This window comes from Pontiella desulfatans, assembly GCF_900890425.1.
Lineage (GTDB): Bacteria > Verrucomicrobiota > Kiritimatiellia > Kiritimatiellales > Pontiellaceae > Pontiella > Pontiella desulfatans.
This window is the reverse complement of sequence record NZ_CAAHFG010000002.1, coordinates 115,344-1,038,089: the sequence shown is the minus strand read 5'-3', so window position 1 is coordinate 1,038,089 and position 922,746 is coordinate 115,344. Positions and strand designations below refer to the sequence as shown.

Below are 922,746 nucleotides of genomic sequence, written 5' to 3'. Positions count from 1 at the left end.
TCGCCGTAGCCCTGGTCGTCGGTAATAACGATCACGACGTTGGGTTTTCCCCCCACCTTGGAAAATGCAGGCCCAACCATGGTTCCAGCCACCAGGGCCATCAGCATCATGTTTTTTCTTTTCATACGCATCCCTTTCTACAATTGGACTTTGACCACCGTGTCGTATTCATCCAGCGGTTTGGCGGGCAGTTTGATTTTAAGGACATCGCCCTCTTGCTCAAAGGCCGCCGGTTCGCCGTTGGAGAGATAGGTTGCGGCCGTTGCGGTGAGCCCCTTCACGGAGACCGTTCCAGACCCCGGCCATTCGAGGATATGCAGGTATACGGTCTTGCCGTCCTTGCTGGCGGAGAGGTCGCCCCACTCCGGCCGTTCATCCAACGGATTGCGGACGGTTCCATAGATGGATTCGCCGTTGACCTTGAGCCACTGGCCCATGGCGCCGTAGATGCGGACCGCTTCGGGATCGAGCCTTCCGTTGCCCATCGGACCGTTGTTGATCAGCGCATTGCCGCCGGCGCAAACCGTATGGACGAAGCGTTCAACCATCTCCTTTTCCGTATGGTAGTAGCAGTTCCCTTTGGTTTTGTAGCCGAAGGAGGAGCTGACGCTGTCCGGCGACTCGACGTAGAGCGGCAGCTTCTTGGTGGGCACCTCCTTATCGCCGATCGAAACATAGTCGTAGAGCGGCAGGTATTGCGGCTCGATCTTCCCTTTGCCGCGGTGGATCAGGCGGGAATTGATCAGGCAGTCCGGACGGTGTTTCCGCACCATGTCGCTGAACAGCTTGGCGCGTTCCATGTTCATCCCCACCGGTGTATCGAACCAGATCAGATCCAACTCATAGTTTTTCACCAGCTCCTCCACCTGCGGCAGGCTCTTCTTCATGATGTAGCGGTCCATGTCGGGTTCGAAATCCGCCGGAAGGTCCGGATGCAGAACACTGCGCTTGCAACGCTTGTTCAGGTACGGGGCATCGGGTTCGTCCCAGTCCTGCGCGTGCGAATAGTAGACGCCGAACTTCATGCCCTGGCGATGGCACGCCTCGCTGAGCTCCTTGATGATGTCGCGCTTGAACGGGGTGTAGTCGACAATGTTGTAGTCGCTGACCATCGATTTGAAGAGCGCAAAGCCATCGTGGTGCTTGGAGGTGATGACCACGTAGCGGATGCCGCACGCCTTGAAGGTCTGGGCCCACTCGTCGGCATTGAACTCCACCGGATTAAAGGCGGCGGCCACCTGGTGGTATTCGGCGGAAGACATCTGGGCGGAAATCTGGATCCACTCGGAATAGCGGAAGCCATTGCCGCGCCCTTTGTATTCCCCCTCGAGGGCCGAATAGGCGCCGAAGTGGATGAACGCGCCGAACTTGGCATCGCGGAACCACAGCTCCTGGCGGGCCAGCGAGTCGGGCGTCTGTTGCAGGCCATCGGCGAAGCGGTATTCGAACGTCACATTGCCCTTCGGTTGGTTCGGGGATTTTTCCGCCGCCTGCAAAGGCAGGGTGCCCACCGCGAGCACGAACAGGGGTAGCAGGATGTTTTTCATTTTTCTCTCCGGGTTTTCCACAGGTTATACCAAATTAAACTGATTTTAATTTTTTACCACAGAGTTCACAGAGACGCAGAGGGAGGCAGATCTATTGGTTGCTCTGTGCCTCCGTGCGCTCTGTGGTGAGACTCTTCAAGTTAATTGCCTATTAGAATGCTTCGGGCGCCCAATCGGGAATGCCCTTTTCCTTCAGTTGCTGGTTGTAGCGGATGGCCAGCGGCTGGTCTTCGGGGGCCACCTTCGGCAGGTCTTCGTTGACCATCTTGGGCAGCACCGACTCCCACCATTGGTCGAAGGATTCGCGCAACTTGGAAACCACTTCGGGGTGCGCGTCGGCCACATCGGTCGTTTCGCAGGGGTCCTTGGAAATATCATAAAGGTTCCGGTTGTTCACAAAGCGCCAGCGCGCGGTGCGCACGGCGCACTTCTGGAACTTGGCCTCATCGCGCTTGCCGGGGTTCCAGCGCCCGCAGTGCACAAACAGTTCGCGATCGGGCCACTGCGCCGCGGGATCCTTGAGCAAAGGCAGGAGCGACCGGCCATCCAGCTCCTGCATCTTGGCCGGAAGCTTGGCTCCCGCCAACTCGCAGAAGGTTTTGTAAAGGTCGATGTGCGCCGTCAGGGCTTGAACATCCACCCCCTCGCCCAGAACCCCCTTCCACTGCCAGAAGGCGGGGACATGCGTTCCGCCTTCATTCGGCGAATTCTTTGCGCCCTTCAGGTTGGCGTTGAAGTGCTTAATCTTCTCGCCGTTCAGCTTCCCGCTCAAATGGGTGGCGCCGTTATCCGTCATGAAGATCACCAGCGTGTTTTCCTGCGCCTTCCATTCGGCCAGCTTTTCCAGCAACCGGCCAAAATTATCGTCGATGTTTTCCACCATGCCGTAGCGCCCGGCGGTTCCGGCATCGTAGCCGAGTTCGACAAACCGCTTCGTATATTTTTCGGGAGCGACCAGCGGCGCGTGCGGGGCATTCAGGGAGATGTAGGCAAAGAAGGGTTTCCCGGCTTCGTGCTGCTTCTTGATCCAGGCCAGGCCGGATTGAAAAAACAGGTCGGTGCAAAAGCCCTTGGTTTTAACGATGGTGTCGTTATGCAGCAGGACGTTGTCGAAATAGAGGTTTTCCTCGTTCGCGGGGAAGTCGCCAAACCGCGTCTGCCCGATCCCGCCGGCCCCGTGGATCAGCACCTCGTCGAATCCGCGACTGCCGGGCAGGTAGGCCTCCTCGTCGCCGAGGTGCCACTTTCCGAAGATGCCGGTCGTGTAGCCTGCGCCCTGCAGCGCCTGCGGCATCGTGAAGGCATCGAGCGCCATCCGCTCGCGCTGGAAGATCGTGTGCGTCACCCCGTTTTTAAATGGTGCGCGCCCGCTCATGATCGCGGAGCGCGTCGGTGCGCAGGTTGGGCTGACCTGGAAGTCGCGGAAGCGCACGGCCTGGTCGTGGAAGCGGTCGATGTGCGGGGTCTTGACCACCTCGTTGCCCATGCAGGACAGGTCGCCCATCCCCTGGTCGTCGGTCATCACCAGAATAATGTTGGGGCGGCTCCCCGCCAACGGCTTGGCTTCCACGAGGCTTGCGGCGGCGCACGCGGCAAGCAATAGAGCGGTCAACATCGGTTTTTGATTCATCTATTCCCCATTCCAGTTATTGATTCTCACAAAATATCCGGCAGACGGTTTTTCATCGTGGCAGGCCAGGAAGAGGCATTCCGGCTTGCCGTCCTTCCACAGGATGCTCGGTCGTTCGCTGCGCGCAAGTTTATGTCCGAAATACATCTCGTTGGTCAGGTAGCCGACCTTCGGCTCCCCCCAATCAATCCCGTCCTTGGACTGGTAGATCAGGCCCGGGCGATATCCGCCCTTCTTGAGCTGTCCGGCCGGAATTGGGTTGCCTTCCAGCATATTCTTCACCCCCTGGCGATCTTCAACGATCATGTAGTACATTCCGTTGTAGTAGAAGGCATAGGGATCTTCGATGTCGAGTTGCTTATCCGCATAACTGATGACCGGGTTGTGCGCATAGTTCACATAGGGGCCTTCGATGGTGTCGCTTTCGGCAAACGCAATTTCACGGAAACCCTTCTTTATGGGTAATGCATCCGTCATCGTTTTGTAATAAATCCGGAACGTTCCTTCCGGGGTCACGACAAAGGTTGGATTCGAGGCATGGACGATCTGGTAGCCATTCAACACCCCGGCCGCGGGAATGATCGGGTTCAATGGACTTTCCGTCCACGGCCCATCCGGCGACTTGGCCGTGGCAATCCCGACCTCCTGTTTCGAGCCGTTTTCGTCGCGGTGCCGGTTCAGCAGAAAGACCAGGACATAGGTGTCGCCCACTTTGGAGATTTGCGGGTTATGATAGCTGGCGTCGTCGCTTGCAAACACGTTGCCCAGAAAGGTGTACGGGCCTTCCGGCCGGTCGGCGACCCAATGCGCAATCCGACTGTTTTTGATCCAGCTGCCGCTCCTGGGAATGATGGAATTGAATATGTGCAGCTTTCCTGCTTCATCGTAGATCGGCGCCATGCCCCAAGTCCAGGTGCCTTCTTCGGCCTCCAGCACATATTCCCCGGGCACCTGGGCCTGGCAAAAGGAAGACACTTCGATGCCTCCAACCCGTTCGCACCACATGCCCGACAGCAAACCACCCAGCAAAACCAACTTCAACGCCTTCATTCCCTGCATCCTTGTCTCCAAAAATAAATCCATCGCAAAAGCATGCCGTTCTCAACCGCATCACCTTTTCTTCATGCCCCAACAGCGTAGGCCATTCTCCAGCCCCCGTGCATCCCTATAATTAGGGATGGCCTGGCCCCTATTTCTTCTTCGAGCGGGCCTTGGACAACGCGCTTGCACCCGGTTCGGTGGGCAGCTCCTTTTTCCAGGCCTCGAGCTTCACGGACAGGTTCCGAACCACTTCCGGAAAGTCGGCGGCAACATCGTTTTGCTCCGCCCAGTCGCTCTCCAGATCATACAACTCCATCTGGCGCGTTGCCGCATTGACCAGCAGTTTCCACTTCCCATCCCGGATCCCGAGGGAGGGCCAGGTATGGTCCCCGTTGTCCCCGCCCCGCCATTCCCAGAAGATCGGCTTGGTTCGCGTAAACACCTCTCCTTTGAAGGCGGCCAAGGCGCTTTCGCCATCCGGCCTGTAGCCTGGCGGCAGCGCAACACCGGCGGCCTCAAGAAACGTCGGCAGCAGATCAACAGCGGTGATGACCGAGGTTGCATCGGTCTTTCCCTTCGGCACCACCGCAGGCCAGCGGACGACGAAGGGCACGCGGATTCCCCCCGCAAAAAGCGAGCGTTTTTCCCCTTTCAGCCCGCCGGTCTCCCCGACGGAATAGAATTTACCGAGGCCCTGCCCCTTGTGGTCTTTTTCATTGTCCGAGTGCTCCGGGCCATTGTCGGTGGAGAAGACCACCAAGGTGTTTTCGTCAATGCCCAGTTCCTTCAGCAATTTCATGATGCGCCCGATGGCCTCGTCGCCTTCGGCGATGATCGACGCATAAACCTGCTCGGCCTCGCCAAGCTGCTTGAACTGTTCCATGAACCGATCCTGCGGCAGGTGCGGCGTATGCGCCTCATGCAGCCACAGGTTGATGAAAAACGGTTGGTCTTTAAACTCGCGGATGAAGGTCTCCGCATGATCCACCGACTCCGAACCGCCCTTGGCAATTTCATTTTTTCCCGAGCCGTTGAACGTGGCGAACCGGTCGTAGCCATAGGCCTCTTCCGTCGGCGAATCGCCCACGCTGCCGAGATGCCACTTCCCGAAATGGCCGGTCGCATAACCGGCCTCCTTGAGCATGCGCGGCAGCATCGGCGCCTGCGGGTCGAGCCAATCGGCCATGCCCCGTTTAATATGGGCCTTGATGCCCTGGAAATGCTGGTGGATCGAATGCCGCGCCGGGAACTGGCCGGTCATGACCGCCACCCGGCTCGGGGAGCAGACCGGGCTGTTGACGGTGAAGTTCGCGAAATCGATTCCCTCCTCCGCCATGCGGTCGAGGTTCGGGGTTTGGCAGAAGGTGCTGCCGTGCTTCCCCATGTCGCCATAGCCCCAGTCATCCGCGAAGATGAAAATGATATTGGGTGGCTTCGCTCCGAATGCCGCCCATGCAAAAGCGGACATCGCACCCGCCAGCACAATTCGTTTTACCGTTTGTTTCATTGCTTCCTTCAATCCTAATTAAAAGCCTGCCCAGTTGGAGAACAACCGGGCAGGCCTGTCCGTACTTAACCCTCTGATTAGTCTAGTTTGAAGAACAGCACGGGTTCGCTGCCGACGGCGTTGGTTACCGGTGACGATGCACCCGGAACGGCAACGCCCCAGTTCGGGAACATGAGGTTGGCATTGGTCAGTACGTCGTAGGTGCCGCCGCCTTCCCAGGCGAACACCAGATCGCCACCGGACACATCGATGGAGACCGCCGGAATGGCCGCCGAAACCACCGTGACCTGGATGCCGAAGTCGAGCTCCCTGACGCCCCAGTTAAACGGTCGCGTCGCGGTGGCATTGGTCGTGGCGCCCGAAGAGACATAGAGCGGCCCCGCACCAACATCGATGCCCGAAACAGGGAATTGGTCGGGGGTACTCCACATCCAACCCAGCAATCCCGTGCCTTCGCCGAAGATCGTCTGGTGGGAGTTGCCATTATTGATTTCCGACAACAGAACGGCGTTGAAGCCGGTTGAAACGGCACTGCCGGTCTTGGTTGCGTCCGTCAGGGATACGGCAACGTTTTCAATCGTGAATTCCAGGGTTGAGCCGTCGGGCATGGTATTGCCAAGCGTCGTGAAGTTTCCATTCGCCAGGTTGACGGCAATATTGGACGTACCAACCGTTGCGCTGGCCACGTTGGTGGAGAGGTTTGATGATCCGTCGTCGAAGCCCAGATCCGTCACGCCATTGGTCCAGGCCTTGACGCGCACATCGAAGGTCACTTCATCGTTGGCCGCATCCCCGTCGAGGTCGGCTCCGGCAAAGGAAACCGAATAGAGATAATCAAGATTCGTGGAAACACCAACGACGTCCGCCGCGATGCCGCCGACATTCAGTGTGTTGCCCGAGAGTGCCGTACCGAGCTCCTCGAAGGAAAGATTGAACCCATCCGCTGAAACCGAGATGGATACCGTGGCGACGGCTCCGGTGGTTTCTCCATCATATGCGGAGTAGGTAAAGCTGTCCGTTCCGATGAAACCGTTGGTCGGGGTATAGGTCAGGTTCGGTTCCGTGCCGGTCAGCGCTCCGTTGGCCGGCAGGGTATCCACGTTGAACACCAGACCGCTTCCTTCCGGATCGCTTCCGGAAAGCAGGATCGCGACAGCGGTATCCGGCAGGGTAAACAGAATCTTCGAATCTGCAACCGGAGGATTGTTGAGCACATTGATCGTAACGGTTGCCTCGGCACTGGCATTCAATCCGTCGAAGACCGTGAACGTAAAGGCGTCGACTCCGGCAAAGCCATTCGTCGGGGTGTAGGTCAGGTTCGGTTCCGTACCGCTCAGCGCGCCCGAGGTTGGGCCCGAAACCACGTTATAGGTCAGATTGCTGGGACCGTCCGTATCGGTGCCGGCCAATGCTATGGCGAGCGGGGTGTTACGCAATGCCTCCACAACTTGCGGCGTGGCGACCGGCCGCTCATTCGTCACCGTGATGGAAACCGTGGCCGGGTCGCTATCCAACGATCCGTCGTTGACGGTGAATGTAAAGCTGTCCAAGCCTTCAAAGCCGGGGCTTGGCAGGTAGGTCCATTTATTCGTTGCGCCGGTGAGCGATCCAACGAGCAGCGAGTCGTTCACGGCATAGGTCAGGTTGCTACCCTCGAAATCGCTTCCGCTCAGCGTGATCTCCACGGCGGTGTCGGGCAGCGTCTGCAGGCTTTGCGCGTCCGCTTCAGGAGCCTCGTTTGCCCCCGTACTCACGACAAAGCTCACCCCGACGCCGTCGACGTTCCATCGATTGGAACCGCTCGCACTATTCGGCTTCACGAACAGGTTGGTCGCCAAAGACGGCGCAACGGGATAATTAGGTCGAGCGGTCAGGTCGACCGTATAGTTCAACCCCAAGCCGGTGAGGCTCATGGAGGAAGTATTGTTCGTAAAGCCGGTGAACGACATCGTAACGCCATCCGGGTTGTGGCCGGACGCCCCGACAGAGAAGCTGACAAAGGCGAGATCGGTGATGTCTTCGAGCACGAGTCCGCTCGCACCCGCGCTGAAGTTGGAGATCGAGAGGCTGGTGAACGACATGCCTTCGCCATCGTCGCCCTCCAGGGTGGAATAGTGGTTGGCGATATCGGTATCCGACCCAACCCCCATCACGGCAGCCGTGGCATAGACAAACGAATTCGAGCCGTTTGCAATCGAGCCGAGCGTGTAGTTAATATCGAATGTGGCGCCATTGTATTCCTGCGCGGTCGTGATAACGGTTTCGCCCGGATAGCTTCCGGCCGCCGCAATGTTAAGATTGGTCGCAACCACTGCCGCCTGCGCCGCCATCATGCAGGCGCACCCTGCGCCGATGAGGGTGGTGATTGATTTGAGTCCGGTCTTCATCTTTTTTTCCTCCAATTACAACTTGAACCATCCTGCCGGCAAAGCGCACGCCTTACCCCGATTGTTGAAGCAATTTAACAAACCACGGAAAGCTGCATATCCCAATATTCTGGGATTCCATCCATCCCGTTTCCTGCGGGATCGGCGGCTTAGTCCTGCCGAATCCTGAACTCGATGAACTTCGCCGGTTCGCCGGTCGAATAGCGGTTCGTCACCGGCTCGTAGCCATCGACCGCCGGGCCGACCTGGATGTGATCCGCGGCATTGGTTCCGGAACGGGGCCCGACCAAATTCGTGGAATCGATCAGCAGATAGGACAACCCTTGCGCAACGTGATCCGAACGGCGGCGATAGACCCACTCGACATAGCCCGTCCCCCCGGTGGTCACCAGGCCGGCGGAATCGCGGGTTCCGGCATCCGCCAGATTCGGGTCCATGCCCAACGCAAATTCGGCGAGGTTGGCGTAGCCGTCGAGGTCGCCCGAATCGGAACCGGGTGCGCCGTGGCCCCCCACCAGCCCATGGTCGTAGGCCCAGGTGGAATAGGTTTCGGGCCCCAGAACCGAATAGTTCACCTCGATGCTATTGACCGACCATTTATTCAGCGCGTTGGTCGTGCTCGTTCCGAGCGCAAACGCAGTTACCGGGGCAGATCCCCCCGATAGTGCTTCCAGATTGACCACATGGATATTGCTCCCCAGGTCACCCAGGTTATTGCTGACCGACCCCACCGTCACATAAAGCGAATCCTTGCCGCCGGACTGGGCATCGGCAATGGTGATGGACTCGAAGGACACGTTCCGGATATCCCCGGCGGACAGGCGGCCCCCGCCGTCAGCGAAGTTGACCAGCCGCAGATTCCCAATGCTCTCCACGAATTCCGCTTCATCCCCATTGAAAATAAACCGGGCATTGTCCGTCTCGCCGGAGGAAAAAATGCCCCAGCTTTGGCTCGTTGTGGCCCCGCCTCCATTTCCGCTGCGGATGGCGGTTCCAGCCCCAGGAACCACATCGACGGCAAACTGGAAGGTGGCCAGCCCGTCGTAGGCCGTTTGAACATCCGAGAGCATGGTGGCGACGGCATCGGTTCCATAATTCTGGTTTGCCGCGGCCAGGATCGACGCCTTGTCCACGGCCGGCTCAACGGTGAAGACGAGGGTGCAGTCCGTTGCGTTGGTTCCATCGCTAACCCGCAGCTCCACCGTTTCGAGGCCGGCATCCGCAGGGGAAGGAACCCCCGACAACCGCCACCAGCCCGGCGCCGCTTCGGCAAGGGAAAGCCAACCGGCTCCGCCGATTTTTGAAACGTCCAGGTTGGTCTCTTCAAAATCCTGGAAATCCAGCCCCTGGATCAACACCTGGGCATAGGCTTCATGAACCACGGCATCCGGGAGCTCCAGCGGATCGGCCGCCCACACGGGATACCCCTCCGGTCCATCCAAAAACGCGGGGGGCGCGTTGACGCCCAGCCGAACCTTCCGCTCGGTTCCGCCGGATGCATCTTCAATCCGGAGCCTGAATTCATATTCCGTTGCGGCGGCCTCGGTCGGGATCCCCGTCAGTTGCCAGCTTCCCGGGTTCCCCGGCATTTCCGCAATCGTCATCCACGACGAAGGTCCGCCCGCAGCGGAGGCAAACGACACATTCGTGACGGCATCGCCTTCCGGATCCCAGAAATGCACGCCTTCGGTAAGGACATGGAAATAGGCCTGCCCGATGGTTGCGTCCGGCAACGGGGTATGCTGCCGCGCCCATTGCGGGGCCCCGGGCACTTCGTTGGTGCAAAGATGGGCATCCATCAGGGCCAGCTGGTCCATGCCCCAATCCCGAATGAGCAGGCTGACGCCATTGCCGGGCGGCCAATTCAGCGGGGCGCCCCAGGAGATGGCACCGCCGGCCTGCATCGCCTCCAGGTTCCACAGCAGGAATTCGGCATCCGTCAGCGCCGGGGTTTGCCCCGCATTCCACGCCGTGGTGCTCATGGGCGGATAGAAATGGCCGACCACCCGGTCGTCCCAAAGCCAGTCGTGCGTCAGCTCGCCCTCGTGCACATTGCCGCCGGTCTCGGTCATCTTCTGGATGTGCGCATAGTTCCGGTCGTAGAGCGGCGGATCCCCGATGGTGTGGCTTCCGATGTTGTTCCCGCCGTTGTAGGGATGGCCGAACATGTAGTCTTCGAAATGAACCGCCTCCGAAAAGGGATTGAGCACTTCGGTATCCCGTTCGGGGCTGTTGTTGTAGGAAACCGTTGCGTTGGGATTGCCCGCGCGCGCCGCATCGGAAAACGCCTTGTAAAGCAGTTGTTCGGAGGCGACACCACCGGTGGCATTGTCGCCATTGCTACCCAGCATGTAGCCCGAATCAAAGATGTATGAATCGATCAGCTCCCCGTAGCGAAGGGAATATTCCTTCAGCACAAACTCCGCATAGCAGAACATGTAGGGGCGGTTCGTGTTCGTGCCGTCGGTATGATACGGCTGGCTCGCAATGAACGCCTGCGCCGCCGCATTGGTATCGCACCAGGTGGTCCAGCGTTCCGTAATATCGGGAATGACGGCCGGGTTGGGAATATCCCCCCGCCGCAGCATCTGGGAACTGTTCACATAGACCTGAACCTTCAGTCCGGCCGCCTTCGTGGCCGCCGCCCACTCCCCGAGCGGATCCACGCCGGACGAGGCCCGCGGAACAACCAGGTTGATGGGATTCCCCTCGGCATCGGTGTCGCCCCGCCAAAAACTTTCCAGCAGCGCATGCGGCCCCAGGTGGACCGGGGAATAGATATAGGACATGCCCAGGTTCAGCTGGACATAGTCGATCGTCTTCAACCCGCCGATCTGTTCGAGAAAGGTTTCATAATCATCCACCAACGTTTCACTGCGGCCGTTGTACATCCCCTCCGGCGCCCAGCTCAGGCCCCACGCGCCGCGCATCCAGTCGGCGCGCCACGCAATGCCAACCGACACCCCGACCTGGTTGACCGACCATTTGTCGGTCGTGTTGGTTGTGCCATTGGCCAACGAGAATTCCGTTACCGGAACGCCCGCCAAGGCCTCCAGGTCGATCGACTCGGGATTGGCAACCAGATCGCCGAGGTCGTTGGTCATGGAACCGTTCAAGACCACCAGCACATCATCCTTGTTGGCCGATTGCGCATTGGCCAGCTCAACCGACGTGAACGACAACCCGAAAAAGTGGCCCGCGTCCAGTTCGCCTCCGTTGGCATTGAAATTGGTGATCTGCAGATTCCCGATGCGCTCCACCCGGTCATCATTGTCCCCGTTGAACAGCGTGTTTTCAGGGCCCACGCCCCAGCTTTGTGCGGTTGAGGAACCCGCGGTCCCCGTAACCCCGCTACGGATGCTGCGCCCCGCCGGCGGGGTGACCTCGAAGGCAACCTGATAGGTGGCCCGCCCGTCGGGCGCGGTCAACACCTCCGAAAGCAACGTTGCAACGGCATTGGTGCCATAGTCCGTATTGGCCGTGGCCTTGATCTGTACGTTCACCACGTCCGCCGCAGCCGTCCGTACGACCGCGGCAAGCGCCATGATGGCCAGTTGGTTTTTCACCGTCATCGGCATTTCCTCTTTTAGCAAAAACGCCGCTTCGGTCGGAAACGGCGCAACTCATGAAACCCGTTCGCGATCAGATCAGGAAGCGGCGGCGGATGACCAGCATTCCGGCGGCGGAAGCCACGACCATCCCCAGCGTGGCCGGTTCGGGGATGACGGACACGGAGATGCCGGAAACGGACCATCTGTTGTTGGACTGCGGGCCGTCAGGCTCCAGGAACAATGCCGTGGAGCTCGAACCAAAATTTGCGAGGGATGTTAGATCCAACGTTGTGGGATGGGTTACGTCCACCGTAGCATCCCCGAAACCCGTGAAGGAAATCGTTATGCCGTCGTTGGCGGCAGTTCCGTTGGCAATCGACAGGGATTGGAATGCAATACTCAGATCGCCTTGCACAAGGCCGGAACCATTCGCGCTGAAATTAACGATTGAAAGGCCGGCAATGGACAGCTGTTCGCCGTCGTCGCCATCGATGGATTCCTGGTTTCCCGTGTTGGGATCAAGGGCGGATCCCACCCCGAAATAGGTTCCGCCACTGGAGCGAATAAACGGAGCCGGGCTGTTGCTTGTTGCAAAGGCATTCAGCGTATACTCAATATCGAACGTAGCGCCATTGAAGGATGCCGCGGTCGAGAAACCCGACCCAGAGGCATGGTTCCCGGCCGCCGGCAAGGCGAGATCGACCAGCACCGCCTGCGCGACACCCGCCGCCAGCAAACCAATACTCAATGCACATTGTATTTTTTTCATGGTTATCCTCGTTTCCCTTTCCAAACGCGCCGATAAGCGGCAGGCATTGCCCTATTCCGACTAGTCCAAAAAGTGTATGCCCTCGATAAAATCCGTCTATCCCAATATTTTGGGATACCCGCAACCGGAGCGGTTTGACACCCTTTACCTAGCTCAAGGCGCGGCGCCCCGTTTCGCGCACTGCGAAACCCCAACGAAAATTGAAACAGGACCGTCGTCCGGAATATGCTATAAACCGACATGCCTTTTGATCGCACCCTATCGACATTGCTTCTGCTGGGCGGATGGCTCCCGGCCATGGCCGCCCCGGTGGACACGGCATTCAACGCGCTCTCCCTGCCGGAGCTCGAACAACGGCGCGACGCCATTGGCGCCGAGCTGGAGCAGCTCGCAAACTACAGCCTGCGCAGCGGCGTGGGGGCCATTGGATACCGCTCAAACATCCACGACGACGAATTCCATTCCGAATGGGTGGAAATCAACCTCCAAGCCGAATATCCCCTGGATCAAGTCATCCTGGTTCCGGTGATCCGCCGGGATGCCAAGCAAGGCTTCCAGGCGGACGGCTTTCCGAAACACCTTCGCCTGATCGCCGGTACCGAGCAGGACCGGGTGGGAACCGTGGTGGCCGAATACACCGACGACCGGCACTTCCTCCCTCGAATAGCCCCTCTTTCAATTCCGTGCAACGGCATCACCGCATCATGGATCCGAATTGAAACCGACCGCCTTTCCCTTCGGGCATTCGATGAAAAACATGCCTTCGAACTCTCTGAAATCATGGCGTTCAGTGGAGATGTGAATGTGGCGCTGCGTCGGCCGATCGCTGCGAAATCGAACCGGTTCGAAGGCCGTGCCTGGAGCGTGAACTTTGCCGTCGACGGACTGGTGCCATACCTCATGGACGCGGTCGGGGGCGAAAAAAGCATTGCCTTCATCAGCCTGCACCCCGTCACCAGCCCGCCTGCACTCACCATTGACCTCGGCGAGTCCCAAGCCGTCTCCCTCCTGCACCTCCATGCCATCGACCCGAGCGATGTCCTGCCCCAGGCCTTGGCCAGCGACTTCGGCATTCCCAAAAAGATGCACCTCGAGGGCGCGAACCAGCCCGATTTTTCAGACGCCGAAACCTTGATCGACCTCCGGTTGGAAACGATTTTCCACATGGGACCGATCATGATGTGGAACTTTCCCCCGGCCACCAACCGCTTCTACCGGCTGCACATCGACGCCCCCCCCGAAATCCCCAGCTATAACGCGGAGGATACGCGCTTTGGCTTTGCAGAAATCGAACTGTTGTCCGGCGGCATAAACCACGCGCTCGGGAAACCGATTACGGGCAGCGACGTTCATGCCAAACCGAACCGGCCGCTATCCGTGCTCACGGATGGACGCAACATGTATGGAACCATCCTGCCGGTGCGGGAATGGATGAACCAGCTGGTTCGCCGCCATGATCTTGAAAAAGCGCGCCCACGGGTGGAGGCGGAACTGAACCGCCGCTACGCGCACCAAAAAACAAAACTCCGCCGCATGGGCTGGCTGGCCGCCCTGCTCACCGCCGCCATCGGGTTCACCATGCTGATCGACTGGAACCTCCGCCTGAGGCAGCTCGCCAAGCTCCGGGAACGCTTCGCCGCCGACCTGCACGACGAACTCGGCGCCAACATCCATGCCATCGGGTTGCTGAGCGATGCCGCCAAAAGCGCACACGACGCCTCCGACGAATGGAACATGCTCCACCAACGCATCCGTCAATTGACCGAACGAACGGGAACCGCCATCCGGCACTTTTCCAACATCATCAACGCCGACGGCCTCTATCAAGGCCTCGTCGAGGATATGCAACGCGCCGCCCAGCGCATCACCGCAAATCTGGAACATACGATTTCGATCGAAGGCGAACACTACCTCGAGCAGCTGAAGGCCCGTACCCGCATCGACCTGTTCCTTTTCTACAAAGAGAGCCTCATCAACATTTGCCGCCACTCCAATGCCACCCGCTTCAGCACCACGCTGACCGCCACGCCCCGGGAGATCGTCCTCACGGTCAGCGACAACGGCAAAGGGATGTCCGGCGAAAACATCCCCTCCTCGCTAAAGCGCCGCGCCCGCTTGCTCAAGGCCAAACTCTCCGTCGAGCCCGTCCCCACCGGTGGAACCTGCCTCAAACTCCGCCTTCGCCACCGCAGCAAAAAAAGAAAGATGAACCATGAACGCGTCCATTAAAATCATGCTGGTGGAAGACCACCCCGAATATCGCGAAATCCTCGAATTTGTCTTCGCAAAGAAAAAGGGCCTCGAACTCGTCAGCCAGTTCGGCAATGCCGAGTTGGCACTGCGCACCCTTCAGGATGGCGGCCGGGCCGCAGAACCGGACATCATCCTGCTCGACCTCAACTTGCCCGGCATGTCCGGGCTGGATGCCATGCCGTGGATCTCGAAGTATGCGCCGGACACCCGGGTCATCATCCTAAGCCAGTCCGACCACGAGGCCGATGTGCTGCGGGCCATCCAGCAAGGAGCCGCGGGATATCTCCTTAAATCCGCCACCATGGATGAAATCACGACCGGCATCCGCACCGTCATGGATGGCGGCGCCACCCTCGAACCCAGCCTGGCCCGCTTCATCTTGAAAACACTGCAACCCCGGCTCCCCAAGGTGGCAACCGAATGCGGGATCTCGGAACGGGAGCGGGAGGTGCTCTCGTTAATCGCCAAAGGTCTCTCCCAAAAGGAGATCAGCAGCCAGCTCAAAATAAGCACCTACACCGTGACCGACCACCTCAAGCACATCTATGAAAAACTGAACGTCCCCAACGCCCCTTCGGCCATCGACAAAGCGCACCGCCTAGGCCTTTTCACGTCGAACGGTTCGTGAAACCCCTAGTTCCCCGCGGTGTCGATCGCATATAAATAGCGTTTGATTTTCTGCGTGGTGGTTTTCTCGAACTCCTCGAAGCGCACCTCGATCTTGCGCGGGCGCTTGTAGTCCGAAAGCGCGGCGAGTTGTTGCCGGATGTCGGAACGCACCAGCTCTTCGATCTGCCCATCGGTCAACCGCTCGCCCCCCTCCTCCTCCATGGCATCGAACACCTCGAGGTTGGGCACGACGATCAGGCCGACGCGCTCGCCCGTATCCTCGCCCGGCTCGCGGTAGCCCATGGCCAGGCATTCGAGGACATAGGTGCTCTTGAGCACCTGCCGCTCGACCTCTTCCGGATAGATGTTCTTTCCTTCGCGGTTGACGATCAGGCTCTTCTTCCGACCGCTGATCACGAGATAGCCCTTCTCATCGAAATAGCCAAGGTCGCCGGTGTGGTACCAGCCATCGACCAGCACCTTGGCGGTTTCCGCGGGATTGTTCCAATAGCCCTGCATCACGTTCTCGCCGCGCGCAACAATCTCGCCCACCCCCTCGGGGTTGGGATTCCGGATCTCGATCGACACCCCCGGAAGCGGCCGGCCAACGGTTCCAACCCGCGGCTTCCCGGGCGGGTTGACCGCCAGCACGGGCGCGGTCTCGGTGATGCCATAGCCCTCGACAATGCAAAAGCCCAGCTTGCCCCAGCCGAGCAAGGTGGCCGGGCTGATCGGCGCCCCGCCGGAAACCACGAGGCGCAAGGCCCCGCCCAGGCCGTCCTTCACTTTTTTCCCGACCACCTTTGCCAAACCATAGTCATACATCAGCTTCGCGATCTTCTTCGAGTTGATGCCGTCCAGCACGCGTGCGAGCATTTTTTCGAGGAGCAGCGGAACGGCCAGCATCACCGTTGGTGCGGTCTCGGCCATGTTGGCCTTGATGGTCTTGAGGTTTTCAACGAGGGTCACCTGGCAGTGCTTGTATACCGGCAACAACACCGTCGTGGTGAAGGCAAAGGAATGGTGAAGCGGAAGGATGAGCACGAGATTGTCCTCCTTCGTGAAATGGACCGCCCGATCAATGCTATCCACATTCGACATGAAATTGTGGTGCGTCAGCACGGCGCCCTTCTGGCGGCCCGTCGTTCCCGAGGTATAGATGAAGGAAGCCGGCGAAGAGGCCGTCGGCGACATGCGACCAAACGCACGCCCTTCGGCCATGGCCCGCTCCGCAACCTCCTGCCATAGTCCCTTGTAGGTATGGTGGTCGACCTTGTCGCACAGGTGCTGGTTCCGCTCATCAATATCGAGCATCACGATCGCGCGCAAATCGCGCAAGCGCTCCTTCATTCCCGCGAGGATTTCCGCAAAGCGGCAGGAGGCAAAAACCACCGATACCCCGCAATCGTGGAAAATATGCGCAACCTCCTGCTCCCGCAGCTTCGCATCCACGGGAACCGCGATGGCCCCGATGCCCACGATGCCGTGGTAGATCTCGAACCATTCCGGCGAATTCTCCCGGTAGATCGCGACCCGGTCGCCTTCGACCACCCCCAGCCGGGCAAGCATTTCCGAAACATGCCACACCCGCTCGCGTAGCTGCCCATAGTTGATCGTAGTCCATTGGCCATCCTGCTTGAACCTTAGCGCAATGTCATCCGGGCTTTCGTTCGCCGCCCGGTTGAGGCAATCCTTGATCGTCATCCTAAACCCTCCGTTAAAACGGGGAGGATGTTGTCACAACCCCCGCCCTACAGTAAAAGCAAAAAAGCGCCCGGCAGGCTGGCCCTCGTATCCGGCCCAACAAGGACGCTACCGCGCATATGCTTATTAATGAGTCCATTCTAATCAGCCGACAAAAAAAGCTCCCGGAGTTCAGGCAGATTTCAGAGACCCGCCTTCCACTTCAGCAGCGCCCGTTTCAATTCCTGGGAGACCACCTGTTGTTGTACCACTAGATTGGTTGCTTCACCGGGGTCACTTTCGAGATTGTAGAGGAATTCACCGTTGGGTGTCGGGGTGATTTGCAGTTTTTCGTTGGGTGTTGTTTTAGTGACAAGGAGCTTCCACTTTCCTTTGCGTACGGCCTGCTCGGCCTGCGTGTCCCAGAAAAGGAAGTCGCGATTCAGGGAATGTTCCGCACCGGAAAGAACCGGGGCGAGGTCTTTGCCGTCGAGCCGGGAGGGTAGCGACGCTCCGGTCAGTCCGCATATGGTCGGAAAGATGTCCAAGGTGCTGGCAACCGATCCGCTCACTTCTCCGGTTTTGAATGCAGGCGGATAGCTGACGATCATGGGAACACGCGTGCCGCCTTCGAAGAGGGTGTATTTCCCGCCCTTGAGTTTTCCGTTGTTCGCGTACGTGACGAGTGAGCCTCCGTTGTCACTGACAAATATGATCGCGGTGCTCTCGGCCAGGCCCTGCTCTTCGAGCTCGTCCATAAACAGACCGATCTCATGGTCGAGAAAATGGAGCTGACCGAGGTAGTAGTCGCGCCCTTCAACGTTCGCGGGATAGCCGAGCTTTTTACGCCACGCCCAGTAGTTTTCCCCGGGCTTGAGGTCGGCAAATCCCTTGAGCCCTTTCTCCTTCAGATAATCGGCAGGCAGCTGGTGGGTGAAGTTGTGAACGGCATTGAAGGAGAGGTGCAGGTAAAATTTCCGATCCTTGTTTTTGCGGATGAACTCGCGAGCCAGTTCGCCGAAGAGTTCCGTGATGAACCCTTCCACATCCTTCTGCTCGCGCTGCACCCACATCGGCCCTTCATGGAGCATGGGTTGCCCGCCATTCTTGCTGTGGTGCAGGTAATGCTTGGTACCGCCAGAGAAACCGAAGAACGTATCAAACCCATGGTTCAGGGGAAATCCACGACCACTCGGCTTGTCACTGTTTCCATGATGAAACTTGCCGACATAGCCGGTGGCATACCCCTTTTTTTCAGTGCCTCTGCAATCGTCGTGAATTGAGGGTCATGCAGACCAGGACCGCCATACCAGTACTGCCCTTGCCGCTGTTGGTAGGCTCCAGTCATTATTGAAATGCGCGAGGCATTACAGATCGGCGCGGTGGCATAAGCGCTGTCGAAGCGCACCCCGCGCGCCGCCAGCCTGTCGATGTTCGGGGTATGCACATCATTCGCCAACCCCGTACAGGACAGGTCGGCATAGCCAAGGTCATCGACGACAATCAGGACAATGTTTGGCACCGCCCCCTGAGTAAACGCAGGAAGCAGCAAACCCAAGATGGCGCAAAGCTGTTTGAGAGCACTATTCATAGGTGAACCAAGCCGTCGCGGTTGTGTCGAGGTCGCTTGTTGCACGGATCCAGTAGGCGCTGAACCCCTCCGGAAACTCGTGTGACACGGTTTCGCCGGGAGCGACCTCGAATGTTTTGTATGGAACCCACAAGTCGGTGCCGTCAATATCCACTTCCAGCGATATGCGCACGGAGGAAGAAGCATCGAGAGCGACGCGCTTCCTGTCGTAGGCGGTCATGAGATACCGGTCGGACGGAACGCCGGCTTTGACGGCAGCGATTTTCCACGGGCCACCCTGCCCACGCGGCTTGCCGAGTCGCCAAAGATCGTCAACCACACCCGCCCAAACGGCGGCTTTGCCATCGGCACTGCGGAAGATGTGTTCACCCTGCGCGCCAGCGCCGAGGCCGGTGAAGAAGAGTAGTCCGTTGTGGGAGCAGAAGTCATGAATGGCCAGATTATGCGTGGCGACGGGGCGGATCCTGGCCAGCCCCAGCGCATTCCGGGCAGGCAGCTCATAGAAGGTGCCATGCAGGTTGAGCAGATCACGTTCGGTGGCCACTTCACGGCAGACGCGCGAACCGGTGGCGGAGTACGCATCGTTTTTAGGAAAGCGGTAGCGTTTTCCGTCCTCTTCCATAATGGCCGATGCCCCATCAACGCTGAAAGAGTTGGCGGGCTGGGCAACCGCAGATAGCAACCCGGCGCTTTGGGCTGCGGAGCTCACTTTGGCGATCTTCATTTTGGGATTCAGCTCATAGTAGCTTCCGTCCGCAAGGGCAATGCCGAGGGTGTGATATGCGAGGCTGCGCATGACCCCCGCGGTTGCGGGCGCTTTTTCAGTCGTTGCAACCCCGTTGAACAGCGGATCATTCTTAACGCTGCGCGTGTCGCGGTTGCGGTACTGGAAATGGGCGGTGACACCCGTGGCGTTTTTATCCGCAACCAGACGAATCCATGCCCCGCCCTCATCTTCGCTGAAAAAAAGGATTTCCGTTCCCTTGGGTGCCAGCGTGATGCTGCGCAGTGTGCTCCATTCGCCCGACCCGTGTTTATCCACTTCGAGGGTGAAGGTGACGGGTGATTTCGTCGAATGCGTCAGGCTGAACTGGCGATGGTCGTAGCCAGAGAACAGATAGGGATCACTGGGGCTGTTCGCTTCGACGTCTTCACGCAGCCAGACCGAACCACGCCCAATCAGCGGGCCGAAGCCGTCGAGCTGTTGCGGATCGATAAACCACAGATTGGAGTTCGACTGCCGGGGGGCACCGTCCGCGGGCTTAAACGTGCGGGTGTTTAAAAATTCCGATTTGGCGGAATCATCGCAACCCAGAACCACTTTGCCATTCCATTTACAAAAATCGCCAATGACTTTCAGATAGTTCGAGCGCGGGGCGATACCCGACGAATTTTCGTTGGAAAAAGTGGGCGGGAATCTCCAGAAGGTTCCGTGCATGGTGGCGAGGTAATCTTTTTCTCCGATCTCGCGGATGCGCGGCCATTCGGTATTCCAGCCGTGTGCGCCGTCATAGGAATGGCTTCCCTTCGGCAGGCGAAAATAGCTCCACTCCCCATTTTCGAGCAGGGCGAGCAGGAGCGAGCGCGCATCCCAGCCCATACCCCAGATCGGATCGGTTTCCGGATGCCCGCCACCGTAAATTCCACCGGGCCCCGTGAGTTCCGTAAACTGGTTGCGGCGGACGAGCTTCCAGTCACCTTGCCCGAACCATTGCGCCAGCGCACCGGAAGGGGTCGTGGGATTCGCTTTTGCAGCCTTGCTCCGTTCACCGTTATTGGCATACACAACACGCCCCTGCCCCGAATACAAGCCTTTTCCATGATAGCCGGGCAGGCTGGATTTTATGCCGTTTTGCACGGGCTTCTTGCTGTTTCCATCTGCAATGAGCTCCTCAACCTCCAGCGTATCGACATCGACGGAATAGAGTCCCTCCTCCATCGTTGCGTAATAGATCCTGCCGGCCGGATCGGTCAGGTGCCGCGCATTACCGGTATGCCGGCCTGGCATTGCTTGCCAGGGAATAACTCGCACGTCCCCTTCCCCACTGATGGCGTACGGGCCAATAAAGAGCCGATTGGATTCTTTATGAATCATCCGGTTGGCGGGCGTCCCGCCGATACTTTCGGGGCGGATGGTCTGCGTTAGGTCGGGAGCAATTTCATAAAGCTTGTCGGAGGAGCCTTTAGGCGAATGCGGAGCGTAGGTGACCGCCCAGAGCTTCCCCGCCCACGGCACGACCGCGCCTGTACCGCATTCACCCTCGTTGTTGTACATCGTCAGGTGCGGATAGACGCCCGAGATATTTGCAGGACTGCTTTCCGAAAACGAACTGTCGGTCAGGCCTAATATAGCGGCGGCTCCGATACTGGCTATTGCTATTGCATTAGGCATGGGATCTATCCTGTTCAAGAGCATCGAAAACCAAGCCCTTGCCGGCCAGTTCTTTAAAATTCACTACGGCTTCGTGATTAGTCGTCGTAAAATTCCATACTCCGGTCACTAGTTATGATAAGCGACAGCTCGCGCTCAAGGTTTTTTTCTGATATCTGCGGGTTTGTAAGCGTGCGCCAGAATCCAGCCCAGGATGCCGACGACTCCACCGATACCCAGAAAAGCAAAAATAGACATGGGGGTGACCAGGTTCCCTTTGACCAGGTTGATGACGAGCACGACGAGCCCGACCAGCAGGACGAAGCCGCCGTAGACCCCGGCGAGGGAGCCGAGCATCTTGCCCTGGGCGTGGTCGAGGCATTCTTCGTGTTCATCGGCCGTGACGGGGCGTTCCTGGTTATCAATGAACTCCTGCAGCTCCTTGGCGCGCTCATCGCGGTGATCCCGATAAAAGAATTTGGTGCAATAGAAGAATATGGGCTGGAAGATGACGCAGAGGACGACGGGCAGCATCTGGCCGAAGTCGCCCAGCTCACGCGTCGTCATATCCAGACCAAAGGTGGTGTTCGCCCATTCGGGGGTGATGGTGAATTTGCAGAGCGAGGTGAAGATCAAGCCGAACAGCGCCGTTGCCCATGCCGCCCAGTCGGGAGTGCGCTTGATGAAGAACATCATGAGCAGCGGGATGATGGTCGGCGTGGAAACCAGCGCCGTGAAGTCCATCATCAGCTTGAAGAGCCCGGCCTTGGATTTGTTGAAATACATGGCCATGGCCACAATGATGAAGCCGAGGATGAACGTGGTGATGCGCGAAGCGAGCATTTGCTCCTTGCCCGATGCATGCTTGCGCAGAACGGGCTGGTAGAAGTTTTTCACGAAGATGCCGGCGTTGCGGTTGAGGCCGGTGTCCATGGAGGAGATGGTGGCGGCGAACATGCCGGCAATCAGCAAGCCCATCAAGCCGACCGGCAGGGTTTCGAAGGCCATGACCACATAGGCGGTCTGTTCGGGATTGCCCATTCCAGGAAATACCGCGGCGAGATCCGGATATTTGATGGCGGCGACCAGCGGCGGGATAAACCAGACCAACGGGCCGACGATGAAAAGTGCGGAGGCCATGAAGGCGGCCTTGCTGGCATTCTTGCTGTCCTTGGCCGTAAGATAGCGTGTGGCCTCCTGCGGGTTGTTGACGATCATCACGAACTTGAGCAGGTTGGAGAACATCCAGATGGCGAGCAGCCAGCCATAGTTGAAGTCGCTGCCGAACGCCAGGTTTTCAACCGGGGTCTGCCGCACAATTTCAGCGGGGCCGCCAATGACGGCAAGCGAGCCGATGGCCATGACCACGGCGATGCCCATCAGAATGACCATCTGCATGAAGTCGGAGGCCACCACCGCCCAGGAACCGCCCATGGTCGAGTTGAACAGGACGATGATTGCGGTGAGGATCATGATATGCTCCACCGTGACCCAAGCCGGGAACATGGAGCCGAACACCGAATAGATGAAAATGGAGAGGCCGTTCAGCCAGAGGCCGGCAACGAATACACCGGTGGGAATCGAGAGCCAGGTATAAACCTGCTCCGTGGCCTTGCCGAAACGTTGGCGCACTCCCTCGATGGCGGTGATCACGCGCATCTGCCGGAAGCGCTTGGCGAAGAAAAAGCCTGCCACGGCGAAACCAAGGGCGTTGCCCCAGAAAACGGAGAGGATACGCAGGCCGTTCGAATAGACATCGCTCGCGGCTCCGGTAAACGTCCAGGCACTGAATTGCATCATGAAGGCCGAAGCGCCGGCCATCCACCAGAGCATCTGGCCGCTTCCGCGGAAATAGTCGCTGGTGTTTTTGATGAACTTTTTCGAGAGCCAACCGATGGAAAAGAGGAATCCGAAATAGAAAACCAACACGGCGATATCGATTACACTAATGCTATCTTGCATGTCACAACCCTTGTTTTACCCCGCCACTTAGCTAAGGATGAAACATAAAATAAAACGCTTTATTCTCATTGTCAAGTCCCCAGAATGAAATACCCGTGGAAAATCAGCGGGTTGATTCGCCGATGACCAACTCGGGGCGGAACTTGATGGAGGGGCACTCCTTCCGCCCGGAATCCTCGATGATCTTGAGCGCCAGCTCCAATGCGGCATAGCCCATTTCATAGGAGGGAATGCGCATGGTGGTGAGCGGACGCCAGGCGCACAGCGAGGCATATGCGCCGTTGTACCCTGCAATGGCGATATCCTCGGGAATACGGATATTTTTGCGGTACATGATTTTGGCGATGCTGTTCGCCAAATCGTCGTCGTAGGCGAAAATGGCATCCGGCAGCTCTTTTCCCCCGCCGAACAACCAATCGTCGGGAATGCGCTGGTTAAACTCGAGCGTTTCCCCCATCACGACCGTTCGGATGTCCGCTTCCAACCCGGCGGCCTGCATGGCTGCCTTATAGCCATCGATTCGCATCTCGGCACTGTAATGCATATCTTCGATTTTCTGGTTGTCCGAATGCAGGCGCATTGCAAAAACGACGCTGCTCGCACCGCGTTCGATGAGATAATCCGTCATCATGCGGGCCCCGTTGTAGTCGTCCACCCATGCGGAGTTGGATTCGTGCTTATCGTTCACATAGACCACGGGGAGATTCATATTTTCCAGCTCGTCGTGGATGACGGCTGAAAGATGGTGGTGGGACGCCACCACGAGCGCATCGAGATTTTTTTCGCGCAGCAGGGAGGGCACCACATTTTGATACTGCCCCTGGCCGTTTTCCATCCCCACGAGCACGATACGGTAGCCGCGCTTCTGGGCGGCATCGCTGACCCCCATCAGGTAGCCTTCCGGCGGACGGTCGAGCACCCCCTTCTTTGCCACAAAAAATCCGACGTTATGAAACTTGTTGGAACGGACGGATTTCGCGCCGGCGTGCGGGCGGAAGCCGAGCTTGTCGGCCGCTTTCCTGACCTTCATCACGGTGGCGTCGCCCACCTTGATGGTAGAATTCGGGTTCGGACTCAAGGCTTGCGAAACGGCACCCAGGCTAACACCGGCCTGCTTGGCCACATCTTTGATTGTTACTCTTCCCATATTATTTCCACCTTCGGCGGCCCACAGCGAAACAGGCCGCAATAAAATTATTTATACCGAACTGCAATTTATACGCCTCTACCCCTGAAAAAAAGTTAAAACACTAAATATAAAACACCAACCGGCCACCATAAATATTTTATCCGTCAGGGACGTTTCGCGCCTACGGAACCACGATTTTTATATCATCGAACCGGGCATAGGAGTGGTTGATTGGCGCCCACTCGGGGGTCTGCCCCCCATGGAACGTTGAAAAATAGAACGAGTCGATATAGCCCTGCTCGCCGATGCGCAACCGCAGCCCCTTCAAATCGACGACCTTTTTGCCGTCCAACCAGGCCTGGATGGTGCCGTTGGCTCCTTCGGGCGAATTCAAGCGGATGCGCTGGCGTATTTCGTGCCACTTGCCGGGAACCAGCACCGCATCGCCGAACGAAAACTGGTCGCCCCACTCCCGCTTGTTGTCCACGTAATAGAGGTAGAGCTCGGCCTTACCGCCTTCGCGCCACATGAAGCGGGCGCTCCAGCCCTCCCCGTCCTTCGGGTGTACGCCGCCGGTAAAAACTTCACCGCCGCTCGTCAGGCCGGGCAGCTTGCCGCCGAGCCGGAAATCGAACCCCTCCTCGAACTTAACCCTGTATGAAAGCTCATACTCGTCGGCGGGCGGAAGGTTCAACACAAACTGGCTGCCGGTCAGCTCCGATCCCACAAACCCCTCCGGATAGAAGATGCGCAGCACCTTGCCCTGCGCATCGTCCTCCACCACGGAAAGCTTGCCGTAGAGGTGCGCCCAACCGATGTTGCCCCAATATTCGGCAAACGGGACGTCCGGATAGATGCCGGGCTTGAACCTCTCGAAACCCTCCTGCACCACGGCCTTATCCGCCAGGCAACCACACGCTGCCATCGCCACGACCAACATCAGCTTTTTCATAGATCCTCCTGGGTAAACAAAAAATAGAGAAAGCCGCCCGGAGATACAACCCGGACGGCTTCGAATAACATAGATCCACTTACCGCCTATTCACTGAGCTCGACTGTCAGCCCCATGAACTGGACGTATTCGGTCGCGGTCGAAACGCGGTTGGTCACCGGTTCGAACCCGCCGCTGGCCGCACCCACCACCTCTTCGGTGGCGTTGGTCAGCGCGTCGTATACCAGATCCGTTGCCGAACCCACTTCATAGGTCAGGCCACGGGCCGCGGCATCCGTACGGCGCAGGTAGGCATAGTTCAGGTAACCACCCGCCACGTTTTCGGAAGGCAGGATGGCTGCGGCATCGTCCACCAGCGGATCGCCGCCGAGCGCGTATTCGAGCAGGTTGTTCACGCCATCGCCGCCGCCGGCTTCAGCATCGTCGTCCCACGCATCGTTTACGCCTGCGGTCAGGCCGCTATTCTCCGCCCAGTAGGCATAGCTGTCGGGATCCGGCCCGTCACCCGGCTGGGAGACCTCAACAACCAGGTTGCTGATGATGACATGGTTGTCCTGATCGGAATTCATGCGGAAGCCGATGGCATCGAACGAATCGAAGTTGAAGTCCGTATAACTCTCCGTCAGCGTGATGTCGCCCTGCGTAAGCGAGAGCGTGACGGTGCTCGCGGTATCGCGGGTGAGCTTGAGTACAAAGTCGGCCGAATCGCCTTGGTTCACCAACGCATTGGAGGGCGCAACATTGGTGGTTACACTCCCGCCCACGCTGCCAACGTAGCCTGCGGATTGAACATTGCCCTTGCCCAGTTCCATGGTTTCGCCGCCAACAGCGCCGTAGTCAACACGGAAAGAGAGTCCATTGTTCGAGGTGTCGCCCTCGTCCCAGAAGGAGCCGCGGAAAATACGATCGTCGCCATTCAGCGGAAGGTCGCTGCCAATGATGGCGGTGAAGGATACCTTGATGGTTTCCGTAACCTGCACCGGAACGCTGGCGAAGTCCCCGCTGGATACGCGCTGGAATAAACGGCGGTTGGAGTCGCCCACCAGATTGGTGACGGTGACGGAGACGCCGCTGGCCGACTGACCGGAAAGGCCGATATCCGCACTGCTGTCCCATACGGAACCCAGGTCAACCACGCCATGCGAAGGGGCCAGGCCGGCCGTTGTCAGATATTGGATAGCAAAGGCGCCGACACCGGAGCTTGTATCGACGTTGGCCGCCGACCAAACCAACTGCCATGTCCCGGTATTGGAGGTGCTTAGATCTTCCAGCCCGGTATTGCCGTATGTGCCCTGCACAAAGGTTTCATTTGCGAACGACCCAATAAGGTTTGTCGTGCCGAAGGCATCCACCACTGCAGTGATTTCGGAGGAACCGGTGTTCCAAGTGGTACCGATGCCGCTCATGCTCAAATCCAGGAGCGAACCGTTCGGGTCTTCGTAGGAAACCGTGATCGTCAACGTTTCATCATCGGTCAGGCGCCCGGTGCTGGAATCAGCCTGGCGCGCGGAGCTGTCCACACCAATAAGGGTTGTTCCATAGTTCAGCACATCGGCCGGGTTGCCGGCGGTTGCCGTGATGGAAATAACGAGGTTGGTATCGTCCGGATCGACAATGTCATATGTAATCGAATTCACGGTGCCATCCGGAATCCCTTGGTTCCAGCCGCCGTTTCGGTGGAGGGCATCCCCGCCCACCTGATGGACGGTCGAAGCCGGTATTTGGTCAGCCACGTCGTAGGAATACTGCAGGTAGGGTCTGTTTTCGACCGTACCGTGCGACGCGCCGCGAAAAGTCCCGATGCTCGATGCCGATGAGCTGGCAAACACCAGAGTCAGCGTGTTGGAGCCATCTGCTACCGCATCGTTGATATAGGTCGTGAGATCCTTGTTCTTGAACGAAGAATAGGATTCCCAGTTGTATTGGCTTGCTCCGTCATCGCCCAGAAACGCCTTAACGCCGATCAGGTTCAGGCTGGCATCGCCGGCATCCCACAATCCGGCCGCTGGCGTAAACAGGCCGCTGGTCAGCACCGAATCCAAGGTTGCCGTAGCTTCCGTCCAATTCTGCCCGGATGCATCATGGCTCACCGTCCAGACATAGAAATCGTAGGGATCCGGCTCTTTCTGAAACAAGTTGATGGAAGCGGCATAGACGGTTCCCGTGATGCCGGAAAGGTCAAGCTTGAGCATGCCGATTCGCAACCCGCCGTTATCAATCATTCCGTCATCACCGGCATCCTTCACACCAAGGCTATCGGCTCCCTGCACCACATTCGTTGCACTACCGCCCCTCAACTGCGCGCCATCGGTCGCATTCGTCGTTATGAACGCCGCATGCGCAAGACCGGCCGTGGCCAGCACTGCGCCGAATAGTATTCGTTTTTTCATTTGATTTCCTCCATGAGGTTTCATTCAGGTGGATGCTGCCGCACCCGCGGCTTTTATGTCCCCTCCTCTACCGCCACCAGTTCAGCATGAGGCCTTTTTCTATGCTGCCGTTATATAAAACAGTTTATCCCAGCGCAACCCTTTTTTTGATTTTTTTCATATGGGCCTTTTTATGGTTATTTATTCGTTTTTTTGAATTTAAATCCAGACCCCCAAACCAAATGGAACACAAGATCTACACACCTTTAATTGTTACGTTTTATATCCACAGGCCAAACAAATTGCCCCCAAAGCAACCGGCGATGGATCACGAACCAAAAAAAAATGCCTGCAAGGCAAACAACCCCGCAGGCTCCGGCATCCCACCCAGAGAGGGAAGGGCGGGATGACAAAATGCTAAACCATGAACAAGCGGCGCACGCCAACGAGCCCGACACCCATCGCAACAATCAGCCCCAGCGTGGCCGGCTCCGGAATAATCTGCATGCTCATGTTGCTGACCGTAAAGCCCGATGCCTGCGCATCCGCCATGCGGAAACCGACAAGATCAACATTGTTGAACGCATTCACACCGGTAAAGGTGTTGGAATAAGTCTGATCATCGATCTTGATGATCACATCATTAATCGAGGTAGTGTTGTTCTTTTTAATGGACACCTCAAAATGAACCGGCGCAGAGGTTTGGCCAAGGTCGAGTGTGGGTGCATCCGTTGAGGTTACATCAACATCGTACGCGCCAATATACCCTGTGCCGGGCTGGGCATTTGCCCAACCGTACTGGAGGAAGGTGCCGCCCGCGCTACCCCAATCGACACGAACGCTCAACCCGTCATTATCCTGATCCCAAAGCGAGAAGCGGAAATCGCGATCCGCAGCGGCAACAATTGTATCCGCCTTGACATCGAACGACCACACCAGCGTTTCATCCTTGGCCAGCGTCTTCCCGTTCGAGCCGGTCAAATCCGCATCCGACTGAAAAACGCGGTTGTTGCCATCAATGACCGTTCCGGGCTGGGTGCGATCCATCGTAAAACCGGTCGACGACTGGTTGATAACAGCCGGAGCCGTATCCCCGTCCGAGCTCCAGCTATCGCCTAGGGTTATGGTCGTCACATCGGCTTGAGCCAGGGTTGCCCCCGCAAGCACTGCCGCAATAATCAACTTTTTCATCATTACTCTCCTTTTGCTGTCATTAACCCCTCCCCGGTATGACCGGGAACTATCACCTGTTTACGCCACCGGACGCCTCCTGTCAAAAATAAACTGCTTTATCTTAAAATTCCATCCCGAGCCCAGCGACCTCCCCGGATCGCCATGTTCGCCAGGCGCAATAGGGCCGCCCGGGGAGCGCGTTAAAACCCAATAGCACTCCAGTAAAGGGTTTTAGAATAAAGAGACGATTGAACATTTAGAGCGATGGCGTGTCGAATTTCACCAAAGCAAAGGTTGCACATTTCCTCACAGTTATATAAAACCATTTATTCCATAGAGCTATCGGCTGAAAAAAAGGAGCCCTGCCATGAGAAGCCCAACCATAACCACCGCCCTGCTGTCCGCCCTGGCAACCGCTTCGGTTGTCCTTGCCGAAACCCTGCCGCTGACCGACACCGCCATGATCCGGGGAGGAACCTACGCCTCCACCGTCCAAAACGTTGGATCTGCGGCATCCCTCAAAAATGCGGCGGGCGACAACCTGCGCATCGCGATGATGAAGATCGACCTCACATCGGTTACGGGCTCGGTGGACACGGCCGCCTTCAACGTCTACGCCAAGGCCGACTCCAGTTCCGACTACGATCTCTATGCCTGGGCCGTTAAGGATACCGCACCGGGCCAGGGCTGGGACGGCAGCACCGCAACCTTCTCGAATGTGACCTCCAGCGGCATGTTCACCCCCCAGGAAGACCTCCATCTGGCCAACGATCCCAACCTGACGCTGCTCGGTTCCTCCACCGTAACCAACGGCGGCGGCAGCACACCCAACCGGCTCGTCAGCCTATCCAACGCAACCATCGCCGATGCCGTGAACAGCCGCACGGACGACGGCCACCTGACCATTGTGTTCGCCATCGACGCCAACATCAATGTGGCCGTCCGGCCCCACGACCATGCGGACGCCCCCAGCCTCGACTTCTCCTACAGCACCCCTCCGGCGCCGGAATTCCCCTACCCGCTCTACGCTGCCGCGGAACAGCTCTACGCCAATACCAACACCTACGACCTCACTCAGGAAAACTACACCTTCACCGAAGTGTGGCGCACGCAGGTCGAGCCAAACATCAGCTTCCTGCCGCAATCCTACTACAGCCCGATCGTGACGCGCGGCGACGACACCTTCGTGGCCTACGTTGATACCGACTACCGGATCACCGTGGCCAGGATTAGCAGCAACGGGGTGGAGACCGCGCACATCGACAACACCCTCTACCAACCCGAAGAGTTCTACGCCAACTATGACGGCGACCCGTCGAACGATGTCGCCAGCGCCTCCTACCACACCGTCAGGGTACTCGAAGGCGTAGAGGCCGACAGCCACCATTCGCTCTCCCTGGGCATCGACGAAAACGGCTACCTGCACATCGTTGGCGACATGCACAACTATCCGCGCTACGAAAGCCCGCAAGCCCACCTACCCCTGCGCTATGCCTACAAGAACATCATGTACTGGCGTTCCGACAATCCGCTGGACATTTCCAGCTTCAGCTTCAAGGGCGACCAGGACGGCGAATGCCCACCCGGATTCGGCTTCACCTACCAGTTTTTCTTCAACGACATGAACGGCAGGCTGCACTTCACCGCCCGCGCCCATCAGGCCACCGACAACTCCACCCGCTGCGCTCCGTTCAGCCAATACGATGCCGGCTCCGGAACCTGGACTGCCCTCGGCGGCCCCGACCCGGATGATCCCGGCAGCGAAGCCCGCGTGTTCTACGACGACGGCTACGAATACACCGTTTCCGGCGGAACAACCAACAGCGCCGGCTACTACAGCAAGACACATCCCCACGGCGTGTTCGACCGCAACAACACCATGCACCTGGTCGCGCCGCTGCTCGCCGATCCGACGCTCTACCCCGACGCCGAAAATTTCTACCACTTCGTGGACAGGATCACCTACGCACAGTCCACCAATGGAGCGGACTTCACCAAGGCCGACGGAACATCCATGATCTTGCCTGCCACCATCAACCTCACTTCCAACCGGGCGGACATTGCCTACAGCTCGGACGGAAATACCAACGCGTTCCTTGCCATGCTGGGCAACATCGCCGTCGATTACCAAAACAACCCCTACACCGTCGCGAAACACAAATATATCGATGGCACTGCCAACGACAGTATCATTGTCGGATGGAACGGAACCTCATGGATCAATTATGGCGTGCTGGACTCCGACAACACCGATTTCCGACTGGTGCACGACCCGGCCGGCGTCATGAGCTACATCGGCGACAGCAGCGGTAAAATGATGCGCTTCTGGAAACCCGATGGTTCCATCCGAACCATCAACCTCCCCTGGTCTTTAAAGGTCATCGACTATGAATACCAAAAGCAGACCGGCAACATTTTGGGCCTCACCAAAGATGGCGATGATCTGGTGGTGGTCAAGGTCGGGATCGACAACCGCCCCGGCATGGTGCTGGTGGATCCCCCAACAAACGCCCCGACCAACAACCCGCCGAAAATCACCGCGCCCGCGTCGGCCGCCGGCTACGACCTCTTCGTGGCGGCCACCGATGCCGACGGCGATCCGCTCACCTATACCTGGAGCAAGTCCTACGGCCCGGGCGAAGTCTACTTCACGGCCAACGGCACCACAGCCAGCTCCAACACCACGGCCTCCTTCTCCGAAATTGGAACCTATGAACTCAAGGTGGCCGTTTCCGACGGCACCGACGAGCGCTACTCCACCTGCTTCCTCGTCTCCACCTCCTCGGTCGGTGTAGTAACCAACGTGCAGATCGGTGGCCTAGCGGGCGAACGCGACATCCGCTGGGACGCTTTCGCAGACGGCGGCTCCACCGCCACCTACACCTATGCGGATTCCACCGACCCCAACCTGCAGTTCACCTTCCAGGTGGCGGCGGCCAACGGCGACGCACTCAACCTGAACAGCGGCTTCATCGGGATCGACAGCTCAGGGCGGCAGACCGACGACGCCACCGGACGGATCTCCCTCGACGAAGCGGTCACGATCACGGTCACCTACGTGGATCCGGGCAATTTGCTGGCCGCGCTGGAAATCGACAGCCTTGGCCCCTACTGGGGCAACGGTGCCACGGAAACCACGGTCTTCAGCGACACGAGTGCCAACAGCACCAACATCGTGACGTTCGACCACAACATAGCCGCCAACCTGATCGATTACAGTACGACCGGCCTCGATCCGCTCACCAAGCATAACACCGCGACCTGGTCGCTGACCGTCTCGGCCGACCACGCCCTCGGCGCCACCGCCACCGGCATGGGCGGACTGAAACTTAAATATGTTGTTGATCTCGGTGGCAACAACACCCCGCCCTATAATCAGTGGGCGGCCGACAGCGGCCTCACACCAGGCGTCAACGACGGCCACAGCGACGACGCCGAATACGGCGGCCTTGGCGACGGCATGAACAACCTGCTCGAATACGCCCTTGGCGGCGACCCGCTGGCAGACGATGCCGCGGCCATCCTGCCGCAGGGACTGCTCGAAGACGGGTTCCTGAACTATGTCTACCAGCGCCGGCTCGATGCCGCCGCCCGTGGCCTGACCTACGACGTGCTCGTGACCACGAACCTGGTTTCCAATGTCTGGACAAACGGCTCCGAAGAAGCCGGCTCTGTCGCGATCGACGCCGAGTTTGAATCGGTCACCAACCGCGTGCCCACCGCCGCCGAACTGCAGCAGTTCATGAAACTTGAGGTCGGCATTAGTGAATAAACACATCCGGTATCCCGCACTTGCTCTATTGCTGCTTTCGGGTGCCGCCCTGGGCGGAACCCTGCCCTTGGTTGATTCCGCCTTCCTCCGCGGCGGAAGCCATGCCGACACGCCGCAGGCCTGGAGCAGTGCACTCACCCTGAAAAACGCCAGCGGGGACTTCTGCCGAATCGCCATGATGAAGGCGGACATCTCCTCCGCCACGCAGGTGGTCGATTCCGCCACATTCACCGTGTACGCCAAGAATGCGGTTCCACATACCATCCAGGTCTACGGCGTTCGGGACTCCGCCGGGTTCCAGGACTGGACGGGCGGCGACAGCGGCACGGCCACCTGGAACTCCGTGGCCACCAACGGGCTTTTCCAACCCTTGGAAGACCTCTACCTGACCGGCCATTCCAACCTGGTGCTGCTGGGCAGCCAGGCCATGTCCGGCACCAACACCGGCGATGTGCAGGTGGCGTTTTCAGGCAGCGAACTCGTCAACCTGCTCAACACCGACACCGACGGCCTGCTGACCTTTGTTTTCACCACCGCCGCCAACCTGAACGGTATCGCCATCCGCCCGCACAGCAACACGCCACAGCCCACTTTCAAAGCAACGTACTCCACCGCCGTCATCGCCGAAACCACCGGCCCGACCGGAATCAAACACCCCGGCTGCCTGCAGAGCGCCGCCGAAATCAATGCCCTGGCCACAGCGCTGGCGGAAAACGACCCGTACCGAAACCAACTGTGGATCGATATGATGAACAACACCCGCGGCCGGATCGATTCAGACAACTGGATCCCGCCGACCGACCTGTTCGGAATCAATTTCGCAAGCTCAGCCAAATATGCCGGCGCGGGGCTGATCCGTTACATCAACGACTGGATCATCAACGGCAGCACCACCTCCGAGGCGCATGCCATCACAATCCTCAACACCTGGGCCGGCGTCCAGAGCTTCACGCCGGATCCCGACGACGGCCTCGGCCACCACCGGCTGGTTTCCATGTGGCTGGGCTATCTCGCCCATGCCGCCGACCTGCTCATCAGCAGCAACACCTCCTGGCCGGTTGCCGAACAGCAAGCCTTCAAGGACACCGTGCGCAACATCCTGTTGCCGATCGCCAACGACAACCGCGCCGCCGGGTTCAACGGCAACTGGGATGCCGGCGCCACCTTTGCCGTAATGGCCATGGCCGTCCTGCTCGACGACAAGGCCCTGTTCGATGAGCAGATCGCCTGGCTGAAGGAGGGCCACACCAACGCACGAATTGCCAACTACCTGCTTGCCAACGGCCAATGCCAGGAAAGTTCGCGCGATCAAGGCCACGCCAACATGGGCCTCACCTTCCTCTCCCTTTGCGTACAGACTGCCTGGACGCAGGGTATCGACCTCTACGAATACGACAACCGCTCGATCGGAAAATGCTTCGAATACAATGCAGCCTACAACATGGGCGAAGACCACCTGCCCTACCAGGTTTACCCCTCAGCCGTGGGCACCAGCACCCACGGCTTCAACCTGACCATCTCCGCCGATGGCCGGCCGACTTATTTCGATGTATATGAGATGGTCTACCACCACTATAAGAATTATCGCGGCGTCGAGCTGCCATACAGCAAGGCCATGCTTGAAAACCATACCCGCCCTGAGGAGCCGGGGGGAAACTGGAGCAACCACAACACGCTCTACTGGAACCTCGTGGTCGGCAATGCCACCAACCTCGGCGCGGACGTTTCGTTGGCCGTCAACCCCGACTATGCCGGCCGCGTCTTCCTGCGCGCCGACTGCGGCAGCGACCGTCACTACATGGCGTCCGACGGCCGGTGCTTCGTCAGGGAACACACCAGGATAAAATGGCACGACGGGGGGAGCAGCGGTTCCCACACGAACCCCATCACCGGCTCAGCCGATGACGGCCTCTACCAGACCTTCCGCGTGGGTGACTGCTCCTACTCCTTCGCCCTGTCCAACGGCAGCTACCGCGTAAAATTGCACTTTGCAGAACCCACAGAGACGCAGGCCGGGCAGCGAACCTTCAACGTTTACATCGACGGCCTCCAGGTTCTCGGCGCATACGACATCTTTTCCGAAGCGGGCGGCAAGTATACCGCACATGTCCATGAGATCAGCATCGACGTGACCGACGGGCAACTCGATGTGGAACTCGAAGGCGTCCAGGGTGACCCGATCATCAGCGCCATCGAGCTTGAACCCGATCAGGGAAACTACGACTCCGACGGCGACGGCCTGACCGATGCGCAGGAGATCGCGCTCGGTACGAACCCGAACGACCCGGATTCCGCCTTCAACATCACCGGCACCACCCCGCTTCCGATGGCTGGAAAAATGCAGTTCACCTGGCCGAGCGCCACGGGCGTGCTCTACCGCGTCTGGGAAAGCCCCGATCTGACCAACTGGACGGTGGTGCGCGACTGGACGAACGCCGCGGCGTTCCCGGAAGAACTGCTGGAAATCAGCACAGACTACTCAAACCGCTTTTTCAAGGTCGAAGCCGACGTTCAGTAGCATCACAAAAAGAAAACAATTGGCAGTTTATTTACGAACAGCGGACTGCACGGCGTGTCTTGGCTACCGGGGCATGGATATGAAACAAAGGATTGCAGATGCTTAAAACAACGATACTTTCACCGATGATAGGCGTGTTTCTATTGCCGATACTGTCCGAAGCGGCGGAAACGACGGCGGCTTATGTGCCCTTTTCGAGTGCGGCTTCCGCGCAGGCGGTGGCGAACACCCTCCCGGCCATGGGAAGCAGCGATGCCGACCGGCTCGACCGCATGGTCTTTTTTCTGAATGGCGCGGATACCAACAACCTGCGCACGATCCACACCTATGCGGGCGCCAACCGCTCGAAGGCCTTCCAGCTTTCGCACCCGCTGATGGTGCACAGCCACGCCGCCTCCGACGTCACCTGGGCGGACAACCATGTGGTCAACCCATACACCCCGGCGCAGGTCGCCGCCTGTGTGCCCACGCACACCCCGGGCATCAAGACCCCGCATCCGGTCGACCACAATGTGGCCTGGTCGTGGAGCCCGTCGAACCCCGACGTGATCACCGATGCATACGGCGTCGATTTCCCCAACGCGAGCTATCCCGAAAACCAAACCGGCTACGGCATTTCCGCCCAGGGCGAGGTGGTTTCCGTCCCCTTCTGGGAAGACCCGGCCTATGCCTCCAGCCCTTACACGGTCTACTGCTCCGCTGACACTAGCAAACCCGACCAGAATATTTTCAACGGTCGATACTACTTCACCGGCATGCGCGACTACCTGCGCGGCGAATGGCTGAAGACCGCCATGGAATACCTCTCGAAGGCCTACCTGCAAACCGGCGACGAAACCTATGCTGAATACGTCCGCGAAATCCTCGTGGGCTATGCCGCAAACTACAGCTCCATGCTAGGTGTACGGGAGCACATCACCTCCAAGAACCGCATGGGCAGCTATGTGTTCGACCCGATGCTCGACCACATCGGCTCCAACATGACGTTGCTGCAGCGCTTCCACCGCGACACCGGCTACCACGTCGGTATCGACCGGCTCAACGAACTCATGGAAATCTACGACCGCGTCTACAGCGCCGACACCTTCAACGCAACCGTTCCCGGCGATGGCCGCAGCGCGCGCGACTTCATCGAGCAGGAATTCATCGAGCCGATCTTCGACCTTTCCTGGGACACCCGCCCCGGCAAGGACGAGGTGGTCGGCAACATTGCCGACTATGCCAAGGATTCCATCGTGGCCGCCCTGGTGCTGGGCAAGCCGGACTGGGCGCGCATGTGCAACGACTATGTGGACATCAACCTGACCCAAAGCATCGCCAGCTGGGATATGATTACGCTCGAATCGCCCGGCTACCACTACAACTGGGCCGGCAACGTGCGGTATGCGGCCTCCCTGCTGGCCTTCTACGAGGATCCGCCCGGCTACACCGACGCCAACGGCCTGCACCTTCAGGGCGAAGACCGCCGCCTGACGGAAAACTTCAAGCGCATCTATTTCAGCCCCGATGCCTTCTACTATCCCGACGGGCGCGCCATCGCCATTCACGACGCCGCCAACCGGGAAGCCAGCGGAATCAAGGGCGTAGGTTATCCCTACTACTCGGCTGGCACGCTCAACATCAGCAAAAACCGCGTTGCGCCCGGCTTCGGCCACACCATGCTCGGCGACGGCGAAGACGACCGGCAGATCCAGTCGCACCTGCACTGGTCGGGCGGCGGCAGCCACACCCAGAGCGACAACCTGACCATTGGACTGCACGCCTTCGGGCGCGAGCTCTACGGCGATCCCGGCTACAGCTGGGCCGGCTATGCGCGCGCCATCTACGGCCACAACTCCGTGCTGATCGACGGCGCCGACTCCCAACGGGACGAAGGCCGGATCGGCAACAACCTGTTCCACGCCCCCACCCTGCCCGGCCTCTCCGTTGCCCGCGTCGGACACACCGAAGACTACCGCCTCGCCAACCCGTCGGTTGAACGCTACCGCCGCACCGTGGCGCTCAACACCACCGACCTCGACCACCCCTACGTGGTCGATGTATTCGAGGCGTTCGGCGGCGACCTGCACGAATTCTTCCTGCAAGGTTCCATGCGCGACCGTATGGAGGCCACGAGCAGCCTGTCGATGCAGACCTTCAACACCGGCGGCGCACCGAGCTACTACAGCCAGCTCAGCAACCTCGAAACCGCCGACGTCGATACCGGTGCCAGCGTCACCATGAATTACACCGACGACGCCAACCAGGGCGTCAAGATCCACCTCGCCCACAGCGCGGCGGAGAACTTGGAACTCATCCTCGGCGACGGGCCGGTCTACTACGACACCTCCACCCCGAACAGCGGCGAACCCGGGCTCACCACCCCGAAGATGATCCTCCGGCGCAGCGGCACGGATCTCAACACCGTTTTCGCCCTCGTCCACGAACCGTTCACCGGCGGTGCCACGGCCATCGCCTCCGTAGATAAATCCATCGTCGAAAGCAACGGTGTACCCGTCGAACTGGCCTTGACCGTCAACTTCACCGACGGGCGAACCGACCACCACCTCATCTCGCTCGGCGGAACCAACGCCACCGATTCCGCCGATCAGCGCAGCATGTCCAACGGCCCGCTCAGCGCCAACGCCTCCTATGCCGCGGCCATCACCGATGGAACCGACTGCGACCTCTACCTGGTCGGCGGCACCAGCGCCAGCTGCGGCGGCAAATCCCTCGCGCTCCCGGAGGCCGTCATTACCGGCAGCCTGCTCGGCACGCAGCGCGCCATCCTCGGCGAAGGCGAGGACGGATATATTAGCGACATCAACCTGCCGGTCGGCGAACGCCTCGACCGCGAAATGATTTTCATCGACTTCCTCAAGGCCGACGGCTCGGTCGATTTTGTCGACTCATTCGAAATCAAGCGCGTGGACGCACACGCCAACGGCGTGTTCATTGCCATCCACCAGGATGCCGTCGTGCGCTACGACCCAGCCAGCGACCTCTATAAACAACACGCGGTGAACGACAGCAACCGTGAAGCCGCCCAGGTTCGCGTCCGCTACATTCCGTCGGCCACCACCGTTCCGCTCGCCTACATCAATCCCAACCAAGGGCGCTGGGAACGCGAAATGCCCTCCGAAACCCTGCCGCTGCATACCGGGGATATTACAATCGACACGCGCTATTCCAACGGAACCGTCCGGGTCGGGATCGATGCCCCGCCCTCCGGAACGGCAACCAACGCGCACACGGTTTCCGCCGCGCAAATCGCCGCCGGAACCGGGACAGTCGTCTATGCCCAGGCCGAGAACACCGGCGGCGTCATCACCTCGCCCATCGTGGCCCAGGGTTTCCGCAACCTCCTCTCCGCGCAGTCCGCGGGCAGTACACAGCCCGGCCTTTTCTGCTCCTATTCGCAGGGCGGCGCCGTCCTGCCGGACGTCCGCGTGCCGGAGATCGGCCTCTCCTCCGCCAACACCTACACCTATTCGGGCTTCATCGACGTCCCCGCCACCGGCGACTACCGGTTCCGCTACGCCGGCGAGGACGTGGTGCTCAAGATCGACGGCGTCGAGATCGGCAACTCGCTGACGGACGCCTCCTGGCTGCCCTGGGAAGTGGGCGCCGCCCTGCAGGCCGGCACGCACGCATTCGAAATGTCGCTGGTCTGGGACGAAAAAGGGGATCTGAGCCTGCGCAACGCCGGGGGCTTCTTCCTGGACTGGATGCCGCCGGCATCGAACACCTATTCACGCATACCCGTCGATGCCTTCAGCCACACCCCGCAGGGCGCACTGCCCTCCGTCGCGCTGCAGGCCACCCAGAATTCCAGCAACCTGCTGGCCTACACCTTCTCGGCCGTCTCCACCGACGACGGCTATGGATCGCCGATCCCCGCCTCCAACATCGGCTGGGATCTCGACGGCGATGGCCGGATCGATTTCACCGGCATCGACACGCTCGAACACACCTACCCCGTTGCCGGTTCCTACACGGTTGAAGTGATTGCCCTCAACGGCGACGGCGAACGCGCAACCGACACCACCACCGTTTTAGCAGGTCTAGCGCCTCCCAACGAACCGCCGGCGGCCTCGAACCTGACGGTGTCCGTTGTGGAAAACAGCAGCACCGACATCATTCTGTCCGGCTCCGACCCCGAAGGCAGCAACTTGGCCTACCAGGTGGTGACTCAACCAGCCAACGGTTCGCTCAGCGGAACCGCCCCGAACCTGACCTACACGCCGGACTCCCACTACAGCGGCTCCGACAGCTTCACCTATACGGTGAACGACGGGGAAACCAACAGTCCGGTAGCCACCGTGTCCATTACTGTTGAAGCCCTGCCCGACATGCCAACGGTCATCAGCATCGGCAGCACGTCCCCGGCCGGCGGCAGCAACATCCTGACCGGTGCCGAAGGTGCCCAAACCCGCTCCCGCGAAGTGATCCGTACCGATACGCAACAGTTTGCAGTCGGCCAATCCTTCCAGCTTGCCGACCTGCAACCGGGCGAAAGCTATGCGCTGACCGAAATCTACCTGAAGTCGAAGACGAGCGAGAATTTCGATGCCTATTCCGACCAGCTTCAGATCAAGGTCTTCACCAACAGCGCAGGCAGCGCCCAGTTGCTGAACACCTATTCCTACGACCTCGGCGCGCTGGGCGACGGTACTGCCGCCAGCGATGTGGCGGGCGGCGACTGGGTGAAATTCAGCCTCGGCGACGGACTGACGCTGAATGGCGGCGGAAGCTACAGCTTCCTCGTGTTCTTCGACGGAACGGATGCGGCGAATAAGTGGGGCTTCTTCCGCGACGATTCCGGAATCTACGCCGATGGCAACCAGTGGGAATGCACCACCTACGATGTGGCCGACTGGGCTTCCAATCCTTGGAACGGCGTGGTCGCCGACAGCAACGACGACTTCATGTTCTACGTTGCCGGTGACGTGGTGGCGGGCGACCCCGACAGCGACGGCGACGGGCTGACCGACGCGCAGGAAATCGCGCTCGGCACCGACCCGGACGATCCGGATTCCGTTTTCGAGATCACCGGCACCACCTCGCTTCCAATGGTTGGAAAAATCGAGGTCACCTGGCCGAGCACCAACGGCGTGCTCTACCGCGTCTGGGAAAGCCCCGACCTGACCAACTGGTTGGTGGCACGTGACTGGGCCACAGCGTCGACCGTTCCCGAAGATGCCTATGAACTCGACCTCACCCCATCCAACGGGTTCTTCAAGGTCGAAGCCCAGATTGAATAACCCCACGTAGCCATTTACATTGAAAAAAACTGCCGGAAATCATCAGCCACACCTTCCACGCCTTTTCCGCCACGCCGTGGATCGGCCTTTCCGCCCCCTCCTCATTCGACTTCATGTTCCGCATCGCCGGAACCGCCATCCCGGCGGACAGCGACGGCGACGGGCTGACCGACGCGCTGGAGATTGCGCTCGGCACCAACCCGGACGACCCGGATTCCATGTTTGCCATCTCCGATGCCTCACCGGTTCCAACATCTGGAACGTTCCGACTTGCCTGGCCGAGCGCCACGGGAGTGTTGTACCGCGTTTGGGAAAGCCCCGGCCTGGCCCACTGGTCGGTCACCCAGGATTGGTTGGGAGCCACGGCGATACCGACCGATTTTGTTTAGGCAGCCTGAACCCGTCGAGCAGCTTTTTTAAAGTCGAAGCCAGCATTCAATAGCACTTAACCGTTCGTCACTCTCACCTGAATGATCAAAAGGTTTCCCAAAAACAGGCTGGCCAAAACAGCTAAACCACGTTAAATATAATGTTTTATTTTACGGGCGGTTTTTGGTCAAATGATGCTTTGCGATTCATTTGCGGCATCGTTCTCACCACATTGCCCGAAGCATTTACAGAAAACGCCACGGCCCAAGCCGGTGCCGTTGGGCAATCCAAAAGGAGTTTATATTATGACGACGACCACCAGCCTTAGCATGGCCTTGTTGCTTGGTGCCGCCGCTGCCTTTGCGGCGGAAGGAATTGATATCGAGCAGTTCTTTTCCAACAAACGCGAATACAACAAAAAGGTCGGCCGCGAGTTCGACCCGGGAAAATACACCAAACGGTTTGCCGAACTCGACAAGAACGGCGACAACCTGCTGTCGGCCGACGAATGGAATCCCCGCACCGGAGCCCCTGCCCCGAAAGTTTCCGCCCAACCCCTCTATCCCGAACCCGAAAAAGACCCGAAATGGTTTGTCGAATCGATGAAAAAGCGCGACCAGCGGCTGGAATGGTATAAGGAAGCCAAGTTCGGCATGTTTGTCCACTGGGGCGTTTATTCTGTCCTAGCGGGCGAATGGGACGGAGAGGTTTCCACTGGCTATTCCGAGCATATCCTGCGCTCGCATAAAATCCCGCTCGATAACTACGCGACCGATGTCGCAGCCCAATTCAACCCGGTTAAATTCAATGCCGACGAATGGATCCGGCTCTGCAAGGCCGCCGGCATGAAATATTTCGTGATCACCGCCAAGCACCACGACGGCCTCGCCATGTGGCCCTCAGATGTCAACGAGTGGGATATTGACGACGCGACCCCGTTCAAGCGCGACCCGCTGGCCGAGCTGCGCGACGCGTGCAAGAAACACGGCGTCCACTTCGGCTTCTACTATTCCCAGGCGCAGGACTGGTCGCACCCCGGTGGGCAGCGCAACACCTGGGACTTCCCGCACCACCCCACGGAACGGAGCAATTGGTACAACCTACAAAAGCATGCCGACCACATCGCCCGCTCCGAACAGTACATCAAGGAAAAGTCGATTCCCCAAATGCTCGAAATCATCAACCGCTACCAGCCGGAGATCATCTGGTTCGACACCCCCGGCTGGGTTCCGCTCTACCAAAACCAGATGGTGCTCAAGGCGCTGCGGAAGGCCGATCCGAACATCGTGGTCAGCGGCCGCATCGGCTACGGTCTAGGCGACTATGCCTCCACCTGCGACCAGCCCGACGACATCCAGCCCTACCACAAGGAGCACGACGTCTGGGAAGGCATCCCCACCACCAACCTCTCCTACGGCTACCACGCCAAAGACAAGAGCCACAAGCCGGCCTCCTTCTTCATCCGCCTGCTGGCGCGCACCGCCGAGTGCGGCGGCAACATGCTCATGAACGTCGGCCCCATGGGCAACGGGCTGATTGCGCCCGAGGATGTCGAAATCCTCAAAGGCATCGGCAAGTGGATGGACGTGAACGGCGAATCCATCTATGGCACCACACACACGCCGCTTCCGCCGCAAACCTTCGGCCATGTTTCGCGCAAGGGCAACAAGCTCTACCTGCACGTCTTCCGCTGGCCGACCGATGGGCAAATCACCTTGGCCGGGCTTACAACGCCGATCAGCAAGGCCTCGCTCTTGGCCAACGGCGCAGCACTGAAGTTTGCCCGCAGCGGTTCCAACGACTGGAAGATCGATGCCCCCGAAAAACCGCTCGACCCCGTCAACACGGTCATCGTGGTTGAAACCGACGGCGAACCGGCCGGCATCGAAGACGACGAAACCATCCTGCTGGTTTCCAACATGCCCTCCCAACGCCTGCACGTTTTTGAATCCAAGTTTGAAGGCGGCCTGAAGTGGGGACACGGAAGCCCGCGCGACAACGGCGTGGTCGGCTGGAACAAGAAGGCGATGAACGACGGAAAGGTCACCTGGAACCTCCGGGTCGAAGAGCCGATCAATCTGGTGCTCGACCTCGTTTATGTGGCCGTTGAAGGCCGGCATGGCGGCAGCTATGCCGTATCGGTGGACGGACAAAAATTTACCGGCATCGTTAAAACCCAGCCGAAACCGGATCACGACAAAAAGGTGAAATATGTTCCGCACGAACTTGGAACCGTCCACCTCGATCCCGGCAACCACACCATCACGATCACCGGAGAAAACATCACCGACAAGGAACTCTTCATGCCAAGCAGCATCGAGCTGCGTAGACCGTAAAAACCAACACATCTTGTGAAACATACAATGCGGCATATCGCAAGGGAGGGCTGAGCCTCACGGTATCGGCACCACCAAGATCCGGGCATGGCCCCCGCCCGGATGCGGGAACTAGCAGGAATTAACTGATGGCTCAAAACGCCTCGCCGACACCGACATAGAAGCCGCTCTCGTCGTTCGAACCCCAGGCGTAGTCGAAGCGGAACGTCATTTTGTTCTCTTCGTGCAGCATGTAGCGGAAACCCAGGCCGGCACTGGGGTAGAACGTGTCGCCATTGATGTTTTCGATGGAGCCGTTGTAGAGTTCCGACACCCCGGCAAATCCCACCACGCCGAAGCGGCGGGTCAGGAACCAGCGGTATTCCGCCTGCAAGGCCATCAGGTTTTCCGCGATATTTTCGCCGGACGTATAGCCGCGCAAATCACTCTGCCGCCCCAGGCTTGAAAGCCCTGAATAGGGAGTGCCCGAGGGCGTGAAGCGTCCGTAGGCGCGCAGCGCCAGCACCTGGCGCTCGAACGTGGAAACGTATTGGTTGGCGAACATTTCGAGGGCGTGGTAGCCCTCCACCGAGCCGAGCCATTCGGGAACAAAGGTCAGGGTGGCCTCGGAATAGTTGCCGGTCTCCGGGTATCGGATGTCGTCGCGCGAATCGTGGAAACCGATGAAGGCGAACTGGCCGGAGAGGTTGTCCTCCACATTGAAGAGGTCGAAATAGATCTTGCTCGCGTCGTTCCCTTCCCGGTAGTTGATATCCACAATACCGGCGTTGCCGCCGAGGAACCAGTTGCCGGAAATGCGGCGGTCGATCCGCACAAAGACCGCGTTCACCAGGGTGGAAAACTCAACCGTTTCGTTGAATCCACCGATCTCGAACTCGTTGTTGATTTTTCCATTAACGGCACCGCCCGCCACGCGCCAAAGGTCCTCCCTCAGGAATGCCTTGGCAAAAAGTCCGGCGAAATAACTGTCCGTGCCCGAATACAGCCCAACGAGGCCGACCGTCGAGGCCGGCGAAACCGTATCGGCCGGGTCCGGGCGGAAGAAATAGAGGCCGACTGCACCGCCGCCGTTCCCGAATGCAGGATTCATTACCACCAGCGGGGCGGCGACCCAGGAGCGCTCCTCTTCATCAGGCTCAACCCCGTCCACGCGGTTGGTCTCCGCGGCATGGGCGGCAACGGAACCTGCAAGCAGCAGGAGGGCAATAGGCTGTAATAATTTCATCTTATCCCCTTGTTGCAAAAATAAGGAAGCATTCCGATTTGAACCGGCATCCGATCTCCGCCAGCGCATGGGCAGCCAAACTATTTGGACTTTTTTTTCTTCAGCTGATACTGGATGCCCCGCGATGCAGCGACAATGGCAACCGCACCGAGCAGGGAAAACAACAGCTCCTCATAACCGATGGTTATCGTTCCCCACGCAAAATCTATCTCAGCAACACGCACCACCATGCCCCCGATAAACGCACCGCCCAGCCCAAGAACCAAACGCCCTGCGATGCCCAATCCGGTACATCCGACCTTGGAGAACATACCCGCAACGGAAGCGACCAGCACGCCCATCATAACAAACGCCACATTCTCGTCGCGCGTCCGGTTTACCAGGCGGTTATCCGAAATCCGGGTCTGCAATGTTGCAACACCATCGGACACATTTTGCGCGGATCGACTTACCGCCTCCTTGGACTTTTGAGCAGGCGAAGCGTCGTCCGCAGCAAGGCAGGGTGAAGCAAGGGCCAAAATAACAAAATACCCAAAAACGAACTGCAACGCTTTATTCCACAACACTGTTTTTTTTCCGCCAGTTTTCATTATGTATTCTCCTATGATTCAGGTTTTGCATAGTAATCTGATCGTTAGATTTCTTACATTCAAAATCGCCCTTTACTGAAATTTGACCTTAGACCGTTGTTTTTTCATGAATTTGAATCCTTCGTTGCTGGTTACTTCGACTCTCTAATTAATGCGGGCGGCTGCCATGATCCGTTCAACGCCTCTTCTTGGGGCCAGTAGAGGCGTAAATTTAAAGAAAACGGTCCAGCTGGGGCCGGAAGCCAGTTGGGTTCCTTCTCTTTTCCGGGCGACTCGTGCTGGATGTAGAGGGTAATGCCTCCATCCGAATCGCGTACAAAATCGTCCATCATGGGCGAGTTCAGCAGGTAGCGGTTGAGCGGGTTCTCGACGAGCAGGCTTTCGGGCAGTTGATACATCGTCAGCGACCAGAAGGCGTTAACAGGCGGAAGTTGGTCCGCTCCAAAGCGCAAGGTATAGAAATGGGCCCCATTGAGCTTCTGTCCATCCGCATCGACATAGTAGCTCGGATACATGGCTTCTTCTTCGCTGTTTCCCCAGATGCCCAGTACTGCAGCGGCCATGCGATAGAGATAGTTGTTCTTCAAGTGTTCACGAGTGCCAAAAACTTCCCCTGAACCAATCTCCCCTGCATCTGCGGCCTCTTTCAACGCGGCAAAATCCTTTTCCCATGCATCGGCAATGCCTTGGCCGATAGCCGCCTGAATTTCCGGAGAAAACGCCTCCCAGTCGAAGGTTTTTCCCGCGCCGATATTCAGTTTGGCAAAGCGTTTCATCAGCTTCTTTTCCGATGGATGTGTCGGGCAAAACTGCAGCACAAAGTTCATTTGCTCAAAAACCTTGGGCGATTTTTTGATCTCATCGCGCGTTAGTGGCTCAATAAAGTCGATCTCCGGAGCCGCTCCCGGCGCAGCGGTTCCAAGGAATGTGGAGAGCGAGTCCACCTTATACTGCGCCTGTATTTTCTTCACCTGTTCAAGATCCGTTGGATTAAACAATTGGGTGCGGTAGAGGGCCAGTACAAACTCGGTTTCGGCTGGAATCACTTTCGTCACACCATCCGGTTTCTCGCCCGTCCAGCTAGGACCGGCAATCAGGTAGTTGCCTCCCTCGTTCCCCGTAGTTCGGCTTCCGATGTAGTCAAAGTTATGCGTGTAGAGATCAATCAGCTGGATGCTGAAATAGCGATCTTTCTCCATCGGGGGCACCGTCAGCACATACGGTTCTGCACGCAGATCCAACAATAACCAGCTATACGGCGTGTCCGAATTAGGGGTTTGGACGGCTTTGTCTTTATGCGTATAAACCCGCGAAATATTTTTCAGCTCATTGATCGGCGCTTTGTACTCAGGGTCTTTCGCATTCACAAACGAGCCGTATAACACCCGATAGCTATCCGCCAGCGGATTCCCATAAACATACGCCTCTTTGGCGATTTCCCGAGCCTCTTCAGGGGGCAGCGGTTTCTCTACCGCACTCTGCGTCATGCAACCGACTACAGCGAAGGCAGCCAGCAGGCAACTCCATTGGAACAATATGGATCTTATTTTCATGGGTCGTTCTCCGATTGGCTTATAAAGCTATTTCAAGGGCTCAATCTTTGGGAAGATCCAGCTTCCGTCCAGGATTTTCTTACGAGGTTGATAAAAGCGCACTGTGTAGTTCCAACCCTCAGTAATCGGCAGATGATTCAGGTTCTCAGGGTCACCTCCAAAATGAATTGTAAATGAACCGTCTTCATTGGGTGTGCCTGTCAGGTTATTTACGCTGTAGGATTCTTCTTTATTGGGTTCGAAATAGCCGTCTTTATTATACATGCTAACAGACCAAAATGCATCCACGGGTACATCCTTGACGGTGAGCTGATAGGCGCCGACCGGTAGGTTTGGTTCTACGTTGAGGTAATAGGCCTCTTCGTCAGGCAATCCACCCCAGCCCCAGGCTGTCCCAAGCAAGTGGCGAATGGAGTCGACATTTTTTTTCTTCCCGAAGGTGGCACTCGCGTCGGGCATCCCTTTCCCCAGTACGAGCAGGGCGTCATAGGTTTCTTTGAAGCTTCTCTCGTCATAGACAGGGTGGGTGTATGGCTTCGCAGACTTCGCTTCGATCTTCAGTTGATTCTGCAAGGCGTTTGCCTTTGCGATATCGTCAGGATCTGACGCGTTGACCAAGGTGCGCACGGACAGGTTCACAAACGGTGTTCCATATTCCTTGACCGTCAGTCGGTGTCTGCCCGGCTTATGGATCACCTTGTTGATATAGTGGTCTTCGTTGACGACCATGATGGACATATATCGCTCGCCCGCATCGGGCACAATGAGGGTCGCCCCTTTGCTGATATCGACAATGGCTGCGCTGTAAAGCGTATCGCGGTTCATCCGGATGACGTTCTGTTTGTCAAGTGGGGTAGGACCACGTAGGTGAACGAATTTGTTGATGCCCTCTGTCATGTCCAAAACTCGATCAAACTGCGCGGAAGTCTCCGCTCTGACAAAGTTTTCAACATTGACGGGAACTGGCTTGTTGCTGCCTTCGGCGTGAACACTCCAAATGCCAAAAGGCATGGTCATAAGAGCCACCGCAACACTTAGGGGCGTGTTATACGCATTATTCCTCTTTCTCGATATTCTTGGTTTCATCGTTGCTTTCATGTCAGCCTCCTTGGTCGTTCCCGCTTATTCAGCGGGATTCAATGGTCGTTGATGCCTTGTTTTCTGTTGTTTGGAATGCTCGAACCCCGGAACCCCCATTAAAAATGGATGCCGGCCATTAGGCCGAACCCATCCCAGTCGCCGAACACATATTTGAGTTCGATGAACAGGTCGTTGTGTTCGGTAAGTTTGATGTTTAGGCCGCCGCCAAGGTTGGCGCCCCAGCGGTTGGACTTCTTGTTGATGGAGAACTCGGCACCGGCCAGCGGATAGAGCTTGAAGGAGGATTCCGGGTTCAGGATATGGTGGTAGTTCGCGTCGAAACGGAAGGTGGTCTTGTCGTGGAAAAAAACCGAACCCTGAAGTGAGATCTGCGACACCTCGGCTTCCCCCATCGTGAAATCCTTTCGGCCTTGCACCCCGACGTCTTCATCGAAAACCCCGACTCCGAGTCCCCAGCCTTCGATCCCCGCCCAAACGCTCGAGGTCAACAGGCAAGCCGCCAACATGAGCATGCATCTACATCTGTTCTTCATGGTTTCTCCTCCTTCTTATGGTTTTTTTTACAGGGGATAGGTTTCCGTCAATGGAAACGGTATCCCAGCGAAACAAGCAGCAGTTGGGCATCGTCGAAGTTGAAGCCGTAGTCGGCCACGATGTTCACCTTCTTCGTGATTTCATAGTTGAAGCCAACGCTCATATTGCCCGGGTTGACGGGCTTCTGCACCACCTGGAAATTGATCTTCTCGACCAAGACCCCACCTGTGTCTATCGACCCGGTCATTTCGCGTTCCGTATCCCAATAGGTGGCGCCAAGCCAAATGCGGGTGTTGTGACCCTCGATCTTGCCCTTCCATCCGGCGCGGGCGGTATAGATCTGCCCGCTGAAACGGGTGTCGAAGGCATCGCCCAGCTCGGAATAGATCTGATTGGCGTCGATGGTCATGAAGAAGTCGGCATAACCGGCGGCCAGCGCAGCGCCGAACCCGGTGGTCAGGCCGCTGAAGCTACCATCCGCCCGGATGTTGTAGTTGGTTCCCCCAATGGATACATCGGCGCGGATATCCGACGTATTATCGATCCCGCCGAACAGACCGTAGACATTGAGAAAGGGAAACAACCAGGCATCCAATCGCATGGTTGCCGACTGCACTTCGGTGCTTACATCAAACGAAACATATTCATCCACGGACTGCAGCGGGTTGTCGTTGAGGCTGGCGGAGACGCTGGCCACATCGATGTCGCGCCTGACGCCGTAGTAGTTCACGGAAATGCCAAGCGGCAAGGGAATCTCCTCGCCGGCATCGATCGCCTTCTGCCCCAGAAACGGCAGGAAATAAGGATATTCCTCTGTCTCATTTTCCAACGGCGGGGATTTTGCCCCAGTCGATTCGTTCGTGGCGGAAAAGCCGTTTTCCACGCAGGCTAATACTAAAACAACCCCGTAAACAAATGCCTTGTAATTCATAACAGTCCCCCAAATAATATGTTTAATTCTGAATTCTCGGATCGATGGTTACAAGAATGAATTGTGAGAGTTTGGCATAAGGCATGTATGAGTAGACCCATAATTTTAGCGCTTTTGATGGCAACCCTCTCCGGGTGCACGACGATTTCCATTGAAAAGCAGTCGGCTATCAACCGCATGGAAGAACAGACCTTGGCCCGCTTCGAAGGGAAGCATGCAGGCCTGCGCGAAAAACTGGATTCCCTGCCCGGTTATCTGCTGGTCGATATGAATGTCCTGAAAGTCCCCGTTTTCGGCGGGGGCGGCGGACGGGGGGTCGTGGTGGAGAGTGCCACCGGAAAGCGCACCTATGTGAAGGTCTCGCGGATGGAATTCGGCGGCGGCTGGGGCGGGCGGCGCTATAAAGCGCTGCTGGCCTTCTCCAGTCCCGAACTACTCAAAAAGGCGCAGTCGGGCAAGTGGATCTACCAGATGGGTGCCGAGGCCAGCGCCGGCAAAGCGGCGATCGAAGGTTCCAGCGGACAGCTCCGGCAGGACACCGGCTACGAGATGTTCGTCCTCTCGGAAGGTGGAGCATCCGCCACATGGACACTCCGCACCATCCGACTCAAACCCTACCGCGAGTAGAGCCGGTCGTTTTTTCACTTGGACGGACCGTCGTGGTTGGCGGGCCGCAAGTGATGTTCACAACCGGATAGATGGGTGTCGCCTCGGACTATACCAACCATCCTCTGCATCGCCACGACACCACTCCGCACAGTGTCCGCGATAAGCTATTCCTGCTCCCCGGATTCGGGCCATTCGAGAATATGCAAGTCGTCCGGGGGTACAGTCTCGGGAGAAAAGATAACAATGAGCCGCTGGCCGTCAGTGAAATAGGGATCACCCGTCAGGTTTCTTCTCGGTGCATCGCGATCCGCTCTTTCCACGCCGTCAACCGTTCCAATGGCTTGAAGATGTTGTGTAAGCAGGAGATCCTGGGCCAGATAAAGCCGGGCGGAATCAACATCCGGATCAATTTTGTGTGTGACAAGAGTTTTGGTGGTGAAGCGGACGCCGATGTCCCGGCTGATCTGCCCGATCCACACATCTTTTCCCTGATACACAATGGGGGTGAGCCAAAGTCGAAGATGGTTTCTCTCGTGGATCGTGCTTCTGATTTTCTGCAGGGCAAGATCCTGCTTCCGGCCAAATACGTAAAGCGAACTCACCGGCGAAAACTGATAGCGCGAACCGATGAAGAACGCCTGTACGGTTTTGAAAATGGTGCCCCAGCGAATCTCTTCGGTAATGTCCCAGTTCCGTTGGGAAAATGCCGGCCCGGCGGCTTCGGCCATGCCGATGACCACCAGGTTGAGCGGATCCCCTTCGTGCTTTCCTTTCTTATCGACGGTGCAGCGGGGGAGCTTGATGAGTTCTTCCCGCAGCCGGCTGGGATCATCGATGCGGATAAATTCGTCTTCGGTGTAGAGGTTGTCAAAGTCGATCTGCTCGTAGTCGGCTTGAATACCGGGAACCTGCAGTGCAAACGGTAGCTCAATCGGGTCGTGCTCATCCCGAACAAGCATGGCCTTGGCATAACGCACACCGGCTTCCCGGCGTCCATAGACGTATCCCGAAGCAACCGAATCCGGTGGGATTTCATAGGGAATCTGCATGTCGATGAAGAAGTCATCCTTGATGCGGGTTTTGGACTTGGACCAGCGGTTGCGAAATTTATACGAAACCTCAAGAGGTGCATAATAGTCATGGTCGATCAGGATGGGCATGAGGATCAGCTCGGTGTCGGTCCGGTTGTCGACTTCAACCCAGATCGGCTGAATCCGTTTTTTGACGAGATCAACACCAAAGACCTTCTCGCTTTCCTTTGCGGAGGGGATAACCATCGAAACGGTAACATCGTCGGTGCTTTTAACTTTCTTCCGCTCCAAAGAGCTGTCGATCGCTTCGGGGTTCGGCTTGAATGTGGAGCAGGAGCATAACAATAACGAAATGACGACTACTGCGCTGAAACTGGGTGTATTTGACTTCATTCCTAACTCCCACTACACCTCAAAGATCCCAGCCGAGGCTCAGCCTCAATTGCACCCGCTCCAGACTGTCCGTTTTTTCAAACATCGTGTTGGCGGAGAACGCAAAGGTTTTTCCGCGCAAGCTCAAGCCCGTGCCATACGTTTGGTAATTATTCTCACCGAAATCCTCGATGAACCGTGTATCGATTGCAAACAGGTGCCCGTAGAGGGGCTTCCAGAAAAGAGGAACTTCGAGCATGAGACCGTTTTTGACAATCTGCTGATCAATTTCCGTATTCAACTCATAGTCATCAATTTCAATTTTAATGTTGTGATAATCGGCGTATTGAGTTGTGAACGACAGGGATGACCTTTCGTAGAGGCGCCACTCGAACCGGTTGTTGACGCCGACATGGTACAATACCGCCGCCGTGATGGCATCCGAAGAAAGTACACTCTTGGCGCCGATGAACGGTGTGATCTGCCATCCAAACCGCTCCTCGCTTTTCCGCACCACAGGGCGGACGGCCAGCCCGGTCTGCAGCCCAAGGTCGTAGAACCTGGTTCCCTCAAGATCCAGCTGGCTAACATCCATCTGGCCGACATAGGAGAGCCTGCTGTTAAAGTGCAGCCACAACGGGATGGCAACCGACAGCCGGTCTCCGTGCAACGTTCCAACCGGACTCTTGAAGGTCGTCGAGTCGGAATTGACGCGCAGTTCAATATGCGCTCCCGACTCAGCTCCCCTCATTGCGGGTTGCAGCGACGAACCGTGGTAAAACCCGAAAAGGTAAAAGGCGCTGTCCGCCATTCTTGCAGTCGATGCTTCGGGGCTTCCGTCGGATATGACCGCCGTCGATTTTTTGAAAATCTCCTCCAGCAACTCCAAGGCTTCGTCATCGCCCTCAACCCACAGCCAATCGATTATTTTTTGCTGCATGTCTTCGCTATCAACCGCCTCGAAGGTTTTATCCAGCCCCGTCAGCTTGGAAACAACCCGAACCTCGTAAAGCCCGTTGGCGTTGTTTTTATTGATGTTGAACTCAAACGCATCCGGGAGCGCAAAAAACCGGATCTTAGCGGAATAATCGGAGTACGATTGCAACACCTCAAACTGCTGGTAGTTGTTGATCAAATCCTTAACCAGATCCGGGAACGAACTGTTTTCCACTTCCAGCAGACTTCGCGCCGCAGGATCCCCATAAGAAGCCGTCACGGCGAAAAGCTTGGCCGCAGGGCTGTTAACGGGGAGCCAAAGGAGACCGGCCAACAACAGGGTTGGAGCCAGGCAAAGCGCGTTGAACCATTTCCGCAACATACCAAATTTTTCCGCAACCATAATCAACTCTCCGGAAAACACCTTGGCACGAAACCCATATGGAATGCAACCAAGGGCAAACGGCCGCATTTCACAGCGTCAATCTCCATCGGTTTTACAAGGCTTTCCCGAGGCATCATCCAACTCCCCGAAGCAGAGGGTGTTCCAGTAGTCGCAATAGTAGCCGGGATTTTCGATGCGCGTCTGCTCCAGCACCTGCCGGGTGAAGGGCATCTCCTGCCCTTTGCGGTCGTGGTAGTGGTAGTGGTGGTACACCAGCTCGTAGAGCGGACGGAAGCGCCCTCGGTATTTATCGGAAGGCGCCGTGGCCGCGTCGTGCGCATTCCCCTCCCCAACCGGCGACGGATAAACCTCGAACGGCACATCGTCGTGGCCGAGGTTGTATTTCGAAAGGTATTCAACGGAACGCCCAATGGACACATCCTCGAAATCATAGAGGTCGATGCCCTGGTTCCACGCGATCTCGCAGGCGCGGGCAAGGAAATCGAGACCCATCTGGGCATGATCCTGGTCGCGCCCGGTTTCCTGGCACTGGCCGCTGGGCAGCAGGTAGTGGGTCAGCCGCGCATTGGTGTCGCCGGACTTCAGCCGCTCGATATTTTCGACGAACAACGCCCGGTCGTCGAGGAAGACCGCGATGGCCATCGTGCTCCAGGTACAGGCGGCATCCCAGTTGCCGTTAAAGGTATTCGGGCGCGGCTCCATCGCGGGCAGGATCACTTCACGCAACCAGTTTTCAAACTGCTTCTGCTCCGCCTCCGGCCACGGCGCACCGGAATGGCGCAGAAGCTCGCCGGCCTGCGCCCAGTAGCCGCTGTGCACACCCATGATCAGCCGCGTATGCAGATGCTCGTCGTCCGGCTCCGGGCGGATCGACTTCAGCGTGGTCGACCAGTGGTTGATGACCTTGATTGCCTTTTGCGCTTTCGAAACATCGCCCGTCACGATCCATTGCAGCGCATGGCTGTTGGCAATGGCGGCGGCGGTTTTGAAATGCAGGTTATCGGCACCAAGGATTTCCTCCGGGGCTTTCCATGGATCGCCAAACCACCCCAGCTTACCGCGCGGATGTTTGCGCATGTCGTTCCAGGCCGCCGTGCGCAGCTCATGCCCCTGTTCGATATCCCGCTTCATGACATCGAGCATTGCCTTGGACTGCAGGATGCCGGGATGCACCAGTCCCGACGTTTCGGATTTTGTTTCGACCACCTCAACCGGACAGTTAGTTGAACAGGAAACCAACAGACCGCACACGGCCACCAACAACATTGAATGCAACAGTTTCATACGCACAACCTATCCAACCCAAAGCAGAAGAACACTCATTAAAAAGCAGAAACCATCTACTGCGGAATCACCATCCGAACAAACAGTTTTCCGCCAGCAGCGATGCTGGCCGGAAGCGTGAGAGTCGTCGGGCTTCCGGCACTGTCGCCCGGTAAGTTCGTGTAAACCTGCCAATCGACCAGGTTGGTTGAAACCTGAACCTGGTACGAGACCCCGTCGCGCAGGTTGCGCACGGTGTAGTCCATTTCCTGGAAAGCGTTGATGACATAGGAGGTGGCCATTGACGCATCCATCACATTCGGATCAAGATCCAACGCCAGCTCGTGGTAATAGCTCAGCCCATCGCCGTCGGCATCCGCATTAAGGATCGCGTATTCGTTCAGCAGCGTCTGCACACTGGTTACCGCAGCAATACCGCCGAGTGTCACGTGGGCGTCGGGGGCGTAGTCGCCGGTGGACTCCATCCACTCGGCCAGGAGCTGGCGGTATTCGGCCACCTTGTCTGCATGGGCGGGATCGGCCGCCAGGTTGTTGACCTCGAACGGATCGGCCTGCAGGTCGTAGAACTCCTCCGCATCCTTGTGGTCTTCAAGGAAGCGGCGCTGTTCGGTCGTCAGCAGGTTGAGGTCGTCCTGCATGCCGCGCCCGTCGAGCTTGCTGGTGGCATAGCTACCGTTGATGTAGGGCAGCTCCGGGTAGAAGTTGCGGATGTATTTGTAGCGGTGCCCCACCACCGTGCGCGAGCGGTCGAAGGTGCCGTCGACCCCGTCGCGCGAGGCGAATACGTGGACGCGTGATGCAAGGTCGTCGCCCATCAGGTCGAGCCCTTCCATTTTCGGCGGGCGGATTGCGCCGGCCGCGCCGACGCAGGTGGCGGCAATGTCGATGATGCTCGTGAGGTTGGTTTCAACGGAACCGGGGGCGACCTCGCCCGGCCAGCGGATAATCATCGGCACGTGAATACCGGTTTCATAAAGCCACTGCTTATGGCGCATGGTGGCACGCCCATGATCGGAGGCGAGGATCACCAGTGTGTTTTCAGCTTCTCCGGCAAGTTCCAATCCCTGGAGAAATTGCCCGACCACATAGTCCGTGCATGAAATGGAGTTCAGCGATTTGGCAACATAATCCTTCCAGTCGGCGATCGGCGCATCGACGAGGTACGGGGGCAGCATGATATCGTCCGGATCGACCGCAACGCCGTTGGCCTGCGCCCAGGTGGTGCCGGTGCCGAAGCCATGCGCCTTGCCGGTTTCGATGTTCGCCCAGGCAAAGAAGGGCTGCCCCGCAAGGCGGTTTGTCCAGTTGCCGCCCATGAAGATGGTGGTGGGATCGCAAGATGGTGCGGTGGCCGGCCCCGTGAAATCGAACCCGTGGATGGCGTCGAACTGCCAGGGGTCGTCGCCTTCGACCGGGTTCATGATCGGTGGACGCTCATAGTTGGTGTCGATCTTGCCGGACGCGCCCCAGCGTATGTCGCCGTTGCTGAGGTTGACGGTATAGTAGCCCGCATCCCGCAGCAGCTCCGGCAGCGAGCCGTGGCCTTCGGGCAGCTCGTCAATGTAGTGGCTCTTGTGGTGCGGGCAACCGAGGGTGGTGACGTGGTTGCCGGTGAAGAGCGAGGTGTGCGACGGAGAACAGACGGGGTTGACGACGTAGGCGCGGTCGTAGCGAACACCGGCGGCGGCCAGCGTGTCGATATTCGGGGTGTGGGTGAGCGCGGCGTCGTGGCTGATGCCGAAGGCACCGTCGTAGCAGCCGTAGGAGGGATCCTGGTCGTCGATGTAAATCACAAAAATATTCGGGCGGGCGATGGAGCCGTTCGGCGTAGCGGACACCTCGACGGAGTTGGGCGATTCCACGTCTTCGGTGTTCACGGCGGACACCACATAATAATAGGTGGTTCCGTTAACCACGTTCGTGTCGATGAAATGGTCGGTGACGGGAACGGCTCCGGGCAGCGCGGTGTAGGAGCCTCCGGAAATGGTCGAGCGCTTGACCACAAAATGGCCGAAGCCGGCCTGGGTGTTGGCATCCCAGCTCAGGCTGACCAGCCCATTGCCCGCCAGCGCCGCAACACCGGCCGGCGTATCGGGACTGTCGACCCCTCCGCCGCTTCCATCCGATCCGGTCAGAAAAAAGGCGTGGTCGTCGCTATCGGCACGATGCGCGACGTTTATCCAGGGGTTGGATGAATTCCAGACGCTGGTGTAATCGTTGGCGGAGACGTACAGCCCGTGATCACCGGTGGTGCCGTATTCATTGTTCTTGGACTTCCAGAATCCCCAGTCATGATCAGCATCCGCCGTTGGAGTGTAGACTAGGAAGGAATACTGCCCACCCGAAGGCAACGCATATCCACCGAGGTCGAGCTTGATCCAGTCGCCCTTGGCAACCGAGCCGGTTCCGAACTCGTAGGCAAACGTCTGCAGAGGCGCTCCGCCGGTTCCCGAAAAAATCTTGAGTTCCAGTGTTCCCGAATAGTTGGACAAATCCTCACTAGTATAAGATTTCAAGTACAGAGCCGACAGCTCGAAAGCCCCCGTGCCCAGCGTGAAAACCTGCCCCATCGCAGTCTGGTTGACTCCGGGCTTGTTCTTGACCACCTGCTGGAAGGCTTCGGTCGTATCAAAGCCCGTTAGCACATTCAGCGACGGGACGGCACTGCCGGCATTCTCAAGCGGCACGGCATACGACCCCATGGCCAGAGTACACATCAATCCCAACAGCATCGCTTTCTTCATAAAGAAATCCTCGTAAAATTCAGTCGTCCATAACTAAACACGCTGCCGGAACGCTACATTTTACTGCTGTCAGGTTTTTCTCACCTCGGCTTCCCGTTGAAGAAATTTTCTGCACGGGGCACCAGAGGGACAGAGGGGTCAGCAGAGGGGTCAGTCCTCGGATTTAAGCAGAGGGGCGAGGGGTCAGTCCTCGGATTTAAGTATTTCCTTGAGTTCAGCCAACTGCCCGCCATCCGCCAATTCAACCCGCCGGACGTAGCCCGGAATATTTGCGGGGTGTCCGCAGGAGAGGCGTTCACTTATCCATTCATTCCTCACCACGGTCTTTTTTTTCACCAACCAGGCCAAAGCCATCTTGGCCGGCGCGCCCTTACGCATGCCTTCCAGCTGTCCAGGCAGCACCCCGAGTTTTCCTAATCCTTGCACGATCAGCTTATCCGCTTCCGCCTCGTTGTGCTCCCGTATGGCCTCCCCGCTGAACGACGATGCCCGTTTCCCCTTCAAGCCATCATCAATTCGCACCATCAACTCCCGCCGGAAGTCGTCCGACCCGAAAAACCATCCCCGCCGGATCTTATCCCATGCCGGATCGGATTCGCGGGGGGTATCGTTCCCCGCAATTTCCAGCACCCGCTTCTGCATGTGCTTCCGGTACCACTCGCGACCCGCACGGTCGTCCCCGGCTCCCAGCGCCCCGAGCACCCGGTCCACCACCAACCATTCCGGCCTTTTGGACGGGCGCAGATAGAGCGGATAGCTACTCCATCGATAATCCACCAGCTTTTCCTGCCCCAGGTCAAAAACCTTGGTGCGCACCGGGTTCAGGTGGATGTAGTTCGCCACCGTCGGGAAATACCCCCCGCCTGCGTCCCGGTCAACCGGTATCGCCTTGTAACGCCCCTGCAGCAAATGCCCCCAAAGCTTATGTCGTGCATTGAAACGCTGGGTATACGTCCCCTGCAGCCACTTCATCCCCGCCACCAGGTTCGCCTCCGGCGTCTCCAGCAACAGGTGGTAATGGTTCCCCATCAAAACAAAGGCGTGTATCCGCCACCCCGTGCGGCCACACGCCTCGTCCAGCGTATCCAAAAACGTTTCGCAGTCCCTGCCGTCCCGGTAGATTGGATCGCCCCGGTTCCCCCGGCTCATCACGTGGTAGATCGCACCCGCATACTCGACTCTTGGTTTCCTTGGCATCCCCAGACCATGCCATCAATCGGAGCGCCCCTCAACACTTAAATCCGAGGACTGACCCCTTTCCCGTGTATCCGCCACCCCGTGCGGCCACACGCCTCGTTCAGCGTATCCAAAAACGTTTCGCAGTCCCTGCCGTCCCGGTAGATTGGATCGCCCCGGTTCCCCCGGCTCATCACGTGGTAGATCGCACCCGCATACTCGACTCTTGGTTTCCTTGGCATCCCCAGACCATGCCATTAATCGGAGCGCCCCTCAACACTTAAATCCGAGGACTGACCCCTTTCACTTAAATCCGAGGACTGACCCCTTTCCCTGATATAAACCACATTTTTATCTCTGCCCAACGACAGGGCTGAGTTGCCCGGGAAATAAACTTTGCATAAACGACCCGGCGTTTCCCGGGTAAACTCAGGCCCATGGTTGGGCTTTTTAATGGAGACGGTTAGATGAAAAATGAAGTGTTGATTGAACTCGCAGAACGATGGGAAAGAGAAGCTGTCACCCCGAAATGTCAAGACGGAGCACCAGAGGCCGAAATGGGGAATGCTGTGCGCAAAGGACAGCGCGAAACGAAAAGAGAATGCGCTGATACGTTGCGAACTCTCGTTTCAATTCTCGGATAGCCCAACGTTCGAAGTGAGCCGCTCGGGAATTAAACTTCGCCGTCACCTGCCGGCGTTGTCCGAGTAGGCTCCACTTCTTTGTTGGGAAAATTTTTATTGAGAGAAATCTCGGTGTCGCCACATCTCACCGAGATGAGATCAAATTTCAGATCTTTGCTGAACCATTTCTTTTCGGGCGCAAGAAAACCTAGAATTACATCTGTATCATTCAGTTTGATTGAAATGTCACATCGATTGCTTTCAGATAGCTTCAGCGCAGACTTTATCTCCTTTGCATTTGGAAAATGGAGCTGACACAAACTGCTTTTATAATCGATGCTAAGGTCATACGAATCTACCTGTACAGACGATCCTACATTTAGTTTGGCTGGGATTGCAGGGTTAATGAGTTTTGATGAAATTTTCAAAACACCTTCAGATATACCCAGTGATAAAGAAGCACTTCCGAAAGATTGCAGCTCATCGTCAGATAGTGAGTCAACATTTGATGCCCAGTGTACAAACTTTTGAGCTCCGACTAGCTCTAGAAAATTATGCAGATGTTCCGAATCACTTTTCAGACTATCCCGCATGGCTGTGATTTTACTCACCTCATTTTCAAGGGATTCAATACGCTTCATTAAATCACGACGGTGTCGTTCGTTGCTTGCGGCAAGATTGATGTATTCTTCTTTCTCTTTGGCATCTAACTTAACTTTTGCCAGTTGTGTTTCTAGGTCACGGTTGTGAACCTTAAAACTATTTAGTTCAGCCAGTGCTCTCTGCGCTTTTTCTTTTTCTACTCCTATTGCATAGTTTTTTGCACCAAGCTCACTCTCGACTTGGCTTTTTTCTGATCGGCAAAAACGTAGTTCACGCCGAAGTCGCTCTTCAACACTTTCTCCGCACCCTGTCAGGATGAGAAGTAGAAATGCGATTAGTAAGTGAGGTGCAATTAGAAGTGATATTCTCCCCATTTTATTCACCCATGATTGAGCTGAATTCATCTTCTAGCGTGGTCTGCTTCATTTCTTGCCTGATTAGCTCATCTGTGGTGGGAATTGTGCTTTGGTTTGAAACGACGTCTACAGTTGCAAGCATCCCAGAAATCTCGGCATGAAACTCATCAATATTAGCAATTGTTTCATTCATTTTTATGGTTTCAAGTTTTTGGCGAAGATTAGAGCGATTAGCAATAATCTCATCTTTCTTGAGGGATAAATCATCTAAATGACGAGTAACCTCTGTTTGAAAGACCTCTAATTGATCCCTTTGTGTCGTCGCAGCAGTTAGTTTTCTACCGAGCAATACAATCTGATTTTTCAATTGTTGCTCGGAATACATTTTTTTGCTTACCTCTGTTGGCCACGATGAGCGAGGCGCTGCTTTTTTATATGCTTCTTTATAATCGGAGAGCAGTTTGGATGTCGTTTTTTCTTCGCTGGATTTCTTCAGGAGCAACTCATTGCTTTTAGAATATTGCTGCTTCAACGCGATGGTTCGAACCTCAATATCTTGAACAGCGCGATCAGCTTCTGATATTGCCCACGTGACATAGCCAGCGGGATCTTTTTGAATATTTCTAGGCGTCCACTTGGTGGCTTCATTAATTGTATCGTCTACCTTTGTTTTAAAAGGTGCGCTTGCAAAATAGAATCCGACTCCGGCGATGATCGCAATGATTGCTATTGTTCCTTTTTTCATATTTCTCCTTGTATTGATTTGTAAATCCCCAACGTTCAACATGAGCCGTCACGGGGAATAAACGTTGCCTTAAAAAATCCGGGCGTTGTACCGTGTCGGCTCAATGTTCTTGTTCGATCTTTATTTTTCGGCGGTTAACCTATAATCATTAAATTCGAATGGATAGGCCATGTTTACTCCAGTACCACCACCATCAGGTGTAGTCCAGAAAGTGATAAGTTTCAGGCGTTGGTTGGATTTCATTTCTTCTGCAATTGCTTGGCCGTAAAGGTGTCTCTCAGAATCATCATCAAAGTAGTATGTTTCTGCTAGACCGTATGATTGTGGAGCGCCAAGTGATGGTAACGTTGCATCGGCATCATGAAGTACTCGAGAAAGTAAACTTTGATAGGTTGCGCCTGAAGAGGGAACGTAGTAGGAAAAGTCAATACGTGCAGGAATAGGAAGGCTGTTGTCGGACATATGTCTTAATGTTCTGTAAACCCAGTACATTGAGCGGTGGTTGTTGAGAATTGGGTGTTCGGCATCCACATAATCGTTCTGTAAAACATTCTCTTGAGAATCGGCTACAATGAAATAAACCGATGGTGTAAACCCTGCATTGCTGACTACAGAGACAAAGCGAGGGTACAGGTTGTTCATAAACCATTCTTCATTAGCCTTTGCCCCTATCATAACTTCACCGTTAAGGTAAACCGTTTCTACCACAGGAACACCATCTGGACGGTCAATGCCAGATACTGCTGCTATTACCTTATCGGTTGTAAGGTTTACACGATTGGTGAAAACGTCTTCAGATAATGCTCTCCAGCCTAGGCCGTCAGCAGGGTTTCCTCTGGTATAGTCAGCAGTTCCCAACCAAAGCATTCCTAGGTCAAGCCTTAGTCTGTTTCCTCCAATCCCTTTTACATCAGCTACATCTTGGGCATAGGTGCGGATATTAGCTTGTTCTTGATCTGACAAAGGAAATGTTGATCGCCATGTATCACCGAATGTTGAAGAACCTGGTTCCGTTACAAGCCAGATTTTTGTCGAGATACGTGTGGCACCACTGTCAGCCATACCTTGAAGTTGAGCTTGGACAATTTGTCGCACAGAGGGCTGGTGATACATATTAATAAATGACGAAAGTTTAAAGTCGGAGCTGTAGGAATGGTAATCGACACCAACATTAGGTATTGATCCTACTACACGATAAAACTGTTCTGGTAGATCTGGATTGAGGGGGATTTCAACAACGTGGTTATAGCTTGTTCCGGGAATATTGACTAATTCTGGAGATATTGCTGTCCATTCGCCCAACAAGTTGGTTGAGCATTCAATGCTGAATTCTGATGCTCCATATGAGTTAGTCCATGTCAACTGCCCATTGCTTGAAAATGAGGTGATTTCAAAAACATGTTGAGAAAAAACAGCAGCATTTATGCTTCCTATTAGTGTAGCCATCCAAATCAAGTTTTTATTCATATCATACTCCCTATTTAAGGAATCGAACAGTTGATTAGGCAGAAACGGCATCTGCCTATTTATTTCCTTAACAGGCCTTTTTTTATGTGATAGGTAGAATGCATGGCTAAAGAGCATGTGAAAAGAAAAATGTCGGGCAAAGAGCAGGTGTTCTGGGGCAAGTATGCCGAGAAGCTCGCCAAATACGGGGTCTCCGGCCGAAATGCTGAGTGGCATGTGCGGCGTGCGCAGGAGTTCGTTTATGGGCTGGACGGGCTTAAACTGAACGCTGTGTCTTCTGCCTATCTCGATTCCTATCTCGATGTGTTAGGCAGAACGCCCGGTTTTAAGGTCTGGCAGTTGCGCCAAGTCATTTACGCACTCAGAATCCTGTTTCTGGAAATGACGGAACTGGACTGGCCGGCGGCCTACGACTGGGAAGGGCGGCTCTCGGCTTGCGAGGATCTGGAGCCAACGCACCCGACCCTTGCGCGGGAAGACCCCCCGGCAAAACCCGCGCCTGAACCCCAGCCTAGCAACGGGCTGGATTCCAAGGCGATGGAGCAGGTGGAGCGGATTAAGCAGGTCGTACGGGTGCGGGGCATGTCGATTCGCACGGAGCAGGCCTATGTGGAGTGGGCGAAGCGTTTTGCGCGGTTTTGCGGCGGATGCTTCCCGGCGGATGGAGCGAGGGTTCCCGAATATCTTGAATATCTGGCACTCGTGCGGCTGGTGGCGCCTTCGACCCAGGCGCAGGCTCTGAATGCGCTGGTTTTCCTTTATGGCCAGGTGCTGGAAATCGAGCTGGGCGATTTCGGATCCTATCGGCGACCGGTTCGGAAGCGGCGATTGCCCGTGGTCTTGTCGAGAGACGAAACCGGTGCGGTTTTGGGGGCGCTGCAGGGGCGCACTGCGCTAATGGCATCACTGCTGTACGGGGCGGGATTGCGGTTGATGGAGTGTGTTCGGCTTCGGGTTAAGGATATTGATTTTGGAAACGGCTATATCATGGTGGTGGACGGGAAAGGCGGGAAGGATCGCCGCGTCCCGCTCCCGGCTAAGCTGGTAGCGGATTTGAAAGAGCATCTGGTATTGATGAAAAGGCAGCATGAGGCCGATTTGAAGGCCGGGTTTGGGTCTGTGTATCTGCCTGAACCGGTGGCGCGCAAGTATCCGAATGCCGAGCGCGAGTGGATGTGGCAATATGTCTTTCCGGCAACGCGCATCAGCGAGGATCCCCGGACGAAAATGAAAAGACGGCACCACATCAATGAAAACGGACTGCAGAAAGCGATCAAGACAGCGGCGGCAAAGGCGGGAATTGCCAAGCGGGTGACTTGCCACACCTTGCGGCACTCGTTTGCGACACATCTACTGCAAAGCGGCTCCGACATCCGCACGGTGCAGGAACTGCTGGGCCATGCGGATGTTTCGACCACGATGATCTACACCCACGTACTCAACCGGCCGGGTTTGTCCAGCGGCAGCCCGCTGGATCTGCTGTAGGGGGTGGCGGATGCCGAGCCGGGGCTCGGCGTTCCCGGGGAAGGCGCACTCGCGGGTGCGCCCCTGCATGCGCGCGGGGCCGGCGGAACTTCGGGGTGTGCGCTTTCGTGAAAAAATGCCCGGTTGGGTTTATACGGAATTAACCTGGCTGATCTTGAATCGATTTTAGGGGGGATAGGAATGTCCCCCCTCCGGAGCGGGGGCTTTCCAGCCCCCGATTAGCTGAATCAAGATCAGGCAGGTTAATTGCGTATTAGTCCCAATGCGGTTTTTCGGGCAAGGCGGCGTCGAATTCCTCGATGAGCATCTGCTGGTATTCACCGCCGAAGGTGCCTGCGAAAAACTTGTCGAGCCCTTCGTCCAGGAGCCGCTTCCAGGAGGCCTGCTCGTTGCCGGGGACGATGGGATAGAAAAAGGCGTTGTTGTCCATGGCGGCCTTGTAGTCGCCGGGGGCGTCGCCCACCTTGAGGATCTTGTCGGCGTCGTAGCCTTTGCCTTCGGTGGCATAGTGGATGTGCTCGGACTTGGTGCCGTGCTCCTGCCCGGCAATGAGGTTGACGTAGGGCGTCATGCCGTTTTCCTCCCACTCGCGTTCGAGCGCTTCGAGCGGGGTTTGGGAAACAACGATCATGTCGGCCATTTCGTTGCCCTTTTTTAAAACATCCATCACGCAGGGGAACGGGGAAACGCCGGAGACCATGTCGGCGACGCGGGCGTTGACTTCGAGGCTCCAGTCGAGCATGCGCTGGAGTTCTTCGTTGCCGGTCTTTTCAACCTCGGACTGAAGTGCCGGATTGCCGAGCTTGGTTTCGCGCCCGATCCATGCGTCGAGTTCCTTGAGTTCCAGGGGTTGGAAACCGCGCGCCTTCACATCGGCGCGCTCCTTGAGCAGGTCGCGGAAATATTGAATGGCGAGGAAGCGGTTGCAGCCGCGGGTCTTGCTGTAGAGGTTCACAAAGTCCCACACTTCGCGCGCGGCCTTGCTGACGGGCTGGCACTGCATGTGTTTGATCACCGCCGGGCAGAAGCACTCCTTGTGCTTGAGCTCCATGGTGTCGAACACGCAGCCGTCGCTGTCGAATCCGATAAAATAGTCGTGCTGCTTCGGCAGCGCCTTTAATTGGGCAACGTAGTCCATGTTCTGATTCCTTTTTCGAAGTTGTTTATTTCTGAAGATGCGGCCAGCCGGCCTTCAGCTCGCGGGAGAGCCTTTTGACCACATCCGCGTATTCGGGATGGCCGGCCACGTTGTTGTTTTCGTCGGGATCGACCTTGTGGTCGTACAGCATGCCCGCCACGATTTCGCCCTGCTTGTTTCGCCACTCGGTGTAGAGGTAGCGCGCCGTGCGGATCGAGTCCCCTTTTCCATAGCGCCCGAAGACCGCTTTCTTCCAACCCCGGGAAGGCTTATCGAGCAGGGGCACAAAACTTTTTCCTTCGAGGTGTTCCGGTTTGTTGATTCCTGTTAAGTCGCAGATCGTTGGATATAGATCGACAAATTCGACCAGCGCCGCCGAGTTTTCCTTCGACTTGCCGGGAGCACGGACAATCAACGGCACCTGCAGCGCCGTGTTGAAGTTGGCATGCTTGCACCAGAGCGTATGCTCGCCAAGCTGCCAGCCGTGGTCGCCCCACAGGATGACAATGGTATCGTCCCACATTTCCAGTTCATCCAGGGTCTGGAAAATGCGGCCGAGCATGGCATCGGTGAAGGTGGTGCAGGCGCGGTAGCCACGAATCAACTTGAGCGCCATTTCCTCCGGCAGCGCGCCGTTTTCCGGCACGCCGTAGTAACTGCGCAACTCGTTGAAGTTATGGATGGCCTCGACGGGCGCATTGGTCGGCGCGAAATAGTTGTCGGGCATGGCGATGGTGTTGGCCGGATACATATCCCAATATTTCTGCGGGCAGTTGAACGGCAGGTGGGGCTTGGTGAAGCCGGCCGTGACGAAAGCAGGTTGCCCGCTCTCCTTCGCGCGCCGCAGCTCCTCGATGGCCTTGGCCGCCACCTTGCCGCCCTGGTAGGCTTCGTCCGGCCGATCCGTCGCCTCATACGGCCAACCCTTGGGGCTGGAACCGTCCGCCTTCCGGTCGCCGATAATCTTCAGGTTTTCCTCGTTGAAGTATTGGGCGAAATCCTTCGGGCGGTAGATTTCGTCCCACGACGCTTCGTTGTCGTCGTGGTGGTGATAGATCTTACCGTTGTTGATGGTTCGGTAGCCGGCAGCCTTAAGCGTTCCGGCAATATCCGGAATCCCGGCAGCATCCTCGTCCGCCCGCGAATAATAGATGTTGAAACGATCCGGCGTCGGGCGCAGCCCGGTCATCAGGCTGGCGCGCGATGCGCCGCAGACCGGATAGTTGCAGTAGGCGCGCTCGAAAAGCACGCCCTCTTCCGCGAGGCGGTCGATGTTGGGCGTAATCATATACTCCTGCCCGTAGCACCCCAGTTCGGGACGCAGGTCATCGACCGAAATAAACAGGATATTCGGCCTACCATCCGCAACCGCAGACAGAGACACTAAAATGGTAAACGCGGCCGCAACCGTCTTTTTTCCAAACATTGGAAACTCCTTGTTTAGTATGAAATGTTGCCTTCGATATGGCCGTAATCGACGGTGAGGGTTCGGCCGTCGGCCAATTCGACCTTCGCGCCCTTCGGCTGGCCGCCCTCCATCCATGGCACCACTTCGAGATTTTTAACCACCGAGAGTTCCTCGTCGGTGAAAGGCGTGTCGTCGGTTTTATACAGCATGAGCGTGGCGAGCAGCGGCATGCCCTGGTAATGCTTGCCGCGCTTTCGGTAGGCGAACACCACGGTGCTCTCATCGGCCTCGGCATTGTGCCCCTCGTGGAAACGGCAATCTACGCCGTCCCAACCCTCGATGGCCACCAAGGCCACCTGGCGCCCCGGGATGGAAGCAATGATGCAGTCCTTGCCACCCACAGTGGAGCGGGCCACCTTACCCGCTTCCCCGCCGATATGCGGCAGGCCGTAGTGGGCAAGCGAAACTTCGTGGCGGGTCGAAAGGCGCTGGCGGTCGACCCGCAGGATGCCGCCGGGCACGATGATGTCGGCGAGGTCGAACCGGCCGGGCACGTCGTGGTGCGCCTTGACTTCGAGGTGGCGGTAGACCACGCCGTCGCGCTTTCCGCAGAAACCGACGCTGTAGGGCAGCAGGCGGTCTTCGGGATAGTCGAGTTCGGTGGCGCAATACTGCATCGGCACGGCGCCCTCTTCGTTGTCGTCCTCCCACGGGAAGTCGGAGTTGAAGGCGAGGCGGCTGTAGTATGGCGGCAATGCGTTGTAGCCCTCGGACGACTTCACCTTGCCCATCTGCACGGTGCTGGTTCCGGTCTTGCCGTCAGCGGTGATGGTGAGGCCGGGGCCACCGAGGGTAACGGATTTGACGCCGTCGCCGATTTCGTCCCACTCGCCGCGGTTCTCGGTGGCCGTCCAGAACGGACTGTCTTCGGGCAGCATAAGGGCGGCGGTGAACGCCTTGGCCAGCCAGAAGGGACTGGCGGCGCAGCTGTAGAACTGCACCATCGGATCCCACGGCCCGTAGTAGCCGAGGCAGGGAACGCCTTCGTCGGTGTAGAAGTCGTCGCGGCCGACAAACTGCATGAGGTTGGCCGAGGCGATGCGGCGCATCCAGCCGGGATCGGCCGGGGTGTTGTCTACCATGAAGGCGGTGGCGAGCGCGGCGCTGGCGCCGCAGCGGTAGATGATGGAGCGGCCGTACATGATCTGGTGCCCTTCCCGGCTGAACATCAGCGGGTAGGTTTTCATGAATTCGGCGTGGCGCTGCTCGATGACCTTGGCCAGCTCGGGCTCGTGCTCGTTGCCATACCACCGGCACCAGATGGGGGCATAGAAGTGGAAGCCCCACGGGGTGTAGTAGTCGAAGCCAAGGTCGCGGTACCAGCCGTCGCCGGTGTAGAGCGCCATGATGTGCTGGAGATGATCCTGCAGCAGGGTTTCGTCGCATGCATAGCCGTTGACCTTGAGGAAGGTGAGCATGAGGACGGTGAAGTAGCGCCAGTTGTGGGAAAGGGTTTTGCTGTGGGCGTAGTCGCTGATGAAGGCGGCGATCTGGTCTTTCTGCTCCTGGGTGTATTTGTCCCAGATCTGTTCGCGGCAGTTCATGAGGCCGATAGCGAGTGCGGCGCCTTCGACGGTGTGCTGGTACCAGCCGGGGCCGTATTCCTCGAGCAGCTCGCTGATCGTCCACAGGTAGCGCTCCGAATTCTTGTCGGTGGCCAGCAACAGTTGGTGGGCGTAGTAGTCGGCCAGCCTGGTGCCGCTGCATTCGATGTCCGGCACGGCGTTGATGAGCGGTGCGGCCAGCAGGAAGGTGCGCGAGAGCCCCTCGAACTCCTCGGACTTGAAGCGCCAGGCGGGGTCGTCGGCCTTGGGATAGATGACATCGCTCTGCTTGGGCAGCTTGATCGGCGCATCCCTATTCGGGATGTGCTGGAAGACGCCGTCGAGCAGATGCTTGCCTGCGTCAATCCAATGCTGGCGCGTCATACCGGTTTCGGGACTCAGGGCATAGTCGGGGTTCTGAATCTGATAGGCCATCGGTCACCTTCCTAACGTTAAAAAAAATACAAGGGAACCCGGGACGGGTTCCCTTGCCAGGGGGGTCACAGTTTACGCGGGAACCAGCTCTTCAGCCACTTCAGCCTTCGAGTCGCCCACGTATTCCTGGAAATTGCCCACCGGCAATTTGCCGCCGGCCTTCTTCTTGCCAAAGAGGACTTCGGCCACTTCCTGCAGGGATTCACCCATCAGGCTCCAGCAGTTGAGCACGGTGCCGGCGGTGGCCGGAGCGCCTTCCGCATAGGGGTCGTTGGTCACAACCACCACTTCGTTGCCTTCAGCGATCAACCGTTCCACCAGCTCGGTGTTGGCCTTGTTGCCGGCATGGCGCCAGAAGAAGTTCGTGGCCACCACCACGTCGGCCTCTTGCGCCAAATCGCAAAGGAAGTTGATCTCATCGACGGTCGGGATAAAGGTGCAGTCGGCATTGATGACGTTGTCGGTGTGCTTGAGGATTTCCCGGTTAAGGCGCCAGTGACCCTGGTAGATATCGTTCGGCGTAAACTCGGCCATCTTGAGCTGCTCGATGATGAGCACCTTCCTGTCCTGGCTCAGCGGCAGCAGGTTTTCTTCGTCGCGCATGAGCGTCAGCGACTTCTCGGCAGCCTGCTGGGCAACCTCGAGGATTTCGGGGTTGCGCACGAATGCGGTTGCGGCGGCGGCATCGACCTGGGCGTTTTCGAAGAGGCCTTGGTCGTACTTGGCTTCCAGCACCTTGCGCACGGATGTTTCGAGCTGATCCATGGTGACTTCGTCCTTACGGACGGCGTCGAGCATGCGGTAGTAGACCTGCTCGCGGGTTTCGTCGTCCGACTTGCAGAGCATCAGGTTGACGCCCGCCTGGAGCGCCATCACACAGGCGTTCGGCAGGCCGTAGCGGTTGACGATCGCGCCCATGCCCATGGCATCGGAGGTGATGACCCCGTCGAAGCCGAGTTCGTTGCGCAGAATGTCGGTAACGAGCACCTTGGAGAGCGTGGCCGGAAGGTCTTCGCCCACCACCAGCGGGTAGGCGCTGTGGCAGGTCATGACGCCCTTGAGGCAGCCCTTTTCGATCATGCGCTTGTAGGGACGCAGTTCGACGTCGTGCAGGCGGTCTTTATCCACATTGATCTGCTCGAGTTCGTAATGCGCGTCGGTGGAGGAATCGCCGCGGCCGGGATAATGCTTGGCCATCGGGATAATGCCGCCGTCGATGAGGCCTTCGGAAAAGGCGCAGACGAACTCGGCAACCGTTTCCGGATCGTCGGAGAAACCGCGGAAGCGGATTTCCGGGTTGGCGGCGTTGACGTTGATGTCGCAGACCGGGGAGTGCAGCATGGTGATGCCGACCGCGCGGAGCTGCTGGGCGATGGCCTTACCGACCTTCCTGGTCAGCTCCAGGTCGCCGGTGGCGGCCAGCCCCATCAGGGCGGGATAGCCGGGCATGCCGCCGAACTGGTAGTCGTTGGTGCAAGCGCCTTCGTTGTCGGTGCAGATGTTCAGCGGAATTCCGCCGGAGCTGTTGAGGGCAATCCACTGCAGCTCGTTGATGCGCGTGGCATATTCGGAGGGCATGATGTAGTTGCCGGGAGTCTTGGCCGTGAAGTAGGTCTTCGGCATGTCGGTGTAGCCTTCCGGCTTTTCATAGTTGGTGTCGGCCAGGCTCTTGCCGTAGTAGGTGGAACGTGCCGATTCAGCCGTGTAAGGCTCGATGCGCAGACCGCCCACATGCAGCTTTTCGATCAGCGCCTTGACGGCCGGGGTGACAATCGACCCGCGCCAGGAAAACGTGAAGCACTGCCCCACTTTTTCTTCCAGCGTCATTTTTCCCAACAGATTGTCGATGAATTCATTGCGTATATCCATATCACTCATGGTTTTACTCCTTGGCGCATTCGGCACCTGATTGATTTCTTACTCTAATTCGGTTTCCCTTTACCCGCCCCGCAGCGGCTTCCCCGCCGGGAAGCACATAGGCGAATAAAGCGATTTATCATGTGTTTATCCCATGAGGCTCCGCTTGGCAAGCGAGAAATAAAATGTTTTTCCCCATGGCAAAAAATTAAGGATGTCACTTCAACCTCATAAATATACGCCTATTCATACCGGTTTACAAAAAACCGACATTTAGCTTGAAGCTTTCATCCGATTTTATATATATCGTTTTATTCCACCAGGAAAGCACAACTGCCCTTAACCCGCCCCAACGGAAGGAACCAGCAATGTCCGAAGAAACGATCGATACCGAAGGCCTCAGCGACGCGGAAATCGTGACCGCCCGCGATATGGCCCGCGCGGCCTCCATGAAGCCCAAGAACTCCCCACTCGTCACCCACAGGTACACCGCCGACCCGTCGGCGCATGTGTTCGACGGAAAAATCTACATCTACCCTTCGCACGACATTGAAACCGACATGCCGATGAACGACGACGGCGACCACTTCGCCATGCGCGACTACCACGTCTTTTCGCTCGACCGCCCCTTCGGCAAGGTGAACGACCACGGCTGCGCGCTGGACATCGACGATGTCCCGTGGGCCGGCAAGCAGATGTGGGCGCCGGACGCCGCCGACAAGGACGGCAAATACTACCTCTACTTCCCCGCCCGCAAGCCGAACGGCATCTTCGCCATCGGCGTGGCCGTCGGCGATGCTCCGGGCGGCCCGTTCAAAGCCGAAGAAGCCGAGATCGAAGGTGCCTACTCCATCGACCCGGCGGTTTTCCAGGACGACGACGGCGAGCACTATCTGTATTTCGGTGGCCTCTGGGGCGGACAGCTCCAGCAGTGGAACAACAACGAGCACTCCGACGATGTCTACCCGGCGGACGACGAGCCGGCCATTCCCCCGCGCGTCGCCAAGCTGAAGGGCAACATGACCGAGCTGGCCGAGGACGTCCGCGAAATCCTCATCCTCGATGAAAACGGCGAGCCGATGAAGGCCGGCGACCTCGAAAAACGCTACTTCGAGGGGCCGTGGATGCACAAGTATAACGGAAAGTATTACTTTTCCTATTCGACCGGGGAAACGCACAACATTTGCTATGCCATCGGCGACAACCCCTACGGGCCGTTCACCTATGCCGGCAAGATCCTCACCCCCGTGCTCGGCTGGACTTCGCACCACTCCATCGCCGAGTACCAGGGCAAGTGGTATCTGTTCTACCACGACTGCCAGCTCTCCATGGGCCAGACCCACCTGCGCAACATCAAAATGGCCGAGCTCAAATACAGCGACGACGGCACCATCCAGACCATCGACCCGTATTACAACTGACCGGTTGCATTAAGGCGTCCACCCTCCGCTTCGATACGGACGGAGGATTAGGGGAGTTGCCGAAAAGCAACACGGCCTTTTCTTCGAAAAGAACCGCGTCCTACAACATCAACCGTAACAGTGGCATCCAGCAGGGAAACCAATATTGCAGGACGTGCCCCTCCGCGCCGCGCAGCGAGTCTGAGATTGTGAAAGACAACCGGAGGGCGAGGCTCTGTCCGAGCTGGAACCGAACCTCGGCAGCGGCTCGGACAGAGCCTCGCCCTCCAATTTTGAGCAATCGCATGAGTCAAACCTGCGATATTCTATACATAACCCCTCTGAACAGCATCTTAATACAGACAATGGCCGGAAGTCCCGAAGGCTCCCATGCATTTCCAGACCTTGGAAATCGCGGCCCGCCTGGCTATTCAGCGACGTGGGGCCATTCGTCGGGGGTAAGAAGGCCGTCGCCATTGGCATCGAGTTCGGCAATGTTCTTTCGGTACATGGACTCGTTGTACGCTTTGCCTTTTTTGGCGCAGTAGGCTTTTTTGTTGGCGAAGAACTCCTCAAGGGTCATGTGCGCATCAGCGGAGATTTTGACCGACTCCGGGGCCGGTGCGGAAACGGCGCCGTCGGGATTGACTTTGCAGGCGGCGATTTCGGCGATCTTTTCCTGCATCGCCTTTTCGTAGGCGGCAACGCGCCCGGCCTGCTTCGGATCGACGGCGAGGTTGCGCGTTTCGAGCGGATCGGTTTCGTAGTCGTACAGTTCGGTGTAGGCCGGCTTGCTTTCCATGCCGAATCCGGGTTTCTTGGCCTTGTAGCGCTTTTCGTCCTGAACCTTGTACCAGGCCGTATAGCGGTAGCGTTCGTCGCGTAGGCTGTAGCCCATGTAGACCTTTCCCGAAGGCGTGCGTGGGTATTGGCTGAAGGCGAAGTCCTTCACTTTTACCGCCTCGCCGTCCATCAGCGGAACCATGCTTTTGCCGGGCAGGTGGGACGGGATCTCAAGTCCCGCCAGCTCGCACAGGGTCGGAAAGATGTCGACAAATTCGGTCGGGGATTCGGTGCTCTCCCCTTTCGTTTTCGTCCACGGCGCGGCAACGATGAGCGGCGAACGGGTGCCCTGCTCAAAGTTGGTGTGCTTGCACCAAATATTGTGATCGCCCAGGTGCCAACCGTGGTCGCCCCAGAGGCAGATGATGGTGTTGTCGGCGATGCCCAGCTCGTCGAGCTGGTCGAGCAGGCGGCCGACCTGCGCATCGATGTAGCTCACGCAGGCCATGTAACCATGAATAAGCGTGCGCTGGTACGCTTCGGGGAAGACGTCGCCGGCCGGCACATCGGAATACATCCCGCGGATTTCCCAGCCGGGCTGGTAGCCGATCGACGGTGCCCCCTCGGGCATTTCCGCGCATTCGGCGAGGTTGATCTTTTCGGGGTCATACAGATCCCAATATTTTTTCGGGGCGACAAAAGGCAGGTGAGGCTTCTGGTAGCCGACGGAAAGGAAGAAGGGCTTGTCGGCTGCAGCCAGCTTTTCGAGCAGCTTTATGGCACCGGCCGTGCGGGCGCCGTCGTAATAGGCGTCGTCGGGCACATCATAACATTCGTAGGTAGGCCGCGCGCCGGGCGAGGACTGGATGATTTCCTTTTCGCTCCGTCCCCCCTCCTTCTTCTCCTGTTCGCAACGGTTTTCGAGCTCTTTGTTCAGGCGACGTGTTTCCGGGTGCTGGTAGGCGTACTGGGGAGCATCGAACCCATCGGCGAGGATCAGGTTTTCCCCGCGGGTGGAGTACGGAATCGACCAGGACGGCCCATCGAGCTCTTTGTCGACGCACCGGCTGTCGTAGGTCTTGCCGAGACCGGTCGTCTCGTAGCCCCTCTGCTTAAAGTATTCCGGGAGGGTCAGGATGTCGGGATTCTGGTCGCGCATTTTGGTGGCAAGGTCGAAAACGCGGGTGTTATCCGGATAGAGGCCGGTCATCAGGCTGGCACGCGACGGCCCGCACACCGCCTGCTGGCAGTGGTTGTTCAGGAACACCATGCCGCGTTTGGCCAAACGGTCGATGTTCGGCGTCTTGATCGTTTCATCGCCATAGCAACCCAGCATCGGCTTGAGGTCGTCGATGGGAATAAACAAGATATTCGGCGGCTGCGGGGTTTTCCCTGCCCCGTATACGTTAGCTGTTGCGGCGGCAAACACCGCGCACAACACCAGCCCCCAAACCCACTGCCTTCTGATCCAATTCAACTTCATATTAGTGTCCCGTTTGCTTTTAATAGGTTTGATGCGTCCGTGATAATATGTTTTATTCCCCGCGCCGAATCAATTGGAAAACGTGTTTTTTGCTAATTTAGGCCAGTTGCTTTCAAGATCTGCTTGTGGAAGGCGTTTACATAAAAAACAAACGCAACAATAGGACAACCATGAACCTCAGAACCAGCCTCGCAGTAGCCACTTCCCTTTGCCTCGTTTCAGCCCATGCAGCCGTAATCGACCTCCAATCCCGGGAAAACGGGGTGCAAATCCTTGAAAACCATTCGGCCACCCCCGATTCCAAAGGGGTGATGGAGACCTTTACGCTCAAGGTTCCCTCGTTCAGCCGCGGCGTCTACTACAAAAGCCAATGGTGGCCCTATGCCGGGAACCGCGTCGGCAGCCGCCACATCACCTCCCCCGAAGGCGAAGAAGGGGGCATCTTCCTGCTGCTCGATCTCAAAAACGGCAAAACCCTCGCCGTGCTGCCGCTCTCCGGCGACCAGGCCTATGCCTGGTTCGCGCCGGACGGCACCGATTTCATCCTGAAATTCGGCACCCACGGCAAGGCGGCCATCAAGGGCGATTTTCCGGTCGTGGCCTGGGCCACCGGCACCAACCCCTACGAGGCCTGTTCCAAGGTCTGGAAAGCCGCCGCCGAAACGCCACAGATCCAAGGGCACATGAAACTGCGCGAGGAAAAGGACTATCCCGAAATGTTCCGCTACCTCGGCTGGTGCTCCTGGGAGGAATACAAAAAGAACATCAGTTCCGACCAACTCGCAGAGGAACTCAAGGGGCTGGCCGCCTCCCCCGCGCCGGTGCGCTATTTCCTCGTCGACGACGGCCACTTCAACAACCAGACCCTGACGCCGAAAACCGACACGTTCCCCAACGGGTATAAACCGCTGACCGACCTGCGCACCGACGACGGTATTCGCTGGGTTGGAATGTGGCACGCGCTCATGGGCGAATGCAATGCCGTCCGCGCCCCCGGCCAGCTGGGCGGGATCAACACGCACATGATGAAAACGTACAACAAAAAAATGGTGGCCAAGCCCAATGCAAAAGATGCCGAGGCGTTTCTTCGCTACCTGTTCAGCTTTTCCAAGCGCGACGATATCGACTTTGTGAAAGTCGATTTCTACGGAGGCCTCCTCCCCTACTACGCCGGAACGTCGCAAGGTTCCATCACCGCCGGATTCCCGGAAGACAACACCCACGCCATCGACAACCCCGCCGAGGCCACCGTCACCTACGCCCGCACCTACCAGCGCGTGGTCGCCGACCTGTTCGACGGCCTGATCAACTGCAACTGGCACCAGCCGCAGTTCCTCTTCAACTCCTCCGACTCGTCGGTCGGACGCTGTTCGGCCGACTACAGCAAGGGCAACCTGAACAAGGCCAAGACCCACCTCTACGACTCCTACGCCGCCATCCCGTGGCTCGGGCAGATGGCCTGGGGCGACCACGACATGTTTCACTCCAACGATAAGTTTGCCGGGCGCATGATGGCCATTTCCAAGGCGCTCTCCGGCGCGCCGGTCTATCTCTCCGACCCCTCCGACCACCTCGACATCGGAAACATCACACCGCTCTGCTACGAGGACGGCCTCTTGCTGCGCCCGACCGCCCCGGCCGCGCCGCTGCCCGACGATATTTTCCAACCTATGGAAGCCCGGCGCCTCTACCGCGTGGTCGCTCCGCTGGCCAACCGCTCCGCCGCAATGGCCGTCTACAACTTCAACGGCGACGCTAAAAACGACAACCCCGAATATTCCACCACCATCACCCCGGCGGACTACGTGGCCGCCGGCGGCATGGCCCAGCCCTACACGGGCGACTGGAAGCTCCCGCCCGAAGGGTTGGTCGTTTTCGATTACTACCAGCAAACAGCGCAGAAGCTGGGCGACGGCACCGAGGTGTCCATCAAGGGCTTCGGCGACCGCCTGCTGCAGCTCAGCCCGATCCAAAACGGCTATGCGGTGATCGGCCGCACCGACAAATACTTGCCCGCCGCCGCGGTCGAACGAATCGAATCCAACACAGATACCCTCCAGCTCAGGTTGCACGAAGCGGGGCCGTTCGGTCTCTGGCTCGCCAATGGGAAGCCGGTCGCCGAAGGCGTTTCGTTCATCGACAAGGGCAATGGCTTCTTCGTCGCAGAACTGCCCGTCAAAGCGGAACCGCTCGAACTGACGATCAAGAAGGTTGATTAGTTGATGAAACCGGACATAAAAAAACACCTTGATCGGCTGGATCGGCCAAGGACGTATGCAGAAAGCAACAGCACCATGGCCCTCTGCCACGCTCTCACCACCACCGGTTCCGCCTCAAAAAGTAACAATTTTTCTGCCATCCATTTTTACGCAGAAACCCTGAATCCCGTTGGAGAATATTTTAAAGCGGTTAAACAAAACTATAGCCACCTCGAATGGAGGGGCGCACGCTGTGCGCCCAGGCAGACAGCGCCTGCCCCTCCAAAGGTTCTGGCCCATACGGATACTGCGTTTTTATTAAATGCCGGAAAGGAACAATAGAAATGAAGCGAAGAGGATTTATCCAGACATTGGGAATCGCTGCCGCAGCCGGCAACGGCTACGCGGCAAAAAAGAAGAAGCCCAACGTGGTTTTCATTTTGATCGACGACATGGGCTGGAAAGACCTTGGCTGCTTCGGCGCCAAGCTCTACGAAACGCCGAACATCGACCGCCTCTGCGCGGAGGGCATTCGCTTCCCGCAGGCCTACACCTCCACCGCCATCTGTTCCCCGGCGCGCGCCACCGCCCTGACCGGCCTGCACCCGATGAAAATGCAGATGTGGAACCACATGCACTACCTCCCGCAAGGGCAGAAGATCCTGCCGCAATACCTGAAGGAGGCCGGCTACCAGAACTGGCACGTCGGCAAGTGGCACATCGGAAACGAAAAACTCAAATCCCTCCCGACGAATCTAGGGTTCGACGCCAACATCGGCGGATGGTCGGCGTGGGGCCCCGGTTCCTATTTCTGGCCATACCTGTGGAACGGGAAAGCGCACAACCGCAACAGCGTACCGATGCTCAACGAGGGTGGAAAGGAAGGCGAGCAGCTGACCGACCGCCTCACCGACGAAGCGCTCAAGCTGATCGACGGCCGCAATCCCGGACAGCCGTTCTACCTTAACTACTGGCTCTATTCCGTCCACAACAAGAAGGAAGCCAAGAAGGAGCTGATCCAAAAGTATGAACGGAAGATCAAGGCGATGGGTCTCGAACGAACCGTGCGCCACGATCCGAAGACCGGCAAGGATTTGGTCACCAGCGAAACCAACGCCAAATATGCCGCCATGCTCGAAACCGTCGATACCAACGTCGGGCGCATCCTCGAAAAGCTCAAGGCCATCGGCGAATACGACAACACCCTGTTCATCTTCTTTTCCGACAACGGCTCCACCACCGACGACGTGCCCTGCGCCCCGCTCAACGGCGGAAAGAACTCCACCTACGAAGCGGGCGTGCGCGTCCCGGCGTTCATGGCCTGGAACGGGCGCATCCAGCCCGGCGGCGAATACAACCGTTCGATCTACATCGGCGATGTCTTCAACACCGTTATGGAAGCCACCGGGCAGACGCCCCCCGAAACCGACAGCCGCTCCCTGCTGCCTGTCTTTGCCGGCAAGCAACTGCCGCCGCGCGAATATGTCTGGTATTTCCCCGACACCCGCGAAAAGTGGGGGCAACGCGCCAACGCCGCCATCTACGACGAAAAAAGCGGCATGAAATATCTCATGTTCTTCAACGGTGACGAGGATGAGCTTTACAACCTCAACCAGGATATCGGCGAAACCACCAACCTGATCGAACAGCAGCCCGAAACCGCACAGGCGCTGCAAAACCGACTGGTACAATTTCTCAAGCAGAACATGGCGGGCACACCCCCGCCCCCGGAAAAATACAAGGCCTCCGTTGAACAGCGCCTCGGCCTGAGTCTGCATAAAACAGATTAGGAAAGAGAAACATGAAAACCAAACGACAGATCCTTGCCTTGTTCGGTGCGCTCGCGTTGGCGCATTCGCCCCTTTCCGCACATAAGGCAGTAGATGAAAGCCTTGAACATTCCAAGCTCCCGATGGTGTCTGCACGGGTGGTCGGCAAGGAATTGCAGGTCATCTACAACATCCCCGAAGGGCACCACGCCACCGCCAGCGATTCCTTCAACTTCATGACGATCAAAGTTTCGGATATCCAAGGGTTGGAATTCGGCGAAACCGTCTATCCCGAAGGCAGGAAGGATGCCGACGGCAGCACCGAATATCACGGCATCGTTGTCCTGAAAAAGGGCATCACCGTACTGCCGGAATTCGACTACACCCCCCGCATGGTTTCCATCACGGCCGGCTACCAGCTCTGCACCGATGCCGGGGTCTGCATGCCGCCGAAAAAGAAAACCGTCGAGCTGACCATTGAACTGCCGAAACCCTAATCGCAAAGCAGGCTGAGGATGGTTTGTTTTCAAACGCAAGATGGCAAGAAGCGGGAATGGAAGGGCCTAGGTTTTTTCCAGGGCTGCGCCCGGAACAAAAGGCCTTCGGCAGCCGATGCCAAGCCGTAGCTCGCATATCCGATGCGAGTTCCCGCTGCCCAGGAAACGCGGATCGGATATCCGCGCTACGCCGGACAACATGTTCGCTAAGGAACAACATGTTGTTCCTGCCCTTCGGGGAAGGGCCTAGTCGGCGCCGACCACCGTGCGGAAGCCATACTGTTCGCTGGACGTCAGCCAGCCCGCGGTCACCGATGCATCGCCGCAACGAACCTTGTCCGGATTCGAGAAGTAGGATCCGCCCCGAATGATGGCGGTCGAAGTTTTGGTGAACGCCCCATCCGTATTGGTGAACTCCGCCACGTTTCCGGCCATGTTGTACAGGCCCCAGGCATTGGCCGGAAGATCCCCAACAGGCGCAGTGAAGGGCGAGACATCGCCGTTAAACCAATACGAACGGTGGTGTCCTGCATCGCCCGTCACAGTCAGGTCGTAGGGGTATAACGGATTGTTGTGCCATGCATAATAGTTGGCCTTGGCATGGGAGATGGTGTTGCCCCACGGGAAGCGCTTGCCGGACAATCCTGCGCGGGCGGCATATTCCCATTCGTCGTTCGTGGGCAGACGGTAGCCGTTGGCTCCGGAATCACATGCAACCGTGAAGGGGTCGATGTAGTTATACGTCCGGAAAACAGCCCCGCCGCCATCCGTATAGCAAGGCGTTAGTCCTTCCATCTCGCTACGGGCATTGCAGTAGAGAATGCTTTCGACATAGGTGATCTGCACCACCGGGTGCCCATTGGTCTTGGACGTGCCATCGGCCGTGGAAATCTTATATCCATGATCAGCCCCCCACTGCGCAACGACGTCCCACTTTTCCTTGGTGATCTCGGTTGAATCGATCCAGAACCGATCCACCGAAAGGGCATAGGCACCGAAGTCGGGATCCGTTCCGCTATTGGTTCCCGAAACAACCATCATCATACCGTCCGATGGCGCGGAAAGCAGATAATCGTCGACCCGGAAGAAATATTGCAAACCGGGAAGGTTGGTCTGGAACTGCCCGGCATCCACGATTTGGGCGGTCAGGTCGAGCCAGTCCCCCAACGCAAGGCTTGGCCGACCCTTCAGCGTGTAGCCCATGGTAGGCGATTCGTTCCAGGCCAAGGAAACCGAAACATGATCCCCGTCCTTTTCACAATCGATCGTGCACTCCACCGCCCAGGCGGCAAACGCCACGCCCAACAAACCAAACCATACACACCACTTCTTCATAGATTTCCCTTAGACATAACAAGGGACGCGGCAACGGACGCCGCATCCCGACTTTCCCTAAAAAAAACAGGCAACCCCTACATGCATAGCCGACGGCGGATGAACAGAACCGCACCACCGAACGCCGCAACCAAACCGAGCGTGGCCGGCTCCGGAATCACGGTGGCATCGACCGCAAACAGGAAGTCGTCGTTAGCAATTGAGCTCACATTGTTCCACTCGGTTCCACCGCCGGTATCCCAGTCGGCAATGTTATAGGAAGCATTGTTGCGCCCCTCGAACTGGTTACCGCCGGCGTAAACGCCCGTACTGTCGCGCCGGAAACCCCATTTGTGGTCGTTGTTGGCGCCCGAAGAGGAGTCAAACGTCATCAGGAAGCTGTATGAGGCGTCATCCGCCACCACGAGCCCGCTATCCAGCGTGAACTTGACCCACTCGTTGGCCGTAACATCGTTGGCGGCCGTTCCATCGCCCTGGGCAGATACGTCGAACGAGAAGGAGCCGAGGGCGGCACCACTGGTTCCGGAAAAAATCCGGATCTGCAGGTTGCCTGAATAGATATCCCAATCCTCAGCGCTTCCCGACTTCATATAGAGGTCGGTCAGTTTGTAATCATCGCCGGCTCCGAGCGCACCCAGCGAAAAGGACTGGCCAATCACAAACTGCTGGGTATCCGTGCGGATCACTTCACGCGAACGGGTTGTGCTGGTATCCCCGGAACCCACCGTGTAGCCGGTCGGTGCCGTTGATCCGACATTTGTCATAATCCCGGCCTGCGCTGCGAATGCGGCGACGGAAGCCAAGGCGATAAGCGTTCTCTTCTTCATTTGTTTCTCCTTTGTTTTCGATTTACCGGTGCCCCGGATTGCGGGGCACCGAATCAAATGATTTCACCAATCCCTAGTTGCTCAGTTCGACCTCGAGGTTGAGGAACTGCGCGGCCTGCGCGGCGGTTGAGACACGGTTGGTGACCGACTCGAATCCGTTCGCGGGCGCCGATACTCCGACAAAGGTTGTGGCGTTGGTGATGGGCTCGAATACGAGGTCGGCCGAGGACAGGACGCTGTAGGTCAGGCCGCGATCCAGATAGTCCTCACGACGGCTGTAGATATAGAGGAACGAACCGCTGTCCGCTGCGATTACTGGCAGGATGGCGGCCGCATCGTTGGTGGTCGGGTTTCCGCCGAGGGCGTATTCGAGCAGGTCGTCCATGCCATCGAGGTCGGTGTCCACCGTCATGTCGGTGTCGCCGCCGTTCAAGCCTGCCCAGCCCTGGTAAAGTTCCTCGGGCGAAAGAGCCGGTGGCTCACCGAGGAAAACGTAGAAGCACAGGTCGTCGTCGTTGTCTGCAACAATCCCGCTCCACGGGTCGGAGTCCCACTGGGGATAGGCATCGCCCGACTGCAGTACGACTTCATACTGGTTGCCGCCGCCATAGATGCCGGTATCGCTACGCCGGATCCCCCATTTGTTGCCCTCGCCTTTTTCAGACCAATGGACGAGGAAACTGTTTTCACCGGATGGCAGGGTTACACCGCCATCCTGAAGCGTGAACTTGACCCAGTCATTATTGGAAACTTCGTCTCCGGCGCCCTGGTCGTTGGCCGCCCCATTGAAAACGGAGGTGTGCTCCCACACAGCGGAAGCGCCAACCCCGGAAAAAACCTTGATTTCCACACTGCCCGCAAAAGCGCCGAAGTCCTCGCCGCTAGCCGACTTCAGGTAGATTTCGGTCACGTTTGTGGTTCCGGGAAGCGTGAAGGACTGTCCGACGACAAAGGTCTGGGAGTCGGAACGGATAAATTCCCGCGAGCGGGTGGTTGCGTCGTCCCCACCAATGAGTCCCGCCGGAACGTTGGTTTCAACATTGGACATGATGCCGGAACCGGCCAGTACCATGATGGTTACCGTGGCCAGCTCGCTGGTGGTTGTTCCATCGTGGGCATAGTAGGTAAACGAGTCCACACCGGCAAAGCCGTTCGTTGCCGTGTAGGTGAGATCGGGGGATGTGCCGCTCAGTGTGCCGTCGGTCGGTGAATCCTGAACGGTGAAGGTCAGCAGGTCGCCGTTGACGTCGGAACCCGTCAGCGTGATGGCCACCGCGTCGGTCTGGATCGTCGTCTTGCCGATGTCGTCCGCGACCGGGGGTATGTTTTCGGAGATCAGCTCGTTGACGGAAAACCAGAGGTCTCCACCGGGCGCAGTAATGCTGGATCCGATCGGAGCATAGTCATCCCACGGATCCGTGTCCCAGTTGTCGTTGTCATACGCATTGGCGCCCCGCAGCTCCTCGCCATCGGCATAGCCGGCCGAGTTTTTATTGCGCCTAAAGAAATACGTATGGTTTGAGTTTTCGCCCGTGAAGCATAACAGGAAGCTGTAGACGCTGTTGGAGGTCATGGCAATCCCGGAGCCGAGGCCAAACTCGATCCATGTGCTTCCCACGCCATCGCCCAGGATGGTCGGATCATATGTAAATGTTCCAATTGCATTGGTGCTCCGGGTGGCATGATCCCCTTCGAACACCTGGAGGGCGATCGAGTCGGCATCATAACCGGTAAAATTTTCGGAGGAGGTTAAGAACAGCGAAATACTGCCCGCCGTCGCGGTTTTTGCGGCGGTAAAACTCTCCCCGCTGGTTGAATGAACCGTACTGCTTTTCCACTCGACCCCGCGAGTGCCGAGGCTTCCCAACTCCGAAGTGTTCTGCGCAATGGCAAATGCCGCCGGAGGCGTGGAAGCGCCGCCATCTGAAAGGTCCGCGCCATGGGCGGATGCCAGCGTCAGCGCGCCGATTGCCGCGTATGCGGTGTATTTCCCTGTTTTCATCTCGACTCCTTTGTTTTTGTTGTTGCTCGCAGATTGACCACCTAAATATACCATTTTATCTCCAAGGCATGGCAACCCCATCGCCTTATAACTATAAACGCCGCTTTCAGTGGTATTTTAAAAAAAATTCATTATTCCGGGCTCAGGGAATCCACCGCCCCATTTAAATAAATATATTTAATCGTTTTATTTCGTTGTTAAACGGCTTTTTTGCTATGGAATGGGCTGAACATGAAAGACAGCCCGGACAACGGAAAAAAGCGCCCCGAGCGGAGAAAAAAACTCTTGAGGCAATTCTATGGAGCCGACCCGGACAAGCCGTCCGCCGAGGAACTGGAATGGACGACCCCCATCCTGCATTCGCTGAAAAGCACCGATGCGCGCTACCGGAAACTCGACCCGATCGCCTCGGGCGGCGAAAAAAGCATCGTGCGGACCTTCGACGAGCGGTTGAAGCGCTGTGTCGCCATGGCCCACCCCATCAAGACCGAAACACCGGACGACCTGGAGCAGTTCCTGCGCGAAGCGCAATTGACCGCCAACCTGACGCACCCCAACATCGTGCCGATATACAACATGGGCATCGATGAGGCGGGTACGCCCTTCTTCACCATGGAGCTGGTGCCGGGCGACAGCCTGAAGGACATCATTGACAAACTGGCGGAAGGCGACAAAACCTATGAAAAGCGCTACCCGCTGGGCACCCTTTTGGGCATCTACAACAAGGTTTGCGATGCCGTGGCCTATGCCCATTCCTGCAACGTGCTGCACCTGGACATCAAGCCCGACAACATCCGCGTCGGGCAATTCGGCGAGGTGTTCCTCTGCGACTGGGGGCTGGCGCATGTGGGGCTGGACAGGCCCCCAACGGCGGCACCACAGGAACTGAACGGCCTGGACGGGGAAATCCTGAACGACATGACCCTTTCGGGCATCATGAAAGGAACGCCCGGCTTCATGGCGCCCGAACAGGTTTCCGGCGGGGAGAAAACAACGCAAACCGACATCTACGCCCTTGGCGCCATCCTCTACACCCTCCTAACGCACAAACTCCCGGTGGAGGGCGCCCATACCAACGAGGTGCTGGAAAACACCCGCGCGGGCCGGATCGTCCCCCCGGCGAAACGGCACCCCGCCCGGCCTCCGAACCGGAGCCTCTGCGCCGTGGCCACGAAAGCCCTGGCCACCGAGCCCGCCGGCCGCTACGCCACCGTCCAGGAGCTGCAGGCCGACATCAACCGCTTCCTGGCCGGGTTCCCCACCCGGGTGGAGCGCGCCGGCCTCCACACCCGCCTGATGCTGCTCACCCAGCGCCACAAGGAACTTTCGCTTTGGCTCATCGCCCTGCTATCGGTTTTTGCGTTGGCCATGGGCATCAACCTCTCCGTCATCCGCCACGAAAAAGAGATCGGCGAACAGAACTTCGCCTTATACAAGGAGGAGCAGGAAAAGTCGCTGAAGGTCGGGGAGGAACTCGCAACCCTCTCCTACCACGCACAAGGGGTCCGCAGCTATGTCACCGCAAGAAACATGATTCCCGTGGCGGAGCGACTCCTGGAAAACAAGAACCTCGACCCGGCCAACCGGACAGCCATCCTGCTCGAAAAAGCCCGCATGCACTTCATGCTTCAGCAATTCAATGCCGCAAGGGATGCCTTGGAGCAAGCACCCAAGCTGGACACCAGGAATGCCGCCATGCTGGAGCTTTGCAGGCAATATGCGGAATTCAAAACCAACGATCATGACCTGCTGCCGGATGGGGATCTGGCCGAGCTCATGACCCACACCGAAGCGATCAACCGCGACTTTTGCCTGTTCCTCTACTACCACTACACCCGGCGCATCCCGGAGATCAACCCCAGCGAACATACCAAGCTGGTTGCCGTAATGCTTTTCTGGCTGAACGAACTCTCGTTGGAGAACATCCCGGAACTCAAGCTCACCAAACGCCCCGAAGGCTGGCACCTCGACCTTTCCCACAGCCCCTACAGCGCCTACCTCGTCACCATTCCCCTGATTTACCGGCAGAACGTCCTAGCCCCCCTCAACCTCCACGCCCTCGACATCAGCCACACCCCCCTCTCCCTCGCGCGTGAACTCAGGAAGATTGATATTCGGGAATTGCGTATGGTCGGCGTCGCGCTCGAACCGCAGGATAAGCTACCCTGGACCCTAGGCAACCTCGGCCTCGAACGGCTCATCGTCGGGCGCGGGGAATACCCCCAAGCCCTGCTGAACAGAATCCGCTCCAAGGGGATTGAAGTCATCGAGGAAGAGGGCGAAGAATGAAGAATATCGAACAAGGAATGTCGTTCATTCCAGCTCGTCGCGCAGGTGGGCAATCTCCTGCACCAAGCGCCGCTTGAACCGGTTTTTCTGGTAATACACCGCGTTCAACGAAAGCCTGGTTTTTTCAGCGATGTCCTTCACACTCATCCCTTCGAGGCTTAGCATGAACACCTCGATGGTTTGCGGGATGAAGAGGGGTTCGATGTTTTCCAGGGCCAGGTTCGTCAAATGGATTTCCCATTCCCGCTGGGCGATCCGCCCAATCTCCGGCTCATCGACCGATCTCAGGTAATTGAGCGATTCCTCATCGGCCGCTTTTTCAACGCGCGCGGCATCGCGGGCGGATTTGCGGAAATAGTCCCGCGTGCAGTTGATCGTCACCGAACTGAGCCAGCTGCGGAAGCGGTGGGTGGCCGTCAGCTCCATGCCGGCAATGTTCTTCCACACCTTGAGGCATACCTGCTGGACGAGGTCGTCGACATCGTCCGCGGAGACGTTCATGTTGCGGATAATGGCATAGATGTACGGGCGGTAGATGCGCACGAATTCGTCCCACGACCGCTCATCGTGGTTTGCCTGTATCCGCTGGATCAGCGTCTGCCGGGTATTGTATTCATTATGCATCGCTATCGGGCACCTCGTTTTTTTTTGCACGCTGCACTCTTAGCACGAACAGCGTTTCATTCCATGAAACGCAGCGTGCCTTTCCTCCTGCTTGCAGACTATCCGCCCAAGGCGACCCAACACAAGACCGCATGGCGGGTTCCAAGGGATTAGGAAATCAATGTCCCTTTATTCCGATGTTCCGGAAAAAGATCGTTGCCGGTGGCATCCACTAAAACGTATGTACGTAGGAAAGGTTGCCGTAGACCCAGTCCCTGTCCTTGTACAATTCACTGAAGCGGATGGGATCCGACGCCGGTTCCAGATAGTGGCTGTAATAAGGCCCCACGGAGACCTTCAATGCATTATGGGCACCCTGCCAGCGCAAGGCCACCGCCCCCTGATAGGTGCGCACGGCGGGCGGCGCGGCGCTTTCGGGCACTGTGTCGAGAATCTCGCCGGTATCCTCGTAATAGCGCGCCCCCACGCTCACAAACCAGGTATCGTTCCAATCCTTCTCCAAAACGGCACCCGCCGACCACGCGTCAAAACCGGGGTCTTCGTGCACATACGAGAATTCCGTCCGGCATACCAAATGATCGAGCAAGGCATAGTTGAACGAGCCCTTGAAAAGGGTGCGTACTTCGCGGTCGGTCGTCTTCTGCACCTGGACATCCAGCAGCGAGCGCAGCCGCCGGGTGAGGATGTTTTCCAGCGAAAGCCCCACTCCGCGGGTGTAGTAGTTCTTCTCCTCCACCTCAAGCCCATCCAATAGATCGCCCTCCAGATAGGACGGGATGCCGCCGCTGGCTGAATAGTTGGCCAGCACGGTCAGGAACCCGCAGGTGGGCAGGTATTCCCAGCGCAGATCCGCCGAGACGTTGGCGTTCCACGGTTCCGGTTCCAGGTAGTTGACCGTCCGGTTTGTGAACGGAAGAAACTCATCGACAAAGTCAACTTGCGACTGGTCGAGCTGATGGTAAAACTCATCAACCCAAAGCGCCCGATAGTCCGTGAAGCCGGATGAGCCGCCTCCGCCGATGGTCAATGCCAACGGTTCGGCAACGTTGAAGCGCGCCGTCCCCTGCACTCCCAGCCGTTGATCGCGGCGCTCACTGGCCTCGACAGCCAGCGGGGAAACTTCCTGGGCAGGGAATCCCGGGAACTCCACGTCGGTGTATCCGCCCAGGACATTAAGCTTAAACCACCCGCCACCCTGTTGCAGCTTGTATTCGAGCAACGCATCGACCAGGGAAACATCATCGGAAACCAAGGCCGAGCCCGCTACGGATAGCGTGTGCCCAACCTTCTCACTGTGCACATCCTCCACCGGGGCAAGCGGACTTCCGCCCACGGCATCGATGGCCGCATGCATGGGCTCCAGCCCTTTGAACCCCGTGCTTTGGTAGACGATGCCGGGTTCCGCCGAAGCCAAGTCCAACACGACCAGCAACGGCAGCCCAACACCTTCGTATTGCTCGAACACCTTCCCGCCGGAATCGTTCAGCACCCATTCAAGCCCCGTCTCCTCCACAAAACGGGCGGTCGCCTCCGGGGCGGAATCATCGGCATTAATGGCCAAGACCCGCACCGGTATCCCGCTGGGGTTTCCGCCCTGCCCGGCATAGTAGGCGGCGATGCCCTCCTCGATCTGCGGCGAGGCCTTGCGGCACGGCTCGCACCAATGCGCAAAAAAATCGAGCACCACGATTTCCCCGGCGAAGTCGCCCAGTGCAACGGGATCGCCACCCTCAAACGGGGTAAGGCTGAAATCCAGGCCGTCCATTTTCCCACCCAAGCTGGCCGGCTTTTCCGCTTGGGACGAAGCTCCTTGCGCAGGAGCGGATTCCATGGCCTGAAGAACATCGTCCAAATCCACGGAGCCACCGCTGTCGGCGAAGGCGGAAATCCACAGCACCGAAACGAGGAAAACGGTCGGCAAACGGAAACAGCGGATCATTCCTACTTGCACGATGTACACCCACTTGATGTTGATGCCCCTAGCGTGGCCGATCCCGGTTCGATCTGGCTCTGCAGTGAATTGCCGTAGTTGAAAACCTGCGAGTCGGAAAACGTCATGTTCGGTTTTGCCGCCAACCGTTGCTGATGAACCGGCACCTTTGCGCAACCGCCCAACAACAGGCACCCGACAACCGGCCAGTGCCGTCTCCACGCGTGTGTTTTTAGTTTCATGGTTATCCCATCCTGAATTCAATTATGTGCACGACTACTCCGCTTTCAGGCGGATAAAGCCCTGGCCGTCCGAAGGCAGCGAAGCGCTCCATTTTTCACGCCCGCCTTCGTCTGCCAGTTGCTGCACCGAAAGGCCGCCCGTCGACCAAGTCCCGTTGGTAAGCGACGATGTCCAGACCGGATCGAGCTGCACGCCGACCGTATCCTTGGACTTGTAATACTGGATCGCGAACACCCCGTTGGAAACGGTGCAAGGCATAAGGTCGGCCGTCGCGCAATAGTGGGTCGGGACAAGGCCGCACGCATATTTCAACAGGTTCGGAATGCTGTCCCCCGCAGGGCAATTCGTCTCCCCCTGCTCACCGGCAGGTAGACCGAAATCACCGATCCACTCCGAAAAATCCGGTGTGGTTGGAATCCAGGGGGTGATTAAGTTCTCAAAAATCCCCCCCGGATATAGCGTTCCGCCCGCAACATCCAAGGCAATCAGGTTGTCGGTATCGCTCGCATCAATCACCCATGAATGCGGCAGTGCCGAACTTGCCGGCGGTCTCATCTGCGAATAGAAAGGAGCAGTCCAGGTATTTGGATAGCTCCACTCGTCGTGGTACCATAGCACGTAGTGCTCTTCGAGAATCGGCTTCACGGTGGCGGTCTCGGCATAATAGACCCTCGTATTGTAGCAATTGTAGCAGCTGGCATTCCCGATGATCAGGAAGAGGCGCTTTTTCCCCGAAGACTGGAGTTCCGCCAAGGCGGCGGCCTTGGTCGTGTTCCAATGGAGGGTGCTTGCAAACGATGCCATGGGCGCGATGCCCAGCATGGCAATCGACAAGATGATGCATTTTACACTTTGTTTCAACATGGTGGTTCTCCTGCTTGGGGTCAGCCGGGTTGCATCCCAGCCCTTTAAATATACTGTTTTATTTATGCGCTCGAATTTTCCATTTTGTCAACCCCATTTTCTCTCATTTTTATAGCCGTTACAGAGAACTATCTACTAAAATATTATGTTTTATTTTATTTCCTTGAAAATTCACCCCCAATCCCCTTTGAATAGCGAAGCAATTGCCGGTGGATCACGCCCTGCCGCAGCCAAAGGTGGGCGACGCCGAACAGAAGGAAAAACCATGAAAAAATTATTAATCCTATTTCATTGTCATCCCATAGATATTGAAAAAAAAGGCTGGCATGTGCCGTTGAAATCCTCCACTCGGAGGGTATGAAAAAACAACATAAACACAAGCCAGCCGGACATAGGTATACAACCTTGAAACAATTGTGCAATCTGATTCCCGGACACATGGTGTCGAGCCTTGCGCAGAAGCATGGCGTGGACATTCAAAGCCGGACGTACACGCCGTGGAGCCATGTGGTTTCTTTGCTGTACGCCCACTTCTCCCATGCACTCGGACTCAACGATGTGTGCGACGCGCTCCAGATGAACGCGGCGGCGCTCTCTACCATCCGCGGCGCGGTTCCTCCGTCGCGTAACAACCTGAGCCACGCGAACAAGATCCGCAACGCGGACATGGCCGAAGAGCTCTACTGGTGCATGATGAAGCATCTGATGGATACAGTCCCGGGCTTCGCGAAGGGCAAGGTTCGGCGCGGATACCTCCGGCGCTTCAGCAAGACGATCCATGCGCTGGACTCGACCACGATCCAGCTCGTCGCCAACTGCATGGACTGGGCGAAGCATCGCCGCCGCAAGGCTGCGGCCAAGTGCCACCTGCGCCTCGACCTGCAAAGCTTCCTGCCCCGGTGCGCCATCATCGACACGGCGAAGCACCATGACAGCACGATGACCCAAAGCCTGTGCGCCGAGCTCAAACCCGGTGAAATCGCCGTGTTCGACAAGGCCTACAACAAGTTCAAGCATCTTTTCGAGCTGACGGTGCGCGGTGTCTGGTGGGTTGGCCGGGCGAAGGACAACATGCAGTACAAGGTGGTGCGCACCCTCGAAACCACCGGGCACAAGCGCATCCTGCGCGACGAGGTCATCGAGATGGTGGTCGAAGCATCGAAGAAAGCCTATCCGTGCGAGTTGCGCCGGGTCGTGGCGCTGGTCGAGATTAACGGCAAGGATGTCGAAATCGCCTTCATCACCAATCACCTGGAGTGGAGCGCGTGGACGGTCGCCGAACTCTACCGTTGCCGCTGGGACATCGAGGTGTTCTTCAAGGAGATCAAGCAGACGCTCCAACTCTCCGACTTCCTGGGCTACAGCGCCAACGCCGTGCGCTGGCAGATCTGGATGGGGCTGCTGGTCCACCTGCTGATGCGCTGCCTCGCGTTCATGCACGGATGGGAGCACAGCTTCAAGCGGCAGTTCACTGTTGTGCGCGCGGTGCTTTGGCGCCGGTGGAACCTGCCCGCCTTGCTGGATTCCTATGGGACAGCCAAACCGCCCGGCCGCATACGGGGTGCGCCGGAACAGGCGTATCTGCCGGGGTTTGTCTAAGAGCTGTGGGACAGCCATATGCACAAAGCGCGGAACCATGGTTAACCTTCAACAAAAAATCGGAATTGACTAAATGAATCGGACATCAGAAACCTTAACAAAAACGGGGTTTTACTCTCCGTCAGCACCACCTATGGGATGAATGTGATCCTATTTTGCACCTGCCTCAGCATTGCAGCCATTGCCGCGGCGCAGCCCCCCAATGTTGTCTTGATTCTGGCCGACGACTTGGGCTGGAATTCGCTCGGATGCTTCGGTAGCGACTATTATGAAAGCCCGAACATCGACAAACTGGCGAGCCAGGGCATGCGGTTCGACAACGGCTACGCAGCCGACCCGATCTGCGCGCCGACCCGTGCCAGTCTGATGTCCGGCTGGGACGTACCGCGCCATAAGGTGTTGCGGGTTTCCGACGGCCAGCGGAAGGACATCGAAAAGGGTAAGCCGCCTAAAACCCGCCTGCTTCAACCGCCCCACCAAGGCTACCTCGACCAGGAGGTCGTCACGCTGGCCGAATCGTTCCAGTCGCAAGGCTACCGCACCGGCGTATTCGGAAAATGGCACCTCGGATGGTGGAAAGATCCCAACCACCTCCCCCCCGCCCTCGGTTTCGACGAATTCAAGCTCAAGCGCGAATACAAGCATTTCAACACCCAACTGATCCCCGGTGGTGTGAATACCGATGAAAAGATTCCTGCGGGGGTCTACCTGACCGACTACATGTGCGATCTCGCGCTCGAATTCCTGGAACGCAGCGTGGACAAAAAGGAACCCTTCTTCCTCTACTTCCCCGACCTGCTCGTCCACTCGCCGTTCGAGACCGTGGCGGCGCTGGAAGATAAATATGCCACCAAACCGCGCGGCAACATGCACCACGACGAAAAACTGGCCGCCATGGTGGAAAGCCTCGACACCACCGTCGGACGCATCCTGGAAAAACTCGACGAGCTGGGCATTGCCGACAACACCTTGGTGGTGTTCACCTCCGACAACGGCGGCGTACCGTTGACGGCTGATGGCGACTGGTGGCGCAAGAACGAGCCCAACACCAGCAATGGCATCCTCAAGGGCGGCAAGGGCGCCCTGGTGGAAGGAGGAATCCGCGTGCCCTATATCTTCCGCTTCCCCGGCCGCATCCCGGCCGCCACGCTCAGCCACGAGCCGATCATTACCCAGGATCTCTACCCCACCCTGCTCAGGCAAGTCGGCCTCAAGCTACCGGAAAACCATCCGCTCGACGGCATCGATATTTCCGCCGCCCTTTCCGACCCGGAAGCCAAACTGCCGGAGCGTACCCTCTACTGGTTCCACTCCAACTACAGCTTTGCCGGCCGCGCCGGCATGGCCATGCGCGAGGGCGACTGGAAATTCTGCACCTTTTTCGAAAACGAGGAGGAGGAACTCTTCAACCTGAAAGAGGACATCGGCGAAGAACACAACCTCGCCTCGAAATATCCAGAACGCGCCGCGCAAATGCACAGGAAGCTCGAGGCCTGGACCAAATCGGTCAACGCCCCGCCGCACCTTCCCAACCCGGACTACAAACCCGGCAAATAGAACCCACCCTGAATATTGCGGATGAAGCGGTTGCAACCCCCTTTCCAGAAAGGCTATAAAAATGCATAAGTGAAATGGAGTCCTGAACGGATATGGAAATCACCTTCGAAGAGCACGATGGCATGGTACGCGCGGTCGGCACGGGAGAGCTTGAGCTGGACAGCGCCAACGCCTGCGCAGACAAATTGATCGACCACGCAATACAAAACCGCGCAAGCCATTTTCTGGTCGACTGCCGCCGCCTTGAGGGAGGATTCACGACCCTCGAACGATTCACGCACACGGACTATGTTTGCGAAAAAATCCTGAGGGCTCAAGCCAACGGATTGCTTGACGAAATCTACCTGTCCGTGGCGGCCTCCCCGCCGATCCTAGACCCGGATCGCTTTGGCGAAACCATTGCGCGCAGCCGGGGCATTGACGTCTTTGTCTCGGAGCATTATTCCGAGGCCAAGGCCTGGCTGGAAACCGAACCGGCCCCACACAGCCCCCGTCCATCAGGCTGAGCGACTGGAACCAGCACCCCGTCTCGTTCTATTCTGGGTAAACAAACGGTTTGCCCATGTAGGGATAGCGATCGAAAAGATCACCCTGCCCCAGCATACGCGGATCCTGCTGCGCTTTGAGGCCGGTTTCCATTTTTTCGCGGAGTCTCTTCATGGGTTCGGCATATTCGGGATTGCCCGCCAGGCTTTCCACGCAGGTGGGATCCTTTCCGACGGCATAGAGCATCTCTTCCGGACGCTTGCCAAAGTTGAGTTCATAGAAGCGGTAGTTCTCCGAATCGGGCTGAAGCTTATTGATCACCGACTTGGTCGGGCTGCCATCGCAGTTTCGCAGCCCGAACTCCGGATTGCCGACCGGCCAGCGGTCGGGCTTGAAGTTGCGGACATAGAGGTAGTCCGTGGTACGGATACCCCGCACGGGATAACCGAGGTCGGAGCCCTCTTCGCTCGCGCGGCCGGTGTCGTGCCGTTCCTTGCCGACGAGGGCATAGGTGCGCGACGGATCGACCAGCCCGGACTTCGGGGATCGCAACACATCGAGGAAGCTCTTGCCGGTCATCTGCGGATGCGGCGCTTCGCCGGCCACCTCCAAAAAGGTCGGCGCCACATCGGGGAAGTTGATGAAATCCTCGACCACGCGACCGGGCTGGATGACGCCCTTCCACCAGACAATGAAGGGAACATGAATGCCGTGCTCAAAGATCTGCCCCTTCACGCGCGGAAAGGCCATGCCGTGGTCGCTGGTGAATACGATCAGGGTATTTTCGAGCAGCCCTTTCTTTTCCAGCACATCGAGCGCATGCCCCACCTGCTCGTCGATCCACTCCACCTCGTTGGCGTAGTCGAGCAGGTCGCCGCGTACGGAGGGCGTGTCCGGCCAGTACGGCGGAACCACCGCGTCTTCCAGCTTGCGGCCGGCCTTTTTCCACGAATCCTTTTCAAAGCCGCGATGCGCCTCCTTGGTGCCGAGCCAAAAGCAAAAGGGGTGCCCGCCATCCAGCTCGCCGAGGAACACCTTGAGGTTGGCGGCATAGTCGATATTGGCGATTCCCTTATAGGGCGGCTTCAGCCGCTTGCTTTTATATTCGGGGCCGGCGGGGTTGTCGGCCGTGGCATAGGTTCCGGGACTCCAACCTTTCCCGGTGTAGCCGACGTGGTAGCCGGCTTCGCGCAGCAGGTGCGGATAGAATTTAAACTTTTCCGGAAAGTGCGGCCAATGGTTGCAGGCTTCCTCCAACTGCCAACTGTAGCGCCCCGTCACCAGCATGGCCCGCGAAGGCGCGCACTTGGGGTTGTTCGCATACGCGTTTTCAAAGCGCGCCCCCTCCTTGGCCAGCCGGTCGAGGTTGGGCGTTTTGATGTAGGAACAGCCATAGGCACTGATACTCTCCTGCGATACATCATCCGCGATGATGAACAGAATATTCGGGCGTTCCGTCGCCGCCTGAACGGCCATTCCGATCAGCATAACTATTGAAAGTAGTTTCCCGTTCATGGCGGTTATTCCTTTTAGAGTGCGATGCTGTAGGTTTCGCCTTTGGTCGAACCGAATGCAATGCGGCCCTTCCGATCACTGGAGGTTTTGACGGCCTTGCCTTTGCTGTCCTTGACCGAAGCGGATTCGATGCCGGGATAGGCCAGTCGGCATTCGCCGCCGCTGCGGGCGGTGATGCCGATCGATTCGGCGTTGCCCTCTTTCCAATGGCAGGAAACAACAAAATTACCCCGTGCCACCAGGCCTTCGAAGGAGCCGGAGTTCCAAGCCTTCGGCAGGGCGGGCAGGATGTCGATGTAACCCTCGTGGCTCTGCAGGAGCATTTCAGCGACGCCGGCCATGGTACCGAGGTTGCCGTCGATCTGGAACGGCGGGTGCATGGTCCAGAGATTGGGGGCGGTGCGTTCCTGGATGAAGCGCTGATAGACCTCGAGGGCTTTCTCGCCCTCCTTGAGGCGGGCGCGGCAGTTCATGCGGTGCGCCATGGCCCAGCCGGTGGTTTTGCTACCGCGCAGATCGAGGGTCTTGCTGGCGGCCTGCATCCATTCCGGGGTGCCCGAATGGATCAGCGTGCCGGGATAGAGGGGGCACAGATGCGAAATGTGGCGGTGCTTGGGATCGCCGATGTCGCTGTAGGCCTCCTCCTCGCGGTATTCCTTGATTTGACCGGAGGTGCCGATGAGAATCGGATCAAGCTTGGTGATTTCCTCGCGAATGGTGTCGAGGAAGGCGTCCTTTTTCCCCAGCGCGTCCGCCAGCATGAGGGTGTCGGTGTGGTTTTCCCAGACAAAGCCTTGGTCAAAGGTGCAGCCGGTGGTGGTGTAATACCCCTTCTTATCTATGCTACCCGGCATCCCGACAAGTTGCTCCTTGTCGCGGACTTTCTGTTCCGGCGAGGCGGACGGTTCGACCAGCAGCAGGTCGCCGTGGGGAACCAGCGCCTTGGAAAGGAACTTGCTCATGCCGAGCATGGCCGGGTAGCCGACCTCTTCGAGGAATTCCCTGTCTTGCGTAAACAGGTAGTATTCCGTGAACAGCTTGGAGGTAAAGCCGCCGGTGCCGGGCCCCGAGTGGCCGCCGCCCGCGCCCGAAATATTATAGGAGTTGGCGCTCGTTCCGATAATCCACCCGTTTTCCCCCTGGCCTTCGGCCAGCCGGGAGGGGTTGAATTTCTCAACATAGGCGGTGGCGTGTTCCTGCGCCTTGGGCCAATAGGCCTTGAAATATTCGATGTAGGGTTCGAAGCATTCGGCCAGATTGGCGCTGCCTGCACCCCAGTAGTTCATCTGCACATTGATGTTGTGCCAGTAGCCGCCCGTCCAGGGCGAATAGTGGTACTGGCTCCAGATCCCCTGCAGGTTGGACGGAAGCGTTTTTTCCCGCGAGCTGGCGATCAGCAGGTAGCGCCCGAACTGGAACATGAGCTCCTCGAGATAGTTGTCCATCTCCCCCGACTTGTAGTTGTCCTGGAGCCGGTGGGTCGGCTCGGCGGACACCTGCGAATTCAGGTTGACGGAAACGCGCCCGAACAGGTTTTGGTAGTCTGCCAGATGGGTCTGCTTCAGGGCGTTGTAGCCCTTGGCTTCTGCCTTGGCCATCAGGCTCGACACCTCGTCGTGCGGGAAAAGTTTTGGATCCAGCTTTTCGTGGTTGGCACTCGAGAAGATGTGCGTTCCCGGGCGGTAGTTCGTGCCCGTGGCAATCAGGAGCGTAACCGAGTCGGCCTTGCTTACCGCAACCGAGCCCTCGCCCGCCTTCACCGCACCGCCTTCGTTGAGCACCTTGACCTGGCCTTCGTAGTTGATGTTGAAGAACGGCAGTGTGCCGGCCAGCGTGATCAGGTTGTCACGGACGTTGACGGTACCCGTGCGCTTGTCCTCCATGTTCAAATAAGGAATCTCGGCGCGGACAGCAAACGAGAGCGCCCCTTTTTGGTCGGCGGTAAGCCGGACGGCCATGATGTTGTCCGGATAGGACATGAAATATTCTCGCTTGAATTTCACGCCGTCCTTTTCGTAGGAGACATAGGCGATTGCCTCATTGAGGTTCAACGATCGGCGATAGTTGCCGACCTCCCCATGGCCGAAATCCAGATAGACTTCCGCAAAGGAAGTGAGGCCGCCGCCATTGTAGATACCCTTGTTATGCATGGTCTTGTCGGTGATCTGAATGCGATCCGTGTCGGTTCGCCCAAACAGGTTGGCACCCATGTAGCCGTTGCCGATCGGATAGGACCACTCCTCCCAATCCTTGTCGAAGGGCTTGCCGCCCGCCTTGACCAAATCCCAGTCGGCACCCCCGTTTGGGGCGGGTTCATTTTCCCAGACTTCATAGACACGCGGTGCCGCAGCGGAACCCGTTGCATAAATAAAGGCCCATGCTAGAAGCATGCCCTTGAGCGTATTGACTGTATTCTCCATTTTCATAAAACCCTTATACCTCTCCGTTTCAATTGCGTTTCGTAAAGATCCGAGGGAACAACAGCACCACCCAGCGGTTCGACATGCCAGTCGTCCTGGTTGCTGTTCACGGCGCCCTTGATGCCGACCATGTTGAGTTGCGGGAAATGGCTCTTTTGCGGGGAGGCCGGAACCTCTCCGCTGTGGCGGATGTTCCAGGCCGTGGAACGCGCGGCGGAGTGCGGGCCGCGATGACCGGAGCCGCTGGACGACCAAATGCGGTCGGGGTTGCCAACGTCGATATCGGTCAGCAGGTTCTCGAACGGGGCGTTGCGGTGGTGGTCGAAATTCAGGCGGACACCCTTTCCCCGACGGACGACGTTGCCGTGCGCCAGCCCCTCGAACGAGATGTCGTGGACATATTCGGTTTCGATGTGGATGTCGGACACCAGGCAACCCTGCGCAACGCCGGAAAGCCAAACGGCATGGTGGCCGGAGGGGCCATCGGCAAGGGAACGTTTTTCATGGCGGATCAGGATGCGCTCGGCCTGGCAAAAGCGCGAGCGGTTGTCGAACTTGATCCCCAGGTCGGCGTCGATGATTTCGACGCGCCGCACCCAGCAGTTGACGGCTGCATTCATTTGGATGGCATTGAACCCCTCTTCGAGCAGGTGGGCCTTTTTCGGCTTGCCGGCCATTTGGATAGTAAAGTTTTCAAGGCCGACCTCCTCGATGCCGGGTTCGAAGGGGGCAACCGTTGGATTCCATTCCGACCGCACATCAAACCGCAACGGTCGGTCGACCTTGACGCTTTTTTTATCGACCGACTTCACCTGCGCCACGGTGGAGAGCATAAAGCCCGCCGTCCCCTCACCCATATCGAACAAGTCGGCGTGCAGGTGGCGACCCAGCTCCTCGTTCATCTTCATGCTGAGCTGGATCCATGAACTGGGTTCAATTCCTTTGTTGCTTTCCAGCTGCAAGAGGGTTTCTCCGCGCTTCGATGTTTCGACCACGGCAACACCGTGCTCCCTCGGACGCCTGCCTTCCACCGAGAGGAATGCCCCGCCAAAGGAATAGGCCAGCTTGGTTCCACCGTCCGCATTGCTTTCGAGCGGGGTGAGTTCCTGCAGGGAGCGCGGCACATAAAAAATGGTTTTACGCGGCCCCGCCCCGCGCAGCACCACATTGGATTTTTTGATCGTGATCGGTTTGTCGAGGATGAAGCGTCCCGCCGGAACGATTACCGCCCCGCCCTCCGTTGCATCGATGGCCGCCTGGATGGCATCGGAATCGCCGAGGTCGTCATCCGGCACCGCGCCGAAGTTCCGCACATCCGTTTTGGCGGGCACGTCAGGAATCGGATCATTGCCGCACTGGTAGCCCGCAAACCCGAAGTATGGGAGACGGCTGTCCGGACGCCACAGCTCGCCCCGCCGCCCCCAGAGCTTCGACGGCGAACCGGCGGAACAGGTCAAGACACTCATCATAACCAACAATGCAAACCTCATACGCTCCTATCCGATTATTGCTCCGGCAACTAAATATTGTGACTGAACAGGTTTGTTTTTTTAACCGCAAAAGAACGCATAGAACGCAGAAAAACAGGGTAATAGGCATCTTTGTGTTCCCTGCGTTCTTTCGCGGTCAATCCCAATATTTAGTCGCCGGATCTATAGTATTTATTGACGGGGAAGACCAGGATGCGGGAGCCGCCCTGGTTTTTCGGCGGCAGGCAGGCGGCCAGTACGGCGATGACCTCGCCCTTTTCGTTGAGCACCACATTGGGGCGCTCGATGCGCGCAAACTTGAATTCGCTGCCGTCGGCGAAGCGGATCGGATGCATCATCGAAAAGAGCGGATCCTTCGAGACCAGTTCATACTTCAGGCCGCCTTCCGAGGTGTAGTAGGTGAAACCGCGGCGCAGGCCGGTGGCATAGCCGTGCAGGTCGGTTACGAGCACATGGTAGCGTTCGCCGTCGAACCAAATGCACGGGTCTTCGTTTTCAAAGTTTTCCGGCAGCGCATTTTCCTTTTTGCCGTGCAGGTGGGTATAGGGGCCGAAGATGGAGTTGCCCTTGACGGCCTGCAGGTAGTGGAACTGATGGTTGAATTCCTTGCTCCCGTCATATTTCGGGTTCGGGATTTTCACCTTGCCAACGCCATAGACCGAGCCGTCGTCGTGTATCCACATGGCCGGGTTGTTGAGCGGAATGCAGGACTCGTCGCGCCGCTCCCACGGCCCTTCGATGGAATCGGCCACCGCCACACCGCTTTGCCAGCGCGGGATGCCGAGGTGGTAAAGGTAGTATTTCCCTTCATGGAAAATGACCTTCGGGTTGTGCACACCCTGGCTGTCGAAAAAATTTCCAGGCCTTGGAAGCAGCACATCCTCCACATAGGTGTAGGGGCCGAGCAGGTTTTTTGAGGTGGCGCGCACCGCATAGCTCTGCTTCCATTTCTGGAAATCATCGTCCGGCCAGCAGGAGGCGAATAGGTGGTAGATGTCGCCCACCTTCACAATCGAAGGATCCCAAAGGTGGAAGCCCTCGCGTACAAATCCACCCTCCTTTAGAGGAAGCCCCATCTTCGCCTTGAGCGGATTGTCGGTCGGTTCCGTGGAATAGGATTCGAAAGCGGTAATCGACTGCAACCCCATTCCCAAGACCGTTATTGCAACTAAACGCACCATCATATCTTCTCCCAGACCCTAACGTGTTTCTTCCTGCTCATGCCTTTGTTCGCACCGGTTGGATCTCTCGAAAAATCCACGTCCATTATGAGACAAAACCGTAGTCGTAGGGCTTTCTCATATCCCGCGTGAGGTAGGTGTTGGCCTCGGCCGCATGGGCGCCCGCAAACCTCTCCTGCTTATAATCCCAGAGGAGCGATTTGCCCGTTCGCAGCGAAATCGTGCCCAAATGGCAGACGGAGGCCGATTGGTGCCCCACTTCCACGGGACAAATCGGATCCTTCCGGGAGGCGGCGCACTCGAAAAAGTTCTGCATGTGGTTGTTGCTGAAATATAGGCGTTCTGCATCCTCTGGCAAGGGGGTTGTCAGGAGTTCGCGTTCCGACGCATTGATTTGGGTACGGTTGACCCAGATCCAACCGTCCGTTCCTTCGAAACGAATCCCGTTGCGCTGGCCCTCGGGATTGACGACACCGCCATACGGATTGTCGTCCGCGGTGGTGCGCACATTGAAAACCACGCCGTTGGCATAGGTGAACTTCACCTCGTATTCACTGAACGCGGTGTAGCCGCCGGGCACCAGCGTTACGAGCGGCTTGCTTTCCACCTTGGCCGGCGCGGGCAGGCCAATGGCCCAGTAGCCGATGTCCATGTGGTGGGCACCCCAGTCGGTCATGGTGCCCCCCGAATAAGCATACCAGTTGCGGAACGTTCCATGGCAGCGCTGCGGTACATATTCATGGTGCGGAGCCTGACCTTGCCAAAAATCCCAATTGAGATGGGGCGGCACCGGCTGGACTTGGAAAGGCCCCCCGCTTTTCCCCGCCGGAAGCCAAACGTTCACCTCTTTCAGCTTTCCGATCCGTCCGTTGCGCACCAACTCGCAGGCCATGCGGAAGCGCACGCTGCTGCGCTGCTGCGTGCCGGTCTGCAGAACGACCCCGTTTTCCCGAACAGCTTTAACAACATGCCGACCCTCATCGATTGAGAGCGTAAGCGGCTTCTCGGAATAAATATCCTTCTTCGCCTTGGCCGCACCGATATTGATCAGGCTGTGCCAATGGTCGGGGGTTCCGTTGATGACAATATCGATATCGTCGCGCTCCAGCAGCTTGCGGAAATCGCTGAACGTCGAAGGTTTTTTGCCGTCCTTCGACAATTTTCCCACGGCCTTGGCCAAGCGTTTTTCATCCACATCGCAAACCGCCACGATGTCGCCGTAATTCTGGGCATTCATCGCGTCGCCTGTGCCCATGCCACCGGCACCAACCAAGGCGACGGCCGGGCGGTCGTTAGGCGATTTCGTGGGTTGGGTTCCCTCGGCCGCAACTGCGGCCTGCTGTTCCATGTACCAAACCGGCAATGCAGCCGCAGCGGCAACCCCCGGGACACGGCGAATGAACGAACGTCGGTTTTTCATTTCCTTAGCTCCAATCTCTGATTTTAGCATTACATGACAGAAAGCGCTCCGAACCGCGGGGACGCCTTGCGCCTTGAAGTTGGGTTAGTGGGATTTCTTTTTGTTCGCCCCGCAGGCCTCGCGGTAGGCGTTCCATGATTTTTTCGGATCCTCGAAATCGAGCGGATCGTTGTACTGCTCCCGCAAGTTCGCGAGGGACTTCTCGAGCTCGGTGAGCTTGGCGGTGTATTCCGGATTGCCGGCCAGGTCGTTCTTCTCGAAGGGATCGTTCTTGAGGTTGAACAGGCGGGTTTTACTGATGGATGGATAATAGATTAGTTTCCAACCATCCTGCATGACCATACGTTGCTGGTTCTGATAGGAACTGTAGATGGCATCGTAGTGCTTGATCTCTCCCTTGAACAACGGGTTCAGGCTTTTAAACTCCACATAGTCGGGAATCTCTTTTCCGGCCAGCTCCAGCGTGGTCGGCACCACGTCCTGTAGGTAGATCGGCGTGCCGACCTTGGTACCGGCCTCGATCCCCGGCCCCACCATGATGAACGGGGCGCGCACGCTGTCCTCATACATGTTCTGCTTGCCGATCAGGCCGTGGTGGCCGCAGGCCAGCCCATGGTCGGCCGTGAAGATGATGTAGGTGTTGTCGGCCTCGCCGCTTTCCTCGAGCGCGTCGAGGATGCGCCCGATCTGGTGATCCATGTGGGAGACGATCGCGAAGTATTCCTGGCGGTGCACCTTCACGGCATATTCCGTGCGCGGGAAGGGCGCGAGCGCTTCGTCGCGGAGACCTTTCCCGCAACCGATGTCGTCCTTGAAGGGGTATTCCGGCAGGAAGCTTTCGGGCAGTTTGATGCGCTCCAGCGGATACCTATCGATATATTCCTTCGGGGCCTGCCGCGGATCGTGCGGCGCATTGAAGGCCAGGTGCATGAAGAAGGGCTTCGCCTCCTTGGCGGCATGCCGGATGAATTCGATTCCGTTATCGGCGACCACCTCGCTGGAGTGCTTGCCGTCCTCGCCCCAATGTCCCTTCTGGGTCTTGTCCCACGGCTTCCAGCCGGCTTCATAGTCGGCCTCGTCCTTGGGGCGGTTGTAGGCCGCACCATCCTTGGGCGTGGAATGCAGCATGCCGCCTCGGCGATCCTTGACCACATCGAAGTAGTCCTCCGGCTTGGCCTGCACATGCCATTTTCCGGTGAAGTAGGTCTTGTAGCCGGCGGCCTTCATCTGCTGGGCCCACATACGCCCCTGCTCGACCTCCTGCTTCATGCTTTGTTCCAGCATTCCGGCGTTCCAGACGGTGCGTCCGGTCGTGAGCATCGTGCGGCTGGCAATGCATACCGCCCCGTTCCAGGCCCCCATGTTATAGGCGTGCGTAAAGCTCGCGCCCCGCTCAACCAGCTTGTCGAGGTTCGGCGTATCGATATCTAGGTAGCCGTGGCCCCGGATGGCTTCATAGGTATGGTCGTCGGCGAAGATAAACAGGATGTTCGGCTTGTCCTGCTCCTGCGCAACAGCACAACAGCAAGAGACCACCAGCCCCGCGAATACTCCTTTCATATAATCCTTCATCATATCCAACTCCCGTCATTTAACCTGTCTTAACATCAGTGCCTGAGGATGAACCCGGTCTTTGCCGTCATCATCCATCATACGCCAAATGAGCTTGCCTTTGCCGGCGGGAATCTTGAGCGACCCCAAAACCTGCCTTACATCCGAACCGGCTTCCGTTTTTCCGGAAACCGTGCCCGCTCCAAACTGCACCTCGAGTTGGGCACCATTTTCCAGCCCATGGTAACAGGCAGTAACCTCATATTCACCTGTTTCGCGCACATAAAGTTCCCAACCGACGCTATCCTTTCCATCCACCCAGTTGATCAGGCAGTCCTTGTGATTGTCCGCCTTCCAGCCGCGCGCGCCGCTACCATATTTCAGTTTACGGCCTTCAACCTTCCCATCGAAAACATTCAGTTCGTTAGCAAAGGCCGGGTCGAGCAGACGGGCTTTTTCCAAGGTTTGGAAACCGTCCTTAAACGAAAGCGTCACCACCGTGGACACTTCGGAAACCGGCTTGTCCGGCACGCGAAGCTCCAACGTATTTTCATCCAGCCGCTTCATAGACACTTCGTAATCCGCGCCGAGAATATGAACCGAGTCCGGATCGTTCAACAGCCCGCCGACGCGCAGCCTGCCGTTTTCCGGCCATTGGAACACCTGAAGATGGATGGTGCCGTCTTTGGCGGTCGATTCGCCCCAGGCCTGCACAGGCAGCCCCGACTTCCCTGCACCGTTGATCGATTCGGCAGCAACCGCCATCCAGTCGGCAAAGCCGTTGAGGATATCCACATCGGGGTCGTCGATTTTTCCGTCGCCGCGCGGCCCCAGGTTCATCAGGATATTGCCGCCGCGCGCCACCGCCTTGATCAGCAGTCGGATCAGATCGGATGCTGGTTTGTGGCTTTTATCCTCGGAATGATAGCCATAGGACTCATTCGTGGTCGGAATGGCCTCCCAGTATTTTTCCGACGTCGGCTTGATCTGCGCGGGCTTGTCGCACGTGGTCACATAATCGCCACCTCCATACACAAAACGACCATTGACCACCACATTGGGTGCCACCTCGCGGAGCGCCTTGTAGATGCGCCAGTTTTCAGAGTTTGGAAGCTTGTGCGGGGTGTCGAACCACATGATGTCGGGATCATATTTTTTCAATAGTTCAATAACCTGCGGGATCGATTTTTTGTTCACATAGTTTTCCCGGATGCGCGGCAGCTCCTTGCCCATCACGGGATCATCCCACCAGTTGCGGCCGCCCAGGTTTTTGTCGCCGCCGGGATTGTTGAATTCCCAGTCGTTGCCGGGCCCGTGCTCCTCGCCCCAGTCGAAGGCGTGCGAATAGTAGAAGCCGAATTTGATGCCGTGCTTCACACAGGCGGCTTTGAGCTCCGCCATCGGGTCGCGCCCGAACGGTGTGGCATCCATGATGTTCCAGTCCGAGACCTCGGAGGCGTACATGGCAAACCCGTCGTGGTGCTTGGCCGTGATCACGAGATACCGCATGCCCGCCGCCTTGATCAACTTTACCCACTCCTCGGCATCGAAACCGGTCGGATTGAACTTTGCGGCAACCTCGGAGGCATAGGTGGCCTGGTCAATCATGCATTTACGTTGGATGTGCTCGGAATAGCCGTGCACCTTTTCGCCCTGCCACACACCGCCGAGTTGGGCGTAAACGCCCCAGTGGATGAAGCAGCCGAAACGGCCATCGACCCACCACTGGATCCGCTCGTCACGCGTCTTCATCGCCTCTTCGGCAATCTTCGGAACGCTGGCTCCCGGTGCAAACTCCGGTTCCTCATAGGCATCGTCCTTCAAATAGCCGGGCTGTTTCTCGGCTGCGTTTCCAAGCATTGGAAGCAACAGCAGGACTGCAAATATTTTGTTCATGAATGTCATTCCTTTCGGGCCCGACACGGCAGCCGGTTGGTCAGTGCTTTTTCCCGCCTGCAGTCCATTCGTTCGTGCCGAGCACGCCGTTTCCATCCACATCGAGCCGCTGGAAGGCCTGGCGGTATTTTTCCTCGCTGAATGCCTTGCCCTGCTTCGCGCAGTAGTCCCGCTTGTTCTGCAGGAAAGCTTCCAGGCTTGTTCCTTCTGAAACGGAACCCTTTGCTCCGCCCGCCCCTTTTCGGCTCACGTTGCCCGGAACGATCGGCTCAGCCACGACCGGCGGCTGGGCGTTGGGGCCGGTGATTACGTGCGGATCATTTTTGAGTCCCCTGAGGCTGTCGACCAACGCTGCGGGGATCTTGTAGTTGAATTTCGGATCCAGTTCGTCCAGCTCATGCTGGTGACCTTTCAGAAATACAACCGGCCCCGCTTCGCCCAGGTAGTCGCCCTGTTTGTCCAGCCACTGGAAGAGCGCCCCGCGCAGGCGGGCCTTGACGGCAGCCACCTCTTCCTTTCCTGCGACGTTGCTGAGTTCATCGGGATCGGCCTCGGTATCATACAGCTCCTCGGTCGGTTGGGAGGCATGCTTTTGGGCACCGGCTTCGAAAAAGTAGTCGATGGGTTTCCCCGCCGCACGGTCGCCCTCAATTTGCTCCAGGCTGTTAAAGTTGACGATGTAATGCCATCGGCCGTCGTGGATGGAACGTTGCGGAAAAACATGGCGCTGCTGGATGCCCTGGTTGTGCGCCACGCCATAAACATATTCGTGCTGAACATCGGTCTTGCCGGCGAGGACGGGCAACAGGCTCTTGCCATCGATGTCCGCCGGAACGGTTCCTCCGGCCAACTCGATTGCGGTGGGGACGAAGTCGGTGAAACTGGACAGGGCATCCGTGCGCCCCGGCTTGATCTTGCCCGGCCAGCGCACCATGAAGGCCACGTTCAACCCGGAATCATAAACCGTGAACTTGCCGCGCTTATGCCCGTGGTCGTCGGCATAGAACACGACCGTGTTTTCGCGGAGCCCATGCTTGTCGATCATGTCCAGCACCGCGCGGAACTCCTTCTCCTTCTCGACAATGCTTTGATAATACGTGGCGTACGACGTGCGCGCATCCGGTGTATCTTCAATAAAGGACTGAACTTTCACATCGTCCACGCCGAACGACGTATCCTTGATATGCGGACTATGCGGAAATTCGCTGGCAACAATCATGCAGAACGGCTTGTCGCCGGGTTCCTGCATAAAGGCGTCCATCTCCTCGACCGGGATCCACGGGCGCGGCAGTCCCGGAATCTTTACGGGCTGGAAGCGCTTCGTCCACTGGAACTGCCCATCCGGGCCAACGTGCGATTTTCCGGCCAAAATGACCTCATAGCCCAATTGGCCGAGGTGTTTCGTGATCGTTTCCACGCCGGGGCGGATGTTGATGTGGTTGACGAAACACCCGTTCCGGATCGGATTCAACCCGGTATACAGCATCGAGCGGCTCGGTGCGCAGATCGCCTGCCCCGTGTACATGCGCTCGAAAACCAACCCCTCTTCAGCAAACTTACCCGTAACCGGGGTTGGTGCCTTTTCATTGCCATAAGCCGAATGATCAAACTTGCTCTGGTCGTCCGCCAGGAAAAAAACAATGTTGGGTCGCGCGTCGGCGACCAAACCCTGGGCGATGCCCAATATCAGGGTGAGTAATCTGATGAAATACTTGCTAGTATACCTCATGGCCGGAGCCTCCTTCATAATCGGGGTTGCTGCAATACATTCAGAATGAATCACATTTTTTTGTTATGTTACTTTTATCACACCACATACCGAACACCCCACCCTATGCTTACTGGATTTCCGCCTCGACCTTGAAGAAACCGTTGGACGGGGAAAGATCGATTTCGAGCGCGTCTTCGGGCGGGGTCTGTGCGACGGCCCAGTCGCGCGCAACCGCCCAGTGGGTCAGATCCGGGCTTTCCCAAACCTTGTAGAGCACGTTGCTGGCGCTCGGCCAGCGTATCTCGAATTTTCCAGGCATTGGAAGCGGGGTTTGCCCGGAGACGGCGAAAAATGACGCGGCATCGGTCGGGTCGGTTCCGAGCGCTTCCTCCTGGGCATCGGTCAGGCTATCGCCGTCGAAATCGACGCTGCCTTCGGCAAAGGGCTCCATCAGCGGGGCCAGCTCTGTGGCAAAGGCGGCGGCTCCCTCGACCGAAAAGTGAACCGGGTCGCCATCGCGCAGGTTGGCGGCGGAAGAGATCTCCTCGCCACGAACCAGATGGATTTTATAATCGTTTGCGGCGCGGCGTGCGGCCACTTCGTCGTAGACCACCTGGCGGAAGTCCTGGATGGTTACACCGGTAGTCGTATTGCTTGGGTTATCCGTGTAGGTGGGGCTGATGCAGACTATGCGGGCATCCGGCTGGCTGACCCGCAGGGCGTCGAGCATGGCGGAAAAATCGGCCGCATATTCCACGATGCTTTTTCCGGCATGCAGGTCGTTGTAGCCGATCAAGACGGTAACGACATCTACCGGGGGGAAGTCGGCCAGCATCTCGGCGGTCGGTACGGAAATCTTGGCACCGCCGACGGCGACGTTGTACAGATCGAGATCCAGCGCTTCGGCCACCCGCCAAGGGTAGGTCTCGCTGGAGACGGCCTGTCCGCGACCGTGGGTGATGGAGTCGCCGATGGACACATAGGTTTTCTGCGCCGCCGGAGCAAGAGGCTGCAAGGAGCTGCCCAGCTCAAGTTCCAATCCCTGGAAAACCGGGTTGGCCCAGGTGGGCATGGTGATGCGGTAAACCGAAGCGGTTCCCGGTGATGCCGAGTTGATCGTGAAGCTCATGTCTTCCCCGCCGAAAAAGTCCGTGCTGCCCATCAGAACGCCGTCTTCATAATAGCTAAAGCGACCGCCTTTGTATTCGGCGCTCAGATCCTGCGAAAACCTGGCAAGAATGGCGTCGCTATCGGTTTTAAACTCGATGGAAATGCCCGTTCCCGTCAGCGCCTTCGCAGGCGTGAAGGCATTGTCCAGATCGTTCAGCGTGGCATCGGAGTGGCGTTTGAACGAGGTTGCGCTGGCGGTCGAAGTGATGTACTGCGAGCCCCGGAAGATAATATTGGTGTCGTTTGCATCAATCACAACGGCATCGTTGGTTGAGGGCGGTGTAGCGCCCGTTAGCGTGTAGGTCAGGAACGGCTCCGAACCGGCGGTTCCGCTGCGCATGGCAGTATTCACGTTTTCGCCGATGGAGACCACGATGGTGGCATCGCCGTCCGTATCGGTGTTGAGCCAATCGACCAGCGACTGCGATGCGAGGGTGTAGGTGTCATACCCCGCCCCGGCACCGGCGCCCGCAACGGACTGCGAGCCGAGCAGCACCAGGTTGGTGTCGTCCGCGCTTTCCAGGTTTTCGATCGGCGTATACATGCCGCTGGTGAGCACATTGGACATCGTCGTGGTGGTGTCGTTCCAGTTCTGCCCCGGCGCGTTATCCACGACGCCCCAGGCATAGAGCGTGTAGGTATCCTCCTTTTTGGCGGTGAGGGTGAAGGACGCATTCGTCACATCGTTGGTGCCGACGCCCGAAAGGTCGAAGCGCAGCAGGCCTTGCCGCAGCCCGGTGCCGGTTTCGGTGGCATCCTTCAGGCCGATGGAGGTGCTGCCGTCCTGCCATGGTGACATGCTGCGGAGGTAGGCGGCTTCCGTGTAGAGGTTGGTGGTTGCCGAAGAAGGCGGGGTGAGAACCTCCAGCGTGAGGTTGCTCAGGTTGCCCGTAACGGAGCCGGACGTCGCACGGTTGCCGAACGATACGGAAGCGATGTTCGACAACTCGACGCCAAGGTCATAGGTCTTGCTGATTGAATCCAGTACGGTTCCGCCGGTGTCTTTCCAACGGGCCACATAGTTGTATTCATTGCTAGAAACCTTGGTGACCTGCAGTTCGAATTGGGCGCTTTCACCGTCATCCTTCAGGTCATAGGCCGTACCGTCCGCATTCGTGGCGCTTTCACGGTCGGCCGTTCCCAACAGCGCCGTGTTGTTGTCTGCCGTGGGTGCGTTGTCGTCCGTCGAGGCATTCCACAAAGCGGCCCCATTCAGGCGAATCGACAGGGCGGCCCCGTGCCCGGCACCATCGAGAAAGCCGACCGACCAGTTGGCCGACGCGCTGTAGGCCGGGGTTCCGGTAATGCCCAGATCCCAGGTCATTTTAACGGTTTCACCCACATTGAAGGCGTGTGTGCCATCCGTAAGTGTAATATCAGCGCCCTGCGTTCCCCCATTGGAGACAATCGATGCAGCATTGGTATCCAACGCCACAATCCCGGCCTGAGCCAGTCCCGCAGCCATGGCCAAGGCGGTCAAAAAAATGGTTTTCTTCATCTGCTTACCTACGTTGATTTGTTCCGAAAAAAAACGCCCGGATAGCTCCCCCGGGCGTTGCAATAAAATTTGTCCCTGCGCCTAAATCACGAAAAAGCGGCGAACCACCAGCAATCCCGTGCCAAGAGCCGTGATCAGGCCGAGGGTGGCCGGCTCCGGAATCACCTCGAGCTGGATGTTCGTCAAGGCGCCGGTAACGGTGGTTGTCGTGGCACGGTTCCCGAAGGTTACATCGGTGATGCTTGCAATCTCTTTACCCAGGTCATAGGTCTTGCTCAAGGATTCCAGCGTGTTGCCGCTACCGTCTTTCCAGTAGGCCACATAGCCGTATTGCGTGGCAGATACCTTGGTGACCCGCATCTCAAGCAGACTAACGTCTCCATCGGTCTTCATATCGGCCGTTGTTCCGTCCACATTCGTGGTGCTTTCGCGCTCCGTTGTTCCGAGATCCGCGGTGTTGCCGCCGGCACTGGCCGCAGAACTGTCGGTCGAAGCATTCCACAGCGGAACCGAGTTTAGGCGGATGGACAGCGCGGAACCGACCTCATTTACGTTGTCGCGAAACCCAAGCGTCCAGTTGGCCGATGCGTTGTAGGCCGGGGTTCCGGTCATGGTCAATTGAGCCGTAACGATGGCTGTTTCGCCAATGGCAAAGACGCGGGATCCGGCCGTCACCCCGATGCTGTTGCCCGTCGTCGTTCCATCCGTAACAATCTGCGACGAAGTGGAGTCCAGTGCAATAATCTCCGCCTGCGCCAACCCTGCACACATTGCGAAAACGGCTAGTAATACGGTTTTTTCCATTGGGTTTATCCTTATTAATATTTCGATTTATTCGCCGTTTTTATGCCCAATACCCCTGCATGTCAACAATATCATTTATAAAATACCAACCTAACTCACTTTTTAATGAAATATTTTATCTCCATGGACGAATTACCGCGGCGGAATCATTTTTTCAACCGGAGGAGCACCCGGCCGCCTTTTTCGAGGCCGATCCTCCAGCGCTTTATACCCCGCGGGCCTTCTTCGGGTTCGATGGCGACATCGCGGTCGGCCTTGAACGTTTGAATGTCGGTCTGAAGCACGCACGGCTCCCCTGCCAGGCTTTCGATGAGGATCCATTGGGTTTTGCCTTCGCTCCATTCGGCGGAGACGAGGAAGCCCCCCTCGGTGCGCAGCTGGTGGAAGATGGTTTCCTGCTCCCAGCGGGCGGGCATGGCGGGAAAAACGCGGATGGCGCCGCCCCAGCTCTGGAGCATCATATAGCCCATGCTCTCGACCACGGAGAGCGGTGTTTCGATCACCGGCCCGCCGTCCTCGGCATACATGGTGTTGGGCTTCACCGCGCGCACATCGGACGCCGTACCCAGCTTCCTGGAGGAAATCATTCCGTCGAGTTGCTCGAGTGCGCGCTCGCCGTCGCCGAGCGTGGCGAACATGGCGGCCGACCCGGTGAACGAATAGGCCGCGAGTTGACTAGGCAGGCTCAGCCAGCGCTCGATCGATATTCGCATCAGCGCCTCGGCCTCCGCCCCCTGCTCCGGGTTGACCGTGTGCAGCGGATAGAGCGCCATCAGGTGCGAGTAGTGGCGGTGGGAAACATCGAACCCCTGCCCTGCGCCGACCATCAGGCCGTGTTCGTTGACCGGGAACGGGCGCAACCGCTTTTTGGCATCCGCCCATGTTCCAACCATTGGATCGTTCATCCCAAAGCGCTCGTTGAGTTCGAACAGCGTTCCAAGCCCCCAGTCGAAAAGCTGGAGTGAATAGTTGGTGTCGGCCAGCAGGCCGGGACGTTCCATGGCCCAGCCCCGCTCCTCCGGCTCGTCCTTGAAGTTGTATTCCGGCGACACCATCGGCGGCAGGTGGATGGTTCCGTCGGTATCCTCGCTCATCACGTCGAAATAGTAATTGATGTTTTTCCTGAGCAGCGCGAAGAGGTTGCGGCCAACGGTTTCGTCCATCGAATACTTCCAGTAGCGCCAATAGTTGTGCAACGCCCAGGTCAGGTTGCCCAGCTCGTAGGTATCGCCCCCCTCGCGCCGGATGAGGTTGTAGGTCGAGGTGCGCGTCCAGGTGATCGCGTCCGGGTTGACCGCGCTGTTGAAGCGGCCGAGTTGGTCGAAATGGTCGATGGCGGTGATCATCGAGCGCCCCACATCGAGGCGGTTGCCGCTGAAGGCCGGGAAATAGGAGAGCTGGATGTTGAGGTTCCACCAGGTGCCCGGCCAGCCGCATTGCGTGAACCACGGCCCCATGTTGTCGGTCAGGATCGGCAGGTCGGCGCGCGATGCGCCGCCGAACTTGTAGATCTGGAGCCAATAGAACTGCTCCCAAAAATCGTCGCCATCGACTTCCACGAAGGCCTGTTGCATATAGCGGTGCCACCATTCGCGGTGGCGTTTGGAAAGCGCCTCCACCCCATCGGCACGGGCGCCCTGAATCGCAGAGACCGCCTCGGCCACCGCCATTTCAATATTGTCCGCTTGCGGCTTTTCGGGCGCGTAGGCCTTGCCGACGGACAGCAGGAAGGTGTTGCGTCCCTTCTTTCCGGGGATGTTCACAAACGCGGTCGCATGCGCGCCGTGTTCCGTCAGCGACTGGACGACAACCGTCAGGTCGCCGCGCTGCTCGCGGTATGGCCTTGGCGGGAGCTGTTCCAGCGGCAGGGTCGCAGGATCGGTGCCGGTCGTCATGATACGCGGGCTGATCGACCACTTTTCGGCCAAGCCCAGCGGCAACCCCTTTTCGCCGCCGGTGCCGCGCATTTCCACCACCACCACGTTGGACTCGCGCTCGATGAACGAGCGCCAATAAATGCGGCCTTCGTCCGAATCGATGCGGCCGCGCGCCTCCGCGTTCCAGATGTCCAGCCGCATGGATGCCTTTTTCACGGTGCCAATAGGATCGAGCAGGATACTGCCGATCGGCACGCGCGGGATCGACCAATCGATGTTCGGAATATGGAACTCCGCCGCCACGTCGGTGCGTCCCAGCTCCCATTGCAGCACCCAGTCGTCGCCGGGCTTGCGGTAGATCGACGCCCCGGTCAGGCCGTTGGCGATAAAGGCGGAATCGCCCCACGTGTCGCCAACGCCGTCCTCCCAAACCAAATCCTGCTCGGCCATGAACAGCGGCCACTTGATGTCGGGGCTGCGCGGATCCTTGAAGTCCGCCAACATCACCGGATCGAAAATACCACAGGCCAGCGCCTGCCCCCCGAGCACCGCCACCGCGGCACCGCAAACCAATGATCTCAACTTGATTCCCATCAACGGGCCACCGAGGAACTTCAAGCCCAACAGGATCGGCACCACCGAAATGGCGGGTGAGCTGGTCATGAACGAAAGCGTGGTTCCCTTCGCCGCGCCGCTGCGCACCAACCCGATGCCAAGCGGGATGGTACCGCGGGAACAGATGGGCAGCAACGCCCCAAAATAGTCCTGGATATGCTCCATTTTCCAACGTCCTCCGGCCAGTCAAGCCGTCTTTCCTGAACAAGAAACGCGGCTGACCAAAATTTTTACCAAAGCAAATCGATTGCTTTGAAACTCATCAGCACCGCTTGCAGTCAGGAGGCAATCAAGTCCCGCGAAGCCGAGGAGGCTTCGGCTGCCGATACCTGGACAGGAAGCTTGATCACTGCTCCTGCTTGCTTGTCAAAAGAACCGTTTCGCCTTTCTTCAAATCAATCGTCCAGCGTTGCTGTCCGCGCGGCCCCTTGATGGACTGGATGGCAATATCCCGATCCGCCGCAAGCTGGCCGATATCGGTTTGCACAACGAGTGGTTCGCCGGCGAGGCTCTGGATACGGATCCACTGCGTTTTTCCATCCACGCGCTTGGCCGAAACCAGATGAGCGCCCTCGCAGCGTAGATCGCGAAACTCGATATTCTTCCACTTCGACGGCACGGCGGGGAAGACGCGCACCACCCCGCCCCACGACTGCAGCAACAGATAGTTGACCGACTCCACCACGGAAAGCGGCGTCTCGATCACCGGCCCGCCGCCCTCGCGGTACATCGTGTTCGGCTTCAGCCGGCCGGGCAGCTGGTCGAGCAGCTCCAGCGCGCGGTCACCGTCGCCGAGCAACGCGTACATCGCGCATCCGCCGGTGAAGGTATAGCCGGCCGCCCCCCGGCCGCCGAAGCTATGCCAGTTGTCGACGCTCTTCTGGATCAGCGCCCGCGCCTCGGGGCCTTGATCGACGTTGACGGTGTGGTAGGGATAGATGGACAGCAGATGCGAATAGTGCCGGTGCCCGTGCTCAAAAGCGGTGTTGGCGCTGACCATGAATCCGGTTTTTTCGTCCACCGGCAACGGCGTCAAATCAGCCAACGTCTGTTTCCAACCCTTGGAATCCGGGTCGTCCATGCCCAGCTCTTCGTTCATTTCGATGGCGGTGCGCAGCGCCCAGTCGAGCGACATCAGCGCATAATTGGTATCCTCACGCAGAGGCTCACCTTTACCGGTCACATCCTCATATTCCGGCGAGCGCGACTTCGCCATGTGCAGTTTTCCATCCTCCTTTTTCTCCAGAAAATGCGTCAGGAAAACAAGGTTGTCCTTGAGCATCGGAAAGAGGTCGCGGCCGATCTGCTCCTCGCCGCTATACTTCCAGTATTTCCAATAGTTGTTCAGCACCCAGGTCAGGTTGCCGAACTCGCGGCTCCAGCCCTGATCCTTGAGGCCGCGGTAGTCGGAGCTGCGCCCGACGGTGATGCCCGGCCATTCGTTGTGGGCGGCGTTGGCATGCAGCGTGCCCGCTTTGTACATGCGGTTGATGCCATTGATCATCGACCGCCCCGCATCGAGGCGGTTGGCTGAGCACATCGGGAAATAGGAGAGCTGCACATTGAGGTTCCACCAGGTGCCCGCCCAGCCGCAATACCACGGCCACAGCCCCTGGTTGTCGATCAGATACGGTGAATGCTCCGAGCTGGCGCTGCCGAATTTGTAGAGCTGGATCTGGTAGATCTTTTCCCAGCGCGGATCCTCGTCGATTTTCAGAAACGATTTTTCGCTGTAGTCCTTCCACCATTCATCCGTCGAAGCCGCCAGCTTGTCCACGCCGTCGGACGCCGCCACCTGAACCCGCGCCAACGATGCCTCCGCCGCACGGCGGATGGCCGCAGCCTGGTCTTCGCCCGGATCGGCGGAAAGCGCAACGAGCATCCAGTTCCAACCCCTGGAACTTTCCAATGATTGGAAAGCGACGCCGAAACCTCCCCGGTTATTCATCGGCTGTTCCAGCACCTGCACGCCGCCGACCTCGCGCATCGGCTTGGCCTCCGGCGCAAATGGGATTTGATTCCAGCCCTTGCTCTCATAATGCCTGTGCTGCTTGAAATAATGGCGCGTATCCACCGGCCGCTCCACACGATAGTTCGGTTTGGCACCGACCTCGCCACCCTGTCCGCGCACTCCCACAACGAGCACGCCGTGTTCGCGCTCCGCAAACGCCTTCCACTCCATGGAACCTTCGTCTGTCGTGATGGTGCCGGAAAGAACGCCGGTGTAGAGATCCTGCTCCATCGTACGGTCGGCCACCTTCCCTTTCGGGCTGATAACCACGTTGCCGGCAAAGACGCGCGGCCAGTAGCCCGTCTCGGGATACTCCACAATGTCGTAGCGGCTCAGTAGGAATCGCAGGTCGTTCGAGTTAACATTATCGACCAGCACACTCGCGCCCTGCTGCCCGTCGCCGATAAAACCGACATTCTGCCAGTCGGCCGAAAAATCGTTATTTTCCCATAGCAGATTACGCGGCGCGAGTGTTGCTTCGTACTCAACCTGCGCCACGGACGGCAACACACCCAGCGCAACGGCGACGATCACGGTCTTCTGAAACATCTTCATCATTGCCCCTTCTTGAACAGGTCGATTTCCGCATCGTTCTTTTGCGGAGCACCGGGGGTGCTGCGGCCATCGGCCACCTGCTTCTTGAGCAGGGCGAGCAGTTGCTCAACCTTTTCGGGATACTGGTCGGCCAGGTTACTGGTTTCGCCCAAATCCTGTTCCATGTCGTAGAGCTGGTATTCGGGCAGTTCCTGCTTGCGGGCATCCCGATCCTGCGGGGCGCTCCATCCGCCGGAACCGGAGTGCACGCACAGTTTCCACCTGCCCTGCCGGATAGAAAACATGCCGCGGATTGTATGATGAATGAACGCGTCATATACGGGCTGGTCGTTGGTTCCGAGGAGTGCCGGCAAAATGCTGAGCGAATCCTCGCCCTCGTTGTCGGCCAGCGTCTGCCCGGTCAATTCGGCGCAGGTGGCGAGCAGCGCGGTATGGCAGATCGTTTCCGGATTGGTGGAACCGGCCTTCACCTTGCCCGGCCAGCGGACAATGAACGGCACACGGTGGCCGCCCTCCCAGCCGTCGGACTTGTAACCGCGCAGGTGGGCGCTCGGATAGTGCCCGTATTTTTCGATCAGGTCGGCGGCATTGGCGGGCTTGGCCGAGCAGCCGTTATCGGAGGTGAAGACAACCAAGGTGTTGTCGGCTACGCCGCTCTCTTCCAAGGCCTGGAGCACCTGCCCGACGGTGTGGTCGGTTTCCATCAGAAAGTCGCAATAGTCGCCCATGCCGCTTTTACCGATCCAACCTTTGGAAGGGGCAATCGGCGTGTGCGGCGAATTGAGCGCCAGGTAGAGGAAGAACGGATTTTCCGACTTCGCCTTTTCCCCGATATATTTCGCGGCGCGGTCGCCCAGCTTGCCAAGCACCTGATCCATCGGCGTGTCATCGACCACGCGGTCGTTTTCAATGGTGGTTTCAATGATCGCCGAATGGTGGAAGCCAAAGTAGGAGTCGAACCCGCGCGTGGTCGGGCCATCCTGCACCCGTGAGCCGGCGGGAATTCCACCGTTCCACTTATTGCCCTGGCCCTTCACCTTCTCCCCGTTTTCATCCACAAAGCTGAAAACAAGGTGCCATTTCCCCAAGGCGGCGGTGTCGTATCCCGCCCGCTTGAGCAACGCGGGAACGGTCAACCGGTCGGAGGCAATCAGCGGCTCCCCGTTGTGATGACGAACCCCGTTTTGCAGACTCGTGCGCCAGGCATAGCGGCCGGTGAGCACGCCGTAGCGCGTCGGGGTGCAGACCGACGAACCGGAATGCGCATCGGTGAAGACCATCCCCTGCGAAGCCAGCTTATCGACGTGCGGCGTCGGCACCTTGCTGCGATCGGGATTCAGTGCCTGGATTTCGCCATAGCCCAGGTCGTCGCAAATGATGTAGACAATATTCGGCAGCTTGCCGGCGGCGGCCTGCATCAATAATCCGACGGACAGCATCGCCAGCAAAGTGGATTGAATTATTCTCATATCGTTATTGTCCCTGCTTCTTCTTTTTCGTTTCCGCCTTTGCATCTTTCAGCAATTTGGTGCAGCGCTTGGCGGCGTCCAGCTCGGTCTGCGCGCCTTGGTCGCCCTGCTGCTTCATCCAGGCATCCAGCTTCCCGGAAAGCGCCTTCTTTGTTTCGGCATGCTCCGGGTTTCCTGACAGATTGTTGCGGCAATAGGGATCGGCAATAATGTCGTAGAGTTCTTCAGCCGGGCGATGGATAATTCCATCCACGAGCGCCTGGGCATTTCCGTCGCCGGCTTCCGCCCGCCCGACCCACTCGCCAAGATAGTTTTTCTGCATGCGGCCCTCGATCAGCGGATTGGTCATACTGATGCTGAATGCATTTCCCGGCGTCAGGTTCCGGATATAGCGATAGCGTTGCGACACAACGGAACGCACGCCGTAGGGCGCCTTGTTTCCATTAACGCCAACGCTGGTGTGGATCGAATAGGCATAGTCCTTATGCTTCGTCGCCTTGCCGGTCAGCACGGGAAGGAACGAGCGCCCTTCGACGGCATCCGGAACCGGAGCTCCGGCAGCCGCCAGCAGCGTCGGCACCACATCGCAATATTCCACCATCGCATCGCTCTTGCCGCCCGCGGCGATCTTACCCGGCCAGCTGACAACCAGGCCGCTGGCCACACCGTTTTCATAGGTCGTCCATTTGCCGTAAGGGAACGAACTGCCCTGCTCCGTTGCGACCATCACCAGCGCATTGCCGTCAACCCCATGCTTCTTGAGCATGGAAACGCATTCGCCGACCTGCCCGTCGAAAAAGGTGATCTCCGCCAGGTAGCGCGCATATTCCTCACGCGTTTTCGGTGTATCGACCAGATTGCCCGGAAGGTCATAATCCTTGTTCCTGTAGACCGACGCATCGCCGTTGGTGTAGGGGCCGTGGGGTTCGTTCGATGCCGCAAAAATGCAGAACGGCGTATTGGACTCCACGCACTCCCGAATGAAGCGATCGAGCGCCGGATAGCGCGGCGATGGATACGGCTGTTTCTCCAACCGCCCCTGCTTGTCCTTGCCGTAAAACCCGAAATCATCGATGTACTCAAAAGGAAAATTTTCCTTGGGGCCGATGTGGGTCTTGCCGATCAAGGCCACGCGGTATCCTTGTTCCTTCAGGTAGTGCGGAATGCTCTTTACCTCCGGATAGACAAAGGTGTGGTTCGGATAGGCCCCGCTCTTCACCGGATAAATCCCCGTATAAAGATTGTGACGCGTCGGCGAACACATCGGTGCAGCCTGATAGCAGCGGCTGAAAGTCATTCCCTCGGCGGCCAGCTTGTTGATATGCGGCGTCCTGGCGGGGCCGCCATACAGCTCCAGGTCGCGGAACGTGCAGTCGTCTGCCAGAATAAACATCATATTCGGGCGTTCGTTCGCATACCCCGAAAAAGTGCCGGACACGAACATCAAAAGAGCAAACCATTTTATCTTCATTCCCATACCTCCATCATTCCTTATGGCCGGATGACCACGACATCGCCGACAAGCTTTCCTTCGGTAACCCACGGCCAGTCATCGGTGCGGAACGGAGCCGCAGGCAGACCGGCACTGTTGTACAAATTACACCCGGCCGGATTGTCCGCCCAGGCATAACGAACCGCCACGGGCTGTTTCACCGCTTCGCAGATAAGCACCACGCTTTCGCCCTCAATGACCGCCCCGGCCGGATGAAAAACCTTGTCGGCTCCGGCAACGGAAAAGTTGGAGGGAGGCGCATCCAACGGCTGAATTTCAATGCTGGCCGGCGCGGTGCGCTTCCCGACCATCAGGCCATCCGCATGGTCAAACAACAGATGCATTATATTGCCCTTGATTTTCATTTCACGGAAGAGCGGGCCACGGCATTCAATGCCCTTCTCATAATCCTTCGCCAGTGCAATCCGGGCGAGCCGATCGCCAGGAAGTTGCTTGTTTTTTGGATGGATATTTCCCTTTTGGTCTGAATCGATAATGACGGCCATTTCCATGAGCGGATCATTCTTCACGGTCAACCACTGCGCCTCACGCAGCTCGGCATAGATACTGTCGCCACCGGAGGGCTTCGGTTTTCCAATGTCTGGAAGCTGCACCACATAGAATTTAAAGTCGTCCTGTTCAAAATGCCCACGCCACTCGTCAATCATGGCCGGGAATAGCTGGCGGTACTGGTGCGCACGGTCGCGGTTGGCCTCGCCCTGATACCAGACGACGCCTTTGATGGCGAATGGAAAGAGCGGATGCAGCATGGCGTTGTAGCAGCCGGCCGGATACGTCCGCGCTTCCGAAGGCTGGATGGCCTCCGGATCCTTGACCGACTTGTGGATATGTTTTGCGCGGACTTCCGGATCGTCCCAGTTGGCTTCCACTTCACTCCAGGCTTTCACGGCAGGGGCAAACAGCTTGTTTTCGAGAGTTTCGCCCGACACCCAGCACTCGACGCTGGTGCTGCCGACGGCGCATTCAATCAGGCCGATCGGGATACCCGCCTCAACATGCACGCGCTGCCCGAAAAGGAAACCGACCGCAGAAAAGGTCGGCACGGTTTCGGGGGTCGATGCTTTCCATACAGAGCTGAATGCTTCCTGCGGTTCCAGGGCCACCTTCTGCGGCACTTCCAACAGCCGGAGCTGCGGATGGTTGGCGCCCGCAATGACCGGTTCCTTCTCCATCAGGCCTTTCATGGTGAAGGCCATATTCGACTGACCGCCGCAGAGCCAAACGTCGCCAACCAGAATATCTTTCAGCTCGATCCGTTTGAGGCCGGACACCAAAAGTTTCCGAGGGTTGGATGAAACCTTCATCGGGTCGAGTACGGCCTTCCAATGCCCTGCCGCATCGGCGACGGTCGTTTTTTTCTGCCTGGCAAATTCGATCGTTACTTTTTCGCCCGGCTCGGCGGTGCCCCAAACGGGAACCGGCTTGCCGCGCTGCAGCACCATGTGGTCGGAGAACACCGATGCCAACTGAACCTTGGCAGATGCGGCCATGCAACCGACCATCAGGAATAGGAAGATCAGCTTTTTCATCATTCTATTCACCCCGCCCTTCGGCAATTTTCTTTTCCTGTACCAGCCGATATCCTTCCAACCTAGATCGTCCATATAAATCAAAACAACGTTGGGACTTTGCGCAGCCGCCGCCCATCCGGCAACGGCAACGATGGTTGTAATCAGTTTGGGTTTCATTTCTTCCCTTTGTGCAGGTGTTTTTTATAGGCGTCGATTTCGACATCGTTGGGCTGTGGTTTGCCCGGCCGCGTCCTCCCCGCGTTGATCTCCCGCAGGAGCCGTTCGGTCATATGTTGAACCCGCTCCGGCTGTTGACCGGCCAGGTTTTCGGTTTCGGCCAGGTCGGCTTCCAGGTTGTAAAGCTGAACCATCGGATCGCCGCGATTGATCGCCTCGGCATTGGACGGCTCGCCACCGAACCCCTGTCCGTTGCCCGGTGCGAGGATCAGTTTGTACTGGTTTTGGCGGAAAGAGAACTCGCCGTAGTAGTTGTGCAGGATCAGCGACTCGCGCGGCGAAGCCGCTTCCGGATCTTTCAAAAGCGGCAGGAAACTGGAGCTATCAACCCCGGCGTCATCGGGCATTTCGATGCCCAGCACATCGACAGCCGTGGCCATGTAGTCGATCTGGCAGACCGTGCGGTTGCAGGTTGACCCCGCCGGAACGACGCCCGGCCACCGCACAATGAACGGAACGCGGGTGCCACCCTCGTAGTTCGAGCCTTTGTGCCCCCGAAGATTGGCGCTGGTGTAGTGGCCATATTCCTTGGCCAGTTGCCTCGATTTCGAGGGGCCGCTCGAACAGCCGTTGTCGCTCGAAAAGAAGACCAGTGTGTTTTTGTCGAGCCCGGTTTTTTCCAATGCCTGGAGAATGCAGCCGACGGTGTGGTCGGTTTCGAGCACAAAGTCGCAATAGGTGCCCATGCCGCTTTTCCCTTTCCAGTTCTTGGAAGGCACGATCGGCGTGTGAGGCGAGGTCAGCCCGAAATAGAGGAAGAACGGCTTATGGTCGGCGGCGCGGGCTTCGAGGTATTCCGCCGCCTTGTCGGCCATGGTCGAAAGCATCGCTTCCGGATCCCAGCCCGGAACAAGGGGGCCACCGCGACCACCGCGCGGATCGGGTTCGCTGTCCACCGTCGGCTGGGCGGTCAGCCGGTCGTTCTCGATCCAGGCGAAGGGCGGAAAATCCGGGACGTCGGGGCCGAAGTAATAGTCGTAGCCGTGATCGACGGGGCCGCCGCGCACCGGCTCGTCGAAAACCCACTTGCCGCCGCGCTTCTGCCAATCCCAGCCGAGGTGCCATTTTCCGATGGCGGCGGTAAGATAGCCCTTGGTCTTGATCAGTTCGGGCATGGTGATTCGTTCGGGCTTGACCAGGTTTTCGCCCCATGGATTCAGCACCCCTTTTTGCAGCTTGCTGCGCCAGGAATAACGCCCTGTGAGCATGCTGTAGCGCGAAGGCGTACAGACGGCCGACGAACTGTGGCCGTCCGTAAAGACCATCCCATCCCGCACCAGTGAATCGATGGCGGGGGTGTCCAGCTTGCACCGTTCCGGGTTCAGCGCCTTCACCTCGCCGTAGCCCAGGTCGTCGGCATAGATGATGAGGATATTGGGCGGCGACGTTGCCGTGCTGCCCAGAACGAGCGCACCCCACAAAACCAATATCCAAACACATGTTCCACTCTTCATTCTATATCCACCTCATTAGCACAAATGATGACCCAATCCGAAGTTTTAACGAAATATCCTCCAAATCCGGCCTTTTGCGGCGTTCCTATATAAAACGGTATATTTTAAATATTTCGGACAAGCAAGCCCATCATTGAAAATAGTGGAATGATGTGGTTTAAATTTGCGATTAAAATCGCTACTATACCATCATCAGAACCGGAATATACTGTTTTATTATATCCATGTTTTAAAAGGAGACCGTAAAATGAAGGCTTTAACGATACTATTGCTGCTGTCCGCCGCTTCGGCCGCGCATGCATCTGCGACCCTGCAAAATGAATTCATGTCCGCATCCCGTAAAGGGGAAATCATCACCCTCACCACCCTTGCAGGCACGCAAAGATTGACCATCGACCTGCCGGGACTCATCCAGAATGCCCAGGCCTCCTCCTTCAAGGACGCACGCTGGGGTGCGGGAAACCGACTTACCGTAAGACATGGCGACAGCACCACCACGCTAACGCTTTACGACGGCAACCCCTTTGCCCACTTCGAAACCCGTGTCGGCAGCGGCGGGGAGGATGCCCGCGACATCAACAAGCTGATCATCGCGAAAATGGAGCTCGACCTCGGGATCGATCCGCACAAACTGGTCACCCTCGGAACCGGTGGCCGCTACGAAGCGAACAGCCCGACCGATGGCTATGCCTACTCCGTGCTCGCCGATCCCGAAACACGCAACGGCGTGGTCTGCGGATGGCTGACTCAATACCGCGGCGTCGGCCTCATGCTCCCCACCTTCAATAACGGCAAACACGGTCTGGAAACCCAACTCGATTTCGGACTGATGCGCGTCCAGCCCGGACAGACCCGTGAAACCGACATCCTTGTCGTCGGATTCTTCGACGATGCCCGCCTAGGCCTGGAAAACTATGCCGAAAACATCGCCAAGGCTTACGACATCAAGCTTCCGCCCAAGCCCAACGTCTACTGCACGTGGTACCACCGCCAGCAGACCGGTTCGGGCGCCTCGACCGAAAAAATGATCGCCGAAAACGCCGCCTTCGCCAAAGAACACCTGAAGCCTTTCGGTCTGGATGTCCTGCAGATCGACGACAACTGGCAGGCCCTCGAAAACGACCCTGGCAAAAAGAACAAAGGGCCCAACAAGACCTTCATCTCCACCACCCCGCATTTCCCGAGCGGGATGGCAAAAACCGCCGACACCATCGAACAAGCGGGATTCACCCCCGGCATCTGGTTCATGCCCTTTGCCGGCGATACCAACAACCCCACCTTCGACCCCGCCATCTTCGCCACCGACAAAACCACCGGCAAGCCGTTTGAGGAAAAACGCTGGTCAGGCGCCACCATCGACGCCTCCAGCCCGCAGGGCGAAGCCTTCCTGCGCGAACGCTTCAAACGGATCCACGACTGGGACTTCCGCTACATCAAGGTCGATGGCCTGCACGTCGGAGCCCCCAGCCCCAACATCTACGTCAACCGCACCTACAAAGGGAAGGTCTTTGCCGATGCGGAAATCCACGACAATAACATGACCTTCATCGAAGCCTACCGCAAAGGGCTCGGCATCCTGCGCGAGGAATTCCCGGACACCTTCATCCTCGGTTGCGCCGCCACCCAGAACTACCTCTCGCTCGCGCCCGTCTTCGGCAAGGTCGATGCCATGCGCGTCGGCCCCGACAACGGAGGCGCGGTCAAAGGCAACTGGAAGCAGACCATCGACGGTGCCGACTTTGCCGGCAACTTCTGGTTCCTCAACAACCGAGTCTGGTACAACGATCCCGACCCCATCTATGTGCGTGAAAGCGTTCCGCTTTGCAATGCGCGCTGGATGGCCTCATGGCTGGCCGTCAGCGGCGCCATGCACACCACCAGTGTTCAATACGGACTTCTTGCGCCGGAACGGCTCGACATTATCAAACGCACCCTGCCCGCCCACAACCTTAACACCCTCCCAGTCGATATCCTCGAAAACAAGCACCCGCAAATCTGGAAGGTTGCCAATGACCGCCTGTGCTTGCTCGGCCTGTTCAACTGGAACGAAAAGGAAGAAGCCGAAATCAGTTACCCGCTGGAACGCATCGGCCTCGATTCCTCCAAGAGCTACGACGCCTTCGACTTCTGGGAAAACAAATACCTCGGCACCGTGAAAGGCTCTCTCAGCACCACCCTCGCGGGCGCACACTGCCAGGTGCTCGCCCTGCGCGAAACCGCCGACCATCCGCAACTGCTCAGCACCTCGCGGCATATCACACAGGGATTGACCGATGTCGTATCGGAAACCTGGAACGCCAAGGCCAAAACCCTATCCGGCACCAGCCAGGTTGTTGCCGGCGATCCCTACGAACTACGCATCACCTGCCCCGACGGATGCAAGGCAAAGAAAATCGAGGTCAGCGACAACGCTGCCACCACTTCGAACATCGAACAATCCGGAAACCTCGTCCGCGTCATCATCACACCGTCAAACACCAGGCGCCTGGACTGGAAAATTGTGTTCTAATCCGATAGAGGCCGGCCCGAGAGAGTAAAATGAAAACTGGCATTTACCCCGCGAATATGAACACCGCTAACGGGCGCTGGACCGAGACCCTCCTGATCCGGGTTATACCGTTTTGAGTTAGAATTCGGAATATTCCCCGCTTAGAAAGCGTTTGCTGAACGTAGTAGGTAATTGTCAGCACCCAGCAACCTCAAGACAGGAAGCGGACTTTCCCAGAACGGACGCAGCGCGGTGCTGATATCCTCTTCGATTTCATCGAGCGTTTCGAACACCCGGTTTGCATAGGCCACAGCGACCTAGTCCCACAACTGCTCGATCGGATTAAGTTCCTGGCTGTAGGGCGGCAGGGCGACCAGGTGGATATTGTCCGGCAAACCCGCGAGTTGCTTTTTCTGGTGGAACCCGACCTCATCCCAGACCACAACGCGGTCTGCATCGGGATCGCTTCGCGAGATCTGCCGGAGGAACTCCAGGCTCAAGTGCAGGCTCACCGTTGGGGAATAGAGGAATTCGCTCCGCCCCGTCATCACCTCAAGACCCCCGGAGACATATCCCCTCTGGCATTTCGTCTGGTACGGGACCGGAGGACGGATCCCCCGCAGCATCCAGCACCTGCGCAGGGTGCTGATCAGGCCGTAGCGGTGTTCGTCGACCACCCATAGCCGGAAGGGTTTTACGGTATCGACACCCAGTCCCGCGAGTTTCCGGGCCAGCCCTTCCTTGAAGCGGACTGACTGGCCCTCATCATTTTTTGCGTGGCTTTTCCTCGGCACCTTGAGGCTTACTCCGAGTTTTTCCAGCCAGCAGTGGACACCCCGGGACGAGAGTCCCACACTATGTTCATCAGCCAGCCACTTGCGGATTTCCTTGATCCGTTTCCAGCGCCCCTGCTCAAGGCCCTCGAGGAGTTCGGAGATCGCCGTCCCATTCAGGGAGGGCTCCCGCCCCGGTTTGTGGTGGGTTGCGAGCAATGCGTCGATGCCGCCGTTGCGATAGGCCTTGATGCAGGCGCTTGCCGTGGACTTGGCGCACCCAGCGATTTCGGCAATCTCCAAGGTGGTATGCTCACCCATGAACCCAAGGCGTATCACCTGTAGTTTGCGTCTGCGTTTTGGATCAGCTCCCTTCCTTAAAGCATCCCGCACCTGCTGGTGCGTTCCCGGCCCCGTGATTTTAAGTTTTGGCCTCATACTCTGAGCACAGCAGACCGAAATCACGATTTATATCGAATTCAATATGAAGATGATATTACTACCTAGGAGACTATTTTTTCTGCCAGGACCTGACGCAAGCGCGGAACAACCGTTCCGAATAGAGCAATGGAAATTCATGAATTCAGACAAACAACGACCATTTGTTTGTTTCGTATTGCCCGCCAGGTTCGAAGGTAGATAACCAATTCGGATGCTACTGGGGTTTACCATTGTGGAGAACGGAGAATATAGGATAAATCAGGTTCCAAAATCGTAATTTCGGGATTGAGGGAATCGGATAGGAGCGGACATTCGGCGAACAATATATCCAATCGATCACGCAACCGACTCAAGAAGTGAGGGCTATGAGTGGATGATGTGAGGGTAAAAAAAGACCCCGTAACAATACGGGGTCTTTCGACGATCTGTCCGGGTCGGTTAGACGAGGAGCAGCTCGGCATAGCTCGGAAGCGGCCAGAGATCGGCTGGAACGAGGGATTCGAGCGCATCGATGGACACGCGTAGCTCGTTCATGGCTGCAATCTGTTTTGCCGGCTTTTCAGCGGCTTCGAGCTTGGCAATGCCGGCAACCGCTTTTTCGAGCAGGCTGGACATTTCGGCGCAAATACCAGCAACTGCCGGAACCGCGGAGTATTCCGCAATGGCCGTTACCGCCGCCGGAACCAGCATGGTCTTGGCAATTTCAGCCGCAGTGGCCGCTTCGATTCCAATGATGGTTTCATAGGTTTCTTCGTAGATGTTGAACCGGGACTCGAGCTCGGCGTTGGATAGTACGCCATACTTGGCGAACAAGTCCTTGGCCTTCTGCGTCTGGAGCATCGGAAGGGCATCTTCGGTGGTGACGAGGTTGGGAAGGCCGCGGACCTTGGTTGCTTCCTCAATCCACTCGTCGGTGTAGCCATCACCGTTGAAGAGGATGCGCTTGTGTTCTTTGATGACGGCAGCCAGAACATCCTGCAGGGCAGCGTTGAATTCTTTTCCACCGGCAACCGCAGTTTCCACTTCGGTGCAGATGTAGTCGAAGGCTTCAGCGACGATCGTGTTGAGCACGATATTGGCACCGGCCGGGCTCTGGTTGGAACCAACCGCACGGAACTCGAAGCGGTTGCCCACGAACGCAAACGGGGAAGTCCGGTTGCGGTCGGTGTTGCCACGCGGCAGTTGCGGCAGCAAGTCAACGCCGAGATGGATGTGCCCACCGTCTTTGGACTCGTTGGCGCCACCGGCTTCGATCTGCTCGACAATGTCGGTAAGCTGGTCGCCCAGGAAGACCGACACAACCGCCGGCGGAGCTTCGTTGGCTCCCAGGCGATGGTCGTTCCCCGCCGTTGCAACCGATGCACGGAGCAGGTCGGCGTGTGTGTCAACCGCCTTAAGAAGGGCAACCACGATGGTCATGAACTTGGCGTTTTCGTGCGGGTTGTCGCCCGGCTTCAGCCAGTTCTTTCCGTCGGGACCCATGATGGCCCAGTTGTTGTGCTTGCCGGAGCCGTTGACGCCAGCAAAAGGCTTTTCGTGCAGGAGACAGGCGAAGCCGTGCTTCTCGGCCGTCACCTTGAGCACCTCCATGGTGATCATGTTGTGGTCAACGCCGATGTTGAGTGTTTCGAAAACCGGGGCGATCTCGAACTGTGCCGGGCACACTTCGTTATGGCGGGTCTTCGCCGGAACACCATACTGCCAAAGCACGGCATCGAGCTCAGCCATGAAGGCGGCAACGCGCGGTTTGATGGCACCGAAGTAGTGGTCGTCGAGCTGCTGATGCTTGGAAGCCGGCTTACCGAACAGGGTACGGCCGGTGCGAAGCAGGTCGGGGCGTTCAGCAACCAGGTCGAGGTCGATCAGGAAGTATTCCTGTTCGCCGCCGAGCGTTGCCTGGGCCATGGCGTCGCCGCAGTCGATTCCGAAGAGCTTGCCGAGACGGATGGTCTGGTCGGAAAGCACCTTCATGGAGCGCAGCAACGGGGTCTTCTTGTCGAGGGCTTCGCCGTTGTAACCGCAGAATACGGTCGGGATGCAAAGCGTGGCCGCATTGACGGAATCATATTTGATGAAGGCCGGGCTGCTCGGATCCCAACCGGTGTAGCCGCGGGCTTCGAAGGTGGCGCGCAGGCCGCCGGACGGGAAGGAGGAAGCATCGGGTTCGCCCTGGATCAGCTCATCGCCGGAGAAGGAGGTAACCACGCCACCTTTGAAGTCGGGGAAAATGAACGAGTCATGTTTTTCGGCAGTTGAGCCGGTGAGTGGCTGGAACCAGTGCGTGTAGTGGGTCGCACCCTTTTCCATGGCCCATTCCTTCATGGCTTCCGCAACTTCATCAGCAATGCCCGGATCCAGCGTAGAGCCGGAATCGATGGTTTTTTTCAACGAGGCGAAAGTCGGAGCCGATAAACGGGCTTCCATGACCGGAAGGCCAAATACAAGTTCGCCAAATCCTTCGATGGTATTCTTCATGTTATCTCCTTAATAATTAATTGCCCCCGGAGTCCGGAAGCAATGCACCCTACTCTCAAACAAATCCAGCCGTCCATTCAAGGAACCACCGGGTCTGACATTTAAACTTTTCTGATTTAGAATGGTTGGCCTATGAGCATGTAGCATACCAAACAACACCCCGGAACCTATCTCCATATAAACCAGAACCTTACAAATATTTCCAAAACCACCGACCACGAGCGGATAGAACAATTTTGTACATCTGCAAAAATTATTCCTACATTTTTGGAAACAACCGGATTCGGCAGCTCGAAACCCTACGATTGCTTCAGGGCTTCAATCTCGGCCTCAAGCTGCTTCACCTTATCCTTGAGCTTGGGCAACGTGATCAGACTGGCAATCATCTTCTTCGTCTGCAGATGGCTCATGGCGGGCGAACCAATCACAAAATCCTTCGAAGGAACATCCTTCATGACCCCCGCCTGGGCACCGACGATGGCTCCATCGCCCACCTCCAGATGGCCAGCCAACCCAGCCTGGCCAGCTAGAATGACGCGTGATCCGATGGTTGTACTACCGGAGATTCCTGCCTGGCCGCACATGACGGAGTGCTCGCCGACCACCACGTTATGCGCAATCTGCACGAGGTTGTCGATTTTGGTTCCTTTTCCGATCTTGGTCTTTCCGAACCGGGCCCGGTCAATCGCCACGTTCGCCCCGATTTCGACATCATCCCCGATCACCACAATACCGATCTGCGGAATTTTGGTGCGCGTGCCATCCTCCTTTACCGCGTAGCCGAAGCCATCGGAACCAATAACAGCCCCGTTATGGATAATGACGCGATCACCGATCTCGGTGAATTCCCGGATGGAAACGAGCGGATAGAGCAGGCAACCGTCCCCGATCACAGCCTTATAGCCCACGGCACAGTTGGACTGGACAATGGTGTTGGCGCCGATTTCAACGCCGGCCTCGATGGTGCAGTTTGCTCCAATGGAAACCCCCTCGCCCAGCCGTACGCTTTCGTGCACCACCGCCGTTGGATGCACGCCGGGTTGCGGAGCGGGAACGGCCTCATAGAACAGTTCGGCGGCCAGGGCAAAGGCCCGGTCGGAATTTTCCGAGCGTACAATCGCGCACTTGGTGGGTCGATCCCAGTCCGAGGGAACGATCACGGCGGAAGCCTCGGTTTCCGCCACATGTGCTGCATATTTCGGGTTGGCCAAGAAACTGATGTCCCCTATCCGGGCTTCCCTCAATCCCGCAACGGCAACAATCTCGACGTCGCCGTCCCCCTCAAGGACGCCCCCCAAACGTTCGGCAATCTCCGCAAGCTTCATGGCCTACTCCTCAGCCTTTTTTTCAACCTTGAACTCAGGTTCCGCGGCCTTGGTGCTTTCGCGACCTTCGTTCAGAACCGCCAGAACATCGGCCGTGATATCGAGCCGCGGAATGGAATACAGCACGGTATCCGTGCCGATCCGGCTTTGCGCCGAGCGGTCGATGACGGCTTGATAGCCATGCTCCTTGCCGTAGTTGATGATCGCCTCGTGGATTTCATCGAAGAGCTTTTTGGTCATACGCGTGTTCTGCTGCTCCATCTGCTGCATGCGGAGCTTTTCGAAATCGGTCATGTCCTTCTCCTTTTTCTGGAGATCAACCAGCTTTTCCTCCAGCTGGTCGCGCTTGTTTTGGCGAACTTCGTTGCTCAATGTTTCGTCGCGCGAATCGGTACGAAGAACTTCAATTTCCTCCTTCAGCACCTTGACCTCTTCCTCGATTTCATCGCGCTCCATCTTGATGTCATCGGCCTGCTGGCGTATCTGGTCTTGCGCCAATTCGGTTTTATAGAAACGCTTGAACACTTCCTGCAGATCCACATACGCAACTTCTTCAGCGGCACCGGCACCAGCCGCCACCAGGAAAACAGCCATTACCAGGCTCGGGAAAATCCTCTTCATACTCTTCGTCCTTTCTATGAAAACAGATGGAAACTGTACTCAACCCGCAACACCCTGACAAACAAATCGTGCGCATTTCCAATGCATTCCCCATGCCTGGAACCACGCACCGCTCCGACGACTTGACGGTAAACCAAACTTTACGTCGCAACGAGCCCGAGAACCTCCTCCAAGCATCGGCAAAACTCTTGCTGGAACTCGAAATTTGCTAATTCGTGGCCACAAAACACACCGGATCCGAATTAAAAAATCAATAAAATGACCTCCATCCCGACCCCGATAAACCATTGACCATGAAGGTTAAACGTTAATCCTCCACAGGGGGTCCAAAAAAACGTAGAAGATTTCTCTCGCCAGACTGAATAAAAAGTGATGAATTACGACCGTTCTCAGGAACAAAGGGCCTTATTGCCCGAATTGATCTTTAACAATCTAAAATGGGTATCATTGTTGGGTTCCCGTTTTCCGGCGCAAGGTTTCCCTCCTCTTTTCCTTGCGCCGTTTTTTTTTGCCAGAACGCCTGTGTGATTTTTTCACCCCTTTTTTTGAACATTAATTCCGGGTGGGGTCTAAGGCTGTATCTTATCCCTGAAAAACATGGTTCCCGGTTTGGGGGGCGTGTTTTAACGGTGCACGGTTTTTCCTCCTCTTTTCCGTGCACCGTTTTTTTGTGCCCCGACCGGACGCCAAGGCATCCTCCCTTTTAATCCACGCTTTTGTTGGACCATGATTTTTTTGTCGGGTTTTTTGAACCCTTTTCCACAGGGTGGTCTAAACATACGCAACAACTCCCTGATTGGCATGTCCCCACATGCCGGGCGGCGCATGGTTTTCTTCCCCTTTTCCATGCGCCGTTTTTTTCTCCACTCCCCCCTTCCGGACGGAAAAAGTGACGGCCGTCACTTTTTCCGTCCGCCCCCCCGGGCTCAAGTTGACTTCATCTCCCGGCCATGTATTCTGTTTCCATGAATGGATCCATCACTGAGTTGGTCTTTGGTCTACTGGGCGGGCTCGCCCTTTTCATCTTCGGCATGCGCACAATGAGTGCCGGGCTTTCGTCGGCGGTGGGCGATGGCATGCGTACGTTGCTCGGGAAGGCCACACGCAACCGACTGGCCGGACTCGGCCTGGGAACGGTGATCGGCGGACTCATCCAAAGCAGTGCCTCGGTCGTGCTGTTCATCGGATTCATCAACGCCGGACTGATGACCCTGACCCAATCCATCGGCCCGATTCTAGGCGCCAACATTGGCACCACGCTGTCGGTTCAGCTGATTTCCTTCAAACTGAGCGACTACTGCCTGCCGGCCATTTTCGTTGGATTGATGCTGAACATGGTTTCAAGAAACCGAAAGCTGAAGTATGGCGGGCAAGCGGTGCTGGGCTTCGGGCTTCTTTTTCTGGGCATGGTGTTCATGGGCGATTCCATTAAACCGCATCGCGAGATGTTCGAACCCTTGCTGATGCACATCAACGGGAAGACCCCGGGCGGCCTGATCACCGGAACCTTGGTGGCCGCCCTCATCACCGGCGTGGTGCAAAGCAGTGGAGCGGTCATCGGCATGGGGTTTGCGATGATTTCCGCCGGCGCCATTACTGAGTTCGAAGGCATCTACCCCATCATAATCGGCGCAAACGTCGGCACTTGCGTGACCGGCCTTTTGGGAAGCATTGGCACCACGGTCGACGCCCAACGTGCCGCCATTGTACACCTGGTCTTTAACCTGATCAGCACCACGCTGGCCATTGCCGCCTCGCCCTTGTTCTATAAATACGCCCCGCTCACCTCCGGCGACCTGATCCGCCAGGCCGCCAATGCCGACACCATCAAAATGGCCATCACCGCCTTGATGATGCTGCCGCTGGCTCCACTACTCATGAACATCGCCGTAAAACTGGTGCCCGCCAAAACCGAACAGCCCGAATCCAGCTTCCTCGACGACCAACTGCTCAACCGCCCCGAACAGGCCATCTTCGCCTGTCTGCGCGAGTTGCAGCGCACCACCCGCATCTGCGCCCGCAGCCTGCGTCTCGCCGCCGAGGAATTCATCCAGCACGACCCCAAGCGCGCAAAGCTGATTAAAGTGAACGAGCAAAGCGTGAATGCGATCAAGGCCACCATGCGCGACTTCCTGGCCAGCCTCACCCACCAATACCTCTCCAAGCGGCAATCCATTCTCATCGGGCACATCGACCGGTGCATGTCCGACCTCGAGCGGGTCGGCGACCACATCGAAAACCTTTCCAACATCGCCAAGCGGCAACGCTCCATTGCAACGGCACGCTTCAGCCCCGAAGTCATCGAAGACTGGCTGTCGATCCACCGCGCTGTCGATCATCTGCTGGAAAAGGTTATTGCATCCCTGGACCCCGAAACCGCCAACTTCCAGGAGGTTGCCAAGGAAATCATCGACCTGCGCGAACAATACACCCAAACCGCCATCACCGTCCGCAATGCCCACTACCAGCGCCTGGAAGAAAAGGAGATCACCCCCATCGCCGGGCTCTTGTTCAACGACTACCTCTCCAACTTCTGGAGGATCACCAAACACATCAAGAACATCGCGCTCGCCGAGCAGCATCCGCAGTTCTGGCTCAAGCGCGAAAAGCTATCGAAGGTCATGTCGGCCGAGGCACCGGGCTACACCCTGCCCGACACCATCAACCCCAACGACTACCTCGACAAGCTGCAATCGGATAATTACCGGCTGTAGCCCGTCCCCAAACAGTACGATATAAGCTGGCATCCGGCGTGTTCTTCTTTTTTACTGCACGATCCATTTTAACCAGGAATGTCCATGAGTACCCGACGAGAACTAACCACCAGCCTATTGAGCCTCTCCTTTGCCGCAACGGCCCAAACGGAAAAGCCCGAAACAATACCGGAGGATAGCGAGCTTTCCGCGCGCATCATCAGCTACACGCTGTTTGGCGAGGCGCGCGGCGAAACACTCAAAGGCAAGATGGCCATTGCAGCCGTCATCCACACGCGCGCCAACCTAAAGAACAAGTCCTATGCCGAAATATGCCTGCAGGAAGCGCAATTTTCCTGCTGGAACAAGCTGGACGGCGTCCCCGCGAACTACAGCACGGGGATAGACATGCTACCCATCGACGTCAAGGCTCGCAACGAATGCTATTGCGTGGCGTGGCTGCTCATCTCGGGACAATATAAATGGGAATCGCTGACGCATTTCTACAATCCGGACAAGGTAACGCCGGCGTGGGCGGTTTCGCTCCGACGCACCCAAAAGATCGGCAAACACATCTTTGGCTATTCCCACATCATTCCATGATGGATGGCAACCGCGACGACCTTGGCAAACTCCACATGGTCGAAGCGGAAGCCCATGGATCGCTGACGCTCATTCCCCCAACACGGGAGCGGCCCCCCGGAACAGCCTGATGCCGACCTCTTCGAGGTTGATGGGCTGAAAGCCCAGATCGAATGCGGGAGATTCCGGGCGCAACCGATAGTCACGTTTTTCGGCACTCACAAAGAGCGGATCGGCGATCAGGGAATGCACATCCTTGCCGCGCGCGCGCCATTCCCCGAGGCTCCATTTGGAAAAGGAAATTTCATCGGCCGCCGTTTCCGGATTGAAGTAAAGGTTGTAGTCCATCTCGAAGGTACTGGAAGCCTCCCGCCCTCCCGCGGGATCCTTCGCGCTAAAATGGAACGCATAGGGCTTGTCCGCCCAGTTGCCCTTCAGCAGCTCCCCTTCATCCCAGAAACAGATGTTGTTTTCGAAATAGAAACTGGTGTGCGGCTCCATGCGACCGCGGCTCAGCAGGTTCATGCGCGAGTGCGCGAAGATGTTGTTCCGCACCGTGATCTCCTTGGCGTAATGGACGTTGTAGGCCGAAAACTTGGTGTCGAACACCACGTTGTTTTCAACCAGGATGTGCGACGACCCTTCGTCGTTGTAGATCCCCCATCCGCCGTAGTGGTTGGCGTCGATGTTGTGGATCAGGTTGTTGCGGATGACGGTTCCAGGCGAGACCCCGAGGGTGTAGACCGCACCCATGTCCGAAAGCAGCCCCTGCCCGATGTCGTGGATATGGTTGAACTCAACGAGGTTGTCGCGCGCCACGCTGCGTTGGTAGCCCCATTCCCAGCCGATGGAGATCCCGGTGTAGAAGCCATGATGGATATGGTTGTGCGCAATCCGGTTGCCGCTTGAATGCGTAACAAGCAAACCAACCGCGGAAGGATAGGTTTCGCCGTAGTGGTGCAGATGGTTATCCGAAACGATATTGTTGCCGGTACGTTCGAGCGGGTGGCTTCTTTCGTCGCCCCCCCCGATGCGCACACCGCCGCCGCCCAGCCAAGCGAGCGTATTGTGGGTTAAGGCAATGCCCGAACAGCCGTTTCCAATTTCAAAAGCCCAGGTGCCCGTTTTTTCCACCGAGCAAGCGGTGAAAGCGCAATGCCGCGCGCCCTTGAACCGGATGGCGGCGGGCACGGAAGAAGAGCCCTGCCGGTCGTTCGAATTGCCCTTCGGTAGCCGCCAGCGCGTGTGCCGGAAGCCGATTCCCTCGAAGCGCACGTGCTCGACATAGTCCCTTTGCATCGGCCGCCCGCGAAACTCCGCCCAATTGGGAACCACCGGAACAACCACTTCGGCGGTTTTCATGTCCTCATCCGGAAACGGGATGTAGTGCAGCACCCCGCTCTCGCGGTCGAGATACCATTCGCCCGGCGCATCCAACCCCTCGTACACATTCTCAACCAGGTAGCGCGCGCCTTCGTCGAGAAAATCGTCGGTAAAAACCTTTCCGGCCTTGTGCTTGAACGTAACGATCCTGCTTTCGGCATCGACCTCGCGAATGGGCAGGTGCGAATCCGTCCAGTAGTGATAGACAATCACCTCGACGTCGGACAGGTTGCGCCAAGCCGGATCGATGTCGCCCGGCGCATATTCAAAGCGCTGGCAGTCGGTGTGATAGTGCACCTCCCGCCCGCCATCCGGGAACCCCGCAACGCGCAGGAAACCCTCATTGGGAATACGGGCACGCCGCCGCAGGTTGCCGTTCACATAGAGCTGAACGAAGTCGCGCGGCACCGTTTTTGGATCCGGCAGCTGCGCCGTCCACACCCCATTGCCCGCCGGCTTCCAGCCGCCGATTCCACGACCGCCGTCAACCACGGGCCGCGCGCCCGGAAGCGCCTTGTAGACCACCGGCGCGTCCAGGGTTCCAGAATCCGCCGGGGTAAAGACCAGCGGTTGCTCCAGACGGTGCGTTCCGTCGTGGAGAAAGATCGTCACCGGTTGCCTACCGGCACAATCCCGCACGGCCTGCTGCGCCCGTTTCAGGGAGAGAAAAGGTTCACGGCGGTGGCCATCCGCCTCGTCCGACCCCGTTGGAGACACATGGAATTCCAGCTGAGCGGTTGCGGCGCAAGCCAGCATCAACAGCCCTGCGACTGCCAACCCCAACCCACTACCGCATCGATTGCCCATTCTGGCTCCAGTATGGCTGTAACGGCGGCGTCCTATGGCTGAACAGTGTATTCGCCGGGTTCGTCGAACTCGAAGATGGCCGCGCCGCGGTTTTCGAACCGGTAGCCGCGAATCTTGAGATATTCCGGAACATCCGCGTCGGCACCGAGCTCGACCAGCTCGAATCCCTCGTTTTCGAACTTGCCCTTAACGGTTACCTTTGCGCCTTCGCAGGCCTTGACCACAAGGCCGGTCGTGCCGGAAAGCTCGACGTTCTCGAGTTTGATGTCCGCACCTTCGAGGATCAGCGTGGCCTCTCCGGAGATCGAACCACCGGCAACCTTTTCGCGTCCTTCGGCCAGCGTCATCGCGAATGAGGGGCGCAGAATCACCTTCGGGCCCAGCGTGAACGGTACGCCCAGGATCATTTTTTCCCCGGCCTCCTCCACCTTCATGCCCGCCACTTCCAGCCGGGCGCGCCCGGCGCCGTAGAAATCGTTCTCCGCCGTGGCACTGGCATCGGCCGGGCCGCCGGAGGCAATCTTCGCGGCCGCATCGGCAACGTTGTTCTTGTTGGGGGAGAAACTCCACATGCGATCGAAGATGGTGACGCCCACTTTTTCAGCTTCGCCAAAGAGCTTCGGCAAATCCTGCATCATGGTTTCGAGGCGGGTCGGCTTCTTGAAAGCGGTCTTGGTTTCATCCGAATATTTCGGATTCACGAACTCGGCAATGATGCCCTGCGAGGCTTCGAGGATCCTGACATAGGAATCGACCTTGATGACCAGCGTGTTGCAGTTGCCCGGGAAGGGCGAGAACCCGGTCTCGTCGGCCACATCGCCCTCGGGATTGATGGTGGCGCGCAGCAGCGGGTCGAGCTGGTTGTATTCGACGTTGAGCGTGAACTCCCGGCCTTCGCCAACCAGGCGGGCCAGACCGCCGACGGCTTCGCCCGGCTTGCGCCGGATCGCCAGCGAGTTGAAGTCGTAGCCGTGTTCAACCGAGACCCCGATGGCGGCCGGCAGCGTGTTGAAGCTGGGGCCGTTGGTGTCCTGGATGAACATGAAATATTCGATGCCCTCGGCCGCCAGCTTGGCCGCAACACCGCTGGTGTGCAGCAGCATATGGATGTCGCCATGGCCGTGCGGCTTGAGGATCAGCTGATACGCCGATTCCAGCGCCAACGCGCCGTCGTTGTCGGCGATGGCCGGCACAAGCTCCTGCTGGAGGATGTGCACCTGCTCCTTCCGGAGACCGAAATAGTGGTTGGCCTCCAGCGACTCGATGGTTTTCGGGCCGGTATCCTGCGAAACCATGATGATGAACGGAACCGGCCGTTTGGATGCCGAGCGCGCCTGCATGGCCAGCAGGTTGTCGGCATAGTGCTTGAGGTAGGACGTTTGCTCCAGCACCTCGACGGCGATATCGAGCTTGATGCCGTTGTAGCCCAGGCGCTCGCCGAGGCCGCCAGCCACGAGGACGACGCCAACCTTGTCGAACTTGCCGGCACCGATGGCCTCGTATTGCTCGAACGCTTCGGAAAACGACGTGAGATCCACTTTTTCCGGCTGTTCCGGCGTCAGCCCCTCGAAGGGATTGGCGCCGGCCTTCGATTCGGCCAGCAGCTTGCGGGCATTGGCAATGTAGCCCGACAGGCCGCCCGGATAGTTGCCGTTGATCTTCACCAGCGAATCGAGAAACGCGGCCTTGGCCTCGTCGTTGGTGCCGGGTTCGTCCCATCCGGCGAAGAGGTGCGCCTGACCGGCGGCAACCAGCGCCGCCACCAGCTCCTGCCGCGATTCGGAAATGGTTCCCCAGTTGGCCTTCAGGCCGGCGAGTTCGGTGTTGTCCATAAAAGTTGGCTCCATCGTTTCCTCCAATAATGTGAAAATTCAAAATCGAGCCTGCATCATGCGAAGACGCGGCGGCGTTTGCCATAGAAAAATCGTCCGTTTTCATGGAGATTCCGTGCGGAAATCCGATTGCCCCTCAAAGGTTCCGCAAAAAAGGCCCCGGAGCATTTCCGGGGCCTTTGCACTTGCGATGCAAGAGAGGGCTAATGCTTGAAGTGGCGCATGTTGGCCTTGGCCGCAGCCTACAGCCCGCAAGCGCAACGGATTGGTTCCTCGCCGGGGAAGTGCTCGCGCAACTCGCCGAGGAGGGCTTCATAGTTGACGGGCTTGGAGATGTAGCCATCAAAACCCTGGGCAAGGAAACTTTCGCGCTCGCCCTTCATGGCATTGGCGGTGACGACCACAAGGGGAATTTCGGCACCGCCGGGTAGGGAGCGAATGGCTTTCGAGGCCGCGAGACCGTCCATGACCGGCATTTGAATATCCATAAAGATCAGATCGAACTCGTCGGAACGGAACGCCCTCACGGCTTGCGCGCCGTCGGAGACTGCGACGACCTCGACGCCCGCCTTGGCCAGCATACGGCTGATCACCTTTTGGTTCACCACGTTGTCCTCCGCAAGCAAAACCCGCTTGCCCAGCGCACCCGGCACCCGATCCTCCCGCCCGACCGTTGCCACGGAAACGGAGGAGAGAAAGTCTTTGCTTTCCGAACTCAACGCGGCGCTTAGGTCGCAGGGAAACAAGGGCCGCCTTAGAATGACGCTAAACTCGGAATCGAGCATGAAGCCGGGCGGTTGCTGGCTCAATCCGCACATGGCCACGAGCTTCGGCTCCCGGCCTGCGGCGTGCGCCCGCACCCATTGGTTTAGCCGCGCCAGCTCCCTTTGCGTTACATGGGAGTCCAGCACAATGTAATCAAACCACGCATTGCGCTTTCGCAACGTATCGAGCAATTCATCGAAACAGGTCGTGACCACCGCATCCATATCCAGCGAACGGGCGGAGCGATAGAGGGTCATGCGACTCAGCGAATTCGCGCAACACCCCGCGATACGGGTTCCGCGAAACGGCATGGACTCCGCGGCGCGCTCCGCCGAATCCAGCGCGCCGACACGCGCCGTGAAATAGAACCGGGTGCCGCACCCGGGCGAACTCTCGGCACGGATATCTCCGTCCATCACCTGGGCGATGCGGCGGGAAATCGTCAATCCCAACCCGGTCCCCCCAAACTTGCGGGTCGTGGAGACGTCGGCCTGAACAAAAGGGTTGAACACACGGCCGAGCGTCTCCTGATCCATGCCGATGCCGGAGTCCTCGACCGTAAACACGATTTCGCCCCCCTCTTTTCCGTGGGACTCGTAGTCCACCTCAAGCAAGACATGCCCCTCGCAGGTAAACTTGATCGCATTGGACAGCAGGTTCACCAAGACCTGCCGGATCCGCGTGGGATCGCTCAAGACCAGGGGAGGTACGCGGTCGCCGACCACACAGCCCAACTCGAGCCCCCGCTCGAAGGTGTTGACCGCCAGCAGGCGGCAGAGCGACCGCGCCATCTCGCGGATGTTTACGGTAATATGCTCCAGTTCAAAACTCGACGACTCCACTTTCGATAGGTCGAGGATATCGTTGATGATTTCGAGCAGGGCCTCCGAAGAGGAACAGATGTCGCGCACATACTCCTGCTGGACTTCGTCGAGGCTAGTCCCTTTCAACAGCTGGCTCATGCCCATAATGCCGTTCATGGGGGTGCGGATCTCATGACTCATGTTCGCGAGAAAACTGCTCTTGGCCTCGCTGGCCTTTGTGGCCTCGCTACTGGCGACCCGCAGCCGTTTGTTCATATCCCGCACGTTCTCGGCCATCGCCTGGGTGTGCTTGAGTTGCTGATCGAGCAGGCGCTGCTGAAGCGCCACCAGCAACCGGGAGGAAATGCTCCCGAGGAATCCCTCGTGCTCGTCCAACAGGATCACATCCTGGTTGAGGTCGGGAACCTTCCCAGAAAAATGCGACTGCAAGGCATCGCGCAAGCGGGTTCCCTGCCGCAGCACGCGGATGTTGGTCTCCATATGCGCGGCGACCGGATCCTTGTCGTACAGCGCGTGGCCATACGGCCCCGCCCACAGCGTACTCAGATAGGCCCGGGAACAAACCCCGACCACCTCGCCAACGCTCATGGCCGCGACATAGCTCAAGTCCACCGACTTAAACAACACGCTGACCTCCTCGATCGTCGTCTCCACGGCCACCCACGTTCGATGATGCGTGAAGGGAACCAAGTCCCGCGTGTCAAAATCGATATCGTCGCCCAGAATCATTGTGGTTATTTCCCCCCCGTCATACGTCCGCCTTCCGCACGAGGCGTGCCATTAAGCCTTGATGCAGAAACCCTAACCCAATCCTAACCAGACGCAAAAAAACCCGCTCGAAAAGCGGGTTTCGAGCGGGTTTTCCGAGATCTAATCTCATGATCAGTGCTTGAAGTGGCGCATGTTCGTCATCGCCATGGCGATGCCATACTTGTTGCAGGCGTCGATCACTTCGTCGTCGCGGATGGACCCGCCGGGCTGGACGATGAACTTCGCGCCCATTTCGCTGGCGGCATCAATGCTGTCGGCGAACGGGAAGAAGGCTTCCGAAACGAAGACGCATTCGCCGATCACCTGCTGGATTTCCTCGTCGGAGATGTCCGGATTCTCGGTTTTCAGGTTTTCGACCGCCTTGGAAACGGAGAGCTTTTTGAGCGCATCGACACGGTTCGGCTGCCCGGCGCCCATGCCGAGCACACGGAACTGGCCGGGCTTGTATTCCTGCACCAGCACGATGGCGTTCGATTTGGTGTGCTTGGCCGCCGCAATGCCGAACAGCGCGAGTTCCTTCTTGGATTCGTCGAAGGGTGCCTTGGTCGGCACGCTCCAGCTTTCGAGGATCTCGGTATCGACATCCTGCACCAGTAGGCCGCCATTGACCTGCTTGACCATGCGCTGCGGCAGGGCCTTGCCCATCGGCTTCTTGAGCTTCAGGATCCGCAGGTTCTTTTTCTTCATCAGGTGATCGAGCGCGTCCTCGGCATAGCCGGGGGCGATGATGGCTTCGATGAAGCGGCCATCGAGGCACTGCGCCGTTGCAAGGTCGACCTGCTTCGTGACGGCGATCACGGAACCGAAGGCGGAGATCGGGTCGCCCGCCCAGGCGGCCTCGAACGCTTCGGCGAGGGTTTCGCCGGTGGCGTAGCCGCACGGATTCGTGTGCTTGATGACGGAAACGCCGGGCTTGCCGGAAAGGTCTTTCACCGCTTCAAGCGCCCCGTCACCATCGACATAGTTGTTGTAGCTCATCTCCTTGCCGTGCAGGACCTCGGTCTGGGCAATGGTCGATTCGCGGGATTCGGCATCCTTGTAGAGCCAGGCTTTCTGGTGGGCATTTTCGCCGTAGCGTAGCTCGGTGCCGTCGGAATAGGCCTTTACAAACGGCTTGGAAAGATTCTGGTCGGCAACCTGCCCGGCGAGGTAGGTGGCAATGGCCGCGTTGTATTCGGCGGCTCGGGCATAGACCTTCTGACCGAGCACGAAGCGGAAGGCCTCGGTGGTGGCACCATTGTTCGCCTTCATTTCGCCGATCACCCGGGCGTAGTCGGCCGGATCGGTGACGACGGTGACAAACTTCATGTTCTTGGCGGCGGAGCGGATCATGGTCGGGCCGCCGATATCGATCTGCTCGATGGCCTCCGCCAGGGTGACGCCCTCCATGGCAATGGTTTCCTCGAACGGATAGAGGTTGACGCAAACCAGATCGATCTGGCCAAGACCATGATCCATCATGGTTTTCACATGGTCTTCGTTATCGCGCATGTAGAGGATGCCGGCGTGCACCTGCGGGGTGAGGGTTTTCACGCGGCCATTGAGCATTTCCGGGAATCCGGTGAACTCCGAAACATCCTTGACCGGAATACCGGCCTCGCGAATGGCCTTCGCCGTTCCGCCGGTGGACAGCAGCTCCACGTCCATTTCATGCAAATGACGGGCAAAATCGAGGATTCCCGCCTTGTCGGATACGCTCAGCAGCGCGCGTTCAATCTTTACATCCATCGTCCATCTCCCTTGGGTTCAAATCGAAACCCCTGTTGTACCTAGCCGCCGGTGCGAATGCACGGATTTTTTCAATTGTCGGCATTTTTTCGCCCGGGGTATATCATCCAGCACCCCCGATCGTGGGTGCTGGATGATATACCCGGCCTTCAGAGCGCGATGCCGAAGAGGACGCTGAAAAAGTGGCAAAGGCTGCCGGCGAGGACAAAGAGGTGCCAGACGGCGTGCGACCATTTGAGCGATTTCCAGGCATAAAAGATGGCTCCGACGGAATAGCAGAGCCCGCCGGCGGCCAGGAAAACGAATCCGGCGGTGGTGAGCTCGCGGAACAGGGGCTTGACGGCAATCACGCAAAACCAGCCCATGAACAGGTAGCTGGCCAGCGAGACCACCTTGAAGCGCCCGGTGAAAAAGGCTTTGAAAAAGATGCCGACCAGCGCGGCGCCCCATATGGCCCCGAAGATGCTCCACCCCAGCGCACCGCGCAATGGGGCAAGGGCGAACGGCGTGTAGGTGCCGGCAATGAGGAGATAGATGGCGGAGTGGTCGACGATCTTGAGCACGGCCTTGGCGCGGGGATTCGTGATGGCGTGGTAAAGCGTTGAACTGAGGTAGAGCAGGATGAAGGTGGTGCCATACACCGCGCAGCTCACCACCTCCCACGGGCTTTTCCGCAGTGCGGAAAAAACCACCAGCACCGCGAGCACCGCAAGGCCCGCAAAGAAGCCGATGCCGTGCGTGATGGAGTGCGCCAGCTCCTCGCCAAAGCTATAGGGGCGTTTATCAGTCACAGGAATCCTTTTTGGGTAATGCGTAATGCGTAATGCGTAATGCGTAATGCGTAATGCGTAATGCGTAAAACGCTCGTTCCGAAGGCCACCCAGTCAATTACGAATTACCCGTTACGTCAAGGTTTTCCAGTGCTTCAGCAATGAACCGATTTTCCCGTAGACGGGGTCGAGTTTGGGCAGCGGGACGGCGGCGATGGCGCGATCGGCGGCGGGCCGTTCGCCGGGTTTGCCATATTTCATGTCGGGTGTCTGCCCGGCGGGATAGCAACCGACGGTGCGGAAGCGGGGCGAGCACTGGATGTTCCTATGGCACAGGCCCGCCGGAAGAATGACAACGTCGCCGGCCTCGGCCACGACCTTGAAACCCTTTTCACCGCCAAACTGGACGGTGACGGTTCCACGATAGATACAGAGGCATTCGTGGGCGGTGCTGTGGTAGTGGTGGTAGTCGTAGAGCCCCCAGCGCCAGCTGTTCCCCCATCCGTTCGACTGGATCAACTTTTCAATCTCGTCCGGCGCACCGTCCGGGGGCAGCTTGAGCGCCTGGTCGTAGATCACCAGCGGCAGCTTGGGATTATTGGGAAAGTTGCCGTTTAACGGGAACAGCTTCACGACCGTGCTTTTCGGTTGCTGGACAATTGCGTTCATAGGCAAATCCATACCAGACCCTCGCCTAGATTGCACCCCCTATCCACTCCCCCGAAAACTCTTTCCCGCGCGAAACAAATCCACATCAATCTTGCCAAACACGCTTGGAGACGTTATGAAAAAGGTGTCAGCAGGGAGGGAAAAAGATGGTAGGCGAATTCCATTTCAAGAATATGGTACCGCCAGAGGAGGTGCTGCCCAAAGGGAGCAGCGAATCCAAATGCCTGGTCGAAGATGTGGGGAACTGGTTCTCTAAATACACCGGCGAATCCATTGTTTTCGGCTTTCCCCGCCGCAGGGATAAGGATGGCCGGTGCATTCTCCAGCCCAAACCCCACCCAAAATGCATGGCCGACTCATGTCCTTCGGGCAAGGAATGCCAGGACTATTGGTCTAACCAGTTTGGCGCGACCAAAGGTTCGCATGCGATTGCCCAATGGCAATGCCCTGGAGGAAACACCGTTTTCCTTGGATGCATCTGCATCGGAACCCAACTGCTTGGTTTTGGCAAGGTGGTTCTCCGCACGCCGCACGAACCCATGCATACCTCCCTCATAAAAAGTGCCGTACACGGCACCCTCCGGGAAATGGAGCTGGCCATTGAAAACAGCATCCTGAAGCAGAAGCTGAAAACAAAAGGGAGTTCCCCTCCGGAAAACCATCAATCAGACGAGGGGATTCCGGCGAACGAGCATCCCTGCGTGAACCACGCCATTGAATACATTGCCGAACACTACCGCGACCACGACCTGTCGCTCACCACCGTCGCCGACGCCATCGGCATCAGTTCCTGCTACCTTTCGAGCCTGTTCCGCGAAGCCACCGGTGAAACCTTCCATGAACAGGTCAGGAACCTGCGCCTGGCCACTGCTCGGGAACTCATGGAAGACACAAACCTCAGTCTTTCCGAGATTGCACGGCGCAGCGGCTTTTCCACGCCCCGCAACCTCCGCCGCGCCATCCAGCAGACCGAAGAACACGAATAGCCCAATTCGAAAGAATTGGCTCCCTTTCGAATCCTTTGGATTTTGCGCCCTTCCGCCTGCCGATCCTATGCTCCCGATGTTCCTGACGATCAGGAATCAAAACAAGCCAAGGAGAGAGAAAAATGAAACGCATGGAAATACTACTCGTTGCAGCCATGGCAATCGGCATGGTTCCCGTTGCGCTGGCGGTTCCGGTACCTGCGCAAATATGGGACTCTGCCAGGCAGGATCCATTGGAGGACTTGCCCGGCTGGCACGAACTGGGAATTGGATTCCCAGCCGATGAAGCCATATTCGCAACAGACGTACCGGATCTGTACATCCCCTGCCCTGCAGACTACGAAGGTGGTCAGAACTACAGGATCACGATACAGAACCTGAGTCCCAACCATTGGACAGACCTCCACTACGTGGCCGACCCACAAACCACCTTCTCTAACGACGACGGGGAAGCCCAGGATCTGACGGTGCCCGGATGGACCCTGGCTTTCAGGATCGATTCGGTTGGATTAAACCAACCACTCGTGTTCGAAAGCATGACGCAGGACAACATTTTCGAACCCGGAGAGGTTTGGGAATTCGTGGTTCAGGACTACAACAACACACTCGGTCTTGCCCCATCCCTGTTGGATTCATGGGACGGCTTCGGGCAGGGTCGGATTTCGTATGCCTCCGATGGCGGCCCGCCCTCGTCCGCAAGCATCATCGCCATCCCGGAACCGAGCACGTTGGCCTTCATGGGCGTGGCCGGAGCAATCGCCCTATTCATCCGGCGCTTGAAGATTTGCTGATCCCAAAAAAAAGGAAATGCATGGAACGCCCCGCCTTGAGCGGGGCGTTTTTTGTGAACCGGTCACGGTCCTACTGCGGCATGTGGGGCGCCATGACGGAGAGCATGCCCCAGGCGATGAGCATGGCAATGAAGGCGGAGAGTGCGCCGATCTTGAGCCATTGGATGAAGCCGACGTGGGCGTGCGACTGTTTTTCGAGCATGCCGAGCGCAACAATGTTGGCCGTGCTGCCGATCAGCGTGATGTTTCCGCCGAAGCAGGCACCGAACAGGAGCGCCCACCAGAGCGGCATGGCGGGAACGCTTTCGCCCAGCGCCGTGATGACCGGCGAAAAGGCCGCCACGAAAATGACGTTGTCGACAAAGGCCGAGCCAATGGCGGTGGTGGCCATGATCGATGGAATGAGGATGCCGGGCTTGTCGCCGCAGGCATTGACGAAGCCATCCGCAATCACTTTCGTTACCTCGGTATGCTCCAGGGTTCCGGCAATGGCGAAGAGCAACATGAAAAAGAGCAGCGTCCACCAGTCGACCTCGTGCTCGACATAGTGGCGGGCGCGGTCGCGCTTGATGATCATCACCACACCGGCGCAAGCGAGCGGCGCAACCAGCAGGATGCTGTTTTTATCGAGGCCCAGCCCCTCCTCCAGCGCATGGTGCGAGGCAATGAATGCGAGGGTGAACAGCAGGAGCGCCAAGCCGCGCTTGTAGGGCACCTCGACCTTGGGCACGAGGCTCAACTGGCGTTCCATGCGGTCGCGCAGGCGCTCATCGAACAGGTCGAGCTCCTTGCGGAACCATACGAGGGTGATGGCCACGCAGGAACCCAGCGAAACCAGCATGATCGGGAATGCCCACTGGAAAAAGTCGCCGAACGTGAGGCCGGCCTTGGTGCCGATGAAGATGCCGACGGGATTGCCCATCATGGTTCCGGCGCTGCCGATGTTGGTGCAGAGCACGCAGATGATGATGTAGGGCGTCGGATTCAGCTTGAGCCGGTTGCAGACCTGGAAGATGAGCGTGGCAATGAAGATGATCGAGGTCACCTCGTCGACCGCGCAGGCCAGCAAGGCCGACGCGACGGAGGTGGCGGCAATGAACTTGCGGCCCGTCATCTTGGGAATCGAAATGAGCGCCTGGACCACCCAGGTGAAGAAGCCGAGGTCGCGCAAGGCCCCCACCACGATCATCATGCCCACCAAAAAGAGGATGACGGGCAGCTCGGCCGAGGTGACGAAGCTTTCGATGCTCAGCGAGTGGGTGAAGATGAGCACCGTCAGCCCGAGGAAGGCGATCGATAGGCGGAACGTCCAGAAAAAGAGGGTTCCGAGGATGATGGCCAGGAATACGCTCGACGCCACCACTTGCTTATCGGTAAAGCCCGCAAACATGGCCCCGGAAATTCCGATGCCGACGCTGATCGCCAGCAGCATGAGCATGCGCAGCATCAGTTGTTTTGTGGTGAGTACCGCCCCGTTGTCGTCGCTATGCATAACCTATCCCCTTCTACGCCCAGAAAATCTGCGAACTGAAACCGTCGAGGTTGACCGACCCCAGGAACCTGCGCCCGTCCACCACCTGGATTTGGCGGATCCGCTGCATCAGGAAAATCTTGGCCAGCTGGATGGCCGGCACGTCGGGCGCGATGGCGACATACTTGTCGTGCATGAAATCCGCCACCTTGGTTTCGGAATCCTTGCGGAGCAGTTCGGCAAATGGCTCGAAGTTTTCGATGGGGCTGAGATCCTCCATCCAAAGCAGATGCTGCGGCAAGCTCTGCCCGAGCAGGTCTTCGAGGGCGATCACGCCGCGCAGGTCGCCGTCGGAATCGACAATGGGAATATCCATGATCCGGTTCGAGCAGAACGCCTGGATGGCATGGGCAAGCGTATCGCCTTCGTCGAGGGTGACGGGGTTGGAATTCATGATACTGGAGGCGTTGAGCCTGATCTCCACCTTTTCCGGCCCCTCGGTCAGGATGCCGAAGGCCTCGCGGGTGTCGCCGGCCACGGAGAGGCGCTTGATCATGTGGGGCGCGGCGAGCGTTTTGGAGAGCGAGGCCATCAGGCGCAGATAGGCGCCGGGGTCGTCCTTCGGCGTGAGGATCAGCACGATGACATGCACCGGCTCCTCGCCCACCGCTTCGAAATCGATGCCCGAGTGCGAGGTGGCGAGCGCCAGGGAGGGCTTCGCCAGCCCGGCCAGGCGTGCATGCGGCAACGCCAGGCCTTCGGCCAGGACGGTCGGCGCCTGCCGTTCGCGTTCGAGCACTGCCGAAACTGCTTCGGCGCGATCGAACCCGCCGAGCTGGCGATGGAGCACCCCCACCAGCTGGTCTATGGCCTTATCGCGCGAGTCCGCATCGACATCGCAGAGGATGCACTCCTCCTGAAGATAGTCCGCCAGGCGGACTTCCTTGGTCGTCATCATGTTTCCACCCCTGTGTTATTGCACAAAAAATCCCGGCGGGCCGAAGAGCACACCGGGATATATGAAATAGGATCATGCGTGTTCCGAATCAGATGGCAAAACCGTTGAAAAGAAGAATGACGAGCGTCAGCAGGCAGACTCCGCAGAGCCCGAGCGAAAACCAGGGCAACGCGCCGCCGTTGACGCGGCGGCAACCCAGCTTGGAATAGGCCGATGCCCCCGCAAGCGCAAGGGTGGCCATCAGCACCAGCAGGAAGACGGCTTTGTTCTGCCCGGCGTGCGGCACCCGGCTACCGGCCGGCCCCACCAGCGGGAGAATCATGCTCAGGAAGAAAAACGAGAGCGCCGACAACACGGCCAGCACATTCCCTGTCGCCGGCCGGAAGATGAAACCTAATGCCTGATTGTTTTCGTTCGTGTCCATGCTGCCTTTAAATGGGTTGGAAAATACAGGGTTGGAATATAGGCGGCTTTGCGCCGGCTTGGAAGAAAAAACAGCCTTCAACCCGGCGGGATGGAACCCCTGCCCAAATCGCATCGAAATCTTTGACTTTGGGCTTACGATTCGACTACACTTGCGGGCTGTAGGTGGTCGTGCGCAAAGAACCGAGGGGTTATGGAAGTCCAGAAGAAGAAAAAGAGAATCGTTAATTCGAGTGCCGCGCTCATCAGTATCGGTATCCATGTCCTACTGATTGTTCTGGCCGGCGGAATGGTTGCGCTCAAGTTCTACAAGAAGCGGGGCGCCGGCTTCCAGGTCGAGGACGAAAAACCCAAGCTCGAGCGCCGCAAACTGCAAATGCCGGTCAAGACCGAACCCTTCATCGAACAGATGACCAAGCCCAAGCTGCAGACCACCTCGCGCATTACCGCCAATACCCCGCAGATGGTCAACATTCCCGAACAGGGCGAATATGTGAAAATGGCGCCCATGCCCACCTTCAAGGGCGGCTACACCAACTTTGTGCAGATGGACCGGACCCTCGAGTTCAACTCGAAATACCGCGACGTCTCCTTCGGCATCTCCTCCGTCGATTTCTTCGGAACGCGCGGCAAGGCCGAAAAGGTCTGCGTGGTGGTCGATGCCTCGAAATCAATGCTCTACGACGACCGCGGCGGAATCGAATCCTACCAGATGGTGCATGACGACCTGCGCGAGGTGATCGGCAACATGCGTTCGGCCACGCTCTTCAATGTCGTGTTGTTCGATGAAGACGACGTTGCGCTCTTCAACCAGAACATGGTTGCCGCCACGCCCACCGCAAAAACGAATGTGCTCGAATGGGTCGGCGGCATCAACACCAACCTGGCGCTGGTCGGGCTCTCCGAGGGACAAGCCAACTACACCGCCAAGCGGCAATACGAAATCCCCATGTCGACGACCGACGTCACCGGCTGGCTGAAGGGGTTCCAGGCCGCCATCGAGCAGAAGCCCGAAATCATCTTCGTGCTGAGCGCCGAATGGGGCAACATTACCGCGCCCGAGCTGGGCATGTCCTACTTCCTGCGCCGCGACAAGTTCGAGCAATACCAAAAGAAGCGCGTCCAGTATTTCCTTGAGGAGGAGGACTTCAAAGAGGAGTGGGACGGCTACGTTGCCGAATTCGACCAACTGCGGAAGATCAGCTTCAAGATGCTGCAACTGGAAAACCAGGCCCGCGAAGAGGCCGAAATGCAACCCAAGGTGGTGCGCGACTGGGACGAAATCCTCTACGACAACAACATCGAACTCCCCATCCCCCCCCTCGCCAAAGACCAGCAGAAAGTCGGCATCATGCCGATCGAAACACGCTACACCCTCGACGAAGTGCTCGAATCGTTCTTCGTGATCGTGATGGACAACTACCGCAACCTCGGCTTTCCCAATATCAATTTCGTAATGCTCCAAGGCGACGGCGCCACGGTCGATTCAACCGTCAAGGCCTCCATGATGACCTCCGAAGCCAAATTCCAGAACCTCACCAAGATGGTGGGAGGGCGCTTCCGTTTCCTGAAAGGCATGCCCAGGATCGATAATTATCTAACGCAAAGCATAGACGATGTCCTCGATGCCATTGCCGAAGACGATGCGGCCATGGGGGAACTGTGAAAATGAAAAAATATCTCCTCCAATCTGTTGTTGCCGCCCTGCTAACCTCTGCCGCCGTCGCCCAGTACGACGCCGGACAGCATACCTTCTCGAAGGACGGGAACACCATCACCGACAAGATCCTGAAGTACGACTCCGAGGAAGAGCAGGTCACGCTGGAAAACAACGGGCGCCATCCGCTCAAAACGTTCAGCCCCGCCGACCAGGAATACATCATCCATTGGAACCAGGTGGCCGGCTTCATGTCCACCATGCGCTTCAAGATGGACATCGCAAAAAGCAACTGGGCGCGCATGAAGCATGAACAAACCATCACGCCCTTCTACATGGATGCCATCCAGATCCCTGGGAAAAAGACGCCGAACCACCGCGTCATCATGGTGGATGACTACGAGGAATACAACGTCATCTACATGGAGGCCGAGGGCTATTCCATCACGCTGCGCAACCAGAACTTTTTCCCGATTGAAAACCTGACGGTCGAAAGCAAGGTCTACTACGAGCAGGAAAACTACACCACCCCCGACAGCCTGTTCGTCTCCTCCGAGAGCTCATACACCGACACCGTCGAGACCAACAAGGTGCGCTTTCTCTCCGAGTCCATTCCCATCATTGTCCCGCGAGAAGAAGTCACCATGCATTCCGAATGCGCCATCATCGTCGACCACCAGGTCGATCGCAACGCACTCGTCACCACCTCGGAAGACGAGGACGAAGAAGATGATGAAAGCGACGACAGCGAAGAGGACGAAGAAGATGCCGAGGAAACCATCGAAGGCTTCGGCGACTGGGATAACCATGGCCGCCGCCGCAAGGGCAAGGTCATCGGCGTTTGGTTCCGCATCGGCATCAAGGGCCTCGATGGCGAAATGATCTGGCGCGAAGCCATCGAACCCACCTCCTTGACGAAAAAGTACACCTGGGAAGGAGGCGTCATCGACAAAGACGCTGAATAGGGGTGGCGCCGCCTAGAGCAATTTAATTTAAACTGTAGCCGCATGAGGCAAACCAACCTTGAGCATCCGCCGCACTAACGCAACCTAAGGCAGCGCCGATCGCATCAAATAGAGATTCCTGGGAGCGCGCTTTTTCCCCGCGAAGCAATTGCTTTACTTTGCTCCACATCTTTTCGACGGGATTGAGATCAGGGCTGTAGGGCGGAAGGAACCAAACCTCTGCCCCAGCTTCTTCGATCAACTGTAACGAAGCCTTGTCCTTATGAGCCGAAAGGTTATCAAGCACAACGATATCGCCCACTCGAAGAGTCGGAGCCAGAACCTGTTCGACATAGGCACGGAATACATCGCCGCTTGTGGCGGAATCAATCGCCATGCAGGCTGTTTCTCCGTTGAAACGAATGGAGGAGATCATGGTGGTGGTACACCAATGGCCATGCGGAGCGTGATCGTACGCCCGCTCATTTTTCGGCGAGCGTCCGTACAGCCGAGTCATATTGGTCTTGGCTCCAGCCTCATCAATAAAGACCAACCGAGCAATGTCAAGTTGCCCTTGCATGGCCATCCACTCAGCCCGTGCGAGTTTCACGTCTTCGCGCCCTTGCTCGCTGGCGTGAAGCGTTTTTTTTAAAGCTCATCCCCATGTCCTTGAGTACATAGTGAATGGCAGGCAGCGTGCAATCGAGCTCCAGTTGCTCTCGGATCTCCCACAACGTGATATCAGGTTGCCGATCAATCAGCGTTTTCATCTGCTTCCGGTGCTCTTGGGTGAAGTAGGGTTTTCTTCCTGAATGGCTGTGAAGCGGGGCGATATCGCCGGTTCGCTTCCGTTGCGAGAGGAGCTTCTTTACCATACCAAGCGATACCTTGTATCGGTCAGCAATGTCCTGCCGGGTTCCTTCTCCGGCATCGTAGGTGGCCAGAATTCTCTGGCGTAGATCCAGTGATAGAGTGCTCATGCGAAGAACTCTACACAATGACTCATCTAATGGCTATAGAATTATTTAAAATGCTCTAATCCGACTCCGGCGGCGGCCCGTTTTTCGAGTTCCGCCAGCACAGCCCCCCACCCGCGGCCACAATGCCCAGCAACAGCAACAACCCGATGGGTTTGCCGGCCACGGCATACGACACCGAGCTGTAGAACATGAAGAGGGCCGCGCCGCAAAAAAGAAGGGGCACAACGGGATAGGCCACAACCTTGAAGGGGCGTTGCACCTGCGCATCCTTCCTCCGCAACCGGAAGAGCGCCAATCCCGTCGCCAGGAAGAAGAGCCAAACGGCGGGGGCGCTGTAGAGGATGGTTTCGATGAACGATCCGGCCAGCAGCACGATGGCCAGGGCAAGAACCCCCTGCAAGGCCAATGCGGCAACCGGTGTCCCGAGCGAAGGGTGCCAGGCGCCCAACCAGTTGAAAACACGATGGCCGGTTCCCATGGCATACGAAATCCGTGCCCCGGTAAAGACCAGCCCGTTCACCGCCCCCAGGGCGGAAATGCAGATGAGCACGGCAACCAAGCGTTCCGCCCCCCCGGGCATGAGCATTGCAACCGCATCCACCGCCACCGCGCCGGAAGCAGCCATGCCCTGGAAACCCAGCGCATGCAGGAAGGCGGCGTTGGCCAGCAGATAGGTTGCGGCCACCGCGACCGTGCCCAGCACCAGCGCACGGACAATGTTGCGCTGGGGATCCTTTATTTCGGCGGCCACATACGCCATTTCATTCCAACCGCCGTAGGTGAACAGCACGAGAATCATGGCCAACTTGAATCCATCGGACGAAAAGGCGGCTCCAACCGGAGCCGCATCGGCACCGGGGGCCAAAAAGCCCACCGCAACGATGAACAGCAGCCCGGCCAGTTTCACCACGGTCAGAATGTTCTGCGCAATCCGGCCTGCGCGTACGCCGACCATGTTGACGAGGGTCAGTGCAACAACGGCACCCGCGGCATAAGCCGTGCCCATCGCCGGGAATGGCGAATAGAGGGTGGCGGCATAGCGGGCAAAGACAAACGCCATCAGCGCAATGTCGCCCGGACGAATGATGGCCATCTGGCTCCAGCCAAACATGAATCCGGCCCACGAACCGTAGGCGCGGGATAGATAGACCACGTCGCCACCCTGCCTGGGATAGGCCGTGGCGAGCTCGGCGTAGCAAAGCGCACCGCACAACGCCAGCAATCCGCCCGCCAGCCAAACCGCCATCGTCCCGCCCCATCCCCCCATGCAGGCCGCCACCGTTGGCGTGGTTTCATAGATCCCCGCGCCAATGATGATCCCGACAATAATGCAGGTGGAATCGAACAACGACAGCGCTTTGGCAGGTGCCTTCACTACAGGTAAATCAACGCTTCTTCATGCTGATGGAAACCCCTGCCGCATCCATATGCACAAACAGGGTTTCAAGCTTGGGATCGGTTGTGATGGCCTCCACGAACGGGGGATGCGCCTGGCGCGTGTTCATGTTGTGGGCAACGACCAATCCCCCCGGACGGATTTTGGGCATGAGCTTTTTGAGATAATCGATGTAGCCATCCTTGTCCGCATCAAGGAACACGATATCGATCGGAGTATCGCCGAGTTCGAGCACCTTTTCATGTGCATCGCCGAAAACCAAGGTGACGTCCTTTTCCACCCCGGCGCGCTTGAAGTTGGCCAGCGCCTGATCGGCACGGCCACGGTCGATGTCATAGGTCGTCAGGTGCCCGCCGGTCTTTTGCAGCGCCATCAGGAACCAGAGGCCGGAATAGCCGTTGGATGTGCCGATCTCGACCACATGCTGCGCGTTCATCGATTCGGCCAGCAGGCGCAACAGGCGCCCGTCCTCGACCGGTACGTTCATGTTTCCGCGCCGATGGTTCCGATCCAGATCGTCGAGCACCTTCATGATCCGCTGCTCCACCTCGGTCTGCGGAAGGGTTGCGGACTGGAACAACGATGGGTCCGCCCCCCGCGGCGGGCGCTGCGCCTGGACGGCGATCAAGGAAACAACGAAGAACAGCAACAATGGGTTTTTCATGGCACACTCCTTCACGGTTTTACCGGAAGACGAGTGTAGCACCCGTTTTATTTTCCGCGAGCCTTAATAGAAGACCTTCCAGAGGAAGAGGCCGTGCGGCTGGGCAGTCTGCACGATGGCGGTGCGCTTGCCATGCGCAAATACATCGTGGATGATTTCCGGCTCGCGCCGCCCCATGCCGACATCGATCAGGATGCCGGCCAGACTGCGCACCATCTTATAAAGGAAGCCGCTACCCTGCACCTCCAACGTAATGTCGGCACCGTGCTTCCGGACCAAGAAGGAGTGGACGGTACGGACGGTGCCGTCCAGCTCGCGCCGCGGGTTGGCGGAAAACGGGGCGAAATCGTGCTCGCCCACCAGCAATTCGGCGGCGGTACGCATGCGGTCGACATCCAACGGGCGCCCTTCCTGCAGGCGGTAGAGCCGCTTCGTCGGCGGCACAATGAGGCCGTTGTAGATGAAATAGCGGTATTCCTTGCCGACGGCGCTAAAGCGCGCATGGAATTCGGGCGACACCCGCTCAAAGCTCGTCACCCGGATATCGCGGTCGAGCTGGGCGTTGAGCCCCCGCATGAAATAGTTGGGATCGATCGGCTTCGGCAAATCAAAATGCGCCACCTGCGCACGGGCGTGCACCCCGGCATCGGTGCGCCCGGAAGATTCAACGCGAACATGCTTCTGCGCCGTCATCTCGGCGAGCAACCGCTCCAACTCCCCTTGCACCGTTCGGTTGTGCGGCTGCACCTGCCAGCCGGAATAATTCGTGCCGTCGTACGAAACCTTGATCTTATAACGTGTGGACATCCCGGGAATGTCGAATATCGAATCCGGAATGTCGATTTCCGATGCAGATCATTTTCGCTCCGGACGGAAAAACTGACGGCCGTCAATTTTTCCGTCCGGGCCGTTTAGTCGGTCTGGCCCTCGATCCACCGAATAAAACCGGGATTGCCGTCGGCGATGGGTAGGCAGAGGATGCAGGGGACTTCGTAGGAATGGAGCTGTTTGACGCGGTCGATGAGTTGGGCCTTGCGGGGGTGGCTGGTTTTGAGGACGAGGGCGACCTCGCTGTCTTCGCAGAGCTTGCCTTCCCAGCGGTAGACCGACTGGATGCCCCCGAGAATGTTGGCGCAGGCGGCCAGCCGCTCTTCGACGACCGCTTTGGCAATCGCCCGCGCCTCGTCCCCATCCTTTGTGGTGACATACACAAAATAGGCTTCCACTATTTGTTTCTCCAGGCCCCCTCAACACCATGGAACAGCCAGTCGGCTTCGGGCATGCCCCAGGCGTTCGGCGGATAGGTGTAGGGTTTGAGCGCGTTTAGATTTTCGAGAATGGGTTGCACAACGCGCCACTCGGCTTCGACCTCGTCGGAGCGGGTGAAGAGCGTCGAGTCGCCGTGGAGCGTATCGAGCAGGAGCCGCTCGTAGGCCTCGGGCAGCGACTTGTTCCAGGTGCCGGAATAGGAAAAGTCCATCTTCACATCCTCGACCACGAAGCGCATGCCGGGCCGCTTGGTGCCGACCTTGAGGAAGATGCCCTCGTTGGGCTGGATCTGGAAAATGAGGGTGTTGGGCTTGATGCGGGTGATGTCGCAAACATCGTCCTCGCACTCGACCTGCTGGAAGAGCTGGAGCGGCGGCACCTTGAACTGCACAGCCACCTCGGTGGTCTTGCGGGCCATGCGCTTGCCGGTGCGCAACAGGATCGGCACCCCCGCCCAGCGCCAGTTGTTGATGGCCAGGCGCATGGCGACGAACGATTCCGTGTTGGATTCCGGATCAATGCGATCCTCTTCGAGGTAGCCTTTGATGCGGCCGCCCTCTCCATCGGTTCCGCCGCCATACTGGCCACGGAAGACGGCGTCGGAGATCTCCTTGCGGATGTCGAGCTTGGTGGCGTTGAGCACCTTCACCTTTTCGTTGCGGATCGATTCGGCGGAGAGGTCGCCGGGGGCTTCCATGGTGACGAGGCAGAGCAGTTGCAGCAGGTGGTTGGTGACCATGTCGCGGACGGCGCCGTATTCATCGTAGTAGCCGCCCCGTCCCTTTTCCATGCCGACGGTCTCGGAGGCGGTGATCTGGATATGGTCGATGTAGGAACGGTTGAAGACCGGCTCGAAGATGGCGTTGGCGAAGCGGAACGACAGGATGTTCTGCACGGTCTCTTTGCCGAGATAGTGGTCGATGCGGTAAACCTGCGATTCATCGAGATGCCGGAGCAGCTCGCTGTTCAAGGCCAGCGCGCTTTCCAGGTCGCGGCCGAACGGCTTTTCGATAACCACGCGCGTCCATGGGCCGCCGCCCGGCTTCACCACCAGCCCCGACTCCTTGAGCGATCGCACCGCCGTTTCGAACAACGATGGAATGATGGAGAGATAGAATAGGCGGTTTTCCGGGTAGGCTTCCTGATCCTCGAATTTCGTGCGCAGGTCGTCGTAGGCGTCCATGGAGGAAATGTCGCCTTTGTGGTAGCGGATATGGCTGACGAAACGCCCCACGGTTTCGTCGTCGGTCGGCAGGCGGGAAAACTCCTTGATGGAGTCGGCCATCATGGTGCGGAAGGTTTCGTCGTCGTAGTCGCGCCGGGCGAATCCGACGATGGTGAACTTTTCGGGCAGCAGGTCCTGCGCATACGCAATGTAGAGCGCGGGGATCAGCTTGCGATGGGTCAGGTCGCCGGAGGCGCCGAAGATGACGATGGTGACCGGATCGTTCACGCGGTTCTCGCCGATAATTCCAGAAGTTGCCATGGGATGATTGCTCCTTGTTGATTGCGGCGAATCCTACAGATGCCTCCGCCGCTTTTCAACGCTTGCCGTTGCCTCGATTTCCCGCTACGTTCTTCCCATCCATACCAATGAAAATACTCGTCCGATACCTGTTCATGAACCTGCTGATGCCGTTGCTCTACCTGCTGCTGGCATTCTCGTTGCTGTTCATTATCGGCGATCTGATGGATAACGCGGACGAGTTTTTCTCGAGCAAGGCCTCGCTGGCGATGATGGCGCACTACTACAGCCTCCAGCTCCCCTCGATGGTGATCTTCATTGTTCCGATCTGCCTGCTGCTGGCCACGCTCTACAGCCTTTCGATGCTGACGCGCCACAGCGAGATCGTCGCCATGCGCGCCAGCGGCGTCAGCATCTACCGCATTGTCCGCCCCTACATGCTGATGGGCTTCTTCTGCTTCCTGTTCACCGCCGTGGTGAACGAATACACGGGCCCCAAGTTCGCCTACCGCGCGCACCAGCTGCTCGAAAGCCAGAAATACGATTCGGAGGATGTCTATTTCGAGAAAATCCCCTACCGCAACCCCTCCTCCGGGCACACCTGGTATATCGAAAGCTTCGACACGCGCACCTACACCATGGAGGGCATCACGCTCCGCCAACGGCGCGCGGATGGCTCCGACATCGCCAAGATCACCGCCAAGAAAGGGCGCTGGCTCGACGGGCGCTGGTGGTTCGAGGATGGCACCATCCAGCGCTTCGACACCAGCAACAACCTGATCCAGCGCTACGACAACGAGGGGAACCCGCTCGGCCCCGCCGAAAAATTCCACACCCGCGAAATGCGCAACGTGCATGAAATCCCCGAGGACTTCATGGGCGAAGCCAAAAGCGCCGAGCATCAGTCTTCGCTCGAACTGCTGAAATATATCCGGACCCACGGCTTCCTCTCGCCGGAAACACTCACCAAATACGAAACCGATTTCCACCACAAGCTCACCATGCCGTTCTTCTGCATCATCGCCGTCATCATCGGCATTCCCGTCGGCGCGCACACGGGCCGAAAAGGGGCATTCGCCGGCATCATGATGGCCATCGCCATGTTCTTCGGCTTCTACGGATCCCAGTTTGTTCTCGAATACCTCGCGAAACAGATGGTTGTCCTGCCCTGGGTCGGTGCCTGGGCCCCGGTCATTGCCTTCTACATCATCGGCAGTTTCATGATCTACAGGATGCGCTAACGTGAACGGATTCGAACGGTACAGGGCCATGCTCAAGGGCGAACCGGTCGACTTTGTTCCACGGACACCGATCCTGATGCAGTTTGCCGCAGAGCATGTTGGCTCCAACTACGCCGCCTTCGCCGCCGACCACCGCGTGCTGGTTGAGGCAAACGCAACATGCGCAAAAGAATTCGGATTCGACCAGCTCAGTTGCATCTCCGATCCCTACCGCGAAACCCAGGGTTATGGCGCAACCGTGCGGTATGTTCCCGACGGCCCGCCCCGCAGCACGCACCCGCTTGAAGGCACGAAGGATCTTTCCGCCCTGGCCCGCCCCGACCCACGGGAATCGGAGCGCATGCTCGACCGGATCAAGGCGGTGGAAACCTACAAACGGAATTTCGGCGGCGAATATTCCATCCTCGGCTGGGTTGAAGGCCCGGCCGCCGAAGCCGCCGACCTGCGGAACATGACGCCGTTCATGATCGACCTGCTCGACGACGAAGCCTTCGCCTGCGACCTGATGGATCTTTGCCTCGAAACCGCCATTGCCTTTGCACGCGCGCAGATCGAGGCGGGGTGCGACACGATAGGCATCGGCGACGCCATCGCCAGCCAGGTCGACCCCGGCACCTATGGAAACCTGATCCAACCGCGCGAGAAGAAGCTCGTTAAAGCCATTCAGGATGCCGGCGCATTCGCCAAACTCCATATCTGCGGGAACATCACCCACCTGCTCCCCGGCATGGCCGACCTCGGCGTGGACATCCTCGATGTCGACCACATGGTCGACCTCGCAACCGTCCGCCAAACCCTGGGCGGCCAGGTGGCCCTTGCCGGCAACATGGATCCGGTTTCCGTGGTGCGCAACGGAACGCCGGAAGTCATTCGCGAAGCAACGCTCAAGGCCTACCGCCAGGCGGGCAATCCCTTCCTCGTTAACGCCGGTTGCGAGATTCCCGCCGGCACCCCCGCAGAAAACCTCAGGGCCTTGTGCGAACCCCTGGCCGCCCACCCCTAGAAAACGATGATCATCCGGGAAGCCACCACCGCCGATTTCGAGGCCATCTGGCCGATTGTCCAACAGGTCGCCGCCGCCGGCGAAACCTACCCCTATCCGCGCGACCTCTCGAAGGCGGAAGGCGAGCGGCTATGGATGCACGTGCCGCAAAAAACCTTCGTGGCGGAAGCGAACGGGCGAATCCTCGGCACCTACTACATCAAGCCCAACACCGGGGGAGGCGGCAGCCACGTCTGCAACTGCGGCTACATGGTTGCGCCCGAAGGCCGGGGCCGGGGGGTGGCCACGGCCCTGTGCGAACACTCGCAGCGGATGGCGCTCGAACTGGGCTATAAAGCCATGCAATTCAACCTGGTCATTTCAACCAACCAGGTCGCCGTGCGCCTTTGGAACAAGCTGGGCTTCGAGACGGTCGGCCGCCTGCCGAAGGCGTTCAACCATCCAGGGCACGGGTTCGTCGATGCGTTGGTTCTGTACAAGTGGCTGGCCGAGGCATGAACCTGGCCGACCTCTACCTAAAGCTGCTCCTGCTGGTTGTCCTGCCCCTGGTTTGCGGCATGGCGTTTTCGAAGGCCGCGTGGTCCGGCCGGGTTTCTTCGCGGCTGTTCGCCTTGGCGCTCTACCTCTTCCAAACGCTGGTGGCCTTCCTCGCCGTCTGGAACGCCCAGCTCATCAACAAAGCCTGGGTGCTGCCCTTCGTTGCCCTGGCCGCCTGGTTCCTGAGCCTGGGCATCGGCCTGCTTGCGCAGCCCATCATGAAGCACACCGCGAAGCAACGCGGAGCCTTTGTCTTCACGGTATGCCTCTCGAACCACGGCTACACCCTGCTTGGAATCGTGGCGCTCGTCGTGTTCGGCGAAGAGGGCCTGGCACAAGCCACCTACACCCAGCTGCTGATCGTCCCGTTCCTCATCCTCGTTTGCTTCCCCGTTGCGCGCCACTTCGGCGGCGAAGTGCAAGGCGGAAGCATCGGCCGGATGCTCAGGCAAAACCTGGTCGACAAACGCAACCTGCCGCTCCTCGCCATGCTGGCCGGCCTTGCGCTCAACCTAACCGGCGTCGAACGCCCCGCCCTCTTTTCCGAGGTCGTCCGCATCGCCGTCTATGTTGGAACCATCATCAGCGGCGTGGCCGTCGGCCTGCTCTTCAAGGCCTCGCACGTGCTGCACTACAAAAAGGAAAACCTGTTTTCCCTAATCTACCGCTCCACGCTCTATCCGCTCTTCTTCATCGGCGCGGCGCGGCTCTTCCACCTCAACCCGCTCGACACCTGCATCCTCACCCTTTTCGGCATCGTGCCCTCCGCCATCTATTCCAACCTCATCGCCGACTTCTTCAATCTCGAAAAAGACCTCGCCAACTCCGTCTACATCATCAGCACCACCCTCTTCCTGGTGGTCGTCCTTCCCATCTACGTGTTCGTGGTTGGATGAGGGTTGGGTGGTCGGCCTCCGTTCCCGGGATCAATCCTTATCGCCGGCAACGACGACGCCGCCGACCAACTGCCGGGCTTCCATCAGGAGGCCGGCGCGGGTGGCGTATTCGGCGGGGAACAGGATTTTCAGGGTGCGGTCGACCGAGCCATAGTTCCGCGCCCGGGCGATCAGCTCCTGGGCCAGCGCAGCGCTCTTTTGCTCCCCGTCCGTTCCGCCATCCGCCAGGCTGGCCGCCTTTTGCAGCACCAGATCCTGCTGCATGGTGAAGATATCCTTCATGGTCTGGACCGGATCGGTTGCGAGCGAAGCCTTGTCCACCCCACCGAGCAGGGTGTCGGCGGTCAGCAGGTTCTCGAAGCAATATTGATAGTTGAAGGGGTAGATGATGTGCGGCGATTTTTTGGTGGTCGGCGGCCATTGGCCGTCGGAGTTGTAGGAATTGGTCAGGTGGAACCAGAATTTTTCCACCACGGCTTCCGGCAGCGACGCTTTCTTGGCGTGGAAGGTTTCGCGCACCAGATCCTGCCACGGGCGCAGCAGCTGCGCCATCGGCGTATCCGCCCAGTTGGAGGCTTTTCCGCCGTGCCACGCGCAGTTGTCGTCGAAGGCAATCTTGTCTTCCAGCGCCGGGATTTCGCGGCACGCCTGGCCGAAGGAGACCATCCGCCCGAGCTTCTTCACTTCCCGCACCAGCCCGACGAGCTTCTCTTCGGCATCATCCATCTTTTCAAAGATGGCTTCCGGATCGTTGCAATATTTCAGGTTGTACCAGGCATTGGTGCCCACATATTCCGCATCGTCCGCAAACAGCAGCACGGCGCCTTCCGGCTCGCCCGGCTTCTGCGCGGAAAACTTCTTCAGTAGCTTCACATAGTTTTCGAGCGTGTTGCCCTCCCCGCCCATCATATACATGACGCCGAACATGGCGATGCGGTCGGTGCGCATCAGGATGCGCAGGTCGGAATCCTCGTAGCCCTCCAGGTTCTTGAACGGCAGATGGATCGCGGACTCGTCGCCCGGCAGGTCATACTGGAAATCGAACTTGTAGAACTTGGAATCCTCGATCTTTTCGAGGTCATAGATTTCCGGGCGCAGCGGGTTGCCGTCCTGGTCGAGCGAGCGGCTGTAGGCCTCGAACTCGCCCAGCAGGTTTTTGTAGCCGTTGTCCAGAATCTGCTGCGGCACATAGGAACGCCAGCCGCATTCCGGGTTCCAGAAACTGTCCGACACCATGCCGAGATGCTTTTCATAAATGTCGTTCGAAAACTTGATCGACCACCGCCCATCCTCTTCCGGAAAGTTCGGCAGCATCGGGTGGGCATAGGGCGAACCCATGAACTCGCACTGGCCGGATTCAATCGCCGCCTTCAGCTTTGCCAGCACATCCGGCGTCTTCAGCGCCATCTGCTCGATGGTGTAGCCCGAAGCCTCGAAGGTGTATTTATCCTCCGGGAAGTGTTCGCGCATCGTGTCGAAGATCAGCTCATAGCTGTTGCGTATCACGAATTCATAGCGCCGTTCCGGCAGGTAGGCATAGTTCAGGTTCGCGTGGAATATCATCACGTATTTCATTCATTCATCCTTCATTCAATACCGTTGCCAAGACGGCAACCATCAAACAAACGATCCCTGACCGACGAGAACGAACCTTGGGGCAGCGGACTCACCGCATCAACAGTCCCCCGAAAACCGCTATTTATAAAATCCGCCCTACGGATGCCAAGGCGTTTTTCCATCCTTTTCGCGCAGGAACTGGGCATCGACCGTTTTATACCAGGCATGCAGGCGCTTGCGCATCTGCTCCACCCGTTCGGGCTGCCGGGCGGCGAGATCGTCCTGCTCGCCGATATCCTTCTTTAGGTTGTAGAGGTGCACCTGGCCGTCTTCATAGCGTTCGACCAGCTTGTAGTCGCCCTCGCGGATGGCGCCGCCGGGAAAGTTGCCCTGGTTGCCATAGTGCGGATAGTGCCAATAGAGCGATTGGCGGTCCAGCGTCCCGCCCTTGAGCGCGGGAAGAAGGTCGATGCCATCGACCACGTGGTCGATGCGCACTCCGGCGGCGGCGGCGACGGTCGGGAACAGGTCGATCGAGCAGATGGGCTGCGCGCTTTCCGAGCCGGCCTTGGTCACGCCGGGGTAGCGCACGATCCACGGCTCGCGGATCCCGCCTTCGTAGACCCAGCCCTTGCCGCCGCGCAACGGTAGGTTGCTGGTGGGAAGCCCTTCCGACGTGGCGAGGCCGCCGTTGTCGGAGGTGAAGACCACGAGGGTGTTTTCGGCCACACCGGAGGTTTCCAGTTGCCGGAGCACCTGGCCAACGGCCTCGTCCATGGCTTCCACCATTGCCGCATAGACCGCGTGCTTCTGCAGCACCCGGACCTTGCGCTCCTTCTCGACCGGCCAGATTTGCTCCTCCACCCCGAACTCATCGCCGGCCATCCCGGCGGCTTTCTTTTTATATTTTTCCACCAGATCGGGACGCCCCTGCAACGGGGTGTGCACGGAATAGAACGACAGGTAGGCCAGGAAAGGCCGCGCTTTGTTGGCCTCGATAAACGTGGCGGTTTCCCGGGCCAGGCGCGCGGGCAGATGCTCCCCCTCCGGACTCTCCTCCTTGATCTCCGGATTCTTGAACGGCGCAAAATATTTATTCCCGCTATAGGGGCCGCCGCGGCTGTAGCCCCCGATGTTCACATCGAACCCCCGGTTCTGCGGATAGTATTCCTCGGATTCGCCCAAATGCCACTTGCCGGCGAAAAAGGTGGCATAGCCCTTGGTCTTCAAGGCCTGGGCCAGGGTGGTTTCGTCGAGTGGCATGTTGTCGTTCAACGGCGCCGGGTTGAACGTTTCAGCGCGCTTGCCGGAAAAATAATTGGTCGCCCGTGCGCGGGTGGGATACTTGCCGGTCATCAGGCTGTAGCGGGTCGGCGAGCAGACCGGGTTGGCGGCATAGCCATCGGTGAAGCGCATGCCGGACCGGGCCAGTGCATCGATGTTCGGCGTATCGTAGAAGCAATCCGGGTTGTTGGCCCCGACATCCATGTAGCCGAGGTCATCCACCAGGAAGACCACCACATTGGGGACCTTGGCTTTTCCGTGAACAAATCCGGTTGCAGCAAGCAACAGGCTGGCAATGATCCGTGTTTTCATTTTTTTCCTTCCCCGCTCAACCCCCACCGCCAATCGGCATAACGGGTTTTGGCGACCGGTTCGATGTTGAAATCCCCTTTATAGGCGGCATCGGAAAGGATGGCCGTTGCGCCCTTCGGAAGCGCCAGTTCAACCAAGCCATCGCCCAGTTGCACCACATCCTTCGCATCGATTCCATCCACCTTGATTTCGCCCTTGATCCCCGTCCGCACGCGACAGGGCGCACCGGCGAGGCTCTCAATGGATATAAACGCCGTCTTTCCGTTTTTAAGGACGGCACTCACGAGAAAAGCGCCTTCGGTGCGCAGGTCGGCGAAGGAAACATCCGCCCATGCTTCGGGGATGGCCGGGAACACCCGGATCGTGTCGCCCCAGCTTTGGATCAGCATATCCAGAATAGACCTTGCCCCGGCCGGCGGGGTTTCGATGACGGGCGATCCCTCCTTGTAGAAGGTGTTCGGCAACAGTTTATCATTGAAGAAATCCTGCATGCGCCGCTCCGCCATTTCGCCGTCGCCGAAGAGCGAGAACATGGAGGAGGAGCCCGTGTAGGAATAGCCGGCCAACGCTTCGGGATAGCTCTGCCAGTGCTTCAGCGATTTCATGGCCAGCGCGCGCTGCTCCGGATCATCGAGGTCCATCATGCAGAGCGGGTAGAGCATCAGCAGCTGCGAATAGTGGCGGTGCGATTTTGCATAGGGCACCCCCTTGCCGATCATGAAGCCGGTTTCATCCACCGGATACGGCGTGAGCCGCTCCAGGACATCCCTCCATTTCGGAAGGAGCGGATCCTCCACCTTGAGGATGCCGCAAATATCGATCAACGTTCCACAACCCCAGCGCAGCAGCGCCAGGTCATAGTTGCAGTCCTCGGCATCGCCATATTCGGGAGAGCTCGTCCGGGGCAGGTGGATTCGCCCGTCTTCGCCTTCGATCATGAAATGGAAATAGTAGTTGATGGCGCGCTTCAGCAACGGGAAGATTTTGTGGCGGAGCAGCGCTTCATCCATCGTGTAGCGGTATTGCATGTAGGCATTGTGCATCGCCCAGGTCAGGTTGCCGGTCGACAAACCCCGGCCGCCGGTTCGCGGATCGCCGATGGGACTGAGCAGATCCTGCCCCGACACCGTATTGATGGCCGCGGAATCGGCCCGCATTTCTTCCGGCACGTTTTTGGCGAGGTTATCGCGGTATCTGTGCAAGTGCTCCACCAGGCCAAGCGACAGCTCCGGATGGTTGGCCGGCAGCAGGTGCGAATAGGCCAGTTGCACATTGAGGTTCCACCACAGTCCCGGCCAACCGGTTACCGGTTGCATCCAAACCCCTTGGTTGTCGGCCAGCAGATTTCCGCCCTTGGTCGTGCACGCCATTTTATAGTGCTGCACCCACAGGAAACTCTCCATGCGCGCATCCGGCAGGGAGACAAAGCTCTCCGGCCAGAAGGCATGCCACCAGCGGCGATGGCCCTTGAGCAGCGCGTCCAGCGGGGTTTTCTTCCCGAACCCAACATTGGCGGTCGCCAGCTCCAGCGCGTTTGCTTCCGGGTAGGTGTGGCCAACACTCGCCAGCAATGTCTTTTCCCGTCCCTTGGTGGCAATGGCCCAGGCCGTCGCCGTCACCCCGCCGCCACGCAGCGTCTGCACGCAGGTGTTCAGCCCCTGGCCTTCCGTGACGACCGGGTCGGGGTTGCCGTCGTATTCAGGGCGATATTCCTTCCCCCCCTTGCGCTTTCCCTTCACGCGCGGACAAAACGCCTCTTCCGGATGCCATGAATAGGCAAAGCCGGCTTCCCCGGAATCGGCCTTGGTTTCAACCACCAGCAGGTTGCGCCCGGAATGGATGAACGCCAAAATTCCAAGTTCGCCGCGATCCGTCGAAACGGTACCCGTAATCTCCGCATCCCACAGGTTCAACCGCAGATCGCACCCTTTGATTTCCCCGACGGTATCGAGCGTGAAATAGCCCACCGGCAGGCGCGATGAATCGGGCAGCACATTACCGGCAACATGCTGGCCCGATGCCATGCGGTGCTCCTGCACATCGCCGCGACCGATCTGGATCACCAGGCGGCTTCCATCCTCCCGGAAGATCATGCTGCCCATCACGCCATTGCCAATGAACGGCGCCTCGTCCCAGATTTCGGGCACCGAGTTCCACTGCAAATCCTGGCCGGCCATCTGGTCCGGCCAGTCGACATCCAGCGTCCGTCCAGCAGCGCTTGCCGCAGCAACGCATAAGCCAAACAGGCCAAGTTTCAAAACATGTTTCATACGATTTTCCTGATTTCGTCGGCCAATGCCTTCCCCAGTTTTCCATGTTCGGATGCCTCGAAATGAATGCCGTCGATGGCACTGCTGCGGATCACGTCGGCGGCATGGAACAGCCGGAAGCCGCGCTGCCCGGAAACCCCGGTGAACGCAGCGGACAGCTGATGCGATTTTTCCTCCCCGCCAACAAACATATCCTTGAAAGGAGTGGGCTCCAACGGGGCGAACGGAGGCGGACAGACCACCAGCACCTCCGGCGCCTGCCCGGTCGGCGGGTAGGCGCAGGAACGCGCCGCCTTCACCAATTGCCAAGCGCTGTTCGCCACATCCAAGGCCGAGACCCCGAAGCGGTTTTTCAGATCGTTGGTGCCGAGCATGATGATCAGCAGGTCGAGCGGCTCGTGCGACTGGACCAGCGGCACCAGATGCTTGAAACCATTCTTGTGCCCCTCGACCGGATCGTCCCACACCGTGGTTCGGCCACACAGCCCCTCCTCCACCACATGGTATCCCTCTCCCAGCTCCTGCTGTAGAATGCACGGCCAGCGCGTGGCGCGGTCGAAGCGCGGCCCGCCGGCCGGATCGGCGCCCCACGTATTGGAGTCGCCGAAGCACAGGATTGTTTTTTCCTTCATCGTCATATTTCCTTCCATCAAGGGTTCCCCCCACTCCACGGAAAAATTCACGATCGTGAATTTTTCCGTGGGGTCCGGGTGGACCGAGAGACCGAGCCAGGGGGTGCGATTGATTTCAAATCAGACCCAATCCGGTCGATCGCCCGGCCCGGGGCGCGGCGGGCAAACGCGGTCGCCGTTCTTGTCGAAATGCTTGCCGACGGGCAGCTTTTTGAGCTTGTCCTTGAGTTCGTAAAGGAATTCATGCGAGGCCTTGTATTGGATGATCTTTCCGCGCTCGTCGGTTACCGTGATGATGAAGCCGCCATATTTGGTGCCGCGCATCGGGGCACTGTCGCGGATGGCCTGGATCTGGAGTTTGACCTGCTCGCCATAGAACTCGAAGTTGCCCTTGTTTTCCTTGCTGGGCGTGAAGGTCGCCGAATTGCGCTCCAGCAGCACCCAGTTGTCGCCATCCTCCTCTTCGCCAATGGCGAAATATTCGACCTTGAGCGGATGGTTGTAGGAACCGGCCCCGGTTTGCTTCATCTTGACCCCGAAGGTATAGCCGAACATCTGCAAGGGCCGCTCGTTGGCGATATACGGACTTTCCTCTGGGCGTTCGAGCTGGGTGCTTTTCTTGGAAAAATCCAGCGAGAAGTTGGGTGGCATGGCGAGCGACATGTAGGTGCGATCGTCCTGCGACATTTTAACGAGGTCGTATTTGATCTGCTTGCCTTTGGGGGTCCTGAGCACGGCCTTGTCGCCAATGATGGTGACGAACTCGGCTTCCATGGTCTTGCCATCGGTGCTCGTCCAGATGCGCATCGGGTCTTCCTCGGGGTCCGGTTCCGGTTCCGGCGGCGGGGCCTCGTTTTTGAGGCCGGTGCCGCCTTTGACGATGAAGTCGCGGAAGACGGGGCCGTTGGTGACGGATGCATCGCCGGGGTCGAGGTCGGCCCAGATGATTTCGGCGAGGTCGAGCGAAGGTTCCTCGGTTTTGAAGATCGGGAGCGTGGGGCCGTTGAGCTTTGGATTGCGGGGATACTCCTCCCCTTCCACCTCGACGCACAGCAGGGAGCAGAAGACCCCTCCGGTGATTTCGGAAACCAGCACCTCCATATCCAGCGGGACGCCGGCCTTGAGCGTGATCCAGTCGCCCACCACGGAAAGGTTGTTGCCGAGCACGAATTTGCGGGAATCGGCCGAGGAGGTTTGCCAGATGGAGGTGAAGGGTTCCTCGTGGCTGGGCCAGGGCGCCAGCAGGACTTCCTTCCCGTCAACCCGGACGGCCAGGAGGTCGTCGCCCATGCCCCAGAACCGGAAGGTGATGTCTTCGGGATAGACGAGCTGCCCCTTGTAGTGCGCAATCCAGGTGTAGCCGATGGTGTCGTGCTCGCCGAAGGCCTCGGGCGCGAGGGCCGACTGGACGGGCGGCACCGCAAAGGTGGTGGCATAGAGTTTCCGCGGGGAGCGGTAGAACCGCGCCCAGGCCGACGGCTTCCAACCCTTGATGATGAACTGCTTCACATCCTGCTTGAAGGTATCGCGGTCATGCGGGATGGGCTTCCCGCGGCGATCGCGTTTCATGTCGTAGAAGGTGCCGACAAAGTCGTTGCCAATCGACTGCCCCGAGCCAAACATGGTGACCTCGGACAAATCCGGCAAGATCTCGAACCCGCCGACACCGCCGACGAGGCCATCGGCCATGCCGCTCATCTCGGGCAGCTGGATGTCCGGCATGCTGGCGCGCTTGACCTTGGTTACGATGCGGGTGGTGGGTTTCGGCTTGGCGCTCTTCTTCACCTTCACCTTGGGCTTCTTGAGCTTCATCTTCGGTCGGTCGACCGGCTTGGGGGGAACAAACTTTGTGTCCTCCTTCTGGTGCACGGTGAACACCACCAGCATGCCGGCCAGCAGGAATGCGGCGGCATGCACCATCAGGCTGATGACGAATCCGCTGGGGGCGCCCTTGACGACGCCCTTTGTCTTTTTGGTTTTCTTCATCCTAACCTCTCCTTAACGCCCCTGTTTTCCCGTTTCCCTCAATGCCGTCCAACGATCCGAAAGTTGGCCTAGGGCAACCCCGAACACAAGGGAACCTTGCCGGCGGGTTTTCCTGCGGGCAGAACCTCGGGCTTGATCAGGAGCTGCGCCTGGGCGATATCGCCCGGATGCGACATCCGCCACAGCAGTTGTTCAACGGCCCGTTCCCCGACCAGGTCGAGCTTGATGTCCACCGTTGCCGGACGCGGATGCATTTGATCCATGTATTGCTTATCGTTGTTGCACCCGATCAGATCCACGTCTTTCCCGGGTTCGACCCCGTGTTGCTTCAGCTGGTTATAGACACGAACCATGAGGTCGTCGCTGCTCACGAAGATCCCGGTGGTGCGGGCGGCTCCGTCCCCGAGGCCGGCCACCGCCCTCTGGGCAATCTCCTCCAACCGGGAAGGCGTCAACGCATCGTCGTTCTTGGCGATACCCTCCACCACTTTGGCCGTGCCGCCTCCTGCGGCCACCAGGGCCACAAACTGATCGCGCCGCTCGGCAAACGCCTGGTGGTTGGGCCGCGAACCGACAAACATCAGGTTCCGGTGCTTGCGACCCAGCAGATAGTCCGCCGCCATCCGCCCCACGTGTGAATTATCGTACAACACATGGTCGAAGTCGGTGCTCGGCGCCACGGAATCGCGCAGGAAACACCAGACGGCCGGCACCCGGTTCAACGCCCGCTTAAGCTGCGTCGATAGCGTCTCGAAGCCAAACAGCAACACCCCGTCCGCCCGGCGGCGCGCCAATACGGGCGGAACCGCCTTGCCTTCCGGCAGGTGGGCGAGCACCAGCTCCATGCCATGCCGCTCGATGCCGCGCTGGATGCCGCCGAGCAGGGAGGGAAACGCGGGCATGCGATACATGTCCACCGGGGAAAAGGAGCCGACCGAAATGAAGGCAATCGTGCCGGTGGTGATCCCTTTGCGGTTTTTCGGCTTGGGGCCCGGACGGACCGCCTTGGGCACATACCCGAGTTCCTTGATGGCCACCTCGACCAGCTTGGTTGTTTCCGGCGTCACGTTCCGCTCGTCGTTCAGGATCCGCGAAACCGTTGCCACGGAAACGTTCGCCAGCTTTGCCACGTCTACTATCGATGCCATATTACCGCCCCGGACCTTTTCTGGCCGCAATGAATGCTCCATATATAGTTTTAGAACCAAAAACCAGCAACCCTTTTTACATTTATTTACCACCAATTTTCAGCAAAAACCCTTGCTGGCATTGATTATTCGAGGCTGTTTAACTCCGCGAGGGAAAGAAAAGCACCCTGTTTTTTCAATTCCTGCTGAAGCCGCTGCGGGTCGATCTCGCCGACGGAGGTGCCGCCCTCGGCGGCCAGGGCCGCGCCGATCCCCCCGGCCTGGCCGACCGCCCCCATCGTTGGCGTGGTGCGCACGGCGCCCTGCGCCTCGAAATCGACCGAGATGCAGCGCCCGACCGTGACCATGTTGGCGATCTGGCCGTTCACCAGGCAGCGGTAGGGAATATTGCAGAAGGTGCCCCATTTCGGTTTCACATGGGCCGTGCCCTCGCCGTCCGGGCTGTGGATGTCGACCGGGTAGCCCGTATGGGCAATCGTGTCGGGGAAGCTTTTGCGGGAATGGATGTCCTGGCCGGTCAGCGTGTATTGCCCCTTGATCTGCCGCGAGCTGCGCACGCCGATCTGCGGGCCGGTGTAGACGAGCACCGAGTCCTTGAAACCCGGAATATATTTTTTCAGGAAGCGGTCCACCTCCAGCGCCTGCCGGCGCCCTTCCATCTCGGCCAAGCTGAAGCTCCACGGATCGTTGGCGTCGTAGCCAAGGATCCGGGTGGTGTTGACGATCACCTCGCCCGGCGCATTGGCCTCGAAGAAGAGAATGTCTTCGCGCGGAAAGGTGAAGTCGCCCGCCGCGCGGCCTTTGGCCAGCGTCTTGACAAAACCGCCGATGGAAATGCGCGGCGCCTTGTCGATCTTGTTCACATCGCCTTCCAACCGGGGGAACTCGTCGGGATTGTTTTTGATGTAGTCGCGCACCTGCCGGATATCGACATTCATCATGCGCATCTTCATGGTCATCGGCTGGCAGGCGCCGTCCGACTCCCGCCCCTTGGTGCATTCGACGCCGGCATGGAACGCCAGGTCGGCATCGCCGGTGGCATCCACGAAAACCTTTGCATGCAGCTTGCCCAAACCGGCCTTGGTGCAGACGGTGATCGACTTGATCCTGCCGGCTTCGGCTTCGACCGAAGCGAGCATGGCGTGGTAGAGCAGCTCCCCGCCGGCCTCGGTCAGCATCAGCTCCAGCTCCATCTTCATGCCTTCGACATCGAACGGGGTGACGGTGTAGGTGAAGCCCGTGGTATCGAACAGATGCCCCGGCGACTTATCCTTGGCCTTCAGCCGGTCGATCAATTCGCCGGTCGTGCCCTGCACCACCTGCTGCTCCCCGGCGTGGAACGTCATCATCGGCCCGACGCCCGCCGCCGTCAGCATGCCGCCGAGAAAGCCATACTGTTCCACCACGAGGGTTTTCGCCCCGGCGCGCGCCGCACCGATCGCTGCCATGGCGCCGGAAATCCCGCCGCCCACCACGATCACATCATAGATTGCTTCTTTATTATTCATGATTATCCGCCTGTTTTTTCTGAAATTCTTCCCAACTGATCGGGATTTTTTGTTTTATGTTACCGGGGGTGAACTTGTCCTTCAAATAGAGTTTATTCTCGGTCTTCAAGCGGTTGTATTCCGCCTCGTCGCGATGGCGCAGCACCTTGGCCGGGTTGCCGCCGACGATCGCCAGCGGCGGGACATCCTTCGTAACGACCGCGCCCATGCCAACGATCGCCCCCTCGCCCACGGTGATGCCGGGGCAAAGCATGGCGCCCAGGCCAATCCAGGCATTGTCCCCGATGGAGACGGGCTTGAGAATGTCATGATAGTCGTAGGGCAGATATTCCGCCCCTGCGTAAAAGTTGTGGTTGAGCGTCCAGATTTTGGTGTGCGGCCCGAACATGACGTTGGTGCCGATTTTGATCCCGCCGGTCGCATCCCAGAACGAATGCGGACCGATGTAGACATAGTCCTCGATCTCGATGTTTTTCGAGAAGTTAAACTCGCACGGCTCCGACACCACGACATGCGAACCCGCTTTGCCGAACAACTCCTGAACAACCTCGGCACCCAGCGCGGGATGAGTGAACATTGTTTCTACAGCCATCGTTCTCCTCGCTTATTTTCCATGCCCTTCCTCTCGAATGAACGTTCCATTTTTGAATTCCCGAATCGTCACACTGATCTCTTTTCCTTTTTCTAGGTTCTGAATCGAGATTTTTTGAGTACGGCCATCTTTCAGCTTCACATCAACCTCATTTGCAGATGCGGCTTCAACCGACGCAATGACACCATCCTTTTCAAACGGCTCGATGACGGTCAGATACCGCGCCTGTTTTCCATCGGTGCGGAAACTAAGCGATTTGCGCCGCCACGTTTCGTCGCCCAGCGGATAGTCGCCGCCAACATGCGCCGTGAAACGGACGGCATTGAGCCCGGTGAGGTCGAGGGTCACGGTGCCCTCTTCGCCGGACTGGAGCGGGTTGGCCGGAACGCTTGCTTCGAACAGGCGACCGGCAATCTTGATGGGGCCGCCATAATAATCGGAACCACTTTCCGGTTGGTCGTCGATTTGGCTGAAAGCAAGTTTGAAGTCGCTGAGATTCAGTTCCTTCCCATCCGCCGTCACAATCACAGGATTTGCCCAGAAGAGGGTTTTCGGGGCATCCGGTTTAAACTCGGCCTTGGTGGTAAGCGTCAGCGTTTTGATCCCTTCAAGCGAAACATCGATTTCATCGCGCCCGAGAATCCAGGCGCCGAATTTTCCATCGGCCAGCGTTTTTCCATCGCCCTTCACGGCATACCAAAACTTACGGTTGACCCCATGCGCTTCGGGCAGCGTGCCGATCATCACTTCGCGTTCACGAGGCCAGGCGGAATAGACATCCATCTTCAGCACGCCATCGGCGCCATGGATGCGGGTGCCGGCGTTGTCGGCCCCTTTTCCATACTGCGTTTCGAAGCTGACCTTGGTGGTACCATCCGCACTGTACCAGTTGCAATCGGTGATGAGCTGCGCCGCCAGCACCGGATCGGGATTCATCTGCTCGGTGTGGCGAACCGGTCTCGCACCTTCGATCCCTTGGAAGCCCTTAATGTTGAAGAGGCAGTCGAAGGTGTGTTCCTCCGGAGCTTCAAGGTAGTCCGCGAGCACGACATAATCATCCGTCACGGCCATGAGTCGGCGCTGGGTTACGCGATCCGTGAACGACCCGAGCACACCCCACTTCGGCTCGTTTTCGGGAACGGGCATATGGCGCCCCTCGTCCCAGCATTTTTCCTGGAAGGTATCGCCGGTGAACCAGGGATAGTTAATGCCGCCGTAGGGGGGAGACGACCAGCGCGCCAGGGTCTCCACCGCCGTCACCTGCATCAACTCATTCGTGCTGAACAGCAGCTTGTGGCTCTCCACCGCCTCCTGCTGTTTCATATCGACCACCACCATATTGTGGGGAAGCGAGCTCTGCACGAAGTAGGCGTACATGAAGTTTGGATAGCTGTACCAGACATGTTCCGGGTTGTAGAAACTGCGCCCATAGCGCATTAGCGAGTTGAGAGCCGTGCGGTCGAAGTGGCCATGGTAGCCGCCGTGCGTGCCATACTTGAGCACCGCCTGGATCCGCTCCCGTGGTTCTTCCTGCGTGGAGCGCAGCATGGCCGCGCCCACATTATCCGAAAAGGCCGACCCGTTTCCAAACGCAGGCGTTTGCTCCGGCAGCTCCGCCACGCCATAAACCAGATCCCGATGGCCGGAGCCCTTAATGACGGAGGCATATTTCGGGTCGCCATAGGCAAAGTAGGCAATCTCGTAATAGTTGGCATCAAAACGGTTTTCGACCGCATCGTTGTTGGCAAACATGACGCCGTCGTAATCGATATACGGCAGCATGGCGTTCCACATATCCTGTATCTTCACATAGGGCTTATGGATGGGGCCCCACTTCTGGAACGGCTTGCCGTAGATATATTGGCGACGCGCGGCGGCATCGACCGGAAAGATGCTGTATTCCTTTGAGTAGGCCGCCGGGAATGAGGCATGCAGATAGTCGATGCCCCAGGGCTGGAGCGCCAACGCCAGCTGCGTGAACTCGCTGGTCACCCAACCATTGTAGCCGATCGCGCATTCATACCACCAGCCATCGGCCATGATGCCGTTGCTGACCTGGTCGTAGAACCCGCCGGGGCCTTCGATGAACCGTTCGACCGCCGCCAGATCCTGGATCGCCAGCGCGCAATAGACCGCGCCGCACAGCTGCGCCACCTCCCAGTTGCCGGTAATGCCCTGGCTGATGCTCTGGTCGATTACCTTGAAATAGAGCCGGAACGTCTGCTCGATGTTCGCATGGTCTTCACCGGTCAAAACCGCCGCATTATGGATCGTGTCGTAGGCCCACGCCGCATGCTGGAAGAACACCCCTTCCTGCACGAGGCTGCCGCTGCTCGCCTGCAAGGTTTTTGGATAGCCGGTTTCCGGATCGGAGAGACGACGAAGGAACAGCGCGACCTTTTCGGCATGCGCCTTATCGCCGGTCAGCTGCCAGGCGATCGCCGCATTCCAGGCCTCCTTCACCGCCCCCTTTTGAATGAGATAGATGCTGTTGCTCGCCTTCGATATTTTGGTCGAGTTGACTTCCGGCACGTTCCAACCATTGGAAGCCTTGATTATTTTCGCCGCTTCCTTTTTCGCCCACTCCACCGTCTTTGCTTTTTCGCGCACCGCGTCCCACCGCGCCTGCGTGTGAATCAGGTAAGGATGCGGCAGCCGCGCCGCCGTGAGATATTCAATCTTCCCTGCCGGATGACCGTTGGCCGAAGCGATGATGGTCTGCGTTTCGTGCCCACCCGACGCGACGCGCCCGGAAACCGTCACCGACACGGTGCAGGTTTTTCTTTCGCCGGGTTGCAAGACCCATTCAGATGGCTCGACGGTGGTGCCCATCACCTCCCGGCCTTTCGCCGACTGCGACAACACAACCGCCTGCGGTTCATCGGTGCAGTTGGAAACCAGCAATTCATAGACCACGGTTTCGCCGCCCTTGGCGGAGCGGGAACGGATGCCACTCTCCAAATTGATGCGATCCGCTTTCACCACCTGCAGGTTGCGCAGCTTGAGCTCCCCTTCGCTTCCATCCGCGAACCCGGCCTTGATTGAAAAGCTCTTAATGCTCTCCAATGCAAACGGCTTGGCCCGCGGAAGATTGAACGATTCCAGCGGCAGCGTGACCGTGTGCCAGCCTTTCCCGGCCAACCCAAACGAGGCCGACAAGGTATCCACCACATCCGTGCTGCCCTTGTTCAGCTTGTAGGGTGCGTTCTGCATCGTGGCCTGCGCCTTCAGCGCCTTATCCGCCGGCAGGAAAACCTCGAACCGGATGCCATGCATGTCCCGCCAGTTCGCCGATCCGTCATGCACAAAAGAGAGCCCAACGCGGTGCCAGCCCCGCTCTCCGTCGGGATAGGTGAACGACGCCTCGCCGGGCACCGCCAAGCGCGCGACGCCGCGCTTCACCGAAACACCGCTCCACTCCTCCAGGCAGGAAACCCCGCCGCGCGCGACCGAAAAAAACATCAGTGCGCAACCAACTGCAACGGCTTGTTTCAACGGCATCATCGGACCTTGACCACCTTGTTGTTTTTGCCTCCTTTTTTCTGAATCCGGCCATCGGTCACCACCGTGCAGTTTTCAGAGAGTTCGCTGAAAACAATCGGCATGCCGGTCTGGTTGGTGAGTGTGCAACTGTAGGCCCCGGAATAGTTGGAGGGATCGGAATCCGGCGCACGGAACAGATGGATATCGCCCCAATCCGACTCGCCAAAAACAAACGGAGTCTCCTTCCGTCGCCGTTTGCCTTCATGGTTCCGCACGGTGATCGTGTGGCCGGTTCCGTTGACTTCCAGCAAGCGCGTCACCGGGAAGGCATTGGTTTCCGGCATCAGTTCCAAATCAATCGTACAGTTTTTGGTGCGTGCTCCGAGAAAGGTCAGCAATGGGCCGTACATGGCGTCGCCTTTGCAATGTTCAATCACGCCGTTCGACCCAATGGAATAGCCGCGCTCCTGACAACCGATGACCGTGGTTCCCGTAACTGTTGACGGCCCGCGCTCAGCACCCAGCGCAACCCCGGAGCGCATATGCTTGATCACGCAGTTTTCCACGATCACACGCTCGGTGCTGCGGCCCACCAGAGAACCATAGGCATAGGTGCGGATGCCGTCTTCCGCCAGGCATTTGATCTGGCCCGGAACAATTGTCCCCGGCGGATAGTCGCTTTTAAATCCGACATCGAAAGCGAGCCCGCTGGTCTCCGCGAGCATTTCATCGGTGGTGCGCATTTCACCTTCAACGTAACAATCCTTGATCAGCGTATCGACGGCGCCCTGCATCACGATGCCGTGCCCGAAACCGTGCGTCACCACCTTGCAGCCGAGCACCTTCGTGTTTTTTCCTGCGATCAGAAACGAAGAATGTTTATGCAGCGGAACGAGCGCTCCACCGCCCTTGCCCAGCAAATGGCCGTAGCCGTAGGGCGATGAGCCGTGGATGAAAAGATCCGCCTTTGAGATCGTGTTGTCGTCGCCCATCACCGTCAACATGATGGCGCTATCCGATGGCACCTCCTCGCCGACATCCCGCACGGTCAGCCCTTCAATCGTATTCCGGTTCCCCGTTACGAATACTTCGAAGAGCTTCCGTTTCCAAAAGGCCTGATGCAGTTTGGTATCCAACCGGATCTCAGCTCCGGATAGATCGTAGGTGCTGTGGTTTCCGGAAAACAGCAGCAAGGCCGCAGCGGGATAGTCCCGCGTGGGGGTGTCGCCCTTGTAGAGCTTCAGGTCCAGCTCCCGGCCCAATGAAGCATCATTCAATTCATAGACGCCCGGCTTCAGCCGCACGGAGACGTTGTCCCGCCGCGCATAGTCCGCCAGCTCTTCCAGGGAATCGATTTCCACCGGCGCGGCCTGCACGCACACTCCCGCAAGCAACAGCCCGGCCGCCACCAAGATGGTTCTGACATTCATCTTCCGTCTTTCATTAGAATTCATACAGGCTATCGATCGTTTCGGCGGCCTGGCCGGTGACGTGGCGGCGGGCCTGGTCGGCGGTGTCCCAGATTTCGGTGTAGTAGGTCGGCACGCCGTCAACCGGCTTGGTGGCCAGCAGCTTCATGGTGGTGTCGCGGAACTCCCACGCGGCGCTTTGCTCCGCCGGCAGGCGATAGCCCGTGTTGGCCGGTTCGCTGATTTTGTCGAGCCATTCGCAATAGGCCCAGACCCCGATCTGGAGATGATGCGGGGAGGTGAATTTCATGTTGGCGACCGGTGCGGAAGCAAAGTGCGGCAGCATGATGTCGTAGAGCCGGTCGAGCGATGGATGGTATCCCGCCGCACAACCGATCACGCTCATCGTCGGATCCATCGGGTCACCGGTGGAGCGGCGCGCAATGCCGTTTTCGGCAAACACGCCCAGCGGAGCGGCGGCGTCCGCCACGAAAAAATATTGCATGGCATCGGCGAATTTAGTGGACAGGAATGTGGCGGCGGTTGGATCGTGCGGCGCCAGCACGCCGAGGTAGCGGAAGCAAACCTTCACGCCATAGTTTCCATCGTAGCCATAATCCGCGTGGCCATGCTCGCCCAGCATGCCCGTGCTGCTGAACCACTGTCCGTTCGGATTACTTGAAGCGGCCGAAGGATACCCATAAAAGATTTCGTTCGAAAGCGCATCGATCTCGGCCTGCGTCTTAAGCGACGTTCCTCCATCGAGCGCGGCATACGCACCGTTGATGGCATAAACCCCCATCAACGCGCACAGGTCCTGGTTCGGCGCATGCCCCCTGCCCGATCCGGAAAACTGATTTTCCATGGCGGCGGCCAGCATGGTTTTCCAGGCAACGCGGCGCTCGGTGTCGTTGCTACCGGTGCCGTTCGGATCCATCGGTTCGGAGAGCCGCGCGTTCATTTCAGGCAGGTTGCACATCCGCTCAACCGCGTTGCCGATGGCGTGCATCGTGAAGCCCAGCACCGAGCTTTTTCCATTGGTCCGGTCCGGTACGCCGCACCACCCGTGGTATTCATTGAAGCCGCCATTGATGCCCTGGGCGCGGCACATGTAGTCGACCGACCAGATGGCGCGGTTCAACACTTCGGGATTCTGGTAGTGGGCGCTGTCGGGTTGCATGTAGCACCACACCAGCACCGGCGTGCATTCCGACATCCGCATGTTGTCGCTATTGTGGAACTGCCCATGCCGGTTCGTGGCCGTGTTCAGGTTTTGGTCCACCAGATAATTGTTGGAGACCAAGCTGTCCAGCTTCGCCATCACACCGGCGCGGACGGTCGGCAAATAATCCGGGCGCTCCACCACCCGGAAGAACCCGGCCGCATCCCCCGTTGCTCCCGTGCCGAAAACATTCGTCGGCGGCGTGGCGGCCACGGTCGCGAGATTCGTCCAATCGTTGGAACCCAAATTGGAGGCTTCATGGACTTCGTAGAGGTTTGCCGCCTGGCTTGGCCAAACGAGCGCATTCGTTTCGTTCAGCGCCAGCGGAAAGCCGTCGCGAAAAGGCCGCACCACGATTTCGCCGGTTCCCGCAAAGTAAGCGGGATGGGTCGAAGCGCTGTAGACGCCATCCGGTTGCGCAACGCCATCCAGCGTCAGGCCACTGACAAACAGGTCGGCAAAGTCGGCTTCGGCGGGCAGCACACCGGCGAAACCGAGTTCCATGGTTGCACCGGTTTCGAGCATCAGCGTTGCGGAAGGAACGAGCACCTGGCTGTGGTCGACATAAACCGAGCCCAGCACCGTCAGGTCGCTTGCCCCGAAGTCTCCGGGATAGGTGGTCTTTACCGTTCCGGACGCATCGCGAATCGTTGTGGTTCCCGAATAGGTGTTGCGTTGCTTGAGGATGATGGAAGAGGCCAGCTCCAACCCGTTGGTGCCGGCCAGCACCACATCCACCGTAATATCCTTGTTGCGCGCCCAGATCAACGGGGCGCTGTTGGTGGCGGCCATGATCAGTTTGCTCCCGTTGGCTGATTCGATCACCATGCTTCGGTTGACCTCCCCATTGTCGCGGTAGCGGATCGTTCCGATCACGATATCGGTGGGCAGATCAACAACTTTACCGGTGGTATGGTTCAGTTCGAACAGCGCGGTCTTGCCGGAACCGTAGGCCACCGTGCCGTCGCTCCATTTCGAATGATCCGTCCAGCTTACCGCCGAGTTGGTGGCATCGATCCAGGTTCCATCGTTGCTGGCCACCGATTGAATGCGCAGCGTGTCGGCTTGGCCCGATGCGGTTGTATCGACAAAGGCAAAACTCCATTGGGAGGTATCAACGCCCGCCGCGAAGTCCAGGCCGCCATCCGTCAGGATTCCTTCCCACTGCATCGCATCCCAAACACCGAACGTATTCAATCCGCCAAGGAATCCGACATCGAGCAGCGCACCTTCGGCAAAGACGACGTCTCCGCCGGCCCCCGTTCCGTCCACCTGGTCGATGAAGATGGGCGTCAGCCCGTTGGCATCAACCCGAAGGTCGAGAACGCCCCCGGAGTCCTGTTTCCAATGGCCATCGCCGGAACCGTTGCTTCCGATGGCGATCGACGAAGCCGCCCCGCCTTCGATGCGGAAGGTGCCGTTGGCCCCGATGCCGACGCCAACGCGGGTTTCCAAGGAACCGCCGGAAACCTTAAGCAGACCAGCCCCTCCATCCACACCGATGTCGATCGAAGTGGACGAACCAGACACGCCGGAGCTGCCGCCACGCGTTACCCGCAGGTCGCCCCCCGAAAGCTCATAGGTTCCATCGCCCCCGCTACCGGAACCCACCCGGAGTTGGTGGGCAACAACATGGATACCGCCGGACTGGTTGACCGTGCCGGCACTGCCGGCACCGACGTTGTTCCTGGTTGCGCTTCCCGTCTGGGTATGGCTCAACGAGCCACCGGTGATCTTCAGCGTGGAACCTCCGTTCACCTGCGTTCGCTGAACGGACTCCGTTCCCGATGCGGCGGAATAAACGGCCGTGCCGCCATCGCCGATGACCACCGCATCGGCCGCGGCAGGAACCGTGTCCGGAAGGTCGCCGCCCCAGTTCGCGGCGGTTGCCCAGTCCTGATCCGCGCCGCCCCCGCTGTCCCATTCCTGGTTAGCCGCATGGACGGACGCAACGGCCAACAGCGCGGCAAGCATTGCGAAGAATGGATCCGGCCGGCTCATGGATTCCCCGGCTTTTTTGACCCTGTACTCAGCACGTATGGATCGTGCGGGTGGTTGGCCGGCCAGATGCCGCGCTTGCCACACGGGTCGTTGATGTGCGGCAGCGATCCGAGATAGCGCGACACCGTCAGCCAATCCAGCATGTCGGCCTTGGTCTGTAGGATTTCCTGCGCAAAGTCCGGGTCGGCGGCCAGGTTGTGCTCCTCCCACGGATCAGTGCTTAAATCAAAATATTCTTCATGCTCCTGCCCGGCATAATAGATCAGCTTACGGTCGTTGGAGCGCACCATCGTCAGATAGTTGTCTTCGCAATAGACGCGTTCCGGCGCTTCGCCGGCGTCGCCGTTGGCCAGGCGTTTCCAGTTGCTGCGTCCATCCAGCCGCTGCGGCACCTCCAGCCCCAATGCCGTGAGAATCGTCGGCCCTATATCCATTTGCGTGAACAAGTCGTCGTCCACCGCCCCGCCGCGCACGCCGCCCGGCAGGCGCGCGAGCATGGGAACATGCAGCGCCTGTTCGGTCATGAGCCACTTGTAGATCATTTCATGGTCGCCGAGGTTGTCGCCGTGGTCGGAGGTGAAGAGGATGAGCGTGTTGTCCATCAGCCCCTGTGCTTCGAGCGCATCGAGGATCTTTCCAACCTGATGGTCGATCCCGGTAATCTTGGCATAATAGTGCCGACGCATCCGTTTGAGATCTTCTTCATTTTTATCCTGCAGCTCGCAGGCCCATACGCCGTAGGGCGGCGCAACATCGAACTTGTTCGGATTGCGCGTGGCCTCCATGAAGCGCGCATACTGCGGCGGACGTGCATCGAGGCCGCCTTTGTCGAAATGTGGTAGCGGAACATCGCGCCCTTCGTACATATCCAGAAAACGCTTCGGCGGATCATACGGATCGTGCGGCCCCTGGAAGCCGATGTGCAGATAGAACGGTTTCTCGCCCTCATAGTCGTTGATCCAGCGCGTCGCCATGCGGCCGACATATTGATCGACATGGTGCTCCTCATCATACGGGAAAACATCGGACGTGCACTTTTCCAGCCACATGCCGTCCTGCGTGAGCACCTTGCATGGACTCTCCAAGCCGTGGGCTTTCAGGTAGTTGGCATAGTCGTCGTGGCTGCCCTTCATCTCCGGGAAGTTTTCCGCATAGACGCGCTCATCAAAGGCCATCTTTTCCTCGGCCGGCCAGTGGTGCACCTTGCCGATGGCCGCCGTGCGGTAGCCGGATTCCTGGATTTCATGCAGCCAGGTGCGGTTGTGCGCCCAGGGTTCGAAGGCATAGCAGCCGGTGTTGTGCGGAAATTGCCCGGTATAGAACGCGCCGCGCGAAGCCACGCAGGTGGCGCCGCAGCAAAAGGCGTTGCCGAAGGCAACCGACTCCCGCGCCAACCGGTCGAGATTGGGGGTGATCATCCATGGGTTTCCCAGCGCGGCAATCGTATCCGCCCGCTGTTGGTCGCTCTTGATCACCACCACGTTCATGCCTGTCCGCAGGCCATCTCTCCTGTTCATATCAAACAGTCCTTTTTGTTTTCAGGCTTGCCGCCCGCAGGATCACACCGACCAACACCACGAAACCACCGCAGGCCAGAATCAGCAGGCGGTCGCGCATTTCGTTGGGAACCGCCAACAGCAGCAACGTCAGCAGCCCATAGGCCAGGCAGAGATTGCCCAGCACGCTGTACTGCCGCTTGTCGCTCTCGTAATCCGGTTCATGGTCCTTGGACCGGTCGATCGGCGTGTTGAGTTCTTCAAAGAACGCTTCGACGCGCTCGCTGTATTCCGGCTTCACGTTTTTATGGAACAACATCGAGGCGAAATAGATAATGTTGCAAACGATGAAGATCGAGCCCGTGGTCAGCGCAAGGTTCAAGTCGGCCAGCTCATATTTTGAAAGCGCCGCCTCCTGCCCCCAAATGCCCTGCATCCACTCATGGGTGAAGCCGAACTTGGCGATGGCCGCCATGATGAAACCGCCCACCATGGTGCCCCAGCCCGCCCACTCCGGCGTCTTCTTGAAAAACATGCCGTAGGTCAGCGGCATGGCCGTCGGCAGGCCGATCATGGCGGTCGCTTTCAGAATCAGGTCGAAGAGTTTGATTTCCTTCATGTCCTTGAAGCACAACGCAACCAGCATCCAGATCAACCCATAGATGAGGATAAACACGCGGCCCACAAAAATCTGCTTCAGCTCCGAAGCCTCCTTGTTGATGACCCGGATATAGAAGTTGCGCACGAAGGTGCCGGAATAGACGTTCAGCAGGCTGTTCATGGACGTCAGGCTGGCCGCAAAAATCCCGCAAACAAGCAGGCCGAGCAGACCCTGCGGCAACAGCTCCATCGCAATGGCCACATAGGCCGCCTCATTCGCGTTGTTCAACTGCGAAAACTGCTCAAGCCCGGACAAGTCCGGGAAAATGACCGCCGATCCCATGGCCGGAATCATCCAGACCGGCGCCAGCAGCAGAAAGCCGGCAATCGAAATCAGCACGGCCTTGCGCGCATCCTTGCCATCCTTCACGAACAGATAGCGCGCCGCGCCCGTGAGCATGCTGTTCATCATCGTGACCTGGTTAATCATCAGCGTCACCGCGAACGCGACGATCACCCACGGACGGGCCAAGGCCGTCCATTCGAAATGATAATCCGGCACATTGCGCATCAATCCGCCAAAGCCGCCGATTTGCTCATGCTTCAAGGTCAAAAGCGCCATGCTGATCGTAATCGTCAGTACCACCAGCATCTGGACAAAGTCGCCGGCGGTGGCCGCCCACGATCCACCCAGCAGGGTCATGACGATCACAACAACCGCCATAACCACAATGATTCCCCCCATCGGCAGGCCAAACACGCCGGACATGAAAACGGAGATCGTGTAGAGCATGACGCCGCCCATGAAGGTTTGGAAAACCAGCGGCAGCCAGGTATAGACCTGCTCACTGACCGGCCCATAGCGCTTCCGGATGCCCTCCACCGCCGTCACCACCCGCATTTGCCGGAACTTGGCCGCCGTGAGGAAAAAGCAGAAAAGCAGGGCAACGATGTTGCAGACGAACAGGATCAGGAAATAGGTTCCGGTCTCGTAGGCCTTCGCCGCGCCGCCGGTGAACGACCATGCCGAAAACGTGGTCATGAACGCACTGCTGCCGACTACCCACCAGAGCATGCCGCCGCCCCCGCGGAAAAAGTCGGAGGCCGTCTTGCTGAAGCTCTTATAGATCGGCCCCAGCGAAAGCATGAAGACCAGATAAACCCCGATCACGATATAGTCATAAATAGTCATGTGTTCATCTTCTTTCCCCCTGTTCGGTGCCAACAGATTTAGCCTCAAACGCTCCTGCCCCGCATCAACCCTTTAGAATCCACCTCGGCGCGTTACGGGCACGTTTGCCGCGCATCCCTCCAACCCAACCAGAACCGGTGGCATACCCGCCCGGCACTCAAATTTAATTTACATCTTATTTACAACCCCAATTTAGGCCTTTTCCCGCAATAATCAACGGTTATTAAGACATTTTCATCCCACCCCAGGCCCCGTCCCATTACGCAAATCATTCATCCTAGATGCGGGAATGGAATCACCGCGAAACACACCAAACACACGAAAACATTAGCTCAACTCGCTATCCGAACTATTACTTGCAAGGTGAGTACGTGGTTTTTTTCATTCGGTTGCCATCTTCGCGGGATACGCAGATTGCGATTCGTGAATTGTGTGATTTTAGTGGTTCATTACCGTTTTAAGCTTCATATTTTTCCCCATGAAAACCAAAAGCGCGCCCATTCGGTGCACCCAGGCCAACGGTTAAAAACCCATAAACCTTTAAATTCAGTCGATCGCCGCCCATTTTCTTTCATTTATTTTTCAGCCAGGATGCGCCTACCCCCAATCTTAAACCACGGATCGGTGAACTTAAGGTGGAACCTGCGGTTCCCTGTTCCGTGTTCTGGCGGCCAACGAGCCGCCCTTCCATGATGCCGTCGCGGAGCGGAGCCCGTCCCCGAAGGGGCGGCCCGGAGGGCCGAGGGCGGAGCGCAGCGACGGCATCACTTGCGATCATGTTCTGACTGCTCCTTCCATGAATACCTCGGCGGGGGTGCGTTTGTCCAGAGCGCTGTGCTTCCTCTCGTGGTTGTAATATTTAAAATAGCTGTCAAGGCCCCGATGCAACGCATGCCCGTCGGCATAGCATGCGGGATAGATTTTCTCATACTTCACCGACCACCACAGTCGTTCGATGAATACGTTGTCCAACGCCCGGCCTCGCCCGTCCATGCTGATGGTGATGTTCTCGTTTAACAGGACACCGGTGAAGGCGTTCGAGGTGAACTGGCTTCCTTGGTCGGTGTTGAATATCTCCGGATTCCCCTGCGTCAGCGCACGCTCCAGCGCATCAACGCAGAACGTGCTCTCCATGGTGCTTGAGAGCTCCCAGGCGAGCACATAGCGGCTGTACCAGTCGATTACGGCGGTCAGGTACATGTATCCATGCCGCATCGGGATGTAGGTGATGTCCGTACTCCAAACCTGGTTCACCCGTTCGATGTCCACATTGCGCAGCAAATAAGGGTAGATCTTGTGCCTCGGGGCGGGCTTGCTCGTGTGCGGACCGGGCGTGATGGCCTGAATCCCCATCAGCTGCATGAGGCGGGCGACCCGCTTGTGATTGACATCATAGTCTTGATCACGCAACCAGTCCGTCATGCGTGGATAGCCGAACTCCGGATGCCGGAGATACTGCTCGTCGATCAAACGCATCAGAAGCAGGTTCTCCGGCGTTTCCGGGGCGGGGTCGTAGTAGAAGCCCGATCTGGGGACGCCTGCGAGCCTACACTGCCGCCGAACCGAATAATCGGTGCCGGGCTCCACCCAGCTGCGGCGCGTTGAAAGCGGCAGGCTCATAGCTTTTTTTCGAGCCACTTCACGTCCATCTTCAGACGCCCGATCTCTTCGTAAAGTGGAGCCGTAAGCTCTTCTTCCGTTTGAGCCTGCTTCTTTTTCCCCGATGCAAAAAGATCCGGCGCATTCGAAAGCAACTGCTTCTTCCAATCCGAAATCTGGTTCGGATGGACCTGATATTCCGATGCCAGCTCCGCCAATGTCTTCACGCCCTTGATGGCCTCAATCGCCACCTTGGCCTTGAACTTGTCCGTGAATGTTCTTCGTTTTCTTCCCATTTCCATGCGTCCTTTTGTACCATGTTGAGGACGCAGGTTCCACTTAAGCCGGTGGTCCGAAAATCGGGGTTAAGCGCAGGAAGCTGCAGAGGACAATGTCGATGCAGTCAATGAATCGGGATACGCACCACACATCACGAAAGGTTCGCGGACGACCAACAGGGTGGAACGCCAGAACCTCCCAGCAACGGTATTGCTGGCGCCCCCGCTTACTGTACCGCAGGCGGCCCGCCTCCCCGCCGAACGGGCAACCATCCATCGCCGCCCCGGTTCTGTCGACCGTCCGCCCGGCCGTTCCCCGAGCGACCCTATCCCCGGCACCGCATCTTTCTGCCTCAAAATGTGTCTGCCTGAATCACCGGATGGACAGGATCGATGGGCGGTTCCAACGGAGCGGGGCTTTCGTGTCTTGAACGAAGAGAAGCAGGGAAATGCTGAGCTTCGATTCAATATGACGAATTAGGCGGCCTGACCACTTGTCCTTTCAATAATCCTTGATTCTAAGATTCTTCGGCTGACCTTTTTTGACCCCTTTTTGGCAGGTCAAATCGGAGGGCTTGGAGCGGAAGTATCGTCGACTCCTGTAATCATACGCAAACGTGTTCACACCTGAACACTGATACCAGTTAATCGGTTGTCATCGTCGCAGGTGTAGGTCGAGGTGGAACTCGCCCCTCCAACAGTGCGGATCATGTTGGTGCGATTGACGCAGACATCGCACGAGTAGGTGCCGTTGCCCCGGCAAAATTGATGACCCGCATCCCTTTTTATTTCTTAAACTTGGAATTGGCATTGGCTCATGCAAAACTAAATATAAATTTAACAGGAGGAATGGGCATGATACTGGACACACTCGACAACGCCGCGAAATATACTGGATTGAAAAAAGGAATCTCCGAGGGCTTCGGCTTTCTCGACCAACCGGGCATTGCCGAGCTCGCCGACGGGACATATGAAATTTCGGATGAGCTGGTCTTTGCCATCGTCCAGCGTTGCGACGGGCGCGCCGTGGAGGAAGGCAAACTGGAAGGCCACCGCAAATACATCGATATCCAATATGTGATCAGCGGCGATGAATCGATGGGTTGGAGCCCGCGCTCCGACGTCGCCCCTTCCGAAAACTACGACGCGGAAAAAGACCTCGAGTTTTTTGAGGGTTCGCCGGAGAGCATCGTGCAGGTGCCGCCGGGCTCGTTCGCGGTTTTCCTGCCCACCGATGCGCACCTGCCCTGCATCGGCAAAGGCCCGATCCACAAGGTGGTGGTGAAGGTGGCGGTGGACTGAACGTTCCTTAGAACGTGTGGCCGATGAGGAAGTTGAAGCGTCCCTTGTCGTCGAGGTAGCGCTCGTCGAAGGTGATCGGCCAGGCATAGTCGAGCTGCAGCGGGAAGCCGGGAATCTGCAACCGCAGGCCGATGCCCCAGTCGTCGGCGTAGTTCGAGGGGTCGAAATCCCAGGAATCGACATTCACGAAGCCCCAGTCGTAGAAGACGGCGCCACGGATCTTGTTCCAGATGGGATAGGTTACCTCGGCAGTCCAGTAGCCCTTGCTGTTGCCGCCGACCGGATCCTCCGTGTCGGGGTCGGTGGGGCCGACGTCGCGGTATTCATAGCCGCGCAGGTTATAGGAACCGCCAAGGAAGAGACGGTCGAAAATCGGCACGCCGTCGCCATAGGTTCCGGCATTGGCCTTGCTGTCGCCATAGGCCTCGACCGATTCGATCTCCCCGCGGACATTGAGGATCATATCCCAGATGAGCGGCCAGTGATGGGTCGACTTGACGCGCAATCCGAAAATATCGGTTTCGGCGCCCAGCGGGCCGCCGGCCATGAAGGGGGTGACGATGGTTTTGTTGCCCCGGGTGGCATCGAAGAAGCGGTCGCGCGAGTCGAACGACCACGCATATTGAAGTCCGCTTTTCAGGCGGCGGCCCTCCTCGTCCTGGATGGCCTGCGAGGCGGTATCGGCCACATCGAACACATTGAACTGTTCGAGGCTGTAGGAAAGGTTTCCGCGGGTGAAGCGCGAGAGGGATTTGCCGAGCGAGAGGCGCATGCCGTCGTTCTTCTGGTCGTATGAATCGGAGAAGTAGTTCACTTCGCGGTGGAACAGGTCGATGCCGAACGAGAGCTGGCGGTCGAGGAACCACGGCTCGATGAAGGAGATGTCGATATCGTTGCGCTCCGTACCGAGCGTGGCGCGGATCTTGAACTTTTGGCCGGCCCCGATCGGCGGCCAGGTCTTCCAGTTAAAGTTGCCTTGCGACAATTCAACGTAGCCCATCAGCGATTCCACGCTCGAGAAGCCGACGCCGGCGGTGAACGAGCCGGTTGCCTTTTCCTTCACCTGCACATTGAGGTCGTATTTATTCCCCTCGCCCGCCTGTTCCGGGTTGATGGTGACGATTTCGAAATACTGCAGGTTGCGCAGGCGGTTTTCGGAGGTGAGCACGCGGCTGCGGTTATACTTTTCGCCGGGATAGATCACCAGTTCGCGGCGGATCACCTTGTCGATCGTTCGTTCGTTTCCGCCAATGTTGACGGCGTTGATGTAGCCGATCTCGCCCTCGGTGATTTCGTAGGTGATGTCGACAACGGCGGTTTGGGCGTTGGCGTCGTAGACCGGGCGAACGACGGTGCGCACATAGCCCCGGTTGCCATAGTAGGAGCGGATGCCTTCGCTGCCGGCCTCGATGTTTTCATAGGCGGCGATGTCGCCCTGCCGCAACCGGACCGTCCGGCGGAGCTCCCGCTCCCCATACTTTTCCATGCCGGAAAGCGAAATTTTCCCGATGCGGTAGCGTTGCCCTTCGTCGATCTTGAACACCAGCCGCGACTTTTTCGGTTTGGAGACGTCGAGCTCCGGCTCGGAAACGCTGATGTCGAGGAAGCCGTTGTTCATGTAGAACGACTTGAGGGCGAAGACATCGGCATCGACCACCTCCTCCTTGTATTTGCCCGAACCGGTGATCCACGACCAGGGCGCAAACCAGGACTTTTGCTTTTGCTGAATCACTTTCTTCAGCTTCTTGTCCTCGATGATGTCGTTACCCTCGAACTCGATCTTCTTGATGGCGAGCTTGTCGCCCTCTTCAATCTTGAAGGTGACGTCAACGGTTCCGAGTTCGTCGTTGGTTTTGGATTTCCAGGAGACCTCGACGTCCGGATACCAATAGTCGCGGTAGGCCTCCTTGATTTTCGCGGCGGCCAGCTCGAAGGTTGCGTCGTCGGCGAACTGCCCGATTTCGAGTTCGGATTTCTTGCGGATTCTTCCGCCGCTTTTCGGCCCGCCGACGATCTCCATGCGGCGCAGGCGGTGCTTCGACACCACGGTGTAGACCAAGACCACGCCATCGGCCTCCACATCCATGCGGGCATTCACGAAGGAATAGCGCCCGGACTTGCGCATCCGGTTCACATCGATTGCGATCTCGGAAAGAATGGTTTCGCGGTCGGGCACTTGCTCGCCCACCTGGAACGAGGTGAAGGCCGCGACCGAGCTCATGGTGTAGGATTCGCCGGACTGGTTGACGATGCGGATATCCTTGATGGTTTCCGCCTGCAACGATGCGGCAACCAGGAAGGCGGTGAACAGGACTAGGGCTTTTTTCATGAAAGGTTCCATACTATGGGAAATCATTCTTCGTCGTGGGAATAGTCGTCCTCAAACTCGGCGCGGTCTTCGAAACGGGTGTATTCGCGTATGAACGACAGCTTCACTTCGCCGGTGGCGCCATGGCGGAACTTCGCCACATCGAGCACCGCGAGGTTGTCGCTGTTGCGGTTGTCGCCTTTTTCATAGTAGCTGGGACGGTACAGTAGCCAAACCATGTCGGCGTCCTGCTCGATCGCCCCCGAGTCGCGAAGGTGGGAGAGCTTGGGAATGTTGTCGCCGGTGCTTTCCGCGGCACGGCTGAGCTGCGAAAGCACGATGACCGGAACATCGAGCTCCTTGGCCATGCCTTTGACAGCCCCCGAAATGGCCATCGTTTCGCGCTGGCGGCCATCCTTGGCGAACTTCGAATAGTTCATCAGCTGCAGGTAGTCGATCACGATCAGCTTGATCCCATAGCGGCTTTTCAGGCGGCGCGCCCGCGAGCGCATTTCGACCGCCTCGAGGCCGGGGGTGTCGTCGATATAGATCTGGGCCTTGGAGAGGCGGTCGACCGCCGAGGTCAGCTTGGCGTGCTCGTCCGGCGTGAGGCCACGCCCCTTGGCGCGGTGCATCGGCAGGCGGGCGTTGCAGAACAGCATACGTTTCACCAACTGCTCGCGCGACATTTCCAAGCTGAACACCGCCACCGGAACCGGATCGCCATGCAGGCCGAGCGCGGCGTTTTCGGCAATGTTCAACGCCAGCGAGGTCTTGCCCATGGCGGGACGGGCGGCGAGCACGATCATGTCGGTCTTGTTCAAACCACCGAGTCGTTCGTTCAGGCCGATGAAACCGGTGGTTACGCCGGTGACGAGCTGGTTGGGATCGGCATTCTCGACCTCCTTGAAGGCATGGAGCACCGAGTCTTTCCAATCGGGAATCTGTTCGGCGCCGTGCTCGCTGAGTTTGAAGAGGTTGGCTTCGGCTTCGCTGACCAGCGTGCTGGCATCCTCTTCGCCCTGGTAGGCGGAATCGATGATTTCGGACGATTTTTCAATCAGCATCCGATAAAGCCGCTTTTCCATCACGATGTCGCAATAGAACTCGACGTGGGCGGGAACAAGGGTGCTGTCCTGGAGCTGGACGAGATAATCGTAGCCCCCGACCTTGTCGAGGGCTTTCTTGTCCTTGAGCCACTCGCCGATGGTGATGGCATCCATCGCCATATTGGCCTGGCTCATGTCCACCAGATTCTCGAAAAGCGCCTGGTGCCGCCGATCGAAAAAACTATCGGGGCCTAGACGCTTTGCCAAGCACTTGTCAAGAGCACCTTGAGGATCGAGCAGAATGGAACCTAAAACCCCCCGCTCGGCTTCATCGCTGTGCGGGGGGATTCTCAGACCACCTGGATCCCCTGGGATCATTTATCTTCTACGATCCAAACCTTGAGGGTACCGGAGACTTCGGGGTGCAGCTTGATTTCGACATCGAAAACACCAAGCTCGTGAAGCGGTGTGGCGAGCACGATCTTATGGCGATCGATCTCGAGCCCGGCTTCGGTCAACTTTTCGAGGATCTGCGGAATGCCGATCGAACCGAACATCTTGCCCGTTTCGCCCACCTTGGCGGAAATGGTGCATTCGATGCCCGCGATCTTCTTGGCGAGCTCTTCGGCCGCGCCTTTTTCCTTCTCGAGTTGAACGAGGCGTTCGGCACGCTTCTTTTCAATCTGGCGCTTCTTGCCCTCGGTAACTTCGGTGGCAATGCCCCGCGGGAAAAGGAAGTTGCGGGCGTAGCCGTCGGCAACCTTCACAATATCCCCTTCAATACCCAGGCCTTCGACCTGATCCATCAACAAAACTTCTGTAGCCATTTTGCCAACTCCTTTTTTAGCGAACGAGGCCCATAACCCGCGCACGGCGGATGGCCTTCTTGATTTGGCGCTGCTGCTGGGCATTGGCACCGGTGATGCGGCCGGGAAGAATCTTGCCCCGGTCGGTCATGAACTTCTTGAGAAGCTCGGCATCTTTGTAATCGATCGAGGTAACCCCGCGGAGGAGCTCCGGATCGCGCTTGTAATCATCTCTATCTCTGCTACGACGCATCATAGTTATATCCCTTTCTTAAAACGGCACATCATCATCGTCATCTTCCGCCGGCGGGGCCGGCGGCGGGACGGAATCGACGGGTGCCGCCGAAAATTCGGTTCCTTTTCCCGGGGTTCCCAAAAACTGGACGCGGTCGGCGCGAACGCGCAACTTGCTGCGCTTCTCGCCCTGTTGGTTTTCCCACTGGTCCAGCTGAAGCCGGCCTTCCACAAACACCGAGGATCCCTTGTGGAGATATTCGGACGAGGTCTCGGCCTGTCGTCCCCACACCACCACATCCACAAAGCAGGTCTGTTCAACCATTTCCCCCGCCTTGTTTTTGAAGTTTTCGTTAATGGCCAATCCCAAATCGGCAACCGCAGTTCCCGACGGCGTATACCGGATTTCCGGATTACGCGTAAGATTCCCCATCAACAAGACCCGGTTGTAGCTGGCCATCGTCCTACGCCTCCTGGGCGACCTCTTCCACAATTTCGCTGGCCTGCACAAACTGGTGGCGGAACACGTTGGTCGCCAGCTTCAGGCGCGCTTTGAACGCGTCGAGTTTGGTGCCATCGATGTTGAACATCGCAACCACGTAGAGACCGGCCTTCTGCTTCTTGAGCGGACGGGCAAAGGTCTTCTTTCCCATGCGGGTTGTGCTCTCGATCGAGCCACCCAGCTTTTCCAGTTCTTCCTTCACCCGGGTGATAGCCTGGTCGAGACCTTCCTCGTCCAACACCTCCGGAAAGATGAACAATCCTTCGTACAACATAATGTTTTACTCCTTAACTTAACCTATCTGCAACTGGTTGAACTCGTTCATGGTTCGCTCAGTCCCGACGGAAAAGATGGTTTCTACCGCATCGGCGGCACGTTCGACAACCTTTTCCAACTTCAAAAGCTCTTCCTCGGCAAAGCCGCCGAGCACGAACCCGATCATGTCGGCCCCGTCCGGCTTGGGGCCAATGCCCACCCGCACCCGCGGGAACGCCTTGGTCTGCAGCCACTCCAGCACCGACTTCATGCCGTTGTGGCTTCCGCCCGAACCCTTTGCCCGGACGCGGATGCCGCCGAACTCCAGATCGACATCGTCGTATATCACCACGGTGTCGGCCGCTTCGGCGCGCCATTTTTTCATGGCGCCCCAAACGGCCTTGCCGCTGCGGTTCATGTAGGTGGTCGGCAGTACCAACCGCACCTCGTGCTCCCCGATCCGGCATTTCGCCTGCCGGGCGGGGAACCAAAACATTTTCCTGAACACCACGCCCTGCCTTCGGGCAAGTTCCTCCACAACCATGAATCCAATGTTGTGGCGCGTGCGCTCGTATTCTTTTCCGGGATTCCCCAGTCCAACGACCAGCTTCAACAGTAAAATCCCCAAATTAGATATCCGGATTCCGAATTTCCCGCATCAACGATGCGGGCTACTCTTCGTCCTTCTTCTCGGTGATCACTTCCGGCTCGGAAGCGGCAGACCCGTCTTCGTCTTCCTCTTCCTCGACGCGCGGCGCCGCAACCGCGGCAACAATGGCGTCTTCATCAACCAAGGCCTTGAACTTGGCGCCCAGTTGGAGGTCGGAAACGTGCAACGCATCGCCGATGCCCATTTCGGAAACATCGATCTCGATCTTCTCGACGAGATCCTTGGGCAGACATTCGACCTCAATGCTGTGCATGACATGGTCGAGTGTGCCGCCGGCCTTCACACCGGCCGCTTCGCCCACCAGCTCCAGCTGGATATCGACGGCCAGCACCTGGCCTGCGGTTACGCGGAACAGATCCACGTGCATCAGGTCGCTGGTCACCGGATGGTGCTGAACGTCCTTGATCAGGACGGACGTGACGCCTTCGCCTTCAACTTCGACATCGATAATGATGCTTTCGCTGGCGGAATGGTGCAGCACCTGCTCGAACTCGTGCATGTTGAGTTCAACGGAAACGGATTCCTTGTCATCGCCATAGATCACAGCCGGCAACGAGCCGGCGTTGCGCATGCGGCGTACGTTGCTCGAACCTTCGAGGTCTCTCTTCTTTGCAATCAGTTTTGTGTCTTCCATGATTCTCTCCTAATTATCAACCCTGAACAGCGAGCTGACGGATTGGTCGTTGTGGATGCGGCAGATGGCCTCCGCCAATATGTCAGCCACCGACAGTACGGTAACATTGAAATCCGACCACTCGCGCTGGGGAACCGTATCGGTGGTCACCAGCTCGTCGATCGGCGAATTAATCAGGCGGTCGATCCCCTTCTGCGTCAGCAGCGAATGGCTCACTGCGGCGCGGATCGATTTCGCTCCGGCCTTTTTCAAGAGTTTTGCGGCCGCGGTAAGCGTGCCGGCCGTCGAAGTCATATCATCGACGAGCAATGTGTTTCGGCCTTCGACCTCGCCGACCAGATGGTTGGCCTCGACGTCCTCGGCGCTCTTGCGCTGCTTGCCCACCAGCGCAATGCCGGCCCCGAGCAGCTTGGAATAGGCGTCCGCCATTTTCAGGCCGCCGGCATCCGGCGAAACCACGACCAGGTCGTCCAGCTCCAGCGAACGAAGGTATTTAACGATGACGGGCGAAGCATAGAGATGATCCACCGGAACTTCGAAAAAGCCCTGGATCTGCTGGGCGTGCAGGTCGCAGCAGAGTACGCGGTCGGCACCGGCCGCTTCAAGCAACGTGGCCACCAGCTTGGCCGTAATCGGTACGCGCGGCTGGTCTTTGCGGTCTTGGCGGGCATAGCCATAATAAGGAAGAACCGCCGTAATCCGGTCGGCCGATGCACGCTTGGCGGCATCGATCATGATCAGCAGCTCCATCAGGTAGTTGTTCGGCTCGATCGAGACCGACTGGACAATGAACAGGTCGTCGCCGCGGACATTGTCCACGATCTTCACGAAGATCTCCCCGTCGGGGAACCGCGTGATGTCGACTTCGCACAAGTCAACGCCCGCCGCGCTTGCAATGCGCTCGGCCAATGCCCGATGTCCTGTACCCGATATTATCTTCATTCCGCCGTCACTTTAAAAAAGATGGTTGCCCGACCAGGGTTCGAACCTGGACCCTGTGAGTCAAAGTCACATGTGCTTCCATTACACTATCAGGCAACAAATTATGGGAAAACGCCGTATTACACGGCATCTCTCTTCCTTTCCCAAGTTCAAAAGAGCGGGAGACCATAGAAAGCAGGCGTTTGGAAGTCAAGCAGGCAAATAGAGGAAAAGGGGAAGGAAAAATCACTGCCATCCCGCCGCAAGGCGACTCGGGAGAATTGAACACCTATTTGACGAGAGCATAAACGGTGAACGAACGTACCTTGTCCATCCCGGCTGGTTTTTCAGGATGGACGTGTAGAACACGAGGGGTCAGAGTAGAATGGCGCTTAGTTAAGCCGCCTTCGCCGACCCCTTCGCCGGGTAGGCTGACGCCGCTGGCTCGATCATCATTTTTTTTCTAGCTTTCTCAAATAGTTCTGCTCTTCGCGGATCAAAGCACCAAAACCAACGCAAAAGACCGAGTTCTTGTCTTCGCTCAGAAACGCTACAAGTTTTGCAGACCTGTCATGCATGATATAGTAAGCTCTGATTTTTTCCTCAGCATTGTTTCCCGGGTGCTTCAATGTCCACTCCCGGATTTTACCGGGCATAAATATTGGTTGGTTCGTGTATCCCGGAGCCCGCTCAAAAGACAAGCTTCGGGAATCGGCACCGCTTCCAATATATCCGTGTTTTACGGTATCCCATAAAGCCTCTTCGGTTACTGGAATGGAGACGGAAAACATTAGCGGAGGATCCATTAGACCGGAGTGTGGGCCGAATTGAAATGCGATAAATTTCCCATCTACATCAGTAGGTTTTACTTCGTAATGACCCAAATAGTTTCCATCATTGTCGAAAATCGCTGTGCGATACCTATTTTTAACTTCAGCAAGCCGGACTGAGAAAACATGAAGATAGGAATCCTCAATCTCAATCGAGCCTATCTGCTTCACATCCGTTTTTCTTGGAGAACCATCTCTGTTAGCGAAAACGTGCTCTGGCCCGGCTTTATTCATAGCAGCTTTGACTTCGCTGCTGGAGGGGGTGTTTCGCTTCCCTGCAAAGCAGATTCCAATTGCGAGGTAAGAGATGAATAAGATTAATAATGGCTTCATATTATCCTTTCCGTATCGAACGTTCAAAGTGAGCCGCTTGGGAAACCAACTTTGACTTAATCAACGGGCGTTGTCCAAGTAGGCTCTACTTTCTTGTTGGGCTTTTAGTCAAATTTTATTTCTTTGACTTGAGTGTTTTTTTGTTCTGCAAGTTGTTGGATAAACTCTGCCACTTTAGTGTAGTTGGGTTGCTTAAACTGATGATTAAGCATGGAAATGCAATCTTCGAACCTTCCCAGCTCTCGATAGAGTTCTGCTTTCGTTATACGTTGATCAGGATCTTCTGTGTTTAATACATCTAAAAGGCTAACCATATTGGCTTTTTGTTCTGATGAAAGCGTTATTGGCTCACCATTCCGGCGAACAGCGTCGTTTACCATCCACCAAGCATTTTGTCTTACATATAATTCCTTGTCTTTAGATAGACTCTTTGATTCAGCATACTTGAGGAATTCCTTTTCTGTCAGCTCAAGAGTCGATACGGAGTTTGACCATGAATTCTCTGCTTTACCTTCATTACGCCTGCGAGACTCTATTTGTCCTAATTTTTTTGCGTCATAAATCCAAACAAACGTGGAGCACTTCGGACATTTAACGATACGTGGGCGATCAGGCAGCATTGGTGCCTCCCTTTTTCCATCAGTCCAAAATTTAGCACCAAATGTATTTCCAGAAAGTGTTGTGTCTTGTTGTAGCTCCGCTTTGCACTGTGGGCATTCTTTTATAACAGTATTGCCGGGCTGAAATGCATGAACACTTGTTATCGCGAAAAATATAAAAGTCATTAATAAAGTGTGGGTATATTTCACATTCATCCCATAGGTGGTGCTGACGGAGAGTAAAACCCCGTTTTTGTTAAGGTTTCTGATGTCCGATTCATTTAGTCAATTCCGATTTTTTGTTGAAGGTTAACCATGGTTCCGCGCTTTGTGCATATGGCTGTCCCACAGCTCTTAGACAAACCCCGGCAGATACGCCTGTTCCGGCGCACCCCGTATGCGGCCGGGCGGTTTGGCTGTCCCATAGGAATCCAGCAAGGCGGGCAGGTTCCACCGGCGCCAAAGCACCGCGCGCACAACAGTGAACTGCCGCTTGAAGCTGTGCTCCCATCCGTGCATGAACGCGAGGCAGCGCATCAGCAGGTGGACCAGCAGCCCCATCCAGATCTGCCAGCGCACGGCGTTGGCGCTGTAGCCCAGGAAGTCGGAGAGTTGGAGCGTCTGCTTGATCTCCTTGAAGAACACCTCGATGTCCCAGCGGCAACGGTAGAGTTCGGCGACCGTCCACGCGCTCCACTCCAGGTGATTGGTGATGAAGGCGATTTCGACATCCTTGCCGTTAATCTCGACCAGCGCCACGACCCGGCGCAACTCGCACGGATAGGCTTTCTTCGATGCTTCGACCACCATCTCGATGACCTCGTCGCGCAGGATGCGCTTGTGCCCGGTGGTTTCGAGGGTGCGCACCACCTTGTACTGCATGTTGTCCTTCGCCCGGCCAACCCACCAGACACCGCGCACCGTCAGCTCGAAAAGATGCTTGAACTTGTTGTAGGCCTTGTCGAACACGGCGATTTCACCGGGTTTGAGCTCGGCGCACAGGCTTTGGGTCATCGTGCTGTCATGGTGCTTCGCCGTGTCGATGATGGCGCACCGGGGCAGGAAGCTTTGCAGGTCGAGGCGCAGGTGGCACTTGGCCGCAGCCTTGCGGCGGCGATGCTTCGCCCAGTCCATGCAGTTGGCGACGAGCTGGATCGTGGTCGAGTCCAGCGCATGGATCGTCTTGCTGAAGCGCCGGAGGTATCCGCGCCGAACCTTGCCCTTCGCGAAGCCCGGGACTGTATCCATCAGATGCTTCATCATGCACCAGTAGAGCTCTTCGGCCATGTCCGCGTTGCGGATCTTGTTCGCGTGGCTCAGGTTGTTACGCGACGGAGGAACCGCGCCGCGGATGGTAGAGAGCGCCGCCGCGTTCATCTGGAGCGCGTCGCACACATCGTTGAGTCCGAGTGCATGGGAGAAGTGGGCGTACAGCAAAGAAACCACATGGCTCCACGGCGTGTACGTCCGGCTTTGAATGTCCACGCCATGCTTCTGCGCAAGGCTCGACACCATGTGTCCGGGAATCAGATTGCACAATTGTTTCAAGGTTGTATACCTATGTCCGGCTGGCTTGTGTTTATGTTGTTTTTTCATACCCTCCGAGTGGAGGATTTCAACGGCACATGCCAGCCTTTTTTTTCAATATCTATGGGATGACAATGGGTATATTTCATATGTTTTCCTTTGTTTGCCCAACGATTAGGATTTATCCCTCCTGCTTCCCCAAACGTCCTCTCTGCTGAAGCAGGTTAAAAAGCAGGAGGATATGAGGGCACCCAAAAGGTGCCATCTTGATGTTGGACTGAGCCACCCCGGCACGTCCGGCCTATCTATGGGGATTGTATGGAGCGCGAGCCCCCGCCGCCATGTTATTATTCATGTTTCTTTCCAAGGGTTGGAACCAGTCCCTCCAAATGTGGAGCGGGCTTTCTTGCCTGCTCATGGCCGTGAAGAGCCCGCTGGATTTCCTGTAGGCCCGCACCGGCTCGGATGGAACCTCGCCCTCCACACAGAGGCTCACGATTCATGAAGAGCCCGGCGGTGGTCTTTGTGTTTTTTGCGCTTCTTCGTGGCCAACTAAAACCGTCCGCACCGTCTTTGTGTTTCCCTGCGTGCTTTTGCGGCGAATAACGATCCGGAACAAGGGTCAGGACGCCTAATTCGTCATTTCGGCTTTCGACTCCCATGGCAGACCGTCTTTTGACTCCTCAACCGCCCGAACATAACAGGAAAAATTCGATGTAGGCGCACGGCGAGCGCACGGGCGGACAGCGTCCGCCCCTCTACGAAATAACCTTACGGCGGCTCGGATGGAACCTCGCCCTCCACACAGAGGCTCAAGATTCAGGAACTTAGAAACGCAAATGAACCACAGATGAACGCAGATAAACACAGAACCCAAAACAGGAGATGCATAACCTATATCCAACCCACTGGGAGGGTGGGACAAATTTCGCACCTTCTTGAAGATCAGCGTCCAACTGTGGTCATCCGTGGTTCCATTCCCGAGTTAAGGATTATTCCCCGCCTCCGTTATTCAAAAAATCCTTCTAGTTTTTTGGAGAGCTCCAACACCACGGCCTTGTATTCCGGATGGTTGGCGAGGTTAACCGTTTCGAGCGGGTCGGTCTGGTAGTCATAGAGTTCGATCGCGTCGATTTGCGAGGGGTTGAACGTCCCGGTTTGGGCAACATCTTCCGGAACCCAGGTGACCATGCGGTAGCGTTCGGTGCGCATGGCATAGCCCATGTTTTTCTTGTGGCTGCGCGGATACTGGCTCATGGCAAAATCCTTCACCCTGGCTTTCGGGTTTTTGAGGATTGGAACCAGGCTGGTCCCTTCCAGCTGCTCCGGAACCGGAAGGCCGGCCAGCTCGCACAGCGTCGGGAAAATATCCACCGACTCGACCGGGGAAGCCGCCCGGCCCGTCTGCGACAGCCATGGAGCGGAAATGATCAGCGGCGAATGGGTGGCCTGCTCATAGTTCGAATGCTTGCACCAGATGCCGTGGTCGCCGAGGTGCCAGCCGTGATCGCCCCACAGCACAACGACGGTGTTCCCATCGAGGCCGGTCTCCTTCAGCTTCGCAAGCACCTTGCCGATCTGGGCATCCACATAGGCCACACAAGCATAGTAGCCATGGATCAGTTCACGCTGGCGCGCCTTGGAAAGGTTTTCATCCTTATCGACATCCGAATAGTTTTTCAGCTCGCCCCACGAATGGCCGGCATATTCCGGCGCGCCCTTCGGCAGCTTTTGGAACTCCGCCACATCGATCGCGGCGCGATCGAACAGATCCCAATATTTCTTCGGGGCAACAAACGGCAAATGCGGCTTGCGGTAGCCCAGCGTCAGGTAGAACGGCCCGTCGGCCCGGGCCAACCGGTCGAGCATGCCCAACGCCCACTCCGTCATCGCGCCATCGGGATAGGCATCGTCCGGCCGGTCGATGCACTCGGTGGCCGGCATGGCCCCCAGCCCGGCCATGAACTGGTTGCGCTGCTTGTAGCCCTTGATCTTCTTTTCCTCGAGCGCCTGGAACGCGGCATGGATCTGTTCGCCCTGATACTTGTCGAGCGCCGGCAGCCGTCCGTCCGCATAGGGCAATGCCTCCGAATGAACATACGGGATCGACCACGATGGCGGATCATCGTTCTTGAAGCCATGCATGATCTTGCCGGCCCCGGCGGTTGCATAACCGGCCTTCTTGAAATATTCCTGCATGGTGAACGCCTTCGGGCACTCCTCGCGGCAGGTATGCTGCAAGTCCCAAACCCGGGTGGTATCGGGCCTCAAGCCGCTGAACATGCTTGCGCGCGACGGCCCGCACACCGCCTGTTGGATATAGTGGCGTTCGAACAGCATTCCGTTTTTTGCCAACCGGTCAATGTTCGGGGTTTTAACGTGTTCCGAGCCATAGCAACCCAGCTCCGGCTTCAGGTCATCCATTGAAAAGAAAAGTATGTTGGGTCCCGCCGCCTGGGCCGACCACAAAACGATCGGATAAACCACCAAGGCACCAAGTACCCGAAGCCTGACCAACCAACCTACCGTTTGCACCGTTTTATATTTCATCCTTCGTGTCCTGTGGTTAAAAAAAGTCACCCATTGGGAATCAACGCGTTCAGCAGTTCCGTGCGCCATATCTTTTCATCGGGGTCATAGACTCCGAAGCCGGAGCAAAATTCCCAATAGTTCCACGACATGCCCCGCTTTTCCATCTCGCGCGTCAGGAAGGCCGTCCATCGGGCGCGCGATTCCATGCCCGCCTTTTCATAGGCGCCGAACTCCCCGACGTTGATCGGGATGCCATGCTCCTTCGACCAGCGTGCGGCCTCGTCCAGATCGGCCAGGAGTTCGGCCTTCTGCCCGTCCGTGCCCAACCATTCCTTCCCGACCGGGATATCGCGCTTCACCCAACCGGCGCCTTGATGCGTGAACCAAAACGGTTCGTAGAAATGAACCGAGGCGATCAGGTTCGGATCATCGAACGGCAGTTCCAGCGACTTTAGATGGCCGATCCGGTTCCAACCCAGCGGGGCAGCAAAGATGATCCGGTCGGGATTGCTTTTCCGGATCAGCTTGAGAGCCTTGTTCTGAACCCGGTTCCAGATTTCTGGAGTTACCTTGTCGGAGGGTTCGTTCAACACCTCGAAGCAAAGCGCGCGCGGTTGGTTGCGGTAGTGCCTGGAAAGCTGTTCCCAGATCCCAAGCAAGCGTTCCTCATGCGCCGCCGGATCCTCCATGAATCCGTTGTAGTGGTGGACATTGAGCACCACCAGCAGCCCCCGGGCAAGCGCCTGTTCGACAGCCAGGTCAACCCGCTTCAGGAACTTTGCATCAATGGTGTATGGAGCCTCGTCCAAAGCGTGCGCCGACCAGCGCACCGGAATGCGCACGGACGTGAACCCGGCCTCCTTGACGAGATCGAAATAGGGTTCCTTCAAACGGGCAAACCAGGCCCCCTCCCTCGGGGCCTCCAGCATATTGCCCATGTTTATGCCCCGCCCCAGCCGCGCGTTCACGCTCCACGCATCGTCCTGCCTACCCGTTGCAACCATCGACATAAGCACCCCCAACATTAAAATTCCAACCAACGGTTTAATCATCATTGCTCCTGCGCGATGCCGCGCTTCTTCAGGATGCGCTCGAAGTTGGCAACCACATCCTTGTATCCTGGATCGCCGGCCAGGTTGACCGTTTCGTTCGGATCCTTTTCATAGTCATAGAGTTCGTTCGCATCCATCGGCCCGGAGCGCTCGCCGCCGTAATAATCCATCTTGACCCATTTCACGTAGCGGTAGCGCTTATCCCGCAGACTGTAGCCCATGAACCTACTGTTGCGCGGATATTGCTCCAGCGCCGCCTCATGCACCATCGCCGCGGGATCGTCAAGAACCGGCACGAGCGATAGGCCTTCCACACTACCCGGAACAGGAAGTCCGGCCAGCTCGCACAGCGTCGGGAAAACATCGACGAATTCGGACGGCGACTCCGTCCTGGTTCCCTTTGCCTTCTGCTGCGGCGCAGCGAAGATCAGCGGCGAGCGGACGGCCTGCTCATAGTTGGTGTGCTTGCAAAACATGCCGTGGTCGCCGAGATGCCAGCCATGGTCGCCCCACAGCACCACGATGGTGTTGTTTTCCAGCCCCAGCGCCGCAAGCTGGTCGAGCACCTTGCCGATCTGCGCGTCGGTGTAACTCACGCACGCGCGGTAACCGTGGATCATCTCCCGCTGCTGCGCCTCGGGGATCGGCCCCGGCGCAACACCGGAATAGCTGCCGCGCAGTTCCCAGCAGTCCTGACCGGCATACTCCGGCGCGCCCTTCGGCATTTCCTGGAATGGAGCCAGTTTGATTTCCGAACGATCGTAAAGATCCCAATATTTCTTCGGCGCCACAAATGGCAGGTGCGGTTTCTTGAAGCCGACCGCCAGGAAAAACGGCTTGCCGCCACGAGCCAACCGCTCCATCTGTTGCACCGCGCAGTTGGCGAAGGCCCCGTCATCGTAGGCATCGTCCGGCACCTCCAGGCATTCCGTCAGCGGCTTCACCATCGGATACTTCAGCAGGGCATCGACGTAGGCATCCTCATCGCTCTTCTTGATCCCTTCCTTCTTCATGAAGGCCTTCAGTTCCTTGTTCTGTTTGGCAACCACCGGATTATGGAAACCGCCCTTCGGCTTTTCGTACCCCTTGGCAAAATATTCATCGGACCCGTTCTGTAGGAACGGCTGCGACCAGGACGCGGCATCGAACTGATCATCGACACTGCGCGGGTCGAAGATCTTTCCGGTGCCCGTGGTTTCGTAGCCCTGCTTCCGCAAATATTCCGGCAGCGTCAGCGTATCGGGATTCGCCTCGCGCATCAGCGTCTTCAGGTCGAAGACCTTCGTGGTATCCGTGTAGGTTCCGGTCATCAGGCTTGCCCGCGAAGGCCCGCAGACCGACTGCTGGCAGGCGTTGTTCAGGAACACCGTCCCCCGCGCCGCCAAACGGTCGATGTTCGGCGAAAGGATCTCCGCATCGCCATAGCACCCGAGCATCGGCTTCAGGTCGTCCACCGCAATGAACAGGATGTTGGGTTTCGTGGCAGGAGCCGAGGCCGTCAGTCCGGCAACAGCCATTAAGAGTACGAATCGTTTCATAAATATCTCCATATCGTAACGAGTAATCCGTAATTCGTAATTGATCACCTCGTTTAATCGTAAAAAATTCTTACGCATTACGCATTACGCATTACGCATTACGCATTACGCATTACTTATTTCCCCAGTCCTGCTCCCGCGTATGCGCGTCGATTTCCTTGCGCCAGTCGTGCAGCACGGCCAGCATCTCCGCCGTCTTTTCCGGCATCGTTTTCGAAAGGTCGTTCTGTTCGCCGATATCCTTCGAGAGATCATACAGCTCGACGTGGTTCGCGTTATACCATTCCAACAACTTGTAGTCACCCATGCGCACGGCACTCCCATCGGTATCGCCCGTGCTGTAGGGTCGGCTCGTCGGTGAATGCCAGAACAGCGGACTGCCGCGCTCGAACGTCTTTCCTTTCAACGACGGCACCATGCTGACCCCATCGTTGTGGTGCTGTGGCTCAAGCGGAAGCCCCGCCATTTCCAGGAACGTCGGAAACAGGTCGGAGCCAACAACCACATCGGTCTCGTTCACGAAGCCCGGCTGCGTGACGCCCGGCCACTTGACCATGAATGCCTCGCGGATGCCGCCTTCGTAGAGCCAGCCCTTGCCGGTCTTTAGCGGCAGGTTGGAAGTCGCCAGTGGACGCCCGCTGATCTTGCCGTTCTTTTCGCCGCGGTTCGAAAGCCCGCCGTTGTCGGCCGTGAAAACGATGATGGTGTTGTCGGCAATGCCGAGTTTTTCCAACGTCTGGAAAACACGGCCGAGGCTCTCGTCGACGCTCTCGATCATCGCGGCATACACCGCGTTGTTCTGGCGGGTCAGCCGATCGCCCCGCCCCGTGGTCCGGTCGACTTCCACATATTCCGGGCCGTCGAACTTCATCGTCTTCAGTTTGGCTTCATATTTTTTCACCAAGCGTTCCGGTGCCTCGAACGGTGTGTGGACGCCATAGTGCGAGAGGTAGAGGAAGAACGGGTTCGCGGCATGGGCTTCAATGAAATCCAGGCACTTGGCCGTCATGGTTTCGGTAATGTAGTCGCCCTCCCGGCCGTCCTCCATGCCGGCGATATAATCCTTGTCCAGCCCGATCTCCCAGCCCGGTTTCAGCTTCGAAGTGTCCTTCGTTCGGTAGGGATAGAAATAGGTCGAAGGCGCGCCGGCCGCACCGGCGGCAATGTTGACATCGAAGCCCATGTTCTGTGGCAGGTTCTTTTCGCCATACGGCCCGGTCAAGTGCCACTTGCCCGCAAAGCAGGTTTTGTATCCCCCATCGCGCAAGGCGTGCGCCATGGTACGGTCGGTCGGTTGCAGGTGCCCCTTGCCGCCCGGCACGCCGCCGCGCGCCGGGAAGCGGCCGGTGATTACGCCGTAGCGGGCAGGCAGGCAGCGCGGATGCGGTGTGTAGCCCTGCGTATAGCGCACACCCTCCTTTGCCAACCGGTCAATGTTCGGCGTCTCGTAGAACGTCGACCCCTGGCAACCCAGATCCATCCAGCCGAGATCATCGACATAGAACAGGATGATGTTGGGATTTGTGGGGCGGACATTCTTGTCTGCCCGCACAGGCAGGAAAGCCTGCGCCACGGTTGCCGCTGCACTCACCTGCATAAAACGTCTTCTTTTCATCGTTTACTTCTCCATAGTTCCTTCATGCCATTTTACTGCATTTCTATTTGCCTGTTTCACATGCCTAAGGGCATCCATCAACGGCTTGCCGAACGGGTCGAACAACCCGCACTGTTCGGCTCCGGTGTTGTCGTTTTCACCACCAGACCATTGTTCGAGGTAGCCGCAGTTCTGCCAGCCCAGCATGAATGGAAGCCCCATAATACCTTGTAGGTAGCGGGCATATTCCTCGCCCACCCGGCAGAGGTTCTCGACGGGGATGCCTTTGTTCTTCTTCATATTGGGACGCAGGCATCCATAGGCATGGTCACCGTTAATGATTGGCAGTCCGGTTTTCCGGTGGATGCCCTTGAGTTTCTCTTCGTGCTCCCGAGTGTAAAAGTCGTAGTCCTGTATGAGGACCACATCGACATATTTTTTGACGATGTCCCAGACCCAGTCCGGCTGTCCCAAGCCGTGGGCTGAAATCTTATCGCCGAGGATCAGGTGGTTCGGATCATATTTCCGGATCAGGTCATGATGGGTTTTCAGCCAGGCTTCGGTAATGCGCATGCACATTTCGCGCTGGTCTGCCGTTCCTTTATTTCGATCCTCCGGCGTTTTCCAATCACTGGAAGCGGCGAGTTCCTCCCAGCTCACAGCATCGACGCCATAGTTCGCACCGGCTTCCTCGGCTGATGCATGGTTTCGTTTTAACATATCGACCCAAAGCTTTTTGCCTTCGGTCGAACCGGGCTTTGAAATGATGTCCTTGATCCAGGGGTGGAGTTCATAGACCTCCCGTTTCATCTCCCACTCACGTATGCGCAGGTAGGCCTCGAGGGAATAGTCCGGCAGGTCGTTGAATGAATAGCCCAGCAGATGCTTGTTGTTTTTGTGTTTCGCGGCAAAGGCCTTCACCTTCACTTCCGCCTTGGTTTTCCATTCCGGACTGAACACATCCGGAAAACCGCCGTGCCAGTGCGTATGCTTGTGGTTGATCTCACCGAGCTTCAGCTTGCCGAAATAGTGGATACCCAGTTCTTCAAAATATTCAGTCGGCATCTCGCGGGGATGATGAAAAGCGATCGTATTGAACCCATAATCCCGATGGTCTTTTGCAACCTGTTCCATCCAGGTGTTGACCTCCGGCGCCTTCCAGTCCACCCCCTTCCCGCGGAGAATCCCTTCCCCAAACTCTTTGATCCAGTGTTCTTTATTATACGAAGCAAAACGGATTCTCGGGCTTACATGGTTCATGCCCGTGGCCACAAACCGCTCCCCTTCGGCGTTCACAAGCCACCAAACGCCATCCAACTTTTCCACATGAATATACCCCACGCTACCGATCACGGATCCGTCATCCGTCTCTGCATGAATACAGGGTGCCGACAAAAGCACCGCCACCAAAGCTGTTATTCTTTTCATCATGCTCGCCAATTCATTGCTTATTTCCCGAATTGAATACCGACCTTCTGCCCGGCCACCGTATTAAATTCCATAACATCATCACCAACGACCCGCGCCGAAATCTTATTGCCCGAAGCGTCCACGACCCGCGCATCCTTGGCCGAAGTAATCTTCAGGCGGCACAATCCACCGCTGCGTGCGGTGACCCCTGCGCCGATCAACTTGTTATCTGACCACTCTGCTGAAACTACAAAGTTGCCCCGGGCGACCAGACCGTCAAATGCGCCTTTGCTCCAGGCTGCCGGCAGTGCCGGCAGGAGCTCGATGGCAGCCTCATGGCTTTGCAGCAGCATTTCGCTGACGCCGGCCATGACGCCGAAGTTGCCATCGATCTGGAACGGAGGGTGGAGCGTCCACAAATTCGGAACCGTCTTTTCGGCAATAAACAAACTATAGACCTGGTGCGCTTTGTCGCCTTCCTTCAAACGGGCCCGGCAGTTCATACGATGCGCCATGGCCCAGCCGGTGGTCAGGTCGCCTCGCAGGTCGAGGGTGTTGCTTGCCGCATCCATCCACTCCGGGTTGGATGAATTGATCAAGATGCCGGGATACAGCGAACAAAGGTGTGAGATATGGCGATGGTGCCGCTCACCAATCGATCCATATGTGGTCTCCTGCCGCCACTCCTTGATCTGCCCGGACTCCCCGATGATGATCGGATCGAGACGCGGGAGTTCAGCGCGTACCTGGTTGAGATATGGGTCATTTTTTCCGAGTAGGTCGGCAACCTTTAACACATCGTTGTGGTTTTCCCAAACAAAGCCCTGATCGAACGTTGTGCCCACCGTTATCCAGTGGCGACCCTTTGCATCCAACCGGCCGGGATGTCCTTCAATCTGTTCCAGTGTAACCGGGTTCTCGGGAGAGGCGGAAGGCTGCACCAACAGGTGGTCCCCTTCCTCGATGAGCGTTTTCGAGAACAGGCGGCTCATGCCGAGCAGTGCGGGATAGGCCACTTCCTCGAGGTATTCCCGATTCAGGGTGTAGTCGTAATAATCCATGAGGAGCTTGGTCGTGAAGCCGCCGGTTCCGGGCCCGGAGTGACCGCCCGGTTTATTGATCTTGTAGGGGGTCGCGCCCGTGCCGATCGTCCAGCCATTGCCGCCCGGCTCTTCCGAAACCCGGTCAGGGTGGTGCTCTGTCAGGAATTCAGCGGCCTTCTTCTGCGCCTCGGGATGATAGGCCTTGAAATAGTTGATGTAGGCCTCAAACGTTTCCGCCAGATTGACGGCGCAAGCACCCCAATAGTTCATCTGCACATTGACGTTGTGCCAGTAACCGCCAGTCCATGGCGTGATTTCATAGTTGCTCCAGCTGCCCTGCAAACCCGCCGGCAAGGTGTTTTCGCGCGAGCTCGCGATCAGGAGATAGCGGCCATAATGGAACATCAGTTCCTCGAGATAAATATCCGTTTTCCCGTTCTTGTATTCCTCAAGAAGCTGGTGCGTCGGCAACGGCGAAACTTCTGAATCGAATTTGAGCGCAACGCGCCCGAATAGTTCGCCGTGGTCATCAAGATGACGTTGTTTCAGCGCATCCGGCCCCTTGGCAACCGCCGCGTCCAGAATTGCATTCAACCGGTCATGCGGAAACTTGGCAGGGTCCAGTTTTTCATTTGGCGGCAGGAGGAATACATCGGAGCTCAACTCATAGTTAGTTCCCGCAGCTATCACCACCGTTGCGCGGTCGACCTTCGAAACGGTGATCGTATCCGCTCCGGCCTTCAGCTGTCCACCTTCGTGCAGCACCCGGAATTGCGCCTCATAATTGTTGTTCTCGTTCGGCAGACTGCCGGACAGAATGATCCGGTTATCCTTGGCCACAACACTGCCGGTGCGCTTGTCCTGCTCGCGCAGACTTGAGAGATACGGGATCTCCGGTGCGAGCGTGAACGAAACCGACGCCGGTTGATCCGCACTGATCCGCATAACCAATACCTGATCCGGATAGCTGATGAAATATTCGCGCGTGTACGTGACCCCATCAACTTCATAGGTCACAACCGCAATACCCTCATTCAGGTTGAGCGAACGGCGGTAATTCTTCACGGCATCATGGCCGAAGCGCAGCTTGATCTCCGCAAAGCTGGTCAGGCCGCCCAAACCATAGAGCCCCGAGTTAAACAATGTTTTTTCGGTCAGCTGCACCCGCTCGACATCGGTGTAACCGAATACATTGGCGCCCATGTAGCCGTTACCGATCGGATACGACCAATACTCCCAGGCCTGGTCATATGGAAACGTTCCATTCTTGCGCGGCTCCGTTTCCACCGGACCCACCGGTGCGGGATTGGACTCCCAAAGTTCATAGACCCGCGGCTCTGCAAATGCGACGCAGGCAACCAGGCATAAAGGAGCAATCAATAGTCTTTTCATGGTTGTAAATCCTTAGGGTTGCACGGGGTGCCATGCTTCGATTTCAGCCTTCAACCGCATCACGAGCTCGGGGTACCGGGCAGAGAGTTCATTTTCTTCGTGGGGATCGTCTTTCAAATTGTACAGCCGTACCGGTGCCGTGTCCCAGATGTGGGTATTCTTATAGTTGGCGGTGTCCTTTCCATGATATCGCACCTGCGGATGACCACCCGTGCAACCGACCCAATCATTGAGGTCATCAACCGCAATCAGCAACACATTGGGGTGCGCCATCAAAAATGCATTACTTTTGAGCATAAAATTATTTCCAGTTCTTCTTTCCTGCTTGCTCGTCGACGACAGCATGTATCCATTCTGCCATCGTAGGATAACGTTCCCCGGTATCGATGCCCTCACTCATATTCTTAATCCATTTTCCGTTTAACCATACCTGTTTCACCTCATTGTCCTCTTTACCAATCCACAGCCCGGAGTTTCCGGCGGTTCCATTTTTTTCCAGCAGCGTCACGGCGGCCAGTGCGCTATGGCCTTTATCTTCGGGATACAAGTGACCCATAGATATTGCGATCGGAATCCCCACCTCCCTGAGATTCTCCACACTGAGATCAGCACCCTGGGATTTGTGATAGGACCCATGCCAAACGCCCATGATATTCGGCATCTTCAGATTATAGATGATGTAATTCATCATGATCCCGCCGGCGGAGTTCCCATTCAGAAAAACCTTCTCAGGATCGATTTTATACTTTGAGTGGTTGGCTACAATATACTCAATCGCATCAGCACCCTCTTGAATAGCGATCCTGGGCCCCTGCTTTAAGGTATAATTGATGCTGATAAAAACGACGTTCTCTTTGGCGATGTTCGGCATAGAACCAAGCGCCTTGATCTTGTCCCCTGATCCGAATCCACCACCATGTGCATAGATCATGACCGGAAAGGGTCCCTCCCCATCGGGGCACCAGACATCAAACAGGTGATTGTCTCCGGTAAGCTCAGGGTTCACATCGGTTCTCGGACCATAGGCTTCATTTGGGAAGGTCGGCTCTATATTTGGCCACCCCCAATCTATTTCATCCGCCGGAATGGCCTTTGGATTCACTACCGAGCGCACGAATTTAGGAAGGAATTGCATGACTTGATTATCCTTCGTGTCGTTCAGGCTGTGCACCAACTCAGCTCGATCCCCAATGCCCAGTTCTTTATATCGCTCCACAACCCTCAGGCCATGTGCCGGATCGTGGATATCCCCCTCGCATCCCGGTTCTTTGCGGTAGGCCAGAAAGATAGGAGGCGCGTTTTTTGTGATCGGCTCTAACAATCGCTCGTTAAACGATTCCCCCGGCAACGCCTGCCCCATATAAATCCCGACAATGCCTACATCCGGAGTGAGGGCGAGTTCCCAGCTCACAAAGCTTCCCCGTGATTGTCCTCCGATAAATATCTTATCGATATCAAAATTATAGGTCGCAGCATGTTCTTTCACCCATGCGAACATCAGCTTGGCATCCGCCGCGCAGAGTTGAAAATCGGCAAGCCCTTTAACCTTTGCAATGGATTCCCAACTCACGATCGCCGTTCCTTCCGCCACGGTAGGGTTCGCCCAGGATGTTTGAACATCATCCGCCGTCGAGCCGTTATGGTGGGCATAGATAAATACCGGGGCGGGTTTGCTGCCGGACGGCAAATAGAGGTTCAGCCATTGCCGCTCCTCCGGCCCATACGAGACATGCGCGTGAGTCGGCGTTTTTACCTCTGCGAAAAGAGCTCCGGGCAAAAGCGCAGCCGCGCAGACCCATGCGAACAATATTTTAGGTCGTGTATTCATCGTATTCGTCTCCTTATCTATTCCAATCCAGCTTCCAGGTGCCGCTCGGCAAACGGAAGCGCTGCAGCTCGGCCCCTTTGCTGTTCCTGACCGCTTCTATTTTCCGTGACAGCGGCCCACCGTCGAGTCGAATCGCCTTCGGGTCCGAACATGGCACATACACCATAGCCGAGCTGTTGGCCGGAATGGTAACCGTCCACTCCATGCGTTCGCCATCCCGTCGCCATGAACTGCCGATGGGACCGCGCAGAGAATCATAGGTTGTTTCGACAAAATCGAGTCCTTCCACAAAGGCGGGCTTTAGATCAAATTGCTCAAACCCCGGGTGTTCAGGATCCGGACGGATACCCGCAAGCCCCGTATAGAACCAGCTTGCCGGTCCAGCGAAACAGGAGTGGATCTGCGACCAGTATCCATCCCACTGCTCCCAGATGGTCGTCGCGCCCTGTTCAAGCATGTAGCCCCAGCCCGGGTAGGTTTTTTTGTTCATGATTGTATAGATCGTTTCGTGGCTGTCGCTCTCTTCGAGATAGTCGAGCAGGAAGGTTGTTGCCGGCAGTCCGGTGTCCAGATGTCCATTACACTTGTTCTCGATGAGATCGATCAGCCGCGCATGCATCTCGTCGCGCCTGTCTGCCGGTACTGCCCCGACCCAAAGCGGCATCGCCTGGTAGGCCTGCTCCGGGATGAGATAGTAGCCCGACTTCTCATTGAAAAAATTGCCATGATAGCTTTCCTGCAACAAGGCAATGACCGCCTCGGCCTTCGTCACCTCTACGTTCTCGCCAAGAACACGCCCCATGTTGGCATAGGTCTGCCAGAGATAGATGAGATAAGCGGTATTGAACAGCTCCTTCATCTCCCACGTCGGCCCGTTCCCACTACCCATACCGCGCCCGGCCGCAACCCAGTCCCCATGAAACTTAGGCGCCGCCAACTCCTTCAGCAACACGCCATCGCGCACCCAGGACTGCAAGCGCTGCAGGTTGGCCCCGACAGCCGGGAAGGCCAGTTCCAACGCGCGCCGGTCGCCATAGAAAAGATACTGCTGCCAGGCGAGCGGCCCCACAATGCCGCCCCAGGCGGGACTCTCGGCCTTATGCTGGATCGGAGCCGTATGCGGAATCCGCCCCGTTTCAGGCTCGAAGACATCGAGCCAGTCCATCAGCCACTTGTGCAGGTACGCCTCCGAATCAAACAGATACGGATAGGCCGGCATGGCGGTCTGGCCGTCCGCGCCATAACCGTTGCGCTCGCGTTGCGGACAATCGACGTGATACCCGCCCAGATTCAGGCAGCGTATCGTGTGCGCGTTGAGCTCATGAATCCGATTGAAGAGTTCATTGGAGCAATGAAACGAGCCGACCGGATCCAACGCCGTCTCCACAAGCATCGCTTCGAGATTCTCCAACTCGGGCGGTGCATCCAGTCCCTCAAACGTGACATAGCGGAACCCCGCATAGTTAAATTTGTTCTCGAAGACGTCCGTACCGTCACCCCGCGCAATGTAGGTGGACAGCTGATTGTAGCTTTGATCCTTCTTGCTCTCGTAGTCTGCAGGAAGATCAAAGAAACGCATCGTGATCTTCCGGTCGCGCGGAACATCCGGAAAGCGCAGGCGCACCATGCCCGCGAGACAGCGGCCAAAATCGACCTCGTAAACTCCCTCGCTCAATTCACGCACCTTCTCGGCTTTGTAGGTTGCACCAATGCGGTTGGGCGGGCAGGTCCGGGCCGACACCTCAATCGGCGGCGGCGACACAACCCGTACCGGGCACCACCCTTCCGTGGGGCATTCAAGTTCTTTCCATTGCGAAGACGCCAACCGCCCGTCAACGGCCTCGCCGCCAAAGTGGTTCCATCCCCATTTATCGATAATGCTCCGGTTCGCTTCGCGGACTTGCCACTCCGCATCGCTGCCGAAGAGGGTCTGTAGTTTTCCCCCATTGCGAGTAGTTGCCTGCAGTCGGATCAGTGGTGTGCTTTTTTCGTGAACCTTGAACTGATGCGGAAGGTACCAGCCGCTCGCACACGCTAGGGCGATGCAGTTCTCACCGGGGCGCAGGAGGTCGCCGATCTCGTGCGTCACACTGAGGCCGCGCTTGTCGAGTTTGGTCACGGACGGAGCCAACGGCTCATCCCCCACGCGCTTGCCGTTCACATAAAGTTCATAGTACCCGAGGCAGACAATCCCCAGCGCCACGCGATCGGGCACGGCATCCAGATTGACCGTTCGCCGCATCCACCAGGTCGGTTGCTCTCCTTTACCTTGGACAGCAGGCGGCGTCATCCAATCGGCGTTCCAATCGTCCTCACCGAGTCCCATTGAAAATGCAGAGGCCTCGCTCCAGTCGCTGGCTTCGCCGCGCCCATCCCATACCTTGACCTGCCAGAAATAGCGTGCGCCGCTGAGCAGCCGCACCGACTCCGGGATCGTTATCTCCGGTTGGCCGGATTTAACCTTCCCACTCTCCCATACATCCGCCGTCGGCAGACGATCAGGCCGCGATGCGATACGGACAGAATATGCTCCCTGCCGAACGTCACTGCCTTCCGCGTTGATCGACCATCTCAAGGTCGGCACCGGATCATCAATGCCGGCAGGTTCGGCCACGTGCGCGATATTAAGATCAACCGGCTCAATAGCCATAGCGGGGCTCAACAAAACTGCTAATAGCATCAGGCTCTCGGTGATTCCAATGATAAAGGGATTTTTGCGTTTCAGTTCCATAACGAGTGGAGTTCTACTTATCCAGCACATAGTCGGGATTCAATTTTTGTTCCGGCGCGCCAACTTCTTTTTCCCAACGGCGCAGTTCGCCGATCAGTTCCTGCATCTTTTCAGGGTGGCTTTCCGACAGATCATTTTCTTCCGCCGGATCTTCCTTCAGGTTGTAGAGTTCATAGGTCCCGTATTCCACCACCTCGCGCAGTTTCCAATCCCTGGAAAAAATCACATTGCGCCATGGTTTGCTCCAGCGTTTCGACGTTTCATTATACTGCGCATACTTCGGGTAGTAGCAGACGATTTCCCGTTCCGGTAGATTTTTAATATCCCCCGACAGCAACGGCTTCAAATTCACTCCATCCAATACGTGGTTTTCAGGTTCAGCTATTCCGGCAAATTCCAGGAAGGTCGGATACAGATCAATGTGTGTGATCCGTTCTGCGCACTCACTTCCGGCATCGAACCTGCCCGGCCACTTAAAAATATACGGAACCCGGAGGCCGCCGTCATACACATCGCCTTTCGTTCCACGGTAGTCGCCAACGAGATCCTGACAGTAGGACCCGTTATCGGAAGTAAAGACGACGAGTGTGTTCTCCTCCAGACCCGACTCCTTCAGTACCGCCAGCAATCGTCCGACGCAATCATCCAGATGCCTGGTCATCGCAGCAACGGTCGGAATACGCTCCGCATTCCGATCCACAAACTCCATGTCCTTCAGCTTATCTTCGAAATGATCGATATAGTCCTGGCGCGTCTCAAACGGGGCGTGGACTAGGTAGTATGGCATGTAGAGGAAGAACGGCTGCCCGTTCGCCTTAGCCTTTGTCATAAACTTGATGGCCTCGCCGGTATAGTATTCGGAAAAGTCCATCCCCTCCGGCAGCTTCACTGGAGGATCCGAACGCAAAGCATCGTAGTGGCTATTGCACTCGTAGGCTTCGTCGAAACCATGGAACCGTGGATGCAGCTCCTTGCGATAGTTTCCCGCATGCCACTTGCCAAACATCGCCGTCGCATAACCGGCGCTCTGAAAACATTCTGCCACGGTGGTTTTTTCCAGCGCCAACCCGGTGAGTTCCGGCACCTGATATTTAATCAGGTGCTCCTGGCCCTTATGATGATCCTTCACCCGGTAGCCGCCGGTGCGCGGCGCATACTGCCCACTCAGGATCGCGATGCGTGACGGTTGGCAGGTCGGATGCGATGCATAGCCGTTTTCAAACTTCATCCCCTCCTGCGCGAGCCGGTCAATGTTCGGCGTTTCCAGCCAGTCCGTTCCATAACAATGCAACCCGCCGATGCCCAAATCATCGGCAAGAATAAACACCACATTGGGCTTACCAGCTATCGCCTGTAAACTTAAGTAAAAGCAACAGAATGCCGTAGTCAATCGGAGCATGAACATTTCCTCTAGCTTTCAGGTTGTAGCACCAGTTCAACCTTGTAAAAGGCCTCATTATCAACCATTGGCAACGTTTGATTCGCGGTTGCCAATCCCGTGTTTTCTGTCGTCCAGATTGCATCCATCAGGTTGGTTTTACTGTAGAGGTTGTAGTTGAAGCCGAGGTAGTCGCCCCACGAAAGTTCGGGCGCATTCAGCGTCGTTGGCACCGTCGGGTCGTCGAGCCAAGCTTGCGGCGGCCTGGAAACGTCGTCCTCGTCCGGTCGGAAAACCACGCCGGAACCCTCGTGCGCACCGGCATGCCACGCCTGGATCTTGCCGAGCAGCTCGGCCGCCTTGGCCGGCATGCTTCCGGACAGATCGTTGTTTTCGCCGGGATCGATCACGACGTTGTAGAGTTCGAACGGCTGGCCGGGCGTGTCGAAGAACCAGATCAACTTGTAGTCGCCGTCGCGCACGGCCGACGAGTTGAAGTCGCCCGTCGAATAGGGCCGCGCCTGCGGGGAGTGCCAAAAGATCGGCTCGCCGCGATCGAAGGCCGAGCCCTCGAGCGCGGCGGCAAAGCTGACGCCGTCCTGGTGGTTGGTTGGCTGAAGCGGAATCCCCGCCAGCTCCAGGCAGGTTGGAAAGATGTCGGTCCCCGTGACGACGGCATTGGAGTTGACCATGGGCGCAACGCCTGCGCCTGACACAATGAACGCCTCGCGGATGCCGCCTTCATAGAGCCAGCCCTTGCCGGTGCGCAGCGGCCAGTTGGCCGTCGCCAGTTCGCGGGTGTTGTAGCCGCCGCGGTTCGAAAGTCCCCCGTTGTCGGACGTGAAGATGATCACCGTGTTGCCGGCAATGCCCATCGCCTCGATCCGGTCCATCAGGCGGCCAATGTTGGCGTCCACGCTTTCGATCATGGCGGCATACACCGGGTGGTCCTGCCGCATCTTTTGTTCCCCCACCCCGGCGTTGATGTATTCGGGCAGATCGCCGTAGTCCATCGTCGCGAGCTTGGCTTCGTATTTGGCAACCAGGTTGCTGGGCGCCTCGAACGGGGTATGCACGCCATAGTGCCACAGGCTCAGGAACATCGGTTTGTGCGCGTTCCACGTCATCCAATCGAGCGATTCGTCGGTCAGGCGATCGGTCACATATTCCCCCTCGGCGCCTTCCTGCTCGAAATAGAGCGCGGCCTTGTCGAGCTCGTCGGTCGGCGCGGGCGTTCCGGCCAAGCGGTAGGGGAAGAAATAGGTTGGAGGCGACCCGGCCGCCCCCCCGCTGAAGTTGACATCGAAGCCCTGGTTCTGCGGCAGGTTGTCGGCCCCGTGCGTACCGATGAGGTGCCACTTGCCGGCAAAGCAGGTGGCGTAGCCGCCATCGCGCAGCGCCTCGGCAACGGTGGTTTCCGACGGGCGCAGGTTGTTTTCCGGCCAGCCGCCCGGCACGCCGTTTGCGCCGGGGAAGCGGCCGGTCATCAGCCCGTAGCGCGAGGGCAGGCAGCGCGGATGCGCGGCATAGCCCTGGGTGAAACGCATGCCGTTTTGCGCGAGCTCGTCGATACGGGGCGTTTCGTAGAACAGCGAGCCCTGGATGGAAAGATCCATCCAGCCGAGGTCGTCGACGACCACCAGCACAAGGTTGGTCTGCGCGGTCTGGGGCGTCGGCGGGGGAAGCGCCAGCGTTTGGAGTTCCGGGCAGGCCCAATCGGTTTCGCTCATTTTAAGCGCGTCCAGCTCGGCGCGCATGGCCGTCGAAAGATCATAGACCAGGGAATAGTAGCCGGGCTGGTCGGCCTGGTTGATCGTCTCCAGTGGATCGGTTTCATAGTCATAGAGTTCGCGCGCAACGATGGAGTCGGTTGTCTTGTTGATCCACTCGATGTAGCGATAGCGGGCGGTGCGGTAGGAATAGCCGAAGGCCCCGTTGCGACTAAAGAGCGTCAGCCCGCCGGTCTGCACGGAGGCTTCGGGATTGTTCATGACCGGCACCAGGCTACGCCCCTTGATGGCCCTGCCGGCGGCGGTCGCATCGGGCGCCTCGTTCTCGGCCAGCGGTTGCTGCGGCACAGGCAGGCCGGCCAGCTCGCAGACGGTTGGATAGATATCGGTGAAGTTGGCGGGGGCCGTCGGCTTGGCGCCGGCCACCCCATCGAACGGGTTATGGATGATCAGCGGCACCCGGGCGGCCTGCTCGAGGTTGGTGTGCTTTGCCCATTCGGCGTGGTCGCCGAGGTGGAAGCCGTGGTCGCCCCACAGCACAACGATCGTGTTGGTGTGCAGGTTGAGCGTTTCGAGTTCGTCGAGCAGGCGGCCGACCTGCGCGTCGATGAACGAGACGCAGGCATAGTAGCCGTGGAGCAATTCCTGCTGCTTTGCCGCCGGAATGTCGGTGGCGGGAATGTAGCCGGAAATGGCCGGATTAAAATCGTCGTAGCTTGCCAACTCGGCGGCATAGTTCCAGGTGTAGGAAACCTCGTTGGCGGGATGATCCTGGAACGGGTGGATCTCAAAACCGTCGCGTTCGTACAGATCCCAATAGTGCTGCGGCGCGTAGAAGCCCAGGTGCGGTTTCTTGAAACCGACGCCGAGGAAGAATTGGTTGTTGCCCGCCGCGAGCGACTGCATCAGCGCAATGCCCTCGTCGCAAATGATGCCGTCGGCGAAGGCGGAGTCCGGCAGGTTGGTCGAGGCCGTGGCGGGCTTGCCGGACGGAGACCAGCCGGCGGCGGCCTGCACGAAGGCGGAGTTCGAAAAAAAGTCCGCAGGCAGGTTGCCGGGATCGACCGGAGCGCCCCACGACGGCGGGTCATCGACGGCAGATCCATCCTCGGCCACCTTTCCGGTGGCGGTGTCGAGCGAACCGACGCAACGCGGATCGTTGATTTTTCCGGTGGCGGCGGTGGTGTAGTTGTTGTATCGGAACCATTGCTGCAGGGTCACCACGTTCGGGCGGACGACGGCGTTGTCGCGCGATCCATCGGCGGAGAGGCCACGCATTTTCTTGAAGCCCTGCACGCCGGTTTCCTCGGGATAGAGGCCGGTCATCAGGCTGGCGCGCGAGGGGCCGCACACCGCCCACTGGCACTGCGCGTTCATGAAGGCAATGCCGGCATCGGCCAACGAATCGATGTTCGGAGAGATGGCGTTGGTGTCGCCATAGCAGCCGAGCAGCGGTTTCATGTCGTCGATCGCGATAAACAGCACGTTGGTACCGGCATAGGGCGACACGGCGGCCGGCGGCGGTTCGGGCGGTGCGCCCTCCCCTTCCATGAAAACCATTCCGAGCGCGCCGGAGGTCTGCTTCCCCACGTCGCCGCCGGCGAGCGTGTAGGCCGAACTCCAGACGGATCCCGCGATGCTTGGGTATGAGGCAACCACCCGTTTGTCGGAACCGTTGATGTCTTCGGTGTACGCAGCGGGTTCGCCAATGAGATCGGTGCGGGCGCTGACGGCCTCGATCAGCACGCCATCCGTGATATTTGACGAGAAGATGTAGTCCAGCGAATAGGCGGTGCCGTTGTCCGCGTTGTCGGTGTCGTCCCACGTGGCTGAATCAGCCAAGACAATCGATCCGCTGTCGGCACGTAGCACATAAACCGCGCCAACCCCCGTGATGCTCGCCGAGCGCAGCTCATAGTCGAAGGTTCCGCCACTCGCGACCGGCATATACCAGCCCCAGCTCGTCGGATAGGTTTCCATGTCGTTGGTTAGCAAGGTCTGCGAACCGGTTAACCCTGTTCCGCCGGCCTGCGTCAATGTTATGGGAGAAACCGCCCCCTTCTTGTTGGTGGCCGAAGCCACCACAATCATATCGCCCGCCTGCGCGGAAACGGAACTGAACACCCCCGTAACCGAGCCGGTGCCTTCGGAATAACCGTCCGTTGCGGAATCTACAATCGAGATGCCCGCTTCCACTCCAAGGCAGAGTGCTACTGTAACAATAACCAAAATCCACCGACCCATCACCTGCTCCTCAATTAGACCCATTAATGTTATCTATCGCATATAGATCACTTTTATATCTATGATGGAGCGCCTGTCAAGACCGGTTTCCAATCTTTCAGAAGGATTCGGCTACTTCGCGTTGAATTCGGCCATGAGTTCGGCCACCACGGCATCGACGCCGTCCTGCCCCAACCGGACGCGGCCGCCGCAGGATTCGCGGATGTAGAACGCCTGGGGTTCGTGGCCCTTGAGCTGCGCGGACTCGCCGCTGCTGAGCGCCAGCGCGTGGCCAATCATGCCCTTGGCCACATAGTCGTAGGGCAGCAGCATGGTGCTCAGCGGCGGATTCGAGCGGAGGCCGTTCGGATTATTGTTGTGCCCCAGGACGGCAAAGTCCTGCGGAATGGAAAACCCCTTGTCGAGGGCAACATCCATGAATTCGAGTGCAATCTCATCGTGATAGGCAATGACGGCCAGCTCGCCCTTGTAGGGCGCCCATCGCTTTACGATCCGCCTGTAGTCCTTGGGGGAACGATCAACCATTCCGATGAGGTTCGGCATATCCGCGCGGTCGCACCAGCGGCTATACTGGAGGAGCTTGCGCTGGAAATATTCCGTCCCCTCGGCATCCGGCCCCAACAGCGCAATGTTGCTGAAACCGAGTTTCCTGAAATAATTGCACTGCAGATAGGTGTCCGAATGCCGCGCCTCGGTTTCGGCGCGCGGATCCCAATAGCAGCTCTCCTCCAAACCATGCGCCGGATTGGCAATCACCACCGGAAGCTCGCTGGCACGGATGAAATCGTGCAGCCCGGCCGGGTTCTGGTCCTCCCCGATCCAGGGCAGAATGATGGCGCAGCACCCTTGGTCGATGAACTCGCGGGCCAGCGCCGCGGAATTAATGTCGATCTCCGTCACCGTGCGGATGTTGAGCTTGATCCCCATCTCCTCGGAGGAGTGGTGCAGCTGGTCGATCAGGCTGGTGACATAGTGCCCCCACTGCTTGAGCGGCAGCAGCACGCCGAGCTTGTCGGTGGTGCGCAGCAGCTTTTCGGTGGAAACCTTGCGCTTCTTGAAATCGGTCGCCCGTTCGGTCACGAAGGTGCCGCTGCCGCGCTTGAGCTCCACATAGCCCTGCTCGGCCAAGGTTTCGAAGGCATGGCGAACGGTGTGGTAGTTGCAACCATATTGCTCACCCAGCGCCCGCACCCCCGGCAACCGGGTCCCCGGCTCCAACTCGCCGCTTTCGATGCGCGCCAGGATGTTGTCGCAAATCTCCTGGTATTTATGGGGAGTCGTATCCAGTTCTTTCATTGTCCGGCCTCGGGCTGTTAGTGCTTTGATAATTACCTATCGATCAATCGACAATTGATATAGTAACAAAACACCAAACAACCGGAAGATATATAACAATTTAATTTCCAAGCAGGGCATCTTATTGATCCTTATCCGATGAAGCGCAAACCATCCGTTCGACATAGGGCCCTGGCAGGCCGGGCGCAGGCATATTAAATCCAAAGTGACGATCGTCACTTTGGATTTAATACGAAAGCACCGATTCCCCCTTCGGCGAATGAAGGCCACTGGGCCGGTGACCGGGTTCGGCGGCTTTGCCGGAAAAACAAAAAAGCGCCCCGCGAACGGGACGCTTTCTGGAATCGAAGTGAATCGAGGACTTAGCCAGCGATAACTTTGATCAGGTCGAGAACCTTGCAGGAGTAGCCCCACTCGTTGTCGTACCAGGAAACCACCTTGACGAAGGTTCCGTCGAGCTGGATGCCGGCTTTGGCGTCGAATACGGAAGTGCACTCTTCGTCGCGGAAGTCGGTGGAAACAACAGCCTCTTCGGTGTATCCGAGGATGCCCTTCATGGCGCCTTCGGAAGCTTCTTTCATGGCAGCGCAGATGTCTTCGTAGGAAGCTTCTTTTTCCAGGACAACCGTCAGGTCAACAACCGAGACGTCGGAAGTCGGAACGCGGAAGGCCATGCCGGTCAGCTTGCCGTTGAGCTCAGGAATAACAACGCCTACCGCCTTGGCAGCACCGGTGGAGGAAGGAATGATGTTTTCCAGGATGCCGCGTCCGCCGCGCCAGTCTTTCGCGGAAGGACCGTCAACCGTCTTCTGCGTTGCAGTTGCAGCGTGGACAGTGGTCATCAGACCCTTTTCAATGCCGAACTTGTCGTTGAGAACCTTGGCAACCGGTGCCAGGCAGTTGGTGGTGCAGGAAGCGTTGGAAACGATGTCCTGTCCAGCGTAGGAATCGGTGTTAACACCGCATACGAACATCGGGGTGGCATCCTTGGAAGGAGCGGAAAGAACCACTTTCTTCGCGCCGGCTTCGATGTGCTTGCGTGCGGTTTCGTCGGTCAGGAAGAAACCCGTGGATTCAACAACCACTTCAGCGCCGATGGCGTCCCAAGCGAGGTTGGCCGGGTCACGCTCGGCGGTGATGCGGATGGCCGAACCGTTTACGACGAGGGATCCGTCTTTTACTTCAACCGTGCCGTTGAATTTGCCATGCACTGAGTCATACTTGAGCATGTATGCGAGGTAGTCAACGTCCAGCAGGTCGTTGATGCCTACGATTTCGATGTCTTCGCGGGCTGCTGCTGCGCGGAAAACCATACGTCCGATACGGCCGAAACCGTTAATACCAACTTTAGTAGCCATGTTTAGCACCTTTCCTTTTTAGGTTTAGAAACTGCCGTTTCTGTTAAAAATGAGCGCGAACATTACCCAACGCGTTTTATGCCGTCAACCATGATGACCCGCTTTTTCGCTCTTAAAATACCGATAGCCTTACGCGGGTTTATTTAGATTTAATTCTATTTAGGCTTTGACATTTTTTTTGGCGCGCCTAAGTTAGCGGCCTTTTCGTTCCCATAACGAAAATCACCGTCCTGTCAGGATGATCCTGAAGGTTGTTTAAACTAAATTTTGCCGGAATGCGGGTTCTGTGGATGAACCGGATGCCGGATGCAGGAATTGGGTTTAGGCAACCTTACCAACGATTCAAACCACCGGGACGGGTCTCGCAGGGAATCAAGCATCTCCCTTTCCACGTTGGCCGTTCCCCTTCGTTTGACGAAGTTGCCCACCCTCCTTTGCATCCGGCATACGCCTCCCGGCGCTCAACAAAGGAGATAGAAATGAAACATCAGGCAGTCAAACACATCGGCGTTATCGCCACGGTCGCAATCCTTGCGGGTTCCGCCCTCGCCCAGAACGAAGAGCGTCTCAAGGCCCTCGAAGCCGAGATGGCGAACACCCAGGCCGAACTGGCCGCCCTGAAAGGGGAGCGAAACGATCTTGCCGCCGTTACCCAGGAAGAAAGCAAACTCCGCTTCGGCGGCTACGGCGAAATCCACGCCAACTGGGTCGAAGGCGGCAACGACCTGCTCGATATCCACCGACTCGTAATGTACATGGGCCTTGATTTTAACGATTGGATCAAACTCAGCTCGGAAATCGAACTCGAACACGCCTCCACCGATGAAGAATATCTCTTGATCGAACAGCTCTATGTCGATTTCCTTTTTGCCGATTCGGTCAACATCCGTGCCGGTCGTGTGCTCGCCCCGCTGGGCATTGTGAACCAGAACCATGAACCAACGTTGTTCAACGGCGTTGAACGTCCGAATGTTGAAAAATACATTATTCCATCGACCTGGATGCTCGATGGAGTCGGCCTGTTCGGCTCCCCGCTAAGCTGGCTAAACTACGAAATCTACGCCACTGCCGGCCTGAATGAATCCGGCTTCAACGGGAAGGAAGGCGTGCGCGGCGGACGCATGAAAGGACGCCCCGGCCTGAACGAAGGAGCCCTCTCCGGCCGGATCGACGTATTCCCGCTGATGTCCGAAAGCCAGGACTTGCGCCTCGGGTTTTCGGGGTATTACGGAGGGACCGACAACAAGAACAAAGGCGGCTCGAACTCCAACACCAACAATGTTTCCACGGACAACACCTTCACCATGGTCTCCGCTGATTTTGAGTATAACCTTTCACGCGTCCACCTCCGCGGTGTCGTTGCCCTCGGCGAAAACTCCGACTCCAGCAACTTGAACGCGGCCTATGAGCCAACGGATGGAGCAATCGGCGAACAAATCTTCGGCTGGTATCTTGAGGCCGGTGCAGATGTGCTCCCGGCCGCCTGGAAAACAGGCAAGCTCAAGGATTCCTCGCTCATTCCCTTTGTCCGCTATGAAGAATACGACACCCAGCACAGCATGGCGGACGGGGACGCGGCGGACGCAAAATACGACCGATCGGAAATCACGCTCGGCGCCAGTTGGCTCCTGACCCGGAACCTCGTGCTCAAGGGCGATGTGCAGTTTTGCGACACGGCGGCATCCGGCAGCACCACCAAATACAACCTCGGCATGGGCTGGGTAATCAACTAAACCACCAACACGCCCGTTTGCGCCGCTCCGGGCAACCGATGTCCGGAGCGTTTTTTTCACCCTTGCGCAGGCGCGTCTAAAAAACGTAACCTGCGCCGTTCATTGTGTGGAGTTCAATTATGCTATCCAGACTGCTATTCATAGGGTTTCTGTTCGCCTTTTCGGCCGCCGCCGAAGAGGTGCAAGGCGTGGTCAAGGCGGCGATGGCCGGCCTGGAGGTGGCGACCTCCGACGCCCCCTATTCGCGCACCATTAAACAGATGTACATCGGATGGGACAACGCGGGGAACCCCAAAACCGGCATTGCCTACCGCGAAATCGATTCGTTCAAGACCATCACGGGAATGGTGGTCGTCGACAAAACCGCAACGGGCTATGTCCTGCGCGAAGCGGTTTTCCCGGACATTTCCAAAATCAAGAACGCCAAGGACCGCCAGCAGGTCCTCTCCATACTGCAGCAATTCAAGGGCGTTCCATTCGATCCCCACGCCGAAAAATCGGCCGTCGATGCCCTCTCGAGCGCCACACGCTACGGCATCAAAATGTCGGGGTTCCTCAACTACCTGGCGCGCCACGTGGCGCTCCAAATGGAAAACCCGCCGGACTGGTCGAAGAAAAAATAGCCCATGCCGCGCCCCATCAAGATCGATTGGGCCAACCTGGCGGATCCCCACTCGCTGGAAAGGCCCTTTCCCGGACCGGAGCGGATTTTCCCCGGTATGGACGAAATCGATCCCGAAACCTTTCCGGAGTTCCTCGACGAGATCGGCCTGATTGGCATGGGTGGCGGCGGCTTTCAAACCTCGAAAAAAGTACGGGCGAGCATGGGTGCCCATACGCTGGTCATCAACGGAGTGGAATGCGAACCGGGCATCACGATCGACCAATCCATCCTCCTGCACGATTCCCTGTGGGTGTCCGCCGGAGCCAATGCCTGCGCCAAGGCCATTGGGGCCAAACGCATCGTCCTGGCCGTCAAACGGGACGATCCCTTGGTCGCCGAGATCAGGAAACGCAACGCCGAATACGACATCGTCCTTTTTTCCGGGCGCTATCCCGCTGGAGCCGAGCGACTGATTCTGGAAAAACTGACCGGAAACATGCCGCCGCCGGACGTACGGCCCTTCCAGTTGGGCTATCTCGTGCTGAACGTGGTTTCGCTCAGGGCCATCGGCCGCGCCCTCATCGACGGAATCCCCGTTGTCGAACGCCCGCTGACCCTCGCGATGCCCTCGACCGGCTTCTACAAGAACATCATTGTTCCCGTCGGCCAAACCGTCCAAGAGGTTCTTGCCGCCTACCACCTGCCCTACGACCCCTCCCTCCACCTGCTGGTTGATTCCGGCCTGATGATGGGACGCGAGGTGGAACCGAACGATCCGGTTGAGAAAACCACGCTCTCCCTACTGGTCATCCAGCGGGAAAAAGCCTGGAAGGAAGAGCGCCCCTGCATCCGTTGCGGAGCATGCAACACCGCCTGCCCACTCGGCCTGCACCCATTCTCGCTGACCGAACGGATTCGAACAAGAAAGACCACCTCCACAGCCTTCAAGGCCCAGATGGCCGAGTGCTTCCTTTGCGGCGTCTGCTCCGCCGCATGCCCGTCCGACATCCCGCTGGTGCATCTGCTGAAAGAGGGAAAGCAATGCCGATAGCCAGCCCCTTCCTGCGCGTAGGATCGCGTAGCGCCCCCATGGCCGCCTGGGCCCTGCTCGCGCTGATGGTGCCCTGCGCCATCTACAGCATTCTTTACGATCCAACCTTCATCTGGAAGCTGATCGGATACGCCTTCCTCGGTGCGTTTGCCGAGACCCTCTACACCCTGATCGTCAAACGCAAACGCCGGCTCGTCTGCACGGGAGCCGCCCTGAGTGCCGCCCTCCTCGCCGCCAGCGTTCCACCCAGCATGCCGTTTTTGCCCATGCTCCTTGCGATCCTCATTGCTGTCTGGATCGTGAAGCTGCCGATGGTCGGCCTACCGCTCCGCTTCAACGCTGCCATGGTTGGGCGCCTCTTCCTGATGCTGGCCTACCCGAACCACGTGGTCAACTGGGGCACGCCCACCGCCGATGTCATTTCCACCGCCACGCCGCAGGAGCTCTACCGGTCCGAAGGCTTCGCCCTCGACTGGCCCCAACTGCTGATCGGCAAAATCGAGGGCGTTTGGGAGGGGCTCTTTTTGCTCGTGCCCGGCAGCCCCGGCGAAACCTACCCGCTGATCCTTTTGCTGCTCGGCGGCCTGCTCTGCTGGAAAGGCATCACCGCCTGGCGCACACCGGCCGCCTTCCTGCTGTCGTTTACGGTATCCACCGCCCTGTGCGGACACTCGCCCCTGATCAACCTTTTTTCCGCCGCCACCCTATCCAGCGCCGTCTTCATTGTCTCCGACCCCGTCTCCACCCCCATGTCCAAGAGCGGGCAACTCGCCTGCGGCATCATCATCGGCGCCAGCAATGCGCTCATTCGCCATTTCACCTTCTACACCGAAGCCATCGTCTACGCCGTCCTGCTCGGCAACCTGTGCACCCCCCTCCTCGATCGCATCGCGTTCGAGGTGCAGGGGAGAAAACTGGCCAAACGATCCGTATGACCGCGTTCCATCCGTGTAGCCGCGATCCGGGATCGCGGAAGCGAGTTCGAGGATCTCGCCTACAATTGCGCATTGAACGATCCGGAATTCCCGGATCATGACCTCGGCCAAAAAATAATCCTGTCATTCCATGCTCCTGTCCTTATAAATATCCGTATGCCTCCAAATTCACAATCCCTGCCCTACCTGCTCGGCCGCAAGACGGCGCCGTTGTTCCTGAAGGCGAACTGGGTGATGAAATCGCTCGCGGGCACCGACTCGGAAAAGATCGAGACCGAGTTCCAGATGGGCTATCTGCTAGCGCAGATCTACGAGGAGAAGGTCGAGTGCATCGAAAACAACCGGCTTTCGGAAATTGCGGCAAAGCTGACCGGGCGCCTGCGCAACAAGGAGCGGAACCATCGCTTCAAACTCGACCGCTCGAACGAACTCAATGCTTGCGCCATTCCCGGCGGCTTCATCTATATTTCCGAAAAACTATTCGATTGCTGCGGCGAGGATGTGGATGCCATCGCGTTCGTACTCGCCCACGAGATTGCCCATGGAATCCATGGCGACGCCAACAAGCGCTTCCTGACGAAGACAGTGATCAACAGCCTGTTGCGCCTGCGCACCCGCGGCATCAATCCGGCGGTGCAGCAGCTACTCGGCCACCTCGTGCAGCAGGGCTATTCCCGCGAACAGGAATTCCGCGCAGACCGTTTCGCCGTTGCGCTGGTGAAAGCCGCGGGATTCGATCCGCAGGGAGGGTGCAGGCTGTTTACTCTGCTTGGGAAATGCGACGAGGGCGTCGCATCTACGATAGGGGCCTACTTTTCCTCGCACCCTGCGATGTCCGACCGGATCCGTCGCATCGATAAGCGGATCGAAGAGAGTTCGCCTACAACCTAGCGCCGCAATGCTTGCAGTGGCGCGCGTCGTTTTCGTTCCCACCCTGGCCGCAGGCCTGGCAGGTGCGTTCCTGCCTGGAGCGGGCTATGACGATGTCGGCGGTAATGATTCCCGTCGGAACGGCGATAATGCTGTAGCCGACCACCATGATCAGCGAAGAGAGAAACTGGCCCAGGTTGGTCTGCGGCGAAATGTCGCCATAGCCGACCGTGGTGAGCGTCACGATGGCCCAATAAACCGACTTGGGAATGCTCGTGAAGCCGTTGGCCTCGCCCTCGATAATGTACATCAGCGATCCGATGATCGTGACGATGGTGAGAACCGCCACGAAAAAGATGCCGATCTTGCGGCGGCTGGCCACGAGCGCGTTCAGCAGCAGGTCGGACTCGTTGACATACTGCGCCATCTTGAGGACGCGGAAAATACGCAGCACCCGCAGCACCCGGATCACATCGAGCACACGGGTGCCGGGAATAATCATCCCGACATAGAACGGGAGAATGGCGAGGAGGTCGACCACCCCGAAAAAGCTGTGCGCATAGCGAGTCCGCTTGGGGGCTGAATAGAGCCTGAGGGCATACTCGATGGTGAACAGGATGGAAAACAGCGAGTTGAGCGCAAACAACAGCGCACCATGCGCCGCATGGATGGATTTCACGCTGTCGAGCATCGTCAATCCGACACTCACCACAATGGCAATGAACAACAGGATGTCGAATGCGCGCCCACCCGGCGTGTTGTTCTCGAACAACACCCTTCGCAACCGCTTTTTCATCTCGCCGCTATCCATGGTAGAGGATCCCTGCCGATGTGATTTCCAGACGATGAACCGGATAGGCGAGACCGGCCAGGTCGGCATAGCCAACGCCGATCGCGCAGTCGCCCAGTCCGGAACCGGAAATCTTGGCCCCGAACACATCCGGCGCCGCCTGCAGTGCGGAAACTATTTCCTGCAACTCGGGTGTGTTCACCCCTATCTCGTCCATCAATTCCTGGTTGCGGTTGAGCACCTCGCCGAAGGCCGGGAAATCGTGGTTGCGCAGACCGTCGATCGCTTCCATAACGCTGGCATCGATGGTTGCATAGATGCGCTCATACTTCGCTGGGTCCTCGTTGCGCATCTGTTCAACCTTGAGGATGACCTCCGGCGTCGGGGTCTTATATCCGCAGTAGACAGCGGTCAGCGGAACGGAAAGTTCCAACGGGTGGAATTCAGGTGCTGTGGTGTAACCCACCATACCGCCAAACACGCTGGCCGCCACATCCGATCCCGATCCGCTCTTCTGTACTTCATGCACCGTTTTGAGCGACTGATTGAATAGGGTTTCCCGATGCGGTTCCTCGCCCATGATCCAAGCCATCAGCGCCGCGTGCGTTGCCACCGTCACGGCAGCCGACGAACCGAAACCGATGGTGGACGAAAAATCGGAATCGATCTTCAGATCAAAGCCCGTCGGGATATGCTCCGCCTGCTGGCGGATCGCCTGGATCACAAAACCGAATGAGGAATGGTCAACCAAATCGTTCAATGGCGCCTGGTATTCCCCGAGGATGGAAAAAATCCGCACGAAGTCCGTCTCGGTTTGGGTGAGCTGCACCGTGATGCGGCGATTGATCGCACCCACAAGGGCATGGTATCCATGGAGAACCGCATGCTCCCCTAGCAGCATCAGGCTACCGGGTGCCGATGTTGTGATGACAACAGTATCATCCATCATTAGGGGTCGGTCCTTTGATCTTTGTGTCGATTGGCCAGTTCTTCGATTATCACCGATTTACTTAGCTTTAGTTTTCCACCCAAACCCAACCTCCAACGGATAAACGTCAAACGATACGCGTTCCAAGGGGATCGCCGCGGACGGGCGAGACGGTATAGCCGTATTTCGCGCAGAGTTCGCTGGGCTGGCGCTCGGCGAAGACGAGGACGATGCCGCCCTTGCTGCCGCTCACGGAACCGGCGCCGCACACCTTGGCGGAACCGCCCCATTGCTCAACCTCGGCAATGAAGCGCTGGACGATTTCGGGAACGACGCCGATGGCCGAAAGTAGCCGGTTGTTTTCGCGCACCAGCCAATGGATTTTCTGCTCGTCGTTGGCGCGGATGGCCTCTTCGAACGCATTGGTGACGGCCTCGAACTCGCCCCAGATTTCGCTGTTGCGGAAATTGCGCTCCACTTCCATTACGCACTCGCCCGTGGTGGATTCGGGAATACCGGTTTGCACCATGAACATTTTCGTTCGCGGCAACGACATCGGGACGGCCTCTCCGTTCTGGAAGCGGGCGCAGCCTCCGTGGAGGGAGATATAGGAATCGACCCCGCTCGGCCTTCCATGCTGGAGCTTTTCGGTTTCGAGCGAATATTCGTAATACCAATCCGGCTTGAAATCGACGCGCAGGTAGTGCCCCATTGCGCGGATTTCGCTGAGTACCGTTGCGGCCGACGAGCCCATGCCGCAGCCCACCGGAATGCTGGAGCGCAGTTTCATCACCAACCCGGAGTCCAGCTTGCTATGGAGTCCATCGAGGGTGTGGATGAAGGCAAACTTGAAGAGGTCGGCCGGCGCGGAAAGCACATAGCCAATGCCAATCTGCCCATTGACGAATTCCTGGTACTTGCGGTCGAGCCGGCGCTTGAAGTCGCGCAGGGCGTTTACGGTGTGGGATTCGCCGAGCGCGATGCCCGGGAGGTCGAACGAAACCTGGTTGCCGGCCTGCGGGGTCACCTCGAAAACGGCATTGCGGTCGATCGCCATGGCGATGGCAGGCTTGCCATAGACCACGGCATGCTCACCGCTTAAAATCAACTTTCCCGGGGCGACTGCTTTCATAATCAATTAAGAATTAAGATTTCAGAATGAAGAATTATCGGTATCCGACAGCTGATAACAAAGGCCATCGCCGCCTGAGATCCACCATTCTTCACTCTACATTCCTCATTCTTCATTCCACTAGCGATTCATATTCACGCTTGTGCTGACTGATGCCCGAGAACCGGAAAGCCCCGGTCTTGTATTGCGGGAACACATAGTCCCCGCCATCGGTCGGCACGCCATAGTTGAAAATATTTTCGTACTGTTGATACGTCAGTTCGGTGCGGTTCTCCAGCAAATTCCGGTGCTGTTCGGCAAAGAGCGCCGCGCGGTATCCGGGCTGGATGACCCCGCTGAAAAACTCGCCGACGCAGCCGGACCCATAGCTATAGAGCCCGATGCGCTTGCCCGCCAGATCCTCTTCGGCGAGGTCGAGCAGCGAGGTGAGGCCAACATACATCGAGCCGGAATAGCAATTGCCCGTGATCCGGCTGTAGCGGAGCGATTCGTCGAGCAGCGCCTGCATGGCCTGGTTGTCCAGCTCAACCTTCGTTTTGCGGCAAAGCTTCTGGTGCGCCTTTTCGGCCATCTTGGTGAAGGGGATGTGGTAGCAAAAGCGGTCGAAGTCGGCCAGCGTACGGCCGGTCAGTTCGGCATACTGCTTCCACGATTCGACCAGCGCATGAATGTAGACCATGGTGGAATATTTGCCGTCCACCAGTGCTTCGGAGCGGTAGTTCGGCCGCCAGAAATCCATCACGTCCTCGGTGTAGTAGCCGCACTCCGGATCGATGGTCATGATGCGCGGGTCAGCGGAGATCAGGATGGCGACCGAGCCGCAGCCCTGCGTCGCCTCGCCCGGGGTGCCCAGTTCATAGCGGGCAATGTCGGAGGCAATCACGAGCGCCTTCTTGGTCGGATTGCGCGCCACGAACCCGATGGCGAGCTGGATGCCGGCCGTGGCGCTGTAGCAGGCCTGTTTCAGCTCGACGCATCGGCAGCGGGGCGCCATTTCCAGCAGGCCGTGGACATAGACGCCCGCCGCCTTCGACTGGTCGATCCCGCTTTCGGTGGCAAACAGCAACAGTTCGACATCCGCCAGGTCGCCCGCCTGCATCAGCGGATAGGCGGCGCTGGCCGCTAGGGTCACCACATCTTCGTCGGGCGATGGAATGGCCATCTTTTCCTGGCCGATGCCGACATAGTATTTATCGGCGTCGACCGAGCGCGCCTGGGCGAGCTCCTTGAGGTCGACATAGTAGTGCGACGTATAGAAGCTTAGCCGATCAATTCCAATGTTCATCCAGGATGAGCTCCTCTCTATCCTTGATTCCGTCAAGGTCGCCAGCCCCCAGCAGGAACATGGCCGTTGTAAATTCGCGTTTAATTCTTCTAAGCACAATCCGTACCGCATCGGCCGACTCCCGCGCCGGATCGAGGAACGGCCGCGCCATGCCGCACAGCGAAGCGCCGAGAACCATGCTCTTGGCCATGTCGATCCCGTTGCGGATCCCGCCCGAGGCAATCAGGTTCATCTCGTGCCGGTAGGGCTTCATCATCCGCAGGGCCAGCGGGGTTGGGATTCCCCAGTCGCCAAACAGCTCGCCCAGTGCCGGGTCGTCGCTCCGGCGGCTTTCCACCATGCTCCAGGAGGTGCCGCCGGTTCCGGCGACATCGATATGCTTGATGCCCGAGGCCAGCAGATGCTCCACATCCTCCGGCGAAATCCCCGCACCGACCTCCTTGATGATTACGGGCTTTTTCAACGTCTGCACAATCGCGGCGATCTTGTTGCGGAGTCCTCCGAAATCGGTATCGCCCTCCGGTTGCACGGCCTCCTGCAGCGGATTGAGGTGGAGGTAGAGACCGTCGGCCTCCAGCACCTGCACGGCGGCCTCGCAGTCGGCGAAGCCCAGTTCATAGTTGAGTTGCACCGCTCCCAGGTTGCCCAGCAAGACCGTGGTGGGGGCATGCTCGCGCAGCTCGAAGCTTTCGCGCGCCGCCTCGTCCGAAAGGAATACCCGCTGCGAACCGACCGCCAGCGCAACCCCCTCCGCCTCGGCGGCGATGGCCAGGTTGCGGTTGATCCTCACCAACTCTTCGTCGGCGCCGCCCGTCATCGAAGAAATCAGCAACGGGAACGCCAAATCCTTACCCAGGAATTTGGTGGATGGATCAACGTCCGCCAGGTTCAGCTCCGGTAGCGCGCGGTGCGTCAGGTGGATGCGATCGAAATAGGCCTTCCGACGATCGATGGCCCGGTCGTCGGAGACTATGTTGATATGGTCCCGTTTTCGCTGGTTTATTTCTTCCATAATGTGAAGGACTTTATAACGTTTCCCGGATCATGGAAACCCAAAAGCGGCTTTGCGTCAGAGCAGTTCAGCCCAGGAGCGGGAGGCCAAACGGAGGAACAGTCCGTTCGGTTACGCCTTGGCTTCCACCCCCGCCAGTTTCAGTAAATGGGCCACGTTCGGGCGCTGGGAACGGATGTGCCGGCGAAGGTTGCGGCGGGCCTTGGCGAAATCCCGATCCAGCAGCGCCTGCAGAATATCCCGATGCTGTTCCGACATTTCCGCAAGGAACGAGCCGGCCAGCGAGGCATAGTTCAGCAACGCGGCGTGGTATGCGCCATGCTGGTCGAAGAATCCCATGATGAAACGGTTGCCCGAGCGCTTGATCAAATAGGCGTGCAGGCTGTCGTCGATGCGGGGTTTCCCCTTGGCATCCGGCGAATTCCGCTTCAGCAACCGCTCCAGCACCTTGTCCTCCAGATGCTCCTGGGCAAGCTCCAACGCCTTCAGCTCAAGCGTCTCCCGGATTTCGAGATATTCCAGCATGCGCGATTCGCTGTAGCCGCCCACGCGCCAACCCCGGCGCGGCACATGCTCCACCAGGCCGCGCCCGTGCATGCGGGTAAGCTCGGCCCGCACGATCGTCCGGCCAACCCCCATCTGTTCGGCCGTCTCCTCCTCGCGCAAAAAGACATCCTCCCCCTTCAGGGAGCGTTGAATGATGATTTCTTCAAGCCGTGCGCCAATATCCGGCTTTGCCCGGGCCTTGGCCGAAGGCGACGCCCCCGCCAACGCCCCTTTTTTGTCCGGATTCATAATCAGGCGCCCTTGCGTATTGCGCAACAACCACTGCTCCTTGAGCAACTGGTCGACGGCAATCCTGACCGGTTGGATGCTGACTTCGTAGTGTTCAGCCAGGGCGAGCAGGGTCAGCCGGAACGGCGGTTGCCCTCCCCGGTTCACCGCGGCCCGCAGCTCCAACTCAATCTGTTGCGATAAATTCCGTTTCATAACCCGGCGCGAATACATACCGCTGTCGGGACACAATTTCAAGTTCCGTGAATGCCCGGCCCGAAATGGCTTGCCCCGCCGGGGAACATGTTCTAAAGCTCCTCCCGCATGTGTGTACAATATCATCCATTTCTTTTCGCTGTCCTTTCCATCGCCACCGCGGCCTTCGCCACGGTGGACGATGCGGCGGTACGCGCGTTGAAGAACAAGATGTCCGGAGCGGTCGAAAACGCCACCCTCTCGCCGGTCTGGAATCCGGATGATTCCGCGCTGTTCCACCAATCCGGCGGCACCGTTTGGGAAGTCTCCACGGCGACCGGCCAAAAAAAAGAAGCCATCGCGCCGGAATCGCTTGCGCGGTTTTTTGACGGCAAGCCCCCCGTCATCCCCCATTTCACCATCACGGAAACAGGCGGCTTCGTCTGCCTGGCCGTGGCCGGAAAACAGATCCGGACCATCAGCGCATCCGGCCAGGATCTATCCGTGGTTGAACCTGCGGACAATCCGTTCGCCCTCCAACCCAAACCCGTCGGCCCCAACACCCGCAGCGGCAAGGGAAACGGCGGCACCAAACTCCACTTCATCAACGACACCGAGGAGACGCACGCGATCGAATGGATCGCCCCCTCGGGGACCCGCAGGAAATACGCCACCCTCAAGCCGGGCGAAACCCATGTGCAAAACACCTATGCCGGCCATGTGTTTACCGCAGGCGGCCTCGCCTACACCGCGGCAAAACAACCCGCCATTGCATTCCTGAGCGCCAAACCCGTAAAACGAGACAACGGCAAGCGACCGGCAAAGACACCCAACACGCCCCCCGCAAAATGGTCGGCGGAAATCAGGGACCACAACCTTTTTGTCAAAAACAACGAGACCGGAAAGGAGCTCCAGCTCACCACCGATGGCTCCAAGGACTGGAACTACGTCGGCCCCATGCGCTGGTCGCCGAACGGCCGGCACCTCGTTGTTTCGAAGGAGAAGGCCGGAACCCGGCGCACCATCGATCTCGTCTGCGCGGCCCCGAGCGACCAGCTTCAACCGAAAACCCAAACCATTTCCTATGCGAAACCCGGCGACATCCTCGATATCAGGAAACCCCACCTTTTCGATTTGGAAGCGGGCCGGGAAATCCCGCTGGACGATTCGCTCCATGCCCATCCGTTCCACATCAAGGAATTCCACTGGACGCCCGAGGGCGACCGCCTCTTCTTCCTCTATAACGAGCGCGGCCACCAAACCCTTCGCCTCCTGGCGCTCCAGGCCGCCACCGGAAAAATCGCGACGGTCATCGAGGAAAAAAGCCCGACCTTCATCGACTACAGCCAGAAAACCCTCATCCACCATCTCGACGAAACCGACGAAACGATCTGGATGTCGGAACGCAGCGGATGGAACCACCTCTATCTCGTCAACCGCAGGAATGGATCGATCAAACCGATCACCTCCGGCCACTGGGTGGTTCGCGGCATCGAGCAGGTGGACGAAGAAAAACGGCAGGTCTGGTTCGAGCTCGCCGGCCACCTCCCGGGGCAGGACCCCTACTATTCCCACTTCGCCCGAATCAATTTCGATGGAACCGGACTCGTCCTGCTCACCGAGGGCAACGGTACCCATTCCGTCCATTTCTCCAAGGACCGGAGGTTTTACACCGACTCCTGGTCGCGGGCCGATCAACCGCCGGTGCATGAGCTCCGCCGTTCGTCCGATGGCCAGAAAATCGCAGACCTCGGTAAGGCCGATGCTTCAAGGCTCCTGGGCATCCACCCCCACCTACCGGAACCGTTCGTTGCCAAGGGACGCGATGGCAAAACGGATATCCATGGCGTAATCTACCGCCCAAGCCATTTCGACCCGAAGAAAAACTATCCGGTCATTGAATCCATCTATGCGGGGCCCCACGGCTTTTTCACCCAGAAGGCCTTCAAACCCTACAGCAAACAGCAGGGACTCGCGGAACTCGGGTTCATTGTGGTTCAGATCGATGGCATGGGCACCAACTGGCGCTCCAAGGAATTCCACGACGTCTGCTGGAAAAACATCAAGGATGCCGGCTTCCCCGACCGCATCGCATGGATCAAGGCCGCCGCCCAAAAACATCCCTGCATGGATATTGCACGGGTGGGCATCCATGGCGGTTCCGCCGGCGGACAAAACGCCATGCGCGCCGTGCTCGACCACGCCGACTTCTACCAGGTGGCCATCGCCGACTGCGGTTGCCACGACAACCGGATGGACAAGCTTTGGTGGAACGAAGCCTGGATGGGATGGCCCGTCGACGAAAGCTACGGCAAAAGCTCCAACCTGGTCGATGCCCACAAACTGAACGGCAAGCTGTTGCTCGCCGTCGGCATGCTCGACTCCAATGTCGATCCCTCCTCCACCATGCAGGTGGTTGATGCCCTCATTCAGGCCGGCAAGGATTTCGAACTCTATGCCGCCCCCAACGGGGGGCACTGCGTGCTGGACACCCCCTACGGCCAGCACCGGCGCCGGGCCTTTTTCGTGCGCCACCTGCTGAACAAGGAAAGCCTATAACCCCGGGACGATTGTATGCACAACACAACCCAGCTGAACCATCCAGAACGCCCGGCCGCGGCGGAAGGCAACTTCTACAACAACACGGATCCGGTCGCCATCGGCCCGGGCATGAACGAACGCGTCCAGCGCCTGCGCCGGCAGACGTTCGAAACGCAGCCGTCCCTCTCCATCGAGCGCGCCCTGATCGAAACGCGGTTCTACCAGGAAAACCTCGGCAAGCACTCCATCCCGGTCATGCGCGCCCTGACCTACCTGGAAATCTGCCGCAACCACACCATCTATCTCGGCGACGACGAACTGATCGTCGGCGAACGCGGCCCGGCCCCCAAGGCCGTACCCACCTTCCCGGAGCTGACCTGCCATTCCGTCGAGGATTTCCAAGTCCTCAACACACGCGAGCAACAGCGCTACACCATCTCCCAGGAGGATATCGACACCTACGAGCGCGAAGTCATCCCCTACTGGAAAGGCCGCACCGTTCGCGAACGCATCTTCAGCCACGTTCCGCCGGAGTGGCAGGCGGCCTACGAAGCGGGCCTCTTCACCGAATTCATGGAGCAGCGCGCCCCCGGCCACACCAGCCTCGACGGCAAAATCTATCGGATGGGCATGCTCGATTTCAAGAAACAGATCGAAGCGCATCTCGACCGCCTCGACTACCTGGCCGACCCCGATGCGACCGACAAGGCCGAGGAACTCAAGGCCATGGCCATCGCCTGCGATGCCGCAATCGTCTTCGCGAACCGCCATGCGGAGCTCGCCGAACAGAGGGCCCTCACCGAAAAGAACCCGCAGCGCGCCGCCGAGCTCAGGAAGATGGCGGAGGTGTGCCGCCGTGTTCCGGCCAACGCGCCGCGCACGTTCCACGAAGCGATCCAGATGTATTGGTTCGTCCATCTCGGCACCATCACCGAACTCAACGGATGGGATGCCATGAACCCGGGCCACTTCGACCAGCACCTCGCCCCGTTCTACAACGCGGAAACCGCCGCCGGCACGCTAACGCGCGACCAGGCCAAGGAACTGCTCTCCTGCTTCTGGATCAAGGTGAACAACCACACCGCCCCGCCCAAGGTCGGCATCACCGCCCGCGAAAGCGGCACCTACAACGACTTCACCAACCTCAACATAGGCGGCGTCGACCGCAACGGCGGCAACGCCGTGAGCGAAGTGTCGTACATCATGCTCGAAATCGTGGAAGAGCTCCACATCCTGCAGCCGGGCAACTCCGTTCACATCAGCACCAAAACGCCGGAACAGTTTCTCAAGGCGGCCGCGCGCGTCATCCGCCAGGGCCACGGCTATCCTTCCGTCTTCAATGCCGATACCTACATCATGGAACTGATGCGCCAGGGAAAATCGCTGCACGACGCCCGCGAAGGCGGCTGCTCCGGGTGCATCGAAGTCGGCGCATTCGGCAAGGAGGCCTATGTCCTAACCGGCTACCTTAACGTACCGAAAATCCTGGAAGTCACCCTGAACAACGGGATGGATCCGTGCACCGGAAAGCGCTGCGGAATCCAGACCGGCGACCCGCGCGACTTCAAGAACTACGAGGAACTCTACGAAGCCTTCCACAAGCAGCTCTCGTTCGTGATCGACCAGAAAATCCGCGTCTCCAACTATATTGACCGCATGTTTGCAAAGTATGCCCCGGCACCGTTCCTCTCCGTCGTCATCGAGGATTGCATCGCCAAGGGGCGCGACTACTACGATGCCGGGCCGCGCTACAACACCAACTATATCCAGTGCACCGGCCTCGGCACCGTGACCGATTCGCTCGCGGCCATCAAAAAGCACGTCTTCGAGGACAAGCGCTACGCAATGGACGCCCTGCTCGATGCCGTCGCGAAAAATTTCGAGGGCAACGAGGTGATGCGCCAGACGATCCTCAACCGCACCCCGTTCTTCGGCAACGACGACGACGAAGCCGACGGCATTGCCCTGAAGGTCTACAACGACCTGCTGGGCTTGATCGAAGGACAACCCAACACCAAAGGCGGGAAGTTCCACCTCAACATGCTCTCCACCACCTGCCACATCTATTTCGGCAAGGTGATGGGCGCAACACCGAACGGGCGACTGGCCGGAAAGTCCATCTCCGACGGCACCTCGCCATCGCACGGCGCCGACACGCACGGGCCGGCCGCCGTCATCCAATCGCTGGCCAAGCTCGACCACACCATGTCCGGCGGCACCCTGCTCAACCAGCGCTTCCTGCCCAGCCTGTTGAAGAAGGACGAAGACATCGCCAAGCTCTGCCACCTGATCCGCAGCTACTTCACCCTGGGCGGCCACCACATCCAGTTCAACATCGTCGACACCGCCACCCTGCGCGCCGCGCAGGAATGCCCGGAAGACTACAAGGACCTGCTCGTGCGCATGGCCGGATACAGCGATTATTTCAACGACATGAACGAAGACCTCCAGCAGGAGGTCATCGATCGAACCGAAAACGAATCCTTTTAAATAAGAATGCTTAACCCTTCATTTCATGACATGGGATCTGGCCTTATATTCGACATCAAGCACTATGCCATCCACGATGGCCCCGGCATCCGCACGACGATCTTTCTCAAGGGCTGTCCGCTTTCCTGCGCGTGGTGCCACAACCCGGAAAGCATTTCACCCAAACAGCAGAAAATGTTCAATGCCGCCAAGTGCATCGGTTGCGGCGAGTGCGTGAAGGCCTGCCCCGAAAACGCACTGGAACTGGCCAAGGGCACAATCGTGACCGACCCCGCCGCCTGTACGCTCTGCGGAACCTGCGCGGAGGTTTGCCCGGCCAAGGCGATCGAAACGACCGGCAGGGAGGAAACCGCGGAGGAGCTCGCCAGGATAATCGAAAAGGAAACCGTCTTCTTCGACCAGTCCGGCGGCGGTGTAACGATCTCCGGCGGCGAGCCGCTGATGCAACCCGCCTTTCTGCTCGACCTGCTGAAGGCCTGCGGAAAAAAAGGGATCCACCGCGTGGTCGACACCTCCGGCTTCGCCGACCCCGAAACCCTGCTCGAAATCGCCGGGCATACCGAACTCTTCCTCTTCGACCTGAAACACATGGATCCAGCCGCACATAAAAAATGGACGGGTGTCGACAACCGCATAATCCTCGAAAACCTCCAGCTCCTCGCCAAAAGCGGTGCCTCGATCATCATCCGTATCCCGCTCATCAAAGGCATCAATGCCGACGAGGAAAACATACGCGCCTCGGCCGCCTTCATCGCCTCGCTCGACGGGGCGCGCAAACCCATCGACCTGCTCCCATACCACAACATCGCGGCCTCCAAACTCAAGCGGCTAAACCAGCCCTGCAACCTCCACGCCATGCAGGAACCAACGCAGGACGATATCGACCGCGCCATTGCCATCTTCAAGGAACAGGGCCTCGACGTCGGCATCGGCGGCTGACCGGACAAACTTCCGCCCCGCCGACGCGCCGCTTGCCGTACCGCAGGCGTCCCGCCTGCCCCGCCGAATCCGGCCTCGTCCGCTGGCGCGAGTTCATCCCGTGCCCCAAAGCATCGGCTAGTCGTGTTCTGCCCGAATTACCTGATGGACAGGATCGATGGGCGGCTCCAACGGAGCGGGGGCTTTCTGGCCCCCGTCGGGGAAATACCACCGCACGCTTACGCGCCACTTGCTGTACCGCAGGCGTCCCGCCTGCCCCGCCGAACGGGCAACCACCGCGCCCCCAAAACCGCTCGTGATCTTTTGCATCTACCCAGGTACTCTGACCCATTTGCCGAATCCGGCCTCATGGATGCTTCCAACGGAGCGGGGGCTTTCGTGTCTTGAACGCAGTGCAGCAGGGTAATGCTGGGCTTCGATTCAATATGACGAATTAGGCGGCCTGACCATTTGTCCTTTCAATAATCCTTGATTCTAAGATTCATCGGCTGACCCCTTTTTCGGTAGGGTCAAGCTGGTTCGGCTAGTTTTTGTAGTATTGTTTGAATTCTTCAGATGGATCTCTTTCAGAAAAAATGTAAAGAGAGACTCCATTGGGATCGACAACTGAGAACCCACGATCATCAATGGCCTCTGCTACTTCGTTTAGTGTGGTAAATTTTTTCATAATGTATTTCCTATTTTATTATTTGCTAACGTGTGCGTTCACACTTTTCTCGCCGCGTTTGCGCGGTGAGAAATAGTTGTGGAACGCTTTGTTCGAGCTAGTTTCTTCTAGTAGAAGATATTGCGCCTACTGCATCAATGTCTGCTCCAACGCACGTCCCTGTGTTGCCGCCCTCATTGGGGTCATCAGTTAGTCGAACATAGCTAAATGTATTGCTTGATGAAAAACCATAACTATCAATATCAATTGACGAGGTTCCTCCGTAGACTTTCCCAACGGAGTGCCAAGTAGAGCCATTACTACTTATTTCGACAAATGTATCCTCAACATTACTTCCTACCTCGAAAATATATAGATCTGGGGCGCTGCTATCGCTACCTAGTAGATAATTATCTGTAAACTTTAAAACAATCCTTCCTCCTGATCCCAAAGCAACGCTACCCGGGCTAATTCCTCCCGGATGATCAGGGGAGCCAATTGCTGATTGTTCATTCATAGATGTAGGTTCAGTGGGTGTTGCTCCGCCAGAGTAACTTGGATTATACGAGATTACTCTGTCGGCGAAGCTCGCAAGTCCAAGAGGGAATGTAATTCCTTTAAATTCGGTTCCATAATTATTCTCTATCTCTTCAATTGCATCTCTTGCGTCTGTAGCCCCATTTAGGTACTCCCCTAGCAAAGAATTTCCAAAACCGATTGCTGATGCGGTCGCTGTTGCCCATCCGCCGGGATTGATAAAGGCAGTAGTTGCAGACCAAACAGTACTTGCTCGACCAATCCAGCGATTTTCTGTAATTAGTGCTGTAATATCAAGTACTGCACTTGTGCATGAAACTGCCGCAACAGGGACTGTAATCCCTGATGAGGTTCCCCATGAACCAATTGTTGCAGCGGTGCTTACTATGCAAATCCCCGTGCTTGCGGCAGTCCCTGCAATCGAAAGATTCTTTTGAAATTCATCAAGATTAGATGAGTTCTGCTGAGAGGCAAGGGTAAGCATTGTTTGGGGGATGTCAGCTGTCAGTTCTTGTGCTTGTTCAATGAGTGCTTCATCAACGGGAACATTATAACAAGTTTCCAAAACAATTCCGTTTGAGATGCAATACACATCAGCAGAGTCACTTCTCCAGTTCGTGAAGTAGAAAACATACTTATCTGTGGTTAATGTTTCAGGAAGTCCATTCTCGTTGTAAGCTATCAAGGCTCCTGATCCATCGGGGGTAGTGAATAATGCCTCACCAGATGAATTATCAGTCGATACTACGAAAAGTGAGTAGCCGTCCTTTCTAATTGCTCCTGTTGAAATATCAGCATTCCCTGTTGTAACGAATGCAATATCTTTCACAGACGCAACTGTTTTTTTGAAAAATGCTTGGTTTGAAAGAGGTTTGGTTATTGAGATTTCTGAAAGGCCGTTTGTTGGTGATTTGTGTTCGTTGAGAACACACCACTCGGTCAAGTTGCTGGATGAGCATATGAAATACTCAAAGTTGGTATTGGAGTTGCCCGCAAGGATAACTTCTCCTTCATTACAGCGAATGTTGAGGCTTAAGTCTGGTTCTGATAATTCTGAGGCAATTGTTGTGATTACGAGATATGGCAGTATTGCTAATAGCTTTATTGTTTTCATTTTATTTTCTCGAACGTTCAACATGAGCCGCCTTGGGAATTAAACGTTGACCGAATTTATCGGGCGTTGTCCAAGTAGGCTCAATGTTCTGGTTGGCAAAATTTCTGTTTGATTGAACTCAAAGTTTTTATACCGAAAGCGACTAAGGCTGTGAGCAATAGAATGTGAATTCCCATCAATAGTTCCTTCAAATAACTATGATAATGAAAACACATTGCTGTCTGACTAATCACAATGAATTTTATGATTCCTGCTGTAAAAATAATGGTGGCTGACAATAAGTTGAACTTAACTATTACTCCGAGAATCCACTGATAGAATTTCGATTTTGATCTGTTGGAGATTAATCCAATTGTGCTGACTATGATCAATAGGCTTGAGATAAGAATTACTATCGCACCAAATATTCCAGCTGAGGATATCAATCCCCATACTGTGAAAGGTTCAGATGTTAATGCTTCTTCCATGTATTTTTCTTATGTCATGCCAACGACCAGAATCACTGGCCAGTTAAACGCGCAAACGGCTTTGCCTCATCAATAAATTTCGCCGCGTTTAACTGGTACATGTGAATTCACTGGTTGGAAATCTTTTATTTTAATTGTTAATTTATCCACAATTTCTTTTTTGTCTTCACTCCACGGGAAGGGCTCCGTTCTTTCTGTCTTTGATACTGAAACAACTTGAATGAAATCTGAGACATCTCTAACAACCTTTTTTTGCTCAGGGTCATAAATGTAAGTTTCGGGTTTCTTTCCCATGACAATTCCTCTGGGAGATTGCCCCTCTACTTCAATAATAACTTCTGCTTTGTAATCTAACCCAATTCCTCCAAGCGGTGGAAGAATCCAAAATAAACCACCTCTTCTAAACCCATATACGTTAATCTCAAATTCTCCGTTTTCTGATATTTCGACGGGTTCTTTTGGTCTGTGATTTTCTTCTTCAGTATTTGATTCATCCAAAATCCGTTTCATATGACGATAGTCATAGGGCTGAGTCGCATAAATATTTGTCTGGTTTAACCTCCCGACAACTTGGAGTCCCGGAGAAACATAATCCATTGGGCCAGCACAGCCCGTTAAGATAACAATTGCTAAGAATGGGATTAGTTGTTTCATCTATCTGTTTCCAACGTTAATCCTGACCCGCTTGGGAAATAGACGTTGCCTTCAAAACGGGCGTTGTCCAAGTAGGGTCTAGGATCTGGTTCGAATTTTCTTTTCTATTAGTGGTTTTTCACTCATTTCATCCTGACATATTTGACCACAGGACGACCTTCCAGTTGCGTGTGAAGTTCTTCTTTTGAAAGATGGATGATTTTGTGTTCCACCCAGGTTGTAGAGCTTTTCTGTTTAGATCCCAGCAGCACTATATCACCTGATTTGATTCGCAGCGTATCTCCCACGACCTCCCAAACCCCGTCTATCTTCATGTCACCGCCCAACATTTCATGGACATGCTCCCCATTGGCTTTAAACCAGTGTATAACTTGAATATTTGGCTCAAATACTGCCTTCCACCTACCAACAAGCTTGAGTCCTGTCGCTTTATCTTTTTCATCAACCGGGGTCTTTTTTTCTGGAACAACCAGTACATCTATAGGTGCGATAAAATGGGGACTCTGACGCGTTTTTAGATTCTCCCATTTCCATCGATATAGTACGTCGTCCTTTTTACAGCGACCGGTTCCTCCAAAGGGAATAAGGACGCTATGATCAACATCGCAGCTAATCTCATCCTCTATCGAGCTGCATTCAAACTCCACTCGAACAACGACACCGGTTTCAGTAATACCCGATACGCAAAAAGATGAATGAGATTTCTCAAGTGTCTCATTGTCACCATTCGATTGTGGGTTGCCCGTTTCAATTGGGAATTGGGATAAAGTATGCGTGCTGTTCGATCCTGTGTCGGAATAGTTGTGTGGTTTAAAGAAAGACGTATAGGCGGTGGAGACTTTCACCTCATTTGTTTTAAACAGTATATTCAAGCTTAGGCTACATTCAGCATCGCCTTCACAGGCGTTTACATAGCTCCATGTCGCGGTGGGGGGCGCGATCATCTTGTTCCAGATTCGCTCTTTGTGCTTTTTGGTCGGTGACGATAGGTATCCCTGCCTCTCGAAGACTACGTCGATCTCTCTCAAGGCTTCTGGATATTGTCCAAGATAGTCATAGCAGTACGCCTTATACCCATGAGCTAAGCTTACTTCGAACTCCTCTTCAGGAAAAGTTTCGATAAAACGGTCAAGAACAGTCAGGATATAAGCGGGATCAGAGTATTTGTCATCATAAGCGATACCTAAAATAACAGTTCCGGTAGAATGGTATCCTTCATTTATTCCCATCTCAAAAAGCTGATCCATTGAGAGGTCACCCAGATAGTACAGGGCTTTTATTGCGGCCCACCTGACTTGATGGTCGCCTTGATCAACGGCATCCCTCAGAGCTTGGATCGCTCTTTCATCTCCCATTTTTCCTAAAAATTTAGCAATGTTTCCTCCATAGGAAACCCCTTTCGCAAACAGCCTGCGGGAGCCGTCTGCCTCTGTTTCAAAATGATTGTCGGCAAGTAACTCTATAAACGTGTAGAGAACCTTTTCATTTTTAGTCTTCGCCAAGGCATGACCAGCCGTCTGCCATGAGTAATCTCTGGTCTTTACGATTTCTAATAGAGGATCGATGGACTCTTCTGAATGTTCTATCAGATAATTTTTTGCCTTAATGCTGTCGTTCAAGCCGGAGCCTGGGCCTTGAAAAACAGCAAGCGCATGCGCGACGTCTGTGAAATCTTCAGTAGAAGACTTCTGCTCATTCTCTTCGGATGAAGGAAAATGCGTACAGCTTACGAGCAAGAGAATTAATGCCGCCCAAAAGATTAGTTTAGTATTATTTTTCATTATTCAATCGAACAGTTGATTAGGCAGAAACGGCATCTGCCTATTTATTTCCTTAACAGGCCTTTTTTTATGTGATAGGTAGAATGCATGGCTAAAGAGCATGTGAAAAGAAAAATGTCGGGCAAAGAGCAGGTGTTCTGGGGCAAGTATGCCGAGAAGCTCGCCAAATACGGGGTCTCCGGCCGAAATGCTGAGTGGCATGTGCGGCGTGCGCAGGAGTTCGTTTATGGGCTGGACGGGCTTAAACTGAACGCTGTGTCTTCTGCCTATCTCGATTCCTATCTCGATGTGTTAGGCAGAACGCCCGGTTTTAAGGTCTGGCAGTTGCGCCAAGTCATTTACGCACTCAGAATCCTGTTTCTGGAAATGACGGAACTGGACTGGCCGGCGGCCTACGACTGGGAAGGGCGGCTCTCGGCTTGCGAGAAAAAGGGTCAGGCCGCCTAATTCGTCATTTCGGCATTCAACTCCCATGGCAGGCCGTCTTTTAACTCCTCAACCGCCCGCACAACGGAAAGCGCCGACGCCGTCGGCGCACTTGTATGTTTTCCAACCAACTCAAAACAGGTAGGGAAAAAGGATTTTGAGAATGAATTTCTATAGCGTCGGAGAAATCCTTTTTCCCGTGAAAGGGGTTGTGCAATCCTCGTAGAGGAGTGCCTCCCCCGGCCGGCCAGCCGGGAGAGGTTCCCGTCCGGTGAGATCGTCGCGCACTGGTTCGCCTTGGGCGAACGTCCTGGAGCCCGGATCCGCCGGATGGTTGCCATATTGAACTCGAACTGTTGCATGAGCCGTACGAGCGAGCTCGCATTAGCAAGTAGGAGCAAATATGAACATGGAAAAAGTATACTGCGGCGTCGATGTTTCCAAGAAGCATCTGGACGCCTTCAATGGAAAAACAGCGCGGCGCTTCGACAACACCTGCGAGGGTGCCACGGCGCTTATGAACTGGGCGGGCAACGCCCACTATGTCTTCGAGTCCACGGGAGGCTACGAACGCATGGCCGCCTGGATGGTGATGGCCGCCGACGGCACCGCGAGCATCGTGAACCCGTCGCGTGTCCGGCACTTCGCGCTGGGCATGGGGCAGATCGCCAAGACCGACCCGATCGACGCGCGGATGATTTGCGACTTTGCGTCGCACACCGAGCCCAAGCCGTCCAAGAAGCCTTCCTCTGCGCAGCGTAGGCTCACCGCTCTCGTTGACCGAAGGGTGCACCTGAGCGACATGCATACGGCCGAGAAGAACCGCTTGGGAACCGCCGACGAGCCGGAGATGATCAGACTGATCAAACAGCACCTCAAATGGCTTGAAAAGCAGCTCGAGAAAATCGAAGCGAAAATCACTGACACCCTTGCCGAAGACGCAACCATGACGAAGAAGGCCAAGTGCATCCAGTCCATCAAAGGTCTGGGCATCGTCAATGCGGTGACACTGCTCGCCCATCTCCCCGAGATCGGCACGCTTTCGCGCAGGGAGATCGCGTCGCTGGCGGGACTCGCTCCCTTCAACCGGGACAGCGGGGGCAAGTCCGGCAGACGGCATGTCTGCGGAGGAAGGCGCAGGCTGCGCTCCTGTCTGTACATGGCTGCCATGAACGCCAGGACATACAACCCCGTTCTGCGCGAGTTCTACCAGCGTCTGGTAAATGAAAACCACCGCCCCAAAATGGTCGCGCTTACGGCGGTCATGAGAAAGTTGCTCATCGCCGCCAACTCCGCCGTTAAAAATGCTGAAATTTAGGTTGCTGTTAAGCACTGTTGCTCCAGGGCGGCTGCGCCGCAAAATTATTCTGCCACCAAATCATTCTGTCAAATAATCCGCCCGCACCGTCCTTGCGTTTCCCAGCGCGATACTTGACCGCCGGAGCCTTGGCGAAGGAAGTTTGCGGCGAATAACGATCCGGTGCGGCGGGCGGATCGGGTGGAATCGTTGCTGGAGGGGCGCACGCCGTGCGCCCGGGCGGACGGCGTCCGCCCCTCCACGGGCGGCTCGGATGGAACCTCGCCCTCCAATATGTGGAGCGGGCTTTCTTGCCTGCTCATGGCCGGGCTGGGCAGGATTTTTGCAAAATGATTCTCGGTGCGGACGGAGAGATTTTACAGGACGATTTATAACAGGACTATTTCCGGTGCGGACGCAGGGGAAATTCGTGTTCATTCGCGGTTAAGCAAATCGTGCAATTTTTTTGACAGAATAATTAGGACAAAATGATTCATGGTTACGGCATAAAGGAAATCATTCTGTCCCAATTGTTCTGTCATTTTTTCTACTGCGAAGCCGCTTTGGTGTGAATCATACCCAATTAAACAGATTTTTTTTACCACAGAGGTCACCGAGACACAGAGCAATTGAACATTCCCGCTCCTCTGTGCCTTCGTACTACTATCCGTCAATTTCTTGTTTTCCTGACAAGTTTTCACCACCCGCTGCGCTAGAGGACACTGAGGCTCAGAGGATTAGGGTGCTCTGTGCCTCTGAGTTCTCTGTGGTAAAAAAAAATCTGTGTCTTCGGTGTTCATCAGTGGTTCTAAACAATTTGGTTGCGGCTATGCCGCGCTAGGTCCTCAGTGGTGAGACCATTCAAGTAAAGTTCATATAGGGATGAAGAGCCTGGCGGTGGTCTTTGTGCTATGCGCGCAATTGCATCTCAATTGTGTGGCCAACCAAAACCGTCCGCACCGGTTTTTAAAGCGGCGTGGCCTTTCAGTTCCCGCCGCACTCCATAATTTCTTTCCGCCCCGTCCTTGCGTTTCCCTGCGCGATACTTGACCGCCGTAGCCTTGGCGAAGGAGGTTTGCGGCGAATCACGATCCGGTGCGGCGGGCGGCTCGGATGGAATCGTTGCTGGAGGGGCGCACGCCGTGCGCCCGGGCGGACAGCGTCCGCCCCTCCACGAGCGGCTCGGATGGAACCTCGCCCTCCAAATGTGGAGCGGGCTTTCTTGCCTGCTCATGGCCGGGCTGGGCAGGCTGGAAAGCCTACCCCACGGGGCAGGCGGGACGCCTGCGGTACGGCTCCAGGTGCGGGTGGCGAGCTTTCCGCTGGGGTGGTACCCGTAGGCGGTGCTTGTGTCCAACCCCGCCGCATCGCCCCTGTTGCAGGGATGGCCCGCCCTCCAAAAAAAGGCGCATCAGCCTCCGCCATTGAGCAAGATATAGTGGGCGGCGAGCAAGGCCAGGGATACGCCGATTTCAATCAATGCCAAACGCTGGATATTGAGCCCGGCCACCAGCTTCTGCCACTTTTCCTGGAAAAGCAGGCCACACGCCCCATCCACCATGAAAGCGATGCCGAACCAGAACAAAATGGAGATGAAGACGGTCATTTTTAAAAAGTAATACGTTGAGGAACTTGCAAAACCTCTGGTTTTGCCGTTCCAGTTATCAGGTACTGGTTATTGGTTATCAGGACACGTCGTACGCAACCATCGGTTTAGCCCAATAACCAATAACTTTTAACAAACCGCCTCGCAAACTCGAAGGGTTTTGCAAGAGGCTCCGTTGTGCATAAAAAAGCGCAATCCACCCCACCGGTCGAGCCAATTACGGACCACACCCTTCCCCCACCACGGCAACCCCGTTCCCGCACCCTATGTCCGCCCCGTCCCGCCCGCCCATTAAAGTCGGGATTGGAAGGCAATAAAAAGCGGGTATGTTTGTCTTTATTTAACTGCGGCGAACTGGGATTATTCGCATCTGCTTTATGAAAAAACCACCTGCATCCAAAAGAGGGCTGACGCTGATTGAAGTGCTGATTGCCCTGATTATCCTCAGCGTCGGCGTTTCGTCGATGATGGTGGCCATGGCTCGGTGCCTTTCGGTGGTGCGCACCGCGCGCAACCGCGATGTGGCGCGCGGATTGATCCAGCGGGTGGACATCGAGAATCCGATCGAAAGCGTCGATATGGATGAAATGACCGAGGATGGCGATTTCGATGATGTCGAGGGGTATACCTGGTTCCGGGAAATCCTGATGGTCGATGAAGAGGAGCGCCCCGGCCTTTTCGAGGTGACAACCCGCATCCAGTGGTCGGAAAAGGGCCGCGACGCCTTCGAGGCAATCACCGTTTTCAAATATGCCCCCGATGCGGAAAGCGTAACGAGCTCGGTCAAGGGAAACTAGATTGAAACGTGAAACCTGAAACGAACCAACTGAATAAGGCCAAGTGTGGATTCACCCTGCTGGAGCTGATGGTGGCGATGATTATTCTGACCATCGCGATGTCGATGGCGTTCCAGGCGTTCAGCGGAACCATCCGGGGATGGAAGCGCGGTTCAGAGGTGATCGACGGCATCAAGCATGGCGACTTTGCGATGGGGCAGCTCATGGCGGCCGTGAATTCCACCATCTATTTCTACAATCCGCGCAAGACCTACGCCTTCAAGTTCGACAAAGGCTCGTCCGGCGGCCTGCCGGCCGACATGATCAGCTTCGTGACCTCCAGCTCCGCCTTCATGCCGGCCGACTCGCCCTTTGCGGAAGGGCCGCACCGGGTTAAACTCTACATCGACGACGAGGGGGGCGAACAGGCCCTGTTTGCCGTGGCCATGCCGGCCATCGCCGACGACGAGGAGTTCGAGGATGAATACGACGTCGACCCCATCCTCGTCTCCCGCGTTATCCAAGGGCTGGAAATCATGTTCTGGGACGAGGAGTCCGAGGACTGGACGGAGGAATGGGAACCGGAAAACTCCATCCCCGAGCGGATCCTGCTGACGATCTTCGTGGCATCCTCCGATGAAAAGGAGGAACCCATCGAATTTTCCCGCACGGTCGAAATTCCGGTGGCCAAATCGGTCAAGGAAAAGCTTGCGGGCCCCTCCATCACATCTGGCAACTCAGGCACCACCTCCACCTCCGGAGGCGCCAAAAACACCACCATCATCAACTCGAACAAACGATGACGAACCCTCGCTCCAACCGAAAAAAGGAAGGCGCCGCGCTACTGGTGGCGCTTTGGGTGCTCATCATCCTTTCGCTGATCGTAGGTTCGTTTGCGTTCGAGGTGCAGCTGGAGGCCATGCTGGTTTCGCACAAGCGCAAGAAATACCGGGCCGAAATGATGGCCCGCTCCGGCCTTGAATATGGCCGAGCCCTGCTCGACGCGCACAAAGACGCCAAGGAGATGGAAATCGAGGACATGGACGAGGACAAGGACGGTTTCATGCAGGCCGCCCTCTACATCCAGCGCGGCCTCCCCGCCCCGTCCACCATTGAATTCGAAGATGGCGGCAAGTTTACCGTCACCGTCGAACCGGCGGAAAACGGCCGCAACGTCAACCTGCTGACGCGCGAACAATGGATGGATATGCTCGAGTTCGCCAATGTCCCCTCCTCCGACTGGGATGCCATGATCGACTGCCTCGAGGACTGGAAGGACGAAAACGACCTGCATGGCCTCAACGGCGCCGAGTCGGACGACGAGTTCTACGAGGAACGGGGCTATCCCGTGAAAAACGGCCCGCTCGACAGCGTCGAGGAGCTGCTGCTCATCAAGAACTGGGGGCCGGACATCCTCTATGGCCGCTCCGCCGACGAGGAGGGCGACGAAATCATCGGCATCGCCGACAAGCTGACGGTCTGGGGCGACGGCAAGGTGAACCTGAATTCGGCCACGGCCGATGTCTTGCTAAGCTACTCCGAATACGAGGATTGGGAGCTTGAAAGCGTGTTCGAGGCCCGCATGGGCGAGGATGGCGAGAAAGACACGCTCGACGATGGCATCAAGAGCCTCGGCGACGTGGGGGCCGATGGAAACAAATTTAAATTGCAAAGTACTTTCGTAAAGGTAACGTCTGTTGGAGATATATTCGGCAACCAATACCAGATCGAGTGCATTGTTGCGCTCAAAGACAAGGACTCGGTAGTGGTCTATTGGAACGAAGGACCGGTCAAGAACAATGCGAATACGCGATAAGATCATCACAGCAGCATGCCGCACCCCGGACGGCATCGAATGGACCACCCTGAAGATCAAGCAGGATGGCAACGAACTCGTTGAGCAACGCGCGCACGCCGTTGCCCTCCCCGAGGAAAACCTGGAAGAGTCGATTGCGGCCATCCAACTGCCCGAGCAGCTCATCGAGCATCTCGCTGGCGATGTTACCGCGGCGCTGCGCACCTCCGAGCTGCTCATGCGCACCATGGAGTTCCCCACCTCCGATCCTTCCGAAATCGCCAACATGGTCGGCTTCCAGATCGACAAGGTTTCCCCCTTCCCCATCGACCAGCTTGCGATTGCCCACGAAATCCTGCGAGACAACGGCGAAAGTGCCGACGTCCTGATGGCCGGCGCCAAACGCGCGTGCATCGATGCCATCGGAGACACCTTCGAGAAAAAAGGGGTGCGCATCCACAGCATCGACGCCCGGATCCTCGGCTGGCTCGAGCTCCTGCGGGGCAAGGAACAATTGCGGGATCGCGGATGCGAAATCCTGATCATCGACGATCAAATCGATTTTTCCCTCACCGTCATGAACGAGGGCATCCCCATCGCCTTCCGCTCGCTCCAGGAGGATACCGGCGACATGAACGTGGTCGAGGAACTCGTCTACGAGATCGGCTACACCCTCACCATGCTCGATACCGAACACGAACTGGAAACGCCATCGGTTATCCAGTTCTGGAGCTTTGGCGAGATTCCCGACGCACTCCTCACCAAGCTGTCGGAAAAGTCGGGCATCCGGGTGGAGCACCACGATCTCGGGATGCTCCCCCCGCTGTCCCAAGGCATCGTCGAGCGCGCCCTGCACGCCGAAAACCGCATCGAGCTGATCCCGCGCGAATGGATCGAGCACGAACAGCGCAAGCAACTGCGCAAGAAATTCACCATCATTTCGGCCGGCATCGCCGCCATTTGGGTGATGGTGCTGCTGGTGTTCTTCGGCATCTACAAGGTGCGCGACGTACAGCTCGCCGGCATCCAGGCCGATGCCGAGGCGATCCGCCCGGCGGCGGAACAAGCCTTGCAAAACCGGCAAAAGCTCCAGGCGCTCAAGGAATACACCGACCGCTCCGACTCCTCGCTTGAGACCCTGCGCGAAGTCACCCGCCTGCTCCCGATCGGCGACATTGAATTCGTGAGCTTCAACTACACCAAGGGCAAGGCCATCTCCCTTCGCGGCACCGCCCGCAGCGACGACCTGGCCAACGACTATTTCTCCGCGCTGAACAAGTCGGCCCTGTTCGACGGCACCAAGGATGTTTCGGTCAGCACCAAAACGACGAAGGGCGTCAGGCGCGCAGTGTACTCCGTGACCCTCCCCTTCCCGACGAAGGAGGCCGAATAATGAAGATTTCCCAACGCGAAATGATCCTGGGCGTTGCGACGCTCGCCGCAGGGCTGGCTTGGCTGACCTGGTACATCGTCAGCAACAAGATGGACGAATACAAGGCCAAGGCGACCGAGATTGAAAAACTGGAACGGCAGATCAGCTTCAACCAGAAGGCGATCAAGATGCAGGAAGACTGGCTCGGCGAATTGAACGAGCTGCAGAAAGGCCTGCGCGTGTTCGACACCAAGCAAAAGTCGGTTGCGCCCGAGCTGATGAAAACGATCAAGCAAATCTCCGACAAGCACGGCATGGACATCACCCGCAACCAGCCCCGCAGCGAGAAACCCATTGGCGACCTCTTCGAGCTGGCCATCAACTGCACGTGGCAGAGCGACCTGGAAGCCATGGTCGATTTCCTGGCGGAGCTCCAGCAGCAAGGCGTTCGCTACGATGTGCGCACCCTCAACGTGAAGCCCGTGGGCAACAACACCGGCAAGCTCGGCGGCAACATGCTGATTCACTGCGCCTATACCAAAAAGCCGAACGCGGGGAAAAAATAGATGCATATCGAGGCCATTCCCACCGGCGCCTTCCAGGAAATCTGCTACATCGTCCACAACGACGCGAAGCAGGCCATTGTGCTCGACCCCGGCGATGACGCGGAGGTGATTGAGCAGCGCCTGGGCAAGCTCGGGCTTACCGTTGCCGCCTATGTCTGCACCCACGCCCATGCCGACCACATCAACGCCTTGGCCGCGCTGCATGCCAACTTGCCGGCCCCGGTGGCCATGCATTCCAACGACTGGGCCTGGGCCTTCGATTCCGCGAACCAGATCGCCCCCTACTATCCCGTCCCGGCGCGCCCCCGAATCGACACCCCCATGCCGCTCGAAAGCGCGAAGGATTGGGAGTTTTCCGGCATCCGGTTCCAGTGCATCGAGACCCCCGGCCATACCCCCGGAGGCTGCTGCATCCTGTTTCCGGAGCCCGGAATCCTGATTGCCGGCGACACGCTTTTCAAGGGATCATGCGGCCGCACCGACCTGCCGGGCGGGAACCCGCGCCAGCTCAAGGAATCGCTCAACAAGCTCAAGCAGCTGCCCGACGACGTGCTCGTTTTCCCCGGACACGGCGAAGACACCACCATCGGCACCGAGCGCGCCACCAATTTCTTTATGCAATAGATGGAGGGCCCGGTTCCACCCGGGCCACCGCTCGACTGGTTTAGGGCGGGGTGGAACCCGCCCCTCCAACCCTACCTCGGCAACTTGATGTCGCGGCGGATATAGGCGGGGACGTCGAGATCCTGGTTGTTATGGATGGTTGGATCGACGTAGGTGAATTCGCCCTTCCCGGCGGTTTCGAGCGGAAGCTCGCCCTGTTGCAGACCCTGGCGCCGGTTGAAGCTGAAGCCCATCTGCCGGTTGGCATCGTCCACCAGCGGCTCCTTCCAGTGCTCGGCCACCAGTGCGATGGCGGAAATGCGCCCTTCGAAAGCAGGGTCGACCACAACGCCGAAATTCAGCCAGATCTCCTCCGGCAGCAACTCCTGCAAACGGTTCATCACCGCTTCGATTTCACTCAGCTTCAGGTCGTGCCCGCCGGTGAGGCTAACCACAACCCCTTCGGACGCCTCCAGCAGCTTGCCCTTGTTGAGCAACCGATGCTTGGCCAACCCTTCCGCAACCCGCGTCGCCCGGGTGTCGCCGGAGCCTTCCGCGCTGGCGAAATGGCAATAGCCATCGCAGTTGCGCAACATGGTGTGCAGGCAGGAAAAGTCCAGACCGCAGACGCCGTTTTTCGTCAACAAGCGCCAGATCCCGCAGATGCCGTCCATCATCACCTGATGGCTGCGGGCATAGGCTTGCTCGGCCGGAAGCTCGGCATCGGACCGGTCGACCAACCGTTCGTTGGAAATACGGATGATGGCGTCGGCATGGGTTCGGATTCGCTTCAGCGCCTCCTCCGCAACCCGGGCGACTTTACGGCCTTCGAAGGCGAAAGGCATGCCCGCCATCACCAACACGAGCGAACCGGCCTCGCGCGCGATCCGGGTTATGACCGGCACGGCGCCGGAACCGGTTCCCCCTCCAAGCCCGGTCACGATGACCAGCAGATCCACCAGCCGCAGCTGGTTCCGGATGCTGGAGGAATCCTTTTCAATCGACTGGCGACCGAGTTCAACGTCGCCACCGGAACTGAAGCCGCGGGTAACGGTTGCCCCGACGTGGATCACGCGATCCATCGAGGTGGCTTCCAGCACCTTCGTGTCGGTATCGATCACCACGGCATCCAGGCCCGGGTTGAGTTGGCGCATGGCGGCAACAGCCCGCACACCGCTGCTGCCGACCCCCATCACCAACATGCGGGGCGCGGCGATGCCGCGGCCATCAGCCTTGGCGGGCTCACTCATGGGCACCTCCCCAGAACAGCTGCAGCAACCGCTTGCCCAGCGGCGGTTTTTCTTCGACGGTCCGCAGGGAGGCGGCATAGCGGATGGCCCCGACATGGCAGGCATAGAGCGGCGCCTCCTTCGCGGAGGAGAGCCCGTGGACATCGGACGGTTTCCCGTACATGCAGGGAACGTTGAAAACCTTTTGCCCAAGATCGCGCGCCCCATTGAGGAAGGCGCCGCCGCCCACCAGCAGCACGCCGGCGCTGAGCGGAACATTCGGGCACTGAAGATCCACCTGCTCCTTCACGAGGGTGAAGATTTCCTCCATGCGGGCGTTGATGATCGTGTTGAGCGTCACCGCACGGACCATCTTCCCGCCAAATCCCTGCGTTGAGCTCGGAATGGAAATATTGTGGTCGCGCTCCATCAGGTTGGTCAGGGCGCTGCCGTCCTTCTTCTTGACGCTCTCGGCGGCGGCCAGGGGAATCTGCAAGCCCACGGCAATATCGTTGCTCACGTGGTCGCCCCCGACCGCGAAGGAACCGGCCGCCTGGAGGAAGCCGTCGTGATAGAGGGCAAAGTCGGTGGTGCCCCCGCCGATATCGATGACGAGCACCCCGGCTTTCTTCTGCTCGTCGTTCACCACGGCGATGGCGGAGCAAAGGCCGCTGAAGACGGCATCGGAACAGGTGATCGGCACATCGTCGACAATCTTCCGGAAGTTATCGACCGCGCTCCGCTTGCCATGGATCGTGAGCATGTCGACGCGCAGTTCCTCGCCGGCCATTCCGATGGGGTTGGTGACGTTCATGGAGTCGTCGATCTGGAAATATTGCTGCAAGGTATGCAGCTTCATGCGGTTTTCGGGAAGCGCCACCTTGCGGGCCAGCTCGACGACTTCGTCGACGTCCTCCTCAACAACCTCGGCCAGCTGGTTATCGGACGGATCGACCAACTTGTGCATGCCGGTGCTTTTCTTGGCGAGCGCCTGCCCGCCGGAGGTGACGAGCATGATCGACTGGATCCCCTTGCGGCGGTTTTCCTCGGCCGCCTTGATGGCCTTGCGGACACAGGCGATCGCGTCGTCGCGGTTGATGATTTCGCCCTTGCGGATGCCGCGCGACTCGGCTTCGCCAATCCCGACGACCGACACAAAACCGTCATCGCGCAGCTCCCCCACGATTACGCGGACGGTGCTGGTTCCGATTTCCAAAACTGCCGTAGCTTCGAGCGCCATGCTTCTCCAAGATCAATAGTAGGTTACAGGCACCTTGGCCGTATCGAGGGTGACATCGACGGTCTTCACCTTCAGCCCCCGGCCGGTTTCGATCTTGATGACCGAGGCGAGCTTATGGAGACGGGGCTCGAGCGAGAAGCGCGGGATTTTTGCGCGCACGCCGTTTTTCAGGTAGAGGTAGACATAGTCGGAATACTGCAGGTCGATGCTTTCCAGCGGAACAAAGGTGTGCAGATAGGTGCTGCTTTCGCACATCGCAACGATCTTCAACGCGGTTTCCACATCGCTATGGCTGGCCGGCTGCCCCAGCCCCAGGTCGATGTCGAGCCCCTTGATGACCGGTAGCGTCGCCAGCTTGCGCCGATGCGGCATCACATACCCGTAGCGATCCACCATGAACGGGTACCGGGTGGCCTGGCGACCGATGATCTGCGCCACCGGCACGCGCTCCTTGACCTTGACAATCATCGTGTTCGGCAACTTGCGCTCAAGGTAGACCGACTCGATCATCGAAACCTCCAGCAACTTGCCTTCGATCTCCTTGAAGCTGCATTCGAACAGGTTCATGCCCTCGCTCAGGCCGGACATCTCGCGGATGTATTCCTCCGTCAGCTTGCCATTGCAGGAAATCAGCAGGTTCTGGATTTCGAAACGCTGGTTTTCGGCATAGAGCTTGCGGTTGACCCAACGGAAGCCCATCACGACCCCAACAAGCAGGGCCAGCAGCAGGCAGCAGGCAATCGTCAGCACCACCGTGCGCTGGGCCATCAGCGCCGACCCGCCACCGCCGCGCTTTTTCGCCCGCACATACTGTGCTTTTTTTCGTGTTGTCGTCTTCTTCCGCGCGGCCATTCCTACACCCTTGAATCAATCGCAACACTATAGATGAGCCCATTCCATGATTCGACAACAAAGCTTGGAAAAACCGATTCCGGCGGCTTGCGCGGCCTTGGGCAGGAGGCTGGTGGCGGTGAAACCGGGGATGGCGTTGAGCTCGAGCACGTAGGGCTTGTTTTCGGGCGAGAGGCGGAAATCGACGCGGCCGAAGCCCTCGGCCCCGAGGCAGTCGAACGTTCGGAGGGCGATGGACTGCAGCTCGGCTGCCAGATCGGGATCGAGCTCGGCGGGACAGACGTAGGTGGTGTCGCCGGTAATGTATTTGGCCTTGAAGTCGTACCACGGGGTCTTGGGCTTGATTTCAACCACCGGCAGCACCTGGCCATCGACCACGCCGACGGTCAGCTCGCGTCCGGGAATATATTCCTCGACCAGCACGTCGGCGGAATATTGCGCGGCATCGGCAAAGGCGGCGCCCCACTGCTCCTCTTCGAAAACCAGATGGCACCCGACGCTCGAACCTTCGCGCGGCGGCTTGACCACGAGCGGTACGGGGAGGGTGCGGGCGGCCGACTTGGTGATGACTTCACCTTTTGCGACAGGAATACCGTTGGCGATTAGGCACTCGCGCGTCAGAACCTTATCGAACGAAACCCGGCTGGATTCGGCGCCGGAACCGGTGAAGGGCATGCCGAGATCAACCAACCGCTGCTGGATTTCGCCGTCTTCGCCAAACTGGCCATGCAGGGCAATAAAGACCGCCTCGATGCCGGCGGGAAGCGAGAAATCCTTGGTTTCAATGTCGATCTCGCTGACGTCGTAGCCGCCGTCGCGCAAGCCCTGCGCGATCGCCGCGCCGGACTTCAACGACACCTCGCGCTCCGAAGAGATCCCGCCCTTCAAGACTGCCACCTTGTTAAATCGTCTGTCCGCCATTTGTTATTCCTTTGCCAGATTCTGTTTCGTGGCATCAATATGCCCCTTTTATGAAAGCGGTGTCGAGGTTCAGCTTGCGAAAGCCTGCAGCCCGATCCATCCGGCAAGGAATCGGGAAAAAACCTCAACGAAAGCATAGACCCACCATTCCATTGCGGGTACTCTCGGACCATGCAAAACAAACAGGACATGATCGAACTACTGAGAGGATTATTGCCCGAACTTCGTGGAGAATTCGGCGTAAAATCGCTGGGCATCTTTGGTTCGTTTTCGTCCGGGACTTCTTCGGACGAAAGCGACCTGGATGTCCTTGTAGAGTTCGATAAACCTATTGGCCTGCGATTCGTGGAGTTTGCTGAAAAACTGGAGAATTCGGTAAACCGATCAATCGATATCCTCACGCCTGAAGGATTGCGCAGCATACGCCAACCGGAAATCATCAAAAGCATCGAAAATTCCGTCACCTATGTCTAAACGATCCCTGCGAACCTCTTTACTGGATATGGTTGAAGCCGCAGAACGGGCAATTCAATATTGCGATGGCATGCATTACGATGCCTTTCTTCGCGATCACAAAACGCAGGATGCCGTCACCCGCAACATCGAAATCCTTGGAGAAGCGGTAAAAAACATTGGAACCGACTTTCGCTCGGCCCATGGAAACATTCCGTGGAAGAATATTACCGGAATGCGGGATAAACTGATTCACGACTATTTCGGGGCAAACTTTGATGTCATCTGGAATGTCGTTAACGATGAACTTCCGAACCTTCTGGCAAAGCTGAAGGAACTCATCCCTGAACCGGAATAGCCATGCCCTGTTTCGAGGAAAAAGATGGATGCCTTATCCTGAATGTGCGCGCGGTACCGCGCGCCTCGAAGGATGGCATTGCCGGAGTGATGGGCGATGCGCTGAAGGTGCGCATCCAGGCCCCGCCGGTGGAGGGCAAGGCCAATGCCTACCTCATCAAGTTCCTTTCGAAACTCTGGAAGATTCCGCGAACCAGCATTGAAATCCTTTCGGGGGAAACCGGCCGCAACAAGCGGTTGTGCATTTCGAACCCGCCCGACGAATTACGGGCGGCATTGTTGACATTTGAAACGGGCTAGGCCATTTATACAGGACATGAAAGGTACTATTTTACTATTAACCGCCCTGCTGCTCTTCGGATGCGCGGAAGACCCGACCCCGGACACCACTGGAAAACCAATGGTTTTCGTGAGCATACCCCCCATGGCTGGGCTGCTGAAGGAGATTGCGGGAAACGATCTGGAAATCCGGACGCTGCTTGGCGAGGGCCAATCCCCCCATGCCTACGAACCGACCGCCCGCCAGCTGGCGGCCCTTGGAGAGGCCGGTATGCTTTTCACCATCGGCGTCCCGTTCGAAGAGGCCCTGCTCAAGAAGATTAAACCGATCTATCCGAAACTCCGTATTGTCGAAACCGACTCGGCCATTGAAAAACGCTCGATGCCGCATGAGCATGCCGGCCACCAATGCACGAACGACCATGGCGCAAAAGACCCGCATGTTTGGCTGAGTCCGCAAAACGCCGAACGGATTGCCACCTGCATGTTCAATGCGCTCGCAAAAAACAACGATGACCGCCACGCAAAACTGGTCCAAACCTTGAAGCAACTGGATGAAGACCTCGAAACCCGTCTCGCCCCGTTCAACGGAAGCCGCTTCTATGTGTTCCACCCCTCGTTCGGCTATTTTGCCGACCGATACGGCCTGACACAGGTTCCGATCGAGCTGGATGGCAAGTCGCCCGCGCCGCGCCAGCTCGCCGACCTGATCGAGCAGGCGCAGGTGGATGGAGTGAAGGTGGTCTTCGTACAGAAGCAGTTTCCGGCCGAAAGCGCCCAGGCGGTGGCGGATGCCATCGGCGGCAACGTGGTCCAGCTGGATCCGCTGGCCGAAGATGTTGTTGCCAACCTCCGGCAAATCGCGGAAGCTGTTGCCCAAACCTTGGAACAATGAATCCGCCACCCATCCATATTGAAAACCTGGATTTTTCCTATGGGCCGGTCTCCGTGCTGGAAAAGGCCAACCTGGAAATCGGCGACCGTGAGTTTGTCTCGGTTGTGGGCCCCAATGGCGGCGGCAAGACCACGTTGCTTAAAATACTGCTGGGGCTTCTTGAGCCGCGAGCGGGTTCGGCCTCCGTCTATGGGGAAACGCCCATCCTTGGCCGGAAATGGATCGGATATCTTCCACAGCATTCGCACCTCGATTCCAAGTTTCCGGTCACGGCGCTGGATGTGGTGCTGATGGGCCGGCTGGGCAAAACGCGGCGGCTCGGTTTCTATTCGAAGACCGACCGCGCCATCGCCAGCAACATGCTGGAACGGGTGGGACTCGAAAAACTAAGCCATCGCCCGTTGGCCGCGCTCTCCGGCGGACAGTGCCAGCGCGTCCTGATTGCCCGGGCCTTGGTGACCGAGCCCAAATTGCTCCTGCTCGACGAACCCACCTCCAGCCTGGACGACTATGTTGAACGGGAGCTTTACGATCTGTTGCTGGAACTCAACAAGGAGCTGACGATTGTGGTGGTTTCGCACGACGTCGGCTTTGTTTCGCGCTACGTGGAAAAGGTCATCTGCGTGAACCGCGTTGTGCACGTCCACCCCGTCAGCGAGATCAGCGAGGATATCATCCACGACATGTATGGCGAACACGTGCATATGGTGCGGCACGACCAGGAGCATGGTGATGGCTGATTTTTTCCAGGCCCTGTTCCAGCATGGCTTTCTGCAGCATGCCCTGCTGGCCGGATGGCTCGCCAGTATTTCCTGCGGGGTGGTCGGCACCTATGTCGTTACCCGGCGCATCACCTATCTCGCCGGGGGCATTGCCCACTGCGTGCTGGGCGGCATGGGTTTCGCCCGCTATATGCAGGTGGTGCACGGCTGGTCGTTCATGACGCCGATGCTCGGGGCCATGCTTGCCGCCTTGCTGGCCGCCTTTGTGATTGGATGGATCAACATCAAGGCCAAGGAGCGGATCGATACGGTCATTAGTGCCTTTTGGGGGCTTGGCATGGCCGCCGGCATCCTGTTCATTGCCAAAACGCCGGGCTATGGCGAAGACCTGATGGCCTACCTGTTCGGCAACATTCTGCTGGTTACGCAGCGCGACCTGCTGATTATCGGGATGCTCGACCTTTTCATCATTGCCACCTCCCTGCTGTTCCACAAGCAATTCGTGGCGGTCTGCTTCGATGAGGAATTCGCCCGCCTGCGGGGCATCAACACCCAATTCTTCTATTTCCTGATGCTGGCGCTCACGGCCCTGACCGTGGTGCTGATGGTATCGATCGTCGGGATTGTGATGGTGATCGTGATGCTGACCCTGCCCGCCGCCATTGCCGGGCGCTTCTGCCTGCGCATGGGTTCGATGATGGCGCTGGCGGCGGGCATTTGCGCCCTGCTCACCTTCGGCGGCCTTGCCTTGAGCTACCAACCCGATCTTCCGGCCGGGGCCACCATCATTGTCCTGGCGGGGTTCGCCTATCTGTTCTCGCTCCTGTTCAAGCACCGCTGATTCTCACCACCGAGAAGACCTGTTATTGAAACGGCGTTCCGCTAACATTGCAATTGCCGCACTTTCGCCACTATTTTGACCTCCGCGCACCACATGGCACATCGTGTGCTAATATGCATACATGAATAAGAAGCGCGCACTCAATCTCGTCGATATGGATGTTGGACTGTTCGTGAGCTACCAACTCACCGCCGAATCCTTGACCACCAAGCTGTTTCGCATCATTACCCTAAACTCCATTCCGCTCAACAAAGTGATGGATCTTCGGGAGGCCGACGCTGAGGACGTGACCAAACTCAACCACCTGAACTGGTTCAGCTTCCTCCCCTCGCGCCGCAAGCTTTGCCCGGTCTACACCTTGCAGGCGGCAGAAAACAGACCCAGAATCTTCATGCGGCTTGACCGGGGCTCGCATATCGACATGAAGAACAAACTGGGTGGCCGGCGTGACGCATAAAACGATCTCCACCTACCAGCTCGCGCCGATGAGCTTCGGCGCTCCCTGCACCTACGAACTGAGCGGCGACCATATTGTGGGGCGCCTTTTCGGCATCATCCCCTACCTCCGCATCCATTTGGGGGCCGTTCACTATCTGCGGCTGGCCACCCGCTCGGAGGTTTCCCCGGTCTACTTCATCTTCAATTGGCCGCAGTTCCTGCTGACCAACCGACGCTCGGTCAGCCCGGTCTACATCCTGCAAACGCGGAAAGGCCATCGCATCTGCCTGAAGCTTGCCGGAGGGGCCCACTTCAAACTACGCCAGGCCATTGCCCGGCACAGCGACCGCAAACGCCACAGAATGGCGGCCTGAGCCAGAGACCCGCGCCCTGCAAAGTGCCGAAACGCAGAAAGCCGGAGCAGTTCGCCCCGGCTTCCCCATATGCCTCGTATATCGTCGGACTACCCTTCTTTGTGCTCGTAGATATGCACGTCGCGTTGCGGGAACGGAATGGTGATGCCCTGTTCGTCGAACGTTTTCTTGATCGTTTCGGTGGTGTCGAAGTAGACCCCCCAATAGTCGGCGCCGCTGCACCACGGGCGGACGACAATGTTGACGGAGCTATCGGCCATTTCGACCACGGCAACCGTCGGGGCCGGCTCTTTTAGGATCCGCTTGTCGGCGGCCAGGATGCCTTCAATCACGCTCTTGGCCTTGTCGATGTCGTCGCCGTAGCCTATGCCCGCCACCAGGTCGACGCGGCGTGTGCCGTTGGCATTGAAGTTGGTGATCTTGCCGCCCATGATCTGCGCGTTGGGGACAATCATCAGTTTATTGTCCGGCGAATCGACCGTGGTGGTGAAGATGCCGATCTCCTTGACGCCGCCCATGGCACCGCCCGCTTCAATGAAGTCGCCAATGGCAAAGGGCTTGAAGATAATCATCAGCACGCCCGAGGCAAAGTTGGCCAACGAACCTTGAAGTGCCAGGCCTACGGCCAGGCCGGCGGCACCGAGAATGGCAATGAACGATGCCGTTTTGACGTTCAGCTTTTCCAACGCGGCCACAATCACAAAGGCCTGCAAGCCCACATAGAGCAAGGAGGTAAGAAACTTGGTCAGCGTGACATCAACCCCCTTCTTCTCCATAACACGGGTGAAACCCTTCTTGATTGCCTTTGCAATCCACATCCCGATCAACAGGACGAGCAGGAAGCTGACAATCTTCAACCCCCATTCGATGGCAATGCCCGTGACCTGTTCGGCAATAGGTGTTGCATCGGCCGATGTTTCCGCGATGATTACTGCATTGGTATTCATTTTTCCCTCCCAGGATTTACTGATTCAATTTCCATTCATTTAATAAAGAGGATTATAGAAAGGGAAACATGTCTGGCAAGTATATAAAGACTCGAACACGAAACCGGCAGCGACGGCGCAGCCCATATACTTCTTTCAAGCAACCTTGAATTCTGTACAGTTCCACAAACCCCAGAAGGAGTAGCAATGCAGACCAAACGTTCATTCATGGTTTCCTCGTTCCTGGCTCTCGCACTTTCCCTGGCGGGCGTCGCGCAGGCCAAAAGTTGCCTATGGAAGGCAACATCGAAAAATGGCACCCTTTACGTGCAAGGCTCGTCGCACGTGCTGAAGGCGGAAAACTATCCCCTGGCCCCGGCCATCGAAGCCGCCTACTCCAACTCAACCGCCCTGGTGCTGGAGGTGGACATGGCCGAGATGATGTCGCCCAAGACCCAGCAGCTCATCATGGGCAAGGCCATGCTTGCCCCGCCGGCCAACCTGCAAAGCGTCCTCAAGCCCGTCACCTACCAAAGCCTGGAAAGCGCCTGCACCGAAATCGGTTTGCCGATCGCCGCAATCCAACAATTCAAACCCTGGTTCGCCACCATGACCCTCACGCTCGTCAAAATGCAGCAAATGGGACTCGCCGCCGAACATGGCCTCGATAAGCATTTCTATGAAAAAGCCAAGGCCGACCACAAAAAGATTATCGGACTCGAAAGCATCGACTACCAAATCAGCCTGTTCGACAGCCTGTCCGATGCCAATCCGGACGATTTCGTCAACCGCGCCCTCGAAGACCTGAAAATGGTTGAGGAAGAGATTGAAAAACTGCTCGCCGCCTGGGAGACGGGCGACATGGCAACGCTGGACGAACTGCTGAACTCGGGCTTCAAGGATTACCCGGACATCTATAACCGGTTCATCACCGCACGAAACAAAATCTGGATTGATCGCCTCGCCAAACTCTCCATGGACGACGAAACCTACATGGTGGTCGTCGGAGCAGGCCATCTGCCGAGTCCCACCGGCCTCCTGGAGCTGCTCAGGAAAAAGGGTTTCTCGCTCGAGCAATTATAAAGCCATATTGATTCAAGGCATCCAACGGGCAACGATCCGGTAGAAGCTGTTCGCGTCGCGCCCAAAGGCGCCGCCATCAGTAAAGGTCATCACGGCACCGGTTCCGTTGGAGAACGCCGCATGGGCGGGAATCCAATCCACCAGGTTGGTGCTGCGCTCAATCCGGTACTGCACGTCGGCGGAGGAATTCCAGGACACCGTGAAGTCGGTCGCCACCGAGGCATAGGTGGCCCACGACGGCTCCGGCGGCAGAGGATTCAGGTTGCGGAAACCAACGTTTCTAGAACCTGAAACCCGCGTGAACCCTCCCAAGGCAACGGACTCGCCCGGCGCAAGGGTTACGGTTTCAAAGTTGTGGTAATCCTGTGGAATCGAAAGCGAACGGATGCCCTCGGTGGTGTTGCGCAGGAGCACGACCGCACCGGTGCCAGAGGGAATATCCATGATGGGGATCGCGAAACTCCCGACGGTCCCGGAAACATCATAGGAACCCGTTGCCGTTCCATTGACCTCGATGCCTACCTCGATGCCGGGAACCCCTTCCCCCTGGTCATACCTTCCATCATGATCGGCATCGTAGAACAGGGTGCCGGTGAAGGTGTAGAAGTACGACCTGGTTCTCCCCAGATCCATGGTGTAGTAGTGCCAATACTTTGAGGAAGAGGAATAATAATGGCCGCATCCGAAGTCGGTAAGCCGTTCAACATACATATCCTCGCGGTGGTAGGTACTGTTCCACCATCCGAGATAGATCTGCGCCGTGGTCAAATTCTGGGAGGCCGCAATATTTTCGCGGGGAGTTCCCCAGTCATAGCCTTCAACCTCCATCCGGTCCTGGAACCCAGGATAGAGCGCGGCATCGTAGTAAAAGCTGTTCGACAAGGTGTCGTGTTGGAACGTGTTGCGGCGGGCCATGTCCTCCGAATGGCGGCGGGCCGAGCGAATGAGCGCCTCGTGGGGGGCAAGCGGCCCAGCGGAAGGGGAGCCGTCGCCTGCAACCGCATAGGCGGTTCCCCGCGCCGCATTCTCGGCGGCGAAATCGTAGCGGCCTCGGTTCAGCAACCAGCGAATCTCTTCCTCCAACGCCGTTGGGGAACCATCCTGCACATACTCCGTCTGCGCGTAGAGGCGCATTGTGATCCATAGATTGCATATAAGAAACAGACACGCACGCTTCATGGAACCTCCCAGATTCACTCCACGGTTTTTTTCGCAAGCTGGGAATGAACCAAAACCTTCTTCATCAAGCGATGTTTAATAACGTTTATTTTGCCCGACGAATGATATTCTTTAAAACCCCGCCGCGCCGCTCTTTCCCATTCACGTGAATTCGCGGTTTCTTTTCCGCTCCCCGAACCGTATATTGCTTGCCCGAAAGGAATGGAAAAGATGAGCGGAATGAAAAGTGCATACGATCTGGCCATGGAACGCCTCGGCGGGGAATCGAACGAACTAACCGACGGGCAGAAGGCGGCCCTCTCGGAAATCGACACGAAAACGAAGGCCAAGGTGGCCGAAACCGAGATCATGTTCGATCAGCAGCTGGCCACCGAAGCCGATCCAGCCAAGGCGGCCATGATCCTGCAAACCCGGCAGCAGCAAATCGCCAGAATCAAGGCCGATGCCGAAGAGAAAAAGGAGAACGTCAGGCAAAAGGCATAAGGCACTCGTTCCTTCCTACAAGATGAACACCCAATCATACGACTTCCTCATCATTGGCTCTGGCCTGGCCGGACTCACCGCCGCGCTCGAGCTCGGCAAACACGGGCGCGTGCTGGTGGCCAGCAAGGTCGAGGCCTCCGAGTGCAACAGTTTCTATGCCCAAGGCGGCATCGCCTGCGTAATCGACCCGAAAGACACGGTCGAAGCACACATGGAAGATACGCTCGGAACCGGCTATGGACTGGGAGATCCGGACGTGGTCAGGCGCGTGGTCCAGGGTGCCCTTGAACGCATCGCCCAACTCGAAGAGCTCGGCATCGAGTTCGACCAGCGCAAACGCAAGGGCAAGGAAAACGAATACGACCTTGGCCAGGAAGGCGGCCACTCGCATCGGCGCGTGCTGCATGCCGGCGACATTACCGGGCAATCGATGATGCAGGTGCTCATTGCCCGCGCCCGCGAAAACACCAACATCACCATCCGCGAAAACCTCATGGCGGTCGACCTCGTCACCACGGGCTGGATCAAACATCCCGGAGGAAACCGCTGCATCGGCGCCTACTTCCTCAACAAGAAAACCGACGAGATATACGCGATCAACGCCAAGTGCACCGTCTTGGCCACCGGCGGCCTCGGCAAGGTCTATCCCTACACCTCCAACCCCGATGTCGCCACCGGCGACGGCGTTGCCATGGCCTGGCGCGCCGGCCTACCGGTCCGCAACATGGAATTCGTGCAGTTCCACCCCACCTGCCTCTACCACCCACAGGCCAAATCGTTCCTCATTTCCGAGGCCGTACGCGGCGAAGGCGCCGAGCTCAAGGACATCCGCGGACACGCTTTCATGGAGGATTTCGACGCCCGCGGCTCGCTCGCCACGCGCGATGTCACCGCGCGCGCCATCGACTTCGTGATGAAGAAGCACGGCGACCCGTATGTCTATCTCGACATCACCCATCGTTCCGAAGCCTTCCTGCGAAAGCGCTTCCCCAACCTCTATGCCGCCTGCCTGCGCTACGGCATCAACATGGCCACCGACCCGATCCCGGTCGTGCCCGCCGCGCACTATTCCTGCGGGGGCGTCGTGGCGGAAGTCAACGGAACCACCGCCCTGCCCGGCCTCTACGCCTGCGGCGAAGTGGCCAGCACCGGCCTGCACGGCGCCAACCGACTCGCCAGCAACTCGCTGCTCGAAGCGCTCGTTTGCGGGCACGAAGCCGCGCTCGAAATCGGGCGCGTCTGGCAAGAGTTCGATGAAGAGGTGGCGATCCCCGCATGGAAATGCGGCGAGGCCGTCTCCTCCGACGAAGCGGTCGTGGTGGAGCACAACTGGAACGAAGTGCGCACCGCCATGTGGGACTATGTCGGCATTGTCCGCACCGAGCGCCGCCTGTCGCGCGCCCGCCGACGCATCCGCAACCTGCGCGAGGAAATCAAGCAATACTACGGCGACTACCTCGTCACCTCCGACCTGCTGGAGCTACGCAACATTGCCGACGTGGCCGAGCTGATCGTCCGCTCCGCCAAGCAGCGCAAGGAGAGTCGCGGCCTCCACTACATGGCCGACCACCAGCAGCAGGACGATGCCCCGACCGACACCATCATCCACGACAAACCCGGCGGACCGCTGACCTAAAGCCGGCGGCACGAATAGCACTGCAGCCCTAGCAGGCGCAAGAACTGTGCCGCAGGCCTTGGGACGCCTCCGCGCAGTGAACCAGTACCACTCACCCCCCATATCAATTCCACCCACAACGTCGTTTCTGATTTGACGGCCGTCGATTTAGATACGACACTTCGGGCATGCAATGGGCGACATTCCATCATCCGGACATCAGCTTCCCCGTCGTTAGGCGGCGCATGGCGATGGAGCTACTCGAACTGCTGGATGTCGCCTCCGTGTTCCTCAGCAGGGGCGGCTGGGCCGTACTAAACCGCTCGTGCTATCCCAACCAAAAACTATATAGGGATGCGACTTACCGATTGCGCGACAAGGGGCTGCTTGTTCACCACCGCGAGGGAGGACGAACCCCCAAACTTACATTGACAGAAGCGGGTGAAGGCAGCCTCCCCGACTATTTCAACCCGGAAAAGGCGTGGAGCAGGAAATGGAACAGCATTTGGTACCTCTTCGTCTACGACGTTCCCGAAGCCGACCGCAAGTATCGCGACGTATTAAGGCAATTCCTCAAACGCCTGAACATGGGATGCCTTCAGCAGAGCGTGTGGATCACACCGATTGACATTCGCCCCGAATTCGACGACTTGGTCAAGGCGGCATCGGTGGATGCCTTCGCCTATTTGTTCGAATCAAGAACCGTGCTTGGATTGCCAAACCGGCGCGTGGTTGATGATGCATGGGATTTTGATCGGGTGAAGCAAATCCAGTCCCACTACTGCAACGTGATGGAAGAAAACATGGCCCGGTTGGCCAACGGGAAGGTCGGCGTGGAAGATCTTGCCCCGCTCATACGCCTGTCCCTTGAAGGCCTAGGTGCAGCGTTCTCCGAAGACCCCCTGCTACCAAAAATTCTTTGGCCTCCCGGCTATGAAGGGGAACGGGCCATCGGCCTCCACCGAACACTTTTTGAATCCATTGGGAAGACGCTCCAAAACGCCTGATCCAAATCGACGGCCGTCGTTTCGGATTGGGCGATATCCACCAGGCTCAAACCCCATAATCCTCCACGAAACGGGCATCTTCCGAATACTGCTCCTCTGCAATACCGAAGACATCCACCAATGCCCGGCGGCTAATGCAAAAAGCCCGTTGCGATGGGCACACGGCTTTATCCGCATGACTGACCTTCGACCAGACCAGTTCGATCACATCCCTTGGGTGCAGGCAAACCTCCGCCTCTTCATCCTCGATTCGAATACCAAAGACATTTTCGGTTTCCATGATCAACTCAACGCCATCGAGTCCCATGTCGATCTCCAAGGGAAGTTAAGTCCTGACGGCCTCATTGAGGTTGCCGCAGCGGGGGCAGCGGTCCATCGGGCGGCTGCGGGCGAAGGCGTAGACATGGCCGCAGCGGGAACATTCGTAGATGCTCTCGCGTTCGCGCATCGGGTGGTGCATGTTGCGGAAGTTGTAGACCAGCGCCAGTATGGCGGTAACCAACAACGGCACACTGACGAAAACCACCATGATGGTGCCCAACTCCAGGGAAATCATTTCCCCTCCTTTTCCTTGGCGGCGGTTTCGGGCTTGGCGGATGTTTCGGGCGAGTAGATCTCGATGCTACCCTCGATGGACTCCCCCGGCTTGAAATGCAAGCCGTAGAGCAGCAGCAATACCTGCCGGTTCAGCGACGCGGATTCGAGCGGGCGCTCAAGAAACACATGCTGAACGGAACCGGCTTCGGACACGCTGACGGACGCGCGCGCTTCCCAGGCCTTTTGCACCTCCAGGTTCAACGATGCCGGAAGCACGATGCCGCCTTCGAGACGCTCCTTCAGTTCGGGCGCGATCGTTACGCGCCGGGCGGCCGGTTGCGCTTCCGGCGCCACGAACACATCGACCGGCAAGGAGGGTTCGCCCCCATCGCCGGCCAGCATCAACCCCTGCGGCACCAACCGGTGATCCGGGACTTGCGAAACCGGATCAACCTCCAGGAAGCTTTCGGACTGCTCGGGCCGCGAAAGGGTGTTCAACGGCGTAACCACATCGTTCAGGAACAGTTCGCGGCTGAATCCCATGCCGGAAGGAAGGGAAAAGACCACGGGCGACTTCACCGTGCGAATTTGGGTTTCGGTAAGTGGAAAGCTTTTATCCAGTTGCATCATATAGCCCGTCTGGGGGGGCACCCGCACACCGCCGATTCCGTTGCGTCCCGCCGGCGACAGGACAACAAAAAGCAACAGATGTGCAGCAACACCAACCAATGCCGCCCATAGCAATCCCCTGTTGGAGGGGGGGTGGGTCATTGCACAGGCTCCTCGACGGCGGCGATTTTCGTGGCGATTGAGACTTCGGAGATGCCGGCATCCATTGCGGCGTTCCACGCCTTGATCACGGTTCCATGCGCCACGCGTTCATCGGCCTCGATGATCAGCGGCGAACCGCGGTGCTTGCCGGCCGCGGATTCCAGGGCCAGGGCAAGGCGGTCGAGGTCGAGGCGTTCATCGTCGAAATAGAACCACCCTCCGCGTGTGATGGAGAGCACCATCGACTCGAAACGCGCACCGCCGCTGAACGCGGATTCCGGCAGGCTGATATTGATTCCCGGTTGCATGACAAAGGGAGAAACGGCCAGGAAGAAGGCCAGCGCCAAGAGCGCCGCATCGCTGAAAGCCACGCTAATGGTGAACACCCCGGCGGGCTTGCGCGTTGGCTTGAAGCGGCGCAGCTGCTGGCTTTTGGCGTGCGGGTCAAAGGGTTTCATCGCCGGATTCCCCCGTTGGGCTGCTTCGGTCGTAGACGAGGAAGCGATAGACCTCCTCGGCGGCATATTCCATGTTCAGCGTGATGGTCTCCACCCGGCTGAGCAGGAAGTTGTAGCCGGCAAAGGATGGAATCGAAACGCCCAATCCAAAGGCGGTGGTGGTGAGTGCCTGCCAAATACCTCCGGAAAGATCGCCGATCTCGGCCAGGGGAGCATTCTGCTGCATGGCCATGAAAACACGGACCAGCCCGATGACCGTGCCCATCAATCCCAGCAGCGGCGAGACCTGTGCAATGGTCAGCAAGCCGCCCAGGTTTTTTTCCAGGCGCGGGATTTCCCCGAGTCCGGCCTTGGTGATGGTTTGCTTGAGTTCCTCCGGCGGCTCATCGGCATGCAGCAACCCGGTGCGGACGATGTGCGCGACGGGGCCGGGGGTTTGATCGCAAATCGATACGGCCTCGGTGGTATTGCCGCGGTTGACAATGGTGTAGATGCCGCTGAGGAAATCGTCCTGCTTGATCTGGGCGCGGTGCAGATGGAACACGCGTTCCAGGAACAGGATGGCCGCCGCCACGCTGCATACCAGGAGCGGCCACATGATCCATCCACCTTTAACCATCAGTTCCCACATTATTCCGTCTCCTCTGCTTGCTGAAACATCAGCCAATTGTCCGCCTTGATTTTTTCGATGCGCTTGGCCGCCTCGTCCTTGGCCGGCACATTGGCCTGGATGACGCGTTCGTAGACTTGCACCGCTTCCTTCCAGGCCTTTTCCTTTTCCTTGAGCGTCGCCGCCCCGAATGCGGAGCGGGTGAACCAGATCACGCTATAGGGAGAATGCTCCACATTGTCGTTGATGAAGGTGTAGACCACGTTCATGTAGCGGCTGAAGGCTTTGTCGGGCACATTGGTTTTTTCGAGGCAACGCCCAATCCAGTATTCGGCCTCGAGCTTGAGCGCCACCGGCGCGGAGGCGCGGTCGAGGATGGCCTGGTAGGAGTTCATGGCCTCGGCATAGCGCGCCGGGTTGTCGCTCGCCAGCGTAAACTGGCAACCGCCCTTGCGCCCCCAGGCCCCGTTCACCAGATAGCTCTCCGGATAGTTCTTGATGATTTCCTCGAAGGCCAGGATGGCGCGGGCAAACTCGCCGAGCTCGGTCAAGGCATCGCCCTGGGCAAAGCGGGTCTGCGGCAGGATCTCGCTTTCGGGATAGTTCTTGGCGATCTCCGAATAGCGCTCGATCGCCGTCACATAGCTCGACTGCGCCGAGGCGCAGCGCCCGGCCCAATAGAGCGCCCGCGGCGCCAGGCGGTTGCCCTTGAAGTCGGCGGCGATCCGCAGGAAGAGCGGTTCTGCATCCGTATAGTTGCCTTGGTTGAAGTGGTGTTCCGCCAACCAGAAAATCACCTCCGGTGTCCATTCGGAGTCGGGATAGGTTTCGATGAAGTCCTGGCAGGTCTTGACGCCCTCCTCGGTTTTCCCCTGCCAGGCGAGGCTGAAGCCGCGCAGGTAGGTGGCCTGGGGAACGTGCTCGCTCTGCGGATAGTTGGCCATCACGCTCTCGAAGGCCTTCTGCGCTTCCGGGAACTGCCGAAGCTTGTAGAGGGCGATTCCCCGCTGGTGCTCGCTGAGCGCCTGGGTGGCCGGGCTGTTGGTATAGGTCTGGCCGATCAGCGTGTATTTCGCCAGCACCTCCTCCCATTTCTGGCTCGCCCACAAAACGTCCGCGGCCCGCAGTGCCGCCTTTTCGGCGAACCCGCTGGAGGCATGGTTCTGCTCCAGCGTCTGGAACACCTGGAGGGCCTCGGGCCGCTTGCCGCCGCGCGCCAGCGCCAGCCCTTGCTGGTAGAGCGCGTTCGGCACGTTCTCCGAATCGGAATACTGGGTAATGAAATCCTTGTAGCGTTTTTCGGCATCCTCGTATTTCCCGGCCTTGTAGTAGGCATCGCCGGACTTGAACAGTGCAGCGGCCTTGTCGGCGGGCAGCTTCAGCTCGTTCACCGCCTTGTCGAGCACCACGGCGGCCTCGGCATAGCGCCCCGGTTCGATCGACCACAGGGCAACCCCTTTGCCGAAATAGGCCTTGGCCAATCCGTCCGGATCGACGGCGACATCCAGATAAACCTGATAGGCTTCGTCGGCTTCCGCATAGCGTTTGGCCTGCAGGAGCGCGCCGGCCTTTTCCAGTTGAAGTTCTGCGGCAATGGTTTCGTTCGGGGCTTCCGCACGGCACTCTTCGAGCACCTTGAGCGCCCCGCCCGTGTCGCCTTCCCGCAGCAGCATGCGTGCGAGCGACATCTTTAGCGGCACCCGCTGGCGGGCATCGGGTGAAAGCAGGATGGCCCGGCGCATGGCCGCCACCGACGGCTCCTGCCGGCCCGCCGTTTCTTCGAGCGCAGCGAGGTCGACATAGGCATCGATGCGGTAGGCCAGGCGCGTCTGCTGGTTCGTGGCCAGTCCGGCCAGCAGGTCGCGGGCGGGATCGAAATTTTCCTGCCCGCCTTGGGTGTAAAGCACGTGCGCCAGCTTGAGCCGGGCCCGTTGCGTGGCCTGTGCGCCGCTCTCTTTCGCCAGCGCCTCATAGATGGCAATCGCTTCGGGAATGCGCTTTTGCCGGGTGTAGACCGCCGCCAGATCAAATTGGTTTTCGATGCGGTCGCGATGCTGGGGAAACGCCTTGGAAAATTGCAGGTAGGACGCTTCGGCCTCATCGAGCTTTCCGTTTTTCAGCTCCATGCTTGCCCGGAGCCGCAGGGCCGAGGGGGCGTAGCGGCTTTGCGCCATGGCCTCGCCGCCCTTGGCCAGTTCCTTGAGCGCCACGCTGTATTTCCGCAATTCGAAGTTGGCGCGGGCCCGCCAGTAGACATAGCCCGGTTCTCCGTCGTATTCCTTCAACAACTCCAGCATTTCGGAATATCGCTTTTGCCCCCACAAGGCATGCGAGAGCAGCAGCACCGCCTCGCGGACATCATCCGGGTTCGGTTCCTCCGAGCGCAACACGCCCCGGGCCTGCTGCTCGGCCAGCACATAAAAACCGTCGTCCAGCGATGCCCGTATGTTCGGCAGGCGCGTACTCTCCGGTTTTGGAACCGCATTCTGCGCAACCGCCCCTAGGGCGAACAACAGCGAAAACACTATTAAAATGGATAAACGGGTATGCCGCATCAAGATTCCCAATGGTTGATCGACCATTATTTCGATTGGCCGGAAAATATAAAGCCAATTCTTCCCATCGACTTCCCGCACAGGCCACGGAACCATCCACGGCCGTGGATGGTTACGTGGCCTGCCCCGGGAATTGCGTTTTCCCCGGCGCAATACATGGTGATACGCGATCATGTTTTAAACATTGAATTGTCCGATATTTCCAGCGACCCTCGTCATCCCATTGGAAGGAGCATCCGTCATGAAGCAGCTATCCCCAGAGAAATGGAACAGCAAGCGCGCCGCGCACCTGCTGGCCCGATCCGGTTTTGGCGCAACCCCGGAGCAAATCGAGGCCGCCGAGAACCGGCCGATGGAAGAGGTGGTCGACCGGATTCTCACCCCGGCCACGGATATCGCCCCCCCTTCGTGGATTGGGCCGGGCGTGGATGAAAAGCCCAACTACAAGGAGTTGCAACAAGGCCTCAACGAAGAGGAAAAGCAAGCGGTTCGGAAAATCATCCAGCAGGAATACAACGAACAGCAGCGCGAACTGGTTGGTTGGTGGATCAACCGGATGGTCACCTCCCCCAGCCAGCTGCAGGAAAAAATGACGCTTTTCTGGCATGGCCATTTTGCGACCAGCTCCCGCAAGGTGCGCATCCCCTATATGATGTATCTGCAAAACCAAACCTTCCGGAAACATGGGCTGGGCAACTGGAAGGAGTTGGTTACCGCGGTTTCGCAGGATCCGGCGATGCTGATCTACCTCGACAACACCCGCTCCAAGGCGGGCGCGGCCAACGAAAACTATGCGCGCGAGCTGATGGAGCTGTTCACCCTTGGCGAAGGCCACTACTCCGAACAGGACATCAAGGAATCCGCCCGGGCCTTCACCGGATGGATGGTCGATTCGAAAAAGTATGCCTTCCGCGATGCCACCGCCCCCCTTCCACCGAAAAAAGGCAAGCCGCAGAAAAACCGCTATCACGACGAGGGCTCCAAGGTTTTCTTTGGCCAGGAGGGCCACTTCGACGGTCACGACATTATCCGGATCATCCTGGAGCAGGAGCAGGCCTCGAAGTTCATGGTGGCCAAGCTATGGCGCTTTTTTGCCTACGAAGACCCCGAGCCGGAGCTGGTTGACCAGCTGGCCGCCGAGTTCAGATTGAACAATTATGAAATCGCGCCTGTCTTAAGGGCCATGTTCATGAGCAAGGCATTCTACGGCAAGAAAGCGATCCGTACGCAGATCAAGAGCCCGGCGCAATGGCTGGCCGGTTCGTGCATCGTGCTGGGCATCGACGAGCCCGACCCCGGATTCGGCATGAATGCCATGCGAACGCTGTGCCAGGAGCTGTTCGCCCCGCCCAACGTCAAGGGCTGGGACGGCGGCTATGCCTGGATCACCACCTCGTCGCTGACGCAGCGCTACAACCTCGCGTCGTCGCTCCTCAACCACCGGCCGCGCGGCAAGGAGAAGAACGAGCGCCTGCCCTACACCGTGAAAACCGAAACCGTGCTGCCACAAGCCATGCGGGCAAGCACCGGGCAGGCGCGCGACTACCTGGTCGACCGCGTCTACCAGGCCCAGCTGCCCGGCGAAGACATGGAACGGCTCAATGCCTTCCTCGGGGCACAACCACCCGCAAACGAGTGGACGGATGCCCACGTGCGGAATATATTGCACGTAATGATGAGCACACCGCAGTACCAACTGACGTAGCAAGGAGACGGATCATGAAAATGAATCGACGTGAATTCACCTATCTCACCGCCTGGGGCGGCGCCATCGGCATGGCCTCGCGCACAACATTCGGCGCACCGGACACCAAGGCCCCCATCCTGGTCGTCATCCAACTGGCGGGCGGCAACGACGGGCTCAACACCGTCGTCCCGATCAACAACGACCACTACTACACCGCGCGCCCCAAGATCGCCATCAAGCCCTCGGATGCCATTGCCATCGACGGCGCCACCGGGCTGCACCCCAACCTGACCGGGTTGAAGGCGATCCATGACGAAGGGCAGCTCGCCATCGTCGAGGGCGTGGGCTATCCCAACCCCAACCGCTCGCATTTCCGTTCCACCGAAATCTGGCATACCGGCTCCGATTCCAAGACGTTCGAGAAACATGGATGGATCGGGCGCTACTTCGACACCTACTGCAAGGAGTCGCCGGCCAGCATCGGCCTCTGCATCGGGAAACAAAACCCGCAGGCCTTCACCGCCGCCATGCCCAAGGGCGTCACCTTCAACGACCCCCGCGAGCTCAGGGTCAAGAAGGCCAAGGGCTCCGATGCCATGATGATGCAGATGATGGGTATGGAGGAGGACGGGATGGAAGCCACCGCCGGCGAGTCCATCGGCGACCTCGGCGGCGCGGTCGGCAACACCTCCGGCCTCAACCCGCTGGAGTTCCTTGAAAACACGGCCACCGAAGCGAGCATCAGCGCCAAGCAGATCGAAACCATCCTCAAACGGGTGAAGCCGGAAACCACGTTTCCGGGCAGCCGCTTCGCCAAGGAGCTGCAGGTTACCGCTCAACTGATCCGCGGCGAAATGCCCACCGGCATCTACTACCTCTCGCGCGGCGGGTTCGACACCCACACCAACCAGAGCGGATCGCACATGGCGCTGATGAAGGAGATCGGCGACGGGCTACAGGCCTTCCACGCCGAGATGAAAGCCGCCGGCCTCTCCAACCGCGTCTGCGTGCTGGTCTATTCCGAATTCGGTCGCCGGGTGAAGGAAAACGCCAGCGGCGGAACCGACCACGGCGTGGCGCAGCCCGTCTTCGTGATGGGCGGGGCGGTCAGGGGCGGCCGCTACGGCAAGCGCCCGAGCCTGGCGCCCGACGACCTCGTCAAGGGCGACATCGCGCACACCACCGACTACCGCTCCGTCTACGCCACCCTGCTCGAAAAACACATGGGCGTCGACAGCAAGCCGGTGCTACTTGGCAAATACGATACGCTGAATTTCATTTAAAAGTGATTGGCCGCCAGAGAGCGCAGGGAACACAAAGGATTTCTTTCCTTGCGTTCTCTGCGTTCTTTTGTGGCTAATGTTCGACATGCAAAGCAACCACTCCCTTTTTCGTCCGCCCGCCGAGGCGCGTAGTTTGATTATCCGCATCCAGGACGGCTGTCCGTGGAACCAGTGTACCTTTTGCGGCATGTACAAAGGGGTCAACTGCCGCTTCCGCTCGATGGAGGAGATGGAACTGGGCATCGATGCCGCCCGCAAGGACTGGCCTTCCGCCCGCCGCATCTTTTTGGCGGATGGCGATGTGATGGCGATGCCGTTCGACAAACTCCACTCCGTGCTGGGCATGCTGAACGACCGCTTTCCCCGGCTCGCCCGGGTGAACGTCTATGCCAACGGGCATTCGATCCTCCGGAAAACGAACGAGGAACTTGCGGCATTGAAACGGCTCAAGCTCAACACCCTCTACATGGGACTCGAAAGCGGCCACGAGGAAACCCTGCGGGCGGCGAAAAAGCGCGAAACCGCCGAAGAGATGATCGAGGCCGGGCAACGCGCGCAGGCCGCCGACCTACGGATGTCGGTGATGGTGCTGACCGGACTCGGCGGACAAACCAACCGCCAGCTCCATGCCGCCGCCACCGCCGACGCGCTCAACCGGATGCAGCCGCGCCTACTCTCCGCCCTGCGCGTCATCCCCATTCCCGGAACCGAGCTCCATGGGCAGGAGCAGGCCGGAACCTTCCAGCAGGTTACCGAATACCAGGCGATGCAGGAGCTGCGCGACATGATCGAGGGGCTGGAGCTCGAAGGCACCGTCTTCCGCGCCGACCATTCGTCGAACATCCTGCCGCTCGAAGGCCGCTTCCCCAAGGACAAGCCGCGCCTGCTCGACGAGCTCAACACCCTCCTCGCCTCCGGCACCCTCGACACCGAAGCCCCCGGCGCCCCGCCGCTGTCGCTCTAAACGAAGTCTGGCCTTTAAACTCAAAAAGAAACAGGTAGACTGATTACGTTCTTTTATTTGAATGAGGTCAATATGAGGCGAATGGCGATAGTTTGCATGGTGGTTCTTTCCCTGGGCGCGCGGGCGCAGGTGGAGCAATCGGTGGTGAGGATCGTGAACCAGTACAACCGGTTCAGCTGGTTCACGCCGTGGGATTCGGGCTCGACCGGCAGCGGCTCGGGCAGCGGGTTCGTGATTTCGAAAAACCGCATCATGACCAACGCGCATGTGGTGAGCGATGCCGCGATGCTGCTGGTCTATTTCCACAACGACCCAACGCCCTATCCGGCGCACGTCGCCGCCATCGGGCACGACTGCGACCTCGCGATTCTGGAGCTGAACGCACCGGCGCGCACGGAGTCCGTTCCGGCGTTGGAGTTCGATGCCTTGCCCGCCCTTCGCTCGCAGGTGGTGACCTATGGCTACCCCACGGGCGGCCGGTTGCTCTCGAGCACCGCGGGGGTGGTTTCGCGCATCGAACTGCAGGATTATGTGCACACCGGGCTGGATTCGCACCTGACCGTGCAGACGGATGCCGCCATCAACCCGGGCAACAGCGGCGGGCCGGTCATCCAGAACGGCAAGGTGGTTGGCGTGGCGTTCCAGGGCAACCAACAGCTCGAAAACATGGGCTTCTTTATTCCGGTGAAGGTGGTGGAGCATTTCCTGACCGACCTGGCTGACGGGCGCTATGACGGCTATCCGGAATTCGGCGCCTACACCACCTCGCTCGACAGCCCGGCGGCACGCCGCCATGCGGGCATGGTGGAGGGCGAGACCGGAGTCCGCATTGAAAACCTGCTGCGCGGCTGCGGGGCCGAGGCCGTCTTGCGCCGGGGCGACATCATTACCTCGATCAACGGCTATGCGGTGGCCAACAACGGCACGGTGGACTGGAACGGGATGCGGCTCGACTTCAACGTGGTTCCGGATCAACTGCAGAAAGGCGACAAGCTACCGCTGCGGATCATCCGCGACGGGAAAAGAATGGAGGTCGAAGCCACATTGAGCCCCTACAACCCGCTTCCGGCCAAAGCCAACCTCTACGACCGCCAACCGAGCTATTTCGTCTATGCCGGGCTGGTGTTCGTCCCGCTCAACCGGGAGACGGTTAAAACCTACTCGAACGACTGGTTCACCGACGCCCCCCAGGAGCTGATCCATGAAATGTACTACCGCCATCTCGAAGAGCGCGACTTCCTCGACGCCCCCCAGGTGATGATCATCCGGCGCCTCGACCATGAGGTGAACGTTGAGGAGGCCCTCTACACCTACCGGCTGATCGACTCCATCAATGGAAAGAGAACCCGCACCCTTGCGGAAACCATCGAAGCCATCGAGGGCAACACCGCCGACCAGCACCTGATCGAGCTCCAGCACGGCAACCGGATCATGGCACTCGACCGGAAGCAAGCGGACGCCGCCCACCTTGAAATCCTCGAAAAATACGCCATACCGAAGGATCGCAACCTATGAAAACCCTCCTTGCCGCCTTAACCCTCCCCATGGTGCTGTCGAGCCTGGCCTTTGCCCGGCCGGACCATCCCATCGAACACCAGCTGGTCACCGTGCGCGTTTCCTACCAGGCCTGGAACGAATACCGCCCGTGGCAGAAAGCGAAGCCGCTCAGCCGAACCTTCCTGGGAACGGTCGTTGCCGAAAACCGCATTCTCGTGCCGGCCGCCTATCTGCTGGACGCCACCCTGATCCAACTCGAAAAGTTCGACCGCCCGCCGCGTACCCCCGCCCGCATCGTGCATTGCGACCAGCAGGTGGGCTTGGCGGTGCTCACCACCGACGAACCGGGATTCTTCGACGACCTCAACCCCGTCGCGACGGCCGATTATGCCGAAGGCGACAACTATTATTGCGCCGCCTGGAAGTCCAGCCAACTCAACCTCTCCTCCTGCCGCTGGTCGCAGGTGAAAACCTTCAAGTCGTCGGTTCCCTACTTCGGCTATGCCGGAATCACCTTCATCACCGACCTCAAGAGCGGCGGGCGCGGCGAACCCGTCTTCAGCGAAAACCGGATGATCGGCATGACCCGGTCGCAGAACAAGGATACCATAACGGTCGTTCCCATCGACCTCATCAAGGCCTACCTCAAGGCCATCGACCTGCCGGAATATCCCGGATTCGGACGGCTCGGCGTCGATTTCCAGTTCAACCAAGGCCAGGCGCAGGCCGCCTACTTCGGGCAGGTGGGCAAACCAACGGGCGTGCGCATCCGGGGCTGCTTCCCGGAGGGATCCGCCGCGGGCATCCTGGAAAAGGACGATATCCTGCTGGAGCTCGATGGCCATGCCATCGATTCCGAAGGCGACTACAAACACCCCCGCTACGGCAGGATGTCGCTGAACCTTATCGCAACGGAAGGCCACTATGCCGGCGACCTCCTGACCGCAAAGGTATTGCGCAACAAACAGGAGATCGAACTCGAAATCCCGCTCAAGAACATTCCGCCCTCGGCCGCACTGATCCCTTTCGCACGCCCGGACCAACCGCCCCCCTACCTGGTTGCCGGCGGTCTGGTGTTCCGGGAGCTGGACGTCCCCTACCTCAAGGCCTGGGGCAGCAACTGGGAAGACCAAATCCCCGCCACCCTGCGCATCCTCAACGACCTGAAAAGCGAAGCGCCCTCCCCGGAGCAAAAACGGCTGATCGTTCTGACCGATGTGTTCCCCGACGAATACAACCTCGGCTACCACGAAATGGCCCAGAACATCGTGAAAACCGTCAATGGCCAACCGATCGACTCCATCCGCAAGATGGAGGAAGCCTTCCAGCACCCGCAAAACGGGTTCCACGTCATCGAATTCATGCCCTCCTACGGAACCTGCACGGTGATTCTCGATGCGGCCACGTTCGGGCAAGCCACGGAAAGCATCATGGAAAAATACCAGATTCCCTCCAGAATCCGGCTAAATCCCTAGTGCCACGCCCACAAGGCACCGGCTCATTCGGAGGATTCGGACCACCAAATCCGCTTCCGCCACATCTTTGGGTTGACTCGATTCGGCAATCTGCACAAAATGCGTCGGCAAAAGGATGCAAAATATGAAGCAGAATATGTTTATCGATGAATTCATGAAAACCTTCCCGTTCGAGGGGTTGACGTTCGACGACGTCTCGCTGATTACCCAGTATGCGGACTTTCTGCCGGGCGACACGGACATCTCTTCGAAACTGACCCGGAACGTCGGGGTGAAGATTCCTTTTTTAAGTGCCGCCATGGACACCGTGACCGAAGGGCGCATGGCCATTTCGATGGCGATGATGGGCGGAATCGGGGTTATCCATAAAAATCTCGACCCCGAAGTGCAGGCGCTTCAGGTCAGCCGGGTGAAGCACCATCTCAACGGCCTGATTTCCGACCCCATCACGTTCAATGTCAACGATACGCTCGAAAGCATCGCCATCCGCCGCGAGGAAAAGGGATACAGCTTCAGCGGCTTCCCGATCCTCGACGACGACGGGAAACTGGTCGGCATCCTGACGTCCAAGGATATCCGCTTCTCCCGCTCCAAGCGCGCCCCGGTGACCGGCATCATGACTTCCGACGTCATCACGGCCCAGCCCGAAACCAACTTGCGGCAGGCCTACGACATCATGCAGCAGCACAAGATTGGCAAGTTGCCCCTTCTTGATTCGACGGGCAAATTGGTTGGCCTCTACTCCTATGCCGACGTCCGCCGGTTGATCGAAAACGAAGAGCCGCTCTTCAACCGCGATGAAAAACACCGCCTGCGCGTCGCGGCCGGCGTGGGGCCCGGCGACTACGAGCGCGCCGAGATCCTGAGCGAAAACGAAGTCGATGTGATGGTGGTCGATACGGCCCACGGCCATTCCAAGGGTGTGATCGAGATGGTCGCCTGGGTGAAAAACAAATTCCCCCACATCGATGTCATTGGCGGCAACATTGCCACCGGCGAAGCCGCCATCGCCCTGCGCGATGCCGGCGCCGACGCCGTGAAGGTCGGCATCGGCCCCGGCTCCATCTGCACCACCCGCGTGGTGGCCGGCGTGGGCATCCCGCAAATTTCCGCCATCTATGCCGCCGCCAGCGCGCTCAAGGGTGAAATCCCTGTGATTGCCGACGGCGGCATCCGCAACTCCGGCGACATTGCCAAGGCCCTCGTTGCCGGTGCCGACACCGTCATGATGGGTTCCGTGCTGGCCGGCACCGAGGAAAGCCCCGGCGAAAAAATCATTTACGAAGGCCGCCAATTTGTGATCTACCGCGGCATGGGCAGCCTCGATGCCATGAAATCGCGCGAAGGCAGCCGCCAGCGCTATGGACTCAGCAACGACGACGATCTCGTTCCACAGGGCATCGAAGGCATGGTTCCGTATTCCGGTACGGTGAGCAAGGTGATGAAGCAATACTGCGGCGGTCTCCAGGCCAGCCTCGGCTACTGCGGCACCCGCAACATACCCGACCTCAAGGCCAAGGGCAGGTTTGTGCGCGTCTCCAGCGCCGGCGCCGTGGAAGCCCACGCCCACGACATCAAGATCACCAAGGAAGCGCCGAACTATCGAAGGTAAGTGATGCGTGAATCGTGAGGCGTGATTTTGCCATGCTTCACGGCTCAATCGTCACGAATCACGCATGAAAACAGCTCTGATCCAGATGAACCCGACGGTCGGCGCGCTGCAAAGCAACGCCGACCTTGTCGTTTCCAAAGCCCATGAAGCCTTCAACGAAGGGGCACGGTTGATCGTCTTTCCCGAACTGGCGATCTCGGGCTATCCGCCGGAAGACCTGATTCTGAAAGACCATTTCTGCGGCGACTGCGAAGCGCAGCTCGAACGGCTGAAAACCGAACTGCCGCCGGAAGCAACGGTCGTGGTGGGCGCCCCCGTTTCGCGCAATGGCAAAAAATATAACGCCGCACTGGTGTTCAACGGTTCCGGGATTATTGGTGAATACCACAAGATGCTGTTGCCCAACTATGGCGTGTTCGACGAAAAGCGCCTGTTTGAAGCGGGAACCGGCCCGCTCGTCATCGACCTCGACGGGCAGAAGGCCGGCATCCACATCTGCGAGGATTCCTGGGAACCCGGAGGCGCGGCCGTTGCTTCGCTGGAAGACCAAGGCATCGACCTGCTGATCAACCTCTCCGCCTCGCCCTACCACCGCGGCAAGCTGCTCAACAACCGCATCAACGTGCTCGCGCAGACCGCGCAAAGGCTCAACACCCCCCTGCTCTACTGCAACATGGTCGGCGGGCAGGACGAGCTTGTCTTCGACGGCGCCAGCATGGTGTTCGCGCCCGACGGCTCCCGCATCGCCCGCGCAAAGCAGTTCCAGGAAGACATTCTCTATTTCTCCGAAGGGCAGACTGAAAAACCTGCTCGAAAAGAGCTTCCGTTGCCCGACCTGGAAGAGGTCTACGAAGCGCTCAAGCTCGGGCTTCGCGACTATGTGAACAAAATTGGCTTCAAACGCGTCGTCGTGGCCCTCTCCGGCGGCATCGACTCGGCTCTGGTGCTGGCCATCGCCGTTGACGCACTGGGCAAGGACCGCGTGGCTTCTGTCACGATGCCCTCGCAATATTCCTCGTCCGGCACACTCGGCGATGCCCATGAGATGGCGAAGATCCTGGATATTGAATTCCACGAAATTCCGATTAAGGGGCTCTACGACAATTTCGAAGCCGAGCTTTCCAAGGTTTGGGGCGCGGACAAGCAACCCGGCCTCGCCGAGGAAAACCTGCAAGCGCGCATCCGCGGCAACCTGATCATGGCGCTCTCCAACGAATATGGCTGGTTGGTGCTCACCACCGGCAACAAGAGCGAAATGGCCATGGGCTACTGCACCATCTATGGCGATATGGCCGGAGGCTTCGCCGTCATCAAGGATGTCCCGAAAACGCTCGTGTTCGAGCTCTGCCGCTGGCGCAACGAACAAGGCATCGTCATGCCGCCCAGCATTATCGAGCGGCCACCGTCCGCCGAGCTTCGCCCCGACCAGAAAGATTCCGATTCGCTCCCTCCCTACGAAGTGCTCGACCCGATTCTCGAAGACTATGTCGAAAACGACATGGGTATCGACGGGTTGGTTGCCAAGGGCTACGACGAAGCCCTGGTGCGCCGCGTGGTGCATGCGGTTGAACTGAGCGAATACAAGCGCCGCCAGTCCCCGCCGGGCGTGAAGATCACGCCCAAGTCGTTCGACCGCGACCGCCGCATCCCGATCGTCAACCGCTACCGAAATTAAGGCGTGGGCGTGGATTCCAATCCGCCCCATGTTCTGCAGGCCCGGGTGGAACCGGGCCCTCCAACCAAACTCACGCTACCGAAAGAATATTGCCTTCCATGCCGGCGCGGAAGGAATAGGTTTCGCCCTGCTGCTTTTTAATCAGCGCGGCACCGACCGGCGACTCGGGCGTGATGACGGTAATTTCGCGGCCATCGACGTTAACTTCCGTGCCCCCGCCGCATTCGAGCATGAAAAACAGATCCGTATAGCCATCCATTTCGGTTTCGACCAACGCGCCGACGCCGATCGGTTTGCCTGTAAAATCCGAAGGCCGGAACGAGCGAAGATCCTCAAACCCTTTCGCCAATTTCTCAAACTGCTTGGCCAAGCCACGGGCCAGATAGGATTGCTCCAGGCCACAGGTATCCCATTTGGTTTCCGCCTTGGCCTCGGCATGGGTCGCGCCCTCTGCGGCCGTCTCCTGCCCTTTCAACTGCCGCCGCAACTCCTCTTCGAGTTCCGCCAGCACCGCCTTTAAAATTTTTGTCTTATCCATAGCGCCCCAAGATACACACTCCATTACGGAACCGTAATGAAGAATTGCATGTTTTCGGCGAGCCGGAATTGCTAGCGTGCTCTCATGAAGGTGCTCGTGGTTGAAGACGAAGAAAAAATTTCCGGGTTCGTCCGCAAAGGGCTCGAAGCCCGGGGGTTCCAGGCCACGGTGGCCGACAACGGCGACGAAGGCCACGCGCTTGCGTCGACCGGGGACTACGACGTGGTGGTGCTCGACCTCATGCTGCCGGGGCGCGACGGACTGTCTGTTCTCCAGGAGCTGCGGGCACGCGGCAATACGGTTCCCGTCATTGTTCTGACCGCGCGCACGGAGGCCAACGAACGCGTACAAGGATTGGAGGCCGGTGCGGACGACTATGTGACCAAACCCTTTTTCATGGATGAGTTGATCGCGCGCATCAACGCCGTGGCGCGGCGCACCAACCTCCTGCACGCGGGCAAGCTGACCCTCAACACCTTGTCGCGCGAGGCGCACTATGGCCGCGAGGAAATCTTCTTTGCCCCGCGCGAGTTCAGCGTTCTGGAGCACCTGATGCGTGCGCCCGGAAACATCTTCACCCGCGATCAGCTGCTGGAGCAGGTTTGGGGCTATGGCTTTGATCCGCAGACCAACCTGGTCGATGTCTGCATCCGGCGCATCCGCGAAAAGATCGACCGCGAAGGCCACCGCTTCATCGAAACCATCCGCGGCGTCGGCTACCGCTTCAACAAAACTGAAACGTGATGCGTGAGACGTGAAAACCAAGGAACCACGGAATACACTAAACAATGATCCGATCGTTCAAACTTAAGATTGCCCTGTTCAGCGTGCTGCTGTCCGGTGCTTTGCTGACGGGCTTCGGGCTGTTCTTCATCCAGATGTCCTACCGGATCGGGATCGACCGCATCGATCGGGAGCTGCGCGCGCTGGTGGATGCGGACATGGGTAAATCGCAGCCGTCCAACCATTGGAACCGCTTCAACGATTCGCTCACCGGATTCTTTGGCGATGCCGCCGACAAGCAGTTTCTGCTGCGCGTCAGCGACAAAAAGAACCAGCCTCTTTTTGAATCGGCGCAATGGGAAAAAGAACTGGTTGGAGCCGTACTGCCATCCGCTCCCAAAGCCCCGCCGGCCGAAGTGCCGTCCGAAAAACAGCGCACAGGCCGGCAGCGTAAAAGCGATCGTCCCCCGCCCACCGTGCTCCCGCTCAGCGAGGCCCGGTTCATCACCATCAACAGCTGGCGCATCATGACCGTAGGCAACGCGGAAATCACTGCACAGCTTGGCATCAGCCTGGAGCCGCTGAACGCCGAGATCGCCCGCTTCCGCAACGCACTGCTGCTGGCCGTTCCGGTTGCGCTGCTGCTGATGATCGGCGGAGGCTGGTTGCTGGCCCAGCTCGCCCTGCGCCCGGTGAATGCCATCGCCCGCACCGCGCGAAAAGTGAGTGCCCTGCATCTCGACGAACGTATTCCGGCCACCCGTGCCGACCATGAATTCCGGCAACTGATCGACCTCATCAACGAAATGCTTGGACGGCTCGAAGCCAGCTTCCAGCAGGCGGTGCGCTTCAGCGCCGATGCCGCGCACGAGCTCAAGACACCGCTCACCATCCTGCAAGGCCAGCTCGAAGCCGCCCTGCAATCCGCGCCAGACGGCTCCGGCGACCAGCGCACCTACAAGGAAGCGCTGGATGAAGTGCAGCGGCTCAAGACGATCATCCGCAAACTGCTCCTGCTCGCCCAGGCCGACTCCGGCCGGCTGCCGCTAAACGCGGCCACCATCGACTTTAGCCAGATGATCGAAAACCTCGTCGAAGACATCGGCATCCTCAATCCGGAGCTCGAAGTGGCGGCGGACGTTCAACCCAACGTAAACATTGAAGCGGACGAGGAATTGATTGAACAGGTGATCCAGAACCTGGCCAGCAACGCCGTCAAGTTCAGCGAGGGCGAATCGCCGATCACGTTGTCGTTGACTGCCGGCGAGCAGGTTGAGTTCACCATTTCCAATCGCGGCCAAGGGATTCCCGAAGAAGACAACGATCGGATTTTTGAACGCTTCTACCGCACCGACAAGGCCCACAGCCGCAAGACCGACGGCACCGGCCTCGGCCTCAGCCTCGCCCGCGAAATCGCCCACGCCCACGGCGGAACGCTGGAGCTGTTGAACCCCGCCGGGAGGGAAACGACTTTTAGCCTTAAATTACCGAACCGTAATCAATAAGCCGTCGGCTTTTTGGTGCGCCAACGTTATCTTGTTGAACCAATTGATAAGGAGCAGCATGAAAACACTTATACCGACCCTACTGATTGCATCCGGTGCACTGGCCGCGCCCGAAACCAGGTTGATTCCCGGCGGCTCGTTCGACATGGGCGACCACCACGATCTTGGCGGGCGCGAACACCGCAACGACGAGCTGCCGATACGGACGGTCACGCTCAAGCCCTTTTTCATGGGCACGTATGAACTGACCAATGCGGAGTACGTCGAGTTTCTCAACAGCGCCCCGGTGCAGGTTAAGGACGGCTTCGTCTATGCGATCGGCACCCTGCTGTGCGACACGCGTGGAGGTTGCGAATACAGCCGCTTCGGTTACGACGGCAAAAGGTTCGGCGTGCTCTACGGGAAGGAAAAGCATCCCGCAACGGGCATCCGCTGGGAGGGCGCGGCGGCCTATTGCAACTGGCTGAGCCTCCAGGAAAAACTGGAGCCCTGCTATTCCAAGAACTGGAACCATGATTTCACGAAAAACGGTTACCGCCTACCGACCGAGGAGGAGTGGGAATTCGCCGGCCGAGGGGGATTGTACAGCCCCTATCGCATCTTTCCGTGGGGCGACGACGATAATCCCGCCCGCGCCAACTGGCCCAAGTCCGGCGATCCCTTTGAAAAGGGCGACCTTCCCCACACCACCCCGGTCGGCTACTACGATGGATCGAAGCACGACGGCTATCAAACCCTCGACGGTTCCAACGGCTACGGGCTCCACGACATGGCCGGCAACGTTTGGGAATGGTGCAACGACCTCTACTCGCAAAGCTCCGCCGATCCGGACACCGCGAAGCCCATGCCCGATGGCAAGGACTACCACGTCCTGCGCAGCGGCAACTGGTTCAACGGCGAATGGGGCCACTCGCGCGTCTCCAACCGCAACCCCGGCTATTTCCGCGGCCCGCAGGATCCGAACCACCCCTACTACCACATTGGCCTGCGGATCGCCCGCAACGCCGCCGACGTTCCGTTGATCGCGGGGGAGCTGAACATCCTGGGCGACGGTTTCCAGTTCACGGAAGGCCCCGCTTCCGATGGCAACGGCAACCTCTTCTTTACGGACATTCGCGCCAACCGGATCTACCGCATGGACGCGGCCGGCAAGATCGAGGTGTTCAGGGAAAACTCGGGCGGAGCCAACGGATTGTTCTTTGATGCCGACGGCAACCTGCTCGCCTGCGAAGGGGCAAACGGCAGTGTGACGCTGAATGGGGAAACGGTGCTGGCAGAAGGATTCAACAAACCCAACGACCTATGGATCGACCCCAAGGGCGGCGTCTATTTTTCCGACCCCATCTATGGCCGCACCCCAAAGAGAAAGGACGGCGAACACGTCTACTACATCCTGCCCGACCGCTCGAAGGTTATCCGCGTCGTTGCCGACTTCACCCGCCCCAACGGCATCATCGGCACCCCCGATGGCAAGACCCTCTATGTCGCCGACCATGGCGGTGGAAAGATTTGGAAATATGCCATCAACCCCGATGGCACGCTGGCCGGAAAAACCTTTTTCGCCGGCGCCGCCAGCGATGGCATGACGATCGATGCCGCCGGCAATATCTACGCCACACAGGAATCGGTTCTAATTTTCAATCCCAACGGCAAACCCATCGGCGAGATCAAAACCCCGGCCCGCCCCACCAACGTCACCTTCGGCGGCAAAGGCAACCGCACCCTGTTCATCACCGCCCGCACCCACCTTTGCGCCGTCGAAATGAATGCTTCGGGAGCAGGAGTCAGGAGTCTGGAGTCCGAAGGCAGGCGACAGAAAACAGAAGCGAAGCGCCCGCAGGAGCGCCCCGAAAAACCGTGGCTGCTCGAACACGCCGATGAGTTGGATGTGGATGGCGACGGTGCCGTGGCGCGCAAGGAAATGCTCGATGAAGCGGAAAAGGCCTTCAAGCTTTACGACAAAAACAAGGACGGGGAGCTGGCCGAGGCGGAACTAAAAAGAAAAGGCATGGCCAAGTCGGCCATGGGGGGATTCATCAAACTGCATGCCGAAGAGCTCGACAGCAATGGCGATGGCACCATCACCGAAATGGAAATGATGGGGGAAACCGCCAAGTTGTTCGACAAGTCCGACAAAAACAAAGATGGCAAAGTCGACTCACAGGACGAATCACGCCTCGCGCCTCAATCGTCACGCCCTCAACAAGGCGGAGGGAACCGCTTTGCCGAAATGGACGCCAACAAAGACGGCACCGTTTCATTCGATGAATTTGTCGAGCTGGAGAAAAAGAAAAAAGGCTCGGTGGACGCGTCCCGCGCAAAGCAAAAGTTTGGGCAAATCGACAAGGATGGAAGTGGAACGCTTTCGCAACAGGAAGTGGATGCGGCGCCCAAAGGCAAGGGAGGCCGAAAATAAAGGCCCTCCTGATTCTTGCGCTGTTGTGTCCCACTCGCATTTTCGCGGAGCAACCGAACGTGGTCTTCATCCTTTCCGACGACCAGGACTGGACGGAAACCTCGGTGCAGATGCATCCGGAACTGCCGAATTCGAAAAGCGCCTTCATCGAAACGCCCAACCTTGAAAAGCTGGCCGCCCAAGGCATGGTCTTTTCCGCGGCCTATGCGCCCGCGCCCGTCTGCTCGCCGACCCGCATCAGCCTGCAGACCGGCAAGAGTCCGGCGGCACTGCGCTGGACCAAGGCCTCAAGCCCCGTGACGGCGGCGGACAACTTTCCGCTGATCCCGCCCTCCATCATCAAGAACCTTCCGGCGGGCGAAACCACCATCGCCGAAATGCTCAAAACCGTGGGCTACGGCAAGAGTCGGGAAAAAGGAAAACGAAAGAAGCAGTAAAGCCTGCACGACGCGCTAGAGCATTGAACAATTGAGATGCCGTAATGGTCGAGGTGAGGCAGTGGCCTCGCTTCGCGTCACCTCGACAGAACCCGCTCGAACGGAAGACCGGGTGGAACCGGTCCGCCATCGGGTTGCGGCATTTCATTTGTGAAATGCTCTAATGGCACTAACTCAAGGATGTTTCCCATTGGAATGGCCAAACGACGGGGCAGGCCAGCGGCCTGCGGTACGTTTTCCGTATCGCCCGGTTCTCTGTCGCAAGCTCCTGGATGGCTTCACACCCAAAGCACTCGAAAAACCTGCTACGGTAGCCGCCCCAATCCGCCCCGTTTTTTCATTTACATTGATGTATGTTTTCATACATTAACGGATATGAGATTTGATGATCTACTTTTCATGGTTGGAGACCAAAGCTGCTTTGATTTTGCAATGGTGGCCCAGCTTTCGGGAGAAAGCAGGGAAACCCTACGCTCGCGGTTGTACCAATGGCGCAAGGCAGGGCGACTGATTCCCCTGAGACGTGGAATGTATGCCATTGCCGAACCCTACCGGCGGATTGCGATTGATCCCGCCGTGCTTTCCAATCGGCTCTATACGCCGTCCTACCTCAGCCTGCAATGGGCTCTCTCCTTCTACGGCTTGATTCCTGAAAAAACCGCCACCTACACCGCCATCGCCACGCGTGTTCCGCGCACGTTCAACAACGCCTTCGGCACCTTTGCCTATTTCAATATCAAACAACCCGCCTTCTTTGGCTATGAATCGGTCAAACTGGGCAACGAACAGATTCTGTTGGCATCCCCGGAAAAAGCGTTGCTGGATCTATGGCACCTGAACCGGGGCACATGGAGCATGGATCGCATGCGGGAGATGCGCTTTCAAAACTTTGAGGCCGTCGAACCGGAGCGGTTGGCCGAATATGCCAACCGCTTCAACTCCCCGCGCCTTTTGCGGACGGTTGAACTCTGGAATGAACTCGCCCGGACTGAACAGGAAGGAACAGTGGAACTATGAAGGAGCAAGCCATCGCGATCGCCGCATCGGCCACCAGTCCAGCCGAAAAGCTGAATGTGTTGCGGGAATATCTCCAGGCCTTCGCATTGCGTTCCCTGCATGAAAGCGAAGCCTTCCTGTCACTCTCCTTCGTTGGCGGAACCGCGTTGCGGTTCGCCTTCAACCTTCCCCGCTTTTCGGAAGACCTCGATTTTTCCCTCGAAAACCCCGAAGCCTATCTTCCGCTGAAATGGATGAAGAAGCTCAAGAACGACATGATGCTCGCGGGCTTCGATGTTTCCATCAACTGGAACGACCGCAAGACCGTCCACGCGGCATGGATCAAGGTTGGCGGCATCCTGAAGGAGACCGGACTGGTGGCCATGGCCGACCAGAAGCTGTCAATCAAGCTGAAGATCGACACCCGCCCCCCCGCCGGAGCCGAATGCACAAAAACCATCATCAACCGGCATCTGGTCTTTGCGCTCCAATACCACAGCCTGCCTTCGCTCATGGCCGGGAAAACCCATGCACTGCTCACACGCAAATACCAAAAAGGCCGCGACTGGTATGACCTGCTCTGGTATCTCGGAAAGCGCCCACCACTGGAACCCAACATGGTGCTGCTGCAAAACGCCCTCGACCAAACCCAGGGAGCGGGCACCTTCAATGCCCTAGACTGGCGCTCCCTGCTGGAGGCCAAAGTGAGGGAGCTTGATTATTTGAAAATCTCCGCCGATGTGCACCCCTTCCTCGAACGACCGAAGGAAGCCGAACTCATGACCGCCGAACATTATCTTTCGCTTCTCTCCCGCCCCTGACACAGCTTCCCCGGGGTGAACGCAACGACCTCTCAAAACAGTTGCCCGAAAAAACCGCCGAGTTGAAGGAGCGGCGTGAAAAGTATCTCGCGGAAATCGGTGCCCAGCTCCCCCGCCCCAATCCCGACCACGATCCCGCCAAATCTTCTACTGAACAGAGAGGAACTAAAGAGAGACTGCCTTGAGCGGATGAAGGCGACGGTACATGCTGATCAGCGTTTGATGACTAGCAGAGATGTTTTCCCAGTGCCCGGAAAAGGTCAGGCCGTGAAAGGTTTGTTTTCCCGCAACGATTTCTTTGGCATCAGCCAGGGTCTTCTTTTCAAAAAAGAGGCTGAGCGATGCGTCGTACCGGTCGGTTCCTTCTTCCGACAATCCAAAGTCGATCAACTCATGAATGGCGCGGTACAGTTTTTTCCGGGCAGGCGGACTAAACTCAAAGTGCTGAAGCCAGCCGCACCACTGCGCGGCTTCTTCGAGATTCCCGGTTGCGAGCGCGAGCATGCCTTTGAGTTCGCCGATACGCAACGTGTGCCACACCGTGCCTTCTTCGAAGAGGACGCCGATGGTGTCGGAGACGGGTTGCAGATCACTCAGTCCGAGTTCGCTTAGATGGTTCGCGAAGACGTTTAATTCGTCGACGGACATTTGATTCAGCTTGAGCAGCTGCGGTCGCAGGGAGGCCCCGGCATTTTTATTGCTCCAGATCAGATCGTCGGGCGTATAGATATCCGACATGCCGGGAATAATGATGCGGCAGGTGTAGATGCCGCAATGCAGATATTCCGCGCAATAGGCTTTATGCCCTGATTTGCTGACGATAGCTTTTAAATGGTCGTATTCCTCGGCGGTGCTGCCCTCAAAATTCCAGTCGTTGAATTCGAAGTCGGGTTGGTCGCCGAACATTTTCCAGGATAGAAGTCCATCGGAGTCGATGAAGTGACTTTCCAGGTTCAGCTCGTCGGCAACGATCTCGAGGTCGTGCGATGGCCGGTTGAAAATATCGAGCTGGTCGAGACTTCTTCCCTGCAGGAGTTCGGTGACGGTGCGTTCGAGCGCGACCTCAAAGCGGCAACTTGCTCCGAAAGAGGCATAGCATCCGCCGTTTTCAGGATTTATGAGCAAAACGCAGATGACCGGGAATTGACCGCCCATGGACGCGTCTTTAACCAGAACAGGGAAGCCGTGTGCCTTGAGCTCTTCGATGTCTTTTTGTATGCGGGGATAACGGTCGAGTATGTTTTGCGGCACGGTGGGCAGGCATAGTCCCATGGCGATCACATTGTTTTTCACGTACCGCTCCAGAATTTCGGCCAGCGCCTGTGCGCGGCATTCGGTGGGCGTGTTGCCGGCGGCCATGCCGTTGCTCACATAGAGATTGGTGAGAATGCTGACGGGGAAATAGACGGTTTCTTCGGTGCCGATGTGCTCAAAGGGCAAGGCGGCAATTCCGCGGGCAGGATCGTCGGTATTATTATCGAGCAGCTGGGCGGGAGTCAGTTCATCCGCAGAATTGTAGAACAAACGGAGGGTGGCGTTGAGCAGCTCGGTTCCATCGGGATGATGGGTCGGGATGGTTGACGGAGCTTCTATGGGAAACCATTTTTCGGTCGGGTAGAACACGAAGTCCTTTTCGGCGGCATCGTCCCCGAGGTAATAATCGAAGAAGAAAAGGTTCGTAGAAAGGCGTTCAAAAAATTCAAGGACTGCGCTGGCCTCGCTGGCTAATTCGGAGCTTCCTTTCCCATTGGTGTAGACCTGCGGGCACTCGGACGAACGCAGGTGCACCGACCAGCAGTTTTGTACTGGATGCTTGCTAGAAACCAGATCGACGGGAAAACCGTGTTGGTCCAGCAACGCCCTCGCTTTTTCAAGGGTATCTTCTAACGCGGCGTCTTTGCCGGGGATATGTGTTTTGGTGGGCATTATTTCTCCTGAAGGCTGGAAACGAGGCGGGGCTTTTTCGTGAGAGTAGGCGGGGACTGCAGGATGGGCGTACGGTTTACCCAAAGCTTGGAAACAAAAGGCGAGGTCATGGCCCGGAGCAGTGCACTGTAGTTTAACCGAAACGCAATCTCGGAGCCTACGGGATAAGCATAGCGGCCGGTTTTGACCACCAGATGGTCGCTGCTGGCTTCAAGAATTTCAACATCCTGCGGGGGTTCAAGCCCCAACGGATCGATATCCTGCCGGCCGATGGCAAGGATGGCCTGCTGGATGTGGCCATGTGTTTTGGGAGTTGAAGGCGCACCGAAGGCGTTTTGCGCGATGGTTCCCCAGGGTTGCGACGGCTTTACCTTTGATTCAATCACCTCAGCCACGAGGGTAATGGCATCGGTATGCAGGCCGCTGATCGGTTGCCGCTGGAGCGGATCGCATCCGAGAAGAATGGATTCTCCCAGACGCAGGTTATTAATACGTCCGGTGTTCGCTCCGCTGAGCGCCCAGGCCAGATTGGCTGAGTTGCCTCCCGAAATAATTTCCAATGGGAATCCGAAGGTGGATTCGATTGAGTCCGCGAGAGCGGAGAGTTCGCGCATATTCACCGCATCGGGCGATACGCCGCTGCGACAGGCCAGATTGGTTCCAATGCCCTTGAGCGCAATATTCGGCAAGCGAAGAATCTCACGCACCATGCCGTGGAGATCCTTCGGCAAAATGCCTTCGCGCAGATCGCCCAGTTCAACCATCAGCACAATTCCATGCATCCGCTTGGCTATTTGCGCTGCGGCCGAAAGCATGCGGATGACCTCGAGTTCCGTATTAAAACTCAGTTCGGCATATTTCACGACCCGCGCCGCCTGACTGATCATCGGGGAGCGAATCATGGCCATGGGACCAGGTACGCCGCGATGGCGCATCTTGACAATATTTTCAATGCGGGCGTCACCCAGGGTCTTCACACCAGCCTGACGCAACGCATTTGCAATCTCAGGGGCTCCGAGTGTGGCTTTCATCACGGCTGTAACCGAAATACCTTGAAGAGCCAATCGTTTGACTAAGGTGCGGGCGTTAACTTTAATTTTTTCGAGGTCGATCTCTAATCGCGGCGCAATCATATAGTGCAGGCACTCAGCTTTTCCACAAGAACAGGAAAAGCCTCTACAACCATATCGACTAGCCGGTCGGGTGAACGGGTCAGCGCATCGGTGGCGGGGATGCCGAGTTCTTTCTCATAGGCCTTGATTGCCGCGCTGACTTCATCGTCCGTCATATTCTCGTGGTTGATCGTCAGGCCGATGACTTTCGTACGGCCAAAGGTTTCAATCAGATTGATTTCGGAAGTCGCGGTGGGCATCGGCGTGTCGGGAAAGTCGCCGAGATGGGTCCGGGCCGGCGCGTGCTGCACCACTACTCCATTTGCCATGCTGCCGCGGAGAATGTAGGCCGAAGTCAGATAGGCCGGGTGGCTGAGCGCCCCCTGCCCTTCAATGATAACGACATCAGGCTGCTCACTTTCGAAAGCTTCAACGATGGTAGACTCCAGTTCGCCGGAGCAAAACTGGCAAGGGATGGCATCAACTGCCACGCCGTACCGAGCACCTTGAATCAGCCCCGTCTGGCCGGTTCCCACCAATACCGTCTTGATGCCGCGCTCATTCAGGGCACGGACGAGAATGGTTGCCGTTGTACGCTTCCCGATGGCACCGTCGGTGCCGAGAACGGCAATGCGCGGACAGGTGACCTTGGAAATCCTGCCGCTAAACATCCGCAGGTCTTTCTTTGCACGGGGCCGTCGAATGTCAATAATCTTAACGTTTCCCGCCTTAGCCGCCATCGCAAACTCAGGGTCGTCGTTTAAAAATTCATGCAGGCCGTTCACGATATTCATCCCCAGTCCCAGGGCTTCCAGCACGATGCTTCGTTCGACGGGCGACAGCATGCCGCTGGAGGGCGCCATACCGAAAATGAAATAGTCCGGCACGCCTTCGGCAAGCTCAAGGGATGCAGAAAGACTGCGGCAGATCGGAATGCCGTTTTCTTTTTCATCCAGCAATGTGCCCGAATCGTGTCCCGCTTTGGTGCTGTCAATGACCGAGAGTATTTTATATTTTTCGGAATAGCGAACCAGACCGTTGGCGGTTTTGCCGTCCATGCGGCCAAAGTTGGCTTCGCAATAGACCACCGCGGTTGGGTGCTGGGAAATAATAGATAGATCTGGAATAGACATGCGTCCTCTTGGGTGTGTTCAGAGGAGGCGACGGAATCGTGCCTGCCAGAAGCGGCAGAAGGTCAGCGAGAAGTCCCCACTAAATGTGGATGAAGGACGCAACCTACTATGGCCCTCCCGGAATAGATAGGAGAATCGCTTATTCATTAATAGGGGTATTCACTTCGATGGACTAGACCCACATGTTGTGGTACACACGTTTCATGGAAGCGTATCCAAAGGATCTGGAAGAATTGGAACTGAACTTTTCAAGTGAAGAAGCATGTCGCGACTATCTTGCATCATTGCGATGGCCGAACGGCTTCCTTTGCCCGGCCTGTGGCCATGGGGAGTCGTGGCGACTGTCAGACGGCCTTTTCAAGTGCAAGACGTGCAGTCGTTAAACATCTGTAACCTCGGGTACGATCTTTGAGGGCACCCGCAAACCGCTGGCGTCCTGGTTCAGGGCGATCTGGTGGGTGACAAGCCAGAAGAACGGAGCCAGCGCCTTGGGACTGATGCGCGTTCTCGGCCTCGGAAGCTACAAGACCGCATGGACGTGGCTGCACAAGCTCCGCCGGGCGATGGTACGTCCGGGACGGGAAAGACTGGCCGGAACCGTGCAGGTGGATGAAACCTTCATAGGCGGCACAAGGCCCGGGAAACGGGGGCGCGGAGCCGAAGGCAAGACCCTTGTGCTGATCGTGGCGCAGGAGAATGGTAAGGCCGTCGGTCGCATTCGCCTTGTAAAAATACCCGATGCCTCATCCAAAAGCCTTGAAGGGGCCATCCGAGAAACGGTTGATCCGGGTACGCAGGTGAAGACGGACGGGTGGAAGGGGTACAATGGTTTGGGAGCTTTGGGCTACGACCATAAAGTCGTTCGGAAATCCGAGGATGTTGGCGCGAACCTGCTCCCCCTTTGCCATCGAGTCGCCAGTTTGCTTAAGCGGTGGCTTGGCGGAACACATCAGGGCGCAGTAAGTCACGAGCATTTGGCATACTATCTCGACGAATACACGTTCCGCTTCAACCGGCGCACTTCCCGCTCGCGGGGAATGCTGCTTTACCGTCTGCTACAAAATGCAGTCGCTATGGAACCCGTTCGGTTCAAGGAAATATCCCTGTCGGTCAGGGGAAGAAACCACAAGATACAGACTTAGTCCAGCGAAGTGAATACCCCTATTCATTAATTATCAAAAAGATAGATAAAACGGAGAGCTCCTGGAAAAGCATCCATCCGACGTTGGCACCTAAACTGCCCACCCCAACCCCAACTACGATCCCGCGAAACCCTCTCCCGAAAAGAAAGGCAAAAAGGGCGAAGAGAAAAAGGGAGGTCAGCGCAAGAGGTAGGAATCGTTCGCCGAACCATCCACACAGCCGCAAAGAACGCAAGCCATGCAACCGACCGCTCCTCCGTTCGGTGCCCTCGGAGAGCACTCCCTACCTTTTTCAACCATCGCACGATGTAGCATCGCTTCACCTCGCGAAGCGGGGAAAACGTTCCGTCAGATCCCTATAGGTTTTTCTTGCCGATGAAACACCGGATCCCGCCGGTCTCACTGCCGACATAGAGACGTCCATCGACTATGACAGGTGTGCTCATTGTGTAGTCATTGTTCCCTGGATGGGCGCGATCGTTAATATACTCCTTCTGGATCAGCAAACCTTTTCGCCTGGCATCTAGCACAACGAGATATCCTCCATTGGTCACCGTATAGACGTAGTTGCCTGTGAATGCGGAACCAGCAAGAATGGCCTGCCCGGGCACGGGAGTCCTGTACCCGCCCCTGCCTACTGCCCCTTTTCCATTGGAGCAGCGGCAAGATGCTGGAGGGTGAAGCGAACCATATGGTCGTACGGGCCGGATGGGGAGTCGTAGTCGGCATCGGTTGTGCGGACGCAGTCGATGCCGGTTTTTTTCATGGCGGTTTCCAGATAGGTGCCAAAGTTCGGGTGGTGGATGTTGCCGTCGGTGCGGGTTCGTTCCGCATGGAAGATGAAGACCGGCGGGTCGTCCGCCGTGAGATGGTTGATGGGAGAGGCATCCTTGATGAGCGCATCGAGCTTGGCATCGATTTTTGCGGTTTCCCAGTTCCAGTCGTCGGGCAGGCCGTAGAACGGTTTCAACGCGCTGTCGTCGAACGCATTGCCGGGGATGATTTGCCGGATGACGCGCGGGTCGTAGGTGGACTGCATGCTGAGCGCCAGCGCGCAGCTGACCCGGGTGGACCGGTGCTCCACCGGATCGTCGCTTTCCGGGTTGGCCAGGTCGTCGTGGAAGGCCAGCCACTGGGAAATGCCGGAACCGGCGGAGCCGCCGCCGACCGCGATCCGCGCCGGATCAAGATTCCATTCCGCCGCCTTGGAGCGCAGGAATTGAATCGCTCGGGCGCTGTCGTGCATCTGCGCCGGATAGGGCGCGATGCCGGAGAGGCGGTAGTTGATGGAGGCGACGGAAACCCCCGCATTCAGGAGCGGCTCCAGCAGCCGGGCATTTGCGGGTGCCTTATCGCCGCCCCGGAATCCGCCCCCGTGGATCCAAACGAACAGCGCAACCGGCTCGGTGGACTCGGCTTTCCAAAAATCGAGTTTCATCGAGGGATGGTCGCCGTAGGACACATCGGCATGGGTTGGGGCCATCTTGCGGGTACGCGGTTGCCGGGCATTGCGCTCGCGTGCCTTCAGCGCCTCTTCCAGCGTCAGGATGCCATCGCGGTTGAGGTCGAGCTGGGGACGCTCCTTGAGCAGCTCGGCCAGCTTCGGCGTATTTTCAGAGCTACGTCCCGGATGCTGGGCAAAGACGGCGGTTGTTGCCAGCGCCAGTACGGCCAGCATGCAGGTTGTTTTCATGGATCGACTCCCGGGTTTTCCCAATAGACGTTCGCCAACTCCTTTTTCGTGCAACCGGATAGGCTTTTTCAACTATCGAATGATTTATGCTGATTCCCGGGAGTGCGGGGATATAATCGCGCGCCATGAGTCCCCCGCTTCCATCTCCGCTGCTCTGCCCGGTTTGCTCCGCTCCGCTGGTGGCGGCTGAAAAAACCTACGGCTGCGCCAACGGGCATCCCTTCAACATTGCGAAGGAGGGCTACATCAACCTGCTATTGAGCCATCAGCGCAAATCCAAGAATCCCGGGGACGACGCCGACATGGTGATGGCGCGCCGCCGCTTCTTCGATTCCGGCGCTTTTGCCCCGCTGTCGAATCTGCTTTGCGGTTTGGCCATTTTCAACCGCCCGGAGGCACTCTCGGTCTTGGACTGCGGTTGCGGCGAGGGGCATTTGCTTGGCGCTTTGAGCGAAGCACACGACGGGTTCTTTCTGGGTGCCGACATTTCCAAGAAGGCCGTCCAGGTTGCATCCAGGCGGCACAAGCAAGCCACCTGGATCGTGGCCAACGGCATGCGGGAACTGCCCATTGCCGATGCCTCCATGGATGTGGTTATCAGCATCTTGGCACCGCGAAACATGGCCGAATTCAACCGCATCCTAAAACCGGACGGCACCCTGTTGATCGGCGTGCCGGGCCCCAATCACCTGGCCGAACTTCGGCAACAGCTGCAGTTCAGCTCCGGCGACTTCAAGGAAAAGGCCGATGAAGCCGCCGCCAAGTGCGCCCCGTACTTCATCGAAACCCAGCGGGAGCAACTGGCCTACGGGACTGTGCTCAGCCGGGAGCAGATTGCCGACCTGATCCAAATGACCCCCATCTTCTGGCGGTCCGGCCCCGAAGCCAAAGCCGCAGTGATGCAGCTCGACGAGCTGGCCATCACCATCAGCGTCACACTGCTGGCCATGAACCGCCCTGGGTAGGGACGGCTGTCCCAGCCGTCCGCACATACGCACGGCACACCTGCCAAGCTTTGGAACGTCGCGCTCGGCGAGCACGCTCCAGCTCCATTTCATTACCAAACCGTAATGCAACACCCCTTGGGTTTTCGCATCGTCCATCGTTATGTTCACCACCTCAACAAGGAGCATGGAATGAACACTAGATGGATTGGACTTTCACTGTTGGCCGCGCTATCCACCATGGCCGCGGAACGTCAGCCGCACCGCTCGCCGGAGGAATCGTTTGGCGAAACGAAGCGGCAGCTTGGCTTGATCAAGCATACGGACAAGGCGTTTCCGGGCTATACCCTCTTTGCGCCGAAGCATTTCACGAAGACCTACCTGATGGACAACAACGGGATGATCGTGAACGAGTGGGAAAGCCAATATGAACCGGGGCAGTCGGTCTACCTCTTGGAAAACGGCAACATGCTCCGCTGCTGCCTGACGAAGAACAAGGCGTTCATCGGCGGAGGCGAAGGCGGCCGGCTGGAGGAGTACGACTGGGACGGAAACCTCGTTTGGGAATATTGGCTCTCGGACGATCAAAACCTGATGCACCACGATATTGCCCCAATGCCCAACGGCAACATCCTCGCGATGGTGGTGGAGCACAAGTCGATGGAGGAAGCGGTTCAGGCGGGGTTCGATAAGAACGCGCTGAAGGACAGCAAGCTCTTCCCCGACTATATCGTCGAGATTCAAAAGACGGGGCCGAAGTCGGGGAAAATTGTCTGGCAGTGGCATGTCTGGGATCATCTGATTCAGGACTTTGATAAAACCAAAGACAACTATGGCGACGTGGCCGCGAACCCCGGCAAGATCGACCCGAACGGCTCCGGCCGCCGCGCCAAGGCGTTCTGGAACCATTTCAACTCGATCGACTACAACGCCGAGCTCGACCGGATCGTGATCAGCTGCCGCGGCAACTCCGAAATCTGGATCATCGACCACGGCATCTCGACCGAGGAGGCCAGGGGGACGAAGGGCGACTTGCTATACCGCTGGGGCAATCCCTCCACCCATCGGCAAGATGGAAAGCAAACCCTCTTCCAGCAGCACGATTCCCAGTGGATTCCGGCAGGCTGCCCGGGCGCCGGGAACATCCTTGTTTTCAACAACGGGCTCGGGCGCGGACACACCAGCGTGGATGAACTGGCAATCTCTAAAAAAGGCGAAACGAAGATGGTGTGGAGCTATACCGATCCCGACCCGAAAACCTTCTTCTCGCAGGAAATCTCCGGCGCGCAGCGTTTGCCCAACGGGAACACGCTCATCTGCGCGGGGGTCCACGGCACGTTGTTCGAGGTGACACCCAAAGGGGAAACCGTATGGGAATACGTCAACCCCGTCACCAGCCGCGTACTGAAACAGGGCGAAACCGTCCCGCTCGACCACCGCTACCATGCGCAGAACGCCGTCTTTAAAATCCACCGCTACCCGGCCAACCACCCCGCCTTCAAAGGCCGCAACATGAAACCGAACTATACCCTCGTCGAGAACCTCGAGAATCCGGTCTCGCCCGAACGCCGCGCCGACCGCGAACACGCCGACATGAAGCCCGGCGAAGGCAAACGCGGCGGAGATCGAGGCGGAAAGAAAGGAGCCCGGAAATGAAACGGCAACTCATCGCACTGAGCTTGATTGCATCCACCACCTTCGCCTATGAATCGCTGCAGGGCCCGACGGAGCTGCTGTACTGGAACCCGGAAAAGGCCTTCAACGGCTACACCCTGTTCGCGGCGCATGGCAAGAGCTATCTGATCGACATGGAAGGCCGGCTGGTGAAGGAGTGGCGCATCGGCACCAACCCGCGCTTCCTCGAAAACGGGAACCTGCTCGACGCCATGCAGGACGATCCCAGTTCGTTCAAGGGGTTCCAGGAGCTGGACTGGGACGGCAATGTGGTTTGGACGTATGAGGAGACGCGGCCCAACCATGCGCCCCACCACGACTTCGTACGCATCTTCAACAAACGGCTGAACGCACCGACCACGCTCTATATCTCCGGAAAGACCATCACCCGCGAAATGGCGCTGGCCATCGGCGTCGATCCCGCAAAGGCGCCGTCGGAAGGTGGCGAAGGAAACCGCGGCGGGCGGCTGGCCAAAGGCGGCAAAACGATGGTCGATGCCATTGTGGAAGTCGACATGGCCGGCAACGTGGTTTGGGAATGGTGCTTCTTCGACCACCTCGTACAGGATATGGATCCCGACAAGCCGAACCATGTCGAAAACATCGCCGATGCTCCGCACCGGCTCAACATGAACCTGCCCGGCAAAGGCATGCGCGGCGACTGGCTGCACTGCAACTCGATGGACTACAACCCCGAGCTCGACCAGGTGGTGATCAACTCCGTGCAGGGCGAGTTCTATGTGATCGACCACAACACCACCACCGAAGAGGCCAAGGGCCCGAAGGGCGACTTCCTCTACCGCTTCGGCGATCCCGCGCGCTACGAACAGGGCGACCCGCCCAGCGTCAACGAAAACTGGACGAAGGGCTCCTCCGGCCACAAGCAGATCGGCGGCGCGCACGACGTGCAGTGGATCGACGCCGGGCTTCCGGGCGCCGGAAATTTTCTGGTCTTCAACAATGGGCAATACCTGTTCGAGCAGACTGCCCAGTCGTACATCTATGAAATCGATGGCATGAAAAACGGACGCTATGTCAACCCGCCGGATGCGGGCTATGTCCGCCAGTCCTACCATCCCGACATGCACAAGACGCCCCGCAACCTCTCCAGGCAAATTGTTTGGCTCTATGGCTCCAAATCGAACCAGGGCTTCTTCAGCCATATCGGTGCGGGCTGCCAGCGCCTGCCCAACGGCAACACCCTCATCTGCTCCGACACCGAAGGCCACTTTTTCGAAGTGACCCCGCAATGCGAGCTGGTGTGGGAATACATCAATCCCATCACCAAGGAGTTCGGTGTACTCAAAACCATCGGCGACATGGTCCCCATGGCCAACTCCGTTTTCCGTTGCTACCGCTATGCCGCCGACCACCCCGCGCTGAAAGGCAAGGACCTCACCCCGAAAGGCCTGATCTCCGATGTCGTACAGCGTCCCGCCCGGCGCAATCCGGCGGATGAAAAATTCCCGCAGCCCGGCAACGTAGACGGAGCTTCCAGCTCCGTTAGGCAGAACCAAGCAATTCAAAACCAGCCCGCACGCTCTGGCAACGCCGATCGCTTCGCCCAGATGGACGCCAATACCGACGGCTTGGTTTCGTTCGAAGAGTTCGCCGCCAGCGAAAAGGAACGGCGCGGGGGCGACTTCGACGAGACCAAAACAAAACGTAAGTTCGATGAAACCGATACGGACAAAAGCGGCTCGATCTCCAAGGAAGAAATGGACAAGGCCCCGAAGGGTAAAGGTGGCCGGAAATGAAGAGTCGTGTTCTATGGATCGTCATTGGAAGCATGGCCCTCTCAGCCGGAGCCCAACGCTCCGGCTCTGTGCCCAAAGGTGGTGTTCTCGGCAGCGGCCCCCTTCCCGATTTGAATGCATATACCGCCGAAGGAACCCCCGTGAAGTTGCGCGCGCTGTGCAAAGGGAAATACACGGTCCTGAAAGCCGGGTGCCTGACCTGCCCGGAATTCCACCGAAGCTATCCCGGGGTCGAGGCGGCCTATGCGGACTATGCCCCCAAAGGCGTTCAGTTTTTCTACTTCTACAAAAGCCTCCGCCATCCCGAACTCAACGGATACCTACAGGCGCAAAACCTGCAGGAACGTCTGCTTCAGCTCGAAGAAGCCCGCCATAAACTGGGCACCAAAGCTCCGTGGATCGCCGACACCATCGACGATTCCATTCGCATCGGCCTACGCTCGGGCTCCAACTCGATCTATTTGGTTTCCCCGGACGGAACCCTGATCTGGGCGGCCCCGAAAATGGATGCGGATGGGCTGCGCGCCGCGCTCGCCAAAGCGGTCGGCCCCGTTGCCAAACCCACCCAAACCACCGATCTGGAGCTGCCGCAGGTGGAGAAGCAATCCAAGGCCATCAACGAAGACTCCCAACTCGGCGTTGCGCGTCCCGACGGACTCTCCACTCTTTCGATCATCCCGGCCAAGCCGGAAGAAACCTACTATGTGAAGCTACGCGCAGAGGCCACGCCCGAGCTGCTCAAGACCGGCACCGGTCGTCTTTTCCTCGGATTCTATCCCGATCCGATCCACGGCGCCCACTGGAACAACCTGGCGCCGCCGATGAAATATGAACTGGGGTTGCCCAAAGGCGTCGAGGCCACTCCTGCCTCGGCAACCGCTAAAAAAGGCGAAGGCGATTCCGACACCCTGCCCCGCCAATTCTGGGTGGACATTAAAGCGGACAAAACGCCCGGCGACATCGGGCTGGAGCTACACTACTTCGGCTGCACCCCCGACCTGTGCATGGCCCTGACGCAGGAATACACCATCCGCTTCAAAGCCGAAGACCGGGGTTCGAACACCTATGGCTTCAACCGTGGACAGAAAGGAAGAAAATGAACCGCAGGGCATTCATCGCATTTACCGCCGCATCCACGCTAATCAACCGGCAATCGGCCTTCGGCATTCGGCCAGCGCCTAAACCCAACGTTGTCTTTATCCTGATCGACGACCTGGGCTGGGGCGACGTTGGATTCATGGGCAACGAATTCATTGAAACGCCGAACATCGACCGCATCGCAAAGGAGGGGGTGGTCTTCACCAACGCCTACTGCAACGCACCCAACTGCGCCCCCACCCGCGCATGCATCCTGACCGGGCAATACACGCCGCGCCACGGCGTCTACACCGTCGGCGAATCCAAGCGCGGCGACACCCGCAACAAGCTCATCCCGATCGAGAACACGCAACGCCTCCCGGCGGACTCGGTGACGATCGCCGAAGCACTGAAAACCGCGGGTTACACCAGCGCCTGCGTCGGCATGTGGAACCTCGGCCGCAGCCGCGAGCCGGAAAGCATGCCGTTGGCCAAGGGATTCGACTATGCCATCGAACCCAAGCAACTGGGCTTCCAGCATCAGATGGAGGGTTCCGACAGCCGCAATTCCGGCGGCCCGGCGCTGAACTATTTCGAAGGCGAAGAATATGTGACCGACCGGCTGACCGACAAGGGCATCGAGTTCATCGAAAAAAACAAGGGCCGTCCGTTCCTGCTCTACCAAGCCTACCACGCCGTGCACCGCCCCTATCAACCCAAGCCCGAACTGGTGGCGAAATATAAAAATAAAGGCAACAACCCGCGCGGCGACCTGGTGGAATATGCCGCCACCGTCGAGGCGGTCGACCAGAACGTCGGGCGCCTATTCGCTGCGCTGGAGAAAAACCGGTTGCTGGAAAACACCGTCGTTTTCTTCTTCTCCGACAACGGCGGCGACCTCGGGCAGAAACAAGGAACCAACGCCCCGCTCAAGGGCGGAAAAGGGCAACTCTCCGAAGGCGGAATCCGCGTTCCGCTCGCCGTTCGAATGCCCGGAAGCACACTTGCGCAGGTGTGCACCACCCCGGTGATGAGCTTCGACTTCTACCCCACCCTGCTCGAACTTGCGGGAGCGGCCCCTCCGAAGAAGCACATCGTCGATGGAGAAAGCCTGGTTCATTTGCTGCGGGGCACGGGCACCTTGAAGCGCGATGCCCTCTACTGGCACTTCCCCTGCTATCTCGGAAAGACCAGCCCGTGCGGGGCCATCCGCCTAGGCGACTATAAGTTGATCGAATATTTCGAGGACGGTCGAGTGGAGTTGTTCAACCTCAAGGACGATCCCGGAGAAACCAGCAACCTGGCCCGGGAGAAAATAAAGGTGGCCGACGAGCTGCATCAAAAGCTTCAAGCCTGGCGCAAGGCCATCCACGCCCCGGTGCCTACGGAACCGAATCCGGACTATGCCCCATCATCCAGCAACCGCAAAGGCCGAGGGAACGGCGGCAAGAAAACCCGTTGACCCCAACGCAGACAGCCGCCGGGGTTGGGCGCCCAGGTCAGTTCTTTTCCCTTAGCAACACGCTGTTCCTAAGCGCCTGGTTCGTCGATATCTTCGGCCTTTTCCCGCTGGCGGTTTGGAGCCCGCGAATCGATACCGTTTCAGTCAGCCGATATGGAAAAGGTCGTTCGGCACCGTGCTTTTTGCCGATTGCATCAGGGTTGGCAAACACATACATGCCGTCATAGCCATCCGGGGCATGACCATCCTCCACCATCAGGTTTTCAATGGTGATGTGGCGCGGCATGAAACAGGGGTAGCCGAAATCGTGCATACCATCATTTTGAACCCCGATCATATACGGGGTCATGGTTGCGCCTCCACCCGGAACCCAACGGCACTTCCTGATCAGCACATCGCCCTCCCACGTGCTGCCGTAGTCGCTTCGGAAATGAATCAGGTTATTGCCGTAGAGTGTTGAGTCCTCCACCGTCAGCAACCCTCGCCCAATGGCGTTGAGCCCCGCATATCCCAGCGTAGAGCCCCGAATCGTGTAGGTTCCCGAAACCCCTTGGTGGACATCCATGCGGGAGAGCTCGCAATCCTGCACGAGTATGTTCTTACAAAAGTTGGAACCAATGACCCCCCAGCGGCTCCGATCCAGGATGCCCTCCATGCGGCACCCGATCAGCCGCAGGTTCACCACATTGTTCATGCTATAATCATACGACCCCATGCTCACCGGCTTCCCGGCCGCACCAATGGTCTTGTAGGTTTTGTGCCCCGTGGCGAAACAATTCCGCAGCGTTATGTCGGCGCAATCCCGGACGTTGATGAAACCGGAATAAGGATGGCCGACCTCGGTCTCCCCTTTCACATAATGCTTCAGGTTTTCCACCACCGTGTTGGAGCGTGAAACCACGATATTGCGCGACCAGTAGTTATACCCCTGCTTTTGTTCCATGCGGTTTGCAATGGTTGCGAAAACGCCGCCCCGCAAGCTCAGCGTTGCTTTATCGATCGGCCGGGCAACCACTTTGGTGATGGTCTCATAGTCCCAGTCGATGGGAGAAGCAATCGATCCGTCCTTGCGCAGGATGAAGCAGTCGTGTTGGGGGCTTCCGCTATTCTGGTTCAGGCCCCTTCGAATATATCGCCGTCTGTTCCTGTTTTCCACCATCACAAAGCAGTCGCGGGAAGGATAGGCCCCGAGCTGCTTTTGATCGCGCGTCAACCGGTCGATCCGCAGCTTCTCCGGTTGCAGCCTGGAGCGGACTTCGAAGAGCGACTTTTGGTGGTTTTCAACATCCCGGTCATCGATCACGAAACGGGAGGTGCTCCAGTCGGTGTCGGTGGAAATCACGGCGGTCAACGCCCTGCGGCCCAGATGATAGGTTGCCTTCGGATTCGAACGGACCGGCAAGGCGTGTTCGTTGGCATACTCGTGCGCCTTGCAAATGGCCGGAAGATCGTCTGCCTCCCCATCCCCAATCGCCCCAAAGGCTTCGTAGCCCACAAACTCCGGTTTAGCAAACGCAGCCGTACCGCAGAGAACCAACGACATCAGAGCAGAATAGACGTTCTTCTTCATCCCCCCCCCCTTTTACCATTCGTTTTCTGGCTCTTCTTCCGTTGAAAAAGGTCGGCACTGCGCAGCGAGCTGGGGGGAGACACGAACGAGGAGGTCGGCTCGGTCGCCTTCGTATTCCTGCTCGAGAATGGAGGCGTTTTTCTGGAGGACCGAGAGTAGCTTTCCCTCGCTGAGCGGGACGGAAAGCTTCAGCTCCACCTTGCGGCCCTTGAGGCAGTCGGCCAGCTCGTCGAACAAGGCATCGATATTTTCCCCGGTCTGCGCGGAGACGCAGACCGACTTCTGGAATTGCCGCGCGAGCCGTTTGGCGGCATTGCGCCCTTTCTCGTCGTCGATCTTGTTGAAGACATAGAGCATCGGCTTTTCAAGGCCGCCGATTTCGTCGAGCACCTTGTGGACGGCCTCGATCTGCGTTTCGACTTGCGGGTGCGAGGCATCGATTACATGAACGAGCAGATCGGCTTCCACCACCTCTTCCAGCGTCGCCTTGAATGAATCGACGAGATGGTGCGGCAGTTTTTGGATGAAGCCCACCGTATCGGTCATCAGCATCGGTTCGTGGTTCGGGAGCTCCACTTGGCGGGTCGTCGGATCGAGGGTGGCGAAGAGCTGGTTTTCGGTATAGATGTCCGCGCCGGAAAGGCGGTTGAGCAAGGTGGACTTGCCGGCATTGGTGTAGCCGACAATGGAGACCAGCGCCCATCCATGGCGACGGCGGCCCCGCCGCTGTTCGGTACGGCGCGTTCGCACGAGTTCGAGGTCGCGCTTGAGGGTGCGCACCAGATCCTGCAGACGGCGGCGGTCCATTTCGAGCTGGGTTTCGCCGGGCCCGCGCAGGCCGATTCCGCCCTTCTGGCGCTCAAGGTGGGTCCACATGTTGCGCAGGCGCGGCAGCAGATACTGGTGCTGCGCGAGTTCAACCTGAAGGCAGCCCTCCTTGGTCTGGGCGCGTTGCGCGAAGATATCGAGAATGAGCTGCGTGCGGTCGAGCACGCGCGTTTCAAAAACATTCTGGAGGTTGCGGCCTTGCGCCGGTGTGAGATCGTCGTCGAACACCACCATCGAAACGCGGTTCTCCTTGATCCAGTCGGAGATCTCCTCCGCCTTGCCGGTGCCGATGTAATGCCCGGCCTTGATCTTTTGCTGGCGCACCAGGAAACGTCCGGCCACAACGGCACCGGCGCTCTCCGCAAGCTGCGCCAGCTCGTCCATCGTGTCCTTGACCTTCCACTCCTCCTCGCCGCGCAGGACGACGCCAATGAGTAAAACCGTTTCGGTTTCGTTATTTTGTGTTTCTAAAAGCTCAGGCATGTTTATTCCCAACCACGAAACACACTAAATACACGAAAGGCTCACGGATGGAACTGTTTTCGTGTGTTTAGTGTATTTCGTGGTTCATATCTCCACAGGCGTTGCACCGTGTTTTTTCCACGCATCCGAAACGGCTTCGGCGAGTTTTTCGGTTGTTGGATAATCCGCCGTACCGACCCATTCCACATGGAGCTGGTTGCGGAACCAGGTCATTTGGCGCTTGGCGAGCTGGCGGGTTCGGATGATGGTTCTTTCCTTGGCCTGCTCCAAGGTCATTGCCTGGTTGAGAACGCCAAAGGCTTCGGCATAACCAATGGCCTGCAGGGCGGTTTGGGAGAGGTCGAGCTTGATCAACTCGCGGGCTTCCTCGAGCAGGCCGGCGCCGTACATTTGTTCGACGCGCCGTTCGATGCGCCGCAGGAGAACTTCGCGCTCAACGTGGAGGCCAACGATGGTGGGCTTGGGCTTGGTGTTCCAGGATCTGTTCTGCGGGGCAGGCGAGACGCCTGCGGTACGTTCAATGATGCGGATGAGGCGGCGGGGGTTTTGCCGGTCGTCCTCGGTTAAATCTTGATACAAGGCCGGGGCCTCTTCCTTCGCCCGTTTTTCAAGGGCAGGGTAATCGAGAGCTTCGAGCTCGGCGCGCAGGGCGGGCACTTCCGGCGGAACATCGTCGAAGCCTTCGGTGAGGCACTTGACGTAGAGCCCGGTGCCGCCGGCCACAATGATTTCGCGCCCGGATTCGAAGGCGGGACGAACGGCGTCGAGATAGGCGGAAACATTGAACTTTTCGGTCGGTTCGGCCAGGTCGAAGCCGGCATAGTCGGCCTTGGCGCGCTCGGCCAACGAGGGCTTCGCGGTGCCGATATCCATGCCCCGGTAGAGGTTCATCGAGTCGGCGGAAACAATCAGATGGCCTGTGTGCTCTGCGATGTGTTGCGCCACCGCGCTCTTCCCGGAAGCGGTTGTTCCAACGAGGAAAAAAGCGCTAGCCATCCGCCCGCTCCCCGTCCGCTTCCGCCTTTTTCTTTCTTTTCTCTTCCAGGAAGTTCATGGCGATGTAGAGGACGACCGCGATGCAGATGGCCGAGTCGGCCACATTGAAGGACGGATAGTTGTAGGACCAGAAATGGAAATCGAGGAAGTCGGTCACCCAGCCGAAGCGGATGCGGTCGATCAGGTTTCCGGCAATGCCGCCGATCATCAGGCCGAGCAGGATCCGGTGCGAGAGCAGATGCTCCTGGAGAAAATGGCGGCGGTAGACCAACAGCAGCACCAAAACCGCGGCGGAGATCAGGATCAGGATGATTCCGTGGCCACTAAGAATATTCCACGCCGCACCGTCGTTGCGGACATAGACAATGTTGAAGAAACCCTCAATGACGGGAATTCTTTGGCCGTAGACGAGATTCGCACGTATCGCCTGCTTGGTCAGCTGGTCCAGAAACAGAATGGCCAACCCAATCAGTAAACCCAGCATTTCGCTTCCTCCCCCCTAGGGCATGGCCACAAAAAAGCACAAGAGGCACGAAGACCCTTGCCACAGGATTCTTTGTGCCTCTTGTGCCTCTTCGTGGCCATTAACAGTCCAAAGCCGCCTCGGCTACATGCCGTGCATGGTGGAACCGAACGGGCGGTAGGTGGTGTGCCCCTTTTCGATTTCCGACTGCGCCTTGATGGAATAGCGCACGTAGGGCAGCGCTTCGAGCCGCTCGATATTGATCGGCACTTCGGTCATTTCGCAGATGCCGTAGCTACCTCGTTCAAGACGGCGGATGGCTTCGTCGATTTCGAAGAGCACGTCCTGTTCGTTGGAAAGCTGGTTGAGGGCGAACTCGCGGTCGAAGGTGTCGGTCCCCTGGTCGGAGAGGGACGGGTCGCGGTCGTTCTGGCTGAGGGAGTCGCGGTTGATGGAAATAATTTCACCGGTGACCCGCTCGCGAAGCTCCAGCAGGCGGCGGAGCTGCTCTTTGAGCTGCTTGGCCGTAAAGTGCTTGTTTTTCGCGATCTTGCCGGAAAGCGGTCCGCCACTACTCATGGCAACCGGAGCGGTATCGGTTATTTTCTTGGCAGCGGCCTTTTTCTTGGCAGGCGCTTTCTTTGCAGTCTTTTTCGTAGGCATTTTCGAGATTTCTCCAGTCAAAATTCAGTTCCGAACCCGAATAAAGGGTTGGGTATTTATCATCTGACCCATGCAGTGTCAACCCGCATATGGATTGGATTTCCGGTTGGTTGGAACACAGGTTTTTCGCATACCTTGCGTATCCACGGCTGCATGGTTCCCATAATCCAACCTTCCTTCGTTTCAATTCCTTCAAGCGGTCGTTATGGACACATGGCAGGCGTGTCCGTTCAAATCCAGTTCCATGTTTTTTTCGCCTTCCACAACGGCGGATTCGCAGGAGAGCGCCAGCGTCTCGTTTCCGATATAGTCCCGGTGCGCGGAAACCGCGGCCACGACCTCTTCATCGGAGCTGAACCGGACCTTGATCCGCTGGGTGATCTCCAGATCCATTTCCTTACGCAAGTTTTGTACCTTGTTGACGAATTCGCGCGCCAACCCTTCCGAGACGAGATCGTCGTTGAGCTGCGTATCGAGCCCCACCACGAGGGACCCCTCGGCACTCACGGCCATGCCCTCCTTCGGATTGCGTACGATTTCGATGTCGTCGGCCGTCAGCTCGATCGTTTTCCCATCCAGTTCGACCGCAACGGTTTCTCCGGCGGAGAGGGATGCAATCTGCGCGTCCGTCAGGCTATTGATCAGCGGAACGGCCTTTTTCATCAGCGGCCCGAGCTTGGGGCCGAGCTGCTTGAAGTTGGGCTTGGCCTGGGTGGTGGCGAGCTTGGAGGAATCGGTGCCAAAATCGACGTTGCGCACATTCAGCTCGTCGGCAATCAGGCTTTCGAGCTCCTGGATGTTGGCGAGCAGGGCTGAATCTTCGCACACGACGTGCATTCTGGCGAGCGGCTGGCGATTCTTGAGCTTGTATTCGGCGCGCAGGGTACGGCCCTGCTCCACCGCGTTCATCACCAGGGCCATCTGGCCTTCGAGCACCTCGTCGCGCTTGGCGTCGGCCGCCGTGGGGAAGTCGCACAGATGCACCGATTCCGGCATGCTTTCCACCTTCAAATTCTGATAGATCGTTTCGGAGATGAAGGGCGTGAAGGGCGCGGCAATCTTGGAGAGGCCGAGCAGCACGTCGTAGAGTGTGGAATAGGCCTGAACCTTGTCGGTGTCGTCCTCCGTCTTCCAGAAACGGCGGCGCGAGCGGCGGATATACCAGTTGGTCAGGTCTTCGATAAACTGCACGAACGGGCGGACGGCGGCCTGCAGGTCGTAGGCATCCATGGCTTCGGTCACCTGCTGCTCCAGGCGCGCCAGCGAGCTCTGGATCCAGCGGTCCATCAGGTTGTCGCGCTCCGGCACGGACTGCTCCGGCGTCCAGCCATCGATGTTGGCATAGGTGATGAAGAAGCTGTAGGCGTTCCACCAGGGCAGGATCAGGTGGCGCAGCGCATTCTTGACGCCATCCTCCGAAAGCCGCAGCGACTCGGCGCGGACGACCGGCGAATAGATCATATAGAGGCGCAGCGCATCGGCCCCATATTGGTTGATCACGTGGATGGGGTCGGGATAGTTCTTGAGGCGCTTGCTCATCTTGAGCCCGTCCTCGGCCAGCACCATCCCGTTGACAACCACGTTCTTGAAGGCCGGCTTGTCGAACAGCGCGGTGGAAAGCACCATCAGCGTGTAGAACCATCCGCGGGTCTGGTCGAGCCCCTCGGCAATGAAATCGGCCGGGAAGTTGGCCTCGAAATGCGCCTTGTTTTCAAAGGGATAGTGGTTCTGGGCGTACGGCATCGACCCGGACTCGAACCAGCAGTCGAGCACTTCCGGCGTGCGCTTGTAGGTTTTTCCGTCCTTTTCGATGAGGATTTCATCCACATGGTGCTTATGCAGGTCGTCCACCTTCCGGCCCGACAATTCCTCCAACTGCGCGATGGACGAGATGCAGATCATGTCGTCCTTGTTCTCGACGTTGACCCACACCGGGATGCACGATCCCCAGAACCGGTTGCGGCTGATGTTCCAGTCCTTGGCATCGGCCAGCCAATTGGCAAAGCGTTTTTCGCCCACATAGTCCGGCGTCCAGTGCACGCCCTCGTTGTTCTTGAGCATGCGTTCGCGCAGATCCTCCACCCGCACATACCAGGCATCGATGGCGCGGTAGATCAGCGGCGTGTCGGTGCGTTCGCAGAAGGGATAGCTGTGCTGGATCGTGCTTTGGTGGATCAACTTGCCGCCATGCTTGAGCGCCTTGATGATCGCCTTGTCGGCCTCCTTGCAGAACTGCCCGGCATAGTCCGGCACCTGGGCGGTGAAGACGCAGTCGTCGTCGAGCGGGTCGACCAGCGGGATGCCGGCTTCGCGGCAGACGCGGTAGTCGTCCTCGCCGTAGGCCGGCGCCATGTGGACGATGCCGGTGCCGTCCCCGGTCGAAACAAAGTCGTCGTTGAGCACCCGGAAGGAGTTTTCGTTGTCGGCGAAAAAGTCGAAGATCGGCTCATATTCGAGCCCCTTGAGTTCCGACCCCTTATAGGATTTGAGGATTTCATACTCCTCCTCCTTCTTGTAGTAGGCCGAAAGGCGCGCCTGCGCCAGCACGAACACCTCGTGGGTTTCCTTGTCCTTGATGGCCACATAGTCGATGTCCGGCCCGGCGCAGATGGCCAGGTTGCCGGGCAGCGTCCAGGGGGTGGTCGTCCAGATCAGCGCGCTGGCGTGCTCGAACTCGAAATCCAGCAGGCGGACGCGGACCGTGATGGCCGGATCCTGCACGTCCTGGTAGTTGCGGCCCGCCTCGAAATTGGAAAGCGGCGTGTTGAGCTTCCAGCTATAGGGCATGATGCGGTGCGCCTTGTAGATGCGCCCCTGTTCCCACAATTGCGAGAAGACCCACCAAATCGTCTCCATGAACGGGGTGTCCATGGTCTTGTAGTCGTTCTCGAAATCGACCCAGCGCCCCATGCGCGTGACGGTTTTCTCCCACTCCTCCACATATTTGGTGACCATCGATCGGCACTGCTCGTTGAAAACGCCCACCCCGGCTTCCTTGATGGCGGGCGCGCCCGCAAGGCCGAGCGCCTCCTGCGCCAGCGCCTCGATCGGCAGGCCGTGGCAATCCCAGCCAAACCGGCGCGAAACATAGTGGCCGCGCATCGCCTGGTAGCGCGGGATGATGTCCTTGATCGTGCCGGCGAGCAAATGGCCATAGTGCGGCAGGCCGGTGGCGAACGGCGGGCCGTCGTAAAAAACGAATTCCTTGGCGTTTTCCCGGAGTTCCAACGATTTCTTGAAGGTATCCTGCTCCTTCCAGAGCTGGATCACATCCTCTTCCATCTGCGGGAAGCTTACTTTACTGGAAATTTCCTTGAACATGGTTCGCCCTTCTATTGCGTACTACGTATTGCGTATTTCACTTCCATGCCGCACCGACATCCCGTCTCAACAAGCAATACGCAATACGAAGTACGTTATACGTAATTTAGGAAGCGCAGAATGTAGCGACTGGCCCTTGGCTTGACAAGCAGGCAGGCGAGCCAATTTGCGCCACAGGCCCAGCGGCGAAACCGCCGATGCCCCCTGCTTCTCATCGCTATTTTGTAGCCGAAATGGATTGATCGATGGGTGGGTCGCGGGTACATTGTACCATCTTTTTGTAAGAAGAGTTTCGAGACAACTACCGAGGGGATAACAGATGAAACAACTTATATTGGGAATTTCCGCCGTTTTGTTGGTGCAGGGGGCCTTGGGCCAGGCAGAGTCCGAGTGGATGGCTGTTGACAGTGGCAATGCCTATAACGGAGGCGCCGGCAACTATCGCGCCAACCGCGGAACCAGTCAGCAGAATAGCGAGGCTTTCTCCTATGGCAAAGCGATTGGCGAAGCATGGGCCCGCACCATTCAATGGCCGGAAAACTTTACCTCCAGCTCCGGCGAGGCCTCCTTCATGAAAGGGGAAACCGGCGATGTCCTCGTCCAGCTCTACCACGATGTGGACGGTCGCTTTGCCGAAGTGAGCGGCAAAGATGGCTACGGCGGTGCCACCATCGTCATCGACAACACGCTCACACCCACCGTCAAGATGACCGGCAAGAAGATCGACCGCTCCAACTCCCGGCAGCGCACGGCCGACAACGCGGTGACCATTTGGCAGCTGGACAGTTATACAGATTGGCCCGACCGGCAAATCAGCACCCATTGGAACTTCCTGGAAGGCATCTACCAGGGCGGTCAAAACTTTTCCGGAATGCTCGTTACCAAGGGAGGCCTGATCAACATCCAGAGCGCCTCGTTCCTCGGCGGCATCGGCGATGCCGAATCCTCCGAGACCGACAGCTTTAAGGCGGCCCCTAGCGGCATAGCCATTGCGATGCTTCAGAGTGGCCTGATCGTCAACAATATTTCCGGCGATGCCAACGACCTGATTGCAGGCTCCCCGTTTTCCGGTTCCACCGTCAACTCCGGGGGGGGCAACTACAACGGCAGTGCTGACTTTTCCGGCGGCGACGGCCTCTATGCCCAGGATATCAAGGCCGGCGGCGCATACCTTGCCGGCGACTTCAAAGGTAGCGTGGTGGAGAGCGGCACGCGTTCCATCGAATTCACCAACTATGACACCGTCAGCGGCTACGGCAACGGGCGCGGCGGACGCGGCGCAGTCCTGTACGGCGTTTCCGGAGGCACCACCATTGAAAACGCCACCTTTCTTGGCGGCGGTGCCGCCCAAGTCACGGTCGGCGGTCCGGACGGCCTCGCCAACGCGGTTGGCGGCGAGGGGTTGATCCTCGTCAGCACGGGCACCACCACCCTGTCGAACGCCATTGCCCGGGCCGGAATCTCTTCCACGGCCAGCATCATCCCAGGCGGCTACTACGACCTCGAAATCAACGAATACCCGATCGAAATCCTCCCCACGGACGACAACGGAACCGCCATTGCCCACGGCGGAGCGGGTGTCCGCCTCGAGAGTGTTACCAGCATCACCATCGACGAACTCACGGCCACCGGCTCCGCTGGCGGCTCCGCGTCGGTGGCGGCCACCAACGGCTATGCCGGAGCGGTCGGCGGCCATGGCCTTTCCGCCCGAAGCTCCACGGTGGTCATCAACAGCGGCACGTTCAAAGGCGGCAACGGCGGGTTCGCAACCAGTGGCGGGACTGCCGAAGCCTTCGGCGGTGCCGGCGTCTATGTCAATGCAGGCAGCCTCACCATCAACGGTGGCGAATTCACCGGCGGCAAAGGCGGGCGCGCCAATGGCGAAACCCAAGCGGGCAACTATGGCCTGGTGGCCGAAGAAGCCAACGTAACCATCAACGAGGTCACCAACACGGCACCCACCATCATTAACGGCGACATCTATGTCTCCAACGACACCACTTCCAAAGCCCTGAACATCCTGGGGGGCTCCATTGGCGGCGACATCTACTCGGTCGGCAGCCAGACCACCACGATGAAGATTTCCACCAACGCCACCTACACCGGTTCGTTCGAGCAGACCGCCGGTACGGTGATCGTTGACCTCGACGCGGCCGAGGAAGCCAAGTTCTTCACCGACGTATCGATCGTGGAAGGCACCATGCAGTTCAATGACTTCCAGGTGATCACCGAGGCCGGATCCTCCTTTGTGCTGGGCAACACCAACAGCATCCTGAGGTTCGGCCAGGGCGCCTACCTGACCGACGGCACCGTGCTGGATGCCGGATACGGAACGGTCGAGTCCACTGCGGGCAACATCGAAATGGGCGACAACTCCCGGATCTACATGCGCATGGTTCCCGTCTTCGACACCAACGGCGTTTCCACCCTCCAAGGCGGATCGCTGACCGGCAACCTGGTGCTCTCCAACACGACCGCTAAGATCCAGGCCACCGGCATCGCCGCCGAATACATGGGCGACGTGCAAATCTCCACCGGAAACGTACTGGCTTCCACCAACGATCTCCAACAGTATGTCTCCACCGACTTTGGCTGGCTGACCCAAACCACGGCGGCAAAAACCAACAACGGCCTCGTGGTTGAATATGGCTACAAATCCGTTGGCAGCGAACTGGAAGAGCTCAGCGTCATTATCGGCAAAATCGACAATGCCATCACGAATTTGGCAAACACCGACTTCTATGCCCTGAATGCCCTGGGTGCCGATACCGGCTCCACGGCCATTCGCTACTCGATTGCCCAGATTCCGGATGCGACCGAAGCGGCGTTCCAGAACGCGCAGCAGATGAACCACCAAATTGCGGCGCGCAACACCGAATTCCGCTCCATGAACGGATTCGCCTCCACCACGCCCAAGTTCACCTCCCCGGCCCAGCCCACTGGCGTGGCCGGCCCGAAGACCGACGACCAGCGCACCTGGCAGGGTTGGATTCGCGCCTATGGATCCAAAGGCGACCGCGATGCCTCCGAGAACTTCTCCGCCTACGAAATGGCCACGTTCGGCACGGTGATCGGCATCGATAAAAACTTCGGCAACCTGTTGCTCGGTTTTGCCGGCGGCTATTCCCGCTCGGATATCGATGCGGAGTCCTACAACGCCGACGTCAAGAACTTCCACGGCTCGATCTACTCCACCGTCGGTGGCGAATCTTTCTACGTCGACATGGCCCTGACGCTGGGATCGTCCAAAACCGAGGAAAGCAGCAGCATCTCCGGCATCCTTACCGACGGGACCCCCACCTTCAACTCGGGACTGTTTAGCGCCTATGTTGGCGGCGGCATGACCTTCGACATTGCTGAAAAGATTTCCCTCACCCCGGAAGCCTCCCTGCTCACCTCAATGTATGGCCAGGAAGAGTTCAAGCGTTCGGGTGCGATCTACCAGTACGAAGACGCCGACGGCAACACCCAGGACGAGGCAACCTACGAAGCCTATGGTTCCTGGTCCGCCCTCTCCTCCCTCGGTGTAAACCTCTCCACCTTCCATCAGTTGGATTGGCTGAACCAGGGGCTGGCCTTCATTCCCGAAGTCCGCGCCCACTGGCTGCACGAGTTCAATGCCGACCAAGAGGATTTCGATGCCACCATCTATGGCACCCCGGTCACGCTCGGCGTTCGCTCGCGCGAAGAAGACCTGATGCGCCTCGGCCTCGGCTTCGACGTGTGGAACTGGAAATACCAGAACACCAAGTTCGAAATCGACTACGACGGCCTCTTCTCGAAAGACTATCAGGAAAACATCATCAGCGGAAAAGTTACCTACCGCTTCTAATCCCCCCCTACTGGATTGCAGAAAGCCCGCCCTCCCCGGAGTGCGGGCTTTTTTCATGAAAGGCAAGGAAGGGATCGACCAAGATCCGGCATCCCACGCATTTTGAACGAAACCCAGGCAGGCCGGTCTATACGGTCTTGATGGTGCAAAGCCAAAACTCCGCGCAAAAGTGCATTGCTTTACCCCGAATCATGGCTAGTATGACTGCCTTATTTGTTTGAAAAGAATCCAGGGGACACCCCGGTGGATGGAGAAAAAAATATGAAAACGGAATTTGAATGGAAAAATTTGGCCCGTCGGGGCGTTCTGGCCGCGGCAACCGCCTGCAGCGCCCTATTGCTTATTGGATGCGGCGACGACGATGGCGATAACGGTGGTGGAGAGGAGTCAACAGTCCCTACCTATGCATGGCGCCTCACTTTTACTACCGAATCGGGAACCGTCCAAGATCCCATCGAGCTTGAGCTCCCATGGCAAAACTCCTCCGAATTCGAGAATGGCGCCAACTACCGCAGCGGAAACTTCGAAATCTATCTCCTGTTCGCCGGCTCGTTCCTCGACATTACCCTCACAGCTAACGACGAAGAATACGCGATGATTGCCACGGTAAACGGCGCGAGCACCAGCATTGCCGGAACCTTTGACTATTCGACCCTATCGCAATTCCCTCCTGACGCCTATTCAGGAACGTTTGTTATCGAACGGATATAAACGGAAACGCCCCCAAAAAAAAATGCGCCTCCCCTCGGGGATGGCGCATTTTTTATTGCCGTTGCAAGGACCGGTTATTTATCGGTCAGGGCAACGATGCCGGGGAGCTGCTTGCCTTCCATGAATTCGAGGGAAGCGCCACCGCCGGTGGAAACGTGGCTCATCTGATCCGCAACGCCGGACAGGTTGACCGCGGCAACGCTGTCGCCACCACCGATGATGCTGATGCTGTCGGACTTCGCAACGGCTTCGCAAACGGAGAAGGTTCCCGCCGCGAACGGCGCCATTTCGAAGCAGCCCATCGGGCCGTTCCAAACCACGGTCTTGGCATTGGCAACGGCATCGCAGTAGAGCTCGATGGTTTTCGGGCCGATGTCCAGGGCCATCCAGCCGTCTTCGATCGAGTCGCCGACCACCTTGACGTTGGCCTCGGCGGAGAACGCGTCGGCCACCGTGTTATCGATCGGAAGGAGCAGTTCAACCCCCTTCTCTTCGGCCTGCTTGAGGATCTGCGCCGCGAGCTCGACCTTATCGTCTTCCACCAGCGATCCACCGATTTGCTTGCCCATCGCCTTGTAGAACGTGTAGGCCATGCCGCCGCCGATGAGAATCTTGTCGCACTTGTCCATCAGGTTGATGACCACATCGATCTTGCCGGAAATCTTGGCGCCGCCAATAATGGCCACGAACGGCTTTTCCGGGGCTTCGAGGGTTTTGCCGAGATATTCGATTTCCTTGGAGAGCAGGAACCCGGCGGCGCACTGGTCGATGTATTTGGTGACGACGGCCATGGAGGCATGCGCGCGGTGCGCCGTGCCGAAGGCGTCGGAAACATAAACGTCGCCGTAGGAAGCGAGCTCCTTGGCAAAAGCCTCCTGCTCTTCGGCCGTGCAACCCTTGCCCTCTTCCTCCTTGTAGAAGCGAACGTTTTCGAGCACGAGGATTTCGCCGGCCGGCAACGCTTCAACCAGGGCTTTGACTTCGTCGCCGATCACGTCGGGGGCAAGCGTAACCTTGGCGTCAACCAGCTCGGCCAGGCGGTCGGCCGCCGGCTTGAGGGTGAACTCCATGTTCTTTTCGCCTTTCGGACGTCCGCAGTGGCTCATCAGGATGAGCGAACCGCCGTTTTCCAGCACATAATTAATGGAAGGCAGAGCCGCGACGATACGGGTGTCGTCGCCAACCACGCCATCTTTCACCGGCACATTGAAATCAACGCGCATCAGCACACGCTTGCCCTGAACATCCAGGTCTTGGATCGTCATTTTATTCATGAATTAACTCCTTTAGAGGAGCTGCAGTGCAGCTCCGGTTTTTAGTTGTTAGCTGTCGGTTATCGGGGAATAGCCTGATAACCCATAACTCGGAACCGATAACCGCCGCGCAAAAGCGGCCCGTCCTTCAAAATAAGCCGTTGACTATAAGCATATCGAAATGCGAGTCAAGCGAACGCAACAAGGCGACCGAGGCTTGAAGCGGGACTCCGGCGGCACTCAGGAAGATCGACGATCGGATGCCGACGAACCCTACGACTTGCGGATTTCGGCGGAGATGCGCATGGAGCAATATTGCTCGCCGCACATGGAGCAGTAGTGCTGGTCGGTCTTGTCGCGCTCTTCGGGGGGCAGCGAGGCCAAACGGTATTCCTTGGCGCGGAGCGGATCGAAGGTGAGGTTGAATTGGTCGACCCACCGGAATTCGCCGCGCGCCTTGCGCATGGCTTCGTCGCGGTCCATCGCGCCGGGAATGCCCTTGGCGAGGTCGGCGGCGTGCGCGGCAATCTTGTGGACAATGACGCCCTCTTTCACATCGTCGCGGTTGGGCAGGCCGAGGTGCTCCTTCGGAGTGACGTAGCAAAGCATGGAGGTGCCGTACCAGCCGATCACCGCGCCGCCGATGGCGGAGGTGATGTGATCGTAGCCGGCCGCGCAGTCGGTGACCAACGGGCCGAGGGTGTAGAACGGGGCCTCGAAGCAATCCTCGAGCTGCTTGTCCATGTTGATCTTGATCTTGTCGAGCGGCACGTGGCCGGGGCCTTCGATCATGACCTGGCAGCCGTATTCCCAGGCAATCTTGGTCAGCTCGCCGAGCGTCTTGAGTTCGGAAAGCTGGGCCTCGTCGTTGGCGTCGGCGATGCAACCGGGGCGCATGCCGTCGCCGAGCGAGAAGGTGATGTCGTAGGCGCGCATGATTTCGCAGATTTCGCGGAAGTGGGTGTAGAGAAAGTTTTCCTGGCCGTTATCGACCATCCACTTGGCCATGATGGATCCGCCGCGGCTAACAATGCCGAGCTTGCGCTCCTTGGCGGCGGGGATGTCTTTTTTCAGGACACCGGCATGGATGGTGAAATAGTCGATGCCCTGTTCGGCCTGCTCGATGAGGGTGTCGCGGTAGAGTTCCCAGCAGAGGCCGTCGGCATTGTCGCCGATTTTCTTGAGCGCCTGGTAGAGCGGAACGGTGCCGATGGGCGTCGGCGAGTTGCGGACAATCCATTCGCGCGTGTCGTGGATGTCGGCGCCGGTGGAAAGATCCATCACGGTGTCGGCGCCCCACAGGGTGGCCCACTGCATTTTATCGACTTCTTCCTCGATCGAGGAACCGAGTGCGGAGTTGCCGATGTTGGCGTTGATCTTGGTGCGGAACTTCCGGCCGATGACCATCGGTTCGGCTTCGGGGTGGTTGATGTTGAGCGGGATGACGGCGCGCCCGGCGGCAACCTCAGCCCGGACAAACTCGGGTTCGACCCACTCGCGGATCGCCACGAATTCCATCTCGGGGGTAACAACCCCCTGCTGCGCATAGGTCATTTGCGTAACGGATTGGCCCGGCTTGGCGCGGAGCGGCCGGCGCCGGAGGCCTTGGAAGGCTTTGTCGGAATTGGAGAGGATATCGACGCCGGAGGCGTGCTCCTCAACATCGCCGCGTCCGGCAATCCAGTCCGCGCGGATGGCGGGAAGCCCCTGCTTGAGGTCGGGTTCGTAGGCGGGGTCGGTATAGGGGCCGCTGACATCGTAGACCCGCAGGTCTTCGTTTTCGCCATGCAGCTTGATCTTGCGGAACGGTACCCGGATATCCGGGCGCGACCCCTCCACATACATTTTTTCAGATCGGGGAAAATATTTGCCGTAACCGCTCATGTTTTCGTTATCCGTTAATGGTTAATCGTTAATTGTTCGCAAACGGAAACATGAAGGAGGGCAACCTCGCTTCCCTTCGCGGCATAACCCGCACAGGTTCCAAGGGTTGGAATCTCAGTCGGCACCGCCGACTCCCCTAGCGAACAAGGTTGCACGCTACCCGAACGGGGAACGGTTGCAAGCCTGAACGGGCAAAAACCTATTTCCGCGCCCGTTTGACGAGCGTGAAGTAGCCGAGGATGCCGCTGGAGATTCCGCGTGCGGCGGCCTCGCGATAGTTGCTCGAAGCCAGCAGGGCCTCCTCGTCGGGATTCGAAAGAAAACCGCATTCCACCAGCGCGGCCGGGCACGGCGCATTCTTGAGCACCGCCAACCGGGCGCGCCGCAGACCGCGGTCGGAACGCTTGGTATGCTTGACGAGATTGCCATGCACGGAGAAGCCGAGTACCGCATTGGCGGCATCGAACCGGTTGTTTTTCATCTCGAACTTGTCGCCGGGCTGGCCGTAATGGTTGCTCGAATCGGCCCCGGCAACGGTCATCACAAAGGTTTCGACCCCGCTGGCGGAGGAATCGCCGGCCGCGTTGCAATGGATACTCACGAAAAGGTCGGCGCCGACCTTGTAGGCATGGTCGGTCCGGGCCGGAAGCGAGGGATAGGTGTCGGACGAGCGCGTCATGCGAACCAGGATCTTCTTGGCTTCGAGATGCGCCTTGACCCGCATGGCAATCGAAAGCACAACTTGCTTTTCGTCGATCTTTTTCCGGCTTCCGGTTGCGCCGGGATCGCTGCCCCCGTGGCCGGGGTCGAGCACCACCATCTTCGGCGTGCGTTTGTCCAGATAGGCATAGGAACGCATGATGCAGTCGATCCCCTGCTTGAAATCGACCTCGCGGATGGCCCACTCCTTGCCGTATTGACGGCAGGGGTGGTGCAGCCAAACCATGATGCCGTTGATCCACGCGCGGCGGCTGTTGGTCTCGATTTCGACGGTGTTGTATTTGTTTTTCAACACCACGTTCTTGCCGGACATCGAAATGCGCATCGTATACAAACGTGCGACATAATGGAGCGAAACCGTGCCCGTGGGCGACTTGGCTTCTGCGTTTTTCGTACTACTGCATCCTGCAAGAAGGACAACGTGGTAGAGAAACAGCTTTCTGGTAAATGGATGCATAAAACCTCGCAGACAAGCTACTAAAAAGCATTTAGGTTTGGAAAGAGCCGATTCAATCCGTTTTACTGGCGCACATGAGGTTCCAAGTTATCAATGAGCAACTCGCTTCCGGTCTCCGCAAAGGGATCATTGGCATTGCCCTGGTCTTGTTCTTCGGCACCATGGGCTACCGGATGATCGAGGGATGGAATTGGCTCGACAGTTTCTACATGACGGTCATAACCGTCTCAACCGTTGGCATCATGGAAGTCCACCCCCTATCGGACGCCGGTCGGCTGTTCACCTCGCTATTGATCTTCGGCGGAGTCGGCGTGATGGCCTATTGCCTGACCCGCCTGGCCGAATTCATGTTCCAGCGCAGCATCACCAACGTTTTCGGGAGAAGAACCATGATGAAGAAAATCGCCCAAATGAAACAACATGCCATCATCTGCGGCTACGGCCGCACCGGCATGCGCGTCGTCGCCGAGCTGCAGGCGGCCAACAAGCCTTTCGTCGTCATCGAGGAAAACGAGGAGGTGGTCAAGCGCATGCTGGAACTGGGGATCCCGCACATTCCCGGCGACGCCACCGAGGAGGAGACGCTCGAGGCGGCCCAGATCTGCGAGGCCGATGCGCTCGTGGCCGCGCTCGACTCCGATGCCGAAAACCTTTTCCTGACCCTGACCGCCAGTGGACTGTGCCGCAACCTGCGCGTGATCGCCCGCGTGCACGACCCCGACAACTCCCGCAAATTCCGCAAGGCCGGGGCGCACCGCGTCGTTTCGCCCATCTCGACCGGCGCCAACCAGATTGCCCAGTTGCTCACCCGCCCCTCGGTGGTCGACCTGATCGAGCTGGTGACGACCGACAAGAGCATCGCCCTCCAGGTATTCGAGCACTCCATCGAAGAAGATAGCGACATGCTCGGCAAAACGTTGTCCGAAGCACGCGTCCGCCAGACGCTGGGTTCGATGGTGATTGCCGTTAAGCACCGCGATGGCACCACCGCGTTCGACCCCGGCCCCCAAACCAAACTGAACCTTGGGGACACGCTGGTGGCCATCCGCCAATCGGACGCAGGGGAACAAACGCTGTAGGAAACGCGAAACCTTAACATAGAAACCGCAAACAACCCATGGCCTTACTGGAAACCAACTTCGACTCGCAGGTGCTCGGGCTTTCGCTCGGCGCCAACCTGATCCTGCCGGAACATCCGGAAGCCTGGAAGGAGCCGCCCGCCGTGCTCTACCTGCTGCACGGTTTGTCCGACGACAACACCATCTGGTGCCGGCGCACCTCGATCGAGCGCTATGCCAACCGCTACAACCTCGCCATCGTCATGCCGGACGCCTACAAGAGTTTCTACTGCGACATGCACCATGGCTCCAACTATTGGGAATTCTTTTCGGAAGAGCTCCCCATGCTGGTCAAGCGCTGGTTCAAGGTGTCCGACGATCCGAAAAAAACCTTCGTGGCCGGCATTTCGATGGGCGGGTACGGGGCCTTCAAGCTCGCCCTCAACTGCCCTGGCCAATACGCGGCCGCCGCCTCGCTCTCCGGTGCGCTCGACCTCGCCTCGCATATCAACGACGAATGGGACGACTGCCGGCGGCGCACCTTCCAGGCCGTGTTCGGCGCCATGCAAAACATTCCCGGCTCAGGAAACGACCTGATCCACCAACTCAAAAACCTGGACGGGATTCCCGACACCAAATTCTATGCCTGCTGCGGCACCGAGGATTTCCTCTACCAGGACTCCCTCACCTTCCGCGATCTCGCGGCGGAAAAGGGCCTCCGCCTCACCTACGAGGAATCCGCCGCCGACCACAAATGGGACTACTGGGACGCCTCCATCCAACGCGTCCTCGAATGGTTGCCCATTGAAAACCTATCGCAACCATGACGCTTCGGTCTATTTCTTCGCGATGTAGCGGGCGATGTCCTCCAACTGGATAAAGCCGACGGGATGGTGCAGGGCATCGGTGATGACGGCGCTGTGGCGCGGGTTGCGGCGCAGGCGGTAGAAAGCGGACTTGAGGTTGTGGCTCTCCTGCAACTTGAGCACGCTCCCGGCATACGGCTTCAGCGGAGCCGCATCGTCGAGCTTGCGGTTCACCACGGTAAAGAGCGAAACGAACCCGACGACGGTATGCTTGTGCATGAGAATGGCATAGCCGGTCTCCCGCTGGGCAACGAGCTGCTTAAAATCGGAAACCGTCGCCGTGTCCGGCAGGGTGGGCACCTTCCGGAACGGGGTCATCAGCGTGCGGATGGGCACCTCGTGCATGGAGGAAACGTTGTCCATCATGCGGTTTTGGTCGGAGGAGATGACGCCCTCCTTTTCCCCGGTGGAGAAATATTCGCGCAGCGCATCCGGTGAAAGGCGGTGCAGCTCGCGCCCGGCAGAGCTGGAGCTTCCGTGGGTCAACATCTTGAACAACTGCTTGAGCAACCAGGTAATCGGCCACAAAAGCCAAACCAGCAACTGCATGAGCGGGGCGAACCGGTACATCAGCACGTCGGCCTTCTTGTGAAACAGGTTCTTGGGGCCCACCTCGGCCAGCAGGAACAGCGGCAGCATCAGGGTCAGCGTGGCGGCGGTCTCGGCATTCCAGGGGATGAAGCCCAGCAACATATGGCCTGCGTCCAGCCCCGTCGCCAGATAGAGGTCGGTCACGGATTTCGACACCATGTAGACCGCGACATTGTTTCCAATGAGCACGGTGTAGATGAAAATATAGGGATAGCGCAGCACCGAAGCCAGCATCCGCGCCGAGGGCCGTTGCTCGCGCTCATACTTGCGCAGGCGGATGCGGTTCAGCATATAGCTTCCGGTTTCAATGCCGGAAAACAGTGCCGAAAAAAGAAAACCCGCCACAATGATAATCAAGGCGTCAGTCATTGGGCCGTCCCCCCGTTCTCCTCCGGAACCAGCTCAAGGAGAACCGTCTCGATCCGGCGCGAGCGCACTTGCTCGACCGTGAAGCGCAGGTTGCCGAGCCGCGCCACATCGCCTGCCGCAGGCATCCGCTTGAGCAGGGAAACCACCAGTCCGCTCACCGTATCGAGAGCGAGGTCGCGCATGGCCTCGTCCGGCAAAAACCCAACAAACAGGCTGCGCCACTCGCGAATGCCGAGATTGCCCGGCAATCGGTAGGTTGCCACGCCCAGCTGCTCAATGGCGGGCACATCCAGCACATCGAATTCCCCGACGACCTCCTCCAGCAGGTCTTCCATGCAAACGGTTCCGGCCAGCCCGCCATATTCATTCACCACGCACACCATCCGGTGCCCCCCCGCCAGGAACTCGCGCAGCATTTCATCCGCACGTTTGGTCTCCGGAACAAAGGCAACCGGGTTGGAAAAATAGACCAGGGAACGGCTGGGATCGGTGTTCACAAAAAGATCTCGCACCTCGACCACACCCACAATGTTGTCCTCGTCCTCCTCATAGATCGGAATCAGATCAACTTCCTGCTCCGCCGCCTCCGCCAAGGCCTCGCCCGACGGCGCATCGGCGCGACGGAAAAGCTGCTCGACCCGGGGAACCATCAGCTCGCGCACGCGGATTTCGGGCAGGTTGACAATATCCTCCACAATCGCTTTTTCCTGCTTCCCGAAGGTGGGATCGTGGTGGGTGGCATCGATCAGCATCTTGAGTTCGTCGGCATTGAGCTTTTCATCGTGCTGGGTGGAAGGTTCCATTTTGCGGGTGATCGCCTCCAGCACGCGCCGCACCGGACCCATAAAATGGAACCAGCCCATCAACGGCACCGAGCTCAGCCGTACGGCCCGCTCCGGGAAGGAGATGCCAATGGCCTTGGGCAGGATCTCGCCCGCAAGGATCACCACCAGCAGCACCACGATCCCCACCACCGCCTGCCACCAGTCGCCATAGCGGGTTCCGATTTCAAGCGACAGCACCGCACTCATGCTGAAAAAGAGAATGTTCACCACCAGGTTACCGAACAGGATGGCGATCAACAACCCGGCGGGATTGTCCGACAGCAAGGCCAGCAGCCGCTCAACCTGGTGCCCATGGGCCCGCAGCTCCTTGACCTGCTCACGGCTCAGCGAAAACAACGCGGTCTCCGTACCGGAGAAAAACGCCGAACAACACAGCAACACGGCCATGATGGCCAACGAAAAAATTTGGTCTGCAAGTATATCCAACTCAATCAACCTTGTTATGAATCGTCGGATTTAACTCCCGAACCCACACAAATGAAAGCCTCCAAGTTTTAAAACGCCCATTCAACCCCTCTAGGTATATCATCCAACCACCACGATCGTGGTGGTTGGATGATATACTTTCGGGCCGGGATCTCTTTTTTTCGGTGGGCGGGAACTTTCCGCTTCAAAATATCGGGGGTTCGGATATGGTGTCAGCTCATGAAAAAATTCAGCGTACAGACGAGTTCCAGGACGGACTTTGTGAAGATCGACCAGCAGGTGGCGCAAGCTGTTTCCGGGGCGGGACTTATCGATGGCGTTGTTACGGTTTTCATTCCGCACACGACGGCGGGGATTACGATTAACGAGAATGCCGACCCCGATGTGACGGCCGATATGGATCTGGTGCTCGACCGGATGGCGCCCTGGAGCGGTGGCTATAGCCATTTCGAGGGCAACACGGCGGCGCATGTTAAGGCGAGCCTGATGGGTTCATCGGTGCAAGTGATTGTTAGCGGGGGAAAACTGCAGCTCGGCACCTGGCAGAGCCTCTATTTTTGCGAATTTGACGGACCGCGCACCCGAGAGGTGTGGGTTAAAGGAATTTCCGGGCAATGAAGAATAAAAAATCGGTTTTAGTGGCAGGCTGCCTGACGGTGGCGCTGTTGATGTTCATTGGTTGCGGCGAACGGGCGGGCGAAAAGGAATACAACAAGGCCCTGGCGGCCTGGGAATCCGGCGAGCTGGTGAAAGCCCAGGGGCTACTGGAAAAGGCCATTCGTAAAACGACCGGCAACGAGAAGAAATCCATTGCATGGAACCAGCTTGGCCTGATTCTGTGGGAGCTCGGCAAGACCGAGGAAGCGGCGCACGCGTTCAACGAATCGTGCATCCTGGCCGAATCGCTGACGGGCGCCAACCTGAACCTCGGCGTTGCCCTGTTCCATGCCGGCCGGTTCGACGAAGCCGAGGTTGCCTTGAACAATGTGCTCGGTGGGGATTCGAAAAACCAGGTTGCCTTGGCGATGCTGGGCCTGGTTTCCGCCCAGAAACAGGATTGGGCGGGAGCATCGCGGGCCATAACCGCGGCCGTTAAAGCCAACCCCCAGAGTCCGGCCGGACAGAATGCCCTTGCGCTTGCCGAACTCCAACACCACAGCGATACCGCCGTCCAACGACTCAAGCAGGTGGTTTCGGCCTACCCCGACTATGCCCCGGCGGCCTACAACCTCGGCGTCATTCATGAACAAAAGCTCAACAACCACAGTGAAGCCCTGAACTGGTACCGCCAGTATATTAGAAAAGCCGGTTCGATGGGAACTCACGCGGATGCCGCCAACCAGGCGATTGCCCGCTTGAGCGGACAAAGCACCCCAACAGCCCCCAAAACCGATGCCGCGGCCGCCAAGCGCCACATGGACGCAGGCTCGAAGTTGCTGACCGCCCAGAAATTCAACTCGGCCATCGGCGAGTTCGAGCTGGCGATCAAGGCCGATCCGAACCAGAAGTTTGCCCACTACAACCTGGGGTATGCGCTCTTCAGCCTGAAAAAGTACAGCGAGGCTTCCGTGGCCTACATCAATGCGCTGAAGGTGGATCCCAAATATGCCGATGCGCGCTACATGCTCTCCTATTCCTATTTCCAGCAGCGGCAGTGGAACGATGCCGAGCGCGAGGCGAAGGAACTCGCCAAGGTGGACCCGGCGCGCGGGGAGCAAATGCTCAACTATATCGCCGACAACCGAAAACGATAACGACGCGGCGCGCGGCCGAGCCCGCGCAAGACCACCACCGCTCTACTTCCCGGGCGGGAACTTTTTCAGGATGTCGGCAACCGCCGCATTCACGACCTTGGTGGTTTTTTCCGGATTGCCGCGGTCGTAGGTCGTACGGCGGCCAACCCCGCGCCAATAGTTCTTTTCGTCGGCGGGGTTGATGATGTCGATGGTCAGGGCGCCCTCCTCATAGTCGGAAACGTTGGTGCCATAGGACGCACCGCCGTAGCGGCCATAGCTTCCGCCGCCGATCCCGAAACTCACGGAACTGCCCCCGATGCGCTGCCGGTATTCGATGAAGTAGGCCAACAGGAAATCGGCCGCGGCCCGATCAACCAATCGAAAACCCTTGGCCGTCAGTTCGGCGTTCACGGCATCGCGCACCCGCTCGTCGATCAAGTCGTTGTCAGTCCGGGGATTCCCGGTGCGGGGTTGGTCGGCATGCTGCCAGGCAAAGGTTTGCAGGCTGGAAAAATCGAAGGATGCATCGTAGTCGCGCACCACCGAAACCGATGAACAGCCCGCCAGCCATGCGATCGAAGCCCAACCCAAAAAAAACGCGCGTCTCATTACATGTTCCTCCATTGAACCGAACACACTATAGGCAGGGCGGGCGGCTAACCAAAGCGCTTTTTCACATGGTCGATCATCATGCGGTCGATCCAGCGGGCGGGCACAAAACGCGCCGCCAGATCCCCCAGGTAGGCCGGAAGGGTCACCTTGTAGCGAATCTTCGGGCGCGGCGACTCCAAGGCATGGAGAATTTTTTTCGCGACCGCTTCGGGAGGAAGGCGGAAGCGGTCTTCGGACATGCCGCCGTTTCGGCGCTTTTCGAAATACTGCTTGTAGGCGGCGCCAAACTTGGAGGCCCCCGTATCGAGCCTCTCCTCTCCCTGCCCCGCGCAGTTGGTCGAAAACCTTGTACGGATGGGGCCCGGCTCGACCAAGGAGACCGAGATTGAATCCGGAGACAGCTCGACCCGCTGCGCATCGCTAATGGCTTCGAGCGCAAACTTGGAGGCGGAATAGATGCCCATGAACGGGAGCGCGAGCCGTCCGACCACGGAGCTAACATTCACGATCCGCCCGTAGCCCTGCTTCCGGAAGAGCGGTATCAGCCCGTTGGTCAGCTCCTGCAACCCGAAGACATTCACTTCGAACTGCTGGCGCATGGCATCGCGCGTCAGATCCTGGATCGCACCCGGCATGCCGAATCCGGCATTGTTGACCACCGCACCCAACCGGCCGCCGTTTGCGTCCATCACCTTATCGACGGCGTCGGCAATCGAGGCACTGGAGGAAACATCCAACTCAACCACCTCGAACCCGGCCTGCCGCAGCGATTCCAGGTCGGCCGACTTGCGGGCCGTCGGGAAAACCTTCCAGCCCTTGGAACGCAGCATTTCCGCCGCAGCCCGCCCGATGCCGGACGAGCACCCGGTGATGAGCACCGACTTGTCAGCGACCGGCGGAACCTTCATTCGTATAGCTCCGAAAGCTTATGGAAGGTATAGCCTTGGTTCTGGAGGGTTTCGAAACTGTCGCGGATCGCGGATGCCGTTTCGGCACACCAAATGTGCCCGATCACCACCACATAACCGTGTTCCTTGGCATGCCCAACGGCGCTGCCCCACATGCGGCGGACATAGTCGCGGTCTTTCTGGATATCGAGGAAGATATGGCGCGATTCAACGTGCATGCCATGCTTGGGGGCAAGGTATGGCACCTGGGAATTGTAGGCGGTCTTGCTGTCGAGAAAGAACAAGCCCTGCCGCTTGCAATACCCCAGCACCTCCGACATGACCTCCCGGTTTTCGGTCACGCGCGAACCCATGTGGTTGTTGACCCCCACCGCACCACGGACGGATTCTAGGTTCGAGTCCAGGATCTTCCGGACGTCGGCAGGCTTCGTCCCGTTGTAGATCGCCCCGACGCCGGGATTCTTCGACGCATTGTAGGCCTCCATCGGCTGGTGCAGGATAATCTCCTTTTTCCGGTCCTTGGAAATCGCCTTGCAGACCTCCTTGGTCTGCTTCTGGTGCGGCAGCACCGCAATCGTCATCGGCACCGGGATGTCGAGGAACTGCTGCGTTTCATGCAAGGCCAACCCCGCATCGTCGATCACGAGGAATATTTGCTTCTCGCGCTTAGCGGCGATTGCACCGGAAGACACCGCAAGGGCAAAGGCAATCAACAATGGTCTTCGTATTAACATCAGTCCCTCTCGGCGCCATAGTTTAGCGTTTCTTATGCAACCAGCGCCTCCGGTTCGGAACCCTGCCCAAGCAGCACTTCCACCGGGATGCCCAACCCTTCATGTATTTTCCGTATCATGGAAATGCTCAACGAACGCTTACCTGAAAGCACTTCCGAAACCTTGCTCTTGCTACCGACATACGGGATCAAGTCCTTTTGTTTCAACGCCTGTTGCTCCATGCGGAAGCGGATCGCCGCAATGGGATCCGGTGCAGGCATCGGGTATACCCTATCCTCAGACACCTCTACCAGGGTCGCAAATAGCTCAAGCTCAGCCACCACCTCTGGCGTCTTCTCCATCCCCATCAACACCTCAATGCGGGACTGGGCTTCGTCGTATTCTTCTTCGGTTTTAATGACCTTCGGTTTCATTAAATTGTTTCCGCATCATTCCAGACCACGGAATACACTGAATACACAGAACCTGCACCAACAAACTTCCGTGTATTCAGTGTATTCCGTGGTTGTCGCCTTAACCGTTCAAATTCAGGCGGTAGTCCTGGCCTCCGCCGAATTCGAGGATGCGCTGCACGTGCTTGCCGAGAATGTCGGCCTCGAGGTTGACCTTGGTGCCGACCGCGAAGTCGGACATGTCGGTCTCCTGCAACGTGTGCGGGATGATGTGGACGATGAAGCCGTTATCGGTCAGCTCGGCGACCGTCAGCGAGATACCGTCGATGGCGATGGAACCTTTGTAGACCATCAGCATCAGCATATCTTTGGAGCACTCGATCGTGAACTTCTTGTCGCGCCCGACCTCTTCAACGGCGGCAACGGTGCCCGTGTTGTCGACGTGCCCGGTCACAATGTGCCCGCCGAGCGTGTCGCCCAGCGCCAGCGCCAGCTCGAGGTTGACCTCGTCGCCCGGCGTTTTTTCGCCGAGGTTGGTTTTGGCGAACGTTTCGCCGAGCACATCGAACATCAGCTTGTTGCCGTCCATGGCGGCCACCGTCAGGCAGGTGCCGTTCACGGCGATGCTGTCGCCCAGCCCGACCGGGCGGTCGAACGGGCGGTTCGGCACCATCGTGATGCGCCCCGCCGTGCCTTCCATCTTGATATCAATGATATTTCCGAGTCGCTGAACAATGCCTGTAAACATAACTACTTCTCCATTTTCGCTTTAATAAGGATGTCTTCACCCACCTGTTCCACCGAATGGAACTTCAATTCTTTCACACCAGCGATCAGCCCGCCGGTTTGGGCAAAGTTCGGCAGGCCGTCGGCGCCCATCAGTTTCGGGGCGATGAAAAAGACAAACTCGTCCACCAGTCCGTCTTCGATCAACCGCGCGGCCAGCTTGCCGCCGCCCTCGCACAGCACATGCATTACGCTGTGTTCTTCCGCCAATTCCTTCAGAACGCCGACCAACGCGCCGTAGCGCACAAATGTCCGCCCTGCGGCCCCGTCGGTCAGCACCTTGCAATCGGCGGGAATAGTTGTGCCAATAACCACCCGGAACGGTTCCCGGCCCTCGGACGGGCGTGGCAGCAGCGAAGGGTTGTCGGCGCGCACCGTCCCGGCCCCGACCATGATGGCGTCGGCACGTCGGCGCATGGCCTGCACCCGCTCGCGGGCTTCGGCGCCGGTGATCCATTTGGAGTTGCCTTCGCTGTCCGCAATCTTTCCGTCAAGGGTGGATGCCAGCTTGAGCGTGACGTAGGGCATGCCGGAGGTGATGAATTTTTCGAACGGGGCGACCAGTTCGCGGCCTTCGGCTTCGCAAACACCGGAAACCACCTCAACACCGGCCTCTTCGAGAATTTTCAGTCCGCGACCGGCGTGCGCCGGATTCAGATCGACGACGGAAACCACCACACGACCAATCCCCTTTTCCAGAATGATGTCCGTGCAGGGAGGTGTGCGCCCGTGGGTGGAGCACGGCTCCAACGTGACGTAAAGGGTGGCGCTGCTCAGATTGACGGGCATCGGCGGAAGCTTACCGATGCAATCGCGTTCGGCATGGTCTTCACCGGCCTTGCGGTGCCAACCTTCGGCGACGATATGGCCTTCAAGTACGAGCACGGCACCCACCGGCGGATTCGGGCGGGTCAGCCCCTCGCCCATCTTCGCCAGCTCGATCGCCCGCATCATGAATGTTTCGTCAGAAGTCATATTTGATTCACCACGAAGATTGGAAGAACACGAAGTGCTCCTAGAGAACTAATCTTCTGATGCCATCACGCAATAAAATAGAATTAAAGTTAATCAGCAGCCCTGTTCCGATTTTTGAAAGTTTCATATAGGTCAGAAGTTGCGCTTCATGGATTCTCTGCAACTCTTCTACACTTTTCAACTCGATGATCAGAGCACCTTCAATTAATAGATCTATTCGATAACCGCAATCTATCTTGACATCCTGATATTGAACAGGCAGCTCTTTTTGGCGCTCAAACCCGATTCCGGCTTTTGACAATTCATAACAAAGACACTGCTCATACGCGGATTCCAGTAATCCCGGACCAAGTTCCTTATGAACTTTCAGAGCACAACCAATCACCTTGTTTGACAGGTCATCAAATTTCATTCCGATTATCCTCCTTCGTGCCCTTCCTATCTTCGTGGTTAAACTATTCGCTTTCGGGATCTCCGGTATCGCCAAACAGCGCGTCCACAAACGCTACCGCATCGAACGGAACGAGGTCGCCTTCGCCTTCGCCGAGGCCGGTGAAGAGGATCGGCACGTTGAGTTCGGTGCGCACGGAAAAGAGAAAGCCGGCCTTGGAGGAACCGTCGAGCTTGGTGACGACGATGCCGGTGAGCGGCACGACTTCGTTGAATTGCTTGGCCTGGATGATGGCGTTTTGGCCGAGGGAGGCGTCGAGCACCATCCAGACATCGTGCGGCGAACCTTCGAGCCGCTTGTTCATGGATCGGCACATCTTGGGTAGCTCGTCCATCAGCGGCGTCTTGGTGTGCATGCGCCCGGCGGTATCGACCAGCACCACGTCGCAGTTTTTTTCGAGGGCGGAATCGACCGCGTTGAAGGCAACCCCTGCGGCATCGTGCCCCATTTCGCCGCCGACGAAATCGCAACCGACCTTTTCGCTCCAGAGCTTGAGCTGGGAGGAACCGGCGGCGCGGAACGTGTCGGAACCGCAGAGCATCGGCTTGAGCCCCTGCCCCTGCGCCCGCTTGGCCAGCTTGGCGGCGGTGGTCGTTTTGCCGGATCCGTTGACCCCGAGCAGCATGATGACGTGCGGCTTGGGCTCGGCTTGCCACACGAAGGTTTTGGCTTCGCCCAGCTCCTTCAGCAGCATAGCGGTCAGGCGCTCACGGCGGGAGGCCTTGCGGGTGGGATATTCGAGCTCATCGACGATCTCCATCGTCAGGCGCGCCGGCACATCGGAACGGAGCAGGATTTCCTCGATCTCCTCGACCTCCATCTCTTCGATGTTGGTCTTGGCGGAGAATACCTTGCCGATGATGGAGCGGGTCTTTTTAAGCGCCCCGAGCCAACCCGCCATTATTCGCTCCCCCGCGGCTTGTAGGTGGTGCGGGCCGGACGGTCGATATCCTTCCGGATGCGGTCGAGCACGCCGTTCACAAAGCGGCCCGATTGGAAACTGCTGAAGTCCTTGGCAAAGTGGACGGCCTCGTTGATCGATACGATCGGCGGAACATCCTCGCGATGGAGCATTTCAAACAGGGCGACGCGCATTACGGTACGGTCGACCGCGCCCATGCGGTCGGAATTCCAGCGCTTGGCATATACGGAAAGGCGTTCGTCGAGCTCAGCCTTGCGTTGCACCACGCCCTTGATGATTTCCTCGGCATAGCTTTTTTCCTTTTCGCTCGGCTCCTTTTCCTCCCAGAAATCCTGCAGCGCGATATCGATCGGCTCCGGGTTGAAATCCAGCTGAAACAGGAACTGCATGATCCATTCGCGGGTCTGGCGGCGTCCGTTAAGTTTTTTCTTCATAAATCCTCATTTAATTGATGGTCTCCACCCCGTAGTGGCTGAAGACGGAATCGTACGTAACAATTGGGATATCGCGGCCCAGGGATTCCGCGATGATAATCCGGTCAAACGCATCAGCATGATGATCGGATAGCTGGGTTGACTCGAAAAAAGCTTTCCCCGAGACCGGCAGCTCGGTCAAACAGTATTCCTTGATCGCCGTTTCCCAAAGCACCATGGCGCTTTCAAACGGTTGAATCCCAATGTTACCTTTCTTGTGTTTGATTGCGATTTCGAACAGAGAGCATGACATTGCATAGACAGTCTCAGCCTCTTCCAACGATTGCCGGGCAACCTCGCTTAGTTCCCGTTCCGCCAAACCGACCAATGAGAGAAAACCACATGTATCAAGAATCAGCTCCATCCGGGCAAATCCTCATCGGAAAGTGGTTCGATTGCGATTGATTCCGGAATCAAGGGCTTCACCCCGCTCAATGGCGTTGTCTTTCTTTTCGTTTTGGCATGCGGAACCAAATCGAACCAAGGCTCGCCGTTCTTACAAACAACCACCACCTCGCCATCATGGGCCATATCACCAAACTTACTGAGCTTCGCTTTTGCCTCTCTAACTGCAACCTGCATGGGAACCTTCCTTGATTGATCTACAGGCGGAACAATGTAGTCACAGTAGTCACGTGTCAAGCTCCGTCACAACTGCTTATAGACACGTGCGGTTTCAATGGCCGCTTCGGCGGCGTACCAGCCGCGGGTGTTTTCGCCGCCCAGGCAACGGGCCTCGGCCTGCGCCCAAGTGCGGACGCCGACAATTTCGTTGATGACCGGAATCTGGTGCTTGCAGGCCATGTCGAGAATGCTCTGCCCGGTGGTATCGATGATCATCTGCGCATGCTGCGTTTCGCCTTCGACGACGACGCCCAAAACAATCAAGGCGTCGTAGCGCTTGCTTGCGGCCATCTTTTCGGCAACGACCGGAATCTCGTAGGCTCCCGGAACCCGAACCACATCGATGGTTTCGCGCTTGGCGCCGTTCTTTTCGAGGCACTGGTAGGCACTGCGCGCCAGCTCGTCGGTCAGCTGGTCGTTGAAGCGCGCCACCACGATGCCGAACCGCAGGCCAGAGGCATCGAGGTTGCCTAGCACCTGGCGGGCGCCAATGCCGCCAATTGGATCAATTGATTTTGAAATGCCTTTTCCCATGATCGTTTCCTTTAAAGCATGTGCCCGAGCTTGTCGCGCTTGGTTGCGAGGTAGAAATCGTTGTGCTTCCCTGGCATGAGCGCCAAAGGAACACGCTCCCCGACGGAAACACCGTATTTGTCGAGTCCGGCGATCTTTGCCGGATTGTTGGTGAGCAAGTTGATCGTCGTCATGCCCAGGTCGGAGAGGATTTGCGCGCCGACGCCATAGTCGCGCAGGTCGGCATCGAACCCGAGGTGTTCGTTGGCCTCGACGGTGTCCATGCCTTTTTCCTGCAGCTCGTAGGCGTGCAGCTTCTTGGCGAGGCCAATACCGCGGCCCTCCTGGCGCATGTAGACGATGGCGCCGTAGCCGTGCTCCTGGATGGCGTGCATGGCGGTATGCAGCTGCGCGCCGCAGTCGCACCGCATGGAATGGAACACGTCGCCGGTGAGGCATTCGCTGTGCACCCGCACCAGCGGGGTCTTGCCGGAGCCGGCATCGCCACAGACCAAGGCAAGGTGGTCCTTGTTGTCGACCTTGGAGCTATAGAGCTTCAGGCGGAAGTCGCCGGCATCGGTCGGCATATTGATTTCCCGCTCCATCTTGACCAGTTTTTCATGGGTGTAGCGGTATTTGGTCACCTCGGCGACCGAAGTCATCTTCAGCTGATGCTTTTTCGCGAATTCGACCAGCTCCGGCAATCGGGCCATGGTGCCGTCGTCGTTGGTGATTTCGCAAATCACGCCGGCGGGTTTCAACCCGGCAATCTTCATTAGATCGACCGTCACTTCCGTATGCCCAGCCCGGTCCAGCACACCGCCGGACATGGCGATGAGGGGGAAGATGTGCCCGGGGCAGAGCAGGTCTTCGGCCTGGGTTTGTTCATCCACGATGGCCCGGATGGTCATCGAGCGCTCGTGGGCGCTGATCCCCGTCGTGCAGCCGACGGCATCGACCGAAATGGTGAATGCGGTCTGGAACATATCGCCTTCGTGCGAAACATTCATGCGGGAAAGCCCCAAGTGGGCCGCGCGTTCGCGGGTGATGGGCATGCACACCAATCCGCGGGCATGGGTGATCATGAAATTAACCATCTCCGGCGTACAAAGCTCGGCCGCACAGATTAGATCGCCTTCGTTCTCCCGATCTTCATCATCCGTCACCAGGACGATTTCTCCACGGGCCAATGCCTTGGCCACGTCCTCGATGGGATCGAAAATCTCATTGCTCATAATTTGCTCCTGTAAATCAAAAAACCCTGAAGACCGCACGTCTTCAGGGCAAATCGCAGACCTATGGCAATGCACAATCTTCTCTCATCCAGACTATACTGTCGGTCGCAGAATTCCACTGCATCCTGTTGTTCCGAACATCGGACCAACTCGCGGACTGTCACCGCCGGTCGGGAATTTCACCCTGCCCTGAAGATCGGTGGAATATGTGCAAGGCCGACCCTCAATTCAAGCGAAATCGGCATGCATTCAGGCAGGACGGACCTATTCCTCCAGCACGGCGCGAAGGCGCATGAAGCCCGTCTGCCCCAACGGGACGGACGCTTCCCGCAACTCATTCGTCGAGGTTTCGTTGAGAATGATGGTCTGAATGCCTCCCGCTTGCCAACCGTTGGTGAGCGAGGCCGACCATTCCGGCACCAGGGAAGCGTTGGCGCGCCTGGATTGGGCGTAGACCATTTTGAAGCGCCCGGTGGAGGAATCGCCGGCAAACGTGAAGAGGTTGCTGGCCGCGACCGGAACGAAGGGCGAAAAACCGGCGGCATATTTGAGGAGGTTTCCCACGCCATCGCCCGCCGGCGCCTGCGCATAGCCGCTCGATGCGTGCCCCACGGCGTGCATGGCAATCCATGCCTGGTAGTTGATTGCATTCGTATCCTGCCGCCAACCGCCCTGTATCATGGCAACGAGGTTGGAGTCGGCCTGCACCGCCGCAGGGTCGGAAAAATCGATGCCGTTGGTTCCACAATAGGCTTCCATTTGTGCAACCAGGTTCGATAAGGCGGAAGGCTCAAGTGCTGTGCCATCCGCCATACGAATCGAGAAACCATACCCATTGTCATAACCGGACACCCGAACCCGATCATTACTGCCATAGGCCACCCATAGATCGCTGCCATCCAGTCCCAGAACCATGCCAGCCTTGTCGACGCTCGCATCGAATACCAGTTCGTCAAGATCGGCATCTGTATCGATGACCTCATCGATACCGCCGCCTTCCGAAAAGACAAAACTATCGGCACCGGAAAAACTATGGACAACATCGTTGCCTTCGCCGGGAAGGAACACATCGTTGCCTCCGGTCTCGTCGTGGAACACATCGTTTCCCTTGCCGCCCTCGGCATAATCATTGCCATCCGTTGTCCAGATCACGTTGTCGCCGCTGTTGCCAATGATTGCAGGACTGCCGCCGACGGAGCCTTCCACCCGGAAACTGTCGCGTTGGATCTTCAAGGGGAAGTCCACCACGACGATCTGGGCCCCCGGATAATTCCCGTCAGGCACATACTGTCCGTGCGCCTCGTGGTAGAGGCTGGTCGACATGAAGGACGCTCCGGATGGATTGGTTTCGTCGCCGCTGTCGCAATAATAGAATCCCTCGAGTTCACCGGTCATTTCGTTGTAGGCCACACCGGTGAGGGTGATCGCGTGGTCGTCATAGCCCCGGGGAGACGCATTTACATTCACAACGCCGTAATCCACCCCCAGGATGATGGCCTTCCCGCTTTCAAGGTATTCCGCCACTTCCGGCATCGGGCGATTCGTTAACAGCGAGACCTCGCAACCATATCCACTTTCAAGCGCAACGGCCACATTGGCAGGATCCGTATCCCCCCGGGCGCGGTTCCCCACCAAATCATTGGCGTACATGTATGCAATCACCTCTTCTTCCGTGATCACTTCACCGAGCATGGTCATCACATTGGCGATTGAGGCCATCGTGCAGGTGTTCACCAAATTGCTGGCATTATCGAACTGATTATCGTCCAGTCGGTCGCGCCAATCGATCGGATCGCCATACACATGCGCGAGCGTGTTGGATGCAAACTCAACCACGTCGAACGCATCCTGCCCCATGACCACCTTTTCCACATTCGTGGGTATGGAATAGATCTCCGAATTCAGCCAGCCGTTCATGTTCGTCCAGAAACAAAACTTCAACTCAACGGTATCGAAACCTTCGTCCGGATTTTCAACCACGGTATCCTGCTCGTGATCAACGTAGTAGTAATCATCCCCCCCAAGCCCGATCATCACATCGCCGCCTTCAAGGCCATCGATGCAGTCGTTTCCCGCCGTTCCATACAGCGTGTCGTTGCTGGATGTACCGGTGATAAAGACAGGAGCCGTCGTGGCTGAAGCCATGATTTCGCCTACGCAGCACAGGCTGGCAACGGCTATCGCAAAACAAGTTGCTCCAATATTTTCCATAAATAACAGCTCCAATGCATCGACGGATACTTAGAACCATTATAGAAAGCATTGTTTGTGGCAAGTCCCAATAAGGTTAAACAACCTGAAGCGAAACACTTGGAAACACACATCCGCTCCCCGATGGCCGCCAAGGGAACCCCGCCACCTTTTAACTTCCATAGGGTTTGTTATTGGAAGCGGGGTTTGGCATGGTTCCGGCTGTTTTGCATTTTCAACGGGGAACACATGGCGAAAAAAGACTATTCATCCGAACTTTGCAACGAACTGGGAAAAGCCGCAGGCGATCCGCAACTGCTCATCAAGCATCGCCCGGTGCGCTATGAAAAAGGCACCGTCCTGCCCATCGACATCACGGGGGTCTTCCCTGCCATTTCCGGCAAAGCCGAGCTGACGGTCGATAAATTCCTCGGCGGCGGTTTTGCCGGCCAGGTCTACCGCTGCAAACTTACGGGGCTTGAGCTTCCCGCAGGCACGTTCATTCCCGGGCTGGAAAAAGGCAACCTCTACGCCGTAAAGATCGTCATCCCCCCCAGCGGCTTTTCGCGCTGGTTCCGCAACACCACCTATTGGCTCGCCTTCCAAGGGCCGTTCAGCTCGCAGGTGAACCATGGCGCCTGCCGCGCCGGGTTGCTCTGGCAAAAGCTGGTTCGCCGCGCCGGACTCGTCAAATTTGGCCGCGAAACCGCCGTGAAGGATGCCTATGCCTCCTTCTGGGATTCCAACCTCAATGCCTATGGCGAGATCACCGAATGGGTCGAAGGCCGCATGTGGCACCTCGAGGCCGACGAAGACATCTCCCGCCGCTTCGACTGGAAAAATGTCCCGCTGGAAGCGACCGGTAGCCCTGAGTATGTCGACAAACGCCGCTTCATGCGCGACATGGTTGAACTGATGCACGCCATGGGGGCCCCCGAGTTTGCCCGGCAGTACGAATGGTCGACCATGAAAAGCCAGCCCAACTGCATGAAGCGAACCGACACCGCGGACGGCGGCCTCTGCGCCATCGACTTCCGCGCCGGCCTCGCCCTGCTCCCCTGGCTGCCCATGAGCCCCGGCGACTTCAAACTCATCCTCAACGGGCTGAAACGCGGAGCCCTCGTCCAGTTCGACCGTTGCGACCTCTCCAAGATGGAGGCCTATGTGGCCGACCATCCCGAGGTGTTTACCGATGTCCAACCCATGATCGACGAACTCAAGGTGCAGGATCGCGCCTATCGCCGGTCGCTTTGGGACATCACCCACCACGGCCTGCGCCCCACCTTCGACAAGGAGTTGCGGCAGGATGTGATCAACGGCCTCGTCGAAGGCTATCTGGCCGACGACCTCGTCGATGACGATTTTGCCGAAACGCTGCGCAAAGGAGGCCTAACGTTCTCGTTCTTCCACCTGCTGGGCGCGGTTCCGCTGCTCGGCAAGATGATCCGGCAGCGCTGGGGCAGCCGCAGCTTCCGCAAGCATATGCTTGGCATTTTCACCAAACCGGCCTATTTCAAGGCCGCTCTCAAGGCTCGCGCCGCGCACGACCTCATCGGCTGGCACCGCGCCGGACGCACCGACGAAACGCGCACCCGCAAGCTCGCAGATAACCCCGGACTCTTTTTCCTCGAGCGCTTCACGGTCGGCTTCCTGCCCATCGGCCTTCACCGCCTCTGCATCCGGCCGGTTATCGCATGGAACGGATTCGTGGCCTTCTTCAAATTCATCTATGACTTCGCCAAGGATGAAGCGTTCCGCGAAAAGTGGTTCCTCGACCAGGTTGCCGAGGGCGAGGCCGACGGCATGCTCACCAGGGAGGAGCACGACCATATCGTCTCCATCATCAAGGAACCTTACATCGTCAAATACCTCAAAAGCATGGCAGTCCACTTCTGCACCATTCCCGTCACCCAGATCTTCAGCGTCATCACCGGCGCTTTCGTCGCGGCCTATGTCTTCCACAAGACGGGCGACAAATCCGACGCATCGCTGGCCTTCGCCGGCATCGTTGCCCTCTTCCAAGTCACCCCCATCTCCCCCGGCTCCCTGTGCCGAGGCTTCTACGTGGTTTATCTAATGATCCGCGAGCGCAACTGGCGCGACTACCTCGTGGCCGCACCGCTCTCGTTCGTCAAATATATCGGCTATCTCGCCTTCCCGTTGCAAATGACCACCACCTACCCGCACCTCGCGCGCTTCCTCGTCAGCCGCCGCGCCACCTCCGTCGTACACATCATCCCGGTCTTCGGGGAGCACGGCGCCCTGCTCGAACACTGGGTGTTCGACCTCTTCTTCAACATCCCCCAGATCATGGGGCGCCACATGCGCGGCCTTCTAACCCTCTGGATGCTCCTCGGCATCGGCATCATTGCCCCGGCGCTGGCCCAGGCCGAAACCACCAAAGGCATCGTCGGCCTCTCCATCGCACTGGTCGCCGTCTTCATCTGCCCGCGCCTGGTCTTCCTCCCCATCCTCAGCCGCGGCAAAAAAGCCTAACCGCCACTCCATCCGGCCACCGGCCGAAACCATGAAGCCACATGCCGGACGGAAAAACTGACGGCCGTCACTTTTTCCGTCCGGGGAAAAAGAGTGGAGGGCGTGTCCACAACCGGTGGAGGCGTTCGTTTCGTGTGTGAAGCTTGCAACAGTTTCAAGGCAGTGCATGGGTTTCTCCTCCTCTTTTCCCGTGCGCTGTTTTTTTTCATCACGACCGTTGTTTTATTGCCCCCTCCTCCGAATCCATTATGGTAAACGGCAAATAACTTCCGAGGATTTACCATGAACCTAGCTGCCGCCACCGACCGTATCGACACCGCCCTGCTCAACCTGGAACGCGCCATTGGCGAACCGGTGTTCGATGAATGGGCCATTGTGGAAAAGAGCGTGAACGGCTGGAAGCTGATTGAATATGGCGGAAACCGGAAAGACGAGTTTCTCGCCGATTTCAGCACCGACATCGCCGCCTTGCGCGACACGCTCGACCCCAACCGCATTCCCGTTGGCGATTTTGCCTTTTCGCACGAGGGCTATGGCTCCGGCTTCGATGCCCACATGTGCGTTGGAACCGACCTGCTCGTGCTTTTCAACAACACGGGGAAGAGTACCGGGGAAATCACCAGCAACCCCCGGTGGACCTCCGCCCAGATCCACTTCAGCGAGCTGCTCGAAGCGTTCATCGCCGATCCGCTACAGGCGTGAGCAAGCCTCGCTACCTCAATCCCGCCCATAGGAAATAGCCGAAGGCGGCCAGGAAGAGGGCCGCGAAGATTCGGGGCAAGCGTCCGAGCAGCACCACGAAAACCAGGTGCACGGCACATAGCCCCATCAGGATCAGCAGGGATTGCTGCAGGAAGGCCGAGGAAGGAATGGCCCGGAACGCCGCAAAAATACCGATGCAAAGGGGGATGCAAATGTGCGCATCGCCGGATTGCGAAGTATAGACGACGTCCATGCGGTCCTTGGCTCCGTAGTAGAAGGCCAACAGCGCATTCGGCAACACCATGAGCACGCCGCTTGCCCAGCCTAGCACGTGGGCAGGAACCAGCTTGCTATCGAGCGTCTGGAACCATTGCACCAGCCAGTCGGTGCTGATGAAAACCCCGAACGCCCCCGCCAGCAGCAAAACCACGTCGAACACCAGCGTTGCCGGATAGCGCTTTTTCGTGAGCAGGTTGGTCTTTTTCACGTCGTAGACATGGAAGCACTGCCAAAAAACAAACAGGGCCAGCAGAACGAAACCATCCATTCTGGAAAGCGTTCCATCGATCGCAAGCAACCAAACAAAGAGCGAGAAAAACAGGGCCGCCACCAGGTTGAGCGCCAGCGATAGCCTACCGACCTTGTGCTCGCGCAATGCCGCCTGGCTCTTTTTGCGCGGAATGCTCGCCATGCTCCAGATCAGCACGGGCAAGCCGATCAACAGCGTCAGGTTGGTGATGTTGTTGAACAGGCAGTTGACGAGCACGTCGTCGCCACTTCCATGGTTCCGGGCCAGCACGATCGCAAACACCAGATTGCCCATGCCGGAGCAGAACGGCATGAAAATCGTTCCAAGCACGGTGCCCTCCACGCCCTGGCCCGACAAAACCTCAAGCCGCCATACGACCAGCAGGCTGGCCAGCAGGAATAGGGCGATGCAGGCAAAGGGAGCGAATGCGCCCAGGATTGAAATGGATTCGTGGATCATTTCCATGGAATCAATGTAGCAGGATCAGAACCAACTGCGGCACCAAAACAGGCTATTCGTTCAGCCGGATCTCCGTCCCGAAACCGTCCGCTTTGGATTTCCCATAGATTTCCTCCGCCACGACAAAATCCTGGATCGCGGTTCCCACGCTTTTGAAAATGGTGGTCTCGTCGGGATTGATCCGCCCCCCGATCCTTCCAAGAACACATGCGCCGATCTCGCCGGCGAGCCATTCGCTGGAATCCTCGGAGGAATGCCCGGCGTTACCGATGGCCTTCAAATAATCGCCGCTTTCGTTAAGACAGTCCTCCATGTCGTCGAAATAGGACCGGGACGAGTGGATGATGGCCGGATCCAGTTCCTGCATTTCGGGCCGGAAGGAGCCAATGGCATTGATGTGCGTTCCCTTCTTTAGGTGTTCCTTATAAAAAAGAGGGCGTTGCGCGTTGGTCGCGGTGCAGATGATGTCCACCTCTTTCAGCACCGACAGATCTTGGCCAATCTCAATGCTTGCCTTGGTTTTACGGCTCATATCCTCAACGAACCTTTCGGCGTGCTCCCGGGATGGGTCAAAAACCCAGATCTTTTCAATATCGCGCACGGCATCCACGGCTTCGAGCTGGGTTCTTCCCTGGCCTCCGCACCCAAAGACCGCCAAGGTACGGGAATCCTCCCGCGCCAGGTATTTCGTGGCGAGCCCGCTGGCCGCCCCCGTGCGGATGGCGGTGATGAAGTCCCCATCCATCATTGCGAGAATTTCGCCGGTCACGGCATCCATCAGCAGGACAACGCCCAGAATGGTTGGAATGCCCGGAACGGCATAGGTGTTTTTTTGGGTCAGGATCTTAACACAGAACTTGTCCTGATTAGTCACAAACACGGGTTTCGACAACAAGGTCATCGCGTCGTCCGACGTATTCACGATGTACCGGTGCGGGACTTCGCACTCGCCGGATGACAGGCTGGCGAACGCGCGCGACATTCCGTCTATCGCCTCCGCCATAGTGTAACAATTCGCCATTTCAGACCGCTTGATGATCTTCATGGGCTGTCTATGGGCAGCCGTATCGGTTGTTGTTTTGTTCATGCTCATTAAAAATTCCCTGTGTGCCGGTTTCACTCAAACGTAATGCAAGCCTCCCGTTTGCGTCCCTATCCGAGCGCCACGGATACAGGCACTTTAGCGCAGAGGCATTCGGGCATGAACAAAAAAGCACCCCGCAATACGGCAGGTCAATTTTGGAAGGTAATAGTTGTCTACTGCCGTTTTAAAAGATGGTATTTCTTCCTTCGCTTCACTGATCGATTTGGCGCCATGTAAAAACAAATTGGAGAGCAGATACAATGAAACAGATAGGTCGCGTATTACTCGGGTTGTTTATGGCCGGCGGGCTGCACGTTTTTGCCGGAGACACCGATGATTCCTCGGACACCGACGGAGAAAACAGACCGCCCGTGCGCGAAGAAACGGATGCTGCAAACAAAAAGCCACTCGCCACAAAACCCCAATCGAGCATTCGGGACAACCTCTTCTTTGGGGGGTATATCAACCTGTCCATCGGAAGCTATACGGTTATCGGAATAGAACCTATGCTCGGTTATCGGCTGACCCCCAAGCTCTCAACAGGAATCAAGGTCCGCTATGACTACATTAAGGATGACCGGTATGCCACGAGCCATACAACCAGCAATTACGGGGGCAGTATTTTTGCAAGGCATCAGATCAACCCGAAATTCTATGTGCAACTCGAACCCGCAACATACAACTATGAGCTGTTCTATACGGACGGCAGCTCGGAACGGGAATGGGTGCCGTTCCTGTTTGCCGGCGGGGGATACATTCAACCGCTCAGTGAACGCAGCTGGCTGAATGCACAGATCCTGTTCGATGTGCTCCAGAGCGACAAATCCCCCTACGACGACTGGGAACCCTTCTTCAGCATCGGAGTCGGTGCCGGGTTCTAGAGCAATTTAATTTAAACTGTAGCCGCATGAGGCAAACCAACCTTGAGCATCCGCCGCACTAACGCACCCTAAGGCAGCGCCGATCGCATCAAACAGAGATTCCAGGGAGCGCGCTTTTTCCCCGCGAAGCAATTGCTTTACTTTGCTCCACATCTTTTCGATGGGATTGAGATCAGGACTGTAGGGCGGAAGGAACCAAACCTCTGCCCCAGCTTCTTCGATCAACTGTAACGAAGCCTTGTCCTTATGAGCCGAGAGGTTATCAAGCACAACGATATCGCCCACTCGAAGAGTCGGAGCTAGAACCTGTTCGACATAGGCACGGAATACATCGCCGCTTGTGGCGGCATCAATCGCCATGCAGGCTGTTTCTCCGTTGAAACGAATGGAGGAGATCATGGTGGTGGTACACCAATGGCCATGCGGGGCGTGATCGTAAGCCCGCTCATTTTTCGGCGAGCGTCCGTACAGCCGAGTCATATTGGTCTTGGCTCCAGCCTCATCAATAAAGACCAACCGAGCAATGTCAAGTTGCCCTTGCATGGCCATCCACTCAGCCCGTGCGAGTTTCACGTCTTCGCGCCCTTGCTCGCTGGCGTGAAGCGTTTTTTTTAAAGCTCATCCCCATGTCCTTGAGTACATAGTGAATGGCAGGCAGCGTGCAATCGAGCTCCAGTTGCTCTCGGATCTCCCACAACGTGATATCAGGTTGCCGATCAATCAGCGTTTTCATCTGCTTCCGGTGCTCTTGGGTGAAGTAGGGTTTTCTTCCTGAATGGCTGTGAAGCGGGGCGATATCGCCGGTTCGCTTCCGTTGCGAGAGGAGCTTCTTTACCATACCAAGCGATACCTTGTATCGGTCAGCAATGTCCTGCCGGGTTCCTTCTCCGGCATCGTAGGTGGCCAGAATTCTCTGGCGTAGATCCAGTGATAGAGTGCTCATGCAAAGAACTCTACACAATGACTCATCTAATGGCTATAGAATTATTTAAAATGCTCTAGAGCAACCCGAACCAGGCGGCGACGGTTGGACCGAAGCCGGACATGTTGCAGGCGATGGGCAGGAGAAGGATGCCGAGGCCGTTGAGCCGTCGCGAGCCGAACAGCACGGGGATCAGGCCAATGCCGGTCCCGACCAGCATGATGAAGATTCCGGCCCAGCCCGTCACCAGGTAGACCATCAGAAGAATAATGAGCAGTGCGGCACCGGAGATGGTGCGATAATCGATCCTCCCCATCAGCCACAAGGTGAAACGGGACAACGGCGAAAGAAGCAGGAACGAGACCGCGCCGGAGATGGCGATGCACCCGAGCGCAAGGAAATAGTCGCCCCACCCCACGGGTTCGTAGAATCCTTTGATAATCCACGCCCCTCCGCCCCGGGTCAGGTTCAGGCCGGGAGCGAAGAAGAGCAGCAGCGCGCCCGTATAATAAACCATCTTCGAGACGCCCTGGCTCATCATGAAGACGCGTTCATCGCGCTGGGCGGTGGCATGCCCCGCCAACAAACCGCCAACCCCACCGGTGACGACCGGGAAAAACGCGGCAAAACCGCCCCCCAGCCCACCGGCGGCGGCACTCCGCAAAATGACGTCGCCATTGATTCCGAAGGATTTGGAAATTCGTTGCCCAGGCACCTGCACCCCGCTGATCATGTTGAGTAAACACCATGGAACGGCAAACAACCCCACGAAGGCCGGCATGATGTTCTGGAACGCGGCATCGGGCGAGACCGGGGATCGGTAGAGCAGTATAAAGCCCAGCCAGCCCGACAGGAAAAAGGTTAACAGCCCAGCCGCCAGCCCTTTCCAGGCATCGAAAAACTTGCGCCATCCCGCAACCCCGAGGTTGCCGCCCTTGGGCCACTCGGTCATGAGAATGAAGGTGATGATCACCCACAGGATCCAGTGCATGTGCGGCATCAGGACATACTGCGCAACCGGAAGGATCCGGGGCGCCAGCGGACCGACGACCAGCAAGAGCAATCCGATGCCGGCCAAGCCTCCCACGCCAATGATCATGACGCCCTCGTAGCCGCGGCCGCCCATCAGATATTTTTGCCCCGGGAGCACCGTGAAGATCGCGCTCTCGTCCGGCGCCCCCAACAGCACGGAGGGAATGGTGTTGAGCATCGACCACCCGCAAACGAGCCCGACCATGAAAGGAATCACCAACTCGCCGCCTATGGACATCCCGGCATCCTGCGCCCGATAAAGCAGCACCATCGCCAATCCCATGACATTGTAGACATGCAATCCCGGAAGGATCGCGACAATGCACGCGACCAGTGTGCCGGACAGCACGGAGAGGATGGCGGGCAATAGCATCATCGCCTATTCCAGCGACACGACATCGCCGGTCTCCCAAACCTTGAGTTGCACCTTGTCCTTGTAGACGCCCACCGTGCCCGACACCTTGACCCTGTCGCCCGCCACAATGATGGGCGGCTCTTCCAACCAATGGACAACCTCCAGCGTACCGCCCCCATCGGCAAGCACGATCTTGTGCGGGGCCTTCGATCCCCTGTCCGGCCGCCAAACTTTTGAAACGCGGCCGCAAACCGTAACGCGCTCGCCCTTGCGCGCTGCCGCGATGCTAGAAAGCGAGGCCTCCCCTTCCCCATTCACCGCGCCCGGGGCCACCACGTCCACCCGATGGGCCCGCATGCGGATTTCGTTTCCGGCCCCCACGCTCAGGTTGCCGGAGACCTCCACCCGGCTTCCGCCGGGAGGCAGGCTGCCGCCCTCCGAAGCCGAGTCGGCGAAAACCGCAATGGTTCCAGTTCCATCATCAACAACATAGAGCACCGAACCGCTTCGCAATTTGCGGGCACCGGATTCCAGGGTTCCCGCGATCCGCACGTTGGCGAAATTCATGACGGGTGAGATTTCGGCGATCCTGACCACGGGCAGCTCCCGGCTCCGGGCATAGAGGTGGAGCAGGCATAAACCGCCGAAGGCAACGACCACGGCGGAAAGCCGCAGCACCTTCAGCCCCATTCGCTTTTCGAGGCGCATGCCGCAGTTGGAGCAACGGGATGCCGGGCCAACGAAGTGTCCACAATGCGGGCATTGCACTTCGTTTTTCCCCGTGGCTTGCTCCGCCATACCCGCCCCCGTTTAGAATGCCCCGAAAATGACGCTGCCGAAGGATGTGATTGGCGATGCCTCGCGCAGGTCGTCCACCGCCGCCCGCACATCCTCGACCAGCAAAGCGGCTTCGTCGTAGAGCTTTGCATCGCGCACCAGCCTGCCGAGCGTACCTTCGCCGGAATCGATGCTTTGGGCGATGTTGCGAACGGAAACCATGGTGGCGCCCAGATCCTCATAGAGGGCGTCGTCTTCGCTCATCAGCTTGCCGAGCGTTCCCTCGCCTGCGGCCAGTCGGTCGCTGATGCCGCGCAGGTTGGCCATGAGCACGCTGGCATCGTTATAGAGACCGTCATCCGTCATCAGCTTGCCCACGGTGCCTTCGCCACTTTCCAGGCGGGCCACCATGGATTTAAGATCCTCGCTAACGACGGCCATGTTGTTGTATATCGTATCGTCGTGCAGCAGCTTGCCGAGCGTGCCTTTCCCTTCCCCGACCGCATCGATGATCTCCTGGAGTCCACTCACGGCCGCACCGAGCTCCTGGATCATGTCGACGGGTTTCGAACCGAGGATGGTTACATTATCGCCGAGCACCGGCGCATCCTCGGGGCCTTCATAGATTTTCAGGTATTTGCCGCCGAGCATGGAGGCATCGACCACATCGATCTTGTAGCCATGGCGCAGCGTGATCGGAACATCGAGGGTAACAAACACATGCACCCGGCTGTTTTCCAGCTGGGTCTGCTTCACCCGGCCAATATTCATGCCGCGCAGGTAGACATTGTCGCCCTCGCGCAGGCCGCTGACTTCGCTGAAGACGAATTCATATTTATGGGCATCCTTGAGCAGGTTTTCCCGGCTGAGCACGATCGTGAAAATGCCCAAGGCAATCAGCACGGTGAACATGAAAAGCCCAACCAGGATTTCGATGGTGATTTCGCGCCTGAATTTATTCATGGCCCATGCCTTCCCATTTACCTTTTTTCGTAATGTATTGCGACTCCAGGAAGCTCTGCACCGTGGGGTCTTTTGATCTAATGAAGCCCTCGGGCGTTGCATTCTCCACAATGCGGCCTTCGTGCAGCATCATGATGCGCGAACCGATGGCCAGCGCACTATGCAGGTCGTGGGTCACAACAACACTCGTTATACCGAGTTGCTCGCGCATGTTCACGATTAAATCGTCGATTCGTCGCGAGGTCACCGGGTCGAGCCCCGAGGTGGGTTCGTCGTAGAGCACGATCTGCGGATTCATGATGATCGCGCGAGCCAGCCCGGCGCGCTTCTGCATGCCGCCCGAGATATCGGAGGGAAATTTGTCGCCGGCATCGTCGAGGTTGAGCATCGCCAGTTTTTCATCGACGCGCCGAATGATCTCCTCGTCCGGCAACTTGGTGTGCTCGCGCAGCGGCAGGGCCACATTGTCGCGCACGCTCATCCATTGGAGCAAGGCCGCCCCCTGGAAGAGCACGCCGAACTTTGCCCGAACCCGCTGCAGTCCGGAGCGGCTCAAGTTGCCGAGCTCCTCGCCATCGATGAGAATGCGGCCCGAGTCCGGGCGCATCAGCTGGATCATGTGCTTGAGGGTAACGCTCTTCCCCGCCCCGGAAAGCCCGACAATCACAAAGGTTTCCCCTTCGCCGACCTGGAAGTCGATGCCGTCGAGCACGGTCTTTTTGCCGAGCACCTTGGTTACCTGTTCAAACCGGATCATATGTAGAACAACCTTGTCACCATGTAGCCCACCACCAGAATGACCAGAAACGAAATAATTACGGAACGCCGCGTGGCCTTGCCCACGCCCACCGCGCCCTCGGTCGTCATGAAGCCCTGGTGGCAAGAGACCGTGGTGATGATGATGCCGAACAGCAGCGCCTTGAACAGGCCCACATAGAGATCCTTGTTGGTGGCGAACTCGGTGGCGTTGCCAACATAGGCATCGAACGACACCCCCAGCTGGGTGGCCCCGACCACCGCTCCGCCGAGGATGCCCAGGATGTTGGTGTAGACGGTCAGGATCGGCATCATGACCGTCAGCGCGACCAGCCGCGGCATGACCAGGAAACGGTTGGGGTTGATGCTCATCACCTCCAGCGCGGAGATCTCTTCGGAAACGCTCATGGTGCCCAGCTGCGCGGCGATGGCCGAGCCGACGCTGGCGGCAATGATCAGGCCGGTCATGAACGGCCCCATCTCGCGGATCATCGACACCGCCACGGCCGACCCGATATAGACCTCCTGCCCGTAGCGCCGCAACTCCAGGCCGGTCTGCAGCGCCAGGATCATTCCGGTGAACAGCGCCACAACCGAGATGACGGCCAGACTCTTGATTCCGGTAATGTAGAGCTGTGTGGCGGTCTCGTAGCGGCTGCGCTTGCCGAAGGCGAACTGCATGAACCAGAAGGCCTCGAACAGCATGAACATGCCGTGCCCCGTGTCGTGCAGGAGCTGCAGCACCAGCGCGCCGAGCCGTTGCGCCGAACGCACCGGGTACTGCATGTAGTTTGTGACAAAACTGGCTATGGCTGCGTCTCCCCGTCGCCGAACCACATGAAGAGAAAGCGGTAGCGACTGTTGTTCCCGCTCTTTTTATATCCGGCAAAACCTTTCAGCAAGCTCCATTCGAACACGTCCTCCCCGTGCGTCTGCCGGTAGAGGCCCCAAAGCAGATGGTGCCCCACCTCGCCCTCGACATCCATGCGACGGTAGAGCGTCCACCACGGCGCCCAGTTGCGTTCGATGCCCGGTGTGTTGCGCATGGGCCAAAGATCGAGCGTGCGGAACCGCGATCGCTCAAGGTTGCGCTCCCAACTCATGAGCGGCCAGATCTTCCAATAGCGGGAGACGGCATCGCCCACCTCATACCCCTTGGTCGGCTTCGTGACGACATCGGCCTGGTAGTGCACAAAGGGAACCAGGCGTTTCCGATGCTGTTCGTGCCGGGCATAGTCGGTCTTGTTGTTCCAGACCAACGGCCACAGCCAATACTGCTTGGTCTGCGTTCCCAGGCTCTTCTTTCCGTAGAACGGCCAGAATATGCGCTTGTGCATTTCGCCATCGGCCAGCTGGATGAAGGGCCAGGGCGCATGCACGATCCACTGCGGCTCGCTCGACATGTAGCGGAAGAACGGCGGCACCAGCCAATGGTTGTCGGCCCTCTCCGTCTTGATGCGCCCATAGATGGGAACCAGGATGAATCCGCCGCCGGGATTGCGCTCGTTGGTGTATTCGACCGTGCTCAGGATCGGCCAGAGGTAGTATTTCTTAACAAACTCCCCCTCCAGCTCGTTGCTGGCATAGAACGGAATAAAGCTCCGCCGATCCACCCCTTCGCCCGTGGTTCTGGAAATCAGCGGCCAAATATAGGTCTTGGTTTGCAGATCGTTGATTTGGCTCTGGTAGTAGATGGGGAAGAGCACGAACGAAACCGAATCGCGCCCCAGGAATTCATGGATGGTTCCGCCAAAGGGGAAGACCGCCAGATAGTCATCGCCCTCCGCCGAGGTGCCACTGAACCAGATCGGAATAATCCAGTTGCGGTCGCGCCCGGTTTCCTCGTCGCCGAAATCGGTCGAGAACCCGAAGAAGAGCGTTCGGCTATAGGTTTCCTCCTTGAAGCCTTTCCGGGTGTAGATGGGCCAGACATAATCCTTGCGCCACCGCTCCGCATCCTCGACCGTGCTCGAATAGAACGGGCGCCACGCATAGAACGATGCCCCGTTCGTCTCCACCTTGTTCACATACAACGGATCGCCATCGATCTGCGCAAAGGCGCGTCCCGCGGCAACCAATACCACGAAAAGCAGCAACTGAACTGGGATGATGAAGCGACCGGCCATTTAAGCGCCATAATGGTTGCGGCATGGGGGCATGTCAACGAACAAGCACCGTCCGGGAACCGGGAAGTATATCATCCAACCACCACGATCGTGGTGGTTGGATGATATACCTGCCGCTGGCGCGGGGGTGCGCGGGGGCCTATTCGTAGCGGAGGGCATCGACCGGTTCCATCTTGGCGGCGCGCATGGCGGGCACGAGGCCGGCGAGGGTGCAGAACACCATGACCAGGCTGCAGACGATGAGCACATCGGAGCCCGTCGTGTGGGCGGGCAGCTTGCTGAGCTGGTAGAGCTCGGGCGGAAGGAGCTCGAGGTTGAACTCGCTCGACATGAACATCAGCAGCTCGTTGCGGTATTTCAAGACGAGCATGGCCAGGCCAACCCCCAGCGCGTTTCCGACCAAGCCCTGGATCAACCCCATCCAGAAAAAGATGCCCGTAATGCCGCCGTTGCCGAAGCCGAGCGACTTGAGCAGGCCGATCTCGCGCGTCTTTTGGACGGTGAGCGTAATGAGGGTGTTGGTGATGCTGAAGGCCGCGACGAGCGCCACGAAGGCCAGCAGGAAAAACATCATGTTTTTTTCCACGTGGAGGGCGGCGAAGATCTGGCTATGCATCTCCATCCAGGTTTTGGGATAGAACCCCATGCCCAGGGTTTCATGGATGTTCCTGGCGGCCACCGCCGCCATCATCGGATCGTCGAGCATCACCTGCACGGAATGGACGCCGCGATCGACGTCGTAGAGCGAGCGGGCTGTCTCGAGCGAGGTGAAGGCAAAGCCAACGTCGTATTCATACATCCCAACGTGGAAGACGCCGGCGACGGTGAGTTCCTCGGGCAATCGGATTTCATCTTCGGCAATGAAGCTTTTCGGGGAATAGACCGTAAGCTTGTCGCCCACCCAAATGTCCAGGCGGTTGGCGAGGTCGGAGCCAACCACGATCTGATCGTCCTCCACCGCGAATTCGCCGGCAACCATACTGCCGGGCACCCGGCTGACATTCTTTTCATATTCGGGGTCAACGCCCTTGAGAATCGGCGTATGCACCCGGTCGTCGATCTGGATCAGCACCAGCCCTTCCAGGCTCGGGGCAACCCCTTTGACCCCCTCAACCTGCGCCGCCTTTTCCAGCACCATTGCGGGATCGCGGACAATCCCGCCCTGCTGGACAACGCTGATATGGGCGTTGAAGCCCAGGATCTTGTCGCGCCAAACCTCGTCGAAGCCGGTCATCACCGACAGCACCACAATCAGCACCGCCACACCAATGGTCACACCGAGCATCGAGATCACCGTTACGGTCGAGATAAACGTCCGCTTGGGCTTGAGGTATTTGAATGCGAGGAATAGGGAGAAAGGTAATTTCATTTATGCTCCATACCGGTTACGGCTTTCACGCACGAAACCAACAATTTCATCAGTGGTTATCTCCAAGTCCACACCCTCGACATCAAGAGGGGAACTTGTTTCTTTTACAGCTTGGAGCTCAAATAGATGTCCATCTTTACGACGAATACGGATGCGTTCGCCACGATCCGCTTTGTCAAGTAAGGCAGCCATGTTCTGCCGGGCTTCTGAATAGGTATATACTTCCATATCAGACCTCCATTACCTCGATGCACATTTCCTGGGCCATGCCCACCATCTGTTTATCCAAAGAAAGCAGCGGGGATTTATAGCGCATGGCACATGCTAAAAGATAGGCGTCGTAAGCATAGATCCCATTCCGATTCGATATCACCAGAGCTTCCGTCAAATCGACATCCATGAAACGTATGGGAATTGAGCGAAAAGCACTCAACGCCTTCTCAACTTGCACAAATGTCACCCGCCCCCGCTTGAGCATCGCGGAAAAAGCATTGCCGATTTCCCAATAGACCGACTTGGGTGCGAGTAACGAGCACCCATCGACCAGTCCAATTAGTTTTGCCTTCTCAGGCTCATTGGCAATGACAGCAATGAGCGCCGAAGTATCGATGACCACGTTTTTCATGGCTCACACTTTACAATTGTACAACTGCCTGTCAAGCAATGCGCTCTGGTCGTTATATGTGCCCAACCAAATACTGCTTCACGGCGTCGATGTCGTTGGCGATGGGATCGCAGCGGGTTTCGGCGTCGGCGAGGGCGTCGAGCGTCGGATGGTGGACGGCTTCGCCGGTGGCATCGATGATGGCCTGGGTGAATTTGGCCGGATGGGCGGTGGCGAGGCAGATGGTTGGCGATTCCTCCATCTGGAACTTTTCGGCAACCAGCACGCCGACGGCGGTATGCGGATCGAGCACATAGCCGTATTCGTCCTTGTAGCGCTTGATGGTTTCGAGCGTGGCGGCGGTGTCGCCCTTCCCGGCCACAAAGAGGTCGTCGACCACGCCGTTTTCGTTCAGCTCGACCTTGAGCGAACCCTTTTCCTTGAAATCGTTCATCAGGCCAACAAGCTTTTCGGCATCCTGGCCGACCTTGAAGTAGAGATAGCGTTCGAAATTGCTGGCGACTTGGATATCCATGGAGGGGCTAATGGTGGAAACCACATCGGCCATGCCGTAGACGCCGGTGTTGAAGAAGCGCGAGAGGATGTCGTTTTCGTTGGTGGCGAGGATCAGCTTGCCGATGGGCAATCCCATCTGCTGAGCCAGGTAGCCGGCGAGGATGTCGCCGAAGTTTCCGGTCGGGACGGAGAATTGAACGCTCTTGGCTCCGGTCTGGAACGCGGAATAAAAATAGTAGACGGTTTGCGCCAGCACGCGCGCCCAGTTGACGGAGTTGACGGAGCCGAGCGAGTGCCCGGTTTTGAAGTCCACATCGCCAAAGGTGGTTTTCATGATGTTCTGGCAATCGTCGAAGGTGCCATCGACCGCGAGGTTGAAGACGTTGGCGTCGAGTACGCTGGTCATCTGCTTTTCCTGCAGCGGGCTGGTGCGCCCGGCCGGATGCATGATGAAAATATTGATGTTCGGCTTGCCGCGCACCCCGTGGATCGCCGCGCTGCCGGTGTCGCCGGAGGTGGCGCCGAGAATGTTCAGCTTGCCGCCGCGCTTTTCCAATATATAGGAAAAGAGGTTGCCGAGGAACTGGAGGGCAACATCCTTGAAGGCCAGCGTTGGCCCGTGGAAGAGTTCCAGGATTTCGAAATCGCCCACCTGGACGGAAGGCGCCACCTCGGGATGGTTGAAGGTGGCGTAGGAATCGTCGATCAGCTTTTTCAGGTCGGCCGCCGGAATGTCGGTGGCGAAGAGGCTGATCACCTCGAAGGCGAGCTCGGTGTAGGAAAGCTTCGACCACGCCTCCAGCCGGTCCGAGACGTCCGGAAGCGACTCCGGCAAAAGCAGGCCGCCATCGGGCGCCAGCCCGGTCATGACCGCATCCTGAAATCCAATGGGGGCCATCTGCCCGCGTGTGCTGATATACTTCATCATTAGAACCCTCGAAAATGTGAGGCGGGATATTTAATGATGCGCCCCCCCGATTAAAGAATAAAATTGCCTCCAGCGCAGGTCGCCGCTAGCTTGATCCGCGATTAAACCGAAGGAAGCTGGATGAACACCATCAAACAGATCGAAGAAACCGCCAACAACCTGGTGCCCCTCTATGCCCAGGAGGAGCACGACCTGCCAGACCGCCCCTTGTGGTCGCACCCGGAAATCGACCAGGTGATTGAAGCGCTGCGCCTGCTTTCGGACGTGCTTTTCCCGGGGCGGCACATCCCCGAACCGGTGGACTTCAGGAGCTTTTTCATCAAGCAGCTCAAAAACACCTCCGAAATCCTGGAGCAGGAAATCGAAAAAGCCCTGCCCTTCCGCTGGATGGGCGCCGCCGACCTGCACGAAAAGCGCCTGCCGATCGACAACCTGTTCCTGGCCTCGACCGAATTGGTCAACACCTTCCTGCAAAAGATCCCGGAAATCCGGACGATGCTGATCGAGGACGTGAAGGCCGCCTACAACGGCGACCCCGCCGCACTGAGCTATGCGGAGGTCAAGCTGGCCTACCCCGGCCTCGTGGCCATCACCTCGCACCGCATCGCCCACGAACTCTACAAACTCGACATCCCGCTGATCCCGCGCATCATGAGCGAATACACCCACTCGCTCACCGGCATCGACATCCATCCCGGCGCAACCATCGGCAAAGGCTTCTTCATCGACCACGGCACCGGCGTGGTCATCGGCGAAACCTGCCACATCGGCAACCAGGTCAAACTCTACCAGGGCGTGACCCTCGGCGCGAAAAGCTTCCCGCTCGACGAGCACGGCCGCCCCATCAAACACATCCAGCGCCACCCGACCGTGGAGGACAACGTGATCGTCTACGCCAACAGCACGATTCTCGGGGGCGACACCGTCATTGGCCAGGGTTCCACCGTGGCCGGCAACGTGTTCCTGATGAAAAGCACACCGCCGCGCAGCCTGGTGACCCGCTCGGAAGAAGGAATCATAATCCGCACCCGCGAGGTGCACGGGCACGGGATGGGGATATGAGGAATGGACGGTTCGAATGAGGATTGACCGGATTATCGGGAAGAACCTTCCCGCCGCAATCCGGCTTCCATTTGCCCCTTGATTCAACAATCCATTTTTCTCGGAAAAAAGGATGGACTAGCCAGGGGCCTTTCCCTATACATAACCCTCTTTTGCGCGATTCCCCGATCTCGCATAGGTCTGAATTTTTAAAAACGAAGGTGTTACCATGCCTAAAATGAAAACAAAAAAGTGTGCCGCCAAACGGTTTAGCAAAACCGGCACCGGCAAGCTGAAGCGCAACCACATGGGTGGAAGCCACATCCTATCGAACAAGAATCGTAAACAAAAACGGAAACTGCGTAGTCAGGACATCGTCGATAAGTCGGACATGAAGCGCATTACCCCGTTTATCTAATTGCTGGAGATTGAACCATGCCAAGAGCAACCAATGGACCGGCCTCGCGCCGGAGACGTAACAACCGCCTGAAACTCGCCAAGGGTTTCCGTGGCGCACGTAGCAAGCTTTTCCGCCAGGCTACCGAAGCCGTAGACCGCGCACAGGCCATGGCCTATGTGCACCGCAAGCACAAGAAACGCAACTTCCGCCGCCTGTGGATTGTTCGCGTGAACGCCGCTTGCCGCATGAACGGCATTTCCTACAGCCGCTTCATCGATGGCTGCAACAAGGCCGGCATCACCATCAACCGCAAGATGCTTTCGGAAATCGCCATTCACGATGCCGAAGGATTCGCCAAAGTGGTTGAAACAGCAAAAGCGAAGATTGCTTAAGCAAACCCAAGCTTTTCTGCAAAGAGCGTCCCAACCGGGCGCTCTTTTTTTGTGCCCTACTTTTCCGGAACGGGCTGAAATCGCTGATCAAAGCGATCTCCGCGCGAAAAGGCCGAAAGCTTTCCCGCATCCTTTTTAAAGGCAGCGGGATAGCCCGCCAAAGCAACCAGACTCCCGGTATCATCGGAAACCTCCACCAGATAACCGGCATACTTCGGGACGGCCCGCGCCCCTCTTGCTTTTCGAAGACGAAATTTAAAATCAAGCGTTAACGGTTCGGCAGTCGGAAGCCGGAAGGGATACGTTTTTCTATCTATGACCGTGTAATGGGAAGCCCCAGCCTCTTTTCCAACCAGCAGGATCTTCATATTCACCTTCTCGCGGTAGGTGCCTCCCGGAGGCTTCACGTTGGTCCGGAGTGTCACCTCCTGCCACTCGTCTGTCTTTTTGCCCACATCCACCGACACGTTTATATCCAGCATGGGACAGACCGGAGATTGAGCCCCCTGCCCGGCCTCCGCATTCTCTCCGGCTTTAATGTATTCCTGATCCGCGGATGACAGATCGCTGATAAATACAACCCGAGGCTCCGGCCAGTCCTCTACGGTGTAAAGGTGCACCTTGTCCCCATTAACTGCGTACTGTGTGGCCTGAACCGGCTTTCCCTTAACATGCCACGTGCGTTCTTTCTGCCGCCCCCACGCAAACACCTGAACCACTGACAACAGCACGACTGTAATACAAACCCATCTCATGAGATCCCCTTCGATTATTCATATCCGAAAGGCTCACATAATCCAGGTATTTATCCAAGCTCTGGAAAATCGTTTTCGAATACCCTAAAACGCAAACCCGTGGTTGACCGGATCCGCAAAGCCATAACCAATCTGAGGATCCCAATAGCCATACAGCCAAGGCCCCGCCGACGGTTCGGAATATGCCGGACCGCCATAAAACTCTTCAGCGCCGGCATCATCCGCCCTGTAATAGCGGATTTCAAAGTGCAGATGCGGTCCGCCCATCGTGCCGCTATACAGATTTCGGGAAACCAGTTCGCCCTTCTGCACGGCCTTGCCATCCATCCATAGACCGTCGGCTTCATCCAAATCCAGATCGATATGTCCATACAACGTGGAAATCTTTCCAACAACCACACCGTCGGCATCCATGATATCCATCGTAATGGCCAGATAGTGGCGATATTTATCGGCATCCCGATAAACCGCCACCACACCATCATGGGCGGCAAAGAGCTGTACGGCCACCTCCCTGGCTCCCACCTGCAGATCCGATGCCGGATGATACGACTGCGGTGTGCCCATAACCGGTTTGGTTGCTCCAAACTCGCCCCAACCAGGAACAGTATATGAGGGAACCTGACCGGTACCGTCCATCAACGGGTGATGAAAACCCTCCTTGCCGGCGTAGTATACAAAGCGATCCACCTCGGCCCGAAACGCATCGTTGCTCACGGCATTATAATAAACAGGCGTCAGCATGTTTTGAAATACCGCTTCCTCGGCCGAGGGATAGGTTTTGGCCAACCTGAAATATGCATGAGAAGCCTCCTCCTCACCGGTCTGGTTCGTCACCGTCGTCATTATCGAATTCCCGGCTCCAACCACCACGTCAACCGCGTTACTCCACTCGCCATCGTCCAAATCAGCCGCGTGCTGGACTTGATAGGCAACATTCGATTCTGCATGCCATGAAAGATAGAGAACCTCATTGCTGCCCACCACCGAAAACCCTTTACTTGCGAGAACCAACCCCGCAAAAACCACCGCCAGCATTCTCTGAATCAATACCGCTACAGCCATCATTCACCTCCGGTCATCTTAAGCAAACGATGCAGGACGGAATTATATTGCCCAAATAGTCCGTCCCATGGCCTATGTGCACCGCAAGATGCTTTCGGAAATCGCCATTCACGATGCCGAAGGTTTCGCCAAAGTGGTTGAAGTCGCAAAAGCCAAGATCGCTTAAACAAGCGCCTAGCTTATTTGCAAAGACCGCCCAACATGGCGGTCTTTTTTTTTGTGTCATTACTTCCCATCTCCCTTGTAGTCGAAACCGATCTTACGTTTGGGCGGATCGGGCGGTGGCTCCAGCAGGGGCTGGAGGTTTTGCCAGATCGTACGTAGCGCCTGGTCGTGTTCCAGCAGGGTCGTATCGATCTCGGCAAGCCGTTTTAGGATTTCCGCGTTGGCTGTCAACCGCTCCCGCATCTGCACAAAAGCCCGCACGACGAACACGCTCATCGCCACCGCCTCTGGGCTGTTGAGGATAGATGCGGCCATAATTGCACCATGTTCAGTGAAGACATACGGGAGTTGCGGGGAAAACTTGAGTTTTTGGAGGTGGTCGCAATTTGCGACCACCTCTGCTTTTTCGTCATCCCTTAGCCGAAACATGAAATCTTCCGGAAAACGGTCGGCATTACGCTTTACCTGTTCATTCAACCGTTTTTGTCTCCACCCCATAGATTCCCGCCAAGTCGGCATCGAGAATCACACGTTGTCCTCGTAGCGTAAGGATCAGCGGCTCAATCGGCTTCAGCTCATTCATTTGGCTTTCTCCAACTCACCTCAACAAGAAACATACATACTCTTACTTTCAATAACAGGAAAAGAACACTCATCAATTGCTTCGGGCAGGATTAATGACTGGAGCTTCCGGCTTCCATTCACATCTCCCGTTTACTATCGTTTTTCAATTATTGAAGACTCGGGAGCAAAGTATGATCAAAGAAGCCATTGCCAAACTCGTCAGCAAGGAAACCCTCAGCCGCGCGGAGGCCGCGGGAGCGATGACCGACATTATGTCGGGCAACGCCACCGAGGCGCAGATCGGCGCGTTCATTACCGGGCTTCGGTTGACGGGCGAGACGCCGGAAGCCATTGCGGGCTGTGCCGAGGTGATGCGGGCCAATGCCACCAAGATTAAATGCGACGATCCCAACGCGGTCGACATTGTCGGCACCGGCGGCGATGGCGCCCACACCTTCAACATTTCCACCACCTCCGCCTTCGTGATTGCCGGTGCGGGCGTAACGGTCGCCAAGCATGGCTCCTACGGCGTATCGAGCAAGTGCGGTGCGGCCAACGTCCTGCAAGAACTGGGCGTGAACATACAGTATACCCCGCAGCGCATGGAGGAGTGCCTGGCCGAGCTCGGCATCGCGTTCCTGTTTGCGCCGGGCCTGCACCCGGCCATGAAACACGTGGTTGGCCCGCGCCGCGAGCTGGGCGTCTGGAGCATCTTCAATATTCTCGGCCCGCTCTGCAATCCGGCGGGCGTCAAGAACGGCATCATGGGCGTCTTCAAACCGGAGCTGGTGCCGATCGTCTCCGACGCCTGCGCCCAGCTGGAAATGAACTACCAGTTCATCGTGCACGGCAACGACGGTCTCGACGAGTTCACCACAACCACGACAACCATGGTCACCGAAATCCGCCGCGGCAAGGTCGAGAGCTACGAAGTCCAACCCGCCGGACTCGGCCTGGAAACGGCTTCCGCATCCGACCTGACTGGCGGCGAGCCGGCCGAGAACGCCGAACTGACCTATGCCCTGCTCAAAGGCGAAAAGGGGCCGAAGCGCGATATTGTCCTGCTCAACTCCGCCTTTGCCATCATGGCCGGCGGCAAGGCCGACAATCCGAAGGACGGCCTCGCCCTCGCCGCCGAATCGATCGACTCCGGCGCTGCCTTGCAGAAACTTGAATCGCTGGCCAAAATGTCCCACGGATAAGATTATGACCAAACTACTGATGGCAGCAGTTATTCTACTCGGGGCATCTGCCCATGCCGACCTCGAAGCCCTTCCCCGCGGACTGGAGGAAGCGAACAAGAAAGGTGTTCAACTCGACCTCGAAGCGCTTAAGGAGCGCGGGTTCATCCGGGTGCTGACACGCAACAACCCGGCGTGCTATTTCATGCACCGCGGCCAACTGATGGGCTTTGAATACGAACTGGCCCAGCACTTCGCCAAAAAGCATGGGCTCGAAGTGCTCGTCATCGTTCCAGACAACTGGAGCGACATGGGCCAGTATTTGCGCGACGGACGGGCCGACATGATTGCCGCAACCGTCACCATCACCAAGGAACGCTTTGAGAGAAAAAGCGATCTTCAATTCTGCCACTACTACGGCGAATTCTACGAAGACATTGTCGGGCGCGCCGACGACCGTTCCATCAAGAGCGTCGAGGATCTAAAGGGGCGCTCGATCTATGTTCGCGCATCGAGCTCCTACTATGAATCGCTGGTCAACCTGCAGGACCAGAGCAAGGTAAGATTCAAGATAAAGCTCGTCCCCGAAAGCATGGAGACCTTCGAGATCCTCGACAAGGTCGCCAGCGGCGAATTCGACCTGACCTGTGCGGACCGCACTCTACTGAACCAGAGCGTCCGCCTGGGCGAACGGCTCAAACCCATTCTGAAGCTCAACCGTCCCCGTACCTATGGATGGGTAGTCCGCGACAACCAGCCCCAGCTGCGCGCCGCTGTCGATGCGTATTTCGAAAAAGAGCTGGGCGGGTCAACCTTCAACACCATCTACAACCGCTATTTCAACCTATCGCGCAATACCACGCTCGACGACAAGTTCAACACGATGGAGCCCGGACAAATCTCGCCCTACGACGACCTGGTGAAAAAGCATGCGGCGACCTACGAATTCCCGTGGACACTGATCTGCTCGCAAATGTTCCAGGAAAGCAGCTTCCGGGAGGACGCCGTTTCATGGTCGGGTGCACAGGGCCTGATGCAGCTGATGCCGGCCACCGCCAAGGAGGTCGGCGTGAAGAATCCGTTCGATCCAGACGACAACATCCGCGGCGGAACCTACTATCTGAAAAAGCAGTACCGGCGCGTTCCGGACGAGGTTGATACCGTCAACACCACCTGCTTTGCCCTCGCCTCGTACAACGGGGGCTACGGCCACCTGATCGATGCCCGCAAGCTCGCGAAGCAGCTTGGCAAGGATCCAAACGTCTGGACGGACAACGTCGACCATGCCTACGCGCTGCTCTCCGAGCCCTACTATTCCAAACGCGCAAAGTATGGCTACTGCCGCAGCGAGGAAATCATTGGCTACGTCCGCAAGATCATGAGCCGCTATATCGCCTACGACGCGGCCATCAACACCTCCATCGCACCATAGGAACAAGATCAGTTTTCCCTGTCTTTCACCCGACAGGATACAGCACTCCGCCTTGCACGCCGCTACGCACTTGCGGTCTTCGACTTCCTGCTTGAAAAAGACCTCCGATATTATTATCGTTTTTGTAACATATAGACGGGTTGCTGTTCGAAATCAGGATCACCCCGGAAATATGAACGGGAGGTCTCTTGTGAATAAAGATTGGCTGGCATTTCTTTCCCTTTGGTCAGGGTCGCGCTTAAACACTGCGACAATGGCGGCTTTCGTGAAAACCTTCACGAATACGCTCCCCTCCATCCAGGCAAGAGCCATACGGGTTATCACCTTGCTCTGCATCCCGGCTTCACTGCTATGCGCCGTGCTGGCGGTAGGCTGCTCCTCCACGACCTCATCGACGCCCGATCACGGGCAGGCTTCGGAGCCGATCCGAACCAGATTGTTGTTGTTAAAGATTCAGAAGGCACTCGAAACCAATGATGTGAAGCAAGCATGGCTTCTCCATGAACAGTGGGAGGCCGAAGAAGGCCCATCCGCAGACACTTGTCTTTTGAAGGCCCAATTGCTTTCGCGCATGAGGGCAGATGTTGCCGTACAGGAAGAAACGCGGAAGGCATTATTGCTGTTCCCCGAAAGCGACAAAAGGGCAGAGCTGCTCCTGCTGAAGGCGGAGGCCCATACGGTCGTTATGGAATACCCCGCCGCCTGGCACGCGTACTGGATCGCGATGAACCTCAAATCCGGCGGCAACCTTGATTCAAGTTCGCAGCAGGAGGCATGGCGCACCTTGGCCTTGACCCTTGCCCCCCATGCCGAATATCACGCTGCAGCCATAGCGGAACTCACTGCCAGCAATGAAATTGTTAAAAAGGGGGAAGGCCTCACGCCAGAGGAACTGACGGAACGAATCCGCATTGCGACAGAACACGGCGCGGACGCGGTTGCGCTACATGCCGCAGCCATGCTGCTCAGCATGACGGAAGGTGTGGACAACACCATCCGCGCACAGACCCAACAAGCGGCAACGGAATCGTTAAAGAGGGCTGACGAACTCGCCGGGAAGGCATCCCTCGCCTGGAGGGAAGGACGGTTTCCAGCAGCGGCGGATCTAACCCGCCAGGCGCTGTCGATTCAGCCGGAACTCCCGGCCGCGCTTGCGGTTCAGTGGAAAGCCGTATCTCGGCAGGGCGATCTTGCCTCATCGATCAAGGCGCTCAGGCAATTCTGGCGTACCGACGCGACGGACCTTTACATTCCCGAAGACCAAGCCTCGGACCAAGCCATCGCGGCGGGAGACTGGCCCCTGCTCTTTTCCCTCGCCGAACAAGCCCTGATCATCGCGCCCCTGCGCACGGATGCGCTTGACCAACGGTGCATGGCCGCCTGGGCGATGGGTCTCGATCATTATGTCAAGTGGCCGGAACCCCACCCCCAGATTGACTCTTCACTGGAAGGAATACTCAGTCGATCCATTGATTTATGGAACATGCGGTGGAACGTGCGATATTCCAACGCAATCAAATCGGACCATGCCAAAAATCGCTTCGAGTATTGGCACGAAAACGCGTGGCGCGAAAAAAAGAACACGGAAGGCGAGGTTGGATTTTCTTTTGTGCTTACCTACCAGACCCCCAAGGGGAACGAAAAAGAGATCTCGCTCTGCCTAAAACCCATCTTCGAAAAAATGCATGGATCCAAACGGGAACTCTACCAGCGCTACCGGGAATGGCTGTTTAATAATGACGAGGCCTCTCTCAAGCACCTGCTCGAAACGGAAGGAGAAGAAGGGTTAGCCGCCCTGCTTGCCGGGCAGGCGAACATTTTAAAAGATAAGGAACTGGAGCGGAAGCTTCTGCACCGGGGGCTGGAAGATTCCTCGACCTCCCTGCCGATGCGCCTGTTTGTCTACCGCTCCATATCCACCCAAGCCACCCCCCGGGGACTTCCTCCGGCGCGATCCACGACACCGATCCTGATCCAGGATCTTAAGGACTACGATGCAAGGGCGCTGCCTGGGCAACGGGTTGCCTTGGGAATGCCCGAAGATCAGAGAGAAACCCTGAAAAGCGGGAGGTATGCCCCCCAAACCCTCCCTTCATCCGCATGTGTACGTTTGGTCAATACCATTAAGGGACGAAAGGTTTCGCTGAATGCTGGCACCCAGCGGCCCCGGCTGCTGGAACTGACCGACTTCGAATTCACCGTTTTCCAACAGAAAAACAAAACCTCGGAATATTCGGAGCAGGTGTGGCTGGTAAACGATTGCAAGGTGAACGGGTATTCCCTTGATGTGGACACGCTATTCATCGCGAACCATTCCGAAGGACGCCTTCATGATAGAATCCAGGTAAGCGGTTCGGGAAAACTGGTCATGCGCGGAAAGGGTGTTTCCGCAGAAAACGGTCTCTTCATAAAAGATAACGGCCAGGCCTTTTTCGAGGACATCCATCTGAATCGCATTCAACTCGATGGACCGGATTGCCGCGTCAACGCGAGGCAGGTGGCTGTCTATGATATAGAAAGCACCTTATTTGCAATCAATGGGGCATCCATCTCAAGTAGCGGCTTCATCCCTCTCAGCATGCGATCCGGCATCAAGACCGCAACGCAGGGCGACGCCCCTCCCCCATCCTTCCATGCCAACTCGCCAAGGGAACCCGTTTCTTCAAAAACGGCAAGCCTGCCTCTCGAAAGGATCCCAACGCTCTATTACCAGGGGGAGGCGGGAACACGGTTCCTCCTTTCAGATGGCTCATTCGTAACGGCGACCGACCGGGTTAACCTGCGGCCGGGACAAATCATTGAAGGTCAAACCACGGGCACCAAACTGACCTCGCATACCGACTTCGGCGACTTCCCAAACCTTTTGCGCGTCAAAGGCCCTTCCGGGCAGGCCACTGTCGTCCGGAATTTGGAAATCGATGCTTCAGGGTCTCCGATCCCCTCCGGGAAACAGGCCGCGGCAATCGAAGTCGAAAACGCTGTGCTCATTTTGGACCACGTCCAGCAAGCGGACAACGAAAAGGTGCGGCAGGCGGGAAGCACCGGTGCGCTCGCATATCTGCACGTCAAGCATGGCGGCAAAGTCCTCATCAAGAACAGCACGATCCATGGCAAGATCGTTGCGGAGCCGGGTTGCGAAGTATTCCTTTCAAACGTGGCGGGAACGCAGATCGTATTCGAGGGCGGCGGGCGGCTGTTCGTTGATCCGGCGAACCCGGTGAACGATCCGGTCCAAGTGATCGGAACCTTCACAAACTATTTCGGCCCGTCGGGCAAAGTAGCCTTTGTCGAACCGAAACCCGATCCTGACGAGCTGGCGCGTTCACGGCGCACTAATTCCACGTTGGACGACATCACCGACATCGACTGGCCATACTTCAACACACACGCGCCCAAAGAACCCCGTACGACCAAAACCGTTGAGGTGCCCGTCAAGGAAGTAGCATATCGCTATGCGGCCGGCACACTCGTTCGGCTGTCAGCAGGTGAACACCACTCGATCTATCCCAGCAAAAACATCAAGGTGACCCCTGGCGTTGTCATCCAAGGGAACAAGGAAGCGACGGAGCCGAAAACGACGTTTGATATCATCGCCGATCCCAACAAGGGGTATTGGGGAGGTATCGGCGTTTTTGGCCCCTCCTATAAAGTGGCCATGATCAGCGATGTCGTCCTGAACCTGAAACAGGAAGATACCCATACGTGGGCGCGCGGGAAGGGGCGAGAGGTATCCGCGGCCATCGAGGTCAACGACGCCTATGCCATCCTGCGCAATATTCGGCAGATCAATGAAAACGGAAACAAGCAAGCCGCCCAGGAAGGGGATCTTGTTTTCCTGCACGTTAAGAATGGCGGGAAGGTGCTGCTCGAAAACAACTTGATCCATGGGAAGGTAATCGCGGATCCCGGTTGCGAGGTCTACCTCTCCAAGGATAACGGAGCTCATTTTACATTTGAAGGAGGAGGGCGGATCATAGTTGATCCTTTATTCCCCCCCCATCAGCGTGTGGTTGTGAGCGGGAAAGGTTCCCTGTATGCCGGGCCCGAGAAACTGGTTCGATACATTGGCGGCGCAGGTGATTCCGCTGAAAAGAAACGAGAAAGGAACGCGGCATGGGCGATTGCATCTTCAACGCTCGAGTCTTCGTGGAGCCGCGCGAAAACAACGGATGAGCGAATCGCAGCGGTGAAAACCTTTTCCGACGCCGTCTTCGCGGCCCACAAAAAATCAGATCTTTTGGATACCGATGTCGATCCCTATTTACTGAACGCGCTGCTTCCCAAGTTCCAATCCAATCGGGAAGAGGCCCCTTATCTTTACTATGCATCCGAAAACCGAATTACAAGTTCCTACCTCATGAGCCACCTGGAAGAGATGCCGCACGGATGGTTGATAAAAAATCGATTCCGTGCTTATCGGATAGCGGAAGTGTTATCGAATAACGATACGGACAAAATCGCTATATATAAGCGTCTGGCAATGTTACATCCAAAAAGCGCAGGCTTTGAGGCCTTTGCACAAGCCATTCGCAACGGGAAAAATCCTCAGATCGCCTTATCGATTGGAGAAGCCGCCGAGTTGGCGGAAAGAAAAGCGTCACAGGCGGCCGCAGCCGCTCGTGCCGAAGCTGAAGAACGACGCCGGGCGGATGAGGCGTGGAACGCCTCTCTGCAGTATCGCGAACCAACTAGGGCCGGCTGGCAAGGCGGCTGGTCGGGTTCAGCCTCCGCCGGGGGGTCGGGCAACTCCTCCTGGAACGATTATAAAAACAACGCGGAAGCCCAACGGAAAGCCGCGCAGGCGCAACAACGAGAACGCGACATGAAGAATAAAATTTTCAAAGACAAGAGTTTCTACCAATAGCGCTGTGTGCTGAATTAAACGCGATGAAACAAAACGTCAAGTATGCCGCCATCTGGTTCTTGATCGGCTTTGCGCTGATCAAATTCCTCGGCTGGGACCAGCTGGCCGACCAGCGCGAAACCGCCGGGTGGCGGAAGATCGAAGCGACTGTGCAATCCTGCAACGTCACACTGGCCGGCAACCGAAGCGACTATAATCTCGGCATTCAATTCCGGGCGGACATCGACGACAGCATTCATTCCTATACCTGCTTCCGCAGCTCGGGGCCGAAGGGCCAGATGGATAAGCTGGCCGAAACCACCTATGCGCCCGGAGCAACGATTGCCGTTTTCATCAACCCGGACGATCCCGCCGAATACCGTTTCCCCCAGCGCGCCCTCGGCCCCTGGCTAGTGGGCATTCTCCCCGGTGCGTTTTTTATCCTGATGGGTCTGAGCGTATTGCGCGCCCCTAAAAAAGAACCATCAACAACCGGAATCCCGGAATGAAGAAGCGGCTGTTCTATTGTTATCTGACCGCCTGCATCGGGATCGGCGGCTGGCTCGGCCATCTCGAATGGGACGGAATCGTCGGAGCCCTCGGCGGCGGATTCATCGGCCTGCTCATCGGACTCGCACTCTTTGCATGCTTTGCCATCATCCTGGCTCTCCTACCGCATAAGAACAACGCACCTCGCACATGACAGCATTGTAATCCAATTCGGGGCAATTTGCGTGGATGTCCGACCGTTTGCTCGCTATAACGAACGAGAAAGGATCATCCCATGAAACGTCTACTGTTGATAGCAAGCGCCTTCGCCTCCAGTGCTTTTGCACTCACCTACCCGATTGTCGATACCGGGCAAACCCAGGCCTACGGGGAAGATGCCGGGCAGGACGCCCACTACCTCGCCAACGCGCCGTCCTACAAAGACAACGGCGACGGCACCGTTACCGACCTTGTTACCGGCCTGATGTGGACAAAGGATCCCGGTGACAAGATGACCTATACCGACGCGCTGAAAAACGCTCCCAAATGCAAGGTCGGCGGCCATGGCGACTGGCGCCTGCCCACCATCAAGGAACTCTATTCGCTGATCAAACTCGATGGTCTCGACCCCGACCCGATGAGCCGCGACGAATCCGGCCTCAAACCCTTCATCGATGATTCCATCTTCAACTTCACCTACGGGAAAGAGGAGGACGGCGAGCGCATCATCGACTCCCAGTTTGCCTCCGGCACCAAGTATGTCAGCACCACCATGGGCAAAAATGAAACGATGTTCGGCGTCAACTTTGCCGACGGGCGGATCAAGGGCTATCCCATAAAGAGCCGCCGGGGCGACAAGCTGTTCTACGTCCTCTACGTCCGCGGCAACCCCGACTACGGCGTCAACCAATTCAAGGACAACGGCGACGGAACCATTACCGACGCGGCCACCGGCCTGACCTGGATGCAGGCCGACAGCGGCAAGGGCATGGACTGGCCATCAGCTCTCGAATATGCCGAGGGCATGGAATTCGCCGGGCATTCCGACTGGCGCCTGCCGAATGCGAAAGAGCTGCAGAGCATTGTCGACTACACCCGCTCGCCCGACACCACGGATTCCCCTGCCATTGATCCAATCTTTGAGTCAACGGCAATCAAGAACGAAGGCGGCAAGAAGGATTTCGCCCACTACTGGAGCAGCAGCACGCACGCCAGCACCCGTAGCTCCGACACCGCCACCTATTTCGCGTTCGGCCGCTCCCTCGGCTGGATGGGCCCCGACGGCAACAAGAAACTGATGGATGTCCACGGCGCAGGCTCGCAACGCTCCGACCCGAAAACCGGGGATGCCTCCCAATTCCCGGAAGGCCGCGGCCCGCAGGGCGATGTGATCCGGATCGACAACATGGTGCGCCTGGTTCGCGGCGGCGTGGAAAAGATCGATCCCCCCGTTGCCAAGGAACCCAAACGCGGGCGGCGCGGCGGACAACTGTCGCAGTCCCGGCAAACCGGCCAGAGAAGCGGAGGCTCTTTCATGGAACGCGAAGACCGCAATGGCGACGGCAAAGTCTCCGAGGATGAATTTCGGGGGCCGATGGAGCATTTTATCCTGCTCGATAAGAACAACGACGGATACCTTTCCGAAAACGAAGCCCCCACCGGCCCGCCACCCGAACGACGGAGATAAGCCATGAAAAAGCTACTGATTCTTGCATTGCTCGCAACCGGCTCAACCTTCGCGGGCGACTGGCCCCGGTTCCGCGGCCCCGGCGGTCTGGGCGTCAGCAACGAAACCGGACTACCGGCCCAATGGAGCGCAACGCAAAACCTCAAGTGGAAGCTCCGCCTGCCCGGCCAGGGTTCGTCCAGCCCGATTGTCGTGGGCGACCGGCTCTTCATCACCTCCTACAGCGGCTACGGCGCGGACAACGCGGCCGATGTGAACAACCTGAAGCGCCACCTGCTTTGCATCCATCCCGACACCGGCGAAATACGCTGGAGCAAAGAGATTCCCTCCACCGCCGCGGAAGATTCCTGGAGCGGTTGGCTCAGGGAGCACGGCTATGCCAGCCACACACCGGTCTGCGACGGCGAGCGGGTGTTCGTTTTCTGCGGAAAGACCGGCGTCATTGCCTTCGACATGGAGGGGCAGGAAGCCTGGCGCAAGAATGTCGGCACCTCGTCCGCCAACCGCCGCTGGGGATCGGCCGCCAGCCCCATCCTCCACGGCGACCTGCTGATCGTCAATGCCTCCGAAGAGAGCCGCACCATCTATGCGCTGGATAAAAAAACCGGCAAGGAGGTCTGGAAATACGAATCCGGCAAAACCGAACTCACCTACGGCACCCCCGCCCTCGCCGAGCTTGCCGGCGGAAAAAAAGAACTGGTCATGGCCGTACCGAACGAAGTGTGGGGGATCGATCCGGAAACCGGTAAACGCACCTGGTGGATCGATACGGAACTGAAGGGCAACATTTCCCCCAGCCTGCTCGCCATCAAGGACAAGGTCTACGTCTTCGGCGGCTACCCGCGCATCACCACCGTCGCCCTTCGCGCCGGTGGCGAGGGCGATGCCACCGGCACACACACGCTCTGGAGCAGCAGGGATTCCTCCTATGTCCCTTCCGCGGTCGAACACGAGGGGCACCTTTACTGGATCGGCAACAAGGGCGAGGCGTTTTGCATGAAGGCCGACACCGGCGAGCTGGTCTACAAGGAAAAGCTCGAGGCCGGCAGCGGCAATGCCTTCTATGCATCGGCCACCCTCGCCGACGGCAAGCTTTATGTCCCCAGCCGTAAAAGCGGAACCTTTGTGCTGGCGGCCAAGCCAAGCTTCGAACTCCTTGCGCAAAACCGCTTCGACTCGGACGAGAGCGATTTCAACGCCAGCGCCGCCATCAGCGGGGGCAAGATCTTCCTGCGCTCGAACGAAGCGCTCTACTGCATCGCCAATCAATAAGCCCGCGGTTACGGAACAGTAACCACAATCATTCCAATATCCATTCCGACCGACCGTTTTGCATGGAACAAATATTTGTTTCACCAAAACAGCGAGGTAGTCAGGATGGAGTGGAAAACAGGATGGAAGTCGGTTTTAGTGTTGGCGGTGCTCGGATGCGCCTCCGTGGTCCCGGCGCAGGATGAACAACAGAACTCGGGACGCCGGGGCGGCGGCAACACCGGCGGCATGCGGCCCGGCGGCTTGATGGGCATGCGGCCCGGCGGTGTGATGAACTCGCAGGAGGACGGCGCGAAGGCCACCGACCAGGCCACGCTCGATGCGGCCATCATGAGCGGGCGCACCGCAGGAACCGGAACGGGTTCGGATGTCGCCGTCAACTGGGAAAACATCACCCTCAAGGATTGCATCGAGGTGCTCTGCCGCGACCTGCAGATGGAATTCATCATTTCCCCCTCCGTCAACGTCTCGCAGGAGGTCAGCATCCGCGCCGGCGACGTCACGAAGTGGGAGCGCGAAGACAAGCTCGAAATGTTCGACGCCCTTCTTGAAACCGCAGGCGTGCAGCGCATCGAACGCGGCCGGGTGTGGGTCTTCTCCCCGTCCGACCTCCGGCCGATCGTCGAGGCGGACCGGGAGTCCGAATACCCCGACGGCAAGCCGGTCATCGGCGTGATCCGCTTGAAGAACATCGATGCCACCACCGCGCAAACCTTCCTCAACAACTTCAGCGGAAAGACCAAGAACATTTTCGGGATGGAGGATTCCGGCGTCCTGATCGTGATGGGCACCCGCGCCTACCTGGACCAGATGAACGACTTGCTCAAGATCGTCGATGTCCCGGCCTCGGTGATGGTGCAGCACGTCTTGGAAGTGGCCGATGCCTCGGATGTGGCCGAGGAGCTCTCCAGCGTCTTCTACCGCCGAACGGGCCACGACGGCTCCGCCGTCCAGTTTTTCGCGGTCGCCCGCCTCAACATGGTGGTCGCCCACAACGCCACCACGGCGATGGCCCCCGAGATCGAACGCTGGATCAAGATGCTCGACCGCTCCGACGGCCAGAACGAGCGCGTCACCAAAATATACCGACTGAAGGTGATCGAGGCCGAAACCATCGCCAAGACCCTCGACAACCTCTATTCCAGCCTCTACCAGCAAACCCTCGATCTGCAGAAGGAACTCGGCAAGAGTGCAACGAAGGAGTCCGCCGCGCAGACCACCGCCGCGAACAGCAAGAATAAAGCGGGCAACGCCGCCAAGACGCAAACCGCCACCGCAACGCCTGCGGCCCCCGCAACCGGCGATGCCGCCGGAACCACCGTCAACGAGGAGGTCATCGTCCTGTCCGACGAAGACACCAACACCCTCATCGTCAACGCCCCCGCCGACATGCAGCGGCAGATCGCCGAAACCATCGAAGAGCTCGACCGCTCGCGCCGCCAGGTGCTGATCGAAACCGTGCTCGTCGAGGTCACGCTCGATGAAAGCCTCGAGTTCGGCGTCGAGTGGGCCATCCTGGGCCAAGGCAACCCGAGCCATTCCGGCGCCCAAATGGCGAGCCTCGATCTCGACGAACTCACCACCGCCGAAGCCTCCATCAAATCGGCCGCCGACGGACTCTCCTACCTCTTCAACAAGAGCGACGATTCGCTTGCCCTCATCCACGCCGCGCAGGACGACGACCGGCTCCAGGTGCTCTCCTCCCCAACCGTGCTCACCCGCGACGGCATGGAAGCCGAAATCTCCTTCGGCGAAGAGGTGCCGATCCAGCAGAGCAGCGTGACCGACGCCGGCAAGGAAAACTTTTCCTACGACTACCGCGATGCCAAGATCACCCTGAAGGTCACGCCCAAGATCGACGACCACCGCATGGTCACCCTGGACCTGGAGCAAACCCTCCGCTCCATCAATCCGGAAACCATCGACGACGAAGCGCCCAAGTTCTACACCCGCGAGCTGCGCTCCAACCTCCAGGTCGAAGACGGCCAGACCCTCGTGCTCGGCGGCCTCATCCAACGCAACGACCAGAAGGTGCGCACCGGCGTCCCCTTCCTCAGCCAGATCCCCTACATCGGCTGGTTGTTCGGGCGCACCAAGACCGTCCGGGTCGGCTCCGAAATCCTGATGATCATGACGCCGCACGTCGTCGACTCGCGCGATGAAACCGACAAGCTCACCCGGACCTTCGAAAACAAGATCCTCGGCGCACTCCGCGAAAAGAACATCCGCTCCCTCTACAACCTCGGCGACGACGACGCAACGGATGCAACCGAGGCGGATGCGGAAACGGAAGAGGGGCAGGAATAATGGCCTACCGTCAACTCGGCGACATTCTCGTGGCGCAAGGCGCCGCCAACCGCGATGCCGTGCAGGCCGCACTGCGCAAGCAGGCGGGCAACGGCGACCGGCTCGGCGAAACCCTCGTCGGCGAGGGCGCCATCCAGCCCGCCGACCTGGCCGCCGCGCTGGCCGAACAGTTCGAGCTTGCGGTTTGCCCGGTCGAGGATCCGGCAAAGCATCTGTGGCTCGACGAAAACCTGCCCTATCCCTTCCTGGTCGAGCACCGCGTGCTCTTCCTCATCGACGGCGAAACCATCACCGCCATCACCGACGACCCAACCGACTGGGCCAGCCTCGAGGCCATCCGCATGCAACGCGGCGAAGAGCTGGAAATCCAGCTCGTGCCGACCCCGGCCATGGACGACGCACTCGCCCGCGCCGAGGATTACGCCGCCAACAACCTCGGCACCATGATGCAGGATGCCGAGGTCTTCGAGGCGGGCGACTGGGGCGACGAGGAGGAGCACCTGCGCGACCTCGCGCTCGAAGCGCCCGTGGTGCGCATGGTCAACCTCATCATCACGGCGGCCGTCGAAAAACGCGCCTCCGACATCCACATCGAGATCGGCGAATACAACCTGCGGGTCCGCTACCGCGTCGATGGCGTGCTGCACGAAACCGAATCGATCGACAAGAAGCACCATGCCGCCGTCACCTCGCGCATCAAGCTGCTGGCCAAGCTCGACATCGCCGAGCGCCGCATCCCCCAGGACGGCCGCATCAAGATGCAGATCCAGGGCTTCGACCTCGATATGCGCGTCGCCGTTACACCGACCATCTACGGCGAAAACATCGTCATCCGCCTGCTCAACCAGCAGCAGGTCGAGCTGGACTTTTCCAGCCTCGGCATGCCGGATCTCGAACGCGGTCAGTTCACCCGCATGGTCGAGCAGCCGCAAGGCTTCATCCTCGTCACGGGTCCGACGGGCAGCGGCAAAACCACCACGCTCCACACCGCGCTCACGCACCTCAACTCCGAAAAGGTCAAGATCATCACCATCGAGGACCCGGTCGAAATCCGCTTGCAGGGCATCAACCAGATCCAGATGAACCCCAAAATCGGCATGACCTTCGCCAACGGCCTGCGCTCCATCGTCCGCCAGGATCCGGACATCGTCATGGTCGGCGAGATCCGCGATGCCGAAACCGCCGACATCGCCATCCAGGCCTCGCTCACCGGGCACATGGTGCTCTCCACGCTGCACACCAACGATGCGGCCGGCAGCATCGCCCGTCTGGCCGACATGGGGGTCGAGTCGTACCTCATCGCCTCCGCGCTCACGGGCGCGCTGGCGCAGCGGCTCTGCCGCCGGGTTTGCCCGAAGTGCGCCGAAACCTACACGCTCACCCGTTCGCACCTGGCCGACTTCCCCGAAGCCGTCGAACCGGAATACACCTTCAGGCGCGGCCACGGCTGCGAGTATTGCGACGGTACCGGGTTCCATGGCCGCGTCGGCCTCTACGAACTGATGGGCACCAACGACGAGATGCGCGAGCTGATCCAGCATTCGCCCGAGGCCGGGCCGATCCGCGCGCTGGCCAAGCGCAACGGAACCAAGCTGCTGCGCGAGTGCGGCTGGCAGGCGATGGTCGAGGGAACCAGCACCGTCGAGGAAGTCCGCCGGGTAACCCAATGGTCATAGCGTCATGACAAAGTTTTCCTACAAAGCCGTGACCGCCGAGGGCGAAAGCCGCACGGGGTTCATCGAAGCGCCGACCGAGACGCGCGCCATCCAGCAGCTCCAGCGGCAGCGACTGGTGGTGCTCAAGGTGGTGCGCGCCGATGCCCTCGAAGGCAACGGCAACGCGGCGACCGCGTTCGGCAAGCGCATCACCGTGCAGCAGCTGATGGAGTTTTCGTCCGAAACCTCCGCCCTGCTCGATGCCCGGATTCCGCTGGAGCAGGCGCTCAAGACCCAGGCCGACCTCTGCCCGCATCCGCGCTTCAAGGAGGTGCTCACCGAGGTGTGGAAGGATGTAACGGGCGGCGCCTCGTTCGCCGACGCCCTCTCGCGCCACCCGAAGGTGTTCGAGCGGTTCTATTCCAACATGGTGCGCGGCGGCGAGGCCTCCGGCTCGCTCGACCTCATCATGCGGCGCATCGCGACGCTGCTGGAGCGGCGCCAGAAGGTGCGCTCCAAGGTCGTGACCGCCATGATCTACCCCTCGCTGCTGCTCATCATGGGCATCGCGGTGGTGGCCATCATGATGGTGTTCGTAATTCCGAAGCTGATCGAAATGTTCGAGGATTCCGGCGAAATGCTGCCCGCCTCGACGCGGGCGCTGATCGGCCTGAGCGGCTTCTGCCGCGAATACTGGTGGCTCGGCCCGTTGCTGGTCGTGCTGATTGCCGGGCTGTTCAAATTCTGGACGCGCAGCGAAGAGGGCCGCGTGGCCTGGGGCACGAAGGTGCTGCGGATCCCCATCCTCGGCGGGTTGTTGGCCGAGGCCGAAACCAGCCGCTTCTGCCGCATGCTCAGTGCGCTGCTCGAAGGGCAGGTGCCGATCCTCCAGGCCATCTCCATCACCGGTGGAACGCTCGGCAACGCCGCGCTGCAAAAGCTGATGCGCCGCGTCTACGAACAGGTGCAGGGCGGCAAGCCCATGGGCGCCATCCTGCAAAACGATCCCCTCTTCCCCGAGCTCGCGGCGCGGATGGTTTCCATGGGCGAGGATTCCGGCGAACTCGGAACCATGCTCAACAAGGTGGCCGACCGCTACGAGGAAAAGGTCTCCGCCAGCACCGACCGTTTCGTCAGCGTGCTCGAACCCGCATTCATCGTCGTGCTCGCGGTCATCGTCGGTTTCATCGTCGTTGCCATGATGCAGGGCATCATGGCCATGAGCACATCCGCAAGCTAGGGCATTCCATTGAACAGGAGAAAGACATGAACGAGAAGAAAAGAAAAAAGAGCAAGTCCGGTTTCACCCTGGTGGAGCTGTTGGTGGTGATCGTGATCCTGATGGTGATCGGCACCATCTCGATGCAGACCTTCCGCAAGGAGCCCGACAAGGCGCGGGTGCAGGCGGCGCGCACCTCGTTCAGCCAGCTCGAAACCGCCCTCGAGCGCTACAAGCTCGACGTGGGCACCTATCCCACCGAAGAGGCCGGGCTGAATGCGCTCGTCTCCGCACCGGAAGAGAACGACGGCGCATGGGGAGGCCCCTACATGCGCAAGGCCAAGGATATCCGCGACCCGTGGGGCAACGACTATCTCCTCAAGGTTCCGGCCTCCGACGGCACCGACTATGAAATCGTCTGCCTCGGCGCCGACGGCGCGGAAGGCGGAGAAGGTTTCATGGCGGATCTCTCGTCGATCGACGAATAAGGAATATCGAACAAGGACTCCGGAATGCCGAAGGACGGCCAAGCATCAAGCATCAGGAAGCGAGCTGCGAAACAAGCGTTTACGCTGGTTGAGCTGCTGGTCGTCGTCGTGATCATCGCGATCATCGCGGGCATCGGCATTCCGACGATTGAATCGATGACCTCCCCGAAATATACCCTTCGCAAGGAGGGGCGGCGCGTCATGCAACTGATGGCCGAGGCGCGTCTGGTCGCCCTGGCGCGAAAACAGCGCACGGAACTGCGCGTGAATCCGGAAACGAATGAAATCTCCATTCCCGGAAAAACGGTTGCGCTCGACGATACCATCGGGATCGAGATCCTCGCCGAGGAGGAAACGGAGGAAGGGAGCACCAACGTGCTGGCCGTTGTCTTCGCCCACTTCGGCGGCAGCGACGGCGGCGGCCTTGCGCTATCGAAGGAAAACGTCCGCTACGAATTCACCACCGATGTCCTGACGGGACGGGCCACCGCGGAACGCGCCCAAAAGGAGGATGACAATGACTAGGCGGGACGGCTTTTCGTTGCTTGAAGTCCTCGCGGCGCTGGTGGTTTTCACGATCGGCGTGACGGGGCTGCTGTCGGCGCTCGGCCATCATTTGCGCGACATCAACCAAACGAAGGACCACGCCTTGGCGGTGCGCATCGCCATGCGCGAAATGGATGGCCTGCGGCGATCCACCTACGCGCCCGACGCGGAGACCTCCGGCGAAGCGGGCCGCTACGAATGGCTGGCCGAAGCCTGGGCGATGGAACTCGACGATCTGCCGGGCATGGATTCCGACGATGAAAGCGCATCGGACGGAACCTTCCCGTACCAGCTGGAGGTTACGGTTTCGTGGAGCAACGACACCGGTGGCGAACGGAAGAACCATGTGAAGCTGCATGGGATCGGGCTTTTTGAAGATGCGTAGGAAAGATCCAATTTCGAACACGGAACAGGGGATGCCGAAGGAAGGCGCATTCCAAATCCCGCTCCACGGTACAAGGCAAGGCTTCACCCTGATGGAGCTTTTGGTGACGCTGGTGGTGGTGGGCATTCTGTGCGCGGCGGTCGGCGGGGTGCTGCGCAACGCGACCGGTTCGATCAACCAGGCCACGGATGCGCTCGACAACCTGACGCGCATGCGGTCGCTGGAGCTGGTGCTGGGCGAGGCGCTGCGCGATGCCCGCGCCCTGCAGCTCTCGCAGGATGAAAAGCGCTACCTGGAAGAGGACGGCTTCTACGATTCGGCGGAGGGCGACTACCGCTACCGCGGCGAAGAGGAGGCGCTGGGCTTTTGCCTGGACCGCCCGTTCCTTTCGGCGGAGCGCGACGGCTGCATGCACTGGGTGGTGCTGGAGGTGCGCACCGGCGAGGAGACCGATGCGCCGAGCCTGTGGCTGGTCGATGTCTCGTTCCTGAACGGCATCGACAATCCGGTCGGCGACGATTGGGGCGACAACGCGTTGTTTGCCGAGGAGGCGGAACTGCCGACCCGCGAAGTGTGCCTGCTCAAGGAGGCGGAATCGATCCGCTTCACCCATTGGCAGCTCGACGAGACCGACATGACCGGCGAGCCCGAACCGCTCGAACTCGAAGCCGAGGAGGTCGAAGGCGACTATGCGCTCGAACTGCCCGACTATATCGAAATGGAAATCAAGCTCCCGAAGATGGACGCGGAAACGCTGGTCTTTGATTACAGTGTACGAAGGAATGGAATTTAGCCACGGATGAACACGGATCAACACAGCTTAGTCCGCCCGGGCTCCAGGAGCGGCTCCGCCCTCATCCTGGTGCTGGCGGTGACGGTGGTGCTGGCGTTCCTGGTGGCGAACTTCTCCGCCGAGATCAAGAACGAGCTGAAGGCCGCGGGCGCGCACTATGAAGAGGCGATCAATACGCAGCTGGCGCGCAGTGCGTTCGAGCTGGCGCGGCTGGAGCTGGCGCGCGGCGGATCGCTCTACGCCAACGGCCATGGCGACGCCTTTCTGATTGCGGGCACGGAGGACTATGAAACGGAGATCGAGGAGCTGCTACTTTACCGCGAAGGCATCGCCCTCGGCCGGGGCTTGCTCTCCTACCGGCTCATCCATTCGCCATCGGCCCTCGATCCGAACGAGCTGGGGCAAAACGATTGGCACCGCCTGCTGGAAGTCGCCTGCGACATGGAAGAGGGCGACGAGCGAAGCGCGCTGGTCGACTGCATCATCGACTGGACCGACGAGGACGACATTGCCCGCGCCAGCGGCATGGAGGAGGACGACTATCAGGAACTCGACACGCCGCGCCACGTGAAGAACGGCGTGTTGGATTCCTTCGAGGAGCTGCTGATGGTGCATGGCATGACGCGCGAACTTTTTTTTGGAACCGGCAACCCGGCGCGGGTCGAGGACGGCATGCTTTGGGGCGGCGGCATCCTGCGGTATCTGATCGGCGACCACTCGCCGGAGGGACGCGCCTCCGCGCAGTATGTCTTGTCGGGGGCCGTTCCGGCGGACGACGATTACGACGAGGACGAGGAACTTGAATACAGCAAGGTCGAAACGCTTCCGGAGCAGCTGTACCTGCTCGCCAGCGGCCGCATTGAAGCCGAAGACGACACCGAAGAGGCAGACCGGGAGGTGGTTTCCGAACGCATCGTTTTGGTTCGCCTCCGGTTGGGTGAAGGGCAGGATGCCGCATATGAAATCGACGACATGATGGGCAACGCGCCGCGCGAAACCGTGGAGCGGGTGCTGGCCTACGGCGTGCCGGAGGACGATTGAGAACAATGAAGGGAACGGATGGGTAGCATGAACAAAAAAGCAAACATGTGCATCTTGTTCCACGACACCGCGGTCGATGTGGTGTTCGTGGACCGGACGATGCTGGGGGCGCAGATCAAGTTGATGGAGCGGTTGCCGCGCGACGAAGAGCTGTTCGGCGCAGTGGCCGGATTGATGGCCTCGACCGGGAAGACGCCGGGGCGGGTAACGCTGGTTGTGCCGCGCGAAATGGCCATGCAGCGCACCCTGCGCTATCCGGCGGTGGTGCTGGAGGAAATGGCGGGCATGGTGCGCAACGAAGCCACGCGCCATGTGCCGTTTTCCGAAGATGAACGGTTGCTGGGCTGGTCGGTGGCGGAATCGCCCGACGGCAAGCAGGCGGTGCTCGACCTGGTGGCCGCGCGTTCGCCGGAGGTGCGCGGGCTGGTGGAACGTTTCGAGGACGCCGGGGTTCCGATCGACGAAGCGGTTTCGTTTGCTTCGCTGGCCGCCCCGCAACTCGCCGGCATCTCCAGCCTGCTGGTGCTGGTTGATGAGCGGCATGTGCAGCTGTGCCTCTATGGCGAGGGCCTGCTGCAGGGGGCGCAGACCCTTCCGCGCAAGGACGACGGCACCGTGCGCCACCGCGTGCTGGGCGCCGTCCGCCAGATGGTGGCGCGCAACAAGGCGTGGCTGGGCGACGAAGGGATTTGCCGGATCCTGATGGGCGGCCCGGCGGAGGCGGCGGAACTGGGTGCGGACCTGGGCACGGCATTCGGTCTGCATGCGCGCCCGCTCGAACTGCCCGAGCCGATTGCGCCGCTGGAGGAGGAGGCCGCCATATCGTTCGCGGACGCCCTGATTGCGGCCATGGCCGAACCACCGCCAACGCTGAACCTGCTCGAAGAGCGCCAGCGGAAGGTTCCGGTCAACAAGCGCACGGTCGCGCTGTATGGCCTCTGCCTGCTCTTCGTGTTCGAGATGTTCGCAACCTATGCCTTCCGCACCGGGGCGCCGGCGCTGCAGCGCCGCAAGACCGCCCAAGAACTCCGGGAACTGCGGCACGAGACGGCCTCGATCCAAACGATGAAGGAAAAGAACAAAACCTACCACCGGCAATTGGCGCAGCTGGCCAAGGTGTGCAACGCCGATGCGGGTTCCATGGAAATCCTCAAAACACTATCCGATTCCCTCCCCGAAGACACCTACCTCAAGCAGATCGACTGTGGCCGGGAAGAGCTGGTCCTGAAGGGCAGCTCCAAGGAACCCGACAAGCTGCCGGAGCTGGTGATGAAACTGGCCTTCATCGATACGATCAGCGCGTCCGAAATTGGAACGGAGCGCGATGGCTACTATGAGTTTTCGCTAACGGCCCGGCTAAGGAGATAGAGGTATGAAAAAGTTGTTTCAACGATTGTCGCGGAAGGAGCGGCTCTACGTGATGGCCGGTGCGGCGGTGCTGTTTTTCGGCATGGTGGTTTATCCTGGGGCGAAGAAGGCCTCCGCTTACCGCGAGGAGCAGCGCGGGCTGCTCGAGGGCGAAATGCAGATGCTTGAAAGCCTCTATGGCCTGTACTACGACGAAGGGGCGATCACCACCGAGCACCAGCAGCTGCGCGGCGCGCTGCGCGAAGCCGACGACCTGCTGTTCCCGCCGATCGAAAACCCGATCCTGACGCAAACCGCCATGATCAAACTGTTCAACGAGCTGGGCCCCGACCTCAACCTGCAGACGACCTCCGGGAGATCGTCGGTGGGCGATGCCGCGAACCAGATGAACCTTTCCGTCAAGGGCCAGGGGCGCTATGCGGAAATCCTCAAATTCATGCACCGCATCGAGACCTACCGGCCGTTGATCCTGATCGAGGGCTTTTCCATTTCGGAACGGCGCTCGCGCAGTAGCCGGCGCAGCCGGTTCCCGATGCGCAGCACGGGTAGCCAATCCGAAGAGCCAACGCTCTCCCTGGAGTTGGCGATCCAGATCATCTGCCAGGAAGGAGGCGAAAAATGATTCCGAACATTTCCAAGTATGCGCTGCCGGGAATCGGCGCGCTCTGCGTGCTCGGCACCGTCGCGGTCGGGGTGGCCATCACCCGGCCCGTCAACGTGGACATCGACAGCAACACGACCGCCTACACGGCACGCGAACCGCAACGGCCCCGACTCAAAAGCGACGTGCCGACCATGGACGAAATTTTGGAGAAGCATCTCTTTTCGAAAACGCGCAAGGCCTCGGGGGCGAACAGCTTTTCCGACCTGCTCGTGAAGGGCGTCTATGTCGGCGAAAAAGGCAGCGTGGTGCTTTCGCTCAAATCGCGCCCGACCGTCAACCTGCGGATCTGGCAGGACAATGTCAGCCAGGTCATCAAGCAGATCAGCGATCCGCGCGACCCGCGGCAGACCATCGTCGATTTCCTCAACGAATGGGACATCCTGGAAATCACGATGAAAGGCATGACGGTTGAGCATTTTGTGACCGGGGAGCGAGAAACCTACGCGGTCGACTATACGCCCACCAAGCATGTGGCCGATAGCGCCGTTGGCGGCTATGGCCAAGGGATGCTGGCCGAGGCGACATCCGGCACCAAGACCGTTGCCCGGCAGTCCACCCCCCAGGCGCAATCCGCCCAAGGCCTCATGATCGACCAAATGCGCAACATGATGCGCTCGATGTCGCCCGAGCAGCGCGCGGCCTTTGCCCAGCGCATGGGCGGCCAGCAGGGGCAACAAGACGAGCCGCCGCAACAGGGGGATCGCCAGCAGGGCAACAACACCCGAACCAGCGGCGGCAGCTCGACAAGAACCAGCGGTTCGTCCGGCGGCGGTTCGTCCGGCGGCGGCTCGTCCGGCGGCGGCTCGTCCGGCGGCCGGAGCCGGTAATGCCAGCTTGAGTTTGAGTTTGGCCGAACCACTCCCCGCACGAATCAAAAGGCGTTAACCTTAACTCGGGAATGGAACCACGGATGAACACGGATGGACGCTGATATCCAGGAAGATCCGAAAGTTGTTGCACGCGAAAGGACGAACGACCCAAGCCCGAACGAATGCCGAAGTCCGAATGGCCGAAGGGTTTGGCGCGGAAGGGCGGCATTTCGGGTTTCGTTTTTGGTTTTTCTTTTGGTGCCTGGGTGCTTCGTCATTATTCATTCACACAACGCGTGTTCTCTTGCTGTACAAATCGGCCATGCCCCCTCCCTGCGGGTTGGTTATCGGTTATGTATATCCGGCTTGGGTATCTGTGATTATCCGCGTGCATCTGTGGTTCATTTCCGTTTCTAGGATACGCGCAAAAAAAACGGCGCCCGGGAAAGAATGGAGGGATCCCGGACGCCGCCGACCGCCTGGGCGGTCTTGGAATTCTAGTTGCCGCCGCGCCGGCTCTGCATATCCTTGCGCATCTCGGCGCGTTCTTCTTCGCTGAGCTGGCCGTCGCCGTCCTTGTCGTATTTCTTAAGCATTTCCTCACGGCTGGCGCCGCCCTGCGGGCCGCTGCGCTGCCCACCCTGGGTGTTGGGTCCGCCGCGCCGGCCCTGCTGGCTCTGCATGCGGCTCTGCTGTTCCTTCATCATGGCTTCGACTTCGGTGGCATCGAGCTTGCCGTCGGCATCCGCGTCGAATTTCGCAATGAGATCGGCGGCGCTCAGGCGTTCGCCGCCGCGCTGCTGCCCTTCGCCCTGCTTCCCGCCGCCCTGCTGCTGCATCTCTTCACGCATGGTGTTGCGCTCTTCTTCGTTGAGCTGGCCATCGCCGTCCTTATCGTATTTCTTGATCATTTCCTCGCGGCTGCCGCCCCGGCCGCCGGGGCCCTGGGCCTGGGCGATGGATGCCGCGCCCATGAGAGCCATTGCGAGTCCTGCCGTTTGCCATGTTTTCGATTTCATTGGGTTCTCCTGTGGTTGGATGTGTTCAGGAAACGCCGCATCCCCTGGAAGACCGCCTTCCTCTGGAGCCTGCATTGCTTCGCATGTCCTGATAACGAAGGGGGGCGCGGGAATATTGGATGGCGAAGGGTTACGATTCCGTAACGAGGGAAACACAATAAACCGCCAACGCCATCCGTTTGGTTCTCCATCACGTCTCTCAGGGGAGGAACCGATGCGGATTTTGGTTGTTGAAGATGAAGAAAAGATTGCGAACCACGTCCGCAACGGGCTGGAGGAGCTGGGGCATGTCGCGGAGGTCGCCGACAATGGCGACGACGGCTTTGCCATGGCCTCGAGCGGGAGCTACGACATTGTCCTGCTGGACATCTTGCTACCGGGGCGCGACGGGCTTTCGGTGCTCAGGGCGCTCCGCGAAGACGGGAACGCCATTCCAATCATCCTGCTGACGGCGCTGGCGGAAAACCAGGAGCGCGTCGAAGGGCTCGAACTCGGCGCGGACGACTATGTGACCAAACCCTTTTTCCAGAATGAGCTCGTGGCGCGCATCAATGCCGTGACGCGGCGCAACAGCGTCCTGCATGCCGGGCCGCTGATGCTCAACCTGGTGACCCGCGAGGCGCGCTATGGCGACGAGGAAATCTTTTTCGCCCCGCGCGAATTCAGCCTGCTGGAATATTTGATGCGGTCGCCGGGCAAGGTGTTCACCCGCAGCCAGCTATTGAAATATGTGTGGGGCTATGGCTTCGATCCCCAGACCAGCCTGATCAAGGTTTGCGTTCGGCGCATCCGCGAAAAAATCGACCGCGACGGCCATAGCTTCATCGAAACGGTTCGCAACGCGGGTTACCGCTTCAATGCGGAGGCCAGCCGGTGCCACGCTCCTTCAAGCTAAAGCAGGCGTTGTACAGCGTTGCGCTGTTCGGGATTTTGCTGACGGGCTATTGCGTCTATTTCCTGCGCATGTCCTACCGCGTTGGCGTCGAGCGCACCGACAACGAGCTGCAGGCCATCCTGGGCAAACACATGGAACGCTACCGGGCGAGCTCCTCCTGGAAACACCTCGAAGACCGCTTGCTGGAACTGGAGCGCGAAGACCCCGGCAAGGGCCTCGTCTTCCGCATGGAGGACTACGACGGAAACATTGATTTTTCGTCGGCCACATGGCCGCCGGGCTTCGACGGCCAACGCATTCTCCAGGCGGCCGGCTCGACGCTGGACCCAACCCTTCCCCGGAGCGAACCTGCCACCACGAACCGCCCCCCCTTTTTCAGACGGGGGCCGCCCTCGGGAATTCCCACGTCGCTCCCGGTTTTCGAAACCGTCGGCTCCTACCGGATGATGGCCATTTGCAACCCCTCGGCCCGCTTGCTCTTCGGCATCAGCCTGGAACCGCTGGAGGCCGAACTCGGCGAATTCCGCAACAACCTGCTGCTGTCGGTGCCGCTGGCGTTTTTGCTGCTGGTTGGCGGCGGCTGGGTGCTGGCGCAGCTGGCGATGCGCCCGGTAAACACCATTGTGCATACGGCGCGCAGAGTCACCGTCCTCAACCTGGACGAGCGCATCTCCGTGGCCAAGGCCGACATCGAGTTCCGGGAGCTCATCGACACCATCAACGACATGCTGCAGCGCCTGGAGCGCAGCTTCAAGCAGGCGGCGCGCTTCAGCGCCGATGCCGCGCACGAACTCAAGACCCCGCTCACCATCCTTCAGGCGGACATCGAAGCGGCCCTGGGCCATTCCGCCGATGGCTCGGACGACCAACGCACCTACATGGACCTGCTCGACGAGGTGCAACGTCTCGATGGCATTCTCCGCAAACTGCTGATCCTGTCGCAGGCCGACGCCGGACGGATTGCGCTCAACAGGGAAACGGTGGATCTTTCGGAACTGGTCGGCGAGCTTTGCGACGATGTGTGCAGCCTCGATCCCCGGCAGGAGACGCAGGCCCGGATCGAACCCGGCATCGAGGTCGAGGCCGACCGGGGGTTGCTGGAACTCCTGCTCCGCAACCTGGCCGGCAACGCGGTGAAGTATAGCCAGGGCGAACCGCCCATCATCCTGGAGCTCTCGCACACGGAAGGATGGGCGAGCCTGACGATCTCCAACCGGGGAATCCCCATCCCCGACAGCGAACGCCACCGCGTGTTTGAACGCTTCTACCGGGTCGACAAAGGCCGAAACCGCAAGATCGACGGCACCGGGCTGGGGCTCTGCCTCGCCCTAGAAATCGCCCACGCCCACGGCGGGACGCTCGAACTGATCGATGGCCAAACGGACGAAACCACCTTTCGCCTGCGCCTGCCAATCCGCAAAACAGCGCCGTAGGCAGCCGCCCTACCGCACCTCGGCAAACCGGATGGCGTCGCCCGGCCGGGCCTGGGCGAGGATCGGCAGATCTTCCTCCACCACGTTGCCGATGCGGGGATAGCCGCCGGTGGTCGGGTGGTCGGCCATCATGACGATGGGCTGGCCGGAAGGCGGAACCTGGATGGTGCCGAAGGCGATGCCCGCCGACACCATCTGCGCATCGGAACGGAACGAGAGCGGCGTTCCCTCCAACCGAATGCCGGTGCGGTCGGACTTGGCGGACACCGTGAAGGCTTCGGTCAGGAAGGTGTTCAATCCCCCGCAGTCGAACCAGTCCGCCTCGGGGCCGGGGATGACGCGTACTGTGCGACGGGGCAGGCGAGCCGCCTGCGGTACATGCTTTCGTATCGAAGGCGGCTCGCCTGCTCCGATGCCAAGAGGCAACACATCGCCCGTCTTCAACACTTCGCCCAACTTCCCCGGCACATAGGTCGAGCGACTCCCCATCACAACGGGCACATCGATCCCTCCCTCAATGGCAATGTAGGCGCGGTAGCCACTCTGCATGGGCTCGAACCCGATGCGCTCCCCCGCCTTAACATCCAAGGCCTGGAAATGATCGGCATAAGCAACGGCCAGCCGGGTTGATTGGCTGAATTCGAGAACCGGCATCGTGCCGGTGGCTTCGAGCACGGCGGCGTCCGGATCGTTGCCCAACAAAGCATTGGCCGCGCCGAACGCGTGGCGATCCATCGCGCCGCTGGGCGGAAGCCCGTAGCGGAGCCAGCCCGGCCGGCCGGCATCCTGCACCGTGGCATACATGCCGGGTTCGATGATTTCAACCGTGCGCATCGAACGCCTCCGCGGAAACCGGCACAAAGCGGACCTCGTCGCCGGGGTCGAAAAGGAAGGGCTTTTCCGCCGCAGGATTAAACAGCGTCAACGGGGTGCGCCCAATGATGTTCCAGCCGCCGGGGCTTGCGAGCGGGTAAATCCCGGTTTGGTTTCCGGCAATGCCAACGGAACCCGCCGGCACGGATAGCCGCGGCGACTCCAGCCGCGGTGTGGCCAACCGGGCATCGAGGCCGCCCAGGTAGGCGAAGCCCGGGGCAAAGCCGAGCATGTAAACCCAATAGACCGACTCGCCATGCAACCGCACCACATCCACAACCGACAGCCCGTTGTGTTGCGCCACCAACGATAGGTCGGGACCGTCGTAGCATACGGGAACCTCGACCAACCGGGGCTTCGGCAAACCGGCCGCGCCCTCTGGCAGCTCCTCGATTCGGTGGCGAAGTTCATCGAACGACACCCGCGACGGATCGAAATCAATCTTGAGTTCGGAATAGCACGGCACCAGCTCCCGGATCCCGGCAGTCCCCTCCAGCGCCAGCTGCAACCCCCGGATCCGGCGATGGGTTGATTTTGCGATGCGCGACGGGAGCCGCGCGAGCAGCGAACGTTCGCCGAGAGGGGAAAAGCTGAACCGGTGCTCGCCCGCCTGTTGCACCGCAATCCCCTGCTTCTCGAAAAACTTCCGGAGGCTGGCGACGAATGCGATGGCGGAGGGATTGTCGCCGTGGACGCAGACCGAGTCGGCCTGGATCGGGAGCAGCGTGCTTCCAACGGTGGGCACCTTTTGCCGGAGCACCATCATTTCAACCTGCGCAAGGCTGGCCGATTCGTCGTGGATCACCGCGCCGGGCTGCGAACGGGGAACCAGCCGGCCTTCGGAGGTGTAGGCGCGGTCGGCGAATACTTCATGGACGGCCACGAGCCCTGCATCTTCGGCGGCGCGCGCCGTGGCCGAGTTGGAAAACGCAATGAGACGCAGAGCGGGATCGAGCCGCTGAATGGAACGGCAGAGGGCCAGTGAACGCCCGTAGTCGCTGGCAAGGTCGTTGTAGAGCGCGCCGTGGAGCTTGACGTGGCGAACCGTTGCCCCCTCCCCGGCGGCGATGCTTTTGAGCAAAGCAACCTGCCCACAAACAACGGCGCATAGTTCATCGATGGAAAGAGCCATCGAGGTGCGGCCAAAGTTGCCGGGATCGGGATATCCGGGATGCGCACCGATGGCAACCCCGTGTTGCCTGGCGAGGCGCACGGTGCGCCGCATGGTTTCGGGGGTTCCCGCATGGGCACCGCAGGCGATGTTGGCAGAGGAGATGAACGGCATGACCGCGGCATCGAGCGAGCCGTCGTCCAGCTCCCCCAAATCCGCATTCAGGTCAATCGTCCTCATTCTCCGACTCCGCCGCTTCGAGTTCCGCGGTTTCCTGGAGCACTTTTCGGGTTTCGAAAAAATGCTTGTAGAGATATTCCTTCACCGGCTCGAGCCCTTCGCCGAGCTCGGCGGAGATTTCGAGAATAGGCTCGTCGGTGCGCTGCTTGAATTCCTTGAGCTTTTCTTCCGCTCCGGGACTATCCATTTTATTCGCCACGACCATATACGGCGTATAGGAAAGCTCTTCCATATGGAGGCGGAGTTCTTCCTTCAGGTGCATGAAATCGTCGGTGGGATTCCGCTCATCCGTGCCGGCCATATCGAGCACGAAAATGATGAAGCGGGAACGTTCGATGTGGCGCAGGAACTGGTGGCCGAGGCCAACCCCTTCATGCGCGCCTTCGATCAGGCCGGGAATGTCGGCAATCTTCAGCCGGCTGAAATTTTGATATTCCAGCGTTCCGACAATCGGATTGATGGTCGTGAAGGGATACGGCGCAATTTTCGGATGCGCATGCGTCAGCTGGCTCAGCAGGGTCGACTTGCCGGCGTTGGGATAACCCACGAGGCCGACATCGGCCATCAACTTGAGTTCGAGCCAGAAAACCTTCTCCTCGCCCTTGGTGCCATCCGTGGATTGGCGCGGGGCTTGGTTGGTGGAGCTTTTGAACCGTGTATTGCCAAGGCCGCCGTGCCCGCCCTTGCAGATGAGCAACTCCTCGCCGTCCTTCAGCAATTCGCCCACAAACTCATCGGTTTCGGCATCGATAACCACCGTGCCGGGCGCCACTTTGACGATGCAGTCGGCCGAGTTCTTGCCGTGGCAGTCCGACCCCAACCCATGCTGGGCATTCTTCGCCTTTTGGTGCGGCTGGTAATAGAGCGGCAACAGGGAATCTTCATTGACGTCGCAGCGCAGGATCACGGAACCCCCATGGCCGCCGTCGCCGCCGTCGGGACCGCCCCGGGGAATGTACTTTTCACGGCGGAACGAAACACACCCGTTGCCACCGTTGCCGGCGCGGGCATAGATTTTGACGCGATCTTTGAATACGACGTGTTTCATAGGGGGAGTGTAGGGTTTTAAGTGGTGAAGTGTTAAGCCCTAAGTTAGGAAGACAAGAGGCCCGGCCTTCAGCCATTTAAAACTTGAATCTTAAACCTGCGGAACACCGTTCCGCCCAAAAGAAAAGGTGGGCTTTAAAAACCCACCTTCGCAAGCTTGGCGTAGCTTGGAACTAAGCAACCGCTTCTTCGCGAATATGCACCTTGCGCTGACGCTTGTTGAATTCAACAACACCGTCCTTCAGCGCGAAAAGCGTGTAATCGCGTCCGCAGCCCACATTGTCGCCAGCGTGGAATTTCGTTCCAACCTGACGGACCAAAATGCTGCCCGCAGTTACTTTCTGGCCACCGAAGCGCTTTACACCACGACGTTGTGCATTACTGTCGCGACCGTTGCTGGATGAACCTTGTCCTTTTTTATGAGCCATGACGAACCTCCCGCAAATTTATGCGCTGATTTCTTCCACTTTAATTTTGGTCAGCTCCTGGCGATGACCAATTTTACGACGATATCCCTTACGGCGTTTCTTCTTGAAAGAATAAATCTTTTTGCCGCGCAGGTTTTCAACAACCGAAGCCTTAACCTTGGCCCCCTCAACAACCGGGGTGCCGATCGAGAGCTCGGAACCGTTGGAAACGGCCAGAGCGTCGAACTCGACACTTGCGCCTTCGTCGGTTGCAAGCAGTTCGATGTCAAGAACATCGCCCTGCTGAACGCGGTACTGTTTTCCGCCGGTTTCAATTACTGCATATGCTTCCATAAATAACCTCAATACCCCGAACGGGGCTTTCTTCCCAAAAAATCAAGGGGCGGAAACTACGGAATCGCCCCGCCACTGTCAACCCCAAACAAAGCCAAAAAACAGCGAAATAAGCCCGGATTCCCGCGGACCGGAGCAAAACACCGGTTCCGGCGGCAACCGCGCACGAAAAATGATCCCCGACTGGTACAAGCCCTGCTACTTGCATTCATCTAAACCAGCGAGGACAATCCTATATGAAACCCAGTTTTGCAATCTTTTGCACCACCGCGCTGCTTATGGGCGGCTGCGGCTCCTCCAACCGGATGGGGTCGCTCGAAAAAACGCTCGAAGGCGCGGTTATCGACCATAACGGCAACGCGGTCAACGCCAGCTATGCCCTCAACACCAACCACCTGCTGCTCTATTTTTCCGCCCATTGGTGCCCGCCCTGCCGCGCCTTCACCCCGGAACTCGTCAAATTCTACAACCAAAACAACGGCGGCCAGCTCTTCCAGGTCTTGCTCATCAGCAACGACCACACCGACCAAGAGATGCAAGCCTACGTCCGCGGCGCAAAAATGCCGTGGCCGGCCGTGGTCTACCACTCCGAAGCCCGCAAGATCCTCAATAACCACTATAGTGGACAAGGCATCCCCCGCCTGGTGCTCCTCGATAGCGCAGGGGAAATCGTTGCCGATAGTTTCAAGGGCAAAACCTACCTCGGCCCAAACCACGTGCTCGAGGAACTCGCCAAGCTTCTTGACGAACGGGAGCGCGACCCCGCCGGCCTATCCAAAGCCACCGGAGCCCCGCTGGCCACCCCCGAAAAATTCAAGCGGCTCTACAAGATCGACGGCTTTGGCTCTGGAGCCGCCGGGAACATGGCCTTCATCAACGGAAAGGTCACCCAGCAAGGGGCCGAGCTCGACACCGGCGTGGTCGTCGAGAACATCACCGGCACCTACGTCGAGATTTCATTCGAAGGCAACCGCTACCGCCTGAAACCGGAATAATCCACCTAAATAAAAAAAATTAAACAAAGCGGGTTGACTCGCCCCGCCACCCTGCGTATAAAGCTCGTCTTTTCCGGGGGATTAGCTCAGCTGGGAGAGCGGTTGCATGGCATGCAACAGGTCATCGGTTCGATCCCGTTATCCTCCACCACCCTCAAGGGGCTGATTTTCGAATCAGCCCCTTTTTTATTGCCTACACAACTATTTCCCAATGTTTACAGGGAGATCAGCATTCCCACTCATTGTGGTGCGTCGTGGCCCATCGTGTGCCATTGTGTCGCATTGTGCTTGTTTTTCGACCACCAAAGGGGCTATATCACCACCAGACGCCACCAAAGGAAGGAGAGCCCGCCAATGCCAAAACAAGCTGAATTGCGGAAAATCGAGCGCGACGACAGACGCGCATCGAAGTGGGGTATCTCAATCCCGCAAACTGGGAAACGGCCTAGGCGCGTGTTTTTTAAAACGGCGCGGGCACGGGATTTCGAGTTCAACAAACTCAAGCGGCTTACACGGGACGAGGGGCACGGTGTGCTTTCCGATGTGACGGCGGCGGATGTGGCCCTGCTGAAGGATATAAGGAGCATCCTGCCGGCGGACATCGACCCACGCGAGGCGTGCCGCTTCTATGTAGCGCATCGGTGCCCGGACTCAACGGTTTCGCTTAACGAGGCCATGCGGGGATTCCTGAAGAAGCAGCAACTGGCGCACATCTCACAGGAGCACTACAACCATATCGAACTGCACCTGAACCGACTAGTAGACGGCGCTGGACGCGAAACCCCGGTTTCGGGCGTTGGGCAGGATATGATTTCCGATCTACTGCTCGGGCTCCCGTTCCAGCCGACCACGGTGGATGGCCACCAAAAGAACTGGGGCACCTTTTTCAACTGGTGCGTGAAGCAACAATATTGCGCCATGTCACCGCTAGCCGGCATGGATCGTATCGATATTCCCGAGACGGAACCGGAGTTCATGCCGGTGCCTGACGTGAAGGCATTTTTCAAAGCGGCGCTGGAAATCCATCCGGACTATGCCCCTGTGTTGGCGCTCTCTTTCTTTGCGGGGATGCGCTCTTCGGCCATCCGGCGGCTAGAGCGCGCCGACATCGATTTCGAGCAACGCGGGATCCGGCACCGGGGAGCCCAGCACAAAACGAAACGGCGTTTTTTCGTCCAAGACTTCGAGGACAACCTGTGGGCATGGCTTGAACCTTGGCGCAAGCTGACCGAGCTACCGAATTGGCCGAGTTCCACCGCCATCAAATGGAGGGAGAACATCTACAAGAAGGCGAAGGTGGTCTTCCCGCATAATGCCGGGCGGCATTCGTTCTGCACCTACCATGTGGCGCTCTTCGGATCCGCCGATCGCACCGCCAACCTGCTGACCCACCGGGGAAGCGTTTCTACACTCTACGACCACTACCGGGGAAACGCCACCAAGGCGAAAGCGGAGCGCTATTTCAAGATCGTGCCCTGAAAGCCCCGACCTAGTGTGCTGTCCCATTAATATTGCCGCATAAGCGCCCGAGCTTGTTTAAAATTGAGTCCGCCGTTGCCGTCCACTCGAACGGCTGAGCGTTTTTGTTGTGGTTGCGTACGAAGGTGTCGATCTTCTGTTTAAGCTGCCGCGTACTTGTATCGGTCCACGACGGCATACCTGTTTCGGTGCCACAATAATTGTGGGACTGAAGATTAGTTATCACCGAGTTGTTGTAGTGGTTGGACGAAAGCGGACGGAGGTCCTCGTTATTCTGCATAAAGGTTGTGAGCCTTGTGACCACCTCATCTCGACCGATGCTCTTCCAGCCGTCCACCTTGCTGTACACCCTCCAGCATTCACGGTGATACCGTAATGTGGGCTGGCCACTTTCCGGATCCACAACCTCTTCGTTAAAGAAGCGTTCGGCGGCATCGGCATGCGCCGCGGCCTCAGGCCTGCCGCCTTTCTTGCCGTTTTCGGTACTCGACAGTTTCCGGTTGTCAAAAACCCAGCCGTTTTCCTTCGCCATGTAATATATGCTGCCGATGGTGACCGGGTCATCGGATGCGCCCGTATCAAAGTTATCCCAGTGCCAGCGGTTCTCCTTGGCGTTGTAGTTGCCTTCGCGCTGACTCCACCAGTCGAATAACTCCCACACCTCATTCCAGCAACCATGCTCTTCTGCGTAGCGACTGAGCGCCATCCCCACAAGCATCCAAACCCAATACGACTTGGGTGACACGCGCTCCAAAGCTGACTTCAACCGCTTCAGCTCCTTCGGCGGATCGTAGCTCTTTCCGGGCGCAGCGTGTTCAACGGCATCGCGCGGCGGCTTCATCAACGCAGCCAACGCGTCTACGGCGTCCTGGTTGAGCTGTAAACTGTCCCAGCCCTTAGCAGTCAACCCGGTCATCGTAATTAGGCGCTTTCCGGCATACATCTCGACTTCGCCTTCAACACCGTTCAGCGTAATTACCTTCTGACTTCCAAGGAAGGGCAACTTACCGTTACAGAAAATATGTAGTCCTCTGCGCGATAAACTTAGTTCAATGTAGGTTGGGTTGCACAACCTGATTACTTCGGCTGCAAACGGCGTCAACTGGCCATCAACTATACAGTCGTCAAGGTCAATGCAAACCAGACCATCCTGCGCCTCCATAGCATAAGCGAAACCATCTACTCGCCCTCGCTCTACCCACACGCGGACTTCGGGCAGAGTTTTGCGATATTCACCTTGAGACCACCTTGCAGGCATCCCATCTTCACAGATCGGCTTCTTATCAAATCCACATTTATCCACTTTGGGGTTAATTAACATGGACAGCCAAGAGTCATTATCCGCCAGCGCCCCCGGTATACTGTCGAACCGGAAGTACAGTTTATCCGAAGGCTCTTCAACCCCGAACACCTCATATACCGATGAATGCTGTATTTGATTTAGCAACGACTCTGCTGGCACTACGGCCGACACACCGCCCTGCAGCTCTGCACCATTGATCAGTCGGGCTGGTGATGCACTTTCAGTTTTATTTTCTACGCCCGGACCAAACAGGTCCATCTGACCGGGAATATCAACGACGGGCAACTCTGTCGCCCCCAACTTTTTCTTGTGATTTAGGTTCACAACGCACCATACCTTCCTACTCCAAATCAGGAGCATGAGGTTGAAGCGCCGGAAGAATGAAATTAAGCCGAGTTAGTAGCAAACCGACCGGACACGCGTCCACATGGACTGTAGAACTCCCACAACCGAGTGGAAGTTCGCCGTATTAGAGATTGAGTTACATGTCCCGGGCTCGCAGATCACGGCATCTAACGAACCACCTTTATTAGCCCCGGTTGTTAAGCGGGGTAGGAGCCACCGAAGCAGCTCTGAGATCACAGCATTGCGCTTGATCTTCCTAATGAATACAGACGACTAAGGGTGATGTGAAGACAATAATTAAAAAACTACAACATATGGTGCAACCAACTCAATCAATCAGTCATATGTGGGGGTTTGGGGTGGTTCTCCACAAGATCAGCACAATGCTGTTGAATTATTGTGTTTTCAGGCTTCCAACTGGTACACATTGGGTGGTACACATTAGTCAGAAACAGCTAAAAAACGGGCTGATACAACAACTATAACCCACTGCTGTTTGGCGTGTTACAAGGCCGAGGAAATCGCTTTCCCGTTATCCTCCACCAATTTAAAGCCCGATCATCCGATCGGGCTTTTTTCTTAGTAAAAACGAACTAATTGAGTGATTTTGGTGGTACACATCCAGTGGTACACCCCGTCCTCCCCCAATTATCCGCGATCCCCGGATTTGATGGAGAGCCTGATGGAGAGCCATCAAGCACTCCATGCATCGGGCTCCATAGAAGCCTTAAGGATTTTGTCGAGGAGAGCTGCGCGCATTTCGGCAAGTTTGGTTTCATGTCCGCCCAGGGCAGCATGGTTGCGCAGTTCAAGCGGGTCGTCTTTGAGGTTATAGAGCTCTTCCCGGTCACCGACGTAGTGGCAATATTTCCAGTCGTCTTTGATCAGCATGCTGGAGCGGCCTTTGACGGTGTAGTCGAGGAACCAGCTGTTTCCGTCTTTGGCCTTGCGCATTTTGGCATACGCATCGAGTTCCTTCAGCGGCATGACGGGTGGCGGCGCCTGGTTGAGTCCGATTTCCGCAAAGATTTCGTTGCGGTGCGTTCCATGCCCCTGCCTGAGAATCTCCAGAAAGGATTTTCCGTGTATGCCCTTTTGAGCGGGAGCGCCCAGATACTCCATTACCGTCGGCATGATGTCTACGTTTTCTATGTTTGCGGAAAATTCGCGCCCATTCTCGATGCCGGGGAACTGGACGATCAGCGGGATACGAACCAACGAGTCGTAGAAGGCCTTGGTCTTTCCGATCATGCCGTAATGCCCCCCGAAGTTTCCGTGGTCCGCCGTGAAGACCACAATCGTATTTTCATCCAGCCCCAATCGCTTCAATTCATCCATGAACAGGCCGACCGAGTCATCGATAAAGGTCATCTGCCCATACATGGTGGCGGCGATGCGCTGACGTTCGGCCATGGTATAATCGCCGAAGCCATTAGCCGTCGACTGAATATAATGCGCGGCGGGATGCGTTGCCCAATCGATATCCATTCCTTCGAATTCGATCTTTGAAGGGTCATACATCGAATAGTACGGCTCCGGCACCACATTGGGCCAATGGGGATCCGGGAATGAATAGTGCAGCATGAACGGCTTGTCGTCGTCCGCATGGTCCCGCAGGAAGCGAATACCGTCCTCGGCAATCCGATGCGTCATGCACTCTTCTTTCTTGAAAGGCAGGGGCCCCTCGATCAGGCCTTCAAACAATACGGAGCCTTGGTCCGGCGTATCCGATTTAAACTCCGGCCGCTTCTCATCATGGCGGTAGTCGTAAACCGCCTGGTCGGCTTTTGTCATGGTGCCGTGGTTCTTACCGAAGTGGGTGTATTCCTCCCGGAAGTCGAAATACTTATCCATAAACTCATCGTTGAAGATGTGGTTTTTTCCTGAGAGGCCGATGACATAGCCGCTCTTTTTGAGGGTGTCGATGTAGGACCATTGGTCCGGCGGCATGTGCTTGTCCATGGTCACGAAATTGCATCCGTGCTTCATGGTATATTGACCCGTCCAGAGGCTGCCCCGGCTGGGCGTGCAGATCGGGGATACACAGTAGGTGTTATCAAAACTGTTTCCGCTTTCGGCCAGCTTATCAATGTTTGGCGTCTTGATCATGCGCTCCCCGCGGTACCCGAACTGGTCGTACCGCCATTCGTCGACCATCATGACCACAATGTTCATGGGCTTGCCGTTCTTCATCAATGGCTTTGCCTTCTTACCACGCGCGGAGGACACCGCCAGCACCGAAGCCGTTGCACATGTTGTCGTAAGAAAACTTCTTCTCTTCATCGTTAATTGTTTATTCATAGATTTCCTCCAGGCTAATATTGCTTTCCTTTAATTGGATCGTCACGGGCACCATTTAATGTGCTGGGTGCAGAACCAGATTACGCACGCTGATTGGCTTCCAGCTTTTGTTAACAGGTTTAAATTCCAGTTGATAGATGCCCGGTTCATTAACCGTAACTTCACCTATCGTACGTGTTTCAAAATGGGAAGCACCTTCCGTTGGCTCGATAAAGACCTTATTCATGGACTCACCGGCCAGCCCCCATTGCAACCTGGAAGGCTGCGAGGAAGCAAGTTCTGCCTCTACCCGGAATGTTCCGGGTTGTTTGACCTCAAACATCCATCCCACCCAGGCCTGCGCATCTGTCCAGTTCCCTATGGTAGTCGATCCACCTGCGGTTTGAAGTTTGACATGCACTCCATAAGGCCGGTTATGGAGGTCGGCATCCACCGGCATCAACTTAACGGCACCATCCTGATCCTGTGAGGGAATCAGTGAGTCGACTTCCAGTTTACCTTCAACCTCAAGTTTGATAACCGATGAGTAGGGATCAGGAGCAGTTTTAGGAAGCGTAAGAACAACGCCGCTTTTTTCACCATCGGTTGCACTGTCCGCTTTGAGCGCTTCTCCGCTGTGAAGCAAAATGGCGTTTACGGGCAGGTTCTTCAGCCCCGGAACCAAAAGCCTCCCATCTTCAGGCCAATCGAATACATGCAAATAAAGCGTTGCACCATCACCATGCAGTTTTTTGGTACAGCGCCCCCAGTGTAGCCGGTAGAAAGGGCTGGCCGTAGTTCCATAGATTGATTCCCCGTTGACGTCCATCCACCGGCCCACCGCCTGCAGCCGCTCAATGCTGGGCAGTGGGATTTCACCTTTAGCGGTCGGGCCGACATTGAGCAGGAAGTTGCCGCCTTTGCTGACGATATCGCAGAGCTTCTGAATTAAATCCTTGGTCGACTTCCAGTTCTGGTCATAGCTCTTATAGCCCCAGGTGTCATTCATGGTCATGCAGACTTCCCAGTCGCGATCTTTAAAGCCGGTGGCAGGGATGTGTTGTTCCGGGGTTTCGGTATCGCCCTTGTAATCACCGCCGAGGCGGTTGTTGTGGATGATATCCGGAACGGTTTCAAGCAAAGGCAGAAGGCGTTCGGCACGTGTGTTGTCCATCCATGCAGGCGTGTCCCACCATAGAATGTCCGGCTGATAGCGGGAAAGTATTTCATCCACCTGCGGGACAGCGATCGCATCGAGGTAGGAGTCGAAGTCGCCTTTCTGGCCTTCGTCCCAATGCCCCTCTCCTTCCTTTTCCCTGTTCGGCCAAAAGGAACCGCCCGGATGGGTCCAGTCCTGCGCCTGAGAGTAGTACAGACCGAACTTAAGGCCCTCGGCGCGGGCGGCGTCCGCTAGTGGCCCAATCAGATCCTTGCCATAGGGCGAGGCATCAGCGATATCCCAGTCGGATACCGCCGAAGGAAACAGAGCAAAGCCATCGTGATGCTTGGAGGTGATCACAACGTAGCGCATCCCGGCGGCCTTGGCTAACTGCGCCCAGGCAACGGGATCATAGTTTACGGGATTGAACTCCTTGGCATAGGCTTTGTATTCAGCAACCGGAATCTTCCCGCGAAGCATGATCCACTCGCCGATGCCCTTAATCTGTTCCCCGTTATACGTCCCGGCTGGAACCGCATAGACCCCCCAATGAATGAACATGCCGAAGCGCGCCTCGCGCCACCACGCCATGCGCTCATCCCGTTGCTCTTTCGTTTCGCCCGCATAGGGATCGACGGAAGAGGATGCAAAACTTGAAACACATGATGTGATGGACAGAAAAACAGCCACAATCCATCGACCGATCTTTCGCTTTATTAATCTATTTTTCATAATTACCATTTTACTCGGCCACCTCTGCATCAATACTTCTGAGATAGCTTATCAAGGTATCCGTCATTTCTTTGGTTTTTTCCGGCATTTTTTGAGCGAGGTTTTTTGTTTCGCCAATATCTTCAGCCAAATTAAACAGTTCCTGCTTCCCCACTTCCCAGGGACCGGTCCAGCTCAGGACCAGTTTGTAGTCGCCCATACGGATCGCCGAGTGGGACTGCTTTTTGAAACGGGGACGGTGGAAGAAGAGCGCTTTGGATGCCCGTTTAACCTGCCCGCTTTCAGGATCGGCCAGCACAGGACCGAGGCTTGCACCATCGATTTCCGCAGACAGCACATCCTTACCACCGGCCAGCTCGTGGAAGGTGGGCAGCAGATCATAGAGGGCGACCGGTTCGCGGCAAACCACATTCTTTTGCAGACCGGGGCCGCGCACCATAAGCGGAACGCGGATGCCGCCTTCGTAGAGATAAGCCTTCGTACTGCGCAGCGGCGCATTTCGTCCGGGAAGGTTTTCGCTACCGGGCGGAAGGGAAGCATAGGCCTGCTCCCCGCCGTTGTCGGACGACAGGATCACATAGGTATTGTCGGCCAGCCCCAAATCATCAAGCGCCTGCAGCAATTGCCCGATGGCCGTATCGAGGTCTTCGAGCATGGGGCCGACTCCGGGAAGAAGCTGCCTATCGGGATCAGCCTTCTTTGCATACGTGTCCATGGTTTCCTGCCGGGCCTGATGCGCGGTATGAATGGCATAATAGTTGACCTGAAGGTAGAACGGGTTTTCTTCATCCGCCTGCCGCGCCATAAAATCGATGGCGCGGCGGGTAACGGAAAATGTCAGTTTCGGATTTTCATCCGCCTCGCACCGGAAGTTGCGGGCAAAGTGCTCTTTCCCTTTACTTTGATGATAATAGGTTCCGGTATGGTTCCCGGTCGTCGGCCCGTCACTTTCGTCATACCCCAAAGCCGTTGGATTAATCTTCGTGTTCTGTTGCGCCCACGAACCATCCATCACCTCGCCCCATTTTCCAAATAACGCACAGCGATAAGCCGAGTTAGCCTGCTTAATATATTGAGCGATAGACAAATGCCCCACTCCGTCAAACTCCCCGATAAATTCCGTTCCGCGCTGACGGGCAGGCGTCATGCCATACTGAATACTGCGGCGCGTCGGCGTGCAGTTGGGCGCCGGCGAATACGCATCGGTAAAACGTATGCCTTCGTGAGCAAACCGGTTCATATTGGGGGTTTCCAGATAAGCGCAGTGCGCCTCCGGATAGTTCGGATCCACCGTTTCCGAAAAATCAGCCCAGCCCTGATCATCCGTCAGGATGAACAGGATATTCGGCTGAGCCGCCATGGCTCCAGCCCCCATAAATTGGAGCAGTAGCCCCAGCAAGATAATCTTCATACCTCTATTCATCTTCATTTGACCTTATTTTCCTGGGCCACACCGCGGATTTTAAAGGATTTTTCGAACGCCTTAACAACCTCATGATATTCAGGATCATCGACGAGGTTTTTGGTTTCAAGGGGATCGGTTTTATAATCATAAAGTTCTTTGGCCACCAGCACTCCGGTTCGTTCGCCCTTCCTGTAGTCCATCTTCAACCACTTAACATATCGATGCCGTTCGTCCCGCAGGGTATATCCCATAGTGGATCCCCGGGTATATTGGGCCATGGCATCCGGGCGAACCAAGGCCGTGGGATCCTTCATGATAGGAACCAGGCTTTTGCCGGGAAGATGCTCCGGGATGTCAAGACCGGCCAGTTCGCACAGGGTTGGGAAAACATCGACAAACTCCGCGGGTGATTGGGAGGTGTTCCCCGACAATCCTTTCGGGCCTGCGATGATCAGCGGCGACCGGACGGCCTGCTCAAAGTTGGTATGTTTGGTCCACAGCTTATGGTCGCCGAGATGGAACCCGTGATCGCCCCAAAAGCAGATAACCGTGTTTTCAGCCAGACCGGCCTTTTCGAGATGATCCAGCACCTTGCCGAGCTGGGCATCCATATAGCTCACCGTCGCCATGTAGCCATGAATCAGCCGCTTTTGCAGTTCGACCGGAAGATCGTCTTCACGGGGAATATCACTGTATTGACCCAACTCACCGTTACCTCCAGTCCCCTTCATCGCAATCATTGGTGCGCCCTTGGGAGGATTCCGGAAGGCCGCCAGATCGATCTCATCCCGGTCGTAGAGATCCCAATACTTCTTCGGCGCGACAAAAGGCAGGTGCGGCTTGTGAAAACCAACCGATAGGAAAAAGGGCTTATCCCCGGCAGCCAACCGGTCGAGCATTTGCACGGCGGCATTCGCCAGCGCCCCATCCGGATAGGCGTCATCCGGAACATCCATGCACTCCGTTGCCGGCCGGGCCAGTGGCCCGCCGATCTCGGCCATGGCCCGATTCTTCAAATAGCCGGGATTGAACACCTTTCCCGCAAGCTGTGCTTCGGCTTTCTGACCAGCCTCAATCGTCATCGGATTCACATAGTCCTGATAGTGATCCATCGAACGCTCCGCCGAAACACTGCCGTACGGAATCGACCATGAAGGCGCATCGAGATCCGTGCGATTATCCACGCAGCGAGGGTCAAAGGTTTTTCCCAATCCGGTTGTCGCGTAGCCCTGTTGACGGAAATATTGCGGCAGGGTCAATACATCCGGGTCCACATCGCGCATTTTAGTTTCCAGATCCCAGACCCCCGTCTGATCAGGATAAAGCCCCGTCATGATGCTGGCCCTCGACGGACCGCAAAGCGCCTGCTGACAGGCGGTGTTTAGAAATACAGTTCCCCGCTCGGCCAAACGATCGATGTTCGGTGTTTGAATGATCTCGTCACCAAAGCAACCCAGCACGGGCTTCAGGTCATCAATCGGAATGAAAAGAATATTCGGAAGCGATGACTTGGCAACAGCGAAGCCTGCGGCCAAAGCAAAACCTAAAATACAGATGAGTTTTTTCATGCGTTAATTCCCTGATTGAAGTCCTATCTTGTCCAACGGAATGGAGGCGCATTCCGTCACACCTTTAAGTGGTGCTTTACGCAGCATCTCCAAACGGAAAGGCGTTAACGGAAGCTCCAGCTTTACGGCCCGGTTGCCCTCAAGCAGCAGGTCGCCATCCTGATCCAGCCCAACCTTCCCGCCGGAGGTTCCACACCCCTCTTCACAGTTTACGAAGATATTTCCGCTCACGGTATTGGTGCGCGACGCCACATCCAGGAACCCGTCCAACAGGGGGTAGCGCTCGGAATATGGCGGAGCGTTTATGTCGATATCCTCAAACAAACGCTTTTCCCAAAGCGCGCTTTTCCGGCGGGTTTCCCAGCGGGGAGTACTCAGTATAAATTTTACGGGGGCCGGGCAATCGATAAACACATTCTGCTGAATCGTGTTGCGATGGCCAAAGTGCACATACGCTGCACCGAAGCGTGGACTGCCGACTTTGTAGAAAATGTTTGAAGCTACCAGCGTGCCGCCGGTTCCGTCGTCGAGATAAACGCCGGTGATGCGCCGGTGCTCATCAGCGCAGATATCATGAAAATAGTTACCGACCACCCGGTTCCCCATATCGGACGGATTGCGGCCGATGTAGAACGCGCCCATATCCTCATACCCTTCCTGAAGTATATGGTCAATTTCGTTGAACTCAACGGCGTGGTCGTTACCGAAGAGCGTGACCGCGTTGTGGGGCTGATGGTGGATGCGGCAGTTGCGCACCGCGTTGCCGACGCCGTATATGCTGACCGCCGGACTATACGAGGCGCGCAGGTTGGAGTTGCGGTAGAGCTCGCAATTAACGATGCGGTTGTTACCCGCTGACAGATCGACCTTGGAGCCACCATCGATGATTACCCCGCCCTGGCCGGTGTTATAGATTCTGCAATTTTGGATGGTGCAGTTTTTTCCGGCCCTACGATCCCAGGTGGAGTTTTCATAGTGGTGCGCCTTGATGTTGCCAACATAGCGCGACACCGGGGTACCGGTAAATTCATGAACGGGTCCTTCGTGACCGCCCTCCACACCCTGCCCCATCATAATGCCGAGTATTCCGAATCCGCGAACGGTCAGGTTGTCCAGCACCACCTGCTCGGCATTCTCCATATAGATACCCATGCCGCGCCCGTTTTCGAGTGTGACCCCCTCGATCCGGATATGTGCTGTGTTTTCGATGGCGATGAAAGGCTTTTCGAAAACGGTGATCTCCACCCTATCGAGCGGCTTTTCTTCGCGGGGCATGAGATAGAGTTTGCCGGATTCCTTATCCACAAAACATTCGCCTGGGCGGTCCAGCTCTTCCAACAGATTGTAGACGACATAGTGACGGCTTTTGGTCATCGGGTTCGTATCCGCCCAGGCGCTGATGCCGTAGAGGTGGGGCTGAACGGTCGTGAGAGTACGCTTTTCAAAATCAATCTTCTCTACCTGCAGATTGTCGTGGGCGAACCCGCGTGAAAACACCCCTTTCAGCCAAATATCCGAGGCCAGCTTCCAGCGGTCGGCGCGGTCGTAATCAAACTCGAATGTTCCGCCGCGCGGGACATAGTCAGGATTCAACAGGGCAGGATCCTGAAACTTTCCGCCATGCAGTTCGTTCATCGGAATCGCGCCGGAATCCAGCACCTTGCCGATTTTCAATGAACCTTCGTTAGGCCATTTTGCCAGCTCAAAAAGCCGATCGTTCCCGTACACCTCCATGTGGGCCGGCAGAAACGGGGTCGAAAAACCCTGCTGCTTAATGTCCCCGTAATCACGGATACCCAATGCGGCAAGGTCCGCGACGAGCACTTTATTGCGCGCTTCCGAAATGAGTCGGGATAACGTTGCCGGATCGGAAACCTTTTCAAATTTCGAAAACGGGATAGAGGTTCCACCGGAAAGCACGACGTTTGCCCCCGGCCGGGCACGATAGACCACCGGGGCTCCAGGAAGCCCGGCATCCGAGGGGCCGAGTTCGAACGTATCGCGAACCGGATAGACCCCTTCGCCGATTTCGACCACTACACCTTCGGCGGGATATTTTCCATCAGCTTTCATTTTCCGTATGGCGTCGCGTGCCTGTTCCAATGTCTGGAAAGGTGCTGAACGGCCGACCTGCAACTGGAGCTGCGCCCCTGCGTTCTGACCGATGGCGAATAGCGCAAGGCAACCCGCCGTTAGTAAAATAGGGTGACGATAGAACATAATAATTTCTCTACTGTTCGCTTTCTTCTTTACTGTGATCCACATGGAACGGTGCAAACCAGGTGATAATAAACGACGGAATGGTGGCAATGCAGACGATGACAAAAAACCACTGGTACCCGACCGCTTCCTGCAGCTTGCCGCTGATCATGCCGGTCAGCATCATACACAGCATCATGAATCCCGTAGAGATCGCGTAGTGTGCAGTTTTGTATTTTCCAGGTGCGATCTGCTGCATCATGTAGAGCATCAGCGAAACCGAGCCGATGCCGTAGCCGAACATTTCAAGCGTAATGACCGTTGTGATCCACGGTACACTGGTGGGCAGCGCATAACCGAGATAAACAAAGGCCAGATCCGGCACATTCAGCATGACACATAGAAACATCAGCGAACGCTTCAGCCCGAATCTGGATGCAATGAGCCCGCCCAGCAGCGCGCCGAGCATAAAGGCCACCGAACCGAAGGATCCCATAATGTTCCCGACCGCCACATTGTCCAGCCCGAGACCACCCGCCTCCACGGTATCGATCAGGAAAAGCGGCCCCATCTTTTCGAGCAGTCCTTCCGCAAGGCGGTAGAACAGAACGAAGAGCAGCATGACCCAGATATTTTTCTTTTTGAAATAGCTGGAAAATACATCGCCGAATTCATGAACCACATGCTTCAGACCGCTTTTGGAATCCTCCAGCTGAACGGCCTCGCCACCGGTCGGCAGCATAAAGCGGTGCCAGATGCTGAGGATCAGCATCGTTGCACCCAGCACCCCCATCACAATCATCCAGGCATGCGCCCAACTGAGGCCCAGCCCTTTTTCCTCGGAATGCAGATAGCCGGTCACCGACACCAGCAGCCCCGTCGCCAGGATTTTTCCCCCATACCAGCAGATGCCCTGCGCCCCGATATATTTGGCCTGCATCTTTGCCGTCATGGAATTGATGTAGACCCCGTCCGCGGCAATATCCTGTGTTGCCGAAAGAAAGCCGATCACCCAGAACAGGGCGATGGTTGCCGGTAGCCAGCCTTCGAGCGGAAGAGCCAGCGCCATGCAGCCCAGGCCGACTGCCATGATGATTTCCGTAAGCAGTACGAAAAACTTCTTCGTTCTATACATGTCGATAAACGGAGACCACAGCGGTTTCAGCACCCACGGCAGATACATCGCCCCCGTGTAGAGCCCGATCTCCGTATTGGAAAGACCGAGGTTCTTATACATGATCGCCGCCACGACCACGACGATGTTCAGCGGAACGCCCATCGCAAAATAGAGCGTCGGCATCCAGAAAAGCGGGTGTCGTTTTTTCTCATTCATAAAATCAGCGGAATTCCTGTTTTTAATTTCTTCCCTTACGATCGCTCAGCCACATGCTGGCACAAAACGTTAACATTACTCGGCAACTACTGCCCAACCAAGGCACCACGGCTTTCCCGCAGCTCCAACGCCTTCCTCTGACAAATATTGGTAAACAATGTTACTACCCCCGTGCTTTGTCAATCTATTTCATGCGGATTCATCCATGTTCAGCAGGCCGCCTTGATGAAAACGCCCACGTTCAGCACCATTACCGGCCGGTCAGCACGAGTCCGGCATCATCGAAATAGACGTTGCCGGAACCCTGGCTTAGGCGCCTTACAAATACAACGACATCCCCGGCACCTTCCTGAGAGGAAAAGGAAAGGTTCACACGACGCCAGGCGGGTGCGCCAAACGTAACATCGGGAGAGGTAAACTCCTGCCCGTCCGGAAAACGAACCCCGAGAACAGCCCGCTCCCCTTTATCCACACGGAGGAAACCGCTGAATTGATAGGTGCAGTCCGGCTCAAGATCCGTCACGACCTGCCGGATTTCGCTCCGATTTCCAGCCAGCTCAACCGAATGGGCTCCCATCCGCCCGGTGCCGATATCTTCGTCGATCTGGAGCTTGGGCTTATGCTTGTTTTTCCGAACATCACCAACCGATGTCCATGGATCCAAATGGTCTTCGTGCTCAAATGCGGAATTGATAATAAGGTTCCGGTGCCTGGGCCGACTGCGGGTTGTGTCCATCTCGGGCGGATTCCTGAAATCATGCCCGACGCGGAAGACCCCGTTTTCCGATTCAATCGCGCCGATGCCCGGTCGTTTCTGCGGACCGCCCCGCGAGATCCCCTCAAGATAAAGCCCCCGCTCCATCAGATCCGGGTCGATCCTGAAGGGCTCCTTCGGATCGAAACCCTCATAATCGGTAATATTGTTGCTCCAGAAATAGTCGGGGGCCGCTGTTTCGGCGGTTTGGCTGAACACGTTGTTGACGATCCGAACCCCGTTAAGCTCCGGGGCATATTTGTTTCCCCAGATATTCCGGAACCCGAACTTCTCGGCAATGAACGTATTGTTATATATGAGATGAAAGGAAGCATAGTGGTTTAGATGGAACGCGGACAGTTCTACACCGTAAACGATATTGTGGTGCGAAATAATATTCTGGGTTCCATGGTCATAATACAGGCCGGTGCTGTGGTGATGAGCCACGTTGTGCCGAAGCACGTTGTATCGGATCTCGGAATTCCCGCCCTCAATCACATTGCCGTAGGTCAGTCCGAGATCGCCGGTCAACATTCCTGCATAACTCAACTCGCAGTTCTGGACGAGCGACTGATACATTGCGCCGTAATCAATGACGCTGCGACCACTGCGCGTAAGGGTAGAGTGGCTGATGACATTCCCCTTCCCGCCCAACTGAACACAACTGGCATAGGTTCCGATAAAGTCATGGTCATGGATGTAACAGTTGAGCACCTGGTTATTTTCACCATAGAGGGCCACTCCGGTTCCCGAACTGTAGGCCACCTCGCTGTTTTTCAGGATGCAGTTGCTTCCGAGCAGGCGAACCCCCTTGTCAGCCTGGGCACCGCTGCCTGCCGCCAAGGAGGAAAAATACGGATATTGTATCCTCATGCTATCAAAAATAAGGTGCGAGGACTTGGCGCTTGTTTCGATCGTCGCCCCCAGAATCTCGATGCCCTCAAGTTTTACATGAGATCTGGCTCGCAGATCAAAAGCCGTCATACGGGTTTTAATGTAATAATTCTGCTTCGGCAGCTTCCCGTTTTCTCTGTACACATAAAGTGTTTTTTTCTTTTCATCATAAAACCACTCCCCGTCCGAATCGAGTGCATCCAGAAAGCCAAAGATAAAATACGTTGCGCCCTCGACCGCAACATGCCGACTGGGCTCATGAAAGGGTGCGGAATCAACGATTTCCAGCCGCCCTTTCTCGGGGTTTCCGGTGATGGAAGTCGTCCAGTCGGACCAGTATTTCGGGGCATGGATCCAGGCCTTCGCACCGGCGAGGTCAAAACCGGGAAGACTGGAATCTACGATGAGGGTTTTCGTGGTTCCCTTTTTCATTGTAGCCAACACCGGCTCCAGCAGCACGTCGCCGGAATTGGGCCAACGGGCCTCAAGCAGCATCCTTCCGCCCAGGAACACTTGATTCTCGTGCCCAAGATTCATTTCACACCGCGCGGCATATAGGCCGGCGGGGCCTTTTTGCCAGCGATTCGCCGATACAGAATCCAGACCGGTAATCACCACCCGACCGTTTCCATTCATTTTTTTGAAGACGATGGGTGCATCCGGCCGCCCTGAGCGCGCAGGCTGGACCGTTTCAGCATAAAGACCGTCATCGATATGGCAGATGTCGCCCGGCTTCAAAACCGCGGCAGCCTTACCGATACTCCGGAATGGTCGGCCGGATGTCCCGTCGTTTGCATCACTTCCGCTGGTTGAAACATAATAGGAAGCCCCGAAACTATGGATAGCCGGATAGATAAATAGAATAATCAGCAAAAATCTTCTTTTCAATTTTCTCACTCCTTAATGAAGCTTTATCTGAACATCAGGGCACAAAGCTTTTTATGAACGGTCCGCCGTTCTTCTGATATGCCTTCCAAAGCTCGATAATCTCCGCATTTTCACGGAAGTCATCCAGCGGAAGATGCAGCGCTCTCAATGCCTGCAGTTTTTCCTTTGCGGCCATCACATCGGGATCGTTACTGCCACTAACGTTTTTCAGGGAAGCATCATCCCGCCCGGCCCTGCAATCGAATAACCTGTCCTGACCGTCCAGCAACCACTCTTTCGTACGCATTTGCCGGAACGGCCCGAAATAGGCTCCGATCCACTCACGGGCCGTACTGGTGTCGCCTTGAAGAATCGGAGCAAAGCTGACTCCGTCAACGCCCTCTTCCGGGTCGATCGTGTATCCGGCCCACTCCGCAAGCGTCGGCAGCACATCACTGAAATCAATCAGCTCCGGCGATGCGCCGATCGGTTTTACATGACCTGGGCCCCAGACCACAAACGGAACTCGTGTGCCACGCTCTTTCGTAAAAATCCCTTTGCCATATCCGGCGGTTCCATTATCGGAGGTGTAGATGATGATTGTGTTGTCCGCAATGTCGGAACGTTCGACCTGTTTTCGAATCTCCCCGACCAGATAATCCATATACTCCACATTGGCTTTCAGCGTCGGCTCCGATTTTTCATCGATCCGCCGACCTTTCCCATCGAGCGCAGGCGTCGGAAGATACCCCCCCTTATTGCGCTCGAAATCCCAACTCTTATGGGGCAGCAGCATCGGATAATAGATAAAGAACGGCTCTGATTTATTCGCCTCAATAAACCGGTTGATATGGCCCACCAGAACATCCGGCCCGTAGTCATTGGTCTTGGTTTTCAACCCGGCCCCGTTGATGGTTAAGGAGGGGTGCCAATAACGCGCCGAACGGTCATACCACCCGCCCTTGGGAAGCTTTCCTTTGTCCCAGCGCTCCACCGGCCCGTCAAAACCATCCCAGTCCGCCCACTCGAACGCCTCATCGAATCCGTAATCCGCGCGAAAATTCCCCTCCATCTGCACTTTGCCGGCAAAGGCGGTTTTGTAGCCGGCCTGCTTCATCATCTCGCCGATGGTCAGGTGATCCCGGGCGAGATTCCAGCTGAGCTTGATGTTATTATGATAGGCCTTGGTCTTGTTGGCATATTTACCCGTCATGATCATCGCCCGCGAAGGGCTGCAGATTGGGGTGGACCAGGCCGTCTGGAAATACACCCCCTCGGCCGCCATTTTCTCCAGGCTCGGCGTCTGGATCTCCTTGCTTCCATACAGACTGAAATCCTTTGCCGAAACATCATCCGCCATAATCAGGATTATATTCGGTGCCGTCCCCAAAGCCGTTCCAACCAGAAAGGCCCAAGCCATGTAGAGTACGCAATTTCTCATTCTATTCCTCATATCTTCTTACGCGGTTTTCTTCCAGCACGGGGGTCATCAATCCAGAACAACACCCTTAACATATCGCCTCACAGCTTTTAGTAACATATGTTACCAGCAACACCAAAGCAAGCGCTTTATGCGTTATAAGTTCAAGGAGATCGTCCTGTTTTGTTTACCGCACCGGCCCCGTGGATTCGCGTTCGATCAAATGCGTTGGAATCGTACGTTTTTTACGACGGTTCAGCGGTTGGTCGCTTTCAATACTTTCGAGGTATTCAGGAACATACTTATCCCGGATGACCGCCAGCTCCTGACGGAATGTGGTCAAAGCCGGGGTCAGGCGCTCCGCAAAAGATACATCGTCGAAGCCGACCACGGATAGATCGGCGGGAATATGCAGCCCAAGCGCGGTCGACACCCGCTGAACGGTCAACGCTGCCGGATCAGAATAGGCCACGATGGCGGTTGGACGCCGTTTAGCCTTCAACGCCGCCACCAACTCCTCTTGCGGATCATCCATGTCCCATGGAAGGGCAATGGAACTGCTGGCTGAAATACCGCCATCGGCACAGGCCGCATCAAATGCCTTCCGCCGGGCAATGTGTGAATATTCGTTTTTCGTTGGGCCGGCATAGGCGATACGCCGATGCCCCAGCCCCTTCAGGTAGTCGATCGCCTGGCGCATGGCCGCCTTGTCGTCGACCGAAACCAAAACGCCCTGCTTAACCTGGGTCGGGTCGCAGTTCACCAGCAGGGATGGGAACGAGGCGTCCCCGAACTGTTTCCAGAACTGCTTCAGAATATCGTTGCGCACCCCGAGGAAAATCCCGCCGCAGATCCGATATTCCTGAATGCGGGTAACCGCACGGGGAATCTGATCGCTTTCCCGCAGCGTCACCAGTTTCTGCGCATAGTCAAACCGGTCGGTCGCGACCATGATATGATCAAGCACACGGGCATAGTATTCCACGGTCACATTGCGGGCCAGCAGCGCAACAAACCGGCTCCGACCCCGCCGCGCAGCCGCAAAAAGTTCGTTCCGGTGATAGCCCAGTTCGGCGGCTACCTTCCTGACGCGCTCAATCGTTCCGTCGTTCATGCGCGCCAGATGCTTTTCATTATTATTCACCACAAAACTGACGAGCGTCGGAGACACGCCGGCCTGTTTAGCAATCTCAACTACAGTAGGTTTTTTCATATAGTAAATGTTTTACTATCCCGCACATTGAAATACAAGCGCAGGAATGGTTGCATAAAAAAAGTTCATCCTGCGCCCCCTGTGCCGTAGCATTAAACCATTGGACAAAGCGTTTCATCTCACTAAGCCCGCACGACAACGTTGTAGCGTTGGCTCTATAAGCCAAATGTCGCAGACAAAGCAGCGGCATCCCTATCTCACTCAGGCGCTGCCAGCTCCAATTGGATGAACCGTTGGGATTCGGATGTGCCGATGTCGTTGGTGTAGGCCTTCATCAATCCATCGTTCGCCGCCACATGGACGGTTTCGTTGGTTTCCCACGCCCCATCCAGCAGGTTCGTACTGGAGGCCACATGCGCGGTCACATTGCTGTCGCCGATCAGGGAGAAGATGTAGTTGCCGCCATGGAACGACGCCCTGGCCCCATCGTTCCAGCCATTGGTCGGGTTGCCGCCGAACACATATTCGCCGTAATCGAGAAGACCATCGTTATCGAAGTCCGCGGCGGGGTCGCCGGACAGCCCATGATCAAATACAAAGGAGTTGTACCTAGCCCCGCCCGGATAGATGTTCAACCCCAGATTTTCCGATGTAAAGACCTGTATATTGTCAATCCGGTATTCGCCGCCTACCGTAGATACACCGGTGTTGTAGTGGAAGCGCAGGGTGTCAAAATCGGCCAGATCGTTCTGGAATCCAAGGTTGTCATAGGTGGCATCGAGATCTGCACTTTCCAGACTTTGGATACGCAGGTCAAACCGGTCGTCCGCCGTATCGGCAGGCTGGACATTCAACGTGAAGCGGTACCAGGTATTCGGATTCAGCTCCGTGCCGGGCTTGATCCAACTTGATCCATCCTTGTAAGCAACCTTCCCGTCCCCCGAAGTCATGTGCACATTAATACCAGTGGCACCTCCCTGCCTGAGCTGCACCCCCGGATTGGTGACGGATCCCGTGTAGAGATAATCGAACTGAATCGTCAGGGGCAAGGCACCATCCACCAGAAGATCCCGCGTCATCTGGCTTGCGGTGTTGGCATCGTCATAGAAAAGGACTCCTTGCGTATCCGCTCCGGCGTTATCAACCGGAGACTGCGCGGAGCTGTCGATTGTCACGTCGTCGGTCACCATCCAATCGCCAAGCCCGCCCTCGAAGTCCTCGCTGACCAGAACATGGGTAAGCCCTCCCCCGTTATACCGGATGATATGCATCGAATAGGGCATGAGGGTGAGGGTGGCCGGCATCGGGGATAAAACCGTATTCTGAGTAAATGTGGCTTCCGACTCCACGGCCTGCACCAGTGGAAGCGAATCATCGGGCATTACGGAATTTATTTCCTGAATCACAACGCCATTGGCCAACTCGAACAGAGAGAGATCGACATCGTACGGGGTCGTCTGCTTGTTGAAAAGAACGAGATAACCCTCGCCGGCTTCCGCGTTGACGAAATTTCCGCCTTCCACTTCGGCATGGCTGCCGGAACCCAGACCTCCCACGCCGTTGTAGGTGCTGGCACCGGAAATCCGGACAGGTGTGAAATAATCCGAGTTCTGCACCGGCTCCTTAAACAGACCAAAAAAATCATAGTTAAGCGTCGTGCCAAAGGCATACGGATCGGGCAGCAGGTTGCTTCCCGGCGCCGAGTAGGTAAACCATTGCGCCATGGAGTGCCAGGAACTGAGTGTGATGTGATCCTGCCCAAACATCTTCATCATGAACTGGCCGGTGACAAACGCCCCCAGATAGGAATACCGGAGACGGAATTGCCGCACATCCCCGGAGAATCCGCCCACATGGTACTCGGTAACAAAAACCTCTTTGCCGGGGAAGTCTGTCTTGATGCGATCAAAGGCTTCGTTGAATTTGGCGTCGATGTGCGAGATGCTGTAATCATACGCGTCCTCATAGCTCAGGAAGTTATCGGCCGTCACACTGCCATCCATCCCAACGGAGGCATAGGTATGGATGACAACGGCATCGAAAAAGTTTTCATCCTGAAGCTCCGAATACCACAGCTCCTGCCGGTCACCGTCATTCACAGCCCCATCGGGCAGGAAGCTTTCATTCGTGAAAAGATGGCTTGGAATGATGACGCCGATTTTGGCGTTTGGAAATATATCCCGGATTACCACGGACGCCGACTGGGCCTTGCTGATATAATCGTGGACATCCGGAACAGCGGCGGCGTACTGGCCGTAATACAGTTCGTTGCCGATTTCAAAACAGTCGATTTCCGCCCCCGTGGCCGCGATATTTTCCAGCACAGTGCGGTTTTGCGCATCGGTCATGGTGGTGATGTTATAGACGTAGGTCGCGGCGGCATCAGTCTGCACAAGGAAGTTCGCAAAAGGCATGTAATCATGTCCCGAGGATTTACCGTTGTTGATTAAACCGTTGTTGAAGCTGTTGGCCCGGTCGGTATCTTTGGTGGTGGCCCCCGGCCACGTTTCATGCCAGCCTGTGGCCTGATCCAGATAGTTTGCAGCCGTCCCCCCGGGATAACGGATCGCCGGCTTGCCAAGGGCGTTGTACTTGTCGACAAACCCGCCGTTATCCTTGTAGTACGGTCGCGAAATGTTATAGGCATTCGCTCCGTACACATTCCTGTTCAAGCGGTGGTGATGGCCAAACAGAAGCTCCACATCCACCACAGGATTAGCAAGGACTGTAGCATTAACCATCGTCCATGTGATAATCGCTGAAGATATGATTTTGATTGCCTTCATGAATACCCCGGGATCAGGGCATCTCCAGTTCCAGCTTAATGAACCGTTGTGGTTCGGATGTGCCGTTGTGGTTCGTGTAGCTCTTCATCATTCCGTCGTTCGCCGTCACGCTGACGGTTTCGTTGGTTTCCCACGCCCCATCCAGCAGGTTCGTACTGGAGACGACATAGGCAACCACGTTGCTGTCGCCGATCAGGGAGAATATGTAGTCTCCGTCAGCGGCATCAAACTCCGGGTTCTGCGCATCCACCCAGCCGTTGGTCGGATTGCCGCCGAACACATACTCACCGTAGTCGAGCAGGCCGTCGCTGTCGAAGTCCGCGATGGGGTCGCCGGACAGACCATGATCCGATATGAACGTCTCAAAGGGTACCTCCTCCGGCAGCACATCGAAATTTAAATTCACCGGCGATCGGGTGACCAGCACGTTGTCGATGTGGTAGGTTCCACCAACGTTAGCGTCACCCGTGTTGTAGTGGAAACGCAGCGTGCCGAAATCCGTCAGATCATTCTGGAAGCCGAGGTTGGTGTGAGTGATATCAATCGATCCATAATCCAGGCCCTGGATCCTCATATCGAATCGGTCGTCCGCTGTTTCGGCGGGCAGGATGCTCAGCGTAAAGCGATACCACGTATCCGGATGGGGTGCCGTACCGAGCGTCATCCATGTTGCGCCGTCCTTATACTGAACCTTTCCGATTCCGGACGTCAGATGAACATTGATCCCCACGGTGCTCCCCTGTTTAAGCTGGAAGCCCGGATTGGCCACGGCCCCCGTGTAGCGATAGTCGAACTGGATATACAGGGGCGCGCTGTCCGCAACGGAAAAGTTCCGCTCAATACGGCTTAAAGTGTTGGTGTCGTCCATGAAGAGCGCTCCAACGGTGTCGGCCCCGCCGTTCGAGAACGGCGATTGTGCCGAGCTATTCGTGGCCACATCGTCGGTGACGGCCCAATCGCCCAGGCCGCCTGCAAAGTCCTCGTCCACAATGATCGTTTCCAATGTTTGAACGAATTGCACCCCGGCATCTTCGAAATAGACGCCGCCGGAGCCGGTCGAGTTTTTCCAGGCATACACTTCAGCACTGGTGTTCGTGGGGCCGGTGGTAAATGTGAGTGTTGTCTGTTCCCATTCGTAGGGCGTGGCATCGGCACGGATGGGAACGGCACCGGTAACGGTATCCGTGATGACAGTTCCGTTGGTTTCCGCATTGCCGTGATTGCGAACGCCCAGATAAGCCGACTCGCCGGGCTCCACCCGGAACTTACCCATGAATTCATATTCGGTATACGGCTCGAGGTTGGTGATTACCTGCGAAACGCCGCAGGCCCCCTCGCCCAGTTCCACGCTGTACGCCCCGCCCAGCGTATTGCCATCCGCGACCCACTGACTTTTGTTGTTTTCATTCAGCAGGGATGCCGCTCCGCCCATGGATTGCCACGGGGTGAGCGTCCCGGCCTCGAACGATCCGTTTATCAGCATGTTGCGGTGCTTCACCAGCGAGCGGGTCGTGTCGATCATCAGCGGCGGGGAGGCGAAATCATGCCCCGGCGTCCAATCCGTGCCGCCGATTTCATAGGCACCCGCATCGGGTCCCGCTCCTTCCCAGCTATCCGTGATGCCTTCCAGCGGAACAGCCGCATCAACGGGAGCGGTAGCCGGCGTCAGATATCGATTCGATATGATCTGGGAATAGTTTATGAAATTGTTCTCGAAGGTGTACCCGTTCCCGTCAAAATCCGTGCCTGCGTTAAAGACATTATTGATGTAGCGGCATCCATGCAGATCCCGCTGCTGACCGGCGTTCCATGCTGAACCGATCGCGGTGTCACCACTGGTTGATCCCGTGTTGTTAAAATACAGCAGGTAGTTCGCATACTGGTTATGCGCAATGGCCTTTTTGCTGACCCCCCACACCGCGTTGTGATGGGTCAGGATGTTCTTGCAGTTATGGTCGTAATAAATACCGTTTCCATGGCCCGTTGCCAGATTGTGATGGAACCAGTTGTAGCGGACTTCGGCATCTCCCCCGGCGATACTGTTGCCGTAAACCAGCCCCAGATCCCAGGTCAGGTAGCCCGCATAGGAAACATCGTTGTACTGAATCAGGCTGCCATACATTTCCCCGAGATTGATGCACTGACGCCCCGCCCGGCTGATGGTGTTGTGGCTGATGACAAAATCGGATCCCTTTAACACGAGAGGCGAGGCATAGCTCCCGATATAGTCGTGGTCATGGATGTAGTTGTTGACGATCCAATGTCCCGACCCGCCCAGATAGACGCCGGTTCCAGAGCTGTAGGCGATCTCGCTGTTTTCCAGCCGGTGGTTGGTGCCGTAAAGCAGCAGGCCGGTGGAACTCTGGGAATTCGCCCCTTTCTCCGCATTGTTCGAGTGGTAGATGTGCTTGAGGGTCAGGCGATCAAACTCCAGCGCGTCCGATTCCCCGGAGGTATTGATCCCCGTCGCAAAAAAATCCAAGCCCTCCAGACGAATGAAATCCCGGCCGGACAGATCGAATCCGTACAGGCGCTTTTTCACCTCAACACCGGTCGGCACCCCGCCGCCCGGTGCCCACAGGTGCAGGTATGTTCCGTCGTAGTACCACTCGTTGGCGCTGTCCAGCGCATCCCGGACACCGAAAAGATAAAACTTGCCGTCTTCCTTACAGATCATATTGCCTTTTGAATCGGCATTGTTGACCAGGGATATTTCGCCCGAACCAAAACCAGTGATCTCCCCGGACCAGGCGGACCAGCGCTTATAGCTCGACACCCAGGCCTGTCCGCCCGTCCAGTCATAGTCCGGAATGGAGCTGTCCACAATGCTGTTGCTGGTGGTGCCGGATTCCATGGTGGCCATCTGAAACTCCAGCAGCCCGTCCAGCGAATCCGTACCGACGTTGGGCCAGCGCGCCTCCCAGGCCATGTGGCTTCCATTCACAAAAATCTGGTTTTCATGTCCCAGGGCCATTTCAACTTCGGCCGCATAGACATTCACCTGGTCGACGGGCCCCTCCAGCTTAATCGCATCCAGCCGCATATTGAGGTCGTCGGCTCCCGGCCCACTGAACGTGAAGGTAAAGGTTACCGGGTTCGTCGCGCTCTTCAGTTCGCTCCAGCCGCTTAGATCCACCGTTTTGGTCTCGAAGCCTGAACCCAGGGCCTGCTCCCCCGTGACCCCGAGATCCGCGGCATAGTGCGTATTGTACACCGCATATAGAATATTGGTTCCGGTCGCACTCGATGTCAGTTCCATCTTCCGGTTTTTCGATCCGTCCGCCGCACCGGCATCCATCTGAATTTCGAAGGACAGGGCGCGGCAGCTCGCACGGAAATCCGCATCCGGGGTCAGCGTAAAGTCAAGCGTCGCAGCCGCACCGTATTTTTTCCACTGGGGCAGCCCGTCCGAGCTTAGCTTGTTGGTGTTGTCTGTCGTGACAAACGAACCGGTACTCTTGGTAACATCGCCTGCCGTCAGGTTGGGATCGGCGGCATCCGCCGCGCCGGTGCCTGAATCAAACCCGTAGTCCGCCAGGATCTGGGGCACGACAACGTCGGGGGTCCACACCCGCACATTGTCCACATAGAAATTTCCGCCGTTCTGGGGCGCAGCGACATTGTGGAGCCATCTCAGCTCGTCGTAGGAGCTGATATCGTTGCGGAACGGAAGATTCGTCGCCGTAACCACCGCCGTTCCATTGGTGTCTGTGATCGTTACATCCATGGTGTCGTTCACGCCGTTCGTTTCAGGAGAAACGACAAAGTGATAGTGATACCACTGGTTCAGGCTGACGCTCCCGATGGTCACTCGCCCTGATCCGTCATCGTATTTTACCGTTCCGCTCTTGACGGTAAACAGGATCCCCTGACCATCGGCCCCATAAAGCTGGAAGGTCTGCTCGGGCCCGCCCACCGTGGAATTCATATCAAACTCCATGTGCAGGGGCTGCGTCGAAGCCGTGCCGTTAACATTAATCGTCTTATAAACCTTGGGCATCTGTGTTGCCGTCAGGTCCAGTGCCAGGCTGCCGCCGCCCGGATGGGCGGTAAAGGCCGATTCCGGCCCGTTGTTGGCCACCACGACACCGGTGCCGGCGGCATAGTTCCAGCCGGCCGTCGGCAGGGCTCCATCAAAATTTTCATCAATGTCCAGCGGTTGATCCCCCGCTACGCCGAGCGTCCATGGCCCCAACACCGGTTCGCATCCATGAATGATGACGGTCTCGCCATTGTAAGCTGCGTATGTGATCGGGTTGCCTGCCGTTCCAGAGCTCGCCGGAATCACGGTTTCGCGGTACGTACCGCCACGGATCATGCAGGTGTCCCCGGCCACCATCCAATCCGCCGCATTCTGAATCGTGCGCCATGGCTCCGTTATCGTTCCGAAATTGTTGTCGTCGCCCGTCGGCGATACATAATACACGGCTCCGAAAACGGGTAGGCAGGCAACGGCCAGAATGAATGCTGCACTTATTCCTGAACGCCGGGCTTTCATCATAAAGCTTCCTAATGAGTTTGCAGGTTTTCAACAAATGGGACTGCCCCGAAAAACTCCGGGGCAGCCGCATCATTCATATTGTTAGTGTGTGAACCCAGCCACTCGTTCTATTCCACAAGCAGTTTGTAGAACAGCTGATTTCCTCCGATGCCTACCGCATTGGTGTAGGTGCCCAACTCTCCGTCATCCACGGAGATCACCGCGGCCGAATTGGTGGCCCATTCGCCGAACATCAGATTGGCGCGAGTGAGGATCTGAACCGTTAGATCAGTATCGTTACGCACCGTGTAAACATATGCGCCTCCAGCATCGAATTCCTGCCCAACACCTACATCCGCACCATTGGTCGGGCTTCCGCCGAACACATACTCACCCTTGTTGTTGAGCACGTCGCCATCAGGATTGTCGGTTTCATCATCGTTTCCGCTGGTCAACCCATTGTCTTCAGCCCACTGCTCATACGCCGTGAGCTGAGAAATCCCATTTCCGATTTTCAGGTTGTCGATGTAGAACGCCTTATCGTCAGACGACTCCTTCGTGCGATTGAAGAAGAATCCGAACGACGTGTAGTTGGTGATGTCCGAACGGAACGGCTGGTTTGTCGCGCTGCCGATCACCGCACCGGACGTATCCCATACCGTAATGTCAAAGGTCTTGGTGGCCGCACTCTCCGGCGAGGCAATGATTTCAACCGTATGCCATTGGCCCTCAACCGGCGTAATGCCCAACTGAACCCATGAATCAGTAGGCGTGGGCTTGTTTTGAAGCCCCACGGTCGCTCCCTGCATCATGCGCATACCATCCATGCCCTGTGTATCGAAGGAAGACGTGTCATCGAGCTGGTTATTATCCACCAGGCGGAAGCCGAAATTCTTGGTTCCCGCGGTTTCGGGACGGTAGTCGAACACGATGTGCAGCGGCCGATTGGGATCGTCCACCGTGAAGAAGACATCCACCTCGGGGTTGGAGTTGATTTCACTGTTCTTGAGTTCAGCACTCAGACCCCCACCAACGGTCGGGAAGAAAGCAGATTCCGGACCGGTCACCTCAGAACCATAGGAAAAAACCGCGCCACTGTCGGTCTCGGCATCGGGTACGGCACGGATATAGACATTGTCGATGTAGAACTGCCCGTCATCCGTCGGCGAACCCGTATTAAAATAGAAGCGCGCATGGTCATAGTCCGCAAGATCGTTGCGGAACGACAGCCCGTTGGTGCTGAATACCGTGACGTTGTTCGTATTCAGGATGGTCAGGTCGAAGGTGTCGCCCGACGCGTTTGATTCGGGGGAAGTCACGATCTTGAACTGGTACCAGGAGCCCTCGTCAAGGGTGACGCCTAAGGGGGTCATCGCGGTTCCGTTGTGGTAGCGAACCTGACCACTTGAGTTGGCCAGATCCATCTGGATGCCCGGAGTTCCGCCGCTGTTGCGCAGGGCAAATTCATGCGCCGCCGAAAAGTCCGCCGGATTGAAGCTGAATTCAATCTTCAGCGGCTGATCCGCGTCGTCGCCGGAAAGCTGGATATCAACGTTGGCGTCTGGCACGCCTGCGGCCGTCATATCCAGGTTCAGGCTGGCGCCCGGCGTACCGAACGGGTCGACCGCATTGGGTCCGGTATTGGTTGCGACCGCGCCGTTATCGTTAAACGTCCAGCTGTTCGTGGGAAGCGTGTCGAATTCCTCCAGGATGAGCAGGGTTCCCGGCGTGCCGTTGAAATCCTCATCCACGATGGAGGTAATGTTGGTAGAGTATGGAGCCAGAATGCCGGGGCCCGTGTACTCGAACGCCGATCCTTCCACATAAATATCGTCCATCCGCCACTGGCCGTTGGCCGCTGCATACTTCTCAAAGTAGTCCCAGGTAAACGTTACCGTTGAATTGGTCAGCAGCTCGGGCCACTGGGTCAGGTCAACCGTGATGTCTTTGAACTGGTTGTTGACGAGAGCCCATACATTCCCGCCACTGGTGATGCCATCTTCAGTCGCCCAGTCCTTGTTGTACACTTCGAATAGAACGTTGGTGCCGGTGGCGCTGGAGGTCAACTCGACTTTGTAAGGCCTGCCGCCCGCTGTGCCGTCCATCCTCAGCCCGAACAGCAGGGCGCTGCAACCCAGAGAATAGCCGTCGTCCGGCGTAAGCGTAATGCTGGCCGTTGTGGGATCGGCAGAAGTCTGCCAAAGCGGGAAGCCGCCGGTGGAAGCTCCGCCTCCCACCGTCGTATTGACATACCCCGAATCCGCAGTGAAAGCACTTGCCGAAACGTTGCTCGCGGTGGCATCCGCCACCGTGTTGGACGCACTGAAGGTGTATTTCACCAGATCGCCCGGATCGATATCGGGAGGAGGAGGCGCATCGAAAAACTGATTCGAGATCACCACATTGTCGATGATGTAGTCACCACCACTCGCGCTAACGGCTGTATTGAAGAACCATTTCGTGAAATCGTAGGTGCCGATCTCGTTCCGGAACGGCTGGTCGGTGACATCCAGGATGTTTCCGGCGGGTTGCCCCTGCTGCGTGACCTGCAGGTCGAAGGTTTTGCCTGACGTAGTTTCCGGCGGCAAGGTGAACTTAAAATTGTACCAGGTGGCAGCCTGCATCGTGAAGTTCGGTGTAAGGTTCACAAATGCACTCGACTCCCGGTTTTGGATTTGACTGCTACCGCCGGCAACGTGCAGGAGGATGCCCTGGGTGCTGCCATCACCGCTCAGCTCAAACGCATGGCTTTGACCGCCCTGGGCGTTCGAATAGTAATCGAAGGACACCACCACGTTGGACGCTGCATTCGGGTTGAAGGTGTCGGACACCATTTGCGCGTTCTCGGTTATCGAATTATCGTCGAGCCTTATCGTGTTATTGGTAAGGGTCGCATCGGTTCCGCTCAGCGTGAAGCCGGTCGTGTCCGTATCAAAGTCGTTCTCCAGTATCACAGCGGCACTCGCCGTCATGGCCAGTCCCGATATGAGCATCACACCTGTTGCTATGAATCGCCTCTTCTTCATTATGCATCTCCTATGCGTTGAATTAAGCCACCCCACTTAATGCAGAGTAACAGTATTTACTATAACCACGGTTACGTGTCAAACCATCTATTTCCCAATCCCGGCCCCACCCTCCGGCAAAACCCTGGTAACATCTTTTACTAGTAACTATTTTTACTACGCCTCTTGACCCGATCTGTCAACCGGGAATTTCACTATTTTAATGATCCTGCAATTCGGACACGGAAAACCCGCGATATTCCCTCAATATATTTGCTTCAGTTTTTCGGGAGCCGTCAGCACATGCGGATCCTGATACTCCGCAATGGCACCCTCCAATTCCTCTGGACAGTCATAGATATGCGCCATAGAAGATTTAATATCACCACTGTCCTGATCCAACGGGTGGCTGGATTTCAAATAGGGAATTGAGCCGCCTTCGGTCAAAAAATCGTTTTGCTCCTTCATCCAGGCGAAGAGTTCTTTTTTCAACTCGGCTTTAACCTGTTTGAATCCCGGCTCGTCGGCCAAATTTACCAATTCGAAGGGGTCTGCCTGAGTATCATACAACTCCTCTTCCGGCGTAGCTGGATGCTTTTGAGCCCCCAACAAACGGAACGGGTCAATCGTCAGCCCGGCTTGCTCATCAAGCCGTATGCGCTCCAGCGCATTAAAGTTGTGAATGTAGTGATAGCGCTTCCCGCGCGCCGACCGCCTCGGAAAAATGTGAGCATCCCAAACGCCTTGCTGCGTCATCAGTCCGAAAACGGTTTCATGGTGCTCCGAGGCATCGCCCATCAACACCGAACAAAAACTTTTTCCATCGGCATCCTCCGGCGGTTGTCCGCCGGCAAGTTCCACAAACGTGGGCAGGATGTCGACATAGCTGGTCAGCGCATCGGTCCGACCGGGCTTCACCTTGCCGGGCCACCGGACAATGAACGGCACGTTCAGCCCCCGGTCGTATACCGTGAACTTTGCATCGCTTCCGTTGCCGTGATCGGATGAATATACGAATACCGTGTCTTTTTCCAAGCCATGCTTTTCCAGCATTTCGAGCACGCGGGCGAGCTCGTTCTCCTTGATTTCGATATTGTCGTAATATCCAGGAAGCTGCTTGGTCTGGCTGGAGTTCATGTATGGATGAGCCACCGTCTTTTCTCCCGGAAATTTCGGGTTTTTCGGATAGGGTCCGTGCGGGAAACTGGAGGTAATGAAAAGGCAGAAAGGCTGCCCCTTCACCGTCGATAAATAGTCGTCGATTTTATCAAGAGCCAACGGTTCATGCCTGTTCGAGCCGATATACGTATCCCACCGGAATACCGATGACGGTTTCACGTGAACTTTCCCCGCCAGTGCCACACTGTAGCCCAGCGGCTTCAGGGCATCGTAGACGGTCTTGGTTTCGTCCCGCACTGCGGTATGGTTCATAAAGCACCCGTTGCGTATGGGATACTGACCCGTAAACAGAACCGAACGGCTCGGGGCGCAGATGGCCTGCGCCGTAAACATCTGATCGAACACCATCCCCTCTTTTGCCAGTGCGTCGGTTACGGGCGTGAGATCCAGCGGCAGGCCATAGCAACCATAGTCATAAATCAACTGGTCGTCGCCCAGGAAGAAAACGAAGTTCGGCTTTTCCGCAGCCCATTCGGCCAGGGCTGTTCCGGAAAGAATTCCGATGAGAAAAAAAAGTTTAACGACCGTTCGATTCATCATTTTTTCCGATGGAATCCGGGTCTTTTATTCGGGGAGCGAAGCTCGTCCGGACGCAGCGAGGCATAGCGATCGAGCACCTGCTGGAACTGATCCCGAACAGCTTTTTGCCCATCCGTCAGCGACGTGGACTCCAATGGCTCCAGCTCAAGAATATCGTTTTCGAGATCATAAAAATTGCCGTCCAGATATAGTTTATAGCGTTTATCGCGTACAAATTCCCAGATCTCATTCCGGTCTGTCCGGCGTTGGTACCAACCGTAGGTCCAGTCGCGCGGACTTCCCGCCAGCCCCTGCATTTGAGGCCAAAAGCTACGCCCATCAATCGAGGACGACAACGATGCCGGAACCGGCACCCCACCTATATCACAAAGCGTTGGAAGGATGTCGCTGAAATCAACCAGATCGGCAGATGCCTGCCCTTCCGGAATAAGGCCGGGGCAGTTTGCGATCAGCGGGACATGGGTTCCGGCATCCGTTGGCAACCCCTTCCCGCCACGAACCGCCTTGCCGTTCACTTTGGATGTAACGCCTTGGGTGGTTCCGTTGTCGCCGGTAAAGATCACAACTGTATTTTCCCGTACCCCCAGGTCTTCAAGCTTGGCAATCAGCTTGCCGATTTCCTTGTCCATGTATTCCATCATGTCCGGGAAATGAGTGATGTCGTTAAAATCCGAGCCTTTAATGTTATCCAATCCACGGGCCTCAGGGTTCCACTGATCGGATTGCGGCGTGGGTTCAAACGGGTTGTGTACCAGCAGCATCGAGTAGTATAGAAAAAAGGGTTCATCCCTGTTCTTTTCGATAAAGCCGGATGCATAGTCGAACAGGACATCCGGCCCGTATTCGCCGTTTTCGTGGCTGACAAACTTGCCGTCCATTGCAATCCCGGGGTTGGGATATCGGCTGATGTTCCCATTATTAATCAGTCGCCACATGCAATAGTTGTCGAAACCAAAATTCCCCGGCGCATCATATCCCCCGCCCAGTTGCCACTTCCCCACCATACAGGTTTTGTATCCGGCATCCCTGAACAGGTTCCCGAAGCTGGTTTCCTTCGGATCCAGATGCGCAAATTTCACATAGTTGCGCACATTGTACTTCCCGGTCATGATCTGTACTCGCGACGGCGTGCAGATCGGCTGGGCATGCGCATGGTCAAAACGAATGCCGGTTTCGGCCAGGCGGTCGATATGCGGGGTTTTATACGAGGTTCCCCCGTAGGCTCCGATGCATTCGTAGCCCAGATCGTCGGCCATCACCAAAATCACATTCGGCGGACGCTTCCCGTTTGACTCCCCCGAAACCGACCGTGCCCCGCAGAGACCTGCAAGCAGCAAACAGACTGCAACTGCTTTACCTAGTTCTTTCATAATCCTACTCCTTAATATAATCAATCGGTTGAAAGAGAGACTTCGCAGGAAACCCGGCGATCATCGGATGCCGCCCCGACTTCAAGCAGCCAGGTTGGGGCATCAAACACAAACCCTTCGGAGGACTCATCACGGCGGCGCAGGATGCGCGTATCGAGCGGCACGTTAACTTCGACCGTTTTTCCGGCGGGAATTACCTGCCGTGAAAATCCGATCAATTGGCGGAGCGGCCGCCCTGAATCGGCCTGCGGATTGCCGGCATATACCTGCACCACTTCGGCCCCATCGCGGGAACCGGCATTGGTTACAGGAACAACCAGGATAACCTCGTCCCCGGCGACCGGTTTATCCGTCAGAAGATGCGGCTCACCGTATTCAAAGTTCGTATAACTCAGCCCATGGCCGAACGCGAACAGTGGATCGCCCTGGAAATATTTATAGGTACGGCCATCCATGGAATAGTCCTCGAACGAAGGCAGATCATCATCCGAACGATAGAAGGTGACCGGCAGGCGACCGGAGGGATTGACCTTGCCCGTCAGGATTTCGGCCACCGCATCGCCGCCGCGCTGGCCATAATACCAGGCGCAGAGAATCGCATCGGGACTGTCCGTATCAAAGGCGACCGCACTGCCGGTCGTCAGCACCACGGTAAACGGTTTCCCAAGTTTGGAAACTTCATCGAGCAGTTCGCGCTGCGAAGCCGGCAGCTGAATGGTGGTACGGTCTCCCGCCGCAAAGCCCTCAAAATTAACCGGCATTTCCTCGCCTTCCACCTCGGGGGTCAGTCCAAGACAAAGTATAATGTGGTCGGCATCTTTCGCCGAATCCAGCGCCGCCGGCAGGGAGTCTTCCGGGTCGAGCGGCGTCTGCCACCACATGGAGACCAGCCCTTCCCCGCAGGTCTGGCGGTATTCAATCAAAACCGGAACCGTCTGGCCGGCGACCAGTTCCGTCGAAACAGTCCGTGCCCGCCGCTCGCCGGCATCATTGACATACAGTTCGTCCAGCAACACCTCATCGCCCACGGTCAGGCGGAAACCTCCGATACGTTCGATGGAAAAGGTGTATTCCCCGGAGGCGATGGGAGTGATGCAACCCTTCCAACGGATCGATGCATCATCAGCCGGAATCGGTGGTATCGGCTGGTAGATATTCCAGAAAAGTTCCAACCCGCATTGCGTTTGGGCGGGTTCCCCGTCAAAATCCGGATTGTCAAAAACTTCAGCAACCAATCCTGGTTGCACACCCTCCTCATCAGCAAAAACACACGAGGCGGACTCAAATGACTGCCCGCTTTTTTCCAGCCCCTTAACGAGCGGAACGGCTCGGTAATGGCACACCTCGACACCCGCAGGTTCAAACTTTTTCCTCAGTCCCTCCAGCAGATTCACCGGCTGATCCGGAACGCCAAAATAGTTGCCCAGCAAAGCGGCCCGACTGTCCGCCGTCGGCCCCAGCACCACCACCTTATTAAGCGTTGAGGGATCCAGCGGAAGCACCCCGTCGTTTTTCATCAGTACAGTCGACTGCCGCGCGGCTTCGAGCGCCAGTTGGTCATTTGCCGGCGTGGCCACCTCGGAGGCAGGAATCGAACTATAGGCAACCGTTTCCGGCGGATCAAACTGCCCGAGCCGGAAGCGCACCGACAGGTTACGAACCAGGGCCTCGTCCAGATCATTCTCGCTGATCAGTCCCTGCTCCACCGCTTCTCCAAGATGCTCAAACGCCCAGCCGCTGCACAGATCCTGCCCCGCGAGAATCGCCAGGGCACTGCCCTCGGCATGGTCGGCAGCCACCTTCATATGGTCGGCCAGGTTGGCCACATTGTCGACATCGCCGACAATGGCCCCGTCAAACCCCCACTCGTCGCGAAGCAGATCGGTCATCAGCCAGCGGTTTGCACAGCAGGCGGTGCCGTTAATCGCATTATACGCCGTCATCATTCCGGCAGGGTTACTATCCCGGACAACAAACTCAAACACGCTGAGTTCCTCTTCCCACATGTCGCGATCAGAGACCACGGAATCGAAGCTGAACCGGCCGCCCTCGGGACCGCTGTGCACGGCAAAATGCTTCGGCGTCGCCACAGCCTTAAGATACCGGTCGTCGTTGCCCTGAATGCCCCGGACAAAGGCAGTACCCAGCCGGGAGGTCAAACAGACATCCTCGCCGTAGCACTCCTGCCCCCTGCCCCAGCGCGGATCACGAAACAAGTTGACATTGGGCGACCAGAGAGTGAGCCCCTGATACCGCTCCGTTGCGCCGCCGTTTTCGCGCGCAGCCTGATGGTGCTTTGCTCGCGCTTCCGTGGAAATGGTGTCGGCAATCCGCTCGATCAAAATCGGATTCCAGGTAGCCGCCATCCCGATGGCCTGTGGAAAAACCGTTGCGATCCCATTGCGCGCCACCCCATGCAACGCCTCACCCCACCAATCGTAGGCCGGAATACCCAGCCGATCAATCGCCGGACTTTGCATCATCAGCATCCCGGGTTTTTCATCCAGCGACAGCCGTGAAACCAGATCCACCGCGCGCTGCTCAACGGATTGAGACGGATCTTTCCAAATTTGTATCTTCGTTAAATTCATTTTAGTCCATTCACTTCCAGACAGCACTCTGAAAAGCCTGCCCGCTCGTACTCCGGGATCGGCACCACATGCCCGATCCGCCCCCTGCGCACCCCACCTACCGCATGGCATCCGTTCTTAGTAACATTATTTACTTACACCGGTTTGTCAACCCGTATTTTCAGACAACCCAACAAACGGCCCTCGATTTGGCTCACGCCCCGTTAGACAAAGACCGACCAGCGCCGTCCACCATAGGGCGGCATCGTTCTTGTGTTGCGGTTTGACCCAGAATGAATTTAGTGTGAATTTAAGAGTGCTCAACCAGATGCCGTCAAATCATCTTTGGAACAGCATTCCAAAAACACGGATCTACAAACGATGACAAACTTCGGACTTCAAATTGGTACACCGAAGGTGGTACACCAAAGACATAAACAGCTCAGATCGGGGCTGTTCTTGCAATTATAACGTATTGCTAATGAGTGTGTTAATCGGGTCAAAAATCTGGTCCCCGTTATCCTCCACCAATTCAAGGCCCGATCTTCGGATCGGGCCTTTTTTTCGGCCTCGGGGACTGGCACCACAAAACACGAAATGCCCCTTGCGTTGTCCATTCCGATTCCTGTATTTCTACCGTCCGCTTTTGAACAAAAAGGGCTCGTAGCTCAGTCGGTCAGAGCAGGAGACTCATAATCTCTTGGTCGGGGGTTCAAGTCCCTCCGGGCCCACCATCCTAAAACCCCGTAATATTCAATGATATAGGGTTTTTTATTTAAAAATCGTGCTCCCATTTGCTTTTCCATGATCACACAAAGACCAACTGTTAGACCGCTCAAAATACATCTAAAATACATCTTTCGATTTTGCCCCTTATCGTCTGACTGAGACATTTCCAGATATTGGCCGGCAATCACAATTTGCCAGATTCGGCATCCGACAAATTACTGACCACCCAAATTACTGACCACCCAAAAACTTTTCAGAAATGCATCAAGACTGCGGGACTCGCTTTTTCAAACAAATCATTCTTGGAACACCCAAATACAGCGTTATGATGCAATAAACGTGCAGGAAGGTTTCTATGAACACTCAGACCAAGAAAAATGATATTATCCAGTCAGTCCACCGACTTATTGAGAATGCAAAGACTATGCAAAACTCAGACTCTCCAGAAACATATCACCCGTTTTTAATCAATCTGTACGAAACCATTAAGGCTGTACTTAAAAGTCGGTTCTGGCAACACTTCTCATCACTCCCTGTTGCAGAACAGAAACTGGCCTTCAACGATTACACAGCCATCCTATCAGTAGATGACACTGATTCACTGGAACAGTGGGGTGAAATTCTTCTTCACTGTAACGGAGGTGTCTCAAAAAAAGATATAGACACCCTTCAGGATCTAGATCGAGAATATCGCTTGGTCTCAGAAATGGAGGGGCGCATTAAGCCTAACCCTGAGCTTTGCGAAAAATCTATTGAGTTGACTAAACAACTTGTTTTACCCCGAGAGACTTCGCCTGAAGCGTCCAAACATCCTGAGTCTCGCAATGATTTTCGGGCCACATTTGTGCTGGTTAACCTCCAAAAATGGCGAAACAGAGAGACCAGCTTGCCTTTCTACGAAAGAAGTATCTCCTTCGCAGGAAAAGAGCAGACCTTTGACGTTTACGATGAAGCAATGGTTATCACACATCGTTCAATTGATGCTTACGACAAACCCAACTTTGTTCTCCAAATGAAGTCTTCAGGCATCCAGTGCCTGGATTCGCTCCTGCCTACAGATTATCAAGTGGATAACGATACATATCGGAGGGAAGGACAAATTGATGCAGAGATCCCGGTGCTTTCTAAAGATCTCAACTATGCCAAGAAGACATGGAACGGATTCCAAGGATCAGAACAGGATTTTGCAGTAACAACTCGCTTGGGGACAACAACGGATCTTCTTCTGGCGATCGACTTCTCTTCGATTTTAGGAACCGTTGACTTTAAACAACTTCCCAGCGCATGGCTTGAAGAAACCCGATTTTCGACAAACCCACCCGAAAATATTCCAATCACACGCTCAACAGATTCCTCTCTCTGGTTTGCAAAAGTTTCACCAGACAACTCGAATCCTAACAGAATCTTCAGATTGAAAATCAAATGGGAGCTTTGTGAGCCTACAGATGATGATGAAGTCTATATTTTTTCGTACGCATCTCTGCTTTCTGCGGATCAGATTTCCGGAACCTTAGGTCGAAAAGTCACCGATTCAGATTTAAAAACGGCGGTATTACATGATTACCGCAGGGAATGGACGGCTTTCAGCCGGCTAACCACCGGCTGTGCAGGTAATATCGACTTCTGCCCTGATTACATGGCATACGCCAATGTGCACCCGGCACAGGGAGGACGATGTAATGGCGTCCTATTTAAGGTCAAACGTAGTGAATTAAAATTTTTTGACGCACGGGAACGTAATTACTGCCGGGTCAATGTGACCGACTTAATCGATACAAAACCGGACATACCGGTTTATACATACTCATCTATCCCGCGAGGGCCTCTGGATACATTCTCAAAACGTGCATTTATCCGAAAAGACTACGTGGATCTGATTTCGCACTCTCTGCAGGGATTTGATCAGACATTTCGTGATGAATATTGGGAAACTTTTGCAAACCCAGCCGATATCCCAATCTGTGATGCCTGTCCCGCAACAGAAAAGGAGCGCTATAAATTCTGACCTGAGGGTGCCAAAACCAACCGAAACCCGGTCGTGTTGTTTTTGAAATCCTCCTTGCAGTTCATTTCAGAGGATAAATGGCATTCAGTGCTACGGGTTGACCAGGAACCACCACGAAGAACGGAATTCCCCGATCCTTCGCACCATTCCCACACATTCCCCAAAATATCGCAAAGACCCCATTCATTAGAGTTCTTTGATCCCACCGGAACCGTTCCGATAGACTCCGGCATCTCAACCCATGCGCTTCTACTCAAAGCCACGACGAGCCCATATAACGAATCACGCTGAAGCTCTATGGGAAGAACTCCTTTTGCCCCGGCTCGGGCCGCATATTCCCATTCGACATTGGATGGGAGCCGAAACTTCCAGTTGGTCGGCGGCGATAAACGATGCATAAAGTCACTGCACTCACAAAATGACACAGATTCTACCGGACAGCGATCCCGCTCATCACCTTCTTGAAAAAATGACGGGTTAATTTTCGTTACAGCCAAATACTGCGTTTGTGTAACCGGAAATTTTGAAATCCAAAAACCTTGCTTAATGCGGGTCTCCTGCTGCTCCGATGAGTTCACATTCAAAGCTCTACTTGCCGGCATTCCCATCATAAAAAAGTCATGATCGCCGTTGTTATTTTTCCAATCTTCAGAATCTGTAGATGGACACCAGCAAAAGGTCATTGAGACAGAAGGTGCAATTACAATTTCTTTTTCTACGCCTGGCTTGTCGCCAAAACCAAGGGGCTTGTCGGATCCTTTCACCTTTAGAGTGCCATCAGACACCTCGTAGGCAGGGTGCCCATCCAGAATCACAGCATACCCACCCGTAATATACGGATCCTGCTCAAACGGTTGCGAATGAGACCCAGCTTTTTCTTTAAGCAAACGCGCCATTTCTGCTCTTACAGGGCCTGTAATATGTGGCAAATCTATTCTGTCTCCGCGCTCCCGATACTGATAAAAAACCCGCTCAAGTGCATGAGTAAAAACCCCTCCTTCAAGAGCCTGAAGCTCATAAGAGCATTGTCCAGGATAACAACTACAAAGAATACTTAACGGTGAATGCTTGTTAGCCTGTTTCAGGACCCCGGCAATTGCTTTTTCACTAACACCATCAAACTCACCCGATGCTGTTTTCCCTTTTTCCAAGGGCTTCCGACAGGCATCGATGATTAATATTCGATGCACCCCAGGCTTGCAGCTCGCGGACGCAATTTCATCTAGAGTTAGCGCATTCCCCGCACCACCATTCTTAAGACTCCATGCGTCTGCATTATATGGTAATATGTATTGCATGTTTTCTTTTTGAACACCATGCCCTGAAAAATAAAAAAGAAACGTGTCTTCCGATTTTATTTTTTTACAAATCCGTTCCAAATGATCAGAAATGGTCTCATTGTCGGCTTTTTCTCCCGGAAGAAATTTAGTCCTATATCCCGCGGCAGATAAAAAATTATTAATACGCTCTGCATCATCCACCGCATAATCAAGCGACTGTATGAAATCTCGCTTTTTATATGTTTCAATGCCCACAACCAAGGCGTATTTTTTCATTTTAGGCCTCCAGCAGATCAGAGCCGACCCAACTCCTCTTCTGTTTAGAATCGCTCAACAATGCCCATCTTCAAATAAGTTTATCAGCGTTTCCGCCCAAGGCAGGTCGGGAGCTAAAGGATTTTCTTCTTGGCCTTTTTCGGAAGGCTCAACTTTTTCATCCCTGTCCATTTCTGTTGCTGACTCGTTACTTCTCATTTCTCTCTCCTTAAATAGAGCTGTCGCTACCCCGCAAAAAGAAAACCCGGAACATATGGATGCTCCGGGAAAAAGATAAAGAAATCAGGAAGCGGGCTCAAGAACCTTGACGCGTTTAGGCACCAGAATGTCGGAGTCCACGGCATCATAGTTCCGGCAGAAGTGAATGAATTCATCCACGATCTGATCGCACAGGCGGTCAAATTCCTGAACCAGCTGAACTCGATCCCTCAGGGCATCGATGTCCCACTCGCTGAAGTCTTCATCCTGATCAACCGGTTTGCCGGGCTGGCTGAATATCTGCGGCTTCGGTTTTTCCAATACTTGGAGTATCCCGTTGCAGTATTCAGACGTACACGGAGTCGCCTGCTTATGCCAGGTCAGCTTTCCGCAATGGTCGCACCGCGCGGTTTTGGCATTCTTCCAGTCGAGTCCGCCGCGATAGAGCACGAGGTATCCTCCGCTCCGTCCGTTGAATCCAGCCTGCCATTCCCAGTCATGAGCATCGGCCCAATCCCTGATCAGCCGGTTGAACACATCGTAGACCTCGGTGCATTCGAGCATGTCCCACGCTTTCTGCTGTATTTCTTCCGGCAATTCCAGCCGATGGATCTTCAGGCAGTTCGCATAGGATGTGCTGCGGTTCCAGCTGTTCATCGTGTTGTACCGAAAATGGCCGGCCAGAAAATCAGCCATAGCCTTCCGGCTTCTTAGTTCTACTTTTTTATAAAAACGCTTCATTGTATTTACCTCCGGGCCTCAGCCCCCGGGATGCAGGGCTGAGGCTGTTCTTTGTTATTAGGGATTCGTTATTCGTTCGGTTGCGGGTCAGGCAACTGCTATAGCGGGTTTGTAATCTGTGATGTAGTCATAGGCCTTCTGAGCCTGCTGTCCGGCAGTGATCAGCATGGATGAGTCCGCTTTCAGTCGCTCCAGCCAGCAGTTTAGATAGGCTGCTGAGTTGTCCTGAACTTCAGGGAGAATCCCGCAATGTCCGCACAGAAACGCCGCGCCCATTTCCGCGACGAGTTCTTCCTTAGAATACTCATGCGATCGGAACCGGTTGACTTCGGTGATCCCTTTTCGCGCAAGACGCGATTTATGGCCGGTTGAGTGCGCCTTATGCCGATATCGGCATAAGGCGCATTATGCCGACACTGGGATTATGCCGAATTGAGTTTCAATGGAATTGATTGCCGGGTGAATTCGAGAAACTGATTCGGCATAACATTGCAAGAATCGATCTTGCAAGATGTTGTGTTTTGTTTCCGATTTGCTCCTTAACAACGATAAGGAGCAACAAATGAATACGCATCAACAAACAACGAATGAAGCCCATGTAACCGCCCGCGAACTGTTCGGGGAGCACGTGTCCTCCTTCCGGCAATATCTTGTCGGCCACAACTATGTGACCAATACTGTCCAGCAATACATGCGGTGCGTGGGGGCTCTTGCGGCGACCATGAAAGCAGACGGAATCGCCGTCGGGGAGTTGAACGAGGCATTGGTTCTGGATCTTGTGGACAGGCAGGGATGGCCCGAAGGACGTCACTACTACGCCGTCACGATCGCAAAGCGCTTTGTTCGCTTCCTGCATGACCGGGGAGTGGGACAGCTTCCACCTCCCCCGACGGAGAAGGAAATCGCAAGAAAGGAACTGCGTAAGGAATACGAATCCTACCTGCGCCGACAACGCGGATTGAGTGAAAGTACGATCTTTGGTTGCTGGCACCAGGCAAACCGTTTTCTTGAATACCGCTTCGGTGAAGAGGCTGGAGACCTTTCAAAAATCACGGCGACCGACATCATTGACTTCCTCCAGCATGTAACCGGCAGAAAACCGCCGGTACGGAATAAGACGGTTTCCACTCACCTGAGGAGCTTCTTTCGCTTCCTGTTCCAGACCAAGCGAAACGGGGCCAACCTCGCCAAGGGCATTCCAAGCGTGGCCCAGTGCTACGGGAAACGGTTGCCCGTGCATCTGACTTCCGAACAAACCGAAGTCCTGGTCGATGCGGTTCGTGGCAATAAACCTACGAGTCGACGGAACCATGCGATGGTGCTGCTGCTCGCCCGGCTCGGGTTGCGTCCACAGGAGGTGATCCGTATTCAAGTCGATGATATCGACTGGAGGGCCGGTGAGATCGTCATCAGGGGCAAGGGCGGTCGGCATGACCGGCTTCCCCTTCCGACCGACGTGGGCGAAGCCATTGTGGAGTACATCCGGAACGACCGGGTCACGGAGTCGAGAACGCTCTTCGTGTCGAACCACGCGCCGCACAAGCCATTCAAAAACGCCGAGGTACTGAATACGGTTCTTGTGAAAGCGTTCGCGAAAAGCGGACTGACGCCGCCAATACCGTATACCTGTACGCACATACTGCGGCATAGCCTGGCGACCAACCTCGTGCGGCAGGGCGCATCACTCGACGAGGTCAGCAACCTGCTTCGCCACCGGAGCCAGACAACAACCATGCTCTATGCGCGGATGGATGTGGACGGCCTGCGATCAATCGCCTTGCCTTGGCCCGGAGAAGGAGGTGCCCAATGAAAACCTTGAATAGAGAGCTTGAGCGCTACCTGTCCATCCGGCGAGGCCTTGGGTATAAACTGAATACGGATGAACGAATCCTTCGCAGGTTCATCGAGTTCATGGAGCAGGAAGAAGCGGCGCACATCAGCACCGGCTGTTTCCTTCGCTGGAAGGAGGCATTCGGGCATGCAAACACGCAAACCTGGTCGAGACGACTGACAGTGGTCAGAATCTTCGCCCAGTGGATGCACGGCATCGACCCCCGCCACGAAGTGCCGCCGCAATCACTGATACCCGGCCATGTCCGCCGCTCCCGGCCTTACATCTACAGCGAAGAGGAAATCAAGATGATCGTTGAAGCCGCAGCGGAGCTTCCTTCCCGCAACGGCATCCGTCCGCTGACCTACTCGACGTTCTTCGGACTCATCGCCGTTACCGGCATGAGAATCAGCGAAGCCGTTTCGCTCAATGTTGCCGATGTCGATCTCGAGAATGGAGTCGTTGCCGTACGAAAAGGAAAGCTGGGCAAGGAACGCTTGCTGCCGGTCTCTACGGATACAGCGGAACGGCTGGTTGCCTATGCCGTCGAAAGGGATCGGCTAAACGAATCGACACCCTCGGCATTCTTTATCTCGGATCATGGGGAACGGCTGGACGCCTGCGCCGCCCGCTACAACTTCGCCATCGTATGTCAGCGTGTCGGGCTGCGACCGGTTCAGAAGTTTTTCCGGCACGGGCGCGGGCCGCGCATCCATGACCTGCGGCATACTTTCGCCGTCCGCACGATGCTCAACTGGTACCGGGATGGAAAGGATCCGGCCCAGGAAATGATCAAGCTCGTCACCTACCTCGGGCATGAAAAGCCCGCACACACCTACTGGTACATCGAGGCGGCTCCTGAACTGCTAGAACTGGCGTCCCGCCGTGCGGAAGAATCCGCAGCAAGGGAGGTGGAATCATGAACGCGCTGACACTACCCGCTCTGGTTCAACTGTTCTTCACCGACCGGCTCACCATCCAGATAAACGCAAGTCCCAATACGATCGCCAGCTACCGGGATACCTTCCGCCTGCTGTTGCGCTTTGCCGGGGAACAACACGGCAAGGTGCCGACGAAACTCCGGGTCGAAGATCTGGATACCGAACTGGTGGGCGACTTCCTCGCCTATGTTGAGAACAAGCGCCGCAACTGCGCCCGCAGCCGCAATGCCCGGTTGGCCGCCATCCGGTCCTTCTTCAAATTCGTGGCCATGACCGAACCGGCATACCTGCTCCAATGCCAGCGAATACTGTCCATGCCCAGCAAGCGCCATGAGCAACGTACAGTGGAGTTTTTGGACCGCCGGGAAATGGATGCGCTGCTGTCTGCGCCGGACCGGTCCACATGGATCGGGCAACGCGATCATGCCATCCTGACACTGGCACTGCAAACCGGACTTCGAGCATCGGAGCTAATCAACCTATGCCAATGCGATCTCATTGCCGGAACTGGTGCGCATGTCCAGTGTATGGGTAAAGGTCGAAAACAGCGCCTCACGCCTCTCAGGAAAGAAACCCTTTTGGTCATGAAGAACTGGCTTCGGCGGTATGGCGGAACTGAAGACGGGCCGCTCTTTCCAACCATCAGGGGAGGGAAACTCAGTCGAGACGCCCTGGAACATCTTGTGCGAAAGCATACGCTCACGGCTTCGAAAACCTGCCCCTCGCTGGCGACCAAGCGGGTGAGTCCGCATGTGCTTCGGCACAGCACCGCCATGGAGTTGCTGCACCACGGGGTGGATCAAACCGTTATCTCGCTATGGCTTGGCCATGAATCCGTTGAAACAACGAGAATCTACCTGCACGCCGATCTGCACCTTAAGGAAAAGGCGTTGGAAAAAGTGATGGCAACGGCCTCGAAACCAGGGCGGTATCTCCCCGCTGACAAGCTACTCGCCTTCCTCGAAGGCCTATAATTATGCCTAATGGCCGTACCGAACACCCTTTGACTGCAAGGGTGAAATCATTCGGTACGGCATAATCCCAGTGTCGGCATAATGGGTCAGCTCATGAAAAAGCGTCGAATAGAACGCTTCATCGGACAGGAACATTTCAGGCGACGGCATACGCACCTCATCACCCAGCGGGCTGTAGGCTGCATACGACCGTCCATACTTGATTTCCGGTCGGTTCGGCATATCCGCCACCAGTTGCTCGGCATCTGTAATCGGATTGATCTCCCGATCCGGTGTTTCCAACTCCGGCACCTTGCCTTCTGGAATTCCGTCACACTGCGCCACGTTGAATACATGGTAGTAGCGCAATATCGCATAGCTTTTGCTCTCCGGGTCTTTCTTGTCCGCATCCACGAACTTCCAGAAGATCACCGGCATTGACTTCTCGCCCTTGCGCACATGGCCGCCCAACCCGTTCACCTGCTTCATCGTCAGGAAAAACGGCTGTGCGTAGCCCATCATGTGCAGCAGGAACGTATTCACGCCCCGGTAGGGCTTGCGACTGATCAGGTTTTGCGGTCGCGCATCCTGCGACACCCATGGTTTATGCCAAGGCAGTTCCCCGGTCGTTTGAATCCGCTCAATCATCCGCTCTGTAATCATCTCATTAATTTTGTTTCGTCCATTTTTCATTGCATTTACCTCCAATAAAAAAGGCACCCCGTCACAGGATGCCCTCGTTTCATTCTTCAACTTGATTTGTTCAGTGTTTTTCAATCTCCAGGTGCCCTGGGCCGTTGCCTTCGGGATCGCACAGGATGAATGCCATCGTTCCGTCATCGAAACGCAGCCCCCAGACCGGCGCGAACTCATCTGATGGATCTTTCACCAGCCCGATTACCTTGCGGCCAACCAGCTGCCCCAAATGGGATCGCATGTACTGCTCTTCACTCATTTTTCACCTCCATCGCTTTTGCGTAATCCTCCTCGTCCATCGTGTAGCTTTCGTATGGAAGCTCATCCAGATAGACCGCTTTGACGGTGACAGGGCAGAACGCGCCGTTTGCCTTCCAAATCACTTTGGATATTCGGTCAGCAAACTCATCTTCCCCTTCGCCGCCGCACAGGTTCCCCTGGGCAGATGCCTCCATGCAGCGCATGCCATCGGCGTGACGTTCAAAGCAGAACCAATCGGACTGCTCAAAACTCCACTCCTCAAAGCACGCCTGCTGAATGGCCTCCTTTCGGGATTCATCGAACCCCGCGATTTCCAGTTTCATTTCATAGTATCGACTCATGTTGATTTCCTCCGGTGGCCCGAACAGGCTCCAGCCCTGAAGCCTGTTCAGACCGATTCGTTAATATTCTTCAGGAAGAAGAATGATGGTTGCGCTGCGATCCGCTTCGGTAATTACCCAAAGCTTCACGCCCTCCGTCGTCCGATACGAACTGAGCAGCCGGAGCCCGTGCTCCAGAGCCTCTTCATTAGTCTGCTGATCCTCTTCGCACACATCGCCCCAGTCGCCATAAACATGCCGCCCAACAAAATCCATTGGACTCTGCTGAGCTTCATTCATTGCTTCCAGTGCGCCGGGTGTCGACAGGAGCTGCCCCGGGCTGAATTTAGGTTTTGCTTTCATAATCATCGTCTTTTCCTTTCGTTAATAAAAAAGGCGCCCCTCCATGGGACGCCTCGTTCACACTTCACCAGCCGCACACGCGACTGTTTTCTACTGATTTGAAACCAGGCTGCGATCCTCGCAGCCCGCTTTCATTCTCTATTCATGCTGCTCATTATCGTGATCAATGATCACCACCCGGATGCCCGACGGCAGATCTTCGTCGTCCGGCGCATAAGCAACTCCGCCGCGCACATGGATCTCCACGGTCTCCGCATTGATTTGATCCTCGGCAAAGCGGTGTTCCTGCCCGTTGACCTCTATGCCGAAAAGCAAAGAGTCGCGGGATACTGCCGTCTGCTTCCATTCAGTTGAGCAGCGGGCGCAACACAGCACCTGCTTTTCCATTCCCTGCGGATCGCGGTCTTCGTCCATCACGCGCACATCTTTATTTCTGCACTGCGGACAGGTATACGGCGCGACATATTCCGGCCTTGCAATCTGTTGCTGCTTTCCCCGGTTCTCCGCAATGGCTTCGGCCCGCTCTTTCCGCCATGAATAGGCCGGTTCTTCGTACAACCCGTGCTCATCCCAGCTTCCGAAGTCCAAAATGTCATGCGAACTTCCAGGCTTCAGTTGTTCGGCAGGATAGGCTCGCTGCCATTCATCCACGTCCACCCGCACAACCGCTCCGAGGTATGCCTCTTCCGGTGAACGCCCGATGACGTTCCCGTCAGCCAGCCGCACCGTCAGTTCGCCATGCGTTCCGCAGACCGTGAAGGCACTTCCCTTTTCAGCCGCTTTAACTTGCTTCATCGTTTTGACTCCTTTCAGCAATAGATATTGATGTCATTGGGACTCTTTGCCGCCACGGCCTTGGCAATCTCTTCAGCCGCCCGGCGAAGTTCCGGCGGGTCATTGAACTGTCCTTCTTTGAGGCCGACCTCAAAACATTCCGCATCGATCATCACCTGCCGCTCGCCGGTCATCTGGCAATAAGGCGCACTGCGCTCAAAGCCATCCACCAGCGAAACACGCTCTACGTTCACATACAGCGTTTTGCCGACCGTCGTTTTCATCGTTCCACAGCCCGGCCCGATCTTCGGTTCGCCAACCGGTTCGGTACGCACAACCGCATCAGCCGTTGTTCCGTCAGACTGAGGAATCGACACAATCTCGTCGGCATCTGCTCCCTCTGTGTCGTAATCGATCACAACGGCATTACCGACTTGTTCGCGTAATTCGCGACTGCCGATGCAGACGCTCTGCACCAGTCCGCCTTCCAGCACCACAAGGATGTCTTCGGGTTTGAATGTGTTCATGTTGTCTCCTTTCAATCTTGGTTTTCAACGCCGTCTTTCCAGATCACATCCGGGTCGTAATCGCGGAACACGCCGCCATCGGACGGAACGCATTCGTTGATGTGAAACCCGCACGTCCAGCCGAGCCCGTCGCCATCCGGCAGACCGATCCCGCCCCGGACTCCTCCGAAGTGCGCCGCAATCAACTCCCCGAGATCCTCAAGGAAGTGTAGATATGCATCCGCGCACTCGATCACATCGTTCCGATGCGTCGCATCAAAGACGATCTGCCCCATTTCTTTATCTGTGAGTATTTTTGCCATCTCCAGTTCTCCTTTCATGCTTTGATAAAACAACCCGAGAGCTTGGCCTTGCCGTTCAGCAACGCTTCCGCCATATCCTCAGGTTGTACCGATTGATTTTCATGGTTCACATCCACCACCGTATTGCCCCGCAGGTGCCGCATCAGAAACATGCTCAGCAGCAGATCCTTCAGCGGATCATCCGTCAGCAGGGGAAACGGCTCGGCGAAATTTTGTTCCTTTGGAACCCGTACAAACGGGTTTTCGGCAAACCAGCCCGACAGCTCTTCTGTCACCGCGTCATACCGCTCCGCTGCAAGCTGCGCCGTGCGTTTGATCAGCTGGGACTTTGTTCCCGAAATCTTGGCTCCGTGTACACGCAGCGCATCGCGGAACTGCTCCAGCGTTTCCATCTTCCGCCAGGAAATTCCAAACCTTGGAATTTTCTCCTTACGCAAGCGCGCCGTCGTGCGCAAGCACTTCAGCCGTTGAAGGTAGCGGACGTTGGAAAACTTGACCGAAACTTCTTCGCGGTTCAGCAACTCCTGCAGCTCGCTCACCGGCATGGCAAAGCAGTAATCACCACCCGCTGTCCGGTATTTCTGAGCAAACTGTTTTGCAAACCGCCGCTGCGATGTTTCAAACCCCAGCTCCGGCGTGAAATGCACAAAGTTTCCGCGCACCTCGCAGGCATATTTCACCAGCCCGCTGTTGGGTAAACATCTTGGATTGACCAGCAGCTCGAACCACTCGATCCGGTTGGCAAACCGCAACCGGCCCTGATCATCCGTGATCTCACTGATCGCTGATGCCCGCCGAAAGTTCATGCAGGCCAGTGCCTCACTGATGAGGCTCTGTTCCTGGTCGAGGAAATCATTCACCGACAGCAGCTCGCTCAGGAACAGGGCGTTCATGTCGTCATAGCTGCGAAGGGCTAAATCCGGATGCTTCTTCTTCAGAAACGTACGCATTTCTGAAAAGCGCCCGCCATTTGCCCGCAGCAGATTCCATGCAACATCATTGCGCCAATGATCCCGAAGCCGTTCGACAGCTTTTTTCAGAATCAGGCTGTAATCCGCCTGTTCTGCGAAATAAACCGAGCCACACACCGAGTCGATGCCTCGCTGCAACCCGGTTCTCCGGTCGTGATGAAACCCGTCCTTCAACGGGACGATGTCAGCGTTCAACCGATGCACACTCAGCGGATCGAACCGGAAACGCTCCCGGTTCAGCGTCTGAGCCAGCAGTTCGCCTGCCTGGCACCAGTCGCCGCCCAGTCCGATCGCCGATTCCGGATGAATCCCTTTCAGGAGCACATCCGCAACCGGTACTTCGACCGCCTGAGCCCTTAAACGCAAAAAAACCGGAATCAGATGATCCGGCTCCAGCCACAGTTTTATTCCCTGTATCTTCATTTTATCCCTCACTTTCATGTCTGTTTTTATTTAACAACCCTTCGATTTTCTCTGCTGTTTGCGTGATTTTCTTCGCGGTCCGGTCAAGCCGCTCTTTCGTGAGTCCTGATTGTACAACCAGTCGGCGCACGGTTTCATAGGCGATCATCCGGCGCAGGTCGTCGGGCTGATCGAGCAAGGCCTCTACAGATTCAATCAGCTCGATGTTGGCTCCGGTCAGGCCGGGAATGGTGTCGGTCTGCAGGTTTTGCAGATCTATGCTTCCGCCGACCTTTTCTAGCAGCTCGGACGGAATCTTTCCGGGATGGAGCGACTCCACCTTGAGCGCGATGTATGCCAGCGGCGTGATGTTTTCCGGGGTATCGCACAGATCGTTCCACGCTTTCAGCTTCACCATCTCCGACAGATCCTCTCCGAGCAGGATTTCCGCCTTTTCGAACAGGTCGGTCGTGGTGAACAGCCGGTAGACCGTTTCCACCCGTTGGAAATTCCCGCCTTCGCTGAAATAGTCACTCAGCAGATCGAGGCAGATTTCCACCTTGTGCAGCATGTTCTCGCGGTTGATCCCTTCGTCATTGAGACCCATCGGGATGCTTGCCAGAATCACCTGTTTGGCGCTTTGCGCAAATTCAGGCAGGCTTTCGCCCAGCAGGGCTGTCCGTGATAATTCAACCGCCCGGTTGGCCAGCAGACTGCGATACATGAATCCCAGTCGTCGTCCATCCAGTTTCACGCTGCCGTCGGTCTCTTTCATCACCAGCACCGCCAGCCGGCTCAGGAACTCTCCCAGACTCTGGAAATCATTTTCCAAGGTTTGGAAAAGCGGCCCGGCCTTTTGCAACACCTTACGGATCTGACGCCCGGCTTCTTCGGTTTCTGCTTTGCTGACGGTTTTGGTTTCCGACTGCGGGCACCATTCGCCGATGCTCGGCGCATCGTCACCATTGATATGGCGCAGCACCTTGATGCGGTCTACTTCATCCATATCCAGTGCTTCCGGCGGATAGAGGAACGTTGCATAACGCCCGATCAATGCGGCGTCCATCTGCTGTGTTCCGTTGTAGCGGCCGCCCATTGGGTTCATGGCGCTCCAGACCCATTTGACTTCAGTCTCAAAGCCCATGATCTTCCGGGAGCGGATAATCTCCAGCCACTTGGCCTGCAGTTCGGGAACCGCACGGTTGATTTCATCAATCAGCACGAATTGCTTATCCCAAACCGTGACCGCACTCGGTACGTATTCCACTCGCCCCTGTTTGAGGCTTTCGACGTTCGGGAAACCCAGTACGTCTTCAAACAGCGCCTTACTGGCGTCATAGGCCATAAACTTCCAGCCCATGGCCTGCGCGATTTTACCAGCCGCATGTGTCTTTGCCGCACCGTGCGCACCCACCATTAAAAGCGGATCGCCCGTCAGCAATGACGCCATCGCCAGATTTTCATCTCCCATGCTCCATCCATAGATACCCAGTTGTTCCAGTAATTTCTTCATTTTCATTCTTCCTTATTTTGTAGGGCGGAAACGGTCGCAGACCTTCCCGCCGTTATTACGAAAAAGGCTGAAAGGTCGGATGACCATTTCAGCCCTACAATTTGGTTGTCGGCCCAATAACTGATAACCGATCTCTGATAACTGCCGTGCAAAGCACGGCTACACAAAAAAAGAGCCGACCCGGCATTGCTGCCCAATCGGCTCTCATCGATTTACATGTCTCATCTTCAGTCTCCGCTATTTTCCTCCTGCATTTCCTCCAGCATGTCGACCACAGCCGGCTCAACAAATGCCACCGGACCGGTCATCTCCACATTGAATATTTCTCTGGCCACCGCCTTGCGGACATGGGCGATCGCTCCGGTTCGATAGGCATCTCCCGGCTTGATTGCATTTCCGGTGAACGTGGACTTTTCAGGATCACACGCCACCAGGGCGATGTATCCCTTTTGCCACAGCTTCGCGTGTTTCGGACACAGATCCCAACCGGTGACGGTTTTACGCTCCAAACTATTGCGCAGCCGCTTATCCAGCAGGATTGTTCCTGTATCAAATGCCTGTCCACACACCGGACAAACCTTTTGTTCCATACCTACATGACTCTTCATTTTCTTCTCCTTATTTTTTAACCGCGAATGAACGCGAATTGACGCGAATCCATCCGCTTCACAAAAAAAGCCGATCAGACATTAGCGCCCAATCGACTCTCGATTTCTCTTCTGCGTTTTTTGTGCCTTTTGAACCGAGCCTATAGCTCTATTTCTTTCAGAAATTATCTGCGCTTCGCTTCGGGCGGCGACCAAAACCTTCTTCCAGTTTCAAGTTTCCAGTTTCATTCTTCTCCTTCCGTTATTTCATTCAGTGCCATAACATCCCCAAAGGGGCGCAGGACTTCCCCGTTGCAGCGAAATCCAAACAGCACCGTCAGCAGATGCACCCCGGCATCCCTCAGCCCGATAGCGTTGAGCTCCGACAGCGAGGCGTGGCCGTCGGTGATGATCACCGCCCGTTCCAGCTGTTCTCTTAGAATGGTCTGGGCAACACAGTTGAAGTCGGTTCCGTAGGTGGTTTCGACATAGCCGCGCAACAACGCATCCATCGTGATTTCAGACACCGCGTTACTGAACTGATAGACCGAGCGGATCTCCTTACGGTAACGGGCCAGCAGCCCGGCAATTTCCGGCAGGTGTTGATTCACCGATCCGGATACATCCAGGAAAACAGCAATGCCTTCGCGTCGATGTTTCAGTTCCGGCTGACGGTTCCGAAAGAATCCCGGCCAAATGTCCGCACTCAAAAGCACCATATCGCGTCGGCTCGGATTGAGCGGAAAGGGCGAGGTGGCTCGGCGCTGACTCTGCTCAGTGCAGAAAAACCCGTCCAGCCGCTTGCGGGTGGTGTAGTTGAGCAGCAGCTCCTGCCGCAGGCTTCGCTTGGTCTTCATGATCTCGATGATCATCTTCTTCAGGCCGCCGAACATACTTCCGGTACAGCCCTGATGATTGGCCACATGCTCCGCAATTTCTCCGGCAATGCCCTGAAGTTGTTCCGTTCCGAAACTCCCTGATCCTTCTGTTGCAGATCCATGTGATCCGACCAGCAGCGGTGCGGCTTCCTGCTGCGGCATCAGCATTTTTAATGTCCGGATCACCTCACCCGCACTCAGCTCATCATAAGCCGTCCACTTCGGGTAAAGGTGCTGATAAAGATACCGATACCGTCCATTGGTGCATTTGCTTTCCGGACGAAGGATCGACTCCAGCCCCTGAGACTCATACAGCCGTTCAAACAGCGATCCTTTTCCGGATGCTGCTGCGTAGAACTGACTGATCAGCGCATTAATAATCGCATCGCAGGCGATGTTACTCACCTCATCGCGGCCATAGATGAAATGGCCAAACGCCGGGTGTAGAATTTCGTGAAAGATCAGGCAGAATAGATCCTGCTCCGTCTTTACCTGCTCCGACACAAACGCCGGACTGTATTTCATTTCTCCCTTGGCATTGATACATGCCGTAGGAATCTTCGGGTCAGCCGTAACCGACTGAACCATGCCGGCAATAAATGAATCTGCGCCTAGCTCGCGCTTCATCATCTGCCGGACTGTATCCAATGTAATCTGATTCATCTGAATCTCCTTTCTGTTTGTTGGCTTGGTAATTTTCTGACCGGATAAACTCGATGGTCAGGATTTGAGATTGGATGTTTTTCACAACCTCGCAGAGCCCGAACCTTCGGGCCGCTTCGCTTCCTCCTTCGCCCGAAAGGCTACGGCGGACAGGTGAGTGACAGCCGAGCAAGGCAGAGGGGGTGCTGGTGCCATAAAAGGGAACCGACCAACGGAGTTGGTTGACCTCATCGAGGTCGTGCGGATCAAAAACTCTTGGGGCGCGAATCGAGATTCGGGGCACAAGTTATGATTGAACCGTGCCTTCGGCACTATTTCCTTGCGGAAATTATTTATCGCTGTGCTTTCAGGCGGCACAATGGATTTATCAAGACGCATCGGGTTCCTTCATCTGCGAGCATCTCAAAAATCTGCGGATTAAATCTTCTCTCTATTCCTCGGAGCCCCTCTAACGACCGGCGGGAGTGGTTGTAGAAAATCTTCATTCGCGACTGAAATTTTTCGTGTCTATTCGTGTGCTTCGTGGTTAAGAAATCTTTGGGGTTTCCGTTGAAATTCTTGTGTGTTGCCTCTCACTTCGTTCGTTGCCGTCGCTTTGCGCCAGCCTCTGCCTTCGGCGGTCTCGTGCCTTTTTATGGCTAAAAACGGTTGTTGAAATTCGCGTCAATTAGCGGTCAAAACTTTCCGTGTAGTCAGTGTTTTCCGTGGTGAAATGGTGTTTTGTAGAATTCGTAGCGGTCGCTACATAGATGGTTCCTCTCGACGGGGAACGCGTGTACAAGACAAGGTTTGGCGAAGCCGTAAACCTCAAAGCGAATCCACTGTGTTCAGCCAGAGTTTGGCATCAGTTCCTTCGCGGTGTTACCGTTCAAGCAAATGGCATCAAACGGATTTTTTGAATCGTTTTCATATGGGGAAATTGCACTCATTTTCTGGGGTGCAATTTCAGTTATCAGTTAATCGTTACCGGTTATCGGTATGGGATATTTTTCACCCCCCGCTATCGCTTCCTCCTTCGCCCGAGAGGCTACGGCGGACAGGTGAGGGACAGCCGAGTAAAACCGAGGGGGAAATGTTTGCCACAAAAAGGCACCTGAAAGCGCAGCGATAAATAATTTCCGAAAGGAAATAGTGCCGGAGGCACGGTTCAATGGACACTGATTTTCACTAATAGGAGATGGCTGTTCTGGAAATAAACGCAATTGGATTTTTGGAGCCGGGATCGGCAAACTGGTTTGTCGCGACCTGCGCCATTTAATCCAAACCCTGCGTGCAGGTGACGGGGAACCCGAGTCGTTTATTTCCTATCGGCGTTCATCTGCGGTTAAATATACTTCCGCTTTTTTGTGATTTCTTGTGCCTTTTCGTGGCCAACATCATTTCCGCTTAGTTTCCCGTTCTTAATTCGCGCCCATTCGCGTCATTCGCGGTCAAAATAATTCCCGCTCTGTTCCGTGTGTTCGGTGTATTCCGTGGTCGGAAATAAAAAAAGGAGCAAAGACATAATCGCCTCTACTCCTGTTGGTAGGTCTCGCGGTACTCCTGCCAAAAATCGCGCTGCCTGATAGCTTCGAGTTCATCGCGAACTGCCGTCAGAATCCAGGACACATCCGTCCGGATATCACGCAAATGGCATTCCATCGCCGCAAGTTTTTCTTCGAGTGCATAGGGGGCACTCTGCTGATCTGCTTCCATCACTACTCAAAAGTAGTCGCAGTTTATAAATTTTTCGCTAAGCAACGAGGTATGGACTCGGTTCGCCGCAACTGGTCATGTAGGCACTTTTTCGGGCACGAGTAAGGGAAACATACAAAAGAGCTCTCTCTTTTGCCTCTGCCTCCTTACCTGCAATGACATTATCCTGGCCAGAGACTGCTAGCCCAAGCTTCTTAGAAGCTCGTTTTAAAATGGGAAAAAGCGACTTTTTCACCCCATTTCGGTGCCGTTTTTGTTGTAAGTCACGTGTTTCCAACGTGGAGGTCGCGGCGTAGTGCCTGCAATTTGCCTGAGCCGGTTGACGCACAACTCGGTCTTGGTATGATTTTGGCATGTTCTTCAGGGAAAAGACGGTTCGCGCAACGTCGGTGCTTCAGCTGGTGGAGTCCTACCGAAATGAGGAGGGGTTGCCGCGTCAACGGGTTTTGGCATCGCTTGGCGATGCTGCGGTTCCGACCGATGAGCGGGGAATAATTGCAAAGGCTGTGGAGTTGCGCCTGCGTGGCGAGCAATCACTTTTTCCAGCAAGGCTTTCGAGGGTGGGTGCTGAATGGGTTGTACGGATCCATAAAATTGCGGAGCAGTCCAAGGCGGTTGCGCTGGCTCCTGGCACAACCCGGCTTGATGGCGTACTGGTTGAGAGGATTCGAACCGATTATGTGGTGGGGTTCGGGCCTCATTTGGTGGCGCTTAAGGCGTGGGAGGCGCTGGGGCTTTCGGCGATTTTAAGCAGTCTTGGAATGAAGCCGGAGCACATAGCCATTGCTCAGCTAATGGTGATTAACCGATTGGTCGAGCCGCTCAGCGAATGGGCGCTAATTGATTGGTCGAACCGGACAGCGCTGCCGGAGATCCTCGGAGTGGGCGTTACGAAAACCACAAAAGATCGACTCTACAAAACCAGTGACGAACTCCTTAAAATCCGGCGAAAAATCGAGAAGGAGCTTCGTTCCAGTGAGCAGGAACTCTTCAGCTTGCGCCGAAGCATCGTGCTTTACGACGTCACCAATACTCATTTTGAAGGTCTTTGCCAAAGCAACCCGAAGGCGAAGCACGGCAAGAATAAACAGAAGCGCAACGACTGCCGCCAAGTCGCGGTCGGCATGGCATTCGACGAACATGGGTTTGCTCTGGCGCACGAGGTGTTCGAGGGGAACATCGCCGATACAAAAACGCTACTGGCCATGCTCGACCGGCTGGAGCTCGGCGACCAAGAGCTCAAGCCCGTCGTAATCCTCGACGCCGGGTTCGTCTCGGAAGAAAACCTGAAGCTACTTGAACAACGCGGATGCTCCTACATCGTAAACATCACCCGAGGGAGCCGGAGTCGCTATGCCGAATACTTCGCAAATGAAACCTTTTGTGCGCTCCCTGGGCGCAAAGCGGACAAGCAGGTAGAGGTCAAGCGTATCGCCGATCCGGAAAATAAAAACTGCTGTCTCGTGCTCTGCCGGAGTGCCCAACGCGGGGAAAAAGAACGCGCCATGATTTCCAACGCCGAAAAATGGTTCCTTGCCGACGGCGAATCCTTGCGCAGGCGTATTGAAAAAGGAAGGCTCAAAAAGCCGGATGTAATCGAACGCAAGATCGGAGCCTTCCTGAAGAAACACCCTCGGGTTGCCCGCTTCTATAAAGCCGAGCACAAAGACCAAACCCTACTTCTTGCCCGCAACGATGAGAAGCTCGACGAAGCGCTCGCGCTATGCGGCGACTACGTCCTCAAAACCGACAAAAGCATGGAAGCCGAAACGCTCTGGGAGCTCTACATGACCCTGCTCGAAGCTGAAAAAGGGTTCCGCATGCTCAAGAGCACACTCGGGCTGCGTCCAAACTTCCACCAACTCGAAAAGCGCGTCGACGGGCACATCTTTATCAGCGTACTCGCCTATCACCTGCTGCGCTGGATCGGCTACCGGCTTGAAACCTCCGGTGACCTTCGGGAGTGGCGCACTCTGCGCCGCCTACTCGGCACCCATGTTGTGGCAACCACCCGGCTGCCACTTGAAAGCGGAAACGAAATATCCATCCGCAAGCCCAGTCAGCCGGATGCAGAACAAGAGCGAGTTTATGCCTTGCTGGGAATCGACTGGAAACGCGCGTATCCACCGCGCAAAACGGAACTGAAACGCTAACGACTTTGTAGTGCCACAAAAGGTCCGATCGTTGATTACGAGTAACTTACGCGAGCCGTTAAGAAACTTGGGTTAACATTCTTCTATGAATTACCTGATAGTAATCTGTCAGTTTTACACTTTCGGTCTTGTCCCAAGGAATAGCCGGCACACGTCGTCTGTATTCAGAGAAGGAGCACGCAGGCACGTAATTCGTGCGCGGCAAATAGTCCGCAGGCATTTGTGTCAGGTCAATTTTATCGTACGCGCGATGAGTTTCACATACCTCTTTAAGCATCCCGTGCCGGGTCGATTATCTTTTTTGCATCCTGAAGCGCATAACTACCTTCGACAGCTCCTCCCGCCTTAAACACATGCGCCAACTTCTTCCGGGCAAGCTTGTATTGCTTTGGAGATGGTAAAACCGGCGAGGGGAAGTCAGGAATATCTGCGTTTTTTTGGACATAATTAATGACAAAACGAGGCAGGCGGTTTGCCGTAGCCATGACTGGAGGTTTGTACGCTTCATCCAATTTCACTCCCAGCAACTGACTTGCGCCATCAATCCACTCAACAATTTGCTGAACCTCAAAGGAAGCATCTTTTGGGCTAGCAGTCTGTCGGACTTAGCCGACATTTCATCTATTAATACTTTAGTAAACGTGCCAGACTTCTCTTGTCTTAATGAAGAAGGCTTATGGCCACGCGACTCAAAAATCTCGACCGGGACACCCCGATGCTTTTGCCGCCGGATCTGCGCGACTGGATTCCAGAAAATCACATTGTTCATTTTCTGATCGATGCGGTCGATCGACTCCCTGCCGAATACTTTAGCACCAACTGCCGAGGAACGGGCGATGAGCAGTATCCGCCACGAATGATGCTCACGCTGCTGATCTACTGCTATGCGACCGGGCGGTTCTCATCACGCGTCATCGAGGATGCCACCCATTCGGATGTGGTGGTGCGCTACATCTGCGGAGGCAGCCTGCATCCCGACCATGACACCCTTTGCACCTTCCGGCGCAAGAACCGGGAACTCTTCGAGAAGGCCTTCGTGGAGGTCTTGCTTATGGCGCAGGAAACCCCGCCGGGCTCAAGAAGGTCGGCGCGGCACCAAGATCAAGGCCAACGCCAGCAAACATGCGGCCGTCAGCTATAAACGCGCCGGGGAGCAGATTGAAATGCTACGCAAGGAAGTCGCTCAACTCACGGCCAAGGCTGAACAGCAGACTCCATTGTGTTTTCAGGAACGAAAACAGGTCGTTCTTGTGTTCGCAGAGTTTGTCGAGACAGCGATACAGCGTGTCTTTGGCGGCAATGGAGTCATCTTCGCCCAGCAAGTCGGCCATTGCACAGGTTTTGAACCAGTCGCGGTGCAACCGCCATTCGCTGCCCGGATCGAGCAGACGATAACAGACCAGCGTTTTGAGAACGCTGAGCCAGCCGGTTCCTTTGCGGCTCTCCGGCAGCCGGGGCTCCCAGAAGCGATCCAGATCAAGCTGATTCCACAGCTCCGTCGCCAGCCAGCACCCGCCCCACTGGCGCGGATGATGAAACGTCATTTGGCTGAGCCGGATCTGAACGGGATTGGAGACCTCCGGAGGAGGAGTCCGGTCCTCCGGAAAGAGACTCATCTGCCGGACCGAAGCATTCGATTCGTCGAACACATCCAGCGCCGAGCACCACTGCGCCTTCTGGCTGTCATTGAGTTCGCCCAGATAAAGAAGCTGACGTTGGTGAACGCCGCGCTTGGTGCGAACGCTTTCCACCACGCTCCAATAGCGATGCTCCTTGCCGTCATTGATTCGCTTATACGCTCTCAGGTACATGCTCCGATTTTTCCACAGAAAAACGGATCGTCAACGGGCAAGGTCTTCACTACAGCCTGTTTTCGAACATACACCCCTGAAAACATTGGGTGGAACGAAGGTTTCCCCCCTCGAAAAAGGCGGGTTTGCCCGCGAATAGCGAAAGAAGGGTTAAAATTGGCTCTTCAAATCTATTGTAATCCGCTAGACTCAGTCATATTTCATCGTGCGTTTCGTTTTCGCACACACCAATTCCCCGGAGAAAATCGTTCCCAACTGCGGAAACTCGTCTTAAAACTTCTTTTATCCGTTAGAATGATTTATTTTTTATCGTACTCTTCATTTCCGCACCCCAGAGGGCTCAAGGAGCGGACTTGCGGCAGGCGGAGGGGGTCGTGTTCTGGTAGCGTCTGAACATGCGGTTGAAGCTGGAGAGCGATCCGAAGCCGCAGTCGTAGGCGATCTGGGTAACGAGCTGATCGGTGGCGGTCAACCGCTGGCAGGCGGTGGAGATTCGCAGGCGGTTGAGGTATTCAACAACGGTCTGTCCGGTTGATTTTTTGAAAATTCGCGCGAGCGTTTTTTCGCTCATGCCGTGGGCGGCGGCGAGCTCCGGCAGACTGACGGGTTCGGCAAAGCGGTGATGCAGATCTTCGAGCACGCGCTCAATGCGTTCGGTGTCGCGTTGCGAAACATTTTCGGTGAGCGCGAAGCCGCTCAGTGCGCCGCCGTGGCGGGTGGTCATTAAGTGTTCAACGACCTGCAGGGCGGCGATGGTCTGCGGCAGGCCTTCTTTCTGTTCGGCGAAGGCCAGCAAATCCAGCGCTTCGCGCGCCGCCTCTCCGCGATAACAAAGCCCGCCTTTGGCGGCTTTCTCCCAGCGCTGAAGCCGGGCTTCGCCGGCAAGGGGGCCCATTGCATCCAGATCGATCACAAAAATCAGGAAGTCGCCGGCTTTCTGCTCCTGTTCCGGGTTGGTGAGTGCAAAAAACGAATGCGGGACGCCCGGGGCAACCACGTAGACTTCGCCGGCCTGCACGTGCTGCTGACAGTCGCCAATGAGCACCTGCCCCTCCCCAGTCACCACACCGAAGATCTCCCAGTAGGTATGATGATGCCAACGGAAAACCAGCTCGGGCTGCCGGTTGATCCGAAAAACATTTTCATAAGGTTTTGTCTGCCAAAAAACCGATTTCATATGCGCATATTCTCATCTTATGGCACAGATTCAAACAACAACTGTCCGAATACGCATAGATTTTGATCGAATCCGGTTAGCCGGGAAAAGGGTGTCCTCATATAATATGGCTCTTAATCAGTCAGAGTATGCAGTGACGGGATAGCACCTGTAGGACACGCTTCCCGTATTCGGGAGCGTGTGATGGACACAGGCTCTCTGGATACAGAGAAGCCTGTCCTACAATGGACTTATCTGCGGAACGCTCTATTTAACTAAGGAGACAACATGAAGGTATTGTTTATCGGTGGAACCGGAAATATCAGCACGGAGACCAGCCGGCTGGCGGTTAAAAAAGGAATGGATCTGTATCTGCTGAATCGCGGAACCCGCAAAATCGATATTCCGGGTGCCAAGTCACTCGTGTGCGACATCAGCGATCCGGAACAGACCGCTACAGCGCTGGCAGGACAGGAATGGGACTGCGTGGTAAACTGGATCGGCTTCCTCCCGTCTGAAGTCGAGCGCGACATTGCCCTCTTCAAAGGCAAAACCAAACAGTACATTTACATCAGCTCGGCCTCGGCCTATCAGAAGCCGCCGAAAACACCGTTCATCACCGAAGAGACCCCGCTCGAAAACCCCTTCTGGGATTACTCGCGCAACAAAGCCGCCTGTGAAAAGCTGCTGACAGATGAAGCAGACTTCCCGGTCACCATCGTCCGTCCGTCGCTGACTTACGATACCGTCATTCCCGTCGCACTCGGCAGCTGGACCGACTACACCATCATTGACCGCATGAAACAGGGCAAACCGGTCATTGTGCACGGAGACGGCACCTCGCTGTGGACCATCACCCACTCCAAAGATTTCGCCAAAGGATTTGTCGGATTGATCGGCAACGAAGCCGCCATCGGCGAAGCGTTCCATATCACTTCCGACGAACTGCTGACCTGGGACCAGATCTATCAGGCGGTCGCTGCGGCTGCCGGGGTAGAAGCCAACATCGTGCATGTCGCGTCCGACTTCATCGCCACCGTCGCCGTATCGCAAGGCCATGACTGGCTCGTTGGAAACTTCCTCGGCGATAAGTCGGTCAGTGCGATTTTTGATAACTCCAAAATCAAAAAGTTTGTGCCGGAGTTCGAGGCGACCATCCCGTTCGCTGAAGGCATCAAAGAAACCGTCAAATGGTTTGAAGCCGAGCCGGAGCGCATGGTGATCTCCGATTTCAACAACGGACTGATTGACTCTATTCTGGCGGCCTATCAGGTCGGCCTCGACGCAATTAAGTAATTATTCAATTCAAGGAGAACAACATGAGCAAAACATACAAAATGGCAATTCTCGGTTGCGGCGATTTCCTGCGCTGGCAGTCCGGCGACATCAAGGACGCCGAAAACATTGAAGTAAAATATCTGTTCGACCCGCGCAAAGAACAGGCGGAAAAATATGCTGCCGAGCTGGGCGGTCAGGCTGTCGACAGCGACGCAATCTGTTTCGATGATCCGGAAATCGATATCGTCGCGCTCTTCGTTCCGCCGTGGATCCGTCGCGGCCTGGTCGAGCGCGCCTGCGCCGCCGGCAAACACATCTTCACCACCAAACCGCTCGGCGCGACGGCAGAAGAATGTGAAGCCATGGTGGCCGCCGTCGAAAAGGCTGGTGTATTGTGCGGCCTCGGCTACAACCGCACCGCCAATCCGCTGATCGAAACCTACAAAAATATTTTTGCCGATCCGGAAATTGGCCGGCTCGCGCTCTACAAACAGGACTGGCTCCACCACTACCCACAGTGGAATGACTGGGCACTCGATCCGGAAAAGAACGGCGGACCGTTCATGGATGCGATGATTCATAATCAGAACATTGCGCGCTACCTGATGGGCCGCCCGATGAAGGCCGCCACCTACTTCTCAGACAAACACGCGCATCCGGATCTGAAATGCGGTGACACCGAGTTCATGAAACTCGACTTCGAAGACAACGGTTCTGCGCATCTGTTTATCACCTGGGCGGCCGACCTGCAGGTGTTCAGCACGGAAGGAAACGACCGCGAGCACATCGACATCTGCTACTCGGTTTCTGAAAAAGGCTGGCGTCTGACGCACGCGTGGGCCGACGGAGGACAGGTGATCACGGCATCGCGCGAAGGAGAAAAGCGCGAGTGGAAAGTGGAGCCGCTGCCGCAGAATGCGTACCAGCAGTTCGCCGCAGCGCTCGACAGCGGCGCGGACAGCCTGCCGGCCGACATCCCCTCCATTCAGGAGGCTCTCGAAGATATTAAACTGGTGCGCCTGGTTGAAAAACAGCCGGGCTCGCGCGTTGCGATCGATTTCTAACGTATCCATTAATCTGAAGGAGAATTCCGTGAGCATTACCGTACATGATCTGGCCAAAATGATTGATCACTCCCTGCTGCATCCGACCATGACCGACACCATTCTCAAGAAAGAATGCGAGCTGGCGCTGAAATACGACTGCGCTACCGTCTGCATCAAACCCCATGCGGTTCCGATGGCCGCCGAAATCCTCAACGGTAGCGATGTGAAAGTCTGCGCTGTCGCCGGCTTCCCGCACGGCAACAGCCACACCGAAATCATCATCGCCGAAGCCGTGCGTGCCTGCAAAGAAGGCGCACTGGAAATCGATATCGTCAGCAACACCGGCAAGGTGCTGGGCGGCGACTGGGATTATGTCAGCGCCGAACTCAAAGCCGTTAACGATGCCGTCACCGCCGAGGGAGCGATCTTGAAGGTTATCTTCGAAAATGACTTCCTGACCTGTGACGACCAGATTATCCGCTTATGCGAAATCTGCAGTGAGCACAACATCGCCTTCGTCAAAACCTCCACCGGTTACGGATTCGTTAAGCAGGACAACGGGTTCTACAACTACAAAGGCGCAACCGAACCGCACCTGAAACTGATGCGCGAACACTCCAAGCCCTCCGTGCAGGTCAAAGCGGCCGGCGGGGTGCGCACCCTGCCCGACCTCGTCCGCGTTCGCCAAATGGGCGTCACCCGTATCGGCGCAACCGCCACGGCAGCCATCCTCGACGAAGCGGCTAAGCGCATCGCAGAAGGCGAAGATCTCGCCGATCTCGGTGGCAACCCGCTCGGTGGGGGCGGATACTAAACCCGCATGAAGCCAGGCCCCAAAGAAAAAGCCGGGGATCTGAACCGGATCCTCGAATTTCTCGCCCGCCGCGATATTCCGGAACTCTCGAAAGAAGCATTCCAGAATCATTGCGGCGAGGCGCGTGCCGATCTGCTTATTTTCGTTGCGGGGCTTTCCACCCCAGATCTCGCCGTTCCCGTGGCCGAAGCATGGTGGAGCGGGATCGCAAAAAAAATCATGGTGGTTGGCGGCAAAGGACACTCGACCGAAAATCTGCGCAGCGGCTTCCGCCACCACCCGATCTACCACGCCGTACCGACCGACGACCGCGCAGAAGCCGACATGGTAGCCGACCTGATGATTCACCATCTGAACGTGCCGGCGGATAAAATCCTGATCGAAAACCACTCCACCAACTGCGGCAAAAATGCCGCCCTTGCGCTGGAGGTCGCCCGCACCGACGGACCTTTCCCCCGCAGCGTCATTCTTATTCAGGAAGCCGCCATGCAACGTCGCACCTATGAATGCTTCCTGCACGAATGGAAAGAAACAGGAGCCCAGTTCACAAACTTTGCGCTATCGATCCCGCATTTCCGATCAGAAGGCGAAACCCTGACCTGTGACCATCCGCAAAAACTGGACCCGGCGCCATTTGAATACCAGTTGCAGCTCGTCCTCGGTGAAATCCCGCGCCTGCGCGACGACGAACACGGCTATGGCCCGAACGGCTCCGGCTTTATCGGACACGTAGATATTCCCGCCCATATCGAATCCGCATTCGCCAGACTGCAATGCACGCACGCCTCCAAAATCCGGAAAAAACTTTCATAACAAGGAGCCCCAATGGCTGGAATTTTTAAAGCATACGACATTCGCGGAATCTACGGAACCGATCTGACCGATGAAATCGCCTTTAAAATCGGACGGGCGGTTGCCACGTTCCTGAAACCGAAAAAATTTGTGATCGGCCACGACATGCGCCCGCATTCCACCCCGCTTTTCGAGGCCATGGCCAAAGGCCTCACGATGCAGGGTGTCGACGTGATCAATATTGGTCTGGTTTCCACGCCGATGTGCTACCACGCCAACGGCAAGCTCGGAGCCGACGGTTCGGCCATCATCACCGCCTCGCACAATCCCGGCGAGTGGAACGGCATGAAAATATGCCGAGAGCAGGCCATTCCGATTTCCGAAGCCACCGGCATCGCCGACATCGAGCGCATCGTCAACAAAGAGTCCTTCGATGCACTCTCCTCGGTGCCCGGCACCGTCATCACATACGATATCAAGCCGGACTATTTCGCTCACATCCGCGCCTTTGCAAACATCAAGAAGTCACTCAACGTCGTCATAGACTACGCCAACGGCATGGGCATCCTGGAAGGAAAAACCTTTACTGATGCCATGTTCAACATCACCCCGATGTACGACGAACTCAATGGAACCTTCCCGAACCACGAAGCCAACCCACTCGATCTTGAAACACTGGAAGACCTCTCTGCCAAACTCAAAAAAGGCCGTTACGATTTCGGGATTGCATTTGACGGCGATGCCGACCGCGCCGGATTCCTAGACGAAAACGGCAACAACGTCTCCATGGACATAATCACCGCGCTGATCGCACAGGCCCTGCTCGAAAAATTTCCCGGCAGCACCATCTTATACGACCTGCGCAGCACCTGGGCGGCAAGAGAAGTCATCGAAGAGGCTGGCGGCAACGCGATGATGAGCCGCGTCGGCCACGCCTTCATCAAAGCCCAGATGCGCGAAGCCGATGCCGTCTTTGCCGGCGAACTTTCGGGTCACTACTACTTCCGCGACAACTACTACACCGAAAGCTCGGCGCTGGCCGCCCTCTGCGTCGCCAACCTCATCAGCGAAACGGGCAAAACACTCTCCGAGCTGATTCGCCCCATCCGGCGCTACTTCGCCTCCGGCGAGATCAATTCCAAGGTGGCCGATGTGAGTGCTGTATTCGAGCGCCTCAACAAAAAATACGGCGATGCCGACAAACTCAAGCTCGACGGCACGACCTATTCGCATACCGACTGGTGGTTCAACGTCCGCACATCCAACACCGAACCGCTGGTGCGCCTCAACCTCGAGGCCAAAACAGCAAGTCAGATGGCCGCAAAGCGCGATGAAGTGCTCGCACTCATCCGCGCCTGAACAACACAAAAAGATCCTTGGAACAAAGCTACATCAGGGTGACGAGCACGTTGCAGATTTCGCCTTCAGCGGCGGCGGGAACGAGGGTGCCTGCAATGGGTTCTCCGTTGATCGTCATTGACGAAACCCCTTTACAGATTCCGCTCGGGCTTTTGACGGTGATGCGATAAATGGCACCACGGAATTTCCGGATAGCGGTAAACCCGTTCCATGACGAAGGAATGCAGGGGTCGATGCGCAATCCATTGTAGTCGGCCTGGATGCCGAGGATGGCGGTGGTCATGGCGACATAGTTCCAGACAGCGGAACCGGAGAGCCAGGATACACGGCCGGTGCCGTGACGCGGGCTCAACCGTCCATGTGTGCTCTGGCAGACGGCATAGGGCTCCACTTCGCGGATCTCAGCCTTATCGTTGAAACTGGCCGGCATGACATTACGCATGTATTCCCATGCGCGGTCGCCCATGCCAAGCCTCGCGGCGGCCATCACGCCCCACCCTTGGGTGTGGTTAAAGATACCTCCGTTTTCCTTCATGCAGGGGTTGAACAAACGACCGAGACAAACGTTTGGGTCGGTTTCGATATACGGTGGAGAACACAGCATGATGCCATAATCGGTGGCGAGGTATTTGTGCATCGAGTCCATCACCTGACTCGCGCGCGCGCCGGTTGCATGACCGGAAAGTACCGCCCAGCTCTGCGGGTTCATAAAGATTTTTCCTTCGTCACATTCCTTCGAGCCAAATTTCACACCGTCGAAACGGTAGGCACGCAGATACCACTCGCCGTCCCAGGCGTGCTTCTCAATATTCGCATCCAATGCGGACAGTTGTTCGGAGGCCCATTCAATTTCCGAGGTCTCGCCGAGCATTTGACAAATGGAAACATACTCGTTCAATGCAAAACGCAGCTGGAGGGCAACAAAAACGGTTTCGCCTTTGTCACCAAGGCGAATGCAGTCGTTCCAGTCGGCTGCTAATCCGCACGGAAGACCGTGCGTGCCAGAACGTTCGAGGTTGAATTCGATGGCACGGCGCAGGTGGCCGAGTACGGGTGCTTCCCCTTTGTCAGCAAACGGAAGGATCTTCTTGAAAAAGTCAATATCGCCGGTCTCTTTGACGAATTCGGGAACACAGTTGAAAAACCACATGCAGTCATCGGAACGGTATTGATCCGGAAATGCCTCCTGTCCTGGATGATGATTGAACGGCTGAACCACCGGCTTTGCTCCGCCATGTGAATACTGCCCGGTCAACATCAGCTCAAGCCGTTCGCGCGTCTCCTCAGGGACGAGACTCGATGAAGCCATATAATCCTGCAACGTATCGCGAAAACCAAGGCCGTCGCGCTCACCAGCGTAAACGAGGCTAGCCGTGCGCGACCAGTAGAAGGTCATGAGGCTGTTGAACGGTGCCCAGGTATTTAACATCGAGTTGAAGTTTGCATCCGGGGTCTCGGCACTCAACGTTTCGATGCGTGAATGCCAATAAGCTTTGATGGCATCCAGTGCGGCTTCAATCTTTTCGGGCGCATCCATTTCGGTGATCGCCTCCCGGCCGGCCTCGACAGCGCGGCCAACCCCGAAGACACAGGCGAATTCACGGCTTTCGCCGGGAGCGAGTTTGAGCTCGATCTCATAGGCGGCGCAAGGCATGTCCCCGCTGGCGGTTGATCCGGAGCATGCGTCGTTTAAAACCGCTCCCGGCCTTGCATAAGTTCCGTACGCGCCGAGAAATGACGTGAGATTGGCATCGAAATTTTCAGCCTCGATTCCAGCAAGGCCAAAGAAGGTGTGGCGTTTCTGGTCCTTGTTGGTGAAGTTGTCCGGATCCTCCGGCATGTTGACATTCGAGCCGATATCAATGATGCCGTCAATTCGCTCGGTTTTGGCGATGTACTGGCTGTACTGCAGATTGTTCATATCATCCTGCGCGTTCCAGTTGCACTGGGGCTCAACGAACGGAAACACCTTGATTTTCCGAGCCTTGGAACTTTCGTTGCAGATCTTGATACGCCAAACCTCGTAGAGTTTATCAACCGGCGCGAAATAGGTAACATCTGATGTAATCCCGGCATAGGTGGACTTGATTTGTGTATAGCCGGTTCCATGGCGGCACTCGCTCTTGAACGCATCAAGCGGCTTGCAGACCGGCGCCCAGGAGTTGGTCCAAAAATCAGCGGTGGCCTCATCGCGCAAATAGACAAAGCGCCCGTTGAGGTCGGCCGCCACCGCGTTGAACTTATAGCGTGTCAATCGCCCCTGCGCGGCCGATTTATAAAAGGTATATCCTGCGGCGTTATTGGTGATCACGCCGCCAAACTCGGCACTTCCAATATAGTTGCTCCACGGCTTCGGCGTATCCGGGCGCGTAATCACATACTCTCTGTTTTTGTCGTCAAAAAATCCGTATTGCATAAATCGTCCTCTTACAGTTCAGTTCGCTCCCGCAAACACCAAGCGGAAACCCCGCAACTAAACGCGATTAACCGCCCCCCCGCAATTCATCAAAAAATGAACCGTTTCAGTGGCATGCTTCCGCTAACCGGATCGTCGGCCATTTACGTGGAGGTGATTACAGCATCCTTACCGTACGTGGGTCGCGTATCGTCCTTGGATAGGCTGTATCGGTCGACAGCGCTACCAATAGTTTCATAATGTATAATGTATGAAGCCGCCTTCTAACAGGCGAACACAACCTGTTGGCCGGGTCGCCCTTTTCGAGAGCCATCCCGCCCCGGATCCCGAACACACCAACCGTATAAAGAACCGTCTGCGTTTCGCTGAATTCCTCAAACCGGCTTTGCGAGTTTCATATGGATGGTTTCTTTACCGAGCGGGCTGTAGTGGTGTCCGGGCTGGATAGGAAGCGGATTCCAGTTTGAATACTGTTCCTGCAGGTCGCGTCGCAGGTTGGGATCAAGCGGATCTTCGGTCAGCGCGTTCCATTCAAGCAGACGCAGTTTGAGCCGGTTTTTTTCATCAGCGTATGCAGGGTCGTCCGCAAGGTTGTTGAGCTCATGCGGATCCGTTCGGTGGTCATAAAGCTCCTCCTCCCCAGTACCGTACCACGTGTAGCGAAAATCCTTTTCCCGAATGGATTTATTGAAATCACCCGGCACATTGAAGGGCGCATAATCCCGGCCGCCATGGGCGGCGGCAAAGGCTTCATAGTCCGGATATTTATTGTAAAGATACGGCGGGCAGGCCTCCGCAAAGACAGCGTCCTTGTGCATGGCGGTTTCGCCGCGCAGCAGCGGCGCAAACGAAGTTCCCTGTACGCCGACGGGCGTTTCGATCTCCAGCAACTCCAGCAGAGTCGGCATGATGTCCACCTCTTCAACAAAGGTTTCGTTCAGCGTTTTCGGCTGAATACGGCCCGGCCATGAGACCATCAGCGGAACCCGGAGCAGGCTGTCGACGAGCACGAGATCTTTTTTTGCCAGTCCATGTTCAAAGTTGAAATCGCCGTGGTCGGAAGTGAAGACGATCAGGGTGTTCTGCTCGAGTCCCTGCTCGCGCAGGGTTTCAAGCAACTCGCCGATCTGTGTATCGACCCAGCCGATCATGGCGTAGTAGACGGCGATGTAATGGCGAATGTCTTTTGCTGTTGCTTCTTCGGCGTGGAAAGCGGCCCGCTTGATGGCCCAGCGCCGCGCCTTGAGGGCGCGTTCGTCGTCGGTTTCTGAAGGATAAAGTTTGATCTGCTTCTGATCGATGCAGTCGTAATATTCACGCAGTGCCATATGCGGCACATGAGGATCCTTGAACGATACGCAGAGTGCGAACGGATCCTGCCCGTCCTGCTGTTTCAAAAACTCCGCCCCGGCCTGTGCGGTCAGCCAGGCCCGCGAGGCATCTTTGGGTTCATCGTGCACCAATCCGGTTCGCCAGATCTTATGTTTTCCAAACGGCACACCGAGCGCTTCACTGTTCGCGATATATTTTTCATGCAGGGTTGTTTCCGCCGTCGCGCGCGGGCTGTCGTCCATGTAACCGGTATAATCGAAGTTTTCAAACTCCTGTGCATCGAGCAGATGGTTTTTGCCGCAGTAGCCTATTTTATACCCGGCCTGTTTCAACACACGGAACAGATGGATTTCACGTCCCGCCTCCAGAAAATTGTAGTTTTCCCGGATGCAGTGCGAATGCGGATAGCGACCGGTGAACAACGTGCAACGGCTCGGCACACAAACCGGGGCATTGGTAAAGTACCCCTGCACGTTGGCACCGGAGAGCGCCAGTGCATCGAGATTCGATGTCTGCACCACATCGTTCCCGTTAGCCCCCAGCGCATCAAAACGATGCTGATCGGTCATAATAAACAAAAGGTTGGGACGTTTTATTTCCATAATCATACTGTGCTTCAAACTGGCGTTATTTTTCAAATACGAATACGACGGGACTACCGGCGGCAATCTCGGTCCGGAACTGGCCGTTTTTAAGCTGATCAGCCGAAAGCTTCCGTGAGGTCAGCTCCACTTTAAGATCATCCATGTTGGTGTCGCGCGGATCCCCCTTCAGTGTGTGTTGCGTGATCGACAAGGTCTGCTTAAAGGGCAAATCGATCTCTACTGGCTGCGCCTGATCCAGACTCAGGTTGGAAATGGCGACGACAACCACACGGCCATCCCCAAAGCTGTGCGCCTGAATGGTATCAACCTGATGCGCGACCGGAGACGCGTTTTTATTCCACTTGGGCGGAGCCTCAATGAACTCCATAGTCGGCGAAGCAATGACCGTGGTAGTGAGCATGTCACGATTGGCAATGGTTTGGTTAATGAGCGTCTGGATCAGGAAGCCGGGTGACGGGCGGTGACCCTGGGCGATGGGGGTGTGGCTGTTCCACCATTGCCCCTGTCCGAAGTTGAGGTAACACTGGTGGGTCCATCCCTTGCTCCACGCATCAAGCCATGCATCGAGCATCGCGGTACCCATGGCATACGACTTGCCGTAGTATTCACCGGCAAATTCCTCTTCCGGCGTTTTAGCGCGCAAGCCAAAGCCGGACGGGCCACCTTCATAGGCGGTCATTTTGACATCGAATCCAAGTTTTTTGAGCTGCTCATGGGCGTCAGCCTGCAACTGCCACTCGTTGTGCTTCACAGGGCGGTATGCAAAAAGAGTTTTCTGAACCCCCGCATCGTCGATGGATGTCTGACTACTCTCGCCGGTTTCCCAGCGCGGACCAATGTAGGTCGCGTGGCTGTGATAGTCCGCCGTATCGCCCGCCGTCTGCACGGCTTCCTGTCCGTAGCCTTTCACGGATCCATCGGCATTGACTCCGGCGGTATAGTTGCCGCCGACGTTTATTTTGAACTTCGTTTCATCCCAATAGGGGCTCTGGCGCATTTCTTCGGCGAGGTAGCGGGTGAAGACGCCCATCTCGGGACCTCCCTGATGTACAGTTCCCCAGCGCCCCACCCCGATCCACTCTGGCATTTTACGGTTGTGCCAGTTTTCGTTGCCGAATTCGATGATGATTTCGCGGAAGTCATCCGTCCAGGGGCGCAGATGCCCGCGATGCAGGGTTCGGCGGTAGGCGTATGGTTTGCTCTCCGGGCTGTCCACAGCCGGGTCGTAAGATGCGGCGAGGTACTCCACCAGCTGGCAATACTCTTCAGGGCTGTGGGTGACCTGACCGATCAGCCATGGCACCATCCGCGTTTCCGGACTGTCGCCGGTCGCTTCCAGAATGGTGAGGGTCTTCGGAAAGACCGGTCGCTCGTTGACATCTGTCATTACAATGCCGCTCTGAAGTTTCAATTCAGACGGAGCCGACCAGCGCAACAAGTCGTCCATCGATGCCTGATTCAGGCCCGACCACGCACGGAGTGCACCCTTGCGTCCGGTGGCGGGCTGGTTATCCATCAAGGTTTTAAGCAGTCGCTGGTTAATCACAAACGGCTTTTCTGCATCGCCGCGGCTGTACACCGGCTGAAGCTTTACATTATCCACCAGCAGATCTCCTTCGCCGACGTACCGCAGAACAGCTCCTTCGATCCCTCCATTTTCGGGAGTTACGGGCGCGGTGAACTCAAAGCCGACCAGCGTCCAGTCATCTTGCGCCTCGAAATCCTGTCCGATGGCGGCACCGAAATAGCCGGTCTGCCATCCCCCGGGGGTGTTGCCGCCAAGTCCGAGACGAACACGTCCGCTTTTAGCACCGTCGACTTTTACCCATGCTTCATAGCGATAGATTACGCCTTCATCCAGCTGACCGTACCAGCGGGCATCCTTGCGTCCGGTGGCGGTGAATAATTTGTACCACAGTTGCGCCACACCGTTTTCGGGCGTAATCCGACAAACGCTCTTGCCGAAATCCACCTCTTCCGGCATCTCTTCGGGAACGGGGACTAAACGTGAAGTCCCAACAACATTGCTCCAGTCCAACGAAACCCCATTGCCTCTCACTCGCGGATGAAAATCGTGCGGATCCGGCCAAAGAACCTCTTGTTCAAAAATAACAACGTCGTCCATCTGCAACGGCACATCCGCATCATAATAGACTCTCCACCCTTTTTTGATTTCCGCCTGCTCCGATTTCGACTTGGCCTTCCAATCGTTGAAATCGGCCACACCCGAATCGGCCAGCCAGCCGCCGTCCGGGAATCCGGGGGTGTTTTTCGGCAGCACCTTTCCGTCAAAAAGCGGACGGACCTGCGCTACATTTTTTATGTCGAGAATTCTGCCGCCATCAACCTTCGCCTCTTTATACGGAAGGCTCGCGCCTCCGGCATCCAGAAAACGGTAGGCACGCATCCGTGCACCGCTGTAGGCACCCGTATTGTATTTGAGCCAGTTAGAGGTACTGGGGCCATCGAGCGTGATCCACTGATACCCCTTGTCTTTTCCGGATTCGATCACCCGGTAAAGATCCCGCATGTGAGCCAGTTCAAAGCCACCCTGCCGGATGATGTTGCCACTCGAAGCGGACATGCCGCCGATATCTCCAAAATTATTCAACCCCAGCGGCTCGAACTCTGTCGCGCTGCGAACAACTGCGGGGGTCACGGTTATACGGGTCTGTGCGCTGCCCAGCAAAGGGATTAATACGAACAGGCCAAAAATATATGTCAGTTTTTTCATTTAGTCTTCTCTCTATTTCTTTTCCAACCAGTGGAACTTTCCAATGTTTGGAAACATTACGGTGCAAGCCCCACATCAATTTTATAAAACCCCTCTGAACCGGCGCTATGCACCGAATCTGTGAAGATTCCGGTGTTGTTGGTTCCCAAAGTCTGGAAACCGCTCAATAAATTCGAGGTCCAATACACAGTATAGATGCGGCCGGAAACATTCTGCCACTGCAGAGTGGTTTCGGAAGTTAGAGAGCTGAAGTCAGAAATCCAAAACAGTGCAGCCGGGTTCGTTGGATTGATGCCGGCAATGTAGGTTTCGAGTACAGTATTGATTCCATTGGCGGCAGTTGCTGCCGGGTTGGCGTTGGTAGACCCGCCGAAGTAAAGGGTTTCCCAACTGTCGGGCAGTCCATCCGTGTCGCTGTCATCCGACCCGCCGGCAGCGGTATGCATCACTGTGATGCCGGAAATGGAGAGCGAGCTGCCGGCGTCGAGCTGCTGCGCCGCATAACCCTGACAACCGACCCCAAACGTGGTGAATGCATCGGAGGGCAAAAGGTCGTTATTACCGGCCACCGGCGTAAAAGAGAAGCCTGTCATGGCCTGAACGCCGCTGCCTTCGGTCACATCCATGGTTCCGGCCACATTGAAGGCCTCGGCCTCACGAGTGATGGTCAAGGTAAAATCGACGGTATCGCCGTTGTCGAAACGATCCCCGCCAATTCCTGAACTCCAGGAACCGATCTTGCTGCTGGTGTCGCCTAAAAGAGGCCGGTCTGCAATCGTGTTGCCAGCGGATCCGCCGTCATAGTTAAAAAAGTCGGCACTGATGTTATCGACTTTTTTATCGATTCCGTACGAAGCGTAAGAGCGCGCGAACATTGCGGCTGCCGCATCGGCGGTCGTCAGGTTTACGCCGCGAGCACCAGCCAGAACAAAGCGCATACCGGCATTATCCGGCATGTTGTTGACGGTGAAAGAAAGTGTAATCGATTCGCCCTCATTCGTCAGCACGGTTTCCGAAAAGTTTCCAAAGATATACGCATCCTGATCACCTGCGCTACTGTTGAGTAACGTGTGCGTGCCGCCGGCGCTGGCCAACGAAACGGTGTTGTTGTCACTTGTAGCTTTGAACACTGCATCCGACAGGCCGTCAAAAATGATGTTCGTCGAGATCACTTTCACCTCCGGCATGCCGGAAGCCTCGTTGGAGTAGCCGGAGTCTCCGGTATCGTTAAAGGCCTGTAAACGGTAAGTATAGGTTGTCCCCGCCATCAGTCCGGAATCGATGTAACCGGCGCTGTTCATCCCCGTCACAGCAATCTGTGAAAATACGTTTGTTCCGCTTTTACGCTCAATGTTAAATCCGTTTTCATTGAATGCGTTGTCGACCCATGACAGCGACAGTGTGGATGCATTGACTGAAGTCACACTCAGGCTGGACGGCGCGAAAGGAGGCAGCCCGACATCGGACACAAGACCGGATACTCGCAGGTCGGTTTCATCACCGGTTAAACTGCTTAGTTTGCCGAAATTGATCCGGGCATAAGCGCTATCAAGCCCCCATATGTAGAGGCGGAACTCTACCGGCTGGTCGCAATTCTGTAATTCGGAATATGCAGTCAACGGGACAGAAACCGGGATCCCGGCGGCGGTGTTTCCTCCGCCGACAAATGTGTTTGTCGGAAGCGCCACAACGGTGCCTGTCGTTGCGAACCCGTCCAGACTGTATTGAAGTTCCAGATGGAAGTCGTCGGTGGTACTGGTTCCGGTGATGCCGAAATATAAGCTGTAGAGATGCATTATTTGTTCACTCTGCGGCTGCACAGTCCAATGGATGTAAGCATTGGTGTCCATGGACGAGGAATTCGCCGAAAGAACGGTGTAGGCATCATCGTTGTACAGGCTGTTGTCGCGGTCTTCAAGGCCGGGTCCGATTCCGACCGAGCTGCTCATCATATTGCCGGCATTGTAGGTGCTGCCGGGCTCCTGAAACGCATTCGTACGGGCATTGAGCTCGTCTGCGTTCAGAAATTCCCACTCGAGCAGCGGAAGCCCGATTGTTGCCTCCAAAACAGTCAACCGAAAGAAGCTCCAGGCCGGGTCGCCGTCGCTGTCGGTCACCCGCAGGTAGAGGTGGAAATCACCGGTCTCGGTCGAGGTGCCGGTGATGCGGAAGTCGGAGTCGATGCTGAGACCGTCGGGCAGCAGCGCCGCAATGACTTTATTCGAGCGTGCGCCATCACCACCGGTTGTTTGGATCTGCAGGTTGCAGGGCAGTCCCTGCAGAATATAGGGTAGCTCCTCGGCGGTTGTAAAAGACGGCACATTGTTGAGCGGATCGTAGACGTGCCGGACTTCGTTTTTACATTCGTCGATAAAATCCAGAATATAGCTGTATTTCACCGCTTTATCCGGATCGTCATGAAGTGATTCCAGATGGCCCCACTGCCCGAACTTTCCCCATTCTTCATACAAAAGGAACGGCATATGGCTGTAGAGCCCATCCTCTTTGGCCATCTGCAGCTGCAGGTCGTAGATTTCCGCCATACGGGGATGAGCGTTCATAGCAATCATGAAGTCGGTCAGTGCAACACCATCCGGATTCGTCGATTTATCGATTGAATCGGTATAGATCGACGGCCCGCCTTCGTAACAGACCAGCGGAACGTTTTTGCTGTAGCAGAAATCGCGCAGATAATCCGGTATCCCTTGGGCGTCCAGCTTGTCGGGGCCGGTATCTCCGCCATACTTAATACCGGTCATAGCCAGCCGTTCCCACTGATCAAACGCCGTGTGCATGTCGTTGGTGAACTGTGCACTGGTCCAGTAGGAGTCTGGCGGCGCATTGGTTTCCAGAATCTGCTCCCAGACCCAGTTCTGGATGCCGCTGCCGAAATAGGTGGTTCCAGCAATCACTTCCGGCTTCAATAACGAGGAGTTGCCGTAAAGCTCATTCAGCAGGTCGGTGGTAAAGCCGTTGCCGTTGGCCGTCCAGACCGCCGCCGCACGCACAATGCGATTGGTTCCCAGAACCGACTCGAAAACCTCCCAGGTGTCTGAAAACTTCTGTGCCGCATATTGCCCATTGTTCAATACCCCCCGATCTGCCAGCAAATCATCCTGCCGGTAGTTCCACACCTCATTGGCAAATTCGAGGTAGATTTTCAGATTGCTGTCGAGCGGTGGATAGGCCGGATTGGTGACGGCGGATGTGTATGGATACTCCCCGTCCGAGCCATACATGAACAGGTTGGCCATGTTGGTCATATAAGCCGGGGAAGCATCGAACGGCACGCAGATCCATGGATCAATCTGCGTTTCGTTGCACATGCGAATGATGTGCTCATACGCCATGCCGACCGAACTCATTTTTTCCACGGTCCACGGCGTGGCCGGAATGATGGTGTTGATCGGACCGACCTGAAAGCAGTCCGTCGGCAGGCGGCGATCCTGCCACTCTTTTTCGCGGGTCATGATGGTGGACTGAAGATCCATATAGCGCACATAGCCCCAGTCGGCATCCTGTAAACGGGCTTCCATTGAAGGATGCAGCAGCTTGCCCTCCAGTGTGGAGTTGTTCCAGTCGGCCGGATCTGGCGCCCACAGGCAGATATTGTGCGGCGGGTTGTTGGTATCGATGCCGTAAATCTCTACATACATCGCCCCCTGAGTCTGCGAGGCAATCCATTCCCGGCGTCCGTTCGTTTCCAGCCCGGAAGTCGAGCCGGTCACCTGCGTTCCTGTGATCTTTAAGCGGATGTCTGCGCAACCCTCCCACGTCAGCGCCATCTTGCCGACGTATACATGATGCCCATCAAGCAGCGCATCGGATTGAATAGTCAGCAGAGCATTCATCACCTGTCCAGGAACCAGATATTGCGGGTTGCCGGAACGATCAATCTGACTGCCGGCAATTACCGTTCCACTGACATCCAGTGTGCGGCGAATGTCAGCGCCCGTCGCCTTGTCCTTCCAGTTGCCGACCGGATTCCAAAGCGAGCCACAGCTCCACAGCAAATTGGCAAAAGGGCCGGGCGTATAATAAGTCAGGCCAGGTGGATGACAGGCCGCATAAGGCAGACCGAGGTTGTCGCCGGGGCCGATCGGAGTAAATTCAGCCCGTGCGATTCCGACACAGAAGCTCATGGCCAGAACAGCGACTGCTGTCCTCCTGCAACTTGACTTTTTGTTTTTCATGATTGCATTCAGTAGTATAACAAAACCCGGCCCGTGCGGACCGGGTTTCCCCGGTAAAATCGGATAAAAAAAGATCAACCTCAGCGGGTAATCGTGCGACGAATCAACATCGTTGCCAGCGCGCCGACCCCGAGCATTCCAATAATCGTCGGCTCCGGAACCGCCGTCACGCTGATGTCGGAAATTGTCATGCTTTCCTCAAATGTAATTGAGCTGTTCAACTCGACAAACTGGGCGCGAAATCCAATGACATCATAACCAGCCCCGAAATCGATGGCAGAAGTCGTGTAGGTTCCTTCGGATGTAATGGTGCCGGTCGACACAACGGTTCCAATGGGTTCCCACCAGCTACCAACAGTGGTTGCATTAAGAGCAATCCCGTTGTTGGCGGTCTCCACAGTACCTTTAAAATAGAAAAACTGCATTTCCATCAGAGCCTCAAACCCGTTAGCATTGATATTATCGACAACAACCTGAAAGGTCTGAGAGCCGGTAGTCGCCTTATTATCAAGATTCACCTGCCCAAATGCATCTGACCAATTTCCCGCTGTACCGGAAAAACCTGCTGCCGCAAATGTCACAGCGTGGGAAACCGGGTCAACGGTTGTTTCCGTACCCTGCATGCCGGGGCCGCCCAGCCAGCCGTCACCGGTTGAATCGTAAGCGCCGTTGCGGAATATTGAATTGCTGTCGAGCGTCGGGGGGAACTCCGTTCCCGTTAGAGCGTTAAATCCCGTGTCGATAATCAGCGCGGCCTGAGCTCCGACAGTCAGCAGTGCGATTGCAACGATGAGTGACAACTGTTTTTTGTTCATTTTGTTTCTCCCGGTTCAGTTCATTTATTCCATACCTGATTCACATTGTTAATTGACTGGATCATTGTATTTTCCTGCCGGCAATAAACCAACATCTTCTCTATGCAAGCACATGCGCTATTTTTAAAAAATGCCATCAAGTGATGGTTGCCGCCATCTTCGTTCCCCGGCACATTCATACAACCTTCTCGATCCTGCCTGGTTGAGGGTAACGGCAGCAAAACGAAAAACTCTATTCCAAACCGGCACGCCAGTGTCGGTAGAGCTTCATGAGCTCGGCGGCTTTTTCCGGCTCCTCTTCAATCCGGTTCTGCTTTTCGCCCGGATCGTCTTGGAGATTGGTTAACTGGAATCCCAGTCCGGCCGGAGAACGGCTCCGTCCGGTGGTTTCAGAAAAGCGCAGTTTCCAGTCGCCGGCGCGGACGGCGAATTGCTGGCCGACATCCCAGAACAGCGTCTGGTGTCCTACAGACAGATCGGTTCCGGTGAGAAGCGGAGTCAGGTCAAGCCCGTCGCAAAGCTCCGGAGCCGCAACGCCGGCGGTGCTTGCAAAGGTGGGCAGCAGATCGAGTGAGGTGACAAGGTTAGAGCAGACCATTCCCTGCTGGACGGTTCCGGGCTGTGAAATGATAAACGGAACACGGATGCCGCCCTCGAACAGAGTAAACTTGCCGCCTGCCAGCGGAGTGTTGAACGAGCCGTTGGCCAGCGAACCGCCGTTGTCGGAAACATAGACCACCAGCGTGTTTCTGCGCAACCCACGTTCATCAAGGAAGTCGAGAATCCGTCCAATTTCGATGTCGAGGAAGTTGAGTTGTCCGAGCAGGTAGTCGCGGGCCTCCGCGCAGTCCGGCAGCAGAGCTTTATCATTAAAGGTGTTCGGATCCTGCATCGCAGGGTCCCAATCCGCAATCGGCTTAATCCCTCTCTCCTTCAGGTATTCCGGCGGCAGCTGATAGGTCTGGTCGTGAACGGCGTTGAATGAGAGCTGAACAAAAAACGGTTTTTCATCGGCCTGCGCCATAAACTTGCGCGCCTGCTCGCCGAACAGTTCCGTACTGAAGCCCTCCTGATCTTTCCGCGAATCATTCACCTGCATCGGTTGATTGAAAACGATGGGATATCCCTTTTTCTCCGGGTGATATTTGAGCAGTTTTTCCTGAAACGACTCATGGGCGGCGGCGTTATGCTGGAGGTAGTGCTTGGCCGCACCTTCAAAACCATAAAAATAATCGAACCCGTGATGAAGCGGGAAGTTGCGGGCGTGCTGCACCCCCGGCAGATGAACTTTACCGATCATGGCGGTGGCATAGCCTGCCTCGCGCAGGATCTCCGGCATGGAAACAAACTCATCGGTCGCCATCCCCCCGTCGCCGTACCAGAAGTTTCCCAGCCGCTGCTGGTAGCAACCGGTCAGCAGGCCAAGGCGCGAAGCCGAGCAGATCGGCGCAGAGACATAACCCTGCGTGAAATGAATACCGGATGCCGCCAGTCGGTCGAGATTGGGCATTGAGGCATCTTTAAGTGCATCGCCCCAGTCCCCGTAGCCGTGATCATCAGAAACAATCAGTAGAATATTCGGCCGTTGCTGGCGGGCATCCGCCTGTGCGTCAGACGAGCTCGTAATAAAGGAAAAACAGCCTGCGCTCAACAACGCATAGCCTGCAGTCAGCGGACGAATCCGTTTTGTATTCATTTTCTTCATGATGCCGCTCTTTCTTTCTTAAATATTTGCGCAATCCGCTTCATATCAAACTTTTCCGACCGATCGAAATAATAGATACCGTTCTGCTCCTGCTCAACATCCGTGAGCTGTGTGTAGCAGTAGCCGCAGATATGATCCCGGCTCAGGATAACGTCGGTCAAGCCTTCGAGACGAGTATAGAATGCGTCGAGCGTCCCGGAATCATCACCGTATCCCCAGGCGGCACTGTCAGGTTCTTCCGCCTCGCCGCCAACCCATTTCATACCGCCATACTCATCAATCAAATAAGGCTGACCTTCATACTCCGGCTCGTACTCCGGCATGTTCCGGAAAACGCCCCGATCCGGATCGGGCGTATGGTTTTTACGGAGTCTTTCAGGATCCTGCTCATAGTCGTGAACGGTCCACACATCGGTTATGTGATGCAGATAACCGCTGGCATCATTGACGGGTCGGGTCGGATCCAAATCCTTGCAAATCTTATAGGCATCCATATGCACCCGCTTGTGCTGCCCAGGATTATTATAGTAGCGGGTTTCATTCCACGGAGTCCAAATGATGATCGACGGATGGTTGCGGTCGCGCACAATAATTTCGCGCCATTCACTGATAAAGTTACGAGCCCCCTCGGGGGTGTTGCAGTCGCAGCCCCACGACGAAGACTCACCCCAGGTAATATATCCCAACCGATCAGCCCAATAGTGAAACCGCTCCTCAAAAACCTTCTGGTGCAGGCGCGCACCGTTGAAGCCGGCTTTTTTAGCAAGCAGAATGTCGTTTTTCAAGGCTTCGTCGCTCGGAGCGGTCCAGATTCCATCGGGATAGAATCCCTGGTCCAGAACCAGCCGTTGATAGACCGGCTTGTTGTTCAAATAGATGCGATTGCCCTCAATGTGAACTTTTCGCAGCCCCGCATAGCTGCTGACTTCATCCAGTACACGCCCGTCATCATCAACCACCTTTAACTCGAGATCGTAAAGAAAAGGGTTTTCGATGTCCCAGGGAATTGATGAAGCCATCTGCAAAACCGCAGGCACGCCGTCAACCGCCGGAATATCCGCCTCTGCAGCAACCGCGCCATTCGCTTTCGCCAGAACAACCAGCCGCAATCGCCGCCGAACCGAGAGATATCGGGGAATGATGACAAATGAGGAGCTGTCGAAGTCCGGAACAATGTGAATATCTTTAAGGCCGTACGGGGCGACCGCTTCCAACCAAACCGTCTGCCATATTCCCGTCGTACGCGTGTAATGGCAGCCTTTTGATTTATATGAAAAACATTGTTTTCCGGCGGGCTGGTTCCCCTCGCGGAGATCGTCCTTCACCCGGACAACAAGATGATGTGTCTTGCCAAGTTGTATCCATTTCGTAATATCGAACGTAAAAGAAACGGTTCCTCCAAAGTGCAGCCCTGCGGATACACCATCAATGAACACTTCACATTCATAGTCGACAGCACCAAAGTGAAGTAGAATTCTCTTCCCGCCCCACTCCGATGGAACCTCCATCGTTCGGTGATACCATATTGCCGGGATAAAATCCTTATGGCCTACCCCCGACAACTCGCTTTCCGGACAAAACGGAACGGTAATGTTTCTGCCAAACCCGGCGCTCCGAAACATCCCCCGGACAGGGTCCATACCGCTTTCACCGAAATCGAACTCATAGCTCCATTCACCATTCAGACAAAGCCAGGTATTCCGACAAAACTGCGGGCGGGGGTGTTCGGGACGGGGAATTTGATCTTTCAGCATTCGGTTAATATCCATCCTTACCCATCCGAATTCAAACCTTGCACAATGCAAGCGCATGCGTATAATGATTATCTTATGAATAACGTGGTTCGACTCAAAGATGTGGCAGCGGCGCTGGGAATTAATCCATCGACGGTTTCACGCGCACTGAACGATCTTCCCAGCATTCCGAAAGCCACCCGCGAGCGGGTAAAGGCCAAGGCGGCGGAGATGAATTACCGGCCCGATCCATCCTTGCGCCGGCTCGCGGAGCGGCGCTGGGCCATCCATCCCTCGGGGCGGTCCGTTTCCATGGCATTCGTGGCGTGGTCGAAAAAAGATTATCCGAATCATTATCTTCTGCTGAAGAACGGTATCCGTAAAATCGCGGAGGATCTAGGCTACGGATTTGAATCGCTGTATGTCGATGACTATCCGGATGCGACTTCTGCCGCCCGGGTGCTAAAATCGCGCGGCGTGGCCGGCATCATCGCCATGGCCTCCAAAGATCAAACCGCCTGGCAGAACTTCCCCTGGAATCAGTTTTCCTCCGTGCAGACCCTGACCGGCGAGGAAGCGGAAACCGGACTTTCAACCGTTCGTTACGACACTTTCTGGACTCTGCTGAATGCAGGGAAGAGAATCCTCAAAAGCTGTCCCGCCTCGGCCGCCATCTGCCTGATTGAGCAGCCCCACCGATCTAAAACCGATGAGCTCAACCATTCAGCCGCACTGCAGGTGATCGAACTATGGAAACAAGCCGGTATCGCCTGCCCCCCCCCCCAGTTTTTCAAAATCTCACCGGATGCACAGCAGGCCATGGTCTCATGGCTGGCCGAAGAAGGCGTTCACAATGCGATTGTTCCTAACAGCAGCATCGAATGGCCTCTGAAAAAGTCGGGCATCAAAACCCCAGAACAAATCCGGCTAATTGCACTGAAAATTGAAGAGGGCTCAGCCATCGCCGGATACCGATGGCAGATGGATCAGATCGCGCTGCGAGCCGTGCAGCAAGTGGACAGCATGATCCGCCACGATGAAACAGGCTCTCCCGCAAAGCCCGAAACCACCGTCATTCCCTGCCTATGGGTCTCGGGAAAAAGTTTTCCTGAGCCCACTGAATAGTTCCAAACATTGGAAAAATGAAGCCCCGATTCCCAATATGTGGAAATCGGGGCGTTTGCCTGAGCCAACCCCTATTACTTCGCTTCGATCTTGTAGAAAACCGGCGACGTACCAATCGTGTTGGTGAGACTCTGAACCGTATCGGCCAGGTTGGTTTCCAAGGGTTGGAAGCCGGCGAGCAGGTTGGTGGAGTACCAGACGCTGTAGACATAACCGGATCCCTGCGCGGTGGTCCAGTGGATGACATCCTGACCCCCGCCAAGAGAACTCAAACTCACCGTTGACGCCGGCGGCGGAATGATCGGGCCGCTGCCGCCTTCTTCTCGCGCCAGATGAGCAACGGTGACCTCTGAAACAGTCAGCGCGGTTCCGGAATCAAGTAGAGCGCTGTCCGTCAATCCCGCACAGCCAATGGCAAAGGTGGTGAAAGCATCCGTTAACGCCATGTCGTTATCAACCGGGATCACCTGAATGCTGTCCATCTGCTGCACACCGGTTCCGCCTGCCACATCCATGGTTCCCGAAAGACTGAAAGCAGTCGCTTCGCGAGTCAACGTCAGGGTGAAGTCCGCAGTGGAATCGTTATTAAAACGATCCGGGTTACCCGCCGAGTCCCAGTTGCCGAGAAGGCCCAGTGTTGTGAAGTTTAAAACATCCCGGTCTTCTGTGGTTACATTGGCCGGACCCCCATTGTACTTGTAAAAGAATGTCGAGATATTATCTGCGATTTTTTCAATTCCATATGCCGCATAAGCGCGGGCGAAATCCGTGTTGGGCACATTGGTGGTATGCAGAGCTCCGTCGCGTGCTCCGGCAAGGCCGAACCGAAGCACGGCGTTATCCGGCATATTGCTGACCCGAAAGGAGAGCACAACCGAATCACCGGTATTGGTCAGTGCGGTTCCGGCAAAGTTGCCGAATATGTATGCAATCTGATCGGACCCGCTGCTGTTGGTCAGGGTATGCGTACCAGCAGAACTGATCAGTACAACATTGCTCGTATCGCCGGCAGCCATCAGCACAGAGTCAGAGGTGCCGTTGAACACCACGTTGGTTGAAAAAACAATATTCTCCGGCACGGCGGACTCTTCATTGGAATACCCGGAATTACCGGCACCGTTATAGGCGAAAACGCGGTAGGTATAAAGTGTACCAGAGATCAATTCGGAATCTGTCAGGGTTGTGACATCGGCCGCAACATTGGTGATCTGCGCAAAGGAACCGGCTCCGCTTTTGCGTTCGATCTTGAAGCCGTCCTCGTCGGACGAAAGATCAGTCCATTCCAGGAACAGGCTGGTTGCGCTCAGGACCTCCACGACCAGATTTGTCGGAGCGTTCGGAGGCGTCGGCACCAGTGTAGTTGCAGAGGCCACCGGATTATTGCTTGAGGTGCCGATGGTATTGAAGGCACTCACGCGGTACCAGTACTCGGTGCTGTCTGTCAGCCCGGAGTCGGCATAAACCGTCGTGTTGGCGGCATTGGTGGCAATCACCGCGAAGCTGTTGGTATCGGCACCGCGCTCAATGTAGAAACCGTCCTCATTCGAAGAGGCATCCGCCCAGCTCAGGTTAATGGCGGAGGTGGAGGCGGCGGTGGCCGTGAGGTTGGTCGGCGCGTCCGGCGCAGAAGAAACAGAGACCGGGGCGGCACTGATGCCGTCGAGCGTAATGGTGTCTCCATACCCTGCGGACCCGTTATCCACGCAGAGAATCTTAAAGGCAAGCATGTTGTAGCCGTCGCCGAGATCTACACTGCCGGTCACGTGTGTTCCTGCAGCGGTAACAGCAGGAGTGCTGACCGTGCCGAGAGACGTCCAGTGAGCGTGGTTGTTTGATCCGTTCAAATCGATTCCTTTCCAGTCCTGACCCGCGGTGACCAGATCGGAACCGAACACCTGCACAGAGAATGAAATGGTTTCTCCTCCGCCCAGTGTGACCGCCGCCACATCGAACAGAAACTGCTGCAGTCCGGTGGTTACCTTATTATCCGTATTCATCTGACCAAAAGCTTTAAGGGAATCATAAATGGATGCCGCCGGTCCAATCGTAAGCTGATCAGCTGCCGGGTCAAAGGATGCTTCTGTGTCACTGATCGGACCGGAATACCAGCCGTTGTCCAGCTCATCGTTCGGATCAAGGTTGTTGGAATCACCGATAGGCAGGTCGGTTCCAGCCACATTGGTGAAGGTGTTATCGATGACCAATACGGCCTGAGCCCCGAAGGTAAGCAGTGCGATTACAACCATAAGTGAGATCATTTTTTTGTTCATTTTTTTCTCCGGTTCAATTCATTTACTCTTGTACCCAATTCACAATCTAAACTGATTTAAAAAATAATATGGCTTCGCCTGTTGAAAACCAACCCGCTCGCCGCGCAAGCACATGCGCTGCTTGCTGTTCATGATGGAATCAGGGCGCGATTTGCACATCGACTTTATAAAAGGCCTTTCCGGCGGCCCCGCCAACCTGACCGGTCCAGCTGTTTTGCGGCCAGACAATGCCGGTTTCCAAAGGTTGGAAACTATTCATCAGATTGGTGGTTCCATACACGGTGTAAACGCGCCCTGGAACCGCCGTCCAGCCCACCCCGTTCCAAACATTGGAAACCGCAAAGCGGTCGACCGGATCGAGCCCGGCAATATAGGTTTCAAACAGCGTATTCACGCCATTGGGGGCTGCTGCGGTTGAAACTGCGTTCGTGGCACCATTAAAATACTCCATTTCCCATGTATCCGGCAATCCGTCTCTATCGCTGTCGATCGGAGACCGCGAACCTCCGACCCTGAACGGGGAAGCGGATACAGCAGATGGGTTGCCGTCTGCCGCATCTGAAATGCGAATAAGGCATCCATTCAGCGAGTCCGATGGCGTGGTCCAGGGCTCGACTCCATCGTTGGTTGTCGCAGCTGTAAGGGTCGACCAGCCGATGCCGTCATAGAGTTCGATCTTTACATCTTCGGAGAAGTAAGCGCTGCTCCAGCGAATATCGACCGGCTGGGAAACACTATAGGTTTCTCCGCCGGCTGGAGCGCACAGATGAAGCATGGCCGGCGAGGATCCGGAAGCAACAGTCACGTTGATAAGACCGCTATTCACAACATCGGTTTCATCCGCCACCGTCAGCTTGAATGAATAACTGCCGGGAACGATCAGTCCGCTCACGTCTGTGACCGGCTCATCCTGGTCCGCAAAAACAGGCCAGGAGCCCGGCGGTGCAGAAACCGTTCTCCACCAGTGAGCAATGGGATCGCTGTTCGCATCGGCGGTCACGGCAGATAGCGTCACACTGTCTTCCGGCAGAGTCAGCACGTTTGTATCGGCAGTTGCCGACGAAATGATCGGCGCGGCATTTTCCGGATGAACCGTCACCATGAACTCTTCGGCATCTGTGCTGATGCCGTCGGAAGCCTCCAGCCTGAACACATACTCGCCGGCAACCGTCATGCCGGTTACGTCGCTGTTCATATTGGTCGAAGCCGCAAAAATGGCCGCAGCACCCGGGGGCTGCGAGACCACGGTCCATTGATACGTCAAGGCTGTGCCGCCCAGATCCCACGCATACCCGCGCATCTGCGTGCCGGCCTGCGGCAGCGTGACCACCACGGGAATCCGATTGTGAATGGTCATGATCTCCGGCGGCGGGTCGGACGCAAAAACCGTGGTGCGCGCCTCGCGCCGCACCGTGCCGGCCCCATCGCTGACCGACAGTGTAAAGGCATATTCACCGGGCACCGTCAGGCCGGACACCGGGCAGAAAGAAGCGTTCGGACTGGCCAGATTAACCGGTGCTCCGGCCGGAGCCCGGGCCACTGACCACTGATAACTGATGGCATCACCTTCGGGATCTGTGGCGGATGAGCTCAGGTTCACGCTGTCCGAAGGGGAGATCAGCCAGGAGGTGTCCGTATTCCAGTTTCTGATGACGGGCGGCATGTTGCTTCCCGGATAGGGATAGAGGGTCAGAACCGTTCCGCCGGGAACGTCCAGCGTGAGCTCCCCTGAAGCATCAACCGTCTGCAAGCCAAGCTCCTCGTAACGGTTGGAGGTCCTTGATCGGCACACTCCGTACGTTCCCTGAGTCAAACCCGACAGACGGATCGAACGTGCGGTGGAGTCAAGATCATTTAAAACGACCGCAACTGTTCTTCCGTCCTTAATAAAAGCCAGTGCGCGCACCTGAGCGTTGTTTGAAGCCGATTCCACGCGAACCGCGCCGGGGCGCACATAGTGGATCACCTGCCGCAGGCGCCAGTACCACGAACTTTTTTCGATACGATTGTAAATTTCAGGCGACCCGTATGTTTCGATCTGGCTGTGAACGCTATAAATGTCCCAATAGGAATTGTTGCCGATCGCGAGATCTTCATACAACCGATCGGTGGTCAGATAGCCGTACTCCGTCTGGGCCGTCGGCAGCCCCCGCTCTGCGGCAAACTGCCCTAGATCAGCAAGTTTGGTGAATCCACCGTAACGGTGATAGCTGATCAGCCCGATATAGGACCAGAACTCCTCATCGTTGATCACCGGTTCAATAAAGTCGCTCCAGCCAACATCCACATTGAGACTTTCCGGGAACTGGATCCGGGTTTTCAAGCCGGCCGCCTCCAGACGCGGGCCGACGGTTCTGACCATCTCGTGGATCATGCCGGGAGTCCATGAACTTTTATAATCCGGCTCGTTCAGGATCGTGCAATAATCCGCCTCAATTCCATGAACCTCACGCAGGCGCCGAAGCAGCGCAATCAGGAACTCGGCATGTTCACCGGGGCTGTTCATCTGCCAGGCCGGAGACGTTCCGGTTGAGCCGGTATCATAAAATGCCTGTGTCAGATACATACTGAACGGTTCGCCGTTGGCTTCAACCAGACGTTTCAACGGCAGCACAAGTTCCGTGATTTCCCGATCCGCATATTTAAAGTTAAACGCCGACCAATCCGGCATGTCTGCATCGTCATTGTCGTTGCGACGCTCCCATCGCTCTCCCATGTTTGAATTTCCACCTGGCGAATGCCAGCGCATACCGGTGATACCGAAATCGTTGACGATTTCATTCAGAATTTCATCCTGCGTTGTCGCGGTCGTGAACGGCTGAAAGGACTCATTCATCCACCAGCCTTTAATCGTCTGGAATGTTGTGTTGGTATCGATGGCGATGAGATTGCCCGGGCTCACCACAGTGATCTGCACGGCATCGGCTCCGGTGGCCCCCTCGTTGTCCGTCACAGTCAGCGTGATGCTGTGCGCACCCACGTTAAGATAGACCTGAGCTGTTTCACCGGTGGCAATCGGTGTTCCGGCGATATCCCACACGTAGTTGGTAATCGTGCCGTCGGCATCAGTGGATCCCGCCCCGTCAAGTATCACCGGCTCTGCGCCGCTGTAATCGTCATCGGTCACGGTTTGATCGGTTCCGGCATCGGCCTGCGGGAGCAGGTTGCCGTCGGGAACGGCGGAGGCCTCCCCGGTGTAAAAGGAATCCCCGATACTGTTGTAAGCACGGACGCGATAGGTGTAGAGCATGCCCTTTATCAGCCCGGTATCGGAATAAGTCGTAACATTCGCGGCAGTTGAGTCAATCTGCAAAAAGGAGTTGGTTCCGCTTTTTCGCTCAATCTTAAAGCCGTCCTCATTGGAAGAGCTGTCTGCCCAGCTCAACTGAAGTTCCGCGCCTGAAACGACGGTCACGGCAAGGTTGGTCGGGGCATCCGGCAGAGACGTGGAAACCGGCAAAGAAACTGAAATTTCTGAGACCGTCATGTTATCATTAAAATCGATTGAGCCGTTCAATTCGACAAACTGGGCACGAAACCCAACGACTTCATAACCATTTGTCCCGAAATCAATAGCCCCCGTTGAATAGGTACCATTGGAGGTAATGGTATCGGTCGACACAACGGTTCCAATGGGTTCCCACCAGCTTCCAACAGAGGTTGCATTAAGAGCAATCCCATTACCGAACACCTCCGTAGTGCCTTTAAAACAGAAGAACTGTATTTCCATCAACGCTTCAAAATCCCCTTCATTATCGGTGATATTCACCACAACAACCTGAAGGGCCTGCTGTCCGACGGTGGCCTTACTGTCGAGATTCACCTGCCCAAATGCATCGGACCAACTTCCCACTGTACCGGAAAAACCGGCAGCTTTGAACTGTATGGTGCCTGCATTCGCATCAACAACGGTTTCTGTTCCTGCCATGCCGGGGCCGCCCAGCCAGCCCTCACCGGTTGAGTCGTAAGCGCCGTTGCGGAATATTGAATTGCTGTTGAGCGTCGGGGGAAACTCCGTTCCCGTTAGAGCGGCAAATCCCGAATCAATAATTATCGCCGACTGTGCATTAATGGCGGTGATCAGCAACACGAACCATAAACATGACTTTTTCATCTGCGACCCTCTTTCCCTTGTTTACAAAAAGACCAATAGAAGCATCCTACAACTTGCCCGAAAAATGCCAATCCTCCCTTTGTGCAAGCGCATGCGTTTTCCAACCATTGGAAAAATGAGGCCGGATCTTCCATTGATTGGAAAAATCCGGCCTTAAAAGTTCCAGCGTCTGGAACGTTTGTTTATTCAGCGTTCCAGATAAAGGGGAACCGTGCCTCGTACCAGAAGGCTTCTCCCGCCTCGATGAGTTCATCGGCTTCAATCTGGCTGCGCCAGACTTTCTTATCACCAGCATTGTACCAGATGCCGTTGGTGTTGAGTCCGTAGATGAGATACGAGCCGTTCACCCAGACACTGACTTTGTCGCAGCCGGTATAATTGGCCGAACCGGTGCCGTTAAGCCCCATACTCTGAAGCATGGCATCTTGCGAAACCGGGCTGGCTACAATCTGCATTCCGGAAACCATTCTGATCGCTTTAGGTTGCCCGGCTGAACCGGTGAGCGTGATGTCCCGCGCGCTGGCGGTACTGAGCAGAAAACCTCCGCCTGCCGGAATGCTCTCGGCACTCAAGTCGCTTACGGTCAGGTACTCCTGCGCAGTCTCGTCATAGATTTGAAGGGTGTCTCCGGCGAGCAGCTGGCTTCCCAGCAGGTCGGCCAGGCTGTCAGATTCGACATTTACACCGATCAGATTAACACCCGGAACCAACGTAATGGTAACGTTTGTGACCGTAGAGAGAATCAGGGTCTGAGGTTCAGTACCGGCTTCCAGCATAAGCGATGCATCCAACAGATCCATCGACATGGATGAAGAACTGGATGAACTTTGGCTGGTTGAGACCGGAACCACGGAGCTCCAAGTTGTACCGATTCGAATTTCATCCGTCTGGTTGCTGTCGCCGGGAGCATTGTCCTGCCAGATTACCAGTTCATCGAGTTCCCCGCTGCCGGTCAGCGGCCATGCGTAGACCTTAGACTGGCCGTTGACGGCGTTCCAGGCTGCCGGTTCACTGGACGGCAGTCCGGCTGCGGTGTCGTAGACAGCCAGTGAAGTGGCTGCCTGATTTGCCGAAGCGTTGGTAATGTCGAATTTGGCAACCATGAAATAGGTCGCTCCATCAATCAGGTTTGTACTGCCAAGCGAATAAACTCCGCTGGAAGCGGTTTGCTTCACGGTATCGATGCCGATAAATGCGTGCAGTTCGTCCGCTGACCCACTGGTGTTCCCGGCGGTGATACCGAAGGTCAGCCCTCTGGTGCCGACAGCTCCATCCTGATTCAGTATGACAGCACTCATCGGCAGCTGACTCCAGCCAGCCCCACCGGTGTCGGCGGTGAACAGAGCACTCATATACACGGTTCCCAGCGACTCGAAGCTTTGGGTGTTGGTCATGCTGCAGCTGCCGCCGGACTGGGCATCGAGGTTGGCGCTCAGACCAACGGTTGTGAGTCCGGAAAAACTCATACCCGTGTCGGTTGTGACATCTGTTGTCGTGCTTCCGGAATTCACTTTTGTGTAGATGCCGGTGGACGCGGTCGGCAGATCCACTCCGGCAGCGGTTCCATAGGCGAACCCGTCGTAGTGAATCAGGTTGGCATCCTGCACCGCAGGTGTGCCGGAAGCCTCGTTGGAATAGCCGGAATCTTCGCTACTGTTGGTTGCGCATACCCGGTAGGTATAGGTTGTTCCTGATGTAAGACCGGAGTCGATGCAGGTCGTGGTGCCGGCCGTAACGCTGGTGATCTGCGCAAACGAGCTGGTTCCGCTTTTGCGTTCAATCCGGAACCCGTCTTCGTTGTCGGAATTATCATTCCAGGTCAACGAAAGACTGGTTGATCCAATGACACTGACGGCCAGGTTGGATGGCGCATCGAGTGCCGATCCGCCTGCGGCGGTGAGCCCGGAGATTCGCAGATCGATCAGATCGCCTTCCAGCGTATTGTATTGCTTGCCAAAGTGGACGCGGTAATAGGCACTGCCGAGTCCCCATAGATAGAGGCGGAATTCCACCTCCTGATCGCAGTTCTGCAGTGCGGGACAGTTGGTGAGAGAAACAAAGACCGGAACACCTGCGGCCGTATTTCCTCCGCCGACAAAGGTATTGGTCGAGAGCGTCATAACAGTTCCTGTCGTTGCAAACCCGTCCAGGCTGTATTGAAGCTCCACATGGAAGTCGTCGGAGGTATTATTTCCTGTAATACCGAACTCGAGGCTGCGAAGTTCCATTTCGTAACCGCTGGCCGGCTGTGCTGTCCAGTATATATACGCGTTGGTGTCCATTGACGCAGTGTTTAACTCACGCACAGCATAACAGTCATCATTATATAAGCTGTTATCCTGATGAATCAATCCAGAGCTGTTTCCGATTGTGCCACTCATCATGTTGCCGGCGTTGTAGGTGCTGTCGGGCACCTGAAACGCGTTTGTACGAGCATCGAGTTCGCCCGCGTTGAGAAACTCCCATTCAACCAGCGGAAGTCCGACTTCCGCCTCCAGAACGGTCAGCCGGAAAAAGCTCCAGGCCGGGTCGCCGTCGCCGTCGATCACCCGCACGTAGAGATGAAACTCTCCGGCTTCGGTCGGGGTGCCGGTAATACACAGAGAGGAATCAATGCTGAGTCCATCGGGCAACAGCGCCGCGATGACTTTATTCGAACGCGCACCGTCACCTCCGGTTGTTTCGATCTGCAGACTGCAGGGTTCTCCCTCCAAAATATACGGCAGTTCTTCAGCGGTCGTGAAAGAAGGCACATTGTTGAGCGGATCGTAGACATGCCGGACTTTATTTTTACATTCGTCAATAAAGTCCAGGATATAGCTGTATTTCACCGCTTCATCCGGATCGTCATGTAGGGCCCGCAGGTGCCCCCACTGCCCGAATTTTCCCCATTCTTCATACAAAAGGAACGGCATGTGGCTGTAGAGCCCGTCCTCTTTGGCCATCTGCATCTGCAGGTCGTAGATTTCCGCCATACGGGGGTGGGCATTCATGGCGATCATGAAGTCAGTCACGGCAAAACCGTTGGTATCGGAGGCCGTGTCAATATGATCGGTGTAAATCGAAGGTCCCCCTTCGTAGCAGATCAGCGGCACATCATTGCTGTAGCAGAAATCGCGCAGATAGTCCGGGATACCCTGAATCGCCACCCCATCCGGGCCGGTGTCGCCAGAGACTTTGACACCGGTTATAGCCAGGCGCAGCCACTGGTCAAATGCAGTGTTCATGTCATTGGTAAACTGAGGGCTGGTCCAGTAGGAGGCCGGCGGCGCATTGGTTTCCAGAATCTGCTCCCAGACCCAGTTCTGGATGCCGTTGCCGAAATAGGTGGTCCCGGCAATTACCTCGGGTTTCAGCAGGACGCTATTGGTATAGAGTTCGTCCAGCAGGTCGGTGGCAAAACCGTTGAAGTTGAGGGTCCAGACCGCCGCCGTGCGCACAATACGATTGGTTCCCAGAACCGATTCGAAAATATCCCAGGTGTCTGAGAACTTCCGAGCGGTATATTGTCCGTCGGTCAGGGTGCCCCGGTCTGCCTGCAAATCACGCTGTCGGTAATTCCACACTTCGTTGGCGAACTCGAGATAGATTTTCAAATTGCTGTCGAGCGGTGGATAGGCTGGATTGGTGACGGCTGATGTGTATGGATTCTCCCCGTCCGAGCCATGCAAGAACAGGTTGGCCATGTTGGTCATATAAGCCGGGGAAGCATCGAACGGCACGCAGACCCATGGATCAATCTGCGTTTCGTTGCACATCCGGATGATGTGCTCATACGCCATGCCGACACAGCTCGATTGTTCCGGAACCGTGTTGGTTCCACCGTCTTTATTCACGTACTGCCAGGAGGGAATTACCGTGTTGATCGGGCCGACCTGAAAGCAGTCCGCCGGCAGGCGGCGATCCTGCCACTCTTTTTCGCGGGTCATAATGGTTGACTGCAGATCCATATAGCGCACATAGCCCCAGTCGGCGTCCTGTAGACGGGCCTCCATCGACGGATGCAGCAGCTCGCCCTCCAGAGTCGAGTTGGTCCAGTCGGACGGATCAGGCGCCCACAGGCAGATATTGTGCGGAGGGTTGTTGGTGTCGATGCCATGGATTTCGACCCGTATCGCTCCGCTTGTCTGCGAAGCAGCCCATTCACGGCGGCCGTTTGTCACTACGCCGGAGGTTGTGCCGGTCACCTGCGTACCGGTGATGTTGAGCCGGATGTCGGCAGCCCCTTGCCAGGTCAGGGCCATTTTTCCAACATACACAGGATGTCCATCCAGCTGCGCGTCCGACGGAATGGTCAGCACCGCATTGATCACCTGCCCGGGATCGAGATATTGCGGGTTGCCGAACCGATCAATCTGGCTGCCGGCGGTTACTGTTCCATTGGTGTCCAAAGTGCGACGGATGAGAGTCCCTGTGGTTTTGTCCACCCAATTGCCGACCGGATTCCAAAGCGAACCGCAGCTCCACAGCAGATTGGCAAACGGGCCGGCCGTATAATAAGTCAGACCGGGCGGATGACAGGCCGCATAGGGCAACCCCCGGTTGTCACCGGTTCCGACGGCCGTATGGCTCACGGAGAGCCCGGAAATAGAGAGCGAGCTGCCGGCGTCGAGCTGCGCTGCCGCATAACCCTGACAACCGATCCCAAACGTGGTGAACGCATCGGTAAGCAGCAGGTCATTATTGCCCTCCACCGGCGAGAAGGAAAAGTTGGTCATCGTCTGGATGCCGCTACCGCCTGCCACCTCCATGGTTCCAGAGACATCAAAGGCCGCCGTTTCGCGGGTGATGGTGAACGTGAAATCTGCGGTTGAAGCGTTGTCGAAACGATCCGCGCCGGTTGCGGAATTCCATGAGCCTATTTTGTTGCCTGTATCCCCCAGTAAAGGCCTGTCGGCCGTCGTGTCGCCGGCAGAGCCTCCATCGTAATTGAAAAAGTCCGTACCAATATTGTCCACTTTCTTGTCAATTCCATACGAAGCATAGGAACGTGGAAATGCGGTTGAAGCGACATCATTTGTAATCAAGGCCGCGCCCCGTGCGCCGGCCAGCACAAACCGCATTCCGGCATTGTCGGGCATATTGTTCACCCGAAAAGAGAGCGTGAGGGAGTCTCCTGCTTTTGATAATATCGTATCGGGGAAAGTCCCGAAAATATAGGCATCCTGATCGGACGCGCTGCTGTTAGTCAGGGTGTGTATGCCCGCGAGGCTGGTTAGTGAGACATTGGAATTATCACTGGTGGCTTTGAATACCGTATCTGTTGATCCATCGAAGATCACACCGGCGGAAGCCGTTACAGCAAGCAGAGCTGCCAGTAATATGGGGTTTGTTTTTTTCATTGCGCTTCTCCTTTTTATGTTTCAGCGCAATGAATAAGCACACGGTTTACATCTGTTTTCTTTCCGCTTTGATCCGCCGCCTAAACGAACGATCAGGCCGAATGCTATTCCGCACTGTTAAAACAACTTTTACAAAACCTCCACCCTCAAAGCCAACTCCGCCGCCGTGCAAGCCCATGCTCTACATGCCATCCCATTGAGAAAACGGCGCATGTGCTTGCAGAATACAATCTTTGATTCCAGTCGGGGCGGCATGGTTTACTGCAAAGAAATAAAGAAGCCCCTGTGATAATAAGGAACCATCATGACGTTCATCAGCCGGCGTAATTTTTTGAGAGCGATATCGATAACCTCGGCATACACCTTAACGGGGGAACGCTTATTTGCCGCAACACGCGGGGGGTCCGGGAAAGGAACCGTTATCGAGCGCATAGAGTGCTTTTACATAAAAAAGACAGGTGGCAGTTCAAAAAAAATATCCGGCCTCCGAATTGTTGCCCGCGACGGGGCAGACGGGTTCTACATTGATCCCGCCGGCGGTCGGCTCGGGCAATGCTTTGAGTCTCAATATACCCAACCTTTAAGGGAGGTTCTGGCCGGGCAGGATTCCGCGGATATCACGGCCCTGTGGTTAAAAATGCATGAATCCGGAATCCATCACCGATTGCATGCCGCAGCGGATGTCGCGCTCTGGGATCTGCACGGCCGCCGGGAAGGAAAAAATGTAAGTTCCCTCATTGGTGAAAAAAAACGCGACAAAGTCAAACGCTATGAATCGACAGCCTGCAATCTGACAGTCGATGAATATGTTGAGCAAGCCGAGAAAGTTAAGGCACGCGGATTGCAGGGCTTTAAACTCCATCCGTATATCCCGAAACTGCAGAACATGTCCTCCAGTGGAAAAATAGCCAATCCCATAGAGAAACGCCCTTGGAAAACGGGCGATCCGATCGGGTTTCCGGAGCAGGATCTTGATGTCATCCACGAAGTACACAACGTTCTCGGTGCCGATGTCGTGCAAATGCTGGACAACTACCATACGTACACTCTTGAACAGTCGATTCGTGTCGGCAGAGTGCTGGACAGTCTAAACTACGGCTGGATGGAGTCGCCGATGCCGGAGGGTGATGACCGCATCAACGATTACAAAACGCTGCGAGACACGGTCAAAACGCAAATATGTGCTCCGGAAATCAACCATGGCGATCACTTCAGCCGGCTTCGCTGGTTAAAGGGAGGCGCTATCGATATAAACCGAACGGATGTGAATTTTGGCGGGTTCACCTCGTGCCTGCTGATTCTGCGCGCCTGCGAAGAGGCCGGCATCCCGCTGGATCTGCATGCCGTGACGAACAGGCACTATCAACACGCCCTCTATCCGGTCAGCGATGCGCGCACGATGCCGTGGATTGAGTTCATGTGCTGGATTCCGCCGGTCGCCGAAGATTTCTCCTGCGTCGTTGAAGGAGCCTGGGTGGAAAAAAGCACTCCCTGGTTCAAAAGCACAATCGGTTACCCGACGGACAGCGATGGATATGTCCACTTCAATTACAACCGGCCGGGACTGGGGAACGAAGTCAATGGAGAGTGGGTCTTGCAGAACCGGGAGCTGCTGGATATCTAAAGTTCCTTCCGCACGGCAAGGACGGATCCGTCCCGGAGAGTGACGATGATTGTGCCGTCCGCTGCGACAGCCAATCCATCATAAAGCGGTTCGGAAGGAAGCGATACCATCCACATCTCCTCCCCGCTTTCGCGTTCAAATGCTGTAAGACGCCAGTCACTATACTGAATCAGGGGTTTCTGCTGTGCCAGTTTTTCCGGAAGTTCGCTTGGAGATGCCATCTTTGCTGAGCCGGCATGGGTGACGATCAGCGCATCGCCGGCGAGAGCCAGTGCGTTCATATCCAGATCCGGTCTTGACCATAACGCTTTCGATTCATTCAGAGGGCGGTGCACACTTGTCCACTTTATGACTGCCATTCCCGGGTCTTCCTGCATCATCACGCGGTTTTCTTCGACAAAGTCTGCGACTTTCCAGACATTGAGCCCACTCGTGCTTCGGTCAGATTCTCTTTGCGGCTGATTATTTTTTGATACTGGAGGCGGCGCGGCATAGGCAATCAGATCCGGATCACACGCCGGACTCAGGCGGGAAATATTCAACATGCGTGCCGGAGCTTTTGTAAGGTCCAGCCATCCGTTTTCATCGGCATGGTATAACTTGAATTCGACTCTCTTCCATTTCCCCTCCCGTAGCTGATGATTCTCAAACAGGGGCCGGCCCCCTCCCAAAACACAGCGGTCGTTGACGGCAATAATATTCTGCCCCTGCATATGATAGATGCCACGGAAATTAAAATAGTTCCCGCCACTCCGGGATTGTTCGGTCTGCGACGGAAGGGGCACGACGGTTCCGTCCTTTTTGTTCAGACAGAGCGGAATCGATCCGTAACCTGCCACCCAGACCGCGTCGTTGATGACAGCGGTCACGCCTCCCAGCCCGACCGCATCCCCGTCCGGCGGCAGATGGGATCCTGCCAGTACCGGGTCGATTGCGCGGCGCCAGCGGATTTCTCCGGTTTCAGTATCCAGAGCCAGCGTCGTGCTTCCGCAGATAATCGACATCCCGGCGGTTGCATAAACCGTTCCCTCATCCACAGCAAGGGATAATACCGGCCAGGTACTCATCAGATTGTCAAAAACAGCGATCCGGCGTTCCAGCGGAGCGACCCGGCGTTTCCAGAGCAACTGCCCGGTGTCGGCATGAAGCGCATAGACCCATCCATCGGCCCCGGGGACAAACAGTCTTCCGGCTTCATAAGCTATCGATGTAAGAACCGATCCATTTATCTGCTGTTTCCATTTGATAGACCCGTCCGATAGGTTGAGCGCCGTGACAATCCCGTCGCTCCCCGCAGTGTAGACGAGATTTGTAACGACAACCGGAGGCACCGGACGTTCATCGTATTGATCCACAAGTGAATTATAAATTGTGGTATAAGAAAACGGATGTTCGGGCTTCGAAACCCAGAAGGTCTTAACAGACCGTCCGACCGTTGCCGCACTGGAACCCTGATGACGGCTGCCGCCGCGGTAAGCTGTCCAGCCCCCGTTTTCTATCTCCGAACCGGACGGCGGAGAACCTTGACCCTCCGGACCTTTCACCAGCGGATGTTCCGGTTTGTTTTTGATCTTCTCATAGATTTCACGGCCGGAGACGTAAGCGCCGGAACCCGGCATGTGGTTATCGCAGGTGCAAATGGAGGGAGAATAAAGCAAAACACCTCCCGCGACCCAGGCCCCGACCCCGCAAGGCGTCTTATAGCCGAGCGTGGAATGCCCGAGAACCCCTGTTCCCGGCGCATAGGTGGTGATTCCGCACCAGGCGGTCCCGGCCGATGAAGAAATCGTATTGTCGCGCTGAAGACTTCCCGATTTCAGATCGATGTAGGTGCCGGAGTTATAGCATTCTCCATTCAGAATTAATGATTGCTGACCGGCATACCCCAGACGCTTCATTACAGGCGTTGTGAAAGATGTAATATAACGGCCGTTTTCTTCATGGAAAAACAATCCACAGGAACCCTCCATCACAGCCAGATGAATTAAACCATCAGCGACTTTAAGCGTGCTCATCCCGCGAATATTGTTGTTCTTTATGTGAACGGGCCGGACAAGTTGAGCAATCCAGGTTTTGCCCTCATTGCTCCATAGTTCCTTGCCGGTTTTTGCATCGAGACAGGCCAGACGGCGGCCTTCAGCATAGAAATAGAGTTTTTGATCATTGATCGCTACGGTTCGAAAATCGATTTTCCAGGACTCGTTATGTGACCAGATCCTGCGCCGGTCTTTCAGGCTCCAGGCTTCAAGCTCCGTGCCAAACAGCGTCTGATCGCGCTCCTGCGTCTCATAAACTGTTCTCTGCACCAAAAACTTATAGGGCTCTCTGACGTCAGCGGGGTCACCGGTCAATGCGTACAGAACCCCGTTATCCACGGCAAGCCATCGGATCCGGCGGCTTTCGTCACCCAAAGTAATCGGCTCAAGTTCTTCACCGGTTGTCAAATCGCGTCGCAGAACATCCGCACCCTGCCCGGAAGCCATCAGCAGTGCGTCCTTTGTTGCAACGAAAACAGGCATGTTGGCTTCAATATTTTCCGGGATCATCCCGTCCCAAAGAATCTGCCCGTTGTAAACACTCTGCACAAAAATACGGCCGCACATACTGCCACGGAACAAATCGTGATACGTCCAGTCATTGATGAGGATCTGTTTGCCGTCCGACGTGAGCGCGCTACCGTTATAGCTGTTATACATCGGCATCGCCCGGAACTGCAAAAGCGGGGGAAATTCAAAATTTTCATCTTCTGACACCGGATTGTTATTCGGGCCGTGAAGTTTATGGGACCACCAGTCTGAACCGGGACGTTCCGGTTTGGTGATCGTCTTATCTTTAAGGATCGCACGCCCCCGAAGAGGAGCAAGTACTCTCATGATTTCGTTCGAAACGCTTTTCGTTAAATCCTGTGCCGTAACCGTGTCGAGAACAAGTAAATCCACATAATTGTCTGCAAAAGGAATAGAGTCGGGTGTTCCCTGCTCAACATAGAGCGTTCTGCCCAGTATTCCCGCTTCCATGGCTGTCTTTTTTGCCTTTTCAACATTTTCAGGGTTCGCATCCATTGCAAGGATCAGGTAGCCGCTGTCCGCTGCCAGTTCGATCGCCTGTTTTCCGTCGCCGCACTCAAGAAGACAGGCAATCCCTCGCGACAACTCTTCAGCACGCAGAAGAATCGGAACAAACACAAACAAAACCGTAAACAGCACTACACTGGTTCGAACCGGACAGACAACAGTCCGTGGAGCGCACAGATTAAAAAAGTGTCTCTTATTCATTATCCCGGAAGTAAACCACGCCCTTGTGGTAAATAGAAACGCCCCCTGCCTGCAAGCACATGCACCTGAGTTAAACCGTCTTTCACGGATGCGTTATTGAGATAGGTCAGCGCAATTTCAATAATAGAACCGCGAACGCGGGGACAGTGCGGCTTACAACTGGCCGCCGTTTTGCGATACAAGGCCGCCGTTGATCATTTGCAGTGTCCGGGCTGAGCCAATACCCTTCGCGCTATCGTGAGTCACCAACAACACCGACCCGCCCTCCGCAGCAAAGGCGTTGAGGGCCTTTAAAACAATCCCGCCGTTTTCGGAATCGAGATTGCCGGTCGGCTCATCAGCCAGCAAAAGTTTAGGGCGGCTGAACAACGCACGGGCCATCGCGGTGCGCTGGCGCTCTCCGACGCTGAGCTGGGCCGGAACATGGTGAGCGCGATGCTCCAATCCAAAACGAGCCAGTAGATCCTGAGCTCGCAGGGCGGCATCATCGGCAAATTGAACGACCGATGGAAGCATGACATTTTCAAGCACGCTCAGATAAGGTACGAGGTGAAATTGCTGAAAAACAAACCCGATGGTTGACGCGCGCAGCGCACTGCGAAGGGACGGGGTGGATGCGTACGGGTCTGTTCCGCCGATAGATACGGCGCCCTGCGTCGGACGTAAAAGCGTTCCGGCGGTTAGCAGCAGCGTGCTCTTGCCGCACCCGCTCGGCCCCCGAACAACAACCATCTCTCCGGACTCAACGGCGAACGACACATCATTCAGCGCAACCACCTCACCCTGCGGTCCATTGAACACCTTGGTGACATTCTCAAATTTCAGCATGGAGTCACTCCTCTCTTAAAACATCGGCAGGATCGGTCTGCGCGGCAATAAGCGCGGGAATCCAGCCGGCAACCATCATCAGCACAACCGCGCCGACCATTGAAATCAGTAAACTGGATAAACTCCAGACAGAGGCTGCATCATCCGTTGGAAAACCGGCCATACCGGTGGTCCTCGCGTCGCACAGTAGCGCCGCAGCAACATAACCAATCGCTCCGCCTGCGGTGCCGACCATCAGGCTCTTACCGAGAAACAAAAATAAAATTGAATGTGTGCGGAAACCGATAGTGCGAAGCATGCCGATTTCAATGCGCCGGTCGCGTACGTCGCTGAAGGTGAGCAGGCTGATCCAGCCGCCGCACAGCAGAAGCATAAGCGGACTAAGAAGTGCGGCGAAGCGCTGGCGCTGAAGCTGAAGCTGGCGCTGTTTCTCTGTTTCCGCATCAAGCTGCCGGGCAGTTTCTTCTCCGGCGCGAATACGTGCTTCAGCGCGGGCAATTACCTTGGCGCCCATCTCAACAACCTGCGTGCCGGGCAGAATACTGACGACTTCACTGCGAACCTGATCCAGCATATTCGCACCGATACAAAGACATTCAAGCGCCAGCAGGGAGGAGATTTTGCCCTGCATCCCAAGCAGTTCCTGCGCGTCTTTCAGGTGAATCCAGGCCGTGATGTCATCTTTGCTTCCGCGCTCTTTGTGCAGGCGGTAAGTCTTAAATTCACGCCCCATCAGTTTAACAGTCCGGTTACTGGAAATGCCGAGAGAATGGTGCAGTTCATAACCGAGGACAATGCTTCCCTCCGGCACCGGTTGAATCAGCGACGCACGCGGATTTTTGAAAAGGGCGGTTGCTTCACCACGCGTGCCGATCAGCACAATCGTGCGTCCGGTTTCGGGCCAGACAATCCTCTTCTGCAGCATCGGCAGAATGTGCCGAACGCTGACTATGCCGGATTTAACCAGCTTTTCGCCGTACGATTCTGGCAATGTGAAGCGGCTCTCCTGGTCAATGTGCCACTGCTTTAGATCAACCTGTTCCGGCAGAATGAGCAGATTAAAACCCAGCTTCAGTGTGGCCTTGCGCATTTCATCACGCAGAACGGCCCCGGTTTCGGCGGTCTGCTTCTCCCGTTCTGCCAGCAGATTACGGGCCGCGCGATCATGCAGACGCAACAGAGTGAACGCGGCAGTCAGCGCAGCGGCGGCAATGGCAACAGCCAACAGCGCGGCGAGCGTGCGGCGCGGACGGTAAAAAAGCTCACGGCGGATCAGTGTGAAAAGTTTCACGGGTCACCTCTCAGAATATCAGCAGGATCACGGTGGACGGCGCGCCAGACGGGTCGGAAGCTTCCGGCAAGTGCAATCAGGAGCGCACACGGAAGCAGCAAAGCAAAAAGTTTAACTGACATCCCGTGCGCCACAATGGTGCTGATCAACAAACCGGCCACCCCGCCCAGCAGTCCGAGCAGTGCCGCACGCATCAAAAAGACCGCAGCAACATTGCCGGACGAAAATCCGAGCGAACACAGCGTGCCGATTTCCGTCATCCGGAGCGCGGTGTTGTCGGACGTCAGCAGATAAATCCACGCGATGCAGGTCAGAAGAATGACTGGGACCAGAATACCGAGTGTGCGCTGAACCGAATGGCGCATCTGTTCCCGCATCATCTGTTCATTCGCGATTTGCGCAGCGCCCTTCTCTTCGACCAGCCGGATCGCAGCAACTTTCGCGAGCACTTCGGAGCCTTTTTCAACAACCTGCGTGCCGGGAAGAATCCCCCCGACCTCTTCGCGGATTCGTGTAATATCGCGCCATGCGGCCCGGCATTGCAGGGCTCGAATTTCACTAATCTGCCCCGGTTTACCAAGAATTTCCTGCGCGGCAGTCAGCGGCAATGTTAATGTTACATCGTCTGCAGCAGCTTCCTGAGGCATGACGTTGCGGATGGTAAACCTCTGGCTCATCAGCTGAAGTGTATCACCACTTTTCAATGAAAGTCCGCGGGAGATTTCGATGCCGATGTCAACCTGCCCGGCAGGAACAGCCTCACTTCCGCCGGCTCCGGCGAGAATGACGGTCCATAGTGTTTCGGGCCAGCGGATTTTCTGGCGCAAAATCGGGGTCAGTTTCTCGATAGTGACCAATCCGCTTTTTTCCAATGTCTGGACATAGGATTCGGGCATGGTGCGCGAGGCGTAATCATCACCGTACCAGTCGGCAAGATTCTGCCCGGCAGGCAGAATGATGATATTGAACCCGAGGTGCCCCATCGCGCTGACGGTATCAACCTGAAGCCGCTGAATCTTTGTTTCTAGTTCCGCCTGTCTGGCGGCGAGTATTTCGCCGGCACGCCGGTCGTACGCTCCGAGCAGAAGCAACGAACCGCTCAGCACGGCAGTGGCCAATAGCACGGAAAGCACGCCCAGCAGAAAGTTCCCCCGGCGGTGCAGCAGCTCACAGACAGTCAGTTTAAAAAGATTCATGATTACGGTTTTTACGCAGCAGCATCCATGTGGCGCCGACAAGGCCACCCAGCACGATTACAATAGATATACCGAGAACCGCTCCGAAGAGACGATGCCCCGCTTGTTCGGCTGTTCCAAAAGTGCGGTTGGCCGCTCCCGGCAGAGCACCCATCCCGGCGGACGGACTCGTGAGCGGCGGCAGTTCAGCATCAAAAACATACTCCTGAGTAATGCCGCCAATCCAATCAACCGGAATAAACAAGTCAAACCCGGGGTTGAGCTCTTTGACCTCGCAGGAACAAGCCCCGATTAGAAACTCTGCAACATCCCTGATATATTCCCCGGCAATCAGTTCATCCATCATCAAAACTGCACCGCGTCCCTGCCCAAAAACGGGAACAACAACCGGACCGGATTGCGCCGCCGCTTCCGGAAAAAGACGAGTGAGTATAGCCATCAAAACCGCCTCTTGCGGATCATCAGGATCCACTTCAAGCACAGAAAACATAAGTGCCGGGACTTCGACCCCTGCCTCTTTCGCCAGCTGAAGAAAATCCTCATTATAAACGATGCTTTTTCCCAGCGCACTCAATTCTTCATCCAGCAGATCGCGAACCGCCCTGTTTTCCTCCGGATACTTCCCGCGAAACAACAGCCAGACTGCGGCATCTCCGCCAAGCAGACGGGTGGCGGTTTCGAGGCGGGCGGGCGACATTATAATCCGGTTAAAGGCGTTTACTGAAAGTTTATCATTCCACACTGCCTCATTGTTACGCGTAACAGATGGATAAAGAAGGGCGACAGACGGGGCACCGCGACAGGTCGAAATCTCAGCCCAGACAAGTGCGGATAAATTAGTGACTTTTGAAACTTCAACTTGTTCAACAACAAGCGGAGGATTTCGGAACCCATAGCGTTCGTATTGCCTGAATGCCGTGACGGCCTGCTGTTGATCTGCAGTCAGCTCTTCGTCCGTAAAAATGATCAGACGATACGGATCGGCCTCCCATCGCTCAAGCGCGAAACGGAACATAGGCGTACTGCAAGCAACAGCAGCCGATGCCGCGCCGGACAGCAGGACTGCAAGTAGAATTTTCATTGGTAAAGGCATTGCTCTATTTGTCTTTCATTTGCCTGCCTACGAAGCAGTCTGGACGGTGCCAGACGAAAATGTGCCGAGCACATACCAGACCCACATTTCCACACCTCGCACTCCTCTAAAAAATTACAAATTGACCCTTTTTCCCTCTTTATATTCCTGTTTGCGTAAGTCTGCAGAAACACCAAAGCCATATTCTTCAAGAATTCTTTTAGCCCGGAAAGAACTGACAAATCGCATGAATTTGTCCACCGCTTCAAGTTGTTTGGAGCATTTCAGCGAGCAGATAGTCACCCGGACGGGCGTGAGCTTGTAGGATTTTCCGGTGGCACTGGTAACCGCATCGACATACGGAACCGGTAGATTTTCTGTGATCGGAATACTGTCGAGCTTGTCGCGGCGCAGAACGGCCACGGCCTCCCAAACCAGTGCGGCGTCGGCACTTTTCATAGCCACCAGATTGGCAACATAGGATCCACTGCGATGAATGACGATGTTTTTCTGTTGGGTCAATGCGTTCAAACTCATCCCGGCGGTCCTGAAGATAGTGGGCAACAGGCGGCCGAGGGTGGAAAGCTTGTAATCGGTCAAAGCCAGTTCCACATCGTCACGGGCAAGGTCGTTTAGTGTCTGAATATTTTTCGGGTTGCCCTTCTGAACGATAATGACGGGATAAATTTCGCCGAGGGTCCAGCCGTTTACGGCCAGCCCTTTGCTCATGATGATGTCGAGGAACGGATCGTGGCTGACATAGAGATCGCCTTCGGCTTGCATCTCGATATTGGCCAGCAGTTCACCGGAGCCCGCAGAGTTAATTTCCACTTTCTTCCCGGTTTCGGCTTCATAGGCCTTAGTCAGTTTTTCAAAAACCGGGCGCATGGTTCCACCGACATGGCAGAGCAGAGGCGATTCCGTTTTTTCTTTCGGTGAACAGCCCGCCAGAATAAGGGCTGCGAGCAACAGTATTCCCACTTTATATTTCATGGTTCAGCCTCTTTCCATTCGTTTTAAATAATCGTTGCACGGCTTCGTGGCCGCTTTCGCTGAGCAGTTTACTGAGAACGCCGGATTCAATCAGCTGCCCTTCGTGCATCACTCCGACACGGTCGGAAACCTGCTCGGCTTCGGCCCGACTGTGGCAGACATGCAGCGTGGCGACATTAAACTTCTTCTGCACACGGCAGAGTTCCGCGCAAATTTCGTAGCGGGCAGGTTCGTCCAGTGCGCAGACCGGCTCGTCAAGAATCAGCAACCGCGGACGGCAGGCCAGTGCGCGGGCAAGCGCCACTTTCTGCCGTTCGCCGCCGCTGAGTCCGCGGATTGCCCGGTCGAGCAGTGGTGTCAGCCCCAGTGTTTCAACCGCTTCGGCCATCTCCGCCGCCACCCGGTTGAGCGGCGTGCCGCGCACGGTCAGTGGAAAAGCAATATTGCAGCGTACGTTGAGATGCGGAAAAAGTCCGCCGTCTTGCGGAACATAACCGATCCCGCGAAATCGCGGTTCGAGCGCGGTGACATCATCTCCGCAAATGTATATACGTCCCGTTTCGATTCGCGCCAATCCGCAAACCGCTTTGAGCAGCAGGCTTTTTCCGGAGCCGGTGCGACCCATCAGGGTGAAATATTCTCCTTCGGCGATGGTCAACGAAAGTTCGCCGACGCGGAACATACCCGCATGCATCGAAAGTCCGTTGATTTCAAGCGCGTTCATGAGCGATCCCTTTCCAGAAAGTGGATTGCGCCAAGCCCGATGCCGATGAGCACAAGCATGATCAGCGCAATCGCCAGCGAGACCTCGATGTTACCGACGCTCAGTTCAAGCCACATCATCGTCGGCATCACCTGCACACGCGAGCCGGTGCCGACAAAAACCATTAGCGGGCCGAACACGCCGATCCCGCGCGCCCAAACCAGGATGCACCCCGCCATCACACCGGGGCGCGCCAGCGGCAGCGATACTTTCCAAAACGCCTGCCATTGCGAGCAACCGAGCGTGCAGGCCACCTGCTCTAATTCACGCAGGCCTGTGTCGAACGCGGCCTTCACGGAGCGAATGCCGTACGACATGGAAATGACATACTGGCAAAGCACAATACCAATCCACGAGACCAGCGAAATGCCGCCCCCGCTGAGCGCCTGTTTCAGCGCATTCCCAACACCAAAACCGAAAAAGGCCAACAGGGAAATGCCAATCACTATCGGCGGCAGAAAAATTGGAACATCGACCAGCGTGTTGCAAAGCGAGTGGCCGGGGAAGCGGTAACGGCTCAAGGCGTAGCCTGCGGGCAGGGCGGTCACAATCACCAGTGCCAGCGTCGTAAGCGATGTAATCAAGCTCAGCCGCAGCGCGCGCAGAATGGATTTGGCGGTAAACAGTGTCCAGATTTCGCCCACCGAAAACTTTTGTTCCGCCAGATATATCACGTCAGCGGCAACCAGCCCGGCCACAATCACCACGCAAAACAAAAGCATTCCCATACACAGCACGGATAGCAGATTGACGCGCGGACCGACCATTTTCAGCCGTTCCTCCCGCATTCGAACTGACGGTTTTTTCTTCACTTTGTTTTTTCAACTCCCGCAAATCCCGTCTGCACAAAAATCTGCTGACCTTCCGGTCCGGCCATAAACTGAATAAACGCCTGAGCCGCCGCCGCATTCGGGGCGGTTTTGATTAGCGCACAATTGACCATCGAAATTTCATCGGGCTTGGCCTCCAGTTCAATCACCTCTACGCTATCGGCCACAGTCGCCGCCGTAGAAGCCCAAACCACTGCCGCATCTGCGGCATTCATCTTCACCCAAATCGCCAGCTCATTGACGGTCAATGACTCCTCGTCCACCACATGCTCCCAATCCAGTCCGGCGCGATCCAGCATCAGTTTACTGAGTCGTCCAATCTGACAAGCCTTGGGATTACCCATTGCGGTTTTCACATCAGGGCGAGTCAGGTCAACCACGCTCGTGATGTCCTTCGGGTTGCCCTTGGCAACAATCAAAACAGGAATCAGCTGAGCAACCGGAACTGACTCTTCGACCAGCCCCGCCAACTCATTCAAGCGATCAACATACCAGACATCGGCGGGCAGGAATAGATCGGCTGAAGGATCTTTCTGAACACGGGCAAGAACCACGCCGCTTCCGGCATAATCCACCTCGATCTCCATGCCCGTCTGTCGAGAGAATCCGGCTCTCAACACTTCAACGGCATCGCGCAGACCCGCCGCCGCATACAGTGACACCGTCTTCGGCTTCGAGGAATCGCACCCCGCGCTCAGCATCACCAAAATCAAAATTCCTGCCTGCATTTTCATATGCGCCCTCCACCCAGGATTTCTTTGCTCACAATTAAACTTTTTTGATCCTTCGCTAAAAACCCAATTGGTTTCAAGATAACATGGCACTATGGCACCAGATCCCGATAAATATTAGTCTGCAAATAATTTGACCAGCGGGATTTCGACGATCGAAACCGAGCGCGGAGGCAGCGTGGTTTGCAACCGGTCATCTTCTGCGCTTACTTCCCGGTCTATCTCCTGAGCCACAATTTCCCAGATGCCGCCTGATTCGATCCGGCCCTGCATACAATGACTCACGGCATTCCCTCCGACTGTCATTCCCTGCAGGTCGATTGTGATCCGTCGGTCGTTTTCAAAATCGCGGTTGATCACATGCATATAAATTCGGTCGCCAGTTGCAGTTGCTACAATATCAAGCAGGGCGACCTGTTCTGCCGGCTGGATGTTTTCGAGACGAACCGGCTGGTTGAAATATTCAAGGCCGTCCATTTCCACCCGCAGGCGCCGACTGCCGTGGCAGCGTCCATAGAACGCCGTCATCTGTCCGGTGGGAGTCATAACCGCTTTGTGTTTGGCTTCGGGATCAACGCGAACTGCCATGATTCCCCACTCGCTGCCGACCAGCATGGACTGGAATCCCATCTTAAGTTCTCCGCCGCTGCGCAACATGGCGTTCAGCATACCTGCGGCACCCACGCCGCGCATATAGGCGGATCTAAACACCGGATTGCCGGTTTCATCGCCCCAACCGTTCCAGTTCCATTCGGTCATGGCAATCGGCCAACCGTGCCCTACCGACAGAGAAAAGGCACGATCGTTAAAGACCGATACGCCGTTGCTGTCAATATCGGGCACACTGATGCAGGCACGCCAGACATCTAAATCAGTCAGATCTTCCCATCCGCATTCCTCACCGTTCTTCGAGATGCTTTTCACACCCCACGGGCGGTAGTAGTGAACTGCAACGTACTGCACGACCTCCTTCAGGCTCTGATCCGCGAGCAGCATATCGACGAAAACAAAATCGTCATCATCCCAGACCTGACCGTCTATAATCAGTTCAATGGATGGATCGACCTGCCTCATAGCTATGGCGAAAGCTCTGATGCACTGCTTAGTCCACTCGACCTGCTCTGGCGTATTGATGATGCCGGTCTGTTTCGCGATGGATCCGGTCCATCCGGCCCATTCATTGCCGAGTTGAAAAATTCTGACTCCGAACGGTTCGGGGTGTCCGCTGGCGGCGCGCGCCGCCGGCCAGTCAGGCATGCCACAAGGAAGGTCGGCACCAACCGGCGCATTGGCGTAGGCCACCAGACCGGCGGCCAGCTGCGCAGCTTTTTCCAGAGAATATTCCTTCCAAACTGCTGCTCGAAAGTTCACCACCAGCATCGGCTCGGCCTTCAGGGTTTCACAGTCCGTCAGGAATTCATAGAACCCGTAGAATCTTCCAATGGGCCGTTCTTCATCCTGTCCGGGAACATTATCGATAAAATCAGGCCAGTGTCGTTCGCAGTGCTGAATGGCTGACCCGCCTGGAAAGCGAATGATTGGAATGTTCATCTCATCCAACAGGCGCAAGACTTCGGGCTGCAGGGAATGGGTGCCCGGAATCAACCCCGCTTCAGGGCCCGGTTCCCCTGACGCAGGACGCTCCATAAACTGGCCGAACAGGCGATGATCCACCTCGTTCAGTGTTTCGTTATAAATCCGAACCACCGTCACACCACCGATTACACCCCCTTCCTGAGAAGGGAATCCGGCGCAGGAATTCACAAGCAAACTCATCAGACAAACAAAAAAGGTCCTTTTCACTTCTGTATTTAATCACATCCCCCCGCTGAAAATCAAAAGCCCCTCCCTGCAAGCACATGCACCGGCAGCAGCCCTCAGTCAAGCCCTTCTTAAAGATCGGATGATTCCGGAACGGTGATCAGATACTCCAGCGTTCCCTGTATTTCCGGCCAGGCATCGAATTCGAACCCGAAGTGGTTTTTAATTTTGTCGAGTTTGTAAAGTTTGGGTTCGTCCTTCTCCGGATTCGGAAGAAGCACTAGATCGCACTTTGATCCGGCGATACGGATCGCCGCTTTGGCAATCTGTTCGTGTGTATACCAGATCTTTGACAGCACAAAGTAGATCTCCCGGTTCATTGAACCGTACAGGCAGGCGTTGACGACGCACGCCAGATCCTGAACCGCGAGATACTGCGTGCCCGTGTTCTCCACAATTTCGACCGGCTCATTGTCCCGAATACTGCGCGCAAGCTTCGTAAAAATATCGTTCCCGTGCATGCGCACTCCCTTCACCGCCGGCCTGCCGAAAAAGGCACCGGGGCGGACGATATTGCAGCGCATGTCACAGCGATACGTCTGGGCGAGAAGGAAAAGTTCTGTGGCTCGTTTTGACGCACAATAAAAGTCAAACGGCGGCTCCATCGGCTTCGAGATCATCCCCTCATCCATATCGCGGCGATACTCACCAAGCGCCGCGGTGGATGATACAAACACAAACGATTTGATGCCGACTTGTGCGGCAAGTTCCATCAGCATCACACACGGGCGCGTATCATTGTCGAGCATCGTCCGAGCGGAGTCTCCCCATGTGAGTACGATATTGATGCAGGCATCGTGGCCGGGAAGCGCCTTTTTAAGCGCTTCTTCGTCATAATAGCTGCCGTTCACCAGCTGGACACCGGACATGGTTCTGTACGCCGGGATCGCATCTGCATGGCGGCTGAACAGCGTCACCTCGTGACCCTTTTCAAGCAGCTGCGTTGTGATATGCGAGCCAAGCAATCCGGTTCCGCCAACAATAAAAACCTTCATGGAAACTCCTTTTTTGAACCCCTCCCGGCGAACAATCCCCGGGAGCCGACTGCGGAAAGAATAGAACACGTCATCGCGTTCACCCGATGCGGTCATATCGGTGATGATCGCTGTGTATCAACAGTATATCATTCATTCGGAGGAGTCGGAAATATTCCGGTCGGGAACGGGTCGCCGGTCTCCTGCATCCATGCATCCAATCTGGCGGACAGTTCCACTTTGATTTCGGCATAGTCCGGATCAGCTACGCGGTTGCAGGCTTCCCACGGGTCAAGATACAAATCGAACAGCTCCTCGTGCCCAAGCGGACGATCAAACCAGCCGATCTTTTCCATCACCCGAGAACTGGGTCCGTCTGCCCGCATAAGCGGGCCGACGGGCAGATGACGGCGAACATATTTATAGCGCTCAGTGCGGACCGCACGCAACGGTTCTAAATTCCCGTGATAGGTCTGCTCCATAAACACAGCCTCATGCAGCGCCTCGACCTGCCCGGCAATGAGCGGCAGCAGGCTGTCGCCTTCCAGTTTCTGCGGAACCTTCATCCCCAGCAGCTCACACAGGGTCGGATAGATATCCAGTTGCGTAACCATGGGCTCCACCACTTTCCCTCCGGTGAACGGTGTATCCGCACCCTTCGGCCCGCGAATCATCAACATCACCTGAGTCCCTTGCTCCGATAGCGTCTTTTTACCGCCGGCAAATTCAATTCCATGATCCGTTGTTATGATCACCAGCGTGTTTTCCTCCAGCCCGTTATGCTTAAGTGCGTAGAGAACCCGGCCCATGTATTCGTCCATGATCTGTACGCCTTCGCGGTAACTTTCCATGTCTTTGCGCAATTCCGGCAGGTCGGGGAGCCACGGCGGCGGTGCCGTATAGCGGTAATCCAGTTTGTCGGGATCGTAATAACGGGTTTTGGAAAAGCGGTCGCCGGCGCCGTGGAGGTTGAGTTCCGGGCGAGGAATGTTGTCGCGATGCGGCTCGTCGATACCGACGGAAAGGAAGAACGGGCGCTCATCCTTTCGAGTGGCTAGAAACGCTTCAACCTTATTGATAGTTTCTGGATAAAACTCCCCGTCCTGTTCGCGAACGGGTTCCTCACGTTCCAGTACGCGCTCATATTCGATCTCAGGGAAATGCTCCGCATGATTGCCCTCGTGCTGCGCACCGGCGAGCACGGTTTGGTAACCCTGTTTGTTCAGCTGATTGACCAGATGCTTGCCGTAGTCATCAAACACCCAGCCCTGATGATTGCCCGGAAGTCCATACATTCCGATCTGATGAGGATACTGGCCGGAAAGAAGCGCGGCTCGGCTCGGCCCGCAGGTTGGCGCAACGCAGAAGGCTTTGCGAAAAAGGACACTTTCGCGGGCGAACGCCATCAGATTCGGAGTCTCAAACGGAAACCCATAAGGCTGCACATAGCGGCCAGCATCGTGCGCGTGAAGGTAAAGAATATTCATCGGTTTCATAATACGGGTTCTCCTGTAATTTATCTAGATTATCACATTAACTTGATGGCTCCCGCCATCGGCAGTAAGAACGTTCCCATCCGTCTGTTTGCCATCCACGGTAATCTCGGTCGCGCCCTTGCAGCGACCGGCACTGTTATCGAGCGTGATGTGGAACACGGTGCCGCGGAAGGTGCGCTTGACCGATGCTGCTTTAATTTTAGCAGGCAGGCATGGGTCGACCAGCAGGCCATCGTAGTGACGGCGTGCGCCTAGGATCCACTCCACCATCAGCATGGTGAACCAGCCGGCAGTGCCGGTGCGCCACGGGTAGCCGGAACGCCCCTTAACGAACGGAACCTGGCTGTAGTAGTTGTTATAGGAAAACGGTTCGCACTCAGAATTGGAAACCGGATTGTACGGATTGTCGGGCGTGACCTTTTCAAAGGTGCGCCAGGCATCGTCGGCCCGCCCCATCATGCAATCAGCCACGCCTTTAAAGCCTGCCCCGTGATTATAGCAACCGCCGTTTTCAGCACAACCAGACATGCTGTTGGACATCTGCCCAATACGCGGATCGTACCGGCTGAATCCCGGCGCGCAGATCTGAAAACCCCGCTCCGTTTCAATCAGCTTGTCAACCGATTCCATACACTGCCGGGCGCGGTCTTCGGGGGCGATTCCGGAAAGCACAGCCCAGCTCTGGGTATTCATAAAAATACGCCCCTCTTCACTCTCGGAAGAGCCGATGACATAGCCGTCGGCGCAGAGGGTGCGCGCGTACCATTCCCCGTCCCAGGCAACCTTATTGAGTCGCGCGGCAAAGGTGTCGTAAACTGCCTGCGCAAAGGCGGCCGTCGCGTCGTCGCCTTTGCGCTCAGCCAGCTCGGCGAATTCCTTCATGCCGAAACAGAGCTGCATGGTGACCATTACCGACTCACGGTCGCCCGCCTCTTTGGTGGCCTCCAGCCCGTCGTTCCAGTCGGCGTGATGCTGGTCGCACAAGCCGTTGGCACCGAGATCAGTGGAAAGATAGCGCATGGCGCGCAGCATATGATCCCACACGGTTCCGGATTCATCGGACTCAAAATAGGGCACCACGGCGTCTAGCAGCTCCATGTTGCCGCTCTCCTTGATGAGCCAGGAAACCGCCAGAAAAATCCAGGCAGGCTTGTCGGAATAAACCAGCCGGTTAAGCGGGCGAAAACCATGCGGCACGCAGCCGTTAGCATATTGCGAGGCGAGCGAGCGCAGCAGATTGGCTTCGGCGGCTTCGTAATCACACAGCGCCAGCGCGCAGTCGCACTGCAGGTTGTCACGGAATCCGGACTTGTTAATCAGATACGAGTAGAGTTGCTTTTTAACAAAAATGTTCAGCAGGCCGTCCCAGTTTTCATTGCCGGTCTTCACCGTGAAGGCGTTCGTCCGTTTTTCCTCGGCAGCTTCCTGCTCTATGCACCAGCAATCGAGCGTTTCCTCGGAGGCCTCGGCAAGAATAGATCTCACTTCGTCGGTCGAGGCAGCCTGCCCGAGCAGAAAGTCGGCGCGCCCTTTGCCCCCCGCCAGGACGTTGATTTTCACCTGCACCAGACCGGCACAATCAGGACCGATGCCCGACCGGTTATCAGCATTCCATCCCCAGATAATTTTCGGGGTGCTCAAGGAAAAATCAGAGCGGGTGAAGTAGTCGCGGTAGCCGCTGGCTCCATGATAGTTGTTGAGTGTCAGGACAAATCCCTTGAACCGGTCCGTCGGCACGTCGGCATTGCGGTTGATCACCAGAACCCCGTTAATCTCGGGATGGATTTCAGAATAGTTGTCGCTCCAAACCTTGCGCCCCTCGGAATCGCAGCCATCAAGCTGGAACCGGGCGTACATGAAGATAGAAATCTCTTTGTCTTTATCGGTGGTGTTCTCGATCCAGACGGTGCGCGCCTCCATCGCATGTTTTCTCGGCACAAAGACGCGTTGCTCCACCTTGAGCCCCGCGCACTCGCCCGTCGTGACAGTTTTAGCAGGATAGTAGCGCGTAACAACGTTATCGACCGTTTGCGGGGCGGGTTCACCACCAGGACAGAAGACCGCGCCGGACTCCTCATCGCGAATGTAGAGATATTTGTCGTCATGCTTGACCAGCGTGCAGGTGTTGCCCTGCCCGTCACGGCACCATGTCAGTCCGTCACCGATGTTGGTGATTTCGGAATAGATCTCGTGCTCGCCGATTTCATTACAGTGCAGGTTCACCCACTTGCGAGGCGGCGTGGCGGTCAGCTCAAAACACGTATCCTCTTCGATAAATCGTCCATATTTCCCAATTGTACTCATTCATTAGCTCCTGCTCTTTCGGCCTGATGGCGGCGATGCAGCTCCGATTTGACTTCTTCCACTTTTCTGCGAGTGAGCGGATATTTCCACAATACGACCAGGCAGATGAGCAACATGCCGGCCGGGATGAACGAATCCATTAGGCGCAGGCGGAAGATCGTGTCGGGCAGTTGCCGATACTCAAGGGAAGGATCGATGCCGGCAATCGCCAGGGCCACACCAGCAAGAATTGGAACGAAGGTTCCTACAATTTTATTCATAAAGGACATGACCGCGCCGAACATGCCCTCACGTCGAAAGCCGTTCTCCAGTTCGTCCATATCCGTCACGTCAGCCATTAACGTCGGCAGGATGGTGTAAACCGAGATGATCCCCACGCTGTAAAAGAAGGGAAGCACAATCTGGTATTCCGGATGATCCGGATTCATGCACCACCACTTAAGCGCCGCGCCCGCCGCCATCCAGATAATGCCGAAACGCAATGCGCGGTGTTTTTCAAAACGACGGCAGGCCGTATTGATGAGCGGAATACAGGCCATGCCCAGAACGGAGGCGATCATGGAGATGGCTCCAACGATCTTTGCACCGGAAAGCGCGGAGCCCATCACCCAGTAGACATTGAGATAGAAGTTGATGAGCTGAAACATTCCGGTCGTCAGCATCACCAGTGCATAGAGCGCGAATATCCGGAGGAAATGAGGGTTTTTTGCCAGCTGCCACATGGTGACGAAAATGTTGATCTTTTCCTTTTTCACGGTGCTGATTTCGGTTCGCTCGCGAACTTTCCAGAAGAGCAGAACGGTCGTGCAGATTCCGACAGATCCAATCGCCGCCGCGACCCAGAACAGCCCGTCAATGGCATTCGCAAACCAGAGGGAAAAGCAAAGCGCGGGAATCCATGGCATCAGCAGGCGTGTAGCCTGATCGATAAAGCCGCGATAGGCGACCACCCGAGTGCGCCCGTCGTATGAGGGACAGAGTTCAATCCCCAGCGCATAGTAGGGAACCGAATTGACGGTGGTAAAGAGCGCGAACAGGACAAATACAATCAGGATAAAAACAACAAGCTTTTGCTGCGCCGCATTCTCCGGTGCCTTGAAGGCAGCAATTCCGTCCGTAATTTTTGCCCAGGAGCCTTTTTTCTTTGCGGATCGTTGCGGAGGCGGAGGCGGATCAATCTCGAACAGACTCAAGGGCTCCAGACCTGCCGTCGCGCACAGAATATCGGCCCGAGCCTGCGCCGCTGCGATATCGCCCCACTGCGGGGCTGTGGAGTCTGCGGCAAAGGCATCCAGCATATAGCGCGACAATTCAACGGTGGCAATCGCCTGGCGATGCGCCTTGTTCATTTTTTTCAGCAGCTGGTCGGCGGTGGTGAATTTACCCTCCGCAAAATCCACCCGTCCCTGAGCCGCAATCAATTTTTCTTCGAGTTCCGGAGACTCGGCAAACTCCGTACGGATCGTATCCAGTTCCGCCTGCTTGTCCTCGACCTCACCCTTGCGTCGGGCGACATCTTCCACCAGCGCATCCCGGTTCTGCTCCATCTTCTGAATGGCTTCTGCACAAGCCACTTCTCTTTCTGACAGAATCCCTAGCATTTTTAAACGTATTTCGGGTTCAGCCGTCTCGATTTGCTCCCGAATCTTTACGGCGGACTCTTGCGCCTTGCCGGCAGTCACGACCGCCTCATTCGCGAATTTCTGAGCCTCCATTACCGAATTGCTCGACAAATGCCCTCCTCGGGGGATAAAGACGCAAATCGCGATCAGAAGCAGCATGCGAAGCACCCCGCCGACCAGAATAAAGGGGCGGCGGCGGCCCCAGCGCGTGCGGGCATTGTCGGTGATATAGGCCATGATCGGATCGGTAACCGCATCGATCAGGGTGCGAACGCCCAGAATCAGTCCGAGCAACATCGGATGCACATGCATGGCGATGGTCAGGATCTGCTGGAAATAGATAAAGAACTGATTGGAAGCAGACTCTTCGATATTGCCGAATGCATAAATAGCCACCTCGCCCCGCTTGGCATCCTGCGGTCCTACACATCCTTCGGGAAGACCGGGCTCATCCTTCAGAGCGTTCCTCTCTCTGTGCACCTCGTTAGTCTGGGGGGTTTTTTTCGTCATAGGGTCACACTTTTTTCGTTTTTTAATTAGCCGATAGCGCCGTATAAACCGATTCTGCGATCAGCATCTGTCCGGCGGAATTGGGATGTACCGGTTCGTTCGGAAAAAACCGGGAGGGATGCTGAAGCTTGAAGTGCTCTTGGAAACCCGCATGCATACGAACATGCAGGGTGTTGTATTTTGCACTCATCGCGTTCACCGTTTCCAGATAGCGCGGCAGGGTCTTAAGTACCCGGCTCCGGTAAGAGTCCGGCAGATCCTGCCCTTCGTCCAGTCCGGCAAAAAACGGATCAATAAAAAGCAGCTTTGTGTCAGGCAGGCTTTTCACGGTCAGCGCCAGCAATTCGTCATAGTATTCAGCAAATTTTTCGGGGGATTGCAGTACACTCTCGTTACTGAGCCAGCGGTTACAATCGTTGATGCCGATTTTGATCGACAGCCAGTCCGGACGGTAGGAGAGCGCATCATCAATCCAGCACGAGCGCAGATCCTCCAGCGTGTTCCCGCCAATGCCTGTGTTGATGACGTGAACCTGCTTTTCCGGATCCCGAACCGCGAGCATGTCGGCAATCATCTGCACATAGCCGCATCCAAGCGGACGATGCTGTGGCTCGAGCCGCCCGCAGTCGGTGATGCTGTCGCCGATGAACAGAATGATTTGACCACTTTTCAACTGTGTTTTCACCAGTCCCCCTCCTCCGGTTAATCTTTATTGGTGGCAACCTTTGCAGACACGGTTCCGTGTGCTTTCCCGCCGGAAATGCTGCCGGGGCGGATGCCCTTCATTCCGCGCGAATCGAGTTCATCAAAGATTTGAACGAGCAGTTTTTTGCCGTGCTGAACCCGTTCAGCGTTATCACTATCGACCATTTTGTGAGCATAGTAAATGGCGTGCTGAATCTCATAGCTGTTAAGGTGTTTGATATCCTCCGGATCTTTATCGGTGAAGCGGAAGCCGTAGCGCCAATCGTTTTTGGCCGGCATGACCACCTCTTCCGACTCCGGTAATTTATAACCTTTGACGGCTTCGGCCAGCTCAACGAGCACGTTTCTGGCTTCTTCGATCTCATGGAGGCACCAGTCGCGGTTGAACTCACAGGTGACCTGCGGCGGGGGCGGCCAGCGTCCGTCGGAGTTGGCGGAATTAGTCATGTGGAACCAGAATTTTTCGACCAGCTCTTTGAACTTTTCCTTGTTCTCTTCGGCCTCAACGATGGGTTGATATTTTTCTTTATACTCATCGCGATTGGCCTGCAGGAGCGGTTCCCACGCCCGCGCTTCCGGGGTGTTGGCCCATGCGTCAGCGTAGGTGCGGTGCCACGCAAATCGATCTTCTACAAAAAAGGGTTCTTCGACCGGTTCGATTTCGGTGCAGGCTTCTTTAAAGCCAACCAGCGAACCGATTTTTTGAACGCCGCGAATCAGCGCATCCAGTTTTTCTGCTGCGGTCGGGTCGGTCAGAAAGGTCTGCGAGTAGTCGCCCTTGTATTTGATGAAATAGTACCCGGTGGTTCCGCAATATTCAGCGTCGTCGGCGATGATGATCGTGGCACCCTGCCCATCGCCGCTCCATTTTTTGACGTTTTCGACATACTCTTCTACAGTGGTATTGCCCCGGAAGTAAGAAAGGTACTTCCCGATCAGACGGTCGGAGCGGCAGAACCCGGCAAGACCGGGAACGATGTTTTTGAACGGACGATGCAGGAATTTACAGTTCGGGTCGAGGTCGTACCACGGCAGATGCCCGCCCCAGTTCATGTCGTGAGTTCGATTGCGCTCGGTCCAGCTGTAGTCCTTATCGGTGCAGGTCATGTAGGACTCAAAGTCGAGCGTAAGATATTTGATGCCCGCGCGGGCGAAGGCGTTCGGAACATACTGCATCCATGTGCATTCAGGATTCCAAAAACTTTCGGCGCGCATTCCAAGATGTTTTTCGTAAACACGCTGCGCAAACTCACAAGACCAGTAGCCGTCTTCCTCTGGAATGTTAGCCATGATTGGGTGCGAGTACGGTGCGCCCATGAAGTCGCACTGCCCGCGACTAATGGCGGCCTTCAGCTTTTCAAGCACATCCGGCGTGATTTCCGCCATCTGCTCAATCGTGTAGCCGGAGGCTTCAAACACATATTTTTCATCCGGGTACTTATCAAACCCGTCGATGATGACTTCGTAAGAAGAGCGAATCACCCGCTCGTAACTTTCCGGAATCAGGAAGGCGTAGTTCAGGTTCGCGTGAAAAATGGCCACATACTTGTTCATTAGAGTCTCCTTGGTTTCAACTTCTTCTAAATTCAATACGTCTTGTTATTTAACGTCACTTGGGTGTCAAAGTTCGCAAACGGCAATCCGGGTCCTGCATCAACCACCTCCACACCAGACGGCACAGAAATATCGAGCCGGAAGCTCCCGCCCTCGACTTTCCAGGAAATCCGGATGTCTCCTTTGGCATGCGGATAAACACCCGAACAGGCAGTCAGTTTCCCAGAGGCAGGGCGGATCGCAATCCGCTCCGGATGCCGCAGGTCGGGATGTTTCACCCCAAGCAGCTCTTCGGAAAAATAGACCAGCGGCGCGGCAGACCACCCGTGGCACCGGCTCTCAATGCCAATCAGCCCGGTGCAGTAGTTTTCCCACAGCGTCGGCTCGTCCCAGTCAATCATCAGGCCATACAGCACATCGATAACATCCTCGATCAGCGCATGGCGTCCCTCACGGGCCAGCAGGCGGAAGGTGTAGAAAAGGAAATAGGTTTCCACATGATTATCAAACAGCTCTGCAGCGCCCGGATCAACCAGTTGCGCGCGAAGATCCGCCTCGATCCGCTCAAGCAACGCCGATTTGTGATCGTTCGGAACCAGATTATAGAGCAGTGCGAGGATGTTGACATGACACGAATAGAGATTGCGCGCGTCACCGGCTTCAGTCACCGGGGCAACCGCGTTCAGAGAATGGTTCCAAAACGCCGCGGCATAGTCACGCTGCAACGCGGCGCGTTCGGCGGCCAACTGACTGGCACGTTCGGCTTTTCCCAGCATCAGGGCCATGCGGGCCGCCGCATCAAGTGCGCCGGCATAAAGGGCACTCAACGCGGCTGAAATTCCGCCGTTCCCTCGGGCCGGAATCAGAACGCCCCAGCATAAGAACATCTTCTCTCCGCCGAGCAGCGTCCCCTGACGAATGAACCCTTCGGCATCGAGCGTTTTTTCCACCTCCGGCCACAGCTCTTCAAGCCCGCTCATGTCTCCTGAACGGATTGCCCACTCTTCTAACAGCAGAATCCAAATCAGCACAAAATCGCACAATGCATTCTGGTAGGTGCCGGGACAAACCGCAGGCAGCAGGCCGTTTTTCAGCCGGCAATCCGCATACAAACGCAAGGAACGATGAATCACTTTTTCGTCGGCGCACAGGCCGCGCATCGCCAAATATTGAACATAGTGATCGCCCAGATACATCCCCTGCTCGCGCCAGGGAGAATCGGTGAAGCATTCGGCATAGCCAGCCAGCAGGGTGCGCTCACACAGTTTTACAATTTTTTTATAATTCTCCGGAGCGTCCTCCAGCGGAACAACCCGCTCAGGGGACTGAGTGGTCAGCCGAACCACAGCTTTTTCAAGGCGCACCGTTCCCGTTGACTCGGCGGTAATTTGAAGATAGCGCCCGCCCCGCTCCGGAAACACCTCGATGGCATGCCGTCCCGCCGTCACGAAATAGCGGTCGGTTGAGTTGACCGCATGGTGGCAGCGATAGCTGTCACTTAGCCCGCACAGGCGAAGCGTCTCAGAGTAACTGATGTCGAGGGTCGTGTCCTCGCCGCACTCTACCTCAATCACAGGGTGGCCGGTATACACCGTGTTATAATCCATCACCAAAGCGGCCTTGCCGGTGGATTCCAGCGGAAAGGTGTATCCATTCGATAAATCAACCGGCTCAAATTTTGTCAGCGGTTTCGCCCAACCGTTTTCGCGGGCCGGAAACTGCGAGTCCCATCCGTTTCTAAACGGCTTCAGGATCGAAAGTTCCCTTAACCCATCCTGCGTAAAAGGAACAAGGTTGTGCTTCGAGGGACAGTCAACCGCATCCATTTCATCGGAAACAAGCAGGCGCTCCTCGAGGCCCGGAAGGGCGCGCAATTCAATTCCGGCCTGTTTGGGAATGCCGATCTGATAACCCCATGATTCCAAACAACATTCAATCTCACTGTAGAGCACGTTGACGCCCGGCTTCAGCGTAACCTGAACCGATTCGCGATTGCCGAATCTCTGATCTGCCTCCATCTTCAGCGGCTTGCCGTTCAACCAGTTTCGCCCCCAAAACAAGGCGAGCTCAATGGTTTGCTCTGCCGACGAATTCAGTGTGCAGGCAACAGATATCCATGTTTTCACCCCGTTTTGCGGCGGATCAAACTGGCAGTGAAATCCGCAAACCAGCTCGTCATCGGCCAGCGCGCCGGCTTTGCCCTTAGAAAATGAAACCACATTAAAGGGAAGCATCGGAACGGATCGCGGGGTGGGTTCGGCCCAGACCGGATCGGCCATCACGGTCGGAGGCTCCCACTCATCACCAAAAAATTCCGCCTCCAGCTTCTTCAAATTCAGAATTTCCGTGCGCGGCAGGGCGAAACTGTAAAGCGGCGCAGTCGCCGAGCGCGCATCCGATTTTCGGCAAACCCATTCCCCCGGCGTCGACAAATCAATTCCGGCCCCTCCACCCCAGGCAATAAACCCGCCGGGATTGATATCGATCTGAAAATTTGTATCCCGGACATCGCAAACCTCAACCACAATCCGGTTCGATCCCGCCTGCAAATGTTCCACGAGGTCATAGCTATCAAACTCTGGACGGGATGCATGGAAACGAGCCGGACCATAGCCGATCACCTGATCGTTCATCCACAGGCGGTAACGCGAGTCGGCAAATAGATGCAGTTCAAATGTTGCCGCCCGCCCGGTCAGTTCAAACGAACGGTGGAACAGTGTATAATTGGTTTCAGCGTTTTGCTCAGCCCGCCATATAAATTTTGCAATGTTCGTCATACAGAGACAAACATATCAAGGGTCCCTGTTCTTTTCACTCCCTTTGCCCCTCCGGCTTTCTGAACCGTTTCAATTCAATCGAGGACAGCTTTCCCCTTGAAGCAGCGGCGGCAAGACAAGTGTCTGCTGCGGATGATCAGATAGCCCGCGAACACCATGTCGTATTTTCTCAAACAGAACCCGAACGGCGTAGGGCGGATAGACTTCCAGATTATCCTGATACCCCGCTAGCGGACCCCGCTCCGCTGCCAGTACATGCAGCGCAACATATGCCAGGCCTTCCGGAACCGGGAACCCGCCATCACGCAACGCCCACAGCTCCGCGCCCGAAAATCCGATCACCACATCCGGTTGATATTTCCTCACCCAGGGGATCAGCTCCTCCGCTATCTTGCAGTGCATCAGGGATATCCTCTTGGGAGGAATGCGCTCGGCATGCGCCATCTCGGCCGTTTGGAATGCCAACGTTGCACCCAGGCGTGTGGCGTCGTCCGGATGCAGCGGATCATGCTCCCGCAAACAGACCCCGACTCGTTTATACCCAACCTCCCTCACCCGCCAAAGCAGTTCATAGGTGCTTCGAAACAGACTGCTACGTACAACATCCACGCCTTCCTCAAAAAGACCCTCTTCAACGGAAACGATACAGAAACGGGACCAATCTTCCTGACCTGCAATCAGAGCCATGCCCCGCCCGAGAACCACCCCATCGCACCCGCGCGCATAGAGCGAACGGATGACAGCCTTCAAATCATTTGACCGACGGATATTGCAAAACTCCATCTGTACGCCAAGTTTTTCGGCTTCGCGAAAGGCCCCCTCAAGCCTGCCGCTGCTCGACAGCGTCCCTGCGGTTAACCATGCAATAAACACCGACTTCCGGCTGTTGCGGTTTTGACTCGAAGAAAGCACCGCCGCCGCCGAATTTTTCTGATAGCCCAGCTTGCGAGCGGCAGCCTCCACCCTGATTCGTGTGTCTGGTTTCACCGCCGAAGACCCGTTCAACGCCATAGAGGTAGTCGCAATTGAAACCCCGGCCTCCGCAGCCACCTCTTTCAGTCGAATCACACTCATGGTTGCCATGCTACCGCCAGACTCTTCCTGCAACAACCTATAATTGAAACGATTCAATCGTTCAGAATTAACGCGGAGCCTTCGTCCCCTGTTGATCAATCTGGATCACCTACACTCCACGAAACGCCGCTGACGGGCGTTGAACCAATCGCCGCTATTTGAAATATTCATCCAGCCGATCCCATGAACTGGGATCCATAACATTAAGATTGTTCACATGAATCGTCCCTGCGCCAAAGTCTCGAAGTGTTTTTAGCTTCACTTCATGGGTCGTGCTGAAGCTGATGATGTGGTCGAGGTTTAGAGGGATGAGCTTTTTGATGTTTTCCGCACCGCGGGTGCCGGTTTCGACTTCGACGGCGATGCGTTTGCCGTCTTTTTCTGCATAGAGGTCGATCGCCATATTATTGCCCATGGGTTTTTCGAGTTCGACGGCCCATCCGTCTTTTTCAAGCTGCTTGCGGATTTCGTTTTTCCAGTAGTTGTGGACAAGGCCGCCTTCTTTGCGCTTGGGTACGTCAATTCCGTTGCGTTTCATGGCTTCGCGCATGATTGGTGTAAGATCCAGCAGTACGACTTTTCCTGTTCGGGTTGGGATATCAACCGAGTGGATGATGCCTTTTTCGGTCAGGTTTTGTTTGGCGTGGTTTCCCCGCCGTCGGCTGATGCCCATTCTTGAGTACCGTTTTACCACTCCATCAAACGGATGTTTATGAATATCTTTGAGCAGGATCTCTTCGGTTTCAGAAAGGCCTGTTCCAGTAGAATGTTTCTCTATTCTATGGTTTTCAGGAACAACCTCTGTTTGATCGGAACCGGCAGTGTCATCCGGTTCCGGTGCGGAATCAGTGGAATGGGGCACATAGATTTGTGAGAGGGTTGTGTCGGTAACTGATCCTTTGTTGAGATCAACTTTTGGAATCTGAATTTCAAAGGGATGGATAAATCTCGACTGGAGTTTTACGACGGCATGGCCGATTGGTAAAAGCCCAAGCGTCTCGCGATTCTCTTTGGGGATTCGCATCATCTCAGCCAGCGAGTTGATATCTTTGCTGTGCTTCATATTCAGCGCGATGGTGCAGTAGGTGTTTCCCAGCGCCGGCACGGAGATCTGACTGGGATGCTGATCGACCAATACAATGGATTCCCCCAGCTCCCGGATTTCTCGCATTAGCAGATCAATGACGGTTTCTTTGGCTGCGTTGCTGAGAATGTTGTGCGCCTCTTCGATAATGATGCAGTGCTTAAAGGTTTCCCGGTCGGGTTCGAGCATCCGGCAGTGATGGATCCAGACCATGATGGTTTCGATCAGAAAGGTTTTTTCGTTTTGCGCCAGCGAGTTGAGTTCCAGGCAAATATTTTTATCCAACAGTTCCTGGATACCGGTTTGGGAATTGGTGTTGATCACATCGGAGATCTGTCCGAAACATAAACTCTGTACCGCCCGCATGGTGGAATCCAGCCACATGGCCTTCCGGCCTTTCACCGGCATCTTCTCCAAAAATTCAAGAACATCCTGCAGGGTCGGATAGCGTTCCGGCTCATTCGTATAGCACCCGAATTTTGAATAGACTGCGTCGATGGCTTCCAGAAGAATGAACATAACCCCTTCTCCCAGAAAGTAGGCATGTGAGATGATCTCAATCAGCTTTTTCAGCCACACTTTCATGTCGGTTCCCGGTGGCGGGATCAGCGGGTTGAAGTGGAGTGGATGAGCGGGTCTCCCGACGGTGTAAACTTCCAGTGGAACACCGTGCGCCAGCAGATCCCGGTAGTTCCGTTTCCAGTCGAAAATCAGGAACGGTTTTTTGTGCCGCACCAACTCTTTAATGAGCAATGCAACCGTGTTGGTTTTCCCGGCACCGCTCCGCCCGAAGATGGCCATGTGCTGGATGAACTCATCCTCCCGAATTCCAAAAGGATGCATGATCCGATCATAGGAAAGAACGTTGCCAAGCTCATATGGCCCGGCAGCATCCTGTTCAGGGGGAACCTGCAATCCGTTCTCATCACGAAGCGGATCTTCTCCATATTTCTGCTGGAGCTGCAGCTCGATCAGCGACTCCAGCTCACGCTTTCCAATGCCGTCCGATAGCTGATACTGCCGCCATAATTTCAGCGCCTTAATCTGGCCGATATGGACAGCAATCTTTTTGATCGACTCCTCAAAGGTCATCGTCCATCAGCCTCTTTTTCCGTCGTTCATCGGCGTAACCGGTCCATGAATCAAAGATACTACCCAGCAACCGGTTGGTGTCCCGCCAGCAGGCAACTTCTTCCGCTCTTCGCTCCTGGCCACATCGTGCTAATTGCTTCTCCAAATCGATTCCTGTTTTGGAACATCGTCCGGCCATCACCGGCAAGCCGTCCAGATCATGAAGCGCGGCTTGAATCCGGGTTTCCTGAAACTGAACATCATTCAAAATGCTGTATGAGATCGTATGGCGTGCTTGCAACTGTTTCATCAGGCAGTCGATGTGATCGCCATGCAACAGCATCCGGTCCGCACCAAAATCCAGTGGCTCAATCTGGCTGGCATTATGACTATTGAAAATCTTCTCGGCCAGCCCGTCCGGTTTCCCGAACGGCTGTTTCGGAGGCGGGATATCCCGGATGATTTCGAAGGCCGGTCGGCCGGGTTCAACGTGATACTGATACGCATCTTTTTGATTGGGTTTCTCCGGAGCATACCCCGGGAAATACCAGTTATAGTTTCCTGTCATTTTACTACTCACCAGTAGACAGAAATCATCCGGACTTTATAAACCTTTCGCTTTTCCCTCCTGAAAGACCGGCAACGGCCATTGGAACAGTTGCGCACATGCATAGTTTGTTCACGGGTTTGTTCACGACTTTATTTTAATTCACATTCCAACTTAACTTCCTCATTACCAACATGTTCACACCTGAACAAACCCCTCACCTGATTTTCATCACTTTCCTCTCTGGATTTCTTCTGGAATCCCCCATTTTCCTTCCTGCTCATGCTCTGCCATGCAACACTCTTTCCCCCGGGGCGAAGCCCCGGGACTCCGTCCCTTTCCATGCTTCAGCTTACACCCATCCATCATCCCGCCGGAGGCGGGAGTTCCCCTCTTATCCCACCTCCCCGATCTCATGAGCTTTGCTCATGTGATCGATAGATCCATATACCGCGTCAGCGGTGATTCATTTACGACCGAAGGGAGTTGGAGCCGTCCCGCAGGGGTGGCGACCCTTGCCCAACGGGCAACCCGCCTTATTTACTTTCTTCCCACATACTGATGCCCTCTCTGACTCGCATTACCCGACTTGTATTCTTCTAACTATTTTTCATCCTCATCCGGCACATTTGACTCAACCTCATAGTGCCTAAGTTTCCGCTCCAATGTTCCTAACTTCTGGAGCTACATCGGAATCAATCCTCACTTTTTACTCCGTCATTTTCATGCTATTCCCCAGCCTGCGGCAGTGGCCGCCCAATAGGCCAAAGGCCTTCGCCTAAACCTGGCTGGCCAGACTGCCCCGAAGTTCTTCGGGCAGCGTTTTCAACCATTCTTTTGCACTGACTGACTGCTCCATTCTTGTGCAGTATTTTCTTCGGTACAATCTCTGCGGCACCGGCTCAGCACACATGATTCGAGCCATTTCTGCGGTCTGCGCTGCTTCCGCCATTTTCATCAGCTCGGCCTGTATTATTTTCCGTTCTTCATCATCCAGTCTGGGGTGGAAGCCAAAGTATCCAAGTACGGACTCCTGATCTTCCACATCGAAAACATCAAACGGAAATTCATCCTGCACTTTGATGTAGCTGATGATTTGATTCACTTTCGTTTGGTTCATTATTTATACCTCTTCGACGCCCGTCTTTGCGGGTATCTTTTACCCCCGTAAAAGAGATACCCGCCGATGTCGTGAGGTCGGTTATGAACCATTCGAAAGTTACTTCTTCACCTGTCTGATTCATCGGTCATCTGCCTCTTTTTTCGAGCGGCATCTTCGGGCAGCCGACCCCTCGGGGGAATCGCTTAAAATGACGCTCGCGAAGAGCGAACGGCTTTTATGCGTTTAGGCGTGAAACCCGATATTTATTTGACCCGCCGCGCCCGGCCGGCCAATGCTTTTCATCGTTTTTTTAAGGGGCGCACAAAGCGCCTAAGCGGCGCCTCCGGCCAGCGCCTTGTAGTATTCCAGCTCCGCTTCATTCAGCGGCACGACGTCCCATGGATGTTTCGGATTTTGCAGCTCACTTGCCGCAACATCCAGCAGGTATTCCCGACCGTGGAGTTGGACATGAGGGAGTCCCCTCATTCTTCCGCCGCCTTGACATCGTCGTGTTTCGCGCATACCAGAAATTCGTATGCTTTCTGAGCCAGCAACCCAACCCGTGGAAGATCATTCACCCTCAGGTTGGTTGTGCTCTGCCATTCGCCGTCTTTGTTCTGATATCGACGTTCGATAGTCACCGCATTGATTTCGGTTCCATCCTTCAATTCATTCTTCCAGACAGACGCTGAGATTGCGCCTGCTCCAAATTTCTTAATCGGTTTGTTCTCACTCATTTTTCATTTACCTCGCAACCTGCATCTTTTGCGCAGATTGTCTACGGGCACCCAAGACAATCTCGCGATGATCGGCGAGAGTGAGTTTCCACTGGAGCATCAAGGATGCTTTTCTCATGGCCATTCATTCAAAACGACCCGCAACCATTAACCGCTAACTGATAACCACAGCGGCAGGGCGGCAGCCGACGCTGCTTTATAAGCGTCACCTCTCTACAGTACTTACTACTTACTTCTTTTAGATAGAGATAGGTATATATATAGGCCGCACCGGAAATTTACTCCCACTCTCGAAAAGAGCAGCCGGCAATCTGCTTCGCCGGTGACAATTCGCGGTAGACTTCTACAGCTTCATTGCCATCGACTTGCATCTCACCAGCATCTCTTCCCGATGTCATGTGGCGTTTCGGTTGAAGATGCGCTGGTAATCGCGCTCACAAAACACGCGTACATTCGCATCCTCTTCGATGCTGATTCGCACGGGGCAATATCTACCGTTCGCTTCCCAGATGGCCTGCGCAATCCGATCCGTAAACTCGATTTCGGTTTCCATTGCGCACGGTCCGCCGGTGGTCATCGCGACCATATTTGCGGTTCGTTTGGGTCGGGGCTCAAAGTGGATTTCATCCTCTTCAATATCCCATTCTGCGCACAACGCATCGCGCACATCTTCCAGGCGGGCTTCGTTCAGCCCCTCCGCCTCTATCTTCACTCCAAAGCATTCGCTCATTTTCTTCGCACCTCCGGCAGCCTGAACAGGCTCCAACGGAGCAAGCCTGTTCATTTTCCAGACATTGGAAAACTTGATTCCAACCCTTGGAAAAAACCGTGTCACCACCTCCCAGGGGTCGGAAAAGTTTAAATAGATCAGCTCACCTCCTTTCCTCTGGAAGGTGATTTTCAGATGCAAACCAAAATTCAATCCCACATCAGGGAACAACTGTATGAAGCGTTCAAAAACGCGATTGTTCAATCTCCACAATATCTCGATGACGAACAGCTCTCGCGGGAGGGACAGTTTGACGTCCTGACAGAAATATTTAATGCCAACGTCCGGAACCGAGAGATTGGTGAAATCACCCGCCACTTCGCCCCGGTCTTTCAGGGCGGGCATCCGGTTCATTTGTCGGTGCTGGGGAAAACCGGCACAGGCAAAACCATTACTCTGCTGTATCTGCTTCACGAAATTGCCCAGCTCTGCAAAGAGCAAAGCATTTCATTTCGGCAATATCACCTCGACTTGTGCTGCGCCGCTCCTTGCTTTCGTGCACTCAACAACCTCGGTTGTTTGATGGGCGCGAGCAAATACTACAAGAGAGGCATCAGCCTTGATGACCTGATGCGCTCCATCGAAACGAAGCTGAGAAAAGCAAAAGGATATATCGTCGTATTTATCGACGAGGCCGATAACGTCCGGACCGATCCGGATTCGTTCTACAAATTCTTGATCAAACGCCTTCCACAGAAAATTGAAGCGAAGCTGATCCTGCTGTTTTCGTCCAACCGTCTGAGCTGGACAGAAAACCTTGATCCGCGAATCAAAAGCTGCCTGAAAATGCGGGAACTGATCTTTGATCCCTATAACGCGAATGACCTTCAGCACATTCTCAACATCCGGGTCGAAAAGGCGTTGCGACCGGGCATGGTTGACGAAGGTGTCGTGCCAAAGATCGCGGCGTATGCATCGCGAACCCACGGCGACGCCCGGAAAGCCGTAGACCTTTTGACGCGCTCCGCGCAGCTCGCGGAAAAGAAGGGCGAGAAGATCACGCTAGACTGCGTGGACGAAGCCTACGGCGAGATTGAGAAGGACAAATACCTTGCCATGATCCGAACCTGTCCCAAGCAGTTGCAGGCGGCACTGTATGCCGCACTGACCGGCAAGGCGCGGGGCCGGGCACTGCACACCGGCGATGCCTACATCGTTTATGAAAACTTTTGCCACACAGCCGGCCTGCCGCCACTGACGCAGCGGGCGTTTACCGATCTGCTCAGCGAGCTCGATATGTATGGCTTCATCCGGGCGCGAACGGTTTCGCGCGGCCGGTATGGCCGAACCAAGGAGATCTATCTCTCCGCTCCTCCGGAAATCCTGCGGGCGATGAAGCGATCCATCCTCAACAGCTTTGACTTAGATGAGGTGATGCTTGCATGAGTGTTGACCCTTTTGCAGATGCGCTGGCTCCGTTTGCCAACTGGAACCTGGCTGCGACCTATGACAAATACTACGCTCTGTTTGACCTCATTATCTACTGCACTATATTTATTGCTTTGTGCCAGGCAATCTTTGGAACCCGGTTCCGGGGGCGACCGGGCAAGGCCCTGGCGACAGCACTGGGCATTTCTCTCGGAACAGCGTTAGCGATTTCCGAGGCTCAGTTTGGTTGGAACCTGCGAATGGCCGGAGGCCTCACAGCCATCATCATGTTGATCCTGTTCGGCCTGCTGCTCTTTCACCTCCTGCATCAGCTGGGTATGAAGTGGGATACCGCCGCGCTTTGCGCCTACCTCATCATTTACCTGCTCGCGGCAGGCATCCTGCCGCAGGTACTGCGGGATGCGCCGGCATTGGTGCTGATCGCGGCGATAGCGTTCCTAATCTGTGCCTGGAAGTTCTTCATGCGCCTTTGGCCGCATGCCAAGCCGGAGGATGGCAGCGACGCCGGGTTCGTCGCCCGACTCAACCAGAAACGTGAAAAGAGCGAACTCAAGCAGGTGAATAAGATTCAAGGCAGGGAAATCCCTGTTGCGCAGAAGCAAGACCGCAAGGTCACGAAGACGCTGCTGGGCATCAAAACAGAGTTGAATCACCCAATGCCGGATTATAAAGCTGTGTCACAAGCCACGGTGGAAATTTCACACCAGACCGACTATGTCATCCAAACGCTGGATCGAGTCCGGATCATGGATCGACGGCTCCGAAACTTTGACTGGTCAGAGCTTCAGCAACTGCGGGAATATTGCAAAGAGCTGGGTGATGAGGATCGGAAAAAACTCCAGCAACAGATCCTGCTCGAACGAAAGAAAATCCTCGAAGAACATGCGATTGAGCAGATGCTCAAAAGTGCCGAGACCCGGCATCAGGAACTGCGGCGGCAGATTGATGTGATTGCCACGCACGCGATGGCTAAACAAAAGGACCAATCGCTTGCTGCAACCGAAACTGCTCTGCGGATGGAGTCGCAACTGAAGCACGACCTCAAACAGATCAAAAAAGCCGAACAAAAGCTGAAAGCGTTGACGCAATATAAGTTGAAGGACGAAAAGAAAATCCAGCAGAAGGAGTTTAAGTTTCGTCGGTAATATCTTTGTGTCGACAAACGTTCCAACAAAAGAGAACCAAGCCCATAATAATGATGCCCGCTATAAGCAAAAAGATGCAGAGACCCAGATGGTCCTCGATACGATGTGCGACCCCGGCCCCGTCCTTTACAAGTTTATCAAGGAGGGGCGATGAAACCACTTCGTGCTGTTTATTACTCAACTTCACGTAAAAACCATTCAGCATCTGAATATCATCACCACGAACAACATAATCGTGGTAATTTTCCATCGGAACGACGGAATAATAATATCCATTTGGCAGGCGGTTCTTCAGCGTTTCCCGCTGAGTCAGCCAATCACACAGCTTACGTGCTTCATTTTTATAAACCATGGTGGCGGTGTCATTCGTCCCGCAGTCTTCACTTTCTTGGTAATACATGTATTCAAGCGAGTTCTGCTCATATTGCTCAACTTGCTCTATGGTAACTTTACACTCTGAAACCCAGGCAACTCGATCATACTGATTAGTATGTTTACGAAAGACCAATGAAACACCATCCCCCAAGTTAACTGTATATGTTTCACCAAAATCCACTTCGGGATAATAAATGTAAACCCGGGTTGTCGGGGGATTTTGAACCAAGTAAATGACCAGGCCCCAGCCAATCCCCAGCAGTACAGACATAATAACTTTTTTCATAACATACCTCCTTGCCTATACAGGATCGCGTCACAGTTTAAGTGTGACAGGGAATTTTCATATAGGAGGTTTTGTATGCGCGAATATATGGACAACTGGGATGAGGGATTAGAAGCCGAACTGGAAGAAGCCCGACTGGAGGCCGAAGAAAACGGCGAAGAATTCGATGAGGATGAGTGGCTCGAAGAGCATCGCTCATCTTTTGATGATGAATATGATTTCACCGAAAAGGATACCACTGATGCCGAAGACCCATGGGCAGAAGAAGATCATGAACAGCACACCCGGAAAGACAGCAGCGGAACCAACAGCAATCACGGCCTGCGGCAGGCCGAACAACACGCCGGCGATTTCTATGATTATGCTCATATGGAACCGGATGACGGTCACGGCATCAGCGTCCCGCAGTTAACCGCTTTTGAAACAGATGACGATGAAAAGGTGTTCAGAAAACCGGAATCTGCAGACGAACGTCACTTCCGGAAAATGGATCGCATTGCGCAGAAATATGAAAGGAACTCCGGCCCCGGCGGTGAGACTGAGTCTGATGACGACGAACGGACCTGTTTTGACGACTGGGTGGAATCCAGTCTGTTAAGCAGCCGGGAAGAAAAAGAAGACCGGGAGGAGCCGGAAGCGCATGAGCAGTTAACGGATTATGAAGATGACATCATTGCCAAGGCAGAAGACCGCATTCTGGAGTTTTTTGCCGACGGAAAAGAAGAAGAGCATTTCCGCAGACTGCGCGAAGACAGCCGCTATGTATCCAGCGCCGACCGCGAATACTACGACCTACACCGCGAATTGATAAATAAGCTGGAACTGTATGAAGATCGTACGGCGAACTCACCACATGATAATGACCTCTATCTTCCTCATGTTCTCGGAGCCATGGAAGCAATTGACGATGCCAACCATCTCTATGCACAGAACCGGGAACGAAAGGAGGAGTTGGAAGAAATGCACGAAGCAGGAGAACTTTCGGATATGCAATATCAGGATCAATCGATTGCTCTGGATTGCCGGCTCCAGCGCCGCCTGACCGGCAATGAATACAAAGCTATTAGCGGAGGGGTATCCATGTTTGATGATGTCGGCGGAATCATGGATCGCTGGAACAACCTGCTCGATGACGCACTCTCCGGCGACCCGGATACACTTCAGGACATGCGCGATTTTATCAGCCAGCTGCCACGCGAAGTCGCAGACCAACTGATTGATGAGGCCGTTGACGAAGGATTATTGGATCGTTCACAGGCCTGCCACATCATGACGATGGCCGCGCGACCAACAAACAGCTTGTCTGGCACTCCCAAACAAAAAAAACAGCGGATTTGTGAGCCGGGCTAAAAAGTTTTTCGGACTATAGAATTCAGCTCATATTGAGTCGTCGACGGATCTCGTCGATTTCCACCTGAACTTCACGGTGCATCCATGAGCCGGGTTTACACATCGCAAGCTCCTCTTTTTTGGAGTCGAGCAGGTTGCATAACCGTTCGCGCTCCAGAATCACCCGGTCATAAGAAAAAGATGGATTTTCAGCCAAAGCCGAACCCAACCCCATGTGAGACAATTCACAGTGATTCTCCTGAAGATTGAGTCCGGTGTACTGAAATTTTTTCCGCATCTTGAGATAAGGATATGGGCTGAACTATATAAATGTTTCGGTCAATTCCAGTGGCTTACCCGAAAACAAATCCGGGAAGCTGATGCCTTGGGCACAGCTGCATATAACCAACTGCGGATTTCGGCAATTTCTCCCAAAACATGGCGATGCATCCAGCTGCCGGGGAACCGCATCACCAACTCATCGTGTTTCTCATCCAGTAATTTACATAGCCTGTCCCGTTCAGAAACTTTTATGTTCATAGTACAGTCCTAAGTGCACAGGTATATAAAGATTGCGCTCAGGCGGCAGCCTGAGCTACGGCAAGATCTATTTCCTCGTCCGGCTCGGTCAGTTCATCCGGTCGCTCAAACGCACCATGACACACTTTGCAAACGGCCTCCAGCGCATACCCCCGCTCGGCCCAAACCTCCTGCCCGCAGATGCATTTCCACATCACTTTTCGAAGCGGCTTTCGGATCGGTTCTGCCTGCTGATCGGGAATCATTTTCTCAAACGCGGAAAATCCCAGCTGATCGAGTTTGGTTCGCAACCATCCGCTCACCTGTTTCGTCACCCCGGTACCGACCTGCGCTTCAAACCCCAGTGTTCCGGCAATATCCGCGAACTCCCGGTTGTGGTATCGATGTCGGTGACCCACGTTCCCGAACAGGTGCTGGTATACATGAATCATTTCATGCAGCAGCGTCACCCCCACATCGGACTCGCTCCGCCCAAAATGCCGCGAGTTCAGGTGAATCCTGTGCTTCGCGCCGATTCCGTCCCGGCCGACATGGTAGTATCCGTAACGCATGATCAGATCCGGCCCGATAGAAATCAGTGCCTTCGGCAATTTGCCCCTAAAAAAATCGTTGTTGAGTTGGTCGTACAAACGGTTCATCCGCGCCGCGATGCCAGAAAAACTCCAGCTTTTCGCACCCTGTTCATGCGCTCGGACCGCGTGAATCAGCGGCTCCGTCCTTGATCGCATATCTCTCTGTATTGCTTCTGTCATTTATTCACCTCGCAAACCCGTCTTCTCGCGGATTTGCACCATGCCCGCTCCGGGGCAAATCCAAACATCGGCCTTATGGGCTTTCTGCAGAACAACTGCTGAAAGTGTGACGCGCTCAGAGTCTATGCAATGCAAGGAGATCTGGAAATGAAAACAGCAAGAACAGACATAGAAATTCTGCGCCGGGAATGGACGCCGCGTTACGGAAGCGGAAAAACCCGCTTCAGCCGGGGAAAAGCAAGAGGCGAGTCATGGACGGCCCGCAGAGAGGCTGCCATCAAGGCAGGAAAATGGCCTTTGAGAAATTCAAAAGAGGCTCAGCACAAAGCTGTGACAGAAATTCATTAAAAAAAGAGGCCGAATGACACGTCCGCGCAACAGAAAACCGGAACCCAAAAAAGATTGTCCAGAACAGTTGATGCTGAATCTGACTCCCTTACCTCAAACAGAGCGCCCGACTCTCAGACATAAAACTGTGTCACGGCCAAACTCTATAGACACCAACCAAGATGAAAGGAAAGAGCCATGAGTTATTCGCAATACAACAACCCCTGTAATCCGTGTACGACAGGCATCGGGCTCCTTGACGATCAGCGTCGGCGCATTGAAGAAGATCTTCGCCTTGCTCAGGAGTTTGATCGCTATTATCGCGTTCGCGACGGCCACCGCCCGCACCTCAGATAAACATGTTCCACCTGAAGTATACATAAGGGCACACGGCGTGCCCATGAAACCCAAACCCGGAAAGGAGAGAACCAATGAAGACAAAAGCAACACGCAGCTGTATAGCTGCCGACCGGCTCCCCGCAGGCACTTTCTGCGGCGGGGATGAAATCCCCGCAGGGACATTTCATTAACCCTTAACCGCCCCTTCCATTTTGGAAGGGGCGAACTTAGGAGAACAACAATGGCTTATCGTTTGAAATACCGAACCAAAGACAGATCAACGGATTACTTTTTCAGTTTTGAACAAAAGGGCCGTGAGTGGCGTGCATATATTGAGTGGCAACCATCCTATAACAACCGAGCCACCGACGCCCATTCGACTCACCGCCGCTCAGACGGCAACCGAAAATATGTCTGCTGGAACCATCCGCTTAAGTCGCTTGAAGAAGCAAAAAAAGTCGCCGCACTGTGGGCTGACAACACCCAAAAATATATCCGAACTGGACAAAAATTTTAAGAAAGGAACCCCTATGAACGCTTATGAAAATAAAGATCCCCGTCTCATTCTGCGCATGACGCAGAAGGTACTCCAATCCATCTTTGCCAGCATCGGAATCCAAAAGGCAGAATCGGGCGGGATGCTCGGAGGAAAAGACGGCACAGTGACCCATTATCACTTCGACAAAAGCAGCAGCACATCAGCCGTGACCTATTCTCCGGATCACATGGCCTTGAATACCCTTCTTAAGGAGGAATGGAATCCTGCCGGAATCCGTCTGGTCGGTTTTGCACACAGTCATCCCGGAAAAGGATGTATGCCGTCTGCTGGAGACCGGTTCTATGCGGAAAAAATTCTGAACGCCATTGACGATCTGGACCATCTGTGGCTTCCGATCATCAACACCGTAGCCGATACTAGAGAATTTATTCTTACTCCATGGTTCGCCTGCAAAACCGAGGAAGGTGTTGTTATAAGACGCGGGCAGGTTGAAATTATTTCCTCGGAAAAGAAAACCGGACCGCTTGAAACGTTGCAGCCCGATGTGCCGCTCGATCGCATTACGCTCGGTAAAAAGGAGCCCGTTGAGACAAAAACCTTTGATCGGGTCAAAGATGCCTATGATCTGAGTCGAATGTACAACACCCGGATCATCGCGGCCGGCGCCGGCGGTGCTGCCGAGTGGCTCGAACAGCTTGCACGAGCCGGAATCAGCCAGTTTGTACTGATTGACCCTGACTTTGTTTCAGAAACCAATCTGGCAACCCAACAAGTGTATCGCAAAGATATCGGACGGCCCAAGGTGGACTGTATTGCTGAACGCATTCGCGATATCAACCCTCAAGCGTATGTCATCCCCCTCCAAAAAAAACTGGAAGATCTGGAAGCCGATCAAATTGAAAAACTGATTGCAGGAAACAGCCAAACGATACTCTGCGGCCTGACCGACAACTTTTTTGCACAGGCTCGCATCAATGAGATTGCGCTGAACTACGGCATTCCCAGCCTCTGCGCTCAGGTCTACAAGGAAGGACGCGGGGCGGAGATTACATTCACCTATCCCGGCGTCACCCCGGCCTGTCACCGCTGTATTCTGAGTTCCCGCTACCGGTATTTTCTCGAAGAACACAATGAGAACGATGTGACATCGCACGGAACACCGATCTTTGCCACCGCACAACTCAATGCCGTTAAAGGCTTCCTTGCGCTGGCGATGATTCATCATGGATCAGATCACCCCCGCTGGGGCAATACGCTGAAACAGATTGGTAACCGCAACCTGATCCAGTTGCGGCTGGATCCGGATTTTTCAGATACCATGGGGCTGAAGGTTTTTGACCGCGTTTTTGAAGGTGCCGACAAAACACGCCTGTTTTTCGGCGAGCCGGTGTGGCTTCCGCAGCAGCAGGAATGTCTCGAAACCGGGTATCCATCCTGTCCGGACTGCGGCGGTACCGGCGACCTCCGTAACGCCATCGGCACATTGAGTGATCGCAACAAAACAACCATCAACACCGAAGGAAAAAACAATGAGACGGTTTCTGAATCAGAATAATGCGGCTTTTTCGGATCTGGAGCAGAGAGCTCAAAATGCCTGTATTCGGTTTCAACATGTGGAATTGCCTTCGGGCTGCACCCCGGCACAGGCCGACCTCGGATTTGAAGTCGATTCCAACACAGGCAGTGCAAAGCTTCTGGTGTCGCGCGGAGTGCAATATCAAGGCGCAGACGCATCAATCGCCGGATGGTTCTCTGCGGGCATGATTGAGCTTCCTTCGTTTGCGGAGATGGTCTCCTGGCTGCAGGGTCCGATCGCTGCGGCATTCGATCAGACCGATGAAAGCCCTGCCCCTTCTGAACTAACGCCCCGGGAAGCTTCATCAGGAGCAATTACCGACATGGCTTCCGTCGAAGCAGGAATTCCCGATCCGAACAAACCGCTTTATCTTGATGAGAATGCGTTGGCCGCGAAGCTGAAAGCCAGTGTACTCGGTCAGGATGATGCCATTGATGCTCTTTCAGCCATTATGGTTCGGCATCTGGCACGCAAAGAACCGTCGCGTCCGGCTGTCGCATTTGCTGTGGGACCGACCGGGATCGGCAAAACACGCTCGGCAGAAGTGCTCGCCAAAAGACTGCGGGAGTTTGACGATCAGTGCACAGGATATCAGTACCTGCGCCTGGATATGTCGGAGTATCAGGAGGCGCACCGTGTCAGCCAGCTGCTCGGGGCTCCACAGGGATATCTTGGCCATGGCGATGGCAGTCAGCTGATCGATGCACTGCGAGCCAACCCACGCACGATTGTGCTGTTTGATGAGATCGAAAAAGCTCATCCCGCCATTCTCCGGACTCTGATGAACGCTATGGATGCAGGACGCATCTCGTCGGCATCCGGTGCCAAGGGTAGTCATGAGATTGATTGCCGATATGCCGTTTTTATGTTCACCAGCAATCTGGATGCAAAAGCGATTCTCGATGAGCTCGACAGCCGCAACGCGTTTGGAAACCGTTCTGTCGAGGACGAAGTGTGCCGACGCCGGCTCAACGCCGCAGGTCTGGCCCCGGAAATTATCGGCCGTATCAGCCGTTTCCTGGTTTACAGACCGCTTGAACCCAAAACCCGTGCAGAAATCATCACACTCGCCATTGCTGAAGTTGCGAAGGAATACGGCATTGATGTGGGCTACGTGAAACCGAATGTAATCATTGAGATTATGAAACAGGTTCGCTCAACCGGCTTTGGTATTCGTCCTGAAAAATATCTGATTGACGATCTGCTTGGCCCGGCACTGGCGGAAGCGGCAAAGAGCGGGATGAAAGAGCCGGCCTGTATCAGCGGGCCTCCGTATCAATGCCGGCAGCAGGCTGTGGAAGAGGATGATCAGAAGCCGTCAGGTGAGTCGTGACCGTTTAACCGCAAACGCAAAAAAGCCCCCGAAACCGGGGGCTGAAGAAGATGCGGCTAATACATCCGGGATCCATATCTCAACGGCGGAGCCATCTGAATCTGCTCCCGAATGGTCGGCTGCATAAACTGCCGCTGCTCAAAAACGGGCGGCAAATGCATCTGCTGGTGGTGATGGTTGATCTGCTGATGGATGGTCGGGTTCATGATGGCCTGCTGGTTCATTTTTGTTCTCCGTTATGGTTTTTCAACAACCGGGACACACATCCCGTGCATAGAACCTGACGCTGTCACACTTTTTACCGAAAAACATATAAAGACCCGGAGCTTTTCTGCCTATGGAGGTGATCTTTATGCCAAGAGGCAGACCGCACAAATGCCCGTATTGCGGGTCAACAAAAAGCATTTCAAAAGGAATCCGGAGAAACAGAGGCACCGATTCAAAAATCCGCCAGTGCAAAAGCTGTAGCCGGCGCTGGAGCAAACCGATGCCCGGTTAAACAGCAGAATGACCAGGCCTGAACCCATAATGTGTGACGCCTCCTGTTTGTTCAGGAGGTGTTTTTATGGAATGGGCAACGTTTTTTCGCTGGCTGGCAGACATCATTGATCGCAGAGAGGAATCGGACGAGCCGGAGCTTCCGTTTGAGTTGCCCGAGCTTCCGCCGGGGGCAACCGGCATCATTGACGAAATCAACCATGCCGAAGTGATCGGACAGCCGGCAACCCGGTTCAGTCGCGGCGTACAGGTGTATACCGACTCAACCGGTCGAAAGTTCAGGCGTACGTTTAAAAACAATGTGCATGTTTCCGGATGCGGCCATAACGTGAGTAAAACCGAAGATATTGCGTTTACCTCTTACATCTCAGGAAAGCCCGTCTGCAAGACCTGCGAACGGGAATACCGACGCATGCGCAATGACACCCGAAATGAAGACTGCGTGTGCCGACATCTCGTCGCACCGTTCGAATTAAAGCACGTCGATGGAAAAGGGTTTGTCTGCAAAAAGTGCAAAAAGAAAATGGATCGCCGCAAGCCACTGAAAGCTATCGGGTGTTTGCTGGGCCTTTTTCTAAAACCCCTGATCATTGAAGAACCTTCACAAAAAAGCGAGGAACCGCATGAAACGTTCATCTCCCTCCCCGAACGGGGATTACCGCCACCTGTTCCATACGATTCGCCGACATGGACTCGATACCGTACCCCGCATCAAACTCCTCATGAAATGGGTCGAGGAAGATCCCCGGGATCAAACCGTTATCCGTGACCTACGGGAAACTCTGCTTGAAGAAATCAAACTGCAGCGGCTTGATCCGGATCCGTTCCGCAAAACCGCACCCCGCGATGAGGTATATCTGGGCGGTGCAATCCGGCTGGGCGTAATGCCTCATCACGGATTCATGTATGGAATCGATATTATAAGTCTGATTCGGCATCTGCTGGTGATGGGACAGACCGGCGGCGGCAAGACAACGGTGATTAAAAATCTGCTGCTGCAGATCCTTCAGGTGGCCGATGCTCCCCGGATTATGATTCTGGAACGCAAGCAGGAGTTTACAGAGTTGCTCGCGAAGTATCCTGAATTCAACGTGCTGGATGTAAATCATCTCTCGTTTAATCCTCTGCTTCCTCCTGAAGGAATTAAAACCGAGGTCTGGATCGGAGTTTTTACTGAATGCATGATTAATTACCTGGATATCCTGGAAGCCAGTTCGGGCTTCTTGATGGATCACGCGCTGAGGTTGATTGATATCCGAAAGAAGGAGGGAACATACCCGAACCTCAACGACCTGCTCTCCTTTATTAAGGCTACCAAATACTCACCCATGTCAAAAAACGGCCAGCAGCAGCAAACCGTCATCAACCGCCTGACCAATCTGCTTCACAGTCTGCCTGGCATGTTTAACACCTCCCGGCACATTGGAATCAGTGAACTGCTCAACGATCACTGCCTGATTCTTCTCCACGATGTGCCTCATATCGGAATCCAGAACTTTTTAATCAGCCTGCTTATGGCCCAGATGTTTCTACACCGGAAAGTTACTGCCGGACTGCAAGGTGGACTCAAAAATCTGATTGTAATTGATGAGGCATCATCGTTGTTTCGAAGACAGGATGAGCTAAAAGGTCATCCTTCATTTATTTCTGATGTCGTACGCACAGCGCGCGGATACGGGATTGGCCTGATTGCCGCCAGTCAGCTGTCCACCGATTTAAGCCACAGCCTGTTAGCCAATACCAACACCCGCATGATGGTGGGCGGATTCGGCCGCTCACGCGATACGGATGAATTTCTCCGACTTCGCAGCTGCACCCCCGATCTGCGTGACTACGTAATCCGTCATCCAGTCATTGGAAAGGCATTTATTGCCGACAACCGATGGCCGCATATTGTGGAATGTAATATGGACAACCCGGCTCTATCGCCCAGGCTGACTCCGGATGAGTTAAATCAGAGAATTCAGGATTCTTTCTTCCGGATGGCAACATTCGCACCACCCGTACCTGCGGAAGGTCCCAAACAACCTGTTTCACCGAAGCCAACACCGGAACCCGAAACGGTTTCGCTTGAAATTCGCACGCTCAACAGCATGTATGAACACCATTTTGTTAAACTCTCAGAACGCGCTAAACAGCTAAAAGTCCCATCATCGACACTGAAAAAGAAAATTGATGAGCTTCAATCAAACGGTCTGATTCTGATTCATAAAGTTCATGGTCGGTCCGGAGCACCGCGCGACTTGTATGAGTTAACCGAGAGCGGCTGTCGCATGATCAGCCTGCCTCCCAAAAAGATGAAAGGCAAAGGGAGCTATCTGCACTGCTTTTATCAGAAATGCACAGCCAACTGGTTCAAAAGTAAAGGGTATCACGTCGATATTGAGGGCACTGCTTTGGGTAAAAATATCGATCTGATTGCCCGCAAACAGCCTTCCGGAGAATGCGTCGCAGTTGAGATCGAACTCAACAGCTCCGCCAACCCTTCGCATGTGGTTGAAAACCTCAAAAAAGCTGCCAACACCGACTTTATCGACCGGATTCTCTGCCTGGTTCCGAAAGAACCGGAGCGCCGGGTCGTGGAAAAACTTGTGACAAAAGCCGGGTTACGGAAGAGAAAGCCGATTGAGATCGAAAGACTCTGGAAATACATGGAGAGCTGACATGTACACACGATTGATTCAGATACTGCTGTTGGCCCTGACAGGGATCATGCTGCTTGACGGACTGCCCGGCCTTGGCGTTTCCGTTTTGAACGCTATACCCGGGTCTGGGCATGCCCCGCAATACAACCTCGCATTTCTGATTATGGTTTTAATCGGCATTTTTGCACTGCTTGGAAGCCGTAACCGGGAGAACAAACCATGAGAATCGACTGGAAAAATTTTATTGCACTCGCCGGCATCCTTCTGCTGCTCATCAATTTTGCAAGCGTTAAAGAATATGTCCGTGTCTCCAGCCCATTTGCCGATCTAAACAATCTGCCGATGGATCAGCGCAATCTTGTCGTGCTCGGCATCATTATCGTGACCGGGCTCCTCATCCACGAGATCCGCAAGGCGCTTTAACGATTGAGTTGGTATTCTGCAAGAGTTGATAGCTTTTGGCGCTCAGTCAGATCGTCTACCTGCATGTGCTGGATATTGATCGGTCGCGCACGAACTCCGCCGAATTCTTCGATAATATCTTCCACTGCAACATCAACATTCCGAGCCGTCACCACAACTAAGAGCTGTTGCTGAACCGGAGTCTCTACATCCGGCGCACCAATCTTCCAGCATTTGAGCTTACACAGATCGCTAATTGCATCTGGGAAATACAGGTCTTTACCTCGATCAATCCGTAAAAATAATTCACTCCCGTGTTCAGGAAAGAGCTTGTCAATACAGCCGTCCCCATCCCGATGAAAAATGTGGATATAGCCGCTGATCGATGAACGAATGCTGAATTCAAGCTCACTGTCAGCCGAGAGGCATGGCATCCCTTGTAATAAATCATCCGTATGGAAATCAACACTCACTTCTGTTTGTCGACGCGGCGGTCGACCGACCCGAGCAATCTGTACACGCTCAGAGTCAGAAACCATTTGGTATTTCGAACTGGCTCGGTCATAGACAATCGCCAAAGTGGTTGCGTACGGAGAGTCATCTGCATTCCATACGAGCTTGTTTAGCCAACGTATACGGCGGGAAAAACGATCCCGGAGAACTTCAGGAGCAGTATTAGTCTCCTGATTCAACTGATCACTCCAAAGCTTATTTTTTGAAATCAGCTTGATCAGTGTGTCAACATGGATTGCACTGAACTCACCTCCATCAAACAGTCGCTGAAGCACAAAGCGATAGAATCTGAGGTTGGGTTTCTGTGCCTCTTCCTCTATCCAAACCAACAAGGCTTCAATGTCATCCAGTGTTCTAATTTGTATCGCTTTGCTCACAAGGTCCTCCTTAAACAAGTCACTATGTCGGATTTTGTAAATCTCTTCCCGACATCACTATTAACCAATATTTGCGGCATTTTGTTTCGTTCATGTCGGATTCCCGGCATGCGGCGCATTCGACATCAACTGAGTTTTTCCTCCTCCGCTGGCATTAAGGCCTCATCACAACCAAACAGGAGGAAACAAATGACACCAAACGAAAATCTTATGCAGCACAACCTTACTCATAACAGCACTGAAGTCCAACAACGTTGCATCGGAGCGATCGATTTTTTCTCTCCGGCCCGTGCTATGGCTGACAAGGAAAGCTCTAAACATGAGATAGCAGAAACAATTCGGGAAGACGCCATTGACTGCGCACGCAAACTTAATTTTTTGATGATTGCCAAAAAGGCATCTTTACCGGGAGGTATTCATCGTGAAAATGCTTGTGCAAGCCAGAAAATCGCAGCGGCTGTCGGACACTACTCCAAAGGCGAAACATTTGAAGAAATAGGCCAGTATCTCAATATTGGACATCGACAAGGCCCCTCTCGCTATAGCAAACGCTTTGTTTCATGGTGCGCAGACAAGTGCCAGGAACTCCTTACGGCTTACACCCCCGAAGCCGTCATAGAAATCTGCACGGAACAAGCAACGGATTCTCTCCCTCTCGCTGATGTACTCGATGAGTTTCGCCAGCAATTGACAGATCTGTTTTTTAGTCTGCATACAGCCGCGGAGGAGTTTAGTCAGAAAAACGTCGAAGTTTACGCAACCCCATCACTTTTTCAAAAATCGGATGTCTGCCCCATCAATATCTCTGCTCTGCTGTAAAAAAGGAGACCGCCATGATCTTACTAAACACAGAAAACACCTACGCCGCACGTTTCAAAAACACCGCCATCGTCACTGCATGCGGTCACAAAGGGCGCGGAGCCAATACCCGTAGCCAGAACTACAGGGCATTCAATTATGAACTGGAGATATTTGATAACTCGCAAAATTTTCTAGGAATCCTGTGCGGTGGCTTCCCGATAACATCGACCACATCGCATAACAGCCCTTTAATCAAGTTTTTCAAAGCCATCGGAATCTTCCGTAACCCGGTCGATTTTGATCCTGGTGAACTAAAAGGAATTGAAGTGCGAATTTCAGTCAACAATGTTTGTGACAGTCAATCCGGTCTTCGCTCCGTAGTGGACCACTTCCATCCGGCAATAGTGTGACGCCGCATGCATTTTCAAGGAGTAGCATCATGAAAAGGACAACCATAGAGCTTATAAAAAATGTTCTTTCTACCGATGAAACTGTTTTGCCGGAAGATGCACAGAAAATCTTAAAGCAACTGGCCGCAGTGAATATCGAAAAGAAACCACGCCCCGGCACCATCAGGGAAGCAGCAAAAATTCTTGATGTCCATCCGGTTACTGTTCGGCGCTACGCCAACGCCGGCCTCTTAAACCCAATCCGCATTTCATCCCGCAAAGTGCGCTATAATCTGAATGAGGTTGAACACCTAGCTCAAGCCGGAACGAAAGACCTCCCGCAGAACTCAGCTTAACAATTGGTCGCGTATGGATTCCCAATTATCAGCAGTCATCTGTACAAGCTTATCCCGTATCCAACTTGGCACTTTTTTTATAATTTCATATTCAGCATCGATGATGCCCGAGTCTAAAGCCTTTGCAGCCTGCTGAGCGGCTTCGTTTGTGATGTGGGTGTAATGCTGGGTCATAGCGGGACTCCCGTGTCCGACAATGGCCTGGACGGTACTTTGCGGGGTTCCTCGCTCCGCCTGAAGAGATACGAAGGTATGACGCAATGAATGAAATCCGACTTCAACAACCGCCCGTTTCCCCGTGTGTTCTTTCTTAAATTTTCCCGGACGGTTCGGATCAGGCAGCAACTTGAAGCCCGTCCCTTCTCTGTGGGTTTGAATCCCGTGATCGATGAAATGTGCCTGTATTTGTTTGGTGATCTCTGGTTGCCGCGTTGGCCGTCCGCTTTCATTCCGGTACATGTAGAGGTCGGCGAACTCAGGAACGATATAACCCTTTCTTTTTCGAACGGGCGTCTCTCTCAGATTTTGATAAAGAGCGATCGGTATCCCGACAACCACAGGGCGGGCATTGTCGTTGTGGCTCAGCTTATTTGGAATACGCCGAATCTGCCGTCGATCCATATCCACTTCTGTCCATCTCAGGGTACAGCAATCACCAAGACGCAACCCGGTGAAGGTCCCTAGACAAAGCAGGGTTTTTAATTGTCCCTCGGCATTATCGAGGATGGTTTTCAACTCCTCGATTTTAAGCTCCCGTCGAACGTTGGTTTTCAGTTTCTTCTTTTTGACTTTCTCGAATGGATTTCCCTCTAGGCGTGCCGGCTCTTCCAATACACGAAAGAAGAGCTTCATGAAGCCAATGTGTTTGTTGAATGTATTCGGACTAATCTTCCGTCGATTCAATTCAGAAACGTAGCCATTGGCCATTTCGGGAGAAATGTCCCGCAGAAAGATAACGTCCGGGAATTTCCCCCCAATCCATTGAGAGAATTTATTCCAGTAGCCTGCATAATATTTCAGAGTATCCTCTCCCGTTTCCGGCGCATCATTGCTGGCAAGATAAGTTTCCCATGCTGTGGCAACCTTCAGCGGTGGGTTTTGATCCTCAAAAACCTGAGCCTCTTCCTGCTCAGCGAGCTCAAGCTCGGCTTTCAGTCGCTGCAGACGCTCTTTTTTCTCTCCGACCACATACTGGCTGACAATTCGCTCGCGAGCTTTTTCAGCATCCTCTTTGGTGGTGATCGGCGAGCCGTCGGCATGATTCAACCGAACTTTTTTACGCTTGGTGATCGGTTTGCCGGTATCCGGGTTGACCTCTCCCGTAGGGAGGTTGTATTCAAGATAGTAGTTTCCTTTAACGCCAGGGCCTGGCTTTTTCTCTTTGCCTTCTTTCGTGCGAATATAGAGTCGGCCATTCCCGCGCTTGGAATAATCTCGTTTTTTGGTAGTTTTCATCGGCGTACCCTTTTGCTTCCTAATGTTCGTAAACGCTAGCAGAAGGGTGCGGCAAATCAACTGAAATACATCCGAAACACAACAAATATTGCCAAATATCGAATAAAGCTAAGAAATAATCCAAAAACAAATAGCCTCATAATCTCTTGGTCGGGGGTTCAAGTCCCTCCGAGCCCACCACCTTAAAAAGGTCAGCCAACGGCTGGCTTTTTTTGCGTGGTGCGGTGAGTGGGAGACGCCGAACCCCCGAAGCGGGGTTCACTCGGAGCGCAGCGCAGAGAGACAGCACGTAGTGCTGCCCGAAGGGTGCGTAGCATCAACTCCCTCCGAGCCCACCACCTTAAAACCTCGCTATAACCAATGATAGCGGGGTTTTTGTTTTGTTCCGCTGCTCGGGTCTGTTTGTTTGGGTTCGTTCCGGAGGCATCTGTCTGACCCCCTGAAGTACCACAGAAATACCACAAGATTTCTGGAGGTATTCGTATCTGCTCATCAATCCCTTTCCGGATCTGGATTTTCGACTGTGATTTGGATGCGGAAATATGGCGATTGTCGGATCGGGGACGAAGACTGGCCCCTCCCCCGCCCCTCCCTTTTGGTTCCATACGATGGGGGATGGCCTAGTGGATCGTTGCGTCCAGGAGTCTCCTGTGCATGTTGGAAGAAATAAAAAAATAAAGAAAAAAGTTTAAATCCTTACTATATTGTACGACATTTCGGATGTGAAATGGGGGGAGGTTAACAACTGAACGGGGTTGGTGACATGGGCATTAAGGGCATAACTACCGGAGTAGCTATATTCATATCGGCAAACTGTGTTTTCGCCAGTACGGCGGCTTTTCAGGGGCTTGGTGATCTACCGGGCGGAATGTATCGAAGCGAAGCGTGGGACATAAGTGCCGATGGTAGAGTGGTGGTTGGCAATAGCTGGGCAAGCAACAGCGTGGAGACCAGCTACACAGCCACATATAGGTGGACACAAAATGGTGGAATGGAAGAGCTAACGAACACATTGGCGACATATATTTTTGAAAACCGAGGGAATGGTGTTAATGCTGATGGTTCAGTGATCGTTGGTTATGCCGACTTGCCTGTCGCGGGACAACAAGAAGCGTATCGGTGGTCCGTGGCTGATGGCATGGAGGGCTTGGGAACCCATTTAGGCGGAGAGCCGACCAGTACTGCTTATGATGTAAACTCAGGCGGTGATGTCATTGTAGGGTTGTATTATCCATCAGAAAGCATCAGTGAGGCCTTCAGATGGACTTTAGAAGGCGGAGCACAGGGATTAGGTTTCTTGACGGGGACTGCTGAAAGTGTCGCTACTGCCGTAAGTGCCAATGGTGATATTGTAGTGGGGTATGCATATCCGGATTATAAAAACGGCTTAAGCGAAAGAGAAGCATTTCGTTGGACAGAGGCGACCGGATGCGTTGGTCTCGGCCGATTATCGGGAGATGATAGGAGCGAGGCTAAAGGCATAAGTGCCGACGGATCAACAATCGTTGGTTATAGCCAAAATTCCAGCGGCAGGCATGAGGCTTTTCGGTGGACGGCTTCGGAAGGCTTGATCGGATTGGGGGATTTTGCAGGTGGAAGTGAAATTTCTATTGCCGAGGATGCGAGCGCCGATGGTTCCGTAATCGTCGGGTACTCCAACTCTGATGAAGGCCCGGAAGCTTTTATCTGGGATGAATCCAGTGGACTGATGAACCTCCAGGATGTTCTTGTTCATGAGCATGGGCTTGATCTGACGGGATGGTCTTTGACATATGGATTGGCCGTTTCAGATAACGGAAAGGTCATAGTTGGATTTGGAACAAATCCCGATGGAGATTGGGAGGGTTGGATTGCGTGGTTGGAAATCGACGATGACGAAGACGGCATTAAGGACGATTGGGAGATCGAGCACTTTGGCAGTATCACGAACTGTGTGCCGACCGACGATTCCGATGGGGACAGGTATACGAATTACGAAGAATACATCAACGACACCCAGCCGCATCAGTTCGACATAGGTTCTGCCATGCTGTGGACGGCGGTTGAGGTGGGGTGGAAGTCGGTGGCCGGAACCAATTACCAGATCCAATCCACGACCGATCTTTCCGACAGCAACGGCTGGGAGAATGTCGGCGACGCGATTATTGGAAATGGGTCGATCAATACGATGATCTTTTCGACGCGCACCAACGAAGCCCAGAAATATTTCAGGATCATTCTCGCCCCATAATCTTACAGGCTTGTTCTTGTTGTTGCTGGAGGACAGGCATATTCTATCCTGCTTCAATATGGGCTGTTTTGATTTTTGGAAGGACACGACATGATTACTGGGGAACTGCGGGGCAAGATTGACAGGATTTGGGATGCGTTTTGGTCGGGGGGCATTGCGAATCCGCTGGAGGTGATGGAGCAGATTACCTATCTGCTGTTCCTGCGCCGCCTGGACGATCTCCATACCTTGGAGGAAAACAAGGCCAACCGCCTGAAGCGTCCGATGGAGAAGCGCGTCTTTCCGGAAGGAAAGGACGACCGGGGCCGGAACTACGAGGACTTCCGCTGGTCGCGGTTCTGCCACTTTGCCCCGTCGGACATGTTTACGGTGGTGGCGGAGCACGTCTTTCCTTTTCTGCGGACGTTGGGCGGGGATGATTCAACCTATGCGCACCACATGAAGGATGCGCGGTTCACGATCCCCACGCCCGCCCTGCTGGCCAAGGTGGTTGATCTGATCAGCGGGGTGCCGATGGAGGATCGCGACACCAAGGGCGACATCTATGAATACATGCTCGGCAAGATTGCTTCCGCCGGGCAGAACGGCCAGTTCCGCACCCCGCGCCACATGATCCAGCTGATGGTCGAAATGACCGCCCCGCAAACCAAGGATGTCATCTGCGATCCGGCCAGCGGCACCTGTGGCTTCCTTGTGGCGGCCAACGAATATTTGCGGGAACACCATCCCGAAGTGCTGACCGATGCCAAGCTGAAACAACACTTTCATCACGGCATGTTCCACGGGTTTGATTTCGACAGCACCATGCTGCGCATCGGTTCCATGAACATGCTGCTGCACGGGGTGGAGAATCCCGATGTGCGCTACCGCGACTCGCTGGCGCAGGATCATGCAGGCGAGGCCGAAAAATATTCCCTCGTGCTGGCCAATCCGCCCTTCGCCGGAAGCCTCGACTACGAAAACACCGCCAAGGATCTGCTTCAGATCGTGAAGACCAAGAAAACCGAACTGCTGTTCCTCGCCCTTTTTCTGCGCCTGCTCAAGCCCGGCGGACGCGCGGCGGTGATTGTGCCCGACGGCGTGCTGTTCGGCTCGTCCAAGGCGCACAAGGAACTGCGACGGATGCTGGTGGAGGAGCAAAAGCTCGATGCCGTGGTTTCCCTGCCCGGCGGCGTGTTCAAGCCCTATGCCGGGGTCAGCACCGCCATCCTGTTCTTCACCAAAACCAACTCTGGCGGAACCGACCACGTCTGGTTCTACGACGTGCAGGCCGATGGCCAGAGCCTCGACGACAAGCGCACCCCGCTCCTGCCCGAAGAAAAGCTCGGTTGCGTGCCGAAGCAACCACTGACCGAGGCCGAACACGCCAAAAACAACCTGCCCGATGTGCTTCGCCGTTGGCGGAGCATTTCAGATTTCAAATCGGGCATTTCAAATCCCGAGCTTGCGAGGGAGCGCACCGCCCAGAGCTTCTGCGTTCCGAAGGCCGACATTGCCGCCGAGGGCTACGACCTCTCCCTCAACCGCTACAAGGAAGTCGTCCACGAACAAATCGACCACCGCCCGCCGCAGGACATCCTCGCCGAACTCAACCAGATCGAAGGCGAGATTCAAAGCGGGATGCAGGAACTGGAAGGGCTGTTAAAGTGAGCGGCACCGCCAAAGCATCCGTTGGAGAATGCACGGAAATCCTTTCAGGATTTGCATTTAACTCAAAGCAATTTGGCGACGGTGGAGACCTGCCAATTATCCGAATCAGGGATATTGTCAGGGGATATTCTGAAACTTTTTACAACGGTGATTTCGACCCAAAGTTCACCATTTATGATGGAGATATCTTAATCGGAATGGACGGTGAGTTTAACCGCGCAAAGTGGAAGGGAGGAGAGGCCCTCTTAAATCAGCGGGTATGCCGTATTTCATCCAACACCGATCAGTTAGATAGTTCTTATCTGTTTCACTTCCTGCCACCTGCTCTGAAAAAAATTGAGGATGAAACACCTTTCGTTACTGTAAAGCACCTTTCAGTAAAGAAGATTCGTGATATTGAAATCCCCCTCCCGTCCTTGGAAGAGCAGCGGCGGATTGCGGGGATACTGGACAAGGCGGAGGCGTTGCGGGCGAAGCGCCGCGCCGCCCTCAACCTCCTCGCCTCCCTCTCCCAATCCATCTTCCTCGAAATGTTCGGTGATCCGGTTGCGAACCCGATGGAGTGGCCAGTTAAAAATAGCGGAAGCCTTTTTGCCGTTCCTCCACGAATAGGTACTACTATTCCAGCTAGAGGAACTGGAGTTCTTGTTGTGAGAGTCGGTGAGGTTGGATCCTCCCAAATTGCATTTGGAAAATGTGGACGAGTGGAAATCCCTGACAAGGACTTTGAGAAATTTAAACTCGAAGAGGGTGACGTTATTATAGCCCGAGCTATCGGTTCCAAAAACCAACTGGGGAAGGCATCGCTTTTTTTAGGACATGGGGAGCCTGTGGTGATTGATTCACATGTAATGCGTATGCGCCCCGACAAAACGGAGTGTGATCCAGTATGGTTTTATTCTTTCCTGTCATCGGATCGAGGGAAATTGATTTTGCAAAAAGCGGGAGGAGCCACCGCTGTTCAATTCAACATCAATGCTAAACAAGCCGCGTCGCTGAAAATCCCAGTCCCCCCGCTAAAGCTCCAGCAACAATTCGCCGACCGCATCCTCTCCTTGGAAAAGCTGAAGGCGGCGCACCGTAAATCACTGGCGGAACTGGATGCGCTGTTTGCGTCGTTGCAGGATCGGGCGTTCAAGGGGGAGCTGGGGAATATCGAATCATGAACAAGGAATGATGAATGCCGAAGGCGGGCAGAAGGGTTGCGGCGCAGCCGCCTTCCGATGGGTGGAGGGTCGGCGGCCCGCCGACCGTTCGGTGGAACGGATTGAAAAAGCAACCCCGCCTCGCCTAATGTTATAACCGACGCGGGGCGTTGGCCTTCGGCTCGGTAGGGTCGGGATGGAAACTATATCGTATTGAGGTTTTGTCAATGAAAACGGAAGCGGAAATCAGGAAGCTCATTGCCGAGGGTGAAAGCCTGACGCTGGAGTTCAAGAGCGATAGGAACCGTCTGCCGGATCGCGAGCTGATTGCGGCTCTGGTTGGTCTGGCAAACACGGACGGTGGCGCGCTGCTTTTGGGCGTCGAGGATGATGGCGATGTGACGGGACTGCACCAAGCTCATCGTGAACTTTCCGGATTGTCTGCACTGGTTGCCAATAGAACTATTCCTGCTTTGGGTGTTACTGCCGAATCCGTATTGATTGATGGAACGCCAGTCGGTGTGATCGATGTCCCGAAATCCCGGCAACTGGTTGCGACATCGGAAGGGTTGTTACAACGGCGGCGTTTAATGGCGAACGGTACCCCGGAATCCATTCCCTTTCTTCCGCATGAATTTATACAGCGCCAGTCGAGCTTGGGATTGGTCGATCCGAGTGCCGCGCCGGTCGTGGAGCTGGATGTTAAACAGTTAAGTGCTTTGGAGCGCGAGCGCATTCGGGAGGCTATCCGGCTTTATGGTGGAGACCAGTCGCTTTTGGCCCTTGATGACCCTGAGCTTGATGGAGCGTTAGGATTAACCACCCGGCATGAAGGCGTGTACTGCCCGACGGTGGCGGGTTTGCTGCTCCTCGGAAAGGAGGCGGAATTGCGCCGTCATCTTCCTGCTCATGAGGTGGCGTTCCAGGTGTTGCATGGGACAGATGTCCGGGTGAACGAATTCTTCCGCAAGCCCCTGTTACAAACCTTCAAGGAAATCGAAAGCCTGTTTCTGGCGCGGGTGGAGGAACAGGAGGTCGATATCGGCTTGTTCCGGGTGCCGGTTCCAAACTATGACCGTCGGGGATTCCGCGAGGCGTTTGTAAACTCGCTGGTTCATCGCGATTATTCCCGCTTGGGTGCCGTACATGTTCGGCTGGATGATGACGGCATGACGATTTCCAGCCCCGGTGGTTTTGTTGAAGGGGTGACTTTGGAAAACCTGTTGACCACGGCACCTCGCTCTCGCAACCCCTTGCTGGCGGACATTGTTAAACGGATTGGTTTGGCAGAACGCACCGGGCGCGGTATTGACCGTATTTTTGAGGGAATGCTCCGCTATGGCCGAGCCCTTCCGGATTACAGTATGTCGAACGCGGTAACCGTTTCGGTTCAGCTGACAAATGCCGATGCCGACATTGAATTTCTCAAGATGATTTTGACTCATGAAGAGAAGGCGGGCGGGGCGCTACCGGTCGATAGTCTGATTATTCTCTCCAGCCTGCGCGAGGGGCGGCGCATGGCCTGTACGGAGCTGGCAGGTGCCGTTCAGAAACCGGAAGGTGCTGTGCGATCCGTTTTAGAGCGGTTGATGGAGTCCGGGGTGGTTGACGCGCACGGAACGGGCCGAGGGCGCACCTATACCCTCAGCGCGAAAGTATACCGTCATGCCGGACAGAAGGCGGCATACGTACGACAGAGCGGGTTTGACCGCATCCAGCAGGAGCAGATGGTGCTGAGCTATATTAACGCCCACGGCTCAATCCGGCGGGCAGAGGTGGCTGATCTGTGCCGAATCAGCCCTTTTCAATCCACTCGGCTGTTAAAGAAACTTTCAGATGAAGGAAGCATCGTTGCCAAAGGACAGGGCAAGGGTACGTATTATGAGCGGGGATAGGGTGTTTACGAGCGGATACGAGCGGGCGCACGTATTTACGAGCGGATACGAGCGGGGCTCAAATAGGCTCAAAGAGAAAAATATGAACAGCAACTTCACCTTTTTGCAACACGAGTGGCCGGAGTTCCATGAGGCGGCGGCCTCGCCGACTACTCGGTGGAGCGGAATTGAAGAAACTGCCTGAACGAGCGGGACGCGCGTTCTGTTTTTATGAACGGTTAAATGGGAAAATGCGGGAGAGTTGTGATGCGGTTTGAAGATTTTAAATCCGGAAGTTGGAAACAGCAGTTCCAGTATAAAAGTTTTTTTCCTGCCCCTGTGAATATACGGAGCCCCGGTGGTTTCCATTTCAATGGCGGAGAAAATATTAGGGATTAATAACAATCCAGCCCGGGAGTTGATTGCTGCGCTGGAGCAAATCAATGTTTTGGAGGAGATTACCGGTTTTAAGCGTAATCGGTTGTTCATTTTCAGGCGATATATGGACATTTTCAGGGATCATAAAGTGCAGATGCAGGATCAGGGTTCAGACAAATAAGATGAGATATAGAAATCCATATCTCACTTTTGATCGATAACATTTAGATATGGATGATTGTGACTCAGTTTCAGCGTTCTAAACAGAGTTATAGAAACGCATCGTAATCTGGGGAGTCCCCTCGTGGGAAATTGCACAAAAATGATAAAATTTGCACAAAAGAAATTTTCGTAAGTCCTTGGTATGTCGATTTGTTTATTTGTGCAGAGCGAGGGTTAAGGGCGCGGTTAACCAAAGTGAATCAATGGTTTTATCAAATGAACGTGGAGTGTTTTGCAGTGGTTTTAACAAAGGAATTGGTGGTTTTAACAAAGAAACAGGTCGGTAATTTGCGTAAGTCGTTGGTATTGCGTTTTGTTTAGTTTGATATTTTGCGGGTGAAATCAGGGGATTTAACAAATGAACAGTAATTTCACATTCCTGAGAGGAGAGTGGCCGGAGGTCACCGAAGCGGCGGCCAAGGCGGAAAACGCCGTCCATGCCGATCCGCGTGCTGCCTGCTTTTATGCGCGGCGGGCGGTGGAGCTGCTGGTGCAGTGGGCGTTCAAACACGATCCCTCCCTGAAACTGCCGTATCAGGATAACCTGAGCGCACTGATCCATGAACCGACATTCCGGGAAGTCACGGGACAGGCGGTGTTCAGCAAGCTGACGCTGATTGTGCGGCTGGGGAATCAGGCGGTGCACAGCCGCAAGCCGATCCGGCAGTACGATGCGCTGACGGCGGTGAGGGAACTTTTCCATGCGGGCTATTGGCTGGCCTTTACCTATGCGCGTGGAGATAAGCCAGCCCCAGGGCTGGCGTTCGATCAGGAATTGCTCCAACGAGAGGTTCCTGTTCCCTTCCAAACGGCGGAGCAGCTCAAGGATCTGGCGAAGGAACTCCATGAGCGGGATGAGAAGCTCTCGACCCTGCTGGCGGACAAGGAGGCGATGGACGCGGAGCTGAAGCGTCTGCGGGCGGAGGTGGCCGAGGCGAAGAAGGAGGCGGCGGGCCAGCAGGACGACCACGATTATTCCGAGGAGGAAACCCGCGACTATTTTATCGATCTGCTTTTGCGGGAAACAGGGTGGAGCATCGACCTGCCGGGGCGCGACACCGAATTTCCAGTGGTTGGAATGCCGAACAATTCCGGCGATGGCTTTGTGGATTATGTGCTGTGGGGCGACGACGGGAAACCGCTGGGCTTGGTGGAGGCAAAGCGCACCCGGCGCGATGCGCGGGTCGGCCAGCAGCAGGCGAAGCTCTATGCCGACTGCCTTGAGGCGATGTACGGTCAGCGCCCGATCATCTTTTATTCCAACGGCTATGAGCATTGGATGTGGGACGATGTGAACTATCCGCCCCGACCCGTGCAGGGTTTCTACAAAAAGGCCGAGCTGGAACTGATGATCCAGCGGCGGACGAGCATGAAGCCGCTGGGCCAGGCAACGATCAACGAGGATATTGCTGGCCGCTACTACCAGAAGCGGGCGATACGCCGCATTGCCGAGGCGTTCGAGCAGGACAAGGATCGCAAGAGCCTGCTGGTGATGGCGACAGGTGCGGGAAAAACTCGAACGGTTATTGCGTTTGCGGATTTGTTGATGCGCTGCAACCGGGCGAAGCGCGTCCTGTTTCTGGCCGACCGCGTGGCGCTGGTCAACCAGGCGGTGAACGCCTTCAAGCAGCATTTGCCGGATTCCTCGCCGGTGAACCTTGTTACGGAAAAGGGGCAGGAGGGCCGGGTCTTCGTTTCGACCTATCCGACGATGATGGGGCTGATCGATGAATCCAGCGACGGACAGCGCCGGTTCGGGGTCGGGCACTTCGATTTGGTGGTTATCGATGAGGCGCACCGTTCGGTGTTTGAGAAATACCGGGCGATCTTTGAATATTTCGATTCGCTGCTGGTGGGGCTGACGGCCACACCGAAGGATGAAGTGGATCGGAACACCTACAGCCTGTTTGATCTGGAGGATGGCGTCCCGACCGATGCCTATTCGCTTGAGGAGGCGGTGTCCGATGGATTCCTCGTTCCTCCAAAGGCGGTATCCGTTCCGTTAAAGTTTCAGCGGGAGGGCATCCGCTATGACGATCTTTCCGAGGACGAGCAGGAGCAGTGGGAGGAGCTCGACTGGGACGCGGAAGATGAAATCCCGGATCGGGTGGATGCGGCGTCCATCAACCAATGGCTCTTCAACAAGGATACCGTGGACAAGGTTCTCGCGTATCTGATGACCCGTGGCTTGAAGGTTGCGGGAGGCGACCGACTCGGCAAGACCATCGTTTTCGCGAAGAACCAGGCCCACGCCGATTTCATACAGGAGCGGTTCGATAAGAACTATCCGCACCTCAAGGGCAGCTTCGCCCGAACCATCACCTTCAAGACCGAGTATGCCCAAAGCTTGATCGATGATTTTTCGGGTAAGGAAAAAAATCCGCACATCGCCATCTCGGTGGACATGCTGGATACCGGCATCGACGTGCCGGAGGTGGTCAACCTGGTGTTCTTCAAGCTGGTGCGCTCGAAGACCAAGTTTTGGCAGATGCTGGGGCGCGGGACGCGGTTGTGCCCCGGTCTCTTTGCGCCTGGGGAGGACAAGCAGGAGTTTTACATTTTCGATTTTTGCCAGAACCTGGAATATTTCAGCCTGAATCCCGATGCGTCCGACGGCTCGACAGGCGCAACCCTTGGCGAAAGGTTGTTTCGCTCGCGGCTGGAACTGATTCAGGAACTGTCCTGTTTGGAGGACGTCTCTACATCCGGCGAAATCATCATGGAAGACCTCGCTGAATATGAAGGGGCGTTGGTGCCCGTTGACCTCCGTCGTGATTTGGCGGTTAAACTTTATGCCGAAGTGACGGCCATGAACGTGGATAATTTCGTTGTGCGCCTAAAACGCCGGTTGATCGAGAAATATTCCAAGCGGGAAAACTGGGGTGTGTTATCGGACGACGATTACGCCGAGCTGGCCAATGAGGTGGCTGGCTTGCCCAACGAGCTTCCGGCTGAAGGCGAGGAAGCCAAACGGTTTGATCTTTTGATCCTCTATCTCCAGTTGGCACTGCTACGAAGCGAGCCCGTTTTCCAGCGATTGCAGGAGCAGGTCATGGCCATTGCCGGATTGCTGGAGGAGAAAGATGCGATCCCCATGGTTCGTAGTCAGATGCCGTTGATTCAGGAAATCCAGACGGCGGAATGGTGGCAGAATGTTACGGTCGGGATGCTGGAGCGTGTACGCAAGCATTTGCGCGATCTCATCAAACTGATCGAAAAGAAACAGCGGAAACCCATCTATTCCGACTTCGAAGATGAAATGGGTGATGGTGAGGGCGTTGACTTACCCGGTGTTAATTCTTCGTCCAACGATTTTGAACGGTTCCGGGAAAAGGCGCGGGTTTTCCTCCGGGAGCATCAAGACCATCTCACCATCCACAAACTGCGGATGAATAAATCGCTGACCCCTAGCGATCTCGAAGAGCTAGAGCGCATGCTTGCGGAGAGCGGGGTCGGCACTACGGAAGACATCGAGCTGGCAAAGCAGGAGGCGAATGGCCTTGGCCTCTTCGTGCGCTCGCTGGTCGGACTCGACCGTGAGGCCGCGAAAGCCGTCTTCGGGGAATTTTTGGTGGGCACAACCTATGGTGCGAACCAGATCGAGTTCTGCAACCTCATCATCAACCACCTGACCGATCATGGGGTGATGGATGCGGCCTGCCTTTATGCATCGCCCTTCACCGACCTCGCACCACAAGGGCCGGAAGGGCTGTTCACTACGGCGCAGATCGATGACATCGTTGCTCTCCTTGACCAAATAAACGAGCAGGCGATTGCATAACGCTAAAAGCCTGAAGAGTATTCCCCATGACCCACTCCAAAACGTAACATTGATACCTCTCGTGTACCGGAACCGTGGAAAACCGACATTTTAAGAAAGCACAGCAGGTTGTTTTGCAATATGCGCAATGCGAGTAAGATGCATCATTTTAAGCGAAGTTTATGGCGTTTTTCCATGCTGGCCAATAATGCGGCTAAACCCGCAACGGCCACCCGGCCATTGAGTCGGCAACATAGGGGGCGGGGGTGTGTCAAGGGTGGGATCAATTCGACTGATTTTTTGGTGGCAATCAACCCCATCCGACGCTAAACCCTAAAGGTGTAACCATGAAAGGCGATTTGTGATTTTATCATTCAAGGACAAGCGGACGGAACAAATCAGGGAAGGGCGGGCAACGCGCATGGATGCCGCCCTGCAACGGAAGGCGCAGTTGAAGCTACGCTACATCGCGGTGGCGATCGATGTGAACGACTTGCGATCCCCGCCTGGCAATCGATTGGAGAAACTGACAGGCGACCGGAAGGGAACCTATTCCATCCGGGTCAACCAGCAATACCGCAGCTGTTTCCGCTGGACTCCGCAAGGAGCCAAGGAGGTTGAATTTACAGACTACCATTAATTATCAGATACCACACCAAGACACTTTTTAATTACTAGGAGAATGCCCATGAGCATCAATGTACACCCCGGCGAAGCGTTGCAGGAATTCTTGGAAGACTACAACCTAAGCCAGAGCAAACTGGCACAGGAAATCCGCGTTCCCGTGCGCCGGATCAATACCATCGTGCGCGGCGAACGAGGAATTACCGCTGATACAGCAGTACGTCTTGCCCGTTTTTTCAACAACCGCCCTAGCTTCTGGCTCGGTCTCCAGGAGCTTTACGACATCAACGAAACCGAACACAAGCTAGCGGCTGAACTCAGCAAGATTCACCCCATCGCGGTTTAGGAATCCCGCCGAAGGGCGACGCGCCGTCGGAGCCATAATGTAGACGCGTGCTTCCAGCCGCGTTGCGATTGAATGGAGGTTCAGCTATGCGCTGGCACAACATGGACATACCGGATCAGGCAATACTCACCTGTATTGAGAATTCCGAACGTTTCGAGCGGAAGGTACAGAAGCTCTTGACGCGAATGGCGGCGGACGAAACCGTGCACTCCAAAATCATTGTATACGCCTCTTCCTCCTCCCCGTAGTCAGCTCGGGGGAAGCCTGATAATTTGTCGGGCATGGATACGAATGAAAGCAATGGAATGGGGCGAGCCTCTTATACAGAGGAGGAACGCCGGGAGTTGATCGAAGAGTTCAATGGTGCCGGGCTAACTCAGGCGGCATTCTGCCGGGAATGGAATATTAATCCGAAAACGCTGGCTCGTTGGTTGCGCCTTGAACGACAGGAGCAGGAACCTGCTTTTTACGAGGTGGAGTTGCGGCCTGATGCCGCCGAGCCGGATGAGGTGCGGATCTGTCTGCCGAACCGGATTGAGGTGATGGTGCCGGTTGCATCGCCGAAAGAACTCGGTGCTGTTCTGCGGGAGGCGGCCGGATGTTTGGATTAAGCAACTCTATCCGGGTGTACCTGGCGGTGGAGCCGGTGGACCTGCGAAAAAGTTTTAACGGCCTTCATGGCGTTGTGCTGGATCGGTTGAATGAAGATCCGTGTTCAGGGGCGTTGTATGTGTTTACGAATCGTCGTCGGAACCGGATCAAGACGCTGTACTGGGACGGCACCGGTATGTGGGTGGCCATCAAGCGGCTGGAGAAAGGATGCTTTAGCTGGCCGAAGGGCGTTGCCGCGAACGAGAAGCTTGATCTCGCGCCCGAGGCGCTGGCGCTGCTGCTCGATGGAGTCGATCTGAAACAGGGATCGTTTAAGCCGGGGTATCAGCGCTGATTTTTTTTGCATTTTGCCTGCGCTTGATGCCGCCATTTTCCGGTCGGTTTTGGTATAATATACGGCATGGAATTCAACCGGGAAAATTTTGATAAGCTGCTTGCGCAAAACACCGATCAGCAGGTTGAAATACGCCTTCTGCATGAGAAGGTCCGTTATCTGATGAATAAGATATTCGGGCGCAGCAGTGAAAAACTGACCCCGGACCAGATGGAACTGGCGTTTGAAGAGCTTCGCGAGATGCAGGATGCTCTCGACGAAGCCGAAGAAAAACTCGAAGAGCTCGACGAAAAAAAGGAATCCCGGCGCGGTAAGCGCAAACCGCTTAAAGAGCGTATCCCTGAAGATCTCCCGACCGAGCGCGTCGTTATCGTTCCGGATGAAGTGCAGGCGGATCCGCAGAGCTATAAAAAGATTGGCGAGGAAACCGTTGAGGAACTCGACGTTACGCCGACTCAATACTTCCGCCGCATCATCGTCCGCGAAAAATATATCAAAGTAGATGACCGCAACGTCGCACCGCTCATTGCTCCTGCCCCGAAGCGGCTGATCCCGAACAGCTATGCTTCCGCCGGACTGATCCGGAGCATCATTCTGAACAAATACTGTGACCATCTTCCGCTTTACCGGCAGGAGATGACGCTGAAATACCGCCACGATATTGAAATCAGCCGCAAAACCATGGGCAACTGGATGTATCTGGTCGCCGATTGGCTGACTCTGATTTATGAAGCGCTCCGCAATGAAATCCGGCAAAGCGGATACATGCAGATCGATGAAACATTCATAAAATACCAGGACACGGAAAAGGACCATTGTCCCAATGGATACCTATGGGCCTATCACAGTCCCGGGGCCGGCGTGCTGTTTGAATGGTTCCCGAGCCGGGCCGCCGAATGCCTGGATCCGATGCTCACCGATTATGAAGGATATATTCAGACCGATGGGTATGCCGCCTATCCGGCGTGGCTGAACCGTCCGGAACATCAAAAAGAAAAAGAGACCATCATTCACGCCGCCTGCTGGGCGCATACCCGTCGGAACTTCGTGGAAGTGCCTGACAACTCGAACGCCCGGAAAGTCGTAAAGCTGATCGCCAAACTCTACCGCACTGAAACAGAACTTCGAAACAATCCTGAACTTGAACGCGCGGCCTACCGCCGGAAACATGCGGCTCCGGTTCTGGATAAAATTAAAACGATCCTCGATAAAGAACAGGCGCGCCAGTTGCCAAAGAGCAACTTTGGAAAAGCCATAACCTATGCGCTTGATCGCTGGGAAGCGCTTAATCTTTACCTCGAACACGGAACATTCGAAATCGACAACAACCTGGTCGAGAACGCCATTCGTCCGACCGCGCTGGGCAAAAAGAACTTCCTGTTCTTCGGCAGCCCGAACTCCGGGCAGACCAGTGCCGTCATCTACAGCCTGGTGGAAACCTGCCGTAAACTCGGCCTTAACCCCGCCGAGTATCTCAAAGACCTACTCGACGCCCTGCCGACCATGCAACAGTCCGAAGCTGCGAACTGGACACCTGCCCGCTGGTCCACCGCTCGCACTCAAACGGCATAGCCGTTGTCAATGAGGTGATCGAAAAGACGCATACACCCAATATTTACAGGGCTATTGTAAGAAAAACTGAGCGATACTACTCGATATCTCTTGGTCGGGGGTTCAAGTCCCTCCGAGCCCACCACCTTTTTCTCAAACCAGAAATGATGAGTGTGCTTTTTGGGTTCAGCATTCCGATCTAGGGACTGGCCAGCGAGAGGTTGTCGATGATGGCCGTTGCGAGGGTGCCGTTTTCATGGCTGGTTACGGCGAGACCGGCCGTGGCGCGCGGGGCCATGCCGATGGTTTGCCCGGCGCCAATCTGCCGCCATTTGCGGCCGTCCTGCGAATAGTGGGCCAGGAATGTATTGCCCATGCGCTTGAGGCCGACCCAGCATGGGGCTTCCACGCCACCGACAACCACCGAATGGGTGCGGTCTCCTTCGGCGGTGCGCCACTGGAAACAAAGGCCGTTGGCGGGGGTGGCCAACACGGCGGCGTTCGCCGCGGATGCATGGTGCCCATCGCGGATCATGATGCCGGCCTTGGCCCATGGGTGGGTATGGTCCAACCGGCCAATCCGCGCGATTAGGGCGGCATCGCCCTCCACCTGCGTGGACGCATAATGGAAGGCATCCTCGCCCCCCTCGATGTCCGCGCCGGAAGCGGTGACCGTATAGACGCCGTCCACCTGCATTGCGCTCCCCTGCGCGCCCGTTCTTCCAATATCTTGGTGCGCCCAGGGCTCCGGAAGTTCCGTTGCGACGGAATAGACCACATACCCGCGCGGGGGCACCTCCAGGATGGCGCACCCCATATCGTTGCAGCGGATCGCTTCCGGCTGCCGGTTGCGCCCCTCGGCATAGGAATACCATGCATGGCACGCCAGGGTCTTGTTCCAAAGAAAACGGTTGCGGGTGAACACTTTTGCATGGCGCACCTCGTGGGGATGGTTGTTGATGGCCACGAGATAGCCGGGCGCCAGAGGCCCTCCCGAACGCGTGCCATAGGCCAGCAGGTTATCGTCGTCGGCCTTCAGCAGCTGGATATCGGGCTGCCCGCCGCCCAGCGCACCACGCACCCACACGAGGGGTTTGATGCCGTTTCCGGGCTTTCCCCCGGCCTCCGCCAGACCATAGTTGAAGTAATCCTTCCAAAAGATGCAGGGGTAGCCCTGGTAGGTGAGGATGAACGCATAGGCGAGCAGGGTGTTGTCGACAATGGATTCAACATGCGCATCCTTGTCCGTATCGTGGTTGGCGACAAAGGTTACGGCTTGCGCCGGATGTTTCGCGGCTAAAACCTTGGAGGGATCCACCAGTTGCCGGATGTCTCCCTGGTGGTTGAACACCTGCGCCATGGTGTAGAAAGCGGGAAAGTCGAATGCCGCAGGACAGGCCGACTCGGCGAGATATTTTTCAATGAAAGGGATATCGCCCCAGCATTCGAGAACCGAGTAGGCAGCGCCCGCGCCTTGGATGAATTCCTTGAGATAGGGGGGATTCACCCCCTTAACGTAGTCCAACCGCCAACCGCCATCGAAGCCCGCGTTGGCAGGATCGGCCAGCCAGCGCCCCCACTGGATCAGGTCAGGACCGGCCGTGCCCGAATGGCAGACATCGGGGAACCCCTCGAACGGCCCCGCATCGGCCTGCTCACGACTCGAAGGGTGGAACTGATCGAAGCGCCAGGTGCACCTTCCACTCGCCACCCCGCTGAAATCGGTCCATGTGGTTGCTCCATCCAGGTTGGGGTTGGCTTCCTCCCCCCCTCCGGCCCGGTGATTGAGAACGATGTCGGCCATGCAGGCGATGCCCAGCGAACGGTAGCGGGCAATGGCGCTTTTCAATTCGTCCTGCGTACCAAACCGCGTGGCGGTGGAGCCCTTCTGGTGGTATTGGCCGAGGTCGTAGTAGTCGAACGGGTCATACCCCATGGAATGCCGTCCGGCATGGCTTTTCTGGGGAGCGGGAAACCAAATGCGGTCAATGCCGTATCCACCATGCATGTAGCGAAGCTCGGAGGCCTTGGCCGCCATGGTGCCGTACCAGTCCTCCGGGCAGTCCCAGTAGAACCCCTGCATCATGACACCCGCGCCACCCTGCGCGGCACCAATGAAGAAAGCCAGCAACAGCGCAACGGCTGCCACCGGCTTCCTTCGCTCCCTCACGGCCCCTTCCATTCCTACAGCGATTCAACCCGCAAGGTCGCAAATGCCGCGGGATCGGTCGTGGGAACATAGTTGGTTACCGTCACCAAGTCGCCCCACAAATGCACCGGGGGCAACTCGACAAACCCATTGGTTTCCCATGCGGCGGTAAGGTTATCGGCCAGCACCAGACTGTAGTCAAGGCCGTAGGCCGCGGCGACTTCATCGTTGTAGCGTGTATAGACATACACCAAACCTTGGGTGCTATTCCCGAGGAATTCAGGCGCGCGGTACCCGCCTTCATCGTAGGTTGGATTTCTGCCGACTGAAAACTCAAGCAGGTTTTTCATCGTGTCGCCGTCCGGGTCGGCATCCATGGCTGCATCGGCTCCGCTTAGGTTGTATTGATTCGTCCACGCGGCATAGTGGTCGAAGCCGGGGGTGTAGGAGACATCGAAATTATTGAAGTAGATATCGCTCCATTGATCACTGGATACACCGTCACTAAACAATTGGATGCTGCTCATCTTGCCGGCATAGGTTCCCGTATCGGAATCTGTGATGCCGCCCGTACGCGTAGCAGTCCAGGTGCCTCCGGCGGCACTCGTTTGCTCAAGAACAACATGATATTGCGTGTCGTCGCTGTGTGCACTGCCAATATTAGTTCTTCCACCATCGACATTGTCGACAAAGGTGCCGTCATCCCCCCCCACTTCGATCAGAAAAATAGGTGTGCTGTCGTCCTCACCACGCACCCGGAGACCTTTCCATCCATTACGCCAATTGACATCAAAGTCAAACGAGAAGTTTTGCCCCGCTTCCAGGTCGGTGTTCAGATACCGCAACACTTCGATGTATCCACTGGTTCCGTCGGCATTCATGATACGGAACGACCTTGCGCTTGTATCAATGTTGTTGGTGGCATACCACCCACCGTTATTGGTCGCGCTACCTATACCAATACGGTCAACGCCATTGGTTGCCCAATAGCCCATCACCCATGCACCGAATCCATACCCGCCGTTGTCGTAGTTTTGCCACCCGTCGGCATAGGCGGGGTCTGAAGCGTCGTCGTGCGCCGAGCCAGCCATCACGGAACCGGCCAGCACGATCGAGAATCCCAATGTCCACATTTTATTTTTCATCATCGCTCTCCTTATTCATCCTTGCTTCCAACTTGGTTCTTCCGAGCCGCATTTCTTCCCGTACTGATGGCTGTAGGTTGGCAGAGATGCAGAAAACTGTCTAGCTAGCCAGGGGGCTAGTTTTTGGAAACAACCCCCAGCCAAAGCGCCGACTCGGGCACCGCCCCGCCATCCGAACCATTCCATTCAACATCCCCACACCTCGCAAACGAGTTGGCCCGGTGTTTTGAATGCAGTCCAGCCAGCCACAGGGATGGCATCTCCCCCGCCCCGGGTGACATCCATTTGCACGATCGCGCAAATGGATGTCACCCCGATAGCCTTGTGCGAATTTCCTCCGCGAGCTTCCGATGCAGGGAATAGGCTTCGCGCCCCTTGTAGTCGCGGGGAAGCAAATCCCCCGGCAACAGGGGATCGAACAGGAAAGCACTACGGAAAGCCTCGAGCTCGACCGACACCAGCCCCAGCAGCTCCTCCTGCCCGAACGACACCCCACCACGCAGAACATCCAGGTTTTCGGTGCAAAACCCGCAATAGCGGCTTTGGATATCGTATAGCCGATCCATGTCCCACGATTCCCAAACCACCTTTGCCGAAGGCATCCCCAAAACGGTTTTCGCCTCGAACAGGCAGGCGAATGCATCAACTGCGGCGGCTTCCTCCAAATCGGCATACTCCGGCCGGATGTCGTGCGGCGTGATCCATACGCTCTTCTGGAAGCAACCGAGCCGCATCCTTTTAAGAAAGGCACGCAGCGTGTTGCGGTAGGCTCGGTCGATTTCCGGAACGTCGAAAACCAGGAGATACCAAATGCCGTTCCACTTCCGGTTCCACCATCGTTCCGGCCGTGCATAGTCCGGCAGCGATTCCTCCCCCACCTCCGAAATTGCCAACAACGGCGTATCCAGACCTTGCCGAACAACCGTCAACCCCTGCTTGGCAAGCCGGTTGATCGCACGGTTGCGCGCCTTGTTGTCCGGCGCGGTTTCGTTCCGCATGACCGCATGCATATGGTGTAGCGACATATCGCCAAGAAACTCCAGGGTTTCCAGCAGCTCCTGCCCGATGCGCCGACGCACCAGGGGCAACGAAATATCGGGATGGTGAAATGCGCACCACATGTCAAGAGGGTGACATCCATTTGCACGATCGTCAATTTGGATGTCACCCTGATCCATCTTCTAACCGTTCGGCTAGCTAGGAAAAATCCGGCCATCTGGTATACACACAGTCGGTTTACTGCAAACCTGTCGTTCGAGAATGCCCTAGGAAAGGAATGTGCCCTGTCATGATGAAAAGAATGCTCATTGGTCTTGCCTGTTGTGTTCCGACCCTGCTGCTGGGGGCCGGGGTGCTGGAGGTTCGGGCGCCCGGCTATAATTTCCAGAATGCGGAATACACCACCAGCCATGTCTTCATCGACGAGGTGGCCGGCAGCACGGCGGACCTTGAAATCCTTTTCGACCTGATGGCGTTCGGCAACATTGCCGATGTGGAAGTTTTCTCGAACCTGAACCGGCGCGATCTCGCCCGCACCGACAAGGATGGCGACGGCTATGCCGACGGCATCGTTCCCTACCCCGGCAACTCGATCACCGATTCCGCCGCCGACACCGATCCGGCGACCGGTCATTACTATATTCCGATCAACATGACCGACGGCGACTCGAACGGGATATACGAGCTCACCATCCCCGCATCGAAAACGGGTGCCTATCGCCTGACCGCCCGCTTCAAGTGCGGTGATGCCATCGAGGAAAACAGCTACGACCCGAACAACTGGATCTGGTACGGGCTGCGCGATCACGCCATTGTTGTCTCCCCGTCCGATGCCCGCAATATCCGGCTTTATGAACTCAACGTGTTCAATATCGATGCATCCGGCGACACGTTTGCGCAACGCTCCACCCTTGAGGACCTCCACGACGCCCCCGGGGCCGCGCAGGGCAGCTCCGAAAACTGGAACCTGCACTATCTGAAGAGCCTGGGCATGAACTGGCTCTGGTTCCAGCCCATCCACCCCAACGGAATCGACGGGCGCGAACCCAGCGACGGATGGGGAGGGTCGGGCGCGCCCTACGATCCCGGCAGCCCCTATGCCGTGAAAAACTTTTTCGCGGTTAACGAACTCATGACCGTTGATTATCATGGCACCAACACCCTTGCGCAGAATCGCGCCGCATCCATGGCGGCCTGGGTGAGCTTTGTTTCCTCGGCCGACACCGAACAAGTGGGCATCATGCTCGATGCCCCGTTCAACCACACCGCGTTCGATGTCGAGCTCGCGCAGCAGGGCGTGGATCTGTTCCAGCCCGATGGGGCAAGCTGGTCGCCGTATGACGAGATTCGCAATCGCGATGCACGCTTCTTTTCGTCCGACGGCAACTATGGCAACCGGGCTTCGTCCGCCGCCAACATTGCCGCGGGGCCCGACCGCTACGACTTCGGCAAATGGAACGACGTGAAGGATGTCTTCTTCGGACGGTACGACGCCCTCGTGGAATACGACGACGGCGCCGGCGGCGCCGAATACGAAAGCTACAAGAACGAGGGCGACTGGTTCGACTGGTCCGATGCGGACTGGACTTCGCTCGACTTCACCCAGGGCGGCCAGCAGCGGAACCTCACCCGGCGGGTCTGGGACTACTTTGCCGAATACGCCATCCATTGGTTGGAACAGACGCGCCCCTCCGGGCAAAACCGCAACTCGCTCCCGTCCGACGGCGATGCCTCCGCGCGCTATGCGTGGGACCAAAAGGGCATCGACGGCCTGCGCTGCGACTTTGGCCAGGGGCTTCCGCCGCGTTGCTGGGAATACATCATCAACGTCGCCCGCAGCCATAAATGGAACTTTGTGATGATGAGCGAATCGCTCGACGGCGGCGCGGTGACCTACCGTTCCAACCGGCACTTCGACATCCTCAACGAAAACATTGTCTTCCCGCTCAAGTCCGCTTCCAATGCCGGGGACTACCGCAACATCTTCGAGGATCGGCGCGCCGCCTACGGCCAGGGGCTGGTGCTGCTCAACAACACCTCGCACGACGAGGAGAGCTTCGCGGATCCGTGGGAAGGCGTGGTACGCTCCGCCGCCTGCGGCATGATCGATGGCTCCACCATGGTCTTCCCCGGCCAGGAGCTGGGCATTTCCACCAGCTATGGCTATGACCACTACGAGACCAACTTCGGCAAGAACGTCCCGCACTTCAAACGGTGGAATTCCATGATGCCGATCTGGACCGACACCAACTTTGGGAACGACCAGCTCTTCCCGGTCTACTCGGGCATCCAGCAGGCGCGCGCTTCCAGCCCGGCCCTGCGCAGCCCGAACCGCTGGTTCATCGATGGCGACGGTTCCAACGGAAACATTTTCGCCACCGCGAAATATGAGGAAGCCCATGCCTCGCCAACCACAAACGATGTGGTGCTCGCCTTCGCCAACCTCGACCGCAACAACGTCCAGAGCGACAACTTCAAGATCCCGGCAGGGCTCGCCCCCCTCCTTGGTCTGGAGGATGCCCGGCAATACAACGTCGTCAACCTCGCGGCCTATGACGAAAGCACCCGCAGCATCTTCCTATGGGGTTCGTCCATGAGCGGTGCCGCTCTGAAGGGCACTGGCTTCTTCGTTTCGCTGAACAAGGTTCCGACGGTCGATGGCGATTGGGCAACGGCCCCCTACGAAGCGCAATACCTGAAGCTGGTCGACGTGACCGATCCGCTTGAAGTGGAAATCGACAGCGTCGAGGCCATCGCCTCCAGCGTGGTCGTGTCCTGTGCGGCGACACCGGGTTGGTATTACCATCTCGAAACGCGCACCAACCTGCTGGGCGGCGCATGGACAACCGTGCAATCCAACGTGAAGGCCAAGGGAACCAGCTTGACCCTGACGCATGAAGGGGGCCTTGCCCCGGATGAAAGATTCTACCGTGTACAGGTATCCTATGTGGAGCAGTAGGCACAAACCCCTGGGGGCTGTTCTTCTCGCGGGAAGCGTGGTTGCCTGCGCATCGGCGGAAACCAGGCCAATCCATGAGGGCAAAGTGGTGGTCTACCAGGTTTTCACCCGGTTGTTCGGCAACCGGAACACCACCAACAAACCGTGGGGGACGATCGAGGAGAACGGGGTCGGCAAGTTCAACGACTTTACCGATGAGGCGCTGGCAGGAATCCGGGAATTCGGCACCACGCACATCTGGTACACCGGCGTGCCGCACCATGCCGTTGTGCGCGACTACACCGCCTTCGGCATTTCCAACGACGACCCGGACGTGGTGAAGGGCCGCGCGGGTTCACCCTATGCGGTGAAGGATTACTACAACGTCAACCCCGACCTTGCGGAAGATCCGGCCAAGCGGCTGGAGGAATTCAAGGCACTCGTGGACCGCACCCACCGGCAGGGGATGAAAGTGCTGATCGACATCGTCCCGAACCACGTCGCCCGGGCCTACCATTCCACCACCAGGCCCGGTGTTGACTTCGGCGCCGATGACGACACCAGCGAGACCTACCGGCGCGACAACAACTTCTACTACATTATCGGCGAGTCCTTCCGCGTCCCACAGGGCACGGTTCCGCTCAACGGCGAAAAGCACCTGCTGGCGGATGGCACCTTTGACGAGACGCCGGCCAAATGGACGGGCAATGGATCGCGGCTGGCCCAACCGAATCCGGACGACTGGTTTGAAACCGTCAAGATCAACTATGGCGTTCGCCCCGATGGCACGCACGATTTCCCCGCCCTGCCAGACCCGTTGCGCGGCGCGGCATTCGGGGAACACGCCCGGTTCTGGAAGGGAAAGGATGTTCCCGACTCGTGGATCAAGTTCCGCGACATCGCCCTCCACTGGCTCGGCTTCGGTGTGGACGGTTTCCGTTTCGACATGGCCGGCATGGTGCCGGTTGAATTCTGGAGCTACTTGAATTCTTCCATCAAAATGAAGAACCCCGATGCCTTTTGCCTGGCCGAAATCTACAACCGGGAACAATACCGCAACTTTATCGAACTCGGCCTGATGGATGCCCTCTACGACAAGGTTGATTTCTACGACACCATGAAAAAGATCATGCAGGGCCATGCGCCGGCATCCGACCTGCTGCCGATCATCGAGTCGCTTGGCGACATCGATCCGCACATGCTGCACTTCCTTGAAAACCACGACGAGCAACGGATTGCCAGCCCCGGTTTTGCGGGCACCGCCGCCATGGGCGGACCGGCCATGACCGTCTCGGCGCTGGTCGGGCGCGGCCCCACGTTGCTCTACTTCGCGCAGGCACTCGGCGAAACGGCCGACCAGGATGCCGGTTTCGGCAAGGCAACGCGCACCACCATCTTCGACTACTGGGGCCTCGCAACCCTTGGCCGATGGGCCAACCACGGGGCCTATGATGGAGGGTTGCTGACCGATGCGGAAAAAACGCTTCGGCAACACTACACCACCCTGCTCTCCTTCAGTGCCAACAGCGATGCCCTGAAGGGCGAGTATATGGATCTGCACCGGCACAACCTGGCCCATGCCGGAAACTACAGCGAAAAACTATTCTCCTTCGCGCGCTGGTCGGCCCAATCCAATGTTGTGGTACTGGCCAGTTTCGACCACACGCAAACCGCCGAGGTTGGGCTGCGCCTGCCGGAAGAGCTCATCCAAAAATGGAACCTTCCGGATGGCACCTATCGACTGGAAAACCTTTTCCGCAACACACCTGGCAGCCTCGTGGTGGAAAACGGGCGCGGAGCCATCCGGACCACGCTTGCCCCGTTGGAATCGCAAGTCTATGTTTTCAACCACGGCACCAGCCGTTAACCCAATGATCAATGAAGGAGTCCCTGCATGAGCCATGAAACCGAGAACAAGGAAAACAGATTGATTTTTTCAACCCGGATCGACATTCGCAAGGCGATACTCATTACCTTCATCGCCTTCCTGTTTGCCGGATTCCAGGCGGCCATATACGGGATGACCACCGTACCGGTGTCTGAATTCTTCGGCAAGGATTCCTCGATGATTGTCTTTTATGATTCGTTCGGGATGTGGGGACAGATTCTGGCCATGGCCACCGGAGGAATGGTTATCGCCAAAATCAAGGGAAAGAACACGCTGATGCTGGCCGGTCTCATGATGCTGGTCGCATCGTCGCTGATTGCCCTCTTCCCCGTTCTTCCGGTCTATATCTCGATGTCGTTCATCTGCAACATGGCGATCGGGTTCGTGCTGGTGTCGTGCTACTACATGACGATGGGGACGGTGCGCGAAGAGGGCGAAGGCGAAGGGAAGCTGGCCATTCTCAACGTCTTCTTCAGCGCCGGCTTCATGATCAGCCCGATCATCAACGGTTTCGTGATCGACGCCACGTCCTGGCGCACTGTTTTCGGGCTGATTGCCGGCCTCTTCATCATCTTCGTCATCATGCTGCTGGTCATGAACATCAGCGAGATTTCCGACAAGGAAGTGAACGCCAGAAACGAAGAAAAGCAGCGGGGGAAAAAGGAAAGCTTCATGTCGCTTCCGCTTGTCCTGACCGCCGTCGCATTTTTCCTGTTTGTCTATGTGGAGCAGATCATGAACAACCTGAACCAGCCGCGCATGCAGCAGGACCTGGGCTTCAACATCAAGCTCGTCGGCGCATTGGTCACGACCTATGCGTTGTCCCAAATGTTCGGTCGGCTTGTGTTCGGCAAGTTCCTTCTGCCGAAAGTCCAGACGCATAAATACATTATCACGTCGTCGTTGTTGTTCGGGGCATTCATCCTAACCTTCGTCAAGCTCACCCACCTGTATCCGGTCATCTTCTTCATGGTGCTGCTCGGCTTGGCCAACTCATGCATCTACCCGGCCATTCTGGGGTATGGCCTCGACCAGATTGGGCACGCGAGTCCGCAAGCGACCTCGTTCATCATCACGTGCGGGTCGATCGGCATTCCGGTCGGCACCGGCATGTCGGGGTTGCTTGGCGTACACTTTGGCCGGGCGAACGCCATGCTGGTCGGTCCGGTGCTTCTTGTTGTGGTTGCGCTTTTAATCGTTGTGGTAAGACGGATGGCCGCAAAACAACCGGCCGCGTAACGGGCCCTTAACCCCTGGAACAATCAGCCTATGAAAATCAACTTCCGCATCCATTACCACACGATTCCCGGGCAGCACATTTGCGTGGGCGGACCGGCCAAGGCCCTGGGGAGCGGGGACGCTTCCAAGGCCGTTAGGCTAACCCCGATCAACGACGGCAACTGGTCCGCTACGTTGGACATCCCGGCAAGCGCCACCCCATTGGAATACACGTATGGTGTTTTGGATGAACAAGGAAACTGTCGCTGGGAATGGGGCGGCGGGAGAAAACTCAAGGTTGCGGAACCCACCCCGCCGGTGGTTTTTGCGCACGACCAATGGCGCTCCCCCTCGGGCGAAGAGCGGATCATGTATGGCGCGGCCTTTCGAGAGGTTCTGCTGAAACCCAATGCAGGCCACCGGGCCACCGGTTCGGAATCGAAACAGGCCTTGCGGTTCAGCATATCGATGCCCCGTATCGGACCTCGCTACCAGGCGTGCGTGCTGGGCAACCAGGCGGCACTCGGCCTCTGGGACCAAACAAAACCGCTTTTGCTCGCGTGCGGAAATGATTTCCCCGAATGGGCCGGCTCCATCGACGCCGCCGGCCTTTCGCTTCCCATCATCTATAAATATGGAATCTACGATACGCAGAAGAAGATGGTCGCAACGATCGAAGACGGTTTCGACCGGCGAATCGATGCCCTGCCGGAAAAGGACCCTGAATATCTGTTCATTCAAGCCGACGAATCCTTCCGGTATCCACTGGGCAATTGGAAGGGAGCGGGAGTCGCCGTTCCGGTGTTTTCATTGAGAAGCGATGCGAGCGCCGGGATCGGCGACTTTGGCGACCTGATCGACTTCATTGACTGGGCCAAGCAGGTCGGCATGAAAATGGTGCAGCTCCTCCCGCTCAACGAAACCGTTGCATCGCACAACTGGCTCGATTCCTATCCCTACAAATCCATCTCGGTCATGGCGCTCCACCCCATTTACATGGACCTGCGCCAGGTCGGGGCACTGCACGACAAAAAATTGATGGGCGAAATTTCGGCTCGGTTGATGGAGCTCAATGCCGAACCACATGTGAGTTTCCCGGACGTTCACCGAATCAAATCCCGGTACTACAAACTGATTTATGATCAGGAAAAAGATGCGACCTTTGAGCGCAAAGACTACAAGGCCTTCTTCAGGAAAAACAGGGAGTGGCTGATTCCCTATGCGGCGTTTGCCTACCTCCGGGACAAGATGAAGAGTCCTGACTTCAGGCAATGGAAGGAATACGGCACATACGACAAGGCGGCCATCGAGCAGCTATGCAGCAAGGAATCCGAAGCCTGGGACGACATCGCCGTTCACTATTTCATCCAATACCATCTTGATAAACAATTACGCGCCGTCTCTGCGCATGCGCGCGCGAATGGAATTGTGCTGAAAGGCGACATTCCGATTGGCATAAGCCCCGACAGTGTTGAGGCCTGGACGGAACCCCACCTCTTCAACCTTGGCGCGCAAGCCGGGGCCCCGCCCGATGACTTCGCCATCAAGGGGCAAAACTGGGGCTTCCCGACCTACAACTGGGAAGCCATGGCCAAAGAGGACTTCTCATGGTGGAAGAAGCGCCTGCATCACATGGGGACCTATTTTGACGCCTACCGCATCGACCACATCCTGGGCTTCTTCAGAATCTGGGAAATACCGCTCGATGCCGTTGAGGGTGTGCTGGGATATTTCAAGCCCGCCCTGCCCATGGCCACCCGGGAAATTGAACGGTTCGGGATTGGCTTCGATCCCGAACGCATGGCCTCACCCTACATCCGCGAGCCCTTGCTGCATGACCTGTTTGGTGAATCCACCGGCGAGGTGATTAAGACGTTTCTAGAACAAACAGATGCCGGCGGATACCGGATGAAAAAGGAATATGACTCGCAACTGAAAGTAAACCGGCACTTCCTGAAGGGCATCGAAGAGGAAGATCTGACCGACGAAAACCGGAAGACCCGGGATGGATTGTTCGATCTCATTGCAAACGTGTTGTTCATTCAAACCGGATGTGACGAGTGGCACCCAAGGATCTCGCTTCATTCAACGTCATCCTACGCCGAGTTGGATGCGCATACGAAACAACAGCTCGACCAGCTCTATATCCACTTCTTCTACAAACGACATGATGAGTTCTGGCATCACAAAGCCATGGAAAAACTACCGGCGATCCTGTCTGCCAGCGACATGCTGGTTTGCGGCGAAGACCTGGGCATGGTTCCCGGTTGCGTTCCACCCGTCATGGAACAACTGGACATCCTAAGCCTCGAGATCCAGCGCATGCCGAAAGACCCGAAGGTGGAATATGCCCATCCATCCGATGCACCTTATCTCTCGGTCTGCACGACATCAACACACGACATGCCGACCATCCGGGGCTGGTGGGAGGCCGACCGGGAATCCATTCAATCGTTTTACAACAACGAGCTGGGCCTGCACGGGACCGCTCCATATTTTGCCGAGCCATGGGTTTGCACGAAGATCATTGCCCAGCACCTTCATTCGCCGGCGATGTGGACCACGTTCCCCGTTCAGGATTTACTGGCCATGGATGGCGACCTCCGATGGGACGAGACGCACGAGGAGCAGATTAACCAACCCAGCAACGTACGGCATCAGTGGAGGTTCAGGATGCACCAAAGTATCGAGGAATTGAAACAAGCAACCGGCTTTAACCAATCGCTCCGGGCTTTGATCGGCGATGCCGGCAGAGACTCCGATTATTAAAAGCACGCTCACCACAGTGGTAAAACACAAATCCGTTGAGGTTTCATGAACAGAATCAAATCCGTTGTTTGCCTCTGCCTTGCCATGAGCGTTGGTGTTTCGGCGCGCGACTGGATTGAGCGGCCCTGGAAGGACGACGTCATCTATTTTTTGATGACCGACCGCTTCCATGACGGCGATCCGGAAAACAACATGCCCCCCGGCTCCGACCCCGCGCTGTACGACCCCGCCCAGGAAAACATCAACCTCTACCACGGCGGCGATTTCCGCGGCGTGGAAAACGCGCTCGTCGATGGCTATTTCACCGACCTTGGAATCAGCGCCATCTGGATCACCCCGCCGGTGCGCAACGCCTGGATGTCGCTCCACGACCTGGGCGGCAGCAAGAGTGGCTACCATGGCTACTGGGCGCAGGACTTCCGCGACATCGACCCGCATCTGACCAGCGCAAACAGCCGGTCGGGCACGCCCTACGCAAAAGGGCGCGAAGGCCGGTTGCGGCATTACAAGGATCTGATCGACCTCGCCCACCAGAACAACATCAAGGTGGTTCAGGACATGGTCTGCAACCACATCGGGCCGCTGTTCTACTACGACCTCGACGGCAACGGCTCGCACGACGGCAAGGCCGAAGAGTGGATGCCTCCGTACAAACCGGATGGATCCTATCTCAAGAGCGCGCGCTGGACCGACGACCCGCATTGGAACGTCGGAAAACCCAGCGGTTTTTTCCAGGATATGGAACTCTATTGGGCCAAGGGATTCAGCCCCGACAGTCTGGGAAAAACCGATGGCGAAGAACAGCGTTGCGACTTCTTCTCGCTGAGGGCATTCAACACCGAACCGGATTCGCCGCACTTCGATAAACTCGTCGATGAGTTTGTCGACATTTACCATTTCTACATCGATGAACTTGGCGTGGACGGACTGCGCATCGATACGGTCAAGCATGTCGACAAGGCCTTCTGGGACGCCTTCTCTTCGCGCCTGCGCAAACGGCTGGGCCCCGATGCCGACAAGCTGCTCATGTTCGGAGAGGTGTACGGCAACTCGATCCAGGACATCAACCAATATGCCGGCAACCTCGGTTCCCTGCTCAACTTCCAGTTTACCTGGGCGGTGCGCGATGTGTTGCGGCAGGGCAACCTTGGCGATCCCGACAAGCTTAGGCAGTTCATTGAACGGATGAACTCCGAAGTCGAACCAAAGAACGTGCGTCTCAACACCGTCAACTTCATCGGCAACCACGACGGTCTCAACCGCTTCCTCGTGAACGGGGTCAGCGAACAAAACCACGCCCTCGCCCTTGCGGTGCTGCTGACCGCCGAAGGCATCCCCTGCCTCTACTACGGTTCCGAACTCGGCCTCCGCGACAACCAGGCCGACCGGCACCAGCAGAGCGAAACCGGCCGCATCTCGCTGTTCGACAACACCGGCAATCGCGGCTTCGGCGCGCGCAAGGCCAATCCCCATTTCAAGCGGGTGTCCGAGCTGGTTGCCCTGCGTAAAATGCTGCCCGACCTGGTTGATGCCGACATCGCCGTCATCCCATGCGGGAACGGCTTACTGGCCTACCGGCGTGGCGGTGCAGTGGTGGTGCTCAATGCCGGCGAACAACCGCAACAGCCGCCCCCTCTCCCCGCCTCCACCACCCTGCTCTATTCGAACGGGCTGATCACCAATCCGGAGCCAACCGGAAGCCGTTCCGTTCCCGCCAAAACGTTGCAAGTCTACCGCGTGCGGTAGTGGTTGCGCTGGCCCACGCCCGCGTCACACCATCTTGCAGGTAAAGTCGAGCTCGGGGAGGTTGATCTGGAGGAGCTGGACTTGGACTTCTTCATCCAACTCGACGTCAGCCATCCGGCGCATTTTCACGTCGATGGCGAGTTCCGGAATGAGCACGGTGCCGCGCTCGTCGCGCTTGTCGACGACGACCCCGCGATAGACGGTTTCCGGATGCTGCTGCATGTGCAGCAACGTCCAGTGCCGGTTGCTGAGGCGTTCGGCCATGGCGGTGTTGCCGCCGCCGGTTTCGGCTTCGGACATGCGAACCAGCATCTCGGCTTCGCCGATCAAGGATTCCCCGCCGACAAACGCGCGGACCTGCTGGTGGACGAGCAGGTCGGAATAGCGGCGCAGCGGGCTGGTGGCGCGGGTGTAGTGTTCGAGTCCGAGTCCGGCATGCAGATCGGGATCGAGGTGCAGCCCGGATCGTTTGAACTTTTTGCGGTAGGCGAACATTTCGGCCATGGTCTGCGGGGTGCCCGGTTCGTCCGGCGGCGGCTGGCAGGCGAAGGGCACCGGGATTTCCTTTTCAATGCAAAACGCGGCGATGGCTTCGCCGGCCATCAGCATGGCATCGGTGACCATGTCGCGGCTTTTCAAACGGGGCAGATCGCTGATTTGAACCGAGAAACCACACGGCTCCATGAAGGCGAGTTCGTGCCGGCCGGACAGGTTGTAAAGTTCCCCGTCGAGGGTGGTTTTAAGTTTTACTTCAGGCAGATTGATTTCCGCGGCGCCCGTGGCGATGCGTCGCTGCCGGAACCGTTCGGTGATGACGCTCATTTCCTGGAACGGCGCAGTTTCCATCAGCTGATCCGCGGCGGAATAGCTGAGGCGTTGGACGCGGATTAAGCTCGGGGTGATTTTCAAACAGGTGGGCGTGCCGTCATCCCCCACCCCGATTTTAAACGAGAGGGCCGGGGAGATTTCCTGCAGCCCCAGTCCCAGAATGGAGGTGACCGCTTCCGGCAGCATGTTGATGACGATTTCGGGCAGATAGAGATTTGCTCCGCGGGCGCGGGCCTCGCGGTCGAGCGGCGAGTCGGCCTTGACGAGCGCGGCGGCATCGGCGACGTGGATCCAGAGGCAGTTGCCGTCGAGGCTGATGGCATCGTCGGGGTCGGAGCAGTTGTCGTCGTCGATGGCAAACGTTTCGAGGGCGGTCAGATCCTCGCGTGGTTCCTCCGGAAGTTCAGGCACCTGCAGTTCGGGTTGCGAGGTGGCGCAATCAAACTGGGCCGGATAGGGATTCACCGTTTCATTCCACAGCCCCAGCTGCAGCAGCAAGCGGTGCGCCTTTTCCGGAGCGATTTCCATGCCGAGCGCTTTCAGCGTGCGGTTGGTGGACGCCTGGCGATAGGCCTGCCGCTCAACGTCGTACAAGTGGCCGCCATCCTCCTCCAGCTGAATCGCGTGGTCCTTGACGCGCTGCAGATAGCCCTGCCAACGTGCCGCCTCTTGTTCTTTTTCGCGTTGCTTGCCAAGGATGGCTTCAACCTCGGCTTCGGGTCGGGCCACGATTTCCTCAATGGATCCGGAGAAATGGGTTTCCGCATGCAGCACTTGCCAGGCATGCCAAACGGTCACGGGCGAGGCCTCGCCATAGATCAATTCGGCGAGCTCGGCCAGCTCAACCGTTTCGCCCTGCAGCAGCTCCCAGGTTTCTTCCACACTGCCGTCCGGCGTCGCATCGAGGTCGGAAAGATGCTGGAGCGGTCCCAGGTGGAGCAGCTGGATATCCTTCGGCCGGACGTTCACGTTTTTTCCGCCGGCCAGCCGAATGGCGATTTTGTCGCCGACCTGGTCGATGACCGCCGGAGCGTTTTTATAGAGAACCAAACTGTGGGATTTAAAATTTTGCGCCATGTCACGTCCTGTTTTCTGCGAAGGAAGAGAAGATAGCCGTTGAATCCCTCCCCGGCAACGCGCTTCTCACCGCAGGACTACGGTAGTTAACTGCTTTTTCTGGGAACAAACCTCTGTATAATCCGCCCCGATCGAGCAGGAACCTGCCGCTGTGCCTCTTCGTGGCCAACACGTTCAACAGGTGGGTTCCGCATGAGAGGAAAGCGATATGTCGAATAATGAATTACAGAACAGTCCGTTGCATGGCTTGTCGGCGGAGACGATGCTGACGGAGCTCGTGGAGTTTTATGGCTGGGCGGTGCTGGACGCGGCGATCGACCTGAAGTGTTTTCGGATCCAACCGACGATTCCCAGCGCCCTGGCGTTTCTGAAAAAGGCGGAGTGGGCCCGGAACCGGGTGGAGGATTTTTATCTCTACGGTTTCAAGGGGATGCCGAAGGCCAGCGAACAAGAGCTGGAACTGAAACCCCGCGAGCGCGGTTTTCCGGACGGGGTTGCACCGAAGAAGCCGAAGCCGCTCTCGATCAAGGAGGCCCGGGCGATGGCGCCGGTTGCCCCCGAACCCATCAAGGCCCCGAGGCAGAAGCCGAAGCCACGCTATGTTGAACCGGAGCCGGAACTGGAGGAGCCAACGGAAAGCACCTTCAAATCCCGCTTCTCCCAGTCCAGCTTTCGTAAAGAAAGATAACCCCGACCCAGGCGGACGAGCCGCCTAAAGGCGAAACCACGAATCATTTTCAGGCTTGAACCCCTCGCCTGGCTTTCGTATTTTGCGCGACTTATTTGCTTTAAAACCCACTAGGAGAGACACAAATGGCCGAAGAAACCATGCAATTCAAGACCGAGCTCGAGCAGCTGCTTCATCTCATCACCCATTCCCTCTATTCACACCGCGAGGTGTTCCTGCGCGAGCTCATTTCCAACGCCTGCGACGCAATCGACAAGGTGCGCTTCGAAGGCCTCAACAACGAAGAGATCCTCGAAGGCCACTCCGATTGGAAGATTTTCATCAAGGCCGACGAAGAAGCCAAAACCCTGACCATTTCCGACAACGGCATCGGCATGTCGCGCGACCAGGTGATTGAAAACCTCGGCACCATCGCCCATTCCGGCACCAAGGCGTTCCTGGCCAAGGCGAAGGAGGCCGACCTGGCCAACAACCCGGAACTCATCGGCCAGTTCGGCGTCGGCTTCTACGCCTCGTTCATGGTCGCCGACGACGTCACCGTCGTTACCAAGGCGCACGGCGAAGACGCCGTCAAATGGGAATCCAAGGGCACCGGCAGCTTCACCCTCTCCGATGCCGACAAAGCCGACCGCGGCACCGAGATTACCCTCCACCTGAAGGAAGACGCCGCCGAATACCTGAACGAGTGGACGATCAAATCCACCGTCAAAAAGTTTTCCGATTTCCTCGAACACCCCGTGGTCATGTGCACCACCAAGAAGGATGAAGAGACCGAGGTGGAGGAAGAGATCGAAGAACAGATCAACACCCAGAAGGCGATCTGGCTGCGCCCGAAGAGCGAGATTACCGACGAGGAATACGGCGAGTTCTACAAGCATATCTCGCACGACACCAACTCCCCGGCGGAGACCATCCACTACAACGCCGAAGGCGCGATCGAGTTCAAGGCCCTGCTCTTCATCCCCGAACACAAGCCGTTCGACATGATGATGAACAACGACCCGAAGGCGCACCTGAACCTCTACGTCCAGCGCGTGTTCATCTCCAACGAATTCGATAACCTGTTGCCGGGCTACCTCCGCTTCGTCAAGGGCGTGGTGGATTCCTCCGACCTGCCGCTGAACGTCTCGCGCGAAATCCTGCAGGAAAACCCGATGCTCGACAAGATCCGCAAAAACCTCACGTCGCGGATCCTGAAAACCTTGGCCAACATGAAGAAGACCGACTACGAGGAGTTCCAGATCTTCCACGAAAACTTCAGCGCCATCCTCAAGGAAGGCCTGCAGACCGATTGGGAAAACAAGGAAAAGATCGCCGAGCTGCTGCTGTTCGAATCCACCGCCAAGGACGCCGGCGAAAAAACCTGCTTCGACGACTATGTCGAGCGCATGGCCGAAGGCCAGGAGGAAATCCTCTACCTCGCCGGCGAAAACCGCGCCTCCATCGAAAACTCCCCCTACCTTGAAAAATTCAAGGCCGACGGCAAGGAAGTCCTCCTGATGATCGATCCGATCGACGACTTCGTGATTCCGCAGCTGTTCGAATTCAAAGGGAAAAAACTCAAGGCCGTCAACAAGGGCGACATCGAAGAGGACAAGGAAAAGCTCAAGGAAGAAGAGAAGCAGTTCGAAGGCTTCATCGGCTTCGCCAAGGAGCTGCTCGACGGCGTCAAGGAAGTCAAGCTGACCACCCGCCTGAAGGATTCCGCCGCCGTGCTCGTGGGCGACGAATATTCGATGAGCCCGCACATCGAAGAGATGATGCGCCGCATGGGCCAGGAGGTTCCGCCGCGCGAAAGCGTGCTGGAGCTCAACCCGGAGCACGCCGTCGTCAAAAAAGTCCAGGCGCTCTACGACACCGACCAGAAGGATCCGAAGGTCGCAACCCTCACCAAGCTGCTGCACGACCAGGCGGTCATCGCCTCCGGCGCCAAGCTCACCGACCCGGCCGGCTTCGCCGCCCGCCTCAACGAGGTGCTGGCGGATTAGGAACCACCGAATACACGGAAAGCCCCGCAGGAATTGCGGGGCTTTTTTTATTTCCGCTGCCAGGTGTAGGTCTTGCCCTGCTCTGTTTTTTCCTTGAGAACCTCGCGGCCAGCTGCCGTCTGGATCACCAGCGGATTGCCGAGCAGGGATTTGATTTGGGCCCCCTCCAGCTTGCCGTCCTTCCACTGGATGGAAACCTCGAACCCGCCGCGGGCGCGTAGGCCGCTGATGGACCCTTCCGACCAGGCCGAAGGCAGGGCGGGCAAGAGATCGATGATATGGTTCCCCGCCTCATCGCGCCGGTGCGACTGCAGCAATGCTTCCGACACCCCGGCGGTGAGGCCGAAGTTTCCATCGATCTGGAACGGCGGATGGGCATCGAACAGGTTGTTGTAGAAGCCGGCCTGCTTCTTGAGGCTGGAGTTCTGGAAAAACCCGGTAAGGATCGTGTTCATCCGGTCGCCATCGCGCAGCCGCGCCCAGAAATTCACCTTCCACCCGCGCGACCAGCCGGTTGCCCCGTCGCCGCGGAACTCGAGCGTCTGCTTGCAGGCCGCAAACAGCTCCGGCGTTTCCGGTGTAATTTCCGCGCCCGGATGCAGCCCCCAGAGATGCGAAACGTGGCGGTGCGTTGTTATGGGAGCTTCCGTGTAGAGCCACTCCTTGAGCTGCCCTTCCTTGCCCACCTGGTTGGGGGCGATCTTCGCGGACAGGGCCCGCAGCTGCCCGGCAAGGCCGGCATCGCACCCGAGCAGATCGGCGGCCTGCGCCGTGGCGGCAAACACCTGGCGGATGATCTGGTGATCCATCGTCGGCGCCATCACCAGCCCGCCGCGCTCCGGCGAATTGCTCGGCCCGCTCACGAGCCAGCCTTTCCCGAACACGGGTTCTTCGATGAGGTAGTCGACAAAGAATTCGGAACCCCCTTTGAGTGCCGGATAGGCGCGCTCCTTTAGAAACTGCTTGTCGCCCGAAAAGAGATAGTGCTCCCAAAGGTGCGTGCAGAGCCATGCGCCGCCCACCGGCCAAATGCCATGGTTCGATTTATTGATGGGCGCCGCACCGCGCCAGCCATCGGTGTTGTGGTGAACCACCCAGCCATCGGCCCCATAGAAATCCTTCGCCACTTCGCGGCCGGTAATGGCGAGCTCGTCCACCATGTCGAACAGCGGTTCGTGGCATTCGGAAAGGTTGGCCAGCTCCGCCGGCCAATAGTTCATTTCGGTGTTGATGTTGATGGTGTATTTCGAATCCCACGCCGGGCTCTTGCTCTCGTTCCAAAGTCCCTGCAGGTTGGCCGGCTGCGAGCCGGGGCGCGACGAGGCAATCAACAGGTAGCGGCCGTATTGATAGACGAGCGCCACAAAATCCAGGTCGGGTTTGGATTGGTAGGCATTGAGCCGTTCGTTGGTTGGAAGCTGGGCCGAATGCCCGCCCCCGAGATCAATGGCCACCCGACGGAACAGGGCGCGATGATCGGCCTGGTGATCGGCCAACACCTTTTGAACGGGCTTGCCTTCGATCCCCGCCAAGACCGCAGCGCACTTGGCCGCCGGATCGGCGTTCAGCGACCGGAAGGTTTCATAGCTTGTTTCGGCGGCCAGATAGAGAACAACGGAATCGGCGCCCGACACGTCGATGCCGCCCTCCGTGACCTCCACGGTTCCGCCCTGGTTCACCGCGCGCAACCGCGCCTCGAAACGCACCTGCCCCTCGAAGGTGGTGCCGCGCCGCTTGTTAAGATGGTCGTCCACCACACCGGTCATGCGCAAGGTGCGGCCGTCCAACCGCCCGATGTTTTTGGATTGGGCATGGGGCGTGGAAAGCCGGGCCGTGAAAGCGAGCTTGCCGGGCTGGTCCGCCTCAAGACGTACGGCGATCAGGCCATCCGGATGGCTGGCGAACACCGACCGCGTATAGGTGACGCCATCGACCGTGTAGGCCGTGGTTGCCACCGCCCCATCCAGATCCAGCTCGCGGCGATACCCGGTTGCGTCGCCATGGCCCGGGAAATCCAGCAGCAAGTCCCCGAACGGCTGGTAGGGCGCCTGGCCCAGCGGTTGCGACATGAATTGATCCATCGCCAGCTTTTCCGCCTCCTGCTGCTTGCCCTCGAAGAGCAACTGCCGAAGCTGCGGCAGCACATCCACCGCGCCCTTGCGGGAATAGGAATGCGGCCCGCCGGCCCACAGCGTATCGTGGTTGAACTGGATCCGCTCCGCTTCGATGCCGCCAAAAACCATGGCCCCCAACGAACCGTTGCCCACCGGCAAGGCATCCGTCCACTCCGCGGCCGGTGCGTCGTAGGCGAGGCGCAATTGGTTCCAGCTGGCTTCGGCACGCGCCCCAACACAACAAAGGCCCGTCATCATCAGAACAAACATTTTCAACATATTCACATCTCCTTGGATGGTTTCGCCTGCGGATACGGGCGAAGGCTGTTGGCTTCGGGGCGAGGGAAATCGATGGCCACCGTTGACTCGACGTCGTTTCCGGCAAGCCATTGGACAATGCGCGGAATGAGGGTCTGGTGGGCGGCGCAGCGCATGCCTTCGGGCTGGGACTGGTCGTGCCAAACATGGCCGAGCGTGGAGCTGTAGACGCGGCCCTTTCCATAACCAACCGTCCACTCAACCGGAAAGTTGGTTCCGGTTTTTTCGTCCTTCGCATAGGAAAGCACCGTCAGGTTTTCGGCGGGGCCACGTGCGTAGCGGTAGATTTCAATGTCGGCGGAAATCCACTGGCGCGGCAGTCCCGCATGAATGGGATGTTCCCCCAACCGCGTCACGAGTGCATCGACGCGCTTTCCATGGCTGGTCTTTTCGCCTGCGCCCGGCGGAACGCGAACCACCGTTGCGTCATCGTCCACCGTGATGGCCCAGCCAAAATCCTTGCCGCGCCAACCGAGCCCGATCATTCGGTTGTATTCCTCCCAACCAGGAAATGCGTTGTTGGCGGAATGGAAAACATAGAGTCCGCCGCCGTTCGAGACATACGCTTCCAACGCCTGCTCCACCCGGCGGGGCCACTGGGTTTTTGATTTGATGTCGTTGCAATTCTGAATGACCACATCATAGCCGGAAAACGTCGGGTTCCAATCGTCGGCGCCCGCTTCCGGAAACGTCGACACCTCGACCAGGAAACCACCCGAAGAGGCGAGCACCGTTTGGAGGGAGCGCGTTGTGTGCTCCCAATCATGATTGCTGAAGCCATCGACAATCAGCACGTTGACCGGATGGGAATCAGCCGCCATGGCCACCAGACCGCACGACAGCGCCACCGCAGAGGCAAAAAGCTTTTTCACATTCATGGGCGATAACGTAGACCACGAACGCACTAGCTCCAATCGAAAAACGCCGCAGCCTCCCGCAGGACCGCCCCGTGGTTCGCCGGAATGAACCGGTGCGCATTGATGCCGAGCGAACGGGCGGCCTCGACGTTTTCCGGCAGATCGTCGAGAAAGAAACAATCCGCACCGGACACGCCGAGCGCATCGAGCGCATGGCGGTAGATGTCGGGATTCGGTTTGCGCGCACCAACCTCGTACGACAAAAACAAGCCGGTCGCCCCGTTGAAGAATCCATTCCAGTTGGCCTCGATGGCATCCATGTGGTGCTGGGCGATGTTGCTTAACGTATAAACCTGCACGCCGGAACCGATGGCTTTCCTGAACAATCCGTAGCCGGTCTCGTTCACCGTGAACAGGTCGCGCCAAATCCCAACCAGATCGTCCAGCGACCAATCGAACCCTTTGGCGCGGTTCAAATAGGCCACCCACTCCTCGTCGGAAATCAGGCCCCGCTCCACGGCATCGCGCTGCGCCTCGTCTTCCTCCGAAAAGGAAAACCGCGACTCTCCGGATTGCTCGGACAGAATCGAAAACAGCTGGTCGAAATCAAAATCCACCAGCACGTGCCCAATATCGAATAGAAATGTTTTCATGCCCCCAACGCTTTCAAACCTTCGCATTACGGGCAACACCAATTAACCATCAAATAGGTTACCCGGATTGAGCATCCCGGCGGGATCGAACAACCGCTTCAACTCCCGCATGGCCCGGATGCCCTCTTGGCCCACCATGAGTTTCAGGAAATCGGTTTTGTTTTTTCCGATGCCATGCTCGGCGGAGACGGAGCCGCCCCATTCGACCACCTGTTTCGCCCAGTCGAGATAGAGCGCCCGGCCCCGTTCATACTCCTCCTTGCTGCGCGGCAGGATGTTGACGTGCACGTGGTTGTTGCCGATGTGGCCGAAGATCACATAGTCCAGCCCGGCTTCGGCCAGGCCTTCATGATACATCTGCATCACGTCCTCCATCCGCTCGTCCGGCACCGACATGTCGGTACCGAGCTTGGTCAGCCCCGGAAGGGTTTTCTTGCGCTCCGCAATGATCATATTGACCGACTCAGGGATTGCATGGCGGAAATTCTTAAGCGCTACAATCTCATGCTCCCCTTCCGAAAACCAGCACTCGAGCGCCGAGGCGGACGCCTCGGCCACCGCATCCGGCACCTCGCATTCGAATTCGAAATAGATCGCCGTGTGGAATTCGGGCGCCAATTCCGGCAGGCCGGCAAACGCCGGGTTTTCGGCTTTCATCCGCCGCAGAAGGCCCAAGGCGTGCGAATCGAAGAATTCAATGGCCGTTGGCGGGGCCACGCCCCCCTCCCGCAGGAATCGGACAAACCGAAGCGCCTCGCTTTCACTTGCATAAAATGCGGTCAACCCAATCAGTTGCTCCGGCTTCGGCAACAGCTGGATGGTGATGCCGGTCACAACGCCCAGCGTCCCCTCCGCCCCAATGAAAAGATCGACCAGATCCATGTCCGGTTCGACGTAATACCCTGCGGCACTCTTCACCCAAGCACACTTGCGCAAGTGTGCTTGGAGCCTGCCCCCCACGGCGCCGAGCCGGAAGCAACGTCCATTGGCTCGATGAACCCCGCGCTCAACCTGAACAATTTCACCGGAGGGCAGCACCACGTCCAGCGCATGGATCCAGTTGCGCACGGCGCCATATTTGAACGAGCGTGCGCCGGAGGCGTTGTTCGCCACCATGCCGCCGATGGAGGCGGTGGTTTCGGTGAGGTCGGAGGGAAAAAACCATCCCGAACCTTCGATGGATGAGCGGATATCGGCCAGCAAGGCTCCGGGTTGCAGGGTCATGCGATCGCCATCGAGGTGTCCGATGGCCTTCATGTGCGACACATTGAGGATCAGTCCGCCTTCGGGAACGCACCCTCCGGTGATGCCGGTGCGCCCGCCCTGTACCGTTACCGGCCAATGGTTTTCGGAAGCCACCTGAAGGACCTCGACCACCTCTTCCGTTGTTTCTGGAAAAGCGATCCTCTCGGCACGCCCCACCCTGCGCGACTCATCGTGCAGATAGTCCGCATGCTCTTCACCAACGTCTAGAATCCTGACTGCCATGCGGTAAATTAAACACCAAGCCACGAAAAACGCCAAGGCTGTCTTATCCTAGATGCAGGAATGGAATCACCACGAAATACACGAAAACATGGGCTCAACTCGCGATCTGAACGTTCACTTGAAAGGTGAGTGAGTTGTTTTGAATTCATAGGGTTGCAAGTTTCTCGGGATACGCAGGTTGCGATTCGTGTATTTTGTGTATTTCGTGGTTCATTCCCGTTTTAAAGGCTACAGACCCGCACGGCATCAAACCTGCAATTTTTTTCTGCCTTGAACCGGAAAATCTGCTTTCACAAAGAGAATGGCACAAGTTCAGCTAGACCAACACTTGCCATAGAGATAGTCTCTTTGAAACATGATGATCGCGATGGTCGTCTACAATGGAAAGGAAAACATGAAAGTAGAAAAAATGAAGTGGTGGAAGGTGGCACGGCGCACGGTTGTATTTGCAGCAGTGGCATGCCTTGCGGTGGCCGTGGTGGGATGCGACGACAGCGATGAGGATGGCGATACCCCGAGCATTGTCGGAACATGGCAATCGTCAGGTTATCCTACCGATGGGTTGAAAGTCACCATCAACGAAGGCAACACGTTTGATATGCATGCCGTTGAACCGGATGAAAATCCTTCCGAAACAACGAGTTCAGGAACCTATTCGTTCGACGGGACAACACTGACGCTCAAGTTCATTGAAACCGAAAATGATTCCCTCAGGGGAACCACGGAAACGCACACGATTGTGTTTGTGGATTCATCGACCATTACCGTCGATGGAGAAACCTTTACCAAGTAGTCGTCTGGATCAGGCAACTCTTGCGAAAGACGGTCTTCGGGCCGTCTTTTTTCGTTTAGCCTTAAAAATGCAGTTGCCAAGTTTGCCTCAGGTACAAGGTTTGAGACTCGACGGCGTAGACGCCTACTCAGAGAGGCTCAAACCGACGTAGATGAGGTAAAATCGGCAACCCGAAGGGTAGAAATGAAGAAAACAAAAATAACGCAATGGGTTAAGGCCGATATTAAACGATTGCACTACACCATTGTTCAAAACACCGTTTTCTTCATTTCTACTGCGTTTTAAAGGTTTAGAACGTTTCGTTGTCGCCGAGGTAGCGCCACTGGCCATCGGGGAGGTTTCCGAGAACGACCTTCCCAATGCGGATGCGCTTGAGGCCAACCACCTTGAGATCGACGAGCTCGCACATGCGGCGGATCTGGCGTTTCTTGCCCTCGCGCAGGATAAAGCGTAGCTGGTCTTCGTTCTGCCAGGTTACCTTGGCGGGTTTGAGCGGCTTGCCGTCGAGCTCGAGTCCGTGGTTGAGCAGCTTGAGCCCTTCGTCGGAAAGCGTGCCTTGCACGCGGACGAGGTATTCCTTATCGACATCCGAATCCTCGCCAATGATCCGCCGGGCAACGCGGCCATCCTGCGTGAGCACCAGCAGTCCGTTGGAGTCGATGTCGAGCCGCCCGGCGGGGGCCAGCCCGCGAAGTTGGCCATGATGGAACTTGCGGGGAGATCGATCCTCGCTCCATTGGTTCGGTCGATCCAGCAGATCCGAAGCAGGCCGATGGCCATCTTCCGGTTGGGCGGAAACATAACCGATGGGTTTATTGATCAGAAAGGTGGCCTGTGCCGACCGATGCTTTTCAGCCGCCTCCGCCAATTCGATATCCGCATCCGGCAGAACCTTCATGCCCAGCTCGGAAACCCGCTCACCATCAACGATTACGAGTCCACGTTCGATATAGCGATCGGCCTCGCGCCGGGAACACATCCCGCGGCCAGCCATGATTTTTGAGAGTCGTTGTTTTTCCATAAGGGGGTGCAGGTACAAGACCTGCCCTTACTTCTTCCAGAAGCTGGGCAAGAAGAGGATGAGGACGGTGTAGAGTTCGAGGCGGCCGAGGAGCATGAAGAAGGTGAGGATGCCCTGGCCGAGCGGCGAGATGGCGGCATAGTTCTGGGTGGCGCCGACGGCGTTGAGGCCCGGGCCAATGTTGCCGAGGGTGGCGATGACGGAGGTGGCCGCCGTTTCGAGATTGGGCGTGAAGAAGGTCATCACAAACGAACCGACCGCGAAGATGAGCATGAAGATGGCGAAGAAGGCGGCGATGTGGGAGATGATCTCCTGCTCGACGGGCTTGCCGCCGAGTTTCATCTGGATGACGGCCGACGGGCGCATGAACAGTTTCAGTTCGCGCACCATCTTCTTGAACATGATGAATACGCGAACCACCTTCATGCCGCCGCCGGTCGATCCGGCACAACCGCCGATGAACATAATGACCACCAACAGCAAGCGCGAGGCGTTGGGCCATTGGTCGAAGTCGGCCGTGCAGAAACCGGTGGTGGTGATGACGGAGGTGGCGGTGAAGGCGGAGTCGCGGAAGCAGCGCGAGAGCGAGCCCCAGTCGGCATGCCAAATGTTGAAGGTGATGAAGAGCGTGGCGCAGGAAAGGAAGATGGCGTAGAAGCGGAACTCCGGATCCTGGAAATAGCGATGGGGCTTGCCGGAAAGCGCATAGTAGTGCAACGAGAAGTTGATGCCGGCCAGGAACATGAAGACGGTAATGATCGTGTCGACAATGGCGCTGTCGTAGGCACCGACACTGGCGGAGCGGGTGGAGAATCCGCCGGTGGCCATGGTGCCGAAGGCATGGCAAAAGGAGTCGAACCAGTCCATCCCGCCAACAAACTTGAGCAACAGCACCTCGACAAAGGTCAAGAGTGCGTAAACGCCCCATAGCAGCTTGGCCGTTGTGGCGATGCGCGGCGTGAGGCGGTCCTTCGACGGGCCGGGCATTTCGGCGCGGTAGATCTGCATGCCCCCCACGCCAAGGAACGGCAGGATGGCGACGCACAGCACCAGTACGCCCATGCCCCCGAACCAGTGGGTCAGCGCGCGCCAGAAATGGATGCCGCGCGGGATGGCCTCGAGGTCGCTCATCACCGAGGCCCCGGTGGTGGTGAAGCCGGACATGGTTTCGAACATGGCCGAAACCGGATGGGCGATCACACCCGAAAAGATATAGGGCAGCGCCCCGAAGATGGTCGCCGAAATCCAGCCGAACGTAACGATGCCGAAACCATCGCGGCGGGAGAGGTTGATATCGCCGCGGGTTAGGAAGCCAACCAGGCCGGCGCAGACGATGGCAATGGCGCCGGAATAGACCAGGCTCAGCTGCACGGACAGCGGTTCGCGGTAGGCCAGGGAGATGCCGGCGCAGGCCACCATCGCAATGCCGATTACCAGCGTCATGTAGGCAACAAGATGAAATACGGCGCGTTTATTCATGAGGCGTGATCCGTGAAACGTAATTCGCGTTCATTGGCGGCAGCTCGCGGGTTCTAGAGGAAGATCGACTGGATCTTCTTTACCGCGTCGGGGTGGCAGAAGATGAGCACACGGTCGTCGGCCTGCAGCTGGAGGTCGCCGGTGGCGGTGACGACCTCGCCGTCCCGCATGACCGTTGCAATGATGGCCGTGCTCGGCATCTTGATTTCGCGGATGCGCTTGCCATCGATTTTGCCGTTTTCCTCGATGATGACATCGAGCAGCTCGCCGGGGAGGTTGTGCAGCAACGAGGCCGCCTGTACCTTTTTGGAGCGGAGCCAGTGCAGGATCGCGTTGGCGGTGGATATGTAGGGACTGACGACACGGTTCACCAGGTAGAGCTGCTCGACAACGGGAATGAAGTCCGTGCGGGTGATCTGCGTGGCCGTGAAGGAGGCGCCTTTCTTCTGCGCCATCAGGCAGTTCATGATGTTGCCTTCGTCGTCGCCGGTCAGGGCAACAAAGGCCGTCTTGTCGTGCAGGCCGGATTCCTCCAGCGCGCTTTCCGTGAGCGCGTCGGCCCGGAGAATGAGCGTTTTGTTGAGCTCGGCGGAACAGAACCGCGCGCGCTCCTCGTCCTGCTCCAGCAGCACCGTATCGACTTCGTTCTCGATAAACTTGGCCAGCATCAGCCCGAGGTCGCCGCCCCCGGCAATGATCACCTTCTCGAAGGGTTCGATATCCGGCTGGACCCACTTGAAAAAATCGGCGATGTCGGAGCGTTTGCCCACCAGGTAGACCAGGTCGTTCCGCATGAAGACGGTGTTCCCGTGCGGCACCACCAGGTCGTTGCCCCGGCGGATGGCAATAACGCGCACGCTCTGGATGAGGTCGAGCCGGTCGCACTCGGCGGGGGTGCGGTCGAGCAGCGGGCTGACGGCATTCACGCTGAACCCGGCCACCATCACCTTGCCGGCAAAGAGGTCGAAGGCTTCGAGCGCACCGGGCATCTGGAGCATGTTGAACACCTCGCGGGCGCACTCGTGCTTCTGGTTAATGACCAGATCGATTCCCATCTTCTGGAGGTCGTAGTGCTCGGAGCCATTGAGGAACGCCGGATTGGTGACCCGCGCAATCTTGCCCTTCGCACCGGCGGCATGACCGAGCAGGCACGAAAGCACGTTCACCTCGTCGTTGTCGGTAACCGCGATAAGCAGGTCGGATTTATCGACCTGTGCCTCTTCGAGCACACACGGGTTCGAGCCCTGCCCGCAGATCGTGAGGATATCGAGCCCGGCTTCGGCCTGCGCCAAAGCCTGCGCGCTGGCATCCACCATCACCACACTGTGCTTCTCTTCACACAGGCGCATGGCCAGCTGGCGGCCCGCGTTTCCTGCTCCAATAATCACTATCCGCATAGGTTTCCCCCGGAGAAAAGCCGTCGTATATGCTTAAAGACGGAGAACTTATCAACAAAAAACCTCAATAACAATCCCCATCCCAAAATGGAAACGCCGGAAGTTATCCGCCCTTTTTTCCAGACATCGCACTCCATTCCGCCTATAAAAAGCGGCTTTTACAGAGGTTACCCATGAGCAATTTAATTCAAATCCCCGCACCGGGCGAGCATGCCATCCGTTTCCGTGGCGACATGATCACCTTCACCCTCGAAAACCACACGGGAAAGAAGGGCCAGGCGTGGTTGCGCTCCAACATTGGCCATGCGCATGTCCGCCACACCGAAATCATCATACACGCCGAGCAAGGCCTACCACCGCTCTCACGCGACTGGCACGACTTCCCCATGCAACAGGCCAAGGGCAAAAACGGATTCTCCCTTACGCTGCCGCTGCTGGGCGTCGGCCGCTTCGAAGCCAAGGCCTATTTCATCGAAGAGGGCTCCGAGGAAATCCTCTGGCCGGAGGGCGGCAACTCCGTCCTGAAGGTCGAGCCGGCCGAAACCTGCGCCGGCAATACCATGTATACCGCGTTTGTCCGCCAGTTCGGCGAGGCCAAATATAAAGGGGCCATCGATTCGCGCGACGAACATGCCATCCAGCAATTGGATCAGGCAGGCTACACGGTCATTCCAAAGTCTGGAAAATTCCGCGACGTGATTCACGAGCTCGATTTTATCGTCGGCACCTTGCGCTGTAAAATTGTGCAGCTCCTGCCAGTGCACCCCACCCCGACCACCTATGGCCGCATGGGCCGCTTTGGCAGCGCGTTTGCCCCGCTCGACCTTTTCGACGTGGATCCGGTGCACGCCGAGTTTGACAAACTGACCACACCAATGGAGCAGTTTGAAGAACTCGTCGATGAAGTGCATAAGCGCAATGCGCGGCTTTATATGGATATGCCGATCAACCACACCGGCTGGGGTTCGTGGCTGCAGATCAACCACCCCGACTGGTTTGAGCGCAAGGAAGACGGCAAGTTCAAGTCGCCCGGCGCGTGGGGCGATGTCTGGGCCGATCTGGTGGAGCTTAATCATGAGCACCGTGCACTATGGCGGGAACTGGCCGAGGTTTTCCTCTTCTGGTGCCGCAAGGGCGTCGACGGCTACCGCTGCGACGCCGGCTACATGGTTCCGTTCGAGGCCTGGGAATACATTATTGCCAAGGTGCGCATGGAATATCCCGACACCATCTTCATGCTCGAAGGCCTCGGCGGCCACAAGCATGTCACCGAAAACCTGCTGGCCAACTCCGGCATGAACTGGGCTTATTCCGAAATCTTCCAGAACCACGACCAGGGGCAGGTCGATGGCTACCTGCCGGAAAGCATCCGCGTCTCGGAAAGCAAGGGCAACCTGATCCACTTCTGCGAAACGCACGATAACGCGCGCCTGGCCGCCACCTCGCACACCTTCGCCCGGATGCGCGCGGCGTTTTGCGCGCTCACCTCGCACAACGGGGCCTTCGGTTTCGCCAACGGGGTCGAATGGTTCGCCAAAACGCAAATCAATGTCCACAACGCCCACTCCCTCAACTGGGGGGCAGCGGAAAACATGGTCGACTGGCTTCGCCGAATCAACGCCATCATGGAAATCCACCCCTCGTTCCATGCCGATGCCAAGGTTGAAATCATCACCAAGGGCTACCACAACTCCGCCGCCATCCTGCGTACCGATGCGAGCGGCGGAAATCGGTTGCTTGTGCTGACCAACCTCAACCACCAGCTGGATGGCATGGTGGAATGGCACGGCGACCTGCATGAATTCAAAACCGACCTGCTCACCGGACACGGCACCCCCGCCCACAAGGATTCGCTCCACCTCGCTCCCGGGCAGGTGCTCTGCCTGTCCGACGATCCGGACTGGCTCAACGGCATCGTCGTAGCCGAGGCCACCCCCTTCCGGGGAGCCGGGGCGGGCGATGCCCAGTGCCTCAAGGCCAAGGCGATGGATACCTACCACCATTTCGACGCACTCGAACAGTTCGACCCCGACCGTTTCGTGGAAGATCCCAAGGCGCTTTGCGAAACGCTGGCCGGCAATGCCCCTGTGGTCACAACGTGGCAGTGGCCTCGCGATACCCGGCGCACCGTGTTGCTGCCGCCGAACCACTTCCTGCTGGTGAAAGCCGCCTGCGGCTTCATTGCCGAGCTAAAGAACGAGGACGGCACCACGCTGGCGCATGAAAAATCGCTGGGGCAGGCCGAAGGGGACGCGTTCGCCCTCCTCCTTCCGCTGGAAACACCGGATGCCCACCAAAACCTCACGCTGAAACTCACCGTTTTCGAAGACGACGGAATCAAGCACACCGAATCGCCGGTGATGCAACTCTGCGAAGAGCAAAACGCCCGGGTCATCACCACCTGCAAGGCCGGCGAAATCCACGACCGCGAGCGCTATGCCGTCTGCACCAACAACCACGGCGCCCTCTCGCAGGTGCGGATCGGCTGGGCGGATCTTCGGAGCAAGTACGATGGCCTGCTGATTGCGAACCTCAACGCCGAAGTGCCGGTCGATCGCCATACCATGCTCGCGCGTTGCCGGGCGTGGGTGGTGCGCAAGGGCTATTCCAACGAACTGACGCTGCAATGCCAGAAGCGCTTCACGGTTGCCGACGACGGCACGGTGGTCTGGAACTTTGCCGTGCCCGTTGGCGAGGGTCTGCTGATTCCACTCCAGGCCGCGTTGCAGCTGCACCCCGACACCAACGCCATCCAGCTCAGCTTCATTCGCGAAGCCGCCGGCAACGATCCGGAGCACCTGCCGGACAACGAACCGGTTTCGCTTGTGCTGCGCACCGACATCGAAGACCGCAACAACCATGAGGTCGTCAAGGCCATGAACGGGGCCGAACAGCACTGGCCAAACGCCATCCGACAAACGCAGGACGGTTTTGTTTTTGCCCCGTCCGCCGACCGGCAACTGAACGTCTCGCTCGCGGGAGGCGAGTACCACTCCGAGCCGGAATGGTACTACATGATCCAGCATCCGGTCGACCGCGAGCGTGGCATCGACGGAGAATCCGACCTCTTTAGCCCCGGCTATTTCAAGATCGACCTCCTCGGTAATGCCATTGCAAAGCTGGACGCCAGCATAGGGGTCAGCACAGGGGTCAGCAGCACAGGGGTCAGTCCTTTGATCTTTGTGTCCGACCAAAACACCAATATCAAAGGACCGACCCCTCCGGGAGATCTTTCCATTGAGGAGGCCATGAAGATTGCAATGAAGCAGTTCATTGTGAAGCGCGATGCGTTCCAGACGGTGATTGCGGGCTATCCGTGGTTTCTCGACTGGGGCCGCGATACGCTCATCTGCCTGCGCGGCATCATTGCGGCCGGTCTGCTGGACGAGGCGCAGAACATCCTGCTGCAGTTTGCCAAGTATGAAAAGGGCGGCACCATCCCGAACATGATCCGCGGCAACGACGACGCCAACCGCGAAACCTCCGACGCCCCCCTCTGGCTCTATGTCGCCTGCGACGAACTGATGAAAGCGCAAGGCAACAAGAAGCTGCTCAAGCAGGATTGCGGCGACGGGCGCACCGTGAAGGAAGTATTGATCTCGCTGGCGAACGGCTTGATGGCTGGCACCGAAAACGGCATTGCCTTCGATCCGGATTCCGGCCTGATCTACAGCCCTTCGCACTACACCTGGATGGACACCAACTATCCGGCCGGCACGCCCCGCCAAGGCTACCCGATCGAAATCCAGGCCATGTGGAACTATGCGCTCAACATGCTTTGCAAAATCGACCGGGCTCCGGAATGGCCCCAGTTGGCCAAGCAGGTCGAGCAGTCCATTTCGGAACTATTCCTCGTCGAGGCCGACGACTTCACCTACCTGGCCGACTGTCTCGCGGCAGAACCGGGCGCCGGAGCCCGCGAGGCCGAGGTGGACGACGCCCTGCGCTCGAACCAGCTGCTGGCCGTCACCCTCGGAGCGGTGACCGACCCCGAGCTCTGTAAAAGCATTATCGAGGCCTGCGAACAATTGCTCATTCCCGGCGCGATCCGCAGCCTGGCCGACCGCCCGGTGCTGCACCCCTGCCCCGTCTATAATGGCGGCCACCTGCTCAACAACCCGATGAATCCCTATTGGGGCCATTACTCCGGCGACGAAGACTCCCGCCGCAAGCCGGCCTACCACAACGGAACCGCCTGGACATGGCCCTTCCCGTCGTATGCCGAAGCCCTGGCAATGGTCTACGGCGACGCCGCGCGCGATACCGCGCTGGCCATCCTCGGCAGCGCATCGGACGTGCTCAACCACGGCTGCCTGCGCCAAAGCCCCGAAGTCATCGACGGCAACACGCCACACACCCAGCGAGGCTGCGGCGCCCAGGCCTGGGGCGTCACCGAGCTTTACCGGGTGGTCAAAATGCTGAAGGCATAAGCCAGAACCGGGACTTCGCGCAAAGGGCATGAAAAGGTGTGACGGACGTCGCCATACCGAAATTCCAAAGACCAACATCCCCCACTTGTCAAACAACTAAAGAACCAACAATAGTCTTGCATGGGCGTACGGGGTTCGATTTCATGCGGGGAAAAGTAAAGGGGTAGTGCCGATGCCAGCGAAAAAAAAGACCGCCACAAAAACAACCGCAACGAAGAAGGCTAAGGCGAAATCGCCGCGCATTCTCATCGTCACCCCGGAAATCACCTATCTGCCCGAAGGCATGGGCAACATGACCAACAAGCTTTCGGCCAAGGCCGGCGGGTTGGCGGATGTTTCGGCCTCGCTGGTTTCGGCGCTCTACGAGCTGGGCGCGGACGTGCACGTGGCCCTGCCCCACTACCGAAAAATGTTCCATGTGGACATCGGCGGCTTCATCGACAACGAGTTGCTGATCTATAAGAGCAAGCTGCCCGACGACCGCATCCATCTGGCCGAAGACCGTATTTTCTATTACCAGGACAAGGTCTACAGCAACTCCCAGGAGACCGACCTGAAGATTGCCCTCGCCTTCCAGCGCGAGGTGATCAACAACATTATCCCGACGGTCAAGCCCGACCTGATCCACTGCAACGACTGGATGACCGGCCTGATTCCCGGCGAAGCGCGCATGCTGGGCATTCCGAGCCTGTTCACCTTCCACAACATCCACACGGTCAAGACCACGCTCGCCCACATCGAGGATCGCGGAATCGATGCGGCGGAGTTCTGGAGCAACCTGTTCTATGAATGGCCTTCGGGCAACTATTTCGACGCCCGGGAAGGCAATCCGGTCGATTTCCTCTGCAGCGGCATTTTCGCCTCGCACTTCATCAACACCGTCAGCCCGACCTTCATGAAGGAGATCGTCGACAACCAACACAACTTTGTTCCCGGCAACATCCAATGGGAGGTGGCCAGCAAATACCACGCGGGTTGCGCCTCGGGCATCCTCAACTCCCCCGACGCCTCCAGCGACCCGCAGACCGACCAATACCTGGTCGAGCGCTACGGCGTGCTCGACCACTTCGATGCGAAGCGCAAGAACAAGGTCTATCTCCAGGAGCGCCTGGGGCTGGAAGTCAATCCGGACGCCCCGATGCTGTTCTGGCCCTCGCGCCTCGATCCGGTGCAAAAGGGTTGCCAGCTGCTTTCGGACATCCTGTTCCAGACGGTCGACAAATATTGGGACCGCGGCCTGCAAGTGGTCTTTGTGGCCAATGGCGCCTACCAGCAGGTCTTCCACGACATCGTCTACCAGCACGACCTCTACCAGCGCGTGGCGGTGTGCAACTTCGAGGAAGGTCTTTCGCATATTGGCTTCGCGGCCTCCGACTTCATGCTGATGCCCTCGCTGTTCGAACCCTGCGGCCTGCCGCAAATGACCAGCGCCATCTATGGCTCGCTGCCGATTGCGCGCGATACGGGCGGCCTGCACGACTCCGTCTTCCAGATGGATGTCGAAAACGGCACCGGCAACGGCTTCCTTTTCGAAACCTACGATGGCGGCGGACTCGCCTGGGCGATCGATAAGGCCATGGAGTTCCACAGCCTTGATGAACATACCCGCGGCACGCAGGTCGGCCGTGTGATGAAGGAAAGCAAGGAACGCTTCAACCACGAGGTTACGGCGCAGGCCTACATCGACATCTACCAGAAAATGCTCCATCGCCCATTGGTAGATGAGGTTTTTCAGTAGACAGGAGTCAGTAGACAGGAGTCAGGTAGCAGGAATCAGGCGACAGGAGAAGTCAATGGCAGTTCAGAACGTTAAGGAACTGATCGTTTATCAGAAGGCCTACCAGCAAGCTATGGAGTTTTTCGGAATCAGCAAGCAGTTCCCGAGCGAAGAAACATTCGCCCTGACTAGCCAAGGCAGGCGTGCATCGCGCTCCGTCTGCCAGAACCTTCGTGAAGCCTGGGCAAAACGAAGATACGAAGCCCATTTCATCAGCAAACTAACCGATTGCGACGGAGAGAACTCCGAAACGGATACCTGTTGGGACTTTGCACGCGATTGCAACTACATCACGGACGAGAAACACTTGGATATGACTAACCTCAACCATGAAGTTGGAAAAATGCTTGGAGCGATGCTGAAAAGCCCCGGGAAGTTCCTGCTGATCCCTGCCGCGTGATCCCTGCCCCCTTATTGAAAACAACCATATTCCACAATGAACAACGAATGCACCATAGCGCTTCATCGAAGCACATAGGCTAACATATGAGATCTCCCAAGCTCGCGAAGCTTTCCGACGACCCTTGGCTGGAACCCTACCTGGGCCAGCTCCATCAACGCGCCGACCATATCCGCTATGTGGAAGAGCGCCTCACCGGCGGAAAAATGTCGTTGGACGCGTTCGCCAATGCGCATGAATACTACGGCCTCCACTTCCGCGACGGAAAATGGATCTTCCGCGAATGGGCGCCGAACGCCACGGCCATCTATCTGGTCGGCGACTTTTCCAACTGGGAACAGCGGGACGAATTCGCCCTGCACTATGGCGACGGGCACGGCGTCTGGGAAATCGAACTGCCGGCCAATCAGCTCAAGCACGGCAACCTCTACAAGCTCAAGATGTATTGGCCCGGCGGCGAAGGCGAGCGCCTGCCGGCCTACACCCGCCGCGCCGTCCAGGATCCGGACACCCATGTTTTCTGCGCCCAGGTCTGGCACCCGGCAACCCCGTATGAATGGAAGTTCCCCGATCCGGCCAAGCCGATCGGGGCCCCCTTGGTCTATGAATCGCACATCGGCATGGCGCAGGAAGATGCCAAAGTGGGTTCCTATCTGGAATACAAGGAAAAGATCCTACCGCGCATCGTGGAGATGGGCTACAACACCGTCCAGTTCATGGGCATCATGGAGCACCCCTACTACGGCTCCTTCGGCTACCACGTCTCCAACTTCTTTGCCGCCTCATCGCGCTTTGGCACCCCCGAGGAACTGAAGGAGCTGGTCGATGCCTGCCACGAGGCCGGCCTCGCCGTCATCATGGACCTGGTGCATTCGCACGCGGTCAAGAACGAACAGGAAGGCCTCTCCCGCTTCGATGGCACCCTCTACCAATATTTCCACGAAGGCAACCGCGGCGACCACGATGCGTGGGATTCGCGTTGCTTCGACTATGGCAAGCCGGAAGTCCTGCACTTCCTGCTCTCGAACGCCCGCTACTGGCTCGATGAATTCAAGTTCGATGGCTACCGTTTCGACGGCGTTACCTCCATGCTCTACCACCATCGCGGCCTGGGCACCGGCTTCGGCAGCTACGACAACTATTTCGATGGTTCGGTCGATGTCGACGCCCTCGCCTACCTGGCGCTGGCGAACCGGCTCATCCACGAGGTACGCCCCGCGGCCTTCACCATTGCGGAGGATGTTTCCGGCATGCCCGGCCTCGCCGCCCCCGGAAAAGAAGGAGGCTGCGGCTTCGACTATCGCCTGGCCATGGGCGTTCCGGATCTCTGGTTCAAGCTGGCCAACGACACGCCGGACGAAGAATGGAACATGAGCGGGCTCTACCACGAGCTCACCAACCACCGCCCGGAGGAACAGGTGATCAGCTATGTGGAATCGCACGACCAGGCGCTGGTCGGCGGCAAGACCTTCATCTTCGAGCTCATCGATAAGGAGATGTACTACAACATGCACGTCGAGGCGCAAAACCTGGTCGTCGACCGCGGGCTTGCCCTCCATAAAATGGCACGCCTAGCCACCCTCGGCGCGGCCGGCCACGGCTACCTCAACTTCATGGGCAACGAATTCGGCCACCCGGAATGGATCGATTTCCCCCGCGAGGGCAACGATTGGTCGTACCAATATGCCCGCCGCCAGTGGAACCTGCGCGACGATCAAACCCTCAAATTCCACTTCCTGGCCGATTTCGACAAAGCCATGGTCAACCTGGCCCGGAACACCGGCATCATCGGAAACAAAAAGGTCGTCTTCCGCCTCATCAACGAAGGCGACAAGGTGATGGCCTACGAGCGCGATGGACTGGTTTTCATCTTCAACTTCCACCCGAACAAGTCGTTCGCCGACTATCCGGTGGACGTCACCCCCGGGAAATACCGGTTGCTGCTGAACACCGACCATCCGGCATTCGGCGGGCACGACATTGTCCCGGGCGAACAGACCTACGAAAGCTTTGCCTTCAACGACGGGGAAAACGACCGGAACCAGATCAAGCTTTATATTCCGTCGCGCACCGGATTCGTGCTCCAGCGCATCTAGCTTCGGACGGCCCCGGCCCATCCGGGCCGGAAGCCGACTGCGCAGATTGACAAAGCTCCAGTTCCTGTGAGACGCTTTTCCAGTCGTTGAGAGGGCGTTGAACAAGTGGTGCGTAACAACCCATATATCGCGGAAATCCTGGCCGGGCGCCTGAGTGCCTCCCTTTTGGAAACCGCAAAGCAGGAGGCCACCCGCAGAGGAATGGACCTGCTCGATGTCCTGGCCGAAGCCGGCCACGACAAACCCGGCCTTTTCTCCGCGGTTGCCCACCACTTCGGCATGGATACCATCGAACTCTCCGGCACATTACCGGCGCCAGCCGCCGCCCACTTGCTCGATGCGGAAATCGCCCTGCGCTACCGGGTCGTGCCGATCCGGCAGGAAGGCAACACCCTCATCCTGGCCTTCGGAAACCCGATGGACATCGAAACGATCGATACCCTGCGCTACCTCTTCAAGCAACCGGTCGAAATCCTGGCCGCCCTGCCCGAACAGGTCTCCACGGCGTTGGGCCGGCTCTACCCGAACCTCGACCAGGGCATGGAAACCATCCTCAACGCTATGGACAACGAGGAGTCGGAACAACTCGGCAAGGAGGATGCCGCCACCGGCACCCTCGAAGCCACCGATGCCGACGAACCGATCATCAAGCTGGTCAACCTGCTCATCCTCGAAGGCTTCAAGCAACGCGCCTCCGACATCCACCTCGAACCCCTCAGCCGGACCTTCCGCGTGCGCTACCGCATCGACGGTGCCCTGCGCGAGGTCGAGGGCCCTCCCCGCCGCCTGCACCCCTCCGTCATCAGCCGCATCAAGATCATGGCGGGCATGAAGATTTCGGAAAAGCGGCTGCCGCAGGATGGCCGCATTGAAATCCGGGTGATGGGGCGCGATCTCGACCTGCGCGTCTCCGCCATCCCGAGCAACCACGGCGAAAGCATCGTGATGCGCATCCTCGATAAGCAAAACCTGCTGCTCGGACTGCCAAACCTGGGCTTCCACCAGGACGACCAGAACGCGTTCAAACGCCTGATCCAATACCCGGACGGCATCCTGCTCATCACGGGCCCGACGGGATCGGGGAAAACCACCACCCTCTACGCCTGCCTCAACCACCTCAACCAACCCGACCGGAAAATCATCACGGTCGAGGATCCGGTGGAATACCAGCTCAGCGGCATCAACCAGGTGCATGTGCGCGCCGGCATCGGGCTCACCTTCAGCGCCGCGTTGCGCTCCATCCTGCGCCAGGCCCCCAACATCATCATGATCGGCGAAATCCGCGATCTTGAAACCGCGGAGATCGCGGTGAATGCCGCCCTGACCGGCCATCTGGTCCTGAGCACGCTGCACACGAACGATGCCCCCGGCGCCGTAACGCGCCTGGCCGACATCGGCGTGAAACCCTTCCTGGTTTCCTCCTCCGTGCGCGGCATCATGGCGCAACGGCTGGTCCGCTCCATTTGCGACCACTGCAAGGCCCCCTGCATCCCGACCGAAGCGGAGCTGAACCTGGTGGGTACCACGCCGCAACTGTTCCAGGGCGCCGGATGCGCCGCCTGCGGCAACACGGGCTACATGGGGCGCAAGGGCATCTTCGAGCTCCTGAACGTCAACGACGACATCCGCCAAATGATCCATGGCGGCGCCACCTCCACCGAGCTGCGGGCCGCGGCGCGCGCACTCGGCATGCGTACCCTGCGCGAAGACGGGCTGCGCAAGGCCATCGACGGCATCACCACGGTCAACGAAGTGTTGCGCGTAACCATGAGGGATGAAAATTGATGATGCACCATCATCCCATACTCAAGGAACTGATGGAATCCGGCTGCCTGACCGCAGACCAGGCGGATGCCATCCACGAGGAGCATCTGGCCCAAGGCAAACCGGTCCGCGAAATCGCCATCGAACAGCGCTTCCTGAACGAGGCCGCCTATCTCGCAACGGTCGCCCGGATTCTCGGCACCGAGGTCGTCGACCTCTCCACCACCCCCATCCTCCCCAACCTCGCCAAAACCGTTCCCGCGAGCATTTCCCGGATGTACGAAGCCGCCCCGGTGCGCGTCGATGGCAACACGGTGGTCTTCGCCGTTGCGGACTGGCCCAGCCCCGCCATCACCGACGACATCGGCTTCGTCCTATCCCGGCGGATCGGCTATGTGGTCGCCTCCAAGGAGGATGTTGAAGAAACCATCCTCAAGCTCTACGGCGAGGAGAGCGATTCGATCAACGAGCTGCTCTCCGCACTGGAGTCCGACCTGGAGGATGCCGGCGACCTGGCCGGGCTGGGCGATGCCGTGGACCTGGCCGACCTGGAACATGCCGCCAGCGCCACCCCGGTGATCCGCTTTGTGAACCTCGTGCTCTACCAGGCCGTGAAGGACCGGGCATCCGACATCCACTTCGAACCGTTCGAGCGCGAATTCAAGATTCGCTACCGCGTGGACGGCGCCCTCTACGAAATGGCGCCTCCACCCAAGAACCTGGCGTTGCCGATCATCTCGCGCGTCAAGGTGATCTCCGGCCTCGACATTGCGGAATCGCGCCTGCCGCAGGATGGCCGCATCCAGCTCAACGTGGCCGGACGCTCGATCGATTTCCGCGTCTCCACCCTGCCGACCCAGTTTGGCGAAAGCGTGGTGCTGCGCGTGCTCGACCGCTCGAATGTCCAGCTCGACATCGACAACATCGGCTTCCCGGACGATATCCACGATTCATTCATCGAAGACATCCGGAAGCCCAACGGCATCGTGATCGTCACCGGCCCCACCGGATCGGGAAAAACCACCACGCTCTACGCCGCCCTCCAGCGCATCAACCAAACCGAAACCAAGATTCTCACCGCCGAGGATCCGGTGGAATATGACGTCGAGGGCATTATCCAGCTGCCGATCCGCGAAAACATCGGGCTGACGTTCGCCTCGGCGCTGCGTTCGTTCCTGCGCCAGGATCCGGACGTCATCATGGTGGGGGAAATCCGCGACATGGAAACGGCCCAGATCGCCATCCAGGCCTCGCTGACGGGCCACCTGGTTTTCAGCACCCTGCATACCAACGACGCCCCCGGCGCGGTGACCCGGCTGATCGACATGGACGTGGAGCCCTACCTGATTGCCTCGACGCTTGAGGCCGTGATGGGCCAGCGGCTCGTCCGCACCCTATGCCCGGACTGCAGGACGGCCTACCGGCCGGACGATGATACGCTGGCCCTGCTGGATCTCGACCGTAGCCAGGTTGGCGATCAGCCGTTCTTCCGCGGCCAAGGCTGCGGGGCCTGCAACAACACCGGCTACAGCGGGCGACGCGCCATTTTCGAATACATGCGCATCAACGATCCCCTGCGCACCGCCATCATCGAGCGCCGCCCCACCCTTGCCTTGCGCAACAAGGCGAAGGAACTCGGCATGCGCACCTTGCGCGAGGACGGCATCCGGTGCATCCTGGACGGATACACCACCGTGGAGGAAGTGGTTCAGTACACTTAGGAAAACATGCCCAAATTCAGATACATTGCCCACGACATCAACGGCGCCGAAAAGACCGGCACCGTTAACGCACCGAACCAGGCGGCGGCCTCCGCCCAGCTCAAGGGAAAAGGACTCTTCCCAACCGAGGTGACCGGCACCGAGCTGCAGCTCCCGGCCGCCGGCAAGAAAAAGGCGCGCGGCGCGGGGCTGGATCTGGAAATTCGTCTGCCGGCCTCGATGACCGTGGTTCGCCCCAAGCAGCTGATGGTGCTGACGCGCCAGATGGCCACGCTGATCCACGCCGGCCTCCCCCTGCTGCGGGGATTGCATGTGCTGGAGCGGCAGGAAAAGAATGCCGCGCTGAAAAAGGCGGTCGGAGAGATTGCCGAGTCGATCGAGGGCGGCAGCACGTTTGCCGATGCGCTCGCCCTTCATCCGCGCATCTTCAACAAGCTCTACATCAACATGGTGAAGGCCGGCGAGGCCGGGGGCATCCTGGATGTCGTGCTCGAGCGCCTGGCCTCCTACATGGAAAAGGCGCAAAAGATCATGAACAAGGTCAAAAGCGCCATGACCTACCCCCTGGTCGTGCTGCTGGCCTCCTCGGGCATCATGGTGTTCCTGATGGTGGCCATCATTCCCCGCTTCGAGAAAATCTTCGCCGACATGCTCGAAGGGCGCTCCCTTCCCCCGCTGACCCTTTTCGTGATGGGGGTGAGCGAACGCATCCAGCACCAATGGCCCTACGGATTGGCCATCCTGGCCGGCGTTGCGGTTTTGGTTTCGGTCTTGAAGCGCTTCCGGCTTGGACGGGTTGTGCTCGACACGCTCAAGCTCTCCTTTCCGCTGTTCGGCAACCTGACCCGCATGGCGGTGCTCGCCCGCTTCGCGCGTACGCTCGGAACCCTGATGGAGTCGGGCGTGCCGGTTTTGCAGGCGCTCACCATCGTGAAGGAAACCTGCAACAACGAGATCGTGGCCGATGCCGTGCAGGACATCCACGACAACATCAAGGAGGGCGAGCCGATGGCCGCCCCGGTCGAGGCCAACCGCATTTTCCCGCCCATTTTCGGCGGCATGGTGGAGGTCGGCGAGGAAACCGGCGAGCTGCCGGCCATGCTTTTGAAAACCGCCGACATGTATGAAGACGAAGTCGACAACACCGTCGCGGCCCTCAGCTCCATCATCGAACCCGTGCTGATCGTACTGCTGGCATTGGTTGTCGGGACAATTGTGATTGCCATGTTCCTCCCCATGGTGTCTATTATCGGTAATCTGAGCTAGCGGAAAAACTTCTGGCTCCACTATTAGGAGACACCATGAAAGCACTGTTGATTGTCGCCCACGGCAGCCGCCGGAAGGAATCCAATGACGAAGTTTGCCGTCTTGCGACGCGCATCGACGAGAATTCGGGGCCTGCATTCGACCTGGTTACCAGCGCATTCCTGGAGATCTCCAGCCCCCAGATCGACTCCGCCGTGGCCGACCTCGTCGATTCCGGCGCCACCGAAATCAAGGTCTTCCCCTACTTCCTCGCCGCCGGCACCCATGTGGTCAACGACATCCCGAAGCTGATCGCCGAGGAAAAGGAAAACCACCCGAACGTGCATTTTGAAATCCTTCCGCATCTTGGTGCGTTGCAGGGCATCAGCACCTTGATCCTCAACCAAATCTACAAGGGTACCCCGCTCAATCCGGAGCTGGCCGCACTGGCAACCGACTAGTCCGGGGCACCAACCGCAAGTTGCTCTAAATCAAGCGCATATTCCGTTTGACTTAGGGTCTCCATTTCCCTAGGTTTCGCCCCTTGTTTTTGAGACCCCAACGACTGGGGGAGGTGAATTTAGACATGGCACAAGAAACTTGCGAAGTAAAAGTACGTCGCGGCGAAAGCGTTGACCGCGCCCTCCGCCGCCTGAAGAAGGCGCTGGACAAAGAAGGCGTTCTGAAGACGATGCGCGCGAAGCGTTGCTACGAAAAGCCCAGCGAAAAGAAAAAGCGTTTGGCAAACAGCCGTCGCGGCCGTCGCTAGTTTTTCCATCCCGTGGAAAACGGCAGAAGCTCCCTCTATCGGGGAGCTTTTTTTGTGCTCCGACTGCTCGCCTAGGAGGCAGGATATTTGGCCATGAGCGCAAGGTTTTCATCGACCTGTTCCGGCGAGACGGCGCCGATGGTCATGGCATCGAACACCCCGTTGGATTGTGCGTATTGCATGCATTCCTCGCGCTTGTCGACGAGCTTGCCTTCGCCGTAGATCTTCATGCCGATGATGGCCTTGCCGTTTTTCCTGGCCTTCTGCAGCAGGGCATGCACTTCTTCCGGTGTGGCGTCGCACATGACGCCGAACGGATTCAGGCGGGCGAGCATGACATCCACCCAGGGAAGCTCGGCGGCGGTTTGCATGGCGCCGAAGTTGTGGCAGGAAACCCCGACCGCCTTGATCTGCCCCTTGGCCTTCGCCTCGCTCATCACATCCATGTAGGGCTGCATTTCCTCCACCCAGTCGGGCTTAACCAGGCAATGCAGCAAGACCATGTCTAGGTAGTCGGTTTGGAGTTCATAGCGGAACCGTTCCAGGGCCTTTATGGTGGACTGTCGGCGGTGCTGGACGGACAGTTCGGGAATTTTCCCGTCGCTGCGAAACCAGAGCTTCGTCATGATGGCCACGTTTTCGCGTGGAATGTGGCGCAAGGCCTCCCGGCAATAGGGGTGCGAGCCATACCAGTCGGCCAGGTCGAAAAAAGTGATGCCGCGGTCGTAGCAATGGCGGAACAGCCCGACAAACTTTTCGAATCCGAGCTTGGTCATCGCCGACTGCTTGCGTCCGGATTTCACGCCCGTGCCAAAGCCCATGCGCGACATTTCGATGCCCGTCTTCCCGAGCTTGATTTGAGGGGGGGCGTCGGGATGGTTTGCCTGCACCGTTGAGGCCAGGGCCGCACTCCCCAGCAATGGCACCACAAAATTCCTTCGACTATATCCATCCATATCAACCTCCGGTTGAGAAAATGGATAGCAACAAGGGAGGGAAAAGGCCAACCCCAAGAACAACTAATAAGCGGTTCCCTGCATCCAAGCCAGATACGCATCCCAAAGGACGGAGCCACCGAGCATCCAGACCACGGCCGCCAGCGCTATATAGGGGCCGAACGGAATCTTGCTTTGCCACTCCTTGTTGCCGGCGGCGATGAAGGAGACGCCGACAATGGTTCCGATCAATGAAGAGACAAAAACGATGAAGATGATCGATTCCCAGCCCAGGAACGCGCCGAGCGCCCCCATCAACTTAACGTCGCCGAAGCCCATGGCGTCCTTTTTCAGCACCAGCTTGCCAATGACCGAAACCGACCAGAGCGAACCGAAACCAACGGCCAGACCAATCAGAGAATCGATCAGACCACCGAGATGGGTTTCGGCACCGTGCATGGCAGGAATCAAAAAACTGAAAATGGGGCCGATAATCATCCCACCGATCGTGCAACGATCCGGTAGCCACATTTCATCGAAATCGACCATGCTTCCGAGGATCAGGCCGAACACCATCACCCAGTAGGGAACAAACCGAAAATCGAAGCCGTCTTCGACCATGACGGGAAAGACCAACCAAACCCATGTGAACAGGATGGCGGTCAGCAGTTCAATGGAGGGATAGCGAGGGGAGATCGGCACCTTGCAATAACGGCACTTTCCGCCGAGGAAGATCCATCCGAAAATCGGAATATTGTCTTTCCACGCAAGATCGGTCATGCACTTCGGACAGCGCGAGCGCGGCTTGACCACCGAAAGCTCGGCCGGAATGCGGTAGATGCACACGTTTAGGAAACTGCCCCAGCAGGCCCCGAACATGAACACCACAACGGTGAAGTACCAATCTATGAATCCCATCCCAATCGATCCTTTTTCTCGTGAGCCGTGAAACGTGAGTCGTGATTTCCTGACCAGAATTCAATCACGCCTCAATCGTCACGCGTCACTCACCATAAACCGCGTCTTCCAAGGCCTTGCGCATCGCCGGAACCGACGGCTCGGTGCCCGTCCAGATCTCGAAGGCGCGCGCACCCTGATGCAAAAGCATACCCAGACCATTAGCAATGTCCGCGCCAGCTTCGCGGGCGGTGGTTAGGAACGCCGTTTCGGGATACATGTAGATCAGATCGAACGCACGCTGCCCTTCGCGGAACGCCTCCGGAGGAAGCAACGATGGATCGTCCTTCTTCATGCCCACCGGCGAGGCCTGCACCACCAGGTCGCATTCGCGGCATAGCTCGATTTGCTTAGCCTTGTCCAACGCTTGCTTAATCTCCACGGCTGGAGCCAGGGATTTGACTTCGTCTTCCAGCTTTTGCACACGCTCTGCATCGATGTCGGCCAGCACCAACGACCTGGCACCCTCGGTCGCCGCCTGCAGCGCGGTCGCCCGCCCTGCCCCGCCGCAACCGAGCACAAAGATGGAATCGCCTTCGACGGTTTTACCGAAAGCCTCTTCGAGCGCCTTCAGGAAGCCGTAGCCATCGGTGTTGTGGCCGACCATGCCGTCTTCGGTAAATTCAATCGTGTTGGCGGCACCGAACAGCTTGGCACTGGCATCCAGTTTTTCCAACCCGCGGAAGGCGACCTCCTTGTGCGGGACCGTGAGGTTCACTCCCGCGAAGCCCATTAGCTCCATGGAAGGCAGCACTTCCATCAGGCGGTCGGGATGAACATCCAGTGCGAGATAGATTCCATCGAATTCCAATTCCTGCATCGATGCGTTATGCATCACCGGCGACAACGTGTGCCCGATCGGATGCCCCAGCACGGCAAACGGTTTTGTATGTCCACTCAGATTCATTCAACAACTCCTTCTTGAAACCACTAATTTTCACTAATCGGCACTAATTGGATTCACGCCCCTTCCTAGAGGCAGGCATTAGTGAATCGTAGTGTCGATTAGTGGTTTGTTATTTTTTCGCGATGCGGTTGAGGCCGGCAACGATGGCGCGGACGGCGGCCTGGTTGATATTCGAATCGGCACCGACGCCGAACACAACGCCGTTGCCCTCGAGCTTGAGCGGCACATAGGCCAGTGCCTGCGCATCGGCGCCCTTGCCGACCGCCTGCTCGTGGTAGTCGTCGACCGTGAAGTCCACCTCGACAATCTGGTTGATCGCGGCAACGAAAGCGGAAACGGGGCCGTTCCCGTCGGCGGAAACAACCTTTTCCCCGCCATTCACCTTCACCTTGACCTCTCCATGGATGAAGGTTGGATCGTTGTCGTCCGGACGCGGCCAGTAGCCGATGAGTTCGTACGGCCCTTCCGGCGCAACAAATTCGCTCTGGAACACCTGGTGCACTTCGTCGGCACTGATTTCGCGCCCCACCTTTTCGCTGTAGGCCTGCACATATCTGCCGAGCTCGGGTTGCATCGCCTTGGGGATCTCGATGCCGAAATCCTGTTCGAGCACCCACGCGATTCCGCCCTTGCCAGACTGCGAATTGATGCGGATGAGCCGCTCGAACTTGCGCCCGAGGTCGGACGGATCGATGTGGAGATACGGCACCTTCCAGCCCATGCCGAAGCGGTCGGGCGCTTCGCTGAGCTTGTGCACGCCCTTGTTGATGGCATCCTGGTGCGAACCGGAGAAGGCCGTAAACGCGTAGCTGCCGGCATAGGGCTGGCGATAGTAGATCGGCATGCCCGTGAGGCGTTCAACGGTTTCCGCCACGTGGCCGAGGTCGGAAAAATCCATTCCGGTATCAATGCCGCGCGAATAGAGGTTGTTGATGCAGGTCACGAGGTCGACGTTTCCGGTGCGCTCACCGTGCCCGAAGAGCGTGCCCTCGACGCGGTCGGCACCGGCCATGAGCGCAAGTTCGGTGGCGGCCACGGCCATGCCCTGGTCGTTGTGCGAGTGGAGCGAGACCGTAATGCAGTCGCGCTTCGAAAAGTTGCGGCAGAAATATTCGATCATGTCGGCATAATGGTTCGGTGGACGCCGCTCGACGGTTGCCGGGAGATTCATGATCACCGGCTTTTCGGGCGTACCCTTGCCCCACGCCGCGAAGACCGCCTCGCAGAGTTCGAGCGAAAAATCGACGTCGGTATCGGTGTATTCCTCCGGCGAAAACTCATAGCGGATGTCCGACTCCGGCATGGCGTCGGCAAGCGCGCGGATCTGCCTGGTGGCGGCGACCGCGGTTTCGATGAGCTGCGGACGCTCCATGCCGAACACCTGCTTCATGTGGAGGTCGGAGGGGGCGATGTAGGCGTGCACGATGCCGCGCTTGCACCCCTTGAACGCTTCGAGCGTGCGCTCGATCAGGTGCGGGCGCGACTGCGTGAGCCCCATGATGAACACATCGTCGGGAATGAGATCCTCTTCGATGAGCTTGCGGAAAAAGTCGAATTCGTCCTGGCTCGCCGACGGGAACCCAACTTCGATGTGCTTGAAGCCGATCTCGCAGAGCATTTGGAAATATTCGAGCTTTTGGTCTGGATCCATCGGATCCGGCAGCGCCTGGTTGCCATCGCGCATATCCACCGAACACCATTGCGGTGACTGGGTGATGCTCTTCGACGGCCATTGGCGGTCGGGAAGATCGATCATCTCCGGAATCTTGTATTTTGGCACACTCATGTTCTCTCTCCTAAATGGGGCATAACCTAACCAACCCCGTATTTCTTATCCATTTAAATAACAGTTAAATCACTCAATTGACTGGCTGGGAAAGGACATTTCCAGCACAACGGCATCGCCATCCGCCCGGAAAGGACCGTGCACTTCGCCCGGCGGACGGCTCGCGTAGGTTCCGGGCTCCAGCCATAGTCGAAAGGCTTCGTCGTAGATCCGCCCGCAAACGATGAAGATTTCCTCGGGATAGGAATGGCTTTTCGCGCCGAAGGACTCGGTTGAATACCCGTCCTTGAAGCGCGTCAGGCGGGTGTAGTCGCCCGTTGCCGGATCCTCGGCCACCGTGATCTGGTGCATGTTGCCATCCGTTCCTTCCATTTCCTCCCACCGGCCTTCATTCGCTTCGACCAACGGGTTCCAATATGTCGTTGTCGTTTTCATCTTCTTTTCCTCATTACTGCCAAACAAAAAAAACCTCCGCGGGTTGCCCGGCGGAGGTTTATCAAATTGGTTGAGTTTATCAGCAACCTACAGGCAAACGGCCTCCACAGGATCATTCCCAGCGAGTAGTAGGCCTAGTAGAAGGTTGTTGAATTCGTTTCTCATAACGGCTTGGAACATAAGACCATTGGCACAGCCTGTCAACCCCTGCGCCCGTGTTATTCGAACCGCAGGCGAAGCCCACCCCCACCCCAAACGGTTACGCAAGGCCGGCCTAACGGGTGCCCGGAATCCCCCTAGTTCGTTTTCCGTTTTTTGCGGTATATGAAACCGCCAACCAGCAAAACCACGATCAGGATAAATGGCCAGATGTTAAGCAAGCCGACAAAAAACCAAACCAAGTTTTCCCATCCATTCCCCAATCCATTCCGGAAATACCGGGCAAACTCAGGCGATTCATCCAAGCTAACATAGTAGGTAACATCCAATGTGCTCAGCGCAACTTGGTCATCCAGTCGCTTGAGTTTGCCTTCTGCGCTTTCAATATCTTCCCGCAACGTTGCCAACTGTTCTTCAATCGACAGGATATCCTTGACCGTCTTGGCTTCCGTCAGAAGCTCCCGGTAACGAGTCTCCAGCTGGCACTTGACCGCCAGTCTGGTTTCCGTATCGATATACTGCTCGGTAACATCCTCAATCACAATGGTTCGTTGGTCTACCCGTTGCGCTCCCTTGGATATGTCAGCAACCAACGCATCAAAGCGTTCGGATGGAACCCGTATCTTCAATGCTTGATTGGAGGTCTTCTTGTTGTAGCCATGGTACAACCTCTCGTTGACGATAAAGCCGCCATGTTGCTTCACGGCGGCCTCAATCTCCCGTCGGGTTTCGCCTAGGTTTGCGCATTCAAATGAAAGGTCGCCTGTTTTTATGAGTTTCCGATCCTTTGGCTGAACGAGATCGATAGGCGCCGGGGGACAGAACCGTTTTTCTTCTTTATGAACAACAGAATGCATAACAAGGGAGCCCTTGATCACAACGAATAATGCCGGGATCAGGATTAGCAGGATCGAAAGTATGATGATGGTTCGTTTCTTCATATTTATTCCTTTATGCTTACGTTTATCCGGTGAGCCTTAAATGCTAGTTCCGCCAATTTTACACCCAACCGCGGGTTCTTACGGTGTTTGATTTAATCACTAATTTGATGGTTGTGACATTTCCTGCAAGTGATGCAACGAATGCAAATAGTAGAACTGCAATGTAGTTGTCGGCAAAGAACTGTGCTGATTCCTCCTCCGTCATGATGGGTTCCATCCCATTCCTGGCACTCCTCTTTATTGAGGCCTCTTCAGCAAAATCTGTGGGTTACTTCTGGCTCCGGAAGTTCGCCCATGGTGTGAAACAGGGCTATTTCAAGCACTTCATAGCTCCGAAAGCCGTATGCTTTTCTCGTTACCAGATTTACTTTGCGGTTCAAACCCTCAACAACGCCCGATGAATAGGCCTTCTTGGCTTTGAACCAGTTCATGATCAGCGGCTGGTGCCGTCGGATCGTTCCAACAAAACTCTTGATCGGCTCTAACCGTGAACGCATGGCCCGGGCACACCATTTTTCCAGATACCATTCCGCCCAGTACGGGCTTGCGTAGCTCCAAAAGAACTGGAAGCTCTCCTTGAGCTGGTAGGCCCGCACGCTTTTGAGGTCGTAGGAGAGGACTTCATCGAGTTTGACCGCTTGGTTTTCGGTGAGGTTTTCCGGATTCTTTAGAAAGCAGTATTTGGTGTGCTTGAGCACCTGCTCATCATAGCCGTCTTGCTTGAGTTGTTTGACCTCGTCGATCCGCACCTGGTTCACGGCCTTGTTCAGATGCTGAACGATGTGGAAGCGATCCAGCACGTGCAACGCTTGGGGAGCCTTTTTGCGAATGACCTTGAGATAGGCCTTCCACATGTCGGAACAGACGAACTGGAGACGGCCGCAGCGCTCGTTGCCGAATTCCCGAAAGATTTTCAGCAGCGTCTTGGCCGTTCGTTCCCGGCCAATGAAAAGCAGGCGGCGCATGCCCGCATCGATCTGGTAGACCACGGTGAGGTACTGGTGCCCCTTGCCGTACTGGATTTCGTCCACGCCGATGGCCGTGATGTTCTCAAGGTTACGGTGTGCGAGCCCGTAGGCCACGATGGCCTTGACCGAGCGGAAGACCGTATCCCAGCTTGTACAGAACGATTCAGCGGTTTCCTTCCACGAGAGCTTGCGTGCCCAACGGGCGAGGAACAGTTGGAACGCTTTCGTCGTATGCGATTTCCCGTCCGCCCACGGAACCTTTTCGACCTTCACGCCGCAGCCCGGACAGTTTACCCGACGCATGCGGTATTCAAGTTGAACCGGGATATTCCAAATCGGAACGAATTCGAACCGCCGCTTTTCGAGTCGATCGTAAAGCCTGCGGGACTTCCCGCATCCCGAGCACAGCACCTTACCGTTCTTTCTGGGCAGGATCACTGACACAAGAAGCAAGCCGGCCTTGTGCAATTCCAAGCGGCAGTCGGAGTAAACAAATGATTTGAGCGGATGAACTCTGTTGAGTAAGGTCTGGATTCGCACCGGGCATACCTCTTCTGTGTTGTGTTGTTGTGGTAAACCACACATTACAGATAAGTTGTCCGGTGTGTTAATCATTTGTTTTTACCCACAGATTCAGCGGAAGACCCTTATTGAGTACAGATACCCCATACACATGAAGAAAACCATTCCAACAGGAATCCAGAATATTGCTTTAGAATAAACCAGCAATTTATCCGAGAGCGTCAGCTCATTCCAAAAACGCCTGCCTGTGGACATCGGCTTTCCACACCTAGGACAATTTTCCTCTGGTGAACCGAGCCCATTGGAATAGTTGAACCAACCACCCCGACGATTGAAGTCGGTGTCTGCCTTACATGATGGACATCGCATTTTCATTTTTCAGCAGACTATCTACGGTCTCCGTGCCTCCGTACACTATCCGTCAATTTCTTATTTTCCTGACAAGTTTTCACCACCCGCTGCGCTAGAGGACACTGAGGCTCAGAGGATTAGGATGCTCTGTGTCTCTGTGTTCTCTGTGGTAAAAAAGTCCGTGTCTTCGGTGTTCATCAGTGGTTCTAAACAATGGTAGACTGTAAATTAAAATGCCCAGTTTGGAAATCAAGTGCCCCATGCCAGAATGAACCTTTCTTCAATTCACCACAAACGAGGATAGGAGCATCGGCATGGAGCAAAATAAAGGTAACATCCCATCACGTAAGGGCAAGCACTTGAACCGAAACGAACGTATTTTAATAGAAGGCTTTTTAAAGGCAGGGATGGCGAAATCTAAAATAGCCAGCCAACTGAGTCGGGATCGGCGAACTATCGATCGTGAGATTAAGCAAGGACAGGTTGAACACCTCAACAGCGACCTGACAACGCAGTGGGTATACAATGCGGACCGGGCGCAAGACGTACATGATCTGAATGCTACGGCAAAGGGGCCTGCGGTCAAGCTGAAGGCCAACAGTGCTGCCGTAGAGTTCATTCGTTGCCATATCGTCATACGAAAGTGGTCTCCGGAGGTCGTGGCCGCACGTATGAAACAGAAGGGCATGGATGAGGCTGTCTGTGCCAAAACCATCTACAATCATATTGATAAAGGCGAAATACCTGGCGTAAGTAACGAGTCATTATGGGAAAAGCGCTCCCGGGGTAAGACGCATAAGTCTCTCCGACGGCAGGCCAAGCGCGGCACCCCGCAGGGTCGTAGCATTGATGATCGCCCCGAGGAGGTTACCAGCCGCGAAGCCTGCGGTCACTGGGAGATCGACCTGGTAGTTGGCGGCAAGGGAACGGGAAAGGCCGCGCTGCTGACCCTGGTAGAGCGAAAAACCCGCAAGTTGATCATCCGTAAGATAAAAGACAAAACCCAGGCCTCGGTACTTCGTGCCGTCAACGGCATTGAGCGCTCCATGGGCAAGGAGGCGTTCAGGGTTATGTTCACATCCATCACAGCCGATAACGGCAGCGAGTTCCTCGATTATGTCGCTCTGGAGCAATCAGTAAAGACCCGGACGCCCCGAACCTACATCTACTATGCCCACCCCTATTCGTCTTGGGAACGCGGGTCCAACGAGAATGCTAATCGCATCATACGCAGGTTCATTCCCAAAGGATGCGATATCGGTAAGTTTACCAACACAGATATCCGAAGAATCGAGGAATGGATCAATCGCTATCCCCGCAAGATCCTCAATTTTAAAACCGCAGAAGAACTGTTCGCTCTGGAGGTTGCAGCATGAGATGTTCGCCGCCACGGAAAGTTGGGCATTTTAATTTACAGTCTACCGTGGTTCTAAACAATTGGGTTGCGGCTATGCCGCGCTAGGCTCTCTGTGGTAAAAAACCGTGGAGGAGTTGTTAGCCCTGGTCGATTCCGAGGTCTTGCTCGGCCTTGCGGACGGCGTCGCGCAGGTCGCGTTTATGGACGCACCCCGGATCGCTGTTATGTTCGTCGTGCAGCTTGCCGAGCTCAGCCATCCGGTCCTTTTCCCCGAGGCGCACCAGTGCCGCGATATAGGCCATCAACCGGCTGAGCCCCGGATCGTGGCCGCTCTTCAGGTATTCCACCAGCGTCTCTTGGTCGTACATGGCGAACAGCACCGCATCGAGTTCGCCCTCCTTGGCGAGCGGGCTCAGCACATCGCCAAGCGCCAACTCAAGGTTTTTCGATTTGAACGGTTCGTCCTTCAGCTGCCTGGCGAAATCCTCCAGGTCGATCTGCGGCCCGGCATCGCCGACCGGAATGGAGGCCACCACCATGCGCGCAAAGCGGCCGTCCTCGCCCGTCCACATCCTGACCAGGTCGAGGAACCAGTCGGCGTCCTCGGTCGACCAGCCCACCTTGGCCGGAGCCATGAGCTTGGCCTTCTTGCGGTTTTCCGAAATGAGCTCGTTCATGCAGTCGGTGGCCTCGCTCCCCTTGCGCAGCTTGCTCCAGACCACGAGCGAGGAGAGCGAGGCATCCTTGCAGGCTCCCAGAAGATGGGCGGCGTTCTGGAAACGCCCGGCCTCGATGAGCAGGTTGACCAGCCTGATGGAGACGGCCTTGTTTTGCTCGCCGAACTTGGGGTGCTTGCTCTGGGCGGCCGTCCACGTTTCATAGAGAGCCGTGAGCGTGGCTTCGTCGGCAGGAAGGCTCGACACCAGCTTACCGGCACCGCCGTTGGCCAGGATTTGCTCGGGGGGCAACACCTGCGCGGCCTTGAATGCGGCCAAGGCCAAGGCTTCGTTTTCCAGGGTTTTCTCGCGGCCGGCGGAAAAGAGCCGAAGGGCGAAGGCGGCGCGGATGCCTTCGTGTTCGCACCCGTCTTCGATGAGGGCGGCCATGGCGGCGGCACCTTCGGCATAGCTTTCGTCCCGCGCAACAAAGCGATAGATTCCAAGATGCTTCAGCCCGGCGGTCTCGTCGGTTTCGAGCCAGGCGACGAGGTTGGAGCGCACCCCGTTCTGGTTGGCCAGCCAGGCGGTGGCGGCGAGGATGGGCGGGCAACCGTTGGTGGCGGTCATGCGGTCGAGTTCGGCGATGGCCTTGCGCGCGGCGAGCCGGCGGGTTTCCACCTTTTCCAGGCCATCGTCTTCGAGCCGCTTGCGCTCGGCGTGGTAGATGCGTTCGGCAAAATGATCCTCGAACGCTTCGCCCAGCTCCAGCCATCCGCCCGGCAGCTTGTTGGCATAGGCATGCTCCAGCATAAAGGCAATGGTGGCTTCGTTGGGGGAGCCGGAATCGATAATGGCGTTGTAGACATCCTTATCCATGCCCTGGTGGGAGCCGGAGGTGCTTCTGCCCATGCGTTCGGAAAGCCGCAGCACCTCGAGCATGCGGTCGACAATCCGACCGGCGGTTTCGGGATCCGACCCGGCGAGCCGGCGGACAAGCGCGCCGGCATCGCGCTTGAACTGGTAGGTGTTGTCGGCCTGCCGAACCGGCGGAGCGGCCAGCAGCTTCGCGGCGGCTTCGGCATTGGCATCGCCGCGCTGCTCCCTGAAGTAGCGCGCGAACGCCCGGGCCGTCTCGTTCGTCGCCATGGAAGCATCGACCTGGAAGGCGTATTTTTCCTGCAGCTGGGCGAGCAGGTTGAAGAGGTCGTCGCGGCGGGCTTCTTCGGCGGCCTCGATTTGCACCAGGTATTCGCCGCATAGTTCCAGCGCCTGCCCGGCGATGAACTCCGGCGGCTTGCCTTCCGACTCGGCGATGATGCCCAGCAAGCGGGAACCGAAGGTGGGGGGCTGGATGCCGCTGACGGCATCGGTGAGCTTGCCCGGCTTGCCCAGGGCGTTGAGATAGTCGACGAAAATGCTCTTCTTGCTGTTGAAGCTATACGAGCAGAACGTCTCCCAATCGTTCACGAAGGGGGTTTCCAAGGCCATTTCGGCGGTAACGGGTTTGCGCTTGCTCCACAGCTGCGAGAGCACATGGTAGCCATCGGCACGGGCGTAGAGCATGGGGCTCACGGCATCGACCAGCCCGAACCAGGTGGGCAGACCGGCATCGAGATCGGTGAAGACATCGTCGAAAATATTGACGCGCCCGGCGAGGGTATTGGGCATGAGATAGGAATTATCGCCGGGCGCCTTCGGCTTCAGCTTCTTGATTTCGGTGGGCGGAAACAACTTGTCCACGAACGCGTTCAGCGCCGCCACCGCCCGGTCGTCCCGGCCTTGCTGCAGGCAGGTGGCGATCCAGCGCTGCATCCATTCGCCCGCCGACCACAACGAATGGTTTTGGTTGGGATCGAGCAGCAGCTCCAGGGTCGGCGTCAGGTCGAACGTGTGGCCGCACGATTCGTAGGCGCGGAATAGGGCACCGACTTGGAAGGCATAGATGCCGGAGGCTTTCCGGGTTTGGCGCAGTTCGTCGGCGAGGATTTCGCGGAAGGTGGCCTCGTCGGCGAAATAATACTTGGCCTGCCGCTCCAATTCCTTGCGCGTGGCCGGCTGCTGGATGGCCTCCAGGGTCTTTTGGTAGCGCTCGCGTTCGTCCCGGCGGTGGCATTCGGCGGCATAGTATTCCTCCAGCCCCACCTTATCGTCGATGCCGTTGTTGAAGTAGAACATGGTCGGGAAACCGGCCTGCACCGGATCCCGGCCGACGCGCAGCAAAATTTCCTCGGCCTCGCCAAAGAGCGGCTCGGTGTCCATGCCATGGAACCGGTAGTAGCGCTCCTTGCCGGAAAAGCCGTCCTTGGCGGATTGACTGTGGGCAATGAACAGCTCGCACAGCCCGAGATAGATCTCCTTGCGGCGCTCGTGGGCGGCGGCGAGTTGCTCGTCCTTGCGGAAGCGAAGGTTGTAGGCATTGTTTCCGTCGCCCTCGGTCTTGAGGATTTCGTCGAACAGGCCGGGCAGGCTGTAGGTTTCGCCCTTGCCCTTCACCTTGCCATGCCAATTGCGCGAGACCAGGTCGAGGTACATGGAGGCATGGATCGGCTGCCGGCCCTCGAGCATCACCGGGCAGAGCGCCGCCAGCAACTCGACATTATGAAGGCTCTGCTCGATCGTGGCATTGCCGTAGAAACTGTTTTGCATGAGGTTCACCAACTCGGAAAGCTGGGCCGGGTCGAGCTCGGCCAGCAACGCCGCGGCCTCTTCCGGCTGACCGACCATGCTGGAAGCCAGGCGATAGCGCACGCCGCTCCAGGAGGGCTGGGCCTCGAGCACCCGTTGATAGACCGCCTTCGCTTTTTCCGGGTTGCCCATGTAGTCGAGCGCCAGGCCAAACTCCAGCAGTTTGCGGGGAGAGGCATCGTCGCCGGGTTCGAGCGCCTCGACGAAGAGGTCGCCTTTCTCCCGCTCCACCAGGACATTCATGCAGTTGCGCAGTTCCCAGTCGCTGCCGCTGTTGCTTGAAAGCATCATCACGCCGGGCACACTGCGGCGCAGGACGACGGCGGCCTCGCGCAGGGCCTGGTCGGTCTTGCCCTCGCCCAGCAGCTTGCGCACCCGGTCGTCGGCCGACTGCGTGCGCGAGGAGGTGGAAATGTAGGAACCCCGGCCGATGTTGGCGACGGCAGTGACCTTCTGCTCGCGCATGCCGAGCTGCTTGCGCAGCTCCACCAGCACCGTGGCATCCTGCTGGCCCACGTGCCCCGAGGAGAGGCGCAGCACGGCGGCCTTGAGCTCGCGCCGCTGGTCGTCGGTCATCTCGTCAAGCACCAGCGCGCAATCGAGCATGGCGCCATCGATGCGCTTGCGCGCGGCGGCGGACGCTGCCGAATGCCGGGCGCGGATGAGGTGGGCCAGCGCCTTGGGCGAGTCCTGCCGAACGGCATACCAGGAGCCCAGCAGCACGCTGGTCTTGAAGCCGGATTTGCCGCTGGCCTCGATCTCGGCCACGATGGCGGCGAGCTCCTTTTCCTCCAGCACTTCGTTGAGCAGCGCGAGCCGGACCACCGGATCCCCGATGGTCTTGAAGGCCTTGATCATCTCCATGTCCATCTGTTCGCCGAAGCTTTGCAGGCGGGAATCGAGCACCCCCTGCGGCGGGAACGAAAGCGGAACAATGTAGCCACGGTTGCCGTAGCCCGCCCCGAACCCGCTGTAGCGGTTGCGGGCCGGCGCCTTGGAATCGTCCAGCGCAACGAGTTCCTTCACAAGGGCGTCGTAGTCCTTCAGGGCCACATAGATGTGGATGCGCCCTTCGGACTGGTCGTCGGGCAGCTTCCGGGCATAGCGCGCGAAGGCCGCCTTGATTTCGTCGGAGGAATCGTTGAGCAGGTTGTTGGCCGCCATCTGCTCCAACACGCTGGCGATGGCGCGCTGGTTCTTGCCGTCTTCGGCGCACCGATCCAGCAGCGCGGGGATTTTCGCAAACAGTTCGTCGTCGATCTTGTCGCCCATGAGTACGGCGAAGAGCGCGCCGTCGGGGTGGTCCTCTTCGAGCAATTCATAAAGATGGCGGCGCTGGTCTTCGTTGAAGGTGAAGCCCATGCCGTGGGTGCGGAGCTGTACGGCGAGCACTGCGGCGAAGTAGGCCAGCTCGGCATCGGCCGGATGCTTCTCGAGCATCTGCTTCCACCACTGGCTGTTCACGTAGATGTTCTCGAGGTTGTCCTCCATGATCATGTCGACATAGGGTACCTCGGCCTGGAGCATGGCCAGGCGGATGGCCTCCCGCCCGCTTTCATCGAGCTGGGGCCGCAGGCTTTTCAAATGGCTGACCAGATAGGTCTCGAGCTGTTCAAGCGACTGTGGCTCGGGCGAGGACGGGCGGTTCGAACGGAAGCGCGGGTTGCGGTAGGCATAGACCGTATGCTCCGATTGGACTATCTGGATGAAGCGCGAGATGGCCGGCAGCTCCTCCGTTGGGAACCAGGCATTGGACGCGGATTGCGGCGTCCGCTTCGAGATGCCGGGGCGCTCCGTATTGACCGCCATCAACCGCATGAAGATTTCGGCCGCACCTTTCGGCTGGCCCGTTTCCTCCAGCGCCACCGCGTATAGGAAGGGTATGCGGTAGTCGTTCGGGAATTCGCCCTGGCGCACCGCCAGCAGGTCGGCCAGCTGCTCGGCGGCGCCGAACTTGAGCATGGCGCCGGCAATCTTGACGAGGTCGTCGGCGTTGTCGAGCGCGCACTCCTGCCGCAGGATTTCGAGCCCTTTCTCGGGCTGGCCATACTGGAACTGGGCACCGGCCAACTCCAGCAAGGCGCGCTCGTTCTTTTCCTGGCGCGCCACCTGCCGCATCAGCGCCAGCGAACGGGCATGGTTGCCGGCCTCGGCCTCGGCCTTGGCCACGGCGCGCATGGCGTTGGTGTCGTCGGGCTTGATCTCGAGCACCCGCAGCAACACCGTGCGCCGCGCCTCGTTGTTCCAGGTGGCCCGGTGGCATTCGGCCAGCGCCAGCAGCGGGAAGACCGACTGCTTGTTCGATTCGGAACGGGCGCGCATCTGGTCGGTAACGGCGGTCATTCGATCCGTCCAGCGGACGGCCTCCACCAGCTTGGCGAAACGCGACAGCTTTTGGTCGAGATCCTCCTCGGCATCGATCAGCGACCAGTAGACCTGCTCGGCCTCGGCGGTTTTGCCTTGCTGCATGTAGAGCGAGGCAAGGCGCTCCTGCAGCTCGGTGAACTCGCGCAGGCGGAAGGCGGCGCGGCGCAGGCGGGCAATGGCTTCCTCGTGCTCGCCCTGCGCCTCGAGAATGCGGCTCTCGCGCAGATAGACCTGCGGATTGTCGCCCGAGATCGCCTTCCACTGCTCCAGCTTGGCGAGGGCGGCGGCGTAGTCCTCGGCCTCCAGCAGCACATCGACATGCTCGCGGATCCACGACAGCCGTTTTTCGGGGGCGGCCCCGGCCAGGCGTTCGAGACAATCGACCGCGCGTTCATGGTCGTCCTGGCGGCGCGCTTGCTCCAAGCGGATGCGCAGCAGCAGGACGTTGCCCGGATCCTGTTCGAGCGCGGAATCGACCAGTGCCCACGCCTTGTCCGGCTCGGCCTCGCGGCTGAGCAGGTGGCACAGCAGATAGGTTTCGGGAACGGAGCGGTTGGCCTTGGCCTCCAGCTCCTTGCGGACGGTCTCCGTGTTTTCCTTGCGGCGCATTTCGTCCTGCACGGCATAGGCCGAGCGGCGGAGGCCTTCGAGGGAATCCGTAGCGCGCAGCCAGCGCATGGTGAGTTCGAACCCATCGGGCCGTTCCTCCTGCGGCGTGGCCAGCAGCGCCTGGTAGGCGGCCTCGAGATAGCGCGGGCTATGCCCGAAATCGTCCATGCGGCCCAGAAGGAATTCATAGGCGCGCGCCCCGCGCCCCGCGCCGCAGAGCATGCCGGAGACGCGAATGAGGTCGTCCTCGCCGCCCTGCTGCTGGATGGCGTCGATATGCACCTGGGCCATGGGGGCCATGCCGCGGCGCACGAGGTGGTAGGCCAGCGCCTCGCGGGTTTCGAGCGAGTCGGGGTAGGCGGCGAGGCAGTCGAGGTAGATCTGGGTGGCGTCGTTTTTGTCGCCAAAGCGCGCCATCAGGCGGGCGGCGCGGAAATAGTCGTACTCCTTTTTCGGGCTGCGTTCGAGGTATTCGAGCATGAGCGGGCGGATCTTGTCGGTTTCGTCGGCATGGAAATAGAGGCCGGCCAACCGGATGCGGAGTTCGTTGTTATCGGGATTGTTTTCGAGCATGCCGGAAACCACTTCGATGGCCTCGGTGTATTCCTCGCATTCGCGCAGCACCTCGACATAGAACTCGCGCACCGTCTCGTCCATGGGCGCCAGCTGAACAAGGGCGCGCACATGCTTGAGCGCCGCGTCGGTGTCGGCCTGCTCCTGCATAAGGCCGATCTGGTTATGGAGCAGGGCCAGGTTGTTGGGGTGGGCTTCGAGCAGTTTGGCATAGTGGTTGGCCAGGCCCGAAAGGTCGTCCTGTGTCCGGTAGGCGCGGCTGATGCGGCTGAGGATTTCCTTTTCGAGCCAGCTACCGGAGGCCACCGCATCCAGCGTGGCATCGAGCGTGTCGAGCGCCTCCGTGCGGCGTTCGAGCCGGAGCAGGATCGAGGCCTTGCGCAGGGAGAGCATCACCTTTTGCTGGGCGTTCTTCGAGGTTTTCATCAGCCGGTCGCAATCGGCCAGCGCCTCGTCGTATAGGCCCTCCTCCACCTTGAGTTCGATCACCTCCTCCTGCAGGCCGGCATCGTTGCCCTCCTCCTTGAGCAGGGTTTCGAGCGACTGCATGCCGGCGGCCACGAGCCCTTGGCGGATGTAGACCTGCCCCAGCTGTTTCAGGGCTTCGGGGCGCAGCTTGCCGCCGTCTTCGGCCACGGCATCGAAATCCTCAGCGGCTTCGGCCAGTCGGCCGAGACCTTCGAGCAGCTGCGCCCGGTAGAAGAGCATACGGGGATTGTCCGGCTCGACCTTGGCGGCCTCGGTGCAGAGCTCCAAAGCCTTTTCGTTGTTGCCGGCACGGCCGTGGTAGATGGCCAGCAGCAACAGGTTGCCCGCCCCTTCGTCGCGTTTCGATTCAAGGAAGGCTTCCAGCTCCTTCAGGTCGTGCGTTTCCAGCCAGCTGTTGCAGAAGCGATCGAACAGATAGCCCGGCCGCGGGTTTTTCAGCAGGATGCGGTAATAGTTTTCCGCCTTGCCCTCCGGTTGCGGCACCTCCCCTTCCGCGCCAAACACGAAAAACGGAAGCAACGAAACCATTAACAGAACACGCAAAACCTTCATGACATTCCCCCGAATAAATACAATTGCAAAATGTGCGAAGAGCCTACCCAAAAAGAAAAACGGGTTCACCTACATTCGCCCGCCGATTTTACAACGGACGTTTGCCGGACGGGAAATCTTTGCGGCTCCGCAGAAGGAGGAGGACTCCACCAAACATAAACCTGAATTTTTCCAATATTATTCTTGACATAAATGATTATCAGGATTATTTACGGCTTTATATGAAAGAGCTGATTGAATTAGGTGAACGGGTTCGCCAGCAGCGCATTGCGGCGGGCATCAAGCAACGCGAGCTTGCCGAACGCGCGGCCATCAGTCCGGATACGCTTTCCGCCCTCGAGAATGGCCGATCGGTTTCCACGGAAACCCTCGTCCGCGTATTGCGGGAACTGGGCTGGGCAAGTGCCCTCGAGGAATTGCTTCCAGCCCCGGCACCAAGCCCGATCGAGTTGCAAAAGCTGTCAGGAAAACAACGTCAAAGGGTTAGGTGATATGGCCGAAACGATTGCAGACGTACTCTATCAGGGCCAAAAGGCCGGTGTGGTGTATTGGGACTGTGCCCGCCGTATCGCGGTTTTCCAATATACCCGGGGATTCATCAATGACGGCATAGAACTGGCCCCGCTGATGATGCCCCTGCGCGAAGCCCCCTATCAATTCCCCAATCTGCACGAGTCATTCTCGGGTCTTCCCGGCCTGCTGGCCGACTGCCTGCCGGACACCTATGGCAATGCGCTGATTAATGATTGGCTTCGGCGGGAAGGCCGCCCCCTCGATAGCTTTTCCCCGGTTGACCGCCTGTGCTATATCGGCAACCGTGGCATGGGCGCCCTGGAATTCCGGCCGGCCCTTCGCGGAAAGGCATCGAAGGCCGAAAAGGTGGATGTTGAAAGACTCGTTGAACTTGCGTCCAACGTTCTTGCCCACCGGAAACATCTGGCGGCAGCCCTGGACGAAGAAGGCCTGAATGAAATCCTACGGGTTGGAACATCCGCCGGCGGCGCGCGGGCCAAGGCGGTTATTGCGTGGAATCCGGAAACCAACGAAGTGCGCTCCGGCCAAGCGGATGCCCCGCCCGGCTTCGAGCATTGGCTCATGAAATTCGACGGCGTGTCCGAGTCTTTCGACGGCGTCAGGGATCCGCAAGGCTATGGGCGCATCGAATATGCCTATTGGCTGATGGCCAAACAAGCGGGCATCGAAATGGCGGATTGCCATCTGTACGAAGAAGGCGGACGCGCACATTTCATGACCCGCCGCTTCGATCGACCTTCCAACGGCGGAAAAATCCACTATGCCTCATGGTTCGGCATGGCGCACATGGCCTATGCCGCCCCCGGCGCCCACAGCCATTCCTATGACGAACTCTTTGATTCGATCCGGGCTCTGGAGCTTGATCCGGCACACCGACTCGAAGCCTTCCGCCGGATGGCCTTCAACATTCTGGCCTGCAACCGCGACGACCACACGAAGAACTTCGGCTTCCTGCTCTCGGAGGGCGCATGGAAGCTGGCTCCCGCATTCGATGTGACCTACGCCCACAATCCGCAGGCGGGAAAATGGACGGCCAGCCAACAATTGTCCGTGGGCGGGAAACGCGAAAATATTGGACGCGCCGATCTGCTTGAGGCCGGGCGACGGTGCGGCGTTGCAACCCTACCTAAACTGAAAGCCGCGCTGGATGGCGCAGCCGATGCGCTCCGTGAATGGGAATCGTTTGCAGGGAAGGCCGGAGTTGGAGAAAAAGAAACCGCAAGCATTGGGCGGATGCTTGCGGTTTGACGGGCTGGCACTAGGCGGGTAGGCACTAGGCCTACCCCCCTACCCGTTTTTCATCGTGGCCAAAACGCGGAGGCGCAGGGCGTTGAGCTTGATGAAGCCGGTGGCGTCGGACTGGTCGTATCCGCCGGCTTCGTCGAAGCTGACGAGCTTCGGCGAATAAAGCGAATAGGGCGAACGGCGGCCGCAGACGTGGACTCCACCCTTGAAGAGCTTCACGCGGACATCGCCGGTGACGGTTTCCTGGCTCTTGGTGATAGCCGCCTGGAGCATTTCGCGCTCGGGGGCGAACCAGAACCCGTTGTAGACGAGCTCGGCATATTTAGGGATGAAGCCATCGCGCAGGTGCATGGTTTCGCGGTCCATGCAGATGGATTCGAGTGCACGGTGCGCATGGTGCAAAATGGTGCCGCCGGGCGTTTCATAGACGCCGCGGTCCTTCATGCCGGTGAAGCGGTTTTCGACGATGTCGATGCGGCCGACGCCATGCTCGCAACCGATGGCGTTGAGTTTTTTGAGCAGCGCGGCCGGGCTGAGCGTTTCGCCATTGACGGCAACCGGAATACCTTTTTCGAAGCTGACTTCGATGGTTTCGGGGGTGTCGGCGGCTTGGGACAGAGGTTTGGTCATGCACCACATGTTTTCATCGGGCTCGTTCCACGGATCCTCGAGGATGCCGCCCTCGAAGCTGATGTGCAGCATGTTGCGATCCATTGAATAGGGCTTGGAGGCGGAGACGGTGGTGGGAATGCCTTTTTCCTCGAGATATTTGATCATGTCGGAGCGGCCTTCGAAGGGGAAGTCCGCGGGCATGCGCCATGGGGCGATGACCTTGATGTCGGGCTTGAGCGCGTAGGCGGTGAGTTCGAAGCGAACCTGGTCGTTGCCTTTGCCAGTGGCGCCGTGGCAGATGGCTTCGGCGCCTTCGGCGTTGGCGATATCGATCATGCGCTTGGCGATGAGCGGGCGGGCGATGGAGGTGCCGAGCAGGTAGGTGCCTTCGTAGATGGCGTTGGCCTGCATGATGGGATAGATGTAGTCGGCGGCGAATTCCTCCTGCACGTCGTCGACGTAGCACTTGACCGCGCCGTGCTTGAGCGCCTTTTGTTCAAGGCCGTCGAGTTCCTCTTCCTGCCCGACGTTGGAGCAGTAGCAGATGACTTCGGCGTCGTATTTTTCCTGCAACCAGGTGAGCAGCACGGTGGTATCGAGACCACCCGAATAGGCGAGTACAACTTTCATGATTAAATTCCTTTCTTGGGTTCCAATGCGCGGAAACGGGTTTTCTACCCGTATTGCCGCCGCCAATCAATCCCGATTTAGCTTTTCGACAACTGCTCGATCAACGATTCGAGCGCTGGAACAACCGCCCCCATCATCTCGTCGAGCTGCTTCCGCGATACCGTTTGCACCTCGCCAACGCAATTCAGCAAGACCAGCATGGCCGACATGGACGCCGTAAGTTGGCCGAACCGGAGGAAGACTGGATTTTTCAGCACCTCGCCGAGCGCACCGCGCTTGTCGAGCTCGCGAACAACCGCAAAGCATTTATCGTTGATCGAGAGCAACTGCGAGCGGGTTTCGGCAAAGGGGTCGTCCGTTTCGGAGTAAAGCAGCTCCACATCCTCCCAAAGCTCCAGCCACAGGTCGTGGAACATATCCTGGTCGTCCGCCGACTTGAAAAACAGGGCACGCCCTGCCGTGACCCGATCCAGCACCTTGTCCGGATTGTTCTCTCCATGGAACAGGGCATCGCGCATGTAGGCCTCGGCGTCGCCTTCGGAGAGGGACAGCCCGAGCTCCTTGAAATAGCCGTCGAGCATGCTTGGTTCGACCCCATCGTCATCCAGATCAAAAAAGTCCAACAGGGCCTTTTCTTCCGGCTCGGCATCAGCGGCGCAGAGTACGGCGCGGTCGGCCAGCGGCTTGACGACGATATCCTGCTGGAGGTTGAAAAAGGCGGCAAGGGACAGCGGAGGTTGCTTCATGAGCGGGTAGCGGCCGTCCTCCGCGCCGAGCAACATCATGATGGCGAATTGTTCGTAGCAGTCGCCCTCGGCCCCCAGCTCGGCCTGCATGCGTTCATATGCCCCGCGCATCGCACGCGTCCAGTCGCGGGTATCCGCCAGGCTATCCTCCGCCGGGGCATGCGCGATGGAAAAGACCCCCTGCAGCCAGTCGAGCACCTTGACCATGATGGAGTCGCCGGGCTTGAAATGGTTTTCGAGGTAGAAATCTCGCAGGTCGAAAACCGAAACCGAAACCGCCTCCGACTGCCCGGCGTTACCGGGTTCGTCGGAAGCGAGGTAGCCGAGGGCACCCTCCCGCCCGAAGAAACAAAGCGCATTCATGGCCAGCGGCATCGGGAAATCGATGCGCTTGACGTGGGGCGCGGAACCATCGGCCTGCAACAGCCAGGCGTCGGCGGGAAAGATATCCCGGCAGATGAACGGCATGAAGCGATGCCCTGGAAAGAGGAAGCCGCCTTCGACCTCCTCCTTCAACGGGGTGATGCGGAATTCCGCGCCCTGGAAAAACCGGCGGCGCGGAATAAACTTCGCGGACATCAGGCCGGCCCACGACTCAAAGAGATAGATCGAAGACGCGGCAAGGTCGAAGACCTCTTTTTCATCAACCTTTTTTGCGGTGCGCTCTTCGAGAAATCCGAGCATTGCCCCGAGTTCGAATACCGAGTCCGCAGTTCGGCCGAATTCATCGACCAACTGGGCTAGCTCGTCCTGTTTCATTATTGATTAAAACGGGATATCGTCTTCGTATTCATCGAAGTCGGCCGGGACATCCTTATCGGAAACCGGCGGCTTGTCGGCGGCGGGGGCGGCCCCTTCGCCGGCCTGGATTTTCCAGCCCTGGAGGTTGTTGAAATAGCGCCCGTTGTATTCGCGTCCGCGGATATCGAACGTGACCGTGACTTCCTGGCCCACCTGCACGGTGTCGAGCAGGCTCACCTTGTCCTGGACAAACTCCAGGTTGATTTCCTGCGGATATTTCCCGTCCTCGACGGTAACCACCATTTCGCGCTTGGTGAAGCCGCTGCCGAACGTCTGCGCGTCCTGGATGAGTTTGATTTTTCCTGTCAGATCATATGCCATTTTTTCTTTTCTCCTTTAACTATCTGGCAGCCATCCGCGCCACCGTTTTTTTTAACCTATTCGAATGTAACGAAACCGTTCCGGCTATCCGCTGCGAGTGCGATATTCCGCATGCTCCTCTGCAACCATTAACCTTCTCATTGCCCCACCTCGTTCACTCCCCCATGCCGCACTGGCAGGGGTTGGGCGATTGCGCCGCCATTTCGTCGTGCAGTTCGACGCAGGCTTCGCCGATGAGCTTGAGCGCCTTGTCGATTTCCTCCTGCGAGACCGTCAGCGGCGGCAACAAGCGTATGACATTACCGGCCGTTGCCAGCGCAAGCATGCCCTTTTCCTGCAATTTTTTCTGCAACGGCGCCGCCGGAACATCCAGCACCAAGCCGAGCAGCAGCCCCAAACCCCGCACCCCGGCAATCCACTTCTTGTGCTTCATCGCAATCTCGCAAAGGCCTTCCACAAAATAGGCCCCCATGATCATCGTATTGGCGAGGAGCTCCTCCTCCTCGATAACATCGATGACCGCCTGGGCCGCCGAACAGGCGAGCGGCGTACCGCCGAACGTCGTGGCATGGTGGCCGGGCTGGAAAATGTCGGAAAGCGTTTCGCCCGCCACGATCGCGCCGATCGGGAACCCGTTGCCGAGACCCTTGGCCAACGAAAAGGCGTCCGGGACCACATCGTAGTTCTGGAACCCGAACCATTTGCCTGTCCGGCCCATGCCGCACTGCACTTCGTCGCACAGCAACAGGATGCCCTTTTCATCGCAAAGCTTCCGCAACGCGGGAAGGAACTCCGGCTCGGAGGGGATCACCCCGCCTTCCCCCTGCAGCGCCTCGACCAAGACCGCGGCGGTTTTGGAGCCGATGGCATCCTCGATCGACTGGATATCGTTGAAGTTGGCATAAACAAAGCCTTCCGGCAACGGGCCGAAGCCAATCTGCACCTTGTCCTGCCCGGTGGCGGTCAGCGTGGCGAGCGTCCGGCCATGGAACGACTGCCGCATGGTGACGATTTCATATTTGCCGTGTTTGCTGCCCCAGAGCCTGGCGAGTTTGATCAGCCCCTCGTTGGCCTCGGCGCCCGAGTTGCAGAAAAAGCATTTGGCGCCCGGCAGGCCGGAGTGCTCCGCCAACGATTTGGCCAGCACGGGTTGTTTCTCGTTGTAGTAGAGGTTGGAAACATGCACGAGCGTTTCAACCTGATCCTGAACCGCATGCACCATCTTCGGATGGCAATGGCCAATATTGGTGACGGCGATGCCCGACACGAAGTCGAGATATTCCTTCCCTTCGGCATCCCAAACGGATGTCCCGGAACCTTCCACCAAGGCGATGCCCGGCGCGTAGGTCGGCATGAGGTGTTCTTTTTGCAGCTGTGCAATTTCTTCGGTTTTCATTTTTATTCCCCTTTGATCGGCCCTATCCGGCTGATCAGACCGATCTTTTATTCCGTGATTTCCGTTCCCACACCCTCAGAGGTGAACAGCTCGAGCAGCAAAGAGTGCGGCATCGAGGCATCGATGATGTGGGCCTTTTTGATGCCGGACTTCACCGCGCCGACCATGCCCTTGATTTTCGGCAACATGCCGCCGGCAATGACGCCGCGGTCGATCAGCGCATCGATTTCACTCAAATGAAGCGAGGAAATCAGCGTTGATTTATCCTCCGGATCGCGCAGCAGGCCCGGCACGTCGGTCAGGAAGACCAACTTGCGGGCCCCGAGCGCGCAGGCGATTGCGGTGGCGGCATCATCGGCATTGATATTGTAAAGGTGGCCATCCGCCCCTTTGCCCAACGGCGTGATGACCGGAACAATGTCCGACCGGAGATAGGCCTGGATTGGCTCGACGTCCACATAGTTCACCTTGCCGACATAGCCCCAGTCGAGTGTTTCGTTGGTGTCCGGATCCGTTCCAACCATCTTCTCCACCCGGATAATGTCTTCGCCATGGATGCCGCGCGCCTTGCCGTGGTATTGCTGGATGATTCCGACGAGGTGCGGGTTTACCTCGCGGTTCAATACTTTTTCCACCACCTGGATCGTTGCCGCATCGGTCACGCGCAGGCCCTGCACAAAATTCGGGGCAATACTGCCTTCCTTCATCGCCCGGGAGATGGCCTTGCCCCCGCCATGCACCACCACGGGGCGCAGGCCAACACATTCCATGAAGGCGATATCCTGCATGATCCGGCTATAGCCTTCCTCGCTCTCCATGATGCTCCCGCCAAACTTGACGACCACGGTCTCGCCCCGGAACTGCTGGATGAACGGCAGCGCTTCGGTCAGCGCGGCGGCCTTTTCAATAAACTTATCCATGAACCACTCTCTCCCTAGGTGCCTGCCAACAGGACCTAATAATTAATCCGCACATACTCCTCGGTGCAGTTGCAGGTATAGACCACAGCCTCCCCTTCCCCAAGGTGCAGATTGATGTTTATAGCAAAATCGGTTTGGGAAACCACCTTAATCAAGTCCTCTTGCGCAACCGCGGACCGGCAACCGGCGGCCACGGCCTGCGTGTCGTCGTAGAAGATGTCGACCCGCTCCTCGACCACCTTGGCCTTGGAGTAGCCGATCGAATCCATGATCCGCCCCCAGTCGGGATACGTTCCGGCCCATGCGGTCTTGTTGAGCATGGAATTGGCGACCGCCCGTGCGGCCAGCTCGGCATCGGCGGCCGAGGCCGCCCCCCGGACGCCCACCGTCACGAATTTATCCGCACCCTCGCCATCGTGCACGATCATCATGGCCAACTCGAAGCAAACCTTCTCCATCGCCTGCTCGAATGCACCCCAGTCGTGGGAGGTTTCGTTCAGCGGACGGGTATCGGAGGCGCCGTTGGCCAGCGCCAGCACGGTATCGTTGGTGCTTTGGTCGCCATCGATCGAGATCCGGTTGAAGCTTTGGTCGACCGCCCTCTTGAGTGCGGCCTGCAGGGCGTGCTGTTCGACGGCGGCATCGGTGGTGATATAGGAGAGCATGGTGGCCATGTTGGGCTCGATCATGCCGGCTCCTTTGGCAAAACCGACGATTTTGACCGGCTTGCCCTCGATCTGAAGCTCGGCCACCGACACCTTCGGCCGCGTGTCGGTGGTCATCATCGCATGGGCGCAATCGTTGACGTTCTCGCCCAATGCGGAATCGAACAGGGTTTGGATGCCGGGGATGATTTTGCCCAGAGGGAGCTGGGGGCCGATCTTGCCGGTGGAACAGACGAAGATTTCCTGCGGCTCGCAGCCGATCACCTTGGCGGCTTCGGCGGCCATATCCTTGGCGGCCACGATGCCTTCGGCGCCGGTGCAGGCATTGGCGATCCCGCTGTTCATGACGATGGCCCGGGCGATGCCGTGCTGCAAATGCGCCCGGCACACCTTCACCGGCGCAGCGCAAACCTGGTTGGTCGTGAATACGCCGGCGGACGTGGCGGGGAACTCCGAAAGGATCAACGCCATATCCTTCACCCCCGATGGTTTGATTCCGGCGGAAACCCCGGCGCACTTGAAGCCTTTCGGCATGTGGATTTCTGAATACATTTGAACACCCTATGTTTGGAAATGAGGCAAAAGTTTAGAGAGAAGCAAAAAGGATTGGAAGGAAAAGGTTTGTCGTCCCGCCTTCAGGCGGTCTTTGCGGAATGACCGCCTGAAGGCGGGACTACGAGCTTTATACAAAAAAAGCCTCCCGGCTCCGGGAGGCTTCTGCAACTTGCAGTTCCAATCGATTAACGCTTGGAGAACTGGAAGCGTTTGCGCGCACCCGGCTGACCCGGCTTCTTACGTTCCTTCATGCGGGCATCCCGGGTAAGGAAGCCTGCTTTTTTCAGAACATCTTTCAGCTCGTCGTCGGAACCGGCGAGGGCACGGGCGGCGGCGTGAACCACGGCGCCGCACTGTCCGGACTTTCCGCCGCCACTCACGGAGGCGATGATGTCGTATTTACCAACCACGCCAGCGGCCTCGAACGGCTTCTTGAGCAGTTCCTGCTGGAGGGCGGTGTTGAAATATGCGTCGGACTCGAGGCCGTTCACGGTGATCGTTCCGGAACCTTCGGTCATGCGTACACGGGCAACGGAGGTCTTGCGACGGCCGGTTGCTGCGAGAGTCAAACTATCTTTTGCCATGATGATTTATCCTGCTTAGAAGTTAAGGGCCAGTTCCTTGACCTGCTGCGCGGCATGCGGGTGCTCGGCGCCGGCGTATACCTTCAGGCGCGTCATCGTCTGGCGCGACTGGCGGTTGGTCGGCAGCATGCCCTTGACGGCCTGCACGATGATACGCTCCGGATTCTTTTCACGGATTTCCCGGGCCGTTGTTTCGGTACGACCGCTGGAATAGCCGGAATAGTCCTGGTAGATTTTTTTATCTTCTTTGTTTCCGGTCAGCTTGATCTTCTCGCAGTTGACCACAACAACGAATGCGCCGGTATCGACGTGCGGCGTGTAGGTTGGCTTATCACGACCGCGCAGTGCGTCGGCAATTACAACGGCCAGACGGCCGGCAGGCTTATCGGTTGCATCAACAACCAGCCACTCACGTTTGATGTCAGCCTCTTTGGGCATAAAAGTTTTCATTAAATAGTCCTCTAGCTCGGTTCGGTAAAAACACAAGGTGGGGGAAGTTATATAAGACGGGGGGGCGTGTCAACCCCTGTGCGCAAGAAGTTTCTGGTTTTTCCAAACCCCGGTTCCGTGCTACAAGTCCACCATGAAAGTCGCACTAACCAAGGTGGAACCCACACGCAGGCCAACATGGCTTGGAAATTTACTGATTGCAATCGCATTCGTTGCGCTGTTTTTCGGCTTCACCGCGAACATCTATAGTTTCCTCGCGCCGGAAGAACCGCCGCACGAAGGGGTTATGGTCGTCGAAGGCTGGATCCACGATTTCGCGCTCGATGAAGCAGTCCTCCTGTTCAAGGCCGGAAACTACTCGAAAATCGTCTGCACGGGGGTGCCGATCGAGACCGGTAGCTACATCCAGCAGTTCAAATCCTACTCCGAAATGACGGCCGCCCGGCTTCGCAAACTCGGCCTGCCGGACGAAAAAATAATCACCGCAACGGCGGATTTGGAAAAGAAAGACCGCACCTACCTCTCCGCCATCGCCCTTCGCGAGGCGATCATGGCCTATAACATAGAAGAGACCGACCTCCACCTGGTCACCACCGGCCCCCACGGCCGCCGCAGCCGCCTGCTTTTCCAGAAGGCGCTGGGCCCAGGCTACAACATCGGCATAACCTGCCTGGAGGACACGGGCTACGAACCGGACTCCTGGTACACCTATAGCCTAGGGGTACGGAAAGTCATCAACGAATCCATTGCCTACGTGTACGCCAAACTCTTTTTCCATCCGTGATGAGCGATATCCCGACCAGCCTGCCCCTGTGGCTCGCCCTGCTCTCGCTGAGCGAACAAGCCACGCGCGATTGGCTGACCGGGCTCCACAACCGCCGCTATTTCGAGGAAACCCTCGCCGACCACATCGCCGCGGCCAACCGCTACGACCGCAAGCTCAGCCTCGTCCTGTTCGATATCGACCACTTCAAGCAGATCAACGACCGAAACGGGCACGAGGCCGGCGACTCGGCGCTTAAACACTTCGGCAAGATCCTGCAAGCAACCACCCGGGCGGCGGATATTGTCTGCCGCTACGGCGGCGACGAATTCGCCGTCATCCTTCCGGAAACCGGCCGCGAAAACGCGGAACGCTTCGCCCAACGGGTGATCGCCAAACAAAAATACCCCACCGTCACCACCGGCATCGCCGCCCTCCCCTCCGCGAACCTGGTGGCGGCTGCCGATGCCGACCTGATGCTTAGAAAAAGAGAATCCCGGCGATCGCCGAGCCAATAACGAGCAGCACCGGACTGATTTTCCACTTGGCGATGAGCAGAATGCTGACCGCCGTGATGGCGAGCGCCACCGGGTTGACCACCGCCACCCGCCCGATCTGCCAGGCCGCCGCCGCAACCAACCCCACCACCGCCGGACGCAACCCCCGGAACACCGCCTGCGTGGCCGGGCGTTCGTAGAAGTGGAAAAAGAAGAGCGCGAAGAGGGTCATCATGATCATTCCGGGCATCGAGACCGCAACCGTTGCACAGAGGGCCCCGGGAATCCCGCCGGTCTCATATCCAACAAACGTGGCCATGTTGAGCGCAATCGGCCCCGGCGTGCTTTGCGAAATCGCAATGAAATCGACGAACCGCTCGGTGGTCATCCAACCGCGCCGCTCCACCTCCTGCTGCAGGAAGGAAAGAATCGCGTATCCACCGCCAAAGGCAAAGCAGCCGATGGTGAAGAAGGAATAGAAGAGCTCGAACAGAATGCTCACGCCCCGACCTCCTTGCGAAAAAGAATCGCGCCCAGACACCCGGCGGCCACGATCATGAGCACGGGATGGATGTGCAGACCGACAATCGCGAGGAAGGAACCGAGGGCAATGACTCCCTTGGAAATGGAATTCACCGACTTTCGGCCCACCTGCCAGACGGCCATCACGATCATGGCGACCACGGCGGCGCGGATGCCCGCGAAGGCCTTCTGTACCCAGGGGTGGTCGAAATACGGGGTCAGGAACGCCGCCACGACCAGAATCACCCCCAAGGAAGGCGCGGCCATGCCCGCCGCCGCAAAGAGGGCGCCCAACATCCCGCGCTTGCGATACCCCACCAGCGTCGCGGTGTTCATGGCGATGATGCCGGGGATGGATTGGCCGAGGGCATAATAATCGACCATCTCCTCGTCGGTGGCCCACCCCTTCGAATCGACCACCTCGCTCTTCATCAGCGGAAACATCACATAGCCCCCGCCAATCGTGATGGCGCTGATCCGGCCAAAGACGCAAAAAAGCTCCAACAGCCTCGGACGTTCCCGTTGTTCAGCCATTGGAGCCTTTCCCATTCCCAGGCCGTTGCCTAGTAGCTGATGCAGGAGGCGTGGAGCGCTTCGATCTGCTGGGCGATTTTTTCGACCACGTCGCAGTCGGCCTTGCCGGTGATGCGCATCAGTGCGAGGGAATCCACGCCCGACGGGTCGTGCGGGTTGCGCATGTCGTCGATGTTGATTCCGGCTTCGGCGAGGGTGTGGCCGATCTGGCCGATGACGCCCGGACGGTCCTTATAGATGAAGAGCACGGCGGTTCCGGACGGCTCGAAATAGAGCTTGTCGAAATCGTTGATGCGCGAAATCATCATGTTGCCTTCGGCGACGGTGCCGCGGACGCTGACGCGCTTGAAGTGCGCCGCATCGACGGACGTGGTGACATCGACCGTGATGGCGTTGCCGTAGCCCTTGGAGGTGTCGGTTTCGCGGTTGAAATATTCCACGCCCATCTCCTTCAGGTATTCGAGCGCGGCGTCGTAGCCCTGGGTCCGGTCGAAATCGTCGGAAAGCGCGGCCACGATCTGCACAAGCAACCAGTCGCCGAAGCGGGCGAGGTCGCCGTAGAAGCTGGTTTCGATGAGCTTCATCTGCTTGTTTCCGCCGGCGATGCCGCGGCAGGTGTGCGCCAGCGCATAGGCGAGCTCGGAGTAGGCGCGGTCGAGGCCCATCGGCACATCGCGGTTGACGACGTAGGAGGCGATGCCCTTTTCGTCGTAGCCAATGAGCTGGGTGGCGGAACGCTTCGCGGCGTTGAAGTTGGCCTCCACGGTGCTGGCGCCGAGGTGCGGCAGCATGATGTCGGCGATGTCGGTGACGGTTTGGTCGGCGGCTTCGTCCTTCGGATAAACGTCGTTGAGGAAACGCAGGCCCTTGTCCGCCTTCAGCTCGCGGAGGTCGTTTTCGTTCAAGATGCCGGCGCGGGCGCAGTTGATGATGGTGGCGCCGTTTTTCATGCGGGCGATGAGCGACTTGTTGATGATGCCGCGGGTGTCGTCGTTTTCGGGCATGTGGAGCGAAACATAGTCGCACTTGGCGAAAATATCGGTCAGCTCGACGGATTCGGCACCGAGGTCGCGGGCGCGCTCGTCGGACAGGAAGGGATCGTAGGCCAGGATCTTGACATCGAAGCCGGAGAGGCGCTTGGCCACCAGCTGGCCGATGGCGCCGAAACCGACAATGCCGATGGTCTTGCCGGTGACTTCCTTGCCCATGAAGTTTTTCTTTTCCCACTTTCCGGCGCGGGTCGAGGCATCGGCCGCCACCACGTGGCGGGCGTCGGCCAGCATGAGGGCAACCACCTCTTCGGCCACGGCATTGGCGTTGGCGCCGGGGGTATTCATGACATCCACGCCCTTGGAGCGGGCATGCTTGATATCGATGGTGTTATAGCCGGCGCCGGCACGGATGATGACCTTGAGCGTGGGCATTGCATCGATGATCTCCGCCGTTACCTTTTCGGAGCGGACAATCAGGGCATAGGTATCTGAATGCTGGGAGGCAAGGGTCGCGAGCTCCTGCGAATCGTCCTGGACGACTTCATAGCTTCCATTGGCGTTGAGGGTTTCGCGGGCGACGGCGTCGAGCTTGGTCGGTATCAGTACCTTTTTCATTGTTTCCTCTCGTTGGGGTTTGAAAAGCGAGGAATCACAGTAAGCAGGCGGGCTTGGGGAATCAAGCTTTGACAATTTCGATTTTTCTGGGAAAGTTTCGCGCCTTGATTGGACGCTGCATATGAAGAAAAGACTCTATCTACTGAACGGAATGGTGGCCCTCCTCCTGCTGGCCGGCTGCATGGGCTACCGGCTGGGGGGCGGAAGCCCGGAGGGGATCGAAACGGTGGCCATGGCCCCCGTCCTCAACCGCACCACCGAACCCGCCATCGAGCTGCAGGTCACCCGCGCCATGCGCGAGCGCATCCAGTTCGACGGCCGCATGAAACTGGTCAACGACCCCGAAAACGCCGATGCCGTTATGGAAATCAGCCTCACCGGATACCGGGCAAGCCCGATCGCCTACCAGTCGGAGCTGCGCACCACCCCCGACATCTACCGGCTGCGCGTCACCGGAACCGCCAAGCTCAGGAGCACGAAAACCGGCGAAACCATCGCAACCTCGAGCACCTACGGCGAAGCCACCTTCAACTTCCAGGACGACCTCACCTCCTCCAAGCGCGATGCCCTGCCCGGCGCCGCCGCCGAGATTGCGAAGTTCATGCTCGACGACCTGATCGAGCAGTGGTAGGTCTCCGCGCCCCCAATTGGCTCCGCGCTATTGGATGAATATGTCCGCAAGTTGATTCCAGGGCACAACATCAATACCGGTGCGTTGCATTTTCCGGTCGCCGCAGTAGACCAATGATTTGGACTGGATGGCCGAGGAGTGTTTCTCCAACAGGTTCAGACCTTTGAAAAAGTCAGTCGAAACAGTCATGGCCGATTTAATCTCCCATGCCCGCAAGCCCGCTTCGCTTCCTGCCAGCAAATCCACTTCATTTCCATTGCTGTCGCGATAAAACCACAAACGCTCAGTCAAACCGGCATGGACATGCTGCTTATACGCCTCGGCAACCACAAAGGTTTCAAACAACTCTCCCCGCAGCGGATGCCCCTTCAAATGCTCCGGTTGCTGAATCCCCAAAAGGAAGCAAGCCAATCCCGTATCCATGAAATAGAGCTTCGGACTCTTAATTAGCCGCTTCCCAATATTGGCATGCCATGGCCGAAGAAGCTTAATGATTCCGCTCACCTCCAGAACAGACAGCCAACTCTTGATGGTATTATGTGTTACCCCGCACTCTCCACCAATCGACTGCATGTTCAACAATTGCCCGGTTCGCCCGGCGCACAGCTGAAGGAACGTTTCAAAACGAGCCAAATCGCTGACGGCCAGAATCTGGCGAACATCCCGCTCAACATAGGTTGAGAGATAAAACGAAAGGGCTTCCGTCGGATTCAAGCCCTTATCATGAATACGCGGATAAAAACCGGCATAGAGCATTTCATTCACCGAGACCGCATCCTTTGTTCCATAGAGTTCGCCATACGAAAAAGGCAGCAACCGGGCGATTGCAGTGCGACCCGCCAGCGACTGCGCAACGGGTTCCATCATTTCAAATTGGCGCGATCCCGTGAGCACAAACAACCCCGGGCGGCCTTTCTCATCCACAAGGGTCTGGATATAGGAAAGCAATCCCGGCGCATATTGGATTTCATCCAGAACCGCCCCATCAGGAATCTCGCTCAAAAAACCGCGCGGATCATGGCGAGCATACTCGCGATTATCCAAATCCTCCAATGAAAGATAGGGTTTATCCCCAAACAACGCCCGGCATAGCGTCGTCTTACCCGACTGACGCGGCCCTGTCACCGTAACAACCGGATACTGCCCCGCCCACTCCAGCAACTTTTCTCCTAAACGCCTTTTAATCATGGAACGAAACAAAACTCATATAATGCAATATGTCAATATGATTTACATATTGCATATCCGACGCTTCGTGTGCTTGCCCACCTGCGCAGGTATGAAAAGAGAGGCTTGCAGAATCTCCCGCCCATTATTTGCCCACTTCCGCATTGAACGACCCCACCGGTTTCCCGTCTAATGCGCGTTCCCATGAAACGGTTTGTGTTACACCTATTGGCGCTGATGGTCGCGGCGGGTTCCTTCGGAATCGGTGCGGCCGACCTGTTGGATGATCGCGCAGCGAAGGCCGTGCTTGCCAAGAACTGCATCCGGCTAGGCACCAGCGAGCTGCTGCCGATCGATTTCCAAACCGCATGCCGCGTGCTGGAGCAAAGCGAACTGGTGCAGGCGGTACAGGAAGAATTCGCGCAGTCCGTCTCCGGCGATGGCAAGGTCGAATTTCCCATCATCGAAAACGGGGACGGCACATTCCACTACACCAACGAAAAACAGCAGCGGACGAACCTTGCCGAACTCTACCGCAAGCAGACCGACCCACACTCCTTCGACTATATCGTCTGGGCCTCCGGCAAACGGTTTTTCGGCGACTACGATGTCGTCATCCACCTCCAGGTGGTCGATGCCGCCCCCGCCGGCATCGTCTACTCGGTGACCACCCACGCCTACCCGCACAACTGGCTGACGCGCTTTTCGGCCCGCCGGATCGGGGTCACGAAGCGCTATTTCAAGAAGAAGATGAGGCTCATCTCCACCATCGCGCGCGAGATCGGCACCGGCCTCTGCGAAAAGGAGGCGTTCCGCAACGCCTGGCTAAAGCCAGCGCAGGAAACAACCGTCCCCCTGGCCAAGGACAACACCGAGCCCGCACCGCCAATGAAGCTCTGACTGGAGCGCGAGGCTCCGCCTGTGTTGCCATTGGGGTGGCGAATGAGGCGGGGCTTCATCTAGTTCAGCAACGCCGCCGCCGGCTCGTTGCCGAGTTCGATCGCGTAGTCGAGCGGGGTTTTCCCGTTGGTGGCCTGGATGGATTTGTCGGCGCCGCTGTTGAGCAGGAGGTTGATCATGGCTGGGCTGGCGGAGGCTGAGGCCTCGTGCAACGGCGTCCCGCCCCGGCGGCTGATCGCATCGACCTCGGCGCCCTGTTCGATGAAATAGGCGGCGACATCGACCTTGTCCTTTTCGGCGGCATAGTGGAGCGGGCTCCAGCCTTCGTCGTCCTTGGCGGCAAGGTCGGCGCCGGCCTCGACCAACACCCTCGCCAGATCGAGGAACCCGCGTTCGGCCGCAAAATGCAATGGCGTTTTTTCGGTGCCGGTCCGCGGATTAAGCTCCGCCCCCTTGGCAATCAAAACCTCGGCGCATTCGGTCTTGCCGCGCACCGATGCAAAGTGGAGCGGAGTCCAGCCCTGCTTGTTTTTTTCGTTCACGTCCGCACCGAGCAGCAAATGGTTGAGTGTATCGACCGGATCGCCTTTGGCGATGGCATGCAGGATGGTTTCGTTTTTCACGACGATCGGGTCGGCCGACACAACCCCGTCCTCCGGCACTTCGAGCCCGACCGACCAGACGATGGCGTTGAGGATGAGCCTGCGGTAGTCGGGCTGGCCCCAGCTACTGTGGAAATGGCCTCCGGTGAAACCAAAGACATTTTCTCCATACACCCAGGCCAGCGTATGCGCCTGCTCCTCTTCCGGCGGCACGGCCTGGAAGAGCGGTTTCACATCCCCGAACCGGAGGTTGTAGTACCACTCCTCCTTCAGCTCGAACGGCTTCACGCCCCGCGTAACCGGATGCTTCACGATAACCGGGTTCTTCATGGTCCAGAGCGGATTCTGCGAGACCTTGTCCACGTAATAGCCACCGACCACTTTCAAGATCGTTTCGTCGAGCAAGCCGGGCATGCCGTCGAGGGCATAGTGCAGGAACACAATACCAATCCCGCGGTTGGAGAGCGCCAGCAGCTCTGACTCCTTGCCCAGCAACAAATGATCCTTGTTGCCGTCGCAGTAGACCACCACCGCATCGACCTTGGCCAGTTTATCGCTGTCCGGCCATGATTCGTAGTGAACGGTCGCCTTCAGGTTCAGCCCGGATTCGTTCAGCGCCTTGGCGAGCACATCGCAACTGGAAGGGAATTCGTGCTCCCCCGCCCCGTGGCTCGGCTTGCCCGCCACCAGCAATATGGACTTCGGCGAGGCGAAAACAGCACCCGCGCAAACCAACAGCAAACCAAACAGCAAACGAATTTTCATGTCCTACCTCTCTACCTATCCATTATTTTGGCAAAATCATTCAATGCAAAATGTTGAACGGCCTTAACGCATCGAATGTTCAACATTTTGCATTCAATCATTTTGCTTCCAACCGTTTTCAGACTTTCTACCCAGCGCATAGTGCAGCATGATATCCTCGGTCTTGTTGAGGCGCCGGCACGCCTCGCGCGCAATGTTGAGCGCCAACATTCCAAACAGTTTGGGGTCTGAGTCGTACAAGGCAAACAGTTTTTCCCGCGGAATCACCAGCAGTTCCGTCTCTTCGACGGCCAAGGCGCTCGCCGTGTGCGTGTGGATCGCAATCACCGAGGTCTCGCCGAAACAGTCCCCGGGGCCGAACTCGCACAGTTCCATCGCGGTGCCGTCCACGTTTTCCACCATCCGCACCTTCCCCGAACGGACAATGCGGATATGGCTCGGGGCATCGCCCTGCCGGAAGATGAACTCGCCCTTGTTGTAGTGCTCGGTTTCCAGCATGCGGAAAACCGTGTAGAGCTGGGCGTCGTCCAATCCGCCCAGAACCGCAATCTTGTTGAGGATCGGCAGCACGCCCTCCACATCCAGCAACGGCAACCTGTATTTCTCGATGGCCATGAGCCACTTATACAGCAGAGCCGCCTAAAGGCGGAACTACAAACTTTCTTCCTTTCCAACTTGGGCAAAATCTGGATACTGCGCGCTTCGATTTAGTTGGGACGAAACATGGCACTATTGAGTTTACAGAATATCCACAAGGCATTCGGCGCGGCGCCGCTGCTCAACGACGCAACGTTGCAGATCGAGCGCGGCGAACGCATCTGCCTGGTCGGCCGCAACGGCGAAGGCAAATCGACGTTGCTGAAAATCGTCAACGGCGACATTGAACCCGACGCGGGCGAAATCATCCGCCTGCCCGGCTTGAAGGTGCGGCGGCTGCGGCAAAACGTGCCGGGCAACATTTCGCTCACGGTCGAAGATCTCGCCTTCCAGGGGCTGGAGGACCCGCACGACGACTATGTTTCGCACCAGGCCGTCGATAAGGCGGTCTCGCTGGTCTCGCTGGAAAACCACCTCAAGTTCAACGAACTCTCCGGAGGCCAGAAACGCCGCGCGCTGCTGGCGCAGGCCCTGGTGTGCGAACCGGACATCCTGGTGCTGGACGAGCCGACCAACCACCTCGACATCGAATCGATCCAGTGGCTGGAAAACTTTCTGCAACGCTACAAGGGCACGCTGGTTTTCGTGACGCACGACCGCTCGTTCGTGCGCAAGCTGGCCACGCGCATCCTCGAACTCGACCGCGGCAACCTGCATTCGTGGGCGTGCGACTACGACACCTATCTCAAGCGCAAGCAGGCCCTGCTCGACGGCGAGGCCGAACAGTGGGCGCAGTTCGACAAGAAACTGGCGCAGGAGGAGGTCTGGATCCGCAAAGGCATCAAGGCGCGCCGCACCCGCAACGAGGGCCGTGTCCGGGCGCTGGAACAGATGCGCAACGAGCGCAGCCAGCGGCGCGAGCGCACCGGCACCGTCAACATGCAGGTGGTCGAGGCCGGTGTTTCCGGCCGCAAGGTGATCACCGCCGGGAATGTCTCCTACGACTACAGCGGGCTTCCGATCGTTCAAGACCTCGATGTGGAAATCATGCGCGGCGACAAGATCGGCATCATTGGCCCCAATGGTTGCGGCAAGTCGACGCTGATCAAGCTCCTGCTGGGCGACCTGCATCCCAAAACCGGAACGGTCGACCATGGAACCAAACTGCAGGTGGCCTACTTCGACCAGCACCGCGCCGCGCTGGACGATTCCAAGTCGGTCGCCGAAAACGTCACGGCCGACGACGTGATCGACATCGGCGGCGTGAAGAAGCACGTGCTGGGCTATTTGCAGGAATTCCTGTTCGCGCCCGACCGCGCCCGCCAGAAGGTCGAGGTACTCTCCGGCGGCGAACGCAACCGCCTGTTGCTGGCCAAGCTGTTCACCAAGGCCTCGAACGTACTGGTGCTCGACGAACCCACCAACGACCTCGACGTGGAGACGCTCGAACTGCTCGAGGAACTGCTGGCCAACTATGAGGGCACGCTGCTGCTCGTCAGCCACGACCGCTCCTTCCTGAACAATGTGGTGACCAGCACCATGGTGTTCGAGGGCAACGGTAAAATCGGCGAATACGCGGGAGGCTATGACGATTGGCTCTCCCAAAGGTCGCAGGTCGAAAAGTCGCAGGCCGAAAGTCAAAAGCCATCCGAAAAAAAGAAAGCAACCCGCAAACTCTCCAACAAGGAGCGGGAGGAACTGAAGAACCTGCCGAAACGGATCGAGGAACTGGAGGCCGAGCTGGAAGAACTCCAGCAAGCCATGACCGACCCGGCCTTCTACCAGAAGCCGAAGGAGGAAATCGCCGCCGCCACCGAGCGCGCCGAGGCCATTCCGCACGAACTCGAAAAAAGTTTTGAACGCTGGGAAGAACTTGAGGGTCTATGACACCAAACCACGGAATCACCGGGATGCGCCATCCCCCCTTTGGCGCAACCGGTGGGGACGTGCGGCACTTGGAGCCCAAAGGCTAGGTCGCACATCCACCACTTCCGTGGTTTCCTTTTATCCAAGAGGCATCCCCCAATGAAACGGCTGATCCGGAACAGACACACGAAGCTTCTGCTCAAACACGCGGCAGGTTGGTTCTGCATCGTGGCCGGACTGGTGATGTGCATCACCCCCGGACAAGGCATCCTCACCATCCTGATCGGGGTCTGGTTGCTGGCCGATGAAATCCCGATGTTCGGCCGCCTCAAGGCCTATCTTGAACACCGGTTCCCCAAAACCGCCGACTTTGTCCACCGCAAGGGCGAACAGCTCCGGGCCCGCTTCCACAAGAAGCTCCCGTAAAGCGAATCCGCACCGATTCTTCCGTATTTTTCCTTTAACGAACACTTCCCGGCTGGATATAGTTCCTTTTCTCGAGGAACAGGAGCAGGAAAATCCATAATCGGCACACAACTTGCGAGTGCATGGGGATTTAGCGGAGGTTGCATGAACGTTACACACCTAGCAGACAAGATTGCCAGCAACATCGACAAGTCCTCGATCTTTCTGAAGGAAAACTGGAAGAGCGTCGTGGTTGTGCTTTGGATGATCGTGGTCACCCTCACACTCATCCAGCAACGCACGACCATGAGCGAGGCCGCAACCTACCACCAGGTTGCCAGCATGCGCATGTCGGTCGACGACGTCCGCTATTCGGTCGATGCCATGGAGGCCGATGTGGAAACCATGCAGCGCGCCGTCTCCAAGCTGGACAACTCGGTCAACAACATGCAGTCCACCGTCAACCGCATCCACACCCAGGTTCGGCAACCCCAGCCCTGACCCTACAAATCAATGCCGAAATATTCGGCGGCGTTGTTGTAGCAAATGTTTTCCACCATCTGGCCGAGCAGCTCCATGTCGGCCGGGATCTCCCCGTTCTCCACATCGTTGCCGATCAGGTTGCATAGGATGCGGCGGAAATATTCGTGGCGCGGGTAGGAAAGGAAGCTTCGCGAGTCCGTAAGCATGCCGACAAAGCGGCTGAGCAAACCAAGGTTCGAGAGCGCGTTCATCTGCTTTTCCATGCCGTCCTTCTGATCAAGGAACCACCAACCGGAACCGAACTGCATCTTTCCGGGGCAGGAACCGTCCTGATAGTTCCCGATCATCGTGGCCATCAGCTCGTTGTCGCCCGGATGGATATTGTAAAGAACGGTCTTCGCGAGTTGGTTCGAAGAATCCAGGCGGTCCAGCAGACGAATCAACCCCGGACCCTGGCGATAGTCGGCAATCGAATCAAATCCCGTGTCCGGCCCCAGCGCCTTGAACAAACGACTATTGTTGTTGCGGAACACGCCCACGTGGAACTGCTGGGCCCATCCCCGCTGGTGGTTCATCTTGCCAACTTCATAGAGGAACCACGCCTCGAACTTTTCGCGCTCCTCCAGTGCAATCGCCTCCCCGGCCAGTGCCCGCCGGAAAACCGACTCCAGCTCGGCGCTCCCCGCCTGCGCATCCGGAACATAGGCCACGCCATGGTCGGAAAGGCGGCAACCGACCGAATGGAAATAGGCATGCCGCTTGTCAACCGCCTCCAGCAGCGCATCCGTGCTCACGATCGTGAGCTCGGATGCGTCTTCGAGTTGCTGGATATAGTTTTTCCACACGGCGGTATCCGACAGGTTCATGGCCCTGTCGGGGCGGAAGGTGGGCAGCACCTTGGCCTCGAAGCCATCGGCGGCGATCTGCTTATGCCACTCGAGATCGTCGATGGGATCGTCGGTGGTGCAGGCCAGCTTGACCTTCATCGTGCGCATGAGGTTCTTGGCGCTGAATTCCGGCGTGCGCAGCTTGGCGGAGCACTCCTCGTAGATTTCTTCGGCGGTCGCCGGGCCCAGCAGCGTATCGATGCCGAAATAGCGTTGCAATTCCAGATGCGTCCAATGGTAGAGCGGGTTGCGCAGGGTTTGCGGAACGGTCTCCGCCCATTTCTGGAACTTTTCGCGCCAGGAGGCATCGCCCGTGCAGTATTTTTCGGCGACGCCGTTGGTGCGCATGCCGCGCCATTTGTAGTGGTCGCCGCCGAGCCAGCACTCGCCAATGTTGTCGTACTGCTTGTCGCAGGCCACCTCCTGCGGCGGCAGGTGGCAGTGGTAGTCGTAGATTGGCATGTTTTCCGCGTGCTCGTGGTAGAGCTTGATCGCGGTCTTCGTGTGCAGCAGAAAATCTGCATCCATGAATTTTTTCATTGGGGAAACTCCTCGTCCATTAAAACCATTGGGTGTGGAAAAATTGACCGCGCGGCTTGTCGGTGCGCTCGTAGGTGTGTGCGCCGAAATAGTCGCGTTGTGCCTGTAACAGGTTGGCCGAGCCGCGTGCCGTGCGGAAGCCGTCGTAGTACGACAGTGCAGAACTCATCGCCGGCGAAGCAATTCCGACGCGCGTCATGCGGGCCACGGCATCGCGCCAGTGCACCTGCGCTTCGCCCACGGATTCGGAAATCAACGGATCCAGCAGCAGGTTCGACAACGCCGGATCACGCTCGAACGCTTCCTTGATGGTACGCAGCAGCGTCGAGCGGATAATGCAGCCGCCCCGCCAGAGCTGAGCCAGCCCCGCAAGATCAATCTGCCAGCCGCGATCCATGGAGACCTGCTGGATCAGCTGGAACCCCTGCGCATAGGAAATGATTTTAGACCCGTACAGCGCCTCCTTGACCTCCATCACAAAATCCTCGGGAGCCACATCAAGGATGGTTTTGGGCCCGATCAGTATTTTTGAAGCTTCCTCGCGGTCCGCCTTCAGCGCGGAGAGGCAGCGTGCAAATACCGCTTCGCCAATCAGCGGTAACGGCTCGCCGGCGTCCAGCGCCGCAATCAGCGTCCACTTGCCGGTTCCTTTCTGGCCCGCGGCATCGAGAATATAGTCCACGGGGCAGACTCCGTTTTCATCTTCATATGCCAGAATATCGCGGGTAATTTCGATCAGGTAGGAATCGAGTTTTCCTCGGTTCCAGCGGCCGAAGACCTCCGACATGGCCATGTTAGACATGCCGAGTCCGTCGCGCATTACCTGATAGGTTTCGCAGATCATCTGCATGTCGCCGTATTCGATGCCATTGTGAACCATTTTCACGAAATGGCCGGAACCACCCTGGCCGATCCAGTTGACACATACCGCACCCTTCCGGGTGCGAGCGGCAATCGCTTCAAAGATCGGCTTGATCAGTTCCCACGCACCAACGGAACCGCCAGGCATCAGCGCCGGCCCGTTGAGCGCGCCCTCTTCGCCGCCGGACACCCCGCAACCAACAAACAGCAAACCCTGTCCTTCGCAAAACGCAATGCGCCGCTCCGTGTCTTCCCACTGGGAGTTTCCGCCATCGATCACGACGTCGCCTTCCTCCAGCAGCGGCGCCAGCTCGCCCAGCACCGAATCGACCGGCGAGCCGGCCTTGATCATGATCATGATTTTGCGCGGGCGCTCAATCGACCCGACAAAGGCCTTCAGACTCTCTGCATGCACAAAACCATCGGTGAACTTCGAAGCAAATCCCTGGCGCAGCGACTCGTCCCAGTCGTAGCACGAAACGGAGAATCCCTTCGACACCATGTTGCGCGCGAGGTTTGAACCCATCACGCCCAGGCCGATCATTCCAATATTGGTTTGGTTCATGAAAATTTTTCCTTATAGGCCCACAGGCCGAGTGCCGGGTTGGAAATATAAAAGATCTCTTCGCCGTCCGGCATCATGTTCCAACCGTCCCTGAGTTCTTCCGGATTGTAGCGCGCGGCCATCTCGTCGAAGGCAACGGCCTTGAAACCGACGGAACGGACTTCGTCCAAAGAGAGATCCTTGCCGGGGCAATAGGTGATCCCGAAGCGCCCCTCCGACGAGCCGTGGATCAAGTGCGCCGCGGCGCCGAGGTTGTTGCGGAGTTCTTCGTCTTCCTCAACGTGTTTCAGCGTGGTGGGGGTTCCGCAATAGCCAAACTTGCGGATCAGCTTGTCGATGGTTGGATCCTCGCCGAACTCCTTGAGCGCCGGGGCCAGCACGATCAGCTCGCCCCCGTCGGCAATCGCCATGCGCGTGCGGTACACCGCCTTGTTGCCGAGCCACGTGCTTTGGAACTCGTGCGGATCGAGATAGACCACCACCTTCTTCGGCTCGCGGTCGAGCAGCGTAATGTTCACCGCGCGCGCCAGCTTGCAGGCCTCCTCGAAAACGGAGACATCGTCGCCGGCATAGAAGCCGCGCATGTGCATTTCGCGAGTGGCATAATCCTGCTCCATCACCGTCAGCATGTAGGTGATCGGCAGCTCGGAAAGGTAGGTTTCGACCGCATGGTTGAACAGGCGGCGCACCGGGGAATCGGTTTGGCCAAGAATGTTTTCAATGCCCGCCACCGCGCCGAGGAAATGCGATTTGTTGATGATGTCCGAACCGCCCGCGCCGACCACGATGTTCTTGGTGTAGTTGGCCATGCCGACCACCTCGTGCGGCACCACCTGGCCGATGGAGAGAATCAGGTCGTAGCCAGCGAACAGCATCCGGTTGACCTCGACACCGACGGTGTAGTCCACCTTCCCGCCCGAAAGCTCGGAGAGCATTTCGCCTTCGACGAGCCCCTTGCGGACGACCTCGTTTCGCCAGTCGTGTACCTTAAACGCATCCAACGGAATATCATCGCCGAACATCATGCGCAGCTGCGCTTCGGTCATCGGGTTATGGGTGCCGAGCGTCGGCAGGATGTCCACCTCAACCCCTTCGCCCACGAGCCGCTCATACACCATGGCGGTGATCGGCCCCGCCATCGAATTGAGGCGGGTATGGTCGGGCGGAAGAAGCAAAACCTTCTTCAGCTCCCCCGCCTTTTCCAAGCATTCGGAAACCAGCCCGCGCAACTCGTCGGACTGGATTGAAACGTTCTCTCCAAAAGAACTAATCATCAGGCATATCCTCAAAATGTTTTAACCACTAATCTTCACTAATCGACACTAATCCTGTTCTGAAGGAATTAGTGAAGATTAGTGTCGATTAGTGGTTCGATCCTACGCGATGTAGGTGGAAGCGGCGGTGTCGCCGCCGCGGCCGGTCCAGTTGGTGTGGAAGAATTCGCCGCGCGGCTTATCCAGACGCTCGTAGGTGTGCGCGCCGAAATAGTCGCGCTGCGCCTGCAGCAGGTTGGCCGGGAGGCGCGCGGAGCGGTAGCCATCGAAATAGGCCAGTGCCGCACCGATGGCCGGCATCGGGATGCCGAGTTCAACCGACTTCATGATGACGCGGCGCCAGGCGGCCTGCGCATTTTCAACCGCGTCCTTGAAGAACGGGTCGAGCAGCAGGTTGACGAGATCCGGATTGGTGTCGAACGCCTCCTTGATCTTGCCCAGGAAGACCGAGCGGATGATGCAGCCGCCGCGCCACATCAGCGCAATCTCACCGTTGTTGAGCGTCCAGTTGTATTCCTCCGCCGCGGCACGCATGAGCTGGTAGCCCTGGGCGTAGGAAACGATCTTCGAGGCGTAGAGCGCCTGTTTCAGATCCGCAACCAGCGCGGTTTTGTCGCCATCGAACGCAACCTCGGGGCCACTCAAAACCTTGGAAGCGGCCACGCGTTCGTCCTTGAGCGCCGAGAGGCAGCGCGCAAACACGGCCTCACCGATCAGCGTGAGCGGCTGGCCGCAATCGAGTGCGGAAACCGCCGTCCATTTGCCGGTGCCCTTTTGGCCGGCGGTGTCGAGGATCTGGTCGATGACCGCCTCGCCGTCCTCGGTCTTGTAGCCAAGGATATCGCGGGTGATTTCGATGAGATAGGAATCGAGTTCGGACTCGTTCCATTCGGTGAACACCTGGTGCATCTCCTCGTTGGAGAGGCCGAGGCCTTCCTTCATCATCTGGTAGGTTTCGCAGATCATCTGCATGTCGCCGTATTCGATGCCGTTGTGCACCATCTTGACGAAGTGGCCGGCGCCGTCGTTGCCCACCCATTCGCAGCAGGGTTCGCCGGCATCGGTCTGGGCGGAGATTTTCTGGAAGATCGGCTTAACCGATTCCCACGCCTTGGCGGAACCGCCGGGCATGATCGACGGGCCGAGCAACGCCCCCTCTTCGCCGCCGGAGACACCGGTGCCGATGTAGAGCAGGCCTTTGCTTTCGACATACTCGGTGCGGCGGATCGTGTCGGGGAAGTGCGAGTTTCCGCCGTCGATGATGATGTCGCCCTCTTCGAGGTGGGGAATCACCTGCTCGATGAATGCATCGACGGCATCGCCGGCCTTGACGAGCATCATCAACTTACGGGGCGTCTCCAGGCTGGCGCAGAGCTCTTCGATGCTGTGGCAACCGATGAAGTTTTTGCCCGCGCCGCGGCCGGAAACAAACTTATCGACCTTTTCCACCGTCCGGTTGAACACCGCCACCGTGAAACCCTTGCTTTCCATGTTGAGGACGAGGTTCTCGCCCATTACCGCCAAACCAATCAATCCGATATCTGCTTTAGACATTCTCTTCTCTCCTTAAATGTTAACGTTTAACCCGTGCGTTGCCTTCCCAAATACTCCACAGCTGCTCCTCGTCCGCCGGTTGGGCATAGTCGGTCAGCATGGTTGCCGCCAGCGCCCCGCTGGCCCAGCCGAACCGGGCGCACTTTTGCACGTCCCAGCCCTTGAGTATGCCGTAGAGCAGCCCTCCAACAAAGCCGTCACCACCGCCAATGCGGTCCAGCACACCAATCTCGCGCGGCAGGATGATTTCCCACTCGTTGCCATCGGTCACCAGCGCGCCCCACATGTGGGCGTTTGCGGAGATGACCTCCCGCAGCGTCGTGGCAAAATAGCGGGCGTTCGGATAGGCGGCCTGGACGCGGCCGATCATTTCCTTGAAACCGTCGATCTTCCCGTCCAGCCCTTCACCGCCGGATTCCGGCCCCTCGATGCCGAGGCAGAGCTGGAAATCCTCTTCGTTGCCGATCAGGATGTCGCTGGCATCAGCAATTTCATGGAAGGCCTTGCTTAGCTCATCCTCACGGCCTTTCCAAAAGCTGGCGCGATAGTTGAGGTCGAACGAGATTTTACTGCCGTGGGCTTTGGCCGCCCGGGCGATATCGAGGCAGAACTGGCTGGTCTTGGGCGAAAGCGCCGCAATGAGCCCCGAAAGGTGGACGATTTCCACCCCTTCTTCGCCGAAGATCCGGTCGAGGTCGAAATCATCGGCGCAAAGTTCGCGGCCCACCTCGCCGGCGCGGTCGTTCTGCACCCGCGGCCCGCGGGATCCCCAGCCGCTGTCGGCCATGTTGATCTGGTGGCGATAGCCCCACGGATCGCCCTGCTCGAACTCGGGCCCCTCGAAGTCCATGCGGCGGCTGCCGAGGTTGTCCTTGATGAAGTGCGATACGGGGCTATTGGTGACGAACGCGGTCAACACTTTGACGCGCAACCCCAGAAAGGAGGAGACGCTGGCCACATTGCTTTCGGCGCTGGTTGCCTGCATTTTAAAGGTGTCGGAACAGTGGAACGGTTGTGAATCGACCGGCGTTAAACGAACTCCCATGCTGGTCGGGACCAACATGGCATATTTTTTTGATGCTTTCTCAGCCATCGCACTCTCCTCCGGAGGTTTTCCCTCCATTAACAAGTTATTAACAGCCTCCAACCGACCTGTCAGCACAGGCTGTAACATACGGCGGGAACCTACTCCTCAATGGTTTGAGAAAACGCTTTTGTTGATATTTTGACAAGGAAAAACATTGATTTTTAACAGCCACCCCTCGATATTGCCGCCGTTTTACCAACCGCCTAAACAGGACTCAAGATACGCAAATAAACGCTGAACAAAGGGCAAACAAAGCCCCATCAGGCACGACATGTTACGAATTATGGAAGGAAGGACGAGGCCATGAGCGAGATTTTCAACCAAAACTGGAACCGGGAACGTGTCCGGGCCGGCATGCGCTGGTTCGGGCGAGAAGATGAGGTTTCCATAAGGAATATCCAACAAACCCCTGGCGTAACCAATATCATCACCGCCCTCCACCACATTCCGGCGGGGGAAATCTGGACGGAGAACGAGGTGGCCACGCGTAAAATCGAGGTGGAATTCCTGCCCCACCCGGAGGCGCCGGCCGAACTGGAGGGCATGAAACGGTTCCAGTGGTACACCATCAACGGCGAGCGCACCGGCCTCGTCTGGGACACCGCCGAGAGCCTGGTTTTCACCGAGGACATCAAAAACGGCAGCCCCAACCGCGAAGAGCACATCCAAAACTATAAAACCAGCCTGCAAAACCTTGGCCGGTTCGGCGTCAAGAACGTGGTCGGCAACTTCATGCTGGTGGCCGACTGGACGCGCACGAGCATCACCACCCTGCCCGATGGCTCCAAAACGCTGAAATATATCCACTCCGCCTTCGCCGCCTTCGACCTCTACCTGCTCAAACGCCACGACAACGAGCAGGCCTACATCGACGACGGCTCATTCACCAAGGCCGAAGTGGCGGAGGCCCGCAAATATTGGGACGCCTATCTGGCCAATAGCCCCGAGCGGCAAGCAGAGCTCATCGCCATGATCACCGCCGGCCTGCCCGGCGCGCAGGAGGGCTTCACGCTCGACGATTTCCGCGCCGCCGTCGCGAAATACGAAGGCATGTCGGTCGAGGTGCTCCAGGAGCACATCGCCTATTTCCTCGATGCCGTCGTGCCGGTGGCCAACGCCGCCGGGGTGCGCCTCTGCTGCCACGCCGACGATCCGGCCTTTACGCCGTTTCTCGGCACGCCGCGCGCCGTCGGCGGCTCGGACGGCTACAAGTTCCTGCTCGACCACGGGTGCGGCGTGAACATGTGCATCGGTTCGCTGATGGCCAACGAATCCAACCGCGACATCACCACCGTCATCCGCGAAATTGCCGAATATGGCCGCATGAAGGGCATGGGCATGGAGGAAATCTTCCCGCACATCCACCTGCGCCCGATCGAGACCGATGGCAAGAACTTCCGCGAAGGCCACCATGCCGAGCACCGCGAGGAGCTGGCCAAGGTGGTGCACACGCTGGTTGATCTCGGCTGGCAAGGGGTTTTCCGCCCCGACCATGCGCCGGCCTCCGACCACGGTTTCGGGCGGCCCGGCTACGACGTGATCGGCCGCGGCTACGGCGCGCAGCTCCTGCTCGGCCTGTTCGAGATGGCCGAGATTGTGAAAGCCACCCGCGCCAAGACCATCGAGGCCGCCATCCGCGCCTCCAACGGCGACATGCACCTGCGCGACGAAGCCATCAAGGCCGCCGGCAAGGCAGAAGCCAAGCAGATCGGCAAGAAGATCGCCTTCATCAAGGTGCCGTTCGTCTACGGCGAACAAGGCGTGATGGCCAGCCTCACCCCGTCCTGAAGAAAGAGAAACGCCCCGGTGCAAGCACCGGGGCGTTCCAGGGAGTTCCGGGCCATGGGTAAGGCGGGAGAGTCCTTTTTCCAAAGCCCGGAGTGTTAGGGAGAGTGTTATTGGTTTCCGACCTCCACTTTGTAGAAACACGCTGGTTCACTATAAAGATCCTCGACCACCATTTCGGCGCCTGAGCCGGCAACCGGCAGGCCAACCGGAATCCAGTCGCCCCCCAGCTGGCCGCAGCAGTAGACGGTGTAGGTACGACCGACGACCGTATCGAAGGCCACCGCGCACCCGCCGCCCGCCAGCGGGCGAAGGTCGGACACGTAGAAGAACGAGGAGGCATCGGTGGCATCGGTGCCGGCAATCATTTCATCGCCGTCCGGACTGTTGTCGCCATCGGTGTCGGCATTGTCGGCGGCGGTGCCCGCGGCGAATTCCTCGCCGTTGGTGAGGCCATCGCCATCCGCATCCGCATCGGCATCGCTACCGCTGCCATCCAGGCCATTTTCGATCTCGTAGCCGTCGGACATGCCGTCGCCATCGGAATCGACGGTGGTTGGATCGGTGGTGAAGTCGAACACCTCGTTCCCGTCCAGGATTCCGTCGCCGTCGGTATCGGCGCCCGGATTGAGGTATTCATACGCCCCGATATCCATCGAGTAATAGTTGTTGGGAATGGTATCGCCATCCAGCGGGCGCGGCAGGTTGTCGCGGTCGTACAACGGTGCGTTGTAGTAGGTGCCGACATCGATGCAGGGTGAGTTGGTGACGATATGGTAGTCGCCGCCGCCCACAAACAGCGGATCGGCATCGAACACGCTGGCATCGGGATCGATGAAGCCCTGGCCATCGCTCATGACGCAGTACCACGGGTCGAAATGGTCGGAGCCCTCGTTGCAATGCAAGGTGTTGTAGCGGGCATCGCCCGGAATCCTCAGTACGGCCGGATCGGCATCGGTGTCCAACCACGCATTGCTGCACACGTTGCCCCAGAGAATGTCGTTGCGCATATATTCGATATGGTTGCCATAGGTGGTGAATCCACCGCCGAGGGTCATCGCCAGGTTGTCGGCCACGGTGCAGTTGACCAACCGAATGGAACAATCGGCGCCGGAGAAGAGGCCTCCGCCCAAGCCATAGTAGGGCTTCGATACATCGCCCTTGCTGAAGTCCGGATCGGACGCCCAGGTTTGGTTGCCGACAATCACGCAGTTCTGGACTACCGGGAAGCTGCCCGACATCAGGAGGATGCCGCCACCGTTTTCCTCGACGTGGGTGACATCGGTAATCCCGCTATCCTCGGAAGCCGCCAGCTCGGCAATGTTCATCTGCCAGAAGCCAAAGGATCCATCGCCTTCGAAGTAGTCCGGCGCTTCATTGCCGGAAAGCGTGCAGCGGTCGATCATCGGCGAACTGTTGTCGCACCGGATGCCGCCTTGGCAATTGGCGATGGTGGTGTTTTGGATGATGGCGGTTTCGTCGTTGACCAACCAGATTCCGCGGCCCGGGCCGCCATCGTTCTGGCAGAAGGAAATCGTGGTATCCATGACATCCAGCCCGACACTGTCCTCGGCCAGGATTCCGCAGCCCTCGTATATGCTGTTGATGGTGCACGACAGGACACTGGGCGTTGACCCGTTCTTGGCATAGATGCCATGGCCTTCGTAGATCGACCGGACGGTCACGTTCGAGAGCACCGGGCTGGAGTTGAAGTCGCAGTAGATTCCGTCGTCGCGGCAATATTCCACCACGCAGTTGGTGATCAACGGGCTCGAGGCATCGGTGCAGATGATGCCGTGCTTTTCACCGCAATCGCCGTTGGAGCAGTCGCTGCCCAGCAGGGACGACCAGATGGAGAATCCGGCGAGCACCATATTGGTCGTCTGGCCGCCGTCGAAGATGAAGCCGGCGCCCAGGCCCTTGGTTTTGATGAGGGTCTTGGAAGGGTCGGCCTGGTTTTCGGCCATGATGCGCAGCTCCAGGCCGCCCGGATTGATGTCGCGGTTGCCGAAGCCCAGGTAGCGGCCTTCCCGCACCAGCACCGTGAAGCCGTTGGAGGCCACGTTGATGGCTTCCTGGATGGCATCGAACGGGTGCTCAAGCGAGCCGTTTTCATTGGTGTCGCTCAACAGCGGATCGAATGGCTGGCCGCCGTACATCCAGGAGTCGAAGGGGGCGTTGTCGTCCACCACCACCGGATCGAAACGATTGGTTGCCATGGTTCCGAGGGCGCGTTCCTCTGGATCGAGGAAGCCATCGCCATCGGTATCCGCCTCAAACGGATTGCTGCCGTTGAGGTATTCCTCGTAGTTCAACAGGCCGTCGCCGTCCATGTCGCCTGAGGCGCCGTCGTCGCCGACATCGCTGAGCGGATCGAGGCCGAAGTCCACTTCCCAGCCGTCGGGCATGCCGTCGCCATCGGTGTCGGGATGGGTTGGGTCGGTGCCATGGATATTGACTTCCTCGGGGTCGGTCAAACCGTCAACGTCCGTATCGGCCTTCTTCGGGTGGGTGGAATTGGTGTAGGTTCCGTTGAAGAGCAGCTCATATTCGAACAGGTTCGTGAAGGTGTCTTCGTCGGGATCGAGCGCGGCGTCGTTGGCCAAGGGGTTGATGCCCATATCGAACTCCCAGCCGTCGGGCATGCCGTCGTCGTCCGTGTCCGGATCGGAGGGATCGGTTCCGGCAATCTCCTCTTTCCTGTTGGAGGCGCCGTCGTTGTCGAGGTCCAACTCGCCATCCTTCACCAGCGGGTTGAGGTCGTTGGCGATTTCCCAGCCATCGGTCATTTCGTCGCCGTCGGTATCGGCGTTGAGCGGATCGGTCAGATAGATGTTGTCGGTCGCATTGGTTGTTACCTCGAAGCCGTCGGCCAGGCCGTCGTTGTCGGTATCCTGCTTGCGCGGATCGGTCAGGTAGCGGCGCACTTCGTCGGCACCGTCGATCAGCCCGTCGTTATCCTGGTCGGCGGCATTCGGGTTGAGGTTGGCGAGATATTCGCCCCAGTTGATGATCGCATCGCCGTCCTCGTCGCCATCCCAGCTTTTGGCAAGCGTTCCGAAGTTTTGCATTTCCCAACCATCGTACATGCCGTCGTGGTCGGCATCGACCGAGCTTCTGAAGATCTGGATGCCCTCGCCATCGCCGGCCACATAGGCATAGCCGTTGGCGACGGTAACGCCGTAGGCCGGCACATCGTCGTAGCTGACATAGGGTTGGATATTGGCGGGATCGGAACCGTCGAGCACATGGAACCCGTTCACGCCATCGGCAACATAGATCAAGCCTTCGCCATAGCACACATCCTCGATCGTGCCGGAGGTGGCGTATTCGCCCAGCCCCTGCAACGAAGAGTTGTAGACAATGACGCCCCGCGGGTTGGCGGCCGAATAGATGCGGCCCCCGCTGTAGAACATGCCCACGCCATTGTTGCCGCTGATGTGCTGGTTGATGAGCGTCGGGCTGGCGGGGTTGCTGACATTGAAGCGCGCGTTGGCGCCATCGACGCCCACATAGGCCGTCGTGCCGGAAACCGCCACGTCGAACACCTCCAGGCCGATCACGGAGAAGGTGCCCTTCCAGGACGGACTGGTCTTGCTGGCCACCGAGGCAATCTTGAAGCCGTTGTTGTGGGCGGCGACATAGGCATAGTCGCCAACCACGTCCACCTTCAGCGCCGTGGTGGACAGCGAGGATTTGAGCACCGGGTTGGCCGGATTGGAAACATCGATGATAAAGAGTCCCTTTTCATAGTCGGCCACATAGGCATAGTTGCCTTCAACATCGATGCCGCGCGCGTCGCCGGTCGTCGAATAGGAGCCGACCAGCTCCGGGCTGGCCGGATCGGTAAGATCCAGCACCTTCAACCCATATGCGCCATCGGCGACATAGGCATAGTTGCCCTTGACGACCAGGTCGTAGGCATCGATGCAATCGCTGTTGCGGCCGAGGTATTGCAGGCGCGGCAGCGAGCCGTGCACGTTGAGCGGATTAAAATTATATTTGATTTCCCAACCATCGACCAAGCTGTCGTCGTCCGAGTCGTCGTTGGTCGGGTCGCATCCGTTCTGGAACTCTTCGAGGTTGGTCAGGTGGTCGTTGTCGCCATCCAGACCGGCATCGTGCGGATTGTTCGGGTTCAAGCCATAGAGTTCTTCCCACTGGTCGGGCATGCCGTCCTTGTCGGCATCGTTGGCGTTGGCGAACATGGCGTGCACGTTCAGGCGACCGCCAGTCTCCACTTTGCCGGAAAGTCCGGAAACCGGATCGACACTGGCCAGCAACAGCTGCTTGGCCTCGGCAGGCGTCAGCATCGGATCCACGGTGACCAGCAGCGCCATGGCGCCGGCCACGTGCGGGCAGGCCATCGAGGTGCCATCCAACGTTGCCGTATCGCCGTTGAGATAGGTGCTCACAATGCTGACGCCGGGGGCGGCCAGATCGACCGAGCTGGCGCCATAGTTGGAAAAGTCTGCCAGGTTGTCGTTTTCATCCGTGGCCGCGACGGAAACAATGTTCGGCAGGTCGTAGCTGGCGGGATACTGGGGGGTGGAATCGTTGTCGGTCGAGTCGTTGCCGGCGGCGGCCACGAAGATGGCGCCCTGGTCGTTGGCGTAAGAAACCGCATTGTACATGGTTTGGCTGAAGCCCTCGCCTCCATAGGAGTTGGAAAGCACCTTGGCGCCGTTGCGTGCGGCATAGCGGATGCCGTCCACAATATCGGAATCCAGCAACTCCTCGCTGGTACCGACTCGCAGCGGCATGATGCTGACTTCCCAGCACACGCCGACCACCTGGTTGGCATTGTTGCCGACCGCGCCGATGGTACCGGCACAGTGCGTGCCATGGCCGTCGCCATCGTCGGGATCGTTGTCCCCAATCTCACCGACAAAGTCCCATCCGTTCACATCATCGACATAGCCGTTGCCATCGTTGTCGAAGTTGTCGCCGGCGATTTCGCCTTCGTTGACCCAGAGGTTGGAAAGCAGGTCGGCATGGTCCATGTCCATGCCGGTATCGATGACGGCGACGAGGGTATCCTTGCTGCCGGTCGTGATCTGCCAGGCGTCCGGCGCGGAAACCTTGGGCATGCCCCAAAGGTCGCCATACATCAGGTCGTTCGGGATCTTGCCGGAAAAATGGCGGACATAATCCGGCTCGGAATAGGCCACCTCGGCGGCGGCCTTGGAAAAGAATCCGATGGCCTCTTCCACGGCATCGAGGCTTGGGGCTTGCAACTTCACAATGAAAGTGCGGCCATCGGAAAGGGATCGGGACACCGTGGCATCGAACGATGCGGCCAGCTCCCGGAGCGCATGTTCATCTGCGCCGGCACGCAGGCTGACCAACACCTGGTCGGCCACCATTTCGGTGCGGCCGGTTGGAACAAATCTTCTAAGCTGCCGATCGCGGTGCAGGGTTTCCACCACGATGCGGTGCGGGTGCTTGCCGGAGCGCTTCACCAGGCGGCGATGCTCGACATCGCCGTTGCCCAGCATCGTCTGGCGCTCATCGAGCACCTCGCAGCCCTCGGTGGCATCGAACGAAACCGAGTTCGTTGAAACGGGGGCATCCTGCACCACCTTTAAATCGTCGTCCGAGAAGGCGCCGAATTCGGCGGCCACCGGCGAGGTGCCTTTTTGCTCCGGAACAGGACGCGGTTCCGGGCCTACTTTTCCGCGAGGCTTCTGCCCGGCCCCGAACATCGCAATACCGATGGCCAGCAGGCATCCTGCGAACACTCCCCAACCTATGATTTTTTCTTTCACGGCTAACTCCCATCCGCCGCGCCCCGTTGCACGGGGGCGGCTGGCGTGTAAAATTTATTTAGTCGACGCGATATCCTGTTGCTTGGCGGCTTCCTTCGCCGCCTTCTCCTCTTCCTTGGCGGCTTGCTCGGCCGCCTTGCGGGCCTGCTTGTCCAGCTCGGCATTGCGGCGGAGGATGCGCTCGGCTTCCTTCTGGTCGATGACCTTCAGCATATCGTCGAGCCTGTCGGACTCCTGGGCTTCGTAGTAGTTGCGCCCGTGGTCGCGCAGCTTGCGGCTGTTGGCATCCTCGATGATCTGGCGGCGGGCGAGCTCGGCGTCGCCGGGCATGCCGGTCTCGGCATTGATGTCCTGCGTGTTGGCCAAACCAACGGTGACGAAGATGATGGTTTCGTCCTGGCCGCGGATCGTCCTCTTCCAAGAGAAAAGGCGGCCGATGAAGGGTATGTCGCCAAGCAACGGCACCTTCTTTTCCTGTTCCGATTCGGTAACCTCCGTCAGGCCACCGATGGCGGCCGTCTGGCCACTGGCGAGGTTGAACACGGTTTTGATGCTCTTTTCATCGATGATCGGATAGGTGACGTCGCCGGCCTCCTTGTCGGCATACTTGCGGGTGAGCGACGGGTTGATCGCAACGGTAATGTTGCTGCTGGTGTTGATCGACGGGGTGACATCGAGCTTGATGCCGTATTCGAAGAACGGCACGTCGGGATCGAGTGTGAAGATGGTGGTTGCGGGCTGGTCGTTGAGCTGCTGCTCGCGTTCCTGCTTCAGGTTGGGTTCCTTGCGGATGATCGAGATATTGGCTTTTTCCTCGTTGGCCACGATGACCTTCGGGTTGGAGACCACGTTGACACCCTTGTTATCTTCCAGGGCACTGAGCACCAAGCTGAACTCGTCGGCCGAGAGTACGCTGGTGAGGACTTCCGTTCTGCTCTTGCTCGAACCCGAAGCGGCCAGCTCGGAAAGAGCGGGCGTGACATTGGCCAGCGACCAGGGTGCCAGGGAGGAACCGCCGCGCTGGAACTCGCCATAGGACGGCGTGGTTTGTTCGAACTCGTTTCCGGAAACATCGGTGAAGGTGTTTCTTTCCGAGGAATCGCTATAGCCGCTATTTTTGTCCTGCTGGTAGGTATACTGGGACAGGCCGGCCCCGGCGCTGTAGGACTGCAGCACGCTCCAGTCGATGCCGAGATCCTTCTGGGCGTCGTCGGTGAGTTCCATGAACTTGGATTCGATGAAGACCTGCTGGCGCACTTGGTCGATGGTTTCGAGTACGGCACGGATTTCGCCAAGGCTCGACTCGGTGCTTTTGACCACCAGCATGTTGCGGGAGGCGAATTCGGAAATCTTGGCGTTTTCGGGCAGCAGCTCGCGCACCAGGGCGGCGGCATTGGGCACGGTGGCATATTTGAGCACGAAGGTTTCGACCACCTGCGGCTCGGGCGCGCCGACCGGGCGTTGGCGGACGCTGTAGACGTTGGAGCCAGCCACTTTCTGATAGAGTTCGTAATCATAGGTGTCGAGGATGGACTGCAGCGCCGGGCGCCATTCGACATCCTTGAGGTTCACGGAAATCTGGGCCGCATCGGTCAACTCGGGCACAATGATGTTGGCGCCGGAAAGCTGGGCAAACAGATTGATCGCCTCTTCCAGCCCCACTTTGTTAAGTCGGACGGAAATCAGGTTGTCGCCGCTGCTCATGGCGCTTTGGTCCACCGCGACCATGCCGAGATCGTCCACCACTTCGGCGGATTCGGTGCTGTTGGTATCGGCAACGTTTTCCCCGGCGGCAACCAGGATATCCATGGCCTCGTCCACGAGGTTCGTTCCCATCAGCGTCGCGGTTTCCCCTCCGTTAACCGTTTCCATCAGGCTGAGCAGATCTTCATCCGCGATCTTTTCCTGCTGGGCATAGACCATCGTTCCCGTCAGCGTAGTTGCCGCCAGAATGCTCCAAAAACTTTTTCCCATTGCGATGTTCATTCCATTCACCTTCCTGATTCCCTTGTATTCAACGACTCCCTAAAGCGCAGACACCCGGCGCAGCTTGACCGATCCCGGCGGCTTGATACTGTCCACCGCCCAGGTGTAGACCATTCCATCGAACGAAATGGAAACCGTGTCGCCAACACTCTTGACCTCGCCGTTGATCACGGCAAAGAATTCGTTGTCCGCTCGGCTGCTCACTCCATTGATAACGACATTTCTCATGGCCTTGTTCCAATTGTTTGCCACTGTAGGCTTGACCGGTTCGGGCTCCGGCTCGGTCGCGGCCTTCACACTTTCCGGCACATAGCCGATGGGCCAGAACGGATCGCGCTTGATGACAGGTGCCTTTTGATTAGCATCCTTCGTGCCATCCGTGCTCTTTGCATGCAGTTCGGTCGGACGAACTGCGATGCAGGCCATGAACATGATAAGTACAACCCCTGTTCCCAGGTGCTTCCGGTGTGTAAAGCTATTCATTGATATCCTCCATCAAACCATTGAGGAACGAACCCAACGAGGCACTGGCCTTCGGCGCATCCTTCCGAAGCAGGTCCTTCAGTTTTTCCGTGCTGGCCGGTGTGACTGCATATTTTTCGCCTCTGGCGACGGGCGGAACGACCGCCTTCTTGGGAATCGGTGAACCAACGGCTTCCGGCGCCGGGGCCGGCTTGGATTCGATCGGTTTCTCCGGCGCGGTCTCCAACTCCATGACCAAGGCGACCAGCGATGCAGCATCGGTGCTGCTCTCCACGGATTCCTCGCCCTGTTTTTCTTGCCCATGCGAATCGAGCGATGCCAACAGCGACTCGAGCTTGGTCTCTTCGGTTACAGGTTCCGTTTCGGATTCTTGCTGGCCAATCTCCCCCGTGGTTTCAAAACGATCAATCGAGGCCAGGATCGAATCCATGTTATCCGACACGCCGACCGGCTCCGGCTTCACAAACTTCGGCTCCTCGACCACCGGTTCCGGAACGGGTACCGCAACCGGCTTGGGCGCGGGCTTCGGCGCAGCGGCAACCACCGGCTCCGGCTTCACAAACTTCGGCTCCTCGACCACCGGTTCCGGAACGGGTACCGCAACCGGCTTGGGCGCGGGCTTCGGCGCAACGGCAACCACCGGCTCCGGCTTCACAACCTTCGGCTCCTCGACCACCGGCTCCGGAACGGGCACCGCAACCGGCTTGGGCGCGGGCTTCGGCGCAACGGCAACCACCGGCTCCGGCTTCACAACCTTCGGCTCCTCGACCACCGGCTCCGGAACGGGTACCGCAACCGGCTTGGGCGCGGGCTTCGGCGCAACGGCAACCACCGGCTCCGGCTTCACAACCTTCGGCTCCTCGACCACCGGCTCCGGAACGGGCACCGCAACCGGCTTGGGCGCGGGCTTCGGCGCAACGGCAACCACCGGCTCCGGCTTCACAACCTTCGGCTCCTCGACCACCGGCTCCGGAACGGGTACCGCAACCGGCTTGGGCGCGGGCTTCGGCGCAACGGCAACCACCGGCTCCGGCTTCACAACCTTCGGCTCCTCGACCACCGGCTCCGGAACGGGCACCGCAACCGGCTTGGGCGCGGGCTTCGGCGCAACGGCAACCACCGGCTCCGGCTCCATAACCTCGGTTTCTCGCACATCATCTTCAGGCTTATGTTCTTGAGGAACGCGGATGGCATAGGCTCGTTGCTTCTTGGCAACATCGTTCCACATCTGGACGATTTCAGTGAATTCGAACGGCCATTGGATGAACAACTGGATGTCGTGCGAGTCCGGGTTGGCCCCCTTGCTGATCTCAAGTCCGGAAAATTGTGCCAACGGATGGTCTTGCTCAATTACACGAAGGAAGTCCTTGGTTTTTTCAAAACTTCCGTGGGCGGTAATGCGCAGCGCGTAAGACTCGAACCTGGTTCCTTCCTTCTCTGCGTCATCCTTGGACTTGGCACGTTTGACCTCCTCGATCGAGTCGATTTCCAGCCCCGAGGAGCGCCCACAGGAATAGATGACCTCCGTTGCCCATGAATAATAGTTCTGGGTGGGCGGGGTGCGATCGATTCGGCTCTTCAAATCCTCAACCGAGGCCTCGAACTCACCACCAATGTTTCCGCCGCGAGCCAGCATGGCGTCGGCCTGCTCAATTCTTTGTGCCAGTTCAGCCAACTCAAGCTTGGCATCCGCGACCGAAGCCAGACTAAACTCAATACCCTTGAAGATACCCCATCCCAGGGCGGCCAGCACGATCAGACCAAGAACGATATACTGCTGTTGCTGTTTGCTTAGGTTCGAGAGGCTCATAGTTCCCCTCCCTTGACGTCTTCAACTTCGCCTTCAAGGCGGAATTCACGCAGGTTCTGCCCGGTTGGACTGTTGCGCTTGCGCAACGAAGCGAGCTTGAGCGAATTGAAGGTCGACCCAACCTGCTCGCAGGCCAAAAGCTCCTTGCGCAACTGGATCACATCGTTTTCCGCGTGTTCACCCTGCGAGATGCCTTCGATGACCAACTTGTAGTCCATGGCCATGTCCTCCGGAGCGGCGAAGACACTGTCCGCTTGCGTGCCCCGCACCGACATACGAACGAACTGGATGTTTTCCGGAACCGTCTCCTGGATGTCCTCGAGCAACTTGACGAACGACCCTTGCGCCCCATTCCAGCCATCAAACAGCTTGATCATCTGGCGGTTGGTTGCCAAGCCGCGCTTCTCTTCCTTGAAAAGCTCCAGCTTGGGTTCAAGATTCGCCCAAACCGTCCGGCTCGACTCCAATACCGACTTTACTCCGGTGTACTGCACCAACTTGATTCCACTAAGCACCGCAATCAGCATGATAGGGGTGACCACAAGGCTGATCGTCAGGAAACGACGGCTTATGGCGCCTTGGTGGCGTTGTTCGGACTTTGTAAGTAGATTTACGCGGGTTGTGTTCATTATTCCTCAAACCCTCCGATCGCGGCACCGACTGCGGCAGCGAACCGTGTGGCCTGCTTTTCCATCTCGTGAGGCAGAATGTCCGGATCAATCTCGATGTTTTCAAAGGGACTCCAGTGTTCCACGGCCATGTTCAACAAATTCCCGACCTCGCTCGACCAACTGGAAAGAAGACTTAACCCCCCGGAAACATAGATCTTGGAAATGCGGCACCCCTGGTGCCGCTCGATGAAATCCTTTGAAATGCTCAACTGCTTAAAGAAAGGCTCCATCACGTTCGAAAGCGAAGACGAAATATTGATCGAACGATCGGTCAGGATGGAGTCGGCGAGTTCTTCGTCGACCCCCAGGTCCTTAGCGAGCTTTTGACGCAACGTCCGGGTGCCGAAAGCCAGCTTGCCAACCAGCACGACCGATTGGTTGTTGAGGAAAACAAAATGGCTTAGCGATTCCCCCGCCTCGAAAAGGCAGACGGCACTCTCCTTGCATTCCTCGCCCCGGGCATGGAGAAAAGCCGAGACAAAAGCCAGGCCGGAAACCTCGAGCGATGCCGGAGCCGGCGGTCCCGAAGGGAACATGCTCAGGAGGTAGCGGACATCGTCCTGGGGAATGGCGGCGGCCAGCAAGCTGGAATCCTGCCGCCCCTTCCCGCGCTTCACCATTCGGGCGGAAACACGATAGTCGTCGGTCACATTGAGCAACTCGCGCAACTTGGGTTCCGGCAACGTTTCCTCTCCCGCCGGCAACGGCGCATTGACCATGCGGACAACCGCCGCAGAACCGGTATAGGACAGACAGCCATAGTAGGTGGACATGTTCCGCGGCAGCTCGATGCGACTGGCCACCTCCCCGAAATCGATCGGAGGGAGGAGGTCGAGCCCGGCCAGCGTCAATCCTCCCTTATGACTTTTCAGACGAACCACCTTGGTGCCCGTGGTTGAAAAATCCACCCCGACCAGATCGTTGAACCGTTTTCGCGTTTGATCCTTCTTGGATGCTTTCTTAATCATATTTCTTCATTCCTGCTTCCCGCACCCGAAGACCGTCCATACCCCATGAAACGGATCCCAATCAGGTGCGCCAGCTATTTAGCAGTATCCATACCATGATGATCGGCCAATTTCCCTCTTGCCAAGAAGCAGGCCAGTACCAATGATATGCGGTAGAAGTTTTTAATGTGGCCGCCCAAGCCAGGAGTTGATTGTGAGCGAATTGAGCAACGAGCCCCCTCTTGTAGAAGATCAGGTTGAATTTGAGGAAACGCCGTCGCACGGAATTATGCTGACGACCCTGCTGCTGCTGATCGCCGGCCTGCTCATGTGTAGCGCAATGCTCTTCCACTACGGGTTCAAGGCCAAAAGCCCGGATGGGGAACCTTCGAAATTTAATCTGGCGGCCATAAAGCAAAAGATGCACGCGCTCTCCGCGCAACAGGAAAAACCCGAGCCCACGACGCCCTCCACCCCAACTCCGCCCAAGACACAACCACCGCCCCCCAATGTACCGCCGGTCGAAGCCGCCCAGGCACCCAAACCGGATTCCGGCATCAATAAGTTTTTCGCGAAACGGGACGATAAGCTTCGCTGGCCCAAGCTGAAACTAACGAGCTTTGGCAGCTCAACCCTGCCAGGCGGCGACTTCGCCATCATCAACGGAGACCAGGTGCACCCCGGCCAGCTGATCGAAGACAAAGTTACGCTTGTGGAAGTCCGCGACCAGGATGTGGTGGTCGAATACATGGGCGAAACCCGCACCCTCACCGTCGATCTTCACAACTAAACCTAGATACAGGAATGGTTACGTTCGTATAGGTGCAAGACACGAAAGTTAAAGATGCGTTGCCTACCTCAACGCTTTCAAACCGCAGCAGGTGCAATGATCGGCCAGCCGTAGGATGGAAATGAAGGAAGCAAACCACCGAACCTAGCGGGTGAAGGAATCGATCATCGATAATTCCTACGACGATACTACAAAACACCGTTTCCTTCATTTTTATTCCCGGATCTAGGCTAAAAGCATCGAGAACGCAGCGGAGAGAGGTTGAGGACTCGTTGCGCGTCACCTCGACCGAGAACCCACTCGATCGGAAGACCGGGAGGAACCAGTTTCCCTTTCAGGTTACGGAATTTCATTCGTGAAATTCTCCGGCAACTGAAACCCTTCGTTCCTGCTTCGGAAACAAGGCCTTCTCTTCAAGGGGAGGACTCTCGCACATCTGCCTGTTCCCCAAAAACACCTGCCCGATGTTGCACCATGGAAACTGGCCACACATCAGATACTGGCGCTGATGACGGATATCATGAATGAGCAAATCATCATACTTGCATAAGTATGATATTTCGTTATAGCCATATATATATTCACATCCCCCAACTTAATACTTATGCAAGTATGATAATGGGCAAGCGGCACAATCAAATGGTCTGCACCTCGCTTCTGCCTCCCCTGTCGTGCCGCAGGCACGCAATGGGGCAACGCGCTTTAGTAATCGGCGTCGCCGCTGCCGACTTTGTGCGTCCAGTAAAAGTTGGACTCTTTTCTGAATACTTTCGGCGTACAGGGTTGCTGTTCTATGCGCCGCATGGTTTTGCGCCGGACCAGCCCCTTTTCGACAATTTCGGCCCCTGCCCGCGCCATGGCATCGAGCACCTCATTCAGTTGCCGATACACCGTTGGGTTACCATGCAGATACATGGCCGCCGAACGATAGATTCCGGCGACAACCGGTAGATGGAGGTTATGGGAAACCTGCCTGACGTGGGCCTTGACGGCATCGAAATTATCCATTTCAAGAAAACCGCAAATGGACAGGACCACACAGGCCTGGTCCCGAGCAACGCGACGGGGATGGCGTGTCTTCCAAATCCCCTCAACCATGAAGGGCGAACTGCTTCCAACCGAACGGTCCAATAGGTTTTTCAGCAACGATGGCATGCCGTCCACGTATAGCGGAAAAGCGAACACCACCAAATCAGCCTGCCAAACCCGATCGCGCACACGCTGGAAATCGTCCTGGAATACGCACTCCCCCGTCCCTTTCAGCCAGCATTGCCAGCATCCGGAGCACTGGCGGATATCCAGTTCCCTCAAGTGAATGGTTTCAATCCCGACGCCCTTCCGACCGAGCCCGGCTAGGAACGCCCTGAGATAGAACTCGGTATATCCGCCCTCCCCGCGCGGCGAGCCATTCAACACCACGACCTTCTGCGGCTTTTTCCAGTGCCGGACTGGATTCATTTCAAAAGGGGTTGGAGGATCCTGCACCCGGTTGTCCACCGTCTCCCAGAAGGCATCGTCCGGCATGAGCGCGGCGAAAAGCGATGTCTTCCCTGAAAATTTAAGTTTGCCGCGGATCACCCCTAGTACGGGATGCAACCGTCCTCCGGCCAAGTCCAGCCAGTCGTAGAAGGAGGAACACAAGGTTACTTCCGGGCGATCAGCCCTCCCCTCGCATAGCCGGACGTTCCCGCCATCGGCAACAAGGTGGCACTCCAGCAGTCCATCCGCATGCGAGAGAACAAACTGGATCGTTCCCGTTGCCTTGGCGCGTTTTTCGCCATAGGCCTTCGATACGATATCCGCCAGGCTTTCCATCACCTGCCACGGCGTTGGCCGTTCCTTAACCATGCGGGACCTCCTGCCCTAGTGCCTTGGAAGCTACAAGCCGCTCTGGGGAATGACAAACGGTTTCGACTAAAACCAACGAACGGCAGGACCGCTTGCGCGGCACGCGCCCTTCGCCAACGTGGCGATGAACGCGCTAAAGGGCTTCCTGTACAGCGGCAAGCAGGTCTTCGAGTTCGATGGGCTTGTAGAGCACCTTGCATGCGCCGAACTTCTTGGCCATCGGAAGAAAATCCATCGGCATGGCATGCATGCCCCCCGACATGGCGATGACGGGGATATCTGTACCCTTGCCCCGGATGGCCATCACCACTTCCAGGCCGTCCGTTTCGGGCATCATGATATCCGTGACCACGAGATCGACCTGCTCATCATCCAGCACCCGCAATCCCTTTCGCCCGTCGGGGGCCACGGAAACATCGAACCCCTTGCCGGTCAGGAAACGCTGGAAGACATTCCGGATGGTTTCGTCGTCGTCGATTATCAGTATGCGCGGCATGGTTCTCGCTCCTTGGAAGATTGGCATAGTGGACTATAAACGTGCGGCTTCATCAAGCATTTCCCGAACGGTTTGCAACAGTTTCATGGAGGCCACGGGCTTCTGGAGATACCGGAATCCATTGGACTGCAAAGAGTCGTGTGTTTCCGCATCGTGGGAATAGCCACTGCAGAGCAGCACGGGAATATTCCCGAACCGCTCCCGCACCTGCCGCGCCAGCTCGATGCCGGTGCCATCCGGCAGCACGACATCGGAGAACAACAGGTTGCATGCGGCGCCTTCCAACGCGAGCAGTGCTTGCTCGCGGTTGACTGCGGAAACCACGGCATAGCCGGCATCCTGGAGCATCCGCCTGGTTAGGTCGCACAGGGTGGCATCGTCCTCCACCACCACGATGTGCTCCCCGCGCCCGAGTGGAGTGTCCGTGGTTTCCTCCGGTTCCTGGGCAGAGGAACCATCGAGCTCGCAACGGTCGAATGCCGGAAGGTAGACCTTGAACTTGGCCCCCTCGCCGACCTTGCTTGAGACATCGATCCAGCCTCCATGCTGCTGGACAATGCCGTAGACGACGGATAGCCCCAAACCAGTCCCCTCGCCCACCTTTTTGGTGGTGAAGAACGGCTCGAAAAGGTGCTCGCGGACCTCTTCGCGGATGCCGACCCCGGTATCATGGACACAGAGGCAAACATGATCGTTCCCCGCCCCCTCCTCGACGATGCCCCCATCCTCCGCTGCCATGACATTGCGGGTGGCCACGGTGAGGGTTCCTCCATCTGGCATGGCATCGCGTGCGTTGATATAGAGGTTCAGCAGGATCTGTTCAATTTGGCCAAGATCGACCCGTACGGGTTGCAGATCGGCCTGAAGGTCGAAAACGAGGTCAATATTCTCCCCGATCAGCCGCTCCATCATGCGTTCGCTGTTGCGGATGATTTCGTTAAGGTTCTGGACGGCGTATTCCACATTGTGCTTGCGGCTGAGCGTGAGCAGTTGGCGGGTGAGGTCGCCGGCGCGGCGGGCCGCCTTGCGGATCTCGTCCACATCCTGGAATTGCGGCGATCCCGCCTCCAGTTCCGAGAGGAGGATTCCACTGAAGCCAAGGATGGATTGGAGAATGTTGTTGAAGTCGTGCGCAACTCCTCCGGCCAGGCGCCCGACGGCATCCATCTTCTGGGCCTGGCGCATGTGGGCCTCGAGTTCGACCTCCTGGCTGATATCGCGGATTGAAACCACATGGTTGACGATCTCGCCATCGGCATCGCGCACCGGCGAGATGGCGGCCTCGACCGTATAGTATGAACCATCCTTGTGGCGGTTGACGATCCGGCCTCGCCAGATCTTTCCGGCTTCGATGGTTCTCCAGATTTTTGAATAGAACTCATCGTCGTGCTTGCCGCTCTTGATGATGGCCAGACTAACGCCAACGGCCTCCTGCCGGGAAAAACCGGTGACCGACTCGAAAGCGGGGTTCACATACTCGATGATGCCGTCGGTTTTCATGATGACGATGGCCTCGGCCGTCTGGTTGATGGCGGCAAAGAGACGCGTACGCTCCTCCTCCAGTGCCTTTCGATCCGTTATATCCTGGTACGCACCCAGCACGCCGATGATTTCGCCGACGCTATTGTGGATGGGCACCTTGCTGGTGCTCAGCCAGAAAACCGACCCATCGGGCCGGGTCTGGCTTTCCTCGAAATTCAACCTGGGCTCGCCGCTCTCGATCACGGACTGGTCGTCGGCGCGGTAAAGCTCGGCCTCGGCCTCGCCCCAGCTCATGTCAAAATCGCTTTTCCCGACCAGGTCTTCCGGATCGCCCACGCCGGAATCCGTGGCGAAGGAGGTATTGCAACCCATATAGACCGAGTGGAGATCTTTCCAGAACACGCGCGCGGGAATGGTATTGATGATGGTCTGAAGGAAACTCCTCGACTCTTCGAGTTCGGTCTCCGCATGTTTGCGGGTGGAGATATCGCGGGCAACGGCCTGCATGGACTCCAGTTCCCCCTTGGTGTCGTAGGCCCCACTCGTCGCAAGCTCCACCCATAGGCAATGCCCGTCCTTGTGGCGGATCTGGAATGCAAAATGCCCGGTCTCGGGATTGCCGCCGATCCGGTTTTCGATGCGGCCCTGCACCATGGCCTGGAATTCAGGAAGGATCAACTCCATGACATTCTTCGAGACCAATTCATCCGCCGCATAGCCGGTCAGCGCCTTGGCCGCCGAGTTTGCATAGATGAAATTGCCTTTAAGATCGATCTGGAAGATCATGTCGTTGGTATTATCGACAATGTGCTGCAATTGCCGTTGCACCCGGTGGCGCTCCTCCTCCAGCAGCTTGACCTGCGTGATGTCGACATAGGCCCCAAGCACCCCGACAACCTCGCCCTCGACGTTGCGCATGGGAATCTTACTCGTCAGCAGGTGGCGGATTTCGCCGCTGGCGACGCCATGGGTTTCCTCGATGTTGAGCAAGGGTTCGCCGGATTCAATCACGTTGCGGTCGTCGGCGCGGTAGCCGTCGCAAGATGCCGGGTCGGTGTTTATGGCATAGTCATCCTTTCCGATGATGTCCATCGGATCCCCGAGTCCCTTATCCTGCAGGAAGGTCTGGTTGGCACCGAGGTATCGGAAGTCCAACCCCTTCCAAAAGACCCCGACGGGGATCATATCCAGGATCGCCCGGAGGAAGCGGCGCGACTCCTCCAACTCGCGTTCGGCCTGCTTGCTTTCGGTGACATCCCAGTTGGCGCCGACTATACTGAGTGCATTGCCATCGGCGTCGTATGCGATGGTTGCGAGGTTGCGGATGTGGTGGATGCTGCCATCGCGCCAAAAAATCCTGAAACTGAGATTCAGATCCGAACCGCTATCGATGCAGTGCGCAAGCTCGGCCTTGGTTGCTTCGAGATCTTCAGGGTGAACGCGTTTTTCCCACGATTCGAAATTATCTTCGAACTCAGGGCGCTCCATGTCGTAAAGAGCAAACATCTGCTCGTCCCAAATCAACCGGTCCGGTCCGACCTCATATTCCCAAATGCCAATCTGCGCGGCCGTGGTGGCCAGCTGGAGGCGTTCGTTGCTGGCCCGGTAGGCCTCCTCGGCCTGGCGGCGGGCGGTGTTGTCGGAAATCACCAGCGCGAGGTATCCGGGTTTGGGCTGGAATACCCTGGCCGACAACACTTGGCCAATCGAGGACACTTCATTCTCAAAGACGGCCGGTTGCCCGCTTTCGGCCACCTGGGCGAACTGGTCGAGCCAGTAGGTTTCAAAGGGGCTGAATTCCTCTTTAATCAGCCGCCCAACAACCTGCGCGCGGCTCATGCCCCCGATCTCTTCCGCCGCGCGGTTGGCTTGAACGATTTTATAGTCGACGGGCTTTCCGGCATCATCGCGCACCACCTCGAGCACCACGAACCCGGCAGTCATGTTCTCGAACAATTGGCGATAGTCCTGCTCGCTGGCCCTAAGGGCCGCCACCATTTGACGCTGCTTCGAGACGTCCCAGTTGGTGCCAACAGCCTGCACGGGATGCCCGACCGCGTCCCGCTTGATTTCCGCCAACGCCTTGATATGGTGCACGCTGCCATCGCGCCACACGATCCGGAACTCCGTCGAATACACGGTTTCTCCACGCAGCAGATCCGCAAAGACCCGGCGGGCCGATTCGAGGTCGTCCGGATGGAGCGTGCTTTCCCAGTCTTCAATATACCCGCCGAACCTGGCCGGCTCCACGTCGTAGAGCGCGAACATTTGTTCATCCCAGATCAGCCTTTTGTCATCGAACCGGTATTCCCAGATTCCGATCTGCGCGGCATTCGTTGCCAGACGCAGGCGGTCGTCGCTCTCCTTGCGCTTTGAGATATCGCGGCCGACCCCGATGATCTCCTTGACGTTGCCCTCTTCGTCGAGAATGGCGGTATCCTGCCAGGCAAAGAACCTCCAACCATCCTTGGTCAGCGCCCGTTGTTCCATGTAGGCCTGGAAAGGCGGTTCGAACAGCGACTTCATCGCCTCCTCGGTTGCCGCCACATCGTCCTCATGAACCAACGGCATGAACGTATTGCCCAGCAAGGAATCCTCGGTCTTGCCGAACATTTCGCAATAGGTCGGGCTCACGTATAGGAAGCGTCCTTCAACATCCACCTTCACCACCAAATCCGACTGGCATTCAATCAGCATGCGATAGCGCTCTTCACTCAATTCCAGGCATTCATGGATATTCCGGAACCGTTGGAAAATGCGGTGGAGGACATAAAAGAGGATCAAGGCCGTCACGCCGACAAACGCAAACCCCTTGTAGGTTTGCAGATCGAGGATCCGTTGCGGGTCGCGAACGGAGATCTCCAGGGCCAGATCGGAAAAGAAGATCCATGCCAAGGCGAAAAGAAGATACACCAAGGCCACCGTCGCTTCATAGGGCAAGCCAAGGAGTTTCAGGGAAGGTCTCTTGTGCATCTTCATCGGCATTCCTGTTGTTGGGACTTAGACGATAGCAAATAAGCCTTCATCCACAAGCTCCCGTTTTGCGTTGCCATTCATTCGCCCTGCGGCCTATCTTCCATCCATGCTACCTCAATGGATCATCGAAAAGAAAAGGGACGGCGCGGAACTCGATACCGGGGAAATCCGCGGCTTCATTGCAGGCTATACCAACGGAAGCATCCCCGACTACCAGATGTCGGCGCTCGCCATGGCCATCTACTTCAACGGTATGACCGCCCGCGAAACCGCCGACCTCACCGTTGCCATGATGGAATCCGGCAAGGTCATCAACCCCGACTGCATTCCCGGCACCAAGGTCGATAAACATTCCACCGGCGGCATCGGCGACAAGATCTCCATCCCACTCGCGCCGCTCGTCGCCGCCTGTGGCGCCACCGTCCCGATGATCTCCGGGCGCGGCCTCGGCATTACCGGCGGCACGCTCGACAAGCTCGAATCCATTCCCGGCTACCGCGTCGGCCTTGGCGAAGAGGAGTTTTTCCGGACGCTCGAACAGGTCGGATGCTCCATGATCGGCCAAACCGCCGAGATTGCCCCGGCCGACAAAAAGCTCTATGCCCTGCGCGACGTCACTGCCACCGTACCCTCCATCCCGCTGATTGTTTCGAGCATCATGTCCAAGAAAATGGCGGAGGGCATCGACGCGCTTGTGCTCGACGTCAAGTGCGGTTCCGGCGCCTTCATGAAGGACATTGAAAACGCACGGGCGCTCGCCAGAGGCCTGGTCGACACCGGCGTTGCCATGGGCAAAAAGGTTGTTGCGCTCATCACCGACATGAACCAACCGCTCGGCCGCACCGTCGGGAACGCGCTCGAGATCAGGGAATCGCTCGACATCCTTGAGGGCAAAGGCCCCGCCGACTCCCAGGGCCTCACGATCGAACTTGCGAACCGCATGCTCGGGACCGCCGCGATGCCCGTCCGCAGGACCGTACAGGCCTTGCTCGACGGCTCCGCCATGGAAAAATTCAAGCAGATGGTCGCCTGCCACGGTGGCAACCTTTCCGCCGGACTACCGGTTGCCGGAAACCAGATTCCCCTGAACGCCCCGAAATCCGGCTATGTTTCCAAGGCCGATGCCGAGGCCCTCGGCCGCGCATCGCTGCTGCTCGGCGCCGGGCGCGCGAAGACCACCGATACCATCGACCATGCCGTCGGCCTTTCCGACCTCAAGAAAATCGGCGAGCGCGTCGAGGCTGGCGAACCGCTCTGCATCCTCCACTCCAACGGCCACGAAGACGAAGCGCAGCTTCGTCAGTTGCTCGGTTCCGCGTTTGAAGTTTCCGCAGAACCCGTTGAATCCCCTCCGCTCATCATCGAAGTCATTGATCTCAACGCCGCCTAACGGCAGGCAGGCTAAAGCCTGTACTACATGCATCAATCCTCAAGTTGAACCACATTGCATGTAGTCCACGCTTTAGCGTGCCCCGTCAGACATCCCACTTATCCCCCATTCCGAGAACAGGATATTCCCGCCAAAACGAAAGCGCCTCTTCCTTGCCGACGGTATCGAGATAATCCCTCGCACTCGATAACGCCCAGTCGTCCCACTTCTTCACGTACCCATGCTTTACTGGATTGTGGTGAATGTAGTTTCGGGTTGCATGGAAATGATTCTCCGAACGAATCCGACGATCCGAACAACAATGCCAGCACTGCCGTCCCCTCGCATGGTCATCGCCATTCCACTCAAACGAACTTTTGCCATGCATCTGGGCAATGCGTTTCAATACACGCTTCAAATCGTTCGTCCCAACCAGGGCATGCCAATGGTTCGGCAGCACGCACCATGCGAACACCGTATCGCCCGTTTGGCCGAGCACCGAACATAGCAAGGCGGAAAATGACATTATCCGCCCCGCCGTTTGCCCAATGATTGGGACATGCTCAAAACAGGCCGCGCTAAGATGGTAGTGCGTCCAACCGTCGGAGTTAAAATGGGGAGGGCTATGAGCCGGCCAACCGTGCTGGCCTCGAAGCTGAAGAACTTCCTGCTGCTGCCCTTTGCTCATTTTCCGCCAGTTGTACATGGAACCTCCTTTGCTGGGATTCAGGCTAAAGCCTGTACTACATGCATCCAATTCGAAATTCACGATCGTTGCTTTAGCTTGCTTCACGCCGAGGATTCGTTTGCGCAGATCTCCACCCATCGAATGCAATGATGATCGCCAGTGCGAGGAAGCAGGCGGGCACCAGATAAAACGCCGTGGCCAAATCGCCGGTCCGGTTACCGATGAATCCCATCAGCCAGGTGAAGAATCCACAACCGGGAATACCGGCGCAGGAGAGCAGAACAAACAGCATGGTGGTGTCCGCCTGCGGCAGGCGGTCGGCGCAATAGCTCTGGACGGTCGGCCAGAACGGCGCCGTGGCAACGCCCACCATGAACAGCAGGCCGAAAAGTACCCATAGGTTGGATAGCTGAGGGATGGGCAACGCGATCAATGTTCCGGCCAGCGCCGACCAAAACACCACCTGCCTAAGGTGGTGCTGCTTGAGCATGATCCCCCAGCCAATGCGCCCCGACATCATGCCGCCGGCAAAGCAGGCCGTTCCGATTCCACCCGCCCATGCCGAGGCGCCAAAGTTGAGCTGGATATGGCTGGCACTCCAAAACGTAAGGCAAAACTCGCCGCCGCCAGCCAGGAACATGGCGCAGAAAAAAAGCCAAAAACGGGGTATGCCGAGAATCTGCCGCGCTTGCCCCCAAATGGTTTTCCAATGGATCGGGGCGGGGTGCTCCGGATATTTCCGGAGCTTGGATTCGGGAAGCAGCAGCAGGGCCGCGGCAACAAATGCCACCAAGGCAATGCCCGCAACCAACAACCGCCAGGACACCCCGAGCGCGAGCAGACCGCCCGAAACCAAAACCGTTGCCAACACCCCGACCGGCCAGAAGGCATGGGTCAGGTTGATGTAGCGCGCCGGTTCATCCGGATGCAAGTCCTGGACAAAAGGCGTGGCCAGCCCTTCGAGCACGCCCTCCCCCAACCCCGCCACCATGAGCGCCAACAGAAGCACCGCATAGGAGGGGGCCCACGCGCACAGCAAGACGCCCGTCCCCATCAGCAACACAGCCACGCCCATGGAACGGCGCTTGCCCCAGCGACCGGCCGCTATCCCGCAAAACAGCATGGATGCCATCACGAAAAACGTGCGGGTAAAGTGCAACAGCCCGCCCTCGGTCATGCCGCCTTCCTCGAGGTCGAAGCCGAGGTCGCGAGCAAGCGCCACCAAGGCAACCGGCAGGACAACCGTGCCGGACGCATAGGAGAAAAAGCTCTGGAACGCCGCGTAGTCGTAGCGACCAAGTACCATTCGCCGGCTTGTATCGGCTTTCGAACCACTCATGCACCGAGCTATATCATCTTCAATTTGAATGGACGAGAGCGATCTTCTCTCCACCAAAAACCCGTCGCCGACCTGCGGAACCACCAGACATTGGCATTGACGAAATGTAACGTATACGTTTTTATGTCTACGTAATCAGGAGACCAACCATGGACAAGGTATTTTCAGCTCGGATCGACGAATCGGTGGCCGCCCGGATCAATAGCCTTGCGCGCCAGCTGCACAGCACAAAGAAACAAGTGGTGGAGCGCGCAATCGAGCTTTTCGCTGCCAAAGTCGAGCACGACCAAAAGTCGGGCTTCCTCGAACAGTCGTTCGGGGCATGGGAACGAGAAGAGCGTGCGGAGGAAACCGTTGATGCCGCACGGGCAGCCTTCCGCGGATCCTTTGAAAGGTTTCGCCGATGAAGGCCTTTATCGACGCCGACATCCTGATATGGCATCTGAGGGGGGAACGAAAAGCCATCAATTTCCTGCGCAAGCTTGTGGATGATCCTGCCATGGAGCTGTGGACAGGAGCACTGCAACGGGCGGAAGTGCTTTTCTTCATGCGCCCCTCGGAAGAGGAGCAAACCATGCTTCTGCTCTCGCAATTCAAGACAACAGCTGTCGATCAAGCCATTGTCGATGAAGCCGGTCGACTATTCAGGAAATGGAATCCCAGCCACGGTGTTGACCCAAACGACGCCATTCTCGCAGCGACCGCCCTCGTGACCGGCGGCCAGATCCACACATTGAACCAAAAGCACTACCCGATGAAAGATGTGGTAGTGAACAAAGCCTGGTGAAACATATGATCAACAACGACCGCGCACTATCCCACCTGCTTGACTTGCTTGCTGTTGAAGGGCCGAGCGGACAAGAAGCGAAGGTGGTCGAGGCCATCTCAAAAAAACTGGTTTCCGCCGGTTGCAAGAAGGCCTGGATCAAGACCGACGATGCGCATAAGCGGCTTGGCGCCGGGTACGGGATCGGCAACCTGATCGTGAAGATGCCGGGCACCATCAAGGCCCCGCGGATTATGTTTTCGGCCCACATGGACACGGTGCCATTGTGCAAGGGCGCGGTGCCCGTGGTTAAGGGAAACCGCATTGTCGCCAAGGGCAACACCGGACTCGGCGGCGACGACCGCTCGGGTTGCGCGGCGATTGTTTCGATGGCCGAAACCATTTTGAAAAACAAAATCCCCCATCCGCCCATGACGCTGCTATTCCCCATTGCGGAAGAGAATGGGTTGCACGGTTCGCGCATGGTGCGCTTCAAGGATTTGGGAAATCCGGCAATGGGCTTCAACCTCGACGGGCAGGAGCCGAACGAAATCGTGATTGGAGCGATGAGCGCGGTGCGCTGGAAGGCGGAGATCAAAGGCATTTCCACCCACGCCGGGCTTGAGCCGCACAAGGGGATCTCCGCCGGATTGATCGGTTCGAAGGCCATGGCGGCGATTGCCGAACAAGGCTACTTCGGAAAAATCGTCAAAGGCAACCGCAAGGGGACCTCCAACCTCGGTAGCGTGTCCGGCGGCGAAGCCAGCAACCAGGTGATGGACCAATGCATCATGACCGGCGAGTGCCGCAGCCACAGCCAAGCCTTCCTGGAGCAGATCGTTAAGGTCCACAGGGCGAGCTTCGAACGGGCGGCAAAGAGCGTGACGAACGACAAGGGCAAATGCGGGAAGGTGAAGTTCAGCACCATCTCCGACTACCGCGCCTTCCGGCTCAGGAAATCCGAAGCGTGTGTCAAGATCGCCAGCAAGGCGGTCGAGACCGTCGACCTCAAACCGAACCCACTGATTATGGATGCCGGACTCGACGCCAACAATTTCAATCAAAAGGGGCTTCCGACCGTCACCCTCGGCTCCGGCTCGCACAAGTTCCATCAGCTCGAGGAATATGTGGATATCAAGGAATACCTGACCGCCTGCGAGGTATTGCTGGATATTGCCCGGCTTGCCTCATGATGCTTTTCGATATCACCATACCGGGCATTGTGCTCCGCCTGTTGCTGGGAGGCGCCATCGGGTTTTCGGTGGGGCTCACCGGTGTGGGCGGCGGGGTGTTGGGGCTCCAGGCGACAACGCTTGTCCTGGGGCTTGATCCGATCCGGGCGGTGGGCACCACCAGCCTCTATCTTTTTTTCACCAACATTACCTCCGCCTTCCACCACATTCGCATTCACAACATTTCGTACCATACCATCTGGCCGATCCTGGCCGCGGCCATTCCCTCCAACTTTTTCATCTCCCGTTGGATCAGCACCCAGGGCGGAAACACCGAATTCAAAAACGGCCTTGAACTGTTCATTCTGGGTATCGTTTTCCTGGCGGTCGGGGCGATGGCGGTGAATGTATTGCGGAAGGAGCCCGAACCGCAGACCATCGGCACCCAAAAGCCACCTGGGATTTTCACGGGGCTCATCATCGGCCTTTTGTTCGGCGCATTGGTGGGCGCCACCTCCGTTGGCGGCATCATCCTGGTTCCAACCCTACTACTGCTAGGCCTTCCCGCCCACCGGACGGTCGGCACCACCACGACCATCATCACGGCGCTCACGCTCATGACCGCGCTCACCTACGGGGCAGGAGGCGAATCGGACGTCCCGACGGCACTGGTCATGGCTGCGGGGGCGTTAATCGGGGTCAAACAGGGAAGCCGCCTCGCGGTCGGGCTCCCCGAAAACATACTCAAAAGAATCATGATCGGCATCGTCGCCGCCGTTGCCGTGGCCATGCTCCTGCGCCGCCTCTGAACGGAGGTCGCCAAGGCTAAATGTTATAGTTCATTTCAGAAGGCATGCGGGCAATCACCGCATCCAGCGCGTGGTCGTAGGTTCCGAAAAAATTCTCCGGCCCGATTATACTTTCGAGTCCGCCGGCACGCAGCACCTTTAGGGCATGGCTTTTGACCCCTACAAACAGGACGGAAACACCTAGCAGACTCAACTGGCCGCAAAGCTCCTTAAGCATCTCCGTTCCCGAAGAATCAATTTCGTTTATGCCGTTGAACATGATGGCGACATGACGCGTTTCCGGGAAACGCTCCAAGGCGGCATGCACCTGATCTTCAAAATAGGAGGTGTTGGCAAAAAACAGCCGGCCATCCAGGCGAATCGCCAGCAACAGCCGGTCGATCTTTAAATGATGAAGATCGGCATCCCGCAACATACCGTCCGAATGACGCCCCAGCACGGCAACATGCGGCCGCATCATCCGATACAGATGAATCAGGATCGAAACCGACGCGCCGATCAGGATGCCCTTCTCCAACGCCGGGGCAAACACCAGCGTTGCCGCAAACGTAATCCATGCCGCCGAGCCGTCCGCCTTGTCAATCTTCATGAACGAGGCCAGCTGCCGGAAGTTCATCAGCTTGATTACGGCGGCAATAATGATCGCCGCCAGTACGGTCTTGGGCAGGTAGTAAAACAGCGGCGTGCAGAAAAGGAGGAACACCAGAACGAACACCCCGGTGAACACGGCGGCCAATCCACTACGAGCACCGCTGGCAAAATTCAGGGCGGATCGGGAAAAGGAACCGTTGATTGGCTGACCGCCGGAAAAAGCGGTACAGAAAGAAGCCAGCGCCTGCCCGACGGCCTCCTGGTTCACACTGAGTTTTTGATGGCTGCGGGCGGCAATACCGCGGGCGACGGAACAGGTCTCCATGAAACCGATCAGGGCAAAGGTCAGGGCCCCCGGCATGAGCCGAATAAGATTTCCGGCATCCGGCACCGGCCATACCGGCCTAGGCAAGCCGGCCGGGATGGCGCCGACAATGGCCAATGGCTGGCGAACCCGTTCGGGATCACTTAATCCCAGCGTGTACGTCAGAAAAGCGAATCCAGCCGCAACCAGTAAGGCCGTGGGTATTCTTGGGAAAAACCGTCTTCCGGCCAGCAGCAGCACGAGCGACACAGCCCCCATCGCAAGGCTGATCCAGTTCACCGACCCCAGCTGTTCGATTAAAACAACCAGATCGGCGAGCAGGGAATCCGAGCGCGCTCCTTCGATGCCGAGAATCTTCACGACCTGGGATAGTCCAATCAATATACCGCCCGCATTGATGAAGCCCTCAATCACCGGCCGCGACAGAAAATTCATTATGAAACCCAACCGGAAAACCGCAATCAGGGCCCACAACGCCCCAACCATGAAGGCAAGCTGAACCGCCAGCGCCGCATACTCAGCCGAGCCCACCGCGGCCAACGGCATCAGAGACGATGAAACAACCAGGGCCATGGTTGCCCCCGGCCCGGTTTGAAGATGATTGGATGAGCCCCACAGGCCGCCAATGATGACCGGCAGAAAGGCTGCATAAAGCCCCATCCACACCGGAAGTCCCGCCAACTCCGCATAGGCCATCGACTGTGGAATCAAAATGAGTGCAACCGTCAGCCCCGCCAAAACATCACTCCGCAATCCTGCCTTGCCGATTGGGAGCCAGGCCATAAACGGAAATATTTTTTTACTGAATAAAAGCACGTGTTTTACACCTTTAAAACACCCTATATATGACTTATTCTATCACATTTCAATCGATTATACGGCTGAACTGATAATCAGGAGATGCAACCCGGTCAGGCGCTATGGTTTCATGCGTTCGCGCGGAACAGCTAATTCAGTAAAGATCCCCAGGTGTCATGCGCTTTTCGAAGCGCTCGCGCCCGGTGGGAAATCGTATTCTTAATATCGCTGGAGAGCTCTGCAAAGGTGTGCTCGTATCCATCAGGTATGAAGAGGGGATCATACCCAAACCCATTCGTGCCGCGTAACTCCTCAATGATTTTTCCCGGACAGGCACCATCGACCGTTATCGTGTTTCCATCGGGATCCGACAGGGCAATTACCGTGCGAAAACGAGCGGTACGGTCTTCTTTTCCGGCCAACTCAGCCAACAGCTTTTCATTATTGGCGGGATAGGAACATGGTTCACCAGCGTATCGGGCGGAATAAACACCCGGCGCGCCTCCTAGGGCATCGACTTCCAAACCGGAGTCATCGGCCATTGTCCAACACCCGGTTTCCCTGGCAATTTCCACGGCCTTTTTAATGGCATTCGCTTCGAAAGTCGCTCCATCCTCAACCACATCCGGGATTTCGGGAAAATCGAAAGCCGAGAGGACTTCGAGATCCTTAAAATCGAAGATGGCCTGGATCTCTTCCAGCTTATGGGCATTGCGGGTGGCGATAACGAGTTTCATGGCAGGCCTATTTATTAGCGGTTTGCTTGGGACGCGCGATTTTTTCCGCCCGTTCCGCAAAGGAATCGCGGTTTGATTTTATAGCGATGGGATTCCCGAACTTATCCCAAACCACAAGAACATAACCTGAATAGGTTCGACCGGATTTCACCGACTTCCGAAGAAAGCTTGCGCTCTCGCCCTTGAAGTCGACCGAGTCTCCTCTTTTCTCGGGTAGTGTGAAATTATATTCCTTGCGATTAACAACAGATGGCGCCCCCGTCCTGATATCCTCTCCCATGGTGACAAGTACAGCAGTCAGCTCACCCGCATATGGCCGCGTGTCGGATTGCTTGATGGACGCAATGCACCTAACCTGTTCGGTATTGCTGCTGGTGCCGGCATTATTCGTGGTTTTTGAAACATCCAATACCAGTTTCGGAGGAACGACTTTTTCCAGATATTGCTGATCTGCACCGGATAGCTTTTCCGGACGAATCATGATTCGCTGGCCCTGTTGGTCCCGCATCACAATCTCTCCGGCGGACAACGTTACAAACTCGGCTTCCCAGATATTGCCTTCGCCATCCTCCCATATGCGGAATTCCGCAAAGGAGGATAGGGATAGAAGGAGTACTAAAAGCAACAGACTAACTTTCAACATAATCATACCTCATAAATGAAGACATAAAGTAGGAGCTAACATGCGGTGTAAAAAGAAAAAAAGGCCTTGGATTCGAAAATCCAAGGCCTTGAAAATAAAAACCGGCTGCGTGCTACTCTCCCGAGGTCTACCCCTCAGTACCATCGCCGCTGAGACCCTTCACTTCTGTGTTCGGAATGGGAACAGGTGTTTCCTTCTCGCTATGGCAACCGGAAAAATCCAGAAAAATCACAACTGCATAGTATTGAAATAACAACAACGGCATGTACACCTTAATAAAAATTAAGATCAAGCCTCACGGCTAATTAGTACTGGTTAGCTCCATGCATCACTGCACTTCCACGCCCAGCCTATCAACGTCCTAGTCTTGAACGAGCCTTAAGATGGCACAAGGCCAAAGGGAAATCTTATCTTAGAGGGGGCTTGGCACTTAGATGCTTTCAGCGCTTATCCTTCCCATGCGTAGCTACCCAGCGATGCTCTTGGCAGAACAACTGGAACACCAGCGGCATGTTAATCCTGGTCCTCTCGTACTAAGGAGTAATCTCTTCAAATTTCCTGCGCCCACGGCGGATAAGGACCAAACTGTCTCACGACGTTCTGAACCCAGCTCGCGTACCGCTTTAATGGGCGAACAGCCCAACCCTTGGGACCTTCTCCAGCCCCAGGATGCGATGAGCCGACATCGAGGTGCCAAACGATTGCGTCGATGTGGACTCTTGGCAATCATCAGCCTGTTATCCCCGGAGTACCTTTTATCCGTTAAGCGACGGCGCTACCACTAGCTACCGCCGGATCACTTAGACCTGCTTTCGCACCTGCTCGACTTGTGGGTCTCGCAGTCAAGCACCCTTATACCTATACGCTCTTCGCATGATTGCTGACCATGCTGAGGGTACCTTTGTGCTCCTCCGTTACTCTTTGGGAGGAAACCGCCCCAGTCAAACTGACTCCCAGACACTGTTCCACGCCCCGATTCAGGGGTTCGCGGTTAGAATTTCAATAGATCGAAACTGGTATTTCACCAATGGCTCCACACCTCCTGACGAAGATGCTTCAAAGCCTCCCAGCTATCCTACATACAAAATATCAAAACCCAATGTCAGGTCACAGTAAAGGTTCACGGGGTCTTTCCGTCCTGCCGCGGGTATCCGGCATTTTCACCGGAACTACAACTTCACCGAGATTGTTGTTGAGACAGTGCGAAGATCGTTACACGATTCGTGCAGGTCGGAACTTACCCGACAAGGAATTTCGCTACCTTAGGACCGTTATAGTTACGGCCGACATTCACCAGGGCTTCGGTTCAGAGCTTCGCTTCAAGAGCTAACCCCTTGCCTTAACCTTTTGGCATTGGTCACGTGTCACACCATATACTTCCTCTTGCGAGTTCGCATAGTGCTATGTTTTTGATAAACAGTCGCCTTCGCCTCTTCACTGCGCCTCGAATTAACATCACAAGTAAATCGCTAGCCAACTCGAGGACCCCTTCTTCCGAAGATACGGGGTTAATTTGCCGAGTTCCTTAACAACTTTTCTCTCGCGCGCCTTGGTATACTCTACCCTCCCACCTGTGTCGGTTTTGGTACGGTCGCTTTACATTCAACGTTTAGAAGCTTTTCTCGGCAGCCTGGCATCAACCAATCCACATTGTCCGAAGACTCCATGTCCCATCATGTCTCAGGCAAACATCCGCGGATTTACCTACGGAATACCCTACACATTTAGACCGGCATTTCCAATCGCCGGCTGATCTAGCCTACTGCGTCCCTCCATCACTCGTGTACAGCGGTACAGGAATATTGTGCCTGTTTCCCATCGACTACGCTTTTCAGCCTCGCCTTAGGGGCCGACTAACCCTGGGCGGACGAACCTTCCCCAGGAATCCTTAGGATTTCGGCGGTGTGGATTCTCACCACACTTATCGTTACTCATGTCTGCATAATCACTTGTGTACAGTCCAGGTCGGTTTCCACCTTCCCTTCAACCCGGTACACAACGCTCCCCTACTGCTTTAACAGTAGTTAAAACCCGCAGCTTCGGCAGATAGTTTCAGCCCCGATCATTTTCGGCGCCAAACCACTCGACCAGTCAGCTATTACGCTTTGTTTAAATGGTGGCTGCTTCTAAGCCAACATCCTGGCTGTCTTCGCAATCTGACATCCTTCTCCACTTAACTATCATTTAGGGGCCTTAGCTGGCGGTCTGGGCTGTTTCCCTCTCGACTACGGAGCTTATCCCCCGCAGTCTGACTCCCGACGTGACGTTCACGGTATTCGGAGTTTGAAAACTCTCAGTACCCCGGGAGGGGCCATCAAGTACTCAGTGCTCTACCTCCGTGAATTGCATTCGCCGAGGCTATCCCTCAAGGTATTTCGGGGAGAACCAGCTATCACCTGGTTTGGTTAGCCTTTCACTCCGACCCACAGATCATCCAAACGTTTTTCAACACGTACTGGTTCGGTCTTCCACTTCCGTTTAAAGAAGCTTCATCCTGTCCATGGGTAGCTCACCAGGTTTCGGGTCTACCGCAGGCGACTATGGCGCGCTATTAACACTCGCTTTCGCTTCGGCTCCGCATCGTTGATGCTTAACCTTGCCACATACGGTAAGTCGCAGACTCATTATGCAAAAGGCATGCGGCCACCCCGAAGGGCTACCACAGTTTGTAAGTGCACGGTTTCAGGTTCTATTTCACTCCCCTAAAAGGGGTTCTTTTCACCTTTCCCTCACGGTACTAGTTCGCTATCGGTCTTCAGTTAGTATTTAGCCTTAGGAGGTGGGCCTCCTGTATTCAGTCAGAGTTTCACGTGTTCCGACCTACTCGGGATACCACTAGGTTTGTTCAGGATTTCGCTTAAGGGGCTATCACCCGCTATGGCCCGTCTTTCCAAACGGTTCTGCTATCCATTCCAATACCACGTCGTGGTCCGCACCCCACCCTGTAAACAAGGTGGTTTGGGCTGTTCCGCGTTCGCTCGCCACTACTTACGGAATCACTATTGTTTTCTTTTCCTCCGGTTACTAAGATGTTTCAATTCACCGGGTATCGCCTCCATGCGCTATTTTATTCACACACGGATAACGGGGCATTACCCCCGCTGGGTTTTCCCATTCGGAAATCTCCGGGTCAAAGGCTATTTGCGCCTGACCGAAGCTTATCGCAGCTTATCACGTCCTTCATCGCCTACTGAAGCCAAGGCATCCACCGTACACCCTTAGTAGCTTGATCAAAAATCAAGTCACTGTTGGTAGGAATCCCCGAAGGGACTCCAATTAAGTAACATATATAAAGTATACATGCGCTTGTTGCAGTTATTCAATACTATGCAATTGTCAAAGAACACTCCGCTCAATGCGGAAAAATGTCGGCGTAAGATTTAGTGCGGAACCTTTTAAATGGTGGGCGTGACAGGAGTCGAACCTGTGACCTCATCCTTATCAGGGATGCGCTCTAACCAACTGAGCTACACGCCCTCATTCAAAATGGTGGAGGTAAACGGGATCGAACCGATGACCTCCTGAATGCAAATCAGGCGCTCTCCCAGCTGAGCTATACCCCCAAGAGTGGCTCTAAATCTTACTCGAATAACCCATAAGAGTTGATAGGCGTTTCGCCTCAGAAATGGTGCGGTTTGCCAGCCAAAACCTTGCGGCAGCATTTTCATGGTGCCATACCCCGAAGGGCAATACCCTAGGTCCGATTTCGCAATCGGCCTTCTCCTTAGAAAGGAGGTGATCCAGCCACTGGTTCCCCAACGGCTACCTTGTTACGACTTCATCCCAGTTACCGATCACACCTTAGGCGCCTTCCTCCCTTGACGGGTTGGATCAACGACTTCGGGTGCAACCGACTTCCATGATGTGACGGGCGGTGTGTACAAGACCCGGGAACGTATTCAAGGTATCGTAGCTGATATACCTTTACTAGCGATTCCAACTTCATGGAGTCGAGTTTCAGACTCCAATCCGAACTGGGGACGATTTTGAGGATTTGCTCCACCTCGCGGCTTAGCCTCCCATTGTATCGCCCATTGTAGCACGTGTGCAGCCCTGGACATAAGGACCATACTGACTTGACGTCATCCCCACCTTCCTCTTGCTTTCACAAGCAGTCTGTTTAGAGTTCCCACCATTACGTGCTGGCAACTAAACACAGGGGTTGCGCTCGTTGCGGGACTTAACCCAACACCTCACGGCACGAGCTGACGACAGCCATGCAGCACCTGTATAGCACCCTCGAAGGCTACGTTCCTTTCGGATCGTATGCAGCTATATGTCAAGCCCAGGTAAGGTTCTTCGCGTTGCATCGAATTAAGCCACATGCTCCACCGCTTGTGCGGGTCCCCGTCAATTCCTTTGAGTTTTAATCTTGCGACCGTACTCCCCAGGCGGTGCGCTTAATGCGTTAGCTCAGGCACGGATGGGGGTAAAGCCACCCACGCCTAGCGCACACCGTTTACGGCTTGGACTACAGGGGTATCTAATCCCTTTCGCTACCCAAGCTTTCGTCCATGAGCGTCAGTATCTGTCCAGAGAAGCGCCTTCGCCGCCGGTGTTCCACTTGATATCTACGCATTTCACCGCTACACCAAGTGTTCCCTTCTCCCCTCCAGTACTCTAGTCTTGCAGTTTCGAATGCAATTCCACGGTTGAGCCGTGAGCTTTCACATCCGACACACAAGACCGCCTGCGGACCCTTTACGCCCAGTAAATCCGAACAACGTTCGCCACCTCTGTATTACCGCGGCTGCTGGCACAGAGTTAGCCGTGACTTCCTCTGCAGGTACTATCAAATGGGAAACGTATTAAGTTCCCCATCCTTACTCCCTGCTGACAGGAGTTTACAACCCAAGGGCCGTCTTCCTCCACGCGGCGTCGCATGATCACACTTCCGTGCATTGTCAATGATTCTCGACTGCAGCCTCCCGTAGGAGTCTGGGCAGTGTCTCAGTCCCAGTGTGGCTGATCATCCTCTCAGACCAGCTACCCGTAAGCCTTGGTGAGCCATTACCTCACCAACAAGCTGATAGGATATGGGCTTATCCCTTTGCGACAGGTCCCGAAGGATCCCCGCCTTTATATGGGGAGCTATGCAGCTCCCGAACACATCCGGCATTAATCATCGTTTCCGATGGCTATTCCGAACAAAGGGGCAAATTACCCATATATTACTCACCCGTTCGCCGCTCTCATCCAAACTTTCTCTTCCGAAGAATTGATAATAAGGAATCCCGCTCGACTTGCATGCCTAATCCACGCCGCCAACGTTCGTTCTGAGCCAGGATCAAACTCTCCATCAAATTTCTTTCAAAATCGATCAGGTTCAGACCCTGTACTTATATATAATTCGCAATTTAAAACTCAATCTTCCGTCCCCTGCCAGGCAGGGTCAGGCGATCGATAAGTTTCAAAGCATTGGCTATAACAAACCGCACCACTTCTGATTCGAAGCGATGCTTCATTTCTGTCATATCTTATGAGTTATTCTGATTTCAAAGAACAAAAAGGCTTCAACTTATCGGCGCTGCGAGAGCGTCTTTCCCGTTGAAGCGGCGGACAACCTACCAGACTAGCCGGACGAGTCAACCGATTTTTGTAAAAAAAGTTTTATAAAAGAACAAGCCTCATTCATATGGCCCGCTACTAACGGACTCGCATAGTATTGTGAGGATGGTGAACCGCAGCCCGCAGGCCGCCTGATCCCGTGCTCCAGCGAACTGGAGTGGCATGGCTCTTCCATGGTGGAAGAAAAATAAAAACCGGCTGCGTGCTACTCTCCCGAGGTCTACCCCTCAGTACCATCGCCGCTGAGACCCTTCACTTCTGTGTTCGGAATGGGAACAGGTGTTTCCTTCTCGCTATGGCAACCGGAAAAATCCAGAAAAATCACAACTGCATAGTATTGAAATAACAACAACGGCATGTACACCTTAATAAAAATTAAGATCAAGCCTCACGGCTAATTAGTACTGGTTAGCTCCATGCATCACTGCACTTCCACGCCCAGCCTATCAACGTCCTAGTCTTGAACGAGCCTTAAGATGGCACAAGGCCAAAGGGAAATCTTATCTTAGAGGGGGCTTGGCACTTAGATGCTTTCAGCGCTTATCCTTCCCATGCGTAGCTACCCAGCGATGCTCTTGGCAGAACAACTGGAACACCAGCGGCATGTTAATCCTGGTCCTCTCGTACTAAGGAGTAATCTCTTCAAATTTCCTGCGCCCACGGCGGATAAGGACCAAACTGTCTCACGACGTTCTGAACCCAGCTCGCGTACCGCTTTAATGGGCGAACAGCCCAACCCTTGGGACCTTCTCCAGCCCCAGGATGCGATGAGCCGACATCGAGGTGCCAAACGATTGCGTCGATGTGGACTCTTGGCAATCATCAGCCTGTTATCCCCGGAGTACCTTTTATCCGTTAAGCGACGGCGCTACCACTAGCTACCGCCGGATCACTTAGACCTGCTTTCGCACCTGCTCGACTTGTGGGTCTCGCAGTCAAGCACCCTTATACCTATACGCTCTTCGCATGATTGCTGACCATGCTGAGGGTACCTTTGTGCTCCTCCGTTACTCTTTGGGAGGAAACCGCCCCAGTCAAACTGACTCCCAGACACTGTTCCACGCCCCGATTCAGGGGTTCGCGGTTAGAATTTCAATAGATCGAAACTGGTATTTCACCAATGGCTCCACACCTCCTGACGAAGATGCTTCAAAGCCTCCCAGCTATCCTACATACAAAATATCAAAACCCAATGTCAGGTCACAGTAAAGGTTCACGGGGTCTTTCCGTCCTGCCGCGGGTATCCGGCATTTTCACCGGAACTACAACTTCACCGAGATTGTTGTTGAGACAGTGCGAAGATCGTTACACGATTCGTGCAGGTCGGAACTTACCCGACAAGGAATTTCGCTACCTTAGGACCGTTATAGTTACGGCCGACATTCACCAGGGCTTCGGTTCAGAGCTTCGCTTCAAGAGCTAACCCCTTGCCTTAACCTTTTGGCATTGGTCACGTGTCACACCATATACTTCCTCTTGCGAGTTCGCATAGTGCTATGTTTTTGATAAACAGTCGCCTTCGCCTCTTCACTGCGCCTCGAATTAACATCACAAGTAAATCGCTAGCCAACTCGAGGACCCCTTCTTCCGAAGATACGGGGTTAATTTGCCGAGTTCCTTAACAACTTTTCTCTCGCGCGCCTTGGTATACTCTACCCTCCCACCTGTGTCGGTTTTGGTACGGTCGCTTTACATTCAACGTTTAGAAGCTTTTCTCGGCAGCCTGGCATCAACCAATCCACATTGTCCGAAGACTCCATGTCCCATCATGTCTCAGGCAAACATCCGCGGATTTACCTACGGAATACCCTACACATTTAGACCGGCATTTCCAATCGCCGGCTGATCTAGCCTACTGCGTCCCTCCATCACTCGTGTACAGCGGTACAGGAATATTGTGCCTGTTTCCCATCGACTACGCTTTTCAGCCTCGCCTTAGGGGCCGACTAACCCTGGGCGGACGAACCTTCCCCAGGAATCCTTAGGATTTCGGCGGTGTGGATTCTCACCACACTTATCGTTACTCATGTCTGCATAATCACTTGTGTACAGTCCAGGTCGGTTTCCACCTTCCCTTCAACCCGGTACACAACGCTCCCCTACTGCTTTAACAGTAGTTAAAACCCGCAGCTTCGGCAGATAGTTTCAGCCCCGATCATTTTCGGCGCCAAACCACTCGACCAGTCAGCTATTACGCTTTGTTTAAATGGTGGCTGCTTCTAAGCCAACATCCTGGCTGTCTTCGCAATCTGACATCCTTCTCCACTTAACTATCATTTAGGGGCCTTAGCTGGCGGTCTGGGCTGTTTCCCTCTCGACTACGGAGCTTATCCCCCGCAGTCTGACTCCCGACGTGACGTTCACGGTATTCGGAGTTTGAAAACTCTCAGTACCCCGGGAGGGGCCATCAAGTACTCAGTGCTCTACCTCCGTGAATTGCATTCGCCGAGGCTATCCCTCAAGGTATTTCGGGGAGAACCAGCTATCACCTGGTTTGGTTAGCCTTTCACTCCGACCCACAGATCATCCAAACGTTTTTCAACACGTACTGGTTCGGTCTTCCACTTCCGTTTAAAGAAGCTTCATCCTGTCCATGGGTAGCTCACCAGGTTTCGGGTCTACCGCAGGCGACTATGGCGCGCTATTAACACTCGCTTTCGCTTCGGCTCCGCATCGTTGATGCTTAACCTTGCCACATACGGTAAGTCGCAGACTCATTATGCAAAAGGCATGCGGCCACCCCGAAGGGCTACCACAGTTTGTAAGTGCACGGTTTCAGGTTCTATTTCACTCCCCTAAAAGGGGTTCTTTTCACCTTTCCCTCACGGTACTAGTTCGCTATCGGTCTTCAGTTAGTATTTAGCCTTAGGAGGTGGGCCTCCTGTATTCAGTCAGAGTTTCACGTGTTCCGACCTACTCGGGATACCACTAGGTTTGTTCAGGATTTCGCTTAAGGGGCTATCACCCGCTATGGCCCGTCTTTCCAAACGGTTCTGCTATCCATTCCAATACCACGTCGTGGTCCGCACCCCACCCTGTAAACAAGGTGGTTTGGGCTGTTCCGCGTTCGCTCGCCACTACTTACGGAATCACTATTGTTTTCTTTTCCTCCGGTTACTAAGATGTTTCAATTCACCGGGTATCGCCTCCATGCGCTATTTTATTCACACACGGATAACGGGGCATTACCCCCGCTGGGTTTTCCCATTCGGAAATCTCCGGGTCAAAGGCTATTTGCGCCTGACCGAAGCTTATCGCAGCTTATCACGTCCTTCATCGCCTACTGAAGCCAAGGCATCCACCGTACACCCTTAGTAGCTTGATCAAAAATCAAGTCACTGTTGGTAGGAATCCCCGAAGGGACTCCAATTAAGTAACATATATAAAGTATACATGCGCTTGTTGCAGTTATTCAATACTATGCAATTGTCAAAGAACACTCCGCTCAATGCGGAAAAATGTCGGCGTAAGATTTAGTGCGGAACCTTTTAAATGGTGGGCGTGACAGGAGTCGAACCTGTGACCTCATCCTTATCAGGGATGCGCTCTAACCAACTGAGCTACACGCCCTCATTCAAAATGGTGGAGGTAAACGGGATCGAACCGATGACCTCCTGAATGCAAATCAGGCGCTCTCCCAGCTGAGCTATACCCCCAAGAGTGGCTCTAAATCTTACTCGAATAACCCATAAGAGTTGATAGGCGTTTCGCCTCAGAAATGGTGCGGTTTGCCAGCCAAAACCTTGCGGCAGCATTTTCATGGTGCCATACCCCGAAGGGCAATACCCTAGGTCCGATTTCGCAATCGGCCTTCTCCTTAGAAAGGAGGTGATCCAGCCACTGGTTCCCCAACGGCTACCTTGTTACGACTTCATCCCAGTTACCGATCACACCTTAGGCGCCTTCCTCCCTTGACGGGTTGGATCAACGACTTCGGGTGCAACCGACTTCCATGATGTGACGGGCGGTGTGTACAAGACCCGGGAACGTATTCAAGGTATCGTAGCTGATATACCTTTACTAGCGATTCCAACTTCATGGAGTCGAGTTTCAGACTCCAATCCGAACTGGGGACGATTTTGAGGATTTGCTCCACCTCGCGGCTTAGCCTCCCATTGTATCGCCCATTGTAGCACGTGTGCAGCCCTGGACATAAGGACCATACTGACTTGACGTCATCCCCACCTTCCTCTTGCTTTCACAAGCAGTCTGTTTAGAGTTCCCACCATTACGTGCTGGCAACTAAACACAGGGGTTGCGCTCGTTGCGGGACTTAACCCAACACCTCACGGCACGAGCTGACGACAGCCATGCAGCACCTGTATAGCACCCTCGAAGGCTACGTTCCTTTCGGATCGTATGCAGCTATATGTCAAGCCCAGGTAAGGTTCTTCGCGTTGCATCGAATTAAGCCACATGCTCCACCGCTTGTGCGGGTCCCCGTCAATTCCTTTGAGTTTTAATCTTGCGACCGTACTCCCCAGGCGGTGCGCTTAATGCGTTAGCTCAGGCACGGATGGGGGTAAAGCCACCCACGCCTAGCGCACACCGTTTACGGCTTGGACTACAGGGGTATCTAATCCCTTTCGCTACCCAAGCTTTCGTCCATGAGCGTCAGTATCTGTCCAGAGAAGCGCCTTCGCCGCCGGTGTTCCACTTGATATCTACGCATTTCACCGCTACACCAAGTGTTCCCTTCTCCCCTCCAGTACTCTAGTCTTGCAGTTTCGAATGCAATTCCACGGTTGAGCCGTGAGCTTTCACATCCGACACACAAGACCGCCTGCGGACCCTTTACGCCCAGTAAATCCGAACAACGTTCGCCACCTCTGTATTACCGCGGCTGCTGGCACAGAGTTAGCCGTGACTTCCTCTGCAGGTACTATCAAATGGGAAACGTATTAAGTTCCCCATCCTTACTCCCTGCTGACAGGAGTTTACAACCCAAGGGCCGTCTTCCTCCACGCGGCGTCGCATGATCACACTTCCGTGCATTGTCAATGATTCTCGACTGCAGCCTCCCGTAGGAGTCTGGGCAGTGTCTCAGTCCCAGAGTGGCTGATCATCCTCTCAGACCAGCTACCCGTAAGCCTTGGTGAGCCATTACCTCACCAACAAGCTGATAGGATATGGGCTTATCCCTTTGCGACAGGTCCCGAAGGATCCCCGCCTTTATATGGGGAGCTATGCAGCTCCCGAACACATCCGGCATTAATCATCGTTTCCGATGGCTATTCCGAACAAAGGGGCAAATTACCCATATATTACTCACCCGTTCGCCGCTCTCATCCAAACTTTCTCTTCCGAAGAATTGATAATAAGGAATCCCGCTCGACTTGCATGCCTAATCCACGCCGCCAACGTTCGTTCTGAGCCAGGATCAAACTCTCCATCAAATTTCTTTCAAAATCGATCAGGTTCAGACCCTGTACTTATATATAATTCGCAATTTAAAACTCAATCTTCCGTCCCCTGCCAGGCAGGGTCAGGCGATCGATAAGTTTCAAAGCATTGGCTATAACAAACCGCACCACTTCTGATTCGAAGCGATGCTTCATTTCTGTCATATCTTATGAGTTATTCTGATTTCAAAGAACAAAAAGGCTTCAACTTATCGGCGCTGCGAGAGCGTCTTTCCCGTTGAAGCGGCGGACAACCTACCAGACTAGCCGGACGAGTCAACCGCTTTTGTAAAAAAAGTTTTTCAAGAACATCCGCTCAACACCACCTTCGCACCGGAGTGCTTTGGTTTGTTTTGAGCAGGCGGGTCATAGTAGGGATTCAGATGAATCGCGCAACCCGAAAGTTCAACTTTTTATTTCATGTATCAAAGATCAAATTAGCGCCCGGAGGCGGCTCCCTGTTCGACCTGCGCCGTGTGTTTCAACGACCGGTTTGTTTTGAACAAGGCGGGCTATAGTAGCGATCGAAACTTTTCGATCAACCCGAAAATCAAATTATTTTCAACCCCCTGAAAAGGGATAAACACTGCGCCTCTCTTAAGAGGAATTCCACCACTTTGCATGAACGGCTAGCAGCTCGTTTTGCGCAATGGGGAACCGGTTTAACAACCCGGAGAATCCCGAAACATTCAGCTATTGAAAAAGAACAGTTTCCATTCACCGTATGGCCTCATTAGCGGCTGACGTGTTGTGAACAGGGGGACGGATAGTAGTCAGAATCGGTTTTCCCGCAACCGTTTTTTCGACTTATTTTTCCGCCCTCCCGCAAACCGCTAATAAAGCGCGTTTTGCGAAAGCAACTATCAAGAGGCCAAGGGCCAGAAACATGTGGAAGAGCCGCCTTTGCACGGTGGATTCCCGCCCAGGAAGCGCCCAAAAGCGACTTCTCCCCCATTATTTTTTGTCGCTACCGGACGCCTGTCGGGGAATCGTCGCACTTCAAATCACCCATTGCATACTGGATGCCGTCGAGCAGGAAGCGGAGCATGGCTTTGGTTTCGTAGCTGGCGGGATGGTGCGACGGACTACAGAAAAAGACGCGCCCTTTGCCGTGCGACTTGATCCAAGCGACATAGTAATCGTCCTCCGGAAGAGGTTTTTTCAATGTCGCTGGATCCAGCCTGGAGACCTCCATCTCCAGCAGCGGCCGAAAATTCTTATCCTTATAGGCGTTCTTAAAGAGGTAGGGCTCGTCCTGATGGATGAAACCCTTGCCATCGAACGCGGCCACGAGCGGATGCTTCGGGTCGACCAACTCCAGCGTCACGGACTGGAACTTCGGATGCCAGTCGAAGCTGCCGCCCATCATGTCGCTAACGGCCGGGGAATTGATCTGGAATGCAATGGCGCCATGCACCACCACGAGCCCTCCCCCGCCATCGACATATTCCAACACATTGGCTTCCAGCTCCGCGGCCTTCTTTTCATCCTTAAGGACATCCCAAAACAGGTCGCGCTTCGACCGGTCGGGGCAAACATTGTTCAGGAGAACGGCATCGTATTGCTTCAGGCTCTCCTTTTCAAAAACGCTAATGTCGTCATTGAATTCCACTTCGAACGCGCCGCTCTTTTCGCCGAGCACCTTCGTCACTTCCTTCACATGCGGTGCCACGGTGTGCTTAAAGCCCGTCGCCAACGAGAAGACCAGCACCTTGCGCGGCTTGGCCGGAACCGCCATCGCCTTGGCCGGCGCCAACGATTCAATCCTGCCGACCCACTCCTCGGTTGGCGGTTTGATGTCCCCGGCCTCGGGCGCCACGAGGTATTCTGTTGCCGTCGCACCAACGGCCAACCCCAACACGGCAATCGATATCAAGTTCTTCATTTCATTCCTCTCAGCATTTTATCACCACCACTGCGCTTCATCAATTCGACCACCTTGGCCTCGTCGACCTCGACGCCGAGGCCGGCGCCCTTTGGCACATAGGTAAAACCGTCTTCAATTCTGATGCGCTTCTTCAGCACATCGGCACTCAGGAACTGGTCTCCATTGAGCGCAGCCGGTTTTTGCAGGCCAAACGCGCCATAAAGCCCCAACGTGGCCGCCAACGAAATATCTGGATCGGTCAGGCCGCTGCCGACCCACATCAAACCATTTTCCAAACACAACTCGATCTGTCGTTTATTGGAGGTAAGCCCGCCGCACCGCGAGGGCTTGGCCGCAATGCCATCGAGCATGCCGAGTTTGATGAACTCTTCGAGATCCTCCGGCACAACCACACCCTCGTCCATCAGGATGGGTAAGGCGCCCTGCTTCTTAAGCGCCTGATAACCGCTGATCCGGTTCGGGCGCAACGGCGCTTCAAGGATATCGACACCAACGTCCGCCAGCTTCGGTGCGGCCTCCAGCGCCTTTTCCGGCGTATAGCCGCCATTGGCGTCCGCCCAAAGGAAGCAGTCCGGCGCGTTTTTACGCACCCGCCTGGCCAGCTCCACATCAAACACGGGATCAGGGCCGACCTTTATATTAAAGTTGCGGTAGCCCTGTTTACTCCCCTCGCCCATCACCGTTTCTATATCGTCGAGCGATTTCACGTTAACCGTCCAGCTCAGTTCAATACGTTCGGAAGAGGGTCTCCCCCACATTTCCGAGAGCGACAGGCCTTTCAACCTTCCAACCAAATCGTGCAGGGCAATGTCGATGCCCGCACGGGTGATCGGCATGCCGGTGGAAAACCCGGGGGCAATCGCCTTGTCCATGATTTTGTGGGCACCGGAAATATCCACCGGGTCGTGCCCGATCAGCGCAGGTGCAAAATAGTCGCGCAGGGCTATGGTTGCGGTTTCGAGCGTTTCATAGCTCCACTTGGCAATCGGCACGCTCTGCCCCCACCCGACCGTCCCATCGCCTGCCGTCATCTTAATAATGATAGCCGCGCGCCCGTCGCCGCCGTGCGGCCCCGTGAAAAACTTGAAATAGCCCTTCATGGGGTAGCGCATCGGAAAAAGTTCAATTCGCTCAATCTTCACCATCGGATGCTCCCTTGCAAAAGCCATCGACGCCACCGCCACCGCCGTAACCCCTACCATCTCTCTTCGAGTCGTACCCATCATGTCCTCCGTAGATTATAGCAAAATCATTTAATGCAAAATGTTGGCTTCGACCACAATCAGGACAGTTCCTCATTTTGCATCAAATTATTTTGCTTAACTATACCGTCCACGGCTTGCGGTGCTCGAAGTCGAGCAGGGCATTGGCTTCCGGATCGCCGGTGATCTGCTCCTTGACCGGATCCCATTTCAGCTTGCGCCCATCCAGCTTCATGGAAATGTGGTGCAGCACACAGACCGTATTGGAGCGGTGCCCGATCTCGACCGTGCTGACCGGATCCTTACGGGATTGTATGGCCTGCAGCCAATCGGCCTCGTGGTGCTTGCTTTCATAGAGTTTTCCGGACTCTGGAATTTCCTGACGGAAAATTTCGCGATCATGCGCCTCGAACCCGCCGCGCCAGCAGCGGATCCATCCGTCCTCGCCAATAAACTTGACGCCGGGCTTCCCGTTTCTGGAAACCACCTTCACGCCGTTGGCATAGGTGGCCTCGCCGGAATAGCCCACGTGCACGTCGAACAAGCCGCGCTGGGGGAAATCGCCCTTGGCGCTGACTTCGACGGGGCCGCTGCCATCCATGTCCAATGCCCATTGCGCGATATCATACATGTGCGAACCCCAGCCCGTGATCATGCCGCGGCAATAGGCCTCGATCTGCAGCCAGCCCGGCCGCGAAAGGTCGTGCTGGGGGTGGACACGGCGCTCGGCGTAGGGCTGAAGCGGCGTGGGGCCGATCCACAGGTCGTAGTCCAGGTTGCCAGGCACCGGCGATTGCGACGGATCGCCGGTTCCATTGTCGGTCGGCACTTCCACCTCGATGGTGTGCAGCTTGCCGAGCGCACCGTTGCGCACCAGTTCGGCTGGTTTCCGGAAATAGATGCTGGAACGCTGCTGCGCACCCACCTGCAGGATCACCTTCTTTCGGCGCACCACCTCGATCAGCTTTTGGCCCTCAACCACGGAATACGTCAGCGGCTTCTGCAGATAGATATCCATCCCGGCCTCCGCACAGGCAATGGCGTTGATTGCATGGTTATGGTCGGGCGTGGCAATCACCACCGCGTTGACGCCGGACTTGGCGACAAACTCGCGGAAATCCTGCCAGACCTGTAAATGAACCGTCCTGCCCTGCTCGGCATATTTTTTCTCCAGTTCCTCAGCCATGGCGCGAGCACGCTTCAGGTCGACATCGCAAACCGCGGTAATCACCGCGTTGTATTTTTTGCCCTGCCCGAAAACACTCATGATGTTGCCGCGTCCCATGCGGCCGCATCCAATCAGGCCGATTTCCAGCTCCTGCTCCGCGCCATAGACGCCCGACGGAAGGATGAGGGGTGCAGCTGCAACGCCGGCCGAAGCGACCAAAAAATGCTTCCGGGAAAATGAGGTACTATTTTTCATTGCTGTATTCCTTCCAAAGGCGATCCGCCTGTTCTTTGTTGAGTTCACCATCATATACAAAAAAACGATAGCCACGCGCGTAGTCTTTGCCCGGCTCAAGATTCCACGAAGCCTGCTGCACCGGGTTAAAGTTGGCGAACACCGCCCCGTTGTGCTGGTTATCCCACGTACGCAACAGCTCCGGATGGGCATGATTCGTCGGGTGCCCCATCATCAGGAAGCCCGCTTTTCCACCCGTTGGAACCGCACCCTCGGCCTTAACCCAGGTTGCCCGGGTAAAGTTGGCGCCATAGCGGTCTTTCCCTTCGCTGGTCAGAATGGTGCTGTTATCCTTGTTCCACTCCGGTGTGGCGCGGATCGAGAAGCCGCTGTAGCGGTATTTCACAATTTCGACCGGCTTATCCGCGGCGCAACGGTGGATGATTTTGAAATCCAGATAATAGCCGATGGCGGCGTCCGTCTTGAACTCGACAACATCCACCTCCGTTGTTTCTTTCAATACGACCTGCGGACCGTCCGGCGCTTTGCGGTCAACATAGTCGCTTTCGGCAATGAATCCGGTCGAGGTCGAATCCGCCTTGCGGGCCTGTATCAGCCCATCGCCATTTTGAAGCTCCCACGTATTGATGTCGCGGCCGTCCACCTTGATCATTTTCCACGGCCACCAGAGGCCGAAGTGGTGCAGGTGGTCGGCCGGTTGCAAATCCGTCACGCAAAAACCGGAGGGCGTTTTCAGCGGATGGATAAAGTTCGAGCCCTTGAATTTTTCGCCGCCCGCCGGATTTTCCATCGGCTCGAAGCGATAGCCCAAAACCTCGTTTCCGTTGCTGGCAAGGCAGAGCGTGCCATCTTTCTTTTCCGCCCCGTTCACCCCAAAGGCAAAAGAGGCCGCCAAGCAAATCCATTTGATTCGTTGCATCATCATATCCATCTCCGGTTCCTTTTGAAAAAACATACAGATAACGGGATTGCGATAAAACGGCCCTAAAAATAGTGACATGGGGGCATTGAAAATAGTGACCACGGGGAAATCCCCTGTTTTTCCGCTAGTTCAGCTCCGGTTTTTAGAGATTATTTTTAAACTGCAGCGGCGTCTGGCCGGTATGTTTCTTGAAAACCGTTCCGAAATAGCCGGAATCATTATAGCCCACGCTGAATGCGGTATCCGTGACGTTGCTGTCGGCCAACAGCTCCTTGGCCTTTTCAATCCGCAACGCGGTCAGGAACTGGTTCACCGTCTGGCCGGTCCCCTTCTTGAATTCCCGCATCAGGTAGGCCTTGCTGATCCCCAGCGATTCCGCAATCTCGTCCACCGCAAAATCCCGCTCAAAATGCTCGCGCATGAAGGCCTTCGCTCCGTCGACATATTCGTTTTTCCGTTGCGCAGGCATCCCCGCAATCATCACCGAAAGCTCGGCGGCCTCGGTTTTCACGATTTCCCGAAGAACCGCCACATCCGAACCGGCGTCAATGTCGCTGCCGCGTTGGCTGTTCCGGCGGATCAAAACCTCCGTATCCCCGCCCGCCTCGATCGTTACATCGGTCAACCGGTTAAGCACCTCGCGCAACCGAAGCTTATAGACATCCAGGTTGCCGAGGGAGAGCTGCTCCAGGCCATCGAGCACATCATCAACGTCCCGGCCACCGGATTGCACCCGCATTTGGAGTTCGTCCTTCAGGAGCGAGACCCGCCCCTTCATATCGCGCACGTCCTGGAAAACCGCCCAGCTCCAGCACAGGGCGCAAAAGACGGAACCGACGTAGAAATAGCCCATGTAGTCGAGGGTCAACGAGGCAAAGAACATGATGCCCCCGAAGAGGAACGCTCCGGAAAGGAAGGCCAGCTGCTTCACGTTCCGCGCCCCCCTCAACTCCCGCACCATCAGATAAAGGCTCGGAAGCGCCAGCATAATGCCCACGCCAACCGCCTGGATGATGTGGGAAAAAGGAATTTTCCCGGAATAGGTGGCCCACGAGCGCATCTCCCGCGTCGGAGCGAACTGGTCGAACCACGTGTCGCGATAGAGGATATAGAGAAAAGTGACCAGCAGGCCGGCACCATAGGCCCCCCAGCTCAGGATTCGTCTCTTTTCGACCCCGGACTGGGCGGCCGCCGCAATCAGCAACGAAGGAATCGCCAGCGCATACAAAAGGAAAATCCGGAAATACAGAACCGGCTGGCTGAAAGCCACCGCCCCATGCTGAAACGGACGACCGACCAGAAACAGGATGAAACAGGCCAGAAACAACACATAGCCCTTGTAAAAGGCGGAGATCCGTTTCCGGACGACGGTGAAATAGACCAACACCATCAGGAAAATCTGTGCCGCCAGCAACGGCGCCACCAGCGATAGAATGAGTTCTTTTAAACTTTCGTACACGCAACCGACCTACTGTTTCCACAAGGAACGTTGCATGTTTTAACATTTAACCCGGAAACAGGAAACTATTCCTGCCCCTCTCCTATTTCCGAGGAAGCGTCTTCATAAAAACCATGCAACGGTCGATCCAGGCCGACAGATCTTCATCCTCGGCGATGCCTTCGGGATCGACGTTGACCATGCCCTTCATCGGGCGCCCGGTGAAGTCCATTTCGCGGGCATGGGGAAGCTTCAGGCATTCCTCGTATTGTTCCGGCCCCACCCGTGCCATCAGAATATCATCGATAATCCCGCAGCACATGTTTCCGGAGACCAGCAGGCACAGCCCGCCGAACATTTTCTTTTCGGTCACGTCCGGCACATCCGCCAGTATTTCCCGGATCCGCTCCGCCAAGCCTTCATCATAGGCCATACGCTTCCCTCACATAATTCCTCTGCGATCTCTGCGCCTGCGAGGTACATCATTCTTGAGCGGCCAACTTGCGGGCGCGGCGGACATCGACGAAGCTCTTAATAAAGAAAAAGAGCGCGAACAGGGTCGAGACGATCATCACAGAAACGCGAACGGTCGCCAGACCGTCGCTCCGGCCCATCGCCGCCGTCAGCGGCTTCACCAATCCGGCCAAGATCACGAGGGTCAAAAGCACCGCCACATGGGCCACGATTTTGTCCTCATTTTTGACGCCCTTATATAAGGAAAGAATAACCGCTCCGAATCCAACCGGAATCAGCGCCGTTTTCGAGGGCGTTTCCGAGCCCAGGTAGGCCCACAATCCGAACCCGATCAAAATCACTGCATTTATCAAACTTGCGGTATGCGCCTTCATGGAATCTCCTTGATTTCGGAGCATAATAGCCAACCGCATGGAAATGGCCACACAAAACAATACCGTTTTAGTTCTGTTTGTGTTTTGAGACCATGAAGCGGGAATAGGTCACCACGGCGAAGGCGCATACGGCCAGCCACAGGGTCATGAAGAACCAGTGCACCGCCCAATACCACCCAAACTCCTCGCGGAAAAAGGCGATGTTCATATCGAGCTGCGACATCTGCGGGCCATAGCGCAACAGCAAGGGAATGGTTAGGGCGAAGCCAAAAACCAAGGCCAGGGCATTGAACGATAGCATGGGCACGAACACCTTTACCGGGCGTAAACTACCCATGCAGATGAAGATCAGAATAAAGATCCCGAACGAAAGCATCCCCATGCTCCAGAAATTACTCATCAGCTCCACCGAAGGTTCAAAGCTGGCAACGAGGCTGAACAAGGCATCGATGCAATAGAAGATGATGTAGATCCAACCCAGTTTCCGCATGGCGCTCCCCCTGACTAAAGTGAGGGCAAAGAGTAGTCCATTGCCCCAAACGGATCAACCGAAACAGGCAACGACCCGCACGCACCATCGCACCGCATCCCATTAAGCCCATGCTATTGCAAACGGAATCAGCTCGTTTGGCTCCCGAATCGTGCGTAATGTCCTCCGATTCTCAAGGAGAGATCATGAGTCGAGCCAAGGAAATCCGAAGAGCACTCCGCCGTCCGCTGGAAACTTTTTTTTTCCGCCTTGGAACGTTTTGCATCCCGCTGTTCCCCCGCTTCTTCATCGTATTTGTTGCCCAGGTCGCCGGAACCATTGCATACCATGTGGCCAAACGCGAACGCACAACCGGCATGGCCAATCTGGACACCGTTTTCGGCAACACCAAAACCAAGAAGGAAAAAAAAGAGATCCTCATCAAATCGCTCCGCAGTTTCACCTTAACAATGGCCGACATCTTCTGGTTCTCCCGCAACACCGAAAAGCGCGTCAGGAAATACCAGCGCTTCGTCCCCGGCACCGGCCCCTATTTCGAACACTGCGCCCATGTCGTCATCACCGCCCACACGGGCAACTGGGAACTGATCGGCCTCGAAAGCGGATTGCGGGGAATCGATGTCGCCAGTGTCGCCGCCATCACCAAGAACGCCTCGATCGACAAACATCTCAACATCCTGCGCCAACGCACCGGCCAGAGCATTATCCCCAGGGAAGGCGCCATGCGCACACTCGTCAGCCGCTTCCGGAACCAGGGGAAGGCCGCGTTCGTACTCGACCAGAACACCGTGGAAGACCAAGGCGGAATCTGGGTTGATTTCCTAGGGATGCCCACCCCCGTTTCATCGGCACCGGCCCACCTGGCCTATCGCACCGGCACCGACATCATCTTCGCCTTCAGCCAACAGGCCGGCGGAGGAAAGTACGAAGCCCACACCGGCCAGGTCATCACACCGCCCCCATACGACAAAACCCACGACCAGGAAAAAATCGTCAAGGAACTCACCCAGCAAATCATGGATGTCATCAGCCAGCAGATCCGCACCCATCCGGAATCGTGGCTATGGTCATACAAGCACTGGAAATACATCGCCCCCGGAACCGACCGGGCCCAATACCCCGCCTACATCTGACCCGCACCCTCAATTCGATGCCGATCATGAAACAGCTCGCCGTCCTCCTCATCGCCATGCTGCTCTTCGGCTGCGGCGACACGGTAACGAGCCGTTATGCCACACGGGCGGAGGCCGAGCAAGACCGACTGTTCGCACGGGGCTGGCTGCCCGGAATCATTCCCGCTTCCAGCCGCAAGATCGTCACCAAGAACGATCTGGATGTGAACACCTCGCGCGGCAGCTTCTCGTTTAATCCCGAAGAGGCCGCGGACTTCATCGCCCGGCTGGTCGAGCTCGATGCCGACCCCATCCCAAGCGATCCGGAACAGCTTCGCATCTGGGAAAAAGGCTACAATCCATATGAGCTGATCCAGAGCGATTCCCGTTGGCTTTTCTATATTCATGCAACAAAAGGACACTGCGAATATTGGCTATCGGATGCGAAGCGGAAATCCAACCGCTATGTAAAACCAATGCTGAACACCTCTCCCCGAAACACGCGAACCATGGAAGGCCAGTTGTAGGCATGGACCTGATCCAACATTTCCGAAACATGTTCCCCGGAGTTGAATTGGAGATCGACGACCTCCTGTTGCTCGAAGCGTTCCAGATCGCCTATCTGCCCGGCTGGGTGCCGGAACAGGAATTTGCCACCGTGCTCCAGGCCCGACCGGAAATCCGCCGATATCTCGAAATGCGATGCCCCTCCATCAGCGGCTTCTTGGCATCCGCCAGCGAAAACCACCAAAACATCCATGGCAAACAACAACTGGAGCAAGCAGAAGAGCGGGTGGTTTGGACGATCGCCGACATGCTGGTCTATAACAAATGCCCGGAAGCCTACGACCGGTTGCCGTTCCACCAGTGGGACTTTGCGGAGATTACTTCCATCGTCGATCTCACCGGAAAAGTAGTAGTCGATGCCGGAGCCGGCACGGGACGCGTCGCGCTCGAAGCGGCCGCAACCGCCGCAACGGTGTTTGCCGTGGAACCGGTCGCCCGCTTGCGGGAATTCATGCGTACCAAGGCCAGGCAAGCGGGCGCATCGAACCTTTTCGTCGTCGATGGCCTTCTCCACGCCCTCCCCTTTCCCGCCGGATTTGCGGACGTGGTCATCACATCGCATGCCTTGGGATGGAACCTGGAAAGCGAACTGGAAGAGTTCGAACGCGTTGCGAAGGCCGGGGGCACGATCATCCATTGCCCGGGCACGGCAGACGGCAACCCCGAAGACGAGGTTCACAAAACCTTGTTGGCAGCGCCGTGGAAGTATGAGTTTTCCACCTTCGAAGAACCCGCCCCCAAGTCGGGCGGAGGCCGGAAACGAAAATATTGGAAACAGGCCTAACCAGGACGATCCGCGCACCGGCCAAGGAATCCAAAACACCCGATTTGTGTAATCCAGATTGACGATCGTCAATCTGGATTACACAACTTACCCCTCCCCGTCCCCCCGTTTCCACGATCGGCTAGGCGACATATCCGCACCGAGGCGCCATTTTTCGAACAGTTCGGGCTAACGGCAACCGGTCTCTATTTGGTAGCCTCCGGCATGCTTTCCGAAACCGACCAGCTGCGTGCTCGCTTTGCGCCGAACGACCGGGTGAAATTTGCTTATCAGGAGTGGATGGTGGAGGGCATCGTGTTGCGCACGAATTCGAAACGCGCGGTCGTGCGGGTGGACGCAGAAGAATTCACGGTTCCCTACGAACGGCTCAAATCCGACGCAAACGTTGCCGAGGAGCGGGTGCGGCGCATTGAGTCCGTCCTCCAGTTGGCCTTGGAGCTGATGGCCCAACATGGATTGAAGGGCTGGCGCTTCAAGTTCGACCACTCGACCCGGCGGGCGGGGAGCTGCCATTTCCGCGAAAAACTCATCACGCTCGCCTTCGACCTGGCGCGCAACGGAACAGACGAGGATATCCGCGACACCATCCTGCACGAGATTGCCCACGCGCTGGTGGGCAGGAAGCACAACCACGATGCGACCTGGAAAGCCAAGGCCAAAGAGATCGGCGGTTCGGGCGAGCGCACGCACCGGTTGCAGTTTGCGCCCCCGCGGTGGAACGTTACCTGCGAAAACCGCTGCTGGACGCATACGGCCCAACAGCGGAATCCAAAGCTCATCTGTAGCACGTGCGGAAGCAGGCTGGTCTACACCCCCTACTCCGCAACGGCCTGACCGCTCTACTTCTTCTTTTTGTCGATGACCGCCTGGATCATCTCCTTCTCTTCATCCCGGCGGCAGGTGGCGAGCGCCTGCTCCGCCTGCTTCTTGTTCAGCTTCTTTTGCCCGGCCAGCAGGCGCGAGGCTCCGCGCATAAGGGTTACATGGTTCGCCACCGACATGGACTCGTCGGCTGCGAGCTCGAGCATAACCGGAATCGCATTGTCGGCCTTCCATCCACCCAGCAGCTTGACCGCCTGCTTCTGCAACGCTTCGTCGCTGGACTTGCACGCTTCGGCAACCGGTTTGAGCGCTTCCGTGCTACCGGTCTGCACCAGCGCCTGGAGAATGTTGGCCTGGCTGCGCGGGGAAGCGCCTTCCATCCGCGCTACGAGGATGCCAATCGCCTTGGCCGGATCGCTCGAACGCCGCAGGAGCTCAACCATGGCATTCAGCACATCGCGAGAAACGGGCGATGTTTCCTTGGCAACCATCAACTCGCTCAGTTGCTCCAGGTTGGCCATGCCGCCAATTTCGCCAATGGCCTTCACCGCGGCCTTCGGGACTTCCTTGCCCTCCTCGGCGGCATAGGCAAAGAAGGTTGGCATCAAGTCGCGACGTCCGCGGTTGGCCAGCGCAGCGATGGCGGCCGCACGCCGGTTCTGGTCGTTCGCACTGGCGGCTTCCTTTTCGAGCACGGCATCCACACCGTCGGCATCCAGCATGCCCAGCGCCCGGAGCGCTTCCGGCCGGCCGTTGGAAAGCAGCGCGGAAACGGAATCGGAGGAGCCGATGCGCGCCAGCACCTTGGAGGCATCGTCCTGGATCTGGGTATCGGACGATTTCAGCAGAGGCTCAACCGCCTTGGCAAAGGCGCGGTTGCCGCTGAACTCGATCGCCGCCAGGCCACGCGCCTGCAGGTAGGGCGGCAACGGACCGAGCTGCCCGGCAACCAAGGCCTGCAACCTGGCGTCCCCGCTCTGCAAAGCCGCCTCGATCACCGCCGACTGCAAGGCCGGGTTTCCGGAAGCCATGGCCGAGGCGGCCACGTTGCCGCCATTGTTCAGCGCCAACCCCAGCAGGGCCACGGCACGAACCTCCTCCGTTTCGTTTTCGGAATAGAGTTTTTGGAACACGGCCACATGTTCCGTGGAGAACAGCGCCGCATCAACCTGAACCAACCGGAATTCCTTCTCCTTGGACCGGTGTTCGGCCAGCACCCGGATGGCGTCATCGCTACCCATCCGGCCCAGCGCCTTGACGGTGGCGATGAAGATCAGGTCGTCATTGCTGTTCAGGTAATCGACGAGCAGCTTAACCGCGCCGGCTTCCTTGCGCTCGCCCAGGGCCTGGATCAACCCGGCGGTTTCGCGGGCATCGCGCGCCTTGCGCATCTTCAATTGCGCACCTAGCGCCTGGGCCGCGGCGGGCGACGGATTGACCGCCAGCGCACGGCGGGCATCGTCGCGCACATGCGGTTCCTTGTGGTTCAGCAGCTTGGCCAGTGTCGGCACAGCCTCTTCCCCGCCGATGCGCTCAAGGTTGCGGATCATCGGCTCCATCACCGCAACAACCGGAACATCGTTCTGCAGCACTTGGCAGATTTCTTCGCTGACGGCCTTGCGCTCGTCTTCGTTTCCGGGCTTGCCGGCGTTGGAACAGACCGCAAGCAGGTCCAGGCGGGCCTGCGTCTGGATGCCGAGGTCGTCGGACGCCAGCTGCGGCAGAAGCTCCTGCACGGCGGCGTGCGATGCCGTGGCGAGCAGCACAATCGATAAGAGTGTTTTCATATACATGGTGACATATCCTTCCTAAAGGGTGTAGGGCGCGCGGCGCGGGCGGTCGAGCCACTTGGAGGCCTCGGCATCGCCGACGATCTCTTCCGTTGCGGGGTTCCAGTTGATCGGCCGTTTCAGCCGTTCGGAGATGGCGCTCAGGTGGCAAATGCTCGCCGTGCGGTGGCCGATCTCCACATCGGCAATCGTGCGCTTGCGGGTACGGATGCCATCGAGGAAGTTTTGATGGTGGCTCATGGTCGCCTGCAGGTGGATTTCCGAAGGCGCCAGCGGCTTGTTCTTCAGCTCGCCGGGAATCGACTTCAGATCTCCGCTGCGGCCAACCCCGATCGAACCGTTCTCGCCATGGAACTCGATCATTGAACCCATTTTGGCATCCTTGGAATCGCGGTAGATGGTGGGGCCGTTCTTGTATTTGTAGCCCTGGCTGGTGGAACCATTGTAGCCGATCGGGAAAAAGAACTCGGGGCCGGAATGATCCATGCCCAGCGCCCACTGGATGATGTCGTAGTGGTGGGCCCCCCAGTCGCCGTTCTTTCTGGAACCGTATTCCCAATAGGAGCGCCAACCGCCGCCATAGTTTCCTAGAACGCGATTCTTGTTATAGGGATACCAAGGCGTCGATCCCAACCAACGGTCATAGTCGAAACCTTCCGGAATCTCTTCCTCGGGCAGCACCTTGCCGTCCGGGAAGCGCCCGAGCCGGGCGTAGACGGTGTGCACCTTGCCGATCCAGCCGTTGCGCACCATCTCGACGGCCTTGCCAAACGAGTATTCGGATCGCTGCTGGCTACCCACCTGCAGGATCGCGCCATGGCGCCGGCAGGCATCGGACAACATCCGCCCCTCCCGGATCGTCAGGCTCATGGGTTTCTCCACATAGACATCCTTGCCGGAGCGGATCGCATCCATCGAGATCGGCACATGCCAGTGGTCCGGGGTAATCACGAAGCAGGCGTCGATATCCCTGCGCTCCATGATTTTCTCATGTTCGTTGTAGCAGGCGCAGTCGTTGTTGCCATACTTGGAGTCCACCTTGCCCTTGGCCTCTTCGCGCTTCTTCGTATCGACATCGCACACCGCCAGGATCTGCACTTCCTTTCGGCCCAGCATATTGCTGAAATGGCCCTTCATCATCAGGCCAAATCCGACCATGCCCAACGTGATCCGGTTGCTCGGGGCGGTGAACCCGCCAAAACCCAGGGCGCTGGAGGGAATTACGGTGGGCGCCGCAACGGCTGCCGCCGCAACGCCCGTGCTTCGCAGCAGGTTCCTGCGCGATAGGGAGTTCTTCTTCGAGTTCATCATCATACCCTTTCTTGGAAATCGAATTTTCGAGGTTTGCTGTTATAGGGATCCGCCGGCAATAAATCTTGTATATTCAGCGGAACTACTTGTACATAATCCGCATCACGTTCCTGATCACAAAGGCGAGGTCGTCCGGGGCATGGGCCATGCATTCCTCCAGCGAAACATGCCCGGCGGAAATGCTGAAGGAAAAATCGAAAACCTCAAGAAACGGTTCCATTTCCCCCTGCAAGGCGCCGGAAACCAGCAGGGTTTTTGCGCCGCGCCCACGCGCCATGGCCGCCAGCACCGAGCATAGCTTGCCCGAAGCCGTTTGACCATCCGTGCGCCCCTCCCCGGTAATCAGCAGGTCCGCCCCCACGAGGGCCGCCGGCAAACCAACGGTCTCCGCCACCAGGTTGGCGCCCGGAACAATCCCGGCGTTGCAGAATACGCGGAGGCCATAGCCCAGCCCTCCGGCCGCGCCGTCGCCCGGCGCTCCCCCCACCCCGGCAACCTTGCACAAATTAGACAATCCGGCATCGAGCTGGCCAACCATCCCCGGTGTCGCCCCCTTCTGGGGGCCGAAAACCGCCGCCGCCCCGTTGGGGCCCGTTAGGGGATTCGTCACATCGCACGCCACCCGGATCTTCGCGTCGGCCAGTCCCGGAAGAACGAGCGAGGAATCGAAGCGCGCAATGCGCGAAAGAACCTGGCCTCCGCGCTCCCCGATTTCATTCCCGGCCGCATCGAGCAAGCGGTAGCCCAGCGCCTGCGCCATGCCGGTTCCGCCATCCACCGTGGCGCTCCCGCCAATCCCCATAACGATGGAGGCATGCCCTTGCTCCAGCAGATGCTTCAGCACTTGCCCCGTACCGAAGCTGGTTGCCTCCATCGGGTTGAGCCGGTCGACCGACAGGAGCTCGATCCCGGAAGCGGAGGCCATTTCCATGACGGCCGTGCCATCGGGCAACAGGCCATAGTGCGCCTCGACCGGATCGCCCAGCGGCCCGCAAACCTCCAAGGCATGGAGGCTTCCGCCGGTCGCGGCAACCATGGCATCAACGGTACCCTCGCCACCATCGGCCATCGGGAAGGCCAGCACCTCGGCCTCCGGAATCTCCATGAGGATGGCGCTTTTGATGATTTCGCACACCTTCGCGCTGCGCATGTTGCCCTTGTATGAATCGGGCGCAACCACAATTTTCATGATGAACTCCTGACCACCAGTTTGCCTTTTAACAGAACCTCGCCCGCCTCGCTGGGCGCAACCACGGCATCGAATGCCCGCTTCGCCATCTCCCGGATCGGCTGCCGCATCGTTGTGATCGGCGGAATGAACTGCGCGGCCGCGGGAATATCGTCGAAACCCGTAACCGCCAGCGACGCTCCAGCGTTGTGCAAGGCATGCAACGCCCCCATCGCAATCACATCGGTGGCGCAAACCAGCGCCAATTCACCGGCGTTCCCCGAGAGCACGTTCCGGGTTGCCTGCAATCCCGCCTCGAAACCATCCGAGGTCCAAACATGGTTTTCAACGCCCATGCCCAAACTCTCGGCAACCTTTTCCAACGACTGGTAGCGCAAGGAATGGCTGAACAAGTTCGAACCAATGAATGCGCAATGCCGGCACCCCTTGGCCCAGAGATGTTCCAGCAACTGGAGCGCGGCATCCTCTTCGTCGATACCAATGCGCAGGCTGGCCTCCTCGCCCGCCCCGCAATGGCCAATGCGAGCCACCGGCATCTTGCCGAAACCGGCCAACCACTCCGAACGGTCGGCCGAACCAATCACAACCAGGCCATCGATGGCATGCTTGTGCAGCGGCGCGAGGTCGGAGCTTTCAGGATGGCGACCCTTGAATCCGGCCAGCACCAGGGAATAGTCCTGCTCATGCGCCTGCGCCTGCAGTTGTTCGATGATCGCCCCGAAGAAAGGATCGCGGAAATCGTAGACCACCACCCCGATCGTACGCGAGGCCTTGCCCTTCAGCGTCAGTGCCGCCGCACTTGGCACATAGCCCATTTCCTCGGCCACCTTCATCACCCGCTCGACCGTCGCATCCGCAATGCCCACCTCCCGCGCCTTGCCCGAAAGCACCCGCGAAACCAGCGCAATCGAAACCCCCAAACGCTCCGCAATCTGTTTTTGACTCACCGCCATACCATCACCTCAAACTTTTGAGATAGTGTCGCCAACGCCGCTGCGTTTCAAGGTTTCGCTCATCCTTTCACCCCCCTCCGGACGGAAAAACTGACGGCCGTCAGTTTTTCCGTCCGTTCATCCGTGACCTCGATGGTGGAAATCGTTTATCTTCGCCCAATGAAATGGGAACCCTTCCACCACCCCGACCTCTCATTGCCTGTCGTCCGCCGCAAAGTCGGGCAGGAACTTGCCACGCTGCTGAAAGACACAGGAGCCATGATCCTGAGCAAGGGGGCCAGCGACTTCTACGGACACTGCTATCCAAACCAAGAAGCATTCCGGAAATCGATAGCCCGCTTGCGCAAACAAGGGCTTGTCGTTACGCCCCACACCGACGGAACGATGCCGGGGCTGGAGCTGACCCCCGAAGGGGAGGCCCGCCTGCCGGCCTATTACAAGCCGGACAAGTTGTGGTCTAAACCGTGGAACCATTGGTGGTATGTGCTCGTATTCGACATTCCGGAAAAGGATCGGGACTATCGCAACAAACTGCGGGCCTTTCTGAAGACGCTGCGCATGGGATGCCTCCAGCAAAGCGTTTGGATCACACCGCGCGATATTCGTCCGGAATACGACGACCTTGACCATGCAGCCGCAGTCGACAGCATTGCCCATCTATTCGAATCCAAAACCGTACTGGGCCACGGAAACCAATCGGTCGTATTGGAAGCCTGGGATTTCGACGCCCTGCAGGAAATCCAGAACCACTATCTGGCCTACGCCGAAAAAAACCTAAGCCTGCTGGAAGGCAACCGGTTTTCGCCGGCGGAACTGATGCAACTGCTACGCATGGACAACCTGGCTTATTCGCAAGCCATGACCAATGATCCACTCCTGCCCAACGAACTGCTCCCGGAAAGCTACACCGGCAAACAGGTATTTGCCCGGCACCAAGCCCTTGGCAAAAGAATCGCAGAGCAGATCGAACCCCACTAGCCGGACGGAAAAAGTGACGGCCGTCACTTTTTCCGTCCGTTTGGGACCTCTCCCTCTTGGGATTACCGGGCCTCGAGTTGCAGGCGGAAAAAGGCGTTTGTGCTCTTGCACGGAAGTTGCAGTTTGAGATTGAGCCCGTTCCCGATGTGGATTTGATCAAGGATTTCGGGGACGGCGTTTGCCCAGGAAACGAGATCGGTGGACTGAATGATGCGGAAATGGGCGGCCGCGGTTCGGTCGAGGGAGAATTCGAGCACCATGGATGGCCGGCCATAGACATCGTTTGTTTGCACTGCGGAAGGGGCTGGGACGGAGTTGTCAACGAGCCATTCGGACAATGGGATTGGTGCGTTGGCGGCGGAGGCTTCTACGATTTCGAAATCGATGAACACATCTTCGGCCGGGGCCACGGAGGCATTTCCCTGCTGGAAGGCGTGGAGCGTGACCGCTCCGGTTTCGGTGCCGAGATCGAGCAGATGGCTGTCTTCTCCAATCAATGCGGAATCGGGGCCGTGCTGCACCTGTAGTTTTACCGGAAGGCCGCTTGAGGAGTAGGCGTTGACCTGGACGGTTCCGCCGTTGCGGAATTGGTTCGGGATGGGCTCAACAAAGATGTGCTGGATTTCCTCCGCGACGATAAACGAACGCAACACGGACGATGCGGACGCATAGGTTGCATTCCCTTCCTGACTGGCGACAATTTCCACGGTTCCGGTGCCGCCAAAATAGAGCAGACCGTCGGTTACGGATGCCGTGCCGGATTGGATGGCATAGGAAACGGGCAAGCCGCTATCGGCCACCGCATTGAGCGCCACCGATTTGAAGGAGAGTTTTTGATGAGGGATTGGGCTGAAGTCGATGGACTGGGAAAGACCGCTTAACGGAAGTTGGTTGATCACCCCGATCGCATCGAGGTCGAACCCGGGACTGCTGATCTGGAGATAATCCGGATCGTAGATGGTTGTTCCGAATGAATCCTGGGAACCGGCCCCACTCACAATGTCCTTGATCCGCACATGTGTGATGTTGTTCAGATCCAGATGGGGATAGTTGGCTTGCAAATGGTTTTTATATGATGTCGACATGAAGGCCGCATCCGCGGTGAAACACGCCGCATAGGTATCAGCCAGCTCGGAAAGGTCGAAGGGCGTTCCATAACCCGCCTGGTATTTTGAAGCGAGACCATAGATTCGTTTGGCGACATGGTTGCCGGTGTCGTCGTTGTTCACATAGTTCCGAAAGCGACAGAAATGGATCCCATCGGACGAGACTTCGACCCAGCCCAGTTCGAGGAAGGTATCGCTGAATCCGTTTTCAAATACCGCAAAGTCATATCCGTTCCCGTTAATGATGGGACGGGAAAAGGTCATGGTGATTTCGCCACCGGGGCCAAGCACCACCACATCGCCGGTTATCCCGGTTGCTTTACCCAAGGCGAGCTGGGGGGTCTTCCATTGGGCATCGACGCCGGTTCCATAGACCACGTTTTCGTATCCATCCGCCCAGCCCGCGAAGAGGGAGCTATCCTTGTGGATTGCGGTGCTTCCCGATGTTCCGGCAGGGCCTGCAAAAGGATAGAACAACGGATCCCCGGGCCAATAGGTGGCCGCCTGCCCCGCCGAAAGCACCCCCAAACCAACCACTAACAAGAGCCACGCCTTTTTCATCAAAACCCAACCTTTATCCCGCCATACGCGGCGCGCCCGGAACCAGGATAGTAGCCGCCGTAGTAGGCGCTGTCGACATACTGCTTATCCAGCAGGTTGTCTATTTTTGCAAAGACGGAGAAGCGCTTCCCCATCACATAATCGATCCGCAGGCCAAGCAGGCCGTAGGCGTCGAGCTTGGGGAGCTCATTATCGAAATCACCGCCTTGGTACTGACTGGACTGCCAGGTATACATTCCGGTTAAGCGAAACCCCTCGGCCGGTTCCAGCCAGGCCGCCGTGCTGGCATGCGCCTTCGGAACCAAGGGGACGGTGCCGCCATCGTGCTCTCCGCCGTCGAATTCGGCCCGCACCAGCTCCGCGCCCACCGAGGCACCGAACCACCCGGAATCATACCCAACGAAAAGATCCGAACCGTAGCGAAGCGTGTCACCGATATTCATGTTCAGGTTTTCGACCTCGTCGTACCCAATCTCGTCCTCCATCATGAGGCAGAATAGCGAAGCGGATGCAGTCCAAGGGGCCGATATGTACTTTGTGCCAACTTCGATGTTGTTGCCGGTTTCGGGATCGAGATTCTTGTTCAAGGGATCCGCCAACGGATAGCCTTGATAGGATGCTGTTTCATCGAGCGCCGGATAGCGGTAGACCCGGTCATAGCCGATCCAGAAACCATATTCGTCCACCGGTCTCCAATTGAGCGCAAGATCGGCCGCCCAGCCATCTTTTTCCACATCGCCTTCAAACGATGCCTCTTCGTTTAGCTCCGGACTTGCCGGATAGTCGGGATTCGGAATCAGAATCCCCCATGGATTTTGAAGAAACTCTTCCACTGAAGCGGTCGTATATTCGACATTCTTCCCTTCCGTCCAAGCATACTCATAGCGAGCTCCGCCGCTGAGCGTAAACGAGTCGGTGAGATCCTTTTCCGCCCAGACAAAGGGGCCTGTTGTTACGCGCGCCATCTCCGCCGTATTGACGGTCGAGCCTTCCTGGCCGATAAAGTCGAGCATGTCGTAGCGCAGCTCGAGACCCAGCGAAACAAAGGTATCGTCGCCGCCGAATTTCACGATGGGCGTGGAGGAAAAACCTAGTTGCTCGTTCTGCCCATTACGGGTTGCCAGTCTCCAATCGGTATCGCGCCAGTTCAAGCCCGCCTCAAGCTGCAGATCGCCCCACTCGCGGCCACCATCCCATAGGGCGGTGATCCGCGCATTGTCCGTATCCGAATATTCCGTTCCATCGTTGGCGGATTGCATCGGGTCTTCCAGATATTGCTCATAGCTCAACGGCCCGGGAAACTGGACATGGTTTTGCCCACCGGCCAACCGGAACACCAGGGAGTCGGCCTCCCCGAAATCAACGCCGATGCTGGCATTGGCATTCTTGCTCCAGGAAAGCGAATTCTCGCGATAGCCTTCGTCGCGCTGATCGTTCACGCCAACGTCTCCGAAGAAAGCCCCGGCGGCCCCGGAAACGCGAGCGCTGTATTCCTCGTAGCCGAAACCACCAAGCGTAGCCTTCACGAATCCGGAAGGCTCGCCGCCCTTGCGGGTGGTGATCTTCACCACGCCGGAAACGGCATGGTTGCCGTAGAGCACACCATGCCCACCGCGTAGCACCTCGATCGACTCAATGTCGTCAAGTGGGAGTTGCTGCCAATCAATTCCGCCCATGTCGGGGCGGTTCATCTTGTGGCCATCCACAATCACCAGCACCCGCAGCCCGCTGTTCTCGCCAAACCCCCGCATGGCCAGCTCGCCGCCCATGCTCTTGCCTGTCGTCGAGCGGAAGCGGACATTGGCCTTTTGGCGCAGGAGGTCGGGCACGCTCTGCGACTGGGAGCGCTCGATGCTCTCGCGGTCGATCACGGTTACATCGGAAGCAACATCAAGTACATCGGCCGAAAGCGAATCCAGCCGCGATGCAGACACCACAATGGCCCTGTTGGTTCCCGCGAAAACGGGAACCACAGCAACCAACAGAGCGGCTATCTGCAACCGGATCGACATTGTGCGCCAAACTAACGCAGGAAGTAGGTGCGTTTTTTACGGAACCAGACCATGCCGCCAAAACCGAGCAGCATGAGCGTGACCGTACCGGGTTCCGGAATGGCGGCCACCGTCAGTTCGTCCATCGCGAAATAGTTCGGCGTGTTGCCCTCGGTGGAAGACATGTTAAACTGGAGCGACTTCACATCGCCTCCCAGGGAAGAGAGATCCACCCATGTCCATTCATCGACAATCTCACCGGTAACGCCGGTATAGTCGGCCAAGTTGAAATCAACGATGCCAACACTGGAACCAACGGAATCGAATCCTTCGATCGTCAGGCTGAAGAGATCGTTGCTGGCGGTGGAGAATGCACGGGCAAAGCCATCGCCATTAAGAATGGTATCGGCCGCATAGGCGGTGTTGTTCGCATAGAACCCCTTGACCTCGGTGGCAACAGGAAGAACAACGGAAGTCCCGCCCGACCATGGCTCGAAGAATACACCGTAGGAACCCGCGCCGCTGACATCCAAACCGCTTCCCGAAACAGCATACTGGTTTCCCGAACCACCTACCAAAGGATTATTCACACTCGAAAAGGTCGTACCATCCCAGCTCGACCAACCGCCCCCCCAATCGGTGCGCGTCCTCATGAACTGGATCCCCTGGTTCTCCCAAGCCAGCGCCCCAAAGGTCGAAGGCATATCGTAGGTATTGTTGCCCGTCGTCCACAATGCATCGAAATCAACAACCACATCCGCCGAAGCACTGCCCAACAGTGCCGCCACCGCGGCAACAACCAACACGTTTTTCATTTTGTTTCCTTTCGCCTGTAGATCGCAGGCATTCGTTTTTTTAGGTTTCAGGAAACTTTCGCTAAGCATAAAAAAACGCCCGGAGCCCCCGGACGATTGATCCGTCGAGCCTCTTTTAGTGCGAAAGAGTCCAACATCTTGAAGGCTTGAAAGTTCTGGCTTAGGGAACGAATCCCATCACAGTTGCGCTACAGCGCCGGGTTCACACCGGACTTCCGCCAAGTTCTTCACGAAGGGCGAAACTTATGCCTTGGGGGCGGACATGTCAACCATGCGGGAAGCTGTTTTTGGAACGCGCTTCCCAAGCTGGAGAAAAAAACCTATGGTGGCGCCCGAACCATTGGAATAGGTCTATTTATGTACGGATTAATGATAAAGGGTGGCGTGATCATGTGGCCATTGCTGGCCTGCTCGGTCGTTGCGCTGGCCATCATCTTCGAACGGCTCGTCTTCTGGCTGCTGGTTTTGAAGAACAAGAACCAGGCGTTGATCAACCGCATCTTCACGCTTACCGAAGAGGGTGAGTTCGATACGGCGATCCAGGAGGCCGAAGGAACCCAATGCCTGGTTTGCCGCATCCTTTCCAGTGGCCTTGCCCACCGCAACTATGGCCTGGCGCAGTCGCTGGAAGCCGCGGCCCTGCATGAAATCGAAAAGATGAAGCACCGGCTCTCCGTGCTCGACACCATCATCACCGCCGCCCCCCTGCTCGGCATCCTGGGCACGGTGTCGGGAATCATTGTTTCATTCGACCTGCTGGGCGATGCCGGCATCGAGGATCCCAAAGCCGTCACCGGTGGCATTGCGCAGGCACTGATCACCACGGCCACCGGACTCTCGATTGCGATCGTCACCCTGCTCCCCTACAACGCCCTGACGCGCAAGGTGGAAAAGGTCACGCGCCACATCGAGCAGCTCGTCACCTGCTACGAAGTCACCGTCCAGAAAGGGATGGAGAAATGCGGCTAAGCTCGGGATACGAGGCGAAGAAGGCGCGGGTGGAGATGCTGCCGTTGATCGACGTGGTGTTTCTGCTGCTCGTCTTCTTTATCTACGCCATGGTCTCGATGGTCGTCCACCGCGGCCTGAAGGTAGAGCTGCCGAGCGCCGGTAGCGCAACCATGGAGAAGAATGACTATATCTCCATCTCCATCAACGCCGAAAACCAGCTTTACCTGAATTCCGAACCCACCGTCATTGAGGGTTTAGCCGAACAAGTGCTGAAACTTCGCGGCGGAGAAACCAAGCCTGTCTTCATCGAAGGCGACACCAAAGCCGACCTGGGATTGGCCATTGAACTACTTGACGACCTCAAGGGTGCGGGCATTGAGGAAGTGTCCTTTTCATGCAAACAGGAAAAACCATAGCGAACCTTCCGCTACTCATTGGTGGCATCCTGTCGGTCGCGATCCACGGGTTGGCCCTATACAGCAACGGGCTCTACACCCCGCCGGTTCCGCAAATGGAAACGGGGCGGACGGTCGTGCACCTGACGCTGGCGCCTTCGGTCGCCACCCAGGCCGCACCTCCCGAACCAGAGCCTGAAAAGCCACCGGAACCGAAGGAACCCGAGCCGGTCATTCCCGACCCCACTCCAGTCCCCGTCCCCGTTCCTGTTTCCGAGCCGATCCCGGAACCTGCGGCACCGTTGGAACCCGTTGAAAAAACCATTCCCGAACCGGTGCCCGTTGAAGAGCCCGCCCTGCAGGAATCGGTGGAGCAGATTGCGAGCATGCAGGAAGACAAAGGGGTGATTACGCAGGCCCAACCCATGTCCGGAATCAGCGCCACCTACCCCCGCACCTCCCAGCGCCGCGGCGAAGAAGGCACCGTGGTTCTTTCCATCGAAGTCCTTTCCACCGGAAAAGCCGGAAAGGTGGAGGTGGTGGAGTCCAGCGGCTTCCGGCGACTCGACGACGCGGCGGTCCATGCCGCCAAAAAGGCCACCTATGCTCCCGCCAAACAATTTGGCCGCCATATCGATTCCAAGCTGATACAACCCCTGATCTTCGACCTGACCGAAAAATAAACAATGATGCCCCGAACCCTATTCCTATTTGTAATCATCTGTCTTGTTGGCTGCGGCAAACAAGAAACACAACCGAGAGAGGCAAGCGTTCCCGAACGCATCATCTCCTTGGCGCCCGACATCACAGAAACCGTCCATGCCCTGGGGTTGGGCGACAAGCTGATGGGGGCAACGACCTATTGCACCTATCCGGATGCCGCAAAAACGGTTCCGCGCGTCGGTGGGTTCGGACAGTTCAACTTCGAGGCAATCGTTACGCTCAAACCGGATCTGGTCATCCTTCACGAAGGATATGAAAACGAGAAGAGCCGGCTTGATGGCCTTGGCATTCGCTACCTTGCCACGAAAACGCGCTCGGTGGCGGACATCACCGAATCCATCCGCAAGGTCGGCATGGCTTGCGGAGCGGAAGCGGAAGTAGAAAAACGGATCGGTGAAATCAATGCCCGGATTGCGGGATACCGGAAAACGTCCGGCGATGCCCCACGCGTCCTCATCACCTTTGGCGGCGATGCAAGCAGCATCGACCAGATCCACGCGTTTGGGACAGAATGCCTTCACAATGAGCTGCTCGAAATCGCCGGCGGAAAAAACGTGGTGGAAGGCCACCTCCCGTTCTCAACGCTTTCCAAGGAAGCCGCCATCCGGCTCAACCCCGACATCATCATCCAGCTCGCCCCCGGCACCGAGGCCCCCGCCGACCCAACCAAGGCCTGGCAAGGCATGGCCGGAATCAACGCCGTGAAGAACCACCGCATCCACGTCCTCACCGGCGACCACACCTGCATTCCCGGCCCCCGCTTCATCCAAACCCTCGACGACTTCGCGGAAATCATCCGACAAAATGATTAAGGACAAAAGAATCCAGATATGGGAAAGTGCCCTCTGGTAAAATCATTTCATCGAACCAACACACATGAGCGAGCCCATCATCCAAATCAAGAACCTGTCGATCAGCCTTTCGGGGAATGAAATCCTGAAGGGGGTTTCGCTGGACATTGGTGAGGGCGTCTATGTCTCGATCATCGGCCCCAACGGCGCCGGAAAGACGACACTGGTCAAGTGCATGGCCGGAATCTACCGGGAATGGAGCGGCTCGATCGGCATTGGAGGGAAAGCGTTCGGCGACCTCGGCAACCGTGAATTGGCCCGGTTGCAGAGCTATGTCCCCCAGGCCGAGGGGCGAACCAATCCATTGACGGTGGAGGAGTTCGTGGCCACCGGCCGCTATCCGCACCTTTCTGCATTCACCACGATGCAAAAGGATGACTACGAGGCCGTGGACAAAGCGCTCGACCGCGCCGGACTCCTGCCGTTGCGCAAACGCAATCTCAATACGCTCAGCGGCGGCGAACGGCAGATGGCTTTCATTGCCGCCGCACTAGCGCAGGACACCCAGATCCTCCTGCTCGACGAACCCTCGACGTTTCTCGACTACCGCCACCAGGCCAAGGTGGCATCCATTTTAAAATCGGCCTGCCGCGAACACGGCATCACGGTGGTCGCCGTCCATCACGACATCAACACCGCCACATCCTGCAGCAACCAAATCGTTGCCCTCAAAGACGGTACCATCGCGTTCGAAGGAACCCCTGCCGAAACGGCAAACGCCGAAGTGCTTCAAAACATATACTGCACTGAATTCGTAGTCGCCCCTTCCCCCCATCGCCCCCTTCCGTACATCATGTCCGGAGGTGCGATTTGAAAAAACCATACATTGCCCTCTCCACGCTTTTTGCATTCGCACTCGCCGTGCTCTTGCTCAGCCCCCTGTTCGGCATGGAGTTCATTCCGTTCAACGCCACTGGCCAGGAGCGGGAAATCCTGATGGGCATCCGCCTACCGCGCGTACTGTGCGCATTCGCCGCAGGCGCCATGCTCGCCCTCAGCGGAATGTCGTTCCAGGCGCTGTTCCGCAATCCGCTCGCAACGCCCTTCACCCTTGGCGTTTCCAGTGGGGCGGCTCTGGGGGCGTCCGTATTCATCCGGTTCGGAATTGCATTCACCTTCCTCGGCATTTCAGGAACGTCGATGGCGGCCTTCGGAGGTGCCCTGCTTTCGATCCTGCTCGTCTACGGCCTCACCAAACTCAAGGGGGGCTTTTCCACACCAACGCTTCTGCTGGCCGGCATTGCCATCAGCTTTTTCTTTTCCAGCCTGATCCTGTTCATCCAATACATCAGCGGGCTGACGCACTCGTTCCAGATTGTCCACTGGATGATGGGCACGCTCTCCACCGCTGATTATGGAAAGCTGCTCAACCTGCTGCCCTTCCTAGCGATCGGGGCAACCCTGCTCACCTTCCTCCAACGCGAAATGAACCTGTTCGTGGTGGGCGAAGACATTGCCATCAGTCGCGGTGTCAACACGGGGCTCGTGAAAAAGCTCATCTTTCTCTCCGCGTCGTTGATGGTCGGTGGCGTCGTGGCCGTCTGCGGCCCCATTGGATTTGTCGGCATGATGTCGCCGCATATTTGCCGGCTGGTCGTTGGCGCCGACCACCGCCTCCTCACCCCCGCCACCTTCCTGTTCGGCGGTCTGTTCCTGACCCTGTGCGACACCCTCACCCGAGTACTCTCCAGCCTCACCTCCGGAGCGGAGCTCCCCGTCGGCGTGCTCACCGCCCTGCTCGGCGGCCCCTTCTTCATCCTCCTCCTGCTCAACCGCAAGGGCGGGCTGGATCTTTAGGCCACCCTCCTCTCGTCAAATGGATTCATTAACCGCGAAAGAACGCAAGGAACGCAAAATCCCAGACAGCACATTCTTTGCGTTCCTTGCGTTCTTTCGCGGTTTCAATCATCATCCTGACCCATGAAACAAACCCGTCCAGCCAAGTGCATCGCCTTTCTCGGAACGGGCTCCGATGTGGGGAAGAGCATCGTGGTGACGGCCATCGGACGCATCTTCAAGAACCGCGGATGGTCCGTTGCGCCCTACAAGGCGCAAAACATGTCGAACAATTCCTATGTCACCCTCGAAGGCGGCGAGATGGGGCGCGCGCAGGTGGTACAGGCGGAGGCCTGTGGCATCGAACCGCACACCGACATGAATCCCGTGTTGCTAAAACCCAACACCGATATCGGCTCGCAGGTTGTCCTGCAGGGCAAAGCCATCTGCAACGCATTGGCTTCCGAGTTTTTCAGCGACACCTCGAAAATCCGCGAGCCCGCCTTTGAATCGCTCGAACGGCTGAAAGCCAAACACGACCTGGTCGTCATCGAAGGCGCCGGATCCTGCGCCGAGGTCAACCTGCGCGACCGCGACTACGTCAACTTCGAGACCGCCCATGCCGCCGACGCCCCCGTCATCCTCGTCGCCGACATCGACCGCGGCGGCGTCTTTGCGCAGATCGTCGGTTCGCTTGCGGTGATGCCTGAGCATGACCGGCAAAGGGTGGCCGGGTTCATCATCAACAAGTTCCGTGGCGACGCCTCATTGTTCGACGACGGCATCGCCTATCTGGAGGAACAGACCGGCCTGCCGGTGCTGGGATTGATCCCCTACTACCGCGGCATCGAGATCGACCCCGAAGATGGCATGCCGTTGGAAACCGTCATCGATCCGCCAGTCCGTCCCGTGCCCGGCAAGATCAACATCGCCTGCCTGCGCCTGCCGCACATTTCCAACTTCACCGACTTTAATCCGCTCATCCGTAACGCGGCGGTGTCGTTCCACTACCTTTCGAAACCGCGGAACCTTGAGGGCTACGATGCGCTGATGATTCCCGGCACCAAGAATGTCCGGTTCGACCTCCAATGGCTAAAGGATACCGGATGGGAAGAATCCATCCTTGGATTCAAGGGCCACATCCTCGGCGTTTGCGGCGGCTACCAAATGCTCGGCAAGCAGGTGCACGATCCGCTCGGCATCGAGGGAGACCCCGGCAGCTCGGAAGGTTTCGACCTGCTCGATCTTGAAACCACGCTGGAGAAAGACAAGGTTCTATCCCGATCGCAAGGGCGCTTCGCCGATGGAACCTTCATCGACGGCTATGAAATCCACATGGGGAAAACCACGCTCGGATCCAATGCCAACCCCATGGTAATCGTTTCGAGCCGCAACCGGCAGGCCGTGAAGGATGTCGATGGGGCGGTATCGCCCGATGGAAGAATTGCAGGCAGCTATTTCCACGGCCTTTTCGATTTCCCGGAATTCCGGAACCAATACCTAAGCAGCCTGAATCCGGGCTATGCCGCCGAAGATGCACAAGCCGCCACCGAATTCAAACAAACCCAATACGACCTCCTCGCCACCCATTTCGAACAACACCTCGACATGGACAGGTTGATGCGCATAGTTGGAGGGACGGGTTCCACCCCGTCCCCGCGCCCGCACCGCAAACACCCCGCCCACTTTCCACCGACAGAACGGTTCAACACGCCTACGATCATCCTCGTGACGGTCTGCTCCCAAAACAGGCAACCGATACTGAACAACGATGCCATGCATGAACGGTTGCTGGCGGCATGGGAAAAGGCCGACGCTTGGCGGATTGGGAAATATGTGGTGATGCCGGATCACATCCACCTGTTCTGCTCACCGGCAGCCCGGGATGTTTCTCTGAAGACGTGGGTGCAATATTGGAAGTCCATGGTTTCCCGTGCGGAGTTGGGGCACGGTAGCATTGCGGACGAAAGGCCGGGTGGAACCGGCCCCTCCACCGGGCAAGGTGGAACTTGCCCCTCCATCTCAAGGGTATTTCAACGCGATTTCTGGGACACACAGTTACGTCAAAGTGAAAGCTATTCCGAAAAGTGGGCGTATGTTCGCAACAATCCTGTTCGAGCAGAATTGGTTGAGGCCTCAGAGGATTGGCCATACCAAGGGGAACTGCACTCACTGATTTGGCTTACCTCGTGATGGAGGGCCCGGTTCCACCCGGGCCGCCTTACGTGAGGAACCGGGCAAGGTGGAACTTGCCCCTCCAGTCCAACCCAACGCCCTAATCAAACACCCAATATTCGGGCGAGGAGGAACTCGCCCCTCCAACCATTTTCGGTATGATGCCCGCATGAATTCAATAGATGAAAAAGAGCAGATGCTGCTCGATGAACTTAAATCGTACGGATCGATTGCGGTCGCCTATTCCGGCGGCGTCGATTCCACCTACCTGGCCGACTGCGCGCATGAAGCCCTTGGCCGAAACGCCATGATGGTCATCGCCGACTCGCCTTCCATCCCGCGCGACGAGCTGCAACAGGCCATCGACATGGCGACGGAGCGCGGCTGGAACCTGCGGATCATCAAGACCGAGGAGCACCTGAAGGACGACTACCTCGAAAACAAGGGCGACCGCTGCTTCCACTGCAAGAACGAACTCTTCACCAAAATGGAAACCATCCTTTCCGAGTTTGGCGACATTGTCCTCGCCCACGGCGCCATCGAGGACGACAAGGGCGATGTCCGCCCCGGCACGCAGGCCGCCGCCAACCATTGCGTGGTGGCCCCGCTGCAAAACGCGGAGCTCTACAAAAAGGAGATCCGCATCCTCAGCGAGCGGCGCGGCCTGCCGACCGCCGGCAAGGCCTCGTTCGCCTGCCTCGGATCCCGCTTCCCCACCGGAACGCGCATCGAACTCGAAGCCATGACCCAGGTGGAAAAAGCGGAAGCCATCCTGCGGGCACGCGGCTATTCGCAATACCGCATCCGGCACCACGACGACCTTTGCCGAATCGAGATCGACCTGGTTGATTTCGAAAAACTGATGGATGAGCGGATTGAGCTGGTTGCCGCCATCAAGAAGACCGGCTACAAGTTCGTGACGCTCGACCTCAGCGGCTATTCGATGGGATCAAGTGCCTGAACCTTCGAGGAAATCCCGGCCACCTCGCGCGAGTCGGCCCGCGTAATATAGAGGAACATTGATCAGGGTTTCATTGGAGACCTCAAGAGGTTTCGCGGAAATCTTGATTACATGCCGAGGGTTATATTTCAGGATGAACCGCCTCAAGCTTTGTGCCTTTGTCCGCAAGCCGGACTTGACCTCAACCGGAACCACTTCGCCTCCCCAATCCATTAGGAACTCAATCTCGGAATTGCGTTCGCTCCATGAATAAAGGTGGGATTCTCCTGCCGCCACGAATTCGGCGGCAACATGGTTCTCGGCAAAAAAACCCTTGGTCAAACCATAGTCCTGCGCCATCAAGGAATCGGGCGACAACCCGAGCATGCACCCCAACAGTCCACCATCCAGAACGAACAGCTTGAACATGTTGTTTTTGCAAAATGCATTGAATGGGACTTCCGCACGTTCGCAAACGGATACCCGATGAACCAGCCCCGCCTTTTCCAACCACCCTATTGGCCCCTCCAGCTGTCCATAGCCCTTTCGACCAGGCACAACATCCTTGAAGCGGTAACGCTTCACGGATGCGTCCATATAGCCAGACAATTGCCGAGGTATGTTTTCGAATACGGCGGCAATATGCGCGGCATTAACCGCCCCCGAATGCTTCGTGAAATCCTGGAGGAATGAACCGATCAAAGCCGATTGCAGCTTCCGTACGGCAAAGAATCCCTCGGCCTTCCGGTCTCCATGCCCGAAGTAGGTTTGCACAGCTTCCGGCATCCCTCCCACGATGTAGAATTCCTTTAACAGGCTCCACAAACCAGTATGCGCTATTCCAGAAACCTTCCGTGCATTCCACGATGAAACGAAGGCCTCGAACAACAAATCCTGCCCGCTGTTCATCAGGAACTCCTCGAAATCCAACGGATAGAGGTCAAGGAAAGTGACCTTTCCGACAGGAAAGGAACCGCCCGCAATGGCCACACCGAGTAATGATCCCGCTGCGCAAACGGGTTGTTCGGGAAGCTCTTCGCAAAAATATTTCAGGCTCGTCAACGCGCGCGGGCAAGCCTGGATTTCGTCGAAGACAATCAGGTCGTCCTGATGAATCGGGCGGTTTTGAACGAGCGCCAATCCTTGAAGGAGCTTTCCAGGTTCCAAGGATTCCTCGAAAAGCGGAAGCAACCGATCGGAATCCTTCTCAAAATCAAAGAGGTGGAAAGCGGGAAACTCATGCCTACCGAACTCGGAAAGCAGCCAGCTTTTTCCAACCTGACGAGCCCCCCGCAGAATCAGCGGCTTTCGCACCACCGTCTTTTTCCATTCCACCAGATCATTGTACAGCAACCTTTTCACCGCAAAAAAACTACCATCGCACAGACTTTTTGCAACCAATATTTCGCAATGTACAAACTTTTTTCAATCAAAGCACAGTACAAACAACCGATATAACCGTCAGCCACATCGTTGTTCCCAGCAGGGGAACTAAGCCTGTTCCTTTTCCCCGGATTCTTCCTGTTCTCCATCGGAAGTGTTGGGGGAATCCGACCGATCGGTCGGATTGGGCTGATCCGTTTCGAGGGGAAGCTCATCCGCCACGGGGGTTTCCCCTCCAGCGGTGGTCGGGGCGGAACCCGACCCTCCATCTGCCGCGGACTCCTCTTCTGCGGCAGTCGGGGTGGAACCCGACCCTCCATCCTCAGCAGGGGCTGGCTCGGGGGCGTTGCGGGGCTGGCCGCCCAGGAGGACAACGACTTGCTCCTGAACTTCCTCAAGTTCGTCGAGCTTGAGCTCGGGATCGATGACCATGAAGGTTTCGTTGGTTTTCTTGTGCTCGTAGATGCGGAGCTTGCGACCGTCTTCCGTGGTTTGCGTATCGCGCTCGACCAGGATTTTCTTTCGTTCGAGCATTACCGTGAGAATGAAGATGGCATTGAGATCTTCTTCGTTTTCCTTGGCCATGAGCTTGCGCAGGAGCGATTCGGCATTCTCTTTCTTCACCGCTTCCTCCTGCGGAGGTGGCGGGACAATGAAGGTGGTTTTCCAGGAACTCAGTCCGGGATCTTTCTTATCCCAGCACTGCTTGCACAGATCATGGCGAACATATTCGCCCTCATCGAAAATGAGTTTGGAAAAGAGGTTTTCCTTGTCGGCGAACTCCTTCGCGCACTGGGTGCACACCTTGGCGCATCGTTGCACCCGCCAGTTATCGATGTTTTCACGGCCCATGGATTATAAACCTTCGGTTTATGAGTGGGAGAGTGGATGAGAGGAAGAATGGGTGAACATCCTTCCCCTCTTCCATCCTTCCAGTCAGCTTTCTTCCTTTTCCCAAATCGTGTGGCGTTGTTGCCAGAAATAGACGACGCCCGACCATGCGGTGAGCAGGGCCGTTCCCAGGCCCAACCACCAGGCAAAGTCGGAGCCGGGCGCGGGAAGCCATTTGGATTCCCAGATCAGGCCGAAGAAATAGAGGCAGATGGCGAGCATCTGCATCGTGGTCTTCACCTTGCCCCACGGACCGGCGGGCATCACGATGCCCTTTTCGATCATGAGCAACCGCATGCCGGTCACCATGAATTCGCGCGCAATGATCAGCACCACCATCCAGGCGCGCAGGCTATCGAGTTCAACGAAACCGATGAAGGCGGCACAGACGAGCACCTTGTCGGCCAGCGGATCCATCAACTTGCCGAAGGAGGTGCAACCGAAAAAGTTCCGGGCCAGGTAGCCATCGAGCGCATCGGTGATGCTGGCGATGACGAAGATCACCAGGGCCGCGATGCGGGCATACGGGAAATCGAGCGTCATGCAGACCATCATGACGGCGGTCATCCAGAAGCGGCTGATGGTTAGGTGGTTCGGGAGGCTTTTCATAGGGTTCCTAAATGTTTGTCGTTCCGCGTTCAGGCGGCCATTCCGCAGAACCGCCCGACGGCGGAACCACGAACCTTTCCTTACTTATCCACCTCAACGACGCCAGGTTTAACGAGGTAGACGTCGGGCACATCCTCGGCGATCAGCTGCCGCTCCACGGAGGCCGCGCCCGTGGCGGCCGGCACCTCGGCATCTTCGCCGGCGCAAGCCTTGACCCCGAATACGATGAGCAAGAGCACCGCGACCGCCCCCGCCGCGTAGGTAATCATTTTCAGCGGGATCCCGGTTCCGGGCATGTTGACAATCGTGTCGTTCACTTCGGAAAAGATGGCCTTGCCGTTGCCCTTTGGCTTGGGCGGGGCTTGGGCGGGGCTGTTGCTGGCATCGACCGGAACATGGTCGACCGAGGCAAGGTTTTGCCGCACTTCGTCGGTCAGGTGCGCCTTGGCCCGGGGGGCGTGGGTTTCCACATATTCGTCCACCAGCGGACGGGAATCGAGCCCAAGGTATTGGGCATACATCTTGATGAAGCTCTTGGCGTAGACCGGAGCCGAAAGCGCCCCGAAATCGTCGTGCTCCATCGCTTCGATGAACTTGGACAGGATCTTCGTGGCCTGCCCGGCTTCGGAAACGCTCACCCCTTTGGACTGGCGGGCCGCTTCAAGCCGTTGCCCGATTGTTCCAATGCTCAAACTAGCTTGTTCCATGTTGACACTCCTTGGCAGTCATTGCTTCCACAGGCTCAAGCCTCGCTCGCTTCGCTTGCGTCCATGGCCCCTGTGTTTTGGGGTATCTCCCCATCCAAATCAATCAGGATCTCGCGCGGCCCGGCGCCGTCCGGCGGCCCGATGACCCCGCGTTCCTCGAGCAGGTCCATGACCCGCGCAGCGCGGGTATAGCCGATGCGCAGGCGGCGCTGCAACGACGAAGTGGAGGCGCGCTTGGTTTGGCGGATCACTTCGATGGCCTGCTCGACGATTTCGTCGTCGCCGCCATTGTCCATCTCCGGCAGGTCGGTGCTCGGTTTTTCGATCTTATCGTGGATCTCGGTAATGAATTCCGGTTGGCTCTGTTCTTTCCAGTAGTTGGTAACGTTGTCGATCTCGGCATCGCTGGTGAAGGCCCCCTGCGAGCGGATCAGCTTGTCCGAGCCGGGCGGCAGCACGAGCATGTCGCCCTTGCCCAGCAGCGCATCGGCGCCCATGCGGTCGAGGATGGTTCGGCTGTCCACCTTCTGCGAAACCTTGAAGGCGATTCGCACGGGGAAGTTGGCCTTGATGGTGCCGGTGATGACCTTCACATCGGGACGCTGGGTGGCGAGGATCATATGGATCCCCGCCGCGCGCGATTTGGCCGCCAGCCGGGCAATGCCCGCCTCGATTTCGGCCTGGGCCACTGCCATCAAATCGGCCAGCTCGTCGATCACGATAACGATGTAGGGCAGCTTTTCGGGAATCGAATCCTTCTTCTTATCCGGATTGTCGACCACGGTTTCCTCGCCAAAGAGCTCCTCCTGCTTGACGACGGCGCGGGCGTTGAAGGCCGGCAGGTCGCGTACGCCCGCCCGGCGGAACCACTTGAAGCGGCGCTCCATTTCGTCGATCGCCCACTTGAGCCCGAGCGCCACCTTCTTGGCGTTGGTGATGACCGGCACGACGAGATGCGGCAAATTGTTGTATTGGTGGAACTCGACGGTTTTCGGGTCCACTAGGATCAACCGCATATCGTCCGGCGTGTGCTTCATCAGCAGGCCCGTCAGGATCGAGTTCATGCAGACCGATTTACCGGCGCCGGTGGCCCCCGCAATCAGCAGGTGCGGCATCTTGGCGAGGTCGTAGACCATCGTATCGCCACTAACATCCTTGCCCAGCACCAACGGCAACGCGCTGCGCCCCCCCTGGAACTCCTTGCTTTCGATCATGTCGCGGAAGAAGACCGCGGCACGCGAGGAGTTCGGAACCTCGACCCCGCATACGCCCTTGCCGGGGATAGGCGCCTGGATGCGGATGCTCTCGGCATGCATCTTCAGTGCAATATTATCGGAAAGGTTCTTGATGCGTTCCACCCGCACCCCCGGGGCGGGGAGGATTTCGTAGCAGGTCACCACCGGCCCCTGCTGCACTCCGGTCACCTTGGCTTCAACGCCGAATTCCTCCAGCGTATCCTGCAGGATCTGGGCGGTGCTCGCCACCTCGCTGGCCGACATCCCCTTGCCTTGCGGCACCGGCGGGTCCAGCAGGTCGAGCGAAGGAAGTTTGTAGTCCGCATGCGGCTCGGTAGGCAGCGCACCGGAAAATTCGCCGCCATCGCCGTCCTCGGCCTTCGGCTTGGCTTCCTTCTTCGGCTGGAGCACCACCGGGGTCGACTTGGGCTCTGGCTTGGCCTTTTTCTTTTCCTCGGCCCGTTGCTGCTCTTCGACCATGGCGCGGATATCGACCGGCGATTGCTCCTGGGCCACCACCGGTTCCGGTTCGGCCCTCGGCTTGCGCGGGGCGCGCTTGCGCCTGGTTTTTGGAGCGGCCTCGGCCTTTTCCTCGAACATTTCTTCGGCAGAGGGCTTTTCCAGCTTAAGCCCTTTGGCCTTTTCCCAAAGGAACCGGCCCAGCTCGATGATCCTCAGGTCGAACATGCGCACCACCGAGATGAGCAGCAAAACAAAGAACAGGATGCCGGCGCCGGGGCCGAACCAATTCCCGAGGGAACGTTGCGCCAGCACCTCGCCCATCAGCCCCCCGGGCGTGCCGATGTTCAGCCGCTCCACCGAGCCCATCCAGAACTGTTCGTTCATATCAACCAGCCCCGCCAGGCAAAACAGGCCGAGAATGAACCAGAAGAGACGCGGATAGATTTTGCGCGCCGACCAAAAGACCGAGGAGGCGCCGATCCAGAAAATGCCGAACGGGATCGCATAACCCGCAACACCAAAATACATGAACAACCCATATGCCGAACGGGCGCCGAAAGGCCCGATCCAGTTATGGGAACCCGGCTCATTCCGGAATAAGCCGATGTCCGCCGGATTGTACGACAAAACCCCCAAAAGGAGCATAAACCCCACGGTGCCCACCAAAATGCCTGCAATCTCGCGCCAGCCCGACCGAACGGGCTCTTCTGTCTTTGTTTTTGCCATTGCGGGAATATAGGGAACCGCCCCAATCAAATCAACCACAGGAACGGTGAATGAGGCAATACCACGGATTACCTCGCACAGTTGCGTCTCAGCGGTCATTTCCGGGGCACTCGGCTTAAGCACTAGAAATTAATCCTACAGCCTTGGAAGATGGGCCGAGGGCTTGCAGGCCAAGGATAGCCGGCGCGGGATGGAGACGGCGGATTCCATCAGGTTGGTGTTGATCCCTTGAAGCCGGGCGGGTATTAGGGGGTTCATGAAAAAATTCCTCCAGACCATTCGTCATCTCACCGCACCGCTGGAAGGAAGCATTCCCGAGCAGCAACAAAAGACGCAGCAACTCTCCATATGGGAAGGCCGGCTGTGGGCGATCATGTGGGGGCTGGGCGAATCCTACATCGCCCCGTTTGCCCTTTTTCTGGGGGCCGGGAATTTTGCGATGGCCTTTGTCGGGACCGGCCCCGTGCTCATTGCGGCGGTTGCCCAGCTGGCGGGCGCGGCGTTGCTCGACCGCGTCGGACGGCGCAAGCCGCTCATCCTCGCGGGCATGTGGGCACAGGCACTGATCTATCTTCCCCTCTTCATCCTTCCCATCGCGCTGCCCTCGATCGGCATGGCGGCGTTCATCATTTTCATGGCGCTTTATTTCGCCACCCTCGGCATCGTGGTTCCATCGTGGATGAGCCTGATGGGCGACGTGGTCGCCGAATCCGAACGAGGCAACTATTTTGCGAACCGCACCCGCCTGGTCATGTATGGCATGATCGGATCGTTGCTCGTGGCGGGCATCATCGCCAACCAATGGAAGGCCGCCGGGCACACCGCGGTCGGCTTTGGCTTTCTGTTCGGCATCGCCGCCCTTGCGCGGGCCGCAAGCACCCTCTTCATGCGCCGCCACTACGACGCCCCGCTGGAATCCCAACCCCATGCCGAAACCGTGTCGTTCTGGAAATTCCTGCGCGACCCCCGGAATAAAAACTACACCAAGTTCACCCTGGCCATTGCACTGATGAACGGCACCACCAACATTGCCGGCCCCTTCTTCGCGGTCTACATGCTGCGCGACCTGCAATGGTCCTATCTGGCGTTCACCTTCAACATGCTCACGTTCATGATCTCGCAGACCCTGTTCGTGCGCTGGTGGGGCGCCATCGGCGACCGGCACGGCAACCGCGCCGTACTGCTGGCCACCGGAAACCTGCTGCCGCTGTTGCCGCTCATGTGGGTTTTTTCAGCGAACTACGGGGTCCTGCTCCTGGCCCAGGTGGTCTCCGGCGCAACCTGGTCGGGCTTCAACCTCGCCGCATCCAACTTTATCTACGACTCCGTGCCGCAAGTACGCCGCGCGCGCGCGTTCAGCTACTACAGCGTGATCAACGGCGTCTTTTCCGTTATCGGCGGTCTATTGATCGGCGCCTACATTGCCGAGCACGCGCCCGCCAGCCTGGAGCTGGGACTCCTCCACATCACGCTGCGCTCCTCGCTGCCGGTGGTTTTCGTGGTTTCCAGCCTGGCCCGCATCCTCGTTGCCGCCATCATGTTCCCGCAGTTCAGCGAGGTGCGCAACGTGGAACCCATCTCCACCGCCCGGCTCCTCTGGCGCTTCGGCATGGGCCAGCCCCTCTTCGGGCAAGTCGGCGAATTCATGCCCCGCATCCGCTCCCTGATTCCGTCGAACGGAAATCAGCGGAAGCCTTAGCGGCAACGGCCCGCTCCGGCGGAAAGGCGGATGGTTTTTATTCCACCGGTTGCAACAGGAACACCTTGTCCTGGCGGCGGGCCTTTTCGGGGAGGGCGATGGTGACCTTGTCGTTTTTGACGGCGCGGTCGGCGGGTTGGCCGTCGACGCGCAGGGCTTCGACGTGGGTTTGCACGGCGCCAGTGGTGGGGCCTTCGACGAGGATTTCGCAACCGGGCAGGAGTTCCTGCTGCCAGAGGGTGAATTCAACGACGCCGATCTTGGCGAAATAGTTCGAGACGGTGCCGAGCTCGATGCGCTTGACGGTGGCCTGCGAATGGCCGGATGCCGCCCACTCCCCCATTTTTTCGCCGCAATAGTAGCCACCGTCCCAGAAGCCGCGGTTGAACACGTCGGCCAATCCGGCTTCGAGCGGATCAAAATTGCGGGGATCGAACGAGCCGGCCTCGATGGCATCGAGGCCGGCGCGGTAGGCCTTGGTGACGGTGCCGACATATTGCGGGGTGCGGGCGCGGCCTTCGAGCTTGTAGACCCCCACGCCGGCCTCGGCCAGCTTGTCGAGGTGCGGCAGGGTGCAGAGATCCTTCGGCGACATGATGTACTGGTTCTGGACTTCCAGTTCGTCGCCGGTTTCGACATCGGTGAGCCGGTAGGCGCGGCGGCAGTTCTGGAAACAGGCCCCGCGGTTGGCCGACTGGTTGTAACAGCCCAGGCTCATGTAGCATTTGCCGGAGATGGCCACGCATAGCGCGCCATGGGCAAACAGCTCGATCTGCACCAGCTCCCCTTTCGGCCCGCGAATGTCCTGTTCCCGGATGGCATCCGAAATCGCCTTGATCTGCTCCAGCGTCAGTTCGCGCGCCAGCACCATCACATCCGCATAGCGGCTGAAATATTGGACGGCGGAAACGTTGGAAATGTTCGCTTGAACAGAGATGTGAACCTCAAGACCAATGCTTCTCGCATACTCGATGCACGAAATGTCAGATGCAATCACCGCGTCCAACCTGGCCTCCTTCGCCGCATCGCAAATCTCGCGCATGGTTTCGAGCTCGTCGTCGTAAACGATGACGTTCAGGGCCAGATAGGACTTCACGCCGCACCAGCGGCAGATGCGCGCGATGCGCCTGAGGTCGCCCAGCGAGAATGGGCTGGCCGCGCGCGAACGCATGTTGAGTTTATCGACCCCGAAATAGACCGAGTCCGCCCCCGCGCGGATCGCCGAACTCAGCGAAGCATAGGAACCCGCCGGCGCCATCAATTCATATTTGGATGGTTTGTTTTTCATGAATGACGGGAAGGATGGATGAGCGGATGGGGTTTGGCAAAATGATTCATGTGCAATAATGAAAAGGGGCATTGCGTTGAATGGTCTGCCAACAGGGAGGCATGCATGAGGTTTCCTTTCCTTATACCAACGTGTGGAATCATCCTAGTGGCCCAGTCGGTCGCCATGGCGCAGGAAGAGCCTTATCTGGGCTATGCCTATCCGGCGGGCGGGCAGCGGGGCACAACCTTCGAGGTGGTGCTTGGCGGGCAGCATCTGGATGGAGCACGTGCGGCCTATGTTTCCGGCAAGGGGGTACGCGCGGAGGTGGTCGAACATATCCGCCCGCTGAACCAGGGGGCGTTCAAGGAGATCCAGGGGCAGATGGGCCAGCTCCGGAACAAGGGGGAAAAAACCGCCGAGGATGAAATGCGGATGGAAGCGCTCCGCGCCAAGCTCTCCACCTTCTCGATTCGAAAAAGCTCGGTGCCGGCACTCGTTGAAACGGCCAGGGTGCAGGTGACGATTTCCGCGGACGCCAAACCGGGGCGGCGCGAACTGCGGCTCATGGGGGATAAAGGCTTGTCGAATCCCCTCGTCTTTATGGTTGGCCGACACCCGGAACGGGTCGAAGAGTCGGCGCGAACAAGGGCGGTGGCCGAAAGCCAGCGGCGCGGAGGAAGAGGTCGAAGGAAAGAACAGGACGTAAAGCCCATGCCGGGCGTCGAGCCTGTGAAGAACGATCCGCAAAAGGAAGTCCGCATCGAGTTGCCCGCCACGCTCAACGGGCAGATCCTGCCCGGCGATGTGGATCGCTACCGCTTCCGTGCCAGCAAAGGCCAACAGCTCGTCGCTGTCGCCAGCGCACGGGAGCTAATCCCCTATCTTCCCGATGCCGTCCCCGGTTGGTTCCAGGCGGTGCTGGCGCTCAACGACGCCAGCGGGAACGAGATCGCGTTCGAGGACGACCACAACCTCAGCCCGGATCCCCAGCTGCGTTGCACCCTCCCGGCGGACGGCGAATATGTGCTGGAAATCCGCGACGCGCTCTACCGCGGCCGCGAGGATTTCGTCTACCGCGTTTCCATCGGCGACGCACCGGTGCTCGAAACACCAACCCTCATCAGCCAGGATCGGGGACTGCGCGAGTGTCGCGACGAGGAACCAAACAACACCCTTGCAACGGCACAGTGCATCAAGGGGCCGATGGTCGTCCACGGATGCATCGACGAGCCGGGCGACGTGGATACCTTTTCCTTCACCTGCCGCGCCGGGGCACGCATCGTGGCCGAAGTCCGTGCGCGGCGGCTCGGCTCGCCGATGGACTCCCTGCTCATCCTCACCGACACGAACGGCGTGCAGCTGGCCCTGAACGACGACTTCGAAGACAAGGCCGAAGGCCTCGCAACCCACCACGCCGACTCGCGGATCGCCTTCACGGCACCGGAGGGCGGAACCTACCACCTCCACGTGCGCGACATTCAGCTGCACGGCGGGCTGGAATACCGCTATCGCCTACAGATCGACGCGCAGCGCCCGGACTTCGAACTACGGATCGTGCCTTCGGCCATCAATACCCCCGCCGGCACCACCGTCCCGGTTCGCATCTACGCGCTGCGCAAGGATGGCTGCACCGGCCCGATCACCCTCGGGCTGGTCGATCCCCCGCCCGGATTCAGGCTGGACGGCGGGCTGGTTCCGGCGGGAATGGATTGCGCGCTGGCAACGCTGACAGTCCCAACGGAAGCGGGGCAGGAACCGTATGAGCTGCATATCGAAGGCCGGGCCTTGGCGGGCAGGCGCGAGATTATCCGGCAGGCGGTACCGGCCGACGACACGATGCAGGCCTTCATCTACCACCACCTCGTTCCGGCCAGCGCCTTGTATGCGGCCGTAACCGATGCGACGCGCATGGCCGCGCCGCGCCTGCTTTCGCCGGAACCCCTTCGCCTGCGCCCGGGTGGAACCGCCTGCATTGAAGTGGAGCATGCCGGCAGTACGCGGTTTGGCGAATTGCGATTCGAGCTGCTGGATCCACCGTCGGGCATCCGCATCGACGAGGTTGCCTTCGAGGGCGGCCGGGGAAAAATCAAACTAACGTGCACGTCCATCCCGCGCGGCGCAAAAGGGCATTTGGTCATCGATGCCTACGTGGCCAATGCGCAAACCGGTTCCGGAAAAGGCAAGGAGCAACGCAAGCGCCAGCGCATCCCGCTCGGCGTCCTTCCCGCCATCCCCTTCGAGATCTTCCCGTAACCGCAAATGCCCCTTAAATCCTTCTTGTTCGGGAATTGGTTTGAAAAACGGGTGGCGTGCCTGTATTTTTCGAAGCTTCCCGCTTCTATGCCGCAGGGGTGGCAGACGGGAAAGGGGTTCCGACCCCGCGTTAATGGTTATTCGCTATTGGTTGTTCGCCTGTCCGGGAATGCGGTTCCCGGGGATCCAAGCAACCGGTAACCCATAACAGATAACTAATAAGCGCGCGCCGGGCGCGCAGAAACGGAGAGACAGATGAAAAACATCCCCATCGACAATGTACGCAACTTCGCTCTAATGGGCCACACTGGTAGCGGAAAGACTTCGCTGGTCGACAGTATCCTGTTCAAGCTGGGCCAGGTTGATCGCGTGGGTTCTCCGGAAAGCGGCACCAGTGTGGCTGATTGGACCGAGGAAGAAAAAGCGCACCAAATCTCCATTTGGGCCAAGCCCTTCGACGGCGTCTACACCGCCGCCTCCCGCAAGATCCGCCGCCTGGTCATGATCGACACCCCCGGCTTCGCCGACTTCATCGGCCAAATGGTCGCCGCCGCGGAAGTGACCGATGCCGCCCTCATCACCGTCGATGCATCCTCCGGCATACAGGTCGGAACCCAGCGCGCCTGGAAGGCCGCCGAAAAACGCAACCTGCCGCGCGGCATCGCCATCACCTGCCTCGACAAGGACGACACCAGTTTCGACAACACCCTTTTGGACATCAAGGAACGCTGGGGCGAAGACCGCTGCGTGGCCATGGTATTGCCGACCTCCGACGGCAAGGCCATCGACATCCTCAATACCCCCGCCGACCAGGTTCCGGACGAGCTCAAGGACCGCGTGAAAGGCATTAAGGACCATCTGATCGAGCTGGCCGCCGAAACCGACGATTCGCTGATGGAAAAATATTTCGAAGGCGAGGAACTGACCGCGGACGAGTTTTCCGAAGGCCTGCGCAAGTCCGTGCACGACGCGCACCTGATTCCCGTCTTCGCCACCTCGGTCAAGGCCGACATGGGCGTGAAGGAAACCATGGACTCCATCAGCCGCCTGTTCCCCTCCCCCCACGACTACCCGGTCAGGTGCGCCGAAGGCAACGAGATTTCCGCCGAGGAAGACCAGCCATTCTCCGGCCAGGTCTGGCGCTGCTACAACGACGCGTTCATTGGCCAGTTGACCTTTGTCCGCATCTACAGCGGCGTGCTCAAGCCCGGCATGGAAATCTACAACCCCACCAAGAACCAGAAGGAAAAGGTCAGCACCATCCTTTATGTGGATGGCAAGAAAACCACCGAGGCGCAAGAGGCCAAGGCCGGCGACATTGTTGCGCTCACCAAGCTCAAGAACACCTACCTCAACGATTCGCTCTGCTCCCCCGGAAGCGAAATCCAGTTCGAACCCATCGTGTTCCCCGCCCCCGTCACGGCCTACGCCGTCGAACCCAAGAACAAGGCCGATGCCGACAAGATCGGGCAGGCCCTGCACCGCGCCACCGACGAGGATCCCTCGACCAAGCTCGTGCACGACACCGAAACCCACGAGCTGGTGCTCTGGGGCATGGGCGATATGCACCTGGAAGTCACACTCGAGCATATCAAGAACCGCTCCAACGTCGAGATGACCCACCACACGCCAAAGGTCGCCTATATGGAAACCATCACCGGCAGCGGCGATGGGCACTACAAGCACAAGAAACAGTCCGGCGGCCGCGGCCAGTATGGCGAATGCTACATCCGCATCCGCCCGAAGGACCCGTCCGAAGAAGAATGGTTCGTCAACAAGCTCGTGGGCGGGTCGATTCCCGGCAACTTTGTTCCGGCCTGCGAAAAAGGATTCGTGGAAGGCCTGACCAACGGGCCGCTCGTCGGCTCGCAAGTCATCAATGTGCAGGTGGAACTCTACGACGGCTCCTACCACGACGTCGATTCCTCGGAAGTCGCCTTCAAGATTGCCAGCTCGCGCGCACTGCACGAAGCCATCGAAAAAGCGAACCCGGTGCTGCTCGAACCCATCATGAGCGTCAAGGTGATTGTACCCGACCAGTTCATGGGCGACATTTCCGGGTTGCTCAACACCAAACGCGGCCGGATTCTGGGAATGGGCCCGGAGGATGGTCTACAGGCCATCACCGCCGATGTTCCGCAGGCCGAAATGTTCAAGTTTTGTTCCGAGCTGCGCTCGATCACCAGCGGCCAGGGCTCCTTCGAAATGGAGTTCAGCCGCCACGAGCAGCTGCCCGCCCATCTTGCCTCGAAAGTAATCGGGGAGGCGAAAGCCGCCAAGGAGGAGTAGAAAAAAAAGGAAGCAACTAAAGAGGAAAACTGAAACAAACGTTCCGCAAGGAACACCCCACGGGCGGGCCTCCGGGCCTGCCCGTCCTTTTAAACGTGAAACGCACCCAATGAAGCTCGCGCTGTAAGTCGACGGGATATCAATGTAGACGAAGCCTCCAGCCTCGTTGCGCACGCATGCGGATAGCTCGATGCAAGCAATGAAGCTGGAAGCTCCATCTACATTCGCAGCAAGTGGCGGGGTATTGCCCTACGGCTTCGCAACAAAAAAAAAAGCGCCCCGGAAGGAACGCTTTTTTAAACGCTTAATTTAAGCGATTCTAGAAAGAAGCCCCGATGCTAAGCATGGCAACAACATCTACGTCATAGCCAAGCTGCCAACCGTCTTCTTCGCCATCGCCGTCCTCATCCTTGGTTTCATAGTAGGCATCGCCGAGGACTTTGTCATCAATCTGGCCAATATAGGCAATGGAAGCACCAACGCTCCACACTTCGCCAAGAGCATAACCTACTCCTACAGAAAGATCATAGTCAGCAAAACCACTCTTTCCTCCGGAAGGATCAGCATATCCAACACGCGCTCCCAAGGACACTCCAAGCTCTTCGGTAGCCGCAATGTCGTAACCAGCTGAAAACTCACCATAGGCCGATGATCCGATGACTCCACCCACTCCCTGGTAATAGGTCATACCGAGTGAAGCATCACCAATTGCATAGCCAACCCCAACGTTGGCTTCCTTATCAGACGAACCCGCTCCATAGGTATATTCGCAATAGCCAACGTATAAATCGAGCCCGTCTACAAAACTAGGCAGGCTATAGGTAGCGTACCAGTCCGTTTCCTGGAAGGTTGAACTCGAAGCTCCGGTGTAGGAATCGCCCAGGTCGCAGGCACCCCATGCACCTACCGAGACGGCACCATACTCTTCGGCAAGACCAAAACCGGAAGCTTCGATTCCTGGCTGGAAGCTTGCCTTGTCGCTCAATGTCACGCCGCGAAAAACATATGCAGACGCAAAGTCCATCGTGACGCCGACTTCGGCCATAGCAACGCCAGCGATGAGACCGGCTGCGATTGTTGTAGTAATAATTTTTTTCATTGTTATCTCCTTAGTTGTTTCTCTGTTTGCTTATGATTTTAGGGAAACCGGGCCCCGACTCAGTCCCTCGAGGATGCGAAAGGAAAATCCCCAGGGCCCGGCTTCTTAATTGTTTGGTTAACCTACGGCCTCGGGGCCTTTTTCGCCGGTGCGGATGCGGATGCATTCCGGAAGGTCCAGCACGAAGATCTTACCGTCGCCAATGTTTCCGGTGCGGGCACCGGCAATGATGGCTTCGATGGTGGTGTCGACGAAGTCGTCGTTCACCGCGATCTCGATGCGGACTTTCTTCAGCAGGTTCACCTCGATGTCCGCTCCGCGGTAGGTTTCGTGGTAGCCCTTCTGCTGACCGCAGCCCATGGCATTGGTCACCGACATTTTGTAGACTTCTTTTTCGTAGAGCGCCTGCTTCACTTCGTTGAGCTGTTCAGGCTGAACATATGCGATTATGAGTTTCATGATTTCTCCTAGGTCTCGGGCCGAAAGGTCGCAGGTCGCTCAGGACTTTTGACTGGATAACTTTCGGGCATCGACCATTGTCATCCTTAGTTGGTGGTGAAGATCTGGAAGCCGTTGTAGGCTTCTTCGCCGTGTTCGCCGATATCCAGTCCGCGGAGTTCTTCTTCCTTGCTGACGCGGAGCATTCCAACCGCCTTGAGGATCGAGAAGAGCACGAACATGGTGAGGAAGGCCCAGATCGGGATGATTACGGAACCGGCGATCTGCGCGATCCAGTTGCCGTATTCACCGACGGCCTGGCTGCTGACCCCGTCGTAGGAACCGAAGATGGCCACCGCGATGCCGCCCCACACGCCGCAAAGGCCGTGTACGGGGAATGCGCCAACCGGATCGTCGATTTTGAGTTTATCGAGCAACTTGACACCAGCGACGACGAGGATACCCGCGACCGCGCCGATGATGATGGCTTCCACGTTGGAGACACCGTCGCAGTTGGCGGTGATGCCGACGAGACCGGCGAGTACGCCGTTGGCCGCCATGGTGAGGTCGGGCTTCTTATGCAGCACCCAGGTGGCAACCATGGCCAGTACGGCACCGGCACCGGCAGCAAGCAGGGTGTTGACCGCAATCAACATAACCGCATCCGTGTTGTCTTTGCCAACGATGGCGAGCTGGGAGCCCGGGTTGAAACCGAACCAGCCGATGAGCAGGATGAATACACCCAAGGTCGCGATGGGCAGGTTGTGTCCCGGCATGGCCTTGGACTTGCCATCCTTGGTGAAGCGTCCGATGCGCGGGCCGAGGACAATGGCCCCGGCCAGGGCCGCAAAACCACCGCAGGCGTGCACCACCAGCGAACCGGCGAAATCGTAGAAGCCCATGGCGTCCAGGAAACCGCCGCCCCATTTCCAGTAGCCGGAAATCGGGTAGATGAACGCCGTCAAGACGGCGGAGTAAACCAGGTATGCGCTGAATTTCAGGCGTCCGGCAACCGCACCGGAAACGATGGTTGCCGCCGTGGCCGCGAAGGCCACCTGGAAGAGGTAGTCCACTTGCGGAGTCAGGGCGCCGGCCTCGGCAACATCGGCGCCGATTCCCGGAATACCGAATTGGCCAAAGGCCAGGAAGCCGTTTCCATCTCCCGGATACATCAGGCCGTAACCGATGATAAAGTAAAGAACCATGCCGATGGAAAGGTCCATCAGGTTTTTGAACAGAATATTCACGGTGTTCTTCGCGCTGTTGAAGCCGGATTCAACCAGGGCGAAACCTGCCTGCATGAACAGAACCAGCACCGCGCAGAACAGCAGGAACATATTATCGATCGCATAGGAAACTGCGTCCCCGGCAGCGACCTCCGCCTCGGCAGCTTCTTGCGCCATTGCGGGCGACGCCAACCCCAGCACCAACGCTGCCGCGATCAATGCCGGTATTTTCATCCATTTCATTTTCATTTTAACACCCTTCACGAGGTTTCTTTCTCTTGCTTATACACCCGAACACCGTGTTCGCGGCTTATGGAGAGGCCTTATTGCAACAGGTGTGCCAACGGCTTCCGCAACGCATCATCAAGAAACGTTATCCATTTGTTATGAACAGGTTAAAATATTGCGCACCATCTGTACACATTTGATTCCTCCCCCCATACTGCATCATATATGTACGCGATATGCTTTTCTTTACATTTTTGTATCCAAATGCCTCCAGCTCCTAGTATAGCGTTGTTTTTCCTCCCTATTAGGAGCTTTGAAGGTAGAATCAACCCATGGACTTCGAGATAAAAATCAGCGACGGCAAGATCCTTGACGGATCCGGAAATATCGCTTCCCATTGCGACATAGGCATTAACAACGGAAGAATTACAAAAATGGGCGAACTTTCCGCCGCATCGGCGGAAAAAACCGTTCATGCGTCCGGACTAACCGTTTGCCCGGGCTTTATTGACACCCACTCGCACTCGGATACCTATCTGCTCCTCGAACCCTCCGCCGCATCCAAGGTCTATCAAGGCATCACCACAGAGATTTGCGGCAACTGCGGCGCTTCCGCCGCCCCGCTCAACGGCGACTACAAAATGCCCTCCGACTGGCTCGACAAGGACTACTCCGCACTGCCCTCCAAGCACACTTGCGCAAGTGTGCTTGGGAAAGGCGCCCCTCCCTGGAAAACCGTCTCCGACTACCGGGCGCTCTACGAAGCCGTGAAGCCGGCCATCAATGCCGCCTTGCTCGTTGGACACAACACGCTACATGCCGGCATCTGCGGCTATGAGCCCCGCGCCGCCTCCGTCAACGAGCAGAAGCGGATGGAACGGGCGCTTGAGCAAGCGCTCGCCGAAGGAGCAATCGGCCTGAGCTCCGGGCTCGCCTACCCGCCCGGCTCCGCCGTACCGCGCGAGGAAATCATTGAGCTGGCCAAGGTGGTCGTTAAATATGACGGGCTATACACCACCCATATGCGGTCGGAATCCAGCGAATTGCTCGAAGCCATCGACGAATCGATCCAGATTGCCGAACACGCCGGCGCCAGACTGCAGATTTCGCACCTCAAGGCATCGGGCACCAGCAACTGGAACAAGATCGATTCCGCCTTCGAGATGATCCGGAACGCCCAAAAACGGATACCGATCGGCTCCGACCGCTACCCCTACACCGCCGGCTCCACCGATCTCGACATTTGCCTGCCCAAGTGGGCCACCTATGGCGGGCGCCCCGCCATCCTCGAACGCCTGCGCACCCCCGCCGTTCGCGAAAAGATCCGGGAAGAACTCCTGGAAAACCCTCCCGGCCACTGGGATAATGTGATGGTTGGCTCCACGCAGTTCGAGGAATTCAAAGGCCACTACCTCCCCGAAGTAGCCAAGGCATTGGAAATGAACGAAGTCGATGCCTTCCTCCGCCTGATCGACGCGGACGACCTGAAAACCGGCGGCATTTTCTTTGGCCTGTCGGAAGAAAACCTTTGGCGTGTGCTGGCCGAACCGTATGTCTCCATCGGTTCCGACGGTTCGATGCGCGCGCCTTGGGGACCGCTCTCCACCGATCACCCCCACCCGCGCTCCTATGGAAGCCACACCCGGTTCCTGCGCGCCGCCCTAGACGGAAAAACCGTCCCACTCCCCGAAGCCATTCGAAAAATGACCTCCCTGCCCGCCGAACAATTTGGCCTGAAGAGACGCGGGCTGCTTAAGGAAGGCTACGCCGCCGACATCCTCGTCTTCGATCCGGAGGAGATCCGCGAAAACGCAACCTATGCGAAACCCCACCAGCTTTCCGGTGGCATGCGCCACGTTTTCGTGAACGGAGTCCACGCCCTGGATGGCGGAAACCCCACCAGCCATCACGGCGGCAGTTTCATCGCGAGAGCTCGATGAAACCTCATCGCCCCCGTATTTGGTGGAAAGCAAAAAAAACCTCCAACCCGTTAGGGATCAGAGGCTAAAGTGGTGGCGACTCCCAGAATCGCCTCACAAAACCGATTTTAACCTGTCACATCACACTTATAGCTAACACGTTACGTTGTTTTTCCGATCACCATAAAACGATCTAACAACACCGAATGTGTATCATGTGTGTGTCCCACTCGAAAGCCTAAACTGAGACACCAAACGTACAATCAACCGCCTCATAATTATCGATGGTGATATGCCTGGTAAAGTTGGAGCCGCGTATCGAACTCCTGCTGATTCCTGCCACAGCAGGCGTTGACGGTTGGCATTAAGCTACCTGACTCAGCTGCCGACGTCTCCTTTCCCGCTCTGCCCTCTTCTTATCCTGACCCTCCATCCTCTTCCGAAGTCTCAGATCAACTTTATGAGGATTATCCGGAAAACCGTCGCAGTCTTGCAACTCCCCCTTACAGAACCGATCCCAGATTTTTGAATACCAGTAGTCCACCGCCGTAATCGCCAGGTCCAGGTCATACCTTTCCTTCAGCCAGACCTGTATGCTTTCATGTCCTTTACCCCCGCTTATCAGGCCCGCTGTCAGATGCTCGACTAAATCGACTATCATTTCCTCGGTAAGTGCAGGTTGGCGGGTAGGCCTGTAGTTGTTTTTCTCCAATGCCCAAGTACCACCCTCCCGCCAGCGCCTTACCCAGTTTGTTACACTCGCCCGGCTACACCCGACTAGCTCTGCGATTTCATCGGTAGTGTACTTTCCTGACAAGGCATAAAGGATGACCTGGTACCGACGCTTTGCCTTCCAGTTTTTCTGGAAATGAGCATCGTCGATATGATCAAGAAGGTCTTCACGGGAGTAGGTACTGGAGGTGATTTTAAGTTTCGGTCTCATAATGATGAATTATAGTAAAACAGCATGCTACGAGCACACAATCTCTACAGAGAAATTCGCCGTTATCGCCTCTTATAGGTCGTTCATTGCTACTTTAACGTTCGATATATACTCATCAAGTAAACGAATACGCGGAAGCCAGCATAGGTATCGTTAAGAAACAATGCCTTAACCACTTCATCTGCTTCAGTCTGGATCATCTAAATCACATTAACAAAGAGTGGCTTAATTACTATAACAACCACCGTCCTCATCAGGGAGTAGATATCGGAAACAAGATTCTCCGTCCTGATTTCCAACCAACCGACAAAGGTGTGATTAAGCGAGAACAACGCCTCGGTGGAGTAATCTCGTATTGCTACCGCGAAGCTGCCTAGCCCTGCCCTTCCAACACCACCAGCGCAACACCTCTCGTTCAGATTGAACGGATTTTTCGTCATACCCTGACGGCATAAATCCGGTCATTTTCCATCGTATTGTCACCAGCTTCAACCAACTCACTCGCTCTGAGCGGATATCTTTTCGAACCAACTCCCAAACTTTGGCCAATGTTTTCTGGCATTATCGCTACGGATTAGTTTTCGTAGGGACCACACCTAGAGAAAAATCCCCGCTTAGGCATTTAACGTATGACTTTGAAATAGGGCAGGCGTTTCAGGGAAACATCGATTTCAACCGTTTTTCCACCGGCATAAATCTGGCCATCCTCCGCTTTCCATTTTCCCGCGGGAAGAACCACCGAACGCGAGCGCGCACCTTTTTCGACGACGGGGGCGACGATGATATCGTTGCCTAGCACGAACTGGTCTTTGACCGTTTCATAGCCGCCGTTCGGGAACGCCAGTACCATGGGTTTGACGATTGGTTCGCCTGTTTTGGAAGCCTCTTTGGCCAGCGCCAGAATATGATCACCCATCTTCAGATGGAGATTTGCCATATCGAGGCAGATCTGCTGGTTTTCTTTGGAGAGAATCCGCCATGGAGCGACCGAAAACTGCATCATCGGCATCAGTGCATGCACCTGGGCGGAACGAACCACCAGTTCCTCATCAATGACAGCACTGTTGAGGAACGAACGGTATTCTCCGCCGCCGATCATATCCGGGCAGGTATAGGCATAGCCCATCACGCTCTGCGACATCTGGTCGGGAATGAGTTTGGCGAGATCTTCCCATTTGTGACCTTTATCGCGGAGACGCTGCGCCAACGGCAGCCCGGCCATTTTCCAGGACGCGCGGTATTCATTCAACGGATAGTTAAGGCCAAACTCCGCAAAGAACTGCGTATGGTCATTAGGCGAAACGTCCTGTTGCCAGGAGACAACGCCTTCGGTGTAAAACCGGGCATCACCCGCATCAAACTTAAACCCGTCCACCCCGTACTCTTCCACCAGATAATCCAGCTTCTTTTTAAACCATTCCTGTGTTTTCGGATTACTCAGATCCAGGCAGGCACTCGCCCCGTTCCACCAACGGATAACCGCCGCCTTGTTCTTGGTATTGGCCCACAGAATATTCTGCGTCTTCTGCGGATCAAGCAGGAGCAGACCATCTGCTGCCAACTGCCGGAAGTCAGCCGAGTCGGCCGAAACAAACGGGCACATCCAGAGCATGACCTTAAAGCCCATGGCATGCAGTTTATCCATCATGCCTTTCGGATCCTGAAACCGACGCGGAGAAAACTCCCAGGTCCCGTAATCCTCCTGCCAGTTATCATCAATCATCAGCACGCCCGGCGGATACCCCTGATCAATAATCGCCTGCGCATACGCCAGAATATCTTCTTCATTCTGATCATACATCAGCTCAATCCAGGTATTGTACTGCGGATGTGTAAACAGCAGTTCATCCGGAATATTTCCGTCCGATGGAAAATAGGTTTTTGACACATGGCCAAAGGCCCCCGCCAGGTTGTTCCCCTTAGCACCCGATTCAATCTTTCCCTCACGGGTGGTTACGGTGATGGTGCCCTTGTCAAATGAGTACTTAATCGGCTGCTCGCTCCAGACATAGCGGCCCTTGTTGGAGAGCAGCAAAGGCTGCGCCTGATTCCCCTTGTTATCCCCGTAAAGTTCATACGACACCTTGCTTGTCGCGTCGTAAGGCGTTTCATGCCCTTTGGAGCTGAGCCCCGCCCACCAGTACTCGCCCGGCAGCATCTTAAGTTCCAGTTTGTCTGCCATTGCTGACAACTGCAATCCAGCCATCAACGTTAAACCTGCAATTACCAATCGTTTCATTTCATCAACCTTTCATTCCTTCAAATATAATGTAGGACAGGCTTCCAGCCTGTCTACATACGCAATGCCATCCTGCGGGAGACAGGCTGGAAGCCTGTCCTACTTTCCTAATCCAACGGCGCCTTTTCAAAATCAGAAGGATTAACCCAACCGGTCTGTTTCGGCGTAAATTCCCCCGCCATGAACCGTTCGTAAAAATTCCACGCATGCGGCTGAGAATAGCCGTATGTATCAAATACCGCACCATTTCCCAGGATGCGCGGATCATCCTGATCCTTCAGCACCTTCTCCATCCGCTGTTTCATTTCCGCCTTCAACTGCGCGGCTTTTTCACTGGTCGCCCTGTTGTTCAAACAATCCGGATCGGCAGCAATATTAAAGAGCTCTTCATGAACCGTTCGCTTTCCAAACGAAAGCTCCCAGTATTTCGTATCCTTCCCTTCACGGCGCATATTCAGGATTTCGGTTTTGGTCGCCCCTCCATCGCAGTCGAGATAACCCAGTTCCGGATTCCCGGTCGGCCAGCGGTCGAGCTCATAATTGTAGAGGTAAAGGTGATCCTTCCCAACGATCCCACGGATCGGATAGCCGGCATTATTCGGGCGGCTGTAATCGTGTCGCTCCTTGCCGATCAGCACAAAGTCGCGCTCCGGATTCACCTGTCCCGCTTTTTCGGAATAGAAAACATCCGTTAGGCTACGGCCCGGCGAAGAATGCATTCCGGATTCTTCAAACGGGACCCCCGCCACCTCCAGAAACGTCGGCGCAAAATCAATAAAGCTGACCATGTCATCCACGGCGCGGCCCGGGTTCTTAATCCCCTTCGGCCACATAACCGCCAGCGGCATATGATTCGAATATTCATACTCCTGCGCCTTGCAGCGAGGGAACGGCATCCCGTTGTCAGACGTCATCAAAATGATCGTATTATCCAACAGACCGCGTTTTTCCAAGGTCTGGATCATCCGCCCCAGATGCATATCCGCATGCTCTATTTCCAGCGCATAATCCAGCATATCATTGCGGACGACCTCCGTGTCCGGCCAGAAGTCCGGTACCTTATCGATCATCTCCAGCTTTTTACCCGCCCGCACCGCACTGCCGTATTCATAGCGGCGATGAGGTTCACGTGCACCGTACCAGAAAAACCACTCCTGCTCCCCGGCCGCATCCAGGAAGTCTGCAAAGTTGGCTGCATAGTTCTCACCGGACATTCCCTTCGCCGGAGGTTTTTCCTTATGCTTCGACCAGGACTTGCCGATCAATTCGCGTTTTTCACCCTCCACTTTACCCGGATCACCCGGCCCCCAGCCCTTACCGGTCTTACCCGTCAGGTATCCATTCGCCTTCAATGCCTCCGGGAAGGTTTTAAATTTAGCAGGAAAATTAACCACGTGGTTTGCCGCCTCTTCCAGTTGCCACGAATTGCGGCCCGTCAGAATGCTGGAACGCGACGGCGCACACTTGGCATTCGGCGTGTAGGCATTGCGGAAAAGGATGCCCTCTTTTGCCAATCGATCAAAAGCCGGCGTATCCACCCACTCACAACCATAAGCGCTCATATGCGCCCACGATGCATCATCCATAATACAGAACAGAATATTCGGCCTGTCCTGAGCCTGTCGTAAGGGCCGTTCAGCCGAACTCACAGCCGCAGCACAGAATAAACCCGCAACCGCCAATCCCTGAACCCATTTTTGAATCATATCACCATGTCCTCACTCAAACGTCGTGCTTCATTGCCCTATCATATCTATATAAACAGATGAAAAACAGAAATCTAAACAGATGAAAACAGAACCGACAACACCGCAAGACTGTCCATCCGGACAGTCAACGGGAATCAAATATTCAATGGCCCATTCACAGCGCACCAGACTTTTTATATGCAAAAGCCAGCCGCTTACCGATTTCAACCTGCCCTGCCGTCGTAAAATGAACCCCTTCATAGGTCGGCAGGTCATCCACATCAATGACAGCCGTCTTCGGGCGTTCAGCAGCCATTTTTCGAATATCTCGTTTCATTTTAGAAATACGGTCAGCCTGATCAAAAAAGCCTGAACCTCGACCGGTGACCGCCTGAAAAGCGCTCATAAACTCATTCGCCGAAAGCGATTCTAAACCGGCTTTTTTCTGCAGTTCATCCGCTCCGAAAGCAGCCCCTGATTGAGCATAATCCAATAAGGCCGGGACGATTTGTTCCCCGTGCGGTTTATCCTGCAAATTCTTTGATGGAAAATGCGAATCCATCACCATGAGTGGAACAGCAGAACTGAAACCGACATCTTCAGCCAGATTGTCCAACAACGTCACAACACGCCCGGACCACTGCGAAGCCAAACGCTCCGTCTTTGCATCGGCCTCCGCCTGAAACCAAAGAAATCCGGAAATTTCACAGGGCTGATCCAGCAAAGCCAACGCATCCTGGATGGTTTTCAGTAAAACCGGATATTGCGGCGGCTTGTCCTTTTTCGCTGAACCGATGTGTCCGGCCTCCTTCATCAAAGCGGTATATTCCTCTGTTCCATGGTTCTTATCCCAGGCCACCACCGAGGTTCCACCGCTCGACTGCTTGATGATACAAATCGAATCGTCTGGAAAGGCTTTCCGCATTTCCCGCCCGAAACCCAGCTCCGGCCCGAAACCCTCCTTTTCAATTCCAAACTTTTCCGCAGTGCGCTTATAGGGGGCAAGCGGTTGCCAGCGGTTTGCGGTATACTTCGAAAAGAGTAACGCCTGAGGATCTTTCGCTCTTAACGGCGTCGGCAGTAAATCCCCGTTACCGGCTCCGCCGCAATTGGACTGCCCCGACAGAATGAACACACGCGTTTTCGGCTTCGTATTCCCGAACGCATGTATCGAAGCAAACGCCGTTGCAGCGGTTACGTAAAAAGCACGCCGAGTAAGATTTCTATTCTGCATATGAGCCCTTTGACTTTAGACGTTCCGACCTTCGACGATATTACTTCCCATTCCTCGGGGATTCCGGTTCGCGCTCAGTTGGAACCAGCGCCTTCAGACGTTCCTTAATGGCTTCATATTCAGGATTGTTGATCAGGTTATTCCATTCCATTGGATCGTTCTTATGATCATACAGCTCTTCCGTCCCCTGTTCGGTAAAAACGATATAGCTGTAGCGCCCATCATAAATCCGGTGCCCGCCATAGCCATAGTCCGAAAGTGTCGGCGTATTCCATTTCATATCCGGATTCTGCAGCAGTTTTGCAAAACTGCGTCCGTCGTTTTCAGGATTCTTTGGCAGGCCACACAGATCAATGAGCGTCGGATACATGTCAATCAGGTTAACGACTCCCATACACTGTTTGTTGTCCGGCGTGACGCCCGGCACCTTGACCATCATCGGCACGCGACAAGATTCCTGCCAGAGCTGCGTCTTGCCGTATTTCTGTTTCTCGCCAAGATGCCATCCGTGGTCGCCCCAAAGCATCACAATCGTATTGTCGGCATACTTGCTGTTGGCCAGTCCATCAAGCAGCACGCCAACACAATCATCCAGAAACGTGATCGTCGCGAGATAGGCCTGCACGGCCTCCTTGTGGCGGCCGGCTGTTTCCACACGCACCCAGGTGTTATGCGGTTTGACCGGCTTCCCAAACTTGTTTTTGATGTCTTCAAGATCATCCGGAATCGTCTTTGGAAGCTCAATATCCTCCAACGGATACCGATCAAAGTATTTCTGCGGGACATACCACGGCAGATGCGGCTTGGATAAACCGATCGCCATAAAAAAGGGTTTCTCGAACTCCCGCGTATTGAGTTGCTCCGCTGCCCACTCGGCGGTGATGTAATCCTTCATCTTGGTTTCATCATTTCCAATGGTTGGACCCCAGTCGAACCCTTTGGCATGATAGGATTTGTCGCTCAGCAGCGCCGGCAGCCCATTGACCGGGCGGTCTTTACTGATCGCGCCGACGCCTCCCTTTAAAGGAACCCATTCATCGAAGGCCCATTGCCCTTCATCCCCCTTTGCATTCCCTTTATCGCCTGGCACTGGGTGTTTGTGGAAAATTTTACCCGAGGACAAGGTATGATAGCCATGTGTGCTGAAATATTGCGGCAGGGTCAACAGGTCTTTTGTTTTCGGCGCATTCCGCAGATTCGTCGTATTTCCATACACGCCGGTATTGTGCGGATACTTTCCGGTCAGCAGCGATGAACGCGAAGGGCCGCACACGGTCGAGGAGCAGTGCGCATCATACATCACCATGCCTCCCTCGGCATTGAACTTGTCGAGGTTCGGCGTCTGCACCTGCGGATGGCCGTCAAAGCACCCGATCCAGTCATTCAGGTCGTCAATTGCGACAAACAGTACATTGGGCCTCTCGGCCGCATTGGCCAAACCCGCCACCAGAACATAAAAAACAATCCATCTCTTCTTCATAAAAAATACTCCCAACCCTATGAACAGGTTTAATTAGTAATACGACAAGACAGGGCTGATCTAAACAGAGGTTTCAGCTTAGAATGGTTCCACTTGCAACTGGATAAACCGCTGGCCTTCATCACCGACACCATAGTGATTGCTGACCATGGCATAGCCGTCGATCGCCGGGCCGAAGGTTTGCGAGTCCCAGTTGTTCGTATTCGAAATTCCAGTCACCAGATTGGTTCGCTCAAGCAAACGATACACCAGGCTGCCATCGACCGCATTGGATGCATGAACATAGGTAAAGGCCGACTCATCGACTTCCACATTAATTAATCCATTGTCACTGGAATTGGTCGGGTTTCCGTTCAGGGCATATTCCGCAAGGTTACTCAGGTGGTCGTTGTCAAAGTCGGCCAATGGGTTCGAAAGGTCGGCACTTCCCCACCGGGTCGTCCAGATCTCGTATTCCGACAACAACTGCACGCCCGTGACGTGTATCGAGGCGATTTCAGCCCTTGCCGTCCCGGTTTGGGGCGGATTCTTTGATGCGTTCTTATCTTCCCTCAGGTAGCATTGCACGTAGGTATTGCTGCTGAAAATATCATTCCAGCCTAACGTCCCCCAGGATCCGGATGCATTAGCAGGAAGACTTTCAGCTCCGGAAAATTTTAATTGCCAACCTGCGGGATTGACCGTAAGCATCGCAGTAAATCCGTCTTCTAATTCAGCATGACTAACATCAAGATCCTCCCACAGCCAGTCTTCCGCGACACCGTCGCAGGCGGCAAGAGCCACCCTGCAGTTGCTATTATCCTGATTACCAATCAGAAGGGATAGTCCCAGCGGCGGTGCAACGGTTCCCGGGTTGTAGACCTGGGGTTGGGCGGAATTGTTCGGCCGGAGATTTATGCCCAATGGGCGCATCCACCAATGGGCAGCGCTCAGGCTGGCAACGTCGATCTGCAGCTTAAGGGAATCCTCGTCGGCAGCGTTGACTTTTTTTTTACTGATCATGGCGACAAACGGGAAATCATTCGTCGCACCCGCCAGATCCAGCACCGCATTTCCGCCGGCCTCAAACAGGGTAATCTCCGGATCGCTGAAATCTCCTGCAATGTCAAACCCGCCATTAACGTCTGAAGGGTCGGTTGCTGTAGCAATAGTTCCGTCGTCGAACGTGTCGGAAAAAAGAACCGACGACGTCGGGTTCGAAGCGCCTTCGAGTTTGATAATGCGCAAAAAACTCAGCACGGCCTCATTGGGAGCCGAAAACGTGATGTCGTAATCGAATCCCAGCGCCGGCGCGACCAGGTCGTCGATGATGAACGTTGCGGTTTTAAGCTTACCGTCCTGAGTCAATGGGATGGATTTCTGCTGGGCACCCGCAGGATTCTGGTAGCTGAGGGTCAGCATGCCCGACGTCTGATCCAAATAGCTGACTTTGACCGCCACTCGTGTCGGCTGCGTTCCGATAAAGCGGTCATCGATGGCAAAGCCGATGTTCTGTCCCAGTTTGGCCATGTGGTCGATATCCGAACTGGTCATCCACAGGCCGATCGGTTCGTTGCTGATCGGTTCAACCGGCGTGGTTTCGTATCCGGCTGAGTCGCGCTGATAAAGCCAGCGTTCAAAGTTTTTCACTTTCGTTCGTTCATTCAGACTACTTTCTCCAAGTACCCCTTTATTTAAGTAGGAGGTGTTCAGGTAGCACCAGATATCGGGTGTATCTTCCACGGTGCGGCCCAGCTCCTGAGCAACCCATGGAAGCAGCTGAGGCATGAGCGTATCCTTGTTATGCACATAGGTGCAGCGCATCTGCACCAGCCGCAGGTTCGACATAAAGTAGCGGTAGGAAAAGCTGACCAGGTTGGTGCCGAAGCGATAATCCCGCTCAGCCGTCGCCCAGGCTTCTTCATATTCTTCATTAACTTCGCCGTTGAAAGCTTGTTCCTTAATCACCCAGGCATCCTCATCCACATACAGATAGCCGTCCGCATCCACCTGCTGGCCGATGTAATCATCCGGAATGGTGTAGAGATATTTTTCCACAAAGCCGCGCCGGACGCCGAAGCCCTTGGCGAAGCCGTGTTCACTCGGCCCACCCATAAAGATTTTATGTTCAACGCCTGCGGCGGCAGCTCCCCAGGCATCCAGCCGCTCCTTCACATGCTGCGGCTCATTCGCCGGATCCATGCCATGCGGGCCGATGTCCTCATCGCCCAGCGACTTGGACGCATACCCGACATACATCGCCTGAACCGTGTCCATCTGCGGAATACCGGACAGTCGCAGCGAATCGATCAGGTTCGTGTAGTAGGTATGAAAGAGCGGATCAGCCGGATCATAGGCGGCCCAATCGCTCGTCCCCAGATCCGCCATGGCAATGCCTTTACCCTCCAGCCACTGCGGAGCATGACCCTTGGCCAAGTTGCCATCCTTCGATTGCGTGTGGGCCAGGATGCGGATGATAATCTTCTGCCCGTACGTTTCGCACTGGTCAATACGATCCAGCAGCGGTTGCCAATCGATTTGCCCTTCAACGGGTTCGAGCTCGCGCCAATAGACCCACTGAACAAAAGTCGCATTCACGGGAAAATTCGGATCGAGTTGCGGAACAGAACCGAGGCCGATTTCGCGATCCATCCCGAGAACTCCCTGCGAACTGGGCGTAACTGATGGCGGAAGCGACCAGTCCCAACCCTCAAGAATGTGATCCGTTGCACTCCAGCTTTGGGGCACGATTTCCCCGTTACCCGCCTTATGGTAATCCGGCCAATACGGATAATCGGGATCCGCCGCACGGCTTCCAGCAACCAGAACAACCAATATCATTAGTAAGCTTATCTTCTGCATCTTAGTGCCCTCTATGGTAAATTTCTCTAAATTATACGAAGAGCTGTCTTAATCACACAACGAGAGAGCAATCTCGAACGGGCTCGCAGGAAGACGCTCCTTGTTACTCAGGTTGGCGTCAACCGGATTCGACTGCCAGCCATAGCGTACGCGGATAGGGTTCTTTCCCGCAGGAATCGTGAGCTCGACCTCCGTCCCGGAACGAAGCTTTGCTTCCACAGGATAAAATTGGGTCCCCCACTTCGGCTCGGTCTCGCTATCGGATGCGGTAAACCCGCCAAGTTCGTGAAGATCATTAACATGAAGTCCAGATCCGGTCTGCGAAAAGTTCAGGATAATCGAAGAGGTCTCCCGAACAGCACCTTCAACCTCCGGACCGCCCCGCAGATCGAGCATGCCGTAAACATCCGTCAGCGCCCATCTGGCGAGCCGACGACCAACAGGAAACTTATTCATTGGATGAATATCATTGGCCTCTCCAAGATCGATGGTAACAACCAACCCCGTGTTCGGATCTGCCTCGGCCAGCCTACGTTGACTCTCGCGGAATTTCGGCCACGGGTTATTGGATGGCTCTGCCTCGGCCTTCTTTAAATTAGGCAGTTGAACAATCCCAAAGTGCAAATCCAACCCCCACCAGTCCCGCCAGTCCTCAATCATAACCTTAAGCCGTTCACCATAATTTGCCGGATCCCATTGAACATCTTCCTCGCCCTGATACCAAATCACTCCGCGCATCGTGTAGCCGGCAAAAGGACTGATCATCCCGTTTGCCAGATTTCCGGGTCGATGCGCACTCTTCTCACCATGCGGCATTCTCGGAGCACCCGTGCGCTTATGAATCTCATAGTCGGGTTCGGCGATCCCGTTTTTCTCAAGCCATGCGGCATACTCTATTTCCCAAGCGGCCAGATCCTCATCGTAGCGGGCAAGCGCGATATCCCACTCCTCCAACTTCGCCTGAAGAACCGGATCTTGGGACGCAGCTTTCGTCCGGGTCCATGCGATAGCCGAAGTGCCTCCAACCGCACACAGGATAATGCCGACCGGCACCTGTAACGTCATACGCATATCACGTGCAAACTGATAACCAACCGCACTGAACTTTTCTGCCGCTTGAGGACTATGCAAAACCCATGACATTGGAGAAGTAAATTCTGGCTGGGCCGATGGCCGGCAAAACATCGGAAGCAAACGCAGATAAGGATCGGTGCCACCGAGCCGAAGGAGATCCGAATCTACAGATTTATTGACGGGCCACTGCATATTGGACTGCCCGGAAGCCAGCCAGACTTCGCCAACCAGAACGTTCTTAAAAACAATCTTTTTGGATGCGCTGGAAACCACAAACTCACGAGCCTCAAACGAAGCCTTGAGCGGGTCCAGGCAAACCGACCAGTTTCCCTCGTCATCCGCAATCGTTGAAGCAGTTCTTTCTGCAAACTGCACCTCAACAGTTTCCCCGGGTTCGCATCGACCCCAAACCGAAACCGGCAGGTCCCGTTGCAAAACCATACCATCTGAAAAAACACGTGGTAATTCCAGCGCGTTAACCTGAGCACTCAAGAAAATTAAAAGAACAACAAAAGCCTGTTGTCGAGTAGACATAATATAGTTCCTTTCAATATTCCTGAATTTCACTTTTCCCATATTGCAAGGAACGTCAATGCCCCTCACAGAACCGGACTTGTGGATTTCCCACATCCGGCTCTTCGATTCATCTCACGTAACACGGATAACCCAGTTTAGTACAAAATTGATTCAAAGTCCGTTGCTCCATTGATACAGATCCTTTTACCCAAGATCCCGAATCTAGGTTTACTTAAGCGTACGGTTTCCGGGCCACAATCTAAACAGAACAAGGGATTAATCCCTTCAACACCCCATTCTGAGCCCGGCTTGATTGCAGCCACGCTGCCCTGGAAACCCTACTTATTTCAGCGCAAACGAACCATCCAGCTTTATCCCGCGCGATGATGTGCCGACTAAAACCCGGAATGTACCTTTTTCGGTTTTCCATGATTTGCTTTTCACGTCCCAGAAAGCAAGGTCACTCCGTGTCAAGGCAAGCGTAACCTCCTGGCTTTCACCCGGCTGCAGAAAGACCTTTTTATAGCCTTTCAGCTCCTTTTTCGGACGTTCCACGCTGCACTTCTCATCCTGCACATAGAGCTGGGCCACTTCTGCTCCAGCCCGCTTGCCCGTATTGGTCAGCGTGAATGTAACGCGTGCAATCTCATCGTTCCGGGTTTCCACCGTTTTAACCTTCAGATCACGATAGGCAAAGGTTGTATAGCTGAGTCCGAATCCGAAGGGGAATTGAGGTGCAATGTTCTCTTTGTCGTACCAGCGGTAACCGACGAAGATCCCCTCTTCATACACAATGTCGTGCGGCAGGCTCAGCTCTTTTCCCGGTTTCAGCAGTTTCTCGATCTGGTCGACTTTGGATGTCAGGTGATACTGGCCCGTCGCATCCAGATAGTTGTAACCGTAGGCAAACGAGTCTTCGAACTTCTTCTCAATCGTGAACGGCAGCTTCCCGGAAGGATTTACTTTCCCGGTGAGAACATTACCGATGGCATTGCCGGCCTCCTGCCCCAGATAATAGGTAAACAGAACCGCCTGGGCTTTATCCAGCCACGGCATAGCCATTCCTTTGCCACCCGCGGCGAGGATGATGGTATTGGGATTGTTTTCCACACACAACGAAGCCGTCTGGTCTTTAAGTTCAAACGGGCTGTCACTCCCTTCCCATCCGTGATTAAGTGCACGGCAGATAACCAGATCAGCCCCTTTAATCTGATCAACCGTAGGCTGTTCCACGTAGGTGACATTCTCCGCACCAAACAGCTTCTTCATGCCCATCTCGTAGGTAACGACATCGTAGCCTTTGACGGTGGCAGAACCTCCGCCGGCATAGCGGCGATCATCCCCGGCAAGCAGAACCTTGCTGTACTTTTCAGGATTCAGCGGCAGGAGGTCATTATCGTTTTTCAGGAGGGTAATCCCGGCTTCACCCACCTTGCGTGCAACGTCCTTATGGGATTCGAACTTTTTTGCAAACGCTGCATTCTTTTGATCGCGGTCATATACGCCCATTTCAAAAAGGGTTGAGAAGATCCGAAACACCATCCGATCCAGTTCTTTTTCAACCGCCGCCTTCTCATCAGGATTCTGATGGACATATTCATTCCAGAACCGGACAAAATGTCGATTGCTCGGCATCATCAGGTTCTGCCCGGATGTCAGAAGCATTTCCACATCCTTGTAGCCGCCCCAATCGGTCATCACGATTCCTTCGAAGCCCACTTCATCCCTTAGCAACTCATTGATGGTGCTGTGTTGTTCTCCGGCGTCCTGCCCGTTCACATAATTGTACGCGGTCATGATGGCCTTGGCATCACCTTCCTGGATAGCGGCCTTAAAGGCGGGAAGGTAGATCTCGTGCATCGTACGGTCATCGATAACCGCATTGTATTCATGGCGGATAAACTCATTATGATCCGCAATGAAGTGCTTAACGGTCGCCAGAACCCCCTGCTCCTGGAGCCCTTTCACATAACCGGCCACGGTGCGTGAAGAGAGGTATGGATCTTCGCCATAATATTCAAAGTTTCTACCATTTTGAGAGACGCGGTAAATATTCACGCCCGGCCCTAGGAGAATGCTGTACCCAAATCCCCGACACTCTTCACCAATCGCCTCGGCGTATGCATAGGCCATCGATGGATCCCAGCTGGCGGCCAGGGTGATCGGGGCCGGAAAGGCCGTTGTATCAATCGGATTCGGTGTTCCGTTTTTAATGCGGATGCCTGCAGAAGCATCGGTCATTCGGATGCGAGGAATATCGAATCGGTTAAGTCTATTCAGATACATGTGATCCGTCCCACCCGTCATCAGCATCTTTTCTGCAAATGTCATGCGGCTGATCAAATCCCTTGCCCGCAGCGCCGGATCAAGGTTTTTATCTCTGTAAGGCGCATCCTCAGGAATCACCGGCAGCGTTAAAACCGCTGTAGTCTGCCCGTTAATATAGATCTCCTTGATGGAGAACCCAAAATTGCCGGCTCTTTTTTTACAATGAATTTTCAGATAGCGACCGGCGACATTCTGCCTGAAGGTGATGCTGTCCTTTTCGTGGGATGACTTATCGGCTTCAGTATGGGCCGACGTCCAGGATGTCTTATCCTCCGAAACCAGCACATCGTATGAGTTGGCGTAGGCCTTTTCCCAGATGATCTCTACGGTTTGCAATTCAATGCTTTTTTCCAAGTCTACAGCAATCCATTGATCGTCCTTGAACTCGGATGACCAGCGCGTTGACTCATCTCCGTCAAATGCAAGGTCGGGAAGATAGCTGGTTTTGAGCGTAACGCCTTCATGCACCCGCTTTTCAACCTGCATTGAAGAGGCGCTGAATTGACCATTTTCTATTACGCCATCTCCGCCGGCGGCAAAACCAACTCGAGTTGCCCCAAACAATAAAAGCGCAATTAGGGTATATGTTAATTTCATGATATTCTCCTGCTTCTATCTATTTTTCTTTTTTCCGCGGAATGTGATGTTGCGCTTTTTGAATTCCTCGAAATAGGGTTCGTAGCGCTTGGTCTGCGTCCAGAATACGGACTTGGGCTGGTTCGGGTCCAGGCCGCCGGGATAATCGTCGCCGGCATCGGCTGCTGCCCTTCGGCCGCCAAGCGGTCAATATTTGGCGTCTGGAAATGCGTCTGCCCGTTACAGCTCAAATCTCCGTAACCCAGATCATCGGTTAAAATGTAAATGATATTCGGCGCCCGGCCCGCATGTACGGCCACAGCAAACAACAGCAGACTCCCAAACCCCCATAGAGATCTTCTCATTTCAGATCCTTTGTAACATTTAAACCCATCATCGCGCGACTCCCCTTACATTAGATATGAATACGCATTATATTTAAGAACCTAAACAGTCTAGTGGTGGAATTTGCGCCATCGCTTCGCGAACTGGATGTCCCAGCGCCTAAATATGAAGTACCCTGTCCTGCCACAATATAGAGATCACACACAGGGTTATCAGCCTTTACTTTTTCCGGTTTTCTTCGGCGGTTTCGGAGCCATATTCATCGTGTCTACATACGGTTCCAGTTGCGCGCTGAGCTTCTTGACCAACGCGGCATACTCAGGATTCTCAGCTAGGTTGTTTACTTCATCCGGGTCATTGACATGGTCATACAACTCGCGTCCCGCTTCACCCTTCTTCCACTCGGTATAACGCCAGCGCTGATTGCGCAGCGAAAATCCAAACGCTGTGCCTCTGGTGTGGATAACCTGTGAGATCGCCGGTTTATCCCATTTGGCCGAGGGATCATTCATCAGCGGCACCAGGCTCTCACCTTCCAAAACCGATGGAACTTCAAAGCCGGTATGCTCAACAATCGTCGGATACATATCCAGCAGCTCAACGGGACGGTTGCACGCCTGGGCCTGTGCTTTAACACCTCCACCGGCAATGATCAGCGGCACGCGCAGTGAACGCTCAAAATTTTTGCGCTTATACCACAGACCTTTCTCTCCCAGGAAGTATCCATGGTCGGACCACACCACAATCAGGGTGTCGTCCATAAGGTTGTTTTTCTCAAGCGCATCCATGATGCGTCCGATCTGGGCATCCACAAACGAGATGCAGGCAAAATAGGCCTGCTTACATTTGCGGGCCTCATCCACCGTGATTTTATCCCCTATCCAGAATGGCCATTTCTTGCCGGAATCGCGCTGAATCGCCATGGGCGGAACATCTTCCAGATCTTTCCTGGACTGCTCAACGTCGGGCATGGTTATGGATTCAAACGGATAGAGATCAAAATATTTTTTCGGAGCCACATAGGGGCAATGGGGATTAAAAAACCCAGCCGCCACAAAGAACGGTTTGTCCTTATTGCGTTCAATCATTTCAATTGCTCGCGAGGCAACCATTCCGTCGGTGTGTTCCTCATCTTGGCTCACCGGATCCCACCAGGCCATCGAGATTCCAAGGTTTTCCTTTTTGTCGGGGTTCCCTTTTTTTCCTCCCGGATAGCGGATGATTTCATCCTCCTGCAGGCTGTCGATACCCTGCGGATTAAAGCGCTCCTGCCAGCTCAACTCATCGTCGTTCCCGTTTGTGCCGATCTGGCTGGGATTGCCGTAATGATAAATTTTTCCGACGCGCCCGACATAGTATCCCTTATTTTGAAAGAACTGACCGAGGGTTACGGTCTCGGGGCGTTTCCTGCGGATATTGTCTCCCAGAGCGAAGCAGTCGGTCGTATTCGGACGTAGCCCTGACATGATACTCACCCGGCTCGGTCCGCATAACGGCTGCTGGCAATATGCATTATTAAACTGCACCCCCATCTTCGCCAGACGGTCCATATTTGGCGTCTTGACCAGTTCATGCCCGTAACACCCGAGATCGGTGTTCAGATCGTCAATGGCAATGAATACCACGTTTTTGGGCTTTGCTGCCTGACCATGAACTACAGATAAACACAGTAACGGCAGCGCGACCATTTTAGATAAATTCGACATAGGGTTCCTTATTTAGTTTAGATAAATCGCGACGAGCTTTGATGCTCTCGTCCATTTTCTTGATCGACTTGTCCTTCGTGCTTTTCGGAAGTTCTTCCGCGTCTTTCGATGGCATCTGAAACGCACTGCCGTGAAAAACCAAAAATTCTCCTGCCCAGCCCGTTCACCATAAAATTCTACGTAGATCCTTAGGGGGAAGGAAAATGTTGAAATACCATCATATCACAGCAAACGCGCCCTGCGCTGCGCGCAGAGGCACGCCCTACACCGTTTGTTTTCAATATTGGCACCAACTGATCCGAGTTGTAGGACGTGGCTCTTTACGAAGTAAAGGCCGCGTTGCTTTCCGGTACATCAACCCTTTCCAGTCCCCTTATTTCTTCTGCTTCTTTTCCTTTTTTTTTCATTTTCGACACATCCTGTGGAATAACGCGTCCCATATAATCGACTATACCCGAGGTCTTGAAGCCCCAGTTACTTCCTCAACCGTGCAGGTCTATTCCATGCCGGCGGCTAACCTTTGCATGGGCTGGATTGTCCAGCTTATTTAAGACAGCTTTGCTTGGCGCACTCATAACGATATCCTATATTTTTAATTGATTTTCAGCGCCGTGCACAAACAGCTTAAGCAGAACAAATATTACGCTGTAATGATGTCGGAATCGCAGAGCACTTCCGGCGCACACCGCGAAGGATTACTATTCTCCATTTCATAGTTCGGCTCAGTTCCTGTAGTCTATATTATGAAGAATAACTTTCCCTCACGAGTCCGTTTAACGTTTTCGCAAAGCCTCGTTATTCCGCAGGCTTATAGATCGATTTCATCTTCCAGGTCTTCATTTCCTTTACGACCAGGTCGCTGTCCTTTGTAAACAGGCTGATGTTCGGATTATCGCGAAAATGCTTGTGGGGATAGACCGCAGCCTGTCGGTCGTTGGCGAAGACCTCGACCAGGTTCTTGTCGATGAATATCCGCAGAGTCAGGTTTTCATCCTTCTTCAATGCGAACTCAGGGTCGAGATTGCCAACCATCAGCTTTTTCATCCCCGCGCCGGCGACGATGCTCATTGAGTTTTCGCCCTTATTGTCACCGAGTAGTTTCAGGCCGAATTCCTTCGGAAGAGGCGCTGCGAATGTAATCTCCAATTCGACCGCATCACCCGTCAGCGCTTCGAGTCTGGCTTCCTTGCGAGCCACAACCGTCAGATTCTTCTCCACCTTCTCGTCATAGCGCAGGGACTGCAGTTCACTTAGGGGCTTGATCCGAAGCACACCGTCCTCCGGCAGATCCAGTTCGCGGGGAAGCGACTGGACACCGGTGGGGTTGGCGCCATGCATAATCCATGCCCACATCACGCGACGCCCGTCTTTCGACAGCATGGACTCCGGGGCGTAGAAATTACTTCCCTGCCAGCTCATCATCGCATGGAACTCGGGCAGATACTGTTCGTCCTTGAAATCTCCGATAAAATAGCGACATCCCAGACGGTGGCTGATACACGTCAGGACCCACTTATTCCCGAGTTTAAACATGTTTGCGCAGGAGATGTCTTCACCCTTTTTGACCCCGAGTTTCTCCTCATCGAAATCCGGATGCAGCAACTCACCTATGTATGTCCAGTCCTTCAGATTGTCCGACTTCATTATCACAGCAGACTGACGGCTGCTCCTCCCGTTCAGTCCATAATACGTACCGTTATTGATCCAGACATCAGGATCAAAGTAAGGCATTGATGTTAGTGGTTTACCATCCTTGTCATTCGGCAGCATGACTTCCGGCTGGCTCCACTGGTCCATCTCGTCGTCCAAGGCATAGGCGATCCAGTTCCGCCCCGACCCCTCGCCGTGATAAACCATCGCCGCCCTGCCGTCCTTGGTAATGAAACCCGTGCCGCTGAACATGCCGTGGCCCGTCGTGGGCGGTGCGAGGACGGTCTTATGCCATTCCCACCGCACCATGTCGTCACTGGAAACGTGTGCGAATACAAATCCGGTGCGGTTCTTGTAGATGTAGTGCAGGTGGTAGCGGCCCTTCCAGAAGAACGCGGAGTTGGGGTCGCCGGGTCTCGCGTTTCCCGGTCCGGGGTGTGCGAGATGATACGTAAGCCATTTCTTGTCCGGGGAATCGGGCCAGATGGGTGTCTCGGGGATGTAGGAACCGGTGAACTTCGGCTGGCCGCCCGAACGCTTCGATACAGAGACTCCCGCCTTTGTTGTCGCGGCAACGAGTGCCTTGTCTGTTTTGGGCGTCTGTGCATTACAGACCAGGGCGCCCAGAGCAATGATTAGTGCAGATAGATATATTTTCATTTGTTATTCCCTTCCCGACCATCCTGAACAGGATATTGCTCGGTATACTTTTTTACGCGATTATCCCAGGAAAGACCTTTTGGATTCAAAGGAAGCACATTGTTCTTTTCTCCCCAAGCATTCCACTTTTCCTCCAACTCCGCGACTTTTTCAGGATACGCCTTTGCGACATCGTTCTGTTCAAACGGATCCTCTTTCAGATGAATCAATTCCCAAGACCATCCAGTGCTTAGACGGACCAGTTTCCAATCGCCGGAAATAGCCGAGCAGGCCGTTTGGTGTTCAAAGAAAAAATCGCGTTCGGGCAGGGCTTCATTTTTTAAAGCCGGAACCACACTGATCCCGTCCGGCGGAGCGATCTCAGCCCCGTTAAATGTTTTAGGATATTCTATTCCGGCCAAATCCAGGCAGGTGGGTAGAATATCAGTGATATGCGTAGAATCCGCTCTCACTCCTCCTGCACCCTTCTTTATTTTTTTCGGATAATGGATAATAAGAGGAGAACTGATCCCCCCCATAAAGGTTTTGGCTTTATATGAACGGTAAGGGGTATTACTCAGGTCCGCTGCAAGTTGCGAAATAAAACCTCCTTCGCTGGTTGCACCATTATCGCTCAAAAAAACAAATAACGTATTATCAAACTCGCCTCTCTTCTTTACTTCTTCTACCACTTCCCCGATCCAGTCATCCATGATCTCGATCATTGCGGCATAGGTTGCCATCTCTTCGATCCATTCTTCCTTCAGCTTTGCATCAAGAGCATCCCACGACGGCCTTGCCTGCTTCTTAAATTCACCCGTATGAATCGGAAGCTCGACCGCTGATTTTATCAGTCCGATCTCTTTCAAGCGTCTATAACGTTCCTGCCGCAGCAGATCGTATCCCACTTTATATCGTTCCCTGCATGCATCAATCCGCTCTTCAGGAGCCTGCAGTGGACGATGGGGTGCATAATGCGCTACATACATAAAAAACGGCTTCGTGGCATCATGATTCTGGATAAACGCTACCGCATGATCAGTAATTGCATCGGTATAGTAGTACCCCTCGGGAAACGTCGTAATCTTCTCTTCATTACGATGAATCGATTTCGGCTTATAATAATTCCCGCCTCCAGTAAGCCCTCCATAAAACTCATCAAAACCTCTTTCCGTCGGATAGCTTCCATTGGGTGTACTATCTTTGGGCTTCCATGCGCCATCCACGGTTACATGCCATTTCCCTGCCATATACGTTGAATAGCCGTTCTCCTTCATTATTTCGGCAAGGGTAGGGATCGTATCGGCAATCTGTCCGCGATACCCCGGACGATGTTCGTCAACCGCAGTCATCCATCCCAATCCAACAGCATGCTGATGACGCCCTGTTAACAACGAAGCACGACTTGGGCAGCAACGTCCCGTATTTTTAAAATTGCTGAACCTGACCCCATCTTCTGCCAGAGCATCTATATGGGGGGTCTGTATCTCGCTGCCGTAACACCCTAGGTCTGAATAGCCCATATCATCGCACATGATTAACACGATGTTTGGCTTGTCGCCTTGGGCAAAAGCAGTCCCAGCCATCAACAATGCGCTGCATACGAATACGCTTTTTCGCATCATTATTTTACCTCGAAAGTAAGTGCAATCGGCTCAAAGCCTTCAGCTTCAGCTGCAAAAGTTACGCTGCCCGATTGGCGTCCCGCCCTGAGAATGGCCAGAGCCGTTCCCCTGTGTAGACTGCGCTCGTTGGCAACGTGCAGTTCATCGCTGAGCATATCGCCGTTATCCACTGCGACCAGGCGGGCCGGACCTTCTACGCTGAACTGGACGAGATCTGTGGAGTCAAAGACAAGGCGTCCTTTGTCATCCACCGCACTGACACGGATGTGCTGCAGATCAAAGCCATCCCCTTTCCAACTCGGATTATCGGCTTCCAGTTTTAATGCCACCGGCTTTCCGACCGTCTCAATCACATGTTCAGCAACGACCTTCCCCTGGGTTCGGGCAACGGCTTTCAGTACACCCGGTTCATAATCCACCTGCCACGTTGTTTTATTTCGTTGGTCAGGGTTATCTAAAGGATTCTTTTGGGTTCCTAAAGAACGACCGTTCAGCAACAGCTCAACCTCTTCGGCATTGGTCCAGACATCCATTTTAACGTGACTATTCAAAGGGCGGTTCCAACTTTCATCCATCTGCGCCATGCCCAACTCGACATCGTTCCAGAGTACCAGTTTGGCCTCTTTCTCATAAATGCCGATATGCACCATGGGTTCATCCCTATAATAGCTGCGGATGTAGTGAAACTGCGGGCGCTTTTCCAGAGAAAGGTCGATCACCGAATTCACCCAGCCTTTTTGCGGCCAACCGAAACTCTCCCCCACATACATGATGGCCCCCCAGTACGCCAATCCGACCGCTTCCTCCGGCATTCCGAAATAGTTCTTCCCCATCCCGACGGTCGTTGCTTCGCTCTGGAAAAACAGCCAGTCAGGATACGTTATATGGTCAGTGGCAAACCAGCTATACAGATAGTTCTGACTCATCACATCCGACACAAATGCAATTTCGGCAGGTTTACTATCCTTATATCGCTCATCACTTCGGGTCATGCCCTCTTCTCGGGCAGGGTAGAGGCCAACCGTAAACTTTCGTGTATCGTCGTATTTAACGCACTCTTCTTTAAGAATGTTGTAGACAGGCACCCTCCACTGCTTATGTTTTCCAAGGTTCGCGATCTGGTGCGTCCAGATCTCATTACCCAAACTGTAAAGAATAACTGAAGGATGGTTGCGGGAGCGCTTGATCCACTCCTTGGTGCTCCACGGAACAATCGCATCGAAGAAATCAACGCGATAGTTATTCTGCCCCTCCCACTGATCAAACAGCTCATCCACCAGCAATATCCCGTGTTGGTCTGCCAGCTCATAAAAGGAAGAAGCATACGGGTTATGGGCCAGACGGATACCGTTCACGCCCATCTCTTTGAGTACGTTAAACCGTTTTACGATGGCCGCTTCATAATTAGCAGCTCCCAGTGCGCCAAACGTGTGGTGCACATTTACCCAATGAAATTTAACGCGTTTGCCATTCAGCACCATGCCCTGTTCGGGGTCCCACTCTATCGTGCGAAACCCAAAGTTTTCTGATACGTTATCCAATACGTTATCAGCGGCTGTAACGGTTACTTCGGCGGTATAAAGGTTCGGTTCCTCCGTAGACCAACGTTGCGGTTGAGTGACCGTAAGCTCAAGGGTTGAAGTGGTGCTTTTACCGTTCAGCTGAATACGGGCATTCCCGTTGGCGACGGCCTTCCCGTCCGGAGAAAGGATGCGTACAGCAACAGCGGCCTGCGGTTTCTTACCCGTCAGATTATCCAACTCGACCTGTACCTTAACTGATGCTTGTTTGTCTGTGATTACCGGTGTTGAGACAAAAACCCCATGGCGGGCAATGGACACTGGCTCTTTTACAACCAGGTGCACTTTACGGTATAACCCACCCCCCGTATACCAACGGGAATTTAACGTGTTATCCGCACGTACGGTAACAACATTTTTGCCATCCCAATTGATGTGCCCCGTCAGATCGTGCTCCGTTCCCAGATAACCGTATTCATTCGTTCCCACCTTAATCCCGTTAAACCAGACATCACCCACATACATAATGCCGCCAATATCCAGCAGCACACGCTTCCCTTTCCAGGCCGGGTCGACCTTCAGCTCCTTCCGATACCATCCGATGCCCAGCTCCTTAAACCCCCGGGAAACGAACGGCTGCTTCTTTTTTTCCATCCGCTTTTGCTCTTCGGCTGGTTCTGCCCACGGCTGCTCAATCTGGTAATCATGCGGCAGATCCACTGCCCTCCATAAACGATCATCAAACGATACCGCAGAAAATGCAGCGGCATCCCCATCGCCCCCATGAAACTTCCACCCGAAATTGCAATCCATCGTTTCGCGCGCCGATGCCATCCCCACCGTTAAAAACATCAGTAATGCGCATTGTTTTATTGTCATGAAATACTCCTGTTCCGCACTCGCACGGCAAGTTGGTTTATTTTTTTCTGCGGGGATTTTCATTCGCCCGCTTCGGATCAAAATCCGGATTCGGCATCATCATCTGGGCACCCGTGGATGTGCGCCACTCCTTTAGCAGCGTCAAAAGCTCTTCCGCCTTTTCAGGATACTGCATCGCCAGGTTTTCAGTTTCGTATGGGTCCTTTTTGAGATCGTAAAGCTCCAGCGCGCCATCCTCGAAAAGCTCAATCAGCTTCCACTCCCCCGAACGAATGGCGCCATAGGGCTTGGTGCGATGATAATGGGGATAGTGCCAGTATAGGTTCTCCCGCTCCAGCTCTTCAGCTTCACCTGTAAGCAAAGGCACCAAACTAACTCCATCCCGATGTTCCGACGGCTTTTGCGGCAACCCGGCGATTTCAAGCAAGGTGGGATAAAAGTCGGTTCCGATCACCGGCACATCACATGCCGCCCCCGGTCTCGTTTTACCCGGCCACTTCACCACAAACGGCTCGCGTACACCGCCTTCATGGGAAAACCCTTTATACCCTTTCAGTCCGGCGGTAGTCGTATCCGCGTCGCCGCCATTGTCTCCTGTCAGTATAACAACCGTGTTGTCGGCAATGCCCAGTTCCTCCAGCTTGGCCAGAATGCGGCCGACGCTGTCGTCCAGTTTTTCGACCATGCCCGCGCGGCGGGGATTTACCCATTCTTTTTTGGCGTTCTTAAACGTCCGGGCCTTATCCGTATACTTTTCCACCAGTTCCGGCGGTGCCATCAGCGGGCCGTGGAGGGTATAGTACGAAAAATAGAGCAGAAACGGTTTGTTCCGCCCGCCGCCGAGATAATCAATGGCCGCATCCGTAAGTTTATCGGTCAGGAATTCACCCGGCTTCCCATCGTCAAGGTTGGGCATATCAAAGGGCGAAAAATATTTGCCCGGGCCTTTGGGCTGCCCCCACTCGCGACCGCCGATATTGACATTAAAGCCATGGCTCGTTGGGTAATGCCCATCAAAATCCGGCTGACCGATCGGCATGAGATGCCACTTCCCGAGGAAAACCGTATCATAGCCGCCCTCCTTCAAAGCTTCCGGGAGCAAAACCATTTCATGGGAAATACGGGTTTCCCAATCCGGCACCGACAGCTTGGCATAGGGGCGCTTATGGCCGGTAATCCAATCGGTCAGCTTCAGGCGTGCCGGGTATTGACCGGTCAGGATGGCCGCCCGGCTTGGCGAACAGACGGTGCAGGCCGCATAACCGTTATTGAAACGCATCCCTTCGGAAGCCAGGCGGTCAATGTTCGGCGTTTCATAAAATTCGGCCCCGTTGAATCCGAAATCACCCCATCCCAGATCATCCACCAGCAGAAACACAACATTGGGTTTGCACGGGGCCTCTTCAGCAACGGTTCCCACAACCGGAAACGCAACCATCCAGACCAAAAAAAGAATTTTCCTATTCACCATCTGACTCCCTTCACTTCGATCTTTAGATTACGCCCCTTAAAGGCCGAACCATCCCCCAAAATACAGTTTCCAAATTTCCTTTGAGACAAGATTCAAGACGCGTTCGGCCGTTTCTCTGGACGTATGACCCTTGCTGTATTGTCGTACGCACCGTCAGCGTTGGTGTTCCGTGTACTTCATGAACACCACGCCCTGCGGCTCCACCGTGAAACTTAACTTATGTCCCCGCTTATAGCCTTCAAGCGATTGACTCCCCCACATATCTTCAAAGTCATACACCTTGCCTTTCGGCAGGAACCTCAGGTAGCGCCAGTCAAACTGGACCGTCTGCTCTTCATCGGTGCGGTTGAACAGGGCCATCCACCCTTCGGTACTTGTATATTCCTGATAGCCGAACCGGTCCCGGTTTGCCACGGGCGCATTCCACAACTCAACGCCGTTCTCTTCGTGAACCAGCTTCCCGTGCACCCCGTTTTTCACACAGGCCAGCATTTCCTTATGCGTAAGCAGTTGATAGGAATGCTCGTCCAGGGAAATCATCGAACCCCCGATCATAATAGGTGAAGCCGAAATGGCGCGCTGGGTGATGAAGGTCTCTTTCTGGTTTTCCGAGAAAAAACACCAATGATGCATGTGCCCCAGAAACTGTGCTTCCGTTTTTTTCAGCGGCCGCTTCTGAATCTCTTTCCGGCTGAGAATGCACAGTTCCCCAAACGGAATCATATCCAGATCCGGCCAGAAACCCGGGCGCTCCAGCCCCTGCCACTTGCGCATGGAATTAAACGAGCGATCCAGGCTTTCCTGATTGTCCCAGATATCAGGTGTCGTACGAACCATGTTGGTTTTTCGATAGGTATCGATGTATTTAACGTTCGAGGTATTTCCCGCCGACAGGCTCAAAACCATGGGCCGCCCGCACTGCTCGATGGCTTTCACATAGGCTTCGATCTCAGCCGGATGATGCGTCACATCATCCACCTTCACAAAATCAATACCCCACGCGGCAAACTGATCAAACACACTGTTATAAAATTCCTGTGCGCCGGGCCGGGTCATATCCACACCGTGCATATAATCGCACCAGACACAGTCTTCCTTGGTGGTATAAATATCCCGGGCTGTATAGTCGGTTCCCTTGATGGGCAGGTCTCGCTCCACCGCAACCTTCGGAATTCCCCTCATCAGATGAACCCCGAACTTCAGCCCGTTTGCCTGGAGTTTATCCACCAGCGGTTTAAACCCGTTTGAAAAATAGAGTTCGGAAGGCTGCACAATACCAAATTCATTCACCGTAACGTGCTCCGCCCGCGCCTTATTCTCAATCGGCACCAGATACCCATTGAAATTGGTTGATTCCGGCGACGAAAACCAGCCGTTATCAATCACAAAATATTCATATCCATGCGGCGAAAACTTTTCGATAAAGGCATCAATCTCCTTCATCGCCACCTCTTCATAGAGACAGCAGTTATAACTGTCGAAACTGTTATACCCCAGAGGCGGTGTCTGCACCACCGGGCCATCAGCCCATGCGGCTCCCCAGCCTGACAATAAAATGATAAGAGACAGCATTTCCGTATATTTTTTGATCATGATATATTTCCGTTTAAGGGTTATTCCTGCCCGACCTGCAACTGAATAAACAAGCCGTCTTTCCCGGTGGCGCTGTAGTGGTTGCTGACCGTGGAATAGTCATCAACGACCGGCCCGATGGTCTGCGAAGACCAGCCATTGGTATTCACCGCACCGCTTACCAGATTGGTTCGATCGAGCAAACGATAGATCAGGCTGCTGTCCACGGTATTTGAAGCGTGGACCATGGTGAACCAGGAAGGGTCTGCACTGATTTCTATCAAGCCCCTGTCGGCCGGATTGGTCGGATTGCCGTTGAGGGCATATTCATCGAGGTTTGAAGCACCGTCATGGTCATAGTCAGCCGACGGATCGGAAAGGTCGACTTCCCCCCAAAGGGCCGTCCAGATATCGTATGCCGTAGTACCGCCTGGAATCTTGATTTCAATCGAGGAGATCTCCGCTTTTGCCCTTCCGGGCCGCGGGGGAACCTGACCGGAGAGGCCGTCTTCCCTCAGATAGCACTGGACATAGGTCGTGCCATTGAAAATATCGGTCCAGCCCAGTGTGCTCCACGTATTGGAGATGCTGGCGGGCAGGCTCGCCGCGCCCGAGAACGCCAATTGCCAGCCGTTCGTGCGGTTGACTGTAATCGTGGCCGTAAAACCGTCGGCCAGCTCCTTGTGCATGACATCGAGATCTTCCCAGAGCCAATTCGCTGTGGTGCCGTCATAGGCAACCAGCGCAACCCGGCAGTTTTCAGTGTCCTGGTTGCCGACCATTAGAGACAGCCCCAACGGAGGGGCAGTAGCTCCCGGATTGTAGGTCTGGGCGTTCACAGCGGCATTTGGCCTTAGGTTGATGGTGAATGGCCGCAGGTACCACCAGGCCTCCTCCAGGCCTGCAACTTCAACCGTAAGTTCGAAACAATCCAGATCGACACCATCGAAGGAGCCTTTACTCATCATCGCCATCCAGGGGAAGTTGGTGGCAGCACCCGTAAGGTCAAGCACCCCATTGCCTGATGTCTCATAGATTTGGAGCCCGGCATCGGTATCATTGACCTTGTAGATATCGAATCCGCCGTTGATGTCGCCCAAGGTGGTGGCGGTGGCGATGTTGCCATCCTCGAAGGTATCCAGGAACAATACCTGATCGAGGAAACTGATGCCCAACGCACTGTTGGTGGATTTCAGGATGCCGGAGGCATCCCCCGAAGCAAACGCACCGTCCGAAAAGGCAATGCTCAGATCAGCCATGCTATCGCCGGATGCATGGTTCAAGGCGCTTCCGCTGAACGACAGCATAACCTGCGTATCGCTGCCGCGCGCGAAAACAGGCGTGAGCCCCGGCGGAACATTGCTGACCGTCACGTGCCCGGCGCTGACGACATCCGCAGTGAACGTATCGTTGGTCAGCGTGATGCCAACCGCACCGACCACATGACCGTCGTTGCCCGCGCCCTCCTTCAGGACGGTGGGTGCGTAGCTCAGATAGGGCGGCCCGAGGAACACCATGTTGGTGACATATTCATTGTGGTTGAAATCATTGAGATCATCGATCAGCTCGCCGGCGACAGTTACGGTGTCGAAGGTAAAGTTACGGAGCCAGGTATTCGTATTTCCCCAGAGCGTTTCGGGATCGCCGATGATGGAATGCGCCGCGATCTCAATATTCTGAAATAGAATACCGCTGATATCCCCAGCCCCCCTGACCTGTTCATAATCCGGGGCCTTTTGCCAGGGCGCCGCCGCCTGAACACCAAAAGCCGAGCGGGTCGGACGGGGATCCGACACCCGGATATTCCGGAAAACAAAATTGGCGCCGCCCGCTCCATTGCCCGCACCGCGCAGATTAAAGACCCGCCCGCCCTGATTATTATAGAATATCGAGCGGTTGTAGATGATATCGCAATCCTCCACCACGATCAGGTTGGTATGTGTGTTGCCTATCGGCGACATGGTAAACGCCGACCCGTTGACATCGGTCCAGAACACACACCGGCGAATGCCGCGCCCGTTCACATAGGTGCAGTCGTCCGCCGTGCGGATAAAGCAGTCCTCAATCAGCCCGTTCCCAAACGGATTGATCCCGTCGCCGTTGGCGCGCCAGGTAAAGATCTTCACCCAGCGGATATCGGTGGGTTTATCCGGCTGATAACTGTTGACCAGCATCAGCGAATGCATCGCCGAATCGGCAATAGTGATGCCCTCAACGCTAGTATCGCGGGCCCCTTGAATATCGATCGGTTTGTAGAGCCAATCGTCTTCATTCGGCGCGGGCGGGGTGTCGTCATCCGGATGGGGAATCCGTTCGCCGGAGAGTGTGCCGTGGCCGAAAATGCGAATATCATTCCCGTCGCCCCACTCCTTGTTGTTATTGAACGTGCCATGCACAACTGCATCGCCGGGGATATAGTAGTTTTTATATTCATGCACCCGGAAGGAACGGCCGATATCATGCACGCCGGGCAGGAAATAGAGCGTGTTCCACGTGCCCGTGCCGGCCGGAACCACCCCCGGCTGAACCAGGAAAACGTTCGGATCGTTCGTGTCGGGCTTGTTTTGCAGAAACGGATTGGCAAAAACCGTCAGGGTATGGATCGGAGGTCCGTCATAGAATGAATCATTGCCCCAGCCATCCAGCTTGGTGCGCGCCGTATCCTGTTCGTCCATCTGCCCGTCGATATCGACCGTGAACAGCGCCGGATCGTCGATCACCACATACGCTTTTCCAGCGACCACTGCGCACGAGTTTACCTTATGAGCCGGATGCGGCACCGCGTTTGTGATCGGAGCACCGCCCACCTTGGAAATCTCGATTTCAACCGGAACCGCATTCGACATTTCAAAGTTAATGTAGGTATTGCTCCAGTCCTTCAGATGATCATAATAGCGGCTGTCGGTTCCATCCTTGCCGCGAGTAATAAAGGCAAACGGATCGAGCCAGGTCGTAGAGCCGACCGTACGCACCTTGAAACTGTAGAATTCAGAGGCGGCCAACCCCGGAACCGGATCGTAGACATGAACACCTTCATTCTCCGCACGAGCAGACAGGGAAATCATCAACAGAAACAGTGCTGCAGTTCTTTTTTTCATATTCTTTACCAACCCCATTTTATGCGGCCTACAGCTCTTTCCTCGGGGATGGAAGAACAAGGGTTCGCTCGGCATAGGCCTGCCACATTGCGGCCATCGATTCAGCCCGTTCCGGGTGTACGTCCGCCAGATTGTTCAGTTCGCTGCGGTCATCGGCCACATTGTAAAGTTCCCACGTTCCACCCCGGCCCTTGGCGACCAGCTTCCAGTCACCTTTGCGGACGGCACGTTTGCCCTCATGCTCCCAATAGAGCGTATCGCGATCGAGCGGTCGGCCTTCAAAGACGGGCACCAGGCTCAGCCCCTCCATCGGGGTAATAGCCTGCCCCTTGTAGCGGGCCGGATAGTTCGCACCGGAAATCTCCACGCAGGTGGCCATCAGATCAATCAGGTGGCCCGGTTCGGTGCGCAATTCATTCGTTGCCTGGATGCCTTTTGGCCAGTGGGCAATGAGCGGAGTGGAAATGCCGCCTTCATGCATCCAGTGTTTGTATTCACGGTGCGGCGTGTTGGAGACGTTTGCCCAGTTGCGGCCATAGCCGATATACGTATCCGCCGGCCCGGGCATGATCTGCCCCTTCAGGATGGGCCAGCCATCGCGCGTCTGTTTGGGTTCGGAACTGAAATAATGGATCACATCGTCCGGAATCGGCTTGAGTGTTGGCTTTTCCGCGCGCGGAACGAACGGTTCATTACGTCCATACGGTTCCGCAGACCCCCCATTATCCTGCAGAAACAGGATCAAGGTATGGTCGAGCTGCCCCTTCTTTTCCAGACTCTGAACAATCCGCCCGATGCCCTGGTCCATCTGATCGACCATCGCGGCATACACTTCCATGCAGGCCGATTCCCATCGCTTGTTTTCAACCTTATCCCAATTTCCAACCGTTGGAGAAAGCCGGGCATTCGGTTCCACTACGCCAAGGGCCTTCATCTTTTCCAGCCGCGCCTCGCGAACCGGATGATACCCTTCATCGTAGCGGCCGCGATATGTTGCGATATCGCGTTCACGCGCATGCATCGGCCAATGCGCGGCGGTATAGGCCACGTACATAAAGAAGGGCTTCGTTTCATCATGTTCATCAATGAACAGGGCCGCATTATCGCTGATGGCATCGGTCAGGTGATAGTCCTCCTCCGGCTTGTAGACCGGGTCGTTCATGATGGTGATCAGCTGGTTGCCGCGCACCAGTGAATTGGGATCCCACAGGCTGGAGGCCCCGTTGATGATTCCATAGAACCGGTCAAATCCACGCTGGAGCGGCCAATTGAACCGGTCTGCATCATCCTTGGGATTCTTATGCTTGGTGACATGCCACTTGCCCGCCATATAGGTGGTATAACCTGCAGGCTTGAGCACCTCGGCAATGGTCACACAGCGGTTGTTTAAATCCCCGCGGTATCCGTCCAATCCCTTATCCTGCACCATCGCCCCGAGACCGGTCTGGTGCGGATACAGCCCCGTCAACAGCGAGGCCCGGGTGGGACAACACCGGCCCGTATTATAAAACCGGGTAAAGCGCAGTCCGTTTTTTGCGAGTCCGTCCAGCACCGGTGTTTCAATCTCGCCGCCATAGCATCCGATATCCGAATAGCCCATGTCGTCCGACAGGATCACAATAATATTCGGTTGTTTTGCAAGCGCACCGCTAACCGGCAATACCGCAACCAGGAACCCGAAAACCAACTGCCTGTTCATTTGTACCATCGTTCTTCTCAACGTCTTAATCTCCGGGATCGACCATATTCTTCCAGTCCGGGTAAACGGGCCGGTTCTTCGCCTTGCTTCCGCCTTCTTTCGGCGGAGCCGGGGGAGCCGTTTCCAGTGTCCGGCCCAGCTCGATCCGTGCGGTTTCCCCTCGCTCGCCGGCCTGCCCGACACTCAGGTTGGATTTTTCCTTCAAATCGTTCGGCACCTCATAAAAACGTCCATCCCGGTAGAGTTTGAAGCGTTGATCGCGCACATACTGGGTTCCCTTAATTTTTCCCCAGTAGGGTTGATAGTGCAGCAATACCCAGTCGCGGGGGTTCCCCTTTTCGCCTTTAAGCTGTGGCAGGAAGCTGCGCCCGTCGATCGGATCATCCGCACCCCGTGACACGCCGGCGGCTTCAGCCAACGTGGCGTAGAAATCGGTAAAATCAATCAAATCGTCCAACACCGCGCCCTTGGCAGAATGCCCTTTCCAGCTGGCCACAAACGGCACATGCGTACCCATATCTTTCGTGGTAGCTTTACCGCCTTTAATCTGCTGCCCGTTCCAGTGCGAGGTGATTTTCTGATGCGTCCCATTATCGGCGGTGAACATAATAATCGTATTATCCAGCTGTCCAACCGCATCAAGCTTCGCAACAATTTTCCCGACAATCTTATCCAGATAGCTGACCATCGCGACAAAGTTTGCTTTCTTTTCCGCTTTGTCTTTCGGCTCCCGGTTTGCGGTCTGCGTACGGGGCGCATCTCCAATGGTATCGGGCGTCGGAACAAACGGATCGTGTACCAGCACGGTGGGATAGTAGACAAAGAAGGATTCGTCTTTATTTCGTTCAATGAAATCGCAGACAAAATCAGACATAATATCCGGGCCATATTTCCCGGTATTATCCTCCACACTCAGGAACGTTCCGTTGTGCTCCAGTGGCGGGCTCCAGAAACGCTCGCCTCCGCCGTTGTTTGCGCCCTTCCCCTTCGTCACCTGCCACAGGCAGTATTCATCGAAGCCGGCCTTGTGAGGTCGCGTAGCGTCGGTGCATCCCTCAGCCTTATGATAGAGCCCGTTGAGCTGCCACTTGCCGGCCACCGCCGTTTTATAGCCTGCGGCCTGCATCAAGTGCCCGAACGTTTTATCGTTCGGATTCAGATAACCAAAGTGGGTGTAGTTCCGGAAATTGTACTGCCCGGTCATGATCTTTACACGGGAAGGGGTGCAGATCGGCGTTGAATAACAATGGTTGAACCGAATGCCGCTTGCAGCCAGCGCATCAATATTCGGCGTCTCATAATCCTCTGCGCCATAGGCCCCGAAACATTCCCAACTGACATCATCCGCCATGATCAGCACAATATTAGGTTTTGCAATGCAACCTGCCCCCATCACCAACATAACCGCGCCTGCGATCATCCATGCTTTATTCATACTAATGTTGTTCCTTATTAATTCGCCGCTTCAAATCAATGCAAACACCCAATATATAGAAAAACCCGCCCTGAGGCGGGTTTCAATTTTGAAAAGCCTGAGGAATTACTGCTGCTCAACCTCCAGCTCGATAAACTGTTCAGGCTTTCCAGTCATGTCATAGTTGTTGGTGACTGTCAGATAGTCGCCATCGACCGGTCCATTGACCTGCGACACATATCCATTGGTGGTTACCGATCCATTCACCAGATCCGTCGTATCGATCAACCGATAGGTCACACTGCTGTCGTCGGCCAGCTTGGCGTGGACATAAGCAAACGTCGAACCGTCGCTGGACATACCCATCTGGCCGGTGTCGGCCGCATTGGTCGGATTGCCGTTGATGGCATATTCACCCAGATTGGAAAGGCCATCTTTATCGTCATCGCCCTCGGCGCCTTCCTGCAGGTCATACAGAGTCTCAAACGCATCGTAGCCTGCCGGCACCGAAGTGGTATCAAACGCCCACACGGTGGTGTAGCCGCCCGCAGCTTCCGCGTAGAGAATACTCGTGCCGTTGGTCCAACTGTGGTCCCAGCTTTCAGACAGCATGTTGGTCATGCCGTTGTCCCACGTCATTTGGCCCTGGGCCACCAGGTTGGTTATGTAGGGCAGTTTATCGGTGCCATTCCATTTGAAGACTCCGCCCTCGACATGAATCTTGCCTTCCGACCGCATGAACAGGCTTCCTGTCCAGCCATGCGCGAGGTCGAATGTTCCGCCGTACAGGTTGACCTCCGCAGCACCGGCATTGTTATTGCCCAGCACCAGATGGCGGGTCCTGATCAAACCGCCCCGCATATTTACAACACCGTCTCCTGCGCCCGTTCCAACCTGGAGCGGCTGCCACACGTCGTTTCCCGTGTGCAGTTCAAGCGACCCTCCATTGACGTTGAGGGTTCCGCTTCCATCGCTTCCAGCAACTTTGAAAACGGTGTAGGGTTGATTGAAAACGCCGCCGTTGATGGTTACCGTACCTGTCGCCTGATTGCCAACCAGCGTGGCTCCACCGACGTTCACCGTACCCGAATTCAACTCGAGTTCACCGCGCCGGGTGGCGGTGCCCTTTTTGCCGAACGAAAGCTCGCCCAATACCGACACATCGCCACCGTCAACCACCAGTTTGCCGAGCCCGGATCCGCCATCATTTCCGATTTCCGCATTATTGCTCACGGTCAGGCTGCCGCCGGTCACTACAGCGAGCAAGGACGTGTTGTTATGCCCGTTGAGCAAAGCCAAAACCTCAGCCTCGGAAGCCACAATCAGCGTGCCGCCCTCAATTTGCTTCGCTGTGTCTTCCCCGGTCGGTACGGAAGCGGGGTTCCAGTTGCCGGCAGTGCTCCAGAGCTGGTCGCCGCCTCCGTTATTGAACGAATGCGTATTGGCAACGCCATCGCTCTCCGGCAGGCCCGGCGGCGGTGGCGTAAGGTCCTGCGCCCAGACGGTGGTATAGCCGTTGGTTACATCATCCACATCCGCAAAAAGCACTCTTGTATATGTATTCGACCAGTATCCGTAATCTACCACCGTGGAGTTCGTCCAGCTCGCGTCCCAGCTTTCGGCCAGCATATTGGTCGGTCCCCCGGCCGGGGTAAGGAATCCGTTGGTCACCAATGCAGTAACGGCCGCCAGTTGATCGCCGGCCCAATGCATCACGCCTTCTCCAACAATGATCTGTGATTCGTCCTGCATATCCACCGACGAACCGAGCTGCCACCATTCACCGCCATTCAAGTTGATCGTGGCCGTGCCGACATCGTTGGATGCATCCACATCCATCTTCAGCGCATTGTTATTGACCAGCATACCGCCGTTGATCTCAACCGTACCACTGCCTGCACCCACGCCGATTGCAAACGAGCTGCCGTTAGTACCCTCGATATATTGCCCCCCATTGATGATCAGCGTGCCTTCGTCTGTATCAAGGTTCCCGCCGCCGACAAGTGTTCTGTTCAGAACGCTAAGTGTACCGTCATTGATCGTCACCTCGCCATCGACACCAACTCCTTGTCCAGCCGTACCGATCTTGACACTGTTCAGGACTTCGACCGAGCCGCTGTTTAAAAAGACACGTCCGCCGCCTTGCGAAGTATCCTGCCCGGCAACCGAAAGATTGTTGGACACGATTGCCGCTCCGCCGGCCATAATCAGGTCTGCGTATACCTCGTTATTAGAAAATTCATTCAATGCGATATCGCCGGCCGTCGTCAGGATGCCGTTGTTTGTGATGGTAAGAACATTTTTTCCCAGTCCACCACGTGCCCAGAATCGATCCGCAAAAGCCGCGGTGTCGATGGTGATCGCATCACCGGTCCAGTTGGCCGTATTATCGCCAATGGCTGGAACTGAGGTCGTACTCCAGTTCGCCGCATTCGTCCAGAGACCATCACCACCGGTACCCTCCCATCGTTGATTCACCGCTGAGGCGGTCAGTGTAGTTACCGACACTGCCAATGTAATATTCCGAATTGCCTTTTTCATCATCTTCCTCCGTTAGTTTTTCCGCTTTTCCATTAACTTTCCCATTAACTTTTCCATTCTACTTGTTCCGCTCCCTGCGGTCAGTACTCCATGAAAAAGTTCTTTCTCTACTTGCTGGCTTACGATTACTTGCAAAGGTGCTTACAGTGTAAAGATCCGACGAATCCATAGAAGCGAGCCCCCTACGAATCCAATCAAACCCAACGCGGTCGGTTCTGGAATGGCTGCCCACATGGTGGTCTTTCCGGCATTTGCGTCATTGTAATCGACGAAAAGAATGCTGCCGGTTCCGTTCGTGTAGCTTACATCCCAGTTTTCAGTCTGCATCGTGGTGCTTGCACTGTCCCACGTGATATATCCGTTTTCGACTGCATTGGTGAATCCGCTGATGGTATTACCGGCCCGCGTAACAATGCCCTCTCCAACAAAAAATTCAGCATCGCCGTTGGCAATGTTAAAACTTTCGCCCCATTGGTTCTGAATATCCAGCAAACCACCATTGACCTCCAGACGGGCGCTCCCGGCCCCATCGCTGTCCATGGTCAGCATATTGACAGAGATCGTTCCTCCATTCAGAACGAGCAACCCGTCACCCGCACCATTACCGATCTCCATATTTCCCGTGCCCCATGTTCCCGTCATGTTCAGCGTTCCGCCGTTCATGGTCAACATTCCGGCTCCAGTGACTCCGACCCTGAATCTGTCATTAGCGGTGTAGATTCCCCCGTTAATTGTCAGTTGACCGATCCCCGAGTTCCACCCGCCAAGCTGAGTCTGCCCATTGGCCGTGATGCTGCCGGAGTTAAGATTAACTAAACCCGTCCGGGATCCATACCGGCCGAGCTGCAAATCGCCTCCTGCGCTCAGTGATCCTCCATCCACATTAAGAACCCCCGCACTCCCGGAGTTGCCGATATCGAATCGACCACTGGTGGTCAGATTGCCTCCGCTTACAATGTTAAAGGTGCTGGTACTGTTGTTTCCGTTATTGAACGTCGCAACGCTTGCCGTTGAATCCAGGATCAGCGTGGTGCCGTCAGTAGCAGTTTGAACCGCATCATCGGTCGAACCGGGAATAGCGGTATTCCAGTTGGCCGAATTAGTCCACAAATGGTCCCCCTCGGCATCATCAAAGGACATCTGAGCAGTAGCACTCATACATACTGCAAGCAACACGGCACCCACACCCTTATACACACGGTTTGTTATCATGGTTCCCTTTTTATCTTATTTGGCTTCAGCATTAAAAAACGTATCTAAGTATCCAAACGACACAGAATGAAGAATCTAAACAAATCGATGAAAAAATAATTCACTTAAACGACATTCCGCGAGCAGATCAAAGAAAACTCCCTTAATTCACGGCCTTTTTGAATGCAAATTAATCCACTGAAGCAATAATCAAACCGAGCGTTTCCGGCGGAAGAACCGCACAGGCCCAGACGGTTGTGTAACCGGCATTGACCGTGTTGAAATCTACATAGAGCAACGCAGTACCATCCGCATTGAGCCAGCTTGCATCCCAGCATTCCGGCTGTTTTGACGCCCCGCCTGCGGGCCAGCTGACGCGCCCCTCTTCAATTAGAACAGTTAACTCCTGAATACGGTCTCCCTTCCAACGAAGAACCCCCGCACCAAACATAATCTGAGCCTTATCCCCCATACGCAATGCCTCAGAATCTCCCTCAATTTGAAGCAATCCACCGTTAAGGTTTATCGTGGAAACACCTTCATCTTCGCTATCCCCAATATTCATCATCACGCCCGGGGTATATATTTCCCCAGCGTTGAGATTAATGATCGCGTTTCCGGTTGCATAGCTACCGATACGAAGCGGATTCCTTTCCGGGCTGGAAATATGCAGTGTTCCGCCATTCATATTGAGCGTACCGTCCCCGACCCGGGCAACATTGAATGTCCCCCCTTCCTGTACCCAGGTTCCGCCATTAATCGAGACCGTCCCCGGTGCCCGATTGCAGCTCCCCAGGTACGTCTTTCCCGCAACCGTAACACGACCGGAGTTCAGAACACCAAATCCCTGACGCGCATTCCCGAATTTAGCGACTTCAAGGTCCCCACTGATCCGAAGGTCACCACCGTCAACCTGCAACCTGCCGACACCGTTAACCCCGGCATTTCCTACCTCCACAGTACCGGCCGCAGAGAGGTGTCCGCCTTCGACAACACGAAGCACCGCGGTATCATTGTGAGAAATACTTAAATCATGCATAGAGGCCGGCGCGTCAACAACCAGCTCTCCTCCGCATCGCGTGTGAAAAACGCTGTCAACAGCCGACGGAACCTGTTTTGCATCCCACCCCGCAAAATCATTCCAGCGTCCCCCGCCAATCCGGGTCCAGCCCAGTTCGGCCCGGCAGCTCATGGTTGCAACCACCGCTATACACAAATAGGAAAACATCGAACAGTTCATCATTCCGCCTCCTTGAAGTTGTTTCGGATTCCGCCAACCCCCGCCTAAGCGGAAGCACCTCACTCAAGTACAGAAACGGCGCAGAGAAATGATTCTAAACAAAAGAATGAAAATAATCACGGATATGGGCGTTCTATCACCTGAACCCGTTCCGGCAGCTTTCTAAGCTCTTCGGAGGAAAGCTGTCCCGGCGTGATGATGAGTTCCCGGAGATGAACAAAGCGCTTCAAAAACCAGATGGTTTCCATGCGGGTTCCACGAACATCCAGAACTTCAACAGCGATATCCACTTCCTTCCAAAGCTCATCAACTTCTGAACCACTGAAATCCAGAACCCGGGGATTAAGTCCAATCAGAACCGATTTCTGGGTCGACACCCTGCGGAGCCCTTTGCCTCCCAGCCGAAGAACACTGGAACCGGCATCATACTCAAACCAACCATTGACCCAATCCGGATTAATGATACGAAGGTAAGCCTCAATAATTTCCGCCCGCTCCTCGAGATCAAAACGATTCCGTTGATCCTGTAATACCAAACGCAACACCAGTGGTTCGTGAACATGTATGCGATGTATAATATCAACCATCTGCTCGGCCGTCAGCTTCTTCTGGTCGCCCGTAAGCCCGGCATACAGAAGGACCGTCTCGCACACATCGTCTTTACGAAAAACCCCTCGATCTAAATGAGGTAAAGCTGCATTGAAATCCTGATCGATAAAATAGTGTTTCCCAAGTTCCCGATGCAGTAGTTGATTTGAATCATCCGCCAGAAGCACAGCCTTCAGGATTGCCTCTGCCCGGTTATAATCGCCATGAAACTGGTAGCGTTCCGCCAGTTGCACAATGGATTCCGCATTCTCGAAACTCATCCGTTCAAGTTCCGTCTGGCCGGCCTGATAAAGCGAAAGCGTACGTTCTGCATGTTCCCGCGCCTCGGAAGCAGCCCGCTCCTTATCACTCAGCTTGCGGAATGACCAGGCGGCGCCGATGGCGACCACCAGCAAAGAACATAGAATCGTCAGGCAAAAACGACGGTTGCGGCGGTAAAACAGGTTTAACTGCTTAAACACCCCGGCATTCTCCGCCTCCGTGGCAAATCCGGTCAAATAGCGATGGACCTCAGTTCTCAGTTTATCCACCGAGGCATACCGCTTCGACGGTTCCACCGCCAATGCTTTCATCGTTACCGCATTGAGTGCGACGGGGATAGCGCGTTCGGCCGCCCGCTTGATCGGGGAGACCACCGCACCATCTCTTGCCCGTTGAATAATCTCCTCGTCATCACCGGTCAGCGGCCGCAAAAACGTAAGCAGCGAATAGAGAATACAGCCCAGCCCGTAGATATCAGACCGTTCATCAACCGCCCCATCCTCTTTCAACTGTTCCGGAGCCATATACCCGGGCGTCCCCTTAAACTGTCCGTACAAATCGTCCGACCCCAGCATATCGGGGTTAAACAGCATACGATCCAGCTCCTGCGGATCGTCCCCATCGCCCAGCACCCGGCCCAGCCCCCAGTCGCAGACCAAGACCCGTCCATATTCCCCGATCTGAATATTGGCCGGCTTCAGATCAAGATGTATCACATGAACGGAATGGGCATACGAAACCGCATCACAAATCTTCAGGAATATCTGAAGCAACGCTTCCAAAGGATATTGAGCCAATATTTTTCGATCGCCGGCATGCAGTTTTTCGATCAGTTCCCGCAGCGTCAACCCCTGTTTCAAGTCCATGGTAAAATAGGGGTTTTTTCCCTCCTTCACCCCGACATCATGAATGGTGATAATATTGGGATGATCCAGCCGTGCTGTCAGCCAGGCCTCGTGAATAAATGGATCACACAGATCTTCCAGCGCATCTTCACGCAGCATCGCCAGCGCAAGATCGCGCTTTGCGCGCGCATCATAAACCTTATAAATCCGCTTCATTCCCCCTTCAGCAAGTACCTCCGGCGATTGGTAGCGCTGCGTCACCTGCGAGAGATCGGTCAACGAAGGGTTAATATCCTCCGTATCGATGCCGTCATACTCCTCGGCCATGCGATAAAAGTCCTGCACCAGGGGGTTGATTGGAAGGGTTTTAGTTTCTTGCATTTTAACTTCTATCCTTTTTGCGTTGCTTAGTGAGCCATCCTCAATCGCTTCGATGACGCATTTCTGATTGCCGATTGGTGGAACTCAGTCGGCGTTGGCCTCTTTTATTCAAAAGCGTCGCAGACCCGAAAATCGGCATTCGGCAATCATCAATCAAAAATCGGCTGCTCCGCAGCCTAAAACTCCACCTCTCGCATGATCGCTCCGATCTCTTTGATAAAACGCGCTTTTACCCTGTTTTTAAGGGTATAGACCGAATCAACAGTAATCTTAAGCTGCCCTGCAATCTCCTTGGCCGCCTTTCCTGTCAGACTCAACTCAAACACCTGCACCGCAGTTGCTGAAAAAATCCCGCGCATCCGCTCGAGCGCAAAGTTTGTCATGTACAGTTCCCACTCTTTCTCAATGATCGTTTCCAGATCCGACCCCTCGGAGGGTTGCACCGATTCATCGAGTTCGACATCACTCGCGATCACCTTACCCCGTCGCTGCTCAGCTTTGTAATAATCATACACCGCATTGCGAACCACGAGCGCCAGCCAGGTGCGGAACTTGGCCTCATGCTTTTCATACTTCTGAAGATTCTTCCATAGCTTCACCAGAATCACCTGAACCATATCATCAAAGTCAGCCGCATGGATATTCATGCGGTGCAGCAGGTGATAGATAAAGCGTTCGTAATACTTTACAAAATCCGCCCAAGCCTCCTCGTCGGTCGGATCCTTCGCCCGGATCAGCAGTGACTGCCTTGTATTCCACTCTTCGCTCATGCCGGCTTCCTTTCCGCCAACAGGCGATCCAGCATGCCGCCGCGCGTGATATGCGGAAGCCACAGCTCATCGGCAGACTCAATTACAAAACGGTTGCGCTGCTCCGCCGCCACAAGATTACCCTCGCGATTCTTCATTTCCAGAATCAGCATTCGATTGGCCTCTAAGGCTTCGCTCACCCCCGGCATCAATGCCGCCTTTTCCAATCCCCAGGCCGGACACCAAATGACCGGTTTCTTCAGCTCCAACAGCTTCGCAAAAATCTCTTTTTCCATGGACGAATGGAATCCACCCAAATAAACCCCTGCATTTTTAATGCTCCTGGGGCGCGGGGCGTTCCGGCTGCATAACACGCCCAGTTTGTCCAAATTCCAAAGCGCCGGATTACCCATTCCGCGCAATCCATTGCCGAACTGCTGCACGCACCGCCACGGATTCATCCGAATATAATCGGCAATCTTCTTCTCGGCATCCGCACTGCGTACAATCATTTCATAATAATTGCGGTGCCATATCCGTACAGTACGGGCGACATGCATGTCGCCCCTACGGTGGATTTCGCGGCTAACCGCCGCCTTGAATGCCCCGACCACATCCCCCAATGGCGCATGCCCCCCCTTCAACGCAATCAATGCATGGAAATGATCAGGCATAACCACCATTTCACCCAACCGAACATACGGACGCAATTCAGCCGTTTTTTTCCATTCGGCCTTAATGATCTCCTGAATGGGCGATATGCATGTTGCACCAAAGAATGGATTTCCATGCATGGTCGCGATGAATTCCCTGTGGGCGCAAATTGTGATAAAATACAACCCGCCCCCGGCATAATCATGCCCCTTCAGCCGGATCGACCGGCGATGATGGATTTCGGGGTTGTATGGACTCTTGCTCATGAATGTAAAAAATCTAAAGCTTTCCCACCCGGATGACACGCACAAACGATAAAACGGCTTCAGCCCCCGAACCATGGAATATAAGGTCATAATCCATGCCTTTGGCATTGAAAATCGCATCATCAATGAAAAAAGTGGCGGTCCTGAGTTTTTCGGTCCCGGTCAGTTTGATTCGTTTCCGCGCCCCGCCCTTCCGGGTTCGAACACCCACATCCACCGTACCGCGCCCCACATCAAAATAGGTTACTTTAATCGCCACATCGACGGGGCCACCGCCGCACCAGCGGTCATCCACCGCCAGACCGATCTGTTTTCCCTTGCGGGCGACATAGTCGTAATAGCTACCCGGCTCCACCATCCACATCTCAATCGCCTGATCGATTTTCACAGCGGGCTCGGTCTCAAACCCTTCGGAGTCGCGCTGATAAAGCCAACGCTCAAAATTTTTAACCGGCCCAACGCGTCGCACATAGCTTTCACGTAACGAACACCAGATGTCCGGCGAATCCTCGACGGTGCGCCCAAGCGTCTGCCCTACCCAGACCATCTGCTCCGGCATAATGGAGAACGAATTATAGAGCACATAGTTGGACTGCATCTGGAGCAACCGCAGGTTGGAGGTAAAATAACGATAGGAATAACTATCCGTATTAGGACCGAAGCGGAAATCGCGTTTTTCCGTCGCCCAGGCTTCTTCATATTCTTCATTCTCCTCGCCATGAAAAATATTCCGCTTCAGCACATCCACCGAATCATCCACAAAGAGATAGCCCGCGTCATCGACCGACTGACCGAGCAGCTCATCCGGAATATGATACAGATACATCTCCACAAAGCCCCGGCGGATCCCAAACCCCAGATCCAATCCATGTTGCGAAATACCACCCATGAACACCTTGTGCTCAACGCCTTTAAATGCACGCCCCCAGGCATCAAGCCGCTCAATCACATGCGGAACTGTGTCCGGATCAACGCCATGCGGCCCGATCCCCTCATCGCCGTTGGATGGCGAGGCATACCCTAAAAACGCGCCCTTCAGCGCATCCATATTCGGAATTCCGCTTTGCCCCAACGCATCGATAAGGCCGACATACCGATTGTGAAATTCAGGATGCGATACCTCATAATTGATCATTTTGGACTTTTTATGCTCTTCCCGGATCGGAATGTCATAATCCTGAATCCACTCCGGCGCAAAATTGGTTGCGGAAAAGAGCATGCGCAACACCACGGAATACCCCAGTTGCTCCGCCTCTTCGACCCGCGTCCGGAGAACGTCGAATTGATAGTTCCCCTCCACCGGTTCCAGATCTTTCCATTTAATCCAGAGAGTAACCGTCGGATTCATCGGCAAATCAACTGGTTCAAGGAAGCCGTTAAGTGAACGCTTCAGGTTCTGGGTACGCTTGACCGCCATCAGGCCATTCGGCGCAGGTTCAACAGAGGGCGGAAGCGACCAGTCCCACCCATCGATAATATGATCCTGTTCCTGCCACTCCTGCGGACGAATCTCACTCAGCGGAGTCTTATGATATTCCGGCCAATACGGCCACGCCTCCGGCACTGCTGCATGCCCATGATATACCAGCCCCATCAACAGCAGACCGATTTCCCTATACACTCTCATTAAAACCTCGTTCATATTTAACTATATAAACGGAAAATTTGTGAAAACCTAAACGGAATTCGCCAGGTTTCAGGAGAAATAATTCCATCACATTTAATCTCACCCCTAATGGGTGAAAAGTTAAGAAGTTTCAGACAATTATAATCTCAGTTTTTCCTACGAAAAACCCTCAGCGCGCAGCGCCACTCCCATTCTCTAGCGAGCTTGCGAGCGGGTGGTTAAAACCTTCCGGTGAAGAGTCGGCGTGCAGGCCTTTCAGGATGTTTCTTTGACCACCCGCAGCGTTGCTGCTAGAGGAGGCCGTTCCGGCCTGAGTTCCTCCTTCGTCAAGACTTCGGCGGACAAGTTCATCTGCGAGCCGAGATTTTGCAGATGAATTAGATGTGGCAAATCTTGACAACACGGACAAACGAAATAACCGCCTCATCCCCCGAAGATTTAAAGATGATGTCATACTCCAGATCTTTTGCGCTGAAAACTGCGTCATCAACAAAGAAGGTAGCGGTTCTGAGTTTTCTGGAATCGGTCAGCTTAATTCTTTTGCGCGCACCGCCTTTTTTGGTCCTCAGCCCGACTTCAACATTGCCCCGGCCGACATCAAAATAGGTCACCTTCACCGCCACATCAACCGGTCCACCGCCGCACCAACGATCGTCCACCGCCAGGCCGATCTGTTTTCCCTTCCGGGCAATGTAGTCATAATACCTGCCGGGCTGGACCATCCACATCTGATTCGGCGGCTGATCAATTTTAATCGCCGGCTCGGTCTCAAAACCTTCCGAATCGCGCTGATACAGCCAACGTTCCCAGTTTTTAGCAGGAATGCCGTTTTCCATCTCTGTTGCACTGATCGGCCGATCCAGCCAGTCATGCTTCTGATAGTTCTTCGGTTTTAGATAACTCTCGCGCATAAAGCACCAGACATCAGGCGCATCCTCAACCGTGCGCCCCAGTTCCTGGGCCACGAACGGCAGCATCTCCGGAATGATCGTATCCTTGTTATGCACATACGAACACCGCATCTGCAGCAGGCGCAGGTTGGCGCAAAAATAACGATAAGCAAAACTGTCGGTCGTCTCTCCAAACCGAAAATCGCGATCAGGAGTCGCCCACGCTTCCTCATATTCTTCATTCACTTCCCCGTGAAACGGGTTTCGCTTCAGCACCGGTGAGTTTTCATCGACCACCACATACCCATTCGTATCGATCGACTGGCCGATATGTTGATCCGGCAGCGTATAGAGATACATCTCCACAAAACCGCGCCGAACACCAAACCCCTTCTCAAAGCCATATTCACTCGGACCGCCCATAAAGACCTTATGCTCCATCCCCTTGAAGGCCCTCCCCCAGGCATCGAGCCGTTCCATCACATGCGGAACCGTATCAGGATCCACACCGTGCGGCCCGATCCCTTCATCACCGAATGACGGAGAGGCATAGCCGGCATACGCGGCCTTCAGCATCTGCGGGATCCCGCTCGCCGCGAAGGAATTAATCAGTTTGATGTAGCGTTTGTGAAATTCCGGATGCCCCGGATCATAGTTTTCGTTATTCGCATTCTTTTTATCAATACTGGATGGGATATCGTATTTTTCCAACCAGCGCGGCGCAACGCCCTTTTCCGGATGGTAGACCCCATTGCGCCCCATCGCCTTGGACGATGTAAGGATGCGCAGGATGGAATCACACCCCTGGGCGCGGGTTTCCTCGATCCGTGCCTTGACAATATCCCAGCGATACACACCTTCCTCAGGCTCAATCTCGCGCCAATTGATCCAGTGGAGTGTTGCGGCATTTACGGGAAATCCGGGTTCGACCTTCTCCACGGGCTTCCTGGTTCCAATCATGCGCTGCAGTCCCATAAGCGAGCGCTCGGACGGCTTGACGTGTGGCGGCATCGACCAATCCCAGCCGTCAATCACATCATCCTGCATCCGCCATGCCTGAGGTTGGATTTCACCCACCGGCGTCTTGGAATACTCCGGCCAATACGGCCACTGGCTGGGCGGCGCAGCGTGTGCGGCAACTGCCAGCATGCCTAATGTAAAAACAGATTTAGCGATCATACTTTTCCACTTCCACCATATGGAAAATGGTGTCATCGCCGCCCTCATGGCTCAGCAGCAGTTCCGCATTGCGCAACAATTTTCGCGGTAGGGAAACCGTCATGGTTTTCCATTCGCCACTATCCGCATTTTGCATTCGTTTGGTGCCGGACTTCCCGGCAATGCCGAGCGACCACTGGCCCCTGCCGCGGTCGAGATAAACCACGCGTACCTCAACCTTTTCCGCACTGAAATGCTCATCAAGCCGGAAGCGGAGTTGCTTTTTGCCCGACTTCTGTTCGAACGAGCGTGCGAAACGTCCGTAAACCGAATCGTCAACACTCCATAGACCGACGTCGCCCGAACCGGGTGCGACCTGCGTCAGGAATCGGGAATAGTTGCCGGGCATAATACCCCAACCCACATCGTTGTAGCCCATGCGCTTGCGGTTGACCATACCGTGGCCGACTGCTTTGTTCGGGTCATCCATGCGCGCACCGTATTGCTCGAAAGCCGCGGCTATTTTCAGATAGCGATCAACATCATTTTTCCGCCCCTCACGTCCTCCAAAGGCCGATACGGGAAACCGCTCGAAATCCGACGCATCCAATCCATCGCGCAACGCACAGAACGCACGCGGGGAAGATGACGGATCCGTCAGCCCCGCATACCGGTTAAAAAAGGCATACGCGGGCCAGTTGGCCTCGTCTTCCAGCGCCTGATGCGGAATATTCCAAATATCGAGTCGGCAATGCGTGGCGAATACACCGCTCCAGTAAAGCGCCTGCGGAATATTGCGCGTCGACCAGCCATAGACATGCATCTCGCCGTCCATCTCCCCCCGCGTCAGTAAAGGAATTCCCTGTTTGCCCGCGCTCTTAGTAATGGCATCAAACTTTTCAAGACGGCCAACATTATCGCTGACGTGATACCCGTGGCTGAACATCCCATGTTTCAGGGCGATCACATCCATATTCTGGAACATCCAGTCATTTTCTTCTGCCGTATTGGCATCGGAGTTGACCAGAATGGGAATCCCCTTGAACGCCTTCTGGTAGCGCATCCACGTTTCGCGGCGGAAGTCGTTCCAGTCCGGCTTGGAAATCACATATTCCGCTTCGATGGGCTTCCCCTTGTAGGGCTGTCCGTCGCCGGTGGAACCTTCCGCGCTCTGAATAAAGACAACTCGTTCGCGCAGTTCATTCGGCAGTCCATTCACATAAGCTCCAAACGCATCGATCAACTTGAAAAAACGATCCTGATACGCCGGATTCAGATAGTAGGGATGTAGATTATTCTCCTTACTCATCTTTTTTCCCAGCGGATCGACGTCACGATCGGTATATACTCGTGGCACCCCCATCTCATCAAAAAGCCAATGTGGCGTGCCCGGCCGCACCCAGACCATCATCGTGACAAACAGGTCGTCTTCCATCGCCGCGCGAAGCGGCTCCCCGATGTGCCGGTCAAATTCATAGTGCCCCGGCTCCGGCTCCAACTTGTTCCAGCCCAGCACGAGAGGCACACTGCGCAGCTCCGGGCAGTCCGCTTTCGATACCTGCCCCGGCCGCCAGCCGCACCAGCTTGATATGCCCAAACCATCACGCCCAGAGGCGGAAACCACCAGCGCTGCAAAAACCATAACTGCCATAAATTGTTTCATCATATTCCTACATACCCGTATATTTATCTATGTATACGGACGGGGTCGGGAATTCTAAACCGCTTTATGGTTTTTGTCCGCCAACAGATCAACGAGTTAGCTTGCGGAAAAGATCATGCTTGCGGCGGACATGGCATTTTTGCGCACATTTTTTCTCTTCCGCATATTCACGCCAGCGGCAAACCTTGCAGGGATTCACGAAAAATGCGCGCAGTTCCTTGAAGAATCCGTACGCGACCACCACCGCCAAGATGGCAGTTGAAATCCACTCCACCCAGGACACGGAGGTAAAATCCACCGCGTAAATCGAGGTCTGGTTATACAGCACAGGAATACAGCACTGCTGGACCACCAACGTACCGTCGACTTGATCCGCGAGATAGCGATAGTCCGAAAAAATGAAATAGTCCGTCACGAGCCCCGCCGACAACGCAACAACGATGAGGGCTAACCCATAAAAGCCGGCCACCTTTTTCCCCATGTTGGCACGAATGGCATTCAGCTCACCCATATTGGTGGCTGGTCCGGCCATCAGATAAACCACCGCAGCGCCGGGCGACACTCCAAGCAGCAACAGGCTCTGCACGATCGGAACCGACGGAACGCTACAGGTGTAGACCGGAAGGCTCAGCAATACGATGAGCACCAGACTGATTATCCGGCCGCTCCCCAGCCACTCCGATATAAACTCCAACGGGAGAAACGCCATCACCAACGTGGCGACCGTTAATCCCAGCACCAGCTCAAAACCCACGCTCGCACCCAGGTCGCCGAACGTCCAGCGGAACCATTGCCCAAACGAGCGCTCCCCCTTTTTCGGGGCGCGTTCATATTGCAATTGCTCATCGGGCTTATCTTTCCTGCCTTTGGAAAAGAAGCGATTGCCCATCCAGCCAATCACAAACGAACCAACCAATGCCGTGCCCAACAAGGTTGCCGTCATTTTCAACCCGAGCAATTTAAATGAAACCAACACGACAACGGGCGAAAGAATCGGGCTGCTGGTCATAAACGCGAGAATAGTGCCAATGCCCGCGCCGCAGCGGTAGAGGCCAATGCCCAACGGAATCGTCCCGCACGAGCAGATGGGAAGGAACGATCCAATCCCAACGCCCTTGAGCAACGGCAGGCCGCCGCGGCCGCCGAGGTGCCGACGAAGCAGGTCGCGCGGAACCCATTGATGCAGCACGCCCGCAATGATAAAGCCCAGCACCACGTAAGGTGCGGCCGAGATAAACATTTTGGCGATCATCGGCAGAACCATGCTAACCGGCCTGCTTTTCCGCATCCGCCGAATGGATCACTTCCGCCTCTTCCAGAAAGAAAACGCCTTCCTGGGTCGAACCGCGTTCGATGCGTAATATTCCACGCACCACCACATCGGGATCAATGATCCCCTTATGGTTGATCTCCCAGGGCGTGGCCAGCTTCTCCACGACAATCGTCCACTGGAAATAGGGAACGGGATTTCCGACACAGCAGTCGATCATGCCGAAATAGGGCACCATGATAAACCCCTTGATCGTGTACCCATCCATGCGCTCAACTAAATCATCACCACACGCAAAAGACGGCCCGGCCACCACAACCTCTTTCCCGTCGAGCGCCTCCAATTGAGGAGGGATTGAGACCAACGAGCACACCCCTTCGCGAACCACCACCTCCACCTCATCAAACCACGACCAGTCCAGTTGCGGGACGTCAACCGCGTCCGGCACCGCAATGGCCTTCACCTTCGATGCATCGACGCGGAAATCGGGCAACTCCCTGATGTTCCAAAGCACCAACACAGATACGATGGAAAACGAAATTATGACCGTTTTAATTTTCACCACAAAGGCACGAAGAACACGAAGTATCTCACAAAGCTCTATTGCTTTCGTGCCCTTCGTGTCTTCGTGGTTATTTTCCGATTGCGCCGGTAAGCAGAACGGCTTCGCCGCGGTCTGAGCCGGCTTTCAGCGTATGTTTCGCTTTCGAGTAAACCGGTGCCTTGAAGGACTTGCCTTTCACTCGATAGCAGTAGACCAGCTCGCCGGTCTCCTCGTTGGTCAGTTCAACCACCCCATCTTTGACCGGAAGCTTGACCTTCTTGAGGTGCCCGACCGGTTTGCGGCCATCGTTTTCGGCGGCGTTGAAGCTGATTGGCCATCCGGCATACTGCTCCGACCCAAAGCGCGGCCAGCATTCGAACGTCGTTTTACCGCTCGGCTTGTTAAAACGGACAATACCGTAACCGTCCCCACGAATGTTGCGCACATCGCGGTTTTCGGGATTGGCGTAGGCCAGCATCGTAATCTTATTACCCAGGCCGTCCTCATAATCTCCCACCCACGGGTTCGGGCCGCCGATCGGCTTTCCACCGCCCGGCTTTTCATCTTCCGGATGCCACCAACGGCCATAAACGGTGTTGACGATCGCCGGAGCCGTAAAGGCAAACGGCCCATCGCGATACCCATCAATGCCGTGCTGCACCGTTACCGCCAGATGCTGATCTCCGCACAGATGCGAAGCCTGCGCTCGTCGAATCGCCTTAAGCGCTTCATTGCGCGGGGTCTGCGGCCAGCCGTTACAATCCAGGTCAGCCAAAAGCCGCTTAGCATCTTTGTTTCCGTGAATATGCACCGCACCACAGAACGCGGTCTGGGAAAGGGCCGCCTTCATTTCAGTACCCGTCCAGTCGCGCGCCCAGGCATCCAGAAACGTGAGCTGGCGGTCACCCAGCAGTTTTAAATGCGGGAGGTCGACTGCTGCGCGGTCATAGGAAGGATCCAGGATATGATCCGGACGCGGGCCCATTTCGGGAATATTCCCCAGCGGGGCTGATTTAAACTTACGGTCTTCCAGAATCGCGAAACTCACCCCGCCGATATTCAGGTCGGTATAATACACATTAATCCCCTGCTTCACCGGGGTCGGATCAAACGGGTCGGGCAGGTTCCAGCACTGCTGACGCTCCACCATCTTCACGAAAGAGGCGGGATACATATAGCCGCCATCGCTCGCCCCTTTTTCACCCGTGGAGGCTTTGCCGTTTTCTCCCCAGAGATTGCCATGCCCGACATCGTGATCGTCCGGAATGCAGATCGTGGGGCGGTCTTTCATAATCTCGGCAAACTGCACGCCAAACTGGAGCCAGCCATAGGTGGCCTCATCGTGCGTATAGTTCTGGTCCCCCGCGAAAAAGAGCAGATCCGGGTTCTTCTTTTTCAAATGTTCCACCAGCTGCTTGCGGGTATCAAATTCTTCATCCCGCGGCGAATTACAGTTGAGCGAGGCCACCACGATGGTGTCTTTATCTTTTGGGTCTTTCCGAACGAGCCCTTCAAAACGGGAAAGGTCACCCAGGCGGATGCGGTACGGCACTTCCTTGGAGTTATCCCAGTTTTCCACCCTGAAATGCAGCGACCAGCCGGGATAGAGAACGGGTTGCTCTTGCTCCTTCACCCAGACCCCGTTTTTCATGAATTCCAGCGTCGCGGTTTTCGGCTCGTCGGGTTTCAGCGGAAAAGTCTGGGCTGTAATTTTCAATACGCCATGGTCATGCGTGTACAACGCAAAGGCCAATGCTTTTGAGCGGTCCACCGTTTTAAACCAGTCCCCGTGTTTGGTTGCTCCCCCGCTCCGTTTGCCGACGGTTTTCACATCCACGGTCCACCATTCCCCGATGGCCAGATTGTCCGAATCTTTCGCAAATGACGTATCGTCACCAAACGGTTTCGGATCATAATAATCTATTTCCGCCACAGCATAAAACGCCGCCATCGCAATCAGGCCTGCACACACCGACTTACTCATTCATTCCTCCAGAGCTCTAAATTAGCGTTCACTTATAGTAACGAACGCAACACGGTTTTCTAAACAACAGACTGCATATTAAAGACGCTTCAGCATAAACGGAAGGATCGAAAACAGGTAAGGGAAACAGCGTCCCCTCGCAGCAACTGAATCGTCTGCCCAAAGTTCCTGGCATTATCGCTCCAGTCGCTATAGCCCGCAAAGACCATCCTGGCCTGCTTCGCCCCGGCCGGTGCCTTGTTCTCCCGGGCAAACTCAGGATGCAGTCAGTCAGACTTTGTGCCAGGAAAACCCTCCTCAACGCACGACACGTCCAGAGGCGGAGCCTCCCATGAGGGCTTCAACTTCCTTGCGGGTCGAGAAGTTAAAGTCGCCCTTGATCGAGTGCTTCAGGCAGGAAGCGGCCACCGCGTAGCGGATGGCATCGGATGGATCACTCAGCTCGTTGGTGGTCAGTGCAAAGATCAGTCCTCCGGCAAAAGAGTCGCCGCCACCAACGCGGTCGACGATGTTTTTGATTTTATACGACCGGTAGTTACCGTCGGCATCGAGTGGCGCGAAGTGCGGCTTATCGCTCGCGGCATCGTAAAGCATGGCGCCCCAGTTATTGTGATTAGCCGAGTAGCTTTCGCGCAGGGTGATTGCCACGTTGCTGATGTTCGGGAACTGTGCAGCAACCTGACGAGCAACATCGGGGTAGCGGGAGGTATCGAGCGCGCCAGAGTGAACGTCGGTGTCGCCCGCGCGAATGCCGAGTACATCGTGACAGTCTTCTTCGTTCGCGATAACAACATCGATGAATGGCAGGATTTTTCGCATCGTTTCCTGTGCGAGTTCACGCGCTGTCTTCGACGCATCCCATTTCCATAATTTGCCGCGGAAGTTGAGATCGATTGAAACTCGGCATCCAGCTGCCTGCGCTTTCTGCGCAGCAATCCGCGTTGCTTCCGCAGCGTTTTCAGAAAGGGCGGGCGTGATTCCGCTGAGATGCAGCCACTGCGCACCCTCAAAAATCGCGTCCCAGTCATACCGTTCAGCCGGTGTGATGGAAACGGCCGAGTCGGCGCGGTCATAAATCACATTACTCGGCCGCTGGTTGGCTCCGGTTTCGAGGAAGTAAAGACCGAGGCGCCCTTCATCGGTGCGCAACACGTACTGCGTATCCACGCCGACCGCACGCACGGAATCCATCGTGGCCTCCGCCAACGCATGTTTCGGCAAGGCCGTTACATAACGCGCCGTGCCGCCGAAATTACAGATCGACGCTGCCACACTCGCTTCTGCCCCTGCATACGTTACTTCCAGCTCACGCGTCTGACGTAGACGAAGGTTTGTCGGCGCGGCCAGGCGCCCCATAATTTCCCCAAAAGTTACAACCGGTTTCATACAATATAATCCACAATTTCTTCAGCAACGGTTACAGACTGGATATAGGCAACGACCGCGTCGTGCTCCGGATAAACGCAGTAGCGTTTAAACGCCTCTTCATCGGGGTAACTGGCAATCAGGCTGACGTCGAAAAACGATGCGCCGTACGCGCCAATGTTAATGGCCACTTCATAGCCGCTGACCTCTGAAATAATGGCCGGCAATTCATCCAAACGCCGTTTCACTTCCACAGCCAATTCGGCTTTATTCATCCCGCCGGCTTCATCCTTCAATTTCCACAATACAATATGCTTATACATTCTACCCCTCCTCTACTCGCTTACGAACTTCTGCGGCGTGCGCGGTGAGTCCGGCCCAGTCTTCGTTTTCAACCAAATCCTTTTTAACAATCCATGACCCGCCGATGACAGGCACGTTCGGCTCTTTCAAGTAATCGCTCATGTTTTCGGCATTCAGTCCGCCCAGCGGAAAATATTGAATATCGAGATGCTTATACGGCGCTCCCATGCTGCGCAGGTACTTGATTCCGCCGGCAGCTTCAGCCGGGAAGAACTTCACGAAACGACACCCGTTTTCAATCGCGATTTCCAGCTCGGACGGGGAGGCGATTCCCGGTGCAAACGGAAGGTCTACTTCGGCCGCCGCTTTGATCACACGCGGGTTCATGCCCGGCGCGACGGCGAAGTCTGCGCCCGCGGCTTTTACTGCTACCGCTTGGCCGGGTGTGAGGATCGTTCCCACGCCGACCAGCATATCAAGTTTCGCATCACAAATCGCTTTGAGTGCTTCCATTGCGGCGGGTGTGCGGAGCGTCAGCTCAATCGCATCAATGCCGCCAGCCAGCAGCGCTTTTGCAATCGGCACGGCCTGTTCTGAGTTTTCGATGGAAAACCCGGCGACCACGCCGCCCTTTTCCAGCCGTTGCATCATTTTAGCTGGAAACATGATTATGCCTTTATTTCCATGAACTCAACGGGCGCGCCGTTGTGATTGATGAATGCCACGCGGACCCCTTCGGCCGGCGAAAAAGTTTCGACCAGAATCTCTTTACCCTCGAGGGCGTCCTCGATGCTGTCAACCTGGAAGGCGAGATGAGGGATGTTTTGAAACATTTCGGGCATGGGGCTATCGGCCTCGCACTGGATCCATTCAATGCCGAATTCATCTTTGTTGAAGTCGGTGTAGTGAATTTTCCCGGGTTCGTAGAAGCCGTCCCAGTTTTTAGCGTCTTTGGTGGGAATTCCAATATGGCTGAATTGCATAGCGTTCTCCTGTTTTAGTCGACCAGTACGGATACACGTTTGAGGGTGAGATATTCTTCAAGGCTGTAGCGCGAGCAGTCTTTGCCCACGCCGCTCTGTTTGAGTCCACCATGCGGAAGCTGGACGGAATAGTGCACTTCGTTCACGCAGACACTGCCGGCCTGGATGTCGCGCGCGGCGCGCAGACCGTTCTGCAGGTTAGTCGTAAAGACGTAAGCCGCAAGGCCGTATTCCGTATCGTTCGCCAGTGCGATCTCGTCGTCGGAATCCGAGAACGGGATAATCGACATGACCGGGCCGAATACTTCGTTGCGCGACACATCCATTTCAGGCGATACATTCCGAAGGATGGTCGGTTCCATAAAGAAGCCGTCGCCGTCAATGGCGTTGCCACCGAGCACGACTTCCGCGCCAGCCGCTTTGGCTGACTCGACGAGGCCGAGAACATATTGACGTGCTTTATCGGAAACCAGCGGTCCCATTTCAATTCCCTTGGCAATCCCCAGCGCGAGCTCAACAAATTCGTTATAAATTGATTCATGAACGAAGACGCGGTTCGGCGAGACACAGATCTGCCCGCAGTTGGCAAACTTTAGATTGGTGACCTGTTCGGCGGCGTTTTTGATGTCGGCATCGGGATAAACCACTACCGGCGCATTGCCGCCGAGCTCGACGGAAAAATGTTTGACGCTGGAGCAGGAGCTATTCATCACTTCGAGTCCGCCGCGGGTCGACCCGATCATGGTGACCATCGATGGGATATCGCTCTGAAGCATGTTTTTCATCATGTCGTGATCGGTGCCAGTGACCATGTTGATCACGCCATCGGGAAGTCCGGCTTCTTTTGCCAGATAGGCGATTTCAAGTGAGGCTAACGGCGTTTCACTGGATGGCTTGAGGATAACGGAACAACCTGCGGCCAGTGCCGGGCCGATTTTATAGCCTACATTGAGCAACGGAAAGTTCCACGCCAGCATACCCACACAAACACCGAGTGGTTGGCGCAGCATGTAGTGCAGAAATCGGCCATCCGGGTCGTGAAGAACCGGCTGATCAAGGCGTTCCACCTCTTCGACAAAGAAACGCAGACAGGTGGAGAGCATGCCGAAGTCGTATTCGGCGTTGTCCTGCGGCTTTCCGGTTTCAGCGCGCAGCAGTTCAATAATGCGGCCGCTGTTTTCGTCGATCAGCTCCGCGTAGCGCAGGATGATTGCCTTGCGCTCGGCTGGAGTTTTGGCCGACCATGCCTCAAAACCCTGCCGGGCTGATTTCAGCGTAAGCTGGATGTTTTCAACATCGAGTTCAGGCGCCAGTCCGAGGACGGCTCCAGTAGAAGGATTAATGACGTTAAACGATTTTTTCGTAATCCGCTGTTCGCCGTTGATCAGCATGGGATACATTTTTTCCGACATTTGTTTTCTCCGTTATATTGACACAGAATTTTTCCATCGCCGAGCGGTCGGGCTCGACACCAAGCCCTGGCGCGGTCGGCACAGTAACCGAACCGTTCCTGGCCAGGATTTCGATGGTATACATTTCGTCGCGCATCGGGTTCGGGGTGAGATCCTTTTCCAGTAATGGCTCGGCCACTTCGGCGCGACCGGGCTCGACATACATGGTGGCCAGAAAATGAACCGCGCTGGCGAGATTGAGTTGAGTTCCCCAGCAATGCGGCACGATGTTGATCCCCATCGAGGATGCCACGGCGCGGATTTTGAGCGCTTCGGTCGGACCGCCGCAATAAGCGAGGTCGGGCTGGGCGATCTGTACCCCGCCCTGCTTCAGCAGGCTCTGGAAACCATAGCGCGTTTGTTCGCATTCTCCGGTAGCGATCGGGACATCGATCTTGTCGGCCAACTGGCGGAACAGTTCCGGGTGGGCGGGAGACAACGGCTCTTCGAACCAGGCATAGTTGTGCTCGCCGAGCAACCGCCCGATCGTGATCGCCTCGGGCAGGTCGTAGGCGTGGTTCGAGTCGGCCATCAACTGAACATCGGAAAATGTCTTGCGCATCGCGACGATCAGTTTTCGATCGAATTCCATATTTTTTCCGATCTTGATTTTCAAGGCCCGGTACCCTTTCCGGACATAGTCGCCCGCTTCGGTCAGGATGGTTTCGAGCAGATCGGTTTCGGACTCCTTGCGGAAATACATGCCTGTGGCATAGCACTGCACCGTATCGCGTACCCGTCCCCCCATCAGTTCAGAGGCGGAGACGCTGAGCAGCTTGCCTTTAAGGTCGAGCATCGCCATATCGAGACCGGAAATGGCGCCCATCATGGGGCCCTTCATGGCGAAGTCGAGCGACGCTCGCCAGCAGAGGTTCCATGCCGCCTCGTTCTTCAGCGGATCCCAGCCGATCAACAGCGGGGCATAGAAGGTGTCGATGGCGCTTTGGGTGACGGTGGCGGGGCCATAGCATTCGCCCCATCCCACCGCGCCGGAGTCGTCGATGATTTCCACGAGCAACGCGTTGCGCTGGTCGTAACGCCACTGGGAGAAGCCAAACGACTCCTCGAGCTGATGGCGCAGGTGGTAGGTTTTTATTGATTCAATCATGGAGAGTTCCCTTATTTATTTCAGTCGGGGCGACCGCGTTCGCGGCGGATTCCTCGGCCTTGAAGGTGCCGGCGAAGGAGAGCGCCGCGGCCGCGAGCACGATCAGCGCGACGCCAACGAAAACGTAGTTCAGCGCTTTTCCCGCGCCTTTCCATTCGCCGGTGATGACCGCCGCGATGTTGCTGACGATCAGCGAGAGGGCGAGGAAAATAGGCGTCGCGATGACGGCTCCAATATCGCCCATCATGGCGCTGCCCTGACCCATGGTTCCGAGCGCGGCGAACCAGAGCAGACCGGTGACGACCGCCCACGCGAGCGCTTTGCCAACGCCGCCGGTGTTCTCAGCGATGACCTTCTTGTTTTTGATCAGAAGGATCACCGCGTAACCGAGGTTCATGATCAGCGCACCGAGCAGAACAACAACCCAGCGAGCCAGCGCCGTGTTTCGAACGATGGCGCCGTGAGCTTCGGCGATTTTCCCGATTCCCATGGTGTTATTGAATCCAATGAACAGTAGCGAAGAGAGCAAACCGCAAACCACTGCAATGATGAGTCCTTTCTTGAACTCCGCGCCTTTTTTGATGCCCACGAGTTCCTTGCCGTCCGCTGCGAGTTTCTTGTCGCGTTTCAGGCCGCCGATGGTCACGACCACGAGGGCGAGCGCGTAGAGGACGAGGCCGAGGATGGTGTACGGGATGCTCGCGGGCACAATGCTGTCGGCTCCTTGTATGAGCGCGATGATGGTGGCAGCGATGCCGCAGCCGCCCATAACGATGCCGTAGGTGAGCGACATGCCGATATAGCCGACGGAGACGCCGAACATGATGCCGCCGATACCCCAGAGAAAGCCCATGGTCGCGCCCGCAATAACTTCATTCATGGGAGCTGCTGAAATGACTATGAATAAGTCTGGAACCACAATTAGTGCCCATATTAGAGGGAACAGTAACATGGCAACAACAGACTGAATAACCCACCAGGCTTCCCAGCTCATCGGTTTGACATATTTCATTCCGATGCCAAATGTGCCCTGAAAAACACTGGCCAACACAACAATCATAATCGGCAACATCAATTCAGTCATCTCAACATCTCCTTAATAAAGTGATCTCAAAAGATCTCACAGTTCATCCAATTTCCGAAAGGCTTGGGCCGTAAGAAAATAGGCTCCATTTCACAAAGCACCAGCTGAAGCACGTACATAATTCCACGGTTAATCATCCAGTTTCTGGAAGCGACCGGTTGTCACCCCGGGGCCGAAGGCAATATTCGGGGGTTCCACCTTGCCTTTGAACCAAGGCGCATAATCCTCACCGGCAATGATTTCATTGTCGTAGAACTCGAGATTCTCAACGTGATCGGCGATCATCAGGGGCTTGAAGATCTGGATGATCCTGTTGTTGTGAATACGGACGTTTTTGTGGATCGGAATTTCGCTATCGGGCTTACCGAGCGTGGCATGAAGTTCGAAGGTGGCCTGCGAAAAACCGCCTGAATTGCACTGGTCAAAAACATTGTTGTAGATTTCAACATCCTCGACACCACCCGCCTCGTACCAGCTGGACGCCTCCCCGCGGATTTTGATGGCGCAACCCTGCGAGTTGAAATAATTGTCGTGGATGCGTACCTTGCCGAGGGTCTTGATCAGCAGGCTTCGCGCCCGATGGTTGCTGAAATGATTATGGCGGATTTTCACATCCGTGTCGTACGCACGCAGGGTGACGACCACGTTTTTCCAGTCGAGGTCCGGCAAGGGCTCTTTAAACGTGAGCGAATCCTCCTGGGCCGCATCGCGATTCAACGCCTGAACTAGGGTTCCTTCGCCCAGAAGCTCCAGGGTATCGGCATCGTGGAAGCCCATGGTATCGCCGGGATACAAGGTATCGATCCCCATCTGCTGAAAATGGCTTAAACGGGTGACCAGCGTTTTATTATTCTGCGTCCGAACCACCGGCCGGTATACCCCATGAATGTTGCAATCATCATCACCCTGGAATTCAAAACGGCAATTTGTCAGATGAATATCACCCCGGCATTCCACAAAATGCATCACATCGTGATGCGTCGTGTACCAGCGCCCGGAGTCCGGGCGACGGATCGCCTTCACCTCATTGACATAGAGATCGCGCGAGCCTTCGAAAATGGCTCCAAATGCTGCCGCGTGATACATCGTAACCTGTTCAAGACGAATATTTTCACTGCGATGTACCACGAATCCCGGCGACGAGCGGTCGTTATACTGGAACACCGCCACATGGCCAACCTTCAGCGGACTGCATATTTTAGACGACCGAATCCGAACCAGTCCCTTTTCAAGGATCTCCGCCGTATGGTCGCGCCCCACGCCATATTCATCCCAGCTCTTGAACACCAGCCGACCGAGCTGCGGATCAATGATGTTGATATTATTAAAATCCATCGGCTCCGGCAGATCCGGATTCAGGAACACCAGACGTTCATCGCGAATACCCACGGGATATTTGCCCAGATCGAATCGGACATCGAAATACCCCTTGCCCACTTCGACGACCTCGCCCTGGCTGAAAAACGGATATTCCCAATCCATCGTCAGGTTTTTGATGGTCACATTCTTCGCGTTTTTCAGGTAGAATGGAACGATGTGGCCGTGGCAGATCAATTCAGCACCGTTGCCTTCGATAACGAGGTTTTCGGCATCGCGCAGATCAAACAGGATCTGCTTCATGCCATCGTTATTATTCGCAATATGGAGGGTACGCTGAATGCCGTTTTCGGCATAGACATGATGGGTGCCCTTCGGCAGAACAATCGTCTTTTTGCCCGCGGCAACTTCCGAACGAACCCATTCTTCAATACCGGCTGAAACCGACATAGCCATCAACAAGCAACCTGCAATAATTATTTTACTATGTTTCATAATCATATACTGCCTTTGTTTCACCACCCGCTTCGCTCATAACTGAGAGCAAGCGATCAATTTCACAAAGAACACTAAGCTTTGTGAACTTAGTGTCTTCGTGGTTAAAATTTATCTCGTGAGCATCCCGAGGTGAACATTTTTTAATTAGGCTTAATATTACTGAACGTCCAGCGGCAGCCAGGCGCTCATGCCACCGGGGCCGCGATTGGCCCAGGCAAAGTATGGGATCATACGGATCGGCATCTCGCTCAGGGAGGTCGAATTCAATGGCCGATAAAGTTCACCTTCCCAAGGCTGCTCGTCCAGATAAAGCGCTGAGCCTTCCAGGGTCTGGATGCCGAACGGCAGATCCTTGGCCGACATCGGCTCCAGCGCAATACTGGATGGAATGCGGACGTTGTTCATATCTTTGCCTTCCGGTATGTCCTTTGTTTCCACGCAGTAGAGCAGCGGCCCATGCATGACGGCCACCTGGTTGCGCAGATGCTCCGCCTTGGGATGCGCGGTCATCAGTCGCGTCTCCATCGGCAGGTTCAGTTCAATGCGGTCGCCGACGTTCCACTTGCGCTTCATATAGAGATAGGCTCCGGCCTTCGGGGGATTGGTAGCGGCTTTTCCATTAATCGTGACGGCAGCCCCTTCCGCCCAGCCCGGAATACGGACACGGATTGCGAACGGATCGGCTGATACCGCATCCATGTTGATCACAATTTTTCCACTCCATGGATACGCCGTTTCCTGCGTCAGTTTCACCGCGCTTCCATCGGCCAGTTTTCCGCTGAAGGTGTTTCCGCCATAGTGGTGCACCCAGAGTCCCTGCTCATCCATGCTGTAAAGGTAGGAATGCAGCTGGGCCAGCGTGCGCAACAGGTTGGTTGGGCAACAGATGCGCTTGCGGCCCGGCAATACGCGTTCGGGCAGGAAGTTGTGTCCACCTAAAAGTTCGGTGTAGTCCTCCTGCAGACGCAGCGAATTGCGGTAGAACCAGCTTTCGCCGTCCAGGCCGATTCCCGCGAGGAAGCCGTTATAGAGCTCCAGCTCCATCAAGTCCGCATACTTCGCGTCGCCGGAAATGGCCAGCATACGATAGTTCCACATAAAGTTTCCGATCTGCCCGCAGGTTTCATTATAAGAGTCGGCTGCCGGAAGTTCATATTTTTTCCCGACGGCTTCCACCACCGGATCTTTTCCTTTTGAAAGGGTATGCCCCATCGGGCTCACCCCGCCGTTGATGCACATTTTGGTGCAGGTCAGGTCATACCACAAGCGGTCCAGCGGTTCCCGCAGGGTCTCATCACCCGTTTCCATATAGACATCGGTCGCACCGGCAAAGAGGTAGGTAAAGAACACGTTATGTCCGACCACCTCCTTGGACTTGCGCAACGGCACGCGGTCCTGAATCAGGTCGGTTCCGATGATGCCCGGCCCTTTGGTGAACGTACCGCCCTGTTTCGGTTTCATTCCGCGGCTGTCGACAATCAGCTTGGCGCAGGCGAGATATTTTTCATCACCGGTTTCGCGATACATTTCCACCAGCCCCATGATGGCCGAGGGATTGTGGGCATAGGACGGCCAGACCTTTTCGCCGAGATTTTCGCACAGAAAATCCGCATTCCGAATGGCGAGCTTCATCAGCGAATCTTTGCCCGTCACGCGCTGGTGCACACAGGCCGCGGTCAGCAGGTGACCCATCGAATACACCTCATGCTCCCGTGGGTTGGCAAAGCGCTCTTTTTTCTTGGCCGTAATCTGGGTGGCCACATAGCCATCCTCTTCCATGGCCCCGGCAATCAGCTCAATCGCTTCGTCCATGCGTTCCATGATCCAGGGCTCCGGATGTTTTGCATAAACACTGGCGGCGGACTCAATCCATTTATAGAGCCAGGCATCCTGCCAGTCCGAGCCCGCGTGCTCCCCCTGCCCCGTTGCGGCGGCACGGAAGTTATCAATCACGTGACCGGCCTCCGGATCGGCCGCCAGATCCCAAAGTTTTTTGAGGCTAACCTTGCAGGTCTGATCATAACGATCTGCCCAGAATCCATCCGTCCAGGTAACCGCATTAAAATCAACCGGACGCAACTGCGCGTGCGGGGTTTTATCCATATCCATCAGATAGGTACTTTCTGCACCAGCCCATCCTGCCACTGCCGCCATCCCTATGAGTACTAAAGCTTTGTTCATCCGTTTCTCCTAATGATAAAATTCCAGGCAAGATCCCTGTGCGCACACAAATTCGCGTCCTTGACCTTTAATAGGGATACGAATGCCCTACCGCCACCTTAACAGCAGCAAAAAATATAATTTTTTCGTCCCAGGTATGTTTTCCCAGATATATCGGTGTTAATCTATGTGATCTGCGGGCACTGAATATGCCCGTCTGCCTATCCATCCAAACCGACTTCCACCCTATGGAACTTTGCATTGCCCCGTTGTTTCCTGATCGCAATACGGCTCGGGAGTGCCCGAAGTTCGAACTCATCGATCTGGAATCCATTATGGGTTCCCCGCGCCCCTCCAACCCGTTTGCCGTCGGCAAACACCTCCCATGCATCGCCCGGTTCGGCCAGCCATTCGATGGAAACCTTTGCCGATTTCCCCATATGGGACTGGCGGAATTCCGATGCGACAGAAAGCGTGGTTTCCTTTTCCCTGATTGATCCAAGCATGAAGGCGCGATGGTCGTCGGAGGCATCCACAACGGTTTCGGTTTTTGAGGAATCATCCTCCGTAAGCCAGTATCCAACGTTGCGCAGCTGGATGTTTTTCCCACTCCAGTCGCAGTAGCCCGCGAACACCATCCAGGCGTGCTCAGTTTTGGCCGGATCCATTTCTCCGCCGGCATATTTCATGAACACATCGAGCGCCGCCTGATAAGCCGGAATATCGAGTCGGAAGAGTTCTGTACCGCCCCATGCGCTCATGGTAACGCCTTCATAGAGTTTGAGGAACTGCCGCCAATAGATTTCTTTTTCAGGGCTGCGCGGTGACACGTTATAGTTCATTTTCTTTCCGTGCTTTGCATTCCATCCATCGCCATTGAAACTGGCATAGGTATCTTCATGAAAAGCCCCCTTCTTCAATTCACGGGTATATTTTTTATAGACCTGTGCGCGAGGGGAAATCGGCTTTGGCCGGGACGCCGCAGCATCCGTTCCCATGCAGACGGTATAGGCATTGGCATAGTAGCCGGACAGGTTCAGGTTTAAATCCTGATCCACCTCCAGATAGGGGCGGAGGAAGCAATAGATGCCCAATGGATGAAACGCTTCCTGATAAAACCCGATCACATCACGGAAATATTGCTTCGCCTCTTTGTAATTATCCGCCTCCAGCAGCGGCGGATAGATCGGATCGCCGTTGCGCGGAGGAATCCAGGTGCCGCGGTCTGGAGAAATACCCGCAATCTGCATTTCCTGTCCGTTAAACCTATAGTGCCAAGCCTCCTCGTTAAAGGCGTTGGGCTGCACCCGCAGCCCGAGGAACCATTTACGGTGAGGCGATGCGGCCACATGGGCGGCCAATGCCTGAATCATCTCATGATAGAATTGCTTATACGCGGGCGACCAGAATTGCGGCGCTTTAGCCTTTTCGCGGCGGCTCGTCCCCCCGCCCCGGCCCTGGTCATCCAATGGCGATTTGCCGCCGACGTGCGCGACATAGTCAAAAATCCATTCCGGTGCGGGGGCATTGAATTTAAAGATGGCGGGTTTCTGAGTGTAGGCACTCCAGGCCAGCAGCGTATCCAGTTTTGAAAAATCGAACCGATCCCTTTCCGGTTGCAGCTCCGCCCAGCCGATTTGCGACTGAACCGTAACCACGGAATAGTGCTTGTCGTATTCCTGCGCTTTCGGATGGCCGTTCCACGCGTTTTTAATCCCATGCAACAGTGGATCGTTCAGCTTGAAGACATAGTTTTCCGGGTAAGCGATCACGATCTCTTTTGCCGCTTTGATTTCCGAGCCATCGATCAGACTGACGTTATAAACACCGGGACGGAGACCTGCGGTTTTGAATCCAACCCGGTCACCCTTTCGGACTTTTCTGAATGTGCCAAACTCCGTTTCAGTTGCCAGTCGGGCGATGGTCTTGGCATCCAGCTTAGGATGCGACCATCCGGTCAGGCAGAGCATTCCCGATCGGGACGGCTTAACCTCAACTACCTCGCCCCGGACGAAGCGATCACGATTCAGCCCCAACGATTCAGCGTTTTGACGCACCGCTTTTGCACCCGGCTCCAGCGAAGCCTGCACAGCCGATGCCCAAACCAGCACACCAACCAACCCTATTGCTTTAATCCACATATATATTTTCACCTTGCATCAGCGTTCACAGGAAAAAGAGAGACCGTCGATCCGATCCTCCTGAATATCAAAGAACTGCTCTTTGTTCTCTTCAGTCACGCAGGTGCCGTTGATCACAATGTTTTTGAACGTCAGGTTTTTGACGGCGTTTTCGTGCCCCGACCCCAACTGCGACCGATAGGCAATCAACGGTGATGTGACGGTAATGTTTTCAAAATGCATGCCATCGATTTTGGAGTGGCTTTCGTCGGTGGTCGGCATGAACCAGCCCGGACTCACCTCGCCGGTGTTCAGGTTGTAGACATTGAAGACGCGATAGAGATAGGGCGACTCGATCCGGATATCCCGAAATGTAAAGTTGCGAATGGTGAATGGCACCGCTGTAACGCAGGCAATCGCCCCCATGCCCTGCCGGGGCCAGTCGCCCCGGGCCACATTGGGATCCTTGAAATAGGTGATGATATCGATATCCTCCACCACACTATCGGCCATGAGCGTATCCGAACGATAGGTTTCCTTCACCATCAGGGCATGCGCGTTGGTAGCCTGCCAGAGCACGATGTGTTTGGCCTTGGTATTGTGGTTGATTTTCAGGCTGTCGTCGTGCGACATGAAAAAGCAGTTCCTTATAACACTGTTGTCTGAATAATCCGGCCCGTCACAATTGCCGTGCCATGCTCCCACCAGAGTGACGTCTTCAATCAGGCGGCTGCTGTAGATGCTGAAACCGGCCCGGTCCGTCAGGGTGATGCCCGAAACAATGTCGATATCAATCAGCTGGCTGGCCTCGGAAAAGCTGTGTATCCAGAGGTGCTTCGCCCCCGAAATCACACCACGGCCGATGATGGCGGTCGGGCCAGCCTCCTTATCGTGATAGCGTTTAAAGCGTGCCAGCACATAGGCGCCGCCTTCGATATAAACCGTTTGTCCGCGCTTAATGCGCGTCTGAAAAAAGGGCGCATAGCCCATCTGGGATTGGTCATGAATCCCCGGCTTAAACCAGATGACGTCATAGGCCAGCATTTCATCCTCATCCAGCCGGTCACCCGGATTCACAAAGAGCGTTTTTTGTTTTTCCGGATCAGGAACCCGCGTCTCGGGCGGGAGGGCGGAAAGAATCAGCGGATTCGCGTAGCCTTCCTCCAGCGCATTGGAAAGCGTGCGTCCGTGGTAGTCCTTCCGTTTGCTTTCCACGCCATAGTCCACATCCCACGTCTGGATCGGAACATGGCCTTTCCCCATATTAACGAACGTGTTCCAGACCTGGTCATAATTCGGGAGAATCGCCACCTTTTCCGGCCGGTCCAGTGTAAAGACAATCGTATCGCCGTTCTCAATCCGGCAGGGAATATCATAGGAGGACGGCAGCACCTTGGCGCTTTTAAGCGGCAGCGTAATATGCTTTGCACCCGGCTTAACCTTCACCCGCACCGTCACCGTTCCGTCAAATGAAAAGATGGAGTGGGAATGCTTTACCGGCCCCTTGTGCGGAATCGTCACCATTTGATCCAACGAGCCGTTTTCCCGCAATCGGGGATAGGTTGCAAAACCTTCACTCTGATAGACAAAGCTGGACTTGGGTTCCCCATTCTGAATTACGGTCACCTCATAATCGGAAGAACGCAATGCCCCGCCACCCGGCACATCATACGTCCACACCCCGGCCCATCCTGTGATCGCGGTTGTGAACAATGCAACAACACCGATTCCAATTCCGGCGACTTCCTTCTTAATATTCATGTTTATTTTCCTGTTCATGTCCTGCCCACTAAAAATCAATATACCCGACCACTTCCTCAACCATCTTTCGGACAAGAAGAGTCAACGCATCCTCTGGCAAACGGTAATCCCAGATCCGGACATACATCTCGCCCTGATGAATAAAACTCAAACGGCTTTCAACATTGCCCAAACGATCACCGGAAAAAGCTGCTACCACCCCATACGGTGTGGCCAGATAACCCTCCGATCACTCTCCGTGATTCTGCACAAAGGAATCGCCCTGCCGGGGCACTGAATATTTCATTTTTTTCATGGAGACCGCCCTTCCGTTGGAAGTTGTTTCCTACTTATACGAAAGAAGAACGACAACCTTAACAGATGGGACTACTTTTCCACGATCTCCACCCAATCGTTGAGGATATTCAGTTCTTTTTCCGTGAATTGTCCCGGCGAAACGATGAGGGTTCGCAAGTGGGTAAAGCCCTTTAGAAACCGGACATTCTCCATCGGGCACCCCCGCACATCCACGGTCTCGACAGCCAACGTCCGCTCCCGCCACATCCGGTCGACCTCGGAGCCACTGACATCCAGAATACGAGGCTGCAGCGACTGTAACGTGGTGTGCGTTGTGGATATTTTTTTCAATCCCTCTCCGCCGATCTTTAACCGGCTTTCGGCCATATTATATTCAAACCAACCGTCCGTCCATTCGGGATTCAGGAGGCGCAGATAGGCTTCCACCACCCGGGCTCGCTCTTCCAGACGGCCCTGCCTTTTCAGATAGGCAATGGTAAAGGCCAACGCTTTTTGGTCGTCGGGCATGTTCTTAATGCGGTCCAGCACATCGATCACCTGATCTGTAGACAACAGCTTGTCGTCTGGACTGATCCCGGCATAATAACGGGCTGCCTGGGCAATTTCATCCCCCGGCTCGGAAAAATAGGGCAGCGCCGCATTAAACTGATGGAGATAAAAATAGTGCATGCCCATCGCACGTTGAAAAACCGGACTGTCCGGTTCGCTTGCCAGGGCGGCCTCGAGCAGGGGTTCAGTTCGCATCTCATCGCCTAAGAGGTGAAGCTGATTCACGACTTTCACCACGGAACGGGCGTTCTCGAACGACATTTTTTCAAGCTCGGTCTTGCCGGCCTGGTAGAGGCTCAGCGTCCGCTCCGCCTCGTGCCGCGCCTTGCTTGCAACCCGCTCTTTTTCCGTCAGCTGAACCATGGCCCACGCTATGCCGCACAGCAGGGCCACAACCGAAACCAGGATCGTCAGGCAAAAGCGCCGGTTGCGCCGGAAAAAGAGACTGAACTGCGTCAGCACCCCGGCATTCTCAGCCTGCGTGGCAAAGCCGGTCAGGTAGCGATGCACCTCCCGCCTCAACGCCTCAACGGTTTGATACCGTTTAGACGGATCGACCGACAGCGCCTTCATGACCACCGCCTCCAGACTCCTGGGAATATCCATTTCAGGTTTGCGCTGCCTCGGTGGCACGATAGCGCCCGACCGGGTCTTCTCCAGAATCTCTTTCGCTTCTCCGTCGAGCGGGCGTTCCAGCGTCAGGATGGAGTAAAGGGTGCAGCCCAGTCCATAGACATCGGTGCGCATATCGCGCTCGCCGCCCTCCTCCACCTGCTCCGGCGCCATATACCCCGGCGTTCCCTTCACCTGCCCGAACAGGGTGCCCGAACTCAGCAGGTCGGGATGCAGCAGGCGGCGATCCAGTTCAAGCCCATCTTCGCGTCCGACCATTTTTCCCAATCCCCAGTCGCAGACCAGCGCCTCACCGAACTCCCCCACCTGGATATTGGCCGGTTTCAGATCAAGATGCAGCGCATTGACCGAATGGGCATACGACATCGCATCGCAGACCTTGAGGAACAGCTGCAGCAGGGTTTCGAGGGGATAGTGATCGAGTGTTTTACGGTCGCGGTCACGTAATTTCTCAATCACTTCCCGCAAGGTATTCCCGGTTTTCAAATCCATCGTAAAATAAGGACGACCGTTGCGCACCCCGACATCGTGAATGGTGATAATGTTCGGATGGTCAAGCAGGGCCGTCAGCCACGCTTCATGAATAAAGGGATCGCATAACTCAAGGGGCGCGTCGGCATGCAGCATGGCCATCGCCAGATGGCGCTTTCCCCGGGCATCGTAGACCTTGTAGATCTGCTTCATGCCCCCCGAAGCGATCGGCTCGGCGGAATGATACCGTTCAGTCACCTCGGACAGCGCATGCAGGGTGGGACTGATCTCCTTTTCCTCCACCTGCTCATAGTCTTCCGCCAGATAGTAGAGCGCGTCCAGCTTTGATTGGGCATCGTTCTTTGCGTTATCCATACAGTCCTTTTGAATTATGAATGATGATTTAAGAATGTAGAATTTCGGGTCTGCGACCGCCTTATTTTTTTAAGAAAAAGGCCAACGCCGTCTGAGTTCTACCCTTCTTAATTCTAAATTCTACATTCATCATTCCGCGGCTCCGCCGCGTCACCCTTCCAGTTCATCCATCAGCGCTTTTACCTCTTTGATAAATCGTGCACGGACCCGGCTTTTCAGGGTATAGACCGATTCCAAAGTAAGATTCAGTTTTTTTGAGACCTCTTTGGCAGGAACATCCTCCAGGCTCATCGTGAACACATTGACCGCTTCGCCGGAAAACACCTTCTGGATCCGCTCCATGGCCAGTTCGGTAATATACTGCACCCACTCTTTCTCAATGCGGGCTTCGATTTCCGATGGCGGGGCTTCGTCCAGTACTTCAACAAAATCGCGATTTTTCTCCATCAGCTTACCGCGCCGCTGCCCCTCGGCAAAATAGTCCCACACCGCGTTGCGCACCACCACACCCAGCCAGGTGCGGAAGCGCGCTTTTTCATGATCAAAACTCGCGAGGCTTTTCCAGAGCTTGACCAGAACGGTTTGGACGAGATCATCAAAATCGTTCGTCGGCACATTCATTCCATGCAGCAGGTGGAAAATGAACCGCTCGTAGTATTTCACGAATTCATCCCATGCCGCCGCATCGTCCGCGGCTTTTGCCCGCATCACCAATGATTTTCTCGTTACCCACTCCTCGCCCACAGCGCGCTCCTTCTTCTGATCACGGATTGGCATTATGGGCATCTCTCTCCAGGTAATTCAAGAAGACTTAGGGGAGTGGAAATTATAAAAATACGATTTTCCACCACCCGGTTGTCTTACAGACTCGCTTCGCGTCGCTAGAGATAATTGAGAGCGAACAGCGACCAATTTCTGAGGCACGGAGCTATCGTTCCTCTGTGTCTCTGTGCGCTCTGTGGAAGAAAACTCGGGTGCATAGTGCATAAGTCGGTACAACGGGAAGTTCGCGCCCCCTTAATCCTGCTCAATGCGCAGGCGGATAAATTGTTGTGTTTCAACACCGGCAGATATCCAGTTGCTGACCGCGTTGAAATCACCGTCGAGATCGTTGGTGCCCGATACGGTATATCCCGTCGTTTTCCAATCATTGGAAACGAGGTTGTCGGTCGTTTCCACCGTATAGCTGATTCCCGGGTTGCGTTTGGCAAGCACGGGGTGGACATAGCTGAACCCGCCCGCGCCGGCCAGGAACTCAGGCTGGGTTCCGAGGTTAAACGGATCGTTGGGATCTCCATCCAGCGCAAACTCGGCCAGGTTGGCCACGCCATCACCATCGTCGTCCCCTTCCGCCCCCTGAACCAAAGCATATGTATTTTCCCATGCTGAATAGAGCGAATCATGGAACATCAGGTTCCGCACAGGGTCGGAAATTTCAACCCGGCTGCTGCCGCCATCCACGGGGTCGGTGCCGAAGACATAGCCCGAGACTTCAAAATAGTCGTCTTTGTTGGCCTCCGAGACCCGCACGCCGTTAATGTCCAGATTGACAAATGAAATGTTGGAAAATGAATTGGCGAAACCCGATCCCAGCAGGTTGCGCCAACCCAGCATCGGGGCATTGACCGTAATGTTTTCAAAGGTGATTCCGTTGATCGATGCAGGGTTATTCACGTTATCGATATCCAGCCACGTCGGCACGTACGGCCAATCCTCGCCTTCGCTGTACATGTTGTAGAGACTCACCACACGGGCAAGAAACGGCGTTTCAATGCGGATATCGCTGAACAGGGCGTCTTCTATCGAGACATGGCGGGTTTGCAGGCAGGTGATGGCGGAAGCCTCCAGACGCCCCCAGTCGCTATGGTTCGGAACGGGACGCTTCATGTTGGCGATAATATCCACATCCTTGACCACCGCGTTGGCAAAGGTGACATCGTCCCACATTTCCTTAAACATAATCGGATGCGCATTCACCCCCAGCATATGGATCACCAGATGTTCAGCCACCGTGTGATCGTTCAGCTTCAGGTTGTCATCGTGCGCGGCAATAAAACTGTTGAGCACGGTGCAATGATCCAGCGAATCAAGGCCATCGCAGTTGCCGTGCCACGCACCCAGCAGGGAAATATCGCTGATCAAATCGCCGCCATTGATGCCCCAACCCTCGCGCTCTACAAAATCGAGACCATCGATCACATCAATTTCCACTGCCAGGCTGTTTTCATCGTATGAGCCTCCGCCCCAGAAATGGTTAACGCCCGAAACCGTGCCCCGACCGACCAAGCGGCAATCGGCGGTTCCTGAGGCTTCATTCTTCTTGAACCCGGCGGCAACATAGGCCCCTTCTTCCAGATAGTAGGTTTGACCCGCATTGATGTAGGTGCGGTAATTCGGGCGCATGCCCAGGCGAGACAGGTCGTGCCCGCCCGGCTCGAACCAGACGGTGTCTGCCGCCGAAAGCGCTGCCTGCGTCGGGCGTTCACCGGGCGAGATGACCAACGTGCCGGGATCGGTTTTATTCAACCCGAGTTCGGAGACAAAGGATTCCGGACCGCGCCCCAGAAAGACCAACGGGTTTTTGAACCCTTCAGACAGATGATCCACAACTTGGTTAGCATTAAAATCGTCCGGAATGGTCGAGGCGGTGTAGGTATCCTCAAAGGACTGAAGCGGAACATGCCCGACCGCCTGATTGGTGAAGACCGACATCGCATCGTGATAGTTGGGCACCACCATCACCTTTTCCGGGCGATCCAGCGTGAAGGCAATGGTATCGGCTCCTTCGATCCAGCAGGGAATTTCGTATGAAGACGGCAGCACATGGGCGCTCGTGAGCGGCAGCGTGATCCCCGGAGAGCCGTCGATGTGATCATCTTCGGCCGCAGGCAGCACCTTGACGCGCACCGTAATGGGATAGGCATCCGTCGAAACCCCCGCCCAGGAATGGGCATTGACCGGTTGCTTCGTATTCGGCCCGTAGGTTTTAATTTCGTAATTCTTCCCGTCCAGCCCCCAGTCCTGGATGTATTCCGCCCGACGGCAGGAATAAAAGGTCGAGAGGTCAGTCGTCTGTCCGGAGACCTCCACCGACACCGCATAGTGCGGCGACACCGGCGGAGAAGTGAACGCCATATGGAACGAATGCACCGCCTCGACGATACCGTTGTCGACCAGCACCAGGTCGTAGGAACCGGGAAGCAGGCCGACGGTATTGATTGAACAGGACTGCCCAGCGGAAACGGCCTGCGCAACCACTGCGTGCGACGCGAACTCGGCTACATCGAACATACGGGTGGCTGCGTCCACATAGTTCATCAGGGGCAGGCGGTAGCGGGTCAGGTAAACCGTGCCGCCTCTCTCCGGCTGCAGGGAAAAGGCACTGCCCTGCAGAATCCAGTTTGGATCGCCCTTCGCATCGACCTCTACCAGGGATACGTTATCCAGCCAGACATCGTTGTCGCCCGCGGCACCGAAAAAGAACGAGAGGCGGAAATCGTCCGCGGTGGGTTGGCTCACCGAAAATTCCCTCGCATAGATAGTCCTATTCGTGCTGAGCGACACGTCATAATTCAGGGCATCGCCTTGGCTGACGCTTTTTATATTTGCCCGGAAGGTGCGGTTCGATTCGGCCCACGCATCGAAACTCACACGATAGGTTTTCCCGGAGCTCAACGCCAGGCCTTCCTGCCTGAGGCGCAGATGCCAGTTTACACCGTCATCGGAAAGTACATTAAAAAACAGTTCACTGGCCGCACCGTCCGGGTCAACGACGACGGCAGCGCTGCCGGTCGATGGACTGGTATTGGCGAATATCCAGTCCGTTGTTCCATTGGAAAAATCGCCATTGGAAAGCAGGTTCACCCCCGGATTCGATATCGATTCGAGACAAACGTTATCCAGCCAGATATCATTAGCACCATGCTCGCCGATAAAGACCATGAGGCGGGCATCATTTACGGTTGCCTCACTAACCGTAAATGTATTGGTGTAGCGTTGCATGGTTTCACCCACCGGCAGATTACTCAAAAAAGCATAACTAACATTGCCGCCTTTAAACTGCACGTCGATGGCCCGGGCTGACTCCGCACGTGCATCATACGTCAAAACATATTCCTGCCCGTTCACCAGCGTCAGGTTGTCCTGCCGAAGCTGAAGGTGCCAATTGACCCCGTCGTCATTGGTGATATCCGCATGATATTCATAATTGGCAACCGTCGATACCGATGCCGTTCCTTCCGCGGGAGCAGTCTCCTGCGGACTCCAACCGGTGAGTCCACTGGAAAAATCACCATTGATCAGCATATTGCCGCCGATGCCCACATTCAGCAGCGATGAACCCAAACGGAAGCCACGGAAATAGAGCGTTTCCCGATATTGCTCACTGGTGTTGCCGATTGCGCCGGGACCGATGTGAATCTTTTCGACAAACATATCATTGGTCGACCCCGTCTGCTCCCGCCAATGGTCGACCAGGGGCTGCATGTCGATGGAGGCCAGCCACCAGCCGGATGCGTCCAGCGGCCAGTCGGCATTGATGACACCGGATTGAGTTGCTGCATTCCACGTGGTTTTAGTGCCATTAATCGTTAGCTCCAGGCGGAAGTTGAGGATGCCCCCGGCGGCCTTGAGCGTGGCGGGTTTGTAGTGGAACATGAGACGCAGTGGCCCGTCGTCGTCCACCGGTTGGTTCAGCCCTTCGATGGTGAACTTGGAGCCGAAATCACTGGTCACACCGGAAAGGTCGACCGCCATCACCTGCTCACCAGCCACATTCGTCAGCGTCAGATCCCCGGAAGTCAGATCCCCCGCCGGAAGCATTTCAGACGGGAACGAAACCTCATCGCGAAAATCAACCGAATAATCCTGCGCAACCGCCGCAAGGCTGAAGATAAAAAACGCCAGCATAAAAACTATTCTTCTTCTGCTACTCATTTTTTTCCTCTTTTCGCCTCTTGTACATCGTTATGAAATAAATATCGTCATTTACCACCGAGAGAGCGCAGAGACACAGAACTTGCAAATCGCGTATTTCTCTGTGCCTCAGTGCCCTTTAGCGACGCGAAGCGAGTCTGTAAGACAACCGGGTGGTTAATATTATCTCTAGGATACGATGATTCTGGTCGTTAAATTTACAGTACCATAAAATGTCGAACCCACAGCAGGCCACCACCGCTCAGCGCAATCAGTCCCAGTGTGGCAGGCTCAGGAACCTGATCGATCTGAATACGGTCATACGAATAGGTCATATTAGGCTGCAGATCCAGACGCCCAGAGTCGATGCGGGCTGTGTTGTCCGCAGTAAGGAATGAACCATCGTTTTCCGTGATTTCTCTGCTCAGGCTGGTGAGCAGCGTGCCTTCACCAGCCAAGTTCCACAACTCCGACGATTGTGTCCAGGTTCCCGCATCGCTGTCGTACTGCGCAGAGTGTATGATCTTGAGCTGATCCGAAGCCATATCGGTCCAGACTGAACCATCATGAGCAAGTCCGATGGCTGCAGCAGTGAGAGCCGCACCGGAGTCGTTGACCGATGCACCGGTGATATCGCTCCACATCCACAAGTCGAACGTGCCATTCGCTCCATTCTTCTGGCGAAGCGAGACAAACAGCGACCCGCCGCCCTCATACCCGGTACGGTTAAGAATCACATTCCCTGTCCCTGGGTCAAGATTGGCACCGGTCACATCAAGTGCAAATGTACTTTCCATTACATAATTATTGTTGGTCAACGTTCCGCCGCTGCCGACATATTTAGCATTCTTGAAAGTCCCGGAGGGCCCCTTTACGGCAGCGGTACCGGTGGTCGCATTAACCACATAGGTCCCTGCTGCCGATTCGTTCCAGTCGGCATGGGCGCCTAAATTTCCGTCTACATACCCCTCAGCCGCCGTAAAGTTGATCACGACCGCATCGCTGTTCAGCACTCCGCAAGCCATCGCGACCCCCGCGATGGCTACTGATCTGATCCTTTTTTTTGTCATGGTATTTTCCTTGTGTTGGGTTTTCTTATTTCGTCTTTCAACGAAAGGCCGCACCCGGTGGATGCGGCCCCCTTGAGAATCACAACTAACCGATCTACTGCTCTTCAACCCGGAAGAACCGGGCGGGACCCGACGCCGGTACATTCCAGGTTTTTTCGACTACGCCGCTGCACGTTCCGGCAGAGGACCAGTTTGTTGCAGTCAACGAGTCGGAACCCATCAGGTCGTACGATGCGCCGGCGTTCAGGTTGGTCGCGGTCACATCCACACTGCTACCGGCACCGGCGGCAATCAGCATAACCGGCGGATCAGTCGGAACCGGCGGGGTGTAGGCCCAGACGGTCGTGTAGCCGGGATTGGCATCATCGTAGTCGGCATAGAGGATATCGGCACCGTTGGTCCAACTGGCATCCCAGCTTTCGGTCAGCATGTTGGTCTGGCCATCAGCCCAATCAATAAATCCTCCATCAACCAAAGCCGTGAAATTGTCGATTCGGTCTGCCTTCCACTGTAGCACGCCTTTCCCGAACACCACTTGCCCATCATCTTCCACGCGCAGCCCGGCGGCGAAACCGGCCTCAATCCGAAGGAGGCCGCCGTTCAGGTTGATCGTGCCGGTGCCGGCATCGGTATCTTCAAACTCCACCTCGACTTTGTGGGTATGGATCGTGCCACCGTTCAGGTTAATCGTGCCGTCTCCCGTTTCGGTTCCGACCTTGAGCGGCTTCCATGCGGCGCCATCCGTTTCCAGTTTGAGCAATCCGCCATTCATGTTCAGCGTGCCGTTGCCCGTGCGGCCGACTTCGAAAAAATCGCTTTCTCCCGTATAGGTTCCCTCCGCGATGGTTAACATTCCGGTCGCACCGGCATTGCCACCGCCAATATGCGTGAGGCCGTCAACCGTAATACTTCCCGAATTCAACTCGCCAATGCCGTGGCGCGAGGTTCCCCACCGGCCGAAGTAGACATCGTTTCCAATGGCCACATCGCCGCCATCCACAATCAGTTTGCCAACACCGGTAGAGCCGCTGCTGGCAATTTCCACATCGTTGCCCACCGTCAGGCTGCCCCCTGAAACCACGGCGACTGAAGCGGTGTTGTTGTGGCCGGTCAACAGATCCAAGGCCTCAACTTCTGAAGCCACAACCAGTGTGCTGGGATTGCCGTCCCAACTAAACTCCACCCGATCCAGGCCGGTCGGTGCCGTGCCGATGTCCCAGTTAGCGGCGGTAGTCCAAAGCTGATCGCCTCCGTTATTGGTGAACTTGTTGGTGGTCGGACCATCCGTATCTTCGGGCAGGCCCGGGGTCGGTGTCAGGTTATAGGCCCAGACGGTGGCATCGCCGGCACTCACATCGTCGTAGTCCACAAACAGCGCACTGGTCTGTGTGTTCGTCCAATAGCCATAGTCGGTTGTTACGGTATTCGTAAAGCTTGCATCCCAGCTTTCGGTCAGCATGTTGGTCAGGCCGTTTGCCCATGTGATTCTACCCAAGTTTACCTGGTTGGTTATTTCCGCAATGCCGTCGGTACCGGCCCAGGTCAGAATGCCTCCTGCAACGTGAATCCCCGAATCATGATTAATATCCAGGCCAGCTTCCGCAAGGAATTCGCCGCCATAGAGATTGATCTCCGCCCGGCCTCCGATATCGGTGTCGGAATCCATCTGCACATTGGCCGAGGCTGTCAGCAGACCACCATACATATTGATGGTGCCGTCTGAAGAACCTGCCCGGCTGATATTCACCACATTGCCACCCAGGTTGACTGCGCCGCCATAGACATTAATGGTACCGGAACCCCGATTGGTATAACTGGCCGGATTTTCGTAACCACCCACGTAAACAAAACCGTTGGTGGCACTGAACGTACCGCCATGCACATTGAGCACCCCCGTACCCCGTTCATTCACCGCGCCGCCGACATGGAAGTTGTTGCCGACATCAAAGCTGCCATCAAACATCGTGGCAACACCATGCGCTTCCCAGCCATTCAGGCTCTTGCCGATATTGAAGGAGTCGGAGAGGTCGATGGAACCGCTGTTCATGACCAGCGAGCCCTCACCGTGCGAGGTGGGTCTCGCCGCAACATTCAGGTTGTCTGCGCTTAGCGAACCGTCATTAAGCTGCAGCCCGGCATACTTATAGGTCGCATTGGAGAATTCATTAATGTTCACATCCTGGACGACAGACAGGTTGCCGTTTGTCTGGATATCGAGACTCGACACCTCACTATCATTACCGTTCCAGAATTTTAAAGCATCCGCCGTGCTGTCCACTCTAATGGTATAGGGTTTGGTACTCGAGGTAACGTCGGTCGCATCCGGAAGTCCTGCATCCCAGTTCGCCGCATTGGTCCAGTTTCCATCGCTGTTTACATTCCACTTCGTCACCGCCGAAGCGGTCATGGCCGAAAGGGCCACGATGGTCGTTGCAATGATGCCTATCCTGCTTTTTTGCATTATTTCTTCCTCCGTATTTAATTTATCGATCCGCTTGGCCGGTCTCCCGGCTTCCCATAAATCGCCCTGTATGTTCTTCTAATACGAACGTCAGGGATGCACCTAAACAGCAAAACAAAAAAATGTGGTTTTATGCTCAGCGTACCAAATTCAATTTGATTTCCCGCATTCAGGCACTCACCTTCGCATCCTGTGCAGACCTATCAGCGATTTGAAATAGTTGTACACCTTGCCAGCCATTACCGGGAGAGCCATTGCCCCATAAAAATGGGCCCGTATTGCACAAATTACTGTTTTCTGAACTGGATCGGCGTCATGCCGGCGTACTTTTTGAACCGGCGGCGAAAATGGGTATAATCGTTGAATCCAACCGCATAGCAGATATCGAGGGCACTATCGCCAGTCTCCCGGAGCAGCGCACACGCCTCCTCAATGCGCAAGCAGTTAACATAATTCTGGTACGTCATACCAGTCTCGTGCTTAAACAGTCGGCTGAAATAGGTTTCCGAAGCACCACTCATGGCGACCAGGTCGGAATACCGCAGCGCTTCGCTGAAATGGTCGTGGATGTAGTTCAGGGTTTTTCGGATCCCGGCCTGATAGCGCGACGCGGAATCCCCCATCTGCAAATGTACCGTTTCAGTATGCAGATCATCCTTCCGGGATTCATGGGCGAGCAAAAGCAGAAGTTCAAGAAAAAGCAGACGTACGCGGGCTTTTGCCCGTTCTGAGGCATCGTGTGTTTCATCCCTTAACTGGCGGAACAGCGTGTCCATTTGGTCTTTCCGCTCCCCATCCACCTTGATTCGGATTGCACCGACCGCGTCCTCCCCCAAAGGAAACAGGGACTGGAAGAAATATCGGTTCGGCGACAGGGAGGTTTGGAGGCTTTCCAACGATTGGATTCCGCTGTCCACGGCCCGGGGCAGGAAGCTGCAACAGTACGCCGTTCTATCCTGACCGGTCGTATCGGAAAGCGCGTGGAGAACATACGGCTTCATGATAAGCATATCGCCGGGATACAAACTGATTTCCTCGTTTCTGAAACAGTTGACAAGGGTACCCTGCTCCACAAAGAGTATTTCAAAATATTCATGCCGGTGCAGTTCCCGCTTCAATAGCGAACGCTGTGCCACCCGCTCCACCGCGATCGGGAAGGCATGCTCAACAAACAACTCACTGGATCTGATCAAAGACATAATTCCGCATTCCAATCCAACCCGAACGAACGGGATGATCTCCCGTTCATTCGGTGGAAATACTTATACGAATGCGGAACATGCTCCTTAACAGACCGATGGAAATATTAAGTTTATTGTACGGCAGTAAAATATGGGAGCCGTTCGAGCGTAACATCCATCTCAATGGTCTGTCCGCCGGCATAGACTTTGCCGACATCCGCGCGGATGTGGTGAATATCTTTGTCCTGATCAGTTTCTTTATTTCAGTTTCATTAAATCACGGCGAGGTTTGATGGTCACGTCCATTTGCTTGATCGACTTGTTCTGGGTGCTTTTCGGGATTTCGTTCGCATCGTGCTTTGGCAGGTAGGGCTTCAGCTTCGCAATGACCGCCTTTGCCTTCTCGGGATTCGACTGCACCAGATTCGTCCACTCCATCGGATCATTTTCAAGGTCATACAACTCCTCGAACCCCCTCGCATAGGTCATGTAATGCCACTTTTCGGAAATAACAGAATGGTTTCCCTTGCCCTGCGTCGTGACGGTCGGTTCCCACTCTTTTTCAGGATTCTCCAGCAACGGCCGGATCGTTTTTCCGTCCAGTTCCTTTTCCGGCAGCCCGCACAGGTCGACCAGGGAGGGATAGAGATCGATCAGGTTGACGTTGCGCATGCAATCCTGTCGTTTTTTCATTCCCGGCGTTTTAATGATCAGCGGCAACTGGGTGGATTCCCGCCAGAGCGAGGCCTTGCGGAACTTGAGCTTTTCGCCCAGGTGCCAACCGTGATCGCCCCAAATGACCACGATCGTATTATCGGCATATTTACTCTTGGCCAAAGCATCCAGCACCACGCCTACACATTCATCAGCATAGCTGATGGTCGCCAGATAGGCTTGAACGGCCTCCTTCATCACCCCGTATTCCTGGCACCACAGAAAATCCACATGTGGCTTAAAGGCCTTTTTCCCGTTGGCATCGAGAATGTCATCGAGGTCATCCATCCGGAATTCAGGCACCTTCACGGACTCCAGCGGATAGAGGTCGAAATATTCCTGAGGGGCATGAAACGGCAGATGCGGCTTGGAGATTCCAACGGCCATGAAGAAGGGTTTATCGTAGTCCTCCTGCAGTTTTTGCCCGAACCATCTGGCGGTTTCATAGTCCCTCGTCCCTTCCTTGCCGCCAAGCAGCGGCCCGAAAGCAAAACCCGACCCTCCGCTGGAGGTATACTTTGGATTTTCCAGCTTCTTCCCGTTCACAATACCTTTATCGCGAAAGTTGAGCTGAGCCGGATCGGGCTTGCCGCTCCCCTTTGCCTTCTCCCAGACATCGAATGCCCAGTGCCCGGCGTCTGACCCGTTTTCCGTCGTATGATGGTGGAAGATTTTCCCGCGCGAAATCGTCAGGTAGCCGTTTTTGGAAAAGTATTCCGGCAACGTGGTGTTCTTCTGCACAATCTCCGAATCCAGCATATTGTTGCTGTTTCCATAGAGGCCGGTGGTTGCCGGCATAAAGCCCGAAAGCAAGGCCGAACGCGACGGCCCGCAAACCGGCCCCGCGCAGCTCGCGTTCCGGAAAACCATCGCCTCTTCCGCAAACCGGTCAATATGAGGTGTCTTGCACTGCGGATGCCCGCCAAACACGCCCACCCAATCGTTCAGGTCGTCCACCGAAATAAACAGCACATTCGGCCTCTCGGCCGCGGCAACGCCAGCCACACATAACACAGACAGCAGCAACAATCTCTTCTTCATAAAAAACCCCGGTTAAGTATTCATTGTTCAAAAATTATTTATACGACACCAACCACGAGATCTTAACAATGGTTTCAGCCTAGAACTGTTCGACCTCGAGCTGAATAAAGCGCTGCTCTTGTTCGCCGACTGCATAATGATTGCTAACCATGAAATATTGCATGCTTTCGTCCTCCGCTCTTAGTTTATCAAACCACTCCGCCGGTCTCCCGGTTTTCCCGAAATCGCCTGATCTATTTTCTAATACGAACGTCAGGAATGCACCTAAACAGCTAAACAGCTAAACAGCTAAACGAATAAAAATCACATACCTAAACAGGTGCATAAAAAAACGGCACACCGTCTTAACGAAAGTGTGCCGCGTGAAACGTGAAAATTTTATACAGTCAGCCTAACGGCTGAACTTAACAAATAGCACGCCGTTTGGATTCAACTTGATCTTCTGGCCCAGACTCTTTTCATCATCGCTCCAGACTTCCATGAGCGTGTAATCCGCACCATGCAAACCGAGGCGTTCCGCATTCAGTTCAAATTCGACCTTCTTGTCCTGACGGTTGAAGATCCCGATCCAGCCTTCTCCATTCGTGCCCTTTTTATCCGCTTTCCAGGTTTCCAGGCCATCCTTTTCCAACATCAATGATCCCATCACGCCATTCTGGTTGCAGGCGAGCATGTCGGGATCGGTGATCAGCATCAACGAAAAGTCGTCTAGCGTCGGCAGATCCCCGCCCATCATCAGGGGCGACGCGGCCATCGCCCGCATGGTGATAAAGGTTTTCATCTGCGGTTTCGTCAGCTGGCATTGACGATGCACGCCTTTGCCGGCCAACGCAACGTCGCCCTTATCCATCACCGTCTTCTTTCCATCTGTACTCGGCGGAGACATCAGCTGCAGCTGACCGAACGGAATCATATCCATATCAATCCAGAAACCGGGTTGCTCCTTGCCCTGCCATTTGCGCCAGGCCGCAAAACAGAGGTCGATATACTTCTGCTCGTCCCAGACATCGGGCGTGACCCGCAGCATGTTGCCCATGCGGAAAAAGTCGATGGCTTCCGGATCCACCGTTCCGCCCGGTGAAAGGCTTAGCAGCATCGGTTTGCCGGTCTTTTTAATCGCTTTGGCGACCGCTTCAACCTCGTCGGGGTGCGGCACGATATCGTCGTATTTAATCATATCCACGCCCATGTCGGCGATATGCTGAATCAGGCCGTCATACCATTCCTGCGCGCCCGGCTTGCTCATATCGACCGCATAACAATAGTGACACCAGACGCAGTTTTCCTCCGGATCCGTATTGGCGATATCGCGCGCCGTATATTTTGTTCCTTTGATCGGCAGATTCTGTTCCACCGCTTTACGCGGGATTCCGCGCATCAGATGGACGCCGAATTTCAGGCCCAACTCATGAGCACGGTCGGCGATCGGTTTTAGTCCTCCCGGAAAATAAACTTCCGAAGGTTGGAAGTGTCCATATTCGTTGATCCGAATATCGTGCGCATGCTTTTCCGCAGGGAAGATCGTACCTTCCTGCAGCGTGTATTCCCCGAACCAGCCATTATCAATAACGAAATATTCATAACCATGCGGTTTTAGTTTCTCCGCCATCGCCTCGAGGTTTGCAAAAGCCGCTTCTTCGTGCAGGTAGACCCCATAGCTGTCGAAACTGTTCCAACCCATCGGCGGCGTCTGCGCCAGCGTTTCCTGAACCGGACGGCCCATCGCCATGACCGACACAGCACCCATAACAAGCATTGCAGTGAGCATATATTTTTTCATTTTCTGTTCCTTATTTCTTTTCATGCGCGCGGGCGGCATTGCCGGAATTCCGTTTCAGCGGAAAGTTAAATTTTTCCACCGGCGAAACGGTACGCGCTCCTTTAATCAGTGCATCGAGCTCAGCCACCACCTCAGGATGCTGCCCCGCCACGTTGTTTGCTTCCTGTGGATCGGAAGCGAGGTCGTAAAGCTCCAGTGGTGAATTTGCATCCACGGCTACGTCATAGCGCACACCCTTCCAATTCCCCTTACGGATCGCAACGCGCCCTTTCTTTTCGTGGAATTCCCAGTAGAGGTATTCGTGCTCCTTCTGCTCCTTATTCCCCATCAGGGTGGGTAGGAAGGACACACCGTCAATGTTGTCCGGCGCCCCCACACCCGCCATTTCGGCGGCGGTCGGCATCATATCCCAGAATGCGGAGAGATGGTCCGTACTGGAGGCGGCTGCAACCTTGCCCGGCCACCATGCAATCATCGGCACATGAATACCGCCCTCGTATAGATCGCGCTTGAAGCCGCGCTGCGAACCGTTGGAATTAAAGTAGGCCGGATCATGACCGCCTTCCTGATGCGGCCCGTTGTCGGACGTAAAAACGATCAGAGTATCGTCAGCAATGCCCAGCTCCGTCAGCTTGGCGGTAATATCGCCGACATAATCATCGATATTGTGCACCATTGCCGCAAAGGCGGCGTGGGCTTCCGGCTGAGACCCATAGGCATATTTACGGAAGTTCGGGCCGTCATCCGTCCCTTCATAGGAACTTTCGGGCAGAAACTTACCACGATATTTTTCCATGTATTCCTCGGGAGCGAACATTTCGGCGTGCGGCTGAACCACAGCATAGAAACAATAGAACGGCTGATCCTTGTTCTCCTCGATAAATTCCATGACCTCATCGTGAATGAGCGTCGGCGCATAATCTTCTGTTTCCAGGCCGAAATTGCCCCACAGCATTTCACGCTGATCATCGTCCCACAGGAAATAGGGATAATAATGGTGGGCCTGACGCTGGCAGTTATAGCCGTAGAAACGATCGAAGCCCATTTTCAGCGGCTCGCTGGCGGTTCCCGGTGCACCCAGTCCCCATTTGCCGAACAGCCCGGTGGAGTAGCCCGCCTTTTGCAGCATGTGCGCCATCGTGTAGGTGTCGGCCGGCATCGGCTGCTGCCCCTCCGGCAGAAATTCGGAGTTGCCCCGTACGACCGCATGTCCGGTATGCTTACCGGTCAACAGCGCACAACGCGACGGCGCACAGACCGTGGCCCCGGAATAGTGATCCGTAAAGGTCATCCCTTCAGCGGCCAGACGGTCAATATTCGGCGTCTGAAAGTGCGTCTGCCCGTTACAGCTCAGATCTCCATACCCCAGATCATCGGTTAAAATATAAATTATATTCGGCGCCCGGCCCGCATGTACGGCCACCACAAACAAAAGCAGACTCCCAAATCCCCATAGATATTTTCTCATTTCAGCTCCTTTGTAAAAATTAAACTCACCTTCGCGCGACTCCCCTTGCATTAGTTCCTTCCATTCTCACTTCTATCCATTTTGCGTTCCTAAACCAACAACGTCTATTGCAACATCAACCCAATGAAGAGTTAAGAATGTAGAATTAAGAATGGTGGAACTCAGTCGGCGTTGGCCTTTTTTCTATTTGAAGCTGTCACAGACCGACCATTCTTAATTCTTAAATCTCCATTCTTAATTAACTGCTGTGTAGCCGCATTAGATATGAATACGCTGTAAATTTAAGAATCTAAACAGTCCAGTGGTAGAATTTGCGTCATCGCTTCGCGAACTGGATGTCCCAGCGCCTAAACATGAAGTACCTGGTCGGCCCGGTTGGACAGCGATGCGAACCTTCTAAAAACGACTCTCCATCCAGTAAGGTACCGATCGCTATGGCAATGCGAACCTTTTCTCCGCGAGGTTAAACCTCACCCCTTCAGCATGTTGCAAAATACTCACCAGAACATGAGACCAGTTGTCCCGCTTTTTGCTTTTTGCATCGCTATCCCGAATGCTGGTCGGCCCGGTTGGATTTGAACTTAGGGTGCCTACAACCCCATAGTCCATTTTTCGTCAGCAAAAAAGAAGGGATGGGTATTCCACCGCCTTCTTCCCGGCGGCCTAGGCCGCCTTGCGCCTTACCAACGTTGTCCACCATGGGGTGGGTTCTTTTTTGTTACTGGATTTAGTCACTTTCATTTTCCGTTGTCGGCGTAACCGGTCTAATTGCATTCGATCGAGTTGCTCCCCGACATGGCCATCCAGCTTCATCGGCATGACCACAACCAGAGTGTGGTCATTCTGGAACACCAGAGGCATGATACCACCGTCTGTCTTCTGGACATGAATCTCACCGTATTCATCATGCGCAATAGGTACTAGCTTTGGATCAACATAACACCCCAACGCCGCCCCGACCCACATGGCAAACCGCGAGCTTTTGCCTACGGTACTATACGTGGATTCAGATTCATGACTCGGGATGATTTTACGGTATTCTGGATAGCGTACCTTCACCGGACTGGGCACAAGCCGGATCTCCCGGCTGTTGTTTACCTTAATCTCATACAGGCCGGGCTCCGCCTTGATCCTGAACAGATCCCGACGGAGCCGCAGTCCATCGCAACCAACCGCATACACCCCGCCCTTCGTCTTTTCAACGAGGATATAATGGAGTTCTGGACGCATTTTGTCTTTTCCGGCACACGCAAGCAAAGAGCGCATGCGGTGGAAGTCAGGATCACCCCGACCTCCATTTTTCATTTGAATAACCTTCACGCTATCTCCTTTCACTTTCGTCCTTGGCTTCAATCCGGCTGAGAACATCGCGCTGAACACCGTCGATAACAGGCACGATACCTGTTTGCGAGTCATACAGAGTTAACTGGACCAACTCATCGAGATATTCGTTCAGGCTGCGCTCAAGCACCGGGCGGTTAACGCTGACGGTGTGCCTGTGGTCAATGAGATCAGCCGCAGTCAGGCCGATGGCCAGCCACCAACCAGCACCTTTTACAAACTTACCGCCAACACGTGCGCCTCCGGTCAACAGCCTATCACCACCGGCCTTAACCACCAGACTCCGGAGTTGCCCGCCTCCGACCTTTACAGCCTTGGCCACGGCAATACCGCTGACGACCCCGTATTGGAAGTGGTGCTTTCCGACAAGGAACGTTTCCCCAACGCCGAGGAACGACGACTGTTTTACGTGGCCGTCACCCGCGCCAGACACAAGGTATTCATCCTGTCGGATCGGCAGAAGGCGTCATCTTTTGTTCGGGAACTGGAGGACACCACATCCGACCTGGCCACTTGCCCGGATTGCCATGGGAAGATTTTCATTAAGAACAATGGCGACCACGACTTCGTCACCTGCGAGAACTACCCGCTTTGCGATTACTCGAAATACTTCAACAACCCGGGGGAAATCGCCATATGCCCGACCTGCAGACGGGGTTACCTTTGCGTCAAAAAGGGTTCCAAAGGCGAGTTCTGCGGGTGTACCAACTATCCATCTTGTTCCCATACGACGTCATATCCCTTAACTCAGGGCGATGCAACAAACGTCGTTACTTCATGACTCGCACCCAAGCGTATGAGTGCCATGTTTTCGCAACGTCGTTATCCAGTACGTCAGTCGAATAGTTCAAATCATGCGTCAACGCATGAACTTCCGTCCTGTACTCGACTTCAGTCTCTCGCGCGCACGCGCACGCGCGAACGAAACCGCCAACTATCCCCCTGCCTACATACGCGTTCTATATCCGCCTCTTCAGACGATATGAAACGATACGATTTGCGTACGCCGAACTGAACTCCATACGTTGCCTGATCCCATGGACGTTCGTCTTTCAGACGTTGAACGAACGACGTTGTGAACGTCCGACACCTTCGAATGGACGGAACCCTTAACCTCTCACCCTCCAACGTTGCGATAACGGCATATCGACTCTACGAACGTCTTGCTCCCTGTTTGTTCAGCATGGTCGGGGAATCAGAAAGCGCCCTTGCCCCGTATTTGGTGGAGAGCCTTTTGGGGAGAGCGAAAAAAATAAGAGCGACGACGTCCTCCAGGGAATCTCGTTGCAGACTTGTTGCAAAGTTTTAGGTGCCAAACCCTGCAATTCTCGCCTTTTTTGCAGAGTTGGGGCATTCACAGGCAGGTAAAATAAAAAACCCCTAACTCGTTATGAATTAGGGGTTTAAGGTGGTGGCGACTCCCAGAGTTGAACTGGGGACACGCGGATTTTCAATCCGCTGCTCTACCAACTGAGCTAAGTCGCCTTCCTGTAAAAAGGAAGCGCGTAGTATACGGATCGGTCCTAAAGCGTCAACCGAATTGATTCAAAAAAAAACACGGAATCTTCCGGAGCTTGATTTAACCCGGATTTTAGTAAAAAGTACTAGCAAATGGAACTTGGTCACTATACGAAAATACTCCGGAACTGGAGGCTGGAACCGGCCGATACGCAGGATGCAGTCGAGCTTCCTGGAAGCCCGGAAAGAACCGTTTCCCGAAAGGCCATAACCGACACGGAAGGCCGACGATGGGTTCTGGAAGAAGTTGCGGAAGAAAGCTACTCACGCAAACTGGCCATCGCGGAAACCATGGAAACGCTCAAGACCCGCGGACTCGACGGCATCCATCCCTATGAACGCAATACGCTCGGCCAGCTGATCACCTGCTATGCCGGACGCCTGTGCATGCTACGCCCGCATGTTGCCGGAATTCCACTAAACCGGAAGAATTGGCTGGAGGAAAGCTGGCGGGCCGAGGCCATGGCACACCACCTGATTAAAATGCAACTCATCTCAGAACCGTCCCCGTTGCAGAATGTAGGCCCGCTGTTTTCCATCGCCGACTTTGTGAAACGCCGGACGGAGGTCTTCCGTAAACATCGGAACGAACTTGCGGAAGCCCTCGAACCGGTCTTTAACAACCTCGAAAAAAACCTTTTCCCAAAACTCGGAAAAGCGCCGACCAGCTTCTGCCACGGCGACTTCCACCCGTTGAATATCATTTGGGGAGAAAAATCGATCCAGTCGGTGATCGACTGGGAATTCTGTGGACTGAAGCCGGAAGCCTACGATGCCGCCCTGCTGGTCGGATGCATAGGGTTCGATAATCCGGACGCACTCATAGGCGACTTCACGGGTACATTAATCAAGAAAACCAGCGCGGCCGCGATCTTTTCACCGGAATCGTGGGAATGGTTCATCGACCTGGTAATAGCCATCCGCTACGGATGGCTGGCCGAATGGATGCGCACCAACGACGAAAGCGCCCGAGACCTCGAAATGCTTTACATGAATCTGCTCACCACCCAGAAAGGCTACATTGCCGACAAATGGGGATTGTCGTAGCGGCATCGCGTCGGATGGTTCACATTCGCCATTCCAGCAGGCTGAAGTCATAACACGGCAGGTTGCCAAGGGGACGGTCCGAGACGACGGCCGATGCATAGTTCGAGCCGGCGTCCAATCGCCGGAAATGCCAGCCGCCCTTCTCGCCATCCTCGCACGGAACGGCGAAGGTGCTGAGTTCGCGGAAGAGCGCAGAACCACAGGCCTTGATGTAGGCCTCCTTGCGCGACCAATAGTGGAAAAAGGCCGCATGGATATCTTCCGCGCCCTCGATCCCGGCACACTCCTCCGGCGTGAAATAACGCGATGCAATAGCCATCACATCCATTTCCCGACGAATCTTTTCAACATCAACACCAATCTGGCGGTTCCGTCCGAAAGCCAGTACCACCCATTCGCCGGAATGGGAGACGTTGAAAGCCACCTCTGAGGGAGGACATTTACTATGTGGGGCAGGCTTTCCAGCCTGCCCGGCGCAGGCAGGAAAGCCTGCGCCATATTCCAGATACGGCTTCCCGTTATCCGAATATCCAAACGCAATCTCGTTGGAGGGAACTCCGGTGTAGACCGAAAGCAAAACCCGGAGCGCGCCACGCGAGGCAATGGACGACTGCCGGTCGCTCTCACGAAGGAACCGCGCGGCTTTTTCCCGTTCGGCGACACAGAGCCCGGCCTGCAGCGCCTCCAGCCGATCCAGCACCCCGGGTACATGCACACCCCAGATATGGATCGTATCGTTGTCCAGTTCAGGGAGCTGCCCAATGTCTTCAATGGTTTCCATCCAACGCATTCTTATTGAAAACCAAGCAACAGGCAACCGCGAATCCTATCCAGGACCCCACGGAAAAATTCACGATCGTGAATTTTTCCGTGGGGTAAAACAAAAACCCCTCCCCGGAACGGGAATCCGGGGAGGGGCGGAGGAAGCGGAACGCGCAAACGTCCCGCCGGAGGAGAACGACCGGCGCAAGCGCCGGAAAACGTAAACCGAATCTCTAAATCCTAACCCGACGGAGCCGGAACCAAATTTTACCACCCGCTACGCTAGAGATCACCGAGACACAGAGAGATCCCATTCCTCTGTGCCTCCGTGTCCTCTGTGGTAAAAAATCCGTCGCAAACATGATAGGATTTGAATAGAGAGGGACTAAACAGACCGCCAACCTTTAAATCCGAATTCCCAAACGAGGACGTTTTCGATTTCTCATTTTGGGATTGGATCTTGTTTAGGGTTTGGGTCTTTCGTGCTTAGGATTATTTAGGCGTTATACGCCTTGATGTAGAGTTCCTTGAGCTCGCTGATCAGCGGGTAGCGCGGGTTGGCGCCGGTGCACTGGTCGTCGAATGCATTTTCGGACAGCTTGTCGAGGTTGGCGTAGAAATCCTTTTCGTCCACACCGGCCTGCTTGATGCTTTTCGGAATGCCAAGCTTGGCCTTCAACTCGTCGATCGCCTTGATCAGCAACTTCACCTTTTGGTCGTTGGTGGTTCCACCAAGACCGAGGTAGTCGGCCACGCGGGCATAACGCTCCTTGGCGGTTGGCCAGCTATATTGCGAAAAGGCGGCCTGCTTGATCGGGTTGTCCGTGGCGTTGAACCTGATCACCTCGTTGATCATCAGCGCATTGGCCATGCCGTGCGGCAGGTGGTAGGCCGCGCCGAGCTTGTGCGCCAGCGAGTGGCAGATGCCCAGGAAGGCGTTCGCAAAGCTCATGCCGGCGAGCGTGGCGGCATAGTGCACCTTTTCGCGCGCCTTGCGGTCGCCCGTTGCATAGGACTCCGGCAGATACTTGAACAGCAAGCGCAGCGCTTCGAGCGCCTGCGGGTTGGTGAACTCGGAACTGACGATGCTGACCATCGCCTCAAGGGCGTGGGTCACCGCATCAATTCCGCCAAACGCCGTCAACGACTTCGGCATGCCCATCACCAGTTCCGGATCGCAGATGGCCATGTCCGGCGTGAGGGCATAGTCGGCAATTGGATATTTTGCGCCGGTTTCGTCGTCGGTAACGACGGCGAACGGAGTGACTTCCGAGCCGGTTCCGCTCGTGGTCGGAATACAGACCATCTTGGCTTTCTTGCCCAGTTCGGGGAAGGTGCAGATGCGTTTTTTGATGTCCATGAAACGCATCGCCAAGTCCTCGAACTTGGTTTCCGGGCTTTCATACATCAGCCACATGATCTTGGCCGCGTCCATCGGCGAGCCGCCGCCGAGCGCAATGATGACATCGGGTTTGTAGCCGTTCATCATTTTAAGTCCGGCCTTGACGGTACTCAGATCGGGATCCGGCTTCACCTCGTAGAAGATTTCATAATCCATGCCGATGGCCTGAAGCGCATCGGTTACCTTATCCACCAGCCCCAGCTCCATCAGCGGCTTGTCGGTCACGATCATGGCGCGTTTGCTTCCGCACAGATCCTTCAGCGCCAGCGGCAGGCAGCCATACTTGAAGTAGATATTCTTCGGCACATTGAACCAAAGGGTGTTTTCGCGGCGCTCCGCGACCGTTTTGACATTCATCAGGTGTTTCACTCCCACGTTTTCGCTGACCGAGTTACCGCCCCAGCTTCCGCAACCCAGCGTCAGGGAAGGCTCGAGTTTAAAGTTGTAGAGATCGCCGATCGCCCCCTGCGAACTCGGCGTGTTCACCAGGATGCGGCCCGTCTTCATCATGGCGCCAAAGTCGCGGATGCGATCCTGGTTGAGCGGATCGGTATAAAGCACCGACGTGTGGCCAATCCCGCCGGCCGCCACGAGCGCTTCGGCCCGATCCAAGGCATCGGCAAAGTCCGCGGCCTTGTAGAGCCCCAGCACGGGACTGAGTTTTTCATAGGAGAACGGCTCGTCCGGCCCGACTTTCGTGGCTTCGCCAATGAGCACCTTGGTGGCTTCCTTGACCTTGATGCCCGCAAGCTCGGCAATCGCGGAGGCCGGTTGACCGACGATTTTCGCGTTAAGGTGGCCATCGACCATGATGGTTTCGCCAACCTTCTTTTTTTGCGCAGCGGTCAGGATTGTGGCACCGCGTTTCGCGAACTCGTCCTTCACCTCTTCGTAGACGGAATCCACGACGACCACACTCTGTTCGGAGGCGCAGATGACGCCGTTGTCGAAGGTCTTGGAGATCAGGATGCTGTTGACGGCCGTTTTGATGCAGGCGGTTTCGTCGATCACCGCCGGGGTATTCCCCGCCCCCACCCCGAGTGCCGGCTTGCCGGAGCTATAGGCCGCCTTCACCATGCCGGGGCCGCCCGTTGCGAGGATCAGCGCAATGTCCGGGTGGCTCATCAGCGCGTTGCTCAGTGCCACCGACGGCGCTTCGATGCAGGCGATCAGCCCAGCCGGTGCGCCGGCCTCCTCGGCGGCTTCGCGCACAATCGCGGCGGCTTCCGCCGTGCAGTCCTTGGCGCGGGGATGCGGCGAAAAGATGATACCGTTGCGCGTTTTCAGCGAGATCAACGCCTTGAAGATGGCGGTGGAGGTTGGGTTGGTGGTCGGGACGACGCCGGCAATGATCCCGATCGGCTCGGCGATTTTCGTGATCCCGTAGGTTTCGTCGTGCTCCAGCACGCCGCAGGTTTTCATGTCCTTGTATTTGTTGTAGATGAATTCGGACGCAAAGTGGTTTTTGGTCACCTTGTCCTCCACGATGCCCATGCCGGTTTCGGCAACGGCCTTTTTCGCAAGGTCGATGCGCGCCACGTTGGCCGCGATCGCCGCTTTGCGGAAAATGGCATCCACCTTATCCTGCGGGTATTCCGCATATTCCATCTGGGCCGCCTTCACGCGGGCCACCATTTCCTCCAACTGATCGTTCTGTACAGTTGTCATTTTTCCTTATCTCCTGGTTGCTGTTTTACCCCGAAAATGGGGGATTTATTCAAATTTAGGTCTTCATTCGATAAATGAATATCGAATTGAGCCGCCTTGTATACGCCCCCCGAAAAACCAGCGCAATCCTAAATAAATATTTTTTTATCGATTGACTACTATCGATACCAATCTATCTTTTGGCGGCATTATTTCGAGAGGCGTGGCATGGAAAAGATGATTGTAATTTGTATGGGAAGCTCCTGTTTCGCCCGCGGAAACCGGGACCATTTGGAGCTGATTGAAAACTATCTGCACGGCAACCGTATCGATGCGGAGGTCCGGTTTTCCGGCTGCCGTTGCCGGGGCGAATGCGGGCGCGGCCCTAATCTGGAAATCAATGGAAACCTTTACCACGAGGTCGATACCGGCACCCTGCTCGACCTCCTCGAGTTCCACTTTTCCGGCGTGACGATTGAAACGTGAGACGTGAGCACATCGACTCGAAGCCCAACCAGATCACGACTCAACCGTCACTCATCACGAAAGAACCCATGAACCGAAGTTACCCCATTTACACCGAAAAGACGGACTGCCGCGACTGCTACAAGTGCGTACGGCGTTGCCCTGTTAAGGCCATCAAGATCGAGAATGGCCGCGCGGCTGTCATTCCCGAGCGCTGCATCGCCTGCGGCATTTGCGTGCACACCTGCCCGGCCGGCGCCAAAAAAGTGAGGAACGACCTGGTTCGGGCCAAGAGCCTGCTGAAGCGCAATCGGAGGGTGGTTGCATCGCTGGCCCCTTCGTTTGCCGGCGCGTGGCCGGAGGTTGAATCCACGTCCATGGCCGGTGCGCTCAAACAACTCGGCTTCCATGCCGTCAGCGAAACCGCCCTTGGGGCGGAGTCCGTCACCCTCGCCCTCTCCGAAAGTTTGCGGCATGCGCGGCCCGGGCTGCATATTTCAACCGCCTGCCCGGTGGTGGTCGACCACATCCGCAAATACCAGCCGGAGTTCACGGCCAACCTGACGCCCATGCTCAGCCCGATGCAGTCGCATGCCCGCATGCTGAAGCAACACTACGGCGGCGATTGCGCCGTCGTCTTCTTCGGCCCGTGCATCGCCAAAAAGTGCGAGTGCGATGACGTTGAGGGCTTCACCGACATTGCCCTCACCTTCCGCGACCTGGCCCAATGGCTGGAGGACGAGCAGGTCGATCCATCGCTTGCCCCCGCCCATGAATTTGAACCAGCCAACGCCGCGCACGGCGCGCTGTATCCCGTGGCCGGCGGCATGAACCGCACGCTCGAAGACTATAAGCTACACAACGTGCAACTGATTGCGACCAGCGGCATGGACGCGGTTTTCCAAACGCTTGAAAACCTCGATCCATCAACCCTTCCAGAGCCGGTCTTCCTGGAGGCGCTCGCCTGCCCCGGCGGCTGCATTGGCGGGCCGCAAACCAACAGAAAGCAACCGATCCTCTCCGGGGAGCTCGCGGTGCGCAGACGCGCACATGCGCACCCCCCCGGCACCCTGCCGGCCAAAGCGGTTGCGCACCGGTTTGCCCCGGCCCCGCAATATCTCGATGTGCAGGACGAACCCCTCATCCGCGAAGCGCTCCGGCGCGTGGGCAAGCACAAGGCCGAGGACGAGCTCAACTGTGGCGGATGCGGCTACGAAACCTGCCGGACCTTTGCACAGGCGTTGCTCACCCAGAAGGCCGAGCCAGACATGTGCCTCTCGCACCTGCGCAAGCTCGCGCAAAAAAAGGCCAATGCGCTGCTGCGCTGCATGCCGTCGGGCGTCGTGATTGTCGACGACACGCTGCACATCGTCGAGTGCAACGAAAACTTTGCGCGCACCGCCGGGGCCGACACCTTGCTGGGCTATACTGCCAAGCCCGGGCTCGAAGGCGCCGACCTGCGCAAGATCCTCGCGTTCGCCGACCTCTTCGAACAGGTCAACCGCACCGGCCGCGAATTCCGCACCGACACCCTGCGCGAAGAAGACCGCCTGCTCAATGTGACCATCTTCCCGATCGAAACCGGCAAGACCGTCGGCGGGATCATCCTCGACGTTACCCAAACGGAAAACCGGCGCGAGCTGATTGCCCAAAAGGCGCGCGAGGTGATCGATAAAAACATGGCCACCGTACAGGACATCGCCTGCAAACTCGGCGAGCACATGGCCGACACCGAAATCCTCCTCCGCTCCATCGCCGACGACTATGCCGATTCAACCACGGACAAAACCAATGTCTAGCAACAGAGAATATTCCACCGCGGGGACGCTACGACTCGGAGCAACCGAAACCTCTCCGTGCTTCCGTGCCTCCAGCGAAGCGGGGGGTAAAACAAACCTGTTCAAGGAACTGGAATTCCACCAGGTGCGGAAGCATTCGCAGCACACGGCGGGCGATGCGTTCATGGTGCATAAGGATTCCAGGAACAACCGCCTGCTGACGGTGCTTTCCGACGGGCTTGGCAGCGGCGTGAAAGCCAACATTCTAGCCAACATGACCGCACGCATGGCGATCAAGTTTGCGGAGTCCGATACCGACTTTGTGCATTATGCCAAAGTCATCATGAATTCGCTGCCGGTCTGCAAGGTGCGCAAGATTGCCTATGCCACCTTCACCGTGGTCGACTGCCGCCCCGACGGCAGCGTCCAAATCGTTGAACAGGGCAACCCGCCGTTCATCCTGCTGCGCGGCGGCGAGCCGATCGAAATCGATTGCCGGGAATATGGAAGCACGCAGGGCGACTACCGCAGGCTGCGCGTCTACCGCTTCGATGCACACCCCGAAGACCGCATTGTCTTTTTCAGCGACGGCGTCACGGAATCGGGCATGGGCTCGGCCACCTATCCGCTCGGCTGGCGCATCCAGGGCTGCGCCGAGTTCACACAGAAGCTGGTTGGCGCCGACCCGCGCATGTCGGCCCGCACGCTGGCCGAACAGGTGGTGCGCGGCGCGCTGCAGAAGGAACCCGAGCGCAAGGCCTACGACGACATCACCTGCGGCGTGCTCTATTTCCGCACGCCGCGCCGCACCCTGCTCGCATCGGGGCCACCCTTCTCGGAAAAGCGCGATGCCGACTATGCCGAAACCATCCGTTCGTTCGACGGACATACCATCGTCAGCGGCGGCACCTCGGCTGAGATTGTCGCGCGCGAACTCAATGCAAAAATCGAAACCGACCTGTTCCGTTTCCGGCGCTCCACCCTGCCGCCCGTATCGCGCATCGAGGGCGTTGATCTCGTGACCGAGGGCATCCTGACACTTACGGAAACCCTGAATCTGCTGGACGGCAAGCCTCGGCCTGCGCAGGAAAACGCCGCCGTCTTGCTGGCCGACCAGCTGCTCGACTCCGACGTCATCCAAATCCTCGTCGGCACCAAGATCAACCAGGCACACCAGGATCCCAACCTGCCGGTGGAGCTTGAAATCCGCCGAAGCCTGATGCGCCGCATCGCCACCGTTCTCGAAACAACCTATTTCAAGGAAGTTAAACTGGAGTTCATATGAAAAAAGTCAACGTGTCCATCTGTACCGGCACCACCTGCTATCTGATGGGAGCCGCCCACCTGCTTGCGCTCGACGAAGTGCTCGATCCCTATGTGCGCGAACTCGTGGAGGTTTCCGGGGCGCACTGCCTCGGCCTGTGCAACGACGAAGCCCACGGCCGGGCGCCGTTCGTGATGGTGGACGACCGTGTGATCTCCGACGCCAACCTGACCAAGGTGCTCGATGCCGTGCGGGACATCCTGGAAGTGGAGGCCTAAACCATGTTCCACGACAACAAAGCCAACCGTCTCCGCAAGGAAATCCTCGTCCGGGTTGCCCGCGCCTTTTTCACCGAACAACCCGCCGACGCGCTCAACCGCATTCCGCTGGCAATGCGCCCGAAGAACGCCAACGATTCCTCGCGTTGCTGCATCTACAAGGATCGTGCCGTGCTCAAATACCGCGCCATGGCCGCGCTCGGATTCGGCGTTGAAAACGAATCCGACGAGCTCAAGCCCATCAGCGCCTACTACGACGACGCCCTGCAACGCGAAGCTCCGGCCGATCCAAAACTCACGGTCATCGATGTGGCTTGCAGCGCCTGCGTCACCTCGCGCTACAGCGCCACCGACGCCTGCAAGGGCTGCATCGCGCGCTCCTGCGAAGCCGTCTGCCCCAAGGACGCCATCGAGTTCCGCAAAGGCAAGGCGGAGCTGAACCCGGACAAATGCGTTAACTGCGGCCTCTGCATGAAGGCCTGCCCCTACCACGCCATCATCCGCGTCCCGATCCCCTGCGAGGAGGCCTGCCCCGTCGGCGCCATCAGCAAGGACGAGGCAACCGGCCGCGAGGTGATCGACCATGCGAAGTGCACCTACTGCGGCAAATGCCTGCGCGAGTGCCCCTTCGCAGCGATTTCGGATATGTCGCAGATGGTCGATGTCTTGAAGCAGTTGCAGACCGGCACCGCCGTGGCCATGGTTGCCCCCTCCGTGGTCGGGCAGTTGCCCGGCACCCTGCCCCAGCTCGTGTCGGCGCTGAAGCAACTCGGCTTTGCCGCCGTTGCCGAGGTGGCCGAAGGCGCCGACGAAACCACGCGGCACGAAAGCGCGGAGTGGATGGAAAAGATGGGCGAAGGCGCGCGCTTCATGACCACTTCCTGCTGCCCGGCCTATATGGAAACCGTCGAAAAGCATCTGCCCGAAATGAAGCCCTATGTTTCCGGCACGCCAACGCCGATGGCCTTCACGGCGGCGCACATCCGGTCGAAAAACCCCGAATCCGCGACCGTCTTCATTGGCCCGTGCATCGCCAAGCGGGTCGAAGCAACCCGCAATCCGGACGTCGATTTGGTGCTCACCTTCGAGGAGCTCGGCGCCATGCTCGTCGGCGCCGGAATCGATGTGCTCGAATGCGAAGAAATCCCCCTTGGCGCAAACGTCCACGGCGAGGGGCGCGGCTTTGCCGCCAGTGGCGGCGTAACGACCGCCGTACAATCGCTCGCGCCCGCCAATGCGGCCCTGCACCCCGTGCTCGTCGATGGCATCGACCGCAAGGCGATCAACCAGATGCGGCTCTGGGCGAATAAGGCCTGTACCGGAAACTTTGTTGAGATGATGTCGTGCGAAGGCGGTTGCATCGCCGGCCCCGGAACCCTCGGAAACCCCAAAATCGCCCTCCGCCAACTAAAGAAATTGGTCGAAGAAAGCCCGTCGTTAAAGGCCTAAACACATTTCGATGAAAATATATCGATTATTCGATTGACCCATATCGATACTTTTTGATCTATTCCGCGCATTCCCAAACGGAATGGATGGAGAGACCAGAAATGAAAAAAGTAGATGTGACGATTTGCACCGGTGCCGATTGCAACCAAACCCAGGCCACGTGGCTGAAACAGTTCGACCAGATTCTGAGCCCGAAGATGAGATCGGTGGTTCACGTGAGTTGCGGCAACTGCGAGCACCGATGCACGTCCGACACGGCGAACGCACCACGCGTGAAAGTGAACAACCAGGTTTTCAGCCGCGCCACCCTCGCCCAGGTCAGGCAAGCCGTTTTAGCGGCGACCTAGCCGTCCCGCTCCATTACTCCTCCTGTTCCAACAACCAACGGCGCGGGGCGGCGAAAGCCGCTCCGCGCCGTTTTTTTCCGGAGGCTGTACCGGAGCGGGAAACGCGGAGCTGATATCCGCGCTACTCCACGGTCAGGCCGTATTTCCGGAAGATGTCGGCGAAGTGTTCGATCTCTTCGGGCTCGGGGACACGGGTTTCGGACAGGCGGTAGGGCAAGCCATGTTTCTTCCACTTCCACTCGCCCATCTTGTGGAAAGGCAACAGCTCGACCTTCTCGATGTTTCCCAAATCCACGGCCCACTTGGCCAGCTTGCGCATGAGGTGCACGCGATCGTTGAGCTGGGGAACGAAAACATAGCGAAGGATGACCGGCTTGCCCCATTCGGCGAGCAGTTCGGCAAACGCAAAGGTCTTGGAGTTGGTTTCGCCGGTTATGATCTGGTGCATGTTGGCGTTGACGCACTTCACGTCGAGCAGGAAAAGATCCGTTAGCTCCACGATCCGCTTCACCGTATCGGTCAACTGCGTGAAACCGCTGGTGTCGACCACCGTGTGAATCCCCTCCTCCTTGCAGAGCGTCAGCAGCGCCTCAAGGAAGCGCGGGCGGCTCAGCGGCTCACCGCCGGAAAAGGTGACGCCACCGCCGGAGGTGCGCATGAAGTTCTTGTATTTGCGGATCTCCCCGAAAACCTCGCCCGCCGTGACCTCCTCGCCCGCACTGAAATCCCACGATTCGGGATTATGGCAATAGAGACAGCGCATCGGGCACCCCTGGAAGAATACAATGAAGCGCAGCCCCGGCCCATCGACCGTCCCGCAGCTCTCATAGGCGCCGACCCGCCCCCGCACTTCCCTAGCTTCCTCAATAGTCATAATTAAGATTTCAGAATGTAGAATTAAGAATTGTGGAACTCAAGCGGCGTTGGCCTTTTGTAATCAGAAGCTGTCTCAGACCGACCATTCTTCATTCTTAAATCTACATTCTTAATTTCCTACATCCTCTGGTGGAAGGTGCGGTTGATGACGTCGAGCTGCTGCTCGCGGGTCAGGCGGGTGAAGTTGACGGCATAGCCGGAGACGCGGATGGTGAGCTGCGGATAAAGTTCCGGGTGCTCCATGGCGTCTTCGAGCATGGCGCGGTCGAACACGTTGACGTTGATGTGCTGGCCGCCTTCGAGGAAGTAGGCATCGAGCATGCTCACGAGCATGCCGGCACGCGCCTCCTCCGTCTTGCCCAGCGCCTTCGGCACAATCGAGAACGTGTAGGAGATGCCGTCCTCGGCATCGTCGTACGGAAGCTTGGCGACGGAAGCCATGGAGGCAACGGAGCCGCGGACATCGCGCCCGTGCATCGGGTTGGCGCCGGGAGCGAAGGGTTCGCCGGCCTTGCGGCCATCCGGCGTGTTGCCGGTCTTCTTGCCATAAACCACGTTGGAGGTGATGGTGAGGATCGACATGGTTGGCTCGGCGCCGCGATAGGCCTTGTGCCTGCGCAGCTCCGCCATGAACCCGCGCACCAGCTCGCAGGCGATGGAATCGACCCGGTCGTCGTTGTTGCCGAAGGCCGGATATTCGCCTTCGATCTGATAATCGACCGCCAGCCCCCGCTCATTGCGGATAACCCTGACCTTGGCGTGCTTCATGGCGGAAAAGGCATCGGCCACCACGGAAAGCCCGGCAATTCCGCCGGCCAGGGTGCGGTGCACCTCGGCATCGTGCAGCGCCATCTGGATGCGCTCGTAGGCATACTTGTCGTGCATGTAGTGGATGACGTTGAGCGTATTGAGGTAGAGCCCGGCCAACCAGGCCTGCACCAGCTTGAACTTCGCCATCACGCGGCCATAGTCCAGATAGTCGGAGGTAATGATGCCCACGTCCGGGCCGACCTGCTCGCCGGAAATGTCGTCGACACCGCCGTTGATCGCGTAGAGCAAGGCCTTGGCGAGGTTGCAGCGCGCACCGAAAAACTGCATCTGCTTTCCGATCGGCATGGCGGAAACGCAGCAGGCAATGCCGTAGTCGTCGCCGAATTTCGGACGCATCAAATCGTCGCTCTCATACTGGATGGTGCTGGTATCGATCGAAACCCTGGCGCAGAACTTCTTGAAGTTTTCCGGAAGCTGTTCCGACCAGAGCACGGTCAGGTTCGGCTCCGGCGCCGGGCCGAGGTTGTAGACCGTATGCAGGAAACGCATGCTGCTTTTCGTGCAGAGCGGACGCCCGTCGGCCCCCATGCCCCCGATGCATTCGGTTACCCAGGTCGGGTCGCCGGAAAAAAGTTCGTCGTAGGCCGGGGTGCGCAGGAAGCGGATCATGCGCAGCTTCATCACGAAATGGTCAACCAGCTCCTGCGCCTCGCTCTCCGCAAGGATTCCGGCGGCGAGGTCGCGCTCGAGGTAGATATCGAAGAAGGAGGAAACGCGGCCGAGCGACATGGCGGCACCATTCTGCTCCTTGGTGGCGGCGAGGTAGGCCAGATAGGTCCATTGGATGGCCTCCTGCGCATTTCCGGCGGGGCGCGAAAGGTCGAAGCCATAGGACTCGCCCATCGTCTTGAGCTCCTCCAACGCGCGCAACTGTTCGGAATATTCTTCGCGGGCGCGGATCACGTCCTCGGTCATTGGCGACTGGTCGGAGTGCGCTTTTTGCTTCAGCTTGTCGGCCATCAGCAAATCAATGCCGTAGAGGGCAACGCGGCGGTAGTCGCCAATGATGCGCCCGCGGCCATAGGCATCCGGCAGGCCGGTAACGATGCCGGCGGAGCGCGCCGCGCGCATGTCCGGCGTGTAGGCATCGAACACCCCATCGTTATGGGTCTTGCGGAACTTCTTGTAGAAATCGTTGATCTGCTCATCGAACGCATAGCCGTAGGCATCGAGCCCAACCTCCACCATGCGGCGGCCGCCATTGGGCATGATCGCCCGCTTAAGCGGCGCATCGGTCTGCAGGCCGACAATCTTTTCGAGCGGTTGGTCGATGTAGCCCGGCGCGTGGGAAACGATGGTGGACGGCACGGCGGTATCGGCATCGAGCACGCCCTTGCCCAGCTCCTGCTTCATCAGGCCGGATACGGTTTCCCATAGGCGGGAGGTGGATGCCGTTGCGGCTTCGAGGAAGGAGGAATCGCCCTCGTATGGCGTGTAGTTGCTCTGGATAAAATCGCGAACGTCGATCGTTTTCCGCCATTGCTTCCCCTCGAAGCCGTCCCACGCCTTGTCAGCCATCTTCATTTCTCCTCTGGTAAAGTACGGTATCATCGTTAGGCGGGGCGGGACGGTCAACGACTTAAACGGAGAATCCACTTCCCACGGGAAATCGAACTCCATGTATCGATTGACGTATATCGACCTAGACTGGTACGGTTTCACCAATTACTGGAGATTTTTCAAATGAGTCAATTGGAACGCAAAACAGCCGGAGTGCCGACGCTCAAGCGTCTGCCGCTGTATCTTAGGCTGTTGCGCAAAATGAAGGAAGATGGCGAGGAATATGCCTCCGGCACCGTCGTTGCCAAGGAATTGGGGCTCGACCCGATTGTCGTACGCAAGGATCTGGCCATCACCGGCGCCGTTGGGCGGCCGCGCCTGGGCTTCCCCATGGACGAGATCATCGAAGCCATCGAGGAATTCCTCGGTTGGTCGAACACCACCGATGCCATCCTCGTTGGAGTCGGCAACCTCGGCGCCGCCCTGCTGGGCTACAAGGGCATCGAGCAGCATGGCATGCGTATTGTCGCCGCATTTGATAGCGACCCGGAAATCATCGGCACCACCGTGAACGGCAAAACCGTGCTCGATATTGCCAAGATGCCCGAGCTGGCCAAGCGCATGCATGTGCAGATCGGCGTCATGACCGTCACCGCCTCCGTTGCGCAGGACGTGGCCAATGCCATGATCGAAGGCGGCATCCGGGCCATCTGGAACTTCACGCCCACCAACCTCGATGTCCCCGACCACGTCATCCTGCAGCGCGAGGAACTCGCCTCCAGCCTGGCCGTGCTCTCGCACCGGCTCCTGATCGAAGGCGGCCGCACGAAGGCATAAAAAAAGACGGAGCCGAAGCCCCGCCTTCTCTTTTTCCAATATGGAAACGGCTAGATGCCGATGCCTTCGTAGGTCTCGACGCAGTCTTTGGGCAGCAAACGGCGACCATCCACCAGCAGCGGCGAAGCGCCCTGCCCTTTCAGGATTTCGGGAAGCGCCTTAAACTCCGGCCAACGGGTCAGCAACAGGATGGCATCCACTCCGGAAACGGTCTGCTCGATGCTGTCGCAATAGACGACTCGGCCCTCGGTGAAAATCTTCTGCGCCTCTTCCTGCGCCACCGGGTCGAAGGCCGTCACCACGGCCTTGGCCGCGACTAGCTCATTCACGATCGGGATGGCGGGCGATTCGCGCATGTCGTCGGTACCCGGCTTGAAGGCCAGGCCAAGCACGGCCACCTTCTTTCCTTCCAGCTCCGGGAAGTGCTTGCGTAGCCGATCCATCACCTGCATCGGCTGGTGTTTGTTGATGTCGATCACCGACTTGAGCAGGCTCATCGGCTCGCCGACATTCACACCGTGCGCAATCAGCGCCTTCACATCCTTCGGGAAGCAGCTGCCGCCAAAACCGCACCCGGCTTCGAGGTAGGTCGTCATGACCGGCTTGATGCGCTCGCCGGTTTCGAGAATCGGCGAAAAGCGTTTGTCGAGGTGCACCCCGTTCATCACGTCCAGCGCGTCGATGCCACCGATGGAAGAACAGAGGTTGCCAATCTCGTTCGAGAAGGAGATGAGCGTGGCCAGCAGCGAGTTGGAGGCATACTTGATCATCTCCGCCGTCTTGTTGTTCACCATCACCTTGTCGGTCTCCGGGAACGGCGCATAGACCTCGGCCAGTTTTGCGCGGGTGGCATCGTCGATGCCGCCGAGCACGATGCGGTCGGGATTCTGGAAGTCGCCGATGGCCTCGCCCTCGCGCAGGAACTCCGGGTTCATGCCTACCCCGAAACCAGCGCCCGCCTTCTTGCCGGAATGCTCTTCAAGGAGCGGCAGCACCACCTCGTCGGTCGTGCCCGGAACCACCGTGCTTTTCACGACCACCACGTGGTAGCCGTCCTTGTTTTTCAACGCGGTGCCGATCTCCCTCGAAACCTGTTTTACATATTGAAGGTCGATCAGGTCGCCATCGAACGGCGTACCCACGGCAATGAGCGTCAGGTCGGATTCAACGACCGCCTTCGACAGATCGGTGGAAGCCAGCAACGTTGTGCCGATGTGCTTCTGCAACAGCTCATCGAGCCCCTTCTCATAGATCGGGCTTTTGCCGGCGTTGATCTGTTCGACCTTCGCCGCGTTGTTGTCGATGCAGACCACCTCGTGCCCCACGTCCGCCAGGCAAACGCCGGAGACGAGGCCAACATAGCCCGTTCCCACCACCGAAATCTTCATTACAAATCCTCCGCTTCGCGGTTGTCGGCATACCACAGCAGACTGCGGCGCAGCCCGTCCTCCAGCTGGATGGTCGGATCATAATCCAGCTCGGCCATCGCCTTGTCGATGATTGGGCAACGGCGGTTCGGGTTGTCGGTCAGGTAGTGCTTGTCGTCGCTCTCCTCGCAAACCAACTTGCCTTCGTAGCCGAAGAGTTCCTTCGACATCTCAATCACCTGTTCGGCGAGTTGGCGAATCGAGATTTCCGGTTTGGCCAAACCAATGTTGTAGGGCTCGCCGTTGCGGCCGCGCAGCATCACCTTGTAGTACCCGACCACCGCATCGGCCACATAGCAGAACGTGCGCGTCGGCGCGCCGTCGGAAAGCAGCACAATGTCCTCGCCGGCCAGCACGTTGCGCGCAAAGTCCGGCAGCGCGCGGCGGTCGGTGATCTTCAGGCCGGGGCCATAGTTGTTGAACGGGCGCGCCGTCCGGACATTGAGGTCGTGCTGCTGCGCAAAGTTGACGACCAGCGTTTCGCCGTAGCGCTTCGCCTCGTCGTAGCAGGCGCGCGGCCCCGTGCAGGAAACATTGCCGCGGTAGGTTTCCGGTGTCGGAATGTTTTCCGGAGAAGGGTCGCCGTAGATCTCGCTGGTTGAATAGTAGAGGAAGGCCTCGACCGGAGTACCCTTGGCTTTTTGCGCCATGGCATAGTCGAGCAGGTTGCGCAGGCCGGTAATGTTCGCATCCATCGTTTCGATCGGATGCAGGCGGTAGTAGATCGGCGACGCGATCGTTGCGGCATGGATGATGAAATCAAAGTCGCCCATATCGGCCGGAAGCGGATCGATCACGTCATACTTGCGCGTCGAAAGATGGGGATCGGACTCCAGCGCCGTCAGCCATTCCGGCACGCCGCGCATGAAGTTGTCCCACACCACCACCGAGATCGGTGCGGCTTCCGGGTTGCGCTTGTTCCAATGGAGCGGCGCCTGCACCAAATAGTAGCCCAGAAAACCCGCGCCGCCGGTCACCAGCAGCCGTTTCCCCGAAAGCCGATCCATGTCGCCCACCAGCTTTTCGCAAATATAGTCCAGGTCGGCCTGGATCACGTCCGTCGCATTTTTCATCTCAACACCTCTCTCCACTTAAATTGATTAACCGCGAAGGAACGCAGAGAACGCAAGGATTCACTTCAACCAGAAACCAGTCTTTACGTTCCTTGCGTTCTTTCGCGGTTACAAACATCACAGTTCCTTCAGTTCAGGGATGAAGACAATGAAGCGGCCGCCCCATTCCTTCACATGGCTCTGCGTTTCCATGATTTCCTTGGCAATGTTCCAGGCAAAGACCACCACCCAGTCGGGCTTGTGCTCCACCAATGCATCCGGTGGCAAGACCGGCACGTGGCACCCCGGCAAAAACTTGTTTTGCTTCGATGGCGCGGCATCGGAAATGAACGCCAACAGATCGGGGCGCACGCCGGCATAGTTCAGCAACGTGCTGGCCTTGGCGGCCGCGCCGTAGCCCGCCACCTTCTTGCCCGCGCGTTTCTGTTCGATAAGAAACGCCACCATGTCGTCCTTCGTCTTGTCCACTTGCGCCTGATAGGCCAGGTAGGTCGCCATGTCGGTCAATCCGGCATCGGCCTCCTTCTGCAAGATGGCCGCAACATTGCCGCAGGTTTCGATGGAGCTTTCGGCGTGGCAGCCGTAGACGCGCAGGCTTCCGCCGTGCGTCGGGATCTCCTCCACGTCGTAGACGCGCAACCCCGCCGCTTCGAAAATTTTCGACACGGCGTTGAGCGAGAGGTAGGAATAGTGCTCGTGGTAGACCGTGTCGAACTGGTTGAACACCATCGTCGAAAGCAAGTGCGGGAATTCCAGCGTAACCGTGCCCTCCGGCTTGAGCGCCTGCTTGAAGCCGCGCGTGAAATCGTTGATGTCCGGCACGTGGGCATAGACATTGTTGCCGATCATCAGGTCGGCCTGCTTGCCCTCGGCGGCCAAGCGCTTGCCCAGCTCCTCGCCAAAAAATTCACCGAGCTGCGGAATACCCAACCCCGCCGCCACCTCCGCCGTCCCGGCGGTCGGCTCGATGCCCAGGCAGGGAACGCCCGATTCCACAAAATTGCGCAGCAGGTAGCCGTCGTTCGACGCCACCTCAACCACATAGCTCTCCTCCGTCAGGCCAAGCCGATCCGTGATCATGCCGCAATAGGTTTTTGCATGGTCGAGCAGCATTTTCGAAACGGAAGAGAAATAGGCATAGTCGTCGTGGAACAACTGCTCGCCGCTCTCGTTGTCCACCGTCTGCACCAGCCAGCAATTCTCACAGACCAGCAGTTTCAACGGATAGGTCTTTTCCGACTGCCGCAGCTGCTCGGCGGTCAAATAGGAATTCGAAGGCGGGGCAAACCCCAGATCCAGGAACACATGTTCCAACTCGGTTTTACAATGGTGGCACTTCATTCGGTTTCTCCTATGAAATTTGTGATGGCGATGCAGAACATTTTGATCCGATTGGCTATTCAAACCGCGGAAACAAGCCTTAACCTAGTTCCATTCAGGGCTTCCCCCCGTCCCCCGCATTGTCAATATCTTCATCTGGAAGAATTTGCCGACAATGCCTAACGGTCAAAATGGAAATGATCGTTGACTCGATTCGATAAATGATTCGGTAGTTCGCAATGACTAATTGCCGAAGGTCTTTTCTGTTTATTTCCGGGACTGGTTGTCCGCTTTTTGAAAAATCTTTGACCTGTTCTACCCTGTCAAAAATTGCGTGTACCCAACGCTCTGCGGCCATGGGGCTATCTTGGGCAATGTAGTCTGAAATCTCACTGATACGATCAATTGAGAGGGGCGACCACTGGATCTTCATCTGGGAATGCTCTTCAGAATCATTTCTTTGGCCTTGTCGTGGGGAACGCCTTTTCCTTCATCAATCATGGATTCTCCCAAGGCAATATCCTCTAAAAGCTCTAACCGTTGAGCCATGGCTTCAAATTCTGAAACATCAATCAAAACAGCAGCACTTTTACCGTGTTGTGTAATCACCACAGGACGCTTTGATTTCTGAACTTGCTGAATGCAGGCGGCGGTATGCGCTCTGAATTCAGACATCGGTTTAATATCTTGATCTAGAATCAATCTCTGCATGGTCTTACTCCTTATGCGTACACAAAAACGTATCACATAATGTACAATTGTCGATTCTGCATTTGGGATATATATGAGGCGGATAGCTTTCTGCGCCCAATCCTGCTTTCCTTTTTGAATTTCGGAATATTCAGATTAAAGGGGGTTTTCGACCTCAAGGCACAGGGAAATGGCTTCCTGAACACGGCGCATAAGCACGTCAAGGGATTTGGCCTGCGTGTGGCATCCGCGCAATGCGGGAACCGATGCAACATAATATCCATCTTCATCCCGTTCGATTACCACATTAAATTCTTTGCTCATACTGCATCTCCGATTACGGAGTTGACCTGACAACACAAGGTTCCGTTTGTGTTGTCCCTACAGGACAAGACCTATTGCATCGGGTTTTGGTTCCTTGGGCGTTGCCCAAGGCTAAATTGTGTTGCGCCTACAGCGCAATGCATCGGAAGTCACAGATGAATTCGAATGTGAGGCAAACCCCAGATCCAGGAACACATGTTCCAACTCGGTTTTACAATGGTGGCACTTCATTTGTTTCTTCCCTTTCCCTTCGGAATTATTTCACCGGACTGCCCTTAGACCTTGCTCATGGTTAATGGTGTGTGAATTAATTTATCTTAAGTATTTCTTCCTGATTTCCATCAAAATGATGATCGATCAAATCCATTGCTTTGGCGATTGAGCATGATTCAACAAAATGGCTGCCTTGATTCTTCACTGGAATAAATCCCAATAATTTCTTCTGTGTAGAGTAATGGTAATGAACTAAACACGACTCTGATGCTCTCGGGCAAATGTGGAGAATTTCATTTGAATCTGAAATAAGGCCGAGCCCTGAAGGACATGTTTCTTCTTTTGATTCTTTTTCTTTCAGAATTTCACTCTGCCAATCAAATGTTGCCAAAGCTTTCTTTGCCTGCTCTTTGGTTGCCCCATCAACTTCTTCAGATGTGAAGTCGTGTTGTTGTATCCACATTTTCATTTTCTCGAATGCGAGGTAGTCCTGTAAAATAATGCTTTCGGTTTATCTCGCCTCCTCATATGAAACCTACGCAGAAGCAAGCGCCAACAGATCGGTTTTCAACAGTTCATCGACGGCCTTGCGGAGGATGTCCAGGCTTAGGCCGGATTGTTCGGCGATGTCTTCGAGGGAGTGGTGGCCGTCGGAGAGGCTAAGGATCCAGAGCAGGGCCATTTGGTAGTCCTTGGTTTCGGCCTGCCCGCCGATGGGCTTGAAGAGGCCGCGGCGGCCGAGCTGCGGTTCGCATTCGGGCTTGAGGTTGATGTAGGTTTCCGCGCCTTCGATGGATTCGACCACCTGTTGCAACACATCCAACGACTCCTGCATGGCGACTTCGCTGACGAAGTCGAGGTTGTCGGCGGAGGAGTGGTATTCGGGAAACTCGCCGTGCACGGCGCGGCTGAGGCGACCGACCGGCAGATCGAAGGCCGGGGAGCAAAACTGGCGTTCGTCGTAGCCGTAGGGATAAAACTCCATCGTTTCAAAATCGTTGACAGACTGCTTTAGGACGCGCGGCACGATGCGGTCGATTCCGGCATTGCCGTCGCGGCTCTTTTTGTAGTGGAATTTGCCGTTGTCGCCCAGCAGGCAAAGCACGAGGCCGTGCTTGATGCGATCGAGCTTGTCCTGGTTGCGACTGAGCCAGGTGATGGCACCAATGGTGGCGGGCAGGAACAGGAAGCGGTATGACTGGTTGGTTTCCATCGCCGCCAGCTTTTGCGCGAGCGCGGTGGCGACGGCGATGCCGCTTAGGTTGTCGTTGCAGAGCGACGGATGGCAGACGTGCGTGACAAACAGCACTTCCTTTTCCGACGCACCGGGAACCAGCAGCTCGCCGTAGGTCAGCGACCCCGGTTCGAGGGAGGAGTCGATGAACACCTCGTAGTCGCCCTCCCCCAACGCCTCGAATTGGCGATGCGCCATGCAGAAGCCCCAGTTACGGTTGTGGTAGGAGGTGCGGTACGGAACCCAGCCGGGCTGTTCGGGCAGCGTGAAAACATGTTGCTTTAGTTCTTCAAGCGAAACGGTTTTGTGCACCGGCTCGGAATAGTTAAGCACGTGGAGGTTGAGCTGTTGGAAATCGACGATCTTTTCACCCGCCGGATTCTTGATCCAGCCATCGCGGATGTTCCATTCGTCGGGCACTTTCCAGTCGAACGCCGGCGAGCCGGTGGGTACTTCGTGGAGGTCGAGCGGAATGTGTTCGCCGACCACCCGCAGCGTCTCGCGCACACCGTCGCCGGTGATGCTGCGGCAGATCGGATACAACCGCTCCACCAAACCAAACATATCCACCATTTCAGTTGCCTTTGACATGACTATTTTTAACCACCCGCTTCGCTAGAGACACAGAGACTCGGAGCATATTCCTCTGTGCCTCTGTGTCCTCTGTGGTGAAAATCATCCGTTGTTTAATCCAAGCTGCGGATTTGGTCGTTGGGGACGAAGGAGAATTCGGCATCGAGGGAGTTGTCTTCACCGCGGACGATCGCGAAAAACCTTTTACGGATGGCCGTAATGATTTTCCCGTTGGGATTGAGCTGGAAACCATCGACCTCCTCCACCGGCACCAGCTCGGCAAGCGAGCCGACCAGCGCCAGCTCGTCGGCGATCATGAGTTCGGTGCGGTCGATCGGGCGGACGACGAACTCATAGCCGAGCGACTTGGCGATCTCCGCGACAAAATCGAGGGTGACGCTTTCGAGCGAACCTTCGTAGTGCGGCGTGGTGTAGACCACGCCATCGCGCACCATCACCACGCACGAGGCCGTGGCCTCGGAAACGCGCCCGGCGGAGTTCAAGAGAATCATATCGGAATAACCCAGGCGCGCCCCCTCGATCCGGGCGAGACGGCCGACCTCGTAGTTGGCGCCCGCTTTCACCCGATACGGCAGCGCGTTGTCGCCGCTCCGTTGCCAGGTGCTGATGCCGATCTTGATCGGCGCGGGCTGCTCCTTGCGCTGGTTGTATGCGGTGACGACCATATCGGATTTTGTGCCGACCCCCCAGTGGCCCTCGACACCGAAGAGGGTGACGCGCGCCCACATGTCCTGCTCCTTGGTCAGCAATGCACCGAGCAGCTCGTGGACGGCGGATTCATATTCCCCGTAGCTCCATGGGCATGGCAGGTGCATCAGCTTGGCGGAACGCAACAGGCGCTCGTAGTGGCGGCGCATGAAGACGATGCCGAAGCTCCCGTCCTTCTGCCAATAGCCCTTGAGCCCCTCGAACACGTTCAGGCTCCGCGTAACGGCCTCGGTACCGATGTGGAGCGTGGCATCGGCCCACTTCGTCAGCTTGCCGTTCATGTAGACAAATTCTGGTTCTTGCAGTTTCACTGCCATCTTATGATCCTCGGTTTGTTTTTTAATCGTTCCACACTTTCCAGGGGGCTTCGCCGGACTCCCACAATTCCTCAAGCACATGCTTGTCGCGCAGCGTATCCATCGGCTGCCAGAAGCCGGAGTGGCGGAACGCGCCGAGCTGGCCATCGTGGGCCAAGCCCTGCAACGGCTCCAGCTCCCACGAGGTCTGGTCGTCGGGAATATAGCCGAACACCCCCGGCTCCAGCACAAAGAAACCACCGTTGATCCACGCGCCATCGCCGTCGGGCTTCTCGCAAAAGTCGGACACGGTTTGTTCGCCCGGCTCCAGGGTGAATGCGCCGAAGCGTCCCGGCGGCCTGATGGCGCCCATGGTGGCGAGCAGCCCCGACCGCTTGTGGAAGGCCAGCTCGTTCGTGATATTGATATCGCACACCCCATCGCCATAGGTCATGCAGAAGGTTTCCTCGTCCAGATACTGCCGGACACGCCGCAACCGCCCGCCCGTCATGCTTTTCTCCCCGGTATCCACGCAGGTGACCCGCCAAGGCTCAACCCGGGAATGGTGGACTTCCAGCGTGTTGCCCACGAGATCAAACGTCACATCCGACTCGTTGATGAACATCTTGGAAAAATATTCCTTGATCATGTTGCCCTTGTAGCCGCAGGCCACAATGAAATCGGTGATGCCGTGCGCGGCATAGATCTTCATGATATGCCAGAGGATCGGCTCCGGCCCGATCTCCACCATCGGCTTCGGTCGCACCGAGCTTTCCTCGCTGATCCGCGTACCATATCCACCTGCCAAGATTACCGCTTTCATTCCATGTCTCCCTGTTCCGTTCGCATCATCGCCGAAACACCGCGATGCTTCAATCCCAGCCATAACAAACCACAGCCGATCAACGTACCAAGCACGTTGTAGGCCAGATCAGCCAAACACGGTACGCGCCCCATGATTCCGCGCTGCAGCAACTCAATCACCCCACTAATCAGGAATCCTGCGACCAGCGGCACGGCAACAACCGCCACTGGCTTCCGGAGCCGCGCCAAGAACACAACGCACAACAATGGCGCAAGCGGAACGAACGCAACAATGTTGGCCACGCAATCGCCCAGATTGAAGAATGGATCGGTATTGACAAACAGGTTGCGGTAGCGCAACGGGCGCATGGCGTTCGGGACGGGAAAGGAATAGACTGCCCCAGGCACATCCCCACCCGCCTTCAGTAGTTCGACCTCGCGGGATTCCAACGCCCGATCATAGACGGAAAAATGGGCGACCCGTCCCTTCCATGGCCGAACCCCGCTCGGTTCATCGCCCACCGTGAGCAAATGGTTTTTTCCCCAGTTTGAGAAATCGCCCTGCAGTTCCACGGATTGAGGATGGAGCACGCCATCGACAAAGAGCTGAACCAGCCCGCCATCATACGTAACCACGAAATGCTGGAATCTGTTTTCATCAAACACCTGGGGTACCAGCAAGCTGGGATACATTCCGTTACCATCGGTTTCCGAGGTACGCAACCGGAACGCCAACCCGTTACCGTCCTGCCCCAGCGTGAAATTACGGCACATGGTATGTAGTGAAAGCGAGATGACCCGGGCAGGGCCGCCCTGCCCCAGTGCATCTGATTTCAGCAAAACCTCCAACGACATCCGACCGGTCTTGGCCAACGATTCCCGCAGTAGCCTTGAACCCTCCATATCCTCAAGCGCAGCCCCGGCACAGACAACACCGTTGGTTGCGGGAGCGGCATCCGGATAGGTTCGGCCATGGATGGGCTGGAACGGACGGAACGCAAAAAAGGCAATGGCCAGCAGGTAGACTGCCAACGCCAAGCGGAAAACGACCTTCACCCGAACGCCTCGCCGACCAACTCGGCCACCTTGGGGTGCTCCAGGATTTCGCCGTGGCCACCGCCAATGACGTGCGCGGCGAAACCGCCGTTGCACACTTCGTCGAACCCCATGAACATCGTGCTCCACCAGCCCGGCAGCATCATTTCCTCCCCCTGGCATTCGGAGCGCAGGTAGAGCACCGGCATATCCGTCCCCCGGCAGCGGTGGCGCCGAACCGCCGCCTTCTGGGTCTGCGCGCAATACCAGTTGCGCGCGTCCACCGGAACCACCTTGCCCTCGGCGGCCATGCGGTCGTAGCCCTCGAGCCGCTTGCGCGTCCGCAGGATGCGCATCAGCGCATAGGGCGGCGTACGCTTAAGCCACGGCAACGGGGCCGGCGGCTGGTGCAGATTGATGGCGTCGGTGCAAAGCTTCTTTTCGGCCAGCGCCGATTGGACGCGCCGGTATTCCGCCTCCCCGGCCGGCTCCTTGCGGCGGTACGCCTTCGAACGCAGGTTCGGCGAATCGAACACCACCAACGGGCCGAGCACCTCCACCCCGGCCTCGCGAAGCAGCCGGGCCAGCTCGATTGCAATGTAGCCGCCAATGCAGTAGCCGCCGATGCGCACCGGCGTATCCGGGAAATGCTTCAGCAGCTCGTCGCGATAGGCCTGCGCCATCGCCTCGATGGTCGTCTCGCCACGCCCGCCATCCCAGCCCGACCACTGGAAGGCATAGACCGGCTGGCCGGAACCCAGGTTTTTTGCAAACGTTGAAAAGCACAGGATGTTGCCCGCGCCGCCATGCGCCAGGAAGAGCGGCGCAACGCCCGGCTGGCCGCGCTGCAGCAGCTTCAGCGAACGGCAATCCGCAAAGCCGTCGTCCGCGCCTTCGTCGATGTGCCGCGCCAGCGCCTCGATGGTCGAAGCCCGCAGCAGGGTTGCCAACGGCAGGTCGCATCCGAACTGTTTTTCGATCTTCAGGAACAGCGTCACCGCGCGCAGCGAGTCGCCGCCGAGTTCGAAAAAATCGGCCGAGCGCGGGATGCCGTCGAGCCCCAGCAGTTCGCCCCAGATCTCCGCCAGCCGCTCTTCGGTTGGCGATTCATAGCCGCCCGCCTCGCCGGCATAGCGGCTGTTGGCGATCGACGGTTTCGGCAACGACTTCAGATCCACCTTGCCGCTCGGGGTGTAGGGAATTTCATCCAGTTCGATCAGGAAGGCCGGCACCATGTAGTCGGGCAGGCGGGCATCGAGGTGTTCGCGCAGGGCAACGTAGGCCACCGCCTCGCCCGGCTTGACCGTGTAGTAGGCCGCAAGGCGCGTCACGCCGTCGTCGCTCTTGAAGGCGTGGGTGAGGCACTGGCCAATGCCCGGGAACTGCGAGGCGGCATTGTTGATCTCGCCCGGTTCAACGCGGTGGCCGAGCACCTTGATCTGGTGGTCGCGCCGCCCGCGGAACTCGATGGAGCCATCGGGATTGAACGCCGCAAGGTCGCCGGTCCGGTAGAGCACGGAATGCCCGTCAACCTCGACAAAGGCCTGCTTCGTCAAATCCTCGCGGCCGATGTAGCCATGCGCCAGGTTGCGGCCACCGAGGTAGAGCTCGCCCTCCTCCCCAGCCGGAACAGGCTCCATGGCCTCGTCGAAAATGAATGTTTCACAATGGTCGATGGCCTTGCCAATGCTCGGCAGGTCCGGCCACGCGGCAGGATCGCCCTCCAGTAGATGGGCGGTGATGACGTGCGTCTCCGACGGGCCATACTGGTTGTCGAGCGAGGCGCCTTCGATCCGCGAAAAATAGTCGCGCACGACGCCATCGACGCGAAGTTGTTCGCCGGCGGTGATGGTCTCTTTCAGTTCCAGCGGGTAGGTGCCGTTCATGTGCGCCGCCTCGATGATGCTGCGCATCGCGACATAGGGCAGGAACAGGCGACCGATCTTTTGGTCGATGAGCTGCTTCAGCAGCTTGCGCGGATCCTTGCGGTCGTCGTTGGAAACGAGATGGAGCGTCCCCCCCGATGCGAAGGTGGTGGCGATCTCCTGGAAGGAGACATCGAAGCTGATGCTCGAATATTGCAGCACCCGCGCGCCCGGCTTGAAGGTCTTGCGCAGCAGTTGCCACTCGACCAGGTTCGCCAAGGCCCGGTGCGGCATCTCGATCCCTTTCGGCCGCCCGGTCGAGCCGGAGGTGAAAATGATGTAGGCGTTGTCTTCGGGATCAACATCAACAACCGGGCCAGCATCCGGTTCCGAAGCAACGGCATCGGCCATCTCTTCCCACACCAGAATCTTCGAATCAATCTTTCCGAGGCGATCGACATGGGCTGCGTGCGCAACCGTGCACTGAAGCCGCGCATCCTCGGCCATCATGCCGAGGCGCTCGGCCGGATAGGCCGGATCGAGCGGGACATACGCCGCGCCCGCCTTGAGGATGCCCAGCAGCACGGCGACCATTTCGATGGAGCGGTCGAGGCATAACCCCACCTTCCCGCCGCGCCCCGCCCCGGCCCGCGCCAGGTGGTTCTTAATACGGTTCGAAAGGGCATCGAGTTCGGCATAGGTCAGCGAGGCTTCGCCAAACACGAGCGCCGGGTTGCCTGCGTTTGCGGCCGCGCCGTGCGCAAGCCATTGGTTGACTGTATCATTCGTCATTGGCATCAAACCTATCTTTAACCATCGCCGCCACCTCGGGGCGTTTGAGCATGTCCTCGTGCAGGCCGCCCACCACGATGCCCTCGAAGTTGCCGCGGCACAGCTCCTCGAACCCCATGAAGAGGCTCGACCACCACCCGCGGAAATTCATGGCCGACCCATGGCAGACGCCGCTGCGGAAATACAGGATGTCGCCGTCATAGCCCCGGCTCCGGTGCCGCTCGCCCGCCAGCGTCGTGATGTTGCCGCAATACCATCCGCGCGATGCCGGCTCGATCGGCTCGCCGTTGCGCGCGGCCTGGGTCATCTTCATCAGGCGGTTCCAGGTGCGCATGCGGCGGGCATGGGCATAGAGTTGCGTTTGCTTCAGCCAGCCATGGTTGGGCGCATCATAGGTGCGGTGCATCGGCGCATCGGCAACCACCTTTTGCGCCTCCATGGCATCGCACATGGCGCGGAAGGCCACCAGCGATTGGGCCGAGGATTCGGGTTCGCGCGGATGGAAGCTGCGTGCGCGCACATTGGGCGACCCCGCCACCACGAGCGGGTCGAGCACCTCGACCTCCGTGGCCTTCAGCAAGCGGGCAACCTCCATCACGACATAGCCGCCGATGCAGTAGCCGCCAAGCCGCACCTTGCCGCGGGGATGAACCTCCAGCAGCTCGGCGAGATAGGCTTGCGCCATCTCCTCCACCGAAGGCTCGCCGGGGCGGCCATCGAGCCCGGCATACTGGAAGGCATAGATCGTCTGGTTCGTCTCGTAGTTTTCGGCGAAGTGCTTGAAGAGCAGCACGTGCCCGTCGCCGCCGTGGAACCAGAACAGGGGCGGCAGCGAAGCATCGCCCTGGCGGATCAGCTTGAGCGACTTTTGTCCGCCGCCTTCATCCCCTCCGTCGATTTCGCGCGCAAGCGCGGCGAGGGTCGGGGCCTCCAGCAAGGTTGAAAGCGTATAGTCGCGCCCGAAGCGCTGGTGGATCTTGAGGAAGAGGTTCACGGCCAGCAGCGAGTCGCCGCCGAGTTCGAAGAAGCCCACATTGCGCGGAACGGCGTTGAGCCCAAGCAGCTCTTTCCATAGTTCCGCCATCGCCTCCTCGGTAGCGCTTTCATAGGCCACCTCTTCCTGCGAATGCGCAACGTCCGGTTTGGGTAGTGCCTTGCGATCGATCTTGCCATTGGGCGTGAAGCGCCACTCCTTCAGCGGAACCAAAGCGGAGGGCACCATATATTCCGGCAGCTTCGAACGGGCGAATTCTTTCAGACCATCGGCGGAAAAGGACGCGGGATCTTCGACCTGTATAAAACCACACAGCCACTTGCCGCGCGCATCGTCCTCGTAGAGCACCACCACGGCCTGCTCCACCTCGGGATGCTCCGCGAGGGAGGCCTCGATCTCGCCCAGCTCCATGCGGAAGCCGCGTAGCTTGACCTGGTTGTCCAACCGGCCAATGAATTCGATCTCCCCTTTCGGATTCCAACAGGCCTGGTCGCCGGTGCGGTACATGCGTGCGCCAGGTTGCTTGCTGAAGGGATCGGGCAGGAAGCGTTCGGCGGTCAAGTCGGGGCGGGCGGCATAGCCGCGCGCCACGCCGTCGCCGCCCACCACCAGCTCACCGGTCACGCCGACGGGCACCGGACCTTGGTGGCGGTCGAGGATGTAGGCGGTGGTGTTGGCCACCGGGCGACCGATGGGCACCGGCGCGGCGGGATCGAAGGTGGCGCGGTCGAAGACGTGCACGGTGGAGTTGACCGAGTTTTCGGTGGGACCGTAGGCGTTCATGAGGCAGAGGTTCGGCAGCTCGCGCAACGCCTCGCCAACATGCCAGGCCGAGAGCGCCTCTCCGCCCACCATCAAATACTCCAACGGGTCGTAGATGTGCGGGTCCTCCTTCACCACGAGATGGAAGAAGGCGGCGGTCATCAGCAGAATATTGACGCGGTGCTCCGCAAGCAGCCTACCGACCTGCTCCATGGTCGGCACCTTGTGGGGGCAGAGCGCCAGTGCTCCACCGTTGAGCAGCATGCCCCAGATTTCGAAGACGGAGACATCGAACGAGATGGAGGCCATCTGAAGCAGCACGCTGTTGCGGTCGAGCCGGATATAATCCTGCGCACTTTTCACCAGGCGCACCAACCCGCGGTGCGGCATCTCGACGCCCTTCGGTCGACCGGTCGACCCGGAGGTGAAGATCACATAGGCGAGGGATTCCAGATCAACTTCAATGCCCGGGTTTTCTTCGTTGTCCGTCAACAAATCATCGAAGGAGTCAGCGGATACCACCACCGGCGGTTGGACATCATCGACCATCTGCGCGATGCGCTCCGGCGGAAGGGTTGGGTCGAGCGGAACATAGGCCGCGCCCGCCTTGAGAATGGCCAGGGCCACGGCGACCTGGTCGAAGCTACGTTCGAGCAACATCGCAACGCATTGTCCCGGCTTCGCGCCCTTTGCCACAAGGCCGTGCGCAATCCGGTTGGCGCGGGCGTTGAGCGCGGCATAGGACATCCGCTCCGCTCCGAACATCAGCGCAACCGCATCCGGGTTGCTTTCCACCTGCTCCTCGAAAAGCCGGTGGGCGCAGGTTTCGGGATACGAAGCGTGATCAGGCATTGAACCTTTCCCGCACCTTGTTGGCCGTTTCGGGACGGCGCAGGACATCCTCGTGCGCACCGCCGATCACCACGCCTTCGAAGTGGCCGTTGCACAATTCCTCGAAGCCCATGTAGGGACTGTTCCACCAACCCCAGAGCCCCATGGCTTCGCCGTGGCAGACGCCGGAGCGGAAATAGAGGATGTCGCCGTCGTAGGATTGGTTGCGGTGGTGGATCATGGCCACAACCGCCGTCTGTCCACAATACCACTGGCGCGTGGCGGGATCGACCCCCTGCCCGGCGGCGGCTTCGCGGTCGATCTGCCGGAGCCGCTTCTCGGTGCGAAGGCGGCGCGCCATGGCATAGGGCGCGCTCTGCTTGATGGCGCCCTTGAGGCCGCCGCCATGATCCGGGCGGATGTATTCCCAAGGCACCTCGGCCTCGGCCACAACCTTCAGTTTTTCCATTTGTTCGAGCATGCGCTTGAACTCCTGCGGGGATTGCTCCGGCTCGGACTTGATGTGGCACTTGGCCCCGTGGTTGGGCGCGCCGACAATGACGAGCGGATCGAGTACCTCGACACCCGCGGCCTTGAGCAACTTGGCCAGCTCAACCGCCACCAAACCGCCGACGCAGAAGCCGCCGAGACGGATCGTGCGGGCATCGGCCGGCAGGAAACGCAGGAGCTCGGCGCAGTAGGCCTGGGCCATTTCCATGATGGAGGCCTCGCCGCGCCCGCCGTCCATGCCCGTCCATTGGAAGGCATAGACCGGCACATCGGCGCCGAGGTTTTCGGCAAAGAAGCGGAAGATCAAAACATGGCCATCGCCGCCGTGCACCCAGAACATGGGCACGGTGCCTTCGGAACCGGACTGGATGCGCTTGAGCGAGCGATACTCGGCCAGGTCGTCCGCGCCGCCGGAGTCGATGCGCTTCGCGAGCGATTCGATGGTGGAGGCCTGCACCAGCACCGCCAGCGTCAGGTCGAGGCCGAAACGCTCCTTGATTCCAACGAACATTTGCGCGGCGCGGATGGAGTCGCCGCCGAGTTCGAAGAAATCGATGTCGCGCGGGACGGCGTCGTATCCAAGCAGCTCGCGCCAGATGCCGGCCAGGCGCGATTCGGTTTCGGACTGGTAGTCAACATCGCCGCCGGGCTGCAGCGGAATGGCGCCGACCGGCTCGGGCAAGGCCTTGCGGTCGAGCTTTCCGTTGGGCGTGAGAGGAAATTCATCGAGCAAGGTGAAACCCGATGGAACCATGTAGGCCGGGAGCCGGTCAACCAGCCAGGAGTGGATGGACGAGGAAAGATCGATGGCCTGCCCGCCGGAAAGGATGAGGTAGGCGACGAGACGCGGGTTGCCGTCGTTGTCGTACAAAGCCACGGCGGCATCGGCCACCGCCTCGTGGGCGCGCAGGGCGGATTCGATTTCGCCGAGTTCGATGCGAAAGCCACGCAGCTTAACCTGGTGGTCGATGCGGCCAAGGCATTCGAGCCGGCCATCGGGCAAGTAGCGGGCGAGGTCGCCCGTCCGGTAGATACGCTCTACGGAGCCGGAGAGCGTCGTGAATTTTTCGGCGGTCATTTCCGGATTGTTCAAATAACCGATGGCCAGTCCGTCGCCACCAATGACCAATTCACCCTCCGTCCCATCCTGCACCGGCTTCATGGCTTCATCAACGATATGGACGGTGGTGTTGGCGATCGGGAGTCCGATGCTAACCGAACCCTCATCGACAGCAACCTGGTCGCAGGTCGACCAGATGGTGGTTTCGGTGGGGCCATACATGTTCCAGACCGAAGCGGCCTTGGGAACGAGCGTGTTGGCGAGATCGCGCGGGAAGGCCTCGCCGCCGCAGAGCACGTTGAGGTTGGGCGACGCGTCCCAGCCAGCGGCCAGCATCAGCTTCCAGGTGACCGGGGTTGCTTGCAGGATGGTAATGGCTTCCGCTTCGATGGTCTGCAGCAACGCCTTGCCATCCATCGCCGTCTCCTTGGAAGCAACGACCAAACGTCCCCCCGCAACGAGAGGAAGAAACATTTCAAGACCGGCTATATCGAACGACAAGGTGGTGACCGCGAGCAAGGCATCGTCGGCCGTCATGCCGGGCACTTGCTGCATCGACACAATAAAGTTGGTCAATGCCCGATGCGGAATTTGAACGCCCTTTGGGCGACCGGTGGAACCTGAGGTGAAGATGACATAGGCCAAGCCATCGGGATCGGTGCTGGCTTCCGGGCATGTTTTCGAAGGCGCCAATTCATCAACGCGGACCGGTTCCACGCCGAATCCACGCACAGTCTCCTCGTGCACGGCGTCGGTGAGCATGGTGTGCATCGTTGCATCCTCGACCATCCATTGGATGCGTTGCGCGGGATAGGCCGGATCCATCGGCACATAGGCCGCGCCGGTTTTCAGCACGCCAAGCAGCGCGACCGGCATCAGCGCCGAGCGCTCCATGTAGACGCCGACCAAATCGCCGGATTTTACGCCGCGTTCGAGCAAGGCCTCCGCCACGCCGTTCGCACGGTGCTCCAACTCGCGGTAGCTCAAGCGCTGGTAGCCGAAACAAACGGCGGGCTGATCCGGCTGGTTCGCCGCCATGCGAGAAACCAGTGCATCAACCCGCGCCAGGGGATCGTTCGATGGGAAATTTTTAACCGACATTTCAGAGATTGGAATTGAGTGATTACCTACGGCTTGCGCACGACAAACTGCATGAGCTTGCCAAGGTTTTTCCACGCGAGGGTATGGATGCCGCCAATCTGGTTTTTCCTGATGATTTCCCAGTCCTCGCGGGATTTCTGGATGATGTGCTTCAGGCTGCGGTTGCTCACGCCGCCCACCCGCATTTTCACAAGCACCATGCGGAGATAGGCCGGCTCGACCTCGTATTTCCCGAGGATGCGCATCATGAAATCGTAGTCGGCCGCACAGGTGTATGCCGTGTTGAAAAATTCGCCGGTCTCGAGCTTGGTTCGCTCGTAGATCTCGCGTTTGAGGTAGAGCGTCGGATGCGGAGGCATCCAGCCCCGGGCCAAGCTCCGACGGTGGTAGATTCCACTCTCCCAATGCCGCACCACGCCAAAACCGCCATCAGCCTGCGGGCGGACATATTGCAGGTCGCCATAGAGCGCGTCTGCCCCGGAATTCTCCAACGCGCACGAAATGCGATTGAGCACTCCGGGCGATGCCAGGAAATCATCGGCATGCAGGAAGCCGACAAAATCGCCGGTGGCCATGCGCACCCCTTTGTTGAGGGCGTCATAGATCCCGTTGTCCTTTTCCGACACCAGCTTGTCGGGCTGGAAATCGCCGGCCTTGATTGTTTCTACGGTACGGTCGGTCGAGGCACCGTCCACCACGATCCACTCGATCCGGTCGCGCGGAAACTCCTGCTCCGCGAGCGAGCGCTGCGTATCGGCAATGCTCGCCTCGGAATTCCAGGTTGCGGTTATGATCGAGATTTTCATTGGACTAGTGTTTCCAATCCTTGAACCATTCGACGAATCGAGTCAATCCTTCCTTGAGATGGGTGGAGGGCTGGTAGCCGAGTTTGGCTTTCGCTTTTTCAATGTCGGCAAACGTGATCGGCACGTCGCCGGGCTGCATGGGGAGCATTTCCATCTGTGGTTCGATGCCCAAGGCATCACCTAGGTATTGGATCATGTCCATGAGCAATTCCGGTTGGTTGTTGCCGAGGTTGAATACTTCGTATGGTTCCAGTCCATCGGCAAAGAGCGAGGCCTTAACGCCTTGGACGATGTCGTCGATGTAGGTGAAGTCGCGCTTCATATCGCCATGGTTGAAAACCTTGATCGGTTTGCCCTGGAGCATGGCATCGGAAAATAGCCAGTAGGCCATGTCCGGCCGGCCCCACGGGCCGTAGACGGTAAAGAAGCGTAGACCGACGGATTGAAAGCCATAGAGATGCGTGTACGAATGGGTCATCAGCTCGTTGGCCTTTTTGGTCGCGGCATACAGGCTGACCGGGTGATCAACCGGATCATCCTCTGAAAAGGGCACCTTCTTGTTGCCGCCGTAGACACTCGAACTCGACGCGTACACCAAGCGGGGGACTTCGTTGTGACGGCAGCATTCGAGGATGTTCAGGTGTCCGGCCAGGTTGGACTGCTCGTAGGCGTGCGGATTCTGCAATGAATAGCGGACTCCAGCTTGGGCGGCCAAATGGCAAACGCGGTCGAAGCGATGAGACTTGAAACTAGAAACCAGAAATTCGAAATCCGCCAGATCGCCCCGCAGCCCCACATAGCCATCCCTTCCTTCAAGCTTGGCGTGGCGCGCCTCCTTGAGCGACACCGGGTAGTAGCCGTTGTAATTATCGAGCCCGACCACCTCGTGCCCATCGTCCAGTAGCTCATGCGCCACATGCGACCCGATGAACCCTGCGGCTCCTGTAACCAAAATCTTCAAAGCATTTCTCCTTCGTTCATTTGTTCCTTGTAGCGGATCTCCGCCACCTTGAGATCAATCATGTATTCATACATCGAGCGCATGATGGAATAGCGCAGCCCGGGCAGACCATCCAGCAAGCCCAAGCGGAAAAAGTAGAGATAGCCGAACATAAGAACAGGGCGTCCGGGCATGCGGTAGGCCATGGTCTTGAGGGCGCGGCGCTTGGTTGCGGCATCGCGGGAAAAGAAATCGCCGAAGCCCACCTTCGCGGCCACCTCCTCGACGAGATCGGTCGCTTCCATCTGCGAGTATTTGTTATGCCGATCGAACCAGTGCCCCACCCCGTGGGAAAAGGGATAGTGGATGATGTGCCCTTCGAGCTTGCCGGTTGCTCCATCGACCACGGCCACCGGGTTGACCAAGCGTTCATAGCGGATCTTATCCGGGCGGAAAACGCGGGTGATCCAGGTCGGATACAGCTGCGAACGCTTGAGCCAGCGCCCCATGAAATAATCCTTGCGCCTTACCTGGAAGGCGGAGAAGCCTTCGCCGGTTTCCGGCAGGTTTTGGAGCTCGGCGCGCAGTTGGTCGTCGCACGTTTCGTCTGCGTCGGTGTAGTAGACCCACGGATGTTTGAAGTCGATGTTTTCCACGCCCCAATTCTGGTGCGCCGACCAATTGTCGAACTTGCGCTTAACGACCCTGGCACCGAGCTTTTCCGCAAGCTCGACCGTGCGGTCGTCGCTGAGGGAATCGTATACCACAATGTCGTCCGACCATGAAACGGAGTCGATGCACCGCTCAATGTTCGTCTCTTCGTTCTTGGTTAAAATGAGAACCGATACGCCAGCCATATCAGGCCACCCCCTTCATCTCGCGTTTCTTCACAAATTTCGCGGGGTTGCCCGCCACTACCGTCCAGGGTTCGATATCCTTCACGGCAACAGCCCTTGCTCCAATCACTGCCCCCGCTCCCACTTCCACGCCGGGACCGACAAATGCATCGGCACAAATCCAAGCCTGACTCCCGATCTTGATTGCAGGAGTCAGAAGCGGCGTTGCCGGATCGGAAAAATCATGCGTTCCGGCGCACAGGTGCGCACCCTGGGAAACGGTCGCCTTTTCACCGATGGATATCATCCCCAGATTGTAGACCATCGCTCCTTCGCCAATGGCTGACCAATCGCCTATTTCCAGGTTCCACGGGAAATAGATGGTTGCCGAGTTGGCGACATTCACGTTGCGCCCGACCTTGGCCCCGAAGCAGCGAAGGAGCACCCGGCGCGGTGCATAGAACGGGCGGGGTACCATACGGAATAGTATCCTGCCAACCGACCAGGCCATCCGGAGGAACTGAATCCGTAACGGATATTTACGCGCGGCCCGGTTCGCTTCAATATTCAGTTCATCCATCGGCAAACTCCATGCACTCCGGTGGGTTTCCGCCGCCAACGCACCACTCATAAACCTGGCGCATATCTGCAGCTATTCTTGGCCATGTAAACTTATCCTCCACCAGCTTCCGCCCGCAAGCACCCATGGCATGCAATTCCGAGCCGGACATCGACGCAAGAGTTTCCAATCCATTGGCAATCGTTTCAGCATCCGGGGCAATCCGCAAAGCCGCCTTGGCCTTAAAGCCCTCGGGTAGGTTGCAATAGTCCGTCACGACCACCGGCAAGCCATACGACCAAGCCTCCAACACCGACATCGGCAATCCTTCCGAAAACGAAGGGAGAATAAAGGCATCGACACTACGTAGTAATTGTTCTTTTTCCTTCCCATATTGCGGGCCGACAAACTCGACATGCCGCAAACCCAACTCACAGGCCAACGCCTTGAGCCCTTCGTCGTAGCCGCCATCGTCCCACCCTGCAATGACCAACTTCCACCCACCGGAAAAACCGCTCCAGGCCTTTAGCAGTTCGGTAATGCCTTTTTTCGGATGAATGCGCCCGAGGAACAGCAGGGTTTTCCGAGTGCCTGAAGGTTCGCGCAGTCCAAGCTCCGGAAGTTCGACACCATTGGGAATTAATGCGACCGGATTATCCAGGCCATAGGCACGAATCGACTCCACCTCCGACCGGCAAAGAGCGTGGATGCAACTCGCCTTCCGCAATGCTTTTTTTGCGAAGAGGATTTCAACCAACCGTTTTTTCCAAGCCGAGTTGCTCACCGCCCATGGATCGAGCATCCCACGCGGCGAAACCACCACGGGACGCCCCGTGCGCGCCTGCCATTGCGCCGCCGCCCACTGGTTGTCCATCCAGATCCCGTGCAGATGAATCAGGTCAGCACCGGAAGCCGCAAGCTTTTCGCGCAACCGGAACGAGGTTTGCAGGGGGCCATGCCCCCGAAACAACTCCACGGGGATCGGATTCCATACGCCGAGATCTTCCTGCGAGAATTCGTCGAGAGGACTAAGTATTTCCGGTCGGCAACCTTCGTTCGCAAGCGCCTTGGAGAGCCAACGCACGGAATAGAAGAGGCCGCCTGCTTTACGAGAACTGGTAGTCAGTACCTTGATGTTCATTCGCAACACCACTCGTTCAGAGCTTTGGCCAAACGCTCGGCATTACATGCCGGAGTAAAACCCCCGTTATAGTGCCGCCGAGCAGCCTGGCCATGCTGTCTGGCAAGCGATGGATTCCGGACATAGGCCCGCAGCGCCGATGACAAGGAACGAACCGATGCCGCCCTCACCCGGAACCCGGTACAACCCTCCTCCACCATGTGCCATGCGCCACCGCACAAGTCTGAGCCAACCACCGGCAGGCCGAGCGAGGCGGCCTCGTTGAGCACCGCGCCCCAGCCATCGAAACGGGACGGCAGGACAAAGACATCCGCCGCGCAGTATACCTCGGCAATCCGTTCGACCGGATAGGCCCCGAGGAAGAGAACCTTGTCCTGGATGTCGAGCGTCGAAGCCAGCTCCTCGTATTCGCCGCCACTCTTGTCCAATCCACAAAGGACGACGCACCAGCCGTCGGTCTTGAGCGAGGCGAAGGCCTTGAGCAAGACATCGACGCCCTTGCGCCGACAGAGCGCCCCGACAGCGAGGAACACCTTGCGACCATTGGCAAACGAGAGGATTTGCCCGCAGGGTTCGGCCATCCGGAGTCCGTTGGGGGCATAGTAGAGGTCGGCGATCTTTGCACCCGAAATCCCCATAGTCTGAAACGCGCGCCGGGCCAGGTGCCCCTGGCCAAAAGCTCCCAAGGCATGCTTTTGGATGCGGTGCCCCTCCGCACGCTTTCCGGCCAGCATCAGGGGATTGAGCAAACGGAACAGGGGCGTGCGGTAGCCCAGCAGCTCGGCAAGGCGAATGCCCGGCGCTTCCGACCAATGGCACCAGCGGGTGCCGTGGGTACAGAACCAGTCGATCAACTCCGAGCTGAAGTAACCGCAGACTACATGCACGCGCTCGCGCCAATCGTCCAGGGTTTCCACCCATTCGGCGGGAGAGCCGGCGGTATCGACAAACAACTCGAACGGCTTCTGGTCGTGGTTGCTCTTCCACCCCTCGGCCGCCCGGGACTCGGAAGCCCCGTTGAAATAGACCACCCTCAAATCGACATCCGGCCTTGCATCCAGCGCCGCATAGAAAGCCGTCTGGTAGTGGGATGGGATATTCATCCAAATACAAAGCCTAAGCATAGGGCAGCCCCTCCAGGATTTTCAGCATGGCCTCGGCACGATCGCCCCAACCGATGCCGCCCACATGGCGGCGGGGTTCGCCGAGCCGCTCCTTCAGCGATGCGGCGAACGCTTCCGCGCCATGGCAAACCGACACGTGTTCCGGGAACGCATTGGCCTGGTCGCAGGCCGCAGTTGCCACAACCGGTGCCCCACTGGCCAAATGATCGAATAGACGCATGGGCGAACACATGCGGTTGAATTCGGTTTCCACATAGGGAACCAGCCCGACATCCAGGCATTGGAACCACTCGTGGATGGTTTCATGGGGCTGCCGCCCCACCGCAACGCATTTGGGATGCTCCAGCACCTTGGAAAGCGAGGCCGAAGGATTTTCCGGCACGGGCCCCACCAGCAACAGGGAGCCGAGTTCCGGAAGCGATGCGCATTCCAGCAACAAGTCGAAATCGAGCCGGTCGTTGATGCCGCCTACCACGCCGGCGATCGGGCGCATGAGCCTACCAGTGGGGGGATCGACCGGAAAACTCCCCTTCCCGGCAAAGAAACGTTCCTCGGTGGCATTCATGCTAACCGAGACCTTGGCCGCATCCACTCCGTATTCAGCAAGCGCACGTTCCATCAGTCCCTGGGAAACAAAGAAGGCATGGTCGACCCGTTGCACCATCTCCTTTTCCAGCGTGGCCACATGTCCCCAGCCGTCATAGCTCCTGTAGTCATCCGAAGCATAGTAGATGGCGGCCACCTGTTTCGGAACAAGATCCAGCAATGGCAGGTAGTGGGGACTGGTACATACGACCGCATCGATTTCCACCCCTCGCTCCCGGCATTCAGAACCGATCGTGTTCCAGAGCAAACGCTGCCCCAGTTTCGCTGTGCGCGACGCCCATCCCGGAGGTAGCACAACGGGCAGAACATCCAGATCATTTCCGGACGAAGGAATTCCCTTCCGCCGGGCGACCATCCAGTCCAATGGAGCAACACCAAGGACATCGATCCGCTCCGCTAAAGCAGCGAATGGCTTTCTCCGCCAAATTTCGTTTATATCGCAAACAACAATCATGGAATCAGAGGGATTTAAAGAGGTTTTCAAGTTCCCGGGCCGAGGAATCCCATGTGAACCGTTTGGCGCGGCGCCCCCCCCTGTCGCACAGATCCTGCCGCACAGAGGAGGTCTCAATGATCGAACGCAGGGCCTCGACATGCCCTTCTGCGTCGTCCACACCGCAGAGCAATGCGGCATCGTCAACCACTTCAGGAATGGAGGCTACCCGGCTGGCGACAACCGGCGCCCCACTGGCCATTGCCTCCACCACAGGCATACCGAAGCCCTCGTAGCGGGAGGGGAACCAAACGGCAGCAGCCTGTTGATAGAGAGCATTCAACATTTCATCGCTGACGTAGCCGGCTAGCACCACATTTGAAACCCCCAGGGAATCGAGGCGCGTCACATAGGTTTCGCTGTTCATTCCAGCCACCACAATGCGCAGGCAGGGAAGCAGCTTTTCAATTCGGGGAACCACCCTTAGGATGAGGTCTGCATTTTTTCGAAATGCAAGCCCTCCAGGCACCAGGATATATGGATGCCCCGAAGCCAGAGCCCGGGCTTCGGCAAGCAGCCCCGCGGAAGAAGTGCTTCCAAACACAGCGCACGGAGCGTTGTAGATCACATGTACCTTACTCGCCAAACCGGGAAAGAATTCCTGTATCCGCTCCGCCGAGAACTGCGAAACCGTTACGACAGCATCGGCGTACTTTTCCATTTGGCGAAACAAAAGCCTCCACTTGTAGCAATGAAAACTACGGTGCATGCTTGCATGATAAAGGTCTGGTTCGAACACCCCAACATCATGAATCGTACAAACCAATTTCGCGCGCTTGGTCGGCACATATGATTCCGCGGGGCAATAGACCACGTCGATATCGTTCCAGAAACGCTCCGCCACAGGTTTCCGCTGCCACACCCATTTGGCCTGTTGCAACGAGGTGGATGATTTATGGGGGATATAGGAGGCCATTTTCCAATGATCGGGCAAGTCGAGATAGACCTGGTTGTACTGTTTTGATGAGACCAACATGCGGTGGCAGGCATCCGGGAAACAGCGGGCATGGGCGGACAACATGCGGTCGATCACCCGGCCGACTCCGGACAGATGCGGGATGCGGTGGATATGGATATGGGACAGGATGTTCATTGACTGGCTCTGTCGTTCCTCCGGCTACAGTCGCTCCCCGACGCAAAGGCCGTAGACTTCCAGCACTCTTTCAGAGACGGCCTCCAAGGAATATTTTCCTATCGCCACTTCACGGTTACGGATTGCGGGTTCCGAGGAAACGGCCGCATTCTTCAAGGTTTTCCGCAACGTCGAATCCGAAGCGTTGTCATCCAGCATGGTGACTTCGAATTCCTTCAATAACCGGACAGCTCCTCCTCCTTCGGTTACAGGAAAGGCCAAGATGGGCAACCCACAAAAAGCCGCTTCCAGAATAACCAGGCCAAAAGCCTCGCGATGGGAAGTGAACAAATAGGAATCCGCCGCCTTGTAATAGTTTTCCGGACTACTGACCGAACCAGCCATGATCATTTTTCCACATTCGATCAACCCTTTGCTGCGCTCCAGCATGGGTTCGTATTCCGTACCGTTCCCAGCAACAACCAGTACCATGCCCTCGGGAAGCAATCCAGCGATGCGCTCCACGCGCTCGGTTCCTTTGACCGCCTGATGCAAGCGACCCACCCATAGTAGGACATGCTTGTCGGCCGGCAGGCCCAACTCCATGCGCAAACGTTTTTTTTCTTCCGAATCGGAAATTGAAAACCGTCTATAATCCACCCCATTCGGGACATAATGGATTCGCGAGGCAGGATAACCATCCCGGACCCAGGTTTCTATCGTGTGGAGAGAGATACCAATCAGGGAATTCGTGGTTGCCTTAACCATGATCTTGCCCAGCCGGTCTTTCATGCCGGCATCGCTATCCACCGGAAGATGCGAATGCATGACGATCGGAATGCCCACGGTCACGAAAGCAAGGCGAGGCCATAGGATTCCATCGTGGGAATGAATGATGTCGGGAGCAATGCGCTTGATTTCGTATCGCAAAGCAAAGATCCCACGCAAGGCTTCCTTAGAGGAATCCAGCCCCAGGCATACGGAATGCGGAGCAAGAGCTTCATGGACATGGGAAGGTTCCCCGTACAAGAACAGGAGCCAGACCTCATGCCCCGAAGCCCTTTGCTGCTGCACCAGGGCGGTCGCAACACTCAGTGACCCGCCGGTATCCGGGGTGTCGCGCTGGCAAATGTGGAGAATCCTCATTTCCTGGTTCCTGGACTTTCTTTCCGCGATATCTCGCGGAACAGGGCTTTAAGATAGTCGGCATAGCCGCTTCTGTATTGAGGCCTGCCCGCATATTTAAAAAACCTTAGCGTATCGAAGATAAAGTCCTTGGTAATGGTCACCCTGCAATGCAAACGATCACCCCACCGCAGCGAATCGTCACGCATCACCTTGAAATAGGTACGTAGCCCCGCTTTTGGGAAGTAGTATGGCTCGTTCTTCAACATTTTCTCGGTCAGGCTGAAATCCCAAACACCCTGATAACACAGCACGCACTTGATGTTCACAATTCTCCGGATCAGGCGCGCCCGGATCCCGAAATCCCAATCATCAACATCGGATTCCGGGTCGTAGCCGCCAAGATCGGAAAACAGTTTCCGTGTGCAAAGTGTATCGCCCGGGAGGGCATCGTAGCCGAGTTCCCAGAAATCAGAACGGTAACCGGGCAACCGTTCCACCACCGGAGGTTTCGACGGTACCTCGCGGGCAATTCCTTCGGGCACGGTTCCGATGATGAACTTTTCACGGTCATGGATCACAAAGGTATCGTCATCGACCCAAGGAACAGAGAGGGCGATGGAATCCGGGTGGAGCAGGTCGTCGTCGCAGTTCAACTTGAAAATATCGTATTTGCAGCGCTCGAGGCACATGTTCATGTTGCCCGCCATGCCGAGGTTTTCTTCATTGCGGAAGATTTTCAGCCTGGGATCGTCGATTCCCGCCAGCGCTTCCGCAGCTGGTATCTTCCCTGCATTATCGGATACCACAACCTCGAATTCCGGATAGCGTTGCTCCAGCGCATTGCGGCAGGTGGCCTCGAGGACGCGGCATCGTTCCTCGGAATCCAGATAGGTAATGATGAAAATCGAAACGCCTGGCTGGTTCATTGCCCCGCCTCCTCCCGGCCTGTCCCGCAGAGGTTATGCACACATGCGACCAACCGCTGCCTCCAAGCCTCCATGGAATAGTTCCGCGACTGCCCCAGGGCGCCCTGCGCCAAGTCGCGGCGATAGGCCGGATCGGCGACAACCTTCCCGATGGCATCGGCCAACGCCCTTGGATTCCCGACGGGAACCGTCACTCCGCATCCCGGCTCGAAATCCACCCCGCTCTCCCGCGTTGCCATGACGGCGCAACCGCAGGCCATCGCCTCGAGCAGGACTCCGGCCTGGCCTTCCGAGAGGGAGGGAAGAACAAACAAGTCGGTACGGGCATATTCCTGCTTCATCTGCTCCATCGGGACAGTACCCAAACAATTCAGGCATTCGCGATGCGCCATCCAACCGACTTCCTCGGCAGAGACGCCTGCCACGCGCACATCAAGATCCATGCCCTCCGCCTTGAGCATGGCGGCGGCTTCGGCCAAATGATGCAATCCTTTTCGCAAAGGATCGCGCCCCGCAAACAGGATCCGCCCCGGAACCGGCTCGTTGATCGACTCGTTCGGAACCACGCTGCTCCCATAGGGAGAAACGCAGACTTTTCCCGCGCATTCAGGAGCAAATTCGCGGACACCGTCGGCGACCCATTCCGAGGGACAGAGCAAAATGTCCGCAATTTCGAACGCCCGCCGGGAATGGTCGTCCTCAGCATTGGAAAAGAAAGATTCCCGTCGCCCGAGCACTCGAAACTGCTCATCGCCTACAATCCGATTGGTTCCCGGGTGGACGAATACATCGACAATGACCGCTGCCCCTTCGCCTTTCGCCCATTCGAGGAAAGCCATGTCTTCGCCATACATACTGTAGATGGCGTCCGCCCCGCTCAGCCCCCAGCGCACATAAGTCCGGGGCAACCGGTTGCCCTTGGCAATCAACGGGAGGTCGGATGCAAAAATCTTTGCGCGTGGTACGCCTGCCGGCACCCGCTTGGCAAGGGCAGCCGCACGCTCCAGGTGGAACCCGGACTTCACCAGAGCCGAAGACAACCTGCCGGCCCGGCTGTAGGCGCATGAATCCGTATATAGCGCCGCTAGTATGCCGGACTCCTCCAGCAGGCACGGGATGGCATAGCGATGCCTCGCCCCCCTTTGGCACACCAAAACCAAAGGGTCGCCATGCTTAAGTTTCATTTTTTCCCCTAACCATGGTTGCTAACCTTCAGACCCTTCCACCCGAACCTTTGCCCACCACAACGCCGGGAATCCCAAGAGAAAGAAATAAACCCATTTGGACACAAGGATGGCATGGGTGCTGTGGGAAATCGCATGCATGGCGACGGACAGGAGGTAGGCATATAGCAACTGTCCGAGAAAATCCCCAGCCACAGCATGCCGATAAAGCACCCCCATCATCCATCCGATAATTCCAAACTTGATGAACCCAAGCCATCCGAATGATTTAAAAGAGTCATTGTAACCGGTCGATGTGGTTCCTCGGTAATACCTGTGCCCGTACCGTTCGGCAGCAAGCGAATAACCATAGTTACTCAAAGGAAAGATCAGGGACTCCTTAAGTGCCCGACCAACAATCTGGGCAGGCACGAAGTTGAAGACGAGCATGTTCCAGTGATACACACCAAAATCGAATCCCTTTTCCTCTGCATAGATCTGCCGGACAAAGATATAGTTGTTTAACTCGGCCCCCCCCCTCTTCATCACATTCTCGGATTCGCTTGCGAGGTCGGATTTAGCCACGTTTTCCAGACGCTGGCCCAAGGAAACATCTTTCTGTCCCATAATGGAGCGATAATGGCCAATTGCATTGACCAGTATCAATCCCACTGTCAATCCCGATACCATGAGCCATCGGGGCATTATCCATCCCCGTACGAACCAAAGGCTTGTCAGCATGTATGACGCCAGATTCATCATGCCAGCCCGCCGCCCGCCAAGCACGGCGGTCTTTAGCAGGAGCAATAGGCTGGGAATAATGAAAAGGAGCAAGCGGGGAGCAAATACCTTCCTCTGTCTGATATAGACGAGCCACAAGGTAAGGAATCCAAAATGAAACACACTTGCAAGAAATAGATACTTAACCGTTGCGCCCGACCACTGGGTTTGCGCTTTTAGTTCATCTGGTAATGTATTCAACTTCCACTGGAAAAAGAACCCCGCGAAGCAAAGCAGGGAGCCAGCAGGGACAAGCCTACGGACCTCGACCGGAGAAGAAAGCCAGGATGCGCGTCCCGCCGAACCATGATTGAGGCCCCATGCATGGCCACCCCACATTGCCAACGTGCACAAGGATGCAAACAACATGGCACTGGAATAAGCCTGATCCGGGTAGGCATCGATGTTCCGGTATCCCCCGACAGCCTGCGGGAGCAACCACCCCAAGGCAATGAGTCCTGCCCAGAACGGAAACTCGTAGATCCGGTTCTTGTTCATCAAATGCAAGACAACCATAGCCGCATTGATCGCCGCATATAAAACTAGGGAAAATAAATCCATCAATGATCATTTATGGCAGAAACCGGAGAATTCCAGATGTTTCAACCCTGATTACCACACGCCCCCCTCCTCACGCCGAGGAGCACTAGAAGCCACGCAACAAACCTTTCACGAAAAGCAAACCGCTGACCGAGAATCAAACATCTCAAGCGCCAACCCCACGAGGGTCGCTGTCTCCATTTCCTAAAGGCAGGAGCCGCCATCCGCTCGAAGAAATCGATCCATTGATCAGTAATCCTTTCCGGTTGATATTCCTGCCCTTTTCTCCAACCATTCTCGACCATTTTCATGAAAAGCGCGGGATCCCCAGCCAGATTCTTGATCGCATCTACCAATTCCCTACCGGAAGCAACACGAAGGTAGTCTTTGTCTGGCACACCTATTTGCTCATAGGCCGAGTCATACCCGCCAACAAACGGAATGCCGGCCAACCAGGCATTGTAGAGCTTGGTGGCAGGTTTAGTATGATGAGGCTCCTTGGAAAAAGTCCGAATCCCCAACAAAATATCGACATCGGACATTTCCTGCCATTGCCCTACCCCTTTAAAAACAAAACGGCACCCAATCTTTTCGAGTTCTTCCTCCAGCCAAGCCAAATCAGTACTATTCTGAAGTCTTCCTGAAAAACATATGTTCTCGATCTTTTTCCGGGAAAGGTCACGGGGGATCAACCCAGGCTGTGAGTATAATGGCATGAAGATACGCCGCCCTCCTTCCGAATGGCGGTTTTGAACGATCTCGAAATGTCCATAGGGAAAAGGGCGGAAATCCGCCCGGATTCCGATAAGAAAATATTTGCTGAAATCCTTTTTTTCAAACAACCTACGGGCAACCTGACAATGAACGACATTTATCGCAGAAGCATCCGGCTCGTAGCCGAGGGATACATTGAATCCACGGTCTTTCAGTTGACGATAAATAGCCCATACCCAGGTATGGGCCGTGCAGGCTACCGTCCCTTTCTCCCATGGCAATTTCCTGAGATCAGCGAGGTCATCGTTCGTGGCCGGATTCGCCATGAAGTGTATCCTGACATCACCCGCCCCCCGACAATCCTTTAGTCGCTCCACAAGCACCTCCTACTCATCGGGTTTTTTAAATCCCTTGGTAATGATCCCCTCAGAGCTTTTTTTCGAAATCACCTTGGCAGGGATTCCCCCTATCGTGCAATTGCCTTCGGAAAAACTTTTGTTCACCACAGCATTCGCACCAATCACGGTGTTGTCGCCAATCTCGATTTTTCCAAACATTTTGACGCCTGGCGCAATGTAGCAGTTATCTCCGATCCGGGGTGCGTCACTAAGTTTTCCGGCCGCAGTGCCAATGTTGACGCATACATGCAGGCGACAATTGCAACCGACCGAAGTACCACCGTTAATTGCGATGGTACCATGATGCGCAATCGACAAGCCGGGGCCGAACACATTGATGGGGATACTGAAGCCTAACTCCCTTCCCAGCCTGTTATATTGATAGGCGGCGACCATTCTGGCTACGCGGTTTTTTCTGCAGTTGGTTAGATATTCGAGCCGGCGCATCCTGCGCTGGAACACCCAGACCTTGTCAAACGAAATGCAAAAAATGCCCCGGTTCCGTTTTCTGGCAATACTATCCGCTCGGAGGTATTCTAAATAGTCTTTGCGTGATGATATCATCGATATCCCTCTTCCTCGGGGATCAGGATTTGACCCTATGAGATCTTTGATGCATTTGTATCTTGCCCAGAACCGCTGAAAAGCTTTTTAAACCGTCTCTGATAGCAATTGGCAACCTGCGCAAATCGACAAGAATAGTCCACGCTTGCATCTTTTGAATAGACACCGTATTTCGTGACTTCAAATCGTTCAGGAACGGAGTGCCAGTGCCAACCGGGAAACGTATAGAAAGGTTGCCCCTTGTTCCAGTGGTGGTGGTAGTGAATAAATTCCTTTCCATCCTTTGTTACTTTCCCTCGGGCAACTTCCACTCTCCCGTCGAAGGCCTTGCGCGGTTCCAAAGACAAGGTTTCAAAATGGGCGGACAGTCCATCGTTCATAGCCTTTGCTAAAACCTCAGTCATGCTTTCTATATGGGTATCCAACTCCAAGATGCTTCTTCCATCTCGCAACTCAACCCATGCAAAATTACATTCGTCAAAACAATAGTGTTGCTCTGACTCCAGCACCATCTGCACGTCCTTACTGTTTCGGTACAAATGGTTAATCCATTCTTCGTTACGCATCAGGAAAAACGGCCCACTAAGAAATTCCTTACGCGTGCTGAAAACATCGAATTCCCCCAAACCGGAAAGAAATGCCTGAAGATCCCCTAATACCAAGTCGATGTCAGTAAAACCCCAGTAGTCATAATCCGTCAGCTCATCCTGGAAAATCTCTCCAAAAGCGGGTTTGAAATCGCAGAGCTTATATGGGGAAGAGAAATGGGGATTGAAGCCAGTGCGGCACACAACCAGTTCTTTCAGCTGTCCAAGCCCCATGGGAAGCAAGCGGCAATTCACAGGTACATCGGATTGCATAAGCCCTTTCCACGCATCACCGATTAAAAGAAAATCGTAATCGGGATTCCTGCCGCACGAAGCAAGGAACAATTGGGCGAACGGAGGAAGGTTCCCAAAATATACCGCCAAAATTGCTATCTTCATGCACTCACCTTCCAAGAACCGATTCGAGTTACTATAAACTGATAAATTGCTGAACGCTCTACGCGACCGGTCATAAGATATACCGCCGGAAGAATAACAACTATGGATACCAATGCAACGGTTGCCAGCCTGATTATTGAGAAATCACTAGCGGGAGGAAGAAAAAACCTTCCCGACACATAAACAAGTCCAAGTACTACCCCGGAACGCAGGTATATGGCGACAAACTTGGCGTATGGAATCCCGACCTCCTTTGAAATCCAAATAGGAAAAAGCAGGTTCTCTTTCAGAAAGACAGCTCCGAGTGTTCCGCACAATACCCCAAGGGTTCCATACCCCATGTGGATGAGAAGCAATGATAATATGATATTAACAGTTCCAGGAATCAGGTTTCCCAGCCCCATGTACTTCGTCTTACCAATGGTAACAAAGATATGCCAAACGATCGATCCACTAATCGTGAACGCCAATTGCCCTACCATCAGTTTGACCCAGAACGAATATTCGATGAATTCCTTGCCCAGCCACAAGTGTATCAATCCCGACGATCCGACAACAAAAACACCGCACCCATAGGCCACCGCGTATGAAAGGATCTGGCTAGATATCAAACAGGTGTTCCGCATGCGATCAAGATTGCCTTTGGCATAGTCAATTGTAAAAACCGGTGCCACCAGACCGCCAACCATGCCACCGACCTGCTTTACCAAATTTGGCCAAACCAACAATGCTGCATATACCCCGCTCATCTCTTTACTCACAAATCGGTTGATCATCCATACATCCGTCTTAACAAACAGAGAAAAACCCAGCATAGAGACCAGCGACCACCCGGCCATATCCAGTACAGGCCGTATCCATCTTCTAGAAAACAGTCCGACCCTGAATTCCAATTGACTAGCAAACCTACGATATAGCCAAAAACCGAGAACAGAATTTGCAAGGGTTAGCCCTAAATCAACCACACCGATGATCCATAGCCTTGCTCCTAGGAAATGAATCGAGCCAACAAGAAGAACAACCCTGAGAATCTGACGCACCACATCGATCTTTGCCCCCAAGTCCAGACGGTTTGCGGCTCCCAAAGGAGTGAAAAGCACACCTGTCAACGTGCTGATGAGGAAAATCAGGATGTTGCATATGACCAGTATCCTAAAATCTGAAGCTACTTCCAATGGGAAATCGATCAACCAATCGAGCTTCCAAACGAAAAATATATAAATCGGTAATTGGATAAGCACCAATCCGGCAATGGAGACCAAGGCTGTAGTGAAAATCTCACTGGCCTCTTTCCAGTCATTCCTATTTAGTGCAATGTTTAGGTAGCGTGCAATTGCGCTCCCTACGCATCCAGATATCATACCCACATATTGGGTCAGGAATCCGGCCAAGGCAATCAAGCCATATTCACCACTCCCATACCGCTTAACGAGAAAGGGAATAAAGAAAATCCCCGTCAACAGATACACACCGAAACGAAGCGCGGTAAAGAAACCGTTCTTCATCACTCTCTTGACACTATTGTCTGAATGGAATTTTTGCATGGGAATCCAGATCTAAACCGACCGCTTATACGACCGGCCTATGTCTCGGAGGCGTTGCCCGGAACCAAGATACCATGGCAGGGTCTTCCCTAACTGCTATCATCTGAACTGCTTCAAACGAAAACCATACCCGATATGGTTTAGCAAAGTGCAATCCGCAACTAACACAACTACTGGGTATTCGGGCCGATTGAAATGGAGCTATGATGGGTCCAACTGCTTTCTTGAAAGACAAAGAACTTCACTTCATACCATCGGTCACTCATCAGGTTTTCCAAGTAGAGCCGGCTCTCGTCCTCCAAACCGTTCCATGTTTGGATCAATGTTCCTTCTATGTCATATAACATGGCCCTTACAGGCCTATCACCAAAACCGACCAAGGGATAAGATGACGTGTTGCGCCTGCTTTCATCCACTCCCCCCGGCAAAACAATTGTGATATTGATATGCCCAGAACCTTCCACTGTAAACTCGTTCCTAATCCATATTTGATTATGAACATCCACATTCTCTTCAAGCACCATGGCGGCATTGCTCTCGAGATGGATTTGCTCAAACACGCACAGATCCTTTCGCTGGCGCCCTTCCGAGGTGGAGTTCACGAATGCCGCCACCGTCGAGTTAACGATACGGTTGCTACGGGTAACATTGCAGAAGAAGGTTTTATCTTGCTGAACCCCGTGGCCCCAGTCGTTCACGACGTTCGCGACCCCGTTCTGGCAACTTTCGATAGTGTTGTTCTTCACCACATTAAAGACGTTGGGCTGCATGATGTTCGAAGGAGCCTCTCCAGCACCGGCCCACAGGACAACCCCCGATTTCATTTTCGAAAACTTGTTGCCATCGACAATGAGCTTGCTTCCGCCGCCATAACAGCTAATCCCCGTAGTGGCCGTATAAACACCGGCCTCGCTAGCTCGGTCGGTTCCACTAAGGTCATTTCCATACAAAACAACGCGATCCAAGAACTTCCCGATTTTGCACAGGCTTGTTGAATCCGGTTCAACGCCTAACGGGGTTTCCAGCGTTACGGTGCCGTTGGACGTGTCGCTGGCCGCCAACTTGCTCGACTGCCCGGCACCGCGCCCTTCGGCAATTATCATGGTATAACCACTAAAATCCTCTTCCAGATCACCGAAATGGAGGGTTGCTGAGTCCGTCACTGCGGACGGGGAACCTGCATACGTAACAACCATCGCCTCCCACAGAAACTGCTCTCCAGCGTTTTGGTCGACGATATCGAAGAAAATCACTTCGTCATCCGTGCTACTGGCAAGATTCTTCGCCATGCCACGTATTTCCACTTGGCCCTGGTCATAGTCCCAGCTTTCGATTTTACTTCCCCATTCCGGACGTTTATGACCCACTTCGCCAACAGAAGCCTGCACGTTACCAATCTCTTGACGGCCTAAATCGCTGAACGACAAGACCTGCCTAGCCTGGTCTGTTGGCCCGGTTTTTTCCGGATCAACCCATTCAAGCGCGCTAATCGAAACAGGGTTCCCTCGATAAAACGGATCGGCAAGGCGAGGGGCCATGTCGATGGAAACATTATCCCCGATGTAAGCCTTGGTAATATACCCTCCGCCATACACCCAACGCCCTTTTGCCCAGCCCAAGCCATCGACCGAACTACTTGCATCGTATGGATGGGCATGACAACCGGTCATGGCAAAGCGGGATCCTTCGTACCACATGAGTCCGTTGCAATCCCCAATGCCGACGAACTCGCAATTCTCGAACAATACCTGGTCGGCCTTCCCCCCCTTTACCCCGTAATTCGTAATGAAGGTGCAATCCTTGGCTTTAAAATATTTACCGCTTGTGTAGTCCAGCGCGGGAGCCCCGCTGGTATCGCCCAGCGGCCCGGTACTCAACGCCGACGAGGTGACGCGCGTCAGGGTGATGTGACTTCTCGTCCTACCGCCCTGCACCGTGATGGGAATGACATTCAAGTCCCCCTTGTTGAATGCCAGATCTTCGACCGCGGAATCTTCGCGCAAGGGTAGCATGTACTTTGAGGAGCCAAACGAATCCGATGCCGCCTGCAGCGTCGTCAGAGACTCCCCGGCTCCCTTGTAGCGCAAGAAGGCCCGGTTTGGATAAATACGATCCGAAACCAGAAAGGTTCCGGCGGGGAAATAAACCGTGGAATAAGGTTTATCCCCCGCCTCCTTCGCCGCGAGATTTATAGCTTCGGTATCATCCGTGATCCCGTCGCCCACAGCCCCATAATCCTTTACATTGAACCAAGAGTGCGAATCATCACTCCATACATTGGCATCGCGCACAGTAAGTTTCCGAGGCGCTCCCCAACCATACTTATCTCCATGACCGTTGTGAGGCCAAATGGTATAAGTTCCATTCTTGAGATCGGGGCAGGTGAAATCCGCCTTGTAGGGATTCGCGCTGAAACTCTTCTCCCAATCGCCTGTTTCCTCGATATAGACCCAGCAAGCACCGCCTCCGAGCGAAAGGTTACGGCCGTAGACCGAGAATGTTTCCCCTGCCGCAACCTCGTCGAATCCAATCCACCAAGACTCGGTCTGGTTGATCGCCACGGGCATACCTACACCGTTGGAGTTGGTCGGCCATGCCAAGTACATCTCGTCGGGAGGAAGCCTGAAGGGTAGGGTGACGGCGCAGTGACGACCTTCAACCCGCTGGACGATGCCGGAGGTTACCGCAAAGTTCTGTCCAAAGAAAAGGAACGTCGTATCGGCACCTTCTGGCTTTCCCGCGGGAGGAAATGAAAGATCCTCTCCCGTAAGCGCCATGGTATCGCCGGGTTGGTTGTGGCGCGTCCATTCGTTGACCAAAGGAGAGGCGTCTGCAGCAACACCGCCAACTGGTGGAATAAAATCAAAAAAACTCGGCGGGAATTGATCCGTAGGGCCGTGTGTAGGCATGTCCGGAAATGACGTCGCCTGCGATGTAGATCCGAAGGAGACAACAGCCACTACCACAGCAAACCAACGGACATTGCATTTATTTAAAAGATTACGTGTCGGTGTCATTTTGCTTTTTCCTAATTGCTTTTTCCTGGATACGCATTTTGCCCCAATCAAAATGCGGCTTCCGTCTGTTGATCGCCAACAGACATCGGCTGTTATTCCATGGAATCATAATTAAGCAACAGGCATGCCATGTGTCTCATGAAGATACTTTTCCCTACCTCTTGCCAAACGGGTGTTTTGGCACGGGAAGGGAGAATCATCAAATCAAATAGCAGGGAAATTAAATCACTAAAAACCGACCGAACAACCCGCATTAAGCACTGCCTGAAAAGACGTTGCAATAGCTACGCAAGACTTGGTGCGGGGATCAGGAAACTATCGGGCACGCTACCGCCATTGGTCGTTCGGCACCCTTCGCCTAGACCAGCCCGAACTATTTTAAGTGCGCTTTTGTCCATGGTAAGTTTCGGGAATGCATTTGGAATTCCCGATCTATCCACCAGCGTATCGACTACTCGCCCCCGTAGGGCTTGTAGGCGCCGTACTTTGAGGTATAGCCATAGCCCTCGGCCCCTTGGAACATTCCCGATATCGAATGGGGAACGTCGTTGGCAATGCAACCGAAGACAAGGGCGTCGATTTCCTCAAACTTTGCCAGGACAAACTTGAGCGTCCGTCGGCGTGTTTTTCCTATCCGCGAAACAATGATTATGGCATCAGAAAGATTGGCAAGCACCTGAGCATCGCCTACTGCGCCAAGAGGAGGTGAATCGATGATGATGCGGTCATAATGCACGCGGGCCCAGTCCAGCAATTCGGATAACCTACCACGCCCAAGCAATTCAGCAGGATTGATTTCCTTTATAGGCCGACTCGTTACCACATCGAGGTTTTCGATTACGCCATGGGATACCAGGTCACGATGACCCATCAAGCTATCGCCATCGACCAACCATTCCAGCAATGATGGATGATCCTCTCCAATCGCAAAAACCTTCGCGAGCTGCGGACGACGCAGATCGCCATCGATCAGCAGCGTCCGGGAGCCGTTCATTGCGGCACTAATTGCGAGGTTGCACGAGGCAACGGTTTTCCCTTCCCCCGGCATGGCACTGTTCACAAGAAGCACCTTGGTCTTTTCTGCATATTTGTTGGAGGAAATGAGTGCATTGACACCAGCAAAGATCTCGATCATGTGGCAAAACTTATCCCTCAGGCCGATCGTGGCCAGTTCGCTACGGGAATCGACCTTCTTGTGGGTCGGAAGAGTTCCCAGTATATGAAGGCCGAGCGATTTAAGATCGGTGACTGATTCAATCTTGTCACCAAAAATGGAGAGCAACAGCACAAGTGCACACCCGGCGGCTCCCCCGAAAAAGATCCCTGTTGCAACGATTTTTTTCTTGCTGGGGCTTTCGGGAATGCGCGGCACCTCGGCATTGCGAATGATTTTGGTGAATGCCATGTTTTCATCAGCGGACAGGCGCGCCTCCTCCATCCTGCGCAACATGGACTGATAGGCGTTATCCGCGGCATCGCGTTTTCGCTCCAATCGCTGGAGTTTCTGGTTTCCACTGACAATCTGCTGCTCCAGGTCGAGTATTTCACGCTCGATCTTGACGATGCGCTCATCAACCTGCTTGAGCTGCTTGCCGAGCAAGTCGATTTCGTTCTGCACCGCCTTGGCGGACATGTCGATAAATTGCTCCAACCGGTTTTTCGCACGAGCCTCTTTATCTTCGGCAGCCTTATATTCGGGATGGATATCGGTATAGCGGCTTGCCACGGATAACAACTCATCGTGGGCGGATCGCCAAGTGCCGATCAACTCGTTGAGCTGCTCCTCCTTAGGAAGTCCAGTGGGAAGGATTTCGAGGTTGGGATCGGTTCCATTCAATTCCATCACGAAACCGTATACGGTTTCCCGGGATGCCAGAGTACTGACCAATCCCTCCCTTTCCCCAGATACGGCGACCAGTGCCTGGCTTTGCGCTTCCTTTCGCTGTTCGAGGGAACCGAGCTGAAGCTCGTCGCGGATGCCGGCTAGCTGGAGCTCAACTTCTTCGAGCTCATCCCGTTGATCGTCAAGTTGCGTGATCAACCATTTCACGGCCTCATCGGACATCGTCTGGTTTTCCTGCATCATCAACAAACCCGCGCAATGTGAAAGCACGTTCACCAACTTTGCGGCGAATTCCGGATTCGTGCTCAGGTAGGATACATAAACAATGTTCGCCGAAGGATCCTTATACCAGTTGACATCCCGGATGAGGGTAGCAAGCGTGTATTTCCCGATGGTTCCACCTTTAGACTGTTCGTCCTCGGGGTAGCGCTTGAAGTATTCCTGGGTTGCGAGCCGCTCCATGGCTGGCGACTTGAACTTTTTGAAGCGGGTATTGAAAATAACCCCTTCGTCTCGCGCCGTACTGTCGTCGTACACCGCTTCATTATTGATGACCTTTGGCCGACGGACACTCATTTCCAGCTCCGCCTTGGCTACGTAGGTGCGCGTTGCATGCTGTGCCACAAAGACACCGGCAAGTCCTCCAAAAAGAGTGAGGAGCGCAACCGTCATCCAACGCCGAAGCACCATGCGCAACAGATTCATTGGCTCGAAAAGACTTCCGCCAGTCGCTTTTCCGGCCTGAGCCGCCCGGGGGATCACCTTCTGGGTGCCGCCTTGATATATGCCTTCTTTATCCATTAATCCCACATTCTCTTAAAAAGGACTGAACCTTATGCACCAAGTATGCCAACAGAACTTCAAAAGACGGGAATTCCTTGGAACCAATGAAAAAACGTTCACCAATGCAAATTCGGGAAGTGGAAAATCAACCATACTGGCCATTGCGCAACAATGTTTCCGGGAATCTCCCGTTCATGAAAAAGGCCCCGCGAACCGAGGCCTTTCTTCGAGCACCAGGCTATTTCATAATCAATGCGAGAAACTCGTCGAAACCATGAAGCGCTTTCTTCTTTATGGTAGCGAGTACCATGCGGCGGCGCTCAACACGACGCTCATGCACGACCACCATGCGATTCCAGAACGTCATATCCAATCGACGGAAAACACTCACTGCCGAGTTGATGCAATCCACAACCGACTGCCGCAGTTGCAAACTCAATTCGGCAAAATAGCTATCCTCCAAGGCATCCTCTTCATCCATTCCCTGGAACTCTTGCGCCGACACAAAGGAGTCGCAGAGCGGGGTGCGGCGGATCGGCATCAGGCTACTTCCGAAACGCTTGCGGCGACGGATCGTACGGGTGAGGAAAAGGCCTACCGTGCTCAGGCTCATGAGGCTGATGGTTCCCGGCTCGGGAATGGCCACCACACGGAAACCGGTGTCGTTGCTGGCTGCATCGCGAACAATATAGGGTTCATATGCAAAACGTCCGTCTTTGCTTAGAAGCTCAGCATCGCCAAACCCGATGCCAGTATAGCTATTAAACCCCCCACCGCGAAGAGCCATGTTCTGGGACGCATCGCCCAGATTCAACGGGGAACCGTCGGAGGTGGCATCCTCCGTCCACTCCATGACATTGCCCATCATGTTGAAGGTGCCGCTTTGCTCGGCAGTACCGAAACCAACTTCTTCCGGGTTGGCAACACCGCCATATACGGAATCAACACCCTGCACGGGAGCCGTGGAAGTTCCATTGGCGAAAAGCGAATAGCCCGAGCCGGTGTAGTAGGCCGCCTTGTACCACTCGTCCTCGGTGGGAAGCACATAAACAACGCCGTGGGTTGCCACCAGCGCATCCATGGCCAAGCCATTGTGAGCCGTTACAGCGGTAACCTTGTCGCCAGCCCCGATGGTGTAGGCGCCATTATCGGCATTGCCGCTCGTCAACCAGTTGCAGTAGCGCGCGGCCTGATGCCAAGTCACACTTGCGGCCGGAGCTTCAGTCCCCAAGGTTCCCACCCAGGAGTTTCCTCCACCGATGCCGCTGTCTTGCCACTGATGATACGAAACCTCCGTCTGACTGATCTGGAACTCGTATCCCACCGCGCCATAGCCCGTGGTATCCGCACTGTTGCCGGCATCCCCAATCGGCACAAACACCATATCGTCGGCCATGGATAATCCAGATAGAAGCGCGACAGACAACATCGCAAACAAGGTTTTTTTCTTCATATTCATCGCAGTCTCCTGACAATTATTTGTAATGATGCTCATTTATAGGTCAACACGACCTTTTCCTCCACCTTAAAAACCAACAAATTTCAAGCAAGGACCAAGTTCAGTACGCATACCCCGCCGTTGCCGAGACAACATGCTGATCGGGCTCGTTTTCGTCGCTCACAAATCGATACCCAACCCCAAGGTTGAACCTATCGGTAAAAGCATATTGCATGCCCGCATTCGCGAAAAACCTGGTTATCGCATCCGCTCCGTCCCCTTCGACGGCATCCCGGTATTCGTGCAGGGCGGATGCCTGTGCACCGAGCTTTTCAAGCACGTTCCACCCAATGCCATACCCAAGACGATAGACCATGCTTGCCCCGTCACCTCCAAAACCAGGGACAAAGTCCGTCCCCCCATAGGCATGGACACCGATCTTGTCGGTGAGCTGCCAAGTACCCCTGAGGTTTCCGACAACCCCCTGTTCGGAACCGGAAAGATCATAATCGGCATGGGAGACGCCGATTTCCGCCAACACCGATGTCTTCGGGGATGGATCCCGCTCCATACCCAACATGACCGAGCCGATGGTCCCGGCCTCTTCCTCGCGCGTCTGCACGGTGTAGTATCCACCCAACGTAAAAACGGTTTCCTCGCTATGCTTGCGCCGAAGCTGCAAACTTGCCTCGTGGGTCACCCACTCGGCCGCCTCGGTCGTCTCGAACTCCTGAAAGTAGTAGAGAAGGGAATAGGCCGGCACCAGCGACATCTTGTCCGATAGCCGCTGGTTATACCCTACATTCCCCCGGAGCTGATATTGGGTGTTTTCCTCGCTGGTGAGAATGGGATCCGGCTCCACCCCTGCGTCGGGATCATAGGCCGTCCCGTAATCCAAGGATTTCGAGAGACTGCCAGACAAACCCCAATCCATAGCGTTCCCCCTCGAGCCAAGGGCAGCGGACAGATCGTAGAACTGCCCTAGTTCCCCGGACGTCTCATTGTAGTGCCGCACTCCATAACGGGCACGACCGGAAAAATCGTACCGGGCCGGAAGATTGCCAAAAACCACTCCGCCCGAGAGCTCGGAATAAAAATCCTTTTCGTAGCCCCCCCCCTGCGTCCGGGTCGCACGGGTATCGTAGGCAGCCGTCAGATCGGCCTGCGGGCGCAGGAAAAAACGCCCCACCTCTATACCCGCCTGATCCTGGGCAATCGCCGCAGCAGAAAAAAACGCAATTAAACAGACGGAGCAAAGACGTTTCATCTAAAAGATCCGTTCCGGAACATAGACGATGTCGCCATCCTTCAGATCAATGTCCGCCTGAAGATTCCCCTCTTGACCAATTTCGTCGTAATCGACAGTCACCTGGATCTTCCGCCCATCCTTGCTGGTTCGTGAAACCCGGATATCGCTCTTCTTCGCACTTGCCTCAAAACCGCCGGCCTCCTGGATCACCGCCGTCAGCTTCATACCCTTGGCCGACGGAATCTTGATCCTTCCCGGTTGCGACACGCGTCCGGTAACGGTTATGAAGCCCCACTCGCCCTCGGCCGCATCATCCACCCGGTTGATCATGATCACCGGGGAGTTTACAAAATAGGCTCCGTAGGTTTCGTAAATCGCGCTACGGGCATGGGCAAGGGTCATGCCACCAATCTTCACGTCGCCCACCAAGGGAAGTGTAACCATGCCGGCATGGTTGATAGTTGCGCGATGGGCGGCAACCTCCATCCGGCCATCCACCTCAACCGACAGCTCAATGCCATCGCCAGCAACCAGTGCTGCCACCTTGGCCTTTCCATCATCCACCTTCTCGGAAAATTCCTCGGCGGAAACCGTCTTCGCACCCGTTGCGGAGCATCCGTTTAACAAAACAAGAACACCGAACAATAATACCGAAAAAACAACACCCTTAAACATGATCAAAAGTCTCCAAATAAAAAAACAGCCACACACTGGGGCTGTTCTTTAGACGATCCAGGCCAACCAAGGCAAGCTATTCATGCCTAAGGACGCACGGGGCGGGCGCCGTCAAAAGGAATTTCAACAGGATCTCCAACGACAGATGATCCTCCTGTACCTCCGGAAGAAGCAGTCCCTCCGCCGCTAGATGTAGCCTCCCCCCCATCGCTTCCTCCACCAGCCATGGAAGCAGCGGCAATCCCGCCAACCACCACGGCCTCGCCGAGGAGGATTCGTCCCGTCCGACCGGGATCTTCGCTCCAGGCAACTGGATTCACCCACGAAAGGCTTCCGCCCGTTGCCACGGGCGATTGCCAACGCTTAGGCGAAACGAGCGCCACAAAATCGCCCATGGAGGAGAATTCGACACCAACCTCGGCATACTGGCCATATTCGGTCGCCATTCCGGAACCGGTTAGCCTCGGCCCACCGGGTCCTTGTGCCCCATCCATCGAGGCACACCCCGAAACCATGGCCACGGCCAGAAACCCACTGATAATCCTGATTCCATTCATGTCGAATTCCCAACCTTGCGCCTAGTCCGTCAGGAAGTGGCCAATCCACTTGCTATAGACATATTCACCCTTGGCTTCATCCCACAGGCCAATCCAGTACCAACGCCCCCATTCGGGAACCGCGAAATTGTAGGTTCCGGAGTGGTCGTAGCTTTCGAATCCGCCGATCCATGCCCCGGCCGTCTGATCCCAGATACAGACCAAGTGCCCCCCCGACACCTCGGGAAGGGCGAGATGCTCGGTTGGTTTGCCAACGGTGCCTGCGAACGATGTTGCGCAAAGCGCTATGATGATTGTTGCCAGTATTTTTTTCATGATTTTGCTTCTCCTTGTCAAATTTTACATGTGCAGCCAGTTAGCCTGGACTTCATCCCACGAATCGCTCGTCGTGTTCGATTCAGAAATTGAAATCCAGTACCACTGATCGGGATTTACGTTTTCGATCACTAGTTCCTCCGGGCTATCGAACGGCCCGAGGTCGTACCAGTCGCCTGTCGCGTGATCATAAAGCTCGGCCCTCACCGCTTTTCCAGCGAGCCCCGTGAGCGGATAGACAACCTGATCGCCAACCCACCAAACCGAAACCGCATGGCTGGCCTGCAACCCACCAAAGGTTGCGACAACATTCACGGTAGCATCGGATTCTATGTTTCCGGCCGTCAGGACACCGGAAGCACTGACGCTTGCCTTAGCCGAATCCTCAGACCAAACCGGAGTAACGGTTTCGGTCGATCCATCGGAATAGGTTGCTTGGCAGGTCAGCGAGATGGATTCAAGTTCATTAAGCTCCGTCGGCCCGGATATGGCCAAACCGGCCAGAACCACGGGCGGCGGAACATACTTCACAGTCACGTCAAAGGTATCAGCTTTTCCGGAATAGGTCGCGGAAACGATTACCGTCTCATCCTTGGCCACGGCGCCAGCCACGAGCATTCCCGAAGTGCTGATTTGGGCAAACTCCGAATCCATGAACCAAGTGGCCACAACACTTTCCGATGTCCCATCGGAATAGCTTGCGATGCAGGTGTATTGAGTCGATTCGCCTTCATCCACACTGGTCGATCCTGAAATCGAAATCGACTGCAACGTCGGTGCCTCATACTTGATCGTAACCGGCATGGAGTCCGACTTGCCCTGGTACGTTGCGGAAACGGTCAAGGATTGATCCGAAGACACATCACCCGCCGTCAAAGTACCGGACGAATTAATGGATGCGTGGGAGGAGTTTTCGCTCCAGTCGGGCACAACAGCCTGCGTAGTCCCATCGGAATAGGTTGCAACGCAGCCATACTGACCTGATGAATTTTCTGCCACGATGGAGGGCCCGGAAACCGTGATGCCTATGAGTGTCGGAGCAACATATTTAATCACGACCGAATGGGTATCGGCATATCCTCCAAAACTGGCACCCACCATCACGTTCTGATCGGAGGAAACATTGCCGGCGCTCAGCACCCCGCTTCCATCAATCGTGGCATACGATGAATTTTCACTCCATTCAGCCACCACCAAAGCGGTTGACCCATCGGAATAATGCCCCACGCAATTCAGCTGGACCGAGGTCTCTTCATTCATCGAAACCGCACCTTGTATGGTTAGCCCGGAGAGAACAGGCGGCACATATTTGATCAGCACCTTCAGCAGGACGGTTTTGCCCCCGAAACTTGCGGAAACAGTTACTTCCTGGTCAGACACAACATCCCCTGCAATCAAAAGCCCCGCCGAATCAATTGATGCAATGCCGGGCGAGACGCTCCATGCAGGCGTTATGGCCAAAACAGAACCATCGGAATAAATGGCCGTACAGCTAAACTGCTCCGAGGTTCCCTCGGCGACCACAGTCGGCCCACTGATCTCCAAGCTATCCAGAACGGGGGTAGTATCGACAATGGTTATGCTTAAGCTTTTGGATTTCCCGCCGAAATCGGCATAGACATTAACAACTTGATCCCCGGTTACATCCCCTACGGAGAGCATGCCCGAACCATCGATCGCGGCCTCGCTGGAATCCTCGCTCCAAACCGGTGAGACTTGTACGGAAGTCCCATCCGAATAGCTGGCGGTACAAAGCATCTGCTCCGAAGAATTTTCATCCATCGAAACAGGCCCCGAAACCGAGATGTCTACCAAGACAGGAGCAGGCGGGCCGCCCGTTGGTGGGAGGGGGCCAACGGCTCCCGCTCCATGCGTAAAAACAAGCGCCAATGTCATGGCGGCAAAGATGGCTTTACTTCTATGAATCAAACTAAACTGCATCGACTTCTTCCTAGTAAGTGTTGTTGGCACCCGTTCCCTCCGCCCCCAGAGTTGCCCCGGATCCGATCACCGAATTCGAAAGCAGAACACGCAGGTGCCAAGTAGCACACGCTATGCCAAATGAGGGGGGTATGTAGTCAATGCATCCAACGAAAGCCGGACGATCCAACCGCAACAACTAGAGGGTTTGCTCCGGAATCACGCGTCCCGAACCGCCGGCGGATCTTGCTTCCATCCGCCGCTTTTATTTTCATCTTAGTTATTGCTTAACTTCCGGATCGAAAGCCAAAACCGAACTTGTTCTCAAAAAAGAGAAATGGATTCGTGGCCAGCTCTTCTCCTTTTCCCAGCAGGAATCCTTTGCCTCCGCCGAACTACTGGAAAGATCTTTTCAACAAGGTAAAGAACAACCTCTTCACCTTAATCTATAAGCACTTACATCAACAGACATACCCCTGCCTGCATCAAAGGATCGAGTGTTTATATCAGCATCCGCTACCGGTCAAATGTATTTGCCTGCAAATTGAGGAGGTAAAAAAATGCCGTAGAACATGAGGAATCCGACCGGATTTCACCACCCCCTCTAAACACAGCACTTACCCACAAATCAAAGTTTTATATAGTGAAATCTGTTGAAAAGTTTAATTCATGAAAGCAATTAAACCCTCCGGCTAAAAAGCAGAGAAGATCGATGCCAGGAACATGGGAACCGGCATGGTTCAAGGCAGATACCAACAAAGGAATCTAGACGAGCGATTGGATCAGCTTCTCTAGATGACGCTTCAGTTTTACCGGAGGCTTGTCCTGCAAGACCAGGTGCCCGGAAGCATTCCGCCGGGCGTAGGTTTTCCAACCATTGGCACCGCGCCATGGAATGATGACATTATCAAGCGCGGTTTCGGCGGTGGCGGAATCCAGACCAAACTGGCCGCACGTCCAGATGCAACGCTCACGATCCATGCCATTCCGCTGCACCGCTTCGAAGGCAAAATATTCCGGGCACTGTTCGTCGATCCCCTTCTCCATGTCGAAATAGGGATTCCTGGGCGGAGGCAGGCCGGCAGGCTTCATGTTTTCATGACCGTACTTGTAGAAGCCCCGCATTAACTGAATGGCCCGGTCAATCGTTTCCGACTGCGCAACCAGCTCTTGCGGCTCAACGCCCGAAAGCTCCGCAATAGTTGCATATTCGTCCTCGCCATCCACAATGGCCTTCACAACACGGTCTGCCTGCAATGTATTCATGCAGTCATCCTATCTGCTGCCCCGGCAGGTGCAATAGAAAACGATCCTTGTAGAGAATTGCGGATTTACCTCGCAATTTTGTTAGCACTTTGTTTGCGTTTGATTAGCTTTTTGAAAACCATGAATTAACTACAAACTAGGGGAAACCATGGATCAAGTGACTATCAGTCCAAAAAAAACAACTACGCTTCTTGTGGCACTTGCCATTGCAATGGGACTGCTCAACATTGTCAGCTTCGTCCCATTGTTGCGCGGAACCCGGGATGTCCCCATCTACATGCTTAACCTCGATGCAGAACAAAGCATTCCCGCCCTGTTCTCTACCGTGCTCCTGTGGCTCTGCGCCATCTTTGCCGCCTTCATCGCCAGAAGCGACCCCGGCAAACGCTCCTATCGTCTGAAATGGGGAGGTATTGCCCTCGCCTTCTTCTTCTTGGGGATCGACGAAGCACTCTGTTTCCATGAACGCCTGAACGGGATTTTCCTGAGGGACTCCGGCATCCTGACCCTCGGATGGACACTACCCTACGCCGTTCTCGCCATTGTTTTCGCCATCTCGTACCTGAGGTTCCTTGGCGAAATCCCGAAAGAAACCCGCAATTTGATCATCATAGCAGGCTCCCTTTATGTATGCGGATCCCTAGTGGTCGAAGTGATCGGCGGTCGCCTAAGAGCCGGAGGAATTGAAGGGATTGGCTATCATTCCATGGTCGCCATGGAGGAGCTACTGGAAATGTCCGGTGCCATTGTCTTCATTCATGCATTCTCATCCTACATCGATAAACACCTACCCAACTTCCATCTCGGCATCTCTTCAACGATACCAACAGAAGAATAAAAACCAAACACAATGGCCCCATGTGATCCCGATGCTCCACAACATGGAAACATGCTTCCCCCGCTCCCCCGCCTATCGGCAGATGGACTCCGCCGGGGCACTCCGGGAATCCTCGACGCCCTTCCGCCACTTCCCCTACCGCGAGCGGCACATCCAGTGCCTCTGGGCGGATCCGCGCAACCGGCCCGCCGACCTCACAACCACCGATGGCGAACCGGTCGAGGTGGAGCACCCCGGCGACTGGAACCTCGAGGCCGGCCCAGACTTCCTCAACGCCGCCCTCCTGGTCGGCAAAGAAAAGCGGCGCGTCTGCGGCGATCTTGAGATCCACATCCATGCCAACGCCTGGAACCAGCACGGCCACAGCCATGACCCGCGCTATGAAAACGTCCGCTTCCACATCGTCTATTTCCAAGGTGTGGAAATACCTGGCCTTGTCCAGATTCCACTACAAGAACCACTGGCCAGCGATCCAAAGTTCTCGTTCGACAATATCGACCTCACCGCATTCCCCTACTCCATCCCTTCCGGCACGTTCCCTTTGCTCGGAATGGATCCCGACCGGAAAACCGAATTCCTTGAATCCGCAGGTGAGGAGCGGCTTCGGCTCAAGGCCGAGCGGCTAGTGCTTTCCATCCAAACCAAGGAACCGGAACAAGTCCTGTGGGAAGAACTCCTAGCGGCCCTCGGCTATAAAAACAACAAGGCCCCCTTCCGGCAACTCGCCACGGCTCTTCCGCTGGCCCGAATTCGCTCCCTGGCAACGTCGCCCGACGAGGCCTATGCCCTGCTCATTGGCCTCTCCGGATTGCTGCCCACCAATCCCGATCCCAAGTGGACGCCCGAAACCAAAACCTTCATCCGCACCATCTGGGACTTCTGGTGGAAGCAGCCCGAAGAACTCAAGGAACTGGCATTTTTCAAGTCCGCTTGGACGCTCGCCGGCATCCGCCCCGCCAACCATCCCGTTCGCCGCCTCATGGCCGCAGCGCACTATGCATTCAACACGCAGCAACTCCTAGAGCACTGGAACCTTTTAACCCAATTCCCCACCAACCAGTGGACAACGCATATCGGCTGGAAAACCAAATGCAAACCGACCGCGCTCGTCGGCCAATCCCGAGCCAACGCCATCATCACCAACATCCTGGTTCCGTTCCAGGCCGCCAACGGAGCAACCGAATTGAACCTCGGAAAGCTCCCGGTCGAACCCTCCAACAGCATCATCCGCCAGACCGCCTTCACCCTATTCGGCCCCGACCACACCGCCAAGGTCTACAAATCCGCCCTCGCCCGGCAGGGGCTCATTCAAATCTTCCACGACTATCTCATCACCCACCGGCTCGATGAGTTGAATGAAAGAACTTAACCATGAAACAAATCCCACCCATCCTATGTGCCGCCATGATCCTCAACACGGCCAACGGGAATTCCGGAAAACCGCTGATCAAGGATTTCCTGGGACTGAACGGGCATTTCCAGTTTAGACCGGAGTTGTACCGCCCCACCTGCCGACTTGTCCGGAACTACCATAATATCGACTGGGACGTGAACGCGCCAGGCGATCCGATCACCATTCCAAAATGCGTCAACAAGGTCGACTGGGATAAAAACGTCTACGGCAAATGGGCGAAACACGGATTCGAAACCGATATCTGCCTGCAGTTTTCCCGCTTCAGCGAAAGCAACAAGGAATACCGCCAGCTATGGGAGGAAAAAGAGGAATGGGCCCGTCAATATGGCCGAGCCGTTGCCGACTATTTTGGATCCCGCAAGCTCGCGACTTCGATCGAGATCGGCAACGAACCGGGGAACGACTTCGACGACAAGCTCTACCAAAAACTCTTCATCAACATGGCTTCGGGCATTCGGGCGGCGGATCCCGATCTTAAAATCGTGACGGCCACCGCCCATGCGCGCGAGGCCGACAAATATTCCAAGTCGCTCGACGAAACCTTTGCATCCCCGAAAATAAAAGGTCTGTACGACGTGATCAATCTGCACGTCTACCCCATCAAACCCAAGAGCAAGGCGTACAGCCCGTGGGATAGGAGCTACCCGGAAGATCCGCAACTCGACTACCTGAAGATCGTCGACGAAACCATCGCATGGCGAAACAAACACGCGCCGGACAAGGAAATCTGGATCACGGAATTCGGCTACGACTCCTGCACCCCGGAAGCGATGGAAAAGCGAACGGGCTGGTTTAAGAAGCTGAACTGGCGGGGCGTCACCGATGAACAACAGGCGCAATATCTCATCCGCTCCCTGCTCTGCTTTTCCAAGCGCGACATCGACCGGGCCTACATCTATTTTTTCAACGACTCCGACCAGGCATCCGTCCACGCCGCATCCGGCCTCACCCGCAACTTTAAGCCGAAGCCGTCGTTCTGGGCGGTTAAACATTTCTACGAAACCCTCGGCGACTACCGCTTTAGCCGCGTTATCCTGGAAGAAACGGACGGTGTCCATATTTTCGAGTTCACCAAGAACAAGAATCCCACCGACACCATCTGGGTGGCTTGGACGACCCAAGGAGAGAAGCGACATTGCAAAATCGATGCCCAACGGCTTCCCGGAACATTGATCAAGGCCGAGCGGATGCCTTTTTCAAACGCCCCCTCGCCTGTCGTCGTGGGCCCCGAAGGAGAAAGCTTCATCATTATCGATCTGTCAGAGCCCCCCACCTACCTGCACTTCACCCAATAGCCTACAGCCCCGAAAAAGCGATCCATCACCCCCTGCACATCTTCCTCACTCTTTACTGAACACTATCATAGTTCGCGAACTGTGATAGATCGAAGCCTATGAACGCGGAAAGTCCCATGTATAAATGAGAGCCAGATTAGGACACGCTGGAAAAAACCCAGCGCAACAATCGCTAAACCGACAACGCTTCCTTGTGCTTTTTCAGCAGGCCGCGGAATTGGTCATAGGAGAGCTGGAGCAGTTGGGCGGCTTTGCGCTGGTTAAAGTGAGTCTGTTCGAGCGCGGCTTGAAGAAGGCGGTGCTCGTGCTGCCGCACCGATTCCTTGAAGGGCTGATTTAGGTCGATGGGTGCGGCGGATGGCCCCTCGTCGACCTCCAGGTTCGCTTCCGGCCCCTTCGGTGCGTTAGGCAACGGCTCGAAGGGATAGGGCGAAACGAAGGGATTGAAGACGATCTCGTCGATCACATGCCCCTCCGATTGGTAGACGGCGCGCTCGACGACGTTTTTCAGTTCCCGTACGTTGCCTTTCCATGCATAGCGCTCCAGCAGGCCGGTCGCCTTGCGGCCAAACCGGGGAATATCGCCATAACCGAGTTCGAAGGCCATGCGCGTCGCAAAATGGTTGGCGAGCAGCATGATGTCCTCCCTGCGCGAACGCAGCGGCGGTAGATAGAGCACCTCGAACGAGAGCCGGTCGAGCAGGTCGCGCTTGAATTCGCCTCCATCGGCCATCTGGGCCAAGTCCGCATTGGTGGCCCCGACGATCCGTACATCAACCTCGATCGGCTGCGATCCGCCGACCCGCTCGAACGATCCGTATTCCACCACGCGCAGAATCTTTTCTTGCACCGGCAGTGGAATTGTCCCGATTTCATCGAGGAAGAGCGTTCCGCCATGGGCCGTCTCGAAGCGCCCCGCCCGCTGCCGCTCAGCCCCGGTGAAGGCCCCTTTTTCATGGCCGAAGAGTTCGGCCTCGATCAGGGACGAGGAGAGCGTCGAGCAATTCAAAGTGACGAATGGCCCGTCCCACCGGCCAGAAAGATAATGCAGGCGGCTGGCCGCCAATTCCTTGCCGGTGCCGCGCTCGCCAACCAGCAATACCGGGCGCTCAACCGGGGCCACCTTCGAAAGGCGCGCCTGGAAATCCAGGAACGCTTCCGACTGACCCAAAGCCTCGACTACCGATGGTGTATTTTCAGACATTATTGGCCTTTTTTGCTAGATTTTGGCTTTTTATACCACATTGCAGATTATTGTCAATTTTCATTAACCCTTCATTAAGTTTACCTTGCGACAACCAAACAGATTGGCACACTTGCTGTTATTGGGGAGATAACCTAACAACGGAGGCTAACCATGGGTATTTTCACACGATTCCGGGATATCGTTAACTCGAACATCGGCGCCATGCTGGACAAGGCCGAGGACCCCGAAAAGATGATCAAGATGATGATCCGGGAAATGGAAGACACGCTGATCGAACTCAAATCGTCCTGCGCCGGCGTCATTGCCAACTGCAAACGGATCGAGCGCCGCAAGGATGAACTTTCGGAAGTCATCCAAACCTGGACCAAGCGCGCCGAACTCGCCGTCTCCAAAGGCCGCGACGACCTCGCCCGCGAAGCCCTGCTCGAAAAGCGCCGTTTCGCCGAACAGGTTGAATCGGTGGAGGAGGAAATCAACGCGCTGGCCAATCTGATCGAGCAATACAAGAACGACATCACCGAGTTGGAAAACAAATTAACCGGGGCCCGCGAGAAGAAGCGCACGCTCGTTGAGCGGCACAAGCACGCGAACGGCAAGAAGCGAGCACAGGAGGGCATCCGCCGCTACAACGGCACGGACGCCATCGACCGGTTCGACAAGCTGGAAAGCCGCATCGACCAAATGGAGGCCGAGGCCGACCTGGTCAATCCCAAGACCAAACCGACGCTTGAAGAGGCGTTCGCGCAACTCGCAACCGACGAACAGATTGAAAAAGAACTGGCCGACCTGAAGAACTCGCAATATTCTGCTTCAGCAGATTCCAAAGAAACACCAAACGCCTAATCCGGAAGGGGGAATCCAAAATGGACATCGTCGGTCTAGCAGCGGTAATCCTATTGTTCGGAACGCCTGTAATCGCGATTATTTGCGGCACACTCATTGTCATCGCCAAGCGAAAGCCGCAATACAAGGATGATCCCGAACAAACCAAGATGATCCAGGAGATCCATCATGGCCTCGAGCGCATGGAACGGCGGATCGAAGCCCTGGAAACCATTCTCTACGAACCCAAGAACAAGGATCGCTGAGCCATGAGCAATTCAGAAAAAAGCAGAAACGGCCCCTATCGCTCTAGAAACGGAAAAATCTGCGGCGTCTGCGCCGGCCTGGCGGAACACTTCGGCATCTCCACCTTCTGGACGCGCATCGGGGTGGTTGTCCTATTTCTTATTACCGGCGTCTGGCCGACCTTGATCCTCTATTTCGTGGCGGCGCTGCTCATGAAGCCGAGCCCCGTCCGCCCGCTTTCCAGCGACTCGGAAAAGGAGTTCTACGACGCCTACGTGCGCGTACCTAAATACACGATCCACCAGATCCATGAAAAATTCATGAACCTCGACCGGCGCATCCAGCGCATGGAAGACACCGTGACCGCCCGGGCCTACGACTGGGACCGGCGCTTCAGTTCGTAGTCAGTCCGGATCGGTAGAACGCCAACTCGGCGATGGAGGCCTTGATATCGAAAAGCGCATCGTGGGCATTGGCCGCATCGATTCCACCGCCTGGGCAATACTGGTTCAGCAGTTCAATGCTTTCCTTATCGAACGGTTCCCGCCCGACCCAATCCATCCACTGGATCTTGAGGGTGGAGACATCGAGCAGGCGATAATGCAAACGGCCTGCAAACTGCGGAAGGAACCTGCGCATCAGAAACCAGTCGTTATGCACACTGTTGCCGGCCAGCACCGGACGGTCGGACATTTCGGCGCACGGCGTTCCGGCATACCGGTCCAGCATGGCGGCAATGCGGGCATCGGCCTCCTCCAGCGTCACCGCCCCGCCGGTACGGCACTGCGCAACCAGGCCGGATAGGTTTTCCTCGACCCACGCACTAACCTGCTCCCCCTCCTCCAGCCGGATGCAGAGGTTCAGATCGGCGGATTCGGGATGCAACCGGTTCAATTCGTTGTCCGTAATGATGACGGCCACCTGCAGGAGGCGGGCGGCATCCAGCTCCAGCGAGGTAAACTCGGCATCGAACCAGACGTATGCGGATGTTTTCTTCAGTTCCTTTTCACTCATGCGCAGGAGTGAACCACAGATGGGCGCGAATGAACACCGATTATACACCGCAATGCGAAGGACTAGAACGTTCCCTCCAGCTTTTCCATGGCGGCCTTTTCCTCGACGGTCATGTGGTCGCGGATATCGTTGATGATCTCGCCCTTGCCGCGAAACTTGTTGATGATGGATATGTAGGTATCCAACACATTGGAAGCCCCTTCTGCATTCTGCCCCGGCCGGGTCAGCACAACCACGTTGATGGTCGGGAACCGCTTTCGGTCGGGACCGTAGATGTCGGTGCAAATATCCATGAACGACTGGGTCAGCACGCCGGGTTCCTCGCCGATATAGTTCGTGGTCAGAATGAAAATGGTATCCGGCTTCTGCTCAAACGCAAAGCAGACGGCCTTGTTCCAGTGCTCGAATTCCTTTTTGAGCTTCACCCCGTTCTTCGGGAAATGCTTCAGGATTCTCGGGCCCGGCTCATAGCGATAGAGCCACTTGGGATAGACCGGCGGAAGGTCTTCGCCCTCCCAGCGATCGCCATTTTCCCAGTCGAGCGTGATATACTTCGCCCAGAACCCCTCATAGTTGTTTCCGGGGCCGTAGGTTTCCTCCAGCTCCAGCGGGTTCACGGTAGACCCCCACTCGACCAGCAGATCCTTGTTTTCCTGGGTCGCCAGCAACATATTGGTTGAAAACGGCGTGGTGATCTCGCTCATGAAGAAGGTTGCATTGAACAGGGCATATTCCGGCAGGCTCTGCACCATGTCGTTCAACCGCGCCCGCAAGGTATAGAAGCACATGCGCGACTTCGGGCTTTGGTAGCCATTCGATCCATTGGTCGAAGCCGGGCCCGCCAAGACCACGAACACTACTTTTTCACTCTTTTTCTTCACGCCGAAAAAGTTGATCTCGGGAATATTGAAACCAATGTCGCCGCCCAGCCCGCCGGAAACATCCATCGCCCCCATGCCGCCCATCACGCCCGTAATTTCCGGCATGGTGATATCCATCTGGGTTCGCCGCGGGTTCTTGGCCACCACGCGCTTGCGCAGCTTGGCCGTCTGCTTCTTGCGCTTCTCCATCTTGATCGGAACCTGAAGCTTCTTGAGCTTCATCTTCGGCCGCTTGTTCTCCTTGGCAACAAACACCTTTTCTTCCTTAACGATCACCTTGAACGCAACAAAACTTGCCGCCGCCAGGATGATGGCGGCATGGATGCCCAAACTCACCATCGCCGCACTCGACTTGGCGTGTTTTGCAAAAAACGGCTTTTTCTTCTTGGCCATATCAACCTCCCGGAACGCGAAATTCCCGGTTACCCCCCTTCACCACTACCACCCAACTCAACCCAAAGGGTCGGCGGGCGCCGCACATCTTCACGCTCATCAAGCGAATCATCCGCCCACACAATATTCTCTGCGGTCGGCTCCACCCAGACATACTCCTCCGAGAGATCCTTCGGCATCCGAATCTCGCGAACCGTCGACAGCCCGCTCCGGGTCGTGATCGTTGCGCGGAAGATGGCCCCGATCATCTCGCTCTTCAGGAAACGTCCCTCCCCTTCCAGATAGCGCAGCTTTGTGCCGGCCCCCGCAATCTCCTTGCGGCGAAGCACGATGGTTTTCGACGCAAACTTGTTGTTCTTGCCGCTGGGGACGATCGCATACCGTTCAAGGCACGGCCGAACCACAATATCCGGAACCTTCTCCTCAACCCGGTAGTCCATGCGCTCCTGCATGTAGAACAGATTGTATTTGAGTTCAACGTTCTCCAGGTCGTAGCCGGTCTGGTTATCGAACTTGATTTCATATCCCAGCCGGTTGTGGTCGATCTTATAGGTTTGCTGCGCCTCGACATTGCCCGGCGGGCGGCGCCACAGGATCTTCGACCACTTGTTGAGCGACTCCGGCCCATTGAAATACATGCGGAAATGCGTGTTTTGCGAAAAGAGCCTCACCGAATCCCAGTCGCGGACATAGACATAGTCATCATCAACCAAATCATCGGCCTTCAGCTGAACGGTTTTCCCGCCTTCCGTCTTGATCGCCAACTTATCCGTTTGCAGCTTATAGCTCTCGATTTCACCGCGGACACTCTTCCCGTCCTGCGTCCTGAAATCGCGCACCTCCGCATCCGCCGCAACCACCGTCAGGCCAAAACACAGCAACGCCTCGAACAACAAAAACCGATTCATCCAGAAACCCTCAAACAAAATTCAGAAAAGACGCGGTAATTAATGGCAAAAAACCAAGTTTCTGTCGCCATATTTTTCAACAATTGCCACACCCGGTAGACTGTAAATTAAAATGCCCAGTTTGGAAATCAAGTGCCCCATGCCAGAATGAACCTTTCTTCAATTCACCACAAACGAGGATAGGAGCATCGGCATGGAGCAAAATAAAGGTAACATCCCATCACGTAAGGGCAAGCACTTGAACCGAAACGAACGTATTTTAATAGAAGGCTTTTTAAAGGCAGGGATGGCGAAATCTAAAATAGCCAGCCAACTGAGTCGGGATCGGCGAACTATCGATCGTGAGATTAAGCAAGGACAGGTTGAACACCTCAACAGCGACCTGACAACGCAGTGGGTATACAATGCGGACCGGGCGCAAGACGTACATGATCTGAATGCTACGGCAAAGGGGCCTGCGGTCAAGCTGAAGGCCAACAGTGCTGCCGTAGAGTTCATTCGTTGCCATATCGTCATACGAAAGTGGTCTCCGGAGGTCGTGGCCGCACGTATGAAACAGAAGGGCATGGATGAGGCTGTCTGTGCCAAAACCATCTACAATCATATTGATAAAGGCGAAATACCTGGCGTAAGTAACGAGTCATTATGGGAAAAGCGCTCCCGGGGTAAGACGCATAAGTCTCTCCGACGGCAGGCCAAGCGCGGCACCCCGCAGGGTCGTAGCATTGATGATCGCCCCGAGGAGGTTACCAGCCGCGAAGCCTGCGGTCACTGGGAGATCGACCTGGTAGTTGGCGGCAAGGGAACGGGAAAGGCCGCGCTGCTGACCCTGGTAGAGCGAAAAACCCGCAAGTTGATCATCCGTAAGATAAAAGACAAAACCCAGGCCTCGGTACTTCGTGCCGTCAACGGCATTGAGCGCTCCATGGGCAAGGAGGCGTTCAGGGTTATGTTCACATCCATCACAGCCGATAACGGCAGCGAGTTCCTCGATTATGTCGCTCTGGAGCAATCAGTAAAGACCCGGACGCCCCGAACCTACATCTACTATGCCCACCCCTATTCGTCTTGGGAACGCGGGTCCAACGAGAATGCTAATCGCATCATACGCAGGTTCATTCCCAAAGGATGCGATATCGGTAAGTTTACCAACACAGATATCCGAAGAATCGAGGAATGGATCAATCGCTATCCCCGCAAGATCCTCAATTTTAAAACCGCAGAAGAACTGTTCGCTCTGGAGGTTGCAGCATGAGATGTTCGCCGCCACGGAAAGTTGGGCATTTTAATTTACAGTCTACCACAATTGCCACACCCTGGAAATGGCCTCCGCCCCCCCCTTGGACGCCCCCTTCCAGCCAAGGGATAAACCCACCAATCCAACAGAATAACAAGCTGTCCATTGGGATAGGCCCATCCATGCGACCAGACACAAAAAAAACCGCAAGATCAATCGATCTGCGGCATAAAAATGGTGCTCGGGGTGGGATTCGAACCCACATTTGTGGTTTGTAATGTGCGTTTTATTGGGGTTTTTCGGGTATATCGGATGTGTCGGGCATATCCCCGTAGGCAATCCGTTGACTGTTTTAGGGGCGGGAGCTACCCACCCGAGAGCATGAGCCAGAAGCCGATTGCGATGCCGGCGAGAAGGCCGATCAGTATGGCGACGGGGTTGGCTTGCCTCTTGTTCTTGATGGCTTCGGACAGTTCGTGGTGCTTGGCGATGCGGCGGGATCCGCAGGTGGCGCAGTGCCAGGCCTGGGGCTTGAGGAGCAGGATCAGCCAGACGATTAGCCAGATGCCGCCGGTGATTATGGATAGCAGAAGATGCAGGATGTGGCTGGGAGTGCGGCCCTCGCACTTTCGGTATTCGTTGCAGTCCTTACAAAAGAAGCGCTGCGTTTTCATTCTGTGCGCGTCTTCATGAAGGTCTCATAGGGTGCATTGTGTTTGCCAAAGACGTAGACGACGGTCTCGTTGGGTGCGACCTTGTTGCGGATCCATAGGGAGTCATTGGCGCGATTCACCTTCGCTAGGTTTTGCTTGGTTAGATCCACGTTGTCCGAGCCGAAAACAGTCTTGAATTGCCGCGTGAGGGAATCGAACAGATCGTTGCTTGTCTGCTTCGGAAACATTAACTGCACCCAGATCAACTGATCATTCTCGTTGAACATTAGAAATGTACGGTTGGCTGTGGCGAAATAGTGCGAACCGTTGTAACGCCAAGTTGGTAGCGAATCATGCGGCAAATGCGATGATTTCGAAACATCGACGCCGGCTGCGGCCAGTACGGTTTCGGCTTCGGCCTTGGTGCAGCCCCACTTCAGGCCGAAGAATCCTGCCGGGCCGGTGGCTAGTGCGGAGGTGGCGATGGAACAGATTACTGCCAGTAACAGTGTTTTCATGGCGCGTTGCCTTCCTTATTTAAATCCGCACGCCATGGCTTTCACGATGAATCTGAGCGGCGACCGCGGTTTTACTGCCGACGGCCGCTGCAAGGTCGTGATTAAACAGTTTGCATCTTTTTTTTCTGTATGATCTCTTCGCACATTACAGCAATCATGTTTGATCTGCTGCGCTGTTCCTGGCGACTGATTACATCCAGCTGCTTTATGAGTTCCCTGGGCAGGGTGATGCTTATGTTTGTTTTACCCGACTCTTCATCTTGTGATTTAGCCATGGTGTTTCTCCTAACTGGCGGAAGTTTATACAGGAAGCCGTTTATGGTAGCTACTATTATTTTATAATATTTTTAGCCACCAAATTTGATTGAAAAAGCGTTAGCGCAAGGTTAGCTTGTATGTGAGTTGAGGGAGCTGTCTTTTGAGGTATTGCAAACGGGTTGGGGTGATGAAATGCGTGAAAATATTGTGGTTGAGGTGTCGAAGGCTTTGAAGAGTGACCTTGAGGATCATGCGGCCCGGCATGGGCTTAGTCTTGAGCAGACGGTGGAAAATCTTTTGATTGAAATGCTCGCACTGCGGGCAGAGGAAGGCAGCGGTTAGAGAGACTGTTGCTGTTTGTGGGGCCTTCCGTTTTTCGGCGCTTTTTTGGTGTCGGTGATCATCTTTAACGAAAGCCATTTAACGGGATGCTCTTATACCATAAACTATTAGTTTCTGGTATATGGTAATAACTTGTTTACGTCTAGGAGGACGAGATGCACTGCAAAGCATTCCCAGAGCTTATGGCCTGGCAGATCCAGATTCTAAAAGATGCCATCGATGAAGACAAGTGGCTGCTGAGCGAGCGGGCTGGCAGGGACGTCGGTCTGCCATTTGCAACCGCCGACTTTGAACGGCGACACCTCCGCACCTGCGCGATCAGCTGGCGCATCATGTATTGCGGCTCGATTTGCGACCATCGTGACGGGTGTGATATCGGCAAAAGAATGGTGGCGCGCGATAAGGCCCGGCAAGAAGAGACCACCGAATCGACTACTGCATAAATACCGGATCGCGGCCTTTATAGCCCGCTTCGTTCGCGGCGGAATAGATGGTTTCAACATCTTGTTCGGCTGCGACGTTGCGGAGCCATTGGTCGATGGCCTCCATACCTTTCCATCCGCAGCGCACGGCGAGGATCAGAATGGTTCCGCCTGGCTTGTTGTGGAAAATCCAGTTGCGCAGGTCGGTATGGGCATCGGCATAAAGTTCCCGATCCCCTTCCGACACCTTGAGGCGTGCCTTTTCGGAATCGGATAGTTTTTCGATATAGCCGCCGAGGGCGTTGTGGGTATCTATTTCGAGCATGTTAGCCATGATGGCCATGTTTACACCGTTGGCAATTTCCGGCGGCTTGCACCCGAGCGCTAGAGCGATCGCGGCGGCGGTTTGCAGTGAGAGGTTTTTTGCCGATCCGGTTTCGATGCGGGTGATGTATGATTCACTGACATCGGCGAGCTGCGCCAGATCTTTCTGGGTTAGCTGCTTGGCCTTGCGGCGCGTGATGATCTCTTCTCGATTTGGAGTTATTTTTTCCATGGCACCCTCCCTTGTGGTTGCCTCATTTACTGCGGTAATACTCGGATTTTGTCAAATTTCAAATTTTTTCCAAAAAATAATTTGACGTACCTTACCGCAGTAATGTAGTTCTAATCATCAACAACCAACCACAAAGGATACCCCATGGCCACTAACGACAACTCGGCAAGCATCGCCGCAAAAGTACCCGAAACCTTAAAGAAACGCCTGCAAGGAACTGCCGCCAAGGAACACATGGACGAATCCAAGCTGATCCGCAAGACGCTTGACCAGCACCTGCCGAGCCTGCCCCAGGTGCGCCGCTATTTGCCGTAGTGCCTTACTGCAGTAATGCCTGTTTTTATTTCCCCGTCTACCTTACTGGAGTAATGTTATGCCGCTCGAAACCCTCGAACTTAAAACCGTCCTTTGCCCGATTTTCGGGAGCGCCAAAACCTGCCGTCAACTCTTCGGCCTTTCGGATAAGCAACTGATCAAGCTGGCGAACGAGGGGATCATCCGCCGTAAGAAGACGGGCGAGAGCAAGAACAGCGCCGCGCTCTACCACGTGCAGGATGTCTATGACTGGATGGTGGCGAAGTGACCCACCACGACTTTAACCGAGAGGCGGAACGGTCGGAACTGGACACCCGCGAATTCCACGGGCTGGAAAAGTTCAACGCCAAAAACCGCAACCACCTTGCCCGGGAACAACGCCGGGCCGACGCAATCGCAACCAACCACAAAGGAGATACGCCATGCTAGGAACCATCATTGCCGCCCTGTTCATTCTGTTGCTGATCTGCATGGCCGTGGGCGATGCGCTGGCCAATCACGAAAGCTGCAAGCCCGCGCGCTGCTGCGACACTTGCGCGAAGCATGGCAAGCCCGAATGTCTTGATACCTGCATGGAGTGCCACAAGTTCGCCCCGCTTGCGCCCTACTGGGTCGAGCGCGACGAAACCGCCTAAAGGCGGGACTACCTACTTTTTTTAACCCCAAGGAAGGAAAAACAGATGAAACCTATAACCATTGACACACTGGAAATTCAGAACGTTAAACGAATCAAGGCCGTGCGGATCGACTGCACCGGCAACGCGCTCACCGTGGTGGGCGGCAAGAACGGGCAGGGCAAAACATCGGTGCTCGACTCGATTGCCTTCGCCCTCGGCGGCGAGCGCCATCGCCCCACCAACCTGAAGCGCGAGGGATCGATTGCCGATGCCGAGATTAAGCTGACCATGAGCAATGGCCTGATTGTCGAGCGCAAGGGCAAGAATGCCGCGCTGAAGATTACCGATCCGAATGGCGGCAAGACCGGCCAGCAGTTGCTCAACGAGTTTGTTTCGGTGCTGGCGATTGATTTGCCGAAGTTCATCCACGCCACCACGAGCGAGAAAGCGAAGATTTTGCTTTCGATCCTCGGCATCGGCGACGAACTTGAAAACCTTGAACGGCAGGAACGCGCGCTGTTCGATTCCCGCCATGCCCATGGCCAGCTGGCCGACCGCAAGAAAAAGTTTGCCGAGGAAATGCCCTGCTTCGACGGTATGCCGGAAGTTCCGGTTTCCGCCGTCGAACTAATCCAGCAGCAGCAGACCATCCTTGCGCAGAATGGAGAGAACCAGCGCAAGCGGCAACGCCTGGCCGACCTGGAGCGCGAGCACGAACAGGCGTCCGTTATTATTGCCGACCTCGAAAAGAAGATCGAGGAAGCCCGCCAGAAGCGCGAAGCCATTGCCGTTGACCTAGTGGACGCCCGCAAGAGTTCCGAGCAGTTGCAGGACGAATCGACCGCCGCCATCGAGGCGAAGCTGGAAGAGATTGAAACCATCAACGCCAAGGTTCGCGCCAACCTCGACAAAGCCAAGGCGCAGGACGATGCCGAAGCGCTGACCACCGAATACAACGACATGACCGGCAAGATCGAGGTCATCCGCACCAGGCGCATGGAACTACTGAACGGGGCCGACCTGCCCCTGCCCGGGCTCACCGTCGAAGGCGGCGAACTGCTTTACAACGGCAACAAGTGGGATTGCATGAGCGGATCGGAACAGCTGCGCGTCGGCACGGCCATCGCCCAGCGCCTGAATCCCGCCTGCGGCTTCGTGCTGATCGACAAAGCCGAACAGTTCGACCTCGATACATTGCGCGAATTCGGCGCGCACCTCGAAAGCCTCGGCCTGCAAGCCATCGCCACCCGTGTCAGCACCGGCGACGAATGTTCGATCATCATTGAGGATGGCGAAGCACTCGACGGGGCCGGCGAGCCGCCGGCGGTACAGAAACCCGCCTTCAACGCCGGCCAGTTTTAACCCAACCCATAAGGAGATAGATCATGCCATTGCAACTTGTAACCGGAAAACAGATCAAGCCCCAGCGCGTCGTTATCTATGCGCCCGAGGGCATCGGCAAATCGACGTTTGCCAGCCAGTTCCCGAAGCCGCTGTTCATCGACATCGAGGGCGGCACGTCCACGCTGGACGTGGCGCGTGCCCCGAAGGCCAGCAGCTGGGCGATGTTCAAAGAGCAGCTGAAAGAGATCAAGGCCGACCCCATGGGCTTCGCCACCCTGGTGATCGACACCGCGGACTGGGCGGAACGCCTTTGTCTTCAGCACATTTGCGATTCCAACAACTGGGCATCGATCGAAGAGCCGGGCTATGGCAAGGGCTTCGTTCGTGCCGGCGAGGAGTGGGGCAAGTTTCTCGACTTCCTGACCGATCTTTCCACCGCCGCTGGAATGAACGTGGTGGTGCTGGCCCATGCCCACCTGAAGAAGTTTGAACAGCCCGACGAATCCGGTGCCTACGACCGCTATGAAATGAAGCTGTCGAAGTATGCCGCGCCGTTGCTGAAGGAGTGGGCGGATATGGTGCTGTTCTGCAACTATGAAACCATTGTTGTGCAGGATGCCAACACCAAGACCAACAAGGCGCAGGGCGGAAAGCGCGTGATCCATACCACGCATCACGTTTGCTGGGATGCGAAGAACCGCCACGACCTGCCGGCCAAGCTAGACTTTCCGAAGGCTGGGGCGTTTGAGCAGATCGGGCATTGCTTCCCGGCGGTGGGAGGGGCGAGTTCCACTTCGACCGAGGCCGCACCGTTGGAAGCCCGGGTGGAACCGGGCCCTCCATCAGATGATGTGCCTGCCGACTTTGTTGCCCAGCCGGATCCCGCCGACGCGGTGCATGCAAACCAGCCGGCACCTGCCGCCGAGCCGACCGGCACGAAGGTGCCATTTACTGACCCGACTGCTTTTCCCGCCGCGCTGTTCGAGCTGATGCACGCCAACCAGGTGCAGGAGGCCGAGATCCAGCAGGTTGTTGCGGCGAAGGGCTACTACCCCGCCGACACGCCGGTCGGGAACTATGCCGACGACTTCGTGGCCGGCGTATTGGTGGCCGCGTGGGAGCAGGTTTTTAACGCAATCAAATCCAACCGAAAGGAAAAAGCAGCATGAGTACACAAGATCGAGAACTGGGATGGGACGACACCATCGAGCACGACGGCGCGGATTTCGTAACCCTGCCGGCAGGTGAATACGCCTTTACTGTCATCGGCTTTGAACGCGGGCGCCACGCCGGTTCGCCAAAGCTTCCGCCCTGCAACAAGGCGATGCTCGGCATCGAGATTGATGGTGGCGAAAAGGGTAAGGCGACCATCACCGAAAACCTGTTTCTGCACACCAAGACCGAGGGGTTGCTTTGCGCGTTCTTTCGTTCAATCGGTGCCCGCAAGTCGGGTGAAAAGGTTGTGATGGACTGGGGCAGCGTGGTCGGCACGACAGGCCGCGCCAAGGTGGCGGTGCGCTCCTACCAGAAAGACGGCGAGACCCGCACCATCAACCAGGTGCAGCAGTGGCTTGACCCGAAGCCGCAGGGCTACACCGAAGGCACGTTCTAATCCAATCCCGTGGGTGCCCGCAGGGGGCACCCATACCTTTTTAAAACGAGAGAAGCTATGCAACTGAGACCCTACCAATCCCAAGCCATTGAAGCCATAAACCGCGAATGGTGCGACGGCAACCACCGCACGTTGTTGGTGTTGCCGACCGGCTGCGGCAAGACCATTGTTTTTTGCAAACTGGCCGAGAAGGAGGTCGGCGCGGGCAAGCGCGTGCTGATCCTCGCCCACCGTGGCGAACTCCTGGAGCAAGCCGCCGATAAGATGGCCAAGGCCACCGGCCTGGGGTGCGCCGTCGAAAAGGCGGAACAAACCAGCATTGGCGAATGGTATCGCATTGTTGTCGGCTCGGTTCAAACGCTGATGCGCGAGAGGCGGCTGCAGCTTTTTGCACCGGATCATTTCGACACCATCATTGTGGACGAAGCGCACCATGTGCTTTCGGATTCATATTTGCGGGTTTTAAATCATTTTTGCGGGGCCAACGTGCTGGGAGTTACCGCCACGCCAGACCGTGGCGACATGCGCAACCTTGGAGAGTTCTTCGATTCGCTGGCGTATGAATATCACCTGCCGCAGGCGATCCGCGAAGGGTTTCTTTCGCCGATCAAGGCGCAGACGATCCCGATCAAGCTCGACCTGTCGGGCGTGAAGAAAACCGCCGGCGACTACAATGCCGGGGCGCTGGGCAATGCGCTCGATCCCTATCTTGCATCGATTGCCGACGAAATGGCGAGCCGATGCCAGGGCCGCAAAACCGTGGTGTTTACGCCGCTGATTGCCACCAGTAAGAAGCTGCAGGGCATGCTGGCGGAACGCGGCATGAAGGTGGATGAAGTTAATGGCGAGAGCGCCGACCGTAAAGAGATCCTGACCCGCTTTGACAAGCAGGAAGGCGGCGTGCTGCTGAACTCGATGCTGTTGACCGAGGGGTGGGATTGTCCGTCTGTCGATTGCGTAATCGTGTTGCGAGCAACGAAGGTGCGGGCGCTCTACTGCCAGATGGTGGGGCGCGGTACCCGCCTGCACCCGGGCAAGGATCATTTGCTTTTGCTCGATTTCCTGTGGCACAGCGACCGCCTCGAATTATGCCGCCCCGCGCATCTGGTTTGCGAGTCGGACGAAGTGGCGCAGACCATGACCGAGAGCATTAATGAAAGCGGTGCGGCGGTGGATGTTTCCGAAGCCGTTGAACGGGCCGAGGAAGATACCGTGGCCGCACGCGAGGAAGCGCTGGCCAAGATGCTGGAGGAAATGAAGCACAAGGCCGCCAAGTTGGTCGATCCCGTGCAGTATGAGCACAGTATCCGCGACCCCGATCTGGTCAATTATGTTCCGGCCTTTGGCTGGGAAACCGGCGCGCCGAAGCCCGAACAGCTCGAAACCCTCGCAAAACTCGACATTAACCCGGTCGGCATTGAATCCGCCGGCAAGGCCGCCAAGCTGATCGAGAGCGTGAAGGCGCGCAGGAAATCCAACCTCGCCACGCCGAAGCAGATTCGGCTGCTGGAGCGCAAGGGCTTCCAGCACGTCGGCAACTGGACGAAGGCGCAGGCGTCGGGCCTGGTGGATCGCATTGCCGCCAACCGCTGGCAGACGCCGAAGGGCATCGACCCCAAGACCTACCAACCGCCCGAGGCCAAACGCACCCCGTTATTGACTGAATTCGGTTAGGGCAACACTGGCAGGGGCATCCGCGTCGTTCCGATTCTGCGCTCCCCTGCCCCCGGCGTATTTCCTTATTTAGCGCCGGGCATCTCAACCCGCCGGGCAACCGGGGCGGGATAAGAATCGGAACCGGAAGGATAATTTTAACCCAAGGAGAAAGCTATGCCCGAAGAATTATTTGATACCGACGCGGTCACCAGCGACCCGCCAAAAAACGAGTTGCCACAGCACAGCATCGCCTACCTTCCAACCCTATGCAAAAAGTGCGGGGCAACCATGCCAGAACCATATTGCTACCTTCGCGCCTGCATCTGTTGCGAAAGCGACGACATCGACAGCATGCAATGGCATGAGTATGTTCCGTCGCTAAAGAAATACTGTCCGCACGACAACGATAAAATCACCACACTAGCCAACGATCTGAAAGAAGAGTGGCGCAAGCTGATGCTCTACCTTGAATCGTTCGATCTCGCGTCACCAAAGGCCGAGGACTCTCTCAACGAATACAATCAGCGCTGCCGCTCCATCGTGTCCGGCTTCGAAGAAAAGCTATGGGAAGGATCGCTATGAGCCGCGCACGATCAAACGGATTCGCCGCCCCCATCGTCGTGGTGGAGGTCGGCCTCAAGTGCCACAAGCCGCCTGGGCGACCGCTCGAAGTCGGCGAACGTTTCCGCAGTATTGCCTGGGCGGAATGTTCAACGGGCATCGGGCGTGCCCATATCATTGCCCAACTATCTGGCCGCGCACCCCAGGCGCGCGGCGTTCGGTTTGAATATTTGAATGGAGAAAATAAATGAGCACACCTAAACTAAACCTGACCGCAGAGAATTCGACCGAGCAGCGGATCCTCGACTACCTGATCGAAAATGCTTCCACCGAACTGGTGGCAAAAATCAACTTCGGCAAGAAGACGCTGGCCGGTGCTTTGGATTATGCCAGGGGCGAAGCGCGTAGCATGGCGATTGATGGCTGTGCCGTGGTGGATGACGACACCGTGTTCGGGTGGATCATTCATTTCTTCGAAGAGGATGAAATCAAAGAGGGCGCGAAGAAGCCGAAAACCCGGGTGCCGGGCGGGGTGAAGGCAAAGCCGAAACCCAAGCCTGCCAAGAAAGAGAAACCCACCGGCCCTCTTGTGATGGATCTTTTCACAGGCGAAGCTGTATCGGCGGTGGGACGATGACCTTCGATCATCTTAAATATGCCCCGCTGTCGGCAAGTGCGGTTCGCCGCATTCTTCAATTCGATCAGGATGCCGGCTTCGGGCCTGATGGAAACCAGCAGAACCGCAACCGCTTCTATTTGTATCTAACCCAGCGGAAGTCTGATGTGGAGATCCGTACTGTGGCCGTGAAGGCTCGAAAGCGCCATGAACAGCCGGTGGTGAAGGAAGTTGCGCTGGCCAGTGTTGATGATCCGTGGATCCGCATTCATGATCTTGGTTTCGTTCATATGAGCGGATACAGCGTGGACTGGTCGCCGGAAGGCGTTGGCCCTGCGAAGTATTGGGATTATCGAGGACGGTGGGAATCGGAGGCGTATGGTTTACGCTGCATGTGGAAAATCGACGCGCCGGTGGTTAATCCGGAGCTACTGAAGCGGACGCGCCGATTCAGATGGTCGGCCTGGGAGCCTAAAAACGGGCATATCCTTGATTACTTGAAAGTATATACAGAGCATCCGGAAATTGAATTGCTTGCGAAAAACGGCTTGGGTCATTTCTGCACGAAGGTTTCCCTGCTCCGGAAACTGAAGAAGGATCGAGGGTTCCGGCAGTTTTTCACGCAGAACATCGATGCCATCAAATACTGTCGATTCAACATCCCCGAAATCACGATGGCGTACAACAAGGGAATCACCCTTGCCCATGCCCAGCAAATTCAGGAAGCCCGACGCCGGTTTCGTGGCAATGGTCTTCCGCGCGAAATTGATCCACTGAAGGCGCTTCGGTATATCGAGCAAAAGAAAGTCACGCCGTGGCAATTCACAGGCTATCTGCACAACTGCCAGACGCTGAATATGAATCTGGCCGACACAAAGGTTTCATTCCCGAAGCAGTTCAATGCGCGCCGGCGGCATGTGCAGGATCAGATCGACGTTATTCGGGCGGAAGCCAAAGAACTGCGCCAGAAGGCGGAGGCGAAAACTAAACGGGAAATGCCTAAGAAAATCGCGGCCATTGCCGAGCAGTGGAGTTGGCTGGAAAAGTTGCGAGGTTCCTACCGGATTGTGCTCCCGCGCTCGGTGAAAGAATTTTCGGCCGAGGGCAAGGCGCTGGCGAATTGCCTGGGCAGAGGTTATGCGGCCAAGGTTGCGCGAGGTGAGGTTTTAATTGTCTTCGTGCGTGAACGCGCTGCCCCCGATACGGCCTTCGTGGCGGTTGAATACAACCTGAAGCGCGGCGTCGTTACCCAGTGTTATGGCAGCAAGAACAGCAAGCCACCGAAGAAGGTGCTGGAATTTATGAATAGAGCTTTCAGCAACAATTCCAGTTTAGAGGAGGCGGCTTAATGACCGCATACGACGTAATCGAGCGCAAGCTTCGGGATGGGATGGTACAGGGGCAAATGCACGGCTGCTTGCGTGACGTTGGCCGGCTGGCGGGTGGCTATGCCTCGACGGGTGCTATTCAGCCGATGGATTTGTTTCAGCTTGAGCAGCTGGCGGCATCGCTTTCGATGAATGCCAAGGAGGGCACGGATAAATGGTGTGAAGCCGTGAAGTTTGGACGCGGCCAGCCGATTGACTGGGAAGAGCCGCAGGAATACCAGCGGCGCGAATCGAAGGAGCTGGAATGGGACTCGGAAATCGGCGGAAGGCACGACACCCTAAAGGTGGTGGATTCCAACTGGATTCAGGATGAAGAGATACACGAGCCGAACGATTGGCAACCGGTTAACGAGCTTATTCGCTATCTGTCGGCTTTGTTTCAATCCGACGACCATGTGGGCTATGTTACGGAGTGCTGGGAGAAGGACGGCAAGCACCTGCCGAAAAAGGGCTGTTTCGACCGTACCGCCGGCGAGCTGATCGACCAGCTTCAAAAGTGCAAGGGCGACATTGGCGCCGTGATTGGCGACACCCTGCCGGAAGTTGGCGCGTGGATTCGCTTCAACCCGTTCGATGGCGTGGGCATCAAGGACGAAAATGTTTCGGAACTGCGTTATGCCCTCGTTGAATCCGACACGGTGGAAATACCGCGCCAGATCGCCCTGCTGAAGGAGTTGGAATTGCCGATTGTGACCATGGTGCATAGCGGCGGCAAGAGCGTGCATGCCGTGGTGCGCATCGAGGCCGACAGTATGGATGTCTACCGCAAGCGCGTGGATTTCCTTTATGAGGTGTGCAAAAAGAACGGGCTGGAGATTGACCGCCAGAACCGCAACCCGTCGCGGCTGTCCAGAATGCCGGGGATTCTGCGCAATGGCAAAAAGCAGTTTTTGGTCGGCACCAATATCGGAAAACTGAGTTGGGCGGAATGGGAGGACTGGATTCAGGATCTGAACGACGACCTGCCCGATCCCGAGGCGCTGGATAGCGTCTTTGACAATCTGCCGGATAAATCGCCGGAACTGATTGCCGGCGTGCTGCGGCAAGGGCATAAGATGCGTATTGCGGGGCCATCGAAGGCGGGGAAGAGTTTTAAGCTGAACCATCTCTGTATTGCCATTGCCGAGGGCTGGGACTGGCTGGGTTGGCAATGCGCCCAGGGGCCGGTGCTCTATGTTAATCTGGAGCTTGATCGGGCCAGCTGCCTGCATCGTTTCCGCGACATCTACAGGGCATTGGGCCGAGAGCCGAAGAATGTGCGAAACATCGACATTTGGAATCTGCGTGGCAAGGCCGTGCCGATGGATAAGCTGGCACCGAAGTTGATACGGCGCTCGCTGAAAAAGGGATATAAGGCCATCGTGATCGATCCGATTTACAAGGTCATCACCGGCGACGAAAACAGCGCCGAGGCCATGAGCCACTTTTGCAATCAGTTCGATAAGATTTGCGCCGAGCTGGGTGCTGCGGTAATCGACTGCCATCATCATTCAAAGGGTGGACAGGGAGCAAAGCGCAGCGCCGACCGTGCAAGTGGGTCCGGAGTGTTTGCCCGCGATCCCGATGCCCTGCTCGATCTGATCGAACTGGAGGCCGAGGAACCGAAAAAGGTGCGCGAAAACCGGGCGGTGTGTGAAGCCATTTCATCCTATTTGGATAAGCACGCACCCGGCTGGCAGGATGAAATTGCCGACGACGACGCCATGGTGGAAAAGAAGTTTGAACCCAAGGCTAAGAAACTGCTTTCCCATGATCAGGGCGAAGAGCTCAACCATATCATGATGGCAACACGCATGCCGATCAGGCAGGCCACGGCCTGGCGCATCGAGGCCACGCTGCGGGAGTTCGCACCCTTCAAGCCGCGAAACCTCTGGTTTCAATATCCGGTTCATATCACTGAGGCCAATCTGCTGAACGAGGCCAGCCCAGCCGGCGACGAAGCGCCGTGGCAAAAGAAGCAAGGTGTAAAGAAGATGTCGAAGACCGAGCGGGTCATTGAGCGCAAGAACGGTTTCGTTCAAGCCCTTGAAGCCTGCTCGATGGACGGCCCGCCAACGGTCACCAACATGATGGAATATATGGGGCTTTCGAAGCGCACCATCATGGGCCGACTGAAAGAGTGTGGCTATGCCGCACCATCCGGCCAGATCGTCAAAAAGGAGGATATTTAATGTTAGTGCAAAAGTGCAGTGCAAAGCTAGTTGTTGCACTCTTGCACTCTGGTGCCGGTTTCAGGGCCATCAGTGCAATGGTGCAAATCCGTCGTAACGTCCGCAATACCAACCCACTTACAACGCAGAGTGCAAAAGTGCAGTGCAAAGGTATATATAAATATATAAACTTGCGTTGCACTATGTGTGTGTCCGGTAGGAAAACAGGCTGTTACTTCGTGCCTGTATTTCCCCTACCACGACACAGAGACGCAATAGTGTCGCGGGCGAAGGTAGGGCTGATCTAATGCAGTTCTTCCTGGCCATCGATCCACCGCGAACCACGCACCAGATGAAGAAGGTGCGAGTCGTGAAGGGTAAGCCGCAGTTCTACGAGCCGACCAAGTTGGCCGAAGCTCGCCGCGATCTGTATGAGGCATTGCATCCACATAAACCAGCCGAGCCAATCGACGGCGCCATCCGACTTGTTGCCAAGTGGTGTTGGAATGGCAAGGCCGATGGCCAGTACAAGACCACCAAGCCCGACGTGGACAACAGCACCAAGTTGCTGCTTGATGTCATGACCAAGCTTGGCTACTGGCACGATGACGCACAGGTGGCGTCTCTGATCGTGGAAAAGTTCTGGTCGAGGCAACCGGGCATCTTCATCAGCATTGAGGGGCTTTCGCAATAATGAGAACAGGCACCCCCCTCTTAGGTACTTCCAGCGCTCCGCAGCGCCAAGAGAGCGACGGACGACATCTCGCCATAAATGACCGTTTACATTTTGCGCATGTCTTATACGCTATTTTGCCAAGGGCTATTAAATGACCGAGCCGATTACAATTGATGGCATGAGCCGGCAGGCGAAGCACAACGCCAGGAAGCGCGAGGATCTTCAGAACATTGGAACGATCCCGAAGCCGGCGAATGTTCGGCGTCGAAATTCGTGCCGAAAGAATCTGCTGAAGTTTCTGCGCACCTATTTAGGCCAGACGTTCTACCTTGAATTTTGCGACGACCAGATCGCGGCGGTGAAGAGCATCGAGGCAGCGGTGATGAACGGCGGGCTGGCAGCGATTGCGATGCCGCGCGGTTTTGGCAAGACCTCGATTTCGGAGGGTGCGGCAATCTGGGGAATCCTGTTCGGCCATATCCGGTTCGGGGTGGTGATCGGCTCGGATCAGAAAGCGGCGGAATCGATCCTTGCCGACATCACGACGGAATTTGAAAACAACGAGCTGTTGCAGGATGACTTTCCCGAGGTGTGCAAGCCGGTCGAGCATTTGGAAGGTCGGGTGCAGCGGTGCGGATCCCAGCATGTGAACGGCGAGCCAACGCACATGCAATGGAAGTCGGCGCGGCTAGTCTTCCCCACCGTTCCGAAGACCAAGTACACCTTGGCGCGGGGCTCGGTGCTCCAGGCTAAAGGATTGACTGCCGGCGTTCGTGGTCTGCATCACAAAAACATGGATGCGAAGATCAGGCCTGATTTCGTTATTTTGGATGATCCGCAAACCCGGGAGAGCGCGAAGAGCTTCGACCAGAGCGAGGCGCGGGAAAAGATTATTCGCGGCGACGTAATGGGACTGGCCGGCCATGATCGGGTTATATCGGCAGTGATGCCATGCACAGTGATCGAAAAAGGCGACCTGGCCGATCGGTTCCTTGACCGTGGGAATAATCCAGAGTGGCGCGGCCACCGCACGAAGCTGGTTTATGCCTGGGGCGTGAAGAACAAGGCCAAGGGCAGCAAGCACGAATATGAAAACTCGGCGCTGTGGGATGCCTACAAGGAAATTTGGCAACGTTGCAAATTGAATGGCGACATGGCCGAGGCCAATGCGTTCTATAAATCCAACCGCAAGGCCATGGATGCCGGCGTCGAGGTGGCGAGTAAATATTTCTACGACAGCAGCGAGGAACTTTCCGCCGTTCAGCATGCTTTCCATCTGCTGTACAAAGTCGGCGAGCCCGCTTTTCTTGCCGAGTATCAAAACGAGCCGCCCGGGGAGGAAAACGACAGCTACAAGATCGCCGCCGACGATGTGCGCAATGCCTTGAACCATCTCGGGCGGCGTAAGCTACCGAACGAAGCGCAGTATCTGACGGCCATGATCGATGTCAACTATCTTGGCCTGAACTGGGCGGCGGCTGGTTTCGATAGCAAGCGCGCGGGCTGGATCGCCGACTATGGCAAATATCCGGATGGGCGAAAGTGGCTATGGTCGAAGGCCATTGCGGCCAAGCAGGGACTGACCGAGGAGCAGGCCGTCTATCAAGGTGTGATGAAACTGGGCGAACTTCTGCACAGTACCGAATTCGTGCGCGAGGACGGCACCCGCATCTTTTTCAATGCGATCATGTTCGACGCCAACTATATGACCGACACCGTGGCGAAGGCCTGCAAGGCGCTTTCGCGAAAGCTCAACTTCCAGGTGTGGACATCGAGATCCCGACCGACGAAGCAGTACCGGACGGCGCGCGGTGCCAAGGTGATGAAGCGGGCGCAGGATGTTCATCTCGAAAAGAATGACCGCGGATTTGAGTGCGTCTATGTCAGCGACCGCTGGCAGAAGGATGCACAGCAGGGCTTTAAACTGTTCGCCGGCGCTCCCCTATCCATTTCGCTTTTCGGCAACGATCCGCTGAAGCATGAGCGCATGGGCGCCGAGATTGCCAGCCAGCAGCTGCTTCAGTTGTTGCGCGGCGACATTGTCGATTCCTACACCTGGACGCCCCCGAACGGGCGCAACGATTTGCTCGACGCCGTCAAGGGCTGTATTGCCGCCGCCGCCCTGCTCGGGGCTGGCCAGGCCGACCCCGTAAAGCGACGGGCAAAAAAAGCGCGCAAGCCCCGAGTGCAAAAAATTCAAATTTAAACGTTACTGCGGTAATGCCGCTGTGCTAAATATCAACGCCAACAAGGAAGGGAACAAAATGGACTTGTCAATCGTGATTCCGTGCAAGGCGGACGAACCCCATTTAATGCAGACGCTCGAAAGCATTGAGCGAACGGCCCCGGGTTCTGAAGTGATTGTTGTTTTTGATGGCTGCGCGCCGCCAGAAAATTTGCCTGCAAACTTTACTGCGGTAATGCCTGAGATGCCGCTCGGCACCCAGTCCAGCCGGCATACCGGCATTATGGCAGCGGGCGGCGATGTGGTTTTCACCTGCGACGCGCACATGGATTTCCAGCCCGGATGGGCTTCGCAGTTGCGGAGCTATCTGCACCACGAACCTGATGGCCTCTGCTGCTTCAAGATGGTGGCGCTTGAGGATGGGCACGATTCTTGGACGCAGGGCCGCGGGGTCTACAAAGGCGCGGCCATGAATTGGATGGTGCGCGAAGACAGCGGTTTCCATGGCGCTCTTGTTGGCAAGTGGGCCGACAACAAGCCCGGTGATGAAATCAGCTGCGTGATGGGCGCGTGCTACGGAATGCGCCGCCAGCGCTATCTCGACCTCAATCAGCCATGGCGGCTCGGTACAGGTTGGGGATGCGACGAGGAAACCATTAGCGCCGTGCAATGGCTGTGCGGTGGCCGCATCGATCTACTCGACCACTACGTCGGCCACTACATGGGCAAGCCTCGACACTGTTCCGTGGACTGGGTTGATCAGCTTTGGGCGAACCGGTTGCGGTTGCTGTGGATGTTGCCGTTTAAAAATGCCACGAAAGTGGAGCTTGTCACATGGCTGACTTGCAATAAGGCATTTGCGGCGCGGCTCAATAAAATTAATGCGCATGCCTATCTATCTTCTGCCGATCTCTTCCGCGAATCCACTCCATGGACGCGCACAATCGAAGATTGGATCGAACGCTTTGAACTCAAACCAAGGAGTAAAAATGGGAAAGCATAGCAGGAAGGTCGGGCAGGCGGTGCGGCGTGAAATCAAGGTGCAGTATTCAACCTTTTTCAATCGGCTTTGTTGTTTGCCATTTCGTGAACGACTTAAAGCCAGTTGGCGAATTTTGTTTAAACGAGGATTCAACCAGGAGCAAAACCATGGGCGTTAAACGCGGTAACTACCAGACGAAGAAACAACTGCTTCAGCGGCAGTGTGAGGAGCGCGGGATCAAGTATGCCACGCGCTGGGGATCGAAGGAGCTGCAGGCGGCTCTGGACGGCAAGCGACCATCACCTCGGAGCGGCGGCCAGCGGAAGGCGCTGCGCGATGAATGCCGCAAGCAAGGCATTGCCTTTTCCGATTCATGGAACGTGGCGCAGCTGAAGCAGGCGCTGGCCGGCAACCTCAAGCCCTACCGCAACACGGGCGCGAAGGTGTGCCTACCGATGGCTTGCACGTGTGGCAAAGCCATCGATCCGGCCAAGGCGCTCGAGGGCGAGACGCGCCGGGATCCGCGTATGCACCAGGCCACGCCCGATCATAATTTTGACGGCGTCATATTTTGCCGCTATTGCTGCGCATGCGGTCAGCATCTGGTCGTGAAGGTTCCAATTAAGGCGCGCGCGGTCAAGTGCGGCTGTGGCCGCCTGGCTTCAATGTGGGATGCCGATGGTGTCGGCACGTGCTGCCATTGCGCGACGAAGAAATAATGTTTAAGCGCGGCAGGAAGAGGCCAATCAGGTCGGCGGGTTCGAGTCCTGCCCGCGCATTAGTTTTACGTTACGAGTGAGACGCGCGGCGATGGGCGTTGATCGGATTTTGAGCGTCGTGCCGCGTCGAACTCTACTCGCTGGTTCAATTTTAAGATTATGGCTTTTGAAAAAATACACAACCTGAGAGGGAAACACGAAAACCGTGGCAATGTCGGAACCTATGACCGTGCCTCAAAAGGGATGAAGCAATATCCAACGAAAAAGGCGGCTATTGATGCGTGGCGAAAGAGTTAAGCCGTACGCTCTAAATTCTTGTTGGGCTCCCGGTGGCGCAGCAAGACAACAAAGCCGGACGGAGAAAACACAATGAATACACCAGTTAGAAAACTGAACGGACACAAAGTAAACCCGGCAAACGACACTCTTGATATTGAGGTTCAAGACGCGCCGGGTGCCGGAGGTGCAAACCATCTGTATGTAATCTATGGAATGGATATGCAACTCAATCCATCCGCCACAGACGGCCAGCGGAACGAACAAACGAGAGTGGAAATTGTATTCCAAAATGGCCCTATCCCAGAAATCGGAGTGAACGGGATTACGCAAGAAGTCCTTTTGGAAATCGTTGCAGATCGTCTGCGCTCGTTTCAGGCTGGGCCGTATGCGTGCAAGGCGAATGCCTGTGCACTGACTCACATCGAAGAGGCGCAACACTGGCTTCAACAGCGAACGATTGAGCGGATGCGGCGAGGCGTTGAAGGGACGCACACGGTTTAAGGTTTGTTACGGCTGGGTCGGTTTAATTCCTTCCCAGCCCAACGTTACGGGACAGCCTCGCAAGGAAATCGGAGAGTGATATGAAGTATGGACACAAATTCTGGAAACTGCGCGGGGCATTGCGCGGGGCATTGCGCGGGGTATTGCGTAGGCTGATGCCGCTTGTTCGCCGGATCTTCGGGGGGCTTATCTGTATTTTTAACGGAGGGCACACGTCCCGCTGGTCGGTTGATGATTGCGATATGGAATGTCGTGTTTGCGGGGCAGACCTTGGGCTCCCGCGTGATTAGGCGAACGACCGGGCTGAGTTGCCCGGGAAATAAACTCGAAATTTAAAACCGGCGTTGTCCGGGTAAACTCAAGCCCATGGTTAGCCGAATAATTAACAGAAAGGTGAACACATGAAAGAACCGACATACTTCCAAAATGACTGCGTGTTTGAGGTGAAAGCCGATTGCTACAACGGAGACTCAGGTGATGAAATTAAGCCTGTGCTCTGGGGTTTCTGCAACGGAGATATGCAAGATGACACGACAGAAGAACCTTGGACTATCGACCCAAAACATTTGCCGATTGGAACAAAGGTTGAAATCAAATTTCCGCATTGCCCTGAATGTGACCTCTCGCAAGAAGTCTGCGACTGCGGCTTTGACTGGGAAACGTGGATTAAGAATACATACGGCTAACGAAATGGTGAGCGGCGCGGGAAAGTAACGCTGCATTAAAAACGAGCGTCGGCCCGCGTCGCGCTCTAGCAACTGGTTGGATTTTTATTAAAAACATAAGGAGAATGAAAAATGTTTAATGTACTGAATGCGTTTGCCGCTGGAATCATGTTTTCGGTTGGTGTTTGTGTTGGAGCTTTTCTCTGTCACCTAGCATCGAAAAAGGGACGGGATGAAATGAAAGAACAAATGCTGGAATACAACAAGCAGGTCGAAAGTCGCCTCGCGCAATATGTAGAAAACACTGCGGTCATGGCTGCCGCAGCTCAACGCTGGATGGATAAAAATCCAGATTACGACGATTAATCCAACGATTAACATGAGCGGCTGTGCGCTCAAGCTACAAACAAGGAATCAGGCGTTTTCACAGTACGCTCAATGTTCTGGTTCGATTGGAGGTTAAAATGAATATAGACGTTACAAAAAGATATGACGCTCAGTTCCCTATCGGGATCGTTTCTCGCCACGGGACTGAAAAATTCACGCTGAAGGCGGCTGAAGAACTCAGGCTTAAACTAGGTGAGGCAATTAAATGGGCGCATAGCATGGATGAGATCCGTAAATCGAACAATGATTGAGCGACATGTGTCGTGTATTAAACCGAGGTGATTATCATGAATGAAGCTAAGGCATTGGGGTTGTTGCGTGAAAAGATTCGGCTGAAGCACATGGAATATTCGACCGAAAAGAGCTATTCGTCGTGGCTGAAAAAGTACATGGGTTTTGTGCGTACACTGCCGGCGCATGTGGAGCCGATCAGCTACCAAGAATACGACGGCGACATCCAGCGCGAACGCTTTGGCCGGCAGGAGCTCGGCATCGGGGCCACCATGTTTTTCAATGCCGCGTATTGGATCCTCGGCGAGCTCGAACCGGACGAAATTTCGTTTGTCGGCTGTTCGATGGACTATCCCAAGGGCTCGGCCAATACGTTCTATGGCAGTGGCAACGCCGATCCCCTGCGCTTCAGCAACGACATGCTGCATATCTGGTTTTTGCTGTTTGAGCGGCACGCGCTTCGGCGCAAGTGCGAGCTGGTGAATCTGGGTAGCAAGACGGGGCTGATGCCGTACTAGCTCGTTATTCTTGCGACAGTAATTGCGCTTTGCCAGTCCGGAGAATCTCCGGGGGCGTGCGATGCCTTTTGTGGTAGGCCTGGTTGAAGCAGTTCGTAGGCTTGATCGAGTGCCTCGTCTTCGCTGGCTGCTAGTACAGGATTTGCTGCGATCTTGCCATTTTTTAGGATGGCGTATGGTTTTTGATTTGCCGCATTAATCGTGACCAGCAAAATTTCTGTACCAGCCTTTTCCTTGGCAGCAACCTCAGCGGCGGCAATGATCACTTTTTCGTTTTCGCCTTCAATGGGCTTGGCATCAAACGAGGAAAATCCATCGTCTGTAATTCGCGTTGCCGTTAGCCGGCCAACTTCGTCTTCGATTTTTAGGTTAAACAGCCATGTTCCGCATTCGGTTGTATTCCAGAATTCTTTCACTATGCCCCCTTGGTTAGGTTTAGAATGTACCATATCACGACTGTCAAGGGTCACGTTGGTTGAATTCTCAACGCCAATAAAGTGAAATATTTGAAAGCGCGATCTGTGGATTGCGCTTTTTTTGTGCGCCGTGCTTTTTCAGAAGCATGACAACGGCGGAACAGTTGCGAAGCGTGCGCGAGGCGATCAAGGCGATCGAGGGCGGCGTCCAGAATTATCGCATGGGCGACGAGACCGTCACCATGGCCGATCTTTCCACGCTGTATCAGCGCGAGAAGGATCTGAAGCGTTCGCTGGCCCGCAACAAGCGCCGACAAAACACTTTCAATAACGTAAACTTTCCGGGTGCATAATGTCTAAAAAAACCAGCCTGGAATATAACGCGATCCAAAGCAAGGGGCAACGCAAAGCCCCAGCCACTCGGACAATGAGCGAAGACGCAATGCTAAAGCCGCGCGATCGTCGCAAGCTGACCGGCACCGTTCACGACCAGATGCGCAATCTTTCGCTGGTGGCGTGGATGGTTCGCAAGCATTTGGATTATGTGACTGATTTCAATGTGTTAATCCGCACAGGAAACGATGCGCTGGACGCAAAGCTCAACCAGCTTTTCGAATGGCATGGCCGCAAGGAAAACTTTGACATTTGCAAGCGGCATTCCCGTCGTCGGGCTCTGCGTTTGTGGGAATCGCACCGCGCAACGGATGGCGATGCCCTTGCGGTTATGCTGAAGACCGGAAACCTGCAGTTTATCGAGGGCGATCGCATCGCGGGGGCCACGGCGACTTTCCCGAAAAAAAACCGACCGAAAACGCTCAATGACAATGGGCTGGTGCTGGATCAATATGGCGCGGTCAAGAAATATGCAATCACCAACCGCGTTGATCGTGATCTGGTCTACTCGCACATGGTGGACGCGAAGTACTGTATCTTTGATGGTTACTTCCAACGGTTCGATCAGACGCGCGGGATCAGTCCTCTGACGACGGCCATCACCACCTTTCAAGACCTCTATGAGAACTGGGACTTCACCCTGCTAAAGATCAAACTGCATGCGCTGTTCGGCATCGCGATCAGTCAAAAACTGGATGAAGAGGATACCGGCATCAATGATGATGGCGAGCAGGAAGGCGACATCGGCAGCGACGAGTTCGGTACGGCGGCGAGTGCCGGCACTGCGAACGCGGGCGAAGCTGAAATCAACTTCATGGATGGCCCTCAGTTGCTGCGACTGGAACCTGGGGAAGGCGCGGACACCATCGAGAGCAAGACGCCAAACTCGGGTTTCCTCGATTTTTCAGAAGTGATGATTCGGGCCGGACTGCTGGCGCTGGATATTCCCTACACGTTCTATGACTCGATGAAGTCCTCTTTTTCTGCGCGGATCATCGACCGCAACGACTACGAGGAAAGTTGCCGACAGAAACGCGAGTCGATCAGAAGTTTTCTGAATCAATACACCGCGTGGAAGGTGGCCGCATGGGCGCGGTTGCCGGATGTGGCGAAACTGATGAAGGCCGCCGGTATTACCGACGCGCGGGAATTGGTGCGGGCAGTGGAATGGATCCCCGCCGGTCAGCCTTGGTACGACCCCAAAAGCCAGATCGAAGCAGAACTAAAAGCGGTGGCCGGTGGCATTCAGAGCCGCCAGCGCATTTGTCAGAAATATAACCTTGGCGACTGGCGGAAGATTGTCCGCGAACTCGAAGAAGAAGAGCGCGAAATCGAAAAGCGCAAAGTTTCCGTTGCGATTGGCGATCCAGGGCAAGAGACCAAGGGGCAGGAAGAAGGAGACGGCAATGAGTAAAAAATGGTTTGATACCGGCTACTTAAAAAGCAAGCCCGCAGAGGTGGATCATGAAAAAGGAATCATTGCCGGCGTCAAGGTTTGTTCCGTTGGCGAAGCAAGAGGGCATGGCGTCCATCTCGACTCCGAATTTATCGATACCCTTGTTAAGCAAGGTTCCGAGACCAAGCAAGGACTCAAGGCGCGCTTTGGTCACCCCAACATGTGCAGCTCGGCCCTCGGCACCTTTGTCGGGCGCTTCAAGAATTTCAGCAAAGGCACCACTATCCGCGACGATGGATCAAAGGTTGACTGCTGCTATGCGGATCTGTTTCTAAGCAACAGCGCCAAGGAGACGCCCAACGGCGATCTGTATTCCTATATTCTTTCGATGGCGGAAAACGAGGCCGACATGTTCGGCACCTCGATCGTGTTTACGCCGGGTAAATCATATCGAAGAACCCAGGATGGTGAAAAAGCATATCGGCACATTCGGGAAAGTATGTATGGGTGTGAAATCTGGTACACCCGCGAAGATGGAAGCCGACTTTCCGAGGATGAAGCCGAGGAGCTTTCCGAGGAAATCTTTGTCGAATGCGAAAAGCTCCATGCCTGCGATTGCGTGGACGAACCCGCCGCCAACGATGGCCTGTTTTCCGCCTTTGCCCAGGAAACGCCAGCCGGATTGATTACCGATTTTCTCGACCAGAACCCCGCCGTTTTCGACCTGCTCGAAAATTCGCCGGAGGTGCTGGAAGCCATGGCCAAGTATGGCGACAAGATGGATGAATTCATGAAGCGGTACTTATCGTATCGCAACGAACAGGAGCAAAGCATGAGCACAGAAAACGACACTTCTGCCGAAGTTGCGACCGAAGCCGAAGAACTTGAAGAAACGCAATCCACGGAAGAGGTCGAGGCGACCGAAGCCGTGGAAGTTGTCGAAGAAGAAACCACCAGCGAGGAAGCGGAAGCCGAAGAGTCCGAGGAAGCAGAGCCTTCCGAAGAGCCCGAAGCCGAAGAATCCGAACTGTCGGAAGCGGAGCCTTCCAGAACCATCGACCCCGAAGAGTTTGCGCGCAGCGTGGATGAATTCGGCGCCGAGGTTTCCGCAGCGGCCTTTAAAGCCGGCGGCGGATATGCCGAAGCGAAGGAAGCGTACTACGCGGCCATCGCCGTGGAAAACAAAGCCCTCAAGGCCAAGGTGGCCGAACTGGGCGAAGAAGGTGCCGACCCGGCAGAGTTCGGAGAGGACACAGGCAAGAAGATCTCTATGGAAGAGGTCATTTCGGGCAAACGGAAGTAATCTAAATTAAAGCGCAATAGCGCAGGAGCAGTAAAATGGCTGAAATCACAAACACCCTCGCTGGATTGATCCAGATGAACGATATGAATCTCGATGACATCGAGGTTTCCGACCTTTTGGAAAGCGCGCCGGTATTGGCCGCACTTTTCGCAAAGGAAGCTTCCAACGGTACGCTGCATAAGTATCTGAAGGAAACCGTCGCACCAGGCGCAGCGTTCCGCGATGTGAATACTGGCCGCGCGAATGCCGCAGGACAGGAAACCCTGGTTACCGCCACGCTCAAGGTGTTGGACGCATCGTTTGAGCGCGACAAGGCGATTGCCCTCGGTTACTCGAAAGGAAAACTTGCCTATATGGCCCGTGAGGCTGTCAAGTCAATCCGCGCGGCGTTTGCTATGGTGGAAAAACAGATCATCAATGGAACCGGCAACGATTCCGATGGTTTTGCCGCTCTGAAGGATGGCATCGATTCCAATATGGTTCTGAAGGCAACGGGTTCCACCGCCAGTGTGCAAACCTCTTGCTACATTGTGCGCTCGACTGACGATGATATTGCGGTTGTTGCTGGTCAGGATGGCAACCTCGATATTTCTGATGTGTTCGAAACGGTAATTAACACCGACGATACCGACGACACCAAGCTGCTTAGTGTGTTGGCAATGTCGATCATGGGATGGCTCGGCGTTCAGCTCGGTTCTGTCTTTAGCGCACTGCGCATCTGTAATATTGAAGATGCTACCGGCGACACCCTGACCGACGATCTGATCTACAATGCAATTGCAATGTTCCCGACGGATCGCCAGCCGACGCACATCATCATGAACCGTGCAGGCCTGCGCATGCTGCGCGAAAGCCGCACGGCCACCAACGCCACCGGCGCACCGGCACCGCGCCCGACCGAAGTAGACGGAATCCCGATCATTGTAACGGATGCCATCACTTCGACTGAGGCGGTTGTAGCGTAATTCATGGGGTGGCCGGGGAGTTTATTCCTCCCTTGGCCCCGGTCACCCCGCTTTTTGAACTTGGAGCATCATGCCTGGACTGACCAGAGAAATTATGCGGGATTGCGGGAATCGCGTGGCGCGTATGCGCGGCGGGGCTTCCGTTTCCGTTGTCTACGACGGCAAGACGGCGGTGGATGCCACCAAGGGACTGGTGAAGATCGACCCCGACATGGCGTTTTCCGGCCTGTTCTCGGCCTACGAGTTAAGCGTCTGGTTTTCCAGCCACGGTATGGGCGAAATCAAGCCGAACCGCCTAGTGACGGTGGACGGCACGGAATACAGCATCATCGCCGCCGAAAAAGATCCGTATGGGGCGCGGTGGCAATTGGATTTGAAGGCAATCGATGGTTGATGGCGTACAATTTGACCATGCAAGCGAACGTGCTTTTCAGCGCTCGCTCGACAACGTTTTTGATCAGTCGCAGCGCAGCGCCGCCGATACCGTCAAATATGGCGCCATCCGCTTTGCCACTTCGGGGCGGGCCTCTTCCAAGATCGGCAAGAAAAACCGCGATGTTGTGCCGAACTCGTCAAAGAACGGTGCCAAGTGGCTGATCGTGGTGAAGAACCAGAAGGGCAAGCCCGACCGCATGCTGCCGACCAACGCGCTGCGGGATCCGCGCCGGGTCATAAAGATGCGTGGCGCGGCAAAGAACAGTTGGAACGGTGTTTTCCGCACCTTGAATGGAAAGACCAAGGCTGTGGCCGGCGGTGGACGCGGTGCGAGCTGGGGCACGGCCAAAAAGCGCGGCATGGATACGCATGCGCCGAGCATCACCATTGAAAACTTTACAAGCTACATGATGAAGGCGTTTCCGGCCATCTTGCCGACCGCTTACAACAAGGCGGCCAACGCAATGCAGGCCATCCTCGACCGCAAGGTCAGCAAGGAGTTTGAACGGGCATGGAACTAGAAAAACAGATTGAAAGCGCGATTGCGGCGGTGCTGGGTAGCATCGACGGCCTGAACGTGCGCGCCTATCTGGTGGACGACACGCCCGGCGAAACCGTTCCCGAACCGCTGGCCTATCCCTATTGCGCCTGTGCGGCCAGCCCGGTGGGTACTGTGCTGGAGGGCGACATCCTTTACAGCGTCGGCGTTCGCATCGTGATTGCAACCCACATTTTGAAAGATACGAAGCGGGCCGCGCTTTCTGGCCATCTCTCTTCCGTGCGTTCCGCGCTCACCGTGGCCGCGCTGGATGCCGAGCTGCCGGATAACATTGGAGCCAAGGGCATCATGTTCTTGCCCGAGGAACCCGAGGCCGACGAAGAGGAACAACGAGAGATTTTAACCGCCGAAATTGCCTTTGTGGCAATTGAGGCCACTTAACAACAGGAGGCCATCATGGCGACAAAACTAGCAACAATCAGCGGGGTCAAGTTCGGCGTCGATCAAGAGACCGCCTACGACGTGATCATCACCAGCATCAGCGAAACGCACAGCAGCGAAGAAACGCCGCTGAAAGATGAAACCGGTGCGATCGTGGCCACGAATATCGAAGGCATTGCCGGCGAACTTCAGATTGATTTCGCCATCAAGGGCACGAACAGCCTGGCCAGCGATGCCCTGATTGGAACCGTGATTTCCGACATCACCGATTCCGAGTTTCAGGATGAATACATCGTGGTTGGTGTTTCGCGTGTCCGTGCCGAAGGGCAATGGATGAAAGGCACGCTGACCGCCAAGAACTATGGCACAGGCTTCACCACGGCGGCGTAAACCATGGACACCAAGGGACAAATCGACAAGAACGCGCTGGAGGCCGCTGAAGCAGCGGTCGAGGCGCGGGAGGAAGAAAGCCTCACCGACCTGGCACCAGACGGCGCGCTGATGATCGGGGGAATGCCGGCGCGTGCCCTGAGTATGGCCGATTTCCGCATCGTGCAGCGCGTGGCGATGGGATTAGATAAGGCCAGCATTCCCATGACCGACATCGATGTGGCGCTGCTGATCATTTATTGCCTGGTGCAGGTGGATATGGAAGACATTGCCCAGCTCTGGCGCGATGCCAACGACGCCGAACGTTTATGGGCTAGGATCAACATCGAATGGCTTTCCGGCTTCGGCCTGGGGGCCACCACAAGGATGGTTGAAGACGCCGCCCCGATGTTGCAGGAATTCCGCGACACCATGGCCGTGGTGGAAAGTGCTGGAGGTGATGGGTCGGGGGAGTCGCAGGCCGCGACTGGTTAGCGGCCAGCCTTGAGTTTTGCCTTTCCGTCCTTGGCCTGCCCCGGATGGAAGCCCTGTGGCTCACGCCGCTTGCAACGGTTATGCGCTGCCAGGCGGCCTATATGGAGCGCATGGGGCAGCGGGTGGACTGGGAAGCAGGCAAGTTGAAAAAGATTCTTGAACTATTGGAGGACGCCGGCGATGGCTCCGCATCTTAAAGGAAAAATCAGCCTAAACTCGAAGGAAGCGCGCGACGCCGTGCGCGACCTTGAGCGAAGCGTGAACAAGTTCAAGAAAAACGTCGGTGCCCCGCTGGCGAAGATTGGCAAAATGGCGGCGGTGGCCGGCCTAGCGCTGGCCGCCATGGGAACCGCTGCAATAAACTCTGTTGCCAAGGCCGGCGATGCCATGGACAAGATGTCGAAGCGCACCGGCATTGCGACAGACGAGCTTTCCCGCTATGCCCACGCCGCCGCCCTTTCAGGTGGTAGCATTGACGGCATGGAGAAAAGCCTCAAGGCGATGGGTACGGCACTCTATGAGGCCAAGCGCGGCACCAAGACCTATACTGACGCGCTTGGCGACCTTGGATTGAGCTTCGAGGATCTGGCAAACCTCGACCCCGGCGCGAGGTTTGATCTGATCCTTACGCGCTTGGCCGACATCAAGGACGCATCGTTAAAATCAGCGCTGGCTTTGAAGGTGTTTGGCCGAAACGGCATCCAGTTGCTGCCTATGCTTTCTGGCGGCGCCAAGGGTTTGAAGGAGATGAAGGCCGAAGCCGACCGGCTCGGGATTGTCTTTGATGCCGACCAGGCCGCCGCCGCCGCCCGATTCGTCGATGAAACCACGCGGCTGAAAGGCTCGTTCCGCGGACTGCTGATCGAGGGCATCAACCTCAACAGCGTATCCGACAGCGTTGCCGGCCTGACCTCCAGCATGGTGGCTTTGCGGGAAAGCGGCGCCACCACTGCAATCATGACCGGGTTCGTCAACCTCGCCACCAACGTGGTGAATGCCATCAACCATATTGTCGGAGGCTTCAACGCCATGACCGACGCCGAACGCGATGCGGTGAGAAACGCCGGCATTGCGTTCCTGGGCATCACCGTTGCATTCAAATCGGGGCTGCTGATTCCGATCACGCGCGGGTTGGCGTTGCTGGTGGCTAACTTCGCCACCGCCGCCGGGGCAATCAATGTGGTGTTGGCCGGCATCATGACGAGCATTGCCGCCTATGATTTTGCGGAGGCGCTGGATAAAAAATTCAGCTTCGGCGCGAGGGTATCAAAGAAGATTTTCGAGGCGCAAAAATCAATTGCCGAAGCATTGGGCGACGACGCAGGGGTGCTTAAATTCAGCCGAGCCATCGAAGAAGCCGACCGCCGGATCCTGCACCAGGATGCCGCCACCGAAGGCGATACCTTTGGCGAGATTTTCGCCGAACGCATGCGCGATCGGATGAAGGCAATTCTGCCCGATCAATTCGAAAACCTATTTTCGGCAGGCCGTAAAATGTTCGATTTCGAAATTCCCGACATAGCAGAGCTTACCCAATCCAGCAAGATGGCGGGTGATTTTGCCATGACCGAAAACGCCATGGCAAATATTGCCAAGATGGCGGAGCCAATCCGGGGAATGATGACCGGCGCACTGCGGATCAACCACGCGCTTTCCGGCAGTGCAACCGGCTCCGAACAGCGCGATCAGGAAAAGACGCAGAACAGCCGCGACCAGGTTACCGAACAGAAAAAGACGAACGAGCTTTTGCAGGAAGTGGTTGAAGGCATCCAGGAACGTGGCTCGTTCAGCTTTGCGATTTAGGAGGCATGATGTTTTTGTCAGCAGAGACCAATTTTCAGACCCCGGTACAGGTGAAGGGCTACCCCGTCAAGCGGCGCGAGGGCAAGACCTGGAAACTGACCGACAAGTTTCAGATCGTGAGCGAAAAGGCCGAGGATTTCATTCCGGATGCCTATTCATCGTACGAAGATACCGAGATGAAGCTGCAGAGCGCCACGATTACGCCGACGCAGGCCACCGGCATTATGCTGGTGACGCTCAACTATTCGCCCGAAGATCCGTTCGGTTCCGGCAGCACCATCAGCACCCATACCGATGGCCAGACCCGGCAGTCGAGCCGTTCGGATTGGCGCGAGGTGCCGATCGATGACGAGCGGCTGGTTTCCTCCGGCTTCCTGACCGAGTCAAGCCGCGATGCTAAGAAGGCCGAGGGATACAAGACCATCGGCATCGGCGGCATTGAATACACCTATGAGGAATTCATCGCTAACTTTGTGTGGAGCCAGGCCGGTGTGCTGGCCTCGTTGAACGTTGGCAAGACCGCCGCGCCGGCGGGAATGACCGGAGCGGATTCCAGCAAATGGCTGGTGGCAGGCGTCAGTATCGACAGCGATGGCGTGAACGACGATGGCGAACCGATGGTTTCGCGCCGGTCGGTTTTTAAGTATTCGGCAATCGGGTGGGACAACTAATGGTTCCAATGGTTCCAATCGATGCCAGTGATCCGCCTTGGGTTGTGGAGCTCAAGAACCGGCTCAACGAACTGGCCGCCGAACTAGACCGCGTCCGCGCAAAAGGCGACGGCACCACCACCCGCGTTAACAACGGCGTGGTTTCCGCGCTGGCCACGGGCATGCCGGAAATCACTAGCGCGCATAAGCGGCATATGTCCGTTGTGCTTGAACTCGACACGGACAAGGTGGCCGAGTTGGAGCTTTCCGAGGACGACCAGTGGAAGGCGCTCTACCATGCGAATGGATACGAGAGGTTGCACTAATGGCCGGCGCACCCGTCATTCAATCCCCGCAGGACTGGCGGAACTTCGCGCACGTTGATGCACGCGAGGAGCTGCGCGGCGCGATGGCCGGCCTGCAACTCGCCGACGTTCAGCCGGGGTGCATCTATGCCGGTATTTATGCCTACCGGAACGAGACATGGCTGACGGGCGACGAGCCGCTGCTGACGACGGACGCGAACGAGTCGGGCAAGTTGAACTTCTTCCATCTAATACAGCACCAGCTGGAGCATAACGCGCCGTTCCTGCTTCGCGATCTTTGGGCGGCGCAAGACACGGGCATGTTCAAGTGTCCGTGGAAGGGTGGCGAGCCGAGCCTGAAGTGGATTTTCACAATGGCCGGGGTCGGTAGCAAGAGCCGGGGCGGCTGGGGCTTCCGCTTCAGCCCGGGCACCGAGATCGAGTTGGGGCTGGCCGAAGGCAAGAGCACGGAGCAACTGCTGGCCGAAGGCGCGCAGAACATTCCGGCGGTGTTCTATCCGTTCAGTCTGGAAGAGGATATTCCGCGCGACGAATACCTGGCGAACAAGTACAGCAGCGCGCGCATGGATCAGATTGCGGGGCCATGGCTGACGGAGGATCTGGCGGACTTCCTGTGGTTTCTTGAATCCTGCCGCGACAACGGGATCATTGACACCGTCTTTGATCGCCGGACGTTCACACAGACCATGACGACCTACGAGTGGACGACAATATACGAATACCTTTCGGCGGTGCTGCGCACCACCGAGCAGATGCAGACGATCCTGAAAACCGAGGCCGAGCAGACATTTATGCCGACCATGAAGGATACGGTGTGGACGGGCACGGTGCTGCCTACCACGAAGGACACGGCGCATCTGGAAACGACGCAGGTCGATACCGTGATCGGGCAAGTTGAAACCACTGAGTTCTTCGCAACGCATTCCCTCAAACAGACGATAGTGGGCTACGACTATATAACCGTTTGGTGGGATACCGACGAATATGATTGGACGGATTGGTCTGATGGATCCGGCAACCAATGGCAGGAATTGACGAAGGTCGGCGAGCACCTGACCTGGAGTGTGAAGCCGTTGCCGTCCTATGAAGAAACCACGGTTCCGAAACTGACGTGGCGGCTTACGGACACGGATGTCTATGGCCAGACGGATAAACTGGCGACGACGTTGCTACCGACCTTGGATGAGACGATCCTTTTCACAACGGCGCAGACGACGGGCGAGACGCTAAAGAGCGCTGACACGATGGTTTTCGACCGCATGTCCACTGGGTACAAGCAGACGTGGAAGCTCGAGGTTGCGGAGGATTGGCGGGAGACCTCGGGGACGTTCACCACATGGGTGCCGACCTATTCGATGTCGAGCACGCGCACGTTGCTTTCTGTGATTACGGAAGTTGCGACGCAGCCGGAAACATTCCCGCCCACGGCGGAGCCGGAAGAGGCCGGCAGCGAAATTCTATTGGTTTGATTGGAGGCAGGTATGGTTAGGGCAGAAGAGTTGAGAACGAGTTATGCGGGGTTGCCGCCGTTGTTCCCGCGTCGGCAGGATCGGTGGCACATTCCGCGCGAGTGCGAGGGTGGCACGGTCTATATCCTGGGCGGCGGCCCGAGCTTTGATCCGGCGCAACATGCGGAGGCGCTGCGCGGCAAGATGGTGATCGGCTGCAACGAGGCGTTCAAGCTGGGGGCGGAGCTGGTGGACTGGTGCCACTTCACGGACTTGCAGTGGTGGATCGAGCACCAGTCGGAACTGGAGGCCTACACGGGCACGGTGACGACGTGCCAGAAGCTGGTGACGGATGAGCGGATCAAGCTGCTGGGCGGCATGGGTTCCGGAGTCGAGTTTGAGGACTCTAGCCGGATCGGGATCAACCGCAATTCGGGGCTTGGTGCAATGAATATTGCGGTGCACCTGGGTGCGGTTCGAATTGTGTTGCTCGGGTTCGATATGTGCGGGCAGTCGGACGCCCATCATTGGTACGAGCGCGAGGAGCGCGGGAGCAAGGATGGAACCTACCGGATGCACCGGAAGTATGCGCTATCGGTCTGGGAGGATCTGGAGGCGCACGGGGGCATTGAGGTGGTGAACGCATCACCCAACTCCACTTTGCCGTTCTGGCCGAAAACCACAATCGAGGAGGTGTTGGGATGAAGCAACTGGACATTACGTTTGTGACGGGCGCGCCGGGAAGCGGGCTGAACCTTGCGGCAGGGCTGCTGAAGGCGGAGGGGGCGTTTGCGGGCCGGACGCTGAACCAGGCGATCCACAACACGCACGAGAACCCGAAGATCAAGGAGCTGTGTGTTGCGCCATACCTTGAGCAGTTCTTCCCGGGGAAGAAGCTGGAGGGGAAGGATAAGAAGATCTTGAACCCGAAGCGCGCGCCGGTGCCGTTTGCGAAGCCGCACTGGCAGCCGCCGTACTTCCGCGATCTGCTGCTGGGCATCCTGCGGCGGGAGGGGTGGGACTTGGCGGAGCCGGTGGTGGTTGCGCTGCCGATGCTGGCGCTGATGGCGCCGGTGTTCCACCAGGCGTTCCCGGAAGCAAAGTGGATCCTGTGCGAGCGCGACGAAGCGGAACTGCTGGAAGACCTTCGCCGGCGGAAGTGGATTGCGCAGAACGATGCGGAGTCGGTGCCGATGTATGACCGGGCGGTGGAGGCGATTGCCAACCATCCGGAGATCGATAGCCGCCGGGTGCGCTTTGGCGAGCTGCCGGAACCCCAGCGCCTGCGCCTCCGGAGCTCCGGCAAGCTGCGGGTGGTGTGCATGCTGCGGACGGGCGGCGCCTACGATGCCGACGACGTGCGGAACCTCAAGCGGCAGGTGGCAGAAAGCCTGACGGTGGAGCATGAGTTTGTCTGCTATTCGGACGATCCGGCGATTGCCGACGTTGCGCTGGTGGGTTGCCGTCCGACGTGGTGGGACAAGCTGGATCTATTCCGCGAAACGGGGCCGTGCATCTATCTGGATCTGGACACCTACATTCCCGGGAACATCGACGACCTTGCGCACTATGCGCTGGGCGGAACGGATCGGATCATGATGCTGCATGCGGTGCCGAACAATGTGCCGGGGTGGTATGGCTCGGGGATCATGGCCTGGAACGGCGACTTCTCGTTTATGATGGACAGCTTTGAGCCGGAAGCGCCGGAGCGCATTCGCTTTGCGGACATCCACTTCTCGCAGCGTTTGGCGGAGCGCGGGATTGTGCCGAACGTGGTGGCGGATGTGATGCCCGGCATGGTGCTGTGGCCGCGCAACCAGCTGGAGTGGGACGTGCCGGCGGATGCGCGGATCGTGTGCTTTAGCCGCGATCCAAAGCCGCGCGATCTTGGCGCGCCGTACTTCGTTAAGTCGTGAAATCTCAACGCAGGGGCGGTGAAACCCGCCTTTGCGGTTCTGTAAACTTGGAAAAGTGAAGGTGGCCTTGCCACCGTATATCTATGAAAACGGTCTATTACAACACTACCACCGGAACGCTTTACGACGTTGACCGAGGCCGTGAATTACCGCGCGCCCAATACCCTTGGATCCGCTACCGCGAAAAGGTGGATTTAACCATCATCTGCATTACTGGGCTGGATGCCAGCGGCGTGCCGGTGGTCGATACCACGCTCGACGCTTCGCTGGCCTACGAGGCCGCGATCGACAAGGACTATTCCACCACCACCACCGTGATGGTGAAGACGCTCGACGCTAATATTTCCATTACGCCCAGCACCGGCACCATCGTGGTGCAGCTCGATGCCAACACCGAGGAATTCCAGGCGGCGGTCGATACCAAGAAATCGATCAGCGGAACATTCGAACTTCAGGGCGACGACGTGGACGAACTGGTTTGGAGCATCGACTTTCCCGTCGTCTGCAAAGGCACTATCAACGCCGGCAGCGGCGATCCCGATCCAATTCCCGCCGAGGACTATTACAGCAAGACGGAAACCGCCGCCCTGCTGGCCTCGTTCAAACCCACCCGCGTGGCGAACTTTGCGGCCCTGCCGGCCAGCCCGACCGATCTTCAGCCGGTGCGGGTGACGACGCTGGGCTACACCATCTACTGGGACGAAAGTGCAGCCGCGTGGACAACCAGCGACGGTGCTGAAGTGACTGCTGCCGACGAATCTTAATCAAGGAGAACCTGCCATGAAGAAACTGCTTCTATTAGCGGCCCTACTGCCGCTCGCCCTCTTTGCCGCCAAACCCACCAAGATGGTGGACGAAAACGGCACCACCACCACCATCGCCGAGTATGTCGGCACAACCGTTTCCAACTCCGCCGTGCTGGACGCCGAGGCCGGGGCGGACGTCGGCATCTATAGCGCCACGCAGGTCACCGTTGGAGGGCCATTGCAGAATAATACGCTCGTCGTGGATGATGACGGGGTGACGGTTACGGGGTGGATGGAACTCACCGGCGACCCGGTACGCGACCAGGGGGTCGGCAACCAAGGCTACAACGACGACCGCTACATCGCGCAATCCGGCACCCTCACCAACTCCGCCGAGATTGTTGCGGAGGCTAGCGGCTACACCAACAGAGTGGAGAGGATTTCAGCCGACGGGCGGCATTGGTACGGCTCGCCGTTCGCTGCATTCGCAGACGCGCAGGATGGCGACAGCTTCGTCGTCCACCCCGGCACCTACAACGAGTTGGGATCGCAAACCTCGCATTTCGGTGCGCGCAACAATATCCGCGTGGCCGGAATCGGGCGCCCGCGCATCAATATCACCCTGCCCAACCTGGTGCCCAATGAGCGTGGTTTGGACGCCTCCTATATGACCAATTTCATCATGACCGGAATCGACTTCTACCAGTCCACAACCGGCGATGTAGCCTCACTTGATTCTCGCTACGGACTGGTATTGAGCCGGTCGAGCAATGCTGTGGTGGAGGATTGCCGCTACCAGTGGGACATGTCCGAGAATAACTCGTCCGGAGCCAAGATGGTTGTGGCCGTGGCGGAGGCCAGCGGCGTGGTCTTCCGTGGGTGTGGCTTCGTTTTACGCGATCTGGGGAGCAATAACTCGGCAGGCATGTTGGCCACGCATGACGCCGGCGCGCTCCCGCCTGTTTTTGATGACTGCACATTTGTGTACGACGGAATTGATTATTTCGACGTGGGGTCGCTTTCGATACTGGATGCATGCACAGCCAACGATCTGGCGCTCTTCCCCGCGTCAGCCGGAGCACAGGACGATGAACGGCCATTCCTCGCCGGTGTTGGCGAGATCAACGGCGCGATGATCGTGGGGTCGATGGATGACTTGAGTGTCCAAACGGGCCGCAATGCATTGCGCACAGAGTTGTCCCGCAACCCAAACGTGATCGTGGTTGGTGATAACCTGGACGAAATCGTCGGTGTGCAAGGGCCGGATTTCGACTGCATCCCGAGCGATTTCAGCGGGACGATTTTTGTACAGACTTCCTCGCTCATCAACAAGACGATGTATCCCGACGACAACGTAACCCAGCGGTACGTGTTCCAGGCAGGCACGACGACCTCGTACAATACTGCGGTTTATCAGTTTATATGGACTTGGCGGAGTGCCTCAAATATCAACATCACGGTTGAGGGTGGTCGATTCCATGCTTCGGGGGCGGGGGATAATTTCGGACTGACATTGCACACCTGCACCAACTCCTCGCTGACGGTTGTTGATTGCGAGTTCGCCCATGTTGACACGCTCAACAAGCGGCAGTGCGTCTACCAGTCTGGAGTCGGAAATCAGACTTACCAGATGGGCGGCCGGGTGATGACCACGGGGCAGGATTGGATCTACTACTATGGACACGTTGCAGATGGTGTGGCGGTCTACACCAACGGGACATTCCTCGCCGCGCCGGACTACATCAAATGGGATACCCCATGATGCGCCCGTCCCTCGTCATAATCCCCGCCGTCCTGCTCTGGCTCGTTGCCGAGTGCATCGGCTCGACCAACGGCCCGCCGATGCCGGATGGAGGGCCGGGTTCCACCCCGGCTCCCGCGTTGCGCGGAACATTCCGCAAGGCCACGACCACCAACACGGTTCCTGTGCATATCCGCACCATCGGAAGCGTGGCGCGTTTGCAGACCATCGCGCCGGTTCATCTGGAACTGACCCCGCCCGGTTGGCACCCGCCCCGCCCGGTGCCGACGTTTGATTTCAGCGTGCCAATGCTCACCACCACCAACCTCTCGACCGGCCTCTGGATTTCGGTGGAGGTTCCATGTTCGGTGCCCGCCACCAACGCGGCGCAGTTTTTCAAGTTGTATGGAGGGTCGGGTTCCACCCCGACCGCCGCACGAACGGAGGTGCCTGCCGAATGAACTGCCCCCTCCAGCGCCTTTGCCATGCCGCCCTGCTCAAGCAGCACAATGAGCAGATCCACCGGCTCAACCAAGAGTTGTTCGACAACATGACGCTCCTCGCCAACGCCAATTTGAGCAAAGTCGAGTTTGAGCAGACGGTGCGGTTGCTGGAAATGGAAATCGGCACCTATAAAAGCGTGATGAAAACCCACGTCTCGGAGCCGGGGCGTCGGTTGATCAGCCGCTACCGTCCCATCGTCGAGAGCCACGAACCCAAATGCGTCACCTGCACCAACATGGTCGAGGACGACAGCAGCGGGCGCGTGCAAGGCCGATGCTGGGAATACAAGCACCGGGTCAACCGCACCAAGGGCGGATGCCCCAACCACACCAGTTTAACAAAAGAAAAGGCGGCATGAGATGACGATTGCGGAAGTAGTGGCGGTAATTGGGGGAAGTGTGGCGGCGGCGTCGGCGATCATCACCTGCAATGCGTTCGTGGTTCGTTTGGTGGTACGCACCGAAGTGCAGACGGCGGTGATCAAGACAAAGGACGAGATACAGAAGGCCATCTCCGACCATGCCGAGCACTGCCCGGCGCTGAATAGCATTTTGAAGCAAACATTGGACAAGCGGGGCTGAAGGCATGGATTCCGCAAAGCACATTCACGAGATGGTGGCCGAGGCGGATCGTCGGACGGAGCTCGTGGCAAACACGGAGGAACACGGAATGATTGAAAACACAATTAGAGTCACCCTCTCGAAAATCATGGCGTTTGTTGTGGTTGGCATGGCGTTCGGGCTGGATCTGGCCATCATGTTCAAAGCCGGTTCCGAGGTGTTCGAAGCCAAGACCTTTCTAGGTAGCCTGATCACGGTAACCGTGCTGGTCACCGGAAAGCAGGCGCTCGACACCATTCGGCAGAAAATCGATAAAGGCGGCGCGTGATGCCGTGGGAACTCATTGCGGGCGTCGGCTCCGGCATTATCGGTTTCCTGATGAAGGGTCAGGCAAACCAGCAAGCCAACACGTTCAAGCTTGCCGAGCAGGCCATGAAGGCCAATAGCCATGCCTCCGGGTTGGCCGATGCGGCGGCGAAGCGGTCGAGCCCTTGGATACGCAAGTTCGCCGCCGTTATGATTCTTACGATTGGCTTCGGTGGTCTTTTGCTGGTGGCGTTCTTTTCCGAAATCCCGGTTTCAATCGTTGAACATGTCCCACAAAAATCGCTCCTCTGGGGTTTGATCAAGTGGGGCAAGGAATCCGAGGTAATCACCGCCGAAGGCTTTGTGTTGCCGCAATGGTTCGGCTACACGATAAACGTGGTGGTCGGCTTCCTTTTTGGCACGGGCGCGGCGAAGCCAGCGCGGTAGGGGCATTCCCTGCGGGTTCCCGTTTTATTCCAGCGCGTCAATCGCTTCCTGCATCTGGCTGAAATCATGGTTGTAGAGCTCGGCGGTTTCCTCATTCGTCCAGCCGGCAATCTTCATGGCAACATCCGCCGGCACCTTCGCTGCGGCCATCATGGTGCGGAAGGTATGCCGCCAGCAATGAAACGTGATGTGTGCGCCTTCCCGATCAATATCGATGGGGTTCATGATGTCTTCCATAAAGCCGCTTTCCGATCGATCGTTCTCCAGGTAGCGCGCCGCCAACGTCGGGAAAACATATTCCCCCGACCGATCCAGCATGTTAAGCTCCTTCGACACATTGACATGGATCGGGATTAGTGCACGGATTCCATGCTTTTTCGTTTTGGCCGGCGTGATGTCGATATGCTTCTGTGTGACCTGATCCCATTTTAGCTGGGCAAGGTCTTTCAACCGGGCGCCCGAATACTTCGACACGGTACAGATCGCCAACCAATCCTTTCCAACCTCGCAACACCGCGCAAAGATTGCCGCCTGCTCCGCATCGGTGAACGGCCTGCCGTGGACGCTGTCACTCTCGCTCATCTTGCCATGCAACCCGAATGGATTTTCATTGATATTCGCCCGCACCTGGATCGCCTTGAATACCGTTTTGAGATTACCGATCCGGTTGTTGTGCGTCTTGCCCTTGCCGCCCTTTTCCTCCAGCAACCAATCCGAAAATTCAAACGCCTGTTGCGGCGTAATCTGATGAAGCTCCTTGGTTGCCGGATACTTTCCGGTCAGCCAATCCGAAAGCTTCCGGCACAGGCTTTCACGCTGCCGCATCGTGTGCGGCCCGACTGTTGGCTTTGTCTTCAAATAGGTGGCCCATAGATCGCCCACAATAACGCCGGGAACCTGGTTCCAGCCCATAAGCGAGTCAATGGCTTCATACAGCCGATCCCTCGCCATATTGCCGTTCATGGCGGTTTTAATCATGGCTTCCATCGCCAGTGCAGTTTCACGGCAATCGGTGCCAGCCGGCAGGTACTTCCGCGGCTTCCCAGCGCCCCGGTAGATTGAGATCCAATATTTATCACCACGTTTATAAATAGCCATGAATCCTTATATATCGGCTATATCGGGAAATGTCAAGCGTAGGCAAAACGTAGACACCCCAAAACACAAAAAAAGCCGCTTTCCAAAAGAAAAACGGCATAAAAATGGTGCTCGGGGTGGGATTCGAACCCACACGGGATTTAACTCCCACAAGGCCCTCAACCTTGCGTGTCTACCAATTTCACCACCCGAGCGTTACTGTGAAATAAGGTGGTGGAACATACCTATGCCGGGATGGGGGTGCAAGCGGGAAAGTTCAAAAAATTACACCGCCTGATACAGGCTGGGATGAACCGCAAATGGTCGTCGATGGCCCCGAACGAGCCGCGTGTCGTCTCCACCCAATCCCACGCCCCATTTGTTATTGGAATTGCAGGTTTTCGGTGGGTTCGACTTTCAAACACAGGATTGAGGCGGTATGGTTTCCAGTCTGGATAGGATTGAAAGGGATGGAGTGGCATGAAAGTGAAGAAGGCGATCAAGATTTTCCTGGGTGCGCTCGGAGCAGTGCTGCTGGCCATAGTCCTCGTACTGCTCTTCTGGCTGGGGCCGACCCTCAAGCTGGTGGTGCAAAAGATCGGACCGACGGCGCTGGGAACCGATGTCCGCCTCGAAAAGCTTTCCATTAATCCGCGCAAGGGCACGATCCACCTCGCGGGGTTCACGATCGCCAACCCGGAAGATTTCGGCCAGTCGAACGCGGTATCGCTGGCCAGCCTGGACATCGCCATCGACATGGGCTCCATTTTCACCGAAACGGTGGTGGTGCACCGGGTGCAGATCAACAGCCCCCACTTCATCTATGAACAAAGCTCCGCCTCGGACAACATTCAAGAGTTCATTCTAAGCATCCAGGAATTCGTCGGTTACGACCCTGCCGCACCACCTCCTCCGCCGGATCCGAAAAAAGAGGCGAAAGCAAAGAGAAAAGCCGAGAAGAAGGCCCAGAAGAACAAGGGGGAAGAACCCAGGATCGTCGTGGTCGAATCGCTCGTCATCAACGATGTGCAGTTCCATCTGGCCAACACAGACGATGAAGAGCTCGACCTCAGCATGGGCTTCGAACAGCTTTCGGTGAGCATGACCAATGGCACGGTACAGCTCGGCAACTTTTTCGTCAGCAACCCCGGTCGTCTTGAAACGCCCAACCTGCTCTCCCTCGAACAACTTGAAATCCTGCTCGAACCAGGCTCCGTCTATTCCAGCAATATCACCATCCATGCCGTCAACATCAGCAAGCCGCATGCGTTTGTGGAACATAATCCCGAGACCGACACCCTGAACGAATTCCTGAAGATCGCCTCGGGCTTGGTTGCCAAAATTCCGACCAACGCACCGAAGACCTCGGCAACCAACGGGATCGCAGCCGCAAAAGCGGAGCCAACAGAACCACCTCCCCCGCCGCCGGAAGTCATTCTCGAATCGATAACGATCGACGACGTGCAGGTCCACGTGGTCAACATCGGCGATCCTCAGTTGAGCGTGCACCTGGGGCTGGAGCAACTGGCAGTTGCCCTGGAAGAGGGCACCATCAGCCTGGACAACCTCTTTTTCACCAACCCGAAACGCCTGGCAACCCCTAACGTGTTTTCACTGGAGGGCATCAAGGTCAAGCTGGCACCGGAATCGCTCAAGGCCGACACACTGGTGATTGAAGATCTACAAGTGGTCAAGCCATATGCATTCCTCGAACTGAACAAGGAAGCCAACACGGTCGGTGAATTCATGAAAATTGCCAATGGCTTCATCGAGCGGCTTCCAACCTACCCCGTCCCCGAGCTTCCCCAGCCCGCACCGGAAACAGAACCGGAACCCGTCAAGGAAGAACCTGCAAGTGCCGATGCCCCGGCCCCCATCGAGCTGCATAACCTGCTGATCGACGACATCCAGGTAAAACTCCTCGACACCACCCCGACCAACAACATTCCCGATGAACCGCACATGCTCGCCGGGATCGGAGCCATCTCGGTTAAACTCGTCGAGGGGAACGTGCAGTTCAAGGGAATCACGGTGCCCAACGTACCGGGCTTCCTGGCCACCAACTTGGTTCACCTGGCCAACATCGATATCCAGATTGACCCCGCGTCGTTGTTTACCGACCAAACGGTAATCGACCTCATTCTCATTGACACCCCAACGGTCAACCTCGAGCAGACCGAGGAGAGCGGCAACGTGGCCATGCTCCAAACACAACTCATGCAATTTGTGCCGGAAACCGATGAACGTGCAACTGCGGCGGCTGAAGCCCCCCCAGCCCAAACCGCTGCAACCGAACAAAAGCCCGATCCCATCCCGCTCGCAGAACAACCGGTTGTGCTCCATCAGCTCATTATTACCAACCTGGCCGTCAACCTGAAATTCCCCCCCGGAACGAACACTGCGGACGAAGCGCGGTTCGGCATGGCTCTGGGCAAGCTTAACCCAATGGACAAGGTTTCCCTGGGCAAGTTCAACCCAATGGACAAGGTTTCCCTAGGCAAGTTCAATCCGCTATCCGGCAAAGACACCGAAGAAGCGGAAGCCGATCCGGACGCCCCCATGACCCTGGTCGCGTTCAACCACCTCTCGCTCGAGCCGCTTAAAGGCGTGCTATACATCGACGGGCTTCGCGTATCCAACCCTCCCGACTTTTCGCGCCGCAACCTGCTTCAGCTGGAAACGTTCCGAATCGACATGGATCCCGACACCATCCAATCCGACATACTGCTGATCGAGGACATCCTCCTGACCAAACCGCGGGTGCGCTATGAACGGCATATCCTCAAGGACAACGTCAAAACGCTCAAGGAAGAGATCGAGCAGGCAACCATGCGCCGCGGCGAATACATGAAAGACCAGGGGGCCGACACCGTGGTCGAAGCCATTGAAGAAGCCTCCGGCGAAGAGACGGAGGACAAAGAACAGAAAGTCATCATTGAGCGCGTGGTGATCGACGGTTGCATTGTATACGCCAAACTGTCCGCCCTACCCGCCATTCCGGTGCCCGTACCGATCCCTGAACTGAAAGACATCGGGAAAGAAAAAGGTGGCGCGAGCGCAACGGAAGCTTCGACCCAAATCTTCGACTCCTTCTATGAAGAAATGATCAACGCCGTGGGCAACACAACCGGCTTTGCCGGGGACGCCCTCAAAGGGATTGGTTCCCTGGGAATGAATACGCTCGACTCCGTGGCCGGCGGCGCCACCAATGTATGGGGAGGGGCCAGGAAAACCAAGCAAGAGACCGAGGAAAAGGTTCCCGGGAAAAGAAAGAAAACGCGCGGCCCCCCTGGTCGAAGAAGTAGCCTGAGATAGAAAACAAAAAGCCCCGCTCGATGGCGGGGCTTTTCGGTTTTGGCAACGATCCGGTTTAGCGGGAGGAGCGGTTCCCGCCGCTTCTGTGCTGGCCACCGCCGCCGCTGTGCCGGCGTTGTCCGCCGCCATGGGCGCTGCGGGCTCCGTGGCGACCGGCCCCCTGCCCGCCCGTCGCACGCGGGCGCCGCTTGCGCGGCGGAGCGGGCGGAAGTTCTTCGAGCAGCTCTTCCGTGGGCATCAGGCATTTGAGATCCATGCCCAGCAGCTCCTCGATCTTCGGCAGCTCGAACGATTCCATTTCGCAGGCGAAGGTAATCGACTGCCCCAGCGCCCCGGCGCGGCCGGTACGCCCAATACGGTGCACATAGTCGTCCGGGTTTTCCGGAATGTTGAAGTTCACCACATGGCTCAATCCATCAACGTGGATGCCGCGCCCCGCAACGTCGGTGGCAACCAGCACCTTCACCTTGCCCGCCTTGAAATCTTCAAGGATACGCATGCGCTTTTTCTGGGTAACGGCGCCGGAAAGCATCTCGCACTTGTGGCCGTAGCGGTCGAGGTCTTCGGAAAGGCGCTCGGCCTGGTCGCGACGGTTCGTGAAGATGATGATCCGCTCGGGCGCATCGTTCTTGATGATATTGTAGAGCAGCTGGAACTTTTGGTCGTCGGTCACAATGAAGACCTTCTGGTCAACCGTATCAACGGCCACCTGCTCCGGCTCGATATCGATCCGTTCGGGATCCACCATCCAGGCCGCCGCGAGGCGCATCACATCGTCGGAGAGCGTGGCGCTGAAGAGCACGGTCTGGCGCTTTTCCTTCGCCGGCGTCTTGTAGATGATGCGGCGGACGTCAGGGATGAAGCCCATATCGAGCATGCGGTCGGCCTCGTCGATCACCATGATTTCGGTGAAGCCGAGCTTGATGACGTTCTTCTGTGCAAAATCGAGCAGGCGGCCCGGCGTGGCGACAACGATGTCGATCTGGTCGTCCTCCAACTCGCGCTGTTGCTTGTTGTAGTCCATGCCGCCGTAAAGCACGACGGTGCGCAGGCCGGTGAACTTGTTCAGCCCATCGGAATCCACCGCGATCTGCATGGCCAGCTCGCGGGTCGGTGCAATGATGAGCGCGCGCGGGCATCCGATGCTTTGTTTCGGCAACGGATTGTTGAGGCAGTGGTTGATGATCGAGATCAGGAAGGCGGCGGTCTTGCCGGTGCCGGTCTGGGCGCGGCCCGCCATATCGCGGCCCTTGAGCGTGCCGGGAAGGATTTCGCCCTGGATCGGCGTGGCATACTTCCAGCCCAACTCGTAGATGCTGTGCAGCAGGCGCGGATGAAGATCCAGATCGTGGAAACGGATCTTTCCTTCCTCGGGCTCGACGGAAAACTCGGCGGGATCCCACGGAACCTCGACCGCGCGAGGCTTCGGTTCCTGCTTCGGCAACGGCTGGAACTGGTTTTCCTCGCGGGGTTCGCGCTCCTTGCGTTCGCGGGGCTTGCGCTCGCGCTTTTCGCCCTCCTGGCGGGGTTCGCGCTTCTTGCGCGGCGGCCGTTCGGAAACGCCGTGCTTTTCGGCCCAACGTTGCTTCAGACGCTTTTCATATGCAATGCGCCGATCTTCCTCCTCGGGACGGAACTCCGTCATGCGCTCCTGCTCCTCGGCGGAAAGCTGGAAGGGCGGAGCCTCCTTTTTCTCCGGTTTCCTTTCGCGCGGCGGGCGGTCCGGGCCACCTTGCGGCTTCTTTTTGACCGGCCCCTCCCCTTGCGGTTTGCGGCGCTTCGCGGCGGTCTTTTTCTGTCCGGGCCGCCACTCTTCCTGATGGGGTTTAACCGGGGTGGTGTTCTTGCCCGAGGACGACTCGTTCTTTTGTTTCGCGGCTTCCTTCTTTTTCGGCTCGTCCTTCTTGCCGAACACGGAAGCGATTTTCTTGATTAAGCTCAATTTCCAGTCCTTTCGCATCCGAACGGGCTGGAAGAATGGATTATCGGATTCGTCTTTGTTCTAAAATGGGTGGTTCAGTGCCTCCTGCGGCAGTGTTAAAAAATCCGTGTGTCCAAAAATCCATTCTTCCATCATCAATCGGATGACGTGTTTAGTATTTCCTGTATCCAGTCGCAGGCCATGCACTGTGCATCTCCGGCGTTGACATACTCGTCGAACGCAGCCTGCGCGTCTTGCTCTCCCACCGGTCCTTTCATGACCGACATGGGAACGGGCTCCGGGGTATGCCCCTTGAGGGCGACCGGCGTGCGGTGATCCGTGCACAGCATCAGCGTATATGCCTCGCCGCGTTCCTCCAACCATTGGAAGACCGGCTTGCATACCTTCGCATCGAACTCCTCGATCGCGAAGGTCTTCTTCTGTGCGTCACCCATGTGCCCGCATTCATCCGGCGCTTCGATATGGACGAAGACAAAGTCTTCCCGTTCCAATATCTCGAGCGCCGCTTCCACTTTGCCCTGGTAGTTCGTATCCAGGAAGCCGGTCGCACCTTCAACGTCGGGCGCTTCCAAACCGGCCAGTTTTGCAATGCCCTTCAAAAGGTCGACCGCGGAAATCACTCCACCGCCCAGACCATAGAGGGCCTTGTAGGTTTCCAGCTGCATGGCACGTCCCTGCCCCCACAGCCAGATTTGCGTTGCGGGCTTTTTTCCTTCCGCAATACGCTTTTGGTTAACCGGATGATCCGCGAACACCGCTTTCGATAGTTCCATTAGTTCGCGGATTTCATCCTGCCGATCCCCTGCCGGAAGGTTTCCTTCCACCGGCTTGTCCGAGATCTCATGCGGCGGCAAGCATTCGCACGTCGCCGGCCCGCCATCCCAAACCAGGATATGGCGGTATTGCACGCCGGGATGGAAGGTCAACCCTTCACGCCCCAGCGTTTCCTGAAGCGAGCGCACCAGCGCCTGCCCCTCTTCCGTGGTAATGTGCCCGGCGGAATAATCATCCATGATCCCGTCTTCGGTCACCGTCACCAGGTTGCAGCGGAACGCCACATCCTGCGCGGTCATCGGAATCTCCGCCCCGGCGGCCTCGATCGGTGCGCGGCCCGTATAGTTTTTCGCCGCGTCATATCCGAGCAAGGCCAGGTTGGCCACATCGCTTCCCGGAGGCATGCCTTCGGGAACCGTCTGCACCATGCGGGTCTCGCCCAGCGCCGCGAATTTGCGGATCATCGGGCAGTCTGCCGCTTGCAGCGGTGTTTTGTCGCCTAGCGCTTCAACGGGGTAGTCGCCCATCCCGTCTCCAACCAAAACCACGTACTTCATCGAAAATTCTCCAAACAATTGCGCGGGAATGTCTCCGAAATACCCTCAAAAGGCAATGCTTTACCGCATCTAATTCCCCCTCCCAAAATCCGGAAACACCCCGGATTCCGAACATAAAACGCAACGTTACGCTTTACATCGCGAAAGGATTGCCTACCGTGGCGACTTCCCGGCACACGCAGTGCCCATGAATATTTTTTTCTGGAGACTATTAGACATGAACAAACTCGGACTGGCCTTCAAGGCCTTCTTCGCCACATTGAAATCCGGCGCCCCGGCGGTGGAAACACCCAAAGTGGTCGCGCCTGCGACCCAACCGGCGCGCAGCGAGGCGCTGACCCTGCTCGCCGCCCTGCAGCGCGAGGCGCGCCTCGTCGATTTCCTGATGGAGCCGCTCGACGGCTACACCGACCAGCAGGTCGCCGCCGCCGTGCGCGACATCCAGGCCGACAGCCGCAAGGTGCTCGAACGCCTCTTCGCGCTCAAGCCGCTACGCACTGAAGACGAAGGCTCGAAAATCACCGTGCCCGCCGGGTTCGATGCCGCCGCCTTCAAACTGACCGGCAACGTGGCCGGCGAAGCCCCCTACTCCGGCGAGCTGATGCATCCGGGCTGGACAGCCACCAAACTCGACCTGCCCGTCTGGCAGGGCTCCGACGACTCCGCCAAAATCGTCGCCCCCGCCGAAGTCGAACTGTAACTTTTTAACCGCAAAAGAACGCAAGGAACGCAAAACACACAGAACCTTTTCTTTGCGTTCTCTGCGTTCCTTCGCGGTTAATAAATAATCATTCTTAATAGCCATTCCGCATTTGCGGAGGAGGACTACCTACATGAACTCGAAATATGCCATTGGAATCGACCTTGGAACCACCAACTCGGCGCTGGCCTACCGCAGCCTCGAAAACGACGACGCGCCGGTCGAATGCCTCGCCATTCCCCAGCTGGTGGACGAAACCACCGAAGAAGGACGCACCACCCTGCCGTCCTTCCTGCATATCGGCACCGAAAAAGGAACTTGGAACGTCGGCGAATGGGCGCGGCGCCGCGCCGCCGAAGCGCCCGGCCGCACCGTCGCCGCCGCCAAATCGTGGCTTTGCCACAGCCGCGTCGACCGCCACGAAGCCATCCTGCCATGGGGCGCCCCGGCCGACGTTGAAAAATGCTCGCCGGTCGAAGCCTCGAAGCGCTACCTCCAGCATCTCGCCGGCGCATGGAACAAACAATTCCCGGACGCGCCGTTTGCCGAACAGCAAATCGTGCTCACCGTACCCGCCTCGTTCGACGCCTCCGCCCGCGAGCTAACCAGCCTCGCCGCCAAGGAGGCCGCCCTGCCCGAACACTTCATCCTGCTCGAAGAGCCGCAGTCGGCCGTCTATGCCTGGCTCGCCCAGGTCGGCAACGACTGGCGCAAGCAACTCGGCAAGGACGATACCCTGCTCGTCTGCGACGTCGGCGGCGGCACCACCGACTTTACCCTCGTGCGGGTGGAAGACGAAGACGGCGATCTGGTCCTGCGCCGCGTCGCGGTCGGCAACCATATCCTGGTGGGCGGCGACAACATGGACTTGTTCACCGCGCACATGGCCCAGCAGGCCTTCGCCGAACAGGGCGTGCAGGTCGATGCCTGGCAATCGACCGCCCTATGGCACGCCTGCCGCCAGGCCAAGGAAAACCTGCTCGATCCCGCCGGCGCGGAAACGCACCCGGTCACCGTGCTTGGTCGCGGCCGCAAGGTGATCGGCGGAAACATTTCGGTCGATCTCAACCGCCGGCAGATTTCCGACGCGCTGCTCGAAGGCTTTTTCCCGACCTGCGGGCTGGACGACCGCCCGCGGCGCGCGCAGCTTTCGGGCTTCCGCGAACTCGGCCTCCCCTACGAGCACGACACCGCCATCACCCGCCACCTCGCGGCCTTCCTCGGCATGCACGCCGAAGGCGGTGCATCGGTTCGCCCGACGCACGTGCTGTTCAACGGCGGCGTTTTCAAATCCGAAATCTTCAAGAACCGCCTGATGGAACTGATGGGCTCGTGGTTCGGCCAAGCGCCGCAGCTGCTCGACGGCAACGAAGACCTCGACCATGCCGTGGCCACCGGCGGCGCGTTCTATGCGGCGGCCAAACACAGCGGCGGCGTCCGCATCCGCGGCGGCACGGCGCGCGCCTACTATCTCGGCATCGAAACCGCCGGCCTCGCCATCCCCGGCGCGCCGCGCCCGCTCCATGCGTTCTGCGTGGTGCCCGCCGGCATGGAGGAAGGCTCCGAGCTGCAAGTCCCCGGCGATTCGTTCGGGCTCGTGACCGGCGAGCCCGCCCACTTCCGCGTACTCAGCTCCGCCGTCCGCAAGCAGGACCAACCCGGCGATATGCTCGCCTCGTGGAGCGAAGAGGAGCTGCAG

Annotated in this window: 717 protein-coding genes, 9 tRNA genes, 6 rRNA genes, 11 pseudogenes and 3 riboswitches (2 of these 746 running past the window's edge); of the genes and pseudogenes, 274 read left to right on the top strand and 469 right to left on the bottom strand. The window is 56.7% G+C overall.

Annotation, left to right across the window (positions count from 1 at the left end; genetic code table 11):
• From E9954_RS19835 to E9954_RS19800, 8 genes are all read right to left on the bottom strand, one after another.
• A protein-coding gene (locus E9954_RS19835; protein WP_222847252.1) for an arylsulfatase crosses the window boundary here: on the bottom strand, positions 1 to 125 show its beginning. Its footprint begins 1,720 nt before the window's first position; only the first 125 of its 1,845 coding nucleotides appear in the window; it begins with the start codon at positions 123 to 125; its stop codon lies beyond the left edge, outside the window.
• 12 nt (positions 126 to 137) lie between these two features.
• Positions 138 to 1,547 carry an alpha-L-fucosidase gene (locus E9954_RS19830; protein ID WP_136081013.1) on the bottom strand — a complete coding sequence of 470 codons (1,410 nt, stop codon included), beginning with the start codon at positions 1,545 to 1,547 and terminating at the stop codon, positions 138 to 140.
• A gap of 151 nt (positions 1,548 to 1,698) precedes the next feature.
• Complete coding sequence (locus tag E9954_RS19825; RefSeq protein ID WP_222847251.1) at positions 1,699 to 3,177, bottom strand: arylsulfatase; 1,479 nt, start codon at positions 3,175 to 3,177, stop codon at positions 1,699 to 1,701.
• Positions 3,178 to 4,227 carry a glycoside hydrolase family protein gene (locus tag E9954_RS19820; protein ID WP_136081012.1) on the bottom strand — a complete coding sequence of 350 codons (1,050 nt, stop codon included), beginning with the start codon at positions 4,225 to 4,227 and terminating at the stop codon, positions 3,178 to 3,180.
• A 139-nt stretch (positions 4,228 to 4,366) separates the two neighbouring features.
• Complete coding sequence (locus tag E9954_RS19815; protein ID WP_168442427.1) at positions 4,367 to 5,725, bottom strand: sulfatase family protein; 1,359 nt, start codon at positions 5,723 to 5,725, stop codon at positions 4,367 to 4,369.
• 77 nt (positions 5,726 to 5,802) lie between these two features.
• Complete coding sequence (locus tag E9954_RS19810) at positions 5,803 to 8,112, bottom strand: Ig-like domain-containing protein (RefSeq protein ID WP_136081011.1); 2,310 nt, start codon at positions 8,110 to 8,112, stop codon at positions 5,803 to 5,805.
• Positions 8,113 to 8,261: 149 nt separating this feature from the next.
• Positions 8,262 to 11,684 (bottom strand): hypothetical protein, encoded by a 3,423-nt coding sequence (locus E9954_RS19805; protein WP_136081010.1) that lies wholly within the window; start codon positions 11,682 to 11,684, stop codon positions 8,262 to 8,264.
• A 70-nt stretch (positions 11,685 to 11,754) separates the two neighbouring features.
• Positions 11,755 to 12,432: a PEP-CTERM sorting domain-containing protein gene (locus E9954_RS19800; RefSeq protein ID WP_136081009.1), complete on the bottom strand. Its 678-nt coding sequence runs from the start codon at positions 12,430 to 12,432 to the stop codon at positions 11,755 to 11,757.
• A gap of 240 nt (positions 12,433 to 12,672) precedes the next feature.
• On the opposite strand from E9954_RS19800, the gene E9954_RS19795 reads away from it, so the two are divergent.
• Entirely contained in the window at positions 12,673 to 14,661 is a 1,989-nt protein-coding gene (locus E9954_RS19795; RefSeq protein ID WP_136081008.1) for a sensor histidine kinase, read from the top strand.
• The gene (locus tag E9954_RS19790) at positions 14,645 to 15,313 is read left to right on the top strand and encodes a response regulator (protein WP_136081007.1); all 669 of its coding nucleotides are present in this window, start codon (positions 14,645 to 14,647) and stop codon (positions 15,311 to 15,313) included. The genes E9954_RS19795 and E9954_RS19790 overlap by 17 nt, the downstream gene beginning before the upstream one ends.
• Before the next feature lie 5 nt (positions 15,314 to 15,318).
• Here the strand turns inward: E9954_RS19790 and E9954_RS19785 are convergent, their stop codons facing one another.
• The 8 genes and pseudogenes from E9954_RS19785 to E9954_RS19745 form a co-directional block, all read right to left on the bottom strand.
• Positions 15,319 to 16,998, bottom strand: a complete 1,680-nt coding sequence (locus tag E9954_RS19785; protein ID WP_136081006.1) for an AMP-dependent synthetase/ligase — start codon at positions 16,996 to 16,998, stop codon at positions 15,319 to 15,321.
• A 182-nt stretch (positions 16,999 to 17,180) separates the two neighbouring features.
• A pseudogene (locus E9954_RS19780) lies at positions 17,181 to 18,568 on the bottom strand (sulfatase family protein).
• Positions 18,561 to 20,960, bottom strand: coding sequence for a hypothetical protein (locus E9954_RS19770; protein ID WP_136081003.1), 2,400 nt, complete (start codon positions 20,958 to 20,960; stop codon positions 18,561 to 18,563). The pseudogene E9954_RS19780 and the gene E9954_RS19770 overlap by 8 nt, the downstream one beginning before the upstream one ends.
• Positions 20,961 to 21,095: 135 nt before the next feature.
• Complete coding sequence (locus E9954_RS19765) at positions 21,096 to 22,901, bottom strand: sodium:solute symporter family protein (RefSeq protein WP_136081002.1); 1,806 nt, start codon at positions 22,899 to 22,901, stop codon at positions 21,096 to 21,098.
• Between the two features lie 103 nt (positions 22,902 to 23,004).
• Positions 23,005 to 24,048: a LacI family DNA-binding transcriptional regulator gene (locus tag E9954_RS19760; RefSeq protein WP_136081001.1), complete on the bottom strand. Its 1,044-nt coding sequence runs from the start codon at positions 24,046 to 24,048 to the stop codon at positions 23,005 to 23,007.
• A gap of 163 nt (positions 24,049 to 24,211) precedes the next feature.
• On the bottom strand, positions 24,212 to 24,982 hold the full coding sequence (locus E9954_RS19755) for a polysaccharide lyase (protein WP_136081000.1): 771 nt from the start codon (positions 24,980 to 24,982) through the stop codon (positions 24,212 to 24,214).
• Between the two features lie 86 nt (positions 24,983 to 25,068).
• A complete protein-coding gene (locus E9954_RS19750) occupies positions 25,069 to 27,372 on the bottom strand; it encodes a hypothetical protein (RefSeq protein ID WP_136080999.1) in 2,304 nt (767 codons plus the stop codon).
• Between the two features lie 396 nt (positions 27,373 to 27,768).
• On the bottom strand, positions 27,769 to 28,545 hold the full coding sequence (locus E9954_RS19745) for a PEP-CTERM sorting domain-containing protein (protein ID WP_136080998.1): 777 nt from the start codon (positions 28,543 to 28,545) through the stop codon (positions 27,769 to 27,771).
• A gap of 346 nt (positions 28,546 to 28,891) precedes the next feature.
• Here E9954_RS19745 and E9954_RS19740 point away from each other — a divergent pair, with 346 nt between their 5' ends.
• From E9954_RS19740 to E9954_RS19720, 5 genes and pseudogenes are all read left to right on the top strand, one after another.
• Positions 28,892 to 32,296 (top strand): BNR-4 repeat-containing protein, encoded by a 3,405-nt coding sequence (locus E9954_RS19740; protein WP_136080997.1) that lies wholly within the window; start codon positions 28,892 to 28,894, stop codon positions 32,294 to 32,296.
• A complete protein-coding gene (locus tag E9954_RS19735; RefSeq protein WP_136080996.1) occupies positions 32,289 to 34,814 on the top strand; it encodes a malectin domain-containing carbohydrate-binding protein in 2,526 nt (841 codons plus the stop codon). Before E9954_RS19740 ends, E9954_RS19735 begins: the two co-directional genes overlap by 8 nt.
• Before the next feature lie 98 nt (positions 34,815 to 34,912).
• Positions 34,913 to 40,057 (top strand): Ig-like domain-containing protein, encoded by a 5,145-nt coding sequence (locus E9954_RS19730; protein WP_136080995.1) that lies wholly within the window; start codon positions 34,913 to 34,915, stop codon positions 40,055 to 40,057.
• A gap of 146 nt (positions 40,058 to 40,203) precedes the next feature.
• Positions 40,204 to 40,275, top strand: a pseudogene (locus E9954_RS33915) (hypothetical protein); the annotation flags it as partial.
• Between the two features lie 456 nt (positions 40,276 to 40,731).
• On the top strand, positions 40,732 to 42,762 hold the full coding sequence (locus E9954_RS19720) for an alpha-L-fucosidase (protein WP_168442426.1): 2,031 nt from the start codon (positions 40,732 to 40,734) through the stop codon (positions 42,760 to 42,762).
• Positions 42,763 to 42,895: 133 nt separating this feature from the next.
• Here E9954_RS19720 and E9954_RS19715 read toward each other — a convergent pair whose 3' ends face one another.
• The 6 genes from E9954_RS19715 to E9954_RS19690 form a co-directional block, all read right to left on the bottom strand.
• Positions 42,896 to 43,987 (bottom strand): BamA/TamA family outer membrane protein, encoded by a 1,092-nt coding sequence (locus tag E9954_RS19715; RefSeq protein ID WP_136080992.1) that lies wholly within the window; start codon positions 43,985 to 43,987, stop codon positions 42,896 to 42,898.
• Between the two features lie 80 nt (positions 43,988 to 44,067).
• A complete protein-coding gene (locus E9954_RS19710; RefSeq protein WP_136080991.1) occupies positions 44,068 to 44,577 on the bottom strand; it encodes a hypothetical protein in 510 nt (169 codons plus the stop codon).
• Between the two features lie 131 nt (positions 44,578 to 44,708).
• A complete protein-coding gene (locus E9954_RS19705) occupies positions 44,709 to 46,064 on the bottom strand; it encodes a DUF1254 domain-containing protein (protein ID WP_342793827.1) in 1,356 nt (451 codons plus the stop codon).
• Between the two features lie 93 nt (positions 46,065 to 46,157).
• Positions 46,158 to 47,228, bottom strand: coding sequence for a DUF1214 domain-containing protein (locus tag E9954_RS19700; protein ID WP_222847250.1), 1,071 nt, complete (start codon positions 47,226 to 47,228; stop codon positions 46,158 to 46,160).
• 98 nt (positions 47,229 to 47,326) lie between these two features.
• Entirely contained in the window at positions 47,327 to 47,764 is a 438-nt protein-coding gene (locus E9954_RS19695; protein WP_136080989.1) for a porin family protein, read from the bottom strand.
• A 47-nt stretch (positions 47,765 to 47,811) separates the two neighbouring features.
• The gene (locus tag E9954_RS19690; RefSeq protein ID WP_136080988.1) at positions 47,812 to 48,696 is read right to left on the bottom strand and encodes a hypothetical protein; all 885 of its coding nucleotides are present in this window, start codon (positions 48,694 to 48,696) and stop codon (positions 47,812 to 47,814) included.
• Positions 48,697 to 48,783: 87 nt separating this feature from the next.
• Between E9954_RS19690 and E9954_RS19685 the strand changes: the two genes are divergently transcribed.
• Positions 48,784 to 49,323, top strand: coding sequence for a lipid-binding SYLF domain-containing protein (locus E9954_RS19685; protein ID WP_136080987.1), 540 nt, complete (start codon positions 48,784 to 48,786; stop codon positions 49,321 to 49,323).
• Between the two features lie 146 nt (positions 49,324 to 49,469).
• Here the strand turns inward: E9954_RS19685 and E9954_RS19680 are convergent, their stop codons facing one another.
• The 5 genes from E9954_RS19680 to E9954_RS19660 form a co-directional block, all read right to left on the bottom strand.
• Complete coding sequence (locus E9954_RS19680) at positions 49,470 to 50,729, bottom strand: LssY C-terminal domain-containing protein (RefSeq protein WP_136080986.1); 1,260 nt, start codon at positions 50,727 to 50,729, stop codon at positions 49,470 to 49,472.
• Between the two features lie 19 nt (positions 50,730 to 50,748).
• Positions 50,749 to 52,047, bottom strand: coding sequence for a hypothetical protein (locus E9954_RS19675; protein ID WP_136080985.1), 1,299 nt, complete (start codon positions 52,045 to 52,047; stop codon positions 50,749 to 50,751).
• A 78-nt stretch (positions 52,048 to 52,125) separates the two neighbouring features.
• Positions 52,126 to 53,334, bottom strand: a complete 1,209-nt coding sequence (locus tag E9954_RS19670) for an alginate lyase family protein (RefSeq protein WP_136080984.1) — start codon at positions 53,332 to 53,334, stop codon at positions 52,126 to 52,128.
• Between the two features lie 56 nt (positions 53,335 to 53,390).
• Positions 53,391 to 56,078: a sulfatase-like hydrolase/transferase gene (locus E9954_RS19665; protein WP_136080983.1), complete on the bottom strand. Its 2,688-nt coding sequence runs from the start codon at positions 56,076 to 56,078 to the stop codon at positions 53,391 to 53,393.
• A 183-nt stretch (positions 56,079 to 56,261) separates the two neighbouring features.
• On the bottom strand, positions 56,262 to 57,275 hold the full coding sequence (locus E9954_RS19660) for a transposase (protein ID WP_136080982.1): 1,014 nt from the start codon (positions 57,273 to 57,275) through the stop codon (positions 56,262 to 56,264).
• 446 nt (positions 57,276 to 57,721) lie between these two features.
• Here E9954_RS19660 and E9954_RS32665 point away from each other — a divergent pair, with 446 nt between their 5' ends.
• Positions 57,722 to 57,898 carry a hypothetical protein gene (locus E9954_RS32665; protein WP_168442425.1) on the top strand — a complete coding sequence of 59 codons (177 nt, stop codon included), beginning with the start codon at positions 57,722 to 57,724 and terminating at the stop codon, positions 57,896 to 57,898.
• Between the two features lie 29 nt (positions 57,899 to 57,927).
• Here E9954_RS32665 and E9954_RS19655 read toward each other — a convergent pair whose 3' ends face one another.
• The 3 genes from E9954_RS19655 to E9954_RS19645 all read right to left on the bottom strand — a co-directional run bounded on the left by E9954_RS19655 (position 57,928) and on the right by E9954_RS19645 (position 61,048).
• Complete coding sequence (locus tag E9954_RS19655) at positions 57,928 to 58,884, bottom strand: hypothetical protein (protein WP_136080981.1); 957 nt, start codon at positions 58,882 to 58,884, stop codon at positions 57,928 to 57,930.
• Positions 58,856 to 59,581 (bottom strand): hypothetical protein, encoded by a 726-nt coding sequence (locus E9954_RS19650; RefSeq protein WP_136080980.1) that lies wholly within the window; start codon positions 59,579 to 59,581, stop codon positions 58,856 to 58,858. The genes E9954_RS19655 and E9954_RS19650 overlap by 29 nt, the downstream gene beginning before the upstream one ends.
• A 120-nt stretch (positions 59,582 to 59,701) precedes the next feature.
• A complete protein-coding gene (locus E9954_RS19645; protein ID WP_136080979.1) occupies positions 59,702 to 61,048 on the bottom strand; it encodes a hypothetical protein in 1,347 nt (448 codons plus the stop codon).
• A gap of 102 nt (positions 61,049 to 61,150) precedes the next feature.
• Here E9954_RS19645 and E9954_RS19640 point away from each other — a divergent pair, with 102 nt between their 5' ends.
• Complete coding sequence (locus E9954_RS19640) at positions 61,151 to 62,533, top strand: integron integrase (RefSeq protein WP_222847249.1); 1,383 nt, start codon at positions 61,151 to 61,153, stop codon at positions 62,531 to 62,533.
• A 253-nt stretch (positions 62,534 to 62,786) separates the two neighbouring features.
• On the opposite strand, the gene E9954_RS19635 is transcribed toward E9954_RS19640, so the two are convergent.
• The 4 genes from E9954_RS19635 to E9954_RS19620 all read right to left on the bottom strand — a co-directional run bounded on the left by E9954_RS19635 (position 62,787) and on the right by E9954_RS19620 (position 68,996).
• A complete protein-coding gene (locus E9954_RS19635; RefSeq protein WP_136080978.1) occupies positions 62,787 to 63,671 on the bottom strand; it encodes an HAD family hydrolase in 885 nt (294 codons plus the stop codon).
• Positions 63,672 to 63,696: 25 nt separating this feature from the next.
• Positions 63,697 to 65,097, bottom strand: a complete 1,401-nt coding sequence (locus tag E9954_RS19630) for a sulfatase (RefSeq protein ID WP_168442424.1) — start codon at positions 65,095 to 65,097, stop codon at positions 63,697 to 63,699.
• A 14-nt stretch (positions 65,098 to 65,111) separates the two neighbouring features.
• Complete coding sequence (locus tag E9954_RS19625; RefSeq protein WP_136080976.1) at positions 65,112 to 67,118, bottom strand: DUF2264 domain-containing protein; 2,007 nt, start codon at positions 67,116 to 67,118, stop codon at positions 65,112 to 65,114.
• Positions 67,119 to 67,190: 72 nt separating this feature from the next.
• Positions 67,191 to 68,996: a glycoside hydrolase family 3 protein gene (locus E9954_RS19620; protein WP_136080975.1), complete on the bottom strand. Its 1,806-nt coding sequence runs from the start codon at positions 68,994 to 68,996 to the stop codon at positions 67,191 to 67,193.
• Between the two features lie 347 nt (positions 68,997 to 69,343).
• Between E9954_RS19620 and E9954_RS19615 the strand changes: the two genes are divergently transcribed.
• Positions 69,344 to 70,396 carry a glycoside hydrolase family 43 protein gene (locus tag E9954_RS19615; RefSeq protein WP_136080974.1) on the top strand — a complete coding sequence of 351 codons (1,053 nt, stop codon included), beginning with the start codon at positions 69,344 to 69,346 and terminating at the stop codon, positions 70,394 to 70,396.
• Between the two features lie 406 nt (positions 70,397 to 70,802).
• Here E9954_RS19615 and E9954_RS19610 read toward each other — a convergent pair whose 3' ends face one another.
• Positions 70,803 to 72,641, bottom strand: a complete 1,839-nt coding sequence (locus tag E9954_RS19610; RefSeq protein ID WP_136080973.1) for a sulfatase — start codon at positions 72,639 to 72,641, stop codon at positions 70,803 to 70,805.
• A 170-nt stretch (positions 72,642 to 72,811) separates the two neighbouring features.
• On the opposite strand from E9954_RS19610, the gene E9954_RS19605 reads away from it, so the two are divergent.
• From E9954_RS19605 to E9954_RS19595, 4 genes are read left to right on the top strand one after another with little or no spacing between them, the layout of a single operon-like run.
• On the top strand, positions 72,812 to 74,860 hold the full coding sequence (locus tag E9954_RS19605) for a Sip1-related alpha-galactosidase (protein ID WP_136080972.1): 2,049 nt from the start codon (positions 72,812 to 72,814) through the stop codon (positions 74,858 to 74,860).
• A 3-nt stretch (positions 74,861 to 74,863) separates the two neighbouring features.
• Positions 74,864 to 75,181 carry a hypothetical protein gene (locus E9954_RS32660; protein WP_168442423.1) on the top strand — a complete coding sequence of 106 codons (318 nt, stop codon included), beginning with the start codon at positions 74,864 to 74,866 and terminating at the stop codon, positions 75,179 to 75,181.
• Between the two features lie 2 nt (positions 75,182 to 75,183).
• Positions 75,184 to 76,629, top strand: a complete 1,446-nt coding sequence (locus E9954_RS19600; protein ID WP_168442422.1) for a sulfatase-like hydrolase/transferase — start codon at positions 75,184 to 75,186, stop codon at positions 76,627 to 76,629.
• Positions 76,630 to 76,640: 11 nt separating this feature from the next.
• Positions 76,641 to 77,105 (top strand): protein-disulfide reductase DsbD domain-containing protein, encoded by a 465-nt coding sequence (locus E9954_RS19595; RefSeq protein ID WP_136080970.1) that lies wholly within the window; start codon positions 76,641 to 76,643, stop codon positions 77,103 to 77,105.
• A gap of 246 nt (positions 77,106 to 77,351) precedes the next feature.
• Here E9954_RS19595 and E9954_RS19590 read toward each other — a convergent pair whose 3' ends face one another.
• The 3 genes from E9954_RS19590 to E9954_RS19580 form a co-directional block, all read right to left on the bottom strand.
• Complete coding sequence (locus E9954_RS19590) at positions 77,352 to 78,440, bottom strand: formylglycine-generating enzyme family protein (protein WP_136080969.1); 1,089 nt, start codon at positions 78,438 to 78,440, stop codon at positions 77,352 to 77,354.
• Positions 78,441 to 78,517: 77 nt separating this feature from the next.
• Positions 78,518 to 79,267, bottom strand: a complete 750-nt coding sequence (locus tag E9954_RS19585) for a PEP-CTERM sorting domain-containing protein (RefSeq protein WP_136080968.1) — start codon at positions 79,265 to 79,267, stop codon at positions 78,518 to 78,520.
• Positions 79,268 to 79,340: 73 nt separating this feature from the next.
• Positions 79,341 to 81,269, bottom strand: coding sequence for an Ig-like domain-containing protein (locus E9954_RS19580; RefSeq protein WP_136080967.1), 1,929 nt, complete (start codon positions 81,267 to 81,269; stop codon positions 79,341 to 79,343).
• A gap of 231 nt (positions 81,270 to 81,500) precedes the next feature.
• On the opposite strand from E9954_RS19580, the gene E9954_RS19575 reads away from it, so the two are divergent.
• Positions 81,501 to 83,558: a serine/threonine protein kinase gene (locus E9954_RS19575; RefSeq protein ID WP_136080966.1), complete on the top strand. Its 2,058-nt coding sequence runs from the start codon at positions 81,501 to 81,503 to the stop codon at positions 83,556 to 83,558.
• 24 nt (positions 83,559 to 83,582) lie between these two features.
• Here E9954_RS19575 and E9954_RS19570 read toward each other — a convergent pair whose 3' ends face one another.
• From E9954_RS19570 to E9954_RS19555, 4 genes are all read right to left on the bottom strand, one after another.
• Complete coding sequence (locus E9954_RS19570) at positions 83,583 to 84,182, bottom strand: RNA polymerase sigma factor (protein WP_136080965.1); 600 nt, start codon at positions 84,180 to 84,182, stop codon at positions 83,583 to 83,585.
• A 211-nt stretch (positions 84,183 to 84,393) separates the two neighbouring features.
• Positions 84,394 to 86,121, bottom strand: a complete 1,728-nt coding sequence (locus tag E9954_RS19565; protein WP_168442421.1) for a TlpA disulfide reductase family protein — start codon at positions 86,119 to 86,121, stop codon at positions 84,394 to 84,396.
• A gap of 2 nt (positions 86,122 to 86,123) precedes the next feature.
• Entirely contained in the window at positions 86,124 to 86,354 is a 231-nt protein-coding gene (locus tag E9954_RS19560; protein ID WP_136080963.1) for a hypothetical protein, read from the bottom strand.
• A gap of 34 nt (positions 86,355 to 86,388) precedes the next feature.
• Complete coding sequence (locus E9954_RS19555) at positions 86,389 to 87,219, bottom strand: hypothetical protein (RefSeq protein WP_136080962.1); 831 nt, start codon at positions 87,217 to 87,219, stop codon at positions 86,389 to 86,391.
• Between the two features lie 357 nt (positions 87,220 to 87,576).
• On the opposite strand from E9954_RS19555, the gene E9954_RS19550 reads away from it, so the two are divergent.
• The 3 genes from E9954_RS19550 (at position 87,577) to E9954_RS19540 (ending at position 90,881) form a co-directional block, all read left to right on the top strand.
• Positions 87,577 to 88,818, top strand: coding sequence for an IS4 family transposase (locus E9954_RS19550; protein ID WP_136077916.1), 1,242 nt, complete (start codon positions 87,577 to 87,579; stop codon positions 88,816 to 88,818).
• Positions 88,819 to 88,962: 144 nt separating this feature from the next.
• Positions 88,963 to 90,375, top strand: a complete 1,413-nt coding sequence (locus E9954_RS19545) for a sulfatase (RefSeq protein WP_168442420.1) — start codon at positions 88,963 to 88,965, stop codon at positions 90,373 to 90,375.
• Positions 90,376 to 90,467: 92 nt separating this feature from the next.
• Positions 90,468 to 90,881 carry a hypothetical protein gene (locus E9954_RS19540; protein ID WP_136080960.1) on the top strand — a complete coding sequence of 138 codons (414 nt, stop codon included), beginning with the start codon at positions 90,468 to 90,470 and terminating at the stop codon, positions 90,879 to 90,881.
• Between the two features lie 28 nt (positions 90,882 to 90,909).
• On the opposite strand, the gene E9954_RS19535 is transcribed toward E9954_RS19540, so the two are convergent.
• From E9954_RS19535 to E9954_RS19460, 16 genes are all read right to left on the bottom strand, one after another.
• Positions 90,910 to 92,376: a sulfatase family protein gene (locus E9954_RS19535; RefSeq protein WP_136080959.1), complete on the bottom strand. Its 1,467-nt coding sequence runs from the start codon at positions 92,374 to 92,376 to the stop codon at positions 90,910 to 90,912.
• A gap of 14 nt (positions 92,377 to 92,390) precedes the next feature.
• Positions 92,391 to 94,802, bottom strand: a complete 2,412-nt coding sequence (locus E9954_RS19530; protein ID WP_222847248.1) for a glycoside hydrolase family 95 protein — start codon at positions 94,800 to 94,802, stop codon at positions 92,391 to 92,393.
• Positions 94,799 to 96,286: a glycosyl hydrolase family 28-related protein gene (locus tag E9954_RS19525; protein ID WP_136080958.1), complete on the bottom strand. Its 1,488-nt coding sequence runs from the start codon at positions 96,284 to 96,286 to the stop codon at positions 94,799 to 94,801. The genes E9954_RS19530 and E9954_RS19525 overlap by 4 nt, the downstream gene beginning before the upstream one ends.
• Before the next feature lie 149 nt (positions 96,287 to 96,435).
• Positions 96,436 to 97,470, bottom strand: a complete 1,035-nt coding sequence (locus tag E9954_RS19520; RefSeq protein WP_136080957.1) for a glycoside hydrolase family protein — start codon at positions 97,468 to 97,470, stop codon at positions 96,436 to 96,438.
• A gap of 82 nt (positions 97,471 to 97,552) precedes the next feature.
• Positions 97,553 to 98,887, bottom strand: coding sequence for a Gfo/Idh/MocA family protein (locus E9954_RS19515; RefSeq protein WP_136080956.1), 1,335 nt, complete (start codon positions 98,885 to 98,887; stop codon positions 97,553 to 97,555).
• Between the two features lie 84 nt (positions 98,888 to 98,971).
• Positions 98,972 to 100,462 (bottom strand): sulfatase-like hydrolase/transferase, encoded by a 1,491-nt coding sequence (locus E9954_RS19510; protein ID WP_222847247.1) that lies wholly within the window; start codon positions 100,460 to 100,462, stop codon positions 98,972 to 98,974.
• 12 nt (positions 100,463 to 100,474) lie between these two features.
• Positions 100,475 to 102,334 carry an alpha-L-fucosidase gene (locus E9954_RS19505; protein WP_168442419.1) on the bottom strand — a complete coding sequence of 620 codons (1,860 nt, stop codon included), beginning with the start codon at positions 102,332 to 102,334 and terminating at the stop codon, positions 100,475 to 100,477.
• Positions 102,335 to 102,374: 40 nt separating this feature from the next.
• Positions 102,375 to 104,063: a sulfatase family protein gene (locus tag E9954_RS19500; protein WP_168442418.1), complete on the bottom strand. Its 1,689-nt coding sequence runs from the start codon at positions 104,061 to 104,063 to the stop codon at positions 102,375 to 102,377.
• 109 nt (positions 104,064 to 104,172) lie between these two features.
• Positions 104,173 to 106,713 carry a GDSL-type esterase/lipase family protein gene (locus tag E9954_RS19495; protein ID WP_136080953.1) on the bottom strand — a complete coding sequence of 847 codons (2,541 nt, stop codon included), beginning with the start codon at positions 106,711 to 106,713 and terminating at the stop codon, positions 104,173 to 104,175.
• Positions 106,714 to 106,794: 81 nt separating this feature from the next.
• Complete coding sequence (locus tag E9954_RS19490) at positions 106,795 to 107,517, bottom strand: PEP-CTERM sorting domain-containing protein (protein WP_136080952.1); 723 nt, start codon at positions 107,515 to 107,517, stop codon at positions 106,795 to 106,797.
• Positions 107,518 to 107,663: 146 nt separating this feature from the next.
• Positions 107,664 to 110,174: a glycosyl hydrolase family 95 catalytic domain-containing protein gene (locus E9954_RS19485; protein WP_136080951.1), complete on the bottom strand. Its 2,511-nt coding sequence runs from the start codon at positions 110,172 to 110,174 to the stop codon at positions 107,664 to 107,666.
• Between the two features lie 181 nt (positions 110,175 to 110,355).
• Positions 110,356 to 112,578 carry a glycosyl hydrolase family 95 catalytic domain-containing protein gene (locus E9954_RS19480; protein ID WP_136080950.1) on the bottom strand — a complete coding sequence of 741 codons (2,223 nt, stop codon included), beginning with the start codon at positions 112,576 to 112,578 and terminating at the stop codon, positions 110,356 to 110,358.
• The gene (locus E9954_RS19475; RefSeq protein ID WP_136080949.1) at positions 112,575 to 114,044 is read right to left on the bottom strand and encodes a sulfatase family protein; all 1,470 of its coding nucleotides are present in this window, start codon (positions 114,042 to 114,044) and stop codon (positions 112,575 to 112,577) included. Before E9954_RS19475 ends, E9954_RS19480 begins: the two co-directional genes overlap by 4 nt.
• Before the next feature lie 4 nt (positions 114,045 to 114,048).
• On the bottom strand, positions 114,049 to 115,515 hold the full coding sequence (locus E9954_RS19470) for a sulfatase family protein (protein WP_136080948.1): 1,467 nt from the start codon (positions 115,513 to 115,515) through the stop codon (positions 114,049 to 114,051).
• Between the two features lie 20 nt (positions 115,516 to 115,535).
• The gene (locus E9954_RS19465; protein WP_136080947.1) at positions 115,536 to 117,245 is read right to left on the bottom strand and encodes a sialate O-acetylesterase; all 1,710 of its coding nucleotides are present in this window, start codon (positions 117,243 to 117,245) and stop codon (positions 115,536 to 115,538) included.
• Positions 117,242 to 118,759: a sulfatase family protein gene (locus tag E9954_RS19460; RefSeq protein WP_136080946.1), complete on the bottom strand. Its 1,518-nt coding sequence runs from the start codon at positions 118,757 to 118,759 to the stop codon at positions 117,242 to 117,244. Before E9954_RS19460 ends, E9954_RS19465 begins: the two co-directional genes overlap by 4 nt.
• 247 nt (positions 118,760 to 119,006) lie before the next feature.
• Between E9954_RS19460 and E9954_RS19455 the strand changes: the two genes are divergently transcribed.
• Positions 119,007 to 121,268, top strand: a complete 2,262-nt coding sequence (locus E9954_RS19455) for an alpha-galactosidase (RefSeq protein WP_136080945.1) — start codon at positions 119,007 to 119,009, stop codon at positions 121,266 to 121,268.
• 296 nt (positions 121,269 to 121,564) lie between these two features.
• Here the strand turns inward: E9954_RS19455 and E9954_RS19450 are convergent, their stop codons facing one another.
• The 4 genes from E9954_RS19450 to E9954_RS19435 form a co-directional block, all read right to left on the bottom strand.
• The gene (locus tag E9954_RS19450; RefSeq protein ID WP_136080944.1) at positions 121,565 to 122,458 is read right to left on the bottom strand and encodes an IS630 family transposase; all 894 of its coding nucleotides are present in this window, start codon (positions 122,456 to 122,458) and stop codon (positions 121,565 to 121,567) included.
• Positions 122,459 to 122,899: 441 nt separating this feature from the next.
• On the bottom strand, positions 122,900 to 124,936 hold the full coding sequence (locus E9954_RS19445) for a glutamine synthetase III family protein (protein WP_136080943.1): 2,037 nt from the start codon (positions 124,934 to 124,936) through the stop codon (positions 122,900 to 122,902).
• A gap of 299 nt (positions 124,937 to 125,235) precedes the next feature.
• Positions 125,236 to 126,261, bottom strand: a complete 1,026-nt coding sequence (lpxD, locus tag E9954_RS19440; protein WP_136080942.1) for a UDP-3-O-(3-hydroxymyristoyl)glucosamine N-acyltransferase — start codon at positions 126,259 to 126,261, stop codon at positions 125,236 to 125,238.
• Positions 126,262 to 126,264: 3 nt separating this feature from the next.
• Complete coding sequence (locus E9954_RS19435) at positions 126,265 to 126,882, bottom strand: OmpH family outer membrane protein (protein ID WP_136080941.1); 618 nt, start codon at positions 126,880 to 126,882, stop codon at positions 126,265 to 126,267.
• A 26-nt stretch (positions 126,883 to 126,908) separates the two neighbouring features.
• Here E9954_RS19435 and E9954_RS19430 point away from each other — a divergent pair, with 26 nt between their 5' ends.
• The 3 genes from E9954_RS19430 (at position 126,909) to E9954_RS19420 (ending at position 130,178) form a co-directional block, all read left to right on the top strand.
• Positions 126,909 to 127,094 (top strand): hypothetical protein, encoded by a 186-nt coding sequence (locus E9954_RS19430; RefSeq protein WP_136080940.1) that lies wholly within the window; start codon positions 126,909 to 126,911, stop codon positions 127,092 to 127,094.
• 753 nt (positions 127,095 to 127,847) lie between these two features.
• A complete protein-coding gene (locus E9954_RS19425) occupies positions 127,848 to 129,596 on the top strand; it encodes a Na/Pi cotransporter family protein (protein WP_168442416.1) in 1,749 nt (582 codons plus the stop codon).
• Between the two features lie 84 nt (positions 129,597 to 129,680).
• Positions 129,681 to 130,178, top strand: a complete 498-nt coding sequence (locus tag E9954_RS19420) for a cell wall hydrolase (RefSeq protein WP_168442415.1) — start codon at positions 129,681 to 129,683, stop codon at positions 130,176 to 130,178.
• A 69-nt stretch (positions 130,179 to 130,247) separates the two neighbouring features.
• Here E9954_RS19420 and E9954_RS19415 read toward each other — a convergent pair whose 3' ends face one another.
• The 6 genes from E9954_RS19415 to E9954_RS19390 form a co-directional block, all read right to left on the bottom strand.
• A complete protein-coding gene (locus E9954_RS19415; protein WP_136080937.1) occupies positions 130,248 to 132,347 on the bottom strand; it encodes a right-handed parallel beta-helix repeat-containing protein in 2,100 nt (699 codons plus the stop codon).
• A gap of 32 nt (positions 132,348 to 132,379) precedes the next feature.
• Positions 132,380 to 134,194, bottom strand: coding sequence for a UTP--glucose-1-phosphate uridylyltransferase (locus E9954_RS19410; protein ID WP_136080936.1), 1,815 nt, complete (start codon positions 134,192 to 134,194; stop codon positions 132,380 to 132,382).
• Positions 134,195 to 134,421: 227 nt separating this feature from the next.
• The gene (locus tag E9954_RS19405; protein ID WP_136080935.1) at positions 134,422 to 136,497 is read right to left on the bottom strand and encodes an ATP-binding protein; all 2,076 of its coding nucleotides are present in this window, start codon (positions 136,495 to 136,497) and stop codon (positions 134,422 to 134,424) included.
• A 153-nt stretch (positions 136,498 to 136,650) separates the two neighbouring features.
• Positions 136,651 to 138,267 (bottom strand): bifunctional phosphoribosylaminoimidazolecarboxamide formyltransferase/IMP cyclohydrolase, encoded by a 1,617-nt coding sequence (purH, locus tag E9954_RS19400; protein WP_136080934.1) that lies wholly within the window; start codon positions 138,265 to 138,267, stop codon positions 136,651 to 136,653.
• A 149-nt stretch (positions 138,268 to 138,416) separates the two neighbouring features.
• The gene (gene trhA, locus E9954_RS19395; protein ID WP_136080933.1) at positions 138,417 to 139,058 is read right to left on the bottom strand and encodes a PAQR family membrane homeostasis protein TrhA; all 642 of its coding nucleotides are present in this window, start codon (positions 139,056 to 139,058) and stop codon (positions 138,417 to 138,419) included.
• Positions 139,059 to 139,169: 111 nt separating this feature from the next.
• The gene (locus E9954_RS19390) at positions 139,170 to 139,706 is read right to left on the bottom strand and encodes a cupin domain-containing protein (protein WP_168442414.1); all 537 of its coding nucleotides are present in this window, start codon (positions 139,704 to 139,706) and stop codon (positions 139,170 to 139,172) included.
• Between the two features lie 146 nt (positions 139,707 to 139,852).
• Between E9954_RS19390 and E9954_RS19385 the strand changes: the two genes are divergently transcribed.
• Both E9954_RS19385 and E9954_RS19380 read left to right on the top strand, forming a co-directional pair.
• Positions 139,853 to 140,692: a helix-turn-helix domain-containing protein gene (locus E9954_RS19385; protein ID WP_136080931.1), complete on the top strand. Its 840-nt coding sequence runs from the start codon at positions 139,853 to 139,855 to the stop codon at positions 140,690 to 140,692.
• Between the two features lie 122 nt (positions 140,693 to 140,814).
• Positions 140,815 to 141,483: a PEP-CTERM sorting domain-containing protein gene (locus E9954_RS19380; protein WP_136080930.1), complete on the top strand. Its 669-nt coding sequence runs from the start codon at positions 140,815 to 140,817 to the stop codon at positions 141,481 to 141,483.
• A 70-nt stretch (positions 141,484 to 141,553) separates the two neighbouring features.
• Here E9954_RS19380 and E9954_RS19375 read toward each other — a convergent pair whose 3' ends face one another.
• The 3 genes from E9954_RS19375 to E9954_RS19365 all read right to left on the bottom strand — a co-directional run bounded on the left by E9954_RS19375 (position 141,554) and on the right by E9954_RS19365 (position 144,336).
• Complete coding sequence (locus E9954_RS19375; protein ID WP_136080929.1) at positions 141,554 to 142,975, bottom strand: ArsB/NhaD family transporter; 1,422 nt, start codon at positions 142,973 to 142,975, stop codon at positions 141,554 to 141,556.
• A 13-nt stretch (positions 142,976 to 142,988) separates the two neighbouring features.
• Positions 142,989 to 143,912, bottom strand: a complete 924-nt coding sequence (locus E9954_RS19370) for a PTS sugar transporter subunit IIA (RefSeq protein ID WP_136080928.1) — start codon at positions 143,910 to 143,912, stop codon at positions 142,989 to 142,991.
• Positions 143,913 to 144,000: 88 nt separating this feature from the next.
• A complete protein-coding gene (locus E9954_RS19365; RefSeq protein WP_136080927.1) occupies positions 144,001 to 144,336 on the bottom strand; it encodes a hypothetical protein in 336 nt (111 codons plus the stop codon).
• Positions 144,337 to 144,528: 192 nt separating this feature from the next.
• Between E9954_RS19365 and E9954_RS19360 the strand changes: the two genes are divergently transcribed.
• Positions 144,529 to 146,001: a hypothetical protein gene (locus E9954_RS19360; RefSeq protein ID WP_136080926.1), complete on the top strand. Its 1,473-nt coding sequence runs from the start codon at positions 144,529 to 144,531 to the stop codon at positions 145,999 to 146,001.
• A gap of 2 nt (positions 146,002 to 146,003) precedes the next feature.
• On the top strand, positions 146,004 to 146,957 hold the full coding sequence (locus E9954_RS19355; protein ID WP_136080925.1) for a hypothetical protein: 954 nt from the start codon (positions 146,004 to 146,006) through the stop codon (positions 146,955 to 146,957).
• 22 nt (positions 146,958 to 146,979) lie between these two features.
• On the opposite strand, the gene E9954_RS33095 is transcribed toward E9954_RS19355, so the two are convergent.
• The 7 genes from E9954_RS33095 to zwf form a co-directional block, all read right to left on the bottom strand.
• On the bottom strand, positions 146,980 to 147,522 hold the full coding sequence (locus tag E9954_RS33095; protein ID WP_222847246.1) for an IS630 family transposase: 543 nt from the start codon (positions 147,520 to 147,522) through the stop codon (positions 146,980 to 146,982).
• Positions 147,523 to 147,526: 4 nt separating this feature from the next.
• A complete protein-coding gene (locus E9954_RS33090; protein WP_222847016.1) occupies positions 147,527 to 147,916 on the bottom strand; it encodes an IS630 transposase-related protein in 390 nt (129 codons plus the stop codon).
• A gap of 55 nt (positions 147,917 to 147,971) precedes the next feature.
• A complete protein-coding gene (locus E9954_RS19345; protein WP_136080924.1) occupies positions 147,972 to 149,291 on the bottom strand; it encodes an APC family permease in 1,320 nt (439 codons plus the stop codon).
• Positions 149,292 to 149,301: 10 nt separating this feature from the next.
• Positions 149,302 to 149,976 carry an O-methyltransferase gene (locus E9954_RS19340; RefSeq protein ID WP_136080923.1) on the bottom strand — a complete coding sequence of 225 codons (675 nt, stop codon included), beginning with the start codon at positions 149,974 to 149,976 and terminating at the stop codon, positions 149,302 to 149,304.
• Between the two features lie 63 nt (positions 149,977 to 150,039).
• Positions 150,040 to 150,783, bottom strand: a complete 744-nt coding sequence (truA, locus tag E9954_RS19335) for a tRNA pseudouridine(38-40) synthase TruA (protein ID WP_136080922.1) — start codon at positions 150,781 to 150,783, stop codon at positions 150,040 to 150,042.
• Positions 150,784 to 150,887: 104 nt separating this feature from the next.
• Positions 150,888 to 151,202 carry a divalent-cation tolerance protein CutA gene (gene cutA, locus E9954_RS19330; RefSeq protein WP_136080921.1) on the bottom strand — a complete coding sequence of 105 codons (315 nt, stop codon included), beginning with the start codon at positions 151,200 to 151,202 and terminating at the stop codon, positions 150,888 to 150,890.
• Positions 151,202 to 152,731 (bottom strand): glucose-6-phosphate dehydrogenase, encoded by a 1,530-nt coding sequence (zwf, locus tag E9954_RS19325; RefSeq protein WP_136080920.1) that lies wholly within the window; start codon positions 152,729 to 152,731, stop codon positions 151,202 to 151,204. Before zwf ends, cutA begins: the two co-directional genes overlap by 1 nt.
• Positions 152,732 to 152,838: 107 nt before the next feature.
• Between zwf and E9954_RS19320 the strand changes: the two genes are divergently transcribed.
• The 4 genes from E9954_RS19320 to E9954_RS19305 are packed head-to-tail and all read left to right on the top strand — an operon-like array spanning position 152,839 to position 156,387.
• Positions 152,839 to 153,951: an LptF/LptG family permease gene (locus E9954_RS19320; RefSeq protein ID WP_136080919.1), complete on the top strand. Its 1,113-nt coding sequence runs from the start codon at positions 152,839 to 152,841 to the stop codon at positions 153,949 to 153,951.
• A gap of 1 nt (position 153,952) precedes the next feature.
• Complete coding sequence (locus tag E9954_RS19315) at positions 153,953 to 154,954, top strand: uroporphyrinogen decarboxylase family protein (RefSeq protein WP_136080918.1); 1,002 nt, start codon at positions 153,953 to 153,955, stop codon at positions 154,952 to 154,954.
• A 6-nt stretch (positions 154,955 to 154,960) separates the two neighbouring features.
• Positions 154,961 to 155,452 carry a GNAT family N-acetyltransferase gene (locus E9954_RS19310; protein ID WP_136080917.1) on the top strand — a complete coding sequence of 164 codons (492 nt, stop codon included), beginning with the start codon at positions 154,961 to 154,963 and terminating at the stop codon, positions 155,450 to 155,452.
• On the top strand, positions 155,434 to 156,387 hold the full coding sequence (locus tag E9954_RS19305) for an AEC family transporter (RefSeq protein WP_136080916.1): 954 nt from the start codon (positions 155,434 to 155,436) through the stop codon (positions 156,385 to 156,387). Before E9954_RS19310 ends, E9954_RS19305 begins: the two co-directional genes overlap by 19 nt.
• Before the next feature lie 30 nt (positions 156,388 to 156,417).
• Here the strand turns inward: E9954_RS19305 and E9954_RS19300 are convergent, their stop codons facing one another.
• From E9954_RS19300 to E9954_RS19235, 14 genes are all read right to left on the bottom strand, one after another.
• Entirely contained in the window at positions 156,418 to 157,962 is a 1,545-nt protein-coding gene (locus E9954_RS19300) for a polysaccharide deacetylase family protein (protein WP_136080915.1), read from the bottom strand.
• 138 nt (positions 157,963 to 158,100) lie between these two features.
• Positions 158,101 to 159,540, bottom strand: coding sequence for a sulfatase (locus tag E9954_RS19295; RefSeq protein WP_136080914.1), 1,440 nt, complete (start codon positions 159,538 to 159,540; stop codon positions 158,101 to 158,103).
• Positions 159,537 to 161,810 (bottom strand): glycosyl hydrolase family 95 catalytic domain-containing protein, encoded by a 2,274-nt coding sequence (locus tag E9954_RS19290; RefSeq protein WP_136080913.1) that lies wholly within the window; start codon positions 161,808 to 161,810, stop codon positions 159,537 to 159,539. Before E9954_RS19290 ends, E9954_RS19295 begins: the two co-directional genes overlap by 4 nt.
• On the bottom strand, positions 161,807 to 162,442 hold the full coding sequence (locus tag E9954_RS19285) for an SGNH/GDSL hydrolase family protein (protein ID WP_222847245.1): 636 nt from the start codon (positions 162,440 to 162,442) through the stop codon (positions 161,807 to 161,809). The genes E9954_RS19290 and E9954_RS19285 overlap by 4 nt, the downstream gene beginning before the upstream one ends.
• 120 nt (positions 162,443 to 162,562) lie before the next feature.
• Positions 162,563 to 164,428, bottom strand: a complete 1,866-nt coding sequence (locus E9954_RS19280; RefSeq protein WP_136080911.1) for an SHD1 domain-containing protein — start codon at positions 164,426 to 164,428, stop codon at positions 162,563 to 162,565.
• 68 nt (positions 164,429 to 164,496) lie between these two features.
• Positions 164,497 to 165,576: a LacI family DNA-binding transcriptional regulator gene (locus E9954_RS19275; protein WP_168442413.1), complete on the bottom strand. Its 1,080-nt coding sequence runs from the start codon at positions 165,574 to 165,576 to the stop codon at positions 164,497 to 164,499.
• 125 nt (positions 165,577 to 165,701) lie between these two features.
• Positions 165,702 to 167,084 (bottom strand): FAD-dependent oxidoreductase, encoded by a 1,383-nt coding sequence (locus E9954_RS19270; protein WP_136080909.1) that lies wholly within the window; start codon positions 167,082 to 167,084, stop codon positions 165,702 to 165,704.
• Positions 167,077 to 167,676: an acyltransferase gene (locus E9954_RS19265; protein ID WP_136080908.1), complete on the bottom strand. Its 600-nt coding sequence runs from the start codon at positions 167,674 to 167,676 to the stop codon at positions 167,077 to 167,079. Before E9954_RS19265 ends, E9954_RS19270 begins: the two co-directional genes overlap by 8 nt.
• 12 nt (positions 167,677 to 167,688) lie before the next feature.
• Positions 167,689 to 171,180 carry a hypothetical protein gene (locus E9954_RS19260; protein WP_136080907.1) on the bottom strand — a complete coding sequence of 1,164 codons (3,492 nt, stop codon included), beginning with the start codon at positions 171,178 to 171,180 and terminating at the stop codon, positions 167,689 to 167,691.
• On the bottom strand, positions 171,177 to 172,589 hold the full coding sequence (locus tag E9954_RS19255; RefSeq protein ID WP_136080906.1) for a hypothetical protein: 1,413 nt from the start codon (positions 172,587 to 172,589) through the stop codon (positions 171,177 to 171,179). Before E9954_RS19255 ends, E9954_RS19260 begins: the two co-directional genes overlap by 4 nt.
• 13 nt (positions 172,590 to 172,602) lie before the next feature.
• Complete coding sequence (locus E9954_RS19250) at positions 172,603 to 175,791, bottom strand: autotransporter outer membrane beta-barrel domain-containing protein (RefSeq protein WP_136080905.1); 3,189 nt, start codon at positions 175,789 to 175,791, stop codon at positions 172,603 to 172,605.
• Positions 175,788 to 177,308, bottom strand: a complete 1,521-nt coding sequence (locus E9954_RS19245; protein WP_136080904.1) for a sulfatase family protein — start codon at positions 177,306 to 177,308, stop codon at positions 175,788 to 175,790. The genes E9954_RS19250 and E9954_RS19245 overlap by 4 nt, the downstream gene beginning before the upstream one ends.
• A gap of 1 nt (position 177,309) precedes the next feature.
• Positions 177,310 to 179,079: a sodium:solute symporter family transporter gene (locus E9954_RS19240; RefSeq protein WP_136080903.1), complete on the bottom strand. Its 1,770-nt coding sequence runs from the start codon at positions 179,077 to 179,079 to the stop codon at positions 177,310 to 177,312.
• A gap of 774 nt (positions 179,080 to 179,853) precedes the next feature.
• A protein-coding gene (locus tag E9954_RS19235; RefSeq protein ID WP_407947718.1) for an IS3 family transposase occupies positions 179,854 to 180,974 on the bottom strand; the annotation gives its coding sequence in 2 pieces (ribosomal slippage) (positions 179,854 to 180,708 and positions 180,711 to 180,974; 1,119 coding nt in all).
• An 837-nt stretch (positions 180,975 to 181,811) separates the two neighbouring features.
• Here E9954_RS19235 and E9954_RS19230 point away from each other — a divergent pair.
• Positions 181,812 to 182,258, top strand: a complete 447-nt coding sequence (locus tag E9954_RS19230; RefSeq protein WP_168442412.1) for a YhcH/YjgK/YiaL family protein — start codon at positions 181,812 to 181,814, stop codon at positions 182,256 to 182,258.
• 7 nt (positions 182,259 to 182,265) lie between these two features.
• Here the strand turns inward: E9954_RS19230 and bamA are convergent, their stop codons facing one another.
• From bamA to gap, 26 genes are all read right to left on the bottom strand, one after another.
• The gene (bamA, locus tag E9954_RS19225) at positions 182,266 to 184,587 is read right to left on the bottom strand and encodes an outer membrane protein assembly factor BamA (RefSeq protein WP_168442411.1); all 2,322 of its coding nucleotides are present in this window, start codon (positions 184,585 to 184,587) and stop codon (positions 182,266 to 182,268) included.
• Between the two features lie 23 nt (positions 184,588 to 184,610).
• Positions 184,611 to 185,993 (bottom strand): replicative DNA helicase, encoded by a 1,383-nt coding sequence (gene dnaB, locus E9954_RS19220; protein WP_136080900.1) that lies wholly within the window; start codon positions 185,991 to 185,993, stop codon positions 184,611 to 184,613.
• Positions 185,990 to 186,442: a 50S ribosomal protein L9 gene (rplI, locus tag E9954_RS19215; RefSeq protein ID WP_168442410.1), complete on the bottom strand. Its 453-nt coding sequence runs from the start codon at positions 186,440 to 186,442 to the stop codon at positions 185,990 to 185,992. The genes dnaB and rplI overlap by 4 nt, the downstream gene beginning before the upstream one ends.
• 16 nt (positions 186,443 to 186,458) lie before the next feature.
• Entirely contained in the window at positions 186,459 to 186,677 is a 219-nt protein-coding gene (gene rpsR, locus E9954_RS19210; RefSeq protein ID WP_222847244.1) for a 30S ribosomal protein S18, read from the bottom strand.
• 15 nt (positions 186,678 to 186,692) lie between these two features.
• Positions 186,693 to 187,115, bottom strand: a complete 423-nt coding sequence (locus E9954_RS19205) for a single-stranded DNA-binding protein (protein ID WP_136080898.1) — start codon at positions 187,113 to 187,115, stop codon at positions 186,693 to 186,695.
• Between the two features lie 4 nt (positions 187,116 to 187,119).
• Positions 187,120 to 187,431 carry a 30S ribosomal protein S6 gene (gene rpsF / locus E9954_RS19200; protein ID WP_136080897.1) on the bottom strand — a complete coding sequence of 104 codons (312 nt, stop codon included), beginning with the start codon at positions 187,429 to 187,431 and terminating at the stop codon, positions 187,120 to 187,122.
• A gap of 18 nt (positions 187,432 to 187,449) precedes the next feature.
• Positions 187,450 to 188,040 carry an aminoacyl-tRNA hydrolase gene (gene pth / locus E9954_RS19195; RefSeq protein WP_222847243.1) on the bottom strand — a complete coding sequence of 197 codons (591 nt, stop codon included), beginning with the start codon at positions 188,038 to 188,040 and terminating at the stop codon, positions 187,450 to 187,452.
• A gap of 43 nt (positions 188,041 to 188,083) precedes the next feature.
• Positions 188,084 to 188,716 carry a 50S ribosomal protein L25 gene (locus tag E9954_RS19190; protein ID WP_136080895.1) on the bottom strand — a complete coding sequence of 211 codons (633 nt, stop codon included), beginning with the start codon at positions 188,714 to 188,716 and terminating at the stop codon, positions 188,084 to 188,086.
• A gap of 9 nt (positions 188,717 to 188,725) precedes the next feature.
• Entirely contained in the window at positions 188,726 to 189,658 is a 933-nt protein-coding gene (locus tag E9954_RS19185) for a ribose-phosphate diphosphokinase (protein WP_136080894.1), read from the bottom strand.
• Positions 189,659 to 189,680: 22 nt separating this feature from the next.
• Positions 189,681 to 189,754: transfer RNA gene (locus E9954_RS19180), tRNA-Gln, on the bottom strand.
• A gap of 335 nt (positions 189,755 to 190,089) precedes the next feature.
• On the bottom strand, positions 190,090 to 190,800 hold the full coding sequence (locus tag E9954_RS19175; RefSeq protein ID WP_136080893.1) for a hypothetical protein: 711 nt from the start codon (positions 190,798 to 190,800) through the stop codon (positions 190,090 to 190,092).
• 104 nt (positions 190,801 to 190,904) lie between these two features.
• Entirely contained in the window at positions 190,905 to 191,609 is a 705-nt protein-coding gene (locus E9954_RS19170) for a hypothetical protein (RefSeq protein WP_136080892.1), read from the bottom strand.
• Positions 191,610 to 191,753: 144 nt separating this feature from the next.
• Positions 191,754 to 192,995: an IS4 family transposase gene (locus E9954_RS19165; protein WP_136077916.1), complete on the bottom strand. Its 1,242-nt coding sequence runs from the start codon at positions 192,993 to 192,995 to the stop codon at positions 191,754 to 191,756.
• A gap of 939 nt (positions 192,996 to 193,934) precedes the next feature.
• Positions 193,935 to 195,476 carry a sulfatase gene (locus tag E9954_RS19160; protein ID WP_168442409.1) on the bottom strand — a complete coding sequence of 514 codons (1,542 nt, stop codon included), beginning with the start codon at positions 195,474 to 195,476 and terminating at the stop codon, positions 193,935 to 193,937.
• Between the two features lie 26 nt (positions 195,477 to 195,502).
• A complete protein-coding gene (locus tag E9954_RS19155; protein WP_222847242.1) occupies positions 195,503 to 196,513 on the bottom strand; it encodes a glycoside hydrolase family 5 protein in 1,011 nt (336 codons plus the stop codon).
• Entirely contained in the window at positions 196,510 to 198,048 is a 1,539-nt protein-coding gene (locus E9954_RS19150) for a sulfatase (RefSeq protein WP_168442408.1), read from the bottom strand. The genes E9954_RS19155 and E9954_RS19150 overlap by 4 nt, the downstream gene beginning before the upstream one ends.
• Positions 198,049 to 198,160: 112 nt before the next feature.
• A complete protein-coding gene (locus E9954_RS19145) occupies positions 198,161 to 199,663 on the bottom strand; it encodes a sulfatase (RefSeq protein WP_136080889.1) in 1,503 nt (500 codons plus the stop codon).
• 3 nt (positions 199,664 to 199,666) lie between these two features.
• Positions 199,667 to 201,073, bottom strand: a complete 1,407-nt coding sequence (locus E9954_RS19140) for a hypothetical protein (protein WP_136080888.1) — start codon at positions 201,071 to 201,073, stop codon at positions 199,667 to 199,669.
• A gap of 17 nt (positions 201,074 to 201,090) precedes the next feature.
• Positions 201,091 to 203,487 carry a glycoside hydrolase family 95 protein gene (locus tag E9954_RS19135; protein ID WP_136080887.1) on the bottom strand — a complete coding sequence of 799 codons (2,397 nt, stop codon included), beginning with the start codon at positions 203,485 to 203,487 and terminating at the stop codon, positions 201,091 to 201,093.
• Positions 203,488 to 203,499: 12 nt separating this feature from the next.
• Positions 203,500 to 203,784, bottom strand: coding sequence for a hypothetical protein (locus E9954_RS19130; RefSeq protein WP_136080886.1), 285 nt, complete (start codon positions 203,782 to 203,784; stop codon positions 203,500 to 203,502).
• A gap of 4 nt (positions 203,785 to 203,788) precedes the next feature.
• Complete coding sequence (locus E9954_RS19125; protein WP_136080885.1) at positions 203,789 to 205,315, bottom strand: alpha/beta hydrolase fold domain-containing protein; 1,527 nt, start codon at positions 205,313 to 205,315, stop codon at positions 203,789 to 203,791.
• Between the two features lie 13 nt (positions 205,316 to 205,328).
• Positions 205,329 to 207,965 (bottom strand): family 78 glycoside hydrolase catalytic domain, encoded by a 2,637-nt coding sequence (locus E9954_RS19120; RefSeq protein ID WP_168442407.1) that lies wholly within the window; start codon positions 207,963 to 207,965, stop codon positions 205,329 to 205,331.
• 94 nt (positions 207,966 to 208,059) lie between these two features.
• A complete protein-coding gene (locus E9954_RS19115; RefSeq protein WP_168442406.1) occupies positions 208,060 to 209,445 on the bottom strand; it encodes a sulfatase in 1,386 nt (461 codons plus the stop codon).
• Positions 209,446 to 209,456: 11 nt separating this feature from the next.
• A complete protein-coding gene (locus E9954_RS19110) occupies positions 209,457 to 213,398 on the bottom strand; it encodes a sulfatase-like hydrolase/transferase (RefSeq protein ID WP_168442405.1) in 3,942 nt (1,313 codons plus the stop codon).
• Between the two features lie 111 nt (positions 213,399 to 213,509).
• The gene (locus tag E9954_RS19105) at positions 213,510 to 214,694 is read right to left on the bottom strand and encodes a GntR family transcriptional regulator (RefSeq protein WP_136080881.1); all 1,185 of its coding nucleotides are present in this window, start codon (positions 214,692 to 214,694) and stop codon (positions 213,510 to 213,512) included.
• Between the two features lie 362 nt (positions 214,695 to 215,056).
• The gene (gap, locus tag E9954_RS19100; RefSeq protein ID WP_136080880.1) at positions 215,057 to 216,052 is read right to left on the bottom strand and encodes a type I glyceraldehyde-3-phosphate dehydrogenase; all 996 of its coding nucleotides are present in this window, start codon (positions 216,050 to 216,052) and stop codon (positions 215,057 to 215,059) included.
• 479 nt (positions 216,053 to 216,531) lie between these two features.
• On the opposite strand from gap, the gene E9954_RS19095 reads away from it, so the two are divergent.
• The 5 genes from E9954_RS19095 to E9954_RS19075 all read left to right on the top strand — a co-directional run bounded on the left by E9954_RS19095 (position 216,532) and on the right by E9954_RS19075 (position 221,266).
• Complete coding sequence (locus E9954_RS19095; RefSeq protein ID WP_136080879.1) at positions 216,532 to 217,785, top strand: porin; 1,254 nt, start codon at positions 216,532 to 216,534, stop codon at positions 217,783 to 217,785.
• A 119-nt stretch (positions 217,786 to 217,904) separates the two neighbouring features.
• Positions 217,905 to 218,408, top strand: a complete 504-nt coding sequence (locus E9954_RS19090; protein ID WP_136080878.1) for a hypothetical protein — start codon at positions 217,905 to 217,907, stop codon at positions 218,406 to 218,408.
• Between the two features lie 3 nt (positions 218,409 to 218,411).
• On the top strand, positions 218,412 to 219,440 hold the full coding sequence (locus E9954_RS19085; protein WP_136080877.1) for a 4Fe-4S dicluster domain-containing protein: 1,029 nt from the start codon (positions 218,412 to 218,414) through the stop codon (positions 219,438 to 219,440).
• Complete coding sequence (locus E9954_RS19080) at positions 219,431 to 220,375, top strand: RnfABCDGE type electron transport complex subunit D (protein WP_168442404.1); 945 nt, start codon at positions 219,431 to 219,433, stop codon at positions 220,373 to 220,375. Before E9954_RS19085 ends, E9954_RS19080 begins: the two co-directional genes overlap by 10 nt.
• Positions 220,376 to 220,531: 156 nt before the next feature.
• Positions 220,532 to 221,266, top strand: a complete 735-nt coding sequence (locus E9954_RS19075) for a M48 family metallopeptidase (protein ID WP_136080875.1) — start codon at positions 220,532 to 220,534, stop codon at positions 221,264 to 221,266.
• On the opposite strand, the gene E9954_RS19070 is transcribed toward E9954_RS19075, so the two are convergent.
• From E9954_RS19070 to E9954_RS19045, 6 genes are all read right to left on the bottom strand, one after another.
• Positions 221,256 to 222,041, bottom strand: coding sequence for an ion transporter (locus tag E9954_RS19070; RefSeq protein WP_222847241.1), 786 nt, complete (start codon positions 222,039 to 222,041; stop codon positions 221,256 to 221,258). The two genes, E9954_RS19075 and E9954_RS19070, sit on opposite strands and share 11 nt — an antisense overlap.
• A 7-nt stretch (positions 222,042 to 222,048) precedes the next feature.
• Positions 222,049 to 222,984, bottom strand: coding sequence for a mevalonate kinase family protein (locus tag E9954_RS19065; RefSeq protein WP_136080873.1), 936 nt, complete (start codon positions 222,982 to 222,984; stop codon positions 222,049 to 222,051).
• 106 nt (positions 222,985 to 223,090) lie between these two features.
• Positions 223,091 to 224,095 carry a mevalonate kinase family protein gene (locus E9954_RS19060; protein WP_136080872.1) on the bottom strand — a complete coding sequence of 335 codons (1,005 nt, stop codon included), beginning with the start codon at positions 224,093 to 224,095 and terminating at the stop codon, positions 223,091 to 223,093.
• A 112-nt stretch (positions 224,096 to 224,207) separates the two neighbouring features.
• Entirely contained in the window at positions 224,208 to 225,380 is a 1,173-nt protein-coding gene (locus tag E9954_RS19055) for a hydroxymethylglutaryl-CoA synthase (RefSeq protein ID WP_136080871.1), read from the bottom strand.
• Positions 225,364 to 226,392, bottom strand: coding sequence for a type 2 isopentenyl-diphosphate Delta-isomerase (fni, locus tag E9954_RS19050; RefSeq protein ID WP_136080870.1), 1,029 nt, complete (start codon positions 226,390 to 226,392; stop codon positions 225,364 to 225,366). Before fni ends, E9954_RS19055 begins: the two co-directional genes overlap by 17 nt.
• Positions 226,393 to 226,503: 111 nt before the next feature.
• Positions 226,504 to 227,382 (bottom strand): GntR family transcriptional regulator, encoded by an 879-nt coding sequence (locus tag E9954_RS19045; protein WP_168442403.1) that lies wholly within the window; start codon positions 227,380 to 227,382, stop codon positions 226,504 to 226,506.
• 108 nt (positions 227,383 to 227,490) lie between these two features.
• Between E9954_RS19045 and E9954_RS19040 the strand changes: the two genes are divergently transcribed.
• The 3 genes from E9954_RS19040 to E9954_RS19030 all read left to right on the top strand — a co-directional run bounded on the left by E9954_RS19040 (position 227,491) and on the right by E9954_RS19030 (position 233,331).
• Positions 227,491 to 229,920 carry a DPP IV N-terminal domain-containing protein gene (locus E9954_RS19040; RefSeq protein ID WP_136080868.1) on the top strand — a complete coding sequence of 810 codons (2,430 nt, stop codon included), beginning with the start codon at positions 227,491 to 227,493 and terminating at the stop codon, positions 229,918 to 229,920.
• A 111-nt stretch (positions 229,921 to 230,031) separates the two neighbouring features.
• Entirely contained in the window at positions 230,032 to 232,392 is a 2,361-nt protein-coding gene (hypD, locus tag E9954_RS19035) for a trans-4-hydroxy-L-proline dehydratase (protein WP_136081260.1), read from the top strand.
• Positions 232,393 to 232,422: 30 nt separating this feature from the next.
• A complete protein-coding gene (locus E9954_RS19030) occupies positions 232,423 to 233,331 on the top strand; it encodes a glycyl-radical enzyme activating protein (RefSeq protein ID WP_136080867.1) in 909 nt (302 codons plus the stop codon).
• Positions 233,332 to 233,448: 117 nt separating this feature from the next.
• Here E9954_RS19030 and E9954_RS19025 read toward each other — a convergent pair whose 3' ends face one another.
• The 6 genes from E9954_RS19025 to E9954_RS19005 form a co-directional block, all read right to left on the bottom strand.
• Positions 233,449 to 233,640, bottom strand: a complete 192-nt coding sequence (locus E9954_RS19025) for a hypothetical protein (protein WP_136080866.1) — start codon at positions 233,638 to 233,640, stop codon at positions 233,449 to 233,451.
• 214 nt (positions 233,641 to 233,854) lie between these two features.
• Positions 233,855 to 233,998: a DUF294 nucleotidyltransferase-like/CBS domain-containing protein gene (locus tag E9954_RS19020; protein ID WP_222847239.1), complete on the bottom strand. Its 144-nt coding sequence runs from the start codon at positions 233,996 to 233,998 to the stop codon at positions 233,855 to 233,857.
• 97 nt (positions 233,999 to 234,095) lie between these two features.
• Entirely contained in the window at positions 234,096 to 235,628 is a 1,533-nt protein-coding gene (locus E9954_RS19015; RefSeq protein ID WP_136080865.1) for a hypothetical protein, read from the bottom strand.
• An 80-nt stretch (positions 235,629 to 235,708) separates the two neighbouring features.
• Positions 235,709 to 236,095, bottom strand: coding sequence for a hypothetical protein (locus E9954_RS32655; protein WP_168442402.1), 387 nt, complete (start codon positions 236,093 to 236,095; stop codon positions 235,709 to 235,711).
• Between the two features lie 69 nt (positions 236,096 to 236,164).
• Complete coding sequence (locus E9954_RS19010) at positions 236,165 to 236,749, bottom strand: hypothetical protein (RefSeq protein WP_136080864.1); 585 nt, start codon at positions 236,747 to 236,749, stop codon at positions 236,165 to 236,167.
• 122 nt (positions 236,750 to 236,871) lie between these two features.
• Positions 236,872 to 238,530 carry a HEAT repeat domain-containing protein gene (locus E9954_RS19005; protein ID WP_136080863.1) on the bottom strand — a complete coding sequence of 553 codons (1,659 nt, stop codon included), beginning with the start codon at positions 238,528 to 238,530 and terminating at the stop codon, positions 236,872 to 236,874.
• An 87-nt stretch (positions 238,531 to 238,617) separates the two neighbouring features.
• Here E9954_RS19005 and E9954_RS19000 point away from each other — a divergent pair, with 87 nt between their 5' ends.
• The 4 genes from E9954_RS19000 (at position 238,618) to E9954_RS18990 (ending at position 241,593) form a co-directional block, all read left to right on the top strand.
• Complete coding sequence (locus E9954_RS19000) at positions 238,618 to 238,977, top strand: hypothetical protein (protein WP_136080862.1); 360 nt, start codon at positions 238,618 to 238,620, stop codon at positions 238,975 to 238,977.
• Between the two features lie 382 nt (positions 238,978 to 239,359).
• Entirely contained in the window at positions 239,360 to 240,274 is a 915-nt protein-coding gene (locus tag E9954_RS18995) for an IS110 family RNA-guided transposase (protein WP_136078668.1), read from the top strand.
• 180 nt (positions 240,275 to 240,454) lie between these two features.
• Entirely contained in the window at positions 240,455 to 240,607 is a 153-nt protein-coding gene (locus E9954_RS32650) for a hypothetical protein (RefSeq protein WP_168442401.1), read from the top strand.
• A 692-nt stretch (positions 240,608 to 241,299) separates the two neighbouring features.
• Positions 241,300 to 241,593, top strand: coding sequence for a hypothetical protein (locus tag E9954_RS18990; protein WP_136080861.1), 294 nt, complete (start codon positions 241,300 to 241,302; stop codon positions 241,591 to 241,593).
• Positions 241,594 to 241,664: 71 nt separating this feature from the next.
• On the opposite strand, the gene E9954_RS18985 is transcribed toward E9954_RS18990, so the two are convergent.
• Complete coding sequence (locus tag E9954_RS18985; protein ID WP_136080860.1) at positions 241,665 to 241,859, bottom strand: hypothetical protein; 195 nt, start codon at positions 241,857 to 241,859, stop codon at positions 241,665 to 241,667.
• 377 nt (positions 241,860 to 242,236) lie between these two features.
• Here E9954_RS18985 and E9954_RS18980 point away from each other — a divergent pair, with 377 nt between their 5' ends.
• Genes E9954_RS18980 through E9954_RS18955 form a run of 6 tightly spaced genes read left to right on the top strand, consistent with a single transcriptional unit; the run spans position 242,237 to position 246,992 of the window.
• Complete coding sequence (locus E9954_RS18980) at positions 242,237 to 242,656, top strand: prepilin-type N-terminal cleavage/methylation domain-containing protein (RefSeq protein ID WP_136080859.1); 420 nt, start codon at positions 242,237 to 242,239, stop codon at positions 242,654 to 242,656.
• Positions 242,657 to 242,664: 8 nt separating this feature from the next.
• Positions 242,665 to 243,438: a PulJ/GspJ family protein gene (locus E9954_RS18975; protein WP_136080858.1), complete on the top strand. Its 774-nt coding sequence runs from the start codon at positions 242,665 to 242,667 to the stop codon at positions 243,436 to 243,438.
• Positions 243,435 to 244,451, top strand: coding sequence for a type II secretion system minor pseudopilin (locus E9954_RS18970; protein ID WP_136080857.1), 1,017 nt, complete (start codon positions 243,435 to 243,437; stop codon positions 244,449 to 244,451). Before E9954_RS18975 ends, E9954_RS18970 begins: the two co-directional genes overlap by 4 nt.
• Complete coding sequence (locus E9954_RS18965; protein WP_136080856.1) at positions 244,435 to 245,823, top strand: PilN domain-containing protein; 1,389 nt, start codon at positions 244,435 to 244,437, stop codon at positions 245,821 to 245,823. Before E9954_RS18970 ends, E9954_RS18965 begins: the two co-directional genes overlap by 17 nt.
• Complete coding sequence (locus tag E9954_RS18960) at positions 245,823 to 246,368, top strand: hypothetical protein (protein WP_136080855.1); 546 nt, start codon at positions 245,823 to 245,825, stop codon at positions 246,366 to 246,368. Before E9954_RS18965 ends, E9954_RS18960 begins: the two co-directional genes overlap by 1 nt.
• A complete protein-coding gene (locus E9954_RS18955) occupies positions 246,369 to 246,992 on the top strand; it encodes an MBL fold metallo-hydrolase (protein ID WP_136080854.1) in 624 nt (207 codons plus the stop codon).
• Positions 246,993 to 247,063: 71 nt separating this feature from the next.
• Here E9954_RS18955 and E9954_RS18950 read toward each other — a convergent pair whose 3' ends face one another.
• The 4 genes from E9954_RS18950 to E9954_RS18935 are packed head-to-tail and all read right to left on the bottom strand — an operon-like array spanning position 247,064 to position 251,213.
• A complete protein-coding gene (locus E9954_RS18950) occupies positions 247,064 to 248,221 on the bottom strand; it encodes a cell division protein FtsZ (RefSeq protein ID WP_168442400.1) in 1,158 nt (385 codons plus the stop codon).
• Positions 248,214 to 249,440: a cell division protein FtsA gene (gene ftsA, locus E9954_RS18945; protein ID WP_136080852.1), complete on the bottom strand. Its 1,227-nt coding sequence runs from the start codon at positions 249,438 to 249,440 to the stop codon at positions 248,214 to 248,216. Before ftsA ends, E9954_RS18950 begins: the two co-directional genes overlap by 8 nt.
• A 12-nt stretch (positions 249,441 to 249,452) precedes the next feature.
• On the bottom strand, positions 249,453 to 250,292 hold the full coding sequence (locus E9954_RS18940; protein ID WP_136080851.1) for a cell division protein FtsQ/DivIB: 840 nt from the start codon (positions 250,290 to 250,292) through the stop codon (positions 249,453 to 249,455).
• A gap of 27 nt (positions 250,293 to 250,319) precedes the next feature.
• A complete protein-coding gene (locus E9954_RS18935; RefSeq protein WP_136080850.1) occupies positions 250,320 to 251,213 on the bottom strand; it encodes a D-alanine--D-alanine ligase in 894 nt (297 codons plus the stop codon).
• 171 nt (positions 251,214 to 251,384) lie between these two features.
• On the opposite strand from E9954_RS18935, the gene E9954_RS18930 reads away from it, so the two are divergent.
• The 8 genes from E9954_RS18930 to E9954_RS18895 all read left to right on the top strand — a co-directional run bounded on the left by E9954_RS18930 (position 251,385) and on the right by E9954_RS18895 (position 255,572).
• Positions 251,385 to 251,687, top strand: coding sequence for a nucleotidyltransferase family protein (locus E9954_RS18930; RefSeq protein ID WP_136080849.1), 303 nt, complete (start codon positions 251,385 to 251,387; stop codon positions 251,685 to 251,687).
• Positions 251,680 to 252,024, top strand: a complete 345-nt coding sequence (locus E9954_RS18925) for a HepT-like ribonuclease domain-containing protein (RefSeq protein ID WP_136080848.1) — start codon at positions 251,680 to 251,682, stop codon at positions 252,022 to 252,024. Before E9954_RS18930 ends, E9954_RS18925 begins: the two co-directional genes overlap by 8 nt.
• Before the next feature lie 2 nt (positions 252,025 to 252,026).
• Entirely contained in the window at positions 252,027 to 252,323 is a 297-nt protein-coding gene (locus tag E9954_RS18920; RefSeq protein ID WP_136080847.1) for a DUF167 domain-containing protein, read from the top strand.
• Positions 252,324 to 252,339: 16 nt separating this feature from the next.
• A complete protein-coding gene (locus tag E9954_RS18915) occupies positions 252,340 to 253,197 on the top strand; it encodes a metal ABC transporter solute-binding protein, Zn/Mn family (protein WP_136080846.1) in 858 nt (285 codons plus the stop codon).
• A complete protein-coding gene (locus E9954_RS18910) occupies positions 253,194 to 253,937 on the top strand; it encodes a metal ABC transporter ATP-binding protein (protein WP_136080845.1) in 744 nt (247 codons plus the stop codon). Before E9954_RS18915 ends, E9954_RS18910 begins: the two co-directional genes overlap by 4 nt.
• Positions 253,930 to 254,760 carry a metal ABC transporter permease gene (locus tag E9954_RS18905; protein ID WP_136080844.1) on the top strand — a complete coding sequence of 277 codons (831 nt, stop codon included), beginning with the start codon at positions 253,930 to 253,932 and terminating at the stop codon, positions 254,758 to 254,760. Before E9954_RS18910 ends, E9954_RS18905 begins: the two co-directional genes overlap by 8 nt.
• 121 nt (positions 254,761 to 254,881) lie before the next feature.
• Complete coding sequence (locus E9954_RS18900) at positions 254,882 to 255,217, top strand: hypothetical protein (protein ID WP_136080843.1); 336 nt, start codon at positions 254,882 to 254,884, stop codon at positions 255,215 to 255,217.
• Positions 255,207 to 255,572, top strand: a complete 366-nt coding sequence (locus tag E9954_RS18895; RefSeq protein WP_136080842.1) for a hypothetical protein — start codon at positions 255,207 to 255,209, stop codon at positions 255,570 to 255,572. Before E9954_RS18900 ends, E9954_RS18895 begins: the two co-directional genes overlap by 11 nt.
• 89 nt (positions 255,573 to 255,661) lie before the next feature.
• Here the strand turns inward: E9954_RS18895 and E9954_RS18890 are convergent, their stop codons facing one another.
• The gene (locus tag E9954_RS18890; RefSeq protein ID WP_136080841.1) at positions 255,662 to 256,519 is read right to left on the bottom strand and encodes a mechanosensitive ion channel family protein; all 858 of its coding nucleotides are present in this window, start codon (positions 256,517 to 256,519) and stop codon (positions 255,662 to 255,664) included.
• A gap of 186 nt (positions 256,520 to 256,705) precedes the next feature.
• Here E9954_RS18890 and E9954_RS18885 point away from each other — a divergent pair, with 186 nt between their 5' ends.
• Positions 256,706 to 257,581 carry a TraB/GumN family protein gene (locus E9954_RS18885; protein ID WP_136080840.1) on the top strand — a complete coding sequence of 292 codons (876 nt, stop codon included), beginning with the start codon at positions 256,706 to 256,708 and terminating at the stop codon, positions 257,579 to 257,581.
• Between the two features lie 12 nt (positions 257,582 to 257,593).
• On the opposite strand, the gene E9954_RS18880 is transcribed toward E9954_RS18885, so the two are convergent.
• Positions 257,594 to 258,760, bottom strand: a complete 1,167-nt coding sequence (locus tag E9954_RS18880; protein WP_136080839.1) for a CAP domain-containing protein — start codon at positions 258,758 to 258,760, stop codon at positions 257,594 to 257,596.
• Between the two features lie 210 nt (positions 258,761 to 258,970).
• Between E9954_RS18880 and E9954_RS18875 the strand changes: the two genes are divergently transcribed.
• The 3 genes from E9954_RS18875 (at position 258,971) to E9954_RS18865 (ending at position 261,865) form a co-directional block, all read left to right on the top strand.
• Positions 258,971 to 259,243 carry a hypothetical protein gene (locus tag E9954_RS18875; protein WP_222847238.1) on the top strand — a complete coding sequence of 91 codons (273 nt, stop codon included), beginning with the start codon at positions 258,971 to 258,973 and terminating at the stop codon, positions 259,241 to 259,243.
• A 22-nt stretch (positions 259,244 to 259,265) separates the two neighbouring features.
• On the top strand, positions 259,266 to 260,879 hold the full coding sequence (gene nadB / locus E9954_RS18870; protein WP_136080838.1) for an L-aspartate oxidase: 1,614 nt from the start codon (positions 259,266 to 259,268) through the stop codon (positions 260,877 to 260,879).
• A gap of 167 nt (positions 260,880 to 261,046) precedes the next feature.
• On the top strand, positions 261,047 to 261,865 hold the full coding sequence (locus tag E9954_RS18865) for a hypothetical protein (RefSeq protein WP_136080837.1): 819 nt from the start codon (positions 261,047 to 261,049) through the stop codon (positions 261,863 to 261,865).
• A gap of 46 nt (positions 261,866 to 261,911) precedes the next feature.
• Here the strand turns inward: E9954_RS18865 and E9954_RS33085 are convergent, their stop codons facing one another.
• The 6 genes from E9954_RS33085 to E9954_RS18835 are packed head-to-tail and all read right to left on the bottom strand — an operon-like array spanning position 261,912 to position 266,796.
• Positions 261,912 to 262,172 (bottom strand): acyl carrier protein, encoded by a 261-nt coding sequence (locus tag E9954_RS33085; RefSeq protein ID WP_222847237.1) that lies wholly within the window; start codon positions 262,170 to 262,172, stop codon positions 261,912 to 261,914.
• 18 nt (positions 262,173 to 262,190) lie between these two features.
• Positions 262,191 to 262,421: a hypothetical protein gene (locus tag E9954_RS18855; protein ID WP_136080836.1), complete on the bottom strand. Its 231-nt coding sequence runs from the start codon at positions 262,419 to 262,421 to the stop codon at positions 262,191 to 262,193.
• Positions 262,418 to 263,173: a hypothetical protein gene (locus tag E9954_RS18850; RefSeq protein WP_136080835.1), complete on the bottom strand. Its 756-nt coding sequence runs from the start codon at positions 263,171 to 263,173 to the stop codon at positions 262,418 to 262,420. The genes E9954_RS18855 and E9954_RS18850 overlap by 4 nt, the downstream gene beginning before the upstream one ends.
• Positions 263,170 to 263,631: an ExbD/TolR family protein gene (locus E9954_RS18845; protein WP_168442398.1), complete on the bottom strand. Its 462-nt coding sequence runs from the start codon at positions 263,629 to 263,631 to the stop codon at positions 263,170 to 263,172. Before E9954_RS18845 ends, E9954_RS18850 begins: the two co-directional genes overlap by 4 nt.
• Positions 263,618 to 264,262, bottom strand: coding sequence for a MotA/TolQ/ExbB proton channel family protein (locus tag E9954_RS18840; RefSeq protein WP_136080833.1), 645 nt, complete (start codon positions 264,260 to 264,262; stop codon positions 263,618 to 263,620). The genes E9954_RS18845 and E9954_RS18840 overlap by 14 nt, the downstream gene beginning before the upstream one ends.
• A complete protein-coding gene (locus tag E9954_RS18835) occupies positions 264,262 to 266,796 on the bottom strand; it encodes a tetratricopeptide repeat protein (RefSeq protein WP_168442397.1) in 2,535 nt (844 codons plus the stop codon). Before E9954_RS18835 ends, E9954_RS18840 begins: the two co-directional genes overlap by 1 nt.
• Positions 266,797 to 267,037: 241 nt before the next feature.
• Between E9954_RS18835 and E9954_RS18830 the strand changes: the two genes are divergently transcribed.
• The 7 genes from E9954_RS18830 (at position 267,038) to E9954_RS18800 (ending at position 276,989) form a co-directional block, all read left to right on the top strand.
• Positions 267,038 to 268,501: a DUF1800 domain-containing protein gene (locus E9954_RS18830; protein WP_136080831.1), complete on the top strand. Its 1,464-nt coding sequence runs from the start codon at positions 267,038 to 267,040 to the stop codon at positions 268,499 to 268,501.
• A gap of 14 nt (positions 268,502 to 268,515) precedes the next feature.
• On the top strand, positions 268,516 to 269,766 hold the full coding sequence (locus tag E9954_RS18825; protein ID WP_136080830.1) for a DUF1501 domain-containing protein: 1,251 nt from the start codon (positions 268,516 to 268,518) through the stop codon (positions 269,764 to 269,766).
• Between the two features lie 76 nt (positions 269,767 to 269,842).
• A complete protein-coding gene (locus tag E9954_RS18820; protein WP_136080829.1) occupies positions 269,843 to 270,730 on the top strand; it encodes a radical SAM protein in 888 nt (295 codons plus the stop codon).
• An 81-nt stretch (positions 270,731 to 270,811) separates the two neighbouring features.
• Positions 270,812 to 272,245, top strand: a complete 1,434-nt coding sequence (locus tag E9954_RS18815; protein WP_168442396.1) for a S1C family serine protease — start codon at positions 270,812 to 270,814, stop codon at positions 272,243 to 272,245.
• Entirely contained in the window at positions 272,242 to 273,702 is a 1,461-nt protein-coding gene (locus E9954_RS18810; RefSeq protein WP_136080827.1) for a PDZ domain-containing protein, read from the top strand. Before E9954_RS18815 ends, E9954_RS18810 begins: the two co-directional genes overlap by 4 nt.
• A 124-nt stretch (positions 273,703 to 273,826) precedes the next feature.
• Positions 273,827 to 275,314, top strand: coding sequence for an IMP dehydrogenase (gene guaB, locus E9954_RS18805; protein ID WP_222847236.1), 1,488 nt, complete (start codon positions 273,827 to 273,829; stop codon positions 275,312 to 275,314).
• A gap of 64 nt (positions 275,315 to 275,378) precedes the next feature.
• Positions 275,379 to 276,989, top strand: a complete 1,611-nt coding sequence (locus tag E9954_RS18800) for an NAD+ synthase (RefSeq protein WP_136080826.1) — start codon at positions 275,379 to 275,381, stop codon at positions 276,987 to 276,989.
• A 70-nt stretch (positions 276,990 to 277,059) separates the two neighbouring features.
• Here E9954_RS18800 and E9954_RS18795 read toward each other — a convergent pair whose 3' ends face one another.
• Entirely contained in the window at positions 277,060 to 277,527 is a 468-nt protein-coding gene (locus E9954_RS18795; RefSeq protein ID WP_136080825.1) for a hypothetical protein, read from the bottom strand.
• An 84-nt stretch (positions 277,528 to 277,611) separates the two neighbouring features.
• Between E9954_RS18795 and E9954_RS18790 the strand changes: the two genes are divergently transcribed.
• From E9954_RS18790 to E9954_RS18765, 6 genes are all read left to right on the top strand, one after another.
• The gene (locus tag E9954_RS18790; RefSeq protein ID WP_136080824.1) at positions 277,612 to 278,271 is read left to right on the top strand and encodes a response regulator transcription factor; all 660 of its coding nucleotides are present in this window, start codon (positions 277,612 to 277,614) and stop codon (positions 278,269 to 278,271) included.
• A gap of 44 nt (positions 278,272 to 278,315) precedes the next feature.
• Positions 278,316 to 279,755: a sensor histidine kinase gene (locus E9954_RS18785; RefSeq protein WP_136080823.1), complete on the top strand. Its 1,440-nt coding sequence runs from the start codon at positions 278,316 to 278,318 to the stop codon at positions 279,753 to 279,755.
• A 58-nt stretch (positions 279,756 to 279,813) separates the two neighbouring features.
• The gene (locus E9954_RS18780; protein ID WP_136080822.1) at positions 279,814 to 282,171 is read left to right on the top strand and encodes an SUMF1/EgtB/PvdO family nonheme iron enzyme; all 2,358 of its coding nucleotides are present in this window, start codon (positions 279,814 to 279,816) and stop codon (positions 282,169 to 282,171) included.
• A gap of 59 nt (positions 282,172 to 282,230) precedes the next feature.
• Positions 282,231 to 282,608, top strand: a complete 378-nt coding sequence (locus E9954_RS18775; protein ID WP_222847235.1) for a sulfatase-like hydrolase/transferase — start codon at positions 282,231 to 282,233, stop codon at positions 282,606 to 282,608.
• 528 nt (positions 282,609 to 283,136) lie between these two features.
• On the top strand, positions 283,137 to 283,625 hold the full coding sequence (locus E9954_RS18770) for a type IV toxin-antitoxin system AbiEi family antitoxin domain-containing protein (protein ID WP_168442395.1): 489 nt from the start codon (positions 283,137 to 283,139) through the stop codon (positions 283,623 to 283,625).
• Positions 283,622 to 284,425: a nucleotidyl transferase AbiEii/AbiGii toxin family protein gene (locus E9954_RS18765; RefSeq protein WP_136080819.1), complete on the top strand. Its 804-nt coding sequence runs from the start codon at positions 283,622 to 283,624 to the stop codon at positions 284,423 to 284,425. Before E9954_RS18770 ends, E9954_RS18765 begins: the two co-directional genes overlap by 4 nt.
• 165 nt (positions 284,426 to 284,590) lie before the next feature.
• Here the strand turns inward: E9954_RS18765 and ycaO are convergent, their stop codons facing one another.
• The 3 genes from ycaO to E9954_RS18750 are packed head-to-tail and all read right to left on the bottom strand — an operon-like array spanning position 284,591 to position 288,596.
• On the bottom strand, positions 284,591 to 286,351 hold the full coding sequence (ycaO, locus tag E9954_RS18760) for a 30S ribosomal protein S12 methylthiotransferase accessory factor YcaO (protein WP_136080818.1): 1,761 nt from the start codon (positions 286,349 to 286,351) through the stop codon (positions 284,591 to 284,593).
• Positions 286,351 to 287,484: an alanine/ornithine racemase family PLP-dependent enzyme gene (locus tag E9954_RS18755; protein WP_136080817.1), complete on the bottom strand. Its 1,134-nt coding sequence runs from the start codon at positions 287,482 to 287,484 to the stop codon at positions 286,351 to 286,353. The genes ycaO and E9954_RS18755 overlap by 1 nt, the downstream gene beginning before the upstream one ends.
• Entirely contained in the window at positions 287,481 to 288,596 is a 1,116-nt protein-coding gene (locus E9954_RS18750) for a DUF1611 domain-containing protein (RefSeq protein WP_136080816.1), read from the bottom strand. Before E9954_RS18750 ends, E9954_RS18755 begins: the two co-directional genes overlap by 4 nt.
• 203 nt (positions 288,597 to 288,799) lie before the next feature.
• On the opposite strand from E9954_RS18750, the pseudogene E9954_RS18745 reads away from it, so the two are divergent.
• Positions 288,800 to 289,738: pseudogene (locus E9954_RS18745) on the top strand (IS1595 family transposase).
• A 634-nt stretch (positions 289,739 to 290,372) separates the two neighbouring features.
• On the opposite strand, the gene E9954_RS18735 reads toward E9954_RS18745, so the two are convergent.
• Entirely contained in the window at positions 290,373 to 291,431 is a 1,059-nt protein-coding gene (locus tag E9954_RS18735; RefSeq protein WP_136080814.1) for an alpha/beta hydrolase, read from the bottom strand.
• 125 nt (positions 291,432 to 291,556) lie between these two features.
• Here E9954_RS18735 and E9954_RS18730 point away from each other — a divergent pair, with 125 nt between their 5' ends.
• From E9954_RS18730 to E9954_RS18710, 5 genes are all read left to right on the top strand, one after another.
• Positions 291,557 to 292,396 (top strand): putative RNA methyltransferase, encoded by an 840-nt coding sequence (locus tag E9954_RS18730; RefSeq protein WP_136080813.1) that lies wholly within the window; start codon positions 291,557 to 291,559, stop codon positions 292,394 to 292,396.
• Positions 292,397 to 292,567: 171 nt separating this feature from the next.
• Positions 292,568 to 294,031, top strand: a complete 1,464-nt coding sequence (locus E9954_RS18725; protein ID WP_168442394.1) for an aryl-sulfate sulfotransferase — start codon at positions 292,568 to 292,570, stop codon at positions 294,029 to 294,031.
• Positions 294,028 to 295,806, top strand: a complete 1,779-nt coding sequence (locus E9954_RS18720) for an aryl-sulfate sulfotransferase (RefSeq protein WP_136080811.1) — start codon at positions 294,028 to 294,030, stop codon at positions 295,804 to 295,806. Before E9954_RS18725 ends, E9954_RS18720 begins: the two co-directional genes overlap by 4 nt.
• Positions 295,803 to 296,906: a peroxiredoxin family protein gene (locus tag E9954_RS18715; RefSeq protein ID WP_222847234.1), complete on the top strand. Its 1,104-nt coding sequence runs from the start codon at positions 295,803 to 295,805 to the stop codon at positions 296,904 to 296,906. The genes E9954_RS18720 and E9954_RS18715 overlap by 4 nt, the downstream gene beginning before the upstream one ends.
• Positions 296,903 to 298,345 (top strand): sulfatase, encoded by a 1,443-nt coding sequence (locus E9954_RS18710; RefSeq protein ID WP_136080810.1) that lies wholly within the window; start codon positions 296,903 to 296,905, stop codon positions 298,343 to 298,345. Before E9954_RS18715 ends, E9954_RS18710 begins: the two co-directional genes overlap by 4 nt.
• A 37-nt stretch (positions 298,346 to 298,382) precedes the next feature.
• On the opposite strand, the gene E9954_RS18705 is transcribed toward E9954_RS18710, so the two are convergent.
• The 6 genes from E9954_RS18705 to ileS all read right to left on the bottom strand — a co-directional run bounded on the left by E9954_RS18705 (position 298,383) and on the right by ileS (position 306,669).
• On the bottom strand, positions 298,383 to 299,915 hold the full coding sequence (locus tag E9954_RS18705) for a hypothetical protein (RefSeq protein ID WP_136080809.1): 1,533 nt from the start codon (positions 299,913 to 299,915) through the stop codon (positions 298,383 to 298,385).
• A 12-nt stretch (positions 299,916 to 299,927) separates the two neighbouring features.
• Complete coding sequence (hflX, locus tag E9954_RS18700) at positions 299,928 to 301,226, bottom strand: GTPase HflX (protein WP_136080808.1); 1,299 nt, start codon at positions 301,224 to 301,226, stop codon at positions 299,928 to 299,930.
• A gap of 84 nt (positions 301,227 to 301,310) precedes the next feature.
• On the bottom strand, positions 301,311 to 302,222 hold the full coding sequence (gene miaA / locus E9954_RS18695; protein WP_136080807.1) for a tRNA (adenosine(37)-N6)-dimethylallyltransferase MiaA: 912 nt from the start codon (positions 302,220 to 302,222) through the stop codon (positions 301,311 to 301,313).
• The gene (gene lspA / locus E9954_RS18690) at positions 302,215 to 302,706 is read right to left on the bottom strand and encodes a signal peptidase II (protein WP_136080806.1); all 492 of its coding nucleotides are present in this window, start codon (positions 302,704 to 302,706) and stop codon (positions 302,215 to 302,217) included. The genes miaA and lspA overlap by 8 nt, the downstream gene beginning before the upstream one ends.
• Before the next feature lie 123 nt (positions 302,707 to 302,829).
• Positions 302,830 to 303,348 (bottom strand): TraR/DksA family transcriptional regulator, encoded by a 519-nt coding sequence (locus E9954_RS18685; protein ID WP_136080805.1) that lies wholly within the window; start codon positions 303,346 to 303,348, stop codon positions 302,830 to 302,832.
• A 192-nt stretch (positions 303,349 to 303,540) separates the two neighbouring features.
• Positions 303,541 to 306,669 carry an isoleucine--tRNA ligase gene (gene ileS / locus E9954_RS18680; RefSeq protein WP_136080804.1) on the bottom strand — a complete coding sequence of 1,043 codons (3,129 nt, stop codon included), beginning with the start codon at positions 306,667 to 306,669 and terminating at the stop codon, positions 303,541 to 303,543.
• Positions 306,670 to 306,988: 319 nt separating this feature from the next.
• On the opposite strand from ileS, the gene E9954_RS18675 reads away from it, so the two are divergent.
• Entirely contained in the window at positions 306,989 to 310,501 is a 3,513-nt protein-coding gene (locus E9954_RS18675; protein WP_136080803.1) for an autotransporter family protein, read from the top strand.
• A 261-nt stretch (positions 310,502 to 310,762) separates the two neighbouring features.
• Positions 310,763 to 311,212: a hypothetical protein gene (locus E9954_RS18670; protein WP_136080802.1), complete on the top strand. Its 450-nt coding sequence runs from the start codon at positions 310,763 to 310,765 to the stop codon at positions 311,210 to 311,212.
• Between the two features lie 74 nt (positions 311,213 to 311,286).
• Here the strand turns inward: E9954_RS18670 and E9954_RS18665 are convergent, their stop codons facing one another.
• From E9954_RS18665 to E9954_RS18655, 3 genes and pseudogenes are all read right to left on the bottom strand, one after another.
• Positions 311,287 to 312,486 (bottom strand): phosphoglycerate kinase, encoded by a 1,200-nt coding sequence (locus E9954_RS18665; RefSeq protein WP_136080801.1) that lies wholly within the window; start codon positions 312,484 to 312,486, stop codon positions 311,287 to 311,289.
• A gap of 261 nt (positions 312,487 to 312,747) precedes the next feature.
• Positions 312,748 to 314,349: pseudogene (gene thiC / locus E9954_RS18660) on the bottom strand (phosphomethylpyrimidine synthase ThiC); the annotation flags it as partial.
• A gap of 54 nt (positions 314,350 to 314,403) precedes the next feature.
• Positions 314,404 to 314,497: riboswitch (TPP riboswitch) on the bottom strand.
• 51 nt (positions 314,498 to 314,548) lie between these two features.
• The gene (locus E9954_RS18655) at positions 314,549 to 315,526 is read right to left on the bottom strand and encodes an N-acetylmuramoyl-L-alanine amidase family protein (protein ID WP_136080799.1); all 978 of its coding nucleotides are present in this window, start codon (positions 315,524 to 315,526) and stop codon (positions 314,549 to 314,551) included.
• Between the two features lie 74 nt (positions 315,527 to 315,600).
• Between E9954_RS18655 and E9954_RS18650 the strand changes: the two genes are divergently transcribed.
• Positions 315,601 to 316,605 (top strand): potassium channel family protein, encoded by a 1,005-nt coding sequence (locus tag E9954_RS18650; protein WP_136080798.1) that lies wholly within the window; start codon positions 315,601 to 315,603, stop codon positions 316,603 to 316,605.
• A 38-nt stretch (positions 316,606 to 316,643) separates the two neighbouring features.
• On the top strand, positions 316,644 to 317,411 hold the full coding sequence (locus E9954_RS18645) for an alpha/beta hydrolase (RefSeq protein WP_136080797.1): 768 nt from the start codon (positions 316,644 to 316,646) through the stop codon (positions 317,409 to 317,411).
• Positions 317,412 to 317,420: 9 nt separating this feature from the next.
• Here E9954_RS18645 and E9954_RS18640 read toward each other — a convergent pair whose 3' ends face one another.
• Positions 317,421 to 318,410, bottom strand: a complete 990-nt coding sequence (locus E9954_RS18640) for a CNNM domain-containing protein (protein WP_136080796.1) — start codon at positions 318,408 to 318,410, stop codon at positions 317,421 to 317,423.
• Positions 318,407 to 319,681: a hemolysin family protein gene (locus E9954_RS18635; RefSeq protein ID WP_136080795.1), complete on the bottom strand. Its 1,275-nt coding sequence runs from the start codon at positions 319,679 to 319,681 to the stop codon at positions 318,407 to 318,409. The genes E9954_RS18640 and E9954_RS18635 overlap by 4 nt, the downstream gene beginning before the upstream one ends.
• Positions 319,682 to 319,900: 219 nt before the next feature.
• Between E9954_RS18635 and E9954_RS18630 the strand changes: the two genes are divergently transcribed.
• Complete coding sequence (locus tag E9954_RS18630; RefSeq protein WP_136080794.1) at positions 319,901 to 320,299, top strand: secondary thiamine-phosphate synthase enzyme YjbQ; 399 nt, start codon at positions 319,901 to 319,903, stop codon at positions 320,297 to 320,299.
• A complete protein-coding gene (locus tag E9954_RS18625; protein WP_136080793.1) occupies positions 320,296 to 321,435 on the top strand; it encodes a tetratricopeptide repeat protein in 1,140 nt (379 codons plus the stop codon). Before E9954_RS18630 ends, E9954_RS18625 begins: the two co-directional genes overlap by 4 nt.
• A gap of 42 nt (positions 321,436 to 321,477) precedes the next feature.
• Here E9954_RS18625 and E9954_RS18620 read toward each other — a convergent pair whose 3' ends face one another.
• The 14 genes from E9954_RS18620 to E9954_RS18555 form a co-directional block, all read right to left on the bottom strand.
• Positions 321,478 to 322,026, bottom strand: coding sequence for a DUF4136 domain-containing protein (locus tag E9954_RS18620; protein WP_168442393.1), 549 nt, complete (start codon positions 322,024 to 322,026; stop codon positions 321,478 to 321,480).
• Positions 322,027 to 322,073: 47 nt separating this feature from the next.
• The gene (locus E9954_RS18615; RefSeq protein ID WP_222847233.1) at positions 322,074 to 322,937 is read right to left on the bottom strand and encodes an SDR family NAD(P)-dependent oxidoreductase; all 864 of its coding nucleotides are present in this window, start codon (positions 322,935 to 322,937) and stop codon (positions 322,074 to 322,076) included.
• A complete protein-coding gene (locus E9954_RS18610) occupies positions 322,934 to 323,671 on the bottom strand; it encodes a divergent polysaccharide deacetylase family protein (protein ID WP_136080791.1) in 738 nt (245 codons plus the stop codon). The genes E9954_RS18615 and E9954_RS18610 overlap by 4 nt, the downstream gene beginning before the upstream one ends.
• A 32-nt stretch (positions 323,672 to 323,703) precedes the next feature.
• Positions 323,704 to 324,084: a helix-turn-helix domain-containing protein gene (locus tag E9954_RS18605; protein ID WP_136080790.1), complete on the bottom strand. Its 381-nt coding sequence runs from the start codon at positions 324,082 to 324,084 to the stop codon at positions 323,704 to 323,706.
• Positions 324,085 to 324,184: 100 nt separating this feature from the next.
• The gene (locus E9954_RS18600) at positions 324,185 to 324,811 is read right to left on the bottom strand and encodes a riboflavin synthase (RefSeq protein ID WP_136080789.1); all 627 of its coding nucleotides are present in this window, start codon (positions 324,809 to 324,811) and stop codon (positions 324,185 to 324,187) included.
• A gap of 2 nt (positions 324,812 to 324,813) precedes the next feature.
• Positions 324,814 to 325,824 (bottom strand): bifunctional diaminohydroxyphosphoribosylaminopyrimidine deaminase/5-amino-6-(5-phosphoribosylamino)uracil reductase RibD, encoded by a 1,011-nt coding sequence (gene ribD, locus E9954_RS18595; protein WP_136080788.1) that lies wholly within the window; start codon positions 325,822 to 325,824, stop codon positions 324,814 to 324,816.
• A gap of 40 nt (positions 325,825 to 325,864) precedes the next feature.
• Positions 325,865 to 326,236 carry a GxxExxY protein gene (locus E9954_RS18590; RefSeq protein ID WP_136080787.1) on the bottom strand — a complete coding sequence of 124 codons (372 nt, stop codon included), beginning with the start codon at positions 326,234 to 326,236 and terminating at the stop codon, positions 325,865 to 325,867.
• A gap of 43 nt (positions 326,237 to 326,279) precedes the next feature.
• A complete protein-coding gene (gene ftsY / locus E9954_RS18585; protein WP_136080786.1) occupies positions 326,280 to 327,176 on the bottom strand; it encodes a signal recognition particle-docking protein FtsY in 897 nt (298 codons plus the stop codon).
• On the bottom strand, positions 327,176 to 327,631 hold the full coding sequence (nusB, locus tag E9954_RS18580) for a transcription antitermination factor NusB (RefSeq protein WP_136080785.1): 456 nt from the start codon (positions 327,629 to 327,631) through the stop codon (positions 327,176 to 327,178). The genes ftsY and nusB overlap by 1 nt, the downstream gene beginning before the upstream one ends.
• Before the next feature lie 10 nt (positions 327,632 to 327,641).
• Entirely contained in the window at positions 327,642 to 328,034 is a 393-nt protein-coding gene (locus E9954_RS18575; RefSeq protein WP_136080784.1) for a type II toxin-antitoxin system VapC family toxin, read from the bottom strand.
• Complete coding sequence (locus E9954_RS18570; protein WP_136080783.1) at positions 328,025 to 328,252, bottom strand: type II toxin-antitoxin system Phd/YefM family antitoxin; 228 nt, start codon at positions 328,250 to 328,252, stop codon at positions 328,025 to 328,027. The genes E9954_RS18575 and E9954_RS18570 overlap by 10 nt, the downstream gene beginning before the upstream one ends.
• 66 nt (positions 328,253 to 328,318) lie before the next feature.
• Complete coding sequence (ribH, locus tag E9954_RS18565) at positions 328,319 to 328,828, bottom strand: 6,7-dimethyl-8-ribityllumazine synthase (protein WP_136080782.1); 510 nt, start codon at positions 328,826 to 328,828, stop codon at positions 328,319 to 328,321.
• 11 nt (positions 328,829 to 328,839) lie between these two features.
• A complete protein-coding gene (locus E9954_RS18560) occupies positions 328,840 to 330,042 on the bottom strand; it encodes a bifunctional 3,4-dihydroxy-2-butanone-4-phosphate synthase/GTP cyclohydrolase II (protein WP_281281246.1) in 1,203 nt (400 codons plus the stop codon).
• Between the two features lie 72 nt (positions 330,043 to 330,114).
• Positions 330,115 to 330,243, bottom strand: a riboswitch (FMN riboswitch).
• A gap of 63 nt (positions 330,244 to 330,306) precedes the next feature.
• Entirely contained in the window at positions 330,307 to 332,187 is a 1,881-nt protein-coding gene (locus tag E9954_RS18555; protein WP_168442392.1) for a C39 family peptidase, read from the bottom strand.
• Positions 332,188 to 332,481: 294 nt separating this feature from the next.
• On the opposite strand from E9954_RS18555, the gene E9954_RS18550 reads away from it, so the two are divergent.
• Positions 332,482 to 334,728 carry a hypothetical protein gene (locus tag E9954_RS18550; RefSeq protein ID WP_136080780.1) on the top strand — a complete coding sequence of 749 codons (2,247 nt, stop codon included), beginning with the start codon at positions 332,482 to 332,484 and terminating at the stop codon, positions 334,726 to 334,728.
• A 282-nt stretch (positions 334,729 to 335,010) separates the two neighbouring features.
• On the top strand, positions 335,011 to 335,430 hold the full coding sequence (locus E9954_RS18545; protein ID WP_136080779.1) for a hypothetical protein: 420 nt from the start codon (positions 335,011 to 335,013) through the stop codon (positions 335,428 to 335,430).
• Between the two features lie 10 nt (positions 335,431 to 335,440).
• On the opposite strand, the gene E9954_RS18540 is transcribed toward E9954_RS18545, so the two are convergent.
• Complete coding sequence (locus E9954_RS18540; protein WP_136080778.1) at positions 335,441 to 336,424, bottom strand: sodium:calcium symporter; 984 nt, start codon at positions 336,422 to 336,424, stop codon at positions 335,441 to 335,443.
• 46 nt (positions 336,425 to 336,470) lie between these two features.
• Positions 336,471 to 337,505 (bottom strand): ornithine cyclodeaminase family protein, encoded by a 1,035-nt coding sequence (locus E9954_RS18535; RefSeq protein ID WP_168442391.1) that lies wholly within the window; start codon positions 337,503 to 337,505, stop codon positions 336,471 to 336,473.
• Positions 337,506 to 337,762: 257 nt separating this feature from the next.
• Here E9954_RS18535 and E9954_RS18530 point away from each other — a divergent pair, with 257 nt between their 5' ends.
• On the top strand, positions 337,763 to 338,383 hold the full coding sequence (locus E9954_RS18530) for a hypothetical protein (RefSeq protein ID WP_136080776.1): 621 nt from the start codon (positions 337,763 to 337,765) through the stop codon (positions 338,381 to 338,383).
• Between the two features lie 6 nt (positions 338,384 to 338,389).
• Here E9954_RS18530 and E9954_RS33080 read toward each other — a convergent pair whose 3' ends face one another.
• The 12 genes from E9954_RS33080 to thrC all read right to left on the bottom strand — a co-directional run bounded on the left by E9954_RS33080 (position 338,390) and on the right by thrC (position 348,728).
• Positions 338,390 to 338,956, bottom strand: a complete 567-nt coding sequence (locus E9954_RS33080; protein ID WP_222847015.1) for an IS630 family transposase — start codon at positions 338,954 to 338,956, stop codon at positions 338,390 to 338,392.
• A complete protein-coding gene (locus tag E9954_RS33075) occupies positions 338,937 to 339,326 on the bottom strand; it encodes an IS630 transposase-related protein (protein ID WP_222847016.1) in 390 nt (129 codons plus the stop codon). The genes E9954_RS33080 and E9954_RS33075 overlap by 20 nt, the downstream gene beginning before the upstream one ends.
• A gap of 55 nt (positions 339,327 to 339,381) precedes the next feature.
• A complete protein-coding gene (locus tag E9954_RS18520) occupies positions 339,382 to 340,713 on the bottom strand; it encodes a tripartite tricarboxylate transporter permease (RefSeq protein WP_136080775.1) in 1,332 nt (443 codons plus the stop codon).
• Between the two features lie 3 nt (positions 340,714 to 340,716).
• Positions 340,717 to 341,490 (bottom strand): OB-fold nucleic acid binding domain-containing protein, encoded by a 774-nt coding sequence (locus E9954_RS18515; RefSeq protein ID WP_136080774.1) that lies wholly within the window; start codon positions 341,488 to 341,490, stop codon positions 340,717 to 340,719.
• Between the two features lie 12 nt (positions 341,491 to 341,502).
• Positions 341,503 to 342,432: an MlaD family protein gene (locus E9954_RS18510; RefSeq protein ID WP_168442390.1), complete on the bottom strand. Its 930-nt coding sequence runs from the start codon at positions 342,430 to 342,432 to the stop codon at positions 341,503 to 341,505.
• Entirely contained in the window at positions 342,425 to 343,189 is a 765-nt protein-coding gene (locus E9954_RS18505) for an ABC transporter ATP-binding protein (protein ID WP_136080772.1), read from the bottom strand. The genes E9954_RS18510 and E9954_RS18505 overlap by 8 nt, the downstream gene beginning before the upstream one ends.
• Positions 343,186 to 343,974, bottom strand: a complete 789-nt coding sequence (locus tag E9954_RS18500; RefSeq protein WP_136080771.1) for an MlaE family ABC transporter permease — start codon at positions 343,972 to 343,974, stop codon at positions 343,186 to 343,188. Before E9954_RS18500 ends, E9954_RS18505 begins: the two co-directional genes overlap by 4 nt.
• Before the next feature lie 20 nt (positions 343,975 to 343,994).
• Positions 343,995 to 345,314: a hypothetical protein gene (locus E9954_RS18495; protein ID WP_136080770.1), complete on the bottom strand. Its 1,320-nt coding sequence runs from the start codon at positions 345,312 to 345,314 to the stop codon at positions 343,995 to 343,997.
• A gap of 139 nt (positions 345,315 to 345,453) precedes the next feature.
• Positions 345,454 to 346,683, bottom strand: a complete 1,230-nt coding sequence (locus tag E9954_RS18490; protein WP_136080769.1) for an ABC transporter permease — start codon at positions 346,681 to 346,683, stop codon at positions 345,454 to 345,456.
• Entirely contained in the window at positions 346,684 to 346,911 is a 228-nt protein-coding gene (locus E9954_RS18485) for a type II toxin-antitoxin system Phd/YefM family antitoxin (protein ID WP_136080768.1), read from the bottom strand.
• A 1-nt stretch (position 346,912) separates the two neighbouring features.
• Positions 346,913 to 347,308: a type II toxin-antitoxin system VapC family toxin gene (locus tag E9954_RS18480; RefSeq protein WP_136080767.1), complete on the bottom strand. Its 396-nt coding sequence runs from the start codon at positions 347,306 to 347,308 to the stop codon at positions 346,913 to 346,915.
• A gap of 52 nt (positions 347,309 to 347,360) precedes the next feature.
• On the bottom strand, positions 347,361 to 348,728 hold the full coding sequence (gene thrC / locus E9954_RS18475; protein WP_136081254.1) for a threonine synthase: 1,368 nt from the start codon (positions 348,726 to 348,728) through the stop codon (positions 347,361 to 347,363).
• A 123-nt stretch (positions 348,729 to 348,851) separates the two neighbouring features.
• Between thrC and epsC the strand changes: the two genes are divergently transcribed.
• The 3 genes from epsC (at position 348,852) to rplT (ending at position 350,564) form a co-directional block, all read left to right on the top strand.
• Positions 348,852 to 349,793, top strand: a complete 942-nt coding sequence (gene epsC / locus E9954_RS18470) for a serine O-acetyltransferase EpsC (RefSeq protein ID WP_187357961.1) — start codon at positions 348,852 to 348,854, stop codon at positions 349,791 to 349,793.
• 208 nt (positions 349,794 to 350,001) lie between these two features.
• Positions 350,002 to 350,190, top strand: a complete 189-nt coding sequence (gene rpmI, locus E9954_RS18465; RefSeq protein WP_136080766.1) for a 50S ribosomal protein L35 — start codon at positions 350,002 to 350,004, stop codon at positions 350,188 to 350,190.
• A gap of 17 nt (positions 350,191 to 350,207) precedes the next feature.
• Positions 350,208 to 350,564: a 50S ribosomal protein L20 gene (gene rplT / locus E9954_RS18460; protein ID WP_136080765.1), complete on the top strand. Its 357-nt coding sequence runs from the start codon at positions 350,208 to 350,210 to the stop codon at positions 350,562 to 350,564.
• A gap of 56 nt (positions 350,565 to 350,620) precedes the next feature.
• On the opposite strand, the gene E9954_RS18455 is transcribed toward rplT, so the two are convergent.
• Positions 350,621 to 351,319: a hypothetical protein gene (locus E9954_RS18455; protein ID WP_136080764.1), complete on the bottom strand. Its 699-nt coding sequence runs from the start codon at positions 351,317 to 351,319 to the stop codon at positions 350,621 to 350,623.
• Positions 351,320 to 351,403: 84 nt separating this feature from the next.
• Complete coding sequence (locus E9954_RS18450; protein WP_136080763.1) at positions 351,404 to 352,387, bottom strand: M23 family metallopeptidase; 984 nt, start codon at positions 352,385 to 352,387, stop codon at positions 351,404 to 351,406.
• Between the two features lie 73 nt (positions 352,388 to 352,460).
• Between E9954_RS18450 and E9954_RS33700 the strand changes: the two are divergent.
• Positions 352,461 to 352,550 (top strand): annotated as a pseudogene (locus E9954_RS33700) (50S ribosomal protein L20); the annotation flags it as partial.
• A 59-nt stretch (positions 352,551 to 352,609) separates the two neighbouring features.
• On the opposite strand, the gene E9954_RS18440 reads toward E9954_RS33700, so the two are convergent.
• A complete protein-coding gene (locus tag E9954_RS18440; RefSeq protein WP_222847231.1) occupies positions 352,610 to 353,026 on the bottom strand; it encodes an ORF6N domain-containing protein in 417 nt (138 codons plus the stop codon).
• Positions 353,019 to 353,132: an ORF6N domain-containing protein gene (locus E9954_RS33520; protein ID WP_222847230.1), complete on the bottom strand. Its 114-nt coding sequence runs from the start codon at positions 353,130 to 353,132 to the stop codon at positions 353,019 to 353,021. Before E9954_RS33520 ends, E9954_RS18440 begins: the two co-directional genes overlap by 8 nt.
• Before the next feature lie 172 nt (positions 353,133 to 353,304).
• Between E9954_RS33520 and trpD the strand changes: the two genes are divergently transcribed.
• From trpD to E9954_RS18350, 18 genes are all read left to right on the top strand, one after another.
• Positions 353,305 to 354,315 carry an anthranilate phosphoribosyltransferase gene (gene trpD / locus E9954_RS18435; protein ID WP_136080762.1) on the top strand — a complete coding sequence of 337 codons (1,011 nt, stop codon included), beginning with the start codon at positions 353,305 to 353,307 and terminating at the stop codon, positions 354,313 to 354,315.
• A 4-nt stretch (positions 354,316 to 354,319) separates the two neighbouring features.
• Entirely contained in the window at positions 354,320 to 355,726 is a 1,407-nt protein-coding gene (locus tag E9954_RS18430) for an MltF family protein (protein ID WP_136080761.1), read from the top strand.
• 265 nt (positions 355,727 to 355,991) lie between these two features.
• Positions 355,992 to 360,590, top strand: a complete 4,599-nt coding sequence (locus E9954_RS18425) for a tetratricopeptide repeat protein (RefSeq protein ID WP_136080760.1) — start codon at positions 355,992 to 355,994, stop codon at positions 360,588 to 360,590.
• Between the two features lie 23 nt (positions 360,591 to 360,613).
• Positions 360,614 to 361,078 (top strand): DUF3592 domain-containing protein, encoded by a 465-nt coding sequence (locus E9954_RS18420; protein WP_136080759.1) that lies wholly within the window; start codon positions 360,614 to 360,616, stop codon positions 361,076 to 361,078.
• Complete coding sequence (locus E9954_RS18415; protein WP_136080758.1) at positions 361,075 to 361,272, top strand: hypothetical protein; 198 nt, start codon at positions 361,075 to 361,077, stop codon at positions 361,270 to 361,272. Before E9954_RS18420 ends, E9954_RS18415 begins: the two co-directional genes overlap by 4 nt.
• 81 nt (positions 361,273 to 361,353) lie before the next feature.
• Positions 361,354 to 362,745 (top strand): Lcl domain-containing protein, encoded by a 1,392-nt coding sequence (locus E9954_RS18410; protein WP_136080757.1) that lies wholly within the window; start codon positions 361,354 to 361,356, stop codon positions 362,743 to 362,745.
• A gap of 3 nt (positions 362,746 to 362,748) precedes the next feature.
• On the top strand, positions 362,749 to 364,017 hold the full coding sequence (locus E9954_RS18405; RefSeq protein WP_136080756.1) for an outer membrane protein assembly factor BamB family protein: 1,269 nt from the start codon (positions 362,749 to 362,751) through the stop codon (positions 364,015 to 364,017).
• Positions 364,018 to 364,122: 105 nt separating this feature from the next.
• Positions 364,123 to 366,324: a type II secretion system secretin GspD gene (gspD, locus tag E9954_RS18400; RefSeq protein ID WP_136080755.1), complete on the top strand. Its 2,202-nt coding sequence runs from the start codon at positions 364,123 to 364,125 to the stop codon at positions 366,322 to 366,324.
• Positions 366,324 to 368,000 carry a GspE/PulE family protein gene (locus E9954_RS18395; protein ID WP_136080754.1) on the top strand — a complete coding sequence of 559 codons (1,677 nt, stop codon included), beginning with the start codon at positions 366,324 to 366,326 and terminating at the stop codon, positions 367,998 to 368,000. The genes gspD and E9954_RS18395 overlap by 1 nt, the downstream gene beginning before the upstream one ends.
• 4 nt (positions 368,001 to 368,004) lie before the next feature.
• Entirely contained in the window at positions 368,005 to 369,219 is a 1,215-nt protein-coding gene (locus tag E9954_RS18390) for a type II secretion system F family protein (protein ID WP_136080753.1), read from the top strand.
• Between the two features lie 26 nt (positions 369,220 to 369,245).
• On the top strand, positions 369,246 to 369,686 hold the full coding sequence (gene gspG, locus E9954_RS18385; RefSeq protein WP_136080752.1) for a type II secretion system major pseudopilin GspG: 441 nt from the start codon (positions 369,246 to 369,248) through the stop codon (positions 369,684 to 369,686).
• Between the two features lie 24 nt (positions 369,687 to 369,710).
• Positions 369,711 to 370,211 (top strand): prepilin-type N-terminal cleavage/methylation domain-containing protein, encoded by a 501-nt coding sequence (locus E9954_RS18380; RefSeq protein WP_136080751.1) that lies wholly within the window; start codon positions 369,711 to 369,713, stop codon positions 370,209 to 370,211.
• Positions 370,204 to 370,617 (top strand): type IV pilus modification PilV family protein, encoded by a 414-nt coding sequence (locus tag E9954_RS18375; protein WP_168442389.1) that lies wholly within the window; start codon positions 370,204 to 370,206, stop codon positions 370,615 to 370,617. The genes E9954_RS18380 and E9954_RS18375 overlap by 8 nt, the downstream gene beginning before the upstream one ends.
• Before the next feature lie 31 nt (positions 370,618 to 370,648).
• Positions 370,649 to 371,410 carry a type II secretion system protein gene (locus tag E9954_RS18370; RefSeq protein ID WP_136080749.1) on the top strand — a complete coding sequence of 254 codons (762 nt, stop codon included), beginning with the start codon at positions 370,649 to 370,651 and terminating at the stop codon, positions 371,408 to 371,410.
• Positions 371,411 to 371,416: 6 nt separating this feature from the next.
• On the top strand, positions 371,417 to 372,451 hold the full coding sequence (locus E9954_RS18365) for a type II secretion system minor pseudopilin (protein ID WP_136080748.1): 1,035 nt from the start codon (positions 371,417 to 371,419) through the stop codon (positions 372,449 to 372,451).
• Positions 372,452 to 372,478: 27 nt separating this feature from the next.
• A complete protein-coding gene (locus E9954_RS18360; RefSeq protein ID WP_136080747.1) occupies positions 372,479 to 373,819 on the top strand; it encodes a hypothetical protein in 1,341 nt (446 codons plus the stop codon).
• A 4-nt stretch (positions 373,820 to 373,823) separates the two neighbouring features.
• Positions 373,824 to 374,441, top strand: a complete 618-nt coding sequence (locus tag E9954_RS18355) for a hypothetical protein (RefSeq protein ID WP_136080746.1) — start codon at positions 373,824 to 373,826, stop codon at positions 374,439 to 374,441.
• Positions 374,438 to 375,310: a hypothetical protein gene (locus E9954_RS18350; RefSeq protein ID WP_136080745.1), complete on the top strand. Its 873-nt coding sequence runs from the start codon at positions 374,438 to 374,440 to the stop codon at positions 375,308 to 375,310. Before E9954_RS18355 ends, E9954_RS18350 begins: the two co-directional genes overlap by 4 nt.
• 479 nt (positions 375,311 to 375,789) lie before the next feature.
• On the opposite strand, the gene E9954_RS18345 is transcribed toward E9954_RS18350, so the two are convergent.
• The gene (locus E9954_RS18345) at positions 375,790 to 376,311 is read right to left on the bottom strand and encodes an EF-hand domain-containing protein (RefSeq protein ID WP_168442388.1); all 522 of its coding nucleotides are present in this window, start codon (positions 376,309 to 376,311) and stop codon (positions 375,790 to 375,792) included.
• 214 nt (positions 376,312 to 376,525) lie between these two features.
• On the opposite strand from E9954_RS18345, the gene E9954_RS18340 reads away from it, so the two are divergent.
• A complete protein-coding gene (locus E9954_RS18340) occupies positions 376,526 to 377,206 on the top strand; it encodes a response regulator transcription factor (RefSeq protein WP_136080743.1) in 681 nt (226 codons plus the stop codon).
• On the top strand, positions 377,185 to 378,639 hold the full coding sequence (locus E9954_RS18335) for an ATP-binding protein (RefSeq protein ID WP_136080742.1): 1,455 nt from the start codon (positions 377,185 to 377,187) through the stop codon (positions 378,637 to 378,639). Before E9954_RS18340 ends, E9954_RS18335 begins: the two co-directional genes overlap by 22 nt.
• A 9-nt stretch (positions 378,640 to 378,648) precedes the next feature.
• On the opposite strand, the gene E9954_RS18330 is transcribed toward E9954_RS18335, so the two are convergent.
• From E9954_RS18330 to rplU, 5 genes are all read right to left on the bottom strand, one after another.
• Positions 378,649 to 379,473, bottom strand: a complete 825-nt coding sequence (locus E9954_RS18330; protein WP_136080741.1) for a 5-oxoprolinase subunit C family protein — start codon at positions 379,471 to 379,473, stop codon at positions 378,649 to 378,651.
• Positions 379,460 to 380,863: a 5-oxoprolinase subunit PxpB gene (gene pxpB, locus E9954_RS33065; RefSeq protein WP_222847229.1), complete on the bottom strand. Its 1,404-nt coding sequence runs from the start codon at positions 380,861 to 380,863 to the stop codon at positions 379,460 to 379,462. Before pxpB ends, E9954_RS18330 begins: the two co-directional genes overlap by 14 nt.
• Positions 380,850 to 381,911 (bottom strand): GTPase ObgE, encoded by a 1,062-nt coding sequence (gene obgE, locus E9954_RS18320; RefSeq protein WP_136080740.1) that lies wholly within the window; start codon positions 381,909 to 381,911, stop codon positions 380,850 to 380,852. Before obgE ends, pxpB begins: the two co-directional genes overlap by 14 nt.
• A gap of 172 nt (positions 381,912 to 382,083) precedes the next feature.
• A complete protein-coding gene (rpmA, locus tag E9954_RS18315; protein ID WP_136080739.1) occupies positions 382,084 to 382,338 on the bottom strand; it encodes a 50S ribosomal protein L27 in 255 nt (84 codons plus the stop codon).
• 18 nt (positions 382,339 to 382,356) lie between these two features.
• Positions 382,357 to 382,671: a 50S ribosomal protein L21 gene (gene rplU, locus E9954_RS18310; protein ID WP_136080738.1), complete on the bottom strand. Its 315-nt coding sequence runs from the start codon at positions 382,669 to 382,671 to the stop codon at positions 382,357 to 382,359.
• A gap of 236 nt (positions 382,672 to 382,907) precedes the next feature.
• On the opposite strand from rplU, the gene E9954_RS18305 reads away from it, so the two are divergent.
• The 3 genes from E9954_RS18305 (at position 382,908) to E9954_RS18295 (ending at position 385,145) form a co-directional block, all read left to right on the top strand.
• Positions 382,908 to 383,666, top strand: coding sequence for a thioredoxin-like domain-containing protein (locus E9954_RS18305; protein WP_136080737.1), 759 nt, complete (start codon positions 382,908 to 382,910; stop codon positions 383,664 to 383,666).
• Between the two features lie 75 nt (positions 383,667 to 383,741).
• Positions 383,742 to 383,817: transfer RNA gene (locus E9954_RS18300), tRNA-Ala, on the top strand.
• Between the two features lie 203 nt (positions 383,818 to 384,020).
• Positions 384,021 to 385,145 carry a site-specific integrase gene (locus E9954_RS18295; protein WP_136080736.1) on the top strand — a complete coding sequence of 375 codons (1,125 nt, stop codon included), beginning with the start codon at positions 384,021 to 384,023 and terminating at the stop codon, positions 385,143 to 385,145.
• Between the two features lie 10 nt (positions 385,146 to 385,155).
• Here the strand turns inward: E9954_RS18295 and E9954_RS33355 are convergent.
• The 17 genes and pseudogenes from E9954_RS33355 to E9954_RS18215 form a co-directional block, all read right to left on the bottom strand.
• A pseudogene (locus tag E9954_RS33355) lies at positions 385,156 to 385,305 on the bottom strand (IS630 family transposase); the annotation flags it as partial.
• 378 nt (positions 385,306 to 385,683) lie between these two features.
• Positions 385,684 to 385,986: pseudogene (locus E9954_RS33515) on the bottom strand (PriCT-2 domain-containing protein); the annotation flags it as partial.
• A gap of 1,500 nt (positions 385,987 to 387,486) precedes the next feature.
• Positions 387,487 to 389,094 (bottom strand): sulfatase family protein, encoded by a 1,608-nt coding sequence (locus E9954_RS18285; protein WP_136080734.1) that lies wholly within the window; start codon positions 389,092 to 389,094, stop codon positions 387,487 to 387,489.
• Positions 389,095 to 389,149: 55 nt separating this feature from the next.
• Positions 389,150 to 390,964, bottom strand: coding sequence for an alpha-L-fucosidase (locus E9954_RS18280; RefSeq protein WP_168442386.1), 1,815 nt, complete (start codon positions 390,962 to 390,964; stop codon positions 389,150 to 389,152).
• Positions 390,965 to 390,974: 10 nt separating this feature from the next.
• Entirely contained in the window at positions 390,975 to 392,393 is a 1,419-nt protein-coding gene (locus E9954_RS18275) for a sulfatase (protein WP_136080732.1), read from the bottom strand.
• Positions 392,390 to 393,937: a sulfatase gene (locus tag E9954_RS18270; RefSeq protein WP_136080731.1), complete on the bottom strand. Its 1,548-nt coding sequence runs from the start codon at positions 393,935 to 393,937 to the stop codon at positions 392,390 to 392,392. The genes E9954_RS18275 and E9954_RS18270 overlap by 4 nt, the downstream gene beginning before the upstream one ends.
• A gap of 3 nt (positions 393,938 to 393,940) precedes the next feature.
• Entirely contained in the window at positions 393,941 to 396,010 is a 2,070-nt protein-coding gene (locus tag E9954_RS18265) for a right-handed parallel beta-helix repeat-containing protein (RefSeq protein WP_168442385.1), read from the bottom strand.
• A 157-nt stretch (positions 396,011 to 396,167) separates the two neighbouring features.
• The gene (locus tag E9954_RS18260; protein ID WP_136080729.1) at positions 396,168 to 397,469 is read right to left on the bottom strand and encodes an MFS transporter; all 1,302 of its coding nucleotides are present in this window, start codon (positions 397,467 to 397,469) and stop codon (positions 396,168 to 396,170) included.
• Between the two features lie 250 nt (positions 397,470 to 397,719).
• Positions 397,720 to 400,005, bottom strand: a complete 2,286-nt coding sequence (locus E9954_RS18255) for a right-handed parallel beta-helix repeat-containing protein (RefSeq protein WP_136080728.1) — start codon at positions 400,003 to 400,005, stop codon at positions 397,720 to 397,722.
• Between the two features lie 34 nt (positions 400,006 to 400,039).
• Positions 400,040 to 401,425, bottom strand: a complete 1,386-nt coding sequence (locus E9954_RS18250) for a sulfatase-like hydrolase/transferase (protein ID WP_168442384.1) — start codon at positions 401,423 to 401,425, stop codon at positions 400,040 to 400,042.
• Between the two features lie 166 nt (positions 401,426 to 401,591).
• Positions 401,592 to 402,617 carry a LacI family DNA-binding transcriptional regulator gene (locus E9954_RS18245; protein WP_136080726.1) on the bottom strand — a complete coding sequence of 342 codons (1,026 nt, stop codon included), beginning with the start codon at positions 402,615 to 402,617 and terminating at the stop codon, positions 401,592 to 401,594.
• Positions 402,618 to 402,814: 197 nt separating this feature from the next.
• Complete coding sequence (locus tag E9954_RS18240) at positions 402,815 to 405,343, bottom strand: hypothetical protein (RefSeq protein WP_136080725.1); 2,529 nt, start codon at positions 405,341 to 405,343, stop codon at positions 402,815 to 402,817.
• Positions 405,344 to 405,356: 13 nt separating this feature from the next.
• On the bottom strand, positions 405,357 to 409,844 hold the full coding sequence (locus E9954_RS18235) for a right-handed parallel beta-helix repeat-containing protein (RefSeq protein ID WP_136080724.1): 4,488 nt from the start codon (positions 409,842 to 409,844) through the stop codon (positions 405,357 to 405,359).
• Between the two features lie 107 nt (positions 409,845 to 409,951).
• Complete coding sequence (locus tag E9954_RS18230) at positions 409,952 to 412,849, bottom strand: hypothetical protein (RefSeq protein WP_136080723.1); 2,898 nt, start codon at positions 412,847 to 412,849, stop codon at positions 409,952 to 409,954.
• A 243-nt stretch (positions 412,850 to 413,092) separates the two neighbouring features.
• Complete coding sequence (locus E9954_RS18225) at positions 413,093 to 414,547, bottom strand: sulfatase family protein (RefSeq protein WP_136080722.1); 1,455 nt, start codon at positions 414,545 to 414,547, stop codon at positions 413,093 to 413,095.
• A complete protein-coding gene (locus E9954_RS18220) occupies positions 414,544 to 415,917 on the bottom strand; it encodes a sulfatase-like hydrolase/transferase (RefSeq protein ID WP_136080721.1) in 1,374 nt (457 codons plus the stop codon). Before E9954_RS18220 ends, E9954_RS18225 begins: the two co-directional genes overlap by 4 nt.
• A gap of 20 nt (positions 415,918 to 415,937) precedes the next feature.
• A complete protein-coding gene (locus E9954_RS18215; protein WP_168442383.1) occupies positions 415,938 to 418,508 on the bottom strand; it encodes a glycoside hydrolase family 3 C-terminal domain-containing protein in 2,571 nt (856 codons plus the stop codon).
• A 636-nt stretch (positions 418,509 to 419,144) separates the two neighbouring features.
• Here E9954_RS18215 and E9954_RS18210 point away from each other — a divergent pair.
• A tRNA-Ile gene (locus E9954_RS18210) sits at positions 419,145 to 419,221 on the top strand.
• Positions 419,222 to 419,571: 350 nt separating this feature from the next.
• On the top strand, positions 419,572 to 421,221 hold the full coding sequence (locus tag E9954_RS18205) for a gamma-glutamylcyclotransferase family protein (RefSeq protein ID WP_136080719.1): 1,650 nt from the start codon (positions 419,572 to 419,574) through the stop codon (positions 421,219 to 421,221).
• On the opposite strand, the gene E9954_RS18200 is transcribed toward E9954_RS18205, so the two are convergent.
• From E9954_RS18200 to E9954_RS33695, 4 genes and pseudogenes are all read right to left on the bottom strand, one after another.
• Positions 421,209 to 422,777: an SUMF1/EgtB/PvdO family nonheme iron enzyme gene (locus E9954_RS18200; protein ID WP_136080718.1), complete on the bottom strand. Its 1,569-nt coding sequence runs from the start codon at positions 422,775 to 422,777 to the stop codon at positions 421,209 to 421,211. The genes E9954_RS18205 and E9954_RS18200 overlap by 13 nt on opposite strands.
• Positions 422,778 to 422,831: 54 nt before the next feature.
• Positions 422,832 to 422,975, bottom strand: a complete 144-nt coding sequence (locus E9954_RS32645; protein WP_168442382.1) for a hypothetical protein — start codon at positions 422,973 to 422,975, stop codon at positions 422,832 to 422,834.
• An 84-nt stretch (positions 422,976 to 423,059) separates the two neighbouring features.
• Positions 423,060 to 423,671 carry a hypothetical protein gene (locus E9954_RS18195; RefSeq protein WP_136080717.1) on the bottom strand — a complete coding sequence of 204 codons (612 nt, stop codon included), beginning with the start codon at positions 423,669 to 423,671 and terminating at the stop codon, positions 423,060 to 423,062.
• Positions 423,672 to 423,803: 132 nt separating this feature from the next.
• Positions 423,804 to 424,085, bottom strand: a pseudogene (locus tag E9954_RS33695) (zincin-like metallopeptidase domain-containing protein); the annotation flags it as partial.
• A gap of 193 nt (positions 424,086 to 424,278) precedes the next feature.
• Here E9954_RS33695 and E9954_RS18190 point away from each other — a divergent pair.
• Genes E9954_RS18190 through E9954_RS18180 form a run of 3 tightly spaced genes read left to right on the top strand, consistent with a single transcriptional unit; the run spans position 424,279 to position 427,462 of the window.
• Positions 424,279 to 425,526 carry a site-specific integrase gene (locus E9954_RS18190; RefSeq protein WP_222847228.1) on the top strand — a complete coding sequence of 416 codons (1,248 nt, stop codon included), beginning with the start codon at positions 424,279 to 424,281 and terminating at the stop codon, positions 425,524 to 425,526.
• Positions 425,523 to 426,470: a tyrosine-type recombinase/integrase gene (locus E9954_RS18185; protein ID WP_136078976.1), complete on the top strand. Its 948-nt coding sequence runs from the start codon at positions 425,523 to 425,525 to the stop codon at positions 426,468 to 426,470. Before E9954_RS18190 ends, E9954_RS18185 begins: the two co-directional genes overlap by 4 nt.
• The gene (locus tag E9954_RS18180; protein WP_136078975.1) at positions 426,467 to 427,462 is read left to right on the top strand and encodes a tyrosine-type recombinase/integrase; all 996 of its coding nucleotides are present in this window, start codon (positions 426,467 to 426,469) and stop codon (positions 427,460 to 427,462) included. The genes E9954_RS18185 and E9954_RS18180 overlap by 4 nt, the downstream gene beginning before the upstream one ends.
• 6 nt (positions 427,463 to 427,468) lie before the next feature.
• On the opposite strand, the gene E9954_RS18175 is transcribed toward E9954_RS18180, so the two are convergent.
• From E9954_RS18175 to E9954_RS18125, 12 genes are all read right to left on the bottom strand, one after another.
• Positions 427,469 to 428,134: an ArdC-like ssDNA-binding domain-containing protein gene (locus tag E9954_RS18175; RefSeq protein WP_168442381.1), complete on the bottom strand. Its 666-nt coding sequence runs from the start codon at positions 428,132 to 428,134 to the stop codon at positions 427,469 to 427,471.
• Between the two features lie 70 nt (positions 428,135 to 428,204).
• Complete coding sequence (locus E9954_RS32635; protein ID WP_168442380.1) at positions 428,205 to 428,396, bottom strand: hypothetical protein; 192 nt, start codon at positions 428,394 to 428,396, stop codon at positions 428,205 to 428,207.
• The gene (locus E9954_RS18170; protein ID WP_136080715.1) at positions 428,389 to 428,739 is read right to left on the bottom strand and encodes a hypothetical protein; all 351 of its coding nucleotides are present in this window, start codon (positions 428,737 to 428,739) and stop codon (positions 428,389 to 428,391) included. The genes E9954_RS32635 and E9954_RS18170 overlap by 8 nt, the downstream gene beginning before the upstream one ends.
• A 60-nt stretch (positions 428,740 to 428,799) precedes the next feature.
• The gene (locus tag E9954_RS18165; RefSeq protein WP_136080714.1) at positions 428,800 to 429,087 is read right to left on the bottom strand and encodes a hypothetical protein; all 288 of its coding nucleotides are present in this window, start codon (positions 429,085 to 429,087) and stop codon (positions 428,800 to 428,802) included.
• Between the two features lie 132 nt (positions 429,088 to 429,219).
• The gene (locus E9954_RS18160) at positions 429,220 to 429,876 is read right to left on the bottom strand and encodes a hypothetical protein (protein WP_136080713.1); all 657 of its coding nucleotides are present in this window, start codon (positions 429,874 to 429,876) and stop codon (positions 429,220 to 429,222) included.
• Between the two features lie 14 nt (positions 429,877 to 429,890).
• Entirely contained in the window at positions 429,891 to 430,382 is a 492-nt protein-coding gene (locus tag E9954_RS18155) for a hypothetical protein (RefSeq protein ID WP_136080712.1), read from the bottom strand.
• Between the two features lie 11 nt (positions 430,383 to 430,393).
• A complete protein-coding gene (locus E9954_RS18150) occupies positions 430,394 to 430,684 on the bottom strand; it encodes a hypothetical protein (protein WP_136080711.1) in 291 nt (96 codons plus the stop codon).
• Positions 430,685 to 430,698: 14 nt separating this feature from the next.
• On the bottom strand, positions 430,699 to 432,078 hold the full coding sequence (locus E9954_RS18145) for a hypothetical protein (protein ID WP_136080710.1): 1,380 nt from the start codon (positions 432,076 to 432,078) through the stop codon (positions 430,699 to 430,701).
• Between the two features lies 1 nt (position 432,079).
• Positions 432,080 to 433,570, bottom strand: coding sequence for an AAA family ATPase (locus E9954_RS18140; RefSeq protein WP_168442379.1), 1,491 nt, complete (start codon positions 433,568 to 433,570; stop codon positions 432,080 to 432,082).
• Positions 433,571 to 433,797: 227 nt separating this feature from the next.
• Complete coding sequence (locus tag E9954_RS18135; RefSeq protein WP_222847227.1) at positions 433,798 to 434,160, bottom strand: hypothetical protein; 363 nt, start codon at positions 434,158 to 434,160, stop codon at positions 433,798 to 433,800.
• A 242-nt stretch (positions 434,161 to 434,402) separates the two neighbouring features.
• The gene (locus E9954_RS18130) at positions 434,403 to 435,698 is read right to left on the bottom strand and encodes a DUF2201 family putative metallopeptidase (RefSeq protein WP_136080707.1); all 1,296 of its coding nucleotides are present in this window, start codon (positions 435,696 to 435,698) and stop codon (positions 434,403 to 434,405) included.
• 1,512 nt (positions 435,699 to 437,210) lie between these two features.
• Positions 437,211 to 437,393: a hypothetical protein gene (locus E9954_RS18125; protein WP_136080706.1), complete on the bottom strand. Its 183-nt coding sequence runs from the start codon at positions 437,391 to 437,393 to the stop codon at positions 437,211 to 437,213.
• Between the two features lie 353 nt (positions 437,394 to 437,746).
• Between E9954_RS18125 and E9954_RS18120 the strand changes: the two genes are divergently transcribed.
• Positions 437,747 to 439,546 carry an IS1634 family transposase gene (locus E9954_RS18120; protein WP_136080705.1) on the top strand — a complete coding sequence of 600 codons (1,800 nt, stop codon included), beginning with the start codon at positions 437,747 to 437,749 and terminating at the stop codon, positions 439,544 to 439,546.
• Positions 439,547 to 439,815: 269 nt separating this feature from the next.
• Here the strand turns inward: E9954_RS18120 and E9954_RS18115 are convergent, their stop codons facing one another.
• Positions 439,816 to 440,058, bottom strand: a complete 243-nt coding sequence (locus E9954_RS18115) for a hypothetical protein (RefSeq protein WP_136080704.1) — start codon at positions 440,056 to 440,058, stop codon at positions 439,816 to 439,818.
• Between the two features lie 164 nt (positions 440,059 to 440,222).
• Here E9954_RS18115 and E9954_RS18110 point away from each other — a divergent pair, with 164 nt between their 5' ends.
• Positions 440,223 to 440,687 carry a transposase gene (locus E9954_RS18110; protein WP_136080703.1) on the top strand — a complete coding sequence of 155 codons (465 nt, stop codon included), beginning with the start codon at positions 440,223 to 440,225 and terminating at the stop codon, positions 440,685 to 440,687.
• Positions 440,688 to 440,748: 61 nt separating this feature from the next.
• Here E9954_RS18110 and E9954_RS18105 read toward each other — a convergent pair.
• Positions 440,749 to 441,357: pseudogene (locus E9954_RS18105) on the bottom strand (IS1634 family transposase); the annotation flags it as partial.
• 340 nt (positions 441,358 to 441,697) lie between these two features.
• Entirely contained in the window at positions 441,698 to 442,534 is an 837-nt protein-coding gene (locus E9954_RS18100) for an AraC family transcriptional regulator (protein WP_136080701.1), read from the bottom strand.
• Positions 442,535 to 442,801: 267 nt separating this feature from the next.
• Between E9954_RS18100 and E9954_RS18095 the strand changes: the two genes are divergently transcribed.
• Genes E9954_RS18095 through E9954_RS18075 form a run of 5 tightly spaced genes read left to right on the top strand, consistent with a single transcriptional unit; the run spans position 442,802 to position 447,802 of the window.
• Positions 442,802 to 443,809 (top strand): SDR family oxidoreductase, encoded by a 1,008-nt coding sequence (locus tag E9954_RS18095; protein WP_136080700.1) that lies wholly within the window; start codon positions 442,802 to 442,804, stop codon positions 443,807 to 443,809.
• Positions 443,810 to 443,832: 23 nt separating this feature from the next.
• Positions 443,833 to 444,855: a Gfo/Idh/MocA family protein gene (locus E9954_RS33060; protein ID WP_136080699.1), complete on the top strand. Its 1,023-nt coding sequence runs from the start codon at positions 443,833 to 443,835 to the stop codon at positions 444,853 to 444,855.
• A gap of 58 nt (positions 444,856 to 444,913) precedes the next feature.
• The gene (gene deoC, locus E9954_RS18085; protein ID WP_342793826.1) at positions 444,914 to 445,651 is read left to right on the top strand and encodes a deoxyribose-phosphate aldolase; all 738 of its coding nucleotides are present in this window, start codon (positions 444,914 to 444,916) and stop codon (positions 445,649 to 445,651) included.
• Between the two features lie 6 nt (positions 445,652 to 445,657).
• The gene (locus tag E9954_RS18080; protein WP_136080697.1) at positions 445,658 to 446,464 is read left to right on the top strand and encodes a YdcF family protein; all 807 of its coding nucleotides are present in this window, start codon (positions 445,658 to 445,660) and stop codon (positions 446,462 to 446,464) included.
• Between the two features lie 12 nt (positions 446,465 to 446,476).
• On the top strand, positions 446,477 to 447,802 hold the full coding sequence (locus E9954_RS18075) for a phosphomannomutase/phosphoglucomutase (protein WP_136080696.1): 1,326 nt from the start codon (positions 446,477 to 446,479) through the stop codon (positions 447,800 to 447,802).
• Between the two features lie 28 nt (positions 447,803 to 447,830).
• Here E9954_RS18075 and E9954_RS18070 read toward each other — a convergent pair whose 3' ends face one another.
• From E9954_RS18070 to E9954_RS18040, 7 genes are all read right to left on the bottom strand, one after another.
• On the bottom strand, positions 447,831 to 450,218 hold the full coding sequence (locus E9954_RS18070; RefSeq protein ID WP_136080695.1) for a GH36-type glycosyl hydrolase domain-containing protein: 2,388 nt from the start codon (positions 450,216 to 450,218) through the stop codon (positions 447,831 to 447,833).
• Positions 450,219 to 450,592: 374 nt separating this feature from the next.
• Positions 450,593 to 452,158 carry a sulfatase family protein gene (locus E9954_RS18065; RefSeq protein WP_136080694.1) on the bottom strand — a complete coding sequence of 522 codons (1,566 nt, stop codon included), beginning with the start codon at positions 452,156 to 452,158 and terminating at the stop codon, positions 450,593 to 450,595.
• Positions 452,159 to 452,177: 19 nt separating this feature from the next.
• The gene (locus E9954_RS18060; protein ID WP_136080693.1) at positions 452,178 to 454,889 is read right to left on the bottom strand and encodes a hypothetical protein; all 2,712 of its coding nucleotides are present in this window, start codon (positions 454,887 to 454,889) and stop codon (positions 452,178 to 452,180) included.
• A 56-nt stretch (positions 454,890 to 454,945) separates the two neighbouring features.
• Positions 454,946 to 459,082 (bottom strand): fibronectin type III domain-containing protein, encoded by a 4,137-nt coding sequence (locus tag E9954_RS18055; protein ID WP_136080692.1) that lies wholly within the window; start codon positions 459,080 to 459,082, stop codon positions 454,946 to 454,948.
• Positions 459,083 to 459,162: 80 nt separating this feature from the next.
• Entirely contained in the window at positions 459,163 to 459,897 is a 735-nt protein-coding gene (locus E9954_RS18050) for a PEP-CTERM sorting domain-containing protein (RefSeq protein ID WP_136080691.1), read from the bottom strand.
• Between the two features lie 232 nt (positions 459,898 to 460,129).
• The gene (locus tag E9954_RS18045) at positions 460,130 to 461,602 is read right to left on the bottom strand and encodes a sulfatase family protein (protein ID WP_136080690.1); all 1,473 of its coding nucleotides are present in this window, start codon (positions 461,600 to 461,602) and stop codon (positions 460,130 to 460,132) included.
• Entirely contained in the window at positions 461,599 to 463,356 is a 1,758-nt protein-coding gene (locus E9954_RS18040) for a glycoside hydrolase family 2 protein (protein WP_342793786.1), read from the bottom strand. The genes E9954_RS18045 and E9954_RS18040 overlap by 4 nt, the downstream gene beginning before the upstream one ends.
• A 45-nt stretch (positions 463,357 to 463,401) precedes the next feature.
• On the opposite strand from E9954_RS18040, the gene E9954_RS18035 reads away from it, so the two are divergent.
• Positions 463,402 to 464,460, top strand: coding sequence for a LacI family DNA-binding transcriptional regulator (locus tag E9954_RS18035; protein ID WP_342793825.1), 1,059 nt, complete (start codon positions 463,402 to 463,404; stop codon positions 464,458 to 464,460).
• A 74-nt stretch (positions 464,461 to 464,534) separates the two neighbouring features.
• On the opposite strand, the gene E9954_RS18030 is transcribed toward E9954_RS18035, so the two are convergent.
• From E9954_RS18030 to E9954_RS18020, 3 genes are all read right to left on the bottom strand, one after another.
• Positions 464,535 to 466,730 (bottom strand): fibronectin type III domain-containing protein, encoded by a 2,196-nt coding sequence (locus E9954_RS18030; RefSeq protein WP_136080687.1) that lies wholly within the window; start codon positions 466,728 to 466,730, stop codon positions 464,535 to 464,537.
• Between the two features lie 139 nt (positions 466,731 to 466,869).
• Positions 466,870 to 470,844 carry a PKD domain-containing protein gene (locus tag E9954_RS18025; protein WP_136080686.1) on the bottom strand — a complete coding sequence of 1,325 codons (3,975 nt, stop codon included), beginning with the start codon at positions 470,842 to 470,844 and terminating at the stop codon, positions 466,870 to 466,872.
• Between the two features lie 182 nt (positions 470,845 to 471,026).
• The gene (locus E9954_RS18020) at positions 471,027 to 476,186 is read right to left on the bottom strand and encodes a fibronectin type III domain-containing protein (protein ID WP_136080685.1); all 5,160 of its coding nucleotides are present in this window, start codon (positions 476,184 to 476,186) and stop codon (positions 471,027 to 471,029) included.
• 304 nt (positions 476,187 to 476,490) lie between these two features.
• Between E9954_RS18020 and E9954_RS18015 the strand changes: the two genes are divergently transcribed.
• On the top strand, positions 476,491 to 477,810 hold the full coding sequence (locus tag E9954_RS18015; RefSeq protein ID WP_136080684.1) for an enolase C-terminal domain-like protein: 1,320 nt from the start codon (positions 476,491 to 476,493) through the stop codon (positions 477,808 to 477,810).
• On the opposite strand, the gene E9954_RS18010 is transcribed toward E9954_RS18015, so the two are convergent.
• From E9954_RS18010 to E9954_RS17900, 24 genes are all read right to left on the bottom strand, one after another.
• Complete coding sequence (locus E9954_RS18010) at positions 477,807 to 481,085, bottom strand: outer membrane protein assembly factor BamB family protein (RefSeq protein ID WP_136080683.1); 3,279 nt, start codon at positions 481,083 to 481,085, stop codon at positions 477,807 to 477,809. The two genes, E9954_RS18015 and E9954_RS18010, sit on opposite strands and share 4 nt — an antisense overlap.
• 153 nt (positions 481,086 to 481,238) lie before the next feature.
• Positions 481,239 to 481,913: an ABC transporter ATP-binding protein gene (locus E9954_RS18005; RefSeq protein ID WP_136080682.1), complete on the bottom strand. Its 675-nt coding sequence runs from the start codon at positions 481,911 to 481,913 to the stop codon at positions 481,239 to 481,241.
• Between the two features lie 4 nt (positions 481,914 to 481,917).
• The gene (locus E9954_RS18000; RefSeq protein ID WP_136080681.1) at positions 481,918 to 483,204 is read right to left on the bottom strand and encodes an ABC transporter permease; all 1,287 of its coding nucleotides are present in this window, start codon (positions 483,202 to 483,204) and stop codon (positions 481,918 to 481,920) included.
• Positions 483,201 to 484,400: an FtsX-like permease family protein gene (locus E9954_RS17995; RefSeq protein WP_136080680.1), complete on the bottom strand. Its 1,200-nt coding sequence runs from the start codon at positions 484,398 to 484,400 to the stop codon at positions 483,201 to 483,203. Before E9954_RS17995 ends, E9954_RS18000 begins: the two co-directional genes overlap by 4 nt.
• A complete protein-coding gene (locus tag E9954_RS17990; protein ID WP_136080679.1) occupies positions 484,387 to 485,481 on the bottom strand; it encodes a hypothetical protein in 1,095 nt (364 codons plus the stop codon). Before E9954_RS17990 ends, E9954_RS17995 begins: the two co-directional genes overlap by 14 nt.
• A 126-nt stretch (positions 485,482 to 485,607) precedes the next feature.
• Positions 485,608 to 486,465: a substrate-binding domain-containing protein gene (locus E9954_RS17985; RefSeq protein WP_136080678.1), complete on the bottom strand. Its 858-nt coding sequence runs from the start codon at positions 486,463 to 486,465 to the stop codon at positions 485,608 to 485,610.
• Positions 486,455 to 487,189: an ABC transporter ATP-binding protein gene (locus tag E9954_RS17980; RefSeq protein ID WP_136080677.1), complete on the bottom strand. Its 735-nt coding sequence runs from the start codon at positions 487,187 to 487,189 to the stop codon at positions 486,455 to 486,457. Before E9954_RS17980 ends, E9954_RS17985 begins: the two co-directional genes overlap by 11 nt.
• On the bottom strand, positions 487,186 to 488,040 hold the full coding sequence (locus tag E9954_RS17975; protein ID WP_136080676.1) for an ABC transporter permease: 855 nt from the start codon (positions 488,038 to 488,040) through the stop codon (positions 487,186 to 487,188). The genes E9954_RS17980 and E9954_RS17975 overlap by 4 nt, the downstream gene beginning before the upstream one ends.
• On the bottom strand, positions 488,037 to 488,792 hold the full coding sequence (gene modA / locus E9954_RS17970) for a molybdate ABC transporter substrate-binding protein (protein ID WP_136080675.1): 756 nt from the start codon (positions 488,790 to 488,792) through the stop codon (positions 488,037 to 488,039). The genes E9954_RS17975 and modA overlap by 4 nt, the downstream gene beginning before the upstream one ends.
• Before the next feature lie 114 nt (positions 488,793 to 488,906).
• Entirely contained in the window at positions 488,907 to 490,565 is a 1,659-nt protein-coding gene (locus E9954_RS17965; protein ID WP_136080674.1) for a hypothetical protein, read from the bottom strand.
• Between the two features lie 116 nt (positions 490,566 to 490,681).
• On the bottom strand, positions 490,682 to 491,605 hold the full coding sequence (locus E9954_RS17960) for an NAD-dependent epimerase/dehydratase family protein (protein WP_168442378.1): 924 nt from the start codon (positions 491,603 to 491,605) through the stop codon (positions 490,682 to 490,684).
• A 128-nt stretch (positions 491,606 to 491,733) separates the two neighbouring features.
• Positions 491,734 to 493,080, bottom strand: coding sequence for a sulfatase family protein (locus tag E9954_RS17955; RefSeq protein WP_136080672.1), 1,347 nt, complete (start codon positions 493,078 to 493,080; stop codon positions 491,734 to 491,736).
• A gap of 24 nt (positions 493,081 to 493,104) precedes the next feature.
• Entirely contained in the window at positions 493,105 to 495,384 is a 2,280-nt protein-coding gene (locus E9954_RS17950; RefSeq protein WP_136080671.1) for a GH36-type glycosyl hydrolase domain-containing protein, read from the bottom strand.
• Positions 495,381 to 497,516, bottom strand: coding sequence for an MFS transporter (locus tag E9954_RS32630; protein WP_168442377.1), 2,136 nt, complete (start codon positions 497,514 to 497,516; stop codon positions 495,381 to 495,383). Before E9954_RS32630 ends, E9954_RS17950 begins: the two co-directional genes overlap by 4 nt.
• A gap of 22 nt (positions 497,517 to 497,538) precedes the next feature.
• A complete protein-coding gene (locus E9954_RS17940; protein ID WP_168442376.1) occupies positions 497,539 to 498,201 on the bottom strand; it encodes an SGNH/GDSL hydrolase family protein in 663 nt (220 codons plus the stop codon).
• Between the two features lie 17 nt (positions 498,202 to 498,218).
• Positions 498,219 to 499,811 carry a glycoside hydrolase family 38 N-terminal domain-containing protein gene (locus tag E9954_RS17935; RefSeq protein ID WP_342793785.1) on the bottom strand — a complete coding sequence of 531 codons (1,593 nt, stop codon included), beginning with the start codon at positions 499,809 to 499,811 and terminating at the stop codon, positions 498,219 to 498,221.
• Complete coding sequence (locus tag E9954_RS17930; protein ID WP_136080668.1) at positions 499,808 to 502,552, bottom strand: alpha-L-rhamnosidase-related protein; 2,745 nt, start codon at positions 502,550 to 502,552, stop codon at positions 499,808 to 499,810. Before E9954_RS17930 ends, E9954_RS17935 begins: the two co-directional genes overlap by 4 nt.
• Positions 502,553 to 502,621: 69 nt before the next feature.
• Entirely contained in the window at positions 502,622 to 503,635 is a 1,014-nt protein-coding gene (locus tag E9954_RS17925) for a LacI family DNA-binding transcriptional regulator (protein WP_136080667.1), read from the bottom strand.
• Between the two features lie 145 nt (positions 503,636 to 503,780).
• Positions 503,781 to 505,802 (bottom strand): helicase HerA domain-containing protein, encoded by a 2,022-nt coding sequence (locus E9954_RS17920; protein ID WP_136080666.1) that lies wholly within the window; start codon positions 505,800 to 505,802, stop codon positions 503,781 to 503,783.
• Positions 505,792 to 506,349 carry a hypothetical protein gene (locus tag E9954_RS17915; RefSeq protein ID WP_136080665.1) on the bottom strand — a complete coding sequence of 186 codons (558 nt, stop codon included), beginning with the start codon at positions 506,347 to 506,349 and terminating at the stop codon, positions 505,792 to 505,794. The genes E9954_RS17920 and E9954_RS17915 overlap by 11 nt, the downstream gene beginning before the upstream one ends.
• A gap of 757 nt (positions 506,350 to 507,106) precedes the next feature.
• Positions 507,107 to 507,448 (bottom strand): hypothetical protein, encoded by a 342-nt coding sequence (locus E9954_RS17910; RefSeq protein ID WP_136080664.1) that lies wholly within the window; start codon positions 507,446 to 507,448, stop codon positions 507,107 to 507,109.
• A gap of 312 nt (positions 507,449 to 507,760) precedes the next feature.
• Positions 507,761 to 507,916: a hypothetical protein gene (locus E9954_RS32625; RefSeq protein WP_168442375.1), complete on the bottom strand. Its 156-nt coding sequence runs from the start codon at positions 507,914 to 507,916 to the stop codon at positions 507,761 to 507,763.
• Positions 507,913 to 508,167 carry a hypothetical protein gene (locus tag E9954_RS17905; protein ID WP_136080663.1) on the bottom strand — a complete coding sequence of 85 codons (255 nt, stop codon included), beginning with the start codon at positions 508,165 to 508,167 and terminating at the stop codon, positions 507,913 to 507,915. The genes E9954_RS32625 and E9954_RS17905 overlap by 4 nt, the downstream gene beginning before the upstream one ends.
• Positions 508,168 to 508,561: 394 nt before the next feature.
• The gene (locus E9954_RS17900; protein ID WP_136080662.1) at positions 508,562 to 508,897 is read right to left on the bottom strand and encodes a hypothetical protein; all 336 of its coding nucleotides are present in this window, start codon (positions 508,895 to 508,897) and stop codon (positions 508,562 to 508,564) included.
• A 174-nt stretch (positions 508,898 to 509,071) separates the two neighbouring features.
• Here E9954_RS17900 and E9954_RS17895 point away from each other — a divergent pair, with 174 nt between their 5' ends.
• Both E9954_RS17895 and E9954_RS17890 read left to right on the top strand, forming a co-directional pair.
• The gene (locus E9954_RS17895) at positions 509,072 to 510,322 is read left to right on the top strand and encodes a Cdc6/Cdc18 family protein (protein WP_136080661.1); all 1,251 of its coding nucleotides are present in this window, start codon (positions 509,072 to 509,074) and stop codon (positions 510,320 to 510,322) included.
• Positions 510,319 to 511,470 (top strand): hypothetical protein, encoded by a 1,152-nt coding sequence (locus E9954_RS17890; protein WP_136080660.1) that lies wholly within the window; start codon positions 510,319 to 510,321, stop codon positions 511,468 to 511,470. Before E9954_RS17895 ends, E9954_RS17890 begins: the two co-directional genes overlap by 4 nt.
• On the opposite strand, the gene E9954_RS17885 is transcribed toward E9954_RS17890, so the two are convergent.
• Entirely contained in the window at positions 511,454 to 512,131 is a 678-nt protein-coding gene (locus E9954_RS17885; protein ID WP_136080659.1) for a hypothetical protein, read from the bottom strand. The two genes, E9954_RS17890 and E9954_RS17885, sit on opposite strands and share 17 nt — an antisense overlap.
• Positions 512,132 to 512,206: 75 nt before the next feature.
• Between E9954_RS17885 and E9954_RS17880 the strand changes: the two genes are divergently transcribed.
• Positions 512,207 to 513,481: a hypothetical protein gene (locus E9954_RS17880; protein ID WP_136080658.1), complete on the top strand. Its 1,275-nt coding sequence runs from the start codon at positions 512,207 to 512,209 to the stop codon at positions 513,479 to 513,481.
• A 22-nt stretch (positions 513,482 to 513,503) separates the two neighbouring features.
• Here the strand turns inward: E9954_RS17880 and E9954_RS32620 are convergent, their stop codons facing one another.
• The 3 genes from E9954_RS32620 to E9954_RS17870 form a co-directional block, all read right to left on the bottom strand.
• Complete coding sequence (locus E9954_RS32620; protein ID WP_168442374.1) at positions 513,504 to 513,677, bottom strand: hypothetical protein; 174 nt, start codon at positions 513,675 to 513,677, stop codon at positions 513,504 to 513,506.
• A 122-nt stretch (positions 513,678 to 513,799) separates the two neighbouring features.
• Positions 513,800 to 514,000, bottom strand: a complete 201-nt coding sequence (locus tag E9954_RS17875; RefSeq protein WP_136080657.1) for a hypothetical protein — start codon at positions 513,998 to 514,000, stop codon at positions 513,800 to 513,802.
• Positions 514,001 to 514,038: 38 nt separating this feature from the next.
• Positions 514,039 to 514,752 carry a SprT-like domain-containing protein gene (locus tag E9954_RS17870; protein ID WP_136080656.1) on the bottom strand — a complete coding sequence of 238 codons (714 nt, stop codon included), beginning with the start codon at positions 514,750 to 514,752 and terminating at the stop codon, positions 514,039 to 514,041.
• Between the two features lie 147 nt (positions 514,753 to 514,899).
• Between E9954_RS17870 and E9954_RS17865 the strand changes: the two genes are divergently transcribed.
• The 5 genes from E9954_RS17865 (at position 514,900) to E9954_RS17855 (ending at position 518,826) form a co-directional block, all read left to right on the top strand.
• On the top strand, positions 514,900 to 515,100 hold the full coding sequence (locus E9954_RS17865; protein ID WP_136080655.1) for a hypothetical protein: 201 nt from the start codon (positions 514,900 to 514,902) through the stop codon (positions 515,098 to 515,100).
• Positions 515,101 to 515,277: 177 nt separating this feature from the next.
• The gene (locus E9954_RS32615; protein WP_168442373.1) at positions 515,278 to 515,436 is read left to right on the top strand and encodes a hypothetical protein; all 159 of its coding nucleotides are present in this window, start codon (positions 515,278 to 515,280) and stop codon (positions 515,434 to 515,436) included.
• 223 nt (positions 515,437 to 515,659) lie between these two features.
• Positions 515,660 to 515,935, top strand: coding sequence for a hypothetical protein (locus tag E9954_RS32610; protein WP_168442372.1), 276 nt, complete (start codon positions 515,660 to 515,662; stop codon positions 515,933 to 515,935).
• A 13-nt stretch (positions 515,936 to 515,948) separates the two neighbouring features.
• Positions 515,949 to 517,472, top strand: coding sequence for a ThiF family adenylyltransferase (locus E9954_RS17860; RefSeq protein ID WP_168442371.1), 1,524 nt, complete (start codon positions 515,949 to 515,951; stop codon positions 517,470 to 517,472).
• On the top strand, positions 517,447 to 518,826 hold the full coding sequence (locus E9954_RS17855) for an AAA family ATPase (protein WP_136080653.1): 1,380 nt from the start codon (positions 517,447 to 517,449) through the stop codon (positions 518,824 to 518,826). Before E9954_RS17860 ends, E9954_RS17855 begins: the two co-directional genes overlap by 26 nt.
• Before the next feature lie 56 nt (positions 518,827 to 518,882).
• Here the strand turns inward: E9954_RS17855 and E9954_RS32605 are convergent, their stop codons facing one another.
• Complete coding sequence (locus tag E9954_RS32605) at positions 518,883 to 519,050, bottom strand: hypothetical protein (RefSeq protein WP_168442370.1); 168 nt, start codon at positions 519,048 to 519,050, stop codon at positions 518,883 to 518,885.
• 897 nt (positions 519,051 to 519,947) lie between these two features.
• Between E9954_RS32605 and E9954_RS17850 the strand changes: the two genes are divergently transcribed.
• Genes E9954_RS17850 through E9954_RS17840 form a run of 3 tightly spaced genes read left to right on the top strand, consistent with a single transcriptional unit; the run spans position 519,948 to position 522,392 of the window.
• Entirely contained in the window at positions 519,948 to 521,987 is a 2,040-nt protein-coding gene (locus E9954_RS17850; protein ID WP_136080652.1) for an ATP-binding protein, read from the top strand.
• Between the two features lies 1 nt (position 521,988).
• Positions 521,989 to 522,192, top strand: a complete 204-nt coding sequence (locus E9954_RS17845) for a hypothetical protein (RefSeq protein WP_136080651.1) — start codon at positions 521,989 to 521,991, stop codon at positions 522,190 to 522,192.
• Positions 522,189 to 522,392 (top strand): hypothetical protein, encoded by a 204-nt coding sequence (locus tag E9954_RS17840; protein WP_136080650.1) that lies wholly within the window; start codon positions 522,189 to 522,191, stop codon positions 522,390 to 522,392. The genes E9954_RS17845 and E9954_RS17840 overlap by 4 nt, the downstream gene beginning before the upstream one ends.
• Here E9954_RS17840 and E9954_RS17835 read toward each other — a convergent pair.
• Positions 522,389 to 523,261, bottom strand: a complete 873-nt coding sequence (locus E9954_RS17835; protein WP_136080649.1) for a DUF4384 domain-containing protein — start codon at positions 523,259 to 523,261, stop codon at positions 522,389 to 522,391. The two genes, E9954_RS17840 and E9954_RS17835, sit on opposite strands and share 4 nt — an antisense overlap.
• 189 nt (positions 523,262 to 523,450) lie before the next feature.
• Here E9954_RS17835 and E9954_RS17830 point away from each other — a divergent pair, with 189 nt between their 5' ends.
• The 3 genes from E9954_RS17830 to E9954_RS17820 are packed head-to-tail and all read left to right on the top strand — an operon-like array spanning position 523,451 to position 524,807.
• A complete protein-coding gene (locus E9954_RS17830; RefSeq protein WP_136080648.1) occupies positions 523,451 to 524,080 on the top strand; it encodes a hypothetical protein in 630 nt (209 codons plus the stop codon).
• 14 nt (positions 524,081 to 524,094) lie between these two features.
• Positions 524,095 to 524,472, top strand: coding sequence for a hypothetical protein (locus tag E9954_RS17825; protein ID WP_136080647.1), 378 nt, complete (start codon positions 524,095 to 524,097; stop codon positions 524,470 to 524,472).
• Between the two features lie 29 nt (positions 524,473 to 524,501).
• Entirely contained in the window at positions 524,502 to 524,807 is a 306-nt protein-coding gene (locus E9954_RS17820; RefSeq protein ID WP_136080646.1) for a helix-turn-helix domain-containing protein, read from the top strand.
• Here E9954_RS17820 and E9954_RS33055 read toward each other — a convergent pair.
• Entirely contained in the window at positions 524,799 to 526,262 is a 1,464-nt protein-coding gene (locus tag E9954_RS33055) for a tyrosine-type recombinase/integrase (RefSeq protein WP_136080645.1), read from the bottom strand. The genes E9954_RS17820 and E9954_RS33055 overlap by 9 nt on opposite strands.
• Positions 526,263 to 527,253: 991 nt before the next feature.
• Between E9954_RS33055 and E9954_RS17810 the strand changes: the two genes are divergently transcribed.
• From E9954_RS17810 to tnpC, 11 genes are all read left to right on the top strand, one after another.
• The gene (locus E9954_RS17810) at positions 527,254 to 528,492 is read left to right on the top strand and encodes a hypothetical protein (protein WP_168442369.1); all 1,239 of its coding nucleotides are present in this window, start codon (positions 527,254 to 527,256) and stop codon (positions 528,490 to 528,492) included.
• A gap of 90 nt (positions 528,493 to 528,582) precedes the next feature.
• Positions 528,583 to 530,142 (top strand): class I SAM-dependent DNA methyltransferase, encoded by a 1,560-nt coding sequence (locus E9954_RS17805; protein WP_136080643.1) that lies wholly within the window; start codon positions 528,583 to 528,585, stop codon positions 530,140 to 530,142.
• Positions 530,139 to 531,308 carry a restriction endonuclease subunit S gene (locus E9954_RS17800; protein ID WP_136080642.1) on the top strand — a complete coding sequence of 390 codons (1,170 nt, stop codon included), beginning with the start codon at positions 530,139 to 530,141 and terminating at the stop codon, positions 531,306 to 531,308. Before E9954_RS17805 ends, E9954_RS17800 begins: the two co-directional genes overlap by 4 nt.
• Before the next feature lie 206 nt (positions 531,309 to 531,514).
• Positions 531,515 to 533,182, top strand: coding sequence for a DNA glycosylase AlkZ-like family protein (locus E9954_RS17795; RefSeq protein WP_136080641.1), 1,668 nt, complete (start codon positions 531,515 to 531,517; stop codon positions 533,180 to 533,182).
• A gap of 337 nt (positions 533,183 to 533,519) precedes the next feature.
• Entirely contained in the window at positions 533,520 to 533,720 is a 201-nt protein-coding gene (locus tag E9954_RS17790; RefSeq protein ID WP_136080640.1) for a hypothetical protein, read from the top strand.
• A 399-nt stretch (positions 533,721 to 534,119) separates the two neighbouring features.
• The gene (locus E9954_RS17785) at positions 534,120 to 537,542 is read left to right on the top strand and encodes a DEAD/DEAH box helicase family protein (protein ID WP_136080639.1); all 3,423 of its coding nucleotides are present in this window, start codon (positions 534,120 to 534,122) and stop codon (positions 537,540 to 537,542) included.
• A gap of 340 nt (positions 537,543 to 537,882) precedes the next feature.
• Positions 537,883 to 538,161: a type II toxin-antitoxin system RelE/ParE family toxin gene (locus tag E9954_RS17780; protein ID WP_136080638.1), complete on the top strand. Its 279-nt coding sequence runs from the start codon at positions 537,883 to 537,885 to the stop codon at positions 538,159 to 538,161.
• 48 nt (positions 538,162 to 538,209) lie between these two features.
• The gene (locus E9954_RS17775; RefSeq protein ID WP_222847223.1) at positions 538,210 to 538,491 is read left to right on the top strand and encodes a HigA family addiction module antitoxin; all 282 of its coding nucleotides are present in this window, start codon (positions 538,210 to 538,212) and stop codon (positions 538,489 to 538,491) included.
• A gap of 281 nt (positions 538,492 to 538,772) precedes the next feature.
• A complete protein-coding gene (gene tnpA / locus E9954_RS17770) occupies positions 538,773 to 539,102 on the top strand; it encodes an IS66 family insertion sequence element accessory protein TnpA (protein WP_136077477.1) in 330 nt (109 codons plus the stop codon).
• Positions 539,090 to 539,437, top strand: a complete 348-nt coding sequence (tnpB, locus tag E9954_RS17765; RefSeq protein ID WP_136080636.1) for an IS66 family insertion sequence element accessory protein TnpB — start codon at positions 539,090 to 539,092, stop codon at positions 539,435 to 539,437. Before tnpA ends, tnpB begins: the two co-directional genes overlap by 13 nt.
• A gap of 66 nt (positions 539,438 to 539,503) precedes the next feature.
• Complete coding sequence (tnpC, locus tag E9954_RS17760) at positions 539,504 to 541,009, top strand: IS66 family transposase (protein ID WP_136077479.1); 1,506 nt, start codon at positions 539,504 to 539,506, stop codon at positions 541,007 to 541,009.
• Between the two features lie 178 nt (positions 541,010 to 541,187).
• Here the strand turns inward: tnpC and E9954_RS17755 are convergent, their stop codons facing one another.
• From E9954_RS17755 to E9954_RS17745, 3 genes are all read right to left on the bottom strand, one after another.
• Positions 541,188 to 543,158, bottom strand: a complete 1,971-nt coding sequence (locus E9954_RS17755) for an alpha-amylase family glycosyl hydrolase (RefSeq protein ID WP_222847222.1) — start codon at positions 543,156 to 543,158, stop codon at positions 541,188 to 541,190.
• 14 nt (positions 543,159 to 543,172) lie between these two features.
• Positions 543,173 to 544,285, bottom strand: a complete 1,113-nt coding sequence (locus E9954_RS17750; protein ID WP_136080634.1) for a hypothetical protein — start codon at positions 544,283 to 544,285, stop codon at positions 543,173 to 543,175.
• Positions 544,286 to 544,590: 305 nt separating this feature from the next.
• Positions 544,591 to 545,403 (bottom strand): PaaX family transcriptional regulator C-terminal domain-containing protein, encoded by an 813-nt coding sequence (locus tag E9954_RS17745; protein ID WP_168442368.1) that lies wholly within the window; start codon positions 545,401 to 545,403, stop codon positions 544,591 to 544,593.
• Between the two features lie 167 nt (positions 545,404 to 545,570).
• Between E9954_RS17745 and E9954_RS17740 the strand changes: the two genes are divergently transcribed.
• From E9954_RS17740 to E9954_RS17720, 5 genes are read left to right on the top strand one after another with little or no spacing between them, the layout of a single operon-like run.
• Entirely contained in the window at positions 545,571 to 548,240 is a 2,670-nt protein-coding gene (locus E9954_RS17740) for an alpha-amylase family protein (protein ID WP_136080632.1), read from the top strand.
• Positions 548,227 to 550,086, top strand: a complete 1,860-nt coding sequence (locus E9954_RS17735) for an alpha-amylase family protein (protein ID WP_136080631.1) — start codon at positions 548,227 to 548,229, stop codon at positions 550,084 to 550,086. The genes E9954_RS17740 and E9954_RS17735 overlap by 14 nt, the downstream gene beginning before the upstream one ends.
• 27 nt (positions 550,087 to 550,113) lie before the next feature.
• Positions 550,114 to 551,346, top strand: a complete 1,233-nt coding sequence (locus E9954_RS17730) for an MFS transporter (protein ID WP_136080630.1) — start codon at positions 550,114 to 550,116, stop codon at positions 551,344 to 551,346.
• A gap of 30 nt (positions 551,347 to 551,376) precedes the next feature.
• On the top strand, positions 551,377 to 554,094 hold the full coding sequence (locus E9954_RS17725) for a 4-alpha-glucanotransferase (RefSeq protein WP_136080629.1): 2,718 nt from the start codon (positions 551,377 to 551,379) through the stop codon (positions 554,092 to 554,094).
• Positions 554,095 to 554,139: 45 nt separating this feature from the next.
• The gene (locus E9954_RS17720) at positions 554,140 to 555,840 is read left to right on the top strand and encodes an alpha-amylase family glycosyl hydrolase (protein ID WP_136080628.1); all 1,701 of its coding nucleotides are present in this window, start codon (positions 554,140 to 554,142) and stop codon (positions 555,838 to 555,840) included.
• Between the two features lie 24 nt (positions 555,841 to 555,864).
• On the opposite strand, the gene E9954_RS17715 is transcribed toward E9954_RS17720, so the two are convergent.
• Entirely contained in the window at positions 555,865 to 557,745 is a 1,881-nt protein-coding gene (locus E9954_RS17715; RefSeq protein WP_136080627.1) for an RNB domain-containing ribonuclease, read from the bottom strand.
• 208 nt (positions 557,746 to 557,953) lie between these two features.
• On the opposite strand from E9954_RS17715, the gene E9954_RS17710 reads away from it, so the two are divergent.
• Both E9954_RS17710 and htpG read left to right on the top strand, forming a co-directional pair.
• Entirely contained in the window at positions 557,954 to 558,433 is a 480-nt protein-coding gene (locus E9954_RS17710) for a VF530 family DNA-binding protein (protein WP_136080626.1), read from the top strand.
• A gap of 125 nt (positions 558,434 to 558,558) precedes the next feature.
• Entirely contained in the window at positions 558,559 to 560,421 is a 1,863-nt protein-coding gene (gene htpG / locus E9954_RS17705; RefSeq protein ID WP_136080625.1) for a molecular chaperone HtpG, read from the top strand.
• 47 nt (positions 560,422 to 560,468) lie between these two features.
• Here the strand turns inward: htpG and E9954_RS17700 are convergent, their stop codons facing one another.
• From E9954_RS17700 to E9954_RS17685, 4 genes are read right to left on the bottom strand one after another with little or no spacing between them, the layout of a single operon-like run.
• Positions 560,469 to 562,814, bottom strand: coding sequence for a glycoside hydrolase family 95 protein (locus E9954_RS17700; RefSeq protein ID WP_136080624.1), 2,346 nt, complete (start codon positions 562,812 to 562,814; stop codon positions 560,469 to 560,471).
• A gap of 2 nt (positions 562,815 to 562,816) precedes the next feature.
• A complete protein-coding gene (locus tag E9954_RS17695) occupies positions 562,817 to 563,731 on the bottom strand; it encodes a ThuA domain-containing protein (protein WP_136080623.1) in 915 nt (304 codons plus the stop codon).
• 26 nt (positions 563,732 to 563,757) lie between these two features.
• Entirely contained in the window at positions 563,758 to 564,363 is a 606-nt protein-coding gene (locus E9954_RS17690; protein ID WP_168442367.1) for an HAD family hydrolase, read from the bottom strand.
• 42 nt (positions 564,364 to 564,405) lie between these two features.
• Positions 564,406 to 565,851 (bottom strand): FAD-binding oxidoreductase, encoded by a 1,446-nt coding sequence (locus E9954_RS17685; RefSeq protein WP_136080621.1) that lies wholly within the window; start codon positions 565,849 to 565,851, stop codon positions 564,406 to 564,408.
• Between the two features lie 394 nt (positions 565,852 to 566,245).
• On the opposite strand from E9954_RS17685, the gene E9954_RS17680 reads away from it, so the two are divergent.
• Entirely contained in the window at positions 566,246 to 566,644 is a 399-nt protein-coding gene (locus E9954_RS17680) for a hypothetical protein (protein ID WP_136080620.1), read from the top strand.
• A 289-nt stretch (positions 566,645 to 566,933) separates the two neighbouring features.
• Here the strand turns inward: E9954_RS17680 and E9954_RS17675 are convergent, their stop codons facing one another.
• The 3 genes and pseudogenes from E9954_RS17675 to trkA form a co-directional block, all read right to left on the bottom strand.
• Positions 566,934 to 567,665 carry a pseudouridine synthase gene (locus E9954_RS17675; RefSeq protein WP_136080619.1) on the bottom strand — a complete coding sequence of 244 codons (732 nt, stop codon included), beginning with the start codon at positions 567,663 to 567,665 and terminating at the stop codon, positions 566,934 to 566,936.
• Between the two features lie 27 nt (positions 567,666 to 567,692).
• The gene (locus E9954_RS17670) at positions 567,693 to 569,144 is read right to left on the bottom strand and encodes a TrkH family potassium uptake protein (RefSeq protein WP_136080618.1); all 1,452 of its coding nucleotides are present in this window, start codon (positions 569,142 to 569,144) and stop codon (positions 567,693 to 567,695) included.
• A 53-nt stretch (positions 569,145 to 569,197) separates the two neighbouring features.
• A pseudogene (gene trkA / locus E9954_RS17665) lies at positions 569,198 to 570,547 on the bottom strand (Trk system potassium transporter TrkA); the annotation flags it as partial.
• Positions 570,548 to 570,714: 167 nt separating this feature from the next.
• Between trkA and E9954_RS17660 the strand changes: the two are divergent.
• The 9 genes from E9954_RS17660 to rpsU all read left to right on the top strand — a co-directional run bounded on the left by E9954_RS17660 (position 570,715) and on the right by rpsU (position 584,743).
• Positions 570,715 to 574,971, top strand: coding sequence for an amylo-alpha-1,6-glucosidase (locus tag E9954_RS17660; RefSeq protein WP_136080616.1), 4,257 nt, complete (start codon positions 570,715 to 570,717; stop codon positions 574,969 to 574,971).
• Between the two features lie 172 nt (positions 574,972 to 575,143).
• Positions 575,144 to 576,709, top strand: a complete 1,566-nt coding sequence (locus E9954_RS17655; protein WP_136080615.1) for a glycogen synthase — start codon at positions 575,144 to 575,146, stop codon at positions 576,707 to 576,709.
• A 55-nt stretch (positions 576,710 to 576,764) separates the two neighbouring features.
• On the top strand, positions 576,765 to 577,148 hold the full coding sequence (locus tag E9954_RS17650; protein WP_136080614.1) for a four helix bundle protein: 384 nt from the start codon (positions 576,765 to 576,767) through the stop codon (positions 577,146 to 577,148).
• A gap of 86 nt (positions 577,149 to 577,234) precedes the next feature.
• Positions 577,235 to 579,244: an alpha amylase C-terminal domain-containing protein gene (locus E9954_RS17645; protein ID WP_136080613.1), complete on the top strand. Its 2,010-nt coding sequence runs from the start codon at positions 577,235 to 577,237 to the stop codon at positions 579,242 to 579,244.
• Between the two features lie 108 nt (positions 579,245 to 579,352).
• Positions 579,353 to 581,029: a type II secretion system ATPase GspE gene (gene gspE, locus E9954_RS17640; protein ID WP_222847221.1), complete on the top strand. Its 1,677-nt coding sequence runs from the start codon at positions 579,353 to 579,355 to the stop codon at positions 581,027 to 581,029.
• The gene (locus E9954_RS17635; protein WP_222847220.1) at positions 581,029 to 582,729 is read left to right on the top strand and encodes a GspE/PulE family protein; all 1,701 of its coding nucleotides are present in this window, start codon (positions 581,029 to 581,031) and stop codon (positions 582,727 to 582,729) included. Before gspE ends, E9954_RS17635 begins: the two co-directional genes overlap by 1 nt.
• A 6-nt stretch (positions 582,730 to 582,735) precedes the next feature.
• A complete protein-coding gene (locus E9954_RS17630; RefSeq protein ID WP_136080612.1) occupies positions 582,736 to 583,995 on the top strand; it encodes a type II secretion system F family protein in 1,260 nt (419 codons plus the stop codon).
• A 35-nt stretch (positions 583,996 to 584,030) separates the two neighbouring features.
• Positions 584,031 to 584,435, top strand: a complete 405-nt coding sequence (locus tag E9954_RS17625) for a sirohydrochlorin chelatase (RefSeq protein ID WP_136080611.1) — start codon at positions 584,031 to 584,033, stop codon at positions 584,433 to 584,435.
• 125 nt (positions 584,436 to 584,560) lie between these two features.
• Positions 584,561 to 584,743, top strand: a complete 183-nt coding sequence (gene rpsU, locus E9954_RS17620) for a 30S ribosomal protein S21 (RefSeq protein WP_136080610.1) — start codon at positions 584,561 to 584,563, stop codon at positions 584,741 to 584,743.
• Between the two features lie 71 nt (positions 584,744 to 584,814).
• On the opposite strand, the gene E9954_RS17615 is transcribed toward rpsU, so the two are convergent.
• The 7 genes from E9954_RS17615 to E9954_RS17585 all read right to left on the bottom strand — a co-directional run bounded on the left by E9954_RS17615 (position 584,815) and on the right by E9954_RS17585 (position 592,371).
• Positions 584,815 to 585,699, bottom strand: coding sequence for an aldo/keto reductase (locus E9954_RS17615; protein WP_136080609.1), 885 nt, complete (start codon positions 585,697 to 585,699; stop codon positions 584,815 to 584,817).
• 63 nt (positions 585,700 to 585,762) lie between these two features.
• A complete protein-coding gene (locus E9954_RS17610) occupies positions 585,763 to 586,596 on the bottom strand; it encodes a prepilin peptidase (RefSeq protein WP_136080608.1) in 834 nt (277 codons plus the stop codon).
• Positions 586,597 to 586,681: 85 nt separating this feature from the next.
• Positions 586,682 to 587,542: a shikimate dehydrogenase gene (aroE, locus tag E9954_RS17605; protein WP_136080607.1), complete on the bottom strand. Its 861-nt coding sequence runs from the start codon at positions 587,540 to 587,542 to the stop codon at positions 586,682 to 586,684.
• A gap of 109 nt (positions 587,543 to 587,651) precedes the next feature.
• Positions 587,652 to 589,328, bottom strand: coding sequence for a 2-isopropylmalate synthase (locus E9954_RS17600; protein WP_136080606.1), 1,677 nt, complete (start codon positions 589,326 to 589,328; stop codon positions 587,652 to 587,654).
• 69 nt (positions 589,329 to 589,397) lie between these two features.
• Entirely contained in the window at positions 589,398 to 589,763 is a 366-nt protein-coding gene (locus tag E9954_RS17595) for a cupin domain-containing protein (protein ID WP_136080605.1), read from the bottom strand.
• Positions 589,764 to 590,059: 296 nt separating this feature from the next.
• Positions 590,060 to 590,863 (bottom strand): DUF4349 domain-containing protein, encoded by an 804-nt coding sequence (locus E9954_RS17590; RefSeq protein WP_136080604.1) that lies wholly within the window; start codon positions 590,861 to 590,863, stop codon positions 590,060 to 590,062.
• Positions 590,864 to 591,114: 251 nt separating this feature from the next.
• The gene (locus tag E9954_RS17585) at positions 591,115 to 592,371 is read right to left on the bottom strand and encodes an ISL3 family transposase (protein ID WP_136080603.1); all 1,257 of its coding nucleotides are present in this window, start codon (positions 592,369 to 592,371) and stop codon (positions 591,115 to 591,117) included.
• Between the two features lie 647 nt (positions 592,372 to 593,018).
• On the opposite strand from E9954_RS17585, the gene E9954_RS17580 reads away from it, so the two are divergent.
• Positions 593,019 to 594,080: an IS30 family transposase gene (locus E9954_RS17580; RefSeq protein ID WP_136080406.1), complete on the top strand. Its 1,062-nt coding sequence runs from the start codon at positions 593,019 to 593,021 to the stop codon at positions 594,078 to 594,080.
• Positions 594,081 to 594,198: 118 nt separating this feature from the next.
• Here E9954_RS17580 and E9954_RS17575 read toward each other — a convergent pair whose 3' ends face one another.
• Entirely contained in the window at positions 594,199 to 601,995 is a 7,797-nt protein-coding gene (locus E9954_RS17575) for a tetratricopeptide repeat protein (RefSeq protein ID WP_136080602.1), read from the bottom strand.
• Positions 601,996 to 602,216: 221 nt separating this feature from the next.
• On the opposite strand from E9954_RS17575, the gene E9954_RS32595 reads away from it, so the two are divergent.
• Positions 602,217 to 602,486: a helix-turn-helix domain-containing protein gene (locus tag E9954_RS32595; protein ID WP_168442366.1), complete on the top strand. Its 270-nt coding sequence runs from the start codon at positions 602,217 to 602,219 to the stop codon at positions 602,484 to 602,486.
• Between the two features lies 1 nt (position 602,487).
• Positions 602,488 to 603,777, top strand: a complete 1,290-nt coding sequence (locus tag E9954_RS17565) for a type II toxin-antitoxin system HipA family toxin (protein ID WP_168442365.1) — start codon at positions 602,488 to 602,490, stop codon at positions 603,775 to 603,777.
• A gap of 39 nt (positions 603,778 to 603,816) precedes the next feature.
• Here the strand turns inward: E9954_RS17565 and E9954_RS17560 are convergent, their stop codons facing one another.
• The 8 genes from E9954_RS17560 to rplM form a co-directional block, all read right to left on the bottom strand.
• Positions 603,817 to 605,016: an argininosuccinate synthase gene (locus E9954_RS17560; RefSeq protein WP_136080599.1), complete on the bottom strand. Its 1,200-nt coding sequence runs from the start codon at positions 605,014 to 605,016 to the stop codon at positions 603,817 to 603,819.
• 77 nt (positions 605,017 to 605,093) lie between these two features.
• Positions 605,094 to 606,521 carry a hypothetical protein gene (locus tag E9954_RS17555; protein WP_136080598.1) on the bottom strand — a complete coding sequence of 476 codons (1,428 nt, stop codon included), beginning with the start codon at positions 606,519 to 606,521 and terminating at the stop codon, positions 605,094 to 605,096.
• A gap of 6 nt (positions 606,522 to 606,527) precedes the next feature.
• Positions 606,528 to 606,884, bottom strand: coding sequence for a DUF3127 domain-containing protein (locus E9954_RS17550; protein ID WP_136080597.1), 357 nt, complete (start codon positions 606,882 to 606,884; stop codon positions 606,528 to 606,530).
• Between the two features lie 154 nt (positions 606,885 to 607,038).
• Positions 607,039 to 608,280 carry an aspartate aminotransferase family protein gene (locus E9954_RS17545; protein ID WP_136080596.1) on the bottom strand — a complete coding sequence of 414 codons (1,242 nt, stop codon included), beginning with the start codon at positions 608,278 to 608,280 and terminating at the stop codon, positions 607,039 to 607,041.
• Between the two features lie 47 nt (positions 608,281 to 608,327).
• Positions 608,328 to 609,200: an acetylglutamate kinase gene (argB, locus tag E9954_RS17540; RefSeq protein ID WP_136080595.1), complete on the bottom strand. Its 873-nt coding sequence runs from the start codon at positions 609,198 to 609,200 to the stop codon at positions 608,328 to 608,330.
• A 35-nt stretch (positions 609,201 to 609,235) separates the two neighbouring features.
• Positions 609,236 to 610,417 carry a bifunctional glutamate N-acetyltransferase/amino-acid acetyltransferase ArgJ gene (argJ, locus tag E9954_RS17535; RefSeq protein ID WP_136080594.1) on the bottom strand — a complete coding sequence of 394 codons (1,182 nt, stop codon included), beginning with the start codon at positions 610,415 to 610,417 and terminating at the stop codon, positions 609,236 to 609,238.
• A gap of 188 nt (positions 610,418 to 610,605) precedes the next feature.
• Positions 610,606 to 611,004: a 30S ribosomal protein S9 gene (gene rpsI / locus E9954_RS17530; RefSeq protein ID WP_136080593.1), complete on the bottom strand. Its 399-nt coding sequence runs from the start codon at positions 611,002 to 611,004 to the stop codon at positions 610,606 to 610,608.
• Between the two features lie 15 nt (positions 611,005 to 611,019).
• Positions 611,020 to 611,454: a 50S ribosomal protein L13 gene (gene rplM, locus E9954_RS17525; RefSeq protein ID WP_136080592.1), complete on the bottom strand. Its 435-nt coding sequence runs from the start codon at positions 611,452 to 611,454 to the stop codon at positions 611,020 to 611,022.
• 133 nt (positions 611,455 to 611,587) lie between these two features.
• Here rplM and E9954_RS17520 point away from each other — a divergent pair, with 133 nt between their 5' ends.
• Complete coding sequence (locus E9954_RS17520) at positions 611,588 to 612,238, top strand: YdcF family protein (RefSeq protein ID WP_136080591.1); 651 nt, start codon at positions 611,588 to 611,590, stop codon at positions 612,236 to 612,238.
• Entirely contained in the window at positions 612,238 to 612,735 is a 498-nt protein-coding gene (locus E9954_RS17515; protein WP_136080590.1) for a GGDEF domain-containing protein, read from the top strand. The genes E9954_RS17520 and E9954_RS17515 overlap by 1 nt, the downstream gene beginning before the upstream one ends.
• On the opposite strand, the gene E9954_RS17510 is transcribed toward E9954_RS17515, so the two are convergent.
• The 3 genes from E9954_RS17510 to E9954_RS17500 are packed head-to-tail and all read right to left on the bottom strand — an operon-like array spanning position 612,698 to position 615,377.
• Positions 612,698 to 613,216 carry a chromate transporter gene (locus tag E9954_RS17510; RefSeq protein ID WP_168442364.1) on the bottom strand — a complete coding sequence of 173 codons (519 nt, stop codon included), beginning with the start codon at positions 613,214 to 613,216 and terminating at the stop codon, positions 612,698 to 612,700. The genes E9954_RS17515 and E9954_RS17510 overlap by 38 nt on opposite strands.
• Positions 613,213 to 613,770 (bottom strand): chromate transporter, encoded by a 558-nt coding sequence (locus E9954_RS17505; protein ID WP_168442363.1) that lies wholly within the window; start codon positions 613,768 to 613,770, stop codon positions 613,213 to 613,215. The genes E9954_RS17510 and E9954_RS17505 overlap by 4 nt, the downstream gene beginning before the upstream one ends.
• Before the next feature lie 29 nt (positions 613,771 to 613,799).
• Positions 613,800 to 615,377 (bottom strand): NAD(P)-dependent oxidoreductase, encoded by a 1,578-nt coding sequence (locus E9954_RS17500; protein ID WP_136080587.1) that lies wholly within the window; start codon positions 615,375 to 615,377, stop codon positions 613,800 to 613,802.
• Positions 615,378 to 615,498: 121 nt separating this feature from the next.
• Here E9954_RS17500 and lptE point away from each other — a divergent pair, with 121 nt between their 5' ends.
• Positions 615,499 to 616,008 carry an LPS assembly lipoprotein LptE gene (gene lptE / locus E9954_RS17495; RefSeq protein ID WP_136080586.1) on the top strand — a complete coding sequence of 170 codons (510 nt, stop codon included), beginning with the start codon at positions 615,499 to 615,501 and terminating at the stop codon, positions 616,006 to 616,008.
• 27 nt (positions 616,009 to 616,035) lie between these two features.
• On the opposite strand, the gene E9954_RS17490 is transcribed toward lptE, so the two are convergent.
• On the bottom strand, positions 616,036 to 617,196 hold the full coding sequence (locus E9954_RS17490; RefSeq protein WP_136080585.1) for an ATP-binding protein: 1,161 nt from the start codon (positions 617,194 to 617,196) through the stop codon (positions 616,036 to 616,038).
• 195 nt (positions 617,197 to 617,391) lie between these two features.
• Between E9954_RS17490 and E9954_RS17485 the strand changes: the two genes are divergently transcribed.
• Positions 617,392 to 618,075 carry a hypothetical protein gene (locus tag E9954_RS17485; RefSeq protein ID WP_168442362.1) on the top strand — a complete coding sequence of 228 codons (684 nt, stop codon included), beginning with the start codon at positions 617,392 to 617,394 and terminating at the stop codon, positions 618,073 to 618,075.
• A gap of 59 nt (positions 618,076 to 618,134) precedes the next feature.
• Here E9954_RS17485 and E9954_RS17480 read toward each other — a convergent pair whose 3' ends face one another.
• Together E9954_RS17480 and E9954_RS17475 are read right to left on the bottom strand one after the other, a co-directional pair.
• A complete protein-coding gene (locus E9954_RS17480) occupies positions 618,135 to 619,442 on the bottom strand; it encodes an ankyrin repeat domain-containing protein (RefSeq protein WP_136080583.1) in 1,308 nt (435 codons plus the stop codon).
• Between the two features lie 93 nt (positions 619,443 to 619,535).
• Positions 619,536 to 620,057, bottom strand: coding sequence for a Crp/Fnr family transcriptional regulator (locus E9954_RS17475; RefSeq protein WP_136080582.1), 522 nt, complete (start codon positions 620,055 to 620,057; stop codon positions 619,536 to 619,538).
• A gap of 108 nt (positions 620,058 to 620,165) precedes the next feature.
• On the opposite strand from E9954_RS17475, the gene E9954_RS17470 reads away from it, so the two are divergent.
• The 3 genes from E9954_RS17470 to E9954_RS17460 all read left to right on the top strand — a co-directional run bounded on the left by E9954_RS17470 (position 620,166) and on the right by E9954_RS17460 (position 622,811).
• Positions 620,166 to 621,926, top strand: a complete 1,761-nt coding sequence (locus tag E9954_RS17470) for an ATP-binding cassette domain-containing protein (protein ID WP_136080581.1) — start codon at positions 620,166 to 620,168, stop codon at positions 621,924 to 621,926.
• A gap of 138 nt (positions 621,927 to 622,064) precedes the next feature.
• On the top strand, positions 622,065 to 622,331 hold the full coding sequence (locus E9954_RS17465; RefSeq protein ID WP_136080580.1) for a PGPGW domain-containing protein: 267 nt from the start codon (positions 622,065 to 622,067) through the stop codon (positions 622,329 to 622,331).
• A gap of 144 nt (positions 622,332 to 622,475) precedes the next feature.
• Positions 622,476 to 622,811 carry a hypothetical protein gene (locus E9954_RS17460; RefSeq protein ID WP_136080579.1) on the top strand — a complete coding sequence of 112 codons (336 nt, stop codon included), beginning with the start codon at positions 622,476 to 622,478 and terminating at the stop codon, positions 622,809 to 622,811.
• A gap of 2 nt (positions 622,812 to 622,813) precedes the next feature.
• On the opposite strand, the gene uxaC is transcribed toward E9954_RS17460, so the two are convergent.
• From uxaC to E9954_RS17435, 5 genes are all read right to left on the bottom strand, one after another.
• Entirely contained in the window at positions 622,814 to 624,220 is a 1,407-nt protein-coding gene (gene uxaC / locus E9954_RS17455; protein WP_136080578.1) for a glucuronate isomerase, read from the bottom strand.
• Positions 624,221 to 624,239: 19 nt separating this feature from the next.
• Positions 624,240 to 625,646 carry a decarboxylating NADP(+)-dependent phosphogluconate dehydrogenase gene (gnd, locus tag E9954_RS17450; protein WP_136080577.1) on the bottom strand — a complete coding sequence of 469 codons (1,407 nt, stop codon included), beginning with the start codon at positions 625,644 to 625,646 and terminating at the stop codon, positions 624,240 to 624,242.
• Positions 625,643 to 626,920, bottom strand: a complete 1,278-nt coding sequence (locus tag E9954_RS17445) for a lactate racemase domain-containing protein (RefSeq protein ID WP_136080576.1) — start codon at positions 626,918 to 626,920, stop codon at positions 625,643 to 625,645. The genes gnd (E9954_RS17450) and E9954_RS17445 overlap by 4 nt, the downstream gene beginning before the upstream one ends.
• 102 nt (positions 626,921 to 627,022) lie before the next feature.
• Positions 627,023 to 628,474: a decarboxylating NADP(+)-dependent phosphogluconate dehydrogenase gene (gene gnd, locus E9954_RS17440; protein ID WP_136080575.1), complete on the bottom strand. Its 1,452-nt coding sequence runs from the start codon at positions 628,472 to 628,474 to the stop codon at positions 627,023 to 627,025.
• Positions 628,475 to 628,493: 19 nt separating this feature from the next.
• Positions 628,494 to 629,567 carry a sugar kinase gene (locus E9954_RS17435; protein ID WP_136080574.1) on the bottom strand — a complete coding sequence of 358 codons (1,074 nt, stop codon included), beginning with the start codon at positions 629,565 to 629,567 and terminating at the stop codon, positions 628,494 to 628,496.
• A 297-nt stretch (positions 629,568 to 629,864) separates the two neighbouring features.
• On the opposite strand from E9954_RS17435, the gene uxuA reads away from it, so the two are divergent.
• Positions 629,865 to 631,349 (top strand): mannonate dehydratase, encoded by a 1,485-nt coding sequence (gene uxuA / locus E9954_RS17430; protein WP_136080573.1) that lies wholly within the window; start codon positions 629,865 to 629,867, stop codon positions 631,347 to 631,349.
• 107 nt (positions 631,350 to 631,456) lie between these two features.
• Here the strand turns inward: uxuA and E9954_RS17425 are convergent, their stop codons facing one another.
• The 6 genes from E9954_RS17425 to pilM are packed head-to-tail and all read right to left on the bottom strand — an operon-like array spanning position 631,457 to position 643,032.
• A complete protein-coding gene (locus E9954_RS17425) occupies positions 631,457 to 637,114 on the bottom strand; it encodes a S8 family serine peptidase (RefSeq protein ID WP_136080572.1) in 5,658 nt (1,885 codons plus the stop codon).
• Positions 637,115 to 637,168: 54 nt separating this feature from the next.
• The gene (locus tag E9954_RS17420) at positions 637,169 to 639,100 is read right to left on the bottom strand and encodes a type II secretion system protein GspD (RefSeq protein ID WP_136080571.1); all 1,932 of its coding nucleotides are present in this window, start codon (positions 639,098 to 639,100) and stop codon (positions 637,169 to 637,171) included.
• Positions 639,101 to 639,139: 39 nt separating this feature from the next.
• Positions 639,140 to 639,583 (bottom strand): hypothetical protein, encoded by a 444-nt coding sequence (locus tag E9954_RS17415; protein ID WP_136080570.1) that lies wholly within the window; start codon positions 639,581 to 639,583, stop codon positions 639,140 to 639,142.
• Positions 639,576 to 641,393: a hypothetical protein gene (locus tag E9954_RS17410; protein ID WP_136080569.1), complete on the bottom strand. Its 1,818-nt coding sequence runs from the start codon at positions 641,391 to 641,393 to the stop codon at positions 639,576 to 639,578. Before E9954_RS17410 ends, E9954_RS17415 begins: the two co-directional genes overlap by 8 nt.
• On the bottom strand, positions 641,390 to 642,022 hold the full coding sequence (locus E9954_RS17405; protein ID WP_136080568.1) for a hypothetical protein: 633 nt from the start codon (positions 642,020 to 642,022) through the stop codon (positions 641,390 to 641,392). Before E9954_RS17405 ends, E9954_RS17410 begins: the two co-directional genes overlap by 4 nt.
• The gene (gene pilM, locus E9954_RS17400; RefSeq protein ID WP_136080567.1) at positions 642,022 to 643,032 is read right to left on the bottom strand and encodes a pilus assembly protein PilM; all 1,011 of its coding nucleotides are present in this window, start codon (positions 643,030 to 643,032) and stop codon (positions 642,022 to 642,024) included. Before pilM ends, E9954_RS17405 begins: the two co-directional genes overlap by 1 nt.
• A gap of 193 nt (positions 643,033 to 643,225) precedes the next feature.
• Here pilM and E9954_RS17395 point away from each other — a divergent pair, with 193 nt between their 5' ends.
• Positions 643,226 to 643,801 (top strand): general secretion pathway protein GspB, encoded by a 576-nt coding sequence (locus E9954_RS17395; RefSeq protein WP_136080566.1) that lies wholly within the window; start codon positions 643,226 to 643,228, stop codon positions 643,799 to 643,801.
• Positions 643,802 to 644,503: 702 nt separating this feature from the next.
• Here the strand turns inward: E9954_RS17395 and E9954_RS17390 are convergent.
• The 3 genes from E9954_RS17390 to E9954_RS17380 all read right to left on the bottom strand — a co-directional run bounded on the left by E9954_RS17390 (position 644,504) and on the right by E9954_RS17380 (position 650,606).
• Complete coding sequence (locus E9954_RS17390; protein WP_136080565.1) at positions 644,504 to 645,649, bottom strand: NAD(P)H-dependent oxidoreductase; 1,146 nt, start codon at positions 645,647 to 645,649, stop codon at positions 644,504 to 644,506.
• A 133-nt stretch (positions 645,650 to 645,782) separates the two neighbouring features.
• Complete coding sequence (locus tag E9954_RS17385; RefSeq protein WP_168442361.1) at positions 645,783 to 646,145, bottom strand: response regulator; 363 nt, start codon at positions 646,143 to 646,145, stop codon at positions 645,783 to 645,785.
• A 33-nt stretch (positions 646,146 to 646,178) separates the two neighbouring features.
• Positions 646,179 to 650,606, bottom strand: coding sequence for a PAS domain S-box protein (locus E9954_RS17380; RefSeq protein WP_168442360.1), 4,428 nt, complete (start codon positions 650,604 to 650,606; stop codon positions 646,179 to 646,181).
• A 103-nt stretch (positions 650,607 to 650,709) separates the two neighbouring features.
• On the opposite strand from E9954_RS17380, the gene E9954_RS17375 reads away from it, so the two are divergent.
• Entirely contained in the window at positions 650,710 to 651,993 is a 1,284-nt protein-coding gene (locus E9954_RS17375; protein WP_136080562.1) for a thymidine phosphorylase, read from the top strand.
• Positions 651,994 to 652,078: 85 nt separating this feature from the next.
• Here the strand turns inward: E9954_RS17375 and E9954_RS17370 are convergent, their stop codons facing one another.
• The gene (locus E9954_RS17370; RefSeq protein ID WP_222847219.1) at positions 652,079 to 652,678 is read right to left on the bottom strand and encodes a hypothetical protein; all 600 of its coding nucleotides are present in this window, start codon (positions 652,676 to 652,678) and stop codon (positions 652,079 to 652,081) included.
• Positions 652,679 to 652,751: 73 nt separating this feature from the next.
• The gene (locus E9954_RS17365) at positions 652,752 to 653,999 is read right to left on the bottom strand and encodes an MFS transporter (protein WP_136080561.1); all 1,248 of its coding nucleotides are present in this window, start codon (positions 653,997 to 653,999) and stop codon (positions 652,752 to 652,754) included.
• 149 nt (positions 654,000 to 654,148) lie between these two features.
• Between E9954_RS17365 and E9954_RS17360 the strand changes: the two genes are divergently transcribed.
• The 4 genes from E9954_RS17360 to E9954_RS17345 are packed head-to-tail and all read left to right on the top strand — an operon-like array spanning position 654,149 to position 656,746.
• Positions 654,149 to 654,406 carry a ribbon-helix-helix protein, CopG family gene (locus E9954_RS17360; RefSeq protein ID WP_136080560.1) on the top strand — a complete coding sequence of 86 codons (258 nt, stop codon included), beginning with the start codon at positions 654,149 to 654,151 and terminating at the stop codon, positions 654,404 to 654,406.
• Positions 654,403 to 654,786, top strand: a complete 384-nt coding sequence (locus tag E9954_RS17355) for a type II toxin-antitoxin system VapC family toxin (RefSeq protein ID WP_136080559.1) — start codon at positions 654,403 to 654,405, stop codon at positions 654,784 to 654,786. The genes E9954_RS17360 and E9954_RS17355 overlap by 4 nt, the downstream gene beginning before the upstream one ends.
• A gap of 5 nt (positions 654,787 to 654,791) precedes the next feature.
• Positions 654,792 to 655,958: a M20/M25/M40 family metallo-hydrolase gene (locus E9954_RS17350; protein WP_136080558.1), complete on the top strand. Its 1,167-nt coding sequence runs from the start codon at positions 654,792 to 654,794 to the stop codon at positions 655,956 to 655,958.
• Positions 655,955 to 656,746 carry a sulfite exporter TauE/SafE family protein gene (locus E9954_RS17345; protein ID WP_136080557.1) on the top strand — a complete coding sequence of 264 codons (792 nt, stop codon included), beginning with the start codon at positions 655,955 to 655,957 and terminating at the stop codon, positions 656,744 to 656,746. Before E9954_RS17350 ends, E9954_RS17345 begins: the two co-directional genes overlap by 4 nt.
• A 16-nt stretch (positions 656,747 to 656,762) precedes the next feature.
• On the opposite strand, the gene E9954_RS17340 is transcribed toward E9954_RS17345, so the two are convergent.
• The 21 genes from E9954_RS17340 to E9954_RS17240 all read right to left on the bottom strand — a co-directional run bounded on the left by E9954_RS17340 (position 656,763) and on the right by E9954_RS17240 (position 679,021).
• Entirely contained in the window at positions 656,763 to 658,445 is a 1,683-nt protein-coding gene (locus tag E9954_RS17340; RefSeq protein WP_136080556.1) for a SulP family inorganic anion transporter, read from the bottom strand.
• A gap of 164 nt (positions 658,446 to 658,609) precedes the next feature.
• Entirely contained in the window at positions 658,610 to 659,197 is a 588-nt protein-coding gene (locus tag E9954_RS17335; protein ID WP_136080555.1) for an XTP/dITP diphosphatase, read from the bottom strand.
• 7 nt (positions 659,198 to 659,204) lie between these two features.
• On the bottom strand, positions 659,205 to 659,840 hold the full coding sequence (locus E9954_RS17330; protein ID WP_168442359.1) for an SHD1 domain-containing protein: 636 nt from the start codon (positions 659,838 to 659,840) through the stop codon (positions 659,205 to 659,207).
• 99 nt (positions 659,841 to 659,939) lie between these two features.
• Positions 659,940 to 660,054, bottom strand: a 5S ribosomal RNA gene (gene rrf, locus E9954_RS17325).
• Positions 660,055 to 660,124: 70 nt separating this feature from the next.
• Positions 660,125 to 663,072 (bottom strand): 23S ribosomal RNA (locus E9954_RS17320).
• Positions 663,073 to 663,240: 168 nt separating this feature from the next.
• Positions 663,241 to 663,317, bottom strand: a tRNA-Ile gene (locus E9954_RS17315).
• 10 nt (positions 663,318 to 663,327) lie between these two features.
• A tRNA-Ala gene (locus E9954_RS17310) sits at positions 663,328 to 663,403 on the bottom strand.
• Positions 663,404 to 663,568: 165 nt separating this feature from the next.
• Positions 663,569 to 665,143 (bottom strand): 16S ribosomal RNA (locus E9954_RS17305).
• Positions 665,144 to 665,600: 457 nt separating this feature from the next.
• Positions 665,601 to 665,715: ribosomal RNA gene (gene rrf / locus E9954_RS17300) — 5S ribosomal RNA — on the bottom strand.
• A 70-nt stretch (positions 665,716 to 665,785) separates the two neighbouring features.
• A 23S ribosomal RNA gene (locus tag E9954_RS17295) occupies positions 665,786 to 668,733 on the bottom strand.
• A 168-nt stretch (positions 668,734 to 668,901) separates the two neighbouring features.
• A tRNA-Ile gene (locus E9954_RS17290) sits at positions 668,902 to 668,978 on the bottom strand.
• A gap of 10 nt (positions 668,979 to 668,988) precedes the next feature.
• Positions 668,989 to 669,064: transfer RNA gene (locus E9954_RS17285), tRNA-Ala, on the bottom strand.
• Positions 669,065 to 669,229: 165 nt separating this feature from the next.
• A 16S ribosomal RNA gene (locus E9954_RS17280) occupies positions 669,230 to 670,804 on the bottom strand.
• Together the 16S, 23S and 5S rRNA genes with 4 tRNA genes alongside form the textbook arrangement of a ribosomal RNA operon.
• Before the next feature lie 973 nt (positions 670,805 to 671,777).
• A complete protein-coding gene (locus E9954_RS17275; RefSeq protein WP_136080553.1) occupies positions 671,778 to 672,695 on the bottom strand; it encodes a ThuA domain-containing protein in 918 nt (305 codons plus the stop codon).
• Positions 672,692 to 673,924 carry a mandelate racemase/muconate lactonizing enzyme family protein gene (locus tag E9954_RS17270; RefSeq protein WP_136080552.1) on the bottom strand — a complete coding sequence of 411 codons (1,233 nt, stop codon included), beginning with the start codon at positions 673,922 to 673,924 and terminating at the stop codon, positions 672,692 to 672,694. The genes E9954_RS17275 and E9954_RS17270 overlap by 4 nt, the downstream gene beginning before the upstream one ends.
• A gap of 97 nt (positions 673,925 to 674,021) precedes the next feature.
• On the bottom strand, positions 674,022 to 675,323 hold the full coding sequence (locus E9954_RS17265) for a Gfo/Idh/MocA family protein (protein WP_136080551.1): 1,302 nt from the start codon (positions 675,321 to 675,323) through the stop codon (positions 674,022 to 674,024).
• Positions 675,313 to 676,248, bottom strand: a complete 936-nt coding sequence (locus tag E9954_RS17260; protein ID WP_168442358.1) for a DUF6807 domain-containing protein — start codon at positions 676,246 to 676,248, stop codon at positions 675,313 to 675,315. Before E9954_RS17260 ends, E9954_RS17265 begins: the two co-directional genes overlap by 11 nt.
• A 139-nt stretch (positions 676,249 to 676,387) precedes the next feature.
• Positions 676,388 to 677,704 carry a helix-turn-helix transcriptional regulator gene (locus tag E9954_RS17255; RefSeq protein ID WP_136080549.1) on the bottom strand — a complete coding sequence of 439 codons (1,317 nt, stop codon included), beginning with the start codon at positions 677,702 to 677,704 and terminating at the stop codon, positions 676,388 to 676,390.
• Positions 677,705 to 677,786: 82 nt separating this feature from the next.
• Positions 677,787 to 678,116 carry a TfoX/Sxy family protein gene (locus tag E9954_RS17250; RefSeq protein ID WP_136080548.1) on the bottom strand — a complete coding sequence of 110 codons (330 nt, stop codon included), beginning with the start codon at positions 678,114 to 678,116 and terminating at the stop codon, positions 677,787 to 677,789.
• Positions 678,117 to 678,165: 49 nt separating this feature from the next.
• Entirely contained in the window at positions 678,166 to 678,531 is a 366-nt protein-coding gene (locus E9954_RS17245) for a hypothetical protein (RefSeq protein ID WP_136080547.1), read from the bottom strand.
• A 67-nt stretch (positions 678,532 to 678,598) separates the two neighbouring features.
• Positions 678,599 to 679,021, bottom strand: a complete 423-nt coding sequence (locus tag E9954_RS17240; RefSeq protein WP_136080546.1) for a hypothetical protein — start codon at positions 679,019 to 679,021, stop codon at positions 678,599 to 678,601.
• Positions 679,022 to 679,206: 185 nt separating this feature from the next.
• Between E9954_RS17240 and E9954_RS17235 the strand changes: the two genes are divergently transcribed.
• The 4 genes from E9954_RS17235 (at position 679,207) to E9954_RS17220 (ending at position 682,318) form a co-directional block, all read left to right on the top strand.
• The gene (locus E9954_RS17235) at positions 679,207 to 680,154 is read left to right on the top strand and encodes a lysophospholipid acyltransferase family protein (protein WP_168442357.1); all 948 of its coding nucleotides are present in this window, start codon (positions 679,207 to 679,209) and stop codon (positions 680,152 to 680,154) included.
• Positions 680,155 to 680,180: 26 nt separating this feature from the next.
• Positions 680,181 to 680,660, top strand: a complete 480-nt coding sequence (locus tag E9954_RS17230; protein ID WP_136080544.1) for a hypothetical protein — start codon at positions 680,181 to 680,183, stop codon at positions 680,658 to 680,660.
• A 2-nt stretch (positions 680,661 to 680,662) separates the two neighbouring features.
• Entirely contained in the window at positions 680,663 to 681,484 is an 822-nt protein-coding gene (locus E9954_RS17225) for a class I SAM-dependent methyltransferase (RefSeq protein WP_136080543.1), read from the top strand.
• A gap of 204 nt (positions 681,485 to 681,688) precedes the next feature.
• Entirely contained in the window at positions 681,689 to 682,318 is a 630-nt protein-coding gene (locus E9954_RS17220) for a SprT family zinc-dependent metalloprotease (RefSeq protein WP_136080542.1), read from the top strand.
• A 5-nt stretch (positions 682,319 to 682,323) separates the two neighbouring features.
• On the opposite strand, the gene E9954_RS17215 is transcribed toward E9954_RS17220, so the two are convergent.
• The 4 genes from E9954_RS17215 to E9954_RS17200 all read right to left on the bottom strand — a co-directional run bounded on the left by E9954_RS17215 (position 682,324) and on the right by E9954_RS17200 (position 687,549).
• Complete coding sequence (locus E9954_RS17215; RefSeq protein WP_136080541.1) at positions 682,324 to 684,099, bottom strand: HEAT repeat domain-containing protein; 1,776 nt, start codon at positions 684,097 to 684,099, stop codon at positions 682,324 to 682,326.
• Between the two features lie 15 nt (positions 684,100 to 684,114).
• The gene (locus E9954_RS17210) at positions 684,115 to 685,410 is read right to left on the bottom strand and encodes a Gfo/Idh/MocA family protein (RefSeq protein WP_222847218.1); all 1,296 of its coding nucleotides are present in this window, start codon (positions 685,408 to 685,410) and stop codon (positions 684,115 to 684,117) included.
• Positions 685,411 to 685,489: 79 nt separating this feature from the next.
• Complete coding sequence (locus E9954_RS17205; protein WP_136080540.1) at positions 685,490 to 686,596, bottom strand: glycerate kinase; 1,107 nt, start codon at positions 686,594 to 686,596, stop codon at positions 685,490 to 685,492.
• Entirely contained in the window at positions 686,593 to 687,549 is a 957-nt protein-coding gene (locus tag E9954_RS17200) for a LacI family DNA-binding transcriptional regulator (protein ID WP_136080539.1), read from the bottom strand. The genes E9954_RS17205 and E9954_RS17200 overlap by 4 nt, the downstream gene beginning before the upstream one ends.
• 159 nt (positions 687,550 to 687,708) lie before the next feature.
• On the opposite strand from E9954_RS17200, the gene E9954_RS17195 reads away from it, so the two are divergent.
• Positions 687,709 to 688,527, top strand: a complete 819-nt coding sequence (locus tag E9954_RS17195) for a PaaX family transcriptional regulator C-terminal domain-containing protein (RefSeq protein ID WP_168442356.1) — start codon at positions 687,709 to 687,711, stop codon at positions 688,525 to 688,527.
• A gap of 62 nt (positions 688,528 to 688,589) precedes the next feature.
• Here E9954_RS17195 and E9954_RS17190 read toward each other — a convergent pair whose 3' ends face one another.
• Genes E9954_RS17190 through E9954_RS17180 form a run of 3 tightly spaced genes read right to left on the bottom strand, consistent with a single transcriptional unit; the run spans position 688,590 to position 693,000 of the window.
• Positions 688,590 to 690,194, bottom strand: coding sequence for a hypothetical protein (locus E9954_RS17190; protein ID WP_136080537.1), 1,605 nt, complete (start codon positions 690,192 to 690,194; stop codon positions 688,590 to 688,592).
• The gene (locus tag E9954_RS17185) at positions 690,194 to 692,206 is read right to left on the bottom strand and encodes a TonB-dependent receptor (protein WP_136080536.1); all 2,013 of its coding nucleotides are present in this window, start codon (positions 692,204 to 692,206) and stop codon (positions 690,194 to 690,196) included. Before E9954_RS17185 ends, E9954_RS17190 begins: the two co-directional genes overlap by 1 nt.
• A gap of 11 nt (positions 692,207 to 692,217) precedes the next feature.
• Positions 692,218 to 693,000 (bottom strand): DUF4465 domain-containing protein, encoded by a 783-nt coding sequence (locus tag E9954_RS17180; RefSeq protein ID WP_168442355.1) that lies wholly within the window; start codon positions 692,998 to 693,000, stop codon positions 692,218 to 692,220.
• A gap of 99 nt (positions 693,001 to 693,099) precedes the next feature.
• A riboswitch (adenosylcobalamin (AdoCbl) riboswitch) is annotated at positions 693,100 to 693,242 on the bottom strand.
• Between the two features lie 115 nt (positions 693,243 to 693,357).
• On the opposite strand from E9954_RS17180, the gene E9954_RS17175 reads away from it, so the two are divergent.
• From E9954_RS17175 to larE, 8 genes are all read left to right on the top strand, one after another.
• Positions 693,358 to 693,969 carry a MotA/TolQ/ExbB proton channel family protein gene (locus E9954_RS17175; RefSeq protein WP_136080534.1) on the top strand — a complete coding sequence of 204 codons (612 nt, stop codon included), beginning with the start codon at positions 693,358 to 693,360 and terminating at the stop codon, positions 693,967 to 693,969.
• Positions 693,960 to 694,367, top strand: a complete 408-nt coding sequence (locus E9954_RS17170; RefSeq protein WP_136080533.1) for an ExbD/TolR family protein — start codon at positions 693,960 to 693,962, stop codon at positions 694,365 to 694,367. The genes E9954_RS17175 and E9954_RS17170 overlap by 10 nt, the downstream gene beginning before the upstream one ends.
• Positions 694,346 to 695,029 carry an energy transducer TonB gene (locus tag E9954_RS17165; protein WP_136080532.1) on the top strand — a complete coding sequence of 228 codons (684 nt, stop codon included), beginning with the start codon at positions 694,346 to 694,348 and terminating at the stop codon, positions 695,027 to 695,029. Before E9954_RS17170 ends, E9954_RS17165 begins: the two co-directional genes overlap by 22 nt.
• A gap of 108 nt (positions 695,030 to 695,137) precedes the next feature.
• The gene (locus E9954_RS17160; protein ID WP_168442354.1) at positions 695,138 to 695,881 is read left to right on the top strand and encodes an ABC transporter substrate-binding protein; all 744 of its coding nucleotides are present in this window, start codon (positions 695,138 to 695,140) and stop codon (positions 695,879 to 695,881) included.
• A 64-nt stretch (positions 695,882 to 695,945) separates the two neighbouring features.
• Entirely contained in the window at positions 695,946 to 696,734 is a 789-nt protein-coding gene (locus E9954_RS17155) for an ABC transporter ATP-binding protein (protein WP_136080530.1), read from the top strand.
• The gene (locus E9954_RS17150) at positions 696,731 to 697,717 is read left to right on the top strand and encodes a FecCD family ABC transporter permease (RefSeq protein ID WP_222847217.1); all 987 of its coding nucleotides are present in this window, start codon (positions 696,731 to 696,733) and stop codon (positions 697,715 to 697,717) included. Before E9954_RS17155 ends, E9954_RS17150 begins: the two co-directional genes overlap by 4 nt.
• A 123-nt stretch (positions 697,718 to 697,840) precedes the next feature.
• Positions 697,841 to 699,889 (top strand): cobyric acid synthase, encoded by a 2,049-nt coding sequence (locus tag E9954_RS17145; RefSeq protein ID WP_136080529.1) that lies wholly within the window; start codon positions 697,841 to 697,843, stop codon positions 699,887 to 699,889.
• A gap of 151 nt (positions 699,890 to 700,040) precedes the next feature.
• Positions 700,041 to 700,832 carry an ATP-dependent sacrificial sulfur transferase LarE gene (gene larE, locus E9954_RS17140; RefSeq protein ID WP_136080528.1) on the top strand — a complete coding sequence of 264 codons (792 nt, stop codon included), beginning with the start codon at positions 700,041 to 700,043 and terminating at the stop codon, positions 700,830 to 700,832.
• Here larE and E9954_RS17135 read toward each other — a convergent pair.
• The 6 genes from E9954_RS17135 to E9954_RS33510 all read right to left on the bottom strand — a co-directional run bounded on the left by E9954_RS17135 (position 700,821) and on the right by E9954_RS33510 (position 707,082).
• Positions 700,821 to 702,173, bottom strand: coding sequence for an ATP-binding protein (locus E9954_RS17135; protein WP_136080527.1), 1,353 nt, complete (start codon positions 702,171 to 702,173; stop codon positions 700,821 to 700,823). The two genes, larE and E9954_RS17135, sit on opposite strands and share 12 nt — an antisense overlap.
• Positions 702,174 to 702,302: 129 nt before the next feature.
• Entirely contained in the window at positions 702,303 to 703,046 is a 744-nt protein-coding gene (locus E9954_RS17130; RefSeq protein ID WP_136080526.1) for a hypothetical protein, read from the bottom strand.
• Between the two features lie 84 nt (positions 703,047 to 703,130).
• Positions 703,131 to 703,694 carry a CDP-diacylglycerol--glycerol-3-phosphate 3-phosphatidyltransferase gene (gene pgsA / locus E9954_RS17125; protein WP_136080525.1) on the bottom strand — a complete coding sequence of 188 codons (564 nt, stop codon included), beginning with the start codon at positions 703,692 to 703,694 and terminating at the stop codon, positions 703,131 to 703,133.
• An 80-nt stretch (positions 703,695 to 703,774) separates the two neighbouring features.
• Positions 703,775 to 704,401: a helix-turn-helix domain-containing protein gene (locus tag E9954_RS17120; protein WP_136080524.1), complete on the bottom strand. Its 627-nt coding sequence runs from the start codon at positions 704,399 to 704,401 to the stop codon at positions 703,775 to 703,777.
• A 35-nt stretch (positions 704,402 to 704,436) separates the two neighbouring features.
• Positions 704,437 to 706,947, bottom strand: coding sequence for a DNA translocase FtsK (locus tag E9954_RS17115; protein ID WP_136080523.1), 2,511 nt, complete (start codon positions 706,945 to 706,947; stop codon positions 704,437 to 704,439).
• Between the two features lie 12 nt (positions 706,948 to 706,959).
• Positions 706,960 to 707,082 (bottom strand): hypothetical protein, encoded by a 123-nt coding sequence (locus tag E9954_RS33510; RefSeq protein WP_281281242.1) that lies wholly within the window; start codon positions 707,080 to 707,082, stop codon positions 706,960 to 706,962.
• Between E9954_RS33510 and E9954_RS17110 the strand changes: the two genes are divergently transcribed.
• Positions 707,081 to 708,523, top strand: coding sequence for an MFS transporter (locus E9954_RS17110; protein ID WP_136080522.1), 1,443 nt, complete (start codon positions 707,081 to 707,083; stop codon positions 708,521 to 708,523). The genes E9954_RS33510 and E9954_RS17110 overlap by 2 nt on opposite strands.
• A gap of 37 nt (positions 708,524 to 708,560) precedes the next feature.
• Here the strand turns inward: E9954_RS17110 and E9954_RS17105 are convergent, their stop codons facing one another.
• The gene (locus tag E9954_RS17105) at positions 708,561 to 709,811 is read right to left on the bottom strand and encodes a peptidase U32 family protein (RefSeq protein ID WP_136080521.1); all 1,251 of its coding nucleotides are present in this window, start codon (positions 709,809 to 709,811) and stop codon (positions 708,561 to 708,563) included.
• 105 nt (positions 709,812 to 709,916) lie between these two features.
• Between E9954_RS17105 and E9954_RS17100 the strand changes: the two genes are divergently transcribed.
• Both E9954_RS17100 and E9954_RS17095 read left to right on the top strand, forming a co-directional pair.
• Positions 709,917 to 712,046: a PPC domain-containing protein gene (locus E9954_RS17100; RefSeq protein ID WP_168442353.1), complete on the top strand. Its 2,130-nt coding sequence runs from the start codon at positions 709,917 to 709,919 to the stop codon at positions 712,044 to 712,046.
• 255 nt (positions 712,047 to 712,301) lie between these two features.
• Complete coding sequence (locus tag E9954_RS17095; protein WP_136080519.1) at positions 712,302 to 714,335, top strand: elongation factor G; 2,034 nt, start codon at positions 712,302 to 712,304, stop codon at positions 714,333 to 714,335.
• Positions 714,336 to 714,654: 319 nt separating this feature from the next.
• Here the strand turns inward: E9954_RS17095 and E9954_RS17090 are convergent, their stop codons facing one another.
• From E9954_RS17090 to E9954_RS17080, 3 genes are all read right to left on the bottom strand, one after another.
• A complete protein-coding gene (locus E9954_RS17090; RefSeq protein WP_136080518.1) occupies positions 714,655 to 715,434 on the bottom strand; it encodes a TorF family putative porin in 780 nt (259 codons plus the stop codon).
• Between the two features lie 117 nt (positions 715,435 to 715,551).
• Positions 715,552 to 715,893, bottom strand: coding sequence for a P-II family nitrogen regulator (locus E9954_RS17085; RefSeq protein WP_136080517.1), 342 nt, complete (start codon positions 715,891 to 715,893; stop codon positions 715,552 to 715,554).
• Between the two features lie 86 nt (positions 715,894 to 715,979).
• Positions 715,980 to 717,347: an ammonium transporter gene (locus E9954_RS17080; RefSeq protein WP_222847216.1), complete on the bottom strand. Its 1,368-nt coding sequence runs from the start codon at positions 717,345 to 717,347 to the stop codon at positions 715,980 to 715,982.
• Positions 717,348 to 717,658: 311 nt separating this feature from the next.
• Here E9954_RS17080 and E9954_RS17075 point away from each other — a divergent pair, with 311 nt between their 5' ends.
• A complete protein-coding gene (locus E9954_RS17075; protein WP_136080516.1) occupies positions 717,659 to 719,266 on the top strand; it encodes an N-acyl-D-amino-acid deacylase family protein in 1,608 nt (535 codons plus the stop codon).
• A 343-nt stretch (positions 719,267 to 719,609) separates the two neighbouring features.
• On the opposite strand, the gene E9954_RS17070 is transcribed toward E9954_RS17075, so the two are convergent.
• Positions 719,610 to 720,188, bottom strand: a complete 579-nt coding sequence (locus E9954_RS17070) for a helix-turn-helix domain-containing protein (protein WP_136079525.1) — start codon at positions 720,186 to 720,188, stop codon at positions 719,610 to 719,612.
• Between the two features lie 104 nt (positions 720,189 to 720,292).
• Here E9954_RS17070 and E9954_RS33905 point away from each other — a divergent pair, with 104 nt between their 5' ends.
• Positions 720,293 to 720,565 (top strand): integrase core domain-containing protein, encoded by a 273-nt coding sequence (locus tag E9954_RS33905; protein ID WP_136080231.1) that lies wholly within the window; start codon positions 720,293 to 720,295, stop codon positions 720,563 to 720,565.
• 245 nt (positions 720,566 to 720,810) lie between these two features.
• Here the strand turns inward: E9954_RS33905 and E9954_RS17060 are convergent, their stop codons facing one another.
• From E9954_RS17060 to E9954_RS16805, 50 genes and pseudogenes are all read right to left on the bottom strand, one after another.
• Positions 720,811 to 722,427: a glycoside hydrolase family 31 protein gene (locus E9954_RS17060; protein WP_136080515.1), complete on the bottom strand. Its 1,617-nt coding sequence runs from the start codon at positions 722,425 to 722,427 to the stop codon at positions 720,811 to 720,813.
• Between the two features lie 107 nt (positions 722,428 to 722,534).
• A complete protein-coding gene (locus E9954_RS17055; protein ID WP_136080514.1) occupies positions 722,535 to 724,133 on the bottom strand; it encodes a sulfatase family protein in 1,599 nt (532 codons plus the stop codon).
• 157 nt (positions 724,134 to 724,290) lie between these two features.
• On the bottom strand, positions 724,291 to 725,349 hold the full coding sequence (locus E9954_RS17050; protein WP_136080513.1) for a sialate O-acetylesterase: 1,059 nt from the start codon (positions 725,347 to 725,349) through the stop codon (positions 724,291 to 724,293).
• 40 nt (positions 725,350 to 725,389) lie between these two features.
• On the bottom strand, positions 725,390 to 726,829 hold the full coding sequence (locus tag E9954_RS17045) for a sulfatase (RefSeq protein WP_136080512.1): 1,440 nt from the start codon (positions 726,827 to 726,829) through the stop codon (positions 725,390 to 725,392).
• A 78-nt stretch (positions 726,830 to 726,907) separates the two neighbouring features.
• The gene (locus E9954_RS17040) at positions 726,908 to 729,649 is read right to left on the bottom strand and encodes a hypothetical protein (protein ID WP_136080511.1); all 2,742 of its coding nucleotides are present in this window, start codon (positions 729,647 to 729,649) and stop codon (positions 726,908 to 726,910) included.
• A 69-nt stretch (positions 729,650 to 729,718) separates the two neighbouring features.
• Positions 729,719 to 731,278, bottom strand: coding sequence for a sialate O-acetylesterase (locus E9954_RS17035; protein WP_168442352.1), 1,560 nt, complete (start codon positions 731,276 to 731,278; stop codon positions 729,719 to 729,721).
• Between the two features lie 324 nt (positions 731,279 to 731,602).
• A complete protein-coding gene (locus E9954_RS17030; protein ID WP_136080509.1) occupies positions 731,603 to 734,185 on the bottom strand; it encodes a glycoside hydrolase family 3 N-terminal domain-containing protein in 2,583 nt (860 codons plus the stop codon).
• A gap of 166 nt (positions 734,186 to 734,351) precedes the next feature.
• A pseudogene (locus E9954_RS33690) lies at positions 734,352 to 734,529 on the bottom strand (sulfatase-like hydrolase/transferase); the annotation flags it as partial.
• 192 nt (positions 734,530 to 734,721) lie between these two features.
• The gene (locus tag E9954_RS17020) at positions 734,722 to 736,215 is read right to left on the bottom strand and encodes a sulfatase (RefSeq protein WP_222847213.1); all 1,494 of its coding nucleotides are present in this window, start codon (positions 736,213 to 736,215) and stop codon (positions 734,722 to 734,724) included.
• Between the two features lie 795 nt (positions 736,216 to 737,010).
• Positions 737,011 to 738,525, bottom strand: coding sequence for a glycoside hydrolase family 32 protein (locus E9954_RS17015; protein WP_136080508.1), 1,515 nt, complete (start codon positions 738,523 to 738,525; stop codon positions 737,011 to 737,013).
• Positions 738,522 to 740,126 carry a sulfatase-like hydrolase/transferase gene (locus E9954_RS17010; protein WP_136081244.1) on the bottom strand — a complete coding sequence of 535 codons (1,605 nt, stop codon included), beginning with the start codon at positions 740,124 to 740,126 and terminating at the stop codon, positions 738,522 to 738,524. Before E9954_RS17010 ends, E9954_RS17015 begins: the two co-directional genes overlap by 4 nt.
• Positions 740,127 to 740,128: 2 nt before the next feature.
• Positions 740,129 to 742,528, bottom strand: coding sequence for a glycoside hydrolase family 2 protein (locus E9954_RS17005; protein ID WP_168442351.1), 2,400 nt, complete (start codon positions 742,526 to 742,528; stop codon positions 740,129 to 740,131).
• Positions 742,529 to 742,565: 37 nt separating this feature from the next.
• Positions 742,566 to 743,999 carry a sulfatase gene (locus E9954_RS17000; protein ID WP_136080506.1) on the bottom strand — a complete coding sequence of 478 codons (1,434 nt, stop codon included), beginning with the start codon at positions 743,997 to 743,999 and terminating at the stop codon, positions 742,566 to 742,568.
• Between the two features lie 153 nt (positions 744,000 to 744,152).
• Complete coding sequence (locus E9954_RS16995; protein ID WP_136080505.1) at positions 744,153 to 745,592, bottom strand: glycoside hydrolase family 27 protein; 1,440 nt, start codon at positions 745,590 to 745,592, stop codon at positions 744,153 to 744,155.
• A gap of 20 nt (positions 745,593 to 745,612) precedes the next feature.
• On the bottom strand, positions 745,613 to 748,669 hold the full coding sequence (locus tag E9954_RS32890) for a glycoside hydrolase family protein (protein ID WP_187357960.1): 3,057 nt from the start codon (positions 748,667 to 748,669) through the stop codon (positions 745,613 to 745,615).
• Positions 748,670 to 748,697: 28 nt separating this feature from the next.
• On the bottom strand, positions 748,698 to 750,368 hold the full coding sequence (locus tag E9954_RS16985; RefSeq protein WP_136080504.1) for an arylsulfatase: 1,671 nt from the start codon (positions 750,366 to 750,368) through the stop codon (positions 748,698 to 748,700).
• A 25-nt stretch (positions 750,369 to 750,393) separates the two neighbouring features.
• A complete protein-coding gene (locus tag E9954_RS16980) occupies positions 750,394 to 751,803 on the bottom strand; it encodes a sulfatase-like hydrolase/transferase (RefSeq protein ID WP_136080503.1) in 1,410 nt (469 codons plus the stop codon).
• 105 nt (positions 751,804 to 751,908) lie between these two features.
• Complete coding sequence (locus E9954_RS16975; RefSeq protein WP_136080502.1) at positions 751,909 to 754,326, bottom strand: hypothetical protein; 2,418 nt, start codon at positions 754,324 to 754,326, stop codon at positions 751,909 to 751,911.
• A gap of 138 nt (positions 754,327 to 754,464) precedes the next feature.
• A complete protein-coding gene (locus E9954_RS16970) occupies positions 754,465 to 755,481 on the bottom strand; it encodes a hypothetical protein (RefSeq protein WP_136080501.1) in 1,017 nt (338 codons plus the stop codon).
• 223 nt (positions 755,482 to 755,704) lie between these two features.
• On the bottom strand, positions 755,705 to 756,757 hold the full coding sequence (locus tag E9954_RS16965) for a hypothetical protein (protein ID WP_136080500.1): 1,053 nt from the start codon (positions 756,755 to 756,757) through the stop codon (positions 755,705 to 755,707).
• A gap of 113 nt (positions 756,758 to 756,870) precedes the next feature.
• Positions 756,871 to 758,796: a serine/threonine-protein kinase gene (locus E9954_RS16960; RefSeq protein ID WP_168442349.1), complete on the bottom strand. Its 1,926-nt coding sequence runs from the start codon at positions 758,794 to 758,796 to the stop codon at positions 756,871 to 756,873.
• Between the two features lie 230 nt (positions 758,797 to 759,026).
• On the bottom strand, positions 759,027 to 759,620 hold the full coding sequence (locus E9954_RS16955) for an RNA polymerase sigma factor (protein WP_136080498.1): 594 nt from the start codon (positions 759,618 to 759,620) through the stop codon (positions 759,027 to 759,029).
• Positions 759,617 to 760,519, bottom strand: coding sequence for a transposase (locus E9954_RS16950; RefSeq protein WP_168442348.1), 903 nt, complete (start codon positions 760,517 to 760,519; stop codon positions 759,617 to 759,619). Before E9954_RS16950 ends, E9954_RS16955 begins: the two co-directional genes overlap by 4 nt.
• Positions 760,520 to 760,532: 13 nt before the next feature.
• Entirely contained in the window at positions 760,533 to 762,146 is a 1,614-nt protein-coding gene (locus E9954_RS16945) for a beta-galactosidase (RefSeq protein WP_168442347.1), read from the bottom strand.
• Between the two features lie 377 nt (positions 762,147 to 762,523).
• Positions 762,524 to 764,215, bottom strand: coding sequence for a hypothetical protein (locus E9954_RS16940; protein ID WP_136080495.1), 1,692 nt, complete (start codon positions 764,213 to 764,215; stop codon positions 762,524 to 762,526).
• A complete protein-coding gene (locus tag E9954_RS33345) occupies positions 764,205 to 765,845 on the bottom strand; it encodes a hypothetical protein (protein ID WP_246046731.1) in 1,641 nt (546 codons plus the stop codon). Before E9954_RS33345 ends, E9954_RS16940 begins: the two co-directional genes overlap by 11 nt.
• A 100-nt stretch (positions 765,846 to 765,945) precedes the next feature.
• Positions 765,946 to 767,109 (bottom strand): permease, encoded by a 1,164-nt coding sequence (locus E9954_RS16920; RefSeq protein ID WP_168442346.1) that lies wholly within the window; start codon positions 767,107 to 767,109, stop codon positions 765,946 to 765,948.
• A gap of 13 nt (positions 767,110 to 767,122) precedes the next feature.
• On the bottom strand, positions 767,123 to 767,689 hold the full coding sequence (locus E9954_RS16915; protein ID WP_136080490.1) for a hypothetical protein: 567 nt from the start codon (positions 767,687 to 767,689) through the stop codon (positions 767,123 to 767,125).
• Positions 767,690 to 767,759: 70 nt separating this feature from the next.
• Positions 767,760 to 769,655, bottom strand: coding sequence for a hypothetical protein (locus E9954_RS16910; protein WP_136080489.1), 1,896 nt, complete (start codon positions 769,653 to 769,655; stop codon positions 767,760 to 767,762).
• 297 nt (positions 769,656 to 769,952) lie between these two features.
• Complete coding sequence (locus E9954_RS16905; RefSeq protein ID WP_136080488.1) at positions 769,953 to 771,041, bottom strand: sugar kinase; 1,089 nt, start codon at positions 771,039 to 771,041, stop codon at positions 769,953 to 769,955.
• Complete coding sequence (locus E9954_RS16900) at positions 771,038 to 771,343, bottom strand: Dabb family protein (protein ID WP_136080487.1); 306 nt, start codon at positions 771,341 to 771,343, stop codon at positions 771,038 to 771,040. Before E9954_RS16900 ends, E9954_RS16905 begins: the two co-directional genes overlap by 4 nt.
• A gap of 1 nt (position 771,344) precedes the next feature.
• Entirely contained in the window at positions 771,345 to 771,989 is a 645-nt protein-coding gene (gene eda, locus E9954_RS16895; RefSeq protein WP_168442345.1) for a bifunctional 4-hydroxy-2-oxoglutarate aldolase/2-dehydro-3-deoxy-phosphogluconate aldolase, read from the bottom strand.
• A gap of 2 nt (positions 771,990 to 771,991) precedes the next feature.
• Positions 771,992 to 772,306, bottom strand: a complete 315-nt coding sequence (locus E9954_RS16890) for a VOC family protein (RefSeq protein WP_136080485.1) — start codon at positions 772,304 to 772,306, stop codon at positions 771,992 to 771,994.
• 14 nt (positions 772,307 to 772,320) lie between these two features.
• Positions 772,321 to 773,718, bottom strand: coding sequence for an aldehyde dehydrogenase family protein (locus E9954_RS16885; RefSeq protein ID WP_136080484.1), 1,398 nt, complete (start codon positions 773,716 to 773,718; stop codon positions 772,321 to 772,323).
• The gene (locus E9954_RS16880) at positions 773,654 to 774,865 is read right to left on the bottom strand and encodes a mandelate racemase/muconate lactonizing enzyme family protein (protein ID WP_136080483.1); all 1,212 of its coding nucleotides are present in this window, start codon (positions 774,863 to 774,865) and stop codon (positions 773,654 to 773,656) included. The genes E9954_RS16885 and E9954_RS16880 overlap by 65 nt, the downstream gene beginning before the upstream one ends.
• Complete coding sequence (locus E9954_RS16875) at positions 774,858 to 775,949, bottom strand: L-rhamnose/proton symporter RhaT (RefSeq protein ID WP_136080482.1); 1,092 nt, start codon at positions 775,947 to 775,949, stop codon at positions 774,858 to 774,860. The genes E9954_RS16880 and E9954_RS16875 overlap by 8 nt, the downstream gene beginning before the upstream one ends.
• 129 nt (positions 775,950 to 776,078) lie before the next feature.
• Positions 776,079 to 777,722, bottom strand: coding sequence for an alpha-1,3-galactosidase-related protein (locus E9954_RS16870; protein WP_136080481.1), 1,644 nt, complete (start codon positions 777,720 to 777,722; stop codon positions 776,079 to 776,081).
• 198 nt (positions 777,723 to 777,920) lie between these two features.
• Positions 777,921 to 779,945, bottom strand: a complete 2,025-nt coding sequence (locus E9954_RS16865) for a glycoside hydrolase family 127 protein (RefSeq protein ID WP_136080480.1) — start codon at positions 779,943 to 779,945, stop codon at positions 777,921 to 777,923.
• Between the two features lie 200 nt (positions 779,946 to 780,145).
• Complete coding sequence (locus E9954_RS16860) at positions 780,146 to 782,065, bottom strand: beta-galactosidase (RefSeq protein ID WP_136080479.1); 1,920 nt, start codon at positions 782,063 to 782,065, stop codon at positions 780,146 to 780,148.
• A gap of 18 nt (positions 782,066 to 782,083) precedes the next feature.
• Entirely contained in the window at positions 782,084 to 783,805 is a 1,722-nt protein-coding gene (locus E9954_RS16855) for a glycoside hydrolase family protein (protein WP_168442344.1), read from the bottom strand.
• 366 nt (positions 783,806 to 784,171) lie between these two features.
• Positions 784,172 to 786,130, bottom strand: coding sequence for a serine/threonine-protein kinase (locus E9954_RS16850; RefSeq protein WP_136080477.1), 1,959 nt, complete (start codon positions 786,128 to 786,130; stop codon positions 784,172 to 784,174).
• A 150-nt stretch (positions 786,131 to 786,280) separates the two neighbouring features.
• Entirely contained in the window at positions 786,281 to 786,916 is a 636-nt protein-coding gene (locus E9954_RS16845; RefSeq protein WP_136080476.1) for an RNA polymerase sigma factor, read from the bottom strand.
• 231 nt (positions 786,917 to 787,147) lie between these two features.
• Entirely contained in the window at positions 787,148 to 791,065 is a 3,918-nt protein-coding gene (locus tag E9954_RS16840; protein WP_136080475.1) for a carbohydrate binding domain-containing protein, read from the bottom strand.
• Positions 791,066 to 791,262: 197 nt separating this feature from the next.
• A complete protein-coding gene (locus E9954_RS16835) occupies positions 791,263 to 792,114 on the bottom strand; it encodes a PEP-CTERM sorting domain-containing protein (RefSeq protein WP_168442343.1) in 852 nt (283 codons plus the stop codon).
• Between the two features lie 94 nt (positions 792,115 to 792,208).
• The gene (locus E9954_RS16830; protein ID WP_136080473.1) at positions 792,209 to 794,575 is read right to left on the bottom strand and encodes a hypothetical protein; all 2,367 of its coding nucleotides are present in this window, start codon (positions 794,573 to 794,575) and stop codon (positions 792,209 to 792,211) included.
• Positions 794,576 to 794,862: 287 nt separating this feature from the next.
• Positions 794,863 to 795,774 carry an AraC family transcriptional regulator gene (locus E9954_RS16825; protein ID WP_136080472.1) on the bottom strand — a complete coding sequence of 304 codons (912 nt, stop codon included), beginning with the start codon at positions 795,772 to 795,774 and terminating at the stop codon, positions 794,863 to 794,865.
• A gap of 240 nt (positions 795,775 to 796,014) precedes the next feature.
• Positions 796,015 to 797,511 carry a sulfatase-like hydrolase/transferase gene (locus E9954_RS16820; RefSeq protein WP_136080471.1) on the bottom strand — a complete coding sequence of 499 codons (1,497 nt, stop codon included), beginning with the start codon at positions 797,509 to 797,511 and terminating at the stop codon, positions 796,015 to 796,017.
• A gap of 391 nt (positions 797,512 to 797,902) precedes the next feature.
• The gene (locus E9954_RS16815; protein ID WP_136080470.1) at positions 797,903 to 799,291 is read right to left on the bottom strand and encodes a glycoside hydrolase family 27 protein; all 1,389 of its coding nucleotides are present in this window, start codon (positions 799,289 to 799,291) and stop codon (positions 797,903 to 797,905) included.
• Positions 799,292 to 799,301: 10 nt separating this feature from the next.
• The gene (locus E9954_RS16810; protein WP_136080469.1) at positions 799,302 to 800,759 is read right to left on the bottom strand and encodes an arylsulfatase; all 1,458 of its coding nucleotides are present in this window, start codon (positions 800,757 to 800,759) and stop codon (positions 799,302 to 799,304) included.
• Between the two features lie 663 nt (positions 800,760 to 801,422).
• Complete coding sequence (locus E9954_RS16805; RefSeq protein WP_136080468.1) at positions 801,423 to 802,079, bottom strand: hypothetical protein; 657 nt, start codon at positions 802,077 to 802,079, stop codon at positions 801,423 to 801,425.
• A gap of 178 nt (positions 802,080 to 802,257) precedes the next feature.
• Here E9954_RS16805 and E9954_RS16800 point away from each other — a divergent pair, with 178 nt between their 5' ends.
• Complete coding sequence (locus E9954_RS16800; protein ID WP_136080467.1) at positions 802,258 to 802,881, top strand: topoisomerase DNA-binding C4 zinc finger domain-containing protein; 624 nt, start codon at positions 802,258 to 802,260, stop codon at positions 802,879 to 802,881.
• A gap of 628 nt (positions 802,882 to 803,509) precedes the next feature.
• Here E9954_RS16800 and E9954_RS16795 read toward each other — a convergent pair.
• A tRNA-Phe gene (locus E9954_RS16795) sits at positions 803,510 to 803,585 on the bottom strand.
• A 126-nt stretch (positions 803,586 to 803,711) separates the two neighbouring features.
• Between E9954_RS16795 and E9954_RS16790 the strand changes: the two genes are divergently transcribed.
• Positions 803,712 to 804,665 (top strand): aminoglycoside phosphotransferase family protein, encoded by a 954-nt coding sequence (locus tag E9954_RS16790; RefSeq protein ID WP_136080466.1) that lies wholly within the window; start codon positions 803,712 to 803,714, stop codon positions 804,663 to 804,665.
• 19 nt (positions 804,666 to 804,684) lie between these two features.
• On the opposite strand, the gene E9954_RS16785 is transcribed toward E9954_RS16790, so the two are convergent.
• Both E9954_RS16785 and adhE read right to left on the bottom strand, forming a co-directional pair.
• A complete protein-coding gene (locus tag E9954_RS16785) occupies positions 804,685 to 805,446 on the bottom strand; it encodes a 4'-phosphopantetheinyl transferase family protein (protein WP_168442342.1) in 762 nt (253 codons plus the stop codon).
• 477 nt (positions 805,447 to 805,923) lie between these two features.
• Positions 805,924 to 808,497 carry a bifunctional acetaldehyde-CoA/alcohol dehydrogenase gene (gene adhE / locus E9954_RS16780; RefSeq protein ID WP_136080464.1) on the bottom strand — a complete coding sequence of 858 codons (2,574 nt, stop codon included), beginning with the start codon at positions 808,495 to 808,497 and terminating at the stop codon, positions 805,924 to 805,926.
• Between the two features lie 132 nt (positions 808,498 to 808,629).
• Here adhE and E9954_RS16775 point away from each other — a divergent pair, with 132 nt between their 5' ends.
• From E9954_RS16775 to E9954_RS16750, 6 genes are all read left to right on the top strand, one after another.
• Entirely contained in the window at positions 808,630 to 808,962 is a 333-nt protein-coding gene (locus E9954_RS16775; RefSeq protein ID WP_342793824.1) for a (2Fe-2S) ferredoxin domain-containing protein, read from the top strand.
• A 68-nt stretch (positions 808,963 to 809,030) separates the two neighbouring features.
• Positions 809,031 to 810,740, top strand: a complete 1,710-nt coding sequence (locus E9954_RS16770) for a [Fe-Fe] hydrogenase large subunit C-terminal domain-containing protein (RefSeq protein ID WP_136080462.1) — start codon at positions 809,031 to 809,033, stop codon at positions 810,738 to 810,740.
• A complete protein-coding gene (locus E9954_RS16765) occupies positions 810,733 to 812,004 on the top strand; it encodes a SpoIIE family protein phosphatase (RefSeq protein ID WP_136080461.1) in 1,272 nt (423 codons plus the stop codon). The genes E9954_RS16770 and E9954_RS16765 overlap by 8 nt, the downstream gene beginning before the upstream one ends.
• Entirely contained in the window at positions 812,001 to 812,261 is a 261-nt protein-coding gene (locus tag E9954_RS16760; protein ID WP_136080460.1) for an NAD(P)H-dependent oxidoreductase subunit E, read from the top strand. The genes E9954_RS16765 and E9954_RS16760 overlap by 4 nt, the downstream gene beginning before the upstream one ends.
• A gap of 3 nt (positions 812,262 to 812,264) precedes the next feature.
• On the top strand, positions 812,265 to 813,710 hold the full coding sequence (locus E9954_RS16755) for a monomeric [FeFe] hydrogenase (RefSeq protein ID WP_136080459.1): 1,446 nt from the start codon (positions 812,265 to 812,267) through the stop codon (positions 813,708 to 813,710).
• A 101-nt stretch (positions 813,711 to 813,811) separates the two neighbouring features.
• Positions 813,812 to 814,057 carry a hypothetical protein gene (locus E9954_RS16750; RefSeq protein WP_136080458.1) on the top strand — a complete coding sequence of 82 codons (246 nt, stop codon included), beginning with the start codon at positions 813,812 to 813,814 and terminating at the stop codon, positions 814,055 to 814,057.
• A 121-nt stretch (positions 814,058 to 814,178) separates the two neighbouring features.
• On the opposite strand, the gene pflA is transcribed toward E9954_RS16750, so the two are convergent.
• Both pflA and pflB read right to left on the bottom strand, forming a co-directional pair.
• Positions 814,179 to 814,931: a pyruvate formate-lyase-activating protein gene (gene pflA, locus E9954_RS16745; protein WP_136080457.1), complete on the bottom strand. Its 753-nt coding sequence runs from the start codon at positions 814,929 to 814,931 to the stop codon at positions 814,179 to 814,181.
• 119 nt (positions 814,932 to 815,050) lie between these two features.
• Positions 815,051 to 817,288, bottom strand: coding sequence for a formate C-acetyltransferase (gene pflB, locus E9954_RS16740; RefSeq protein WP_136080456.1), 2,238 nt, complete (start codon positions 817,286 to 817,288; stop codon positions 815,051 to 815,053).
• Between the two features lie 159 nt (positions 817,289 to 817,447).
• On the opposite strand from pflB, the gene E9954_RS16735 reads away from it, so the two are divergent.
• On the top strand, positions 817,448 to 818,101 hold the full coding sequence (locus E9954_RS16735) for a redox-sensing transcriptional repressor Rex (RefSeq protein ID WP_136080455.1): 654 nt from the start codon (positions 817,448 to 817,450) through the stop codon (positions 818,099 to 818,101).
• 50 nt (positions 818,102 to 818,151) lie between these two features.
• On the opposite strand, the gene E9954_RS16730 is transcribed toward E9954_RS16735, so the two are convergent.
• From E9954_RS16730 to E9954_RS16540, 39 genes are all read right to left on the bottom strand, one after another.
• Complete coding sequence (locus E9954_RS16730; RefSeq protein ID WP_136080454.1) at positions 818,152 to 819,489, bottom strand: UDP-glucose dehydrogenase family protein; 1,338 nt, start codon at positions 819,487 to 819,489, stop codon at positions 818,152 to 818,154.
• A complete protein-coding gene (locus E9954_RS16725; protein WP_136080453.1) occupies positions 819,489 to 820,601 on the bottom strand; it encodes an NAD-dependent epimerase/dehydratase family protein in 1,113 nt (370 codons plus the stop codon). The genes E9954_RS16730 and E9954_RS16725 overlap by 1 nt, the downstream gene beginning before the upstream one ends.
• A gap of 117 nt (positions 820,602 to 820,718) precedes the next feature.
• A complete protein-coding gene (locus E9954_RS16720; protein WP_136080452.1) occupies positions 820,719 to 821,942 on the bottom strand; it encodes a class I SAM-dependent methyltransferase in 1,224 nt (407 codons plus the stop codon).
• Positions 821,943 to 822,036: 94 nt separating this feature from the next.
• Positions 822,037 to 822,354 (bottom strand): type II toxin-antitoxin system RelE/ParE family toxin, encoded by a 318-nt coding sequence (locus tag E9954_RS16715; RefSeq protein ID WP_136080451.1) that lies wholly within the window; start codon positions 822,352 to 822,354, stop codon positions 822,037 to 822,039.
• Entirely contained in the window at positions 822,351 to 822,632 is a 282-nt protein-coding gene (locus E9954_RS16710; RefSeq protein ID WP_136080450.1) for a type II toxin-antitoxin system Phd/YefM family antitoxin, read from the bottom strand. The genes E9954_RS16715 and E9954_RS16710 overlap by 4 nt, the downstream gene beginning before the upstream one ends.
• A 135-nt stretch (positions 822,633 to 822,767) precedes the next feature.
• Positions 822,768 to 822,935, bottom strand: coding sequence for a type II toxin-antitoxin system HicB family antitoxin (locus E9954_RS16705; protein WP_136080449.1), 168 nt, complete (start codon positions 822,933 to 822,935; stop codon positions 822,768 to 822,770).
• Positions 822,936 to 823,242: 307 nt separating this feature from the next.
• Positions 823,243 to 823,617: a hypothetical protein gene (locus tag E9954_RS16700; protein ID WP_136080448.1), complete on the bottom strand. Its 375-nt coding sequence runs from the start codon at positions 823,615 to 823,617 to the stop codon at positions 823,243 to 823,245.
• A gap of 66 nt (positions 823,618 to 823,683) precedes the next feature.
• Positions 823,684 to 824,973 (bottom strand): DUF4910 domain-containing protein, encoded by a 1,290-nt coding sequence (locus tag E9954_RS16695; protein ID WP_136080447.1) that lies wholly within the window; start codon positions 824,971 to 824,973, stop codon positions 823,684 to 823,686.
• 95 nt (positions 824,974 to 825,068) lie between these two features.
• Positions 825,069 to 826,001 carry an aminotransferase class IV gene (locus E9954_RS16690; RefSeq protein ID WP_168442341.1) on the bottom strand — a complete coding sequence of 311 codons (933 nt, stop codon included), beginning with the start codon at positions 825,999 to 826,001 and terminating at the stop codon, positions 825,069 to 825,071.
• A 22-nt stretch (positions 826,002 to 826,023) separates the two neighbouring features.
• The gene (gene rfbF, locus E9954_RS16685; protein ID WP_136080445.1) at positions 826,024 to 826,803 is read right to left on the bottom strand and encodes a glucose-1-phosphate cytidylyltransferase; all 780 of its coding nucleotides are present in this window, start codon (positions 826,801 to 826,803) and stop codon (positions 826,024 to 826,026) included.
• Positions 826,800 to 827,840, bottom strand: coding sequence for a LamG-like jellyroll fold domain-containing protein (locus tag E9954_RS16680; protein ID WP_136080444.1), 1,041 nt, complete (start codon positions 827,838 to 827,840; stop codon positions 826,800 to 826,802). Before E9954_RS16680 ends, rfbF begins: the two co-directional genes overlap by 4 nt.
• The gene (locus E9954_RS16675; protein ID WP_168442340.1) at positions 827,837 to 830,476 is read right to left on the bottom strand and encodes an amino acid adenylation domain-containing protein; all 2,640 of its coding nucleotides are present in this window, start codon (positions 830,474 to 830,476) and stop codon (positions 827,837 to 827,839) included. The genes E9954_RS16680 and E9954_RS16675 overlap by 4 nt, the downstream gene beginning before the upstream one ends.
• Positions 830,466 to 833,084: a non-ribosomal peptide synthetase gene (locus E9954_RS16670; RefSeq protein ID WP_168442339.1), complete on the bottom strand. Its 2,619-nt coding sequence runs from the start codon at positions 833,082 to 833,084 to the stop codon at positions 830,466 to 830,468. The genes E9954_RS16675 and E9954_RS16670 overlap by 11 nt, the downstream gene beginning before the upstream one ends.
• The gene (locus E9954_RS16665) at positions 833,077 to 835,734 is read right to left on the bottom strand and encodes an amino acid adenylation domain-containing protein (RefSeq protein ID WP_136080441.1); all 2,658 of its coding nucleotides are present in this window, start codon (positions 835,732 to 835,734) and stop codon (positions 833,077 to 833,079) included. Before E9954_RS16665 ends, E9954_RS16670 begins: the two co-directional genes overlap by 8 nt.
• 26 nt (positions 835,735 to 835,760) lie before the next feature.
• Entirely contained in the window at positions 835,761 to 836,540 is a 780-nt protein-coding gene (locus E9954_RS16660) for a glycosyltransferase family 2 protein (protein ID WP_136080440.1), read from the bottom strand.
• A 4-nt stretch (positions 836,541 to 836,544) separates the two neighbouring features.
• A complete protein-coding gene (locus E9954_RS16655) occupies positions 836,545 to 837,501 on the bottom strand; it encodes an NAD-dependent epimerase (RefSeq protein WP_136080439.1) in 957 nt (318 codons plus the stop codon).
• Positions 837,498 to 838,337 carry a glycosyltransferase family 2 protein gene (locus tag E9954_RS16650; protein WP_136080438.1) on the bottom strand — a complete coding sequence of 280 codons (840 nt, stop codon included), beginning with the start codon at positions 838,335 to 838,337 and terminating at the stop codon, positions 837,498 to 837,500. Before E9954_RS16650 ends, E9954_RS16655 begins: the two co-directional genes overlap by 4 nt.
• 1 nt (position 838,338) lies before the next feature.
• Entirely contained in the window at positions 838,339 to 838,896 is a 558-nt protein-coding gene (locus E9954_RS16645) for an LbetaH domain-containing protein (RefSeq protein WP_136080437.1), read from the bottom strand.
• Entirely contained in the window at positions 838,889 to 840,016 is a 1,128-nt protein-coding gene (locus E9954_RS16640) for a glycosyltransferase (RefSeq protein ID WP_136080436.1), read from the bottom strand. Before E9954_RS16640 ends, E9954_RS16645 begins: the two co-directional genes overlap by 8 nt.
• Positions 840,013 to 841,119 (bottom strand): glycosyltransferase family 4 protein, encoded by a 1,107-nt coding sequence (locus E9954_RS16635; protein ID WP_168442338.1) that lies wholly within the window; start codon positions 841,117 to 841,119, stop codon positions 840,013 to 840,015. The genes E9954_RS16640 and E9954_RS16635 overlap by 4 nt, the downstream gene beginning before the upstream one ends.
• Positions 841,120 to 841,132: 13 nt before the next feature.
• Positions 841,133 to 842,110, bottom strand: coding sequence for a glycosyltransferase family 1 protein (locus E9954_RS16630; RefSeq protein ID WP_136080434.1), 978 nt, complete (start codon positions 842,108 to 842,110; stop codon positions 841,133 to 841,135).
• 94 nt (positions 842,111 to 842,204) lie between these two features.
• Positions 842,205 to 843,332 carry a glycosyltransferase family 4 protein gene (locus E9954_RS16625; RefSeq protein WP_136080433.1) on the bottom strand — a complete coding sequence of 376 codons (1,128 nt, stop codon included), beginning with the start codon at positions 843,330 to 843,332 and terminating at the stop codon, positions 842,205 to 842,207.
• A gap of 24 nt (positions 843,333 to 843,356) precedes the next feature.
• Positions 843,357 to 844,457 (bottom strand): glycosyltransferase family 4 protein, encoded by a 1,101-nt coding sequence (locus E9954_RS16620; RefSeq protein ID WP_136080432.1) that lies wholly within the window; start codon positions 844,455 to 844,457, stop codon positions 843,357 to 843,359.
• Entirely contained in the window at positions 844,454 to 845,365 is a 912-nt protein-coding gene (locus E9954_RS16615) for a glycosyltransferase (RefSeq protein WP_136080431.1), read from the bottom strand. Before E9954_RS16615 ends, E9954_RS16620 begins: the two co-directional genes overlap by 4 nt.
• Entirely contained in the window at positions 845,362 to 846,549 is a 1,188-nt protein-coding gene (locus E9954_RS16610; RefSeq protein ID WP_136080430.1) for a glycosyltransferase family 4 protein, read from the bottom strand. Before E9954_RS16610 ends, E9954_RS16615 begins: the two co-directional genes overlap by 4 nt.
• A gap of 21 nt (positions 846,550 to 846,570) precedes the next feature.
• Positions 846,571 to 847,869 carry a hypothetical protein gene (locus tag E9954_RS16605; RefSeq protein ID WP_136080429.1) on the bottom strand — a complete coding sequence of 433 codons (1,299 nt, stop codon included), beginning with the start codon at positions 847,867 to 847,869 and terminating at the stop codon, positions 846,571 to 846,573.
• Positions 847,870 to 847,910: 41 nt separating this feature from the next.
• Positions 847,911 to 848,888, bottom strand: coding sequence for a glycosyltransferase (locus tag E9954_RS16600; RefSeq protein WP_136080428.1), 978 nt, complete (start codon positions 848,886 to 848,888; stop codon positions 847,911 to 847,913).
• 60 nt (positions 848,889 to 848,948) lie between these two features.
• A complete protein-coding gene (locus E9954_RS33505) occupies positions 848,949 to 849,524 on the bottom strand; it encodes a serine O-acetyltransferase (protein WP_136080427.1) in 576 nt (191 codons plus the stop codon).
• Between the two features lie 35 nt (positions 849,525 to 849,559).
• Positions 849,560 to 850,510, bottom strand: coding sequence for a DUF6625 family protein (locus E9954_RS16590; RefSeq protein WP_136080426.1), 951 nt, complete (start codon positions 850,508 to 850,510; stop codon positions 849,560 to 849,562).
• The gene (locus E9954_RS16585; protein ID WP_168442337.1) at positions 850,507 to 852,015 is read right to left on the bottom strand and encodes a lipopolysaccharide biosynthesis protein; all 1,509 of its coding nucleotides are present in this window, start codon (positions 852,013 to 852,015) and stop codon (positions 850,507 to 850,509) included. The genes E9954_RS16590 and E9954_RS16585 overlap by 4 nt, the downstream gene beginning before the upstream one ends.
• Positions 852,016 to 852,224: 209 nt before the next feature.
• Positions 852,225 to 855,071 carry a glycoside hydrolase family 55 protein gene (locus tag E9954_RS16580; protein WP_222847210.1) on the bottom strand — a complete coding sequence of 949 codons (2,847 nt, stop codon included), beginning with the start codon at positions 855,069 to 855,071 and terminating at the stop codon, positions 852,225 to 852,227.
• Positions 855,072 to 855,522: 451 nt separating this feature from the next.
• A complete protein-coding gene (locus E9954_RS16575) occupies positions 855,523 to 857,715 on the bottom strand; it encodes a GumC family protein (RefSeq protein ID WP_136080424.1) in 2,193 nt (730 codons plus the stop codon).
• A gap of 220 nt (positions 857,716 to 857,935) precedes the next feature.
• On the bottom strand, positions 857,936 to 859,156 hold the full coding sequence (locus tag E9954_RS16570) for a formylglycine-generating enzyme family protein (protein WP_168442336.1): 1,221 nt from the start codon (positions 859,154 to 859,156) through the stop codon (positions 857,936 to 857,938).
• A gap of 100 nt (positions 859,157 to 859,256) precedes the next feature.
• The gene (locus E9954_RS16565) at positions 859,257 to 860,402 is read right to left on the bottom strand and encodes a porin family protein (RefSeq protein WP_136080422.1); all 1,146 of its coding nucleotides are present in this window, start codon (positions 860,400 to 860,402) and stop codon (positions 859,257 to 859,259) included.
• Positions 860,403 to 861,059 (bottom strand): polysaccharide biosynthesis/export family protein, encoded by a 657-nt coding sequence (locus E9954_RS16560; RefSeq protein WP_136080421.1) that lies wholly within the window; start codon positions 861,057 to 861,059, stop codon positions 860,403 to 860,405. It lies immediately after the preceding gene.
• An 86-nt stretch (positions 861,060 to 861,145) separates the two neighbouring features.
• A complete protein-coding gene (locus E9954_RS16555; RefSeq protein ID WP_136080420.1) occupies positions 861,146 to 861,616 on the bottom strand; it encodes a hypothetical protein in 471 nt (156 codons plus the stop codon).
• Positions 861,617 to 861,637: 21 nt separating this feature from the next.
• Positions 861,638 to 861,931, bottom strand: coding sequence for a hypothetical protein (locus tag E9954_RS16550; RefSeq protein WP_136080419.1), 294 nt, complete (start codon positions 861,929 to 861,931; stop codon positions 861,638 to 861,640).
• Positions 861,932 to 861,955: 24 nt separating this feature from the next.
• A complete protein-coding gene (locus tag E9954_RS16545; RefSeq protein ID WP_136080418.1) occupies positions 861,956 to 863,713 on the bottom strand; it encodes a hypothetical protein in 1,758 nt (585 codons plus the stop codon).
• 903 nt (positions 863,714 to 864,616) lie between these two features.
• Entirely contained in the window at positions 864,617 to 865,117 is a 501-nt protein-coding gene (locus E9954_RS16540) for a hypothetical protein (RefSeq protein WP_136080417.1), read from the bottom strand.
• Positions 865,118 to 865,265: 148 nt separating this feature from the next.
• Here E9954_RS16540 and E9954_RS16535 point away from each other — a divergent pair, with 148 nt between their 5' ends.
• The 3 genes from E9954_RS16535 to E9954_RS16525 are packed head-to-tail and all read left to right on the top strand — an operon-like array spanning position 865,266 to position 868,664.
• The gene (locus E9954_RS16535; RefSeq protein ID WP_136080416.1) at positions 865,266 to 865,955 is read left to right on the top strand and encodes a hypothetical protein; all 690 of its coding nucleotides are present in this window, start codon (positions 865,266 to 865,268) and stop codon (positions 865,953 to 865,955) included.
• Positions 865,956 to 865,998: 43 nt separating this feature from the next.
• The gene (locus tag E9954_RS16530; protein WP_168442335.1) at positions 865,999 to 867,324 is read left to right on the top strand and encodes a DUF2851 family protein; all 1,326 of its coding nucleotides are present in this window, start codon (positions 865,999 to 866,001) and stop codon (positions 867,322 to 867,324) included.
• A gap of 2 nt (positions 867,325 to 867,326) precedes the next feature.
• Positions 867,327 to 868,664, top strand: coding sequence for a glycoside hydrolase family 5 protein (locus tag E9954_RS16525; protein WP_136080414.1), 1,338 nt, complete (start codon positions 867,327 to 867,329; stop codon positions 868,662 to 868,664).
• A gap of 172 nt (positions 868,665 to 868,836) precedes the next feature.
• Here E9954_RS16525 and pspF read toward each other — a convergent pair whose 3' ends face one another.
• Complete coding sequence (gene pspF / locus E9954_RS16520) at positions 868,837 to 869,868, bottom strand: phage shock protein operon transcriptional activator (RefSeq protein WP_136080413.1); 1,032 nt, start codon at positions 869,866 to 869,868, stop codon at positions 868,837 to 868,839.
• 153 nt (positions 869,869 to 870,021) lie between these two features.
• Here pspF and pspA point away from each other — a divergent pair, with 153 nt between their 5' ends.
• From pspA to pspC, 3 genes are read left to right on the top strand one after another with little or no spacing between them, the layout of a single operon-like run.
• A complete protein-coding gene (pspA, locus tag E9954_RS16515; RefSeq protein WP_136080412.1) occupies positions 870,022 to 870,714 on the top strand; it encodes a phage shock protein PspA in 693 nt (230 codons plus the stop codon).
• A gap of 20 nt (positions 870,715 to 870,734) precedes the next feature.
• The gene (locus tag E9954_RS16510; RefSeq protein ID WP_136080411.1) at positions 870,735 to 870,959 is read left to right on the top strand and encodes a phage shock protein B; all 225 of its coding nucleotides are present in this window, start codon (positions 870,735 to 870,737) and stop codon (positions 870,957 to 870,959) included.
• Positions 870,960 to 870,962: 3 nt separating this feature from the next.
• Positions 870,963 to 871,343 (top strand): envelope stress response membrane protein PspC, encoded by a 381-nt coding sequence (gene pspC, locus E9954_RS16505; protein ID WP_136080410.1) that lies wholly within the window; start codon positions 870,963 to 870,965, stop codon positions 871,341 to 871,343.
• Here the strand turns inward: pspC and E9954_RS16500 are convergent.
• From E9954_RS16500 to E9954_RS16490, 3 genes are all read right to left on the bottom strand, one after another.
• Entirely contained in the window at positions 871,333 to 871,953 is a 621-nt protein-coding gene (locus E9954_RS16500) for an exonuclease domain-containing protein (protein WP_136080409.1), read from the bottom strand. The genes pspC and E9954_RS16500 overlap by 11 nt on opposite strands.
• Positions 871,954 to 872,015: 62 nt before the next feature.
• On the bottom strand, positions 872,016 to 873,227 hold the full coding sequence (locus E9954_RS16495; RefSeq protein ID WP_136080408.1) for a hypothetical protein: 1,212 nt from the start codon (positions 873,225 to 873,227) through the stop codon (positions 872,016 to 872,018).
• A gap of 29 nt (positions 873,228 to 873,256) precedes the next feature.
• Positions 873,257 to 874,135 (bottom strand): hypothetical protein, encoded by an 879-nt coding sequence (locus E9954_RS16490; RefSeq protein ID WP_136080407.1) that lies wholly within the window; start codon positions 874,133 to 874,135, stop codon positions 873,257 to 873,259.
• 193 nt (positions 874,136 to 874,328) lie between these two features.
• Between E9954_RS16490 and E9954_RS16485 the strand changes: the two genes are divergently transcribed.
• A complete protein-coding gene (locus E9954_RS16485) occupies positions 874,329 to 875,390 on the top strand; it encodes an IS30 family transposase (protein ID WP_136080406.1) in 1,062 nt (353 codons plus the stop codon).
• Between the two features lie 347 nt (positions 875,391 to 875,737).
• Here the strand turns inward: E9954_RS16485 and E9954_RS16480 are convergent, their stop codons facing one another.
• The 3 genes from E9954_RS16480 to E9954_RS16470 all read right to left on the bottom strand — a co-directional run bounded on the left by E9954_RS16480 (position 875,738) and on the right by E9954_RS16470 (position 876,818).
• Positions 875,738 to 876,046 (bottom strand): hypothetical protein, encoded by a 309-nt coding sequence (locus E9954_RS16480; RefSeq protein WP_136080405.1) that lies wholly within the window; start codon positions 876,044 to 876,046, stop codon positions 875,738 to 875,740.
• The gene (locus E9954_RS16475; RefSeq protein WP_136080404.1) at positions 876,043 to 876,543 is read right to left on the bottom strand and encodes a hypothetical protein; all 501 of its coding nucleotides are present in this window, start codon (positions 876,541 to 876,543) and stop codon (positions 876,043 to 876,045) included. The genes E9954_RS16480 and E9954_RS16475 overlap by 4 nt, the downstream gene beginning before the upstream one ends.
• Positions 876,544 to 876,644: 101 nt before the next feature.
• Positions 876,645 to 876,818 (bottom strand): ribbon-helix-helix domain-containing protein, encoded by a 174-nt coding sequence (locus E9954_RS16470; protein ID WP_136080403.1) that lies wholly within the window; start codon positions 876,816 to 876,818, stop codon positions 876,645 to 876,647.
• A 175-nt stretch (positions 876,819 to 876,993) separates the two neighbouring features.
• Here E9954_RS16470 and E9954_RS32590 point away from each other — a divergent pair, with 175 nt between their 5' ends.
• Both E9954_RS32590 and E9954_RS16465 read left to right on the top strand, forming a co-directional pair.
• Positions 876,994 to 877,143 (top strand): hypothetical protein, encoded by a 150-nt coding sequence (locus tag E9954_RS32590; protein WP_168442334.1) that lies wholly within the window; start codon positions 876,994 to 876,996, stop codon positions 877,141 to 877,143.
• A gap of 155 nt (positions 877,144 to 877,298) precedes the next feature.
• Positions 877,299 to 877,586: a hypothetical protein gene (locus E9954_RS16465; protein WP_136080402.1), complete on the top strand. Its 288-nt coding sequence runs from the start codon at positions 877,299 to 877,301 to the stop codon at positions 877,584 to 877,586.
• On the opposite strand, the gene E9954_RS16460 is transcribed toward E9954_RS16465, so the two are convergent.
• A complete protein-coding gene (locus E9954_RS16460; RefSeq protein ID WP_136080401.1) occupies positions 877,576 to 878,121 on the bottom strand; it encodes a helix-turn-helix transcriptional regulator in 546 nt (181 codons plus the stop codon). The two genes, E9954_RS16465 and E9954_RS16460, sit on opposite strands and share 11 nt — an antisense overlap.
• A 144-nt stretch (positions 878,122 to 878,265) precedes the next feature.
• Between E9954_RS16460 and E9954_RS32585 the strand changes: the two genes are divergently transcribed.
• From E9954_RS32585 to E9954_RS16365, 22 genes are all read left to right on the top strand, one after another.
• Positions 878,266 to 878,436 (top strand): hypothetical protein, encoded by a 171-nt coding sequence (locus tag E9954_RS32585; protein ID WP_168442333.1) that lies wholly within the window; start codon positions 878,266 to 878,268, stop codon positions 878,434 to 878,436.
• 58 nt (positions 878,437 to 878,494) lie between these two features.
• On the top strand, positions 878,495 to 878,704 hold the full coding sequence (locus E9954_RS16455; protein ID WP_136080400.1) for a hypothetical protein: 210 nt from the start codon (positions 878,495 to 878,497) through the stop codon (positions 878,702 to 878,704).
• Positions 878,701 to 878,865, top strand: coding sequence for a hypothetical protein (locus tag E9954_RS32580; protein ID WP_168442332.1), 165 nt, complete (start codon positions 878,701 to 878,703; stop codon positions 878,863 to 878,865). The genes E9954_RS16455 and E9954_RS32580 overlap by 4 nt, the downstream gene beginning before the upstream one ends.
• Complete coding sequence (locus E9954_RS16450; protein ID WP_136080399.1) at positions 878,859 to 879,071, top strand: hypothetical protein; 213 nt, start codon at positions 878,859 to 878,861, stop codon at positions 879,069 to 879,071. Before E9954_RS32580 ends, E9954_RS16450 begins: the two co-directional genes overlap by 7 nt.
• A gap of 45 nt (positions 879,072 to 879,116) precedes the next feature.
• Entirely contained in the window at positions 879,117 to 880,415 is a 1,299-nt protein-coding gene (locus E9954_RS16445) for an AAA family ATPase (protein WP_136080398.1), read from the top strand.
• 23 nt (positions 880,416 to 880,438) lie between these two features.
• Positions 880,439 to 881,566 (top strand): ATP-binding protein, encoded by a 1,128-nt coding sequence (locus E9954_RS16440; RefSeq protein ID WP_222847209.1) that lies wholly within the window; start codon positions 880,439 to 880,441, stop codon positions 881,564 to 881,566.
• The gene (locus tag E9954_RS16435) at positions 881,563 to 882,009 is read left to right on the top strand and encodes a DUF669 domain-containing protein (protein WP_136080397.1); all 447 of its coding nucleotides are present in this window, start codon (positions 881,563 to 881,565) and stop codon (positions 882,007 to 882,009) included. The genes E9954_RS16440 and E9954_RS16435 overlap by 4 nt, the downstream gene beginning before the upstream one ends.
• A 57-nt stretch (positions 882,010 to 882,066) precedes the next feature.
• Positions 882,067 to 883,683 (top strand): DEAD/DEAH box helicase, encoded by a 1,617-nt coding sequence (locus E9954_RS16430; protein WP_136080396.1) that lies wholly within the window; start codon positions 882,067 to 882,069, stop codon positions 883,681 to 883,683.
• A gap of 156 nt (positions 883,684 to 883,839) precedes the next feature.
• A complete protein-coding gene (locus tag E9954_RS16425) occupies positions 883,840 to 884,247 on the top strand; it encodes a hypothetical protein (protein WP_136080395.1) in 408 nt (135 codons plus the stop codon).
• Positions 884,244 to 884,477 carry a hypothetical protein gene (locus E9954_RS16420; RefSeq protein WP_136080394.1) on the top strand — a complete coding sequence of 78 codons (234 nt, stop codon included), beginning with the start codon at positions 884,244 to 884,246 and terminating at the stop codon, positions 884,475 to 884,477. Before E9954_RS16425 ends, E9954_RS16420 begins: the two co-directional genes overlap by 4 nt.
• The gene (locus E9954_RS16415) at positions 884,474 to 884,863 is read left to right on the top strand and encodes a Cas9 inhibitor AcrIIA9 family protein (protein ID WP_136080393.1); all 390 of its coding nucleotides are present in this window, start codon (positions 884,474 to 884,476) and stop codon (positions 884,861 to 884,863) included. The genes E9954_RS16420 and E9954_RS16415 overlap by 4 nt, the downstream gene beginning before the upstream one ends.
• Positions 884,860 to 886,191, top strand: coding sequence for a PcfJ domain-containing protein (locus tag E9954_RS16410; protein WP_136080392.1), 1,332 nt, complete (start codon positions 884,860 to 884,862; stop codon positions 886,189 to 886,191). The genes E9954_RS16415 and E9954_RS16410 overlap by 4 nt, the downstream gene beginning before the upstream one ends.
• On the top strand, positions 886,191 to 888,401 hold the full coding sequence (locus E9954_RS16405; protein ID WP_136080391.1) for an AAA family ATPase: 2,211 nt from the start codon (positions 886,191 to 886,193) through the stop codon (positions 888,399 to 888,401). Before E9954_RS16410 ends, E9954_RS16405 begins: the two co-directional genes overlap by 1 nt.
• A gap of 286 nt (positions 888,402 to 888,687) precedes the next feature.
• Positions 888,688 to 889,074: a RusA family crossover junction endodeoxyribonuclease gene (locus tag E9954_RS16400; protein ID WP_136080390.1), complete on the top strand. Its 387-nt coding sequence runs from the start codon at positions 888,688 to 888,690 to the stop codon at positions 889,072 to 889,074.
• Positions 889,075 to 889,207: 133 nt separating this feature from the next.
• Complete coding sequence (locus E9954_RS16395) at positions 889,208 to 891,262, top strand: terminase gpA endonuclease subunit (protein ID WP_136080389.1); 2,055 nt, start codon at positions 889,208 to 889,210, stop codon at positions 891,260 to 891,262.
• A gap of 58 nt (positions 891,263 to 891,320) precedes the next feature.
• Positions 891,321 to 892,244 carry a glycosyltransferase family A protein gene (locus tag E9954_RS16390; protein WP_136080388.1) on the top strand — a complete coding sequence of 308 codons (924 nt, stop codon included), beginning with the start codon at positions 891,321 to 891,323 and terminating at the stop codon, positions 892,242 to 892,244.
• A gap of 146 nt (positions 892,245 to 892,390) precedes the next feature.
• Positions 892,391 to 892,942 (top strand): hypothetical protein, encoded by a 552-nt coding sequence (locus E9954_RS16385; protein ID WP_136080387.1) that lies wholly within the window; start codon positions 892,391 to 892,393, stop codon positions 892,940 to 892,942.
• A 369-nt stretch (positions 892,943 to 893,311) separates the two neighbouring features.
• Entirely contained in the window at positions 893,312 to 893,722 is a 411-nt protein-coding gene (locus tag E9954_RS16380) for an ABC transporter ATPase (protein WP_136080386.1), read from the top strand.
• A 401-nt stretch (positions 893,723 to 894,123) separates the two neighbouring features.
• Complete coding sequence (locus E9954_RS16375; RefSeq protein ID WP_136080385.1) at positions 894,124 to 894,408, top strand: hypothetical protein; 285 nt, start codon at positions 894,124 to 894,126, stop codon at positions 894,406 to 894,408.
• 111 nt (positions 894,409 to 894,519) lie between these two features.
• Positions 894,520 to 894,753: a hypothetical protein gene (locus E9954_RS16370; protein WP_136080384.1), complete on the top strand. Its 234-nt coding sequence runs from the start codon at positions 894,520 to 894,522 to the stop codon at positions 894,751 to 894,753.
• Positions 894,754 to 894,851: 98 nt separating this feature from the next.
• The gene (locus tag E9954_RS32575) at positions 894,852 to 895,025 is read left to right on the top strand and encodes a hypothetical protein (protein ID WP_168442331.1); all 174 of its coding nucleotides are present in this window, start codon (positions 894,852 to 894,854) and stop codon (positions 895,023 to 895,025) included.
• Between the two features lie 36 nt (positions 895,026 to 895,061).
• Positions 895,062 to 895,523 carry a hypothetical protein gene (locus tag E9954_RS16365; RefSeq protein ID WP_136080383.1) on the top strand — a complete coding sequence of 154 codons (462 nt, stop codon included), beginning with the start codon at positions 895,062 to 895,064 and terminating at the stop codon, positions 895,521 to 895,523.
• Here the strand turns inward: E9954_RS16365 and E9954_RS16360 are convergent.
• Positions 895,520 to 895,939, bottom strand: coding sequence for a hypothetical protein (locus E9954_RS16360; RefSeq protein WP_136080382.1), 420 nt, complete (start codon positions 895,937 to 895,939; stop codon positions 895,520 to 895,522). The two genes, E9954_RS16365 and E9954_RS16360, sit on opposite strands and share 4 nt — an antisense overlap.
• A 146-nt stretch (positions 895,940 to 896,085) precedes the next feature.
• Between E9954_RS16360 and E9954_RS16355 the strand changes: the two genes are divergently transcribed.
• The 23 genes from E9954_RS16355 (at position 896,086) to E9954_RS16250 (ending at position 912,682) form a co-directional block, all read left to right on the top strand.
• Entirely contained in the window at positions 896,086 to 896,292 is a 207-nt protein-coding gene (locus E9954_RS16355; protein WP_136080381.1) for a hypothetical protein, read from the top strand.
• The gene (locus tag E9954_RS16350) at positions 896,292 to 897,746 is read left to right on the top strand and encodes a phage portal protein (RefSeq protein WP_136080380.1); all 1,455 of its coding nucleotides are present in this window, start codon (positions 896,292 to 896,294) and stop codon (positions 897,744 to 897,746) included. Before E9954_RS16355 ends, E9954_RS16350 begins: the two co-directional genes overlap by 1 nt.
• A complete protein-coding gene (locus tag E9954_RS16345; protein ID WP_136080379.1) occupies positions 897,739 to 899,031 on the top strand; it encodes a hypothetical protein in 1,293 nt (430 codons plus the stop codon). Before E9954_RS16350 ends, E9954_RS16345 begins: the two co-directional genes overlap by 8 nt.
• A gap of 35 nt (positions 899,032 to 899,066) precedes the next feature.
• Positions 899,067 to 899,996 (top strand): major capsid protein, encoded by a 930-nt coding sequence (locus E9954_RS16340; protein ID WP_136080378.1) that lies wholly within the window; start codon positions 899,067 to 899,069, stop codon positions 899,994 to 899,996.
• Between the two features lie 70 nt (positions 899,997 to 900,066).
• A complete protein-coding gene (locus tag E9954_RS16335; RefSeq protein ID WP_136080377.1) occupies positions 900,067 to 900,390 on the top strand; it encodes a hypothetical protein in 324 nt (107 codons plus the stop codon).
• Entirely contained in the window at positions 900,383 to 900,952 is a 570-nt protein-coding gene (locus tag E9954_RS16330) for a hypothetical protein (RefSeq protein ID WP_136080376.1), read from the top strand. Before E9954_RS16335 ends, E9954_RS16330 begins: the two co-directional genes overlap by 8 nt.
• The gene (locus E9954_RS16325; RefSeq protein ID WP_136080375.1) at positions 900,943 to 901,371 is read left to right on the top strand and encodes a hypothetical protein; all 429 of its coding nucleotides are present in this window, start codon (positions 900,943 to 900,945) and stop codon (positions 901,369 to 901,371) included. Before E9954_RS16330 ends, E9954_RS16325 begins: the two co-directional genes overlap by 10 nt.
• A 15-nt stretch (positions 901,372 to 901,386) precedes the next feature.
• On the top strand, positions 901,387 to 901,761 hold the full coding sequence (locus tag E9954_RS16320; RefSeq protein WP_136080374.1) for a hypothetical protein: 375 nt from the start codon (positions 901,387 to 901,389) through the stop codon (positions 901,759 to 901,761).
• Positions 901,762 to 901,764: 3 nt separating this feature from the next.
• Entirely contained in the window at positions 901,765 to 902,235 is a 471-nt protein-coding gene (locus tag E9954_RS16315) for a hypothetical protein (RefSeq protein ID WP_136080373.1), read from the top strand.
• Between the two features lie 44 nt (positions 902,236 to 902,279).
• The gene (locus tag E9954_RS32570; RefSeq protein WP_168442330.1) at positions 902,280 to 902,432 is read left to right on the top strand and encodes a hypothetical protein; all 153 of its coding nucleotides are present in this window, start codon (positions 902,280 to 902,282) and stop codon (positions 902,430 to 902,432) included.
• The gene (locus tag E9954_RS16310; protein WP_136080372.1) at positions 902,416 to 904,038 is read left to right on the top strand and encodes a hypothetical protein; all 1,623 of its coding nucleotides are present in this window, start codon (positions 902,416 to 902,418) and stop codon (positions 904,036 to 904,038) included. Before E9954_RS32570 ends, E9954_RS16310 begins: the two co-directional genes overlap by 17 nt.
• Before the next feature lie 5 nt (positions 904,039 to 904,043).
• Entirely contained in the window at positions 904,044 to 904,709 is a 666-nt protein-coding gene (locus E9954_RS16305; RefSeq protein ID WP_136080371.1) for a hypothetical protein, read from the top strand.
• On the top strand, positions 904,709 to 905,014 hold the full coding sequence (locus E9954_RS16300) for a hypothetical protein (protein WP_136080370.1): 306 nt from the start codon (positions 904,709 to 904,711) through the stop codon (positions 905,012 to 905,014). The genes E9954_RS16305 and E9954_RS16300 overlap by 1 nt, the downstream gene beginning before the upstream one ends.
• A complete protein-coding gene (locus tag E9954_RS16295) occupies positions 905,014 to 906,483 on the top strand; it encodes a hypothetical protein (RefSeq protein ID WP_136080369.1) in 1,470 nt (489 codons plus the stop codon). Before E9954_RS16300 ends, E9954_RS16295 begins: the two co-directional genes overlap by 1 nt.
• A 12-nt stretch (positions 906,484 to 906,495) precedes the next feature.
• Positions 906,496 to 907,167 carry a hypothetical protein gene (locus tag E9954_RS16290; RefSeq protein ID WP_136080368.1) on the top strand — a complete coding sequence of 224 codons (672 nt, stop codon included), beginning with the start codon at positions 906,496 to 906,498 and terminating at the stop codon, positions 907,165 to 907,167.
• Positions 907,164 to 908,378 carry a hypothetical protein gene (locus E9954_RS16285; protein WP_136080367.1) on the top strand — a complete coding sequence of 405 codons (1,215 nt, stop codon included), beginning with the start codon at positions 907,164 to 907,166 and terminating at the stop codon, positions 908,376 to 908,378. The genes E9954_RS16290 and E9954_RS16285 overlap by 4 nt, the downstream gene beginning before the upstream one ends.
• Before the next feature lie 83 nt (positions 908,379 to 908,461).
• Entirely contained in the window at positions 908,462 to 909,142 is a 681-nt protein-coding gene (locus E9954_RS16280; RefSeq protein WP_136080366.1) for a hypothetical protein, read from the top strand.
• A 16-nt stretch (positions 909,143 to 909,158) separates the two neighbouring features.
• Positions 909,159 to 910,886: a hypothetical protein gene (locus E9954_RS16275; protein ID WP_136080365.1), complete on the top strand. Its 1,728-nt coding sequence runs from the start codon at positions 909,159 to 909,161 to the stop codon at positions 910,884 to 910,886.
• Entirely contained in the window at positions 910,883 to 911,326 is a 444-nt protein-coding gene (locus E9954_RS16270; RefSeq protein WP_136080364.1) for a hypothetical protein, read from the top strand. The genes E9954_RS16275 and E9954_RS16270 overlap by 4 nt, the downstream gene beginning before the upstream one ends.
• On the top strand, positions 911,323 to 911,727 hold the full coding sequence (locus E9954_RS16265; protein ID WP_136080363.1) for a hypothetical protein: 405 nt from the start codon (positions 911,323 to 911,325) through the stop codon (positions 911,725 to 911,727). Before E9954_RS16270 ends, E9954_RS16265 begins: the two co-directional genes overlap by 4 nt.
• Before the next feature lies 1 nt (position 911,728).
• Positions 911,729 to 911,950, top strand: a complete 222-nt coding sequence (locus tag E9954_RS16260) for a hypothetical protein (RefSeq protein WP_136080362.1) — start codon at positions 911,729 to 911,731, stop codon at positions 911,948 to 911,950.
• A gap of 4 nt (positions 911,951 to 911,954) precedes the next feature.
• Positions 911,955 to 912,257 (top strand): hypothetical protein, encoded by a 303-nt coding sequence (locus E9954_RS16255; protein ID WP_136080361.1) that lies wholly within the window; start codon positions 911,955 to 911,957, stop codon positions 912,255 to 912,257.
• The gene (locus E9954_RS16250) at positions 912,257 to 912,682 is read left to right on the top strand and encodes a hypothetical protein (protein ID WP_136080360.1); all 426 of its coding nucleotides are present in this window, start codon (positions 912,257 to 912,259) and stop codon (positions 912,680 to 912,682) included. The genes E9954_RS16255 and E9954_RS16250 overlap by 1 nt, the downstream gene beginning before the upstream one ends.
• A 24-nt stretch (positions 912,683 to 912,706) precedes the next feature.
• Here E9954_RS16250 and E9954_RS16245 read toward each other — a convergent pair whose 3' ends face one another.
• On the bottom strand, positions 912,707 to 913,780 hold the full coding sequence (locus E9954_RS16245) for a tyrosine-type recombinase/integrase (RefSeq protein ID WP_136080359.1): 1,074 nt from the start codon (positions 913,778 to 913,780) through the stop codon (positions 912,707 to 912,709).
• A 105-nt stretch (positions 913,781 to 913,885) separates the two neighbouring features.
• Positions 913,886 to 913,974 (bottom strand) — tRNA-Leu (locus E9954_RS16240).
• A 265-nt stretch (positions 913,975 to 914,239) separates the two neighbouring features.
• Here E9954_RS16240 and E9954_RS16235 point away from each other — a divergent pair.
• Entirely contained in the window at positions 914,240 to 917,074 is a 2,835-nt protein-coding gene (locus E9954_RS16235; protein ID WP_136080358.1) for a hypothetical protein, read from the top strand.
• Between the two features lie 55 nt (positions 917,075 to 917,129).
• Here E9954_RS16235 and E9954_RS16230 read toward each other — a convergent pair whose 3' ends face one another.
• Together E9954_RS16230 and E9954_RS16225 are read right to left on the bottom strand one after the other, a co-directional pair.
• Positions 917,130 to 919,016 (bottom strand): DEAD/DEAH box helicase, encoded by a 1,887-nt coding sequence (locus tag E9954_RS16230; protein WP_168442329.1) that lies wholly within the window; start codon positions 919,014 to 919,016, stop codon positions 917,130 to 917,132.
• Between the two features lie 134 nt (positions 919,017 to 919,150).
• On the bottom strand, positions 919,151 to 920,347 hold the full coding sequence (locus E9954_RS16225) for a cofactor-independent phosphoglycerate mutase (protein WP_136080356.1): 1,197 nt from the start codon (positions 920,345 to 920,347) through the stop codon (positions 919,151 to 919,153).
• 217 nt (positions 920,348 to 920,564) lie between these two features.
• On the opposite strand from E9954_RS16225, the gene E9954_RS16220 reads away from it, so the two are divergent.
• On the top strand, positions 920,565 to 921,047 hold the full coding sequence (locus E9954_RS16220; protein WP_168442328.1) for a DUF2760 domain-containing protein: 483 nt from the start codon (positions 920,565 to 920,567) through the stop codon (positions 921,045 to 921,047).
• Between the two features lie 133 nt (positions 921,048 to 921,180).
• Positions 921,181 to 922,746, top strand: partial view of an Hsp70 family protein gene (locus E9954_RS16215; RefSeq protein WP_136080354.1) — the 5' portion only. The gene runs 183 nt beyond the window's last position; only the first 1,566 of its 1,749 coding nucleotides appear in the window; it begins with the start codon at positions 921,181 to 921,183; its stop codon lies off the right edge, out of view.

Bases quoted from the DNA above. Each gene is read 5' to 3' on its own strand.
- E9954_RS19830 (WP_136081013.1), bottom strand. From the start codon at position 1,547: ATGAAAAACATCCTGCTACCCCTGTTCGTGCTCGCGGTGGGCACCCTG.
- E9954_RS19825 (WP_222847251.1), bottom strand. From the start codon at position 3,177: ATGAATCAAAAACCGATGTTGACCGCTCTATTGCTTGCCGCGTGCGCC.
- E9954_RS19820 (WP_136081012.1), bottom strand. From the start codon at position 4,227: ATGAAGGCGTTGAAGTTGGTTTTGCTGGGTGGTTTGCTGTCGGGCATG.
- E9954_RS19815 (WP_168442427.1), bottom strand. From the start codon at position 5,725: ATGAAACAAACGGTAAAACGAATTGTGCTGGCGGGTGCGATGTCCGCT.
- E9954_RS19810 (WP_136081011.1), bottom strand. From the start codon at position 8,112: ATGAAGACCGGACTCAAATCAATCACCACCCTCATCGGCGCAGGGTGC.
- E9954_RS19805 (WP_136081010.1), bottom strand. From the start codon at position 11,684: ATGACGGTGAAAAACCAACTGGCCATCATGGCGCTTGCCGCGGTCGTA.
- E9954_RS19800 (WP_136081009.1), bottom strand. From the start codon at position 12,432: ATGAAAAAAATACAATGTGCATTGAGTATTGGTTTGCTGGCGGCGGGT.
- E9954_RS19795 (WP_136081008.1), top strand. From the start codon at position 12,673: ATGCCTTTTGATCGCACCCTATCGACATTGCTTCTGCTGGGCGGATGG.
- E9954_RS19790 (WP_136081007.1), top strand. From the start codon at position 14,645: ATGAACGCGTCCATTAAAATCATGCTGGTGGAAGACCACCCCGAATAT.
- E9954_RS19785 (WP_136081006.1), bottom strand. From the start codon at position 16,998: ATGACGATCAAGGATTGCCTCAACCGGGCGGCGAACGAAAGCCCGGAT.
- E9954_RS19770 (WP_136081003.1), bottom strand. From the start codon at position 20,960: ATGCCTAATGCAATAGCAATAGCCAGTATCGGAGCCGCCGCTATATTA.
- E9954_RS19765 (WP_136081002.1), bottom strand. From the start codon at position 22,901: ATGCAAGATAGCATTAGTGTAATCGATATCGCCGTGTTGGTTTTCTAT.
- E9954_RS19760 (WP_136081001.1), bottom strand. From the start codon at position 24,048: ATGGGAAGAGTAACAATCAAAGATGTGGCCAAGCAGGCCGGTGTTAGC.
- E9954_RS19755 (WP_136081000.1), bottom strand. From the start codon at position 24,982: ATGAAAAAGCTGATGTTGGTCGTGGCGATGGCAGCGTGTGGTTGCCTG.
- E9954_RS19750 (WP_136080999.1), bottom strand. From the start codon at position 27,372: ATGAAAAAACGAATACTATTCGGCGCAGTGCTGGCCACGGCCGGTCTT.
- E9954_RS19745 (WP_136080998.1), bottom strand. From the start codon at position 28,545: ATGATGAAAAAGTTGATTATTGCGGCAGTGCTTGCGGGGGCAACCCTG.
- E9954_RS19740 (WP_136080997.1), top strand. From the start codon at position 28,892: ATGAGAAGCCCAACCATAACCACCGCCCTGCTGTCCGCCCTGGCAACC.
- E9954_RS19730 (WP_136080995.1), top strand. From the start codon at position 34,913: ATGCTTAAAACAACGATACTTTCACCGATGATAGGCGTGTTTCTATTG.
- E9954_RS19720 (WP_168442426.1), top strand. From the start codon at position 40,732: ATGACGACGACCACCAGCCTTAGCATGGCCTTGTTGCTTGGTGCCGCC.
- E9954_RS19715 (WP_136080992.1), bottom strand. From the start codon at position 43,987: ATGAAATTATTACAGCCTATTGCCCTCCTGCTGCTTGCAGGTTCCGTT.
- E9954_RS19710 (WP_136080991.1), bottom strand. From the start codon at position 44,577: ATGAAAACTGGCGGAAAAAAAACAGTGTTGTGGAATAAAGCGTTGCAG.
- E9954_RS19705 (WP_342793827.1), bottom strand. From the start codon at position 46,064: ATGACGCAGAGTGCGGTAGAGAAACCGCTGCCCCCTGAAGAGGCTCGG.
- E9954_RS19700 (WP_222847250.1), bottom strand. From the start codon at position 47,228: ATGAAAGCAACGATGAAACCAAGAATATCGAGAAAGAGGAATAATGCG.
- E9954_RS19695 (WP_136080989.1), bottom strand. From the start codon at position 47,764: ATGAAGAACAGATGTAGATGCATGCTCATGTTGGCGGCTTGCCTGTTG.
- E9954_RS19690 (WP_136080988.1), bottom strand. From the start codon at position 48,696: ATGAATTACAAGGCATTTGTTTACGGGGTTGTTTTAGTATTAGCCTGC.
- E9954_RS19685 (WP_136080987.1), top strand. From the start codon at position 48,784: ATGAGTAGACCCATAATTTTAGCGCTTTTGATGGCAACCCTCTCCGGG.
- E9954_RS19680 (WP_136080986.1), bottom strand. From the start codon at position 50,729: ATGAAGTCAAATACACCCAGTTTCAGCGCAGTAGTCGTCATTTCGTTA.
- E9954_RS19675 (WP_136080985.1), bottom strand. From the start codon at position 52,047: ATGGTTGCGGAAAAATTTGGTATGTTGCGGAAATGGTTCAACGCGCTT.
- E9954_RS19670 (WP_136080984.1), bottom strand. From the start codon at position 53,334: ATGAAACTGTTGCATTCAATGTTGTTGGTGGCCGTGTGCGGTCTGTTG.
- E9954_RS19665 (WP_136080983.1), bottom strand. From the start codon at position 56,078: ATGAAGAAAGCGATGCTGTTGGGATTGATGTGTACTCTGGCCATGGGG.
- E9954_RS19660 (WP_136080982.1), bottom strand. From the start codon at position 57,275: ATGCCAAGGAAACCAAGAGTCGAGTATGCGGGTGCGATCTACCACGTG.
- E9954_RS32665 (WP_168442425.1), top strand. From the start codon at position 57,722: ATGAAAAATGAAGTGTTGATTGAACTCGCAGAACGATGGGAAAGAGAA.
- E9954_RS19655 (WP_136080981.1), bottom strand. From the start codon at position 58,884: ATGAATTCAGCTCAATCATGGGTGAATAAAATGGGGAGAATATCACTT.
- E9954_RS19650 (WP_136080980.1), bottom strand. From the start codon at position 59,581: ATGAAAAAAGGAACAATAGCAATCATTGCGATCATCGCCGGAGTCGGA.
- E9954_RS19645 (WP_136080979.1), bottom strand. From the start codon at position 61,048: ATGAATAAAAACTTGATTTGGATGGCTACACTAATAGGAAGCATAAAT.
- E9954_RS19640 (WP_222847249.1), top strand. From the start codon at position 61,151: ATGGCTAAAGAGCATGTGAAAAGAAAAATGTCGGGCAAAGAGCAGGTG.
- E9954_RS19635 (WP_136080978.1), bottom strand. From the start codon at position 63,671: ATGGACTACGTTGCCCAATTAAAGGCGCTGCCGAAGCAGCACGACTAT.
- E9954_RS19630 (WP_168442424.1), bottom strand. From the start codon at position 65,097: ATGTTTGGAAAAAAGACGGTTGCGGCCGCGTTTACCATTTTAGTGTCT.
- E9954_RS19625 (WP_136080976.1), bottom strand. From the start codon at position 67,118: ATGGCCTATCAGATTCAGAACCCCGACTATGCCCTGAGTCCCGAAACC.
- E9954_RS19620 (WP_136080975.1), bottom strand. From the start codon at position 68,996: ATGAGTGATATGGATATACGCAATGAATTCATCGACAATCTGTTGGGA.
- E9954_RS19615 (WP_136080974.1), top strand. From the start codon at position 69,344: ATGTCCGAAGAAACGATCGATACCGAAGGCCTCAGCGACGCGGAAATC.
- E9954_RS19610 (WP_136080973.1), bottom strand. From the start codon at position 72,641: ATGAAGTTGAATTGGATCAGAAGGCAGTGGGTTTGGGGGCTGGTGTTG.
- E9954_RS19605 (WP_136080972.1), top strand. From the start codon at position 72,812: ATGAACCTCAGAACCAGCCTCGCAGTAGCCACTTCCCTTTGCCTCGTT.
- E9954_RS32660 (WP_168442423.1), top strand. From the start codon at position 74,864: ATGAAACCGGACATAAAAAAACACCTTGATCGGCTGGATCGGCCAAGG.
- E9954_RS19600 (WP_168442422.1), top strand. From the start codon at position 75,184: ATGAAGCGAAGAGGATTTATCCAGACATTGGGAATCGCTGCCGCAGCC.
- E9954_RS19595 (WP_136080970.1), top strand. From the start codon at position 76,641: ATGAAAACCAAACGACAGATCCTTGCCTTGTTCGGTGCGCTCGCGTTG.
- E9954_RS19590 (WP_136080969.1), bottom strand. From the start codon at position 78,440: ATGAAGAAGTGGTGTGTATGGTTTGGTTTGTTGGGCGTGGCGTTTGCC.
- E9954_RS19585 (WP_136080968.1), bottom strand. From the start codon at position 79,267: ATGAAGAAGAGAACGCTTATCGCCTTGGCTTCCGTCGCCGCATTCGCA.
- E9954_RS19580 (WP_136080967.1), bottom strand. From the start codon at position 81,269: ATGAAAACAGGGAAATACACCGCATACGCGGCAATCGGCGCGCTGACG.
- E9954_RS19575 (WP_136080966.1), top strand. From the start codon at position 81,501: ATGAAAGACAGCCCGGACAACGGAAAAAAGCGCCCCGAGCGGAGAAAA.
- E9954_RS19570 (WP_136080965.1), bottom strand. From the start codon at position 84,182: ATGCATAATGAATACAATACCCGGCAGACGCTGATCCAGCGGATACAG.
- E9954_RS19565 (WP_168442421.1), bottom strand. From the start codon at position 86,121: ATGATCCGCTGTTTCCGTTTGCCGACCGTTTTCCTCGTTTCGGTGCTG.
- E9954_RS19560 (WP_136080963.1), bottom strand. From the start codon at position 86,354: ATGAAACTAAAAACACACGCGTGGAGACGGCACTGGCCGGTTGTCGGG.
- E9954_RS19555 (WP_136080962.1), bottom strand. From the start codon at position 87,219: ATGTTGAAACAAAGTGTAAAATGCATCATCTTGTCGATTGCCATGCTG.
- E9954_RS19550 (WP_136077916.1), top strand. From the start codon at position 87,577: ATGAAAAAACAACATAAACACAAGCCAGCCGGACATAGGTATACAACC.
- E9954_RS19540 (WP_136080960.1), top strand. From the start codon at position 90,468: ATGGAAATCACCTTCGAAGAGCACGATGGCATGGTACGCGCGGTCGGC.
- E9954_RS19535 (WP_136080959.1), bottom strand. From the start codon at position 92,376: ATGAACGGGAAACTACTTTCAATAGTTATGCTGATCGGAATGGCCGTT.
- E9954_RS19530 (WP_222847248.1), bottom strand. From the start codon at position 94,802: ATGAAAATGGAGAATACAGTCAATACGCTCAAGGGCATGCTTCTAGCA.
- E9954_RS19525 (WP_136080958.1), bottom strand. From the start codon at position 96,286: ATGAGGTTTGCATTGTTGGTTATGATGAGTGTCTTGACCTGTTCCGCC.
- E9954_RS19520 (WP_136080957.1), bottom strand. From the start codon at position 97,470: ATGATGGTGCGTTTAGTTGCAATAACGGTCTTGGGAATGGGGTTGCAG.
- E9954_RS19515 (WP_136080956.1), bottom strand. From the start codon at position 98,887: ATGAAAAACCGACGTTCGTTCATTCGCCGTGTCCCGGGGGTTGCCGCT.
- E9954_RS19510 (WP_222847247.1), bottom strand. From the start codon at position 100,462: ATGATGAAGGATTATATGAAAGGAGTATTCGCGGGGCTGGTGGTCTCT.
- E9954_RS19505 (WP_168442419.1), bottom strand. From the start codon at position 102,334: ATGAACAAAATATTTGCAGTCCTGCTGTTGCTTCCAATGCTTGGAAAC.
- E9954_RS19500 (WP_168442418.1), bottom strand. From the start codon at position 104,063: ATGAGGTATACTAGCAAGTATTTCATCAGATTACTCACCCTGATATTG.
- E9954_RS19495 (WP_136080953.1), bottom strand. From the start codon at position 106,713: ATGAAGAAAACCATTTTTTTGACCGCCTTGGCCATGGCTGCGGGACTG.
- E9954_RS19490 (WP_136080952.1), bottom strand. From the start codon at position 107,517: ATGGAAAAAACCGTATTACTAGCCGTTTTCGCAATGTGTGCAGGGTTG.
- E9954_RS19485 (WP_136080951.1), bottom strand. From the start codon at position 110,174: ATGGAGCATATCCAGGACTATTTTGGGGCGTTGCTGCCCATCTGTTCC.
- E9954_RS19480 (WP_136080950.1), bottom strand. From the start codon at position 112,578: ATGATGAAGATGTTTCAGAAGACCGTGATCGTCGCCGTTGCGCTGGGT.
- E9954_RS19475 (WP_136080949.1), bottom strand. From the start codon at position 114,044: ATGAGAATAATTCAATCCACTTTGCTGGCGATGCTGTCCGTCGGATTA.
- E9954_RS19470 (WP_136080948.1), bottom strand. From the start codon at position 115,515: ATGAAGATAAAATGGTTTGCTCTTTTGATGTTCGTGTCCGGCACTTTT.
- E9954_RS19465 (WP_136080947.1), bottom strand. From the start codon at position 117,245: ATGAAACCCAAACTGATTACAACCATCGTTGCCGTTGCCGGATGGGCG.
- E9954_RS19460 (WP_136080946.1), bottom strand. From the start codon at position 118,759: ATGAAGAGTGGAACATGTGTTTGGATATTGGTTTTGTGGGGTGCGCTC.
- E9954_RS19455 (WP_136080945.1), top strand. From the start codon at position 119,007: ATGAAGGCTTTAACGATACTATTGCTGCTGTCCGCCGCTTCGGCCGCG.
- E9954_RS19450 (WP_136080944.1), bottom strand. From the start codon at position 122,458: ATGAGGCCAAAACTTAAAATCACGGGGCCGGGAACGCACCAGCAGGTG.
- E9954_RS19445 (WP_136080943.1), bottom strand. From the start codon at position 124,936: ATGAAGAATACCATCGAAGGATTTGGCGAACTTGTATTTGGCCTTCCG.
- lpxD (WP_136080942.1), bottom strand. From the start codon at position 126,261: ATGAAGCTTGCGGAGATTGCCGAACGTTTGGGGGGCGTCCTTGAGGGG.
- E9954_RS19435 (WP_136080941.1), bottom strand. From the start codon at position 126,882: ATGAAGAGGATTTTCCCGAGCCTGGTAATGGCTGTTTTCCTGGTGGCG.
- E9954_RS19430 (WP_136080940.1), top strand. From the start codon at position 126,909: ATGGAAACTGTACTCAACCCGCAACACCCTGACAAACAAATCGTGCGC.
- E9954_RS19425 (WP_168442416.1), top strand. From the start codon at position 127,848: ATGAATGGATCCATCACTGAGTTGGTCTTTGGTCTACTGGGCGGGCTC.
- E9954_RS19420 (WP_168442415.1), top strand. From the start codon at position 129,681: ATGAGTACCCGACGAGAACTAACCACCAGCCTATTGAGCCTCTCCTTT.
- E9954_RS19415 (WP_136080937.1), bottom strand. From the start codon at position 132,347: ATGGGCAATCGATGCGGTAGTGGGTTGGGGTTGGCAGTCGCAGGGCTG.
- E9954_RS19410 (WP_136080936.1), bottom strand. From the start codon at position 134,194: ATGGAGCCAACTTTTATGGACAACACCGAACTCGCCGGCCTGAAGGCC.
- E9954_RS19405 (WP_136080935.1), bottom strand. From the start codon at position 136,497: ATGATTCTGGGCGACGATATCGATTTTGACACGCGGGACTTGGTTCCC.
- purH (WP_136080934.1), bottom strand. From the start codon at position 138,267: ATGGATGTAAAGATTGAACGCGCGCTGCTGAGCGTATCCGACAAGGCG.
- E9954_RS19390 (WP_168442414.1), bottom strand. From the start codon at position 139,706: ATGAACGCAATTGTCCAGCAACCGAAAAGCACGGTCGTGAAGCTGTTC.
- E9954_RS19385 (WP_136080931.1), top strand. From the start codon at position 139,853: ATGGTAGGCGAATTCCATTTCAAGAATATGGTACCGCCAGAGGAGGTG.
- E9954_RS19380 (WP_136080930.1), top strand. From the start codon at position 140,815: ATGAAACGCATGGAAATACTACTCGTTGCAGCCATGGCAATCGGCATG.
- E9954_RS19375 (WP_136080929.1), bottom strand. From the start codon at position 142,975: ATGCATAGCGACGACAACGGGGCGGTACTCACCACAAAACAACTGATG.
- E9954_RS19370 (WP_136080928.1), bottom strand. From the start codon at position 143,912: ATGATGACGACCAAGGAAGTCCGCCTGGCGGACTATCTTCAGGAGGAG.
- E9954_RS19365 (WP_136080927.1), bottom strand. From the start codon at position 144,336: ATGGACACGAACGAAAACAATCAGGCATTAGGTTTCATCTTCCGGCCG.
- E9954_RS19360 (WP_136080926.1), top strand. From the start codon at position 144,529: ATGGAAGTCCAGAAGAAGAAAAAGAGAATCGTTAATTCGAGTGCCGCG.
- E9954_RS19355 (WP_136080925.1), top strand. From the start codon at position 146,004: ATGAAAAAATATCTCCTCCAATCTGTTGTTGCCGCCCTGCTAACCTCT.
- E9954_RS33095 (WP_222847246.1), bottom strand. From the start codon at position 147,522: ATGGCCATGCAAGGGCAACTTGACATTGCTCGGTTGGTCTTTATTGAT.
- E9954_RS33090 (WP_222847016.1), bottom strand. From the start codon at position 147,916: ATGAGCACTCTATCACTGGATCTACGCCAGAGAATTCTGGCCACCTAC.
- E9954_RS19340 (WP_136080923.1), bottom strand. From the start codon at position 149,976: ATGAAAAACCCATTGTTGCTGTTCTTCGTTGTTTCCTTGATCGCCGTC.
- truA (WP_136080922.1), bottom strand. From the start codon at position 150,783: ATGTCCACACGTTATAAGATCAAGGTTTCGTACGACGGCACGAATTAT.
- zwf (WP_136080920.1), bottom strand. From the start codon at position 152,731: ATGGCAACTTCTGGAATTATCGGCGAGAACCGCGTGAACGATCCGGTC.
- E9954_RS19320 (WP_136080919.1), top strand. From the start codon at position 152,839: ATGAAAATACTCGTCCGATACCTGTTCATGAACCTGCTGATGCCGTTG.
- E9954_RS19310 (WP_136080917.1), top strand. From the start codon at position 154,961: ATGATCATCCGGGAAGCCACCACCGCCGATTTCGAGGCCATCTGGCCG.
- E9954_RS19300 (WP_136080915.1), bottom strand. From the start codon at position 157,962: ATGAAATACGTGATGATATTCCACGCGAACCTGAACTATGCCTACCTG.
- E9954_RS19295 (WP_136080914.1), bottom strand. From the start codon at position 159,540: ATGAAAACACGGATCATTGCCAGCCTGTTGCTTGCTGCAACCGGATTT.
- E9954_RS19290 (WP_136080913.1), bottom strand. From the start codon at position 161,810: ATGAAACATGTTTTGAAACTTGGCCTGTTTGGCTTATGCGTTGCTGCG.
- E9954_RS19285 (WP_222847245.1), bottom strand. From the start codon at position 162,442: ATGAAGGAAAAAACAATCCTGTGCTTCGGCGACTCCAATACGTGGGGC.
- E9954_RS19280 (WP_136080911.1), bottom strand. From the start codon at position 164,428: ATGAAGAAAACCAAAAAGACAAAGGGCGTCGTCAAGGGCGCCCCCAGC.
- E9954_RS19275 (WP_168442413.1), bottom strand. From the start codon at position 165,576: ATGGCATCGATAGTAGACGTGGCAAAGCTGGCGAACGTTTCCGTGGCA.
- E9954_RS19270 (WP_136080909.1), bottom strand. From the start codon at position 167,084: ATGAATAATAAAGAAGCAATCTATGATGTGATCGTGGTGGGCGGCGGG.
- E9954_RS19265 (WP_136080908.1), bottom strand. From the start codon at position 167,676: ATGGCTGTAGAAACAATGTTCACTCATCCCGCGCTGGGTGCCGAGGTT.
- E9954_RS19260 (WP_136080907.1), bottom strand. From the start codon at position 171,180: ATGATGCCGTTGAAACAAGCCGTTGCAGTTGGTTGCGCACTGATGTTT.
- E9954_RS19255 (WP_136080906.1), bottom strand. From the start codon at position 172,589: ATGAATGTCAGAACCATCTTGGTGGCGGCCGGGCTGTTGCTTGCGGGA.
- E9954_RS19250 (WP_136080905.1), bottom strand. From the start codon at position 175,791: ATGAGCCGGCCGGATCCATTCTTCGCAATGCTTGCCGCGCTGTTGGCC.
- E9954_RS19245 (WP_136080904.1), bottom strand. From the start codon at position 177,308: ATGAACAGGAGAGATGGCCTGCGGACAGGCATGAACGTGGTGGTGATC.
- E9954_RS19240 (WP_136080903.1), bottom strand. From the start codon at position 179,079: ATGACTATTTATGACTATATCGTGATCGGGGTTTATCTGGTCTTCATG.
- E9954_RS19230 (WP_168442412.1), top strand. From the start codon at position 181,812: ATGATACTGGACACACTCGACAACGCCGCGAAATATACTGGATTGAAA.
- bamA (WP_168442411.1), bottom strand. From the start codon at position 184,587: ATGAAAAAAGCCCTAGTCCTGTTCACCGCCTTCCTGGTTGCCGCATCG.
- dnaB (WP_136080900.1), bottom strand. From the start codon at position 185,993: ATGATCCCAGGGGATCCAGGTGGTCTGAGAATCCCCCCGCACAGCGAT.
- rplI (WP_168442410.1), bottom strand. From the start codon at position 186,442: ATGGCTACAGAAGTTTTGTTGATGGATCAGGTCGAAGGCCTGGGTATT.
- rpsR (WP_222847244.1), bottom strand. From the start codon at position 186,677: ATGATGCGTCGTAGCAGAGATAGAGATGATTACAAGCGCGATCCGGAG.
- E9954_RS19205 (WP_136080898.1), bottom strand. From the start codon at position 187,115: ATGGCCAGCTACAACCGGGTCTTGTTGATGGGGAATCTTACGCGTAAT.
- rpsF (WP_136080897.1), bottom strand. From the start codon at position 187,431: ATGTTGTACGAAGGATTGTTCATCTTTCCGGAGGTGTTGGACGAGGAA.
- E9954_RS19190 (WP_136080895.1), bottom strand. From the start codon at position 188,716: ATGGAAGACACAAAACTGATTGCAAAGAAGAGAGACCTCGAAGGTTCG.
- E9954_RS19185 (WP_136080894.1), bottom strand. From the start codon at position 189,658: ATGAAGATAATATCGGGTACAGGACATCGGGCATTGGCCGAGCGCATT.
- E9954_RS19175 (WP_136080893.1), bottom strand. From the start codon at position 190,800: ATGAAGCCATTATTAATCTTATTCATCTCTTACCTCGCAATTGGAATC.
- E9954_RS19165 (WP_136077916.1), bottom strand. From the start codon at position 192,995: ATGAAAAAACAACATAAACACAAGCCAGCCGGACATAGGTATACAACC.
- E9954_RS19160 (WP_168442409.1), bottom strand. From the start codon at position 195,476: ATGAAATATAAAACGGTGCAAACGGTAGGTTGGTTGGTCAGGCTTCGG.
- E9954_RS19155 (WP_222847242.1), bottom strand. From the start codon at position 196,513: ATGATGATTAAACCGTTGGTTGGAATTTTAATGTTGGGGGTGCTTATG.
- E9954_RS19150 (WP_168442408.1), bottom strand. From the start codon at position 198,048: ATGAAACGATTCGTACTCTTAATGGCTGTTGCCGGACTGACGGCCTCG.
- E9954_RS19145 (WP_136080889.1), bottom strand. From the start codon at position 199,663: ATGAAAAGAAGACGTTTTATGCAGGTGAGTGCAGCGGCAACCGTGGCG.
- E9954_RS19140 (WP_136080888.1), bottom strand. From the start codon at position 201,073: ATGATGAAAAGAATAACAGCTTTGGTGGCGGTGCTTTTGTCGGCACCC.
- E9954_RS19135 (WP_136080887.1), bottom strand. From the start codon at position 203,487: ATGAAAAGACTATTGATTGCTCCTTTATGCCTGGTTGCCTGCGTCGCA.
- E9954_RS19130 (WP_136080886.1), bottom strand. From the start codon at position 203,784: ATGCTCAAAAGTAATGCATTTTTGATGGCGCACCCCAATGTGTTGCTG.
- E9954_RS19125 (WP_136080885.1), bottom strand. From the start codon at position 205,315: ATGAATACACGACCTAAAATATTGTTCGCATGGGTCTGCGCGGCTGCG.
- E9954_RS19120 (WP_168442407.1), bottom strand. From the start codon at position 207,965: ATGGCTATTGAGCCGGTTGATCTTAATATCGCGCACGTGGCCGAACCT.
- E9954_RS19115 (WP_168442406.1), bottom strand. From the start codon at position 209,445: ATGCTCCGATTGACTACGGCATTCTGTTGCTTTTACTTAAGTTTACAG.
- E9954_RS19110 (WP_168442405.1), bottom strand. From the start codon at position 213,398: ATGGGTCGGTGGATTTTGGTTATTGTTACAGTAGCACTCTGCCTTGGA.
- E9954_RS19105 (WP_136080881.1), bottom strand. From the start codon at position 214,694: ATGAAAGAACTGGATACGACTCCCCATAAATACCAGGAGATTTGCGAC.
- gap (WP_136080880.1), bottom strand. From the start codon at position 216,052: ATGGCTACTAAAGTTGGTATTAACGGTTTCGGCCGTATCGGACGTATG.
- E9954_RS19095 (WP_136080879.1), top strand. From the start codon at position 216,532: ATGAAACATCAGGCAGTCAAACACATCGGCGTTATCGCCACGGTCGCA.
- E9954_RS19090 (WP_136080878.1), top strand. From the start codon at position 217,905: ATGCTATCCAGACTGCTATTCATAGGGTTTCTGTTCGCCTTTTCGGCC.
- E9954_RS19085 (WP_136080877.1), top strand. From the start codon at position 218,412: ATGCCGCGCCCCATCAAGATCGATTGGGCCAACCTGGCGGATCCCCAC.
- E9954_RS19080 (WP_168442404.1), top strand. From the start codon at position 219,431: ATGCCGATAGCCAGCCCCTTCCTGCGCGTAGGATCGCGTAGCGCCCCC.
- E9954_RS19075 (WP_136080875.1), top strand. From the start codon at position 220,532: ATGCCTCCAAATTCACAATCCCTGCCCTACCTGCTCGGCCGCAAGACG.
- E9954_RS19070 (WP_222847241.1), bottom strand. From the start codon at position 222,041: ATGAAAAAGCGGTTGCGAAGGGTGTTGTTCGAGAACAACACGCCGGGT.
- E9954_RS19065 (WP_136080873.1), bottom strand. From the start codon at position 222,984: ATGATGGATGATACTGTTGTCATCACAACATCGGCACCCGGTAGCCTG.
- E9954_RS19060 (WP_136080872.1), bottom strand. From the start codon at position 224,095: ATGAAAGCAGTCGCCCCGGGAAAGTTGATTTTAAGCGGTGAGCATGCC.
- E9954_RS19055 (WP_136080871.1), bottom strand. From the start codon at position 225,380: ATGAACATTGGAATTGATCGGCTAAGCTTCTATACGTCGCACTACTAT.
- fni (WP_136080870.1), bottom strand. From the start codon at position 226,392: ATGGAAGAAATAAACCAGCGAAAACGGGACCATATCAACATAGTCTCC.
- E9954_RS19045 (WP_168442403.1), bottom strand. From the start codon at position 227,382: ATGAAACGGAATTTATCGCAACAGATTGAGTTGGAGCTGCGGGCCGCG.
- E9954_RS19040 (WP_136080868.1), top strand. From the start codon at position 227,491: ATGTGTGTACAATATCATCCATTTCTTTTCGCTGTCCTTTCCATCGCC.
- hypD (WP_136081260.1), top strand. From the start codon at position 230,032: ATGAACGAACGCGTCCAGCGCCTGCGCCGGCAGACGTTCGAAACGCAG.
- E9954_RS19030 (WP_136080867.1), top strand. From the start codon at position 232,423: ATGGGATCTGGCCTTATATTCGACATCAAGCACTATGCCATCCACGAT.
- E9954_RS19025 (WP_136080866.1), bottom strand. From the start codon at position 233,640: ATGCAAAAGATCACGAGCGGTTTTGGGGGCGCGGTGGTTGCCCGTTCG.
- E9954_RS19020 (WP_222847239.1), bottom strand. From the start codon at position 233,998: ATGAAAAAATTTACCACACTAAACGAAGTAGCAGAGGCCATTGATGAT.
- E9954_RS19015 (WP_136080865.1), bottom strand. From the start codon at position 235,628: ATGAAAACAATAAAGCTATTAGCAATACTGCCATATCTCGTAATCACA.
- E9954_RS32655 (WP_168442402.1), bottom strand. From the start codon at position 236,095: ATGGAAGAAGCATTAACATCTGAACCTTTCACAGTATGGGGATTGATA.
- E9954_RS19010 (WP_136080864.1), bottom strand. From the start codon at position 236,749: ATGAAACAACTAATCCCATTCTTAGCAATTGTTATCTTAACGGGCTGT.
- E9954_RS19005 (WP_136080863.1), bottom strand. From the start codon at position 238,530: ATGAAAAATAATACTAAACTAATCTTTTGGGCGGCATTAATTCTCTTG.
- E9954_RS19000 (WP_136080862.1), top strand. From the start codon at position 238,618: ATGGCTAAAGAGCATGTGAAAAGAAAAATGTCGGGCAAAGAGCAGGTG.
- E9954_RS18995 (WP_136078668.1), top strand. From the start codon at position 239,360: ATGAACATGGAAAAAGTATACTGCGGCGTCGATGTTTCCAAGAAGCAT.
- E9954_RS18985 (WP_136080860.1), bottom strand. From the start codon at position 241,859: ATGACCGTCTTCATCTCCATTTTGTTCTGGTTCGGCATCGCTTTCATG.
- E9954_RS18980 (WP_136080859.1), top strand. From the start codon at position 242,237: ATGAAAAAACCACCTGCATCCAAAAGAGGGCTGACGCTGATTGAAGTG.
- E9954_RS18970 (WP_136080857.1), top strand. From the start codon at position 243,435: ATGACGAACCCTCGCTCCAACCGAAAAAAGGAAGGCGCCGCGCTACTG.
- E9954_RS18965 (WP_136080856.1), top strand. From the start codon at position 244,435: ATGCGAATACGCGATAAGATCATCACAGCAGCATGCCGCACCCCGGAC.
- E9954_RS18960 (WP_136080855.1), top strand. From the start codon at position 245,823: ATGAAGATTTCCCAACGCGAAATGATCCTGGGCGTTGCGACGCTCGCC.
- E9954_RS18955 (WP_136080854.1), top strand. From the start codon at position 246,369: ATGCATATCGAGGCCATTCCCACCGGCGCCTTCCAGGAAATCTGCTAC.
- E9954_RS18950 (WP_168442400.1), bottom strand. From the start codon at position 248,221: ATGAGTGAGCCCGCCAAGGCTGATGGCCGCGGCATCGCCGCGCCCCGC.
- ftsA (WP_136080852.1), bottom strand. From the start codon at position 249,440: ATGGCGCTCGAAGCTACGGCAGTTTTGGAAATCGGAACCAGCACCGTC.
- E9954_RS18940 (WP_136080851.1), bottom strand. From the start codon at position 250,292: ATGGCCGCGCGGAAGAAGACGACAACACGAAAAAAAGCACAGTATGTG.
- E9954_RS18935 (WP_136080850.1), bottom strand. From the start codon at position 251,213: ATGGCGGACAGACGATTTAACAAGGTGGCAGTCTTGAAGGGCGGGATC.
- E9954_RS18930 (WP_136080849.1), top strand. From the start codon at position 251,385: ATGCAAAACAAACAGGACATGATCGAACTACTGAGAGGATTATTGCCC.
- E9954_RS18925 (WP_136080848.1), top strand. From the start codon at position 251,680: ATGTCTAAACGATCCCTGCGAACCTCTTTACTGGATATGGTTGAAGCC.
- E9954_RS18920 (WP_136080847.1), top strand. From the start codon at position 252,027: ATGCCCTGTTTCGAGGAAAAAGATGGATGCCTTATCCTGAATGTGCGC.
- E9954_RS18915 (WP_136080846.1), top strand. From the start codon at position 252,340: ATGAAAGGTACTATTTTACTATTAACCGCCCTGCTGCTCTTCGGATGC.
- E9954_RS18910 (WP_136080845.1), top strand. From the start codon at position 253,194: ATGAATCCGCCACCCATCCATATTGAAAACCTGGATTTTTCCTATGGG.
- E9954_RS18905 (WP_136080844.1), top strand. From the start codon at position 253,930: ATGGCTGATTTTTTCCAGGCCCTGTTCCAGCATGGCTTTCTGCAGCAT.
- E9954_RS18900 (WP_136080843.1), top strand. From the start codon at position 254,882: ATGAATAAGAAGCGCGCACTCAATCTCGTCGATATGGATGTTGGACTG.
- E9954_RS18890 (WP_136080841.1), bottom strand. From the start codon at position 256,519: ATGAATACCAATGCAGTAATCATCGCGGAAACATCGGCCGATGCAACA.
- E9954_RS18885 (WP_136080840.1), top strand. From the start codon at position 256,706: ATGCAGACCAAACGTTCATTCATGGTTTCCTCGTTCCTGGCTCTCGCA.
- E9954_RS18880 (WP_136080839.1), bottom strand. From the start codon at position 258,760: ATGAAGCGTGCGTGTCTGTTTCTTATATGCAATCTATGGATCACAATG.
- E9954_RS18875 (WP_222847238.1), top strand. From the start codon at position 258,971: ATGAGCGGAATGAAAAGTGCATACGATCTGGCCATGGAACGCCTCGGC.
- nadB (WP_136080838.1), top strand. From the start codon at position 259,266: ATGAACACCCAATCATACGACTTCCTCATCATTGGCTCTGGCCTGGCC.
- E9954_RS18865 (WP_136080837.1), top strand. From the start codon at position 261,047: ATGCAATGGGCGACATTCCATCATCCGGACATCAGCTTCCCCGTCGTT.
- E9954_RS33085 (WP_222847237.1), bottom strand. From the start codon at position 262,172: ATGGGACTCGATGGCGTTGAGTTGATCATGGAAACCGAAAATGTCTTT.
- E9954_RS18855 (WP_136080836.1), bottom strand. From the start codon at position 262,421: ATGATTTCCCTGGAGTTGGGCACCATCATGGTGGTTTTCGTCAGTGTG.
- E9954_RS18850 (WP_136080835.1), bottom strand. From the start codon at position 263,173: ATGACCCACCCCCCCTCCAACAGGGGATTGCTATGGGCGGCATTGGTT.
- E9954_RS18845 (WP_168442398.1), bottom strand. From the start codon at position 263,631: ATGAAACCCTTTGACCCGCACGCCAAAAGCCAGCAGCTGCGCCGCTTC.
- E9954_RS18840 (WP_136080833.1), bottom strand. From the start codon at position 264,262: ATGTGGGAACTGATGGTTAAAGGTGGATGGATCATGTGGCCGCTCCTG.
- E9954_RS18835 (WP_168442397.1), bottom strand. From the start codon at position 266,796: ATGCGGCATACCCGTTTATCCATTTTAATAGTGTTTTCGCTGTTGTTC.
- E9954_RS18830 (WP_136080831.1), top strand. From the start codon at position 267,038: ATGAAGCAGCTATCCCCAGAGAAATGGAACAGCAAGCGCGCCGCGCAC.
- E9954_RS18825 (WP_136080830.1), top strand. From the start codon at position 268,516: ATGAAAATGAATCGACGTGAATTCACCTATCTCACCGCCTGGGGCGGC.
- E9954_RS18820 (WP_136080829.1), top strand. From the start codon at position 269,843: ATGTTCGACATGCAAAGCAACCACTCCCTTTTTCGTCCGCCCGCCGAG.
- E9954_RS18815 (WP_168442396.1), top strand. From the start codon at position 270,812: ATGGCGATAGTTTGCATGGTGGTTCTTTCCCTGGGCGCGCGGGCGCAG.
- E9954_RS18810 (WP_136080827.1), top strand. From the start codon at position 272,242: ATGAAAACCCTCCTTGCCGCCTTAACCCTCCCCATGGTGCTGTCGAGC.
- guaB (WP_222847236.1), top strand. From the start codon at position 273,827: ATGAAGCAGAATATGTTTATCGATGAATTCATGAAAACCTTCCCGTTC.
- E9954_RS18800 (WP_136080826.1), top strand. From the start codon at position 275,379: ATGAAAACAGCTCTGATCCAGATGAACCCGACGGTCGGCGCGCTGCAA.
- E9954_RS18795 (WP_136080825.1), bottom strand. From the start codon at position 277,527: ATGGATAAGACAAAAATTTTAAAGGCGGTGCTGGCGGAACTCGAAGAG.
- E9954_RS18790 (WP_136080824.1), top strand. From the start codon at position 277,612: ATGAAGGTGCTCGTGGTTGAAGACGAAGAAAAAATTTCCGGGTTCGTC.
- E9954_RS18785 (WP_136080823.1), top strand. From the start codon at position 278,316: ATGATCCGATCGTTCAAACTTAAGATTGCCCTGTTCAGCGTGCTGCTG.
- E9954_RS18780 (WP_136080822.1), top strand. From the start codon at position 279,814: ATGAAAACACTTATACCGACCCTACTGATTGCATCCGGTGCACTGGCC.
- E9954_RS18770 (WP_168442395.1), top strand. From the start codon at position 283,137: ATGTATGCCATTGCCGAACCCTACCGGCGGATTGCGATTGATCCCGCC.
- E9954_RS18765 (WP_136080819.1), top strand. From the start codon at position 283,622: ATGAAGGAGCAAGCCATCGCGATCGCCGCATCGGCCACCAGTCCAGCC.
- ycaO (WP_136080818.1), bottom strand. From the start codon at position 286,351: ATGCCCACCAAAACACATATCCCCGGCAAAGACGCCGCGTTAGAAGAT.
- E9954_RS18755 (WP_136080817.1), bottom strand. From the start codon at position 287,484: ATGATTGCGCCGCGATTAGAGATCGACCTCGAAAAAATTAAAGTTAAC.
- E9954_RS18750 (WP_136080816.1), bottom strand. From the start codon at position 288,596: ATGTCTATTCCAGATCTATCTATTATTTCCCAGCACCCAACCGCGGTG.
- E9954_RS18735 (WP_136080814.1), bottom strand. From the start codon at position 291,431: ATGAAAACAACCTGCATGCTGGCCGTACTGGCGCTGGCAACAACCGCC.
- E9954_RS18730 (WP_136080813.1), top strand. From the start codon at position 291,557: ATGAGTCCCCCGCTTCCATCTCCGCTGCTCTGCCCGGTTTGCTCCGCT.
- E9954_RS18725 (WP_168442394.1), top strand. From the start codon at position 292,568: ATGAACACTAGATGGATTGGACTTTCACTGTTGGCCGCGCTATCCACC.
- E9954_RS18720 (WP_136080811.1), top strand. From the start codon at position 294,028: ATGAAACGGCAACTCATCGCACTGAGCTTGATTGCATCCACCACCTTC.
- E9954_RS18715 (WP_222847234.1), top strand. From the start codon at position 295,803: ATGAAGAGTCGTGTTCTATGGATCGTCATTGGAAGCATGGCCCTCTCA.
- E9954_RS18710 (WP_136080810.1), top strand. From the start codon at position 296,903: ATGAACCGCAGGGCATTCATCGCATTTACCGCCGCATCCACGCTAATC.
- E9954_RS18705 (WP_136080809.1), bottom strand. From the start codon at position 299,915: ATGAAGAAGAACGTCTATTCTGCTCTGATGTCGTTGGTTCTCTGCGGT.
- hflX (WP_136080808.1), bottom strand. From the start codon at position 301,226: ATGCCTGAGCTTTTAGAAACACAAAATAACGAAACCGAAACGGTTTTA.
- miaA (WP_136080807.1), bottom strand. From the start codon at position 302,222: ATGGCTAGCGCTTTTTTCCTCGTTGGAACAACCGCTTCCGGGAAGAGC.
- lspA (WP_136080806.1), bottom strand. From the start codon at position 302,706: ATGCTGGGTTTACTGATTGGGTTGGCCATTCTGTTTCTGGACCAGCTG.
- E9954_RS18685 (WP_136080805.1), bottom strand. From the start codon at position 303,348: ATGCCTACGAAAAAGACTGCAAAGAAAGCGCCTGCCAAGAAAAAGGCC.
- ileS (WP_136080804.1), bottom strand. From the start codon at position 306,669: ATGTTCAAGGAAATTTCCAGTAAAGTAAGCTTCCCGCAGATGGAAGAG.
- E9954_RS18675 (WP_136080803.1), top strand. From the start codon at position 306,989: ATGAAACAACTTATATTGGGAATTTCCGCCGTTTTGTTGGTGCAGGGG.
- E9954_RS18670 (WP_136080802.1), top strand. From the start codon at position 310,763: ATGAAAACGGAATTTGAATGGAAAAATTTGGCCCGTCGGGGCGTTCTG.
- E9954_RS18665 (WP_136080801.1), bottom strand. From the start codon at position 312,486: ATGAATAAAATGACGATCCAAGACCTGGATGTTCAGGGCAAGCGTGTG.
- E9954_RS18655 (WP_136080799.1), bottom strand. From the start codon at position 315,526: ATGCATCCATTTACCAGAAAGCTGTTTCTCTACCACGTTGTCCTTCTT.
- E9954_RS18650 (WP_136080798.1), top strand. From the start codon at position 315,601: ATGAGGTTCCAAGTTATCAATGAGCAACTCGCTTCCGGTCTCCGCAAA.
- E9954_RS18645 (WP_136080797.1), top strand. From the start codon at position 316,644: ATGGCCTTACTGGAAACCAACTTCGACTCGCAGGTGCTCGGGCTTTCG.
- E9954_RS18640 (WP_136080796.1), bottom strand. From the start codon at position 318,410: ATGACTGACGCCTTGATTATCATTGTGGCGGGTTTTCTTTTTTCGGCA.
- E9954_RS18630 (WP_136080794.1), top strand. From the start codon at position 319,901: ATGAAAAAATTCAGCGTACAGACGAGTTCCAGGACGGACTTTGTGAAG.
- E9954_RS18625 (WP_136080793.1), top strand. From the start codon at position 320,296: ATGAAGAATAAAAAATCGGTTTTAGTGGCAGGCTGCCTGACGGTGGCG.
- E9954_RS18620 (WP_168442393.1), bottom strand. From the start codon at position 322,026: ATGAGACGCGCGTTTTTTTTGGGTTGGGCTTCGATCGCATGGCTGGCG.
- E9954_RS18615 (WP_222847233.1), bottom strand. From the start codon at position 322,937: ATGAAGGTTCCGCCGGTCGCTGACAAGTCGGTGCTCATCACCGGGTGC.
- E9954_RS18610 (WP_136080791.1), bottom strand. From the start codon at position 323,671: ATGTTAATACGAAGACCATTGTTGATTGCCTTTGCCCTTGCGGTGTCT.
- E9954_RS18605 (WP_136080790.1), bottom strand. From the start codon at position 324,084: ATGAAACCGAAGGTCATTAAAACCGAAGAAGAATACGACGAAGCCCAG.
- E9954_RS18600 (WP_136080789.1), bottom strand. From the start codon at position 324,811: ATGTTTACAGGCATTGTTCAGCGACTCGGAAATATCATTGATATCAAG.
- ribD (WP_136080788.1), bottom strand. From the start codon at position 325,824: ATGACTTCTGACGAAACATTCATGATGCGGGCGATCGAGCTGGCGAAG.
- E9954_RS18590 (WP_136080787.1), bottom strand. From the start codon at position 326,236: ATGAAATTTGATGACCTGTCAAACAAGGTGATTGGTTGTGCTCTGAAA.
- ftsY (WP_136080786.1), bottom strand. From the start codon at position 327,176: ATGGCGGGTTGGCTCGGGGCGCTTAAAAAGACCCGCTCCATCATCGGC.
- nusB (WP_136080785.1), bottom strand. From the start codon at position 327,631: ATGAAGAAAAAACTTAACGGACGCCGCCAGACCCGCGAATGGATCATG.
- E9954_RS18575 (WP_136080784.1), bottom strand. From the start codon at position 328,034: ATGGAGCTGATTCTTGATACATGTGGTTTTCTCTCATTGGTCGGTTTG.
- E9954_RS18570 (WP_136080783.1), bottom strand. From the start codon at position 328,252: ATGCAGGTTGCAGTTAGAGAGGCAAAAGCGAAGCTCAGTAAGTTTGGT.
- ribH (WP_136080782.1), bottom strand. From the start codon at position 328,828: ATGGGAAAAGGCATTTCAAAATCAATTGATCCAATTGGCGGCATTGGC.
- E9954_RS18560 (WP_281281246.1), bottom strand. From the start codon at position 330,042: ATGAGCAATGAGATTTTCGATCCCATCGAGGACGTGGCCAAGGCATTG.
- E9954_RS18555 (WP_168442392.1), bottom strand. From the start codon at position 332,187: ATGGCTTCAGCCACGACGGCTCCTGTCTTTATCACCGGTACATCCAGC.
- E9954_RS18550 (WP_136080780.1), top strand. From the start codon at position 332,482: ATGGCGAAAAAAGACTATTCATCCGAACTTTGCAACGAACTGGGAAAA.
- E9954_RS18545 (WP_136080779.1), top strand. From the start codon at position 335,011: ATGAACCTAGCTGCCGCCACCGACCGTATCGACACCGCCCTGCTCAAC.
- E9954_RS18540 (WP_136080778.1), bottom strand. From the start codon at position 336,424: ATGGAAATGATCCACGAATCCATTTCAATCCTGGGCGCATTCGCTCCC.
- E9954_RS18535 (WP_168442391.1), bottom strand. From the start codon at position 337,505: ATGAACAAAACAACAACCGATACGGCTGCCCATAGACAGCCCATGAAG.
- E9954_RS18530 (WP_136080776.1), top strand. From the start codon at position 337,763: ATGAAACAGATAGGTCGCGTATTACTCGGGTTGTTTATGGCCGGCGGG.
- E9954_RS33075 (WP_222847016.1), bottom strand. From the start codon at position 339,326: ATGAGCACTCTATCACTGGATCTACGCCAGAGAATTCTGGCCACCTAC.
- E9954_RS18520 (WP_136080775.1), bottom strand. From the start codon at position 340,713: ATGATGCTATTGCCCGCCATCCTCTCCGTGCTGTCCGGCACACTGGTC.
- E9954_RS18515 (WP_136080774.1), bottom strand. From the start codon at position 341,490: ATGGCGGAGCAAGCCACGGGGAAAAACGAAGTGCAATGCCCGCATTGT.
- E9954_RS18510 (WP_168442390.1), bottom strand. From the start codon at position 342,432: ATGAATAAATTCAGGCGCGAAATCACCATCGAAATCCTGGTTGGGCTT.
- E9954_RS18505 (WP_136080772.1), bottom strand. From the start codon at position 343,189: ATGATCCGGTTTGAACAGGTAACCAAGGTGCTCGGCAAAAAGACCGTG.
- E9954_RS18500 (WP_136080771.1), bottom strand. From the start codon at position 343,974: ATGCAGTACCCGGTGCGTTCGGCGCAACGGCTCGGCGCGCTGGTGCTG.
- E9954_RS18495 (WP_136080770.1), bottom strand. From the start codon at position 345,314: ATGGCCGGTCGCTTCATCATCCCAGTTCAGTTGCTGCTTTTCGTGGTA.
- E9954_RS18490 (WP_136080769.1), bottom strand. From the start codon at position 346,683: ATGAAATTACCTTTCTCCCTATTCCTCGCATTCAAATACCTCAAGCCC.
- E9954_RS18485 (WP_136080768.1), bottom strand. From the start codon at position 346,911: ATGGAAGTATATACCTATTCAGAAGCCCGGCAGAACATGGCTGCCTTA.
- E9954_RS18480 (WP_136080767.1), bottom strand. From the start codon at position 347,308: ATGAAAAACGTGGTCATCGATACTTCGGCGCTCATTGCTGTCATTGCC.
- thrC (WP_136081254.1), bottom strand. From the start codon at position 348,728: ATGAAGTATATCAGCACACGCGGGCAGATGGCCCCCATTGGATTTCAG.
- epsC (WP_187357961.1), top strand. From the start codon at position 348,852: ATGAACACCATCAAACAGATCGAAGAAACCGCCAACAACCTGGTGCCC.
- rpmI (WP_136080766.1), top strand. From the start codon at position 350,002: ATGCCTAAAATGAAAACAAAAAAGTGTGCCGCCAAACGGTTTAGCAAA.
- rplT (WP_136080765.1), top strand. From the start codon at position 350,208: ATGCCAAGAGCAACCAATGGACCGGCCTCGCGCCGGAGACGTAACAAC.
- E9954_RS18455 (WP_136080764.1), bottom strand. From the start codon at position 351,319: ATGAGATGGGTTTGTATTACAGTCGTGCTGTTGTCAGTGGTTCAGGTG.
- E9954_RS18450 (WP_136080763.1), bottom strand. From the start codon at position 352,387: ATGATGGCTGTAGCGGTATTGATTCAGAGAATGCTGGCGGTGGTTTTT.
- E9954_RS33520 (WP_222847230.1), bottom strand. From the start codon at position 353,132: ATGAATGAGCTGAAGCCGATTGAGCCGCTGATCCTTACGCTACGAGGA.
- trpD (WP_136080762.1), top strand. From the start codon at position 353,305: ATGATCAAAGAAGCCATTGCCAAACTCGTCAGCAAGGAAACCCTCAGC.
- E9954_RS18430 (WP_136080761.1), top strand. From the start codon at position 354,320: ATGACCAAACTACTGATGGCAGCAGTTATTCTACTCGGGGCATCTGCC.
- E9954_RS18420 (WP_136080759.1), top strand. From the start codon at position 360,614: ATGAAACAAAACGTCAAGTATGCCGCCATCTGGTTCTTGATCGGCTTT.
- E9954_RS18415 (WP_136080758.1), top strand. From the start codon at position 361,075: ATGAAGAAGCGGCTGTTCTATTGTTATCTGACCGCCTGCATCGGGATC.
- E9954_RS18410 (WP_136080757.1), top strand. From the start codon at position 361,354: ATGAAACGTCTACTGTTGATAGCAAGCGCCTTCGCCTCCAGTGCTTTT.
- E9954_RS18405 (WP_136080756.1), top strand. From the start codon at position 362,749: ATGAAAAAGCTACTGATTCTTGCATTGCTCGCAACCGGCTCAACCTTC.
- gspD (WP_136080755.1), top strand. From the start codon at position 364,123: ATGGAGTGGAAAACAGGATGGAAGTCGGTTTTAGTGTTGGCGGTGCTC.
- E9954_RS18395 (WP_136080754.1), top strand. From the start codon at position 366,324: ATGGCCTACCGTCAACTCGGCGACATTCTCGTGGCGCAAGGCGCCGCC.
- E9954_RS18390 (WP_136080753.1), top strand. From the start codon at position 368,005: ATGACAAAGTTTTCCTACAAAGCCGTGACCGCCGAGGGCGAAAGCCGC.
- gspG (WP_136080752.1), top strand. From the start codon at position 369,246: ATGAACGAGAAGAAAAGAAAAAAGAGCAAGTCCGGTTTCACCCTGGTG.
- E9954_RS18380 (WP_136080751.1), top strand. From the start codon at position 369,711: ATGCCGAAGGACGGCCAAGCATCAAGCATCAGGAAGCGAGCTGCGAAA.
- E9954_RS18375 (WP_168442389.1), top strand. From the start codon at position 370,204: ATGACTAGGCGGGACGGCTTTTCGTTGCTTGAAGTCCTCGCGGCGCTG.
- E9954_RS18370 (WP_136080749.1), top strand. From the start codon at position 370,649: ATGCCGAAGGAAGGCGCATTCCAAATCCCGCTCCACGGTACAAGGCAA.
- E9954_RS18365 (WP_136080748.1), top strand. From the start codon at position 371,417: ATGAACACGGATCAACACAGCTTAGTCCGCCCGGGCTCCAGGAGCGGC.
- E9954_RS18360 (WP_136080747.1), top strand. From the start codon at position 372,479: ATGAACAAAAAAGCAAACATGTGCATCTTGTTCCACGACACCGCGGTC.
- E9954_RS18355 (WP_136080746.1), top strand. From the start codon at position 373,824: ATGAAAAAGTTGTTTCAACGATTGTCGCGGAAGGAGCGGCTCTACGTG.
- E9954_RS18350 (WP_136080745.1), top strand. From the start codon at position 374,438: ATGATTCCGAACATTTCCAAGTATGCGCTGCCGGGAATCGGCGCGCTC.
- E9954_RS18345 (WP_168442388.1), bottom strand. From the start codon at position 376,311: ATGAAATCGAAAACATGGCAAACGGCAGGACTCGCAATGGCTCTCATG.
- E9954_RS18340 (WP_136080743.1), top strand. From the start codon at position 376,526: ATGCGGATTTTGGTTGTTGAAGATGAAGAAAAGATTGCGAACCACGTC.
- E9954_RS18330 (WP_136080741.1), bottom strand. From the start codon at position 379,473: ATGCGCACGGTTGAAATCATCGAACCCGGCATGTATGCCACGGTGCAG.
- pxpB (WP_222847229.1), bottom strand. From the start codon at position 380,863: ATGAGGACGATTGACCTGAATGCGGATTTGGGGGAGCTGGACGACGGC.
- obgE (WP_136080740.1), bottom strand. From the start codon at position 381,911: ATGAAACACGTCGTATTCAAAGATCGCGTCAAAATCTATGCCCGCGCC.
- rpmA (WP_136080739.1), bottom strand. From the start codon at position 382,338: ATGGCTCATAAAAAAGGACAAGGTTCATCCAGCAACGGTCGCGACAGT.
- rplU (WP_136080738.1), bottom strand. From the start codon at position 382,671: ATGGAAGCATATGCAGTAATTGAAACCGGCGGAAAACAGTACCGCGTT.
- E9954_RS18305 (WP_136080737.1), top strand. From the start codon at position 382,908: ATGAAACCCAGTTTTGCAATCTTTTGCACCACCGCGCTGCTTATGGGC.
- E9954_RS18295 (WP_136080736.1), top strand. From the start codon at position 384,021: ATGCCAAAACAAGCTGAATTGCGGAAAATCGAGCGCGACGACAGACGC.
- E9954_RS18285 (WP_136080734.1), bottom strand. From the start codon at position 389,094: ATGAATAAACAATTAACGATGAAGAGAAGAAGTTTTCTTACGACAACA.
- E9954_RS18280 (WP_168442386.1), bottom strand. From the start codon at position 390,964: ATGAAAAATAGATTAATAAAGCGAAAGATCGGTCGATGGATTGTGGCT.
- E9954_RS18275 (WP_136080732.1), bottom strand. From the start codon at position 392,393: ATGAAGATGAATAGAGGTATGAAGATTATCTTGCTGGGGCTACTGCTC.
- E9954_RS18270 (WP_136080731.1), bottom strand. From the start codon at position 393,937: ATGAAAAAACTCATCTGTATTTTAGGTTTTGCTTTGGCCGCAGGCTTC.
- E9954_RS18265 (WP_168442385.1), bottom strand. From the start codon at position 396,010: ATGAAAGCTGATGGAAAATATCCCGCCGAAGGTGTAGTGGTCGAAATC.
- E9954_RS18260 (WP_136080729.1), bottom strand. From the start codon at position 397,469: ATGAATGAGAAAAAACGACACCCGCTTTTCTGGATGCCGACGCTCTAT.
- E9954_RS18250 (WP_168442384.1), bottom strand. From the start codon at position 401,425: ATGAGAAATTGCGTACTCTACATGGCTTGGGCCTTTCTGGTTGGAACG.
- E9954_RS18245 (WP_136080726.1), bottom strand. From the start codon at position 402,617: ATGAAAAAACCTACTGTAGTTGAGATTGCTAAACAGGCCGGCGTGTCT.
- E9954_RS18240 (WP_136080725.1), bottom strand. From the start codon at position 405,343: ATGAAGGCAATCAAAATCATATCTTCAGCGATTATCACATGGACGATG.
- E9954_RS18235 (WP_136080724.1), bottom strand. From the start codon at position 409,844: ATGATGAAAGCCCGGCGTTCAGGAATAAGTGCAGCATTCATTCTGGCC.
- E9954_RS18230 (WP_136080723.1), bottom strand. From the start codon at position 412,849: ATGAAGAAGAGGCGATTCATAGCAACAGGTGTGATGCTCATATCGGGA.
- E9954_RS18225 (WP_136080722.1), bottom strand. From the start codon at position 414,547: ATGATGAATCGAACGGTCGTTAAACTTTTTTTTCTCATCGGAATTCTT.
- E9954_RS18220 (WP_136080721.1), bottom strand. From the start codon at position 415,917: ATGAAAGAACTAGGTAAAGCAGTTGCAGTCTGTTTGCTGCTTGCAGGT.
- E9954_RS18215 (WP_168442383.1), bottom strand. From the start codon at position 418,508: ATGAATTTAACGAAGATACAAATTTGGAAAGATCCGTCTCAATCCGTT.
- E9954_RS18205 (WP_136080719.1), top strand. From the start codon at position 419,572: ATGAACACTCAGACCAAGAAAAATGATATTATCCAGTCAGTCCACCGA.
- E9954_RS18200 (WP_136080718.1), bottom strand. From the start codon at position 422,777: ATGAAAAAATACGCCTTGGTTGTGGGCATTGAAACATATAAAAAGCGA.
- E9954_RS32645 (WP_168442382.1), bottom strand. From the start codon at position 422,975: ATGAGAAGTAACGAGTCAGCAACAGAAATGGACAGGGATGAAAAAGTT.
- E9954_RS18195 (WP_136080717.1), bottom strand. From the start codon at position 423,671: ATGGCTGATTTTCTGGCCGGCCATTTTCGGTACAACACGATGAACAGC.
- E9954_RS18190 (WP_222847228.1), top strand. From the start codon at position 424,279: ATGAATACGCATCAACAAACAACGAATGAAGCCCATGTAACCGCCCGC.
- E9954_RS18185 (WP_136078976.1), top strand. From the start codon at position 425,523: ATGAAAACCTTGAATAGAGAGCTTGAGCGCTACCTGTCCATCCGGCGA.
- E9954_RS18180 (WP_136078975.1), top strand. From the start codon at position 426,467: ATGAACGCGCTGACACTACCCGCTCTGGTTCAACTGTTCTTCACCGAC.
- E9954_RS18175 (WP_168442381.1), bottom strand. From the start codon at position 428,134: ATGAAAAATGGACGAAACAAAATTAATGAGATGATTACAGAGCGGATG.
- E9954_RS32635 (WP_168442380.1), bottom strand. From the start codon at position 428,396: ATGAGTGAAGAGCAGTACATGCGATCCCATTTGGGGCAGCTGGTTGGC.
- E9954_RS18170 (WP_136080715.1), bottom strand. From the start codon at position 428,739: ATGAGTCGATACTATGAAATGAAACTGGAAATCGCGGGGTTCGATGAA.
- E9954_RS18165 (WP_136080714.1), bottom strand. From the start codon at position 429,087: ATGATTATGAAAGCAAAACCTAAATTCAGCCCGGGGCAGCTCCTGTCG.
- E9954_RS18160 (WP_136080713.1), bottom strand. From the start codon at position 429,876: ATGAAGCAAGTTAAAGCGGCTGAAAAGGGAAGTGCCTTCACGGTCTGC.
- E9954_RS18155 (WP_136080712.1), bottom strand. From the start codon at position 430,382: ATGAACACATTCAAACCCGAAGACATCCTTGTGGTGCTGGAAGGCGGA.
- E9954_RS18150 (WP_136080711.1), bottom strand. From the start codon at position 430,684: ATGGCAAAAATACTCACAGATAAAGAAATGGGGCAGATCGTCTTTGAT.
- E9954_RS18145 (WP_136080710.1), bottom strand. From the start codon at position 432,078: ATGAAGATACAGGGAATAAAACTGTGGCTGGAGCCGGATCATCTGATT.
- E9954_RS18140 (WP_168442379.1), bottom strand. From the start codon at position 433,570: ATGAAGAAATTACTGGAACAACTGGGTATCTATGGATGGAGCATGGGA.
- E9954_RS18135 (WP_222847227.1), bottom strand. From the start codon at position 434,160: ATGGAACAAAAGGTTTGTCCGGTGTGTGGACAGGCATTTGATACAGGA.
- E9954_RS18130 (WP_136080707.1), bottom strand. From the start codon at position 435,698: ATGAATCAGATTACATTGGATACAGTCCGGCAGATGATGAAGCGCGAG.
- E9954_RS18125 (WP_136080706.1), bottom strand. From the start codon at position 437,393: ATGGAAGCAGATCAGCAGAGTGCCCCCTATGCACTCGAAGAAAAACTT.
- E9954_RS18120 (WP_136080705.1), top strand. From the start codon at position 437,747: ATGTTCTTCAGGGAAAAGACGGTTCGCGCAACGTCGGTGCTTCAGCTG.
- E9954_RS18110 (WP_136080703.1), top strand. From the start codon at position 440,223: ATGGCCACGCGACTCAAAAATCTCGACCGGGACACCCCGATGCTTTTG.
- E9954_RS18100 (WP_136080701.1), bottom strand. From the start codon at position 442,534: ATGAAATCGGTTTTTTGGCAGACAAAACCTTATGAAAATGTTTTTCGG.
- E9954_RS18095 (WP_136080700.1), top strand. From the start codon at position 442,802: ATGAAGGTATTGTTTATCGGTGGAACCGGAAATATCAGCACGGAGACC.
- E9954_RS33060 (WP_136080699.1), top strand. From the start codon at position 443,833: ATGAGCAAAACATACAAAATGGCAATTCTCGGTTGCGGCGATTTCCTG.
- deoC (WP_342793826.1), top strand. From the start codon at position 444,914: ATGATTGATCACTCCCTGCTGCATCCGACCATGACCGACACCATTCTC.
- E9954_RS18080 (WP_136080697.1), top strand. From the start codon at position 445,658: ATGAAGCCAGGCCCCAAAGAAAAAGCCGGGGATCTGAACCGGATCCTC.
- E9954_RS18075 (WP_136080696.1), top strand. From the start codon at position 446,477: ATGGCTGGAATTTTTAAAGCATACGACATTCGCGGAATCTACGGAACC.
- E9954_RS18070 (WP_136080695.1), bottom strand. From the start codon at position 450,218: ATGCAATACGGATTTTTTGACGACAAAAACAGAGAGTATGTGATTACG.
- E9954_RS18065 (WP_136080694.1), bottom strand. From the start codon at position 452,158: ATGATTATGGAAATAAAACGTCCCAACCTTTTGTTTATTATGACCGAT.
- E9954_RS18060 (WP_136080693.1), bottom strand. From the start codon at position 454,889: ATGAAAAAACTGACATATATTTTTGGCCTGTTCGTATTAATCCCTTTG.
- E9954_RS18055 (WP_136080692.1), bottom strand. From the start codon at position 459,082: ATGAAAAACAAAAAGTCAAGTTGCAGGAGGACAGCAGTCGCTGTTCTG.
- E9954_RS18050 (WP_136080691.1), bottom strand. From the start codon at position 459,897: ATGAACAAAAAACAGTTGTCACTCATCGTTGCAATCGCACTGCTGACT.
- E9954_RS18045 (WP_136080690.1), bottom strand. From the start codon at position 461,602: ATGAAGAAAATGAATACAAAACGGATTCGTCCGCTGACTGCAGGCTAT.
- E9954_RS18040 (WP_342793786.1), bottom strand. From the start codon at position 463,356: ATGCTGAAAGATCAAATTCCCCGTCCCGAACACCCCCGCCCGCAGTTT.
- E9954_RS18035 (WP_342793825.1), top strand. From the start codon at position 463,402: ATGCAAGCGCATGCGTATAATGATTATCTTATGAATAACGTGGTTCGA.
- E9954_RS18030 (WP_136080687.1), bottom strand. From the start codon at position 466,730: ATGAACAAAAAAATGATCTCACTTATGGTTGTAATCGCACTGCTTACC.
- E9954_RS18025 (WP_136080686.1), bottom strand. From the start codon at position 470,844: ATGAAAAAGTCATGTTTATGGTTCGTGTTGCTGATCACCGCCATTAAT.
- E9954_RS18020 (WP_136080685.1), bottom strand. From the start codon at position 476,186: ATGAAAAAAACAAACCCCATATTACTGGCAGCTCTGCTTGCTGTAACG.
- E9954_RS18015 (WP_136080684.1), top strand. From the start codon at position 476,491: ATGACGTTCATCAGCCGGCGTAATTTTTTGAGAGCGATATCGATAACC.
- E9954_RS18010 (WP_136080683.1), bottom strand. From the start codon at position 481,085: ATGAATAAGAGACACTTTTTTAATCTGTGCGCTCCACGGACTGTTGTC.
- E9954_RS18005 (WP_136080682.1), bottom strand. From the start codon at position 481,913: ATGCTGAAATTTGAGAATGTCACCAAGGTGTTCAATGGACCGCAGGGT.
- E9954_RS17995 (WP_136080680.1), bottom strand. From the start codon at position 484,400: ATGAATCTTTTTAAACTGACTGTCTGTGAGCTGCTGCACCGCCGGGGG.
- E9954_RS17990 (WP_136080679.1), bottom strand. From the start codon at position 485,481: ATGAAAATTCTACTTGCAGTCCTGCTGTCCGGCGCGGCATCGGCTGCT.
- E9954_RS17985 (WP_136080678.1), bottom strand. From the start codon at position 486,465: ATGAAATATAAAGTGGGAATACTGTTGCTCGCAGCCCTTATTCTGGCG.
- E9954_RS17980 (WP_136080677.1), bottom strand. From the start codon at position 487,189: ATGAACGCGCTTGAAATCAACGGACTTTCGATGCATGCGGGTATGTTC.
- modA (WP_136080675.1), bottom strand. From the start codon at position 488,792: ATGAAAATGCAGGCAGGAATTTTGATTTTGGTGATGCTGAGCGCGGGG.
- E9954_RS17965 (WP_136080674.1), bottom strand. From the start codon at position 490,565: ATGAGTTTGCTTGTGAATTCCTGCGCCGGATTCCCTTCTCAGGAAGGG.
- E9954_RS17960 (WP_168442378.1), bottom strand. From the start codon at position 491,605: ATGAAGGTTTTTATTGTTGGCGGAACCGGATTGCTTGGCTCGCATATC.
- E9954_RS17955 (WP_136080672.1), bottom strand. From the start codon at position 493,080: ATGAAACCGATGAATATTCTTTACCTTCACGCGCACGATGCTGGCCGC.
- E9954_RS17950 (WP_136080671.1), bottom strand. From the start codon at position 495,384: ATGAGTACAATTGGGAAATATGGACGATTTATCGAAGAGGATACGTGT.
- E9954_RS32630 (WP_168442377.1), bottom strand. From the start codon at position 497,516: ATGACGAAAAAAACCCCCCAGACTAACGAGGTGCACAGAGAGAGGAAC.
- E9954_RS17930 (WP_136080668.1), bottom strand. From the start codon at position 502,552: ATGACGAACATTGCAAAATTTATATGGCGGGCTGAGCAAAACGCTGAA.
- E9954_RS17925 (WP_136080667.1), bottom strand. From the start codon at position 503,635: ATGGCAACCATGAGTGTGATTCGACTGAAAGAGGTGGCTGCGGAGGCC.
- E9954_RS17920 (WP_136080666.1), bottom strand. From the start codon at position 505,802: ATGACCTTTGAGGAGTCGATCAAAAAGATTGCTGTCCATATCGGCCAG.
- E9954_RS17915 (WP_136080665.1), bottom strand. From the start codon at position 506,349: ATGACAGGAAACTATAACTGGTATTTCCCGGGGTATGCTCCGGAGAAA.
- E9954_RS17910 (WP_136080664.1), bottom strand. From the start codon at position 507,448: ATGAACCAAACGAAAGTGAATCAAATCATCAGCTACATCAAAGTGCAG.
- E9954_RS32625 (WP_168442375.1), bottom strand. From the start codon at position 507,916: ATGAGGGGACTCCCTCATGTCCAACTCCACGGTCGGGAATACCTGCTG.
- E9954_RS17905 (WP_136080663.1), bottom strand. From the start codon at position 508,167: ATGAGTGAGAACAAACCGATTAAGAAATTTGGAGCAGGCGCAATCTCA.
- E9954_RS17900 (WP_136080662.1), bottom strand. From the start codon at position 508,897: ATGAGCGAATGCTTTGGAGTGAAGATAGAGGCGGAGGGGCTGAACGAA.
- E9954_RS17895 (WP_136080661.1), top strand. From the start codon at position 509,072: ATGCAAACCAAAATTCAATCCCACATCAGGGAACAACTGTATGAAGCG.
- E9954_RS17890 (WP_136080660.1), top strand. From the start codon at position 510,319: ATGAGTGTTGACCCTTTTGCAGATGCGCTGGCTCCGTTTGCCAACTGG.
- E9954_RS17885 (WP_136080659.1), bottom strand. From the start codon at position 512,131: ATGAAAAAAGTTATTATGTCTGTACTGCTGGGGATTGGCTGGGGCCTG.
- E9954_RS17880 (WP_136080658.1), top strand. From the start codon at position 512,207: ATGCGCGAATATATGGACAACTGGGATGAGGGATTAGAAGCCGAACTG.
- E9954_RS17875 (WP_136080657.1), bottom strand. From the start codon at position 514,000: ATGAACATAAAAGTTTCTGAACGGGACAGGCTATGTAAATTACTGGAT.
- E9954_RS17870 (WP_136080656.1), bottom strand. From the start codon at position 514,752: ATGACAGAAGCAATACAGAGAGATATGCGATCAAGGACGGAGCCGCTG.
- E9954_RS17865 (WP_136080655.1), top strand. From the start codon at position 514,900: ATGAAAACAGCAAGAACAGACATAGAAATTCTGCGCCGGGAATGGACG.
- E9954_RS32615 (WP_168442373.1), top strand. From the start codon at position 515,278: ATGAGTTATTCGCAATACAACAACCCCTGTAATCCGTGTACGACAGGC.
- E9954_RS32610 (WP_168442372.1), top strand. From the start codon at position 515,660: ATGGCTTATCGTTTGAAATACCGAACCAAAGACAGATCAACGGATTAC.
- E9954_RS17860 (WP_168442371.1), top strand. From the start codon at position 515,949: ATGAACGCTTATGAAAATAAAGATCCCCGTCTCATTCTGCGCATGACG.
- E9954_RS17855 (WP_136080653.1), top strand. From the start codon at position 517,447: ATGAGACGGTTTCTGAATCAGAATAATGCGGCTTTTTCGGATCTGGAG.
- E9954_RS32605 (WP_168442370.1), bottom strand. From the start codon at position 519,050: ATGAACCAGCAGGCCATCATGAACCCGACCATCCATCAGCAGATCAAC.
- E9954_RS17850 (WP_136080652.1), top strand. From the start codon at position 519,948: ATGAAACGTTCATCTCCCTCCCCGAACGGGGATTACCGCCACCTGTTC.
- E9954_RS17845 (WP_136080651.1), top strand. From the start codon at position 521,989: ATGTACACACGATTGATTCAGATACTGCTGTTGGCCCTGACAGGGATC.
- E9954_RS17840 (WP_136080650.1), top strand. From the start codon at position 522,189: ATGAGAATCGACTGGAAAAATTTTATTGCACTCGCCGGCATCCTTCTG.
- E9954_RS17830 (WP_136080648.1), top strand. From the start codon at position 523,451: ATGACACCAAACGAAAATCTTATGCAGCACAACCTTACTCATAACAGC.
- E9954_RS17825 (WP_136080647.1), top strand. From the start codon at position 524,095: ATGATCTTACTAAACACAGAAAACACCTACGCCGCACGTTTCAAAAAC.
- E9954_RS17820 (WP_136080646.1), top strand. From the start codon at position 524,502: ATGAAAAGGACAACCATAGAGCTTATAAAAAATGTTCTTTCTACCGAT.
- E9954_RS33055 (WP_136080645.1), bottom strand. From the start codon at position 526,262: ATGAAAACTACCAAAAAACGAGATTATTCCAAGCGCGGGAATGGCCGA.
- E9954_RS17810 (WP_168442369.1), top strand. From the start codon at position 527,254: ATGGAAGAGCTAACGAACACATTGGCGACATATATTTTTGAAAACCGA.
- E9954_RS17805 (WP_136080643.1), top strand. From the start codon at position 528,583: ATGATTACTGGGGAACTGCGGGGCAAGATTGACAGGATTTGGGATGCG.
- E9954_RS17795 (WP_136080641.1), top strand. From the start codon at position 531,515: ATGAAAACGGAAGCGGAAATCAGGAAGCTCATTGCCGAGGGTGAAAGC.
- E9954_RS17785 (WP_136080639.1), top strand. From the start codon at position 534,120: ATGAACAGTAATTTCACATTCCTGAGAGGAGAGTGGCCGGAGGTCACC.
- E9954_RS17775 (WP_222847223.1), top strand. From the start codon at position 538,210: ATGAGCATCAATGTACACCCCGGCGAAGCGTTGCAGGAATTCTTGGAA.
- tnpA (WP_136077477.1), top strand. From the start codon at position 538,773: ATGGATACGAATGAAAGCAATGGAATGGGGCGAGCCTCTTATACAGAG.
- tnpB (WP_136080636.1), top strand. From the start codon at position 539,090: ATGTTTGGATTAAGCAACTCTATCCGGGTGTACCTGGCGGTGGAGCCG.
- tnpC (WP_136077479.1), top strand. From the start codon at position 539,504: ATGGAATTCAACCGGGAAAATTTTGATAAGCTGCTTGCGCAAAACACC.
- E9954_RS17750 (WP_136080634.1), bottom strand. From the start codon at position 544,285: ATGATGAAAAATAAAATGTGGACATTGGGATTCTCGATCGTGCTGGCC.
- E9954_RS17745 (WP_168442368.1), bottom strand. From the start codon at position 545,403: ATGTGGTGCGCATTTCACCATCCCGATATTTCGTTGCCCCTGGTGCGT.
- E9954_RS17740 (WP_136080632.1), top strand. From the start codon at position 545,571: ATGATGAAAAGAATGCTCATTGGTCTTGCCTGTTGTGTTCCGACCCTG.
- E9954_RS17735 (WP_136080631.1), top strand. From the start codon at position 548,227: ATGTGGAGCAGTAGGCACAAACCCCTGGGGGCTGTTCTTCTCGCGGGA.
- E9954_RS17730 (WP_136080630.1), top strand. From the start codon at position 550,114: ATGAGCCATGAAACCGAGAACAAGGAAAACAGATTGATTTTTTCAACC.
- E9954_RS17725 (WP_136080629.1), top strand. From the start codon at position 551,377: ATGAAAATCAACTTCCGCATCCATTACCACACGATTCCCGGGCAGCAC.
- E9954_RS17720 (WP_136080628.1), top strand. From the start codon at position 554,140: ATGAACAGAATCAAATCCGTTGTTTGCCTCTGCCTTGCCATGAGCGTT.
- E9954_RS17715 (WP_136080627.1), bottom strand. From the start codon at position 557,745: ATGGCGCAAAATTTTAAATCCCACAGTTTGGTTCTCTATAAAAACGCT.
- E9954_RS17710 (WP_136080626.1), top strand. From the start codon at position 557,954: ATGTCGAATAATGAATTACAGAACAGTCCGTTGCATGGCTTGTCGGCG.
- htpG (WP_136080625.1), top strand. From the start codon at position 558,559: ATGGCCGAAGAAACCATGCAATTCAAGACCGAGCTCGAGCAGCTGCTT.
- E9954_RS17700 (WP_136080624.1), bottom strand. From the start codon at position 562,814: ATGTTGAAAATGTTTGTTCTGATGATGACGGGCCTTTGTTGTGTTGGG.
- E9954_RS17695 (WP_136080623.1), bottom strand. From the start codon at position 563,731: ATGAATGTGAAAAAGCTTTTTGCCTCTGCGGTGGCGCTGTCGTGCGGT.
- E9954_RS17690 (WP_168442367.1), bottom strand. From the start codon at position 564,363: ATGAAAACATTTCTATTCGATATTGGGCACGTGCTGGTGGATTTTGAT.
- E9954_RS17685 (WP_136080621.1), bottom strand. From the start codon at position 565,851: ATGGCAGTCAGGATTCTAGACGTTGGTGAAGAGCATGCGGACTATCTG.
- E9954_RS17680 (WP_136080620.1), top strand. From the start codon at position 566,246: ATGAAAGTAGAAAAAATGAAGTGGTGGAAGGTGGCACGGCGCACGGTT.
- E9954_RS17675 (WP_136080619.1), bottom strand. From the start codon at position 567,665: ATGGAAAAACAACGACTCTCAAAAATCATGGCTGGCCGCGGGATGTGT.
- E9954_RS17670 (WP_136080618.1), bottom strand. From the start codon at position 569,144: ATGAATAAACGCGCCGTATTTCATCTTGTTGCCTACATGACGCTGGTA.
- E9954_RS17660 (WP_136080616.1), top strand. From the start codon at position 570,715: ATGAGCAATTTAATTCAAATCCCCGCACCGGGCGAGCATGCCATCCGT.
- E9954_RS17655 (WP_136080615.1), top strand. From the start codon at position 575,144: ATGCCAGCGAAAAAAAAGACCGCCACAAAAACAACCGCAACGAAGAAG.
- E9954_RS17650 (WP_136080614.1), top strand. From the start codon at position 576,765: ATGGCAGTTCAGAACGTTAAGGAACTGATCGTTTATCAGAAGGCCTAC.
- E9954_RS17645 (WP_136080613.1), top strand. From the start codon at position 577,235: ATGAGATCTCCCAAGCTCGCGAAGCTTTCCGACGACCCTTGGCTGGAA.
- E9954_RS17635 (WP_222847220.1), top strand. From the start codon at position 581,029: ATGATGCACCATCATCCCATACTCAAGGAACTGATGGAATCCGGCTGC.
- E9954_RS17630 (WP_136080612.1), top strand. From the start codon at position 582,736: ATGCCCAAATTCAGATACATTGCCCACGACATCAACGGCGCCGAAAAG.
- E9954_RS17625 (WP_136080611.1), top strand. From the start codon at position 584,031: ATGAAAGCACTGTTGATTGTCGCCCACGGCAGCCGCCGGAAGGAATCC.
- rpsU (WP_136080610.1), top strand. From the start codon at position 584,561: ATGGCACAAGAAACTTGCGAAGTAAAAGTACGTCGCGGCGAAAGCGTT.
- E9954_RS17615 (WP_136080609.1), bottom strand. From the start codon at position 585,699: ATGGATGGATATAGTCGAAGGAATTTTGTGGTGCCATTGCTGGGGAGT.
- E9954_RS17610 (WP_136080608.1), bottom strand. From the start codon at position 586,596: ATGGGATTCATAGATTGGTACTTCACCGTTGTGGTGTTCATGTTCGGG.
- aroE (WP_136080607.1), bottom strand. From the start codon at position 587,542: ATGAATCTGAGTGGACATACAAAACCGTTTGCCGTGCTGGGGCATCCG.
- E9954_RS17600 (WP_136080606.1), bottom strand. From the start codon at position 589,328: ATGAGTGTGCCAAAATACAAGATTCCGGAGATGATCGATCTTCCCGAC.
- E9954_RS17595 (WP_136080605.1), bottom strand. From the start codon at position 589,763: ATGAAAACGACAACGACATATTGGAACCCGTTGGTCGAAGCGAATGAA.
- E9954_RS17590 (WP_136080604.1), bottom strand. From the start codon at position 590,863: ATGAAGAAACGAACCATCATCATACTTTCGATCCTGCTAATCCTGATC.
- E9954_RS17580 (WP_136080406.1), top strand. From the start codon at position 593,019: ATGGAGCAAAATAAAGGTAACATCCCATCACGTAAGGGCAAGCACTTG.
- E9954_RS17575 (WP_136080602.1), bottom strand. From the start codon at position 601,995: ATGAAGGTTTTGCGTGTTCTGTTAATGGTTTCGTTGCTTCCGTTTTTC.
- E9954_RS32595 (WP_168442366.1), top strand. From the start codon at position 602,217: ATGAAAGAGCTGATTGAATTAGGTGAACGGGTTCGCCAGCAGCGCATT.
- E9954_RS17565 (WP_168442365.1), top strand. From the start codon at position 602,488: ATGGCCGAAACGATTGCAGACGTACTCTATCAGGGCCAAAAGGCCGGT.
- E9954_RS17560 (WP_136080599.1), bottom strand. From the start codon at position 605,016: ATGAAAGTTGTACTCGCCTATTCGGGTGGTCTCGATACCACCGTGCTG.
- E9954_RS17555 (WP_136080598.1), bottom strand. From the start codon at position 606,521: ATGAAACAGGACGAGCTAGCCCAGTTGGTCGATGAATTCGGCCGAACT.
- E9954_RS17550 (WP_136080597.1), bottom strand. From the start codon at position 606,884: ATGGCATATGATCTGACAGGAAAAATCAAACTCATCCAGGACGCGCAG.
- E9954_RS17545 (WP_136080596.1), bottom strand. From the start codon at position 608,280: ATGAAAACCGAAGAAATTGCACAGCTGCAAAAAGAACACCTCATGCCG.
- argB (WP_136080595.1), bottom strand. From the start codon at position 609,200: ATGGATAAGTTTATTGAAAAGGCCGCCGCGCTGACCGAAGCGCTGCCG.
- argJ (WP_136080594.1), bottom strand. From the start codon at position 610,417: ATGTATTCAGAAATCCACATGCCGAAAGGCTTCAAGTGCGCCGGGGTT.
- rpsI (WP_136080593.1), bottom strand. From the start codon at position 611,004: ATGGCAAAAGATAGTTTGACTCTCGCAGCAACCGGCCGTCGCAAGACC.
- rplM (WP_136080592.1), bottom strand. From the start codon at position 611,454: ATGAAAACTTTTATGCCCAAAGAGGCTGACATCAAACGTGAGTGGCTG.
- E9954_RS17520 (WP_136080591.1), top strand. From the start codon at position 611,588: ATGAAAGTCGCACTAACCAAGGTGGAACCCACACGCAGGCCAACATGG.
- E9954_RS17515 (WP_136080590.1), top strand. From the start codon at position 612,238: ATGAGCGATATCCCGACCAGCCTGCCCCTGTGGCTCGCCCTGCTCTCG.
- E9954_RS17505 (WP_168442363.1), bottom strand. From the start codon at position 613,770: ATGGCTGAACAACGGGAACGTCCGAGGCTGTTGGAGCTTTTTTGCGTC.
- E9954_RS17500 (WP_136080587.1), bottom strand. From the start codon at position 615,377: ATGAAAAAGGTACTGATACCGACCAAGCTCGACGCCGTCGCCCGCGAA.
- lptE (WP_136080586.1), top strand. From the start codon at position 615,499: ATGAAGAAAAGACTCTATCTACTGAACGGAATGGTGGCCCTCCTCCTG.
- E9954_RS17490 (WP_136080585.1), bottom strand. From the start codon at position 617,196: ATGATTAAAAGGCGTTTAGGAGAAAAGTTGCTGGAGTGGGCGGGGCAG.
- E9954_RS17480 (WP_136080583.1), bottom strand. From the start codon at position 619,442: ATGAAAATTCGTTTGCTGTTTGGTTTGCTGTTGGTTTGCGCGGGTGCT.
- E9954_RS17475 (WP_136080582.1), bottom strand. From the start codon at position 620,057: ATGGCCATCGAGAAATACAGGTTGCCGTTGCTGGATGTGGAGGGCGTG.
- E9954_RS17470 (WP_136080581.1), top strand. From the start codon at position 620,166: ATGGCACTATTGAGTTTACAGAATATCCACAAGGCATTCGGCGCGGCG.
- E9954_RS17465 (WP_136080580.1), top strand. From the start codon at position 622,065: ATGAAACGGCTGATCCGGAACAGACACACGAAGCTTCTGCTCAAACAC.
- E9954_RS17460 (WP_136080579.1), top strand. From the start codon at position 622,476: ATGAACGTTACACACCTAGCAGACAAGATTGCCAGCAACATCGACAAG.
- uxaC (WP_136080578.1), bottom strand. From the start codon at position 624,220: ATGAAAAAATTCATGGATGCAGATTTTCTGCTGCACACGAAGACCGCG.
- gnd (WP_136080577.1), bottom strand. From the start codon at position 625,646: ATGAACCAAACCAATATTGGAATGATCGGCCTGGGCGTGATGGGTTCA.
- E9954_RS17445 (WP_136080576.1), bottom strand. From the start codon at position 626,920: ATGATTAGTTCTTTTGGAGAGAACGTTTCAATCCAGTCCGACGAGTTG.
- gnd (WP_136080575.1), bottom strand. From the start codon at position 628,474: ATGTCTAAAGCAGATATCGGATTGATTGGTTTGGCGGTAATGGGCGAG.
- E9954_RS17435 (WP_136080574.1), bottom strand. From the start codon at position 629,567: ATGGCTGAGAAAGCATCAAAAAAATATGCCATGTTGGTCCCGACCAGC.
- uxuA (WP_136080573.1), top strand. From the start codon at position 629,865: ATGAGCGAGATTTTCAACCAAAACTGGAACCGGGAACGTGTCCGGGCC.
- E9954_RS17420 (WP_136080571.1), bottom strand. From the start codon at position 639,100: ATGAACATCGCAATGGGAAAAAGTTTTTGGAGCATTCTGGCGGCAACT.
- E9954_RS17415 (WP_136080570.1), bottom strand. From the start codon at position 639,583: ATGAATAGCTTTACACACCGGAAGCACCTGGGAACAGGGGTTGTACTT.
- E9954_RS17410 (WP_136080569.1), bottom strand. From the start codon at position 641,393: ATGAGCCTCTCGAACCTAAGCAAACAGCAACAGCAGTATATCGTTCTT.
- E9954_RS17405 (WP_136080568.1), bottom strand. From the start codon at position 642,022: ATGAACACAACCCGCGTAAATCTACTTACAAAGTCCGAACAACGCCAC.
- pilM (WP_136080567.1), bottom strand. From the start codon at position 643,032: ATGATTAAGAAAGCATCCAAGAAGGATCAAACGCGAAAACGGTTCAAC.
- E9954_RS17390 (WP_136080565.1), bottom strand. From the start codon at position 645,649: ATGGTTAAGGAACGGCCAACGCCGTGGCAGGTGATGGAAAGCCTGGCG.
- E9954_RS17385 (WP_168442361.1), bottom strand. From the start codon at position 646,145: ATGCCGCGCATACTGATAATCGACGACGACGAAACCATCCGGAATGTC.
- E9954_RS17380 (WP_168442360.1), bottom strand. From the start codon at position 650,606: ATGAAGATGCACAAGAGACCTTCCCTGAAACTCCTTGGCTTGCCCTAT.
- E9954_RS17375 (WP_136080562.1), top strand. From the start codon at position 650,710: ATGCTACCTCAATGGATCATCGAAAAGAAAAGGGACGGCGCGGAACTC.
- E9954_RS17370 (WP_222847219.1), bottom strand. From the start codon at position 652,678: ATGTACAACTGGCGGAAAATGAGCAAAGGGCAGCAGCAGGAAGTTCTT.
- E9954_RS17365 (WP_136080561.1), bottom strand. From the start codon at position 653,999: ATGAGTGGTTCGAAAGCCGATACAAGCCGGCGAATGGTACTTGGTCGC.
- E9954_RS17360 (WP_136080560.1), top strand. From the start codon at position 654,149: ATGGACAAGGTATTTTCAGCTCGGATCGACGAATCGGTGGCCGCCCGG.
- E9954_RS17355 (WP_136080559.1), top strand. From the start codon at position 654,403: ATGAAGGCCTTTATCGACGCCGACATCCTGATATGGCATCTGAGGGGG.
- E9954_RS17350 (WP_136080558.1), top strand. From the start codon at position 654,792: ATGATCAACAACGACCGCGCACTATCCCACCTGCTTGACTTGCTTGCT.
- E9954_RS17345 (WP_136080557.1), top strand. From the start codon at position 655,955: ATGATGCTTTTCGATATCACCATACCGGGCATTGTGCTCCGCCTGTTG.
- E9954_RS17340 (WP_136080556.1), bottom strand. From the start codon at position 658,445: ATGGCCTGGCTCCCAATCGGCAAGGCAGGATTGCGGAGTGATGTTTTG.
- E9954_RS17335 (WP_136080555.1), bottom strand. From the start codon at position 659,197: ATGAAACTCGTTATCGCCACCCGCAATGCCCATAAGCTGGAAGAGATC.
- E9954_RS17330 (WP_168442359.1), bottom strand. From the start codon at position 659,840: ATGTTGAAAGTTAGTCTGTTGCTTTTAGTACTCCTTCTATCCCTATCC.
- E9954_RS17275 (WP_136080553.1), bottom strand. From the start codon at position 672,695: ATGAAGAACTTGATATCGATTGCCGTGTTGGGGTTGGCCGTTGGTGCG.
- E9954_RS17270 (WP_136080552.1), bottom strand. From the start codon at position 673,924: ATGATGGGTACGACTCGAAGAGAGATGGTAGGGGTTACGGCGGTGGCG.
- E9954_RS17265 (WP_136080551.1), bottom strand. From the start codon at position 675,323: ATGAAAAATAGTACCTCATTTTCCCGGAAGCATTTTTTGGTCGCTTCG.
- E9954_RS17260 (WP_168442358.1), bottom strand. From the start codon at position 676,248: ATGATGATGCAACGAATCAAATGGATTTGCTTGGCGGCCTCTTTTGCC.
- E9954_RS17250 (WP_136080548.1), bottom strand. From the start codon at position 678,116: ATGGCCTATGATGAAGGCTTGGCGGAGCGGATCCGGGAAATACTGGCG.
- E9954_RS17245 (WP_136080547.1), bottom strand. From the start codon at position 678,531: ATGAAGGCGCATACCGCAAGTTTGATAAATGCAGTGATTTTGATCGGG.
- E9954_RS17240 (WP_136080546.1), bottom strand. From the start codon at position 679,021: ATGCGGAAACTGGGTTGGATCTACATCATCTTCTATTGCATCGATGCC.
- E9954_RS17235 (WP_168442357.1), top strand. From the start codon at position 679,207: ATGAGTCGAGCCAAGGAAATCCGAAGAGCACTCCGCCGTCCGCTGGAA.
- E9954_RS17230 (WP_136080544.1), top strand. From the start codon at position 680,181: ATGAAACAGCTCGCCGTCCTCCTCATCGCCATGCTGCTCTTCGGCTGC.
- E9954_RS17225 (WP_136080543.1), top strand. From the start codon at position 680,663: ATGGACCTGATCCAACATTTCCGAAACATGTTCCCCGGAGTTGAATTG.
- E9954_RS17220 (WP_136080542.1), top strand. From the start codon at position 681,689: ATGCTTTCCGAAACCGACCAGCTGCGTGCTCGCTTTGCGCCGAACGAC.
- E9954_RS17215 (WP_136080541.1), bottom strand. From the start codon at position 684,099: ATGTATATGAAAACACTCTTATCGATTGTGCTGCTCGCCACGGCATCG.
- E9954_RS17210 (WP_222847218.1), bottom strand. From the start codon at position 685,410: ATGATGATGAACTCGAAGAAGAACTCCCTATCGCGCAGGAACCTGCTG.
- E9954_RS17205 (WP_136080540.1), bottom strand. From the start codon at position 686,596: ATGAAAATTGTGGTTGCGCCCGATTCATACAAGGGCAACATGCGCAGC.
- E9954_RS17200 (WP_136080539.1), bottom strand. From the start codon at position 687,549: ATGGCGGTGAGTCAAAAACAGATTGCGGAGCGTTTGGGGGTTTCGATT.
- E9954_RS17195 (WP_168442356.1), top strand. From the start codon at position 687,709: ATGAAATGGGAACCCTTCCACCACCCCGACCTCTCATTGCCTGTCGTC.
- E9954_RS17190 (WP_136080537.1), bottom strand. From the start codon at position 690,194: ATGAAAAAGGCGTGGCTCTTGTTAGTGGTTGGTTTGGGGGTGCTTTCG.
- E9954_RS17185 (WP_136080536.1), bottom strand. From the start codon at position 692,206: ATGTCGATCCGGTTGCAGATAGCCGCTCTGTTGGTTGCTGTGGTTCCC.
- E9954_RS17180 (WP_168442355.1), bottom strand. From the start codon at position 693,000: ATGAAAAACGTGTTGGTTGTTGCCGCGGTGGCGGCACTGTTGGGCAGT.
- E9954_RS17175 (WP_136080534.1), top strand. From the start codon at position 693,358: ATGTACGGATTAATGATAAAGGGTGGCGTGATCATGTGGCCATTGCTG.
- E9954_RS17170 (WP_136080533.1), top strand. From the start codon at position 693,960: ATGCGGCTAAGCTCGGGATACGAGGCGAAGAAGGCGCGGGTGGAGATG.
- E9954_RS17165 (WP_136080532.1), top strand. From the start codon at position 694,346: ATGCAAACAGGAAAAACCATAGCGAACCTTCCGCTACTCATTGGTGGC.
- E9954_RS17155 (WP_136080530.1), top strand. From the start codon at position 695,946: ATGAGCGAGCCCATCATCCAAATCAAGAACCTGTCGATCAGCCTTTCG.
- E9954_RS17145 (WP_136080529.1), top strand. From the start codon at position 697,841: ATGAAACAAACCCGTCCAGCCAAGTGCATCGCCTTTCTCGGAACGGGC.
- larE (WP_136080528.1), top strand. From the start codon at position 700,041: ATGAATTCAATAGATGAAAAAGAGCAGATGCTGCTCGATGAACTTAAA.
- E9954_RS17130 (WP_136080526.1), bottom strand. From the start codon at position 703,046: ATGGGCCGTGAAAACATCGATAACTGGCGGGTGCAACGATGCGCCAAG.
- pgsA (WP_136080525.1), bottom strand. From the start codon at position 703,694: ATGAAAAGCCTCCCGAACCACCTAACCATCAGCCGCTTCTGGATGACC.
- E9954_RS17120 (WP_136080524.1), bottom strand. From the start codon at position 704,401: ATGGAACAAGCTAGTTTGAGCATTGGAACAATCGGGCAACGGCTTGAA.
- E9954_RS17110 (WP_136080522.1), top strand. From the start codon at position 707,081: ATGAAAAAATTCCTCCAGACCATTCGTCATCTCACCGCACCGCTGGAA.
- E9954_RS33510 (WP_281281242.1), bottom strand. From the start codon at position 707,082: ATGAACCCCCTAATACCCGCCCGGCTTCAAGGGATCAACACCAACCTG.
- E9954_RS17105 (WP_136080521.1), bottom strand. From the start codon at position 709,811: ATGAAAAACAAACCATCCAAATATGAATTGATGGCGCCGGCGGGTTCC.
- E9954_RS17100 (WP_168442353.1), top strand. From the start codon at position 709,917: ATGAGGTTTCCTTTCCTTATACCAACGTGTGGAATCATCCTAGTGGCC.
- E9954_RS17095 (WP_136080519.1), top strand. From the start codon at position 712,302: ATGAAAAACATCCCCATCGACAATGTACGCAACTTCGCTCTAATGGGC.
- E9954_RS17090 (WP_136080518.1), bottom strand. From the start codon at position 715,434: ATGAAAAAAATTATTACTACAACAATCGCAGCCGGTCTCATCGCTGGC.
- E9954_RS17085 (WP_136080517.1), bottom strand. From the start codon at position 715,893: ATGAAACTCATAATCGCATATGTTCAGCCTGAACAGCTCAACGAAGTG.
- E9954_RS17080 (WP_222847216.1), bottom strand. From the start codon at position 717,347: ATGAAAATGAAATGGATGAAAATACCGGCATTGATCGCGGCAGCGTTG.
- E9954_RS17075 (WP_136080516.1), top strand. From the start codon at position 717,659: ATGGACTTCGAGATAAAAATCAGCGACGGCAAGATCCTTGACGGATCC.
- E9954_RS17070 (WP_136079525.1), bottom strand. From the start codon at position 720,188: ATGAGACCGAAACTTAAAATCACCTCCAGTACCTACTCCCGTGAAGAC.
- E9954_RS17060 (WP_136080515.1), bottom strand. From the start codon at position 722,427: ATGAAACGATTGGTAATTGCAGGTTTAACGTTGATGGCTGGATTGCAG.
- E9954_RS17055 (WP_136080514.1), bottom strand. From the start codon at position 724,133: ATGATTCAAAAATGGGTTCAGGGATTGGCGGTTGCGGGTTTATTCTGT.
- E9954_RS17050 (WP_136080513.1), bottom strand. From the start codon at position 725,349: ATGCAGAATAGAAATCTTACTCGGCGTGCTTTTTACGTAACCGCTGCA.
- E9954_RS17045 (WP_136080512.1), bottom strand. From the start codon at position 726,829: ATGAAGAAGAGATGGATTGTTTTTTATGTTCTGGTGGCGGGTTTGGCC.
- E9954_RS17040 (WP_136080511.1), bottom strand. From the start codon at position 729,649: ATGATATTGGTTGTTCTGGTTGCTGGAAGCCGTGCGGCGGATCCCGAT.
- E9954_RS17035 (WP_168442352.1), bottom strand. From the start codon at position 731,278: ATGTCTACTCGACAACAGGCTTTTGTTGTTCTTTTAATTTTCTTGAGT.
- E9954_RS17030 (WP_136080509.1), bottom strand. From the start codon at position 734,185: ATGAAATTAACATATACCCTAATTGCGCTTTTATTGTTTGGGGCAACT.
- E9954_RS17020 (WP_222847213.1), bottom strand. From the start codon at position 736,215: ATGTCGAATTTATCTAAAATGGTCGCGCTGCCGTTACTGTGTTTATCT.
- E9954_RS17015 (WP_136080508.1), bottom strand. From the start codon at position 738,525: ATGAAAATATATCTATCTGCACTAATCATTGCTCTGGGCGCCCTGGTC.
- E9954_RS17010 (WP_136081244.1), bottom strand. From the start codon at position 740,126: ATGCGAAAAAGCGTATTCGTATGCAGCGCATTGTTGATGGCTGGGACT.
- E9954_RS17005 (WP_168442351.1), bottom strand. From the start codon at position 742,528: ATGACAATAAAACAATGCGCATTACTGATGTTTTTAACGGTGGGGATG.
- E9954_RS17000 (WP_136080506.1), bottom strand. From the start codon at position 743,999: ATGGTGAATAGGAAAATTCTTTTTTTGGTCTGGATGGTTGCGTTTCCG.
- E9954_RS16995 (WP_136080505.1), bottom strand. From the start codon at position 745,592: ATGATCAAAAAATATACGGAAATGCTGTCTCTTATCATTTTATTGTCA.
- E9954_RS32890 (WP_187357960.1), bottom strand. From the start codon at position 748,669: ATGAAAAAAAGAACTGCAGCACTGTTTCTGTTGATGATTTCCCTGTCT.
- E9954_RS16985 (WP_136080504.1), bottom strand. From the start codon at position 750,368: ATGAACAGGCAGTTGGTTTTCGGGTTCCTGGTTGCGGTATTGCCGGTT.
- E9954_RS16980 (WP_136080503.1), bottom strand. From the start codon at position 751,803: ATGAATAAAGCATGGATGATCGCAGGCGCGGTTATGTTGGTGATGGGG.
- E9954_RS16975 (WP_136080502.1), bottom strand. From the start codon at position 754,326: ATGATGAAAAAGGCAATTCGGAATATTACATTGGCAGTGTCGGTAACT.
- E9954_RS16970 (WP_136080501.1), bottom strand. From the start codon at position 755,481: ATGAGTGCTACTGCTCAGATGTCCTTTGATGATGCCGAGGGGGACCAT.
- E9954_RS16965 (WP_136080500.1), bottom strand. From the start codon at position 756,757: ATGATGAACTGTTCGATGTTTTCCTATTTGTGTATAGCGGTGGTTGCA.
- E9954_RS16960 (WP_168442349.1), bottom strand. From the start codon at position 758,796: ATGGCCGAGGAGTATGACGGCATCGATACGGAGGATATTAACCCTTCG.
- E9954_RS16955 (WP_136080498.1), bottom strand. From the start codon at position 759,620: ATGAGCGAAGAGTGGAATACAAGGCAGTCACTGCTGATCCGGGCGAAG.
- E9954_RS16950 (WP_168442348.1), bottom strand. From the start codon at position 760,519: ATGAGCAAGAGTCCATACAACCCCGAAATCCATCATCGCCGGTCGATC.
- E9954_RS16945 (WP_168442347.1), bottom strand. From the start codon at position 762,146: ATGAGAGTGTATAGGGAAATCGGTCTGCTGTTGATGGGGCTGGTATAT.
- E9954_RS16940 (WP_136080495.1), bottom strand. From the start codon at position 764,215: ATGATCGCTAAATCTGTTTTTACATTAGGCATGCTGGCAGTTGCCGCA.
- E9954_RS33345 (WP_246046731.1), bottom strand. From the start codon at position 765,845: ATGGCAGTTATGGTTTTTGCAGCGCTGGTGGTTTCCGCCTCTGGGCGT.
- E9954_RS16920 (WP_168442346.1), bottom strand. From the start codon at position 767,109: ATGATCGCCAAAATGTTTATCTCGGCCGCACCTTACGTGGTGCTGGGC.
- E9954_RS16910 (WP_136080489.1), bottom strand. From the start codon at position 769,655: ATGAGTAAGTCGGTGTGTGCAGGCCTGATTGCGATGGCGGCGTTTTAT.
- E9954_RS16905 (WP_136080488.1), bottom strand. From the start codon at position 771,041: ATGAAACCGGTTGTAACTTTTGGGGAAATTATGGGGCGCCTGGCCGCG.
- E9954_RS16900 (WP_136080487.1), bottom strand. From the start codon at position 771,343: ATGTATAAGCATATTGTATTGTGGAAATTGAAGGATGAAGCCGGCGGG.
- eda (WP_168442345.1), bottom strand. From the start codon at position 771,989: ATGTTTCCAGCTAAAATGATGCAACGGCTGGAAAAGGGCGGCGTGGTC.
- E9954_RS16890 (WP_136080485.1), bottom strand. From the start codon at position 772,306: ATGCAATTCAGCCATATTGGAATTCCCACCAAAGACGCTAAAAACTGG.
- E9954_RS16885 (WP_136080484.1), bottom strand. From the start codon at position 773,718: ATGTCGGAAAAAATGTATCCCATGCTGATCAACGGCGAACAGCGGATT.
- E9954_RS16880 (WP_136080483.1), bottom strand. From the start codon at position 774,865: ATGATTGAATCAATAAAAACCTACCACCTGCGCCATCAGCTCGAGGAG.
- E9954_RS16875 (WP_136080482.1), bottom strand. From the start codon at position 775,949: ATGACTGAATTGATGTTGCCGATTATGATTGTTGTGTTGGCCAGTGTT.
- E9954_RS16870 (WP_136080481.1), bottom strand. From the start codon at position 777,722: ATGGCTATGTCGGTTTCAGCCGGTATTGAAGAATGGGTTCGTTCGGAA.
- E9954_RS16865 (WP_136080480.1), bottom strand. From the start codon at position 779,945: ATGAACAAAGCTTTAGTACTCATAGGGATGGCGGCAGTGGCAGGATGG.
- E9954_RS16860 (WP_136080479.1), bottom strand. From the start codon at position 782,065: ATGTGGATTAAAGCAATAGGGTTGGTTGGTGTGCTGGTTTGGGCATCG.
- E9954_RS16855 (WP_168442344.1), bottom strand. From the start codon at position 783,805: ATGAATATTAAGAAGGAAGTCGCCGGAATTGGAATCGGTGTTGTTGCA.
- E9954_RS16850 (WP_136080477.1), bottom strand. From the start codon at position 786,130: ATGGATAACGCAAAGAACGATGCCCAATCAAAGCTGGACGCGCTCTAC.
- E9954_RS16845 (WP_136080476.1), bottom strand. From the start codon at position 786,916: ATGCCCATAATGCCAATCCGTGATCAGAAGAAGGAGCGCGCTGTGGGC.
- E9954_RS16840 (WP_136080475.1), bottom strand. From the start codon at position 791,065: ATGAGTAGCAGAAGAAGAATAGTTTTTATGCTGGCGTTTTTTATCTTC.
- E9954_RS16835 (WP_168442343.1), bottom strand. From the start codon at position 792,114: ATGACAAAAAAAAGGATCAGATCAGTAGCCATCGCGGGGGTCGCGATG.
- E9954_RS16830 (WP_136080473.1), bottom strand. From the start codon at position 794,575: ATGCAAAAAAGCAGGATAGGCATCATTGCAACGACCATCGTGGCCCTT.
- E9954_RS16825 (WP_136080472.1), bottom strand. From the start codon at position 795,774: ATGTCTTTGATCAGATCCAGTGAGTTGTTTGTTGAGCATGCCTTCCCG.
- E9954_RS16820 (WP_136080471.1), bottom strand. From the start codon at position 797,511: ATGAAGAAGAGATTGTTGCTGCTGTCTGTGTTATGTGTGGCTGGCGTT.
- E9954_RS16815 (WP_136080470.1), bottom strand. From the start codon at position 799,291: ATGAAAAAATATATGCTCACTGCAATGCTTGTTATGGGTGCTGTGTCG.
- E9954_RS16810 (WP_136080469.1), bottom strand. From the start codon at position 800,759: ATGAGAAAATATCTATGGGGATTTGGGAGTCTGCTTTTGTTTGTGGTG.
- E9954_RS16790 (WP_136080466.1), top strand. From the start codon at position 803,712: ATGGAACTTGGTCACTATACGAAAATACTCCGGAACTGGAGGCTGGAA.
- E9954_RS16785 (WP_168442342.1), bottom strand. From the start codon at position 805,446: ATGGAAACCATTGAAGACATTGGGCAGCTCCCTGAACTGGACAACGAT.
- adhE (WP_136080464.1), bottom strand. From the start codon at position 808,497: ATGACAACTGTACAGAACGATCAGTTGGAGGAAATGGTGGCCCGCGTG.
- E9954_RS16770 (WP_136080462.1), top strand. From the start codon at position 809,031: ATGAACCGAAGTTACCCCATTTACACCGAAAAGACGGACTGCCGCGAC.
- E9954_RS16765 (WP_136080461.1), top strand. From the start codon at position 810,733: ATGTCTAGCAACAGAGAATATTCCACCGCGGGGACGCTACGACTCGGA.
- E9954_RS16760 (WP_136080460.1), top strand. From the start codon at position 812,001: ATGAAAAAAGTCAACGTGTCCATCTGTACCGGCACCACCTGCTATCTG.
- E9954_RS16755 (WP_136080459.1), top strand. From the start codon at position 812,265: ATGTTCCACGACAACAAAGCCAACCGTCTCCGCAAGGAAATCCTCGTC.
- E9954_RS16750 (WP_136080458.1), top strand. From the start codon at position 813,812: ATGAAAAAAGTAGATGTGACGATTTGCACCGGTGCCGATTGCAACCAA.
- pflA (WP_136080457.1), bottom strand. From the start codon at position 814,931: ATGACTATTGAGGAAGCTAGGGAAGTGCGGGGGCGGGTCGGCGCCTAT.
- pflB (WP_136080456.1), bottom strand. From the start codon at position 817,288: ATGAAGATGGCTGACAAGGCGTGGGACGGCTTCGAGGGGAAGCAATGG.
- E9954_RS16735 (WP_136080455.1), top strand. From the start codon at position 817,448: ATGAGTCAATTGGAACGCAAAACAGCCGGAGTGCCGACGCTCAAGCGT.
- E9954_RS16730 (WP_136080454.1), bottom strand. From the start codon at position 819,489: ATGAAGATTTCGGTGGTGGGAACGGGCTATGTTGGCCTCGTCTCCGGC.
- E9954_RS16725 (WP_136080453.1), bottom strand. From the start codon at position 820,601: ATGAAAAATGCGACGGACGTGATCCAGGCCGACCTGGACTATATTTGC.
- E9954_RS16720 (WP_136080452.1), bottom strand. From the start codon at position 821,942: ATGAAGTGCCACCATTGTAAAACCGAGTTGGAACATGTGTTCCTGGAT.
- E9954_RS16715 (WP_136080451.1), bottom strand. From the start codon at position 822,354: ATGAAGATCCAGTGGTCGCCCCTCTCAATTGATCGTATCAGTGAGATT.
- E9954_RS16710 (WP_136080450.1), bottom strand. From the start codon at position 822,632: ATGCAGAGATTGATTCTAGATCAAGATATTAAACCGATGTCTGAATTC.
- E9954_RS16705 (WP_136080449.1), bottom strand. From the start codon at position 822,935: ATGAGCAAAGAATTTAATGTGGTAATCGAACGGGATGAAGATGGATAT.
- E9954_RS16700 (WP_136080448.1), bottom strand. From the start codon at position 823,617: ATGAAAATGTGGATACAACAACACGACTTCACATCTGAAGAAGTTGAT.
- E9954_RS16695 (WP_136080447.1), bottom strand. From the start codon at position 824,973: ATGTCAAAGGCAACTGAAATGGTGGATATGTTTGGTTTGGTGGAGCGG.
- E9954_RS16690 (WP_168442341.1), bottom strand. From the start codon at position 826,001: ATGGCAGTGAAACTGCAAGAACCAGAATTTGTCTACATGAACGGCAAG.
- rfbF (WP_136080445.1), bottom strand. From the start codon at position 826,803: ATGAAAGCGGTAATCTTGGCAGGTGGATATGGTACGCGGATCAGCGAG.
- E9954_RS16675 (WP_168442340.1), bottom strand. From the start codon at position 830,476: ATGACGAATGATACAGTCAACCAATGGCTTGCGCACGGCGCGGCCGCA.
- E9954_RS16670 (WP_168442339.1), bottom strand. From the start codon at position 833,084: ATGCCTGATCACGCTTCGTATCCCGAAACCTGCGCCCACCGGCTTTTC.
- E9954_RS16665 (WP_136080441.1), bottom strand. From the start codon at position 835,734: ATGTCGGTTAAAAATTTCCCATCGAACGATCCCCTGGCGCGGGTTGAT.
- E9954_RS16660 (WP_136080440.1), bottom strand. From the start codon at position 836,540: ATGAAAATCTCGATCATAACCGCAACCTGGAATTCCGAGGCGAGCATT.
- E9954_RS16650 (WP_136080438.1), bottom strand. From the start codon at position 838,337: ATGGCTGGCGTATCGGTTCTCATTTTAACCAAGAACGAAGAGACGAAC.
- E9954_RS16645 (WP_136080437.1), bottom strand. From the start codon at position 838,896: ATGGATGAACTGAATATTGAAGCGAACCGGGCCGCGCGTAAATATCCG.
- E9954_RS16640 (WP_136080436.1), bottom strand. From the start codon at position 840,016: ATGAACATCAAGGTACTGACTACCAGTTCTCGTAAAGCAGGCGGCCTC.
- E9954_RS16635 (WP_168442338.1), bottom strand. From the start codon at position 841,119: ATGAATATCCCATCCCACTACCAGACGGCTTTCTATGCGGCGCTGGAT.
- E9954_RS16625 (WP_136080433.1), bottom strand. From the start codon at position 843,332: ATGAACATCCTGTCCCATATCCATATCCACCGCATCCCGCATCTGTCC.
- E9954_RS16620 (WP_136080432.1), bottom strand. From the start codon at position 844,457: ATGAGGATTCTCCACATTTGCCAGCGCGACACCCCGGATACCGGCGGG.
- E9954_RS16615 (WP_136080431.1), bottom strand. From the start codon at position 845,365: ATGAACCAGCCAGGCGTTTCGATTTTCATCATTACCTATCTGGATTCC.
- E9954_RS16610 (WP_136080430.1), bottom strand. From the start codon at position 846,549: ATGAAACTTAAGCATGGCGACCCTTTGGTTTTGGTGTGCCAAAGGGGG.
- E9954_RS16605 (WP_136080429.1), bottom strand. From the start codon at position 847,869: ATGGATTTATTTTCCCTAGTTTTATATGCGGCGATCAATGCGGCTATG.
- E9954_RS16600 (WP_136080428.1), bottom strand. From the start codon at position 848,888: ATGGCGAATCCGGCCACGAACGATGACCTCGCTGATCTCAGGAAATTG.
- E9954_RS33505 (WP_136080427.1), bottom strand. From the start codon at position 849,524: ATGATATCATCACGCAAAGACTATTTAGAATACCTCCGAGCGGATAGT.
- E9954_RS16590 (WP_136080426.1), bottom strand. From the start codon at position 850,510: ATGAAGATAGCAATTTTGGCGGTATATTTTGGGAACCTTCCTCCGTTC.
- E9954_RS16585 (WP_168442337.1), bottom strand. From the start codon at position 852,015: ATGAAGAACGGTTTCTTTACCGCGCTTCGTTTCGGTGTGTATCTGTTG.
- E9954_RS16580 (WP_222847210.1), bottom strand. From the start codon at position 855,071: ATGACACCGACACGTAATCTTTTAAATAAATGCAATGTCCGTTGGTTT.
- E9954_RS16575 (WP_136080424.1), bottom strand. From the start codon at position 857,715: ATGGATAAAGAAGGCATATATCAAGGCGGCACCCAGAAGGTGATCCCC.
- E9954_RS16570 (WP_168442336.1), bottom strand. From the start codon at position 859,156: ATGAATATGAAGAAAAAAACCTTGTTTGCGATGTTGTCTGTCGCGCTT.
- E9954_RS16565 (WP_136080422.1), bottom strand. From the start codon at position 860,402: ATGAAACGTCTTTGCTCCGTCTGTTTAATTGCGTTTTTTTCTGCTGCG.
- E9954_RS16560 (WP_136080421.1), bottom strand. From the start codon at position 861,059: ATGTTTAAGGGTGTTGTTTTTTCGGTATTATTGTTCGGTGTTCTTGTT.
- E9954_RS16555 (WP_136080420.1), bottom strand. From the start codon at position 861,616: ATGAATGGAATCAGGATTATCAGTGGGTTTCTGGCCGTGGCCATGGTT.
- E9954_RS16550 (WP_136080419.1), bottom strand. From the start codon at position 861,931: ATGAAAAAAATACTGGCAACAATCATCATAGCGCTTTGCGCAACATCG.
- E9954_RS16545 (WP_136080418.1), bottom strand. From the start codon at position 863,713: ATGGATGAAAATTCTTCGGAGCAGATGCTTTGTACCGCCAGCTATTCG.
- E9954_RS16540 (WP_136080417.1), bottom strand. From the start codon at position 865,117: ATGAATACATTGCAGGCAGACCGTGTTGTGAAGGCCATTGTGGATGGC.
- E9954_RS16535 (WP_136080416.1), top strand. From the start codon at position 865,266: ATGGATCAAGTGACTATCAGTCCAAAAAAAACAACTACGCTTCTTGTG.
- E9954_RS16530 (WP_168442335.1), top strand. From the start codon at position 865,999: ATGGAAACATGCTTCCCCCGCTCCCCCGCCTATCGGCAGATGGACTCC.
- E9954_RS16525 (WP_136080414.1), top strand. From the start codon at position 867,327: ATGAAACAAATCCCACCCATCCTATGTGCCGCCATGATCCTCAACACG.
- pspF (WP_136080413.1), bottom strand. From the start codon at position 869,868: ATGTCTGAAAATACACCATCGGTAGTCGAGGCTTTGGGTCAGTCGGAA.
- pspA (WP_136080412.1), top strand. From the start codon at position 870,022: ATGGGTATTTTCACACGATTCCGGGATATCGTTAACTCGAACATCGGC.
- E9954_RS16510 (WP_136080411.1), top strand. From the start codon at position 870,735: ATGGACATCGTCGGTCTAGCAGCGGTAATCCTATTGTTCGGAACGCCT.
- pspC (WP_136080410.1), top strand. From the start codon at position 870,963: ATGAGCAATTCAGAAAAAAGCAGAAACGGCCCCTATCGCTCTAGAAAC.
- E9954_RS16500 (WP_136080409.1), bottom strand. From the start codon at position 871,953: ATGAGTGAAAAGGAACTGAAGAAAACATCCGCATACGTCTGGTTCGAT.
- E9954_RS16495 (WP_136080408.1), bottom strand. From the start codon at position 873,227: ATGGCCAAGAAGAAAAAGCCGTTTTTTGCAAAACACGCCAAGTCGAGT.
- E9954_RS16490 (WP_136080407.1), bottom strand. From the start codon at position 874,135: ATGAATCGGTTTTTGTTGTTCGAGGCGTTGCTGTGTTTTGGCCTGACG.
- E9954_RS16485 (WP_136080406.1), top strand. From the start codon at position 874,329: ATGGAGCAAAATAAAGGTAACATCCCATCACGTAAGGGCAAGCACTTG.
- E9954_RS16480 (WP_136080405.1), bottom strand. From the start codon at position 876,046: ATGAAAACGCAGCGCTTCTTTTGTAAGGACTGCAACGAATACCGAAAG.
- E9954_RS16475 (WP_136080404.1), bottom strand. From the start codon at position 876,543: ATGAAAACACTGTTACTGGCAGTAATCTGTTCCATCGCCACCTCCGCA.
- E9954_RS16470 (WP_136080403.1), bottom strand. From the start codon at position 876,818: ATGGCTAAATCACAAGATGAAGAGTCGGGTAAAACAAACATAAGCATC.
- E9954_RS32590 (WP_168442334.1), top strand. From the start codon at position 876,994: ATGCGTGAAAATATTGTGGTTGAGGTGTCGAAGGCTTTGAAGAGTGAC.
- E9954_RS16465 (WP_136080402.1), top strand. From the start codon at position 877,299: ATGCACTGCAAAGCATTCCCAGAGCTTATGGCCTGGCAGATCCAGATT.
- E9954_RS16460 (WP_136080401.1), bottom strand. From the start codon at position 878,121: ATGGAAAAAATAACTCCAAATCGAGAAGAGATCATCACGCGCCGCAAG.
- E9954_RS32585 (WP_168442333.1), top strand. From the start codon at position 878,266: ATGGCCACTAACGACAACTCGGCAAGCATCGCCGCAAAAGTACCCGAA.
- E9954_RS16455 (WP_136080400.1), top strand. From the start codon at position 878,495: ATGCCGCTCGAAACCCTCGAACTTAAAACCGTCCTTTGCCCGATTTTC.
- E9954_RS16450 (WP_136080399.1), top strand. From the start codon at position 878,859: ATGCTAGGAACCATCATTGCCGCCCTGTTCATTCTGTTGCTGATCTGC.
- E9954_RS16445 (WP_136080398.1), top strand. From the start codon at position 879,117: ATGAAACCTATAACCATTGACACACTGGAAATTCAGAACGTTAAACGA.
- E9954_RS16440 (WP_222847209.1), top strand. From the start codon at position 880,439: ATGCCATTGCAACTTGTAACCGGAAAACAGATCAAGCCCCAGCGCGTC.
- E9954_RS16435 (WP_136080397.1), top strand. From the start codon at position 881,563: ATGAGTACACAAGATCGAGAACTGGGATGGGACGACACCATCGAGCAC.
- E9954_RS16430 (WP_136080396.1), top strand. From the start codon at position 882,067: ATGCAACTGAGACCCTACCAATCCCAAGCCATTGAAGCCATAAACCGC.
- E9954_RS16425 (WP_136080395.1), top strand. From the start codon at position 883,840: ATGCCCGAAGAATTATTTGATACCGACGCGGTCACCAGCGACCCGCCA.
- E9954_RS16420 (WP_136080394.1), top strand. From the start codon at position 884,244: ATGAGCCGCGCACGATCAAACGGATTCGCCGCCCCCATCGTCGTGGTG.
- E9954_RS16415 (WP_136080393.1), top strand. From the start codon at position 884,474: ATGAGCACACCTAAACTAAACCTGACCGCAGAGAATTCGACCGAGCAG.
- E9954_RS16410 (WP_136080392.1), top strand. From the start codon at position 884,860: ATGACCTTCGATCATCTTAAATATGCCCCGCTGTCGGCAAGTGCGGTT.
- E9954_RS16405 (WP_136080391.1), top strand. From the start codon at position 886,191: ATGACCGCATACGACGTAATCGAGCGCAAGCTTCGGGATGGGATGGTA.
- E9954_RS16400 (WP_136080390.1), top strand. From the start codon at position 888,688: ATGCAGTTCTTCCTGGCCATCGATCCACCGCGAACCACGCACCAGATG.
- E9954_RS16395 (WP_136080389.1), top strand. From the start codon at position 889,208: ATGACCGAGCCGATTACAATTGATGGCATGAGCCGGCAGGCGAAGCAC.
- E9954_RS16390 (WP_136080388.1), top strand. From the start codon at position 891,321: ATGGACTTGTCAATCGTGATTCCGTGCAAGGCGGACGAACCCCATTTA.
- E9954_RS16385 (WP_136080387.1), top strand. From the start codon at position 892,391: ATGGGCGTTAAACGCGGTAACTACCAGACGAAGAAACAACTGCTTCAG.
- E9954_RS16380 (WP_136080386.1), top strand. From the start codon at position 893,312: ATGAATACACCAGTTAGAAAACTGAACGGACACAAAGTAAACCCGGCA.
- E9954_RS16375 (WP_136080385.1), top strand. From the start codon at position 894,124: ATGAAAGAACCGACATACTTCCAAAATGACTGCGTGTTTGAGGTGAAA.
- E9954_RS16370 (WP_136080384.1), top strand. From the start codon at position 894,520: ATGTTTAATGTACTGAATGCGTTTGCCGCTGGAATCATGTTTTCGGTT.
- E9954_RS32575 (WP_168442331.1), top strand. From the start codon at position 894,852: ATGAATATAGACGTTACAAAAAGATATGACGCTCAGTTCCCTATCGGG.
- E9954_RS16365 (WP_136080383.1), top strand. From the start codon at position 895,062: ATGAATGAAGCTAAGGCATTGGGGTTGTTGCGTGAAAAGATTCGGCTG.
- E9954_RS16355 (WP_136080381.1), top strand. From the start codon at position 896,086: ATGACAACGGCGGAACAGTTGCGAAGCGTGCGCGAGGCGATCAAGGCG.
- E9954_RS16350 (WP_136080380.1), top strand. From the start codon at position 896,292: ATGTCTAAAAAAACCAGCCTGGAATATAACGCGATCCAAAGCAAGGGG.
- E9954_RS16345 (WP_136080379.1), top strand. From the start codon at position 897,739: ATGAGTAAAAAATGGTTTGATACCGGCTACTTAAAAAGCAAGCCCGCA.
- E9954_RS16340 (WP_136080378.1), top strand. From the start codon at position 899,067: ATGGCTGAAATCACAAACACCCTCGCTGGATTGATCCAGATGAACGAT.
- E9954_RS16335 (WP_136080377.1), top strand. From the start codon at position 900,067: ATGCCTGGACTGACCAGAGAAATTATGCGGGATTGCGGGAATCGCGTG.
- E9954_RS16330 (WP_136080376.1), top strand. From the start codon at position 900,383: ATGGTTGATGGCGTACAATTTGACCATGCAAGCGAACGTGCTTTTCAG.
- E9954_RS16325 (WP_136080375.1), top strand. From the start codon at position 900,943: ATGGAACTAGAAAAACAGATTGAAAGCGCGATTGCGGCGGTGCTGGGT.
- E9954_RS16320 (WP_136080374.1), top strand. From the start codon at position 901,387: ATGGCGACAAAACTAGCAACAATCAGCGGGGTCAAGTTCGGCGTCGAT.
- E9954_RS16315 (WP_136080373.1), top strand. From the start codon at position 901,765: ATGGACACCAAGGGACAAATCGACAAGAACGCGCTGGAGGCCGCTGAA.
- E9954_RS32570 (WP_168442330.1), top strand. From the start codon at position 902,280: ATGGAAGCCCTGTGGCTCACGCCGCTTGCAACGGTTATGCGCTGCCAG.
- E9954_RS16310 (WP_136080372.1), top strand. From the start codon at position 902,416: ATGGCTCCGCATCTTAAAGGAAAAATCAGCCTAAACTCGAAGGAAGCG.
- E9954_RS16305 (WP_136080371.1), top strand. From the start codon at position 904,044: ATGATGTTTTTGTCAGCAGAGACCAATTTTCAGACCCCGGTACAGGTG.
- E9954_RS16300 (WP_136080370.1), top strand. From the start codon at position 904,709: ATGGTTCCAATGGTTCCAATCGATGCCAGTGATCCGCCTTGGGTTGTG.
- E9954_RS16295 (WP_136080369.1), top strand. From the start codon at position 905,014: ATGGCCGGCGCACCCGTCATTCAATCCCCGCAGGACTGGCGGAACTTC.
- E9954_RS16290 (WP_136080368.1), top strand. From the start codon at position 906,496: ATGGTTAGGGCAGAAGAGTTGAGAACGAGTTATGCGGGGTTGCCGCCG.
- E9954_RS16285 (WP_136080367.1), top strand. From the start codon at position 907,164: ATGAAGCAACTGGACATTACGTTTGTGACGGGCGCGCCGGGAAGCGGG.
- E9954_RS16280 (WP_136080366.1), top strand. From the start codon at position 908,462: ATGAAAACGGTCTATTACAACACTACCACCGGAACGCTTTACGACGTT.
- E9954_RS16275 (WP_136080365.1), top strand. From the start codon at position 909,159: ATGAAGAAACTGCTTCTATTAGCGGCCCTACTGCCGCTCGCCCTCTTT.
- E9954_RS16270 (WP_136080364.1), top strand. From the start codon at position 910,883: ATGATGCGCCCGTCCCTCGTCATAATCCCCGCCGTCCTGCTCTGGCTC.
- E9954_RS16265 (WP_136080363.1), top strand. From the start codon at position 911,323: ATGAACTGCCCCCTCCAGCGCCTTTGCCATGCCGCCCTGCTCAAGCAG.
- E9954_RS16260 (WP_136080362.1), top strand. From the start codon at position 911,729: ATGACGATTGCGGAAGTAGTGGCGGTAATTGGGGGAAGTGTGGCGGCG.
- E9954_RS16255 (WP_136080361.1), top strand. From the start codon at position 911,955: ATGGATTCCGCAAAGCACATTCACGAGATGGTGGCCGAGGCGGATCGT.
- E9954_RS16250 (WP_136080360.1), top strand. From the start codon at position 912,257: ATGCCGTGGGAACTCATTGCGGGCGTCGGCTCCGGCATTATCGGTTTC.
- E9954_RS16245 (WP_136080359.1), bottom strand. From the start codon at position 913,780: ATGGCTATTTATAAACGTGGTGATAAATATTGGATCTCAATCTACCGG.
- E9954_RS16235 (WP_136080358.1), top strand. From the start codon at position 914,240: ATGAAAGTGAAGAAGGCGATCAAGATTTTCCTGGGTGCGCTCGGAGCA.
- E9954_RS16225 (WP_136080356.1), bottom strand. From the start codon at position 920,347: ATGAAGTACGTGGTTTTGGTTGGAGACGGGATGGGCGACTACCCCGTT.
- E9954_RS16220 (WP_168442328.1), top strand. From the start codon at position 920,565: ATGAACAAACTCGGACTGGCCTTCAAGGCCTTCTTCGCCACATTGAAA.